Annotated in this window: 808 protein-coding genes, 2 tRNA genes, 66 pseudogenes, 2 riboswitches and 1 other annotated feature (2 of these 879 cut by a window edge); of the genes and pseudogenes, 613 read left to right on the top strand and 263 right to left on the bottom strand. The window is 50.4% G+C overall.

From position 1 onward, the window contains the following. From JI735_RS28445 to JI735_RS28430, 4 genes are all read left to right on the top strand, one after another. Positions 1–810, top strand: the 3' end of a protein-coding gene (locus tag JI735_RS28445) for a thioredoxin domain-containing protein (protein WP_411830003.1). It extends 1,299 nt beyond the left edge of the window; the window shows 810 of its 2,109 coding nt (coding positions 1,300–2,109); its start codon lies beyond the left edge, outside the window; its stop codon occupies positions 808–810. A 159-nt stretch (positions 811–969) separates the two neighbouring features. Continuing rightward, positions 970–1,272, top strand: a complete 303-nt coding sequence (locus tag JI735_RS28440; protein WP_039837597.1) for an ArsR/SmtB family transcription factor — start codon at positions 970–972, stop codon at positions 1,270–1,272. 147 nt (positions 1,273–1,419) lie between these two features. Next, positions 1,420–2,595 (top strand): MFS transporter, encoded by a 1,176-nt coding sequence (locus tag JI735_RS28435; protein WP_039837588.1) that lies wholly within the window; start codon positions 1,420–1,422, stop codon positions 2,593–2,595. A gap of 139 nt (positions 2,596–2,734) precedes the next feature. Beyond that, positions 2,735–3,424: a metal-dependent hydrolase gene (locus JI735_RS28430; protein ID WP_039837586.1), complete on the top strand. Its 690-nt coding sequence runs from the start codon at positions 2,735–2,737 to the stop codon at positions 3,422–3,424. Between the two features lie 293 nt (positions 3,425–3,717). Here JI735_RS28430 and JI735_RS38005 read toward each other — a convergent pair whose 3' ends face one another. Then, on the bottom strand, positions 3,718–4,017 hold the full coding sequence (locus JI735_RS38005; protein WP_411830002.1) for a hypothetical protein: 300 nt from the start codon (positions 4,015–4,017) through the stop codon (positions 3,718–3,720). Between JI735_RS38005 and JI735_RS28425 the strand changes: the two genes are divergently transcribed. The 7 genes and pseudogenes from JI735_RS28425 (at position 3,898) to JI735_RS28400 (ending at position 11,583) form a co-directional block, all read left to right on the top strand. Continuing rightward, positions 3,898–4,461 (top strand): TetR/AcrR family transcriptional regulator, encoded by a 564-nt coding sequence (locus tag JI735_RS28425; RefSeq protein ID WP_411830142.1) that lies wholly within the window; start codon positions 3,898–3,900, stop codon positions 4,459–4,461. The two genes, JI735_RS38005 and JI735_RS28425, sit on opposite strands and share 120 nt — an antisense overlap. Then, on the top strand, positions 4,458–4,826 hold the full coding sequence (locus JI735_RS28420) for an OsmC family protein (RefSeq protein WP_039837584.1): 369 nt from the start codon (positions 4,458–4,460) through the stop codon (positions 4,824–4,826). The genes JI735_RS28425 and JI735_RS28420 overlap by 4 nt, the downstream gene beginning before the upstream one ends. 16 nt (positions 4,827–4,842) lie before the next feature. Next, positions 4,843–6,195 carry a cytosine permease gene (locus JI735_RS28415; protein ID WP_202676652.1) on the top strand — a complete coding sequence of 451 codons (1,353 nt, stop codon included), beginning with the start codon at positions 4,843–4,845 and terminating at the stop codon, positions 6,193–6,195. Positions 6,196–6,233: 38 nt separating this feature from the next. Next, a complete protein-coding gene (locus JI735_RS28410; RefSeq protein WP_202676651.1) occupies positions 6,234–8,327 on the top strand; it encodes a hydantoinase/oxoprolinase family protein in 2,094 nt (697 codons plus the stop codon). Position 8,328: 1 nt separating this feature from the next. Continuing rightward, positions 8,329–8,730 (top strand): annotated as a pseudogene (locus JI735_RS36425) (hydantoinase B/oxoprolinase family protein); the annotation flags it as partial. A gap of 38 nt (positions 8,731–8,768) precedes the next feature. Beyond that, positions 8,769–9,848: a hydantoinase B/oxoprolinase family protein gene (locus JI735_RS28405; protein ID WP_233476090.1), complete on the top strand. Its 1,080-nt coding sequence runs from the start codon at positions 8,769–8,771 to the stop codon at positions 9,846–9,848. Beyond that, positions 9,832–11,583: a hydantoinase B/oxoprolinase family protein gene (locus tag JI735_RS28400; protein WP_202676650.1), complete on the top strand. Its 1,752-nt coding sequence runs from the start codon at positions 9,832–9,834 to the stop codon at positions 11,581–11,583. The genes JI735_RS28405 and JI735_RS28400 overlap by 17 nt, the downstream gene beginning before the upstream one ends. 77 nt (positions 11,584–11,660) lie before the next feature. Here the strand turns inward: JI735_RS28400 and JI735_RS28395 are convergent, their stop codons facing one another. Next, positions 11,661–11,876, bottom strand: a complete 216-nt coding sequence (locus tag JI735_RS28395; protein ID WP_039837561.1) for a hypothetical protein — start codon at positions 11,874–11,876, stop codon at positions 11,661–11,663. Positions 11,877–12,041: 165 nt separating this feature from the next. Between JI735_RS28395 and JI735_RS28390 the strand changes: the two genes are divergently transcribed. The 7 genes from JI735_RS28390 (at position 12,042) to JI735_RS28360 (ending at position 18,222) form a co-directional block, all read left to right on the top strand. After that, a complete protein-coding gene (locus JI735_RS28390; protein WP_039837560.1) occupies positions 12,042–12,881 on the top strand; it encodes a DegV family protein in 840 nt (279 codons plus the stop codon). A 173-nt stretch (positions 12,882–13,054) separates the two neighbouring features. Next, entirely contained in the window at positions 13,055–13,759 is a 705-nt protein-coding gene (locus JI735_RS28385; RefSeq protein WP_020432171.1) for a response regulator transcription factor, read from the top strand. Beyond that, positions 13,737–15,158, top strand: coding sequence for a sensor histidine kinase (locus JI735_RS28380; protein WP_039837559.1), 1,422 nt, complete (start codon positions 13,737–13,739; stop codon positions 15,156–15,158). Before JI735_RS28385 ends, JI735_RS28380 begins: the two co-directional genes overlap by 23 nt. Positions 15,159–15,191: 33 nt before the next feature. Beyond that, complete coding sequence (locus JI735_RS28375; RefSeq protein WP_039837558.1) at positions 15,192–16,298, top strand: AI-2E family transporter; 1,107 nt, start codon at positions 15,192–15,194, stop codon at positions 16,296–16,298. Positions 16,299–16,337: 39 nt separating this feature from the next. After that, positions 16,338–16,685, top strand: coding sequence for an Asp23/Gls24 family envelope stress response protein (locus tag JI735_RS28370; protein ID WP_020432165.1), 348 nt, complete (start codon positions 16,338–16,340; stop codon positions 16,683–16,685). 80 nt (positions 16,686–16,765) lie between these two features. Further along, the gene (locus JI735_RS28365) at positions 16,766–17,116 is read left to right on the top strand and encodes a hypothetical protein (RefSeq protein WP_039837556.1); all 351 of its coding nucleotides are present in this window, start codon (positions 16,766–16,768) and stop codon (positions 17,114–17,116) included. 152 nt (positions 17,117–17,268) lie between these two features. After that, positions 17,269–18,222, top strand: a complete 954-nt coding sequence (locus JI735_RS28360) for a S66 family peptidase (RefSeq protein WP_039837555.1) — start codon at positions 17,269–17,271, stop codon at positions 18,220–18,222. Between the two features lie 201 nt (positions 18,223–18,423). On the opposite strand, the gene JI735_RS28355 is transcribed toward JI735_RS28360, so the two are convergent. The 5 genes and pseudogenes from JI735_RS28355 to JI735_RS28335 form a co-directional block, all read right to left on the bottom strand. After that, positions 18,424–19,836 carry a DEAD/DEAH box helicase family protein gene (locus JI735_RS28355; RefSeq protein WP_039837554.1) on the bottom strand — a complete coding sequence of 471 codons (1,413 nt, stop codon included), beginning with the start codon at positions 19,834–19,836 and terminating at the stop codon, positions 18,424–18,426. A 14-nt stretch (positions 19,837–19,850) separates the two neighbouring features. Beyond that, entirely contained in the window at positions 19,851–20,384 is a 534-nt protein-coding gene (locus JI735_RS28350; protein ID WP_039837553.1) for a histidine phosphatase family protein, read from the bottom strand. A 242-nt stretch (positions 20,385–20,626) separates the two neighbouring features. Beyond that, positions 20,627–20,929 carry a YxcD family protein gene (locus JI735_RS28345; protein WP_081487167.1) on the bottom strand — a complete coding sequence of 101 codons (303 nt, stop codon included), beginning with the start codon at positions 20,927–20,929 and terminating at the stop codon, positions 20,627–20,629. Further along, positions 20,916–21,353: a hypothetical protein gene (locus JI735_RS28340; protein ID WP_085979304.1), complete on the bottom strand. Its 438-nt coding sequence runs from the start codon at positions 21,351–21,353 to the stop codon at positions 20,916–20,918. Before JI735_RS28340 ends, JI735_RS28345 begins: the two co-directional genes overlap by 14 nt. Before the next feature lie 225 nt (positions 21,354–21,578). Beyond that, a pseudogene (locus JI735_RS28335) lies at positions 21,579–22,156 on the bottom strand (beta-class carbonic anhydrase). Positions 22,157–22,659: 503 nt separating this feature from the next. On the opposite strand from JI735_RS28335, the gene JI735_RS28330 reads away from it, so the two are divergent. The 8 genes from JI735_RS28330 (at position 22,660) to trmD (ending at position 29,535) form a co-directional block, all read left to right on the top strand. Next, the gene (locus tag JI735_RS28330; RefSeq protein WP_039837549.1) at positions 22,660–24,177 is read left to right on the top strand and encodes a carboxypeptidase M32; all 1,518 of its coding nucleotides are present in this window, start codon (positions 22,660–22,662) and stop codon (positions 24,175–24,177) included. A gap of 92 nt (positions 24,178–24,269) precedes the next feature. Further along, entirely contained in the window at positions 24,270–24,917 is a 648-nt protein-coding gene (gene trhA / locus JI735_RS28325; protein ID WP_039837548.1) for a PAQR family membrane homeostasis protein TrhA, read from the top strand. 372 nt (positions 24,918–25,289) lie between these two features. Next, positions 25,290–25,646 carry a putative DNA-binding protein gene (locus tag JI735_RS28320; protein ID WP_039837547.1) on the top strand — a complete coding sequence of 119 codons (357 nt, stop codon included), beginning with the start codon at positions 25,290–25,292 and terminating at the stop codon, positions 25,644–25,646. A 21-nt stretch (positions 25,647–25,667) separates the two neighbouring features. Then, entirely contained in the window at positions 25,668–27,053 is a 1,386-nt protein-coding gene (gene ffh, locus JI735_RS28315; RefSeq protein ID WP_039837546.1) for a signal recognition particle protein, read from the top strand. 462 nt (positions 27,054–27,515) lie between these two features. Next, entirely contained in the window at positions 27,516–27,788 is a 273-nt protein-coding gene (gene rpsP / locus JI735_RS28310) for a 30S ribosomal protein S16 (protein WP_019910363.1), read from the top strand. Between the two features lie 22 nt (positions 27,789–27,810). Next, positions 27,811–28,041 (top strand): KH domain-containing protein, encoded by a 231-nt coding sequence (locus JI735_RS28305; RefSeq protein WP_020432321.1) that lies wholly within the window; start codon positions 27,811–27,813, stop codon positions 28,039–28,041. Between the two features lie 112 nt (positions 28,042–28,153). Next, a complete protein-coding gene (gene rimM, locus JI735_RS28300; RefSeq protein WP_039837540.1) occupies positions 28,154–28,678 on the top strand; it encodes a ribosome maturation factor RimM in 525 nt (174 codons plus the stop codon). Next, positions 28,678–29,535, top strand: coding sequence for a tRNA (guanosine(37)-N1)-methyltransferase TrmD (gene trmD / locus JI735_RS28295; protein ID WP_039837542.1), 858 nt, complete (start codon positions 28,678–28,680; stop codon positions 29,533–29,535). Before rimM ends, trmD begins: the two co-directional genes overlap by 1 nt. A gap of 703 nt (positions 29,536–30,238) precedes the next feature. On the opposite strand, the gene JI735_RS28290 is transcribed toward trmD, so the two are convergent. Both JI735_RS28290 and JI735_RS28285 read right to left on the bottom strand, forming a co-directional pair. After that, positions 30,239–30,808, bottom strand: a complete 570-nt coding sequence (locus JI735_RS28290) for a DUF5823 family protein (RefSeq protein ID WP_039837539.1) — start codon at positions 30,806–30,808, stop codon at positions 30,239–30,241. A gap of 36 nt (positions 30,809–30,844) precedes the next feature. Then, entirely contained in the window at positions 30,845–31,762 is a 918-nt protein-coding gene (locus tag JI735_RS28285) for a helix-turn-helix domain-containing protein (protein WP_233476089.1), read from the bottom strand. A gap of 185 nt (positions 31,763–31,947) precedes the next feature. On the opposite strand from JI735_RS28285, the gene JI735_RS28280 reads away from it, so the two are divergent. Further along, positions 31,948–32,021 (top strand) — tRNA-Pro (locus JI735_RS28280). A 168-nt stretch (positions 32,022–32,189) separates the two neighbouring features. Here the strand turns inward: JI735_RS28280 and JI735_RS28275 are convergent. Next, a complete protein-coding gene (locus JI735_RS28275; RefSeq protein WP_020432328.1) occupies positions 32,190–32,387 on the bottom strand; it encodes a hypothetical protein in 198 nt (65 codons plus the stop codon). Positions 32,388–32,615: 228 nt separating this feature from the next. On the opposite strand from JI735_RS28275, the gene JI735_RS28270 reads away from it, so the two are divergent. Continuing rightward, complete coding sequence (locus JI735_RS28270; protein ID WP_020432329.1) at positions 32,616–32,867, top strand: LSm family protein; 252 nt, start codon at positions 32,616–32,618, stop codon at positions 32,865–32,867. Between the two features lie 91 nt (positions 32,868–32,958). Here the strand turns inward: JI735_RS28270 and JI735_RS28265 are convergent, their stop codons facing one another. Next, positions 32,959–33,906: a hypothetical protein gene (locus JI735_RS28265; protein WP_039837538.1), complete on the bottom strand. Its 948-nt coding sequence runs from the start codon at positions 33,904–33,906 to the stop codon at positions 32,959–32,961. 288 nt (positions 33,907–34,194) lie between these two features. On the opposite strand from JI735_RS28265, the gene JI735_RS28260 reads away from it, so the two are divergent. The 11 genes and pseudogenes from JI735_RS28260 (at position 34,195) to JI735_RS36420 (ending at position 43,936) form a co-directional block, all read left to right on the top strand. Next, complete coding sequence (locus tag JI735_RS28260) at positions 34,195–34,488, top strand: hypothetical protein (protein WP_039837536.1); 294 nt, start codon at positions 34,195–34,197, stop codon at positions 34,486–34,488. 148 nt (positions 34,489–34,636) lie between these two features. Then, on the top strand, positions 34,637–34,981 hold the full coding sequence (gene rplS / locus JI735_RS28255; protein ID WP_019910375.1) for a 50S ribosomal protein L19: 345 nt from the start codon (positions 34,637–34,639) through the stop codon (positions 34,979–34,981). A gap of 194 nt (positions 34,982–35,175) precedes the next feature. Then, positions 35,176–35,796, top strand: a complete 621-nt coding sequence (gene lepB / locus JI735_RS28250; RefSeq protein WP_039837535.1) for a signal peptidase I — start codon at positions 35,176–35,178, stop codon at positions 35,794–35,796. A gap of 29 nt (positions 35,797–35,825) precedes the next feature. Then, complete coding sequence (ylqF, locus tag JI735_RS28245) at positions 35,826–36,686, top strand: ribosome biogenesis GTPase YlqF (RefSeq protein WP_039837534.1); 861 nt, start codon at positions 35,826–35,828, stop codon at positions 36,684–36,686. A gap of 195 nt (positions 36,687–36,881) precedes the next feature. Next, positions 36,882–37,499, top strand: coding sequence for a ribonuclease HII (locus JI735_RS28240; protein WP_039837533.1), 618 nt, complete (start codon positions 36,882–36,884; stop codon positions 37,497–37,499). Positions 37,500–38,052: 553 nt separating this feature from the next. Beyond that, a complete protein-coding gene (locus JI735_RS28235; protein ID WP_202676649.1) occupies positions 38,053–40,209 on the top strand; it encodes a DNA ligase in 2,157 nt (718 codons plus the stop codon). Then, entirely contained in the window at positions 40,206–40,508 is a 303-nt protein-coding gene (locus JI735_RS28230; protein ID WP_039836524.1) for an EscU/YscU/HrcU family type III secretion system export apparatus switch protein, read from the top strand. Before JI735_RS28235 ends, JI735_RS28230 begins: the two co-directional genes overlap by 4 nt. Continuing rightward, on the top strand, positions 40,505–40,891 hold the full coding sequence (locus tag JI735_RS28225; RefSeq protein WP_039836525.1) for a YraN family protein: 387 nt from the start codon (positions 40,505–40,507) through the stop codon (positions 40,889–40,891). The genes JI735_RS28230 and JI735_RS28225 overlap by 4 nt, the downstream gene beginning before the upstream one ends. A 132-nt stretch (positions 40,892–41,023) precedes the next feature. Next, a complete protein-coding gene (locus tag JI735_RS28220; protein ID WP_051051949.1) occupies positions 41,024–41,440 on the top strand; it encodes a hypothetical protein in 417 nt (138 codons plus the stop codon). Positions 41,441–41,455: 15 nt separating this feature from the next. Next, positions 41,456–41,809, top strand: coding sequence for a hypothetical protein (locus tag JI735_RS28215; protein WP_233476088.1), 354 nt, complete (start codon positions 41,456–41,458; stop codon positions 41,807–41,809). A gap of 358 nt (positions 41,810–42,167) precedes the next feature. Then, a pseudogene (locus JI735_RS36420) lies at positions 42,168–43,936 on the top strand (YifB family Mg chelatase-like AAA ATPase). A gap of 94 nt (positions 43,937–44,030) precedes the next feature. Here the strand turns inward: JI735_RS36420 and JI735_RS28200 are convergent. Further along, positions 44,031–44,459 carry an organic hydroperoxide resistance protein gene (locus JI735_RS28200; RefSeq protein ID WP_039836535.1) on the bottom strand — a complete coding sequence of 143 codons (429 nt, stop codon included), beginning with the start codon at positions 44,457–44,459 and terminating at the stop codon, positions 44,031–44,033. Positions 44,460–44,606: 147 nt separating this feature from the next. On the opposite strand from JI735_RS28200, the gene JI735_RS28195 reads away from it, so the two are divergent. From JI735_RS28195 to dut, 69 genes and pseudogenes are all read left to right on the top strand, one after another. After that, positions 44,607–45,071, top strand: a complete 465-nt coding sequence (locus tag JI735_RS28195) for a MarR family winged helix-turn-helix transcriptional regulator (RefSeq protein WP_039836536.1) — start codon at positions 44,607–44,609, stop codon at positions 45,069–45,071. Positions 45,072–45,420: 349 nt separating this feature from the next. Then, a complete protein-coding gene (sucC, locus tag JI735_RS28190; RefSeq protein WP_039836538.1) occupies positions 45,421–46,578 on the top strand; it encodes an ADP-forming succinate--CoA ligase subunit beta in 1,158 nt (385 codons plus the stop codon). Between the two features lie 31 nt (positions 46,579–46,609). Continuing rightward, positions 46,610–47,539, top strand: a complete 930-nt coding sequence (gene sucD, locus JI735_RS28185) for a succinate--CoA ligase subunit alpha (RefSeq protein WP_039836540.1) — start codon at positions 46,610–46,612, stop codon at positions 47,537–47,539. A 131-nt stretch (positions 47,540–47,670) separates the two neighbouring features. Then, a complete protein-coding gene (gene dprA, locus JI735_RS28180) occupies positions 47,671–48,789 on the top strand; it encodes a DNA-processing protein DprA (RefSeq protein WP_039836542.1) in 1,119 nt (372 codons plus the stop codon). A gap of 32 nt (positions 48,790–48,821) precedes the next feature. Further along, a complete protein-coding gene (gene topA / locus JI735_RS28175; protein WP_039836543.1) occupies positions 48,822–50,918 on the top strand; it encodes a type I DNA topoisomerase in 2,097 nt (698 codons plus the stop codon). After that, positions 50,919–52,300: pseudogene (gene trmFO, locus JI735_RS28170) on the top strand (FADH(2)-oxidizing methylenetetrahydrofolate--tRNA-(uracil(54)-C(5))-methyltransferase TrmFO). A gap of 307 nt (positions 52,301–52,607) precedes the next feature. Beyond that, a complete protein-coding gene (gene hslV, locus JI735_RS28165) occupies positions 52,608–53,150 on the top strand; it encodes an ATP-dependent protease subunit HslV (RefSeq protein ID WP_039791297.1) in 543 nt (180 codons plus the stop codon). A gap of 33 nt (positions 53,151–53,183) precedes the next feature. Next, positions 53,184–54,584, top strand: a complete 1,401-nt coding sequence (gene hslU / locus JI735_RS28160; RefSeq protein WP_039836545.1) for an ATP-dependent protease ATPase subunit HslU — start codon at positions 53,184–53,186, stop codon at positions 54,582–54,584. A 378-nt stretch (positions 54,585–54,962) separates the two neighbouring features. Beyond that, positions 54,963–55,370 carry a flagellar basal body rod protein FlgB gene (gene flgB / locus JI735_RS28155; protein WP_039836546.1) on the top strand — a complete coding sequence of 136 codons (408 nt, stop codon included), beginning with the start codon at positions 54,963–54,965 and terminating at the stop codon, positions 55,368–55,370. Positions 55,371–55,376: 6 nt separating this feature from the next. After that, positions 55,377–55,826 carry a flagellar basal body rod protein FlgC gene (flgC, locus tag JI735_RS28150; RefSeq protein WP_020434130.1) on the top strand — a complete coding sequence of 150 codons (450 nt, stop codon included), beginning with the start codon at positions 55,377–55,379 and terminating at the stop codon, positions 55,824–55,826. A gap of 28 nt (positions 55,827–55,854) precedes the next feature. Beyond that, positions 55,855–56,163, top strand: coding sequence for a flagellar hook-basal body complex protein FliE (gene fliE, locus JI735_RS28145; protein WP_039836547.1), 309 nt, complete (start codon positions 55,855–55,857; stop codon positions 56,161–56,163). Between the two features lie 34 nt (positions 56,164–56,197). Further along, positions 56,198–57,784, top strand: coding sequence for a flagellar basal-body MS-ring/collar protein FliF (fliF, locus tag JI735_RS28140; RefSeq protein WP_039836548.1), 1,587 nt, complete (start codon positions 56,198–56,200; stop codon positions 57,782–57,784). A 4-nt stretch (positions 57,785–57,788) separates the two neighbouring features. After that, entirely contained in the window at positions 57,789–58,805 is a 1,017-nt protein-coding gene (fliG, locus tag JI735_RS28135; RefSeq protein WP_020434127.1) for a flagellar motor switch protein FliG, read from the top strand. Then, on the top strand, positions 58,798–59,649 hold the full coding sequence (locus tag JI735_RS28130) for a FliH/SctL family protein (RefSeq protein ID WP_202676647.1): 852 nt from the start codon (positions 58,798–58,800) through the stop codon (positions 59,647–59,649). Before fliG ends, JI735_RS28130 begins: the two co-directional genes overlap by 8 nt. After that, positions 59,642–60,955: a flagellar protein export ATPase FliI gene (gene fliI, locus JI735_RS28125; RefSeq protein WP_202677700.1), complete on the top strand. Its 1,314-nt coding sequence runs from the start codon at positions 59,642–59,644 to the stop codon at positions 60,953–60,955. Before JI735_RS28130 ends, fliI begins: the two co-directional genes overlap by 8 nt. Before the next feature lie 6 nt (positions 60,956–60,961). Continuing rightward, positions 60,962–61,405 (top strand): flagellar export protein FliJ, encoded by a 444-nt coding sequence (gene fliJ / locus JI735_RS28120; protein ID WP_039836555.1) that lies wholly within the window; start codon positions 60,962–60,964, stop codon positions 61,403–61,405. Positions 61,406–61,423: 18 nt separating this feature from the next. After that, positions 61,424–62,365: a MotE family protein gene (locus JI735_RS28115; RefSeq protein ID WP_233476087.1), complete on the top strand. Its 942-nt coding sequence runs from the start codon at positions 61,424–61,426 to the stop codon at positions 62,363–62,365. Between the two features lie 21 nt (positions 62,366–62,386). Continuing rightward, positions 62,387–63,874 carry a flagellar hook-length control protein FliK gene (locus JI735_RS28110; protein ID WP_202676646.1) on the top strand — a complete coding sequence of 496 codons (1,488 nt, stop codon included), beginning with the start codon at positions 62,387–62,389 and terminating at the stop codon, positions 63,872–63,874. A 25-nt stretch (positions 63,875–63,899) separates the two neighbouring features. Further along, the gene (gene flgD / locus JI735_RS28105; protein WP_039836557.1) at positions 63,900–64,385 is read left to right on the top strand and encodes a flagellar hook assembly protein FlgD; all 486 of its coding nucleotides are present in this window, start codon (positions 63,900–63,902) and stop codon (positions 64,383–64,385) included. Further along, positions 64,382–64,765 carry a TIGR02530 family flagellar biosynthesis protein gene (locus tag JI735_RS28100; protein WP_039836558.1) on the top strand — a complete coding sequence of 128 codons (384 nt, stop codon included), beginning with the start codon at positions 64,382–64,384 and terminating at the stop codon, positions 64,763–64,765. The genes flgD and JI735_RS28100 overlap by 4 nt, the downstream gene beginning before the upstream one ends. Positions 64,766–64,886: 121 nt before the next feature. Then, positions 64,887–65,705, top strand: a complete 819-nt coding sequence (gene flgG / locus JI735_RS28095) for a flagellar basal body rod protein FlgG (RefSeq protein ID WP_039836559.1) — start codon at positions 64,887–64,889, stop codon at positions 65,703–65,705. 119 nt (positions 65,706–65,824) lie between these two features. Next, complete coding sequence (locus tag JI735_RS28090; protein WP_020434117.1) at positions 65,825–66,049, top strand: flagellar FlbD family protein; 225 nt, start codon at positions 65,825–65,827, stop codon at positions 66,047–66,049. Next, positions 66,046–66,513 (top strand): flagellar basal body-associated FliL family protein, encoded by a 468-nt coding sequence (locus tag JI735_RS28085; protein ID WP_020434116.1) that lies wholly within the window; start codon positions 66,046–66,048, stop codon positions 66,511–66,513. Before JI735_RS28090 ends, JI735_RS28085 begins: the two co-directional genes overlap by 4 nt. Before the next feature lie 40 nt (positions 66,514–66,553). Next, positions 66,554–67,552 (top strand): flagellar motor switch protein FliM, encoded by a 999-nt coding sequence (fliM, locus tag JI735_RS28080; protein WP_039836560.1) that lies wholly within the window; start codon positions 66,554–66,556, stop codon positions 67,550–67,552. Further along, entirely contained in the window at positions 67,542–68,810 is a 1,269-nt protein-coding gene (fliY, locus tag JI735_RS28075) for a flagellar motor switch phosphatase FliY (RefSeq protein ID WP_039836561.1), read from the top strand. Before fliM ends, fliY begins: the two co-directional genes overlap by 11 nt. A gap of 27 nt (positions 68,811–68,837) precedes the next feature. Beyond that, on the top strand, positions 68,838–69,203 hold the full coding sequence (locus JI735_RS28070; protein ID WP_019910416.1) for a response regulator: 366 nt from the start codon (positions 68,838–68,840) through the stop codon (positions 69,201–69,203). A gap of 9 nt (positions 69,204–69,212) precedes the next feature. Then, complete coding sequence (locus tag JI735_RS28065) at positions 69,213–69,740, top strand: flagellar biosynthetic protein FliO (protein WP_020434113.1); 528 nt, start codon at positions 69,213–69,215, stop codon at positions 69,738–69,740. Continuing rightward, positions 69,737–70,504, top strand: coding sequence for a flagellar type III secretion system pore protein FliP (fliP, locus tag JI735_RS28060; RefSeq protein ID WP_039836563.1), 768 nt, complete (start codon positions 69,737–69,739; stop codon positions 70,502–70,504). The genes JI735_RS28065 and fliP overlap by 4 nt, the downstream gene beginning before the upstream one ends. 22 nt (positions 70,505–70,526) lie before the next feature. Then, positions 70,527–70,796 carry a flagellar biosynthesis protein FliQ gene (gene fliQ / locus JI735_RS28055; protein ID WP_020434111.1) on the top strand — a complete coding sequence of 90 codons (270 nt, stop codon included), beginning with the start codon at positions 70,527–70,529 and terminating at the stop codon, positions 70,794–70,796. 10 nt (positions 70,797–70,806) lie between these two features. After that, positions 70,807–71,592 (top strand): flagellar biosynthetic protein FliR, encoded by a 786-nt coding sequence (gene fliR / locus JI735_RS28050; protein ID WP_039836564.1) that lies wholly within the window; start codon positions 70,807–70,809, stop codon positions 71,590–71,592. 21 nt (positions 71,593–71,613) lie between these two features. After that, positions 71,614–72,707, top strand: a pseudogene (gene flhB / locus JI735_RS28045) (flagellar biosynthesis protein FlhB). Between the two features lie 18 nt (positions 72,708–72,725). Further along, positions 72,726–74,759, top strand: a complete 2,034-nt coding sequence (gene flhA / locus JI735_RS28040; RefSeq protein WP_039836566.1) for a flagellar biosynthesis protein FlhA — start codon at positions 72,726–72,728, stop codon at positions 74,757–74,759. Then, a complete protein-coding gene (gene flhF, locus JI735_RS28035) occupies positions 74,756–76,198 on the top strand; it encodes a flagellar biosynthesis GTPase FlhF (RefSeq protein WP_202676645.1) in 1,443 nt (480 codons plus the stop codon). The genes flhA and flhF overlap by 4 nt, the downstream gene beginning before the upstream one ends. After that, positions 76,195–77,076: a MinD/ParA family protein gene (locus JI735_RS28030; protein ID WP_039836571.1), complete on the top strand. Its 882-nt coding sequence runs from the start codon at positions 76,195–76,197 to the stop codon at positions 77,074–77,076. Before flhF ends, JI735_RS28030 begins: the two co-directional genes overlap by 4 nt. 35 nt (positions 77,077–77,111) lie before the next feature. Further along, positions 77,112–78,506, top strand: a complete 1,395-nt coding sequence (locus JI735_RS28025; RefSeq protein WP_039836573.1) for a protein-glutamate methylesterase/protein-glutamine glutaminase — start codon at positions 77,112–77,114, stop codon at positions 78,504–78,506. A 34-nt stretch (positions 78,507–78,540) separates the two neighbouring features. After that, entirely contained in the window at positions 78,541–80,604 is a 2,064-nt protein-coding gene (locus JI735_RS28020; RefSeq protein WP_202676644.1) for a chemotaxis protein CheA, read from the top strand. Between the two features lie 28 nt (positions 80,605–80,632). Next, positions 80,633–81,094, top strand: a complete 462-nt coding sequence (locus JI735_RS28015; protein WP_020434102.1) for a chemotaxis protein CheW — start codon at positions 80,633–80,635, stop codon at positions 81,092–81,094. 36 nt (positions 81,095–81,130) lie between these two features. Then, complete coding sequence (locus JI735_RS28010; protein WP_269847235.1) at positions 81,131–81,724, top strand: chemotaxis protein CheC; 594 nt, start codon at positions 81,131–81,133, stop codon at positions 81,722–81,724. Then, positions 81,717–82,214, top strand: a complete 498-nt coding sequence (locus tag JI735_RS28005; protein WP_039836579.1) for a chemotaxis protein CheD — start codon at positions 81,717–81,719, stop codon at positions 82,212–82,214. Before JI735_RS28010 ends, JI735_RS28005 begins: the two co-directional genes overlap by 8 nt. A 2-nt stretch (positions 82,215–82,216) precedes the next feature. Continuing rightward, positions 82,217–82,633 carry a hypothetical protein gene (locus JI735_RS28000; RefSeq protein WP_039836581.1) on the top strand — a complete coding sequence of 139 codons (417 nt, stop codon included), beginning with the start codon at positions 82,217–82,219 and terminating at the stop codon, positions 82,631–82,633. 49 nt (positions 82,634–82,682) lie between these two features. Further along, positions 82,683–83,471, top strand: coding sequence for a FliA/WhiG family RNA polymerase sigma factor (locus tag JI735_RS27995; RefSeq protein ID WP_020434098.1), 789 nt, complete (start codon positions 82,683–82,685; stop codon positions 83,469–83,471). A gap of 30 nt (positions 83,472–83,501) precedes the next feature. Continuing rightward, positions 83,502–84,905, top strand: coding sequence for a flagellar assembly protein A (locus tag JI735_RS27990; protein ID WP_039836582.1), 1,404 nt, complete (start codon positions 83,502–83,504; stop codon positions 84,903–84,905). An 85-nt stretch (positions 84,906–84,990) separates the two neighbouring features. Continuing rightward, entirely contained in the window at positions 84,991–85,302 is a 312-nt protein-coding gene (locus tag JI735_RS27985; RefSeq protein ID WP_039836583.1) for a hypothetical protein, read from the top strand. 40 nt (positions 85,303–85,342) lie between these two features. Beyond that, the gene (locus tag JI735_RS27980) at positions 85,343–85,909 is read left to right on the top strand and encodes a hypothetical protein (RefSeq protein ID WP_039836584.1); all 567 of its coding nucleotides are present in this window, start codon (positions 85,343–85,345) and stop codon (positions 85,907–85,909) included. Next, positions 85,906–86,553, top strand: a complete 648-nt coding sequence (locus JI735_RS27975; RefSeq protein WP_039836585.1) for an MltG/YceG/YrrL family protein — start codon at positions 85,906–85,908, stop codon at positions 86,551–86,553. Before JI735_RS27980 ends, JI735_RS27975 begins: the two co-directional genes overlap by 4 nt. Before the next feature lie 199 nt (positions 86,554–86,752). Then, entirely contained in the window at positions 86,753–87,454 is a 702-nt protein-coding gene (gene rpsB / locus JI735_RS27970) for a 30S ribosomal protein S2 (protein ID WP_020434093.1), read from the top strand. A gap of 133 nt (positions 87,455–87,587) precedes the next feature. Continuing rightward, positions 87,588–88,238, top strand: a complete 651-nt coding sequence (gene tsf, locus JI735_RS27965) for a translation elongation factor Ts (protein ID WP_020434092.1) — start codon at positions 87,588–87,590, stop codon at positions 88,236–88,238. 105 nt (positions 88,239–88,343) lie between these two features. Then, the gene (gene pyrH, locus JI735_RS27960; protein WP_039836586.1) at positions 88,344–89,072 is read left to right on the top strand and encodes a UMP kinase; all 729 of its coding nucleotides are present in this window, start codon (positions 88,344–88,346) and stop codon (positions 89,070–89,072) included. Then, on the top strand, positions 89,072–89,626 hold the full coding sequence (gene frr / locus JI735_RS27955) for a ribosome recycling factor (protein WP_020434090.1): 555 nt from the start codon (positions 89,072–89,074) through the stop codon (positions 89,624–89,626). The genes pyrH and frr overlap by 1 nt, the downstream gene beginning before the upstream one ends. A gap of 78 nt (positions 89,627–89,704) precedes the next feature. Next, entirely contained in the window at positions 89,705–90,475 is a 771-nt protein-coding gene (locus JI735_RS27950; RefSeq protein WP_039836587.1) for an undecaprenyl pyrophosphate synthase, read from the top strand. 21 nt (positions 90,476–90,496) lie between these two features. After that, complete coding sequence (locus JI735_RS27945) at positions 90,497–91,300, top strand: phosphatidate cytidylyltransferase (RefSeq protein ID WP_039836588.1); 804 nt, start codon at positions 90,497–90,499, stop codon at positions 91,298–91,300. A gap of 21 nt (positions 91,301–91,321) precedes the next feature. Then, the gene (locus tag JI735_RS27940) at positions 91,322–92,461 is read left to right on the top strand and encodes a 1-deoxy-D-xylulose-5-phosphate reductoisomerase (protein WP_039836590.1); all 1,140 of its coding nucleotides are present in this window, start codon (positions 91,322–91,324) and stop codon (positions 92,459–92,461) included. A 148-nt stretch (positions 92,462–92,609) separates the two neighbouring features. Then, positions 92,610–93,884, top strand: a complete 1,275-nt coding sequence (gene rseP, locus JI735_RS27935) for an RIP metalloprotease RseP (RefSeq protein ID WP_039836592.1) — start codon at positions 92,610–92,612, stop codon at positions 93,882–93,884. 35 nt (positions 93,885–93,919) lie between these two features. Then, the gene (proS, locus tag JI735_RS27930) at positions 93,920–95,368 is read left to right on the top strand and encodes a proline--tRNA ligase (RefSeq protein WP_039836593.1); all 1,449 of its coding nucleotides are present in this window, start codon (positions 93,920–93,922) and stop codon (positions 95,366–95,368) included. A gap of 178 nt (positions 95,369–95,546) precedes the next feature. Beyond that, positions 95,547–99,872, top strand: coding sequence for a PolC-type DNA polymerase III (locus JI735_RS27925; protein ID WP_039836594.1), 4,326 nt, complete (start codon positions 95,547–95,549; stop codon positions 99,870–99,872). A gap of 201 nt (positions 99,873–100,073) precedes the next feature. Next, complete coding sequence (rimP, locus tag JI735_RS27920; protein WP_020434082.1) at positions 100,074–100,541, top strand: ribosome maturation factor RimP; 468 nt, start codon at positions 100,074–100,076, stop codon at positions 100,539–100,541. Between the two features lie 26 nt (positions 100,542–100,567). Next, complete coding sequence (gene nusA / locus JI735_RS27915; RefSeq protein WP_039836595.1) at positions 100,568–101,665, top strand: transcription termination factor NusA; 1,098 nt, start codon at positions 100,568–100,570, stop codon at positions 101,663–101,665. Positions 101,666–101,700: 35 nt separating this feature from the next. After that, positions 101,701–102,009, top strand: coding sequence for an RNase P modulator RnpM (gene rnpM, locus JI735_RS27910; RefSeq protein WP_020434080.1), 309 nt, complete (start codon positions 101,701–101,703; stop codon positions 102,007–102,009). Then, positions 102,002–102,320: pseudogene (locus JI735_RS27905) on the top strand (YlxQ family RNA-binding protein); the annotation flags it as partial. The gene rnpM and the pseudogene JI735_RS27905, both read left to right, overlap by 8 nt. After that, positions 102,318–104,948 (top strand): translation initiation factor IF-2, encoded by a 2,631-nt coding sequence (infB, locus tag JI735_RS27900; RefSeq protein ID WP_202676643.1) that lies wholly within the window; start codon positions 102,318–102,320, stop codon positions 104,946–104,948. The pseudogene JI735_RS27905 and the gene infB, both read left to right, overlap by 3 nt. 17 nt (positions 104,949–104,965) lie before the next feature. Then, positions 104,966–105,319: a 30S ribosome-binding factor RbfA gene (gene rbfA / locus JI735_RS27895; protein WP_020434078.1), complete on the top strand. Its 354-nt coding sequence runs from the start codon at positions 104,966–104,968 to the stop codon at positions 105,317–105,319. Between the two features lie 21 nt (positions 105,320–105,340). After that, positions 105,341–106,318, top strand: a complete 978-nt coding sequence (locus JI735_RS27890; protein WP_039836601.1) for a DHH family phosphoesterase — start codon at positions 105,341–105,343, stop codon at positions 106,316–106,318. Next, positions 106,315–107,229, top strand: a complete 915-nt coding sequence (gene truB / locus JI735_RS27885; RefSeq protein ID WP_039836602.1) for a tRNA pseudouridine(55) synthase TruB — start codon at positions 106,315–106,317, stop codon at positions 107,227–107,229. Before JI735_RS27890 ends, truB begins: the two co-directional genes overlap by 4 nt. A gap of 38 nt (positions 107,230–107,267) precedes the next feature. Next, positions 107,268–108,215, top strand: a complete 948-nt coding sequence (locus JI735_RS27880; protein ID WP_039836603.1) for a bifunctional riboflavin kinase/FAD synthetase — start codon at positions 107,268–107,270, stop codon at positions 108,213–108,215. Positions 108,216–108,365: 150 nt separating this feature from the next. After that, positions 108,366–108,635 carry a 30S ribosomal protein S15 gene (gene rpsO / locus JI735_RS27875; RefSeq protein WP_019910460.1) on the top strand — a complete coding sequence of 90 codons (270 nt, stop codon included), beginning with the start codon at positions 108,366–108,368 and terminating at the stop codon, positions 108,633–108,635. A 261-nt stretch (positions 108,636–108,896) separates the two neighbouring features. After that, on the top strand, positions 108,897–110,999 hold the full coding sequence (gene pnp, locus JI735_RS27870) for a polyribonucleotide nucleotidyltransferase (protein ID WP_039836605.1): 2,103 nt from the start codon (positions 108,897–108,899) through the stop codon (positions 110,997–110,999). A gap of 196 nt (positions 111,000–111,195) precedes the next feature. Then, positions 111,196–112,182, top strand: coding sequence for a polysaccharide deacetylase family protein (locus tag JI735_RS27865; RefSeq protein ID WP_039836607.1), 987 nt, complete (start codon positions 111,196–111,198; stop codon positions 112,180–112,182). 79 nt (positions 112,183–112,261) lie between these two features. Continuing rightward, positions 112,262–113,527, top strand: coding sequence for a M16 family metallopeptidase (locus tag JI735_RS27860; RefSeq protein WP_039836608.1), 1,266 nt, complete (start codon positions 112,262–112,264; stop codon positions 113,525–113,527). Then, positions 113,505–113,951, top strand: a complete 447-nt coding sequence (dut, locus tag JI735_RS27855; RefSeq protein ID WP_202676642.1) for a dUTP diphosphatase — start codon at positions 113,505–113,507, stop codon at positions 113,949–113,951. The genes JI735_RS27860 and dut overlap by 23 nt, the downstream gene beginning before the upstream one ends. 430 nt (positions 113,952–114,381) lie before the next feature. Here the strand turns inward: dut and JI735_RS27850 are convergent, their stop codons facing one another. Genes JI735_RS27850 through JI735_RS27840 form a run of 3 tightly spaced genes read right to left on the bottom strand, consistent with a single transcriptional unit; the run spans position 114,382 to position 115,657 of the window. Continuing rightward, complete coding sequence (locus JI735_RS27850; protein WP_202676641.1) at positions 114,382–114,693, bottom strand: hypothetical protein; 312 nt, start codon at positions 114,691–114,693, stop codon at positions 114,382–114,384. Positions 114,694–114,699: 6 nt separating this feature from the next. Continuing rightward, positions 114,700–115,488: an IS4 family transposase gene (locus tag JI735_RS27845; protein WP_202676640.1), complete on the bottom strand. Its 789-nt coding sequence runs from the start codon at positions 115,486–115,488 to the stop codon at positions 114,700–114,702. Next, entirely contained in the window at positions 115,427–115,657 is a 231-nt protein-coding gene (locus JI735_RS27840; protein ID WP_202676639.1) for a hypothetical protein, read from the bottom strand. Before JI735_RS27840 ends, JI735_RS27845 begins: the two co-directional genes overlap by 62 nt. A gap of 734 nt (positions 115,658–116,391) precedes the next feature. Here JI735_RS27840 and ltrA point away from each other — a divergent pair. The 29 genes and pseudogenes from ltrA to JI735_RS27695 all read left to right on the top strand — a co-directional run bounded on the left by ltrA (position 116,392) and on the right by JI735_RS27695 (position 147,860). Further along, positions 116,392–117,696 (top strand): group II intron reverse transcriptase/maturase, encoded by a 1,305-nt coding sequence (gene ltrA / locus JI735_RS27835; protein ID WP_233476086.1) that lies wholly within the window; start codon positions 116,392–116,394, stop codon positions 117,694–117,696. A gap of 680 nt (positions 117,697–118,376) precedes the next feature. Next, positions 118,377–119,273 (top strand): dipicolinate synthase subunit DpsA, encoded by an 897-nt coding sequence (gene dpsA, locus JI735_RS27830; RefSeq protein ID WP_039834579.1) that lies wholly within the window; start codon positions 118,377–118,379, stop codon positions 119,271–119,273. After that, positions 119,273–119,869: a dipicolinate synthase subunit B gene (locus JI735_RS27825; RefSeq protein WP_039834580.1), complete on the top strand. Its 597-nt coding sequence runs from the start codon at positions 119,273–119,275 to the stop codon at positions 119,867–119,869. Before dpsA ends, JI735_RS27825 begins: the two co-directional genes overlap by 1 nt. A 189-nt stretch (positions 119,870–120,058) precedes the next feature. Next, positions 120,059–121,279: an aspartate kinase gene (gene dapG, locus JI735_RS27820; RefSeq protein WP_020428025.1), complete on the top strand. Its 1,221-nt coding sequence runs from the start codon at positions 120,059–120,061 to the stop codon at positions 121,277–121,279. Between the two features lie 16 nt (positions 121,280–121,295). Then, the gene (gene dapA, locus JI735_RS27815) at positions 121,296–122,171 is read left to right on the top strand and encodes a 4-hydroxy-tetrahydrodipicolinate synthase (RefSeq protein WP_039834581.1); all 876 of its coding nucleotides are present in this window, start codon (positions 121,296–121,298) and stop codon (positions 122,169–122,171) included. Between the two features lie 532 nt (positions 122,172–122,703). After that, positions 122,704–124,383 carry a ribonuclease J gene (locus JI735_RS27810; RefSeq protein ID WP_039834582.1) on the top strand — a complete coding sequence of 560 codons (1,680 nt, stop codon included), beginning with the start codon at positions 122,704–122,706 and terminating at the stop codon, positions 124,381–124,383. Between the two features lie 222 nt (positions 124,384–124,605). After that, entirely contained in the window at positions 124,606–125,385 is a 780-nt protein-coding gene (locus JI735_RS27805) for a ClpP family protease (protein WP_039834583.1), read from the top strand. Further along, positions 125,382–125,594: a YlzJ-like family protein gene (locus JI735_RS27800; protein WP_020428018.1), complete on the top strand. Its 213-nt coding sequence runs from the start codon at positions 125,382–125,384 to the stop codon at positions 125,592–125,594. Before JI735_RS27805 ends, JI735_RS27800 begins: the two co-directional genes overlap by 4 nt. 134 nt (positions 125,595–125,728) lie before the next feature. Further along, positions 125,729–128,379 (top strand): annotated as a pseudogene (locus tag JI735_RS37545) (FtsK/SpoIIIE family DNA translocase). Positions 128,380–128,569: 190 nt separating this feature from the next. Next, the gene (sleB, locus tag JI735_RS27790) at positions 128,570–129,433 is read left to right on the top strand and encodes a spore cortex-lytic enzyme (protein WP_039834586.1); all 864 of its coding nucleotides are present in this window, start codon (positions 128,570–128,572) and stop codon (positions 129,431–129,433) included. Positions 129,434–129,679: 246 nt separating this feature from the next. Further along, complete coding sequence (gene yfmF, locus JI735_RS27785; protein ID WP_407944500.1) at positions 129,680–130,918, top strand: EF-P 5-aminopentanol modification-associated protein YfmF; 1,239 nt, start codon at positions 129,680–129,682, stop codon at positions 130,916–130,918. Between the two features lie 2 nt (positions 130,919–130,920). After that, the gene (yfmH, locus tag JI735_RS27780; protein ID WP_039834587.1) at positions 130,921–132,201 is read left to right on the top strand and encodes an EF-P 5-aminopentanol modification-associated protein YfmH; all 1,281 of its coding nucleotides are present in this window, start codon (positions 130,921–130,923) and stop codon (positions 132,199–132,201) included. Continuing rightward, complete coding sequence (gene ymfI, locus JI735_RS27775) at positions 132,201–132,968, top strand: elongation factor P 5-aminopentanone reductase (protein ID WP_202676637.1); 768 nt, start codon at positions 132,201–132,203, stop codon at positions 132,966–132,968. Before yfmH ends, ymfI begins: the two co-directional genes overlap by 1 nt. A gap of 110 nt (positions 132,969–133,078) precedes the next feature. Further along, a complete protein-coding gene (locus JI735_RS27770) occupies positions 133,079–133,339 on the top strand; it encodes a DUF3243 domain-containing protein (protein WP_020428011.1) in 261 nt (86 codons plus the stop codon). 179 nt (positions 133,340–133,518) lie between these two features. Further along, positions 133,519–134,286 (top strand): DUF3388 domain-containing protein, encoded by a 768-nt coding sequence (locus JI735_RS27765; protein ID WP_039834590.1) that lies wholly within the window; start codon positions 133,519–133,521, stop codon positions 134,284–134,286. Between the two features lie 42 nt (positions 134,287–134,328). Further along, entirely contained in the window at positions 134,329–135,336 is a 1,008-nt protein-coding gene (locus tag JI735_RS27760; protein WP_202676636.1) for a RodZ domain-containing protein, read from the top strand. 92 nt (positions 135,337–135,428) lie between these two features. Next, a complete protein-coding gene (locus tag JI735_RS27755; RefSeq protein ID WP_167330793.1) occupies positions 135,429–135,593 on the top strand; it encodes a hypothetical protein in 165 nt (54 codons plus the stop codon). A gap of 180 nt (positions 135,594–135,773) precedes the next feature. After that, positions 135,774–136,265: a YajQ family cyclic di-GMP-binding protein gene (locus JI735_RS27750; protein WP_039787733.1), complete on the top strand. Its 492-nt coding sequence runs from the start codon at positions 135,774–135,776 to the stop codon at positions 136,263–136,265. Between the two features lie 153 nt (positions 136,266–136,418). Further along, a complete protein-coding gene (gene pgsA, locus JI735_RS27745) occupies positions 136,419–137,006 on the top strand; it encodes a CDP-diacylglycerol--glycerol-3-phosphate 3-phosphatidyltransferase (RefSeq protein WP_020428005.1) in 588 nt (195 codons plus the stop codon). Between the two features lie 54 nt (positions 137,007–137,060). Then, positions 137,061–138,350 carry a competence/damage-inducible protein A gene (locus JI735_RS27740; RefSeq protein ID WP_039834593.1) on the top strand — a complete coding sequence of 430 codons (1,290 nt, stop codon included), beginning with the start codon at positions 137,061–137,063 and terminating at the stop codon, positions 138,348–138,350. 298 nt (positions 138,351–138,648) lie between these two features. Further along, positions 138,649–139,713, top strand: a complete 1,065-nt coding sequence (gene recA / locus JI735_RS27735; RefSeq protein ID WP_039834594.1) for a recombinase RecA — start codon at positions 138,649–138,651, stop codon at positions 139,711–139,713. Positions 139,714–139,836: 123 nt separating this feature from the next. After that, positions 139,837–140,571, top strand: coding sequence for a regulatory protein RecX (locus tag JI735_RS27730; RefSeq protein WP_039834595.1), 735 nt, complete (start codon positions 139,837–139,839; stop codon positions 140,569–140,571). 308 nt (positions 140,572–140,879) lie between these two features. Further along, positions 140,880–142,421 (top strand): ribonuclease Y, encoded by a 1,542-nt coding sequence (rny, locus tag JI735_RS27725; protein ID WP_020428001.1) that lies wholly within the window; start codon positions 140,880–140,882, stop codon positions 142,419–142,421. A gap of 52 nt (positions 142,422–142,473) precedes the next feature. Next, on the top strand, positions 142,474–143,268 hold the full coding sequence (locus tag JI735_RS27720; RefSeq protein WP_039834596.1) for a TIGR00282 family metallophosphoesterase: 795 nt from the start codon (positions 142,474–142,476) through the stop codon (positions 143,266–143,268). A 200-nt stretch (positions 143,269–143,468) separates the two neighbouring features. Next, positions 143,469–143,729, top strand: a complete 261-nt coding sequence (locus JI735_RS27715) for a stage V sporulation protein S (protein WP_019910496.1) — start codon at positions 143,469–143,471, stop codon at positions 143,727–143,729. 216 nt (positions 143,730–143,945) lie between these two features. Then, positions 143,946–144,916: pseudogene (locus JI735_RS27710) on the top strand (dipeptidase). A gap of 168 nt (positions 144,917–145,084) precedes the next feature. Then, positions 145,085–145,657 carry a phosphate propanoyltransferase gene (pduL, locus tag JI735_RS27705; RefSeq protein ID WP_039834598.1) on the top strand — a complete coding sequence of 191 codons (573 nt, stop codon included), beginning with the start codon at positions 145,085–145,087 and terminating at the stop codon, positions 145,655–145,657. A gap of 208 nt (positions 145,658–145,865) precedes the next feature. Then, positions 145,866–146,048: a YmaF family protein gene (locus JI735_RS27700; protein WP_411829991.1), complete on the top strand. Its 183-nt coding sequence runs from the start codon at positions 145,866–145,868 to the stop codon at positions 146,046–146,048. Between the two features lie 300 nt (positions 146,049–146,348). Then, a complete protein-coding gene (locus tag JI735_RS27695) occupies positions 146,349–147,860 on the top strand; it encodes a DEAD/DEAH box helicase (RefSeq protein ID WP_202676635.1) in 1,512 nt (503 codons plus the stop codon). A 303-nt stretch (positions 147,861–148,163) separates the two neighbouring features. Here JI735_RS27695 and dapA (JI735_RS27690) read toward each other — a convergent pair whose 3' ends face one another. Next, positions 148,164–149,060, bottom strand: a complete 897-nt coding sequence (dapA, locus tag JI735_RS27690; RefSeq protein ID WP_039834601.1) for a 4-hydroxy-tetrahydrodipicolinate synthase — start codon at positions 149,058–149,060, stop codon at positions 148,164–148,166. Between the two features lie 119 nt (positions 149,061–149,179). Here dapA (JI735_RS27690) and JI735_RS27685 point away from each other — a divergent pair, with 119 nt between their 5' ends. Further along, positions 149,180–150,076 (top strand): LysR family transcriptional regulator, encoded by an 897-nt coding sequence (locus JI735_RS27685; protein ID WP_202676634.1) that lies wholly within the window; start codon positions 149,180–149,182, stop codon positions 150,074–150,076. 61 nt (positions 150,077–150,137) lie between these two features. Next, a complete protein-coding gene (locus JI735_RS27680) occupies positions 150,138–150,824 on the top strand; it encodes an MBL fold metallo-hydrolase (protein WP_039834603.1) in 687 nt (228 codons plus the stop codon). Positions 150,825–150,907: 83 nt separating this feature from the next. Here the strand turns inward: JI735_RS27680 and JI735_RS27675 are convergent, their stop codons facing one another. Continuing rightward, positions 150,908–151,786: a glycosyltransferase family 2 protein gene (locus JI735_RS27675; protein ID WP_039834604.1), complete on the bottom strand. Its 879-nt coding sequence runs from the start codon at positions 151,784–151,786 to the stop codon at positions 150,908–150,910. Positions 151,787–151,945: 159 nt separating this feature from the next. Here JI735_RS27675 and JI735_RS27670 point away from each other — a divergent pair, with 159 nt between their 5' ends. Together JI735_RS27670 and htpG are read left to right on the top strand one after the other, a co-directional pair. Then, positions 151,946–152,575, top strand: a complete 630-nt coding sequence (locus tag JI735_RS27670) for a DUF1796 family putative cysteine peptidase (protein WP_039834605.1) — start codon at positions 151,946–151,948, stop codon at positions 152,573–152,575. Positions 152,576–152,733: 158 nt separating this feature from the next. Then, positions 152,734–154,614 carry a molecular chaperone HtpG gene (gene htpG, locus JI735_RS27665; RefSeq protein WP_039834606.1) on the top strand — a complete coding sequence of 627 codons (1,881 nt, stop codon included), beginning with the start codon at positions 152,734–152,736 and terminating at the stop codon, positions 154,612–154,614. A gap of 87 nt (positions 154,615–154,701) precedes the next feature. Here htpG and JI735_RS27660 read toward each other — a convergent pair whose 3' ends face one another. Further along, positions 154,702–155,619, bottom strand: a complete 918-nt coding sequence (locus JI735_RS27660) for an IS3 family transposase (RefSeq protein ID WP_233181315.1) — start codon at positions 155,617–155,619, stop codon at positions 154,702–154,704. Then, positions 155,541–155,855 (bottom strand): helix-turn-helix domain-containing protein, encoded by a 315-nt coding sequence (locus tag JI735_RS27655; protein ID WP_039832618.1) that lies wholly within the window; start codon positions 155,853–155,855, stop codon positions 155,541–155,543. The genes JI735_RS27660 and JI735_RS27655 overlap by 79 nt, the downstream gene beginning before the upstream one ends. 209 nt (positions 155,856–156,064) lie before the next feature. On the opposite strand from JI735_RS27655, the gene JI735_RS27650 reads away from it, so the two are divergent. Continuing rightward, a complete protein-coding gene (locus JI735_RS27650) occupies positions 156,065–156,298 on the top strand; it encodes a hypothetical protein (RefSeq protein ID WP_202676633.1) in 234 nt (77 codons plus the stop codon). Between the two features lie 8 nt (positions 156,299–156,306). Here the strand turns inward: JI735_RS27650 and JI735_RS27645 are convergent, their stop codons facing one another. After that, the gene (locus JI735_RS27645; RefSeq protein ID WP_039834555.1) at positions 156,307–157,176 is read right to left on the bottom strand and encodes a LysR family transcriptional regulator; all 870 of its coding nucleotides are present in this window, start codon (positions 157,174–157,176) and stop codon (positions 156,307–156,309) included. Positions 157,177–157,334: 158 nt separating this feature from the next. Here JI735_RS27645 and JI735_RS27640 point away from each other — a divergent pair. Beyond that, positions 157,335–159,073 (top strand): annotated as a pseudogene (locus tag JI735_RS27640) (ABC transporter ATP-binding protein). After that, positions 159,070–160,809 carry an ABC transporter ATP-binding protein gene (locus JI735_RS27635; RefSeq protein ID WP_039834553.1) on the top strand — a complete coding sequence of 580 codons (1,740 nt, stop codon included), beginning with the start codon at positions 159,070–159,072 and terminating at the stop codon, positions 160,807–160,809. The pseudogene JI735_RS27640 and the gene JI735_RS27635 overlap by 4 nt, the downstream one beginning before the upstream one ends. A gap of 213 nt (positions 160,810–161,022) precedes the next feature. Here the strand turns inward: JI735_RS27635 and JI735_RS27630 are convergent, their stop codons facing one another. Beyond that, the gene (locus tag JI735_RS27630) at positions 161,023–163,005 is read right to left on the bottom strand and encodes a Na+/H+ antiporter (protein ID WP_039834552.1); all 1,983 of its coding nucleotides are present in this window, start codon (positions 163,003–163,005) and stop codon (positions 161,023–161,025) included. A gap of 109 nt (positions 163,006–163,114) precedes the next feature. Next, positions 163,115–163,975, bottom strand: coding sequence for an AraC family transcriptional regulator (locus tag JI735_RS27625; RefSeq protein ID WP_039834551.1), 861 nt, complete (start codon positions 163,973–163,975; stop codon positions 163,115–163,117). Positions 163,976–164,162: 187 nt separating this feature from the next. On the opposite strand from JI735_RS27625, the gene JI735_RS27620 reads away from it, so the two are divergent. Further along, positions 164,163–166,232, top strand: a complete 2,070-nt coding sequence (locus tag JI735_RS27620) for a beta-galactosidase (protein ID WP_039834550.1) — start codon at positions 164,163–164,165, stop codon at positions 166,230–166,232. A gap of 150 nt (positions 166,233–166,382) precedes the next feature. Next, on the top strand, positions 166,383–166,898 hold the full coding sequence (locus JI735_RS27615) for a hypothetical protein (RefSeq protein ID WP_039834549.1): 516 nt from the start codon (positions 166,383–166,385) through the stop codon (positions 166,896–166,898). A gap of 179 nt (positions 166,899–167,077) precedes the next feature. Here the strand turns inward: JI735_RS27615 and kduD are convergent, their stop codons facing one another. From kduD to kduI, 3 genes are all read right to left on the bottom strand, one after another. Beyond that, positions 167,078–167,833 carry a 2-dehydro-3-deoxy-D-gluconate 5-dehydrogenase KduD gene (gene kduD / locus JI735_RS27610; protein ID WP_039834548.1) on the bottom strand — a complete coding sequence of 252 codons (756 nt, stop codon included), beginning with the start codon at positions 167,831–167,833 and terminating at the stop codon, positions 167,078–167,080. 63 nt (positions 167,834–167,896) lie between these two features. Beyond that, positions 167,897–168,652, bottom strand: coding sequence for a DeoR/GlpR family DNA-binding transcription regulator (locus JI735_RS27605; RefSeq protein ID WP_039834547.1), 756 nt, complete (start codon positions 168,650–168,652; stop codon positions 167,897–167,899). Between the two features lie 34 nt (positions 168,653–168,686). Continuing rightward, a complete protein-coding gene (kduI, locus tag JI735_RS27600) occupies positions 168,687–169,520 on the bottom strand; it encodes a 5-dehydro-4-deoxy-D-glucuronate isomerase (protein ID WP_039834546.1) in 834 nt (277 codons plus the stop codon). A gap of 390 nt (positions 169,521–169,910) precedes the next feature. Here kduI and JI735_RS27595 point away from each other — a divergent pair, with 390 nt between their 5' ends. The 5 genes from JI735_RS27595 (at position 169,911) to JI735_RS27575 (ending at position 174,096) form a co-directional block, all read left to right on the top strand. Next, a complete protein-coding gene (locus JI735_RS27595; RefSeq protein ID WP_202676632.1) occupies positions 169,911–171,587 on the top strand; it encodes a hypothetical protein in 1,677 nt (558 codons plus the stop codon). A gap of 399 nt (positions 171,588–171,986) precedes the next feature. After that, positions 171,987–172,469, top strand: coding sequence for an SRPBCC family protein (locus JI735_RS27590; protein WP_039834541.1), 483 nt, complete (start codon positions 171,987–171,989; stop codon positions 172,467–172,469). Between the two features lie 184 nt (positions 172,470–172,653). Next, positions 172,654–173,172: a YfiT family bacillithiol transferase gene (locus JI735_RS27585; protein ID WP_039834540.1), complete on the top strand. Its 519-nt coding sequence runs from the start codon at positions 172,654–172,656 to the stop codon at positions 173,170–173,172. A gap of 313 nt (positions 173,173–173,485) precedes the next feature. Further along, complete coding sequence (locus JI735_RS27580) at positions 173,486–173,893, top strand: hypothetical protein (RefSeq protein WP_039834539.1); 408 nt, start codon at positions 173,486–173,488, stop codon at positions 173,891–173,893. A gap of 53 nt (positions 173,894–173,946) precedes the next feature. After that, entirely contained in the window at positions 173,947–174,096 is a 150-nt protein-coding gene (locus JI735_RS27575) for a hypothetical protein (protein ID WP_202676631.1), read from the top strand. Positions 174,097–174,114: 18 nt separating this feature from the next. On the opposite strand, the gene JI735_RS27570 is transcribed toward JI735_RS27575, so the two are convergent. Further along, positions 174,115–174,540 (bottom strand): hypothetical protein, encoded by a 426-nt coding sequence (locus JI735_RS27570; protein ID WP_039834538.1) that lies wholly within the window; start codon positions 174,538–174,540, stop codon positions 174,115–174,117. Positions 174,541–174,833: 293 nt separating this feature from the next. Between JI735_RS27570 and JI735_RS27565 the strand changes: the two genes are divergently transcribed. The 3 genes from JI735_RS27565 to JI735_RS27555 all read left to right on the top strand — a co-directional run bounded on the left by JI735_RS27565 (position 174,834) and on the right by JI735_RS27555 (position 176,685). Next, positions 174,834–175,046 (top strand): hypothetical protein, encoded by a 213-nt coding sequence (locus tag JI735_RS27565; protein WP_039834537.1) that lies wholly within the window; start codon positions 174,834–174,836, stop codon positions 175,044–175,046. An 84-nt stretch (positions 175,047–175,130) separates the two neighbouring features. After that, positions 175,131–175,502: a nuclear transport factor 2 family protein gene (locus tag JI735_RS27560; RefSeq protein WP_083886569.1), complete on the top strand. Its 372-nt coding sequence runs from the start codon at positions 175,131–175,133 to the stop codon at positions 175,500–175,502. An 808-nt stretch (positions 175,503–176,310) separates the two neighbouring features. Beyond that, on the top strand, positions 176,311–176,685 hold the full coding sequence (locus tag JI735_RS27555; RefSeq protein WP_202676630.1) for a hypothetical protein: 375 nt from the start codon (positions 176,311–176,313) through the stop codon (positions 176,683–176,685). Positions 176,686–177,097: 412 nt separating this feature from the next. Here the strand turns inward: JI735_RS27555 and JI735_RS36405 are convergent, their stop codons facing one another. After that, complete coding sequence (locus JI735_RS36405; protein ID WP_051051679.1) at positions 177,098–178,135, bottom strand: fibronectin type III domain-containing protein; 1,038 nt, start codon at positions 178,133–178,135, stop codon at positions 177,098–177,100. 237 nt (positions 178,136–178,372) lie between these two features. On the opposite strand from JI735_RS36405, the gene JI735_RS27545 reads away from it, so the two are divergent. Both JI735_RS27545 and JI735_RS27540 read left to right on the top strand, forming a co-directional pair. Then, positions 178,373–178,570, top strand: coding sequence for a hypothetical protein (locus tag JI735_RS27545; RefSeq protein ID WP_039834535.1), 198 nt, complete (start codon positions 178,373–178,375; stop codon positions 178,568–178,570). A gap of 328 nt (positions 178,571–178,898) precedes the next feature. Further along, positions 178,899–179,066: a hypothetical protein gene (locus JI735_RS27540; RefSeq protein ID WP_157771323.1), complete on the top strand. Its 168-nt coding sequence runs from the start codon at positions 178,899–178,901 to the stop codon at positions 179,064–179,066. Between the two features lie 85 nt (positions 179,067–179,151). Here JI735_RS27540 and JI735_RS27535 read toward each other — a convergent pair whose 3' ends face one another. The 7 genes from JI735_RS27535 to JI735_RS27505 form a co-directional block, all read right to left on the bottom strand. After that, a complete protein-coding gene (locus JI735_RS27535) occupies positions 179,152–179,628 on the bottom strand; it encodes a ferritin-like domain-containing protein (protein ID WP_039834534.1) in 477 nt (158 codons plus the stop codon). A gap of 373 nt (positions 179,629–180,001) precedes the next feature. Beyond that, entirely contained in the window at positions 180,002–181,222 is a 1,221-nt protein-coding gene (locus JI735_RS27530) for a hypothetical protein (protein ID WP_202676629.1), read from the bottom strand. A 74-nt stretch (positions 181,223–181,296) separates the two neighbouring features. Continuing rightward, the gene (locus tag JI735_RS27525) at positions 181,297–182,919 is read right to left on the bottom strand and encodes an HD domain-containing protein (RefSeq protein ID WP_202676628.1); all 1,623 of its coding nucleotides are present in this window, start codon (positions 182,917–182,919) and stop codon (positions 181,297–181,299) included. Positions 182,920–183,044: 125 nt separating this feature from the next. After that, the gene (locus tag JI735_RS27520) at positions 183,045–184,580 is read right to left on the bottom strand and encodes a serine/threonine protein kinase (RefSeq protein ID WP_039834529.1); all 1,536 of its coding nucleotides are present in this window, start codon (positions 184,578–184,580) and stop codon (positions 183,045–183,047) included. 131 nt (positions 184,581–184,711) lie between these two features. Next, on the bottom strand, positions 184,712–185,983 hold the full coding sequence (locus tag JI735_RS27515) for a hypothetical protein (RefSeq protein ID WP_039834528.1): 1,272 nt from the start codon (positions 185,981–185,983) through the stop codon (positions 184,712–184,714). 220 nt (positions 185,984–186,203) lie between these two features. Next, positions 186,204–187,250, bottom strand: a complete 1,047-nt coding sequence (locus tag JI735_RS27510) for an Ig-like domain-containing protein (RefSeq protein ID WP_051051678.1) — start codon at positions 187,248–187,250, stop codon at positions 186,204–186,206. Beyond that, positions 187,226–187,543: a hypothetical protein gene (locus JI735_RS27505; RefSeq protein WP_039834527.1), complete on the bottom strand. Its 318-nt coding sequence runs from the start codon at positions 187,541–187,543 to the stop codon at positions 187,226–187,228. The genes JI735_RS27510 and JI735_RS27505 overlap by 25 nt, the downstream gene beginning before the upstream one ends. Before the next feature lie 417 nt (positions 187,544–187,960). On the opposite strand from JI735_RS27505, the gene JI735_RS27500 reads away from it, so the two are divergent. Beyond that, the gene (locus JI735_RS27500; RefSeq protein ID WP_083886565.1) at positions 187,961–188,260 is read left to right on the top strand and encodes a tyrosine-type recombinase/integrase; all 300 of its coding nucleotides are present in this window, start codon (positions 187,961–187,963) and stop codon (positions 188,258–188,260) included. Between the two features lie 146 nt (positions 188,261–188,406). Here the strand turns inward: JI735_RS27500 and JI735_RS27495 are convergent. After that, a tRNA-Val gene (locus JI735_RS27495) sits at positions 188,407–188,478 on the bottom strand. Positions 188,479–188,612: 134 nt separating this feature from the next. Here JI735_RS27495 and JI735_RS27490 point away from each other — a divergent pair. The 6 genes from JI735_RS27490 (at position 188,613) to JI735_RS27465 (ending at position 191,943) form a co-directional block, all read left to right on the top strand. After that, positions 188,613–189,092: a cupin domain-containing protein gene (locus JI735_RS27490; RefSeq protein WP_051051677.1), complete on the top strand. Its 480-nt coding sequence runs from the start codon at positions 188,613–188,615 to the stop codon at positions 189,090–189,092. Between the two features lie 26 nt (positions 189,093–189,118). Continuing rightward, positions 189,119–189,412 (top strand): NUDIX hydrolase, encoded by a 294-nt coding sequence (locus tag JI735_RS27485; protein WP_039834526.1) that lies wholly within the window; start codon positions 189,119–189,121, stop codon positions 189,410–189,412. Positions 189,413–189,697: 285 nt separating this feature from the next. After that, a complete protein-coding gene (locus JI735_RS27480; protein WP_039834525.1) occupies positions 189,698–190,777 on the top strand; it encodes a site-2 protease family protein in 1,080 nt (359 codons plus the stop codon). A gap of 69 nt (positions 190,778–190,846) precedes the next feature. Beyond that, on the top strand, positions 190,847–191,059 hold the full coding sequence (locus JI735_RS27475) for a hypothetical protein (RefSeq protein WP_039834524.1): 213 nt from the start codon (positions 190,847–190,849) through the stop codon (positions 191,057–191,059). A gap of 113 nt (positions 191,060–191,172) precedes the next feature. Beyond that, on the top strand, positions 191,173–191,616 hold the full coding sequence (locus JI735_RS27470; protein ID WP_039834523.1) for a GNAT family N-acetyltransferase: 444 nt from the start codon (positions 191,173–191,175) through the stop codon (positions 191,614–191,616). 93 nt (positions 191,617–191,709) lie between these two features. After that, the gene (locus JI735_RS27465; RefSeq protein WP_039834522.1) at positions 191,710–191,943 is read left to right on the top strand and encodes a DUF3892 domain-containing protein; all 234 of its coding nucleotides are present in this window, start codon (positions 191,710–191,712) and stop codon (positions 191,941–191,943) included. A gap of 88 nt (positions 191,944–192,031) precedes the next feature. Here the strand turns inward: JI735_RS27465 and JI735_RS27460 are convergent, their stop codons facing one another. Beyond that, positions 192,032–192,790: an MBL fold metallo-hydrolase gene (locus tag JI735_RS27460; RefSeq protein WP_039834521.1), complete on the bottom strand. Its 759-nt coding sequence runs from the start codon at positions 192,788–192,790 to the stop codon at positions 192,032–192,034. Between the two features lie 151 nt (positions 192,791–192,941). On the opposite strand from JI735_RS27460, the gene JI735_RS27455 reads away from it, so the two are divergent. Then, positions 192,942–193,493 (top strand): hypothetical protein, encoded by a 552-nt coding sequence (locus JI735_RS27455; RefSeq protein ID WP_039834520.1) that lies wholly within the window; start codon positions 192,942–192,944, stop codon positions 193,491–193,493. A 90-nt stretch (positions 193,494–193,583) separates the two neighbouring features. After that, positions 193,584–193,907: a DUF1292 domain-containing protein gene (locus tag JI735_RS27450; RefSeq protein WP_019911532.1), complete on the top strand. Its 324-nt coding sequence runs from the start codon at positions 193,584–193,586 to the stop codon at positions 193,905–193,907. Between the two features lie 133 nt (positions 193,908–194,040). Here JI735_RS27450 and JI735_RS27445 read toward each other — a convergent pair whose 3' ends face one another. Continuing rightward, positions 194,041–195,516, bottom strand: coding sequence for an aminotransferase class I/II-fold pyridoxal phosphate-dependent enzyme (locus JI735_RS27445; protein ID WP_039834519.1), 1,476 nt, complete (start codon positions 195,514–195,516; stop codon positions 194,041–194,043). Positions 195,517–195,607: 91 nt separating this feature from the next. On the opposite strand from JI735_RS27445, the gene JI735_RS27440 reads away from it, so the two are divergent. Beyond that, positions 195,608–196,894 carry an MFS transporter gene (locus tag JI735_RS27440; protein WP_202676627.1) on the top strand — a complete coding sequence of 429 codons (1,287 nt, stop codon included), beginning with the start codon at positions 195,608–195,610 and terminating at the stop codon, positions 196,892–196,894. Between the two features lie 132 nt (positions 196,895–197,026). On the opposite strand, the gene JI735_RS27435 is transcribed toward JI735_RS27440, so the two are convergent. Next, positions 197,027–197,650 carry a YktB family protein gene (locus JI735_RS27435; protein WP_039834517.1) on the bottom strand — a complete coding sequence of 208 codons (624 nt, stop codon included), beginning with the start codon at positions 197,648–197,650 and terminating at the stop codon, positions 197,027–197,029. Positions 197,651–197,908: 258 nt separating this feature from the next. On the opposite strand from JI735_RS27435, the gene JI735_RS27430 reads away from it, so the two are divergent. The 3 genes from JI735_RS27430 (at position 197,909) to JI735_RS27420 (ending at position 200,894) form a co-directional block, all read left to right on the top strand. Next, positions 197,909–198,505, top strand: coding sequence for a hypothetical protein (locus JI735_RS27430; RefSeq protein ID WP_020433063.1), 597 nt, complete (start codon positions 197,909–197,911; stop codon positions 198,503–198,505). Between the two features lie 264 nt (positions 198,506–198,769). After that, positions 198,770–200,182, top strand: a complete 1,413-nt coding sequence (gndA, locus tag JI735_RS27425) for an NADP-dependent phosphogluconate dehydrogenase (protein WP_020433061.1) — start codon at positions 198,770–198,772, stop codon at positions 200,180–200,182. Between the two features lie 199 nt (positions 200,183–200,381). Beyond that, positions 200,382–200,894, top strand: coding sequence for a shikimate kinase (locus JI735_RS27420; protein ID WP_039834516.1), 513 nt, complete (start codon positions 200,382–200,384; stop codon positions 200,892–200,894). A 26-nt stretch (positions 200,895–200,920) separates the two neighbouring features. Here JI735_RS27420 and JI735_RS27415 read toward each other — a convergent pair whose 3' ends face one another. Continuing rightward, on the bottom strand, positions 200,921–201,229 hold the full coding sequence (locus JI735_RS27415) for a rhodanese-like domain-containing protein (RefSeq protein ID WP_020433055.1): 309 nt from the start codon (positions 201,227–201,229) through the stop codon (positions 200,921–200,923). A 113-nt stretch (positions 201,230–201,342) separates the two neighbouring features. Between JI735_RS27415 and aroA the strand changes: the two are divergent. From aroA to JI735_RS27350, 12 genes and pseudogenes are all read left to right on the top strand, one after another. Beyond that, positions 201,343–202,631, top strand: a pseudogene (aroA, locus tag JI735_RS27410) (3-phosphoshikimate 1-carboxyvinyltransferase). Beyond that, a complete protein-coding gene (locus tag JI735_RS27405) occupies positions 202,628–203,182 on the top strand; it encodes a GNAT family N-acetyltransferase (protein WP_051051675.1) in 555 nt (184 codons plus the stop codon). The pseudogene aroA and the gene JI735_RS27405 overlap by 4 nt, the downstream one beginning before the upstream one ends. 164 nt (positions 203,183–203,346) lie before the next feature. Then, positions 203,347–204,672: a sensor histidine kinase gene (locus JI735_RS27400; protein WP_039834512.1), complete on the top strand. Its 1,326-nt coding sequence runs from the start codon at positions 203,347–203,349 to the stop codon at positions 204,670–204,672. Then, the gene (locus JI735_RS27395; protein WP_039834511.1) at positions 204,669–205,424 is read left to right on the top strand and encodes a response regulator transcription factor; all 756 of its coding nucleotides are present in this window, start codon (positions 204,669–204,671) and stop codon (positions 205,422–205,424) included. The genes JI735_RS27400 and JI735_RS27395 overlap by 4 nt, the downstream gene beginning before the upstream one ends. Before the next feature lie 192 nt (positions 205,425–205,616). Next, positions 205,617–206,540 carry an ABC transporter ATP-binding protein gene (locus JI735_RS27390; RefSeq protein ID WP_039834510.1) on the top strand — a complete coding sequence of 308 codons (924 nt, stop codon included), beginning with the start codon at positions 205,617–205,619 and terminating at the stop codon, positions 206,538–206,540. Further along, positions 206,533–207,237 (top strand): ABC transporter permease, encoded by a 705-nt coding sequence (locus tag JI735_RS27385; RefSeq protein ID WP_039834509.1) that lies wholly within the window; start codon positions 206,533–206,535, stop codon positions 207,235–207,237. The genes JI735_RS27390 and JI735_RS27385 overlap by 8 nt, the downstream gene beginning before the upstream one ends. A gap of 3 nt (positions 207,238–207,240) precedes the next feature. Continuing rightward, a complete protein-coding gene (locus JI735_RS27380; RefSeq protein WP_233476525.1) occupies positions 207,241–208,113 on the top strand; it encodes a DUF4097 family beta strand repeat-containing protein in 873 nt (290 codons plus the stop codon). A gap of 134 nt (positions 208,114–208,247) precedes the next feature. Then, positions 208,248–208,682, top strand: coding sequence for a CoA-binding protein (locus JI735_RS27375; RefSeq protein WP_020433036.1), 435 nt, complete (start codon positions 208,248–208,250; stop codon positions 208,680–208,682). 408 nt (positions 208,683–209,090) lie between these two features. Next, a complete protein-coding gene (locus JI735_RS27365) occupies positions 209,091–209,759 on the top strand; it encodes a PDDEXK family nuclease (RefSeq protein ID WP_039835340.1) in 669 nt (222 codons plus the stop codon). A gap of 523 nt (positions 209,760–210,282) precedes the next feature. After that, on the top strand, positions 210,283–212,169 hold the full coding sequence (locus JI735_RS27360; protein ID WP_039835341.1) for a glucose PTS transporter subunit IIA: 1,887 nt from the start codon (positions 210,283–210,285) through the stop codon (positions 212,167–212,169). Then, positions 212,166–213,932: a phosphoenolpyruvate--protein phosphotransferase gene (gene ptsP / locus JI735_RS27355; protein ID WP_039835342.1), complete on the top strand. Its 1,767-nt coding sequence runs from the start codon at positions 212,166–212,168 to the stop codon at positions 213,930–213,932. Before JI735_RS27360 ends, ptsP begins: the two co-directional genes overlap by 4 nt. A gap of 1 nt (position 213,933) precedes the next feature. Beyond that, positions 213,934–214,224: a hypothetical protein gene (locus JI735_RS27350; RefSeq protein ID WP_039835343.1), complete on the top strand. Its 291-nt coding sequence runs from the start codon at positions 213,934–213,936 to the stop codon at positions 214,222–214,224. A 38-nt stretch (positions 214,225–214,262) separates the two neighbouring features. Here JI735_RS27350 and JI735_RS27345 read toward each other — a convergent pair whose 3' ends face one another. Then, positions 214,263–214,787, bottom strand: coding sequence for a type 1 glutamine amidotransferase domain-containing protein (locus tag JI735_RS27345; protein WP_039835344.1), 525 nt, complete (start codon positions 214,785–214,787; stop codon positions 214,263–214,265). A 280-nt stretch (positions 214,788–215,067) separates the two neighbouring features. On the opposite strand from JI735_RS27345, the gene JI735_RS27340 reads away from it, so the two are divergent. From JI735_RS27340 to JI735_RS27330, 3 genes are all read left to right on the top strand, one after another. After that, positions 215,068–215,472: a hypothetical protein gene (locus JI735_RS27340; RefSeq protein WP_233476085.1), complete on the top strand. Its 405-nt coding sequence runs from the start codon at positions 215,068–215,070 to the stop codon at positions 215,470–215,472. A gap of 317 nt (positions 215,473–215,789) precedes the next feature. After that, complete coding sequence (gene ccpA, locus JI735_RS27335; protein ID WP_025709369.1) at positions 215,790–216,800, top strand: catabolite control protein A; 1,011 nt, start codon at positions 215,790–215,792, stop codon at positions 216,798–216,800. 93 nt (positions 216,801–216,893) lie between these two features. Further along, complete coding sequence (locus tag JI735_RS27330; RefSeq protein ID WP_039835346.1) at positions 216,894–217,589, top strand: 5'-methylthioadenosine/adenosylhomocysteine nucleosidase; 696 nt, start codon at positions 216,894–216,896, stop codon at positions 217,587–217,589. A 28-nt stretch (positions 217,590–217,617) separates the two neighbouring features. On the opposite strand, the gene JI735_RS27325 is transcribed toward JI735_RS27330, so the two are convergent. Continuing rightward, positions 217,618–218,250: a GNAT family N-acetyltransferase gene (locus JI735_RS27325; protein WP_039835347.1), complete on the bottom strand. Its 633-nt coding sequence runs from the start codon at positions 218,248–218,250 to the stop codon at positions 217,618–217,620. 161 nt (positions 218,251–218,411) lie between these two features. Between JI735_RS27325 and acsA the strand changes: the two genes are divergently transcribed. Then, entirely contained in the window at positions 218,412–220,136 is a 1,725-nt protein-coding gene (gene acsA, locus JI735_RS27320; RefSeq protein WP_039835348.1) for an acetate--CoA ligase, read from the top strand. Between the two features lie 109 nt (positions 220,137–220,245). On the opposite strand, the gene JI735_RS27315 is transcribed toward acsA, so the two are convergent. Next, positions 220,246–223,221 (bottom strand): transglycosylase domain-containing protein, encoded by a 2,976-nt coding sequence (locus tag JI735_RS27315; RefSeq protein WP_039835349.1) that lies wholly within the window; start codon positions 223,219–223,221, stop codon positions 220,246–220,248. Positions 223,222–223,360: 139 nt separating this feature from the next. Beyond that, positions 223,361–223,960, bottom strand: a complete 600-nt coding sequence (gene rpsD / locus JI735_RS27310; protein ID WP_020433013.1) for a 30S ribosomal protein S4 — start codon at positions 223,958–223,960, stop codon at positions 223,361–223,363. Positions 223,961–224,460: 500 nt separating this feature from the next. Between rpsD and JI735_RS27305 the strand changes: the two genes are divergently transcribed. From JI735_RS27305 to JI735_RS27285, 5 genes are all read left to right on the top strand, one after another. Then, entirely contained in the window at positions 224,461–226,458 is a 1,998-nt protein-coding gene (locus tag JI735_RS27305; RefSeq protein ID WP_039835350.1) for a diguanylate cyclase, read from the top strand. 94 nt (positions 226,459–226,552) lie between these two features. After that, complete coding sequence (locus JI735_RS27300; RefSeq protein ID WP_202676625.1) at positions 226,553–227,419, top strand: hypothetical protein; 867 nt, start codon at positions 226,553–226,555, stop codon at positions 227,417–227,419. A 92-nt stretch (positions 227,420–227,511) separates the two neighbouring features. Then, positions 227,512–228,627, top strand: a complete 1,116-nt coding sequence (locus tag JI735_RS27295; protein ID WP_039835353.1) for an aminopeptidase — start codon at positions 227,512–227,514, stop codon at positions 228,625–228,627. 126 nt (positions 228,628–228,753) lie between these two features. Continuing rightward, positions 228,754–228,999 (top strand): HPr family phosphocarrier protein, encoded by a 246-nt coding sequence (locus tag JI735_RS27290; protein ID WP_039835354.1) that lies wholly within the window; start codon positions 228,754–228,756, stop codon positions 228,997–228,999. Between the two features lie 159 nt (positions 229,000–229,158). Beyond that, on the top strand, positions 229,159–229,464 hold the full coding sequence (locus JI735_RS27285) for an Fpa/YlaN family protein (RefSeq protein WP_039835355.1): 306 nt from the start codon (positions 229,159–229,161) through the stop codon (positions 229,462–229,464). A 67-nt stretch (positions 229,465–229,531) separates the two neighbouring features. Here JI735_RS27285 and cax read toward each other — a convergent pair. Then, positions 229,532–230,601, bottom strand: a pseudogene (cax, locus tag JI735_RS27280) (calcium/proton exchanger). A 153-nt stretch (positions 230,602–230,754) separates the two neighbouring features. Between cax and JI735_RS27275 the strand changes: the two are divergent. Continuing rightward, positions 230,755–231,120: an Asp23/Gls24 family envelope stress response protein gene (locus tag JI735_RS27275; protein ID WP_019911482.1), complete on the top strand. Its 366-nt coding sequence runs from the start codon at positions 230,755–230,757 to the stop codon at positions 231,118–231,120. A 114-nt stretch (positions 231,121–231,234) separates the two neighbouring features. Here the strand turns inward: JI735_RS27275 and JI735_RS27270 are convergent, their stop codons facing one another. Together JI735_RS27270 and JI735_RS27265 are read right to left on the bottom strand one after the other, a co-directional pair. Beyond that, positions 231,235–232,368, bottom strand: coding sequence for an FtsW/RodA/SpoVE family cell cycle protein (locus JI735_RS27270; protein ID WP_233476084.1), 1,134 nt, complete (start codon positions 232,366–232,368; stop codon positions 231,235–231,237). A 106-nt stretch (positions 232,369–232,474) separates the two neighbouring features. After that, positions 232,475–232,822 (bottom strand): YugN family protein, encoded by a 348-nt coding sequence (locus JI735_RS27265; RefSeq protein ID WP_020433004.1) that lies wholly within the window; start codon positions 232,820–232,822, stop codon positions 232,475–232,477. A gap of 240 nt (positions 232,823–233,062) precedes the next feature. Between JI735_RS27265 and JI735_RS27260 the strand changes: the two genes are divergently transcribed. From JI735_RS27260 to JI735_RS27195, 14 genes are all read left to right on the top strand, one after another. Then, on the top strand, positions 233,063–234,232 hold the full coding sequence (locus tag JI735_RS27260) for a M20 family metallopeptidase (protein ID WP_202676624.1): 1,170 nt from the start codon (positions 233,063–233,065) through the stop codon (positions 234,230–234,232). A 79-nt stretch (positions 234,233–234,311) separates the two neighbouring features. Continuing rightward, complete coding sequence (locus tag JI735_RS27255; RefSeq protein WP_039835360.1) at positions 234,312–234,740, top strand: CBS domain-containing protein; 429 nt, start codon at positions 234,312–234,314, stop codon at positions 234,738–234,740. 128 nt (positions 234,741–234,868) lie between these two features. Then, positions 234,869–236,575, top strand: coding sequence for a DNA repair helicase XPB (locus tag JI735_RS27250; RefSeq protein ID WP_039835361.1), 1,707 nt, complete (start codon positions 234,869–234,871; stop codon positions 236,573–236,575). Then, positions 236,572–236,841 carry a hypothetical protein gene (locus tag JI735_RS27245; RefSeq protein ID WP_202676623.1) on the top strand — a complete coding sequence of 90 codons (270 nt, stop codon included), beginning with the start codon at positions 236,572–236,574 and terminating at the stop codon, positions 236,839–236,841. The genes JI735_RS27250 and JI735_RS27245 overlap by 4 nt, the downstream gene beginning before the upstream one ends. Beyond that, positions 236,811–238,181, top strand: a complete 1,371-nt coding sequence (locus JI735_RS27240; RefSeq protein WP_202676622.1) for a helicase-associated domain-containing protein — start codon at positions 236,811–236,813, stop codon at positions 238,179–238,181. Before JI735_RS27245 ends, JI735_RS27240 begins: the two co-directional genes overlap by 31 nt. After that, on the top strand, positions 238,178–238,516 hold the full coding sequence (locus JI735_RS27235; protein ID WP_202676621.1) for a hypothetical protein: 339 nt from the start codon (positions 238,178–238,180) through the stop codon (positions 238,514–238,516). The genes JI735_RS27240 and JI735_RS27235 overlap by 4 nt, the downstream gene beginning before the upstream one ends. A 73-nt stretch (positions 238,517–238,589) precedes the next feature. Then, positions 238,590–239,030 (top strand): YlbF/YmcA family competence regulator, encoded by a 441-nt coding sequence (locus tag JI735_RS27230; protein ID WP_020432998.1) that lies wholly within the window; start codon positions 238,590–238,592, stop codon positions 239,028–239,030. Between the two features lie 39 nt (positions 239,031–239,069). Continuing rightward, entirely contained in the window at positions 239,070–239,333 is a 264-nt protein-coding gene (locus tag JI735_RS27225; protein ID WP_020432997.1) for a YlbG family protein, read from the top strand. 166 nt (positions 239,334–239,499) lie between these two features. Further along, the gene (locus JI735_RS27220) at positions 239,500–240,408 is read left to right on the top strand and encodes an EAL domain-containing protein (protein WP_051051753.1); all 909 of its coding nucleotides are present in this window, start codon (positions 239,500–239,502) and stop codon (positions 240,406–240,408) included. Continuing rightward, the gene (locus JI735_RS27215) at positions 240,389–241,354 is read left to right on the top strand and encodes a GGDEF domain-containing protein (RefSeq protein WP_039835364.1); all 966 of its coding nucleotides are present in this window, start codon (positions 240,389–240,391) and stop codon (positions 241,352–241,354) included. Before JI735_RS27220 ends, JI735_RS27215 begins: the two co-directional genes overlap by 20 nt. A gap of 99 nt (positions 241,355–241,453) precedes the next feature. After that, a complete protein-coding gene (locus JI735_RS27210) occupies positions 241,454–241,897 on the top strand; it encodes a hypothetical protein (protein ID WP_325175549.1) in 444 nt (147 codons plus the stop codon). A 75-nt stretch (positions 241,898–241,972) separates the two neighbouring features. Then, positions 241,973–242,872 carry a LysR family transcriptional regulator gene (locus JI735_RS27205; RefSeq protein ID WP_046503094.1) on the top strand — a complete coding sequence of 300 codons (900 nt, stop codon included), beginning with the start codon at positions 241,973–241,975 and terminating at the stop codon, positions 242,870–242,872. Between the two features lie 143 nt (positions 242,873–243,015). Then, on the top strand, positions 243,016–243,591 hold the full coding sequence (locus JI735_RS27200) for a GNAT family N-acetyltransferase (protein ID WP_039835368.1): 576 nt from the start codon (positions 243,016–243,018) through the stop codon (positions 243,589–243,591). A 17-nt stretch (positions 243,592–243,608) separates the two neighbouring features. Then, positions 243,609–244,496: a PHP domain-containing protein gene (locus JI735_RS27195; RefSeq protein WP_202676620.1), complete on the top strand. Its 888-nt coding sequence runs from the start codon at positions 243,609–243,611 to the stop codon at positions 244,494–244,496. Positions 244,497–245,423: 927 nt separating this feature from the next. On the opposite strand, the pseudogene JI735_RS27190 reads toward JI735_RS27195, so the two are convergent. After that, positions 245,424–247,345: pseudogene (locus JI735_RS27190) on the bottom strand (Rqc2 family fibronectin-binding protein). Between the two features lie 191 nt (positions 247,346–247,536). Between JI735_RS27190 and JI735_RS27185 the strand changes: the two are divergent. The 7 genes from JI735_RS27185 (at position 247,537) to JI735_RS27155 (ending at position 256,533) form a co-directional block, all read left to right on the top strand. Next, the gene (locus tag JI735_RS27185) at positions 247,537–250,356 is read left to right on the top strand and encodes a calcium-translocating P-type ATPase, SERCA-type (RefSeq protein WP_202676619.1); all 2,820 of its coding nucleotides are present in this window, start codon (positions 247,537–247,539) and stop codon (positions 250,354–250,356) included. Positions 250,357–250,426: 70 nt separating this feature from the next. Continuing rightward, positions 250,427–251,263: a diaminopimelate epimerase gene (dapF, locus tag JI735_RS27180; RefSeq protein ID WP_039835374.1), complete on the top strand. Its 837-nt coding sequence runs from the start codon at positions 250,427–250,429 to the stop codon at positions 251,261–251,263. 47 nt (positions 251,264–251,310) lie between these two features. Then, positions 251,311–252,096 (top strand): HAMP domain-containing protein, encoded by a 786-nt coding sequence (locus tag JI735_RS27175; RefSeq protein WP_051051755.1) that lies wholly within the window; start codon positions 251,311–251,313, stop codon positions 252,094–252,096. Beyond that, entirely contained in the window at positions 252,015–252,374 is a 360-nt protein-coding gene (locus tag JI735_RS27170) for a methyl-accepting chemotaxis protein (RefSeq protein ID WP_325175641.1), read from the top strand. The genes JI735_RS27175 and JI735_RS27170 overlap by 82 nt, the downstream gene beginning before the upstream one ends. Before the next feature lie 175 nt (positions 252,375–252,549). Then, complete coding sequence (locus tag JI735_RS27165) at positions 252,550–254,217, top strand: spore germination protein (protein WP_051051758.1); 1,668 nt, start codon at positions 252,550–252,552, stop codon at positions 254,215–254,217. Then, positions 254,207–255,412 (top strand): Ger(x)C family spore germination protein, encoded by a 1,206-nt coding sequence (locus tag JI735_RS27160; protein WP_051051760.1) that lies wholly within the window; start codon positions 254,207–254,209, stop codon positions 255,410–255,412. Before JI735_RS27165 ends, JI735_RS27160 begins: the two co-directional genes overlap by 11 nt. Positions 255,413–255,432: 20 nt before the next feature. Further along, complete coding sequence (locus tag JI735_RS27155; RefSeq protein ID WP_039835375.1) at positions 255,433–256,533, top strand: GerAB/ArcD/ProY family transporter; 1,101 nt, start codon at positions 255,433–255,435, stop codon at positions 256,531–256,533. On the opposite strand, the gene JI735_RS27150 is transcribed toward JI735_RS27155, so the two are convergent. Continuing rightward, positions 256,506–256,763, bottom strand: coding sequence for a hypothetical protein (locus JI735_RS27150; RefSeq protein WP_039835376.1), 258 nt, complete (start codon positions 256,761–256,763; stop codon positions 256,506–256,508). The genes JI735_RS27155 and JI735_RS27150 overlap by 28 nt on opposite strands. Before the next feature lie 168 nt (positions 256,764–256,931). Here JI735_RS27150 and JI735_RS27145 point away from each other — a divergent pair. From JI735_RS27145 to spoVM, 16 genes and pseudogenes are all read left to right on the top strand, one after another. Further along, positions 256,932–258,804 (top strand): annotated as a pseudogene (locus JI735_RS27145) (bifunctional homocysteine S-methyltransferase/methylenetetrahydrofolate reductase). A gap of 38 nt (positions 258,805–258,842) precedes the next feature. Beyond that, a complete protein-coding gene (locus JI735_RS27140; protein WP_039835378.1) occupies positions 258,843–259,733 on the top strand; it encodes a YicC/YloC family endoribonuclease in 891 nt (296 codons plus the stop codon). Between the two features lie 50 nt (positions 259,734–259,783). Then, positions 259,784–260,044 carry an extracellular matrix/biofilm regulator RemA gene (remA, locus tag JI735_RS27135; RefSeq protein WP_006209218.1) on the top strand — a complete coding sequence of 87 codons (261 nt, stop codon included), beginning with the start codon at positions 259,784–259,786 and terminating at the stop codon, positions 260,042–260,044. Positions 260,045–260,062: 18 nt separating this feature from the next. Continuing rightward, positions 260,063–260,631 (top strand): annotated as a pseudogene (gene gmk / locus JI735_RS27130) (guanylate kinase). A gap of 55 nt (positions 260,632–260,686) precedes the next feature. After that, the gene (gene rpoZ, locus JI735_RS27125; RefSeq protein ID WP_020431395.1) at positions 260,687–260,887 is read left to right on the top strand and encodes a DNA-directed RNA polymerase subunit omega; all 201 of its coding nucleotides are present in this window, start codon (positions 260,687–260,689) and stop codon (positions 260,885–260,887) included. Between the two features lie 206 nt (positions 260,888–261,093). Continuing rightward, positions 261,094–262,326 carry a bifunctional phosphopantothenoylcysteine decarboxylase/phosphopantothenate--cysteine ligase CoaBC gene (coaBC, locus tag JI735_RS27120; RefSeq protein WP_039835379.1) on the top strand — a complete coding sequence of 411 codons (1,233 nt, stop codon included), beginning with the start codon at positions 261,094–261,096 and terminating at the stop codon, positions 262,324–262,326. Beyond that, positions 262,326–264,857, top strand: coding sequence for a primosomal protein N' (gene priA, locus JI735_RS27115; RefSeq protein WP_039835380.1), 2,532 nt, complete (start codon positions 262,326–262,328; stop codon positions 264,855–264,857). Before coaBC ends, priA begins: the two co-directional genes overlap by 1 nt. A gap of 115 nt (positions 264,858–264,972) precedes the next feature. Next, complete coding sequence (gene def / locus JI735_RS27110) at positions 264,973–265,458, top strand: peptide deformylase (RefSeq protein WP_039835385.1); 486 nt, start codon at positions 264,973–264,975, stop codon at positions 265,456–265,458. 5 nt (positions 265,459–265,463) lie between these two features. Next, a pseudogene (gene fmt / locus JI735_RS27105) lies at positions 265,464–266,400 on the top strand (methionyl-tRNA formyltransferase). Between the two features lie 38 nt (positions 266,401–266,438). Next, positions 266,439–267,908, top strand: coding sequence for a 16S rRNA (cytosine(967)-C(5))-methyltransferase RsmB (gene rsmB, locus JI735_RS27100; RefSeq protein ID WP_202677699.1), 1,470 nt, complete (start codon positions 266,439–266,441; stop codon positions 267,906–267,908). Between the two features lie 197 nt (positions 267,909–268,105). Further along, complete coding sequence (gene rlmN, locus JI735_RS27095; RefSeq protein WP_020431376.1) at positions 268,106–269,149, top strand: dual-specificity RNA methyltransferase RlmN; 1,044 nt, start codon at positions 268,106–268,108, stop codon at positions 269,147–269,149. A gap of 6 nt (positions 269,150–269,155) precedes the next feature. Beyond that, positions 269,156–269,932, top strand: a complete 777-nt coding sequence (locus JI735_RS27090) for a Stp1/IreP family PP2C-type Ser/Thr phosphatase (protein WP_039835389.1) — start codon at positions 269,156–269,158, stop codon at positions 269,930–269,932. Next, positions 269,929–272,141, top strand: a pseudogene (gene pknB / locus JI735_RS27085) (Stk1 family PASTA domain-containing Ser/Thr kinase). The gene JI735_RS27090 and the pseudogene pknB overlap by 4 nt, the downstream one beginning before the upstream one ends. Before the next feature lie 119 nt (positions 272,142–272,260). Next, entirely contained in the window at positions 272,261–273,166 is a 906-nt protein-coding gene (rsgA, locus tag JI735_RS27080; protein ID WP_039835390.1) for a ribosome small subunit-dependent GTPase A, read from the top strand. 4 nt (positions 273,167–273,170) lie between these two features. Then, positions 273,171–273,839 carry a ribulose-phosphate 3-epimerase gene (gene rpe, locus JI735_RS27075; protein ID WP_039835391.1) on the top strand — a complete coding sequence of 223 codons (669 nt, stop codon included), beginning with the start codon at positions 273,171–273,173 and terminating at the stop codon, positions 273,837–273,839. A 277-nt stretch (positions 273,840–274,116) separates the two neighbouring features. Next, positions 274,117–274,197: a stage V sporulation protein SpoVM gene (gene spoVM / locus JI735_RS27070; protein WP_020431362.1), complete on the top strand. Its 81-nt coding sequence runs from the start codon at positions 274,117–274,119 to the stop codon at positions 274,195–274,197. Between the two features lie 103 nt (positions 274,198–274,300). On the opposite strand, the gene rpmB is transcribed toward spoVM, so the two are convergent. Continuing rightward, entirely contained in the window at positions 274,301–274,489 is a 189-nt protein-coding gene (gene rpmB / locus JI735_RS27065; RefSeq protein WP_019911441.1) for a 50S ribosomal protein L28, read from the bottom strand. 191 nt (positions 274,490–274,680) lie between these two features. Here rpmB and JI735_RS27060 point away from each other — a divergent pair, with 191 nt between their 5' ends. The 4 genes and pseudogenes from JI735_RS27060 (at position 274,681) to JI735_RS27045 (ending at position 279,852) form a co-directional block, all read left to right on the top strand. Beyond that, positions 274,681–276,468, top strand: coding sequence for a DAK2 domain-containing protein (locus JI735_RS27060; protein ID WP_039835392.1), 1,788 nt, complete (start codon positions 274,681–274,683; stop codon positions 276,466–276,468). A 105-nt stretch (positions 276,469–276,573) separates the two neighbouring features. Then, positions 276,574–277,434, top strand: a complete 861-nt coding sequence (locus tag JI735_RS27055; RefSeq protein ID WP_039835393.1) for a DegV family protein — start codon at positions 276,574–276,576, stop codon at positions 277,432–277,434. 13 nt (positions 277,435–277,447) lie between these two features. Continuing rightward, positions 277,448–279,497, top strand: a pseudogene (gene recG, locus JI735_RS27050) (ATP-dependent DNA helicase RecG). A gap of 67 nt (positions 279,498–279,564) precedes the next feature. Beyond that, a complete protein-coding gene (locus JI735_RS27045; RefSeq protein ID WP_039835395.1) occupies positions 279,565–279,852 on the top strand; it encodes a stage VI sporulation protein F in 288 nt (95 codons plus the stop codon). Positions 279,853–279,986: 134 nt separating this feature from the next. On the opposite strand, the gene JI735_RS27040 is transcribed toward JI735_RS27045, so the two are convergent. The 4 genes from JI735_RS27040 to JI735_RS27025 form a co-directional block, all read right to left on the bottom strand. Continuing rightward, a complete protein-coding gene (locus tag JI735_RS27040; protein ID WP_051051762.1) occupies positions 279,987–280,847 on the bottom strand; it encodes a YitT family protein in 861 nt (286 codons plus the stop codon). A gap of 33 nt (positions 280,848–280,880) precedes the next feature. Continuing rightward, entirely contained in the window at positions 280,881–282,128 is a 1,248-nt protein-coding gene (locus JI735_RS27035) for a cation:proton antiporter (protein WP_039835396.1), read from the bottom strand. Between the two features lie 3 nt (positions 282,129–282,131). Beyond that, the gene (locus tag JI735_RS27030; protein ID WP_062524091.1) at positions 282,132–282,626 is read right to left on the bottom strand and encodes a cation:proton antiporter regulatory subunit; all 495 of its coding nucleotides are present in this window, start codon (positions 282,624–282,626) and stop codon (positions 282,132–282,134) included. Between the two features lie 93 nt (positions 282,627–282,719). Continuing rightward, positions 282,720–283,076: a hypothetical protein gene (locus JI735_RS27025; protein ID WP_039835401.1), complete on the bottom strand. Its 357-nt coding sequence runs from the start codon at positions 283,074–283,076 to the stop codon at positions 282,720–282,722. 433 nt (positions 283,077–283,509) lie between these two features. On the opposite strand from JI735_RS27025, the gene JI735_RS27020 reads away from it, so the two are divergent. Next, positions 283,510–286,155 carry a cation-translocating P-type ATPase gene (locus tag JI735_RS27020; RefSeq protein ID WP_267919309.1) on the top strand — a complete coding sequence of 882 codons (2,646 nt, stop codon included), beginning with the start codon at positions 283,510–283,512 and terminating at the stop codon, positions 286,153–286,155. A gap of 85 nt (positions 286,156–286,240) precedes the next feature. Here the strand turns inward: JI735_RS27020 and JI735_RS27015 are convergent, their stop codons facing one another. After that, positions 286,241–287,191 (bottom strand): C40 family peptidase, encoded by a 951-nt coding sequence (locus JI735_RS27015; protein WP_202676618.1) that lies wholly within the window; start codon positions 287,189–287,191, stop codon positions 286,241–286,243. Between the two features lie 331 nt (positions 287,192–287,522). Between JI735_RS27015 and JI735_RS27010 the strand changes: the two genes are divergently transcribed. The 20 genes and pseudogenes from JI735_RS27010 (at position 287,523) to JI735_RS26915 (ending at position 311,892) form a co-directional block, all read left to right on the top strand. Continuing rightward, positions 287,523–288,545, top strand: coding sequence for an ABC transporter substrate-binding protein (locus JI735_RS27010; RefSeq protein WP_202676617.1), 1,023 nt, complete (start codon positions 287,523–287,525; stop codon positions 288,543–288,545). Positions 288,546–288,613: 68 nt separating this feature from the next. Further along, positions 288,614–289,530, top strand: a pseudogene (locus tag JI735_RS27005) (ABC transporter permease). Beyond that, the gene (locus tag JI735_RS27000; protein ID WP_202676616.1) at positions 289,524–290,318 is read left to right on the top strand and encodes an ABC transporter ATP-binding protein; all 795 of its coding nucleotides are present in this window, start codon (positions 289,524–289,526) and stop codon (positions 290,316–290,318) included. The pseudogene JI735_RS27005 and the gene JI735_RS27000 overlap by 7 nt, the downstream one beginning before the upstream one ends. 123 nt (positions 290,319–290,441) lie before the next feature. Then, positions 290,442–292,238, top strand: a complete 1,797-nt coding sequence (locus tag JI735_RS26995) for a cache domain-containing sensor histidine kinase (protein ID WP_039835414.1) — start codon at positions 290,442–290,444, stop codon at positions 292,236–292,238. Further along, positions 292,213–293,772 (top strand): response regulator, encoded by a 1,560-nt coding sequence (locus JI735_RS26990; RefSeq protein WP_039835408.1) that lies wholly within the window; start codon positions 292,213–292,215, stop codon positions 293,770–293,772. Before JI735_RS26995 ends, JI735_RS26990 begins: the two co-directional genes overlap by 26 nt. 149 nt (positions 293,773–293,921) lie before the next feature. Beyond that, the gene (locus JI735_RS26985; RefSeq protein WP_039835409.1) at positions 293,922–295,247 is read left to right on the top strand and encodes an ABC transporter substrate-binding protein; all 1,326 of its coding nucleotides are present in this window, start codon (positions 293,922–293,924) and stop codon (positions 295,245–295,247) included. A 115-nt stretch (positions 295,248–295,362) separates the two neighbouring features. Continuing rightward, positions 295,363–296,388: a carbohydrate ABC transporter permease gene (locus JI735_RS26980; protein WP_233476523.1), complete on the top strand. Its 1,026-nt coding sequence runs from the start codon at positions 295,363–295,365 to the stop codon at positions 296,386–296,388. After that, on the top strand, positions 296,385–297,101 hold the full coding sequence (locus tag JI735_RS26975) for a carbohydrate ABC transporter permease (protein ID WP_411829972.1): 717 nt from the start codon (positions 296,385–296,387) through the stop codon (positions 297,099–297,101). Before JI735_RS26980 ends, JI735_RS26975 begins: the two co-directional genes overlap by 4 nt. 161 nt (positions 297,102–297,262) lie before the next feature. Beyond that, positions 297,263–298,054 (top strand): SDR family oxidoreductase, encoded by a 792-nt coding sequence (locus JI735_RS26970; RefSeq protein WP_039835411.1) that lies wholly within the window; start codon positions 297,263–297,265, stop codon positions 298,052–298,054. Positions 298,055–298,271: 217 nt separating this feature from the next. Then, the gene (locus JI735_RS26965; protein WP_039835416.1) at positions 298,272–298,994 is read left to right on the top strand and encodes an MgtC/SapB family protein; all 723 of its coding nucleotides are present in this window, start codon (positions 298,272–298,274) and stop codon (positions 298,992–298,994) included. An 83-nt stretch (positions 298,995–299,077) separates the two neighbouring features. Then, positions 299,078–300,067 carry an aldose 1-epimerase gene (locus JI735_RS26960; protein WP_039835412.1) on the top strand — a complete coding sequence of 330 codons (990 nt, stop codon included), beginning with the start codon at positions 299,078–299,080 and terminating at the stop codon, positions 300,065–300,067. A gap of 324 nt (positions 300,068–300,391) precedes the next feature. Beyond that, positions 300,392–301,405, top strand: a complete 1,014-nt coding sequence (locus tag JI735_RS26955; RefSeq protein ID WP_202676615.1) for an LTA synthase family protein — start codon at positions 300,392–300,394, stop codon at positions 301,403–301,405. Continuing rightward, on the top strand, positions 301,372–302,196 hold the full coding sequence (locus JI735_RS26950; RefSeq protein WP_202676614.1) for an LTA synthase family protein: 825 nt from the start codon (positions 301,372–301,374) through the stop codon (positions 302,194–302,196). Before JI735_RS26955 ends, JI735_RS26950 begins: the two co-directional genes overlap by 34 nt. Before the next feature lie 269 nt (positions 302,197–302,465). Further along, on the top strand, positions 302,466–303,470 hold the full coding sequence (locus JI735_RS26945) for a substrate-binding domain-containing protein (protein ID WP_039835419.1): 1,005 nt from the start codon (positions 302,466–302,468) through the stop codon (positions 303,468–303,470). A 24-nt stretch (positions 303,471–303,494) separates the two neighbouring features. Continuing rightward, positions 303,495–305,357 carry a cache domain-containing sensor histidine kinase gene (locus tag JI735_RS26940; protein WP_202676613.1) on the top strand — a complete coding sequence of 621 codons (1,863 nt, stop codon included), beginning with the start codon at positions 303,495–303,497 and terminating at the stop codon, positions 305,355–305,357. 27 nt (positions 305,358–305,384) lie between these two features. Beyond that, entirely contained in the window at positions 305,385–306,623 is a 1,239-nt protein-coding gene (locus JI735_RS26935; RefSeq protein WP_039835420.1) for a response regulator transcription factor, read from the top strand. A gap of 237 nt (positions 306,624–306,860) precedes the next feature. Beyond that, complete coding sequence (chvE, locus tag JI735_RS26930; RefSeq protein WP_039835421.1) at positions 306,861–307,955, top strand: multiple monosaccharide ABC transporter substrate-binding protein; 1,095 nt, start codon at positions 306,861–306,863, stop codon at positions 307,953–307,955. A gap of 106 nt (positions 307,956–308,061) precedes the next feature. Beyond that, positions 308,062–309,591, top strand: a complete 1,530-nt coding sequence (gene mmsA, locus JI735_RS26925) for a multiple monosaccharide ABC transporter ATP-binding protein (protein WP_039835426.1) — start codon at positions 308,062–308,064, stop codon at positions 309,589–309,591. A 6-nt stretch (positions 309,592–309,597) separates the two neighbouring features. After that, positions 309,598–310,761: a multiple monosaccharide ABC transporter permease gene (gene mmsB, locus JI735_RS26920; RefSeq protein WP_039835422.1), complete on the top strand. Its 1,164-nt coding sequence runs from the start codon at positions 309,598–309,600 to the stop codon at positions 310,759–310,761. Between the two features lie 351 nt (positions 310,762–311,112). Further along, entirely contained in the window at positions 311,113–311,892 is a 780-nt protein-coding gene (locus JI735_RS26915; RefSeq protein WP_039835423.1) for a DUF817 domain-containing protein, read from the top strand. A 634-nt stretch (positions 311,893–312,526) separates the two neighbouring features. Here the strand turns inward: JI735_RS26915 and JI735_RS26910 are convergent. After that, entirely contained in the window at positions 312,527–314,962 is a 2,436-nt protein-coding gene (locus tag JI735_RS26910; RefSeq protein ID WP_202676612.1) for a glycoside hydrolase family 94 protein, read from the bottom strand. A gap of 134 nt (positions 314,963–315,096) precedes the next feature. Next, on the bottom strand, positions 315,097–316,221 hold the full coding sequence (locus JI735_RS26905) for a LacI family DNA-binding transcriptional regulator (protein WP_267919014.1): 1,125 nt from the start codon (positions 316,219–316,221) through the stop codon (positions 315,097–315,099). An 88-nt stretch (positions 316,222–316,309) separates the two neighbouring features. Here JI735_RS26905 and JI735_RS26900 point away from each other — a divergent pair, with 88 nt between their 5' ends. The 3 genes from JI735_RS26900 to JI735_RS26890 all read left to right on the top strand — a co-directional run bounded on the left by JI735_RS26900 (position 316,310) and on the right by JI735_RS26890 (position 319,473). Further along, positions 316,310–316,558, top strand: coding sequence for a hypothetical protein (locus JI735_RS26900; RefSeq protein ID WP_039835429.1), 249 nt, complete (start codon positions 316,310–316,312; stop codon positions 316,556–316,558). Positions 316,559–316,789: 231 nt separating this feature from the next. Next, complete coding sequence (locus JI735_RS26895; protein ID WP_039835430.1) at positions 316,790–317,809, top strand: ABC transporter substrate-binding protein; 1,020 nt, start codon at positions 316,790–316,792, stop codon at positions 317,807–317,809. A 122-nt stretch (positions 317,810–317,931) separates the two neighbouring features. Beyond that, positions 317,932–319,473 carry a helix-turn-helix domain-containing protein gene (locus tag JI735_RS26890; RefSeq protein ID WP_233476082.1) on the top strand — a complete coding sequence of 514 codons (1,542 nt, stop codon included), beginning with the start codon at positions 317,932–317,934 and terminating at the stop codon, positions 319,471–319,473. 194 nt (positions 319,474–319,667) lie between these two features. Here JI735_RS26890 and JI735_RS26885 read toward each other — a convergent pair whose 3' ends face one another. Further along, positions 319,668–319,895 (bottom strand): hypothetical protein, encoded by a 228-nt coding sequence (locus JI735_RS26885; protein ID WP_157771366.1) that lies wholly within the window; start codon positions 319,893–319,895, stop codon positions 319,668–319,670. 229 nt (positions 319,896–320,124) lie between these two features. Between JI735_RS26885 and JI735_RS36400 the strand changes: the two genes are divergently transcribed. Beyond that, positions 320,125–320,238, top strand: a complete 114-nt coding sequence (locus tag JI735_RS36400; RefSeq protein WP_209439946.1) for a YjcZ family sporulation protein — start codon at positions 320,125–320,127, stop codon at positions 320,236–320,238. A gap of 166 nt (positions 320,239–320,404) precedes the next feature. Here the strand turns inward: JI735_RS36400 and JI735_RS26880 are convergent, their stop codons facing one another. Further along, positions 320,405–320,923: a spermidine/spermine N(1)-acetyltransferase gene (locus JI735_RS26880; protein WP_039834315.1), complete on the bottom strand. Its 519-nt coding sequence runs from the start codon at positions 320,921–320,923 to the stop codon at positions 320,405–320,407. Between the two features lie 21 nt (positions 320,924–320,944). Further along, a complete protein-coding gene (locus JI735_RS26875; RefSeq protein WP_039834316.1) occupies positions 320,945–321,397 on the bottom strand; it encodes a MarR family winged helix-turn-helix transcriptional regulator in 453 nt (150 codons plus the stop codon). Between the two features lie 243 nt (positions 321,398–321,640). Here JI735_RS26875 and JI735_RS26870 point away from each other — a divergent pair, with 243 nt between their 5' ends. The 10 genes from JI735_RS26870 (at position 321,641) to JI735_RS26830 (ending at position 328,573) form a co-directional block, all read left to right on the top strand. Beyond that, positions 321,641–321,838 carry a hypothetical protein gene (locus JI735_RS26870; RefSeq protein ID WP_039834317.1) on the top strand — a complete coding sequence of 66 codons (198 nt, stop codon included), beginning with the start codon at positions 321,641–321,643 and terminating at the stop codon, positions 321,836–321,838. A 169-nt stretch (positions 321,839–322,007) separates the two neighbouring features. After that, positions 322,008–322,583 carry a Y-family DNA polymerase gene (locus JI735_RS37540; protein WP_325175548.1) on the top strand — a complete coding sequence of 192 codons (576 nt, stop codon included), beginning with the start codon at positions 322,008–322,010 and terminating at the stop codon, positions 322,581–322,583. A 17-nt stretch (positions 322,584–322,600) separates the two neighbouring features. Then, positions 322,601–323,260 carry a DinB/UmuC family translesion DNA polymerase gene (locus tag JI735_RS37535; RefSeq protein WP_325175547.1) on the top strand — a complete coding sequence of 220 codons (660 nt, stop codon included), beginning with the start codon at positions 322,601–322,603 and terminating at the stop codon, positions 323,258–323,260. Beyond that, positions 323,257–323,733 carry a YhjD family protein gene (locus tag JI735_RS26860; protein ID WP_039834319.1) on the top strand — a complete coding sequence of 159 codons (477 nt, stop codon included), beginning with the start codon at positions 323,257–323,259 and terminating at the stop codon, positions 323,731–323,733. Before JI735_RS37535 ends, JI735_RS26860 begins: the two co-directional genes overlap by 4 nt. A 237-nt stretch (positions 323,734–323,970) precedes the next feature. Beyond that, on the top strand, positions 323,971–324,222 hold the full coding sequence (locus JI735_RS26855) for a YolD-like family protein (RefSeq protein ID WP_020431666.1): 252 nt from the start codon (positions 323,971–323,973) through the stop codon (positions 324,220–324,222). Positions 324,223–324,262: 40 nt separating this feature from the next. Next, entirely contained in the window at positions 324,263–324,748 is a 486-nt protein-coding gene (gene ybaK, locus JI735_RS26850) for a Cys-tRNA(Pro) deacylase (protein WP_039834320.1), read from the top strand. A gap of 171 nt (positions 324,749–324,919) precedes the next feature. After that, positions 324,920–325,615 carry a response regulator transcription factor gene (locus tag JI735_RS26845; protein ID WP_202676611.1) on the top strand — a complete coding sequence of 232 codons (696 nt, stop codon included), beginning with the start codon at positions 324,920–324,922 and terminating at the stop codon, positions 325,613–325,615. Position 325,616: 1 nt separating this feature from the next. Beyond that, positions 325,617–326,672 carry a HAMP domain-containing sensor histidine kinase gene (locus JI735_RS26840; protein ID WP_202676610.1) on the top strand — a complete coding sequence of 352 codons (1,056 nt, stop codon included), beginning with the start codon at positions 325,617–325,619 and terminating at the stop codon, positions 326,670–326,672. A gap of 318 nt (positions 326,673–326,990) precedes the next feature. Further along, a complete protein-coding gene (locus tag JI735_RS26835) occupies positions 326,991–327,944 on the top strand; it encodes an ABC transporter ATP-binding protein (protein WP_202676609.1) in 954 nt (317 codons plus the stop codon). Continuing rightward, positions 327,941–328,573, top strand: a complete 633-nt coding sequence (locus JI735_RS26830) for an ABC transporter permease (RefSeq protein ID WP_202676608.1) — start codon at positions 327,941–327,943, stop codon at positions 328,571–328,573. The genes JI735_RS26835 and JI735_RS26830 overlap by 4 nt, the downstream gene beginning before the upstream one ends. 209 nt (positions 328,574–328,782) lie before the next feature. On the opposite strand, the pseudogene JI735_RS26825 reads toward JI735_RS26830, so the two are convergent. Next, positions 328,783–329,528, bottom strand: a pseudogene (locus JI735_RS26825) (YdcF family protein). Between the two features lie 169 nt (positions 329,529–329,697). Here JI735_RS26825 and JI735_RS26820 point away from each other — a divergent pair. From JI735_RS26820 to JI735_RS26795, 6 genes are all read left to right on the top strand, one after another. Beyond that, positions 329,698–330,645: an ArsR/SmtB family transcription factor gene (locus tag JI735_RS26820; protein WP_039838512.1), complete on the top strand. Its 948-nt coding sequence runs from the start codon at positions 329,698–329,700 to the stop codon at positions 330,643–330,645. Between the two features lie 170 nt (positions 330,646–330,815). Then, the gene (locus tag JI735_RS26815) at positions 330,816–331,100 is read left to right on the top strand and encodes a hypothetical protein (protein ID WP_202676607.1); all 285 of its coding nucleotides are present in this window, start codon (positions 330,816–330,818) and stop codon (positions 331,098–331,100) included. Beyond that, complete coding sequence (locus JI735_RS26810; protein WP_202676606.1) at positions 331,049–332,176, top strand: ABC transporter substrate-binding protein; 1,128 nt, start codon at positions 331,049–331,051, stop codon at positions 332,174–332,176. The genes JI735_RS26815 and JI735_RS26810 overlap by 52 nt, the downstream gene beginning before the upstream one ends. Before the next feature lie 78 nt (positions 332,177–332,254). After that, the gene (locus JI735_RS26805; RefSeq protein WP_020431676.1) at positions 332,255–333,145 is read left to right on the top strand and encodes a carbohydrate ABC transporter permease; all 891 of its coding nucleotides are present in this window, start codon (positions 332,255–332,257) and stop codon (positions 333,143–333,145) included. Beyond that, a complete protein-coding gene (locus tag JI735_RS26800) occupies positions 333,145–333,951 on the top strand; it encodes a carbohydrate ABC transporter permease (RefSeq protein WP_039838510.1) in 807 nt (268 codons plus the stop codon). Before JI735_RS26805 ends, JI735_RS26800 begins: the two co-directional genes overlap by 1 nt. 57 nt (positions 333,952–334,008) lie before the next feature. After that, on the top strand, positions 334,009–335,769 hold the full coding sequence (locus tag JI735_RS26795; RefSeq protein WP_039838509.1) for a glycoside hydrolase family 2 protein: 1,761 nt from the start codon (positions 334,009–334,011) through the stop codon (positions 335,767–335,769). Between the two features lie 189 nt (positions 335,770–335,958). On the opposite strand, the gene JI735_RS26790 is transcribed toward JI735_RS26795, so the two are convergent. Continuing rightward, on the bottom strand, positions 335,959–336,876 hold the full coding sequence (locus JI735_RS26790) for a helix-turn-helix domain-containing protein (RefSeq protein ID WP_202676605.1): 918 nt from the start codon (positions 336,874–336,876) through the stop codon (positions 335,959–335,961). A 174-nt stretch (positions 336,877–337,050) separates the two neighbouring features. On the opposite strand from JI735_RS26790, the gene JI735_RS26785 reads away from it, so the two are divergent. The 5 genes from JI735_RS26785 (at position 337,051) to JI735_RS37065 (ending at position 341,580) form a co-directional block, all read left to right on the top strand. Then, positions 337,051–339,165, top strand: coding sequence for a glycoside hydrolase family 52 protein (locus JI735_RS26785; protein WP_039838507.1), 2,115 nt, complete (start codon positions 337,051–337,053; stop codon positions 339,163–339,165). A gap of 282 nt (positions 339,166–339,447) precedes the next feature. After that, positions 339,448–339,702 (top strand): hypothetical protein, encoded by a 255-nt coding sequence (locus JI735_RS26780; protein WP_233476079.1) that lies wholly within the window; start codon positions 339,448–339,450, stop codon positions 339,700–339,702. A 120-nt stretch (positions 339,703–339,822) separates the two neighbouring features. After that, positions 339,823–340,368: a PadR family transcriptional regulator gene (locus tag JI735_RS36390; RefSeq protein ID WP_233476078.1), complete on the top strand. Its 546-nt coding sequence runs from the start codon at positions 339,823–339,825 to the stop codon at positions 340,366–340,368. Between the two features lie 16 nt (positions 340,369–340,384). Further along, positions 340,385–340,744, top strand: a complete 360-nt coding sequence (locus tag JI735_RS36385) for a DUF4180 domain-containing protein (RefSeq protein WP_039838505.1) — start codon at positions 340,385–340,387, stop codon at positions 340,742–340,744. Positions 340,745–341,445: 701 nt separating this feature from the next. Further along, a complete protein-coding gene (locus JI735_RS37065; protein ID WP_267919318.1) occupies positions 341,446–341,580 on the top strand; it encodes a hypothetical protein in 135 nt (44 codons plus the stop codon). Here the strand turns inward: JI735_RS37065 and JI735_RS26770 are convergent. Further along, positions 341,551–342,656: pseudogene (locus JI735_RS26770) on the bottom strand (glycoside hydrolase family 88 protein). The gene JI735_RS37065 and the pseudogene JI735_RS26770 overlap by 30 nt on opposite strands. A 389-nt stretch (positions 342,657–343,045) precedes the next feature. On the opposite strand from JI735_RS26770, the gene JI735_RS26765 reads away from it, so the two are divergent. After that, positions 343,046–343,864, top strand: coding sequence for a hypothetical protein (locus JI735_RS26765; RefSeq protein ID WP_233476077.1), 819 nt, complete (start codon positions 343,046–343,048; stop codon positions 343,862–343,864). 5 nt (positions 343,865–343,869) lie between these two features. On the opposite strand, the gene JI735_RS26760 is transcribed toward JI735_RS26765, so the two are convergent. After that, positions 343,870–344,727, bottom strand: coding sequence for an AraC family transcriptional regulator (locus tag JI735_RS26760; RefSeq protein WP_039838499.1), 858 nt, complete (start codon positions 344,725–344,727; stop codon positions 343,870–343,872). Positions 344,728–344,817: 90 nt separating this feature from the next. Here JI735_RS26760 and JI735_RS37060 point away from each other — a divergent pair. Together JI735_RS37060 and JI735_RS26755 are read left to right on the top strand one after the other, a co-directional pair. Then, positions 344,818–344,976 (top strand): annotated as a pseudogene (locus JI735_RS37060) (family 43 glycosylhydrolase); the annotation flags it as partial. Between the two features lie 37 nt (positions 344,977–345,013). After that, on the top strand, positions 345,014–345,511 hold the full coding sequence (locus tag JI735_RS26755; RefSeq protein WP_267919011.1) for a family 43 glycosylhydrolase: 498 nt from the start codon (positions 345,014–345,016) through the stop codon (positions 345,509–345,511). Positions 345,512–345,568: 57 nt separating this feature from the next. On the opposite strand, the gene JI735_RS26750 is transcribed toward JI735_RS26755, so the two are convergent. After that, positions 345,569–345,865, bottom strand: a complete 297-nt coding sequence (locus tag JI735_RS26750) for a winged helix-turn-helix transcriptional regulator (RefSeq protein ID WP_202677697.1) — start codon at positions 345,863–345,865, stop codon at positions 345,569–345,571. Between the two features lie 217 nt (positions 345,866–346,082). Here JI735_RS26750 and zwf point away from each other — a divergent pair, with 217 nt between their 5' ends. The 10 genes and pseudogenes from zwf (at position 346,083) to hydF (ending at position 358,287) form a co-directional block, all read left to right on the top strand. Then, the gene (zwf, locus tag JI735_RS26745; protein ID WP_039838497.1) at positions 346,083–347,615 is read left to right on the top strand and encodes a glucose-6-phosphate dehydrogenase; all 1,533 of its coding nucleotides are present in this window, start codon (positions 346,083–346,085) and stop codon (positions 347,613–347,615) included. Positions 347,616–347,655: 40 nt separating this feature from the next. Continuing rightward, positions 347,656–348,552 carry a phosphogluconate dehydrogenase (NAD(+)-dependent, decarboxylating) gene (gene gnd, locus JI735_RS26740; protein WP_039838495.1) on the top strand — a complete coding sequence of 299 codons (897 nt, stop codon included), beginning with the start codon at positions 347,656–347,658 and terminating at the stop codon, positions 348,550–348,552. A 694-nt stretch (positions 348,553–349,246) separates the two neighbouring features. After that, on the top strand, positions 349,247–349,501 hold the full coding sequence (locus JI735_RS26735; protein WP_233476076.1) for a DUF2294 domain-containing protein: 255 nt from the start codon (positions 349,247–349,249) through the stop codon (positions 349,499–349,501). 133 nt (positions 349,502–349,634) lie between these two features. Continuing rightward, positions 349,635–351,779 (top strand): formate dehydrogenase subunit alpha, encoded by a 2,145-nt coding sequence (fdhF, locus tag JI735_RS26730; protein ID WP_039838494.1) that lies wholly within the window; start codon positions 349,635–349,637, stop codon positions 351,777–351,779. Continuing rightward, the gene (locus JI735_RS26725; protein WP_202676603.1) at positions 351,776–352,420 is read left to right on the top strand and encodes a 4Fe-4S dicluster domain-containing protein; all 645 of its coding nucleotides are present in this window, start codon (positions 351,776–351,778) and stop codon (positions 352,418–352,420) included. Before fdhF ends, JI735_RS26725 begins: the two co-directional genes overlap by 4 nt. Further along, positions 352,420–353,844, top strand: a complete 1,425-nt coding sequence (locus JI735_RS26720; RefSeq protein WP_202676602.1) for a [FeFe] hydrogenase, group A — start codon at positions 352,420–352,422, stop codon at positions 353,842–353,844. The genes JI735_RS26725 and JI735_RS26720 overlap by 1 nt, the downstream gene beginning before the upstream one ends. Further along, the gene (locus JI735_RS26715; RefSeq protein ID WP_039835829.1) at positions 353,841–354,425 is read left to right on the top strand and encodes a 4Fe-4S dicluster domain-containing protein; all 585 of its coding nucleotides are present in this window, start codon (positions 353,841–353,843) and stop codon (positions 354,423–354,425) included. Before JI735_RS26720 ends, JI735_RS26715 begins: the two co-directional genes overlap by 4 nt. A 32-nt stretch (positions 354,426–354,457) precedes the next feature. Then, positions 354,458–355,522, top strand: a complete 1,065-nt coding sequence (gene moaA, locus JI735_RS26710; RefSeq protein ID WP_202676601.1) for a GTP 3',8-cyclase MoaA — start codon at positions 354,458–354,460, stop codon at positions 355,520–355,522. Positions 355,523–355,553: 31 nt separating this feature from the next. After that, positions 355,554–356,983: pseudogene (locus tag JI735_RS26705) on the top strand (aspartate ammonia-lyase). Next, positions 356,980–358,287: a [FeFe] hydrogenase H-cluster maturation GTPase HydF gene (gene hydF / locus JI735_RS26700; RefSeq protein ID WP_039835833.1), complete on the top strand. Its 1,308-nt coding sequence runs from the start codon at positions 356,980–356,982 to the stop codon at positions 358,285–358,287. The pseudogene JI735_RS26705 and the gene hydF overlap by 4 nt, the downstream one beginning before the upstream one ends. 389 nt (positions 358,288–358,676) lie before the next feature. Here hydF and hydG read toward each other — a convergent pair whose 3' ends face one another. The 3 genes from hydG to fdhD all read right to left on the bottom strand — a co-directional run bounded on the left by hydG (position 358,677) and on the right by fdhD (position 362,230). After that, on the bottom strand, positions 358,677–360,191 hold the full coding sequence (hydG, locus tag JI735_RS26695; RefSeq protein ID WP_202676600.1) for a [FeFe] hydrogenase H-cluster radical SAM maturase HydG: 1,515 nt from the start codon (positions 360,189–360,191) through the stop codon (positions 358,677–358,679). Positions 360,192–360,232: 41 nt separating this feature from the next. Then, a complete protein-coding gene (gene hydE, locus JI735_RS26690) occupies positions 360,233–361,285 on the bottom strand; it encodes a [FeFe] hydrogenase H-cluster radical SAM maturase HydE (protein ID WP_202677696.1) in 1,053 nt (350 codons plus the stop codon). 126 nt (positions 361,286–361,411) lie between these two features. Next, on the bottom strand, positions 361,412–362,230 hold the full coding sequence (fdhD, locus tag JI735_RS26685) for a formate dehydrogenase accessory sulfurtransferase FdhD (protein WP_039835839.1): 819 nt from the start codon (positions 362,228–362,230) through the stop codon (positions 361,412–361,414). Between the two features lie 237 nt (positions 362,231–362,467). Here fdhD and JI735_RS26680 point away from each other — a divergent pair, with 237 nt between their 5' ends. Next, positions 362,468–363,754 carry an L-cysteine desulfidase family protein gene (locus JI735_RS26680; protein WP_039835840.1) on the top strand — a complete coding sequence of 429 codons (1,287 nt, stop codon included), beginning with the start codon at positions 362,468–362,470 and terminating at the stop codon, positions 363,752–363,754. Positions 363,755–363,814: 60 nt separating this feature from the next. On the opposite strand, the gene JI735_RS26675 is transcribed toward JI735_RS26680, so the two are convergent. Continuing rightward, on the bottom strand, positions 363,815–364,570 hold the full coding sequence (locus JI735_RS26675; RefSeq protein WP_039835841.1) for a DeoR/GlpR family DNA-binding transcription regulator: 756 nt from the start codon (positions 364,568–364,570) through the stop codon (positions 363,815–363,817). A 352-nt stretch (positions 364,571–364,922) separates the two neighbouring features. Between JI735_RS26675 and JI735_RS26670 the strand changes: the two genes are divergently transcribed. The 12 genes and pseudogenes from JI735_RS26670 (at position 364,923) to JI735_RS36380 (ending at position 378,031) form a co-directional block, all read left to right on the top strand. Beyond that, positions 364,923–366,074, top strand: a complete 1,152-nt coding sequence (locus JI735_RS26670) for an iron-containing alcohol dehydrogenase (RefSeq protein WP_039835842.1) — start codon at positions 364,923–364,925, stop codon at positions 366,072–366,074. Positions 366,075–366,101: 27 nt separating this feature from the next. After that, positions 366,102–367,556: a rhamnulokinase gene (gene rhaB, locus JI735_RS26665; RefSeq protein ID WP_202676599.1), complete on the top strand. Its 1,455-nt coding sequence runs from the start codon at positions 366,102–366,104 to the stop codon at positions 367,554–367,556. A gap of 37 nt (positions 367,557–367,593) precedes the next feature. Beyond that, entirely contained in the window at positions 367,594–368,850 is a 1,257-nt protein-coding gene (rhaA, locus tag JI735_RS26660) for an L-rhamnose isomerase (RefSeq protein WP_039835845.1), read from the top strand. Between the two features lie 52 nt (positions 368,851–368,902). Further along, positions 368,903–369,748, top strand: a complete 846-nt coding sequence (rhaD, locus tag JI735_RS26655; RefSeq protein WP_039835846.1) for a rhamnulose-1-phosphate aldolase — start codon at positions 368,903–368,905, stop codon at positions 369,746–369,748. Between the two features lie 173 nt (positions 369,749–369,921). Beyond that, positions 369,922–371,015 (top strand): annotated as a pseudogene (locus JI735_RS26650) (NADH:flavin oxidoreductase). 289 nt (positions 371,016–371,304) lie between these two features. After that, complete coding sequence (miaB, locus tag JI735_RS26645) at positions 371,305–372,912, top strand: tRNA (N6-isopentenyl adenosine(37)-C2)-methylthiotransferase MiaB (protein WP_202677695.1); 1,608 nt, start codon at positions 371,305–371,307, stop codon at positions 372,910–372,912. A gap of 60 nt (positions 372,913–372,972) precedes the next feature. Next, on the top strand, positions 372,973–373,389 hold the full coding sequence (locus JI735_RS26640) for a YlbF/YmcA family competence regulator (protein ID WP_411830141.1): 417 nt from the start codon (positions 372,973–372,975) through the stop codon (positions 373,387–373,389). Between the two features lie 51 nt (positions 373,390–373,440). Continuing rightward, entirely contained in the window at positions 373,441–374,211 is a 771-nt protein-coding gene (locus JI735_RS26635) for an NUDIX domain-containing protein (RefSeq protein WP_020431780.1), read from the top strand. An 11-nt stretch (positions 374,212–374,222) separates the two neighbouring features. Next, the gene (locus JI735_RS26630) at positions 374,223–374,765 is read left to right on the top strand and encodes a cysteine hydrolase family protein (protein ID WP_039835849.1); all 543 of its coding nucleotides are present in this window, start codon (positions 374,223–374,225) and stop codon (positions 374,763–374,765) included. A 15-nt stretch (positions 374,766–374,780) separates the two neighbouring features. Further along, complete coding sequence (locus tag JI735_RS26625) at positions 374,781–376,253, top strand: nicotinate phosphoribosyltransferase (protein WP_039835850.1); 1,473 nt, start codon at positions 374,781–374,783, stop codon at positions 376,251–376,253. A 553-nt stretch (positions 376,254–376,806) separates the two neighbouring features. Further along, positions 376,807–377,761, top strand: a pseudogene (locus JI735_RS26620) (IS110 family RNA-guided transposase); the annotation flags it as partial. A gap of 54 nt (positions 377,762–377,815) precedes the next feature. After that, a complete protein-coding gene (locus JI735_RS36380; RefSeq protein ID WP_233182827.1) occupies positions 377,816–378,031 on the top strand; it encodes a hypothetical protein in 216 nt (71 codons plus the stop codon). A gap of 577 nt (positions 378,032–378,608) precedes the next feature. On the opposite strand, the gene JI735_RS26615 is transcribed toward JI735_RS36380, so the two are convergent. After that, positions 378,609–378,779 carry a hypothetical protein gene (locus JI735_RS26615; protein ID WP_202676598.1) on the bottom strand — a complete coding sequence of 57 codons (171 nt, stop codon included), beginning with the start codon at positions 378,777–378,779 and terminating at the stop codon, positions 378,609–378,611. Positions 378,780–379,075: 296 nt separating this feature from the next. Between JI735_RS26615 and JI735_RS26610 the strand changes: the two genes are divergently transcribed. The 6 genes from JI735_RS26610 to JI735_RS26585 all read left to right on the top strand — a co-directional run bounded on the left by JI735_RS26610 (position 379,076) and on the right by JI735_RS26585 (position 387,043). Then, positions 379,076–380,305, top strand: coding sequence for a family 8 glycosyl hydrolase (locus JI735_RS26610; protein WP_039834967.1), 1,230 nt, complete (start codon positions 379,076–379,078; stop codon positions 380,303–380,305). Between the two features lie 415 nt (positions 380,306–380,720). After that, the gene (locus tag JI735_RS26605) at positions 380,721–381,731 is read left to right on the top strand and encodes a 2-oxoacid:acceptor oxidoreductase family protein (RefSeq protein ID WP_039834969.1); all 1,011 of its coding nucleotides are present in this window, start codon (positions 380,721–380,723) and stop codon (positions 381,729–381,731) included. Positions 381,732–381,757: 26 nt separating this feature from the next. Continuing rightward, positions 381,758–384,064, top strand: coding sequence for a thiamine pyrophosphate-dependent enzyme (locus JI735_RS26600; RefSeq protein ID WP_039834970.1), 2,307 nt, complete (start codon positions 381,758–381,760; stop codon positions 384,062–384,064). Between the two features lie 139 nt (positions 384,065–384,203). Further along, positions 384,204–385,232, top strand: a complete 1,029-nt coding sequence (locus JI735_RS26595) for an ROK family protein (RefSeq protein ID WP_039834971.1) — start codon at positions 384,204–384,206, stop codon at positions 385,230–385,232. Between the two features lie 12 nt (positions 385,233–385,244). Then, a complete protein-coding gene (locus tag JI735_RS26590) occupies positions 385,245–386,444 on the top strand; it encodes an MFS transporter (protein WP_202676597.1) in 1,200 nt (399 codons plus the stop codon). Continuing rightward, entirely contained in the window at positions 386,441–387,043 is a 603-nt protein-coding gene (locus JI735_RS26585) for a DUF1349 domain-containing protein (protein ID WP_039834973.1), read from the top strand. Before JI735_RS26590 ends, JI735_RS26585 begins: the two co-directional genes overlap by 4 nt. Positions 387,044–387,189: 146 nt before the next feature. Here the strand turns inward: JI735_RS26585 and JI735_RS26580 are convergent, their stop codons facing one another. The 6 genes and pseudogenes from JI735_RS26580 to JI735_RS26555 form a co-directional block, all read right to left on the bottom strand. Beyond that, complete coding sequence (locus tag JI735_RS26580; RefSeq protein ID WP_039834974.1) at positions 387,190–388,008, bottom strand: ABC transporter permease; 819 nt, start codon at positions 388,006–388,008, stop codon at positions 387,190–387,192. Then, positions 388,005–389,030 (bottom strand): ABC transporter ATP-binding protein, encoded by a 1,026-nt coding sequence (locus tag JI735_RS26575; protein ID WP_039834975.1) that lies wholly within the window; start codon positions 389,028–389,030, stop codon positions 388,005–388,007. Before JI735_RS26575 ends, JI735_RS26580 begins: the two co-directional genes overlap by 4 nt. 15 nt (positions 389,031–389,045) lie before the next feature. Further along, positions 389,046–389,477, bottom strand: a complete 432-nt coding sequence (locus JI735_RS26570; protein ID WP_233476075.1) for an ABC transporter permease — start codon at positions 389,475–389,477, stop codon at positions 389,046–389,048. Beyond that, positions 389,441–389,848, bottom strand: coding sequence for a hypothetical protein (locus JI735_RS26565; RefSeq protein WP_233476074.1), 408 nt, complete (start codon positions 389,846–389,848; stop codon positions 389,441–389,443). The genes JI735_RS26570 and JI735_RS26565 overlap by 37 nt, the downstream gene beginning before the upstream one ends. Before the next feature lie 31 nt (positions 389,849–389,879). Further along, a complete protein-coding gene (locus tag JI735_RS26560) occupies positions 389,880–390,920 on the bottom strand; it encodes an ArsR/SmtB family transcription factor (protein ID WP_039834977.1) in 1,041 nt (346 codons plus the stop codon). A 219-nt stretch (positions 390,921–391,139) separates the two neighbouring features. Then, positions 391,140–391,654, bottom strand: a pseudogene (locus JI735_RS26555) (MogA/MoaB family molybdenum cofactor biosynthesis protein). Positions 391,655–391,858: 204 nt separating this feature from the next. On the opposite strand from JI735_RS26555, the gene JI735_RS26550 reads away from it, so the two are divergent. The 8 genes from JI735_RS26550 to JI735_RS26515 all read left to right on the top strand — a co-directional run bounded on the left by JI735_RS26550 (position 391,859) and on the right by JI735_RS26515 (position 399,703). After that, positions 391,859–392,881: a CobW family GTP-binding protein gene (locus JI735_RS26550; RefSeq protein WP_039834979.1), complete on the top strand. Its 1,023-nt coding sequence runs from the start codon at positions 391,859–391,861 to the stop codon at positions 392,879–392,881. A 92-nt stretch (positions 392,882–392,973) separates the two neighbouring features. Continuing rightward, positions 392,974–393,321: a four-helix bundle copper-binding protein gene (locus tag JI735_RS26545; protein WP_039834980.1), complete on the top strand. Its 348-nt coding sequence runs from the start codon at positions 392,974–392,976 to the stop codon at positions 393,319–393,321. A gap of 184 nt (positions 393,322–393,505) precedes the next feature. Continuing rightward, the gene (locus JI735_RS26540; RefSeq protein WP_051051724.1) at positions 393,506–394,474 is read left to right on the top strand and encodes an ATP-binding cassette domain-containing protein; all 969 of its coding nucleotides are present in this window, start codon (positions 393,506–393,508) and stop codon (positions 394,472–394,474) included. After that, entirely contained in the window at positions 394,471–395,181 is a 711-nt protein-coding gene (locus tag JI735_RS26535) for a hypothetical protein (protein WP_051051725.1), read from the top strand. The genes JI735_RS26540 and JI735_RS26535 overlap by 4 nt, the downstream gene beginning before the upstream one ends. A 40-nt stretch (positions 395,182–395,221) precedes the next feature. Beyond that, positions 395,222–395,686: a hypothetical protein gene (locus JI735_RS26530; protein ID WP_039834981.1), complete on the top strand. Its 465-nt coding sequence runs from the start codon at positions 395,222–395,224 to the stop codon at positions 395,684–395,686. 687 nt (positions 395,687–396,373) lie between these two features. Then, positions 396,374–397,054 carry a response regulator transcription factor gene (locus JI735_RS26525; protein ID WP_039834982.1) on the top strand — a complete coding sequence of 227 codons (681 nt, stop codon included), beginning with the start codon at positions 396,374–396,376 and terminating at the stop codon, positions 397,052–397,054. A gap of 109 nt (positions 397,055–397,163) precedes the next feature. Continuing rightward, positions 397,164–398,399, top strand: a complete 1,236-nt coding sequence (locus JI735_RS26520) for a sensor histidine kinase (protein WP_233476073.1) — start codon at positions 397,164–397,166, stop codon at positions 398,397–398,399. 149 nt (positions 398,400–398,548) lie between these two features. Beyond that, positions 398,549–399,703, top strand: a complete 1,155-nt coding sequence (locus tag JI735_RS26515) for an alpha/beta fold hydrolase (RefSeq protein ID WP_202676595.1) — start codon at positions 398,549–398,551, stop codon at positions 399,701–399,703. Between the two features lie 130 nt (positions 399,704–399,833). Here the strand turns inward: JI735_RS26515 and JI735_RS26510 are convergent, their stop codons facing one another. The 3 genes from JI735_RS26510 to JI735_RS26500 all read right to left on the bottom strand — a co-directional run bounded on the left by JI735_RS26510 (position 399,834) and on the right by JI735_RS26500 (position 405,231). After that, positions 399,834–401,090 (bottom strand): winged helix-turn-helix domain-containing protein, encoded by a 1,257-nt coding sequence (locus JI735_RS26510; protein ID WP_039834989.1) that lies wholly within the window; start codon positions 401,088–401,090, stop codon positions 399,834–399,836. 193 nt (positions 401,091–401,283) lie between these two features. Further along, a complete protein-coding gene (locus tag JI735_RS26505; RefSeq protein ID WP_202676594.1) occupies positions 401,284–403,374 on the bottom strand; it encodes an ABC transporter ATP-binding protein in 2,091 nt (696 codons plus the stop codon). A 108-nt stretch (positions 403,375–403,482) separates the two neighbouring features. Beyond that, the gene (locus tag JI735_RS26500; RefSeq protein ID WP_039834990.1) at positions 403,483–405,231 is read right to left on the bottom strand and encodes an ABC transporter ATP-binding protein; all 1,749 of its coding nucleotides are present in this window, start codon (positions 405,229–405,231) and stop codon (positions 403,483–403,485) included. A 532-nt stretch (positions 405,232–405,763) separates the two neighbouring features. Between JI735_RS26500 and JI735_RS26495 the strand changes: the two genes are divergently transcribed. After that, positions 405,764–406,081, top strand: coding sequence for a HesB/YadR/YfhF family protein (locus tag JI735_RS26495; RefSeq protein WP_039834991.1), 318 nt, complete (start codon positions 405,764–405,766; stop codon positions 406,079–406,081). An 85-nt stretch (positions 406,082–406,166) separates the two neighbouring features. On the opposite strand, the gene JI735_RS26490 is transcribed toward JI735_RS26495, so the two are convergent. Beyond that, on the bottom strand, positions 406,167–406,682 hold the full coding sequence (locus JI735_RS26490) for a hypothetical protein (protein WP_020430793.1): 516 nt from the start codon (positions 406,680–406,682) through the stop codon (positions 406,167–406,169). A 113-nt stretch (positions 406,683–406,795) separates the two neighbouring features. On the opposite strand from JI735_RS26490, the gene JI735_RS26485 reads away from it, so the two are divergent. From JI735_RS26485 to JI735_RS26475, 3 genes are all read left to right on the top strand, one after another. Then, positions 406,796–408,544 carry an ABC transporter ATP-binding protein gene (locus tag JI735_RS26485; protein WP_039834992.1) on the top strand — a complete coding sequence of 583 codons (1,749 nt, stop codon included), beginning with the start codon at positions 406,796–406,798 and terminating at the stop codon, positions 408,542–408,544. A gap of 147 nt (positions 408,545–408,691) precedes the next feature. Next, entirely contained in the window at positions 408,692–409,111 is a 420-nt protein-coding gene (locus JI735_RS26480) for a MerR family transcriptional regulator (protein WP_039834993.1), read from the top strand. Then, positions 409,108–409,656 carry a hypothetical protein gene (locus JI735_RS26475; protein WP_039834994.1) on the top strand — a complete coding sequence of 183 codons (549 nt, stop codon included), beginning with the start codon at positions 409,108–409,110 and terminating at the stop codon, positions 409,654–409,656. The genes JI735_RS26480 and JI735_RS26475 overlap by 4 nt, the downstream gene beginning before the upstream one ends. An 84-nt stretch (positions 409,657–409,740) precedes the next feature. Here JI735_RS26475 and JI735_RS26470 read toward each other — a convergent pair whose 3' ends face one another. Next, entirely contained in the window at positions 409,741–410,184 is a 444-nt protein-coding gene (locus tag JI735_RS26470; protein WP_020430788.1) for a DUF441 domain-containing protein, read from the bottom strand. A 79-nt stretch (positions 410,185–410,263) separates the two neighbouring features. Further along, on the bottom strand, positions 410,264–411,250 hold the full coding sequence (locus JI735_RS26465) for a YpdA family putative bacillithiol disulfide reductase (RefSeq protein WP_039834995.1): 987 nt from the start codon (positions 411,248–411,250) through the stop codon (positions 410,264–410,266). A 191-nt stretch (positions 411,251–411,441) separates the two neighbouring features. Between JI735_RS26465 and JI735_RS26460 the strand changes: the two genes are divergently transcribed. The 4 genes and pseudogenes from JI735_RS26460 (at position 411,442) to rsgA (JI735_RS26445) (ending at position 415,048) form a co-directional block, all read left to right on the top strand. Next, entirely contained in the window at positions 411,442–412,038 is a 597-nt protein-coding gene (locus tag JI735_RS26460; protein ID WP_039834996.1) for a DUF2087 domain-containing protein, read from the top strand. A gap of 121 nt (positions 412,039–412,159) precedes the next feature. After that, positions 412,160–412,618: a DUF3939 domain-containing protein gene (locus JI735_RS26455; RefSeq protein ID WP_039834997.1), complete on the top strand. Its 459-nt coding sequence runs from the start codon at positions 412,160–412,162 to the stop codon at positions 412,616–412,618. Positions 412,619–412,758: 140 nt separating this feature from the next. Further along, positions 412,759–413,430, top strand: coding sequence for an HAD family hydrolase (locus tag JI735_RS26450; RefSeq protein WP_039834998.1), 672 nt, complete (start codon positions 412,759–412,761; stop codon positions 413,428–413,430). A 530-nt stretch (positions 413,431–413,960) separates the two neighbouring features. After that, a pseudogene (rsgA, locus tag JI735_RS26445) lies at positions 413,961–415,048 on the top strand (ribosome small subunit-dependent GTPase A). Between the two features lie 192 nt (positions 415,049–415,240). On the opposite strand, the gene JI735_RS26440 reads toward rsgA (JI735_RS26445), so the two are convergent. Then, complete coding sequence (locus JI735_RS26440) at positions 415,241–415,867, bottom strand: FMN-dependent NADH-azoreductase (protein WP_039835000.1); 627 nt, start codon at positions 415,865–415,867, stop codon at positions 415,241–415,243. 330 nt (positions 415,868–416,197) lie between these two features. Between JI735_RS26440 and JI735_RS26435 the strand changes: the two genes are divergently transcribed. Beyond that, positions 416,198–416,338, top strand: coding sequence for a hypothetical protein (locus JI735_RS26435; RefSeq protein ID WP_020430780.1), 141 nt, complete (start codon positions 416,198–416,200; stop codon positions 416,336–416,338). Between the two features lie 101 nt (positions 416,339–416,439). Here the strand turns inward: JI735_RS26435 and JI735_RS26430 are convergent, their stop codons facing one another. Then, positions 416,440–416,679, bottom strand: a complete 240-nt coding sequence (locus JI735_RS26430) for a hypothetical protein (protein WP_039835001.1) — start codon at positions 416,677–416,679, stop codon at positions 416,440–416,442. Positions 416,680–416,817: 138 nt separating this feature from the next. On the opposite strand from JI735_RS26430, the gene JI735_RS26425 reads away from it, so the two are divergent. The 11 genes from JI735_RS26425 to JI735_RS26375 all read left to right on the top strand — a co-directional run bounded on the left by JI735_RS26425 (position 416,818) and on the right by JI735_RS26375 (position 426,530). After that, positions 416,818–417,486 carry a hypothetical protein gene (locus JI735_RS26425; protein WP_039835002.1) on the top strand — a complete coding sequence of 223 codons (669 nt, stop codon included), beginning with the start codon at positions 416,818–416,820 and terminating at the stop codon, positions 417,484–417,486. A gap of 190 nt (positions 417,487–417,676) precedes the next feature. Beyond that, positions 417,677–418,684, top strand: coding sequence for an ABC transporter substrate-binding protein (locus JI735_RS26420; RefSeq protein ID WP_039835003.1), 1,008 nt, complete (start codon positions 417,677–417,679; stop codon positions 418,682–418,684). 152 nt (positions 418,685–418,836) lie between these two features. Then, positions 418,837–419,616, top strand: coding sequence for an ABC transporter ATP-binding protein (locus JI735_RS26415; RefSeq protein ID WP_202676593.1), 780 nt, complete (start codon positions 418,837–418,839; stop codon positions 419,614–419,616). Beyond that, positions 419,613–420,449, top strand: coding sequence for an ABC transporter permease (locus tag JI735_RS26410; RefSeq protein ID WP_039835007.1), 837 nt, complete (start codon positions 419,613–419,615; stop codon positions 420,447–420,449). Before JI735_RS26415 ends, JI735_RS26410 begins: the two co-directional genes overlap by 4 nt. A gap of 162 nt (positions 420,450–420,611) precedes the next feature. Next, positions 420,612–421,607 (top strand): aromatic acid exporter family protein, encoded by a 996-nt coding sequence (locus JI735_RS26405; protein WP_202676592.1) that lies wholly within the window; start codon positions 420,612–420,614, stop codon positions 421,605–421,607. A gap of 217 nt (positions 421,608–421,824) precedes the next feature. Beyond that, positions 421,825–422,856 (top strand): HD-GYP domain-containing protein, encoded by a 1,032-nt coding sequence (locus JI735_RS26400; RefSeq protein ID WP_233183491.1) that lies wholly within the window; start codon positions 421,825–421,827, stop codon positions 422,854–422,856. A gap of 105 nt (positions 422,857–422,961) precedes the next feature. Then, a complete protein-coding gene (locus JI735_RS26395; protein ID WP_039832618.1) occupies positions 422,962–423,276 on the top strand; it encodes a helix-turn-helix domain-containing protein in 315 nt (104 codons plus the stop codon). Then, positions 423,198–424,115, top strand: coding sequence for an IS3 family transposase (locus tag JI735_RS26390; protein ID WP_233181315.1), 918 nt, complete (start codon positions 423,198–423,200; stop codon positions 424,113–424,115). Before JI735_RS26395 ends, JI735_RS26390 begins: the two co-directional genes overlap by 79 nt. Positions 424,116–424,353: 238 nt before the next feature. Beyond that, the gene (locus tag JI735_RS26385; protein WP_020430772.1) at positions 424,354–424,911 is read left to right on the top strand and encodes an outer spore coat protein CotE; all 558 of its coding nucleotides are present in this window, start codon (positions 424,354–424,356) and stop codon (positions 424,909–424,911) included. Positions 424,912–425,097: 186 nt separating this feature from the next. Continuing rightward, positions 425,098–425,589, top strand: coding sequence for a hypothetical protein (locus JI735_RS26380; RefSeq protein ID WP_202676591.1), 492 nt, complete (start codon positions 425,098–425,100; stop codon positions 425,587–425,589). After that, entirely contained in the window at positions 425,541–426,530 is a 990-nt protein-coding gene (locus tag JI735_RS26375) for a putative amidoligase domain-containing protein (protein WP_202676590.1), read from the top strand. The genes JI735_RS26380 and JI735_RS26375 overlap by 49 nt, the downstream gene beginning before the upstream one ends. A gap of 546 nt (positions 426,531–427,076) precedes the next feature. On the opposite strand, the gene JI735_RS26370 is transcribed toward JI735_RS26375, so the two are convergent. Next, the gene (locus tag JI735_RS26370) at positions 427,077–427,874 is read right to left on the bottom strand and encodes a GNAT family N-acetyltransferase (RefSeq protein ID WP_039839675.1); all 798 of its coding nucleotides are present in this window, start codon (positions 427,872–427,874) and stop codon (positions 427,077–427,079) included. A gap of 769 nt (positions 427,875–428,643) precedes the next feature. On the opposite strand from JI735_RS26370, the gene mutS reads away from it, so the two are divergent. The 13 genes and pseudogenes from mutS to glnA all read left to right on the top strand — a co-directional run bounded on the left by mutS (position 428,644) and on the right by glnA (position 446,322). Next, positions 428,644–431,484, top strand: a complete 2,841-nt coding sequence (gene mutS / locus JI735_RS26365) for a DNA mismatch repair protein MutS (protein ID WP_039839677.1) — start codon at positions 428,644–428,646, stop codon at positions 431,482–431,484. 305 nt (positions 431,485–431,789) lie between these two features. Further along, a pseudogene (gene mutL, locus JI735_RS26360) lies at positions 431,790–433,890 on the top strand (DNA mismatch repair endonuclease MutL). A 41-nt stretch (positions 433,891–433,931) separates the two neighbouring features. Continuing rightward, positions 433,932–434,711, top strand: coding sequence for a class I SAM-dependent methyltransferase (locus tag JI735_RS26355; protein ID WP_039836809.1), 780 nt, complete (start codon positions 433,932–433,934; stop codon positions 434,709–434,711). Continuing rightward, entirely contained in the window at positions 434,701–435,681 is a 981-nt protein-coding gene (gene miaA / locus JI735_RS26350; protein ID WP_039836808.1) for a tRNA (adenosine(37)-N6)-dimethylallyltransferase MiaA, read from the top strand. The genes JI735_RS26355 and miaA overlap by 11 nt, the downstream gene beginning before the upstream one ends. A 19-nt stretch (positions 435,682–435,700) precedes the next feature. Continuing rightward, the gene (hfq, locus tag JI735_RS26345; protein WP_019910673.1) at positions 435,701–435,940 is read left to right on the top strand and encodes an RNA chaperone Hfq; all 240 of its coding nucleotides are present in this window, start codon (positions 435,701–435,703) and stop codon (positions 435,938–435,940) included. Positions 435,941–436,078: 138 nt separating this feature from the next. Beyond that, entirely contained in the window at positions 436,079–438,775 is a 2,697-nt protein-coding gene (locus JI735_RS26340) for a transglycosylase domain-containing protein (protein ID WP_202676589.1), read from the top strand. A gap of 199 nt (positions 438,776–438,974) precedes the next feature. After that, on the top strand, positions 438,975–439,529 hold the full coding sequence (locus tag JI735_RS26335) for a ribonuclease FAU-1 family protein (RefSeq protein ID WP_020431125.1): 555 nt from the start codon (positions 438,975–438,977) through the stop codon (positions 439,527–439,529). A gap of 3 nt (positions 439,530–439,532) precedes the next feature. Next, entirely contained in the window at positions 439,533–440,192 is a 660-nt protein-coding gene (locus JI735_RS26330; RefSeq protein ID WP_051051982.1) for a YdcF family protein, read from the top strand. A 144-nt stretch (positions 440,193–440,336) separates the two neighbouring features. Next, the gene (locus JI735_RS26325; RefSeq protein ID WP_039836799.1) at positions 440,337–441,308 is read left to right on the top strand and encodes an AAA family ATPase; all 972 of its coding nucleotides are present in this window, start codon (positions 440,337–440,339) and stop codon (positions 441,306–441,308) included. Positions 441,309–441,367: 59 nt separating this feature from the next. Beyond that, positions 441,368–442,656, top strand: a pseudogene (gene hflX / locus JI735_RS26320) (GTPase HflX). Positions 442,657–442,914: 258 nt separating this feature from the next. Beyond that, positions 442,915–444,168 (top strand): methionine gamma-lyase family protein, encoded by a 1,254-nt coding sequence (locus JI735_RS26315; protein ID WP_202676588.1) that lies wholly within the window; start codon positions 442,915–442,917, stop codon positions 444,166–444,168. Positions 444,169–444,552: 384 nt separating this feature from the next. Further along, a complete protein-coding gene (locus JI735_RS26310; protein WP_019910684.1) occupies positions 444,553–444,963 on the top strand; it encodes a MerR family transcriptional regulator in 411 nt (136 codons plus the stop codon). A gap of 30 nt (positions 444,964–444,993) precedes the next feature. Then, the gene (gene glnA, locus JI735_RS26305) at positions 444,994–446,322 is read left to right on the top strand and encodes a type I glutamate--ammonia ligase (RefSeq protein WP_020431139.1); all 1,329 of its coding nucleotides are present in this window, start codon (positions 444,994–444,996) and stop codon (positions 446,320–446,322) included. A gap of 306 nt (positions 446,323–446,628) precedes the next feature. Here the strand turns inward: glnA and JI735_RS26300 are convergent, their stop codons facing one another. Further along, positions 446,629–446,847 (bottom strand): hypothetical protein, encoded by a 219-nt coding sequence (locus tag JI735_RS26300; protein ID WP_039836790.1) that lies wholly within the window; start codon positions 446,845–446,847, stop codon positions 446,629–446,631. Positions 446,848–447,173: 326 nt separating this feature from the next. On the opposite strand from JI735_RS26300, the gene JI735_RS26295 reads away from it, so the two are divergent. The 3 genes from JI735_RS26295 to JI735_RS26285 all read left to right on the top strand — a co-directional run bounded on the left by JI735_RS26295 (position 447,174) and on the right by JI735_RS26285 (position 448,111). Further along, the gene (locus tag JI735_RS26295; protein WP_020431142.1) at positions 447,174–447,401 is read left to right on the top strand and encodes a hypothetical protein; all 228 of its coding nucleotides are present in this window, start codon (positions 447,174–447,176) and stop codon (positions 447,399–447,401) included. 161 nt (positions 447,402–447,562) lie between these two features. Beyond that, positions 447,563–447,781 (top strand): hypothetical protein, encoded by a 219-nt coding sequence (locus tag JI735_RS26290; protein WP_039836789.1) that lies wholly within the window; start codon positions 447,563–447,565, stop codon positions 447,779–447,781. A gap of 153 nt (positions 447,782–447,934) precedes the next feature. Continuing rightward, a complete protein-coding gene (locus JI735_RS26285; RefSeq protein WP_157771418.1) occupies positions 447,935–448,111 on the top strand; it encodes a hypothetical protein in 177 nt (58 codons plus the stop codon). Between the two features lie 102 nt (positions 448,112–448,213). Here the strand turns inward: JI735_RS26285 and JI735_RS26280 are convergent, their stop codons facing one another. From JI735_RS26280 to lexA, 3 genes are all read right to left on the bottom strand, one after another. Next, positions 448,214–448,591, bottom strand: coding sequence for a hypothetical protein (locus tag JI735_RS26280; RefSeq protein ID WP_039836788.1), 378 nt, complete (start codon positions 448,589–448,591; stop codon positions 448,214–448,216). Positions 448,592–448,745: 154 nt separating this feature from the next. Continuing rightward, positions 448,746–449,084 (bottom strand): L,D-transpeptidase, encoded by a 339-nt coding sequence (locus JI735_RS26275; RefSeq protein ID WP_039836787.1) that lies wholly within the window; start codon positions 449,082–449,084, stop codon positions 448,746–448,748. Between the two features lie 225 nt (positions 449,085–449,309). Continuing rightward, complete coding sequence (gene lexA / locus JI735_RS26270) at positions 449,310–449,936, bottom strand: transcriptional repressor LexA (protein WP_025704214.1); 627 nt, start codon at positions 449,934–449,936, stop codon at positions 449,310–449,312. A 240-nt stretch (positions 449,937–450,176) separates the two neighbouring features. Between lexA and JI735_RS26265 the strand changes: the two genes are divergently transcribed. The 18 genes from JI735_RS26265 to JI735_RS26180 all read left to right on the top strand — a co-directional run bounded on the left by JI735_RS26265 (position 450,177) and on the right by JI735_RS26180 (position 468,048). Continuing rightward, positions 450,177–450,587 carry a LysM peptidoglycan-binding domain-containing protein gene (locus JI735_RS26265; RefSeq protein ID WP_039836786.1) on the top strand — a complete coding sequence of 137 codons (411 nt, stop codon included), beginning with the start codon at positions 450,177–450,179 and terminating at the stop codon, positions 450,585–450,587. A 103-nt stretch (positions 450,588–450,690) separates the two neighbouring features. Then, complete coding sequence (locus JI735_RS26260; protein ID WP_074113197.1) at positions 450,691–450,864, top strand: DUF896 domain-containing protein; 174 nt, start codon at positions 450,691–450,693, stop codon at positions 450,862–450,864. An 84-nt stretch (positions 450,865–450,948) separates the two neighbouring features. After that, entirely contained in the window at positions 450,949–451,476 is a 528-nt protein-coding gene (locus tag JI735_RS26255; protein WP_039836785.1) for a hypothetical protein, read from the top strand. 38 nt (positions 451,477–451,514) lie between these two features. Next, positions 451,515–452,300, top strand: a complete 786-nt coding sequence (locus tag JI735_RS26250; RefSeq protein ID WP_039836784.1) for an HAD family hydrolase — start codon at positions 451,515–451,517, stop codon at positions 452,298–452,300. Between the two features lie 204 nt (positions 452,301–452,504). Continuing rightward, a complete protein-coding gene (locus tag JI735_RS26245) occupies positions 452,505–452,927 on the top strand; it encodes a FixH family protein (protein ID WP_039836782.1) in 423 nt (140 codons plus the stop codon). A 184-nt stretch (positions 452,928–453,111) separates the two neighbouring features. Beyond that, the gene (gene metH, locus JI735_RS26240) at positions 453,112–456,489 is read left to right on the top strand and encodes a methionine synthase (RefSeq protein ID WP_411830140.1); all 3,378 of its coding nucleotides are present in this window, start codon (positions 453,112–453,114) and stop codon (positions 456,487–456,489) included. Between the two features lie 198 nt (positions 456,490–456,687). Beyond that, positions 456,688–457,638 (top strand): ribonuclease Z, encoded by a 951-nt coding sequence (rnz, locus tag JI735_RS26235; RefSeq protein ID WP_039836779.1) that lies wholly within the window; start codon positions 456,688–456,690, stop codon positions 457,636–457,638. Between the two features lie 111 nt (positions 457,639–457,749). After that, positions 457,750–457,890, top strand: a complete 141-nt coding sequence (locus JI735_RS26230) for a hypothetical protein (RefSeq protein WP_157771417.1) — start codon at positions 457,750–457,752, stop codon at positions 457,888–457,890. Positions 457,891–457,946: 56 nt separating this feature from the next. Then, positions 457,947–458,735, top strand: coding sequence for a TIGR01457 family HAD-type hydrolase (locus JI735_RS26225; RefSeq protein WP_039836778.1), 789 nt, complete (start codon positions 457,947–457,949; stop codon positions 458,733–458,735). Positions 458,736–458,790: 55 nt separating this feature from the next. After that, positions 458,791–459,606, top strand: coding sequence for an Fpg/Nei family DNA glycosylase (locus JI735_RS26220; RefSeq protein ID WP_039836777.1), 816 nt, complete (start codon positions 458,791–458,793; stop codon positions 459,604–459,606). Continuing rightward, positions 459,596–460,459 (top strand): deoxyribonuclease IV, encoded by an 864-nt coding sequence (locus tag JI735_RS26215; protein ID WP_039836776.1) that lies wholly within the window; start codon positions 459,596–459,598, stop codon positions 460,457–460,459. The genes JI735_RS26220 and JI735_RS26215 overlap by 11 nt, the downstream gene beginning before the upstream one ends. 52 nt (positions 460,460–460,511) lie before the next feature. Next, the gene (locus tag JI735_RS26210; protein ID WP_039836775.1) at positions 460,512–460,835 is read left to right on the top strand and encodes a thioredoxin family protein; all 324 of its coding nucleotides are present in this window, start codon (positions 460,512–460,514) and stop codon (positions 460,833–460,835) included. Beyond that, entirely contained in the window at positions 460,836–461,618 is a 783-nt protein-coding gene (locus tag JI735_RS26205) for an ABC transporter ATP-binding protein (RefSeq protein ID WP_039836774.1), read from the top strand. Between the two features lie 64 nt (positions 461,619–461,682). Continuing rightward, positions 461,683–462,681, top strand: coding sequence for an SAM-dependent methyltransferase (locus tag JI735_RS26200; protein ID WP_202677692.1), 999 nt, complete (start codon positions 461,683–461,685; stop codon positions 462,679–462,681). A 124-nt stretch (positions 462,682–462,805) separates the two neighbouring features. Then, positions 462,806–464,314, top strand: coding sequence for a serine/threonine protein kinase (locus JI735_RS26195; protein WP_202676587.1), 1,509 nt, complete (start codon positions 462,806–462,808; stop codon positions 464,312–464,314). A gap of 149 nt (positions 464,315–464,463) precedes the next feature. Then, positions 464,464–466,017, top strand: coding sequence for a ribosomal protection-like ABC-F family protein (gene abc-f, locus JI735_RS26190; RefSeq protein WP_202676586.1), 1,554 nt, complete (start codon positions 464,464–464,466; stop codon positions 466,015–466,017). 73 nt (positions 466,018–466,090) lie between these two features. Then, positions 466,091–467,161, top strand: coding sequence for a ThiF family adenylyltransferase (locus JI735_RS26185; protein ID WP_269847198.1), 1,071 nt, complete (start codon positions 466,091–466,093; stop codon positions 467,159–467,161). A gap of 128 nt (positions 467,162–467,289) precedes the next feature. Further along, positions 467,290–468,048, top strand: a complete 759-nt coding sequence (locus tag JI735_RS26180; protein ID WP_051051978.1) for a winged helix-turn-helix domain-containing protein — start codon at positions 467,290–467,292, stop codon at positions 468,046–468,048. 60 nt (positions 468,049–468,108) lie between these two features. Here the strand turns inward: JI735_RS26180 and JI735_RS26175 are convergent, their stop codons facing one another. Beyond that, entirely contained in the window at positions 468,109–468,615 is a 507-nt protein-coding gene (locus tag JI735_RS26175) for a C40 family peptidase (RefSeq protein ID WP_039836765.1), read from the bottom strand. 276 nt (positions 468,616–468,891) lie between these two features. Then, a complete protein-coding gene (locus tag JI735_RS26170) occupies positions 468,892–469,533 on the bottom strand; it encodes a thiamine diphosphokinase (protein WP_039836764.1) in 642 nt (213 codons plus the stop codon). Between the two features lie 157 nt (positions 469,534–469,690). Here JI735_RS26170 and JI735_RS26165 point away from each other — a divergent pair, with 157 nt between their 5' ends. Next, positions 469,691–470,155 (top strand): low molecular weight protein-tyrosine-phosphatase, encoded by a 465-nt coding sequence (locus JI735_RS26165; RefSeq protein WP_039836767.1) that lies wholly within the window; start codon positions 469,691–469,693, stop codon positions 470,153–470,155. A gap of 151 nt (positions 470,156–470,306) precedes the next feature. Here JI735_RS26165 and JI735_RS26160 read toward each other — a convergent pair whose 3' ends face one another. Next, on the bottom strand, positions 470,307–471,038 hold the full coding sequence (locus JI735_RS26160) for an alpha/beta hydrolase (protein WP_039836763.1): 732 nt from the start codon (positions 471,036–471,038) through the stop codon (positions 470,307–470,309). Positions 471,039–471,303: 265 nt separating this feature from the next. Here JI735_RS26160 and pdhA point away from each other — a divergent pair, with 265 nt between their 5' ends. The 4 genes and pseudogenes from pdhA to lpdA all read left to right on the top strand — a co-directional run bounded on the left by pdhA (position 471,304) and on the right by lpdA (position 476,483). Next, positions 471,304–472,371 (top strand): pyruvate dehydrogenase (acetyl-transferring) E1 component subunit alpha, encoded by a 1,068-nt coding sequence (pdhA, locus tag JI735_RS26155; RefSeq protein ID WP_039836762.1) that lies wholly within the window; start codon positions 471,304–471,306, stop codon positions 472,369–472,371. Positions 472,372–472,386: 15 nt separating this feature from the next. Beyond that, positions 472,387–473,363: pseudogene (locus JI735_RS26150) on the top strand (alpha-ketoacid dehydrogenase subunit beta). Between the two features lie 66 nt (positions 473,364–473,429). After that, on the top strand, positions 473,430–475,067 hold the full coding sequence (locus JI735_RS26145) for a 2-oxo acid dehydrogenase subunit E2 (protein WP_202676585.1): 1,638 nt from the start codon (positions 473,430–473,432) through the stop codon (positions 475,065–475,067). A gap of 3 nt (positions 475,068–475,070) precedes the next feature. Then, positions 475,071–476,483: a dihydrolipoyl dehydrogenase gene (gene lpdA / locus JI735_RS26140; protein ID WP_039836754.1), complete on the top strand. Its 1,413-nt coding sequence runs from the start codon at positions 475,071–475,073 to the stop codon at positions 476,481–476,483. Between the two features lie 131 nt (positions 476,484–476,614). Here lpdA and cls read toward each other — a convergent pair whose 3' ends face one another. Beyond that, complete coding sequence (gene cls, locus JI735_RS26135; RefSeq protein ID WP_039836753.1) at positions 476,615–478,030, bottom strand: cardiolipin synthase; 1,416 nt, start codon at positions 478,028–478,030, stop codon at positions 476,615–476,617. A 146-nt stretch (positions 478,031–478,176) separates the two neighbouring features. Between cls and JI735_RS26130 the strand changes: the two genes are divergently transcribed. Beyond that, positions 478,177–481,617 (top strand): BadF/BadG/BcrA/BcrD ATPase family protein, encoded by a 3,441-nt coding sequence (locus JI735_RS26130; RefSeq protein ID WP_039836752.1) that lies wholly within the window; start codon positions 478,177–478,179, stop codon positions 481,615–481,617. Between the two features lie 14 nt (positions 481,618–481,631). Continuing rightward, positions 481,632–483,188, top strand: a complete 1,557-nt coding sequence (locus tag JI735_RS26125; protein ID WP_039836758.1) for a 2-hydroxyglutaryl-CoA dehydratase — start codon at positions 481,632–481,634, stop codon at positions 483,186–483,188. 61 nt (positions 483,189–483,249) lie between these two features. Here JI735_RS26125 and JI735_RS26120 read toward each other — a convergent pair whose 3' ends face one another. Then, on the bottom strand, positions 483,250–483,942 hold the full coding sequence (locus JI735_RS26120; protein ID WP_233476070.1) for a class I SAM-dependent methyltransferase: 693 nt from the start codon (positions 483,940–483,942) through the stop codon (positions 483,250–483,252). A 308-nt stretch (positions 483,943–484,250) separates the two neighbouring features. Here JI735_RS26120 and JI735_RS26115 point away from each other — a divergent pair, with 308 nt between their 5' ends. After that, entirely contained in the window at positions 484,251–485,711 is a 1,461-nt protein-coding gene (locus JI735_RS26115) for an alkaline phosphatase family protein (protein ID WP_325175544.1), read from the top strand. Here JI735_RS26115 and JI735_RS26110 read toward each other — a convergent pair. Continuing rightward, a complete protein-coding gene (locus JI735_RS26110; RefSeq protein WP_039836751.1) occupies positions 485,674–486,465 on the bottom strand; it encodes an alpha/beta fold hydrolase in 792 nt (263 codons plus the stop codon). The genes JI735_RS26115 and JI735_RS26110 overlap by 38 nt on opposite strands. Positions 486,466–486,992: 527 nt before the next feature. Here JI735_RS26110 and thyA point away from each other — a divergent pair. The 3 genes from thyA (at position 486,993) to JI735_RS26095 (ending at position 490,047) form a co-directional block, all read left to right on the top strand. After that, positions 486,993–487,787 carry a thymidylate synthase gene (thyA, locus tag JI735_RS26105; RefSeq protein ID WP_202676584.1) on the top strand — a complete coding sequence of 265 codons (795 nt, stop codon included), beginning with the start codon at positions 486,993–486,995 and terminating at the stop codon, positions 487,785–487,787. 45 nt (positions 487,788–487,832) lie between these two features. Continuing rightward, positions 487,833–488,324: a dihydrofolate reductase gene (locus JI735_RS26100; protein ID WP_039836748.1), complete on the top strand. Its 492-nt coding sequence runs from the start codon at positions 487,833–487,835 to the stop codon at positions 488,322–488,324. 235 nt (positions 488,325–488,559) lie between these two features. Beyond that, positions 488,560–490,047 carry a glutamate synthase subunit beta gene (locus tag JI735_RS26095; RefSeq protein ID WP_202676583.1) on the top strand — a complete coding sequence of 496 codons (1,488 nt, stop codon included), beginning with the start codon at positions 488,560–488,562 and terminating at the stop codon, positions 490,045–490,047. A gap of 207 nt (positions 490,048–490,254) precedes the next feature. Here the strand turns inward: JI735_RS26095 and JI735_RS26090 are convergent, their stop codons facing one another. Then, positions 490,255–492,252 (bottom strand): methyl-accepting chemotaxis protein, encoded by a 1,998-nt coding sequence (locus JI735_RS26090; protein WP_051051975.1) that lies wholly within the window; start codon positions 492,250–492,252, stop codon positions 490,255–490,257. Positions 492,253–492,756: 504 nt separating this feature from the next. On the opposite strand from JI735_RS26090, the gene JI735_RS26085 reads away from it, so the two are divergent. Together JI735_RS26085 and JI735_RS26080 are read left to right on the top strand one after the other, a co-directional pair. Continuing rightward, positions 492,757–494,466 carry a proline--tRNA ligase gene (locus tag JI735_RS26085; protein ID WP_202676582.1) on the top strand — a complete coding sequence of 570 codons (1,710 nt, stop codon included), beginning with the start codon at positions 492,757–492,759 and terminating at the stop codon, positions 494,464–494,466. A 101-nt stretch (positions 494,467–494,567) separates the two neighbouring features. Beyond that, a complete protein-coding gene (locus JI735_RS26080; protein ID WP_202676581.1) occupies positions 494,568–496,856 on the top strand; it encodes a type IA DNA topoisomerase in 2,289 nt (762 codons plus the stop codon). A gap of 147 nt (positions 496,857–497,003) precedes the next feature. On the opposite strand, the gene JI735_RS26075 is transcribed toward JI735_RS26080, so the two are convergent. The 3 genes and pseudogenes from JI735_RS26075 to JI735_RS26065 form a co-directional block, all read right to left on the bottom strand. Further along, on the bottom strand, positions 497,004–497,738 hold the full coding sequence (locus JI735_RS26075; RefSeq protein WP_039836730.1) for a DsbA family protein: 735 nt from the start codon (positions 497,736–497,738) through the stop codon (positions 497,004–497,006). A 100-nt stretch (positions 497,739–497,838) separates the two neighbouring features. Beyond that, a complete protein-coding gene (locus tag JI735_RS26070; RefSeq protein ID WP_039836729.1) occupies positions 497,839–498,591 on the bottom strand; it encodes an HAD family hydrolase in 753 nt (250 codons plus the stop codon). Positions 498,592–498,630: 39 nt separating this feature from the next. Next, positions 498,631–499,547, bottom strand: a pseudogene (locus JI735_RS26065) (ArsR/SmtB family transcription factor). 136 nt (positions 499,548–499,683) lie between these two features. Here JI735_RS26065 and JI735_RS26060 point away from each other — a divergent pair. The 7 genes and pseudogenes from JI735_RS26060 to JI735_RS26030 all read left to right on the top strand — a co-directional run bounded on the left by JI735_RS26060 (position 499,684) and on the right by JI735_RS26030 (position 507,803). Further along, on the top strand, positions 499,684–500,862 hold the full coding sequence (locus JI735_RS26060) for an MFS transporter (protein WP_233183461.1): 1,179 nt from the start codon (positions 499,684–499,686) through the stop codon (positions 500,860–500,862). Positions 500,863–500,957: 95 nt separating this feature from the next. After that, a pseudogene (locus JI735_RS26055) lies at positions 500,958–501,682 on the top strand (phosphonate ABC transporter ATP-binding protein). Beyond that, a complete protein-coding gene (locus tag JI735_RS26050) occupies positions 501,682–503,004 on the top strand; it encodes a hypothetical protein (protein WP_051051974.1) in 1,323 nt (440 codons plus the stop codon). The pseudogene JI735_RS26055 and the gene JI735_RS26050 overlap by 1 nt, the downstream one beginning before the upstream one ends. Further along, on the top strand, positions 502,997–503,695 hold the full coding sequence (locus JI735_RS26045; RefSeq protein ID WP_020431216.1) for a response regulator transcription factor: 699 nt from the start codon (positions 502,997–502,999) through the stop codon (positions 503,693–503,695). The genes JI735_RS26050 and JI735_RS26045 overlap by 8 nt, the downstream gene beginning before the upstream one ends. Then, positions 503,692–505,118 (top strand): annotated as a pseudogene (locus tag JI735_RS26040) (sensor histidine kinase). Before JI735_RS26045 ends, JI735_RS26040 begins: the two are co-directional and overlap by 4 nt. 38 nt (positions 505,119–505,156) lie before the next feature. Further along, the gene (locus tag JI735_RS26035) at positions 505,157–506,236 is read left to right on the top strand and encodes a GNAT family N-acetyltransferase (RefSeq protein WP_051051973.1); all 1,080 of its coding nucleotides are present in this window, start codon (positions 505,157–505,159) and stop codon (positions 506,234–506,236) included. A gap of 376 nt (positions 506,237–506,612) precedes the next feature. Beyond that, positions 506,613–507,803 (top strand): IS256 family transposase, encoded by a 1,191-nt coding sequence (locus JI735_RS26030; protein ID WP_202676580.1) that lies wholly within the window; start codon positions 506,613–506,615, stop codon positions 507,801–507,803. A 275-nt stretch (positions 507,804–508,078) separates the two neighbouring features. On the opposite strand, the gene JI735_RS26025 is transcribed toward JI735_RS26030, so the two are convergent. Next, positions 508,079–509,302 carry a glucose-1-phosphate adenylyltransferase gene (locus tag JI735_RS26025; protein WP_039835465.1) on the bottom strand — a complete coding sequence of 408 codons (1,224 nt, stop codon included), beginning with the start codon at positions 509,300–509,302 and terminating at the stop codon, positions 508,079–508,081. 303 nt (positions 509,303–509,605) lie between these two features. On the opposite strand from JI735_RS26025, the pseudogene glgB reads away from it, so the two are divergent. Together glgB and glgA are read left to right on the top strand one after the other, a co-directional pair. Continuing rightward, positions 509,606–511,436 (top strand): annotated as a pseudogene (glgB, locus tag JI735_RS26020) (1,4-alpha-glucan branching protein GlgB). A 37-nt stretch (positions 511,437–511,473) separates the two neighbouring features. Beyond that, on the top strand, positions 511,474–512,904 hold the full coding sequence (gene glgA, locus JI735_RS26015; protein ID WP_039835463.1) for a glycogen synthase GlgA: 1,431 nt from the start codon (positions 511,474–511,476) through the stop codon (positions 512,902–512,904). Between the two features lie 172 nt (positions 512,905–513,076). On the opposite strand, the pseudogene JI735_RS26010 reads toward glgA, so the two are convergent. Further along, positions 513,077–514,821, bottom strand: a pseudogene (locus JI735_RS26010) (alpha-glycosidase). Between the two features lie 360 nt (positions 514,822–515,181). Here JI735_RS26010 and JI735_RS26005 point away from each other — a divergent pair. The 5 genes and pseudogenes from JI735_RS26005 (at position 515,182) to JI735_RS25985 (ending at position 519,151) form a co-directional block, all read left to right on the top strand. After that, positions 515,182–516,000, top strand: a complete 819-nt coding sequence (locus JI735_RS26005) for a transporter substrate-binding domain-containing protein (protein ID WP_039835461.1) — start codon at positions 515,182–515,184, stop codon at positions 515,998–516,000. 87 nt (positions 516,001–516,087) lie between these two features. Continuing rightward, a pseudogene (locus JI735_RS26000) lies at positions 516,088–516,800 on the top strand (amino acid ABC transporter permease). Continuing rightward, the gene (locus JI735_RS25995; protein ID WP_039835460.1) at positions 516,787–517,509 is read left to right on the top strand and encodes an amino acid ABC transporter ATP-binding protein; all 723 of its coding nucleotides are present in this window, start codon (positions 516,787–516,789) and stop codon (positions 517,507–517,509) included. Before JI735_RS26000 ends, JI735_RS25995 begins: the two are co-directional and overlap by 14 nt. Before the next feature lie 113 nt (positions 517,510–517,622). Continuing rightward, positions 517,623–518,447, top strand: a complete 825-nt coding sequence (locus tag JI735_RS25990) for a Ppx/GppA phosphatase family protein (RefSeq protein ID WP_202676579.1) — start codon at positions 517,623–517,625, stop codon at positions 518,445–518,447. A 14-nt stretch (positions 518,448–518,461) separates the two neighbouring features. Further along, positions 518,462–519,151 (top strand): hypothetical protein, encoded by a 690-nt coding sequence (locus JI735_RS25985; protein ID WP_202676578.1) that lies wholly within the window; start codon positions 518,462–518,464, stop codon positions 519,149–519,151. Here the strand turns inward: JI735_RS25985 and ppk1 are convergent. Continuing rightward, positions 519,099–521,219 (bottom strand): polyphosphate kinase 1, encoded by a 2,121-nt coding sequence (gene ppk1, locus JI735_RS25980; RefSeq protein ID WP_039835458.1) that lies wholly within the window; start codon positions 521,217–521,219, stop codon positions 519,099–519,101. The two genes, JI735_RS25985 and ppk1, sit on opposite strands and share 53 nt — an antisense overlap. A 369-nt stretch (positions 521,220–521,588) precedes the next feature. On the opposite strand from ppk1, the gene JI735_RS25975 reads away from it, so the two are divergent. Continuing rightward, the gene (locus JI735_RS25975) at positions 521,589–522,257 is read left to right on the top strand and encodes a 3D domain-containing protein (protein WP_039835457.1); all 669 of its coding nucleotides are present in this window, start codon (positions 521,589–521,591) and stop codon (positions 522,255–522,257) included. A 103-nt stretch (positions 522,258–522,360) separates the two neighbouring features. Here the strand turns inward: JI735_RS25975 and JI735_RS25970 are convergent, their stop codons facing one another. Then, positions 522,361–523,245 (bottom strand): polysaccharide deacetylase family protein, encoded by an 885-nt coding sequence (locus JI735_RS25970; RefSeq protein ID WP_039835456.1) that lies wholly within the window; start codon positions 523,243–523,245, stop codon positions 522,361–522,363. A gap of 184 nt (positions 523,246–523,429) precedes the next feature. Here JI735_RS25970 and JI735_RS25965 point away from each other — a divergent pair, with 184 nt between their 5' ends. The 9 genes and pseudogenes from JI735_RS25965 to mobB all read left to right on the top strand — a co-directional run bounded on the left by JI735_RS25965 (position 523,430) and on the right by mobB (position 530,626). Then, positions 523,430–524,470: an NADH:flavin oxidoreductase/NADH oxidase gene (locus JI735_RS25965; RefSeq protein WP_039835455.1), complete on the top strand. Its 1,041-nt coding sequence runs from the start codon at positions 523,430–523,432 to the stop codon at positions 524,468–524,470. Positions 524,471–524,556: 86 nt separating this feature from the next. Beyond that, positions 524,557–525,261 carry a dihydroorotate dehydrogenase electron transfer subunit gene (locus tag JI735_RS25960; protein WP_020429898.1) on the top strand — a complete coding sequence of 235 codons (705 nt, stop codon included), beginning with the start codon at positions 524,557–524,559 and terminating at the stop codon, positions 525,259–525,261. Continuing rightward, a pseudogene (locus tag JI735_RS25955) lies at positions 525,254–526,185 on the top strand (dihydroorotate dehydrogenase). The gene JI735_RS25960 and the pseudogene JI735_RS25955 overlap by 8 nt, the downstream one beginning before the upstream one ends. Positions 526,186–526,272: 87 nt before the next feature. Continuing rightward, a complete protein-coding gene (gene lpdD / locus JI735_RS25950) occupies positions 526,273–526,620 on the top strand; it encodes a prenylated flavin chaperone LpdD (RefSeq protein ID WP_039835450.1) in 348 nt (115 codons plus the stop codon). A 63-nt stretch (positions 526,621–526,683) separates the two neighbouring features. Continuing rightward, positions 526,684–527,352: a PspA/IM30 family protein gene (locus tag JI735_RS25945; RefSeq protein WP_020429902.1), complete on the top strand. Its 669-nt coding sequence runs from the start codon at positions 526,684–526,686 to the stop codon at positions 527,350–527,352. A gap of 129 nt (positions 527,353–527,481) precedes the next feature. Further along, positions 527,482–527,892 carry a DUF350 domain-containing protein gene (locus JI735_RS25940; protein WP_020429904.1) on the top strand — a complete coding sequence of 137 codons (411 nt, stop codon included), beginning with the start codon at positions 527,482–527,484 and terminating at the stop codon, positions 527,890–527,892. Between the two features lie 25 nt (positions 527,893–527,917). Next, complete coding sequence (locus JI735_RS25935) at positions 527,918–528,421, top strand: DUF4178 domain-containing protein (protein ID WP_039835449.1); 504 nt, start codon at positions 527,918–527,920, stop codon at positions 528,419–528,421. 222 nt (positions 528,422–528,643) lie between these two features. Further along, a pseudogene (locus JI735_RS37055) lies at positions 528,644–529,923 on the top strand (molybdopterin molybdotransferase MoeA). A 166-nt stretch (positions 529,924–530,089) separates the two neighbouring features. Continuing rightward, a complete protein-coding gene (mobB, locus tag JI735_RS25925; RefSeq protein ID WP_039835451.1) occupies positions 530,090–530,626 on the top strand; it encodes a molybdopterin-guanine dinucleotide biosynthesis protein B in 537 nt (178 codons plus the stop codon). A 172-nt stretch (positions 530,627–530,798) separates the two neighbouring features. Here the strand turns inward: mobB and JI735_RS25920 are convergent, their stop codons facing one another. Continuing rightward, positions 530,799–531,668 (bottom strand): pentapeptide repeat-containing protein, encoded by an 870-nt coding sequence (locus JI735_RS25920; RefSeq protein ID WP_039835447.1) that lies wholly within the window; start codon positions 531,666–531,668, stop codon positions 530,799–530,801. Between the two features lie 32 nt (positions 531,669–531,700). Continuing rightward, positions 531,701–532,783, bottom strand: coding sequence for a tyrosine recombinase XerS (gene xerS, locus JI735_RS25915; RefSeq protein ID WP_039835446.1), 1,083 nt, complete (start codon positions 532,781–532,783; stop codon positions 531,701–531,703). 180 nt (positions 532,784–532,963) lie between these two features. On the opposite strand from xerS (JI735_RS25915), the gene JI735_RS25910 reads away from it, so the two are divergent. The 8 genes from JI735_RS25910 (at position 532,964) to JI735_RS25875 (ending at position 538,985) form a co-directional block, all read left to right on the top strand. Then, complete coding sequence (locus tag JI735_RS25910) at positions 532,964–533,473, top strand: GNAT family N-acetyltransferase (RefSeq protein WP_039835445.1); 510 nt, start codon at positions 532,964–532,966, stop codon at positions 533,471–533,473. Between the two features lie 120 nt (positions 533,474–533,593). Next, on the top strand, positions 533,594–534,292 hold the full coding sequence (locus JI735_RS37050) for a serine hydrolase domain-containing protein (protein ID WP_202676577.1): 699 nt from the start codon (positions 533,594–533,596) through the stop codon (positions 534,290–534,292). Then, entirely contained in the window at positions 534,232–535,656 is a 1,425-nt protein-coding gene (locus JI735_RS25900; RefSeq protein WP_202676576.1) for a serine hydrolase domain-containing protein, read from the top strand. Before JI735_RS37050 ends, JI735_RS25900 begins: the two co-directional genes overlap by 61 nt. A gap of 30 nt (positions 535,657–535,686) precedes the next feature. Beyond that, positions 535,687–536,385: a response regulator transcription factor gene (locus JI735_RS25895; protein WP_202676575.1), complete on the top strand. Its 699-nt coding sequence runs from the start codon at positions 535,687–535,689 to the stop codon at positions 536,383–536,385. Continuing rightward, entirely contained in the window at positions 536,354–536,671 is a 318-nt protein-coding gene (locus JI735_RS25890) for a hypothetical protein (protein WP_202676574.1), read from the top strand. Before JI735_RS25895 ends, JI735_RS25890 begins: the two co-directional genes overlap by 32 nt. Positions 536,672–536,673: 2 nt before the next feature. Next, the gene (locus JI735_RS25885; RefSeq protein WP_202676573.1) at positions 536,674–536,817 is read left to right on the top strand and encodes a hypothetical protein; all 144 of its coding nucleotides are present in this window, start codon (positions 536,674–536,676) and stop codon (positions 536,815–536,817) included. 132 nt (positions 536,818–536,949) lie between these two features. Next, positions 536,950–537,888 carry a sensor histidine kinase gene (locus tag JI735_RS25880; RefSeq protein WP_202676572.1) on the top strand — a complete coding sequence of 313 codons (939 nt, stop codon included), beginning with the start codon at positions 536,950–536,952 and terminating at the stop codon, positions 537,886–537,888. A gap of 65 nt (positions 537,889–537,953) precedes the next feature. After that, positions 537,954–538,985 (top strand): hypothetical protein, encoded by a 1,032-nt coding sequence (locus JI735_RS25875; RefSeq protein WP_039835437.1) that lies wholly within the window; start codon positions 537,954–537,956, stop codon positions 538,983–538,985. Between the two features lie 129 nt (positions 538,986–539,114). Here JI735_RS25875 and JI735_RS25870 read toward each other — a convergent pair whose 3' ends face one another. The 3 genes from JI735_RS25870 to JI735_RS25860 all read right to left on the bottom strand — a co-directional run bounded on the left by JI735_RS25870 (position 539,115) and on the right by JI735_RS25860 (position 541,265). After that, a complete protein-coding gene (locus tag JI735_RS25870; RefSeq protein ID WP_233476067.1) occupies positions 539,115–539,516 on the bottom strand; it encodes a hypothetical protein in 402 nt (133 codons plus the stop codon). A gap of 451 nt (positions 539,517–539,967) precedes the next feature. After that, a complete protein-coding gene (locus tag JI735_RS25865) occupies positions 539,968–540,708 on the bottom strand; it encodes a hypothetical protein (protein WP_039835435.1) in 741 nt (246 codons plus the stop codon). A gap of 17 nt (positions 540,709–540,725) precedes the next feature. Further along, positions 540,726–541,265 (bottom strand): SH3 domain-containing protein, encoded by a 540-nt coding sequence (locus JI735_RS25860; protein WP_051051766.1) that lies wholly within the window; start codon positions 541,263–541,265, stop codon positions 540,726–540,728. Between the two features lie 408 nt (positions 541,266–541,673). On the opposite strand from JI735_RS25860, the pseudogene JI735_RS38000 reads away from it, so the two are divergent. The 3 genes and pseudogenes from JI735_RS38000 to JI735_RS25850 all read left to right on the top strand — a co-directional run. Then, positions 541,674–541,877 (top strand): annotated as a pseudogene (locus tag JI735_RS38000) (site-specific integrase); the annotation flags it as partial. A gap of 32 nt (positions 541,878–541,909) precedes the next feature. After that, a complete protein-coding gene (locus JI735_RS25855) occupies positions 541,910–542,575 on the top strand; it encodes a tyrosine-type recombinase/integrase (RefSeq protein ID WP_202676571.1) in 666 nt (221 codons plus the stop codon). A 299-nt stretch (positions 542,576–542,874) separates the two neighbouring features. Next, positions 542,875–543,801: a serine hydrolase domain-containing protein gene (locus JI735_RS25850; protein WP_046503730.1), complete on the top strand. Its 927-nt coding sequence runs from the start codon at positions 542,875–542,877 to the stop codon at positions 543,799–543,801. Positions 543,802–544,022: 221 nt separating this feature from the next. On the opposite strand, the gene JI735_RS25845 is transcribed toward JI735_RS25850, so the two are convergent. Beyond that, on the bottom strand, positions 544,023–544,874 hold the full coding sequence (locus JI735_RS25845; protein ID WP_051051346.1) for a hypothetical protein: 852 nt from the start codon (positions 544,872–544,874) through the stop codon (positions 544,023–544,025). Between the two features lie 494 nt (positions 544,875–545,368). Continuing rightward, entirely contained in the window at positions 545,369–545,608 is a 240-nt protein-coding gene (locus JI735_RS25840) for a hypothetical protein (RefSeq protein WP_051051348.1), read from the bottom strand. Positions 545,609–545,796: 188 nt separating this feature from the next. Between JI735_RS25840 and JI735_RS25835 the strand changes: the two genes are divergently transcribed. The 3 genes from JI735_RS25835 (at position 545,797) to JI735_RS25825 (ending at position 547,705) form a co-directional block, all read left to right on the top strand. Further along, positions 545,797–546,129: a hypothetical protein gene (locus JI735_RS25835; RefSeq protein ID WP_039832413.1), complete on the top strand. Its 333-nt coding sequence runs from the start codon at positions 545,797–545,799 to the stop codon at positions 546,127–546,129. Then, entirely contained in the window at positions 546,081–546,317 is a 237-nt protein-coding gene (locus JI735_RS25830; protein ID WP_051051350.1) for a hypothetical protein, read from the top strand. Before JI735_RS25835 ends, JI735_RS25830 begins: the two co-directional genes overlap by 49 nt. Positions 546,318–546,961: 644 nt before the next feature. After that, positions 546,962–547,705 (top strand): TOPRIM nucleotidyl transferase/hydrolase domain-containing protein, encoded by a 744-nt coding sequence (locus JI735_RS25825; RefSeq protein ID WP_051051352.1) that lies wholly within the window; start codon positions 546,962–546,964, stop codon positions 547,703–547,705. 94 nt (positions 547,706–547,799) lie between these two features. Here the strand turns inward: JI735_RS25825 and JI735_RS38170 are convergent. Beyond that, positions 547,800–547,946, bottom strand: a pseudogene (locus tag JI735_RS38170) (rhodanese-like domain-containing protein); the annotation flags it as partial. A gap of 365 nt (positions 547,947–548,311) precedes the next feature. After that, complete coding sequence (locus tag JI735_RS25820) at positions 548,312–549,244, bottom strand: Gfo/Idh/MocA family protein (protein ID WP_039832414.1); 933 nt, start codon at positions 549,242–549,244, stop codon at positions 548,312–548,314. A gap of 115 nt (positions 549,245–549,359) precedes the next feature. Here JI735_RS25820 and JI735_RS25815 point away from each other — a divergent pair, with 115 nt between their 5' ends. After that, positions 549,360–550,316: a helix-turn-helix transcriptional regulator gene (locus tag JI735_RS25815; protein ID WP_039832415.1), complete on the top strand. Its 957-nt coding sequence runs from the start codon at positions 549,360–549,362 to the stop codon at positions 550,314–550,316. Positions 550,317–550,474: 158 nt separating this feature from the next. Here the strand turns inward: JI735_RS25815 and JI735_RS25810 are convergent, their stop codons facing one another. Beyond that, entirely contained in the window at positions 550,475–551,713 is a 1,239-nt protein-coding gene (locus JI735_RS25810; RefSeq protein ID WP_039832416.1) for an MDR family MFS transporter, read from the bottom strand. Between the two features lie 181 nt (positions 551,714–551,894). On the opposite strand from JI735_RS25810, the gene JI735_RS25805 reads away from it, so the two are divergent. The 3 genes and pseudogenes from JI735_RS25805 to JI735_RS25795 form a co-directional block, all read left to right on the top strand. Continuing rightward, complete coding sequence (locus JI735_RS25805; RefSeq protein ID WP_063822051.1) at positions 551,895–553,748, top strand: ABC transporter substrate-binding protein; 1,854 nt, start codon at positions 551,895–551,897, stop codon at positions 553,746–553,748. 39 nt (positions 553,749–553,787) lie between these two features. Next, positions 553,788–554,199 (top strand): annotated as a pseudogene (locus JI735_RS25800) (VOC family protein). Between the two features lie 35 nt (positions 554,200–554,234). Further along, a pseudogene (locus JI735_RS25795) lies at positions 554,235–554,777 on the top strand (cation diffusion facilitator family transporter); the annotation flags it as partial. 187 nt (positions 554,778–554,964) lie between these two features. Here JI735_RS25795 and JI735_RS25790 read toward each other — a convergent pair. Both JI735_RS25790 and JI735_RS37525 read right to left on the bottom strand, forming a co-directional pair. After that, entirely contained in the window at positions 554,965–555,132 is a 168-nt protein-coding gene (locus JI735_RS25790; RefSeq protein WP_020427147.1) for a hypothetical protein, read from the bottom strand. 99 nt (positions 555,133–555,231) lie between these two features. Continuing rightward, positions 555,232–555,980, bottom strand: a pseudogene (locus JI735_RS37525) (SDR family oxidoreductase). Positions 555,981–556,190: 210 nt separating this feature from the next. Here JI735_RS37525 and JI735_RS25780 point away from each other — a divergent pair. Next, entirely contained in the window at positions 556,191–556,751 is a 561-nt protein-coding gene (locus JI735_RS25780) for a TetR/AcrR family transcriptional regulator (protein ID WP_039832424.1), read from the top strand. A gap of 282 nt (positions 556,752–557,033) precedes the next feature. Beyond that, positions 557,034–558,251 carry an aminotransferase class I/II-fold pyridoxal phosphate-dependent enzyme gene (locus JI735_RS25775; RefSeq protein WP_039832425.1) on the top strand — a complete coding sequence of 406 codons (1,218 nt, stop codon included), beginning with the start codon at positions 557,034–557,036 and terminating at the stop codon, positions 558,249–558,251. A gap of 12 nt (positions 558,252–558,263) precedes the next feature. Here JI735_RS25775 and JI735_RS25770 read toward each other — a convergent pair whose 3' ends face one another. After that, the gene (locus JI735_RS25770) at positions 558,264–559,598 is read right to left on the bottom strand and encodes an outer membrane protein assembly factor BamB family protein (protein ID WP_083886311.1); all 1,335 of its coding nucleotides are present in this window, start codon (positions 559,596–559,598) and stop codon (positions 558,264–558,266) included. Between the two features lie 249 nt (positions 559,599–559,847). Between JI735_RS25770 and JI735_RS25765 the strand changes: the two genes are divergently transcribed. Then, positions 559,848–560,636 (top strand): nucleotidyltransferase domain-containing protein, encoded by a 789-nt coding sequence (locus tag JI735_RS25765; protein WP_039832427.1) that lies wholly within the window; start codon positions 559,848–559,850, stop codon positions 560,634–560,636. Between the two features lie 160 nt (positions 560,637–560,796). On the opposite strand, the gene JI735_RS25760 is transcribed toward JI735_RS25765, so the two are convergent. From JI735_RS25760 to JI735_RS25750, 3 genes are all read right to left on the bottom strand, one after another. Further along, a complete protein-coding gene (locus JI735_RS25760; RefSeq protein WP_085979213.1) occupies positions 560,797–561,558 on the bottom strand; it encodes an alpha/beta fold hydrolase in 762 nt (253 codons plus the stop codon). Between the two features lie 230 nt (positions 561,559–561,788). Then, positions 561,789–562,739, bottom strand: coding sequence for an alpha/beta hydrolase (locus JI735_RS25755; RefSeq protein WP_202676569.1), 951 nt, complete (start codon positions 562,737–562,739; stop codon positions 561,789–561,791). 414 nt (positions 562,740–563,153) lie between these two features. After that, positions 563,154–564,464, bottom strand: coding sequence for an APC family permease (locus JI735_RS25750; protein WP_202676568.1), 1,311 nt, complete (start codon positions 564,462–564,464; stop codon positions 563,154–563,156). A 130-nt stretch (positions 564,465–564,594) separates the two neighbouring features. Between JI735_RS25750 and JI735_RS25745 the strand changes: the two genes are divergently transcribed. Both JI735_RS25745 and JI735_RS25740 read left to right on the top strand, forming a co-directional pair. Continuing rightward, positions 564,595–565,530 (top strand): LysR family transcriptional regulator, encoded by a 936-nt coding sequence (locus JI735_RS25745; protein ID WP_039832434.1) that lies wholly within the window; start codon positions 564,595–564,597, stop codon positions 565,528–565,530. Positions 565,531–565,595: 65 nt separating this feature from the next. Then, positions 565,596–566,506: pseudogene (locus JI735_RS25740) on the top strand (tyrosine-type recombinase/integrase). A gap of 279 nt (positions 566,507–566,785) precedes the next feature. On the opposite strand, the gene JI735_RS25735 reads toward JI735_RS25740, so the two are convergent. Beyond that, positions 566,786–567,679, bottom strand: coding sequence for an L-lactate dehydrogenase (locus tag JI735_RS25735; RefSeq protein WP_202676567.1), 894 nt, complete (start codon positions 567,677–567,679; stop codon positions 566,786–566,788). Between the two features lie 289 nt (positions 567,680–567,968). Here JI735_RS25735 and JI735_RS25730 point away from each other — a divergent pair. From JI735_RS25730 to JI735_RS25690, 9 genes and pseudogenes are all read left to right on the top strand, one after another. Further along, a pseudogene (locus tag JI735_RS25730) lies at positions 567,969–569,352 on the top strand (amino acid permease). A 3-nt stretch (positions 569,353–569,355) separates the two neighbouring features. Continuing rightward, complete coding sequence (locus JI735_RS25725; protein ID WP_063822052.1) at positions 569,356–570,666, top strand: WD40/YVTN/BNR-like repeat-containing protein; 1,311 nt, start codon at positions 569,356–569,358, stop codon at positions 570,664–570,666. Positions 570,667–570,885: 219 nt separating this feature from the next. Continuing rightward, positions 570,886–571,062, top strand: coding sequence for a hypothetical protein (locus tag JI735_RS25720; RefSeq protein ID WP_020432222.1), 177 nt, complete (start codon positions 570,886–570,888; stop codon positions 571,060–571,062). 202 nt (positions 571,063–571,264) lie between these two features. Further along, a pseudogene (locus JI735_RS25715) lies at positions 571,265–571,489 on the top strand (transposase); the annotation flags it as partial. Positions 571,490–571,748: 259 nt separating this feature from the next. Next, entirely contained in the window at positions 571,749–572,147 is a 399-nt protein-coding gene (locus JI735_RS25710; RefSeq protein WP_411829953.1) for a DUF2500 domain-containing protein, read from the top strand. A 266-nt stretch (positions 572,148–572,413) separates the two neighbouring features. Then, a complete protein-coding gene (locus tag JI735_RS25705) occupies positions 572,414–572,836 on the top strand; it encodes a cell wall hydrolase (protein WP_039832463.1) in 423 nt (140 codons plus the stop codon). Between the two features lie 378 nt (positions 572,837–573,214). Further along, positions 573,215–573,616 carry a spore coat protein GerQ gene (gene gerQ / locus JI735_RS25700; RefSeq protein WP_039832468.1) on the top strand — a complete coding sequence of 134 codons (402 nt, stop codon included), beginning with the start codon at positions 573,215–573,217 and terminating at the stop codon, positions 573,614–573,616. Positions 573,617–574,359: 743 nt separating this feature from the next. After that, positions 574,360–575,676 (top strand): hemolysin family protein, encoded by a 1,317-nt coding sequence (locus JI735_RS25695; RefSeq protein ID WP_039832461.1) that lies wholly within the window; start codon positions 574,360–574,362, stop codon positions 575,674–575,676. Positions 575,677–575,850: 174 nt separating this feature from the next. Beyond that, positions 575,851–577,806 (top strand): ATP-binding protein, encoded by a 1,956-nt coding sequence (locus JI735_RS25690; RefSeq protein WP_202676566.1) that lies wholly within the window; start codon positions 575,851–575,853, stop codon positions 577,804–577,806. A 20-nt stretch (positions 577,807–577,826) separates the two neighbouring features. Here the strand turns inward: JI735_RS25690 and JI735_RS36335 are convergent, their stop codons facing one another. After that, complete coding sequence (locus JI735_RS36335; RefSeq protein ID WP_233476062.1) at positions 577,827–578,072, bottom strand: hypothetical protein; 246 nt, start codon at positions 578,070–578,072, stop codon at positions 577,827–577,829. Positions 578,073–578,117: 45 nt separating this feature from the next. Here JI735_RS36335 and JI735_RS25685 point away from each other — a divergent pair, with 45 nt between their 5' ends. The 9 genes and pseudogenes from JI735_RS25685 to JI735_RS25645 form a co-directional block, all read left to right on the top strand. Then, positions 578,118–578,618, top strand: coding sequence for a DsbA family protein (locus tag JI735_RS25685; protein ID WP_202677688.1), 501 nt, complete (start codon positions 578,118–578,120; stop codon positions 578,616–578,618). After that, positions 578,618–579,055 (top strand): disulfide oxidoreductase, encoded by a 438-nt coding sequence (locus JI735_RS25680; RefSeq protein ID WP_083886318.1) that lies wholly within the window; start codon positions 578,618–578,620, stop codon positions 579,053–579,055. The genes JI735_RS25685 and JI735_RS25680 overlap by 1 nt, the downstream gene beginning before the upstream one ends. Positions 579,056–579,243: 188 nt before the next feature. Then, positions 579,244–579,402: riboswitch (cyclic di-AMP (ydaO/yuaA leader) on the top strand. Positions 579,403–579,528: 126 nt separating this feature from the next. After that, the gene (locus JI735_RS25675; RefSeq protein ID WP_039832457.1) at positions 579,529–581,346 is read left to right on the top strand and encodes an APC family permease; all 1,818 of its coding nucleotides are present in this window, start codon (positions 579,529–579,531) and stop codon (positions 581,344–581,346) included. A 213-nt stretch (positions 581,347–581,559) separates the two neighbouring features. Next, a complete protein-coding gene (locus tag JI735_RS25670; protein WP_039832456.1) occupies positions 581,560–582,597 on the top strand; it encodes an iron-hydroxamate ABC transporter substrate-binding protein in 1,038 nt (345 codons plus the stop codon). A 190-nt stretch (positions 582,598–582,787) separates the two neighbouring features. Then, positions 582,788–583,846 (top strand): FecCD family ABC transporter permease, encoded by a 1,059-nt coding sequence (locus tag JI735_RS25665; protein WP_039832455.1) that lies wholly within the window; start codon positions 582,788–582,790, stop codon positions 583,844–583,846. Then, positions 583,843–584,877 carry a FecCD family ABC transporter permease gene (locus JI735_RS25660; protein WP_202676565.1) on the top strand — a complete coding sequence of 345 codons (1,035 nt, stop codon included), beginning with the start codon at positions 583,843–583,845 and terminating at the stop codon, positions 584,875–584,877. Before JI735_RS25665 ends, JI735_RS25660 begins: the two co-directional genes overlap by 4 nt. A gap of 113 nt (positions 584,878–584,990) precedes the next feature. Further along, positions 584,991–585,796: pseudogene (locus JI735_RS25655) on the top strand (ABC transporter ATP-binding protein). A gap of 218 nt (positions 585,797–586,014) precedes the next feature. Beyond that, the gene (murB, locus tag JI735_RS25650; RefSeq protein ID WP_039832464.1) at positions 586,015–586,926 is read left to right on the top strand and encodes a UDP-N-acetylmuramate dehydrogenase; all 912 of its coding nucleotides are present in this window, start codon (positions 586,015–586,017) and stop codon (positions 586,924–586,926) included. Positions 586,927–587,099: 173 nt separating this feature from the next. Continuing rightward, positions 587,100–587,324, top strand: a pseudogene (locus tag JI735_RS25645) (transposase); the annotation flags it as partial. Between the two features lie 141 nt (positions 587,325–587,465). On the opposite strand, the gene JI735_RS25640 reads toward JI735_RS25645, so the two are convergent. Further along, the gene (locus tag JI735_RS25640) at positions 587,466–587,801 is read right to left on the bottom strand and encodes a protein YmzB (protein ID WP_039832437.1); all 336 of its coding nucleotides are present in this window, start codon (positions 587,799–587,801) and stop codon (positions 587,466–587,468) included. A gap of 179 nt (positions 587,802–587,980) precedes the next feature. Next, a riboswitch (PreQ1 riboswitch) is annotated at positions 587,981–588,024 on the top strand. 71 nt (positions 588,025–588,095) lie between these two features. Here JI735_RS25640 and queF point away from each other — a divergent pair. From queF to JI735_RS25595, 9 genes are all read left to right on the top strand, one after another. Then, the gene (gene queF / locus JI735_RS25635) at positions 588,096–588,596 is read left to right on the top strand and encodes a preQ(1) synthase (protein ID WP_039832438.1); all 501 of its coding nucleotides are present in this window, start codon (positions 588,096–588,098) and stop codon (positions 588,594–588,596) included. Positions 588,597–588,620: 24 nt separating this feature from the next. Then, the gene (gene queC / locus JI735_RS25630; protein WP_202676564.1) at positions 588,621–589,289 is read left to right on the top strand and encodes a 7-cyano-7-deazaguanine synthase QueC; all 669 of its coding nucleotides are present in this window, start codon (positions 588,621–588,623) and stop codon (positions 589,287–589,289) included. Beyond that, positions 589,289–589,771 carry a 6-pyruvoyl trahydropterin synthase family protein gene (locus tag JI735_RS25625; RefSeq protein WP_039832440.1) on the top strand — a complete coding sequence of 161 codons (483 nt, stop codon included), beginning with the start codon at positions 589,289–589,291 and terminating at the stop codon, positions 589,769–589,771. Before queC ends, JI735_RS25625 begins: the two co-directional genes overlap by 1 nt. Beyond that, on the top strand, positions 589,764–590,486 hold the full coding sequence (gene queE, locus JI735_RS25620) for a 7-carboxy-7-deazaguanine synthase QueE (RefSeq protein ID WP_039832441.1): 723 nt from the start codon (positions 589,764–589,766) through the stop codon (positions 590,484–590,486). Before JI735_RS25625 ends, queE begins: the two co-directional genes overlap by 8 nt. A 159-nt stretch (positions 590,487–590,645) precedes the next feature. Beyond that, positions 590,646–591,173, top strand: a complete 528-nt coding sequence (locus tag JI735_RS25615) for a cysteine hydrolase family protein (protein ID WP_039832442.1) — start codon at positions 590,646–590,648, stop codon at positions 591,171–591,173. Between the two features lie 3 nt (positions 591,174–591,176). Beyond that, positions 591,177–591,995 (top strand): VanW family protein, encoded by an 819-nt coding sequence (locus JI735_RS25610; RefSeq protein WP_233476061.1) that lies wholly within the window; start codon positions 591,177–591,179, stop codon positions 591,993–591,995. A 93-nt stretch (positions 591,996–592,088) separates the two neighbouring features. After that, positions 592,089–593,225, top strand: a complete 1,137-nt coding sequence (locus tag JI735_RS25605) for a zinc-dependent alcohol dehydrogenase (RefSeq protein ID WP_039832443.1) — start codon at positions 592,089–592,091, stop codon at positions 593,223–593,225. 110 nt (positions 593,226–593,335) lie between these two features. Beyond that, complete coding sequence (locus JI735_RS25600) at positions 593,336–594,250, top strand: DMT family transporter (RefSeq protein ID WP_039832444.1); 915 nt, start codon at positions 593,336–593,338, stop codon at positions 594,248–594,250. A 31-nt stretch (positions 594,251–594,281) separates the two neighbouring features. After that, positions 594,282–595,136 carry a class I SAM-dependent methyltransferase gene (locus tag JI735_RS25595; RefSeq protein WP_083886316.1) on the top strand — a complete coding sequence of 285 codons (855 nt, stop codon included), beginning with the start codon at positions 594,282–594,284 and terminating at the stop codon, positions 595,134–595,136. 75 nt (positions 595,137–595,211) lie between these two features. Here the strand turns inward: JI735_RS25595 and JI735_RS25590 are convergent, their stop codons facing one another. Beyond that, the gene (locus JI735_RS25590) at positions 595,212–596,108 is read right to left on the bottom strand and encodes a LysR family transcriptional regulator (protein WP_202676563.1); all 897 of its coding nucleotides are present in this window, start codon (positions 596,106–596,108) and stop codon (positions 595,212–595,214) included. A 315-nt stretch (positions 596,109–596,423) separates the two neighbouring features. Here JI735_RS25590 and JI735_RS25585 point away from each other — a divergent pair, with 315 nt between their 5' ends. From JI735_RS25585 to JI735_RS36330, 7 genes and pseudogenes are all read left to right on the top strand, one after another. After that, entirely contained in the window at positions 596,424–597,386 is a 963-nt protein-coding gene (locus JI735_RS25585) for a phosphate ABC transporter substrate-binding protein (RefSeq protein WP_039832452.1), read from the top strand. Between the two features lie 98 nt (positions 597,387–597,484). Then, positions 597,485–598,387: a phosphate ABC transporter permease subunit PstC gene (gene pstC, locus JI735_RS25580; RefSeq protein ID WP_020432274.1), complete on the top strand. Its 903-nt coding sequence runs from the start codon at positions 597,485–597,487 to the stop codon at positions 598,385–598,387. Further along, positions 598,384–599,280 carry a phosphate ABC transporter permease PstA gene (pstA, locus tag JI735_RS25575; protein ID WP_020432276.1) on the top strand — a complete coding sequence of 299 codons (897 nt, stop codon included), beginning with the start codon at positions 598,384–598,386 and terminating at the stop codon, positions 599,278–599,280. Before pstC ends, pstA begins: the two co-directional genes overlap by 4 nt. Before the next feature lie 37 nt (positions 599,281–599,317). Then, positions 599,318–600,094, top strand: coding sequence for a phosphate ABC transporter ATP-binding protein PstB (pstB, locus tag JI735_RS25570; RefSeq protein WP_020432278.1), 777 nt, complete (start codon positions 599,318–599,320; stop codon positions 600,092–600,094). A gap of 591 nt (positions 600,095–600,685) precedes the next feature. Then, positions 600,686–600,883 carry a hypothetical protein gene (locus JI735_RS25565; protein WP_202676562.1) on the top strand — a complete coding sequence of 66 codons (198 nt, stop codon included), beginning with the start codon at positions 600,686–600,688 and terminating at the stop codon, positions 600,881–600,883. A gap of 108 nt (positions 600,884–600,991) precedes the next feature. Continuing rightward, positions 600,992–601,947 (top strand): annotated as a pseudogene (locus JI735_RS25560) (IS110 family RNA-guided transposase); the annotation flags it as partial. 54 nt (positions 601,948–602,001) lie between these two features. Further along, the gene (locus tag JI735_RS36330; protein WP_233182827.1) at positions 602,002–602,217 is read left to right on the top strand and encodes a hypothetical protein; all 216 of its coding nucleotides are present in this window, start codon (positions 602,002–602,004) and stop codon (positions 602,215–602,217) included. 211 nt (positions 602,218–602,428) lie between these two features. Here the strand turns inward: JI735_RS36330 and JI735_RS25555 are convergent, their stop codons facing one another. After that, a complete protein-coding gene (locus JI735_RS25555) occupies positions 602,429–603,442 on the bottom strand; it encodes an alpha/beta fold hydrolase (protein ID WP_051051984.1) in 1,014 nt (337 codons plus the stop codon). A 230-nt stretch (positions 603,443–603,672) separates the two neighbouring features. Between JI735_RS25555 and JI735_RS25550 the strand changes: the two genes are divergently transcribed. From JI735_RS25550 to JI735_RS25540, 3 genes are read left to right on the top strand one after another with little or no spacing between them, the layout of a single operon-like run. After that, positions 603,673–604,392 carry an MBL fold metallo-hydrolase gene (locus JI735_RS25550; protein ID WP_039836812.1) on the top strand — a complete coding sequence of 240 codons (720 nt, stop codon included), beginning with the start codon at positions 603,673–603,675 and terminating at the stop codon, positions 604,390–604,392. Between the two features lie 2 nt (positions 604,393–604,394). Then, positions 604,395–604,970 carry a TetR/AcrR family transcriptional regulator gene (locus JI735_RS25545; protein ID WP_039836813.1) on the top strand — a complete coding sequence of 192 codons (576 nt, stop codon included), beginning with the start codon at positions 604,395–604,397 and terminating at the stop codon, positions 604,968–604,970. A 47-nt stretch (positions 604,971–605,017) separates the two neighbouring features. Further along, positions 605,018–605,707 carry an AlkZ-related protein gene (locus JI735_RS25540; RefSeq protein ID WP_051051986.1) on the top strand — a complete coding sequence of 230 codons (690 nt, stop codon included), beginning with the start codon at positions 605,018–605,020 and terminating at the stop codon, positions 605,705–605,707. A gap of 120 nt (positions 605,708–605,827) precedes the next feature. Here the strand turns inward: JI735_RS25540 and JI735_RS25535 are convergent, their stop codons facing one another. The 3 genes from JI735_RS25535 to JI735_RS25525 form a co-directional block, all read right to left on the bottom strand. After that, positions 605,828–606,001 carry a hypothetical protein gene (locus JI735_RS25535; RefSeq protein ID WP_020431079.1) on the bottom strand — a complete coding sequence of 58 codons (174 nt, stop codon included), beginning with the start codon at positions 605,999–606,001 and terminating at the stop codon, positions 605,828–605,830. Positions 606,002–606,230: 229 nt separating this feature from the next. After that, positions 606,231–607,460: an aminopeptidase gene (locus JI735_RS25530; RefSeq protein WP_039836814.1), complete on the bottom strand. Its 1,230-nt coding sequence runs from the start codon at positions 607,458–607,460 to the stop codon at positions 606,231–606,233. A 36-nt stretch (positions 607,461–607,496) separates the two neighbouring features. Beyond that, positions 607,497–608,729, bottom strand: a complete 1,233-nt coding sequence (locus tag JI735_RS25525) for an aminopeptidase (protein WP_039836815.1) — start codon at positions 608,727–608,729, stop codon at positions 607,497–607,499. A 144-nt stretch (positions 608,730–608,873) separates the two neighbouring features. On the opposite strand from JI735_RS25525, the gene JI735_RS25520 reads away from it, so the two are divergent. Continuing rightward, the gene (locus JI735_RS25520; RefSeq protein WP_039836816.1) at positions 608,874–609,161 is read left to right on the top strand and encodes a hypothetical protein; all 288 of its coding nucleotides are present in this window, start codon (positions 608,874–608,876) and stop codon (positions 609,159–609,161) included. 102 nt (positions 609,162–609,263) lie between these two features. Here the strand turns inward: JI735_RS25520 and JI735_RS25515 are convergent, their stop codons facing one another. Then, on the bottom strand, positions 609,264–610,547 hold the full coding sequence (locus tag JI735_RS25515) for a TrkH family potassium uptake protein (protein ID WP_051051987.1): 1,284 nt from the start codon (positions 610,545–610,547) through the stop codon (positions 609,264–609,266). Positions 610,548–610,760: 213 nt separating this feature from the next. Here JI735_RS25515 and JI735_RS25510 point away from each other — a divergent pair, with 213 nt between their 5' ends. Further along, the gene (locus JI735_RS25510; RefSeq protein WP_039836818.1) at positions 610,761–611,114 is read left to right on the top strand and encodes a VOC family protein; all 354 of its coding nucleotides are present in this window, start codon (positions 610,761–610,763) and stop codon (positions 611,112–611,114) included. Between the two features lie 188 nt (positions 611,115–611,302). Next, positions 611,303–611,827: a GNAT family N-acetyltransferase gene (locus JI735_RS25505; RefSeq protein ID WP_039836820.1), complete on the top strand. Its 525-nt coding sequence runs from the start codon at positions 611,303–611,305 to the stop codon at positions 611,825–611,827. Positions 611,828–611,881: 54 nt separating this feature from the next. Here the strand turns inward: JI735_RS25505 and JI735_RS25500 are convergent, their stop codons facing one another. Next, entirely contained in the window at positions 611,882–613,204 is a 1,323-nt protein-coding gene (locus tag JI735_RS25500; protein ID WP_039836822.1) for a hemolysin family protein, read from the bottom strand. Positions 613,205–613,319: 115 nt separating this feature from the next. Between JI735_RS25500 and JI735_RS25495 the strand changes: the two genes are divergently transcribed. The 10 genes and pseudogenes from JI735_RS25495 (at position 613,320) to JI735_RS25450 (ending at position 627,316) form a co-directional block, all read left to right on the top strand. Next, a complete protein-coding gene (locus JI735_RS25495; protein ID WP_039836823.1) occupies positions 613,320–614,087 on the top strand; it encodes a DUF1836 domain-containing protein in 768 nt (255 codons plus the stop codon). An 84-nt stretch (positions 614,088–614,171) separates the two neighbouring features. Next, positions 614,172–615,385 (top strand): annotated as a pseudogene (locus JI735_RS25490) (MFS transporter). A 160-nt stretch (positions 615,386–615,545) separates the two neighbouring features. Continuing rightward, the gene (locus tag JI735_RS25485; RefSeq protein WP_039836826.1) at positions 615,546–617,243 is read left to right on the top strand and encodes a TerB N-terminal domain-containing protein; all 1,698 of its coding nucleotides are present in this window, start codon (positions 615,546–615,548) and stop codon (positions 617,241–617,243) included. Next, positions 617,240–618,558 (top strand): annotated as a pseudogene (locus JI735_RS25480) (ATP-binding protein). The gene JI735_RS25485 and the pseudogene JI735_RS25480 overlap by 4 nt, the downstream one beginning before the upstream one ends. After that, positions 618,555–620,753, top strand: a complete 2,199-nt coding sequence (locus tag JI735_RS25475) for a DEAD/DEAH box helicase (protein WP_202676561.1) — start codon at positions 618,555–618,557, stop codon at positions 620,751–620,753. The pseudogene JI735_RS25480 and the gene JI735_RS25475 overlap by 4 nt, the downstream one beginning before the upstream one ends. 290 nt (positions 620,754–621,043) lie before the next feature. After that, positions 621,044–622,414, top strand: a complete 1,371-nt coding sequence (locus JI735_RS25470; RefSeq protein ID WP_051051989.1) for a sugar ABC transporter substrate-binding protein — start codon at positions 621,044–621,046, stop codon at positions 622,412–622,414. Between the two features lie 122 nt (positions 622,415–622,536). Then, positions 622,537–623,427 carry a carbohydrate ABC transporter permease gene (locus JI735_RS25465; protein ID WP_020431037.1) on the top strand — a complete coding sequence of 297 codons (891 nt, stop codon included), beginning with the start codon at positions 622,537–622,539 and terminating at the stop codon, positions 623,425–623,427. Positions 623,428–623,444: 17 nt separating this feature from the next. Next, the gene (locus JI735_RS25460) at positions 623,445–624,269 is read left to right on the top strand and encodes a carbohydrate ABC transporter permease (protein ID WP_020431035.1); all 825 of its coding nucleotides are present in this window, start codon (positions 623,445–623,447) and stop codon (positions 624,267–624,269) included. A gap of 75 nt (positions 624,270–624,344) precedes the next feature. Beyond that, a complete protein-coding gene (locus tag JI735_RS25455) occupies positions 624,345–626,111 on the top strand; it encodes a cache domain-containing sensor histidine kinase (protein WP_039836838.1) in 1,767 nt (588 codons plus the stop codon). Beyond that, positions 626,108–627,316, top strand: a complete 1,209-nt coding sequence (locus JI735_RS25450; RefSeq protein ID WP_039836839.1) for a response regulator — start codon at positions 626,108–626,110, stop codon at positions 627,314–627,316. Before JI735_RS25455 ends, JI735_RS25450 begins: the two co-directional genes overlap by 4 nt. An 86-nt stretch (positions 627,317–627,402) precedes the next feature. Here JI735_RS25450 and JI735_RS25445 read toward each other — a convergent pair whose 3' ends face one another. Together JI735_RS25445 and JI735_RS25440 are read right to left on the bottom strand one after the other, a co-directional pair. Next, on the bottom strand, positions 627,403–627,756 hold the full coding sequence (locus tag JI735_RS25445) for a DUF4190 domain-containing protein (protein ID WP_039836840.1): 354 nt from the start codon (positions 627,754–627,756) through the stop codon (positions 627,403–627,405). A gap of 244 nt (positions 627,757–628,000) precedes the next feature. Beyond that, entirely contained in the window at positions 628,001–628,171 is a 171-nt protein-coding gene (locus tag JI735_RS25440) for a hypothetical protein (RefSeq protein WP_020431030.1), read from the bottom strand. 170 nt (positions 628,172–628,341) lie between these two features. On the opposite strand from JI735_RS25440, the gene JI735_RS25435 reads away from it, so the two are divergent. Continuing rightward, positions 628,342–628,875, top strand: a complete 534-nt coding sequence (locus JI735_RS25435; protein WP_233476059.1) for a GrpB family protein — start codon at positions 628,342–628,344, stop codon at positions 628,873–628,875. A 309-nt stretch (positions 628,876–629,184) separates the two neighbouring features. On the opposite strand, the pseudogene JI735_RS25430 reads toward JI735_RS25435, so the two are convergent. After that, positions 629,185–629,478 (bottom strand): annotated as a pseudogene (locus tag JI735_RS25430) (Rpn family recombination-promoting nuclease/putative transposase); the annotation flags it as partial. Between the two features lie 86 nt (positions 629,479–629,564). On the opposite strand from JI735_RS25430, the pseudogene JI735_RS38165 reads away from it, so the two are divergent. The 3 genes and pseudogenes from JI735_RS38165 (at position 629,565) to JI735_RS25415 (ending at position 632,306) form a co-directional block, all read left to right on the top strand. Next, positions 629,565–630,229 (top strand): annotated as a pseudogene (locus JI735_RS38165) (response regulator transcription factor). Positions 630,230–630,511: 282 nt separating this feature from the next. Beyond that, a complete protein-coding gene (locus JI735_RS25420) occupies positions 630,512–631,651 on the top strand; it encodes a sensor histidine kinase (RefSeq protein WP_233476058.1) in 1,140 nt (379 codons plus the stop codon). Positions 631,652–631,691: 40 nt separating this feature from the next. After that, on the top strand, positions 631,692–632,306 hold the full coding sequence (locus JI735_RS25415; protein WP_039836845.1) for a DedA family protein: 615 nt from the start codon (positions 631,692–631,694) through the stop codon (positions 632,304–632,306). 15 nt (positions 632,307–632,321) lie between these two features. Here JI735_RS25415 and JI735_RS25410 read toward each other — a convergent pair whose 3' ends face one another. After that, entirely contained in the window at positions 632,322–633,182 is an 861-nt protein-coding gene (locus tag JI735_RS25410; protein ID WP_083886801.1) for an AraC family transcriptional regulator, read from the bottom strand. Between the two features lie 170 nt (positions 633,183–633,352). Between JI735_RS25410 and melA the strand changes: the two genes are divergently transcribed. The 7 genes from melA (at position 633,353) to JI735_RS25375 (ending at position 638,959) form a co-directional block, all read left to right on the top strand. Then, a complete protein-coding gene (gene melA, locus JI735_RS25405; RefSeq protein ID WP_039836847.1) occupies positions 633,353–634,651 on the top strand; it encodes an alpha-glucosidase/alpha-galactosidase in 1,299 nt (432 codons plus the stop codon). Positions 634,652–634,805: 154 nt separating this feature from the next. Continuing rightward, on the top strand, positions 634,806–635,186 hold the full coding sequence (locus JI735_RS25400) for a GntR family transcriptional regulator (protein ID WP_020431018.1): 381 nt from the start codon (positions 634,806–634,808) through the stop codon (positions 635,184–635,186). Further along, positions 635,183–636,052: an ABC transporter ATP-binding protein gene (locus JI735_RS25395; protein ID WP_039836848.1), complete on the top strand. Its 870-nt coding sequence runs from the start codon at positions 635,183–635,185 to the stop codon at positions 636,050–636,052. The genes JI735_RS25400 and JI735_RS25395 overlap by 4 nt, the downstream gene beginning before the upstream one ends. Beyond that, positions 636,045–636,683, top strand: coding sequence for an ABC-2 transporter permease (locus JI735_RS25390; protein WP_039836849.1), 639 nt, complete (start codon positions 636,045–636,047; stop codon positions 636,681–636,683). Before JI735_RS25395 ends, JI735_RS25390 begins: the two co-directional genes overlap by 8 nt. Before the next feature lie 237 nt (positions 636,684–636,920). Then, a complete protein-coding gene (locus tag JI735_RS25385; RefSeq protein ID WP_039836851.1) occupies positions 636,921–637,265 on the top strand; it encodes a hypothetical protein in 345 nt (114 codons plus the stop codon). Between the two features lie 204 nt (positions 637,266–637,469). After that, positions 637,470–638,291 (top strand): SDR family oxidoreductase, encoded by an 822-nt coding sequence (locus tag JI735_RS25380; RefSeq protein WP_039836852.1) that lies wholly within the window; start codon positions 637,470–637,472, stop codon positions 638,289–638,291. Positions 638,292–638,380: 89 nt separating this feature from the next. Beyond that, entirely contained in the window at positions 638,381–638,959 is a 579-nt protein-coding gene (locus JI735_RS25375) for a TetR/AcrR family transcriptional regulator (protein WP_039836854.1), read from the top strand. A 73-nt stretch (positions 638,960–639,032) separates the two neighbouring features. On the opposite strand, the gene JI735_RS25370 is transcribed toward JI735_RS25375, so the two are convergent. Further along, on the bottom strand, positions 639,033–640,619 hold the full coding sequence (locus tag JI735_RS25370) for a M4 family metallopeptidase (protein ID WP_202676560.1): 1,587 nt from the start codon (positions 640,617–640,619) through the stop codon (positions 639,033–639,035). Positions 640,620–641,004: 385 nt separating this feature from the next. On the opposite strand from JI735_RS25370, the gene JI735_RS25365 reads away from it, so the two are divergent. From JI735_RS25365 to JI735_RS25320, 10 genes are all read left to right on the top strand, one after another. Further along, positions 641,005–641,436 (top strand): MarR family winged helix-turn-helix transcriptional regulator, encoded by a 432-nt coding sequence (locus JI735_RS25365; RefSeq protein WP_039836859.1) that lies wholly within the window; start codon positions 641,005–641,007, stop codon positions 641,434–641,436. Between the two features lie 139 nt (positions 641,437–641,575). Next, the gene (locus JI735_RS25360; RefSeq protein WP_063822102.1) at positions 641,576–642,436 is read left to right on the top strand and encodes a Cof-type HAD-IIB family hydrolase; all 861 of its coding nucleotides are present in this window, start codon (positions 641,576–641,578) and stop codon (positions 642,434–642,436) included. Positions 642,437–642,578: 142 nt separating this feature from the next. Then, positions 642,579–644,198: an ABC transporter substrate-binding protein gene (locus JI735_RS25355; RefSeq protein ID WP_039836861.1), complete on the top strand. Its 1,620-nt coding sequence runs from the start codon at positions 642,579–642,581 to the stop codon at positions 644,196–644,198. Beyond that, complete coding sequence (locus tag JI735_RS25350; protein ID WP_063822103.1) at positions 644,195–645,184, top strand: ABC transporter permease; 990 nt, start codon at positions 644,195–644,197, stop codon at positions 645,182–645,184. The genes JI735_RS25355 and JI735_RS25350 overlap by 4 nt, the downstream gene beginning before the upstream one ends. A 53-nt stretch (positions 645,185–645,237) precedes the next feature. Further along, on the top strand, positions 645,238–646,047 hold the full coding sequence (locus tag JI735_RS25345) for an ABC transporter permease (protein ID WP_233476057.1): 810 nt from the start codon (positions 645,238–645,240) through the stop codon (positions 646,045–646,047). Between the two features lie 103 nt (positions 646,048–646,150). After that, on the top strand, positions 646,151–646,807 hold the full coding sequence (locus JI735_RS25340) for an ABC transporter ATP-binding protein (RefSeq protein WP_325175640.1): 657 nt from the start codon (positions 646,151–646,153) through the stop codon (positions 646,805–646,807). Beyond that, entirely contained in the window at positions 646,800–647,585 is a 786-nt protein-coding gene (locus JI735_RS25335; RefSeq protein WP_039836866.1) for an ABC transporter ATP-binding protein, read from the top strand. Before JI735_RS25340 ends, JI735_RS25335 begins: the two co-directional genes overlap by 8 nt. Next, positions 647,569–648,639, top strand: a complete 1,071-nt coding sequence (locus tag JI735_RS25330; protein WP_202676559.1) for a pyridoxal-phosphate-dependent aminotransferase family protein — start codon at positions 647,569–647,571, stop codon at positions 648,637–648,639. Before JI735_RS25335 ends, JI735_RS25330 begins: the two co-directional genes overlap by 17 nt. After that, entirely contained in the window at positions 648,623–649,783 is a 1,161-nt protein-coding gene (locus JI735_RS25325; protein ID WP_233476056.1) for an amidohydrolase family protein, read from the top strand. The genes JI735_RS25330 and JI735_RS25325 overlap by 17 nt, the downstream gene beginning before the upstream one ends. Before the next feature lie 301 nt (positions 649,784–650,084). Beyond that, positions 650,085–650,564 carry a DinB family protein gene (locus JI735_RS25320; protein ID WP_039836870.1) on the top strand — a complete coding sequence of 160 codons (480 nt, stop codon included), beginning with the start codon at positions 650,085–650,087 and terminating at the stop codon, positions 650,562–650,564. A gap of 1 nt (position 650,565) precedes the next feature. Here the strand turns inward: JI735_RS25320 and JI735_RS25315 are convergent, their stop codons facing one another. Next, positions 650,566–651,411: an SDR family oxidoreductase gene (locus JI735_RS25315; protein ID WP_202676558.1), complete on the bottom strand. Its 846-nt coding sequence runs from the start codon at positions 651,409–651,411 to the stop codon at positions 650,566–650,568. Positions 651,412–651,505: 94 nt separating this feature from the next. On the opposite strand from JI735_RS25315, the gene JI735_RS25310 reads away from it, so the two are divergent. From JI735_RS25310 to JI735_RS25255, 11 genes are all read left to right on the top strand, one after another. Beyond that, the gene (locus JI735_RS25310; protein ID WP_202676557.1) at positions 651,506–651,919 is read left to right on the top strand and encodes a MerR family transcriptional regulator; all 414 of its coding nucleotides are present in this window, start codon (positions 651,506–651,508) and stop codon (positions 651,917–651,919) included. A gap of 109 nt (positions 651,920–652,028) precedes the next feature. Continuing rightward, positions 652,029–652,955: a hypothetical protein gene (locus tag JI735_RS25305; protein WP_039836887.1), complete on the top strand. Its 927-nt coding sequence runs from the start codon at positions 652,029–652,031 to the stop codon at positions 652,953–652,955. A 205-nt stretch (positions 652,956–653,160) separates the two neighbouring features. Further along, positions 653,161–654,099 carry a GNAT family N-acetyltransferase gene (locus JI735_RS25300; protein ID WP_039836888.1) on the top strand — a complete coding sequence of 313 codons (939 nt, stop codon included), beginning with the start codon at positions 653,161–653,163 and terminating at the stop codon, positions 654,097–654,099. Positions 654,100–654,286: 187 nt separating this feature from the next. Beyond that, positions 654,287–656,680 carry a polyprenyl synthetase family protein gene (locus JI735_RS25295; protein WP_083886802.1) on the top strand — a complete coding sequence of 798 codons (2,394 nt, stop codon included), beginning with the start codon at positions 654,287–654,289 and terminating at the stop codon, positions 656,678–656,680. 44 nt (positions 656,681–656,724) lie between these two features. Further along, positions 656,725–657,084 (top strand): MmcQ/YjbR family DNA-binding protein, encoded by a 360-nt coding sequence (locus JI735_RS25290; RefSeq protein ID WP_039836891.1) that lies wholly within the window; start codon positions 656,725–656,727, stop codon positions 657,082–657,084. 292 nt (positions 657,085–657,376) lie between these two features. After that, a complete protein-coding gene (locus JI735_RS25285) occupies positions 657,377–660,172 on the top strand; it encodes an endo-beta-N-acetylglucosaminidase (RefSeq protein ID WP_202676556.1) in 2,796 nt (931 codons plus the stop codon). Between the two features lie 218 nt (positions 660,173–660,390). Further along, positions 660,391–661,338, top strand: a complete 948-nt coding sequence (locus JI735_RS25280; protein ID WP_039836893.1) for a helix-turn-helix transcriptional regulator — start codon at positions 660,391–660,393, stop codon at positions 661,336–661,338. A gap of 271 nt (positions 661,339–661,609) precedes the next feature. Then, positions 661,610–662,845 (top strand): FprA family A-type flavoprotein, encoded by a 1,236-nt coding sequence (locus tag JI735_RS25270; RefSeq protein ID WP_039836894.1) that lies wholly within the window; start codon positions 661,610–661,612, stop codon positions 662,843–662,845. Positions 662,846–662,860: 15 nt separating this feature from the next. Further along, positions 662,861–664,078, top strand: a complete 1,218-nt coding sequence (locus JI735_RS25265; protein ID WP_039836895.1) for an NAD(P)/FAD-dependent oxidoreductase — start codon at positions 662,861–662,863, stop codon at positions 664,076–664,078. Between the two features lie 26 nt (positions 664,079–664,104). Then, positions 664,105–664,266 (top strand): rubredoxin, encoded by a 162-nt coding sequence (rd, locus tag JI735_RS25260; RefSeq protein ID WP_039836896.1) that lies wholly within the window; start codon positions 664,105–664,107, stop codon positions 664,264–664,266. A gap of 26 nt (positions 664,267–664,292) precedes the next feature. Then, positions 664,293–665,000 (top strand): Crp/Fnr family transcriptional regulator, encoded by a 708-nt coding sequence (locus tag JI735_RS25255; RefSeq protein WP_020429256.1) that lies wholly within the window; start codon positions 664,293–664,295, stop codon positions 664,998–665,000. Positions 665,001–665,070: 70 nt separating this feature from the next. Here the strand turns inward: JI735_RS25255 and hmpA are convergent, their stop codons facing one another. Next, the gene (gene hmpA, locus JI735_RS25250) at positions 665,071–666,252 is read right to left on the bottom strand and encodes an NO-inducible flavohemoprotein (protein WP_039836897.1); all 1,182 of its coding nucleotides are present in this window, start codon (positions 666,250–666,252) and stop codon (positions 665,071–665,073) included. A 151-nt stretch (positions 666,253–666,403) separates the two neighbouring features. On the opposite strand from hmpA, the gene JI735_RS25245 reads away from it, so the two are divergent. Then, the gene (locus JI735_RS25245; protein ID WP_063822104.1) at positions 666,404–666,904 is read left to right on the top strand and encodes an RrF2 family transcriptional regulator; all 501 of its coding nucleotides are present in this window, start codon (positions 666,404–666,406) and stop codon (positions 666,902–666,904) included. Here the strand turns inward: JI735_RS25245 and JI735_RS25240 are convergent. Then, positions 666,856–667,281, bottom strand: coding sequence for a hemerythrin domain-containing protein (locus tag JI735_RS25240; protein ID WP_039836898.1), 426 nt, complete (start codon positions 667,279–667,281; stop codon positions 666,856–666,858). The genes JI735_RS25245 and JI735_RS25240 overlap by 49 nt on opposite strands. A 326-nt stretch (positions 667,282–667,607) precedes the next feature. Here JI735_RS25240 and JI735_RS25235 point away from each other — a divergent pair, with 326 nt between their 5' ends. The 10 genes and pseudogenes from JI735_RS25235 to moaA (JI735_RS25190) all read left to right on the top strand — a co-directional run bounded on the left by JI735_RS25235 (position 667,608) and on the right by moaA (JI735_RS25190) (position 679,593). Further along, entirely contained in the window at positions 667,608–671,282 is a 3,675-nt protein-coding gene (locus JI735_RS25235; RefSeq protein ID WP_039836899.1) for a nitrate reductase subunit alpha, read from the top strand. Next, positions 671,272–672,849, top strand: coding sequence for a nitrate reductase subunit beta (narH, locus tag JI735_RS25230; protein ID WP_039836900.1), 1,578 nt, complete (start codon positions 671,272–671,274; stop codon positions 672,847–672,849). Before JI735_RS25235 ends, narH begins: the two co-directional genes overlap by 11 nt. Continuing rightward, positions 672,842–673,408, top strand: coding sequence for a nitrate reductase molybdenum cofactor assembly chaperone (narJ, locus tag JI735_RS25225; protein ID WP_039836901.1), 567 nt, complete (start codon positions 672,842–672,844; stop codon positions 673,406–673,408). Before narH ends, narJ begins: the two co-directional genes overlap by 8 nt. Then, the gene (gene narI / locus JI735_RS25220) at positions 673,405–674,091 is read left to right on the top strand and encodes a respiratory nitrate reductase subunit gamma (RefSeq protein WP_020429247.1); all 687 of its coding nucleotides are present in this window, start codon (positions 673,405–673,407) and stop codon (positions 674,089–674,091) included. Before narJ ends, narI begins: the two co-directional genes overlap by 4 nt. A gap of 48 nt (positions 674,092–674,139) precedes the next feature. Continuing rightward, entirely contained in the window at positions 674,140–674,598 is a 459-nt protein-coding gene (locus tag JI735_RS25215; RefSeq protein WP_039836902.1) for a GAF domain-containing protein, read from the top strand. A 14-nt stretch (positions 674,599–674,612) separates the two neighbouring features. Continuing rightward, positions 674,613–675,665 carry a sensor histidine kinase gene (locus tag JI735_RS25210; RefSeq protein WP_408638005.1) on the top strand — a complete coding sequence of 351 codons (1,053 nt, stop codon included), beginning with the start codon at positions 674,613–674,615 and terminating at the stop codon, positions 675,663–675,665. 7 nt (positions 675,666–675,672) lie between these two features. Beyond that, positions 675,673–676,320, top strand: coding sequence for a response regulator transcription factor (locus tag JI735_RS25205; RefSeq protein ID WP_039836904.1), 648 nt, complete (start codon positions 675,673–675,675; stop codon positions 676,318–676,320). A gap of 19 nt (positions 676,321–676,339) precedes the next feature. Beyond that, the gene (locus tag JI735_RS25200) at positions 676,340–676,873 is read left to right on the top strand and encodes a hemerythrin domain-containing protein (protein WP_039836905.1); all 534 of its coding nucleotides are present in this window, start codon (positions 676,340–676,342) and stop codon (positions 676,871–676,873) included. Between the two features lie 177 nt (positions 676,874–677,050). Further along, positions 677,051–678,541, top strand: coding sequence for a nitrate/nitrite transporter (locus JI735_RS25195; protein WP_039836906.1), 1,491 nt, complete (start codon positions 677,051–677,053; stop codon positions 678,539–678,541). 36 nt (positions 678,542–678,577) lie between these two features. Then, positions 678,578–679,593: pseudogene (gene moaA, locus JI735_RS25190) on the top strand (GTP 3',8-cyclase MoaA). 7 nt (positions 679,594–679,600) lie between these two features. On the opposite strand, the gene JI735_RS25185 reads toward moaA (JI735_RS25190), so the two are convergent. Continuing rightward, positions 679,601–679,840 (bottom strand): hypothetical protein, encoded by a 240-nt coding sequence (locus tag JI735_RS25185; RefSeq protein ID WP_039836908.1) that lies wholly within the window; start codon positions 679,838–679,840, stop codon positions 679,601–679,603. Positions 679,841–679,961: 121 nt separating this feature from the next. Beyond that, complete coding sequence (locus JI735_RS25180) at positions 679,962–680,861, bottom strand: phosphotransferase family protein (protein WP_051051993.1); 900 nt, start codon at positions 680,859–680,861, stop codon at positions 679,962–679,964. 230 nt (positions 680,862–681,091) lie between these two features. On the opposite strand from JI735_RS25180, the gene JI735_RS25175 reads away from it, so the two are divergent. Then, positions 681,092–681,601, top strand: coding sequence for a hypothetical protein (locus JI735_RS25175; protein WP_202676554.1), 510 nt, complete (start codon positions 681,092–681,094; stop codon positions 681,599–681,601). A 49-nt stretch (positions 681,602–681,650) separates the two neighbouring features. On the opposite strand, the gene JI735_RS37520 is transcribed toward JI735_RS25175, so the two are convergent. The 3 genes from JI735_RS37520 to JI735_RS25165 all read right to left on the bottom strand — a co-directional run bounded on the left by JI735_RS37520 (position 681,651) and on the right by JI735_RS25165 (position 683,864). Further along, positions 681,651–681,998, bottom strand: a complete 348-nt coding sequence (locus tag JI735_RS37520; protein ID WP_325175639.1) for a DUF6713 family protein — start codon at positions 681,996–681,998, stop codon at positions 681,651–681,653. 243 nt (positions 681,999–682,241) lie between these two features. Continuing rightward, positions 682,242–682,955, bottom strand: coding sequence for a YwiC-like family protein (locus JI735_RS25170; RefSeq protein ID WP_039836910.1), 714 nt, complete (start codon positions 682,953–682,955; stop codon positions 682,242–682,244). 126 nt (positions 682,956–683,081) lie between these two features. Then, positions 683,082–683,864 (bottom strand): DeoR/GlpR family DNA-binding transcription regulator, encoded by a 783-nt coding sequence (locus tag JI735_RS25165; protein ID WP_039836911.1) that lies wholly within the window; start codon positions 683,862–683,864, stop codon positions 683,082–683,084. Positions 683,865–684,012: 148 nt separating this feature from the next. On the opposite strand from JI735_RS25165, the gene JI735_RS25160 reads away from it, so the two are divergent. Together JI735_RS25160 and JI735_RS25155 are read left to right on the top strand one after the other, a co-directional pair. After that, on the top strand, positions 684,013–684,912 hold the full coding sequence (locus JI735_RS25160; RefSeq protein ID WP_039836912.1) for a metallophosphoesterase family protein: 900 nt from the start codon (positions 684,013–684,015) through the stop codon (positions 684,910–684,912). Positions 684,913–684,953: 41 nt separating this feature from the next. Beyond that, a complete protein-coding gene (locus JI735_RS25155) occupies positions 684,954–685,952 on the top strand; it encodes a histidinol phosphate phosphatase domain-containing protein (RefSeq protein ID WP_202676553.1) in 999 nt (332 codons plus the stop codon). Positions 685,953–685,966: 14 nt separating this feature from the next. Here the strand turns inward: JI735_RS25155 and JI735_RS37985 are convergent. Beyond that, positions 685,967–686,114 (bottom strand): annotated as a pseudogene (locus tag JI735_RS37985) (DUF2306 domain-containing protein); the annotation flags it as partial. Positions 686,115–686,181: 67 nt separating this feature from the next. Between JI735_RS37985 and JI735_RS25150 the strand changes: the two are divergent. The 8 genes from JI735_RS25150 to JI735_RS25115 all read left to right on the top strand — a co-directional run bounded on the left by JI735_RS25150 (position 686,182) and on the right by JI735_RS25115 (position 695,050). Next, on the top strand, positions 686,182–686,376 hold the full coding sequence (locus JI735_RS25150) for a hypothetical protein (protein ID WP_039836916.1): 195 nt from the start codon (positions 686,182–686,184) through the stop codon (positions 686,374–686,376). Continuing rightward, positions 686,373–687,431, top strand: coding sequence for a helix-turn-helix transcriptional regulator (locus JI735_RS25145; RefSeq protein ID WP_051052001.1), 1,059 nt, complete (start codon positions 686,373–686,375; stop codon positions 687,429–687,431). Before JI735_RS25150 ends, JI735_RS25145 begins: the two co-directional genes overlap by 4 nt. A gap of 55 nt (positions 687,432–687,486) precedes the next feature. Beyond that, positions 687,487–688,281: an SDR family NAD(P)-dependent oxidoreductase gene (locus JI735_RS25140; RefSeq protein ID WP_039836917.1), complete on the top strand. Its 795-nt coding sequence runs from the start codon at positions 687,487–687,489 to the stop codon at positions 688,279–688,281. A gap of 114 nt (positions 688,282–688,395) precedes the next feature. After that, entirely contained in the window at positions 688,396–690,498 is a 2,103-nt protein-coding gene (locus JI735_RS25135) for a serine hydrolase domain-containing protein (RefSeq protein WP_202676552.1), read from the top strand. 125 nt (positions 690,499–690,623) lie between these two features. Beyond that, complete coding sequence (locus JI735_RS25130; protein ID WP_280631866.1) at positions 690,624–691,310, top strand: response regulator transcription factor; 687 nt, start codon at positions 690,624–690,626, stop codon at positions 691,308–691,310. Between the two features lie 14 nt (positions 691,311–691,324). After that, a complete protein-coding gene (locus tag JI735_RS25125; RefSeq protein WP_039836924.1) occupies positions 691,325–692,356 on the top strand; it encodes a sensor histidine kinase in 1,032 nt (343 codons plus the stop codon). A gap of 2 nt (positions 692,357–692,358) precedes the next feature. Continuing rightward, positions 692,359–693,141 (top strand): ABC transporter ATP-binding protein, encoded by a 783-nt coding sequence (locus tag JI735_RS25120; RefSeq protein WP_202676551.1) that lies wholly within the window; start codon positions 692,359–692,361, stop codon positions 693,139–693,141. Then, positions 693,128–695,050, top strand: coding sequence for an FtsX-like permease family protein (locus JI735_RS25115; RefSeq protein WP_202676550.1), 1,923 nt, complete (start codon positions 693,128–693,130; stop codon positions 695,048–695,050). Before JI735_RS25120 ends, JI735_RS25115 begins: the two co-directional genes overlap by 14 nt. Here the strand turns inward: JI735_RS25115 and JI735_RS25110 are convergent. Further along, positions 694,998–696,389 carry an MFS transporter gene (locus JI735_RS25110; protein WP_039836926.1) on the bottom strand — a complete coding sequence of 464 codons (1,392 nt, stop codon included), beginning with the start codon at positions 696,387–696,389 and terminating at the stop codon, positions 694,998–695,000. The two genes, JI735_RS25115 and JI735_RS25110, sit on opposite strands and share 53 nt — an antisense overlap. 95 nt (positions 696,390–696,484) lie before the next feature. Between JI735_RS25110 and JI735_RS37980 the strand changes: the two are divergent. From JI735_RS37980 to JI735_RS25080, 9 genes and pseudogenes are all read left to right on the top strand, one after another. After that, a pseudogene (locus JI735_RS37980) lies at positions 696,485–697,377 on the top strand (LysR family transcriptional regulator). Between the two features lie 157 nt (positions 697,378–697,534). Further along, positions 697,535–698,305 carry an amino acid ABC transporter substrate-binding protein gene (locus JI735_RS25100; protein ID WP_039836928.1) on the top strand — a complete coding sequence of 257 codons (771 nt, stop codon included), beginning with the start codon at positions 697,535–697,537 and terminating at the stop codon, positions 698,303–698,305. Between the two features lie 29 nt (positions 698,306–698,334). Continuing rightward, positions 698,335–698,994, top strand: a complete 660-nt coding sequence (locus JI735_RS25095) for an amino acid ABC transporter permease (protein ID WP_039836929.1) — start codon at positions 698,335–698,337, stop codon at positions 698,992–698,994. 15 nt (positions 698,995–699,009) lie between these two features. Beyond that, positions 699,010–699,753: an amino acid ABC transporter ATP-binding protein gene (locus tag JI735_RS25090; RefSeq protein ID WP_039836930.1), complete on the top strand. Its 744-nt coding sequence runs from the start codon at positions 699,010–699,012 to the stop codon at positions 699,751–699,753. Between the two features lie 195 nt (positions 699,754–699,948). Beyond that, positions 699,949–700,077 carry a DUF6254 family protein gene (locus tag JI735_RS36315; protein ID WP_020433949.1) on the top strand — a complete coding sequence of 43 codons (129 nt, stop codon included), beginning with the start codon at positions 699,949–699,951 and terminating at the stop codon, positions 700,075–700,077. A 171-nt stretch (positions 700,078–700,248) separates the two neighbouring features. After that, positions 700,249–703,620: pseudogene (locus JI735_RS37975) on the top strand (golvesin C-terminal-like domain-containing protein); the annotation flags it as partial. Between the two features lie 961 nt (positions 703,621–704,581). After that, positions 704,582–704,887 (top strand): annotated as a pseudogene (locus JI735_RS37970) (S-layer homology domain-containing protein); the annotation flags it as partial. 60 nt (positions 704,888–704,947) lie between these two features. Further along, positions 704,948–705,136, top strand: a complete 189-nt coding sequence (locus tag JI735_RS36305; protein WP_233476053.1) for a hypothetical protein — start codon at positions 704,948–704,950, stop codon at positions 705,134–705,136. A gap of 547 nt (positions 705,137–705,683) precedes the next feature. Continuing rightward, complete coding sequence (locus tag JI735_RS25080) at positions 705,684–706,934, top strand: MFS transporter (RefSeq protein WP_039836934.1); 1,251 nt, start codon at positions 705,684–705,686, stop codon at positions 706,932–706,934. 80 nt (positions 706,935–707,014) lie between these two features. Here the strand turns inward: JI735_RS25080 and JI735_RS25075 are convergent, their stop codons facing one another. From JI735_RS25075 to JI735_RS25065, 3 genes and pseudogenes are all read right to left on the bottom strand, one after another. Further along, positions 707,015–709,072, bottom strand: a complete 2,058-nt coding sequence (locus tag JI735_RS25075) for a serine hydrolase domain-containing protein (protein WP_202676548.1) — start codon at positions 709,070–709,072, stop codon at positions 707,015–707,017. 126 nt (positions 709,073–709,198) lie between these two features. Further along, positions 709,199–710,497 (bottom strand): ATP-binding protein, encoded by a 1,299-nt coding sequence (locus JI735_RS25070; RefSeq protein WP_039836937.1) that lies wholly within the window; start codon positions 710,495–710,497, stop codon positions 709,199–709,201. Beyond that, positions 710,487–711,238, bottom strand: a pseudogene (locus JI735_RS25065) (LytR/AlgR family response regulator transcription factor). The gene JI735_RS25070 and the pseudogene JI735_RS25065 overlap by 11 nt, the downstream one beginning before the upstream one ends. Positions 711,239–711,519: 281 nt before the next feature. Between JI735_RS25065 and JI735_RS25060 the strand changes: the two are divergent. Next, positions 711,520–713,775, top strand: a complete 2,256-nt coding sequence (locus JI735_RS25060; RefSeq protein ID WP_039836939.1) for an ATP-binding cassette domain-containing protein — start codon at positions 711,520–711,522, stop codon at positions 713,773–713,775. Positions 713,776–713,873: 98 nt separating this feature from the next. Here the strand turns inward: JI735_RS25060 and JI735_RS25055 are convergent, their stop codons facing one another. Further along, positions 713,874–715,370 (bottom strand): glycoside hydrolase family 43 protein, encoded by a 1,497-nt coding sequence (locus tag JI735_RS25055; RefSeq protein WP_039836940.1) that lies wholly within the window; start codon positions 715,368–715,370, stop codon positions 713,874–713,876. Between the two features lie 164 nt (positions 715,371–715,534). On the opposite strand from JI735_RS25055, the gene JI735_RS25050 reads away from it, so the two are divergent. Further along, positions 715,535–716,461: an ArsR/SmtB family transcription factor gene (locus JI735_RS25050; RefSeq protein ID WP_039836941.1), complete on the top strand. Its 927-nt coding sequence runs from the start codon at positions 715,535–715,537 to the stop codon at positions 716,459–716,461. A 102-nt stretch (positions 716,462–716,563) separates the two neighbouring features. Beyond that, positions 716,564–716,959, top strand: coding sequence for a YmaF family protein (locus JI735_RS25045; RefSeq protein ID WP_083886806.1), 396 nt, complete (start codon positions 716,564–716,566; stop codon positions 716,957–716,959). A gap of 532 nt (positions 716,960–717,491) precedes the next feature. On the opposite strand, the gene JI735_RS25040 is transcribed toward JI735_RS25045, so the two are convergent. Further along, a complete protein-coding gene (locus tag JI735_RS25040; protein ID WP_039836942.1) occupies positions 717,492–718,043 on the bottom strand; it encodes a TetR/AcrR family transcriptional regulator in 552 nt (183 codons plus the stop codon). Between the two features lie 159 nt (positions 718,044–718,202). Here JI735_RS25040 and JI735_RS25035 point away from each other — a divergent pair, with 159 nt between their 5' ends. Beyond that, positions 718,203–719,252, top strand: a complete 1,050-nt coding sequence (locus JI735_RS25035) for an NAD(P)-dependent alcohol dehydrogenase (protein ID WP_039836943.1) — start codon at positions 718,203–718,205, stop codon at positions 719,250–719,252. A 116-nt stretch (positions 719,253–719,368) separates the two neighbouring features. Here the strand turns inward: JI735_RS25035 and JI735_RS25030 are convergent, their stop codons facing one another. Beyond that, positions 719,369–720,331 (bottom strand): helix-turn-helix transcriptional regulator, encoded by a 963-nt coding sequence (locus JI735_RS25030; protein WP_039836944.1) that lies wholly within the window; start codon positions 720,329–720,331, stop codon positions 719,369–719,371. Between the two features lie 110 nt (positions 720,332–720,441). Here JI735_RS25030 and JI735_RS25025 point away from each other — a divergent pair, with 110 nt between their 5' ends. Then, positions 720,442–720,921: a GyrI-like domain-containing protein gene (locus JI735_RS25025; RefSeq protein WP_039836945.1), complete on the top strand. Its 480-nt coding sequence runs from the start codon at positions 720,442–720,444 to the stop codon at positions 720,919–720,921. A gap of 21 nt (positions 720,922–720,942) precedes the next feature. Beyond that, positions 720,943–721,407: a DUF8821 family protein gene (locus tag JI735_RS25020; RefSeq protein ID WP_039836946.1), complete on the top strand. Its 465-nt coding sequence runs from the start codon at positions 720,943–720,945 to the stop codon at positions 721,405–721,407. Positions 721,408–721,470: 63 nt separating this feature from the next. Here JI735_RS25020 and JI735_RS25015 read toward each other — a convergent pair whose 3' ends face one another. Together JI735_RS25015 and JI735_RS25010 are read right to left on the bottom strand one after the other, a co-directional pair. Further along, the gene (locus JI735_RS25015; protein ID WP_051052005.1) at positions 721,471–723,114 is read right to left on the bottom strand and encodes a M56 family metallopeptidase; all 1,644 of its coding nucleotides are present in this window, start codon (positions 723,112–723,114) and stop codon (positions 721,471–721,473) included. Further along, positions 723,111–723,491 (bottom strand): BlaI/MecI/CopY family transcriptional regulator, encoded by a 381-nt coding sequence (locus tag JI735_RS25010; RefSeq protein ID WP_039836947.1) that lies wholly within the window; start codon positions 723,489–723,491, stop codon positions 723,111–723,113. Before JI735_RS25010 ends, JI735_RS25015 begins: the two co-directional genes overlap by 4 nt. A 353-nt stretch (positions 723,492–723,844) precedes the next feature. On the opposite strand from JI735_RS25010, the gene ppsA (JI735_RS25005) reads away from it, so the two are divergent. The 4 genes from ppsA (JI735_RS25005) (at position 723,845) to JI735_RS24995 (ending at position 729,883) form a co-directional block, all read left to right on the top strand. Next, on the top strand, positions 723,845–726,460 hold the full coding sequence (gene ppsA, locus JI735_RS25005) for a phosphoenolpyruvate synthase (protein ID WP_039836948.1): 2,616 nt from the start codon (positions 723,845–723,847) through the stop codon (positions 726,458–726,460). A gap of 409 nt (positions 726,461–726,869) precedes the next feature. Next, positions 726,870–728,018 (top strand): alpha-amylase family protein, encoded by a 1,149-nt coding sequence (locus tag JI735_RS36300; protein WP_051052007.1) that lies wholly within the window; start codon positions 726,870–726,872, stop codon positions 728,016–728,018. 17 nt (positions 728,019–728,035) lie between these two features. Then, positions 728,036–728,875, top strand: a complete 840-nt coding sequence (locus tag JI735_RS36295; protein ID WP_325175543.1) for a carbohydrate-binding module family 20 domain-containing protein — start codon at positions 728,036–728,038, stop codon at positions 728,873–728,875. Between the two features lie 153 nt (positions 728,876–729,028). Continuing rightward, positions 729,029–729,883, top strand: coding sequence for a hypothetical protein (locus JI735_RS24995; protein ID WP_039836949.1), 855 nt, complete (start codon positions 729,029–729,031; stop codon positions 729,881–729,883). A 193-nt stretch (positions 729,884–730,076) separates the two neighbouring features. On the opposite strand, the gene JI735_RS24990 is transcribed toward JI735_RS24995, so the two are convergent. Beyond that, positions 730,077–730,838: an ANT(4')-I family aminoglycoside nucleotidyltransferase gene (locus JI735_RS24990; RefSeq protein WP_039836950.1), complete on the bottom strand. Its 762-nt coding sequence runs from the start codon at positions 730,836–730,838 to the stop codon at positions 730,077–730,079. 218 nt (positions 730,839–731,056) lie between these two features. On the opposite strand from JI735_RS24990, the gene JI735_RS24985 reads away from it, so the two are divergent. Then, complete coding sequence (locus JI735_RS24985; protein ID WP_039836951.1) at positions 731,057–731,866, top strand: AAA family ATPase; 810 nt, start codon at positions 731,057–731,059, stop codon at positions 731,864–731,866. Positions 731,867–732,007: 141 nt separating this feature from the next. On the opposite strand, the gene JI735_RS24980 is transcribed toward JI735_RS24985, so the two are convergent. Next, the gene (locus JI735_RS24980) at positions 732,008–732,601 is read right to left on the bottom strand and encodes a TetR/AcrR family transcriptional regulator (protein WP_039836952.1); all 594 of its coding nucleotides are present in this window, start codon (positions 732,599–732,601) and stop codon (positions 732,008–732,010) included. 116 nt (positions 732,602–732,717) lie between these two features. On the opposite strand from JI735_RS24980, the gene JI735_RS24975 reads away from it, so the two are divergent. Continuing rightward, complete coding sequence (locus JI735_RS24975; RefSeq protein ID WP_039836953.1) at positions 732,718–734,136, top strand: MDR family MFS transporter; 1,419 nt, start codon at positions 732,718–732,720, stop codon at positions 734,134–734,136. A 9-nt stretch (positions 734,137–734,145) separates the two neighbouring features. Here the strand turns inward: JI735_RS24975 and JI735_RS24970 are convergent, their stop codons facing one another. Then, positions 734,146–734,907 carry a helix-turn-helix domain-containing protein gene (locus JI735_RS24970; RefSeq protein ID WP_051052009.1) on the bottom strand — a complete coding sequence of 254 codons (762 nt, stop codon included), beginning with the start codon at positions 734,905–734,907 and terminating at the stop codon, positions 734,146–734,148. 193 nt (positions 734,908–735,100) lie between these two features. Between JI735_RS24970 and JI735_RS24965 the strand changes: the two genes are divergently transcribed. From JI735_RS24965 to JI735_RS24915, 11 genes are all read left to right on the top strand, one after another. Continuing rightward, positions 735,101–736,843 carry a glycoside hydrolase family 2 protein gene (locus JI735_RS24965; protein ID WP_233476052.1) on the top strand — a complete coding sequence of 581 codons (1,743 nt, stop codon included), beginning with the start codon at positions 735,101–735,103 and terminating at the stop codon, positions 736,841–736,843. 108 nt (positions 736,844–736,951) lie between these two features. Further along, entirely contained in the window at positions 736,952–737,614 is a 663-nt protein-coding gene (locus tag JI735_RS24960) for a class I SAM-dependent methyltransferase (RefSeq protein WP_325175542.1), read from the top strand. Positions 737,615–737,828: 214 nt separating this feature from the next. After that, entirely contained in the window at positions 737,829–740,429 is a 2,601-nt protein-coding gene (ppsA, locus tag JI735_RS24955; protein ID WP_202676547.1) for a phosphoenolpyruvate synthase, read from the top strand. Positions 740,430–740,609: 180 nt separating this feature from the next. After that, positions 740,610–741,593 carry an alpha/beta hydrolase gene (locus tag JI735_RS24950; protein WP_411829949.1) on the top strand — a complete coding sequence of 328 codons (984 nt, stop codon included), beginning with the start codon at positions 740,610–740,612 and terminating at the stop codon, positions 741,591–741,593. Positions 741,594–741,774: 181 nt separating this feature from the next. Beyond that, on the top strand, positions 741,775–742,458 hold the full coding sequence (locus tag JI735_RS24945) for a response regulator transcription factor (RefSeq protein ID WP_039836960.1): 684 nt from the start codon (positions 741,775–741,777) through the stop codon (positions 742,456–742,458). Between the two features lie 150 nt (positions 742,459–742,608). Beyond that, on the top strand, positions 742,609–743,460 hold the full coding sequence (locus JI735_RS24940; protein ID WP_233476051.1) for a sensor histidine kinase: 852 nt from the start codon (positions 742,609–742,611) through the stop codon (positions 743,458–743,460). A gap of 101 nt (positions 743,461–743,561) precedes the next feature. Continuing rightward, a complete protein-coding gene (locus JI735_RS24935; protein ID WP_039836962.1) occupies positions 743,562–744,500 on the top strand; it encodes a VanZ family protein in 939 nt (312 codons plus the stop codon). A gap of 24 nt (positions 744,501–744,524) precedes the next feature. Further along, the gene (locus JI735_RS24930; RefSeq protein WP_039836963.1) at positions 744,525–745,208 is read left to right on the top strand and encodes an ABC transporter ATP-binding protein; all 684 of its coding nucleotides are present in this window, start codon (positions 744,525–744,527) and stop codon (positions 745,206–745,208) included. Beyond that, positions 745,205–747,790 (top strand): ABC transporter permease, encoded by a 2,586-nt coding sequence (locus tag JI735_RS24925; RefSeq protein WP_039836964.1) that lies wholly within the window; start codon positions 745,205–745,207, stop codon positions 747,788–747,790. Before JI735_RS24930 ends, JI735_RS24925 begins: the two co-directional genes overlap by 4 nt. Before the next feature lie 190 nt (positions 747,791–747,980). After that, complete coding sequence (locus JI735_RS24920) at positions 747,981–749,366, top strand: hypothetical protein (RefSeq protein WP_202676546.1); 1,386 nt, start codon at positions 747,981–747,983, stop codon at positions 749,364–749,366. 22 nt (positions 749,367–749,388) lie between these two features. After that, a complete protein-coding gene (locus JI735_RS24915) occupies positions 749,389–750,255 on the top strand; it encodes a hypothetical protein (protein WP_233476050.1) in 867 nt (288 codons plus the stop codon). A 101-nt stretch (positions 750,256–750,356) separates the two neighbouring features. Here the strand turns inward: JI735_RS24915 and map are convergent, their stop codons facing one another. The 5 genes from map to JI735_RS24890 form a co-directional block, all read right to left on the bottom strand. Continuing rightward, complete coding sequence (map, locus tag JI735_RS24910) at positions 750,357–751,103, bottom strand: type I methionyl aminopeptidase (RefSeq protein WP_039836966.1); 747 nt, start codon at positions 751,101–751,103, stop codon at positions 750,357–750,359. Continuing rightward, positions 751,078–751,749: a TetR/AcrR family transcriptional regulator gene (locus JI735_RS24905; RefSeq protein WP_233476049.1), complete on the bottom strand. Its 672-nt coding sequence runs from the start codon at positions 751,747–751,749 to the stop codon at positions 751,078–751,080. The genes map and JI735_RS24905 overlap by 26 nt, the downstream gene beginning before the upstream one ends. A gap of 88 nt (positions 751,750–751,837) precedes the next feature. Beyond that, on the bottom strand, positions 751,838–752,521 hold the full coding sequence (locus JI735_RS24900) for a hypothetical protein (protein WP_039836968.1): 684 nt from the start codon (positions 752,519–752,521) through the stop codon (positions 751,838–751,840). A gap of 1 nt (position 752,522) precedes the next feature. Then, entirely contained in the window at positions 752,523–753,392 is an 870-nt protein-coding gene (locus tag JI735_RS24895; RefSeq protein ID WP_039836969.1) for an ATP-binding cassette domain-containing protein, read from the bottom strand. Positions 753,393–753,397: 5 nt separating this feature from the next. Beyond that, complete coding sequence (locus JI735_RS24890; protein ID WP_039836970.1) at positions 753,398–753,766, bottom strand: GntR family transcriptional regulator; 369 nt, start codon at positions 753,764–753,766, stop codon at positions 753,398–753,400. Between the two features lie 259 nt (positions 753,767–754,025). Here JI735_RS24890 and JI735_RS24885 point away from each other — a divergent pair, with 259 nt between their 5' ends. From JI735_RS24885 to JI735_RS24835, 11 genes are all read left to right on the top strand, one after another. Further along, a complete protein-coding gene (locus tag JI735_RS24885; RefSeq protein ID WP_039836971.1) occupies positions 754,026–754,730 on the top strand; it encodes an ABC transporter ATP-binding protein in 705 nt (234 codons plus the stop codon). Positions 754,731–754,732: 2 nt separating this feature from the next. Then, a complete protein-coding gene (locus JI735_RS24880) occupies positions 754,733–757,060 on the top strand; it encodes an ABC transporter permease (protein ID WP_039836973.1) in 2,328 nt (775 codons plus the stop codon). Positions 757,061–757,317: 257 nt separating this feature from the next. Continuing rightward, positions 757,318–759,180, top strand: coding sequence for a beta-L-arabinofuranosidase domain-containing protein (locus JI735_RS24875; protein WP_039836972.1), 1,863 nt, complete (start codon positions 757,318–757,320; stop codon positions 759,178–759,180). Between the two features lie 236 nt (positions 759,181–759,416). Continuing rightward, complete coding sequence (locus JI735_RS24870) at positions 759,417–759,992, top strand: sigma-70 family RNA polymerase sigma factor (RefSeq protein WP_202676543.1); 576 nt, start codon at positions 759,417–759,419, stop codon at positions 759,990–759,992. After that, positions 759,982–761,052 (top strand): hypothetical protein, encoded by a 1,071-nt coding sequence (locus JI735_RS24865; protein WP_202676542.1) that lies wholly within the window; start codon positions 759,982–759,984, stop codon positions 761,050–761,052. The genes JI735_RS24870 and JI735_RS24865 overlap by 11 nt, the downstream gene beginning before the upstream one ends. 310 nt (positions 761,053–761,362) lie before the next feature. After that, entirely contained in the window at positions 761,363–762,631 is a 1,269-nt protein-coding gene (locus JI735_RS24860) for an ABC transporter substrate-binding protein (protein WP_039837200.1), read from the top strand. Positions 762,632–762,791: 160 nt separating this feature from the next. Beyond that, a complete protein-coding gene (locus tag JI735_RS24855; protein ID WP_233476048.1) occupies positions 762,792–763,577 on the top strand; it encodes a carbohydrate ABC transporter permease in 786 nt (261 codons plus the stop codon). A gap of 32 nt (positions 763,578–763,609) precedes the next feature. Beyond that, positions 763,610–764,419, top strand: coding sequence for a carbohydrate ABC transporter permease (locus JI735_RS24850; RefSeq protein ID WP_039837202.1), 810 nt, complete (start codon positions 763,610–763,612; stop codon positions 764,417–764,419). A gap of 44 nt (positions 764,420–764,463) precedes the next feature. Further along, positions 764,464–766,455 (top strand): RICIN domain-containing protein, encoded by a 1,992-nt coding sequence (locus JI735_RS24845; protein WP_039837203.1) that lies wholly within the window; start codon positions 764,464–764,466, stop codon positions 766,453–766,455. A gap of 115 nt (positions 766,456–766,570) precedes the next feature. Then, positions 766,571–768,427, top strand: a complete 1,857-nt coding sequence (locus JI735_RS24840; RefSeq protein WP_202676541.1) for a cache domain-containing sensor histidine kinase — start codon at positions 766,571–766,573, stop codon at positions 768,425–768,427. 4 nt (positions 768,428–768,431) lie between these two features. Next, the gene (locus tag JI735_RS24835) at positions 768,432–769,970 is read left to right on the top strand and encodes a response regulator (RefSeq protein WP_039837205.1); all 1,539 of its coding nucleotides are present in this window, start codon (positions 768,432–768,434) and stop codon (positions 769,968–769,970) included. A gap of 480 nt (positions 769,971–770,450) precedes the next feature. Here the strand turns inward: JI735_RS24835 and JI735_RS24830 are convergent, their stop codons facing one another. Further along, positions 770,451–771,194, bottom strand: coding sequence for a suppressor of fused domain protein (locus JI735_RS24830; RefSeq protein WP_039837206.1), 744 nt, complete (start codon positions 771,192–771,194; stop codon positions 770,451–770,453). Positions 771,195–771,444: 250 nt separating this feature from the next. Beyond that, complete coding sequence (locus JI735_RS24825; RefSeq protein WP_039837207.1) at positions 771,445–772,116, bottom strand: Crp/Fnr family transcriptional regulator; 672 nt, start codon at positions 772,114–772,116, stop codon at positions 771,445–771,447. A gap of 112 nt (positions 772,117–772,228) precedes the next feature. On the opposite strand from JI735_RS24825, the gene JI735_RS24820 reads away from it, so the two are divergent. From JI735_RS24820 to JI735_RS24795, 6 genes are all read left to right on the top strand, one after another. Then, complete coding sequence (locus JI735_RS24820) at positions 772,229–772,906, top strand: lactate utilization protein (protein ID WP_039837208.1); 678 nt, start codon at positions 772,229–772,231, stop codon at positions 772,904–772,906. A 241-nt stretch (positions 772,907–773,147) separates the two neighbouring features. Then, a complete protein-coding gene (locus JI735_RS24815; protein WP_202676540.1) occupies positions 773,148–773,501 on the top strand; it encodes a hypothetical protein in 354 nt (117 codons plus the stop codon). Positions 773,502–773,897: 396 nt separating this feature from the next. Next, positions 773,898–774,173 carry a MarR family transcriptional regulator gene (locus JI735_RS24810; RefSeq protein WP_202676539.1) on the top strand — a complete coding sequence of 92 codons (276 nt, stop codon included), beginning with the start codon at positions 773,898–773,900 and terminating at the stop codon, positions 774,171–774,173. A gap of 172 nt (positions 774,174–774,345) precedes the next feature. Then, the gene (locus JI735_RS24805; protein ID WP_039837213.1) at positions 774,346–774,531 is read left to right on the top strand and encodes a hypothetical protein; all 186 of its coding nucleotides are present in this window, start codon (positions 774,346–774,348) and stop codon (positions 774,529–774,531) included. A 5-nt stretch (positions 774,532–774,536) separates the two neighbouring features. Further along, the gene (locus JI735_RS24800; RefSeq protein WP_202677731.1) at positions 774,537–775,220 is read left to right on the top strand and encodes a hypothetical protein; all 684 of its coding nucleotides are present in this window, start codon (positions 774,537–774,539) and stop codon (positions 775,218–775,220) included. Continuing rightward, positions 775,139–775,795, top strand: a complete 657-nt coding sequence (locus tag JI735_RS24795) for an alpha/beta hydrolase (RefSeq protein ID WP_233476516.1) — start codon at positions 775,139–775,141, stop codon at positions 775,793–775,795. Before JI735_RS24800 ends, JI735_RS24795 begins: the two co-directional genes overlap by 82 nt. 686 nt (positions 775,796–776,481) lie before the next feature. Here the strand turns inward: JI735_RS24795 and xerS (JI735_RS24790) are convergent. After that, entirely contained in the window at positions 776,482–777,552 is a 1,071-nt protein-coding gene (xerS, locus tag JI735_RS24790; RefSeq protein WP_039837215.1) for a tyrosine recombinase XerS, read from the bottom strand. Positions 777,553–777,817: 265 nt separating this feature from the next. Between xerS (JI735_RS24790) and JI735_RS24785 the strand changes: the two genes are divergently transcribed. The 3 genes from JI735_RS24785 (at position 777,818) to JI735_RS38155 (ending at position 778,953) form a co-directional block, all read left to right on the top strand. Continuing rightward, positions 777,818–778,171 (top strand): DedA family protein, encoded by a 354-nt coding sequence (locus JI735_RS24785; RefSeq protein ID WP_051052041.1) that lies wholly within the window; start codon positions 777,818–777,820, stop codon positions 778,169–778,171. A gap of 67 nt (positions 778,172–778,238) precedes the next feature. Continuing rightward, entirely contained in the window at positions 778,239–778,583 is a 345-nt protein-coding gene (locus JI735_RS38160; protein WP_459213568.1) for a histidine kinase dimerization/phospho-acceptor domain-containing protein, read from the top strand. Next, positions 778,573–778,953: a sensor histidine kinase gene (locus tag JI735_RS38155; protein WP_459213567.1), complete on the top strand. Its 381-nt coding sequence runs from the start codon at positions 778,573–778,575 to the stop codon at positions 778,951–778,953. Before JI735_RS38160 ends, JI735_RS38155 begins: the two co-directional genes overlap by 11 nt. 53 nt (positions 778,954–779,006) lie before the next feature. Here JI735_RS38155 and JI735_RS24775 read toward each other — a convergent pair whose 3' ends face one another. After that, positions 779,007–779,669 carry a nitroreductase family protein gene (locus JI735_RS24775; RefSeq protein ID WP_202676537.1) on the bottom strand — a complete coding sequence of 221 codons (663 nt, stop codon included), beginning with the start codon at positions 779,667–779,669 and terminating at the stop codon, positions 779,007–779,009. Positions 779,670–779,857: 188 nt separating this feature from the next. Here JI735_RS24775 and JI735_RS37515 point away from each other — a divergent pair. Beyond that, a pseudogene (locus JI735_RS37515) lies at positions 779,858–780,447 on the top strand (TetR/AcrR family transcriptional regulator). A 61-nt stretch (positions 780,448–780,508) separates the two neighbouring features. Here JI735_RS37515 and JI735_RS24765 read toward each other — a convergent pair. After that, on the bottom strand, positions 780,509–781,354 hold the full coding sequence (locus tag JI735_RS24765; protein ID WP_039837219.1) for a helix-turn-helix domain-containing protein: 846 nt from the start codon (positions 781,352–781,354) through the stop codon (positions 780,509–780,511). Positions 781,355–781,460: 106 nt separating this feature from the next. Here JI735_RS24765 and JI735_RS24760 point away from each other — a divergent pair, with 106 nt between their 5' ends. Continuing rightward, positions 781,461–782,609, top strand: coding sequence for an epoxide hydrolase family protein (locus JI735_RS24760; RefSeq protein ID WP_039837220.1), 1,149 nt, complete (start codon positions 781,461–781,463; stop codon positions 782,607–782,609). Between the two features lie 200 nt (positions 782,610–782,809). Further along, positions 782,810–783,820 carry a GDP-mannose 4,6-dehydratase gene (locus JI735_RS24755; RefSeq protein WP_051052044.1) on the top strand — a complete coding sequence of 337 codons (1,011 nt, stop codon included), beginning with the start codon at positions 782,810–782,812 and terminating at the stop codon, positions 783,818–783,820. Between the two features lie 76 nt (positions 783,821–783,896). Here JI735_RS24755 and JI735_RS24750 read toward each other — a convergent pair whose 3' ends face one another. From JI735_RS24750 to treC, 6 genes are all read right to left on the bottom strand, one after another. Beyond that, positions 783,897–784,544 (bottom strand): FusB/FusC family EF-G-binding protein, encoded by a 648-nt coding sequence (locus JI735_RS24750; RefSeq protein ID WP_039837221.1) that lies wholly within the window; start codon positions 784,542–784,544, stop codon positions 783,897–783,899. Between the two features lie 278 nt (positions 784,545–784,822). Then, positions 784,823–785,950: an NAD(P)/FAD-dependent oxidoreductase gene (locus JI735_RS24745; RefSeq protein WP_039837222.1), complete on the bottom strand. Its 1,128-nt coding sequence runs from the start codon at positions 785,948–785,950 to the stop codon at positions 784,823–784,825. A gap of 25 nt (positions 785,951–785,975) precedes the next feature. Next, positions 785,976–787,454 carry an Lsa family ABC-F type ribosomal protection protein gene (locus tag JI735_RS24740; RefSeq protein ID WP_039837223.1) on the bottom strand — a complete coding sequence of 493 codons (1,479 nt, stop codon included), beginning with the start codon at positions 787,452–787,454 and terminating at the stop codon, positions 785,976–785,978. A gap of 336 nt (positions 787,455–787,790) precedes the next feature. After that, positions 787,791–788,525, bottom strand: a complete 735-nt coding sequence (gene treR, locus JI735_RS24735; protein ID WP_039837228.1) for a trehalose operon repressor — start codon at positions 788,523–788,525, stop codon at positions 787,791–787,793. A 31-nt stretch (positions 788,526–788,556) separates the two neighbouring features. Beyond that, on the bottom strand, positions 788,557–790,575 hold the full coding sequence (gene treP, locus JI735_RS24730) for a PTS system trehalose-specific EIIBC component (RefSeq protein ID WP_039837224.1): 2,019 nt from the start codon (positions 790,573–790,575) through the stop codon (positions 788,557–788,559). 27 nt (positions 790,576–790,602) lie between these two features. Then, positions 790,603–792,306, bottom strand: coding sequence for an alpha,alpha-phosphotrehalase (treC, locus tag JI735_RS24725; protein WP_039837225.1), 1,704 nt, complete (start codon positions 792,304–792,306; stop codon positions 790,603–790,605). Between the two features lie 362 nt (positions 792,307–792,668). Here treC and JI735_RS24720 point away from each other — a divergent pair, with 362 nt between their 5' ends. After that, the gene (locus tag JI735_RS24720; protein WP_202676536.1) at positions 792,669–794,336 is read left to right on the top strand and encodes a ribonuclease J; all 1,668 of its coding nucleotides are present in this window, start codon (positions 792,669–792,671) and stop codon (positions 794,334–794,336) included. A gap of 69 nt (positions 794,337–794,405) precedes the next feature. On the opposite strand, the gene JI735_RS24715 is transcribed toward JI735_RS24720, so the two are convergent. Beyond that, positions 794,406–795,227, bottom strand: a complete 822-nt coding sequence (locus JI735_RS24715; protein ID WP_202676535.1) for a methyl-accepting chemotaxis protein — start codon at positions 795,225–795,227, stop codon at positions 794,406–794,408. 319 nt (positions 795,228–795,546) lie between these two features. Here JI735_RS24715 and JI735_RS24710 point away from each other — a divergent pair, with 319 nt between their 5' ends. Continuing rightward, complete coding sequence (locus tag JI735_RS24710; RefSeq protein ID WP_202676534.1) at positions 795,547–797,202, top strand: cellulase family glycosylhydrolase; 1,656 nt, start codon at positions 795,547–795,549, stop codon at positions 797,200–797,202. A gap of 225 nt (positions 797,203–797,427) precedes the next feature. Here the strand turns inward: JI735_RS24710 and JI735_RS24705 are convergent, their stop codons facing one another. After that, positions 797,428–798,636, bottom strand: a complete 1,209-nt coding sequence (locus tag JI735_RS24705; protein WP_209439967.1) for a macrolide family glycosyltransferase — start codon at positions 798,634–798,636, stop codon at positions 797,428–797,430. Positions 798,637–798,906: 270 nt separating this feature from the next. Between JI735_RS24705 and JI735_RS24700 the strand changes: the two genes are divergently transcribed. The 3 genes from JI735_RS24700 (at position 798,907) to JI735_RS24690 (ending at position 801,736) form a co-directional block, all read left to right on the top strand. Continuing rightward, positions 798,907–799,695: a nucleotidyltransferase domain-containing protein gene (locus JI735_RS24700; protein ID WP_039837236.1), complete on the top strand. Its 789-nt coding sequence runs from the start codon at positions 798,907–798,909 to the stop codon at positions 799,693–799,695. Positions 799,696–799,877: 182 nt separating this feature from the next. Continuing rightward, on the top strand, positions 799,878–800,537 hold the full coding sequence (locus JI735_RS24695) for a TetR/AcrR family transcriptional regulator (protein ID WP_039837237.1): 660 nt from the start codon (positions 799,878–799,880) through the stop codon (positions 800,535–800,537). A 53-nt stretch (positions 800,538–800,590) separates the two neighbouring features. Continuing rightward, a complete protein-coding gene (locus tag JI735_RS24690; protein ID WP_039837239.1) occupies positions 800,591–801,736 on the top strand; it encodes an alpha/beta hydrolase in 1,146 nt (381 codons plus the stop codon). A gap of 304 nt (positions 801,737–802,040) precedes the next feature. On the opposite strand, the gene JI735_RS24685 is transcribed toward JI735_RS24690, so the two are convergent. Genes JI735_RS24685 through JI735_RS24665 form a run of 6 tightly spaced genes read right to left on the bottom strand, consistent with a single transcriptional unit; the run spans position 802,041 to position 806,996 of the window. Beyond that, entirely contained in the window at positions 802,041–803,081 is a 1,041-nt protein-coding gene (locus tag JI735_RS24685) for a Gfo/Idh/MocA family protein (RefSeq protein ID WP_051052048.1), read from the bottom strand. Continuing rightward, entirely contained in the window at positions 803,078–803,965 is an 888-nt protein-coding gene (locus tag JI735_RS24680; protein ID WP_233476046.1) for an SPASM domain-containing protein, read from the bottom strand. Before JI735_RS24680 ends, JI735_RS24685 begins: the two co-directional genes overlap by 4 nt. Beyond that, positions 803,866–804,270, bottom strand: coding sequence for a radical SAM protein (locus JI735_RS36285; RefSeq protein ID WP_233476045.1), 405 nt, complete (start codon positions 804,268–804,270; stop codon positions 803,866–803,868). Before JI735_RS36285 ends, JI735_RS24680 begins: the two co-directional genes overlap by 100 nt. Continuing rightward, positions 804,270–805,391, bottom strand: a complete 1,122-nt coding sequence (locus JI735_RS24675) for a glycosyltransferase family protein (protein ID WP_039837242.1) — start codon at positions 805,389–805,391, stop codon at positions 804,270–804,272. The genes JI735_RS36285 and JI735_RS24675 overlap by 1 nt, the downstream gene beginning before the upstream one ends. 16 nt (positions 805,392–805,407) lie before the next feature. Then, complete coding sequence (locus JI735_RS24670) at positions 805,408–806,757, bottom strand: ATP-grasp domain-containing protein (RefSeq protein WP_039837244.1); 1,350 nt, start codon at positions 806,755–806,757, stop codon at positions 805,408–805,410. Continuing rightward, the gene (locus tag JI735_RS24665) at positions 806,754–806,996 is read right to left on the bottom strand and encodes an acyl carrier protein (protein ID WP_025703285.1); all 243 of its coding nucleotides are present in this window, start codon (positions 806,994–806,996) and stop codon (positions 806,754–806,756) included. Before JI735_RS24665 ends, JI735_RS24670 begins: the two co-directional genes overlap by 4 nt. A gap of 156 nt (positions 806,997–807,152) precedes the next feature. Between JI735_RS24665 and JI735_RS24660 the strand changes: the two genes are divergently transcribed. After that, entirely contained in the window at positions 807,153–808,073 is a 921-nt protein-coding gene (locus tag JI735_RS24660) for an AraC family transcriptional regulator (RefSeq protein ID WP_039837247.1), read from the top strand. Then, complete coding sequence (locus tag JI735_RS24655; protein ID WP_039837249.1) at positions 808,051–809,037, top strand: hypothetical protein; 987 nt, start codon at positions 808,051–808,053, stop codon at positions 809,035–809,037. Before JI735_RS24660 ends, JI735_RS24655 begins: the two co-directional genes overlap by 23 nt. Before the next feature lie 15 nt (positions 809,038–809,052). Here the strand turns inward: JI735_RS24655 and JI735_RS24650 are convergent, their stop codons facing one another. The 21 genes and pseudogenes from JI735_RS24650 to JI735_RS24550 form a co-directional block, all read right to left on the bottom strand. Then, positions 809,053–810,252 (bottom strand): Ger(x)C family spore germination protein, encoded by a 1,200-nt coding sequence (locus JI735_RS24650; protein WP_039837251.1) that lies wholly within the window; start codon positions 810,250–810,252, stop codon positions 809,053–809,055. Next, a complete protein-coding gene (locus JI735_RS24645; protein WP_039837253.1) occupies positions 810,245–811,348 on the bottom strand; it encodes a GerAB/ArcD/ProY family transporter in 1,104 nt (367 codons plus the stop codon). The genes JI735_RS24650 and JI735_RS24645 overlap by 8 nt, the downstream gene beginning before the upstream one ends. 28 nt (positions 811,349–811,376) lie before the next feature. Then, complete coding sequence (locus JI735_RS24640; RefSeq protein ID WP_039837255.1) at positions 811,377–813,032, bottom strand: spore germination protein; 1,656 nt, start codon at positions 813,030–813,032, stop codon at positions 811,377–811,379. Positions 813,033–813,224: 192 nt separating this feature from the next. Next, a complete protein-coding gene (locus JI735_RS24635) occupies positions 813,225–813,581 on the bottom strand; it encodes a hypothetical protein (RefSeq protein ID WP_039837257.1) in 357 nt (118 codons plus the stop codon). 261 nt (positions 813,582–813,842) lie between these two features. Continuing rightward, complete coding sequence (locus JI735_RS24625; RefSeq protein ID WP_167330833.1) at positions 813,843–815,399, bottom strand: glycoside hydrolase family 76 protein; 1,557 nt, start codon at positions 815,397–815,399, stop codon at positions 813,843–813,845. 21 nt (positions 815,400–815,420) lie between these two features. After that, a complete protein-coding gene (locus JI735_RS24620) occupies positions 815,421–817,475 on the bottom strand; it encodes an RICIN domain-containing protein (RefSeq protein ID WP_063822106.1) in 2,055 nt (684 codons plus the stop codon). A 68-nt stretch (positions 817,476–817,543) separates the two neighbouring features. Next, the gene (locus JI735_RS24615) at positions 817,544–818,602 is read right to left on the bottom strand and encodes a glycoside hydrolase family 76 protein (protein ID WP_039837258.1); all 1,059 of its coding nucleotides are present in this window, start codon (positions 818,600–818,602) and stop codon (positions 817,544–817,546) included. 84 nt (positions 818,603–818,686) lie between these two features. After that, positions 818,687–819,751, bottom strand: coding sequence for a glycoside hydrolase family 76 protein (locus JI735_RS24610; RefSeq protein WP_233476044.1), 1,065 nt, complete (start codon positions 819,749–819,751; stop codon positions 818,687–818,689). A gap of 45 nt (positions 819,752–819,796) precedes the next feature. Beyond that, positions 819,797–820,683: pseudogene (locus tag JI735_RS24605) on the bottom strand (carbohydrate ABC transporter permease). A gap of 33 nt (positions 820,684–820,716) precedes the next feature. Next, positions 820,717–821,604, bottom strand: a complete 888-nt coding sequence (locus JI735_RS24600) for a carbohydrate ABC transporter permease (protein WP_039837269.1) — start codon at positions 821,602–821,604, stop codon at positions 820,717–820,719. 76 nt (positions 821,605–821,680) lie between these two features. Further along, on the bottom strand, positions 821,681–822,991 hold the full coding sequence (locus JI735_RS24595; RefSeq protein WP_039837267.1) for an ABC transporter substrate-binding protein: 1,311 nt from the start codon (positions 822,989–822,991) through the stop codon (positions 821,681–821,683). Between the two features lie 48 nt (positions 822,992–823,039). Continuing rightward, on the bottom strand, positions 823,040–824,305 hold the full coding sequence (locus JI735_RS24590; protein WP_039837268.1) for a glycoside hydrolase family 125 protein: 1,266 nt from the start codon (positions 824,303–824,305) through the stop codon (positions 823,040–823,042). Positions 824,306–824,536: 231 nt separating this feature from the next. Then, on the bottom strand, positions 824,537–825,322 hold the full coding sequence (locus tag JI735_RS24585; RefSeq protein ID WP_267918976.1) for a glycosyl hydrolase family 8: 786 nt from the start codon (positions 825,320–825,322) through the stop codon (positions 824,537–824,539). Further along, on the bottom strand, positions 825,208–825,873 hold the full coding sequence (locus JI735_RS37045; RefSeq protein WP_267918975.1) for a glycosyl hydrolase family 8: 666 nt from the start codon (positions 825,871–825,873) through the stop codon (positions 825,208–825,210). The genes JI735_RS24585 and JI735_RS37045 overlap by 115 nt, the downstream gene beginning before the upstream one ends. A gap of 108 nt (positions 825,874–825,981) precedes the next feature. Next, on the bottom strand, positions 825,982–827,358 hold the full coding sequence (locus JI735_RS24580) for a HAMP domain-containing sensor histidine kinase (RefSeq protein WP_167330834.1): 1,377 nt from the start codon (positions 827,356–827,358) through the stop codon (positions 825,982–825,984). 32 nt (positions 827,359–827,390) lie between these two features. Then, positions 827,391–828,086, bottom strand: coding sequence for a response regulator transcription factor (locus JI735_RS24575; protein ID WP_039837271.1), 696 nt, complete (start codon positions 828,084–828,086; stop codon positions 827,391–827,393). Positions 828,087–828,248: 162 nt separating this feature from the next. Then, the gene (locus JI735_RS24570; protein ID WP_039837272.1) at positions 828,249–829,409 is read right to left on the bottom strand and encodes a GntR family transcriptional regulator; all 1,161 of its coding nucleotides are present in this window, start codon (positions 829,407–829,409) and stop codon (positions 828,249–828,251) included. A gap of 245 nt (positions 829,410–829,654) precedes the next feature. Further along, on the bottom strand, positions 829,655–830,044 hold the full coding sequence (locus JI735_RS24565; protein ID WP_039837273.1) for a DMT family transporter: 390 nt from the start codon (positions 830,042–830,044) through the stop codon (positions 829,655–829,657). After that, positions 830,044–830,601 (bottom strand): TetR/AcrR family transcriptional regulator, encoded by a 558-nt coding sequence (locus JI735_RS24560; protein WP_039837274.1) that lies wholly within the window; start codon positions 830,599–830,601, stop codon positions 830,044–830,046. Before JI735_RS24560 ends, JI735_RS24565 begins: the two co-directional genes overlap by 1 nt. 55 nt (positions 830,602–830,656) lie before the next feature. Then, the gene (locus JI735_RS24555) at positions 830,657–831,838 is read right to left on the bottom strand and encodes a YARHG domain-containing protein (protein ID WP_039837275.1); all 1,182 of its coding nucleotides are present in this window, start codon (positions 831,836–831,838) and stop codon (positions 830,657–830,659) included. Positions 831,839–832,022: 184 nt separating this feature from the next. Beyond that, on the bottom strand, positions 832,023–833,093 hold the full coding sequence (locus JI735_RS24550) for a DUF116 domain-containing protein (RefSeq protein WP_039837277.1): 1,071 nt from the start codon (positions 833,091–833,093) through the stop codon (positions 832,023–832,025). Positions 833,094–833,237: 144 nt separating this feature from the next. Between JI735_RS24550 and JI735_RS37510 the strand changes: the two genes are divergently transcribed. Next, positions 833,238–833,591, top strand: coding sequence for a P-loop nucleotide/nucleoside kinase family protein (locus JI735_RS37510; protein WP_325175541.1), 354 nt, complete (start codon positions 833,238–833,240; stop codon positions 833,589–833,591). Further along, on the top strand, positions 833,588–833,827 hold the full coding sequence (locus JI735_RS37505) for a hypothetical protein (protein WP_325175540.1): 240 nt from the start codon (positions 833,588–833,590) through the stop codon (positions 833,825–833,827). Before JI735_RS37510 ends, JI735_RS37505 begins: the two co-directional genes overlap by 4 nt. Before the next feature lie 80 nt (positions 833,828–833,907). Here JI735_RS37505 and JI735_RS36280 read toward each other — a convergent pair whose 3' ends face one another. Beyond that, entirely contained in the window at positions 833,908–834,288 is a 381-nt protein-coding gene (locus JI735_RS36280; protein WP_233476515.1) for a helix-turn-helix transcriptional regulator, read from the bottom strand. 60 nt (positions 834,289–834,348) lie between these two features. Then, positions 834,349–834,528, bottom strand: a pseudogene (locus JI735_RS36275) (AraC family ligand binding domain-containing protein); the annotation flags it as partial. Positions 834,529–834,838: 310 nt separating this feature from the next. Here JI735_RS36275 and lacZ point away from each other — a divergent pair. Together lacZ and JI735_RS24530 are read left to right on the top strand one after the other, a co-directional pair. Next, entirely contained in the window at positions 834,839–837,961 is a 3,123-nt protein-coding gene (gene lacZ / locus JI735_RS24535) for a beta-galactosidase, LacZ type (RefSeq protein WP_202676533.1), read from the top strand. Positions 837,962–838,162: 201 nt separating this feature from the next. Continuing rightward, the gene (locus tag JI735_RS24530; RefSeq protein ID WP_325175637.1) at positions 838,163–838,747 is read left to right on the top strand and encodes an acetylglutamate kinase; all 585 of its coding nucleotides are present in this window, start codon (positions 838,163–838,165) and stop codon (positions 838,745–838,747) included. Positions 838,748–838,779: 32 nt separating this feature from the next. Here JI735_RS24530 and JI735_RS24525 read toward each other — a convergent pair whose 3' ends face one another. The 9 genes and pseudogenes from JI735_RS24525 to nirB form a co-directional block, all read right to left on the bottom strand. Continuing rightward, positions 838,780–840,144 (bottom strand): sedoheptulokinase, encoded by a 1,365-nt coding sequence (locus tag JI735_RS24525; RefSeq protein ID WP_039837286.1) that lies wholly within the window; start codon positions 840,142–840,144, stop codon positions 838,780–838,782. Positions 840,145–840,240: 96 nt separating this feature from the next. Further along, positions 840,241–840,723: a VanZ family protein gene (locus JI735_RS24520; protein ID WP_233476043.1), complete on the bottom strand. Its 483-nt coding sequence runs from the start codon at positions 840,721–840,723 to the stop codon at positions 840,241–840,243. Between the two features lie 26 nt (positions 840,724–840,749). Further along, positions 840,750–841,628 (bottom strand): D-Ala-D-Ala carboxypeptidase VanY, encoded by an 879-nt coding sequence (locus JI735_RS24515; protein ID WP_039837288.1) that lies wholly within the window; start codon positions 841,626–841,628, stop codon positions 840,750–840,752. A gap of 109 nt (positions 841,629–841,737) precedes the next feature. Next, positions 841,738–842,831 (bottom strand): annotated as a pseudogene (locus JI735_RS24510) (sensor histidine kinase). Continuing rightward, positions 842,824–843,512: pseudogene (locus JI735_RS24505) on the bottom strand (response regulator transcription factor). The pseudogenes JI735_RS24510 and JI735_RS24505 overlap by 8 nt, the downstream one beginning before the upstream one ends. A 186-nt stretch (positions 843,513–843,698) precedes the next feature. Then, positions 843,699–844,016: an iron-sulfur cluster biosynthesis family protein gene (locus tag JI735_RS24500; RefSeq protein WP_020428638.1), complete on the bottom strand. Its 318-nt coding sequence runs from the start codon at positions 844,014–844,016 to the stop codon at positions 843,699–843,701. 132 nt (positions 844,017–844,148) lie between these two features. Beyond that, positions 844,149–844,916, bottom strand: a complete 768-nt coding sequence (gene cobA, locus JI735_RS24495) for a uroporphyrinogen-III C-methyltransferase (protein ID WP_202676531.1) — start codon at positions 844,914–844,916, stop codon at positions 844,149–844,151. After that, positions 844,913–845,233 (bottom strand): nitrite reductase small subunit NirD, encoded by a 321-nt coding sequence (gene nirD, locus JI735_RS24490; protein WP_039837339.1) that lies wholly within the window; start codon positions 845,231–845,233, stop codon positions 844,913–844,915. The genes cobA and nirD overlap by 4 nt, the downstream gene beginning before the upstream one ends. A gap of 18 nt (positions 845,234–845,251) precedes the next feature. Beyond that, the gene (gene nirB / locus JI735_RS24485; RefSeq protein WP_039837304.1) at positions 845,252–847,681 is read right to left on the bottom strand and encodes a nitrite reductase large subunit NirB; all 2,430 of its coding nucleotides are present in this window, start codon (positions 847,679–847,681) and stop codon (positions 845,252–845,254) included. Between the two features lie 327 nt (positions 847,682–848,008). Here nirB and JI735_RS24480 point away from each other — a divergent pair, with 327 nt between their 5' ends. Beyond that, positions 848,009–848,605 carry an ANTAR domain-containing response regulator gene (locus JI735_RS24480; protein WP_039837307.1) on the top strand — a complete coding sequence of 199 codons (597 nt, stop codon included), beginning with the start codon at positions 848,009–848,011 and terminating at the stop codon, positions 848,603–848,605. Between the two features lie 12 nt (positions 848,606–848,617). Further along, complete coding sequence (locus tag JI735_RS24475) at positions 848,618–849,670, top strand: anthranilate phosphoribosyltransferase (protein ID WP_039837309.1); 1,053 nt, start codon at positions 848,618–848,620, stop codon at positions 849,668–849,670. An 83-nt stretch (positions 849,671–849,753) separates the two neighbouring features. Here JI735_RS24475 and JI735_RS24470 read toward each other — a convergent pair whose 3' ends face one another. The 7 genes from JI735_RS24470 to JI735_RS24440 all read right to left on the bottom strand — a co-directional run bounded on the left by JI735_RS24470 (position 849,754) and on the right by JI735_RS24440 (position 858,105). Continuing rightward, positions 849,754–850,248, bottom strand: coding sequence for a DMT family transporter (locus JI735_RS24470; protein WP_039837312.1), 495 nt, complete (start codon positions 850,246–850,248; stop codon positions 849,754–849,756). 7 nt (positions 850,249–850,255) lie between these two features. Beyond that, entirely contained in the window at positions 850,256–850,969 is a 714-nt protein-coding gene (locus JI735_RS24465; RefSeq protein WP_039837314.1) for a Crp/Fnr family transcriptional regulator, read from the bottom strand. 15 nt (positions 850,970–850,984) lie between these two features. Next, positions 850,985–851,410, bottom strand: coding sequence for a DMT family transporter (locus tag JI735_RS24460; protein ID WP_039837317.1), 426 nt, complete (start codon positions 851,408–851,410; stop codon positions 850,985–850,987). Positions 851,411–851,600: 190 nt separating this feature from the next. Then, the gene (locus JI735_RS24455) at positions 851,601–852,002 is read right to left on the bottom strand and encodes an NUDIX hydrolase (protein WP_039837340.1); all 402 of its coding nucleotides are present in this window, start codon (positions 852,000–852,002) and stop codon (positions 851,601–851,603) included. An 88-nt stretch (positions 852,003–852,090) separates the two neighbouring features. Beyond that, positions 852,091–854,064, bottom strand: coding sequence for a GTP-binding protein (locus tag JI735_RS24450; protein ID WP_039837319.1), 1,974 nt, complete (start codon positions 854,062–854,064; stop codon positions 852,091–852,093). 62 nt (positions 854,065–854,126) lie between these two features. After that, on the bottom strand, positions 854,127–856,754 hold the full coding sequence (locus tag JI735_RS24445; RefSeq protein ID WP_233476514.1) for a KAP family P-loop NTPase fold protein: 2,628 nt from the start codon (positions 856,752–856,754) through the stop codon (positions 854,127–854,129). Between the two features lie 217 nt (positions 856,755–856,971). Further along, a complete protein-coding gene (locus tag JI735_RS24440; protein ID WP_051052057.1) occupies positions 856,972–858,105 on the bottom strand; it encodes a copper amine oxidase N-terminal domain-containing protein in 1,134 nt (377 codons plus the stop codon). 130 nt (positions 858,106–858,235) lie between these two features. Between JI735_RS24440 and JI735_RS24435 the strand changes: the two genes are divergently transcribed. Beyond that, positions 858,236–858,817: a GNAT family N-acetyltransferase gene (locus JI735_RS24435; RefSeq protein WP_039837323.1), complete on the top strand. Its 582-nt coding sequence runs from the start codon at positions 858,236–858,238 to the stop codon at positions 858,815–858,817. On the opposite strand, the gene JI735_RS24430 is transcribed toward JI735_RS24435, so the two are convergent. The 7 genes from JI735_RS24430 to JI735_RS24400 form a co-directional block, all read right to left on the bottom strand. Beyond that, positions 858,818–860,104, bottom strand: a complete 1,287-nt coding sequence (locus tag JI735_RS24430; protein ID WP_051052058.1) for a sensor histidine kinase — start codon at positions 860,102–860,104, stop codon at positions 858,818–858,820. Next, entirely contained in the window at positions 860,091–860,771 is a 681-nt protein-coding gene (locus JI735_RS24425; protein ID WP_039837326.1) for a response regulator transcription factor, read from the bottom strand. The genes JI735_RS24430 and JI735_RS24425 overlap by 14 nt, the downstream gene beginning before the upstream one ends. A gap of 64 nt (positions 860,772–860,835) precedes the next feature. Then, positions 860,836–861,612, bottom strand: a complete 777-nt coding sequence (locus JI735_RS24420) for an ABC transporter ATP-binding protein (protein WP_202676530.1) — start codon at positions 861,610–861,612, stop codon at positions 860,836–860,838. A 76-nt stretch (positions 861,613–861,688) separates the two neighbouring features. Further along, positions 861,689–864,040, bottom strand: coding sequence for an ABC transporter permease (locus JI735_RS24415; protein ID WP_039837328.1), 2,352 nt, complete (start codon positions 864,038–864,040; stop codon positions 861,689–861,691). Between the two features lie 986 nt (positions 864,041–865,026). After that, positions 865,027–866,199: an alanyl-tRNA editing protein gene (locus JI735_RS24410; protein WP_039837334.1), complete on the bottom strand. Its 1,173-nt coding sequence runs from the start codon at positions 866,197–866,199 to the stop codon at positions 865,027–865,029. A gap of 2 nt (positions 866,200–866,201) precedes the next feature. Further along, positions 866,202–866,642, bottom strand: a complete 441-nt coding sequence (locus JI735_RS24405) for a GNAT family N-acetyltransferase (RefSeq protein WP_202676528.1) — start codon at positions 866,640–866,642, stop codon at positions 866,202–866,204. 22 nt (positions 866,643–866,664) lie between these two features. After that, on the bottom strand, positions 866,665–867,429 hold the full coding sequence (locus JI735_RS24400) for a TSUP family transporter (protein ID WP_039837336.1): 765 nt from the start codon (positions 867,427–867,429) through the stop codon (positions 866,665–866,667). Between the two features lie 210 nt (positions 867,430–867,639). Between JI735_RS24400 and JI735_RS24395 the strand changes: the two genes are divergently transcribed. Beyond that, the gene (locus tag JI735_RS24395; RefSeq protein WP_202676527.1) at positions 867,640–869,112 is read left to right on the top strand and encodes an amidase family protein; all 1,473 of its coding nucleotides are present in this window, start codon (positions 867,640–867,642) and stop codon (positions 869,110–869,112) included. 171 nt (positions 869,113–869,283) lie between these two features. On the opposite strand, the pseudogene JI735_RS37500 reads toward JI735_RS24395, so the two are convergent. The 11 genes and pseudogenes from JI735_RS37500 to JI735_RS24340 all read right to left on the bottom strand — a co-directional run. Further along, positions 869,284–869,568, bottom strand: a pseudogene (locus JI735_RS37500) (NUDIX domain-containing protein); the annotation flags it as partial. Between the two features lie 248 nt (positions 869,569–869,816). Further along, entirely contained in the window at positions 869,817–870,251 is a 435-nt protein-coding gene (gene tnpA, locus JI735_RS24385; RefSeq protein ID WP_202677603.1) for an IS200/IS605 family transposase, read from the bottom strand. Positions 870,252–870,481: 230 nt separating this feature from the next. After that, positions 870,482–870,661 (bottom strand): hypothetical protein, encoded by a 180-nt coding sequence (locus JI735_RS24380; RefSeq protein WP_020431278.1) that lies wholly within the window; start codon positions 870,659–870,661, stop codon positions 870,482–870,484. 261 nt (positions 870,662–870,922) lie between these two features. After that, positions 870,923–871,642 carry a YebC/PmpR family DNA-binding transcriptional regulator gene (locus JI735_RS24375; RefSeq protein WP_020426248.1) on the bottom strand — a complete coding sequence of 240 codons (720 nt, stop codon included), beginning with the start codon at positions 871,640–871,642 and terminating at the stop codon, positions 870,923–870,925. Between the two features lie 93 nt (positions 871,643–871,735). Next, positions 871,736–873,289 (bottom strand): lysine--tRNA ligase, encoded by a 1,554-nt coding sequence (gene lysS / locus JI735_RS24370; protein ID WP_039837798.1) that lies wholly within the window; start codon positions 873,287–873,289, stop codon positions 871,736–871,738. A 65-nt stretch (positions 873,290–873,354) separates the two neighbouring features. Next, positions 873,355–873,618: a binding site (T-box leader), on the bottom strand. Positions 873,619–873,712: 94 nt separating this feature from the next. Continuing rightward, entirely contained in the window at positions 873,713–874,810 is a 1,098-nt protein-coding gene (locus JI735_RS24365; RefSeq protein WP_039837799.1) for a Gfo/Idh/MocA family protein, read from the bottom strand. A gap of 12 nt (positions 874,811–874,822) precedes the next feature. Next, on the bottom strand, positions 874,823–875,770 hold the full coding sequence (locus JI735_RS24360) for an AraC family transcriptional regulator (protein ID WP_051052104.1): 948 nt from the start codon (positions 875,768–875,770) through the stop codon (positions 874,823–874,825). A gap of 1 nt (position 875,771) precedes the next feature. After that, on the bottom strand, positions 875,772–876,776 hold the full coding sequence (locus JI735_RS24355) for a Gfo/Idh/MocA family protein (protein WP_039837800.1): 1,005 nt from the start codon (positions 876,774–876,776) through the stop codon (positions 875,772–875,774). A 127-nt stretch (positions 876,777–876,903) separates the two neighbouring features. After that, complete coding sequence (locus JI735_RS24350) at positions 876,904–878,019, bottom strand: 5-methyltetrahydropteroyltriglutamate--homocysteine S-methyltransferase (protein WP_039837801.1); 1,116 nt, start codon at positions 878,017–878,019, stop codon at positions 876,904–876,906. 15 nt (positions 878,020–878,034) lie between these two features. Next, positions 878,035–878,967 (bottom strand): LysR family transcriptional regulator, encoded by a 933-nt coding sequence (locus tag JI735_RS24345; protein ID WP_039837802.1) that lies wholly within the window; start codon positions 878,965–878,967, stop codon positions 878,035–878,037. 158 nt (positions 878,968–879,125) lie between these two features. Continuing rightward, the gene (locus tag JI735_RS24340) at positions 879,126–880,244 is read right to left on the bottom strand and encodes a phosphodiester glycosidase family protein (RefSeq protein ID WP_039837803.1); all 1,119 of its coding nucleotides are present in this window, start codon (positions 880,242–880,244) and stop codon (positions 879,126–879,128) included. A gap of 179 nt (positions 880,245–880,423) precedes the next feature. Here JI735_RS24340 and JI735_RS36270 point away from each other — a divergent pair, with 179 nt between their 5' ends. After that, positions 880,424–880,693, top strand: a complete 270-nt coding sequence (locus JI735_RS36270) for a hypothetical protein (RefSeq protein WP_233476042.1) — start codon at positions 880,424–880,426, stop codon at positions 880,691–880,693. Between the two features lie 196 nt (positions 880,694–880,889). Here JI735_RS36270 and JI735_RS24330 read toward each other — a convergent pair whose 3' ends face one another. From JI735_RS24330 to sufC, 16 genes and pseudogenes are all read right to left on the bottom strand, one after another. Next, positions 880,890–881,210, bottom strand: coding sequence for a DUF7716 domain-containing protein (locus JI735_RS24330; RefSeq protein ID WP_039837809.1), 321 nt, complete (start codon positions 881,208–881,210; stop codon positions 880,890–880,892). A gap of 366 nt (positions 881,211–881,576) precedes the next feature. Beyond that, complete coding sequence (locus JI735_RS24325; RefSeq protein ID WP_039837810.1) at positions 881,577–882,056, bottom strand: DUF6985 domain-containing protein; 480 nt, start codon at positions 882,054–882,056, stop codon at positions 881,577–881,579. A 300-nt stretch (positions 882,057–882,356) separates the two neighbouring features. Further along, positions 882,357–882,797, bottom strand: coding sequence for an SMI1/KNR4 family protein (locus tag JI735_RS24320; protein ID WP_202676525.1), 441 nt, complete (start codon positions 882,795–882,797; stop codon positions 882,357–882,359). A 338-nt stretch (positions 882,798–883,135) separates the two neighbouring features. Continuing rightward, positions 883,136–883,585, bottom strand: a complete 450-nt coding sequence (locus JI735_RS24315) for an SMI1/KNR4 family protein (protein ID WP_039837812.1) — start codon at positions 883,583–883,585, stop codon at positions 883,136–883,138. Positions 883,586–883,597: 12 nt separating this feature from the next. Further along, positions 883,598–886,186 (bottom strand): HNH endonuclease, encoded by a 2,589-nt coding sequence (locus JI735_RS24310; protein ID WP_202676524.1) that lies wholly within the window; start codon positions 886,184–886,186, stop codon positions 883,598–883,600. Next, positions 886,183–887,568, bottom strand: a complete 1,386-nt coding sequence (locus JI735_RS24305; protein WP_202676523.1) for a hypothetical protein — start codon at positions 887,566–887,568, stop codon at positions 886,183–886,185. The genes JI735_RS24310 and JI735_RS24305 overlap by 4 nt, the downstream gene beginning before the upstream one ends. A 174-nt stretch (positions 887,569–887,742) precedes the next feature. Continuing rightward, a complete protein-coding gene (locus JI735_RS24300) occupies positions 887,743–889,257 on the bottom strand; it encodes a TPM domain-containing protein (RefSeq protein WP_202676522.1) in 1,515 nt (504 codons plus the stop codon). Positions 889,258–889,321: 64 nt separating this feature from the next. Then, positions 889,322–893,305, bottom strand: a complete 3,984-nt coding sequence (locus tag JI735_RS24295) for a coiled-coil domain-containing protein (protein ID WP_202676521.1) — start codon at positions 893,303–893,305, stop codon at positions 889,322–889,324. Next, positions 893,272–893,817 (bottom strand): hypothetical protein, encoded by a 546-nt coding sequence (locus JI735_RS24290; protein WP_202676520.1) that lies wholly within the window; start codon positions 893,815–893,817, stop codon positions 893,272–893,274. The genes JI735_RS24295 and JI735_RS24290 overlap by 34 nt, the downstream gene beginning before the upstream one ends. Next, complete coding sequence (locus JI735_RS24285) at positions 893,804–894,562, bottom strand: DUF6063 family protein (RefSeq protein ID WP_039835635.1); 759 nt, start codon at positions 894,560–894,562, stop codon at positions 893,804–893,806. The genes JI735_RS24290 and JI735_RS24285 overlap by 14 nt, the downstream gene beginning before the upstream one ends. Before the next feature lie 11 nt (positions 894,563–894,573). Beyond that, positions 894,574–896,082, bottom strand: a complete 1,509-nt coding sequence (locus JI735_RS24280) for a hypothetical protein (protein ID WP_202676519.1) — start codon at positions 896,080–896,082, stop codon at positions 894,574–894,576. A gap of 316 nt (positions 896,083–896,398) precedes the next feature. Continuing rightward, positions 896,399–896,638 (bottom strand): NifU family protein, encoded by a 240-nt coding sequence (locus JI735_RS24275; protein ID WP_020430291.1) that lies wholly within the window; start codon positions 896,636–896,638, stop codon positions 896,399–896,401. A gap of 48 nt (positions 896,639–896,686) precedes the next feature. Continuing rightward, positions 896,687–896,899 (bottom strand): hypothetical protein, encoded by a 213-nt coding sequence (locus JI735_RS24270; RefSeq protein ID WP_039835638.1) that lies wholly within the window; start codon positions 896,897–896,899, stop codon positions 896,687–896,689. A gap of 63 nt (positions 896,900–896,962) precedes the next feature. Continuing rightward, positions 896,963–898,360 (bottom strand): Fe-S cluster assembly protein SufB, encoded by a 1,398-nt coding sequence (sufB, locus tag JI735_RS24265; protein WP_039835639.1) that lies wholly within the window; start codon positions 898,358–898,360, stop codon positions 896,963–896,965. A gap of 39 nt (positions 898,361–898,399) precedes the next feature. Next, a complete protein-coding gene (gene sufD, locus JI735_RS24260; RefSeq protein WP_039835640.1) occupies positions 898,400–899,722 on the bottom strand; it encodes a Fe-S cluster assembly protein SufD in 1,323 nt (440 codons plus the stop codon). Positions 899,723–899,746: 24 nt separating this feature from the next. Beyond that, positions 899,747–900,525: pseudogene (gene sufC, locus JI735_RS24255) on the bottom strand (Fe-S cluster assembly ATPase SufC). 260 nt (positions 900,526–900,785) lie between these two features. On the opposite strand from sufC, the gene JI735_RS24250 reads away from it, so the two are divergent. Both JI735_RS24250 and JI735_RS24245 read left to right on the top strand, forming a co-directional pair. Further along, positions 900,786–901,463, top strand: coding sequence for a FadR/GntR family transcriptional regulator (locus tag JI735_RS24250; RefSeq protein WP_167330811.1), 678 nt, complete (start codon positions 900,786–900,788; stop codon positions 901,461–901,463). Between the two features lie 78 nt (positions 901,464–901,541). Continuing rightward, positions 901,542–902,786, top strand: coding sequence for a CynX/NimT family MFS transporter (locus JI735_RS24245; RefSeq protein ID WP_039835642.1), 1,245 nt, complete (start codon positions 901,542–901,544; stop codon positions 902,784–902,786). A 223-nt stretch (positions 902,787–903,009) separates the two neighbouring features. Here JI735_RS24245 and JI735_RS24240 read toward each other — a convergent pair whose 3' ends face one another. The 5 genes from JI735_RS24240 to JI735_RS24220 all read right to left on the bottom strand — a co-directional run bounded on the left by JI735_RS24240 (position 903,010) and on the right by JI735_RS24220 (position 908,558). Continuing rightward, entirely contained in the window at positions 903,010–904,017 is a 1,008-nt protein-coding gene (locus JI735_RS24240; protein ID WP_202676518.1) for a glycoside hydrolase family 130 protein, read from the bottom strand. Between the two features lie 73 nt (positions 904,018–904,090). After that, a complete protein-coding gene (locus tag JI735_RS24235) occupies positions 904,091–905,050 on the bottom strand; it encodes an MTP-1 family protein (RefSeq protein ID WP_233476041.1) in 960 nt (319 codons plus the stop codon). A 25-nt stretch (positions 905,051–905,075) separates the two neighbouring features. Beyond that, positions 905,076–906,641 (bottom strand): extracellular solute-binding protein, encoded by a 1,566-nt coding sequence (locus JI735_RS24230; RefSeq protein WP_051051810.1) that lies wholly within the window; start codon positions 906,639–906,641, stop codon positions 905,076–905,078. Between the two features lie 57 nt (positions 906,642–906,698). Further along, a complete protein-coding gene (locus tag JI735_RS24225) occupies positions 906,699–907,571 on the bottom strand; it encodes a carbohydrate ABC transporter permease (protein WP_020430271.1) in 873 nt (290 codons plus the stop codon). Positions 907,572–907,622: 51 nt separating this feature from the next. Continuing rightward, positions 907,623–908,558, bottom strand: coding sequence for an ABC transporter permease (locus tag JI735_RS24220; protein WP_233476040.1), 936 nt, complete (start codon positions 908,556–908,558; stop codon positions 907,623–907,625). A gap of 245 nt (positions 908,559–908,803) precedes the next feature. Between JI735_RS24220 and JI735_RS24215 the strand changes: the two genes are divergently transcribed. Together JI735_RS24215 and JI735_RS24210 are read left to right on the top strand one after the other, a co-directional pair. After that, positions 908,804–911,068, top strand: a complete 2,265-nt coding sequence (locus tag JI735_RS24215) for a helix-turn-helix domain-containing protein (RefSeq protein ID WP_202676516.1) — start codon at positions 908,804–908,806, stop codon at positions 911,066–911,068. A 180-nt stretch (positions 911,069–911,248) separates the two neighbouring features. Further along, positions 911,249–912,223, top strand: coding sequence for an S-layer homology domain-containing protein (locus tag JI735_RS24210; RefSeq protein WP_039835646.1), 975 nt, complete (start codon positions 911,249–911,251; stop codon positions 912,221–912,223). 72 nt (positions 912,224–912,295) lie between these two features. Here JI735_RS24210 and JI735_RS24205 read toward each other — a convergent pair whose 3' ends face one another. The 4 genes from JI735_RS24205 to thrS all read right to left on the bottom strand — a co-directional run bounded on the left by JI735_RS24205 (position 912,296) and on the right by thrS (position 916,378). Further along, the gene (locus JI735_RS24205) at positions 912,296–912,931 is read right to left on the bottom strand and encodes an amidase domain-containing protein (protein WP_233476039.1); all 636 of its coding nucleotides are present in this window, start codon (positions 912,929–912,931) and stop codon (positions 912,296–912,298) included. A 247-nt stretch (positions 912,932–913,178) separates the two neighbouring features. Next, a complete protein-coding gene (locus JI735_RS24200; protein WP_039835647.1) occupies positions 913,179–913,613 on the bottom strand; it encodes an SRPBCC family protein in 435 nt (144 codons plus the stop codon). A gap of 97 nt (positions 913,614–913,710) precedes the next feature. Further along, positions 913,711–914,316, bottom strand: a complete 606-nt coding sequence (locus JI735_RS24195; RefSeq protein ID WP_233476038.1) for a GNAT family N-acetyltransferase — start codon at positions 914,314–914,316, stop codon at positions 913,711–913,713. A 133-nt stretch (positions 914,317–914,449) separates the two neighbouring features. After that, positions 914,450–916,378: a threonine--tRNA ligase gene (thrS, locus tag JI735_RS24190; protein ID WP_039835648.1), complete on the bottom strand. Its 1,929-nt coding sequence runs from the start codon at positions 916,376–916,378 to the stop codon at positions 914,450–914,452. 573 nt (positions 916,379–916,951) lie between these two features. Here thrS and JI735_RS24185 point away from each other — a divergent pair. Continuing rightward, the gene (locus tag JI735_RS24185) at positions 916,952–917,437 is read left to right on the top strand and encodes a DUF6803 family protein (protein ID WP_039835649.1); all 486 of its coding nucleotides are present in this window, start codon (positions 916,952–916,954) and stop codon (positions 917,435–917,437) included. Positions 917,438–917,752: 315 nt separating this feature from the next. Continuing rightward, positions 917,753–918,945, top strand: a pseudogene (locus JI735_RS24180) (macrolide family glycosyltransferase). A gap of 19 nt (positions 918,946–918,964) precedes the next feature. Here the strand turns inward: JI735_RS24180 and JI735_RS24175 are convergent. The 3 genes in view from JI735_RS24175 to JI735_RS24165 are tightly spaced (at most 3 nt apart) and all read right to left on the bottom strand, a layout consistent with a single transcriptional unit that may run on beyond the window. Then, positions 918,965–920,359: a sensor histidine kinase gene (locus tag JI735_RS24175; protein WP_039835652.1), complete on the bottom strand. Its 1,395-nt coding sequence runs from the start codon at positions 920,357–920,359 to the stop codon at positions 918,965–918,967. Continuing rightward, complete coding sequence (locus JI735_RS24170; RefSeq protein ID WP_039835653.1) at positions 920,356–921,060, bottom strand: response regulator transcription factor; 705 nt, start codon at positions 921,058–921,060, stop codon at positions 920,356–920,358. The genes JI735_RS24175 and JI735_RS24170 overlap by 4 nt, the downstream gene beginning before the upstream one ends. Positions 921,061–921,063: 3 nt before the next feature. After that, positions 921,064–922,746: the 3' portion of an insulinase family protein gene (locus tag JI735_RS24165; RefSeq protein ID WP_039835654.1), read on the bottom strand. 1,248 nt of this gene lie beyond the right edge of the window; 1,683 of the gene's 2,931 nt are visible here — the last part of the coding sequence; its start codon lies off the right edge, out of view; the stop codon is at positions 921,064–921,066.

The following is a 922,746-nucleotide window of genomic DNA, read 5'->3' as shown; positions in this document are numbered from 1 at the left end:
GCGGCGCTGGCGAAGGGAGCCAAAGCGCTGCAAAAGCCGGAGTACGCTGGGGCCGCAGCCGCGGCGGCGGACTTTATCTGGCACAAGCTGCGCCGCCGTGAGGACGGCAGGCTGCTGGCCCGCTACCGGGATGGAGATGCGGCAATTCCCGCTTATCTGGACGACTACACGTTCCTGCTCTGGGGGCTGACCGAGCTGTACGAAGCTACAGGCCAAGCTGTTCATTTGGAGCGGGCGTTGACGCTTAAGGATGGGCTGCTGGAACTGTTCGCCGATCAGGAAAGGGGCGGGTTCTTCTTCACAGGCCATGACGGTGAGGAGCTGCCGATCCGTTCCAAGGAGCTGTATGACGGTGCGCTTCCTTCGGGGAACTCGGTGGCAGCGAAGCTGCTGTGGAAGCTGTCGGTGATGACCCAGGATGTGGAGCTGAAGACGGCCGCTGAGCGTACGGCAGCGGTAATGGCTGCAGCAGCATCCGAGTACCCTCCGGGATATGCGATGTATTTGCAGGCTCATCTGGCAATGGCTTCCGGCGGCCGGGAATGGGTGCTGTCCGGGAAGCGGGAGGATTCCGCGCTTCACGGTATGCTGGCCCAGGTGCAGCAGGCGTATCTGCCTGACGCTGTGCTGCTTGTCCGCTGGGAAGGAGACGCAGAAGGGATTCTCCGTCTGCTTCCGCATCTGGCAGACAAACCGGCGGTTAACGGGGAAGCGACAGCTTACGTCTGCCGGAATTTTGCCTGCCGTGCACCGGTTACGAGCATGGAGGCGGTCAGGGAGCTTTTGGCTACAGGCCATCGGGAAGTGTAGCATAGAAACAACAGGGCAGCCTGTGGCAAGGGCTGCTCTTTGTTTTGTGCGACCGGCCGTCACTACTTTAGCTCAGAACGCTAAAAATCTGGAAGATTGGAGATCCATATCTCCGATTTTGAGTTTGACATATCGTGAATTATCGATATAATGATGGATATGAATCCTATCGAAGTATTTAAGGCTTTGTCGAATGAATCGCGTTTTCAGATCTTGCAGTGGCTAAAAGAACCGAATCTCCATTTTACACCCCATGAAGGGATTGATATGACTGAAGTTGGGGTATGTGTAACCCAGATCACGAACAAGCTGAACATGACGCAGTCGACGGCTTCCCAATATCTTGCGATGATGCAGCGGGCCGGACTGATTACAACCAAACGGATTGGCAAATTTACGTACTACCAAAGAAACGAACAGGTGATTCGTCAATTGGCAGCTTTTATGAAAGATGAGATATAGCCCAGAAACTGAATTCTTATTCCGAGGATTCAGTTTCTATTTGTTATAACATTTCGATATTTCGCGATTTGTTTATTTTTTACTCAAACATATTAACAATTCGCGATATATCTTTATATAAAAGAAAATTAAGGAGTTGAACGATCCATGCCGGTAAGTTGGAAAGTTTATATTTTGGCCATTATAAGTTTTTTGGTGGGGACATCTGAGTATATTGTGTCTGGAATTTTAGACCGCATCTCACTTTCATTCGGCGTTTCACTGGCTGCTGGTGGACAATTGATCACGATCTTCTCGCTCGTATATGCAATCTGTACACCCATTCTTATGGCACTGACGGCAAGCATGGACAGACGAAGATTAATTCTATCAGGTCTGGGCTTGTTCGTTGCAGCTAACATTTTATCCTTTGTTCTGCCTGGGTATGGGTTATTCGTGGTCGCACGTATTATTATGGCGCTTGGTGCGGGAATAGTCGTAGTTACGGCACTAAATATTGCAGCTAAAATCGCCCGGGAAGGCAGGCAGGCAAGCTCGATAGCAACGGTTGTCATGGGCTTCACAGCTTCTCTGATTATTGGTGTTCCTCTGGGAAGAATGACAGCAGATGCCATCGGATGGAAGTATATTTTCATAGGTATTGCACTGCTGGGGCTGATTTCCATGCTGATTATTTTTCTTACAATTCCACGTATCAAAGGTGATGAACCCATTCCCTTATCGCAGCAGCTTGCATTGCTGAAGGAACCAAAAGTGGCCTTGGGATTAGCCGTTACGTTCTTCTGGCTCGGAGGATATTCCATCGCGTATACTTATTTGTCCCCGTACCTGATTACGATTTCGGGGATTAACGACAGCTACATCAGTGGTGCACTGTTAATCTTCGGTATTGCCAGTATGATCGGTTCGAAAATTGGCGGCTTCAGTACGGATCGCTGGGGAGTGTATCCTACGTTATTTGGCGGGATGCTGTTGCATATATTGATGCTTGTCCTATTGTCTCTTGTTACCCATTCCGTTGTCGGTGTGCTGGCTGTGCTTTTGCTCTGGTCATTTGCAGCCTGGTCAACCGGGTCCACCCAACAGTACCATATCACTACCTTGAAACCCGAAGCGTCGGGGGTTATGTTAGGCCTGAACCAGTCGATGATGCAGCTGGCTATGGCGGCTGGGGCTGGGATTGGAGGACTTGCGGTTCAGCAGATTGCGCTGTCTTCGATTACATGGATTGGTGCAGCTAGTGTGTTTTTGGCAACAAGTGCAACTCTGATTTTATATCGGCTTGGAGCTGAAAGAAAAACTGTGCTCGAACAAAAGCTATAATAGGCTGGGAGAGCGTCATGTCAGAACGGGTTCCATCCATACTTGACGTCTTTTTTGACAGGGAATGAAGTTGAAATATATTATTATTTCATACGTTCGTTTTGAAATGAGTATAAAGGATGATAAGGAGAGATACCCAATGAAAATCATTTACCATGGTCATTCCTGCATTCAGATTGAGGTGAGCGGCAAGTCGCTCATTATTGACCCGTTTCTTAGAGGCAACCCCGCTGCGGTCACCAAACCGGAGGAGGTCAAGACAGATATGGTGCTGCTGACCCATGCCCATGTGGATCACATTCTGGATGCTGCGCCGATTGCGCTGCAGAATAATGTGCCAATCGTGGCGAATGTGGAGTTGGCTGGTTACATGGAAGGACAAGGCGTCCAGACTATCGGGATGAACATCGGGGGAACGGTTGATCTTGGTTTTGCCAAGGCGACGATGATTCATGCTTTTCATAGCTCCGGCATTACGCTGGAAGACGGGCAGAAAGCGATTTATGGCGGCATGCCTGCGGGATTCATTATTCAGGCGGAAGGACGCACTGTTGTGCACACCGGGGACACGGGCCTGTTCGGAGATTTGAAAATGTTCGGTGAGTTGTACGACATCGATCTGGCGGTTCTGCCTATCGGGGGGCATTACACTATGGGACCGGAGCATGCGCTGATTGCCGCCAAATGGCTGGGAGCCAAGCAGGTGCTTCCGATTCACTACAATACCTTCCCGCCTATAGTGCAGGATGCGGATGCTTTTGTGCGGGCGCTTGGGGAAGAAGGAATCAGAGGCACGGTGCTTGGCTACGGGGAGTCACTGGAGCTGTAGACGATAGTCGATTCAGAAGTATTCAGCACAAGTTGGAGAATATGGCGGTAGAACATCACTTCGGTGGTGTTCTTTTTTTGGGGTTATATTGGAAAAAGACTTCATTTCCCGTGGATGCGGACTTAGGAGACGTTATATTGAATTCTTGAGTCTGGAATCGCTGCAGATGGTTCAATTGTATCCTTCTCCGAGATTTCATTGATACGAAAACCATGATTTCCTATGTTGCGGATAACGAGCAGAAGATATATGTATAAAAATTAAACTAAATGATTGACTAATACCAAGTTATCTTATAGGATATAAAATAAATCGACTGACTGATCAATCAGTTTTGAATTCAAGGGAGGGGAAATCCCATTTCGCGCGAAGAAACAAATACCAAAAAAAGTGAAGAACGCAGAAGCGAACTGCTTGGAATCGCTCTGGAGCTGTTCGCCAAATTCGGATACCATAATACGAAAATCTCGGATATCGTCAAGCAGGCCGGTGTCGCACAAGGCACGTTTTACTGGCATTTCAAGAGCAAGGAAGCCATTGCTCTGGAGATTATCGCGAGCGGCAGAGCCGAGATTGCGAAGGTGATCGGTCAAGGATACCGAAGCCATTCAGGAACCGTAGAGGATATGGTTACTGCGTCCGAGCTGCTTTTAACCAGCCTGTTCCGTTTTGCGGGCAGCAACCGTTATTTCATGGAGCTTTTGTATGCCGGAGCCGGCAATGACGAGGTCATCCGCAGCGCGGTGAATGAAACGAGAAATGAGATGGAACGGGCATTCCGGCGCAATATCGAACGTGCGGTGGAACTGCAGATGCTTCCGGCTAACATTGATTCCTCACTCCGGGCGATGCTCCTGGTGAGTCTTATTGAGGGCGTGATTTCCCGCTGGCTGTTCGGGCCAAGGGAGACGGAATCCGAGCTGTCCCGGAAGACCGCTGAGGAGCTTGCTGCCGAGACAGCCAGATTCGAGTTCTTTGGTCTGCTGGGCACAACGAAGAATACAGCGAATGAAGTCAAGAAGGGGAGTTCGAAATGATATCAGTCCTATGGAGCAATCACAGTTATACGGTTAGCAGCGACAATACGTATGAAGCGCCCGCAGGCGCCAGACAGTCTCCCATGGATATTCTGTGTGAGTCACTGGGCATGTGCATCGCGGTTTCCCTTGTCAGATTGATGGGGGATGCGGGACTGGACAGCAATCTGCTGACAGTCGAAGTAGTGCCTCATAAAGCCCATGGAGGGGCACCCCGTGTGGAGAATATGAACGTCTCGGTGATATTCCCCGGCGCATTAAGCACGGAAATCAAAGAGAAGCTGCTGCTGCAGGCGTCCCGGGTGTGTACCATTGGCAACACCTTAAAACGCGGCAGTGAAATTACTTACGAAATCAAACCATAAGCGGAGGTTATCATCAATGGCAATCCTTAAAGAGCATACAGCGGGCCAGCAGGGAAATATAGTAGCCCTCGAAGATTACGCGATTCAATCGGTCCCGGCGGAAAAACGAAAAAGTTGGCTTAATGTTGCTTTTACCAGCTGCGGATGGATTATCTCCTTATCGACCATATTTGTAGGGGGATCACTCGCAGCGGGCATGACCTTCGGACAAGCCATTCTGGCGGCGGTAATCGGGATGACCATTCTGGCGGTGTACGGGTTTTTCCAGGGCTGGATGGGAGCCAAATACGGTGTGGCTACCGCTGTTCTCGCCCGGCAGGCCTTCGGCCGGGCCGGTGCCGGACTGTTCGGCATTCTGCTGTCGCTGACGATGGGGATCGGCTGGTTTGGCTGGCAGGTTGCTTTTTTCGGATCAACGATTGAGCAAATGTTCCCCGGCCAATGGTTTGCGGACCCGACCTTTGCGATTATCTGGGGCGGCGTGCTTATGATTTTTACGGCTTTGATCGGCTATAAGGGGATTACTTATTTAAGCTTTGTTGCTGTGCCGCTGGTCATTGTTCTTTCGATCTGGGGGATATTTGTTGCCGCCGATGCTTCTGGCGGATTAAGTGATTTGTTTGCTCTTCAGCCTACCGGCGCGTCCCTTGGCTTATTCGCGGGAATCACTCTGGTAGTGGGGAATGCGGCGCTTGGCGCCATCGTGTTCCCGGATGTTTCGCGGTATGGGAAGACACCTCTGGCCGGCGGTATGGGCGCAGCGGTTGGTTATTTTGTCGGCGGGATTTTTTCGGTGGTTGCCGGAGCGGCTATGACCTTTGCGGCACAACTGCCTGACCTGGGGTCCACTCCTAATATCCCGGCTGTAATGGCCAAGCTTGGCATGGGCTTCTTTGCTTTTTTGATTCTGGTTTTTGCCCAATGGTCCAACAATGACAACAATCTGTATACAGGCGCACTTGGTCTGCGCAACGTGGTGAAGCTGCCGAAGTTCGTTCTGGTGCTCATCATGGGGGGGCTGGGTATTGTGATTGCGCTGACAGGCTATCAGGACCATTTCGTGCCGTTCCTGAACTTCCTTGGTGTCTATGTGCCGCCGATTGCCGGAGTTATGATTGCCGATCACTGGATTGTGCGCAGAGGTACCTATCAATTTGGTGAGGGCACGAAGTATAGCGGAATTAATCTCGCGGCCATCGCCGCCGTGATCATTGCAGGCGTTATCGCTTCAAATATAGCATGGGGAATCAGCCCAATTAATTCGACCGTTCTGGGTCTGATCATCTATCCGGTGCTGACTGCGCTGCTGCGGCTGCTGCGGATTCCCTATGAGTGGGGACAAACTACGGAAGATTCTACAGGTTACTAAACTTTAACGGTTTCAAGAAAAGGGCAGGAGGTCAACAAATGACAGCAGAGAATAACAGTTGGATGCTTGGGATTGATGTGGGGGGCACGTTTACGGATCTGGCAGCTTTGGATGAACGGGGGAACATTACGGCCACCAAGACTCCTTCAACCCCCGATCCCTCGGATGGAGTGATTCAGGGTATTGAGAAATTGTCCGGGCAGCTGAATATCAGCATGCTGGATTTCCTTACCCGCTGTTCGCTGCTTGTGCATGGGACAACGGTGGCAACCAACACGATTCTGGAGTATAACGGGGCCAAAGTGGGATTGATTACTACCGAGGGATTCAGGGATGAGATTGAATTCCGCCGCGCTTATAAGGAAAGTGTATTCTCGCCGCGTCTCCCTGCACCGTACCGGATTGTACCGAGACGCCTTCGTATCGGTGTTCCTGAGCGTGTGGGGGCACAGGGGCAAACCATCATCCCCCTGGATGAGGCAGCGGTACGGGAAGCTATCCGTTTCTTCAAGCAGGAGAAGGTGGAGGCGATTGCTGTTTCTTTCCTGTTCAGCTTCCTGGACCCGGCACATGAGCAGAAGGTGAAGCAGATTGCTCAAGAAGAAGCGCCTGACATCTTTGTTACATTGTCCTCGGAGGTGCTGCCGCAAATCAGGGAGTTTGAACGCGTCAGTACAACCATTGTGAATGCTTATACGGCTCCGGCGATGAAGCGGTACATGGAACGGCTGGACCGCCGTCTGCGGGAGCAGCAGTTCAAAGGCGAGCTTTTTGTCATGCAGTCCAGCGGCGGGGTGCAGAACATTGTGCAGAGCGGGCGGCTTGCTGCAAGCTGCCTGCTGTCCGGACCGGCCGGCGGCGTGACTGCGGCTGCTTTTATAGGTGAACGCATCGGATATAAGGATCTCATCACGGTAGATATGGGCGGGACAAGCTATGATGTCTCGGTCATTGAGCAGCTGCAGCCGACGTTGACGACGGAAAGCTGGATCAGCCGCTACCGTGTGGCGCTGCCGATGCTGGATATCCACACAGTTGGTGCAGGTGGCGGCAGCATCGCCTGGATCGACAACGGAGGCATGCTGCAGGTGGGGCCGCGCAGTGCCGGATCAACTCCGGGCCCGGCCTGCTACGGCCGGGGCGGTACTGAGCCGACGGTAACCGATGCGAATGTTGTGCTGGGATATATTAACCCTGATAACTTCCTGGGCGGTGAAATGAAGCTGGACCGAACCTTGTCAGAAGAAGCCATCCGCCGGGCGGTTGCGGAACCGTTAGGGGTTTCGGTTATTGAAGCGGCGCTTGCGATATCGGAGATTGTGAATAACAACATGTCCAACGCCATCCGGTTTGTAACGACCCAGCGCGGCTACGATCCCCGCAAGTTTGCGCTCCTTGCTGCAGGCGGGGCGGGAGCCGTTCATGCTGGACGGCAGGCTGAGGAGCTTGGCATCAATACGGTTATTGTCCCGGGCTTCGCCCCTGTGCTGTGCGCGCTTGGCGATGTGATCGCCAACCTCAAAGTCACTGAATTGCGCACGTTTTACGGAAATTCGAAAGAGCTGCAACTGGCTGATATCAATCAGCGTTTTGAGCAGATGGAACGTTCTGCCAAAGAAAAGCTCGGAGAGAGCGGAAAGCTTAATCTGAATATGGAAGTCCGCAAATATGCGGATATGCGTTATGAAGGCGAGGTTCATGAGGTAACGGTTCCGATCCGCACACGTACCCGTAAGATTACGGAACTGAATATGGAAGCTGCCTTTGGGCAGTTCCATGAACTGCATGAGCGGCTCTATGCCCACAAAAATATCGGTCAGGAAATCGAACTGCTGAATTTGCGGCTCGATCTGATCGGGGTCCGGGACCGGATACAGCTGCAGGAAGGCCAGTTCAGTGAAGAAGATCCCGGCGCGGCTCAAATCTCCTCCCGCCCGGTATATTTTGGACAGCAGGCGGATGAGACGAAGATTTATGACAGCTCACTGCTGGTGCCGGGCAATCTGATTGTAGGCCCGGCGATTATTGAGCACTGGGGATCGACGATTGTCGTGTATCCGGGAGATGAGGCGCTGATTGACCCGGGCGGCAACTGTATTATTGAGGTGCGGAAAGAAAAGGAGGCGGTATAGGATGCCTCCAGTCCACAGTATTGAAGACCAGATTATCTACGGTAAAATCGCAGCGGTGAGCCGCCATGCAGGGGAACAGCTGCAGCGGATCTCCCGGTCGCCGCTGATCGCTGAATCGCGGGCCTTTGCGGCCGGGATTGTAACAGAAGCTGCGGGGCTTGTTCATCAAATCCAGGGAGAGGCGGAGCACTTGTATGCGCTGCGTGCAAGCACGCGGGCCATGTATGACCATTTTGCCTATGATCTCGAAGAAGGGGATGTGCTGATCTCCGCTGATGTCTACAAGGGCGGAACCAAAGGCCAGATGCTTACGATGGTCCTGCCGTTCTTTCTGGAAGGAGAGCTGACTCTTTCGCCGGTGATCCGGGTTCAGCTAACGGATCTTGCGGGGGAATATCCCGGGGATATCATCCCGAAGCCTTTGAGATGTGGCAGGAAAGTATGCGCATCACCCCTGTCAAGCTGTATACAGGCGGCAAGCTGCAGCGGGATGTGCAGCGTTTTGTACTGGCAAACAGCCGGACTCCAGAGCTGCTGGCATCCGATCTGGATGCGCTTCGGGCAAGTCTGCTGCAGGCCCAGACCGGACTGCGTTCGATTATCCAAGCCTATGGCTTGAGTAAGGTGGCCCGGGCCATCGGGCAGATGAAGGCACACACGCAGGAGCAGGTCCTGAACCTGCTCCCGGAAGGCCGGAAGGAGTGGTGTGGTGCTGCCGATTTCTCGGCTTCAAAGGTAAGCGGAAGGGTACAGGTCCGGATGCAGCGGGTGGGGAATCTCTGGAAAGCGGATTTCACCGGTTCTGCCTCGCAGGTGGATGCGCCGTTCAATTGCAGTGAGGCAACCACATCTGCCTGCGCGGTTACGGCAATATTGGCAGAGCATTTGGAATCTCTGCCGGTTAATGACGGTTTGCTGGATGTGTTCGAATTCAGGCTGCCAGCCGGGAGTATTGTGAATCCCGCTTATCCATCTGCTACTGCGCTCGGATATCATACGGCCGGGCAGGCTGTAGCTGCAGCCGTCACTCATGCATTAAATGAATCTGGCAATGGCGAAGGGAAGTTTCCGGCTGTTCATGGTGCTGCACCGCTTACGGTGCTCTATGCACCCATAGGGACGCAGAAGCAGACAGTGCCTGTGTTCCTTGAACTGGGCTATACGGCATCTGCCAGCGGGTGGGGCCCGCCGGTGCTGCACAGCGGCCGCAGGCTCGCCTCGGCGGAGGAGCTGGAGTGGAGAAGCGGACTGCGCATGACACAGCGGGAACTGGCCGGGGATGAGGTTATGGAAGTACGGGTTGAGCTGCTGGACGGCAGCTGGGAGGCCTGTATTTTTGTGCCGGATCAAGCGGATTCATCCGGTCTGTCAGTGGCTGTAGAGAGCTGTGGAGAAGTGTGGAAAGGTACGGTTACAGGACTGCCTCTATCGGCTGGTGCAACAATCCATTACACATTTGCCCGGAATGGCGGCGGGAGACCCGCAGAAAAGGAGGTTGGCCTTCATGGCACGAAAGGTTGATGATTGGCTGCTCAGCCAGATTGTAGGCGGCACTCTCGATTCAGTCGCTGAAGAAATGAGCGCAGTTGTTACACGCACTGCCCGTTCGCCTATTTTTAATGAAGCGCATGATTTTACGACAGGTGTTTTTGATTTCACCCGCAACTCCACCAGACTTGTGGCCCAGGCACCGGGCTGCACGCTGCATTTGTATGCCATTGTCAGCGCAGTAGACCAGCTAATGGAGGCCTTCAGAAATGATCTGCATCCCGGCGATGTGCTGCTGGTGAATGATCCTTACCATGGCGGCTCGCACAGTCTGGATTGGACCATAGTAATGCCGGTCTTCCACGGCCGCAGACCCATTCTGCTTCCTGCGGTACGAAGCCATATGGGAGATAACGGAGGGCCCGTAGCCGGAGGTTACAACCCGCGTTCCCGGGACATCTGGCATGACGGGTTGCGGATTCCACCCATTAAGCTGTATGCGCGCGGCGAGAAGCGCCGCGATGTCTTCGAGATGATTCTGGCGAATAACCGGCTGGAGCACTGGCTTGAGGGGGATCTGGACGCAATGATCGGCGCCTGCAAGATGGCCGCCGAACGGATCGGGCAGCTGCTGGAACGTTACGGCCCTCCCTCCGTCATCGGTGCAATTGAGCAGCGGATCGAATACACGGAGCGGAGGGTGCGCGAGGAAATTTCCAGTTGGCCCGACGGCACGTATACGGCGGAAACTTTCGCTGACCACGATTTTCAGGGGAACCGTGACATCAAAATCCGTGCGACAGTAAAGGTTGAAGGCAGCGGGCTTGAGATTGACTTTACAGGGTCCTCGCCGCAGGTAGCCGGATTCATCAACAGTCCGCTTTCCAATACGACTTCATTTGCTTTTGTTGCGGTCTCCACCTGCTGTGACGAGAGCATACCGATCAATGAAGGGTACATGAATCCGGTCAAGGTTACGGCTCCTGAAGGCACGGTGGTCAATCCGCGCCTGCCGGCCCCATGCGGGCATGCCACAGCCTGTGTGGGTGCTGAAATTGCCGAAGCCGTTCTCCTTGCGATCTCCCAGTGTGCGCCTGAAAGAGCAGGCGTCAATGCGCATAAGCTGCCGCTGGCGTATACTAACGGAACCTATGAAGATGGGCGTCCATGGGTCAATCTGAACTTTTTCGGCTATACGGGCGGGGCCGGAGGCGCCTTCGAAACCGATGGCTGGGGATTGTATCCGCCGGTAATGACCGGGGTGATCCTGCCTTCCATTGAGATGAATGAACTCCAGTATCCAAGCCGTGTGCTTAAGCATGAATATGCCGCAGATTATACGGGAGCCGGTCAATACCGCGGTGCGCCGGGACTTGAAGTGAAAATACAGCATCTTGAGCCAAGCTACACCAGTGTGATGATGGCCGGGGTACGCAACACAACCCGCGGTTTATGCGGGGGCGGCGACGCGCCTGCGAATCTGGTGGTACTCGGCGACGGCCAATCAGCCCCTCTTGAAGTCCGGGAAACAGCTTTTCATGTACACATGGAACCGGGCGGCATCATTACATTCCACCGTGCCGGAGGCGGAGGCTGGGGAAATCCGCTGCTTCGGGAGCCGGGCAAAGTGCTGGAGGATGTTCTGAACGGTATCGTGTCTGTCGAAGGAGCAGAACGGGAGTATGGCGTAGGGATTGTTCGTGTCGATGGAGGGTTTGCGGTCGATGACCGCAAAACGGCAGAACTCCGGCAGCTAAAAGAGGGCTGAATTAATTCAGCCCCATCAACCAGTAAGGGATGAGCCGCGGCAATACACGGTTCATCCCTTTTTTATATCACGGATCATTATGTATTCTCCGGTTCCTTCGGCACCACCCGTGCCGGCCGGGTTACCCAGTTGCTTCGGTTCATCGGCTTGACCGTATCAATGCGCGGAATAAAGCTTTCCTCAGGGGCCGGCGCAGGCTGTGACTTGTTATCTGTTACCTCTGCCGCTATATTCTTCTTCGACAGGCCCCGTCCGTTATGCTTGCCTTTGTTCCATACTCTTCCCTTGCTCATGATTACACTCCATTTCTGTAGGCTTATGCTTCCACCATATCACATCAGGATACGTTAAGAAAGATCAGGTAGCATAAAACGGGCTGTTTGACAAGTTATAAAATGTACTATTGATCGCGTATCAGGGTAGCTATAATGAAACAGAATTGAAAGGAGCGCACCCTCATGCCCATCAAGATTATTACGGATAGCGGTTCGGACTTACCCCTGGAGTATGTGGAAAAATTTAATATTGACATCGTTCATTTGCCGGTTCACTTCGGTCATGAGCTGATGCCGGAGGATACGGATACCCAGGTTTTTTATGCTAAAATGCGCGAATCCAAGGAGCTGCCCAAAACAGCCTGCCCCAGTCCGCAGGTATTCCTGAACAAATTCAAACAAGTGGAACCGGGCACCGATATTGTGGTTATCTGTATGTCCTCTAATATAAGCAGCACTTATCAGACGGCGGTGATCGCCAAGGAAATGTACGAAGAAGAAGGCCATTCGAATGCGATTGAGATCATAGATTCGAAGAACTTTTCGGGGGGCCTGTCCCTCATTGTCGCTTTTGCCGCCAAATGGTCGCTGACCTGCTCCGGTCTGGCGGAGCTTAAGCAGATGGTTCTGGATAAGATCGGGGAAGTGAACGCATACTTTACGCTGGATACGCTGGAGAATGTGATCAAGGGCGGGCGGCTGAACCGGCTGTCCGGAGCAGTGGCTTCTGTGCTGAACATCAAGCTGCTGCTGAAAATCAGCGACGAAGGGACCGTTGAGGTGGTAGAAAAAACACGCGGGCTTCCCAAAGCGTTGAGTCACCTGCTGGCAAAGCTGGAACACAAACAGCATGATTACGAAAAAGCGGTGATTGCCATTGTGCACAGCAACTGCGAGAAGCTGGCGCAGGAGATCAAGGAGCGGATTCTGGAAAAGCATCCCTTCAAAGAGATCCTATTTTCCAGTATGGGACCTGTGATGGGCACCTATGCGGGCGAAGGCGGAATCGGCGTGGCTTTTTAACACCCGCTCTTCACGCTGTCAGGAAGGCCGTACCCGGAAACCCGCCCGGTGTGCGGTTTTTTTGTATCATAAAACTTTATCTTTTCTTTAGATTTGGTTTAGACTGGATTAAGAATGGCAGGCTATAGTTACAATTAACGCGCCTTGCGGGAAAAGATAGAGGGGGATTCACCATGTACACCATTCTGATTGCCGACGATGAATTGGAGATTGTTGAGCTTCTGCAGCTGTATCTGGAGAAGGAATACAACATTTTGCAAGCACAGAACGGGAACGAAGCTTTGAAGCTGATGCAGAGCCACACCGTGGACCTGGCGATTCTCGATATTATGATGCCGGGTATGGACGGGCTGCAGCTGCTCAAGCGAATCCGTGAAAATGATCATTTTCCAGTGCTGTTTCTATCAGCCAAAAGCCAATACCATGATAAAATCCTGGGCCTTGAACTGGGAGCGGATGATTATATCTCCAAGCCGTTCAACCCGCTGGAAATCGTTGCCCGTGTAGGTTCCATGCTGCGGCGGGTCCATGAGTTCGATGCTCCGGCCGTCCAGGAGAAGAAGAAGGAGCAGATTGTGCTCGGACGGTTGCTGCTTGACCGGAGCAGCTGTCAGGTTGAGGTGGACGGAGAACCGGTTGCACTGACCTCTACGGAATACAAAATCCTGGAGCTTCTGATGGAGCAGCCGGGCCGGGTATTCACCCGCAAAAAGATTTATGAAGCCGTCTGGGAAGACTTCTATGTTTATGAAGACAACAGTATTATGGTGCATATCAGCAATATCCGCGATAAGATCGAGCGCGATTCCAAGAAGCCGGAATACCTGAAGACGATCAGGGGATTGGGGTACAAAATTGAAGCACCCGTGGAAAAGTAGAGACAACCGTCCGCTGCAGACATCGCTCACCCTGGATTTTCTGCTGTTCAACTGCATGCTGTTGCTGCTTGTGCTTGGAGTCTATCTTTTTATCCAGAAGGATATCACCCACATGATTCTTGACAAGCGGCTCACAGACCCGAATCTTCCGGTCGAAGCCGGTCAATATCTCGATGAGCTGGGCGAAGGGCCGCGGAGCGCCCAACTGCTGCACAGCGGAGGCTGGCTGGAGCTGCTTGATTCCAATAAGCAAGTGATCCGCGTCGTTGGAGATAAGGAGGACCAGATCCGATCTTACGATGAAGACCGTTTATTCCTGGGTCTGGAGAACCGTAAGGATCAGCCTTATTATTATTCGATTGCCAAAATAGAGGGAGACGGGCAGGCAGCCTGGCTGCTGCTCAAAATCCCCCGCGATGTGATCAAAGTGTCCATTGATAATGAATTGCTGGTTTCCTATTTGAACCATTCTGTATTTTTCTACGTATTTTTGGTCAGCGGGCTCATACTGCTGCTGATTTTTGTATATAGCTATTGGGTCACCAGACGCATCAAGAAGCCGCTGCGGGTGCTGAATCTCGGACTGAAGCAGATGATGGAGGGGCACTACAGCACGCGGATTGCCCTGTATGCGGAGACGGAATTTCTGCGGATCGGGGAAAGCTTCAATTACATGGCCGATGTGATTGAGAAGACTACGGAAGAGAAGCGGCGGGCCGAAAAAAGCAAGCAGCGGCTGATGGTAGACCTGTCTCATGATCTGAAAACACCGATTACAAGTATCCAGGGCTATGCACAGGCCTTAATGGAGGGCCGGGGGACCGACCCTGAACGGCAGACGAAATACTTGAATTATATTTACAGCAAATCCGTGCAGGTGACCAAGCTGATCCAGCATATGCTGGAGCTGCTGAAGCTGGACTCACCGGATTTCATTCTCCGCACGGAACGGCTTGAGCTGGGGGATCACCTGCGGGAGATCGTTGCCGACACCTACGGCGAAATCGAGCAAAAGGACTTCCAGCTTCAGCTTCAGGTTCCGGAAGAGGAAATGTATGCCCATTATGATCCGGAGCTGTTCGCAAGTGTTGTTAATAATCTGATCTCTAATGCGCTGGCTTACAATCCCAACGGCACACACCTGCGGGTAAGCGTCTTTCCTGAGGACACAGAGATTCGTATTGAGATTGCCGACAATGGGGTGGGCATTCCGAAGGAGCTCTGGTCCACGATCTTCGACCCGTTCGTCCGGGGAGATGAAGCCCGCAGCACCGCAAGCGGCGGAACCGGGCTGGGGTTATCCATCGCGAAGAAAAACGCCGAGAAGATGGGCGGTTCGCTGGAGCTTGCGAGCAGGGAGGGAGAACCGACGGTATTTACCATCCGGGTTCCGAAATAGTGCGGACGGATGAATTCAGAAAAGGAGAGGATCATGGCCAAATTAAATTTGTTTATCCGCATTTGTATTGCGGTTCTGCTGGTGCTGGGAATTATCTACTTAGGCACTCAGGTGAAGTTTATTTTTACACCCGTACTGTCTTTGTTCCGTGTGGTCATCGTGCCTCTGATGCTGGCGGTGTTCTTCTTTTATCTCCTGCGGCCGCTGATCAACTGGCTCGAGTCACGCAAGCTGAACCGGACGGCAGCCATCCTGCTGGTCTATCTGAGCATCGCGGTTCTGCTTCTGGCTTTCAGTGTAGGGGTCTGGCCTTCATTAAAAAGCCAGCTGGTGAATCTCGGCAACAATATGCCAAACGTGTTCAATGCGCTGGGTGAACAGCTCACGAAGCTGGAGGACAGCAAGCTGCTGTCTTCACTGATTCCGGCCAATATGAATCCGGCAGGGCAGCTGATGAACTACTTAAATAAAGGGTTTTCGCTATTGTCGAATTCTATGTCTGAGCTGTTCTCTTTTGTATCCAATTTCGCAGTAGTGCTCTTTACCTTCCCGATTCTGTTATTCTACATGCTTAAGGAAGGCGGAAAGTTCGGCGTAAAAGTGGTGAGCTTCTTCCCGAAACGCTTCCATAAGGAAGGAGAGGGAGTTGTTGCGGACATTGATGAGGCGATGAGCAATTTCATCGTAGGCAGAGTACTGGTAAATCTGGCGCTCGGTGTATTGATGTATCTTGGTTTTCTGCTCATTGGCCTTCCATATGCCTTGCTGCTGACAGTGATGGCTGTACTGATGAACTTTATCCCGTTTATCGGAGCCATTCTGTCCACCGTACCCATTTTCATTATCGGACTAATGGAGTCGCCTTCGACGGCAATCTGGTCCATCGTGGTTGTGCTTGTCGCACAGCAGATTCAGGATAACCTGGTGGCACCCTATATTTTTGGAAAAAGCCTGGATATCCATCCGCTGACTACGATCATTCTGGTACTGGCCGGAGGGGACTTTGGCGGTATTATCGGGATACTGCTGATTATTCCGGTCTATATGATGCTTAAAATTATCACGGTCAAGCTGCATCAGCTGTATATGCGCCAGCGCTGGCCGGAGGAGCCGCAGCTGTCTGCGGATTCAGGGGATTAAAACGGGGCGATGCCTAACCATACTTAAGGAGGAATAGGAATGGAACAGGATTCTCACAAAGGTCTGGTGAATATTTCCGACCGGGTAATATCGGCGATTATCGGCTATGCGGTGATGGATACTCCGGGAATCGCAGGAATGTCCGGCAGCACGGTTACCGGAAATCTGGCCAAACGCCTGGGCGGAAAAATCAGCAAGAAGGGATTGTCTGTGGAAGTTACAGAAGAGGATGTAGCCATTCATCTGCAAGTCATTATTAACTATGGATACGCGATTCAAGAGGTATGCAAAAGCGTGCAGCAGAACGTCCGCAGTGCAGTGGAAAATATGCTCGGCCTGACGCTTGGCGTAGTGAACATCCGGGTTGAGAAGCTGGCTCTTCCGTAGATCTGCTTCCCCGGATTAGGCACCGTGCCCTGGGCATCCGCATAGAATGGAGCAAAACCAATTACGGAGGTCATCCAGCGATGTCATTCTATCAGTCAGGCCAGCCTGCGTCGGTAATCTACCAGGCCGATCCCGCCGTTGTCCAGCACCTGCACGGAGTCCGCGAGTCGCTTCATCACTCCTGCAGGCCATATTTAAACCACAAAGTCAGCGTACAGACGATTGACGGTCAGGTGCATGAAGGAACCATTGCGGGAATGGACAACAAGCATATGTATCTTATGGTTGATTGTCCCACAGATATGGGGCGGGGTTACTACAATCCCTATTATAACCCATATCCTTATCCGTATCCGTATCCTTATCCCTACCCGGGCAATGCGATCCTGCCACTGGTATTATTCGAGCTGCTGGCCATTTCCCTGATCTGATCATGTGATTATAATAGTGGCCCGGTGCTGTGACCGCGATAGACCGTCTCCATTCAGGCTGACCGCTTGGTGGAAACGGTTTTTTCTTTTCCCGGGCAAGGGGAAGAATGATAGACTATGAAGAAAGACCCGTAAGTTACAGGAGGCTTAAGATGATTACATACCCGGTTATTAAAAAAGGGGCGGCCATAGGCGTGACCGCCGCCTCCGCGGGGGTTGGCCCCCAATCTGTGGAGCTGTTCGGACAAGCCATCACCCGCATGGAGGAAAAAGGTTATCATGTCCTTTGCGGAGATACCGTCTTCCGGCATGAAAAGGCGAAATCAGCCTCCGGCCTCGTGCGCGGCAAGGAATTTAATCAGATGATGACTAGCGATGAGGTGGATCTGATCCTTCCGCCATGGGGCGGAGAGCTGCTGATCGAGATGCTGGAGCATATCGATTTCAGCCAGGTGAAGAACAAGTGGATCATGGGCTTTTCCGATATCAGCCTGCTGCTGCTGGTGATCACCCTCCGGACGGGCATTGCAACAGCGCATGGGCCCAGTTTGGGGGATTTGCGCGGGGAGGTTATAGATAAGACTACTGCGATGTGGGAGACCGTGTTGTCCACAGCAAGCGGAGAATCCGTCATCCAGCGCTCCTCTCCAACAGACTGGAAGACGGTATCCGGCGAAGCGGTCACTCTCCAAGGCCGGCTGCTCGGCGGCTGCATCGATGTCATCCGGCATATTATCGGTACACCCTACGGCGATGTGCGGCGTTTTCAAGAAAACTTCATTCATCAGGAACCCATCCTGTGGTATTTGGAGAATTGCGAACTGAACACAGCAGATCTGCGGCGGTCGCTGGTGCAGATGAAGCTGGCGGGCTGGTTCGATAACTGCTCCGGGGTTATGTTCGGCAAAAGCGGCTCCAATACACCGATGGAAAATTATACGGCGGAGGATGTATACAGGGAGCTGTCCGGAGAATTGCAGGTTCCGGTTGTTTACGATTTGGATTATGGCCATGTTCCCCCGCAAATGACGCTGATCAATGGAGCCTATGCCGAAGTGAAGGTTGCCGGAGGCGCAGGAACAATAACACAGTATTTTAATGAATAGCAGACATCAACAAAAAGGACAGCCGGGGCTGTCCTTTTTTGAAATATAAGAATTTCTATGCTTCACGCTATAAATTATCCTTCTATTTCTCGCTGAAACGAGTACCTGAAAGCGATACTCTGTATCGCTGCTTCGGAAGCATAGGCTCCTAATAAGGACGGCGTAGCCGTTTCTACTTGCACGGATAAGCGCAGTTCTATTTTAGAGGAACAATTCTTCCGGTGCGGCTGGATAATAAAGCAGGTGGCGTGTGATATCGCCAGGATGCTGCACGAAGAGCGGTCCCCAGGCAGGGTTCGTATCGTGCATGATTTTGAGCAAAGATTGCATCCGGTTGAAAATGATGTCCAGATCGCTATGGGCGGACAGCCCGGCTGTCACCGCTGCTGCCACTACATGTGCTGCATAGTATCCCGACCGGTATTCCTCTTTGAGCGAGCCTGTAGTCTGCAGCAGAATACGCAGGGAGGCGGCGATATTCTCATCCTTGTTGCTCCAGTTCTGGATTTCATTCAGGCTGTGATTCTCCAGACTGTGCAGCTTTTCGGTCATGATGGTTGTGGCGACAATTTGCGCAGAACGCTTCGCGGCTGCGGCGTCCACAGCGGTGTCGTCAATTTCAATACCGGTCAAATCTTTGTCGGTTTCTGCCTCGATCACTTTGCTCCAGGCTTCTGCCTGATCAAACTTCAGCAGTGCGGTGGCATAGGCTCCCAGGTACCCGCGCAGAATATCCGCCGCATGCGGATCACGGGACGGTCCAGCATTGCGCAGCTTTGCCTGACCGGAGAAGGCGGCGTTCATGCCGCGGAAGTAACCGACAAGGCCAATGGCTGCGGCTGGTCCAAGATTCAGTACACCGAGCACATCGGCGGCAGTCTCATCAATGCGTGAGGCCCAATACTCCGGCAGACCGCTGCCAATGTTAGCTTCCGTCAGCCGGATATGGACCAGCCTGGATAACTCCTCCATCAGGCCGAGATCGGCATGAAGGATATCATGGCCGCATACTTCATGCGGAATGCTTGACCAGGCCAATAATCCGCTGAACGCATTGGCGGGAGGGAGGTTTACGAGTGCTGCACCGACATTGAAAGCAACTGTGGCATCCGAAGGCCAGGTATAAGGGCCGCTGTCCGGCTCTCCCCACTTTACAAGGGCGGGAATTACGCTGAGATCTGGCAGCTTAATGCCGACACGATCCTCGGCGCTGAGAAAGCCGTCATAAAGGTCACTGACAATTTCCTGGAAAGCATCGGTTGCCAGCGCATTGTAGCCTTCGCCATTCTGTAAAATGCAGTGGGCAATATCCAGCATAAGCCGGGCAATGCCGTTTCTTTGCGGGTCCCGGGCGAGCAGATCGGAGAATCCTTGCTGCCCCAACTCGTCAAGCGCCAGAATAAAGGGAATGGCTACGGTTTGCTGATACAGTTTCGGAAGCTTGTCCTTGGCCGCGTATAGCCGGCCTCTTAATTGATTGTAGTCCGTAGGGTCCAGTGGCCCTTGAAGATTTAGAAGCACTGCTCTTTTTACATTTTCGATGCAGGCTGTCATATTCGAGATATCGGGGTTCATAAGCGTTGTAATCCGGTTTCTTTCGAGTAATCCTTGCATGGACAATCTCCTCCTTAAATTTGGGCTGGTTCGGTTTGGTGCTGTACAGCGTTCAATAACCGCTTCACATGTCCATTGCCATGAGTAAACTTCAGTTCATACAGATCAGGGTTGGTGATGTGGCGTCCCTGTTCCAGTGTAAAACTTGGATCATACCGGTTCATAAGAAGTGTCATTGTCAACCGGTGCGTGACAAGCAGCACGGTCTGAGAATCGCCTTCAAGCAATTCCTCCGCCAGCCCTGTCACACGGCTAAGCACTTCTTCGTCAGTCTCATCTTCGTCAAAGCCTTGGACTCCCTTCTCCTTCAGCCGGCGGTCTGCCTGTTCAAGCTTAATAGACAGCCTTTTCTCAATGATCTCGGCTGTTTGCCAGGCTCTCCTATAAGGACTGGACAGGAACTTGTCAATGTGGACATTCTCCATCCCGGCTAACAAGCCGGCCAATTGTTCGGCTTGACCTAGTCCAACCGGACTTAAGGGTGCATCCATTTGATTGCCTGTGGCCAGTCCGTGGCGGGCGATCAGAAATGTCATGCTGCGGCTCATTGGCTACACACCTTTCAGGAAGTTACTGCTCATGGTAACGGTTTGGATAACCTAGTGTAGAATGTGCTTAATTTCGCCCGTGTATCCGATCCTAAATTTGGTCTGATTGGATGAACTGGAGAAAGGCGGTATGCTCGAACTAGTATGAATTTTGTGGAATCTATCGTGTTTCATATAAGAGAACAGACAATACAAAAAAACTGTCCGCTGCGATAGCCGGACAGTTTCTTGTGCAGAAATATTTACGTATTCACAACCGCCGTAATCTCTTCATCCAATTCCAGCCGCACATCCTCACGGTAGGCGCGGATGCCGTACTCTCCGTCCAAATAGCGGAGGATCGCCTCGATCATGTTTGACTCGACCAGATACTGGCTCCGGCCTTGGACCCACACCTCTGCGGTATAGCCGGTGTCTTCCTCCCAGCTAAGCTCCACCTGGACCTCCTGCACCCGGACACCCTTGCGTTCAGCCATATGCAGGCAGATAGCGTTAATGATCTCGTCCATGCTTAGAACAGTCAATGCCATATTAGTATCGGCCATCCCGTTCCTGAAGTCTGCGCCGTTCCTTTCTGCGGCGGAAGAAGGTCATAATCAGCATTACAACAAGGTAGACGGCCAGCATGTTAACGGCGAAGCCGAGCAGGTTCCCAAAGGCGCCCATTCCGGCGAACAAGCCGCCGAAGAGAAAGCCGGCAATCCCGCCGATCATCAGGCCTTTCATTAAGCTGCCGCCGCTGAAAAATCCACGGTTTGCTTTGGCGGCTGTGCCGGCTTTTGTTCCTGTACTGCTATCGCTTTGTTTCACGTTATTTGTAGTAGATTTTTTCGGCGTAGTGGTGTATCCACGGGTTCCGGATTTGAAGCCGCCCCCTCCGCGTCTCGCATCCGCAAAGTCAGGAGCGGTGACAGCAAAGAACAGGGTAAAGGCCATGAGAATCATCATTACACGTTTCATTGGTTTCATTGAGTACAAGTACCCTCCCATAAGTTTTGTTAGCATCTGCTTCCTGAATCAGCACGTATAAGCTTGCTTCGGAAGCATGCGCTTGGTTTGGTGTATCTGCCCGGTAATACGCAGCGCATGAGAGAAGGTTTCAATTTTAAATATCACAATTGCTGATTTGCAGAAATTGGAAGGTACTGAACCCAAAAAAATGCGCGGATTCGAGATCCGCGCCACAGCAGTGTTTCAGAGAGTTGCCTTGTTCTCCGCATACCCGTCAGACACCAGCTCAAGCGCTCCGGTGGCCGGATCGATGATCATGCCGTGAACAGGTACGTTTGGGGGAGTAAAGGATGGCGCTTAATCAGCTCCACAGTCTGAATTACCCCTTCTTCCACATTATCAAACCCGCGCAGCCATTTGGTAAGCTTAATGCCCGAATTCTCCAGAGTGGAGAGAACCTCATCGGAAACCCCGCGTTCTTTAATCGAGTTGATCATTTTGTCAGCGTTCAGCGAAGCCATCCCGCATTCATAGTGGCCGACAACAATGACCTCATCCGCATCCAGCTCGTACAAGGCAACCATCACGCTGCGCATAACGCTCCCGAAGGGCTGAGAAATGACCGCACCGGCATTTTTAATGATTTTGACGTCTCCGTTCTTGAAATTCATAGCTTTGGGCAAAAGCTCCACGAGCCGTGTGTCCATGCAAGTAATGATCAGCATCTTTTTGTCGGGAAAGCGGCTGGTCAAATAAGCTTCGTATTCTTTTTGTTCGACGAATTTCTTGTTAAACTCCAAAATATCTGTGATTTGACTCATGACCTGCTGCCTCCTAAAAGTTTTGATAGCATAGATTCCCAGACTCACTTCGCGAAACCCGCCTAATAGCATACGCTTAGTTTTGTGAGCATCCTGCCCCATAATTGCTAATTCTTAATATACTCCCTTAAGATTCCTTTCGCACATCCAGTCACGAAAAAAGAGGTTTGCGTGTTGCCGGTGGACACACTGCACAGCGTTCCGGCAGCCTGCCGGGACACATTGGCGCCCCAGTATTTCAAATTGAAGATATATTCTTCTGTAGTTGATTATAAGGATTATAATTAACAGGAGTCAATAACCTGCGATTTCCAACGGATCTGCTTGTGGAAAAATCACAAAGGTTCCTTGCTCACCTTGATGCGAAAGCTGCCACACTTTACCAGCAGCCTGCGGCTCTGAGAAAGTTGGGAGCTATTTTCTATAGGCGATGTTGATTATGCGGATTTAAAAAAGTATCATCAAGAGGAGCTGGTAAAAATAGAGAAAGCGGGTGTTGGGCCATGGAACAACTGGTCAAGGAAGAGTGGGAGAAATTCAGCGGGCTATTATCCAAACTAAGCGGATACACAGAGGCAATTGGCCTGCTGCATTGGGATTTGCGGACAGGTGCGCCGCGCAAAGGTGTAGAGACCCGTTCCAATACTATCGGGCTCATCAGCGGGGAAATCTTCAGGCTGCAGACTTCAACTGAAATGGGCGAGTTCACACAATTTTTCAGCCGCCCTGAGGTCATGAATCAGTTAAGCGACGTCCAGAATAAAATCGTCAAGGATTGCCGCAAGGAGTATGAGCGCAGCCAGAGCATTCCTGCCAAAAGCTACGAGGAGTATTCCGTACTCACCGCCCATGCGCAGACCATTTGGGAGGAAGCCAAGGAAAGCGGTGATTTTAATTCCTTTGCGCCTTATTTGAGCAAAATCGTAGCCTTTACACAGGAGTTCATCGATCATTGGGGGGTAAAAGACTCCCGTTATGACACCTTGCTTGATATGTACGAGCCTGATCTGACGGTAGAAAAGCTGGACGACATCTTCGGCCGTTTGCGCAGCCGCCTCGTTCCGCTTGTGGAGGCTATTTCGGCTTCGCCGAACAAGCCCGATAAGGAGTTTCTTGCCCAGGTCTTTCCAAAGGAGCAGCAGGAGAAGTTCGGTTTGTTCATTCTTGGGCAGATGGGTTTTGATTTTGAAGCCGGACGCCTGGACGAGAGTGTCCATCCGTTCGCTACCGGACTCAATCCGGGGGATGTCCGCATCACGACGAACTACTTGCCGGACAATGTCACAAGCGCTGTATTCAGCTCGCTGCACGAAGGCGGGCATGCACTTTATGAACAGAACATCAGCAAGGAGCTTGTCGGCACACCGCTGGCTCAGGGCGCTTCTATGGGCATCCATGAATCCCAGTCCAGACTATGGGAAAATATGATCGGCCGCAGCCGCGCCTTCTGGCACCGCTACTATGGCGATCTGCAGCAGCATTTTCCCGAGCAGCTTGCCGGTGTGGAGGTGGAGGACTTCTACCGTGCGATCAACAGTGTGGCAAATTCCTTCATCCGCATTGAAGCCGACGAGCTGACCTATAATCTGCATATCATTATCCGTTATGAGATTGAGAAGCTGATTTTTAATGAAGGGCTGGAGGTTAACGATCTGCCGGGCGTATGGAATGCGAAGTATCAGGAGTATCTTGGGATTACACCTCCAAGCAATGCGCTGGGCGTGCTGCAGGATGTTCACTGGTCAGGCGGGGATTTCGGTTATTTTGCCTCTTATTCGCTGGGGAATATGTATGCCGCACAAATTTTGAATACGCTGCGCCAAGAGCTGCCGGAATTCGAGGATCTGATTGCCGCCGGGAATCTGCTGCCGATCAAGGACTGGCTCACGGAGAAAATCTACCGTTATGGCCAAAGCCTGACCCCGTCGCAAATTATTGAGCAGGTGACCGGGGAGCCGCTGAATCCCGATTATCTGGCCGATTACCTGGAAGCCAAATATACAGAGCTTTATCAACTGTAGCCGGTTAAGGATACACTATCCGCAGCAAGGTGGAAGGTATCCGCCAAAGGGAATATAATAGAAGGAAAGTGTACAATGGAAGGATTAGTGGGATGGCTAATACACACACATACAGCCGCAAGGAAGAGGTTGCAAATGCAGTAACACATGGGATTGGAGTTCTCTTAAGCATAGCTGCGCTGGTGCTGCTGGTCGTCTTCGCTGCACAGAACGGTACAGCCTGGCATGTAGTCAGCTTCTCCATTTACGGTGCCACGATGCTGCTGCTGTATATTAATTCAACGATGGTGCATAGTCTTAAGGAAGGAAAAGCAAAGGACTTTTTTGAATTCCTGGACCATTCCTCCATCTACTTGTTCATAGCCGGTACTTACACACCCTTTATGCTGGTCGCCATCCGGGGGACACTCGGCTGGACCCTGTTCGGCATTGCCTGGGGCGTCGCGGTGTTCGGGGTGTTCTTCAAAGCCTTTTTCGTCAAGAAATTCCTGTTTATGTCCACCATTTTCTACATCGCTATGGGCTGGATGATTGTGATTGCCTGGAACCCGCTGTCAGCGGTGCTGGCGGATGGAGGCATGACGCTGCTGCTGGCTGGCGGTCTGCTGTATACACTGGGAACGGTTTTTTATGTGTGGCGGGGATTTCCGTATCATCATGCGATCTGGCATCTGTTTGTGCTCGGAGGGACGGTCGCTCACTTTTTTGTAGTCCTCCTATACGTGCTGCCTATTCACTGAAATAGCGCCTATATAGATTGAACTTGAAAATATACAAACAGGGAAAAGGTGGCGGAAGAGAAGTTTGGAACTGTAGGAGCGAATGCGTCCGCCTTTGTCTGCGGATTTCCACCGCGAACAGCGGTAACAATCAAGAAATCTGCAGACAACAGCGGCCGGAAGTCCAAACATTCTCTGTAGTCACGACCAATCCCGAAGTAGAAAAATCACAAGTTCATTCTATATAGTCTCAAATTGAACGATAAAACTGCTGCTGTTTGACAAAGAAAAAGATGACAAGCAAAAAGGCTTGACATCTTTCTTTGTTTTAGGTATCATAAGGGACGTTGTGAAGCTGTAAAGTGTTTTTCCTTGACGAAGGGAGTGCCCTTGATGAGTCAGGAGAATAGGCTCGAGAAGACCAACCGGATCAACTTGTTATTTGCTTTTTATGAACGGCTGCTTACGGATAAGCAGCAAACGTTTCTTAAATATTATTTTCACGATGACTTCTCCCTGGGAGAAATCGCCGCTGAATTTGAGATCAGCCGCCAGGCCGTGTATGAGCACATCAAGCGTGCCGAGCAGGTGCTGGAGAATTACGAAGAGAAGCTGGGCTTGCTCAAGAAGCATGAGAGCCGCAGCAAATACTTAGAAGAACTGCGCAGACTGCCGGAGAATGGGATGCTGCCTGAGCAATATAGACTGCGGTTCACGGAGCTCGTGGATCGTTTGCAGAGGTTAGAGTAGCATGAAGGGAGGAAGCTGCATATGGCGTTTGAAGGTTTAACCGGAAGATTGCAGAATGTGTTCAGCAAGCTGCGCGGCAAAGGTAAAGTATCCGAAGATGACGTGAACGAAGCCATGCGTGAAGTGCGGCTGGCGCTTCTGGAAGCCGATGTTAACTTCAAGGTAGTCAAGGAATTCGTGTCCAAGGTGAAGGAGAAGTCCATTGGCAAGGAAGTAATGGACAGCTTTACACCCGGCATGGTGATCATTGATATCGTTAACAAGGAACTGACCGAGCTGATGGGCGGAAGCCAGGCGAAGCTGGCCAAGTCAAACAAGCCGCCAACTGTAATTATGATGGCTGGTCTGCAAGGGGCAGGGAAGACCACCACTTCAGGCAAGCTGGCTAAGCTGCTGCAGAAGGGCAACCACCGCCCGCTGCTCGTAGCGGGGGATATTTACCGCCCGGCTGCGATTAAGCAGCTGCAGATACTGGGAGAACAAATCAAGGTTCCTGTATTTACGCTGGGTGATCAGACCAGTCCGGTGGAAATCGCCAGACAGGCTGTTCAGCATGCCAAGGACAACAACCTGGACTATGTAATTATCGATACCGCAGGCCGCCTGCATATTGATGAAGAGCTGATGGAAGAGCTGAAGCAGATTCACACCGTTACTAATCCTGATGAAGTGCTGCTGGTCGTTGATGCCATGACCGGTCAGGATGCCGTCAACGTTGCGGACAGCTTCAACAAACAGCTGGAGCTTACGGGCGTAGTGCTGACGAAGCTTGATGGTGACACCCGCGGCGGTGCTGCGTTGTCTGTCAAAGCCGTCACCGGCTGCCCGATCAAATTCGCTGCACTGGGCGAGAAGATTGATGCGCTGGAGCCGTTCCATCCGGAGCGTATGGCATCGCGGATTCTCGGAATGGGCGATATGCTGTCGCTGATCGAGAAGGCCCAGGCCAATATCGATACCGAAAAAGCGAAGGAAATGGAACGTAAGATGCGCAATGCGGAATTTACGTTCGATGATTTCCTGGAGCAGATGGATCAGGTCAAGAAGCTTGGCCCGATCGACCAGATCCTCGACATGCTGCCGGGCATGAACAAATCCAAAGGCATGAAGGATCTCAAAGTCGATGATAAACAAATGGGCCGCGTCGAAGCCATTGTTCATTCTATGACCAAGGCCGAGAAAGCCCAGCCCGAGATCATCAACCACAACCGCCGTAAGCGCATCGCCGCCGGCAGCGGTACCAACGTGGCGGAGGTCAACCGCCTCATCAAACAGTTCGATGAAATGCGCAAGATGATGAAGCAGTTCTCCGGCATGATGGGCGGCGGAGGCAAGGGCGGTAAGAAAAACGCCATGAAGCAGCTCAAGAGCCTTGGCGGCAAAGGCATGAAGTTCCCTTTCCGCTGATCATAATAAGGTTTTCCATAGATCAGACATAGTACAACATCAGATGATCAAGACGTTTTTGATCTTTAATCTTTTGCTCTTAGTCTTTTCAAAGATCAGATATAGTACAACATCAGAGGATCAAGACGTTTTTGATCTTAAATCTTTTGATCTTAGTCTTTTCAAAGATCAGACATAGTACAACATCAGAGGATCAGGACGTTTTTGATCTTAAATCTTTTGATCTTTAATCTTTTGCTCTTAGTCTTTAAATCTTTCCCCCGTTTCCAGGTACCGCCGCAGTTAAGCGTGTCCCGAAGGGGCGGCAAGCGTTCCTACTCCCAACCTACCCAGATCCAACCAGCCTGAACGCCCACGCAACTTGCACTTCACCGGGTGTCCAGAGGGCGGAGCCCTTGGGGCCCTCCCTTGGCTAAGGGAGGGTTTGGGAGGGATCGAAACTATTTTAAGGAGGTGAATTTCGTGGCAGTACGTATTCGTCTGAAAAGAATGGGTGCACATAAAGCGCCTTTCTATCGTGTAGTGGTTTCCGATTCCCGGTCCCCTCGTGACGGCCGTTTTATCGAGGAAATCGGTTATTATAATCCGATTGAAGTACCGGCAGTAGTTAAGATCGATGAGGAAAAAGCGCTTAAATGGCTTCAAACAGGTGCGCAGGCATCTGACACCGTCCGCAATCTGCTTTCCAAAGCAGGCGTGATGAAGAAGTTCCATGAGCTGAAGCAACAGAAATAATGACTGATTGCGAGGGTCCTCTATGGAAGAATTAGTTGGAGTTATTGCTAAGGCTTTAGTGGATCATCCAGAGGATGTGGCTGTACGGACCGTGGAGAAGGATCACCTGATTGTATATGAGCTGTCGGTACATCCAGATGATGTCGGCAAGGTCATAGGCAAACAGGGCAGAATCGCCAAAGCGCTTCGTACTGTGGTCACATCTGCAGCAGTCAAGAGCGATAAACGCGTTACCGTGGATATCTTATCTTAAAGAATGCGTTCAAAGAGGGGCTAGGGATAGTATATCCCGGCTCCTTTTTGTTGAAATATATAGGAAGGAACTAAGTTTACGCTGTACAGGAACAGACGAAGGAGAGGATCAGATGACGGAAGAGCTGAATGTAGGCAGGCTGGTCAATACACATGGAATCCGCGGGGAGATCAAAATATTGTCCTCTACCGATTTTCCGGAGGTCCGTTTTGCACCGGGCAAAAAGCTGCTCGTGGTTCCCGCCGATGGAAGCCAGAAATTCGAGGTGACGGTAGAATCCTCCCGCGAGCATAAAGGGATGTATATTGTCAGATTAAAGGGATACACCAACATCAATCAGATTGAGAAATATAAAGGAAGCCTCCTGAAGGTCCCCAGTGACGACTTGGTGGAGCTGCCGGAAAATGAATATTATTTCCACCAGATCGTTGGCTGCGAGGTGTATACCGATGAGGATGACAGCCGGCCGCTGGGCACCATAAAAGAAATTTTACAGCCCGGGGCCAATGATGTATGGGTGGTAAAGCCGGTTAAAGGCCAGGATATTCTGATTCCGGTCATTGACGACGTGGTTCTCGACGTAGATATTCAGGCCAAAAAAATCACGGTGCATCTGATGGAAGGGCTGCTGCCATGATGCGGATTGATGTGCTGACGCTTTTTCCGGAGATGTGTGAGGGCGTATTCAGCACAAGTATACTTGGCAAGGCCCGTGAAAAAGGCATTGTCTCGCTGAACACGGTCAATTTCCGCGACTTCTCAGGGAATAAGCACAATAGTGTGGATGATACGCCTTATGGCGGCGGCGGGGGAATGGTGCTGAAGCCTGACCCTATCTTTGCCGCAGTGGAGCATGTGCTCACCGCTTCCGGAAATCTGGAGCTGCCTAGATCGGAAGGAGAACAGGTCGGTGAAGCGGATAATGTGCAAATCATACACGATGATGGAGAAGCTGCTGAGTATAACCGGGAAAGTACCGCCCAGGGAAAGCCGCGCATCATTCTGATGTGCCCTCAAGGCCGGACCTATAATCAGCAGATTGCCGAGGAATTGGCACAGGAAGAGCATCTGATCTTTATCTGCGGCCATTATGAAGGTTATGATGAGCGGATCCGGGAGCATTTGGTGACCGATGAGCTGTCTATTGGGGATTACGTTCTGACGGGGGGCGAGCTGCCTGCGCTGACGGTCATTGACTCGATTGTGCGGCTGCAGGCTGGGGCACTGGGGAATGAGACCTCTGCGGTGACGGATTCATTCAGCACAGGTCTGCTGGAGTATCCGCATTATACCCGTCCGGCGGAATTCCGCGGCTGGAAGGTGCCGGATATACTGCTCAGCGGACATCACGCCAACATCGAGGTGTGGCGGCGGGAGCAGGCCCTGCAGCGGACGCTGGAACGCCGGCCGGATCTGCTGGAGACAGTTGAACTAACGGCAAAGGATAAAGCGGCCCTCAAACGCCTGAAAGAACAAGGCAGCAATAGAATGTAGTGGAAATTTACTATAAAATGGAATATTTAGCGTCCTGTTAACGTATACTATGTTGATGGGGCGTTTTTTCGTGTGAAGATATCCCTTTACAAGGGGAAAAAAGTGAACAAAAAATCTAAGCGAATGCTGAAAGGAACATGAGAGAAACAGAATATTTTGAAAAATGCGAGCAGATGTGCGTTACTATCCTGATTCTGGGGTATATATTAGAGGTGCCGGAAAATACATGCAGCCCAGATACAGCTATTTCAACTATCGAAAGGAATGAACAATAGTGACTACGAATACGCGTGAAGAACTCAAGCCAAACGTGGACACTGTCCACAAGGAAGCGGAGCCGCTCCGCACTGTAAATGATATTATTGATTTTTATACCAATCGTAAATCATAAGACCGATATAGTATGAACGAAAAACCACTGCCTCAGCGGCCCGGAAGCTGAAGTAGTGGTTTTTTGACAGATCAGGCTGAATTCCTGGATAATAAAAAAGACCGTCCGAAGACGGTCTCTCTACCCGAGGCGCTAATTAAAAATTTGATCCGTATCCCGCGCCACCAGGGCTAATATTTCAGCCGTTGGTCCGGGTAAGGGATACGTTCAACATGTCATGATTGATGTGAACGCACCTCCTTTCCTTGTGCCAAGAGTATAGCATAGCTACAGCAAAAAAACCATAAATTTTAAGGAAAAGTAGTTTTAGTGTTAGGAATTTTTGGGCCCCTCAGCAGATCTCAAAGAGATTTTGTACAAAAGTGCAAAAATACCGCTGAGGATGGACAAGGTAACGACATAAGTCTGCGAAAGGATAAGTCCTTGCAGAATGGAATCTCTGCACAACATAAATAATAAATATGTCGCGGCCATACCAACAATAAAGGCGCTTCTTTCAGCAATATTCCGCTGGGCAAAAGGCCTGTTAGTGAGGCCCGAAAAGATCGCAGTGAAATCATATGAAATCAGCAGCAGCAAGCCTATTTTATAGAGAGCAAGCTTGTGGTGTTGAGAAATTCCATCCTCTATGAGGTATACAGATGCCCGTGCCACCAGGATACCGATAATCCAGCCTGCAAGATGTGAAACACACTCAAGAAAGAAGCTTTCTGCCAATTTGGGAGCAGTCAGCTTTGTCCGTATCTCCAGGCAGGCATAGATGAACGCATAGACCACAAACACACCACACCAGATGTAGAAGTATCCCGGCAGCTCCCCGGATAATAAATCGGCCATAAATTGAATGGTTGTTTTAATGATTTCTACGATGAATACAAACAATAGATCACGCTCCAAAATTCGTCAAGGGTTCGAAAATCAGGCTTCAAACTTCAGATTCTGCGGCTCCAATGGGAAGTTTTGTGTCCGCGTGCGGATATCGGTAACCGGGATATCCATCCCCACTTCGTCGAAGGTACAGTCATCGAGCCATACTTTGCCGCTTCCCGTAAGGAGAATGCCAATATTGATGCAATCCGCCTCCTCGGGGATATCCAGTACACATGCGTAATAATTCCAGTCATTGGTTCCTTTAATGTTTCTGTATTGCATATTGTCAAAGCCGAGCAAATTCTGCAGCTTGTCATCAATGCGCATCCATAAACCGCACCAGCCGGTGACCTCGCTGGTACGTATAAAACCTGCAAACCGCATCCGTTTCCCCAGATAATTTTTAGCGTCAAACTGCTGCATCAAGGTGCCGAATTCGCTATCGTCTGGCGAACCATCTGCTGTCCGCTCCAAAGATACGGAGTTTCTGCCTTTGTGATAGATTTGCATATCTAACGCTGCTTTGTAATTACCGGGGGCTGTTCCGGTGATGAGCCAGCCTTTAATTTCGGACATAGTAAATTCCTCACTTTCCTGAATCAATAGTTTCATTTGTGCCCTGTACTCAGCAGGGGGGAGCGCATAGAGACCTTTAAAGGCTCTTGTAAAAGCTTCCTGGCTTTCAAAGCCGTAATGTACAGCTATATCCAAAATCCGTTCCTCAGAATTGAGCAGCAGATGGGCGGCTGAGCTTAATTTCCGGGTACGGATATATTCCGCCGGACTTTTCCCCACATATTTCTGAAAGATCCGATGGAAATGGAATTTGGAGAAGCCAGCTTCTTTCGCAATTCTGTCCAAGTTTAATTCTTCATCCAAATGACGCTCAATGAAATCAATGCTTTTGTGAATCACTTCGTAATACAGCCTGGGCACCTCCTCTTCTCTGGCATAAATATACTGCACATTTTCATTACGGGTTTGATTTTTCTTGCTATTCTGTTCCGGCCTAACTGCTTCGCATAATTTTCACTTGAATCTAATACTAATCTCGGTATATATTAAATGAAGGTAAAAATATCACCTGACAGCGGTTCTATTCCTGAGCACAGGGCGTATATTGAAAAATGAGCAGGTAGTTACATAAGTGTCGGGGTATAGCGCAGCCTGGTAGCGCGCACCCTTGGGGTGGGTGAGGTCGCAGGTTCAAATCCTGTTACTCCGATTATCCAGAGATCCAATCAATGAGAATCACATTCGGCCGGCAAGTGCCCGGAAGCGAAGTGGTTCTTTTTGTTGTGAGCATACCGTTGTCTGTGATTACAATAAAAAACACTCCCTCAGAACCAAAGGTCCAGAGGAAGTGTTATGGAAGGTGTGGGAGTTCAGGAAGTTAAGCCCTGCCCCGTTGTTCACGGTGATCGCGGGCCAGCATTACAATACCTGAGCCGAGCGCATAAAGGGCCACAGCCGAGAATAAAACTACTACCCATGTGTAATTGCGGACCGTATAGGTAAGAGAGGCGAAGATAATAAACCAGGCGATACGGAGAACCCCTTCATTGATGAATCTTTTACCAGCTGCACTCATGAGAGCTGCCTCCTTTGCAAAATTGAAATTGTCTATAGTGCGTAAGCGTTCTAATTATGAATATTATATTAATAATAACCCTTTTTGATCTAAATTGATACACAATGTTCACAAGTTCTTTGTTTCACAGTTATTTTATTTATTGCTTTCAGCGGTACGGCAATCGCCGTGTCCGGCTTTTCCCCCTCCGCATACCATACACCATCACGAATGGGGGAGGGTTCTCAGGTGGAAGCCTATTATAATTGTCTGCATTGTATGAACAAAAGAGTACGGATCTTAACGACCGACGGCAAACGGCATGAAGGAGTCATTGTAGATGTGGACAGAAACAACGTGTATTTGAAAACAAAAGGCAACGGGAGAGTGCAGACTTCGGCATTTAATCCTTACGGAAATTATTACGGCGGATTCTACGGGTACGGAAGCGAGATTCTGACTTTAAGCTTGTTCACTCTGCTCGCCATAGCGCTGATCTAAATTCAGACGCACAAAAGCAGCCAATCTCAACCCGAGGCTGGCTGCTTTTGTGCGTCTGCAATAAGCTGGTCTTCTATTTAGATTACGTTTCCTACTGTACTGTAATTGAACCGATTTGTGTGGACAGTGACACTAGAGGCCCGCCGCCGTTAATATCTGTACTGCCGGATCCGGTTCCCGTGATATGGCCAAGCTCGGTTTTAGCGGATACGGTGCATTTAAGGCTGTCCTCAAGCCCGGCTGTAACTTTGCCGATATCACTGCTTGCTTTCAGGCTGCTGCCGGTTTTCATGCCGCGGATGTCCAGTTCGATGCTTCCCGTATTCGATTCCACTGTTGAGTTTCCGCTGAACCGGGCATTGTCCATAACAATTGCGCCTACATCGCTGGCAATGTGAAAGGTGCCTTGCAGGCCTTTGAGCTGAATTGCTCCAACATTGTTGCTGATATCATATTCATCAATTGTAGCGGGTACCTCAATCTCATAATCGATCGTAAAATTGGAGGCCCCGTATTTTTTCTGTGCCCAGGCCCATAGATTCTTTTGGGGTTCATTCTTGGCATGGGTGGATACCTTAAGCTCATCGCCGTCTGCTTGGACCGTAACCTCTGCGTTGTCGAGGATTTTACGTTCAGTCTCCTTATTAAGGCCGAGATGGGTGACAACCGTTGCTTTTACTGTGATGGAATCACTGCTGCCAGAGGTAACTTTCACTTCTCCAACGCTGTTCTCCAGAATGATTGCCGAGGAAGAGTCAGCTTTGCGGGAAGTAACGAGCTCTTTACTCATACTGACAGAGTTGATTTCATCGGTCACCTTCGCTGCAGTATTTTTAACAGCCTGCTCTACGTTTGAAGTAACCTCACTTAATCCTTGTTTGAAGGTCTCCGCAGTTTCCTGGTGACTATTTCCGGTTAAGCGCTGTTCAAGCTGATTGTCTGCAGCTTCCTTGCCCGGCAGCTCGCGGCACCCGGACAGCATGGCAATCGAGAGTACGGCGACGGCCGCAAGCTTTGCTATATTATGATTTCTGTTCACTGTTCAGATCCTCCCAAGGGTTAGATTGTAGCTTATGTATAATCCATACTATATATTATGGAAAAAAATTGACAAACAGGCTGGAGGCGGGTTGCTGTACTGGACTAAAGTCCAGGATGGTGCGATCTGCTACATTTCAATGAAGAGGTATGCTAGAATAAACGGTGAAACCGGTGTTTTGAAGAAGAAGTCATGGTATGCGGCAAAGCAGGAGCAGCGGCTAATATATACTTTAAATGAAGGAAAGTCTGTTTACTATTAGACTGATACCAGTCAGGGGAGCGGATGATGCAGATGCAGTATGCGGCGATTGTAGTGGTCTTGTTAGTAGGTGTGTTTGTATATTGGGGTTACCGCAGCCGGAAGGGGCACCCCTCAGAACCGAAGCGCAGCACCGCCAGTAATGTGATTTCTATGGACCGGCACCGGAAGGCCAAGCAGAGTGCGGTCGAACAGCCTTGCTCATCGTGCAAGAAGAAAAACGGTAAGCTGATCTTCTATGCCCAGGATAACGGGACGGTTGTAGGCTTATGCAAGGACTGCAAAGCCAAGGCCAAGAAACGCGATATGCTGCCGCTGTGAACCTTAAAAAATAGGTTGTATTTAAAGGGCGTTTATGGTAATATTAGTTTTGTTGTGTGGAATACGGTGGTCCTCTGCGGATAATGAGGGAGAGCGATGATCTCTCCGGAAGAGGCATGAACACCTGTACGGAAGGAGGAAGTCCTAAATGAATATCCTACAAGCAATTACGCAAGAGCAGCTTCGCAAAGATATCCCGAGTTTTCGCCCGGGTGACACTTTGAAAGTGCATGTAAAAGTTATTGAAGGAACTCGTGAACGTATCCAGTTGTTCGAAGGCGTTGTAATCAAACGCCGCGGCGGTGGAATCAGTGAGACTTTTACGGTTCGTAAAATCTCTTACGGTGTTGGTGTGGAAAGAACTTTCCCAATCAACTCGCCTAAGATCGAGAAAATCGAAGTGGCTCGCCGTGGTAAAGTGCGTCGTGCGAAGCTCTATTACCTTCGTGACCTGCGCGGTAAAGCTGCAAGAATCAAAGAAATCCGTCGCTAGTATTGCGGCAAGTGAAAGGGGCTTGATTTCAAGCCCCTTTCGTTTATTCTTGAAGAGAACCAGGATTCATTATAATATATGCCTTAGGATCTGCTTCTCCGAAAAGGCCTCCTGACGGAGTAATCGTGGAGGAGTTTTTGGCAGGAGTTTTTTTGTTGTATAGTGAGGGTAGCATATAGAGAGGACGGTGAACTATGCAGCAGGATTTACAGCAGGGACAAGGTGAGGTTGTTGAGCCTGACGGCAAGAATCCCCGCAAGCCCAAAAATGAAGTGCTGGAATGGATTAAGGCCATTGCCATTGCTTTGGTTCTGGTGATTTTGATTCGTTGGCTTTTGTTCAAGCCGTTTATTGTGGATGGACCTTCCATGCAGCCTAATTTTCATACCGGTGAGCGTGTGATCGTCAATGAAATCTTATATGACATCCGTTCGCCTCAGCGGGGTGAGGTTATTGTGTTCCATGTGCCTTCTGAAGGAAGAGACTTCATTAAGCGTGTAATCGGTGTGGCTGGAGATACTGTGAAGGTTGAAGGCGATGTCGTTACTGTGAACGGCCAGCCGGTGAATGAAAGTTATATTCAAGGCGCGATTGACGAGGCGCACAAGAACAACGCATTGTATAACAACAAGAATTTCCCCAATGAAAACTTTACGGATGGAACCGTGCCGGAAGGGCATGTCTTTGTAATGGGAGACAACCGTTCGGACAGCACCGACAGCCGGATGATCGGGTATGTGCCGCTGGGTGATATTGTCGGCCGTGCGGATCTGATCTTTTGGCCGGTAAAGGATATTTCAGTGATTAACCATTAAGTTGACGGAAGTCAAAGGAGGTGACGGCAATGGCCATTCAATGGTTTCCTGGTCATATGACGAAGGCCAGGCGGCAAATCGAGGATAAGCTGAAGCTGATTGATGTGTGTATAGAACTGCTCGATTCCCGTCTGCCGCTTTCCAGCCGCAATCCGATGATTGACGATATTCTGCGGGACAAGCCAAGGCTGATTATTCTGAACAAGGCGGACTTGGCAGATCCTGAGGCTACACGGAAATGGCTGGCCTTTTTCAAAGCGGAGGGCCATGTTGCCCATCCGGTAGATGCGGCTACAGGCACAGGCATCAAAGAGATTCCCGAGCAGGTGAAGCTGCTGCTAAAGGACAAAATTGACCGGCAGATTGCCAAAGGTATGAACCCGCGGCCGAGCCGGGCGCTGATCGTTGGGATTCCCAATGTGGGCAAATCTACGCTCATCAACCGTATGGCGGGCAAAAATATCGCTGCTACCGGTGACCGTCCGGGTGTTACCAAAGGACAGCAATGGATTAAGACCGGCGGAAATCTGGAGCTTCTGGACACCCCGGGGATTCTGTGGCCCAAATTCGAGGATCAGGAAGTGGGCTACCGTCTGGCGGTAACCGGCGCGATCAAAGAGGAAATCCTGAACATTGAGGATATCGCTTTTTTTGCGGTAAAATACCTGGTCAAGGATTACGGCGCAAGTTTCCAGGAACGGTTCGGAATCGAGCAGCTCCCTGAAGATTTGGACAATCCGGACGAAATTGTGGCGGTTATGGAAGCTGTAGGGCGTAAACGCGGTTGTCTGATCAGCGGCGGGCGGGTAGATCTGGAGAAGGCTTCGCGGATTCTGCTGCATGACCTGCGGGCAGGCAAACTGGGTCGTTTTACGCTTGAGACACCTTAATTAGAGATTACGTGGAGTGGACAAACCATCCGGGCATGTGGGGTGGTTTTTTGTTGTGCTGGCTGAAGGGGCTGCCTGAATTTGGAAGGGGCATTTTGAGCATAAAGTGGGATGACCGCAGAGTGTTCTTATGATAAGCTGGCTGGTACAGGGAACTGGGAGATTAAAATTGGTGGTGGACGAACGGTGAGTTCTATGGATATGTTGAGCTATGAAAAAGGATACTGGGAACAGGATTACCGCCGGATTGCCGGTGTGGACGAGGTAGGGAGAGGCTGTCTGTTTGGTGATGTGGTGGCCGCTGCGGTTATTTTGCCGGAGGGTCTGATCATAGAGGGTGTGGATGATTCCAAAAAGCTGACCGCGAAGAAGCGGGAGCTCCTGTTCGAACAGATTATGGAGCAGGCGCTGGCAGTAAGTGTGGGCCATGTCGATTCGGTCGTGATCGATGAGATCAACATCAAGCAGGCTTCCAGACTGGCGATGAAAAAAGCGGTAGAGGGTTTGGAATACCGCCCTGACTATATGCTGATTGATGCAGAAAAGATAGATCTTCCGCTGCCGCAGCAGGCCATTATTAAAGGGGATGCCAACAGCCAGTCCATTGCCGCTGCTTCTATTGTAGCCAAGGTTACACGTGACCGTCTGTGTGAAGGCCTCTGGGAGGAATTATACCCGGACTACGGGATTAAAATACATAAAGGTTATGCAACGAAACTGCACAGGGAACAGCTCCTGGCGCTGGGGCCAACTCCCATGCACCGCCGCAGCTTCCTGGGAAAAATACTCTCGGATGAACCGGTTTTATTTTAGGTTTTGACGGGTTGGCCGGGCAAAATAAAGCATGTGAATGTAAAAGGCTGGACTGTGGCCTGAAGGAAGTTTGGAGCTATATGAGTTCATAACTTTGGGAAACGCTGTGCGTTCTTGTGAAGCCCATTAAGAACTAAGTTTAGTGGAAAAAGTAAAACTATATAAAGCGAACTTGAAAAAGTAACAAAAGGAAAAGGGATGGAGGGGAAGTTTGGAACTGTAGGAGCGGTAGCGTCCGCCTTTGTCTGCGGATTTCGGAGTCCCGACGAAGTCCCTAATGTAAATATCTTAAGTTCACTCTATATAATTAACTGAAATCCTGGCTACAGAAGGTATTAGTTGGAATTTGTACACCTAATTCATGCATTTTTATCTCATACGGCTGCTTTCAGCACAATTAGTGATATTTTTTCCACTTTGGCAGGCGGCAGCCAGGCAGTGCTGGGAATCATAGAATGATTTGTGCTGGGGCGCTGGTAAGGGAGGTTCTTAAGAATCCCTTGAATTTGCCGATATAAAATAGAAAGATGCACACGAAGGGAGGGGGAACGGCATGAACATCGGATCTCTGATTCGCGGATTGCTCGGAGACAATAAAATGGGCGAACCCAAGGCGGTAGAGCTCAAAGAAGGCCAGGTAGTCCGGGGTGTGGTGCTCAGTGTGTCGGAATCCGGCAGAGAAGCGGTCGTTCAGATTCAGGGCACGCCTGTCCTTGCGGAGCTGGAGACCCCGCTGCAGCCTGGGCAGACACTGAATCTGCAAGTTGCTCCTCCGGGAGACGGAGGATTGCCTGTATTAAAGCCTGTTTCATCCGGGGAGGCGATATTGGCATCTCCACAAAGTATGGGGGAAGCCTTGGAATCGCTGGGGCTTACGGATTCCAAGGCAGGCAAGGAAATTATACAGGCTATGGTCTCTGGCGGCATTGCGCTGACCAAGGAAACTGCGGCGAAGCTGGAGGCTGTGATGAATGCCAAACCGCCGAATGTTCCGGTGTCGGAATGGCTGGAGGCGGCAGTGATTTCGGTAAAGCGCGGACTCCCGGTCACAGCGGAAAGCGTGAGAGGATTGCAGCAAGCGGTGTTCGGACCCAAGCTGCATCAGCTGGTGGCCCAGCTTGAAACGGCGATTGGCCTATGGGTCCAGCAGGAGAACGATACGGCAGGCGGGAGTACCGCACCGGGCGGTACCAGCCAGCCTGCATCTGCATCAACTATTACTGCAGGAACGGCGGCTCCTGCATCGGCGGTGTCTGCTGGCGGAACGGCTGCGGCTCCAGTTGCTCCGGCAGCCAGTCAAGCAGAGGGTGTTGATGCGTCACGTGCACCAGCAGCTTCAGCTGAGTCAGTCTCTGCCGGTGAAGCGGCTGAACTTCCCGGAAAAACCCCGGCAGGCGCCTTAAAAACAGAGCTGTCTGCCGGGAGTTCGGCAGCAGCTCTGGCAGGCAATCCAACTGCCGAGGCAGAAGCACCGGTTGCGGCTTCAGCTGACCGGACGGGGATAGCTCCGGCGCAGCTTCCTGTGGATGGAGATGCTGCGGAAGCAGCGGCGGCTCCGAAGGCGGGCAATGCCCAGCCGCCCGCTGCAGGAATAAGTGCTGCAGCGGGTGGTGCTGTGCCTTCTGCGGAACCGGCAGAAGGCCTGGAACCGCGTTCCGTTCCGCAGCCGGAACGAAGCGCTGTGCCGGCAGCAGATGCTTCTGCCGCCGGCAAGGGGACCGCCCTGCTCGCGAAGCTGCAGGGCGTGCTCACCGAGCTGCGCGGCACGCTGCCGCAGCTCGCCGCAGCCCCGCCCGCTGACGCGGCGGGGCAAGCCCCTGCCCCTGCGGCTGCGCAGCCGCAGCAGGGCACCACAGCCCCGCCAGCGGCGGCGGGGCAAGAAACGGCCCCCGCGCCTGCCGGGCAGCGCGGGGACGGCCCGTCTGCGGCTGCAGCGCAGCAGACGGGCACTGCACCCGCAGCCCCCACGGACACGGAGTCGTGGGTGGGGCGGGTGCTGAAGCTGCTCGGTGCGGAGCACGAGCAGCAGGCGGTCCGCGGCGGCGCACAGCCGCAGCTTGCCGTGGCCCCGCCCGCCGATGCGGCGGGGGCGGGCCAGGCCCCTAAGGCGGCGCTGCCGCAGGCAACGCTGGCCAGTACGGCTCACGGCGGGGAGACGGCCGCCGATACGCTGAAAGGCGTGCTGCTGCAGGTCCTGGGCAGCAGCGAGGTGCCGCCCGCGGTCAAGGAAGCCGCGGGCCAGCTGGTGCAGCAGCTCACAGGGCAGCAGCTGCTCCTGAATACCGACCGTACGGCCCCGTTCGCGCAGGTGACGATGTTCCTGCCGCTGCGGGGGCCGGACGGGCAGGAAACGGCTTCCGTCCATATCCAGTCGAGACGGGGCCGCAAAGGCGAGCTCGATGCGGCAAACTGCCGCCTGTGGTTTGACCTGGATATGAAGCAGCTGGGACAGACGCTGGTAGACGTGCAGGTGGTCGACAGAATTGTCAGCCTGAAGCTGCATAACGATACGCCCTGGGTGCTGGAGCTGCTGGAAGAACGCAAGGAAGAGATTGAGGCGGCCGTGGAAGCGATAGGCTATCAGCTGTTGAGTCTGCGGACAGAACCTTTGCCCCAGCCAAGCGCAGCGACCGCTTCAGCTGCGCGCAGCCCAGGCAAGCTGGCAGATTATGTGCCGGATTCCTATAAAGGAGTGGATTACCGCATATGAGTGAGCCTGCCGATGAAATTTCCCACAACCTCAAAAAGGCGGTAGCCCTGAAATATTCGCCTGGCCAGAGTGAAGCTCCGGTCGTCGTAGCCAAAGGACAAGGTGCAGTGGCGGACAAGATTCTGCAGATGGCCAAAGACAGCGGAGTGGCCGTTCAAGAGGATGCCGCCCTGGTTGAAGTGCTGTCTAAGCTTGATCTTGACCAGCAGATTCCTCCGCAACTGTATCAGCTGGTGGCCGAAATCTTGAGCTATGTGTATCAGAGCGACCGCTCTGCCGCAGAGCGGAGGCTGAAGTGAGCGGGGGTCCGCCTGAAGAGACTTATTCCCGCAAGCAAAAAGGGGCAGCCGGCGAAAAAGCCGCTGTCCAATATTTGTCTGCCCAAGGCTACCGGATTATTGACAGGAATTGGCGCTGCCGCAGCGGGGAACTGGACATTATTGCTGAATACGGTGAGGTGCTTATTTTTGTTGAAGTGCGCAGCCGTAGCGGGAGTCCGCTACAGGGTACTCCGGAGGAATCTGTGGATGAACGTAAAATCCGTCAGGTTCGGGCCACCGCCCGGGTATATCTGCATATGAAGAGTCAGGAGGAGCGCCGGGTTTCTTTTGACGTCATCACGGTGATGCTGAATGAGAAGTTGGGAATCTCGTCCCTTCACCATATCCGGGAAGCTTTTTAAGCTTTTATAGACGATTTGTTGTCTTTTCATACATTCAGTCTTGACTTAACCTCCGCACTATGGGTCATTTCTTCGAGGAAATGGGTAAACATTATTGTAACTTTTAATGCCACCATGAGGAGGGCTGTCCGAGTGAAAAATCAACCATTTGATATACAGGTAAGTTTTACTTGCCAATATTGTGACAATAAAATCGCAGTAGAGCTGGACGGAGAGCCTGTATCCGTTGTATGCTGCAGCAAGTGTAACAAGACCTTTACCGTTATGCGGCCCGCTATAGCGGAGGAGATATTGATTGATTGGGAAAATGAAGCCTTATTTCAAAAAATCCGTGCCGAAAAGACCCAGAGCAGCAATAGCAGCCTGCTGTCGCTTGTGATCCGGGTAATTGAACTGTTGACCTGGCGTGACAAAGGCAATGGACAAGTAGAAGCGATCAGGGAGATGCGCCAGTGGCTGATAGAGCATGAGGAAGTCCCTCCATTAGCCGAGTTGATTAAGCTGGATACGAACAGCCAGCGCTCTGCCAAACGGAACTGGAACGATTGAAAGGTGGGGAGCAGATTGCCGGATGTATTCTTTACTTCAGACCAGCATTTTGGGCACAAGCTGATTATTGATTTTGAGTCCCGCCCCTTCAGCAGTGTCGAAGAAATGGATCAGGTTATGATCCGGAAGTGGAATGCTGTTGTCGGCGTGGAAGATACAGTATTTCATTTAGGGGATTTCTCTTTCTTGAACCTGGAACGCACGCGGGATATCGTCTCTGCCCTGAATGGTTATAAAATTCTGATTCTTGGCAACCACGACCGCAGCCGTGGCCGGAGCTGGTGGCTGAAAGCCGGGTTTAATGAGGTGAGTGAATACCCTATAGTGTATAAAGATTTCTTTTTCTCTCACATGAACCGATGTACATGAACAAGCATATGCCTTACGTGAATGTGCATGGGCATATTCATGGCCAGAAATATGAGGGGAACAATCATTTTAACATTTGCGTAGAACACTGGGACTATACACCTTTGTCTTTTTCTCAAATCACAGATAGAGTTGTAGTTAAAGAGGAAGGCTGACGAATTTTTGTTCAAAAACAGCTTGCATATTTATGCAAAAGTTGAAATTCCCTTTCGTTTGACCCCAGGCTATTGATTATCGCATGGAAAGCTAAGTATACTAAGGATAATAGAATCACCGGAAAATAGAGGAAGCACCCTTTTTCTTGAATCTAATCCGCCTGCATATGGGCGTATTTCAGGGGAAGAGGTGTTTTTTTGTTATGTATGGAAAAATGCACAGCGCCTGCCTGTACGGCATCGAAGGTGTAATGATCAGTGTGGAAATTGACCTGGCGAACGGTCTGCCGCAGACGAGTATTATCGGATTGCCGGATTCAGCCATTAGGGAAGCCGTGGAAAGAGTACGCGCTGCCGTCAAAAATTGCGGCTACCGTTACCCTCAGCAGCGTGTCACAGTCAATCTGGCTCCGGCTGACCTCCGCAAAGAGGGCTCTGCTTTTGATTTGGCCATAGCGCTCGGCATCCTGACCACAAGCGGCCAGCTGGTTATGCCCGGAGCGGAAAATTTGCTGCTCATCGGTGAGCTGGCGCTGGATGGCAGTCTGCGGCCGGTTACCGGGGTGCTGCCTATGGTCGAAGCGGCCAGGCGTGCAGGGCTTACAGCTGTGCTTGTACCTTCAGGCAATGCTGCTGAAGCAGCGCTGATCAGCGGAATGACGATATATGCTGCAGAGCATTTGCGGCAGCTGCCGCAGCCACAGGCAGAGGGTGAACCTTTATATGCGCCCCGCAAAAGAAAACAGCATAAGCCGGAGCCGAAGGAAGCATCCGCTGCAGGTTTTGACTGCTTACCGGAAATACCAACAACGGCAAGTGCTGAGTCTTCCGCGATGCCTTCTCCCCTGTGGGGTTAAGCGGGCTTCCTTTTCTTGTTACGGTCAGTTCAGGCCCGGCTGTGCAGGAGCAGGCTTTGGTTAAAGTGCTAACTTTAGAACACTTGAAGTACACCGCTGAATATAAGCAGACAGATCCAGTCAGCACCGGAGTAAACTTAATGGTGGAAGACTACAGTGATGTGCTTGGACAGAATCATGTGAAGAGGGCACTGATGATTGCGGCTGCCGGAATGCATAATATTGTCCTGATCGGTCCGCCCGGAACAGGCAAAACAATGCTGATCAAACGCCTGCCGGGCATCCTTCCGGAACTTGGCGACAGGGAGTCGCTGGAGGTGACCAAAATATTCAGCGCCGCCGGCAAGCTGAAGGATGCCCACAGCGGACTCATGCGCAGCCGCCCTTTCCGGTCTCCGCATCATACGATTTCGGCGGCCGGGCTGATTGGGGGCGGAGGGGTTCCGAAGCCGGGTGAGGTCAGCCTGGCGCATCGCGGTGTCCTCTTTTTGGATGAGCTGCCTGAGTTCTCCCGCAATGTGCTTGAAGTGCTGCGCCAGCCCCTGGAAGACGGGGTAGTCACGATCAGCCGTGCCCGGGCGTCGTTTACTTTTCCCGCGCAGTTTTTACTCGCTTGTTCGATGAATCCTTGCAGCTGCGGGTATTTGGGAAGCGGAGGAACACATCTGAGATGCACCTGCAGTCCGGCGAAAATTGCACAATACCGCAGCAAAATCTCCGGTCCGCTGCTCGACCGGATAGATATGCAGGTGGATGTTCCCCGTCCAACGGACTGGGAGGGGCACGGGCTTTCATTGTCTTCGGCAGAGATGCGCGCTGAAGTGCTTAAGGTGCAAGCTATTCAGGCGGAACGTTACAGAAGTCTTCCGATCGCTTGGAACAGCGAGCTTTCAGGAGCGGCTTTGCGCCATTATGCCAGGCTGCATAAGGACGGCAGAGAGCTGCTCAATAATATTTTGGAAAATCTCGGTTTAAGCATGCGTGCTCATGACCGGATCATTAAGCTGGCCCGCACGATTGCCGATCTTGAAGGTGCTGTTGATATTTCCTCGGCGCATCTTGCCGAGGCTGTCCAATACCGTAATCTGGACCGGCAAGTCGTGATGGATGAGTGAATATGCAGAACCGGCATATTGTATCCGGCCAAACAAGCCGCCCGTCATAGCCGGGCGGCTTGCGTTAAGTTAACGAGATGTGCAGCAAGCTTCCTTACAGCACATTCAACTCGACCACAATATTTCCGCGGGTAGCGCGGGAGTAAGGACATGCTCCGTGGGCAGCTTCCACCAAGCGGGCTGCGGTTTCCTTGTCAACGCCTTTGACCAGGACATCAAGCTTCACTGCGATGCCGAATCCGCCATCCTCAACTTTACCGAAGCTTACAGTAGCCGTTACTTCACTGCCTTCAATTTTTACTTTACCCATGCGGGCGACCATATTCAGCGCACTGTCGAAGCAAGCGGAATAACCGGCTGCAAACAGCTGCTCAGGGTTGGTGCCTTCTCCGCCAGCGCCGCCCATTTCCCGTGGGGTACTGATGGTAAGGTTCAGTTGCGGGCTCTCGGATTCGATGTAGCCGCTTCTTCCGCCTACTGCTTTTACTGTGGTTTCGTACATTTTCTGTTGAATAGTCATCATTATGAATCGCTCCCGTTCATTCGTTAATATATTTTACACAATTTAATTTAACACAAATAAAATAATAGTCAATATATTTTTCGCTATTAACATGATATTATACAGGAATTGTGATAAAATAATGTCATAAAGGCAGGTGAATATGATATGCAAGAGACAAATACGACCCCTGAACTGCTGCTTGAAAATCAATTGTGCTTTACGATTTATGCCTGTTCCCGTGAATTTACGAAGTTGTACCAGCCTCATTTGGACAAGATTGGCCTTACGTATTCCCAATACCTTGTAATGCTTGTACTTTGGGAAAGAAACCAATGTACGGTTAAAGAGCTGGGTGAGGCGCTTTTTTTGGACTCGGGTACATTAACACCGCTGCTGAAAAGGCTGCAGGCCGCCGGTCTGATTCTCCGCGAACGGTCGCTTCAGGACGAGCGGAAGGTGTTGATCTCACTGACCGAACAGGGAAGGGCGCTGAAGAATGAAGCGGCGTGTATCCCGGGCAAAATGGCGGAAGGAACCATGCTCTCGGCAGATGAATTTGTTGGTCTGCTGGGCCAATTCAAGGACCTGCTTGCCCGTGTTCATGAAGCCAATGCCCACACTGCGAAATAGCTTGTTTTAGTAAAGTCAATGCAATCGTTCGCATTTCGGCATGAAATCAAGCGAAAATGTATGTATAAATCGTGAAAGTTTTTAAGGAAAGCGTTTTTAAAACATGTTACAATATTCTGGGTTTCATATTATGGCTCTGGGCAGAAAGCGGATCACTCGGCTATTTCGCCCCGGATGCCATGGACAGAAACCTGTGCCGTTGTCAGGATCAAGCGGCATGGGTATTCTGTATGGACCGGGATATTGCTCGTTTTACCGGTCTGGACCCGGCTTTGGACAATCAAAACGGAAAGCGGATTGGCAGCAGGCTGCCTGCATCGCCACCGCAATACTTTAGGAGGCTTCCGGTATGAATATCCACGAGTATCAGGGAAAAGAAGTACTTAAGAAGTACGGCGTCGCCGTACCGAACGGAAAAGTAGCTTATACAGTGGAGGAAGCGGTGGAAGCCGCAGCATCGCTGGGGACCCCGGTGGTAGTGGTAAAAGCGCAGATTCATGCTGGCGGGCGTGGTAAGGCCGGAGGCGTGAAGGTCGCCAAATCAAGCGAAGAGGTTCGGGCGTATGCTGAAGAGATTCTCGGAAAGACGCTGATTACCCATCAGACCGGTCCGGAAGGGAAAGTTGTGAAACGGCTTCTCATTGAAGAAGGCTGCCAGATTGTTAAGGAATACTACATCGGACTTGTTGTCGACCGTGGCTCCGGGCGTGTGGTGATGATGGCTTCGGAGGAAGGCGGAACGGAGATTGAAGAGGTAGCGGCAACGCATCCGGAGAAGATTTTCAAGGAAATTATTGATCCTGCAGTAGGACTGCAGACCTTTCAAGCCCGTAAACTGGCGTACAGCATTGCGATCCCCACGGAGCTGGTCAATAAAGCGGTAAAGTTCATGCAAGCGCTCTATTTAGCTTTTGTGGATAAGGATTGCTCCATTGCCGAAATTAACCCGCTGGTTGTGACCGGGGATGGAAACGTTATGGCATTGGATGCCAAGCTGAATTTCGATTCCAATGCACTGTTCCGGCATAAGGATATTCTTGAGCTGCGCGATCTCGATGAAGAGGATGTTAAGGAGATTGAAGCATCCAAATTCGATCTCAGCTACATCGCTCTTGACGGGAACATCGGCTGCATGGTGAACGGTGCCGGTCTGGCCATGGCTACAATGGATATCATCAAATATTACGGCGGCGAGCCGGCCAACTTCCTGGATGTAGGGGGCGGTGCCACAACTGAGAAAGTTACCGAGGCTTTCAAAATTATTCTGTCCGATGACAAGGTAAATGGAATATTCGTCAATATTTTCGGCGGGATCATGCGCTGTGATGTCATTGCGAGCGGCGTCGTGGAAGCTGCCAGACAGCTTGGTCTGACCAAACCGCTGGTTGTGCGTCTTGAGGGCACCAATGTTGCGCTGGGCAAAGAGATTCTTGCCGGTTCGGGGCTGAATATTGTTGCTGCGGACTCCATGGCGGACGGGGCCCGTAAGATTGTCGCTCTTGTGTAACCACCAAATAAAGTAGGGATGTGACTATGGCATGAGCATTCTTGTAGATAAAAATACGAAGGTAATCACGCAAGGGATCACGGGCTCTACCGGCTTGTTCCATACCAAAGGAGCTTTGGATTACGGGACGCAGATGGTAGGCGGGGTTACTCCCGGCAAAGGCGGAACTACTGTAAACATTACTTTGGAGAATGGCAGCGAGGTCAGTCTGCCTGTATTTGATACTGTGGTGGCGGCCAAAGCGGCTACGGGTGCAACAGCAAGCGTAATTTATGTCCCGCCGGCTTTTGCCGCAGACTCCATCATGGAGGCAGTGGATGCCGGTCTTGAACTGGTGATCTGTATCACTGAAGGAATCCCGGTATTGGATATGGTGAAGGTTTCCCGCTTTATGGAAGGGCGTTCTACCGTGCTGATCGGGCCTAACTGTCCTGGGGTTATCACACCCGGCGAGTGCAAAATAGGCATCATGCCCGGGTATATTCATATGCCTGGTTATGTGGGCGTTGTATCCCGCAGCGGAACGCTGACCTATGAGGCGGTTCATCAGCTCACTGAGCGCGGAATCGGGCAGTCTTCAGCGGTCGGTATCGGCGGTGACCCGGTAAAAGGCTCGGAGTTTATCGATATTCTGAAGCTGTTTAATGAAGATCCGGGAACCAAAGCCGTGATTATGATCGGGGAAATTGGCGGTACTGCGGAAGAAGAAGCGGCTGAATGGATCAAGGAAAATATGACCAAGCCGGTTGTCGGCTTTATTGGCGGCGTAACCGCGCCTCCGGGCAAGCGGATGGGTCATGCCGGGGCCATCATATCCGGAGGAAAAGGGACAGCGAGTGAGAAGATCGCGGTGCTGGAATCCTGCGGAATCAAAGTGGCGCCTACTCCTGCCGAAATGGGCTCAACCCTTGTCAAGGTGCTGGAAGAACGCGGTATTCTGAACGCTTTTACGACTCACTGAACGTTCACAATACAATAGCGTCCAAATTAGTTATAATCAGCTTATAAGGTAAGCAACCTTTTGTCCTCTTATGGGGATAATAGGTTGCTTTTTTAGCGTTCAGCCATTTTTTTAGAAGGGAGAGAGTACATGTGGAAACACGCGAACTGCTGATCGGATTCAATGAAGTAGAGGGAATCGGCTGGAAAACGATCGACAGAATATGCCGGGAGGGACTTTTGACGGAAAATGCATTTTTCTGTAGTTCTGAGGATTGGGGGAGATTGGGAATAAATGCGAAAATTGCTCATTGGCTGGCTGCTGGTTTTAATCCGGAGTGGATTTATACACGCTGCAATTTAATGAAGGAAAGCGGTGTAGCGGCGGTAACTTTGCTCGATGAAGATTATCCTGAATTATTAAAAGAATCACCAGAGCCCCCGTGGGTATTGTATTACAGGGGCCGTCTGGAGCTGGCGAGCCGCCCTGCGGTCGCGATGGTTGGGACCCGGATGCCGACGGCCTATGGACGCAAGGCAGGGGAAATGCTGGCCATGGAATTGAGTGCGGCGGGTCTCACAGTCGTGAGCGGCCTGGCCAGAGGAATTGACAGTGTCTGCCATGAAGCTGCTCTCAGAAATGCCGGCGGGACCATTGCCGTTGTTGCGACAGGTCTCGACAGGGTATACCCGCCTGAGAACAGGGCGCTGGAGCAGCAGATTTCACGTCAAGGGCTGGTGATCAGCGAGTATCCTCTGGGCACCCCAAGCCATCCGGGGCTGTTCCCCCGGCGCAACCGGATTATCGCCGGCCTCACCCTGGGCACGGTTGTTGTCGAGGCGGATGCCCGGAGCGGATCGCTGATCACCGCCGATGCCGCATTAGAGGCAGGAAGGGATGTGTTCGCCATACCGGGGCCGATTACTTCACCCAAAAGCCGGGGAGCGCTCGATCTGATAAAACAAGGAGCAAAGCTCGTAACCGGAGCTGCGGATATTATTGAAGAATACCGGTCATACCTGCCTGCGAAGGCTGCAAATCAAGGTGGGAATACCTCTGAAGCCACCCGGGAAGAGGACGGGTTTAGGGAAAAGAAATTGACAAGTGAGGAGTCTCACCTATACCATATACTGCATCAAGGCCCTTTTACACTGGATGAGCTGCTGCTCAGGACGGGATGGGATTTTGGACATTTGCATTCAGTTCTGTTATCTTTAATCATAAAAAAAGCGGTATCACAATTACCAGGGGCAATTTATAAGGTAATTTAATATAGAAGGATCACTTTTAGGAGGAACAACTTATGGCGGATGCGCTGGTTATTGTCGAATCGCCGGCAAAAGCGAAGACAATTGGCAAATATTTAGGCAGTAAATATATCGTAAAGGCTTCAATGGGGCATATCAGAGATTTGCCGAAAAGTCAGATCGGGGTAGAAGTAGAAAATGATTTTAGTCCCAAGTATATTACGATCCGCGGCAAGGGCTCTATTCTGAAAGAGCTCAAAGACGCCAGCAAAAAAGTGAAAAAAGTCTATCTGGCGGCTGACCCGGACCGCGAAGGTGAAGCGATTGCCTGGCATCTGGCACATGCGCTGGATCTGGACAACTCAGAGGAATGCCGGGTCGTTTTTAATGAGATAACGAAGCAGGCAGTGAAGGATGCCTTCAAGACCCCGCGGAAGATTAATATGGATCTGGTGAACGCGCAGCAGGCCCGGCGGATTCTGGATCGCCTGGTCGGCTACAAGATCAGCCCGCTATTATGGAAGAAAGTCAAAAAAGGTTTGTCAGCCGGCCGTGTGCAGTCTGTGGCCGTGAAGATTATCATGGACCGCGAGAATGAAATTTCGGCTTTTGTTCCAACGGAATATTGGAGCATTACTGCAAAGCTGGGCATCCGGGATGCACTGTTCGAGGCTAAGTTCCACAAGCTGAACGGCGAGAAGAAAGAACTCGGAAATGAAAATGATGTTAAAGAAGTGCTGGAAGCCATTAAAGATGCTGCCTTCAAGGTGAGTGAAGTCAAAGAGAAGGAAAGACAGCGCCATCCTTCGGCTCCCTTCACAACCAGCTCCCTGCAGCAGGAGGCAGCACGCAAGCTGGGCTTCCGTGCCGCCAAAACCATGTCTGTCGCACAGCAGCTCTATGAGGGTGTTGAGCTGGGCAAAGAGGGAACTGTGGGTTTGATCACTTATATGCGTACTGACTCCACCCGGCTGTCCGCGACTGCGCAGGAAGAAGCCAAGGAACTGATTCTGGCGAAATACGGTGAGAAGTTTGTGCCCGAGTCGCCCCGCCAGTATTCCAAGAAGGCCGCCGGAGCCCAGGATGCGCATGAAGCCATCCGTCCTACCTCCGCACTTCGTGAACCTGAGATGGTCAAAGAATTCATGAGCCGTGACCAATTCCGGCTGTATAAACTGATCTGGGAACGGTTCGTATCCAGCCAGATGTCTTCAGCAGTTCTTGATACGCTCTCGGTAGATATCACTGCAGGCACAGCTGTCTTCAGAGCCGTGGGTTCCAAGGTTTCTTTTCCGGGCTTTATGAAGGTTTATGTTGAAGGCAATGATGACGGCACAACGGATGAAGAAAAGTTCCTGCCGCCGCTCCAGGCGGGCGATGACCTGATGAAGCAGGAAATTGAGCCGAAGCAGCATTTCACGCAGCCGCCTCCGCGCTATACTGAGGCACGTCTGGTGAAGACGCTGGAAGAGCTCGGCATAGGCCGTCCGAGTACGTATGCCCCGACACTCGAAACCATCCAGAAACGCGGGTATGTGGCCATTGAAGAAAAGAAATTTATGCCGACCGAGCTTGGAGAGCTGATCATTGAGCAGATGGAGCAGTTTTTCCCGGAGATTCTGGATGTAGAATTTACAGCGCACATGGAAGATGATCTGGACCATGTGGAGGATGGCGAAGAAGATTGGGTGAAGGTATTGGCCGAATTTTATACTTCCTTTGAGAAGCGGCTGGTCTTTGCTGAAGAAGAAATGAAAGAAATCGAAATTGAAGATGAAGTTTCGGATGAAATGTGCGAGAAATGCGGCAAGCCTATGGTATATAAGCTGGGAAGGTTCGGTAAATTCCTGGCATGCTCCGGTTTTCCCGATTGCCGGAATACCAAGCCGATTGTCAAGGATATTGGCGTGAGCTGCCCGAAATGCCATGAAGGCAAGGTTGTGGAGCGCCGCAGCAAGAAAGGCCGTGTCTTCTACGGATGTGACCAGTATCCCGGCTGTGATTTTGTATCATGGGACAGACCATCCGTCAAACCATGTCCGGTCTGCGGCTCCTGGATGATAGAGAAGCGCAGCAAGCAGGGAACGAAGCTGCAGTGCACCTCTTGCGATCACACGGAGGCAGTGCTTGAGGGCGAAGAACTGGCAGAATAAATGTCTCTACAGGAGGAAAGGAAATTGACTGATACAGCTAAGGTTACAGTAATAGGAGCCGGGCTTGCAGGCAGTGAAGCGGCCTGGCAGATTGCTTCGCGAGGAGTCCCGGTAAGACTCTATGAAATGAGGCCCGTCGTGAAGACACCAGCGCACCATACCGATCAATTTGCCGAGCTGGTGTGCAGCAATTCGCTGCGCGCCAACGGACTGGGTAATGCGGTGGGAGTGCTGAAGGAAGAGATGCGGCGTTTGAATTCGCTGGTGCTCGGTGCGGCTGACCGCCATGCGGTTCCCGCAGGTGGTGCGCTTGCCGTGGACCGTGACGGGTTTTCCGGTGAAATTACCTCTACCCTGCATAATCATCCCCTGGTGGAAGTCATAAATGAAGAACTCACGCATATACCGGAGGAAGGGATTGTTGTCATTGCCACCGGTCCGCTGACATCCCCTTCGTTATCGGCTGAGATCAAGGGCCTGCTTGGTGAGGAGTATTTTTACTTCTATGATGCTGCCGCCCCTATCGTGGAGAAAGACAGCATTGACATGAACAAAGTATATCTGGCCTCCCGTTATGATAAGGGTGAAGCAGCCTACCTGAACTGTCCGATGACGGAAGAGGAGTTTGACCGTTTTTATGATGCACTGATCTCGGCCGAGACGGCTGCACTCAAAGATTTTGAGAAAGAGATTTATTTTGAGGGCTGCATGCCCATTGAAATCATGATGAAGCGCGGCAAGCAGACCGCTTTGTTCGGACCGATGAAGCCGGTGGGGCTGATGAATCCCCATACCGGCAAGCTGCCTTACGCGGTTGTGCAGCTGCGGCAGGATAATGCCGCGGGAACCCTGTATAATCTGGTAGGCTTTCAGACACATCTGAAATGGGGCGAGCAGAAACGGGTATTTTCACTGATTCCCGGCCTGGAGAATGCCGAATACGTGCGCTACGGGGTAATGCACCGCAATACATTTATTAATTCTCCGAAGCTTCTGCATCCCACCTATCAAATGAAGGGCCGGGAAAGACTGTTTTTGCCGGTCAGATGACCGGGGTTGAAGGTTACGTCGAGTCCGCAGCGTCCGGGCTGATTGCGGGCATGAACGCCGCGAGGGCAGCGCTTGGAGAGGAAGGGCTTATCTTCCCGCAGGATACGGTACTAGGCAGCATGCCTGCTTATATTACGTCTGCTGACCCGGAACATTTCCAGCCGATGAATGCCAATTTTGGCCTGCTGCCGAAGCCGGAGCAAAGAATCCGCAGTAAAAAAGAAAAAAATGAGCTGCTCGCTCACCGTGCCCTGGACAGTCTTGCCGGTTTTGCAGCACGTACCGGCCTTGCCTATAAAGAACCGGTGAATACTGAAGAGACTACGATGTAAGCTGGACCTGGAGGCAAATCTCCATACAAGGAGATTTGTACGTAGATCATTCTATACAAAGCGAACTTGAAAAACTAACAAAAGGGAAAAGGGATGGAGGGGATTTTGGAACTGGAGGAGCGAATGCGTCCGCCTTTGTCTGCGGATTTCCACCGCGAACAGCGGTACAATCAAGAAATCTGCAGACAACAGCGGCCGGAAGTCCAAACATTCACCGGAGTCCCGACGAAGTCCCTTATGTAAAGATCTTAAGTTCGCTCTATATAGGGAGCAGCGCTCACAAAACTTTTAGGAGGTTGCGTAAATTATGTTACCTAGCTTTCATGCGACTACGATTTGTGCGGTGAGACATAATGGCCAGGCGGCAATAGCCGGGGATGGCCAGGTGACATTCGGTGAGAGTGTCATCATGAAGACGACAGCAAGAAAAGTCCGCCGGCTGTACAGGGGACAGGTTATCGCCGGTTTTGCGGGATCGGTAGCTGACGCGATTACGTTGTTCGAGAAGTTTGAGGGCAAGCTGGAAGAGCATCATGGCAACCTGCAGCGTGCAGCCGTTGAGCTGGCCAAGGATTGGCGCCAGGACCGCATTCTGCGCAAGCTGGAAGCCTTGATGATTGTGATGGATAAAGAGGGAATGCTGCTGATTTCCGGCAATGGGGAGATTATTGAACCGGACGATGATGTGCTTGCCATCGGTTCCGGCGGTAATTTTGCGCTTGCCTCAGGACGGGCGCTGAAACGCCACGCGTCTAATCTGAGCGCGCCCGAGATCGCCAAAGAAGCGCTGCAGATTGCCTCCGAAATATGCGTGTATACCAATTCCAATATTATCGTTGAACAACTATAGGCACGGTGCCCAAGAAAGAGGGAGGAAGTCACAATGGTCAATCAATCGCTTACACCCCGGCAAATCGTAGCAGAGCTTGACAAGTATATTGTAGGACAGAAGCAGGCTAAGAAATCGGTTGCTGTCGCACTCCGCAACCGGTACCGCCGCAGTCTGCTGTCTGAGGAGCTGCGGGATGAGGTTGTTCCGAAGAACATTCTGATGATCGGACCGACCGGTGTCGGCAAAACCGAGATCGCCCGTCGTCTGGCCAAGCTGGTAAATGCTCCATTCATTAAGGTGGAGGCGACCAAGTTTACTGAGGTTGGCTATGTGGGCCGTGATGTGGAGTCTATGGTCCGCGATCTGGTTGAAACCTCCATTCGTATGGTGAAGCTGGAACGGACCGAAAAGGTAAAAGACCGTGCCGAAGAACTGGCGAATGAACGTATCGTCTCTATTTTGGTGCCTGGGGGATCGAAAAATAAGTCGCAGCGGAATCCTTTTGAAATGATCTTCGGCGGGAACAATAACGCAGCTGAGGATGCCAAAGATGATGCCGAAGATGGAAGCCTCAGCGAGCGCCGCCGCGGAGTCAAGTTCAAGCTGCTGGCTGGCCAGCTGGAGGATGACATCATCGAGGTCGACGTAGAAGACACTGCGCCTACTATGCTGGATATGTTCGCAGGCCAAGGCAATGACCAGATGGGGATGAATATGCAGGAGATGTTCGGCAGCCTGCTGCCCAAACGGACCAAGAAGCGCAAGCTTCCGATCAGGGAAGCCCGGAAAGTGCTGATTCAGGATGAAGCGGCGAAGCTGATCGACATGGATGATGTCATTCAGGAGTCGGTGGCTCGTGCGGAGCAGTCCGGGATTATTTTTATCGATGAAATCGACAAAGTAGCCAGTCAAGGCAAGGGCTCCGGACCGGATGTATCGCGGGAAGGGGTACAGCGTGATATTCTGCCTATTGTCGAAGGCTCTACGGTAATGACCAAATACGGCCCTGTGAAGACGGACTACGTGCTGTTTATGGCCGCAGGGGCGTTTCATGTGGCAAAGCCCTCCGATCTGATCCCTGAGCTCCAAGGCCGGTTCCCGATCCGCGTAGAATTGAGCAGCCTCACGCTTGAGGATTTCGTGTCTATTCTGACTGAACCGGAAAACGCGCTAACGAAGCAATATGTCAATTTGCTGCAAACCGAAAATATTGAAGTTCAGTTCCAAAAAGAAGCGATTTACGAAATTGCCCGGATTGCAGCCTCAGTGAACCAAAATATGGAGAACATCGGTGCGCGAAGACTGCATACTATTCTGGAGAAACTGCTGGAAGACCTATCTTTCGAAGCACCGGAGCTGACTTTGGATACGATGGTCATCACTCCGGAGTATGTGCGTGAAAAATTGGCAGGAATCGCACAGGACCGCGATTTAAGTCAATATATTCTCTGATGCGACAAGTTTCAAAATAATTAAAATTTAGGCATTAGGAATTAGGCCTTTACAAAAAATCCCCCATTTCGGGGGATTTCGTGCTATAAAATGTTATTTTTCCGAAGAATTTGGGCTGAAAATGTCAAATAATTGAAAAAACATGCTTTAAGCCCTCTCTTTTCAGAAAAGATAGGGCTTATTTCTTATTGTAATAATATACAAATTCTAAGAGAATCAATGTATGTGAGATTGACATTTATTTCGTCCATCGACATCTTTCGACCTATATTCGGTAAGTTAGGAAGAATTTTATCCTTTTTTGTCGAATCAAGCAGGAATTCTTAAGAAGTTTGTGGAATTCATTTCAGAACAAAAGCTATGGAAGGGGGATTTCCATTGGGTTTATTGAACAGCGTCAGTTTTCAAAGATTACAGGGAGGCCTTGATGCCGCCACCAAACGACAAAGTGTGCTGGCAAATAACGTAGCCAACGCCGACACTCCGAATTTCAAACGCTCTGATGTTAATTTTGAGAGCTATTTACAGCAGCAGGAGAACGGTCTTAAGTCCACACTGAATGCGAAGGTGACAGATTCCCGGCACTTCCAATTCGGGACAGGTACTATTGTACCAACAGCAACAGTCAGTACCGATGAAACAACTTCTATGAACAATAACGACAATAATGTGGATATGGACCGGGAGCAGGCGTTAAGCGCAGAGAACCAGCTCAGGTACAATTCATATGTGGCGCAATTGAACAGCCAGATTACAATGATGCGAACAGTAATTGAAGGGAGGTAGCGAACAATGAATTTTGGCAGCAGTTTTGGAATCAGTGCTTCAGCATTAACCGCCCAGCGGCTGAGAATGGACGTGATTTCCTCCAATATTGCCAATGCAGAGACAACAAGAGCTTCAGTGGTTGATGGCAAGGCAGTACCTTACCGGCGGAAATTGGTTGTACTGGAAACAAACCAGAACGACAGCTTCTCCAACATCTTGAATTCCAAGATGAACAGCGATGGCAGTCAGGGTGTGAAGGTTCAGTCGATCATCGAGGATTCTTCTCCTCTGAAGCCTGTATACAACCCAAGCCATCCGGATGCGGATGCTGATGGTTATGTATATATGCCAAATGTGGATATAACCAAAGAAATGGTGGACATGCTGTCTGCGTCCCGATCTTATGATGCCAATGTCACGATGCTTAATGCATCGAAGGGTATGGTAACCAAGGCGCTCGAAATCGGGCGGTAAAATTTAGAACACACCGGGAGGGAAACTGTTGATACAGAATTTAAACATTGGAGCTCAGGCTATCAAGCCGCTCGCCATGAAAACATCAGCCGCTGAGTCATTACCATCAGAAGGTTCGGGACAGAACTTTGGCGCTTATTTACAGAATGCTTTGGAACAGGTAGCAAATCAAGAACAGCAGGCAAAAGATATGAGTAACAAGTTCATCCTGGGTGAGGTCAATATTGATGAAGCTATGATTTCTTCCCAACAGGCATTGCTGAGTTTGCAGTTGACTACACAAGTCCGGAACAAAGTAATTGAAGCCTATCAGGAAATTATGAGAACTCAAATCTAAATAATCCTAGCTAAGTTTCGGATGGGGTGACACTGTGAATGAAAGATTTGCCCAGTACCGGGAAAGGGTAACCCAGTATTGGAACAGATTCAGCGGTAAACAGAAAATACTATTTTTCTCTACCCTGTTTATCATCATAATCATAATCGTGGTCTTAACGATGCAATTGTCAAAAACGGAATACGAAGTGGCTTTTCAGGATTTGGACAGTACGGATTCAGCCGGTGTAATGAAGTACCTGGATTCTGCCGGAGTTTCTTACCGCTTGAGTCCGGATGGCAAAAGCATCTCCGTGCCAAGTACGGATGCGGCCCGCGTCAAAGTGGATATTGGCTCGCAGGGAATCGTACAAGGCGGTTCCATCGGTTATAAGGTCTTCGACGAGTCCTCGTCGATGATCGGCACTACAGACAGCGAATTCAATGTTAAATATAACAATGCATTGAACGGTGAAGTAGAGCAGCTTATGAGACGGATGCAGGGGATCAAGGATGCCAAGGTCCTGATCAATCTGCCTAAGGAAACCGTATTTGCCTCACAAGAGAACCAGGAGCAGGCTTCTGCTTCGGTCGTGCTTAGCTTCGATCCTGGCTTTAGACCTACACAAGACAATATTGACGGTTATTTCAACCTAGTGAAGACCGCAGTTCCGAATCTGCCGGTCGACAACATTACGATTGCCAATAATGAAATCGAATTAATGCCGACGGCCAAGGGCGGGCAGGCAGGAGTTTCCAGCCAGGTTGAAGAAAACTTTGCCCTCAAAAAGAAATTTGAGGAAGAAGTTAAAAAGAATGTGAAACAATTCCTTAGTACGCTCACAGGTCCGGATAAAGTAGATGTTCTGGTCTTCTCACAGTTGAATTTTGACAAGGAGAATCGCCAGGAGAAACTGGTCACACCGGTAGATGCGGAAAATATGAAAGGGATTGAGATCAGCTCGCAGATTATCAGCAATACCTATTCAGGTCAGGGAAACACTACCGGAGGAGTAGCAGGTACAGGCTCGCAAGATGTTGCGGGTTATCCATCGGATACGGGCTCGGGAACTTCTTCATCTGAGGAGTCTTCGGAGACAAGAAACTTTGAAGTGAACCATATCACTAAAGATATTATTGCAAGTCCTTACTCTGTTAAAGATTTAACCATAAATGTTGCGGTTGAACCACCTACCGGACAAAATACTTTGGATGATACTACATCAGCAGCAATTCAGAATATTTTGGTGAATATCGTACGTGCTTCTCTGGCGGATTCAGGTGTCTCTTATACAGACGCGGACTTAGCCAAAAAAGTTTCGGTATACTCCCAACAATTTGGAAGCACGGATGCCAATACGGCTTCAGGCGGGCTTGCAACGTGGATGATCTGGGCAATTGCTGCAGCTGCTTTGCTGGTTGGCGCAGGGGTCGGATACATGATCTACCGCAACCGCAAGAAGCAGGAAGAAGAGGTGGAAGAAGATATTCCGCTTCAGGTTCCTACAGAATTCCCGTCCATTAATATGGATAGCATGACGAACGAAAGTCAGGTTCGCAAGCAACTGGAAAGTCTGGCCAAGAAGAAGCCGGATGAATTCGTAAATCTGCTGCGTACTTGGCTAGCAGATGAACAGAGGTGAACTAATGGCAAAAGCCACTCAGCAGGCGCTTAGCGGCCGTCAAAAAGCGGCTATCCTGCTAATCACACTAGGGCCCGAGGTATCGGCGCAAATATTCAAACATCTGAGGGACGAGGAAATTGAACAGCTGACTCTGGAAATTGCCAATGTCCGTAAGGTAGATAGTGCGGAAAAAGAGTCCATTATGGCTGAATTTCACCAAATTTGCCTCGCGCAGGAATACATCTCACAAGGCGGTATCAATTACGCCAAGGAAATTCTGGAGAAAGCGCTTGGTTCAAGCAAGGCGATGGAGGTCATCAACCGCCTGACGGCAACACTGCAGGTACGGCCATTCGATTTTGCCCGGAAGGCTGATCCTAATCAGATTTTGAACTTTATCCAGAATGAAAATGTACAGACTATAGCGCTGGTCTTGTCTTATCTGCAATTTGAACAGGCGGCCTCCATCCTGTCCTCGCTTCCACAGGAGAAACAGGCTGAAGTAGCCAGAAGAATTGCAATTATGGACAGCACCTCACCGGAAGTCGTTACTCAGATTGAGCGGGTGCTGGAGCAGAAGCTCTCAGCTACTGTAACTCAGGATTACACGAATGCCGGCGGTATTGAATCGATTGTGCAGATTCTGAACGGTGTTGACCGTGGTACGGAGCGCACGATTCTGGATTCCCTGGAAATTCAGGATCCGGAGCTTGCCGAAGAAATCAAAAAGCGGATGTTCGTCTTCGAGGATATCGTCAACGTGGACAACCGTTCGATCCAGCGGATTATCCGCGATATCGAAAATGCCGATTTGCAGCTGGCGCTCAAGGTGGCCAGCGAGGAAGTGCGGGACGTTATTTTCCGCAATATGTCGAAGCGGATGGCCGAAACCTTCCGCGAAGAAATGGAATATATGGGTCCGGTACGGCTGCGTGATGTCGAGGAAGCTCAGACACGCATCGTAGGAACGATCCGCAGACTCGAAGAATCAGGTGAAATAATCATCGCCCGTGGCGGAGGAGATGACATCATTGTCTAGGCTGATCAAACATTCACAGTATGTTCCGGTTGATGTTCTCAAACGGCTGGAACAAGCCAGGCAGTATGCAGGCCTGACTGAGGAGCCGATTGCTTCGGATGAGGCGGCAGGCGAGGTGCATATTCAGGATTCTGCCAGAGAAGAGGCGGAACAGGCCCGCAAGCAAATGCTGAAGGATGCACAGGAGTTTGCCGAAGGACAGGTCCGAGACGCGGCACAGGAAGCTGAGAATATTGTAGAATCGGCACGGACAGAGGCTGAAGAGTGGTGGCGGCAGCGCAGGGAACAGGATGAGCATCTTGTCGAGGCCGTCAAATCGGAAGCCTATCAACAGGGATACCAAGAGGGACAGGCACAGGCTGAACTGGAAATGTCGCGGAAAATGGCCGAGATGATGGAGGAAGCAAGACAGGTTCTCCAGGAAGCCTACCGGGCCAAAGAAGTTATTATTCAAGAGGCTGAGCCTTTTCTGGTAGAGCTTAGCTGCAGTATTGCCGAGAAGATTGTGGACAAGCAGCTGACCGTGGAGCCGCAATTTGCCATGGATCTGATCCGCAAGAATCTTGCCCGCAAACGCGAGCAGGGACTGATTTCATTATGTGTGTCCCCGGCACAGTTCTCCTTTGTTAATGCCGCCAGGGAAGAACTGGCAATGGCAGTGGATTCTCAGGCGGAGCTGCAAATTCTGCCTGACTCAACTGTAAAGGATCACGGCTGCGTCATCCGTTCTTCTTTTGGAAGTATTGATGCGCGAATTGATACACAGCTCGCTGAAATCAAAAAAGAGCTGATCCGGATCGCACTGGATACCGATGAGAACAGAAATGGGGAAGACGATGCTTGACAGCGGACGGTATAAGGAGCAGCTGCGGAATTTTGACCCGGTCAGAATCAATGGTAAAGTTACTCAGGTGATCGGGCTGATGGTAGAGTCGGAAGGACCGGATGCGAGTATCGGCGATGTATGCTATATCTATCCGGCCAAAGGCAACAAGCCGCTGCAGGCTGAAGTTGTAGGCTTTCGCGACAACAAGGTGCTGCTGATGCCGTTAGGTGAGCTGCAAGCCATAGGGCCGGGCTGTGATGTTGTGGGTACTGGCAAGCCTCTAAGTGTACAGGTAGGCTCGGAGCTGCTGGGCAAGGTTCTCGACGGGTTGGGACAGCCGCTTGACGGCTCGCTCATTCCGGCGCGCATGCCGCACAGTTCAACGTTCAATATTCCATCCAATCCGCTGAACCGCCCCAGGGTGCATGAGCCGATCAGTATTGGGGTCAGAGCCATCGACGGATTGCTCACCATAGGCAAAGGCCAGCGTGTAGGCATCTTTGCCGGATCAGGGGTCGGCAAGAGCACATTGATGGGCATGATCGCCCGCAATACATCTGCAGATGTGAATGTGATTGCCTTAATTGGTGAACGGGGCAGAGAGGTGCTGGACTTCATTGAACGCGACCTCGGTCCGGAAGGACTGCAGCGGTCAGTCGTTGTAGTCGCCACCTCTGACCAGCCGGCGCTTATCCGCATTAAAGGCGCGCTCATTGCCACAACGATTGCCGAATATTTTCGCGACCGGGGCTTGAATGTCATGCTGATGATGGATTCAGTCACCCGTTATGCCATGGCGCAGCGTGAGGTGGGACTGGCGGTTGGAGAACCGCCGGCAATGAGAGGGTACACTCCCTCGGTGTTTGCCAGCCTTCCGAAGCTGCTTGAGCGGGCCGGAACCGGACCTACCGGATCGATTACCGCTTTTTACACAGTGCTCGTGGACGGTGACGATATGAATGAGCCTATTGCTGACGCAGTGCGCGGAATCCTGGATGGACATATTGTGCTGAACCGGAATATTGCCAATAAGGGACATTTTCCAGCCATCGATGTTCTCTCCAGCATCAGCCGCGTCATGAAGGATATTGCTCCCGAGGAACAGATTGCTGCGGCTGAGAATGTAAAGCGGCTCATGGCTGTATACAAGGATTCGGAAGATTTGATTAACATCGGTGCCTACCAAAGAGGCTCCAATGCCCAGATCGATGAGTCGATGCATTATATTGACAGCATATGGAATTTCACCAAGCAGAAGGTAAACGAAAAGGTCACGCTGGCCGAGGTCCAAGAGTCTTTAATTTCCCAGTTCTCAAGGAGTTGATTGATCATGAGGTTTCATTACACTTTTCAAAAAGTTGTGGACTTGAAAGCAAATGAAAAAACACAGGCAGAGTGGATGCTGTCAAGCGCCCTCGGAGAACTTCAAGCCCAGGAAAAAAGTCTTGAGGACTTGCTGGAGCAACGCCGCGGACTGATGCTGGCACTGCAGCATGCGGCCGAACAGAAAACGCCGATGTCCAAGCTGCGTGAGATGCAGGATTATGTCGATTATCTGGACCACTGCATCGCGCGCAAACACTCGGATATCAGCCGTGCGCATGTTGAAGTTCAGCGCAAGCAGAATCACCTCAGCACGAAGGTACTGGATGAGAAGGTGTGGCTGAAGGCTAAAGACAAGGCCCAGACCGCATTTCAGCAGAGTATGATTTTACGGGAACAAAACGAACTGGATGAGATGGCTACCGTCCGCTTCGCGATGAAATCCCTCTAACCCAGGAGGTTTCCGCTAGTGGCTAACAATGATATGGAATTTGAAACTGAAGGGTCAGCAAGTAAATTTGAACGGTTTTTATTTTTGATGATACCGATCATCTTTACCCTTGTCCTGCTTGGGGTACTGTTAACTCTGTTTAATATGGATATCCGCAACAACGTTCTGGCCATTGCGAACAAGATTCCGGTTGTGGAGAAATGGGTGCCTGACCCGCCGCAATCTGCTGATGAAGCAACCGACCCGAAGCAGCAGGCTGAAGAGCAGGCAGCAAGCTCTGATAAGACGATCAAGGAGCTAAAGTCTCAGCTGGAGGCACAAAGCGAGCAGCTTAAGAAGGCGAACGAAGATACTGCGGCTCAGGCAACGAAAGCTGAAGCGCTGCAGAAGCAGATTGACGGTATGAAGGAAGAAGCCGCAGCTGCAGAAGCAGGTACAGAGGAGACAGAAGATCCCTATGTGAAGCAGTTGAAAGATCTGGCCAAGCTGTATGCGGGGATGAAAGCCTCCAAAGCTGCGCCAATCATGGAGAATTTGACCACAGATGAAATGGTGCAAATCTTCAGTGTAATGAATAATGCCAGCAAAACAGCTATTTTAGAAAAAATGGATCCCAAAAAAGCTGCGGATGTCTCCATTAAGCTAAAAGAAACTACAAATTCAACCGATATGGCTATTGCAGCCCTTCAATCCAGACTAAAGCAGGATGCGGGAGCTTCAACAAAGACCACAGCAACAAATAATCTGGATAAAGAGAAGCTGAACCAGACATTCACTAGCATGCCGGCTGCTGATGCAGCAACACTGCTGGGTTCGATGTACAAGATCAGCCCGGACAAAGTGATCACGATTCTTAACACGGTTAGTGATACAGTCCGCTCTTCAATTCTGGGGGAGATGACCAAGAATGACAGCGCTCAGACAGCTAAGGTTGTAAACCGGCTGATGGGCGGAAAATAACACTGGAAAGGAGGTGAAAAAATGAGTTTAGTTGTTCAATCAATGAGTGGCGGGAATAAAGCTGCTGCCACAGGGACATCAACTGCTGCAAGCGCGGGTACAGCCGCTGGAACAGCATCAGCCGCACCTTTTGCCCAGACTCTTGTTCAGAGCATGGGCGCAGCGCAAGCCACAGAAACGGCAGTGCCGGCGGTACTGGGGAATTTGGCTTCACTGCTGCAAGGTCTAATGAACGCTGTACAAGCAGCTGGTGAAGAAACAAGCAACGATGCTACAGCCAAAAGCGCCGAGCTGCTGCAGGGTCTTACGGAAGATGTGGAGAAGCTGGATGAAGACATTAGCAGTGAACCTGCTCTGATGGCTGCACTTCAAGGATGGCTGCTCCAGGTATCTGCTCTATTATCAGGAAGCGCTCCTTCTGAGGGAAGCACCGAAGCAGGAAGTATCCCTGCTGAAACGCTATCTCCACTTGCACAGAATCCGGAGACACTACGCTTTGCCGTCCAGGACGAGCTTAACAGTCTGGTTAGCCTGGTTCAGCAAGCTGCCGCAGAGGGGAATGAACCAACAGCCTCGGCGGGAATTGCCCTGTTGAATAATTTTACAGCGATTCTGGCGGATACGGTGGTTCCTGACCATAAAGCTAAGGCAAAACCGGCTGTCAGCACTGACGCTGCACCAGTAGTTTTGAAGCCAGTGTCCGAAACGGATTCCAACGTGGAGGTAAAGGTAAAAACTCCAGTCTCTACAGACATCCGCACCAGTCCCGCTACTGCAGCAGCAACTGAGAATACCGCAGCGGTTCCAGCTGCAACAGTAACAGCAAATGATGAGGCAGATATGGTTGCTGCACCACTGGCTAAGGCGGCTCTAACAGCAGATGCTTCTAAGGATGGAGCGGAAACTGAAGTTTTGGCTGGAGCAAAACCGGCTGAAGAGAACCATGAAGTCGTAACTGCGGGGCAGCTGTCGTTGAGAGGTGGAATTACTGCGCCGCTTAAGGCAGTGGCACCACCGGTTCCTGTACATCAGTTCGCTAATGAGATGACCTCGTTTATAACAGGCAAACTGGAGATTGTCAAAAAAGGCGGAGTGGCTGAGGCGACAATTACACTGTTCCCTGAGAATCTTGGGCAGGTGGATGTTAAAATCACGATGCAAAACGGCCATTTGGTTGCCCAGTTCTTAACTGAGCATGCCGGAGCCAAAGATATGCTGGAACAGCAGATGAGCCAGCTCAGATCAGCATTGCAGCATCAGGGTCTTCAAGTTGAAAAATTGGAGGTTACCCAAAACAATACACCGCTGCAGTCCCAATATAATGGAAGCCAGCAGGGGCGTGGAGCCGGTTCCGGCAGTCAGCAGCAGGAAAGACGTTCCAAAGAACGTACGGAGGAAATCGGTGATGCGGTGCTTGCCGCTGAGCTGAATGGCGAATGGAAAGAATGGGTTGCAAGCACGCAGCAGGATAGCCATTCGCAAGGTGGAAGTTTCTCAGCCAAGGCCTAACAAACGACAAGCGAGGTGAACAAAAATGGCATCAACTACTCCACCCGTCTCAACACCGGATCAGTGGAATTACACAGCTCCGGACAGCACCAAGAAAACTACCGGAAACTCAACACTCGGCAAGGACCAGTTCCTGAAGATCCTCATCACCCAGCTGCAGAATCAGGACCCGATGCAGCCGATGGAGGACAAGGAATTTATCGCCCAGATGGCCCAATTCTCTTCGGTAGAACAACTAATGAATATATCAACACAAATGACAGCAATGAATCAGTCGCTTGGCGCGGTATCGGGACTGATCGGCAAGAATATTACCTGGATGGATGCAACGACTAAGGAGTCGAAATCGGGGAATGTCGATTCTATCGTTGTCAGCAGCGGCGTGCAGTACGCAGTTGTGGGCAAAGAAAAAATTGCGCTATCCGATGTCACGCAAATCCAGAATGCAGCTGCACCCACAGAAGATGCGAAAGCCAGTACCGGTTCTGCGGAGGGCGGGACGGGATCATGAGTGACAGGCTTACGATAGGCCAGCTGTATCCTGCCAGCATACATCCGTCAACACTTCAGCGGCCGGCTGGCTCCAAGAATCCTGTGAATCCAGAAGTTTCATTTGAGAGCTTGCTGCAAAAGAATATGCTGAAGTTCAGCCATCATGCAGCCAAACGATTGGAACAAAGAGGAATAGAGCTTGGAAGCCGGCAATTGGATCAAATCTCGTCCGCAGTGGACAAGGCGGCAGCCAAAGGCAGCAAGGAATCACTTATATTAATGAAGGACATGGCTTTGATCGTCAGTGTGGCTAACCGTACCGTCGTGACTGCTATGGACGGCAATTCCATGAAGGACAATGTGTTTACACAAATTGATAGTGCAGTAATCATCTCTTAGACCGGCTGGTCCTAACTGGAGAGCCGGAATGGCTGCCGACCGACTGAAGCAGCCATAGCTCAAATTCATTTCAGACAAATTCGGAGTCAAAGAACTCCATAATCCGGGAGGAAGACAAATAATGCTAAGATCTATGTACTCAGGGGTATCCGGTATGCGCGGATTCCAGACTAAGCTGGACGTAATCGGCAACAACATTGCGAACGTGAATACCATTGGCTTCAAGTCCGGACGCGTCATGTTCAAGGATATTATGAGCCAGACGGTATCCGGGGTTACGGCTCCTGTGGAAGGCGGTCAGGGCGGCGTGAATGCCAAGCAGATTGGGCTTGGAGTCAGCATTGGCTCCATTGACACCATGCACTTGGCCGGCAGCGCCATGACCACCAATAATCCGACGGACCTGCGGATTGACGGGGACGGATTTTTCCTGGTGAAGCTCGCTGACGAGCAGGAAACGCCATTCCTTACCCGCGCCGGTGATTTTCATGTGGATTCTGCCCGCAACCTGCTGACCTCTGACGGTCTCCATGTGCTTAATTCCGCTGGTGAACCTATTCAATTGATTGAAGGCACTACCGCATTCTCCATCTCCGCTGACGGTTCAGTTTTACAAACGCAGCAAGACGGAACCATCGATTCGGATACGAAAATCGGGGTAGCTAAGGTTAGCAATCCGCAAGGCTTGGAAAAGATCGGCGGCAACCTGTACCGGATGACGTTGAACGCCAATGCTGATGGAGCGCTTGCTCCAACAACAGCCAACAATGCTGAAGAAGGGACGGGAGCCATCGTTGCCGGCCAGCTGGAAATGTCCAATGTGGATCTGACCGGTGAGTTTACAGAAATGATTGTTTCCCAGCGCGGGTTCCAGGCCAATTCCCGCATTATTACGACCTCTGATGAAGTGCTGCAGGAAGTCGTCAACCTCAAGCGTTAATTTTTTGGGCCATAATCATAAACTTGCTGTATAATGGTAACGTTTCGTCTTCTGGCGCAAAGGTTATTGCGAAGTCGTGGGGAGGAACTCCTCCCCTATTTTTTGTTAGGAGGCCTGTTATGATTTCGGTAACCAGATTGAATGGTACACCCATGTTTTTAAATGCTTTACTGGTAGAAATGGTAGAAGAAAGTCCGGATACGTACATTACGCTCGTAACTGGCAAAAGGCTGATCGTGCTGGAAAAGGCCGATGAAGTCATCCGTAAGATCCGTGATTATAACAGGGACATTGGCACATATGCTGCCACCATTAAAGTCCAGTCAATGGAGGAGCTTTCATGAAAAAGATGCTGCCGTGGCTCATCACAATTTTATTAGCAATAACTCTTATAGTTGTAGCTGCCTTTTTACTAATGGATAAGATCTTTCCCAGTGATTCGAATGACGTGAATACGGCAGTTCAGAGCGTGGAGACCAAAAAGCTCAGCGCGGATGAGATCGTCGCATTAACGGCAGAAATCACTGATATCAAAACTAATACTGCCGATCCCGATTATATCCTTAAAGTAAACATCGCGTTCCAACTGGATTCAGCGAAGTCTAAGGAAGAATTCGAAAAGATAAAAGCTATTAAGATTACGCCGCTTATTATCAAGGCGATTGCTGATGCCAAGCCTGAGGATCTGAACGGGGCAAGCGGCAAAGATCAATTCAGCAGCAAGCTGATGAATATAATCAACAAGAATTTGACTGAGGGCACGATCACTCAGCTCGAATTCACTGATTTTGTTTTAGCTTCCATGTAGCTGCTGGAGGATTAATTCTTTGATAGGGGGGTGATTGAAATTGGTTGATGTACTATCACAAAACGAAATTGATGCTCTGCTTGCCGCACTATCATCCGGTGAAATGGATGCCGACGAACTTAAAAAAGAGGAAACCCAGAAGAAAGTCCGCTCTTATGATTTCAAACGGGCCGTACGCTTCTCAAAGGATCACATCCGCAGCCTTACACGGATTCATGATAACTTTGCCCGTTATCTAACGACATACTTTTCGGCCCAATTGCGTACCTTCGTGCAGATCAATGTCGTTCAAGTAGAGCAGCTCCCTTATGACGAGTTTATCCGCTCCATTCCTAAAATGACGATTTTGAATATTTTCGAAGCTGAACCGCTCGAAGGCCGGATGGTTATGGAGGTGCATCCGAACATCGCCTTTGCCATGTTGGACAGATTGCTAGGAGGCTTTGGAACGGCACCTTCCAAAATCAGTACTCTCACTGAAATTGAAACAACAATAATGGAAAGGATTTTCAGCAGATGCTTTGAGAGTCTGCAGGAAGCCTGGAAGACAGTGCTTGATATCAGTCCCCGCATGGAGGCATTGGAAACCAATCCTCAATTCATGCAAATCGTATCGCCCAACGAAACCATTGCTCTAATTTCACTAAGCACCAAAATAGGCGACACGACCGGGATGATCAACCTCTGCATACCTCACGTTGTTCTGGAGCCAATTATGACGAGGCTGTCCGTTCACCAATGGTTTGTTTCTGAAAAGAAGGTGCGCGATGAGATTGAGCTTGAGGCAATCCGGTCTAGAGTTCATCGCGCGCAGCTGCCGATTGTGGCCGAGCTGGGCGAATCGAGCTTATCCATTGCTGAATTTCTTGGTCTCAGCGTCGGCGACGTCATTTCTCTTAACAGGACTGTTGACTCCGGGCTGTCAATCAAGGTGGGGGACAAGCTGAAATTCATCGGAAGTCCTGGGATGATTAAAGAGCGTGTAGCTGTGCAAATAGACGAGATAGTCAGCGAAGGAGTTGAAGATTTTGACGAGTAAAGATTATTTGTCCCAAGAAGAAATAGATGCTCTGCTCAGACAGTCTGCGGAAGGACCAAGTGCTCCTTCGGCAAAGTCGGTGGATGATTTCTTAACCCCCTTTGAGCAGGACGCATTGGGAGAAATCGGAAATATCACATTCGGGAGTGCAGCGACTGCGCTGTCCACGTTGCTGGGCAAAAAGGTAGACATCACTACTCCTGAGGTATCCATCATCACCCGTGATGAGTTCGAAGAAGCCTTTCCAAAACCCCATGTTGCGGTGCATGTTCAATATGTGGATGGTTTTCAGGGCATCAACTCACTGGTTATCAAAATCAGGGATGCCCAGGTCATCGCGGATCTGATGCTTGGTGGTGAAGGTGAACCTAAGGACGAAGATTTGAATGAAATTCATATCAGTGCAGTCCAGGAAGCGATGAACCAAATGATGGGCTCATCGGCCACATCCATGTCAACCATTTTCAACCGCTTCGTGAATATCTCGCCTCCGGGTATCGATATCCTGAATATGTCCAGCGGAGAAGGCGTAGGCAGTCTTCCGGGTGATGAAACACTGATCCAGATTTCATTCCGGCTCAGGATTGGGGAGCTGATTGATTCTACTATTATGCAGCTGCTTCCGGTACAATTCGCCAAAGACATGGTATCTATGCTTCTGGGCGATGTTCAGTCGGAACAGGAGACGGCAGCAGCTGCGGCAGAGGCACCGCCTAAACCGGCAGCAGCTTATGAACCTCCTCCAGCGGCTCCGGGGCAGCAGACTCCTCCAGCGCAGCCTGGAGCGGTTCCGCCGCCATACCCGGGTGTGCCCGAAGGCGGATATTATTATCCTCCCGCAGGAATGCCGGCTTATGGGATGCCGCCGTATGGAATGCCGCCTCAAGGTGTGCCTTACCAGCAGGCTCCGCCGCAGCAGCCCGCACCGAACCGCAATGTCAATGTGCAGCCGGTACAGTTTGCCAACTTAAGCTCAGGTGCCTTCGGAAATATTGACGAAAATAATTTGAATTTATTGATGGACATACCACTGAGAGTAACCGTAGAATTAGGAAGGACCCAGAAGCAGATCAAAGATATTCTGGAAATGTCGCAAGGCTCCATCATCGAGCTGGACAAGCTGGCCGGTGAGCCTGTAGACATTCTGGTTAACAACAAGCTTATTGCCAAAGGGGAAGTCGTGGTTATCGACGAAAACTTCGGAGTTCGCGTTACGGATATCGTCAGCCAGTGGGACCGAATTCAAAAACTACAATAAAGCATACTTAGGGAGGATTTTGTAAAAATGGCTAACCGAATTCTAATCGTGGACGATGCAGCATTTATGAGAATGATGATCCGGGACATTTTGTCCAAAAACGGATTTGAGGTTGTGGGTGAAGCCCAGGACGGTTCACAAGCTATTGAGAAATTCAAGGAGCTGCGTCCGGATCTGATCACGATGGATATCACCATGCCTGAAATGGACGGTATTGCCGCCCTAAAAGAAATCAAAAAAGTAGATGCCAACGCCAAAGTCATCATGTGTTCTGCCATGGGTCAGCAGGCTATGGTCATTGATGCAATCCAAGCGGGTGCCAAGGATTTTATTGTAAAACCTTTCCAGGCAGACCGTGTTATTGAAGCAATCAACAAAACACTGGGTGTGTAACAAGAATTTATGCCAGTCAGTGTAGAACCGCTGGGAACAGGTAACAATCTGCTGAATTTATTAAACGTTATTTTTGTCCTTGCGGTAATTGTTGTGCTCATAGTGCTGCTTATCCGTTTTCTGGGACGCCGCAATCAGACCTTGATGAGCGGGCGTTCCATCCGTACACTTGGCGCTTTGGGCCTCGGGCCGAACAAGTCCATACAGATTATTGAACTCGGAGGCAGCCTCTATCTGATCGGGGTCGGTGAGAATATATCCATGATGGATAAAATCACCGATCCGGCTGAGGTAGCGCTGATCATTTCGGCATTTGAGGATCAATCTGCAGGACAAAATAACTTTCTTGCGCCGTTTATTGCTAAGGTTAGAGCCAAATTCCGCGGAGAAGTGCCATCGCAGGAAATCGAACTTAATGAAACATCCTCTTTCTATGAGACTTTGCAATCCAAGCTTGCGCTCGCACCAGAGCGTAAGGAGAAAATGGAAGAGCTGCTCCGGGATGATGTGCTTAAGGATGAGTCGAGGGATTTATGAAAAATAAACTGATTTTTTCACTTCTGCTACTTGTTGTATTCAGCGCTTTGCTGATACACCCTGTACATGCTGATCCTATCCCTAATATTGATATTAAGGTTGGGGGAAGCGGTGACGGTTCAAGCAGTGGCACCAGCTCCATCTCTATTCTGCTGCTTGTAACGGTTCTGAGCGTGGCTCCGGCCTTTCTTGTGCTAATGACCAGTTTCACCCGGATTGTTATCGTTCTGGGCTTTGTGAGAACCTCGCTCGGAACACAATCAATGCCTCCTAACCAGGTGCTTGTAGGATTGGCCCTGTTCCTGACGCTGTTTATCATGTCTCCGACACTGGCAAAAGTGAATGAGACAGCGCTTCAACCGTACATGAAAGGGACGATTACTCAGACCGAGGCGCTGAACAAGGCGGCAGATCCCATGAAGGAGTTCATGTTCAAGCAGACCAGCACCAAGGATTTGCTGCTGTTTATGAACTACACCGGCAACAAGACTTCGGTCAAGCCTGCAACGTACAGCGACATTCCATTGACGGTGATGGTCCCAGCCTTTGCCATCGGAGAGATGAAAAAAGCTTTTACCATGGGCTTTATGATTTTTATACCCTTTCTGATTATTGATATTGTGGTAGCGAGCACTCTGATGGCTATGGGGATGATGATGCTGCCACCGGTGATGATCTCATTGCCATTCAAGATAATGCTCTTTGTACTGGTAGACGGGTGGTATTTAGTCGTTAAATCACTGCTACTGAGTTTCAACACCTGAGATTCAAGAGGAGGCATAAGGGATGAATACGGAATTTATTATCGGCCTAGCCGGTCAAGCCGTATATTTAGTGCTCGAAACCAGCGCTCCCATGTTGATTCTTGGTCTGGTGGTAGGACTAATTGTCAGCATATTCCAGGCTACAACCCAGATCCAGGAGCAAACCCTGGCGTTTATTCCAAAAATCGTAGCTGTGCTGCTTGCATTACTGTTGTTTGGACCATGGATCATTACCAAACTGGTAGACTTTACCGGGCAAATTCTGGGCAGCCTCAATATGTACATCGGTTAAAAGTATGAATATGGAGACATGGCTTCAAAATTTTCCCGTCTTTTTGTTGATTTTTTGTCGAATTTCCGCTTTTTTTGTTGTCGTTCCTGTTTTTTCTACGAGAAGCATTCCGGCGACGTTCAAGATAGGACTCTCCTTTTTTGTAGCATTGGTCATTTTCAGCTCAGGAGGGACGGGGATTGCCGTTCCCCAGGACTTGACTTACATTCTGCTGATTGCCCGTGAGGCATTAATAGGCTTGCTGCTTGGTTTTATCGCCTATCTGATGTTTATGGCCATTCAGACAGCCGGTTCCTTCATTGATATCCAAATCGGCTTCGGGATTGCCAACGTCATTGATCCAATGACTGGCACCTCAGCTCCTGTCATCGGGAACTTCAAATATCTGATTGCTACTTTGCTGTTCCTGAGCATGAACGGACACCATTATTTACTGGATGCTATCGTGTACAGCTATAAATGGGTTCCGATAGATAATAATCTTTTGCTCAAAATGATAGACGGAAGCCTGTCAGAATTTCTGGTCCGCTCGTTTGCACAGTCATTTATGCTGGCTTTTCAAATGTCAGCCCCCCTGGTTACTGCACTTTTTCTTACGGATATTGGTCTGGCCTTTCTGGCAAGAACGGCTCCGCAGTATAACGTGTTCGTCATCGGGGTTCCTCTCAAAATCATTGTAGGACTTGCGCTGCTTCTATTATTAATGCCGGGTCTGGCCTTGCTGTTCCAGAATCTGTTCGACATCATGTTTGAGTCCATGCACAATCTGCTGGGCCTTATGGGGAAGAGTCCTTAGGTGACTTAAGGAGAGAGAGTTATGCCGAAAACGAAACGTTATGCACTCAATCTTCAGCATTTCGGGGGAGACAAAACAGAGAAAGCAACCCCGAAGAAGCGGCAGGAGGCACGTAAAAAGGGCCAAGTTGCAAAAAGTGCTGAACTATCCGGTGCGGTTGTGTTGTTATCGGCTCTTCTGACCTTAATGATGTTTGGGGGTTTCATAAAAGAACGGGTTGTTAAACTGTATACGGATGTCTTTCAGAACCGAATGATGATGCAAGTGACTCCTGAGAATGTATCCGAGATGTTTAGACATTACGGTATACAGATATTAATTCTCCTGGCTCCGCTGTTCATCATTACGTTTGTGATGGCTCTTGTAGTGAATTTGGCTGAAGTCGGTTTTATGATGGTGACAGAAGGGCTGACTCCAAAATTCAGCAAGATCAATCCGATCAAAGGCTTCAAGAATATTTTCTCCATGCGTTCTTTTGTGGAGTTCCTAAAGTCCATCTTCAAGCTTCTGATAATCGGCTATCTGGTCTACAGTACCCTTTGGGGGAAAAGGAAAGCTTCGCTTCCCTAGCCCATGTTAGCGCGGAAGGGGCTTACCGGTTTGCAGCTAAGATGACTATGAACCTGGGCATCAAAATCGGGGCGGTACTCTTGATAATGGCTGTTTTTGATTACATTTATCAAAAGTACGAACATGAGAAGAGCTTGAAAATGTCCAAACAGGATATCAAAGATGAATATAAAAAAATGGAAGGCGATCCGATCATTAAAGGCAAAATCCGGGAACGGCAGCGAAGAATGGCTATGCAGCGGATGATGCAGGAGGTTCCTAATGCGGATGTGATCATCACTAACCCGACACATTTTGCAGTTGCCCTGAAATATGACGGATCCCAAATGGAGGCTCCGCAAATTATAGCCAAAGGCCAGGACTTTGTGGCACTCCGTATTCGTGAACTGGCTAAGGAGCATGGTGTTATAACTATGGAGAACAAGCCGCTCGCACGAGCGTTATTTCAAAGGACAGAAATCGGCGATGTCGTTCCTGCCGATCTTTTTCAGGCAGTAGCTGAAGTACTCGCTTATGTTTACAAGCTTAATGGTAAGAGGAGATAAGTCGGGAGGTTGAGGACATTGAAAGCAAGAGATCTAACAGTTCTACTGGGTGTTATCGGTATTGTGCTTATGATGATTCTGCCCATCCCGGCTTGGCTTCTGGATGTACTGCTAATTATCAATATTTCGATAGCCTTAACTATTATACTGGTAGCAATGAATACAAAAGACCCACTGCAGTTCTCGATATTCCCTTCATTGCTGTTAATCACAACCTTGTTTCGTCTGGCACTGAATATTTCAACCACGAAGTTGATTCTGTCGGATGGTCATGCGGGTGAGGTTGTAGCTACGTTCGGAAGCTGGATTGCCCGGGGACAAATCGCTATTGGATTCATTGTCTTCCTGATCCTTGTCGTCGTGCAGTTCATTGTTATTACAAAAGGTTCGGAACGTGTAGCCGAGGTAGGCGCCCGGTTTACACTGGATGCGATGCCCGGCAAACAGATGAGTATTGATGCCGATTTGAACGCTGGCATGATTAATGAACAGCAGGCTGGTGAACGCAGACGCAAGATTGAACGTGAAGCCGACTTTTTCGGGTCTATGGATGGTGCGAGTAAGTTCGTCAAGGGAGATGCTATTGCGAGCATCATCATCCTACTGATCAATCTGATCGGCGGTTTCATTATCGGTATGTCTGTTCACGGATTGTCTTTCCAGGCTGCTCTTTCGACATACTCCGTATTGACTATCGGGGATGGTCTGGTCAGCCAAATTCCAGCACTGCTCATTTCAACCGCTGCCGGGCTTATTGTTACCCGCGCAGCATCAGATGGCAATCTGGCGGAAGATTTAACAGGACAACTACTTTCTTATCCAAAGCTTCTGTATATCGTGGCCGTAACTATTGCTTTCCTCGGTTTTTTCACCCCGATTACAGTGATGTCTACCTTGCCACTAGCGGGGCTATTAGGCTATGCCGCTTATACTATGAGCCAAAAGGCCAGTCGTCAGCAAATAGCTGAAGAACAGCTGGTTGAAGAAAAACAGATCGAGGAAGTGCGCAGTCCGGAAAGTGTAATCAACCTGCTCTCTGTCGATGCTATCGAATTTGAGTTCGGGTACGGGCTTATCCCCCTTGCAGACACGGGCCAGGGCGGCGATTTGTTGGATCGTATTATCATGATCAGGCGGCAGTGTGCATTGGAGATGGGTCTTGTCGTCCCTGTTATTCGCATTCGCGACAATATTCAACTAAAACCGAATGAATATGTGATCAAAATTAAAGGAAATAACGTTGGCGGTGGTGAATTATTACTTAATCACTATCTGGCAATGAGTCCAGGGTACGAGGATGAGTCGATTCATGGAATTGAGACGGTAGAACCATCCTTTGGTCTGCCAGCGCTATGGATTGACGAGTCTGTGAAGGAACGGGCCGAATTGTCAGGCTATACCGTGGTTGATCCCCCTTCAGTAGTGGCTACACATTTGACCGAGCTGATCAAACGTTATGGCCATGAGCTGCTGGGCCGGCAGGAAACCAAGCAGCTTGTCGACAATCTCCGCGAAAATTATCCTGTGCTGGTGGACGAGCTTGTGCCTTCCGTACTGGCCATCGGGGATATTCAAAAGGTGCTCGGCAAGCTGCTGCGTGAGAAAATCTCGATTCGTGACCTGGTGACTATTTTTGAAACGTTGGCGGACTACGGAACCTATACCAAAGACCCGGATGTACTGACTGAATATGTCCGGCAGTCCCTCTCCAGACAGATTACACAGCAGTTCTCACAGACCGGAGAGACGTTAAGGGTGATCACAGTGGGACCGAATCTGGAAAAGAAAATCTCCGAAAGTGTGCAGCAGACTGAGCAGGGCAGCTATCTTGCGCTGGACCCTGTCTCGACACAGACCGTTTACCAGCGGCTTACGGAGCAAATCAACCGTTTGCTTCAATCGGGACAGCAGCCTATTGTACTGACCTCCCCGACAATACGGATGTATCTGCGCCAGGTGATTGAACGGACTATGCAGGACATCCCGGTGTTGTCCTACAGTGAGCTGGAGCCAAATATTGAAATCCAAAGCGTTGGGGTGGTGAATCTATGAGAGTGAAGCGTTATGTGGTCGACACGATGCCTGACGCCATGCATTCCATCCGCAGCGAGCTGGGAAGCGATGCCGTCATTTTAAGCACCAAGGAGGTCAGAGTCGGCGGTTTCATGGGGATGTTCAAAAAGAAGAAAATTGAGGTTGTTGCGGCAGTGGAGGACGCCCAGAAGCCTGGAGCGTCTGCAAAGTCACCAGCTGCCCCGCTGAACATTCCACGCAGCGCTGTTCCCCAAGCATACCAGAAGGCTGCGGCCGCCTCTTCGGCACCTGCAGCCGCTGGTGCAAATGAACCAGCGGCTCGGACGGCCACCTCAGGGAGTGAGGCAGCGGCGAAGCAGACCTTTGCCGAGATTGCTGCGGCGTTGTCTGATACCTTAGAGAACAAAGGGAGTGTAGCCGTACTGCCTGCGGTCCAGGAGGAGGAAGAAGAGACTGGCTACTTGGAAGCCGAGGAAGCTCCAATTCAGCATTCAGCAGCACCAGCTGCTAAGCTTGCAGGCATGGCAGCCATAGATGAGGCCCGGAACAAGAAATTGAATGCCGCATCTACACCTGAACTGGAAAGTGATGTGCTGCGGGAGATTCGCGACATGAAGCAATGGATGGAGCGGATTGCCCGTTATTCATCTGGTGCTGTAGAGCTTCCAGAGCAGCTGGAGCAAATAAGAGACCGTCTGATGGAACAGGAGACGGATGCCGTTCTGGTCGATGAGTGGATCAGCAATATTTTTGACCAGTGGCATGAGGAAGGCCGCATCTGGGCCCCGGAGCAGTTCAATGTCAGGATGGCCGCTCAGGTTGAGGATTTTTTATCCGGGCGCATTGCTAACGGGATTGCACCGGATACGCGGATTGTTTACATCGCAGGACCAACAGGTGTCGGCAAGACCACTACCATTGCCAAACTTGCCGCTGAGCAGTTGTTCAGGCAAGGGCGCAAGGTTGGACTGATTACCTCGGACACCTACCGGATTTCGGCCGTAGAGCAGCTTCGCACTTATGCGGCTATACTCAATATGCCTCTGGAGGTTGTACAGTCTCCTGGTGATTTGCAAAGAGCCTTGTTCCGGCTCGAAAGCTGTGATCTAGTGCTTATGGATACGGCAGGCCGGAATTACCGTAACGAAATGCTGGTAGCGGAGCTGCAGAGCCTTTTGGCCAAAGAGCTTAAAAGTGAAACCTTTCTGGTGCTCAGCCTGACCTCCAAAAGCCGGGATATGAAGAAGATTGCTGAACATTTTGGCCGCTATCAGCTCGATAAAGTGATCTTTACTAAACTGGACGAGACAGGAAGCTATGGTCCGCTCTTCAATGTTCTGAATGATTTCCCGCTCAAGCTTTCCTATATAACCAACGGTCAGAATGTACCCGATGATTTGCTGGCTGCTACCAAAGATCAGCTTAGCGGGATGATTTTGGGAACAGGGGGAATGTGATGGATCAGGCGCAATCCCTGAGGAGGCTTGTGTCCAGCCAGGGACCCAAACGTGCATCCGGAGGGGAGGCATCCGCCCGGATTATCACTGTTTGCAGTGGGAAGGGGGGTGTCGGCAAATCGAATTTCACCTTGAACTTTGCACTCACACTCAAAGCGATGGGCAAAAGAGTGCTCTTGTTCGATGCTGATATCGGTATGGCGAATATAGATGTGCTTATGGGTGTGTCGGCTAAGTATAATCTTTATCATTTACTGAAAAGGGAAGCGGATATCGGAGAGATCATTCATAAAGGACCCAACGGGCTTCCTTTTATCGCAGGCGGTTCAGGTATGGACGAGCTTTTTTCGCTGTCTGAGGCGGATCTGAGCTACTTCACGGACCAGATCGCCGGAATTGCGGACACGATGGATTTTATTCTCTTCGATACAGGAGCAGGGCTTTCCAAAGAAACCATGAAATTCATTACTTCGGCGGATGACTGCCTGGTGGTCACTACACCTGAACCCACTGCGATAACGGATGCTTACGCACTGATAAAGGTAGTAAATAATTCCCATCCGAAGGTTTCCTTCCGGCTGATCGTCAATCAGGCAGGGGATGAGAAAGAGGCGCGCGCCACCAGTGATAAAATCCGCATGGCGGCAAGCCGGTTTTTGCAATTGGATATTTCTTTTCTTGGATATATCAGCAGCGACACCCATGTAGTTCAGGCAGTAAAGAGACAGATTCCATTCTCGGTGGCTTTTCCGAACAGTTCGGCAGCCAAAGATGTACATAGGCTTGCGCTTAGCTATTTGGCCGCTGATTCGGCAGACACCACTAAAGTTCAAGGCATCAAGGGATTTATCAGCAAGTGGTTGAAGCGAAAAGAATAATTGTTCTGAATTCGAGGAACAGAGGTGGAAATGATATGAAACCTTATCGAGTTTTGGTTGTTGATGATTCTGCATTCATGCGCAAGATCATTTCCGATTTAATTGAAAATGATGCTAACTTTCAGGTTGCGGCGACGGCATCCAACGGACGTGAAGCCATTGAAAAAGTCAACGAACTTTCTCCGGATCTGGTCACCATGGATGTCGAAATGCCGGAAATGAACGGCCTGGAGGCGCTCAAAATAATAATGGCGCAGCGTCCTCTGCCGGTAATCATGCTCTCAGGTATTAATGAAGAGGGCATGAAGGAAACCATTCTGGCACTGGAGTGGGGGGCTTTTGATTTTATCCGCAAGCCCTCCATATCGAACTCACAGGATATTATAGCTGTGGGCGTTTCGCTGAGAGAGCAAATGAAAGAGGCAATGCTTGCCCGCCAGCAGCGCGAAGCCAGAGCATCCGCATACAAGGTGCCTGAGCTGCCTGCTGCAGAGGCGGCCCCCGCACCGCAACCGGAGCGCGGGCCTGTCAAACGAAGTCCGGAATCTCCCAAGAAAGCTCCGGAGCTTCCACGCAAGCCGGCTGACAGGCTGAAGGCCAAGCCGGATTTGAACCCTGCCTCAGAGAAGGATAAGGGCAAAAGTCCGCCGGGAAGAACAGCTACGGATGGCGCTCTTCCGCCAGACACGGCCAAGCGGTCCGCGCTGCCTCCCAAGCCGGCTTCCGATCCCTCCAGAAACCGTTCGAAAGAGGAAGCCAAACCGGCACAGCCGGATTCGCGCCAGCCTGCTTCAGCTGCTGCCAATTATGAATCATCTGCAGCAGGCGGGGACCGCAAATCCGCCAATAAGGGATTGCGCAAGCTGGTAGCCGTCGGGTGTTCCACGGGCGGTCCAAGAGCTTTAAAAGCATTTCTTGAAAATATTCCGGCTGATTTTCCAGCACCTATTGTCATTGTGCAGCATATGCCGCCCAATTTCACCAAGTCGCTGGCCCAGCGGCTGAATACTTTCAGTCCGCTTGAAGTGGCGGAAGCAGAACAGGGAATGATTCTGCGTCAGGGGGCGGCATACATAGCTCCCGGCGGTTATCATATGAGGGTAGTTCCGGCTGCGGGCGGTCAATATGCCATTGATCTGACTCTGGAAGAAGCCCGCAACGGACACCGTCCATCGGTGGATACACTCTTCGAGTCCATCCTTCCATATACCTCACTGGAGCGGCACGCAGTGATTATGACAGGGATGGGCAGCGATGGTGCCAGAATGATGAAGTCACTTTATGATTCGGGAGTGACCTCCACCTTTGCCGAAAGTGAAGAAACCTGTGTGGTTTACGGGATGCCGCGTTCTGCGGTGGAATTGCAGTGTGTAAGACATGTCCTGCCTTTGCAAGAAATTGCTCCAAGGCTGGTGCAAGCCGTAAAATAATGGAAAAGCGAACTTGAAGGGGAGGTGCCCGCTCATGGACATGAACCAATATTTATCCATGTTTATTGATGAGTCAAATGATCATCTGCAGTCATTGAACGAAAGTATGATGGGGCTTGAAGCAAATCCTGAAGATCTGAGTATTGTACAGGTTATTTTCCGCTCTGCCCATACCTTGAAGGGTATGGCGGCAACCATGGGCTTTGAGGATTTGGCTTCACTTACGCACCAAATGGAGAATGTTCTGGACTTAGTGCGCAACAACAAGCTGCGGATGCAGGATTTCATTTTTGACACCCTGTTCAAAAGTCTGGACGCCCTGGAATCCATGGTCGAGGATATTACAGGCGGCGGAGAGGGCAAAGCGGATGTATCGGCCATTGTTGCGTCTTTGCAGGCGATTGTCCGTGGCGAGATCCCGACCGCAGCCGGTGCTGCAGCCGCTTCGGCAGCAGCACCGGCTGCCGAAGCTCCCGTATTCCTTGATGAGTTTCAATACTCCGTTCTGGAGCAGTCGCTCCAGGAAGGCCATAAGGTGCTGTATGTCGATGTGGCCATCCGCAAGGACTGCCAGCTCAAAGCAGTGCGGGCATATATGGTCTTTGATCTCCTCGAACGTTCCGGCGAGGTTGTCAAATCCTTCCCTTCGGTTCAGGACATAGAGCAGGAGAAATTTGACCATAGCTTTTCGCTCTATTACATAACCCAAAAGGAAGCCAGTGAGATCCAGGCGATGATTCTGAATCTGTCTGAGATCGACAAGGTGACTGCCGTAGCTCTGGATCAGGAATCCTTGCGTCAGATGGGTCAGGATACGGTTGCCGCTACGGCCGAAGCGCCTGCTCCTGTAAAAGAAGCTGCCCCTGTTTCTAATGCTTCACCGGCATCTGCCGCACATGCCAAAGAAGACGCCGGCAAACCGGCTCCTGCGAGAACAGGAGGAGCACCCTCCCGGACGATCCGTGTAGATATTGAACGGCTTGATGTGCTGATGAATCTCTTCAGCGAGCTGCTCATCGACCGGGTCCGGCTGGAGCAGCTTGCTTCAGAGGTTCAGAACACCGATCTGACGGAAACGGTAGAACATATGGGCCGGGTCAGCGGAGATCTGCAGAATATTGTCATGAAGCTGCGCATGGTCCCGGTGGATACCGTGTTCAACCGGTTCCCGCGCATGGTTCGTGACCTTGCCAAATCCCTGGACAAAAAAATCGACCTGATTGTTACCGGCGCCGAGACGGAGCTGGACCGCACTGTTATCGATGAAATCGGTGATCCGCTGGTCCACTTGCTGCGTAACGCTGTAGACCATGGTGTCGAAGGGATTCAAGACCGTTTAGCCGCCGGCAAGTCTGATACAGGAACAGTTAACCTGAGGGCATTCCACAGCGGCAACCATGTCTTTATCGAAATCGAAGATGACGGTGCCGGAATCAACCCGCAGAAAATACTGCAGTCGGCGATCAAAAAAGGCATTCTTTCGCAAGAACAAGCATCGAGTTATTCCGATGATGAGGCAATACAGCTCCTATTCGCACCGGGATTCAGTACCGCTGAAGTAATCTCCGATGTATCCGGCCGCGGTGTGGGATTGGATGTTGTCAAATCAAAAATCACCTCACTTGGCGGGAATGTGGTGGTCTATTCCACCCAAGGCAAAGGTACCAACTTCTCAGTGCAGCTGCCGCTGACCTTGTCGATTATCGCAGCTATGCTTGTCCGTCTGGGCACGGAGAAATACGCGATACCGCTCTCGTCCATTGTGGAAACCGGCATTGTGAAGCAAACCCAGATCCGGAGCATTCACGGCAACAAAATGGTGGAGTTCCGCAACAGCCATATTCCGCTGGTTTCACTAAGCAAAATCTTTTCAGTACCGGATTATGATGAAAGCACGGAGGAAGAGACGGAAATTGTGGTTGTGCGCAAGGGGGAACGCCTGGTCGCTCTGGCCGTTCAGGATTTTATCGGGCAGAACGAAATTGTCATCAAGAATCTCGGTAAATATTTGCCTGAGGTTCAAGGCATATCCGGCGCCACTATTCTTGGTGACGGGCAGGTCGCACTCATTATTGATCCGAATGCTTTTATTAAATAATTTAGGATAGAACAGGGAGGTTCATTCCATGGCTGAAGACATTAAGGTGATTGTGTTTAAACTCGGAACTGAAGAATACGGTATCGAAGTGGATAAGGTGCAGACGATCGAGCGCATGATGCCGATTACCCGTGTACCCAAGACGTATTCCTTTATCAAAGGGGTTATCAATCTGCGCGGAGTAGTGATTCCGGTTATTGATTTGCGCGGCCGGTTCGGGATTGAAGAAGCGGAGCACACAGACCAGACCCGTATCATTATCGTGGCAGTCAACGAAATGGAAGTAGGCTTTATTGTAGATTCGGCCAACGATGTTATTGATTTGAACCAGGATGCGATTGATACCCCTCCGGATGTAGTGGGCGGCATCAAAGCGAAATATCTGGACGGGGTGGCCAAAATCGGAGAAGACCGTCTGCTCATCATGCTCAACTTGTCCGAAGTGCTGAACAAGAATGAAATTGTGCAGTTGGAAAGTCTAGAGGGCTAACCTGTGGAGCTATTCAAAAACTTCAAGGATTTTAAAATGGATGTGCTCAAGGAAGTCGGTAATATAGGAGCCGGCAACGCTGCCACCGCGCTGTCACAGCTTCTGGGCAAACCGATTGACATGGCTGTCCCCAAAGTTCAGCTGCTTAATTTTGAAGAAATTACGGACAAGGTCGGCGGGGCGGAAGAACTGGTCTATGCTGTGTTCCTGCGGGTTGAAGGAGAAGCGCCGGGCAATCTGTTCTTCATCCTGACACCGGAGGCCGCAATTAACCTGCTTAGCCGGATAGCCGGGATTGAGCTCACAGGCAATGGGGAATTGGGCGAGATGGAGCTGTCGGCACTGAACGAAATCGGCAACATTCTGGCCGGCTCTTATTTATCCTCTCTTGCGGACTTCACCTCGCTGTCCATGTATCCGACCGTACCGGCGCTGGCGATGGATATGGCTGGGGCGATTCTAAGCTATGGTCTGCTGCAGTTCGGGCAAATGGGTGATGATGCTTTGCTGATCGATACCACTTTCCTTGAGGGGCACAACGAAATTGAAGGGCAATTTTTCCTTATACCCGATCCGGAATCTTTCCCGAAAATCTTCAAAGCATTAGGAGTACCGTTCGATAATGATTGAAGAGCAAAACGTTATTAAAGTAGGTATGGCGGATCTTAACGTAGGCAGTGAGGAAAGTCTGGTTCGTACAACAGGTCTCGGCTCCTGCGTAGGAGTTACTTTGTTCGATCCTGGGAAAAAGCTTGCAGGGATGGCACATGTGATGCTGCCCTCATCCGAAATTGCCCGGGAGGGACAGATGAACATCGCCAAATTTGCGGATACCGCACTGCCGGAGCTATTATCCCGCTTGCTCGCGCTTGGCGCCGTCCGGAGCCGTCTTGTAGCCAAAATGGCTGGAGGGTCCCAGATGTTTGCCTTTGCCGGGGGGAGTGACACCATGAGGATCGGGCCTCGTAATGTGGAATCCTGCAAGCTTGCTCTTGAGGCCTTGAACATACCGCTTATCGCCGAGGATACAGGCGGAAACTTCGGCCGCACTATAGAAATCGCCTGCAACACCGGGATATTGTATATCCGCAGTGTTCAAAAAGGCACGAAGGAAATATAGCCATGAAGGGTAAAATTCTATTGAGTCTGTTGTTCGGATTGCTTGGATTTGCCTTTACCTTTCTTATCAATTATGGGCATAACTTACTGGGAACCAGCCTGATTCGAGGAATTATTAGTTTTATTGTCTGGTTTCTGCTTGCCTTCCTTCTAAGATGGGTATTGGGTTTTATTATTAAGCAATCCGGGTCCACGGAGAGCGGTGAGACAATCTCTGCCGGGGGGACTGAGGAGCTTGGCTCCAATCTCGATATCAGCACTCCGTCCCAGGATGAAGAATTAATCAATCTGCTGAAGCAAAAGCCGGAAAAGGCAAGCGGGGACGCGGAGGGCTTTACGCCGATGCAGCCTCCCAAGCTGGTCTCTATGAAAGATCCTGAAGAATTGGCCAAGGCCGTTCGTCACCTGAAAGAAGAATAAGCGGGTTCTGTTAGGCCCGCTGACTACACTTTGGGAAGGGTGAAAGCCGTTGAACGAGCATAAAGCTACTCAATCAGAAACTGACGGGCTCTGGGAGCAGTGGAAAGAGCACGGGAATCCTGAAGCCAAAAAGAAGCTGATTGAGAGTTATCTCCATATTGTTGACTACGTATCCAGCCGTTTGGCAGTGGGACTGCCTAAGAATGTATCCAAAGACGATTTGGCCAGCAATGGTGTGATGGGCTTGATTGACGCGATTGAGAAGTTTGATTACAAGCGGGGGCTCCAGTTTCAGACCTATGCATCCTGGCGTGTGCGCGGAGCGATCCTTGACTCGTTGCGGCAAAGTGACTGGGTTCCCAGATCGGTGCGGGAAAAAGCCAAAAAAATCGAGGATGCCTACCAGCAGCTGGAACAGAAATACTTGAGATCTGTGAGTGACGAGGAAATGAGCCAGTATTTGAACATTACGGAGCCGGAATTTCAAAATATGCTGCAGGATGTGGCGGTCATGTCGCTATGCTCGCTTGAGGATCCCATCCGTGAAGAAGAATCAGAGACCCGTATGTCCATATTGGTGGACGATAAAGCCAAGAACCCGGATCGAAAAGTGAATGAATTTTATCTACGAGATACCCTGACCAAAGGCATCGAGAAATTAACAGTGAAAGAACGGACAGTTGTGTCCCTTTTATATTATGAAGATTTGTCATTGAGCGAGATCGCCGAGGTGATGTCACTGTCTCCTTCACGGATTTCGCAGCTTCATTCCAAAGCTATTTTGCGGCTGAGAGGAACACTTGAGAAAAACCGGGATCTTCTCATGCAAAACGACTAACCGGGCGACGGTGACAAGGGGGAGCAGAAATTGATCGGTCATTATGTTTTGAGCCAGTATATTAGCATCAACTTTTCGGAGGATAAGGGGATTGCTTACCTTCAGTTTTCTAAGAAGGATGAAAATTTCTCCTGTACGGTTGAAGATCTGGAAAGCTTCCTGCACAGTCACAACATTCGCTACGGGATTCAGCGGGACATCGTTCAACGCATCAGCAGCAACCCAGAAGAGTATTTTTTCAGTAGGGTGCCTATTGCAATAGGTGAACCTGCTGTAAATGGTACTGACGGAAGAGTAGTACTCACTGTCGATCTGGAAGAGGACCGCAAACCGCTGGAGAAGGCGGATGGGAAAGTGGATTACAAGGATCTGGTGCGGCTTCATAATGTTCTGAAAGGCCAGATTATCGCCAAAATCATTCCGCCGGAACCGGGAAAAAGCGGCACGATGGTTACTGGGGAGGAACTGCCGTTCAGACCAGGCAAAGAGGCTCATTTCAAAGTAGGCAAGAACGTGCTGGTCGATCAGGAAGAAACGGCCATGTATGCAGCAATTGATGGGCTTGTGACCTTAACCGACAAAGGCAAAATTAATGTTTTTCCGGTCTATGAAGTCAATGGGGATGTGGATTACAGCACAGGCAACATTGATTTTGTGGGTACAGTTGTGATCCGGGGGAACGTGCTGACAGGTTTCACCGTCAAATCTGCGGGTGATATCCGTGTGGTAGGCGGGGTTGAAGGAGCAGAACTGATCTCCGGAGGCTCCATTGAAATTACCGGAGGGATTATCGGATACAACAAAGGTCTTGTAAGCGCCGGTAAAAATGTGAAGGTTTCCTTCATCCAGGACGGGAATGTAGTCGCCGGCGAGGATGTGATTGTGACACAGAGCGTGATGCATTCCAATATCAGGGCCGGCAGGGATGTCCTGTGCAATGGTGCGAAGGGGTTGATTGTGGGGGGCATCGTGCAGGCCGGTGAACGCGTTGTGGCGCGAACCATCGGCAACACCATGTCGACAGCAACAGCAATTGAGGTAGGCGTGGTTCCTGAGCTTAGAAATGAGATCAACGAACTGCGCCAGGAATTGCGCCATCTGCTGGAGAATGAGGATAAGACCAACAAAGCTTTGTATCTGCTTAACCAGCTTGCAAACAACGGTCAACTCTCTCCTGACAAGGTGGCTCTTCGTGTGAAGCTGAACGCTACCAAGCAATCCCATATGCGTGAGGAGAAAAAAATCAAAGAGCGCGTCCTTGAGATTGAGAGAATGCTGGAGGATACCGGCAGAGCCAGAGTAGAGGTTATTAAAACCATCTATGGAGGCTCTAAGATTGTTATCGGCAGGTATACCCGCTTTGTGAAGGACCCGACAGAACGGGTTACCTTCATTTACAGCGACGGTGATATAACCATGACGCCTAACCTGTAAAGCCTGGGCCAGCTGTGGCGGTTTACCGGAGGTACAGGATTCCTATGCTTAGCGCTGTGAACATTTCAGTGGAGGAGAGGGTATTATGAGTCTGAAACCGGTGGAACTCCAAATTGCTGTGCCCCGGACAACGGAGGCAGGCAAAATTCAAAACGGATTGCAGCATCGTCCCGCGCTGGATCAGCAGCAGCTGGCCGGGCAGAATGTGAAGCAGACGGAACAGCTCGCCCAGCGGAGCAGTGAAGTGGATGAATCCGCTGAACCGGCTCTGCGCGATCATGGAGGCGGAGGCCAACAGCCAGGCGGCCATTCTGCCCCGCCCAAACCTCAAAAGACCGAGACTGCTCACGATGCTGAGCATCCCTATAAGGGACACCGCATTGACCTGAGTCTATAATGGACAGTATTGAATTGAACAGCAAAAGGAGATAAGGCACTTGCAACCATGGGTATACATCGTGCTGGTTGGCGCTGTAGCTATCGTCTATGCCCTGAGACTGCCAGCCCGCAGCAAGAACGAGACAGCGGACCGACAAAGTTTAAAAGAGACCGAAGCCGCGCTTGAGCTGTATATGGCAGACATCGAGCGTGATAATGACAACTTGCTGCAGCTGGTCAGCGGCATCAAGCAGCAGTCCCAGAATAACCGGGCTGCCCTCCAGGAGGAAATTGCCGGTCTGCGGGAGCAGGTGGCCGAACTGCAAAAAAGCTCGCTGCTCCTGGAAGCCCGGCTGACCGCTGAGGAAAAAAGCCTGCTCCAGCTGTCAGCAGCCTTTGGCAAGGGCAGCGCTGCGGGGACGGCTGAGCAGGGCGTCAAGGAGCCTTTAACCGGAGAGCCTGCTCCCAAACCCAAACCGGTCAGTTCGATCAAGCAGCGTTATCCCCGGTTGTTCGAGCTGCATGAGCAAGGTAAATCTATTGACTCTATTGCTAAGACTGCAGGTCTGCAGCGCGGAGAAGTCCAGCTGATTCTGCAGCTGGCCAAGCAGGAGGAGTCGGTATGATCAAGAATCGCTCGTTCATGCTTGGCCTTGGTGCCGGACTGATTAGCGGAGCGTTGCTGCTTCAACTGATGCTCGCCGGCGGAGCCGCCCCTATGACCAAAGAGCAGCTGCTCAAGGAAGCGGCCAAGCTGAACCTGACAGTAACCGACAAAGCTGCTGATGCACCGGCAGCAGAGGGAGAAGGGGATCAGCGGAGCAAAGATCCCGCTGCGGCGGGAAATCCGGCCGCGACGGCTCCGGCAGGCTCCGCCAAACCTTCTGCATCCCCGCAAGCCTCGCCTGCAGCTTCGCCCAAGGCTGCTTCACAGCCAACCGCTGCTGTAACACCTGCGGAGCCTTCAGCACCTGCTGCACCCAAGACCACGGCCGCAGTGAAACCGCAGGCAACGAAGCTGCCGGTACAAGCACCCTCCACACCCGATCCGGCGGCAGCAGGCGGGATTTCCGTAAAGATCCCTACAGGAGCAACGCTCTCCGGGACCGCTGATCTTTTGGCTGAGGCTGGAGTGGTCAAGGATAAGGCAGAGTTTCTCAAAAGCGCCATCAGCCGTAAAATCAATACAAAAATTCAGTACGGCGGCTATAACTTTACAAAGGGAGAAAGCATCGATTCTATCATCGACAAGCTGATTACCGTGAAGTAAACGTAGGCGCAGCATGGCCCCTAAGAAATTAACATGAAGCGTTGCATACGCTGTTTGAATATGGTATAGTAATAAACGGTGTTAAAACACACGCCGGTTGATTTCGACAAGGGGTGCTTTCTTCTGAAGAAAGTCTTGTAGGAAAATGACACGCGGCGGAGGAGACACACAATAAACCAAACCTAGGAGGTGTGTGAAGATGGCAGTAATCTCCATGAAACAGCTTCTCGAAGCTGGGGTTCACTTCGGTCACCAGACCCGTCGTTGGAATCCAAAGATGGATCGTTATATCTTCACTGAAAGAAACGGAATTTACATTATTGACTTGCAAAAGACAGTCAAGAAGGTAGAGGAAGCTTACAACTTTGTAAAAAGCGTCGCTGGCGACAACGGCACAATCCTATTCGTAGGAACTAAGAAGCAGGCACAGGATTCCGTAAAAGAAGAAGCTGAACGTTCGGGTATGTTCTTCATTAACCAACGTTGGCTGGGTGGTACCCTGACTAACTTCCAGACTATTCAGAAACGGATTGACCGTCTGAAGAAATTGGAACTTTGGGAAGAAGACGGTACCTTCGCAGTTCTGCCTAAGAAAGAAGTTATCCTTCTCCGCAAAGAGAAAGATCGTCTTGAAAAATTCCTCGGCGGTATCAAAAACATGAAAGGCCTGCCTAGCGCGCTGTTTATCATTGACCCGCGTAAAGAGCGCATCGCTGTTGCGGAAGCCCGCAAACTGGGTATCCCAATCGTGGCTATCGTTGATACCAACTGTGATCCGGATGAAATCGACTATGTAATTCCGGGTAATGACGACGCGATCCGCGCCGTGAAATTGCTCACTGGCAAAATGGCTGACGCAGTGGTTGAAGCTCACCAGGGCGAAGATACAACTACAGCTTAAGCAGCAGCCGGGACTTAACAAGAACTTAAATGAAAAGGGTGGTTGGCAGGTGGATAACCTCTCACTGCCCTTTTTTTAGGATAATAGACTTGAAAATGCAATATAACGACAACTATCTGGAGGGGAAATAACAATGGCAGTAGATGCAAAAGCAGTAAAAGAACTTCGTGAAAGAACTGGCGCAGGCATGCTGGATTGCAAAAAAGCGCTGGAAGAAGCTAACGGTGATATCACCAAAGCAGCAGAATTGCTTCGTGAAAAAGGTCTTTCCGCAGCTGCTAACAAAGCTGGACGTATTGCAACCGAAGGTGTTGTTGAATCTTACATCCACGCTGGCGGACGCATTGGCGTGCTTGTGGAAATCAACTGCGAAACTGACTTCGTAGGTAAAACGGATTCCTTCAAGGAATTTGCCCGTGATATCGCTATGCAGATCGCAGCAGCTAACCCGCTTTATGTTCGTCGTGAAGAAGTGCCGGCTGAAGCTGTAGAGAAAGAAAAAGAAATTCTGAAGGCTCAAGCGCTGAACGAAGGCAAGCCGGAAAAAATCGTTGAAAAAATGGTAGAAGGCCGCATCAGCAAGTTCTACGAAGAACACTGTCTGCTGGAACAAACCTTTGTGAAAGACCAAGACAAAACGATCTCCCAACTGCTGAACGAAAAAATCAGCACGATCGGAGAAAACATCTCCATCCGCCGCTTTGTCCGTTATGAGCTGGGCGAAGGTCTGGAAAAGAAAGTTGACAACTTTGTAGAAGAAGTTATGGCGCAAGTCAATCAATAACAGCACACTGTTTACAGCTTACAGAATTGAATAATGGCAAGCATCAAAAGAGCGGAACACATACACGTAGTGTTCCGTCTTTTGTAAGAAAGTGAGGGTATACAATTGGAACAGCCGGTATTTAAGAGGGTAGTCCTTAAGGTTAGCGGAGAATCTCTCGCAGGTCAAAACGGATATGGCATTGACGCCGATACGATTATTTCCATCGCGGAGCAGGTCAAGGAAGTCGTTGAGCTAGGGGTTCAGGTTGCTATTGTGTGCGGTGGAGGCAATATCTGGCGTGGAATCGCAGGCAGTGCAAGCGGCATTGACCGGGCCACAGCCGACTATATGGGGATGCTGGCGACGGTGATGAACTCCCTTGCCTTGCAGGATGCCCTGGAGCAAATTGATGTGCCGACACGGGTCCAGACTTCGATCGCTATGCAGCAGATTGCTGAACCTTACATTCGCCGCCGTGCGATACGGCATTTGGAGAAGGGCCGTGTAGTTATTTTTGCTGCGGGTACGGGTAATCCGTTCTTCTCTACAGATACGACAGCAGCACTGCGGGCAGCTGAAATCGAAGCGGAAGTTATTCTTATGGCGAAGAACAAAGTGGATGGTGTATACTCCGCTGACCCGTTCAAAGACAGTACTGCCGTGAAATACGAGCAGCTTACGTATATGGAAGTGCTGAGCAAAAATCTTGGCGTTATGGATTCCACAGCTTCCTCTCTGTGCATGGATAATAATATACCGCTCATTGTGTTTGCTATTACAGAGCAAGGCAATATCAAACGTGTCGTTCTCGGTGAGAAGATCGGGACGATTGTTAAAGGGAGTGTAGATTAATGCCACAATCGGTGAAGAAAAATGCCGAAGAGCGTATGGAAAAAGCGATTTTATCACTAAAACGCGATTTGGCGACACTGCGGGCGGGACGCGCTTCGGCGTCACTTCTGGACCGCATTCAAGTGGAGTATTACGGTGCGCCTACCCCGATCAACCAGCTGGCCAATATCAGCACGCCGGATTCACGGACATTGCTGATTCAGCCTTGGGATAAAACTTCGATGTCCGATATCGAACGAGCGATCCTGAAATCGGATATCGGAATTACTCCGGCGAACGACGGAACGATTATCCGCCTATCCATCCCGCCGCTGACCGAAGAACGCCGCACTGAACTGGTGAAATTCACCAAGAAATTTGGTGAGGAAGCCAAGGTGGCTATCCGCAACATCCGCCGTGATGCCAATGATGACATCAAGAAGATGGAGAAGAACGGAATTTCGGAAGATGAATCCCACGGGCACCAGGAGGACATTCAGAAGTCAACGGATAAGTTCATAGCTGAAGTTGATAAAGTGCTCTTGGCCAAAGAAAAAGAGATTATGGAAGTATAATGGAATTCAAGAGACTTCAGGCCCCTCCGTTTATGGTGGGGTTTGTCTCTTTCTGATAAGAGCTTGGAGGAAACGGAAATGATCAAACGGATTCAAGCGTGGCTGAGCCGTAAAGACAGGCAGGAGCAGCCAGTCGAGATTTCACCGGATAACATCCCCCGGCACGTCGCAGTTATTATGGATGGGAATGGCCGCTGGGCTAAACGCCGCGGCTTGCCGCGAATCGTCGGGCACCAGAACGGGATGAAGGCAGTCAAACGTACCACGATTGCTGCGAATGATCTGGGAGTGGAGTTCTTGACCATGTACGCTTTCTCTACTGAGAACTGGAAACGGCCGAAGGAAGAAGTAGACTTTTTGATGCGTCTGCCAGTGGAGTTTTTGGCTCTGGAGCTGGATGAACTTATCGAAAAAAACGTGCAAGTGCGTGTGATGGGCGATACCGATGCCCTGCCCGCCCATACCCGCAAGGCGATGGAGGAGGCAGTGGAGCGGACCAAGCATAATACAGGACTTATATTAAATTTTGCGCTGAATTATGGCTCCCGTAAAGAAATCGAAGACTGCATGCGGGGATTGGGCCGGGATATTCAAGCGGGCTTACTGTCACCAGAGGATATTACTTCTGAACTGATAGACAACAGGCTGATGACCTCAGGTCTGCCTGATCCGGATCTTTTGATCCGTACGAGCGGAGAGATGCGTCTAAGCAACTTTATGCTCTGGCAGGTTGCCTATAGTGAGTTTTGGTTTACCGATGCCTACTGGCCGGAATTTGATAAAACGCATTTGCTGCAGGCTGTGGCGGAGTACCAGCGACGCACACGCCGTTATGGTGGACTGAAGTAGCCTGATGGGAGATGGGAACCTTTGAAGCAGCGATTGATTACCGGAATTGTTGCCGGAGCGGTGTTTTTGGGATTGTGCTTTTGGGGAGGCTGGCCGTACCAGCTGCTGCTTACAGCTATGGCGCTCATCGGCTATTATGAATTTGTGAAAATGACGGGCACTAGAGCCTTCGGCGGTACCGCCATGTTAGGTTATTTGTCCATAATGTGCTTTATGATCCCATGGGATTTAATGGGCGCTCGAGAATGGTTGTCTTGGGAACAAGGGATTTGGCTGCTGCTGCTGCTGTTCCTCTTGGTAACTGTATTCAGCAAGAACAAGCAGGATATTAAAATAACAGCTCTGATGTTTACTGGGATTGTATACATAGGAATGGGTTTTTCCTATATGGCGATTGCCCGCGGCGCAAGTGACGGGCATGGGGTGATCTGGACCTTCCTGCTGCTGTGCTGTATTTGGGGTAGTGATGCAGGTGCCTATTTTGTAGGCCGGAGCTTTGGCAGGAATAAGCTGTGGCCGGCAATCAGCCCCAACAAAACAGTAGAGGGGGCGCTTGGAGGCGTATTGATCTCCATTCTGATTGCCGCCTGCTTTGCCTTATTTATTCCTGATCTGCTGACTATTGGACGCGCACTGCTTATCGGGCTTTCATGTGCGGTTCTGGGTCAGCTTGGAGATCTTGTACAGTCAGCCTATAAACGGGTGTACGGTATTAAGGATTCAGGCTCGCTGCTGCCTGGTCATGGAGGGATTCTTGACCGCTGCGACAGCTGGATTATCGTATTTCCTTTCGTACATATCGTAATGCTTATGCCTTACTATTAACGACAGGGAGAAGGTTCTACTTTGAAAAAAATAAGTATTCTCGGCTCTACGGGTTCGATTGGCACGCAGACACTGGACGTGATTGCCATGCACCCGGATGCCTTCGAAGTGGACGGGCTCTCGGCAGGCAGCAATACAGCCCTGCTCCTGGAGCAGGTCCGGCGCTTCAAGCCGCGCCGTGTTTCTGTGTCCACGAAAGAGCTGGCCGAGGAGATCAGGTCCAGTCTTCCGCCAGGCGTTGAACTGTTCAGCGGAAACGAAGGAATGGTGGAGATTGCTGCCGGAGGCAATGCGGACACCGTTGTGACGGCTGTGATGGGCAGTGTAGGTCTGCGGTCAACGCTTGCGGCTATTGAAGCCGGACGTCATATTGGACTGGCCAATAAGGAGACGCTTGTAACAGCCGGACATCTGGTGACAGAGCTGGCTGAGCGCAAAGGCGTTCAACTGCTGCCGGTCGACAGCGAGCATTCCGCTATATTTCAATGTCTGAACGGTGAGAACCGTGAAGACATTGCCTGCATCACCCTTACAGCTTCAGGCGGCTCTTTCCGTGACTATACACGGGATCAGCTGAAGCATGTTACGGTTGCAGATGCGCTCCGCCATCCCAACTGGAGCATGGGGGCCAAAATCACGATTGATTCTGCCACCATGGTTAATAAAGGGCTGGAAGTCATTGAAGCGCACTGGCTGTTTGGCCTGCCGTACGAGAAGATTCAGGTGCTGCTGCATCCGGAGAGTATTATCCATTCCTACGTGGAGTTCCGGGACAGCAGTATTATTGCCCAGCTGGGCAACCCGGATATGCGGGTGCCTATCCAATATGCACTCACTTATCCGGACCGCTGGGCTTCACCGGCGAAACGGCTGTCTTTGGCAGAAGCTCAGCGCTTAACTTTCAGGGAAATGGATTATGCGCGTTTTCCGGCCTTGAAGCTTGCGATTGAGTGCGGCAAGGCCGGCGGAACAGCCACCACTGCGTTTAATGCTGCTAACGAAATCGCGGTTGCCCGCTTCCTGCGTGATGAAATTCCTTTTTTGCGGATTGAAGAGATTATTGAAGAAGTGCTTCAGCATCATGAACTGGAAGCTCATCCGAATCTGGAGCAAATTGAGGACTGTGACCGGGCAACCCGTGAGCTCGCGGGCAAGCTATAAAACCGTGAAAATCAAGGTTTAGACCAGAAATCTTTGCTTTACCCTGAAAAATAGGCTGGAGCTGGTGATTCTCTTGTGCAAGGTCTTGGAATAATGATAAATTAAGAGGACATACTTCGGTCTTACACCTAAAGGGGGAAAGTTACGCATGGAAATGGTAAGAGTCGTTTTTTTAACGGTGCTTATGTTCTTTGTACTGGTGACAGTACATGAGTGGGGGCATTATTATTTTGCCAAACGCGCCGGTATTCTCGTGCGGGAATTTGCTATCGGTTTCGGCCCGAAACTGTTTTCTTATAAACGCAATGAAACTCAGTTCACCCTTCGTCTGCTTCCCTTTGGGGGATATGCGCGGATGGCTGGTGAAGACCCGGAGATCATTGAGATTGGCCCTGGTCAGACCATAGCCGTAAGACTCGGACAAGATAACAAAGTCAAGAACATTTACCTGGATTCCCTCGATACGCGCAGAAATGTAATCCGTGGGGAAGCGCAGTATACAGATCTGGAGAATGAATTGAAAATCCGCCTTGATGTGGATGGGGAAGTAACTGTCTATGATGTTCATCCCCAAGCTATGCTGATCAAGGGTACCCAGCAGACACAGATTGCCCCCAAGGACCGCCAGTTTGGCAGCAAAACGGTGGGTCAGCGCGCAATAGCGATTTTTGCCGGACCGGTGATGAACTTTCTGCTGGCCTTTGTGCTATTCGCCATCCATCTGCAAATGGCCGGAATTAAGATTGAAAACCCTACGTATGTGAAGATTGGTGATGTAAGTGTGAACATGCCGGCAGAAGAAGCCGGACTGCAGAAGGGCGATATCGTCGTATCCATAAACGGGGAGAAAATTGGCGGGGATTATCAGAAGATGATTTCGCTGACGTCGGCGTCCAAAGGCAAGGAAATGCAGTGGACCCTTCAGCGCGGCGAAGAAACCTATAACGTATCTATGATTCCCCGCAGCATGGAGGGTGAAGAAGGCGGCAAAGTAGGGATTACCCCTGAACTGCCTACCCGTAAAGCCGGTTTTGGAGAGACGATAACCAAATCAGGCACAGCTATGGTGGATACCACCAAGCTGATCTTCATCGGATTCAAGCAGCTGATCAACAAGTTCAACATGGACGACATTTCCGGTCCTGTAGGCACATTCCAGATGACCGGCCAGATTGCGCAGCAGGGGATTCAATATCTGACCTATTGGGCGGCAATTCTTAGCCTGTACCTGGGAATATTCAATCTGCTGCCTATTCCGGCGCTGGACGGGAGCCGTCTCGTCTTCCTGGGTGTAGAGGCGCTGCGCGGCAAGCCGGTCGATCCAAGCCGGGAAGGCATGGTTCATTTCGTGGGCTTTGCCCTGCTGTTCCTCGTGATGATTGCCGTTACTTATAATGATATATTGCGCCTCATCAGCGGTTGATTTTTTTGTGGGCGAAATTAGGAGGATTTCAAGAAATGGCCAAAGATAAGCAGTTCGTTACGGAGATCACGCCGCAGGGCGAGGATTTCTCACGCTGGTATATTGATGTAATCAAAAAAGCGGATTTGATGGACTACTCTCCGGTCCGCGGCTGTATAGTGTTCAAACCGGACGGTTTTGAAATCTGGGAGCATATCCAGGAGGAAATGAACCGCCGCTTCAAGGAGACCGGGCACCGGAACGCTTATTTTCCAATGTTCATTCCGGAGAGCTTTTTCCAGAAGGAAAAGGATCATATTGAAGGCTTCAACCCCGAACTGCCTTGGGTAACGGAAGCGGGCGGGGATCAACTGGAAGAACGTCTGGCGATCCGTCCGACTTCGGAAACGATGATCGGCCATATGTATTCCAAATGGATTCAGTCTTACCGGGATCTGCCGGTCCTGATCAATCAATGGGCCAACGTAGTCCGCTGGGAGAAACGCACACTGCCTTTCATCCGCACGAGCGAGTTTCTCTGGCAGGAGGGCCACACCGCCCATGAAAATGAGACTGAAGCGCGAGAAGAAACGATGCAGATGCTGGAGATCTACCGTGATTTTGTAGAAGGCTATCTGGCGATACCGGTCATTACCGGCCAGAAGACGCCTTCGGAACGTTTTGCCGGTGCGGTAGATACGTATTCCATTGAAGCGATGATGAAAGATGGGCGTGCCGTGCAGGCGGGAACCTCGCATTATCTGGGCACCAAATTTGCGGTTGCGTTTGAAATCCAGTATCTGAGCCGGGACAACGTGCTTGAGTATGTACACACCACTTCCTGGGGGACAAGCACACGCCTGATCGGTTCGATGATTATGGTGCACGGTGATGACCGCGGGCTTGCACTGCCTCCAAAAGTTGCGCCTACTCAAGTCATTATGATTCCGATCGGCCCTCCCAAAACCCGTGACGCTGTCATTGGGCGTACGGATGAGCTGTTCAAAGAGCTCAAAAGTGCAGGCATCCGGGTGCGTGTGGACGACCGGGCAGATGTGACTCCGGGCTGGAAATTCAATGAGTACGAAATGCGCGGAGTGCCAGTCCGTCTGGAGCTGGGGCCGCGTGATATGGAGAACGGCGTTTGTGTGCTGGTCTCGCGGATCAGCGGAGAGAAGAAGGTTATTCAGCAGGAGAACCTGGTGGAAGAAGTGCAGGCGATGCTGGAGCAGGTGCATAACGAGATGTTCGAGCGCGCGCTGAAATTCCGCGAGGATCATTTTTATTCGGTAGATACGCTCGATGAAATGAAAGCTTCTATGGAAGAGAAACGCGGCTTTGCGCTGGCAGGCTGGTGCGGCTCCGAGGAATGCGAATCCAAGGTCAAGGAAGAAACCGGCGCAACCAGCCGCAACATTCCGTTTAACCCTGCGGAGAACAAGCAAGTCTGCATTTGCTGCGGCAAGCCGGCAGAGCATACGGTTGTTTTTGCCAAAGCCTATTAATTTGCTTCTGTATTGTTTATGATTATGATTCAAGCGCGTAAATCTAGCTTCTGGTGAGAGGAGTCGGCGGGCCGAAAGAACCCAAAGCTTTTTGACCCGGAAGCTTTTTACAATCTGATTTTTTATTTTATTCCGGGATTGGGCATTTTTATCATTGCGTAAGTTAGGTGGGGGAAGCATGGAACAGAACGTGGAGAGAAGAAAGCGGTTCGAGCTTTTGATGAAGCAGGGAGAAATTCCGCCCGCAATCATTGATCCCTACTTCTTGGACGGACACATTGAACGTGTGGAGATCAGCCGCGGCAATCATGATTGGCATATTGTTATTGTCAAAGAAAGTTTGGTTCCGGCCCAGACGTACCGGACCTTTGTACTCAGAATGCGTGAGAAGCTGCAGCATATTGCCAAAGTCAGCTTTTTGTTCCTATATGATGAAAAAATCAGCAGAGCGGAGCTTGTGCAGGAATATTGGGGGCTTTTTCTGGAATGGGTGCAGCGGGAGATTCCTTCTGTGAATGGCTGGCTGACGCGTTCCACTCAAGAACTGCAGAAAGGTACGCTGGTGCTGAGCCTGAACGATTCCATGTCGCTCGAATTGGCCCGCAAAAAAGGCATCGAAGGCGCGATTGTGAAATTTTACGATAAATTTTTCGGCCTCTCCCTGAAGGTTAAGCTGCAGATTGCCGAGAATGAGAGCAAAGCGGATGCCTATGAGGAATTCCAGCAGAAGCTGCAGCAGGAGCAACGGGAGCTGGTGGAAATGATGATGATGGCCAGCGAGCCGGACGAGCCTGAAGACGAAGGGGATCCGAACGAAGTGATCAAGCTCCAGGTAGGATATGAGATCAAGGAGCAGGCTGTACCGATCATTGAAATCCAGGATGAAGAAAAGAAAATCACCATCCAGGGAACCATCTTCGGCCTTGAGAGCAAAGAGCTGCGCAACGGCAATACGCTGTTCACTTTCTGCATCACGGACTTTACGGATTCGCTGCAAATCAAAATGTTTGCCAAGACGAAGGAAGATTTGAAGATCATGGGCCAACTGGCGAACGGCAAGTGGGTCAGAGCACGCGGCAAAGTGGAATACGACCGTTTTATGCAGATTCCCGAGCTGGTCATGATTCCTTCAGATTTGTGCGAGGTGCAGGCGCCTCCTGCCCGTAAAGATCTGGCTCCAGTGAAACGGGTAGAATTCCATCTGCATACGACAATGAGCACGATGGATGCGGTCGCACCCATTGATGCCTATGTCAAAACAGCCGCAAAATGGGGGCATCCGGCGATTGCCGTCTCGGATCACGGTGTCGTCCAGAGTTTCCCGGATGCAGATCACGCTGCCCACAAGCACAAAATCAAAATGCTCTACGGCGTGGAAGCCAATGTCGTTAATGATTCGGTGAATATTGTCGAGAATCCGCAGCCGCTTGACCTGAAGAAAGCTACTTATGTTGTGTTCGATATCGAGACCACCGGTTTGTCGATTACGCGCAATAATATTACAGAGCTGGCGGCTGTCAAAATGTGTGAAGGCAAGGAGCTGGACCGTTATACGACATTCGTCAATCCGCATGAAAAAATCCCGTACCATATTCAGCAGCTGACCAACATCACCGATGAAATGGTGAAGGATGCCCCGGATCTGGAGCCTGTGCTGGAGGAGTTCGTGGAGTTTGTCGGGGACAGCGTCCTGGTCGCCCACAATGCCAGATTTGATATGGGGTTTATCCAGGCATCACTGACAAAGCTGGGCAAGCCGGTATTGCCGAACCCCTCGCTGGATACTCTGGAGCTGGCCCGTCTCTTGTTCCCGAGCATGAAGAACCACCGGCTGAACACATTGGCGGATAAATATAAAGTTCTGCTGGAGAGCCATCACCGTGCGGTGGATGATACCGTGGCACTGGGGGGCATTTTGAACGGCTTGCTGGCTGACGCGGAAAAGCTGAAGAACATCACCCGTCTGGAGCGGCTGAATGATTATGTCGGCAACGATCTCTCCAATGTCCGGCCGTTCCACTGCGGTATATATGCACTTAATCCGGCCGGCAAAAAGAATCTGTATAAGCTGATTTCTATGTCACATACGGAGTATTACAAGCGCGTGCCTTGCATTCCAAAATCCAAGCTTGAAGAGCACAGGGACGGCTTGCTGGTGATTTCCGGGTGTGAACGGGGAGAGTTTTTTGAAGCGGTGCTGAACAAGACCACAGAAGAAGCGATGGAAGTCGCGCAATTTTACGATGTGCTTGAGATCCAGCCGCTGACGATGTACATGCACCTGGTGGACAAGGGTTTTGTGGCCAGTCCAGAGGATTTGCGGGATGTTGTGCGCAAAATCTGTGAGATTGGCGAACAGATGAACAAGCCGGTTATTGCCACCGGAAATGTACATTATCTGGAGCCGCGGGACAAGCTGTTCCGCGATATTACGATTCATGGCATCACCGGCTTCAGCCCGCTGAAGGACCAGCGAAAGCCGGACGCCCATTTCCGCACAACGGATGAGATGCTGGCTGAATTTGAATTCCTCGGTGCGGAAAAAGCGCTGGAGGTTGTTGTCACTAACACTGTAGCGCTGGCTGAGCGTTTTGAGGAATATCCGCTTTTCCCGAGCGAGCTGTTCACACCTATTATTGAAGGTGCCGACGAAGAAATCCGCAATACCTGCTACAACACGGCAAAATCAATCTATGGGGAAGAGCTGCCTGAGGTCGTCGTTGCCCGGCTCGAAAAAGAACTTGCCCCGATTATCAAATACGGCTTCTCTGCCAACTATCTGATCTCGGAGCGGCTGGTAAAAAAATCGAATCAGGACGGCTATCTGGTAGGCTCCCGTGGTTCCGTAGGATCATCAGTAGTAGCAACCTTCCTTGGGATCTCTGAGGTAAATCCGCTGCCGGCCCATTATATCTGCGTTAATCCGGAGTGCCGGCACAGCGAGTGGTTCCTTGACGGCAGTGTGCCGAGCGGCTTCGACCTCCCGGACAAGGATTGCCCGAACTGTGGAGGCAAGCTTAGAGGTGAAGGGCAGGATATTCCTTTTGAAACCTTCCTCGGGTTCAAGGGAGATAAGGTTCCCGATATCGATCTTAACTTTTCGGGTGAATATCAGCCGAATGCCCATAATTTCACCAAGACCATGTTTGGACCGGACAATGTTTTCCGGGCAGGTACGATCGGTACAGTAGCCGAAAAAACTGCCTTCGGCTTCACGAAAAAATACGAGGAGCATCATCAGAAGCGCTGGCGCGGAGCCGAGGTCGGGCGTCTGGCGGCAGGCTGCACAGGGGTGAAACGGAGTACAGGCCAGCATCCCGGCGGGATCGTCGTTTTGCCGGATTATATGGAGATCGAAGATATTACGCCGGTGCAGTACCCTGCGGATGACGTCACTGCCGAATGGAAGACAACCCATTTCGATTACCACGCGTTCGATGCGAACCTGCTGAAGCTCGATATTCTGGGACACGATGATCCGACCATGATGCGTATGCTTCAGGATTTGACGGGCGTTGATCCGACGACCATTCCGATGAATGATCCCAAGGTGATGAGCATGTTCAATTCCACGGAGGCGCTTGGAGTCAGTCCGGACCAGATCCGTACACCGGTAGCCACGTATGGAGTGCCGGAGATGGGGACCAAGTTTGTCCGGCAGATGCTGGTAGAGTCGAAGCCGTCAAGCTTTGCCGACCTGCTGCAGATCTCCGGACTGTCCCACGGAACAGGGGTGTGGCTGGGGAACGCCCAGGAGCTTATCAAGAACAACACCTGCAACATCAAGACGGTTATCGGCTGCCGCGATGATATCATGCTCTACCTGATCTACAAGGCGGGAATGGATGCAGGCCTGGCCTTCAAAATTACTGAGAGTGTCCGTAAGGGCAAGGGCTTGTCCGCCGAATGGATCGAGGAAATGAAGAAATGCAAGGTTCCGGGATGGTATATTGATTCCTGTCTGAAGATTCAGTACATGTTCCCGAAGGCGCATGCTGCCGCCTATGTTATTTCCGCAGTACGAACTGCTTATTTCAAGCTGTATCATCCTATTGAATATTATGCGACCTATTTTTCGGTCCGGGCGGCTGATTTTGACATTGAATTATGCTGCAAAGGCTATGAGGCGATCGGCCGGCAAATCGTAGAAATTGAGCAGAAAGGCTTCCAGGCGCTGCCGAAGGAAAAAGCGATGCTGCCTGTGCTGGAAATGGCCCTGGAGATGACCGCTCGCGGCTTCACCTTCAAGAATATCGATTTGTACCGTTCCGACGCCACCAAATTTACCGTCGACGGCACCAGCCTGATTCCTCCGTTCTCTTCTCTGGCGGGAATCGGAGAGAATGCCGCCATTAATATCGCTGCCGCCAAGGATGCGGGAGAGTTTCTGTCCATTGAAGATTTCCAGCAGAAATCAAAGGCGAGCAAAACGGTTGTCGAACTGCTGAACGGCATGGGCTGCTTCCGCGGATTGCCGGAGAGCAACCAGCTTTCACTGTTCTAAACACCCCCACAAAGTGGAGTTGAACCCCCTTTTTATGCCCTGCCGAATGAGGCAGTCAAGGGCCGGCACTTGTCAGTGATGATGCACTATGGTATAATTTTTTTGGTAATAATGAGATAAGTCCGTTGTGTAAAGAGTGGGGAAACCCACTCTTTATCTTTGGTATATAGCAAAAGACAAGTTCGTGGAGGTTATTTTCTTTTGAGCACACCCAAATCCAAAATTAAACAAACGGTAGAGCAGATGCTCGGGCCCTATCTCGAGGACAATGGTTTCGAACTGGTGGACGTTGAATATGTGAAGGAAGGCTCCAACTGGTTTTTGCGCATATTCGTGGACAAGGAAGGCGGCATTGATATTGATGACTGCGGTACCATCAGCGAATATTTCAGCCAGAAGCTGGATGAGAATGATCCTATACCTGAGGCGTATTTCCTTGAGGTTTCCTCGCCGGGTGCTGAACGTCCGCTCAAAAAAGCTGCGGATGTTGCCAAAGCGGTTGGCAAGGACGTCTATGTAACGGTATATGAACCGATTCAAGGACTTAAGGAATTCGAAGGTCGTTTGCTTTCGTTCGAGAACGAGGAACTGCTCATCTCCGCGGGCAAAAAAGAACATGTTGTACCGTACGCCAAAGTCGCCAGTGCGAGATTGGCCATTATTTTTTAACGTCTTGAAAGGGGGACCGGAATTTCATGAGTATGGATTTTATCGAAGCTATGAATGAACTGGAAAGAGAGAAGGGCATCAGCAAGGATGTGTTGTTCGAAGCCATTGAAGCTGCGCTGATCTCAAGCTATAAACGCAACTTCAATGCCGCGCAGAATGTGCGTGTGGACATGAACCGCAACACAGGCGTAATCAAGGTGTTCGCCCGCAAGCTGATTGTCGAGGAAGTGCTGGATACCCGCACCGAAATCTCGCTGATGTCCGCGCGTGAGATCAACCCGCATTTCCAGCTGGAGGATATCGCCGAGCTTGAAGTAACACCGCGTGATTTCGGCCGCATTGCCGCTCAGACGGCCAAGCAGGTCGTGACCCAGCGCATTCGTGAAGCGGAGCGCGGACTGATTTATAATGCTTTTATCGACAAGGAAGATGACATTGTTACCGGCCTAGTGCAGCGTCAGGATATGCGCAACATCTATGTGGACCTTGGCAAAATCGAAGCGGTGCTGCCGCTCAGCGAACTGATGCCGGGTGAGAAATTCAAGCAAAGCGAACGTATCAAGGCCTATATCACCAAGGTTGAGAACACGACCAAAGGGCCGCAGATCATGCTGTCCCGCAGTCATCCCGGACTCTTGAAACGCCTGTTCGAGCTTGAGGTTCCGGAAATTTTTGACGGTGTCGTCGAAATTCGTTCCGTAGCCCGCGAAGCCGGATTCCGTTCCAAGATTGCCGTCTTCTCGCGCAACCCGGAAGTGGACCCGGTTGGTTCATGCGTAGGTCCTAGAGGCACGCGTGTTCAGACGATCGTCACTGAGCTTCGCGGCGAGAAAATTGATATCGTCCGTTATTCCGATACGGTTCAGGAGTATGTGGCTAACGCGCTTAGCCCGTCCAAGGTGCTTGAGGTTCAGGTCTTTGAAGCGGAGAAAATGGCCCGTGTCATTGTTCCTGACTATCAATTGTCGCTGGCCATCGGCATTAAAGGGCAGAATGCCCGCCTTGCCGCCAAGCTGACCGGCTGGAAAATTGATATCAAGAGCGAAAGCCAGGCAGAGCAGGAATACGGCAGACCAAGAACTTCTAATGATGAAATGCATCAGGATTCCGTCTCCATTGACTAATCAACCTGCTCTATTTTAGAGGGGAGGCGATTGACATGAAACAGCGTAAGGTGCCGATGCGCAAATGCGTTGCCAGCCAGGAGATGATGCCCAAAAAAGAGCTGATTCGAGTGGTGAGAACGCCGGAGGGCGAAGTGCTGATTGACCTGACGGGCAAAAAGTCGGGCCGCGGCGCTTATATATGCGGCAAACTGGAATGTTTTAAGCTGGCACAAAAGAACAAGGCGCTTGACCGTGCACTCAAATGTCAAGTGAGTCCGGAAATTTATGCCCAGCTTGCCCGGGATTTTGCATCCGTGGAGGAGCAGTTTCTGGCAGCGAAGGATAGTGAGGACAATGAGTAAGGCACTTTCTTATTTAGGGCTCGCCATGAGAGCGGGCAAGATTGTCACCGGCGACGAAGCTGTGCTGAAAGCGGTACGGTCTTCGGAGGCGAAGCTGGTCGTCCTGGCGGGTGACGCTTCAGAAAATACTCAGAAAAAGTTCCGTGACAAGTGCGGAACCTACGATATTCCACTAGTAATCGCATTTCACCGGGATGAGCTCGGTGCAAGTATTGGTAAAGACCAGCGCGTAGTGCTGGCCGTTACGGATAAAGGATTCGCGGAAATGATCTCCAGAGTGCTGGGAGATACTGTCGGAGGTGGAGTTATTGACTAAAGAAGACAATAAGGATAAGCTGCGCGTGTATGAATACGCGAAATCGCTCAACATGAGCAGTAAAGAAATTATTACAATTCTGAAGCGTTTGAATGTCCCTGTGAATAATCATATGAGTGTCATGGAGAATGGCTCCGTGAGCAAAGTGGAACAGTTCTTCAAGGATATCAAGTCAAATGCTGCAGCCAAGCGGGATAGCGGAACCAGCAGCCGTCCGGCATCTGCCGGAACGGTAACCGCTGAACCCCAGAGCGCTCAGAATGCCAACAAAAATCAACCGGAAAAGCAGGTAGGTATGAACAGTAACCAAAACAACAACCAATCGACGACGTCCCCAAGGCCCCAAAGCGGACAAGATTCCCGCAGAGCAACATCAGGTTCAACACAAAATTCACGTCCGCACAGCAGCACAGGCGGCAACCGCCCGCAAGGCAGCACAAGCGGCAGCCGTTCACAAGGCAGCTCCAATAACGGCCGTCCTCAGGGCAATTCCACAGGCGGCAACCGTCCGCAAGGCAATTCCGCGGGCAACCGTTCACAAGGCAGCACAAGCGGCAGCCGTCCGCAAGGCAGCTCTACGGGCAGCCGCCCGCAAGGCCAAGGCGGCGGTGCGCCGCGTACGGGCGACCGTCCACAGGGTCAAGGCGGAGCACGTACAGCTGACAGCCGTCCACAAGGCCAAGGCGGCGGTGATTTCTCCCGCGGCGGCGACAGAGGACCCAAGAAGAACACAACCGGCGGCAGACCGAATAACAACAGCGGTCAAAAACGTTTTGAAGACGGCAAAGGCGGCAATTTCCGCGGCCGGGGCGGTAAAAACAACCGTGGCCGGAACAATCAGCCGGTGGAACGCCGTGAGAAGATTGACAACACGCCTAAGAAAATCATTGTCCGCGGCAGCATGACTGTGGGCGAGACTGCCAAACTGCTCCATAAGGATGCTTCTGAAGTCATCAAGAAGCTGATTTCCATGGGGGTTATGGCTACAATTAACCAGGAGCTTGACATTGATACGATTCTGCTGCTCTCCAGCGAATTCGGAGTGGAAGTAGAAGTGAAGATTCCAGTGGATGAAGACAGCTTCGAGACCATGGAAGAGAACGATTCCGAAGAGGATCTGCAGACTCGTCCGCCGGTCGTAACCATCATGGGTCACGTTGACCATGGTAAAACGACCTTGCTGGATGCCATTCGCTCTACGAATGTAACCGGCGGAGAAGCTGGCGGGATTACCCAGCATATCGGTGCTTATCAAGTCGAAATCAACCATAAAAAAATCACGTTCCTCGATACACCAGGCCACGAAGCGTTTACCGCGATGCGTGCCCGTGGTGCCCAGGTAACGGATATGACCATTATCGTAGTCGCTGCCGATGACGGTGTAATGCCGCAGACGGTGGAAGCAATCAACCATGCCAAGGCTGCAGGCCTGCCGATCATTGTTGCTGTCAACAAGATTGACAAACCGGGTGCAGACCCTGACCGGGTGAAGCAGGAGCTTACCAACTATGAGCTGGTGCCGGAAGAGTGGGGCGGAGACACCATCTTCGTCAACCTGTCTGCCAAGCAGCGCATCAACCTTGAAGAGCTGCTGGAAATGATTCTGCTCGTTGCTGAAGTGAATGAGTACAAAGCTAACCCTGACAAACGGGCGCGCGGTACTGTCATTGAAGCAGAGCTTGATAAGAATCGTGGACCGGTTGCCCGGATTCTCGTGCAGAATGGTACCCTGAAAGTCGGCGACGCCTTTGTAGCAGGGAACTGCTTCGGACGCGTGCGCGCCATGGTGAATGACAAAGGACGCAAGATCAAGGAAGCAGGTCCTTCCACACCGGTGGAAATCACGGGTCTGACTGAAGTTCCGCAAGCCGGCGATCCGTTCATGGCGTTTGAAGATGAGCGTAAAGCCCGTGCGATTGCAGACAGACGTTCCACGTCGCAGCGCCAGTCTGAGCTGAATACGAACACCCGGGTAACCCTGGATGATCTGTTCAAGCACATCAAGGAAGGCGAGATCAAAGACCTGAACGTAATAATCAAAGGTGACGTGCAGGGTTCGGTTGAGGCGCTCAAAGGCTCTTTGGCCAAAATTGAAGTTGAAGGCGTGCGTGTGAAGATTATCCATAGTGGTGCGGGTGCGATTACAGAATCCGACATTACGCTGGCGGCAGCTTCCAATGCGATCGTAATCGGCTTCAACGTGCGTCCGGATGCGCAGACCAAAGCTGCAGCAGAGCAGGAAAAAGTGGATGTCCGTCTGCACAACATCATATACAATGTCATCGAAGAAATTGAAAGTGCCATGAAAGGCATGCTTGATCCCGTCTACAAAGAGAACATTATCGGCCATGCCGAAGTGCGCAACGTCTTCAAAATCAGCAAAGTGGGGACCATTGCAGGTTGTATGGTTACTTCCGGCAAAATTACCCGCAATGCCGAAATGCGCCTGATCCGCAGCGGTATTGTAGTCTTCCAAGGCAAGATCGACACCTTGAAACGTTTCAAAGATGATGCCAAAGAAGTGGCACAGGGTTATGAATGTGGCATAACTTTGGAACGCTATAATGATGTCGTCGAAGGCGACATTATCGAAGCGTTTATCATGGAGACGGTTGAGCGCTAAGCGAAGAGGTGATATAGATGTCTAAAATTAGAGCCGGACGGGTTGGCGAGCAGATTAAAAAAGAACTCAGCCAGCTGATCCAAAGCGGACTTAAAGACCCGCGCATCGGGTTTGTAACTGTAACGGGCGTTGATGTGACGAACGATTTGTCACAGGCCAAAGTATACCTGAGCGTTTTCGGGGATGAAGAGCAGGTCACAGGTTCCCTAAAGGCGATTGAGAAAGCCAATGGCTTTCTCCGCTCGGAGCTTGGCAAGGCGATCCGCCTGCGCCATACACCTGAGCTGATCTTCAAGATTGATGAATCCGTTGCTTACGGAAGCCATATCGAGAAGCTGCTTGGCGAAATTGGCAAGAATGAAGAAAGCTAGGAATCATAAAGGAGACGGCGAATGCAGAGCTATGAACAAAGTCTCCAGCAGACCCGTAAGTTTCTGCTGGAACACGACGACTATCTTGTAGTGTCGCATATTCAGCCGGACGGAGATGCAGTCAGCTCCACCCTCGCGGTGGGCTGGCTTCTCTCATGTCTGGGCAAAAAATATACTATGCTGAACGAAGGGCCGATCCCGCAGCGGATGGAATACTTATGGCATGCCGGTGAGATTGCCAATCTGGCAGAAGGGGATCTGCCCCGCGAGTACAGCCGTGTCATTTGCGTTGATTGCGCCGATTTTCAGCGTGTAGGCCTGACCCAGCGCCATTTTGCCTCCGATGCCCTCATCGTAAATATTGATCATCATCCTACGAACAACGGTTATGGCTCCGTTAATCTGATTAAGCCTGATGCTGCTGCAACTGCGGAGATTTTATTCGATCTGCTGAAGACATTTGAGGTCGAATGGGATATTGACATTGCGACAGCCCTCTATACCGGACTGCTTACGGATACCGGAGGCTTTCGTTACAGCAATACTTCCCCTAAAGTGATGGCGGCGGTATCTGAGCTGCTTGAGCTTGGTGTCAATGGTCCAATGCTTGCGGAAACGCTGCTGGAGGAGATGACACTGGGACAGGTCAAGGTGCTGAACCGGGCGCTGAGTACTTTGCAGCTCTCCCCGGAAGGCGACATAGCCTGGGTATCCATAACACCTCAGGATATGCTGGATTGCGAAGCCGCAAACGAAGATCTTGAAGGTATCGTTAATTATCCGCGCAATATCCGGGGTGTGGAGGTAGGAATTCTGTTCAAGGTTATTCATGAGCGTGCCGTAAAGGCAAGTTTCCGGTCTGCAGGTAAAGTAGATGTTGCCGCTTTGGCGCAAGTGTTTGGCGGAGGCGGACATACCCGGGCTGCAGGTGCGCGTATCGATGCGACACTGGAAGATGCTATTCCAATGGTGCTTCAGGAGGTCAGACGACATTTATGAGTGAGCTTACAGGTGTGCTGGCTGTCTATAAGCCTGCTGGCTTCACTTCACATGATGTTGTCGCCAAGGCCCGGCGCATTCTCGGCATGAAGCGGATCGGCCACACGGGAACGCTTGATCCTCAAGTGACCGGTGTCCTGCCTCTTTGTCTTGGACGGGCAACGCGTGTCGTGGAATACATCCAGGAACTGCCTAAGGAATATGTAGCCACGCTGCGTCTCGGCTTATCCAGTGATACCGAGGATTTAACCGGAACGATTACGGAAACTGTTGAAGAGGTGCATGTTACGGAAGCCGAAGTACTCGCAGTGCTTAAATCTTTTCAAGGTGTGATTTCTCAGGTTCCACCCATGTATTCCGCTGTCAAGGTTGACGGGAAGCGCCTCTATGAGCTGGCCCGGGAAGGCAAAACCGTTGAGCGTAAGAGCCGTGAAGTGGAAATCTATGAGATTGAAATGACCGGCATGGTCTGGAACGGTAATCATCCGGATGTTACGTTTCGTGTGCTGTGCTCTAAAGGCACATACATCCGTACCCTATGCGTGGATATCGGCCGGGCGCTTGGACTTCCCGGTGTCATGGTGAAGCTTGAGCGGACGATGTCTGCCGGGATATCAGCAAGCCATTGCCTGACCCTGGAACAGATCGCTGAACACAAGGAAGCAGGCACCCTGGAGGCGCATTTGATTGCGGCGGACGAGGCGGTCTCCCATTTGCCCAGACATACAGTGATGGACGGGAAGAAAAAAGCAGCGCTCCAGGGGCAGCGTCTGTCTCTCCGTCATGTGGCGCCTGAGGTAAAGCATAGTGGGCATTTTCGGCTTTATGATGAGCAGGGCGGGTTCCTGGGGATATATGTATTGGAAGAAACCGGAGCTATCGCGCCTGTTAAAGTATTTGCACAAGCTTGACTATTAATTTCATTAGTGAATTGTAGGTGAGAAACAGCGTGAGAACCATAACCTTAAGCTATCCGATACCGCCGGAGACCGCGGCGAAGTGGGCACAGCCGCAAGTGGCTGCCCTGGGTCAGTTTGACGGGCTGCACCGCGGACACGCCAGTGTCATTGCATCCGCTGTTGAACTGGCCCGCAAAGAAGGCGTACCGGCTGCAGTCATGACCTTCCATCCGCATCCCAAGGATGTCATGGGCAAAGGAGATTATGACGGATATTTGACCCCGGCGAAGGACAAGCAGGAGATTCTTGCCGGCATGGGTGTCGATATTTTGTATATTATTGAATTTAACGAGCAGTTGTCCCGGGTAAGTCCGGAGGATTTTGTGTCTGTGATGCTGCTGCCGCTGCAGATTGCAACTGCCGTGGTTGGCTTTGATTTCCGTTTCGGCTATCTGGGCGCAGGTGATCCCGACAGGCTCCGTGAGCTGGGGGATGGGGCGATGAATGTCCTGACTGCTCCTCCGTTCCTGATTGACGGACAGAAGGTAAGCAGCTCCGGGATACGCAAGAGTCTCCAGAATGGTGATCTTACCCTGGCGAATACATGGTTCGGGCGCTGTTATCATCTGCGGGGAACGGTAGTTCATGGAGAGAAGCGCGGACGCACTATAGGTTTTCCCACAGCCAATGTGCAGCTCGAAGACCGGTATGTTGTTCCCGCCAAGGGGGTATATGCGGTCAGAGTCTTCTATAAAGACGAAGTTCTGCACGGGGTAATGAACGTTGGTGTAAAGCCAACCTTCCACGAAGGGGTAACAGCGCCCAGCTTTGAGGTGCATCTGTTTGATTTTGCAGGAGATATCTACGGGCAGGAGCTTAAGGTGGAGCTGGTTTCATACATCCGTCCTGAACGCAAGTTCGACTCCATTGATGCCTTGATCGCGCAGATTGGCGAGGATGCCAACACTGCTAAAAGCCTGCTGGAAGCAGAATCCTGATTCACTGTGGACATGCCGTTTACATTTGTCTTCGAAGATGCTATACTGATTATCGTTGCTGGAATGACAGCATCATAACCTTAGCTTGGTTGCATGTTCTCACCGACGGTGACGAGGCTATTGGCGATTATATTGAAGGAGGTGAACAGGATGGCATTGACTCAAGAACGTAAACATCAATTGATTGACGAGCACAAAACTCATGAATCCGATACAGGATCCCCTGAGGTGCAAGTTGCTATCCTAACGGAGAACATCGTTAATTTGACTGACCACTTGCGTACGCACAAGAAGGATCACCATTCCCGCCGCGGACTGCTGAAGATGGTTGGACAACGTCGTAAACTGCTGGCGTATTTGAAGAACAAAGACATCAGACGTTACAGCGCCCTGATCGAAAAACTGGGATTGCGTCGCTAATTTTCCATAATCATTACCCTAAAGCAGCCTGGTTGTATACCGTATGTCCTTCTTACGAGCGACAGCGGGACAGCCGGGTTGCTTTTTGAAAATTTAGGGAAAACTATTGCAGGCGGCAAGTGGATATGATTTGCACAAAACGGCTATTTAACCTCTGCTTGAGGACAAGCCGTTTTTGCTTGAAAGATAAGATTTTATTAAGCATTATGCTGAAACCTGAGATAGGACAGGCAGGTTTACTACTACTTAAGGAGGGATTTTATGGAAAAACGTGTAGAAATGCAGCTTGGCGGAAGACGCCTTGTGCTGGAAACGGGCCGGCTTGCCAAACAGGCAAATGCTGCAGTCATGGTACGCTATGGTGACACTTCAGTATTGTGTACGGTTACAGCCTCCAGCGAACCCAAAGATCTGGATTTTTTCCCGCTTACAGTGAACTATGAGGAAAGATTATATGCAGTTGGTAAAATTCCCGGAGGTTTCATCAAACGTGAGGGCAGACCCAGCGAAAAAGCGATTCTGTCCAGCCGTCTGACAGACCGTCCGATCCGCCCGCTGTTTCCGGAAGGATTCCGCAACGATGTCCAGGTGCTCAATCTGGTAATGAGCGTGGATCAGGATTGTGCGCCGGATATTGCCTCTATGATTGGTACCTCCGCTGCGCTCAGCATTTCCGATGTGCCGTTTGACGGACCGATCGGCGGTGTGGCTGTGGGCCGGATTAACGGTGAATTTGTCATTAACCCGGACGTTGCGCAGCAAGCGGTGAGCGATATTTATGTAGTCGTAGCCGGAACCAAGGACGCCATCATGATGGTGGAAGCTGAAGCCAATGAAGTGCCAGAAGATGTGATGCTGGAAGCTATCATGTTCGGGCATGATGAAATCCGCAAGATCGTAGCCGTGATTGAAGAACTGGTTGCAGTTGCCGGCAAAGAAAAAATGGCAGTGAAGCTGCACACGGTAAACAGCGAAGTGAACGCAGAAGTCCGCGCTTATGCACAGATCCGTCTGGTGGAAGCTGTAAAAATTGCCGAGAAACATGCCCGCCAGGATGCCATCGACCTGATCAACAATGAAACGGTGGAGTATTTCGCAGAGAAATACATAGAAACACCGGAGCTTCTGAAGGATGTCAAGGAAGTGCTGCATGATATCGTCAAGGATGAAGTAAGACGTCTGATCACACATGACAAGATCCGTCCGGATGGACGCAAGCTGGATGAAATCCGTCCAATCGAATGCGATACGGCTTTGCTGCCGCGCACTCATGGTTCCGGACTCTTCACACGCGGACAGACTCAGATCCTTAGCGTATGTACGCTTGGTGCGCTTGGAGATGTGCAGATTCTGGACGGGATTGATCCGGCCGAAACGAAACGCTTCATGCACCACTACAACTTCCCGCCATTCAGCGTAGGGGAGGCCCGTCCGCTTAGAGCTCCGGGACGCCGCGAGATTGGACACGGGGCCCTTGGGGAACGCGCTTTGTCCAAAGTCATTCCAAGTGAAACTGAATTCCCGTACACGATTCGTCTGGTGTCAGAGGCTATCGAATCCAACGGCTCTACTTCCCAAGCGAGTATTTGCGCCAGCATCTTGGCCATGATGGATGCGGGAGTGCCGATTAAGGCGCCAGTAGCCGGTGTAGCCATGGGTTTGATCAAAGACGGAGAGCATGTCTCGATCCTGACCGATATTCAGGGAATGGAAGATCACCTGGGCGATATGGACTTCAAAGTGGCAGGTACGGCTGAAGGGGTTACAGCGATTCAGATGGACATCAAGATCGCCGGCATTGACCGCAAGATTCTTCAGGATGCGCTGCAGCAGGCCAAAGAAGGACGGATGTTCATCCTGGGTAAAATGATGGAAGCCATCTCCGAGCCTAGACCAAGCCTGTCCAAATACGCTCCAAAAATCATTATCATCAACATCAATCCGGACAAAATCCGTGATGTCATCGGTGCAGGCGGCAAGATCATCAATAAAATCATTGAAGAAACCGGCGTGAAGATCGATATCGAGCAGGATGGCCGGGTCTTCATCGGCTCATCGGACGAAGCGATGATTCAAAAAGCCCGCGGCATTATCGAAGGCATTGTACGTGAAGTGCAGGTCGGTGAAATTTATGTGGGTACCGTCAGACGCATCGAGAAGTTTGGTGCCTTTGTCGAACTGATTCCGGGCAAAGACGGGTTGGTGCATATTTCACAGCTGTCCACAGAACGTGTAGCCAAAGTTGAAGATGTAGTGGCTATCGGCGACACGATTACGGTCAAAGTTACGGAAATCGACCAGCAGGGCCGCGTTAATCTGTCACGCAAAGCAGTGCTCACTTCAGAAGGTGCAGCCAAGGCGTAACATCACCATAAGATTTACCTGAAATGAAATGCATGAACGGGAAGAGACAGAAGCAGTTTTGTTCTGGCTCTTTTTTAAGTTGCAGACATTGGACATATTTTCCTTCATGGATTCATAGGCTGGGACAAAGCGTCTCTGCGCCTGACTTGTGCAGGGACGGACAAATGAACCGTTTCTGCCGGGGAGGAAAGACGTCATGAAGACGGAAAAAGCGGCACTTGTGCTGGCCTGTATTGCTGTGGTGATCGGGATCGGCAGTACATATGGGCCGGTGAAGGAAATGCTGGCCCAGCTTAAGCCGCAGACTGGACTGGCTGTATGGGGCAGGATCTACACGGAAGCCCAGGATGATTTGCGCGCAAGCATCGAGAGTAAGGCCGCCAAGCTGAACAGCCCGCCTGTGGATGCAACCGTTGACCGTGTATGGAAGGCTATACCGGGTTATAACGGGCTGGAAGTGGATGTGGAGGCAACCTACCGGGAGGCCAAGCTAAAGGGGCCTAATGCTGGCTTAAAGCTGCTGTACCGCCAGATTAAACCTAAGGTTTCACTGGATGACCTGGGGGCTCAGCCGATCTACCGGGGCAATCCGGCGAAGCCGATGGTATCGCTGATGATCAATGTGGCCTGGGGCAACCAGTACATTATCCCAATGCTGGACATCTTAGATCAGGAAAAGGTGAAAGTCACCTTTTTTCTGGACGGCAGCTGGCTCAGCCGCAATAAAGAGCTGGCCGCAGAAATGCTGAAGCGCGGGCATGAAATGGAAAATCACGCCTATACCCATCCCAATATGAGCACTTTGAGCAGGGCGCGGGCGACAGCTGAAATCCAGAAAACACAAAACCTGCTCAAAGAGAGCCTGGGAGTGACCAATATCTGGTTTGCGCCTCCATCCGGCGACTTTGACCAGGAGACTGTCGACATTGCCGCCTCGTTGGGGCTGAAAACGGTGCTGTGGACGCTGGATACGGTGGATTGGCGCAATCCTTCACCGGATTCGATCATCTCCAAAATCAGCAGCCAAGCGGAGCCGGGAACCTTGATTCTAATGCACCCGACAGCTTCCTCGTCGCAGGCGCTCCGGGGGATGATCCGGGGAATCCAAGCAAAAGGCCTGCAGCTGGGGACGGTCAGCCAGACGCTCTCGGCAGAGCGTGTGCTGCCCCCGGATGTTGAGTGAGCCGGCTAATTCTGGTAGGATAAGAGGCGCGTATACCAAAATACAGATAGAACCAGGGCTATGCCAGGAGGACTTAGAAGTGGAAAAAATAGTATTGTCAAACGGCCTCAGGGTGGTAACTGAAAAAATTCCCACCGGCCGATCCGTTTCCTTTGGAATATGGGTCAAAACAGGCTCCCGCAATGAGACTCCGCAGAACAACGGGATTTCTCATTTTATTGAGCATATGCTGTTCAAAGGAACCGACCGGTACAGCGCCAAGGATATTGCTGAACAGTTCGACGCTATCGGCGGCAACGTCAATGCGTTTACCTCTAAGGAATATACATGCTATTATGCCAAAGTGCTGGATGAGCATCTGCCGATTGCGGTGGATGTGCTGGCCGATATGTTTTTCCGTTCGCGGATGGACGCCGAAGAGCTGGCGAAGGAGAAAAATGTTATTCTCGAGGAAATCGCCATGTGCGAGGACACACCGGATGATCTGGTGCATGATCTGATGTGCGCTGCAGCTTACGGTGAGCACCCCCTGGCCTATTCCATTCTGGGCCTCAAGGAACGGCTTCAGGAAATGACCCCGGATGATCTCCGGGCTTATATGAAGGCACAATATACGATTGAGAACACAGTGATCAGTGTGGCCGGCAACATCAATGACGGGCTGGAGGAGCTGCTGGAGAAGCACTTCGGCTCTTTTCAGAATCATGGCGGATCCGCAGCGCTGGCTGCACCCGATTTCCATGGCGGGCTGCTGTTCCACCGCAAAAAAACAGAGCAAAACCATATTTGCCTCTCCCTGCCGGGTGTCCAAAGCGGAGGGCCGCTGCAATATCCGATGGTGCTGCTTAACAATGCCATTGGCGGCGGCATGAGCTCGCGGATGTTCCAGGAAATCCGTGAAAAACGAGGGTTGGCCTACTCGGTCTACTCTTACCACAGCTCCCAGGCGGATAGCGGGCTGTTCACGGTATATGCGGGGACTGCGCCGAAGCAGACCAAAGAGGTTACCGAGCTGATCAAAGAAATGATGCATGAGCTTGCCGTCAAGGGACTAAGCGAAGATGAACTGCGAAAAGGCAAGGAGCAGCTCAAAGGCAGCCTGATCCTCAGCCTCGAAAGCACCAGCAGCCGCATGAACCGTATCGGAAAAAACGAGCTGATGCTGGGAAGACATGATACACTGGATGATATGATCGCCAAAATTCAGCAGGTAAGCATGGATGATGTGAACCAGCTGCTGGATCATATGTTTGCGCAGCCGCTCGCTGTGGCGATGGTAGGCGCAACAGACAAAGCTATTGCCAATGTTAGGAGAGATGATCTTGTCTTATTACGTTCAAATTAACAAGCTTTCCGGGAATGAGGATGTGGAGCTGCCCCGTAAAATGTCGGAACAGGCTTCGGGGTATGACCTGTATGCCGCCGTGGGAGAAGCGGTTGTCCTCGCTCCGGGCGAGCGTGCCCTAATCCCCACTGGCATATCGCTGGCCATTCCGGACGGCCTGGAGGCACAAATCCGGCCGCGCAGCGGGCTGGCGCTGAAGCATGGCATTACCTGCCTGAACACACCGGGAACCATCGACGCCGACTACCGGGGAGAGATTAAGGTGCTGCTGATCAATCTCGGACAGGAGCCTTTTGCCATTGCCCGGAATGAACGGATTGCCCAAATGGTTTTCCAGGCTGTACCTTCTGTGACAATGGTCCAGGTGGACGAGCTGTCGGAAACTGAACGTGGTGCCGGCGGCTTTGGCCATACGGGGAAATAACAAGGGCTTCACCGTCCTTTTTTAGGACGGCGTAGCCGTTTCTACTTGAGTCGGCCTTTCGTCGATAGCTGTACACAAAGCTTGCGGAGATACCGTTGCCGGTATTTACCCGCAAGCTTTTTTTTAAAATATAATTGATATGTTTTGGGGGAACTGACTTCCTCCCTATTTAACTGTAATACAGTGTAAAAAAATGTGGATATCTTAAGAAGCCTCACAGGATATACGCAATGCAGAAGGATAGGGCTCCATCCGCGGACTGAAGCGGACAAAAGCGGACCGAGGAGCATTAGCGTTGCATAAACACTGACATTAACCGCAATGACAATTGAATTTAGTGATTATTTTCACAATATATTCAGTCAAGAAGAAAATGAACGACCTTTCTTAAGCTTAGGTCATTGTCATCCATATTATTCCATAACACTCTTTATTTGTTGTTCTTGTTCTGCTCGATACCCGCTTTTTTCTGCTTCCGATCCACGATCCGTTTTTCGTTGACTGCTTTGGTGTAGGCTACTGGATGGTCGAGTGTCGGTGTTCTGCGCTTCGCCCCGGTCTTTCTTCGTCCTTTGGACGTTCGGGTCGGCCTTCGGTTGAGCTCCTGGATGAATTCTTCCCACGTGTGCTCTTTGGCCGCATGAATTCGCAATCGTTTGAGGACTTCCCATTCTGTTTTCTCCGGCGCTTGCGTGTAACGAATGTACAGTGTCAGCGCATGGGCAATCAGAGAGAGGTACAAATGATTTCAGATTCCCTGCGGCTGGGTACTTTGCAAGCGAACCAACCGCAGATGCTGCTTCAGCCACTTAAAAAAGAGTTCGATCAGCCACCGGTGCTTGTATATCTCTGCGATATCTTCGGCGGAGGCCTCCCATTGCGTGGTCACAATTCGGTACAATCGTCCCTTTTCATCCGTAAATTCGACGAGACGAACGCGTTGCTCCATCGCCGTATATCCGCTCCCCATTTGGACGGTGGCGTCCCGCAGGATGCGGCTTCCTTCCGGAACGGGGTGCTCGTGGAGCACATTGGCTTGATGGTGGTCGGCGATGCGCATCACAAAATTCAGCCCACCTTCAATCCAGCGGTCCATCCGCTCGTAGCATACGTACCCGCGATCCAGGACATAGGTGACCTCTTCCTCGTGCAGCAACAGATCCGATCCTTCGTAGTCACTCACATTCCCCGTGGAAGGCACCATGTGCTGAACGAAGGTATGTTCCGGGGAAGTCACCGCGTACGAGACATGAATTTTAACGCCGCAGCGGTCCCGCGTCACCCGGGCCCAGTCAGACAAAAAGGCAGGAAGTTTCAAGCAACTGGCATCCACAAGAAGTAACCGCCCGACTCGCTGAAGCAGCCCGCTCGAGGCAGGACGGGACAGGTTTTTGATAAGATGGGTTAGGGCATAAAACAGATGTTCCAGCAAGGCCGTAGGCAACTGATTCATCCGCCGGCTGACCTGTGAAGCACTAATGCTTGGAAGCCCTGAGGAGTTCCTGCAGATCAGGGGAAGCGTCGAGCTGCCACGCATACTCGCGGTAGGATTCCCAGCGCAAAAGATGAGCGGTTACCGAAAGCTGCAATAGTGCGAGGGTACGCAGCTTTTTTACCCCATAGTCCAAAGGGACGCAAGTGGGGGACAAGGTAGGCAATAAAGAAAGGCATTGACGAATGACGGTCATTTTAGGTATGTTATCCATGGTGAGTCTCCTTTTGTAAAGTTGGGGTTGGATAACGACCTACATCTTTACAATAGGGGATTTTTCAGTTTATGCCCATGAAAATAAAATAAAATTTCACAAATATAGTTAATTTATCTAAATCAAATGTTGTGGGAGCTTTTATGCAACGCTAGTGACCGAGGAGCCCTTATTTTGCCAAAAACCTTACTTTTTCAGCAGTTACGGACTCAGGAGCCGTGAGCGACCGAGCTAGGTTGCATGGTTTAGCGGGTGTGAACCCCGCTTGGTAAGATGGAAGCCACATCACCAATACCGAGTCTTGGGCTGTCTGCAGTAACGCAGAGTGCTAAGCGTAGACAGGAAGGTAGTAGGCCTGAAAGTGATAGAGCTCCGAAAAGGAGTACGTTGGGAAGGCCGACGGTTTACGGCTACTGGAAGGCAACATGTGATCACGCGGAAAAAAAATGGCGAGTGTGACCACGCTTCCCCGGAGTCAGAGAGCCAGGCATGCTGACCAATGACCATGCAGCAACTCGGGAGACCCTGCGGCTCTTTCGCGACGGAGTACTATTTAGGAAAAGTGCGAGAGTATGCCTGCCAACCGATCAAAAGGAAGAAAGGCAAATGGTGCGCAGGGAGTCGGACCGACTCGTAGTACCGAAGAAACCGGGTAATGCTGGTGGAGGGAAGGAGAAGGCAGGAAACCGATCTGAGAGAGGGAAACATCGACTACACACGGAGGTAGAGAAGCGATGGATACGAAACTATCCAGAATAGCAGAAGTAGCAAGAAACCGACCGAAAGAGCGGATGACATCACTGGTCCATCTGTTAGATAAACAGAGGCTATGGGATTGTCATCTGGAGATGCAAGGAGATAAAGCGGCAGGAGTGGACGGTGTAACGAAAGCCGAATACGAAAGAGAGCTGGAGTCCAATCTGGAAGACCTCCTCTCGCGTATGAAGCGGCAGGCGTACAAACCGAAACCATCAAGGCGGACGTACATTCCGAAGGAAAACGGCAACAAACGCCCGCTCGGCATTCCCTCCTACGAAGACAAGCTCGTCCAGAAAGCCATGAGCCAGATATTGAACGCGATTTATGAAGAGAAGTTCTTACCCTGCTCCTACGGGTTTCGACCCGGAAGAAGCCAACACCAAGCCTTGCAGGCACTAGATCGACTTATCATGAAACAAGGCGTGCGCTACATTGTGGATGTAGACATTAGGGGATTCTTCAACTATGTCGATCATGAATGGCTTAGACAATTTCTGGAACATGACATCGCAGACCCAAACTTCTTGCGACTCATCGGGCGCTTCTTGAAAGGTGGCGTAATGGAAGAAGGGTTCTACCAAGAAACAGAGGAAGGCACGCCACAGGGTGGCAATCTGTCTCCCCTACTTGGGAATGTGTACCTCCACTATGTGTTAGACCTGTGGTTCGAGATCGAAATCAAGGGGAAGCGATGCCGGGGAAAAGCAGGGATGGTGAGGTTTGCTGATGATTTTGTGTGTGGCTTTGAGCGGGAAGAAGAGGCGAAGGCGTTCTACGAGGCACTGGAGGAGCGAATGGGAAAGTTCAATCTGACGATTGCGGAAGAGAAAACGAAGCTGATCCGTTTCGGATATGGTGCGGAAGTGGACTGTAAACGAGCCGGGTTGACCAAGCCGGCGACCTTCGACTTCCTGGGGTTCCGCCACATCTGGGGTAGAGGGAAAAGCGGAAAGTACCGACTCCTACGCAAAACAAGTCCAAAGAAGTTTCGACTGCGGGTAAAGGAGATTACGCAGTGGGCTCGTCAGAACCGACACCAGCCAGAGGGGATGTTCGTGGACAGCGTACGGAGGAAACTAAGAGGTCATTACCAATACTATGGCGTGTCAGACAACTGGCACGGGATCTCCCGCTACTACAGTCTGGTGTTAAATGCGATATGGAAATGGCGTAACCGACGGAGTCAGAAACGAACATTCACGCTGGAGAAGTTCAAAGCCTTCCTCGCCGAAATCCGCTGCCAAAGCCTCGCATCACGGTCAACTTGTATGCAACTGTGAATGGTAACTTGAAGAGCCGTATGCCTTAATTGGGCACGTACGGATCTGTGAGGGGTAAGGGGGCAATCCGGGATAGGAAAGCGCCCCCGCCTACTCGACTATATCGTTCGATGGAGACTGGAATAAAGGGGAAAGGGAGAAATAAAGGCATCTGAGTCCCTAGTCCTGCGGAATAGGCAAATTTTCTATCCATAATGGCTCTCCTGTCCGTAACGGCTGCGGAAAGATCGCGAAGGAATAGGGCATCCGCCTTTACCGGCTTCTTCGCAGGTGTTAGTTGGAAAAAGGGAACTTATTTTTCCGAAAATTAAGAAATCCTGAGAATGAAGTGGAAAAAAGTAAACTTAATTGGGCCACATTTCTGCTCCAATGGTGAAATGAGCTGAATTAGTGTCCCTTTTTCCACTTCATCTGCCCGAGGGTAGGGTACTCCGGCAAATTAGTTAACCTTTTTCCACTTAAAGAGTTGCGTAGGATTCATGGGGAGTCGTTCTCCAGGTAACGCTAGAACCAAGACGGCTGCGCTGTCTCATTGAGGACCGCACAGCCGTTTCTGTTCGCTGTTTTTTCCATGATGTACCCGGGTGCCCATTATTTCTTCTCCGCTCATCACCCATCCGCAGCCTGCGGCATAAGATGCTCTATAGTCGATAGTGTATGTGGAAAGGAGCGTCAACCCTATGCTTACTGGCATCAGGATCGTGTTCCTGGGCGGGGACGCGAGACAGATTGAAGTGATTCGGAAATGTGTGGAAATGGATGCTACGGTAAGCGCTGCCGGGTTCGACAAGTGGGATGCCCCAAGCCCGGGGGTAAGCCTGGAACACATGTCGGCAGAGCTGCTGAGCCGCGCGGATGTGCTGGTGCTGCCAACGGTGGGGTGTGATGATGAAGGCAATATCAATGCCCTCTTGTCAACGGAGCGCCTGCAGCTGCTGGAGGAACATATCGCCGCGCTTCCGCCAAGCTGTATGGTCTATACCGGCATGGCCAAAAGCTACTTGCGCGGCCTGTGCGACAAATATTCACTGAAGCTGGTGGAGCTGCTGAGCAGGGACGATGTGGCGATCTACAACTCCATTCCTACAGCAGAGGGAGCATTGGTTATGGCCATTCAGAATACGGATTTTACAATCCATGGCTCTACCTCAATGGTTCTGGGCATGGGCAGAACAGGGTTTACAATGGCCAGAGTGCTGCAGGGACTCGGTTCCAACGTGAAGGTGGGAGTAAGAAAACAGGAGCATTACGCACGGGCCGAGGAGATGGGCTGGAAGCCCTTTATGACTGGAGAGCTGGTGGCGCATGCGCCGGAGGCGGATCTTATTTTCAACACCATCCCTAGTATGATTATCACCGCACAAGTGTTATCGCGTCTTCCCAGACACTGTGTAATTATCGATCTGGCTTCCGCCCCGGGCGGGTGTGATTTCCGCTATGCGGAAAAACGCGGGATCAAGGCCATGCTGGCACCGGGACTGCCCGGAGTCGTTGCTCCCAAAAGCGCCGGAATCATTATGGCGGGCGCGCTGGTACAGTCGATATCGGACGAGACTTTTAACAGGGGGGACGTTTAATGGATTGGCATGGAAAAACAGTAGGTTATGCGATGACCGGCTCACACTGCACGTTTGCCGAGGTAATGCCGCAGATTCAGCGGTTTATGGAGGGCGGAGCCAATGTGGTGCCGATTGTGTCCGCATCCGTGCTGAATACGGACACCCGCTTTGGCACATCGGAAAATTGGCTAAAACAGTTGAAAGAAATAACAGGGAATGATATCATTTCTACAATTGTTGAAGCGGAACCGCTGGGTCCTTCCAAGCTGCTGGATGTGCTGACTATTGCACCCTGCACGGGGAATACGACAAGTAAATTGGCTAACGCCATGACCGACAGCCCCGTGCTGATGGCCGCCAAAGCGCAGCTGCGCAACAGCCGTCCGCTGGTGCTGGCAATCTCCACCAATGATGGACTTGGCCTGAATGCGGCGAATATCGCGAAGCTTCTGGTTGCGAAGAACATTTATTTCGTTCCGTTCGGCCAGGATAATCCGCAGGGCAAGCCGAATTCGCTTGTGGCCCAGATGGACCTCATTCCCGAAGCCTGCTTTGCGGCTTTGCAGGGCCAACAGCTGCAGCCGATGATTATCGAACGGTTTCATTCAGCATAGACATATGTTTCATGCAGGCACTCTGACCATACAGGTATACATCTGCCGTCCTCATTTCCGGGGGCGGTTCAACACTTTATTCAGCTATCTGAATACAGAACCGCACAGGCGGATTCTTTCCATTTACATTATGGATGGAGTGTGTACGTATTAGCGTGCTTGCTTAGAGAAGTAATGGAGGAATTATACATGGGTATTTTGGTGCAAAAATTTGGCGGAACCTCACTCTCCACACCAGCGGCCAGAGAACACGTGATCCGTCATGTCAAACGTGAACTGGCCAGCGGCTTCAGTCTGGTCGTGGTCGTATCGGCCATGGGGCGCAAAGGTGAACCTTATGCGACAGATACATTGCTGGACTGGGCGGTACAGAACGGGGATGCTCTGCCGAGCCGGGAGAAGGATCTTCTGATGTGCTGCGGAGAGATTATTTCTGCCACAACCCTGTGCGGCTTACTGGAGCATGAGGGTGTCCCGGCAACCGTGCTGACAGGAGCACAGGCCGGTTTTCTGACCGATAACAACTACGGCAACGCCCGGATTCTGGATGTGCGGACCGAACGTATTCTACGCGAACTGCGCGAACACAAAGTAGTGATTGTAACCGGGTTCCAGGGGCAGACCGAAGCCGGTGATTTTACGACCCTGGGACGCGGCGGAAGTGACACTTCGGCTACGGCGCTGGGCGCTGCGCTGCGGGCGGATATGGTCGATATCTATACAGATGTGGACGGCATCCTGACCGCTGATCCGCGGATTGTTGAGGATGCGAAGCAGCTGTCTTATGTCAGCTATACCGAAATCTGCAACATGGCTTATCAAGGCGCCAAGGTCATTCATCCCCGTGCTGTCGAGATTGCCATGCAGGCACAGATTCCTGTACGTGTCCGGTCTACCTTCTCTGAAGCCGAAGGCACGCTCGTGACCCACCCGGAGGGGTTCAGCGATGTCTCCCATGGAGTGGTTGACCGCTTTGTCACGGGGATCGCTTATGTCAGCAATGTTACCCAGATCTCCGTGGAATGTCCGGAGGGCAATGGTACCGGTGTGCAGCTGCAGATTTTTAAAAGCATGGCCGACAACGGCATCAGTGTGGATTTCATCAATGTAACGCCAACTGAAGCGCTGTATACGGTGAACGATGACAAGTCGGAGCAAGCGATTGCTGCACTTCAGGAGCTGGGGCTGCGTCCTTCGAGCCTGTCCGGCTGCGCCAAGGTCTCGGTTATCGGAGGCGGGATCAACGGGGTTCCGGGCATCATGGCCCGCATCGTTGAAGCGCTTAGCTCGCAGAATATTCAGATTCTCCAGTCTGCCGATTCCAATACAACCATCTGGGTGCTGGTCAAAAAGGAAGATATGGTGCAGTCGCTGCGCGCGCTGCATGCCAAATTTGAATTACACCGCTGACAAGGAGGAATTCAAAGTGGACTTCGGAAGATTAATCACCGCTATGGTAACCCCCTTTGACAGATCCGGCGAAATCAATTGGGAAGCTACCTCACGTTTGATTGACTATCTTATTGAGCAAAAGAAATCTGAAGCGCTGGTGGTCTGCGGGACGACGGGGGAATCCCCTACCTTAAGCGATGAGGAGAAGCTGGAGTTATTCGCTTATGTGCTGAAGAAGGCCGCAGGCCGCTGCAAAATCATCGCCGGAACAGGCACCAACAGCACCAGACATTCCATTCATCTGACGAAGGAAGCGGAGAAGATCGGTGTGGACGGTGTGCTTCTCGTTGTGCCCTATTACAACAAGCCGAATCAGGAAGGGCTGTACCGGCATTTTGCTGCCATCGCAGGGGAGACAGAGCTGCCTGTTATTCTCTATAATGTGCCCAGCCGGACCAGCGTCAGCATGAGCGCAGCCACAACACTGAGGCTTGCCGGGATTCCGAACATCGTGGCAACCAAGGAATGCCAGTCCGTGGATCAGATTACACAGATTGTTTCAGCCTGCCCCGCTGATTTCCGTGTGTATTCAGGAGATGATTCCGCCGGACTGGCTGCACTTGCTGTCGGGGGCTACGGCATAATCAGTGTTGCCAGCCATGTGGTTGGCGAGCAGATGGCAGAGATGATTCAAGCTTATTTCTCGGGGAACGTCCAAAGGGCAGGTGAACTTCACCGCAACCTGTTCCCGGTGTTCAAGGGGCTGTTTGAATGTCCGCAGCCGCTTCCGAATCCCTCTGCCGTCAAGTATGCGCTTGGCCTCCGTGGTGTGGATGTAGGTACGGTACGGCTCCCGCTGGTATCTCCTACAGAAGAAGAAGCATCATTTATTGCTGCGCTGCTGGAGTAGCGCATTTACGTTCCATCCATAATCAGATTTAAGCCGGTATTCCTTGTCAAAGGGGTGCCGGTTTTTGTATATTTTGTGTCAAAATTATTAACGCAGTATTAAGTTTTAGCCTTGAAATTAAGGTAAGAAAAGGGTTACCGGGTCGATGACTTGTCTTTTGCCAAAAAAATCATGTATAATGTCATTAAGTGACTGGGTGCGGTTAAAATTAAATATGCGGTAATCTTCCGTCAATGTATTTTTACATTGTGAGACAGGATAGGTCCTTGAATAAGTCTGTGCTAATGTTGCCGGATTTTCGCGCAAGGGGCGCGTGCAGTGAGTTTTGACGGAAGTTTTCCGCTCAAGAAGGGTTTCACTGCCCGATTTCAGGAATTTTCGCAGTGCGAAATTATACAGACTTATGGAATTTTCTTGTTGATCGTGGAAGCTATCAGCAATTTGAAGATGTGTTCAGCGCCGCTGAGATAATGGAGCTTATGGTTTGCAAATAAAAGTATGACGTCCAACATCATAGGAGGGTTAGATTCATTTGTCCAAAAAAAACAACAACGATAAATTGACGATTTTCGCTTTGGGCGGAGTCGGAGAGATCGGAAAAAACATGTATGTGGTACAATACGGAAACGATATTGTGGTCGTGGATGCGGGACTTAAGTTCCCGGAAGAGGATATGCTCGGGATTGACATTGTCATTCCTGACATCTCTTACTTAACAGAGAACCGTGACAAAGTCAGAGGTATCGTTCTTACCCACGGACACGAAGATCACATTGGCGGGTTATCGTATGTGCTTAAGAACCTGAATGTTCCGGTTTACGGAACAAGACTTACGCTGGGCCTTGTAGAGAACAAGCTCAAGGAAGCGAATCTGCTCGGCGAAACCAAACGGATTCTGATTAATGAGGATTCTGAAATTGAACTGGGCAGCTCACTCAAAGTAACTTTCTTTAGAACGAATCATAGTATTCCCGACTCGGTCGGCGTATGCATCGAGACACCGGAAGGCAATGTTGTTCACACTGGTGACTTCAAATTTGACCATACCCCAGTTAATGGCCAGTTTGCCAACCTGCACCGGATGGCTGAAATCGGGCAAAAAGGGGTGCTTGCGCTCATGTCAGACAGCACAAATGCGGAGAAGCCGGGCTTCACTCCTTCGGAGAAGAATGTCGGCATCGTGCTGGAGGACATTTTCCGCAAAGCTGAACAGCGTGTGGTGGTTGCAACCTTCGCTTCCAACGTGCACCGCATCCAGCAGGTAGTGAATGCGGCTGAATCGACTGGACGCAAGATTACCGTTATCGGGCGCAGTATGGTCAATGTCGTGTCCATTGCTTCCGAGCTTGGGTATCTTCACGTTCCCGACGGCATGCTGATTGAACCGGAAGAAATGAACAGAATGGCCGGCAACCGCGTAGTGGTATTGTGCACAGGCAGCCAGGGCGAGCCTATGTCGGCGCTTACCCGTATGGCGCGCTCCAGTCACCGCAAGGTTGATATTCTGCCGGGCGACACCGTAATTATTGCGGCAACTCCGGTACCAGGCAATGAGAAGTATGTCGGCCGTACCATCGATGAACTGTTCCGGCTGGGCGCCAACGTGATCTACAGCGGGTCCAATTCCGGTGTTCACGTATCGGGACACGGCAGCCAGGAAGAACTGAAGCTTATGCTCAACCTGATGAAACCGAAATACTTCCTTCCCATTCACGGTGAATTCCGGATGCAGCGCAGACATGCACTGCTTGCCGAATCCGTAGGTGTAGAACCCGCGAACATCTTCATTACCGAACTGGGTGAAGTGATTGAGATTTCCGGCGGTTCAGCACGCAGAGCCGGCAAGGTAACAGCAGGCAACGTGCTGATTGACGGACTTGGTGTTGGGGATGTAGGCAACATTGTATTGCGTGACCGCAAGCTGCTGTCCCAGGATGGTATTCTTGTAGTGGTTGTGACGCTGAGCAAGCAGAATGGCGCTATTGTTTCCGGACCGGATATTATCTCCCGCGGCTTTGTATATGTACGGGAATCCGAAGGGCTTCTGGACGAAGCTAACCGGATCGTATCCGGCACACTGCAGCGCCTGATGAGCGAGAAGGTCAATGAATGGGCTTCTCTGAAGACAAGCGTTAAGGATTCACTCGGCCGTTTCCTCTATGAGCAGACACGCCGCAGACCGATGATCCTTCCGATCATCATGGAAGTGTAATCAAGAAGCAAGCTTCTTAGTAAATAAATACGCAGGGCCAAAAGCCCCTTCTCCCCGGAAATATTGGACGGTTTCCAGGGGGAAGGGGTTTTTGCATGTTTATAATAGTGGACAAATATTAAGACTGGGTGCATAAGGAAGTCCCCTGAAATGTCATACTAACCAGAGCTAGTATGGCTGCAGCCGCGAGTGCTGCAAGCAAAAAGGGAGCGCTGCGAACATATGGAAGGAACTGAAGGGACAAATGTCGGCACAAATGAGGAAGTTCTCCCGGATGGGGTGAAACCGCAAACCAGCGAGCCGGTTCTTCCGGGAACGGCAGGAATGGTGAAAGAGCTGGGTCAGACCGCTGTGCCCACCGGTGAGCCGGATATTTTCTGCATAACCGTTATCGGACAGATTGAGGGGCATTTTGTGCTGCCTCCGCATAATAAAACCACCAAATACGAACATATTATTCCACAGCTGGTTGCCGCCGAGCAGAGCAAAACGATCAAAGGCCTGCTGATTATTCTGAATACTGTAGGCGGTGATGTTGAGGCCGGGCTTGCGATTGCGGAGATGATCGCTTCGCTGTCGAAGCCTACGGTGACTGTGGTCATTGGCGGAGGACACAGCATCGGAGTGCCGATTGCAGTAGCCTCCAGCTACTCCCTCATTGCCGAGAGTGCGACGATGACGATTCATCCGATTCGTATGAACGGCCTGGTGATCGGGGTACCGCAGACTTTTGAATATATGGAGCGGATGCAAGAGAGGATGGTGAGGTTTGTAACCTCTCATTCACGGATATCCGAACAGCAGTTCAAGGATCTGATGTTCCGTACCGGTGAGCTGAACCGGGATATCGGTACGGCAGTCAGCGGTTATGATGCAGTCAAGTACGGACTGATGGATGAGGTAGGCGGAATCGGTGCAGCGCTGTCCCGGTTGAACGGAATGATTGCCGGTGAGACAGGGCAGCCGCCGGAACAGGTTATGCAGGGAGGGCTTACCCAATGACCTTGTATACTGTTATTCCGCTGGAACAAGTATTTGAAGGGGCAGTCAGCTTCATGGAGCCGCTGGAGGAGGTCAGCTTTCAAGGGCTGCTGATGCAGGTGGAACCGCTGGACCGCGGACGGGCGCGTATCGTCAGGCTGCTGGATTGTCCGCTGGAAAAGTATCTGGACCCGGCATTTTCACCGGGAGCCATCATCAGCTGGAAATAAAATAACATTCCCCCCCCCCCGGAAACTTTGGCAGGAAATGCGAACAACATGCAGAAAGATGCATTTTCTGACAAAAGAGAACATAGGTACGCCACGCCATTATATGGTATAATATTGTTCCGGGGGTGGCTGTTGTGGCTAAACGAAGAAAGAAAAAGAAAAAGGCGCTGCTTGGCAGCGTTTTAAAATATGAAATCTACGGGATAATGCTGATTACAATCTCCGTCATCGCATTATCCGGTGAGGCAGCGGTAGGGCGCTCCCTCTCGAATATGTCAGGCTATTTATTCGGCAGATTCTATTTTGTGCTGCCGCTGGTAGGTATTTTTTATGGATTGATGGTCATGATTCACCGGAGGTGGCCTTCCAAATGGACAAGCCGCCATTCCGGTGCGCTGCTGCTGGTGCTGTCCATGTGCCTGATGAGCACGATTTCGGCCATGGAGCAGAAATTAGGCCCTTTATCGATGCTTCATCCCGGCAATGTGCTGGCCCAAATACATAATGATCTGTCAGGCTCGCTGTCATCCGGTGCAGGCGGCAGTGAGGTATACATGCTGGGCAAGGATATCAGCGGAGGATACGTGGGGGCATTGGAATACGCGGCATTGCTGTGGCTGTTCGGCAGTCTGGGCGCCAAGCTGCTGATGATCGTCATGCTGGCGATCAGCTTTATGCTAATCACGAACCTCTCCTATGTAGAACTGTTTACCTTGCTGCGGGTCCGGGTAGTGAAGCTGGCAGAAGGCATCCGGCAGAAGGCCGCCAACCGGCCGGCTGCGGTTCCGGTAGCCTCCAGACCTGGCAGAACCGGAAGGACGGCTGCTCCACAGCCTGTGCAGGATGACGACGATGAGGATGAGGACGATCAGCAGCTTCCAAGCCGCAGCCAGCCGCAGTTCCTGCGGAGAATCGGGGGCTGGTTCAGCGGAGCGTCAAGGAATGGACAGCCTGCCGGCGAAGCCCATTCGGCGGATGAAGAGGCAGATGTGGTGCTGGGCGGCACACCTTCCGATCCTATTATCTCGGGGTTCTCCGCAGGAGATCTGTCAACGCTGGACGATGATGAAGATTATTTGGGAGATGATATGGAGCCTGTTACTCCGATTATTCGTGATTTCTTCGAGCATATCCGCGCGGAAGGCTTGAATGCGGAGGATCGCGAAGAGTGGAGCGAATTTTCTCCTGCGGCGCGCAGTGGAGCGGTCAGGGAAGCCGTTTCGGGGACACCTCCGGTTAACGGAGGTGTCCCGGCTGAGGAAGCGGGGCCGGAAGAGGATCTGGCACCGCTTGAACTGGACGGGCTGCTGGATTCGGGGAGGGCGGAGAACAAGTTCCCGTACCGCTGCCTCCTCCGCCCAAGCCGTACAAGCTGCCGCCTTTCCGGCTTTTGGCTAAGCCTAACAGCGGAGGCAAGTCCGGTGACCAGAATGATTACATGCAGACGGCACGCAAGCTGGAAGCCACGCTGGAGAGCTTTGGCGTGCGGGCGAAGGTGCTAGAGGTGGTTAGAGGACCAGCGGTTACAAGGTACGAGATTCAACCGGATATCGGGGTCAAGGTCAGCCGCATTGTGAATCTGACGGATGATATAGCACTGGCCCTGGCGGCGAAGGATATCCGTATGGAGGCGCCTATTCCAGGTAAGTCTGCCATCGGGATTGAAGTGCCTAATCCGGAAGTGTCGGTCGTAACCATGCGCGAGGTCATGGAGACCCAGATTTTCCAGGATGCCGAATCCAGATTATCGATTGCCTTCGGGCGGGATATTTCCGGGCAGACGATTGTCGGCAATCTGGCCAAGATGCCCCATCTCCTTGTAGCGGGAGCAACGGGCTCCGGGAAGTCTGTCTGCATTAACGGGATTATTACCAGTATTTTATATAAGGCCAAACCGAATGAGGTTAAGTTTCTGATGGTTGACCCCAAGATGGTTGAGCTTAATGTGTATAACGGAATTCCTCATCTGCTCGCTCCGGTCGTCACAGATCCCAAGCGGGCCAGCCTGGCGCTGAAGAAAATTGTGGTTGAAATGGAGAAAAGATATGAACTCTTCTCCAAATCGGGCACACGCAATGTGGAAGGCTACAATAATCTGATGAAGGATAACCCGGCTGCGGTGCTGCCCTATATTGTTGTGATCGTGGACGAGCTTGCCGATCTAATGATGGTTGCAGCTAATGATGTCGAGGACGCGATCTGCCGCCTGGCGCAAATGGCCCGTGCAGCAGGCATCCACTTAATCATTGCAACCCAGCGTCCGTCCGTCGATGTCATCACTGGACTTATCAAGGCTAATATTCCTTCACGTATTGCGTTTGGAGTGTCCTCTAACGTCGATTCGCGGACCATCCTGGATATGCCGGGAGCGGAAAAGCTGCTGGGTCGGGGCGATATGCTCTTCCTGCCTATGGGCGCATCGAAGCCGATACGCGTTCAGGGTGCTTTTATGAGCGATCAGGAAGTGGAAACGATTGTCCAGTATGTCAGCAGCCAGGGGGAAGCCAATTACGACGAGTCCATTGTCCCTGAAGTGGATGACATGGTGACTGAAGACGATGAGCCGCAGGATGAATTGTACGAGCAGGCGGTGCAGATTGTGCTGGAAGCGAAGCAGGCTTCTGTATCGCTGCTTCAGCGGCGCATGCGTGTCGGTTATACCCGCGCTGCCCGGCTGATCGATGCCATGGAGGCCCGGAGTGTGATCGGTCCATACGAGGGCAGTAAACCTCGCGAGGTGTTGATGTCTCTTGAGCAGTACCAGCATAACCGGATTAGCTCTTAACTAATCCTTTTACTTTTTCGGGATCAAGCCCCTTTCCTTATTGGAAGGGGGTTTGTTGTGTTCCCAGGCTAACTGGATTGACCGGGACAGCTTGTTTCGAAGCCGGTAATGCATAGGATGCCCTGCCAGTCGTCATAATAACTTTAGCCATCCATGCAGAACTTACAAGAGAAAGGTAGAGCGATCCCCAATGAAAAAGCATACGCAATGGATATTTGCCGCACTAACCCTTGCACTGGCAGCTGCGCCGTTCACAGCTATACTCCTCAAGGAACCAGGTGCAGTCTACGCGAATCAGAATAATCATACATCTGTAATGACGGAGGGCACTGTGCCGGAGGAGGAGGCGCTGCCTGTATTCGGGACAACCCCGCTTAAGGTGGGTTCTTCCGGACAGGATGTCTACGAGCTGCAGGGCAGACTCAAGCATCTCGGATATTATGCGGGTGCCATAGACAGCCAATTCGGGGCGAAAACCAGAAATGCCGTTACCTGGTTCCAGTGGAAATTCGGGATGAAGGCTGATGGTATTGTCGGGGCCAAAACAAAGCTGAAGCTCTATAACGCCACCAAAGCCTGGAGGCCTACAGAACCGTCAACCAGCACTGCCAATAAGACGCAAGGCAACGGGAACACCGGAGCCTCAAATGGGGGCAACACGAATACAGCCGAGCTTAGCTCGGGCAACACCATGGGGCTGTCGGAGAATGATCTCAGAATTATGGCCAATGCGGTATATGGCGAGTCGCGCGGTGAACCGTTTGAAGGCCAGGTCGCAGTAGCCGCAGTGATTCTGAACCGTGTGAAATCACCAAACTTCCCGAATACACCTTCCGGTGTGATTTTTCAGCCGGGCGCCTTCACCGCGGTGGCGGATGGACAGATTTATCTTGAACCGAATGAACAGGCGCGCAAGGCGGTGCAGCAGGCGCTTAACGGGTGGGACCCTTCCGGCGGCTGCATTTATTACTTCAATCCGAAGACAGCCACCTCCAAATGGATTTGGAGCCGTCCGCAGGTGAAAACCATCGGCGAGCATATTTTTTGCATGTAGCCGGCAATACGCAGTGCCATACAAGACAAAAATCGACCAAGAGCAACCGGCAGCCTGCTTCCGGTTGCTTCCTTACTTTGGAATGGTTTAGAATGGATAATACTTCATAAACTTGTTGTATTGAGTGTGAACTTAAGAATCCGGCTTCCCCTTGCTCTTAAGTTTAGCTTATATGGCAGTTATCCCCGCCGCAAAGGAGTTTTGGACTTGACAAATAACGGTTTTCAACATGGCAGCGCCGCAGGCATGCGCATTCACGTCCTGCCGACCAAGGCGTTCAAGACGTTCGCCATCTCACTCTATGCCGGTGTTCCGCTTGATGAACATACGGTGACCCCGACTGCGCTGATTCCCTTTGTGCTGCGCAGAGGAACGGCGAATTATCCCGAAACCACACAGTTCCGTGAGCGTCTGGAGGAGCTGTACGGGGCCGGGTTCGGTTTTGACATTTATAAAAGAGGCGACTATCAGATTGTCCAGTTTCGTATGGATACAATCAATGATTCCTTCGTGCAGAGCAAAGAAAGCCTGCTGGGCGAATCGTTTGCGTTCCTTGGAGAGGTACTGACAAAACCGCTGCTGGAGGATGGGAGTTTCCGTGCTTCCTATGTAGCCACTGAGCGCGAAACCGTGCGCAAGAAGCTGGAGGCAATCGTCAACGACAAAATCCGTTATGCAGCCGAACGCTGCATTGAAGAAATGTGCCGTCAGGAACCGTACCGTCTCCACCCGCTGGGCCAAAGAGCCGATCTCGACGGCATTACCCCGGAATCGCTTTATCAGTCCTATCATTCCTGGCTGGGCGGAGCCATTCTCGACCTGTATGTCGTAGGTGATACCACCCCTGAGGAAGTAGAGAAGCTGGTGACCCGCCATTTTGGCCGTACCCATGGGAACGCAGCAGGGTATTCTTCCAATTTTTCACCGGTAGCCGTAACTGAGGTCCGCACTGTGGAAGAGAAGCTCGATGTCAATCAAGGGAAGCTCAACATGGGTCTGCGCACCCCGATAACATACAAAGACGACAGGTATGCTTCAGCGCTCATGTACAACGGCATTCTGGGCGGATATCCGCACTCCAAGCTGTTTGTGAACGTGCGGGAAAAAGAGAGCCTGGCTTATTACGCATCCTCGCGTTATGACGGCCATAAAGGCATTGGCACCATTCAATCGGGAATTGAGACACAGAACTACAGCAAAGCTGTAGACATTATCCGCAAGCAGCTGGATGAACTCCAGGCCGGGAATATCAGTGACCTGGAGCTGAGCCAGACCAAAGCCATGATCCGCAATCTGCTCTCCGAAATCCAGGACTCCGCTTTTGAAATGATATCCTTTGATTTCAACCGTCAGTTGTCCGGAAAAGACCGTTCCGCCCAGGAACTCCTGGCTCAGGTTGACAGTACGGGGGCAGAAGATGTGAAGGCTGCAGCCGGCACCTTTGAGCTGGATACGATTTATTTCCTGACAGGGAAGGGGGAATAACGGTGGAAAAGATTCATTACGAGAAACTTCAAGAAACGCTGTATCACGAGGTTATGGATAACGGTCTGCAGGTGTATGTACTGCCGAAGCCGGCTTTTCTCAAAACCTATGCTACCTTTGCGACCAAATACGGGTCCGTGGATAATCACTTCAAGGTTGCAGGGGGCGAAGAAACGACCGTTCCCGACGGCATAGCCCACTTTCTGGAGCACAAAATGTTCGAGGAGCCGGAAGGCGACATTTTCGCCACCTTTGCATCCAACGGAGCTTCAGCAAATGCGTTCACCAGCTTTGACCAGACGGTATACCTCTTTTCGGCAACCGAAAATATCGAGACCAATCTCAGTACACTTGTGGATTTCGTACAGCGGCCTTATTTCACCGATGAGAATGTGGAGAAGGAAAAGGGCATCATCGGCCAGGAAATCAATATGTATGCGGATAATCCCGACTGGCGCGTTTATTTTGGCCTGATCGAAGCCATGTATTCCAAACACCCGGTCCATATCGATATTGCCGGTACCATCGAATCGATTGCCACGATCACCAAAGAAACCTTGTATACCTGCTACAATTCCTTCTACCATCCCAGCAATATGCTGTTGTTTGTAGTCGGCGGAGTCGATCCGGAGCAGGTGTTTGAGCTGATCCGCAACAACCAGAACGGCAAATCTTACGGCAAACAGGGTGAAATCCAGCGCATCTTTGAGGAAGAGCCTGTTCAGGTAGCGGCAAAAGTCAAGGAGAGCAAGCTGGCGGTGTCCATGCCGAAGATGCTGTTTGGCTTCAAGGAAAAGGTGGAGGGCCTGACCGGGGAAGCTGCGGTGCGCCGCGATTTGACGACCAAGCTGATGCTGGACCTGCTGCTCGGAAGCAGTACGGCTTTGTACCAGAAACTGTATGACGAAGAGCTGATCTCGGACAGCTTCGGACATGAATTCAACAGCTCACCGCAATACGCGTTTTCGGCGATCGGCGGAGATACCAAAGACACTGATCTGCTGCTGAAGCGGATAAAGGAAGAAATCAATCTCGTGCTGGCGTCTGGTTTTGCGGAGAAGGATTTTGAACGGGCCCGCAAAAAGAAAATCGGCGGCTATCTGCGCATGCTGAATTCGCCTGAGAGCATTGCCCATGAATTCACGCGGTACCAGTTCCGCGGAGGGAACCTTTTTGAAGTGCTTCCGCTTTATGAATCGATCACACTGGAAGAAGTCAACGAACGTCTGCGCTCGCATGTCGACTGGGAGCAGCTTGCAGTGTCGCTTGTGGTGAGCCCTTAATGGCGCTTTCGGGAGAGAACGGCAAACCAATAGGAGAGATGACCGTGCTCATTACCGGAGGCAGCGGGGGAATCGGCGGTGCGATTGCCGAGCGTTTTGCCTCAGTCGGAATGAACATTGTTATTCATTATATGAATTCGCATGAAGCGGCGAATGATGTGGCCCGGCGCTGTATGGCGCTTGGAGCCAAGGTAATGACAGTGGCTGCGGATATGAAGGACCGCAGCCAGCTGGTGCGGATGGCCGAAAGGCTCGCGGCGAGCGGAATGCAGCCGGATATTGTGGTAAATAACGCCGGTAAGGCGCATTACGGGATGCTGGCGGATGTGACTGAGGAAGAATGGGACGAGATTATGGCAGTCAATCTGAAAGGCACCTTCCTATGCAGCCAGATTTTCATGCCATATATGGTGTCCCAGCGGTATGGGCGGATTATCAATGTATCCTCGGTCTGGGGAATTTCCGGCGCCTCTTGTGAAGTCGCTTATTCCGCCAGCAAAGGCGGCGTTAATGCCTTTACTAAGGCGCTAGCGAAGGAGCTGGCCCCGTCGGGAGTCACAGTCAACGCCGTAGCCCCTGGAGCCGTGCAGACGGCGATGCTCGCCAACCTGCAAGCGGATGAGATGCGTATGCTGGAGGATGAGATTCCGGCAGGACGACTGGCTTCCCCGGAGGAGATCTCTTCGCTGGTGTATTTTCTGGCGCTACCGGAATCCGGTTATATCACCGGGCAGATCATCAGTCCGAACGGCGGGTGGATTACCTGAAGCGGTACCCTTGGAGAAATGCTCCAGCATAAGAATATCCGGGCGGAGACATATTATAACTGTTGCTTTTAAATCTCACGTAACCCACAACATTTTGAGGAGGATTTAAGATGTCAACAGACTCCGTAGTGAAGAACTTTGATACCTGGAAAAGCTTTCTGGGCGAGCGGGTCATTCAGGCTGAAAAAATGGGGATGAGCGAGGAAACCATTTCCAAGCTGGCTTTTGAAATCGGGGAGTTTCTCGATAAAAAAGTCGATCCGGGCAACTACTCCAACCGGGCGATCAAAGAGCTGTGGGATGTCGGCACGGATGATGAGAAGCAGACTATTGCTTCCCTCATGGTGAAGCTGGCGAAGAAAAACGCATAGCTCGCGGAACAAGCTCCCCTCGCGGGAGCTTTTCTGCAATTATTACAATAGTGTCCTTGCCTTTCAAATTTATTTTATATATCATTAACATGACCCGTGTTCAGAACACTTTGCCGAAGCCGGCTTTTTTTGGTGTATGCCGCAAAGTTACGGGAAAAGGAATCTATGAGGTGTAGCAAGTGGAATATAAACAATGGTACATGGAGTATAAGATACATAAGAACAGACCTGGTCTGCTTGGTGATATCGCTTCAATGCTCGGAATGCTGGAGGTCAATATCCTGACCATTAACGGAGTAGAAGGCAAGACCCGCGGAATGCTGCTGGAAACAAGTGACGATGAAAAGATTATGCTGATGGGCGAAATGCTCAAAAAAGTTGATAATATAACGGTGACCGCCCTGCGTTCCCCGCGGCTTGTTGACAAGCTGGCCGTACGGCATGGGCGCTATATTGACCGCGACTCGGATGACCGCAAGACGTTCCGGTTCACCAGGGATGAACTGGGTCTGCTGGTTGATTTTCTCGGTGAGCTGTTTAAAAGGGAAGGAAATCAGGTTATTGGTCTTCGGGGCATGCCGCGTGTCGGCAAGACGGAGTCGATTATCGCCGGCAGTGTCTGTGCCATGAAGCGCTGGACCTTTGTCTCTTCGACGCTATTGCGCCAGACGGTACGCAGCCAGCTCGCCGAAGATGAAATGAATCCGCACAATGTATTCATTATTGACGGGATTGTCAGCACGATCCGCTCCAACGAGAAGCACTATAATCTGCTGAAGCATGTGATGAGCATGCCAAGCACGAAGGTGATTGAGCACCCGGATATTTTTGTGCGGGAATCCGAATACACCTATGATGATTTCGATATTATTATCGAGCTGCGCAATATACCAAGCGAAGAGATATTGTACGACTCGTTCACGACGAGCTACAGTGATGATCTATAAATAGCTGCTGATAGCAGAACTACACACTTAGGAGGTGATGGTATGTCGGAACTGGGCCGGCATTTGAAGGAGGCGCGTCTGCAAAAAGGGATGAGCCTTGATGATGTCCAGGAAGTAACGAAAATCCGCAAAAAATATCTAGAAGCCATCGAAGCGGGGGATTATAAGGTGTTGCCGGGAAGCTTTTATGTCCGGGCATTTATCAAAACCTATGCGGAGGCCGTGGATGTAAATCCCGACGAGCTGATGGAAGAGCACGGCAACGTGCCTGCCGCTCCGGTAGAGACACCGATGGAAACGGTGATACAGAAGCGCAGCCGCAGACCAGAAACGGAACGGAATGCGAAATGGCTGCCAACAGTTCTGATGTGGACCTTTCCTGTGCTTATTATCGTGGTGATTTACATGTACGCTTCTTCCAATATGAACAAACCGGAGCCAGACAAAGCCGAACCCGGCAATCTGACCACGGCTACACAGGACCCGTCGAAGGTTCAGCCTTCGCCGACTGCCGTGGGAGGTGGCGTTGCGGCTCCTTCCGCTACGGCAGGCACAGGTACGGGCACAGCGGCTCCTGAGGCGACAACAGCTCCATCGGCTTCACCATCACCATCTCCATCTCCATCCCCATCCTCCCAGGAGGTTACGGTCACACAGGACCGCAAATCGGGAAAAACGACGGTGTACAAGGTGTCAGCACCTGCAGGAAGCGCCGTTCAGGTGCAGATCGCTGCGAGTGGAGTGAGCTGGCTTGAAGTCTACAAAGGCGAGAATTCCAAGGGAGAGAAGCTGAGCTTCGGCAATACTGCTGCCGGCGACAACCTGAGCTTCACGCTCGACAGTGAAGGGATGTATATCAAGTCCGGGTACTCCCCTGCTACGGAAATTACCGTCAATGGACAAGTAATCACGGACGGCAAGACCTCATCCCGGCTTCTTCTTGAGCTGGATAACGACCCGGCTTCCGGAGACACATCCGGAGCACAGGACAGCGGTACTGAGGGAAGCCAGGACAATGCAGCCAATCAGGACAATACAACTACTGAATAATCATCTATATAAGCTGAATGTATAGACTTTGGCTTTTAGGAGAACCTATGATTGATTTACAGTTCTTACGCCAAAGTGAGGTGTATTCTCTCATGACCGCTAGCTGGATCGTAACAGGGCTTGGTATTATCGTCAGTCTCCTCGGATACTATCTGACACCGAGTGCCTGGGGTTATGGCATTTTGGGCTTTGGACTGGCACATATTCTGCTCGGGATTTTGGATATGTTCCGGGCCCCCTCGCGCAGCAGACAGTAGCGACATGCAGCGTCTCCCGGCTCATTGGACCCGGGGGAACGGGTTGTCTGCCTTTACACAGAACGGCTCCACTTTGGTGGGGCTGTTTTGTATGCCGGGCTTTACCTGTCAAATTAGACTTAAGAGTTCCTTTCTCATATAATAGGAAAAGAATATTTGCTGACAAAGGAAGTGGATGTATTGAGTTCGGAAAGTTCATTTGATATCGTGTCCAAAATGGACATGCAGGAGTTGACCAATGCCGTACACCAGACGGAGAAGGAGATTGATAACCGCTTTGACTTCAAGAACAGCAAGAGCAGTCTGAAGCTGGAGAAGGATGCGCTTATCATCGCCTCAGAGGACGAATACAAGCTGAATGCCGTCATCGATATTTTACAGTCGAAGATGGTCAAGCGGGGCATTACACTCAAGAATCTGGATTTCGGCAAGGTTGAGCCGGCTTCTCTGGGCACTGTGCGCCAGCGTCTGGGTCTTAAACAGGGAATTGATCATGAAAATGCCAAAAAAATCAACATTCTGATCCGTGATTCGAAGCTGAAGGTGAAGAGCCAAATCCAGGGGGACCAAATCCGCGTAACCGGCAAAAGCCGTGATGATCTGCAGCAGATTATCCAGATTCTGCGCAAAGCCGATTTGCCGCTGGATCTGCAGTTTAATAACTTAAAGTAAGATTTTTGTACCCCGCACTGCCTGCTGATTTCTCGCCTGCGGGGTGCTTTGTGTTTTTTTGACACCTACATAGGGCTATAATATACTTGCGTAAGCAGTTTTTTTAGAAAATAGTGGAATTACGGATTCGTATGGATCAAGGGAGGAACTTCTGTGAATTTGCCTAACCGCATTACGCTGGCACGTATTTGTCTTATCCCGATTATGATGTTTTTTTTGCTGATGAATTTCAGCTTTTATCCGGAACCGATTCATTGGGGCTCGTTCCAGCTTTCCTTTAATCATCTGATCGCAGCGGTGATCTTTTTGCTTGCGGCCAGCACCGATGGCATAGACGGTTATATCGCCCGGAAATACAACATGGTCACCAATCTGGGCAAGCTGCTCGACCCACTTGCGGACAAGCTGCTGGTCTCGGCTGTGCTGATTTCCCTGGTGGAGCTGGGCAGATGCGACTCATGGATCGCAATCGTTATTATCAGCCGCGAGTTCGCGGTAACCGGACTGCGCCAGGTAGCGCTGCTCGAAGGTAAAGTGGTTGCTGCCAGCAAGTGGGGCAAGATAAAGACTGTTATTCAGATTGTTGCAATTTCACTGCTGCTGCTGAATAACTTCCCGTTTCAATTCGTCAGCATTCCTGTAGATGATATTGCCATCTGGGCTGCAGCGCTTGTTACTATCTATTCCGGCATTGACTATTTCGTAAAAAATAAAGATTTGCTGGAGCTTCATAACGCTTAGCCGCTAAGCCGCCATTACTTGTATTACTCTACATCCAGGAGGAGAAAGCCATCTATGAAAGCGGAAATTATTGCCGTTGGTACAGAACTTTTACTCGGACAGATCGTAAACAGCAATGCCCAGTTTCTATCCCTGGAGCTGGCGGCGCTTGGAATTGATGTGTTCTTTCAGACCGTCGTTGGGGATAACAGCAGCCGCCTTCAGCAGGCCATCGAAATTGCCCGCAGCCGTGCGGATGTCATTCTATTCACCGGCGGGATAGGTCCCACGGAAGATGATCTTACCAAAGATGCGCTTGCGGCTTCCCTGGGCCGCGGCCTGCATATAGATCAGCTTGCCATGGATCATGTACAGCGTTTTTTTGATGAACGCAAAATAGTCATGACCGAAAATAACCGCAAGCAGGCGCTTATCATTGATGGAGCCACACCGCTTCCGAATGAAACGGGGCTTGCTGTGGGCCTTGCGTTTGCTGACGGAGGCAAGTATTATATTGTTCTTCCCGGTCCACCGCGTGAGATGAAGCCTATGTTCACCGGCCAGGCCAAGCCTTGGCTGCAGCAGCATGCATTGACCGGCGAAATGCCGATTTATTCGAAGATGCTTAAGTTCGCCGGCATTGGAGAGTCGCTCCTGGAGGATAAGCTGATTGATCTGATCAGGAATCAGAGTGATCCGACCATAGCTCCTTATGCCAAGGAGGGCGAGGTAACGGTTCGCATATCCACCAAAGCCCCTTCTGAACGGGAGGCCATGCAAAAGCTGGAGGTGCTGGAGACAACCATTCAGGAGATCCTCCCGGAGCATATGTACGCCAATATTGATGTGCCGCTGGAACAGCTGATCGTCGATTGGATGGCGGATGCCGGATTGACTTTGAGTGCGGCGGAGAGCTGCACCGGCGGCCTGCTGATGGAGAGCATTACGAATATTCCGGGCAGCGCCTCGATGTTTCTCGGAGGAATCGTATGCTATTCCAATGAAATGAAGAAGAAGCTGCTGAATGTGCCGGCAGCCCTTCTGGAGGGACCGGATGCGCCGGGTGCGGTAAGCCGGGAAGTAGCCGAAGTGCTGGCGGATCAGGTCAGAATGATTGCAGACAGTGACTTCGGATTATCGGTTACCGGTGTAGCCGGTCCGGGATATTCTGAACGCAAGCCGGTTGGGCTTGTGTTCGTCGGACTGGCGGAACGGGGCCGGCCTACGCAGGTCTATGAGCTGAACCTTAAGGGTACGCGGGAGAACATCCGTCTGCGGACCGTCAAGTCGCTTCTGTACCGTCTCTGGCGCAGGCTGGAGGAGCGCAGGGTGGATACACCGCTTGAAGGGTCAGCCTTGCAATAACCTTAGTACCCAGTATATAATTCAAGTATACGGAAGAACCGTGGCACTGAGATATCCTTGCTGCGGTTTTTTGTTATATTGAGAGGCATGAACCTGCAGCCCGTCCTTTGAAAGAAGGCACTGTCCGATGTCCGGTGATCGATATTCTGGGGCAGCCCCAGATCCGGAAGGAGGCTTACAATAAAAGGGAGTATTCCCCCGCAGGATAAAAAAAACGAATGTATGTTCGAAAAAAAGCTTGGCAAGACCTCCAAAACACGTTATTATAGTACTATAAACAGTGAAGGAAGTGGTCTGATTGTCAGATCGTCGTGCAGCGCTTGATATGGCGCTTCGTCAAATAGAAAAACAATTCGGTAAAGGTTCGGTTATGAAATTGGGAGAATCCAACCACATGAAGGTGGAAGTGGTACCTAGCGGATCTTTGGCACTTGATATTGCACTAGGTATTGGCGGACTTCCCAAAGGACGTATTATTGAAGTATATGGACCGGAATCTTCCGGTAAGACAACAGTTGCCTTGCATGCGATTGCAGAAGTGCAAAAGGTCGGCGGACAAGCTGCATTTATCGATGCCGAGCATGCGCTTGATCCTAAATACGCTAATGCACTTGGAGTTAACATCGATGAGCTGCTGCTGTCCCAGCCAGACACGGGCGAGCAGGCGCTGGAAATCGCTGAAGCACTTGTCCGCAGCGGTGCGGTTGACATTATCGTAGTAGACTCTGTGGCAGCATTGGTTCCGAAGGCCGAAATCGAAGGCGATATGGGCGATTCCCATGTAGGCTTGCAGGCCCGCCTGATGTCTCAGGCTTTGCGGAAGCTGTCCGGGGCAATCAACAAGTCGAATACTATTGCGATCTTCATTAACCAGCTTCGTGAGAAGATTGGTGTAATGTTCGGTAATCCGGAAACAACTCCCGGCGGCCGGGCATTGAAATTCTACTCTTCCGTACGTCTGGATGTGCGCCGCGTTGAGAGCATTAAGATGGGCAACGATGTGGTGGGCAACCGCACTAAGATCAAGGTTGTAAAGAACAAGGTAGCTCCTCCTTTCAAGCAGGCTGATGTTGATATTATGTATGGTGAAGGGATCTCCAAGGAGGGAAGCCTCGTGGACATCGGCACTGAAATGGACATCGTCAACAAGAGCGGTGCCTGGTACTCTTATGAAGGTGAGCGTCTTGGACAAGGCCGTGAGAATTCCAAGCAGTTCCTGAAGGAACATCAGGATATTGCCCTGTTGATTGAGAATAAGATTCGTGAAGCAAGCAATCTGTCAACGATTGTGGCTGCGCCAACCGAATCTGAGATAGCAGCGGAGCAAGAGGAAGAAGAGAATTTGCTGCTTGAAATCGAATAACTTGATATTCAATCTTCTGTAATTAATACTAGGTAAGATATCGAGCGCCCTGTGAATGATCTGACAGGGCGCTTTTTCGTAAAATGAACCAGACTTACATTAGCAATGAGGTGACAGCCAACCATGGTAATACAATTAAATCCCGAACCCGAAGAGCAGGACGAGCAGGTGCTGGCTGATTTTCCTGCGGATGAGCTGCTGGTGATTACACGGGTGGAACGGCAGAAAAAGTCTGACCACCGCTATATTATTCATTTTGGCGCCTATCAGATGACCGTTCATGAAGATGTCATGATTAAATACCGGATGATTACGGGCAGCTCTTTTATGAAGGCTGATCTGGAAGAGATCGTTGTAGCGGATGAACGCCAGCGGGCTTATGTGGAGGGACTGCGGTATCTGGAGCGCAAGCCCCGGACGTCTCAGGAGATGGCCCGCCGTTTACGGGAGAAGGAAATAGGAGAGACTATTATTGCCGAAGTTCTGCTGCGACTGCAGCAGGAACGTCTGTTGGATGATCCCTTGTATGCCAAGCAATGGGCAGAGCAGCGTATTACGAGCCAGCGCAAAGGCAAGCTGTGGATCCGTCAGGAGCTGCGCGAGAAGGGCATCGACAAGTCGCTGATTTCGGAGGCGCTGGAGAATATTACTCCCGAGCAGGAGCTGGAGAGCGCCTTGCAGACGGGGCGGAAGAAATGGAATCTGATCCGCGGCGATGTGAACGACAAGCGCAGAAAGACCGGCGCATTTCTCATGCGGCGGGGATTTTCCGGGGATATGGTGCGTCAGGTGCTGAACATTTTACGCGGGGAAGAAGATTTTGAAGGCGAAGAAGAGGAGATTTACTTCCCTGACTGATTGTCTTGACTTTAATGCAGTTATCGACTCTCTTGACAATGTCTTTTTATAAATAATAAAATATAACATGAATCGGCCTACATAAGAATCCTTTTTCCTTCCCAAAAAGCAGACTCTTATGGAGCGGTTCGCGTACAACTCATATGAAATGTAATCGCCGGATAAGGCGGGCAGTGTGCATGTGCAGCATGTGCAGTATGGCAATCGGTGTATTACCGGTTTTTTGTATGGTGATGAACGGATTAGTTTAACAACTGCACAAATTCCCAAGGCTTGTTCTTGGAGGAACCAACGAGGAGGTGAACAGAATGCATCCTGCAATCTGGGTCATAATCGTTCTCGTTGTAGCTGCATTATTCTTTGGATTCGGTTATTTTATTCGTAAATCCCTTGCAGAAGCTAAGATTTCCAGTGCTGAGAAGGAAGCCGTAGTCATCGTGGAGAACGCGAAGAAAGAGGCAGAAGCGCTGAAGAAAGAAACGGTACTTGAAGCTAAGGACGAAGTCCATAGAATCCGCACCGAAGCTGAGAAAGAAACTCGTGAGCGTCGGAATGAAATCCAACGGCAAGAGAGACGTTTGCTGCAAAAGGAAGAATCGCTGGATAAAAAAATGGAATCGCTCGAACGAAAAGAAGAACAAGTAGCTAACAAAGAGAAACGAATTGACGAAACACAGCAGCAAATTGATGTTATTTACAAGAATCAAGTCACTGAACTGGAACGCATCTCCAATTTGAGCATCGATGATGCCAGAAGTATCATTCTGAGCAATGTTGAGCAGGAAGTCCGCCACGAAACCGCACAGATGATCAAGGAAATTGAGCAGCAGGCTAAGGAAGAAGCGGACAAGAAAGCCCGTGAAATCATTACCTTGGCGATCCAGCGCTGCGCTGCTGATCATGTGGCGGAAACCACTGTGTCGGTCGTAACGCTGCCTAATGAAGAGATGAAGGGCCGGATTATCGGCCGCGAAGGCCGCAACATTCGTGCACTGGAAACTCTTACTGGTATTGATCTCATCATTGATGATACGCCGGAAGCGGTTATTCTGTCAGGCTTTGATCCGATTCGCCGCGAAGTGGCCCGTACGGCACTTGAGAAGCTGGTAGCGGATGGACGTATCCATCCGGCCCGAATCGAGGAAATGGTAGAGAAGTCCCGTAAGGAAGTAGATGAACGGATTCGTGAATACGGTGAACAGGCTACCTTCGAGGTAGGCGTTCACGGATTGCATCCGGATCTGATCAAGATCCTGGGCCGTCTGAAATTCCGTACAAGCTATGGTCAAAACGTACTCAAGCACTCCATGGAGGTTGCTTATTTGACTGGACTGATGGCCGGTGAGCTTGGGGAAGACATCGTGCTTGCAAAACGCGCCGGACTGCTGCATGATATCGGCAAAGCGCTGGATCACGAAGTGGAAGGTTCGCACGTGGAAATCGGTGTCGAACTGGCGAAGAAATACAAGGAACATCCGGTGGTTATCAACAGTATCGCGTCCCATCATGGAGACTGCGAGGCTACCTCGGTTATCGCCATGCTGGTTGGAGCAGCCGATGCTTTGTCGGCCGCACGCCCTGGCGCCCGCCGCGAGACCCTGGAAACGTATATCAAGCGTCTGGAAAAGCTGGAAGAGATCTCGGAATCCTTCGAAGGCGTGGAGAAATCCTATGCTATTCAAGCGGGCCGCGAGGTTCGCGTGATGGTGCAGCCTGAGAAGATCGACGATGCCGAAGCTTTCCGTCTGGCCCGCGACATTACGAAGATGATCGAGAGTGAACTGGATTATCCGGGTCATATCAAGGTTACCGTAATCCGCGAGACACGGGCAGTAGAATACGCTAAATAACAAGGAAATCGGCCCCTCTGCGGGGCCTTTTTTCTTTCAGGAGGAGAACATCATTAAAGTTCTGTTTATCGGAGACATTTGCGGGAATACCGGCAGAAAAGCGCTGCGTGAAATGCTGCCTACCCTGAAGGATAAATATCAGCCGCATATCATTATCGTTAATGGAGAGAACGCCGCTGCCGGCAGAGGGATTACCTCAGCCATTGCCAATGAATTTTTCAATTGGGGTGTGCATGGGATTACGATGGGGAATCACACTTGGGACAACAAGGATATTTTTGAATTTATCGACGATGAGCCGCGGCTCATCCGTCCCGCTAATTTTCCACCAGGCACGCCAGGCCGGGGCTACACAGTGATCAAAGCGAACGGTAAACAGCTCGCGCTTGTCAATCTGCAGGGACGTACGTTTTTGCCGGCTATTGATGATCCGTTCCGCATTGGTGAAGAGATTGCCCAAGAGCTCCGGCAGAAGCACAAATGCATTCTTGTTGATTTTCATGCCGAAGCTACTTCCGAAAAGATCGCCATGGGTTATTACATGGATGGACTGGCTTCGATTGTGGTCGGCACACACACCCATGTACAGAGCAACGACGAAGTTATCCTGCCGGGAGGAACTGCATATTTGACCGATGCCGGGATGGTTGGTTCAAGAGAAGGGATTCTGGGTATGGAAAAGGATGCGGTACTGTATAAATTTACTACCCAGCTTCCGGCAAGATTTGTAGTGGATGAAGGCAAGTGGCAGCTCCATGGCTTGTTCGCAGAACTTGATGAAGCTACAGGTAAGGCGACACGTGTTGAGAAGATCCGGATGCGTGAAGGCGAATGGATAATGAGCTAGGTTGTGTTCCAAGTAAATAGGTTTTTCGAGAATAATCGCTGGTTTTGGGTAAAGTGTGATATTTATTATATCGAGAAAGAGTATCTTTTGTCCTAATTTCTCCGGAATGGTCCGCAAAAAGAAGGAATTAATTCTTCTAACGCGAATAACATCTACAGTAGTGGAAGAACACCATCATTTTCCCAGGGGAGGTACTTACTATGGATGTATTAAAAGTATCAGCTAAATCCAATCCTAATTCCGTCGCCGGCGCGTTAGCAGGTGTTCTTCGTGAACGTGGATCGGCCGAGCTGCAAGCCATTGGAGCCGGAGCACTGAACCAAGCCGTCAAAGCAGTTGCCATTGCCCGGGGATTTGTCGCACCCAGCGGCGTCGATTTGATCTGCATTCCCGCTTTTACAGACATAGTGATTGATGGAGAGGATCGGACCGCGATTAAACTGATTGTAGAACCTAGATAATAGATAGCCATAAGTAGATTTTCGAAGCAAGTTTTGTGTGGAGTCCAATCATTGAAGTTATCCCCGCAAAACTTTTTGAGTGAACCTGTTTACTCCGGTAAGCAGGTTTTTTGCTGTACATTTAGAAATTACAGATGACAAGTTGAGAGATACGTTGTAGGAGCATAAGCTTTGTAGTAGGCCATAAGCCCAAACGAAAGCGAGGTTTATTCTGTGGTGAGGAACAGGCAACGAAGAGTGGCGGATTTTCACTGTGATGTGCTTAGCAAGCTGCAGGCTTCACCGGATATAGATTTCAGGAAAGACAGCCGGCTGGATGTGACCCTGGACCGTTTGCTGGCGGGGGTGTCGAACTGCAGGTTTTTGCCGTCTATCTGTCTACCCGGCGGGAAAAAGCGACCTTTGAGCGCATTCTGGGGCAGATTGAGTCGTTCCGCAATCAAGTAGCCGGTTCAGGAGGCCTGCAGTGGCTGTGCTGGAAGGAGGAGGCAGCAGAGCAGATTAATACACCCACAGGCCGGGGAATGCTCTCCCTGGAAGGTGTGGACGGTCTGGAGGGCAATCTGTTCTATGCCCAGTTGTGTTTTGAACTGGGTGTGCGGTTCATGGGCGTAACCTGGAATTATGCCAACTGGGCAGCGGACGGTGTGCTGGAGCAGCGGAACGGCGGTTTTACGGAGCAGGGGCGGAAACTCATTGACTGGTGTAATGAGAGCGGAATGCTGCTGGATGTGTCGCATCTGGCGCCTGCCGGGTTCTGGGAGCTTGCGGAGCGGAGTGTGCGTCCCTTTATTGCTTCGCATTCCAATGCTGCTGCTGTGTGCGGACATCCGCGCAATCTGAGCGATGAGCAGATTCAGGCATTGATCGCGATGGACGGGCGGATCGGGGTGACTTTTGTCCCGTGGTTTGTCCAGAATGGCGGGGAGGCGAAGGCTGAGGATGTCCTGCGGCATATTGAGCATATTTGTTCGCTCGGCGGCTCCGGGCAGATCATGTTCGGATCGGATTTTGACGGCATTGATTGCTGGGTGGAGGGCCTGGAGCATCCGGGAAAATATGCAGATTTCGCCGAGCTGCTGCTGGCCCGTTATCCTGAAGATGCGGTGAAGGGCTGGCTTCACGGGAATGCCCTGTCTTTTCTCGCCACAAATCTGCCATCCAAGACAATCCAACCGCAGCTGTGAATACCGGTCCCGCAAGTGGCGATTTTTTGACAATCCTGTTCCGATATCGTAAAATGTCGAAAAAAGCTCCCTCTATGTGAAGAGGGGCTTTTTATTTTCAGAGAAATAGATGTATAATGTTCAGTGGCTTGTACAGATACTAGAGAAAATACAAGGAGTGACATTACAATGAGCAAGACTGTACCCGTAGGTGTGTCGGCCCGGCATATTCACCTTACGCAGGAGCACGTAGAAGCATTGTTTGGCCCAGGATATCAATTGACAGAGTTCAAACCGCTGTCCCAACCGGGACAATTTGCAGCAAATGAGCAAGTAGCCGTAATCGGCACCAAAGGAAAATTCGACAAGGTCAGAATCCTTGGACCTGTCCGTCCGGCGTCGCAGCTGGAAGTATCCCGCACAGACGCATTCAGCCTCGGCGTGAAAGCCCCTGTCCGCGAATCCGGCCACATTGAAGGCACACCAGGCATTACGATCAAAGGGCCTGCCGGCGAAGTTGAGCTGGAAACAGGCGTTATTGTCGCAGCACGCCACATCCACTTCCATACCTCCGAAGCTGAAGCCTGGGGCATCGCCGACAAGCAAATGCTGAAGGTACGCCTTGGCGGTGAACGTGGCCTGGTACTTGAGAACGTGATTGCACGTGTATCCGACAACTTTAAGCTCGACATGCATATCGACACCGACGAAGCCAACGCTGCAGGTGCCAACAACGGCGATACTGCTGAAATTGTGGATTAGTCTTAATTTTTTATAAGAAGGAAGAGAGCGGGGAGCGGTCCTCCGCTTTTTTGCATATCAGCAGCAAAGTACCTGACCCAGCTTCCATGCAAAAGTCCCGCGAAACCGGAAAAATAACATTCGGATCTCTGACAGTTGCCTAGCACATACCTATTTTTGCCTCAATATGATGTTGTGGAGTCCACTATTGTAAGGAGGCAAGTGACGGATGCAGAAGAAAAATCTCAGAAGGTTGAAAGGTGCACCGTCGAAACAGGCGCAGCGGCATGTACATGAATTTGAAGGCAGTACTAAATTGGCCGAAGAAGGCGCAGACCGGCATAACCACCGGTTCGCAGGTGCTACGGGGCAAGCATGTGCATTTTGTTACTGGTCACACTACTGTAAATGATGGCCATCAGCATCAATTTAATTTTGCAACATTGATCCAAGCGCCGCTTGTTTAGGCACATGAACTGAGTTAGAGCGGTTTTTAAAAGCAGTCCCTTCCGTTCGTTGATAAGGGGGCTGCTTTTTTTCTGGAAATCTTTTGGACAAAACCAAAACCGGATTAAAAGTACTATCTAATATACGAATCTGTGGTATCATTATGTGTTATGATTTACAACTGCGCTATGTGGAGACACAGGAATAAGCTGAATATGCCCGCACATGATCTGAAAATATATGTATTTCACATTAAGGAGACAACATGACTTTTAATGATTTGAATTTAATCCCGGCAATCCTTAAGGCGTTAAACCAAGAAAATTATACATCCCCCACCCCCATTCAGGAGGAATCCATTCCAGCGGCTCTGGCTGGCCGGGATGTCCTTGGCTGCGCACAGACCGGAACAGGTAAAACAGCAGCATTTTCTCTGCCGATTATTCAGCTGTTAAGCCAGCAGCCTTCCGTAACGGGCGGCAAACGCGGCATCCGTTCGCTTATTCTTACCCCCACAAGAGAGCTTGCCCTGCAAATCTCGGAAAATATTCAGGCCTACAGCAAATTCACCAATATCCGCTCAACAGCTATAGTCGGCGGTGTGTCACAAAAAGCTCAAGAACGGGCATTAAGCCAGGGTGCAGACATCCTGATCGCCACACCAGGCCGTCTCATCGACCTGATTACCCAAAAGCATGCGGATTTGCAATATGTGCAGATTCTGGTGCTGGACGAAGCGGACCGTATGTTAGACATGGGTTTCATTCATGATGTAAAGCGGATCATCGCCAAAATGCCAAACAAAAAACAAACCTTGTTCTTCTCGGCTACGATGCCGACAGAAATTTCGAATTTGATCAAAACGCTGCTGGTGAATCCGGTGAAAATCGAGATTACCCCGGTTTCCTCTACTGTGGACCGTATTGAACAATCGGTCTATCTGCTGGAGAACGGCAATAAGCAAAAGCAATTGAACCGTCTATTGCAGGACAAATCCATTGTGTCGGCATTGGTTTTTACCCGTACCAAGCGGGGGGCTGACCGGGTGACCCGCGATTTGACCCGGAATAATATTACGGCTCAAGCCATTCATGGCAACAAGTCCCAGAATGACCGGCAAAATGCGCTGCGCAACTTTAAAAGCGGAGCCACCCGTGTACTCGTTGCTACGGACATTGCTGCGCGCGGGATTGATATTGATGAGCTGTCGCATGTTATTAATTTCAACCTGCCGAATATTCCGGAGACCTATGTTCACCGGATCGGCCGCACCGGCCGTGCCGGGATGAGCGGAGTTGCCATTTCCTTATGCGAAGCAGAAGAGATCCCGTACCTGAAGGATATCCAGAAGCTGATCGGCAAGACGATTCCCGAAGTGAAGGACCACGCCTATCCAATGTCCGAGAGTACCCAGGCGCTGCTGAGAGACCGTCCGGTCAAGACACCGGCGAAACCGGCGGCAAAGGCGAAGTCCAATCCGGCCCGCAAGCCGAAGTCCGAGTGGTTCACCCAGGGCAACCGCCCGGGCAACAGCTCTGGCGGCGGCAGCAGGAACCGTTCGGGAAGCAGACCGAACGGGGAGCGGGCCCAGCATGCAGCAGCCGGGACAAGCCCTGGAAGTGCTCCCGCCAGTGGAGCGCGATCTGGAGCTGGTGCAGGCAGCCGCCCCGGCAGCGCTGGCGGGAGACCGGGTGAGCGGACAAGCGCCGGGCAGAATAGCAGACCTGCCGGCACCCAAGGCGGCAAACCTGCTGCCAAAGCTGGCAGACCGCAGTAAACTGCGGCACACAGATTTATAGATAACAGCTTCCCTGGGTGGGAGGCTGTTTCTTTGCTTTTTGCAGGAAAACATTTGCCGGGAGTAGGCAGCAAAGGGGAGTGAGAGGTAAAAGTACCTCTGATTTCGCCGGGGGAGGCTGTATTTCGCCACGGCGGTCTGCCTGCAGCGGGCGGCAGGGTATAGCAGATAGCTGGGTAGCGGGCGGCTGCGGATGTTTAAAGGAAAAGCGGCCGATACAACAACAACCGCCAGACTACAGTCTCAGACTGTAACCTGGCGGTTGTTGTTGTCAGCACAATATCAAATGGCTGCCAGATGGTTTGATCCGGCCAGATAAGCTCCCAATTCCTCACGCAGCCCGGAGCTGATGGAGGTCATCGGCAGGCGGAGTGTATCGGAGGCGATTTCCCCATAGGCGCTGAGCAGCCATTTGATCGGGGCCGGATTCGACTCCTTGAAGAGCAGCTTCATCAGCGGGATGAGCCGGTCGAATGCCGCTCTGGCTTCTTCGAGCTGTCCGGCTCTGAACTGTTCATAGATGCCGAGGAATTTGGCGGTATGCACATTGGCCGAGGCCAGCATGCCGCCGGCGGCCCCGCAGCCCAGCATATCGAAGAAATGGAGATCATCGCCGCACAGCACCGGCTTCGAGCCCAGGCGGGACAGCTCAGTGACGAGCAGCGGCGAGCCGGAGCAGTCCTTTAAGCCCACGACATTGTTCATTTCGAGGATGGTGCGTGCGGTATTGACGGACATGCCGACCCCGGTGCGGCCGGGGATATCATAGGCAATGACCGGAATGCCCACCTCGGCCGCTTTGCGGAAATGTTCAATAATGCCTTGCTGGGAAGGACGGCTGTAATAAGGCACGACTACCAGCACAGCGTCAGCGCCTGAATTCGCAGCCAGCTCGGTGCGGGCAACCGTGGAAGCAGTATCATTTGTGCCTGTGCCGATAACCAGCGGAATGCTGCTGGATTTCAATAATTCCCGTGAGGTGTTCACGAGGGTCTGTAATTCCTGTATGTTGACTGTCGGCGATTCTCCAGTGGTTCCATTGACGACCAGACCATGAATATTGTTCTTGATGATGTTGTTCACATAACGCTGGTACGATTCCAGATCGATCTCGCCAGCAGCATTGAACGGGGTTACCACGGGAACATAGATTCCATAAATCTGTTCTTCTGTTAACATGAATATCGTCCTCCAAAATGTTAAAATCCTTTTATCTTACTGTAGCATGGAATATTTCATCGGTGTTAGCTATAATAAATGATGTAGGTTATCAATAATATTGATGTTAGGGTGAGATTATGGATTTAACATATATGCGGACCTTCCGCGAGGTTGCGAAGCGGCAGAGCTTTACCCGTGCGGCTGAAGAGCTGGGCTATGCGCAGTCCAGTGTGACCATGCAGATTCAGAAGATTGAGAAGGAATACGGGGTTCCGCTGATAGAAAGGCATGGACGCGCACTGCGCTTGACTCCGCCTGGTGAAGAGCTGCTGAAGCTGTTCGTGGAAATATTGGACCTGTATGACCGCTCCAAAGAAACCATTGCCCAGCAGATCGGGGGAACTTTGACTATCGGAACGATAGATTCACTTGCCGCCTTTTACCTGCCGCCTTTTCTGCAGCAGCTGAGGACGACGTTCCCAGGGCTGAATATTCATCTGCAAACCGAGCAGGAGGCGAACCTGGTGACCAAAATCAGGGATGGCGAAGTCGATATCGGTCTGATGCTCGACCGCAGCACCACAGATTCGCAGCTGGAACGCATGGTTATCAGGGACGAGCCGCTCGTACTGGTGGCACCCAAGGGCCATCCGTTAGCCAAGCTGGACGGTGTGACGCTGCAGGACCTGAACCAATGTGAGCTGATCGTCTCCGAGGAGAGCTGTATTTACCGCAGCCTGTTTGAGAATCTGCTGCGGGAGCACGGGATCAATTTCCGCATCGGCTTTGAGCTGTCCAACCTGGAGGCGATCAAGCGTTGCGTGCGCAATGGACTCGGGATTGCCCTGCTTCCAAGAATTGTAGCCGAAGAAGAGATTGAGCGGGGCACCCTGGCGGAGCTGGCTTTTGTACATCCCGAAATCCACTTTGATCTGCAGCTGCTGATCCACCCGAAGAAGTGGAAGTCGCTGCCGCTGCAGTCGCTGATTCAGATGCTGCTGGCCGATGCGGAGGCAAAGGCGGTTGCATTGTAAATGGAGGATGCGGAGGTTAAATTAGCTGCCTTATTAATCATCTATGGAGGATAGAGTAACAATGAAAATAATCGAACTTCCGGTTGAATTTGAGTATAATGGTCAACCCAATTATATATATCCAAGCCTGATTGTTTCAGAGAATGAATTAACCCTGGTGGATACCGGATATCCGGGGTTTCTTCCTTTCATTGAAAAGGAGATTGTTGCCCATGGCTATGACATAATGAACTTAAAAAATATCCTGATCACACACTATGATGATGACCATATCGGTTCATTGTACGATTTCAAAGCAAAATACCCTTCAGTTACGATTATGGCAAGCGGAGTGGAAGCGGAATGTATCAGCGGCAAAGTGAAACCGGAGAGATTAGTCCAAGCTGAAGCAATGCTGGAGCATATGCCGGAGGAACAACAAGGTTTTGGACACTGGTTCGTGCAGCGGCTAAAAAGTCTACAGCATGTTTCCGTAGATCAGACCGTCCATGACGGGGAGTGGATTTTAAATCAGCAATGTAAGGTCATTGCCACACCGGGGCATACGTCAGGCCATATTTCTTTGTATTTTCCTGAATTAAGCAGTGTCATTACGGGCGATGCAGCGGTTAGGGACGGGGATGAATTAATTATAGCCAATCCGGATTTTTGTCTGGACCGTGAGCGTGCAGATCAGTCCTTAAATGTCCTGCAGAATCTTCAGGCTAAATCGTATTACTGCTATCATGGCGGAAGCCTGACATTATGAAGGAACACGTACTCCGGTTAAACATAAAGAAGGTTGGGGAGATCTCGTTGATCTGCCCAACCTTTTTTTGATAGATCAGAACCCTAGTAGCTAGAAAAACTGAAACATTGCGATAATACCGAATTTAAGGTTTCATGGTGATATTTTTGTGTGCGCAGGTTGCCCTCCAGGAGCTTGTGAGCCCAGGCTAAGCATTGATAATAGTGAGCGGGTTCATGTACCCGTATTCTGAAATGGCAAAAATCCAAATGGGTCTGATACTCCTCGGCGGTGGGTTCAATACCAAGCAGGCGCAGTTGATCTCTGCGGATGCGTTCGGATTGTACTAATTGTACCTGCTGCTGAGTATTTGAGATCTGGCCCGGATGTACTCTGTACATGAGCAAAACCTCGGGGAGATTCATTAACTTCGTTACTGCTCCTAACCGGTTCCATAGTTCATAATCTTCTGCATGGGGATAATCCAGATACCTGATCCCATGGTTCACAAGTACGGATCTTCGGATCATGATGGTTGGATGCATAATTGTACAGTGAAACAGCTGCCAGCATAGGATCTCTTCATGAGTTATAGGTTTGGTGCTAACACTGTCTTTGCCCAACAAATAAACCTGAGAACCGCAAACGCCGTAATCCGGATGGGTGTCCATGAATTCCACTTGACGCTGGAACCGGTGGGGCAAAGCGATATCGTCGCCATCCATCCGGGCAATATACTCGCCTGTACAACAATCAATGCCTTGATTTAGGCTTGCAATCAGCCCATGGTTCACTGAATGGGCAATCACTTTAATCCGGGTATCATCAAATTTTCGGATAATATCCAAAGTTCCGTCCGTTGATCCGTCATCAATAATAAGCAATTCGAAATCCGAATAGGTCTGGGTTAGAATACTGCAAATCGCTTCTTCAATATATGCGGCCATATTATAAACTGGCATAAGAACTGATATTTTGGCCAAAATGCACACCGCCTATCCTTTTTTTATAAAATTATTGTATGTGAGATTCGTATGTTATGACCTGCATATCTGACTAATTCGCTGTTATAGGCCGGACAGTCCAATCCCTTTTTTATTTGCGTAATTAAATATAGTAAACGATGCAGGAGGGGAATGGACATGAATTTTAATGAGATACAAGGAACCTATGATGTCATCTTTAGCCTGGGGCGGAATTGTCTGGCTGCAGACCAGTTATCGCGTCATATGCGGAGGAAGATCGGGGGTGTTCTGGACTGGGTGGAGTCGCCTGCATTGTCCGGTGTGAGCAACCTCTTGCGGAACCGGTTTTCCAATTTTATGGAACTGCCCAATCTGGCGATTACCGGTATTAATGAAAAGGCCGAATGCTATATTGTACGGGATGCAGCGTATTATATCTTCTCCCACCATGATTTTCCGCTGAATCAGAATACACCTACCCAGCTTGTGAGCTACCCGGAGCTTAGGGAGAAGGTTGCCCGGCGTGTTCCACGGTTTTTGGAGACGCTCAGGAGCGCTAACCGGATTCTATTTATCCGGACGGAAGGAACCATACATGAAACGGCGGAACTGCTGGATGTTCTAAAAGAGCTGGTGTCCGGCGAATTCAATGTGCTGGTGATTAATCAGGCTCCGGTAGGCGGTATTGTTGAAACCCCGTGGCCTTTTCCGAATGTGTGCGCCCTGCAGATCCCCGGGGTTCCTGATGAGTTTCACGATAATGACTATCTGTGGAAAAATATATTAGATAGATTCACAGTCCGCTAGCCTTCTTTGGCGCAAAAAAGGGTTCCGGTATGCAGCAATATATTGACATCAAAAACAGGAATATGGTATATAAAAGGAAGTGTTAGCACTCCTCGCACTGGAGTGCTAATCAGCCGGAAACCATCAGAGGTTACTTTTGAAAGGAGATTTATTTATTCATGGCCAAAAAAGAGTTTAAAGCGGAATCCAAAAGATTGCTGGAAATGATGATTAACTCCATTTATACGCAACGCGAAATTTTTCTGCGGGAACTGATCTCGAATGCAAGCGATGCCATTGACAAAATTTATTACAAAGCATTGGCCGATGAAGGCCTGGTGTTCAATAAAGAGGATTATTACATTAAAGTGGCCGCCGACAAGGCCAGCCGCACCCTGACCATCTCCGATACAGGGATCGGGATGACCCAGGAAGAGCTGGAGAATAACCTGGGGATTATCGCCAACAGCGGCTCCTTTGCTTTTAAGAAGGATAATGAAGCGAAGGACGGCCACAACATTATCGGGCAGTTCGGGGTTGGGTTCTATTCCGCTTTTATGGTGGCTGAGGATGTGACGGTAGTCAGCAAGGCGCTGGGCAGCGACCAGGCCTTCAAGTGGGAATCCCAGGGGGCAGACGGCTACACCATTGAGCCGACGGAGAAGGACACTGTAGGAACCGAGATTACCCTCAAGATCAAAGCGAACACCGAAGAAGACAATTACGATGAGTTCCTGGAAGAATACCGCCTGAAATCGATCATCAAGAAATACTCTGACTTCATCCGTTTCCCGATCAAGATGGAGATTACCAGCAGCAAGCCGAAGGAAGGCAGCGAAAACGAGTTCGAGGAAACCAAGGAAGAGCAAACCGTCAACAGCATGGTGCCGATCTGGCGGAAGAACAAAAACGAGCTGACCGATGAGGATTACAATAACTTTTACACAGAGAAACGCTACGGCTTCGACAAGCCGCTGAAGCATATCCACATCAGTGCCGATGGCGCGGTGGTCTACAATGCGATCCTGTTCATTCCGGAGAACACACCTTTTGACTATTACACCAAGGAATATGAAAAAGGCCTGGAGCTCTACTCCAACGGCGTGCTGATCATGAATAAATGCGCCGACCTGCTGCCGGATTATTTCAGCTTCGTCAAAGGAATGGTCGATTCCGAGGACTTGTCGCTGAACATCTCCCGTGAGATGCTGCAGCATGACCGCCAGCTGACGCTGATTGCCAAGAATATCAAGAGCAAGATCAAGAGCCAGCTCCAGAGCCTGCTGAAGGATGAAAGAGAGAAATATGAGAAATTCTACACTTCTTTTGGCAGACAGCTGAAGTTCGGGGTCTACAATGACTATGGCATGGAAAAAGAAACTCTCCAGGATCTGCTGATGTTCTACTCCTCCAAGGAGAAGAAACAGGTGACATTGGCAGAATATGTGGAAAGAATGCCGGAAGACCAGAAGTATATCTACTATGCTTCCGGAGAATCCGTAGAACGGATCGAAAAGCTGCCGCAGACCGAAATGGTCTCGGACAAGGGTTACGAAATCCTCTACTTCACGGACGATATCGATGAATTTGCAATCAAGATGATCATGTCCTATAAGGAAAAAGAATTCAAAAACGTATCCAGCGGCGATTTAGGGCTTGAAGAAAATGCCGAGGACAAACCATCGGAAGCGGAAGAAAACGAGAACAAGGAATTGTTCGAAGCCATGAAGGGCATTCTGTCCGGCAAAGTGAAGGATGTCAAAGCCTCCAAACGCCTGAAATCCCATCCGGTCTGCCTCTCCACGGAAGGCGAGCTGACGATTGAAATGGAGAAAATCCTCAAAGCGATGCCGAACGGCCAGGAAGTTCAGGCGGACAAGGTGCTGGAGATCAACATCCATCATGATGTCTTCAAATCCCTGAAGGCTGCAGCCGAAGGGGACAAGGAGAAGCTTGGCCTGTACACGAACCTGCTGTACAATCAGGCGCTGCTGATCGAAGGCCTGCAGGTAAATGATCCCGTGCAGTTCACCAATGATATCTGCAAAATCATGGTGTAATCCGCAGCGGCTCTGTCCTGCGCTAAATACAATAAACCCGCCTCCGGTGTGGTCAAGCCCCTATTTTGTAGACACTGAAAAAAGACCCTAGGCTGTAAGCTGCTTCCGGTACTCCACCGGAGGCAGCTTATTTAGTCTTCGTTGCGGTCGATACTGGTTGTAAAATTGAATATAGGCTTCAATTCGTCTTTGTGCCTCGTCCAGATTTCGGATATCATAAGGGTAGAGCCCTTCCGTTTTGAGATGCGAGAAGAAGCTCTCCATGGAGGCATTGTCATAACAATTTCCTCGGCGGGACATGCTGATTCGGGCGCCAACCTTTGGCAGCATGTCATGGTATGCATGAGACGTGTATTGGAATCCCTGGTCGCTGTGAACGATCAGTCCGGTCACGTCTTTTGTCTTGTTAAAGGCTTTCTCAAAGGTCTGTAGAACCAGTGGATTGTCATTTTTCTGACTCATGTGGTAGGCTACAATTTCATTGTTAAACAAATCTTTCACCGCAGAAAGATAGAGCCACGATTCTCCCACCCGGTATTGAGTCACATCGGTAACCCATTTTTGGTTAGGAGCATCCGCCTTGAAATCTCGCTTCAGTAAGTTTTTAGCGACTCGCCCTCCGTCCGAAGATGCGTAATTACAGCGATGTTTTCGCCTTATTCGTGACCGGATTCCAAGTACCTGCATGAGCCGTAGCACCTTCTTATGATTCATCCAGACTCCATGATCCTGCAGCAAGAATAACTGGATCTGTCGGTATCCGTAAACTCCGTTGTAGTGCTCGTAAACCTTCTTCACAAGTTCTCTATCTTCTCGGTCCCGATCGAATGCTTTGCGCTTTAGAAAGGCGTAATATCCGCTTCTGGAGACCCCAAACACTTTGCACAAATGACGAACCGGATATTCACTTGAGGCTCTCTCAATCGTTACATACCGCTCTGTTTCATCTCCTGCATCCAGATTTCCAAGCACTTTTTTAGCATTTCGTTCTCCTGTTTGAGCCATTTGACCTGTCTTTCTTGATCGACATATTGTTCTCGCCGTCCTCGCTGGTCCACAAGTCCGAACTCTCCCAGTTCCCGGTATTTCCTCATCCATGTTTTCAACCGATGTCTGTCTGTAATTTCGAACTTCTCCATAATTTTACGATAGGTCCAACCTTCGACCATATGAAGACGTATTGCCTCCAGCTTTGTTTCATAAGAATACGTTTTAGACTTCTTTCCTTTAATCGCTGGCATAAAAAATGCACCCCCTAGAATTCATCGGATAAACCAGGGGTTTATTCCAATGTCTATTCTAAGGGGTGCACTTCAGTGATTGCCGGGGCGGTTTTTTTTGTACCAGCATCTAAATGAACAAGTTTACAGGTAAGCGGGATGGAGGGATTTAAGTTTACGTTTTCTACTTGGATTAGCTACAGGCCCAGCCGGGAGAAGCGTGAGAAGGAATGTTGCACCTGCTAGGCGGGTTGCCCGGAAACACCGGAAGAAATGCCGTTGTTAAAGCGCCGAAGGCCGGATCGCCCGGAAACAAGAGCAGAAATGCCGTTGTTAAAGCGGCAAAGGCCGGATCGCCCGGAAACAAGAGCAGAAATGCCGTTGTTAAAGCGGCAAGGGCCGGATCACCCGGGAACAAAAGCAGAAATGCCGTTGTTGATGCGCCGAAGGCCGGTTTGTTCTGAGGTTTGCTTCATGCTCTGCTGAAGCTCTCAATAAACTTCGCAGCCAGGGAGGACAGATACTTGTCTTTCATCCAGACGGCGGCGACCCGGGTATTCAGTGAATCGCTGCGGATTTTCTTCGCTGCCACATTGCTGTTGCTGGCGAGCGTGAAAGCCGACCGCGGAATGATGCCGATCCCCAGGCCCGCATTCGCCCAAAGCAGGGTGGTGCGGGCATCGTCATTCATGCAGAAGAACTGCGGATCAAATCCGTTCTCCAGGCAGGTCTCACGGATAAGCTGCTCGAAGCGCCGGTAAACAATAAGCGGCTGGTTCCGGAGCTCACCGATTTCAATCTCAGGCTTTCCGCCCGTCCAGTCATATTCTGGAGCCATCACGGCAATCATAGGTTCAGACACCGTGTAGACACACTCCAGGCCCGCGCTGCTGAACGGCGTGCGGACGATGCCGATTTCGACAATACCTTTGTTCAACAGATCGATAATCCGGTAGGTATTGCCTTCATGGATTTCAAATTTCACCCCTGAATAGTTGTGATGGAACTCCACCAGCCGGTCCTGCAGCAAGGTAGCCGCCGACGAAGATACGGTGCCGATGGAAAGTGTGCCGGACACACCTTTTACGAAATCCTTAAGCTCCCGGGTGGTAGAGTCCGTCAGCTCCAGAATCTGCTGTGCCCGCTCCCTGAGGATCATTCCCGCTTCAGTCAGCTGTATGCTCCGCGGACCGCGTTCCACCAGGACCACGCCAAGCTCCTCCTCCAGCTGCTTGAGCTGCTGGCTAAGCGGCGGCTGCGCCATTTGCAGCTTTCTCGCCGCCGATGTAATTTGACCTTCTTCGGCAATCGCCAAAAAATATTTCAACTGGCGGATATCCATAAGTGTACCTCCGGTTTGTGTTCTCTGCCATATGCGAATCGTATCGCATGGATATGAAACCAATATTATTAATATGTAAGCAGGTATGACATAATCATAACGGGTCTTCTTTTATTTTCATAGCTCTTACATACTAATGAAGTTAGGTGAGGATTACTGTGTTCAAAATGGCTGTATTTCTTAAACCCTACCGGAAAGAAGTGATACTGGGACCGGTCTTCAAGCTGCTGGAGGCGATTCTTGAACTTCTGCTGCCAACCATCGTCGCCCTGATTGTCAACAACGGGATTGGCCGCCACGACAGCGCGTATGTGTACCGGATGAGCGGGCTGATGGTGCTGATGTCATTGCTGGGCTTCAGCTGTTCTATGGTATGCCAATATTACGCTGCCCGGGCTTCACAGGGGTTTGGCACTTCATTGCGCAATAAGATGTTTAAGCATATTTCAGCGCTCTCCTATGCCGAGCTGGATACCTTTGGCACCCCTTCGCTGATCAACCGGATCACGAATGATGTGAACCAGCTGCAGCTTGCGGTGGCGATGCTGATCCGTCTGGTCATCCGTGCCCCGTTCATCTGTATCGGGGCAATTATCATGTCCATGATTCTCGACTTCCGGCTTTCGCTGATCCTGCTTGCGGCGACTCCGGTCATTGGTGTGATTCTGTATTTCATCATCACCCGCAGCTCGCCGCTCTACCGCAAATACCAGCAGAAGCTGGATCATCTGGCTCTTGTGCTCAGCGAGAATCTGTCCGGCATCCGCGTGATCCGCGCCTTTGCCAAGAGCCGCAGTGAGAAGCGGCGCTTTGATGCCGCTTCGGAGGATCTCACAGCGACGGCAATCCGCGTCGCCCGCATCTCCGCCTGGCTGGGGCCCATGACAACGCTGGTGGTTAACGCAGCAATTATTGCCATTCTGTGGGCAGGCGGCATCCACATTGATGCGGGACGGCTGTCCCAGGGGGAAATTATTGCTTTTATCAACTATGTGACCCAGATTCTGCTGGCGCTGATTGTGGTCTCGAATCTGGTTATTATTTTCACCAAGGCCTCTTCCTCGGCGAACCGTGTGAATGAAGTGCTGGGTACGGAAGCCTCCGTTCCGGATACCGGGAATTACTCACTCCCCCGGACCGGCCAGCAGGCTCCGGCGATCACCTTCGAGCATGTCTCCTTTGGCTACAACACCACCGGTGAGCTGGCACTGCATGATATTTCAGTGGCCATTAACCGGGAGAGACCGTAGGGCTGATCGGCAGCACAGGCTCCGGGAAGTCAACCTTCGTGAATCTGATTCCGCGTTTTTATGATGCGGTGGAGGGAGAGATACGGGTGGATGGAGTAAATGTCAGGGATTACGGGCTGGAGCAGCTGCGGAGGAAAATCGGCATCGTGCCGCAGAAGGCTACGCTCTTCAGCGGCACCATTGCTGACAATATCCGCTGGGGCAAGCAGGATGCCTCGCAGGAGGAACTGCTGGCCGCCGCCTCTGTCGCCCAGGCCGAAGAGTTCATCCAGAAGCTGCCTGAAGGGCTGGGTACTCCGGTTGCGCGTGGAGGATTGAACCTGTCCGGGGGACAAAAGCAGCGGCTGACCATCGCCCGGGCGGTTGCCATGCGCCCGCAAATCCTGATTCTGGACGATTCGGCAAGCGCACTGGATTTCGCCACGGATGCCGCGCTGCGCCGCGCACTGAAGGAGAGCAGCGGGGAAATGACTGTATTGCTGGTCTCCCAGCGGGTAAGCACCGTCCGCCAGGCGGATGTAATCATCGTCTTTGACGAAGGCCGGATCGCCGGTATTGGCACACATGAAGCGTTATTGGAGAGCTGCGGCGTATACCAGGACATCTGCGGGTCCCAGCTGTCTACAGAGGAGGCGGGGGCACAATGAATGCCGGAGCAACCTGGAAAAGAATTATAGTATATACCAAACAACACCGGGGCATCGCCATTGCCGCCGTGTTCTGTGCCGTACTGAGCGTAGCCGCCAGCCTGATCGGCCCGCTTCTAATCGGGAGGACAGTCGATCAGATGGCCGGTCCGGGACAAGTGGATTTTGATCAGGTCCTCCGGCTGCTGCTGATTCTGGCTGTGGTCTATAGCGTCGGCAGCTTTTTCGGCTGGCTGCTGACGTACTACACCAACCGGATCGCCTACCGGACAGTCTATGATTTACGGCGCGAGCTGTTCGACAAGCTGAACGTGCTGCCGCTGAAGTTCCATGACAACCATCCGCAGGGAGACAGTATTTCCCGGTTTGTGAACGACATGGATGCGGTCTCGGACGGATTGCTGCAAGGCTTCTCCACCTTGCTTACCGGAGTGGTGACCATTGCCGGAGCGATCGGTCTGATGCTCTACATCAGTCCGGTGATGACGCTGGTTGTGCTGTTGTCGGCACCGGCCGCCTTTTATGTCGCACGGTTCATAACTACACGATCCCAGAAGCTGTTCCGCGAGCAGGCCAGAATTCTCGGCGGATTGAACGGATATGTGGAGGAAATCGTCGGCGGCCAGAAGGTAGTGCAGGCCTTCCGTTATGAAGACCATAGCTTCGCAGAGTTCTCCGGACGGAATAATGAGCTGTACCAGACCGGTGTCAAAGCCCAATTCTACGGCTCGTTGTCCAATCCAAGCACACGGCTGGTGAACAATATTACTTTTTCTGTGATTGCCATGATCGGCAGCGCTCTGGTTATCGGGGGGCATTTCACAGTCGGGGACCTTTCCAGCTTCCTGATCTATTCGAACCTGTTCGCGAAGCCATTCAATGAAATTACCGGTGTCATCACCCAGCTTCAATCGGCAACGGCTTCGGCCCAGCGGATTTTTGCGATTCTGGATCTGCCCCCGGAAACTCAGGATGCTGAAGACGCACGAGTGTTGGGGATCAGCCAGGGGACGATCCAATTTGACAAAGTGAGCTTTGCCTATTCGCCAGAGCGCCCGCTGATCAGAAATTTCAGCCTGGAGGTGAAACCGGGCACGCGGGTGGCCATCGTCGGGCAGACCGGGGCCGGGAAAACTACACTGGTCAACCTGCTGATGCGTTTCTATGATGTGGACAGCGGCAGCATCAAGCTGGACGGTACCGATATCAGGGCGATTACCCGCGACAGCCTGCGCCGCAATTTCGGCATGGTGCTGCAGGATACCTGGCTGTATGGGGGATCGATCCGCGACAATATCGCTTACGGCAAGCCGGAGGCGGCTGAGGAAGAAGTGATTGCCGCCGCCAAGGCTGCGAATGCCCACAGCTTCATCAAACGGCTGCCCGAAGGTTATGCCACGAAAATTTCCGGTTCAGGGGATAATCTGTCCCAGGGTCAGAAGCAATTGCTCACCATCGCCCGCGTCATGCTTGCCGATCCGCCCATGCTGATTCTGGACGAAGCGACCAGCAGTATCGACACCTTGACGGAGGCGCGGATCCAGAAGGCTTTTCTGGCGATGATCTCCGGCCGCACCAGCTTCGTGATTGCCCACCGGCTGTCCACGATCCGCGAGGCAGACGTCATTCTCTATATGAAAGACGGCGATATCGTCGAGAGCGGCACCCATGAGGAGCTGCTGCAACGCGGCGGCCATTACGCCCGGCTGTATAACAGCCAATTCGCGGCAGTGTAATTAGTTAGACACAGAGGAAAAGCATTAAAAAACAGCTGCAACCTGGACTTGAGGATGAGGTCCAGGGCTGGCAGATGTTTTTTAAGTTGTAAAATACCGTTGTTGGTCCGTAGGGGACGTCACAGCCGTTTTGTTCTTCAGGCAGGCAATCTATCCGCCACTGCTGATTTCCTCCTGCCCGGACCACTTAGGCCGGGAATTTGCCCGGCCCGCTCAAAGGGTTAATTCCCGGAGGTCATGCTCCATCAGCAGCAGGTTGCTTTTCATGCCCTTCATACCTGCCCTTGACAGCTTGCCGGATTCGAACATGTGCTGAATCTGGTCTCTCTCCAATTGGATGCCCACCCGGGCCAGTTCATCCAGAGCCGAATCGAAGTCCTCTTTGGCCGAAGGCTCAGCTTCATTTCGTGTATATCTGCCGAGCATCCGTTCATAACGCAGCAGCAAAGAGCTGACATCCTCAATTTCGGCTCCCGCTGACGGCAGCATGTTCTTTAATTGCACAATAACATAGTGGAGGCTGCGAATCCGGAAGGCATCTACGGCTGCCCGTCTCTCCTGAAAGGTTAATCTGGCCTGCTGCAGGATGCCGGATACCTCCATCCATTGCCGGAGCGCCAGCAGGTCTGTTCTGTATTGTTCATCTTTGGTGAACCGGTACAGCGTTCTATTGAGTCTATGCAAATAGCGGTATGCCATGAAGGGGTTCACTTCTTTGTTTTGGATCGCCTGCAGGATGTCCTCTCTTTGCCATTTGAGCGTCTGGATAATCAATGGGCGTTGGAACCTGTCAGCAGCTTCTTCCTTTTTCAGCTTGCGGATCCGCGAATTGTACGTATTGATAATTTTGCTGATGGCCGCTCTGTTCTCGTCATTTGTCTGTTCACTCAACGCAATCACAACATTGCGGAGGATTTCGATTTCAATGTGGGCTTCGTCGTTTTCGGAATCGGCTTCATTTTTAATAAGAAGAGGCAGCAGGTAGTTCGCCGCCAGCAAGGTCCAGAGAATGACGCCCGCCGCCAGAAAAATAATCAGATCCCGCTCCGGGAACGGGTTCCCGTTATCAAGGAGAAACGGCAGCGACAATGTGCTTGCCAGCGTGATCGTTCCGCGCACACCGGATAGGCTCAGGATGAGCGCGTTTCTGATTTTATGCCCCCGGGCGGGCATCTGTTCATTGCTTCCGGGAAGCTTCATGAAGAGAACCCAGATAAAGCGCAGGGTCAGCACTGCAAGTGTCAACACCAGCGTGTAGCTGATCACCTGGGCATGTCCAAGGCTGGAGCTGCTCCAGATGGTCCGGATAATCTCCGGGAGCTGTGTGCCGAGCAGCAGGAAAACCAGTCCATTCAGAACATAAATGATGACGGACCAGGTGCTTTTGGAAACAATGTTCAGTCTGGCGACCTCGGGGTCCAATTTTTTATAGCCAAAGGAGTGGGCGATACCTGCGCTGACTGCTGCCAGGATTCCATTGACTCCAAGCTCCTCAGCCGCCAGAAACACTGCGAAGGGGGTTAAGACCTCAATCAGCATATGCAGCGTTACATTCTCCATGCCCAGTCTGCGCAGCCACTTCACAAATACATATTTCACAAGGGTCAGCAAAAGCCCAAGCACAATGCCTCCGATAGATATTCCTACAAAGCTCAGACTAGCCGAACGCAAGGAGAAAGCTCCGGTTACCATCGCTGCGGCAGCAAACTGAAAGGATACCAGCCCCGAAGCATCGTTGATCAGTGATTCTCCCTCCAGGATTTTCATCGTTTGGTGGGGGATTTGGATTTTCTCCTCCAAGGCGCCAACGGCTATAGCATCGGTAGGAGCGAGTGCCGCAGCCAGCGCAAAAGCCGCAGCCAGCGGAATCACAGGAAGCAGCCAGTTCAGAAAGAAGCCCAGGATGGCTACCGTCATGAATACCAGGCCCAGCGCTAATAAAAGAATGGGTTTCTTCAGGCTCCACAGCGCCTCTTTGTCTGAATGGCGCCCGTCGTTGAACAGCAGGGGAGCGATGAACAACAGTAAAAACAGCTCAGGGTTCAGCCTTAATTCATAATGCAGCGGCAGATAGGTAATCCCAACCCCAAGCGCAATCTGAATAATAGGGACGGAAACGGATGGGATAAACCGGTTCAGCAAATTGGATAACGCGATTGCCGCCAGCATGAGTAAGATGAATTCAAAAATCTCCACAACTTCTACCACCTTGTTTGTGTATTGTCTTTGTGTGTCCGCTGGATAAACGTAATCTTCTTGAACGCGTACTCCGTTAATTTACAGCGTCACACCTTGGTATCTCTGTTTAGGATTCATGCAGCCGCTTGCGCATCATACCCGGTGTACAACCATACGTATTCCGAAAGACACGGATAAAATAATTGGTTTCCATGCCGAGATTCAGCGCGATCTCCTGTACGGGTATATCGGCATTCTCCCGGATTAATTGCAGTGCGCGCTCCAGGCGGAGATTCTGTAAATATTTGTGAGGAGTAATCCCGTATTCCTGCAGGAACAGCCGCTGAAAGTGCTGTACGGAATAGCCTACGGCGGCAGCAAGATTAGAGACCAGCAGCGGTTCGGTAAAATGCTCATTGATCAGGCTTACCGCCTTCTGCAAAGCCTCATTGCGTACGTTCTCCAGCTCCAGCCGTCCAGAGGGGCCAGTGTCAGAAACACTGCGGCGCAGCAGCAGCAGCAGCCGGTAGAGCGCTACGGACAACTCCTGCATCACCTGTTCATCCTGGCGGCTGGCCTGCTGGTTCACAGTGTGCCAGATGGTGCCCACCTGTTCCCAGCACTCCTCGAAGCGCTCCGGGCGCAAGGGAGGGGCGGCAGGAATTATTCCAATCCCTTCCAGCAGACCCTGGGAGAGGTCCCCGTGGAAGCCGATGAAGCCCACATGCCAGGGCTCCAGGGACAGCGGGTAATATTCATGGCCCCGGTCCGGCGGATAAGCGAAAGCCATACCGGGTTCAAGTACCGTTTCCGCACCTGTCTCAAGGTCCCGAAACAAGCCCTTTCCGCTGCGGATCAGAAAGATCTGGTATACGGGAAAACCGCCGGGGCGGACATGATGATACTGGTTGTGCCGGCCGACCGAATAGGGGTACAAGGGAAAACGGTCCGGGTCGCGCGGCATTTCAATTAAGGAGAAGGGGAGCATGATGATCACCTCGTATTCATTTTGTGCTAGTAAAGCGAGTGTATACTCCTACTGCTTGAATGATTTTATCCTATATTATATACAGTATAAAGAATGATTCATGAAATAGACAGGGCTTGTCCTCACATAATATCAGAGAATAATCCCATCTGGACATGGACAACCTACCGAAAGGATAAACCTACCAATGAATATGAAATTATCCCCGGTCAGCAGCAAGCTTCCGGTCATGCTGCATGGAGCCGATTATAATCCCGAGCAATGGCTGAAATATCCGGAAGTGCTGCGTGAGGACATCCGCTTGATGAAGCTGGCTAATTGCAATGTAATGTCTGTTGGCATCTTTTCCTGGGTATCGCTGGAGCCGGAGGAAGGCGTATTCACCTTCGATTGGCTGGACAGCGTTCTCGATACCTTCGCCGAGAACGGGATTTATGCTTTTCTGGCTACCCCGAGCGGCGCACGTCCCGCCTGGATGTCAGAGAAATATCCGGAAGTGCTGCGGGTAGAACGAAACCGCGTGCGCAATTTGCACGGCGTCCGGCACAACCACTGCTACACTTCGCCGGTGTACCGGGAGAAGACAGCTCTGCTGAACGGCAAGCTGGCTGAACGGTATGCGAACCATCCGGCTGTCATCGGCTGGCATATCTCGAATGAATACGGCGGTGAATGCCACTGTGATCTATGTCAAGCGAGCTTCAGGGACTGGCTGAAGGTGAAATATAACAACAGCCTGGATGAAATGAACCATGCCTGGTGGGCGGCGTTCTGGAGCCATACGTACACCTCATGGAACCAAGTGGAGTCCCCGGCCCCGCATGGAGAAACGCAGGTTCACGGCCTGAATCTGGACTGGCGCCGCTTCGTAAGCGAATCGACGATTGACTTCTGCCAGCATGAGATTGATTCTGTTCGTGAGTATAACCCCGAGCTGCCGGTAACGACCAACATGCACAATATTGACGGCGTCGATTACCGCAAGCTGGCCAAAATCCTTGATGTTGTCTCCTGGGACGCCTATCCGGATTGGGGATATACCGAAGATAATGACGATGCCCGGCTCGCGGCCTGGACGGCGATGCACCATGATATGTACCGCACCTTTAAGCACAAGCCGTTCCTGCTCATGGAAAGCACTCCCTCGCTTACGAACTGGCAGCCGGTCAGCAAGCTGAAGCGGCCCGGCATGCACAAGCTGTCTTCGCTGCAGGCGGTTGCCCACGGCTCGGATTCCGTGCAGTACTTCCAGTGGCGTAAAAGCCGCGGCTCAAGCGAGAAATTCCACGGTGCCGTGATCGACCACAGCGGCCACGCCGAAACCCGCGTCTTCCGCGATGTTGCCGAAGTCGGCCGTACCCTCGCAACGCTGCAAGACGTAGTAGGCACAACCACTCCTGTGCAAACCGCAATTATTTATGATTGGGACAACCGCTGGGCGATTAAGGATGCGCAGGGAATCCGCAACTCGGGCCTAAAATATGAAGAAACTGTGCTTCAGCATTATCAGGCGCTGTGGGAGCTGGGTATTCCGGTCGATATTATCGGTTCGGAGGAAGACTTCTCCGCCTACAAGCTGGTGATCGCACCAATGCTGTACCTGATCAGCGAAGACAACGGCAAACGGATTGAGAAGTATGTCGAACAGGGCGGCACCTTCCTGGGAACCTATTGGTCGGGTGTGGTCGGGGAGACGGATCTCTGCCATTTGGGCGGATTTCCGGGACCTCTGCGCCGGACACTTGGCATTTGGGCCGAGGAGACGGAAGGCTTGCACAACCGGGACCTGAACGGGCTGGTGATGAATTCCGGCAATGCCCTGGGTCTCGAAGGAGACTATGATGCGCATGAAATTGCCGAGCTGATCCATCTTGAAGGGGCAGAGGCGCTGGGCACGTACCGGACAGACTTTTATGCCGGGCAGCCTGCACTGACGCTGAACCGACTGGGTGACGGCCGTGCGTACCATCTCGCTACACGCGTGAAGGATGCCGGATTCTACGTGGAGCTGTATGCAGCGATTGCCAAAAAAGCGGGCATCGTCCGCACCTTGGACACAGAGCTGCCGGCAGGCGTCACGGCCCAATGGCGTACGGACGGCGCAAACGATTATGTATTTGTGCAGAATTTCAGCGGCGTGGAGCAGTCCGTAGAGATGGACGGCAGAGCGTACACCGAACTGGAATCAGGCAAGGCTGTTCCAGCTGTGCTTACACTTCCGGTTCATGGCCTGGCTATCCTGAAGCGGGCGCACTAAATCAGCAGCCAAGCGGCGGTTCTCTGTGAATAGAGAATCGCCGTTTTGCGTGTGTGTTAGCATCGGCTTAATATAGCCTATCGCAAAAAAACTAAACGCTCGGCAGGCATTGTCCGGATAGGTATAATATGGAATAGGAGGCGGATGAATATGCTCGTGGCTATGGACAGGAAAGATTTCGATTCATATAGTGATGAAAGACTCGCATGGGCTTGTATGGAGCCTACCTTCATGAGGATCCGCGGGAAATCTCCAGCAATAAAAGCTGCGGCACTCAAGGAGCTGGGCAAGGGACAGCGGGCACTTTGCATGTTCCGCATCATGTACGATCACAGCTACCGCTCCCCGGCTGAGTTCTACGCTTGGAGTGCTTACTTGCTGGACCAGCCGGGTTATTGGAGCGGAGTGCTGGAGGGGGCGCGTTTTTTTGCAGATGATGCGCTGCGGGAACTGCTCGAAGAGACACAGGAGAGGCTGGCGGAGAGAAACCGCAGATTGGGATTGGAATGGGGCGATGCGGGACTGAAGGATCTCGAAACAGACGAGGATCTGAAGCAGATCACCACCGCCTTGTATGGCCGTTTTCAGCGGATTATACCGAATAGCCACGCCTTAATTGCTGAATATATCCGTGCCCACCCGGAGGAATTCGTTGAGTTCTCCTGATGATTTCAGGCATCTGCGTTTGTTCTGAAACTGCCAAAAGGCTGCAGCGTCCATAGTGAGGACAGTGCAACCTTTTTGGCTTGGAGTCAGGATTAGCAGCAGCTGCTTGCAGAGTAAGCCGATGTCATTTCATAACACGCACGCAGCCCGTTTGTATGTGTATGTCTATATTCCCGGAATTATCTGGCGAGCCATCCGCCATCCACATTCAGAATATGGCCGTTCAGATAGTCGGAAGCAGCGGATGCCAGGAACACAGCAGGTCCTTTCACATCTTCAGCAGTTCCCCAGCGTCCCGCAGGAATACGGTCGAGAATTGAGTCCGCACGGTTCTGGTCGGCACGGATTGGAGCGGTGTTCTCAGTAGCCATATAGCCTGGAGCGATGGCATTGATGTTCAGACCGGAGCCGGCCCATTCATTGGCAAAAGCTTTGGTCAAACCGGCTACGCCGTGCTTGCTCGCGGTATACCCGGGCACGTTGATTCCCCCCTGGTAGGAGAGCATGGAGCAGATGTTGATGATTTTACCGTTGCCTCTTTCCAGGAAGTGGCGGCCGGCGATTTGCGACAGCAGGAACACCGTGTTCAAGTTCAGGTTGATGACATCGAACCAGTCTTTTTCACTGTGGTCTTTGGCTGGAGTGCGGCGGATCATGCCTGCGCAGTTGACAAGAATGTCTACTTTCCCGGTAAAAGCAACAGCCTCGTCGAACATGCCTTGCAGCTTGGTGTGATCGCTCAGATCGCCTGCGATGCTGAGGGCTTTTACGCCAAAGGCTTTGGCAGCGGCTACTGTTTCGTCACTTGCATTGAGGGAAGCGGAGATCACGTCTGCGCCTGCTTCTGCGAATGCAAGGGCAATCCCTTGTCCAAGACCTTGGGCAGCACCGGTTACAATTGCTGTTTTACCTGCCAAACTGAATAAAGATGACATATATTATTCTCTCCTTTTATGCACATTGATGAGCATCCTGCGATGCTTCGAGGGATACTGAATCTACCCGCATTCGATGTTGACGCCTGCTTTCCGGAACTGCTCGACAGTTTCTTGTGCAAGACCGCTATCGGTAAGCAGCACGTCAACTTCCTGCAATGAAGCGAACGTGCGCAGCGCGGTATGCCCGAATTTGTGATGGTCGCATACGGCGAACACTGTGCGGGCAGTGGATACCAAGGCTTGCTTGAAATCGATGAAATCACCGGTGTAAATCGACAGCCCGTGTTCTATATGAACGGCTGTAGCCGACAGAAAGGCTTTTTCTATATTAAGCTTTTGGACATAGGAGACAGCTTCAGGACCTGCCAGCATATTGCGGACACGGTAGCCTCCGGGCACGACAAGACGAATGCGGTCTTTCTGAACCAGTTCGCTGATGATGTACACATCATTGGTGATGACCGTCAGCGGGATGTTGTCCAGCCTCCGGGCAATTTCAAGCGTGGTGCTGCCGCCGTCCAGGGCAATAATGTCATCCTCGGCAATATGGGCCAGCGCCAGCTGCGCAATCTCCGTTTTTTCATCGGAATATTTATCCAAAGGGTTCTTGGAGGGCAGAATGCCGAACTGGTCGCTCTGGGCCAGCACGGCTCCGCCGTGGACACGCATAATCAGCCCCTGTTCCTCCAGCTTGCTTAGGTCCTCGCGGATTGTTTTTCCTGTCACCTGGAGCTTGTCGCTCAGCTCGTTCACCGTTACATCCTTCTGGTTGAGCAAAACTTCCATAATCATCTCGTGCCGCCGTATCGGGTTCATCCGCTTGCCTCATCTTTCCGTAGTTGTTTTTGTTCTATTGTAATTCTTTCATGCCTACGGGGTCCATATCATCATAACGTTTATTGTCGCCGGCCATGCTCCAGATAAAGGTGTAGTTATGCGTACCCACACCGCTGTGGATGGACCAGCTTGGAGAAATGACTGCCTGTTCATTGTGCATTACGATGTGACGGGTCTCGGTAGGCTCGCCCATGAGATGGAACACAATGGAATCGTCCGGAAGATCGAAATAGAAGTAGGCTTCCATCCGGCGCGGGTGAGTATGGGAAGGCATTGTATTCCACATGCTGCCCGGTTTCAGCTGGGTCATTCCCATAACGAGCTGAGCGCTTTGCACACCACCTGCATGAATGAAGCGGTGAATGGTGCGTTCGTTGGAATTCTCCAGACCGCCCATTGCGCCGGATTCGGATTCGGCCAGTGTTGTTTTGGTAGTAGGGTAGGACTGATGTGCAGGAGCCGAATTCAGGTAGAACTTCGCAGGTTTGGCGCTGTCAGCGCTTTTGAAAATAACATCCTTGGCGCCTTGCCCTACATACAGACATTCTTTGAAATCTATTTCATATTCTGCTCCGTCTACAACAACCGAACCTTTACCTCCGACATTGATCACACCCAGTTCACGGCGTTCGAGGAAATAAGTAACCCCCAGATCTTTCAGGTCAGTGGTGAGCACGACATCCTTATTCACCGGATTAGCCCCGCCTACGATCATACGGTCTTCATGGGTCAGGACAAGCTTCAGTTCATCCGGAGCAAAAATGACTGGAATGTGGAACTCCTTGCGCAGACGCGCGGTGTCAAATTGCTTAACTTCGTTGGGATGGGATGCGAAACGTCTTTCCATTGAATGTTCAATCTCCTTCGCAAACATATTTTCGTTCGTATAGGTACAATTTAATCCATATAAGTTCATTTGGCAAGAGATAATCTTTTTTAGTACGTTTATTTTAGTTTATTTATTGGGTTTAGATATTGCCATGTGAACCGAAAGCGTGCACAATAGAACTGAAATAAGAGTGAATTTCCAATTGGAGCACCAACTGTCGCGGACTAGGCGTGAGCAGTGCAGGCAGTGCAGACCCGGCAGGTAAGCCACTGGCTACAGGGCGGGTGTGTATGGGGCGGCGGCCCCGCCGGAATCAAGGGGTAAAAATACCCTTGAAATGACCCGGAAATGACCCAGGCGCAGGCAATAACAGATGCCGAATATAAAAATTGGTGGAGGGGAACGGAAGTGGGAGAATTACAAGCTGCGGCGGGTGCGCATCAGGCCCGGCAGAACGAAATTATCTATAATATCGCAATCGAGGCGGAACGCCTCCCGCTGCTGGACAGCGGGCTGTGGTTCCATGACGATGTGCGGAACAACTTTTATTATGCTTCATATCTATTTGCTGCTGCGGTGGAGCCCGGCTTTGAGCTGCCTTTTGACCGGGAGGCCGGCAAGTGCAAGGCAGAGGCTGTGCTGCTGGAAACGGTGCTGCTGCAGAACCGGCAGCCTGGCACCTGTTTATACGGGCATTGGCCGCTCGGCCTGCATCCGCTGCCGCGCGAGGCTGCGCCCCATGAACTGCCCGTGGAGATCATGGGCAGCCTGATGGTCTGGTTCTGCAAGCATTACGGAAGCAGGCTGGGTGCCGGATTGCGGATTGCTTTTCATACAGCAATCGGGCATATTTACCGGAGCGGCTTCTACCGCAAGCCGGTGGTCCACTTTGGTCATCATGAGGCCAAATATACGGCGGCGAAGCTGATTTTCGGCAAGCTGTTCGAAGATGAGGAGCTGCTGGCAGACGGGCGGAAAAGCCTGGAGAATACACTGGCGTATATCCGGGACAAGGGAATGCCGGAATACGGCAGTCTGCCGTGGTTTTGGCACTGGGTGCAGGCATTCACCTGCGCGTGGGACTTGGAGGAAGACAGCGGGCTGAAGAGTACGCTAGCTGAAATGCTGGATCACCTGTGGAAGGAGCGGGGCCAGTTTTATCTGCAGGGAGCCTGGGTAGGCGCGCATTCCCGGGGCTGGCCGCATGATGTTCCGGCGGATGGCAACGTGCTGCACGACTATGTGCAATTTGGGGATTTCAAGCTGCCGCAAGCCATGCCCCGCACCGAATATGCCGGATTCCTCTTCTATGAAGCGCCGGGTCAGGTGCGGGCGGCTGCGCTGAACCGGCAGACCCCGGTGGAGGTCGCCAAGGTTACGCAAAAAGTCGTTCCCGAAGATCCGAGCCCGCAGCCGCTGATTCATTCATATGCATATATTACTGATAGCTTCGCAGCAGGAGGGCTATGGGAGCGTGTAGAGGAGTTCGACAACGAGCAGCTGCGTTGGGCTTTTTCACTGCCGGTGTCTCCTGAATATGCCGTGAACCGGCTGTATTTCTTCCATCCCGGTCAAGGCTGTCACGCGGGAGATCCCCGCCATCAGAGCCGTTATATGGAAGTGCTGTATCATCAGGGCATTATCCTGGCCTTGTTCCCGGTGCCGGAGGGTGAAGCCGACACGATTGTGGGTGTGCTGCCTAATGGCCAGTGGATGAAGGAGCCCACCGCGCTGTTCGGCAAGGCAGGCGAGGTCTATTTTGCCGTATATCTGTCCCATAACTATCAGCTGAGAGAGCGGGAAGGATACCTCGAAGTGTCTGCCCAAGGGATGCGGAGCGGTGTGGTTGTGGAGGCCATTAGCGTTAAAGAAGCTGCCGAGCGGGGGACCGGTGATCTTGCGGCGTTTGCGGCAGAACGGGCAGCACAAGCTCCATCTTTTGAAGCAGGAGCCGACTTGGCAGTTCAATATAACTCCATCAAAGGAGACCACTTGCAATTAAGCACAGATCGTCTTACTTCAACAAAAGCTCTACTGAACGGCAGTCCCATCTCATTGGATCATTATACGGTTAGCGGAAGCTAGAGTAGGTGGATATTTTTGAAATGTGAAAAGAACCCGCAGGCACCCCGAAGCCTCCGCGGGTTCTTTGTTGTATAGGAAACTATGATTACTTCCGCAGGTGGATAAAATTCTGCTTAAAATTGTAAAATAAATACTTTGAAACGAACAACGGCAGGAAATATCGTTTTCGGATCGTTGAAGGCCGAGTTCTGTACACAGCGGGAAGTATTTCAGGGTCATTTTCGATGCCACCGCTTGTGGTGTTTAGCACCTCACCCGCTGAGCCTTGCATACTCCCCCGATTTGCCATTAGACTGGTTATCCTTTACAGTAAAATAACGAAGACATCTATATCCTTGCCAATTCCCGGACATGGAGCGGTGACTTGAACCATATATCTACAACAGGGAGGAATATCAAATGATTGCTGCACTTCAAGCCGCCCCACAGGGAGCAACCGCTGTGTTTGAACGCTATTATAAGCATCCGGTGTCCAAGGTGTGGGCAATGCTGACGGATAATGCGCTGCTGGCTAAATGGTTTCCTGAACTTAGAGTCCAGGACCTGTCGGCAGGCGGGAGCATGAAGTTCGACATGGGGAACGGCCATTTTGAAGTTATGGAAATTAAGGATATGATAGTGAATTCTATCCTGGAGTATACCTGGGGGAACGACAGGGTGCGTTTTGAACTGAGTCCTGATGGAGCCGGCTGCCGGCTGCTGCTGATCGAGCACATAACCGAAATCACCGGTCATACGGCCAAAGACCTCTCCGGCTGGCATGTCTGTCTCGACGTAATCGGGGCGCTTCTGGACGGTGGTGAGCTGCACAACCGCAAGCAGGTATGGGAGCAATGGTACGACGAATATACCCGACTGGTGGCGGATTTCCGCCAAGCCTGATCGGTAAAATGATGGTAATTGAATCCCCGCGCACACGACAATTGAATGACCGGATGGATGCCGTCTTTCGGTATTCATGCCTTTTACACGTGCCAAGCTGCTTGTGAACTATGGTGGGAATCTTATTTTAGCGATACAATTAGTTAGGCACAAAAAACAAGGATTTTTAGGAGGATTAAAGTAGATGGATATGAAATACCCGATTGGCACTTTTCAATTTGACGATGAAATTACTAGCAGTGTTACAAGTGTTTGGATCAATGAGATTGAAGCTTTACCAAGATTATTACGGGAGGCTGTAAAAGACTTAGATCATGAACAGCTTGAAACAGCTTATCGTTCTGGAGGATGGACTGTTCGACAAGTCATACATCATCTTGCAGATAGTCATATGAATGCCTACATCCGCTTTAAATTGGCTCTTACAGAAGAAAATCCTATAATTAAACCATACGATGAAACGAAATGGGCAGAACTATCAGACTATAAATTGCCAATTGAACCATCACTTTTACTCCTCGAAACATTGCACAAACGCTGGACTAACCTTTTACGCAGTCTAACTCCTGCTGATATGGAAAAGACATTTATTCATCCGGAATCAGGTAAAGTTTCAATAGGTAAAAATATAGGAATCTATGCTTGGCACGGTAAGCATCATCTTGCACATATTACTTCTCTGTGTAATCGTAAGGGCTGGTAAATGATTTTGTGAACAAATGCACCTTAAATTTTCCTTTTCAGTTCCATCGACGCCTGATTCAAAAAGTTCAGTTCATCTTAAACCCAATGCTTGGATACCAGGCAACCAACATTCTCTGAAAAAGGATAGAGGAGCAACCGGAATGTAAAATGGTCTTTCAAAATCATTTAGGAAACCCTGCCAGCAACGGCGGGGTATTTTATATAGAAGCATACATAAAAAATAGGGTAGAGGTTATCGCTGATCTGTCCAATCCAATGTTCCTCTCTCTGCATACTCTATGAGTAGAAAAATATAGAGGAGGCAGTTTAGCATGGCACAAATCATAGATGTAGGCAGCAGCACCGCATCAACAGGAAGCCAAACCTTGTCCATTCCTATTCTTTCACCGGAACAAAATTTAATCTTAGCTGAATTTGGAGTGGCTACCGTAGCAAGCGGATCCGTTCTATTAAATTCTACAATTGGATTTCAAACTACTCTGGGCACTCCGAGTGTAGTCTTTACCCTATACCGGGACGGTCAGCCTATTTTTAATGTTGGAGCTAACGGTCTTGCTTTAATGGCTATTCAACCTATTTCTATTTCATATTTGGATAGAAGCGTTCCAGCGGGATATCATGGATATTCTTTAGGTGTTTCGAATAACAGTCTGAATATTTTGCTGAATACTGCCAGTGTTACTGGACCTGTCACGTTTTCCGGAGTGTCTATAGGGTAATTGAGATTAAAGCAAACCCGCAGGGCTTGGTATGAAGCCTGACGGGTTTGTTTTTGTTCATTGAAAAACTAATAGCTGAAAGCGAAGCTGGCAAGCCGCAGTTCTGGGCGCTTGGGAATATGGGTATCAAAACCAAAAGCATCGGTAAAAGCCCTGTCGGCCGTAATGGTCTGAAGGGCTTTTTTTTATTTTTCATTTTTTAATTCTTCGTGTTCCATAGCTTAAATTACGCCGTCTCCTCCAATAGCGGTTGCTGTGAATGCTATGGGTCCAAATAGATTTATAGGCAAGTTGCTGTCATTTTGAATTACCAATTCATAGTTGTGGACTCCAAGATAAGGACCATCAACCCACAGAACATTTATTTGAATATCAGTAGTTGTAGTAAAACGATAAAAGGATCTATAAATATCAACTCCAGCCCGCCGAATTATAGCAAAAAATTGACTATTAGCAAGGGCAGTAAGACTAAAGCTACCATTTAACTCGACTCTACTGGAGAAAGAGGCAGGATTGGCCGGGCTAATATTTACTTGCGCTGTGGCTATCTCCGCTCCAGCTCCAGGAATCCCAACAACCGTTGTAGTAATAGTAAACGGGTCTAACGGGATTTTTGCCTGTGAACCATAGCTTATAATTTCTGCCATTTATCATCACTCCATTTCAAGGTTATAGATTATTATATTGTGAATCCGCAATTATAGATTGGACTTAATTCCTGATGAATATATACATTTAAGTTGTACTTTGCTTGATCATATAAACCTAGATAGTAGTGGGGGAATATACAAAAAACACTTTTACCAAAAGAGGCTGATCCGTAGCATGCCGTATTGTGCTCCAGTTTCGCATCAGGAAATTTTTCCTATCGTCATATACATAATGTTCCAAACGGAATATACTCGGTTAATAAACTCTAAAGAAGGAGTTGATTGTAACAATGGTGTTACAACCCGGATTGTTTTATGGTGGAGGTATCAGTATCTTTTTCTTTTTGATTTGGTTGGGATGTATTGGATTAGGGATTTTTGCATTTATCCTATTTGTTAAACTTGCTCTCAGAGCAATTACAGCTTTGGATTTATACAATCACGCAAAAAACCTTGAAATTCGTGAACGTTATGAGTCTGTCCAAAAGGATGATAATGTTTGAGCGCTACATCCTTTGCCTGACATGTCTGTTTGTATTTGCTGCAAGGCGACGTTGGATTTATTTGGCTATCATTGGAGGCGTACGATGATTGAAAGAGAACAAATAATAGAGAATTATTTTGAATCCTGGATTAACAAAAACAATGTTATATTAAGAAAAATCTTCGACCCGAACATTATCTATTCTGAATGTTATGGACCTGAATATCACGGATTACACGCCATAGAAAGCTGGTTTGAAGATTGGAATAAGCGTGGAACAGTTTTTGTTTGGAATATAAAGCAATTTATTCATCAAGGCAATTTAACCGCTGTTGAATGGTACTTTAAATGTGAGTATGAGGCAGAGGTTGGGGAATTTGACGGTGTATCATTAATTGAATTTAATAATGATAACTTGATTGTGAATTTAAAAGAGTTCCAGTCTAAAATACCACACTATTATCCATACAAGTAAATTCAATTGCAATAAGTAGAACAAACCCGTCAGCCTTAAAATGCCTGACGGGTTTGTTTTTGTTTATTGAGCCGTATACTCACTGACTTCGAAGGTAAGGATTTTATCGAACACAACATAATCCATGCGTTTGCTGAAAGGTACTTTGTTGTTATCGTGCTTATTGATTACGTATTTGGCTGGGCCAGATTCGGCATCTCGTACATCGTACCACTCCAAAACGGCATCACTTCAATCATAGTAGGTCATATTCTTTTTGAGTTCCGTTAGTCAGTGTAATTTTTGTTGACCTTTTTAATGTATATGTTTGAGTTTCATCTAGTTCAGTTACGCCTGAATGACTACCTAAGATATCATTCCTACCTATTAGGTATATAGAGTCATTTATAAATGTTGATGCTGCTAAATATCTAGGCTCCAAAGTCATGGGACCAGCAGTCCATGTATCAGACGAATATAATAGAGAAGATGTGAAATAAGAAACCAAAATAGAAAGGATGAATATGGTTAAATTCTGTGCCGGAGAGTGGGGTTACAAAAAAGAAAATATCATAAAATGAGATCAATTTGAGAAAACAGAATGGAATCCGTCTAACGCTACTGGCGCATTCAAAACAGGCGAAGAAATATACGGGTGTATCTGGGGCCGTTGTGAAGGGACAGGGGAGTTTTGTTCCAGAGTGGAAATTGAGAAGGGAAAAACTTCCTGAGTGCCGTAATATGACATGGGGAGGTATGTAGCGAAAAAAGAAATAATAAATTTTAGAATTGGGGGATTTATTTATGAAGTAGTGTTTCAAAATTGTTCGTGATTATTTTTGCAGGGATGTTGTTCTTCTCATTTCAATCAAGTACATATGCAGCAGCAATAGGAACACAACTTAAGGTACCTGAAACTGGATGGACAAGGTTTAATGATAATGTTATCAAGGTGTATTATACTGGTAATTGGGTTACACCAGCGCTTTCGGGTTATTATGGAGGTACCATCAAATCAACGGCAGACATTGGTTCAAAAGTTATGTTTAGATTTTATAGAACCAAAATCCGTATTATTTCTGATTCATCAAGCAGTGAGACGCACACTTCAAAAGCAGAGATCCAAATTGATGGTACGAAAGAAAATTTTCATATAAATTATGTTAATGAAGGTTATCACTTGTTTATGAAAAAACTGGACTAGAGCTTGGAATACATGAAGTAGTTATCACATGCACAGAGAAAAAAGTTACTTCGCTAGACGCGTTTGATATTGAACAATACATAAAATAACCCGCCGGGCGCGTGCCTGACGGATCTAATTTTGCTACGCGGGCGACCTCACCGTCCAAAATAACATCGTCAGCAAACGGGAGTTGCAGCTCAGGATACTGACGGGTGCAGTCGTTATTGTGGCGGGTGTATAGCCAGATCTGTTCGGCTTCCTGGAAGTAGATCTGCCGGTATCAGTATCTTAGGCTCAAATATATAATCGCTGTGACTATATGGACCAGCAACGGTTTGTAATAACACAGGGGATATAAACATAGAAAACCTCCCCTATCCAATTATAGCGTTATGCTACAGAGGACAGAGGAGGTAAGTAATAGTAAGGACTATTCGGTTTTTGTGTACTCACTTACTTCAAAGGTTAGAATCCGATCGAAAATTACATAGTCTTTACGACTGGTAAAAGGCCCTTTATTGTTATCATGCTTGTTGATTGCATATGAGGCAGTACCTGTGCCGGCTTGTTTGTTTTCGTACCAGGCAATGAAGGCATTCACTTCCTCCAAGTTTAGATCAAATTCTTTTTCAAGGCCGGTGCTCATGGTTACGATAAGGATTGCTCTGCCTGTGCTTTGAGGCGTGAGAGCAACTTCATTGGAATTCGAACTCTCACCATTTTCATTTGTTGCACTAACTACATAATAATACGTTATACCTGTTTGGATTTTTGAATCAGAGTATGAATAAGTTAACCCAGTTACTGTTGCTATGTTTTCATACGGTCCATTAGGGCGTGTTCCTCTTTTTATATTGTAAGAATTAGCTGCCTCAGTTTTTGTCCATGTAAGTTCATTTGTAGGGCCATTAGTCTTTCCTTGAAGTATTGGAGGCTCGCTTATATCACCGATAAGTTGAAGCTCAGCTATATTTCCGCGGTAGCCTTGTTTAGCACCAAAATCGGCTGTGATATTTAATTGATACTTTGAAAAGCTTCCAGGACTCTCGATAGTGTATTTTCTTAATTCTTTGGCTTTCCAACTAGGCTGATTTGTTCTTGTGTCTATTACAACCCAACTTGTCCCATTCCAACCTTCGAAAGTCCAAGTTTTCGGAAGTCCATCAACATAGATACTGCCATTTACTGCGGTAATTGTATATTGAGTAATCACTTTAGGGATTTTAAAATCGTATCCCATATAAATTGGAAGGGCATGGGTCGTAGACCAATCATCATCTGTAGTTAAATCAATTTTATCAAATGCTTGATATGCCTTTCCAGCTTCTTCACCAATAGAGAAAGCTTGCCCAGAAGGAGCTGTATTTGATGTCATTTTCAGAGTTAAATCCCCACTTGCCGCAAAAACCCCTTGAACAGAGAATAAAGAAAACATTAGAAAAGCCAAAGTCAAAATAATTTTTTTCACTAAAATTCCTCCTGTAGATTTATTTCTGGTCAATATCTCTTGCTTAAAACACAAAAGTAACAATACAAATTAATCCAAGGATTGTCTAAACAAATATGCCTATATCTGCAATAAAGTGAGTGGATAAGATTAATTTCTTTTTTATCCCAACTTGAGAATATGTTACTTGTTGTTTTTATAGAACGTACGTTTGGTTATAATACAAACAAACGTTCTTATTTAATGGGAGGCGATCAAATGCACATGCACATTGGTCAAACCGTTGAAATCGTATATATGGACAAAGCCGGGAAGATCACACAGAGGAAGATTGAAGTACACGGCATCCGCGATGGCCGCATCCGGGCAACCTGCCTGACCACCGGCGCGCCCCGGGTATTTCTGACCGCCAGCATCCTCGCTTGGCAGCCAGTCACAGAAAAACGCTATGCTTGATGATACTCCGCGTAAGCTGCTGCGGATCATATCTCAGTATCAATATCACTTCAGGCGGATGCCGACTCTCCGAGAGTTGGGACGTTTAAGCGGGCGGCGGCCAGCGGATATTATAAAGGGGTTTAAAGTGCTGGCCGCCGAAAATCACATAACATGGGAAGTGTCTAAGCCGATAGAGACTGCCGTAATTATTGAGGGGTGGGAAAGGAATGTGCCTTACGACATTTCTCCGCAGCGGGGCGTACAGAGCGGCAGGGCCGGGAAGAATATAGATTATTGGCTATACCATTAAGAAGGAGTCACAGTGACCAGATTGGAGGTCATTTAAATGAACAAACTCGACGGCAATGAACACTGGAAAACGAAAATGATCATGACCGAGCATGTTGAGCAGTTCGAGGGTCAGCAGCGTGATGCGGGAATATCGGATGGACAGGAGGATTCTTGGTGTATCACAAAATATTTTGGTGAGGATGCAAGGAACGATTTGGCATGACGCGCGATGTTATGCGCACGGAGATTAGCTAAAAAAGCCCTGCAGACCGCCCCCGGGGCTTTTTCTATTTTTCGGTAACAAATTACTACCGATATGCAGCTGAGTTCAGCAGCAATAGATTATTATACTTCGAAGCATGCTTTTGCTCATCGAGAATAATGCCGTACAAAGTATCCTTATAAACGCCGTATGGAAGGCCGAACCATATCTTCCGATACTTTTCAACTGCAGATAATTCACCTTGGAAGGCTTTTTGTAAACCGGCAGTATACGAAGTAACTTGTTCAGGGGCTTCATTGCTAGCTCCGGTCACTTCATGACCAGTTAATTCCCTGTACATTTGCCGGAACATTTGATTATGCCCTCGTTCATCATTCCGGATAGAGGTAATAACTTCAGCTTGTTCGGGGTTCGGAGCAAGTTGGATGAGTTGGTCATAAAAAAGTTCATCATTTCGCTCCCCTTGGACTGAATTCCTCATTAATTCAAGTGCATCAGGAGTTGATGTTGCCCAAATAGGGACAAATTGTGATCTGAACCAATACGGATACACCATATACATGAGCTTAGGCCTCCAATAATTAGCAAGTATTCTATAACAACCAATCATATGCGCATTAGCCCATTGCATGTGCAGGATTCCTCTTTTTACTTCTTTCTAAAAAATATTGCTCCAATTTTACAGATAGACGGGAAGGCAAAAAGAAAAGACTCCTTATAAAATAAGGAGTTTAAAGGATGATGCAGTATAGGACGGATGGGGTTCGAACCCATGACCCCTACCCTGTCAATGGAGTACCGCGGTTTCCTTTACTGTCCAGTAAAATCAATCCTAAAAGCTGATACTACATGAAGTTAGAAGGTGATACGGAAAGGGTCGTTCCTTCTATATCCGCATGTTATTTTGAGTATGCTACCACCTTGCTACCAGTAATTTAACGATAGCTTGTGAAAAACATTGACTTATCAATAATTATTTTAGGGGGAAGGAATTGTGATGGTAACCCCTTAATCTCTCTCCATTTATTAATATGATCATTTAATATATCTGATTCATACCCATCTATGGTAATTGGCGTTTTAAGTAATTCTAATATTTTATTATAAGCATTGGTTATTAAGAAATCAGAGCGTTCTTCTAAAGCAGAGTTAACTTTAATTAACCACTTTACAAGAATATTATTTAAGTTTAGAACTAATACTTCTCTGTTTTTTCTACTCCTTCTGGAATCAAATAGTCTCAAACCAATAATGTTTTTGTTATCGTGTTTAGCTAAAGAATAAGTAAATCTATGATAGTCATAGTCATTCGAATTAATAAATTTTCTGAGATATGTTGCTTTAGCAGTTGTCCACAAAGTTAAGTGAAAATAATTTTCGTTTATTGATGTAATTTTTGAGATTGCTCTTTCATAGTATGGAATAATATTATCAGCAATACGGAAAAGGTCCATATCAAGAAGTACTGGCTCTTTTATTGAATTTAGTATTTCCTGAATCTCGTTGATAGAGTATTTTTTATGATAGCTATTAATAGAAAAAGTGTAAAATTTATTGAATTTAGAAATCTCATTTGGAGATAGCAATTTTGGCTTCCCTGAAATAAACACTCTAATAATCGGAGTGTCTTGAAAGCTTTTTATGATTCTTGGCTCGGAATTAATTATCTTATTGATGTATATCCATTTATTATTCATAGTATCTATAGGAGTTGAGGATAGATGCTCATTAAGGATTGCTATAAACCTATTATATATTACTGGATTATCTAGGTGATTTTCTCTATCCATATGTTGGCGAGATAAGTTAGGCTTCAAGTATTCACCTCGATAATCTATTCGAAAACTAAAGGGCCCAGAGGCTTCAAACTCACTATAAGCAATACCATTTATACATGTCAGATTTCGAGGAGAATTGGGTTTTATAGCTATTGGATGAGAATTTTCATATTGGTAATTTATCCAATTCCACTGGCTCCAATCATCTTTATTGTTATCATTGAGATGGGTTACATATATTTCTCCAAATACATCTTTCTCATCTATAAAATAAACAGACGTAACAAATTTTTTATTCTCTTCAAGGCTCTCTATTTCATATGTGAATTGATTAACCTCTTCACTATTGATGACACTTTGAGTACCTAATTCATTCAAGAAAATTGGAAACTCTATTTTTTTACACCACTTATTCAATAAACTGTATAGCTCATTCTTACTAAACTCTTTTTTTAGTATAAGCGAGATTTTAGTTCCACTTTTTTCCGCGATCCTTTGTCGGTTAATAAATAACTTCTTGGACTTGTTAGACACAAGGATATTGGACCTTCTCCACGGAATGAGGAGGGTTTAAAAGTCTCCACAGTTATATGTTCACTGACTGCGAATACCGATAAAAAACCCACTCCAAATTGACTGTTTGGCTTAAAACTGAACTTCCTTTGGAATTCTTCAGACGTATAGTAGGAACGCCCAACCTGCAAAAAATACTTTTTTATTATCTCTGTATCCATGCCGAGTCCATTATCTTCAATAACTAAAAGTTGTTTGAGATGTTCTTCTTGAGAAAGGGGGCTTTGAATAGCTATTTCTTCTAATGTAATATTAATCGGATATTTTTCTCTAATATGCTCACTTATTTGATTAGTGAAGGTTGGGACATCATCTCCTTTATTTTTCAAGTCTTCAATTAATTTACATCTCGTTGCATCAAGTGCATTCTGCAGTAATTCTCTGAGGAAATCTTTTTCGGACTGATAAACGTCTGAGATCAATCTTTGAAATACCATGTCTTGATCAAGTTCAAGCTTCCACTCAGAGGGGATATATGTGGCCGATATGCTTGGTTCTATTTTTATAGAAGAATTTAAAGTACCCATACTTACACTTGGGACAATCCAATTGGAATGTCTAGTGGCTTTTGACATAATTATAGACGTATTTTTCATTTCATCAACTAACCATTGACACCAATCTTGTAGAAACCTATGTTCATCTTGAGTGTTACATTTTGCAGTAATTTCAATAGAATCAGTTGCTGTTAGTCGATGGGTAATTCTTTGATATTGAGTCCAATGTGCCAAGCTATCTGCTGGTAGAGGACAAGCAGCGTTCATTAACAAGGGACAGGCTCTGTCATAAGACATGTCCAGCAAATCACCAATTCTAAGCAACAGAGCAAGAAACTTTACATTTACTTCTTCTCCTCTGATGTCGCGACGTTCAGGATACTTTTCACTGTCATCAAGTTCATAGCTACTTAAACCATGGGCCACGCATATATCTGTTATTGTTCGAAACAGTGAAGGATCATCAAATGAAAATTTCCCTAAGAGAGTATGGTTTTGAGTCATAATATCGACTGCCTTAAGATGATGTGTCTTCCTTATGTATTCCGCTATTAAATATCTTGTTTGTAGATCAGCTATAAAATTACGAGTACTGATTTCAATACTGTTATCCTCCCTAATTCCCATTATTTCATTCCAGCGCTTTGCCCCGCTTCTTGAAACCCATAAGTTCCATTCCTCAGATTGTAATATCTTTATTTTCTCTTGATCTGAAACGACCATGCCAGTATCGTGGAGTAAAGCTGACGCCATTATAATAAATGCTTCTGCACTCGACAAACGTAAGATAGCCTGTTCCTGATCGTTATCCTTAAAGAGCATCTTAGAAATCTGCAAAATGATTTCTTCGCTGTGTTCAACTGTGTGTCTTGTATAATGGGGAAAGGTGTGGGGAATATATGAGAGCCAATTGGCTACGGATTCTCTTAATTCAAGAATTTTCCCATGATATAATGAATTTTTCTTATTTAAGTATTTCATAAGAGCCATGTCCGATAAATACATTCTCCGACCTCCAAAAATCAATATCAATAAACTTAAAAGTGTATACAATGCAGGAGTTTGCCTTCCTTTATCTTTTACACAATGTTCTAATGTTTTAAAGAAGCAAGGACTAGTGCTGTTAAACTTCAACTCATCATAACAGATATTGGATGTCGCTGTAATTTATCTAGCCTCTTGAGTTGACTCTCATCCACTTCACCAGCATCTTTAATAAAATGGTATACGTTATCTACTATTTCCCTATTGTTATCACGATGAGTATCAACATTTATCGGATTTGCAAAAGTTGCCACAAAGAGGAAATCTCGTTCAAGCTCTCTTATGCGAATTTCAGCCCTATTACTTAATTTTTCAATTACACCGTTTATCTCTGCATAACCATCATCATACTCCTGTCTAGTTATATAGTTATCCATAAACCAAGCTGCTTCTTCAGTCTTCTGACCATAATATTCATAAATGCCAAAAGGAGGCATTGCCGCGCATTGTAGAAGAATGTATTGGTGATCATAAGAGTGATCCCTTTTTACCCAAATCGCCTCGATCAGACATTCGCTACTGTCAAACAACCAAATATTTTCATCTATTAGACGAATATTATCAATAGGACAATCTGATGAACCTTGGGTCCACCATAACTTTAGTTTATTATATTGGTCAGCCAATCTACTCATTATTAAGTCGATTTTTTGTTTCTCTGTAATTTTAATAAGCCCCGTTTTTCCAGGACATGTTGATCTTAATATCTCGTCAAATCCTCTCAAAGCGTTTAAAACCCTATCTTCTTCGCTTTCTCGGACTTCAATGGGCTTAAGGGCCGAATTAAGAAGGTGGCTCACCTCAGTTGCATTTTGAGGTCTGTTTATAGGATCATACTGTAAAAGCAAATCAACTATAGGATCTAAGGGTGCAAACGATTCATGTACACTTTTTAATTGTGTACGACCTACACCTCTTACAGTATCATCCGTAATTAACCATTGAATCAATTGCCCTAAAGCAAATAAATCCATAGTAGGTTCTGTTTCTGGTTTTACTTGAAACTGCTCAGGAGCTGAAAATGCAAAATTAGCTAATCTATCTTTTTTTTCTGTCTTAACAAGACGTTCATAATGCTCAGGATCGAACCATGAAATTCCGAAATCAGCAAGTACTAAATCGTTGTCGTCATCTACTAAAAGGTTTTGCGGTTTTAAATCGCGATGGACTATATTCATGCTATGAATCTTGTCTAGACAGTATAAGAGGTTCTTCACTATTGGTAATACATCATCAATCTGGTTAATCTGGTTCTTCCTTTTCCACGCGTTTAGAGTGTAAGGGTACTTTTTCATAATCATATAAGGGAATATGCTGCTTTCAACTTTCAAGAGATCATAAAAGTAGATTGGGACAACAGCTTGAGAATCGGATAACTTAATTACTTCACGAACTTCAGTTACAAATCTCTTATGCCTAGATGTAGCTTCAATAGAACAATCTTCTGCGAGGAACTTGATTGCTACTTGCGTTCGACCCCATATTGCGGAAAAAACAAGCGCATTACCGCCTTGACCAATTTCTTCTTCAATTTCTACTTTCCCTAAAATGGTATCAATAAACTTCGTTTCCTTAAAAAATAACCTTAATTTATTTTTATCCTCATCCACTTTGCTTACCATGTAAATTCAACAACCTTTCAATTATAAAAATTTGATGGTTTCTAAAAAAATATTTAAATCAGGCATTTAAACCAAATCTGCTATACGTTTTTCGGTTTTTATTAAAAATTGAACCGTAAGATAAAGTCATATCATTTTATATCTAGTTTCATGAAAGATTTAAACAAAGCATCCTTATCATTTCTTAGAAAGTAATCTTTTGCTCCTAGATTCCATGTATCAACAAAAGTGTTAACAAATTGTTTATAGTATTCCTCAGTAGATACTGTTTCAAAGAGTGGCGCCAGATCAGGATTACTTAAAACATGAGTCATAATTTCACTATATCCAATAATCTTTTTCATGTAATTTCCAGGGAACCATTCTTCTTTTATAAAGGTTGATTGTTCTTTTATTAGAAACTTTATTTTATACGTTTTATAACCGTATTTACTAGTAAAGGTATCGGTAACAACAGCCAAATCGGAGTAAGATGTCAAGATAATGTCATTTATTTGAAATCTATCCACAATTAATAGGTTTATAAGTTCTTGTTCATTTGTAGGCAGATTGAGAATGGTATTGATTTCATCATCGAAGCCCTTTGGACAGTCCCCAAGAATTGTTTGGACTCTGCCAATCAGGCATACTATGGTTAACCAGATTTTCATCATTGTTTTCTCAATAGTAATAGTTGACGGTAGATCAATTTTTTTATCTGGAATAAAATGAATTGATTCGCTTGTATCGGAATATCTTTTATAAGATAAGCCCAGAACTAACTTTTCTCTTGCATTCGTGGCGATTAAAGCCTCTTTAAGCTTCTGTCTAAAGCTCTTAAAGGGACTATATGGGTACTTGGGAGAATTTATAGATTTTTTCTCTTGGAGGTACCAGCACTTATTGAAATCAATTTCAGGTTCAAAGAGTTGTATTGTCTTTTTTGTCTCCGCGAGTTGCAACAGGTGATTTTCAAAAGGGTGACCGTAAAATTCCTTCCAGTCATTGATCTCCATTTGAATATCATTGTATTCTCTCATAAGCAAATAATGTTTAAAGTAATTTTCGTCATTTGTTTTATCAAATAAAATAAGATCCACAAGAGCTTCTAGCAACTTCCGATTCCACATAGACTGTTCATCACTTACTGCTTGAATAATAACTCGCGTAGGGAATGTTTCAAGATCAACTGGATCGTCTCCAGATAAAAAGTCAATCCAGCGGAACATAGAAGAGCCTACCATCGCAATTTCCTCTAATACAGTATACAAATAGTAACCTTTAGAATTATTTCTAATATGAAAATGATTCGGATAAGTTATGTATTGCTGGTCATCTATATTTAAATAAGGTGCATATTCTTGGAGAATTTTAATTGAGCACTGTGCCCAATACTGCATTTGTTGTAATTTCTCGGTTTGCATATATCCTCCTTAGACTATTCTTCATGGCAACTCGCCAATGTACACTCAATAGTTTGAATAAAATATCTATACATCACCTGCTTTGGTAGTTTAGAGATATTTCTATTGTATATCAAGTCTTGATGCATCGTATAGACAAAATGCAACTACAAACTAAAAACAAAAAGCACCTTTTTATAGGTGCTTGTCATGTGTGCTTGATCAGTTGAGGTCAAGATATTCAATATTTCTTTAGTGTGAGCTGATACCCATCAGAAGTTGTGAGTATAATCGTTTTAGAATCCACCAGCTTTATAGTAGTCTTCTGGTCACCATCTTCATACTTAAAAGTGAGCTTATCACCATTGTAAACGAAAGTGATATTGTTAGGGAATTCCTCACCTTCGCTGAAGAATGTAATTCCTCCCTTAGTGTCACTCTTAATGGTCAGCTTAAAGGCTAACTCATCTGAACCTGGAGTGCTCCATTGTCCTTCAAAGGCTGTTACACCCACGTTCGAACCGCTGTTAGATTTATATAATGTGACGCTGAATGATCCGAGATTCCACATTGCGCTGCTGTTTGATTTGGTCTCTTTGAAGCCGAACAAAAGATTGTCCCCATTGATTTCTACAGTTCCTTTTCCACTGTTTCCCCAACCATCATCTGTATAGGAGAAAATCCCTTTGCCATTTTTAATTTCTGTTCTGATCTCAACATCAGCTATCCGATTGGATGGAGGGGAACTAATAGAGAAAAATTGTCCAGTCAGCACATTATTTTTGAAGCTTTTCAGTTCAAAATAAATAGCACCATCAGTTAACAGTTGTTCTTCTGAATTTTTAATGTCCTTCTTTTCCACCCATAGCCCTGTACTGAGACTTACTGTACTAGAAGCTACATTGATTACTGCATATGTGCTTTTGCCGCCTGAGCTTGTATATATGATTGCTTTTCCTGGATTGACAGCCGTTACTAAACCACTCACATTTACCGTTGCTACCTTAGTATTGGTAGAAGAGTATGTAATCTTTACATTTGTGCCTTTGGGTGAGGTAACTACGTTTGGCTTTAATTGAAATGTCTGTTTTGGTTTTAATGCATTTGACGGACTTGCGACCGATATTGAGGTCACTTTTGCCGCTTGATTTGCATAGATCACGGGAGCTGTACTTGTAACTAAAGTAACAGAAAACAGGCTTAGAACAGTTGCCAATAGAATTTTTATAAATAGTCTCATTGTGAATCTCCTCTCAGTTTCTTCTATAATAAGCTGTCTTTTTTCCATAGAGTATCTCCTTTAAGAAAGTATTCTTCTAGAATCTTATAATCATGAATCAGACGGGCTGTCATCTCGTTAGTTCCGCCTTTATCAGGGTGATGCTTTTGGATAAGCTGCCTAAATCTTGACTTTATAAGTCCAAATTCATTTGTGGTTACGGGCATTTCGAAGGCTTTAAGTACTCTCACAATATGAGTAGGGTGTGTAGTTTTTTGCTTTGGATTATCCCCAGTTTGCTTATTCGTTCCTGCTTCCTGCTGATCAGCTTTCCTAGGGGCATCATCAAATTTTTCTTCCAAGTCTTTAAGGAAGTCAATAACTTTCTCTAACCGTTTAATCCATTCATCTGACTTTGCTTTCCGTGCTTCAACCTTAGCTTCGTAATGTCTTTTATAGTATGGATATCCCAGATAGCATTGCAGTACTGCATTTATCAGGCAGATTGAAATGATAGCTATTATATTTAACCCTAATGCAAAATAGAGGCAAATTCCTGCAAATATACTACCAGTTAAAATATTATTGTAATAACTGTAAATTCGCTGTTCTTTTTCATATCCCTCTTTGAAAAAGTAGTATTACCAAAAGGACAAAGTTAATAAATCGCCAATGAATAACATTCCCGTAAGCTCCTTTGCTATTAACCCATACCTCCGAGCAGCGCTACAGAGAAGTGGAAGCGGCGGCAACAACTGGAGAAAGAAGACGCTGGGGAAATGTACATTAATTATGATCTTGTAATCTGCACAACGGTCGGAACACCAACTACACCGAGGAATCTGTCCAGAACCTGGTATAACATGCTGAAGAAGTCCGAACTACATCCTATAACCTTTCATGATCTTAGGCATACTCACGCTTCACTGCTTCTGAAGAACAACGTCCATCCTAAGATCGTCTCAGAGCGCTTGGGACACGCTTCAATACAGATTACCCTTGATCTGTACTCTCACCTGTTTCCGAACATGCAAGAAGCAGCAGCACACCTTCTAGGAGAACAATTATTCAGAACTTGAGTTACCCAGCGGTAACTGAGGGATGTATAGAGAAATGAACTGACTTGCTACCACGGTGCTACCATGAAGATAAAGGAGAGGTTATGTTGAGATGGTTTCTGTCCATAAAAAGCAAAAAAGCCTTATAGAATAAGGCTTTCTGCATATAGGACGGATGGGGTTCGAACCCATGACCCCTACCCTGTCAAGATAGTGCTCTCCCGCTGAGCTACCGTCCTGCAACGAAATTTATAATACCATAGGATGTGAGGGGAAGGCAATGTTTTTTTCTGGGCAGGCTTGTGAATATCCGATATGGAAATTATTCCAATATGATATGCTAGGAGTACTCTAAGCTTAAGGAGGGATTTCGATGCCTAGAATTTTCAACGAACAGAATGTTTTATTTGAACCCAAACAGTCACCGGTACCGGAGTTTTCATGGCATACAAGCAGGAAACTGGCCGAGATGGCAGGGTCGAAACACTTGCTTTTTGAGATCAGATCACTGGATCCGGGGAAATATTCGTATCCGTATCATTTTCACAGAAGTGCTGAGGAGATCTTTGTAATCTTGTCGGGTAGGGCTATGCTTAGGACGCCTTCTGGATTCCAGGAGTTGCGGGAAGGCGACACTGTATTTTTTGAGAGCGGCCCGGAAGGAGCGCACCAATTATTTAACCATACTGAAGCTCCATGCCGGTACTTGGATTTACGTACGAACCTGGGCATCGATATTGTCGAATACCCGGACTCCGGGAAGATAAACATCCTGCCCTATGAGGAAGTGTATATGGCTGACAAGGTGGATTATTTCGCAGGTGAGGATAATGTAGCTGATAAATGGAAGTGAACTTAAAATAATCGGTGGTAACTCACATGGCGATGCCTACTCATATCGTTGCTGTCGGAGGAATTGTTGAGAATGAACAGGGAGAGGTTCTTCTGGTAAAAACCTATCATGGCGGCTGGGTGTTTCCCGGCGGGCTGTTAAGTACTTCCGATGAGACATCGGACAGCCGGTGGGTTGCCAAGGATACCGCGCTTGAGATGATCACAAGTTCTGCAATCCGTACCCGGTTCCAGGCTTATCTGGAATTTGTGGGGAATGTGGCCTACATCGTTTATGAAACTAAACCTGAATTTAAAGTAGCAATGAGCAGGGAAATATAAACAGGTCAGATCGCGGCGGAACCGTCTTCAGCCGGAGCAGATTTCTTCTATATAATACAGTGCTGAATTCGCAATGGCAGGAGATTATCCGGCAGTTGGCCTATCCTTCTTTTAACAGCAATGAAAGATCCGGAATTCTGGCCTGGAATGAGGCGGCCGCCGATTGCAGTTAATCGGTGCTGGAGGGGACTTTTTGGCCTTTTGGCCCGGTTTCCCCTGCAATAGTGGAATCGCCTCTCTCAACATGATAATCTTGAATCAAACAATGATAAAGGAGCAACGAATTTGCCGCAACCCAATGAATCCAAGAATAAAACTTCCACCGGGCTGAAATGGCTGGGAGGAGGGGCAGCCATGCTGCTCCTGAAAGGAAAGGCGATTATATCTCTGCTGAAGCTGGGAAAGATAGCCGGTCCGCTGATATCTATGATGTTTTCGATATGGGCTTACGCACTGATCTATCCTTGGCAGTTCGCCATCGGTTTTGTACTGCTGCTGTTTGTCCATGAGCTGGGACATGTGATTGCCGCGAAGAGGATTGGTCTTCCGGTAAGCGCTCCGCTGTTTATTCCTTTTCTGGGCGCTTTGATCACTATGAAAAAACAGCCCCTGGACGCTAAAATGGAGGCTTATGTGGCCTTTGGTGGTCCTGTCCTGGGCAGCGCGGGGGCGGCGGTTGTATTTGCCTTCGCCTATTATTATCACAGTCCGCTTCTGTATTCTCTGGCCTACGTCGGATTTCTGCTCAACCTGATCAATCTGCTGCCGATTCATCCGCTGGATGGAGGGCGCATTGCGACTGCGGTCACACGCTGGCTGTGGCTGGTCGGACTGATAGGCGGATTAGGCGTGATCATCTATCTGAAATCGATCCTGTTCCTGGTTATCTGGGTGCTGTTTGCTTATGACTTGTACAAGAAGTATATCAGCCGGAAAAAGAACAGCCAGACGCGGACCCTTTTGCTCAGATTCCTCATCCCCGTAGAGCATTTAAGGGAACAAGGCTATCTGATCCCGGGGCCGGAGCACACCAGAGAATTGCCGTTCACTACTTACAGCGATCTGGACCGGCAGCAGTATCTCGGCATCCGCTACGAAAGCCTGGACTATTACGGTACCGCCAGACTTCCTGTACAGAGCATCATTGACAAGGTGAAGCTGACCCGGCTTGAGCATATTACGGAGGAGACAGGACTGCATTTGAACGCGCTATGTGAGGTCCAATACACCGTGTTTGAGAACGACAAATATTATGATGTGCCGGCAAGCTACCGCTGGAAATATGGTGCAGCTTATGCTGTGCTCGCGGGGGGCATTGGGTACCTGATGTATTTAGTGCATGTGGTGGGGAATGTAAATCTCTAATCCTCCGTTTAGCTTCGCTCCAAACCGTCAAAGCTGTAAAAAGCTGAAAGGATAGGAGGAGGAAGGCTTATGCGCAGGTATTCATTGCAGGCGGCGGCCTGTTTGCTCATACTTCTGGGTACGGCAGGCTGCGCAGCGCAGGATCAGGCCCCGGGCGCTGTGGAAATCCATAGGATGACAGATCTTGAGGGGCCGCTGGGGAGAACAGACAGCACGCTGTCACCGGTTATTCAGGATGTCTATGACCGTTCGATCCCGGAAGAGGTCTATTCGGGCCATTAGCAGCGGTTACCTGGAAGGTACAGCGTTCATCTCTTAATCTGTACAGAGAAATGGAATTTCTGTATAATAGGTCGACTATCGTTTTGACCTACTTGAGAGGGGACCAAAGGAAGATGGCAGCAGAAATTGTACGTGTGACCACGGATGAACAGCTCCAAATGGGACTGGACATCCGGAAAAAGGTCTTTGTCGAAGAGCAGAAAGTACCCATGGAAGAAGAAGTGGATGAATATGATGTAATTGGCGACAACGTTCATCATATGCTGTTGCTGGATGAAGGCATTCCGGTAGCCACAGGAAGACTGATATACTACAAAGCCGGGACGGCCAAAATGCAGCGGATTGCTGTTCACCAGGCATACCGCAGCAAGGGATATGGACGGGTGCTGCTGCTGGCATTGGAGGGACTGGCCCGGGAGATTGGTCTTAAATCCTCCATACTGGATGCGCAGTGCCAAGCGGAGGATTTTTACATAAAGCTCGGCTATAAGGTGATCTCCTTAGAGCCTTTCTATGATGCGGGAATTTTGCATGTCCGGATGGAAAAGACGCTCTAGCCTGAAGGAATACATACTCATTACCGTTTCAGGAGAAGCTAGAATAGAGCCTAATCATGGCCAATCCAAGCGCGAAGGAGTAGATCCTAAGTGATGAACAGTGCACGTGAACGGTTTATAGCGGCCCAGTGTAATGGTGACGGAGACTTACTCAGCTTCAAGACCTCCTCGGGACGGGTGCTTGATTACCAGCAGGCTTTGCAGGAGGTTCAGGCAGGTGCCATTGCCGGGGTGAATGTTTTTAAAGGCAGAGACGGCGAAATGTATATCCGCGGCGATGCCGATGGTGATCCAACCAACAACCTGGATCAGCTTCCGCAGTTTTAGTCCGCATAGATAAGAACGGCCGGAGAGGCGTCGATGACGTACTGTCCGGCTGTTTTTGTGTAAATATAAACGTACATTCTGTGCGCGATTAAGTATCCTTCCTGCAGTCGGGTAGCCGATAGACCACCTGCTGCTCCAAAAACTCCATTTCACCAGTGTTCCCTTCGAACTTTGGCTTCTCGTCACTGTAATGCATCAGCATAATCAGCTTCCGGATTTCTTCCGGCAAGGACAGCAGTTCTCTAAGGGTAGTGTGCACCTGTCCGCGTCCGCTTAGCTGGCAGTCATGCAGAATCTTCGTAATGCCGCGGTTATGAACCAGGTGGAGCAGAAGTTCGGGCTGGAAAGTCAGATCTGCACTGTAAAAGACACACTCATTCAGCAGAAGCGAATAGCTTGCTTTCCCGGGCATATGTGGCGTGCGGATCAGCTCCAGCGTAAGGGAGGGAGACAGTGTGTACGGAGTGTCAGGCTTCAGCGGTTTGACGTTAAAAACATCGGCTAGCGACCGAGCGCCCCCTTTCCGGTGTAAAGGTTCAAGGAGCGGGTGCTGCCACAGCGGCTCTATCAGAGTCTCTGCGAGCAGCAGTGTCATTTTGCCGTGAGGCTCCTGGCTTGGTGTACGGGCCAGCTCGGCCAGTCCGCCGATATGATCGCCATGGATATGTGTAATCAGCGTTTCAGTCACCTCTTGAAAGGATTTCCCGAGGGCCTTCATCGCCTGGGGGGCTGTCACTCCGCAATCTATCAGAAGTGTGTATCCATGGTCCTGCAGCACAGCGTTATTGTTATAGTATTTTGTGGAAAAGGCATCTCCTGTGCCCAGCATCTGTAAATAAATAGTCATGAAAGAAGCCCTCCTGTATAAGCGGCTGAATCTATTGATCCTATCGTATCATTGTTTACAAAAGGAGTGAAATAATTCCCTGCCATTCCGCAACTTGTTGCTATTTTTGCAGTATATATTAACAGCATGAATTACTTGGGGGTCTCTAGCGATGAGATGGAAGAAAATTGCTGTCTGTGTGGTTGTATTTTCCTTAATGGGAGGCTCATTATTATTTGCGGATGCGGTTAACCAGAAGATCAGAGTATGGAGCAACGGCAAAGAAGTGGCCGATGGCGGTTATTTAATCGACGGCAAAGCCTATATTCCCGCCAGGGAGGCTGGGGGTGTCGTCAGTTGGGATGGTTCAGGCAAGCTGAGCATCCTGAAGCCGAATGTCCATATTGTGCTGTTCAAGGGTGACAACGTCTTTGGCAATGTGAATGTAGGCAAGCTCAAGATTAAGGTGCTGACCCAGGTGGACAGCTTAACCGAGGAGGTTGCAGCGGTGAAGGTGGCCATCACGGACCCGTCCGGCAACGTGAAGGACATTCAGTCCCAGGATCTCGGAAGCTCGAAGAAGGAGGACTTCTGGTTCCCGACTTCAGAATTCACTTATGATTTCAAAGATGCCGGCAAATACCGGGTAGGGTTCTATATTAAGCCTTCCAAAGGCGCTGATTATATACTTGTGTCAGAGAAAGTAATCACTGCGCTGGATTAGCCGATTCAGGCCTCGCTCAAATTGACCTGACTTATCTTACGTGTTACGATACCAAATGTAGGATAAATCAATTTAAAGTGAGGTATTTCAATGAGCGATCACAAACATGAGCATGGCCATGAACATGGTGAAGCATGCGGTTGCGGACATGATCACGACCATGAGCACGAGGAGTTTGTGCTGACCTTGACGAATGAGCAGGGCGAAGATGTGGAAATGGTGCTGGTGGAAACGTTCGATGTAGGCGAGAAGCTGTACGCTCTGCTGTTGGAACGCGAAAACCCTGAAGCGGATGGCATCATTCTGCGCATGGAAGAAGAAGATGAAGAAATGGTGCTTTACAACATTGAAGATGAAGCTGAATGGAAAGCTGTTGAAGAAGCTTACAATGAGCTGCTTGCCCAGCAAGAATAGATTTCAGTGTAGCCATAATGGCTGAAAACCGCCTTGGACAAGGCTGTGACGCTAAGCTGAGAGCGCGCAAAAACCCGATACTTGTTAAGTGTCGGGTTTTTGCGTTTCTGCTTGGCTGAAGGATGACAGCCGGTCAGGAGATCGGCTCAGCCTCCACAATGACTTTGACGTAGTTAATGCTGCGGTCCTCGGGACCTTTGACCGGCAGTCCGATTTCTACATGGTCGATGATATAATCGATGTTATCCTGGGTAATAACTTCACCAGGGAGCAGAATCGGGATCCCTGGAGGGTAAACATAAATGAACTCTGCAATGATATAGCCTGCAGACTCGCGGAAGGGCACTACTTGCGTATCTGCATAAAAAGCATCTCTGGGAATCAAGGCGAGCTGCGGGATTTCCGGCACCTGCACCTTAAGCTCATAGATTTCGCCTTTGCTGTAATGGACCGCAGACAGCACACGCAGGGCGGAAATCAGCTTGTCGACAGATTCCCGGGTATCTCCTGGGGTAATCAGGCAAAGAATATTATACATGTCGCTTAACTCTACTTCGATCTTGTACTTCTCGCGCAGCCAGTTTTCCGTCTCGTAACCGGTGATGCCGAGATGGCGCACATGAATGTTGAGCTTCGTCGGATCGATGTTAAAGGTAGCTTCTGTGCCGAGAATTTCTTTGCCGAAGCTGTACAAGCCGTCAATGTTATTGATCGCATCACGCGCATAGTTGGACAGGGCAATGGTTCTTGCCGCCATCTCGTGGCCGTTCAGGGCCAGATTGCGTCTGGAGGTATCCAGAGATGCCAAAAGAATATATGATGTTGAAGTTGTGGTCAGCATGCTGAGGATCGTCTGTACCCGCTGCGGATTCACAAGTCCGGTCTTGGCATTCAGATTGAGCACGGAGCTCTGTGTCATGGAGCCGCCCAGCTTGTGTACGCTGGTTGCCGCCAAGTCAGCTCCGGCCTGCATGGCCGATACCGGAAGATCCTCATGAAAATGAATCAATACTCCATGTGCCTCGTCCACCAGTACGGGAACCCCGTAGCTGTGGGCCAGGTCGACAATCGAACGCAGGTCGGCGCAGACGCCAAAATACGTTGGATTGATAACAAGTACACCCTTGGCATCGGGATGGCGCCTTAAGGCCTTCTCGAGTGCGCTGGTGGTAATACCATGGTCTATCCCAAGATTCTCATCCTGTACAGGAGAGACAAAAACAGGCTTGGCTCCGGAGAAAATAATGGCCGACATCACGGATTTGTGAATGTTGCGCGGCACAATAATTTTATCTCCTTCCGAGCAGACAGAGAGGATCATAGTCATGATGGCATTGCTCGTGCCCTGTACGCTAAAATACGTATAGTCGGCACCGAAAGCCTCCGCAGCCAGCTTCTGAGCTTCAAGAATTACGCCGGTAGGCTGATGAAGGTCATCAAGCGGTGCGATGTTGATCAAATCTATGGATAGAGCGTTATCGCCGATAAACTCACGGAATTCGGCATCGGTTCCTAGCCCCTTCTTATGCCCGGGAATATGAAATTGAACTGGGTTTCCGGCGGCATGCTTTTTGAGAGCAGTGAAGAGGGGAGTTACGTGTTGATCCATTTAATGCTGTCACAACCTTTCGTGAAGAGTAATTTTTTCAAGCAAGCCCCAGTATAACAAATCAATCAACATAATACTAGGATGTGATGGAATGTCTGGCAAAGTAGCGCAGCGTATGCATATCAATTTAGCCTCCCCGTTCATTTTGGAGATGTGGGTGATCATTTTTTTGGTGGAATTCGTAAAAGGCTCCCTGCTCGTAGCCCTGCTGCCGGTCTACATGGAGAATATCCTCGGCATCTCGGTAACCGTGGTGGGCTTCGCCTTTGCGATGCAGTATTTGGGAGACAACCTCTTCCGCAGCCCCTCCGGCTGGGTAATGGAGCGGATAGGGTACCGCTGGACGATGACGGGGGCGCTCCTGCTGATTCTGGTTGCGGTGGGTATGATAATCTATGCCAAAGATGCCGTATGGTTATCCGTGGCCTGTCTCATTCTGGGCATTGGAACATCGCCGCTGTGGCCCTGCACCATGACAGGCATTACCGAATTGGCCGGTTCAACGGAAAGCGGAAGCAGCGGCGCAGCCATGGGGGCGGTAGAGATGGCCTCTCTGGCCGGAACCGGGATTGGTCCCATTGTAGTCAACTTCCTGATGGATCATGGCGGACAGAGCTATCACTCCATGTTTCTTGTGCTTATGGGCTGTGCAGCAGCAGTGGCGGCCGTAGCATTATTATTGCCGTCAAGGATAGGCGCTCATGCGCCTCATGCCATTGTGCGTGGTGGCGGTGAAGGGCCGGTGGCCGTTCGCAGGAAGACGAAACCGCTGGAGAGTCTGAAGCGGACGCTGCATCAGGTCAGAACGACGCTGAAGGTCAGCCGCCTGCTGTTTCCGGCGCTGTTCCTGCAGGCGTTTGCGATAGGTCTGATGACACCTGTAGTGACCCTGTTTGCACGCTCCGAGCTGCACGTTACGCCTAACCAGTTCAGCCTGCTGCTGATTGCGGGAGGCGGCATCACTGTACTGGCTCTGATTCCGGCAGGCAAACTGGTCGACCGGATTGGAACAACGGTCTTCCTGAATATCGGGTTCCTGCTCGCTGCCGGCTCGCTGGCCTTCTTTTCCCAGGTGCGCTGGCTGCCGCTCGCCTTCTGTGCGGTAGCGCTTGTAGGCATTAGCTATGCGCTGATCCTGCCTGCCTGGAACGCTTTTCTGGCCAAGCAGGTGCCGAAGGGGGAAAGAGGGACCGTATGGGGCCTCTTCTTGACGCTGCAGGGCTCCGGCATGGTGGCCGGGCCGGTAATCTCGGGGAAGCTCTGGGACACCGTCGGGCACAGCACTCCTTTTCTGGCCAGCGCATTTGTGATGGTCCTCCTGTTCGGACTGCATCTGCTTATAGTCCACAGAACCAAGCGGAAGCTGGAAACGGGCTGAGGCCCTGTATAGAATCTGGCGAAGTACAGCAAAAGCCGCCGGCCAACCGGAAGAAACCGGAAGCCGGCGGCTTTTGCGAATGAGCCGCTTTTGCAGAAGATGGAGGAAGCCTGTGGAGATAACGGTCGGACTTTAGAAGGACATTCGGTAGAGGGGCAGCAGCGTTTCAAAGGTCTGCCCGATCACGTTCAGGAGCTTGTCTCCATCCGCAAGAACCGGGTCATCCCTGTCAATGCGCAGCCCGCAGGTGACCTCGGCCTTTTTGACCTCCTTAAGCCTCCGTGACAGCTCGGCAAATGCGCTCTTATCCATATCGGCCTGAGCGGTGCCGCGGGGGTCTAAATGATCGGTAGACCAGAAGTAAGCGGCCGGCAGCTCTGCTTGAACGTCGCCCAGATGCCTGGACAGCGCCTCGGCGAAGATTACTTTATTGCTGCTCTCATAAATAATGGCAAAGACAATAAACAAATGGCTGTGGAACATGCCCACTTGAAAATGCGGCAGCGCCTTATAGCCTCTTTTATTCGGACCCCACGCAACCCAGGTATCGTTCGGCGCATGAACAGTCCGGCGGGCATGTTTGGCGACATGCGGGAACATTTCCTCTCCAGTGAGTATGGACAAAAAAGGAACGAGCTCTTCGCCCAGTTCGTTCAGCTTCGGCCGGACTCCGGCGATCAGCGCCTCCATGCGCGGCTCCAGACCGTCAATATGAAAGACATCAAAATCCTCAGCAGTAAATCCTTGAAATGGCATGTTAAGTCTCCTTGTATGAAAAATGGTCACTGATATCAATAAAATTGCTGTAAAACCGGGAGCAGGCGTTTTGAAATAGCAGACAGCGGGTAAAAATAGTCAATAAACCAAGTTACCGCTACATAAAATGAAGTATAAAATAAGTGTAAGACGAACGCAAAATTAAATATTGCAAGTGGAGGTCCGGCAGTCAGTTCTACTCTAGGTTAGGCAAATGAAGATGGCTTTGCTGAAACAATGCCGTTAGGGGGGAGTGCCGTGAACAAAAATGACGAAGTCGAGTACTGCAATCTGGAGCTGCGCTTCGACAGGCAGCATATCCAGGACCTGATCAAGGACCTGATTAAGGAAGGCTATTCCCTTTATTGGAGCGAGAATGAAACGGTTTTTCTTATTTCGGTGCGCACCGGACGCAAGCTAGTCAAGCTGCGCTTCCAGCGGATTAAGGATGGCTTCAAGCTGGTGGGGGATTATATGATCCGTGATGCGCGCCTGTCGGAATGGATGGAGAAGCTGATTGGCGATATGCGCGGGCACGCCGTTGTCAAGCGGTTCCGCGACCGCCAGATTATCATTGAGAATATTTTATTCGGTGAGGTTATCCGGCTGGTGGAAATCTCCGGGTATCAGCAGCGCGTGCTGTATCAGAAAGGGCCTCTGCTCTCCGATCAGGAGCTGACCAAACTCTTCTACTCTGTGGAAGGGGAGGAGCGCATCCGTGACCGCAGGCTTGAGGTGGATGAGCAGCTGGACCTGCTGCACAAGGCGATTCAGAGCAAGGATGATGAGCGGACAGCGGCGTGCAAAGCGAGACTTGCTGAATTGACCAGAGAATTAAATATGCTTGAATGGTGATAAGCTGTATTGGACGAAAGCCAGGGCATCCCGCAAATGGGGTGCCCTGTAGTTTGCAGCCGAACCTGGAAGCGGGTATTCACTTCTGCCTGCAAAAACGTTAAAATACTCATTGTGAGCAATTTCCGTGATTATGCAGGATTTTGTCAATGAAGTTGATCTCTTTCAAGCGGAGGAACTTTGCTGTCTCTGACAAAGGATGGTATTCTAATACTGCGAGAAATGGATTTCACACAAATACAGGTGCAAAGGGTGGAGGACCAGATGGCAAAACAACAAATCGGCGTTATTGGCTTGGCGGTAATGGGTAAAAATTTGGCTCTTAACATCGAGAGCAGAGGTTTCACCGTATCGGTATACAACCGTTCCCCGGAGAAGACGCACGACCTCATCAATGAAGCGGAAGGCAAAAACTTGACGGGTACTTTTTCCATTGAGGAGTTTGTCGAATCATTGGAAGTGCCGCGTAAAATTCTGATCATGGTACAGGCGGGCAAAGCAACCGATGCTACTATCGAGCAGCTGCTGCCGCATCTGGATCAAGGCGATATCATTATCGACGGGGGCAACGCTTATTTCCCTGACACAGTCCGCCGCAATAAGGAACTGGAGGCTAAAGGCTTCCGCTTCATCGGCACCGGTGTATCCGGCGGTGAAGAAGGCGCACTGAAAGGGCCGTCCATCATGCCTGGGGGCCAGGAAAGCGCCTATAAGCTGGTAGAACCTATTCTTACGGCCATTTCAGCCAAAGTGAACGGAGAGCCTTGCTGTACATATATCGGACCTGACGGTGCAGGGCACTATGTAAAAATGGTCCATAACGGCATTGAGTACGGTGACATGCAGCTGATTGGCGAAGCTTATCATTTGCTGAAGGATGTGCTTGGCCTGGATGCCAAGGAGCTGCACAGCATTTTCGCGGATTGGAACAGCGGAGAACTCGACAGCTACCTGATCGAGATTACCAAGGATATCTTTGCCGAATATGATGAAGAAACCGGCAAACCGATGGTGGACGTTATTCTGGACGCAGCCGGCCAAAAGGGTACAGGCAAATGGACAAGCCAAAGCTCGCTGGATCTCGGTGTGCCGCTGTCCATGATCACAGAATCCGTATTCTCCCGGTTCCTGTCGGCAATGAAGGAAGAGCGGGTCGCAGCGAGCAAGGTGCTTAGCGGTCCCGTAACCGAGCCCTTCCAGGGCGACAAAGCCGAGTTCATCGAGAACGTGCGCAAGGCGCTGTTCGCCAGCAAAATCGTCTCTTACGCCCAAGGTTTTGCACAGCTTCGTGTAGCTTCCGAGGAATACAACTGGGATCTGAAATACGGCAACCTGGCCAAAATCTGGCGCGGCGGCTGCATCATCCGCTCCCGTTTCCTGCAGAACATTACCGATGCCTATGAGAACAATCCGGAGCTCAAAAACCTGCTGCTCGATCCGTTCTTCAAGAACATCATGGACACTTACCAGTCCGCATGGCGCCAAGTGGTTTCCGCTGCCGTGGCCCAAGGGGTTCCGGTTCCCGGGTTCTCCAGCGCCCTGGCTTACTACGACAGCTACCGCACAGAACGCCTGCCGGCGAACCTGCTTCAGGCACAGCGCGATTACTTCGGTGCCCACACCTTCAAACGTGTGGACAAAGAAGGCGTCTTCCATCACAACTGGCTGTCTGAATAAGTTTCAGGCACAAGCGGCAAATAGCGGCCCGAACGGTTCCTTAGCAGACAGCGGGAGCCTTCGGGCCTTTTTGACCTGCCTGAATCCGTTTCCGTGCAAAGGCCTTGCCTTGCGGGGTGGTGATGTGGAGGATTTACCGTTTGTGCAATGTTTTCACCCTGTGTTATGATATGACAAATGTCGCGGTTGGAGGGTCATGATGAATTACGCCAATAAAAATATCATTCTCGTCGGAATGATGGCTACAGGAAAGTCGACGGTAGGCGCTCTGCTGGCGGAGGAACTGGGCTATGAGCTGGTTGATCTGGATCATGTGATTATTCAGCAAAAAGGCCGGAGCATTGCGGAGCTCTTCGCGGAAGGCGGGGAAGAATATTTCCGGAGGATCGAATCGGCAGTACTGAAGGACGTGCTGGAAGGAGAGGGCCGGATTATCTCCACAGGCGGCGGTGCCGTGCTGGCTCCGGGAAATGCGGACATCATGCTGCAAAATGGGCTTGTGGTCGCGTTGACCGCTTCGGAGGATGCCATTATTGCCCGTGTCAGCGGGGATCAGAACAGGCCGCTGCTCGCCGGCAATGCGCAGGAACGGGTCCGGACGATTCTGGAACAGCGCCGGAACGCCTACCGTTTCGCACATTGCACGGTCGATACAACAGACCTGAGTGTAGCAGAAGTGTCCAAGCATATTTTAATGCATTACCGCGGCTGAGCTTTTAAGCATATTTGTGCAGAGGCTCAGGCCCCGGCGGTTTCATTCCATTCAATCATCCCGCCGCTGAGGTTGGATGTCCGGTAGCCGAACTGCTGCAGGTATTCGCAGACACGCTGGCTGCGGGCGCCGGAGCGGCAAATGAAGACGAATTCTGCTTCCTGTGGCAGCTCCTCCGTGTGCTGCGGTATCTCGCCCATAGGAATATGCTTCGCACCGGGAATCATTCCGAAAGCGACCTCCTCGTCTTCACGGACGTCTATCAGTACAAGGTCTTCACCTGACTCCAGACGCTGCCGCAATTCTTGTGCTGTGATTTGGGGAATCTCATTCATGGTTATGACCTCTTTTCGCGTAGAAGAATGATATCATGATAACACAATTGCAGATTACCCTGTCAAACTGAGCAATACATAATCTATTTGAGCCCATAAGGAGAGCTAATATCATGGACGTTATTGTTAGGCCTACACCAACCCTGCAAGGGGAATTCGGAGCCCTGTCTTCCAAAAACTATACGACGCGCTACCTGCTGGTCGCCGCATTGTCGGAAGGAGTCAGCACGATCTACCACCCGGCGCACAGCGAAGACAGCGATGCGATCCGCCGGTGTATCGCCGATCTGGGAGCAGTGCTTACAGAAGATGAGGAGAAAATTGTCATTCAGGGCTTTGGCCGCCATCCCGGGATGTCAAAGAGCTTAACGTGGGCAATGCCGGTGCGGTGCTGCGTTTTCTTATGGCTGTGGCGGCCCTTAGTCCTGAGGTCACCTTTGTGAACACATATCCGGATTCTTTGGGCAAACGCCCGCATGACGATCTGATTACAGCGCTTGGCCAGCTCGGCGTAGAGGTTGAGCATAATAACGGCAAGCTTCCCATTACCATCCGCGGCGGCAAACCGGCTGGCGGACGGATCACCGTATCGGGTGCGGTCAGCTCGCAATATCTCAGCGCACTTCTGTTCCTGACCCCTCTGCTTGAGGAAGACAGTGAAATTATTGTGCTGGATGACCTCAAATCCAAGGTGGTTGTAGGCCAGACGCTGGAGGTTCTGGAGCAGGCGGGCATTGTCGTTCATGCGGCTGAGGACTATATGTCCTTCAAAGTACCGGGCGGCCAGGCCTATGCGGCCAAGTCCTACACGGTACAGGGTGATTATCCAGGATCGGCAGCTGTACTCGCAGCGGCGGCGGTGACGAAATCGGATGTAAAAATTCACCGGCTTGCCGAACATAGCAAGCAGGGCGAGCGGGCGATTGTCGATGTGCTGCGGATGATGCAGGTGCCGCTTACCCATGAGAATGGCACAGTGCATGTGCAGGGCAATGGCATCCTGAAGGCAGTGGAATTTGACGGGGATGCGGCAACGGATGCGGTTCTCGCGATGGTGGCTGCCGCTGTTTTTGCCGAAGGCACCTCCCGCTTTTATAATGTTGAGAATCTGAGATACAAGGAATGCGACCGCATTACCGATTATTTGGCTGAGCTGGCCCGTGCCGGAGCAAGCGTTGAAGAACGCCGGGATGAGATTATCGTACACGGGAAGCCGGAGGGCGTTGAAGGCGGCGTGACGATCAATGCGCATTATGATCACCGGGTAATCATGGCTTTGACCGTAGTCGGCCTGCGGGCCCGCCAGCCGCTGCGGATCAAGGATGCCCACCATGTGGCCAAATCGTACCCGCAGTATTTCGACCATTTGCGCCTGCTTGGCGCAGATGTGGAGTGGGTATGACCAAGTCCGGCCGGTTGACCATACATCCGCTCACCACAGACGATATACAGTCTGTATATGAGCTTTTTGAGGAATCAATCTCAGATGCCTTTGCACATGAGGGGCTTGCTCATTTGCAGGATGGTATTCAAAGTGAAGTTGACAACAAACAACAAAAGGCGGCCAGCGCTCTGGACCCTAAGCATTCGAACACATATTTTCTTGTTGCTAAACTGGACGGGAAAGTTGTCGGTACAATTTCATTCGCGCCCTGCGGTGAGGCTATCCGGTCATGCACCGGCAATCAGCTTGATGATGTGGGTGAGCTGGGGAGCTTATACATTTTGCCGGGCTGCCAGGGCCAGGGAATCGGCTCGGCCTTAATTAAGGCAATGCTGGCCTATCTAAAGGGCCGGGGAATTGAAGAGTTTTGCCTGGATAGCGGCTATAAGCGGGCGCAGCAAAGATGGCAGCGGAAATTTGGAGCGCCCTACACCGTGGTTAAGGATTATTGGGGACCGGATTCGGTTCACATGGTTTGGTTGTGTAAGGTAAGGGATTACCTAGTATAAGAAGAGCTGAAGCGGAATTCAATACTTGGCAAGACAACGACACTAACAACGATTTGTTAGTGTTTTTTGTCTGGTTAACTTTTTTCGTACCACTGTTGTAAAAAAAAGTTTAGTGTTAGACTGGGGAGTGTTATTCTTTTCACTTGAAGACTGGTGGTACGAAAATGATTAATCTAATTATGGCCGTTCAAATATTAAGCTTCTTTTTTATTTTTCAATCCATTTCACGCTATCGCTTTACAATCCGGGAGATAACCGTTTGGCTGGCAGTATTTTTATTGATTGGGTTTGTTTCTACATATTTTATCGGCGTATGGGGAGCTGTTACGCTATTTCTCTGTTTCGTCGGCATATCCTACTTTAAAAATCATAAAACCATTACCGCGTTAGGTGTTTTTTACGGAGCATATGCCTTGGTCATGAATTCATTTTTGGGGTATCTCGCAGCAGATCCGCTTACGCGTTTGGTTGAATTTATCTTTAGACAATCATCAGCAAATATTGACTATCTCCCGTATCTGTTTACAGCTATGGCACCGCCTGTTATCAATGAAATCGGCCTTAGAGCAGTACGCCGCTATGTTCCCCAGCTTAACAAGGAAATTCTGCAGGAATCCAGCAGGGTCATTCTTTTTCCGGTGATCGTCCTTTTCATGGTGATTATCCTTTCGGTATATCCGATTTTATCCATTGGCAATGCAACTGGTGACTTTAATTCATTCCATCGGACATTACTCGTAGGAATGTGGTTGCTGTTTATCGTGGCCTTGCTGTATATGCAATTTCAATACAATCATATTCAAAAACGGGAAATGGAAAAATCTAAAAGTGAACAATTGGTACAGCTGAAGGATTATGCGGCGCAGCTCGAAAATATTTATGATGAATTCAGAGGGTTTCGCCATGACTATGCTAATATCCTGTTAACTCTGGAGGATGGGATTTACCGGGAAGATTGGGAGCAAGTCAAACAAGTGTATGAACAAACCGTTAAGCCGACGGGGCAATTAATGCGCAAGAATGAGTACAGCTTTGTCAAGCTGCGGAACCTGCATGTATCCGAGGTCAAAAGTATCCTGGCTGCGAAAATTATAATGGCCCAACAAATGAAAATAGATGTTTCGTTAGAAATTGAAGAACCCGTTCCGTCGATTCTGATGGAATTGATTTCTTTTACCCGGATACTCTCCATTTTATTAGATAATGCGATAGAGGCAGCCGGTAAGACTGAAGAAGCGAAGCTATGGATTGTATTATTGGAAGATCCCGCCACTCAGCGGATTATCATTAAAAACAGCAGCGGAGAGAACGTCAATGTACAGCGGCTGGGGGAGCGCGGATACTCGACAAAAGGCCAGGGGCGTGGCTTGGGCTTATATAACGTACAGCAGATTTTGAAGGAAAATAACTTTGTATCCCTTGAAACGGAAGCCCGCCCTGATTTATTTTCTCAAACGCTTATTTTAAGAAAGACTGGGGAACGGAAATGAACATATTTATTTTAGAGGATAACCTGATCCAGCAGCAGCGGTTAGAACGGATCATTCGGACATTGTTGTCAAAACATCAGATCCGTTGCCGGAATCTATGTTCGACCGCAAAACCGGATCATTTATTATCGCAAATTGAAAATGCCGCTGACCACCAATTGTATTTTCTTGATCTGGAGATCAAACAAGAGGAGCATAAAGGACTCGCTGTCGCTAAGGAGATAAGAACAAAAGATCCCTACGGCACGATTGTTTTCGTTACCACCCATTCCGAGCTGGCGCCGATAACGTTTACGTACCGTGTGGCTGCTTTAGATTTTATTGAAAAAGATTTGGAAGAAGCAGAATTTATCCAAAAAGTTGAAGAGTGTCTGTTCATTGCCGATTCGCGCCGGACGGTTCCGGTAAGCCCCGATAACTTTACATTTGAGAACAAATACACCAGCTTCCAAATTCCCTTTTCTGACATCCTTTATTTTGAGACTATGGAAATTGCACATAAGATAAGATTAATTACAAAAACCAAAGTTCTTGATTTTTATGCTGAATTACATGAAATTGCCGGTTATGATGACCGCCTTTTCCGCTGCCACCGGGCATTTGTAGTCAATGTAGCTAATATTAGATCTGTTGATAAGAAAAACAAACTTGTCATGTTTGACCATGATGCAAGCTGTTCGGTTTCAAGAAGACTGCAAAAGGAAACCATTGAAAGGATGGAAGCTTTGAGGCAAAAAGAGTTTCCCCATTAGTTTTTGGAGATGCATAAGAAGTGCTGGTTGCTGTTTCTTAAATGGCCGCCAGCGCTTCTTTTTCTTTTATAAGAGTACCGTTTATGAAGGTTAATGGGCAGTTGATGATATCCCCTCTGGAATGAAGGGCAACAGCCTTATGCTGTAAACGTAGCAGGAAGATAGACCACACCGCATAAGGAGCGAGAAATCATGGACACAGTGATCCGGATTAATCAATTATCAAAAGCGTATCAAAAGGACGAAATCGTATCCAAGGTAACCATGCATATTGAAAAGGGTGAAATCTACGGGTTCTTAGGCCCAAACGGTGCCGGCAAAACAACCATTATGAAAATGATCCTTAATTTGGTCAAGCCAACCTCAGGCGAGATCTTTGTGCTGAACCAGCCTGTATCCCAAACGTCTTTTCAATACTTGGAGCATATCGGAAGCATCATTGAATATCCCGTTTTTTATGAACGCCTGACAGCTGCCGAGAATTTAAAATATCACTGTGATTACGCCCGTTTCCAGGGCAGGGATCGAATCCGTGAAGTGCTGGAGACCGTCGGCTTAACAGGGGTGGAAGATAAAAAAGTGCATGAGCTTTCGCTTGGGATGAAACAGCGCCTGGGAATTGCCAGAGCCATTCTTACCCGGCCGACAATATTGATTTTAGATGAGCCGATTAATGGTCTGGATCCGGTGGGAATCAAGGATATCCGGATGCTTTTATTGAAGCTGAAGAAGGAGTGCGGGATGACCATTTTAGTCTCCAGCCATATCGTTTCTGAGATTGAATCCATTGCGGATACGATTGGAATCATTAACCGGGGACAATTAATCAGGGAAGTTAAGATGACTGAAATCAGAAAAGAAAATGTTGAATACCTGGAAATAAAAGTGGCAAACAGCAAGCAGGCGGCACTTGTGCTGAAAAAAAAGTTAAACCTGCATCATTTTGAAGCAGTGGATACAGAAACGATCCGCGTCTACCAGCATGAGGTGCCGCAAGCGGTGATTAATAAAGAGCTGGTGCTAAATGATATCGTTGTAAACAGCATTGAAACACAACAAAGCAACTTGGAAGAGTATTTCCTGAATCTCATTCATGGGGGCAGACAACATGCTTAGACTGATGAAAATTGAATGGCAGAGAAATCATCTGGCGGGATACCTTATTAAGGCTGTGGTTTGTACGGTTATTATTTTTGGATTGGCGGCAGGCATGGCATTGATGTCTAATGCACAGGGGGAACCAATGTTTGCGGATTTTACAGCTTTTATGTCACTGGCCAATATCTTTATCCGGATTACCTTTGTCGTTTTCTCGGGCATTATTATTTCCAGGTTGGTGATTGAAGAATATAAGAATAAAACCATTCAGTTGTTATTTTCTTATCCCTTGCCGCGCAAAAAATTGATTCAAGCCAAGCTGCTGCTTGTTCTTGGTTTCTGCTTCTCCAGTGTGGTGATTTCCACGGTATGTATTGAGATTATGACCGTTATGTTGAATCCGGCCGTTCATTTCTTCGAAACACCGGCGCCGTGGGGGGAAGTGCTGGCGGCTGTTCCGGCTGTCTTGACCGCTTCAGCGATGACCGCTGGCCTAAGTCTTATCCCTTTATTTTTCGGTATGCGCAAAAAATCTACGGCCACAACAATTACTAGTTCAGTAATCATAGGAACTCTGCTAAATGCTACGGTTTCAGATGGAAGCAGCTCTGTATCCATGTTTCAATTGATCGGAGTGCCAATTGTGTTCTGTGTGTTGGGTGTAGCCGTAGCTTATCTATCGTACCGGAATATCGATAGAAAGGATGTGGCATAAGTGATGAAAACCAATAAATGGATCTGGATATTGGCAGCCGTTGTTTTGGCGGGAATCCTTGTGATTGCTTCGCAAGTTGGAGCCCAAAAGATGGAGATAACAGAACATTTCCCGTCGGAAGCCATCCAGAGCATAGACATCATCAATGATTCATGGGATCTTGAAGTGGAAGAATCAGCAGACAATCAAATTCATGTAGATATCACAGGCAGGCAGAAGGATAAGAAGAAGACTCCTGTTGCAGTGACACGTAGAGCTAATCGGCTCATCATTCAACAAGATAAACAAATTGGCGGTGCCTTCTCGGCGTTTACTTTTCAGAAAGAGGGAACCATTAGGGTGGCCATCCCCAAAAATACAGTAGAACAAGTTTCCGTGGTCAACCATCAGGGAGATCTGAATTTCCGGGCGTTAGCAGCCCATGATTTAATCGTTCAAAATCAAGCGGGCAATGTAAAGTTTGATCAGACTGAAGCGGATTCTGCGAACTTTAATCTGATTGAAGGAGACCTGACTGTAAACAACAGCTCATTCGGCAGAATGGACGTAGCAGCCAAAGGGAATGATCTTTATTTTAAAAACTTAACCAGTTCAATATTGAATGTTGTGACTAAAAGTGGTGAAATCGTTCTGCATGGGATGGAGGAAAAAGGTGAAAAAAGAATTGAAACCAAAACTGGAGATATTCAGATTGTATATAAAACAGCACCATCCAGTTTAAAAGTGGCCGTGGAAAATACAAAAGGAGATTCAACCGTTCATTTAGCTAATCTCATAACCACTAAGGATACAGAGGAGGATGTAAATGGAACTATTGGCACCGGTGAGAATTCTCTATATGTCAAAAGCTATTCAGGAAGTATCGGCATAAAATAGAGTCATGAATTTGGAACTTTTTACGCTGCGCTGTATGATGTACTTGTATTGTAAATAACCAAGTGCTGTATGGTGGAGCATCCCTGTCCCTACATGGATACCATTGGCACTACAAATGGAAAGGGGAAATACACATGAGCTTTGAGAACCCGAGCCGGGAGCAGATTGGCGAGATTCTTGCTGCTGCAGGCAATATAGCTGTAGTCGGGCTATCCGACAAAACGGACCGCACCTCTTACATGGTGGCAGGAGCCATGCAGAGCCGCGGTTATCGCATTATTCCGGTCAACCCGTCAGTGGACGGTGAGATTCTGGGCGAAAAATGCTATCATACGCTGGCGGAAATCCCTGAACCGGTGGACATTGTGAATGTCTTCCGCCGCAGTGAATACTGCGCGGACGTCGCCCGTGAAGCCGCTGACATCGGCGCGCGCGTGCTCTGGCTCCAGCAGGGCATCGTCAGCCAGGAGGCCGCCGACATCGCCGCTGAGCACGGGATGACCGCGATTATGGACCGCTGCATCAAGGTCGAGGAAGCCATCACTATGAAGGGCCGCAGCCGGGCTTAAGGAATCAGTACAGCCGGGTGTAACGGCTTAGCGGGGAACGCATGGACGAACGCCGGGCCGTTGGAAGGCCGGGCCCCCGGAACCCCGGAACCCCGGAACCCCGGAACCCCGGAACCCCGGAACCCCGGAACCCCGGAACCCCGGAACCCCGGAACCCCGGAACCCCGGAACCCCGGAACCCCGGAACCCCGGAACCCCGGAACCCCGGAACCCCGGAACCCCGATCCTTTTACCCCCCGGCGTGATGCGACTTGTAAAGTTATGCGTAGCTTCTATCTCAGAAATGCTCTTGGACAAATATGGATTTTGCCACTCGGCATTGCTATACTTAATACAGACGAAGAACGTCCTTTACTCTAATCCACTTTAGAGTTAGGCGTTCTTTTTTATTTTGGGGAGGAATGGAAAATGGGATTTGAGCAAGCACATAGCAGATTCATGGATATGCATATGAGTCAAAGGGCTGGAGAACGCAGGGGGAGGCTGGTGAGGGGGCATAATTTTGCCGAGAAGCTGTTTTTGGAGAACATATGGTGGCCTCTGTTTGAGTCGCTGGATCATTTGCATCCGGAGTACGAAATCTATGACTGGAACAGGAAGTCGCAATTTTTGGATTTTGCGTTCCTGCCGGCAAGCGGCATCCGGTTCGGAATCGAATGCGATGGTTTCCAGAGCCATATAAAGGACATGGACCGTGAGAAATTCAGCTATGCATTGAATCGGGATACTTTTCTCACAGCAATGGGGTGGAAAATGCTGCACTTTTCCTTTGACGATATTCAGCAGCGCCCAGAGGTATGCCGGATGCTGCTCCAGCTCGCACTTGCTCCATATTTAGCCAGAAAGACTGCGGTGAAGGATATCCTGTCCAAGGAAAAAGAAGTGCTCCGTCTGGCCTGGCAGCTGGGACAGCCTATCCGCCCGAAGGATGTGTCCGGCCATTTCCAAATTAACTTCCGGACGGCGCGCAGTCTGCTGCAATCGCTGAGTGCAAAGGGGCTGCTGGAGCCTGTTGAATCTGAGCAGAGGGTTCGATTTTACCGAGTAAAAGCAATGCAGGCCGATCAATTGTGGTGAAAATTATAGTACTGGAACCGTAAGTGAAAAGGCAAAGAATGTTATTAAAATAAGATCCATCCATCTGCTATAATGAAATCGGTATAATTGTATTTTCTGCAATTAAAATATCTATAAATAGCTGAATTTATATTTTAACTGCATCCCGTACATCTAAAAACTGTGATGATCCACAATATAGCTTAACTTGGAAAGTATAGTTGTATGAAGTGCAGTTAAAAGTATATTACTGTTTTAAAAGCCTGGTTTAGTTGTATGAAGTACATTTATGTGTATATGCGGTTGCGTGAACGGGGGAGTTAGATGTTTAATGAATGTGCCTATAAAAACGAAATGAAGGTACTTGCTTGGACTAATTAACCACACTGACTCATGGGAAACACGCTTACAAAAGTGAAAAGTGCGTAGTCCTCCTGAGTTCCACATAAACTAAGCTGTGACGCCCAAATTATTACCGTAATCCTTTTGACAAAACCTGCTGCAGCGCTTACCATTCAATATAGAAAGAAAGGAGAGGGTCACCTTGAATTGGCTCGGATCTTTGCAGCAGTTGGGCAGAGCCATTATGCTTCCTACCATGGTGCTGCCGGCGGCGGCTATTTTGCTGAGTCTGGGCAGTTTGCCGTGGTCTGCATGGGGACTTTCTTCGGTAGCCGAAGTGACTACTTACGCGGGGCAAGGGATTTTTTATTTCATGCCTTATTTGTTTGCGGTCGGTGTGGCATGGGGGTTGTCCAATCAGGCCGGACCGGCGGGAATGGCGGCGCTCGCGGGGATGTTTACTTATGACCGGATAGTTTCCAACATGGGGGACGGGGCGGTACAGCCTGCAACACTAATCGGAATTATCCTCGGAATTGTCGCCGGTGTGGCGCATAACCGGTTCAAAAATATCAAGCTGCCGGAGGCGATCCAGTTTTTTGGAGGGTCGCGTTTTGTTTTGCTGTTCATGGGTCTGTTCTCTGCCTTGTTCGCCTGGGTGATGCTTGGACTGTCGCCTGTGCTGCAGCATGGACTCGACATCCTGTTCCGTGATATCCAGGCAACGGGCGGATACGGCGTGTTTGTATACGGGGTATTATACAGAGTACTAACGGCGTTTGGCCTGCATCATATTCTCAATAATGTGTTCTGGTTTCAGCTGGGAAGCTTTACCACACCTGACGGCAGCGCAGTCGTGCAGGGGGATTTGCCGCGTTTTTTTGCCGGAGACCCTACAGCGGGCATCTTTATGGCGGGGCTGTTTCCGATCATGATGTTTGCGCTGCCGGCGATTGCCTTTGCGATTATTCAGGAAGCGCGGGAGGATTTGAAGCCGAAGATCAAGAAGACGTTTTTGCGCGCGGCTATGGTCTGCTTCCTGACGGGGGTGTCGGAGCAGATTGAGTTTGCTTTTTTGTTCGCATCGCCTTATTTGTTCGGTCTGCATGTGGTCATGTCCGGTCTGGCGATGGTGCTGACTTATGCGCTGGGCATTCATCACGGCTTCTCCTACTCGGCGGGGGCCATCGATTTTTTCCTCAACATGCATCTGTCACAGCGGGCTTGGCTGCTGATTCCAATCGGCATCGGCTATGGCATTGTTTATTATAATGTGTTCCGCTGGGCGATCCGCCGGTTCCAGATTCCGACGCCGGGACGCGAGGAAGGCTCCGAGCTGGGCGACTGGGCAGGCAACATTCCTTATCAGGCTCCGCTGATCCTGGAAGCGTTGGGCGGGAAGGAAAACATCGTGCAGGTACAGGCCTGCATCACACGGCTAAGATTGACAGTGCACAATGACCGGTATATTGACACCGTGGCACTGAAGGGGCTTGGCTCTGCAGGCATCATTAAGCTGGGCGGAGGGAATGTTCAGGTCGTGTTCGGGACTTATTCCGAGCTGATCCGGGAGGAGATCAACAAGCTGCTGCTCCGCGATCTGCCTCAGGTGCTGTTCAGTTCGCCGATTCAGGGCCGCATGATGCCGATTGAAGAAGTGCCGGACCATATTTTTGCCGCGAAGCTGGTGGGCGACGGGGTAGCATTTTTTCCGGAAAAGGGAGAACTCGTCTCGCCGGTCTTCGGCAAGGTCATGCACGTATACCCTACAATGCACGCGGTGGGCATTTCTACGCCCGAGGGGCTGGAGGTGCTAATGCATATCGGGATCGACACTTCACAGCTTAAAGGGCCGTTTGAAGCGCTTGTGCAGGAAGGGGACAGTGTGGAGCCGGGGCAGCTGCTGGTGAGATTTGATCTGACCTATTTGCGTGACCATGCGCCTTCACTGGCGACGCCAATGGTGATTACGAACCCGGACCGTGTAAAATCCTGGAGCTATGCTCCATTCAAAAATGTTAAAAAGGGGCAGTCATCCGTGATGTCCGTGGTCTTACATGAAAGCAATGTTGGAGGGGTTGAAGCATGATACAAGGCATAGGCGCAGCAGCAGGTGTAGCCATCGGGAAGGCCTTTGTCTTGCCGAACTGGGAATGGAGCCTGCCGGATACACAGGTGAATCCGGTGGATCTGGCCAAGGAGTTCGAGCGTTTATACGAAGGGATCCGCACCTCTAAGGATGAGATCGAATTTATCAAAAGAGAATTCCGTGAGGTGGTCGGGCCGGAGGAATCGAGCATCTTTGATGCCCACCTGGCGATTCTGGATGATCCGGTGTTCATGAGTGAAATCCGCGGCATTATCGAGCGCCAGTACAAGGCGGCTGAGGTGGCGGTCAAAGAGGCCATTGATCATTTTGTCGCCATGTTCGATCTGCTGGATGATGAATATATGAAGGAGCGGGCGGTGGATATCAAGGATGTCGGCAACCGCCTGCTGAAGCATCTTCTGGGTGCGCCGGAGGTTACACTGCCCTCCGATACGCAGCCTTATATTCTTGTGGCCAAAGAGCTGTCGCCGTCGCAGCTGGCCCACTTGAATCCAACCTACGTGCTCGGTATCGTAACCATGATGGGCGGCAAAACCTCCCATTCCTCGATCATGGCCCGGGCACTGGGGATACCGCTGGTAGCGGGTCTGGAGAACAAGATTCTGACACCGATTCAGACGGGGGACCTGCTGGTGATGGATGGGGAAACCGGGGTGATTCAGCTCTATCCGGATGAACTGACGCTGAAAGAGTATACCTCCAGACGGGCGAAGCAGCAGCGCAAAAAAGAGCAGCTGGAGCTCCTCGCCACAGTGGATGCTGTAACCAAAGACGGCGTGCAGCTGCGGCTGGCCGGCAATATCAGTTCCGTGAAGGAGCTGGACATGGTGCTCAAGTACGGGGCTCAAGGCGTCGGGCTGTTCCGGACCGAATTCTTGTACATGGACCGCAGCTCATTCCCGACGGAAGAGGAGCAGTTCGAGGTCTATAAGCTGGTAGCCGAAAAAGTAGGGAACGAAACCGTCGTCATCCGCACGCTGGATATCGGGGGAGACAAGCATTTGGATTATTTCCAGCTTCCTGAAGAGCAGAATCCCTTCCTTGGCTACCGGGCGATCCGCATCAGTCTGGACCGTAAAGACATGTTCAAAACCCAGATGACCGCGATCCTGCGGGCCAGCCATTACGGAAATATAAAAATGATGTTCCCGATGATCTCCTCCGTAGAGGAAGTGCAGGTTGCCAAAGCAGTGTTGAACGAGGTCAAGGAAGAACTCGACCAGCAGGGGGTTCCGTATAACCGGAATATTCCTGTAGGGATTATGATCGAGGTTCCGGCAGCGGTAATGATTGCCGATCTGCTCGCAGAGGAGGTCGACTTTTTCAGCATCGGTACTAACGATCTGGTCCAGTATGTGCTGGCAGTTGACCGTATGAATGAGCAGATTGCGCATATGTATCATCCCTACCATCCGGGAGTGCTGCGGATGATCCGGATGACCGTCGAAGCGGCGCGGCGTGTGGGCATCGATATCAGTGTATGCGGGGAGATGGCGGCGGATGAGCGGTCCCTGCCGCTCTGGCTGGAGATGGGGATCAGTGACCTCAGCATGTCGCCGCAGGCGCTCTTGAAGGTGAAGCACCGCGCACTGAACACGCTGGCTTCCGAAGCCAGAGAAACGGCCAAGTCCTGTTTCCGGCACCGGACCAGTACCGAGACGGAAGAAATACTGACCGCTTTTGCCGGGCGGAGCGGGATTCCGCTTGGAGCAGGCGCAGAGGTAAAGGGCAAAAGCTCGTAAGTTGGCCTGGCAGCACCAAACCAAAGAATCCTCTGCTATGCAGGGGATTGTAGAAAGAATTAGGAATCACCTGATCCGCTCCATCAACAGATTGCCTGTCCGCATCCCTGGCGGATGGATCGTGAAGAGAGCAAGCTTCACAGCCAAGGCCCCACTTAGTGGGGCCTTTTTGCTGCTCTCCCTAAAAAAAGTAAAACCGTTTCCCTCTTCATCCGCAAATAGCGTGGGAGCACAAAATACTGTTAAAGCACGCAATAACATTGGAGCACAAAAAGCCCTGCCCTTTATATAGTTGAAAGGACAGGGCTTTTATATACAGTATCTGCCGGACTACTCTCCCGCTAACGCATCGCAGAAGGCTTTGCCATAAGGCGGCAGGTCCGGCGGACGGCGGGCGGAGATGATATGTCCGTCGGTTACGACAGCTTCATCCTTCCAGATTGCTCCGGCATTCTCCATATCATCACGGATACCCGGGGTGGATGTAACTGTTACTCCCTCCAATATTTTTGCAGAGATCAACACCCAGCCGGCATGGCAGATCTGCCCAATCGGCTTCTTCGCCGCGTTGAAATCCTGTACAAGCTTCAGCACCGCACTATAGCGGCGGATTTTATCAGGAGCCCAGCCGCCGGGTACGAGTATGCCGTCATAATCGGCGGCGTCCAGCTCATCCCAGGAATACTCAGCTTTAGCCGGAACCCCGTATTTGCCCACATAGGTTTTATCTTTTTCCAGCCCGGCCAGATGGACCTCGGCGCCTTCCTCTCTGACGCGGTACACCGGATACCACAGCTCCAAATCCTCGAATTCGTCGTCTACCAATGCTATAACCTTTTTGCCGGTTAGTCTCATGTTCTGCAGCTCCCTTCAAGAATCCAGCCTTCAATATATTCTAGCAAATTTGAAATATGAAGTCATCCGGGGAATTGAAATCCTTAGACAAATTACCAAATAAATCATTTTATGCAAATGAGAAGGGATTGAGGGGAACCGGGTCGAATATAGGGATTGAACAGGTGAGTTTCGTGTTTTTATAGATAATGCGGTTGAGGCGATTTTACAAAATAAATCTGAGGTGTGGGAGATGTACAAAGATTATTTATTGAAGACGTCATGCAGCTGCGGCGGCATCATGACCATACATATGCATACGTTAATCTACAGTGCAAAGATAAAAATTAAGCATGTCCCTGTCTATACCTGCGGGGAGTGCGGACGCTATGAGCCTCTGTCATGCATTAAAGGTGATCTGGGCAAGCTGATTCACGAACTAGGCGAAACGCCGCCCAAGCGGCATATTTCGTTTGCTGACAGAAATGAATGGGCCAGTGTGCTCAAGGAGACCTTTGCCAAGGGGTTGTTTGCCGGGGGGATGTCCGAGTTGGAGGAACAGATCCGGAGCGCGATACAGGGGCGGATTGATCTGCTGCTGGATGTATACCGGCTGGCAGTGGATCTGAACGACCCTAAATGGATGGATGAAACTGGAATTAGACTGTCGCAATTGACAGTTCAGCCGGCGGAAAGCGCAAAATAAAGGCGAAATAAAGCGGATACTGAAATTTTTTCTGCAAAATTAATGAAAATCTTTCACGAATGTTGGATTTTTCACGCGCTTTTTGATACGATAGAAACAGGTTAGACAAACCTATGAATCCGGCATGTTACAGTTGGAAATCATTGGAGGACAATGAAGCAGCAGGAGCGTTTTTTCCCGCATTCCGGTAGCGTTCTCAGCCCTTGAAAGAAATTTTGAAAGGAAAATGAAGCGTTATCATTGCACAATTGTACAAAGTGTCGTATCATAATTTTAATTAGTCGAACGATAAAATTTATCGCAATGGAGAGAGTAATTTGACGGTAACCATTTACGATGTAGCTCGAGAAGCAGGCGTATCTATGGCTACGGTATCACGGGTTGTGAACAATAACCCGAACGTGAAACCGCAGACCCGGAAGAAAGTTTTTGAAGCGATTGAACGTTTGGGCTATCGTCCAAACGCCGTGGCGAGAGGTCTCGCCAGCAAGAAAACAACAACCGTTGGGGTTGTTATCCCCGATATCTCGAACTCGATTTTTGCAGAAATTGCACGCGGGATCGAAGATATTGCCAACATGTACCATTATAACATTATTTTGTGTAACGCGGATAAGCGCAAAGAGAAGGAAATACGTGTCATCAACACGCTTTTGGAGAAGCAGGTGGACGGGCTGCTGTTCATGGGTGGAACCGTAACAGAAGAACATATCCAAGCCTTCCAAACGTCTGCCGTTCCAATCGTACTTTGCGCTACGCGTGATGAGCAGGGAACCTACCCGTCTGTTGATATCGATCATGAGACGGCGGCTTTCGATGCCGTGAACACACTTATCCGCCATGGCCACCGCGAAATTGCAATGATTAGCGGAACGCTGCAGGACCCTGCCAATGGTTATGCCCGTTTCCAGGGGTACAAGAAAGCGCTGGAAGCAGCAGGCATTGAGTACCAGGAGGATCTGGTCCGCATCGGGAATTACCGTTACGAATCCGGTGTCGAAGCGATGAAGTACTTCCTGGGGCTGAAGAAGAAGCCTACAGCTGTATTTGCGGCAACCGATGAAATGGCGATTGGTGCCATCCACAGTATTCAGGATGAAGGCCTGAAGGTGCCGGATGACTTCTCGATCATCAGTGTCGACAATATCCGCATGGCTTCTATGGTCCGTCCTTTGCTGACAACTGTAGCGCAGCCTATGTACGATCTGGGCGCGGTAGCAATGAGACTTCTGACGAAGCTGATGAAGAAGGAAACGGTTGAGAATCCGCGTGTCATTTTGCCTCATGAGACGATCCTGCGTTTGTCTGTGAATCATGTGAACAAATAAGTATCCGTATGGAACATAAGTGCGTAGAAAGCTCCGGTTGGAGCTTTTTATGTTTTATTGAGGTGTATTTTACTTACATGCAGGAGGGTACATATGAGTGAAATTATAGGATTGATTGGAGCGATGGACGAGGAGATCAAGCTGCTCCTGGAGAGTATGGAAGATAAGGAAAGCACAGTCAAGGCAGGCGTTGCTTATTATTCAGGCACTATATTCGGCCAAAGGGTGGTTCTCTGCAAATCGGGAGTCGGCAAGGTCAACGCTGCGGTGACGACACAAATTCTGATTGATGCTTTTGGAGTGGCACGTGTGCTGTTCACTGGCGTTGCCGGGGCGGTGCATCCGGAGCTCGGTATCGGGGATATCGTCATTTCGTCCCATTGCATCCAGCATGACATGGACGTCACCGCTCTTGGCTACCCGCGGGGGGTAATTCCGTATCAGGAGGTGTCCTCTTTTCCAGCAGATCCAGCCCTTGTGCAGCTAGCCGAAGAAGCCTGCCGGACGCTGAAACAGAAGTCGGTTACAGGAGTTGTGCTGTCTGGGGATCAATTTATTGCCAGTGCCGCTGTTGTAGCTGAGCTTCGGGAGCAGCTGGACGGAGCCTGCGCGGAAATGGAAGGGGCGGCTGTCGCACAGGTCTGCTATATGAATGAGATTCCTTTTGTGATTATCCGCTCCATGTCAGACAAAGCAGACGGATCGGCGCATGTGAACTACCGCGAATTTACGGTTAAGGCCTCTGAGCGCTCCCATGCGATTCTTGAATATATGCTGAAAGCGATGTAAGAATCTCTTCCGGGAAATAGGCTGCTCCCTAGTACATGAAGCGCTGCCTGAAACGCACCCTGTCAAAGGTTTCCTGCGAGGACATCGGGACTTCCCGGCCGATGCGCACCATCAGGCAGTTGGCTGGATGGGAGCAAATCTCCGGATCATCCGTGGCATACCACACCATGTCTACCGTCTGCATCAGCTTCTCCATCATCTGACGGTAGGCCCATACATCCAGCCCGCTGCCCTTCAGATCCCAATGCCAGTAATATTCGGTTGTGAACACGATGCAGTTCTCCAGCTGTTCCCGTTCAAAAGCACTCGTAATCAGCAGCTTCGCAAGCCCTATTCCCCTGAATCCATCCGCTACTTCCACAGCACCCAGCTCGATCAGATCCTCCATTCCGCCCTGAGACCATAACTCCAGTTCATCCGGATAGTGAAAAGTAACATAGCCTGCGATCACCTGGTCAACAATAGCGGCAATTACACGCCCTTCCGGCAATCCGGCAATCTCTATAAGCGCTTCCAGCTGCTCCTGCGGTTTACGGAAGGCATCCAGATCCGGATGCATCTGCAGCCCTTGCAGCGCGTCTGGAGACAAAGGTCCGCTAACGGTAATCAGGCTTCTGTGATGCGGCAGAATATGGGATACAGGGATTTTGCGGTGCTCCATAACGATGCTCCCTTCAATTCACTATATTCTAGAATGTAACCGCTTCCTGTGATATACTAAGTCCGACATAAAATTTTCACATTTGATCCATTGACAGCATTGCTTAAGAGAAGAGTCTCACCCTTAAAGCTTAAATCAAACAAGTGAGGGAGGCAAGAGTAATGGGGCAAGTTCACAGCGAAATTTTACCGGGTCGTGCAAAACAGGCCAACATGGCTGATTATTCCCGGGCAGTCAGCGAATTCCGGTGGGAGGATGTGGAGAAAAGCTTCTCCTGGCATGAGAGCGGCAAGGTGAATATGGCCCATGAAGCCATTGACCGGCATGTGCTTGAAGGCCGTGGAGCAGCCACCGCTTTGATCTACAGTGATTCCGCGAGGGAAGAAATGTACACGTTCTCCGATTTGCGGGAGCAGTCCAACCGTTTCGGAAATGTGCTGCGTCAGCATGGCATCGGCCGGGGAGACCGGGTGTTTATTTTTATGCCGCGCCGGCCGGAGCTCTATTTCAGTCTGCTGGGAGTTCTCAAGGTTGGGGCGGTAGCAGGACCGCTGTTTGAGGCTTTTATGGAAACGGCTGTGAAGGACCGGCTGGAGGACAGCGGCGCCGTGGCACTCATTACCACACCTGAGCTGCTGCAGCGGGTCAAACGTGCCGAGCTGCCTGAGCTTAAGCATGTGTTTGTAGTAGGCGGCCCATCGGACGGCGGGCAAGGGCTTATCAGTTACGAAGAAGCGATGGCTGCGGCCTCTGCGGAGCTTGAACCGGAATGGCTGAGTCTGGAGGACGGGCTGATTATGCACTATACCTCCGGCTCAACCGGCAAGCCCAAAGGGGTATATCATGTGCAAAGAGCAATGATCCAGCATTATTATACAGGCAAAATTGTACTGGATTTGCGCCCTGACGATATCTATTGGTGCACGGCTGATCCCGGTTGGGTTACCGGAACCTCCTACGGGATTTTTGCGCCTTGGCTGAACGGGGTGACCAACGTTGTGAGAGGCGGACGCTTCAGCCCGCAGGACTGGTATAAGACCATTGAGCGGTTTGGGGTTACCGTGTGGTACAGCGCACCTACCGCGTTCCGTATGCTGATGGGAGCGGGGGAGGCCAGCCTGAAGGACATCGATCTCAGCAGTCTGCGGCATGTTCTGTCGGTAGGAGAGCCGCTCAATCCCGAAGTGGTACGGTGGGGGGACAAATTCTATCAGCAGCGTATCCATGATACCTGGTGGATGACTGAAACGGGAGCCCAACTGATCTGCAATTACCCGGGAATGGATATTAAGCCCGGCTCCATGGGGCGCCCGCTGCCCGGCATCGAAGCTGCTATTCTGGATGACCGGGGCAATCTGCTGCCGCCATATGCAATGGGCAATCTGGCGATCAGGACGCCGTGGCCCTCCATGATGGGGAAGATCTGGAACAACGAAGCGAAATACGAGGAGTATTTCCGCATTCCCGGCTGGTACATCTCCGGTGATTCCGCATATATGGATGAAGACGGCTACTTCTGGTTCCAGGGCCGGATCGATGATGTTATCAATTCCTCCGGTGAGCGGATTGGCCCGTTCGAGGTGGAGAGCAAGCTGGTGGAGCATCCTGCGGTTGCTGAAGCCGGGGTAATCGGCAAACCGGATGTTATGCGGGGAGAGATTATTAAGGCGTTCATTTCCTTGCGGGATGGATATTTCCCTACGGCTGAGCTGAAGGAGGAAATCGCGGCCTTTGTCAAAGCGGGGTTGTCCGCCCATGCAGCACCGCGTGAAATTGAATTCAGGGAAAAGCTGCCCAAGACCCGTTCCGGGAAAATCATGCGCCGCGTGCTGAAAGCCTGGGAGCTTCATCTTCCTGCAGGGGATTTGTCCACAATCGAGGATTAATCTAAACACATCGGGCTGTATTAAAAACAGCGTTCCCGGCAATGATCCGGGAACGCTGTTTGTTGTGAACTTATAAGAATTTAGATGCTTCGCGCCTGGAAGGCCGCGATTAAGGCGTTGCCGCTGCGGCATTTCCGGAGCCGGCATTTCCTCCGGCAGGGTTTCCTCCGGCAGCATCTCCTCCAGCGGCATTGCTGCCACCTGCGGCATTAGTGCCTCCACCGGCAGGGACATCGGATGATCCCGGCGGCTCAATAATGACCATGCCGGGATCTTCCGTGCTGCCTGGCTGCGCTCCGGGGTCCGGTGTAGCTTCTGCACCGGGAGATTCCTCCGGCGGCGGCGTAGTCTCCGGTGTGGGAGTGACTGCTCCGGCTACACTGCCCGAAGACGTCTCATGACCGGCTACATCCACCGCAGCCACATAGAAGGAGGCATTGGCGCTGGACGGAGTGCCAGGGGTGAAAGTGGTTCCTTCGCCGACGGATAGAACAGCCTGCTTCTTGTAGGCTCCTCCGTTAAGAGAACGGTACAGGCGGTATCCGACCACATCCGGCGAACCGCTTGGGTTAAAGGTGATGACGGCTTTGCCCGTACTATAAGAGACATTGACTCCGCTTGGAGGCGTTGGGCTATTGCCATCGTCTACGCGAGGATCAACCTCGGTCGGGAAATCGGATTTCGCATCCTCCGGCATGTAGTATGACAACGATTGATGTTCCCTCATCGACTTGAAGGCGGCAAGCAGCTCCTTCACGAGATCCTGGATCGGTTTGTCGCGTTTGACGACAATTTTCTGTTTGAGGAAATCCTCAGGTGTGCCATCCAGCGGAAGGTAGTTCACGCCATTGTAAGTAATATATCTGGCTCTGGAGATTCCGTCATCACTTTGTTTCGGCACATATTTTGCGTTAAAAATATCTGTAGTGAACCTGTCGGTCAAGTCCGTGGGCAGTTTGCCGCTGTAGGCGGATACTGTCTTTTTGACAATGCCTTCAGGCTTTGCAAATTCCTTCGTGACAAAAAGCTCAGGCTGCTTGTCAATGACCGCGTTCATTACTTTGGTCCACAAGGTCTGCGCCTGACGTTTCTGGGTATCGCCCTGAAGCGTATTGATTTGTTCCTTATAGCCCACCCACATGCCAAGTGTGACATCCGGCGTGTAGCCCATAAACCATACATCTCCGTAGTTTTGGGTGGAACCGGTTTTACCGACAATTGGCACATCTTTGAAGTGTTTGTAGTTTTTCTTGACGGTGCTTGCGGTTCCGTCGGTAATCACCGTGCGCAGCATATCTGTCATAAGATAAGCGGTCTGCTTGGAGTATACCTGCTCCGGATTGACTTTATGCTGATAGATGATTTTGCCCTGGGCGTCTACAATCTTTTCGATCATATAGGCGTCATTAAAGGCTCCCTGGTTACCAATCGAGGAATAGGCATTCGTTAAATCTTCAACGGTTACCCCATATTTGAGTCCGCCGATGACCCCGGTCTGCGCTTTGTAATCATCATCCTGGATCGTAGTAATCCCCAGCTTCTTGGAAAAAGCCCATGCTTTCTCGATTCCTACCTTCTCATTGAACAGCTTGAGGGCTGGCAAATTCAAGGATTTGTTAAGGGCATAGCGGGCTGTGACCAGACCCTGATACCGGTTGTTGGCATTCTTCGGAATGTGGAAGCCTTTGCCGCCGTCCTTAAGAATGATGGGCGCATCATCAAGGATGCCTGCAGGCTGGATCAATCCGGCATCCAGTGCGGGCAGATAAGCGGCAATGGGCTTCATAGTTGAACCCGGCTGCCGTACCATCTGCGTAGCATAGTTCATCTGCTCAATATTGAAGTCCCGTCCTTCGATCATGCCGAGAATCGCCCCGGTTTTGTTGTTGATCATCATGCCGGCTGTCTGTTCCTTGCCCCGGGCCTTGCTGTCTTTCGTGAAATTAGCACTGTCTTCCGAGACGCTGTGCATCGCACTGTATACTTTTTTGTCGATCGTCGTGTAGACGCGGTAACCGCCGGTCATCAGCTGCCGGCGCGCTTCCTCGAACAGTGTGTTGTTATCTGCAGCGGCAGCAGAGGCATTCGGATCAACTACGCCATTTTTGCCCTCGTTGAGGGACAGCAGAATCTCGGCGGCCTTGCGCTCGGTCTCAAGCATCAGATAAGGATATGTAGCATAAGCCTTTTTCGTATGCGGAGCCAGAGAACCCTTGATATCAAATTGCAGTGCTTCATTATACTGGGAGGCCGTGATCTTGTTCTCCTCCAGCATCCGGCGCAGCACAAGCTTTTGGCGTTCCATGGCACGCTTAAATGCCGTTTCATTAAATTCTCCGACTCCATTAAACGCGGAGTATTTGGAAGGAAGCTGGGGGAGTCCTGCCAGATATGCGGCCTGGGCCGTATTCAGCTTATCCAGATCATCCAGTCCGAATATCCCCTTGGCAGCGGCTTTGATGCCGTACACATTGTACCCGTTGGAACCGTTGCCGAAAGGAACCTTATTTAAATAGGCTGTTAAAATTTCCTGCTTGGATAAATACCGTTCCAGCCTTAGAGACAGCAGGATCTCCTTAATCTTGCGGTCCTCTGTGCGGTCAAGGCTCAGGAACACGCGTCTTGCCAGCTGCTGGGTCAGGGTGCTGCCGCCGGTCTGAACGGATTCATTCAGCAGCTTTTGCTTGACGGCACGCAGGGTGCCGCTGAAATCGACCCCTTTATGATTGTAGAAATTATTGTCCTCTATCGCGAGAACGGCATCAATCACAAGCTGCGGGATATTGTTGAATTGTACAAGTCTGCGGTCCTCTTCGGTCCGGAGCTGGCCGATCGGTTGGCCATCGCGGAAATACGCAAAGCCGGTAACGGCATTTTGGCTGACTTCCTTTTGAATCAATTCTTCGGAACGGACCGGATCATCCTTCACTATGGAAGCGACATATCCGGAAACAGCACCGCCGGCAAACAGAATGCCTAATATGCCGAGTATAAACATCCACTTCACGACGGAACCGAACCTGCGGAGCCAGGATCTACGGGGTGGACGCTGCTTTACGGTCTTCTTTTTGTTCTCCTCAACCATCGACGTTAATCCTCCTTTTAACGGAACTATTATAGCACAATTTGGCGGTTTTGAATGCGCCTCAGCCTCAGCAATATCCATGAAAAAAGCCCCCAGATTTCTCTGGAGGCTTTGAACGTTTTCGCTGTGCAGCGAAATATTAACGGTTGTAGAACTCGACGATTTGCTTTTCATCGATATCCTGGGACAGCTCGGCGCGTTCCGGCAAACGAATGTATTTGCCTTCGAAAGAGCCGTCAGCATATTCCAGGTAACCTGGAAGGTGGGAGCGGTTTTCCAGAGCTTCTTTGATGGAAGCCATAGCGCGGCTTCTTTCGCGAAGTCCGATTACGTCGCCCACGCTTACGCGGTAAGAAGCGATGTCGACTTTTTTGCCGTTAACGGTAACGTGTCCGTGGGATACCAGCTGACGCGCACCAGCGCGGGAGTTGGCGAAACCAAGACGGTATACCAGGTTGTCCAGGCGGCTTTCGAGCAGGAACATGAAGTTTTCGCCCGCAATACCCTGGAGCTTTTGTGCTTTGGAGAAAAGAGTTCTGAACTGCTTTTCACCCAAGCCGTACATGTGGCGCAGTTTTTGTTTTTCCAAAAGCTGCATTCCGTAGTTACTTACTTTTCTGCGTTGGTTAGCGCCGTGCTGTCCCGGAGGGAACGGGCGTTTCAGGTCTTTGCCTGTACCGCTAAGGGAGATGCCCAGACGGCGGCTGAGTTTGAATTTAGGTCCGGTGTAACGTGCCATGTTATAGTAGACTCCTTTATAATTGAAATTTCATGGTAGGGCCTATTTGCGCCGCAAATCGTATCCGTGAAAGCGTTAGATGGTTTCACACTGCCGGGGAAGTTCAGCCGCTGCCCTGGCAGTAACGAGATGCGTGAGGGTGACACAACGTTACGCCCAATAAAGACCTGTTACAGTCTTGTTCAACAATAAATATTATATGAAAACAACAGTTAAAGTCAAGAGCATCTTTAAAGAGATTTTGTCTATCTTTGTCGTTAGTTCTTTGGTCCTAAAAAAAATCCCGGTTTTGAGGAAAATATAATGCAATACCCAAAGAAAGGGAGTAAAATATAGTTAATTAGATGTTATCGGAAAGAAATTTCTAGTATAAAAGAATTTATAGGTATAAATCGTTAAATTATCCTTCTCATTCTCGCTGAAACGGAACCGCCTATTTTATCTTATTGAGGGCGGTAAAACCATTTCTTCCAGTGTGAGATGTAAAGGGGATCCTTTTTATGTCAGAGCAGGAAGCATGCGGACGCAAAGATAATCGTGTGCTGTTACAGGACACCATGCAATCACGCGGAGATATTGAAGATCCCGCCGCATGGCTTAGGGAGACGGATATTGTATCATACGACTTTCCCCATGCAGCCAACCTGATTGCGGAAAGTTTCCGGGAGTGGCGGGGGCAGAGCGGACCGGAATTCGCCAAGGCCTGGGACTGGTGTGTGCTTAATTTTGAGGGAAAACACATTGATATTATTGATAATAGAGGAAATGAGGATCAATGGAGGAGACAGTTGGAGGCCGCTGCGGCTGACTCCCTGCAATTCGCGAAGCCTTATACGATCCATGAGCACGCCGCTGGACATACAATGTCTTTCGTAATCATTCCCGTATTTACACGCAGCCAGAGGGAAATTTTTGCGCTCCTTGGCTGCGTTATGCCGCATGAGCAATTTGAACAAGGCGGATTGTATATAGCGGAAGCGATGTCCTTGCATTTTCAGGCTTGCTTTTACCGCAGATTTGAGCATATGTTTATGTCTGATCTGGCTGGATTGCATCTGCATGCGGAGCGTGAGAGCAGCCGGCGTTCGCTGCTGTTCCAGATCGTACAGCGGATGCATGACAACATTGATGTGGATGCTGTGCTGACCGAGGTGATCGACAGTATTTCGGCCATGTATCCGGGAGCCAGGCTTGAGCTTTTCATGTCGCAGGACCACCGCAGCGCGAATCCGCTGGTCAAGCCGCTCCCGCTTCACTGGGGGGACGATGATGTATGCGCAAGAGCGTTCAAGGACGGACGCGTATCCCTGTATGCCGGACGTGAGGACAACCATTCGGTAGAAATTGGCCTTCCCCTCGGCGGCAAGCAGGGGGTGTATGGCGTATTCCATATGGTGATGGACAAGCCGGCTTTTCCGGAGGTGGATCTGCGTTTCCTCTCCATGGTGGCTGATACGGCAGGTACGGCTTTTGAGAATGCCAAGCTGTATGAGCGGTCCAATCAGCTGATCCGGGAACTGCGCATGAGCAATGAGCTTACCCAGCGGCTGAATCAGAGCCTGCGCCTTGGCGATATTTTTCAGTTCGCTTTTGAAGAGCTTCTGGAAATGTTTGATGCCGATTACTGCTGTATTTTACATATGAATGAGGACAAGGGCGGGCTGGAGGCGATCGCCTGCAACTATCATCCCCTGCAGGGTGAGATTCTGGAAATCGGCGAAGGGCTTGGCGGCCGGGTATACACCACAGGCGAGGCCCTTATTCTGTCGGATTACCGGAAGTCGGACGGAAGCTATTCACGGCTGATGAATGCTACGGGTTCGAATTCAGTGATTGCTACTCCGCTTAATGTAGGAGGCGAGGTTCGTGGGGCGATTATGCTCACACACCGGGAACCGCATTTCTTCTCTTATGACAGTTATAGACTGCTCCAGGCCATGGCAGGCCATATCGGGCTTGCTGTGGGCAATGCGCGCCTGCATGCCGAGGTGCGGCGTTTGGCCAACCGTGACAGTCTGACCGGCTTATATGCGAGGCATTATCTGGACGAGGTCATCAAGGATAAGCAGATTACCGAATTCTGCGGTTCTTTGATTGTCGTGGACATCGATCAGTTCAAGATGGTGAATGACACCTATGGTCACCAGAAAGGCGACAAAATTCTGAGACAGGTCAGCGAAATCGTCAAGTCTTCCATCCGTCAGGGGGATATCGCCGCGAGGTGGGGCGGGGAGGAGCTGGCGGTGTATTTGCCGCAGCTTGGCGTGCAGCAGGCGGTATTTGTAGCAGAACGGATTCGCAAGCGGGTAATGAGCGAAACAGATCCGCGTGTAACCGTCTCCTGCGGCATTGCGGAGTGGAGCTGGACAGATGATAAGGTAAGCGTGGAATCGCTCTTCTACCGGGCGGATATGGCCCTCTACGAAGCGAAGAACAACGGCAGGAACCAGGTCGTGCTCGATACCAAAATAGCGGAGACCAGTACAAAGAATCCTTAAGCGCAAGCCATGGGGATTCTTTTTTTGCATAAGCCCCGGGCGGCGGGAAACTCTATAGAAATATTCATATCCTAGACCGGAAAGGCTTGAGTTCATGAGAACAATTAAAATCCGCCGGATGATGATCCTGAGCGCAGCCCTGCTGCTGGGTCCTATTCTTAGTGCCGGCTGTACCCGCATCCATGATAAACCTGCTGCAGAGGTGCTCCATCTGGTTCTGGCCGGGATGGCGGGGAGCGATGGGGTGTCCTTTGAGGGGGCATCTTCCCTGCTCCTTGACGGCAATCCGGCCCCGGAAGCCTCACTCTTCTATGGAGGAACGGTTTCAGACCATAACAAGGTAAGTCTGCATACGTTTTTGCCGGATGGCGGCACACCGCAAACAGCGGCAGGGGCAGGAGAAAACAAGCTGAAATCAAGCTCGGCAGCGGCTGCGGCCTATTATACCCGGTTAGAGAAAAAAAACGGCCAGTGGACGCTGCTGCAGGAAGACAGCACCGCCTCGCCGGATAACCCGCTGCCTGCGCTGAATCCGCTCCGCCAGCTCGAAGAGCTGGAGAACCTTGAAATTGAGGTTTCCGAGGAAGCGGGTGCGGCGAGAGGGACCAGGGTGCTGCGGATTGAGCTGAGTGAACCGGAGGCGGGCAGGCAGCTGGCCGCTGAGCTTGAGGGGCAGATGAAGGCCATCCGTCCGGATACATCCGGCTCTGAACAGAAGGAAACGGGCAAGGAAGAAGAGGCCTTGCAACTGCTGTGGGAGAAGAAGAATAATGAGCTTCAGCAGAAGCTTAAGGAAGTATCGGTCCGGACTGTATACTACTTACAGGTGGATACGAAGCGGAACCTGCCGAAACGTCTGACCTGTACCCGCCGGGTGAACGATCCCGCAAATCAGGGGACAACCGGAGGCGGCGCAGAGGAAATTTATTTAACAGAGGTCAATTTTTACGGTTACCGCTGAGTTTCAGCATCCCCAATGCCTTGCGCTCCACTGCTGGCGTGCTACAATATAACGGTATGTCTATTATTTGCATGAGGAAGGAAGAGAGAAAGATGAAGGATCCGAGGATTCAAAAGCTTGCGGAAAATCTTGTAGGCTACTCCGTAAACGTGCAGCCGGGCGAGAATGTGCTCGTCGAAATGATTGGCAGCGAAAGAGATTTAATCAAAGCTGTCGTGGAGGAAGTGGGCAAAGCGGGCGGCCATGCATTTGTGCAGCTTACCGACCGTACCGTTCTGCGCAGCATGCTTCAATATGCTACCCGGGAAGGTCTGGAGGCCTGGGCGGAAATTGATTTGAACCGTATGAAGCAGATGGATTGCTATATCGGTATCCGTGCCGGCGAGAATGTGAATGATCTTTCGGACGTTCCGGAAGAAAATATGAAGCTCTACAACTCCCTGTATTCCCATCCGGTACATAGCGAACAACGCGTCAAACACACGAAGTGGGTAGTGCTGCGTTACCCTAATGCCAGTATGGCACAGCTGGCCAATACGACCACCGAAGCGTTTGAGGACTTTTATTTCGAGGTCTGCAATCTGGATTATGCCAAAATGGACAGAGCCCAGGATGCCCTGGCCGAGCTGATGCGCAGAACGGATAAGGTCCGCATATCCGGTCCGGGGACGGAGCTTGCTTTTTCGATTAAGGGAATTGGTGCGGAGAAATGTTCCGGACACCGGAATATCCCTGACGGTGAGGTCTATAGTGCCCCTGTCCGCGATTCCGTCAATGGAACGATCAGCTACAATGCAGCAACGATCTATAACGGTGTGACGTTTGAAAATGTAAAATTTAAATTCGAAAACGGAAAGATTGTTGAAGCTACCAGCAACGACCCTGTGCGGCTGAACGAAATTCTCGATTCCGATGAGGGTGCCCGCCATATTGGCGAGTTTGCCATTGGTTTCAACCCTTACATCCTGCACCCTATGAAAGATATTCTGTTCGATGAGAAAATCGCCGGCAGCCTGCACTTCACACCGGGCCAGGCATATGATGTAACGGACAACGGGAACCGTTCCTCCATTCACTGGGATCTCGTTTTAATTCAGCGGCCTGAATACGGCGGCGGCGAAATCTATTTTGACGATGTGCTGATCCGCAAGGACGGGATCTTTGTTCTTCCGGAACTGGAAGGTCTGAATCCCGAGAATCTGAAATAAATTGTAATCACAGCAGACGTTTCTCTTGTTTCAGGAAAATGCCTTGCGCGAGTAAGCGGATTCAATGTATCATGGAATTGGTTACAAAAGACTTAAGCTTCATAATCAAGTTGCGGAGGGATTCCTATGTCCAGTAACAATGCGGCAATCGTGGATATTGCCCAAACGGCAAGCAAGTTCAACTCATCGATCGTTCTTCAGGCAGACAACAAGTACATTGATGTTAAGAGTATTCTCGGTCTGTTCACTACGCTTGTCTCCAGCCAAAGCTATGAGCTCCATGTTCATGGTACGGATGCTGAGGAAGCCAAGAAGGCAATGAGCGAGGTTTTTGCCAAGCATGGTTTGAAATTTACGGTGGTAGCGGAATAAGCGAATGGTTCCGTAGGACGTCCTGCCTTTGCGGCAGGGCGTTTTTTCTATAAATAAAAGACTTTATAAGCAGCATTCTTGTATTGGGTCCGGATTTCGACTAATATTAAACTAAATAGCAATAGCAGCTGTAACTTTTGGACATGGGGGGGATAATGCATGACTTCATCGGATTTGCAGGAACAGCTTAATCTTAGAGCAGTCACTCTTCTTCAAGAAGATGCCGATAAAATTCAGAAGCTCATCGAAGTGCAGATGGAGAATCTGGCAACCCGTTACTGCCCTCTCTATGAGGAAGTGCTCGATACCCAGATGTACGGGTTCTCCAGAGAAGTTGATTTTGCGGTCAGAGCAGGACTGGTGCCGGAAGTTTCAGGTAAGCTGATTCTGAGCGAGCTGGAGCGCAATCTGGCCGTACTGTACGATGCGCTCAACAAGAAGGCTGAAGAGCGCGAGATGCTGTAATCACCAATATCATTTATAAAAAAAGCACATGGGGACCTTTGCGGGTCCGGCCATGTGCTTTTTTGTGTTACACGAGATAGAAAGAAACTCCGAGGATCATATACACGGCCAGCAGCAGCAAGCCTTCATACCAGTTGGTTGCACCGTCCTGAATGATGGATTTGGCAATAAAGACAGATACGGCGATTGCGACAATCTCTATTGTGGTGAAGACAATGTCCATCGTATTGCCCATGAAATAGCTGGCAAAAATCAGGACCGGGGCCACAAACAAAGCAATCTGCAGACTGCTGCCGACGGCGATCTCGACCGCTGCGCCAATTTTGTTCTTCATGGCCAGCATGATGGCGGCACTATGCTCCGCGGCATTCCCGATGATCGCCACCAGGAAGGCACCGACAAACAGCTCGCTGAAGCCAAAACGCTCCGTTAACGTCTCCAGCGTGCCGACAAGCCATTCGCTGACAAAAGCGACCATAACCGTTGCCAGGATCAGATAAATAACCGATCTACCCATGGACCAGGCCGGCTTATGCTCATTCGGCAGTTCTTCCTCATTGTCTACCGTCACGTCCGCCAAGTACTTTTTGTGTGTAATCATGGAGAAGATCAGCCAGGCCATGTAGGCGGCGATCAGCAGACCTGCTACAACCAGACTGAGCACATCGGTATCCTTTTCTGTGATGGAATGGGTATTGAAGAACATGGCGGGTACAAAGAGGGCGATGACAGCCACGATCATCAAGGAGCCATTCAGTCCGGCCAGTGTAACATTGAAGTTCTGAACCTTGAATTTCATGCCCCCGGCAAAAATACTGAGGCCCAGCACCAGCAGCAGGTTGCCGATGATAGAGCCGGTGAGGCTGGCCTTGACCATATCGAACAGGCCTTCCTTCACCAGGAAAAAGGCGATGATCAGCTCGGCCGCATTCCCGAAGGTGGCATTAAGAAAGCCCCCAGCCGCTGCCCGGCATAGTGGGCTACACTTTCTGTAGCCCGGCCCAGAAAGCCGGCTACAAAAACGACCGAAATGGCAGAGAGCACGAATTGCAGCGTGTGGTCCCAGTCTGCATAATGTCCGATGGCGCTGAGGATAAAGGTTATTACCAGCAGCGCCGGAGAGATCCATTTTTTCAAGTAATGCACACTCCAGTCTCTATATGTAGGTTGATTTCATAATCAATATACCCAAATTGTTCCGGTGTGTAAACGGGGATGCAAGAAAGTCATTTGCTTTTTAGCCTGTTTTCGAATTACAATAATTGATAATGAGTGTAGGGGGGTTATGGCATGGCGGAACAACTTCAACTGGAAATGGGAAACATACGGATCTCTAATGACGTCGTCTCGAAGATTGCCGGATTGGCTGCCTTGGAGACCCCGGGAATCGCGGCCATGTCTGGCGGCTTGTCCGAGGGCTGGGCCAAGCGTCTCAGCGGCAAAAACGTGCAAAAAGGTGTTACTGTTGAAGTGGGACAGCTTGAAGCAGCTGTAGACCTGCGCATCATCGTTCTGTACGAAACTCCGATTCACGAGGTATGCCGGATGCTTCAGCAGAATGTGCGCGAGGCTGTGGAGAGCATGACGGGGCTTCATATCGTTGAAGTCAACGTCAAGGTTGAAGGCGTCGCCTTCAAGAACGACGAAATTTCGTAAAGCGGTGCATTGGCAGTCAAGCCATTAACAGAAAGTAACCAAAAAGGCAGCCGGGGATTTAATCCCCAGGCTGCCTTTTTGGTTACTGCATAAGAAACCGGCACGTATGTAGCATCAGCGGGCACGGACTTGTCTAACCGTGGTAACAGACTTCGTTACCTCCTCTTTGGCCGGCCGGTTAGTTTCTCTGGAAATGCTCAGCATAATGCCCATGGAGAGCATGGTTACGAGCAGTGAGGAACCTCCATAGCTGATGAACGGAAGCGTAACTCCGGTAAGCGGGATCGTGTTGGTGACCCCGCCGATGTTGACAAAGGCCTGAATGGCAATCAGGCCCATGACCCCGATGCCGACAAGGGTTCCGAAGGGGTCGGTGCATCTAAGCGCAATCAGGATGCCGCGCCAGATGAAATAGAGGTAGACCAGCAGGAAAAGGGAGGTCCCTATAAATCCCAGCTCTTCACCGATAACAGCAAAAATGAAGTCGGTATATGGATAGGGCAGATAGTGCAGCTTCTGAATGCTCTGGCCAAAGCCTGAGCCGTTGGTTCCCCCTTCGCCAAAGGCGATCAGGGATTGAACGATATTAAATCCGGCATCGTCAGCGACAGCAAGCGGGTTGATAAAGGCGCTGATCCGGTCCTTTTTGTAATCCTGGCTGACCGCCGCCGTTTCTGAAGGCGGTGATAAGGAGTCAATGGCTGCTTTTGCACCCATAACAATTCCGACACCAAGCACCAGCAAGGCGATGGAGGCCATAATATGCTTCATGCTGGCCCCTCCGGCGTAGATAACTAGCCCGCTCGTGACTACCAGGATCAGACAGGAACCCAAATCCGGCTGCATCATAATGAGTCCTGCAACGATGCCCACAATAACCATCACCGGAATATAACCTGTGCGCAAATCTCTAAGCCGCTCGCCTTTTTTGGAGATCAGGGCAGCCAGATAGAGGATGATGGATATTTTGGCCAGCTCCGTGGGCTGAATGCCCAGGCCAGCGATGTTGAACCAGCTTTTGGCACCGTTGATTCTCTCAGCGGAGGCTACGAACAGCAGCAGGACCAGCGTGATCATAAAGATTGGGGCATACCACTTCTTGAATTTACTGTAGTGGATATTCATCGTCACGAACATCACGAAACTTCCCAATACCACCCAGATGATCTGGCGTTTGACAAAATAAAAGGGATCATTTCCAAACTTCTCACTGGCCAGCGTCAGGCTGGAGCTGGAGCTGAAGACCATGATCAGTCCGAAGCCGACCAGCAGTAGAGTCAGAATTAGCAGCTGAAAATCGGGCGTTCCTCTTTTGGGCAGGCTGACATTTTTTTCGTCGTTCCCTTTACACTGCTCAAGCCTCCAGCAGCGCCTTCAGTTCAAGGATATGCTTCGCGGCATCATCCAGAACAGGCTTAGGGACAGGAGATTCATACTCCAGACCATGGGGAAAGGTGGCTTTGCCCAAGTAGACGGCTTCAATCGCCAGCACGGCGTCGGACTTCTCCAGCTTTCCTTCGACAGCACGCGTGTTGATCCGCAAAAAATATTCTCCGCCGTTCTGCCTGTCTTCGATCTTGCAGTCATAGGTGGCCCGGTAGTATTCCCACTGCCAGCGGATGAATCCGGCTTTGGCCGCGCTTTCGTCCAGATAGAGAAGGTCGCTTGTCAATCCAACGAGGCCCGTGTTCTCAAATATCATAGCGCACATATCCCCCTTATGAAGTATAATGATAAATTCATGCCTATTATTATAGATGTTCCTTTTCATGATAGTATGTTTCCCTGGGTTGTGCAAGGCGTGCCGGACCTGTTGGTACCCTCTTTTTTGTGTTTCTGCTACAATAATAGAAATATAGCCTTTGGGGCTGAATGGAAGAAGAGCCACAAGGCCTTGAAGGTCTGTCCGAAGCGGAATCGGAAGAAGGGAATGGGGATTATAATGGATAGGCGAACACTGGAACAGCTGCTGCCGGATATGGTGAAATGGCGCAGACATCTGCACCGTCATCCGGAGCTGTCTTATCAGGAGAAAGAGACCTCGGCGTTTGTTGCCGCGAAGCTAATAGAATTCGGGATTGAAGTCGTGAGAAGCAAAGCCGGTTACGGGCTGACCGGGATCCTGAAAGGAAAATCGCCGGGCAAAACCGTTGTTCTGCGCGCGGACATGGATGCGCTGGCCATCACGGAGGAGAACGGCCGCGAGTACGCCTCGCAAAATCACGGAGTTATGCATGCCTGCGGCCATGACGGGCATACCTCCATGCTGCTTGCCGCCGCTGCCTATTACAGCAGCCGCAGGGAAGAGCTGCAGGGTGAGCTGCGCTTCCTGTTTCAGCCTGCGGAAGAGATCTGCCCCGGCGGCGCGCTGGGGATGATCGCTGAAGGGGTGCTGGAGGGAGCTGACGCAGTGTATGGCCTGCACTTGTGGACGCCGCTGCCGGTCGGAAAGGTAGCCAGCGCACCGGGGCCGCTGATGGCCTCTGCGGATGAATTTTTCATCGACATCACCGGTAAGGGCGGACATGCCGGTACGCCGCACCGTACGGTTGACAGCATTGTGGCCGCCGCCGCTCTTGTGACCCAGCTGCAAAGCATTGTCAGCCGTTCGGTGGACCCGCTGCGCCCTGCAGTCGTAAGTGTGGGAACGATTCAGGGCGGGACCGCCCAGAACATCGTGGCGGAACGCTGCCGGATCACCGGCACGGTGCGTGCGTTTGACGAGGAGACCCGTTATCTCATCCGCCAGAGAATTGAAGAGATGACCGCTTCTGTAGCCGCTTCATACGGGGCTGAAGCCAAGATCGATTATTTGATGGGTTATCCGCCGCTGGTGAATGACGAAGCGGAATTCCAACGCTTTTTCCGCGTGGCGCCAGCTGCGCTTGGCGGTGAAGTCCGCGTAGAACGGATGGAGAAGATCATGCCGGCAGAGGATTTTTCCTATTATGTTAAAGAAATTCCCGGCTGCTTCATCTTTGTGGGTGCGGGCAATCCGGATAAAGATGCGGTGTATCCGCATCATCACAGCAAATTCGATTTTGACGAGGATGCTCTGCTGCACGGGGCGAAGGTGCTTGTGGCGATGGCGGATTCCTGCCTGAATGAATAATTAGCAGCCCGTATATTTTAACGTTTCAAGGGGAACCTACTTCCGAAGAACATGGAAAACATGACAGGAGGGTTCAATCTTGAAGACAGTCAAAGAAGTAATGACGGCGCACCCTGTGTGCGTCACCTTACAGGATAATCTCTATGAGGTAGCCGTGAAAATGAGAGATGCGGATACCGGCGTTATTCCGGTGGTAGAAGCTGACGGGGAATCCCTGATCGGTATTATTACGGACCGGGACTTGGTAATCCGGGGTTATGCCGAGAAGCATTCCGGCTCGACTGCGGTGGAAACGGTAATGACCAAAGGAATTACTGCCGTTTCCGAATCCACTTCGGTGGATGAAGCGGCTGAGCTGATGGCCTCCAGGCAGATCCGGCGCATACCGGTGGTCAACGGAAAAAAACTGATCGGGATCGTGTCGCTGGGTGATTTGGCCGTGAAAAATATTTTTGCTGATGAAGCAGCAGAAGCTTTGACTGACATTTCACAGCAGCATCTGCATTAGTAATAGAAGCAAGGGGGAAGCTCATGTCCGTTACCGCGGGGTGGGCTTTTTCCGCTATACACCGGTTTGAAAGATACATAGTCCCGAGCGGTCTGAATCATAACGATAACGCATTGGAGGGTTTTGTGATGAATGGAAGCGGAAAAGGAGCATGTATCATCCGTAAAGACCGGACGATCCTGCTGGAATGCGGACACCCTGGCTTTGAGGCGGCCCGGACGGCTCTGGCTGACTTTGCTGAACTGGTGAAAAGCCCTCCTGCCTACCACACTTACCGGATAACCCATCTATCACTATGGAACGCAGCGGCTGCCGGCAAAACAGCGCAGGAGATATTGAAGGTATTGAGCTTACTCTCGCGCTGTGGCATACCCGCCGGTCTTGAGGAAGAGGTTAGACAGCTTGTCTCACGTTACGGAAGACTGGAGCTGCATTCCGGTGCGGCCGGCGGTTCGCTGATGGTCCTGCGTGCCGACAATCCTGTGCTGCTCGACGAATTGGCAGAGCAAGCGTCTTTGCAGGAGCTGGGTCTGAACAGAACGGCTCCCCTGGAATGCCGGTGCCCGTCTGAACAACGGGGTCTGCTGAAGCAGGAGCTGACGAGGCTGGGGTTCCCGGTCCTGGATTACGCGGGCTACCGTGACGGGCAGGCGCTCAATGTGCCATGGAAGAAGGCTGCCGGAAGCGGAGCGGTGTCCGGGGAGTCCGTTGGCCTAAGAGACTATCAGGAGGAAGCCGTCCGCAGGTTCGGGGGAATTGGCGGCAGCGGAGGAAGCGGTGTGGTGGTCCTGCCCTGCGGGGCGGGCAAAACGCTTGTGGGGCTGGCGGTGCTGGAGAGCCTGCAGTGCGAGACGCTGATCCTCACGTCGAATGCCACCTCGGTTGCCCAGTGGAAGGCAGAACTGCTCAAAAGGACCGGCCTGGATGAAGAAGCCGTAGGAGAATACAGCGGAGTGAAGCGGGAGGTCCGGCCGATAACGGTGGCCACCTATCAGATTTTGACGCACCGGCGTTCCAAGGGAGGCCCCTTCGGACATATGAATCTGTTCAATGAACGGAATTGGGGGCTTATTATTTACGACGAGGTGCATCTGCTTCCGGCTCCGGTGTTCAGAGCCACGGCGGATATTCAGGCCACCCGGCGTCTCGGGCTGACGGCTACGCTGGTTAGAGAGGACGGGCGGGAAGATGATGTATTCTCGCTGATCGGCCCCAAATGCTATGAACTGCCCTGGAAGGTGCTGGAGAAGCAGGGCTGGATTGCGGCAGTCGACTGCATCGAGGTCGTTGTGCCCATGGGCACCGATATCAGGCACCGGTATATGTATGCCGGAGCAAAGGAGCAGTTCCGGGTTGCTGCAGGCAATCCGGCCAAGGCTCGGGCCGCGGCAAAGATCATAGCAGCCCACCCGGGGGCGGCAGTTCTGGTCATTGGTCAATATCTGGACCAGTTGGAGCAGTTAGCGGCAAGCCTGGGTGCGCCGCTGATAACAGGCAGGACTTCCCAGCAGGAGCGGAGCGGACTGTATGCTGCTTTTAACGAAGGGGCGATACGGCTGCTTGTGGTATCCAAGGTAGCGAACTTTGCCGTAAATCTGCCGGATGCTTCTGTAGCGATCGAGGTGTCCGGTGCCTACGGTTCACGGCAAGAGGAGGCCCAGCGCCTGGGGCGTATCCTCCGGCCGAAGCCGGGAGAGAACAAGGCCTACTTCTATACTCTGGTGTCCGGTGACAGCAGGGAGCAGGATTTCGCTCTGCGCCGCCGTCTGTTTCTGACCGAGCAGGGCTACGATTATGCCGTCCAGACGGTCCAGCTGGAAGAGGTAAGCCTATGAATGGCATAACGGCAGAAGCGCTGCTGGTGCTGCAAAAGATCGTCAAGGCCTGCGCCGCCAGGCCTTTTGCCGAAGCACAGGCTGAGCAGCTGTGTCCGGCAGCGCTCTGCCGGGCAGAGCTGCAGCTGGCACTGCTGGAGCTGCGGGAGGCCGGAATGCTGGAACTGCGGCAGAAATTGTGGGGGAGAGGCTGTATCAGATTCCCGAGAGCCATCTGCCTCCGCTTCATCGCATGTTGTTCCCGCATGAACCTGTACAGGCCGTAAATGCGATAAAAATGGACAAAGAGGCCGGACCCGAACTGTCCGGGGAATTGTTTCGGGCCTTGGCCTTTATTGCCGAAGAAGGGCTGCCGCTAACGGCAAAAGGGGCAATCCATAAAAAAAACATCAACCGGCTGGCCGCCAGCCTTACGCTGCCGGAGGAACCATTAAAAGGTCTGTTCCCGGCTGCCCAGCAGGAAGTGTATCCGTTCCCGCTCCCAGTGATGGTGATACTCGATCTGCTGCTGTGCCTGGGACTGGTCCGCCGGAGGGATTCGTTGTATCTGCTGGAAACAGAGATGCTGGAAAGCTGGCTGCATCTCTCCGGGAAGCAGATGTCAAGCCTGCTGTACGGATTGGTGCTGTGCCGTTACGGCCAGCCCGACCCTGCCGGGCAGCACTTCCGCTATCTCGTCTCCTCAGCCGATTATCCCCCCGGAATGTGGTTTGCCCTGCGGGATATTCTGGAACGGATGCTGGGAGCGGGACTTGCCCAAGACCAAGACACCGCAGCGCTGGAAGCTTCAGCACGGGGATGGCTTACAGGGCTGGCCGGGTTCGGCTGGTGCGAGCTGGGGAGTACGGAGGACGGAGCGGTTTGCTTCCGCTGGACAGCGGCCCGGCCGCAGCTTCCTCCAAACGGGGCCCCTGCGTTCTCTAGCCGGTGTATAAAGGTCCAGGAGCCGGCAGATGCAACGGAAGGAACCTTTGAGGAAGAGGATTTGCCGCAGCAAGATGAAGCTTCTGATTTCCCGGGGTTCATTGTCCAGCCGGATTTTGAGGTGCTGGTCCCTGCGGAGTGTCCTTACAGCCACCGCTGGCTGCTCGCGGGGTGTGCTGAGCTTCAGCATAGCGACGATCTGTGGAGCTACCGGCTGACCCGGGAGAAGCTGGAATCTGCAGCGGAGCAAGGAATGTCTCCGGAAGCTGTGATTTCATGGCTTGCCGATCATGCCCGGGGCGGACTGCCGGCTCAGGTGGAGCTGTCTTTGAGGCAGTGGAGTAAAGGCATTGGAAGGACAGAACTGGCTGAGGCCATTTTGCTGGCCTGCCGGTCTGAAGCGGACGGTAATGATATTGCCGCCCATCCCCGGCTGTCAGGGCTGCTTGCCCGTATCGGCCCGCTGCACTTCATCGTCCGCAGTGAGGATGTGGAGGCCGTGCGCAAGGAACTGGGGGCAGCCGGAATGGCTCCCCCAAGCGGATTGCAGGGCAGGAAGCGCAGCCGGGCAGGGATTGGCCGTTGGTTAACGGAAGCCGGACGGGGGATATCGCTGCATATGCTCTGCCGGTTCATGGGCTGTCAACGGGGCTGTTTGCTTTTGCTCCGGTCCCGCCATTGATCCCTTTGAATCTCCATGCCACCGAAGAGGCGGTGCTCACCGGCCTTGCGGCAGTGCCGCAGATGTGGATCAAGCAATGGCGGAAATATCACGCCACTACTGCCCAGAAGGTGATGGAACAGGCTGTGGAGTGGGGAGTGAAGGTCCGTTTGTCTATGGAAGGTGAGGTCTGTGAATTCATTCCTGCCCGAATCAGCCGCAATCCATGGGAAGTGCAGGGCACCCTGCTTCTGGCTAAGCCTGACCGTGTGCAGGAGGTCCGGCTGAATGCGGCGGATTGGCAGGAAATGCAGCTCATGATTCCCAAAATGCGGAGAAATTCCTCTTCTGCTTAGGCGTGAGGGTATGTTATGATAAGAGAGTCTACGATATGCGGTAGAATATTAACGCAGAAACGAGTTGAAGTTCATGAGCGTAGCGGAATTGAATACGGTTGATATGGCCGAGGTACTGACATACGCCTATGAATTAGGTGATATGATTAATCAATCCGCTGAAGTATCGGATTACTTATACTGGAAAGGACGGGTTGACGCCAACCCGGAAGTCCAGGCCATGATTAAACGGCTGCAGGGCAAAAAGGAGCTGTTTGAGGAGACACAGCGTTTCGGACATTTTCATCCAAACTATCATGCGGCTAAGGATGAAGTGACGGCGGTCGAGCAGGAGCTTGAGCGCTTCGAAGAGGTTGCCCGCTTCAAGCAGGCGGAAAAAACGCTGGATGATATGCTGCATTCGATGTCCGAAACGATTGCTTTTTCGGTATCGGACAGCATTAAGGTGCCAAGCAATGACCCGTCCCCCAAGGGTGGAGGCTGCGGCAGCGGAGGCAAGTGCTCCTGCGGATAGGCTTCTGATAAGGGCAAGAGAAAGAGAGGCGAAAAGCTGATGTTTGCGGAACGGACAGGATATATTGTATGGGTAAGTGATGTTAAGGCGGCACGCAATCTGGAGAAATACGGGACATTGCATTATGTTTCCCGGAAGATGCATTACGCCGTCATGTATGTGAACGCGGAACGTGCCGAGGAAGTGATGAAGAACGTCCGCAGACTGTCTTACGTGCGCAAGATTGAAAGATCTTACCGGAATGAGCTGAAGACGGAATACACCAGCAACGGACCGGACAAGTCCCGGTATTACGGTTTGTAGATTCCGGTCATTGAAGATGAAGCAGGTGCCTTGAGGCATCTGCTTTTTTTGCGGAAATTGGCGGAAAGCAACCTGTTCTGCGTTTATTTTATCGCTGCTTAATACTTGCGCTATATGCTGGCAAGAGAGTGACAAAATTCACGAGGAAAAGCATGCAGGTGACCTAATGACAAAACGAAAGACATGGACACAAAAGTTATTGGCAGCTCCCCGCTATCTTCAGCACATCCATGGAAGGCTGAGGAACGAAATGAAGGAGCTGGGAAGACTGTCGGCGCTTCTGGATATTATGGAGCAGGGGCGGCTGGATACTTTTTTTCAGCCGATTCTGCAGCTGGGAAACGGACGGACGATGGGTCACGAAGTGCTGAACAGACCTCCCCATTCCGCACAGTTTCCGACCACGGAGCATTTCTATGAATTTGCCGGCCGAACGGACCAGATGTTCAGATTCGAACACTACTGCCGGCGGATTTCGCTCTCGCAGTATATAGAACGCCTGCCCGATGCTGAATCGGGGACAGACCGGCTTGTATTTATCAATGTGCACCCGGGCGTACTGAACGATTCCAGGCATAGAAGCGGAGAGACGCTCAGTCTCCTGCAGGAGCTGAATCTGTCCCCGGAACGAGTGGTGTTTGAGCTTACCGAACGTCAGGCGGTGCAGGATTATGTCGGCTTTGAGAAGGTGCTCTCTCATTACCGCGAGCAGGGTTTCCGTATTGCCGTGGATGACGCCGGCTCCGGCTATAACAGTCTTAAGACTCTGGTATATTTGAAGCCGGAATTCATCAAGCTGGACAAGTTCCTGATCCGCGGAATTCACAGCAGCCGGGAGCAGCAGGAGCTTTTGGAGCTGATCAGTGAGTATGCCACCCGTTCTGCGACCCGGGTCATTGCCGAAGGCATCGAAACGGAGGAGGAACTGCTGTATTTGCAGATGGCCGGTATTGAATTCGGCCAGGGCTATGCGCTCGGAAGGCCCGGATATTCGCCTGAACCGGGAGCTTTTCCATCAGATTCACCACAAGTTTCTGCCGGAGGAGGCTGCAAGCATGTTTCTTCAGATCGGTGAAATTGCTGAACAAATTCCCGAGATCTCCATTCATCACAAGTGCGCCTATGTGGACCATATTTTTAAAAGCAATCCCCGGCTGCAGGGCGTGGCTGTGACAGACAACGGCCAGCCGGTGGCGCTGATTATGAGGATTCGCTTTTACCAGCAGATCGGTACGTTGTACGGCTTCACGCTGTACATGGGCCGCTCCATCGAACTGATTATGGATGGTTCGCCGCTGGTTGTAGAGTACAAAACACCGATTACAGAAGTCAGCAAGCTGGCGATGGACCGAAGTGAGGAGCATCTCTATGATTATGTGCTGGTCATCCGTGAAGGGGTTATGTTTGGAGCGGTGAGCGTGAGGGACCTGCTGCTTAATTTTGCCGAGATTCAGGCGGTGGCCGCAAGCTTTTTGAACCCGCTGACCGGCCTGCCGGGCAATCTGAGCATTAACGAATGGATGGTAAAATCACTGCTGCAGGAGCAGTTCAGTGTGCTGTACATAGACCTCGATCATTTTAAGGCTTACAACGATACCTACGGTTTTAAGGAGGGCGACCGGATGCTTCAGGCCACGGCGGAGATTCTGAAGCATTGCACCCTGCGGCTGGAGGGCTTTTTAGGGCATATCGGGGGCGATGACTTCATTATTTTTATCGATGATTACCGTTATGAGGAATACTGCAGGACCATTATAGCTGAGTTTGACCGAATCCTGCAGGGATTCTATCATCCTGGTCATTTGATGCAGCAGCATGTGCTGGCCGAGAGCCGGTCAGGCGTAGTAGAGGAGATTCCGCTGGTCTCCATCTCGATAGCCGTTGTAACGAACCGCTACCGTCATTTCGATTCCATTGAGGACCTCTCGGGCGAGGCGGCAAGGCTCAAGAAAAAATCTAAAATGATCAGAGGCAGCAGTTTTGTGGATGACAGGGATCTCTCTGCAAGCAAATCCGGGTGATTCCGGAAGGGGGAACGGGCGTCATGCTTGAACAACCAGCGTCAATGCGGTAATATTGACAACAATAAGAGCATGCCAAGACCCTTTCGGTGGAGTGTGATGATAATGCATGGCAAGGGGATGGAAATGTGGGGGGTGTACGAGCCCTTTCACATCATGCTGAATGAATACAGGGTGGCTGATATTGTCATAACCCCGCATGCGAGAAGCCGTTTTGCAGACCGGATGAATAAGGAAGACGGCATGGACGTGGATATCGGTGCATGGATATGGCAATGCGTGAAGCAGAACCGGGTAAGGCCTTATTCGCAAAGCGAATATAATGCTTACCTGATCGATAACGACACCTCGGTTGTGGTTGAATTCAAGGAACTGGAGGGTGTAACCACACTCTCCGGACATCCGCTGTATGTGATGGTTGTGGTGACCTTTCTTGGCAACATTTCCGTCACACCGCAGCTGCGGGATCTGAGAGGCTACTTCTCATGGCTGCACCATTCCCGCCGCATGAAGCTGATGAAGAAACGCCGCAGACGCAGGTAACACGCACACAGTTGCAGAGAAGGCATGCGGCGATGGCTGCATGTTTTTTTTGAATTTTATGAAGGAGTTTTGAGGATGAATTTTCACCAGCTTCATATCTTTTATACGGTTTCCGAGCGCGGAAGCTTCTCGGCCGCAGCGCAGACGCTGCATATGACACAGCCGGCGGTGACGATGCAGGTCCAGGCGCTGGAGGATTATTTCGGAGCCAAGCTGTTTGACCGTTCCAGCAAAAAAATTATGCTCTCCGAGGCCGGCCGCACCCTGCTGCCGTTTGCCCTGCGCAGCATCCAGCTGATGAGGGAGACTGATCAGGCGATGGCGGCTTTTACCCATATGCTTGAAGGGCGGCTGCTGCTGGGAGCGAGCCTGACGATCGGGGAATATGTGCTGCCGCGTCTGCTCGGTCCGTTCGGCAAGGCTTATCCGCATATCTCCATCATGATGAAGGTCATGAATACCTCGCAGCTGCTGGAGGAGATTCACAAGCATCAGCTGAATTTTGGCCTGATTGAGGCACCGGTATCTCATCCGGATATGGTGATTGAACCGGTCATGGGGGATGAGCTGAAGCTGATCGTGCCAAGGGAGCATCCGCTTGCCGGGAAGGACGAGGTAACGCTTGCGGAAGCGCTGGAGCATCCTTTTGTGCTCCGTGAGCAGGGTTCGGGAACCCGCCGGGTTATGGAAGAGCAGCTGCTGGCCAAAGGGCTGGACCCGGGGGCGATGCGTGTGGTGATGGAGCTGGGAAGTACGGGGGCCGTGAAGTCTGCGGTAGAAGCTGGGCTGGGCATAACCATTATCTCTACGTCCTCGGTTAAGCATGAGGTTGCCCTGGGTTTGCTGAAGATTGTTAATATTGCGGATGCCTCTTTCAAAAGACAGTTTTATGCGATTCACCTGAAGTCGACGCTGCTGCCGATATCGGCAGTTACATTTTTGACGTTTTTGCGTGACCGTGCAGGTGATCTGTAGGGAAGCTGGCAGTTTTGCACCCATGGTATCATGGAAAACGGACGGCTATATAAGTTGAACTTGAGAAATTCATAAAACGGGTAGAATACCCCACAAGGTAAAACTTAGTTCAACTTTTATAGCTTAACGGACGGGGGATATGTATGGCGGTTTTGCTTAAGGGTGAGAAGGTAACGCTGAGAGATCTGACGGAAGAGGACATCCGCACCCTATACTATTATGAGTTTGAAGCCGAGGACAGAGAGCATCTGCTCTGGAATGGCCCTTACGGTACGCAGGAATGGGAAAGCTATGAAACGTTTGCACCCAAATTTGCCGAGATTCTGGCGCTGACCTATACCGGTGAGCCCCGCAGCCGCCTGGTGGTTGAGATTGACGGTCAACTCAAAGGAACGGTAGGCCGGTATTGGGCGTCCAAGGTGACGAATTGGTTCGAGATCGGGATTGTGCTGTTTGACTCGCGTGATTGGTCAGGCGGGTATGGTACCGAGGCCTTCCGGATGTGGATGGGATATTTGTTTGATTCGCTGGATACGGTCCGGCTTGGAATCGGCACGTGGTCGGGCAATGTCCGGATGATGGGGCTGGCCGCCAAATGCGGCATGACCGAAGAAGCCCGGGTACGCAAGGCGCGGATTGTGCGCGGGGAGTACTACGATGCCATTAAGATGGGAATTCTTCGTGAGGAATGGGAAGCAGCCCAGGGCTGGAAAACTTGAAAGGCAGGGTGGAACCGATGGAACCTAAGGGCAGGAATAGCAGTTTAAAAGATCAGGCGGGCGGCGGATTCGCCGGCAGAGCCGATTTGCATACCCATACGCTGGCTTCAGACGGGATGCAGTCTCCGGCGGAGAATGTGCGGCTGGCCCATGGAAAAGGGCTTGCGGCGGTCGCAATCACGGATCATGACACCGTAGCCGGAGTGGCTGAAGCGCTTGAAGCGGGACGGAAATATGGAATCACCGTTGTACCCGGAGTAGAAATCAGCACACGCGCCGGCGGCAAAGAGATCCATGTGCTGGGGTATTACATGGACACGCAGCAGGAGCTGTTCTTATCCCGGCTTGCAGAGCAAAGGGATACCCGCGCGCAGCGGAACGAAGCTATTATTGCCAAGCTTCAGGCGTTGGGCATAGCTATTACAATGGATCAAGTCACTGCCGGGATTGGCCGTGAACTGAAACCTGATGAGAGCGTGGGCCGTCCTCATATTGCCGATGAACTGGTGCGTCTTGGCGCCGCTGTGGACATGCGCGATGCGTTCGACAAGTATCTGGCAGAAGGTGCAGCGGCTTTTGTATCGCCGCCGCGCATCACGCCGGAGCTGGCCTGCGAATGGATCGCTGAGGCCGGCGGCGCGGCGGTGCTGGCACATCCCGGTATTTACGGGGATGATGAGCTGGTCCGCGGCATAATTGAACGCAGCGCGCTGCGCGGCATCGAGGCGTACCATTCAGACCACAGCCCGGCTGATGCAGGGCGTTACCTTGCGCTCGCGGAAGAATTCGGGCTGTTGGTCACGGGCGGCTCGGATTTCCACGGTGCCCGCCAGGGGGTTGTATTCCACGGCGAGATCGGCAGCGTGTCGGTTCCTGTTGGCGTGCTGGAGCAGCTGCGGGAATGAGGCGGAAGCGTTGCCAGGCCGGGAATCAAGGGTAAAAATACCCTTGATTGGGCGCGAGCGGTGCCCGAAGCACCGCTATATAAAGAACCTCCAGCCACGGATGCTGTTCCGTCCTGGCTGGAGGTTCTTTTCGTTTAAATATTAAGAATTTATATGCATCGCGTAATAAATTATCCTTCTATTTCTCGCGGAAACGGGTACCTAAAAGCGACGCTCTGTATCGCTGCTTCGGAAGCATAGGCTCCTTTTAAGGACGGCATAGCCGTTTCTGCTTGAAAGATGCAGGAGGATAGGGCTCCATCAGCGGACTGAAGCGGACAGAGGAGCCCTTATTTTGCCAAAAATCTTACTTTATCTACAGTTACGGACTCAGGAGACGTTATAACGTTCGATGGAGCCTGGAATAAAGGGGAAAGGGAGAAATAAAGGCATCTCAGTCCGTTAGTCCTGCGGAAAAGCCGAATCTTCTATCCATAACGGCTCTCCTGTCCGCAACGGTTGCGGATAGATCGTGAAGGAATTGGGCGATCTGTCTTTACCGGCTTCTTCGCAGATGCTAGTTGGAAAAAGGGAACTTATTTTTCCGAAAATTAAGAAAAGCTGAGCTTTAAGTGGAAAAAGTAAATCTAATTGGGCCACTTTTCTGGTCCAATGGCGAAATGGGCTGAATTAGTGTCCCTTTTTCCACTTCATCTGCCCGAGGATAGGGTACTCCGGCAAATTAGTGTCCCTTTTTCCACTTAAAGAGTTGCCGTAGGATTCACGGGGAGTCGTTCTCCCGGCAACGCTAGAACCAAGACGGCTGCGCTGTCCCGTGTGGAGGACGGCACAGCCGTTTTGGTTCAAATATAAGAATTTATATGCTTCGCGCTATAAATGTTCCTTCTATTCCACTTGAGAGTTATTGCTGCATTCCTGCCGATACCATTAACTCTTCAGGGTATTCGGCAGGTTTTTGATCCGCTCCTCGTCGGGAGTGACGAACAGAGTCTTTTGATGGTCGTAAATGACGAAGCCGGGCTTCGCCCCGCTGGGCTTGCGGACATGGCGGATAAGCGTGCAGTCCACAGGGACGCTGCTCGATTGCTTTGCCTGGCTGAAGTAAGCAGCCAGCTGTGCGGCTTCCTCAAGGGTGGCGTCGCCAAAGGTCTCGCTGCGGATCACTACATGGGAGCCGGGAATGTCCTTGGTATGCAGCCAGGTATCGTTCGCCGAAGCGAGACGGTTCGTGACGTATTCGTTCTGCAGATTGTTTTTGCCGACATAAATATCTATGCCTTCCGAAGAAGTGAACACCTGCAGGGTGGGACGGGTAGCTTTTTTCTTTTTCTTGCCTTTTTTGCTGCGGTCGCGCAGGTAGCCCTGGCTCACAAGCTCATCGCGGATTTCCTCGATATCATTCAGGGAGGCGTGGGCCAACTGCTGAAGCAGCGTTTCTATGTAGGCAATTTCCTCATGGGTTTTGAGCAGCTGTTCGTTGATGACCAGCAGGCTGTTTTTGTATTTGTTGTATTTTTTGAAATAGCGCTGTGCATTGTCCGAAGGGCTGAGCAGCGGATCAAGCGGAATGGTGATTTCCGCCTGGTCCTCATCGTAATAGTTGACAAGCTTGGCTTGTTTGTCACCTTTGGATACGGCATGAAGGGAAGCGAACAGCAGCTCGCCCCAGATCCGGAATTGATCGGCATCCTGGGCTTCGTCCAGGTCCTTTTGCAGATTGGCGAGCTTTTTGACGTTTTTGCTCCGTTCATTGGTGAGGAAGCGGATCAGGTCGCTGACCCGCTGCTTCACCGTATCACGTTCGGCTTTATCCCCGTAATAATCCTCCAGACAGCTGCTGATGGAGCTGTAATGCTTCACATGGTCATCCGGAAGGGTCAGGGGAATCGCCGAGAAGACAGGTTTGCCTTTGGCATTTGCCCCGGACATCGGAGAGAATCTGCATTCCCGCACCGGTCCAAGCACAGTGTCGAAGGCTTGCCATAAAGAGGCCATCTCTTCTGTCCACGGGTCATCCGCTGAGGGTGAACCGGCAGGCGCTTCACCCGTGGAACCAGCTTCCGAAGCTGATCCGCCGCCGCGCTGCCGCACAATCTCTCCGGCAATCAGCGGGCTCATGCCGCTGAAGGCATGGACCATCCAGCCGGCAGGGTCGGCTGAGGGCGCGGGGCCGCCGGAGCCGTCCGCCTTCGGCTCCTCCAGCGATTTCAAGAGGCCGGCCAGCTCGCCCTCAATGATCTCTTCAGGCTCCTGCTCTTCGCCGGAGTCTGCCAGCAGCGCCGCCTCTTCTGCCGCCGCCGCAAGGCTCAAGAATTCCCCCTGCTGATATCCAGCGGGTTCAGCTTATGCTGCTGTGGCGGCTCGATATACGCGATGCCGGGCATAACATTCCGGTAGCTGCTGATCGTCGGAGTAACATGATGGATGCCGTCGATAATGATACCGGTCGCAAGCTCGGTAAGAATGATGTTGCTGTGCCGTCCCATCAGCTCAATAATGATTTTTTTGGCGGATACATCTCCGAGCTCATCCCGGGTCCGCACCTGGATATGAATGATGCGCTCCATCCCGACCTGGCTGATGCTCTCAATGGTTCCGCCTTCGCAGTGTTTGCGCATCAGCATGCAGAACATTGGCGCTTCTGGAGGATTAATGCTGTTTCTGTCAGTCAGATGAACCCGAGGATAAGTCGGGTTGGCCGACAAGAGCAGCTTGCCGCCACCGCCGGAACCGCGCAGGATGAAGATCAGATCGTGTGTGCTGGGTTGATATATTTTGCCGATGCGTGCACCGATAAAGGGCTGAAGCTCGTGCACGATCGCTCTGGTTACAATACCGTCTAATGCCATAATCATGTTCTCCTGTCGCCTGATAATAATATGCTCCTCTCTATGATGCCATACTTTGACACATTTGCGCAAAAGCAGAAGCGGGTGGAAGTGATATTTTGGGACGACCATGAATACACTTGGACATGAACAGGTGGAAAAGCTGTGCGCCGCCGGAAGTCAAGAAACGACCGGGAGGGGAAAGAAGAGATATGGAACAAAAAAGTTGGCACCGGCTCGGTGCAGAGGAACTGCAGAAGATGTTCGGCGTTCACCCGGAGTCGGGCCTAAGCGGAGAGGATGCCGCGCAGAGGCTGAAGGAGAACGGCCACAATGAGCTGTCGGAAGGGAAGGCGATATCCCCGCTGACCCTGCTGTTGAACCAGTTCAAGGATTTCATGGTACTGGTGCTCATGGGGGCCACGCTGGTGTCCGGCCTGCTCGGCGAATATCTGGACGCGATAACGATTGTCGCCATCATTATGCTGAACGGGGTGCTGGGTTTTGTGCAGGAATTCCGCGCCGAGCGTTCGCTTAGAGCGCTCAAGCAGCTCTCGGCACCGGCTGCGAAGGTGCTGCGTGGTGGCAAGGTTGAGCATATTCCCGCCAAAATGCTTGTGCCCGGCGACATCGTGCTACTCGAGAGCGGCGACCGGATTCCGGCCGATGTCCGCTGGCTGGAGTGCAGCGCACTGTATGCTGAAGAATCGGCCCTGACCGGTGAATCGCTGCCCGTCTCCAAGCATGCGGAAGTGATTCATGCCGATGAAATTCCGCTGGGCGACCAGAAAAATATCGGATTCATGGGCACGATGGTCACCCGGGGAACCGGCCGGGCGATCGTAGTTCGAACAGGCATGGATACCGAGATGGGGAAAATCGCCGATCTGATTCTAAATACCGAATCTCAGGAAACTCCACTGCAGCACCGGTTGGAGCAGCTCGGCAAAATTCTGATCTATGTCTCGCTGGGTCTGACCATTGTAGTTGTCATTGCAGGCATACTGCACGGGCAGCCTGCCGCAGCCATGTTCCTGGCAGGGGTGAGCCTTGCCGTTGCGGCTATTCCGGAAGGGCTGCCGGCTATAGTGACCATTGCGCTTGCGCTCGGCGTCCAGCGGATGATCAAGCGGAAGGCGATTGTCCGCAAGCTGCCTTCAGTGGAAACCCTCGGCTGCGCATCGGTCATTTGCTCTGATAAAACGGGAACGCTGACCCAGAACAAAATGACGGTAACACGGCTGTGGAATGCCGGACGGATTCTGGAAGTCACCGGTGAAGGTTATGCCCCAAGCGGGCAAGTGCTGGAAAAGGGCAAGCCCCTGGACCTGAAAAATGATCAAAATCTGCGGCGCATGCTCCAGATCGGCGCTTTGTGCAACAATGCTGAGATCATTGAGACCTTTCCCGGCGAGATGCGCGCCAGGCACAAAGGAAAGGAAAAAGGGAGCGAAACGGACAAGAATGCAGCCGGCCAACCGGTCTGGGAGCTGCAAGGTGATCCGACAGAAGGAGCGCTGGTTGCCTTATCCGCGAAAATGGGGCTTACTGCGCAGTCGCTGGGTGTAACCTATACTAGAGAGAAAGAGTTTCCTTTCGATTCTGAACGAAAGCTGATGTCTGTAGTTGTGAGCCATCCCGGCGGACGGATGATCTGCACCAAAGGCGCGCCGGATGTTCTGCTGAACAACTGCGCCTACATGTTGTGGGAAGGTGCAGTCGTGCCTTGCACGCCTACTTTGCGCCAGAAAGTCCTGGAGGCCAATGAACAAATGGCTTCAGGTGCGCTGCGCGTGCTGGGGATGGCTTATCGTGATATGCGTTCAGGTGAGGTTGCGGACAGTGAAAAGGAAGCGGAAAGCCAGCTGGTTTTCGCTGGCCTCGCCGGGATGATCGATCCGCCGCGGCGTGAGGTGCGCGATGCCATCAGCCTCACCCGCCGGGCCGGAATCAAGACCGTGATGATCACAGGGGACCATGGCACCACAGCGGAAGCGATTGCCCATCAGCTGGGCATTCTGCAGCGCGGCGGAACGGTGCTAACCGGCAGCCAGCTTACCCGGATGGATGACGATGCCCTGGATAAGGTGTCGGATAATGTATACGTGTATGCCCGGGTCTCCCCCGAGCACAAGCTGCGCATCGTCAAGTCCCTGCAGCGCCGCGGGCATGTGGTGGCCATGACCGGCGACGGCGTCAATGACGCCCCGGCGATCAAAGCTGCGGATATCGGCATCTCCATGGGCATCACCGGCACGGATGTCACCAAGGAAGCGTCCTCGCTCATCCTCGGTGACGATAATTTCTCCACTATAGTAGCGGCCATAGAGGAGGGGCGGAACATTTATGAGAATATCCGTAAATTTATCCGGTACCTGCTTGCCTCCAACGTCGGGGAAATTCTGACAATGTTCTTCGCCATGATGCTGGGGCTGCCGCTGCCGCTGGTTCCGATCCAGATTCTCTGGGTCAATCTGGTAACCGACGGGCTGCCGGCGATGGCCCTCGGCGTGGATCAGGCAGAGAAGGATTTGATGGAGCACAAGCCGCGCGGCGCCAAGGAGAACATCTTCGCCCGCCGTCTAGGCTGGAAAATCATCAGCCGCGGATTGCTGATCGGCCTGTGCACCTTGGCCGCTTTCTGGCTGACGCTCCGTATTGACCCAGGCAGCCCGCAGCAGCTGATCCGGGCGCAGTCGGTTGCTTTTGCCACACTGGTCATGGCCCAGCTGATTCATGTCTTTGACTGCCGGAGCTCCCGTTCGGTGTTTCACCGCAATCCGCTCCAGAACAAATATCTGGTGCTTGCTGTGCTCTCATCCGTACTGCTGATGCTGGTTGTGATGTACCTGCCGATTCTCCAGCCGATCTTCAAGACCGTACCGCTCAGTTTCCGCGAATGGTGCCTGGTGCTGGTCATGGCGGGCGTTCCTACCTTCCTGATGGGGGCGGGCAGCGTGTGGGGCGGCAAGAAGAACCGCAGCCGCAGCGGAGGCCGGACGATGATAAAAAGTACAAAAATTTCGGCATAAAATCAATAGCTTAAACCCATTCCTTAAGGTATGCTTGGTTCACAATACGTCCTTTAGGAGTGGAATCGCAATGGAATTTACCAAAATGCACGGCCTGGGCAATGACTTTATTATTGTTTTCGGCGAGCAGGAGCTGCCGGGAAACGCCTCTGAGCTGGCAGTTACACTATGCAACCGGTTTTTTGGCATCGGTGCCGATGGACTGGTGTATATCCTGCCGTCGGAACGCGGCGATTATATGATGCGCATTATGAATTCAGACGGCACCGAAGCGGAGCAATGCGGCAATGCGATCCGCTGTGTATCCAAATATGTCTATGAACACGGGCTGGTCAGCTCTGAGCAGATAGTGATTGAAACGATTGGTGCGGGTGAGCAGAAGGTAAGCTTGCAGGTGAAGGATGGCGTGGTGGAGACGGTTACCGTCGATATGGGCGAGCCTGTCTTGTCGGGAACGCAGATTCCTGTAGCCATTGATGCCGAGCCGGTGCTGGACCAGCCGATTGAAGCGGATGGAAGAGCGTTCAGATTCACTGCCGTATCCATGGGCAATCCCCACTGTGTGATCTATGTGGACGATGCCGTAGGCTTTGATCTGGCCGCCTGGGGGCCGAAGCTCGAGGTTCACCCGCTGTTCCCGAGAAAAGTTAACGTTGAATTCGCCACCGTGCTGGACCGCAGTCATGTCGATATGCGTGTCTGGGAACGCGGGGCAGGGCCTACATTGGCCTGTGGAACCGGTGCTTGCGCCACATTGGTTTCCTCGGTGCTAAACGGTCTGACCGACCGTTCGGCTACGATCAGCCTCAAGGGCGGCGATCTGTTTATTGAATGGAACGAAGAAGACAATCATGTCTATATGACGGGTCCGGCTCAAGTGGTATATACCGGGTCTGTAGAGATTTAATCAGTCTCCCTTTAGACTGGGATTCTTAATAAAAGAGCTGTTTTCAGGTGAAAGCTTCACTTGGAAACAGCTCTTTTCGTTTTGCGTTTATTGAAGTAGCACGCAACCTCGTTGCCACAGAACAGTCGGAAGCTGATGACCAGATTGCCATAGCACAGCAGCAGGCAGAAAATGTGAAGACCACCATCATTGGTATTGGCGTTATATCTTCGATAGCAGCAGCATTGCTGGCAATTCTGATCAGCGGGCAGATCTCCAATCCTATTAAGCTGCTCCGGGCAGCCGCTGCCAAGATTGCCGACGGAGATTTGACAGTTAACGAAATTCAGATCAAAAACAAGGATGAGCTTGGCGATCTGGCGGGTGCTTTTAATCAGATAGCAGGCAATCTGCGGCATTTAATTCAGGAAATCGGCACCCATGCCGAACAGGTCGCAGTCTCAGCCTCAGCCGAGGAACTGACAGCAGGTACTGAACAGACAAGCCAGGCCACTGAGCATATTGCCCACATTACAGAAGATCTGGCCCAAGGAACGGAACAACAAGTAGAAAGCATAAGCGGCAGCATGAAGATGGTACACCGGATGGAAGAACAGGCAAGCTTTATCGAACAGAGCGCCTACAGTGTAAATCAGTCCGCCATAAATGCTTCGCAGATTGTTGTTCAGGGATCTGATGCCGTCAGGTCGGCAATCAGCCAGATGTCATCTTTCAAGCGAACTCCAATGAGGTTGCGGAATCCGTTAAATCCCTGGGGGAAAAATCAAAGGAAATCAGTACGATTATTAACTTTATTAATGAAATTGCAGGCCAGACGAACCTGTTGTCTTTGAATGCCTCCATTGAAGCGGCGCGTGCAGGAGAAACCGGCAGAGGGTTTCCCGTTGTTGCCTCCGAGGTCAAAAAGCTTGCGGACCAAACCGCCATGTCCGGAAAGCAGATTTCGGAGGTCATTAAGAATATCCAGCTGGAGAGCGAAATTAGCGTGAATAATGTATTAAAAGGGGAAGAAGAGGTCCTTCTGGGAATCCGTTCCGTCACGGAGGCCGGAAAAGCCTTCGAACAGATTGAGCTGGCTATGAGCGGTGTGACCGCTGGCTGGAAAGTTTAAAATTAGCTGATTTCAAACAAGCTATGATCATAACCTGACTGACAGCAAGTCTCCGTTTACGGGGATTTGCTGTTTTTTGCGTAGGTGCCCTGCGGTCTTCAATATGGCTGGGCAGCCGAATAATGGCAGGGTTGAATGCAAATAATACCAACCAGTACTCGATAGGAGGCCTGAGATGGACACGAAGGGTCAATTGAAGCGCAGAGATAAGGCGGCACATACGGATCAAAAGGGTTCATCGCAGACCGGTAGGCTGACAGGGCTCTCTTTAGAACTGTCTGAGAGCCTGGCGAATATTCAATCCGAGCTTGGGAACAGCCCTGACCTCATCATACGCCAGATCCAACTGGGCGGTCCTCTCCGAATCCAGGCCGCAGCCGTCCACCTGAGCGGGCTGGCCGACACCACCGCCGTAAATCAATTTGTAATCGGCTCTCTCCTTGGCAACACGGAAAGTCTGTTCGTAGATAACGGGGAGGGAAGCGACGATGGAGGCCGGCTCCCGGCCATGATCCTGAGCCGGGCTCTGGAAATTGGGGAGGCGGAAATCAAGGAAGAATGGAAAGAGATGATGCTTGCGGTTCTATCAGGGGACACCGCCATTCTGCTTGACGGCTATGCGGCTTCTATTCTTTGTGCTACAAGAGGAGGGGAGTGGCGTTCAGTCAGCGAGCCTTCCTCCCAGCTGGTTGTCCGGGGTCCGAAGGATGGTTTTGTCGAGTCGGTGGCCACTAACATTTCCCTTATCCGCCGGAGAATCAAGTCTCCCAAGCTGCGTCTGGAGTACATGAAGATCGGAAGTGAAACCCAGACCCTTGTGGCGCTGATGTATGTGAAGGATATTGCGGGAGAAGATCTGATCAGTGAGGTGCGGGAACGGCTGGGCAAGATTGCTATGAATGAAGTGCTGGAATCCGGGTATATCGAAGAGCTGATTCAGGATAAGACCTTTACGCCGTTCCCCACGATTTATAATACAGAGCGTCCCGATGTGGCTGCCGGCAATTTGCTGGAGGGGCGGGTAGTGATTATTGTCGACGGCACACCCTTTGTCCTGATTCTGCCGGCAGTGTTTACGCAATTTTTCCAATCGGCAGAGGATTATTCGCAGAGATTTGATATTGCCATTCTGATGCGGATTGTCAGGTATATGAGTTTTATCGTTCTGATTTTGGGTCCTTCCGTGTATATCGCACTAACCACCTACCATTATGAAATGATCCCGACCACACTGCTGATTAATTTGCTGGCCCAGCGGGAGAATGTGCCGTTCCCGGCTTTGGTCGAGGCGCTGCTGATGGAGGGTGCGTTTGAGATCCTCCGTGAAGCCGGTGTGCGGATGCCGCGTGTCATCGGACAGACGGTGTCGGTTGTCGGAGCGCTTATTCTGGGTTCTGCCGTAGTTGAGGCTGGCATTATCACACCGATAATGGTGATTGTCGTCGCATTGACCGGGATTGCCAGCTTTGCCATTCCAGCCTATAACATGTCGATTGCGGGCAGACTTATCCGCTTTGCTTTTCTTCTGCTCGCAGGGATGTTCGGTTTCTATGGGGTCATTCTGGGACTGATTGTCATGGTGGCACATATGAACAGCCTGCGTTCCTTCGGCGTCCCTTATTTGTCGCCCTTTGTGCCGCTGTCTGTTAAAGGTCAGAAGGATACCATTCTGCGGCTGCCGCTCTGGCTGATGACTCCCCGCAAATCCCCGCAGCAAATGCGTGCCGAGCAGCCGGAGTTCATGCGTTTGACTACAGGGAATGAGGAACTGCTGGCCCCATGGATAGGCAAGGCGGACAACCCTCCTGAAGCCGCGGAAGGAGACCGGCCCGATGAACCATAGAAGACTGGGATTCTCCCTCTTGATCGCTATGCAAATGCTGCTGCCCCTCGTTCTAACCGGCTGCTGGGATAGTGTTGAACTCAACCGGCGGGCAATCGTTTCCGGAGTTGCGATTGACAGGGGGCCGTCGGAGGATCAGAAATATGTCCTTTCCTTTCAGGTAATCGTTGCGGAGGAAATCTCCGGGGAACAGACCAGAAGCAACTCACCGGTGGCATTATATTCCGGAAGCGGACGGACGATGTTTGAAGCGCTGGCGAATGCTTCGCGGCAAACTGCACGCTTTTTGTCACTCGGGCATATCAGGGTGCTGGTCATTTCCGAGAAATTCGCCCGTGAGGGTATCAAAGATATGCTGGATGTTCTGGAAAGGGAAAGCGACATGCGGCTGACCAGTCTGGTGTTTATCTCCAAGGATCAGCCGGCCAGCGAAGTGTTGTCGACCATGACTGTGTTCAGCAAGATTCCTGCCAACGATCTGGTTGAGAAGCTGGACACTACCTCGAAGCAGTTCGGCTACAATTACAAAATGGAGGTGGATGATGTAATCAGAGGCATCCAGGTCAGGGGAGGGGGGCCGGTTATTAATGGTGTTTTCACGACCGGAAACAGAGACCGCGCGAATTCGAATGACAACTTAAAAACCATCACTCCGGATACGATACTGAGAATTTCCAGATTGGCTGTGTTCAAGGATGATAAGCTCAAAGGCTGGGTTGAAGGAAAAACCGCGTTCGGTACGGTTCTTCTGCTTAACAAACTTAAAGAGTTTCCCGTGGTCATTAAAAATGACAACGGCTATTTGGCTTTCAATGTGTATCAATCCCAAGTATCGGTGGAGGCAGAGGCCAAGGACCCTGAACATCCTGTGATCATCATTAAAATCACCCAACAGGCGGCGCTCAAGGAATCCCCCAATTCACTTGATCTTACCTCGCCCGAAGTCCTGGAGAAGCTGTCGGGGCAGTTGACGAAGGAGGCCCGCAGCCAAATCGAAGGGGCGGTTGCCGCTGCCCGGAAGCTGGAAAGTGATTATATCGGCTTCGGAGAGGCCGTTGAACGGGAAAATCCTCACGGCTGGAAGAAGATCAAGGATCATTGGGAGGATATTTTTGCGGCCTGCGAGATCAAAATTGATGCGGACACCGTAATCAGACATACGGATATGCGGGGGAATTCCTTCCAGGTGTATTAACCAGACGGAGGTGTGAGGAAATGGGAACAGTTAAAATCGGGATGATCCAGTTTTTCAGCATTACCCTGCTGTTTGAACTGGGAACGGCGCTGGTTGTTAATCTGGGCATGGCAGCCGGCAGGGATGCATGGCTCACTATTCTTATCGGCTGTGCGGGAGGTATTGGCTTGTTCGCAGGATACGCTTATTTGTACAGAAAGTACCCCGGGCTGTCTTTTACAGCCTATACCCGGAAGCTGCTGGGCAAATATATCGGGACCCCCGTAGCGTTGATATATGTTATTTTTTATATCAATCTGGCCGCCCGGGATTTGCGTGACGGCAGTACAATGCTTGCCATGGCTACCATGCATAACACCCCGTTGTTCATTCTCAGCATGCTGATGATTCTTTCAAGCGCCTACGTTCTGCATAAAGGGTTTGAAGTGCTGACCCGGACATCCCTGGTTTTTCTGCTCCTGGTCCTGCTGATCGGCATATTCAGCACCCTTATGCTGATGTTCTCGGGATCTATTAATTTGAACCGGCTTCTGCCGGTGCTGGAGGATGGGGCAGAACCTGTAATCCGTTCAGTACTGCATCAGAACTATATGTTCCCCTTTGGCGAAATGATCGCTTTTACCATGCTCATGCCTTTTCTCTCTAATGTAAAAAAAGGCCCCTGGGTCATCGCCGGAGCGATGCTGGTTTCCGCACTGATGCTGAGCTTTACGATGGCTCTGAACATCTCTGTGCTTGGGGCGGATATTGTGGAGCGCTCCCCTCTGCCGCTGATGCCTACGATCAGCAAAATATCAATTTCGGACTTTATCCAGCGTGTGGATATTTTTGTGGTTATGGTGCTGATCATCGGCGTGTTTTTTAAAATTTCTGTGTTTTTCGCTGCGGCTCTGATCGGGATATCTGACCTCTTCGGCGTCCCTTACCGCAGAATGCTCTATCCCTGCACCCTGATTATTTTGTTTACCTCTATGCTGGATGCCCGCAGCTTTACTGAGCATCTGGATGAGGGAGGGAGACTGCTGTATACCGTGTATCCGTTTCTCATAATTGCGATACCGGCTGTTCTGATCCTCGTCTCGGTAGTGAAAAGCTATTTCTCGGCTTCCCGGCCGGGCTGAGTGCCGCGGATGAAGTACACGGCATCCGGGATAATGAGACTCAGCAGCATAAGCAGTGCAACCAGCTTTTCCGAAGCAGAGTATAATAAGTAGTTTGCAATGTACCTGATATTTTCCAGCCCATAGCCAAAGAGCCAATCACCGAAATATAAATAAAACAGGGAGAGTACGGACAGCAGCACAATTACCGTATATTTTTTCAACAGCAGCTTCCGGTTTGTTTTCTTCATGGAATCTGGCCCCTTATCGACATTTTCTGCTAGTATGAATCATTTTCCCCGCAGCCATGCAATTGCAGTTGCGCCCTGGCTCTGCTTTTGTTCACGAAAGCTTATCATCCATCCCGATTTATGTTACATTAGTATGAAACTATGGACTGATTAGGGGAGGTTCTTGCGGTGAAGCCGGATTTGCGCTCTGCATGGAAGAATAACGTATTGGTCGGAGACGGGGCGATGGGAACTTTTTATATCAAAAAGGCTTCCCGGTCGGCATCTCCTATGAAGAATTGAATTTGACCTCTCCGGAGGTGATTGAGGATGTGCACCGCAGTTATATTGGAGCGGGAGCGGTGCTGCTGGAGAGCAACACTTACTCAGCCAATTATGACAAGCTGTCGAAATTCGGGCTGGAGGCCAAGGTCGGTGATATCAACCGCGCTGGTGTGCGGATTGCGCGGCGTGCCGCCGGTGAATCGGGTTATGTTGTCGGTGCGGTAGGCTCGATCCGCGCCGGCAAACGGGCAAATCTGTCCGGCACAGAGCTGAAGCGGTTTTATACCGAGCAATTTTCGGCGCTGCTGGAAGAGCAGCCTGACGGCATCCTGCTGGAAACCTTCTATGATGTGGAGGAGCTGCATTTGGCGCTGAGATCCGTGCGCAAGCTCAGCGACCTGCCGGTGATCTGCCAGCTTGCTGTGGATGAGACTGCGCGTACCCTCGACGGATTAACGCTGCCGGAGGCTTTTCATATTTTGGAGCAGGACGGGGCGGATGTTATCGGCTTCAACTGCCGGACCGGTCCTAACGGCATTAAGCGGGCGCTAAAATCGCTGCAGGGGAACCTCAAGCTCCCCGCTTCCATATATCCCAATGCCGGTATCGCCGATTATGTGGACGGACAGTACCGCTATGGCGCATCGCCGGAGTATTTCGGCCAGATGGCTCCGGTTTTTGCGGATATGGGAGCCCGGATTATCGGCGGCTGCTGCGGCACAACGCCACAGCATATTGCCGAAATCTCTGCTGCGCTGCGCGGCTATACTCCGCAGCCCCTGCCGGAACCAACGGGGCAGAGAGATCCCGAACGCCTGATCGTCCAGGAGCATCTGGCAGAGGATGAGGAACGTGACGGCAGAGAGCCGACACTGGTTGATCTGGTCAAGGAGCGCCATACGGTGATCGTGGAGCTTGATCCGCCGCGTGATCTGGATATTGCGAAGTTCATGCGGGGGGCGGAAGCGCTGCGCAAGGCAGGTGCAGATGCGCTGACCCTGGCGGACAATTCGCTGGCTGTGACCCGGATGAGCAACATGGCGCTGGGACATCTGGTGCAGGCCCGCACAGGGCTGCGGCCCCTGGTCCACATTGCCTGCCGGGACCGCAATCTGATCGGAACCCAATCCCATCTTATGGGCTTCGATGCGCTGGGCATTGATCATGTGCTGGCAGTCACAGGCGACCCTGCCCGTTTCGGGGATTTGCCGGGCTCAAGCTCTATTTATGATCTGACCTCATTTGAAATTATACGGATGATCAAGCAGCTCAATGACGGCATCGCTTTTTCCGGCAAGCCGCTGAAGCAGAACGCCAATTTTGTGATCGGGGCTGCATTTAATCCTAACGTCAAGCATTTGGACAAGGCAGTTGAACGTCTGGAGAAAAAATCGCTTCCGGTGCAGACTATATTATGACCCAGCCCGTATATGATCCTGAGCTGATTGCCCGGATTGCGAAGGCAACGGAGCATCTGGGGATTCCTATATTTATCGGCATCATGCCGCTCGCCAGCGGGCGCAATGCCGAGTATCTGCACAATGAGGTGCCCGGCATTCAGCTATCCCCGGAGGTTCGCAGCCGTATGCAGGGACTGGAAGGCGAAGCAGGACGCGCAGAGGGAGTGCGGATTGCCAAAGAGCTGCTGGACGCGGCCACTGCGCATTTTAACGGCATTTACCTGATGACGCCATTCATGTTCTATGATATGAGTGTGCAGCTTCTGGAGTACGTGTGGGCAAAACAAGGGCGCAAATTGTCCCCCTTGTTTCGCTAGTAATAATCAATTACAATAGTGTAATGGATGTGATTCCGTTGTCATTTAGCATGACCGGATACGGTCAATCATCCCTGCAATTCGGCGGTTACAAGATAATGTTCGAAGTCAAATCGGTGAATAACCGTTACTGCGAAGTTGTGCTGCGGATGCCCCGGGATTGGACAGTTTATGAGGATATGCTGCGAAGACAGGTTCAAGCTCATATCAAACGGGGACGGGTTGATGTCATCATTAACAGGGAGCATGCCGATGAGGCCGATTCCACACAGGTGCTGAACCGTTCGGCGGTACGTTCTTATTTGAAGTCGGCACAGCAGCTGAAGGAAGAATTTGGAATCTCCGGTGAGCTCCAGCTTCGCGACATCCTCGCTCTGCCGGGTGTAATGGAACTCAAGGAGGATGTACATGCATTAGCCTCATCCCAGGACCTCAAGGATACCCTTGAACTTGGGCTGAACCAGAGTCTGGAAGCGCTGATGGACATGCGCGCCCGTGAAGGCGGATTTCTAGCCGCTGACCTGCTGGGGAGACTGAATCATTTGGAGGAGCTCCATGCTGAAATGGCTGGACTGGCTCCTGTTGTGGTGAGCGAGTACCGCGAGAAACTGCGGCAGCGGCTGACCTTGCTGAATGACGGTACGTTCCCTTTTGAAGAGCATAAATTCGGAATGGAAATGGCTATTTTTGCCGACCGCTGTAATATTGATGAAGAGCTTACCCGGTTGTACAGTCATTTTGAACAATGCAAGGCTGTGCTGACAAGCAGTGAGGCTGCAGGACGCAAGCTGGATTTTCTCGTTCAGGAGATGAACAGGGAGACAAATACTATAGGGTCCAAATGCAATCATCTCACTCTGGTGAACCTGACGCTGGATATGAAGGCCGAGCTGGAGAAGATACGTGAGCAAGCAGCGAACCTGGAATGACAGCTGCCTGAAGTAAGCGAAGATGTAACCTATGGGGGAACAACCGGAACATGGCAATTAAATTAATCAACATCGGCTTTGGGAATATTGTATCGGCCAACCGTATTATTTCCATTGTCAGCCCGGAATCAGCACCAATCAAACGTATTATCCAAGAGGCGAGAGACCGGCATATGCTGATCGATGCAACTTACGGCCGCCGGACGCGGGCCGTCATCATTACGGACAGCGATCATGTCATTCTTTCGGCCGTGCAGCCGGAGACTGTGGCGCACCGCCTGTCCAGCAAAGATGACGATAACGACGAATAACAACAAATGGAGTGTACTATGTCTAGAGGATTGCTGATCATATTATCCGGCCCTTCCGGTGTTGGTAAAGGAACCGTATGCACCGCACTGCGGCCGAAGATGCCCGAGCTTGTCTATTCTGTTTCAGCGACTACACGCTTGCCGCGTGAAGGCGAGGAGAACGGAGTCAACTATTTTTTAAGACCAGAGAGCAGTTTGCGGCCATGATCGAAGCCGACCAGCTGCTTGAATATGCGGAGTACGTAGGCAATTATTACGGTACTCCGCGTGACTTTGTGGAGAGAACTCTCGACAGCGGAAGAGATATTATTCTGGAAATCGAGGTTCAGGGAGCACTCAAGGTCAAGGAGAAATTCCCTGAAGGCATCTTTGTATTCCTTCTTCCCCCGTCTATGGACGAGTTGAAGGACCGAATCCGCGGGCGCGGAACAGAGCATCCTGATGTCATCAGCCACCGCATGTCCGTGGCGGAGGATGAGATCAGCCTGATCCGGCATTACGATTATGCAGTAGTGAACGATGAGATAGATCTGGCCTGCAAGCGAATAGAAAGCATCATTATCGCCGAACATTGTAAGGTGAGATGACAGGCTCAACAGAACTTAAGCTCATATTCCAGTAAAAGATAAAGAGGTGTCTTACGTGCTATATCCATCCATTGACGAAATGATGACCAAAGTTGACAGCAAGTATTCCCTGGTGGTTGCTGCAGCCCGCCGGGCGAGAGTGCTCCGGGAAGGCGGCAAGACCGAGATCAAAGCTCCAAGATCGCACAAGTTCGTTGGTGTTGCCCTGGAGGAAGTTTTTGAAGACCGTATCACAGTAACCCGCGGCGAAGAGTAGTCTGAAGGTACCCTGCTAGGCCATTGCAGAAACGGGTACCGTCCTTTTAGGACGGTGCAGCCGTTTCTGCTTGGGTTAGGAGGTCTGTAGTTTGAACGTAGTTCTGAATAGCCCGGACCGGGCGGTATCTGACAACCGGAAGGTTGTTATTTTTTCTCAAAATCTGAGGATTTTTCAGATGACAAGGGAACAGGGGGGAGATTACGTTGAAGAGCTTACAGGGCAAAACGATTATTTTGGGGATTACCGGCGGGATTGCTGCCTATAAAGGCGCGGCCTTGACCAGCAAGCTTACACAAAAAGGGGCCACGGTGCATGTGATTATGACCGCCTCGGCCAAGCAGTTCATTACAGAGCTGACACTGCAGTCCTTATCCAAGCAGCGTGTATACAGCGATACCTTTCAGGAGCGCGATCCGTCTTCGATTTCGCATATTGATCTGGCGGATTCCGCCGATCTTGTACTTGTAGCACCGGCGACAGCCAATATTATCGCCAAAATGGCCCACGGCCTGGCGGATGACATGCTGTCCACCACGCTGCTGGCGGCTACAGCTCCGGTGATGGTGGCGCCTGCCATGAATGTGCACATGTATCAGCATCCCGCGGTGATGGACAACATCAACACGCTGTATAAGCGGGGAGTGAAATTCATAGAGCCGGGTGAAGGCCAGCTGGCCTGCGGTTATGTAGGCAAAGGGCGGCTGGAGGAGCCGGAAAAGATTGTAGAGGTGGTAGAACAGTTTTTTGCTCAGCAGGACAGTGCGGCAAATGGGCCGCTCGCCGGTAAAAAAGTGGTAATTACTGCAGGCGGAACGATCGAGCGCATTGACCCGGTCCGCTATATTACCAATGATTCCTCCGGCAAAATGGGCTTCGCCCTATCGCGTGCAGCGCGTGCAATGGGAGCAGAGGTCACCCTCATCGCTGCGCGCACCGATGAAGCGCCTCCTCAGGACCCGGAGATTCGCGTGGTCCGGGTTGAATCGGCTGCGGACATGTATGAAGCCGTACTGAACGCCTGGCAGGATTGCGATATTCTGGTCAAGGCTGCGGCTGTGTCGGATTACCGCCCGCGGCAGAGTGCGGAATCCAAGATTAAGAAGAGCGGAGATACGCTGAGCCTTGAACTGGTGAAAACAACAGACATACTGGAGAATCTGGGGAAACACAAGGATAAGCAGTTTCTCATCGGTTTTGCGGCTGAAACAGGCAATGCCGAATTTTATGCCAGGGACAAGCTGATCCGCAAAAATCTGGATTTGATTGTTGCCAACGACGTTACCATGGAAGGTGCCGGATTCGGTACAGACACTAATATTGTATCCGTCTATGATGCAGAAGGACTGGTGCTTGATCTGCCGCAGACTTCCAAGGATGAGGTAGCAAGTAAGCTGCTGCAGCTGGCGGCCAAACGTATTTCCGGAGCGCAATTATAATGGAGATAGCCAAGGTCATTGTCGATGTTCCTGTGCGCAGCACTGACCGGCCGTTTGATTATTTGATACCAGACCCGCTTAAACTATGGATCGAGGTGGGAAGCCGGGTAGCAGTGCCCTTTGGGCACCGTACGGTGCAGGGGTTTGTGGTATCCCTGGAATCCGGGGAGACAGGTACAGTATCAGGGATGAAGCCGATACAGGAAGTGCTGGATCTGCTTCCCCCGCTGTCCCCGGAGCTGGTCGAGCTGGGGGATTGGATGAGCCAAAGATACGCCTGCAGACGGATATCCGCACTTCAGGCGATGCTTCCTACGGCTCTCAAAGGCAAGGCTGAACGGCTGATAACGCTCGGCGATGCGGCGGATGAAGGGAACACCACCGCTGATGAGCTGTTCCCGCTGTTCCTGGAGACGGATCAGGAGGAGAACCGGATTTCAGAATTTGTCGGACGCCATGGAGAAGTCTCCATGAAGCTGCTGACCCGGACCTTCCCCCACGCAGCGGAGACGGTGAAGTTTATGCTCCGCCGCGGCGTATTGGCCGAGAGCCAGTCGATTAAGGACAAGATGGGCAAAAAGAAGCTGAAGGCGGTTGATTTGGCTATAGGGCTCGCGGCGGCCCGCGAATCCCTTGCCGGATTCCCCGCGCGTTCGGCCCGCCAAAAAGAAGTGCTGTCTTTCCTGATTGACATGGAGGCGATGCTTCCGATGCCGATGAAGGATATTTTATCCATTCTGCAGGTCACGGCAGGGACGGTAAAAGCCCTGGAGGACAAGGGTTTTATTGAGATTAGCGAGATTGAGGTATACCGGGACCCTTACCGGGGGCGTGATTTCAAGCCCAGTACACCGCTGCCGCTGACAGAAGAGCAGGAAACTGTATATAACAGAATTGCCGCGACTGTGGATGAGCAGCGGCATGAGGTGTTTTTGCTGCATGGAGTTACCGGAAGCGGCAAGACAGAAATCTATCTTCAGTGTATCCAGCGCTGCGTGGATCAAGGGCGGCAGGCGGTGGTGCTTGTGCCCGAGATTGCTCTCACGCCGCAGATGGTCGAGCGGTTCAAAGGCCGCTTTGGGAGTGGAGTCGCTGTGATGCACAGCCGGTTGTCTGTGGGCGAGCGGTATGACGAATGGCGCAAAATCCGCGAAGGTAAAGCATCGGTGGCTGTAGGCGCCCGTTCCGCGGTTTTTGCTCCGTTCGTGAGTCTGGGCCTCATCATCATGGATGAAGAGCATGAATCCTCTTATAAGCAGGAGGAGAATCCGAAATACCATGCGCGTGATGTTGCGGTCCGCCGTGCAGAGCAGGCTGGAGCTGCGGTGATCCTTGGCTCCGCCACTCCTTCACTGGAGAGCTATCATGCGGCCAGGTCGCAGAGCGATATTCATTTCTCGCCAGTCCTGCTGAACATGCCCAGCCGTGCACTGGGCAATGAATTGCCCAAGGTGCATGTGACAGACATGCGGGAGGAACTGAAGGAAGGGAACCGTTCGATGTTCAGCCGCCGGCTCCATGCGGCTCTGGAGAGCCGGCTGGAACGCGGGGAGCAGACGGTGCTCCTGCTGAACCGCAGAGGTTTTTCCACCTTTGTGATGTGCCGCAGCTGCGGTTATGTGGCGGGCTGTCCCGATTGTGACATCTCGCTGACGTATCACAGCCGCAGCGATAATCTCCGCTGCCACTACTGCGGCCATGCGGAACCGGCGCCTAAGCTGTGTCCGGAATGCGGAAGCGAGCATATCCGTTTTTTTGGTACAGGCACCCAGCGGGTTGAAGAAGAGCTCGGCAAGCTGTTTCCCGGCATCCGTGTCATTCGAATGGATGTGGACACGACCACGGAGAAGGGTTCACACGAGAAGCTGCTGAACCAGTTCAGGGACAAAAAAGCCGATGTGCTGCTGGGCACGCAAATGGTAGCCAAAGGGCTGGACTTTCCAGACGTTACTCTGGTGGGAGTGATTACTGCCGATTCTGCGCTGAACCTGCCGGACTTCCGGGCGGCGGAAAAAACCTTCCAGCTGCTGACGCAGGTTGCCGGCAGAGCCGGACGCCATCAGCTTCCCGGCGAGGTGGTTGTGCAGTCCTATACCCCGGAGCATTATTCCATCGTTCATGCCAGCGGGCATGATTACCACTCTTTTGTACGGGAAGAGCTGAAGCACCGCCGGGAATTGCATTACCCTCCGTATTGCCGGCTGATTCTAGTCACGCTTTCTCATGAACAGCTGCCGGTGCTGCTGCGTTTGGCGGAGAATTACGCGCTGAACCTGCAGGGCAAAGCACGGCAGCTGCGCTGGTTCGGCAGCCTGGACAAGCTGTCCTCCGATGCGCTCGATCTGCTCGGTCCTGTCGCATCCCCGCTTCCACGGCTAAAAGGCCGGTACCGGTTCCAATGTATCATCAAGTGGCGCGGCTCCATTGATGCCATCGGCCTGGCCCGCCAGGTGGCGGAAGAGCTGGAGGATTCGGTTCGCGATACCGGACTGCAGATCAGTCTGGATGTAGATCCGCAAATGTTGATGTAATCGGCAGGCATGATACAATAGGTACGCATTGCAGAAAGCTTATATAAGATGAACTTGAAAAATTCATAAAAGGGAAAGTTATACTATAGAAATGTTCAAGGATGGTGTGTTTGAAATGGCTATAAGGCTGATCGTGAAAGAACCGGATGAGGTGCTGCATAAGACAGCTAAGACGGTGACGAAGATAACCCCCAATGTTCAAAAGCTGCTGGATGACATGGCGGATACCATGTATGACGCGGAAGGGGTTGGGCTGGCTGCGCCGCAGGTCGGTATTTTGAAACGGCTGATCGTCGTGGATGCCGATGAGGAGCATGGATTGATCAAGCTGATCAATCCGGAAATTGTCAGCATGGAAGGCGAACAGTTCGGGCCGGAGGGATGCCTGAGCATTCCCGGTCTGAATGGTGATGTGCGCCGTGCCGAGACGGTAACCGTGCGTGGGCTGGACCGTGAAGGCAACGAAGTGACGATTACCGGAAGCGGCCTGCTGGGCCGGGCATTTCAGCACGAGATTGACCATCTTAACGGGGTGCTGTTCACGGATATCGCCGAGAAGGTATATGAGTATACCGCTGAGCGCAGCGAAACTGGGGAGTGAATGGAATGAAGATAGTGTTCATGGGGACTCCGGCTTTTGCGGTGCCTTCCCTGCAAATGCTGGTGAAGGAAGGGTATGAGATAGTTGCAGTTGTCACCCAGCCTGACCGGCCGCAGGGACGAAAAAAACACTCACCCGTCTCCGGTCAAAGAGGCAGCTATAGCTCTGGGACTGCCAGTGCTGCAGCCTGAACGGCTGCGGCGTCCTGAATCCGTGGCGGAGCTGGCTGCCTATGAGCCGGATCTGATTGTTACGGCCGCTTACGGACAGATTCTGCCCAAAGCGGTGCTGGAGCTTCCGCAGTACGGCTGTGTGAATGTTCACGGCTCGCTGCTGCCGAAATACCGGGGCGGTGCGCCGATTCAGCGCTGTATTATCAATGGCGAGAAGCTTACCGGGGTTACCCTCATGTATATGGCGGAAGGACTGGACACCGGAGACATGATCTCACGGGTAGAGGTTCCAATCGGAGAAGAGGATACTTCGGGAATTCTGTTCGAGAAACTGAGCCTGGCGGGATGTGAGCTGCTCAAGACGGAAATGCCCCGGCTGGCCGCAGGGCGTGTGCAGGCAACTCCGCAGGATGACAGCGAAGCCACCTATGCGCCGAATCTCACCAGGGAAGATGAACGGATTGATTGGAGCGCCGGCTCGCAAGACATCTATAACCGCATTCGCGGGCTGGTTCCGTTCTCTGGCGCTTTTACCCTCTGGAACGGCGAAACGTTCAAGGTGTGGGCAGCGCATAAGCCTGCTGCGGACGGCGGAGGCAGCGGGGCCGTGCCCGGTACGGTCATAGAGGTGAGCGGCAGTGGCGTTAAAGTGAAGACAGGCGATGGCAGCCTGTCCCTGACCACGGTTCAGCCAGCCGGCAAAAAGGCTATGACCGCAGCCGATTTCAGCCGCGGCGCAGCGATGAAGCCCGGGACGGTGCTGGGTTGAGCGCGGCCAGCGGCGGCGCGGGCCGCAAGGGGCCGTTTATGCAGCCGGACGGCGGCAGGAACGGTGCAGGAGCACCTGGAGCACGCCCGGCAGGCGGCAGTGCAAGAAAAGGAACCGCAGGCAAGCCTGCCCGGTCTGGTGCCGCAGGTACCCGGGCAGCCGAATCTGCCCGGGAAGCGGCGCTCGATATTCTTGTCCGTGTCGAGCAGCAGGGAGCCTACAGCAATCTTCTGCTGAACAGCAGCCTGCAAAAGACTGCACTCAGCCGCGAGGATGCAGGGCTTGCCACGGAGCTGGTGTATGGCAGCATCTCCCGGCTCCTTACCCTGGATTATGTACTGGACGGGTTCGTCAGCAAAGGCATTGCCAAGCTTCAGCCCTGGGTCCGCAATTTGCTGCGCTTAAGCTTGTATCAGATCATGTATCTCGACCGGATTCCCTCTCATGCCGCCGTTAACGAGGCGGTCAATATCGCCAAGAAACGCGGACATCAGGGAATATCGGGAATGGTGAATGGTGTACTTCGCAGCGTGCTGCGTGCCGGGGAGCTTCCGGTATTGCCGGAGAACCTCAGCCCCGAGCAGCGGATTTCTACCCTCCATTCCCATCCCTTGTGGATGGTGAAGCAATGGGCTGCGGAGTATGGATTGGATGCCGCCGAAGCAATGTGCGCTGCGAACAATGAGCCTCCGGCGGCCAGTGTGCGTGTGAATCTGACAATGATCAGCCGTGATGCGCTGCTGGAACAGATGCTTGAAGCTGGACTTGCAGCTTCGCCTTCGCTGGTGAGCCCCTACGGCATTGTGGTCAAAGGCGGCGGCAATCTGGCGCTGACCTCCTGGTACCGGGACGGTTATTTGTCCGTACAGGATGAGAGCTCCATGCTGGTGGCTGAAGCGGTGGCGCCTGAGCCAGGCATGAGAGTGCTTGACTGCTGCGCCGCACCGGGCGGCAAAAGCGCCCACATGGGCGAACTGATGAAGGACGAAGGATATATCTATGCAAATGATCTGCATCCCCACAAAGCCCGGCTGATTGCAGATCAGGCGCAGCGGCTTGGCCTGGAGTGTATTGCCACAGGCAGCACTGATGCGCTCCGGCTGGCCCAGACATTTGAACCGGAGTCGTTTGACCGGATTCTGCTTGATGCCCCCTGCTCAGGACTTGGGGTCATCCGCCGCAAGCCCGATTTGAAATGGCGCAAACAACCGGAGGATGTAGCCAGTGTGGCTGCTCTTCAGGCGGAGCTGCTGCAATCGGTGTCCCGGCTGCTTAAGCCCGGCGGCATTCTGGTTTATAGCACCTGCACTACAGAGCAGGCCGAAAACAGCAGCGTAATCGCAGAATTTCTCGGGAACAATCCCGGGTTTACTTCTGCAACCTTCACTTCTCCGGTATGGAAAAGATTGGAGGAAACCGCACTTGCGGCAGGAGAAGGGCTTCAGCTGCTGCCGCAGCATTACGGCAGTGACGGCTTCTACATTTCCAGGCTGCAAAGACTCTTTTAACATAGCAATTTCTTTAGGCGTTAACCGGTCTCCCGCCCGCGGGTCTTTATGCGTGGCGGGCTTTTCTTTTACCGTCTCTGATATTTGTGTTAAAATAGGAAGAATGAGAAATAATACGCATATCCTTAAGTAGAACAGATTGGTGTGCGTATGCTGATAAATTTCTATATCTTAAGAAAGTACAGGTGCTAATTCTAATGAAACCTTTAATATATGATTTTTCTCTGGAAGAGTTGCAGCAGTGGGCTAAGGACAACGGTGAGCCCGCTTTTCGCGGCGGGCAGATTTTTGACTGGCTGTATGTCAAGCGGGTCAATGATTTCGAAGCGATGAGCAACTTGTCCAAGGCGCTGCGCGCCAAGCTGGATGAACAGTTCCGCATAGCGGCGCTGACTGAGATTACCAAGCTGGAGTCCAAGGACGGCACCGTGAAATTCCTGTTCGGCCTGCATGATGATCACGCGATCGAGACTGTTATTATGAAGCACAATTATGGCAACAGCGTCTGTGTAACGACACAGGTTGGCTGCCGGATCGGGTGCACCTTCTGCGCCTCTACACTCGGCGGTCTTAAACGCGATCTGACCGCTGGCGAGATTGTGGCCCAAGTGGTTCGCTCCCAGCAGATTCTGGATGCCCGCGGCGAGCGGGTCAGCAGCATTGTCATTATGGGCACGGGCGAACCCTTTGAGAATTATGACGCGACTATGCGGTTCCTGCGTCTGATGATCCATGAGAAAGGCCTGAATATCGGACAACGGCATATCACGGTTTCCACCAGCGGGATTGTGCCGAACATCTATAAATTTGCTGACGAGGATACCCAGATCAATCTGGCGATCTCGATCCACGCACCCAATGATGCGCTGCGTTCCAAGCTGATGCCGGTGAACCGCCGGTATCCTTTTGATGATGTGATTGAATCCCTGCGGTACTATCAGGCTAAGACCGGCCGCCGGATCAGCTTTGAATATGCCCTGATCGGCGGCGTGAATGACCAGAAAGAACATGCGGAAGAACTAGCCGGGGTGCTTAAGACCATGCTCTGCCACGTGAATCTGATTCCCGTGAATCATGTGCCTGAGCGCAAGTATGTACGGACTTCCCGCAATGATATTTTTGAATTTCAGCGTATTCTGGCCGACCATGGTGTAAATGTAACCATCCGCCGTGAGCAGGGCCATGATATAGCGGCCGCATGCGGACAGCTGCGTGCCAAACACATGGAGAAGTTGGGGTGAGGATATTTGATCAGAACAGTTCATGCCAGCGACGTTGGCCGGGTTCGTACTGTCAATGAGGATTCCGTCTGGATCGGCGTGACCCAAAACGGCTATACCCTCGGCATTATCGCTGATGGAATGGGCGGACATCTGGCTGGCGACACCGCAAGCCGTCTTGCTCTGGAGACCATGAAGAATGCCCTGTACGGGCTTCAGCCTGATCTGCCGGAGGAAGAGCTGCAGCATGCGCTGTCTGCCGCCATATATGAAGCTAACCATGCAGTCCACAATGAGGCATCAAGTGACGAGAAGTACCATAATATGGGTACAACAGTCGTTGCTGTGCTGCTTAAGGGGGAAGCCGGATATATCGGCCACATCGGGGACAGCAGAGCCTATTTGATCAAGGATGGTGCAGCCGTCCAGTTAACCGAGGATCATACGCTGGTCAATGAGCTGTTCAAGAACGGCCAGATCAGCCTGGAGGAGCTTGATAACCACCCGCGCCGCAATGTTCTGACCAGGGCGCTGGGGACGGATGCCGAGGTAACGGCTGATCTGGCGCCTGTGCGTCTGGAACCGGGGGAGCTTCTGCTTCTATGCAGTGACGGCCTCAGCAATTTTGTCAGCCAGGAGCATTTGGGGAAAGTGGCAGGGATACAGGAGATATCCTTAGAGGAACGGGCGGACCGTTTACTTCAGCTGGCTTTGCTGGCAGGCGGCGGCGATAATATAAGTGTCGCTATGTTAGAACATCAAGGAGAGGCCGCTGTGCCCGAGACAAAGGAGTGGGATAGATGATCGGTCACGAATTGGGCGGCCGTTACCAAGTTATTGAACGCATCGGAGGAGGAGGCATGGCGCTTGTCTACAGAGCCCATGATATTCTGCTCAACCGGAACGTTGCTATCAAAGTTTTGCGAAATCAGTTTGTGCATGATGAGGAATTTATCCGCCGTTTCCGGCGGGAGGCGCAGTCCGCTGCATCGTTGTCACATCCAAATGTGGTTAGTATATATGATGTGGGCCAGGAAGATGAAATTCATTATATTGTTATGGAGTATGTGGAAGGCAAGAATCTGAATGAGATCATCAAAGAACGGGCTCCACTGCAGGTGGATGAAGCCGTACGTATTGCCTCCCAGATCTGTGATGCGCTGGATCATGCCCATCAGAATCAGATCATACACCGGGACATCAAGCCGCATAATATCCTGATCGGGCGCAATGGAAGAGTCAAGGTGACGGATTTCGGGATCGCCCGGGCAGTCACTTCCACAACGATAACCCAGACGGGTTCAGTAGTCGGATCGGTGCATTATTTTTCGCCGGAGCATGCCAAAGGGGTGACTACGGGGAGAAATCCGATCTTTATTCCTTGGGGATTGTGCTTTACCAAATGCTTACCGGAGTGCTTCCTTTTCTGGGCGAAAGTCCGATCAGCGTAGCCTTGAAGCATTTGCAGGAGGAATTTGAAGAGCCGAGGCTGCTGAATCCGCTGATTCCGCAAAGCGTTGAGAATGTTATTTTAAGATCCATGCGCAAAAATCCCGAAGAGCGGTACCAGTCGGCGAAGGAAATGCTGCAGGATCTGGAGACCTGTCTGCTTCCGGAACGGCGCAGTGAATCCAAAACGCAGTTCCATGATGAGGAAGACGAGGACCGAACCCGCATTATTCCGGCAATCAGGCCTATGCAGCGGGGGCTCGGCAGCCGCGCCGGCAGCGGTGAAGAGCGGATGAGGCGGGAAGAAGAGGATGAGCCCCGCAGCCCGGGCAAGCGCAAGTCGGGACGTGCTGTGCTGTGGATCAGCCTCACACTGCTTGTGCTGATTGCTATGGGCGGAGTGGTCTGGTATGTAAATGCCAAGCTGGCCGTAGATGAAGTAGCGGTACCCAAGGTGACCGGCCTGTCCTTTGAAGCAGCAAAAGCGGAGCTTGCCAAGGCCGGGCTCGTTGCCGACGAACCGCCTGCGCAGGAGTACAATGCAAATTTCGAGCCTGATGTAGTATGGAAGCAGAGTAAAGAGCCGGATACTATGGTTAAGGAAGACACGCATATTGCTCTTACGGTAAGCACTGCCAAGCCGCTTTCTAAGATGATTCCTTTAGCGGGCAGGACTGAAGAAGAAGCGATGAAGCTGTTGATCGCTGAAGGTGTGGATCAGAGCCGGATCACCCCGGACCAGCGCTACAGCGAGGATTTCCCTGAAGGGCAGGTTATCGGCACGGAGCCAGCCGTGGACAGCGAGTATGATCCGGCGACGGCGACGGTCAAGCTGATTGTGAGCCAAGGGAAAGAGACTGCTGATGTACCTGATCTTACTAACAAGCCGCAGGCAGAGGCGAAGAGCCTGCTTGAAGGTGCAGGTCTTGTCCTCGGTGAAGTCAAGGAGGAATCCAGCTTCTCCGTCGAGAAAGGCATCGTTATGGAGCAATGGCCTTATGAAAAAGGCGATACGGCTTCGCCAGGCGAAAAGATTAACATTACCGTTAGTACAGGTTACCCGCCTGAAGCCTTGGAATATACATTCAATGTGCCGGTAGCCCCTTCGGTGGAAGGCACCAAGACCAAAATCCGCATTATTTATGCCGATGCCCGCAAGGATGGCGAGAACCAGGAATGGGGAACGCGCACGATTGCCAAAAGCCAAAGGCTGGCTGTGAAACTGCTGCTGGCCCCTAATAAGGACGGTTCCGTTTCTGTCTACCAGGATGGTGATTTTGTCGCTACCTATTCGATTAAGTATGCGGACGCCAAAAATGGAACGGTGCCTGATCCGGAGCCACCGGTCCAGCATACTCCTGAGCCGACGCAGGCACCGACAGACCCGCCGCCGGCCACTGCCGATCCAACGATAGAGCCCGAGATTCTGCCTCCATCAACTGAAGAAGGCACAACTACGGGTTCAGTAAATCAGACAGGATTCGTGGCCAGTGATACCGTTAACGGGCAGACAGCAGACAATAAAGTCAAGGACAAAGACATAGGCAAAAACAAAGACAAATAAAAGTGACAAACTGAGCTGCCCGGGAGGAATCCCGGAGCGGCTGCAGTCAGCAGAATGACCCGGGTAGCCTACGAACTTGGGTCATTTGTGCAAAATCAGGAGAGGATGGCTCATGATGTATGCCTGAGGGAATTATCATCAAAGCATTAAGCGGTTATTATTACGTCAAACCGCTCCGCGATGGAGTGATTGCTGCCGAGGAGGAAGCTGTACAGTGCCGGGGGCGGGGAATTCTGAAGAAGAAAGGGACCGCTCCGCTTGTGGGCGACCGCATTAAATACGTCTTGACTGAAAACGGGGAAGGCATGGTTGATGAGCTGCTCCCCAGGGAATCCGAGCTGATCCGTCCGCCGGTAGCCAACGTCAAACTGGCTGTGCTGTTGTTCTCTGTACGCGAACCGGATATGAATCTGAACCTGCTGGATAAATTTCTGGTTCACATTGAACACTCCGGCCTGGAGACGCTGATTGTGCTGACGAAGCAGGATTTGGCCGAGGACGATGGCGATGCCACGAATCAGGTCAAAGCGCTGTACGAGCATATCGGATATGAAGTGATCGTCACGAGTTCACTTACCGGCTCTGGCAGCCAGGAGCTGCGGGAACGTCTGGCCGGGATCATTAGTGTCTTCTCCGGACAGTCCGGTGTAGGCAAGTCGACCCTGCTGAACCGGCTTGTGCCCGGCCTTCGGCTGGAGACGGGGGAGATCAGCCTCCGCTTGGGCCGGGGACGGCATACGACCCGGCATGTCGAACTGATGGATATCGGGGGCGGCGGTTTTGTGGCGGACACCCCGGGCTTCAGCCAGCTTGATTTTCTGGAATTGGGTGTGGAAGAGCTGTCCACCTGTTTCCGCGAGTTTGCCCCCTATGCCGAAAACTGTAAATTCCGCGGATGCAGCCATATTCATGAACCGGGCTGCCGTGTCGTTGAGGCTGTGAACTCCGGAGCTATCGCTGGCAGCCGTTATGAGCATTACAAGCTGTTTTACAATGAAATGAAAGATAAAAAGCGGAGGTACTAACATTATGATCACAATCGCACCATCGATATTGTCGGCTGATTTTGCCGCGCTTGGCGCTGAGGTTGCAGAAGCGGAAGCCCATGGCGGAGACTGGATTCATGTAGACGTTATGGACGGCCATTTTGTGCCGAATATTACGCTTGGACCGCCGATTGTAAAGGCTGTGAAGGCACATACCTCTCTGCCGCTTGATGTTCATTTGATGATTGAGAACCCTGAGCGCTATATCCCTGAGTTTGCAGCCTCGGGAGCTAACGTCATTACAGTTCATGCCGAGGCCTGTGTGCATCTTCACCGGGTGGTGCATCAGATTAAAGAGCTGGGCCTTCTGGCCGGAGTAGCAATCAATCCGGGTACGCCCGCTTCGGCGGTGCGCGAGGTGCTGGAGGATGTGGATATGGTGCTGGTAATGACTGTGAACCCGGGCTTCGGCGGACAGTCGTTTATTCCGCACACGCTGAAGAAGATCCGCCAGATCCGCGAGTGGGCACGGGAAGTCAATCATACCTCCCTGCGCATCGAAGTTGACGGTGGCATCGCTGAAGCAACTGCACCGCTGGTCGCTGAAGCGGGAGCAGATGTTTTGGTGGCCGGTAATGCCGTATTCGGACGCAGTGACCGCGCAGCTGCCATCAAGGCGATCCGTGAAGCCGCAGAAGCGGCTCTGCGCTAATTGTAAGCACACGTTCGAACTAATGGTATAGGCCAAGTTGCTGACGCATAAATATGGTTACATGAGCAGAAATCTCATGTAGCCTTTTTTTGAATAGAAGACTTTATATGAGCGCTATAAAGGTTCCTTCTATTTCCCGCTGAAACGGGAGCCGCCTCTTCCAGAGTACGGCTCTTCCGGTTCTGCTTGGTTCAAAAAGGGAGGTCTGCATTCGTTACGTTAGCGCACGACAGGAAAGTCTCCTACCGTACGGCATGAATTGATGGGAGGGTTAAGGATGAAATTTTACACGTTCAAGCTGCCAAGATTTTTGGGAGGTTTTGTTAAAGCGATTTTGAACACTTTTCAGAAAAGCTGAAGACGGAATTGAACAGAAAACATGAAAAAAAGCACCTTACGTTTGTAAAGGGTGCTTTTTGCTTCAAATATGAGATATCGCTAGGTCTCAGAATAACCAGAGACTAAACGCGTTCAACTTTGCCGGCTTTCAAAGCACGGGTGCTGACGTACACGCGTTTCGGTTTGCCGTTCACGAGGATACGGACCTTCTGAACGTTAACTCCCCAAGAGCGACGGTTGCGGTTGTTCGCATGGGATACATGGTTGCCGCTGCCCGGTTTCTTGCCAGTTACAGTACATTTGCGGGACATAGATTACACCTCCTTGTTACTTACACCTGCGTAAAACAATACTTAAATATAATATCACAGCAAAATTTGCTTCGTCAACCGCTTCAAAAACATTTATTTCTTTTGGCTCTTATAGTACAATATAGATTAGTGTATTATGTCCAGTTAATCATAGAATTGATTAGGCATGAAGTTAGGAAGGGGAATCCTCATTGAGTAAGCGTTCTATAGACGGAACAGATTTTACCGCAATGGTACTCGCCGGAGCGGAGAAGCTGCAGCAGCATGCAGAGCACGTCAATTCCCTAAATGTATTTCCGGTCCCGGATGGCGACACAGGTACAAATATGAATTTGACGATGACCGCAGGCGCGAACGAATTGAAAAAAAATAATACTGGCTCAGTAGGCCAATGTGCAGGAGTATTATCCAAAGGTCTCTTGATGGGGGCACGGGGGAACTCCGGCGTTATTTTGTCACAGCTGTTCAGAGGCCTTGGACGGTACGCAGCCCAATATGATGAATTGAACACACAGCAGTTCGCAGCAGCGCTGCAGACCGGAGTGGATACAGCATACAAAGCGGTGGTCAAGCCGGTAGAGGGAACGATACTTACAGTCGCCAAGGAAGCTGCCAGACACGCAGTCTACTATGCGCGGCGTACAACGGATGTAACAGAGCTGATGACCGAAGTCTTGTCCAGAGCCAAAGAAGCATTGGCTAATACACCGGAGCTTCTGCCCGTGCTCAAGCAAGTGGGCGTTGTTGACTCCGGCGGCCAGGGTCTGGTTTACATTTATGAGGGCTTTCATCAGTATCTGACGGGCAGCGCCGGCACAGCAGTGCCAGTGCCGGTACAGGGACAAGCCCCTGCAGCCGCTCCTGCGGCATCGCCTACAGCGGTGTTGACCAAACATGAGAATGTATTGTCCTCCGTGCAGTCATCTGCGCAATCACAACTGTCTACGGAAGACATCGAATTTCTTTACGATATGGAATTTTTTATTAACCGGCTGCTTGGCGGCTCCGTCAAAGCGGAATTTGACGAGGAATCGTTTCGGAAAGCGTTGTCAGTTAATGGAGATTCCATTATCGTCATTTCGGATGATGAGACCATCAAGGTCCATGTCCATTCCAAGACTCCGGGCGAGGTCCTGAATCTGGCGCTGCAATATGGCGAAATTACGCAGATCCATATTCTTAACATGCGGGAGCAGCACCGCGATCTGCTGACCGCCGGCATGGATATCGCGCCTATGCCAGACCTGTTTGCGGATATTCCGCAGGAAGAGAGCAGTGTCCAGGCACCGGCGGTTCCACCCGCAGATGACATGGCACAGTACGGGTTTATTGCCGTATCTTCGGGTGAGGGCATCTCTGATATTTTCCGCAGCCTCGGCGTGGATGCCATTCTGTCCGGCGGACAGACGATGAATCCCAGCACGGAGGATTTCGTTAACGCGATATCATCTATATCGGCGAAACACATCTATATTCTCCCTAACAACTCGAACATTGTGCTTGCGGCTCAGCAAGCCAAGGAGCTGCTTGAGGGTGAACGTGAGATAACCGTTATTCCAAGCAAAAGCATCCCGCAGGGGATTGCCGCCGCTTTTGCCTTCCAGGAGGAAGATGCGGTCGATGCCAACACCGGCAACATGCTGGAGGCGATCTCCCAGGTCAAATCGGGACAGATTACCAATGCGGTCCGTGATACGGTTATTGAGGAGCTGGAGATCAAATCCGGGCAGTATATCGGGATAGCCAATTCGAAGATTGTAGCGGCTGCGGATGATCTGCTGGCAGCCAGCCAGGCACTTCTGGGAAGCATGCTGGAGAACGGTGATGAGATTGTTACCGTATTGACAGGCGCTGAATCTGAGGATAGTGTCACTGATGCGCTGGAAAACTGGCTTGCAGAAGCCTATCCCCAGGTGGAAGTAGAGATCCATACAGGCGGCCAGCCGCTGTATTACTATCTTTTTTCCGTTGAACCCTAGGTAGACACTTTACTCCTTATATAGTCTCATGCAGAAGCGCTGCGGTATCCATGACCAAGTGAGCGTCCGGCGCTTCTGTCCAATCATAGTTAGGGGAGGTATACCATGAATCGTACCGTTATCGTCACCGACAGCACTTCCGATATCCCGCCGTCCATGGCCGAAGCTTTGGGCATCGAGGTCGTACCATTGACCCTGATGTTCGGCGAGGAAGCATTCCGGGATAATGTGGATATGACACCGGAGCAATTCTATGAACGTCTTCCCCGCTCCACTTCGCTGCCGACTACCTCTCAGCCGTCACCGGTTGAGTATATGAATGTATATCAGGGTATTCAGGAACGTTATCCGGGATGCCGCATCCTTTCATTTCATATTTCCTCGGGTCTCAGCGGCACGTATCAATCGGCTGTTCTGGCTAAATCCATGCTGGAAGAGAAGGGGGAGCCGATCACGGTTGTGGATTCACTTTCCGCTTCCTATGGATTCGGTTTTATGGTGGTCGAGGCGGCACGGCTGGCTGCGGAAGGACATCGCCCGGAGGAGATTCTGGCACAGGCAGAGCGTCTCCGCCAGTCCCGCAAGCTGTATTTTCTGGTCGATACGCTGGAATATCTGCAAAAGGGCGGCAGAATAGGCAAAGCCTCCGCTTTTCTGGGAACGCTGCTGAACATCAAGCCGATCCTTTCTATTGATGCGGAAGGAATCATCTACGCGGTCGAGAAGGTCAGGGGCCGCAAGAAGGCAGTAGCCCGCATGATCGAGCTGTTCAAACAGGATCTGCCGGGTGTGGACAAAATCAATGTGGCCGTGGGTCATACGGCTGATCCGGCTTCCGGCGAAGAGTTCCTTAAGGAATTGGCCGGACACTTCACCCTGGAAGAGAAAGTGCTGACGAACGTGGGCCCTGTAGTAGGGAGCCATGTTGGCAACGGTACTTTAGCCGTATTCATCTGGCCCGCGTAAATAGGGGATGAACATGGGGATTTCTTTGGATTCAATCGAAGTGAAACAAATAAATGGCGTGAGCGCTCAAAAGCAAAACGAGCTTCACGCCTTTGGCGTCTTTACAGTCAAGGATTTGCTGGAGTATTATCCATTCCGCTATGATGATTTCCGGCCGCGCAGCTTGAGCGAAATCAAACATGGCGACAAAGCGACGCTTGTTGCAAAGGTTATTGGCATCCCGGTATTGCAGCGCTTTGGGGGCAAATCCCGGTTGAGCTGCAAAATGGTAGCCGAGCCGTGGATGTTCACCGCAACCTGGTTCAACCAGCATTATGTGCGGGAGCAGCTGACAGCCCAGCGCGAAATTGTGATTACGGGCAAATGGGATCAAAAGCGGAATGCCATCACCGTGACGGATTATGAATTTACGGACCGGGGAGAAGGGAAGATCGGCACCTTGCAGCCGGTCTATTCCGTTGGGGGCAAGATTACGCAAACCTGGATCCGCAAAATAATCAATCAGGGGCTGCAGCAATATGGCGACCTGATTCCCGAAATTCTTCCGCATTCAATTATACGGAAATATGATTTCATGTCCCGCAAACGCGCCATTGCTACGATTCACCGGCCGGAGGATACACGCGAGGGCCAGCAGGGGCGGCGCCGGATGGTGTATGAGGAGCTTTTTTGTTCCAGCTCAAAGTACAGGCTTTCCGTGTGCTGAACCGCGGCAGGATGGACGGTGTGGTGCATACGGTTGACAACGCCACGGTCCGGACGTTTGTCCGCAGCCTGCCTTTTGAACTGACGGATGCCCAGAAGCGCGTTGAACTGGAAATCCTGCAGGATATGCGTTCACCGTATTGCATGAACCGTCTTTTGCAGGGCGATGTGGGTTCAGGCAAAACCGTACTGGCGGCAATTGCTCTCTATGCTACCGTAAAATCCGGATTTCAGGGGGCGCTGATGGTGCCTACCGAAATTCTCGCAGAGCAGCATATGCGGTCGCTTACCAGGATGTTTGAGCCGTTCGGAATTACCGTAGGCCTGCTGACGGGCAGTGTGACCGGACGCAAACGCAAGGATCTGCTGGCCTCGCTGCAAATGGGGATGCTCGATATTGTAGTCGGTACGCATGCCTTGATTCAGGAGGATGTATTTTTCCGCGGGCTGGGGATGGTAGTTACGGATGAGCAGCACCGTTTCGGCGTGAACCAGCGCAGCATTCTGCGCCGCAAGGGCTATAACCCGGATGTGCTGACTATGACAGCAACGCCCATTCCGCGTACGCTGGCGATTACTGTCTTCGGCGATATGGATGTATCCACGCTTTCGGAGCGGCCGAAGGGGCGCGTACCGATCATGACTTACTGGGTCAAACCTGATCTGATGGAACGGGTGCTGAAGCTGGTTAACCGCGAGGTCGACCAAGGCAGGCAGGCTTATCTGATTTGTCCGCTGATTGAGGAATCGGAAAAGCTGGATGTGCAGAATGCGATCGACTTGCATATCCAAATGTCGCAGGCTTTTCCCCACTACAAGGTGGGCCTGCTTCACGGACGGATGACCCCGGGGAAAAAGATGAAGTCATGCGCGCCTTCTACAGCAATGAAGTTCAGCTGCTCGTCTCCACGACCGTTGTAGAGGTCGGTGTCGATGTTCCCAATGCCACGCTGATGATCATTATGGACGCGGACCGCTTTGGATTGTCCCAGCTGCATCAGCTGCGCGGCCGGGTTGGACGTGGCCAGCACGCTTCCTTCTGTGTGCTTGTAGCTGATCCGAAGTCCGAAATCGGGCGTGAGCGGATGACCGCGATGACCGATACGGATGACGGCTTCGAGGTGTCGCGCAGAGACTTGGAACTGCGGGGGCCAGGAGATTTCTTCGGGACCAAGCAGAGCGGACTGCCGGAGTTCAGGCTGGCAGACATGACCGCCGATTTCGAAGTGCTGGAGCAAGCCAGGGATGATGCAGCGGAGCTGCTCAAGGAAACCGATTTTTGGACATCCGCTGATTATGCGCCGCTGCGGACCTATCTGCAGAACGAGCAAATTTTTCAAGGGGATATCATCGATTAATTAGGCACATGCACCGGCTTTCCCTCATATACTGTGAATGATTGGAATATGACAGGAGGTGCTGCGCGTGGGCTATCAGCAATTTGGTATCAGTCCCCAGCTGGTGGATCGCATCAAGCTGAAGATGAAGAATCCGGCTGTTAAAGAACGAGTGAAGAATTTGATCAACGGAATCTCCAAACAGGAGCTTCAGGACACTGCGGTGGTGCACAGACTGGTGCGCAAAGCTTCGGCAGTACTGGGGGAAAAGCTGACCTCGGCACAGGAAGAACAAATTGTAAAGTTTGTAATTGCCCAGAAGATTGACCCCAACAATACATTTCATTTGATCCGGTTGTGGGGGATGTTTCGGTAGAGGGCTTCAGCTCAAGCCATAGAAATGGCGCAAGCCGGTGTACATTAAAAAGCGTTCCCGCTGAATTCAGCGGGAACGCTTTTTGCCTGTAGTTTGGGAAACAATAGAGTCAACAACGGTAGATAGCGGAGCGGCTAATCCCGGAACCGGGCAGCCCGCCGCCTGCGCCGGGTGGACCGGAAGACGATCTGGCTGTCCTGATCGCAGGTGCGGACGATGGAGGCCAGCTCTTCCTCCTCCAGCTTGCTTGCGATACAGAACAGGGTCCCCGGCTGGCCCTTGGCGCCGGAAGCACGGATAAGCTTGGCCTCGCGGTCCAGCTTGCGGTGAAGCGCAAGGCGGATCTCTTCGGGGCGGCTGCTGGTAATCCAAACCGCGCGGGTGCGGGAGAGATCTCTTATACAGATCCTCACAGCCTCAAAAGCCAGCAGATAGGCGAGTATGGAATACATAGCCTGATCCCAGCCGAACAACGCGCCTCCGCACAATAATATGGCGCAGTTGAAGACCATAATGATGAATTCAGCCGATTTGGCCGGCCCCTGGCTGAGGAGGGCATAACCCGGATCTCCGGCTCCGCCGCTCATTCCGCCAAAGCGGATGGAGATGCCGATGCCGAAGCCCAGTGAGAGCCCTCCGGCAATGGAGGCCGTCAGCGGTTCGCCCGTCAGGGACGGGAAACGGTGCAGGGCCAGTGAACCCGCGGTCAGGCAGACTAATCCAAGCATTACATAGAGCGCAAAGCGCAGATGAATCTGTCTGCGTGAGATCAGAATAAACGGCAGGTTGAACAAGAACAGGAACAGCCCCAGCCGCATTTCCGTAGTGTGTGCAAACAGTGCCGACAGGCCGGCAATTCCGCCCGGAACCAGCTGATGCGGCATCAGAAACAGCTCAAGTCCGACCGCTGCGAGCAGCCCTCCGGCAATGACACCGAGGACGCGGACACCCATGCGCTGCCGAAACGGTTTACCGTTCTTCCTAAGAGTATTCATATGTTCTCCTCCCTTCCAAGAGAGAACCGGACATTACTCGTTGTCCGTTGCGGGAGCGGCCTGTCTGGAGGAACGGGCCAGGTGCCGCTTCTCGAATTGAAATACTTTATCCAGAAGCTTGTAGATGGTTTTGGATTCCTTGGTCAGCAACGGGCCGAGTATAGCTAGAATCAGCACGTACATGGCGGCAAAAGGCTGCAAAATGGCCAGCAGGCCGCCGGCTTTGCCAAGATTGGCCATGATAATGGAGAACTCGCCTCTGGAGACAATGGTCAGGCCGATGTTGGCGGAAGACCGCGGGCTGAGCCCGGCGCTGCGTCCGGCCAGCATGCCTGCGGCGAAATTCCCGATCAAAGTAATGATGACTGCGGCAAGTGAGTACCAGAGTGCGTCACCGCCTAAGGACAGCGGATCAATCGTCAGCCCGAAGCTGAAGAAGAAGATGGCTCCGAAAAAGTCGCGGAAGGGAATCACCAGCTTCTCAATCCGCTTGACATGCTCGGTTTCGGCGAGCACCAGTCCGACGAGCAATGCACCAATGGCTTCAGCCACATGAATGGTCTCGGAGAAGCCGGCGATCAGAAAGAGCGCAGCGAAGATGACGAGCGCAAAAAGCTCACCGGAGCGGATATTCAGTACCCGGTTCAGCCAGGGTACCAGCTTGCGGCCAATGACCAGCAGCGCCAGCATATACCCCAGCGCGATCAGCGCGGACAGCAGTACGCCGCCCAACGAAGAGGAGCCGCTGAGGACTAGCCCGGACAGAATGGAAATGTAGACGGCGAGGAAAACATCCTCGAACATGATGATCCCGAGAATCATCTCGGTTTCGGGGTTGGCGGTGCGCTTCAGATCGACCAGCACCTTGGCGACGATTGCACTGGAGGAAATGGTCGTAATCCCGGCGATCACGAGGATCTCCTCCAGCGGGAATCCGAGTCCCCAGCCGAGGACAAGTCCGAGCGTAAAGTTGATCAGAATGTAGATGGTTCCGCCCGTGACAATCGAGCGTCCGGCTTTGACGAGGCGGCCTACCGAAAACTCCAGGCCCAGATAGAACAAGAGGAAGAGGACACCGATCCGGCCCATAAATTCTATCAGGGCGGCGCTCTCGATGAAACGGAAGTCCAGGTGCCATATTTTGAAGGCATGCGGGCCTACAGCCATGCCGATCAGAATGTAGAACGGAATTACGGAAAAACGCAGCTTGGTAGAGACCAGACCGGCAAGGGCGATCAGCACCAGCGCGAGTCCGACTTCAAATACGATATAATGATTCATCCATTAACCACATCCGTTCCGCAGAATGTGTTTGAACTGTTTGTGCTGATGTCTTTCCCCGGCCGCAACAACGGTGCACTCTGCAGGCAGCACCACTTCCGGACCGGGATTGATGTGTTTTTGATGGTTTTTCTCGATAATCGCAATAATGGTGACCCCTGCGCGGGCACGGATATCCAATTCACCGATGCTGTGTCCGATGCATTTGAAGTCCTGCTCCAGCCGGTACCATTCGATAATCAGGTCATCCAGGGCTACCTCGATGGATTCCAGAGCTTTTGGTTTATAGGTAATTCCCCCGACGATAGCGGAGATATACCGCGCTTCATCATCGTCCAATGTAATCATGGAGATGCTCTGGTCCGGGTCGTCATATTCAAAGTGGTACAGCTCGCGTCTGCCGTCATCATGGACGATCACGACCAGCTTATCGCCGCTGCGCGTCTGCATCACGAACTTTTTGCCGATTCCCGGCAAATCCGATTCTCTATAATTCATGAAGTTCAATCCTCCAGTTGGATGTCATTTAGTAGCTTCATAATTCAAGGAAATAAATGCAAGGTATTGCATATCGTATCGGGTAATTGGTCATTATCTGCCCACATAATGCGAGGTATATTTAAGCGGATACAGCAGCAGCCGCTTCTTGATCAAATAAATAATGGGACACAGCGATACTGCAAGCACTGTGGCGGAAGTCACTGGCGCCTGCGGCGGGGTGATCCCGGAATAGTTCAGGCGCTGAGGCGGAAGAACTTTTGACTGCGCCGGATGAGTACGGATTGGCTGAATCATTTTATGCCCGTAGTGTTCAATTTCATTGCGGGTATGCTCTTCCCCGCCGCTGTCAGGAACCTGAAAATTTACCGCCAGCAGGGACAGCAGCAGCAGGGGAACAAGAACGAATCTTAGCCGCTTAAACAGGGGGAAACGCGCTATATATGTCATTCCGGGATCACCTCCTTACTGTATCTTGTATATTAACCATAACATACGATCTTGGGGTGAGCCAAATCGGATCCCGGTTTTTTTGCGGAAAATGAGCGCGAAAAAATGAAACCGGACCAGCTATAGCGCGTAATTCGTAGTAAAATTAACTTTTTAAAATCAATTTGCAGAGGAAGAGATGAATTTGAACGGAGGGGGCAGTTTTAACGCTTTTGATGATTTCCAGCAGCTCAGCTATCAGGGAACCCGGTTCAAAGGGTTTGTGCGGTAAAAACTTTGATATTTATTCATATGTTTTCAGAATTCTCCGGGTATTTTTGGGTAAACTCCATATAACGAGGAAAGCCTATATCTTGGTATAGGGGAAGGAGCTGCCAAATTGAATCCAGATTCTGCAAAAGCACAGGTGAAGGACAGCGTAACGTACCATACACTGGATACAGCTGAAGTAATGAAAAGACTGAACACCCGGGAACAGGGATTGTCACATGATGAAGCCGCACAGCTGCTGGAGCGTTATGGCCGGAATGTGCTGAAGGAGGCCCAGACGAAGTCGCTGCTGGCCAAATTTATTGAACAGTTCAAAAATGTAATGATATTTATCCTGCTGGCCGCCGCAGTCTTATCGGGAATCCTGGGGGAATGGACAGATACGGTCATCATATTGCTGGTGGTCGTCCTGAATGCGGTGCTGGGCGTCATCCAGGAAAATAAGGCTGAACAGGCGCTGGAAGCGCTCAAAAGCATGTCTTCGCCGCTGGCCAGAGTCCGCCGGGGCGGGCAGGTTGCCGAGATCAAAAGTGAAAAGCTGGTGCCGGGGGATATTGTTCTGCTCGAAGCCGGAAATGTGGTCCCGGCCGACGTAAGACTGCTGGAGACGGCATCGCTGCAGACGGAGGAGGCTGCGCTGACCGGCGAGTCTCTGCCGTCGGATAAACAGGCTGGTAAGCTGGAGCGCGGGGATCTCGTGCTGGGCGACCGGACGAATATGGCTTATATGAGCAGCAGCGTGACCTATGGCCGGGGTGTCGGCGTGGTGACAGCGACGGGAATGGAGACTGAGGTTGGAAGAATCGCCGGGTTCATCTCCGAGGCGGAATCCGATGTCACCCCCTTGCAAAAGAAACTGGATGAGCTGGGGAAATATTTCACCTTCATCATTTTGGGAGTATGCGTTGTGATTTTAGCCGTCGGTTTGCTGGAGGGCCGGGAGCTGCTGGATATGCTGCTGACTTCTATATCGCTCGCCGTAGCCGCTATTCCCGAAGGGCTGCCAGCCATCGTAACCATCATCCTGGCGCTTGGTGTGCAGCGGATGGCCAAACGCAAGGCGATTATCCGCAAGCTCCCGGCGGTGGAGACGCTGGGCAGCACGGAAATTATCTGCTCGGATAAGACCGGAACGCTGACCCTGAACAAAATGACGGTGGAGAAGCTGTATGTAGACGGGCAAAAGGTGGATGCCGGCTCGTCCATTGCCGGGCTTCAAGGCAGTGAACGGCTGGTGCAGGCGATGACGCTCTGCAATGACTCCAGCATCGACGAAGGCCAAGAGGCGGAACAGACCCAAAGCGGCAAAGCCATCATCGGCGACCCGACAGAGACCGCGCTTGTGGACTATGCGCTTAGCATAGGTACGGACAAGAGAGAGCTGGAGAAAAAATATCCGCGCAAGGGCGAGCTGCCCTTCGATTCGGACCGCAAGCTGATGACAACGGTCCATGAGGTGGAAGACGGCCGGTTCCGGGTGCTGACCAAAGGCGCACCTGATGTGCTTCTCTCCAGATGCAGCCACATTTACACAGGCGGCGAAGTGATTCCGCTGACGGAAGAGCATTCCCGCCAGATTACAGAGAACAATAAGGCACTGGCCGATGAAGCGCTGCGGGTGCTGGCCTTTGCCTTCCGGGATCATGACCGGCTGCCGGAGGAGATATCTACAGAGAAGACCGAGCATGAGCTGGTGTTTGCGGGACTCGCCGGCATGATTGACCCGCCGCGTGATGAAGTGCGCGATGCAGTAGCGGTCTCCCGCAAGGCGGGCATCCGTCCGGTAATGATTACCGGAGACCACCGCGATACCGCAGCCGCCATTGCCATCAGGCTGGGAATTATCGAGGATGACAAGGCTGTGCTTACGGGGCGCGAGCTGGATCAGATCAGCGAGCAGGATTTTGCCGGGAGGGTCAGTGATTATTCTGTCTACGCCCGGGTCTCCCCGGAGCATAAGGTGCGGATTGTCAAGGCCTGGAGGCAGAAAGGCAAGATCGTCGCAATGACCGGGGATGGCGTCAATGACGCGCCCGCACTCAAGGCAGCAGACATCGGGGTCGGGATGGGGATCACGGGCACGGATGTCGCCAAGGGAGTATCCGATATGGTGCTGGCTGATGATAACTTCACGACCATTGTAGTGGCTGTAGAAGAAGGCCGGAAGGTGTACAGCAATATCCGCAAAGCGATCCAGTTCCTGCTCTCCGCCAATCTGGGTGAGGTGCTTACATTGTTCATCGCCACCATGATTGGCTGGCGCATTCTGGAGCCGATCCATATTCTCTGGATCAATCTGGTGACCGATACCCTGCCTGCGCTGGCACTGGGTCTGGAGAAGGCGGGGAATGACGTGATGACGCGGAAACCCCGCAAATCCAGCAGCAGCATTTTTGCCGGAGGGGTCGGGGCGGGGATTATCTACCAGGGGATCATTGAGGCGGCGTTGACACTGCTCGTCTATTATTGGGCGCATACCCATTACAACGAGGGTGTTGCGGTTACTATGGCTTTTGCAACCCTGGGCCTGCTGCAGATTACCCATGCGTTCAATGTCAGATCAAACACGAAGTCGCTGTTCCAGATCGGCTGGTTCACGAATCCTTATATGCTGGGTGCTTCTGTAATTTCCGGCCTTCTACTGGTGCTGGTCATTATCATACCGGGGCTGAATGAATGGTTCGGCGTAAGCCACCTGAGCGGTTTGCAGTGGGGCATTGTCTGCGGAGCTGCCGCAGCGATTGTAGTAATTGTAGAACTGGTGAAGATAGGTCTGCGAATCAGCGGAAAAAGCAAAACTTGGGACTGATCAAAAAAATGCAAGGAGATCTTGAGCTTCGGCTGTCCGAAGTCCGGATCTCCTTGCATTGTTGTTGGGGCCAAGTTGGGGCGGGTTAGAGCACTCTCTGCATATGCAGGATGACATTGCTCCAATAGCCGCTGTCCAGGTCGCTGATCTGCACGCCCGGGTCACCCCAGGTATGAATGAACTTGCCGTCACCGATGTAGATGCCGACATGTCCCGGAATGGCATCACTCTCAAAACGCCCGGGCACTGTGAAGAAGATCAGATCGCCGATTTCAAGTTCACTGCGGCTGACCCGTCTGCCCAGATTATCCTGGTCTTTGGCTAGACGGGGCAGGTCCACCCCGAATTTTTTGAAGACATGCCGGGTGAACGAGGAACAGTCGAAACGGCGGGTCTCTTCGTACGGGCCTGCACCGAATTCATAAGGGACGCCCAGGTACTTCTTGGCGTAGGCAACCAGCTCGCTGCTGTCCGCAGAAGACAGACTCTGAATACGCAGGGACTTTGGCTGTTCAGTTGTTCCTGAATTTTTCCCGGTACTTGTCCCGGCATGTCCGCTATCCTTACGGTCCGAAGGGGAAGCAATGTTGATCTCACCGGTACTCGGGTTCCAGCCGACCTCTGTTTGCAGCAGCTTGGACAATGCCGTTGGCGTGATATAAAGCTGGCCATTCCTCCGCACCGGGGCATCCGGCAGCGTTATCTTTTGTCCCAAAGAGAACACTTGGGGAGAATCCGGGTGAAGCATGTACATGACGTCGGTATAACCGATTTTGGCATAACCGCCGCTGGCGGTGTCATCCTTCATCCGGTAGCCGATGGACGCTGCTGCAGGTTTCAAAGGAATCCAGTATTTCCCCTGCCTGTCGGTGAAGGAGGATTTTTCATAGTAACTCCCTGAGAGCGTTCCGGCAGGGGTCACGGAATTGACCTTTGGTTTCTGTCCGGGTTTATTGTAGCTGCAAGCGGTAATAGATACCATGGCCGAAGTCAGCAAAACAGCGGCGGCTATGGTTTTAACAGGTTTCAAGGTCATTTTGGCACGCTCCATGTTCAAACTGTAACTAAAGTTTGCGCGTCCAGTTATTTTTTTATGTAGAGGGGCCGAAGGCAATCTATGTCAAAGGAACCCTGCTTGAAGCTGTTCATTGCCCCTCTTTGTGCGTTTATTGTAAATAGTGGTGGTATCTAAGTGATTGACGGAAAATCAACCTTTATATAAGATAAGTTTATTATAGTTACGATTTGGTGCGGGTTTTGCGGGGACTTTTCGCTTTAATGCTTTTATAGATAAAAGCAATACTGCTGAGTCGCTGATACCTAGGCACGCGCTGAATCTGTAAAAAGAAGAAGAGGGGTTTAACAGGATGAAAACAAAAAAAATATGGCTTGGTTTGAGCCTAAGCCTGATGCTGGCGGCTACCGCCTGCGGCACAAACAATAAAACGGCAGACTCGGGAAGCTCTGACACGAAATCCTACAAAATTGCCATCTCCCAGTATGTAGAGCACCCCTCGCTGGATGCGACCAGAGAAGGATTCCTGGCGGCGCTGAAAGACGCCGGAATCGTGGAAGGCGAGAATCTGAAGGTGGATCTGGAGAATGCCCAGGCAGACGCATCCAATAACCTGTCCATCGCCCAAAAGATTGCCGCAGACAAAAATGATCTCGTGCTGGGGATCGCTACCCCTTCGGCACAAGCTTTAGTACAGGCGGGGAGCAAGGACACACCGGTTCTGTTCGCGGCAGTAACCGATCCGGTCGACGCCAAGATCGTCACGGATCTGGAGCATCCCGGCGGCAATGTATCCGGAGCGTCAGATACTAACCCGGAGGCAACCACCCGCCTGATGACCTTCATCTCCGAGCAGTTCCCAAATGTCAAAAAGCTGGGTCTGATCATTAATGAAGGGGAGCCGAATGCGGTTGTTATGGCTGATACTGCGAAAAAAGAGCTGGACAAGCATGGCATCGAGCTGGTCAAAGCGGCTATCACCAACACTTCAGAAGTAAAACAGGCAGCAGAGTCGCTTGTTGGCCGTGTCGACGCCTTGTACATTACGCTGGACAACTCGGTTGTAAGCGCAGTTGACACGATCATTCAGACTGCCAATGACAACAAAATCCCATTTTTCTCGGCAGACCGCGATACGGTGGAGAAGGGGGCTTTTGCCACCGTGGGCTTCAAATATTATGATCATGGCTATCAGGTAGGCCAGATGGCTGTGGAGGTGCTGAAGAACGGTGCCAAGCCGGGCGACATGAAGGTGGCTATGCAGGAGAAGCTGGATCTTATCATTAACTTAAAAGCAGCCGCGGCGCAAGGTGTTGAAGTGACGGATGCCATGAAGGCCAAAGTATCCGATCCGGACAACAATATTATTCAATAAATTATAGACAATATAATGGGGTGCTTCCGCGGGGAACGCCCCTTGCCGCTTGAGGGAGGAAGTCAGCGATGGTTGATTCAATACTTGGAGCCGTGGAAATGGGCTTGCTGTATGCTTTTATGGCTTTAGGGGTATATATTACATTCCGTATTCTTGATTTTCCGGATTTGACTGTGGATGGAAGCTTCACGACCGGCGGAGCGATTGCCGCAGTGATGATCACGCACGGCTACTCGCCATGGCTGGCAACGGTCTGTGCGCTGGCGGGAGGAATGGCGGCGGGGATGTGTACCGGACTGCTGCACACCAAGGGGAAGATTAATGGTCTGCTGTCCGGGATTCTGATGATGATTGCACTTTATTCCATTAATCTGCGGATTCTGGTGAAACCCAATGTGTCATTAATGGGGAGGATTCCTTATTTACCTCGATTAACCCGCTGCTGGTGATGCCCTTTGTGATGATTGCCGTCAAAATCCTGCTGGACCTGTTCCTGCGCACCGATCTGGGTCTGGCCCTGCGGGCGACAGGAGACAATGCACGGATGATCCGCAGCTTCGGGGTGAACACGGATACGACAACCATTCTTGGAATCAGCCTGTCCAATGGGATGGTGGCATTATCGGGTGCCCTGATCGCGCAATATTCTTCCTTTGCCGATTCCACAATGGGGATAGGCATGATTGTCATCGGGCTGGCTTCGGTCATTATCGGCGAGGCGATTTTTGGAGCCGGAAATGTGTTCCGGGCAACCCTGGCAGTCATCCTGGGTTCCATCGTTTACCGTATCGTTGTGGCGCTGGCCCTCCGGGTTCCTTGGCTGCAGGCTTCGGATCTGAAGCTGATTACCGCAATCATCGTTATTATTGCACTGGTCTTCCCGTCCATCAACCGTTTCATGAAGCAGAACCGCTTGGCGCGCAGACGCAGCATAGAGCTTGCCAATCAGGCACTGGCCGGCAAGAAAGGGGGCAGCCGATGCTAAAGCTTGACCAAGTCTCCAAGCTGTTCAATCCAGGCACCCCGGATGAGAAAATCGCGCTGCTCGGTATTGACCTTGAGCTGCGGGCCGGAGATTTCGTAACCGTCATCGGCAGCAACGGTGCCGGGAAGTCCACACTGATGAATGTGATTTCCGGCGTAATGAAGCCTGATCTTGGAGAAGTGCGCATTGAGGGCACTTCGATCAGCGGACAGTCCGAATTCCAGCGGGCCCGCTGGATCGGCCGGGTGTTTCAAGATCCAATGGCCGGCACGGCTCCGCATATGACGATCGAGGAGAATCTGGCGATGGCCTACAAGCGTGGCCAGGGCCGGGGCTTGTCCTTCGGTGTCTCGGCTGCACGCCGGACCCTGTTCCGGGAGCAGCTGAGCCGGCTTGGCATCGGCCTGGAGAACCGGCTGCGGGCCAAGGTAGGCCTGCTCTCCGGCGGAGAGCGGCAGGCGCTGAGCCTGCTTATGGCGACCTTCACCCAGCCGCAGATTCTGCTGCTGGATGAGCATACAACCGCGCTTGATCCCGCGCGCGCTGAGCTGATCACCCGCTTAACCGAGTCCATTGTCCGTGAACTGAAGCTGACAACACTGATGGTTACCCATAACATGGAGCAGGCCATCCGCCTCGGAAACCGGCTGATTATGATGGACAAGGGCAGCATTATTCTGGATATCGATGAAGACCGCAAGCAGGATCTCACTGTAGAGCGGCTGCTCGGTGAATTCGAGGGCATCAGCGGACATAAGCTGGCGGATGACCGGATGATGCTGGGGTAAGCATAGCTGGGCATAGAGATGAATCCAAAACTTGGAATGCAGTCAAATGTGACTGCTTTTCCAAGTTTTTTTGGTATATATTTCTATGAGAGAAGAATCCACAGAGAAAGCAGAGTGAGCGGTATGTTGTTTTACAAAAATAATAGCGCGTTCAAAAACCCGGGGATCTTTAACAAAATGATTATGCTGATTTCGTTTTTGCTGCTGCTGTCCTTTTTGTTCTCTTTAATCTTCCTCCAGTACGTCTACCGTATTTATGACCGCCAGATTTATGAGAAGGCATCAGAGGTGCTGGGGATGTCCTCGGTCAGTATTGAGAACGAGCTGAAGGAGCTGGAGCAGCTGTCGTTCACGGTGGTGTCGGATGAACAAATTCAGAACTGCCTGCGGCAGCTTTTGGACAATCCTTCGCCTTATGAGAGGCAATTGCTGCATAACAGGATTATCAACCGGCTTGTGGCCTTTGCGGGTGCGGAGAAATATGTATATTCGATGATTCTGATGGATGCCAATGACGGTGTGATGACGGCCGGCAACCGGGAGTGGCTGTCTGAAACACTGCAGGATCAGCTCAAACCGCTCGCCATCGCAGGCGCCGGAAGCAACATCTGGTACACCCAGGGCAGCAAAAACTCACTGCTCGCCGTGCGGCAGATTAAATCGTATACCGGGTCCACCTTCACCCTGGATAATCTGGGGACCCTTGTCATCCGTATCCGCGTCGAGCGGATTATTGACGACAGCACCAGCATTGCCGGGGATGGCGGACAACTGATCGTAGTGGATAAGGGGACCGGAAGGTCTGTTTATCCCGGAGAACCGCTGCTGCTCCCCGGGGAACTGGCCGGAGAAGTACAGCGCCCCGAAGCGTACAGGACCGTCGGCTACAGCAAGGGCACGTATTTTGTTGCCAAGACGAATTCCTCTTATATGGACTGGACCTACATCAATGCTACCCCGTTTAATGAAATGTTCCGGCAAATCACGTTTGTCAAAAGGCTGGTTGTGATTATTTATGGCTGTATCCTGCTGCTGGGTCTGCTGCTGGGATACAGGCTTGCACGAAGTATAGTGCGGCCCGTCTCCAAGCTGACGGAGAAGATGAGGCGGATTGAAAAGGGAGACCTCGACAATCTGGAGGAGCAGGCGCTCGGTTTTGTCTCGCAGACTGCGCAGGATGAAGTAAGCCAGCTGAACCGGACCTTCCAAATGATGATCCGCCGCATCCGGGAGCTGATCGATGAGAATTATGCCAAGCAGCTGGTGATCCGGGAGACTGAATTGAAAGCGCTTCAGGCACAGATCAACCCCCATTTTCTGTACAATACGCTGGAATCCATCAATTGGCTGGCGAAGGTCAACAAGCAAAAGCAGATATCAGACATGGTCGAGGCGCTGGGTTTCCTGCTGCGCAGCTCAATCGGACTGAAAGATCCGCTCATTTCATTGGAGAAGGAGCTGAGCATCGTCCGCAGCTATGTGATTATCCAGCGGACGCGCTTTGAGGAACGGCTTGATTTCAGGCTGGATGTGCCGGACGGCCTGCTGGATGCGCTGATTCCCAAGCTCACACTGCAGCCGCTGGTGGAGAATGCGATCCGTTATGCACTGGAGCCGAACATCGAGCCTTGCATCATTTCAATCTCCATTTCCCGCACGGAGGATGGCCTGGATCTGAGGGTCAGTGACAACGGGCCGGGCATGACGGCTGATTTCATCCGCGGGCTGGAGCAGGGCCGGATTCAGACACGCGGCGAGGGGATTGGACTGGCGAATATTGCGGAGCGCATCCAGATTGTTTTTGGGCAGGAATGGGGAACAGAGATTGAGAGCAGACCCGGCGAAGGCACGACGATTCACGTGCATATTCCGTATGTGAGAGGAGAATACAGACATGTACAAATTGCTCCTGGTAGATGATGAACGCTTGATTCTGGAGGGGATCTCCCAAGTGGTGGATTGGGCACAGGCGGGTACGGAGCTGGCGGGAACGGCACGCAACGGAATCGAAGCGCTGGAACAAATAGAGCGGCTTCGTCCGGACATCGTCATCACTGATATTTCCATGCCGGGGCTGGATGGACTTGGGCTTGTGGAGCGTTGCAGTGTACATTATCCGGGGCTAAAGTTTGTCATGCTGACCGGATACAAGGATTTCGATTATGCCTGCAGTGCCATGCAGCACGGAGTAAGGCATTATCTGCTGAAGCCCTGCAATGAGCAGCAGATTCATGAGGCGCTGACTGAGCTGGTGCAGGAGCTGAACGAACTTCATAGCCGGGAGCAGTTCATGACCGAAATGAAGCATCGGCTGACCAGGGTGCTGCCGCATGTCAAAGCGCAATTCCTGAAGGAATGGATATCCAATAAAACCTACGGCAGCCGTGATCTGGAATTCTACCAGGAATTGTTCGGCATCGAGCTGGGCAGCAAAAACGTCCGGCTGATCCTGTTCAGGCTGGAGGAATCCTTTGAGTATGAGCATTTGTTTGCCCTGCAAAATATTGCCGGGGATTTGCTGAGCGAGGTGCTTCTCAGCACGACGATCGGCTCACAGCTGCTGATCCTGCTGGAACAGCCGGAAGAGGCAGACAATCAGCGTGATCTGCTGGAGCGGATTGCCGAAGTGAAGGAGATCTTTTTTAACTTTTACAATATCCATGTGACGATCGCCGTCAGCGACAAGGGACGGATGATCCATTCACGTAGTCTTTACCGGCAGACGCTGCAGTGCATGAATCACCGCTTTTATCTGGAAGAAGGCAGCCTGATTACCGGGAGTGACATTCCTGCGGATGAACTCAGCGTACAAAGCGAAATCGACCTCGGGGAAGAGCAGATCTGCCTGCTGGTTAAGGCCGGGGATCAAGCGGCTGTACAAAACGAGCTGGAGCGCTTATTCGGCGTGCTTGCGGACCAGCGGTTTGATATCAATGTGACACGTTCCTATGTGCTCCAGCTGTATTCAGCCATGATCCGTCTCTGCAGTCCGGACGAGCGCAGCAGTTTTACATCCGGGCTGGCAGAGCTGGCGGCGCTCGGTACACTGGGGAGTCTAAAGGCGGGGGTCATGCGCGCCGCAGAACGCCTTACGGCTATGTATGAGCGCCATTTCGTCAGCCGCCAATCCTCCATTGTGGATGCAATGCTGCGGATCATTGAGGCGGATTACGGCAACTCGGAGCTGTCGCTCGGCTCGGTGGCTGCGGAGATGCTGTACATGAATCCCGATTACCTCGGGAAGATTTTCAAAAAGGTGACCGGCGAGAAATTCTCCAATTATGTCACCAATTACCGCATCGGCAAAGCCTCCGAGCATATTCTGCACAGCGGGGATGTGAAGGTGTTTGAGCTGGCGGAGCTGTATGGCTTTGGCGGGAACGCCCAATATTTCAGCCAGGTGTTCAAGAAGGTGACCGGGAAGACACCAACAGATTTCATGAAGCCGCAGTAGGGGAGAAGCCGGTTTGAACCTGATTATTGAACAAAGAAGACGGTTTTTTGTATTCAAGAAAGCGGCGGAATTTGCGAAAATTTACATATGGAAGCGCTGCCAGTGCAGCTGGTCTTCCTGCTCATCATATGAAAAGGGGAGATATTCAATTGAAAAAAAGATTCGCATTATTGGCTGTTCCGATGCTGCTGTCCATGCTTGCCGGCTGCGGCGGCAGCAATAACAACACTCCGGATTCCGCCGCGACCAGCGCAGCCGGCAGCCAGCCGGCAACGGCAACGGCCGCAAGCTCTTCGGACCCTGTAACGCTGCGCATCGCCTGGTGGGGCGGAGATACACGCCATTCGTACACGCAGCAGGTCATTGATATGTATGAAGCCCAGAATCCCAATGTCAAGATCGAACCCGAATATGCATCGTTTGATGACTACTGGAAAAAGCTTGCTCCCCAAGCCGCGGCCAACCGCCTCCCCGACATCGTGCAGATGGACGTGTCCTATATTAATCAATATGGCTCCAACGGCCAATTGGAAGATATGACACCTTACTTGAATAAAACGGTTCAGGTCGGGGATGTCAATGAAAACGTGCTCGGTACCGGCAAAATTGACGGCAAGCAGTACGGCATCCCGCTGGGTGTCAACGTGCTGGGCTTCCATTATGATCCCGCGCTGCTGAAAAAAGCCGGTGTAGATTCGGTTCCTGAGAACTGGACCTGGGACCAGTACAAGGAGATTGCCATGAAAGCCAAGGCTGCCGGTCTCTATATGGACTCCTCGATGGCGGCGGATATTTTCTTCAACTACTATCTGCGCACCAAAGGACTGTCGCTCTACAACACTGACGGCTCCGCACTAGGGTACGATGACGATGCGCTGTTTAGTGACTTTTTCGGCATGCTGTCCGATCTGATTGCCAAAGGAGCTGTCCCATCACAGGACAAACTGAGCCAGAACAAGGGTGTTATCGAAGAGGCGGATGTTGTGAAGGGAACCGGAATCGGCATCTGGCAGTGGTCGAACCAGTATGTAGCGCTGCAAATCGCAGTGAACCGCCCGATGGAGCTGGCGCAAATGCCCGGCCCGGATATGGAAAAAGGCCTGTATATGCAGCCAAGCATGTACTGGTCGGTCACAGCCAACTCCAAAAACAAGGAAGAAGCCGCCAAATTCATTGACTTTTGGACCAATAACGTTGAAGCCAACAAGCTGATCAAGGGGGAGCGCGGCGTACCGATTTCCAGCAAAATCAAGGAGTCCCTGGCTACAGAATTAACGGAACCCGGCCAGCAGGTGTTCAAGTTCGTCGCGGATATGGAGCCAAAAACGTCGCCAATGAGTCCTCCTGTAGGCTCGCCTGAAGTGGTTGCCCTGCTGACCGACCTTGCGGAGCAAATGAACTTCGGGCAGATCACACCGGATGCTGCGGCTGTGCAGTTCCGCAAAGAGGCCAGCGAGATTCTTGCGAACCGCTAAGAAGTGCTAATGGGCCGTACCATACTGTGAATTCTATCAAGAATGGAGTTGGAGGACCTTGGGCCTCAGCAATCCCCTTCCTGTAAATCCGCGTGCTCTTAGAGCAAAGAAACCGCTGGGCCAGCGGCTGCGCAAAAATCTGACGGGTTACGCTTTTATCAGTCCATTCATTATCGGCTTTCTCTGCTTTACGCTGGTGCCGATGGCCATATCCCTGTATCTGTCTTTTACCAAATATAATCTGTTCGCTCCGCCGCGCTGGATCGGATTCGACAACTATATCAAAATGTTCACCGGCGATCCCAAATATGTGCATTCCCTGAAAGTCACGCTGTTGTATGTGTTCATCGGTGTGCCGCTCCGGCTGGGCTTCGCTTTGTTCGTGGCTATGATTCTGAATACCAGGTCCAGGATGGTGGGAGCGTACCGCACGATGTATTATCTCCCTTCCATCATCGGGGGCAGCGTGGCTGTCTCCATCATGTGGCGCAATATTTTCAGTGATACCGGAATCATCAACGGCATGCTGGGCTTCTTCGGCCTGGGTCCGGTAAGCTGGTTCGGCAACCCGAATGCCGCGCTGTTCATGCTGATTACGCTGTCTGTCTGGCAGTTCGGGTCCTCCATGCTGATTTTCCTGGCCGGTCTGAAAAATATTTCGGGCGAGATGTATGAGGCGGCAAGTGTGGACGGAGCAAGCTTTCTCCGTAAATTCTTCAAAATCACGCTGCCGCTGCTCAGCTCCGTCATCCTGTTCAATATGGTCATGCAGACCATCAGCGCATTCATGACCTTTGTGCCTGCTTATATCATCTCCAAAGGCGAAGGCGGTCCCATGGACGGTACGATGCTCTATTCCCTGTATTTATTCCGCCAGGCCTTCATGTTCAACAACATGGGATACGCCTCGGCTATGGCTTGGGTGATGCTGCTGCTGGTTGGCATAATGACAGGCATTCTGTTCAAAACATCCAAGTCGTGGGTCTTCTACGAATCGGGGGAGGAAAGTGAGCCATGGCGAACAATAAAATCAAATGGCCTATCTATCATATTCTCATCGGCGGGTTTGCTGTTATCATGCTGTACCCGATACTTTGGATGGTCCTCAGCTCCTTCAAGGAGAGCCGCCTCGTATTTGTGACCGCGCAGACCCTGCTGCCGCATCCCTGGGAATGGGGCAATTACGCCAAAGGCTGGGAAGGGGTGGCCGGATACTCGTTTGGTGTTTTTATCAAAAACTCTTTTGTAATCGTTATCGTGGCTACGTTCGGCGCGGTTTTCTCTTCATCGCTGGTGGCGTTCGGCTTTGCCCGCAACAAATTTATCGGCCATGGCCTCTGGTTCGGGATCATGATGATGACACTCATGCTGCCGGCAGATGTCGTGCTCGTTCCGCAATATATTATTTACACGAAGCTGAACTGGCTCGACAGCATCCGGCCGATCGTCATTCCGCAGTTCTTCGGAGTGCCGTTCTTTATCTTCCTGATGCTGCAGTTCATCCGCACCATACCCGCTGAGCTGGATGAAGCGGCAACGATCGACGGCTGCGGCAAATTCAGGCTCTACTATAAGATCATTCTTCCGCTGATCCGTCCGTCGATGGCAACGGCGGCAATCTTCTCGTTCTATTGGCGTTGGGAGGATCTGCTGGGGCCTGTGCTGTATCTCAATTCACCTTCGAAATATACGGTGTCCATGGGGCTCAAAATGTTCCTCGACAGTGAGTCCGTATCCAACTGGGGCCCGATGTTCGCCATGTCCGTCCTGAGCCTTACACCGGTCATGCTGATCTTCTTCATCTTCCAGAAGCAGATTGTGGACGGCATCAGCACCAGCGGTTTGAAGGGCTGACCGGGCCTGCGCGTGGATACCCATGGATTGGAGGGCAGCAAGAAGCCGTTCCTTTGAATGTTATCATGCCAAGTTGGCGATTCACTTCCTGGTATGCGAGGTATAAGTTAGGGAAACAACTTAACTTGAAAGCGTATTAACTACAGGGAGGGACTTCGAGCATGGCAGATAAAAAGTTGGAAGGCAAAGTGGCAATCGTCAGCGGCGGCGGGTCGGGCATCGGACGGGCGTCTGTGCTGGCTTTTGCCCGCAGCGGGGCAAAGGTTGCAATGCTTGACCGGACAGTCGAGAATGCCGAAAAGGTCCGCAAGCAGGTGGAGGCTGAAGGCGGTGAGGCCGTCGTCATCGAATGTGACATTGCTGAGCCGCAGCAGGTCGAAAACGCTGTGAAACAGGCTGCCGGACAATGGGGCAGGCTTGACATTGTTTTTGCCAATGCCGGTATCAACGGAGCGATGACACCCATTGAAACCATGGACATCGAGTCTTGGGACCAAACCATGAACATCAATCTGCGCGGTACCTTTGCTACTGTCAAATATGCGATTCCTTATTTAAAAGCAAACGGCGGGAGCATCCTGATCAACAGCTCGATTAACGGCAACCGCGTCTTCTCGAATATCGGCTTTTCTGCATACAGTACGACCAAAGCCGGTCAGACCGCTTTTATGAAGATGGCTGCACTGGAACTCGCACAATACAAAATTCGCGTCAATGCCATCTGCCCGGGTGCGATTACAACGAATATCGACGACAACACCTATCCATCCGAAGATTTGAAGGAAGTGCAGATTGCCGTGGAATTCCCGGATGGCGGAGAGCCGCTGGAAAAGGGGCCGGGCCGTCCCGATCAGGTCGCCAGACTGGCATTGTTCCTGGCCTCCGATGATTCCGATCACATTACAGGCACAGAAATCTATTGTGATGGCGCCGAGTCGCTGCTGCACGGGTAACCTCTTCTAAGCACTGCCGAGGAAGCATATCTTTAATTGAACAGCTGGCCCACAGAAACGGATTCCGTCCCCTCACCATGCACAGCCCTTTTGGCTGGGAAGCATCGGCAGGGGGCGGTGTTGCCGTTTTTTTTGTTCTACCTTAAAAAGGACGGCAAAGCCGCTTCCACTGAGGTATACTTATCCTATCGTCTTAGAAGAGAGGGCACTTATGAACATGGATTTTAACCTGCATATGGAATCAATTATTAAGCTGCTTGTGGCTATGCTGTTCGGGCTGTTCATCGGGATTGACCGGCAATTGAAGCAGAAGCCGCTGGGGATCCGGACCAGTATGGTCATCAGTATTGCGAGCTGCCTGGTCACGCTCGTCTCCATTCACGCCTACGACAAATTCGGCGGGCCGGATCATCCGAATATGGACCCGATGCGACTTGCGGCGCAGATTGTCAGCGGGATCGGGTTCCTGGGTGCGGGTGTCATTCTCCGCCGGGGCGGGGATGCCATTTCGGGACTCACTTCCGCTGCGCTGATCTGGACGGCGTCCGGTATCGGAATCGCAGTCGGGGCAGGTTTTTATGTAGAAGCAGGGTATGCGGTGGTGCTGCTGATGTTCGCTGTCAATGCCGTCCCGCATCTGATCAAGCTCATTGGGCCTGAGGTGCTGAACAAGCATGAAATCTCCGTCAAAATCATTATGGAACACAATTATGTGCTCACCGACGTCATTCAAAAGATTGAAGAACGCCATGTCGTGAAAACCCGGAAATCGAAGAAGAACGGCAGAACGATCCGGCGGATGAAAATCAAGGACCTGGAAGACGGGCGGCAAATGATTGATATGGTGATTTCCGCACCTGACCGGGAATATGCAACCGAAATCTATTATGATGTAAAGAAGATTGAGCATGTAATGAGCGTAGAAGTGGAACAGTTGTAAAAATGACATATTCCCTCCTGGACAGATGTGGTAATCTATCTAGGAGAGAGTCATTTTGAGATTATGGAAGGGAGTAACACAAAATGTCAATTACTGCTTACGAAGGTCTATATGAGGGGGAGGCAGCAGTCTGGCTGAAGGCCGGGCGATATGAAGCGGCCATCCTGCCCCGCATCGGCGGCAATCTGATCTGCTTCCGTGATACCGAAAACGGTTACCGTTTTCTGCATGAGCCGGGTGCCGAAGAAATGGAAGCGTTTAAGGCAAATCCGGGGATTCACGGCATTCCGGTGCTGTTTCCGCCGAACCGCTATGAGGACGGGGAGTTTCCGTGGAACGGACAAACCTACCGCTTCCCGGTAAACGAAGAAGCTACAGGCAACCATCTGCACGGGTTCCTGCATACAGCGGCATGGGAGGTTGTGGAGTTCGGCAGCAGTGTAACCGAAAGCTTCGTCACGGTTGCCATCAAGGTGGATGAGAAGCATCCGTCCTATGCATACCTGCCGTTCAAATATACGGTCAAGCTGCGCTACAGCCTGGGGGAAGCCGGTTTGTCCCAGCAGCTGCTGGTGCATAATGAGGGTGAAGAGCTTATGCCTTGCCTGCTTGCTTTCCACACTGCGATTAATGCACCCTTCGCACCGGGAAGCACCGCACAGGATTACCGCGTGAAGCTGACCATCGGCAACCGCTGGGAGCTCAGCGACCGCATGCTGCCGACAGGCTCGTTCCAGGAGCTGACCGCAGACGAGATTGCCCTGCGTGATGAAGGCTTGTATCCGTTCTATGCGCCTATGGATAACCATTACACCGCTGCCGCCCAGAACGGACGCAACCGCATGGAGCTTACAGACAGCAAAGCCGGAGTTACTCTTGTATACGATGTAGGCACTTCCTACAAACAGTGGATGATCTGGAACAATGAGGCAACCGAAGGTTTCTTCTGTCCGGAGCCGCAAATCAACCTGGTCAACGCGCCAAAGGTGGATCTTCCCGCAGATGACATCGGCTTGTTCAGCCTGGAGCCGGGCGAATATTGGGAGGAAACCAGCCGCATTTATGTAAAATAACGCTGGACCGCAGGGTTCAGCCCGCGGGATTGCGAATGGGGTGCAGCGAAGGCGGCTGCGCCCTGTTTTTTTAAAATATAAGAATTTATATGTTTCACGCTATAAATTATCCTTCTATTTCTCGCTGAAACGGGTACCTGAAAGCGATACTCTGTATCGCTGCTTCGGAAGCATAGGCTCCTAATAAGGACGGCGTAGCCGTTTCTACTTGTTACTTAGTTTTTATGTTCAGTTTACATAGGGTTAATTTTGTGAGTATGTTTTAATGCTCCTTTAAGCTAGGAGGTGTATACTGTACGTTTAGTACAGATAGGAGTGAAAGCAATGCGTTATTTTAGGCCTTCCAAAAAATTGGGATTTATGCTGCTCGGCCTGCTGCTGGGCGGATTTGTGCTGAACTTTTTTATTCAAGCCGCTTCGCTGGATATGAATTTCATGAGTGTGCTGAATTGGATCGGAAAATCCTATTGGCTGTACGTGGGCGGCAGCTTGTTTTTTTTCTTTGTCCTGCTGGCCTTTTCGGCGGTACTGCCCAATATGTACATTGGCCCGGTGATCGGATTCTTGCTGGTGATCCTGCTCGGCATCGCGAATTTCAAGAAGCAAAGCACGACAGGGGAGCCGCTGTTTCCCTGGGATTTGATGCTGGTCAAAAACGCCGGGGAAATGAGTAAAATCACCAAAGGCATGATTTCGCCGCTGGCGCTTGGACTGGCGGTGCTGGCGGTTGCAGCCGTAATCTGGCTGCTGCTCAAGCTGCCCCGGATCAGAGTTCAGCTGCCGCTCCGGCTGCTGCTCACTGCGGTGTCTGCGGGAATGATTGCCGGTTTTATCGTGATGGTCAGCGGGCAAACCACGTTCGCCTCCTCCCTGAATTACCAGAATATTTTCTGGAATCAGAAGGTGAATTACTCGCAGAATGGGTTTGTGTTCGCTTTTACCGGGAATCTGCGCCAGAATCTGCTGGAGCAGCCGGAGGGCTATAGCCGTGAGTCTGTAGAAGCCATTGCTGCAAAATACAACTCCTTGCCGGATACGGCCTCCGGGCAGGCAGCGGTGGAACAGCCCAACATCCTGTTCATGATGGATGAGGCCTTTTTTGATCCCACCCGGCTGCCTGGCATCACCCTTAGTGATGATCCGCTGAAATTCATTCATCAAGCGGAAAGCGCCACACCGTCAGGCTACCTGCTCTCTCCCGAGTTCGGCGGCAATACGGCGAATGTGGAATTCGAAGCGCTGACGGGCATGTCGATGTATTTTCTGGGGACGGCTCGATTCCATATCAACAGCGGATTGTCAAAATGTCCTCGCTGCCCTCCATTGTCAGCATTCTGAAAGAGAGAGGTTATCAGGCGCTCGCTCTGCATCCGTTCGATGAGACCTTTTATAACCGCAACCGGGTCTACCCGGTGCTTGGGTTTGACCGTTTCACAAGCGAGAAGGATCTGCAGGAAGCCGAGCGGATCACACCGGATGGCTATATCTCCGACAAAGCTGCGGTGCAGGAGGCCATCCGTGAGCTGAAGGCGGCGGACAATCCGACTTTTTTGCATATGGTCACGATGCAGAATCATTTTCCGTTCACCAAAGGCCGGAACGGCCCAAATACCATCACTGCGCAGGGCGTGCAGGCCGAATGGAAGGATGAGCTGGAAACCTATGTACAGGATACCAAGCTGACGGACGAAGCATTGTCCTATCTGCAGCAGGAGCTGAAGACGATTGAGCGGCCTACGATTGCTGTGTTCTGGGGAGATCATCTCCCGGCGCTAACGGCAGGAATCTATACAGATGCAGGCTGGGATCAGGAGCTGCGGCTGAAGCATGAGACCAAGCTGATGATCCTCGCCAATTTTGATATCGGCCATACCCCGCTGGGGACGCTCAGCCCCGCTTACCTTGGACCTGCCGTGTTTAAGCTGTCAGGCCAAACGCTGCCGCCTTACTATAAAATGCTGGAGCAGGTGCGCGCGCAGCTTCCCGGCCTGAGCAAAAACGTGCGGATCGGCGCTTCCGGCGAACTGTCCGGCCTGACTTCTGCGCAGCAGGCGCTGCTGGATGATTACCGGATGGTGGAGTATGACCTGCTGGAGGGCGAAGGTTATGCTGCGGATCTGATGTTCTGACAAGCGGGAATCACGGCTCATCCCCAAATAGAAAAATCACAAGTTCAGTTTATGTAATGATCTAATTATGAGAACTCTGCTGTAATTGGCGGAGTTCTTTTTTGTTATAAGGAAATTTTAAGGTTGATTTAGACTCAGGATTTTTTAGTCCGGCAAGGAAGGTTCTGGTACTATCATTGACGGAATAAGCAACTGGTCTTAACATATGAGGGTAGGCAAGGAGCTTGAACGCTGAAGTGGTTATCCATAACTTTGAAAGGGGTTACATGTTGAAAAAGCTGGGGCTTGTCTATGTGCTGCTGATTGGCCTTTTCCTGATTTATGTGTTGAATTACAAGCTGCACCCTGATCCTGCTGACCCATGGGATACCGCCGGGCTGCGCGGCAATATTGAAGATAAATACGTGATGGTTACGTTCCAGAGCGGCATCGATTACTGGAAAAGCGTGCTGAAAGGCTTTGAGGATGCGGCAGAGGAGCTGAACGTTTCCGTCGAATACCATGGCTCAACCCAGCATAATGCCAGTGAACAGATGACGGTGCTGGAGCAGGCGATTGCCAAAAAGCCTGCGGGAATTGCTATTTCAGCGGTGAATTCCAAGCTGCTTACGGCTACGATCAACAAAGCGGTGGAGAGCGGGATTCCGGTCGTGCTGTTTGACTCGGGGGCGCCGGGCAGCAAAGCCTATTCTTTTCTGGGTACGGATAACTTCAATGCCGGGGCCGAAGCGGCCCGGAAAATGGCTGAGCTCACCGGCGGCAAAGGGTCCGTTGCCATCATTACAACGCCTGACCAGCATAACCATCAGGAACGCACCGATGGCTTCAGCCACACCATCCGCAGTGAATTTCCGGAGATGAAGCTGGTTTCCGTAAAGGACGGCCGTGGGGACCAAGTGGCTTCCCGGCAGGCGGCAGAGGAGCTGTTGTCCCAGTATCCTAAGCTTGGAGGGATATTCGCCACGGAGTCGAATGGCGGAATAGGCGTGGCCGAAGCGGTGCGGGGAAGCGGTTCAACGCTGCAGATCATCAGCTTCGATACGGATAAGGGGACCCTCGACCTTGTAAAAGAAGGCAGGATTGCCGCGACCATGGCGCAAGGCACCTGGAATATGGGCTATTGGTCGCTGACCGAGCTGTTCCAGCTGCACCGGGATTTGCAGGAAGATCCTGACGCCTATGAAGGCAGCAAGCCGCTGCCGGTGCCGGACAAGGTAGATACAGGGATTGATGTGGTGACCCGGGCCAATGTGGACAATTACTATGCCAAGTAGAGAGTCTCTGGGAAGGAGCAGCAGATGCGCAAGAGTGGCCTGAACATAGAGAAGCTGAAGCTGAACAACCTGCCGATCCGCTATAAGCTGATTATTCATTTTCTTCTGATCAGCATTCTTCCTTCGATCGGACTCGGGCTGCTGATCGGCTGGACGGTCGACCGGATTGTGGAAGAGCGGACCAATGAGAATACGATGCAGCTGATCGGCAAGGTCAACGCCGCACTGGAGAATGAGGTGGAGAATCTGCAAAAGATCACCTATCTGATCTCTTTTGACCCCAGGGTGCAGGCTTTTCTGGACGGCTCCATTCAAGATCCGGTGCAGGCAGCCGAATGGGCCGCTGGCGGAGAATCGGCGGAATATAACATCCGCAAATTTCTTCAGGGCTTCACCACCCTTAGCTCCGAGATTGCCGGAATCATGCTGGTGAACCGGGAAGGCGATTTCATCAGCAATGAAATGTATACCCGGCCCGGTACCCTCGTAACTGACGAGGCCTGGTACAGGGAAGCGGCAGACAATAAAGGAATCTTCAAAATCATTGGCCACCCTCATGGCCGTGCGGTAATGTCTCATGTGGATTATAAGGAAAGCGAGGTTGTGTCTGCTGTGAGAGCGATTGTTGATCCGGAGACACAGGTGGTGCAAGGGGTTGTGCTTGTCGATTTGAAGCTTCGGGTGATTGCCGAAACGGCCAGAGATGTTACGCTGGGCAAAACCGGCTATCTGACCGTCGTAGATGGCAGCGGGGAAATGATCTATGCTCCCCAGCATCCGATTATGAAAGCTATCCCGGAGGGGCTGTTCACCGAAAGCTCCGGCATCACCTCCGAGTCTGTGGCCGGACGCCAGCTGCAGCTGATCTACAGAACCTCGCCTTTTACGGGCTGGACCACGATGGGGGTTTTTCCGATGGAAGAATCGGCGTTCGGAGTACGGGAAATTACGTTTAATGTGGTCACCTTCGTATTTATCGTGTGTATGCTGGGGATGACCGCCTCGTTCTATCTGGCGTATTCGATTTCCCGTCCGATCGGCCAATTGGCCTCCTTTATGAGCAAGGCGCAGTCCGGTGATCTGACGATCCGCTACTGGGGCCGCCGCTCCGATGAAATCGGCCTGCTGGGACGCAGCTTCAACTCGATGCTGGCCCAGATTGCCCGGCTGCTCTCGCTGACCGAGCTGCAGGCCCGGCAGAAGCGGGAAGCGGAGCTGCGCAGCCTGCAGGCGCATATCAAACCGCATTTTCTCTATAACACTTTGGATACGATTCACTGGATGGCCCGCAGCAAAGGGGCAGAGGATATTGCCGGGGTGGTTCAGTCCTTGTCCAGGCTGTTCCGGCTGGGGCTCAGCAAGGGAAGCGATCTTGTTCCGCTGTCCGACGAGCTTGAGCATATGGTGAGCTATCTGAAAATCCAGCAGGTCCGGTACAGCAGCAAGCTGGCCTACAGCATTGAAGTGGCGCCGCAGCTTCACGAACTGTACGTGCTTAAGCTGCTGCTGCAGCCGATTGTGGAGAATGCCATCTATCACGGCATCAAGGAAAGGCGGGGTCCCGGGCATATCTCGATTGAGGTTGCCCAGCAGGAGGGAGACTTATGCTTAACGGTGCGCGATGATGGGGCAGGGATAACACCGGAACGGCTCGCTATTCTGAAGGAGCGTCTTGCGGCTATCGGCAGGACTACCGGTGAGGCGGCAGAAATAGAGCAGCCCCTGCCGGGAAGTGCGGGCAGCGGTTATGGGATTCTGAATGTGCAGGCCCGCATCAGACTCACTTACGGTGAACCCTACGGACTCGAAATTGCAAGTGAGCACGGGGCTGGAACGGTAGTGACTGTACGGCACCCGGTTGTTCATAACAGCTATCCGGATGCTTAAATAAAACCGAAAGGAGCCTCTGAAGCCATGGATTCCTGGAAAGTCATCATTGCCGATGACGAAGCGATTATCCGTGACGGGATCAGGCAATGTGTAGATTGGAAAAGCTTAGGTTTACAGGTAGCAGCGGAAGCGGAGGACGGCGAGGAAGCGCTGGAGCTGGCTGTCCGGCATGAGGTGCATATCGCGCTGGTCGATTTGAACATGCCGATCATGCATGGCATTGAACTGATGAAGCGGCTCCGGGAGCAGCTGCCTGACTGTAAAATCATCGTCATCACCGGCCATGATGAATTCTCCTATGCCCAGGAATCGATCCGTCTGCAGGTGAATGACTATATTCTCAAGCCTGCTGAGCCGAAGCAGCTGATGCAGGTGCTTCGCGGAGTAAGGGATCAGCTGATAGCGGAGAAGCAGAAGAACCAGCACCTCCAGCAGGCTTCCCGGCAGATCCTGAAGAACTTTCCGCTGCTGCGGGAACGCTTCTGCCAGGAATGGCTGGATGGCAATCTGAGCCAAAGTGAGATCATGGAGCAGCTGCACTTCCTGCGGCTGCCGGCAGCTTGCCCGGCGCTGATCGGCATGATCCGCTGGAGAGGGGAAGCGCAGAACTCCGGGCTGCAGGAGAAGGAGCGGCAGCTGTTTCTTTTTGCGATAGAGAATATGGTTACAGAACTGCTTCAGGATTATCCCAAAGTCATCTTCAGGGATGCCGCAGGCCTGATCATCATTCTGCTGTGGGATGCGGCCGGGGAACCGGTGCTGGCCGGGGTTGAAGCCGTGGTGCGAAGCCATCTCAAGATCGCCGTTGAAGTCGGCACCCAGGCGGTAGAGGGCGATGCCGCCGGGCTGGCCGCCGCCTACCGCAAATGCAGAGTGAACCTATCCAGGGAGCAGCCGTTGTCTCCGCTGGTCCGCAGAGCAAGGCAATACGTGCTGGAGCATTATGGCGAATACGGGCTTACGCTTGAATCCATTGCCGGCCATCTTCAGGCCTCGCCGGTTTATCTCAGCCGTCTATTCAAGCAGGAGCTGGGAGAATCCTTCGGCACATATCTGACGCAGACCCGCATCCGCAAGGCAGCACAGCTGCTGCATTCCACAGAGCTTAGCATGAGCGAAGTTGCGGAACGCACAGGCTACGAGACCCAGCATTATTTCAGCACCGCCTTCAAAAAGCAGACAGGTGTATCCCCGCTGCAATTCCGCAAAGGCGTGTTTCCCGGCGAGGGGGGGCGCGAAGTCCGCGCGGAAGAACAGCATTAAACTCATATACTGCAAAAAGAAACCACATGCGGTTAATCCCGTATGTGGTTTCTTTGGCAAAATAGAAGAATCACAAGTTTAATCCGAATATTTCTGAAAACGCTGACAAAAGTTCTGATTTTATAAAAACAGTAGCCTGAGTGTAAATACGGCCCCATGTCCCCCTTGCTATACTCAACTTGTCAAACGGGCGGGGCCGCCCGGGGCACCAGAAAAGTTCAGGGGGTAGCGCAGATGATGAAAAAGTATTCATGGATCATGCTGGCATTGGCACTTGTACTGATTTTATCCGCATGCGGCAATAAAGGCGGGAACAGTTCCGGCGGGAGCACGGATGGGGCGAACGGGAAGGTCGGCATCGCGATGCCGACCAAGTCCTCCGAGCGCTGGGTGAATGACGGCAACAACATGGTCAAAGAGTTCGAGAAGCTGGGTTACGGTACGGATCTGCAATACGCGGAGGATGTCGTGGAGAACCAGGTATCGCAAATTGAGAATATGATCACCAAAGGCGTGAAGGCCATTGTCATCGCTTCGATTGATGGTGAAGCGCTGACGGATGTCCTGCAAAAAGCGCATGATGCGGATGTAAAAGTGATCGCGTACGACCGCCTGATCAAGAAGAGCGAATATGTCGACTACTACGCCACTTTTGACAATTTCAAGGTCGGTGTTCTGCAGGGTTCTTACATTGAGGAGAAGCTGGGACTCAAAGAGGGTAAAGGGCCGTTCAATATTGAGCTGTTCGGCGGTTCGCCGGATGACAACAATGCCTACTTCTTTTTTGACGGGGCAATGTCGATCCTGAAGCCTTACATCGATTCCGGCAAGCTGGTTGTCCGCAGCAAGCAGACCACCATGGATCAGGTAGCAACCCTGCGCTGGGACGGCGCGGCGGCTCAAGCCCGGATGGATAATCTGCTGAGTGCAAATTATGCAAGCGATAATCTGGATGCGGTGCTGTCCCCTTACGACGGAATCAGCATCGGTATTCTTTCCTCTCTGAAGGGCGTGGGTTACGGTGCAGGCGACAAGAAGCTTCCGGTTGTTACCGGACAGGACGCCGAGCTGGCTTCCATTAAATCGATCCTGGCCGGAGAGCAGACACAGACGGTATTCAAAGATACCCGCGAGCTGGCCAAAAAAGCGGTGGAAATGACAGAAAGTGTACTGAAAGGTACGGAAGCGGAAGTCAACGATACCACCACCTACGATAATGGAGTCAAAATTGTACCGTCCTATCTGCTTGAGCCGGTCTCTGTAGATGCCGGCAATGTGGATAAAGTACTGGTTGACGGCGGTTATTATACCAAAGAACAGCTCGGTGAATAACCGGCTGGAACACTTTTAGCGGGTGCTGCGGCGGCAGTTTATGCATAGTGGCTGCCAGCCGCAATAACCGCTGCTACAGTCACAAGGAAAGCTGGGTGAGAAGCGAATGAGCGAGATTATTCTGGAAATGAAGGGCATTACCAAAACCTTCCCCGGGGTTAAAGCATTATCGGATGTGAATCTGCAGGTGAAGGCTGGCGAGATTCACGCGCTCTGCGGTGAGAACGGGGCCGGGAAGTCCACCCTGATGAAGGTGCTTAGCGGTGTCTATCCGTATGGAACGTATGAGGGGGATATTTTATTTCAAGGACAGGTCTGCCAGTTCAAAGACATTAAAGATAGTGAAAGCCTGGGGATTGTTATTATCCATCAGGAGCTGGCACTGATCCCTTATCTGTCGATATCGGAGAACATTTTTCTCGGCAATGAGCAGGCACGTCACGGGGTGATCAACTGGAACGAAACGACAGTGAAAACCAAGGAGCTTCTGCAAACCGTCGGCCTGAGCGAATCCCCGTTCACGCAGGTATCGGCGATAGGGGTTGGCAAGCAGCAGCTTGTGGAGATCGCCAAGGCGCTGTCCAAAGAAGTGAAGCTGCTCATCCTCGACGAACCGACAGCGGCGCTGAATGAGGATGACAGTGAGAACCTGCTCACACTCATTCTAGAGCTGAAGCAGCGCGGGATTGCCTCCATTATCATCTCCCACAAACTGAATGAAATCGAGAAGGTGGCGGATTCTGTGACCATTTTACGGGATGGCCAGACGATTCGCACCCTTGATATGAAGCAGGATGAAGTGACCGAGGATGTCATTATCAAAGGCATGGTGGGCCGTGATCTGACCAACCGTTATCCCGAGCGGACGCCGAACCTGGGGGAGACCATTTTTGAAATCCGTGACTGGGAGGTCTACCACCCCACGCAGGCTGACCGCAAAATGCTCGACAACATCAATCTTCATATCCGGCGCGGGGAAGTGGTTGGCATAGCCGGGCTGATGGGAGCAGGCCGGACGGAGCTGGCGATGAGTGTGTTCGGCAAATCGTACGGAAGACGGATCAGCGGCCGGCTGTATATGCACGGCACAGAGGTTCATCTGAATGACATCAACAAAGCGATCGACAGCGGCCTGGCCTATGTGACCGAGGACCGCAAGCATTACGGATTGATCCTGATCGACGACATCAAACGGAATATTTCACTCAGCAGCCTGAAGAATCTGTCCCGCCGGGGTGTGATCAATGAGAACGAGGAAGTGCTGGTCGCCGAGGAATACCGCAGGAAGCTGAATATCAAGACACCGAGCATTTTACAGAAAACCGTAAATCTCAGCGGCGGCAACCAGCAAAAGGTCGTCCTCAGCAAATGGATCTATGCCCAGCCGGATATCCTCATTCTCGATGAGCCTACACGCGGAATCGATGTGGGGGCCAAATACGAAATTTACTCGATTATCAATGGGCTGGCGGCCGAAGGCAAAGGGGTGCTTGTCATCTCGTCCGAGCTGCCGGAGATTATCGGGATGTGTGACCGGATTTATACGATGTGCGAAGGCCGCATCAGCGGCGAGGTGGAGCGGCAGGACGCATCGCAGGAGCTGCTCATGAAATATATGACACGAAGCAGGGGGTAACACCACATGGGAGCGATAAGCGAAATTTTCAAAAAGAATATCCGCCAATACGGCATGATCATTGCTCTGATCTTTATCTCGGTTTTCTTTCAAATTCTTACGGACGGCATTCTGCTCAAGCCGCTTAATGTAACCAATCTGATCCTGCAGAACAGCTATATTCTGGTGCTGGCGATCGGGATGGTGCTGGTGATCATCACCGGGCATATCGATCTTTCAGTCGGTTCGGTAGCCGCTTTTATCGGAGCGCTGTCAGCGATTATGATGGTGGATATGCAGATGAATCCGGTGCTGGCGGTCATTCTCTCGCTGCTGATGGGTGCGCTGGTTGGAGCCTGGCAGGGCTTCTGGGTGGCCTATATCAAAATCCCCGCCTTCATCGTGACCCTGGCCGGCATGCTGCTGTTCCGCGGGCTGACGATGATTGTGCTGAACGGGCAATCCATCGCACCTTTCCCTAAAAGCTTCCAAAAGATCAGCTCCGGCTTTATCCCGGATCTTTCCGGCGGCAGCTCGCTGAATGTGCTGACACTAATTGTGGGGGGTGTGCTGTCCCTGCTGGTGGTGTACCAGGAATTCCGCAACCGTAAAATTTCCGTGAAATACGGTTTTGAGCAATCTTCCGTCTGGCTGTCCGTTGCCAAGGCTGCGGCGCTGGTGATCGTCATCAATCTGTTCACAATGGTACTTGCCCAATATAACGGGATTCCGAACATCCTGGTTATCCTGCTGGTGCTGATTGTCATTTATTCCTTTGTCATGAATCATATGACGATGGGGCGGCATATCTACGCATTGGGCGGCAACGAAAAAGCAGCCAGCCTCTCCGGCGTCAAAACCAAACGTGTCACCTTCTGGGTTTTTGTCAACATGGGTGTGCTTGCTGCCTTGTCCGGTCTGGTGTTCGCGGCACGTCTGAACTCGGCAACCCCCAAAGCAGGCACCAACTTCGAGCTGGATGCCATCGCCGCCTGCTTCATCGGAGGCGCTTCCGCGTCCGGCGGGATTGGCACTGTAGTCGGCGCCATTATCGGCGGACTGGTCATGGGCGTCATGAACAACGGCATGTCCCTCGTCGGCCTCGGGGTCGATTGGCAGCAGGGCATCAAGGGCCTGGTGCTGCTGCTGGCAGTGGGCTTTGATATCTACAACAAGTCGAAGACGGCGTAAGCGGTAAGCTGGAAGGCGAAGAGCGAAACGTGTAGAGCTAAAATCGTTGTTAGAGCAGGATATAAGAAGGAAAAAGCAAGTTGGGAAGAACCGCTCCTGCATAGCAGGAAGGGGTTCTTTTTTAACCTGCGGGAGAAAGTACTGGTAAACGTAAATTGAATATACGAAACAACAATTAAGTATCCCTTATCAATCTAAATATATTGTAAAACGATAAATATCATGTTATATTCAAGCTGACCACAGCGTAGCGGGGGGCTTGGCATGCGGGGCTAAGAGAAAGAGGAATGCCACAGAGCTAGAGAAGGAAGAGAGGTTAAGCCGCCCGGCGCAGAAGAGGAGAGTATACTATTGAAATCCATAATACAGCTGCTGCATTTTGGCTATCATCAAGCGATGAGCTGCATATTTCCTGTTGCGATTTTTGGAACTTTAGCTCTTTCCAGCGCAATCGAGCTGCCCTTCATTTACCGTTATGATGCCATTCTTTTGATCCTGCTTGCCGTGCAGTACCTTATGTACCGCAGTGGATTAGAAACAATCGACGAGATCAAAGTGATCTGCGTGTTTCATGTGATTGGTTTGCTGTTGGAAATCTATAAGGTAAGGATGGGGTCATGGGCATACCCTGAGCCCGGGTTAACGAAGCTGCTCGGTGTACCGCTCTATAGCGGATTTATGTATGCGAGTGTAGCAAGCTTTATGTGCCAGATATGGCGCAGACTGAAGATGGATATGACTGGCTGGCCGGGGCTTGCTGCTGCGGGATTACTGGGAGGAGCCATCTATCTGAACTTTTTTACACATCATTTTATTCCTGATTTCCGCTGGTGGCTGACGGCGCTTGTGCTGATTGTCTTTTGGAGAACATGGATCATCTACCGGGTTCGCAACACCACTTACCGGATGCCCTTGACCCTTGCTTTTTTCATTGTAGGTTTTTTTATCTGGTTAGCTGAAAATATAGCTACATTTTTTAATGCTTGGAGATATCCCAACCAATATCAAGCCTGGCATCTGGTCAGCTTCAGCAAGATCAGTTCATGGTTCCTTCTGGTCATCATTAGCGTCATTATTGTTGCCCAGCTTAAACATGTCAAAGCCGGACGGGAAACAAAAAATTTGATCTAATGCGTCATATCCATTTGCAAGGCAATAAGCGAAAGAAACAGCGGCAGTCACAGGCGAGAAAAAAGACCTGGACTGCCGCTGTATTATTGAACTAACCTATACGATGATAGAATTTCAGCTTTTGCACGTTAGGTTGCCGGGCTAAAGTATTGGGATAGAATCTCCCCAATAACTTGCTTATATTCGTTAATGTCATAAGAAGAGTTATTCACTTTTTTCTTGGCTATTTTTAAGCTGTTAAAGATTTCTGCTTCCAGCTTTCTTCTGGCCTGAAGAACCTGCAGGGTTCCCTCCAGACCTGTGTGCCCGTGCTTTTTTCCATACCCCTGGTTTGTATAATATTCAATGAAGCCCTCGGACCATTCTTTAGGTCTTTCTGCAACAGCCTTTCGGAAAGAATGATCAAGATAAAGAAAAGCATGCCAAAAAGAATAGTGTATCCACTATTACAGGCATCCTTCCGGAATGTTAATCTTTACAGAGTAATCCACATGATAAGCTTAAGCTCCTTTGTATGCATCTCTATGATGTAGATTAACATCGATTAGAGATAAATACAAACCGGGCTCCCCTGTATACAAAAGGAGAAGCCCGGTTGCTTTTACAAAACTGTGCTGGCGGAGCAGAAGGTTAATCAGCCCAGCTCTACAACGACATGATGCACGGCGCCGTCGCCCACAGGGGCGATGATGTTGCCTTCTACAGCTGTGCCGTCGAGGGTGAGGCTGGCTACGCCTTTGGAGACATGGTTCGGATTCTTGATCTGAATCACGTAAGTATCTCCACGGAAGACGCGGGTGATTTCGAAGCCGTCCCACGCTGCAGGGATACAAGGATCTACTTTCAGACCGGCGAAATCCGCTTGGATTCCGAGAATCGACTGTGTGATCGCCACATAGTTCCAGGCAGCAGTACCGGTCAGCCAGGAGTTCTTCGCTTCCCCGTGGCGTACGGCATCTTTACCTGCGATCATTTGCGAGTACACATATGGTTCCATACGGTGAACTTCGCTGATGTCCTCCAGGTAAGCCGGAGCAATTTTCTTATAGATCTCAAAAGCTCTGTCGCCATGGCCCAGCACGGTTTCGGCAATCATGATCCAAGGATTGTTGTGGCAGAAAATACCGGCATTTTCCTTGTAGCCCGGAGGGTACGTGGAAATTTCGCCCAGGTTCAGATAGTACTTGGAGTAAGGCGGCTGCTGCAAAACGATACCGTATTTCGTATCCAGGCGTTCCTGTACGGAAGTCAGGGCCTTGGCAGCTTGACCGTCTTCTACCCCGATACCGGCCATTACGCAAATCCCCTGAGGCTCGATGAAGATCTGGCCTTCCTCATTTTCCTTGCTGCCGACCTTGTCGCCGTAGTGATCGTAAGCGCGGAGGAACCAGTCTCCGTCGAAGCCGTGGGTCAGCGTGATTTCACGCATGCTGTCGATCTTCGCAACCGCATCCGCAGCTGCATCGTCCAGTCCGCGCATACGGCAGATTTCGGCATAGTCCGGTCCAACGAAGACGAACAGACCTGCGATAAACACGGATTCCGCTACGCCGCCTGCAATATTCTCAGTCGTCTGGAACGATTCGCCCGGTTCGGTGGAGAAGCAGTTCAGGTTCAGACAGTCATTCCAGTCTGCGCGTCCGATCAGCGGCAGGCCATGCGGTCCGAGGTTGTTGGTGACGTGCTCGAAGGAACGCTTCAAGTGCTCGAACAGGGTTGCGGTGTTGTCCGGGTTGCTGTCAAAAGGAACCTGCTCATCCAGAATCGAATAGTCGCCGGTTTCCTTAATATAGGCAGCGGTTCCTGAGATCAGCCAGAGCGGATCGTCATTGAAGCCGGAGCCGACTTCGTTGTTGCCTTTTTTGGTGAGCGGCTGGTACTGGTGATACGCGCTGCCGTCTTCGAACTGGGTAGCCGCGATATCCAGAATACGTTCTCTGGCCCGCTCGGGAATCTGATGCACGAACCCGAGCAAGTCCTGGTTGGAGTCACGGAAGCCCATGCCGCGGCCAATCCCGGATTCAAAATAGGATGCCGAACGGGACATGTTGAAGGTAACCATACATTGGTATGGATTCCAGATGTTAACCATGCGGTTAAGCTTCTCGTCGCCGCTCTGGATCTGATATTTGGACAGCAGGTTATCCCAGTGTGCAGCCAGAACTGCAAGAGCCGCATCCACTTGGGCGTCTGTAGCGAACTGTTCGATGACAGCCAGCGCCGGTTTTTTGTTGATGACGTTCAGCGCTTCCCATTTCTCGTCTTCCGGATTTTCGATGTAGCCGAGCACGAAGATGAAGCTTTGCTCTTCGCCAGGCTCCAGCGTGATGTTCAGGGCGTGGGAGCCGATCGGCGACCAGCCGCTGGCTACGGAATTGGTGGCTTCACCGGCTGCAACCGCCTGCGGGTTATCCAGGCCGTTGTACATTCCGAGGAACGATTCACGGTCGGTATCGAAGCCGTCGATTGGTTTGTTGACAGAATAGTAAGCGTAATGGTTTCTGCGCTCGCGGTATTCGGTTTTGTGGTAAATGACGGAATCCTTGACTTCAACTTCGCCGGTGCTGAGGTTGCGCTGGAAGTTGGTCATATCATCCTGGGCATTCCAGAGACAGAATTCGGCAAAAGAGAACAGCTTCACGGATTTCTTCGCGGAGCCGGTGTTCTTAACCACCAGCCGGTGCACTTCGGCGTTGTGGCCCATCGGTACAAAAGCGAGCTGGTTCACGGAAATACCGTTACGTTCGCCTGTGATCGAGGTATAGCCGAGACCGTGGCGGCACTCGTAGAAATCGAGGTCGCGCTTAACCGGCATCCAGCCCGGGGTCCAGAAATCACCGCCGTCATACAGATAGTAGTAGCGTCCGCCTGTGTCCAGCGGAATATTGTTATACCGGTAACGGGTAAGTCTTCTCATACGGGCATCCCGGTAGAAGGTGTAACCGCCGGCAGTATTGGAAATGAGGCCGAAAAACTGCTCGTTGCCGAGGTAGTTAATCCATGGGTAAGGCGTTTTAGGAGTGTTGATTACGTACTCTTTGCGGGTGTCGTCAAAGGTTCCGAATTTCATAAGAGAATAGTCTCCTTTCAATTGTGAACGCGCGTTTACAAAGCTGAGAAAAAATCCCCCGGGGAAAGGGAATTTCTCGGAATGAAAATAATTTGTAGGGCTGCAGAGGGACATGGTATCCTGCAATGAAAGCCTCAGATCTTCGGCGGCTGGCAGGAATCTCTCTGGACAAGCTTGGCCGGGAAGCTGATGGTACTGAAGGTCGGCTGGCGGGAATCGCACAGCTCAATCACTTTTTCGACTGCGGCCTTGGACATTTCATAAATCGGCAGACGGACGGAGGTCAGCTTCGGATGAATGCGTGAAGCCAGCTGCACATCGTCGAATCCGGCGATGGAGATGTCCTCCGGTACGGATATTCCGTGTTCAGAGAACGCTTCCATCGCAGAGATAGCCATGTCATCGTTGGCGGAGAAGAAGGCGGTCGGCAGAGCAGCGCCGGAAGCCAGCAGCTTCGTGATCTCTTCATAAGCGGTCTCTTTGAGAAAATCACCCTGCAGGACGAAGCTCTCATTCAGCGCCAATTCATGCTTCTTCAGCGTATCCTCGTATGCCATGTAGCGCTCCCGTCCGGAGTACGTATTCATGCGCCCGCAGATCATGCCAATTTCTTCATGGCCCAGGCTGATCAGGTACTCAATCGCTTCGACGGTGCCCTCATAGTCCTTGGAATTCACGATAGCCAGATGATTGCGGTCCAGATGTTCTGACATAATCTCCGAAATGTCGTAATCGATCAGCACAAGCGGAAATTCAAGATTGACCATTTCCCGCACGATATCAATATCCTTCTGGGTGCCGACGATAATGCCGCCGTCAATCCGTTTCTGCAGGAAGGCCTGCTTCACCTTCAGGAAATCGTCCGGAGAATATACGGTGTGGATCAGCACATAACAGCCGCGGGCATTCGCAGTGTCGACAACGGCATCAACGAAAGGCGCGAAGTAATTGTTCTGATAAATCCGGGTCGCATTCTCTTTCTCATTCATGCTGATAGCGAAAAGCCCGATCGTGTCGGTCTTCTTGCCGGCCAGAGCCCGGGCGAAGCTGTTGGGTTCGTACTGATGCTGTTCAATCACCTTCAGCACCTTGGCCCGGGTCTCTTCAGGGACGTTGGAATAGTTGTTGATCACGCGGGAAACCGTGCTTCGGGATACCCCGGCGAGTTTTGCTATATCTTCGCTGCGCATATTGCCCCCTTTACGTAAACGCGCGTTTATGAACCCATTGTAAAATAAAACCCTCCGGAAATCAATCACCCGGGCCAAGAAATTTGCTTGCCCAATCTCCTGATCTGCGTTACAAATAAATGCAGCAGGAAAATGAAAGAGAGGGGGATGGGAAGAGATGCTTTTTCAGGCAATAGATTCCGGCACCCGCCAAGCGGCGCTTCAGATTAGCGGAACAGTCATCGTATCCAGAGGACGGATGCATAAGCTGGCAGAGCTGCCCGGATACTGCTCTGTGCTGGACGGCAAGGTGCATGCGGCTATTTATATTGCTGCCGGGACGGGGAATGCGAAATCGTCTCTCTGGACAGCAAGACTGAGAATATGGGGCGGGCAGCCGGTTAATGCGTTTCATACACTCCCTTAATAATTACCCGTTATAGTAAAAGCAACACCTGTTGTATGCACTTGGCCTTGCCGGTTAACGGCAGGGTCCTTTTTAGTTTTCAGCAGCCGTATTCTTTGACATCGAGCATGTTTGTATAAGATTTTTGCCGAGAAAGTGCATTGAAAGCTGAGAAGGACATGCTACTATTGGGATTGAGATTACATGAGAATGATAATCAATCACAATAGAACGCGGGAGTGAAACCAATCAATGATAAAATGGGTTAGAAGATTTATCTGGACAGCCGTACTTATTCTGGCATTGACCGCGCTTGCGGCGTGTGGAACCGATAACAATGCTGCGGACAACGGTGTCGTACAATCAGCAAATACGGGGGCGGATGCCGCAGTAAGCAGCATGCCAGCCGATGCAGTCAGCAGCACACCTGCCGAAGCCCCAACACGGACTGTTGCCGGTGAATTCGGGGATGTAGAGATTCCTGTAAACCCTCAGCGGATAGCAGGGATTTATGTGGAGGATTATCTGAAAGCGCTCGGGATTACTCCGGTCGTTCAATGGTATCATCCAAGCTGGGGCAAGCAGGATTATCTGAACCTGGATGTGCCTGAATTCGATGTTTCCGGGAGTATAGAGGCATTGCTGGAAAAAGATCCGGATCTGATTATTCTCGACGGCGGCGCGGATGCTGCCAAAGTTGAACAATACTCCAAGATCGCACCGACCTATCGCCTGCCGGAGCGGGTGCTGCAGGACTCCAGGCAGATGCTTACAGCCATTGCAGACGCTTTGGGCGTTCCTGAGAAGGCAGAAGTTGCGCTCGCGGAATACGACCAGAAGGTGGCAGATGGAAAAGCCAAGCTGCAGCAGGCGCTGGGACAAGAAAAGGTGGCGGTCATCCGGCTGAATGTTGCGGACAAAACCTTCGCTTTATTCGGTGTCAAAAACCGTTATACCGGTGTGATTTATGATCAATTCGGGTTGACTCCAATCCCGATGGCTGCCGAGATGACAGATTATCAGGCGATTATATCGGAAGAGGTGATTCCTGAGCTGGAAGCGGACCATATTATTGTATTCCCTGATCATGGAGGCTGGGATACGGCGGAGAATCAGGAAGCGATTCAAGTCCTGGGTGGTCCGCTGTGGAAGAACCTGCCTGCGGTGAAGAAGGGAAATATTTATAAAATGGAACGTTCGCACTGGCAGTCCGGCGCCATTACAGCCAATTCGATGAAGCTTGATGATCTGCTGGAGGCAATGGTGAAATAAAACGGAAGTAGGAAGTAAGGTGCCATGAATCGTACAAGAAGGTCTATCAGCATGGTTGATAGGCCTTCTATTTTGTTCTACACTAAGGTGGTGAAAATGATTCTCAATTAGGGGGCGGTAGAATGCTGCAAGACCCGGATATCACCAATAACAAAAAGCTGTTCTACAGCTTAATAAGTATAGAAGAAGTTACGCAAGCCCTTACCGAAAACAGTCCAATTTCATTGGTTCGGGATTTTACGCTGATCATTGTCTCAGAGGGGCAGGGCTGGATCGAAGCGGACGAAAGACGGTTTCCAGTGGACAAAGGGGCGGGATTCCTGTTTGATGCCGGGGCAATCCACCGGATTCAGGCAGGGGAGAAGGGGCTTTGCTTTTACCGGATTGCCTTTGAGATTATTGGCAGCGGGAACAGTGGGCATAGCTGGAAGGAGAGTCTGTCCGTGAACGGAATGCTCTGCCCGGGACCCGTTAGCTGCAGGCCTTACTCACAATGCGCATTGCTGCTCGAAGCCATCTGCCATAGCCGCAGGAGTCCGGAAGAGATCGAAGGGTTCGCGGGACATATCCGCTTTCAGGAACTGCTGCTGTTAATTATGCGTGCAAATGCCGCAGTACTGAAAACAAGGGATGAGTATGAGGCGGTACAGCGTTCTATCCGCTATATGCAGCAGCATTTTAGTGAGGCGGTTACGGTCAATCAGCTTGCGGAGGTTGCAGGCGTGGGCCGTGTCCGGTATACGCGGATTTTTAAAGAGATGACGGGGCGGATTCCCTTAGAGTATTTGAATGGACTGCGGATAGAACGGGCACAGCAGCAACTGCTTCTGACCGATGACCGTCTGCATGATATCGCATTAACTGTCGGCTACAGCAATGAATATTATTTCAATCGGCGTTTTAAGGGCTCGGTGGGAGTTACGCCCGGCCAATACCGGAGTCTCCACCAGGAAGGGCTGCGTGTATTCGCTCCTTTTCTGGAGGATTACCTGCTGGCGTTAGGGATTGTTCCGGTGGCTCAGTTCTCCCATCCCCAGTGGGGTAAACAGGAGTATCTCAGTCTTGAGCAGGTGCCGACATTCGATATTTCCACTGGAGACTGGGACGACCTCTCCCGCTTTATGCCCGAGCTGATTATGCTGGATGACGGTTTTCAGCGCTGGCATCTGGAGGAGTGCCGCAGGATTGCCCCGCTGCTCCGGCTCCCTTTTCATCAGGAAGACTGGCGGGCTACCCTGCGCTCTGCAGCAGCCATCTTCGGCAGGACGGAACGTGTGCAGGAGGTCATCCGCAATTATGAGCACCGGGCGAAGCGGGCCAGGCAACAGCTCAGCCGCAGCGTAAAGGACCGGAGCGTAGCCTTCCTGCGGCTCTCCTCTTGCGGAATCACGCTATATGGTTGTGGAGAGCTGGGATATACAGGAGGCGTATTGCATCATGATCTGGGGCTGCAGCCGCATCCGCTCGTCCGGGAACTCACCCGGGGCCAGAAGCGTGCGAACCTTACCGCTGAAGAGCTGTCACATCTTAATGCGGATCATTTGTCCATTACCTTTGACCGGCAGGAGGGTGAAGGGCGGGAACTGCTGGATACCTCACTCTGGAAGAGACTGCCGGCTGTACGCAGCGGATGCATATACGAGGTTGATTTTATGGCCTGGTGAATTACGGCGTACTGTCCCATCAGCGTAAGATTGAGGATGTACTGCGCGTGCTGGCGTGAAGGCAGGAGAAGAGGCAACGTCCGAACGCAACCTGGGCTTAGGGGGCAAACGATACATTTTGAACAATATAACGGATGATAAAAAATGCGATAATCAGCAAAGAAGCCAGTCCGAGTAAAAAAGAGACAACTGCTTTATCGGAACGTTTGAGTTTGCTCATTGATTTCACCTCTGGGATTAAAGCTGACAAAACGTTTTATGGTCCAATAAGGGAGCATAAGCCGCCCTTCTTGGGTCGAAACCTCCAAAACATCGGAAATAGGATTGATTTCACATTTTCCAGTATAAGTTTCTCCGCTTACCAGATGAACACGTTGACACATACTGGTAACGAGTGCGAGCTGAATGTCCTTTTTTTTCATTTCGTCCACATCCCTTGCTTCTATCTCTAAAATACTTTGTACTAATTATTTAAACCGAATTAGCAATCATTAACAGTCATTAAAGTTACATCTTTGTTATTATTTACGTGGAGTCAAATGAACTAAAAAAGTGGATAAGCCTAAATGTATATCCATTTCCTGTATGCCCAAGCGTATGGGGTGTTCCGCATATTCTAAGCTGTACCTATTTTTAAGGAGGAATTAAATTATGAGTGAAAATATTGGCGGATACGGCGGCGGATATGGCGCATTCACTTCTACCGGTGCTATTTTGGTTCTGTTCATTTTGCTGGTAATCATCTCCAAAACTATTTTGCTGTAAGCTTCATTACTACAACTCACTGCTGCTAACGCTCATTGCAGCTACAAGCCAAAAGCCGCCAGCTTGAGAGCTGGCGGCTTTTGGCTTGTAGCTGGACGGGATTATCCGGCAGTGCCGACCAGCTCTTTTTCCAAAGTATAAAAACTTCCGAATTGCCATAGATCCGTTATAGGAGTGTTTTGGTCATTATAATGTCGATTTGTTCTTCATCACCCATATAAAAAGAGTGGCTGCCCGTTTGGACAAACCCCATTTTCTTATAAAAAGCAATCGCATTTTCATTTTTTTTCCATACGCCCAGCCAGATTTTCTTTTTATTCCGTTCCACCGCAATTTCTAAGGCTTTATTTAGCAGAACTTTACCAAGCCCGTGTTTTTGAAATTTGTGCTTTATATAGATCCTCTCGATTTCCAGCGCTTCATTACCCATTTCTTCAGACTGGGCTTCATTGGTATTTACCTTTAAATATCCAGCGGCTTCATGATTAGAATAAATCAAAAAGAATTGCGTAAAACTATTGGATAATTCTTTTTCTAATTGGTTTAAGTTAAATGCCCTTTCCAAATAGGCCTTCATATTTTCAGGTGAATTCTGATCCTTAAACGTCTCCTTAAATGTTTCATAACTGACTTCTTGAAGCTGGCATGAATCTTTTAGGAAACACGTTTTTATGTGTATAGTCATTTAAGTAGCCTCCTTATATAATCAATAAATTCTCTTGTTTCCCTTTTTTACAAATTCCCAGTCTTTTTCTACATTTTTTCTTACTCTTTGAAGCAGGGTGAACATGGTTTCTAATTCACTTTCGGAAAATCCCTTTAGCGCAACCAGATTGGAATGATCATTTTCTCTTTTTATAAAAGGATAAACATGCTGTCCTTTTTCTGTTGGAAAGAGGTTTTTATTTTTTTTGTTATGTTTGTCTTCCTTTTTTTCAATAAAACCGTTAATTTCAAGTTTTTTTATAGCACGGGTTGCTGTTGACCGGTCTACTTTTATCATCTCAGCTAACTTTTCTTGGATGATTCCTGGATGTTCACATATTCGCACAAGGTACAAATACTGCCCTTTTGTAAGGTCATATTCTTTAAATTCTATATTGCTCATGGAATCCAGTGCCCTTGCTATCATTCCGATTTCCCGAAGAATTTCCTTCATCATTAAACTCCTTAGCAGATATTTTTGTTGCAAATGCAATAAAAGCGGGACAGATTAAATTTACCCTAACTTTATTGCATTTGCAACAAAAAGATTAATCCTGGAACTCCACCTTTGCTGTACAGGAAGGGCGGAGGTTCTGGTTTCTTTTTTATCCCAGCCTAAGAATATCTTACTTGTTGTTTGTAGAACGTATGTTTGGTTATAATACAAACAAATGTTCCTGTGGTGGAGGCGGATCTTATGCGGATTCGAGACGGTCAAATGATCGAAATTGTATATATGGACAAGCTGGGAAACCTATCTCAGCGTAAAATTGAAGTTGTGGGCATCAGGGACGGGCGGCTCCGGGCCCATTGTCTTACTGCCGGAGCCCCCCGCGTATTTATTGTTGCCAATATCCTTGCTTGGCGGCGGGTAGGAGAGAAGCGCTATGCCTAAGGATCGTGTCATTCTGCTGTCCGACTGCCAAGCCTTTTATGCGAACCACCATGGGCAAGCAGAGCGATATCCAGGCAGAATATTATTGGCAAACCGCGCGGGGCCTGGATATCTGCAAAGATTATTATTTTCGAAATGAATCCAATACTACAAAGCTGGTGATTCGGATATGTCTAAAGTCATTTTTCTCGTGGACGGACAATCGTTTTATGCCTCCGTTGAAAAAGCAGCTCATCCAGAGTATCAAAACAAACCGGTAGCCGTTGGCGACCCGGCGCGTAAATCGGGGATTATTTTGGCGGCCTGCCCTCTCGCCAAAGCCAAAGGTGTTACAACTGCCTCGCGGGTAGGAGAGGCCTTGGCTCTCTGCCCTGATCTCGTGGTCATTCGCCCCAGAATGGGACAGTATATCACGATATCCTTATTAATTACGAAGATTTTTGAATCGATAACCGATCAAGTTGAGCCATACAGCATCGATGAACAATTTCTTGACGTAACGGGTTCTACGGCGCTCTTTGGCTCCGAAGATGAAATTGCGCATTTAATACAGTCGCGAGTGAAATTATCTACTGGCGTATGGTCCAGAGTTGGAATTGGGCCTACAAAAATTTTAGCCAAAATGGCAACCGATAATTTTGCGAAAAAAGAAATGATGGTGTATTTAAGCTTGGGTTTGAGAATATGGAAAGGGACCTATGGCCATTACCCGTTCGCCAAATGTTTATGGTGGGTTCCCGCATGACGATGCATTTTCTGCGAATGGGTCTACCGACCATAGGCGATATTGCTCGCCTGGAATTAGGCGAATTTAAGCAAAGGATGCGCAGAGAGTTCCGAAAGCAATCGGATATCCAGGCGGAATATTATTGGCAGATCGCAAACGGAAAGGATTCCAGTCCAGTAGTCTCCTCCATTCGGGGCGCTCTCAAATCCATAAGCCATGGAAAAGCCTTAAGAAGCAGCTTATATGGGCGTTTGGAGGACATTGAGGTTGTCCTGCTTGAATTAGTGGTGGAGGTCTGTCGGCGGGCGCGCAGGCATGGCTATCAAGGCCGGGTGGTGTCTGTAGGGGCGGTAGAAACGGATGGAGAAAAGGCTTCGTCATTTGGCCGTCAAATGACGTTGCAACAACCTACATCCTTGACCCATGAAATTGCCCAGGCAGCACGAAAACTTTTTATTGAGCATTGGAAAGGAATGCCGATAAGTCGCTTATTTATTTCGTTAACACAACTTTCGGATGACAGTGTTTATCAATTGACTTTGTTTGAAGACAGAAATGCTGCCTATGCGATTGAGCGGGCTACGGACCATATTAAGGATCGGTACGGCAGCGATGCCATCATGCGGGCCTCTTCTTTGCTGGAAGCCGGCGTGGCACGGGAACGAGCAGGTCAAATTGGGGGACATTTCAAATGAGCAAACTCGACGGAAACGAGAGATGGAAATCAAAGATGCTTTTAACGGAACATCAGGAGCAATATGTGAACCGAAATAAAAATCTGCAGACCGGGAGAATAACGACGGAAGAACTGACCATGATTCGGGATGCCATTATGTTCCCGTACATGTTGACCATGTGCGACAAAAGTTTACAGGACCTTAAGAACTCAACACATTTGTTCAAGCAGCTTTTTGAGCAAGTCATTCAAATCATAATGAATTACATTACCAAAGACCTGTCCAAAATTAATCGAGAATTGCGGCAACGAAATATCAAAATTTTCAGTGATGAAACCCATGATGGGATTATTTACCATCGTTATGTTTGCCGCGGCTATGAGGATCAGTTTGGTATTGTTAGAGAAGTATTGCGGTCTGAGATCAGTATCCGATTTACAAAATACGCAACACGCATTCTTTCACACTTGAAAAGTGAGCAGCCTATTTAATTCACTGCCAGATGAACTGGAGGACAGTTTTTTTACAATCCACATAATCATTCGAAAATAATTACCGATCCGATTGTTCCACTAATTATTCCGATTTATAACTTCAGCCCCTATATTGCACAGAATGGCGTTCCATCTACAGTGGAAGCTGAAGGTGCTGTGGTTGACGGGGAGGTGCCAAAGATATAACCTAGATGATAACACATGGAAACAGACATAACTTATTGGAGGAATAGCGTGGCAAAAGCGAAAGTGGCCAAACGGCCGACAAGAGATGAATTTGTGCTGGAGGAAATCGGCAATCAATTAACAGAAGCGATGCAGGAGGCTTCCGAGATTTTATTGACGGTCTGGGGCAAAGAGGAGCAGGTACGGGGGACGATCGTCGGCATGGACCCGCGTACCGGCAAGGTGCATGTGAGCCGGGGCGAGGAGCTCATCAAGGTTCCTTTTATGGACATCATGGCCATGGATTACCCGAGAGATTAACAGAGCGGACAGATAGAGCTGCCTGAAAGGTCGATGAAGGATGCAAGTTACCAAAACCAATGCGATGCGGATTCTGGATACCCGGAAAATCGCTTACGAGATCCATATGTATGACAATGAGAACGGCCAGATTCATGGAACAGCGGTAGCTGAGAAAGTGGGGCTGCCGCCGGAATCGGTTTTTAAGACGCTTGTTGCGCATAGCGGGGCGAACCTGTATGTGTTTGTCATCCCGGTGGCCGAAGAGCTGGATTTGAAAAAAGCCGCCAAGGCGGCGGGAGAGAAGAAGGTCGAGATGCTTCCGGTGAAGGATCTGCTGAAATGGACCGGCTACGTGCGCGGCGGCTGTTCTCCTGTAGGAATGAAGAAGCTGTATCCTACCTTTATTGACAGCAGTGCCGGGGCACTCGCAACAATGGCTGTCAGCGGCGGCAAGATTGGCCTACAGATGGAGCTGGCACCGGAGCAGCTTGCCGGGGTTGTGCATGCCGGGTTCTGCGAGCTGGTTAAATTGAAAGAATCCTGAAACATGAAATTCATGAACACATCCAGCATTTCCCAAGGCGTGCTCAAGCTCTTATTCCAGCGTATCCGGAACTGGAGAGGCGCATTGAGCGCGACTTTTTTTGTCAATTCGAGTCCATGCGGCTCTTGTGTTATAAATGCAGTCCATTTAAAGAGGCTGGGTGGTATAAAGATGCCAAAAACGATATTAGTAGTAGACGATGATGAAGAAATCGTGAAACTCATCACCAAGAGCTTAAGGTACGAGCAATTTGCCGTAATCACGGCAAGCTCCGGGAGAGAAGCCTTATCTGCCGTGGATGATCACCATATTGATTTCATTGTTCTGGATATAGTAATGCCTGATATGAATGGACTGGATGTCTGCAGAACTATCCGGTCCTCGTATAATGTTCCCATTCTGTTATTAAGTGCACGGGATCAGGATATTGATAAAATTGTCGGTCTTGAAATCGGCGCAGATGATTATATGACCAAACCTTTCAGTATTCAGGAGCTGGCCTCCAGGATAAAGGCTCATTTCCGGAAAGTGGACAGGCTGCATAAAGAGTGGGGCGAACTTAGTCCCACTAAAGAAAAGGCTGATGCTCCGCTCATTTTGAATGATAAAACGTTTGAAGCCTTCCTGTACAGCCGGAAGCTCGACTTATCCGCGAAGGAATTTCAAATTTTGTCTATCCTTATGCGTCACCCCAATCAGGTATTGAGCCGTGAACAGATCTATGAGAACGTTTGGGGAGACGAATACGGAGAGATCAATACCGTAACGGTTCATATCAAAAATATCCGCAAGAAACTGGGCCCTGAACATAACTTTATTAAAACCATTTGGGGCATAGGCTATAAATACACAGAAAGAGAGCAATAGGATGAAACTGAAAATAAAGCTTCCCCTATTATTCCTGCTGATGCTGCTAATTCTTATGTTTTCTATTGGTTTGTATTTAAAGTTTGTCTTTGCAGTATACTCTCCTATACGTACCACCTTGCTGGACTCACGATATATAGCCTTGCTGCTGCCCATATTCGCCATTGCTGGTTGCATATTTTTTATTCTGATCATCTATATTCATTTTCGCATAGAGAAGCCCATTCGGCGTCTGAATACCCGGCTGGGGGAAGTAAATGTGGTCCATCCCCTGCCTCCGCTGGCTTTGAAGCGTAAGGACGAGATCGGAGAACTTTATAAGCACTTCAATAAGATGGAGCATAGGCTTCAACTCGCCCACAGAGAACAAACCGATATGATTGCAGCCATCGCCCACGATTTGAAAACACCCCTGACCTCTATTAACGGTTTTACTGAACTGCTGGCTACACACAAGGATTTACCCGAAACTGAAAAGCAGGAATATTATGAATTGATTCAAAGGAAGTCAGCATATATGGTTGAACTCCTCAATGATTTCTCCAGCTTCACCAAAGAAAAACTGGAGCTCGAATCCATGGTGGCCAAACCTGTAAAGGCAACAGAATTATTCGAAGAAATTGCTTTTGAATATGAGTACGAGCTGGCTGGACTTGACATCGAACTGACCTGCCGCCATTCCTTCACGGACAGTATACGGCTAATGGTCAATGAACCGATGATCCGCCGGGTGTTCGGCAATCTCTTTAGCAATGCTGTAAGATATGGAGGAAAGCATAAGCTGAAGGTGTATATGACCGGATACCTGCGGGAACATTATGCCTATTTCCAAATGGAGGATAATGGAATTGGAGTGCCGGATAAGGATATGTCTTCTCTGTTCCTTAAATTTTTCACGGTAGATCAATCGCGGCAGATCCAAAAGGGCGGACTGGGGCTGGGGCTGGCAAGCTGTAAATCTATTATTGAACATCACGGGGGCGAAATTGTTGCCTACTCCTCCGAATATGGCGGTTTGGGGATCAGATTCAGCCTTCCCCTGGCGGTACAACGCTGATTTTATTTTTGCACTCCTTCTCCAACAACAAAGCTACAGGCTGTTCCCGGGTGTGGACCCAGGTAACAGCCTTTTTTTGTTTTTTAAAATATAAGGATTTATATGGTTCACGCCACAAATCATCCTTATATTTCTCGCTGAAACGATACCGTCCTTTTAAAGGACGGCGAAGCCGTTTCTGCTTGGCAGTTTATAGTTTTTTATATTCTCTTTAGATCTATTTATTTTTCTTTTAAAGAAGCTTCATCTTTGGATGTAAAAATAAGTTGTAGCAGAAAACTACAATCACTGGAACTTGACAAGTAGGAGGTCTGACGAATGAGTATTTTATCAAAGAAAAGAATCGGCAGCACGCCCGCTATACAAATTGACGGAGTGCACAAAAAATTTGGCGACTATACCGTATTAAACAATCTTTCGCTGGAGGTCAGCCGGGGAGAGATCTTTGGATTCCTGGGACTGAATGGCGCCGGGAAGACAACGACGATCAAGATGCTTCTGTCGATGATCAAGCCAACTTCCGGCAAGCTCTATATGTTAGGCGAAAAGGTCGATGCCGGAAACTATAAATTATGGAGCAAGGTTGGATATTTGGAGGAGGCTACTTTTTATCCTGATCTGACTGTAACGGAGAATCTTGACATCGCAAGACGCATGCAAGGGTTGCCGGACAAAGATGCCGTACATCAGGTGATCTATAAGCTGGGGCTTGAGCCGCACAAAAAGAAAAAAGCAAAACATCTCTCTTTGGGAAACAAGCAGCGCCTGGGACTTGCGAAAGCGATGATTCACGATCCGGAAATTCTAATCTTGGACGAGCCGATCAATGGCCTTGATCCCGCAGGCGTGGCGGAGATACGGAATATGTTATATAATCTGGCGAACAATTTCGGCATAACGGTTTTTATATCCAGCCATCTGTTAGAGGAGCTCTCGAAGGTGTCTACACGGATTGGAATTATTCACAGCGGCCAGCTGGTTAAAGAAGTCGCAATGGATAAGCTGGAGCAATCCTTAGAGAAAAGCCTGGTCGTGAGCGGCCGGAACAAACCTGCCTTGAAGAAGGTGCTGGAAGAGCATGGCTATGCCTTTGAGGATACCCCGGACGGCTCTATTAAACTAACCAATGAACATGCGGCAGATCATCCCGAACGGCTGGCCGAACTGCTCGTTCAAAGCAATCAGCCGCCAACGTCGCTCCGGGTAATTACGGAGGATCTGGAAGGATATTTTCTCCGCACCATCGGAGTCAACAGGGGGATTAAAAGATGAATATTCTATCTGTGTTACATTGTGAGATTCGCAAGATTATCCGCTCCAATGTGTTCTGGATCATGTTTTTGGTTTTAGGCTTCGGGCCCGTCATGATGGGCGTCGGAAATGTATTATCCAGTGACGCCGGCGGTGTACAGTGGGAAGCGTATTTAACCGGATTGCTGGATACGCTTGCCCCGCTGGGACTGATCGGATACACCTTTGTTGCGGCATGGGTATTCGGACGGGAGTTTTCGGATAGAACCATCAAAGATTTACTGGCCAAGCCCATTTCCAGAGCGAAAATTGTATTGTCCAAATTCCTTGTCATTTTAGCATGGTGCCTGTTACTTTCCATCTATATGTTTGCCGTAGGTCTTGCCGTAGGAGCCCTTCTGGGCGCCCAAGGCGGGTCCGCCGCTTTCATTTGGAGCTTGTTCATTAAGTTCCTGATCACCTCGCTGTTGTACATTTTTGTGACCGCACCAAGCATTCTTTTGGCTAATGTGACCAAGGGCTACCTGGCACCCCTGGGGCTCATCCTGATCATCGTCATTCTTTCCAATGTGTTGGCTTCTTTTGGATTTGCCCCTATTTCCCATGGACCATCCCGTCGGTATTTCAAAGCACCGGTTCTCTACAGCTGAGCAGTATAGTCATTCTTGCGTATACGGGGATAATCGGAATAGCCGGAACCTTTGCCTGGTGGAGATATGCCGAGCAGCAATAAAAGCGGCCGTAAACTTTATTTTTCCCCACATTCGGTTGAGTGCACAGCAATCTTTGATTGAACGGATTCAGGGCGGCTCCCCAGACCTGATTGGGGCGATCCATGGTAAGCCCATTTCTCCGGACATCAGAAACGGGCGGCAAGCAGCCCGAGGTATTCCTTAAGTGCTGTTCCGGTATTATTCATCGCACCTGGAGAAGGTGTGAACATGGCCGGATACAGGCCGCTTCCCCGGCTAGCCGTGTAATCTGTTGGATAGGCAAGCGGTGCCAGTCCGTTATCCTTGAAAAAAGCCATCGCCCGGGGCATGTGAAAGGCCGAGGTAACCAGAATGGGGTGGCTAAGCCCCTTGCTGTTCATCATGGCTGCGGTATTGGCGGCATTCTGCTCGGTATTCAGCGACCGGTTCTCGGCCAGAATATCGCGCTCGGGAACACCAAGGCCAATCAGCTGCCGCTTGGCGATATCCGCTTCGTTGCCGCTGTCGGGAAAAACCTGGCCGCCGGAGAACAGGATCGGCAGTCCGGTCTGGCGGTACAGCCGCACTGCGGTCAGCAGCCGGTTGGCTGCCGAGCCAAACAGATTGCCTTCCCCGTCGATATCCGGGGTTCCGGAGGTGGCTCCGCCGCCCAGCACGACGATTACATCACCCTGCAGCAGCTCAGGCTTATCATACTGGCGCTCCAGTCCGCCCATCAGCAGGTTACTGACCCAGGGAGTCATGGAGAGATAGAGCAGGAGGGTGACGCCGAGCAGGGCCAGGGCCGGGCGGCGGCTGCGCCGCCACAGCCAGACCGTCAGCCCCAGCAGCAGGATAACGAAAAGGCCGGGGGCAGCACGAAGCTGTACACAAATTTTATGAAATAGATCATCTGGATCACCTCATTATGTATATTTCTGGTTGTATTGTACCATGAGCAAAGGAGCGGGGCACAGAGGCTGCGGCGCCATACCGGATTATTTTCCGGAGAACACTGGTTGATTTTGTGACTCCAAGCACGTACTATTATGGTATTACTTGGGGCCGAAGGAGTGTAGTCTGTGCTTGAACTAGGTTTTGGCGATCCGGAGAAGCTGGTGGCAGTGGCGCATGCATTGTCGACCCGTTCCCGGGTCGATATTCTCCATTTGCTGAATTCGCAAAATTTGAACGTAATTGAAATCGCAGAGGCGCTGAAGCTGCCTGTATCGACGGTGGCCAGCAATGTGAAGGTGCTGGAAGCGGCCCGGCTGATCAATACGGAGCTGCTGCCTGCTTCCCGCGGGGCGATGAAGGTATGCAGCCGCAATTACGATGATATACATATTGCCCTGAATGAGGAGAAGTCTGTACGCAAAGGGGCTGTGAGTGTCTATGAAATTGAGGTGCCGATCGGCCATTACAGCGATTGCGACGTATCGCCGACCTGCGGCATGGCTGATGCGGAAGCCATGCTGGTCCGCGAGGATGAACCGGCGGGCTTTTACCATCCTAAGCATGTAGGCGCGCAGATTATCTGGTTCCGCAAAGGATATATCGAATATTTGCTCCCGGTGGAAGTGCCAAAGGGCTCCAGAGTCGAATCGCTGGAGGTGTCGATGGAGATTTGCTCGGAAGCGCCTAATTACGACAACAACTGGCCGTCGGATATATCGGTGTGGATCAACGGGGTCGAGATAGGCATGTGGACAAGCCCCGGTGATTTCGGGGGCAGACGGGGCAAGCTGAATCCGGCCTGGTGGTGGGATTCCTCTACACAATACGGGCTGCTCAAGACATGGAGGGTCGACAGGGACAAGACAACACTCGATATGGAAAAAGTATCGGATGTAAGCCTGAGCCAGCTTAATCTGACCCAAAGCCCGAAGATCCGGCTGCGCATTGGCGTGAATCCGGAATCTGTTCATCAAGGCGGCGTCAATTTGTTCGGCCGGAGCTTCGGCGACCATCCCCAGGAAATTTTGATGAAGCTGAGCTTTACCAGTGACGAAGAAGATCAGAACCATTAGTACAGTTATTCTGTAACTAATGGTTTTTTAATGTCCATTATTACTAAAATACGATATGAAAGCGTTGACATATTGACTAAAACTCCTTATAATCGTCATTAGATACAAAATAAATGTAATAAAACAAATAAACTGTTTTGTATCCAGAACAGAATAAAGGGGAGACAGGAATGAAGAAAAGAAACACCGGTTTTCTGGCTTTAACCTTCATGCTCTCATTTTCACTGGTACTCGGAGCTTGCGGCAGCAATAATAATGCCGGAGGCGCAACAGGCGGCAACACAGGCAACAGCCCCGCTCCTTCTGCGGACAACAGCACAGGGGGGATACAGGAACTGAAGGCAGCGGTGAAGCCGTCAACCTATCATTCTGGACCTTGTTCGACGGCGGCGACGGGGACAACATGCAGAAGCTGGTTGATGAATTCAACAAAAGCCACCCCGACATCAAGGTGAAGAACACAAAGCTCGTCTGGGCGGAATACTACACCAAGCTGATTACCGCCGTGGGCAACGGCAACGGCCCGGATATCGGTATTTCCCACACCTCCCGGCTGCCGGATCTGATCAACCAGGGAGTTGTAACCGATCTGGACGCAGTGGCCGGAGAAGCAGGCGTCGACTGGGCGACTTTTAATCAGAATCTGCTGGATGCAACGGTTGTGGACGGCAAACATTATGCCGTGCCGATTGATACCCATCCTTTTATTATGTACTACAACAAAAAACTGCTGAAGGAAGCGGGGCTGCTGGGCGATGACGGCAAACCGGTGCTTGAGCAGTCCGCAGACGGTTTCCTGGCCTTTTTGAAGACATTGAAGGAGAAGCTTCCGGCCAAAACGACCCCGTTTGCCCTTTCCAATTCCAATGATGATCCTTACCGCTTGTGGTGGGCGCTGTATTCACAGCTTGGCGGCAATGATCTGGTATCCGATGATCTGAAGAAAGCCGAAATCGACAAGGCGAAAGGCATCCAGGCGGCTGAATATATTCAGAAGCTGTTCACTGAAGGCTATATCAAGAAAAACGATCCTGACTTCTACAAAAACTTCCAGAGCGGCACTGCGGCGATCATGATGACCGGCGTTTGGGCCACCGGAACCTGGGAAGCTACGAAGGGGCTGGAGTTCGGAGCGATGCCGATTCCCAAGCTGTTCGGCCAGGAAGCGACCTGGGGCGATTCCCACACGATTATTTTACCGCTGACCAAGTCCGAAGACCCTGCCAAACGAAAAGCCGCATTGATCTTTGCCGACTATGTAGCTGAGAACGGGCAGATTTGGGCAAAAGCGGGCCATATTCCCTCCAAACCATCGGTTCTGGAGAAGCAGGAATATAAAGACATGCCTTACCGCAGCGATTATGCCGCTGTTGCCGGTACGGTGAAATTCAACAAACCGTCGACTAAGAACTGGCAGATCCGTGATAATGTCTCCTTCAAAATCCTCAATGAGGTATGGGCTAATAAAATGAAGCCGGCTGAAGCCATGGACAAAATGGAGGCAGGCGTGCAGAAAGAGCTGGATAAATAGCCATGCAGGCGGCAATGCACAGGTCTTATGGCGGTGATTCACGCGGCCTGTGCGCCGTTTTGGGGAGAGGTGACCTGAATGAAGATAAAAAAATGGAGGGCGGATGCGCAGGCGCTGCTGTTCCTGCTTCCCTTTCTGATTGTATATGGCCTGTTCACCATCTGGCCGATGTTCAAGGGCGTGGAAATGACTTTTTACAAATGGACCCTGATCCGCAAAATGGACTTTCTCGGCTGGGACAATTACAGCAAGGTGCTGCAGGACCGGGAGGTATGGGAAGCACTTGGACATTCGCTGATCTTTGTTGTGCTGACAACACCGACTATGCTTGTGCTGTCAATTTCACTGGCGCTGATTGCCAACCGGAAGTCCATGCTGCAAAAGTTTTACCGCAGTATTTTCTTCATCCCCAGTGTGCTGTCCGTCGCGGTAGCTTCCTATTTGGGCTTGTTCGTATTCCAGCCGTATACCGGACTGGTGAATTCCGTACTCCATTTAATTCATCTGCTTCCCGGGGGGACGGAAATATTTTGGCTGACGGAAACCCGTCTCGCCTGGATTGCCATTACGCTGATCACCCTCTGGTGGACAGTAGGCTTCAACTTTATTCTGCATTTATCGGCGATTCAGGAAATTCCGGACGAAATTTACGAGGCGGCCCGCCTTGACGGAGCGGGGGACCGGCAGATGTTCTGGCGGATTACGCTTCCGTATCTGGCTCCGATTACGAAGACGATTACCATGCTGCAGATTATCGCGTCGTTCAAGGTGTTCATGCAGATTTATATTGTGACCGGCGGCGGACCGCTCGATTCGACCCGGCCGATTATTCAATTGATCTATCAGACCGGCTTCAAGAGCAATGATCTGGGCTATGCGGCGACCATGTCCTATCTGCTGTTTGTGATTCTGCTGGTGCTGTCGGCGCTGCAATACTGGATGAATAACCGCAAAGGAGCGGAGCTGTAATGAAATGGGTCTACCGTTTGGTCTCATTATTCATGGCCGTGCTGTTCGCGGGGCCGCTGGTGTGGATGCTGTTCGTATCGGTCAAAGAAGAGGGCATGAAGATTATCACTGTAACGGACTGGTTCACCCCGCCCTATTCTTTTGCGGTGTACCAGGAAATCCTTAGCGGCACAAAGCTGACGAACTGGATCGGGAACAGCCTGCTGGTTGCTGCTTTTGTCACAGTGCTGACCGTAGCTGCTGCGGCATTGGCCGGGTTTGCTTTATCCAAAATTCCGTTCCGTTACCGCACCCTGATGTTTTTTGTGGTGCTGGCCGGGCTGCTGATTCCCGGTGAAGCAACGATTATTCCGCTGTATCAGGTAGCAAAGGATATGAATCTGCTGAATTCCTATCAGGGATTGATTATCCCGGCGCTGGCTTCCCCCGTTGCGGTTATTGTGCTGAAAAGCTTTTTTGACGGCATCCCGAACGACCTGCTGGAGAGTGTCCAGATTGACGGGGGCGGAAGCTGGCGGATCTTCATGCGTATCATGCTGCCGCTCTGCCGCCCGGCGCTGGCCTCTATGGCTATTTTGACCTTCATCGGTTCCTGGAATAATTTCCTCTGGCCGTTTCTGTCCATCACCGACGATAACCTGTTTACACTGCCAATGGGCATTCCGACCCTGATAAGCCAGTATTCTGAGGATTACGTCAAGCCGATGGTCGTCAACGCGATTGCTTCGATTCCGATTATTGTGCTGTTCGTTATTTTTGAACGCCAGATTGTCAAAGGGATCAGCATGTCGGGGATTAAAGGTTAATCATTTTGATGAAAACAAATTTTAATTAGTGAAGTGGAGAGGACAGGTATAAGTACCATGACGACAAAATCTTATATTCCCAATTACCCCAGACCACAGTTTGTACGCAACGAATGGCTTGACTTAGATGGAGAATGGAATTTCAGCTTTGATGATGCCAATAGCGGAGAGGCGGAGGCATGGTATGCCACATTCCCGGAAGCCCGGAAGATTACGGTTCCCTTCACTTATGAAACGGCCGCCAGCGGGATCGGCATTCCGGAATTTCATCCTAATGTCTGGTATGAGCGGACACTGGAGCTTCCGGCGGAGAACGCCGGGAAGCGGGCGATTCTGCATTTTCAGGGCGTGGATTACCGGGCAAAATGCTGGGTGAACGGCTCCTATGTCGGCCAGCATGAAGGAGGATATGCCGCCTTTTCTTTTGACATTACCCCGTTTGTGACGTTTGGTGCCGCCAACCGGATTGTGCTCAAAGCTGAGGACAGCATGGACCGCACCCAGCCCCGGGGCAAGCAGCGCTGGATCTCCGACAGTTTTGAATGCTTCTATGTGCAGACGACCGGGATATGGAAATCCGTCTGGCTGGAGTGCGTAAGCGAAACACGGATAGATTCCGTGAAAATGACGCCGGATGTCGACCGGCATATGATCCGCTTCGATTTCCGCATTGCAGGCCTCAGAGAAGGGCTGGAGCTTACACTCGATACGCTGATTTCCCTGAAAGGGCGGCAGGTGAAGCGGTTCAGCCTGGGCATTGACCGTGATCTGGTGAGCCTTGAGGTGGATGTGCTGCATGAAGCTGCAGGGCCTTGGCTGCAATGCCTGTGGTCGCCCGAGGCGCCCAATCTGTTTGACGTTGAATTCACGCTGCTTAGCGGTGAGGAAAGCGTAGACCATGTGAATTCTTATTTCGGAATGCGTAAAATCTCCATTGACAACGGCCAGATTCTGCTTAACAACAGGCCGTTATACCAGCGTCTGATTCTGGATCAGGGGTACTGGACCGACAGCCATTTGACGCCGCCGGACGAGCAGGCACTGATCGAGGACATCGATTGGATTGCGGAAATGGGCTACAACGGCCTGCGCAAGCACATGAAAATTGAGGATGCCCGTTTTCTGTACTGGTGCGATGTGAAAGGGATGCTGGTGTGGTCGGAAATGGCCGCTACCTATGAATTCAATGATCTTGCTGTCGAACGCTTCACCCGGGAGTGGCTGGAGGTTGTGCCGCAGCAGTATAATCATCCATGCATCATCACCTGGGTTCCATTCAATGAATCGTGGGGCATTCCCGCCATTGCCAAGGATGTCAGACAGCAGAAATTCACGGAGGGCATCTATCATCTGACCAAAGCGATCGACCCTTACCGTCCTGTTGTGACGAACGACGGCTGGGAGCATACCGTTTCGGATATTTTGACCCTGCATGATTATGTAGAAGCCGGAGAACAATTTCTGGGCACCTATGCCGACCAAAACTCCATCGTTAATAATGGGGTTTCCTTCAATAACTACAAATTTGCCTGGGCCGAAGGATATGCCTACAAAGGGCAGCCGGTAATCATCAGTGAGTTCGGCGGCATTGCCTTCCAGACGGACAGCGGCTGGGGATATGGAAATCAGGTGAAGACCGAGCAGGATTTCCTGGAGCGCTTCCAGGCGATTACTGCGGCGATCAAAGCGACGCCATACATCAGCGGCTACTGCTATACCCAGGTAAGCGATGTGCAGCAGGAAGTGAACGGACTTCTGACGGAGGACCGCAAACCCAAGGTTCCGCTCGGCAAGATCCGTGAGATTAATCTGGGTTAGATTTAGAGGATTGTCCAAAATAAGACGGTTTCAATTCGTTAGTTGAATTGGAGCCGTCTTTTCTGTCTGCCGGGGAGACATGGCTTGCCGGACCCTTATTTGCATGCTGCGGCCTACTCCTTCAGGCAGCCGATTCAAATCTCCGCTTGTCAATGTCAACCGCCGTGGTGCCCGTCCTGGTCATGTGAACTATTTGGACGCTGCGGTCAGCTGGCGGTAAGCCATGGGCGGCAGGCCGGTCCAGCGCTTGAACTGCTTGCTGAAATGGGAGACATCGCGGTAGCCGAGCCGGTGGGCGATGGCCTCGACAGACAGGCTGTTGTCCAGCAGCATCAGCCTCGCGTGGCGGATAATCAGACCGGACAGGTATTGTCTGGGCGACATTCCGTAGATGTGCCGGAATGCCCGGTTGCAGTGGTTCGGGCTGTAGCCCAGCCGTGCGGCAATGTCCTCAATGCCGCCGCCTCTGCTGCCCGTTGCTGCAGCTGTAAAGACCGATTCCTGCAGCAAGCCCTCCACTGCATTCGCGAGAGCGACGGTATTCTCTGTAATCCCCGGCTGTGCGCTACGTGTGGCCGCAGGGGTCTCGGACAGCACCCATGCGCTGAGTGCAGCGAACAGCTGCAGGGAGGCGTTCAGCCTCACCAGCCGGTTCCGCTGGGCATCTTCAGCCTCCGTGAGAATCGCCGTGCGGATCATCACATCCAGCGCTGAGCGGATCGCCAGCAGCACGGGCGATTCGCCGCTGAGGCTGACGGTATCCATCGTCAGGAGTGTGCGCCGCAGAGACAGATCATCGATATCAAAATGCAGGCAATAATAGGTCATGTCCCCGGCGGCGTCAGCCCCAAGACTGGCATGTCTGACCCCGGGGCGGATGAACAGGATGTCTCCGCATTCCTGCAAATAGGCTTGCCCGCCAACAGTCATGTGCTGCCTTCCCTGCAGCACAAGGTTGATTTCGAACATTGGATGGGTATGCTCGGGGTATTGCCACTGCGCGTTGACTTTGCGCCAGTGGGCGGCGTAGATATGGAAAGCCGCCTGCAGATCCGGGGACATGCGGCCGTCCAAAGAATGTTCAATGCCGGGAAAATTCACGTTCATGAGTGTCCTCTTTTTCACTGGAATATATGAATTTATTATAGCATAGCCGGATTCATTCGTTCGATTTGCCCAAATAATAGGCGGCTTTGAACCTGTCAGGGGAGCAAGGGGATAGCTAACATAGAGATAGAGTCCGGTAGTACCGGATAAAAGCTGGAGGGAGTGCTTTGAGTTATGCCGAAGAATCAATTTTTTAATGCCCATCATTCACCCATTGGAGCGTTTGCGAGCTTTACCCTGGGCTTCAAAGGAGCCGCAGGCGGCTTCGATCTGGAGGCCGGCAAGCCGCCCAGACAGAGCATATTTATCGGCCTTGCCCGGAAGGACGGCAACGGCTATGATACACTGCCTTTTCATGAGCAGGGCGGGGATGATGAGAGCAAGCGCTATGATATTGAAAACCCCGACCCCAATCCGGACAAACCAAGAATTCTCCATCCGTTTGCGGATGAAGAGATTACCCGTGATTTCAGCCTCAGCATAGACAGCTGGTCGGCAGGGGATTTAACCTTCCGCATTTACTCACCGGTAAGGGCGGTCCCCGATCCGGAAACAGCCTCAGAGGAGGAATTGAAGCAGATTCTGCTTCCGGCCCTGCTCGTGGAGCTGGAAGTGGATAATACTGCAAGCCCATCGGCTAGACGCGCCTTTTTCGGCTTCCAGGGCAATGATCCTTACAGCGCGATGAGACGGCTGGATGACATGCAGGCCGGGCTAACCGGAGTAGGGCAGGGCAGATTTCTGGCCATCGCCGCAGAGCAGGGAACCGGCGTGAAATCGGCACTGCATTTCACGATGGAAGACATCCTGCTGGCTGAGCTGGAGGAGAACTGGACCTTTGGTCTGGGCCACGTAGGCGCACAAGTGATTGAGGTGCCGCCGGGGGTGAAGCAGTGCTACCGTTTCGCTGTCTGCTTCCACCGTTCCGGCTTCGTAACCACCGGGATGGACGCATCCTACTACTATAATCGTTATTTCAGCAATGTGGAGTCTGTTGCGGAGTATGCTTTGGCACACTTTGCGGAGATTAAGCAGCAGGCCGTACAAGCCAATGCCATGCTGGAGGATTCAGGGCTCAGCGAAGACCAGACCTTCATGCTTGCCCATGCAATCCGCAGCTATTACGGTTCTACCCAATTGCTGGATTACAACCAAAAACCGTTCTGGATCGTGAACGAAGGCGAATACCGCATGATGAATACCTTCGATCTTACGGTCGACCAGTTGTTCTATGAGCTGCGGATGAACCCATGGACCGTGCGCAATGAACTGGATATGTTCGTGGAGCGGTACAGCTATACAGATACCGTCCGCTTCCCCGGCGACGAGACGGATTATCCCGGAGGCATCAGCTTTACTCATGATATGGGAGTGGCCAATGCGGTGTCGCGTGCCGGCTACTCGGCTTATGAGATGTATGGCATTGACGGCTGCTTTTCACATATGACCCATGAACAGCTTGTCAACTGGGTGCTTAGCAGCGCGGTGTATCTGGAGCATACGGGAGACCGCTCCTGGATGGAACGGAATCTGGGCGTGCTGGAAGATTGCCTCACCAGCATGATCAACCGCGACCATCCTGAACCCGGACAGCGCAACGGCGTCATGGGTCTGGACAGCTCGCGCACGATGGGCGGGGCGGAGATCACAACCTATGACAGCCTGGATGTCTCGCTCGGGCAGGCCCGGAACAACATTTACCTCGCTGGAAAATGCTGGGCGGCTTATCTTGCGATGGAAAAGATTTTCCGCGAGGCAGGAAAGCCGGAACTGTCCGCTACTGCCGGGGACCAGGCTGAACGCTGCGCTGCAACGATTGTGGCAAGTGTTACGGAGGACGGCTACATTCCGGCAGTAATCGGCGAAGGCAACGACTCCAAGATCATCCCGGCTATCGAAGGGCTGGTATTCCCGTACTTTACCGGCTGCAGAGAAGCGCTGGAACGGGATGGACGTTTCGCCGGATATATGGCTGCCTTGGAGCGGCATCTGCAGGCGGTGCTCGTCAAGGGAGTCTGCCTGTTCGAAGACGGCGGCTGGAAAATCTCCTCGACCAGCAACAACAGCTGGCTGAGCAAAATCTATCTCAGCCAGTTCATCGCCCGCCAGATTCTGGGCCTGGAGTGGACAGAGAGCGGCAGTGAAGCGGACCGGGCTCATGTGGAGTGGCTTACGCATCCGGAACTGTCGGTCTGGAGCTGGAGCGACCAGATCATCTCCGGTGAAATCACGGGAAGCAAATATTATCCGCGTGGGGTCACAGCCATTTTGTGGCTGGATGAACAATGATTATAGTTGAGTTCGTAGGAATGGATGAGCGATAACTATAGTTGAGTTCGTGGGACTTTTTCGATTAAATGACACATATATTCATCTGAAAGGGGGGCAGCAGGAAAGTGGGATGAATTTAGTCACACTATGTTCGCTTGGGCGTGCTTCGTGGTTGAAGCAGGCTACCTAACCCCATAAAAGCGGCTGCGTTATCCCAGTGAAGGATGATGCGGCCGCTTTGCTTTTGTTTAGGAAATTATGTTTTTTTCGGTTATGGATAAGGGGTGAGGGGCTTTTTGGTTGGGTTCGCCTAAAAGACGAATGTGGACCCGAGCGCAGCCGGCGGGTTTGCCCGGAAACAACGGCAAAAATACCGTTGTTGGAGCGCGGGCGGCGGGTTTGCCCGGAAACAACGGCAAAAATACCGTTGTTGGAGCGCGGGCGGCGGGTTTGTCTAGAAACAACGGCAGAAGTGCCGTTGTTGAAGCGCGGGCGGCGGGTTTGTCTAGAAACAACGGCAGAAGTGCCGTTGTTAGAGCGTCGCTGGCGGGTTAGCCTCGTTTGTTGTGATAAACGGCGCTGCTGATATCTACATTCATAAAACCTAAAATCTGAAGTCACTGTCGACTTCCCGGATAACATATGATACAGTTAACATATGATACTTAAGTGGAGGTGAAACTTATCTCAATCAATCACGCTATTCTAGGATTGCTGAGCCATAAGCCAATGACCGGGTATGATCTCAAAAAGCTCATACAGGAATCCTCATTCCTGTATTGGTCCGGCAATAACAATCAAATCTACAAAGCGCTGGTGGAGCTGTTGAATGCGGGTTTTGTAACCAATGAGGTCCGGCATCAGGACAGCTCGCCCTCCAAAAAGATCTATACAATCACATCTGCCGGTCTCGCCGAACTGCGGAAGTGGGTGGTTGCTCCACCAGAGCCGCCGGAATTCAAGAAGACCTTTCTAATCCAGCTTGCTTGGGCGGATCAGTTGAACCCGGATGAATTGAACGCGCTGCTGGCAGGATATGAGCAGGAAGTGCGCACACAGTTATTGCTCCTGAAAGGTCAGGCTGGCAGCGAGCATTATGTGAACGAAGGTAATGTGAAAGGGATCACGCTATGGAAGCTGATTCACAGCAATCTGATCTCAACCTACAACAATGAATTGACCTGGCTTGCGGAATTGCGTCAAGAGCTGGGGCTAACTTGAACAGGAGGTATTGGATATGAAGATCGAATCGATTCAAAAAGAAGGGCAGGGCTTTATTCTCTGCCGCCCTGACGATCAGCCGCTGCGCACAGAGCAGGACGTGCTCGATCTAATCTCAGGGTGCTTTGAGCATAACAGCTATAAGCTGCTGCTTCAGGAAGGAACGCTCTCTGACGAATTTTATAATCTCAGAACAGGTCTGGCAGGCACAACCCTGCAGAAATTGATTAATTACCACATCAAGGCTGCGGCTGTAATCCGTACTGAAGAGGCCACTCAAGGCAGATTCAAAGAACTGCTGACCGAACTGAACAAAGGCGAGGACTTCCGGGTGTTCGGCAGCGAGACGGAAGCATTGGCTTGGCTGCTGGGCTAGAAAACAGCGAGAGGATATACTGGCCTAGGTAATTGAGACTTAAAAAAAGGGTGGGGCAAACACGACAATCCCGATGACCGCTGCCGCTACCGATGGGATGCGGGCGAATACTGCTACCGATGGATGCCGATGCGGATTACCGAGACAGATGCGGACAACACTGCCGATGAGGTAACAGAGCGGATGCCGCACAAAATACCGCACCGATACCCTGCCGATGCTCCAACGGTACAGCTACGATACTGAGTTGGACACGAAACTATTACAAATTAGTCCAAAAATTGCAATCTATTGCACTTCGTGCATTAGAATTTCCCGGAAAAGCTATTTGTGACTCCAAATCCGGAAATCTATTGCACGAAGTGCAGTCACAAACGGTTTTGCTACAGCGGCGCTTGATAGTTTCGTCCGATAGTTCACAAAGTACATGCATGCAATAATCAACTTGTCCAAATGAAGATTACATATTTCAAGTTCGTTCTGTACACTTAATTAACTTAACTAAAAAGGTAAAAAGATAAAAGTGTAGTGAATGAGCATAGCCCGTAATTATATTCCTATCAATTCTTACTGATGGTAAACGACATTTTTACCTGCTGGAGGATTTGATGGCAGCAACACCATTATAGAATTCCGCGTAACGGCAACAGTTTATCGGGGGTTTTACATATCGCTTGCTTCTCAACATACATGAAGACCAAATGAAAACCAATCGCCTTGCCCTCTATTTCGGGGACAAGGCGATTGGTATGTCTACAGCTGAAAGCATCCAGATGAATGCTGCTCGTTCGGAAGCAGAACCTGAACTAGAATATCCGGTGCTTCCATCCGTTTAGCTTCGCGACAGCTTCAATATAGTAGTAGTCTGCGTAAATCAGCGAGACCTCGATGAAGGAGTCCCGCTGCCTGTACTTTTGGTGAGGACCGCTTCATGCTCCGGCTGATCCCAGGTGGCATAATTATCAGTCAGGGAGCGAAGAATGCGTTCTGCGGCATTGGCGTACAGACTTTTTTCGCCCAGCGGGACAACATCGGCAAGCTCCAGCAGGCCGGAAGCGGCGATAGCTGCAGCCGAGCTGTCCTTGTATTTGCGCCCGTCATTTCCGGTGCGGAAATCCCAATAAGGAACCTGATCGTCCGGCAGAGCAGCGATGAAGTAATGGGCAATCCGCTTGGCGGTATTCAAGAAGCGTTCATCCCCGGTATGACGGTACGTATTGACGAATCCGTACAGGCCCCAAGCGGCTCCGCGGCTCCAGCAGGATTCCGGCGAATAACCTTGTCCGCCGAAGTTCTCAATATACGCGCCCGTTTCGGCATCGAAGGAGAGGATATGCTTCGTGGAGCCATCCTCACGGATACCGTACTGCATAGTAGTCTCCGCATGGCTGACCGCAATATGCTTGTAGCGCGGATCACCGGTAACCTTGCTGGCCCAGAAGAGCAGCGAAATATTCAGCATGCAGTCGATGATGACCCAGCCATATTTGTCTTCATTCCAGGCGCGGATGAATTTGCCTGCGGGATTATAGCGGGCGGCCAGGAAGTTGGCGGCCTCAATCCCTCGGCGCAGTCCGTCCTCGTCGCCTGTCAGCGTATGCTTGATGACAGCTGTAGGCAGAAACTGAAAACCCACATCATGATGCAGCTCCACCGTCGGTTTAACGAACCATTCCTCCAGAGTGGCGTCCCAATGCCAGGCCGCTTCTTTATATAGTTCTTTTCCGGTCATGTCATGCATGATCCAGAGAAGGCCGGGCCAGAAGCCGGTGGTCCACCAGTCGGAAGCCATATCATCATATTTGCCGTCTGCACCGGCATAATGCGGACATTTGCCGCCGATCTGCTCTGCCATGCGTGTTACCTTCGTGTCCAGTTTGTCCATGATTTCCTGCCAATAGGCTGTACTCATTGCGGATGCCTCCAGTATTTAAGTTTGTGACCTGAGTATATCGTGAAGCAATGGAGGAAAGTTGCAATTTGATATCCCAAAATATCGAAATCTTGTCATCCTGCCAGCGGAGTATCGAAATCTTGCTGAATAATGGAAGCGCTGTTACCGCGACAAAATACCAACATTTCTGTATAACCCAGCCAAACTACGGAAGGAGGGAGGGCGGTATACTCTTAGCAGGGCATATCCAGGGAGGTTAATTGAGAATGAATCAGCTGCAGGTGTATGAGGCCCCGAATCACATCGGAGATTGAAAATGTGAATATTTCCCCGCCTCACGCTCAGTAGAATGCAGTCATGACGGACACAAAATCAGCTTCAGGCTGAACGGGCCGCAAAAGCTTTCGGTGGAGATTAACGGCGGCCGATTCCGGAATCTGCACCTTTTTGCCAATCCCATGGAGGCTGGGGCACCACAGCCGGATGGGGCGGGTGTCCATCTGGTTCAGCCGGGCATCCACCGTTCTCCGGATCTCCTCTCATTACTGAAGCGGACTGAAGACCAGGGGACCGGACTGCCGCAAACGCTCTATTTTGCCCGGAACCCATTATATAGAAGAAACCGTATTTGCAATTCCGTCCGGAACAGTCATCTATTTGGCTGGCGGTGCGGCATTTATCGGCTCTTTGTCTGCGAACGGGTGGAGGATGTTGAAATTCGGGGCCGGGGTGTGGTGTATTTGGCGGATTTTCACCGGTTTTCCGCTTTTCGCGGGGTAAGGATTGTTTTCTCGCGCCGGATCAGGGTTGAAGGCATTACGGTGATCGATCCGCCGCATTACAGCATTTTTAATGAGCCGCAGGAGAACTATTGGGGAGCGCTGTCCATTAATGCGGGCGACGGCAATACGGTACGGAACGTGCTGTACAGCAACATCCGGGTTGAACGGATCGAGCAGGGACAGCTGTTTGATCTGCGGGTGGTGATGAACAAGGATTACAACCCTGAGCCGGGAACGGGGATTGAACAAGTGACCTTTCGCAATGTCAGCTTCAACGGGAGCGCGGTCCATCCTTCGCGGATTTACGGGTACGATGAAGACCGGGGCGTGAACGCGGTGGAATTCATCAGCCTGCAGATCGGTGGGGAATGGGTAGAAAATACGCGCACAGACCTCATCCTGTTGAATGCCTATGCGCACAATGTGGTGTTCAAACGGGAATAAACGTCTTAATTGTTTTTTCTGTACTTCAGGGGCGTGGTTCCGAGGACTCTTTTGAAAAGCTGATTGAAGTAGGAGGCGTTCGGAAAACCGACGGCGATGCCGATCTGTTCGACCGGCATGTCGGTTGTGCTAAGCAGACGGCAAGCCTGTTTGATCCGCCGGGCTGTAAGGTAGTCCACCAGGCGTCCGCCCGTTTCCTGATGAAAGACTCTGGAGACATAGGACTTGGACAAATGGGTCTCGGCGGCAAGCTGCTCCAGATTAACTTCTTCCTGATAGTGTTCCTCGATCCAGCTCATAATCTGCTCGGAATAGCGGAGGTTTCGCCGTTCCTCCGGTTGAATGAGGGAATTCTCTCCGGTTCCGAGACAGCTCAGCAGCTGAAGGAGCATTATCGTAATATCCTCGGTGTCTTCCTCCATGGCGCTGTTGCGGCACAGGTTGTAATTCTTATAGATCCAATCAACCGCTCCGGCGCTGCTGCTCAAATCAAACCCGCAATAGGTATTCTGGCCCTGCCAGAGCGCGGAGAAGACCGCCTTGCGTTTGGCAAAGCCCGACAGCAGATGCTCGGCGGTGTGCGGATCGATATAAAAAATCGTACGTACAAAAGGACACTCGCGCGAGACCTCGGAATAAATCCGGTGCAGCTGGTAGGGCTGGAAAAAGAACAGCATGCCGGAGCGGATTTCGTACATCTGCTGGTTCACGACAACGTTGCCCTGGCCGCTGTGAACATACATGATTTCACAGCATTGGTGCCAATGGTAGTACCCTTTGTAATGATCGTCGGTATATATCTGATAGTCCCAAATCAGCGACTTGCGGTCCGTAAAAATGACAGGTTCGAACAGCTGTTTCATAAAGCCTCCATCATGACAAAATATAAACATTTCCGTATAACCCAGTATAACTTTTTACAGCTGTAACCGCTACAATAAAACGGTATAATCATGCAGCAGTATGATCCTGAGAGCCGCAGCTTGTCTGGACCTGTCCATGAGCTGTACAAAGGGACGCCTGCCGGCGTAACGGAAGGGCCGCAGCTTTATCAGAGAAACGGCTATTATTACCTGCTGGTCGCAGAAGGCGGGACGGGCATCAATCATATGGTTACGTTCGCCCGCAGCCGCAGCCGGACCGGTCCTTATGAGACCGATCCGGATTACCCGGACCACTGCGCACGATCTGACCTTTGCCTTTCAGCAGGCAGGTCATGGCTCAATGGTGGAGACGCAATCCGGCGAGTGGTACATGGCCCATCTGTGCACGCGTCCCATCCCGGGAACCGGAACGATGAATCCGCTGGGCCGGGAAACGGCCATCCAGCACGTTGTCTGGACGGATGACGGCTGGCTGCGCCTGGCCCATGGCGGCAAGCTGCCTGCGCTGGCGGTAGAAGGACCGGATCTGGAACCCCATCCGTTCCCGGAATTGCCCGAGCGGGATGATTACGATACGCTGGGTTATCCCTACCAGAGTCTGCGTGTGCCATTTGATCCCTCACTATCACGGAAACAACGAATAGCATGCCAAGCAGCAGGGCTCCGTTTTGGAGTCCTGCTGTTTTTTTCGAAATATAAGAATTTATATGCCTCACGCTATAAATTATCCTTCTATTTCTCGCTGAAACGGGTACCGTCCTAATAAGGACGGTACCCGTTTCTACTTGCTCAATAAAAAGTGGACTTGTTATTTATATGATTACAGCCATTTTAATGCCCAGGCTTCCACATGGCCCAGCGCCTCGCCCAGCTCCTGGCCTTTGGCCGTCAAAGAATATTCGGTCCGCACCGGCCGGTCAGGGATCACCACGCGAATCAGCAAGCCGTATTCCTCCAGCTCCTTCAGGCGTTCGTTCAGCATACGTTTGCTCAAATCCGGAATCATCGTATTCAGCTCACTGAAGCGTTTCGGTCCGTCATTAAGTACATGAATGATCAGACTGACCCACTTTTTCCCGATAATCTGATGGACATGCTCTGCACCCCGAGCAGTGATTTGACATCCTCTATCATAGTTGTCCCCATCCCAACCAAGTTATTATTAATTTCTCCCTTACTATACCATAGTGATGAATTCGTGAAAATAAGCACTATCCGTAAATGTCGGAATGAGGTTGACGAATGGTTTCAGCAGTCGTATTATGAGTGTTGTAAAGTTTGTGAGTAATAATAAGTAACCTTATAAATATTCTATAACAACGGGAGGAATGAAAGTGGAATCATCAACATTTGTACTTTTTGGGGCAACCGGGGATTTGGCGAAGCGGAAGATTTTTCCCGCCTTATATAACTTGTTTGCCGATGGCAAGCTTTCCGGTCCTCTCTCTGTGATAGGTCTGGGCAGAAGAACGCTGACTAATGAATCGTTTCAGGCAGGTGTACTGGATTCACTCCACGCCTTTTCCCGGCGGAAGGTAGAGGATTCCCCGGAGCTGCAACGTTTTCTTAAGTCTTTTGAATACAGTGTGCTGGATGTGGGCCACCCTGAGGATTATAGGAAGCTGCTGGGGCATGTTCAGCGGCGTGAAGAGGAGCTTGGCCTTCCGCAGAACCGGATGTTTTATCTGTCGGTCGGGCCGGAATTTTTCGGTGAAATTGCCGCAAATATCAATGCCAGCGGACTCGGGGACACCCGGGGCTGGAAACGTCTGATTATTGAGAAGCCGTTCGGGACCGATCTGGAATCGGCGCGGGTGCTGAATGACAGCCTGAACGCAGCTTTTACAGAAGAAGAGATTTTCCGTATCGACCACTTTCTGGGCAAGCCCATGGTGCAGAACCTTGAGGTGCTGAAATATTCCAATCCTGTCCTGAGAGCCTTGTGGCAGAACCGCTATATCGCCAATGTGCAGATTACGGCCAGTGAGACAGTCGGTGTGGAAGAACGGGCCGGTTATTATGACAAGGCCGGGGCACTCCGCGACATGTTCCAGAATCATATGCTTCAGCTCGTAATGATGATGGCAATGCAGCTTCCGAAGGGAAGCACTCCAGAGGATGTCCGCAGCAAAAAACGGCATGTTATCCAGTCGGTCCGTCCGCTGCTGCGGGAGAATCTGGCGCAGCATGTGATTCGCGGCCAATATGCAGCGGGAGAGATCAAAGGCCGTCCCGTGGACGCCTATACCTCCGAGCCGGGAATCGGTCCGTCTTCGCAGAACGAGACATATATCGCCGCCCGCCTGTTTATCGATGACCCGCTCTGGGATGAAGTGCCTTTCTACATCCGTACCGGCAAACGTATGAAAGAGAAGTCGACACGGATCGTTATAGAGTTCAAAGAACCGTTTAATGACTTGCATAACCTGAACAGACTGAATCTCGATCCGAATCTGCTGATTATCGACATTGGTCCGGAAGAAGGGATATCGCTGCAGCTCAATACCAAAAATCCGCGCCAGCACGGACAGCTTGAACCCGTAAGCATCAGACATGATTCGGCCAATCCGGAGCTGCCGGAAGCCTATGAGAACCTTATTTATGATGCGCTGCTGGGCGATGCCACTTTTTTTGCCCACTGGGATGAAGTGGAATTATCCTGGCAGTGGGTTCAACCGATCATCGAGGCAACGGCTGGCGGCACGCTTCCGCTGCATTTGTATCCTGCAGGCTCCAACGGTCCGGCGGCTGCGGATGAATTGCTGGGCGATGCCCACTGGTGGCTGGATGAACCAACGTCTGATGCACACAATAAGATTACTGCCGTTCATGCTGCGGATTCGGAAGCTGTACGTCCGGGAGCATGAGAAATTCCAGGTTAACGAATACAAACGGAGGGATATAATCATGAAAGTCGGATTGATCGGATTAGGAAAAATGGGCGCCAATCTGGGCCGGAATCTGCTGGACCATGGACACGAGGTGGTTGCGTTTGATGTAAACCGGGAGGCGGTTTCGGAGCTTGAGTCCAAAGGTGCGGCTGGAGCAGACAGTCTGGCCGGACTGGTCTCCAGGCTGGAAGCGCCGCGGATTGCCTGGATTATGGTGCCGCATGCTTTTGTCGATTCCGTTATTGAAGGACTGGCCCCGCTGTTATCCAAGGGAGATATTATTATAGAGGCCGGGAATTCCCAGTACAAAGAATCCATCCGCCGTCACGGAGAGCTTGCGCAGCAGGGAATCTACTTCCTGGATGCAGGAACCTCCGGAGGGATGGAAGGCGCGCGCAATGGAGCATGTTACATGGTTGGAGGCGATGAGGAGGCCTGGGCAGTTGCAGAACCGCTCTTCAGGGACACTGCTGTCCAGGACGGATATTTGTTTGCCGGCAAGCCGGGCAGCGGACATTTTCTGAAAATGGTCCATAACGGGATAGAATACGGGATGATGGCTGCCATCGGAGAGGGCTTCGAGGTGCTGGAGAAAAGCGGGTTCGATTATAATTTCGAACAAGTGGCACGGGTATGGAACAACGGTTCTGTCATCCGCTCCTGGCTGATGGAACTGGTGGAGCGCGCCTTTTCCAAGGATGCCAAGCTGGATGAGATTAAAGGGGTTATGCACTCGTCCGGGGAAGGCCGGTGGACGCTGGAAACTGCGTTTGATCTGCAGGCTGCGACCCCTGTCATCGCCATGGCGCTCCTGATGCGCTACCGGTCGCTGGAGGCGGACACCTTCACCGGCAAAGTCGTTGCAGCTCTGCGCAATGAGTTCGGCGGCCATGCTGTGGAAACGAAGGAATAAGCCGTACCGAACGTAAGAGATTTATACTTTTTTACTGGGCTTTTTTACTGGGCTTTTTACCGGTCCTGAAGACCTGCAGATTTCCGGCTCTGCGGGTTTTTTGCTTTCCGGCGAACATCTCCTCTGCATAATGTGAGTAATGTAGTTAAATCGCGATAATTGCTCGTTTGTTTTTTGGAGGGCTGTGTCCAAACGGTAACTGTATTTTGTGCAACTCAATAGGCTGATATCGGTTCAAAAATAGATTTAACTGTATTTCGTACACTTCAATCGCACTCAATCAACAAAAACGCAGTCAAACGCCATTTTTAACTGTACAGAATACATTTAGCGCTGAAAAAAGGCGGATACGTCCTCTTTTAATTGCACGAAATACAATTAGCGCTCCAACGGGCACCAGTCCAACTTAGACAGTCTAGGAACACAGCGGTGAGGACTCCAATATTCTGCACCAGCACAACCTCAACCCGAGATCTGCAAACATCGGACTTCATTTTATGAAGCGATTTTATCAATTGACAACATTTATGGATGGGTTTAACATATGAATTGCTTATAAGAAATTCCATATAAAGGAATGCTCAGGTGAGGGTGTTTGGATGTCTGAGGCTGATTTTGAATACCAGGAGAAGATTAGAAGACTTGCCGTGAAGATTGTGAAGCATTACCGGGGAAAGGGCCGGAGAATGTGAAGGTGAAGCTGGATAATGAGTCGCAGATCACTATTGAAATCAGGGGGATTCTCTCCAGTCTGTCGGAAATTCTGCTGAAGGAGGGCGCGGCTGATCTCGTTGCGGAGTACTGGAAGGTGCTGAAGCCTTATTTGGAGCGCGGTTTTATGGAGGAACTGATAGAGACGGTAGGCTGCAGGTTTTCATATTCTTGGAGACTTTGTGATCAGTATCATGAAGGCCGGAGCGTCATCATACAACTTAATAAATCGGTTTGATTAGAGAGAAAGGGCCGTGGGTCACTTCGCTTTTTAATAAGCCATTACACGGTGTATGGAACAGTATGCTTTGTATTGGCTTATTTTTTGTTGTATATAATGTGCAAAAATTCACAAGAAGAGGTGACAAGAGATGGAAAATAAAGTATTAACTGTATGCCCTTATTGCGGCAGCGGCTGCCAGCTGTATTTGCTGGTCGAGAATGGACAGGTCGTAGGCGCAGAGCCTGCTGATGGCCGGACGAACGAAGGGAATCTTTGTCTGAAAGGCCATTACGGCTGGGATTTCCTGAATGATCCGCAGCTGCTGACCTCCCGCCTCCGCAAGCCTATGATCCGCAAGGAAGGTGTGCTGCAAGAGGTGTCGTGGGAAGAGGCGATAGGATTTACTGCGGAGAAGCTGAACGCGATCAAGGAGAAATACGGGCCGGATGCGATTATGGGCACGGGTTCGGCCAGAGGGCCGGGCAATGAGGCCAACTATGTCATGCAAAAGTTTATGCGGGCGGTTATCGGGACGAATAATATCGACCACTGTGCGCGGGTCTGTCACGGTCCGTCTGTTGCGGGACTGACGTATTCGCTGGGAGACGGGGCGATGTCCAATTCGATTCCGGAAATTGAAAACACCGATCTGCTGCTGATCTTTGGCTACAATGCTGCCGTTACCCACCCGATTGTGGCCAGAAGAATTGTAAAAGCGAAACAGAAGGGGGCGGTGCTGATTGTCGCGGACCCCCGGAAGACCGAATCGGCGCGGATTGCCGACACCTGGCTGCCGCTGAAGGGCGGGACGAACATGGCGCTGGTGAACGCATTTGGCCATGTGCTTATTGAAGAGGAGCTGTATGACAAGGATTATGTCTCCAATTTCGTTCAGGGCTTTGATGAATACAAGGCGAATGTGGAGAAATATACCCCTGAATATGCAGAGCGTATAACCGGTGTGCGGGCGGCAGACATCCGCAAGGTGATGCGCCAATATGCCAAATCCGGCAAAGCGATGATTCTCTACGGCATGGGGGTATGCCAGTTTGCCCAGGCCGTGGATGTGGTCAAGGGATTGGCTTCGCTTGCGCTTCTGACCGGTCATTTCGGCAGGGAAAGTGTCGGGATCGGTCCGGTACGCGGACAAAATAATGTGCAGGGCTCCTGCGACATGGGCGCGCTGCCTAACGTCTATCCTGGCTACCAGTCTGTGGAAGATGCCAAAATCCGCAAGAAATTCGAGAAAGCCTGGGGCACATCCCTCCCGGATAAGACAGGATACCGGCTGACGGAGGTACCGCATCTCATCCTGAAGGAGAACAAAATCAAGGCTTATTATATCTTCGGTGAAGATCCGGTGCAGAGCGACCCGAATGCCGCCGAGCTGCGGGAGGCGCTGGATCAGCTGGAGCTGGTGATTGTCCAGGATATCTTCATGAACAAAACGGCGCTGCACGCCGATGTGATTCTGCCAGCCACCTCCTGGGGCGAGCATGACGGCGTCTATTCTTCGGCCGACCGGGGTTTCCAGCGTATCCGCAAAGCAATCGATCCGCCCGGCGAAGTGAAGCCGGACTGGCAGATCATCAGTGAAGTGTCTACAGCCATGGGTTACCCGATGGCATATAAGAATTCCGAGGAAATCTGGGATGAGATGCGGAAGCTGTGTCCAAGCTTCGCCGGAGCCAGCTACAGCAAGATGGAAGCACTTGGAGGGGTTCAGTGGCCTTGTCCTTCCGAGGATCATCCGGGGACCCCTTATCTGTACCAAGGGAACCGGTTTACCACGCCAAGCGGCAAAGGACAGCTGTTCGCCTGTGAATGGAGAGCGCCGCTGGAGCAGCCGGATGACGAATATCCTTTGACGCTCTCCACGGTCCGGGAGGTCGGGCATTATTCCGTGCGCACGATGACCGGCAATTGCCGGGCGCTCAGCCAGCTGTCCGATGAGCCGGGGAACATCCAGATCAGTCTGGAGGATGCGGCGGAGCATGGCATTGCGGACGGCCAATTGGTGCAGGTCTATTCCCGGCGGGGGCACATCATGGCCAGGGCGCAGGTCAGCGGCCGGATCAAAAAAGGTGCAACTTACATGACCTATCATTTCTGGATCGGGGCCTGCAATGAGCTGACGGTTGATTATCTGGACCCTGTCTCCAAAACACCGGAATTTAAATACTGTGCGGTCCGGATTGAAGCGATATCCGACCAGGCACAGGCCGAAGCTTTGGTCCGCAAACAATATGCGGAGCTGAGAAAGCAGATGCTGGTGGGGGCGGTTCCGGAATGAACCACGCCGCTTCCAATTCCCTGGTCATTGCCGAAGCCGCCAAATGCATCGGCTGCAAGGCCTGTGAGCTGGCCTGCTTCGCGGTGCACAACCGTGACAACGGTGTGGGCACCGCAGTCGGCACTGTCACGATGCCGGTGCTTCCCCGGCTGTATGTCATCCGCACCGACAGCTTCACGATGCCGGTTCAATGCCGGCAATGCGAGAACGCCCCTTGCGCGGGAGCCTGTCCGGTCCAGGCGATCCGCCAGCAGGACGGGGTCATTGCCATCGACGCGGAAGCCTGCATCGGCTGCAAGGCTTGTGCCCTGGCCTGCCCGTTCGGGGCGATCAGCCTGTACAAGGCCTACAGCGGCGGAGCGGAGCTGCCGCAGCCGCTGCTGCAGGAACGCCGGGACAGCAGGCTGCAGCGCAAAACCCGGATCACTGCCTACAAATGTGATCTGTGCAGGAACACGGAACTCCCCGGTGGTTCTGCTGCCGGGGAGGGTGCCGGCGGCAGGGGGTCTTCAGCCGCCGCAGCTCAAGACCGTAATCCCTTCCCCGCTTGTGTGGCCGTCTGCCCGGAAAAGGCGCTGCGGCTGGTTGAGGCGGGGACGGGCCGCTCCCGCAGCTTGAACAGAGAAGGGGGGACATTCTAATGCCGTCCAGTGAGCCCATCATTCATATTGATTCAGAGCTGTGCACCGGCTGCCGCCGCTGCGCGGCGGTCTGCCCGGTGGATGCCATCACCGGAGAGCCGGGCGAGCCCCAGACAGTGGATGCGCACCGCTGCGTAATCTGCGGACAGTGCGTGCAGATCTGTACCGCTTATGCTCCGGACCATCTGGAAGCTTCGGATGGCCTGAAGGCCAAGCGGCTGCAGAGGGGACAGCTCCCAAGTGTGCGGGAGCCTTTGTTCGCAGCCTATTCCACCGGCCAAGCGCTTGAAGTCAAGCGTGCGCTGGCAGATTCGGCGCTGTTTAAGGTGGTGCAATGCGCACCGGCCATCAGGGTTTCCCTGGCCGAGGAATTCGGCCTGCCCCTGGGCACATTGACCCCGGGCAAGATGGCCGCCGCACTGCGGCGGCTGAAGTTTGACCGGATCTATGATACCAACTTCGGTGCGGACGTTACGATTATGGAAGAAGGAACGGAGCTGATCGGAAGGGTATTGTCGGGTGAGCGCCTGCCCATGTTCACTTCCTGCTGCCCTGCATGGGTCAAGCATGCTGAGACGGCTGCGCCGGAGCTGCTTGACCATTTATCGAGCTGCAAGTCGCCGATGCAAATGGTTGGTGCGCTCGTCAAAACCTATGGCGCCAAGCAGGACGGGGTGGACCCGGCGAAAATTTACAGTGTGGCGGTCATGCCCTGCACCTGCAAGGAGTTTGAGTGCAGCCGTGAAGAGATGGAGGTGGACGGGCTCCGGGAAGTCGATGTAGTCATCACTACCCGGGAGCTGGCCCATCTGATTAAAGATGCAGGCATAGACTTTGTGAATCTGCCGGATGAACCGTTTGATTCCCCGCTGGGCTTATATTCCGGGGCGGGATCAATCTTTGGGGTAACCGGCGGGGTGATGGAAGCGGCCATCCGTACCGGTTATGAGCTGGTGACGCATGAGACGATCCCGAACCTCCAGTTAGATTTTGTCCGGGGCGAAGAAGGGCTCCGCACGGCAACGGTCCAGCTGGGCGAGCTGGAACTGAAGGTCGCCGTCGTCGCCGGGCTGAAATATGTGTCTGCGGTTCTGAACCAGGTGAAGGCAGGCCATTGCCCTTATCATTTTATTGAAGTGATGGGCTGTCCGGAGGGCTGTGTCAGCGGAGGCGGACAGCCCAAGCTGCTGCTGGAGACCCTGCGCAAGACAGCCTATCAGGCCAGAAAAAGCTCTGTCTACCGCCATGATTCCCATCAGCAGGTGCGGAAATCACATGAGAATCCGGCCATTATCAAGCTGTATAAGGATTTCCTGGGTGAGCCTCTGGGCCATGTACCCCATCATCTGCTCCATACGACGTATCAATCCAGGGAGAAGAACGTCTCCCCAATAAGCGCTGGGCGTAAAGGAGGAAAATTATGAACAGTTTTGTCATCGCCGATCCTGGTCTGTGCATTGGCTGCCATACCTGTGAGGTGGCTTGTGTGTCCGCCCATTCCGCGGATAATATGTTCCTGCAGCAGGAAGAGAATCCCGACTTTTATCCGCGGCTGAGGGTAATGGAGACCGATCAGGTCACCGCCCCGGTGCAGTGCCGTCAATGCGAGGATGCTCCTTGCGCCAATGTATGTCCGAATGGCTCAATAACCAATATAGGCAGCAGTATCTCAATCAACCAGGATACCTGTATCGGCTGCAAGACCTGTATGCTGGTCTGCCCATTTGGAGCGATTGCTATGGTTCCCGAGTTCCGGGGCGGGCAGAAGCAGGTACAGCCTGGACTTCGCTCGAACGCAAACGGGGTATGGGCGCGCAAGGAACGGCTGGTTGCCAGCAAATGCGATTTGTGTGAAGAGAGCGGGAACGGTCCGGCATGCGTACAGATTTGTCCCACGCATGCGCTTCAGCTTGTGGTTCCCGATGATGTATCCATGGACACCGCTGCCAAAAGGGCGGCCAGTGCACAGACACTTCAGCAGTTCGGCGGACTTATCCGGTTCTGAATTGATCCACATTAGAAAGCAAGGTGAATGTCTTGTCTGATGCCCAGGCTTTGGCCGATTCCTTTGGCCGTATACACAATTATGTGCGCATCTCCGTCACGGACCGCTGCAATCTGTCTTGTGAGTATTGCAGACCGGACCAAGCGGGCGCAGCTTCTTTACCGGAGCCGCTGACCTATGATGAAATTGCCTCGGTGGTGGCCGTGCTTGCAGATATGGGTGTAACTAAGGTGCGGCTTACCGGCGGTGAGCCGCTGCTGCGTCCGCGGTTAGAGGAACTGGTAGCCCGTCTGCATGCGGTAAGCGGGATTGAGCGCATAGGTCTTACAACGAATGGAATGCTGCTGGCTTCCAAGGCCAGGGTGCTGCATGATGCCGGATTGACCGATGTCAATATCAGTCTGGACTCCCTCCAGCCGGAGCGTTTCGCCAAGATTACCCGAGGAGGGGATGTCGGGAGGGTGCTTCACGCCATTGGCAGCAGCCTGAATGCAGGCTTCGAACGGGTGAAGGTGAATATGGTTGTCATGAAAGGGGTAAACGATGATGAAATCGAGTCCTTTCTGCAATTGACCCTGAAATACCCTCTGGATATCCGGTTCATTGAATATATGCCGATCGGCCGGGGAACGGAGGGCTGGCAAGCAGGATATATGCCGCTTGGCGGAATTTTGGAGCGCTGTTCCAAGGCAGGCTGGGCGTATGAGCCGGTCTGCTCTGATGATCCCGGTCATGGGGCAGCGCTCGGTCGTGATGTAACAATGGACACGACGGATTCGGGGCCAGCCCGGTATTACCGCATTAAGGGGGCGGCGGGACAATTCGGGCTGATCGACCCGGTCAGCAAGCATTTCTGCATGACCTGCAACCGGCTGCGCATCACGGCCAGCGGTCATATCAAGCCCTGCCTGTACTGGAATGACGAATGGAATGTAAGGCCGTATATCGGGAAGGCTGAACTGCTCAAGCAATTGTTCCTGCGGTCGCTGGAACATAAGCCCGGGCGGCATGAAATGCCGGACGGGCTTAAGGAGAGCGGTTCCTCCCGGCCGCTGCAGGAGAATACCGTCCGCCAGATGTCACAGATTGGCGGGTGAAGCATAGATGACGGATGATTCTACGTACCGGATGGAGCGTGATGCTCTGGGCAGCCTGCCCGTTCCGCAGGATGCCTATTATGGCATTCATACCGCGCGGGCGAAGGAGAACTTCGCGGCCGGAGGACGGCCGGCGAACCGTAAGCTGATGCATGCGATCGCCAGGGTCAAACAGGCAGCGGCCAAGGTAAACGGGCGGAATCATGCTTTGCCGCAGCAGAAGGTGCAGGCCATTCTTGCGGCATGTGAAGAGATCCTGGACGGCAGTCTGGACGCGCATTTGATCGTTGATGCCTATCAAGGGGGAGCGGGAACCAGCAGCAATATGAATGTGAACGAGGTAATAGCGAACCGTGCCATTGAGCTGTTGGGGGGATCAAGGGGGGATTACAGCATCGTCCATCCCATTGATGATGTGAACCTTCATCAGTCGACGAACGATGTCTATCCGACTGCGCTGCGCATTGCTGTCATCCCGCTCCTGCGGCAGCTGGCCGAAGAGCTGGCTTCACTTCAGGAAGCGTTCCAGGTGAAGGAACATGAATATGCGGACCTGCTGAGACTTGGAAGGACCCAGTTGATGGATGCACTGCCGATTCTGGCGGGACAATCCTTCGGAGCCTATGCCAAGGCGGCTGCACGGGACCGCTGGCGGCTGTACAAGGCCGAGGAACGGCTGCGGGAAATCAATATCGGAGGAACGGCTGTAGGGACGGGGATGAACGCGCCGCTAACCTATATTTATACCATAGCTGATGAACTGCGCGAGCTAACGGGGCTGGGCCTTTGCCGGAGCGATTTTCCGATGGACGGGACTCAGAACATGGATGTGTTCGTGGAAGTATCCGGTCTGCTCAAGGCCGCAGCGGTCAATCTGCTGAAGATTTCCAATGACTTCCGGCTGCTGTCTTCCGGTCCTGCCGGAGGGATCGGCGAATATATTCTCCCGGCAGTGCAGGCGGGGTCTTCGATCATGCCGGGAAAGTAAACCCGGTCATCGCCGAGATGCTGGGCTCTGTGGCGATGAGGGTGATCGCGGAGGATACAGCTGTAACGCTGGCGGCTGCAAGCGGTCAATTGGAGTTGAACGCGTTCACCCCTGTACTTGCCGAGGCTTTATTGGAATCTCTGGAGCTGCTGCTGCACGGCATTCCGCTGTTCCGGGAACGCTGCTTGAGCGGCCTCAAGCTGGATGTACCCCGGTGCCGTGAGCATGTGGACCGTTCAGGAGTGCTGGCTGCCGCTACGATAACCTATCTTGGTTATGACAATGCTGCAGCACTTGCCAAGGCGGCAGCTGCATCCGGCCGTCCCCTGGAGCAACTGCTGGTGGAGGGCGGATGGATGACCGGGAAACAGATTCAAGAGGTGCTGCATCCGCTGGAGGTAACCAAGCCGGGAATTCCCGGCCGCAGCGGACAGTCCGGTGCTGAACATGGAAGGAGGCTCATCCCAGAATGAGCGTGAATGATACACCGCGTGGAGAAAGAGCGCATATCGCTGTTTTTGGCCGCCGTAATGCCGGCAAATCAAGTCTGACCAATGCGTTCTGCGGACAGGAAGTGTCGATCGTCTCCCCGGTAAGCGGGACGACAACCGATCCCGTGTACCGGCCTATGGAGCTGCTCCCGGCGGGTCCGGTCGTGCTGATCGACACTGCCGGACTGGACGACACGGGGGAACTTGGTGAGCAGCGTATCCGCCAGACGCTGCATGTTCTGAAAAAAACAGATCTGGCGCTCCTCGTGGTAGATGCAGAGGCGGGTGCGGGGGAGTTTGAGCGGGAGCTGCTCCAGAGATTGGCCGCGGCTGGAACAAATGTAATGATTGTATTAAACAAAATCGATAAAATCACATCTGACCCGCCGTCGCTCGAAGAACGGTGCAGCCAGTTGGCCTTGCGGCTGGAGGCCGGCTCTTCCATCCGGCTGTTCCCGGTCAGCACGATGAACGGAAGCGGAATCGGCGCGCTGAAGAGGGCGGCAGCAGACAGGCTCGCCCAGGAGGAGCAGCGTTTCCGGCTGGTCGGGGATCTGCTGAGCCCCGGCGATGTGGCCGTGCTGGTGGTGCCGGTTGATAAGGCTGCCCCGAAGGGCAGGCTGATTCTCCCTCAGCAGCAGACCATCCGCGATATTATGGAATGTGATGCATTGGCTGTGGTCACTAAGGAGCAGGAGCTGAGCCACACTCTGTCCCGATTGACCGGCAAGCCGCGTATTGTTATCACGGATTCACAGGTGTTTCTGAAGGTTCAGGCGGATACACCGCCGGATGTGCCGCTTACTTCATTCTCCATTCTGTTTGCCCGGTACAAAGGCGATCTTCCCCGGCTGGTAAGCGGTGCGCGCTCCATCACCAGACTGAAAGACGGTGACCGGGTCCTGATTGCCGAAGCCTGCACGCACCACCGCCAGTCTGATGACATCGGCTCTGTCAAGATTCCCCGCTGGCTGCGGGAGATCACGGGCCGGCAACTGTTGATCGACCACGCAGCAGGCAGTGATTTCCCGGCGGATCTGGAGCAGTATTCGCTGATCATCCACTGCGGTGCCTGTATGCTGAACCGCCGGGCAATGCTGCGGAGACTGGATGAAGCGGAGGCAGCCGGTGTGCCGATAGTCAATTATGGTGTGTTTATCGCCTATGTTCAGGGTGTTTTTCCCCGGGCCATTGAGATGTTCCCGTCGGCTATGCTGGCTTGGGAGAATGGGGGCTCCGGCAATGGCTGCGAAGCCGGAGGCCGGATACCATGTCCCTGCCCATAGTCTGAAGCAGGCGGCATCTGTTTTGAATTCAAGAGTAATGAGACTCTGATTAATTGGAATCTCATTACTCTTTTATTGTAGCCAATGGTGCTATTCCTTCGTGGGGTTAAGGCGGGTGTACTGTTTGCTAGCAGCGGGGGTGCGCGGTGGAATTAGTGAACTTAGATTAGCTTAAACCGATTAGCAGAAGTTACAAGCTGGAATTAGGAGCGGTAATTAAAGCAGATTCACGTGAAAGGTACGAATGGGCCAGGGCCTGGTTAGGGTTACTTATGCTTATTGTCCTGCGTGTTCGAATCGTATTCTGCTGTATGCCAGCTCAAAAAGCTGCGCTGCCCATTGAAGGGATGCGCAGCCGTTTTCAATTCCACTATCGATGAAAATGCCGCCTAAATTTGCAAATTAATTTTCTTTACGCCAGTCCCGGTGGAATACTCTGCTTTTTTGCATATTAGCCCCGGGGTCAGCTCTCTACCCGGCACATTCACGCTAGAACCGCAAATCCCTCTCCCCGCATGAATCCGCTGCAGCTGCTCACGGGTAGCTTTTCTGACGCCTTCCCGCGGAATGCGCTCCAGATTCTCGCGGATCGTCTGCTCACCGATGGCCCGCATTTCCTCATCGGCATAATCCAGCAGGTATTCCTGGAAGGTCATCAGCGAGTTGGGCTGGCAGACATTGTGAATCTGGCCCGATTTGGCCAGCTGCATAAAGCGGTCGCCGGTGCGGCCTTCCCTGTAGCAGGCTGTGCAGTAGCTGGGCACATAGCCGTCCTTGCACAGGCTTTTGATGATTTCCATCGGCGAGCGGTGGTCGCCGACAGTGAACTGCGGAGTATCCTCCTTGTTCTTATTGACACTATAGGCACCGACACCAGTCGCAGAACCCGCGCTGATCTGCGAGATGCCGAGTCTGATAATCTGATCGCGAAATTCAGAATCCTCGCGGGTGGACAGGATCATTCCGGTATAGGGCACAGCCATTCTCAGCACCGCAACGATTCTGGCAAAATCCGCATCGCTGACCAGATGGGGGTAATTGTCCAGATTCACGTTTTCGGCTGCACGCAGGCGGGGGACAGAGATTGTATGCGGGCCGCAGCCGAACGCCTGCTCCAGATGCTCCGCATGCTTCAGCATGGCAATAGTATCGTATTTATGGTCGTAGAGGCCATATAGAACCCCGATGCCGACATCGTCAATGCCAGCAGCCATGGCCCGGTCCATGGCCGTCGTATGCCAGTCGTAATCATGTTTGGGTCCTTCCGGATGGAAATTCCGGTAGCTGGGCCGATGGTATGTCTCCTGGAAAAGGATGTAGGTGCCGATTCCGGCTGCCGCAAGCCTCCGGTAATCTTCTTCTGTCGTTGCGGCGATATTGACGTTGATCCGCCGGATGCTGCCATTGTCCAGCTTGGTGTCATAGATCGTCCGGATGCAATCGATAATATAGTCGATAGAGCAGTTGCGGGGGTCTTCGCCGGCCTCCAGCACCAGTCTTTTATGTCCGAGAGCCTGCAGCACCTTGACCTCTTCGGTAATTTCAGCTGCATTCAGGCGGCTGCGCGCAAACTCCGAGTTGGAATGCTTGTATCCGCAGTATACACAATTATTAACACAATAGTTGCTGACATACAGCGGTGCAAACAGGACGATCCGGTTGCCGTATATCTGTTCCTTAATGCCCCGGGAGACCCGGTACAATTGCTCCAGCGTTTCCTTGTCCTCCACATGGAGCAGCACGGCTGCTTCCCGGGAGCTTAAGCCCTTGCAGGCCTTTGCTTTTTCCAGGATGGCGGCAATGATCTGCGGGTCGGATGCTGCATCCGAGCCATACTGCAGGGCTTCCCTAATCTCTTCGTCTTGAATAAAATCCGCTGTCCGGCGTTCATTCAGCTTGTTCACTCATATCCACTTCTTTCTGGATTATCTTTATGATCAGGACTTCATTGTTCCTGGAGAGAGCGGGAGAGATGCTTCAAGCTGTCGCCGCGTCCCATATCCACATGGAAGCCGGCGGACTTCACCCGCTGCTCCAGACAGAATCTGCACTGGGCGGATTCGTCGCCCGTACAGATTTTGTTATTGTAGAGCATATATTTGGCCCGTACGGACATAGGGGAGAGGTTGGGCATCAGGACATTCGCTCCAGCCTGCAGCGCCCGCTCCCGTCCGTTCGGATGGGCGGTCCCCATCGCCGTAGTCGCCGGAATCAGGGCATCCGGCACCATCAGCCGGGCCAGGGCAATCATGTCGAGTGTGTTCTCTACCGTTCCCGGCTGCTCGTCCCTCAGCGGAGTGTCCCGGTGCGGCAAAAAAGGTCCGATGCCGATCATATCCGGCTGCAGCTCCTGCAGATACAGCAGATCGTCCGCCAAATCGGCAGCGGTCTGCCCGGGCAGACCGACCATGAATCCCGCTCCCACCTGATAGCCGATCCGCTGCAGGGCACGGAGGCGGTCCCGGCGTTCCGCATATTCCATCGTAGGATGGAGTGCGCGGTACAGAGGGGCAGAGGCAGTTTCATGACGCAGCAAAAAACGGTCTGCACCCGCCGCGTACAGCCTTGTATAACTTTCATCATCCCGCTCACCGACCGACAGTGTCAGCGCGGCATCCGGGAACTGCTGTTTGACCGATGTGATCAACCGCACCAGCTTGTCCGTGGTATACCAGTCGTCTTCACCGCTCTGCAGTACAAACGTACGGTAGCCCAAGGCGTAGCCCTCACGGCAGCAATCGAGAATCTCTTCCGGCAGCAGCCGGTAACGGCTTAAGGTTCTATTCCCGGAGCGCAGGCCGCAGTACAGGCAGTTTTGTTTGCAGATATTTGAGAATTCGATTAGTCCGCGCAAGTAAACGGCGGTGCCGTAGGCTGTGATTCTTGCCTTATGGGCCAGATCATGCAGCCGCCTTCGGAGACCTCCTTCAAGATGGCTGATCAGATCCGCCAAATTCTGCTGGCTCACAGATCCGCCAGACGCTAATTGTTCCAATATCGGGTACGTTGCGCATCCCTCCCTCGGCTGTCCGACATAGTCACATAACGGCTGAACATGACTTGTAAATATTGTAACAAAAGTAAATTTACAGAACAGTGAGCTTTATGCTTGAAATTGCTTGTTTTATCTTTTCATTTCCAGTGGCCCCAGGTCGCTGATCCGCTCGGGATGTGTATACACATTGCAGGAATTCTGCCGGATGAAGCCTACCGCGGTGATCCCCAGCTGCTCTGCCAGTTCAACAGCCAGGCCCGTAGGAGCAGATTTGGATAAAATGATCTCACACCCGATTTTAGCCGCCTTGAGCAGAATCTCCGAGGAAATGCGGCCGCTGAAGGCGATGATCTGATTGCCGGGATCGATGCCTGTCCTCAGACAGTGCCCGTAAATTTTGTCCAGCGCATTGTGGCGTCCAATATCACTGCGGGAGAGCACGATCCCTTCCGAATTACAGAGTGCGGCACAGTGTACGCCTCCAGTCCGGTGGAACAGCTCAGCGCCGCTAAGCACCTCATCCATGAGGCGGAAGCAATCATCGAAAGTAAGCAGGGTATGAACTCCTGTTATACTTTTGGCGGTCCGTGCATCATTGATATAGACGAACCCGTGGCGGCTGGACCCGCAGCAGGAGGTGACATAACGTTTGGCAAAAAGCTGGCGGTGGAGCGGATTCCAACGGTCTGTAGTTACATGCACAAAGCCTTCTTCTTCCTGTGTCCACAGCTGCCGGATATCCTGCATTCCCCGGATAATGCCCTCCGATGCCAAATACCCGACAACCATATCCTCGATGTACTCCGGTGTGCAGACCAGGGTAACGAATTCTTCGCCGTTGATTTTGACGGTTACCGGTTGCTCTGCCACAATCGTATCCTCTTCCCGGCTGAGCCGGCCGCTGCGGTAGCGGATGATGCTTCCATGCTGCTCCGAATGCTGTTCCATGGTTATCCTCCGAATATGCAAAATTTAAGAAAAGTAAAAATAACTTAAAATGTTAAAAATTACTATCCTGCACATTCCTACTACAACACGTTTTCCAAAGTCTGTCAATTTCACTTCTCACAATTGGGGCTTCCGGACAAGATAAGGGGTTCCCTGGAGCTTGCCGCTGATATATTATATAGAAACAAACTTCTGGGTCAGAGAGAACCAGAGAAAATAGAGAGTAGGAGAATCCATATGTCGAGCTTATTGGAAATTTTGCATAAGGAAGTAGTTCCGGCGGAAGGGTGTACCGAACCGATTGCAGTTGCCTATGCTGTTTCCTTGGCGGCAGAGCTTCTTGAGGAAGAAATCACATCCATCCGGCTCCAGCTCAGCGGCAATATCATTAAAAATGCTATGGGGGTGGGCATACCCGGCACAGGGCAGACCGGACTCCCCATTGCGGCGGCACTCGGTGCGGTAGTGGGCCGTTCCCACAAAGAGCTCGAAATCTTGTCTAACCTGACACCGGCAGAATTGAAGCAGGCCAATGCGCTGCTGGACCGGGGGCTTTTGGAAGTAGAGTTGAAGGACACTCCCGAGAAACTGTATATCGAAGCTAAGGTGTACTCCCGGAATCATCTGGCGACAGCCATTATTGCCGGAGAGCATACCCATATAGAGTTTCTGGCTCTGGACGGGGAGAAGATCACTCCGCCAAAATCCAAAGCAGACTGCGGTAAGCCGGGGCGGGCGGATTCCGGCTATGCCGGTTCTGTTGACCGGATTTTTGAGTTTATCCATACGGTTCCTTTCGGGGATCTCAGCTTTCTTCTGGAAGGTGCCCGGATGAACAAAGCCATATCCGATGAGGGATTGCGGGGCAATTATGGCCTGCAGGTAGGCAAAAAGATGAGCCAGCAATCGGCGGTAAATTTGTTCGGCAATGATGTGGCCAGCCGGATCATCGCCGCGACGGCAGCGGCCTCCGATGCGCGGATGGACGGCAGTGCCATGCCGGTGATGACAACGGCCGGCAGCGGGAATCAGGGTATTGCCTGCACGCTGCCCGTGATTGCACTGGCAGAGCTTTTGGGCAAGGACGAGGAGAAGCTGGCACGGGCGCTCGCGCTGAGCAATCTGGTCACAGTCCACATTAAGCATTACATCGGGCGGCTCTCGCCGCTATGTGGTTCAGGGATTGCGGGCGGAGTGGGGGCGAACAGCGGGATTATTTATCTTATGGGAGGCAGCCTGGCGCAGATCAAGCATGGAATACAGAATACAATAGCTTCCTTGTCAGGCATGATCTGTGACGGCGCGAAATCAACCTGTGCGCTGAAAATTTCCACCTCCACCAATGCGGCCATCCAGGCAGCCACACTGGCGATGAACAACATCCCGCCAACCACGAAGGATGGTGTTATTTTCGATGAGGTTGAAGATACGATCCGCAACATGGAGCGGCTGGTTCAGGAAGGGCTGGCGGATACCGATACAGCGATATTAAATATCATGCTCTCCAAAGGCGGAGCGGTGTAGCAGCATATGCAAGACCGCCCGGTTCCCTGCACAGCAAATGGCAGGGACCGGGCGGTCTTTTTAGTACAATACCTCGATATTTTCTTCAGCCAGCCGTGTCAGCCAGGATTCCGCAGGCCGGCGGTCCGTAATGAGCACGTCAATGCTGCTAAGCTCCACCAGCCTGGTGAACGCTGTTTTGTCGAACTTGGTATGGTCGGCGAGAAGCACAACCTTCTGGGCCTGGCGCAGCATGTACTTCTTCAGCTCGCATTCCGGCTCGTTGGAATCCGTAACTCCCCGCTCCATATCAATGCCTTTGCAGCTGATGACTGCGGTGTCCACGTTGTAGCGCCGGATGGTATCATGGGCGACCGGCCCGACCAGTGACAGCGAACGGTGGCGCAGCGAACCGCCGGAGGATATGATATTCATACCTGAGCTGGCGAACTCATGCAGAATATTAATTGAATTTGTGATTACAGTCAGATTGTTTTTGTTGCCCAGCAGCTTTAGAAACTCAAAGGCAGTAGAGCTGGGGTCCACCATCAGGGTGTCTCCATCGTTAATCAGATCCAGCGCCTTAAGCGCAATATTGCGTTTCATATCAGTGTTAAGCGCATTGCGCGTCACAAAGGGCAAATCCTCATTGGTATGCCTGTTCAGCATCGCCCCGCCGTAAGTCCGGCTTAGAATGCCGTCCTTCTCCAGCTTTTCCAGATCCCGCCGGATCGTTTCTTCGGTTACCTCGAACATCCGGCTGAGATCGGAGACGAGCACCCTTTTGTCCTGATGCACAAGATCTATGATTTTTTTGCGTCGTTCGGCTGCAAGCATATGTATCACCTTTCCGGAGCTGTATGGAATAACTATAGACTTAAATATCTGTGTTTTGCAAGAAAATATGTGAAAATCACAGGAAATACATAGATGTTTCTTTGTGAAACAGACATTAAACAAATAAAAACAACATTATTTATATTTTATTTGTTGACAACAAAGATTTGTGGGGATACGATGAGGATGTTAATGCTTTGTTTGTAAGCGATACCTTTTTGAGGGGCGCCAGTGCCGGTCGGCTGTTTTGTACTCAGTGGCCAGCCTGAGGTGCCGCAGCCGCATAGAGCTTCCAGCTTGCGAAGAAGAACATTAACCGCTTTAACAAATTGCCTGGGAGGCTGGTCAATCAATGAGTACTCATGTCTATTATGTTCCGTCCACCAACATTATGGGAAAAGGCTGTCTGAAGGAAATTGGTCCTTACATTCAGGAATTGAAGCTGAAGAAGGCGCTTGTGGTCACCGACAAATTTCTGGTTAAGAGCGGCATCGCCGGCAAACTGCTGGCAGTACTGGATGAAGCGGGAATCCAATATGCCCTCTATGATGAAGTCAAACCGAACCCTACGTGTAAAAATGTCCATGACGGCTTAGCTTTCCTGAATGCGCAGGGCTGTGATTATCTGATCTCCATCGGCGGCGGCTCGCCGCAGGATACGGCAAAGGCCATCGGAATTATCGCCACCAACGGCGGGCATATCAAGGACTATGAAGGTGTGCACAAATCCAGGAACAAATCACTGCCGATTGTAGCAGTCAATACTACCGCAGGCACCTCTGCCGAAGTCACCATCAACTACGTCATCACAGATGAAGAACGCAAAGTGAAGATGGTTATGGTCGATAAAAACAGCATTGCCACCATTTCGGTCAATGATCCTGAGCTGATGATCGACAAACCGGCCGCACTAACTGCGGCAACCGGGATGGATGCGCTGACCCATGCCATCGAAGCCCTGGTTACTCCTGGAGCCTATCCGGTAACCGATGCTACCGCGCTTGCTGCGGTAGAGCTGATCTTCGCCAATCTGGCCCGGACGGTAAAGAACGGCCATGATATTGAGGCCCGGGAGCAAATGGTGTATGCGATTTTCCTCGGCGGATTGGCGTTCAACAACGCCGGACTTGGCTATGTGCATGCAATGGCGCACCAGCTTGGCGGCGTATATGATCTTCCGCATGGTGTATGCAATGCGATGCTGCTGCCTTATGTGGAAGAAGAAAACGCGAAACATGTGCCGGAGAAATTCAGAAGCATTGCCAAGGCTATCGGCCTCCAGGTTGAAGGCAAAAGCGATCAGCAATGTGCCGATTTCGTTATTGAATCGATCAAAGCACTTTCCAAGGAAGTCGGCATCCCTTCCAAATTATCAGAGCTTGGAGTAAATGAAGTCGATCTTGACCTGCTTGCGGAGAACTCGATGAAGGACGCTTGCGCACCCGGCAATCCGTTCATTCCCACCAAAGAAGAAGTGATCACCCTGTTCCGCAAAATTCTCTAGAACAACCTCTAAGTAAGGAGAGCTTCTATGAACAAACATATCGCCGTCGATATCGGCGCCTCCAGCGGCCGGCTGGTGCTGGGGACTCTTCAGGAGGGGAAGCTCAGCCTTGAGGAAATCCACCGCTTCAGCAATGGCTTCACAGAACGTGACGGCTCCTGCTTCTGGGATATTGATTATTTATTTGATCAGATTATCGTTGGACTCCGCCAGGCCAAAGCACTGGGCATCACGGAGTGTACGTTAGGCATCGATACGTGGGCGGTGGATTATGTACTCCTTGATGCGGCTGGAAGCCGCATCAAGGAGGTGTATGCCTACCGTGACCGCCGTACGGAGGGGGTTATGGAGGAAGTAGCCGCCATCCTTCCACCTGACACAGTGTATGCCAAAACAGGGATTCAGCAATTAACCTTCAATACCTTATATCAATTATATGCCCATGACCGCAAAGAGCTGGCCCAAGCGGATCAAATTCTGCTGGTGCCGGATTATCTCTACTATAGATTAGGCGGGCGGAAGATCAATGAGGTCACGAATGCCTCTACCACCCAACTGCTGAATTTACAGACGGGCGACTTCGACTCCGGGCTGCTGTCGTTTCTTCACTTGCGAAGAGAGCAGTTTGCCCCGCTGACAGCTCCGGGTGAGAGTCTTGGATTTGTCCAGGAATCGCTTGTCCGCCAGTATGATCTGCCCCGCTGCCAGTTGATCTGTGCAGCCACACATGACACCGCCTCTGCAGTGCTTGGTGTACCTGTGCAAAAAGGCCGGTCTGCAGCTTACATCAGCAGCGGCACCTGGTCGCTGCTGGGTGTGGAGCTTGACCAGCCGATCAACGATCCGAAGGCGATGGCGGCGAATTATACCAACGAATGGGGAGCCTACGGTACCTACCGGTTCCTCAAGAATATCATGGGCCTCTGGCTGATTCAGGAGGTGCGCAGGCTGGTCGGTGAACGCTACAGCTTCGCTGAGCTGGCCCGGCTGGCCGGAGAAGCTGAAGGCTTCCGCAGCCTGATCCCGTGCAACGCGCCGCGTTTCCTCAATCCGGGCAACATGATTGAGGAAATCCGCGCCGCCTGTGCGGAGAGCGGCCAGCCTGTCCCGGAAACACCGGGACAACTTGCACGCTGTATATTCGACAGCCTGGCTTTGTCCTACCGGAGTTATCTGCAGGAGCTGGAAGAGCTTACGGGAACAGCGGTGGAGGTGCTGCAAATTGTCGGCGGCGGGGCGAACAACGGGCTGCTGTGCCAGCTGACTGCCGATGTGGCCGGCAGAGAGGTGCTGGCCGGACCCACGGAGTCAACGGCACTGGGAAATCTCGCGGTTCAGCTGATTCATGCAGGCAGTGTAGCCAATATTGCCGAAGCCAGAGCGATCATCGGGAATTCTTTTCCCATGGCTTCATATACCCCGCGCCCTGTTCCGCAGCTGGAAGAGCTGCTGGACCGCTGGGAGGCCCTTCACCACCATTAGGGAGCAGATGCTCACCACACTTTTAGGAGGTTGCAGCATGGATCAGAACATCATCAATAGTTATAACGAGGCCAAGAAAGTCTATGCAGCCCATGGAATCCATGTGGATGAAGTATTGGAGAAGCTGGCGCAGATCAAAATTTCATTGCACTGCTGGCAGGGCGATGATGTCAAAGGGTTTCTTTTTAAGGATAAGGAGCTGAGCGGGGGCATTGCGGTAACCGGGAGCTATCCTGGACGCTCCGGTACACCGGATGAGCTGCGCAAGGATTTGGAGAAGGCCTTGTCGCTGATTCCGGGCAAACACAAGGTGAATCTGCATGCCATCTATGCGGACACGGATGAACAGGTGGATCTGGATGAACTGGAGCCGCGCCATTTTGCGCCTTGGGTCGAGTGGGCCAAGGAACAGGGGCTGGGTCTGGATTTCAATCCGACCTGCTTCTCCCATCCCAAAGCGGCAGACGGCTTCACCTTAAGCCATGCGGACGAGGAGATCCGCAGCTTCTGGATCCGGCATTGCAAGGCTTCGCGCCGGATTGCTGAATATTTTGGCCGCGAGCTGGGGCAGCCCTGCGTGACGAATTTCTGGGTGCCGGACGGCTATAAGGATACCCCGGTGGACCGGCTGGCTCCGCGCATGCGCCTGAAGGAATCGCTGGATGAAGTGTTCAGTGAGGAGATTGATCCGAAGTTCAACATAGATGCGGTAGAAAGCAAGCTGTTTGGAATCGGTTCAGAGAGTTATGTTGTTGGTTCTCATGAATTCTATATGGGCTATGGGCTGACCCGGGGCAAGGCGATCTGCCTGGATGCCGGACATTTCCATCCGACCGAAGTCATTTCCAATAAACTGTCCTCCATTCTGATGTTCAGTGAACAGCTGCTGCTGCATGTCAGCCGGCCGGTCCGCTGGGACAGCGACCATGTCGTCACCATGGATGACGAGTTGCTCGAAATCGCCCGCGAGCTTATCCGTGGAGATTTGCTGGGCCGCACGAATATCGGCCTGGACTTTTTTGACGGCAGCATCAATCATATCGCCGCATGGGTCATCGGCACACGCAATACCATCAAGGCACTGCTGCGGGCCATGCTGGAGCCGGTGGCCGAGCTGAAGGCGGTTGAGCTGGCTGGAGATTATACCTCCCGTCTGGCCCTGGCCGAGGAATTCAAGTCCTATCCGTTCGGTGCCGTCTGGGATTATTACTGTGCCCAGCAGAATACACCTGTCCGCGAGCAGTGGCTGGCTGAAGTGAAGCGCTATGAGCAGGAAGTGCTGGCTGCAAGATAAGGGCGGCTGCGGCCGGAAGTCCGAGCCTTCGTATATAAAGGAGAGAACACATATGAGCACATCCGTAATTGAATCCAAAGGTTATATCGCAAGCGTGGAAGCGCCGTTTATCCGGGAGATGTCTGAAATCACCCACCACATGTGGTCACTGGGCTGGGATGAGCTGAACGGCGGCAATGTGAGCTGCCTGCTGGATGAAGAAGAGGTAGCCAAATATATTAGCATCCGGGAGCCGCTGCGGACGATTAAGCTAACTTTTCCTGTACAGGAGCTAGCCGGTAAATATTTCATTGTCACAGGTTCGGGCAAATATTTCCGCAACGTGATCAAAGATCCCGAAGCGAATCTCGGTGTGCTGCGTGTCAGCGGCAGCGGGGAGAGCGTAGAAGTGCTGTGGGGTCTCCGGAACGGCGCAGTGCCGACGAGCGAGCTGCCTTCACATTTTATGAGCCACATTGAACGGCTGAAGGTAGATCCGTCACACCGCATTGTGCTGCATACCCATGCCACGAATGTCATCGCCATGACCTTCACCCATGACCTGGATGAGCTGAAATTCACCAAAACCCTGTGGCAAATGTGCACCGAATGCCTCGTCGTCTTCCCGGACGGGGTCAGCGTCATTCCTTGGATGGTTCCGGGCAGCAGTGAAATCGGCCGGGCAACCGCCGACAAAATGAAAGATTACCGCGTAGTGATCTGGCCGCAGCATGGCATTTTTGTTACCGGTGCAACGATGGATGCAACCTTTGGCCTGGTGGAAACGATTGAAAAAGCGGCAATTGTCTACAACCTGATCGGCGGCAGAGAAATCAAGCAGAAGATCACGGACCGGCAGCTGGCCGATTTGGCTGCGGCATTCCGCGTGACCCCAAAAGCCGGGATTTTGGAAGTATAGAACTTATTTAGAGCATACACAGATTATCTTTGATTTAAGAGCCGGGATAAGCAGGTAACTGCGGTGTCCCGGTTTTTTATGGATAAATATGGGATACCTCATTTGCTTTTGCCCGCTGCAAAAGGCATAATATGCTTACTTAAAGTAATTATATTGTGAAATGGAGGCTGGATATGAACACCGATAAATTGTTTGCCCCTTTTCAGGCAGGAAGCCTGACACTTGCCAACCGTATCGTGATGGCCCCTATGACCCGTGTGTTTTCGCCCGATGGCGTTCCGGGTGAGGATGTTGCTGCTTATTACCGCCGCCGTGCCGAAGGCGGAGTCGGATTGATTGTTACAGAAGGGACGGCCATCAATCATCCTTCAGCCGTCAGCCACCAGAATATCCCGAATATCCACGGTGAAGCCTCGCTGAAGGGCTGGGCAAAAGTGGTGGAAGAGGTTCATGCTGCCGGGGGCAAAATCGTTCCGCAGCTCTGGCATGTCGGCATGGCCCGTACCATTGGCGAGCTGCCGAATGTGGACGCGCTGCCGGTCGGTCCTTCCGGGCTGAACCTGGCCGGTGAGAAGATTACAGAACTGATGACCAAGCAGGAAATCAGCGGGATTGTCGCTGCTTTTGCGCAGGCAGCGGCGGATGCCAAGGCTGTGGGCTTTGACGGCATTGAGCTGCACGGGGCGCATGGATATCTGATCGATCAATTTTTCTGGAGAAAACCAACAAACGCACCGATGAGTACGGCGGCGACCTGGAGGCACGGACAACGTTTGCCGTTGAAATCATCGATGCATGCCGCCGTGCGGTAGGGCCGGATTTCCCGATCATTCTCCGTTTCTCGCAGTGGAAGGCCGGGGACTATGCGGCCAAGCTGGCACAGACGCCGGAGGAACTGGCCCGGTTCCTGACTCCGCTAAGCAATGCAGGCGTAGACATTTTCCACTGCTCCACGCGCCGTTTCTGGCTGCCGGAATTTGAAGGCTCCGAGCTGAATCTGGCCGGATGGACGAAGAAAATCACCGGCAAACCTACGATTACCGTAGGTTCGGTAGGGCTGAACAGTGAGTTTGGTTCCGCAGTAACAGAACAAAATGAAGAAGACAATCTGGACCGGCTGATGGAGAAGCTGGAGAAGGCAGAGTTCGATCTTGTAGCTGTCGGCAGAGCACTCATTAGTGATCCTGCATGGCCAGCCAAGGTGCAGAGCGGCCAAAAAGACGAAATTATTGCTTTTACTCCCGAAGCGACGAGAACACTTTATTAATCATACAAGCAGGATAACAGCTTTGCCTTGAAAACCGCCCCCGAACAGGGCGGTTTTTTGATCAATTGTTCCATTCATGGAGAATCGCAGCTTTGAGTTCGCGGGTCCAGTGCGGCTTGCTTCAGCATATGACGGCGAGGGTAGGCCGGAGGCGGCCGATTCAACAAATATAATGGCCTGCCGCCCACCGATTACCGGAATGGCTGATTTATGCTATAATTTTTACTTGAGTATTACAAAATTAGCCTTGCAAATGCTGCAGAGCTTCATGAATAAAGGACGTGAAACCATGACGACGGAGAATAACTCACCGGACTTAAAATCCGGCAAGGGTGGTTCGAAGGATTACTCCAAGTATTTTGATTTCTCTGATGCCAAAGTCATCAGTGAGGAAGAAGGCAAGACGACCTACCGGATCAAGGGCCGGACGGTTCAGATCAACTCCAACCCGGATTACAAGGAAGGCAAACGCCGGGGCAAGCAGGATATAGAGGTTATTGATTTCGACAATGCGGAAACGAATAAGATTATGGAAGAGTTCAGAGAGATCAACCGCCACAAGCAGCATTATTACTCGATAGCCACCTACGGCTGCCAGATGAATGAGCATGATACCGAGACCATGAAGGGGCTTCTGGAGCAGATGGGCTACCTGGGCACCGAGGACCGCAACATGGCGGACATCATTCTGCTGAACACTTGTGCTATCCGTGAGAATGCCGAAGATAAGGTGTTCGGGGAGCTTGGCCATCTCAAAAATCTGAAGCTGGAGAAGCCGGGCCTGCTGCTTGGGGTCTGCGGCTGCATGTCCCAGGAGGAAGGCGTGGTCAACCGGATTATGTCCAAGCACGGCTTCGTGGATATGATCTTCGGCACCCATAACATTCACCGCCTGCCGCAGCTGGTCAAGGAAGCGTATTTCAGCAAAGAACTGGTCGTGGAGGTCTGGTCGAAGGAAGGCGACATTATTGAGAACCTGCCGAAAAAACGGGAGGGCATGCGCGCCTGGGTGAATATCATGTACGGCTGCGATAAATTCTGCACCTATTGCATCGTGCCGTTCACACGGGGCAAAGAGCGCAGCCGCCGGCCTGAAGACGTGATTGCCGAGATGCGGGAGCTGGCCCGCCAAGGCTTCAAGGAAGTCACTCTGCTGGGGCAGAATGTAAATGCCTACGGCAAGGATTTCACAGATATAGACTATACATTCGGGGACCTGATGGACGATATGCGGAAGATCGATATTCCCCGCATCCGCTTCATGACCTCGCATCCCCGTGACTTTGACGATAGATTGATTGAGGTGCTCGGCAAAGGCGGCAACCTGACGGAGCATATCCACCTGCCGGTGCAGTCGGGAAGCACAGCCGTGCTGAAGAAAATGAGCCGTAAATACAGCCGCGAGACGTATCTGGAACTTGTCCGGAAGATCAAGGCGAGTGTCCCGGACGCCGTGCTGACGACCGATATTATTGTCGGTTTCCCCGGCGAAACCGAAGAGCAGTTCGAAGAGACACTGTCGCTGGTGCGCGAAGTGGGCTATGATATGGCATATACCTTCATTTATTCCCCGCGCGAAGGGACGCCGGCAGCCTCGATGGAGGATAATGTGCCGCCAGAGGTGAAGAGTGAACGCCTGCAGCGCTTGAATGATCTGATTAAGGAGCAGAGCCGGGTCAGCAATGACCGGATGCTTGGCGAGACCGTCGAAGTGCTTGTGGAAGGCGAGAGCAAAAACAATTCGAATGTGCTGTCCGGCCGCAGCCGGGCCAACAAGCTGGTGCATTTTGAAGGGCCGAAGGAGCTGATCGGCACCTTTGTGCAGGTTAGAATTACGGATACGAAGACATGGTACATCAAGGGAGATTGCGTGGCAGAGGCCGTGTCAATTCTATAATCATAGAGGAATGGGGCGATAGCAGTGAGCCAGGAAGAACCGCGTCTGAACGATTACGGCATGCAGACCTACAATACCCGTGACCTGATTGTGCGGGAGGATATCATGGGCAAAGCCAAGGAGCTTGCTTCACTCATTTCCACCAGCGAGGAAGTGAAGCACTTCCAGCAGGCTGAACAAAAGATTCAGAATCATGAACGGGTGCAGAGCCTCATTTCAGCCATCAAGAAGAAGCAGAAAGAGATTGTGGCCTTCGAAAGCTTTAAGAACAAGGAAATGGTCGCCAAAATCGAGCGCGAAATTGAAGTGCTGCAGGATGAGATCGACGAAATTCCGGTTGTCAATGAGTTCCAGCAGAGCCAGAGCGACATCAACTATCTGCTGCAGCTGGTGATTTCTGTGATCCGGGACACCGTCTCCGAGAAAATCAATGTAGAAGCGGGTACGGAAGCTCCTCCTTCAACCTGCGGGGATTAAATCAAGAATGCAACCAATTATTAAATAAGCAGCGGCAAAGGATGATTCATTGTGAGCGAGAACGAGGAACAAACCTATAACGTCAAAAAATACCGCACACCGGATGGGGTTCCGGCCGATATCGTCATGTTTACGCTAACCAAACGCGAGCGGAAGACCGTCACCAAGACACTTCCGCTGCGCGAACTGAAGGTGATGCTGGTCAAACGCAAAAAATGGCCATATGCCGGGATGTGGGCGCTGCCGGGGGGCTTTTGCCAGGAAGATGAATCCATCTATGATGCCGCAACCCGTGAGCTGAAGGAAGAAACCGGTGTGGACGGCGGACATCTGGAATATCTGGGTGTCTACAGCAAGCCTGGCCGCGATCCGCGCGGGTGGATTATCAGCCATGCGTTCTTTGCGCTGGTGGAGGAATGGATGCTGGAGCACAGACAAGCTTCCGATGATGCGGGAGAGGTGGGGCTGTTCACGCTGCAGGAAGCGCTTGAGGAGCTTGAGCTCGCTTTTGACCACCATGACATTATTACCGATGCCTACCTGCGGATTCAGCAGCAAATGCTGCAAACGACGATTGCCCGGCAGTTTCTGCCGCACCATTTCACACTAAGCGAGCTGTATCAGGTGATCCAGACGGTCGTGCCTGAATTCAAGGAGCCTAATTTTATCCGCAAAATCACTTCAACCCGCAGCCGTCAGGGTATATTAAAAGAAGTACGGGATGAAGCCGGCAATCCGGTCAGCTCCAACCAGTATTCGCAGCGTCCGGCACAGCTCTATATGTTCACGGATCATGAGCCTTTGTTATCCATCTATACTTAGGAGGTACCGGAATGAGAGCCTTGATCGTAATTGACTTCACCAATGATTTTGTGGACGGCAGCCTGCCGGTGGGACAGCCCGCTATTGATATCGCACCACGGATCAGCGAACTGACACAGGCGTTCGTAGACAGCGGCGACTATGTTGTGATGGCGGTGGATCTGCACGAGGAGAATGATCCTTACCATCCGGAGGCCAAGCTGTTCCCGCCGCATAATCTGCGGGGCACCGCAGGCCGCGAGCTATACGGCAGCCTCAAAGACGTTTACGAACAGAACCGCGATTCCATCTATTGGATGGACAAAACGCGCTACAGTGCCTTTTGCGGCACGGACCTTACGCTGAAGCTGCGTGAACGGGGCATTACTGAACTGCACCTGGCCGGAGTCTGCACGGATATCTGTGTCCTCCATACGGCAGTGGATGCCTATAACAAGGGTTTCAGCATTGTCGTTCACAAGGATGCCGTGGCCAGCTTCAATCCGGAAGGGCATCTCTGGGCGCTGGGACATTTCAGCGGAAGTCTCGGAGCGAAGGTAGTCAGAGAAGAATAGCTAGGAGATGAGGATTTGAGGAGAGAACTTGCTCTACATACAGACAAATATCAGATCAATATGATGTACGCCCACTGGGTGAATGGAAGCCATAAGCGGAGAGCGGTGTTCGAAGCCTATTTCCGCAAGCTTCCGTTCGGCAACGGCTTTGCCGTATTCGCCGGGCTGGAGCGCATCACCCAATATATCTCTGAGCTGCGTTTTACGGAAGAGGATATCCGCTACCTGTCGGAGCAGGAAGAGAACTATGCGCCTGCTTTTCTGGAGGAACTGCTGCAGTTCCATTTCCAGGGCAGTATCTATTCCATGAAAGAGGGGGCGCTGGTTTTCCCGGATGAACCGCTGGTCCGGGTTGAGGGCACCATCATGGAGGCGCAGCTCGTAGAGACGGCCATCCTGAATTTCATGAACTACCAGACCCTGATCGCCACCAAGGCATCCCGGATTAAGCAGGTGGCCCCGAAGGATACGCTGCTGGAGTTCGGGACCCGGCGCGCGCAGGAAGCAGATGCGGCTGTCTGGGGCGCCCGCGCGGCTTATATAAGCGGCTTTCATGCCACCTCGAACATGCTTGCCGGCAAGAAATTCGGCATTCCCACCAAGGGCACCCATGCCCATTCCTGGGTACAGAGCTTTGCCAGCGAGCAGGAGGCCTTCGATGCGTATGCCAAGGTGATGCCGGATGGCGTTACCCTGCTGGTGGATACCTTTGATACCCTCCGCAGCGGTGTGCCGCATGCGATCAATACAGCGAAGATGCTGGAAGCGGCGGGCAAGCGGATGAACGCCATCCGGCTGGACAGCGGTGACTTGGCTTATTTGTCCATTCAGGCGCGTAAAATGCTGGATGAGGCAGGTTTGGACTATGTGAAGATCGTAGCCTCCAATGATCTGGACGAAAATACGATCATGAACTTGAAATCGCAAGGAGCGGCAATTGACACATGGGGTGTCGGCACACAGCTCATCACAGCCTCAGACCAGCCTTCCTTGGGCGGTGTGTACAAGCTTGTCGAGATTGAATCGCCTGCCGGTGAAATGGTGCCGACGATCAAGATATCCTCCAACCCGGAGAAAGTATCTACGCCCGGCAAAAAGGAAGTCTTCCGGATCGTCGGCCCCAAAGGCAAGGCCTTGGCCGATTACATCAGCTTCCCTGGCGAGCAGGAACCGCGCAGCGGTAGACGCTTGAAGCTGTTCAATCCGCTGCATCCGTATCTGCAGAAATATGTGGAGAAATACGAGGCGGTATCGATGCTGGAACCGATTTTTGTGAACGGGTTCCAGGTCTACAAGCTGCCGGTGCTGGATGAAATCCGCCGTTACCATCAGGAACAGATTGATTTGTTCTGGCCGGAGTATTTGCGCAAGCTGAATCCCGAAGTGTACCGTGTGAATCTGAGCGAATTGGTTTGGACCCGCAAACAGCAGCTGATTGCCGAGCATATGATGACGGATCTGAACGATGGGCCGAACTCTGAAATATAAGCTGGGCCAGGATTTGAGGGCTGTCGCTGTAGGAGAATCTCTTACAGGACAGCTTTTTTTAAAAGAATTTATATGTTTTGTTTTGGGAGAAGAGAAGTTTCCCCCAATCTTTGGACGAACTTGTAACGAGCAACGGCAGAAATGCCGTTGTCGGAGTGCCCAAGGCCGAGTTCTGAGGGATTCGCCGGTCTAGATATCCTAATTCCAGCCAGCATTCGCTTACCGGCGTCTTCGTCAGGCGTGATAGTTGGAAAAAGGGAACTTATTTTTCCGGAAATCAAGAAATCCTGAGATTGAAGTGGAAAAAGTAAACCTAATCACCCATGGCCTGGCGGCCACCGTCGGTCATGAAAATCAGGTGAAGTCAGAGTGAATATTTGGTAAAATTGTGCCGTGGATCAGAGGTCGATTCAATATTGGTGAAACATCCCGAAACCTAATCTGACCCACTGCAACGACGAGGATCGCCGAGTGTTGCCACGAGCACGTGTATAAAATTTTATCTCTTTAGGTTGCATGATCCACGCATACTTTTGGCTTGGAGGTAGGGAATATGGATGCCATTCGTGAACGTTGTGCCGGGTTGGATATTCATCAGGAGACAGTGGTGGTTTGTCTGCTGAGTGGCCCTCTGGAGAAGAAACCCAGGTCGGTGACCGAGACGTTTGGAACCACAACCCGTGAGCTTTTGAGGTTACAGGAGTGGCTGGAGCAGCAGGGATGTACCGAGATTGCCATGGAAAGTACAGGGGTCTTTTGGAAACCCGTATGGAACATTCTGGAGAGCACCTGTACGATCACGCTGGCCAACCCGCATCATATCCGCAATATGCCCGGGAAGAAGACTGACGTCAAGGATGCCGAGTGGATCGCCAAGCTCCACCGTTGTGGCTTGATTGAGGGAAGCTTTGTCCCGGACGAGCCCATCCGCGATTTGCGTGACCTTACCCGGTATCTGCGCAAACTGAAGCAAAACGCGACGCAAGAAAAGAACCGGATTCACAAAATTCTACAAGATGCCAACATTAAACTGACCACGTATGTCTCCGATCTTTTTGGCGTTTCCGGGCGTGCGCTACTGGACTCGATGGTGAATGGCGAAGTGCTGGATGTGCATGAGATCCGCAAGCTGGTTCATACCCGGCTGAAGATGAAGGTGCCTTCCCTTGTGGAGGCATTGAACGGCCGACTGCGCCTGCATCACCGGAAGATGATCCGGCGTCATTTGGAACATTTGCAGTATCTGGAGAGTGAAATCCAGACGTTGGAAGCTGAAATTGAGGAACTGGTGCAGCCATACATGAAGGAAATTGAACTGCTGGATACCGTTCCAGGCGTGAGCACCGATGCGGCGGCGAGCATCGTGGCGGAACTGGGTACCGACATGTCTCCTTTTCCAAGCGAAGCCCACCTGGCCTCTTGGGTGGGGGTGTGTCCAGCCAACCATGAGAGTGCCGGTAAAAAAAAGTAAAAAGAACAAACGCGGGAACCGAGTTCTGAAAGCCGTACTCGTCCAGTGTGCTTGGGCGGCGAGTAAGTCCAAGAATAATCGGCTTTCCGCCATGTACAGTCGGATCGTGAAACGGGCAGGAAAACAGAAAGCCATCATCGCATTAGCCCATGCGATGATCCGAATCATGTATGTGATGCTTCGGGATAAAGTCCCCTATACAGAGCTCGGGACGGAATATCTGAACACCCCAGAGCAGACCGCAAACTACCTGATTAAAAAACTTCAAAAGCTAGGCTACCAAGTGGAACTGACACCTACCACATGATAACCACTTTTTAAAAAAATGAAGTTCCGATTTAGAGAATCTTTAAAGCGAAACTCACTTTCGAGCTGTGAAGCGGAAAAGTTATTTTCGTATAAATTGGGCCACATTTCTGGTCCAATGGCGAAATGGGCTGAATTAGTGATCCTTTTTCCACTTCATCTGCCCGAGGATAGGGTACTCCGGCAAATTAGTTGACCTTTTTCCACTTAAAGAGTTGCCGTAGAATTCAAGGTGAATCGTTCTCCAGGTAACGTTAGAAGCAAGACGGCTGCACTGTCCCTTGGAGGACGGCACAGGTGTTTTTGCTCTAAGATAAGAATTTTATAGGTTTTGGGGGAAGCGACTTCCCTCTTATTTCATTGTATAGGAAATTATATAGTGTAAAAAAGTGTGGATATCTTGGAAGCCTCACAGGATATAAGCGATGCAGGGGAATTGGGCTCCATCCGCGGACTGTAGCGGACTGAGGAGCCCTTATTTTGCCAAAAATCTTACTTTTTCAGCGGATACGGACTCAGGAGTCGTTATATCATTTATGGAGCCTGGAATAAAGGGGAAAGGGACAAATAAAGGCATCTCAGTCCGTTTGTCCTGCGGAATAGACGAATCTTCTATTTATAACGGCTTTCCGGTCCGTAACGGCTGCGGATAGATCGCGAGGAGTACAACGGTCCGTCTTCAGCATGCCCCCGTTAATTTTGGAGCGGTGGCGAATCCCTGCGGCCGTAAGCCCAATGTTGTTATTCACCTGCCAGGGTAATTTTGTTCTATACGTATTGACACTGATAGATTGGAATAATATATTAATTATGTACTTATTTGCAATTTCGTTGTGTGTAGGACTCTTCTTTTTTTGCTGCAAAAGTTAAAGCGCTTTAACTTTTTCGCGCTGCAAGCTGCCAATCAGATGCTGCCAGGGAGGTGAGGAACCAGACTGCATTACCGATTATCCGAAATGTTACTAACAAAGGGTATGCTTCCAGGGTGAGTTTGCACAAAGCTTTTTGAAGCTGAGGTCTACCAAACTTTGAGGAGTGATTGATGATGAAAAATCAAGGGAAGCGTATGTGGCACTGGAAATCTTTCGTATTGTTATGTCTGGCGATCTTTATCCTGCCTGCGGGCTCAGCATTTGCAGCAGTGAACAAACCGTTTCCCCAGCATACCACGTATACTGGCGGGACGATCAAACCGGATAATGTGACGCAAACGGTGATGGACAATGCGGTGAAGACCAAATGGGATGCATGGAAGGCTGCATATCTCAAACCTGCCGGCACCGGCAAATATTATGTCAAATATAACTCGGCCGGGGAAACGGTATCTGAAGCACACGGCTATGGCATGCTGTTCACGGTGCTGATGGCCGGTTACGACAGCAACGCCCAGACGTATTACAACGGCCTGTATAACTATTATACTGCGCATCCCAGCTCCATCGACCCTTATCTAATGTCCTGGAAACAAAACAGCAGCTTTCAGAACATTGAAGGCGAGGATTCCGCGACCGACGGAGACATGGACATCGCCTTCTCGCTGCTTCTCGCCCATAAACAATGGGGAAGCAGCGGTACGGTCAACTATCTGCAGGCAGCCAATAATATCATTAACGCCATTATGGATAACGAAATTAATCAGAGCCAGTGGACGATCCGGCTCGGGGATTGGGCTAACAGCGGCACGTACAATACGGCCACACGCCCGTCGGACTTTATGCTGAATCATCTCAAAGCCTTCCAGGCGGCGACGGGAGATTCCCGCTGGCAGAACGTGACGGACAAAACTTACACCATTATTAACAGCCTTTACAGCGGATACAGCTCCAGCACCGGACTCCTGCCTGACTTTGTCGTATATTCGGGAGGCGTCTACAAGCCGGCGGCAGCGGGCTTCCTGGAAGACGCAAATGACGGAAATTACAACTATAACTCCTGCCGGACGCCTTGGCGCATTACAACGGATTACCTGCTTACCGGAGATAACAGAGCCTTGAACCAGTTGAATCAGATGAACAGCTGGATCAAATCGAAGGTCAACAGCGCCCCGGGAAATATCAAGGACGGCTACAAGCTGAACGGCTCCACATTCGGAAGCTACAACAGCGGAGCTTTTTACGCTCCCTTTGGCGTCAGTGCAATGACTTCCGCATCCAATCAGGCTTGGCTGAATTCACTCTGGAGCCATACCTCCGGCAGTGCTGCGGAAGACTATTATGAAGACAGCATCAAGCTGTTCTCGATGATCGTAATGTCCGGCAACTGGTGGACTTACTAATTGAAGAGTCGGCGATGAAGCACAAGCCCGTCCGGCAGCGGACGGGCTTTTTTGAATTCGGGCGGGACATGTTTCAAGCCTGTGATATTTATCATGTTTTATGTGACAAATTTAACATCTTAATTTTTAATTTTATTGCTAAATTAAGGGTGACATTAGTTCCACATTCGACTTGGGAAATGCAATTTGACACATATTGTTCACAATTTGTCGTTTTTATGGCAGATTATCTTCTATTAAAGTAACGCAGCACTGTCGCGTATAAAGAAATCGATTGAAATCCATAAATTATTGTGATTCCCCAAGCGTGGAAAATGCAAGATTTGTCACTTCGCGACCTGCGAAATCAAGTTACAATCGTTGAAAAAGTCATAAGGATGTTATTCTACTTGACACTTAGAAAGGGGTTTTGTCGGTGGTACAATTACCAATCGTTAACGATCTTGGATTTTTCGAGATTCGTCTGGAATCCATTGGAGGCTTGGGAGCGAACCTGGCAGGCAAGATGCTCGCGGAAGCGGGAGTGGTCGGCGCAGGGCTGAACGGTGTCAGTTTCTCGTCTTACGGCTCGGAGAAGAAGGGGTCTGCCGTTAAGGCGCATATCCGCTTCTGTGATCTGAACACGCCTATCCGCGATACTTCGCCGGTAGAACGTCCGCATGTTGTGGGCGTGTTCCATGAAGCGCTGGCCAAGACCGTCAACGTGACCAGCGGTATCCTTGAGCACAGCACGGTACTGGTAAATTCGGCCAAATCGCCGGAGGAGCTGAAGGAGCTGCTGAAGATGAAGGCCGGAACCATTGCCGTGATCGATGCAACCAGCATTGCCCTGAAAGAGAAGAACCGTGTAAATATGGCGATGCTGGGCGCGCTGTTCCGGCTCTGTCCGTTTCTCGATACCGAAACCATGAAGGGCGTTATTGAGAAGTCCCTCGGCAAAAAATATCCGCAGGCTGTACAGTCGGCCATTTCGACGTTTGAGCGCGGTTATAATGAAGTGGAATTTATGCAGTTTGAGCTGGCTGCCGGTGACAGCATGCCTGAATATGTCCGTTCCGATATTGGTGTTCTGGGTTACGACACTCAGCCGATGGGCGGCTCGATTATTAATCCGGGCAGCACATTCCTGAAGAATCTCAGCATTTCACGCTCCGGTATGCTCCCGGCGTTTGATCTCGAAGCGTGCATTCACTGTGCCCAGTGCGATACGGTTTGTCCGGATCAGTGTTTTGTATGGGAGGAACGGGTTGACCGCAAGGGCCGTTCGCAAATGTACCTGACAGGCATCGATTATCAATATTGCAAGGGCTGCCTGAAATGTGTGGGCGCATGCCCGACCTCGGCGTTGTCAAGCCAGCGCGAGAAGGAAGGCTATGCGGACAGCCATACGGTGCACCACCAGTTTGATCTGATTACCCAGGCCTAATACTCGGAAGAAAGGTGGAATGAATAATGGCTATCGATTATGAAAAAGAAGTAGGCTCTGCCAAAGTGGAGCAGAAATTCCTATATGAATCCGGCAACGAAATGGCTGCTTATGCCGCCCATCAGATCAACTATCATGTGATGGGTTATTTCCCGATCTCGCCATCGACTGAGGTTGCCCAGTTCCTGGATACCATGAAAGCCAGCGGGCAGCATGACATCATGCTTGTTCCTTCAGATGGTGAGCATAGCTCAGCGGGGATCTGTTACGGCGCATCGACGGCGGGCGGACGTGTATTCAACGCAACCAGCGCCCAGGGTTATATGTTCATGCTGGAGCAAATGCCTGTACAAGCAGGTACACGCATGCCTATGGTCATGAACCTGATCTGCCGTTCGATCTCAGGCCCGCTCAACATTCACGGCGACCACTCTGACTTGTATTTTGCCCTGAACACCGGTTGGCCGATTCTGATGTGCCGGGACCCTCAGTCTGTCTACGACATGAACCTGATGGCCCTGAAGCTGGCTGAGCACGCGAAGGTCCGCCTTCCGGTCATGGTCGCTTCCGACGGCTATTTCACGTCCCACCAGAAGCGCCGTGTCCAGGCTTTTGCCCACCGCGAAGATGTTCATAAGTTCGTAGGCGAGCAGCCCCCTGTGGGCTTCACAGACACACTGGACCGCAACAATCCGGTAACTGTCGGCCCGTACATGAACGAGCCTGATTATATCAACAACCGTTACCAGCAATCCGTTGCCATGTATAATGCCGGAGAAGTCTTTGAAGAGATTGCCCAAGAATTTGCCGAGCTGACCGGACGCTATTATCCGATGATCGAGCAGTACCGGATGGAGGACGCCGATGTTGCCGTGTTCCTGATGAACTCCGCATCGGAGATTATCAAGGATGTGGTCGACCAGCTCCGCCAGCAAGGAATCAAAGCCGGAGCCATCTCCCCGAACATGATCCGTCCGTTCCCGCAGAAGCAAATTGCTGAAGCGCTGAAGAATGTGAAGGCTATTACGGTTGGGGACCGTGCGGATTCGGTCGGCGGACACGGCGGCAATATGGTCAACGAAATCAAGGCGGCGCTGTTCACATATGGCAACACCACTACCAAGGTAATCAGCCGTATTTACGGCCTGGGCGGCAAAGACTTTTACGCCGAGGACGGACATCATTTCTTCCAATTGGCAATGGATGCAGTAGTTGCTGACCGGGTGGACATTCCGTTTGATTACTACGGCCACAATCCGGGAACGCCGGACAAAGCGCCTAAGCGTCTGCTGAAGCCGATGAGTTTTGAATCCCTGAAGACAGGTCTCATCACTGTGAAGCAGAATGAAGAGACAGGCAAGCTTAGCGTAAGGGTTCCGCCGGTCCGCAGCCTGATGAAGAAACCAAGACGCTTGTCACCGGGACATGGCGCATGTCCGGGCTGCGGCATTTTCTCCGGCCTGGAGCTGTTCTTCAAGGGCATCGAAGGGGATATTGTGGCCCTGTACCACACCGGCTGCGCGATGGTTACGACTACCGGCTACCCTTATTCGGCTCATAAATCGACGTTCATCCACAACCTGTTCCAAAACGGTGCAGCTACGCTGTCCGGTGTTGTGGAAATGTTCTGGGAACGCAAACGCCGCGGTGAGCTGGATGGACTTGGCCTGAAGGAAGACTTCACCTTTGTCATGGTTACTGGTGACGGCGGGATGGATATCGGTATGGGCCCGGCCATCGGTGCGGCACTGCGCGGCCACAAGATGATTATTGTGGAGTATGACAACGAAGGATACATGAATACAGGGGCTCAGCAGTCGTACTCCACACCGCTCGGCCACCGTACATCGACTTCAAGCATCGGCAAAACGCAGCAGGGTAAAGTAACCCAGCATAAGGATACTGCACAGATCATGGCGGCCACCAATATCCCTTATGTGTTCACCGGCTGTGAGGCTTATCCCCAGGATTTGCTCAAAAAGGCAGCCAAAGCCCAGTGGTACGCACAGAATGAAGGCCTGGTCTACGGCAAGATTCTCATTGCCTGCCCGCTTAACTGGATGAGTGAAGACAAGGACGGTACGGATATTGTGTCGCTGGCCGTGGAATCCTGCTTCTTCCCGCTGTATGAAGTAGAGCAGGGGACGACAACGATTACGTACAACCCTGAAGACAAGGACAAACGGGTAGAAGTCTCTGCATGGCTGAAAACGATGGGCAAAACCCGCCATCTGCTCAAGCCGGAGAACGAACCTGCGCTGCGCGCTTTCGAAAGTGAAGTACAGCGCCGCTGGACCCGTCTCAAAGCCAAACACGAGCACCCGGATTTGTAGGACTTATAATATCTGTAATCATTTATAATTTGCGGCCTGGCAGGATTCATCTGCCAGGCTTATTTATATCCTCACGCGATAAAAAAACCATTTATTAAAATTCTTTTATAAAGTATTATAATAAATGAGGTGAGGGCAGATGAAGAACATCGGAGGCAATGCTCTGGTGATCAAGGAAGTGAATATCAACCTGGTGCGGCGTGTCCTGAAGGAACGCAAACAGGCTACCAAACGGCAGATCGCCGAGGACACGGGACTCAGCATTGTTACCGCCGGCTCCGTGCTTGAGGTGCTGGCCCGGCAGAATGAGGTGCTGGCGGCGGGGCAGATTTCATCCAGCGGGGGAAGGCCTGCCCGGCAATACATATACAATGATGAGCATGCTTTGGCGCTGATCCTGTTTCCTTTTGAAGAGCGCGGGAGAATCTGTATCCGCTGTACGGTGGTTACACTTTTTGGACGCTGTCTGTATGAAGCTAACCGGCCTGTAGAACAGGTAGATTTGGCCTGCTTCGAAGTCATTGTTGATGAATTGCTTAACCGGTATCCTGCTATACAGGCGATCGGCTTCGGATTGCCCGGCGCTGAAGCGGGTGGAAGGATGGTGTTATCTGATTATGAGGCCCTGCGCGGTATTCCTGTGGCAGAGCATTTCAGGGAACGTTACCAGAAAAGGGTCATTATCGAAAATGATGTGAATGCGGCGGCGATCGGCTACCACAGCAGAACCGGGAGGACAGCGGAGGCTTCGGCGGTGTATTTATATTTTCCTGACCGTTTTCCTCCAGGGGCAGGGATTATTATTAACGGCAAGCTCCATAGAGGGAGAAGCGGTTTTGCCGGTGAGGTAGCCAATATCCCTTTGGACATTTCCTGGAGCGGCAGCGAATGGCATTCTTCACCAGCGGGACTGATGGAAGCAATTGCCAGACTGACGGCTACAGTCAGCAGCGTGCTGAACCCGGACGCCGTTGTGCTGTACGGCAGCTTTTTGCAAGTGGACCATCTTAGCGGCATTATGGAGCAATGTGCGGGGCTGCTGCCGCCCGGTGCTGCTCCGCAGATTGTGCTAAGCACGGATTTTGCCGCGGATTATTTGGATGGCATGATTGTTTCAACGCTCGCAACCCTGGAGACGGGGCTGCAATTGACCAAATTTGAAGCTTAGGTGGTAGACATTATGGCTACGGTTTTTCTGATTATTATTTATTTGGCTTTTATCAGTCTTGGCTTGCCGGATTCCATGATTGGAGCGGCCTGGCCGATGATGCGCCCCGATTTCGGGGCACCGGTGGATGCGGCGGGGCTGCTCTCCATGATTGTGGTTGCAGGTACAATCGTTTCCAGCCTGGCCAGCAGTGTAGTGCTGAATAAGCTGGGTACGGGGAAGGTTACTTTTATCAGCGTCGCCGTTACGGCATTTGCTTTGCTCGGCTTTTCATATTCGCCTTCGATTCTCTGGCTGGCAGTGCTCAGCTTTCCACTCGGACTCGGTGCAGGCTCTATTGATGCCGGGCTGAACAATTATGTGGCTACTCACTACAAAGCACACCATATGAGCTGGCTTCACTGCTTCTGGGGGGTAGGCGCTATGCTGGGCCCGATAATTATGTCGCGTTATATTGCTGCAGGTGATTCCTGGCGGCAAGGTTTTTTGACAGTCAGTCTGATTCAGTTCGCCCTGGTTGTGCTGTTGTTTATTGCGCTGCCGCTCTGGAAGCGGGCCGAACCCGCAGATCAGGCGCCGGACGGGCAAATTCAGCAGGAGATTATTTCTCCGCAGGTTCCGGGAACAGGGGTGCTGCGCATCAAGGGCGTGAAGCTGGCCCTGACTACCTTTCTTTTTTATTGCGGGGTAGAAGCTACGCTTGGGCTCTGGGGCAGCAGCTTTCTGGTCAATGTAAAAGAGCTGTCTGCGGCAACCGCTGCCGGCTGGGTGTCGCTCTATTACGGGGGGATCACCGTAGGCCGGCTGATCACCGGTTTTGTCACCTTCCGTTTTAATAACCGCCAGCTGATCCGCACCGGCATATTGGTCTCTCTGTTGGGGGCACTGCTGCTGGTCCTGCCGCTGCCGGCTATATTTTCCTTATTCGGGTTTATTCTTGTAGGCCTTGGCTCTGCCCCCATCTTTCCGTGTATGCTGCATGAGACGCCCGCCCGCTTCGGCAAAGAGCATTCCCAGAAAATCATGGGCTATCAGATGGCTATGGCCTATACCGGAGGCGCTTTTCTGCCTCCTATGCTGGGATGGATTGCTGCCCGCAGCTCATTTATGATTCTTCCGTTTATGCTGGTGGGATATATTATTGTAATGCTGATAAGCTCTGAGAAAATTAACGCGGTAATGAAGAAACGGAAAGAAGAGGTGTCGATGTGAGGAAAACTGTGAATTGGCAGAGTGGAGTCTGGAGCAATGAACCGGTCTCCGCCAAGGTTCTGGATGGAGCCTTCATAGTAGAAGCGGCGGAAGGCAGCGATTATTGGGAGCAAACGATGTACGGCTTCCAGCATGACAACGGGCACGCGCTGCTGGCTTCCTGGGAGGATAGTGAAGCTGTGGAGGTCAGCTTTTCACTGCAGGGGTTCACGGAGCTGTATGACCAGGCAGGGATTATGCTGTGGCATAGCAGCACGGAATGGATCAAAGCCGGTATTGAGCTGAATGACGGTGTGCCGCATATCGGTGCGGTGGTAACGGACAGATATTCCGACTGGTCACTGTCGCCTGTACCGGAATGGACGGGCGGGGTGGTCACCATCCGGGCTTCCCGGTTGAATGATGCAGTGGTGATCAGGGCCAGAGCGGACAACCATCCCTGGCGCACGATCCGGGTGGCGCGGTTTCCTTATGAGACGGGAAAAAAAGCAGGGCCCTTTGTCTGCGCACCCACCCGTGCCGGACTGCAGGTCACGTTCACACGCTGGGCATATACGGCACCCGATAAGGATATCCATGTTGATCCTCCCACGGACTGAAACATTGGCCGGATGGCAGATCCCGGGCCTGGACAGCCACTAATGATCACAAAACCTTCACCATTTCAGGGATGGAACTTTGCGCCCGAGCGGGTAACCGCAGGCCGGTATCAGCATCCGCAGGCAGGGTGCTGTTCCGGCCTTTTTTAGAATAAAGTCCAGTTTCCTTTCTTGCGGGCGTGTTTCTCAGCCCGGTAGAGCACATAACGTGTGCAGAAGACAAGCGTGATACTGCCCGCCAGCAGAATAAAAAACGCCCGCCACCAGCCAGTACCGATATGGCCGTACAAGGCTCCGCGCACCAGAATCAGGCTGTAGGTGACCGGAAACAGCGCGGACAGCCCGGTCGCCCAGACCGGGAATACGCTAGGAGGAATGCGAACTCCGCCGAACAGCTCCATGGGAGTCTGGAATATGTAGTACAGAAACGAAGATTCCCGCGAGAATAGCGAGACTGCGCACAGCAGCGCGCCCCAGATGACTGCCGCCGCCATAATCAGCAGCAGGGCAGGAATCAGGGCGATCCAATTCACGGTAGAAGCATCGGAGACGAACAGAAAGGTCAGCAGCGAAAAAACCGCGAACATCCAGATCCCATGAAACAGGGAATACAGGGATCGGCCGTACAGAAAAGCCATTTTGGGCGCTGGTGTCAGAAAGACAGCCTCCACCGTGCCGCCCTTGCGTTCCAGCTCGAACAGCCAGGCAGCCTCGACTACTGTCCAGAACAGCTGAAATACCAGATAGCCGCTCAGCAGAAACAGAGGGATTCGCTCATCGGGAATGATCCACGAGAGTACAGAGCCAGCGCCGCTGCGGTACGGCTTCATGGTGAAGTAGGAGGTCAGGAAGCCGAGCGCCGGCCACAGCAGCAGTGAAAAGAAAACAACCTTGCCTCTGGAGCGGTTGCGGTGCTGTTTGGAGAGCTCGGCTAATGTAGTGGGCCATAAACTGCCTGTATTCATGATACCCTTCCTTCCGAGAGCAGGATAATCGCGTCCTCCAGATTGGGCTTGTCGCAAGTGAAGCCGTTAATCCGAAGTCCGTATTGCGTGGTCCAGGGAAGCAGCTCGGTAATCAGCATGTCGGCAGAGGTGGACCGCACGGAAATTCGGTAAGAATCCTCAGACTGGCTGCCAGAGTTTCCATCACTTCCCTTCACGCCGCTGGTCAGCTCTACCGGATGTCCCAGCTTGCCGAGGTGCTCCTGCAGCAGCGGCCGCAGTGCCTCATCCCATCCGCTAACCTGCAGGTGGGCGGTCTGCAGCCCCGCAACCTTCGTGACGATCGCGTCAGGCTTGTCACACAGCAGCAGCCTGCCGCGGTTCAGCACGTAGACCCGGTCACACAGCTCTTCAACCTCCTGAAGATAATGGCTGGTCAGCAGGATGCCTTTGCCATGCTCTTTGGCGAGGCTGCGCACAGTCCCGCGAAGCTGTCTCGCAATCGGCGCATCCAGACCCAGTGTAGGTTCATCCAAAAATAAATACTCAGGATCGTTGATCAGGCCGCGGGCAATTTGCAGACGCTGCTTCATCCCTTTGGAGTATTGCTCCACAGGCTGATCTGCCGCTTCTGTGAGTCCCACTTCGGCCAGCAGCAAGTCGCTTAAGCTACGGATCTTCGCAGCATTCAGCCCGTAGAGCCGGCCGAAATACTGCAGATTTTCCCGGCCGGTGAGCCTCCAGTACAGCATGCGTTCGCCACCGGCAATCATGTTGACTTTTTGCTGCACAGTGCGGCGGTTGTCTGCCATGGGCATTCCGTTGATCTCAATGCTCCCTGAGGTGGGGTCTAGCAGAGTGGACAACATGCGGATCGTTGTGGTTTTGCCGGCTCCGTTCAGACCCAAAAGCCCCACAATCTCACCTTTGGCGATGCTCAGTGTCAGGGATTGGACGGCGGTCACGGTCCGGGTTTCCGCGCGGAAGAGTCCGAGCCTGTTTTTGGTTTCATATATTTTGGTCACTTCATTCATTTGGATCATGTTTTCTCATTCCTTTCATGCTTGGTGCTTCTCAAATAATCCCCGCTCCACCAGACGGTTGCTCCACATCCCCACAGCTATGTATACCAGGCTAAGCAGAAGTGCCGGCAGTGTGTCACGCAGCGGGATCGCTTCACCCGTAAGGAGGGTTCTCCGCAGAAGCTGGAGGGAAGAGGTCAGCGGGAACACCTCGCCGGCCGTCTGCAGAAATCCGGGCAAATATTGCCGCGGGAACTGGAAGCCGCACAGCAGCGTGGTCACCGCGAACAATGTATTTTGAACGATATAGGTATCCCGCGTGTACAGCATGATGCTTCCCAGCACCAGAGCCATGGCATAACAGGAGAGTATAAACAGCACCCCGCCTATCCCTGCCGAAAGCAGAGGCGGTGCAGAGAGACGCATTCCCGCTAAAATTCCGAATACGAGTACAGCAAGCAGCACCATTCCGCTGCGGTAAAACTGCTGAAGGGCCGTGCCCAGAAAATAGCCGTTCCGGCTGGAGGGGAGAGCAGCAGCGCCTCCAGCGTACCTTCACGCCATTCGGTAATAAGTGCTCTAGACACATTCATCATCATACTGACGGAGAATACATTCAGTGCCCCGCCAATGATGGCGTAAGCCAGATAATTGCCGCTTCCGGCATAGAGTGCGAATCTGTCGTCCAAATCCCCCTGGATGAGATAGACGTAGGAGAAATAGGAGACGAGAACAAGATATCCTCCTTCAATCATATGCCCCAGGGTAAAAGCCCAGGGAAAAGCTCTGAGATTAGCTCTCTGGTTCCTGGCTGCAGTTGCAAAAACGGTTTGCCACACGGGCGGACAACTCCTTTATGGGTATCGGGTCTTATTGTTCAAGGTACTGCCGCTGCAGAACAATCAGTCTGTCGAAAGCCTCTTTATGGCTGGTGTAAAACAAATAGTTCCCCTTGCGCTCGGCTCCTGCCAGACCTGCTTCACTTAGCAGCTTCAGCTGCTTGGATACGGCGGCCTCCGAGATTCCCAGAATGGGGGCGAGCTGTTTCGTACAGTGCGGCCCTTGCCAGAGCAGCTTGAGAATCCGCAGCCTTGTGGCATCGCCAAGAGCTTTGAACTGGCGCAGCAGATCCTCCGGCGGCGCTTCGCTGCAGGGCAATCCGGGAATATCCACGGCGAGCGGCAGCACGAGGCTGTCTGCTGTCCAATCGATTAGCAGATGCGGGAAGATGAAGGTGGAAGGAAGCACGTACACATTCTGCAAATCTTCATAGGCAAAATAGTACGTCACCGCCTTCTGCGCTGTAATCCTCCCTTCCGCAGCCTGAAGACGGGGATGCAGGGTGTTCAGCGCTTTTTCCGCAGAACGGGAGACGGACTCCTGAAACTGGGCAGCAGCCGTGTTGATCCAAGGCATCACATAGTCCCATTCCTTGCGGAAATAATCCCGTTCATACGTCTCCAGAGTCTTGATCAACTGAGCGCGGACAGCTGCTGTATGCTGAAGCAGGTATTGGCTGGTTTCATCGGGTCCGCCGCCGGACTTGCGGTTTGTCCCGCTGCTTCCTTGCTGCCATTCCAGTATGGTCCCCAGAGAAACTTTGTTGTTCAGCAGCAGATGAATGAATTCAGCGTCAGGTAAGTCGTTTAGCAGGTTAATTCCACCGGCTGCCGGCAGCGGTGCACCGATGAGGCCGGGAAGCATCAATCCCATCCATTCATCGGATAACCGTCCCAGGGTGTCTATGGCTTCCAGCAGGTCAGGGGGCATTTGGCGCTTGATATCCCTGGCCCATTGCAGACGTTTCGGATGATGCTCCGGCTGGTATAGCACATGCAGGCTGCACAGCAGCTCATGAAAGGGACTGACGACAGTTGTGACTTTGCGTTGCAATTGTTGGAGTGAGCTCATCTCTTTCCTTTCCGATTAACCATTCAGTTAATCAAAAACCACTTTCGCGAAAAGTGTTCAACAGTATAAGGACAACAGTCCAGGATGTCAATTAAATTTCTGACTCTAGCAAAAATAGCGAAAAAACCAAGTGCAGCTCTCTGAGCGCACCTGGTTCTTTCGCCTAGATTGGGCTTCTAATTGAGAGAACAGATCGGCCATCTAATCTTAGATGAACGATTATGAGCCCTTATAGATCTCCCGCATAACATGCCTCAGCTCCGGGATGATCAGCCGCTCCATAGCGAGCTTGATCGCGCCGGTAGAGCCGGGCATGGAGAAGACTGCCGTGCTGCCGATGGTGCCGGCAATCGCCCGGCTGAGAATCGCAGCCGAGCCGATGTCCTCGGTGAAGCTGAGCAGCCGGAAAATCTCTCCGAAGCCGGGGAGCGTTTTATCCAATAGAGAGGCCACCGCCTCATAAGTGGTATCCGGGGCGATATCCCCGTCCCGCCGGTCAGAAGCACGGCTTCGATGCCGGAATGGACTGAGCTTTTATAGACCAGTTCACGGATATCTTCATAGTCGTCCTTGACAATCGTACTGCCGGCAACTACATATCCGGCTTCTTCAAGCATGGTTCGGATCAGCGCACCTCCGGTGTCGGTTTCCGGTGTACGGGTGTCCGAAACCGTAATCACATAACAGGCCACACTCTGGGGCGCTTCACGCCGGTGTTCATCTACGGATGACAAGCGGACCAACTCCTTTTTGCATCGATATATTTCTCATGATAGGGGATGGCCGGGGCAAAGACAAGCCGGGGGAGCAGAGTGGAGGCCAACTGTGCATCTCAAAATATAATGGATATGCTTCTGCTTGTCCGGCACCTTGCACCGCAAAGGCACTTGTAGTACACTCGCTACCATAACGGAATTTTGTGCAGGGAGAGATGAAACATGGAACAGGCTATGCCGGTTTATATATTGTCAGGATTTCTTGGAAGCGGCAAAACCACCTTGCTGCAGCGCCTTTTGGATCACTGGAAAGCTCAAGGGCTCCGGCCGGCGGTCGTCATGAACGAGCTGGGAGAAGTGAATCTGGACGGACTGCTGGTCGAGCAGTCTGTGCCGATGGCTGAAATGCTCGGGGGCTGCATCTGTTGCTCTATCCGCGGCGATCTCAGCACAGAGCTGGCTACGTTGATCAAAAAAGAGTCACCGGATGTTGTGGTGATCGAGGCAACCGGGGCCGCTAACCCGCTGGAGATTGTCGATGCGGTTACTGAAATCTCATTGTATCAGCTGGTGGAGCTGAAAGGCCTGATCACGGTCGTGGATGCCGCCCACCTTATCGGGCTGTACCGGTCCCAGCAAGGAGCGACCTACCGGCTGATGCAGGAGCAGATCCGCTGCGCTTCGGTGCTGATCCTGAACAAAACCGACCGCGTAACTCCACAGGAAGCAGACGAGATCACCGTGATCCTGCGCAAGTGGAATGCCTATGCGGAAATACGGCCTGCGGTGCGCTGTGCGCTGGAGCCGGAAGCGCTGCTTGAAGGAATGGGGGGCATTCATGCCGAAGCCCGCTTCCAGGAAGACGATGAGATGCAGGCTGCGCATGCCGGCGATTCCAGTGAAGCGGGGGCTGCGGTGAATGGTTCCCATGACCATGTAATGGCCTATACCCACTATTTCAAACGTCCTGTGAACAGTGAGGAATTTGAGCAGTTCGTGAAGGAGCTGCCACGGGATGTGTACCGCGCGAAGGGGATTGTCACGTTCAGTGATACCTCCAGCCGCTTTCTATTCCAGTTCGCCTACAGAGAGGCGGATTTCATGAAAATCACCCCTCAGGGGGATGTGCCGGATGTAGCGGTTTTCATCGGAGAGCACTTTTCCTCCAGTGAACTGCGGACCCGACTTCTCCAGCTGGAGAAGCGTATTTTGGCCAGGCCGGCTGTTGTAAAGAGGAGTTTGTAGCAGTGTGCCCCTCCCGCAGGCAGTGGTTCGTTCCTTATCTTGCAGGTTAATACATAGGCATACCCTATAAAAATTGCAGGAGGTTAAAGGCTATGACCCGAATTCAATATCAGGAGTGCATCGACGCTTGTATCCAAACTATGAACGCCTGTAACTATAGCTACGTCTCAAGCCTGAAACAATATGATCTTGCGTCGCTTCGTGAAAGCATCAGACTGGACCGGGAATGTGCGGATATCTGCTCTTTTGCTGTTCAGGCCATGACCCGGCAAAGCCCGTTTGTTGCAGAAATTCTCCGCCTGTGTGCAGAGATCTGTGAACGCTGTGCCGATGAGAGCAGCAAGCATATACACACTCATTGCCAGGAATGCATCAACGCCTGCCGTGCTGCTGCGAGAGCCTGCCGTTTGATCAGCGATACGGTAGAAGTCTACGCTTAATTTGTTACCCAACCCTTTTATATATTGTCTAAGAGCATGATTCCAAAACCAGAAGTTCCGGCAGCTTATACTGTGGACATCTGGTTTTTTGCTTTAATAGTAATCAATCTGTTTATCTTAAAAGGAAATTGCTGCAGCCCCGGCGAATTAAGTGTAGGAAGAACGTTTAGGGGATGATAATGGGATGACCCTTGCAGGTTTCAGTACACAGAGGCACTATGAGGGCAAGGCTTCGCCGCTTATTGAGCTTACCCGGGCCACGAAGTTTTATGGACGCCGTCCTGTGCTGAATGAAGTGTCCTTGCTTGTGGAGTCCGGAACGGCAACGGCACTGATCGGAAGGAACGGTTCCGGCAAAAGCACACTGCTCTCCATCCTTGCCGGATTGACGAAGATTTCGTCCGGTACATTGGTGCGGTATGAACGCAGACTAACCATAGGATATGCCCCTGAAGCTTTTCCGGGGCTGAAATTTACGGCCGAGCAATATTTGCTCTGTATGGGCAAGCTCGCGGGTCTTGCCGCTGCGGCAGCAGAAGCCAGAGTGACAGAATTGCTGGAGGTCTTTCATCTGGAAGAGTTCCGCAGGCAGAGTATGGCCGGATTCTCCAAAGGAATGCTGCAAAAAGTGAATCTGATTCAAAGTCTGCTTACACAGCCGCAGCTGCTGCTGCTGGACGAGCCGATGTCAGGTCTGGATCTTCCCGCCCAGCATACAGTGATCGGGCTGCTGCAGGAGTTGAAACGCGAGGGGACAGCGCTGGTGTTCTCCATACATGAGCCAGAGACAGTAGAAGCCTTGGCAGACAACGTACATGTGCTGCAGGCTGGCAGAACCGTCAAGATTATCTATGGCCAAGAAAATATGCGGGTTGCGCCCGCTGCTTACATAATTTGTAATAATATTTCAGAGCAATGTAAAGAGGACATTTTGGGGATGCCCGGGATTATTAACATACATAATGAACCGGATGGTGTTTCCGGGGACGATTTTGGAGTGACTATAGAGGCTGCAGCGGCAGATGGCTATCTTCTCCGGGTGCTGAAGGCGGGAGGATCGGTAGTGTCTGTTGAACCCTGTGGCGGTTTGAGTGCAGGTGGCCTGGAGCAATGGATGGACCCCAAGCCGGCCAGAGGAGGAACTGCGGAATGAGGGCGTTAATGGTCTATCTGCTTCGCAGCTATACGGTTTCCCAGCGGTATTTCGGGCCTATAGCTGGTACGATTATTGCGGTATTGATCCTCTATTCCTATACCCCTAATCCTGTAATGAACAGCTATGCAGCCACAGCCATTATCCTTTTTGCCGGTTCTGCCTGGTTGGGGCTAAGCTTTCTGAATCACGAGCATCCGGTACAGCGGCAGGTATCGATTGTTCAGGCAAGGAGCAAGATGAGATATAACCTCGGTACACTGCTTACCCTGGGTCTGTTTATCTTGCTGCTTGCCCTGCTGATTGTGATCTTTCCGGTGTTTACCGGAAAGTTTGATGAACCGGCAGGTTTATACAGAATGACACTCGCCTTTGCCGGACATTTCCTGCTGGGTCTGTTAGGTACGGCTGTCTCTCTGTATCTTCAGGCTTCCTGGGTACCCAAAACCAGCTACGCCGCCGGTCTTCTGCTTACGGTTCTTATAATCTCCATAGGGGCGAACAAAATGAGCGCAATCATTCCAGGTCCTTATGTACATCTTCTGCTTCCACCGGCAGCTCCGGTGATGGATGTTCTGATGAATGCCGATAACTTGTCTTTAATGCGGGTGATTGGAGCCTTTGTGCATGCACTGGTCTATATAGTGCTGTTAATCGGATTTTATCTATACCGCTCCAGCCGGATGGATGACCGCAAAAGCTTGTGAGACACTAAATTATAAGAAAGAAGGAGGAACGGGAGGAACGATGAAGGATACGCAAGTACCGGAGAGTGAACAATCCAAAGAGTTATTTGCTTATTTCGGTCTGGCCGTCTATTACTGCCAGGCACTGGAGCAGCAGTTGACCAACCTGCTGCTGCTTACGAAGCTGTCTCAGGGGGAAACGCCAACAGAAGCGGATCTTGCGGAACTGTATCAGCGCAAGCTGAGCAATTCACTCGGCCAGCTCATCAAAGAAATCCAGCATCACTTCCCCTTTTCAGAAGAGGAAACCAACCAGCTGCAGGCCGTATGGAAGCAGCGTAACCATATTGTACATGATTATTTCAAGGAACGGATTCAGGAAACCTTCACGCCGGCCGGCAGGGCACATATGATCCGTGAACTGAAGCGGTTCAAGAATAAAGCCCGCAGGCTAGAGATTAAGCTCCAGGGTTACTGCACCGAGCTGTACAGCAAATTGGGACTTGAAGAAGAGAATTTAATCTGAGCGGACCCCTTATTTATACTCTTTCACTGATTAAAGCCACCTCGAAATGATTTATGGGGTGGCTTTTTTATTGTAAAAGGAAACTACACAGTGTAAAAAAATGTGGATATCTTGGAAGCTTCACAGGATATTAGCGATGCAGGAGGATGGGGCTCCATCCGTAGACTGAAGCGGACAGAAACGGACTGAAGCGGACTGAGGAGCCCTTATTTTGCTAAAAATCTTGCTTTTTCAGCGGGTACGGACTCAGGAGTCGTTATATCGTTCGAATGAGCCTGGAATAAAGGGGAAAGGGACAAATAAAGGCATCTCAGTCCGCTGTCCTGCGGAATAGACGAATTTTCTATCAATAAGGGCTTTCCTGTCCGTAACGGCTGCGGATAGATCGCGAAGGATACAACGATTCGTCTTCCGCATGCCCCCGTTGATCTTGAAGCGGTGGGGAACCCCTGCGGCCGTAAGCCTCGTGTTGCTATCCGCCCAATCATCTCATCGAATAAACGCATGGCGGCTCATCTTGATAAGTGGAAGCCGATGCCATATCGCAGAATATTCACCGAAATGGTAGACTTGCTGTGTAAACCAATTCGATATACCTTAATTTCCTGAAGTACGGGGTTAATGTTCATATTGAGTTCATACAGTTGTCGTAAAATGTGGCGGCATAGGCCGAAAGGGGGGAGGCAGATGCCCAAAGTGCTGGTTGTAGACGATGATGCAAATATCCGTGAACTGGTGAGGCTCTACCTCGAAGATGAAGGGATTGAAGTCGTACAGAAGGGAAACGGTGCCGAAGCGCTGGAATACGCCGAGAACCACCCGCCGGACTTAGTTGTCCTGGATATCATGATGCCGGGAATGGACGGATGGGCCTTGTGTGCCAGGCTCCGCGAGCTTGGAGACATGCCGGTGCTCATGATTACCGCCAAAGGCGAGCCGGCGGACCGCATTAAAGGCTTCAAGCTGGGTACCGATGATTATCTCGTTAAGCCGTTCGACCCGATGGAGCTTGCGCTTCGGGTCCAGGCGCTGTTGAAACGTTACCGGATCGCCTATTCTCAAACGATACGCCTTGGCGATCTGCGGCTGGACCGCAAAAGCTACCAGGTGGTGAACAAGGACGGTCTGGAGCTCACCCTGCCCATGAAAGAATTTGAACTGCTCTACAAGCTCGGGAGTTATCCCGGGCAGTTGTTCACCCGGAATCATCTGATCGCGGAGATTTGGGGCATCGATTACGAAGGAGATGAGCGGACCGTGGACGTACACATTAAGCGGCTTCGGGAGCGCTTCGCCGAACACGAGTCTGATTTCCGCATTGTAACGCTGCGCGGTCTCGGCTACCGTCTGGAGGTGTACCGGGATTAAATCGCTGTATACCCGCATCGTCCTCACCTTCATCGGTGTCATTGTTGCCAGTCTCATCATCGCTTCCATCGCGTCTACGCTCCTGTTCCGTGAACCGTTTGCCCACACGTTGGAGAACAGCTTGCTGTCGAACGGCAAGCAGATCATTCAGACCTACCGTTCGTCCGCTGGAACGGAATTGATTCCTTTCATGAACAACGTTTCCAGCATATCCATTTATGCGGTTCAACTATTCGACGCCTCCGGCAATCCGCTGCTGGAAGACAGGTCGGAGCCTGTCGTTCCCGGCGCGGAACGGATTCGTCACGTGCTGTCCGGCGGTGTGACGAGGAACATCGAGCACGAAGGGCGGTATCCGATGGTCGGACTTCCATTCCCGGTTGACGGTCAGTCGTATGCCTTATTCGTCATGCTGAAGAGCAACGAATTGTGGCTGCAGTCGAGCAAAGAAGTCAACACGGAGCTGTTAACCGTCTTCCTGATCGGAAGTTTCCTCGTACTGGCTGCCGCCCGGTCAATTGTGAAGCCGCTTCTTCGGCTGAGAGATGCGGCCGGGCAAATGGCTCAAGGGCAGTTTGACATGCAGCTTCGGACGAACCGCAAGGATGAGATCGGACAGCTAAACACGAGCTTTAACGAGATGGCGCAGGAGCTTGCCAAGCTGGACCGGATGAGGCGGGAATTCGTGGCGAACGTATCGCATGAGATCCAGTCGCCGCTGACGTCCATCTCCGGCTTCGCCAAGGCATTGAAGCAGAAACGGATGAGCGAGGAAAGCCGGATGCATTATCTGACGATTATTGAGGAAGAAAGCGAGAGGTTGTCCAGGATCAGCCAAAACCTGCTGCGGCTTTCTTCCTTGCAGCATGATCGTCATCCCGTGCAACCGGTAGCTTTCCGGCTTGACGAACAGCTCCGCAAGGCCGTCATTGCGCTTGAGCCGCAATGGTCCGGTAAAGAGATCGCCGTCGAATTGGATCTGGAGCCGGTAACCGTCTGTGCAGACGAGGATCAACTCAGCCAGGTATGGACGAATCTGCTGGGCAACAGCATTAAATTCACTCCGGTCCGCGGAAGGGTCTGCATTCGCGTCTATGCCGGCGGCCGGTCGGCGGTCGTCCGCATAACGGACAACGGCATCGGAATACCGGAGGATCAGCGGACGGATATTTTCAAGCCGTTTCACAAAGTGGACAAAGCCCGCGACCGCGCCGTCAGCGGAAACGGACTGGGTTTGTCCATCGTCAAGCTTATCGTGGAGCTGCACGAAGGGGAAATCCGGGCGGATGAAGAGCCCGGCGGGGGTTCGGTTTTCACGGTGAAGCTGCCGCTCAGGAAGGGCTAATAACAACCGTATAGCTGCTTATGTTATCTGATTTAATCACAATCGGAGGCCCTCTGGCCCCCGGTTGTTTTTTTGTAACGCTCCGTTCATCTTCATTTCAAATCAGACGGGTATAGTGTCTCTGGATGAATGAAAAGGAGAGAGCTTGCATGAATCAGCTAACCGGTTCCTCCACCCCGGCCATAGTCTACGTGCATCGCGGCTGGACCGGGGTCATTCGGAGAGAAAGCAGGAGAAACATTACTTTTACAGTGGGAGGAAAGATTATGCGTTTATCTATTAGAAGTTGGGTAAAGCGTGTGACCATCACCGGCTCTATCCTTGGAATCGCGCTAGTTTCGACCGGCGGCATTTATGAACAGGCGGCCCGCAGCCGGGCTATTAAGGATTTCCCGGCGCCCGGAAGGCTTGTGGACATAGGCGGCCGCCAGATCCATCTGAATTGTCAGGGGCGCGGCACACCGCTTGTCGTGCTTGAGGCGGGTGCAGATACAAGCGGCTCTGCGCTATGGCAACCCGTCCAGGAACAGGTCGCCCGGTTCACGCGGGTTTGCTCCTATGACCGGGCCGGCATTATGTGGAGCGATCCGGCCAAGGGTCGGCGGAACAGTCACGCGATTGCCGAAGATCTTCACAAAGTCCTGCGTGCTGCAAATGAACAACCGCCATATATTTTAGTCGGTGCGTCCATGGGTGGCCCGTACGTCATGACGTTCACCAAATACTACAGAAAAGAGGTCGCCGGGATGGTTCTGGTCGACGCCTCGCACCCTGACCAGACCGCGCGTCTCGCTCAGGCCACCGGCGAGCCAGCGAGCAATCCGATTCCAATCGCGTTCCGCGCTCTCGCCGCAGTGGCGTGGACCGGTTTGCCGAGGCTAGTGCTGCCTGCTGCCGAGGTTCCGGAGTTGCCGTCCCAGACGGCGAAAGCCATCACGGCTTATCAGCCGACATCCCTTGCAGCCGCCTTCGCGGAGGCAGCCGTATTCGAAGACTCGCTGCGTGAGGCCGGCACATTCCGCACTCTTGGCCATCTGCCCCTGGCCGTGCTCTCCAGGGGAAAGCCTTGGAGCGCTTTCAGCGAAGCCGAACGGGCCGCAGGTGGACTCACGCGCGAACAGTTCAATCGTGCGGAAGCAGCTTGGGCCAGCATGCAAGCCGAGGAAGCCGGTTGGTCCTCCAACAGTACCCACCAGGTCCTCACCGACTCCAGCCACGTTATGCAGTTAGAACGCCCGGACGCGGTCATCGCTGCGATCAGGGACGTCGTTGGAAAGGCAGCACACACGGATGCTATTCCCTAGTGCGCAAAGGATCGCGGACTGCGCATCCTGGAGGATATCGCTTTGATTGGAGGGGATAACGGCGTAAATACGGTTGATATTTTGGATGTCCGGACATCCCGCTGCTTCACCAGCCTGTTCAATGGACAGTCTAAGGTTGAAGGCTCGCCTCCAGCTCCCGAAGCCCATTGCTCTCTGCCACTCCGGGAGCGAACCTAACCGACGATGCCCGCGTACACTTTGCGAGCGAATCAAGAGCTGCTGTAAGCGCGGGGATCATCTCCGCGCTTAAGTCCGTGCCTGGCTCCCACCACCAGCGCAGAATATTCAGTATCCCGTTCTTCTTATCCATTACCGGTTCAAACCGTGCGATGAAACGGTCCCCGTAGAGCAGCGGCAGCACATAATAGCCGTACTCCCGTTCGGCAACCGGCTTGTACACCTCCCAGCGGTAGGTGAATCCGAATAATTGCCGGATCAGCTCTCTGTCCCAGAGCAGGTTGTCGAGCGGGGCCAGTGCGGCGGCGAAGTCAGCACCTGTGTCAGCCCCGGCTGTATCAGCGGTATCTCCGCGCAGCAGAATCTCTTCCAGTCCGGGCGCATCCGCTGTGCGCATATATAGGGGATGCTTCACCCCTTCAACGCGAACCTCCCGGAGGGAGCCGCTTAGCAGCAGACGCTCAATCGCGGCTGTCCGCTCCTTGCTCTTCAGACCTGCGATGCCAAGCCATCCGTCTCCGGATTTGTTCCACTGCAGGCCGATGCTGCCGATTCTCCGCAGCACATACCAGTCAAAGTGCTGTTCAGGTGTCACGTTAGGGTCCTCAGCGTCAAGCAGATGCCCAGGCAGCAGCTTCGCACTGAAATCATAGTAGCGGCGTGTATGGACCCGATGATGTACAGAAAGCTCGCCCCAATAATACATGCTCTCCATGGCAGCACGGGATAGGCGTGCCGGGGCCCAGGCCCAATCAATCTTGTCAGTGCTCTCCAGATCCAGCGAGGAGAGGGGACCGCGCCGGGTCAATTCTTCCCGGACATGCGACACCATGGCACCGAGTGCCTCTTTCCCTTGATAGCGTTCTGCCGCCATCGCTCTGCGCCGCTGAAAGTACGGCCAGTCCTCCGTGCAGTAGATCGACATATTTTTGTCCCAGCCGTCGATCAGCAGCCTGTCCTTGTAGAGAAGCTCCGAGGCCAGCTCCGGGACGAAGCCGGGAATCCGCGCCTGCAGGACAAGTTCATGATTATGCCCGGCAATGCTGAGCGGATCATATTGTATACAGCCTACATGGCGGACGAAGTCGTAAATGGCCCCTTTGCCGGGGGGCAGGCCTCCGGATATGAGCCGCTGATGCTGAAGCAGGAAAAGCCGGGCTTGCCGCTTGCTGAGACGATAAGTGGTCACGTTTTCCACTCCGATCTTATAATATATTTCCATTATACGGAACAAATGTTCTCAGCACAAGCAAATAAAAACCCCTGATGCTGATTCCTGCATCAGGGGGAGTATAGCTGCTGATAACCCTTCGCGTATTCCCGGCTTACAGAAAGATCTTCACGGTGAAGATCAGGCTGCGGGCGGGATAACGGCTGTTGCGTTATACTTGCTTGACCGATGGCCGCAGGGGAGCACCGGATACCTGAACCGCCGCAGGAGCCGGAAGCTCGGTTCCGCCGCCTGCTCCAGCGCCAAGCTGCAGCTGATACATGCGGAAGTATCTTCCGCCGAGGGCCATCAGTTCATCATGGCTGCCGCGTTCCACAATCTCCCCGTGGTGCAGCACCAGGATCTGGTCGGCACTGCGGATGGTGGAGAGGCGGTGGGCGATGATGAAGGTGGTGCGTCCCTTCTTGAGCACCTCCAGCGCATCCTGAATCAGGCTCTCCGTTTCGGTGTCGATATTGGAGGTGGCTTCATCCAAGATCAGTATCGCCGGATCAAAGGACAACGCTCTGGCAAAGGAAATCAATTGGCGCTGTCCGGCCGACAGCGTGCTGCCCTTTTCCACCACAGGCTCATCAAAGCCATGGGGGAGATGGGCCAGCAGCTTGTCGGCGCCAACCTCCTGCAGCGCCCGCTCCACACGTTCACGGGAGATCCGTTCGTCTCCCAGGCTAACATTGGAGGCGATGGTGCCCGTGAAGAGGTAAGGGTCCTGCAGGACGATGCCCATGTGGCTGCGCAACCACTGCTTCGGTATGCTCTTGACCTCCTGGCCGTCAATCGTAATGGTTCCGCGCTGCGGATCGTAGAAGCGGAACAGCAGATTGATGATCGAGCTTTTGCCGGAGCCGGTATGGCCGACGAGGGCAACGGTTTCGCCAGGGCGCGCTTCGAAGGAGATGCCCTTCAGGACGAAGTCTTTTTTATAAGCAAAAGAGACATCCTTGAATACTACATTCCCCTTGTAACGCGGCATGGTTCCGTCTGTCACCGGTTCGCCCGGTTCATCCATCAGCGTAAACACACGTCCGGCTGAAACCATGGAACTGTCAAGGTTGGCGAGCTGGTTGACCATCCCGGTAATCGGCTGGAACATCCGTCCGAGCACATCAACGAACGCATACAGCACACCCAGTGACACAAAGGTGGAGCCGCCCAGACTGCCAAAGCCGAAATACCACAGCACCAGCACAAAAGAAAGGCTGCGCAGCGAGTTCACCAGATTGTGGGACGTGAAGGCGTTCAAATTCAGCATTTTGTTCTGATACTTCAAATAATCATCGTTGAGCTTCTCGAACTCCTCAGTACTCTGCTTCTGGCGGCGGAAAATACGGATGATCGACATCCCCTGAATCGATTCATTGATAATCGCATTGATCTCACTGAGACGCGAGCGGATAATCGTGTTGTATTTGGTGGCGATTTTGCGGTAGAGCACGATCCAGAGAATCACAATCGGCACGATGAACAGACTGACCAGGCCGAGCCGGATATCCAGCAGGAACAAGGCGACATATACGCCGATAATATTGATAATCCCGGTGCTGAAATTGGATAATACGGCGATGAACAGATCTTTTACCGCTTCCGTATCATTCGTCACCCGGGACACCACCTTGCCCGCAGGCAAATTGTCAAAAAAGTATACCGGCAGCCGCTGGATATGCGCGTACACATCGGTCCGCAGCTTCCGGATGACCTGATTGGCCGAGGATTGCAGCCAGTAGGTTTTGCCGAACTCGGCAAAGATCGAGATGACCAGGAATAAAGCGTACAAGCCTACAAGCTCGTAGATTCCGGGAAGCTCCGGTTTGTAGAAGGAAAACAGCTCATCCGCCGACAGCTTCACCGCCGGGTAGACGGCTTCGGTATCCCCGCGCTGGATATGCAGCTTTCCCTCGCGGAAGGTCCGCTCCCCCTCGGGCTGGGCAACAGGCATATTGATGATATAAAAGCTTTTTCCTGCCTGCAGCAGGCGGATTTCCTGGCCTTTGGCTTCATCCGGTGCGAAGCGGTCACCGCGTTTGTAATAGGCGTTCTTATACTCAGCCGCTTCCTCGGAGGAGGAGGTCTGGAAGTATGGTTTTTCGATGGCCAGCATGTGATTGTCGATCATGCTCTTGGCGATAAAAGGGCCTGCCAGCTCTGCCGCCACTCCGATGGAAAGCAGCAAAAGGGCTGCGATAAAGGTCTTTTTGGCAGTTAAAGCATACTGCAGCAGGCGTTTGCCTGTACTCTGTGTCAACGGTGACACCTCCTGAAAGTGTTGTAAGCGTAACTTCTGATACCACTTTGTACCGAACCGGCATTGATAGGCATAAGTTACACGTAATGGTTGGTTTAATGGATAGGGTTAGTCGTTGGTCAGGTTGTTCTCCACCTGCTGGCGGTCGAACTGCTCACGGTACCAGCCGTTCATATCCAGCAGCTCCTGATGGGTGCCGCGTTCGATAATCTTCCCGTTATCCAGCACGACAATCAGGTCGGCATGCTCGATAGCGGAAAGGCGGTGGGTGGAGATTAATGTTGTTTTGCCTGCCCGTTCTTCACGGATATTCTCAATAATCCTGGCTTCGGTCCGTGCGTCAACAGCGGAAAGCGCATCATCCAGAATCAGAATATCGGGATTGGCAATGAAAGCTCTTGAGATGGAGACACGCTGCTTCTGGCCCCCGGAAAGGGACACGCCGCGTTCACCCACCAGGGTATCCAGACCGTCGGACAAGGTGCCGAGATCGTTCTGGAATGCCGCTGCTGTAATTGCATTCATAATCCGCTCATCGCTGGCGCCATGGTGGCCGAACTGGATATTCTCCCGCACCGATTTGGAGAACAGGATCTGTTCCTGCGGCACATAACCCATCCAGCTGTGGAGCTGGTCAAGTGCAATCTTGTCAATCGGAACATCCGAGATGAGGATTTCGCCCCGTCCGGTCGGATACTCGTGCAGGAGCTGCTTAAGCAGTGTAGATTTACCGCTGCCCGTGCGGCCGACCACGCCGAGGGTCTGACCCTGGGTGAGCTTAAAGCTGACCCCGGTAAGGTTATCTATCGTTGAGGTCGGATAACGGAACGTGACGTCCTTCAGCTCGATGGAGGTCGGCTGCGCCACTGGTACCGGCAGGGCGGCATCCTGCACATCCGGCTTCGAATTCAGCGTTTCGTCGATCCGCTCCAGAGAAGCGCCGCCGCGCTGCATAATGTTGATCAGCTCGCCGATGGCGAACATCGGCCAGACGATCATCCCGAGGTACATATTGAAGGAGACCAGGTCGCCCAGGGTAATCTGATTGCGGAAGACCAGATAAATACCGAAAGTCAGAGCAATGACATAGCTCAGTCCCACACAGAGCCGGATGGTTGGCTCGAAGAACGAATCGACCTTGGCTACAGCCATGTTCTTGCGGTACACATCCTCCGTAATCTCCCCAAAACGCTTCTCATCAAGGCGTTCCTGCACATAGGCACGGATGACCCGAATCCCGGATACCGATTCCAGCACCTGATCGTTCATATCGCCGAAGGCATCCTGCGCCAGGCTATAGCGGTCATGAATGGCTTTGCCGTAGAAGATCATGGCGATTGCGATGAGAGGCAGCGGCAGCACAGCGGCAAGCGTCAGCTTCCAGCTGACCAGGAAACCCATGGCCAGCAGCACTACGGTAAGAAAAATCGTCGAATCGACAAGTGTAAGCATCCCGAATCCCACAGTTGCGGAGACAGCCCGGATATCGTTGGTGGCACGGGCCATCAAGTCACCGGTCCGGTTGCGTTCAAAGAACGAAGGGGTCATGGTCATCAGATGATTCATGAACCGGGAGCGCAGCAGACGCTCTACCAGGTTGGACCCTCCGAACAGCTTGTGCATCCATATGTAGGTGATCCAATAGATTATCAGCAGCATGAGTACAATCAAGCCGATATACTTCATAAGCGAGCCTGCGGTTATTGAACCGTTGACAATGTCATCAATGGCATTGCCCAGCAGACGGGGAGGCAGAAGCTCCAGTACCCCTGCGACAATCAGTAAAATAAGTCCAATAGCATAGCGTTTCTTTTCGCGGCGGAAAAACCAGCCGAGATTGCGGAGAACGGAGAACAAGGGAAATCCCTTCCTTTCGTGTTGAAATGTTGTCGGCTTGTCAGCAAATCATGTTTTGACGGTTGATTAATGAAAGTGTTAATTCGTCACAGCATACAAAAAGGCATACCATCCGGTAACGGATGATATGCCTGTAATTAACATCAGCTATCATGTCCACGGTGCTGTACTGCAGCACAGAGACATGGAGGAGAGTTGCCTGGCCTGATTTCAGAGCGGTACGCGTAACACGCTAGAGTCTCAGGAGGTTTCCACTGCCGGGGCTGCTTCGGTATTCTGTTGTGTATTACTGCCGACAATAGTGTAAAAATATACAGGTACAAGGTTAAACACCGCGCTCACCCCTTTCATTAATTTTGGTAATAACTTGAAGACGCTTCGTTATGTTCCGAGTTTATCACCCGGCCTAAAGAATTGTCAAATGTAATTTTGGATAGATTGTAAATCAGCCGGTGAATGATATCCGCTTAAATCATTTGGAATATTGCCATATTTTCAGTATGATTAGACCATACAGGAGGTGCTTAAAAAGATGGAGATGTTAATCAGCAATGAGGCCGCCGCCTGGTTCAAGCGGGAACTTGCGCTGCCGGAAGGGGCAAATATCCGTTTATTTCCCCGCTACAGCTCGGGAGGCGGACTGCATCCGGGCTTCTCGCTGGGGATTGCGAATGAACCTCCTGGCCGTCAAGCTGTACAGACGGAGCGGGCGGGAATTGTCTTTTATATGGAGGAGCAGGATCTTTGGTATATGGAGGGTTATAATCTGTCGATTGTGTATTCGGAGGCCGAGGATGATATTGACTATGTCTATGTGCCGGAAGCGGCAGCCGGGGTGCTAAAGGAATAAAGCTGTTTTCTTACATGACAAAAAGCCCTTGCCACAAGGCAGGGCTTTTTGTATGGCGCCTTTCGCGTGATGAACGGCTGACGCATTAATGCGAGCTGCGGAAGGTTTCTTCCTCCATCGCAAAGTCAAAATCGTCAATATCATACACCTGAACAGGAACTCCGCCTTCAATGATGCGCTGAATCAGCTCGAATTGATCGGTCAGAATGGGCACCTTCTCCCGCTGGGAGGCCAGGAGCAGTTCTGTTTCGATAGGATCGAATGTCTCTCCATAAGTTGCGTTATCAACACTGTTGATAATAGTGATCTGTGCGTGGCTGCCCAGCAGAATGCCGGAGCTTTTGGCCCAGGGGATGTTCAGGCAGCGGTTGATTTTCTTGGAATTCAGCGGCTCCTCGAAATAGGCTATAAGTTCGCGGATTTTGAGCTTCACATGCTGGTCATCCTCTGCATGGCTCATCAGAGGTTCGTCGCTGTCCCGCAGTTCGTATAATTCCATCACGGTAGTGTAAGGCACTATATATTCTACGGGGCTCCGCGGAACTAGAAGCTGGCCGTAAATCGCCATCATGACGGCTTCGGTCACAAATTGTCTGGACATCGTTATCCTCCTGAATTTCGGGTACCTATGGACTTAAAATTATAAAAACACTGTGGAGCGCAAATGTCAACAGTACCCAATCAACACGGTAAAGAGAAAGGATATCATATATTGTGAAGCAATGGAAATCCTATTATAGTTTTGTACGGCCTTATATGAAATGGATTGTGCTCACCCTGTTCATAGGCATGATCAAATTCAGCATTCCGCTGACTCTGCCGCTCATTTTGAAATATGTGGTCGATGATCTGCTCAACAATCCGGTCCTCTCCGTCACGGAGAGGGTGTCGAAGCTGATGATGGTACTCGGCGGCTCCCTTGTGCTGTTCGTAATCATCAGGGGACCTGTGGAGTATTACCGCCAGTATTTTGCGCAATTGATTACCAGCAGAGTGCTGTTTGACATGCGCAACAGGCTGTATGGACATCTGCAGCGGCTCTCACTCCGCTATTATCAGAATACCAAAGTCGGTGAAGCGATCTCCCGGTTTATCAATGATGTCGAGCAGAGCAAAAACCTCGTCGAAGTCGGGATGATGAACGTCTGGCTGGATATGTTCACATTGGTGTTCGCCCTGGCTTTTATGTTCTATCTGAATCCCGTGCTGGCCCTTGTATCCATTGCTGTTCTGCCGCTGTACGGCATTGCGGTGAATACGCTTTACAAGCGGCTTAAGCTGCTGACCAAAGACCGTTCCCAGGCCCTGGCGGCGATTCAAGGTTATTTGCATGAGCGGATACAGGGAATTGCGATCATCCGCAGCTTCACGATGGAGCGGGTGGACAAGAAGCAGTTCAAAGACATCAACGGCAAATTCCTGGAAAAAGCGATGGCCCAGACGCGCTGGAACGCTTTTACGTTCGCCATTATCAATACGCTGACGGACATTGCGCCGCTCTTGGTCATCGGATACGGAGGATACCAGGTCATTCACGGAAATCTGTCGCTGGGGACCTTCGTGGCCTTTTTCGGCTACCTGGACCGGATGTATGCGCCGCTCCGGCGGCTGATTAATTCCTCGACGGTGCTGACCCAGGCTTCCGCTTCGCTGGAACGGGTGATGGAACTCCTGAACGAGCCGTATGATATCATCGATGAGCCGGGTGCAAAGCCGCTGGCGGCACCGGCTGGAGCCATAGAGTTTCAGAAGGTGTGGTTCAAATACAACGACGAAAATGACTGGGTGCTCAAAAATATCGAGCTAAGTATCAGGCCGGGACAGACGGTGGCTTTTGTCGGGATGAGCGGGGGAGGGAAGTCTTCACTGATCAGCCTCATCCCGCGTTTCTATGATATTACCGAAGGCAGCCTGCGCATGGACGGTCACGATGTCAGAACGCTGACACAGGAGAGCCTGCGGCGGGCGGTGGGGATGGTGCTGCAGGACAATTTCCTGTTCAGCGGCTCGGTGCGGGACAATATTCTGTTCGGCAATCCTGAAGCGGGGGAACCGGAGATTATCGCAGCAGCCCAGGCCGCCAATGCCCATGATTTCATCATGCAGCTGCCGGACGGGTATGACACCGAGGTTGGCGAACGGGGAGTGAAGCTGTCGGGAGGACAGAAGCAGCGTGTCGCCATCGCCCGGGTCTTCCTGAAGGACCCCAAGGTGCTGATCCTCGACGAAGCCACCTCGGCGCTCGATCTGGAGTCGGAGCACTTGATTCAGCAGGCCTTGCAATCGCTGGCTTCGGAGCGGACCACATTAATCGTGGCCCACAGGCTGTCCACAATTACCCATGCTGACCAGATCGTCGTGCTGGAGCACGGAGAGATAACCGAGCGTGGCACCCATGAAGAGCTTATGGCTCTGGATGGCAGTTATGCCCGGCTGTTCAATGTGCAGCGGCTGGATGCCTGAGATTCTGGAGTCTGGTTATTTATTCTTTTCCCATTTGATCTTCTCGGCAAGGATATTGTATTTTAGTATTTGTTACAGTATACTGTAACCAATACACTTAAGTGTAACGTGTGGAGGAGAATCAAACCATAACAGGAGATGAACCAGATGGAAGTATATACTGGCAAGCAACTGGCTGATATCCTTCAGCAGGAGGATGCAGACATGAATTTGAGGACAGTCCGGTATTATACGCAGATAGGCATGCTGCCGCCCCTGGAGCTGGTGGGGAATAAAAGGGTATATACCGGCAGGCATCTGGAATATTTGCGGGCTATCCTGACTTTATCCAAAAGCGGTGAGAGCCTGGCGGATATTCAAGTGAAGCTGGAAGCGCTCTCCCCTGAGGAAATTGCCGGCCTTGGTGCCCGGCTAAAATTCTACCAGCCGCAGCATATTCTGCAGCACGAGACGCTGGTGATTAACGACGATGTGATGCTTACAGTAAGTCCGCAGATCACGCCGGAACAGAGGTCAGAGATGATTGAAGCGGTCACCCGGCTGCTGAGAGGAGAGAACAAGCTATGACCGAACAATCATTCCAGGTAGAATTCCGCTTCGCCAAGTCCTACCTTGAGCATGAGGAAGGAATCAATCATCTGTGGATCAAGCTCGAACCGCTTGCCGGGGTGAAGCTGGCAGCACTGCGGCTGCAGCTTCCTAAAGGAATTTTTTGGACTGAAGATGCGGGAGTCTACCCTATTGATGCAGACAGTCAAATTAGACTTGAGTCCTCAAATCCGCCAATCAAGCTATTGCTGGAGATGTATACGCTGCAGCCGGTTAGCCCCGGACTGGCAGAGCTTATCTTTACTGTGTCCTGCATAGCGGCGGGCGGCGTGGAACGGAGCGAATCATTTGCTGTTCCTCTAATGATCGCAGCTGAAGAAGAGGCGGAGCCGCCCTCCATGGATAATGAGATCGTCCAAAAAGTTAAAGAACGGCGTTGTAGGAAAAATCATCCTAGTGATCATGGCAACAAAGAGCCGCTTGACTGCACACCCGGAAGGATAATCCGTTACGACCCCCATTTCCGGTCGGAACTGGAGAAGCAGTACAGCATCGAGGGATAACCATACTATTTTCTAAAAAAGGTTAAAAGGCTGCCTGGCGCTTTTGGAAGCGTCCGGGCAGCCTTTTATAGTCAGCAGCAGCCTTTATCCTCTGCCGATCAGCAGAGATAGAATTCCGGCGGCAATCAGCGGCCCGACCGGAACCCCCTTGAAGAAAGCGACACCCAGTACGGTGCCGATCAGCAGCCCGGCGACAACGGTGGGCTGACTGCCCATCAGCAGAGCGCCACGGCCCCCGAGATAGGCGACCAGCATGCCGATGCCGATGGCCGCGAGCGACTTCCAGTGCAGGAAGGAGTGCCAGATGGTGTCTAATGATATTTTTCCGCTGGCCAGAGGTGTCATTACGCCGATTGTCAAGATAATGATTCCGGCTGTCAGTCCGTACTTTTCCAGCCAGGGAAATGTCTGTTGAAGTCCAAGCACACGCAGCAGCAGCAGGACGACCACCGCTATCGTGACCGGTGAATTTTTGCTGATGATGCCCAGTGCCGCAAAACCGAGCAGCAGTAAAGAGGTAATATCCATGGAGGCGGTACACTCCTTTTCTGAGATACACACAATGCTTATCATATGGACCGGACACGGAGTTTATGAAACCCGGATGCTAGTCGGCGAGACGTTTGGAAATAATATGGTCTGCGATCAGTTTGCCGTGCCCGCGCCCGGTTTCGATAAATACCTCATTGGCGTTGCGCCCGGAGGCAATGACTCCTGCGATATAAAGTCCGGGCACATTGCTCTCCATAGTGGAGGGATTGAAGGCCGGCTTCTCTTGGGTCTCGTCCATGCTTACTCCGGCTGAGGAGAGCAGCGTTCTGCTCGGCCTGAATCCTGTTAAAGCCAGTACAAAATCGTTATCCAGCTCCTTCACCTTGCCGTTCCGCCCTGTGATATGCACCGAGCCCGGTGTGATTTCAGTTACCCGTGATTCCAGATGCAGAACAATCTTGTCCTTCGCCACCATACTCTCGAAGACCGGCCGTACCCAAGGCTTGATATTCTCAGAAATACTGGCTCCCCGGTAGATCATATCCACTTCGGCACCGACCCTGAGCAGCTCCAGTGCCGCATCGACAGCGGAATTGCTGCCCCCGATGACGGTAACCTTCATCCCTGTGTACGGATGGGCTTCCCCAAAATAATGGGTGACCTTGGGAAGCTCCTCTCCCGGAATGCCAATCAGGTTCGGCTGATCGAAATAGCCAGTAGAAATAATGACGTTGGCAGCCGTGCGGGTATAAGTCTCCCCTCGTTTGTTGCGGGTATGTACAGCAAAGGTCCCGTCTTCCAGCGGCTTCACGGAGAGGGCTTCCTCATAGGCGGCAATGTCCAGCCCGTGTTGTTCGGCGGCGCGGCGGTAGTAGACGAGTGCTTCATGGCGGAAAGGTTTGTCATTCGGTGAAGTAAAAGGCACATCCCCGATTTCCAGCAGTGCGGTTGTGCTGAAAAACTGCATGTTGGTCGGATAGAGATAAATGGAATGGACAATAAAATTCTTTTCGATGATCAGGCTGGACAACCCGCGGCGCTGGCATTCAATGCCTGCGGATAGTCCGCAAGGGCCTGCACCGATAATGATGACATCTTTCATAAAACGATGAACCTCCCGAAGTATAAATTGCGTTTACTATAAAGCGTACCCTAAATATTAAATTTTCGCCATTCCTCCCGGCAATTCTGGTGAATTTGCTTGCTGTGGTTCATTGGATGGTATATAATTAGATATATATCTAAATTATTGATTTTATAAAATTTGCCTGTATTTATAGGAGAGTGACCCTATTGCAGCTTGAGAAAATTGTCAATTACCACAAGGCCTTGTCCGACCCTACGCGTCTGCGGATTCTGCTGCTGCTGTCCAAGGGGGAAGTTCACGGGCAGGCCCTGGCCGAGAAGCTGAATCTGTCGCAGCCCACGGTTACCCATCATGCCGCCAAACTGCGGGAAGCTGCGTTAATCAAAGAGCGGAGGGACAAGAACACGGTTTATTTTGCGCTGAATCCCGAGTTCATCCAGGCCGGTTCAGAGGCATCGCTGAAATTTATTTTTGCCAAGGGAGTGGAAGAGATGGAGGAAGTGTCTCCGGACGCAAGGCTGAAGGAATCCGTGCTGCGCAATTTTTTTGCCAAGGACGGCCACCTGCGGCAGATTCCCTCACAGTACAAGAAGAAGCTGATCGCATTGCAATATATGGCCGAGAAGCTGGAGCCTGGTGTGGTCTATACCGAGAAGGAAATCAATGAGTTCATCAAGCCCTTTCACGAGGATTATGCTACCATTCGCCGCGAGTTCATTATGCATCAATTCATGTACCGCGAGAACGATCACTATGAGCTGAACCCGCCGGAGTTGTGGACACATTGGGAAAATGTCAAATAATGATCTAAAATTTGGGTATTTTTTGTGACAAAAGGCGGGCAAGCTGATTAAATGTCTGATTAACGAATAAAATGGAATTGTAAGCGTTGTCTGACATATACTTCGAAAGGAGACTTTCAGTATGATATTCAAGCGCGCCAAAAAGAATACGCCCACCGTCCCTCTTACTGTTACCTTGCCGCAGATCAAACAGGCTGTAAGGCAATTTGAAGAAGATATGCCCGCTCCCATCAACCGCACGGCCCTGATTATGGAAGACAAAAGCATTGACTTAAGCCGGCTCAAACGTTACTTAGGCGGAGTGCCTGAGCAAAAGTTCTATATGTCACGCGAAACCTTTGAGATTTTTGAGGAGTCCGACAAGCTCGTGCCTTATTATCTTGACCTGGTTCAATCGGCTGTCGATAACTACATCAGCGATACCGGCAAGCTTCCGCTTGTTGAAGATGCCTGGCTGCCCGAGGTACACTACCGGCTGCTGGCCACGGAACGGTATTTGAAGGAGACGCCGCCTTTTCCATTGTATATTACTGAGGAAGAAATGATGCTTACGCACCGGCCGGAGTATTTTGAGTCCTGATTTCTGTATCTGCAGACTGTTCAGCTGAAGGAGGTGTGAGGCCTTTTTTGCGGAATGGTCTTTTCTTTGCGTGTTCCCCCATAGTACAATGGATTTCTGACTGGATACGGAATGAAATTCAGGTATAAGGGGAACTTGGAATGAAAGAAGTACAAGCTTTGCTGTTCGATCTGGACAACACATTAATGGACCGCGACCATACTTTCCGCAGCTTCAGCAGGAAGTTCGTACAGGATTTCCTCGGGCATATGGGCCCGGAAGAGGCGGAGCGCACCGTAGAGGATATTATCGTCAGAGATGCGGACGGATACCGTGATAAGGATGGCTTTTTTGCCGAACTGAGCGATGTGCTGCCCTGGAAGAAAAAAGTGACCGCTGCGGATATTCGGGCTTATTATGACAGAACATATATCACCCATGGAGCGCTTATGAAGCATGCCGTAGAGATGCTGGAATACTGCCGGGAGCGCGGCTATACGCTCGGACTGGTCACAAACGGCAAGAAGGATATCCAGTATGGCAAAATCGATCTGCTTAAGCTCCGGGGTTACTTCAAGGCCATCGTCATCTCCGGAGAGGCCGGGATCAGTAAGCCGGATCCGGAGATCTACCGCTTTGCCCTTGAGTGTCTCGGGACGAAGGCAGAGGAAACATTGTTCATCGGAGATCATCCGGTAAATGATATCTGGGGTGCAGCCAAGGCAGGGATGGAGACGATATGGCTGAAGCGCAACCATCCGTGGGATGAGAAGCTGGATGCACATCCGTGGAAAACCATTCAAGAGCTGGATGAGCTGAAGTCTATTTTATAGACGGATGAGATTTGCAGGTTGACAAAATAATGCAGCTCCGTTTATCATTACACCATATTAGTTCGGAAGGAGACGATGTTATATGTCAGTTTATACGGTTATTTCGTTATCGTTGAATACTGCTTGTGATACGTGTCTTCCGGGAACAGCGGCTGCAGTGTAGGAATTGCAGCTTAGCGGGCCAGCTCTATGTTGCCTTTTAGAGCCGCCGGGAACCGTATCGGTTCCGGCGGCTTTTTTGCGTGTGCATACAGCACTTAGGTATGGCTGTACCTGTGCACGCACGGAAATTACCGGCCTGTCCCGCCATGGGGAAGAGGCCGTACTTTTCGTATATGTTCTGTAAGCTTTTCTTTTGCCTGTGGCTGAAGAGAGGCTCTGCAGGGATGCCGCCGGAATGGAATTCCGGCGGCTTTTTGTGTTCCGGGAAATGCGTGAAGCAGAAGCAGAATCAGAATCAGAATCAGAATCAGAATCAGACAGGTTGTAATGCGGAAATTTCAAAAAGTTAAACCATTCAGGAGGCAATAATGACAATAGAACAATACGGCTGGAATAAGAATTGGCAAAGCAAGTGGAATGAAAGGATAACAGGGAATGAGGGGAAGGGGTATGTTCCGGGAAGAATCGTGGGCGACTTTGGCAGCAAATACCGGGTCATGGCGGAGAACGGGGAGACATGGGGGAACTGGCCGGCAAACTCAGACATTCGCTGACAGACTCCGGAGAATACCCGGCTGTCGGGGACTGGGTGGTTCTGGCGCTGCAGGATGGCGGGGAGCATGCGGTCATTCACGGTGTCCTGCCCCGGCACAGCGTGATTTCACGAAAGGTTGCCGGAAATACTCTGGAGGAGCAGATTGTTGCCTCCAATGTGGATACATTATTTCTGGTCAGCGCCCTTAATGATGATTTCAATGTCCGGCGGATGGAGCGGTATCTGATCATGGCGTGGAACAGCGGGGCCAATCCGGTGATTTTGTTAACCAAATCCGATTTGTGCCCGGATGCCGAGCATAAAATCGCCGAGATGGAGCGGGTGGCACCCGGTGTAGCCATCCATGCGGTCAGCGCGCTCTTGGGCGACGGGCGGGAAGAGCTGCTGCCGTATATCGGCATAAGGCAGACCGTAGCCCTTACCGGTTCCTCAGGCTGCGGCAAATCAACGATGGTCAATTGGCTCAGTGGCCAGGCTATTCAGCTAACCCAGGATGTAAGAGAGGATGACAGCCGGGGCAGGCATACGACTACCCACCGGGAACTGTTTGTTCTGCCGGATGGCGGCATCATTGTGGACACTCCGGGAATGCGCGAGCTGCAGTTATGGGAGGATGAAGGCGGACTTGATCTTGCTTTCGGCGACATCACCAGATTGGCAGCCGAATGCCGTTTCGGTGATTGCAGGCATGAACATGAAGAAGGCTGCGCTGTACTTGAGGCTGTGGCCAGCGGGGAGCTGGAGGAGAAACGGCTCTTGAATTACCGGAAAACCCAGCGGGAACTGCAGTATCAGAGCAGCAAAGAGGTGAAGCAAAAGCGGAAAACTGCTGCTGCAACAAAATCTGCGGGCTCACGTACCCGTAACTCTAACTGGCGGCATGAGCTGGACGAATATTGAGGAAAATCGAAAGGGACACTCTGCAGCCTATAACAGCTGCAGGGTGTCCCTTATCTTGCGTCCGGCGAAGCTTCTTGAAGAAGCACTCTGCCAAACTATATATAAATAAAAGTCCGGCTGATGTAAAAAGGAGATGTCTGTAAAAAGTGCGGATGTCTAAAAAAGAACCGGACTTTTAACGCTTCTGGCCATTTAGAACGATGCAGCGGCAGTTTTAGCCAGTTCCAGGCCTTTGGCGATAATTTCTGCAGATTGCTGCGGATTCTGGTTGTGTCCTTCGATAATGACCTGAGTCGTTTCTTTGAAGCCCCAGAAGTTCAACATGCCTGCCACATAGTTAACAGCCATTTCTGCACTGGCAGCCGGTCCTTCGGAATAAACGCCGCCTCTGGCATTCAGAATCATTGCTTTTTTGTCAGTTACCAGTCCAACCGGACCTTCAGCAGTGTACTTAAATGTAACGCCTGCCTGGCTCAAGTAATCGATGTAGGTATGCAGTACAGCCGGAACAGTCATGTTCCACAGCGGGAAAGCAAAGACTACTTTGTCAGCGGCCAGGAATTGATCCACATATTTCTTCACTGTAGCAGCGCCTGCAGCCTCTTCAGGAGTAGCTTCGTACCCTTGAGCAGCTTTGTAAATCCCGGTAATCAATGTGTTGTCATAGTAAGGAAGCTGTTCAGCGAACAAATCAAGTTCTGTAATTTCATCTTGCGGATGAGTTTCCTTGTAGCTTGCCAGGAAGGTGTTGTAAAGCTGCACACTCACTGCTTGATCTGCCGGGCGGTTGTTAGCCTTAACGAAAAGTACTTTTGACATTATGATTTCTCCTTAAGTATCTAATATTTATTAACTATATTTAATATAGCATTTAATTATTTGTTTGTAAATATCCGTCGGATAAAAAAATTATCCGCTCGACACCAATGCGCTTTTCTTTGCGCAGCTACCATATCTCCGGGCAGTGGGCAGCTATTTTACTTTGAAAGGTCAAGATGTAGTACCGCAGGTTTCGCACGGTTATTTTTGTGTTTTTGGCCCGGGTTTAAGGTCGCAGGGACCCGGTTATATAGGTGTTACAAGGAATAAGGAAAGGATTTCCTCTCCGTTCCGGCTGTAACAGAATCCAATAACAAAGGAGCGAGTGACATGTCCATTGACCGGTTCATCATTAAAAAATTGGACAGCTGTCAGGAAGAGCATACCCGGCGAAATCTGGTAAAGCTGTTCAAGCTGCGGATTCAAAAGGCGGAAAAGCAAGAGAATAAAACCCCTGAGCGAATCAGCTAACCAGCCAGTTAGTGAAGCGGGCATTCGGCAATATATATAATGGGGCATTTTCCTTATGTAAGGGAGGTGCTCTTTTTCCTGTGCAAAAAAATATCCCTCTATTAATAGAGGGATAACGCCAATGAATCATTTTCACTGTAACTGTGCAATATAGCTTCAGAGCCTTTAATTTCGATACTGATCAGAGAATTCAAACATTTCTGCAGGGCGCTTTTGCCCTTTTGAATTTTAAGTTCCAGCGTGTTGTTTAGCAATCGAAGCACTTTTTGTGTAGGCTGTTTATTTTCTGTAGTGAAGTACACAGGTACAATCTTGTTCTGAAATGTGATGAGCATTCTCATTTGAAATCACCTCGCTACAAGTATTTCATGATATAGATCATACCCTTACTTTCTTAATTTTACCTTAAAATTAGCTTATGATAACATAAAGATTACAAGTTTTATAGCTTGAAGCCTTTCCGGGAAGGAAACCTTGATGTGAATAACAATGATAAGTTATATTTAGCGCATTTTCTGTTCCCTGAAACATCAGGTAATGAAAAAGTTGAAGGGGTGCTGCAAAGAGCAGCCTCTGCGGACAGAATTTGCAGGTTGAAATTCAGCGAAGGGGAATATACGCAGGATTTATGTCTGCAGGTTTTTAAAGATACAATACTGTTATCCCACCTGATAGATACGGATGCCTCCGACTGTGAACTGAAGACACCGGAAGAGATCAAGCGTGCGTCCTTTTATCTGCTGAATTGCTTTCAGCTTACATACAGCACCCTTTCGGATTCACCTGCATTGCTGATGTCCAGACGCAAGTATGAAGAGCTACGGGAGCAGTCAGACGCTTATACTTTATACGTGTTGACTGAACGGCTGACAGCCGAGACGGGAGATGTTGTAAATTCCCCACAGCTGGCCAGCGTGATGAAGAGCCCGACTGCAGAGGGAGAGCTTAAGCTATGTTCCTTGCATGAGGGTATCTGGTCTTTTCAGCGCGCCTTGTATATGGAGAACAATTCCGGGGGCTGGCTGGTGCGCGTCAGCGGCAGGCCGGCAGAAGACTGGATGATCGCGGTGCCGCTGACCAGACCTCAGCTATGCTCTATCTTTTATAAATGGCTGCTGCAGCCCATAGAGGTATCTAATGGAGAATAACCGTTGAACAAGGTGGAAGTGTGGGTTCGCCTTGATTCATGGAGGCCTTTTTATGTAAGCGCTTTATAGTTGCGCATCTCAGGCTGGATATGAGTATGGTGCGCTGCACTTCATGTCAGTTAACCAATCTTTAGGCAGAAGCATATGCTTTAAGCAAGGGCGAAGACCCGGGAAGAAAGGAGAATGAAGGATGAATCTCAGGAAAAAAATCTCGCTGCCGCTCATGATCCTCACCATGTGCCTGTCTGTCCTTGCCGGTTGCGGCAGTGACTCGGCTGCGGTGAAGGTGAAGATCGGCGAAGTCACCCGTTCGGTCTTTTATGCGCCTGAATATGTGGCATTATCCCAGAATTTTTTCAAGGATGAAGGGCTGGAGGCAGAGCTGCAGACGATCCCAGGCGGAGACAAAACGATGACGGCTCTGCTCTCCGGGGCCATTGATGTGGCGCTTGTGGGATCGGAAACTTCAATTTACGTGTACCAGCAGGGGGCAGATGATCCTGTCATCAATTTCGCCCAGCTGACCCAGCGTGACGGCACATTCCTGTTCGCGCGGAAGGCGGATGCGGATTTCAACTGGGACAAATTGAAGGGGAGCACCTTCCTCGGGCAAAGAAAAGGCGGTATGCCGCAGATGGCCGGCGCTTTTACCCTGCTGCAGAAAGGCATTGATGCCGGAAAGGATCTTACGCTGATTCAGAATATTGATTTTGCCAACATTGCCGGTGCTTTTGCCTCCGGGACGGGGGATTATGTGCAGCTTTTCGAACCCACAGCCTCCATCTTTGAGCGTGAACAGCGCGGTAGTGTTGTAGCATCTTTTGGCGTGGAAAGCGGCTATCTGCCTTATACGGTGTTTATGTCCAAACAAAGCTATATCAGCAAAAACGGGGATACGGTACAAAAATTCACCAATGCCATCCAGCGCGCCCAGGTTTGGGTGAAGGAGCACAGCCCGGAGGAGATTGCCGATGCAATCCTGCCTTATTTTGAGAATACCGACCGGGATATTGTGATCTCTTCGGTTAAGCGCTACAAAGAGCAGGACACCTATGCAGTAAATCCGGTCATTGACGGCAAAGAATGGAACAATCTGCTGGATGTTATGGATAACGCCGGTGAATTAAAGGCCCGTGTTCCGGAAGCCAAAATCGTCGACAACAGCTTTGCCGAGAAAGCAGAAGCCAGCGTGAAATGAGCGGATACCTGCAGTAGAGTTATGCTCCATAAAACTTAAGCAAATGCTTCCGAAGCGAAAGCTTATAAAACTTAAGCAGATGCTTCCGAAGCGAGTTTTATGACGAAGAGAATCAAGAAGTTATGCTCCATAAAACTTTTAGGAGGGGCGATATGCTTCCCATTGTGCAGCTAAAGGAAGTGACGCATGCCTATCTGGGGGACCGCGAGGCGTCGCTTGCCGTCGAGAATTTCAGCCTTTACGTGGAAGCCGGAGAGTTCGTCAGTCTGGTCGGCCCCAGCGGCTGTGGTAAAACCACACTCCTGTCGATCATCGCCGGACTTCTGCAGCCCTCGCGCGGAGAGGTGTTCGTGAGCGGGCATGCGGTCAGCGGCCCTTCGCCTGAGGTGGGCTACATGCTGCAGCAGGATTATCTTTTTCCGTGGCGGACGATTCTGGATAATGCCCTGCTCGGGCTGGAGCTCACTGGACGTCTGAACGAAAGCTCGCGGCAGAAAACCATCGGGCTGCTGGGTGAGATGGGTCTGGCCGGCAAAGAGCATGCCTACCCGGCACAGTTGTCCGGGGGCATGCGCCAGCGGGTGGCGCTGGTGCGGACACTATCCACAGATCCGGGCCTGCTGCTGCTGGATGAGCCTTTCTCAGCGCTGGATTACCAAATCAAGCTTCAGCTTGAGGATCTGGTGTCGGAGACGCTGCGCAGACGCGGCACAACGGCAATTCTTGTTACCCATGATCTGTCCGAGGCCATTGCTGTCAGCAGCCGGGTGATTTTGCTGCAGCCGAATCCCGGAAAGATCCGGAAAATATTTACCGTGCCCGAAGCGATCCGGAGCACACCTCCGCTATACGCGCGGGACTTGCCGGGGTTTGCGGAGCTTTTCCATGAGGTGTGGAAGGAAATGGAGCTGGCAGGGAGGGGGGAGTTGTGAAGTCGGTTGAACAAATTGAAACCGCAGCCTCGCGTGCGCTGTGGCTGGAAGAGAAGCATAGTGAACACCAGAAGAAAAAACGGCGCTGGCACAACCGGGTAACCGCTGTCCGCGGCAGTTTGCTGGTACTGTTCTTTGCGCTCTGGGAGGCCGGAGCCCGGCTGGGCTGGATCGATAAGCTGCTGTTCAGTTATCCCACCAAGGTCTTCGGGCAAATTTGGGGCGATATAGCCAGCGGCAGCCTGTGGCCGCATCTGGGCATGACGGTTGCGGAAACGGTTGTGGGTTTTCTGCTCGGGACACTGCTTGGCACACTTCTTGCCATTGTCATCTGGTGGTCGCCGTTTTTGTCTGCAGTGCTTGATCCGTATATGGTCGTCTTTAACAGTATGCCGAAGGTGGCGCTGGGACCTATTTTCATTGTGATGTTCGGTGCGGGCTTTACGGCGATTGTGGTGACGACGCTGTCCATCACGGTGATTATAACCACCCTGGTAGTGTACAACAGCTTTTGCAATGTTGATCCGAATTTGGTGAAAGTGGCAAGGTCGTTCGGAGCTTCACGGGTGCAGGTATTCAACAAGGTAATACTGCCTTCTTCTTTTCCCACTGTTGTTTCCACGCTGAAGGTCAATGTAGGCATGTCATGGGTAGGTGTGATTGTAGGCGAATTTTTGGCGGCCAAATCGGGGCTTGGGTATCTGATCATTTACGGCTTTCAGGTGTTCAACTTTACACTGGTGATGTCCAGTCTGCTGATTATTGCGGCTGTGGCTACAGCTATGTATCAACTGGTGGTTTATGTGGAAAAGCTGATTTTGTCGCGGCGGTGAGAAATATGTCATATTGTGCCGATCCGCAAAATCTTGTACCATGTCTATATCTTTACCTGAAAACTATATAGACAACATTATAAGCCTGCTATTCCAACTGGTGAATCGGATGAAGCCCCCAGAGGAGACAGGACTTATCAAGCTCGCAAGGAGAGGTATTACATGGGATTTCGAGTTATCAAAACGGCGGCTGCGACTCTGTTGTCGATCCTGCTGGCAGCCGCTGTGGGCATTCCCAACGCGCAAAGTGCGGGTCTGCTCGCGATTCTGGGGGTGGAAACCACACGAAAAAGGAGTCTGCGCACCATCACGGCGCGTTTTCTGGCCTCCCTTGTAGGACTTTTTTTCGGCTGCATTTTGTTTTTCTTCCTTGGATTTCATTATTGGGTGCTGGGCCTGTATGTGCTGGTCGGATTTCCCATGATTGTGAAATCGGGCTACAAGGAAGGAATCGTGACCAGTTCCGTTATTGTTTTCCGGGTTTTTGGACAAGCCGAGCTGTCTGTACATGTTCTGCTGCAGCAGATAGAGCTATTGTTCGTAGGCCTGGGATCGGCCGGACTGGTCAATCTGATCTATATGCCGCAGACCGGCGGCGTTATTGCTGGAATCCGCAAAGAAGTGGACGGTTATTTTTCGGTGATATTTACGCAAATGGCGCGTACGCTGCGTGATCCCGGGTATCTCTGGGACGGCAAGGAGCTAATTGGCGCAGGAGAGGCGGTCCAGCGTGGACTTACGGCTGCCTCCAGGGAAATGGAGAACCATGTCATTCATCCGGATGAGGCTTGGAATGTGTATTTTTACATGCGCAAGGAACAGCTGGAATCGATCCAGAACATGATGCAGCTCCTCTCGCAGGTCTACCGCCAGCTCCCTCACGGGGACATGGTTGCGGATTTGTTCGATCAGCTGAGCAATGATGTGCTGGCTGAAGAATATACCGGCCGGACAGAAAAACTGCTTGATGGGCTGGAAAAGGAATTTCAGGGGATGGAGCTGCCGGAAACCCGCGAGGAATTCGAGGTCCGTTCAGCTATTTTGCAGCTATGCCGCGAGCTCTCGTTATATCTCAACATAGCCAAGAGATATAAGATGCCGGTCGATATCAAACCGGTAAAACGGCCTTTGCCGGCAAAAGGAAATACACGTGTCTAGAAAGAATTTAGGCGATGATGGCAAGAAGGAAGAATTAGGTATTCATCTTTTGGTATGAAATTACGATAAGAGATATATGACAAAATGTGAGTGTTTGTTTTGTGCTGCGTTCATATAGGCTTAAGGAAACCAGGATATACTATATTATCAATGAATGGTTCGGCACATATTCCAATTACAGCAGCTAATTCACGGGGTGTGAATTCTGCACTGGCAGGTGACGAAGGTGAACAACGGCAATGAACAATATATCGGCAAACAGCTAGTAGACAACCTCTTTAATCACAATGGCGTATTTGTACTGCCCGCAATGACGCTTCTGAGCTCGGAGCATGTCCGGTTAATCACCCAGCACCGGATTATCCTTCAGCCCCATGATGTCATTCAATTAGACAGCGAAGCATTCTATCAGCTGGCCGTGGATGATTGTACGGCAGCTATGGAGAATATTTTTGATCAGCTGCGCTATACCAAGAGCAAGCGGCTGCCGATGCTTGAGCTCAAAAATGAAGTTATTCCTTTTATCCAGCAAGTAAGCGAGAAGAATGACTTCTTCGGAATCCTGGCTGCACTGCAGACCAAAGATGATTATACATACAGGCATAACGTTGCTGTAGGCATATTATCAACACTTCTGGGCAAGTGGCTTAAGCTGGACCGGGAAGAGCTGGGCATGCTGACCATTGCTGCAACCCTTCATGATATCGGGAAAATTATGATTCCGGCCGAAATTTTAACCAAGCCGGGGCCGCTGACGGATGAAGAATTTGATATCATGAAAAAGCACACGACGCATGGCTACGAGCTGGTCAGAGATACACCGGGCACGACGCATATGCAGGCGCTTGTCGCGCTGCAGCATCATGAACGAATGGACGGGAGCGGTTATCCGTTCGGAGTACTGGGACACCGGATTACGGACTTCAGCAAAATAGTAGCCGTTACGGATATTTTTCATGCGATGACTTCAGACCGGTTCTACAGCGAGGCGGCGCCGCTCTATGAAGTTCTGACTCAGATGGAGGACTACTCCTTCGGGAAGCTTGATCCTTATATTTGCGGTGTTTTTATTAGTAAGCTTATGCAGTCAATGATAGGCAACGAGGTGCTGTTAACAGACGGACGGATGGGCAAAATCATCATGATTCTGGCGCATGATCCGCTTCGTCCTTTGGTGAACATCGGGGAGGATTTCATCGATCTCAGCAAGAACAGACATCTTGGGATTGTGCGTGTAATCCCGCAATAGCCCTGAACAGCAGCAGCCCCTGTAGAGGATTGAAGTGCACCCCTTAGAATAGACATTGGAATAAACCCCTGGTTTATCCGATGAATTCTAGGGGGTGCATTTTTTATGCCAGCGATTAAAGGAAAGAAGTCTAAAACGTATTCTTATGAAACAAAGCTGGAGGCAATACGTCTTCATATGGTCGAAGGTTGGACCTATCGTAAAATTATGGAGAAGTTCGAAATTACAGACAGACATCGGTTGAAAACATGGATGAGGAAATACCGGGAACTGGGAGAGTTCGGACTTGTGGACCAGCGAGGACGGCGAGAACAATATGTCGATCAAGAAAGACAGGTCAAATGGCTCAAACAGGAGAACGAAATGCTAAAAAAGTGCTTGGAAATCTGGATGCAGGAGATGAAACAGAGCGGTATGTAACGATTGAGAGAGCCTCAAGTGAATATCCGGTTCGTCATTTGTGCAAAGTGTTTGGGGTCTCCAGAAGCGGATATTACGCCTTTCTAAAGCGCAAAGCATTCGATCGGGACCGAGAAGATAGAGAACTTGTGAAGAAGGTTTACGAGCACTACAACGGAGTTTACGGATACCGACAGATCCAGTTATTCTTGCTGCAGGATCATGGAGTCTGGATGAATCATAAGAAGGTGCTACGGCTCATGCAGGTACTTGGAATCCGGTCACGAATAAGGCGAAAACATCGCTGTAATTACGCATCTTCGGACGGAGGGCGAGTCGCTAAAAACTTACTGAAGCGAGATTTCAAGGCGGATGCTCCTAACCAAAAATGGGTTACCGATGTGACTCAATACCGGGTGGGAGAATCGTGGCTCTATCTTTCTGCGGTGAAAGATTTGTTTAACAATGAAATTGTAGCCTACCACATGAGTCAGAAAAATGACAATCCACTGGTTCTACAGACCTTTGAGAAAGCCTTTAACAAGACAAAAGACGTGACCGGACTGATCGTTCACAGCGACCAGGGATTCCAATACACGTCTCATGCATACCATGACATGCTGCCAAAGGTTGGCGCCCGAATCAGCATGTCCCGCCGAGGAAATTGTTATGACAATGCCTCCATGGAGAGCTTCTTCTCGCATCTCAAAACGGAAGGGCTCTACCCTTATGATATCCGAAATCTGGACGAGGCACAAAGACGAATTGAAGCCTATATTCAATTTTACAACCAGTATCGACCGCAACGAAGACTAAATAAGCTGCCTCCGGTGGAGTACCGGAAGCAGCTTACAGCCTAGGGTCTTTTTTCAGTGTCTACAAAATAGGGGCTTGACCAGGATCTACAGGGGTTTTTTTTGCGATAGGATTAACTGATCTATTCATATCCGGGGAAATTTCACAATAAAATGAACTATGACTCTTGTTAAAAAAGCTCCGCTGAGGGCTTACCCAAATTTATTTCTACTCTAACAATCAACAAATGCCCAGAACGTGCATACACTTGATAGTGAATGATTGTATGGAGGAGGTTCAAAGATGTCATTAAGCCATAAACGTCAAACAAGGGAGATCATTACGAAGGCAATTTGCGGCAAAGGTCGTAAGTTCTCTACAGCAACCCATACCGTGACTCCGCCACACCATCCGACGAGTATTCTGGGGGCTTGGATTATCAACCACCAGTACGAAGCGGTTGCCGCCGGGAACGGAATCGAAGTAATCGGTACTTACGATGTAAACATCTGGTACTCGTACGACAAAAACAAGCAGACGGAGGTTGCCAAGGAAACGGTCTCCTATGTGGAGCTCATTCCGCTGTCGTACCTGGACCCGAGACACCGTGCCGCCACGGTTGAGGTCTCTGCGGAGGCAACGCAGGAACCCAACTGTGTGGAAGCAGGCGTCTCTCCGGGCGGGGGCAGTGTGACGCTTCGGGTGGAACGGGAATTCGAGGCGGAATTGGTGGCTGAGACCAAGGTCCGCGTGTATGTCACCGATCAAAGCGATGATCCGGAAGACAAGGATTATGATTTTGATGGGGAAAGCTTCGATTATGATGATCTGGACCCTGACGCCCTGGATGATGAGCTGTAAGGAAGAGCATCGCCGCCGCCAACTGATATCGGGTGGGTTTTAATCCATTATATGTAGTAGGGGCGGCGGTGAAGAGGGCGAATGCCCTCCTTTTTTATTTTTTTTATTTTTCCGCCAGGGGCAGCGGTGCAATGAAAAGGAAGGTGCTGCCCTGCCCGCGGTAAGAATCCGGGAGGAGAAGGAGTTATGAATGAGGGGCTCCCTACATACTTGCTATGGTCCGCTGCCCAGCGGGAAGACAGGCTTCGGCGCAGCGGATTGGAAACTTTGCTGGTGCCGGCAGAAGGTTCAGGACTAGGGAAGGGGACAACCCGACAGTCTGCGGAGGCCCGTTCGTACAAGCAGTATTACCGGGTCCGTGTATTTAACCTGGAGGTGCTGGAAATCCGGCCGCTCGGAACGGGGGCAGCAATGAAGCCGGCTTCTTTGCCTCCTGTCATCCGTGCGGGGGCGGCGCGGGGAAATGCAGTGGGTGAGGGAACTGCCTTGGCGGATATAGCCTTGCACGGTCAAGAGCGGATTCCGCACCCCCTGACGGAGGGGGAACCGCAAGGGGGCACAGCCGGTCCGCAAACCCGGCATCCTCCGGCCGCCAGCGCGGCGCGGCGGGGAAAATCCGGGATACAGCGGTGCGGGCGCTGTACACCCTTGGCCTGGACAGCGGCGAGGTGCTGCTGAAGACCCTGGGCGGCCGCCGCTACAGGGTCGACAAGGTCACGCCGCTCCGGGCAGGCTCCGGCGGGGTGCTGCCGGAGCCCTACCGCGCGGCCTCGCTGGCGCTGGCCCGCTCCCTGGCTCTGGAGCAGCCCGGCCGTCCCGGGCTGCTGATGGGCATGGACCCGGAGTTCCTCCTGCTCCGGGAATCCACAGGCCGCGCCGTGCCGGCGTCGCGGTACCTGCCCATGGACGGCGTCGCCGGCTGCGACGCCGGGCCTCCGGGAACGCGCGGCGCGTTCCCGGTCGCCGAGCTGCGCCCTGCACCGCGCGGGGAACCGCGCGCGCTGCTGGCGCAGCTGATGTCCGCCGCGCGCACGGCGGACCGGCTCATCCAAGACCGCTCGCTGCGCTGGCGGGCGGGAGGCATGCCGCTGCCGGGCTGGGCCCTCGGCGGCCATCTGCACTTCAGCGGCGTGACGCTGTGCGCGCCGCTTCTGCGCGCGCTCGACAACTACCTCGCGCTGCCGCTGCTGCTGCTGGAGGACGCCCGTGCGGCAGCACGGCGTCCGAGGTACGGGGGGCTCGGCGATTTCCGGCTTCAGCCGCATGGCGGCTTTGAATACCGGACCCTGCCGAGCTTCCTGGTGTCCCCGGTCATCGCCAAAGGTGCGGTCTTCCTGGCTCACCTGATTGTGAGCCGCTATGAAGACCTCACCCTGCGGCCGCTCGACCGGGAAGACCTGCATGCCGCCTACTATAGCGGCGACAAACCGCCGCTGCGCGCCGCGTTCCCTCCGCTTGCGGCGCAGCTCCGCGCACTGCCTGGCTATGCGCAGGCAGCGCGTTATATAGAGCCGCTGTTCAGCTATATTGCCGCTGAACAGACCTGGGATGAGTCCCGCGACATCCGCGGGCTGTGGTGCGGCAAACTGCGCTCAAGTGAGCAGGATATGGCGCAATAAGGTGCCCAGACGCCCCGGCTGCAGTCAAATCAAAGGTATTTTTACCTTTGATTCGCCCCAACGGTAGTGTCAAGAAGGTTGTGTATAGAGAATAGTTTCTTCCCGACACTTCGTTTGCTGGTTAGGTGGAAAAAGTATCACTAATTTGTCTGAGCATCAAGCAACCCGGGCAGCTAAGTGGAAAAAGGTACACTAATTCAGCCCACTTCGCTCTAAATAAGGGAATATTACCGAATTAAGTTCCCTTTTTCCACTTAATCCTCACGATTGTTTATTTATGAGGAAATTAAGCTCCCTTTTTCCACTTGGCCATCCCCGTTGCCGAAACCAAAGGCATATTTACCTTTGATTGCACCCCCAACTCCCCGGGACCGGCGAATCAAGGGTAATTTACCTTTGATAGCGCCCCAGTGCCCCGGTGCAGTCAAATCAAAGGTATTTTTACCTTTGACGCATCTCTTCCAGACTAAGGTAAGGGTAAGGACTCTGGTATTGGATGCCTTTGGAAACAACCCCATTTTTTTAAAAACCAAGATTCACCGGCAATCAAACATAGAGCATCGTCCAGAACCCGATATCCTGATATCCAAGCTTGCGGTAGATCAGAGCGGCCTGCGGATCGTTGTAGAACAGGCAGGGGGTGCGGCCTTCATGCAGCATATCGGCACTTAGGCGGGCAACCAATCGGCTGGCCAGTCCCTGCCCTCTGTATGCGGGGTGTGTGGCAACGGCTACGACCATAGCCGACATCGAGCTTTCTGCTGCAGTAGAGGCTGTGGCGATCACCTTTCCATCCTGTTCCATATAGTAGGTCCGGCCCGTGCCGGTCTCCAGTGTTTTCCGCAGGCTGCTGCGCGAATCCTCCGGGTTGTTGTCGAATTCCTCAATCTGGTCGGTGAGCGAACAGATTGCATCGACATCGTCTGTGGTTGCTTGGCGGATGGCATGTGCGGATGCTGCGGTTGTGGTCGGTGTGCTGTTCAGCTCCCGCAGCTCGGCGAACCGCATTTGCTTTTCCTTGCGGATGTTCAAATGTTCCGCCACAGCCCGGACTGTTTCTGCTGAACCGGATACCATCTCAAATTTCGGGCCCGCCTGCATCAGCTCCGCGAATCCCGCCGCATCAAAAGGTCCGTCGGCGTAAGGAATAAAGCTTCCATAAAAGCGCAGCAATACAGCAATTAACTGGCCATCCTCCTCACGGAAGTCGCCCCACAGCTCCATAAACTCCTGTTCAAACCCAAAATTCTCCACATCCCCGATGATAAACAAATTCAATGCGGGCTCTTTGCTAACCAGCGTCATCAGCGGCGCACGGTCAGCTTCCCCAAGCTTCCGGATCATCCGATCTCCTCCTTGTTATCTCTGAATCCATTCTAGTTACGTTAAACTTCAGAATTGCACCAGGCACTGACCAGTCCGCCGTACTGCGCGATATATGCCCAGTGGTTCAGTACAACGCGTGCCAGGAGATTATTGTGCGCGTTGCGAACATCGCAACTCTATCCTGTTGAAATGATTTTATCCACTATATAAATTGAACTTGTGATTTTTCTATTTGGGATGGGCCATGACTCCAGAGAATGTTTGGACTTCCGGCCGCTGCCCATCTGCAGATTTCTTGATTGTAACCCGCTGTTCGCGGTGGAAATCCGCAGCCTGCCGATGCTGAAGATAGCGAGCTTTCCTACGGGAAGCTTTCAGGCAAACGCATCCGCTCCTTTACAGACAAGCTTTAGTGAGAAACGGTAACACACGGGTTGATATGGAAGATTGTGAGTTCCAGCCTTCTCTTCCGCCGCTTTTCCCTGTTTGGATATTTTCAAATTCAATCTATATAGAAGGACGGTGAGGCTGCTTCTGCTGGTCAATTTGGAAGTTTAGCTTACTTAGCGTACATAGTGATTTTACTGCATCCTGAATCAAAAGCACACTTTTAAACCTTAATGCATTGGGCTTCCATTGATTTCACATGGTTTTTCGGCCTGTCTTTCATTGGGGCATTTCCGGTACCCGGCAAGGCAGCTCTTGTGAAGAGCGCGGCCGGGGTAACTTTGCCGGACCACTTTCTGCTATAATAGAGAACAGTATGAAGTAGGCATGGAGGTTAACGATGGCAAATTATACGCCGATGATACAGCAATATCTGAAAGTGAAGGAAGGAGCCAAGGATGCTTTCCTTTTCTTCCGTCTGGGCGATTTCTATGAAATGTTTTTTGAGGATGCGATTCTTGCTTCCAAGGAGCTTGAGATCACATTAACAGGCCGCGAGGGTGGAGGCGAAGAGCGCATTCCCATGTGTGGTGTGCCTTACCATGCCGCCGAGGGGTACATACAGCGCCTGATTGAAAAAGGCTACAAGGTCGCCATCTGCGAGCAGCTGGATGATCCGGCAGTAACGAAGGGGATGGTCCGGCGCGACATTGTCCGCGTAGTGACACCGGGAACGGTGATGGACGGGAAGATCATTGCCGACAAAAACAACAATTACCTCGTCTGTGTGACTGAAGAGGACGGGATGATGGCACTCGCTGCTTGTGATTTGACCACAGGTGAGCTGTATGTCACTTCTGTGCTCTCGGGTGCCGAATGGCTGAGGGATGAAATCGGCATTTATGAGCCGGCCGAGATTATCGGGGATGCCGCGCTGCTGGACATGCTGCGGAGTGAAGCATCGCTGCTCGCGAAGCCGGTTGTCTATACTCCGTGGGAGAAGCGCGAAGAAGAGCTGGCCCGCCGCCAGTTCGGTGAAGCCGCCTGGGTGCGTCTGGAGAAAGAGCGCGGCCTGTGCCTGGCGCTGCTGATCTCCTATCTGAGCGAAACCCAGCGGCGCTCCCTGGGTCAGCTGAGCCAGATTTCGCCGTATGAACCGGGGAATTATATGATTCTGGACCCGTTCACCCGGCGCAATCTGGAGCTGACCGAAACCGTGCGCGAGCGTTCCAAAAAAGGCTCGCTGCTCTGGCTGCTTGACCGTACCGAAACATCGATGGGCGGCCGTCTGCTGCGCCGCAGAATTGACAAGCCGCTTCTGCAGCGTGCGCCGATTGAACGGAGGCTGGAGGCGGTCGACTATTTGTACAACCAGTTTATCGTGCGGGAGGATCTGCGCGGAGCGCTCAAAGAGATCTACGATCTGGAGCGGCTGGTTGGACGGATCGCCTTCGGCAGCGCCAACGGGCGTGACATGAATGCGCTGAAGCTGTCGCTCGCCCAGATTCCGGCGCTGAAGGACATGTGTATGGCATCCGGCTCGGCGACGCTGCGGGAGATTGGCGCCAGCATGGATGTATGTGCCGAGCTGCGCGAGGATATCGACCGGGCAATCGTTGAAGAAGCTCCTGTATCGGTGCGGGATGGCGGAATTATCCGTGCAGGCTACCATGAACGTCTGGATGAGCTGAGGGAGGCCAGCAGCAGCGGAAAACGCTGGATTGCCGAGCTGGAGGCCAAGGAGCGCCAGGCCACTGGGATCAAATCCCTGAAGATCGGCTATAACAAAATCTTCGGCTATTATATTGAAATCACCCGCTCCAACCTGTCTTCCCTGCCGGAAGGAAGATATGAGCGCAAGCAGACGCTGGCGAACACCGAGCGTTTCGTTACACCGGAGCTGAAAGAGAAAGAAGCCTTGATCCTGGAAGCACAGGACAAGATGACCGATCTGGAATACAGCCTTTTTATCGAGCTGCGTGACCGGATCAGTGCGCAGATCCCCCGGCTTCAGGCATTAGCCGAAAAGGTGGCCGAGATCGATGTGTACCAGTGCCTGGCGGCGGTCAGCGCCGAACACCGCTTTGTGAAGCCCAAGCTGACGGACGGCTATGATCTGCGGATTACGGGCGGGCGCCATCCGGTAGTGGAGGCGGTGCTGAAGGATGCGGCTTTTATTGCCAACGGCAGCACGCTCAGCAAGGATGAAGGCAATATACTTCTGATCACCGGCCCGAACATGGCGGGAAAAAGCACTTACATGCGCCAGGTTGCCCTCATCTGCATCCTGGCCCAGATTGGCTGCTTTGTTCCGGCAGGCAGTGCGGAGGTTCCGCTGATCGACCGCATCTTTACGCGGATCGGTGCTGCGGATGATCTGATCGGCGGACAGAGCACCTTTATGGTGGAGATGGCGGATATCCAGGTCATGACCGAAAAAGCAACGGCACGCAGTCTGATCATCATCGACGAGCTGGGCCGGGGCACATCAACAAGCGAAGGGATGGCGATTGCCCAGGCGGTGATTGAATATGTGCATGACACCATCGCCTGCAAGGCCTTGGTCTCGACGCATTTTCATGAGCTGGCCCATCTGGAGCAGAGCCTCCAGGGACTGCGCAACTACTCGATGGCAGTACAGGAAAGCGGCGACAAAGTCAACTTTCTGCGCAAGCTCGTGCCGGGAGCGGCAGACAGCAGCTACGGGATTTATTGCGCCCGTCTGGCAGGCCTTCCCGAAGGCATTATTGACCGGGCGTACGGACTGCTTCAGAGTATTGAGCAGGCAGCCCCTCCGGGAACGGTGTCGCTCAATTATGGCTCAGGCTATACTGAACATACCGGACAGGGTATTCAGGAGAAGCAGGAACTCGCTGTGCCGCCGAATTCCGGAGAAGGCCCGGCCGCCGGAGGCCAAGCCTATGCCTCCACACGCAGCGGGTCAGTACATTCAGGCGGCGGTTCGTCCGATGCTTCCTTGGCGGCTGTCCGGTTAGAAACGGCCGTTTCGCTTGCCTCTTCCGCAGCGGAGGAGGACAATGAGGTTGTTCAGCTCTCCATTTTTGGCGAGGAAGAGCCGCGCAAGAACCGCAAGGGCGGGGCAGCCGCTCCGGCGGTCAAGGAGAATCCGCTGGTTAAAGAGCTGATCTCTGCCGTTCAGAGCGCAGACCTCATGAATATGACGCCGCTGCAGGCGATGGGCCTGCTGAACGAGTTGAAGATGAAGGCGAAGGAGCTATAGGGCTGCGTGTTCGCTTAAGTGAATACTTGCGTGTTCACTTTACGTTTCTCAGAGATTCTAACTGTATTTCATACAACTAAAAGGTGCTTTTTTTGCGCTGAGACCCGTTTAGTTGCAATCCGTGCAATTAATTTAGAAAGTTATTGCGTAAAAAAGGTTTTCCACCAATTTTAACTGCATCGAGTACATTTATAACTGAAAATATCAGTTTAAGCATCCTTTTAATTGCTGAAAATGCAGTTATCAGGTATCGCTGGGTGATACAAAAGAGATTTATAACAGCTTAATCGCGAGGTGAAATGAATATGGCCAAAATTCATGTGCTTGATGAGCATATTGCCAACCAGATTGCTGCGGGGGAAGTGGTGGAGCGGCCCGCTTCGGTCGTTAAGGAGCTTGTGGAGAACGCCATCGACGCCGGAAGCACCCGCATTGAAGTGTCTGTAGAGGAAGGCGGGCTGCAAAGCATCCGGGTGAAGGACAACGGCTCGGGTATTGATCCCGAGGATTGCGAAACGGCTTTCTACCGTCATGCAACAAGCAAAATCCTGAACGGCAGGGATTTGTTTCAAATCACCTCCCTCGGATTTCGCGGGGAAGCCCTGCCCAGTATCGCTTCCGTGTCGAAGCTGTCCCTGCTTACTTCAAGCAATGAGGACGGCAAGGGCAGGGCTCTGGACATCGAAGGAGGCAAGCTGATCCGCAATGAGGACGAGCCATCGGGCAAGGGCAGTGATCTTGCGGTAAGGGAATTATTTTATAATACTCCGGCAAGGCTGAAATATATGAAAAGCGTACAAACGGAGCTGGGGCATATTTCCGACACCATGTACCGCGTGGCGCTGGCGCACCCGTCCATCTCCTTCACGCTGCATCATAACGGCAATCAGCTGCTGCATACGCTTGGAAACGGTGACCTGCTGCAGGTCATTGCCGCCGTGTACGGCACCTCTGCGGCCAAGGCGATGCTGCCGCTTGCTGCGGAAGACCCGGATTACCGGATTTCCGGCTATGTCAGCCGCCCGGAGTGGACCCGTTCGAACCGCAATGCGGTCACTACGATTGTTGGGGGCGCTACATCCGCAGCAACGGGCTGAATGCAGCGATTATGCGGGCCTATCATACGCTCCTGCCGATCAACCGCTACCCGCTGCTGGTTCTGCAGCTGGAGATGCACCCGTCCCTTGTCGACGTCAATGTTCATCCTGCGAAGCTGGAGGTCCGCTTCAGCAAGGAGGCGGAGCTCTATGCCTTCGTAGAGCAGGAAATCCGCAAGGTGCTGCTGGGACAGAGCCTTATTCCCCGGCCAAGCAAAGAAATCATTGGCGCCAAGGGCAGCAGCTCCTTTATCCAGGAGCAGTTTGCTTTTCCCAAGGGCGCGGTTCCGCCTCCGCCTCAGGAAGAGGCCTTGGGCCGGAGCGCCGCAGAGCCCGGCTATCCGCGGACCGGGCAAGCTCCAGCGCCCGGAGGTGCTGTGCCTGTAAGCGGAGCGGGCGGCAGCGAGCCGCTCCGTTCCCCGGGGGCGCTCGGCGGCCTGCCGCTGCCGCCCCTGGATGGGGGCCGCAGCGGCGGCAATGACGCGCCGCTGTTTGGCGCAGCCGCAGCCGGGGCTGCGCCGTATAGCAGCAGCTCCGGCCTGAGCTCCCAGTCGCGGGAGCGGGCGGCTGCATACAGCGGCAGCGCTCCGCAGGCCGCTGCTCAGCGTCGGGAAGGGGCGGGCAGCGAAAGCTACCGCCAATTCCCGCCGGTGAATCCCGCAAAGGGGCAGATGCCCTCGGCGGAGGAGCTGTATGCTCCCCCGGCACAGAGGATGCCGGGCTGCCGCAGTTTCCGGAGCTGAACTATATCGGCCAGCATCACGGAACATATATTATTGCCCAGAATGACAGCGGGCTGTATCTGATTGACCAGCATGCGGCGCATGAACGGGTGAATTACGAGTACTATTATGAGAAATTCGGACGCCCCGAGGACGCTTCGCAGGAGCTGCTGCTGCCGATTACACTGGAGTTCACGCCGTCGGAGAGCAAACAGCTCAGCGAGCGGCTGCACTGGTTCCAGCAGGCGGGGGTGTATCTTGAACATTTCGGGGGACAGACCTTCCTGGTCCGTTCCCTGCCCTACTGGTTCCCGGAGGGGGACGAGAAAGCCGTGATTGAAGAGATGGCGGAATGGGTCCTCAGCGAGCGGTCGATTGACCTTGCTAAGCTGCGCGAGAAATCATCGATACTCTGCTCCTGCAAGGCTTCGATCAAAGCTAACCAGAAGCTGACGGAGCATGAGGTGGAGTCGTTGCTCTCACGGCTCGCAGCCTGCCGTCAGCCGTATACCTGCCCGCATGGACGGCCGATTGTAGTATCCTTTTCCTCCTACGATTTGGAGAAGCTGTTCAAGCGTGTAATGTAATTGATCTATCTGCATTTGTTGTGAGCAGGAACGGAGGCAACATGATTATAACAACGGGCTTTGACCCGATCCCGGCCATCGAAATGCGGGCCAAAAGCCTTGCAGAGCGAACCGGTACTATGTATGCGCCAAGAGGCAGATTGTCCATGTCCAAAATGGCGGAACGCTACAAAGACGGGGAGATCCTGGTCGTGCTGCAAGAGTCAGTGCGGCTGATTACACCGGGCATGCCGCCGATGGAATTTCACCCCAGCATGGGTTTTGTCCGGGCCAAACGGATTATCCGCGGGGAGCCGGACCCGATGCTGGAGGCCGCCCGCATGGTCCCTGGCGACAGTGTGCTGGACTGCACGGCAGGGCTTGGCAGCGATTCCCTGCTGTTTGCAGTGTACGGCGGAGAGGCATCCACCGTTACTGCGCTGGAGAGCTCCCTGCCGCTCTGTGCGCTCCTGCTTGAAGGCATGAGCCACTATATCTCGGGACAGGAGAAGGTGAATGAGGCCCTGCGCCGCGTGCGTGTGGTGCACAGCGACCATCTTGCTTACCTGCGGGAGCAGCCGGACAACAGTATAGATATTGTCTATTTTGATCCCATGTTCCGTGTGCCTTTGACGGATTCGGCAGCAATATCGCCGCTGCGCCAGTTCGCAAATGCCGCTGCCTTGAGGGCGGAGAGTGTCGCCGAGGCTGTCCGGGTCGCCCGCAAAACCGTGCTTTTGAAAGAAAAAGCCTTAAGCGGCGAATTCTCCCGGCTTGGTTTTACCGAGCTGCTGCGGGCCAGCGCCAAAACATCGTACGGGGTGATATCCATTGACAACTGAGACAAGACGCAGGGTTCTGGTGCTGCTTGGCCCGACTGCTGTTGGCAAAACCAGGTTAAGCCTTGAATTGGCTGAGGCCTATGACGCAGAGATTATTTCTGGCGACTCGATGCAGGTGTACCGGGGGATGGACATCGGGACAGCCAAAATCAAACCAGAGGAAATGCTGGGAATCCCCCATCATCTGATCGATATCCATGATCCCCGGGATGCTTATTCCGCTGCTGAATTTCAGGAGCAGGGGACGAAGCTGATCGAAGAGATCAGCCGCAAAGGCAAGCTTCCTTTTATCGTCGGCGGAACCGGGCTCTATATTGAGTCCCTGTGCTACGGTTTCCGCTTCTCGGAGGCTGTAGCGGATGAAGCCTTCCGCAGCGAGCAGGACGCTTATGCAGAGGCCCATGGAGCTGAGGCGCTGCATGCCAGGCTGGCTGAAGTAGACCCGGAGAGCGCAGCCAGACTTCACCCCAATGACCGCCGCCGGATCATCCGTGCGCTGGAAATTCATCATCAGACCAAGGTAACTCTTTCGGCATCCCATGCAGACCAGAAAAAGGAATCTCCCTATGAACTCTGCCTGATTGGTTTGACAATGGACCGGAAAATACTATATAAACGTATTGAAGACCGAATTGACCAGATGCTGGCGGACGGACTCGTCGCAGAGGTGGAAGGACTGCTGCAACGCGGCTACAGCAGAAGCCTTGTGTCCATGCAGGGACTGGGCTACAAGGAAATTGCCGCTTACCTCGCGGGAGAAATGACGCTGGACGAGGCTGTGACGCTTCTCAAACGCGATACCCGCCGATTCGCCAAAAGACAGTTGTCATGGTTTCGCCACATGAAGGAGATTCAGTGGATCAACGTCGATGAGAGCCAAAACTTTTCAGAGAATTTTGAAAAAATCCGTGCTATAATAGCAGGAAAGTTTCTCTCAGGTCTTGAATATACTTCTGAACAATCTAATTGAACCATTGGGGGTACGTCATATGAACAAGTCCATTAACATCCAAGATACGTTCTTGAATCAACTGCGCAAAGAGAATATCCCTGCTACAGTATATCTGACCAACGGCTTTCAAATCCGGGGAATCATCAAAGCCTTCGACAACTTCACTATTGTCATCGACAGTGACGGCCGCCAGCAGATGGTGTACAAGCATGCGATTTCCACCTTTACACCGCAGCGCAGCGTATCGCTGATGCAGGACAGTGGAAGCGAAGAATAAGATTTACAGTCTTAAAGCGAAACCTTTTTGCTTATAAATCGTTTGAATAGAGAGTGCGAGAGAGCAACCTGTGAAGGTTGTTCTTTTCATTCGTGCACTCAATATCATGAACGTTCCGAAAGGGAGTCAGGAGGCACCATGTCCAGAGACGATATATCCAGGACGAACCGCAATAGAAACAGAGGGCAGTCATCAAGTTCGAGTTCAAATTCTAATTCTAATTCCAAAGGGAAGTCCAAGAAAAAGAAGAAATTTTTAACCAAGAGACGTGTGCTGTGGACGCTGTTTTTTTCCACGGCGCTGGCGATTTTTTGCGCGCTGGGCGGGTATCTGTTCATCATGCTGAACGGCCAGAAGCTGCTGGATGCGAACGAGGGAAAACTTACGATTAACCCTACCACGAAGATTTACGACCGGAATGCGAAGCTGATCGGCGAGCTGGCGCTGGAGAAGAGCGAGCCGGTGGAGCATAAGGATATTCCGAAACTGCTGATCGACGCATTTGTCGCTACAGAGGACAAACGCTTCTTTGAACACAGCGGTGTTGATTTATGGTCAATCGGCCGGGCGGCTGTGAAGGATATTGCAGCGCGGAGCATGGTCGAAGGCGGAAGTACGATTACCCAGCAGCTGGCCAAAAACATCTTCCTCACAAGGGATAAGACCTTCTTCCGTAAAGCGACCGAAGTGTCCATTGCCGTCGCTCTGGAGAACGAGAAAACCAAAGACGAAATTATTACGATGTATTTGAACCGCATCAACTTCGGCGGCACCATTTACGGGATCAAGGCGGCATCCATCCGGTATTTTGGTCAAAGTAATCTGAACGAACTCAAGATTTGGCAGATGGCCACGCTTGCTGCAATGCCTAAGGGGCCATCCCGCTACAACCCGCTGCGCAATCCTGAGCTTTCGAAGGAACGGCGCGGTGTGGTGCTCCAGCTGATGTATGAGCAGGGCTACATTACCAAGGATCAGATGGACGAGGCCAAAGTGGTGAACTACAACTACAAGCCGCCGGAAAGCAAACAGCGTTACCAGGCCTTTATTGATTATGCAGTTGATGAAGCGGAAGACAAGTTCGGATTGACCGAGGACGATCTGAATATCGGCGGATACAAAATCTATACGACCATGGACGCACATGCCCAGGAGACGGTGGAGAAAGCTTTTGCCGACAGCGATAACTTTGAGAAGAGCGCCGACGATGAGCTGGTGCAGGGCTCGATGACGATAATCAACCAGGAGAACGGCAGCATCGTGGCCCTCCTTGGCGGACGGAATTATGAGAAAAAAGGCTACAGCCGCGTGGACGGCAGCAGACGCTCACCGGGTTCATCCTTCAAACCGCTGGTTGCTTACGCACCTGCGCTCGAATCCGGAAAATTCACCAATAATTCCGTGCTTAGCAACGAAAAGCAATGCTTCGGCACTTACTGTCCAAACAACCTGCACGGCTATTCGAAAACCATCAGCATGGCGGCGGCCTTGACGAAGTCGGAGAACATCCCGGCTGTATGGCTGCTGAATGAAATTGGGGTCAATACCGGCTTCCAGTTCGCCAAAAAGCTCGGGATCAAACTGAAGGACGAGGACAAAAACCTCTCGCTGGCACTTGGCGGGATGAGTGAAGGTACGAATACTCTGGAAATGGCTCAAGCCTACAGTGCCTTTGCCAATGGCGGTGAATTGCGCGAGGCCTATTCGATCAAATCGATAACCAATAGCGACGGAGATACCGTCTACAAGGCAAATACCAAACCGGAACGCGTCATGAGCGAGAATACGGCTTACCAGATGACAGAGATGATGCAGAAGGTCGTAGAAGACGGCACAGGTAGAAAAGCAAAAATTGACCGTCCGGTAGCCGGTAAAACCGGCACCACGCAAAGCGGATACGATGGCATCAGCTCGAACCGGGACGTCTGGTTTGTCGGCTATACGCCGGAATGGACGGCTGCGGTCTGGATGGGCTATGACAAGCCAAACAAAAAACATTTGCTCAAGAACAGCAGTCCGCTCGCAGCGGCATTCTGGGGCAAGGTCATGGAGGAAGCCCTGGAAGGCGTTCCGGAGAAGTCATTCCCGCAGCCGGAAGGTACTGACCAGCCGGAACCGACGGCTACACCGGAAGCAGCGGAGCCAGTCAGCGGTCTGAATGCAGCCTATGATGCTTCAACCATGACCGTCAACCTGAGCTGGGAGCCTGCCTCTGCAAAAGGAGTGGAATACCGGATCTACCGCCGCGAAACCTCGGAAGCAGAGTTCAGCCCGCTTCTGAATACCGTTTCCGCAAATGTCGGGGATATCAGTGCAATGCCTGGCTTGACCTATGAATATTATGTCACGGCTTATTATCCGGCATTGGATGTGGAAAGCGAGCCTTCTGCAACCGTCACGGTTGAGGTGCAGGACGAACAACCGACACAGGAGCCGGAGGCAACGATTGATCCGAATCTTCCAACCGACGGAACGGGTAATGGCGGCAATAATGGAAACGGGCAAAATAATGGAAATCCGGATGGAAACAACGGGAATGGCAACGGGAATGGAAACGGCGGGGAGAACGGAAATCAAGGAAATGGCAGCCAGGGCAACGGGAATCAAGGAAATGGCAACCCTGGCAACGGCAACCCTGGTGATAACGGCAGCGGCGGAGAGTTTCCTTCCGGTACTCCTGAAGCCTCACCGACACCTCCTCCGGCAACTATTCCGCCTACTGATCCGGCTGTCACGACCGGTGCAGGCAGCGGCAACGCGGGTACTGAGGGGGCTACAGATCCCGTCACTGATCCTTCCGCGGGTTTCGTGGATGAAGGCAATGTTACACAGTAGTTGAATCCCAAACTAAACAAATGAAATCCACCTGCCCCGGCAGCTGTGATTCTCCTGGATGTTGCGGAGACTTCGGCTGGCGGGGCTTTTTCTTTGCCTTTTTCAAGAGCATCATCTGCCGCAATTTGCAAGGGATGTTTTGAGTGTATCTGGCAAATGTGTTAAGCTGAATACACCATTTCTTGAGAGGGTCATTCATATGAAACGTAAATTCGGAGACCGGGCCAACTGGCGCCGGATTACGCGCCGCCATTTTGCCTGCCGCTATGTGGAGAGCCGGGAATTCAGCGGATACATCACCCTGTATACCATTTATGGGCTGAAGGAACCGCTGTGGAAGAGCTACGGCAGGCATACATACCGCATAGCGGACAAAGGGTACTCATGGCTGCAGTATTTTCCCAAAGACAGCCACTATATTGTGACGGCAATGTTCGACGAGCGGCAAAACATCGTGCAGTGGTACATTGACACCTGCAAGGTTCAAGGGGTCACCGACCAAGGCGTGCCCTGGTTCGATGATCTGTATCTGGATGTTGTGGTGCTGTGGAATGGAGAGGTATTTCTGCTGGATGAGGACGAGCTGGAGGAAGCCCTGGAACGTGAGGATATTACGGACAGTGACTATAATTTGGCCTGGGCTACAGCAAGCAGTATTCTTCGCAGCATAGATGCTCATGCTTTTCCTTATTTCTCCCTTTCCTTGAAGCATCGTGCCGAATTGTTCCATCACGGAGAATTCAGGAGGAAATAAAAAATGGATTGGTATGTCTATCAAAGAGGTTCATCCCCGATTCGCAAAGTATCGCGCAAAGGCCGCCGTTCCCGGATGAAGCGCAATCTGCTCATTGTACTGGCGGTCTGTATCGCCGCCGGATTGCTCTGGTGCGCATCAGTCTTTGGCCGGATCAACAGCGCAGCAACGACGAATCCTATGCAGGAAGCGGATGTGGGCATTATTCTTGGTATGGCGATGTGGGGAGACAAGCCCAGTCCCGGATTACAGGAAAGGCTTGACTATGGGCTGGAACTATACCGGGAAGGCAAATTCCCCCGGTTTATTGTATCTGGCGGTCTGGACCGGGCAGATTATAAATATACCGAAGCAGAGGGAATGAAGAACTATCTGGTGGAGCACGGTGTTCCGGAGAACGCTGTCATTCTGGAGGACAAGTCTACCAGCACTTATGAGAATCTCCGGTTTAGTCAAAAGCTGATGAAATCCAAAGACTTAAACACAGCAGTCATTATTACACATACTTTTCACGGACAGCGCGCACTTGAGATTGCCCAGGAACTCCATTACAACCGTCCTGAGCTGGGGCTTACCGATTCACAGGTGATGTCGATGCTAAAGTACAAGACCCGCGAAATTTTGGCTTATACGAAATGGAAGATGCAGCAGCTTTTTCTGTGAAAAGTCAAGCCTGGCGCTGCTTTCCTGATTCCTGAGCCTCTATTTGTCCGGAAGTTTCTGAAACTGCTAATAAGACCTTAATTAGCGGAATAGACTTGATATAAGGTATAGGTAAAGTCAGCCCTGGATAATGAGGTGAACAAGGTGAACGGACGCGTAGCGGCGGCAAGCGGACGGGAGGAAGGCAGACCGTCACGACAAATCAATATTGTGCTGCGGAATCAGGATACACCAGCGGTAAGCCACGCGGCTGCAGACAGTCTTGCTCAGGCCGCACCCCCAAAAAACAACGGACACAGTGAATGGTTTCAGGAGCTTAACCGGGAACTGGATGCACTCGTAGGGTTGGAAAATATCAAGGAGCTGGTATTCGAGATCTATGCCCTGCTGCAGATCGCCAAGATGCGCAGCGATGCGGGACTTGCCAGCGGCGGCCAGGCGTATCATATGGTTTTCAAAGGGAATCCCGGAACCGGCAAGACTACGGTAGCCAGAATTGTCGCCAAGCTGTTCCAGCGGATGGGTGTGCTGACCAAAGGGCATCTGATCGAAGTGGAAAGAGCGGATCTGGTTGGCGAATATATCGGGCATACGGCTCAGAAGACAAGGGACCTGGTGAAAAAGGCGCTCGGAGGCATTCTTTTCATTGATGAAGCTTACAGTCTCGCCCGGGGCGGGGATAAGGATTTTGGCAAAGAGGCCATTGACACGCTTGTCAAATCCATGGAGGATCACCGCAGCCAATTCGTGCTGATTCTGGCGGGATACTCCAGTGAAATTGATTATTTTCTGATGAGCAACCCCGGTTTGCCCTCCCGGTTCCCCATTCAGGTGGAATTTCCCGATTACACCATAGACCAGCTGCTGCAGATTGCGGAGCTGATGGCCAAAGAACGCGATTATATTCTGATGCCGCAGGCCATACTCAAACTAAAGCAGCATCTGCTGCTGGAGAAGACAGAGAGCCTTCATGCCTTCAGCAACGCGCGTTATGTTCGCAACTCTATAGAAAAAGCGGTGCGAGCCCAAGCGGTACGGCTGCTGAATCAATATGAGAGCAACAGCCCGGGCAAGCAGGAGCTGATGACACTCCGCACAGAAGATTTTAAACTGTAGGCAGCTATTCACCACGGACGATACACAACTTAGTGTACAGGACAAGGAGCATGTAATTCATGGCAATCACCACCCACGATACCGAAACAGAAATACAGGACCGGGCTATTCTGGTCAGTCTGGTTACAGACAAAATCAAACGCACCGGCGTTGATCCCGAGCTGTCGCTGCAGGAATTGGTCCAACTGGCCGAGACAGCCGGAGTAGTAGTGCTGGATGTCCTCCGCCAGAACAAGGAAACCCCGGATTCCAAGTGGTTCATTGGCAAAGGAAAGGTAGAGGAGCTGCGGATGGCCGCTGACGGACTCGGGGCCAATACGGCTATCTTTGACCAGGAGCTCTCGGGTGCCCAGGTACGGAACCTGGAAGAGGCGCTGGACCTGAAGATTATTGACCGCACCCAGCTGATTCTGGATATTTTCGCAGGCCGGGCCAAAACGCGGGAGGGCATTATTCAGGTGGAGCTGGCGCAGCTGTCCTACCTGCTGCCGCGCTTATCCGGCCATGGCAAGAATCTGTCCAGGCTTGGAGGGGGAATCGGAACCAGAGGTCCGGGGAGAGCAAGCTGGAAACCGACCGCCGGCATATCCGTGACCGGATCAGCGAACTGAAACGCCAGCTGGACGAAGTGGTCAAAACGCGTGAGCTGCACCGGGAACGCCGGCGGAAGAGCGGCGCTGTCCAGGTTGCGCTGGTCGGATATACCAACGCCGGCAAGTCTACGCTGCTTAAGCAGCTTACAGATGCCGATGTTTACATTGAGAACCAGCTGTTCGCCACTCTCGATCCTACTTCGCGTGTGCTGCAGCTGCCCGCAGGCAAAGAAGTAGTCCTGACAGACACCGTAGGATTTATACAGAATCTGCCGCATGACCTGGTAGCTTCCTTCCGTGCGACGCTTGAAGAGGTCAATGAGGCCAATCTGGTGCTGCATGTGGTGGATGCCTCTTCTCCGATGAGGGAGGAGCAGATGGAGGTTGTGCAGTCCATTCTGCAGGATCTCGGGGCCGCGGGGAAACCGCAAATCGTACTTTTTAACAAAAGTGATATTTGCCGGCCTGAGCAGCTGCAGATGCTGCCTTCGGGTCCGGGGTTTCTGAAGATCAGCGCCTTTAACCCGGACGATCTGACCCGGATCACCGAAATGATTGCCGACGAGCTGGCCGGAGATACGCTGACCTTCCGTATTCCCGGAGACCGCGGGGATCTTTCCTCACTGCTTTACCGGGTGGGAGAGGTGCTGGAACAGAATGTGGAAGACAATGACGTTTTATATCAAGTGCGTCTGAATAAAGAGGATTACGGAAAATGGAGCTACAAACTTGCGGAATATGTGGAGCAGGAATAGATCCGGGCGTTTTAAAAGTTGAACTAGAAAATTTCATAAAAAGGGTAGAAGTGCGGAGGGGAAGTTTGGAACTGGAAGAGCGGTAGCGTCCGCCTTTGTCACCGGATTTCAACCGCTAAAGGCGGTTTCCATTCAAGAAATCTGGGGACAACAGCGGCTGGAAGTCCAAACATTCCCCGCAGTTACGACTATACCCCACAATGTAAAACTAAAGTTCAACTTATATAGATGGGTACAGATAAGGAGAGAACATTAGGAATGGCAGTTTTTGCGGAGGATATTTTACAGGCGGCAGAGGCCGCAGAGCAGGAAATTGAAAGTGCGGTGAAATCGCTTGAACGGATTGTGGATCATAATCAGTGGAAGGTCATTGAAGCCTTCCAGCGCCAGCAGGTAAGCGATTTTCATTTTGCCGGCTCCACCGGGTATGCCTACAATGACCGGGGCCGGGAAGTGCTGGATCTTGTCTATGCCGAGGTATTCGGAGCGGAGGCGGCGCTGGTGCGGCCTCATTTTGCTTCGGGCACACATACGATATCAACGGCGCTTTTTGGTGTGCTGCGTCCCGGAGATGAGCTGCTGTACATCACTGGAAGACCTTATGATACGCTGCACAAGGTGGTCGGCAAACCGGGCGACGGGACAGGCTCTCTGGCTGATTTCGGCATCGGCTACCGCGAAACGGCTTTGACGGCTGAAGGGAAGATCGATTGGGAAGAGGTAGCTCTGGCTGTTAATGACAAGACCAAGGTCATCGGCATTCAGCGCTCGCGCGGCTATGACTGGCGTTCCTCCTTCACGGTTGCTGAAATTGGTGAAATGGTGGAGAAAGTTAAATCGCTGAAACGGGATGTCATTGTTTTTGTGGATAACTGTTATGGCGAATTTACAGAAAAGCTTGAGCCGCCACAGGTGGGGGCCGATCTGGTAGCGGGTTCCCTGATCAAAAATCCCGGTGGCGGTATCGCTGAAACCGGCGGCTACATTCTCGGACGGCAGGAGCTTGTGGAGCTTGCGGCCTACCGGCTTACAGCGCCGGGCATCGGCGGTGAAGTAGGCGCCATGCTGGGAACGACGCGCGGCCTCTACCAGGGGCTGTTCATGGCCCCGCATACGGTCGGGCAGGCAGTGAAAGGCAGCATCTTTGCCGCTGCCGTCTTCCAGCGCTGCGGCTTTACGACGAAGCCGGCCTGGAATGAACCGCGGACGGATTTGATCCAGGCCGTGTCTTTTGACGGGCCAGAGCACCTGATTGCTTTTGTCCAGGGAATCCAGCGCGCCGCAGCTGTGGACAGCCATGTCGTTCCCGAGCCGTGGGATATGCCGGGTTACGAGCATCCTGTCATCATGGCGGCAGGAACCTTTATCCAGGGCGGCAGCTTGGAGTTATCTGCGGATGCCCCGATCCGTGCACCGTATATCGGCTATATGCAAGGCGGATTAACGTATTCCCACGTAAAATATGGAGTTTTGATGGCGCTGCAGAGCATGAGGGACCGTAAATTGCTGTAATTTATGCTGAATCGGATTTATATAATGCTCCATCTTTTAAATCAAGAATCTTGCAACTTTTAACCACTGCATACAAAACTTTTTTGTGGAGTGAACAGTACATGCCATCCCGTAATTTTGCCCACCGGCCAGGCTGGTGGGTACTTTTTTTGTCTTTTGAGTTATTGCTTGAACTAAGGTCATTGAAAGCGCTGTAAGTTTTGCTTGTGCATCGCTCTCTGTGATATACTTCGGAGGTCGTGTTATGTTTTAGCTTACACTCACTTTACTTGAATTCTTAAGGTTACATAAAATCCTGTAAGAATATCTTACACACCATTGACACGTCATATAAGGAAATGTACAATGAGATGAGAAAAAGATCATTGGAAGGTTGGATGAGTCATGGGTGATGAAATCCGCAGAAATATGGCATTATTTCCTATAGGGATCGTAATGAAGTTAACTGATTTATCGGCAAGACAAATTCGTTATTATGAGCAGCACAGTCTGATCGTGCCCGCGCGCACATCCGGCAACCAGCGTTTATTCTCGTTTAATGATGTGGAACGCCTACTGGAAATCAAGGCATTGATTGAGAAGGGGGTTAATATTGCCGGTATCAAGCAGGTAATGAATCCCGTCTCGAAGGAATCCGAAGAAGCTACAGTCATTACCCCTGACACAGAGGTTAGACGTAGAGAGTTGTCTGATTCACAGCTGCACCGTTTACTGAAGCAGGAACTGGTTTCCGGTAAAAGACCGGGACAAGTGTCTCTTATTCAAGGCGAGCTTTCCCGGTTTTTTAATAAATAATACAAAGAGACGTGAAAGGGAGAGGGTAAAGTGAGCTTCTCAAAAGAAGATATCCTGCGTATCGCTAAGGATGAAAATGTCCGTTTTATTCGTCTGCAATTTACCGATTTGCTCGGTACAATTAAGAATGTTGAGATTCCTGTCAGCCAGCTGGAAAAAGCGCTGGACAACAAAATGATGTTCGATGGTTCTTCCATCGAAGGTTATGTGCGGATCGAAGAATCTGACATGTACCTCTACCCTGATCTGAGCACATGGGTTATTTTCCCTTGGGTAACGGACAGCCGGGTAGCACGTCTGATTTGCGATGTGTACATGCCTGACGGAACACCTTTTGCCGGTGATCCGCGCGGCATTCTGAAGCGTTGTCTGCAGGAGGCCGAAGAAATGGGCTACACTGCGATGAATGTTGGACCGGAGCCGGAGTTCTTCCTGTTCAAAACAGACGAAAGAGGCAATCCCACAACAGAATTGAATGACCAGGGCGGATATTTTGATTTGGCGCCGATGGACCTTGGGGAAAACTGTCGCCGTGAAATCGTATTGACTCTGGAGGAGATGGGCTTCGAAATTGAAGCATCTCACCATGAAGTTGCCTCCGGCCAGCATGAGATTGATTTCAAATATGCTGATGCCATCAAGGCAGCCGACCAAATTCAAACCTTTAAGCTTGTCGTGAAGACGGTTGCCCGCCAGCACGGCCTGCATGCTACTTTTATGCCTAAGCCTCTTTTTGGGATGAACGGGTCCGGTATGCACGCGCACCAATCCTTGTTCAAAGGCAATGAGAATGTGTTCTATGACGAAAGCGACACACTGGGTCTGAGTAAAACGGCGCGGTACTACATGGCAGGCATTCTTAAGCACGCACGTGCTTTTGCAGCCATCACTAACCCGACAGTGAACTCCTACAAACGTCTTGTTCCAGGTTATGAGGCACCTTGCTACGTGGCCTGGTCTGCCAGCAACCGCAGTCCAATGATCCGTATTCCAGCTTCCAGAGGACTCAGCACACGCATCGAAGTCCGTAATCCGGACCCTGCGGCTAACCCTTACCTGGCACTTGCTGTCATGTTGAAGGCAGGTCTCGACGGCATCAAGCGCCAGCTCGATCTTCCGGCTCCTATCGACCGCAACATCTATGTGATGTCGGAAGAAGAGCGGATCGAAGAAGGTATTCCAAGCTTGCCGTCCGATCTGAAGGAAGCGCTGGGCGAAATGATCCGCAGTCATGTCATTACCGAAGCCCTCGGTGAACATGCCTTGGCTCATTTTTATGAGCTGAAAGAAATTGAATGGGACATCTACCGTACTCAGGTTCATGAGTGGGAAAGAGATCAGTACATGACGCTTTACTAGAATGAATCAGCCCTTAACGCTCTGAGCGTTGAGGGTTTTTTTTATAGTTTGGAAAATTATACAATGCTAAACAATGTGGATATCTATGAAGCTTCAGATGAATAGGGAGGTGCAGGCGGAATAGGCTCCATCGGCGGAATAAAGCGGACAGAGATGGCCTTATTTTGCGAAAAAGTTTGTTTACCAGGCGTATGCGGACTCATCTGAGACTTTGTTTGTTATTGGACATACCCAAGAAGACATAGCAATCACGATCAGTTATTTAGTTGAAAAGAAAAGCCCCGTTGCCGGGGCTTTTGCTGCAGATTATGAGTTTGCATACTTGATGATTTCGTTAGGAATCGCCGTTTCCCCAAGGATGGATTCTACTGCCTTCCAGGCTTCCCGGAACTGTTTCCCGCTATAATTGGTGCGGCTGCCGGCCGGGTTAGACAGTGACATGTCAAAAACGATAAATTCGCCTGCTTCCTCGCTCACCCTAAAGCTGACGGCGCGGTCCTTTTTCTGAATTCTTATTTCCTCCAAAGTGCTTCCTCCTTACAATTCAGTCTGTTCTCAACTAAATTAGTCTTACCAAATCCTGCAGGGAAAGGCAAGCCAAGTCATAAAAATGACACTTGCTAAAAAGATTGTTTTCATGCCAGATTCTAAATAATTAACAGAATGCACTCTTTTTTATGGAAAATAAACAGCTTGACTCGTTTACATATAGTTCCGTACCGCTGTATACTACCTATGTATGGAAATTCTCCTCTCTGAAATGGAGAGTCTGTTAATTTGTTATACATAGATTCCAAAAAATTAGGGGATTGCCTGAGTGGGTATCAACCAGCCGATAAGGAGGTGCCTTTTTGAAGTCAACGTATAAAGTTCTGACGAGCGATGCCGATTTGTTCGCCGCGGCGCTTGCTCAAGTGAAGGTATACGTCGTTCAGTTAATCGAAGGCAAGCCGCATGTTATAGCAGACTATGCCGGACCTGTGCAGAGATGGACCCCGGATGATGTGCTTGTAGCCGGAATGTGTTACAGCCGGGATGGATTTGAGTTCAGAGTCCGTGTTCCGAAAAAACAGGAATAATCGATGGTCCAGCCTTCTTTTGGATGGGAGTATTCCCATTCTTCTTGTGAGCTGCTGAGAAGCGGCTCATTTGTTGTCTTCAATTTTACTGCCTGATCGCACATGCCAATGCGGCATCAATTGCATCTCTTATACTATCAAACGTAAAAGGGGTGTAAATGATGACAGAACGCGAGCGTGCAAGAATCCGCAGAGCGCTGAATTTGCTGCGGACGCAAAGAGCTATTTTGCTGGAGAGACTGGAAGAAATCAATGAAAATTTGCGGCGGGTGCCGAATCCCAGCCGGGCGAGACGCGAGCTGCTGGCTGCAAGAGCTTCCATACGTGAAGCATTGCGCTTAAATACTGCTGCGATCCGGTTACTCCGCAGTGTTCTGTAGTTAGCTTGGGGAGTGGGAGCAGTAGTTTCTGCATTTCAAGGCATCCTTCGGGGTGCCTTTTCAAGGTTGCGATGTATCATAACCTACATAACTGGAGGATGACGGGAATGGAAGAAGGTTTGCGGCAGCGATTGGGGCTGCTTAGCGGAGGTGGTGGGGCGCTCTGAGGTGGAAGTGTCCATTACCAAAGAACAGGGTCGGCGGCTGATCGAAAAAGTGGTTAAAAGCGCAGTGGTTTATGCCAGAAAGCTGAAGGAACCCGAGGAGGTTCAGCTTGCGCTGGCAGAAGGCATTTTGGATGAACTCGGATACGAGCAGACGCAGCAATAAAGCTGAGTGCCTCCGTGATTTTAGTCTGCGGGCCATGGTGATGTTCACCAGGAGGCACAAGTCGTTTATTGCTCCAATATGTAGAGATGTACTTGTACAGCTTTACAGGAAGTTAAAGGCCGTAATTTGATCCGCATAAACAATAAGCTGCTTATATTCAATTACAGTCTCATAATTAGCAAAAGGACGTACAACCACGTTGTCCAGGACAACAAAATTGTAGTTGAATGATTTTTCGGGATGCTCAGCACCCAGGTAGGAGATGTATTCGTCTACGATAACATCGTCCATCAGTGACTTGAAATTAAAAACATCTTCCTTGCTGCTTGTATTCGTAGCTACATTGCCTTCGATGCTGCCGAACGCGGTAAGCAGATTCACTTTGCGTTCTCCATGATTATTGTTCAGCAAAAGATTAGAGAGCTTACCCAGTGCTTCGACTTTAAAATCGACGTGGGTTCTGACTTTGGATTGATTCAAACCAGGCACTTCCTTTCAAGATTTAATTTTACAATGTACAAGTTTCGACATATTACTGCACTTTTCCTGTTAGTACGCAAAATAAATGTTAGAACATGAAGGACACCCTGCGAAGACGCTGCTGCGCGTCTGGCATAGGTGTCCTTTACGTTTGTTATTCCCGAATGGTTACCCTGGTTCCAACTGGAACGGTAGCTGCGAGCCACAATACATCCTCATTGTACATACGAATACAGCCGCGGGAGACCATTTTGCCGATAGAGGAAGGGTCATTGGTTCCATGAATCCCGTAATGTGGTTTGGACAGGCCCATCCAAAAGGCGCCGAACGGGCCTCCGGGGTTACGCTGTTTGTTGATAATGGTGTATTCTCCAACCGGAGAGACCGTTAACATTTTGCCAATCCCTACAGGGAAACCTCTAATAACAGTGTCATTGTCGAGCAGATACAGCATCCGCTGTGACAGATCAATAATGATTCGATAGGCGGGCATCGTGATCAGCACTCCTTTATGATCAGGATATGAGCGGAGAGGATGGAGCGTTCTGAAATAATTAGCATCGGCGAGTTAAAAGGAACAAATGTTCCCATCGGGTAAAAAGGGCATATGGAAAGACTGGATGGCGAGCAAAATAGGTTACGCGGAAAGGTCTAATAGGAGAAAGGAAAAAAGACTGTCCGCCAATTCCAGCGGAGCAGTCTTAATAGAGGGGGAAAGCTAATGAATATCGCGGAATAGGCCGATAACTCTGCCCAGAATCGTGACACGATTCAGACGTAGAGGTTCGTATGCCGGATTCTCCGGCTGGAGGCGGATGTGGTCGCGCTCTTTGTAGAAGGTCTTAACGGTTGCTTCATCTTCTTCAGTCATGGCAACCACGATATCGCCGTTATCCGCAGTCTGCTGCTGGCGGACGATCACGTAGTCACCGTTCATAATGCCTGCGTCTACCATACTGTCGCCAAGGACGGACAGCATGAACACTTTGTTGTCTCCTACATAATGAGTAGGCAGTGGAAAGTAATCCTCAATATTCTCAGTTGCTGTAATCGGTACCCCGGCAGTAACCTTCCCAACGACAGGAATGCGTGTTACCGTCTGAACGAACTGATGAACATTCTCGGAATCCTCTTGACCCAGCAATTCTATTGCACGCGGTTTCGTCGGATCGCGGCGGATGAGCCCTTTCTTCTCCAGCCGGTCCAGATGGCCATGTACCGTGGAGCTGGAAGCCAGTCCTACAGCTTCGCCGATTTCCCGGACAGAAGGCGGATAACCCTTGCTGCGGACTTCGTTACGAATAAATTCCAGGATCGCCAGTTGGCGACTCGAAATCTTTGACATCGGAATCAACCCCATATACTATGTTTGGGAAAATTATAACATAGAACTTCCGTTCGTACAAACATAAGTTCTAAAACGTTGGCGGAAATAGCGGTGATTTGTGAATTGAGCTGTCATAATCCGTGAAAAAAGGGTTGTGCATAAGAAGGGAACAATTGTTCGAAAAAACTATTGCTCAAAACACATGTTCGTGTTATATTGATTTCGAAAGTAAGAACAAGTGTTTGGAGGCTGGTTAATATGTTAAAGTACAGCACATACCGCAGTATTTACGATGAGGTTCATGAAGACCATACAGCTTCAATGGATAGACTAAATATTAAGAATCTGCTTTTATCTTTAATATCATCACATCGCAATCGCAGATTCATCCGGACAGATCATATTGTAAAGCTGGCTTTGATTGTTCTGCTGGTGATCTCAGGGTTTACGGTGGTGGGCAATGTGTTTGCAGGATCAGTGTCTTCGGCCAAGCAGGAAAAGAGGGTCGTAGTGGAACGTGGGGATACTCTATGGAGCATTGCACTGAAGAATAAACCGGCTGATATGAAAACGGCTGTATATATAGAAGGAATCAAACGAACAAGCGGCCTGGAGAACAGCAATATCCAAGCCGGAGATGTGCTTACTTTACCTGTATATTCATACTGAAACAGTACCCATAGATGGAGCTAAGAGCTTTCAGGGAGCAGACCTTGACAAGCTCTTTTTCTCATGGCACAGTTAGAATGAATTTATAGAGGAGGGAAACACATTGAATATTGATGAATTGGTCGCCCGCATCAATGAATTGGCGCGCAAACAGAAGAGTGACGGCCTGAATGAAGAGGAGCTTGCGGAAAGAGCCAAGCTGCGCGAGATCTACCTGGGCAATATCCGCAGCAACTTCCGCGCTCAGCTCAACAACATTGAGATTGTGGATAAATAAGAGCATGAACAAGGCAACAAGGCAGGAGTTAATGATGCTCTGTTCCTTTTCATAGATATTTTAGGATGACTAGGGGGAACTGACATGGCCCGTTCTTGGGAAAGAATGGTTCAACGCAACACACAGCAAGTCAACAAGCAACGCAAGAAGCAAGGGAAAGAATCCATCTATGCTTCAACCTCTTCTGCCGCTGCCAAGAGCAGCGATGTTTTCAAAGGCCGCAACATCGTATTTCCCGTCGTGCTAATGCTGCTGGGCATTATGTTCTGGGTAGTTGGCTCCATTGATGAAGCAAAAGGAAGCGGCATTCTCGCCAACTGGCTGGGAGTAGTGCTGTATTTTCTGCTTGCGGCACTGCTGTTTTTCCGCCGTCCGTATTTGAAGGTTGAACGCGCCAGACTGTCCACCATTAAATATAACCGGGAGCGTCTGCTGCCGGCAGCAGATATTGAGAAAATTACCGTTACTCGCGGCACAGTCTCTATCAAGTATAAAGGCAAGCGCACACAGTGGGTATTCTCCAGACTGATCAACCGTTATGACATTAAGGCTATGACAGAGCGTCTGGAGCAGTTCGCCAAGCAGAATCATGTGGAAATAGTGAACGAATAGTAAAGATATAGACCAGCATAGGGAGAGGGAGAACTACAATGCCGATTTCAGCCGTACTCTTTGACCTTGATGACACACTGCTCTGGGATGAGCGGAGCGTAGAAGAAGCATTCCGCTATGCCAGTGAAGCAGCAGGAGACTCCGTCGATCCCCGGGAGCTGGAAGCAGCGGTCCGCAGGGAAGCAAGGAATCTGTATGAATCGTATGAGACATTTCCGTTCACCAAGCTGATAGGAATCAACCCTTTTGAAGCGTTGTGGGGAAATTTTACGGCCGGTGAACAGCTTGAATTCCGTCAAATGGAGCAGCTTGCCCCTGTCTACCGCAAGGAATCCTGGCGCCGCGGACTGGCCGCGCTGGGTGTGGAGGATGAAGCTCTTGCCGAAACGCTGGCGGCTAAGTTTGCCGCAGAACGCCGCAGCCGCCCGTATATATATGAAGAAACACTGCAAGTGCTGGATGAGCTGAAGGGGAAGGTGAAGCTGCTGCTCCTGACGAACGGTTGTCCTGCATTGCAGCAGGAAAAGCTTGACGGAGTTCCGGAGCTGGTTCCTTACTTTGACCATGTTGTGATTTCGGGGAGCTTTGGCAAAGGCAAACCGGACAAGGGGATCTTCACACATGCCATGAATCTGCTGGATATCACCCCCGAGGAAGGAATTATGGTGGGTGACAAACTGACAACCGATATTCTTGGCGGACTTGGAGCAGGCTTGACAACCGTATGGATTAACCGCACCGGCAAAGCATCCGACCCGGAGATCACACCGGATTATCAGATTGGACATCTCAGCGAGCTTCTGCCGCTTGTAGAAACTTTATAGCACCGCTTCCAAGAAGCCGTTATCCTGATTTGGGATGCGGCTTTTTTATTGAAAAAGGAAGTGTATGTGACCATTATCACGGCATAGTGCGGAAAAATGAGTTTATTTACTGATAATTCGAATATTATGTGTATAATAGATGAGAATGCTTCACAAGATGTCAGTATTATCATGAAATCTACCAATTACCTGGGAGGACTCCAAATGTTGAACCCAAGGAAACTGACTGCGTTGTTATCGTTAATCATTGCGGCAACTCTTTCTGGCTGCTCTGGCGGCAATGGGGATATGAATCATATGCATGCTGAGTCAAATATATCCATGGAGCCTATAAAAGTAGAACTGTCCTGGAGTCCTCAGCAGGTTGCAGCGGGCCAGAAGGTGGTCTTTGAGGCGCTGGTTACACAAAACGGCCAACCGGTGGATGATGCGAAAGAAGTTCTTTTTGAAATCGTCAGCAACAATAATACAGAGTCAAAGCTTGAATTCACAGGCGAGTCAGCAGGGAATGGTATATATAAAGCAGAAGGAACGATGGAAGCCGAGGGGGAGTTTACTGTGACCTCCCACGTAACAGCACGGACACAGCATTCCATGCCCAGCAAAAAGCTAGTGGTCCAGCCCTAATAGGATAGAAACCTGGACGGAATCTGCCGTCAGCAATTACAGATAAAGCAGAGAGGAAAGGAAGGCTTTTCGAAATCCTTTAATTCTGCTAAACTTACTCTAATGTTTTACTGGGGGATAGAAAGTGGCTAAATTCACACTTGCTGAAAGCTTACAGCAGCGCATACTGATTCTTGACGGAGCAATGGGTACGATGATTCAACAGGTGCCGCTTACCGGTGCCGATTTTGGCGGGGAGGAGCTTGACGGCTGCAATGAAATGCTGGTCCTTACCCGGCCTGAGCTAATACAGGGCATCCACGAGAAATATCTCGAAGCCGGTGCGGATTTAATTGAGACCAACACTTTCGGTGCTACCTCTGTTGTACTGGCTGAATATGATATTCCGCAGCGGGCGCGTGAGATTAATCTCGAAGCAGCCAGACTTGCAAGGAATGCCGTAGACAAATATGACACACCTGACCGGCCCCGCTATGTGATTGGAGCTATGGGCCCGACAACGAAGACTCTCTCAGTAACCGGAGGGGTCACCTTCCAGGAGCTTGTGCAGAGCTATGAGGAGCAGGCAGCCGCGCTGATCGAAGGCAAAGTAGACGCACTGCTGCTCGAAACGTCCCAGGATACCCTGAATGTGAAGGCGGGAAGCATAGGTATCCGCAATGCTTTTGAACAGTCGGGTATCACCCTTCCGGTTATGATATCGGGGACAATTGAGCCTATGGGGACTACGCTTGCCGGCCAGAACATAGAAGCCTTTTACATTTCGCTCGAGCACCTGAAGCCGATCTCCATCGGCCTCAATTGTGCGACCGGACCTGAGTTTATGCGCGATCATATCCGTTCCCTCTCGGCGATCTCCTCCGCAGCGGTGAGCTGCTATCCGAATGCGGGACTGCCCGATGAGAACGGCAATTATCATGAGTCGCCGGATTCGCTTGCCCGCAAGCTTGCGGGATTTGCGGAGAAGGGCTGGCTGAATATTGCCGGAGGCTGCTGCGGGACAACGCCGGATCATATCCGTGCAATGGCTGAGGTATTGGCGGAATATCCGCCCCGGGGACTCGACGGGCAGCATCCGCCTGCGCTTTCAGGGATAGAGCCTGTATATATCGAGAGCGACAACCGCCCTTACATGGTGGGTGAACGCACAAATGTGCTCGGCTCGCGGAAGTTCAAGCGGCTGATCGTGGAAGGCAAATATGAGGAGGCCTCTGAAATCGCCCGGGCCCAGGTGAAGAGCGGTGCGCAGGTGATTGACGTCTGTGTGCAGGACCCTGACCGCGATGAGAGTGCAGATATCACGAAGTTTCTGGAGCTGGTAGTCAAAAAGGTCAAAGTTCCGCTAATGATCGATACCACCGATCCGAAGGTGATTGATCTGGCGCTGCAGTACAGCCAGGGAAAAGCAATCATTAACTCCATTAACCTTGAAGATGGCGAAGAAAAGTTCGAACTGGTCACACCATTGATCCATAAGTATGGGGCGGCAATTGTTGTGGGGACCATTGACGAGTCAGGACAGGCTATAAAGGCTGCAGATAAGCTGAATGTTGCCAAACGTTCTTATGAACTGCTGGTTAATAAATATGGACTGGCCCCGGAGGACCTGATTTTTGATACGCTGGTATTCCCTGTAGGTACCGGGGATGAGCAATATATCGGCTCCGCCAAGGAGACGATTGACGGAATCCGGCTGATCAAGGAAGCCCTTCCTGAAGTGCATACGATTCTGGGCATCAGCAACGTTTCGTTTGGTCTGCCTGAGGCAGGACGCGAGGTTCTTAACTCCGTGTTCCTCTATGAATGCACCAAAGCCGGACTGGATTATGCCATTGTGAATACGGAAAAGGTGGAACGCTATGCTTCCATTCCTGAACAAGAACGTTATCTGGCCGAGCAGCTGATCTATAATACGAATGATGATACACTTTCCGCCTTTGTAGCCGCTTTTCGCGGTAAGAAGGTGGAGAAGAAAGAGAAGATCTCCAATCTCTCTCTGGAAGAGCGCCTCGCATCCTATGTGGTGGAGGGGACGAAGGAAGGCTTGATCCCTGATCTCAATGAGGCTCTAACCAAGTCAGGACCGCTGGAGATCATTAACGGGCCGCTGATGGCGGGAATGTCCGAAGTCGGAAGGCTGTTCAACAACAATGAGCTGATTGTCGCAGAAGTGCTGCAAAGCGCTGAAGTGATGAAGGCGTCTGTCAGCCATCTGGAGCAGTTCATGCAGAAAGATGAAACCTCGGTTAAGGGCAAGATCATGCTGGCAACCGTTAAGGGCGATGTGCATGATATCGGCAAAAATCTGGTGGAGATCATTCTCTCCAATAATGGTTACGAGATTATCAATTTGGGCATAAAAGTACCACCGGAGAGTATCATCGAAGCATTCCGGCGGGAAAAAGCCGATGCGATCGGGCTGTCCGGCCTGCTCGTGAAGTCGGCACAGCAGATGGTGCTGACTGCCCAGGATTTGCGCACAGCCGGTATCGATGTGCCGATCATGGTTGGCGGTGCGGCGTTGACCCGCAAGTTCACCAAGACGCGTATCCGTCCGGAATATGACGGGCTGGTGCTCTATGCCAAAGATGCCATGGACGGTCTGGATATCGCCAACCGGCTGATGAATCCGGAGGAACGGGTCAAGATCGAAGAGGAGGTTCGCCTTGAAGCGGAGGCCGCTGTAGCTGTCGCTCCGCAGCAGGAGCTTCCCGTGCTGACCAGGGCCGTCCGCTCGAAGATTTCGCCGGATGCGCCTGTGTTTACACCTCCCGATCTGGAACGGCATGTCCTGCGCAATTATCCGCTCGGGCATATTATCCCCTATGTGAATATGCAGATGCTGCTGGGTCATCATCTTGGACTGAAGGGCTCGGTAGAAGCCCAGCTTGCAGCCGGTGACCCGCGCACAGTCGAACTGAAGGAGACTGTGGATGAAATTCTCCATCATGCCATGCTGGAGGGTACGATGACTCCGCATGCCATGTATCAATTTTTCCCGGCGCAATCCAGGGGGAATGATATTCTGATCTATGACCCGCAGGATACAGCCACGGTACTTCATACCTTCACGTTCCCGCGCCAGAATGTTGAGCCATATCTATGTCTGGCTGACTTCCTGAAATCCGTGGACAGCGGAATTATGGATTATGTCGGCTTCCTGGTAGTGACTGCCGGTCACGGTGTACGTGAAATGTCAGCCGAGCTGAGGGACAAAGGCGATTATCTCCGCTCCCACGCCCTGCAGGCGGTGGCGCTGGAGGTCGCAGAAGGTCTGGCGGAACGTGTCCATCATATGATGCGGGATACCTGGGGATTCCCGGACCCGGCGGATATGACGATGAAGCAGAGACACGGAGCCCGCTATCAGGGCATTCGTGTATCCTTTGGGTATCCGGCTTGCCCGGATCTGGAGGATCAGGGGCCGCTGTTCAAGCTGATGTCGCCCGGAGATATCGGTGTCGAGCTTACCGAAGGCTTCATGATGGAGCCGGAGGCTTCGGTGTCGGCGATGGTGTTCGCCCATCCTGAAGCGCAATATTTTAATGTGGAGAAGCAGTAAGCTTCCCTTCCCATACACTCCTTCTGTAGGGACAACGTCCTTCAGAGCGGAACCTCCCGTAACGGGAGGTTTTTTGCTGGAGCTTACAGGGGACCGAAAGATGCTTTTTTGTCCTAAAAAGGGTAAAATTCTCTTCATGAGATTCAGATGAAGGGAAAATGAATGATTCCCGGGTAAAATGAAGAGAGGAGGAGCACTATGGAAATATACTTTTTGGGTACCAATGCCGGGGTACCGACGCTGCAGCGGAATGTAACCTCGGTTGCACTCCGCCTGCTGGAAGAGCGGCGCAGCTTCTGGATGTTCGATTGCGGAGAAGGTACACAGCACCAGGTTCTCCGTTCCCCGCTGCGGCTGGGGAAGCTGGAGAAGCTGTTCATTACCCATCTGCACGGTGACCACTTGTTCGGCTTGCCGGGTCTATTGTCCAGCCGCGGGTATCAGGGCGGCACTGGCCCGCTTACAGTGTACGGACCGCCTGGTCTCAAAGCCTATCTGGACATCTCCTTGTCCGTCAGCCAGTCCCGCATTCCTTACCCGCTGGAGATTGTTGAGCATAGCGGAGGACTTATCTTCGAGGATGACGGCTTTAAGGTGGAGGCCGGACTGCTGGAGCACCGGATTGACAGCTACGGCTACCGGGTGACGGAGAAAGACAGCCCAGGCAATCTGAATAAGGAGCTGCTGATGAGCTATGGTCTGAAGCCGGGGCCGCTCTATGGCCTTTTGAAAAAAGGGCAGGATGTAACGACCGAGGAAGGCGTTCTGATCCGCGCAGCGGAGGTGGTCAATGCTCCAAAGCGTGGACGGATTGTAACTGTGCTGGGCGATACCAGACCTTGCCAAGGGACCTTACCGCTTGCATTGGATGCAGATCTGATTATTCATGAGGCAACCTTTGGCCATGATCTGAAGGAAATGGCTCATCAATATCATCACAGCACAGCCCGGCAGGCCGCTGAGCTGGCGCGTGATGCAGGCGGGCGTGAGCTGCTGCTGACCCACTTCAGTTCTCGTTATACCACGCAGGAAGAGCTGCTTCCGCTGCTGGCGGAGGCGCAGGAAATCTTTCCGCAGACATTGCTGGCCGAGGAATTCTGCACCTTTCCCGTGTACCGGAGAACGCCGGGAAATGACCCGGGAAAGTGAATTATTTTCCGGGAAAGCGCAGGAAATGACAGGGGCATGCCAAAAAAAGACGGCCCCGTCAGGGGTTCGCTAGCTTTCGACGAAGTGTGTTAAATTTAAAGGATTAGCTGGATGAAAAAGCAACGAAGCAGTAGAGAAATTGGCGAAAAATCAACGGTGCCTGCCCGTCGGGAAATGAGCATGAAGCCAGCAATAAATGATGAGCAGGTCATGGATTATTTACATGTGATAACTGCTGGTAAAGAAATTTAATATAAATAATAATTAATGTGATTAAAAGAAAATCCGCTGTAATGGGGGCGAACACAATGGACCATGTTGGAGGATTGTTGATCGATTTGGATGGAACTCTATATCATGGAGGCCGGATGATTCAGGGGGCAGATCTGCTTGTCGCGGCACTGCGTACGGCAGGAATTCCCTTTATGTTCGTAACGAACAATTCTTCGCGGACCCCGGCGAGTGTGGCGGCGCATCTGTGCGCTATGGGCATCGAAGCAGAAGCTCAGGAGGTGTGCACTTCATCATTGGCTGCAGCCCGCTACATCGCGGGGGAATCGCCGGGAGCAACCGTGGCGATACTTGGGGAAGAGGGGTTGATTCAGGCTTGCCGCGAAGCCGGACTCCGCTTGGTGAGCGAAGCGCCGGAATATGTTGTACAGGGCATTGACCGGTCTTTTACATACGATTCCCTGGCAAAGGCTTCCCGCTGGGTCCGCGAGGGGGCGAAGTTTGTGCTGACGAATCCGGACCTGATGCTTCCTTCCGATGACGGCGTCATGCCCGGTGCAGGTTCACTGGGAGCTGCAATTGAAGCGGCAAGCGGGATTCCGCCCGTTGTCATCGGCAAACCCGAAGCGCATCTCATTGCGTATGCTACATCGCTGATGGGTATTGATCCGGGCGAGGCCGTTGTGGTCGGGGACAACATGCGGACAGACATTTCCGCAGGAGCCCGTGCAGGCTGCCGGACCATTCTGGTATTGACCGGGCTGACTACAAGGGATAATCTGGAAGACTATCAGCGTCTAACCGGAGTGGAGCCGGATGAAATTTGTGCTGATTTAGCTGAACTTATGGTGACACTCGGTGTATAATGTCAAAGGTGTGCAATTTACTTATCTATGATACCTTCGAAGGGAAGATGCCAATATGCCGGAATTGCCGGAAATGGAGAATTACCGAAAGCTGCTCAGCCAGCATCTTATAAATGTTCCAATTACAGGCGTAACCGTAAACCGGGAGAAAACCATCAACATGGAGACCCCGGAATTCACCCAAGCGCTCCTTGGAGCACGCATTGTATTTGTGGAGCGCCGTGCCAAGCATATCCTGTTCCATCTTCACGATGGCCGCAGGCTGCTGCTGCATCTGATGCTGGGCGGACTGCTGTTTTACGGTACGGAGGCAGAGCGGCCTGAGCGCTCTACACAGGTTGAGCTTGCTTTTGGAGATCACATCCTGTATTTCATGGGGCTGCGCCTGGGATATCTGCACCTGCTGTCCGTCAAGGAAAGCGAGGCGGCAATGGGCAAGCTGGGACCGGAGCTGCTGGACCGCCGCATGACATCTGAACGGTTCGCGGGACTGCTGAAAGGGCGCCGGGGTGCGCTGAAGAGCCTGATGGTCAATCAGCAGGTTATGGCGGGGATCGGCAACTGTTATGCGGATGAAATTGCTTTTGAGGCCAGGCTCCTGCCGACGACGCTGGTGCAGAACCTGACGCCGGAAGCAGTGACACGGCTGTATGACAGTGTCCGCAAGGTGCTGACAGAGGCCACTGAAATCGGGGGCTATATGGAAATGCCGTTCATGGCCGGAGATACAGTTACCGGTTCCTATAATGATAAGTGTAAAGTGTACGATCGTGAGGGCGAACCTTGCCTGCGTGATGGGGGAACGATTGTCAAAATAGAGCTGTCCGGGCGCAAAGTGTTTTATTGCCCGGACTGCCAGCATGACGAGTAGTCCCAAAATCGGGGCACATGTCAGCATTCGCGGCGGATACGGGCAGGCTGCCCGGTTCGCCTGGGAGAGCGGTGCGACATGTTTTCAATATTTTCCAAAGAATCCGCGCAGTTTGCGCGTGAAGCCGCTCGACAAGCGGGATGCCTCTAGCTGTGCTGCCTTTTGCCGGGAGAAGGGAATGGTGTCCATTGCGCATACCCCTTATCCCACTAATCTGGCAGCGGCCAGTGAAGGGGCGACACCCCGGCCGGTAATGGTGGCATCGCTGCTCAACGACCTGGAGATTGCCGAAGCCTGCGGTTCGCTGGGCATTGTGGTTCATTTTGGCCATTTCTCCGGGACCGAGCCATTACAAGGCTACCAAAATATTATACAATGTATAAATGATACGCTGAAAAGCTGGGACGGGCAGGCCAAGCTCCTGATAGAAAACCAGGCCGGCAATCACGGCAAGGAAGGCATGACCCTGGAAGAGCTGGTCAAAATCCGTGAGCTCAGCCGTTATCCGGAAAAAATCGGGTTTTGCCTGGACACCTGCCATGCGTTCGCCGCCGGGATCTGGAACCCGCAGCATACGGGGGAATTCCTGCAGCGTGGGGAAGCGCTTGGCTATTGGCCGCATCTTGCGGCCGTACATCTGAACGATTCCATGTATGCGTTCGGCTTGCGCAAGGACAGGCATGCCCAGATCGGCAAAGGCTGTATCGGTGACGCGGGCTTGCGGACGCTGCTGACTGCGGAACCTTTTGGCCGGACGGCTATTGCCTTGGAGACCGGGAAGGGACCCGACGGAACACACCGGCAGGAAATTGCCGCAGTACGCAAATGGTATGAAGCGGAGGTGCAGCTATGATCAGCCTGTTCATATCCGGGTTACTGGAGATTGCCGCCCAGGGGGGCTGGCGATGAAGGAGATGAATCAGCAGGAACTGCTGGAGGCGCTGGAACGGAAGGGGGAGCCGCTGGTGGTATTTTTCTATACTCCGCTGTGCGGAACCTGTAAAGCTGCCCGCCGCATGCTGGAGGTCGCAGAGCATCTGCTGCCGGAAGAGCTGTTGATCGCCGCAGGCAACGTGAACATGCTGCCAATGCTGGTGAATACATACCGGATATCCAGTGTGCCTGCACTGCTGGTTGCCCCCGCAGACCGGAGCAAGGCTCCGCATATTTATTATTCAATGGGCTCTGTAGAACGGGTGCTGGACTACATAAGGAGTGTGACCTCATAAATGATATCTTTACAACATCTGACCCTTCGCAGGGAGCAAAGCCTGATTCTGGACGATGTGTCGCTGGAAATGAAGCAAGGCGAAAACTGGGTGATTCTGGGCCGCAACGGCTCAGGCAAAACAACATTGCTGGAGATGATGACCGGCTACCTGTTTCCAAGCAAGGGTTCCGTCGAGGTGCTTGGTTATAAATACGGCCAGTGTGATCTGCGCGAGGTGCGCAAGGAGATCGGCTATATCGGACCATCATTGATGGAAAAGCTGTCGCTGACCGATCCCGTATGGGAGGTTGTCGCAACGGGTGCCTACGCCTACCTGCGTTTCTACCAGGATATTCCGCATGCCGTTCACGATCAGGCGATCCGGCTGCTGGAGGACATGAATCTTGGGGAGTTGGCTTACCATCCGTTTGGAACCTTGTCTCAAGGGGAACGCAAAAAGGCGATGCTGGCACGCTGCCTGATGGCTGAGCCGAAGCTGCTCATCCTGGATGAGCCCTGCGCCGGACTTGACCTGTATGAACGTGAAAAGATGCTGGCCGAGATTGACAAGCTGAAGCAGCGTGATGTATCAGTTGTATATGTCACACATCATGTTGAAGAGATTGTGCCGCTGTTTACGCATGTGGCCCTGATCCGGGACGGCAAGCTGGCCGGCTCCGGTCCCAAAGAAGAAGTGCTGACGAAAGAAATGATCTTGGCTACCTATGATATTCCAGCTGATATTGAATGGGATAGCGGTCGTCCCTGGATTAAAATAAGACCTGGAGGCTCAATCCTTTGAACGATTTTACTGAAGCAACCCCGGGCAGACCTCTGCCCCGGAAGGAAAAGCACATTCGCGGTATATTTGCACCGCTAACCACGGTTTTGCCCCATATGCACAGGAGGAGCTCCGCCGCCTGTTCGGTGCGGTGAAGAGCACGCTGCTGCTGCCGGGCGAAATTTTCCTGGCCACACTTGAAGCGGAGCCTGAAGAAGTGTCGCGGGTATTGGCCGGCCAGCCGCCGATCTTCCTGCGGCATATTCAGCCGGTGCAGTTTCAGGACCAGGGGGACCTGTCTGCGCTGGGCCGGCTGGCTGTCTACCTGAGCCGGCGCAGCGGGCTTGAAGGCGAGAAGGTGGCGCTGCATGTCCGCAAAGGCCACAGCTCCTTCTGGCCGGACAGTCCGGGAGAACTGCGCGAATGGCTGCAGGAGCGGCTGCAGGACCTGGGCGCTGAGTTCACCGTCCAGGACCCGGCCTGGGTCATTTCCGTCTATGCGGACGGCGGGGCGCTGTATGCGGGTGTATCCCGTCCAGAGGAAAATTTGTCAAGCTGGAATGGAGGCATGATCCGCTTCCGCAAAGAGGATGGGCAGATATCCCGGGCGAAGTTCAAGCTGATGGAGGCGGAAAAGGAGTTCGCGATTCCGTTTCACAGCTTCCGGAATGCTGTGGATATCGGTGCCTCTCCCGGCGGCTGGACCTCGTTTCTGCTGGAGCGGGGGCTTAAGGTGACTGCCGTGGACCCGGCGCTCATGCACGAGTCGCTCCGCAAGAATCCTGCGCTGAAGATCCTGCGTAAAAATGCCGGAGACGTGAAATTCCCGGAGAATGAATTTGACTTGCTCGTCTGCGATATGAGCTGGAGCCCCAAGCTGATGGCCAAGCTGGTCACCGGGCTGCTGCACAGTCTGTCGCCCGGTGGAACGGCTATTGTCACCGTGAAGCTGATGCATAAGAAGCCGATGGCGGTAATCAAGGAAATTATCGCTATGTTCGAGAGCGAGCGGATGCAAATTCAGCGGGCCAAGCAGTTGTTCCACAACCGGGACGAAATCACTCTTTATATGATTAAATATTAACTATATAAATCTTTGCCGACGGGAAAGCATCCCGTTATCCGCGCAGCCGGTTGTATGCCGCTGTTGCATGGATAACGGGGAGCTTTCCCTTTTTGTTACTGATCAGAGAATGGAGGAGCAGAAAATGAATTTTGGAACAAGGCTCAGGGCTGGAATGATACTAGGGGACAGATACAGAATTGCCCGTAAAATCGGAATAGGGGGAATGAGCCATGTTTTTCTCGCAGAGGATTTGCGTCTGCCGGGGAAATGCTGGGCGGTGAAGGAGAGTATTGATAAAGAGGGGTCCTATGGGGATATCCAGGCGGAGGCCGAGTTGCTGATTTCGCTGAGCCATCCGCTGCTGCCGGGAGTTATTGATTTCTTCCCGCCGGACGGGGAGGGGTATTGCTATCTCGTGATGGATTATATCGAGGGTGTCACGTTAAGCGAACACCTTCTGGCGAACCCCGGGCCGCTGCCGGCGATCCGAATCCTTCGTTATGCCAAGCAGCTGCTGAATGTGCTGCATTACTTGCACGGGCATCAACCGCCCATTGTCCACCGCGACATGAAGCCCGGGAATATCATGCTGACCGGCTGCGATGAGCTGAAGCTGATTGATCTGGGCATCGCGCGCAGGCTTCGAAAAGGCGGGAATGAAGACACGGAAAAACTCGGGACAGCAGGGTTTGCCGCTCCGGAACAGTATGGAGCAGGGCAAAGCGAGCCTGCCTCCGATCTCTATGGTTTGGGGGCTCTGCTGCTGTATATGGCAACGGGGGGCCAATTCAGCCGCTGGCAGCCCGGACTGGAGGATAAGCTGCGGCGAACCGGACTGCCGGATGCACTGATTCCTGTGATCCGGCGCTTGCTGCGGCAGCATCCTGAAGAGAGGTATCCAAGTGCGGAAGCTGTCCTGCTTGCATTGGAGCCGATTGAAGTACAAGCTGAGCGGACATCCGGCACCAAATATAAGCTGAGCCCTTCTGCCGTACACCCTCCCAAACGGAAACCGGCGGTGGTTGCCCTACTTGGGACAGCTTCAGGTCTGGGTACAACCCATACTTCTTTGGCCGCGGGCAGCTGCCTGTCCCGGTCCGGTGCTGCCGCCTGGGTGGATTATGATCCTGCTTCCGCTGTATATGAACGAATCTGCAATCTGCTGGACAGGCCAGAAGAAGCCCATGTCCATGGAGCCGGCGGGAGCCCCGTGGCGTGGAGAGGGGTCCACTACTATAAGCGACCGCCTGAAGGTGATATTAGCTCCCTGCTGGGAGAATCGTATCGTTATGTGATTCTTGATTTAGGCACAGGCGGCTATGCGGGGGCGGTTGAAGAGTTTGCGGCCAGTGATATCCCGCTGCTCGTGGCTTCCGGCGCGGACTGGCGGCTGGAGGACACCCTGCATTGGCTGGCCCGCAGCGGGCTTGCGCCCCAGCCGAACTGGAGAATCTGCCTGCCGCTCTCCGGCCAGGCCGCTGCCGGTCTGCTGGGGGCCGCCTTGGGTGGCGTTGCGGTACACACCTTGCCGTATCAGCAGGACCCATTTCAGCAAAAAGGCAAGCTGACAGAAACACTTGAACGGCTGCTGAAGGAACAAACAACGGGATGGATGTTTGCAAAGCGTAGTGGTTTTTTCAGAAAAAGCTGAAAAACTAACCGTTTTTTCGCCGGACCTAGCTTTTTTAAGCATATTCCTGTTTCAGGGTGGCGCTTACATGTGCTAGAATGAATCATTGTATGTGCAGTTAGGACTGATTACCGCTTCATAGAATATAGACAGGAGCATATGGAGAATTTATGAGTTTACTTACAGTAGAAGACGTTTCGCATAACTTCGGAGACCGGCAGCTGTTCAAGAATGTATCCTTCCGGCTGTTGGCCGGAGAGCATGTAGGACTGGTAGGAGCGAATGGCGTCGGCAAGTCTACGCTGATGAATATTTTGACCGGCAAGCTGCTTAAGGACAGCGGCAGAGTGGAATGGACCCCGAAAGTCCGCTATGGCTATCTGGATCAGCATACGCTTCTTACCCCCGGCAAAACTGTACGTGACGTACTGAAGGAGGCCTTCCTGCCGCTGCTTGAGCTTGAGAATGAAATGATGGCCATTACCGGGAAAATGGGCGAGGCTGATCCTGAGGAGCTTGAGCTGCTGCTGGAGCAGATGGGTGAAATCCAGGAACAGCTGGATATCGGTGATTTCTATCTGATTGATGTCAAGGTAGAAGAAATGGGCAACGGCCTCGGTTTGTCGGCGATTGGACTAGACCGCGATGTATCGACATTAAGCGGCGGACAGCGCACAAAAGTTCTGCTGGCCAAGCTGCTGCTGGAGAAGCCCAATGTATTGCTGCTGGATGAGCCTACCAACTATCTCGATGTGGAGCATATTGACTGGCTGACGAACTATCTGAAGCAGTATCCGTATGCCTTCATCCTGATTTCCCATGATACTGAATTTATGAATAAAGTCGTGGGTGTGGTCTATCATCTGGAGTTTGCCAAGCTGACCCGTTATACAGCCAACTATGAGCGGTTCCTGGAAATGGCTGATATGAACAAAAGTCAGCATATCGATGCTTATGAGAAGCAGCAGGAGTTCATCAAAAAGCAGGAGGATTTCATCCAGCGCAACAAAGCGCGTGCCTCCACATCAGGGCGGGCCAAGAGCCGTGAGAAGCAGCTTGACCGGATGGAGCGGATTGACCGGCCAGAGGAAGCTGCGAAGCCTTCCTTCTCGTTCAAGGAGAGCCGGGCCAGCGGCAAAACGGTGTTCGAAGGCCTGGACTTCGAGATTGGCTACGACCGGCCGCTGCTGCCGAAGCTGAATATGACGATTGAGCGCGGCGAGAAAATTGCCATTGTCGGCTGCAACGGGATAGGCAAATCCACTTTGCTGAAGACCATACTTGGTGTAATCCCTGCTTACAGCGGAAAAACCTACCTTGGCGACTATCTGAATGCCGCCTACTTCCAGCAGGAGGTTAAGGCTGCAAATCTCACGCCTATCGACGATGTATGGAATGAGTTCTCCAGTCTGAACCAGCATGAGGTGCGTGCCCATCTGGCCCGCTGCGGCCTGAAAAACGAGCATATCACCCGTCCGCTGAGCATGCTGAGCGGGGGCGAACAGGCCAAAGTGCGCCTCTGCAAGCTGATGATGCGCGAGAGCAACTGGATTCTGTTCGATGAGCCTACCAACCACTTGGACGTTGTGGCCAAGGCGGAGCTGAAACGGGCGCTGCAGGAATACAAAGGCACGATTCTGCTGGTTTCCCACGAACCCGATTTCTACGAAGATTGGGTCACCAAGGTGTGGGATGTGGAGCAGTGGTCGGCACAGACAGTTTAGTATGAGCTGAAGCCGGAGAAGAGCGGCCCCCTGCCTCTCCTCTCGGGCTTTAAATATATGGGGGTGCCTTGAAATGAGTCAGATGGAACAGGAACAAGCTGCAGCTGCCCGGGAGCGCGGGCGGGACGGCCGCTATTCGCGCCAGGTAAGATTCACCCCTTTTGGAGCGGAAGGGCAGGCCGGACTTGCCCAATCGACCGTGCTCATCATCGGAGTGGGGGCCCTGGGGACAGGCATTGCCGAGACGTTGGCACGCTGCGGTACAGGACGCATTATCCTGGCGGACCGAGATTACGTCGAGTGGAGCAATCTCCAGCGCCAGCAGCTCTATACGGAAGAGGATGCCCGGGAGCGCATGCCCAAGGCTGCTGCGGCCAAGGCGAGGCTTGAGCGCATCAACTCGGAAATTACGATTGAAGCCCGGGTGCTGGATGTGCGCGCCGAAGAACTGGAGAGCCTGCTTCCGGGAGTGGATCTTATCATGGATGGCACAGATAATTTTGACACCCGGCTGATTATCAACGATATGGCCCAGAAGCACGGCATACCCTGGATTTATGGAGCTTGTGTCGGCAGCTATGGCATAACCTTTACGGTTCTGCCGGGTGAAACGCCATGTCTGAACTGTCTGCTCGGTGCTGTGCCGCTTGGCGGAGATACCTGTGACACAGCAGGCATCCTGCCCCAGGCGGTGCAGCTGGTGACTGCGAATGCTACTGCAGAGGCGCTCAAGCTGCTTGGGGGCCGTCCGGAGCAGCTCAGGGGCAAGCTGCTGTCGTTCGATGTATGGCGCAATGAGCATCAGGAGATCGGCGTCAAGGCCGCCAAAAAGGACAGCTGTCCTTCCTGCGGCAGCCATCCGGTTTATCCGTATCTGACGGCGGCCAATACAGAGCGCAGTGATGTGCTGTGCGGCAGGGATACCGTGCAAATCCGCCCGGCGCAGCGCCGCCAGCTGAATCTGCAGGAAACGGCTGCAAGGCTTGCAGGGCTCGGCAGCGGCAAGGTTGAGAGCAATCCGTATTTAGTATCTTTTACGGAAGAGCCTTACCGGATGGTCGTTTTTGGAGATGGACGGGCCTTGATTCATGGAACCAGTGATATTGCAGCTGCCCGCAGCTTTTATCACCGGTATTTTGGCTAATATAAATCATTCAACATGATTCAGGCCAATTGGGACCATTCCCCGGAATGGTCTTTTTGCATTAGGGGAACAATAAGCCCATTCTGCAGCGGCATGGCTGCAAAGCTGATTGGATGCGGGGGATTACCGTGAATGAGATTATTGCCTGGTTTGTACCCCGGCAGCCGGCTGATGTCCGTGAAACCCTGGAAGCGAGCCGGGATAGGGAAGAACGAATGAAGCTGCAGCAGGCGCTGCAGGAGCTTGGCGTCCAAACGGCAATAAGCGAAGATCTCGAGGATCTTCGCTTATTGCTGTCCAGAGTGGAGCCTGCACTGCTGATCGCGGATCTGAATCATGCTGCAGCGTGGGCTGGATGGAGTTTGGTGTCGGATCTGAGGGAACAGGGGAAACGGCTTACTGTAATGGTGCTTTCGGATGGCAGATATGGCGAGGAGGCGGCAGCGGCTTTTGAGGCGGGTGGCAATGAGTATATGGTGAAGCCCGTACATACCGGTGAGTTCAAATGCAGAGTGGATAATTTAATGAGACTTACAGGCCGCCGCCGCGGCCTTTCATCTCTGCTGAAGGTAGATGGCCTGGTCCTTGATCCTACACGCAGGCTGGTGCTGCGGGATGGGACCGAGCTGAAAATGACGCCCAAAGAGTTTGACCTGCTCTATTATCTGGCAATGCATCTGGGGGAGGTCTGTCCCCGGGAAGATATTCTAAAGCAGGTTTGGGATTATCATTTTCATCCGGACACCAACGTAGTCGATGTCTATATCAGACATATCCGGCTAAAGGTGGACAAAGGCCATAAGAATAAATTGATTCATACCGTGCGCGGAACCGGGTATGTACTGCGCGCGCCGGAAGGCGCGCCAGATGCTGACACTAATCTCTGATCCATGCAGGCCGCTTTTTGAACCGCTGTAAAAGATCTGAAAGGGGTCTCTTACGAGCTGTTACAGTACGCGGCGTGCTTTCAGGTAGGTTCTTTTCCAGTTGCCGGAGTTAAGATCGGAGATGGTTACACCCGGTGAGCCGTAAGTGTGAAGAATTTTACCATTTCCAATATAGACGGCTACGTGAGTTACATTTGAACCGTTAGCTCTGCTGCCGCTGGAGAAGAATACCAGATCGCCGACCTTCAAATTTGCTTTGGACACGGCTTTTCCGACTTTGGATTGGGCCGAAGAAGTGCGGGGCAGTTTCACGCCGTATTTGCCGAAAATATATTTGGTGAACGAGGAGCAGTCAAAAGTACGGGTTGATGAAGTAGATGCACCGAACTCATAACGCACGCCCATATATTTTTTACCGAGATTCACAATTTTTTGTCCTGTAGAGGAGGACACGGATGCGGCAGCAACCGGTGCTGTACCGGCTCCAGTAGCCATCAGAGTGCTCAGGCCGATCGTGGTGCACATCCCTACTACAATTGCCTGCTTAAACCATTGCTGTTTCTTCATGTTGTAATTCCTCCCAATTAATATCTAAATGTCTATCTTCTTGCCTGTTCGTAGTATAGCAGGTTATGAATCTCCTATATTTTGGAGCATAGGGCTCAAAGCCAGGCGGGGACTGAACTGGAAGCGCTTTATTAAAATCTCATTAAAAGTTACAAAATATTAATATTTTTAAGTATATACAAGTCAAAAAAAGCCGGAAAAGCCCCATGGAGCAAGGGGATTCCCGGATTTACACTTTTGAAACAAAGGTTACAGCGCTGTCTTCAAATGTATGTATCAATCCTTGCTTTGAATAATCAGGAGCAGTCCGCTTTCGATAGAGACCGTTCCGCGTTCTGCCGTCAGAATGTTGCTCACGCCCAGAGATTGCCCCAGTTTCAGAGTGGCACCTGTCAGCGGATATTGAAAGCCTTCAAGCGTAATACCAGTCACTTCGGGTGTCAGCGGCAGCAGGGAAACATAGGTATATCCCAAGTCATGAATCTCTGTGTGGGAGCCGGTCAGTGTAATGTAGTTATGTGTATCCATCACCGAGCAGTGTACCTGGCGCTGCAGCGCTCTTGTCATCATTTGAATACTGGCGAGGGTGTGGTCAATCCGTGTTCCCGTCACTCCGAACAGCAGTATGGATTCCGGCTGGGTTCCGAGTGCCAGATCCAGCGCCATTTCACTATCTGTTAAATCCTTGTCAACGGGATCGCATGTGATGGTTTTTTTACTTCCCGCCTCGATCTGGTGAAGAGCCTCCGGGGGGACGGAATCGAAATCACCCACTGCAATATCCGGCTCAACCCCATGCGTAATCAGGAATAATGCTCCCCGGTCTGCTCCGATTACAAAATCCTCTTCATCTAATAGCGACAAGTACTCCGCCGACAGATCTCCCCCGGCAAAAATAACAACCCGTTTGGTTGGCATAGGAACCTCCTTATTGGTGACTGTATAGTTAGTTTTCCAAAGACCAAGTATAATGCAGATCGAATAGTTGTACAATTGCGCCCCGCCGCGCTAAAATAAATACAGTACATATTATGTACATATAAGAGAATAAAAAACGTTGCCGGAGGTGAGAAGAATCGTTAACGTGCTGTTTGTATGTCTGGGCAATATTTGCCGCTCGCCGATGGCTGAGGCTGTTCTTCGCCATAAGATCCTGAAGCTGGGATTGTCAGAACAAATCGCTGTAGATTCAGCGGGTACCGGGGACTGGCATGTCGGCAAAGGGCCGCATGAAGGAACCCGGCGTATTCTTGATCAGCAGGGAATCAGCTACGAGAATATGAAGGCGCGTCTTGTGAGCAGTGATGATTTCAGGGACTTTGATTATATGATCTGTATGGACAAGTCCAACGGAGAGAATGTGCGCAAAATTCCCGGCGGCCGGAACGCGGACCTGCTGTTTTTCATGGACCTGTTGCCTGAGGAGGAGCTGAGGGAAGTGCCTGACCCTTATTTTACCGGGAATTTCGAGGAAGTCTACCGGCTGATCTCTGCCGGCTGTGATGTGCTGCTGAATCGGATCATTAAGGAAAAGCTCTAGAAGAATACTTGTGAGCGTGCCATGCTGATAAGAAGCCGTCCTTAAAAATAAAGGACGGGCACCTTGTGCCCATCCTTTATGAAAGCGCGAACATGCAGGGGAGATACATACGTCCTTAGGATGTTCACTTTTTTTGTCTTTCAAAGTTGTTTTATTTGTTTAAGAAATAGAGTAGCGATTCCGGCAGCTCCTTCTGCCAGAATCCCCAGAGATGGCGGCCGTCTTTCTCCCGGTAAGAAACGGTTGCCCCGCGTGACTCCAGCAGAGACCTGGTATCCCGGTTCATCTGCACAAAATCGTAGACGCCCGTATCGGTGGTATATTCGGTTTCCTGCAGTCCAACCACCATGTTGATATCCAGCCAGGAGAGGTCTTCTTCCTGTGCAAGGATTTCGCGTGTCTGCGGATAATAGGCGCCAGAAAGGCTCAGTACACGGCTGAACAGGCTGGGGTAGGCCAACGCGAGATGCAGCGAGACACTGCCGCCAAGCGAATCCCCTGCGATAATCCGTTCCTCCCGTGTGCGGCGGACCGGATAATTATGTTCAATGAAGGGAATAATCTCTTCGGCAAAGCATGAAAGGTACTGCTTGAACCGGTTCCCGAAGGGGGCGTATTCTTGAGTGCGCACAGCTACATTCACTTCAACGCCTACTATAATGAAGGGTTCAATATCCTGCTCCAGGATCAGTTGGCCGGCAAGGGTTGCGATCCGGCCGAAGTTGAAAAATTCTTCCCCGTCCTGGCAGTAGATCACAGGATAACTCAGAACCTCATTATAACCGGGCGGAAGATAGATGCGCAGTTTGCGCTCTTCCTGGAGATGCTCGCTCCACACAGTTTGTTTCACAATTGTACGTTTCAGAAAAACAGGCTCGCTCATTGCTCAATCGTCACCTTTCTTGTCGAATTTTGCATTAGTCTTCGGGTTGCGTTAAAATTACCCAAGCAGTAGATGTGTTAAATATCATTTACTTGCTAAATAAATGTCTATCTGTTATAGAACATTTATAATCCTGTTATACATACAAAATTTATGAAAACATAAATTTTATGCGTATTTCTTTGACGAAACAGATAAAACAGGTGTATAATAATTCTATAACAGAGGACACTGATATTCAAATTTTTTTATTGAGGTGAAGATGATGACTAAAGTTCCTTACGAAGTGTACACAGAGGACGTGGAGGCCCTTTCGGTGCTTTCCCCCGACGGAGAAGTTATCAATAAGGATAAAATGCCTGCACTTACCGACGATCAATTGAAAGAAATCATGTATCGTATGGTGTTTACCCGGACTTGGGATGACCGCGCCGTGAATCTGGGCCGTCAAGGCCGCCTTGGTTTCTATGCGCCGGTGTCCGGCCAGGAAGCCACTATGATCGGCAGTGAATTCGCGCTTCAGAAGGAAGATTTTGTCTGCCCGGGTTACCGTGATATTCCACAGCTGGTGTGGCATGGACTTCCATTATACCAGGCTTTCCTATATTCACGCGGCCATCAGCATGGCGGACAGATTCCTGAAGGTGTAAATGTGCTTATGCCGCAGATTATCATCGGTGCGCAGATTTTGCACGCTACAGGGATTGCAATGGGCTTCAAGCTGAAGAAGCAGCAGAATGTTGCCATCACCTACACTGGTGACGGCGGTTCCTCCGAAGGCGACTTCTACGAAGGCCTGAACTATGCCGGACGCTTCAAACTGCCGGTAATCTTCTTCGTACAAAACAATGGCTATGCCATTACTACACCGTTCGCGAAACAGACCGCTGCCAAGTCGATCGCCCACAAAGCGGTTGCAGCAGGTATTCCCGGCATCAAGGTTGACGGCATGGACGTTTTCGCTGTTATCTCTGCTGTTCAAGAAGCTGCAGAACGCGCCCGCAAAGGTGAAGGCGCTACGCTGATTGAAGCTGTAACTTACCGTTTCCGTCCGCATTCCCTGTCCGATGACGCCAGCAAATACCGTTCTAAGGAAGAAGAAGGCCAGTGGAACGAGAAGGACCCGATTGCCCGTCTTGCCAAGTATTTGGAGAAGAAGGGCCTCTGGACCGAGGAAGACACGCTGCGTGTCAGAGAAGAAGCGAAGGCTACTGTAAACGAGCAGATCAAGAAAGCAGAGCAAACCGAAAAAATGACCGTTCCCGGCTTGATCGACAGCATGTTTGAGGTAACTCCGAAACATCTGGAAGAACAAAAAGCCGATTTTGAATAAGGGGGATATCAGGCAATGGCACAAATGAATATGAAAGAAGCAATTCGTGACGCAATGCGCGTTGAACTGAACCGTGACCCGGGCGTTCTGATCTTCGGGGAAGACGTTGGTAACGTTGGTGGCGTATTCCGTGTAACGGAAGGCCTGCAGAAAGAATTTGGCGAGGATCGCGTATTTGATACTCCGCTGGCTGAATCCGCAATCGGCGGTCTGGCTTTTGGTCTGGGTGTTCAAGGCTTCCGTCCAATTGCCGAAATCCAGTTCGTTGGTTTTATCTTTGAGGCACTTGACCAAATCGTCGTTCAGGCAGCCCGTCTGCGCTGGCGTTCCGGGGCAGATTCAATGCTCCTGTAGTGTTCCGCACTCCATTTGGCGGCGGCGTCAAAGCGGCCGAGCTTCACACTGATTCCCTGGAAGGGCTGATCGCCCAAAGCCCGGGGATCAAGGTAGTCATTCCTTCCAATCCATACGATGCCAAGGGACTGCTGATCGCGTCTATCCGTGACAATGACCCTGTATTCTTTATGGAGCATTTGAACCTCTATCATGCATTCCGCGCAGAAGTGCCGGAAGGTGAATATACCGTTGAGCTGGGCAAAGCCAATGTGGTCCGCGAAGGCTCCGATGTCTCGATCATCACTTACGGTCTGATGGTACATACTGCTACCAAAGCGGCCGAACAGCTTGAGAAAGACGGCATCAAAGCCGAAATTATCGACCTGCGCACGGTCAGCCCGATTGACATCGACACCATTGTCGCTTCCGTGAAGAAGACGAACCGCGCCATTGTGGTTCAGGAAGCGCAGAAGAGCTCCGGTGTAGCCGCCGAGGTTATCGCACAAATCAATGAAAAAGCTATTCTCCATCTCGAAGCTCCGGTGCTTCGCGTTGCAGGACCTGATACCGTTTATCCGTTCGCGCAAATCGAGGATACCTGGATTCCTACCCCTGCACGTGTAATCGCAGCTGTGAAGAAAGTAATGGAATTCTAAGAATACTTCTGCAGCCGTCCTTATGTAAGGGCGGCAGTGTTCATAAACTTTTAGGAGGTCATTAAGGTGGCAAAATTTGAGTACCGGTTCCCTGAGCTGGGCGAAGGTTTGCATGAAGGCGAAATTATCAAAATGCATATCAAAGCCGGCGACAAAGTAACCGATGACGATATCGTAATGGAAGTACAGAATGACAAGGCTGTAGTGGAAGTTCCTTGTCCGGTCAACGGCACAGTCCTGGAAGTGTTCACCAAAGACGGCCAAGTCTGCCGCGTAGGCGAAGTGGTAGCCATCATTGATGCTGAAGGCGATATTCCTGAGCAGGAAGGCGGCCATGCTGAAGCCCAGTCCACTCAAGAAGCGGATGCAGCCAAAGGCGGAGCAGACACTACTTCTTCTCCAGCTACAAGCAGCCCGGCGAATTTTGAATATAAGTTCCCTGAGCTTGGTGAAGGTCTGCATGAAGGCGAAATTATCAAGATGCATATCAAAGCAGGGGACAAAATTACCGACGATGATATCATCATGGAAGTGCAGAATGACAAGGCAGTAGTGGAAGTTCCTTCCCCGGTCAACGGCACGGTGCTGGAAGTATTCGCCAAGGACGGTCAGGTCTGCCGTGTAGGCGAAGTGGTAGCCATCATTGCCGCAGAAGGCGATGTGCCACAGCAGGAAGGCGGCCATGCTGAAGCTCCTGCTGCCCAGACAGCAGCTCCGGCAGCAGCGGCAGCACCAGCAGCGGCTCCAGCGCCTAACCGTGATGTGCTGGCTACGCCAAGTGTACGCAAGTTTGCCCGTGATCAAAGCGTTGACATCTCCAAGGTGAACGGCACCGGCAAAAACGGCAAGATTACCCATGAAGATGTGGAAGCCTTCCTGAAGGGCGGTGCTGCAGCGCCAGCGGCGGCTCCGGCAGCAGCGGCTTCTGCTCCGGCAGCACCGGCAGCTGAAGCTCCAAAAGCCAAGGCACCAGCGGCAGCAGCAGCTTCCGGCAACGTTAGCCTGGAAGAAGAACGGGTTCCGTTCAAAGGCATCCGCAAAGCAATTGCCAACGCCATGGTTAAATCGGCATACACTGCACCTCATGTTACCATCATGGACGAAGTGGATGTTACCGAGCTGGTAGCTTTCCGTGCCCGCATGAAGCCAGTTGCCGAGAAGAAAGGCGTGAAGGTTACTTACCTTCCGTTCATCGTGAAGGCACTTGTTGCAGCTTCCCGTCAGTTCCCTGCGCTTAACGCCACTATTGACGAAGCGGCCAATGAAATTGTCTACAAGAAATACTACAACATCGGTATCGCAACTGATACAGACAACGGCCTGATCGTGCCTGTAATCAAAGACGCTGACCGCAAGAGCATCTGGATGATCGCTAGCGCGATTACGGATCTGGCTCTGCGCGGACGTGACGGCAAGCTCGCACCGAACGAGATGAAAGGCAGCACGATTTCGATCACTAACATCGGTTCTGCCGGCGGTATGTTCTTCACTCCGATCATCAACTTCCCTGAAGTGGCGATCCTGGGTACCGGACGCATCACCGAGAAGCCGGTTGTTAAGAATGGCGAGATCGTAGCAGCTCCTGTAATGGCACTGTCCTTGAGCTTTGACCACCGGATCATCGATGGCGCAACAGCACAGAACTTTATGAATTACATTAAGACCCTGCTTGCAAATCCTGATATGTTAGTTATGGAGGTGTAATAAATGGTAGTCGGAGACGCTTCAATCGAAATCGACACATTGGTTATTGGTGCAGGTCCCGGCGGGTATGTGGCGGCAATCCGTGCCGCCCAGCTCGGCCAAAAGGTCCTGATCGTGGACAAATCGGAACTCGGCGGCGTATGTTTGAACCGCGGCTGTATCCCTTCCAAGGCGCTGATCTCAGCAGCACATCAGTATGAAGCAGCACAGCACGGTGAGGTTTTCGGGGTTACTGCCGAGAACGTCAAAGTAGACTGGGCGAAAACGCAGGAATTCAAAAACGGCGTGGTCAAAAGAATGACCACCGGCGTAACCAGCCTGATGAAAGGCAACAAAATTGAGGTGTTCAGCGGTGAAGCCATGTTTATCAGCGCAAACGAAGCCCGTTTGTTCAATGAGCATGAGTCCCCGCGCTACAAGTTCAACAACTGCATCATCGCTACAGGTTCGCGCCCGATTGAGCTGAAGCCTTTCCCGTTCGGCGGACGTATTCTGTCTTCAACCGAAGCGCTTGAGCTGCCGGAAATTCCGAAGAGCATGATCGTGATCGGCGGCGGTTATATCGGTGCAGAGCTTGGTCAAATGTACTCGAAGTTCGGCACTAAGGTAACTATCATTGAAGGTCTGGATACCGTTCTGCCAGGCTTTGATAAGGATATGACCCGTCTGGTTGCCAAAAACATGGCAAAAACAGGCATCGAGATCGTAACCAATGCCAAAGCTGAAAGTGCGGTTCAGAACGACAAGGAAGTTACTGTGAAGTACTCCGTAGGCGGAGAGTCCAAAGAAGTTACTGCAGATTACCTGCTGGTTACGGTTGGCCGCCGTCCGAACACGGATGGAGAACTGGGTCTGGATCTGATCGGCATTGAACTGGACGAACGCGGACTGATCAAGGTTGACCATCAGGGCCGTACCAACATCCCTAACATTTATGCGATCGGCGATATTGTTCCAGGTCTGGCTCTGGCGCACAAAGCCTCCTACGAAGGCAAAGTTGCTGCAGAAGCCATCTCCGGACACAAATCCGTAGTGGACTACAAAGTAATCCCGGCTGTCGTGTTCACAGATCCTGAATGCTCCAGCGTAGGCCTGACTGAGAAAGAAGCGAAGGACAAAGGCTACACCGTAAAGAGCGGCAAGTTCCCGTTCGCAGGCAACGGCCGTGCGGTATCCCTGAACAGTCCGGAAGGCTTCATCAAGATTGTGGCTAACAGCGAGAACAACCTTGTACTCGGCGCGCAAATCGTCGGTATTGAAGCATCCAACCTGATTGCTGAGCTGGGACTGGCGATTGAAATGGGCGCTACGCTCGAAGATATCGCATTGACCATCCACGCGCATCCGACCCTTGGCGAAATCGTTATGGAAGCCGCTGAACTGGTAGAAGGCCACCCGATTCACGTCGTGAAATAATAATTTACACGTTTGTCTACAAGCAGAGTAAAGAGGATGTTCTTCAGAGCCGTTAATGGGCTGCTGGGAGCATCCTCTTTTTCCATATCATGGGGTTAACCCCTATTGGCGCAGGACGGATCTTATTTCTTCTAAAAAAAAGGCGAAAGCAGCCGGGCGAAAACTTCCTTCATTTTTTGCTGGGGTGGCCGCTTTTCAAATTCAGATTGTACAATCTCATTGCTTACACTAAGATCTGTAAAAAAATCATCCGTCAAACGGTTCACGATCTTCCTGTCGAAAAAGACTGCGTTCAACTCGAATTGGTCGCAAAAGCTGCGCAGATCCATATTTGTGCTGCCGGAGCAGGCGAGGTCATCTGAAATCAATACTTTGGCATGGAGAAATCCTTGCTGATAGCAATAAAAGCGCACCCCGGCCTGGAGCAGTTCCTGAACATAGGATAAAGAACAGTTATAAACAAGTTTTTTATCAGGGGTGCCGGGAATGATGATGCGAACATCAACACCACCCATGACGGCTGTTTTTATGGCCAACAGGACACCGGGATCAGGAATGAAATATGGCGTTTCTATATAAATTCGCTGCTTCGCCGAAATGATCAGTGTGAAAATAAGCTCCAGGATTGTTTCATCGGGACCACTCTTCACGATTTGTACAATGTCTCTTCCGTGGCTTTCCTGTACGGGAACATAACTGGAATCGGTGAGCAATTGACCCTTAACCACATACCAATCGGTCAAAAAGGTATATTGGATCCACAGAACGGCATCGCCTTTCATACTGAAATGAGTGTCCCGCCAATAACCAAAGGAAGGGTCCTTCCCCAAGTATTCATCTCCGATATTTAAACCGCCCAAAAAACCGATTTTCCCGTCGACGACGACGATTTTACGATGATTCCGGTAGTTGAGCTGCCTTTGAAAAAAAGTGACCAGCGGAGGGGAAAAACAACCGATTTCCACGCCAGCCTCCCGCAGCTGTTTAATAAAAGCCTTTCCCAAACGTCTGCTGCCAATCCCGTCATATAAAAGCCGAACGTAAACCCCTTCCTGTGCTTTTTGAATCAGCAGCTGCTTAAATTGAATACCAAGCTCATCATCACGGATAATGTAGAACTCCAGATGAATATGATGTTTGGCCGCAGCAATCGACTCCAGCATCGCTTTAAAGGCGTGTTCGGATTCAGCGTATACTGTTGTCTCATTGCAAGCGGTGATGGGGAGATTCAGTTTATTTTGGACTATATGTTGAAGTTTTTTATTTTTTGAAACCGTTTCCGCCAGCCCGTTAGCCGGTATCCGCTGGTTGCATCGATAAATGAGCTCTGCTTTGAACGATTCCCGCTGGTTATACTCATTCTGGCTAAGGATACGGTGGCGGGTATATCTTTTGGCAATAAAATAATACGGCAGGAAGCCGACCAACGGGATCATAAATAAGATCATTACCCAAGCTACTGCTTTGTCCGGGCGGCGGTATTCGGTAATGATAATAGCCATGATTTGGATGATCAATACTAAGAAAGCCAGAATGATCCAAGGCAATGGTGAGATCTCCCTTTCAAAAGTGTTTGATGTATCGGACCGTTCAAACTATTTTTGCCCTCTATAATCCAAACCATCCAAGTATTATAAAAAAAGCATTTATTGTATAAACTAAGCAGGATGTGAATTGGATAAGGAGTAATGATATGAGTCACATGATTCAAGGTCGGGATTCTCTAATTATTGGCATTGATGTAGGCTCAACGACCGTCAAGGCCACAGTGGTAGATCCTGAAAGCAAGCAAATCCTGTGGTCGGATTATCAGCGCCATCATACAAAACAGGCGGAAAAGGTTCTGGAAATGTTAATGGACATTGGGAGTGAATTTCCGGATATAGAGCAGGAGAACATTCGCGTGTTTGCGACGGGTTCCGGCAGCGGGCCTATTGCTCCCCATATCGGAGCGAAATTCGTACAGGAGGTCAATGCGGTTACCATGGCTGTAGAGCAGCTTCATCCTGACGCCGGCAGCGTGATTGAACTTGGCGGACAAGATGCGAAGATCATTATTTTTAAAAAAAATGAGGAAACAGGCCGTAAGCAAGCTTATACCTCTATGAATGATAAATGTGCATCCGGCACCGGTGCCATGATCGACAAATGTCTGATCAAGGTGGGGATGCCTATGGGGAGCATGGGAAAGCTGCACTTTGACGATTCAAAATTGCACCATGTGGCCGCAAAATGCGGGGTATTTGCCGAAACGGATATTGTCAATCTCGTCAAAAGCGGCATTCCTTCACCAGAGATTATGTGTTCGCTGGCGGATGCCATCGTGATGCAGAATCTTTCCGTTCTCACCAGGGGCAATACCCTGAGGCACCATGTTTTGCTGCTGGGCGGGCCGAATACCTACTTAACCTTCCTGCAGGAATGCTGGCGTAAGCGGATCCCTCAGACCTGGCAGGAACGGGGATACGATTATCCGAAAGACATCCCCGTCCAGGAGCTGATTTATGTTCCGGAGCATTCACAGTATTATGCAGCCTACGGGGCGGTCCTGTACGGGATGTACGAGCCCATGGATACCGGTGCCTATCTGGGAGTAAAAGGGCTTAAGGAATTTATTGCCCACGGGCGGCAAGCCAGACTCAGCGGGAAAGCCGGTCCGCCGCTGGTGAACAGCGGCAACGAACTCGAACAATTTCAGCGGCAATACAACATCCCCGGATTTACAATGGCAGCCTTCACCCCAGGGCAGAAGGTGAAAGCGGTGATCGGTCTTGACGGTGGCTCCACTTCATCCAAAGCTGTTCTGATTGATGATCAGGGAGAAATTCTGCTGAAAGAATATCAGCTCTCCAAAGGGAATCCGCTTGAGGATACAAAAGAAATGTTAAAGCGGATCCGGGATAAGGTAGAGGGGCAGGAAGCCGATTTGGAGATTATCGGCTTTGGCGCCACGGGTTATGCTGCGGATGTTCTGGAAAAGACATTAAGGGCTGACGTCAATATAGTGGAGACCGTTGCCCATATGACAAGCGCCGTTCACCAATTCGGCGACATCGATGTGATCTGTGACATCGGCGGGCAGGACATTAAGGTGCTTTTTCTGAAAAACAGGGATATCCGCAATTTCAAGCTGTCTAATCAATGCTCCGCCGGGAACGGGATGCTGCTGCAGGCGATGGCGGATCAGTTCGGTATTCCGGTTCAGGAGTATGCGGATACGGCCTTTGGCGCAGCATTGAGCCCTAAATTTTCCTATGGCTGTGCAGTATTCCTGGACGCGGACCGGGTGAATTTTCAGAAGGAGGGGTTTTCCAAAGAGGAAATGCTCGCCGGACTCGCTCTGGTTCTGCCGAAAAATATATGGCAGTATGTGGTCCAGATTCCGCGTATGGCTGAACTTGGCCGCAAGTTCGTCCTGCAGGGCGGAACCCAATACAATTTGGCTGCAGTCAAGGCCCAGGTTGATTATATCAAACAGCGGGTTCCGGGTGCCGAAATATACGTCCATCCGCATCCGGGAGAAGCGGGGGCCATTGGCGCGGCCATGGAAACCTTGCGCGTGGTGAAGCGCCGGGGGTACTCCACCTTCTTGGGACTGAATACCGTCATCGATCTGCGTTATGAAAGCCGCAATGACGAATCGACCCGCTGTCAATTTTGTCCCAACCACTGCAGCCGCACCTTTATTGACTCCAAGACACCGGATGGGCAAACGGCGCGGTACATTTCCGGTTTCTCCTGTGAAAAGGGGACGGTGGAAGACAAGGAAGCGGTCATCAAAATCACAAGAGAGCGGCAGGAACTGAAAAAACAGTTTCCCAACCTTGTGGAATACGAGGCCCGCCGCATGTTTCAGCATTTTTACGATGCGGAGCCTCTTCCGGAACCGGGCTTGCCGATGGATGGTGTCCGGCTGAAACGGGGTTGGCCTCAGTTCGGCGGAAGGCGTACAAGACCGGATCAACGTCCGTTTGCGCGTTCTTCCACCGGGGCAATGAAGCGGCGCAGCCGGATCCGTATCGGGATTCCGCGGGTACTAAACATTTGGTCTACTGCACCTTTCTGGCGGTCCTATTTCGAGACATTGGGCATTGATGGCCGCAATATTGTGTTTAGCGATCAAACGAGCGGGGAAATGTGGCAGGAAGGCGGTAAATACGGCTCGATCGATCCATGCTACCCTTCGAAAGTGGCCCAAGCCCATGTTCACAATCTGCTGTTTAAGCACCATGAGCAGCAATCGCTGGATTATATCTTCTTCCCGTGTATCACCCACATCCCGACGTATGTACAAAATGTAATGGATTCGGCCAGCTGTCCAATAGCCGCCGGGGCCCCGAATGTGATCAAGGCTGCCTTTACCAAAGAAGTGGATTTCTTCAGGGCGAGAGGAATGGTCTATCTGGATCCGGCGGTTACGTTCACCGAGCCGAACTTGTTAAAGAGTCAGTTGTATGAAGCCTTTGGAGAACACTTGCAAATCACCCGGGATGAAAGCGACTTTGCCGCAATGCAGGGCTGGAACGCGATGGAGTTGTTCGATACAGAAATGCAAGAGAAGGGCCGCATCATTCTGGAGCAGGTTGAGCGGGATAACCGCCTTGCCATTCTGATGATCGGGCGTCCCTACCACTCCGATCCGGGCCTGAATCACAGTGTGCTTGAAGAATTTCAGGTACTCGGCTATCCCATTTTGTCCATGCGCTCCATTCCCAAAGACGAGACGTGGCAGAACCGCTTTTTCAGCGATGATCTGAACAGCGGGCGGGTGAAACAAGCGCTTGAAGTCAGCGATGTATGGCCGGAAAATTTCAGTTCCAACAGCGTGCAAAAAGTGTGGGCGGCCAAGTTCGCTGCGCGCCATCCCCATGTGGCTGTGCTGGACTTGTCCAGCTTCAAATGCGGGCATGATGCCCCCACTTACGGGCTGATCGACTCGATAATTTCTGCTGCGGGGACTCCGTACTCGGCTTTGCATGATATCGATGCCAACAAACCGAGCGGTTCGATCAAAATCCGGGTGAAGACGTATGCTCACAGTCTGGGGCTTCATGAAGAGCGTCTGCAGGATTTGGCCCGCAAAAAAGCAGAGCTGCAGCAGCGCCTGGAGTTATTCAGAGTACAAAACGGATGAAGGAGTAATCAATGATGTCTGCTCCCGAAGAAAAGCTATCGAACTTTCAGAAAGAACAAGAAGAAGCGTTAGGCTTGGGTCTTGAAAACAGAAGCCAGTGGTTTGATCCCGTTCCGCATCCATTTATGGCCAAAGATAAATCCGCCACGACCCTTCTTTTCGGAGGGCTGACGATGGTTCACGATGATTTGGTGGAGGCGGCGCTAAAAGGATTAGGCTATCGGGTGAAGCATTTGGAATGTCCGGACAATGAGTCGCTGCGCTACGGCAAAGAGTTCGGCAACCGCGGGCAATGCAACCCGAACTACTTCACGGTAGGCAATTTAATTAAATATCTGCATTACCTTCATGATGTGGAAGGCAAATCGAAGGAAGAGATTATCGGCAGCTACCTCCTCGTTACCAGCGGTTCCTGCGGCCCCTGCCGCTTCGGCACCTATGTCACGGAGTACCGGAAGGCCTTGCGCGATGCGGGATTTGAGGGATTCCGGGTGCTGCATTTCCAACAGACGGATGGGCTAAAACAGGTGCACGGCAGCGGATCGGCACTGAAGCTCAATATTCCGTTTTTTATCAGCCTCCTGAAGGCTGTTTTATTGGGGGATATTATCAATGCGCTGGCTTACCGTATCCGTCCTTATGAGGTCGAGCCGGGTTCAACAGACGCAGCTCTGGAACGGTGCAAACAGTATATATATGATGCGTTAAGCGAGCGTAAGCGGCTGGAGCCGGCGTTGATTAGGAGCCGCAGGGAACTGCAGACCGTACGGGTGGACCGCAGCAGAGTCAAACCGAAGGTAAGCATTATTGGCGAGTTTTGGGCGATGACCACCGAGGGAGACGGGAACTACCAGCTGCAGCGCTTTTTAGAAAGCGAGGGAGCCGAGGTGGAGGTGCAGCCGTTGACGGCTTGGATCTTGTTCCTCATCTGGTCAGGCCGCTTTGATACCTTAAAGAGAATTCATCTGCGTGAAGCCGATGCCGGGAAAAATGGACTAAAAGGAAAGCACCCCTTCCTGCATCTGCATATGTTAGGGCTGGCTGACCGTGTCCTTCGTGTGATGTTCCAGACCTATGCCCAAATCATCGGCCTGTATCATTACGGTCTGCCCGATATGGAAGAGATCGCCGAGGTTGCCCATGAACACTATAATAATCATCTGCGCGGCGGAGAAGGGCATATGGAGGTGGGAAAGCTGATCCTGAATGTAGCCAAGCAGAAGGCGAACATGACGATTTCAGTCAAGCCTTTCGGATGCATGCCGTCTTCCGGCGTTTCTGACGGGGTGCAGTCTCTGATCACCGAAAGATATCCCGATGCCATCTTTCTGCCGATCGAAACAACAGGCGATGGTGCTATCAACGTCTACAGCCGGGTGCAGATGATGCTTTTTAAAGCGAAGCAGACAGCGCAGAAGGAATTTGACGAAGCCGTAAGGAAAAAAAGCCTGACGTTCGAACAGCTTCAGAAAAAGAAGGGTTTAACATCTGCCCGTCCGCTGCATACAAGCCGTCATGTGGTTGCCTGCTCGGCGGCAAATTGGGTATATAGCAAGCGAACTTTTGGATAAATCAAAAGGGACTGCCTTAAGTCATGGATGACTTACGGACAGTCCCTTTCTTCATCAGGAATCAGTTTATAGTGCTTGAGCTTAGAGCTTCTTCACCAAGCATTTGACTCGCCGCGGGGTGTTCAGCAACGTGAACGGACAGATCTGCCGGGATTGAAGCAAACGATTCTGCCTCTTTTTGAATAGGCTTATGTTTGAGCGCGGCTGTAAAAAAGATTTCGTTGTAGAGAAGGCCTTTCCTGAACTTTGTAATCACTTGATATTTATATTGCTGACGTTTGAACAGCTGCAGATATTCATCCTCACTGCGGATAAACTCACCGTTATCATACTGCTTCATGAACCAGTTGTTGAGTTTGTGCTGCGGACATAAATATGGCTCGATGACAATCATTGTTCCTTCAGGCTTCATTACTCGGCTGAATTCATTCAGATACCCGGTAATTTGTTCGTTCGAAATATGGTGCAGCACCGCGATGATGAAAATAAAATCCACAGTTTGATCGGGTATCGGGATATGCTTTTCGTCAAAAACCATAAAAGTATGGTTCGGATGCAACTGTTTGGCAAATTGTACTCTTTTGGCATCCGGATCAATACCGTAATAATGATCTGCATCGCATATGGAACAGTTTGCTCCGGTTCCGCAGCCAAAATCCAGAACGGCTTTATTTTCTAATGAGAAACGGCTTTTGATACGCTCGTGAATATATTTATTGGTGAACCATTGTGGGCGTACAAACCTGTGATACAAGCCCGGGGACAAATACATAAGGTTGAACTCACCGCCATTTCATTGATTTTGAATATAGTTTACTTAGAATGTCCCAGAATAATACAAGGAATCAATCTTCCTAACATGGTCAGAATAACACCAGGATTTTCATGACATAATAAACATTAAGTAGGTGAACTGTTATGAAGAAAAAAATGAGCCGGATTTTGCTGTCGGTCTTTATATTGACCATAGTTATTGGATGCCAAAACCCGAAACCTAAAGAACAAGACTTAATGCGGATAAAATCCGCTGCTGATGTAAATACGAAGAAAGTTATTTTACTAATGGCAGACACTTTAATGGCTCAGTCAATCGACAAAGGAATCAAAGCTCAAGAGCTCCCTGCCTTGAAATTCCTGATCGATCACGGGCAATATTATAAAGACCTGGTCAGTTCTTTTCCTACGATGTCCGTCACGATCGACAGTTCGCTGCTCACCGGAAAGTATCCGGATGTTCACCGTGTACCGGGTCTGACTTGGTATTCTGCGGAGAGTAAGAAAATCATCAATTACGGGACTGGACCGCTGGAAGTGCTCGGACACGGAATTCATCCGGTGCTGACCGATGCGCTGATTCATTTGAACGGGAGCCATCTGAACCGGAATGTGCCTACCATCTATGAAGATTTAGCGCGGCAAGGATTGAAGTCGGGGTCAATAAATGGCCTGATTTACCGGGGAGCATCGGATCATAAGTTGTCGATTCCTGGCTGGATTCAAGGCACGGCTTCTTTGCCGAAAGAAATTCAGGTGAAAGGACCGGACTTGTTATCTCTGGGTTCGTTGTCCAACCCGTTTGAAGGGGTGGAAAATTTGCCCGATGGACTAACGAACCGGTTGGGGATGAATAATAATTTCGCTATAGATGCCGTGAAGCATTTGATACAAACCCATAAATTGCCGGATTTTTTATTTGTCTATTTACCCGATTTGGACCAAAAGCTGCATAAAAAAGGCCCCACGGATTTAAATGGGGTCAAAAAGCTGGATCAGCAGCTTGGTTCATTGTTGAAAACGTTTGGTTCACCGGAAAAGGCGTTGAAGGATGCGGTTATCATTGTCATAGGGGACAGCGGAATGACACCAATTCTGCCCGCTGGACAAAATCCGGTAATCGACCTGCCGGCTTTGCTCGCAGATGCCCGGGTTTTGCGTCCGGGTGAAGACGTGTCAGAGGAGACAGAAATCATTCTGGCTGTCAATGAAACCATGGCCTATGTGTATTCATTAAAAGCAGACCGTTCCCTTAGTGATGTTGCAGCTGTATTGAAAGATGACCCGCGCATCGATTTCATTGCCTGGAAAGAAAAAGAATGGGTCAATGTAATGCAGGGATCAACAGCCAAACTGCTCAAATTCAAAGCAGGGGGCACCCTGACCGATGAGTACAGGCAGTCATGGACTGTCGGACAGAACAGTGAGGTGCTGGATATAAAGGTGAATGCTGCAGCTCATTCACTGGATTACAATGAGTATCCCGATGTGTTGAAGCGACTATCAGGTGCGCTCCATTCGCACAAAGGCGAATTTTTGGTGGTTACCGCAAAACCGGGATATGAATTGGCAGACAAAGCTTCACCGACGCATAAAGGCGGAGGAGGGCATGGTTCCATCCGAAAAATGGAATCCCTTGTTCCTTTAATTATCGGCGGAACGGATCAAAAACCCGAATATTTACGAATGGTCGACTTAAAGGCTTATTTGCTTAGCCTTTTGACACAGAAGACTCATAACGGTGAATAAACTGGCTGATTAACCCGTTCACTTGACCCGCTGCTTTCGTAGGAATCTGGTGCTTGGTTTCTTTTATAAAAACAAGCTCGCTTCTTGGCAATCGCTTTTGCAGCAGCTGGGCGTATGGATGGAATAGTGTGTCCCTTTCACCATAAACCAACAAGACAGGGTGATGAATTTTGCCCAATCGGGCAGTACAGTTATAATGCAAACTGTAATGATAATACTGCGCAGCGTTTTTAGCGTTTGCTCTTTTAGCATCGTTAAATAATGAGCGCAATAATGACAGCTTAGTTTTTGCTTGATTCCACGAAATGGAAAGGGCAATGGCACCGACCGCGCCGATACGGGACAAGAAGAGTCCTCTTGCTATTCTGTTTCTTAACTTTTTGTCGCTTACTTCCGACATCCCGCTAATTACAATTCCGCCCAGTGCCCGCTCGGGACAGGTTAACAGAAAATCGAGCACAACCGAGCCGCCGGTGGAGTAACCGCACAAAAATGCTTTTTCGATCTTCAACTGATCCATTAACTGCCGGATATCCTCTACAACTAACGGATAAGTAATCTCTTCCCTGGAAGGTTCGCTGTTGCCGTGACCGCGGATATCAAAAGAAACCGTTCGGAAATCCGCCGACAATGGCTTCATTTGGTATAGAAAATTCAAACATGTCAATACCGGAGGATGGATGAATATAATCGGTGTTCCTTGTCCACAATCTGCATAATACATGCTGTATCCGTTGATATAGGTTTGGGGCATTGGATAACACCTTCTTCACATTAACGATTTGTCTTCGTCATAAACATGCATTCCGCCTAAATACAAACAGCCGGTGTATCAGCTGCCCGGCTGTTTAAGTGTGCTGCTGTAAATTGTACTTAGAATATTCTTCGTACGGGCTGAACCATCTGACGCCAGACATTTCCATTTACTCTGCGCCGTCTTGCAACGCAAAAGCTAATAACACCGACTCCTAATGCCAGTAAAGACATAACAGTACTTCGATTATTTACCCTTCCGAGTAAGGAACTCATCCACCGCATTCCATTTCACCCCTCTTGCCGAATTTGTTCTAAATATGATGCCCGGTCTTTATTTTGCGGATGAACGAATCGCTTCATTCATGGAAATATTGAGATATAATATAGTTATTAGTGCATGCAATCAGATGGGAGTGGAGACCGGCATATAAAGGAATTTGTATTTTCTAAGTGTTAACAAGTTACAAGGACCGTTAGGTCATGGTAAACTGATAAAAGAAAAAAGTGGAGAGGGGTGCTGGACAATTGCGTAAATATTTGGATTTGCTTCAGGATATCTTGGACCACGGCGCCTCCAAAAGCGACCGGACAGGAACCGGCACATTATCTGTATTTGGACGCCAGCTCCGGTTCGATCTGGCCGAAGGGTTTCCGCTGGTAACCACCAAGCGTATCCATCTGAAATCGGTAATACATGAGCTCCTTTGGTTTTTGAAGGGGGATACCAATATCTCCTATTTGAAAGAGCATGGAGTTTCGATCTGGGATGAATGGGCCGACCCCAATGGCGAGCTTGGACCTGTCTACGGCTCTCAGTGGCGGGCGTGGGAGAGTGCGGATGGCCGCCACATTGACCAGATTGCCGCTGTGATTGATTCGATTAAGAACAACCCGGATTCCCGCCGCCATATCGTCAGCGCCTGGAATGTGGGTGAAATAGAGCAGATGAAGCTGCCGCCCTGCCATTTTGTATTTCAGTTCTACGTGGCTGATGGCAAGCTGTCCTGCATGCTGACCATGCGTTCCGTGGATACTTTTCTGGGATTGCCCTTCAACATAGCCAGCTATGCGCTGCTGACGCATATGGTAGCCCAGCAGACCGGGCTTGAGGTGGGAGAATTCATCTGGTCCGGGGGAGATGTGCATATATATACAAATCATCTCGAACAGGTGGCCACCCAGTTGGCGAGAGAGCCGTATCCGTTGCCGAAGCTGGTGATCCGCAGACAGCCGGAGAGTATTTTTGACTATACCTTCGAGGATTTCGAATTTGTCAGTTATGAACATCATCCGGGAATTAAAGCCCCGGTTGCGATATAACCCTTTGCGGTGGGAAAAGAGATTCTTGAGTAGAGGAGGAGCTGCATGAGCATTAGCCTGATTTGGGCCATGGCAGCCAACGGGGTAATTGGCAAGGACAATGATATGCCCTGGCATCTGCCACGTGACTTTGACTATTTCAAGTCGCAGACGCTGGGAAAGAGAATGCTGATGGGCCGCAAAACCTGGGATTCACTGGGCGGCAAGCCGTTAAAAGGCCGAACAAGCCTTGTCCTCACACGAGACCGCGGCTTTGCTCCCGGGGGGGCTGAAATTGTGCACTCCCTGGAAGAAGCAGTGGCCGAAGGCCGCCGGGATGATGAACTGATGGTTATAGGCGGTGCAGAGATTTACAAAATGATGCTGCCCTATGCCGACAAACTGCTGGTAACCCGGATTGCCAAGGACTTTGAAGGGGATACGAGGTTTCCGGAGGTCGACTGGAGCGAGTGGAGAGAAATCTCTAACAGCCCGGGAATCCGGGATGAAAAGAATCCGTATGATTACCGGTTCTATGTTTATGAACGTCCGGTTTGAAAAAAAGCGTTTTCTCTAACACAACATGTGAAATAGTACAAATAATCAGCAAATTAGTCCATTACAGTGCGAAAGTGTTGGATGCTACTATAATTATTAAAATTAGAAATGCTAAACGTTTAAGTAATATAGAATGTGCAGGTACTTCATTGCGCTGAAAAACATATGGATGCCGCAATATGCTACAATGTACTATACAATCAACACGAAGAGATCGGATGGGGGAATCGTAAATATGTCTACACCTACTGGATTTATGGAGTATAAACGCCAGCTCCCAGGTGATCGGGATCCTGAGCAGCGCGTAAAAGACTGGGAAGAGTTCCACCATCATTTAACCGAGGACGAGCTTCGGACACAGGGTGCACGGTGTATGGACTGCGGAACTCCTTACTGCCATACCGGCATTGATATGAGCGGCGGCACTTCGGGTTGTCCGGTTCACAATCTTATACCGGAGTGGAACAATCTGGTATACCGGGGATTGTGGAAGGAAGCGCTGGAGCGGCTGCACAAGACGAACAATTTCCCCGAATTCACCGGCAGCATCTGTCCTGCGCCTTGTGAAGGCTCCTGTACCGTCGGTCTGATCGGGCAGCCGGTGACGATCAAGACCATTGAGCTGGCAATTATCGATAAAGGATTCGAGGAAGGTTGGGTTGTGCCGAATCCGCCGGAGAAACGGACGGGCAAAACGGTTGCCATCGTCGGCTCCGGCCCTGCCGGTCTTGCTGCTGCTGCACAGCTGAACAAAGCCGGGCATACCGTAACGGTATTTGAACGCAGCGACCGCATTGGCGGATTGCTCACTTACGGTATTCCAACGATGAAGCTGGATAAACGTGTGGTTCAGCGCCGGGTGGATCTGCTGGCTGCTGAAGGTGTGAAGTTTGTTGTAAACACCGAAATCGGCAAGGATATTCCCGCGCAGCAGCTCGTCGATGAATATGACGCTGTGGTTCTATGCGGTGGAGCGACCAAGGCCCGCCGTTTCAATGTAGAAGGCAGTGAACTGAATGGCGTTATGTACGCAATGGATTATCTGAACGGAACGATCAAGAGCTACCTCAATTCCAGGCTGGAAGATGGAAATTATGTGTCTGCGGCAGGCAAGGACGTAATTGTGCTTGGCGGCGGCGATACCGGCTCTGACTGTGTAGCGACTGCGCTGCGTCACGGCTGCAGCAGCATCACCCAGTTCGGAACCCATGAAAAGGCTCCGCTGGAGCGTGATCCCATCGCGAATCCGTGGCCGCAATTCCCGAATGTATATACACTGGATTATGCGCAGAAGGAAGCCAAGGCTGTCTTCGGTGATGATCCCCGTGAGTTCTCTATCATGACTACCAAATTCGTTGGTGACGAAGAAGGAAATCTGAAGGAGCTTCACACCGTGCAAATCCAGCGTATGGTCGATGAGACCGGACGGAAGATCTATCAGCCGATTCCTGGAACTGAGGCTGTGTATCCGGCTCAGCTTGCGCTGATCGCCATTGGCTTCGACGGACCGGAGCAGGATATTATTGAAGAGCTGAAGCTTGACACGGACCGCCGCAGCAACGTGAAAGCCCGCTATGGAAAGTTCAATACCAATGTGGATAAAGTGTTTGCTGCCGGAGATATGCGCCGTGGGCAAAGCCTGGTGGTATGGGCAATCAATGAAGGGCGCGAAGCCGCCCGTGAAGTGGATAAATATTTGATGGGCTCGACTGTTCTGGTCTAAGCCCGGATGCTGCAAACTAAAAGCCGTCTCAACCGCTATACGCGGTTGAGACGGCTTTTTTAAATATAAGCATTTATATGCTTCACGCTATAAATGATCCTTCTATTTCTCGCTGAAACGGGTACCTGAAAGCGATACTCTGTATCGCTGCTTAGGAAGCATAGGCTCCTAATAAGGACGGTGTAGCCGTTCTACTTGGGTGTACATCTACTCTTCAAGCTTGAAACGCTCGATTTTGTGCTGCAGGTCAGCAGCCATTTTGGACAGCTCGGTTGAGGAGGCGGAGATTTCCTCCATCGAGGCCAGCTGCTGTTCCGTCGCTGCCGTAACGTTCTGGAAGGCATCGGAGGTCGAACGGGAGATGTTGGAGATCTCCTGTACAGAAGCTGCCACCTCTTGCGCTCCGGCCGACATTTGTTCGGTGATGGCTGAGATGTCATGGATCTGGCCGTTGATTTTTGCGGTCGACTGTTCAATGCTGATAAAAGCCTCTTTGGCTTCAGTCGTGGCCTGAATGCCAAGTTCCACATCGGCAGCCACGGTGACGTGAATGGCTTGATACGTGCGGTCAATGAGCTCGGTCATCTGCTCAATGGTGTCCTGGATATTTCCGGCCGTTGTCTTCGACTGATCCGCCAGCTTGCGGACCTCTGAAGCTACCACTGCGAAGCCCCGGCCGTGTTCACCGGCCCGGGCAGCTTCGATGCCAGCGTTCAATGAGAGCAGATTGGTCTGGACGGCAATATTGGAAATGGCGCTGCTCATCTCCGAAACCTGGCTGTTCAGTCCGTTCAACTGGCTGATCAGCTCAGAGGATTGATGGGTAGATTGGCGGATCGCATCCATTTGAAGACTCATCTGTGCGATTTTCCGGCTGCCTGTCGATACATCGGCGTCGGTGTCTGCGGACGAATCAACGATAGAGGCGGCAGCCTCGGCAATTTTTTGAATGCCGGAAGACATTTCTTCCATCGCCCGGGCAGTTTCTGCCATCGCAGCTGTCTGGGTCTCGGCTTCCATTGAGGAATTCTGCACCAGCTCGGCAACATAGCCTGTCGCCCTGGAGTTTTCTTCGGTTGTAGCGGTCAATTGCTGGCTTGAAGAGGCTAGTATGCCGGAGGTATCCGAGATATCAACAACGATATTGCGGAGTGAGCCAACCATGAGATTATAATTCTGGGCCAGCTGGCCGATCTCGTCGGTACGGTTAATCCGGATCTCTTCGTTCAGATAACCTTCGCTGACACGGCGGGCGGACCGGTTCAAGCTCAAAATAGGTTTTGTGATAGCCTTAATAATAAAGAACATCATGAGCAGGGCGATAACCAGAGCTGCACCCAACACGATCAGACCATTGTACAGAACCGGGAGGGAAGCATCCGAAAACTCCTTTGTGGAGAGCACTCCGACAATTTTGAACCCTGTAGTTTTGTCGGTAGTATAGTATCCGCGCATCTGCTGACCTGTAGTTGAACTGGTGTAGGCCAACGCTCCGCTATCCTTGTCCAGCAATTGAATTACGTCTTCAGGAACATCCTCTCCCGCTTTTTTAACCGGATGAGAGACGAACTTTTGGTTGCGGTCCACTACGAAAATATAACCGTTGGTGCCAATCTTGATGCTGTTAATCAGTTCGCTCATATGACCAAGCGCAAGGCTTGTGGTGAGAGCGCCTTGGCCGTCTTTAAGTGTCTCGGATATGTACAGATTATAATTGCCTGTTGTCGCTGAGACAAAAGGATCAATCAAGGTAACCTTTCCTGCGTTGTCCATGGCTGCCTTGTACCAGTCCCGTGTCCGGGGATCGTACTCCTGCTTACCGGGATCGGGTGCTTTCATCCAGGCACCGCTCTTGCTTCCTAGTGTAATAATCTCAAGTTCAGGGTGCTCTTTCATGAATAAATCAATCAGCGCCCGGGTTTCCGGCTTCTTGGCTTCAATGTCAGCGGTGGTAACCTGTTGGCTTAGCTGCCGGACATTCCGTTCGGCGGCGCTGATGGTTTCATTGATCGTTCCTTGCAGCATCTCTACGCTGGAATGTGTAGATTCCTGCATCTTCAGTTCCAATTGCTTCTTCGAACTGGAATAGGAGAAATAGCTCACGAGGAGGATGGGGATAACCAGCATCAGAGTGAAGATTAGCATCATTCGCTTCTGAAGTGATCTGGATGCGGCTTTTTGAAATAGTCGTTGAATAGTGTTCATAGTAGTGTCTCCCCTTTGGATACGGAGAAATGATCGCTCAATCTCTTCGCAGCCTTTCTTTGATAAACTCTATTGATATATTCGGTTGATTGACACAATAATTTCATATCTAATGCGCTAGATGAGAATTATTTAATTTGTGCATTGCTTTTTGTAAAAACTGTTGAAGCTTGACGCCGCCCCGAAAATCGTATAGATTAAAAACACGATTTATACCGAACAGCATTGACCGAGGATCTATGTTTCAAGGATCGTTAGTACAGAGAAGGGATTCACCGGCTGAAAGGTCCCTCACAGAACGAGAGAAGCATATCCTGCCTTGGAAGCTGCAGCATTACGTGCTGCCGGAATCGGCCGTTATCCGAATGGAGGACTGCCGGGTTTGGTGCGGCGGTTGAAACAGGGTGGTATCACGGCGCATTCGTCCCTGACGGATGTGTCTTTTTTTGTGTTCATTCCAGGCACTGTCTTTCACTTGAATTTACTTAAGAGAGGTTGATGAATATGCGCCAAAGTCATTTGTTAGCAACCACCCTGCGGGAAGCGCCTGCGGAGGCGGAGACTGTTAACCACCAGCTGCTGCTGCGTGCCGGTTATATCCGCCAGCTGGCAGCCGGAATTTATACTTATCTGCCCCTGGGGCGGAGGGTGCTGCGCAAGATTGAGGCTATCGTGCGGGAGGAAATGGATGCAGCCGGTGCGCAGGAACTGCTGATGCCTTCGATGCAGCCTGCAGAGCTGTGGAAGGAGTCAGAACGTTATGAGGTCTACGGCAAGGAGCTTATGAAGCTGAGCGACCGTCATGACCGTGAATTTGTGCTGGGGCCGACACATGAAGAGGTAATTACTTCGCTAATGGGGGAAGTCAGCTCGTACCGGAAATTGCCAATTACCGTCTACCAGATCGGGACCAAATTCCGCGATGAGCGCCGTCCCCGTTCCGGGTTGATGCGGGGCAGAGAGTTCCTGATGAAAGACGCTTACTCTTTTGATACCGGCTGGGAAGGGCTGGATGACACGTATAGCAGAATGTACAAGGCGTATCAGCGGATTTTTGAACGCTGCGGTCTTGTCTACCGGGCTGTGCACGCCGATGCCGGGGCGATAGGCGGGCAAGGGGAAACCCATGAGTTCATGGCTATATCGGGCATAGGCGAGGATACGATTGCGGTATGTCCGGCTTGCGATTATGCCGCTAACCTGGAGCAGGCTGAAGTCCATACAGAGGCGGAGGCGGTGCAGCGGAACGTCAGCAATCAGCCTGGTGCTGAGAAATTCCACACCCCTGGCCTCCGAACGATTGATCAACTGGAGCAGGAGCTGCAGATCGCACCGGATCAGGTGATGAAGACACTGATCTATCAGGGCGGCGGCAAAACCTTTGCCGTGCTCGTTCGCGGGGATCATGAGGTGAACGAGGTCAAGGTCCGGAACTATATCGGAGCCAGCGAGATTGCTCTGGCGGATTCGGAGACGGTACAGGCGGCGGCCTTTGTTGAGAGCGGTTATGTCGGGCCGGTAGGACTTCCTGTGACTTTGCTGGTTGACCGGGCGGTGGCTGCAATGACTTCCGGGATTACCGGAGCCGGAGAACGGGATTTCCACCTGAGGGATGTCGTGCCTGGCCGGGATTTCGCTCTGGAACACGTGGCGGATTTCCGCACAGCAGAGGAAGGGGAGACCTGTCCTGTATGCGGAAAAGGTGTCCTGCATTTTCAACAGGGGATTGAGATCGGGCATATTTTCAAGCTGGGGACGAAATACAGCGAGAAGCTTGGGGCTTCGGTTTTGGATGCCAACGGCCGGAGCAAACCGATGATAATGGGCTGCTACGGTATCGGAATTTCGCGGCTGCTGGCTGCAGTGGCTGAGCAGAACAACGATGGGCAGGGGCTTATCTGGCCTGCGGCATTGGCACCTTACCGGGTTCATATCCTGCTGATGTCCGTCCAAGACGAGGTGCAGACAGCGGCTGCGGAAGCTCTGTATGAACAGCTTGCCCAGCTTGGGATTGAAGTCTTGCTTGACGACAGGGATGAACGCGCAGGCGTGAAGTTCAAAGACTCGATCCTCATGGGGATACCCGTAACCATTGTTGTGGGCAAGGCTGCGGCCGAAGGAAAGGTGGAATTTATGGACCGGAGATCGAACAGCAAAGAGGTCATTGACATAGCAGAAGCGGTATCGCGGGTTACTGCCGGTCGGAACCGCTGAGGGGTTAAAGTTTCCGGGAATACGTTAAAAAGCGGCGGAGTTGATGGTATAATAGACTACTGGACGTATTTTGGAAGATTGAGGCTAAGGAGCGATACTTTTTGAAGACACTTATTATTGCGGAGAAACCGGATATGGGGCGGAATATCGCCGCCGCAATAGAACCGAAGGCCAAAAACTACCGTTCTTATCTGGAAGGCGAGCAGTATATTATTACCTGGGCCATCGGTCATCTGATCGGTCTGGCCGAACCGGAAGCATATGATTCAAAGTACAAAAAATGGAACATTAACGACCTGCCGATCATTCCCGAGGAGTTCAAGCTGGTGCCGAATGCGCGTACGCTGGATCAGCTGAAGGTGATCGGCGAGCTGGCGAAACGCAGCGATCTGCTGGTGAATTCCTGTGATGCCGGGCGTGAGGGGCAGCATATCTTTTCGCTGATTCAGCGGCATCTGAAGCTCAGCCAGCCTGTGAAGCGCCTGTGGATCTCCGACCTGACGCCGGAAACCATCCGCAAAGGGTTTCAGGAGCTGAAGGACGGCTCGGAATATGAGAATTTGACCAAGGCCGCCAAGGCGCGCAGTGAGGCGGATTGGCTGATTGGGATGAATGGCTCGCGTGCGTTCACAACCAAGCATAATGTGCTGCTCTCGGTAGGCCGGGTGCAGACCCCTGTGCTTGCGCTGATCTATGACCGGCAGAAGACGATTGAAGCCTTCTCATCGCTGAAATTTTTTGAAGTTGAAGGGCATTTTACCCAGAATGAAGTGGTGTACAAAGGGATGTGGCAGGGGGAGCGGATGACCGACGGAGCCAAGGCTGAAGCGCTCGCGGCCAAGGTCAAGGGCAAGCCGGCCAGGATCGCATCCTATGAGGTGAAGGAGACCAAGGAATATCCGAACAAGCTGTATGACTTGACGCTGCTGCAGCGGGAAGCAAACGGCAAATATGCTTTTTCGGCTAAAAAAACGCTTGATCTCGCCCAGGCCCTTTACGAGAAGCATAAGGTGATTTCTTATCCGCGTACCAACTCGAACTATGTCACCGAACAGAATATTCCGGAAATGCATAAAACGCTCTCTGCGCTTCAGGGGACAACCTATGACGAGTGGGTCAAAGGGGCGAACCGGAATCTGGTGCACAAAGGAAACAAATTCATCTGCAACCCCTCTAAGGTTGAGGATCACCATGCCATCCTGCCGACGAACCGCAAGGCTTCCGGACTGAGCGCCGATGAGGCCAAGCTCTATGATCTGATTGTCCGCCGGTTTCTCTCACAGTTCTATCCGGCTGCTGAGTATAAGGTGCATACAGTCATTACTGAGGTGGAAGGCGAAAATTTCAAGACAACGGTCAAGGAACTTCTGAGTCTGGGCTGGAAGGTCATCTACGCCGATCAGAAGAAGGATAAGAAGCCCGCCAAAGGCAAAGGCAAGGAGGAAGACGAAGAAGAGGAAATTGAGGTCAATGAGCCGTTCTCCATAGATCCGAATGCCGGTGTGCTCTGCAGCGATGCCGTGGTCAAAGAAAAGGACACCCAGCCGCCCAAGCATTATACCGAGGGTACCCTCTTGAAAGCCATGGAGAGTGCCGGCAAGCAGATTGAAGATGAAGAGCTGCGCGATGCCATGAAGGATTCAGGGCTGGGCACGCCGGCTACCCGGGCGGCAACCATTGAACGGCTGAAGAATGTCGGTTATGTGGAGATGCAGGGTAAAAAAATAGCCATTACCCAAAAGGGCCGCACGGCGATTGAATTGATCCGCGGTGCCGGCGTCGAGCTGCTGACCTCGCCGGAAATGACCGGGCAGTGGGAGCGGCGCCTGAATGAAATCGCCAGAGGAACAGCGGCAGACAGCCAGTTCATGGCGAATGTGAAACGCTTCGCTTCTATGATTGTGGATAAGGTCCGCGTGCAGTCGAGGGCGGACAGAACCTCCTTCGAAGGAGAGACGCCTTCGCTCCGCGGCGGAGCCAAGGGCCGGAGTACCGCTGGTTCCAGCAAGCCGGCCGGAAAAGCGGCGCCGGGGAAGCGCAGCGGGGAAGAGGGGAAGACGGCTGCCGTGAAGCCTGCCCGCAGCAGGCAGGCTACAGCCGGAAGTGCAGCGGATGCCGGACCCAAAATCATTGGGGTCTGCCCGCGTCCGGGCTGCGGCGGCATGATTTTTATGGGCCGCAAAGGTTATGGCTGCTCTCATTACAAGGAAGGCTGCAAATTCGTCATCTGGAAAGAAACGTATGGCCGGACGCTTACCGATGCCCAGGTGAAGGCGCTGATCGAAAAGGGGAAGACCGGCAAGCTGAAGCTCACTGCGGAGGATGGCTCACCGCTGGAGGGCAAGCTGGTGCTGAAGAGCAGCGACACCGGACAGCTCGGCATCGAGTAAAGGTATCTTCAGCTCTCCCCATCTTGTCCTGGGCAGGCTGCCGATGCCATGACAAAAGAGGATGTGCCCGGCCAGCAATATGAAGGCCGGGCACATCCTCTTCCCTTTTTGAATAATCTGACACACTCACTTGTCCTGATCAGGCTGCTACCGGGCTTTAGCCAGCCCGGCTTCAATCGCAGCGGTCAGCCCCTCATATGAGGAGTCAGGGAGCAATACGCCGTCAACCATGAACTTAGGCGTGCCGTTTACACCATAGGAGCCGGCGATTTTGAAGTCTTCCTTCACATCATACATATAGGTCTGGTTCTTAAGATCCTGCTCGAACTTGGCGTAATCAATACCGTCGATGTTCTTTTTTACGAAGCTCAGGATGAATTTCTGGGTGGCCCATATTTTGCTCTCATCCCCTTGGTTCTCGTACAGCTTATGCAAATACTCCCAGAACTTCTCATTGCTCTGTTTGTAGATGGCTTCACCGGCACTGGCGGCAAGATAGGAGTCACGGTCGAGAAAGGCGAAATTCATGAAGTACAACTGCACTTTACCGGTATCCACATAATCCTTGATGAAGGTATCCAGATAGGCTTCGGTCCATTTTTTGCAGGCGGGGCATTTGAAATCAGCGAATTCGATGACCTTCACCTTGGCATTTTCACTGCCCAGATGCGGCTGCTTCTCGTATTTCAGGCCGTCAACAACGATGGTTCCTTTGACATCCGTGTAGTTCGGGAGATCGTCGAGTTCGGCAGTTTCACTGGCTGTGCCTCTGGTTGTGACAAAGACAAGGACTCCAATGAGCAGAACGACAACGGCGCCGAGCAGCATCGGCAATAATCGCCTGTTGCCTCCTGAGGTGTGGGGATTTGCTTTCTTGTTCATTCGCGGACCTCCTGCGTGATATGAAAATCTACTCAATAAAGTATAATCACACCCGCAGCAGGCTGAATATGTCATTTGTAACAAGCCATGAAGAAGCGCATCACCCGTGATTTTTGTACAGGGCAGCAGAGCGGATGACCGGCGGCACCTCGCTGATGGAGGTGATCGTCTGGACGGACTGCTGCATCTCGCGCTGCAGCTCAATGAGGTTGTAGAGCCATTCATTTTGCTGCTTCAGGTAGATGCTGTTGATGCCCGCAGTCAAGGCTGGAAGCACATCCGTACGCAGGGAATTGCCGATCATCCATGTGTTTTTGCGGTCAAATTTATGCGTGTTCAGGATATTCTCCAGTGCCTCCACATTTTTGTGCTGGCGGATGTAGATCCGGTCATCAAAATAAACATCCAGCTTCATTTGTTCGATTTTGCGCTGCTGGATGGTATCGTCCCCGCCGGTGTAGAGGTACAGCGCATGTCCGTCCTGCTTCAGAGTGTCCAGTGTCTCCACCATGCCGGGGTAGGCCTCAACCTCCTGATCATAGACGCTCATTCCGAGCTTCATCAGCTGTTGTTCCTGAGAAGGATCGGCAGGTTGATTGTATTTGATGCAAAAGTAACGGTACGTCGCAATGAGGGATTTCGGAAAATTATCGCTGGCGAGTCCGCTTGTGCTTACGGTTTGCACATCAATTTCTACCTGTTTGCTGCGGAATTCGGCGGTTGTCCCGCCATACTCGCCAAACCATTCGGACATCAGCTCGAAATATTGCCCCAGAATGAGGTCAAAATATTTGTTGCAATGCACCAGGGTGTCATCAAGATCGAAAATCACTTGCTGTGTCAAATATTTCATAACGCTCACTCCTAATAAGTATCTATATCTGAATCATTATTATATACGAATATAGGACTCCAGGAACATCTGAAGTTCCGAAGCGCCGTCTGGCCTGATGCTGTAGCGCTCCGTGCCTTCACCCCGCAAATGCACCCGCAGCAGGCCGGCGACGCGCAGGATGAGCAGATGGTGCATCAGCATTTCCCTCGATTGGCTCAGCTCGGACTGCATCTCCCACATCGTCTTGGGCTCATGGGCGATAAAACGCAGCATACGCAGCCGGGTCGGGTCGGAGAGGGCCTTGGTTAAGCGGAGCAGCACGATAGGCGGTTCATCTTCACTGTCCTGCGGCACATCGACAGGATATTGCACCAGCATCAATTTTTTATAGAAGCAATAGGTATTGATTGGACGGTTGTGGACGGTGGGCAGCAGTACTATGGTCTCCAGCTCCGGAATATCCTCGATGACCATGCCGCCGGAGGCATATTCAATAAGGGCGACGATATCCATTTTGCTCTCCAGCATTTTTTTCTCCGAGGCGTCTTCGATCATCAGCGTCAGCATCCTTTGCTCCGTATGGCGGAAATACTGGTCGTACCACAGCCGCAGCAGCGGAGTGTAGCTGTATTTGATCCGGGCGCATTCTTCCAGGGTGAACGATTCGAAAAAGGTGCAGTCCGCTCAAAGCATTCCTCCAGCGGACAGGCCTCCAGCTCATCCAGGAATTGGGTGACTTTGGAAGCGGGGCCTCTGCTGTATGCCCAGGCGTAGAGCACATCATAGTCACTAAAAGGCCATTCAGCAGCCTGGCGCAGCGCAGAAATCTGCTGCGGGGCGATGCGGCTGTCGACATCGCGGATCCAATCGGGCCCGATGTCCAGATTGGAGATCCATTTTCGGGTTACATATAACATAAAACTGTCCAGCAGTTCGTATACGGGCGATACATCAATTTCTAATTTATAGTTCACGAGCTTGCACCCCAGGAAATCGGTCACTTCTATATATTATCTCTTGTTTTGAAGAAGGTTGTCCACTATAATGTTCGGTGTTTGCCAGGGCGGCGTAAGTTTTCGTAATCATAGAAATACATAGGAGGATTCATCCGTGCCAGACAGTACCGCTACAACTGTGACTCAGAGCAGTAAACTGAATTACTTCATTCTGATTACCGTTATTATTGCCGCGGGGCTCAGCCAGGGCTTGCTGCTTCCGGTATTATCCATTCTTCTGGAGCAAAAGGGGATCTCGTCCTCGCTCAACGGCATGAATGCCGCCGCGCTGTACGTAGGCTCCTTTGCGATGACGCTGGTGGCGGAACGGATTCTCAGCAGGATCGGTTTTAAAAAATTAATCGCAGCCGGAATTAGCCTTGTACTGGTGTCTCTCATTTTATTTCCGCTGCTTCCTGGGGTCAAAGCCTGGTTTCTGCTGCGCCTGCTTGTCGGCGCGGGGGATTCGGCCATCAATTATGCTGCCCAGCTCTGGGTGCTTCTTATGACGCCTGCCGCGCACCGTGGCCGCAATCTCTCCCTGTACGGAATGTCTTACGGGCTTGGCTTCAGTCTAGGGCCGCTTGGCATAAGCCTGCTCCGGTTCGGGCAGGCAGCGCCTTTTGCGGCCATTGCACTGCTGTTTCTTCTCGTGCTGCTCCTCGTTTTATTCAAGCTCCCGGGCTCCCGTCCGGACAAGGCAGAGCATGGGGAGGGCCAGGCCCGCCGGTTCGTCCGCAGCTACAGTCTGGCATGGTATGCGCTGATCCCGGCTCTTTTATACGGGTATATGGAAGCAAGCCTGAACAGCAACTTCCCGGTATACGGGCTGCGCATCGGCTTCAGCGCCAATGAGATCGCAGCGCTGCTGCCGTTCGCAGGGATTGGAGGACTGCTGCTGCAGATGCCGTTAGGCATATGGAGCGACCGCTACGGCCGAAAGAAAATTCTGATTGTCTCCGGGGTGGGCGGAGGTTTGGCGTTTGCGCTGCTGCCGCTGGCGGAAGACCGGTTCCTGTGGACCCTGGCCTTGCTCATGGCAGCCGGCGGGCTTGTAGGCTCTTTTTTCTCGCTCGGGCTCAGCTATGCTGCAGATATCCTGCCGCGTAACCTGCTGCCTGCCGCCAATGTAGTTTCTTCTTTTCACTATAGCATCGGCAGTATTATCGGACCGGGCCTCGGCGGCCTGCTCCTGCAATTCGGCTGGGGCGGCGGGGTTTTTCTGCTAATGGGAATTTTATATATTTTGTTCGGCCTGGCCGGGTTATTATTCTCGCCACGGCAGACGATTTGAGGTAAGATAAGAACGAGTGCTCGCATGGAATTTGATCCCGCTTTCAGAGTACACTATAGAGTAGAGTAGAGATGAAGACAGGGAGAGGCTGAACAATGATCACAGTTGAACATTTGGCCAAAGCAGTCGGGGAAGACAAAATTCCGGTGCTGCAGGATATTGGCTTTCAATTAGAAGAAGGTGAACTGGTAGTGCTGCTCGGAGCGAGCGGAAGCGGCAAGTCGACGCTGCTGCGCTGCCTGGCGCTTAAGGAGAAATGGGACCGGGGCAACTTCAGGGTAGATGGAATGGATATTATGAAAAGCGCCTTTGCCGGCAAACGCAAGATCAGCCGCGAATGGGCATACCTGGAACAGAATGCGGAGCTGAATCCGAACCGGACGGCGCTTAAGAACGTGCTGATTGGCCAGTCATCGCAGACTCCGCTGTGGCGGATGGTGACCGGCATGGTGCGGTCGGATGATTACATGGGCGCCATGGACCAGCTGGATTTGCTCGGTCTGCTCGACAAGGCTAAGCTGAAGACCAGCCAGCTCAGCGGGGAGAACGCCAGCGTGTGGCCATTGCCCGCGCATTAGTGCATGGCGCCAAGGTTATACTGGCAGATGAGCCGGTCACCGGCCTTGATCCCAAAACAGCGGAGAATGTGCTGGAGACCCTGCGCAAACTGTGCAAGGAAACCGGGCTTACGGTGATTACCGTGATCCCGGTCGAGCTGGCGGAGCGTTATGCGACCCGGATCTGGGTGCTCGAAGACGGAAGAATCAAACATGATGTGAAGGGCCGCAGACTGACCTCGCAGGAGCGCGCCAGGCTGTAATGAACCGAACTGAAGGCAACCGGGAAAGAGTGATGAAGTTGAATAGACAAGTTCTGAAGCGCCTGGCGGCGGTGTCATTGTCACTGTCTGTGCTGTCGGGCTGCACCTTCATCAGCGATCCTGTTTCGAAGATGAGGGCGCCGCAGCTGTCCGCCGATAAGGCGTCATTGAAGACAGCGATCAATACGCTGAAGCCTGCCGGCTCCACGCTGATTCGTCCGGCCAATAATGATGACAGCGCCATTTTTACAGAGGATCTGGACAAGGACGGCACCATGGAGACACTTGTTTTCTATCTGACGAAGAATGAAACGGTGCAGATTCACGGCATGATCCTGGAGAAGCACGATAAAGCCTGGGTGAAGAAGCTGGTGTTTGACGGCAACGGAACCGGGCTGGACTCTGTGAATATTCAGGATGTTACCGGTGACGGCAAGCTGGATATCATTGCAGGCTACTCGCGCGGTGAAGAAAAAGGCATGGTGGTGTACAGCTATTCAGGCGGGGTTCTGGAGGAAATGCTGACGCAGCCGTACACCAAATATTTACTGGACGATTTGAACGAAGATGGAATTCAAGATATTACCGTTGTAAATTTCAAACGCAATGAATTTGCCACGATTGCAACCTATCAGTACAGCGACGGGTTCAAGGTTCTGGATGAACTTGATGATCTGGATCCGTATTTTAATAATTATTACAATATTGTCTCAGGAAAAGTAGCCGAACATAAAGAAGGTATCATATTGGATGCCGCGATTGATTCCCATTCGGCCTATTCAACCATGGTGGTGATGGAGAACAACAAGCTGCGTGTGGTTGTTCCGGGGGACGCCAGAACCTTCAAAGAGCGTAAGATTGTCAGTGAAGACATCGACGGGGACGGCATTTTGGAGATCGGTCTGCTTGAGCCTCCCAAGGGCTGGGAATACTTCGATCCGCAGACCATTCCGTATTTTAATTCATATTATAAATGGGATGGCAAGAACGGACTTACCTTCTCCGCTCAGCTGTACCAGGACCCGTCGGACCGGTTCACCCTTAACATTTTACCGAAATGGTATGAGAAGGTGACGGTTGACACCAAGTCTGTCCAGGATAAATATTTAAGATTCATCATGCTGGACACCGGAGAGACGGTTGCTGAGGTTTCTTTCTTTACTCCTGCGGAATGGGACCGGGAGAAAAACGAAGGCTGGGAGATGCTCGGAAGCGATTTGGACAAAATTATCGGCTACCGGGGAGAACTGGAGCAGAATACAAGCGGGGGAGACAGCAATAAAATTACCTCGCCTATTGAAAGGAAGGGAATCGATGAGTAAAGTACTAATCCTGGAGGATGAAGAATCCATCCGGAGTTTTATTGTGATTAACCTCAAGCGCAACGGGTTTGAGGTGCTGGAGGCCGCAGATGGGAATGAGGCGCTCCACAAGCTGACAACGGTGCCCGATATTGACATCGCACTGCTGGATGTAATGGTGCCGGGGATCGACGGATTTGAGGTATGCAGACGAATCAGAGAGACCAATGAGCGGCTGGGGATTATTTTTCTGACCGCAAAGGTCCAGGAGCAGGACAAAGTCTATGCACTTTCAGTAGGAGCGGATGACCATGTAAGCAAACCGTTCAGCCCTACAGAGCTGATTGCCCGCATCCAATCCCTGCTCCGCCGGGTCAATGTGCACCGCGAGCAGTCAGCCAAGGTTTCTTTTCAATCCGGGCCGTTTACGCTCGACCTGATTTCCAAGCAGTTCAAACGCAGCGGAGAGGCGATTGAGCTGACCCCGACTGAATTTTCACTGGTGCAATATTTCCTGGAGATGGAGAATACCCCGCTCAGCCGTGATTCATTGCTTGATCATGTCTGGGGCAAGGAATATATGGGCGATCCCAAAATAGTGGATGTTAACATCCGCCGGCTGCGGCAAAAAATCGAAAATAATCCGTCGGAGCCGGAATATCTTCAGACCGTGTGGGGCCACGGCTATAAGTGGAAAGGCCAAGGACAATGATCAAGAAGGGGATGCGCAGACAGATTGTATTGCACTATATTTTTGTCGTCTTTGTGGCGCTTCTCCTCGTTGAGGTTATATTCCTGCTGGCGATCCGGACGTATTATTACGACAGTGTCTACAGTAAAATCACAACGCATATCGGGACGGCAGAGGATTTCCTGAAATATGAGATTTCTGGAGAGCGCTCACCCAATCAACTGCAAAAGCTGCTCGATTTCTTCGAAATGGACTATACGGAACTGCAGGTGCTGACGCAGGATGGGAATATGCTGATCAGTTCCACCGGATTTCAGCCCGACCGCACCATTACGACCAGTGATGTTCCAGAAGCGGTGGGGGAAGTGTCGGCCGCTGGGTAGGCCGCCAGCCGGGGACGAACGAAAGCGTAATGGCCGTCTCCAAGCTGGTGCATATCAACGGGCGCGAGACATACGTTATCCGTTACGTTACCTCGATGGAAAGAATCGACAGTGATCTGCTGAACCTGACGCTGGTATCCATTGGGATTGGCTCAGCGGTTATGGCGATTGTCGTTTTGTTCAGCTTCGGTCTGGCGAATTCTATTGTCAAACCGCTGAAGAATATCACCGCTGTCTCCGCGCAGATGGCGAAGGGCAAATTCACTACCCGCATCAAAGGCGATTATCGCTACGAAATCGGTGATCTGGCTTCGACGCTGAATTATATGGCAGATGAGATTATCCGCAGCAACCAGATCAAGGATGATTTCATTTCCTCCATCTCGCATGAGCTGCGGACCCCGCTTACCAGCATCAAGGGCTGGAGCGAAACGCTCGTTTCCGGGGGATATGATCCGGAGGAAACCAAGCTGGGCATGGGGATCATCTCCAAGGAAAGTGACCGGCTGATCGGGCTGGTGGAGGAAATACTCGATTTCTCCAAACTGCAGCAGAATGAAATGAAGCTGTCCATGGGACGTGTGGATATCAAAGTGCTGCTGCAGGAGACCATTCTGAATATCTGGGCCAAAGCAGAGAAAAAACGGATTCATTTGCTGTTGGAATGTGACGAGACGTTCTTTATCAAGGGCGATGCCAACCGGTTGAAGCAAGTGTTCCTTAATCTGGTGGACAACGCTGTGAAATTTTCTCCCGAGGATTCAAGCATCGTCCTGTCTGCACACCGGCTGGCAGGCAGTGAATTGGCGGTCGTTGTGCGGGACAGCGGGATAGGCATCAGTGAGGCCCATCTCGGCAGAGTACGCGACCGCTTCTTTCAGGTGGATGCCCTGAATGGGGGAACAGGTTTGGGGCTTGCGATCTCGCAGCAAATTGTCGAGCTTCACGGGGGCAAGCTGGAAATGGACAGTGAGCTTGGCAAGGGGACGCAGGTGACCGTAATCTTGCCGATGACGGAAGAGCTTCCGCCGGAGGCTCCGCAGGCAGAGAATCTGCTCTAGCTCTGGTCAGGAATAAAGTGAGGGTAGGGGATGAAAGGATGGGAGAGGAAGAACAAAGACCGGAGCATTTCCCTGCTCTACAACACGGTTATAGGATCCATAAGGGCAGTTTTGAATGGGCAGAGGATGTGCTGAAGCTGCTGCGTGAAGCAGCAGGCTGGATGGAGAGCAAAGGAATCCGGCAGTGGACACCCGGTCAATTCGTCGAACAGGATATTCAAGGCTATTTCACGGATCGGGAGGTGTACCTGGCCCTTGACGGAAATGCTCTTGCCGGGATGTTCACGCTACAGTTCAGTGATGCTCAGTATTGGGGTGAACAGAATGACGAGTCATATGTCTATCTGCACAGACTTACCGTAGCCCAAACACACCGCGGCGGCGGACTGGGGCGGCAGATGATTGGCTTTGCCGTTCTCAAAGCGCGGGAGCTTGGCCGTAAAGGATTGAGGCTGGATACGGCAGCTCATAATGTGAAGCTTAACCGCTATTATCAAAGTATGGGTTTTCGATATATGGGGACACGCGATGTGGGTGAAGGGCGGTTGGTGAATCTCTATGAGTATGGTTCTGCCAGTGGTCATTCTATGCGTCTCCGCTATATGGATGCTTTGGATTTCGGGCATTTGCAGCGCTGGAGCCTATCGGCGGACTTTCTCAAACAGTGGGCCGGCCCTTCCTTCACCTATCCGCTGGACCATAAGCAGCTTACAAATTATTTGGAAGGTGCCAATCATCCGGCGGAATCTGACAAGCTGATCTATTGTGCGGTTGAAGGGGAAGAACATCAGGTTGTGGGGCATATCAGCCTGTCAGCGATTGACAGAGCGAACGGCTCGGCCAGAATCAGCCGCGTGATTGTTGACCCTGCACAGCAAGGGCGGGGGATTGGCCAGCGAATGATACAGGAGCTGCTGCGGATCGCATTCGATGGACTGCGGCTGCACCGGCTGTCTCTGGGTGCCTTCAGCTTTAACCAGGCTGCATTGAAGTGCTATGAGCGGGCAGGATTTATCCGCGAAGGCATTCAACGTGAAGCGGCGTTGTTCGGGGAGAACTATATCGATTGTATACAACTGAGTATATTGGACAGAGAATGGCGGGCCAGAAAGGCCTAGAGAAAAAGGGATGCGCACTGTCAATAACAGCGACGCATCCCTTTATTGAAAGATAATTTATATGTTTTGGGAGAAGCGAAAAAATTCCAACTAGCACTTGCCTACCGGCTTCTCCGCAGGTGCTAGTTGGAAAAAGGGAACTTATTTTTCCGAAAATTAAGAAATCCTGAGATTGAAGTGGAAAAAGTAAACTTAATTGAGCCACTTTTCTTGAATAATGGGGAAAAGAGCTGAATTAGTGTACCTTTTTCCACTTCATCTGCCCAAGGATAGATGGCGTAAAATAAGTTGTGTACCAAGATTTGGGGCCTAGTAGGCAACAAAAAAGTAGGGTATTCTCGGGATTACGACACCACCAAGAAAGGAACCCTACTCAATGACTATTGTACCCGAAAATATGCTGAATAATCTATTTGAAAATCTTGTTACTCAATTTGTGAAAGAGAACTTAGAGTCCATCATGCGAGCAGAAATCCAAGAATTCATGGCTACGGAAGAGTCCGGTCCAAGCAACAGTCGCAATGGATATTACCCGCGCAATCTGCACACGAAATACGGAAATGTGGAGAATCTTAAGGTTCCTCGTGACCGTCAGGCTCTGTTCCAGACGCAACTGTTTGAGCCCTACCAACGGCGGGACGGTTCGTTAGAAGAGGCCGTCATTCAGATGTACAAAAGCGGAATGGGGACACGGGATGTGGCCCGGTTCATTGAAAGTATGTTCGGCAGTCACTATTCTCCCACGACGGTCAGCAACATTACGGCAACCGTCCTCGAAGACATTCACCAGTGGCAGAAGCGCCCTCTGCAAAAGCGTTATTCCGTCATCTATCTGGACGGATTATACGTCAAACTCAAACGTGGCACCGTCGGCGGAGAAGTGGTTTATTTCGCGATGGGCATTGACGAAGAAGGCCACCGACAAATCCTCGGGTTTTATGTGGGGGGCCAAGAAAGCGCCAATGGCTGGCGGGAGGTCCTGAAGGATCTTTACGACCGCGGAGCGCAGGAAGTCTTGCTCGGCGTGTTTGACGGACTCCCCGGCCTGGATGGAGCGTTCCGCGAAACGTATCCGAAGGCAGACGTACAGCACTGTGTGGTTCACAAGATTCGGTCGACCTTTCCCAAAATACGGGTGCAGCACAAAACCGAAGTCATTGAAGATCTAAAGACGATCTACACCTCAGCCGATGAGGATGTGGCCCGGGCTGCATTCGATACCGTGAAGGCCAAATGGGGCAAGCTCTACCCGAAAGAGATGCAGTCATGGGAAGAGCAATTAGCGACCTTACTGACGTTCTACAAGTATCCAGCGCTCATTAAGGAAGCCATCTACACGTCCAATCCCATTGAACGAATGAATAAGGAAATTCGGAAGCGCCTCAAACCCATGAACAGCCTCACCAATATGGATGCGGCAGAGAAGATTGTTTATCTGGATGTTGTGGAGTATAACGAGCGCTTTGCCGAACGAGTGATTCGCGGTTTTGGGGATCTAGAGGTAAAGAAGAAACTGAATGAGATGTTTGAGGCACGATATCCTGCCCAGGAATTGCAGGAAAAGTAGCCCATTTCTCTTGTTCTTGGGGGTGGGGGAACCCCCACCCCCAAGAACACCCCTACCACCTAAAACGAATACTCGAGAAGATACTCTACGCTTCTTACACAAACTTCTTGACGCTACCCAAGGATAATGTACACCGGCAAATTAGTGTACCTTTTTCCACTTAAAGAGTTGCCGTAGGGTTCACCGGAGGTCGTTCTCCAGGTAATGCTAAAACCAAGACGGCTGCGCTGTCCCGTGGTGGGCAGCACAGCCGTTTTGTTCCTTACAAGCTTCCTTTAAGAAGGAAGCCCCTCCGCACGCAGGCGTCCGGTTTTCTCATAGACCTCCTGCAACAGACGGGAAGGCTGGGTCTTAATGACCGGTTTGGCGGCAACGATCTCATGCGGGCCAACAACTACAATGTTGTCCGGACTGCCCTTGATCACGGCTCCATCCTTAATGACAGCCCCCTCGCCAATAATGGCATTCTCAATCAGCACACCCCGTCCGATTCTTACCCCGGGCATAATGACACTCTGTTTCACCAGACTCAGCTTGCCGACTTCAACCCCGCCGAAGACGACCGAACGGTTCAGGCTGCCCTCCAGCAGGCAGGAATCATTCACAAGGCTGTCGGCAGAAGGCAGTTGTATGCGCGGTTTATGCACAACCGGCTTTGTCCGGCGGGCCCGGCTGTACATCGGCCAGCGGGAGTTGTCGAGCTTGAAGCCGTTGCCTTCGTGCAGCAGATCCATATGCGCTTCCCACAGACTGCCAACCGTACCTACATCCCGCCAATACCCGTTGAAACGGTAGGCGAACAAATCTTCGTTGCCATCCAGCATCGTTGGAATGACATCTTTGCCAAAGTCATGGCTGGAGGCTGAATCGGCTGCATCCTGCAGCAGATGCTCTTTGAGGTATTTCCATTCGAATAAGTAAATCCCCATAGAAGCAAGGTTGCTCTTCGGAACCTTGGGTTTTTCGGCAAATTCTGAGATTTTAAGCTCATCATTCACGTTCATTACCCCGAAACGGCTGGCCTCATCCCAAGGCACTTCCATCACGGAGATGGTGGCTTTTGCATTTTTGCTGAGATGATAATCGAGCATTTTCCGGTAATTCATATGGTAAATATGATCCGCCGACAGAATAAGTACATGTTCTGGGTGGTGGCTGTCAATAAATTCAATGTTTTTATAAATGGCATCGGCTGTTCCTGTGTAGCTGTCTTTGCCTTCAACGCCGGAGGGAAGCAGCTTTACCCCTTTGCCCGACTGAGTATGGAGCCCCCATGGCTCACCTTCGCCAATATGGTTATGCAAAGAATTGGCTTCATACTGAGTCAGAACCCCTACAGTATCAATATTGGAATTTACACAATTGCTGAGGGGAAAGTCAATGATTCTATACTGCCCTCCGAAAGGGACTGCAGGCTTAGCCATGGTGGAAGTCAAGGGGGCGAGTCTGCGGCCTTCCCCGCCTGCCAGCAGCATGGCGATACATTCTTTTTTACTCATTTGTTATCCCTCCCATTTTTTTGTCAATGCTTGTAATATACACGCTGCGCAAGCACTTGAAACGCATAGGTGAAATATATTGCCCCGCTTCTGTAAAAATTACATTAATTATTTTCTTTGTTTTTCAGAACCCGGAAATCTGCCCGAAATCATTTTCAAAACCTCCACATTCGGGTAATGTTAAAGGTGCATCCTATATAATAAGGTGGTGATGATTTGGCCAATACATCAACAACAGCTAACCTCCCGTCATCTGATGATATTTATCTGTTCCATGAGGGCACGAATTATCGCAGCTATACGATGCTGGGCGCGCACATTGCCGCTGAAGAAGGAATACCTGGCGTTCGCTTTACCGTGTGGGCTCCTCATGCGACATATGTAGGACTGGCTGGTAATCATAACGGCTGGGATGGGACCGAAGACGTGGACTCGTTATATAAGATACCCGATTCAGGATTTTGGAGTCGTTTTTTTCCGGGAATGAAAGCGGGAACTTTTTACAAATACAGGATTGTGGGCCCAGACGGCTCAAACTTTCTCAAAGCGGACCCTTATGCCTTCCAGGCAGAGGTGCGTCCGGCAACGGCATCCATTGTTGCTGATCTGGACGGCTATGTGTGGGGGATGCGGCCTGGCGTCGGCGGAGCAGGGCTCCTTATAACGCACCTTTGAACATTTATGAAATGCATTTTGGGACCTGGCGCCAAAAGGAAGATGGCGGATTATACACTTATCGGGAGATGAGTGAACTGCTGATTCCCTACCTGGTGGAAATGAGCTATACCCATGTTGAGTTCATGCCGCTGGCCGAGCATCCCTACGATTTATCCTGGGGATATCAAGGTACGGGTTATTTTGCCGCAACCAGCCGCTATGGGGACCCGAAGGATTTGATGTTTCTGATCGACAAGCTGCATCAGGCAGGGATCGGTGTGCTGCTGGACTGGGTACCGGCTCATTTTGCCAAAGATGCCCATGGCCTGAGAATGTTCGACGGAACGGCGCTGTATGAATATGCCGACCCCATGCTGGCAGAGAAGCCGGGCTGGGGAACATTGTCTTTTGATTTCAGCAAACCGGAAATTTCCTCATTTCTGATCTCAAATGCGCTGTTTTGGTTCGAGATGTTCCATATTGACGGGATGCGTGTAGATGCGGTCACCAGTATGCTCAGACTGGATTTTGAGAAAAAAGGGCATGAATACCGCAGAAATGCCAACGGGGGGCTGGAAAATCTGGAGGCCATCCGGTTTATCCAGCGTCTCAATAAGACTATTTTTCATTATTATCCCAAAGCGTTGATGATGGCAGAGGAATCCAGCGCCTGGCCGGGGGTTACAGCTCCGGTGCATGAGGGGGGACTGGGGTTCAACTACAAATGGAACATGGGCTGGATGAATGACACATTAGGCTACATAGAACATGATTTTGGGGCAAGACCCTATCATCACAATTTGCTGACCTTTCCCATCTGTTACGCCTATTCGGAAAACTACACACTCCCGCTGTCCCATGACGAGGTGGTGCATGGCAAGAAGTCGCTGCTGGACAAAATGCCCGGCACCTATGAGCAGAAATTCGCCGGACTTCGCCTGCTTCTGGGCTACCATATCAGCCATCCCGGCAAAAAGCTGCTGTTCATGGGGGAGAGTTTGGCCAGTTTATCGAATGGAAGGATCAGGAACAGCTGGATTGGCTGCTGCTCGATTATGAGAGCCACCGCCGGATGCTGGCGTTCACGGCAGCGCTGAACAAGCTCTACGTGAATGAAAAAGCGCTCTGGGAGCTTGACCATGAGATGGAAGGGTACCAATGGATCGATGCCGACGACAGCGGCCAGAGCATCGTTTCCTACATCCGCAGGGGCAAAAGGCCTGTCGATACCCTGCTGATTATCATCAACTTCCAGCCGGTGGGGCGTCACATGTACCGGGTCGGAGTCCCGCGGCCGGGGACGTATGAAGAGCTGTTCAGTTCCGAAAATACGGAATTCGGCGGCTCCGGTGTGCATAATGCCCCGATGAAGAGCAGCAAAAAAGAATGGCACAACCAGGTGAACAGCATTGAACTGACCATTCCTCCGCTTAGCTTCCTGGTGCTGAAAAAAGCAGGCCGCAAGGCGGTAAAATAGGAATCGCAGTCCATACACATAAGGGGGATTTCGAGAGATGAAGGTTTTATTTGCTGCAGCCGAAGCTCATCCGTTCGTCAAAACAGGAGGGCTGGCCGATGTCATTGGAGCTTTGCCCAAGGCGCTGAAAGGCGTTGGTGTGGATGTGCGGGTGATTTTGCCGAAATACAGGGGAATCCCGGAGAAATTTGTCTCGCAAATGGAGCATGTTGCTGCTCTGAGTGTGCCGGTCGGCTGGCGCAACCAATATTGCGGCATTGAAACGATTATATATGACGGCATTCCCGTTTACTTTATCGATAACGAATATTATTTTGGGCGGGACGGCATTTACGGATACATGGACGATGGAGAGCGCTTTTCGTTTTTCAACCGGGCGGTGCTGGAGTGTCTGGAGACGCTTGATTTCCAACCGGATGTGCTGCATTGCCATGACTGGCATGCTGCAGTGATTCCGATGCTGCTGCAGGCCCAATACCGCCATAATCCGTTTTACGCTGAAATCCGGACCGTATTTACCATTCATAATCTGCTGTATCAGGGAGTATTCCCTTATTCTGTGCTTGGTGAGCTGCTGGGACTGGATGACAGCTATTTCCTGGGTGTGGAGTATTACGGCAATGTGAATTTCATGAAGGCGGGCATCGTCTACAGCGATCACATCACTACCGTCAGCCCGACCTATTCTGAAGAAATCCGTACAGCATATTATGGCTATGGACTGGATGGTTTGCTCTCTTCACGGGCGGACAGTCTGAGCGGGATTGTCAACGGCATTGACACGAAGATCTACAACCCGGCCAGCGATCCGCAAATCTATACCCGCTACCGTACCAATCTGGCCAAAAAAGCGGAGAACAAAATTGCATTGCAGCAGGAGCTGGGACTGCCGGTGGCCCCATACATTCCGCTGGTAGCGATGGTCACGCGTCTCGTCGACTCCAAAGGCCTGGACCTGCTAACCCGTGTGCTGGATGAGCTGCTCTATTATGATGATATTCAATTTGTCCTGCTGGGGACCGGTGATGAAGCTTATGAACGCTGGTTCCGTGAAGCCGGGTGGCGTTACCCGACCAAGCTTTCTTCGCAGATTCTGTTCAGTGACGCGTTGTCCCGCAAAATTTATGCGGCCAGCGATCTGTTCCTCATGCCGTCCAAATTCGAGCCTTGCGGAATCGGCCAGCTCCTGGCCCTGCGTTACGGCAGCATTCCGGTCGTCCGGGAAACCGGGGGGCTGAATGATACCGTTCATTCCTACAATGAAGAAACCGGAGAGGGCAATGGCTTCACCTTCAAGGATTACAACGCCCACGACATGATGTACACGCTCCGCCGGGCGGTGTCCTTTTACCACAAGCCCGAGCACTGGAAAAAAGTGACCAAAAACGCGTTTGCCGGTGATTACAGCTGGAATGTATCGGCACAGCAGTACATGGATATCTATAACCGCATTTTGGAACAGTCATAAAACAGCAGGATACAGGCAGCGAAAAAGGACGTTCGGCAGATCGGAGGATCTTGCTGAACGTCCTTTGTTCAAATATAAGAATTTATATGCTTCACGCTATAAATTTTCCTTCTATTTCTCGCTGAAACGGTACCGTCCTTAAAAAGGACGGCAAAGCCGTTTCTACTTGGATTTAACCCAGGTCCCGGCTGAGAATCCGGTATCCGTACGGGTCGAGCGAGATATGCATCATCCCTTCTTCGGGTGCAACCGGGTCTCCGGTCAAGGCATCCTGCCAATCATCCGTTTCCATCGGGTGGCTGAGGATGCGGGGCTCCGGCGAATTATTCATCCACACCGTAAAATGAATCACATCATCCGCACGCTCATAGACGATGCACGGGTCATTCTCACACGCCTGCAGAATACGGAAGCGGCCTTCGCGCAGCGCTTTGTTGTGCTTGCGCAGGGCAATCATCATCTTATAGAAGTCATACAGCTCGCGGTCCTGGCTTGCTTCATCCCATTCCATACACTTGCGGCAATCGGGATCTTCATGGCCTGTAAGGCCGATTTCATCACCATAATAAATACAAGGAGTCCCCATAAAAGTAAAAAGAAAAACAACAGCCAGCTTAAGCCTCCGCTTGTCTTCACCCACCACCGTCAACAGCCGGGGGTATCATGGCTGCCCAGCATATTGAAGACCACTTCATTGGTCTGCTGCGGATAACGCATGAGCAGGGCGCCGATCCGGTGTCCGAAGGTAATGCCGTCCATGCCCCCGTTGAAGAATTCCAATACGGTCCCGGAAAAAGGATAATTCATCACGGAATCGAACTGGTCGCCCAGCAGCCAGGTTAAGGAATCACTCCATACTTCACCCACAATGTAGGCTTCGGGATTGGCAGCTTTGACCACTTTGCGGAAATCGCGCCAGAAATGGTGATCCACTTCATTGGCAACGTCCAGCCGCCAGCCGTCCGCCTTGATTTCACTGATCCAGTATTCGGCCACCTCCAGCAGATAGGTTTTTACCTCATGATTGGCGGTGTTGAACTTCGGCATATTGCCAAAAAAACCGAAGGTGTCATACGTAGGAATACCGCCGACAATTTCGGCCGGAAAGGAGTTGATATGGAACCAGTCCTTATATACGGAGTACTCCCCCTTCTCCAGAACATCCTGAAACGGCGGGAACTTGTCGCTGCAATGATTGAACACGGCATCCAGCATCACGCGGATTCCTCTTAAGTGGCATTCCTCGACAACGGTTTTGAGCAGCTCATTATCGCCAAAATGGGGATCGACCCTTTTATAATCCACGATATCGTATTTATGGTTGGAAGGGGAGACGAACAGCGGGGTAAAATAAATGGCATTGATCCCGAGCTCCTGCAGATCGTCCAAATGGTCCAGCACGCCTTGCAGATCTCCGCCAAAAAAATTATCCAGCTTCGGCGTTCCGCCCCATGGCTCCGTCCCCTCCGGGTCATTCGCTGGATCGCCGTTGGCGAACCGCTCCGTCATGATCTGGTAGAACACCGCATCCTTGGCCCAGTTCGGCACCTGGAACAAATCGATTTGGTGTATGTAGGGGAACTCATAGTAGTGGTTGGGGGGAGCCGGATATTCCGTCTGGATACCGTTGTCCAGCAGATATACACTTTCATTGCCTTTGCTCACACGGAAGGTATAGCTGAGGCGTTTATATTTGGGCCGGACTGCGGCTTCCCAGTAATCGAACTTGTCGTCCGAGGCCGCTTTGTCCATCATGATATCGTAAGCGGTGTCTTTCCAATTGTATTTATCCCCGGTGAGCGCGACTACACAGTCCACATCATCCCGTTTGGTGCGAACACGCAGATGTATAGTCATTGCATCGTAGGCATAAGCCCATTTGTCACGGGGAACATGGTACATAGCTTCCAAAAGCATGATTGCACCTCCTAAAAGTGTTGTGGAGCATCACCACTGTGAACGACTGCGAAATAAAACCCGCATCGTAAGCATAGGCTAAGTTTTGTGAGCCCGTTAGCAAGTTAATACCACCCGAAGAGACAGCATGAACCATTTCTGCTATTCCGGGATCTATTGGAGATAGTACCTAGTATATACTTCTTTTAAATGGATGTGCATAATGAAGCGGCACAAGCAGTCAAGCATCGGCGTGGATTTCTTCCGCATTTTTACAGTCTTTGTCACAAATTTGTCTTTGCATATTCATACGTGTTGATTTATAATAAATCGGTCAATGGAACAACTGGAGAACTTGAACAGAACAGGGGAGATATACAGATGAACAAATGGGGTAAACTTTCATTAGGAATGCTGCTCGTGGCAGGTCTTATGACCGGATGCGGCAACAATAACAAGGAAAATAACGCAGCTACCGGCAACAGTGCGCCTGCGAATAGCACCACTGCGACAAAGACGCTTACACTGGGAACCAGTGCCGATTTTCCTCCGTATGAATTCCACAAAGTGGTGGACGGCAAGGATACCATCGTGGGCTTTGACATTGAGATCGCCAAGGAAATTGCAGCGGATATGGGAGCTAAGCTGGAAATCAAGGATCTGTCCTTCGATTCCCTGCTGAATGAGCTCTCAAGCGGCAGAGTGGATATGGTGATTTCGGGCCTGAGTCCAACACCGGAACGGGCAAAGGCGGTAGGGCTGTCCGATATTTATTACAAAGCCGAACAAGCGGTGGTTGTGCGTGAAGCCGACAAGGATAAGTTTGCGACCATGGATTCCCTGAAGGGCATCAAGCTGGGCGTGCAGACCGGATCGATTCAGGAAGACATCGCCAAGGGGATTGAAGGCGCGCAGCTGACTTCGCTGGGCAAAATTTCCGAAATCGTGCTGCAGCTGCAGTCGAACCGTGTGGATGCCTCGATCATGGAAGGTCCGGTAGCCAAATCCTTCGTAAAGAATGTCAAGGGGCTGGCCATCACTGATGCCAAACCTGAGGTAGAGGATGACGGATATGTGATCGGTGTGAAGAAGGGCAACGACGAATTGCTGGGTCAGGTGAACAAGACGCTGGCCCGTCTGAACTCCGAAGGCAAAATCGATGAGTATGTTGCAGCCGCAAGCGAGCTGGCCGAGAAGTAATTCTCAGGGCCTGAAGTAGTCATAAGTAGTTTAATCCCTGCAGCCGCTGCTGCAGGGAAGACATAAATCATTGGGAATGATCTGAAAATGGCGGTGCTCCGCTGTTTTCTATTTTTTTGCAGACAGGAGGTTATGCCAAAAATGAATGTATTTGATATCGCTTATGAGTACCGCAATTTTTTTCTTTCCGGTTTGAAGTACACATTGCTGTTGGCAGTGCTGGGGGTATTCTTCGGTTTTGTGCTTGGGATCATTGTGTCCCTGCTTCGGATGTCCAAATTGTGGATTCTGCGTTTTATTGCGACGGCCTGGGTAGAATTCCTGCGCGGCACACCTATGCTGGTGCAGCTGTTCCTAATTCATTACGGGCTGCCCGAATTTGGCCTGGAGTTTACACCGATCCAATCCGGGGCTATCACTTTGACCATTAACAGCTCCGCTTATCTGGCTGAGATCTTCCGTGCCGGTATCCAGGGGGTGGACCGCGGACAGGTCGAAGCAGCGCGTTCGCTCGGCATGCGGCAGGGGATGACCATGCGCTATATTGTTCTCCCCAAGCGATCAAAAACGTGCTGCCCGCCATCGGCAATGAGTTCATTACGATCATTAAAGAGTCTTCGATTGTGTCCATGATCGGGGTGGCAGATCTGCTCTTCGAGGCAAGATCCGTAACAACCATAACCTATGAGGGGCTGAATCCCTTAATTGTGATCGCCGTTATGTATTTTGTTCTTACCTTCACCTTGTCGAAGGTGCTGGGCTTATTGGAAAGGAGGCTGAACACGGATGATCGCCGTTAAGAACCTGCAAAAAAGTTTTGGCAAGCTGGAAATTCTGAAGGGGATTGATCTGCAGATTCACAAAGGGGAAGTTGTCGTTGTTATCGGCCCCAGCGGCTCGGGCAAAAGCACCTTCCTGCGCTGCCTCAATCTGCTGGAGCAGCCTACAGGCGGCGAAATTACCTTTGAAGGGGCGTCCATTACAGACAGGAAGCATGATATCAACGTGACCCGGGAAAAAATGGGCATGGTCTTCCAGCAGTTCAACCTGTTCCCGCACAAAACCGTGCTGCAGAATATTATGCTGGCCCCGCTGAAAGTGAAAAAGCAGCAGCCTCCGGAAGCGGAAAAAATCGCCCTTGAGCTGCTGCAGACCGTCGGCCTTGCCGACAAACGCGATGCTTATCCGGCCCAGCTCTCCGGCGGGCAAAAGCAGCGGATTGCCATCGCCCGGGCGCTTGCCATGCAGCCGCATGTGATGCTGTTTGACGAGCCCACCTCGGCCCTGGACCCGGAAATGGTCGGCGAGGTTCTGGAGGTCATGAAGAAGCTGGCGGAAGACGGCATGACGATGGTGATTGTTACCCATGAGATGGGCTTTGCCCGTGAAGTGGGCGACCGCATTCTGTTCATGGACGGCGGCATTATTGTGGAGGAAGGCGATCCTTCTCAGGTATTCGGCAATCCGCAGCATGCCCGCACCAAGGATTTTTTAAGCAAAGTCCTATAGAACAGCCCTTTTACGGCCCCGAACCTGATTCGGCGGCCGTTTTGCTTTTGCCTGGGGGAAATGGGTGATATAGTATATAGATGGCCAATCAACTTGAAAAGGAGTACATACAGATGAGAGATGATCTTCGCCGGATTGGCATCATTGATATTGGTTCCAACTCCATTCGCCTTGTGATCTATGATACGACGCCGGAAGGAGGCTACAAAATCATCAAGGAGTGCAAATACTCCGCTCGTCTGAGCGAGAAAATTACCAAGGACGGCAGACTGGAGCGGAGGGACATGGATTCGATTGTGCCAGTCCTGCATCAGTTCAAGGAGATTTGCAGCGAATTTGAGGTCGATAACATCCGTGCCGGCGCCACTGCGGCCATACGAAATGCGGCGAATTCAACGGAGATTGTCGCCTGCCTTTCGGAGGCATCGGAGATTCATATTGAAGTCATCAGCGGACACCAGGAGGCCTACTTTGGATTTCTGGGCGTCATCAACGCCTTTGATGTTCAGGATGGCTTTGTGATAGATATCGGGGGCGGAAGCACGGAGATCACCTTGTTCCGGGGACGGCGCTACCAGCAGAGCATCTCCTTCCCGTTCGGCGCGGTGAATACGAATCTGATGTTCGGCCACCACGGCAATTGGAACAGTGATCAGGTACGCAAGCTTCAGGCCTATGTGACCGGGAGGCTGGTGGAGCATGACTGGCTGAACAGCGGGCCGGGATTGCCGCTCTACGGGCTTGGCGGGACACTGCGCTCCCTGGGGAAGCTGGACCAGAAGCTGCGGGATTATTCACTGCCGAATTCACACGGCTATACTCTTTCCGGTGAGACCATTGATAAATTTATGGAGACGCTGCCTTCCATACCGTATGAGAAACGTAAGGATTTGGACGGGCTCTCCAAGAGCCGGGGGATATCATCGTCTCCGGCCTGATTATCTTTCACACGGTGTACCGGTATCTCGGGGCCAGCCAGGCCATAATCAGCGGAGAAGGCCTGCGGGAAGGCATGCTGCATGATCTGCTTGATCCCGGGCAGCCTGTGCGCGACAGTGCCCTGGAATTCAGCCTGAACACGATTGTCCGCTTTGACATCCGTACCTCGAAGCGGCATCTGGACCACATCTACAAGCTGGCGCTGAGCCTGTTTGACGCCTTTGATGCTGATGGGGACCGGGACGAGCAGCGGATGCTGATCTATGTGTCCATCATGCTGCACCGGACCGGCTCCAATATCAATTATTATCAATCCAAGCGGCATACGCGCTACTGGCTGATGAATTCCCCGATCCGCGGGCTTACCCACCGCCAGCTGATTCTGGGCGCTTTGATTGCCTCTTACAGCACAAAAAGCCGGAAGCAGAAATTGTCCCAGACGCACAAGGACATTTTGCTGGCTTCCGACGAGGAATGGATTCATAAGCTCGGTACACTGGTACAGCTGAGCATTGCTCTGGACAGTACCGAGATTGGCATTGTAAGCGGGCTGGAAGCCCGCCTGCACGGCAATACGCTTGATCTGGAGCTGCAGGGTGCAGGTGAGCTCCTCATCGGGCTGGAGGACATCGAGAACGCCCTCAAGGCGTTCAGGAATGTTTGGGGGCTGAAGGTAAAGCTCGGCTTCCCTTCCAACGCGTAACCTCCATAGCAGCGAACTGGCTCCGGAAAGGGGCCTTTTTGTCGTCTGCACGTTCATAATATCCGTTCGGCTGCAAAAAGCTGGATTTCACATTATCCTTGAGAGTGATCTCAAGAATTTTGACAATCTGCTTGCGGATTACCGGGTCCTTCACCGGGCACATCAGTTCAATGCGCCGCGTCAGATTGCGTGTCATCCAATCGGCGCTGGACAGGTAGACCTCAGGATTGCCGCCATTCTCGAAATAATAGATCCGGGAATGCTCCAGGAAACGGTCTACAATACTGCGGACCGTGATCCGCTCGCTTAGGCCTTCTATCCCCGGCCGCAGGCAGCAGACACCGCGCACAATCAGATCAATAGGCACTCCTGCCTGGGCGGCGCTGTACAGATTGTCAATGACCTCCTGGTTCGACAGAGAGTTCATTTTGGCGATGATCCGGGATGGACGCCCGGCAGCGGCATGTTCAGCTTCCCGCAGAATCAGCTTTTGCAGCGACAGGCTCATGCTGGTCGGGGCCACAACGAAGGCATTCCAGTCATGATTGGCCGAATAGCCTGTCATCTGGTTGAACAGCTCTGAAGCATCCAGACCAATCTCGCTGTTCGCTGTGAACAGGCTGAGGTCCGTGTAGGCTTTGGCCGTGCTGTCGTTGTAGTTGCCTGTTCCCACATGCACATAGCGGCGCAGTTCAGGCCCTTCCTGGCGGACAATAAGTGTGATCTTCGCATGGGTCTTCAGGCCAACCAGCCCGTACACGACATGGCAGCCGGACTGCTCCAGCTTGCGCGCCCAGGCGATATTGCGCTCCTCGTCAAAGCGTGCCTTCAGCTCGACAACGACAGTGACCTGCTTGCCGGATTCAGCGGCGACAGCGAGGGCACTGATGAGCGGAGAGTTTCCGCTGACACGGTACAGCGTCATTTTTATTGCCATGACCTGCTCATCTTCAGAGGCCTGTGTAATGAAATCGGTCATCGCATCAAAGGATTCATAAGGATGGTACACCAGCACATCGCGTTCGCGCAGCACTTCGAAGAAGTCCTCATTCTCATCAAACTCGGCAGGGTAGAGCGGTTCAATCGGCGCATCATGCAGGTAGCTGAAGCCCTTCAGGCTGCCGGCGAAGCCGCGCAGGAAACCAAGATCCAGCGGTCCGTCAATCTCAAAGACAAAATCCTCGAGCTCGAATTCAGCCTGCAGCTGCTCCAATGCATAAGGGTGGATTCCTTTTTGGACCTCCAGACGGGCAGGGACGCCCCGCCGGCGTTTGCGCAGCTCCTTTTCAATCTCCTCAAGCAGGTCCTCCGCACCTTCCTCGTCAATCGTAAGGTCGGAGTTGCGGGTTAGCCGGAATTCGCTTACGGCAACGGGATCATAACCGCTGAACAGCGTCTGGATATGATGGCGGATTACGTCTTCTATAAAAACAAACTGCCGTTTTTTGCTGTTGGAACGATGGGGAAGGGGAATGCATCTCGGCAGATTGGAAGGGATCTGCAGAATCGCAAAATATGGCTCTTCCTCCTGGCTGTCCTTGCGTGTCAGCACGACGGCAAGATAGATGAACTGGCTGTGCACCAGCGGAAAGGGACGGCTCTGGTCTACCGCCATGGGTGTCAGAACAGGGAATATAATGTCCCGGTAATACTGTTCAATGGACAACTCCTGTGCCGGTGTCAGGTCTTCATAATCCACAAACACGATGCCTTCCTTGTGCAGACTGCGGGAGATGTCACGGAATGTCCGGTATTGATCGGCAATAATTTTGCTGACCCGCTTGATGAGGCGTTTATAGAGACCGGAGGGGGTATAGCCGGTAAAATCCTTTTTGGTATAGCCGGCCCGGATCTGATCCTGAATTCCTGCCACGCGGACACTGATGAATTCATCCAGATTGCTGGACACAATCGCCAGGAACTTGGCCCGCTCCATCAGCGGGTTGTCCGGGTCCTGCGCCTCCTGGAGTACGCGGCGGTTAAATTCGATCCAGCTTAAGTCACGGTTCAGATAGGCGGTTGCCGGGCTGGTATGGTTATTCTTTTTTTCTTCTTCGTTCACGTTCATGGACCCTCCAAGTGCTTCAATGTCTTTGTGTTCTTCTATCATTCTACTATTTGCTAAAGAGAGAAATGTTAACGCTGTGTAAAATCTGCCGGGAATTTGTACCGGTTTTTTGCAAAATGATGAAGTGTTGAAATAATTCATTAAAAATATGTAATCATTTTCCCGATTGATAACGCTTCAAAATGCCATTTCTGTCAGTTTGGTAACAATTTCATAGGCAATGGTTACAAAATTGTGATATATTCATTACTGTTAGTTTTACAAAACAACACATCAGGGCAAATACAAGGTACATACGTCCGGAGTTACTGTGAAGCAGGAAGAGCGGGACACCCCCATCGGAATGCGATAATAATGAAGGAGGATATTATGAAAATCAAATTTGGAGCGGTTGCAGCATTGGCTGCAGCCCTTGGCATCAGCACATTGGTGCAGGCCGCACCTGTTCAGGCTGACAGCGTACATATCGCAGGAGAAGCTACTACCTATTATACCTTATCCAATCATTATGGCATAAGCATGGATAAGATTATGAACGCCAATCCCAATATTGCAGCCAATAATATTTATCCGGGCCTGAAGCTGGCCATTCCGGGGATTGTGAAGGCACAGGCCTTGGCTGCTGCCGAACCCGCAGCCAAGGCATCCGGAGAAGCCTCCCTTTTAAGTGTAGAGCCGCAGACCAACACCGTTCAAGCCTGGGGTAAGGAATACAGCTATGACAAAGTGCTTCAGGTCAAAGCAACAGCGTATTCTTCAGCGGTCAGCGAGAACGGCAAATGGGGGGCTGTGGACTATTTTGGCAACCCGCTGAAGCTGGGCACCATTGCAGTCGATCCCAGTGTGATCCCGCTTGGCACGAAAGTGCTCGTAACCGGCTATTCCCATCCGGGTTTGCCCAAGCAGGCGTTCATCGCAACTGCAACCGACATGGGCAGCGCGATCAAAGGAAACCGCATTGACATCTTTATCCCCGGCAGCCAAAGCTATGTTGCGGACTTCGGGTTCCAATATGTGCAGCTGTACATGATTGAATAGGCTATAGACTGAAAAGGAAACGAAGCATGCCGGTGCCCGGCAGTTCCGTTTCCTTTTTTATATATTTTAAATGCTTCGCACTATAAAATCTTCTTCTATTTCTCTATTTTTTTGGGCTGATCTGAAGCAGCTGCGGGACGGTAACGAAGGTATAACCTCTATTACGCATGATGCTGATCACTTCCGGCAGTGCTTGAATGGTTCCCCGCAAATCGCTGCCCCGGCCGCCTCCGCCATGCTGCAGAATGATGGCCCCTTTGCCGGCATTGGCAATGATATTATTCCGCACCTGTGATTTGGACAGCCCCTTCCAATCGAGCGAGTCCACATTCCAGTTCACCAGCTTGTAGCCGTGGGCTTTAGCCCATTTCAGCTGCGGTTCGCTGATGTCCCCGTAGGGCGGGCGGATCAGCCGCGGTTTATAACCGGCCGTTGTCTTGATGATATTTTCCGTGCGGATAATCTGTGTGCGGAACGCATTTACGCTGATTTTCCCGAACTGCGGATGATTGTAGGAATGATTGCCGACGGTGTGGCCTTCCCTGATCATCCTTGCCACAAGCTCCGGGTGCTTCTCAGCCCGGCTGCCCACAATAAAAAACGTGGCATGTACATGATACCTGCGCAGAACGTCCAGCACCTGCGGGGTGAACCGGGGGTCCGGCACATCATCGAACGTAAGGGCGATTTGTTTCCGGTGAGGCCCCCGGGTCTTGATCGTTTCAGGATATTTGCGGAGCAATTGGCTGAGGGTAAGTGTTTTGGTGCGTTTTTGCGATTGTGCCGCGCTGCGGGAAGAAGAACCTGCGGGGATGGCTCGCTCATCCTTGGGATTGGCCTCTGGTTTCTGGCTGCTGCCCAGCTGGAGAATCGGCCCTGGAATCTCCGGAGAGGCAGCTGCAGGCTGAGCGGAGGACACAGGAATGTGCATTGTTATACAGATACTCCCCAGAATGAGCAGCCTTAGGCTCATCTGCAGACATTTCATCGAGTCTCGCCTCCTTATTAATCTGAATGACTCCGCTGGCTTCATACTTCTCTTGTTATCCCCTGCCGGAGGCAGAATTATGCTGAATCTCCATGCCTCCAATGCCGAAAATACGTGTATACTACATTTGACGGGGAAAAAGTCCTGTCTATTATGAGAACGCAGCGGGAAGGAAGGAATGGTAATGCCGGATTTGTTTGCACCCTATGAATTGAAGGCCCTGTCCTTAAAAAATCGAGTTGTAATGCCCCCTATGTGCCAATACGCTGTAGACAAGCAGGATGGAATCCCAAATGATTGGCATTTCGTTCATTATGTCAGCCGGGCTGTGGGCGGTACCGGATTCATTATTGTAGAGATGACCGGAATCCATCCGGATGGCCGGATCACCAATCAGGATACGGGAATCTGGAGCGATGAGCATATTGCAGCTTACCGGAGGCTGACCGATGCGGTACATACTCAAGGGGCCAGGATTGCCATCCAGCTTGGTCATGCCGGCCGCAAGGCCCAGGATGCGGAGCCTCCCGTTGCCCCGTCGGCCATTCCATTCGACGCTAAGTCCAAGACGCCCCGGGCGCTCAGTACAGAAGAGATTGCCGGGCTGATTGGGGCCTACCGTGAAGGCGCGCGGCGGGCAGTAGAAGCTGGCTTTGATACTGTTGAGCTGCATGGAGCACACGGGTATCTGATCCATCAGTTCCACTCGCCGCTGACGAATGTCAGAGAGGACGAATATGGGGCAGACCCGATTCTGTTCGGGGAACAGGTAACCCGTGCCGTACGTGAGGTGCTTCCTGTTGAGGTGCCGCTCCTTATGAGAGTATCCGCCAAAGAATACGTCGAAGGCGGATATAATGAAGACTATGCGCTTGAGTTCTGCCGCCGCTATAAGGCTGCTGGAGTGGATATGTTCCATGTGTCTTCAGGAGGCGAAGGACCCGTTGGATCAAACGGCGGACCTGGTGCTGGACCGGCTTACCAGGTCGCTCTTGCCGAGTACATCCGCAGCGGACTTCAGGTTCCTGTGATTGCTGTAGGGCGCCTGGAATCCTATGAGGAGGCGCAGTCGATTGTCACCGGGGAGAAGGCGGAGCTTGTCGCTGTGGGCCGGGGAATGCTGAGCGACCCCTATTGGGCACTGCACGCCGAAGAGGCGCTTGGCGGCGTAGATAAGGTGAATGTGCCCAAGCCATATGAACGCGGGGTCTGGAAGCAAAAATAGGCAATGAGGAATGTGAACTTTATCACAGATTTTAAGTTCCTTCTAAGGCATGGTTAATAAGATTAAATTTGAAGGAGCTTGATAACGTGGCGACGGTGATTAGTAACGAGCGGCTGGCAGATGGAGTGTATCACCTTCGGGTCGAAGGGGATTACGGTGGTGCAATGGGGCAATTCTACATGTTGCGGGCATGGGGAGCCTTTCCACTGCTGTCCAGACCGCTAAGCATACATCAAGTTAACGATAACGGTGTGGAATTTCTGTATCATGTGGTGGGTGAGGGCACGAAGATTTTGGCTGAACTGGAGCCCGGAGATTCCCTGGAGCTCGAAGGGCCTTTTGGCAGCGGATTTCCGGTTGTAGACGGCAAGGTTGCATTGGTAGGCGGGGGAATCGGGATCGCCCCTCTGTACTACTGTGCGCAGGAGCTGCCGGGCAGCGATATTTATCTGGGCTTCAGCCGTGAGGCGTTCCGCACCGAGGCTTTTCGTCCTCTGGCCGCTGAATTGACAGTCAATGTGGGCGGCCTGGTGCTTGACAGCGTCGATTTTACCAGCTATGACCATATCTTTGTCTGCGGACCGCATCCGATGCTGAAAGCTGCGCAGCTGAAGGGGATAGCAGCACAGGCGGCTGGCAAAAGACCAAATGTGTATCTGTCCCTGGAGAACCGCATGGCTTGCGGAATCGGCGCCTGTCTCGTGTGCAGCGTCTCCTGCCGTGACGGACAGCGCAAGGCTTGTGCAGACGGTCCGGTATTCCTCGCGGAAGAGGTGATCTTCCATGATTAATATGACGGCTAATATAGCGGGTGTTCATTTCAAGAACCCGGTCATCATGGCTTCCGGAACCTTCGGGTTCGGCCGTGAATACAGCAAGCTGTACGATGTTTCACTGCTGGGGGCATCTCCGGCAAAGGCCTTACCCTTCACCCTAAGGCCGGCAACCCCGGTGTGCGTGTTTATGAGACAGCTTCGGGCATGCTGAATAGCGTAGGGCTGGAGAATCCGGGGGTAGAAGCGTTTCTCGCCAAAGAGCTTCCTTATTGGGAGACGCTGGATACCGCACGTTTGGTGAACCTCGGCGGGAACACGCTGGCGGATTATGTGCGGGGGGCCGAGCTGATTCAGCGGGATGCCGATGCGCGCAGCGCTGCCGGCAAACCTGCGGTGGATATGATTGAGCTGAATATTTCCTGTCCCAACGTCAAGGAAGGCGGCATCGCCTTTGGTGTAAAAACACCTGCCGCACAGGAAGTAGTGCGTGCTGTAAGAGCGGCAACCAAGCTTCCGCTAGCGGTGAAACTGTCCCCGAACGCCGAGGATATCGCGGAAATGGCCGTAATGTGCCAGGAGGAAGGCGCTGACGCCATCTCGCTGATCAATACGATCTCCGGCATGAAGATCGATGTCCGCCGCCGCCGCAGTGTATTCAATAATTTGTATGCCGGATTGTCCGGTCCTGCAATCAAACCGGTGGCGCTCCGGATGGTGCACCAGGTGGCGAAGCGGGTATCCATACCGGTGATTGGCATGGGGGGAATTACCTCCGCTACAGACATCATTGAATTTATTATGGCCGGTGCAACGGTGATTCAGGTAGGCACATATAACTTCATGAATTTGCGGGCAGGCAGTACGCTTGTAGAAGAGCTGCAGCAGTTCATGATTGAAGAGAACATATCATCGCTGGAGGAAATCCGCGGCATCATCTGAATCTAGTGAAGGATTTAGGCCCAGGTCTTCTCTTCCTGAGATATCTTCGTGTACTATGGTTAATATAATGGGAAAGGGGAGTATCTGATGTCTTCTTCACAGCTTCATCCGGGTGACATTGAACTGTCTGCTATCGAGGTTGGCCGGGACCTGCTGCTGCTGATTGGCGGAGGAGTCCGGCACATTGGCGCTGCCAGTACGGCTTATATGGAGGAAGGGAACGTTAAGGTATCAACGTCGGCGGTTCCTCACCATAAGGAGCATACGGTCTCCGAATCTATTGCCACGCGGGTTGCCGCTGCGCTTGACCGGACGGTTACAGTAGTGATGGGCATTCATTACGACGATTTAAGCAAGGAAGGCATAGCCCGGGTTGTGGACATTGTGAATTTCAAAGTAGATCAATATTTATTTGGGCAAAATTTGAAACGATAATGCCACTCCCTGCGTAGAAGATAACAAATAAGCAACTAACTTTTATTTTGGAGGAATGAACCAATGTCTATCTTTAAAAGATTACGTGATTTGACCATGTCCAATGTGAATGCGATTATCGACAAAGCGGAAGACCCGGTCAAAATGACGGACCAATACATTCGTGACATGACTGAAGATTTGGAGGATGCGGAAAAAGCTGTTGCAGCCCAGATCGCGATTGAGAAAAAGTTCAAGCAGCTCTACGAAGAACAGGAAGCGCTGGTAAGCAAACGCAATCAGCAGGCGCATACCGCTGCTCAGGCAGGCAATGCCGATCTGGCCCGCCGTGCTCTGGAAGAGAAGAAGGCTGCGGAAGCCAAGCTGGTAGAATACAAGGCAAGCTTTGACCAGAATAAGGCATCTGCGGATAATCTGCGCGGCAAGCTGGAGGAAATGCGCAAACAGCTTACCCAGATGAAAAACAAACGTGAGACGCTGGTTGCCCGTTACAATGCCGCCAAGGCCCAGACGGAAATCAACAAAGCCATGAGCGGATTCAGCTCCGATTCCGCCTCCGCAGGACTGAAACGGATGGAGGACAAAATGCTGGCCGCGGAAGCACAGGCTGAAGCCAGCAACGAGATGAGCTCCGGCAACAAATCGCTGGATGACGAATTTGAGAAGCTGGGCAAGGATCAGGCGGTAGAGGATGAATTGGCCGCGCTGATGAAGCAATACGACAAACAATAACATATTGGCATAGGCCCAGGCTTCAAGGCTAATGTCCACAGGCGAAGGGGAGACAGATCGGACGTTTCTTCTTCGCCTTCTCTATGCTGCCCGCAGCGGGCAGGCAAACTGATTATCGGGGGCTAAGCAATGGATTTCCATATTCTGGTGTCCATGGTGGTATGGACGGTGAGCGGCTCGGTACTGCTATGTGTGCTGATGTACGTGGATTCGCTTTTTACCCGTTATAACGATTTGGAAGAGATCAAAGCAGGCAATATGGCGGTTACCATGCGGTTTGTGCTTAAGCTGCTGGCGCAAGGCTATATTCTATCGTCCTCCATTGCTTCTTCCAACAGTTTGGGGGATGCACTGGTGGTCTCCATAGTTTCCTTTGTTCTTTTATTTTTCCTGGAAAAAATAGTGCGTCTGCTCCTGTTCACCTGGGCGAAGCTGGATCTGGACCATGGCACCCAACTGGGCAAAATCGGCTACGGCGTGCTGGCAGGCTCCCTTCATGTGACCGGTGCATTGATTATTGCGGCTTTTATTCGAGGTTAGAAAACCTTTAAAAGGAATGATGAGTTTGAGTATTTGGAAACGTATTGGTAATATTTTCTCCAAACCTGAGGCTCCGGCTGCACCCAAAAGCATGCTGGACTTGTCCCCGGGCGATATTTGCGAGGTGTCTCTGGTAACCTACGAGGTAACTGGGCGAACGCAAACCAGCGGCCGCAATGCTGTGGTATTGACTTTGCGCGACGGCAGCAGCATTGGGTATCTGTATATAGAACAAAGAGAGCAGCTCCAGTACGCATTGTATCAGCCGATTGACGGGCGTCTGGATAATCCTGCCGAGGTGCCGGCTACCCTGGAGCTGGATGATTACACGTATTATCTGGAAGAGGAATATGAAGGATATGCCTCCGTCACCGGTCAGACTCCTTATACGAACGGCGGGCAGCAGCATGTCTGGCAATACCAGTCCGATGAGTCCCGGCTGCTTCGGGTAGAGTGGCAGAATGGCCGGTTTATGCTGTATGAAGGTGAAAAAGTCATTCCTGGAGACGTTAAAGTCATCCGGGCCTAGCAGGTACCGGAGATTCAGCAGGCACAACGCGCCGCCAAATACTGCCGTTTCATTTGAACTCAGCGGACTTGAAGATCTCTATAATGATAGATGCTTTCGCTTGATTGCGTGGCATCTATTTTTTGAACTCTTTAAGGTCTGCCATGTTAAAATAGTCCTGTATGGCCAGTGGATCAACTCAGAATAATTGATGACAAAACGAGATGAAGAGGTTGGGTACACATGAACAGTAAAGAGGAAGCAAAAGATTCTAAATTTCACCGTAAAGCGCTCCAGGTTGCAGAAGCCCAGTCGCGGATTATGGAATATGCCAAGCTGCTCCAGATGGAAAAGGTGCCTCTGGACCAGAGTGTGGGACGTTATTTGGCGGAGCCCGTCTATGCGCCTCATCCGTTCCCGGCCTTTAACCGTTCAGGTATGGACGGCTATGCGCTTATGGCCGCCGACACGGAGGAGGCGGGGAAGGCAAGCGGGTCTGGCTGGACGTGGTGGACAACATTCCTTGCGGCGCCGTACCTGCTGCCGATATCCGGAGAGGGACGGCTGCCCGCATTATGACAGGAGCCCAGGTGCCGGCAGGCGCGGATACGGTGGTGATGCTGGAAGCTACGGAGAGCAGGGAAGAAGGCGGAAGGCTTCAGGTGGGTATCCGCAAGCCGCAGGCAGCTGGCAAAAATGTGACACAGCGCGGCTTTGAGCTGAAGGAGGGAGAGCTTGTGCTTTCCGCCGGAAGGATGATTAAGGCTGGCGATATTGCAGTCCTGGCTGCTTTCGGAATCCCTTTGGTACAAGTCATACGCAGACCCAGGGTAGGCATCTTTGCAACCGGAACCGAGCTGTTGGACGTTCACGAACCGCTTGTTCCCGGCAAAATAAGAAACAGCAATTCTCCTATGCTGGAAGCGCTGGTGCGTGAGTGTGGCGGGGAGCCGGTGATGCTTGGGGCAATTGTGGATGATATTGAACAGGCGCGAAGCAAGGTGCAGATCGCTCTGGAAAGTTATGATGTGGTGATTACCACTGGAGGGGTGTCTGTCGGGGATTATGACATCATGGGAGATCTGATCCGCGAGAACAGCGGGGACATGCTGTTCAACAAGGTGACGATGCGTCCTGGAAGTGTGACAACGGCTGCTGTCCGGGGAGGAACGCTTTTACTGGCGTTGTCGGGCAATCCGGGTGCCTGTTTTGTTGGATTTCATCTGTTCGCCCGGCCTGCCATCCTGCAGATGCAAGGGGCTGACCAGCCATTCCTTCCGGAATGGACAGCGGTGCTGGGAGCAGATTATAACAAAGTGAATAATTACACCCGCTTTGTCCGTGCCCGGCTGGAGATTCATGAAGGGCAGCTTTATGCCTATCCGGCCGCCATTGATGAATCCTCTGTGATGGTAACGATTAAGGATAGTGACTGCCTAATCGTGATCCCGCCGGAGGAACGGGGAATAACTGCGGGAGATTCTGTGAAAGTACTCAAGCTGCCTGGTGAAATTCGGGGCTAAATCGGCCTGAGACAGGTAATGCTGGATGGGAGGCTGCTGGAATGAGGCGGCGCAGACAACAAAAGATGACAAGTAGAAACGGCTTTGCCGTCCTTTTTAAGGACGGTACCGTTTCAGTGAGAAATAGAAGGAAAATTTATAGCGTGAAGCATATAAATTCTTATATTTGAAAAAAGGGAGCAGCAGACCTGCCGTGTGCCAGATCGTGGGTTATAAAAACAGCGGCAAAACGACCCTGCTCTGCGAATTGATTCCGCTGTTGCGTAAAAAAGGCTGCACAGTAGCGGTCATCAAGCATGACGGCCATGATTTTGAGATGGACCATGAGGGAACGGATACCTGGAAGCAGCGGCAGGCCGGGGCTTCAGCGGTTGCCATCACCAGCGCTGCCCGGACGTCGGTGATTCAGGAACGGACAAGCAGTCTGGCGGAGCTGATTGAAGCTTTTGCCGGCTATGATTATGTACTGGTAGAGGGCTTCAAACAGGAACCTTACCCCAAAATCGTCCTGCTCCGCCGTGAAGAGGATATCCCGCTGCTGGGAGAGGCAAGCAATATAGTCGCAATGGCCGTCTGGGACTCCATACGGGGAATGGAATTGCCGGAGGTCCCGGGCATTCACCGGTTTGCTGTTAACGATAGCCTGGAAATAGCCAACCTTTTGTGGCAGCAACGATCTTACTTTCAAAATTTCAGTATATGAAAAATTCACAATTTTGAACTTCCAGAGTGTAACAACTCCCGTTAAAGTTACTTTACTATAACCCCCGTCTCAAAGAACAGCGGCCCCGCTCACCAGTTGAAGGAGTGCGGAGCCGCTGTTCTGCTGCTGTATGGGCTTCCGGGAACGAAGAGCAGCAATTGCGGCGGTGCTTCTACACCATCATCCAGTGCTCAGGATGTACAAATCTATCGGGAAGCCTGGTTGAAGCATCGCCCTTCGCCGCATTAAGCTGCGATTGGGTCAGAAACAAGGTGCCTCTAAGGTCAGCGCCGCAAAGATTGGTGTCGCGGAAATCAGCCCCGATCAGATCGGCTCCCCTCAGATCTGCTCCGCTGAGGTCTGCAGCAATCAGATAAGCTCCACGCAGACTGACACAGCGCAGATCTGCCTTTTTGAGCTTGGCGCCGATCAGGTCGGCGCCCCGATAGACTTTGGGGCGTTTGGGCGCATTGTGCAGCTGACGCCGTGCAGCTTCGCGTGCCAGCTCGCTGGTCCGCAGCAGCAGTTCATTGATCTCTGCACGGGCAGCATGGACGTCCACCTTGAGCAGGGCTTCAGCCGGCAGCAGGGTGAGCCGCTCTGTCTGCTCAAGGGCGGAATAGAGCTGGCTGTGAATCGGCTGGGTAGCCGGCAGCAGCAGTGCCTCGGTCAGATAACACAGCAGTTCATGAAGATGACGCATCACCGGGAAGACCTCGAACATTGAAGCAGCGGTTTCCGGAGCCTCGCGCCAGTCCCTGCCGTTGAAGGTAATATGGGAAACCTTAGGCCCTGCACCAAAGCATTCATACACAGTACAACCCCTGAAGCCCTTGGCTCTCAGACCCGTATGAATCCCGCAGCGGAAGTCATTCCGCAGGTTAGGACAAGGCTGGCCGGCATTTTTATCGATGGCAAAGTCTGAAGATACGGCAAAGGGCAATGCGGCACAGCATAGGCCAAAGCAGCTTTCACAATTCGACTGTAAATGAATGTGGTTTTGATCAAGTGAAGCAGACAGCAATTCTTGGGGGTAAGACATTTAGGACAATAACTCCTTTCAGGATAAGGGGATCAGTTCTCCAGACGCCGCTCAATCGCCTCAGACATCGTTTTGTCTGTAAGATGCGCATAGACTTCGGTAGTTTCAGTTGAGGCGTGTCCGAGCTGTTCCTTCGTTTTGTAGATATCATTTTGCAGATAATAGTCTGTAGCAAAAGAGTGGCGCAGCTTATGCACGGTAAGATAGGGCTTGCCGAACCGCTTGGCGTATTTGATAATCATCTCCTGAATCGCCCGCTTGGTCATCCGTTTGCCTTCATGGCTGCCGTTCGGCAGTGCAATGAACAGCGCTTTTTCTTTCTTGGGCGTTTTGTAGCGGGACTGCCGCAGGCTCAGATAGAGCGAGAGGTCATCCTTGGCTTGTTCCCTGAAGTAGACCGGGGTTTTGAACGTTTCATCGTTATTCCCCTTGCGGTAAACATACAGCAGCTTATTGTTCACATCCAGATCATCCACGTTCAGATTGACCACTTCTGAGACACGCAGGCCGGAGTTCAGAATGAGGCTGGCAATGCAGGCGTCGCGTTCACGGTTAAGCTGGAAGGAGTAGTAGGCCTGCTTGTTCGCTTCAACATCCCGCCCATATCCATCGTAAATGTATCCTACGAACTCCAGCAGCTCCTCGTCTTCCAGAATTTTGCCTTTGAGCTTGGCCGCTGTATCCTTGGGCTTGTGAATGCGTTTGATCTCCACCTTGGCCATGATGTTGCGTTTGAGCAAAGGATAGAAATTCTCGTCTTCAGCAATCTGGCTTAAATAGTGGAATAATGAACTAAGTGCCGAAAGCTTGCGGGAGACCGTAACTCTGGTATTGGTTCCCTCAGCACGGGTGGTCAGGTGCAGGCGGTAACCGACAATGCTGTCCATATGCAGCGTCTCCAGATCCAGTAAAGTAATCTCCGCCAGACTGGCGGCCTGGGTAAGACCCTCGGCACGAAGCCAGCCGAAGAACGATTCATAATCGCGGATGTACTCCAGCAGAGTAGAGGGGGAGAGGTCTGGCCGTTTGAAGTCAATGAACTGCTGTACGAACCAGGGCATGAGCAGCACTTTTTCGTCTAAAAGCTTACGGTCGCTGTTTTTTTGAATACTCAAAAACTTGTTCACCTGCCTTATGGTTGCTGATCATCTGCGGAGTTGCCTTCCTTGCTGCTTCCTATTTTATCATGTTTCATGGCTTTTGGCCGGATTTCACAGTGGCATACAGGGTTGCCTTGCTCCTGAAGTGGCAAAGTTATAGAATGTGTAATAAAAGTGAATCCAAGAGGTGACCTAATGGAACTTGGAATCGAGCTGGTTCCCAAAGAGCAGCGCCATATCATCAGCAGGCTGATGCAGTTTTATTTATATGACTTTACCCGCTATCTGGAGCTTGAGGTGGACCGTGACGGCGCCTTTCCGGCCTATCCCGGTTTGGAGGCTTACTGGAACAGCGGTACTAATAAATTCGCCTATTTGTTTACCGTGGACGATAATATTGCCGGATTTGCGCTGGTGGACAGGCTGCTTCGCAGTTCAGAGGGACAATTCTATATGACCGAGTTTTTTGTGATGCAAAAATACCGCCGCAGCGGAGTAGGCACATGGGCGGCTCACCGGCTGTTCGATATGTTCCCCGGCGACTGGAAAGTTTCGCAGATTCGGGCCAACACCCCTGCACGCAATTTTTGGCACCGGGTCATTGGTGCGTATACGGGCGGAGAATTCAAAGAACGCTTTAATCCCAAGCAAGGCAATCCCAGTCAATATTTCAGCACATCAAGTATTAACAGAGTGAATAAATAAAAAGATCCAGTTGAATCAGGGACGGAGCTTTATTTTTTCTTTAGATTTATGCCGCTTTTTTCTCCATATTGCTGTTGTATCATGAACCCATAAGGCGTTGAAAGAGACAGGAGTGGGAGCATGAGAATGAGACAATGGATGAAAATGGGGCTGGCGGTGGCGATTGTGGCGCAAGCGGCGGCGATGCAGCCAATATCTGCGCAAGCGGCGGCGATGCAGCCAGAGCCTGCACAGGCACAAGCGGTGAAGGTACAGCCGGAGCAAACGGTGGTGCAGGCAGCGAAGCTACCGCCAAAGGAGGTGCGGTCGCTGCCGCACGCAGCGGACACCCCGCCGGAGAAGCACGAAGAAGCAGCCGCTATGCGGGAACGTGAGCGGTTGGAGCAGCAGACCGATGAATTTATGAAGACAGCGATGGACAAGTACCATGTGCCGGGCGTAACTTTGGCGGTGGTCAAGGATGGTGCAATCCTGCTGGAGAAGGGCTACGGATATGCGGATGTGGAGGCCAAGGTTCCGGTAGACCCGTACAAGACCCGCTTCAGCATCGCTTCGGTGTCCAAAGTTTTTACGGCTACAGCTGCCTTGCAGCTGGCGGAGCAGGGAAAACTGGACCTGGATGCGGATGTGAACCGCTATTTGCCAGATTCGCTGCAAGTGGCCAACCCTTACAAAACTCCGCTGACCATGAAACGTTTGCTGACGAATACGGGGGGTTCGGCAATGCCGAACAACGCGAAGGTGCCTGGTCGGACACGGTGCCGGTGCAGCGGGTTCCGCTTGAGCAGACCCTGCAGAAGCTGCTGCCGCTGCTGGTGAGGGCACCGGGAGATGCGGTGCAGTATAGCAATGAAGGATTTACACTCGCCGGATATATTGTGGAAAGAGCAAGCGGCCTGTCTTACGATGAGTATATCCGCCAGCATATTTTTGCTCCTCTGCATATGGACAACAGCTTGTCCTATCTTACGCCGGAGCGTTTGCACCAGCAATTGGCCCAGGGATATTCTTACGATAAAGGGTTTGTCAAAATGAAGCAGGGGGAGGTTCTGACCTATCCCGCCGGCTCCATCTGGTCAACCGCTGACGATATGGGCAAGTTTGTTTTGGCCCATCTGCAGGGTGGAGGGCAAGGGGAAAGCGCGATTTTACAACAAGATACCGCTAAGCAGATGCACTCGCCGCAATATTCCGCGCATCCCTTTATGGCCGGTTATGCCTACGGCTTTTTTCAAAACTATAAAAACCCCGCCATTCTGGTTCATCCCGGAGATACAGAGGCTTTTTCCAGCCTGGTATCGATCATGCCCTCCAAAGGAATCGGGTTTTTCATCGGCTGCAACTCCCAATACGAGGGAGACGGCGGAACCCTGCGGGATGCCTTTGAGGAACAGTTCTACTCCTTTTTCGGAGTAAGTATGGATCAGCCGCTGGCCACATCGACCGGGGAGGCACCGGAACCCGCTGCAAGCATTCAATCCTATGCCGGTACATATGCCATGGTGATCAGCGAAGGACTGGGTCCGGGAGTTTCCAAGCTGCGGTACCGGATGATGACACCCGGAGTGACCGTCAGTGCGCAAGGGGAGGTTACCCTGAAATCCGCGGGTGAGGAGCTGAACGGGCAATACACACAGATTGGCAAGCAAATTTTCTACAATCCAAAGGTCAATAAATATCTTGTGCTTAAAGAAGGGGAGAGCGGCAGCAAATATCTCGTGCTCGACACTACAGTACCCTACCAGGCGTTTGTTAAGCTGGATTCTTGGGAAGCAGGGGCCGGAGGACTGGCTTGGAAAATAGCGCTGGCCGGTGCATTGCTGGGCCTTATAGCCGGAGTGATTGCCATTTGCAGACGCAAAAAAACGGGAGCGGAGCGAATGCGTCTGCGGCACAGGCTTCCTGCCTATCTTATCGCTCCGCTTATTCTTGGCGCGGCAGCAGTCACTCTGCTCGGCGTTTTCTCTGAAAGCCGTGCGGTACAGGGCCATTGGCTGCTTGCAGCCAACATTCTTGCAGCGGGGATCGCAGCAGGCATAGCGTGCTCGGCGGGATTTACGGTAAAATATGGGCGAAGCAAAAAACTGCATCTCTATGACGCAGCAGTCATTCTGGGATTGGGACTGGCCGGAGCCAGCGCGATCCTCTACATGTATCTGATGAAGCTGCTGCTCTTTGTTTAGAGAGACAGGGAAGAAAGGCGGCTGGCCGAGATGTGCGCCCGGATTTTAATTGTAGATGACGACCGGACGATTGTGGACTTTTTATCCATATTTCTTGAACGGGAAGGGTACAGCATTACGTCCTGCTATGATGGGGTGACGGCGCTGGACCACATTCGGACGGAGGCATTTCAGCTCATTTTGCTGGATATTATGATGCCGGCCATGAATGGTTTTGATCTGATCAGCCGGATTCGGGAAATCTCGCAGGTTCCGGTGATTTTCCTGACTGCCAAGGATCAGCAGGAGGATAAAATCAGGGGATTCATTGCCGGTTGCGATGATTATGTGACGAAGCCCTTTGATCTGACGGAGCTTTCTTTACGGATTTCGGCGATCCTAAAACGCAGGCCGGCAGCCGCTGAACAGCCGGCTGCAGCTCCGGGGGAGCTGCAGATTAAGGATATTACGCTGTTGCCGGAGGAACATGCCGTGTCCAAAAATGGTGTGGAGATCAACATGACGCCCAAAGAATATGGAATATTGCTGCTGCTGGCCAGGAACAAGGGCCGGGTGTTTACCTCACGCGATATTTATGAGCTCGTTTGGGAGGATGCCTATCTGGAGAGCGACAACACCGTGCTTACCCATATCCGCAATCTGCGGGAAAAGCTGGGTGATACCGTCAAAAATTCCAAGTACATCAGAACGGTTTGGGGTGTTGGTTATAAAGTGGACAAAGAAGTTTAAAACAGGACTGGTCGGGGAGCTGGTCCTGATTTTTATTCTGTCGCTGGCTGCCACGCTGGCCGCAGTTTCATTAACAGCTCATTTTCTGAAAGGCTCGGCGTTATTTTATCCGGTGCAGACCGATGCGGAACGGATTATGAACTACCGGGAGAAGGTTGGCAACCCGCTCGCGGCCTGGCTGGATGCCCGGGCAGACGAGGCCGTTATTCCCCGTCAGCTGGAGCAGGAGCTGCGGGAGAAGTTTCCCCCGGCTACAGCAAAAGCTTTAGGGCGGCAGAGGAAGTAGTCGTGTCTGTGGTAAACGAGCAGGGGGAACTGCTGCAAGCCAATTCAAATGTTGTCATTGTCCGCTCCGGGGATTCATTGCCGGGGGCAAGGCGCTGCATTCAGCCACAGAATATCCCCCTGCGCCGGAAGCTGGTGGTTTCGTGATCGGCAATCCGGAGGAGGAGCAGGTCTACAATATCATTTTTTACACCCCAAGAAGGCATCAACATCAGTTATAACAACAGCTCCGGCACAAAACTGCAGGAAACCCGGAAGCTGGGGAACGGGCTATATCTGGTGGCTGCAAGCACGATTACTTATACTGAGAATCCCGTATCTGCGCTGGGTGTTGTTGTGTTTCTGCTGCTTTTTTATCTTGGTGTCCGGGGGAGAATCCGGTATATGCGTACTCTCGAACGGGGCACGCATGCGCTTTACGCAACAGACTTTGAGGCCCGCATTCCGCTAAAATACAACAACGAGCTTTCTACAATGGCTGCAGCGCTGAATGATATGGCGGAACAAATTGTAGCAAGCCGGAGCAAGGAGAAGGATTTTCTGCTCAATATTTCCCATGATCTGCGCACGCCGCTAACTTCCATCATGGGCTTTCTCAGTCTGCTCAAAGAAAAATCGTATGACAATGAGCCGGAAAAGGAGCGGTACATTGAGGTTCTGGAGGAGCGGACAGGTTACTTAAAGAAGCTGATTGACGAGTTTTTTGAAATTTCGCAGCTGAAATGGAAGCCCGCGGTGTTGAACAAGAGCAGGGTGAACATGCAGGAGCTGCTGCGCCAGGTTGTGGAGGGGTATCATCCCCAAAGCAAGGACAGGCGTATTGAGACGGTTCTGCTGCTGCCGGATCAGTCGGTGCATGTGGAGATTGACGCTGACCTTTTCGTCCGGGTGCTGGAAAATCTGCTCTCCAACGCCTTCAAATACAGCCGTGCAGATACGGAGCTTACCATCCGCCTCCGGGAACCGGTGGCGGAGAACCGCCGTCAATGTCTGCTGCAGCTGGAATTGTGGAGCACACCGGCCCAAACGATGGAGAGCGGGGAGCTGAACAGGCTGTTTGATCGGTTCTACAAAGGGGATTCGTCGCGGACTGGTGAAGGTGCAGGCTTAGGCCTGTCCATTGCTGCGGAGATTATCAGGCTGCATGGCGGCAGGCTGGACGCGCAGATTGAAGGAGAACGCCTCGGAATGATGATCGAGCTTTTTATGGAGAAATAACAGCGGCATGAAAAAAAGTGCAACTTGTAGAGTTTTCCAGCGTCTGTACTTAGAGGTGATTGATCATGCCCCATATCCAAAAAATCGTCTGGATTGGTTGTTTATCTGCAATGGCCGCCATTAGTGCAGGCTGCAGCAACATCACAGATTCTAACGTTCCGGGAGCAAAAAGCAGTCCGGCACAGCCGGCAACGGTCCCCGCCGCTGCGCCAACAACTGCAGCCCCGGCAGCTTCGCCTACTGCTGAATCCTCCCCTTTGCCTGCTGCAAAGTCTGTTGCGTTGATCCAGGGTGAAGTCCCTGAATACGATGGGAGCGGGCGGTCATATCTGGTTACAGGCACGGAGCTGCAGGCGAAATATTCTGCCGACCAGAGCTTGCCGCTGGCCGTTTTTATGCCGGAGAATATGAGCCGTTTTGAACAGAACGGCCGAACCGCATGGGGGACCAGCGACAAAGAAAATTGGATATCATTTCGTGTGTCAAATGAGGACGAGTCCGCCCAAGCCGGGAAGGACAAGCCAGAAATAGCCGGCAGCGATGCTGTCCTGCAACAGTATAAGGAATACCAGGGCGGCTATTCCGATGGTAACAGCAGGGTGGACGTGTTCAAAATCCAAGCCCAAAAACAAGTCTACCAGGCAGAAATCCGAACCACTGCAGAGCAGCGGAAAGAGCTTTTGCCTCTGTTCGTGAATGTCCTGAGAGAAGTGCAGTACATGAAGAAGCAGCCGCCGCTGGTGGCCGGGGTTTTTGTTCAGGAGCCCGATGTCGGGAAGAGCAAAGAGAACCGGCAGATGCTGAAGGAGGTAATGAACTGTCTCGAAGCTATTGTGGCGCATGACAAAGAGAAGTTTCTGAGCACGATGCATTCACCCGAAATCGGGGAGTATTTGCTGTTTTTCGTTGAGAATTCAACAGTCTACCGTTTTACAGAGTTGACGTATGAGGGAATTGCTGCGGAAGGCACGCAGCGGGCAACCTTTAATGTGCGCTATCAGTTCATGACGGATGAAGGCTACCAGGCGGATCAGAACTATGGAATCTATTTGCTGCGCAACAAGCAAGGCGAATGGAAGGTAGCCAATATTGATTGATATTAATCTAGTTACGTAATGAATATTATGTAAACTTATGTGAAACATTTGTATGAGACACTTACGGGAAGTTAACATTAGTTAGGCCGGAAAATCACTTAAGCCTGAATAAACCCATCAATGAAGGGGTTATTCAGGCTTTTCGCCGTCGCTATGTGCGGGCAGTGGGGACAGCGGCGTCACCCAGATTTTGTAGAGTATGCCTTCACTGTTGAGATCATAATCCGCATGGACAAGGAACTGGGGAACAGAAATCGTATTCAGCCGGGTGAGTTCAAAGGCAAGAACATGAGCCAGCATCCAGTCGGTCGTCTGATAGCCGGAATAAAGGTAACGAATTTCCAAAAGTGGACCGCTTGTAGTCCATTCATATGCTTCATGAAGACTGTCGACGCTCATGGTTTCTTTGTGCCAGACGATATTTTCCGGCGTTATACCATGGGGGGAGTGGGGGAGACCTGCCATATTCGGATCTGGGCTTTTTATGATTTCCTCATAACTTACCTCTTTTTGGTGATTATCTTCTTTCAATCAACATACCTCCCAACCATACAATTACCTTATTATAGCAAAAAAACGTCAAGAATTCTGTCTGGATATCCATGATTCTCAACATCCGATAATCAACATTCAATATAATAGTTAACATAATAATAACTATGTAGACCTTTGTCGAGCGAACGCAGCCGAAGTATTGGAGAATCATTCATACTACCATTCTTCCAGCTCATTGCGCCGATATACTCTTCTCTGCTGCCAACTGGCAACATATGAACTTGAGCGTGGCTGGTACCACCTAAGGATGGACTGGTTGCTACAAGGGATGACTTACTCCATCTCCACGAATAACCGCGATGTGATGTTAACCTGTACGGCCTACATGGATACATACCTACATCAGATACTTCAATAATAAAGTAGTCTTTTCACAACGATTATGTGTGCTCCAGCACGAATTCGATCCATCTATACAATGGTTTTATTATCCTCCAAGAACTCTATCCTCAATAACAGGGGCTGGCACTTCTTGCATTTCAACTGCTTCACCCGAAGTTAAGCTGTGGATTTCGTTTGGGTTGGAGTCGAGATATTTATACTCTTCTATTGAAGAGGAACTGCCGATAATGTTACCGCGTATATCTTTTTCGAAAATCTCTCTTTTGATAGGGAGACCAGTTTCTTTATCAATAGTTACCACTTCCTTATGCAACTTATCTTCTGAGACTGCTTGTGTGAGATCAGATTCAGCAGAGGAGGAACGAGAGTTGGACTCAACAATATTCCAGTTTTGACTATGGAGTTCTTCTTTTTGTTTTTCAAGTAATGAAATTCCAAGTAATTTTTCATTTTCAGCAGATAAGTTCTCTGGCATGGTCCAGGTTCTCCCCACCAGTTTGCCAGTCTCAATATCCCGACCAATGGAAGTGATCTTTTTCCCTTTATCTTCGATAATGATTTTACTTTGGAGTTTGTTATTCCGATACTCTTCGGTAACTTCTGTAAGGCTTTCTCGATCACGGATTCGTACGGTGTAAGATCCGTCTGATGAGGTTACTTTTATATATTCAATTTTACTGCTGCTGGCCGCTTTATCTGCAGCAGCGGTGACTACACTTTGTGCACTTACCACATTTGGTGTACTAGGATAAAAATATCCCGTGGCTACAACTACTACTATTACTAAAGGAACAGTTATAAGAGCTGCTAATTTTTTATTTTTCATGAAGGTTGCCTCCTTTTTTATTCGGCTTTCAAATCCCATCCATTAACATAGCCTGACTCCATATTGCCTTGGTAATCTCTCAATCTCCATGCATTTGGATTACACGTATCAGCCTTTAATTCTGGATCAAAGTTTTGCAAATAATAATTAGCGCTGAACCCCTTAATAGCTCCAGATAAATTGGTACATGAAGAGCTGTACATGATGGTAACTCGGCTGGTTTTGGCAACATATGCGTCACTGTAATTGAACACTGTTGGTCCTACTGTATTATAATAAGCAGACCAACCGAGAGCAGCATTCGCGTAATACCCAATACTTGGATTAGGATAGTAATTTCTTAACCATTCTTGATTATCTGCGGAGATCGGCGGAGTACCACCTCCGTTAGGAGTATAATTAACAAGATCAGTTCCCATGCTTACCTGAGCAATGATTGGATAAGATGTTCCAGGACCACTTCGTACATTGAGTCCAGACGTTTTAACATCATACACAACAATCAAGACAACTAAAGCAACTAAACATTTGCTCCAGATTCCTCTGTGTTTTACCACAATTTATTACCTCCACCAAATTATGTATAAGTATATACTATCAAAACCAAATCAAGTAATATGTAATAATTTGACTTTAAATAAAATTATTTAAAAATATAACTTTATTTTGCGGAAAATTACCGAATCCAGCTCCGAAATGGCGGTGCTAAATGGCTAAGAAAAGGAAGTTCACAGGATAAGCAACCAGCTCAGTTCCAAAGGTGTGCACGGGTATTTTCCTTGAAAGTAAAGGAATAAGAGCTGCAGCTATAGGGGGGCGTGGAGATAAAACTGAAAAACCGTTTCGTCGTCTTCTCTATACATAACACGACGAAATAGGATATAATAGAAGAGTGAAAGCCGCATTCCACCGTTTGATAAGAGCGGATTTTTTCGTCGTGTTATATAATTGGGAAGGAGATACATATGCTTGAAGAATTTCTACATCATCTAGAGATAAAAGGGCTTTCCCATAAAACGGTAAAAAGCTATAGTGTGAGCTGGAAACGATTTGAAACCTGGATGCAGTCTACTTCACCGGATCATCCGATCGAGGCTGCCTATGCGACCCAAAGGGACATCGCTGATTTCAAACGGCATCTGTTGGTTGCAGGGGAAGAGGAGGCAAGCCGGCTTCGCCGGCAACCAATCAGCTCACGTTCGTGCACCTCAACGCCATCTTTCGTTTTTTTGCCGAACAAGGATACATCGCTGACAATCCGGTTGGATCGATCAAAAAGCCAGCAAGAGCTCGCCGTGCTCCAAAGTGGCTTACCCGCAATGAGCAGAATGCGCTGCTGCGGGAAGTTCGGAACCTGGCGGGGAAACGGGAGAATGCGATTGTGCTGACCTTTCTTCGCTTAGGGCTCCGCGTGCATGAGCTTTGTGATCTGCAAATTACTGATCTCACGTTAAGCGACAGGAAGGGAACAGCCTACATCCGGGGGAAGGGGGATAAGGATCGGGAGCTGCCCATAAACTCTGAACTGCGGGCTGTGCTGCAGAACTACCTAAAAGAGAGGGATTCCTCCAGCCCGTACCTTTTCGTGTCAAGAAGATCCGAAAAATGTTCGGAACGCGGAATACAGCATATGATCGAAAAATATCGGCAGCGGACTCAAATCCCTCACCTGACCTGTCATGCCTTAAGACACACCTTTGGGCATGACCTGGCAACTGCGAAACCGCCGGTTCCCCTTGATCGAGTGGCCATGCTCATGGGCCATTACAAGGAAGATGGCACACCGAATATCGAAATGACTATGATTTATACGACTCCTGGTGTTGAGGATCTGGAAGCAGCTGTCGAGTCGATCAGCTGGACTTAATGAATTGTAGACGCATATAGCTTAGGAAAAGAAAGGTGGAAACGTGGATACACGAGTAAAATGGCGTATTGTCTGCCCCTTGTGCAATAGCAAACGAGAGACAATTGAAATTATACGCAAGAAGAATTATTAAAAAAAGGGTGCGCACTGACGACTCTTACACCCCAAAGTGTTCAGCAACTTTGCACCAAATGTCTAGGATCATATAGCGGTGTCATTCTGTAAAATTTTTACGCAGTACGAAGATTATATGAATTAAGGTTTGTCAAAAAAGATATAAATGATGGAGAGGTTACAATATGAATAATGAATTATTGAATGATTTAGTGTTGTCCGTAAAAAGTCAGAATCTTCATGTGCTGAATGTAATTGTTAGACAAGATGGTAATATAATTGCTAAACATGATTTTAAAGAAGAAAAGCCTACTCTCTTGTATTCAGTAAGTAAGACGTTTACATCAATGGCAGTCGGTATTGCTATTAGTGAAGGTTACTTTAAAATTAGTGACCTCGTTATAGATTTTTTCCCAGATATTCAACATGTACCAATAAATGAATATCTAAAAGAGATGACTATTCATGATTTGCTCTGTATGGGAACTGGACATGCAGAATGCCCAGTTATGAAGGCAGATTGGAGTAACGGTAAAGAATGGGATATTTCTCAATTGTTCTTTTATGAACCGATTATATTCAAACCAGGTACTCACTTTACATATAACAATGCTTCAACATATATGCTTTCAAAAATCATAAGCAGTACTACGGGGAGTAACCTAAATGAATATTTGGATGAAAAAATATTCAGACATTTAGATATACCGAAACCTAAATGGGATACATGTCCAAAAGGAATTTCTCAAGGATTTTCAGGGCTATATTTAACAGCGGAGCAATTATCAAGATTTGGTCAATTGATTCTTGATAAAGGAATTTGGAAGGGTAAGCAACTTATTCCTTCAAGTTATATTGAACAAGCAACATCTGTCCAAATAAAAACCAATGATTTTACCCCGTATTTTGCTACGGCAGACCATCATCAAGGTTACGGTTATCAAATATGGATGAACTCATATTCTAATTCATATCGTATGGATGGTTTATATGGTCAATATGTTGTAATGCTACCAGAGAAGAATGCAGTTATAACATATATTTCAGATGAACCACAAAATATGACAGGGGTTCTTGAACTTACATGGGATACTTTAATAGAGAAACTATAATATTATTGAGAACTAGGTTTAGCCATGATACAGATTCAAGCAAAACGGCTCATTGGCTCTATTGAATAGTTCGAAGATACTGAAACGTAGTCGCATATTGTTCAGGAAGGGGGCGGAGTTATGAAATGGGTTTTGGTTCAGGAGTTCGCCGTATACGCATGAATTTGAATTGGAAAGCGATGATAGAGTAGAACTCAAACTATCATGCCGGGAATCAGAGATCATGCATATGCTGCGTTTAACGTTTGGGTGAGATTATCCGTCACCTTGCTGATCAAATGATCTTTTAATGTATACTGGTAAAGAATTACAGGATTCTTAGCATCATCTGTCTGACTTAAAAAATCGAAACCTTGACCGTCCTTATGCCAAACTACCGATGTAATCAGTGTAAAGTCTTTCTCAGAAAGATTCGAAAAGGTGTTATCCTCTGTATTGTACAATGCAATGTAACTGGAACCTATGTCACCAATGCCAAAAGCAATTGTATTCCCATCGGGGGACCAATTGTAACTATCTATTTTTTCACTAAAAGCCACTTTATTGGGAAGGTCGTTCAGCACAATCTGTTTTCCGCTTGAAAGACTTAATATAATTAATCTTGATCCTTCATGATCTCTTACATGAACAGCTAACTGGTTGTTTTTCGATAAGCCCACCGACTGAATACCTAATGGTTTTTTATCAAGGTCAATAGTATACTTTCCGTTACTACTTTCTACCGTTATAGTACTAATCACTGTATTGGACTGGGAAACTTGTTCCCCCTCCGCCTTAGAAATTGCGGCGGTAAGCACTACATCCTCTTCTTTCCAAACAATTTGGTTATCAGAATTCTTTATCGTTGGATTGTTTTCTGAAGCATAATATATCGAAGAATCAAACGAATTCCTTCCTGCAGCCTCATTGTCCTCAACTTTTTGAGGAATTGAATTCCCATTTTTACTTTGGGATACATTATTTTGAGGTACGTTACTTTGATTGGTCGCTTCTTTTACATCAGCGTTGTTGTTACAACCCAGTATAGAGGTCAAGGCCAATAAAATAATAGAAAAACTAGCGATCTTATTCATCTCTCGATTTCCACCCTTTCAAGGACTACAGCTGGGAATTCCTATGTTCTAGTGAGCTGCAAAGCCACTTATGGCATTATTATCCTTTTCTCTTCTTATTAGACGCTTATTATTCAATAATGTTTCACTAAACATCAACCCAATCGCTTAAGATCACCAAAAAGCCTGTAATTGATGGTGGCACTACAACTGCTCATAGGCGACGAATGTATCCGGAGGCAGCGTAAGCCGTGGAGCACGGTGAATGTGAGTAACAGCTACCATGTCCGGACCCCGTCAAAGGCGAGCCGTCATCAAGGCCCAGCTGCATCCTAGAAGCAGCTTAAGAGTCCCCTTCAGTTTGAATCCCACCGCTGTCACCGCCTGCCGGCATCCAGGCTTCATCCGGGAGCGGGCTGAAGATTCATGATCCGGTCGCCGTCACATACACGCCAAATGGATTGAATACAAATAACCTCAAGGAGTGTTTTGCCTTGAGGTTATTTGTCATGTCATTAGGAGCTATTTGAATTTTTTTTCTCTTTTTGACTGTCTCCAAATTTATCTAATTCTTCGTACTTACCTTTCCTCTTTGAGTCCAACTCCCGAATGACTTTCGTCAACCTATTGAGAGAATTATCTAATTTGTCTAGCTTATCTCCCATGGTTTGTAGCATATACCGAAGCAGAATAAAACAAATAGCTGCTGGAAAACCGACATTCGTAAGCAAGGAAATTAATTCGTCTATATTCATATTTTCACCCCCTTATAATACTAGGAAGTGAAAATACAACTCTTACACTAATTACTAATTCAGACACATATATTGTGCTATCGTATTAAATATAGGAACATTTGTTCCTAATTTTGGTTGTAGAAGAGATTTAGAAAACTCCTACTTTAATATAAACGTATGCAATAAAAGGGGGATGTTACCATCATATGGGCGTGATTGATTATTATCGACAAGAGCTGAATAGAATCGCTTGGCGGATGCAATATCGTTCAAGAAGAGATTTTAAACGTGAAGTTTCTGTATTATCGACTCCCGAGTTAATGGAACCTTCTTTTTCTGAAAAATCGGAAAATAAAATAGTCATGCAACAATATCTAAACGGATTATCATCTGAACTAGGTAAAAAGGTAATCTTCGAGATTTACATAAACGATAAAACTGAAACTCAAGTTGCACGTGAACTACAAATAAGTCAGCAGGCGGTGAGCAAATGGAAAAAGAAAATGATTCAGGAATTATATCAGAAAATGAATTTTTGAAGCTCTTATTTCTTGTACAGGAACAAAATGATGAAATAGCAACTTTAAAACTGCTCGATTTTTATGAACAAGATATTATTCGTTTATCCAAGTTCATGCGGGTGCCCAAAGAAGAGGCCATCCAAGGTATGAAAGTTGAACTTATCGAACTTTTTAAAAAAAAGTATCCCTCTGGGGAAAATGATTAGAACTGGTTAATCCTTTATAGTGTAAGACAATAGCGATTTACTTCTAGTGGTAAAGTCATAGAACTGATGCATCTGCTACGCTGCCTTTTATAAAAAACCACCACCCACTAAAAGCCCAAGCGACCGACGAAGAGCCTGCCGTTCCATTGGGCTTTTTTGCTGTGCTCACGCTTCGCAACCGTGGGTTACCCGGTGGCACGAAAGGGAAAATGAACTGAAGTGCAAAGGACAAGGCCGGGAGCCATCCCGGCCCCTTTCTTTGTGGGCGTGCCCAGAGGCACGCATTATCTAGTTGGTGAAAATCCAACCAAGGGAGGGGCCAAGCCACCTTTGTAGCTAGGGTGCTTGCATATGGAAAAATCTGTGTGTAAAAGCGCATCGACAAAAGTATCAGTCAGAGACTGGGCGAGCAACAATCCAGGCCGCAATATCAAGTGAATCCTGCCGTGTCGTCAAAAAGGCCCTGCGAAGGGGAAAAGAGGGAGCCGAGTCTCACCAGCAAGCTACATTTTAGATAAGGTGGATGATACTCATGGAAAAAGCTAAGGTTATCGGTTTTGTACAGGAAGCATGGAAGGCATTTCAGTCAGCAACTCGAGGCTTGCCGAGTATTATACGATTTACCGAATACGGGAAACTGGCAAGTGATTGTAACAACACACTCTCCTGCTTTTATTGACGTCTCTCGCGATAACACAACCATTATTCGAGTAGAACAGATTAATGGACAAATTTCCGGAACAACGGTATTTCGTCCGGAGAGAGTCAAATTAGATGATGAAGACCGCTCCCTTTTAAAGCTTATGAACATTTTTGACCCTTATGTTGCCGAATTCTTCTTTGGGGGACGCTGCATTATCGTAGAAGGGGACACGGAATATACGGCGTTTAAGCACATCATGGCAACAAAGCCGGGAATATATAAGGATGTGCATATTATTAGAGCATTAGTCAAAATACTAAATCATTTCGGTTCTCGTTATTCTGTCCTGCATGATAGTGATACACCAACAACCCTTAGAAAAGGAAAAACGATAAAAAATCCAGCATGGGCACATAACGAAAAAATATATGCAGCGATACAGGATCGTCCGCATACTTCAAATGTTCGGCTACTAGCCTCACTGGGGAATTTTGAGAAAGCGTATTTTGGGGAGGAAGTAGGTAGTGAGAAACCCTACAATGCAATTATTCATTTGCAACACAATGAGCAACGATTCGAAAAGGTGGAACAACTGCTGGATGCTCTTCTGGATCATAGTAAAGTTCCGCCTGAAGGTGCGCTTGAATGGACAAGCATTGCTCAGTTAGAGGAGATGGTTGCTGCACAAGCCAGTAAAGAACTAGTAGCTGCAGGAACTGAAGTTACGATAGATGAGGTGTTTTGAGAGCGTAGTAGGTATAAAATAATTCCCAATTTATAGGACTGTACTTTTGTCGAAAAGTCCTATAAATTGGGAATTGGAGCTTGTAATCCGTTCTTTACGTATTAGATGAATTCAGGTAACGACTATATACTTGATAATTCTTGTTGCCCTCAGACAGGTTATAAACCTTCTCAAAGCCCAATTTAATCAGAATATTCTGGGCTGCATTCCCGGTTGTTCTTTTGTTGAAGTAGGTGACAGTACGTTTCTTATTAAAAACAACTCCTAAGGAGTTGTTTTTTTTGTGGTCAGAAGGGGCTTTGTCGGCAATGGGACCATGTTCTTGTCCACCGATAAGGGGCGGCGGCTTTTATTATGTCATTAGTTTATATTTAGTCTACATATGTACAAAATACAGCTTTTGTGCAGCCGATACGACTCAAGAATTCAGCTCGAAACAGACATATAATGAATATTACAACATATGAAAAATTCACAATAACAAAGCAAAAACCACACACCACCCACCAACCACCAACCTCGCTCAAATACACCATACAGCGGTCCTTGTATACTTAAAAACAGAAAAAGGTGGGGGTGCCCGGCTCCCAAACCAGCTATGTAATGTCAAGCCAATTTTCGGGTGATCTCAAAAGCAGCCTCAGCGGCGTTTGCGGCATGCTCCAGTGAAATAATGGAGGGGGTGCCATTGGTGAAGCCTTGGAGCGCGTAGCGCAAGCTTTTTTCATAAGGATTGCCTTGATCCAGTACAATCTCCTGTTTACCGGCCGGTCCATATTCGTACAACGTGGCTTCCACTTTGCCGTCCGGATAATCTACTTCATGGAACACAAGCTTAGCTTGTTCAAAATAGGCTTCATATCCCACCGTGAACGGATAAGCTTCTGGCATTTGCGAGGAAACAAGGATTTCGGCAGAAAATTGTGGTGTGTCAAAATCCGCATGGACCAGCGCTTGGCCGTCTTTGCTGCTGCTTCCCCAGATGGAGGAGATTGGAGGATTGCCAAGCAGCCAGGTTACCATGTCCAGTTCATGGATCATGAGGTTTGCCGCAATTTTACCCAGACCCAGATCGCCCCATAAGGGTGCGGTTTCTCTTTTCAGGGTTACGTGCAGCAGCTTGCCGTATTGTCCGCTGTTTACGGATTCATACAAACGGGTATAGGCATGATCAAATTTGATGAACTGATTGACCATGATCCGCTTTCCATAACGTTCCTCTGCTTGCCGCATAGCCAATGCATCCGCACTGCTCAGGCAAACCGGAGTTTCGCAAAATACATGTTTTCCGGCTTTCAGCGCCTGGATGGCGTATTGACTGTGCAGATGAGATGGCAGGCAAATATCGATCAGATCCAGCGAGGGATCGGATATAATCTCTTCAATGGAGGTTGTAATTTCAACTCCGAGTTCCTCCTTCAGCTTGTCCAGCTTGGCTTCATTTCTGCCAAAGATGACGATGCGAGTGACACCTTCCATTTTCGCCAATAGGCTTGCATGATAGGCTCCAAAGCCTGTTCCCAGTATGCCAATATTCATTTACAGCAGCTCCTTTCTTTGATACATTCATCATACACAAGTAATGTTGACAACAGAGTGGCGAGAATAGTGTGACCATGGCAAAACTTTTTTACTATCGCATGAGGGGGGAAATATGAGGCTGCATCGCTTGATTGCAATCCTTCTGCTGATTGAATCCAGAGGGAAAATGAAGGCAAATGAGCTGGCGGACGCGCTTGAAACCTCAGTTCGCTCCATATACAGAGACGTTGATGTCTTGGCAGAATCCGGGATTCCTATGGTAACAACCCCTGGGCCGGGAGGCGGGATCTCTCTAATGGAAGGTTACTCAGTCAACCTGCAGAAGCTGCACGGTGAAGAGGTGATCAATCTGTACTTGACAGGGATGGGTATCCCTTTTGATGCTCAGACCGAATCCGGGCTGAAGCTAAAAAACGCGCTGCTCAAGCTCGAAAATACTTTGCCCGCTGCCTATCAGAAGGATATTCACAAAGCCAAAACCCGGTTTTATTATGATAACGCCCCCTGGTGGGAGGAACGGGCCGAGCTTCCTTGCCTGGAGCAGCTTCGCTCAGCCGTCTGGAGATGCCGGTTGCTCCGCATTCATTACCGTAAGGTTAATGGGGAGCTGACCTCCCGCATTCTGCATCCCTATGGAATGATTGTGAAGCAGGGAGAGTGGTATTTGGCCGCTTTTTGCGAGGCAGCGGAAGAGGTTCGTACGTTCAAATGTGAGCGGATTGTATCCGTTGAAGCGGTGGATGGGCAATATACAGTCCCGGCAGATTTCTCCCTGGAGGAATATTGGCTGCGCGGGAATGATGTTTTTAAGCAAAACTGTAAGCAAGATGAGTTCTACCCTGTGGTAGTGCGGGCAGCCAAGGACCGGCAGCAGGGCTTAAGACAGTATGAGATCGCCGAAGTCAAAGAAACCGAAGAACACCTGGAGTTTACACTGAATCTGTACAGCTATGAATCGGCGTGCAGGCAGGTAATGAATCTGCTGAATGATGCGGAAATCATGCAGCCTCCTGAGATCAGGGAATATATTAAAGAGCAGCTTGTATTATTGCAAAAGGTGTATGTTTAACAAAGCTCATGGAGCGAGATAACATATTAAATATTATGTAAACCTAATCTATTTAACTTAATCTATTTAAGGCAAAATCCCGCTCAACAAAGACCCGCCAAGCGTTTCGGCTGCTAGCGGGTCCTAATGATGAGGTTCAGACTAGAGCATTTCCTGTATCAGGCGCTTTGAGAGGCGGTTGTTGCTTCGGCACGTTCTCTGGCATGCAGTCGTTTGTGTGCGGTAATGAGGAAGGGAAGGCCCAGTGCTGTGCTTAGAGCCAGCGGAATAAATACAGCCGGACCATTCGTGGCGCCGAATTCATCAAGCAGCAGCCCTCCGAGAACCGGGGCCATCACGTTACCCAGATTATTGAAGCCTATCGTGCCGAAATACGTGCCTTTCCATTCCGGCTTGGCAATCCGGTCAATCAGCATATCCATCATGGTAAAGAGCAGGACCTCTCCGATGGTGAACAGCACCACACTGAACATCAGCAGGGCTACCCCGCCAGCAACTCCGAACAGGACCAGACTGAGCGCCACGCAAATATTTCCCAGAATTAACGGAACAAGCGGCGGAAATCTGCTGGCTGTACGGACGATCGGGTATTGGACCACCAGTACGGTGACTGCGTTAAGCGACAGCATGTAGGAAAAAACCTGACTGCCATTCGAGAAATGAGTGTCGACCGCCAGATACTGTGCCAGCGTGGAACTGAAATGTCCATAGCCCAGCACACAAAAGACAGTCCCCACCAGCACCGGCAAAAATACCCGGTCCCGCCCGGTGACGGCCAGCGCTTCACGCAGCTTGGGAGCACGTGCTTCCGAACGTACAGGCAGACTGGCGCGATGAGCCGAGAACTGCATAAAGAGTACGATTCCGTAAGCAATATATACAACTCCGGCGATCACGAACGGGAAGGTGGATTTCGCCGAACCCAGCTGCAAACCGATGATTGGGCCAAACACAACACCCAGATTAACTGCTGCATACCGCAGATTGAAGACCAGCAGTTTATGATCCGGCGGGGTAATATCCGAGAGCAGCGCACGAGAAGTGGGTTCAAATACGGCACGGCACAGGCCATTCAGCGTATTCACCAGGAAAAAGACCCAGATGTGCTGCGCTGTGGAAAAGCCGAAAAAGACACATGCCCAGCCGAATACAGAGACCAGCATGACGATTTTGCGGCCGAAGACATCGGAAATGTACCCGCCATAGAAGCTGATCAGCACGCCTGCCAATGAGCTGACTGCAACGGTTATACCGGTCTGTGAATGTGATGCGCCAAGAACCTGGGTTAAATAAATGGATAAAAAAGGAATGCTCATCGAGGTTACCAGACGGCCGAACATGGTGCCAATGATAATTGTCCAGGCCAAGGGATGGATTTGCTGCAAATGCTGTTTCATGTAATTGCGGATCTCCTAATCTGATTGCTGAATTTTGGGGTGAAAGCTTACCGGGACTGTTCAAAAAATACGGATAGATATGACACAGGCGTGTCTGCATGTGTATAATTGTACAGATAAAAGGGGGAAATAAAAGTGTAAGCTTTCCCTCCTCTCTTTCACCTTTAAAGGAGAACTCAATATGGATAACAATATCGTACATTTTCTGCGGTTGGCTTCGGCCTTGAATCCCCTTTCCAGACTCCAGGAGCCGATTCCGGTGACTATAGAGCTGCTGGCTTCGGTCCTGTGCTGCACTCCCCGTAATGTAAAATTCATTCTGCGCAAGCTGGAAGACAAAGGCTGCATAGAGTGGCAGCCGGGGCGGGGGAGAGGACATAAATCCGGGATGGCCTTTATGCGGAGCGTGGAAGAGGTATTGGAGGAGCATCTTCAAGAGCTTACCGGCAAGGGGAAAATCAAACAGGGGATCGAGCTGATTGGCTTGCCCGAGGTGAACGGTCCGCTGCAGGAGCGCCTCTTGTCGCTTTTAAATATGCATATGGGCTACCACAGTGAGACTGAATCCATTACCGGGCTGGATACGCTGCGCATCATCCGCAACCGGCGAATGGAGAAGCTGGACCCCGCTTCAGTGTATAGAGCCTTTGAATCCTACCTGATCGAACAGATCTGCAGCACGCTCGTCATCTATGATGCCAAGAACAACAGCTTTTTGCCGGGACTGGCCCATATGTGGGAGGCCAATCCGGAGCATACCAGCTATATATTCTATCTGCGTAAGAGAGTGCGTTTTCATCACGGCAGGTTTCTGACCTCCAAAGATGTGAAAGAGACGCTGCTGCGGCTGACTGACGGGCAAAGTCCGGTCTCTTGGCATTACCGGGATATTGTATCGGTCGAGCTTCAGGGGGATCACCGTATCCGCATCGATCTGGCGCGCCCCAATCTGTTCTTTCTGCATTTATTCAGCTGTGTGCACATGTCCATAGTGCCATATGATGTGGATTTCCTGCATCAGCCGATTGGTACAGGCCCTTACCGCCTATTGGATTACAACGAGAAGGTTCTGGTGCTGGCAGCTTTTGATGATTATTATGCGATACGGCCGCTGCTCGACCGGGTTGAAATCTGGTATGTGCCGGAGCTGGGCTATAATGACCGTACTTATCAGCTGCCGGACACGGAGCCGGGTGGGACCGGCGCCGGTGAGGGAGAGTGTGCCAATCTCAGCATTGACTATCCGGCACTGGGCTGCAGGTATATTATGATGAACTTTCGCCGGAATGGGCGGCAGCATCACCCGTTGTTCCGGCAGGTGCTGCGGATGCTGTACCATCCGGAAGCGCTGGTGCGTGAATTGGGGGGCAACCGGATCACACCGGCGGACAGTTTTTTGCCCTGGATAAGCCGCCGCACCCTGTGGAACCGGCCTTCCTTTGAAGCAGCGGAAAAGCTGCTGCGTTCCAGCGGCTATCAGGGAGAAGAGATCACGCTTGCCTATGCATCCAGGCGGGAAGAAGAACGGGAAGAAGCGGAGTGGCTGCAGCAGCGCGGAGCACGAATCGGTCTGAACCTCCGTCTTGCACCCTATTACAATTTTAATATGGGAGAGCTTTTTCGGCAGGCCGATCTATTGCTTGCGGAGGAGGTGCTGGAGGACGACTGGCAATGGGGGATGATTAACTATTTCATGAACCGGTCCAATCACTTTTATTCGCTGCTGCAGCAGAGCCAGCGGGACGAGATCGAAGCGCAGCTGCAGGATTTTGCCGGGGTGCCGGAGGCGGCTGGAATTCTGCTGTTGGAGCGTGCGGAATCCTTGATTCGTGACAACTGCTGGGTTCTGTACGGCTCCCATCTGAACAAAAGAGCGCAGCTCAACCAGAGCCTGTTCGGCCTGCATACCGGTTCTTTTGGTTTTCTTGATATCTCCAGGCTGTGGATCAAAACGGGATTTGCAGAGACAGCGCAAGGAGGCAGCATTGGAACCGGTACTGGAACTGGCAGGTCCAATTCCGATTCGGTAGAATAAGATAGGGCAAGCACAATGACTAAAGGGAGCTGAGGGCAAATGAACCATGCACAACCAGGAATCAGCACATTTCTGATGTTTGAAGGACAGGCTGAAGAGACGATGAATTTCTATGTTTCATTGTTCGACCGTTCGGAAGTAACCAGCATTAAGCGTTATGGCCCAGGTGAAGCCGGAGCAGAGGGAACGGTGATGCATGCTTCATTTACGATCAAGGGAGCTTCCTTCATGTGCATTGACAGCCACGTGAAGCACGGCTTTTCTTTCACACCGTCTATTTCACTGTATGTCAATTGCGCGAGTGAAGCAGAGCTTGATGCTGTTTTTGAACAATTATCTCAGGGGGCAAATTCTGATGCCATTAGGTGAATATCCCTTCAGCCGCAAATTCGGATGGGTTGCCGACCGGTTCGGCGTGACCTGGCAGCTCAACCTGCCGGACCCGGAGTAAATTAACAGGTGCCTCCTATCCCCGCATGTGATAGAAATGAATCGAGAATCGAAGCCAAAGGATTGAGGAAATTCACCGCATCACTTAAAAATGTCAAAAGAGCCGCACCGCCGACCCGCCTGGTGTTCTATGAAGATCTGGTAGCCACAAGCGGCGGGGCACTGGCGATGCTCGCCGTGCTGGTGACCGCCTTTACCAGCTTCAAGCTGCTTGACGGTTTGTCCAGCATTCTGATTGCCTTTATGATGATCGGGGTTGCTTTTCGCGTGGGATATGACAATATGGTCGGGCTTATCGGTGTAGCTGCCCCTCCGGAGATTGAAGAACGGGTCGACCGGATCATCTTCGACGAACCGCAGGTGACGGATATTTACCAAATGCGTATTTTGCAGGAGGAGCGATATTATCACGTCGAGGGGCTGATCGAGCTGAAGAAGGGGATGACCCTGGCCGATGCGGATGATATCAAATTCAAGGTCAGAGAAAAACTGCTGGCAGACCCGCACATCTCGGATGTTACGCTCGGAATTCTGGAGGATAATGGCATCCGCAACTGGGAGCCGCAGACGGATGATTAACTTTTTCAATAGGTACTAATGGAATAAACAAGTGGAAACGGCTACGCCGTCCTTTTAAAGGACGGGGTGTTTCAGCGAGAAATAGAAGGATAATTTATAGCGTGAAACATATAAATTCTTATATTTCAAAAAAGGGGAGTGCTGCGAAAGCAGCATTCCCTTTTTTGAAAGGTTCTTTTGTCAGCTCTTATCCTACTTGTTTCCCATCGCATTTTTTGCAGACCGCAAGCTTGCCGCCGGAGGGATCTTTGCCAAAATATAAAAGCTTGATTCTTGTGCTGCCGCAGATCGGGCAGGTGCCTCTGCTCCGGGAGGGAGTCCGCCATAAGGCTTTGCCGCGTTTGTTCTTAGACATATTCTGTTCCACCTTCGCGCTTGATATCCTATCGTATGCCCAAATCGAGGGCAGCGTGAAAGGAGACGAAGGGAGAATGGGAGGTGTCTTATAGGCGGATCAATGAATCTTTGGAGGTTGAGACCTCATCGAATCGTTAAACTGGGTCACAAAAACACCTTCGTTCGGGCCAGGGTTATTTCGAAACATTTTTGCTTCTTCAACCAGAACTTCGTCTGTATCCGTACCAAGTACCTTTATCGTTGCTTCAATGAATGACGCAAGTGGCATCGCACGCGGTTCATCGTTGTTGCTTTGAACCCATGGCGGCACAATTTCTAATACTTTTACCGATGTGTCTTTAAGCATGTACCGTTGGGACAGCGTATAGGTATGAAGTGCTGCCTTCGTCGCGGAGTATACAGCAGTTGCCGCTAATGGCATAAATCCAAGTATCGAAGTCGTGTTGATGACAACCGCTTCTTCTTTGGACTTCAAATGCTCGATCAATGCAGAAGTCATACGAATTGGGCCTAGCAAGTTTGTCTTGACAGTCGAAACCAAAACATCCTCATCAATCACGCCCCCGCGTCATCGGGCTGGATGATGCCGGCGTTGTTCACCAAGACATTTAAATCCGGGTGTTCTTCGATTAACTGTTTAGCGGCCGCCTCTATGCTGGCAGGATCTTGTACATTCAATTCCACTGCGGATATGCCGGGATTCGCTTGGATTGTCTCCTCCAGACGCTCTTTACTCCGGCCAGAGATAATAACTTTATTCCCAAGCTTGTGGAGAGCTTCTGCTAACGCACGTCCAATTCCCGAACCGCCGCCTGTAATGAAAATCGTGTTTCCTGTAAGTTTCATTTTGTAAACCCTCCTGATTTAATATAAATTATCGATTTTTTGTATACCTTCTCTTAAATTAAACATATGTTGAATTAATAACATATGTTTTATATAGTGAATGTACCAGAGCGATAAATGGTGTTCAATGGTTAAAACAAGCTCCGTTGTTGATTTTTCAACAGAGGGCTTCGGTTTGTTTATTCTGTATAGGATAAAGGGGAGAAGAATATGGACAGGCGTATTCAAAAATCGAGGCAAGCGATTATTGATGCTTTTATGAGGCTGATGTCAGAAAAGGAATTCGAGAGCATAACGATCAATCAAATTGCTGAGGAAGCGAATGTCAATCGGGGAACGGTGTATTTGCATTTCAAAGACAAGTACGATCTGCGCGATCAACACTTGGAAGCTCAAATTAACCAGTTACTACATAAATGTATGTCTGAAGATAACATGGTTCATCTCCCTTCCAAAACCGCGCTATTACGCACGTTTGAATATTTGGAGCAGCATGCTTCTTTCTATTCCTTAATGCTGAAGAGCAAGGGAAACACGGTTTTTCGAAACCAAATGGAGTCAATGTTCCGGCAAAGACTAAGCGAGCATCTGGATTCGATCAACCTCGATGGGGAGTTGAACAGGGACATTACAGTGCAATTTTTAATTTCAGCGGCAGTAGGTGTATTGGAATGGTGGATTATCCGTTCGATGCCATATCCGGCATCGGTCATGGTTGAACAATTTTGGAATTTGCTGAACCAAGGTGTCGGATCAGAGAAATCCAAATGATTGCCGGCAATTGGAGAATTAGAGAGTATGTACAAATAGTCTATTTAACGCCAAAAAAACAGCGTATAACATAAATTATACGCTGTTTTGCATGAGAGCGATTTTATTTGAGAAATAGGGCACTTATACGACCTGAATCAAGTGATCAAAAAGGGGAAATATAATGTTTTAGTTAAAAAATACCTATTATATTGAACTTATCGACTTCCGTCTAAAGTTTCGAAATCAACTACTGCTGCACCGTGCTATAATTATTCAAAAAACAAGTAGGTGGACTAGTTGATGTATAGCAGTTCCAAACGAAACTGGAGATCGGACAAGTTATCCCGGCTCGGTTCCTCGATATTTGCCGAAGTGGCAGCATGGAAAGGGGAGGCGGCCAAATCCGGCCTGGATGTGATTGATCTGGGGATCGGCAGTCCGGATCAGGCGCCCGCTCCGGAAATCCGGCGGGTTCTAAGTGAAGCCGTACTCAGAGAGAATAGCTATTCCTATCCGTCGTCGAAGGGAAGCGCGGCATTCCGCAGGCAGGCAGCGGCCTGGATGGAAGCGAGGTTTGGTGTAAAGATAGACTCAGAAGACGAAATCGTGGCACTAATGGGCTCACAGGATGGACTCGCACACTTGGCGCTTGCCGTCTGCAATCCGGGTGATCTGGCGATCGTGCCTGACCCCGGTTATCCGATTTACTCCGGTTCGCTCGCAATAGCCGGTGTGAGAGCGTGGACGCTGCCTCTGCTGGAGCGGAATGCCTTTATTCCTGATTTGGACAGCATTCCCGATGAAATTTGGCAAGAAGCGGTATTTATTCTGCTCAGCTTTCCCGGCAATCCCATTTCGACAACGGTGGATCTGGCTTATATGGAGAAATTAATTACGCTGGCCCGCAAATGGAACGTGCTGGTCATTCACGACCTGGCTTATTCGGAAATGGGTTTTGACGGGTATAAGCCGGTTAGTATACTGCAGGTGCCGGGGGCCTTGGATACCGCGGTTGAATTCCATTCCTTCTCCAAAAGCTTCAACATGGCCGGCTGCCGTATCGGCTTTATGACTGGCAACCGCGAGGCGGTACATGCGCTGCGGGAGCTTAAGAGCAATGTGGATTATGGCGTATTTGACCCGATCCAGGAGGCAGCCGTGGCTGCGCTGGAGCTGGCGATGAAAGCCGGATCGGATGGGGGCGTCGCCCCGGTGTATGAACGGCGCCGGGATGTGTTCATTGCGGAGTTAGCCCGGCAAGGCTGGGCAGTTCCGAAACCCAAAGCGACAATGTTTATCTGGGCGCCGCTGCCTGAAGCTTACACTGCCGGACAGGAAGAAGGAAGATCTCGCAGCTTCGCACGTGACCTTTTATTGAAAACAGGGGTAGCAGTTATTCCTGGAGATGCTTTCGGGGAACAAGGGGACGGATTTGTCCGGATTGCGCTGGTAGAAGAAGAAAGGCGGCTCTTGGAAGCCGCCCGGAGAATAGGGGAGTATCTGCGTAGAATAGGCTAATCTTCTGGAGCGTTATTTCCATTCTTTTGGCAAGGCTACCGCAAGTAGATTGTGCTCCGTTGGAATCAGTGCCGTTCCGTTAACAATGCTGATATTTCCAAAATAGGGGGTGGAGGCTCCGCTTTTAATCATCCCCAGCAATGCTCCGGTATCGGAATGATTAATGGAGATGTACCCGTTCTCGTAAATGGCGAATACAGCCTTGCCAACCCGCTCCAGATGTTCTACCTTGCTTGCCGGATTGTCGAATGTAACGACGCTGTCGTCGGCAAGATGAACGCCGGTAATTTGAGTGCCTTTTTGAAAAAATGCCATTCCATCTGCAGGGCCAGCCAGCCATTTTCCGAAGCTTTCATAGCTTTTTGGGGCAGTGCCGGCATTCGCTCCACGTGTAAAGCGCGTTAGAATATATTCATCCTTATCCAGATTACCGTCTACTGAATAGACATAAGGTTTCTGAATAGAAGTGAAGAAATTTCCCTGTCTGGAGATGTCGTCCAGAGCTTGGTAGTTTTCCTTGTTGGTCACTTTGCCTGTCGCGGGATCCATGCTCACCAGTGTCAATAGATGGCCCGGTACAGGAGCTTTTCCATTTTCATATTCGGCCTTCGCTTGTTCCCGCAGCACAAAATGCCCATCCTGATAAGCAACCATGCTGCAGATCCCTTCGGTTCTCCAGAGCTGCTTGCCGGTAGCGGGGTCAAGGCCAAAAAATTGTCTACGAATATTATCGACTGTACTGGAAACTACGAGTACGCCCTTGTATTCTCCATGCAGGGTGCCAACGTACATGGGGATTTTTTTGTTCTCCCATAATTTCTTGCCGGTAGCCGGATGGTAGGCGGCCACGCCGCCGCTCTCATTGGCGAAATAGACTTTGCCGTTCATCAGTTGGGCTTGCCCGCCAATCTCCATAGGGCGCTCAGATACTTTTACCTTCCAGAGCAGCTTACCGGTCGAAGCGGAGACTTTTACTAGTTGTTCATTATTGTCAATGAAGAATACGGAATTATTCGTAACGATTTGCGGATGTTCGCCAGTTTTGTACGACCACCGGATTTGGCCGGAAGCAATATTTTTGGCATAAAGCGTATTTTTGGCAGAAAAATAGAGAATTCCATTCATAACCGGTTGTGTGGTGTCATACATGCCCATGCCATCCGTTGCGACTTGCCACTTCAGAGGCAGTAGGGAGTCTTTGGAGACTTTAGCAGCAGTGCTGCCTGCGGAGGCTGCGTGTGCTGTACCAGTATGGATGGCTTGCAATGAAAGGCCGATACCGGAAGACAACAGGGAAAGGGAGAGAAAGGCAGAAAGTATAGGTTTAATAGATTTAACTTGTGGCAAAGGTTTCCACTCCTTGAGATTATTCTAAAGAGTTAGACGCATGAATCGGTTTTTAGTTGCTAAAATAAGTAAGATGATATAGTTTACATAACAATTAATATGGTAACTTAAAAGTTGAATGGCTTTTTTATTTTAGAGAGAAATAGAAGGGGGGAGTAATTGATCCACACACGGTTGACGCTCACTCTTTGTAAATGTTATTCTTTAATAATACCCATTTTATGGGTCACTATTTAAGGAGCGTTTGACATGAAGTTACCTTTACACGATCGATTCATTGAGCAAGCAATTGAGCATGTGAGGCAAGATCAACGACTTATAGGTCTCCTCGCAGGCGGATCTATGATGTACGGTGAAATGGATGAGTATAGTGATCTGGATTTAATAATCGTCTACAAACCTGCTTTCCGAAGCGAGATCATGCAACAACGGCTCCTAATTGCCGAAAAGCTCGGCAACTTACTTTCTGCATTCACAGGCGAGCATGTCGGGGAACCCAGATTGCTTATTTGTTTATATGGCCCAACCCCACTTCATGTCGACCTTAAATTTGTACAACTGGAAGAGCTCGAATCCCGAATTGAGAATCCACTGATTCTATGGGAAAGAGGTTCTGATATTACAAAGATAATCAGTAAAACAAGTCCGTTTCTCCCTTCCCCTCATCCTCAATGGATTGAAGACCGCTTCTGGGTATGGGTGCATTACTGCGCTACAAAATTAGGGAGAGGCGAATTATTCGAATTAATCGATACTTTAACATTTATGCGCAATGTAGTGCTGGGCCCGTTGGTACTCATTTGCAACGGCCATCCCCCGAGAGGGGTTCGAAAGCTCGAGAAATACGCTCTCAAGGAACTGGAGGAACTAAAAGGAACAATTCCCATTCACAGCTTCGATAGTTGCTACCACGCGCTAAAAAATACAATCAAGATGTACCAACGTCTACGCCAAGTTTCGGAAATTTCACCTAGGAAGGAAGCAGAACGCGTCTCAATCGAGTTCCTTGAGGGTATATATTCAGAACAATTCCAATAGCAACTTGTTCAACTAAGGGAGAAGATAGTTTAAAACTGAGCAAAGCAGTGGGCAACAATACTTTAGAAAAGGGCCTCATAGGTAAGGACCCTGCATTCGGCAGGGTCCTTACCTATGAGCATAGAGCAAACGGGTGAAGATTTGGTACAGCAGGGAGGTGCTATAGGTTACGTTTGATTTGTTCGAAACCCTCTTTAATTGTACCAATGACGATTTTGGGCTCAGAAAATTGAGGGAAATGTCCGCTATTTGGAGCGGAGACATGTTTACTGTACCTGGACAATGAGAGCAGTTCCATTTGATGCTGCATCCGTTTTTTTTGGACGATCTCCGGGATCATGCGATTTTCTTTCCCGCCAGTGATCACATATACAGGGATGTCGGGGAACTCAGCGCCTGCCTCGATTTGTTCCACTGTTTCTTTAACATATTTGTCTTCATTAAATTTTTTATGTGGAGATAAGAAATCAAATACCGTTAACATTTTGTTAATGGTTTTTACGGCTTTACCTTGATAATCCCCAAGACTTAGATCTTTCGGGTGGCTCGATTCCAGAAACACAACACCCGCTACTTCGCTTGGGTAACGACGGGCATATAAGTTTGCATATAATCCGCCTAAGGAATGTCCAACCAGCAAGAATGGAGGCTCAAAACCAACGATTTTTAATGCTTCCCGTAATGTTTCAACAATCGTTAGCCCAACTTGGGGTTCCCGCGGCTTATCACTGCCTGCAACGCCGAAACGGTTATAGGAAAAAACAGAGCAGAACTCTGAAATTTCCGGCAGGATCTTCATCCAACCTTCTATAGGCCCAGAACCGCCGTTGATTAATACAACATTAGGTTTGTGGTTCCCGCTTATATTGTATTGCAGCTTCCCACGTGATGTATTCAGATATAACAACTCTAGAGCCAACATGTCTCACCTCAACCTTGTAATCTCAGCATTATGGAGTAATACGATGGTGTTAGAGACTGGTTTCGTAGGGTTTGGCTTTGCTGCTTTGCTAAAGAAATTTAATAACAATTACAAGTTAACATAATATAAAGTATGTGAACCAAATGTTTGCCTCAGGATCAAAAAACAGGCCAGCACCGGACAATATCCAATGCAGGCCTGTTTTCTATAAGAGGTAAATGTCAAACCAACTATTGACGGAGCCAGCTGGTAGCAAGCAGCAATGCTCCTTTTTTGGCGTTGGTTTCAGCCAGGGCATTCAGCATCACAAAGTCATGAATAATCCCCTGGAACCGGACCGCGGTCACAGAGACTCCGGCTTCACGCAGTTTATTGGCATAGGCTTCACCTTCATCCCGGAGGACATCGGCTTCGGCGGTTATAATCAAAGCTTCGGGTAAGCCGCTAAGCTGCTCCAGACTGGCCCGCAGCGGGGAGGCAGTGATCTGGGCGCGCTCTTCCTCGCTGGTGGTATATTGGTCCCAGAACCATTTCATCCCGGTCCGCTGCAGGAAGTAGCCTTCTGCAAAAAGATGGTAGGATTCGGTATCAAAAGAAGCGTCCGTTACCGGATAGAACAATAGCTGCTTGGAAATCGCCGGGCCGCTCCGTTCCTTGGCCATCAGGGTAATGGCAGCAGTCATGTTGCCGCCGACACTGTCGCCAGCTACGGTTAATTTGCTTGTGTCCAAGCCATATTCAGAGCCATGCTCAGCAATCCATGTCAGCACCGCATAAATTTCTTCAAGGGCTGTAGGGTATTTGGCTTCCGGCGAGAGGCTGTATTCCGGGAATACGACTGCTGCTCCGGCACCGGTTGCCAGTTCCCGGATCAGCCGGTCATGGGTGTGGCTGTTGCCAAAAACCCAGCCCGCCCCGTGGATATACAGAATGACAGGCAGTGCTTCACCTGAAGTGTTCACCGGGCGGATAATCCGCACCCGAACCTCTCCGCCTGGTCCGCCAGGAACCGTGAGGTCCTGAAGATCCGCTTCCGGTTTGTAAATCTCACTGGACTGTACGGTGTTCACCGTTTCGCGTCCTTTTTCAGGTCCCAGGTCGGGGAGAAATGGAGGTTCGGCATTGTCGTCGGCAAATTTCCGGGCTGCCGCTTCAAGAATGATTTTATTATCTTTTGACATGGTCAATCGTCTCCTTCTATCCCATTTGGGCAGTCTCCCTTCATTCATAACCAGGTTTGCCTTTTCTGAAACGTCAGACGCTGCTGCTAATCAATGGTGTCTGGAAATTTTATTGAATGAAAAGCGAACGGTTTGGCGTGAAGGAAGTATGGAACCCGTTCGAACCAGCAGCGATAAGCTGAAGTTTCCGCCATTGGGCAAAAATAGGCAGTTGCTATTGCAGTATACCCCATTACCCTTTCCGATAAAGTACAGAGGTTCAAATTTCAAGTTCCTTTGGAGTGGGATAAAGATGAAGTGAAATTGTAAAATCAGCAGGCCGCAGCGACCTTGGGAATAAGGACGGCTGCGGCCTGCTGTTTGGTGCGTGGTGGCTATATAGATAGTCACTATGATACATACACTGCGATAAAGCTAAAGCGCTTGACGCTCAGCCTCTTGCGGATCATGGGGCGCTAGCTCAGGACGAAGGTGTTTGATGTTGCCTCTGGTATACACAATCAGGAAAAAGAGGGCGGCAATGACCAGCGGATAGCCAATGGCCCAGCCGGTAAAAGGAAACACAGCCGCTGTTGCGGTGAAGGAAATCCAGCTGATTATAACGCCCAGCCGGTTGCCTTTCAGGAGCCTGATTCCTGCCGCGCAGCCCCCGATATATGTCAAAATGAAGGTGGCATTGGGAAACTGGATCAAGGTGGTAATCGACAGCAAGCCGCTTCCGTAAAGAAACAGCACAGCGGCAAAACACAGCAGCAGGAAGCCGATGGCACCTGTCGGTGTCTGATAGCGGCTGGACAAGCGGCCCATCCATTTGGGGGCGTAGCCCTGCCGGGATAGGGCGAACGCTACCCGTGAAGCCGCTCCGGTATATGCGATAATGGTCGCGGTGCAGATGAAGAGTCCGGTCAGTCCGGCAATGAAGCCGCCCCAGGAGCCCAGCGGCTGGCTGATGATCCAGATGAGGGAGGAATCTGCTCCGCCCCGCAGATAGCTCTGGGTACCGACGGTGGCAAGAGCGGACAGAAAGTACAAGACACCTACAATAATGGCAGCGATGGTGACGCCCCGGACTGCAGCCCGCTGCGGGTCTTTGAACTCTTCAGACAGGTGGGACACGGCTTCCCAGCCGATAAAACACCAAAACAATATTGCCGCCGCCTGGCCGACGCTCATCCAGCCGTGCGGAGCGAAAGGCGTGAAGTGCGCACTTTCCATCCGGGGAAGCGCGGCGGCGAAGGAGAATACCAATACGGCGACGATGGCGATTACCACAGCTATCTGTACCTTCCCGGCTACCTGCATTCCAATCCAGTTCGTAACCAGACCAATTCCCAGCATGGCTGCAGCCATGGCAATTCTGGCGCTGTCGCCCCAGCCCATAGCTGCGGTCATGTAGCCGGCACCGGTTAATGCGGCGACGGGACCGCCAATCGGTACTGACATCAGGAAGAACCAGCCGACCAGGGCTCCGGCCTTCGGGCCAAAAGCCAGCGTGACGAAGTGGGAGACGCCTCCCGCATTCGGAAACCGGGCGGAGAGAAGACCCATCGACAGAGCCAGGGGAAGAATCAGGAGGGTCATGAATCCCCAGGCGAGCAGGGAGGCCGGACCGGCCATCTCTGCTGCAAGCCCGGGAACGATCAGCACCCCTGACCCCAGCACGGCTCCAATGTACAGGGCAATGGCCTGCGGCATTCCGATATTGCGTTGTAAAGTTTCTTTCATAGTGAACATGGCCCGCTTTCCTTGTATTTACGTATAGATTATCAGATAATAGATCCATTGGAAAAACGGAATTATCAGATGACATCCATTCAAAAAACCGATGATATAGCTTAGCAAAGGGGGAAGTCAAGTGGAATCACGCCACCTGTTCACGTTTCTAGTCGTAGTGGAAACCGGAAGCTTTACGCGTGCCGCCCAGAAGCTGGATTATGCGCAGTCCAGCATTACTGCGCAGATCCAGGCGCTTGAAGCAGAGCTGGACCAGCCGTTGTTTGACCGTATCAGCAAAAAGATCATTCTCACCGACGCCGGACGCCGTCTGCTCCCTTACGCCCAGGAAATCTCCCGGATGCATACCCTGGCTGAGGTTGCGCTGCGTTCGGATACTGAACTGTCCGGAGCACTGCGCATTGGCGCACCGGAGTCGCTGGCCGCATTCCGACTGCCGGGCATTATTAAGGAATTCCGCGGGCGCTATCCTCAGGTGCAAATTACTCTGAAGCCGGGTGTCTGCTGGGAACTTACCGAATTCGTCCGTTCCGGAGAGCTGGATCTGGTGTTTCTGCTGCAGCCGGAGACGGAGTATAAGGATCTTCACACGGAGACGCTCATTCAGGAGGCGATGGCGCTGGTTGCTCCGCTGGGCCATCCGCTTCTGGAGCTCGCTGAGGTACTGCCGCATCATCTGAAAGATGAGACCATACTCCATACCGAAACCGGCTGCACCTACCGGACCTTGTTCGAGCGCCATTTGAACAGTCACGGCGTATTCCCCGATCCGAAACTGGAATTCTGGAGCGTTGAAGCAATCAAGCAGTGCGTGACCGCCGGTCTGGGCCTGTCATTTTTACCGATGATTACGGTCCAGAGTGAGCTGGCTGAAGGCAAGCTGGCCCGGCTCCATTGGAATGACGAGTCGCAGCGGGTAGCTACCCAAATCGCTTACCACCACAAAAAGTGGAAATCGCCCGCGCTTGCAGAATTCCTGTCCACTATTCAGAAACATGCGGCAGAGTGGAGAAATGGGGCATCGTTCACTGCACAAACGAACCTGTTATCCAGTTAATTCTATGAACTTATTCTATGGTAATCGTAAAATAGACCATTATGATCCCGGGGAGGAGACAGGACATGAATGATTCAGAGCCTGACTATGAGGAAGAGCTGGAGGCTTTTGTCATCTGGATGAAGGATGCCGGATTTACCCCCTATACCCAGAAGTCCTATCTCGCCGATGTGCGGGAATTCCTGGGGAGTCTGAACGGCAAAAGCCTGGAGAACGTCAAGAAGCTGCATATCATCTCCTATCTTACCTCGGTCCGTGAGCGGGGGTCAGTGATGCTACGCGTAACCGCAAGCATGCTTCGGTCAATTGCCTGTTCAAGGCGCTGATGGAGCTGGAGCTGCTGGCCGCCAATCCTGCTGCGGGAATCAAGAAATCCAAGACCGAAAAAAACCGTGAGCCCGTCTACCTGGAGGAACATGAACTGCAGCGGTTTTTGTCTGCGGTTGAAGGCAAGTACAGAAGCAGGAATCTGGCGGTTTTTCTGCTCATGTCCTACATGGGATTGCGGGTAGGGGAGGTGCATACCCTGAACTTAAGCGATTATAATGCGGAACGCCTTACGCTCCGTGTTTTCGGAAAAGGCCGCAAATGGCGGAATATTCCGGTGCCTGCGGAGCTGGCTCCTTTTTTGGAGCAAGCCCTGTCTGAGCGGCTGGAGCCTTGGCGCAGCAAGGAGGAAGCTATGTTCATTTCGCAAAAAGGGCGCAGACTCTCCATCCGGGCCATCCAGGGGATTGCAGCTGATACCTTTGGCCGTTTCCAGGCAGAAGTTCCCGCTGCCCGCCACAGGCCATACTCCAGCCATAAGCTGCGCCATTCCTTCGCCACCATGCTGCTGCGCAAAGGGGCAGACTTGCGGACCGTGCAGGAGCTGCTGGGCCACTCGTCCATCCAGACCACTACCGTGTATACGCATATCACTAACCGGGAGAAGGAAGAAGCGATGGCCCGGCTGCAGATCAGCATGCCGGAGTAATCTTTGCATTCTATATACGGCGACCGTTCAGAGGGACCTTTAATGCGGGGACAGCATAAAGCCGGAAAGCTGTAACGGGGCAAGGACCTATTTCATTGGCAGACATGACGATTCATGTTATATTTGTTAAGTTCAGAAGCTCCGTCCTTTCAGTATGGGGGTTATTCTCCATTACTTGAAGGGCGTTTTCTTTGTTTGCCACTTTTCAGCAGCACGACAAAAAGACTATCCCCTCCCTCGATGTGAGGGGAGATAGTCTCTGTTCTTGCTGAGCTTGTCTTACAGCTCCAGCTTAGAGATTTCACTCTTCAGCTTCTCAGCCGATTTCTGGAACAGGGTTTTCTCATCTTCACTCAGCGGAAGGTCCAGCACTTCACGGACACCGGAACGGTCAACTACGCAGGGGGCACCCAGGAAAACATCGGATACTCCATTATAGTTGTTCAGCAGAGTGGAGACATTCAGCACGGCGCCTTCATTATGCAGAATGGAGACCACGATCCGGTCCAGTGCTAGTGCGATCGCATAGGAGGTTGAACCTTTGGCATCAATGATCTCGTAAGCGGCATTTTTGGTATCCTCGAAGATTTCCTTACGTTCCGCATCGTCAAACCCAAGATCGATTCCGGCAACGTTGGCGAGGCTCCATACCGGAAGCTCGGAATCTCCATGCTCGCCGATAATCTGACCGTGAATGCTGCGCGGGTCGATTTCTTTGTGGAGACCAATCAGGTAGCGGAATCTGGCGCTGTCAAGCACTGTACCCGAGCCGATAACACGTCTGCGGTCGAAACCGCTGATCTTCAAGGTGGCATAAGCCAGAATGTCCACCGGGTTGGTAGCGATCAGCAGGATCGCGTGATGGTTGTATTTCGTGATTTTTTGGATGATGTCTTTAAAAATGGAAATGTTTTTACGGAGCAGATCAATCCGGGTTTCGCCCGGTTTCTGGGAGGCGCCAGCGGTCACAATAATAATATCTGCTTCGCGGCAATCTTCATAGGTTCCTGCCCAGAGCTTCACACCACCGACAAAAGGCATGCCATGATTCATATCAAGTGCTTCACCAAGTGCTTTCTGATGATTGACGTCAATAAGTACCAGTTCCTGCATGCGTCTGCGCAGCAGCAAAGTATAGGCAGTTGTCGTACCGACAGCACCTGTGCCAATCACTACGACACGATTGGGTTTGAATGGGGGGCCATTGTTACATCTCCTCCTGAGTTTTTGAAGTTTTTGTGTCCAATCTTATCCATCATAATCGCTAAGGTTAGTGTTTTCAAGCGGTCTGCTTTTAATCCATTACCCGAAACTGGGCAAGTTAACAAGGATTTTGGAAGAAGGGAGCAAGTAATGTTTAGTATTTCCACGTTTCTTGTAATTATTGGCGCCGGGTCTTAAAAGGCCGGCCGCTTCTCAAAAGCATTATCTATTTATTCAGAAGACAGGGGAGAATTTACGAATGGATTTATTCCGCAAAAAACCTTTGACCGCTCCAGTAAGCTCCGGAGGAGACAAGCTCAGCAAGACACTTGGTGCACTGGATCTGACCTTGCTTGGTGTGGGAGCAATCATTGGTACCGGTATATTTGTAATGACGGGAGTAGCAGCTGCAGAGCATGCAGGACCAGCCCTGGTGCTCTCTTTTGTGCTGGCAGGTATAGCCTGCGTGCTGTCGGCGCTGTGCTATTCCGAATTTGCTTCCACACTACCGGTGTCCGGCAGTGCGTATGCTTACAGCTATGTGGCTTTTGGCGAACTGTTAGCCTGGATGCTGGGCTGGGATCTCGTGCTGGAATACGGGGTGGCTGCAGCTGCAGTGAGCAGCGGGTGGTCTGGTTATTTCCAGGGCCTGCTCGAAGGCTTTGGCTTGCATTTGCCCACAGCACTCTCCGGGGCGTATAATGCGGACAAAGGAACGTTTATCAACCTCCCGGCGATTATCATCATTTTGCTGATTTCCTACTTGCTGACCCGGGGGTCAAGGAAACGGCCCGTTTTAATGCCATTATGGTTGTAATCAAGCTGTCGGTCGTTATTCTTTTTATTGTCACTGGCTTTTTTTATGTGAAACCGGAAAATTGGACACCTTTTATGCCCTTCGGGTTCCATGGTGTAGTCAATGGGGCGGCTACTGTATTTTTTGCCTATATCGGATTTGATGCCCTGTCTACTGCAGCAGAAGAAGTCAAGCGCCCGCAGCGTGATCTGCCGATCGGGATTATTTCCTCCCTTGCCATCTGTACGGTGCTCTATATCGTTGTATCGCTGGTACTTACCGGGATCGTTCCTTACCAGAGCCTGAATGTCAGCGATCCGGTTTCCTTTGCGCTCCGTTTTGTGGATCAGAATATGGTCGCCGGGCTGATCTCCGTAGGAGCCATTGCTGGAATGACTACGGTTCTGCTCGTTTTGCTGTTTGGCCAGACGCGGCTCTTGTTCGCAATATCACGTGACGGGCTTTTGCCGGAAGCCTGGTCCAAGGTCAGCAGGAAGACGCATACCCCTGTGCGCAGCACCTGGCTGGTAGGCGGTATTATTGCCGTGCTCACCGGTTTTGTCCCGCTGGACCGTCTGGCCAACCTGACCAGTATCGGCACACTGTTCGCCTTTCTTGTCGTTTCGCTCGGAGTTATCATTCTCCGGTATACCCATCCGAATCTGAAACGGGGCTTCACAGTGCCTTGGGTTCCGGTTGTGCCCTTGCTGAGTGCGGCGGCCTGCGGCTATTTGATGTATAATCTGGGAGAGAGACTTGGATTGGCTTCCTGATCTGGCTGGCCATCGGTTTGCTCATTTACGGATTATATGGCTACAAGCACAGCAAGCTGAATAATAACCAATAATTAATGAAGGAAGAGGAGAGAGCTTTGTCATATAAACTTACGGGGTTCAGGGTTCTGGGGGCTATATTCACGGTATTCCTGACCCTGCTTATACTCTCGGCTTGCTCTTCATCTCCTCCGGAGCCTTCCCAGCCCCCACAGCCGACGGAAGCGCCGGAAGAGGGGCAGACCATTACGTTGATTACACCGGACGCCAAGAACGTTAACAACGAGAAAACCGCGAAATACCAGATTCAGACCCGGCTTACAGATTTCAGACTGTTAAATGATTCCATGGGGCTGGCTTGGGGCGTGACCAAAAATGAACTGCGGATCTACATGACCGAGGATAACGGCGAAACGTGGAGCAATATTTCCCCGTCAGCCAATGTTCAATTTTTGTCAAACCCTGTCTATGGAAAAGACATATTGTTCACCGATCCCAGCAATGGCTGGATTATCCGCAGCGCCTCAGGGCTTACAGAAACGGTTGTATTGCGTACAACAGATGGGGGAAGCAGCTGGAAAGTCTCTTCTTTTCCTGATGCGAACGCTATTTCTTCCATCTATTTCAACTCCCCTGAGGATGGCTGGCTGATGACTTCCTGGGATGCCAAAGCTACCAAAGAGAGCAAAGCGCTGTATGCAACAAGCGACGGTGGCGCTACATGGAGCCTGGTGATGCAAAATGAACAGTATAATCCGAATTTGCCGAATAATACGATCCCGATCTCGGGTGTCATTACAGGGATGATATTCAAGGACATCAGCCATGGCTTTGTGACTATGCAGACCGGGGCACTGCCCAAGATCTATATGACCAAGGACGGAGCGGCAACCTGGAATCCGGGTCCGGAGTTTCTTGTGAATGATCAATTAAGGGATTGTGACAAGGTGATTACTGGGGAGCCTGATTTTTTTGATAAAGGCAGGTTGAACGGCTGGATGTCCGTAGGATGCCAAAAAGACAAAGAAGGCAGTATCACCTATAATGGTTATTTCACGGCCAATGGGGGAGAGAACTGGAAATTTGTATCCTTCGGGCTGGGACCCCTGACGGGGATCAACCGCCATGTTCCCCCAACCTTCTTGAATTCCCAAGTGGGCTGGGCCCTGAAGCAGGATGTGTTATATAAGACTACCAACCAGGGCAAGACCTGGACGGCGCTTCCGGCCAGCAGTGTGCTGCGATCCAAACTTGTGGATTATCCGGAAATTGTGAAGCTGCAATTCATATCCGGTGAAGTAGGCTGGCTGCTGATCGAGAAGAAAGAAGACCGCAAGTCGATTCTGCTGCAGACCACTAACGGTGGAGTAAGCTGGCGGGTGATGTAAAACCTAAAGGGTGTGTCCGGAAAGCCGATTCAAGGTTGGACGGACACACCTTCTTTTATAAGGAATTTGGTTGTGAAATTAAAATAAAATCTTATTTAAAATTTTCTTTAAAAATGTGAAAAAAATCACATGACAAATGAATCTCCCTGTGATATATTTAACACATAGAGAACATGTTCATTTTTTCACAAACTTTCATCCCGAATAGGAGAGATTATAATGAAAACTTTCGAAACGGATTATGTAACCAGAAACCTGCTGCAACTGTGCTACAACTGTGATGATGCACATCTCTGTGAAACAGAAGAACAATGCAGAGCCTGCTGGGCAGATAATGGAATGCTGCCTGAAGAAAATGATGAAACTAAGCAATTATTAGACCTCGTACACGCTTAATAGGACTGTCGTATAGACGTTAATGAAGGCCACCCTGATCTCTGCCCCCAGAGAATAGGGTGGTTTTTTTATCAAAAGAAAACCATACGCTATGCGTATGGTTCGGGAGAGCTTTCAGCGATGTACCAAAAAAATTCCTCCCAGTGTTACAATAAATTTGGTTCGCCAACCGAATTTATCGCACAAAAGGAGGAATACAGATGTCATTTTTGATCGACATGCCAACCTAAAGTATCGGTATGGGAATCGGAAGTTTTGGTACAAAGGGTTTTACGTGGATACCGTCGGAAGAAACAAGAAAGTGATTGAAGAATATATTCGCAACCAATTGCAGGAAGATATCGTCGCGGAACAAATAACAATGGCGGAATACATCGATCCATTTACAGGAGAAGTAACCAAAGAGAATCGAAAGAAGAAGAAATAGAACCCCTTTAGGGGTAGCCGAAAAAGTAGTGCAGTTGGCGAACCATTCGATGCCCTTTTAGGGCTGGCCAGCAACAAAGGCTTTCAGCCGCAGAGCAAACCACCCGTTATACGGGTGGTTTTGATTGTCGATACTGTCCTTGGAAGGACGAAAGCCGTATCTGCTTGTGCTGTATGGAATAGACGGGGCATATACATGTACAGAAGTGCCTGTATCACTGCAGGAAGCAGGATAACATGGGAAATAAGGGGGAAAAGTCATGGGAATGGGCCCGGATTCATCTTGGATGTTTGATCTAACGGGGACGGTAATACCGATCTTTCTTGCCGTTGTTATTGGCATAATTGCTGTATCTGCGGGCCGGGGGCTGCTGCAGTGGAACCGGAACAACAAATCGCCCATCATGACCATCCCCGCACGCATCGTCAGCAAACGCAGTGAGGTCCGGCAGCAGCAGCTGCAGGATGACAGCAATAACAGCCGCACCAGCACAACCTACTATTTAACCTATGAGTCGGACCGTGGAGAGAGGATGGAATTCAAAGTGGACGGCAATGAGTATGGCATGAGCGCTGAAGGGGACCGAGGAGTTCTTACGTATCAGGGCACAAGGTACCACGGTTTTCGGAGGCAGCCTCACTACTCAACGGCAGAATAGATTAAATGTATACGTTGTTCATATTATATTTTGTATTTTCTACAATCCCCTTGTTTCCCGTTAGTGGAGCAAGGGGATTTTTGTATGATGTGAAAGCTGAACGCAGTTGGTGAATGCTGGCGGGATGACATGTAACATCATTTGCGATCACTAATCAGATGTTAAACGGGATGATCCGGAAATTGGGCGTGGACTGTCACCTCTTGGGCGAATGCACATACAATACAGCGAGCAGTTGAGAAGATGTTGGTTAAGGAGGAGAAAGCGTGGCCGTAATTAAAGCAAACACGGAAGATGTAAGGACGCTTGCACGGCTGATGCGGGCCGAAGCCGAGGAAGACGGGGATTCCGGCATGCTGATGGTCGGCAATGTCGGCGTCAACCGGATACTTGGAAACTGCCTGGACTTCAGAAACATCCGCAATGTCAACGACATGGTATTTCAAAGTCCGGGCGGGTTCGAAGCCCCGCAGAAGGGCTATTTCTACCAGCGTGCCAGGGAATCCGACATTCGCCTTGCCAGACGCGCCATCGCGGGTGAAAGAACAAGGCCGGCGTCCAATGCGCTCTGGTTCTTCAGGCCGGTCGGAGAGTGTCCGGCCACTTGGTACGACCAGCAAAATACCGGAAGGTACAAAGCGCATTGCTTCTTTGCCCCAGCTAGTGGGGAATGTCCAGCAGTATACTAGATCTTTAGGGGTGACAGATGCGGGTGCAGCCCAAAAAGTCTGGCGGCCCGCTTCAACAGCCCACTGCAGTCCTTCTCCGGTCAGAATCTCTCAGCGACCTTTAGCTTGGAAACCAGTCACATTGCCTAAGGCTGACAACAGCCTGCATACTAATTATCAGGAGGTTTTTAACAGATGATCGCTCAACCTTACCGCCCCGTAACCTATACGATCGGCAGCAACCCTTCAGGTGCAATGAACAACATGAACAACATGAACAACATGAACAACGTAAACAGCTTGAGTAATATGAATAATATGAACGCCATGCACAGCATGAGCCCTATGGGTATGGGCAGCATGAGCCCTACGGGTATGGGCAGTATGAGCCCTACGGGTATGGGCAGTATGAGTCCTATGGGTATGGGCAATATGGGTACCATGGGGGGAACGCCTCCCCAAGTCAGCAGCGGCAGCCCAATGACTCCAACAGGCGGCGTCGTAACGACTACCGCTCCAGTATTTGAACAATCATACATCGAAAACATTTTTCGGCTGAATCTTGGCAAAGTCGGCACCTTTTACTTCACATACGAGAACAACAAAGATTGGAATGCCAAGGTCTACACAGGTGTGCTGGAAGCTGCGGGCCGCGACCACTTAATTATCAGCGACAAGGCCACCGGACAACGCATTGTGCTGTTGATGGTGAACTTCGATTATGCCACCTTCGATGAACCCCTTGTTTATCAATACCCAGGCACCATTGGCAATCCGCCGACAACACGAAACTGTCGGTAATAGCTGTTATAGATTCGCCGGATTAGTCAGGATTCATCATCCAAATGTATCTGGCATTGGACAATCAACTTGAAGCATATGGGTTATATAAAAAACCTTTAAAAGGCGGATGATATAACCCATGCTTCATAATCAGGAATTTAAAGTTTACATTATTACCACCGGAGATATTATGCGGTTCTTTGTTGTAGAGATCATAATCGGGACAATGACATACTCTCTGGCTATGAAGATTTTTCATAATGTGATCCTGGCAAGTGCAGGCGGATGGATTGGCACAGAAACAATAAAACGACTGAACGCCGCTGTGAAAATTTTGCTGAAATAGAATCGCAGGCGCCAAAAAACCGCCGCCCTGGCAGGCGGCTTTTTTGGTTGCCGGGGAGCGTCATTTAATAGGATTGCCGTTAACAATTGATTCGAAATCCGCCTAAAGTTGACGAAGAGGGTGCATTCGATTTAACCTTATTACACAGGAATAGACAGAAAAAAGCTTCCTTTTCTCTCTAAAGTTTATTCGCCAAAAACAAAGATCATATTTTTACGCTTGTTCGCATCTGTTTTTATGTGCAAAGAAATATTATAATAATGTGTATATTTATATTCGTGATTTCAGTCAGGAGATGAAAGCATTGGGAAATTGATATGGAAAGGAACAGCTGCTGCACAAGCCGACATTTTGAACAAACGAAGGAGGTGGGCCTATCCGCCTGAATCGTGGAGACGGTGGATAGGAGTATAAATTGAGCGACCCTTTACCCGGTATATTACATGTAGGTCTTATTATTTTGCTGGTGCTGTTGAATGGCTTTTTTGTTTCGGTTGAATATGCGATGGTAAAAGTACGAAGCGGCCGCATAGATTCCCTGATAGAGGAAGGCAGTAAACGAGCAGTGGCAGCAGGTAATATCGTACACAATCTGGACGGATATCTGTCCGCCTGCCAGCTGGGCATCACCCTTGCTTCACTGGCACTTGGCTGGCTGGGGGAACCGGCTGTCGCAACGATTGTGGGGCCGATTGTAACAAGCCTAGGATTTGGCGAAACCTCGGTTTATGTAATTTCGCTAATTATTGCGTTTATGTTCATCACCGTTCTGCATATCGTACTCGGAGAGCTTGCTCCCAAGACGATCGCTGTGAACAAAGCCGAAGCGGTACTTCTGCTAACCGCGGGTGCGATGAATGTTTTTTTCCGGATTATGTATCCGATTATCTGGATCGTAAAAGGCCTGGCCAGCGGGCTGCTGCGGGTTTTCCGCTTAGCGCCTGCCTCGGAGCTGGCTACAGCACATACGGAAGAAGAAATCCGCATCATTATGCAGGAAAGCAACAAGAGCGGACTTATCGACAACACGGAAATGACTCTGGTGGACAATATTTTTGAATTTGCCGACACCATGGCCCGTGAAATTATGATCCCGCGCACTGAAATGATCTGTCTGAACAATCATCTGACGGTTGAAGAGAACATGGAGGTTGCGTTTGAAGGGATGCGCACCCGGTATCCGGTTTGTGACGGTGACAAGGACCACATTCTCGGCTTCATTCATATCAAGGATCTGATCCGGGATAATGCGCCCAAATACAGTGAACTGATTCGTCCCATTCTTACCGTTCCAGAGTCGATACAGATTAGTGCCCTGCTTAAGGTCATGCAGCGTGCAAAGACGCAGATTGCCATTCTGATCGATGAATACGGCGGGACCTCCGGTATGGTTACACTCGAAGATATTATGGAAGAGATCGTCGGTGAGATTCAGGACGAATTCGACGAAGAGCGGCCGGGTGTAGAGAAACTGGGGGAGGACGAATTCTCCATTGATGGTCTGATGCTGATTGAAGAAATCAACGACCGGCTTGGATTGAATATGGAGACAGATGATTATGATACGATCGGCGGCTGGTTATACTCCAAGCTAGAGGTGAATCCGCCGCAAAAAGGCCAGACCGTAGAATTTGACAGCCACTTATTCGTGGTGGAAGAAACCGACAACAAACGGATATCCCGTATTAAAGTGATGAAGGTGCAGTTTTTGACTGAAGAGGCGGGAGCCTGACAATAACATAAGGATGTTTCCAGACATGGCGTCAGGTTCGGCGCTATGTCTTTTTTTATACAAAGATTACCTCAGCCGCTAGGTCGGGATTCCGGATTCGGGGCGTTTCATGGCGGGTAAATGGAGTGTATCTGGCAGCAGTAGTTCATTCAAAAAAAGAAAGGAGAGAGGCCGATGTCTGAGCACCCATTTTATATGGATTTGCTGGTCCTCTTTTCTATTGTCATAGCATGTTTATCCAGCTTCATAGCCGTGGATCTCGCGGAAAGAATGGTACGTTATAAAAGAAGTGTGTTTTTTGTCTTGTTCAGCTCCGGTGCTCTGGGAATAGGGATGTGGAGTATGCATTATATCAGCATGATCGCGATGAAGCATGAGAGCACGGCGTCCTATTATATCCCGATGTTGTTACTCTCACTGTTTGTACCCATTGCGGCTTCCTATGTGCTGCTGATGCTGTTCAATAACACACGCACGCGGAGCAGCAAGGCGGCCCTTGGGTTTGGCGGGCTGCTGTTCAGCTGCGGCCTTCTGATCATGCATTGCAGCGGGATGATGAGCGTGCGGTATACGGCGGCTTTTGAGCAAAGTACGGGTTCGATTCTGGGGTCCTTGGTACTCTCATTAGCGGTCCCTGCGATTACAGCCTCCTATCACCCTAATTGGACAGCGAAGCGTTATAATATGTTTTCCGCCAAAAAATTATTGCTTATCCTTGTACTGACTGCTGTGCTGTCGGGAACAAATTATATAGCTATGGCCGGAGCCTCATATGTAGATACGGGACCTTATATCTATGTGGGCAGGACTCCGCTCCTGAATGATTCAATGCTGGGAATGATTCTAGCCTGCACGTTCCTGCTGGTAGTGGCCGTTGTGCTGGGGCTTATGTACAAGGACCGGAAGCAGGTGCTGTTCACGGCACAATTTAATGAGCAGCGCTACACCGCTTTATTCGAGTTCAGCCCCGATATGGTAGTGTGTATCGACCCTGTGCGCAAAAAAGTGATCAGCGCCAATCCATCACTCCGGCAAACCACAGGTTACGGACAAGAGGAACTGAGTGACTATAAAAGTATATTATTCAGCACCGGGGATGAACAGGCCCTCAAAGCAGCCGTTAAACGCGCTGCGCGGGGACAGTCCGGAAAGCTGGAAATAATCGTCAAAACCAAAAGCGGAGCCAGGCTGATTTGCAGTACAACCGTTTTTCCGCTGGTGAATGACAAAGAAAATTATGTGTACATTATCGCTGAAGACATCACGGCACTGGCGGAACAACAGCAGGAGCTGCTGATCGCCAAAAATGCGGCTGAAAGCGCTGCGCGGATGAAAAGTGAATTCTTAGCGACGATGAGTCATGAAATCCGGACCCCGCTTAACGGCATTATTGGCATTAACCAACTGCTCGCTGAGGAAATCACGGCACCGGACCATCAGGAATTATTAAAGCTGCAGAATACGAGCAGTCTTGCATTGCTGAGTGTGATGAACGATGTGCTCGACATTTCCCGTCTTGAAGCCGAGAACATGCTGCTGGTAAAAGCGCCGTTCAAGCTTCCTGCACTGCTGCGGGAATGCATAAACCTGTTTGCGGTTGCGGCCGGCCACAAAGGGCTTGCATTGAACCTTGAGATCGCCCCGTCCATTCCTGAACAATTAATCGGGGACAGTGCGCGAATCCGCCAGATCCTGGTAAATCTGATTGGCAATGCAGTCAAGTTTACCCACGAGGGGGGCATAACAGTTACAATTGAGCCCTACAGCAAAGAGGGGACTTCCCTGGGACTGCTGTTCAGAGTCAGTGACACAGGAATCGGGATTGCGCCGGACAAGCTGGAGCTGTTGTTCCAGCCCTTCTCACAGGTGGATGCCTCCCATAACCGGAAGTACCAAGGGACTGGTTTGGGGCTGGCGATCTGCAAAAAGCTTGTTGAGCTAATGGATGGCAGCATCTGGACGGAAAAGGCCAGGGAAGGCGGGACGGACTTCTTTTTAAGATCCCGCTGCAGCTTATGGATACCTTCCCGCGGGAAGCGTATTCCAATGAACAGGGAGTCCGGGAGAAGCGGGAAAAGTCGGAAGTGGGTTGAACGGAGGTTTGCCAAGCGGAGAGTTTTAATTATATAATTTTAAAGAATATGATATCCTCACAACAGTCCTTCCAGGACAGAAAGGAACTCTCTTTTGGGCAAATCTAAAACAAACAATGGCACGGTTTCTGGGTTAAGTAAAGCCGAGAAACGCAGAGCTGAGCTGGAGCAGCAGAAACAGAAAACGAGAATTCTAATTATTAGTACGGTCGCAATCGTAGTGATTATTTTTGCCGGACTCTTCATGCTGGCATCGAAGGATTCCTCTTCAACGGCAGGTTCAGGCAAGGCGGTTGATTTCAATTACAGCGGGTTCCGAAGACTTGGAAAGAGGATGCACCGGTCAAAATTGTCGAGTTCGGTGATTTCAAATGCCCGGCCTGCGCCCAGTTTACAGGTGTCATCAAGCCGCAGATTGTGCAGGAGTATGTGAATCAGGATAAAGCAGCCTTCTACTTCGTAAATATGGCTTTTATCGGCCCGGATTCCGAAACGGCTTCGCTGGCGGCACTATCAGTCTACCATCAGAACAATGACGCTTTCTGGACATACTACGATGCGCTTTACGCCAATCAGGGGGATGAGAATGCAGAGTGGGCCACAGAGGACTTCCTGGTGAGCCTCGCGGAGAAGGAGAAGCTGCCTGTTGATCTGGATCTTTTACGCAAAGATATCCAGGAACGAACTTATGAAAGTGAGCTGCAAAATGATATCAGCATCGCCAAAGATACCGGTGTAACCTCTACGCCTACTGTTTTCATTAATGGACACAAAGTAGATAAGCCTTTCGACATGGAAGCTATTGACGCTCAGATTAAATCCGCTTCCGAAGCTGTGAGTGCCGAATGATGAAGATCGCTGCTTTCTGCAGACGCCACTGTCTCTATTTGGCCTGGTTTGTGTCTGTTATCGCAGTAGCGGGAAGTTTGTACCTGAGTGAGGTATTGAAGTACGAGCCCTGCAAGTTATGCTGGTTCCAGCGGATCTTTATGTACCCGCAGCTTATTCTGCTGGGCATTGCCACCTACCGGAATGACAAAAAGATCATTCCCTATGTGCTGCCCCTAAGTCTCATTGGCGGCTGCATCTCAATCTATCATTATGCGGAGCAGAAGATACCGGCACTCAGCAAGGTGCTTCCCTGCACGATTGGCGTACCCTGCAACAAGGATTATCTGAATTATTTCGGGTTTATTACGATCCCTTTACTGGCCTTGATTGCCTTTGCGCTAATCGCAATTTTGCTCTGGACCGGACGCAAAGAGGACATCTCTAACCATTCCTGAAATTTTTGACACAATTAGGGTTCAAAACCTTGAAAAAACAAGCGTTGAGAGGATAATCGCAGAGAATGAAAGATCCATATATCCCTCATCGTGGTTTTGCGTAAAATGGATCATTTTTCATTCTTTTTTCATTTTTTTCACCGCTTTACGGAAGGGCCATTGTAGACTATCATTAGACCTTGTGAGAAGTTGAATATGCGCTGAATTTTCCGGATGGAAAAACGGGGGAACCAACATTGGCCTAAGCGCCAACGGGGTGAATCGGGACGGTCCGCAAGGGCTGTAACCGTAGGGCTACCACAGCCCGAATCCGCCAGCTAACCTCGTAAGCAATGGTGGGATAGTGACGATGCGTAAGCATGCGGATCATTTCCGTATGCTTATTTTTGTGCCTGCATTTATGAAAATCCACCTATGAAAACAGCGCACGGTACTACCGTTTCAACCTAAACAAGAGAGGAACTGTTACTACAATGGTAAGCAAGGTAAAACGACTATTGATCGGGCGTCCGATGAAGTCGAACGAACTCGATCATGAAAAGTTATCCAAGGTGAAAGCACTGGCTGTCCTGTCTTCTGATGCGCTCTCGTCTGTAGCCTACGGAACGGAACAAATCCTGATTGTGCTGGTGGCCGCAGGCTTCACAGCTATCTGGTACTCATTGCCAATCGCATTAGCCGTATTGGGCCTGCTGGCTATACTGATTTTATCCTACCGTCAGACCATCTTTGCTTATCCGCAGGGCGGTGGCGCGTATATCGTAGCCAAAAGCAATCTGGGTGTTCCAACCGGACTCCTCGCCGGGGGATCTTTGCTGGTGGATTATATTTTGACCGTTGCGGTTAGTGCATCGGCGGGTACAGATGCGATCACATCCGCTTTTCCAAGTCTCCATAATCATAGCGTACTTATCGCTGTTACCGTGATTTTGCTCTTGACGATAATCAATCTGCGCGGGGTAACAGAATCTGCCTCATTCATTGCTATTCCCGTGTATCTGTTCGTGGCATCGATCTTCGTATTGATCATTGCGGGGGTATTCAAATATGCAACCGGCGGAGCACATGCCAATGTCCCTGAAATCGGGGCTGCGGTGTCGAATGTCAGTTTGTTTTTGCTGCTTAAGGCCTTCAGCTCCGGCTGTTCGGCTCTGACCGGGGTAGAGGCTGTATCGAATGCCATTCCGAACTTCAAGGCACCTGCGGAAAAAAATGCGGCCAAAACCCTGATGATGATGGGGCTTATCCTGGGGATTATGTTTACCGGAATCACGCTGCTGGCTTACTGGTATGGAATTACGCCGGATGAAAAAGCTACAGTCGTATCACAAATCGCCGAATCTACGTTTGGGCGCGGCGGTTTGTACTTTTTCATACAAGGAATCACAGCGGTTATTTTGTTCCTGGCTGCCAATACAGCTTACTCGGCGTTCCCGCTGCTGGCGTTTATGTTTGCCAAAGACAAGTATCTGCCCCATGCATTTATGGTCCGTGGGGACCGCTTGGGCTTCTCGAACGGCATTATCTTTTTGGGCGTATTATCCGCTCTGCTGGTCACGGCTTTTCACGGAAATACGGAAAGCCTGATTCCGTTATATGCGGTGGGCGTTTTCATTCCGTTTACGCTGTCCCAGCTAGGGATGATGGTGCATTGGTACAAAACCAAACCTAAAGCGTGGCAAAATAAATTTGCGGTGAACACGGTGGGGATGCTTACGACTCTGACCATTACCTTAATCTTCATTATCACCAAATTCTCCAGCGTCTGGATGGCCTTTATCTTCCTGCCGGTTGTAATGTTCGTGTTCCACAGGATTCATCACCATTACCTGAATACTGCGGATCAGCTGCGGATATGTCCGGCAACGGATAAACCCTGCATCAAGGGAAGTACAGTGGTCGTACCTGTCGCTGGTGTAACACGCGCGGTGCTGCATTCGATCAGCTATGCCAAGTCCTTAACGGATAATGTGGTGGCTGTGTATGTAGGCTTTGATGAAGAAGAGATCAACAAAATGGAGCAGAAATGGGAGGAATGGAATCCGGGCGTGCGCCTGATTGTCCTCCGTTCCCGTTACCGCAGCATTCTCCGTCCGCTGGTTAAATTCATAGATACAGTAGAGTGGAAGACTGCTTCAACCGATCATATTACTGTACTCATTCCGCAGTTTATCACTAAGCATTGGTGGCAGGCCGTCCTGCACAATCAGACCAGCTTGTTCATCCGTTCATATTTAATGAATCAAAAAGACATCGTCGTTGCAACCGTACCTTATCATTTGCATAAATAGACAGATGGCTGCCAACATGAAGGCTGTTTCCGGATTCCGGGAGCAGTCTTTTTTCATATATAAATGAATCCGTTAGCCAAAACGTGAATAGTTGCAAAAGCAAAATAATTATATTGACATAGAGAATGAGAATCAATATCATTTAATGGGGTAAGGCCAAGGCATCTAAGACCTTTGACCATTTCAGATTGTACATATACAGGAGGGGTATCCATGTATTCGTTTAAATTAAAGAGAGCAGGCCACAGGAAGCTGGCCTCAATCGGGCTTTTGACGCTGACGCTTATTTTGTCCGCCTGCGGCAATAACAACAGCGCAAATTCAACAGGGGGTGCGGCCAATGCACCCGCAGCTTCAGCGGACGCTACAACAGCACCTGCTTCAGAAGCTCCGGCAGCAACAACTGCTCCTGCGGTAGAGAAAACAGTAACTGATGCCATGGGGCACAAGGTAACCGTTCCGGCTAATCCGCAACGCGTGCTGGCTTCATACCTGGAGGATTATCTGGTAACGCTTGGGGTAACTCCGGTAGCACAATGGTCGGTAACCAACGGAGTTCAGGATTATCTGGCAGATGAATTGAAGGATGTTCCAACGATCAGCTTTGATCTTCCCCTTGAGGCTGTAATGGGCTTCGCGCCGGATTTTCATATTGTACAATCGGAATCCAGCGTGCAAAATGGCCTCTATGACCAGTTGAACAAAATCGCACCTACCTATGTGCTGGGCGATGAGATGAGCAAAGACTGGCGCAAGTCTCTGCTCAAGATCGGTGAACTGCTGAACAAGAGCGCTGAAGCTGAGCAGGCGATAGCCGCTTATGATCAAAAAGCTGCCGATGCCAAAGCAAAAATCTCCACTGTAATTGGAGATGATTCTGTTGCGATCTTGTGGCTTATTAAAAAGAACTTCTATATTGTAGACGAAACACGCAGCAGCGGGGCGGTAGTATACGGTGACCTCGGTCTAAAGCTGCCTAATCTTGTTACAGAGATTCCTTCGGCTTCCAGAGCAACCTGGAATCCGATTTCTCTTGAGAAGCTGGCCGAGCTCACTGCAGACCATATCTTCCTGGTTAACAGCGACAAGACTGAAGGTTCAGAAATTTTGAACAGTCCGATTTGGAAGGGCATTCCTGCTGTTAAGGCGGGAAATGTTCATGAATTTGCCTCCAACCACAGCTGGCTGTACAGCGGAGCGATAGCCAATTCCAAAACCATTGACGATGTCTTGAACAGTCTTGTGAAATAAGAAATCCTCATCAACTGGGTGAAACTCCCGGACATGTGGAAGGTGCAGGACGTTGTATCCCCGGATACGCGATCCCTGCACCTTTTTTAGAGAATTGAATGCTTGTGCATCATTCACAGATTTGCGATAATGAGAATGATAGTTGTTATCATTTAGATTATCAGTAATTATCCTGGTAAGGGGACGGCTTATGGTCACATCCACACACTCACAATCCCGCACTCATCCGGAAGGGGAAAAACAGCTGAAATCCCGCCCTGCTGCAGCAGTAGTTATATTGATTGCAGGACTTGGGGCTATACTGTTCGGTCTGGCGCTTTCCGTTTCGGTAGGTGCGGCGGATATTCGGCTGGCATCCGTATGGGAAGCGGTATTTCGCTTCAATCCCGAACTGCCGCAGCATCAGGTGATCCGGGAACTGAGAATTCCCCGTGCATTGGCCGGAGCGCTGGTCGGAGCTTGCTTTGCAGTCGCAGGAGCGATTATGCAGGGCATGACACGGAATCCGCTGGCGGATTCGGGACTGCTTGGCCTGAATGCAGGCGCAAGCGTTGGACTGGCATTGGCTTTTGCCTTTGCACCTTCAATGTCATTCATATATATCATGCTCTATTGCTTCATTGGAGCTGCAGCGGCTTCTCTTCTCGTCTTCGGGATTGGTTCGCTGTCGCATAGCGGACTGACTCCACTGCGGCTGACACTCGCCGGAGCTGCGGTGAGCGCCTTGCTGCTCGCCATCAGCCAGGGTGTTGCGATTCTGTTCCATCTCTCGCAGGATATCGCTTTTTGGATGGCGGGAGGGATTGGGGGGACAAGCTGGACACAGCTGCGGATCATGTTTCCTTGGGTTGCTGCAGCTCTTATAGGATCACTGATGATATCGCGTTCCATCACACTACTCAGTCTGGGACGTGACGTGGCAGCTGGTCTCGGGCAGAGAACCCGTCTGGTGCAGACTGCCGGAATCCTTATAGTAGTCGTGCTTGCCGGAGCAGCGGTATCCGCAGTGGGGCCAATTGCTTTTATCGGATTAATCATCCCACATGTTACACGATTTCTTGTCGGGGTGGATTACCGCTGGATTATTCCGTGCTCGGCAGTGCTTGGAAGCGTACTGATCATCTTTGCGGACATTGCTGCCAGAATGATCAATGCTCCTTATGAGACGCCGCTGGGTGCATTGATTGCTGTAATCGGGGTGCCGTTCTTTATCTATTTGGCCAGCAAGCGCAAGGGAGGATTGACATGAGCCGCAGCCAGCTGTCCTCCACACCGAAAAAGCGCCGGACCCGTGAAACCGCCATATTATCTCTCCTGGCAGTTCTGATCGTTGCCATGTTCATCATCAGTATGAACACCGGACTTATCCGGCTGTCGCCAACGGAAGTTATACATACTCTGCTGGGAGAAGGCAGCCAGCAACAAAAGCTGATTCTCTTTGACTTCCGTCTGCCGCGGATCGTCATTTCCTTGCTCGTTGGAGCCGGATTTGCGGTAGCAGGCTGTATTCTGCAGAGTCTGTCGCGCAATGCGCTGGCGGAGCCCTCAACCCTTGGCATTAATGCCGGAGCAGGCTTTGCTGTACTTATCTTTATTTCCTTTGTCCCGGCAACAACTGCAGCTCCAATCTTTATGCTGCCGCTGATGGCGCTGGCCGGGGCCGGTCTTACCGCAACGCTGATTTATGTTCTGGCCTTCCGCCGTGAAGACGGTCTGTCACCGACAAGACTGATTCTCATCGGGATTGCCGTTGGCGCAGGCATCTATGCGTTTCAACTGATCTTATCCTTAAGGCTGGACCCGGAAAATTATCAATTTGTTGCCACCTGGCTGGCAGGGAAGATCTGGGGCGGCGACTGGCGGTTTGTTATGGCGCTCCTGCCCTGGATCTTGATCCTGGTGCCGTTTGCCTTCTACAAGGCACGGGTTCTTAATGTCCTTAACCTGGGTGATGAGATCCCTGCGGGACTGGGGCTGCCTGTGGAGAGAGAACGGGTTCTGCTGATGGCGGCTGCAGTTGCACTAGCCGGTTCCTGTGTCGCAGTCAGCGGGGGGATCGGCTTTGTGGGACTGATCGCCCCCCATCTGGCCCGCCGTATTGTAGGACCGAGGCATCAGATTCTGCTGCCTGCCTGCGCCTTGGTCGGCGCATTGCTGCTGTTGACTGCCGATACGATTGCCCGCTGGATTCTCCAGCCTTCCGAGATTCCGACAGGAATTGTGGTAGCTATCATAGGGGCTCCGTACTTTTTATATTTGCTGGCCAGATCCAAGGCCTGATTCCCTATTGGAGCATTAGCTCCATGAAACTCAAGCACATGCTCGAAGCAAGTTTTATTACGAAGTAAATTCAGAGGAGCAAAGCTCCGTAAAACTTTTGAGGAGTGAAGATCATGTCGGAACGTTTGAATACAGAACAGTTAAGTATCGGGTATGCTGAGGCGATGATAGTCAAAGGGCTGAACCTGTCGCTTCCTACAGGAAAAATCACTGCGCTGGTCGGGGCTAACGGCTCCGGGAAATCGACCATTCTCAAGACTATGGCGCGGATCATGAAGCCCAAAAGCGGCAGCGTCATGCTCGACGGAAAGTCGATCCACAACCTGTCGACCAAGGAGGTGGCCCGGCAGCTGGCGATTTTGCCGCAGAATCCTACCGCTCCCGACGGGCTTACTGTCTCCGAGCTGGTCGGCTACGGACGTTATCCGCATCAGAAGGGTTTCGGTACACTGACTCCGGAAGACCGCAGCATTATTGCCAATGCGATTACGGTAACGGGGATGGAAGCATTCCACGACCGCCCGATTGACCGCCTGTCCGGGGGCAGCGCCAGCGGGCATGGATCGCTATGGCTCTGGCCCAGCAGACCGATATTCTGTTCTTGGACGAACCAACAACTTTTCTTGATATGGCTCACCAGCTGGAAGTTCTCCAGCTCCTGCAGAAGTTGAATCAGGAAGAAGGCCGCACAATCATTATGGTAGTGCATGATTTGAATCATGCTTCCCGGTATGCCCAGCATATGGTAGCCATTAAGTCCGGAAGCGTGATCAGCGAAGGCGCTCCTTCTGAGGTTATGACATCCGGTGTGCTGCGTGAGGTGTTCGGGATCGAAGCGGATATTGTTCCTGATCCGCGCACGGGTGTGCCGCTCTGCCTTCCTTATGAATTGGCGGCTTATTCAGCCGTCGGAATGTAAGGAGTCTGGGAAAGGTTATAATCATGAAATCAGACTCATAAAGATGATATATGCAGCAAGCTGCAGGCTCCCGTCATTGACAAGGGAGCCTGTTCGTTGTTAAAGTTGTGGTTGCCCTGGTTAAATTCCTTCTTATTTCATTGCATATAAACAACGGAGCATGATTAAATCAGCAAATCAAGGATAATTATTTTTATAGAATCAAAGGAGCAAAGAAGATGAATATCAGCAAAATATATGAGGATCTGCAGCAGTTGGTTCCAACTGGAATAGTTAAACGTGGTGAGGTGCTGGAGAGTCATGTGTTCACCCGCATCGGCGGCCGGGCCGACATCCTGGCGGCGCCTGCGACATATGAAGAGCTTCAATCTATTGTTACATATGCCCGTGTAAATGAAATTCCGTTGACCGTTCTGGGGAACGGCTCGAACGTCATTATCCGTGATGGAGGAATCCGCGGCATTGTTCTCCAGACTTCCGATTTGACTGAAATGGGACTCCGGGACAATGTGCTTTATGCGCAGTGCGGCGCAAAAATTATCGATGTCTCCAGATTTGCCTTGGAGCAGCAGCTTGCGGGTCTTGAATTCGCCTGTGGAATTCCGGGGACGGTCGGGGGGGCCTTATACATGAATGCCGGCGCATACGGCGGAGAAATCAAGGATGTGCTGGAAAGTGCGCTTGCGATCAGCAAAGCCGGGCGGATTGTGACGCTTCAAGGAGAGGAGCTGGAATGGGGCTACCGCAAAAGCGTCTTTGCCAGCAGTGAATTTATTGTTCTGGAGGCCAGATTTGCCTTACAGCCGGGTGATCCGGCGGCAATCCAAGCGGCTATGGATGATTTGACCCGTCAGCGTGAATCCAAGCAGCCACTGGAATATCCTTCATGCGGAAGTGTATTTAAGCGGCCCCCCGGAAGGTTCGCAGGGCAGCTGATCCAAGAGAGCGGGCTGCAGGGAACCCGGATCGGCGGAGCTGAAGTATCCCGTAAACACGCAGGCTTCATCGTGAACACAGATCACGCGACGGCGAAGGACTATATCGGGTTGATACAGCATGTTCAGGCTACGGTAAAGAATAAGTTCGGTGTGGAATTGGAGACGGAAGTAGAGATTATAGGCGAAGAATGACAGGACAGGACGCAGGCACACATGCCGCGTCCTGTTTTTTTATCAAAAGAAAACCATACGCTATGCGTATGGTTCGGGAGAGCTTTCAGCGATGTACCAAAAAAATTCCTCCCAGTGTTACAATAAATTTGGTTCGCCAACCGAATTTATCGCACAAAAGGAGGAATACAGATGTCATTTTTGATCGACATGCCAACCTAAAGTATCGGTATGGGAATCGGAAGTTTTGGTACAAAGGGTTTTACGTGGATACCGTCGGAAGAAACAAGAAAGTGATTGAAGAATATATTCGCAACCAATTGCAGGAAGATATCGTCGCGGAACAAATAACAATGGCGGAATACATCGATCCATTTACAGGAGAAGTAACCAAAGAGAATCGAAAGAAGAAGAAATAGAACCCCTTTAGGGGTAGCCGAAAAAGTAGTGCAGTTGGCGAACCATTCGATGCCCTTTTAGGGCTGGCCAGCAACAAAGGCTTTCAGCCGCAGAGCAAACCACCCGTTATACGGGTGGTTTTGATTGTGAGACATGTTCACTCAGGCTTTGGAGATGGAGTATTTCGCCCGCTCTGTTCGAAGTTCCACTTGCCCGTCATCGGCATTATCCAGTTGAAGCCCGCTGACAGCAATTTCATAATTCTGCTGGGGAAGAGGTACTAGCTCGCCGTCCCTGTTCAGGGTATTGCCCGTACCCCGGAGGATCAGCGCGCTGTCCAAATATTCATCAATCACATCCTCGGTGTTACGGTAATCCACGGTTTCCAGATTAAAGTGGACGGTGTCCAGGTCATTCATCTCCTGTTTCTTAATCACGATGGTTTCGCCAGCTTGGGCGGTCAGCCAATCCATAAGTTTCAATACGTTTTGATCCATTAGATGATCCCACCTTTATCAAGGAGATTATAGACATTAAGTTACCCTTTTCTTCGGAATTGAATCCATGCTGTGTTCTCTGATTTTGGATCAGCTGCGAGGGTTGTCAACCTGCCGCCGGACATGGTATAGTTCATTTCGCAAGTATAGGCATAAAGAAGAATTCTGCGCTTTGAGCCGCAGGAGAGGTTCGCAAACTCCCTCTATAAAAAACTAAGTAGAGACAAGTTTTCGAAACTCGTTCTTCTTTCCATTTCCGGCAGCAAGCCGGGGAAAAGAGAGGGGTTTTTTGTCATGTCAGAAGGCAGATTGAAAGAGGAAATGCAAGAGGTTACCCTGCTGGGGAACCAAGGCACAACGTATACATTCGGTTATGACCCGGATATTCTGGAGGTGTTTGACAACAAGCACCCCGGACGTGATTATTTTGTGAAATTCAACTGTCCGGAGTTTACCAGCCTGTGTCCCGTTACCGGTCAGCCGGATTTCGGCGCGATGTACATTTCGTATATTCCTGAACACAAGATGGTCGAGTCCAAGTCACTGAAGCTCTACCTGTTCAGCTTCCGCAATCATGGGGATTTCCACGAAGACTGTGTAAACATTATTATGAACGATCTGATCTCCTTGATGGAGCCGCGGTATATTGAGGTCTGGGGCAAATTCACCCCGCGCGGCGGCATTTCCATCGATCCTTACTGCAACTGGGGGCGTCCCGGGACCAAATATGAAGCGATGGCCGAGCACCGGCTGATCAATCATGACCTGTATCCTGAAAAAGTGGACAACCGTTAATCCCGAGGAACTGAGAGGAGACTCATGACAATGAACAACAAAGCACTTGTGGTCTTCAGCGGCGGCCAAGACAGCACAACCTGTCTGGTATGGGCATTGAAGAACTACGAAGAGGTCCAGGCAGTTACCTTCAATTACAATCAGCGGCATGCGGCTGAGATTGAAGTGGCCAAGGAAATCGCCAAAAAATTCAACGTGAAGCAGCATATCCTCGATTTGGGCCTGCTCCATCAACTGGCGCCCAACGCGCTGACCCGCGATGATATAGAGATTGCTGCCGGTGAAGGGGAGGAGCTTCCGAGCACGTTCGTAGATGGCCGGAATCTGCTGTTCCTGTCCTTTGCGGCGATTCTTGCCAAACAGCTTCAGTTCACCAATATCATTACCGGGGTATGCCAGACGGACTTCAGCGGATATCCGGACTGCCGGGATGTATTCGTGAAATCGCTGAATGTTACCCTTAATCTGTCAATGGATTATGAGTTTGTCATTCATACGCCGCTGATGTGGCTGGATAAAAAAGAAACCTGGAAGCTGGCCGACGAGCTCGGCTGCTTTGAATATATCCGTGAGCATACGCTGACCTGCTACAACGGAATTATTGGCAGCGGCTGCGGTACCTGCCCGGCTTGCCTGCTGCGCCAACGGGGCCTGGACCAGTATGAAGCGGAACGAAATGAGGTCGGTTCCTGATGCTTGGCGAGGTATCCGTATGTAAAATCTTTACCTTTGACTCGGCTCATCAACTGGTCGGACATAAAGGGAAGTGCAGCAACCTCCACGGCCATACCTATAAGCTGGAGGTGGTGTTGAAGGGCAAACCTCTGGCAGAGGAAGGCCATTCCGACGAAGGGTTTGTAGCAGATTTCAGCGATATCAAGGCAACGGTGCAAGAGAGCCTGCTGGATCATCTGGATCACGCTTTTCTGGCTATGGGCAACGAGCCTGTACTGGAAACCCTGAAGAACACTGGTTCAAAGGTTGCTCTGCTCTCGTTCCGGACAACAGTGGAGAATATGTCGGCATATATTGCCTACAAGCTGATACAGGCTTCAATGCCGCTGTATTCCGTCAAGCTGTGGGAAACGCCAACCTCCTGGGCGGAGGTGCTGGCTGCGGATATTCCTGCCGATGGTCCTGCCTACCGCCTGTATGGGGGGTGTGACTGTGAGTAAGCTGCCGGTAATAGAGATCTTCGGGCCGACGATCCAGGGTGAAGGTGCGGTAATCGGCGTCAAAACGATGTTCGTCCGCACCTACGGCTGCGATTACCGCTGCGGCTGGTGTGATTCCGCTTTTACCTGGGATGGCTCGGCGAAGGATAAGGTGCGGATGCTTGCTCCAGAGGAGATTATGGATGAGCTGACTGCGCTGGCCGGAGATAATTTTGATTGTGTGACCCTCTCTGGGGGCAACCCGGCACTGATTGGTGAGGGAATGGGCATATTGATACAGCTGCTGCATGAACGCGGCATTCAGGCAGCCATAGAAACGCAAGGCAGCAGATGGCAGGACTGGTTCTACGATGTCGATGTGCTGACAGTCAGCCCTAAGCCGCCAAGCTCCGGGATGAAGACGGATTGGAACATGCTTGACGGTATTATGGACAAGATGAAGGCGCAAGGCAGAGCGGCCCACAGCCTGAAGGTGGTCGTGTTCAACGACGAGGACTACCAGTACGCCAAAAGCATTCACCGCCGCTATCCGGGTGTACCGCTTTTTCTGCAGCCGGGCAACGAGGATGTAACGGAAGAGGGAGATATCTCGGTACGTCTCCTGGGGAAGCTGGAATGGCTGTTCAACCTGGTCATTGCCGATCCTGAAATGAATAAGGCGCGGGTGCTCCCGCAGCTGCATGCACTCATTTGGCATAATAAACGCGGAAAATAAACGGAGATAAAGAACGGGCCTTTGCGATGATGCAGAGGTTCGTTTTTTCTGGAAAAGGGGGTCACAAAAAGGAATTCTCACCCGGTGCTGATCTGGTATACTTTAGCATAGAGGAACAAGCAGTGGAACGAATTCAATATGCAAAGGAGAGATTAAGAAGTGGCTGACCATTCAACCGCATTGGTTATTATTGATGTGCAAGAGGCGATGTTCTCTTATCCTGACATGAAGCTTTATGATGAAGAGGGTGTGATGAACAGAATAATTTCACTTCTGCATAAAGCCCGAACAGCAGGTACAACTGTTGTGTATATTCAGCATACCGAGGATCAGGAATACACCAAAGGCACTTCCACCTGGGAGATCAGCAGCCGTATCACTCCGCAGGAAGGGGAGTTGGTCATCGAAAAGCCGACCTGGGACGCATTCCATCAGACAAGGCTGCATGAGGAGCTTCAGCAGCGGGGAATTACCGATCTGGTGATCTGCGGCATGCAAAGCGAGTTCTGCGTGGATTCCACTACCCGGCGCGCGTTCAGTATGGGTTACTCCAGTGTTCTGGTGGAGGATGCCAACAGCACTTTTGACAATGGGAGTCTAAGCGGCGGCCAGATTGTGAAGCATCACAACTCCGTACTCGGAGGAAGATTTGCCAAGCTGTGCAAAGCCCAAGAGGTGGAATTCTAACCTATGGAGACTGCCAAAGCTGCCATGAAGCCGGTTCACCGGTCCCGGTTAAGACAATTTGCAGGGAAGCGTTATTTTATCTGGAAAAGATACGGACAATGGCTAATGCAGCGGAACAAGAGAGCAAAGACGTATCTTGCAGCTGACCTTCAATATACCACTGCTGATCACGCCACGCCGCTCCTGCGCAGTCTACGGAATGTTGATATGCAGTTGCAGTATAACAAAATAACAAATCTGAAGCTTGCGGTCTCGAGGCTGAACGGACTTGTGATACGCCCTGGCGAGACCTTCTCTTATTGGCAAAGCATCGGCAAGCCGACCCGGCGCAAAGGATACCTGGATGGAATGGTGCTCTATTACGGAGGTTTTCGTTCCGGTACGGGAGGCGGGCTTTGCCAGTTGTCCAATCTGATCTACTGGATGACATTGCACACTCCGCTGAGTGTAACGGAACGGCACAGGCATAGCTATGATGTATTTCCGGATGAGCAGCGGACCCAGCCTTTCGGCAGCGGAGCAACCTGCGCCTATAATTATCTGGACCTGCAGCTGCTGAATCAGACGGAAGAAACGTATCAGCTTAAGCTGTGGCTGGATGATACTCACCTGCATGGGGAATGGCGCTGTGATGCACAGCCACTCTATGAGTACGAAATTTACGAGGCGGATCACAGGATCAATCTGGAGCCCTGGGGCGGCTATATCCGCAGCAACCGCATCCGGCGCAAGGTAATGACAAGTACCGGTGAGGTTCTACGCGATGAACCGGTTGCAGAAAACGTTGCGCTCATGATGTATTCCCCATTGCTAAATGGATAGTCCTGAAGGATTTGGGGGTATAACATAGTATGGCTTGAAGCAAGAAAGGCCAGCTGGGTTCATATCCCTACTTCCAAAGGAGTGTTCCACACCATGAGAGCAGTTACTTATCAGGGTAAAAGAAAAGTAGAAGTCAAAGATGTTGCCGATGCAAAGCTTGAGAAAAAGGATGACATTATTGTACGCGTTACCTCTACCGCAATATGTGGCTCGGACCTCCATATCTACAATGGAGAGATTCCCGGGATGCATGATGATTATATTATCGGACATGAGCCAATGGGGATTGTTGAGGACGTGGGACCGGAAGTCACCAAGGTGAAGAAAGGCGACCGGGTGATTATTCCTTTCAATGTAGCCTGCGGCCAGTGCTTTTTCTGCCAGCATGAGATGGAGAGCCAGTGTGATCATGCCAATGATGCGAAGGATACCGGCGGCTTTCTGGGTTATTCGGATACGTATGGCGGGTTTGCCGGCGGCCAGGCGGAGCTGCTGCGTGTACCTTATGGCAATTTTGGCCCGTTTGTCGTGCCGGAAGATGCCGAGATGGAGGATGAACAGCTGATGTTCCTCTCGGACATTGTACCGACAGCCTGGTGGGGTGTAGAGAACGCTGGGGTCAAACCCGGGGATACGGTGATTGTTCTGGGTTGCGGACCGGTTGGATTGCTGACCCAAAAGTTCGCCTGGATCAAAGGAGCGTCGCGCGTAATCGCCGTGGATCATGTCCCGTACCGGCTGCAGCATGCCAAACAGGCCAACAATGTGGAAGTTTTCAATTTTGAGACAACCAAGGATATCAAGACTCACCTGAAAGAAATTACACGCGGCGGAGCGGATGTCGTCATCGACTGTGTAGGATTGGATGCCAAAAAGACTGTAGTGGAAAAGGTGGAGACCACACTCATGCTGCAAGGCGGCTCCCTTGGGGCTTTCCGGATTGCAACCGAGGTTGTGCGCAAGTTCGGAACGATTCAGCTGGTTGGCGTGTATGGCCTCAATTATAATATGTTCCCGCTGGGCCAGTTGTTTGAGCGGAACATTACGCTGAAGATGGGACAGGCGCCCGTCATTCATTACATGCCGGCTCTATATCAAATGATCAAAGATCAGGTGTTTGACCCGACGGATATTATTACGCACCGGCTGCCGCTCAGCAGAGCGGAGCATGGATACAAGATTTTTGATGACAAGGAAGAGGATTGCATTAAGGTTGTGCTTAAACCGTAGACTAATATGAGATTGGAGTCTGAGGGCAAAAGGCAGCATGAATCTTCGCCGGTTATGCGGGTTCATGCTGTTGTTGTGTGATTGAATCAAAGCAAGAAAGGAAGCTATCCGTGAATGCTACAAAACCGCCCGTTCCTGTCCCGCTGCTGATGCTGGTTGGAATTGTGGCTATCTCGTTTTCTGCGATCTTCATTAAATGGTCGGCGGCGCCGGCTTCCGTTCAGGGGATGTACCGGCTGCTCTTCACCTCGCTGCTGATGCTGCCTTTTGCCCGTCCATACAGCGGAGCCGCCTTTGCCCTGCGCCGTAAAGAATGGATGCTGCTTGGGGCTTCAGGCGTATTGCTGGCCCTGCATTTTCTGCTGTGGATGGGCTCACTGAAATATACCTCTGTTGCCAGCTCGACCATGATAATGGCACTGGAGCCGGTATTTATTATGCTTGGAGCCTACATACTGTATAAGGATAGAAGTACCGGAGCAGCTATATTGGGTTTAGCAATCGCTATTTTTGGCGTTGTATTGATCGGATGGGGGGACATCGGTCTTTCTTCGGATAACCTGAAGGGTGACTTGCTGTCTGTTGGCGGAACCGTCGCGGTTGCCGGCCATTTGCTGATCGGACAGAAGCTTGTGGCACGTATGCCCTCGTATCTCTACAGCCTGATCGTGTTTATTACCGCGGCCGTGGTTTTTGCAATTTATAATCTGCTGGCCGGCATTCCTTTCTTCGATTATCCTCTGCGGGAGTGGGGCATCTTTGTTTTGTTGGCTGTGGTGCCAACTGTATTCGGACATATCCTGTTCAATTGGCTGCTGCAGTTTACTTCGGCCACTACCGTTTCGATGAATATCCTGGGGGAGCCTGTGGGAGCTAGCATGCTGGCCTTTTTCCTGCTGGGTGAGCAGCTGACCGGATTGCAATGGACCGGCGGGGTGCTGGTGATGGGCGGACTTGCCGTATACTTATTATCAGGACGTAAAAAAGCGGTGAAGGTTAATGAATCCCTTCAGAGCGCATCTTGAGACATGATATAAGAAAAAGGGGTTCTATTGAATGAACGAACATGAACAAGCTTCAAATGCTTCACATCCAGCTGCCCAGGCAGAAAAACAACCGGTTGTCCCATCCAGTGAAGAGCTGTGGAATGAGGATACCTATACGGCCTGGACTACCCGTTTTGGCAGTCCTGCAGAAGCGGCGGCAAAGCTTATGAAAGATCCTGCTGCCAAACTTTATCCCTTGCTGAACTATCTGGGTGAGATTCGCGGTAAAAAAATAATGAATCTCATGGGCTCGAACGGCATGAAAGCCGTGGCACTCGGGCTGTTGGGAGCAGAGGCAAGTGTGGCCGATTTCTCGGAAGCCAATGCCCGCTATGCCGGCGAACTGGCGGAAGCAGCGGGTGTTCCGCTGGCCTATACCGTGTCCGACGTGCTGAAGCTGCCGGAGGAATTGCTGAACCATACATATGATATTGTTTTTGCCGAAATGGGGATTGTGCATTACTTTACGGATTTGGCGCCTTTTATGGATACGGTATGCCAGCTGCTCACTCCCGGAGGCCGGTTCGTCTTGCGGGATTTCCATCCGGTGACGACGAAGCTGATTTCCTCGAAAGGGTCTACTGCCAAAGTCCGTAAGCATAAGGTGAGCGGCGATTATTTTGACACGGCGCTGGAAGAAAAGAAGGTATCCTATTCGAAATATCTGCCTTCTTCGGGGGGAGCAGAGGGAGCCGGCAGGCACAGTGTTGTTCACTGGCGGCGCTGGACGCTGGGTGAGATTGTGACTGCCGCAGCCGGAAGCGGCCTGGTCATCCGTGAATTAGCCGAAGAGCCGAATTTATCTTCCGATATATATGACAAAGGAATTCCCAAGACCTTCGCTTTGGTGGCGGAGACCGTGTAGCGGATTCCAAGAAGTTACCGGTATAGCCCTGGCGCTCCAGAAGAGCGGACCCAGGCGCTGTACCGGTTTTTTGTACTATTCTTCTTCGGCAGGAGCGGCAGCCAGCTCTACAAAAGCCTGCTGCAGAGGGGTCAAGGGATGATCCTTCCGCCAAGCCAGCACGAATTCGCCATGATCCGGCTGGACACCCGGTAGTGGCAGATAACGCAAGCTCCCTGTAGCGGCCTCGGCTTTGATTCCCGCCTTTGAGAACAGCCCGACACCGCTGCCTTCGCGGATCATTCGTTTGATGGCCTCCGGCGAATTCAGCACCGCATGCCCCCACACCCTGACCCCGTTCAGCTGGGCCCACTCATCAGCGATACCGCGCAGGAACGAGGCGGGCTCATGCTGTATCCATGGCTCCAGCACAAGCAGCTCCGCCGATAAATTCTTGATCTCTCCGAATGAATGCCCTGGGGCGAACACCAGAACAGCTTCATTGCGGGCGAAGCTTCGCGTCTCAAAAGAACTGTCCTGCCCCTCTGTACTGTGCAGAACCGCCAGTTGAATTTCCCGGCTCCGCAGCCGCTCGCGAATCGCAGTCTCGGGCTGCACAGTCAGTGAAATATCGAGATCCGGATATTGACGGACGAATTGCGAAACCGTTTTGGGCAAAAGATATGTACCAGGCACATATCCTGCTTCCACCTGCAGGTGACCGGAAGCGAGAGTGGAATACTGCTTCATGCTGCGCTCTGCGTCAGCCGTTAACGCGACAATTCTGGCTGCATATTGGTAAAGCGTGCGTCCGGCATCGGTCAGCAGCACCCGTCCGCTCCGGTATTGAAAGAGTGGGGTGCCCAGCTCACTTTCCAGGCTTTTCATATGAAAAGATACCGTAGGCTGTTTCAATCCCATCTCGGCGGCGACATCGGTGACTTTTTTATATTTTTCAATCAGTACTACAATCTGAAGTTTAACAATATTCATGATGAACCCCCGGTAATGATAGCGTTTTATTAGTTTTGTAATTCATATTATAGATTATATCTATGAGAATATTCAATTTCTATTATGTTTTTTATCCTTCGTTTTACATACTTAAGACTTTTCCCTGACGAACGGGCTCTAGAATAAGAAATGTCAGATGTGACACGGACACCGTCTGATGCTTCCAAAGGTGAGTTTTGTACGAAGAGATTACATGTAGCAGACACTCACAAAACATAGCATTGCTAAGCAGGGATAGCATACAGCTGTCACTACAGCACATGTTATACAAAACACTCAGGAGGAGACAAAAAAATGCAATTTAGAAAAACGTGGGTCATGGCTTTGGCATTAACAAGTGTAGTAGCACTTTCGGCATGCGGCAGCAGCAACGGAGGAAACAATGCAGCAACCAATAATGGGGGAACTAACGCAACCGCCACAACCGCACCAACAGAAACAAGCAGCGGCGCAGATTTGAGCGGATCTATTCTGGCTTCAGGCTCCACAGCACTTCAGCCGCTGGTTGAGCAGGTAGCTGAGAAATTCATGGAAACCAACAAAGATGTAGACATTCAGGTGCAAGGCGGAGGCAGCGGTACGGGTCTGACTCAGGTCGCCGAAAAGCAAGTGGATATCGGGAACTCCGATGTGTTTGCTGAAGAAAAGCTGAAGGATGCTGATGCGGAAAAAGCGAAAGCTCTCGTTGACCACCAGGTAGCGGTTGTAGCGATTGCAGCAGTTTCTCATCCGGATGCAGGTGTGGATTCTTTGACCAAACAACAGCTTGTCGACATCTTCACCGGCAAAGTAACGAACTGGAAAGAGGTTGGCGGTAAGGACCAAAAAATCCAGATCATCAACCGTCCAAGCAGCTCCGGCACACGTGCTACCTTTGAAGGCTTTGCGCTCGGAACCAAGACAGAAGATCTTCAAGGTTCGATCCAGGAGGACTCCTCCGGTACAGTTAAGAAAATGATCGGCGAAACTCCGGGAGCTATTGGTTATCTGGCATTGTCTTACTTGGACGATTCAGTTAAAACACTGAAATATGACGGCGTTGAACCTTCCGTTGATAACGTAATCTCCGGCAAATATCCGGTATGGGCATACGAGCATATGTACACTAACGGCGAGCCGAATGAAATTGTAAAAGCATTCCTCGATTATATCATGACCCCTGAAGTGCAAACAGGCGATGTAGTGGAACTGGGATACATCCCGGCTTCGCAAATGCAGGTTTCCCGTGATGTGGCAGGAACGGTTACTAAGAAGTAATCGAATACACACATTAAAAGGTAACATCCATTAGAACTTCATGTGAACAGAGGCGGATTTCTTCTGCCTCTCTTTTCACTTTAGAAAGAGGGAGCAGCTTGAGGGTAGAACCAAAGAAAAACAAGATCGAAAAACATCATCTGGAAGATTTTGTAGGGCGGGCTTATATGTCCTTTTGTGTACTGCTGTTAATCGTAATTATTGTTTCAATGGTGTATTTTGTAGCTTCCAAGGGTATTTCTACTTTCACCAGCGGAGATGTCAAAATCACGGAATTCCTGTTCGGCACCAAATGGTCGCCTGAAGGGGACGCGCCTTCATATGGAGCATTCCCGTTCATCGCCGGTTCCTTCCTGGTTACGCTGATTGCGGCATTGATTGCAAGTCCGCTAAGCATCTGTGCCGCATTGTTCATGACTGAGATTGTCCCAGGCTGGGGCAAAAAGCTGCTGCAGCCGGTCATTGAGCTGCTGTCGGGCATTCCGTCCGTCGTATATGGCTTCGTGGGCTTAAGCGTCATCGTTCCTTTTCTGCGTAATACGTTCCCTGGTCAGGGCATCGGGGTTGCTGCAGGCGCGCTTGTCCTGTCGGTTATGATCCTGCCGACGATTACAAGCGTGGCTGCAGACGCGCTGGCTTCATTGCCGCAAAACCTGAAAGAATCTTCTTTTGCGCTCGGTGCCACCCGCTGGCAGACGATTGCCCGCGTGATTCTCCCGACTACATTCCCGGCGATTATGACGGGGGTGGTACTGGGGATGGCCCGTGCGTTCGGTGAAGCCCTTGCTGTACAAATGGTGATCGGGAATGCGCCTTTCGTACCGAAATCGCTCTTTGAATCTGCTTCGACCCTGACCAGTGTAATTACACTGAGCATGGGCAACACCACGATGGGCTCACCGCAAAATAACGCGCTGTGGAGTATGGCGCTGGTTCTTATGCTGATGACATTTGTCTTTGTCCTCCTCGTAAGAATGCTTGAAAGGAGAAATAAAATTTGAAGCCGAGAACCGCAGACAAAATTGCCACAGCGCTTATCGTATTTTTTGCATTGCTCATAGTAGCCATCCTGATCGGACTGCTTGGATACATTCTCGTTCGTGGCCTGAACCACATCAGCTGGGATTTCTTAACCTCGGCACCTCAAAAGATCCGCGCAGGAGGGGGCGTAGGACCGCAGCTGTTCAATTCCATCTACCTGCTGGTGCTGACACTGATCATTACCGTCCCGCTTGGCCTTGGCGCCGGAATCTTCATGGCGGAATATGCCCGCCCCGGCAAGCTGACCAACTTCATCCGTCTAATCGTGGAGGTATTGTCTTCTTTTCCTTCGATCGTTGTCGGCTTGTTCGGTCTCTTGCTGATCGTTAACACGTTTGACCTTGGTTTCTCCCTGGTCTCCGGCGCATTGGCGCTGACCTTCTTCAACCTGCCGCTAATGGTTCGAATTACGGAGCAGGCCTTCCGTACAGTTCCCAAGCAACAGAAGGAGGCAGGTTTTGCCCTTGGGTTATCCAAGTGGAAGATCGTAACCAATGTGCTGTTTCCGGTCGCACTGCCGACCATTATCACCGGAACCATCCTGTCGGCGGGGCGTGTCTTTGGTGAAGCGGCAGCGCTGATGTTCACCGCAGGTATGAGCAGTCCGCGTCTGGATTTCTCCAATTGGAATCCGTCCAGCCCGACTTCACCGCTCAATCCTTTCCGTCCGGCCGAAACGCTGGCTGTGCACATTTGGAAGATCAACAGTGAAGGCCTGGCCCCGGATGCCGCACAGATTGCAGCCGGAGCTTCGGCTGTACTCGTCATTACGGTGCTTATATTCAATCTGGCGGCGCGTTACTTCGGCCGCGTAATTTACCGCAAGCTTACAGCTTCCAAAAGAATGAGCTAAAAGCAAGTATACGATGGACTATTAGGAGGAGTACAATATGGGTATAGCGGAACCGGTGGTGCGGGAATCCTTTCAAACGGAGGATTTGAGCATATTTTACGGGACATATGAGGCAGTTAAGGGGATTAGCCTTCCCTTTGCACAGAATACAGTTACAGCACTGATCGGCCCTTCAGGCTGCGGCAAATCGACCTTTCTCCGCTCGTTGAACCGGATGAACGATGAAATCTCCGGATCGACAACGAAGGGAAGCATCTGGATCGACGGTGTGGACATCAATGCTCCCGGCACGGATGTCATCAAGCTTCGTCAAAAAATCGGCATGGTCTGGCAGAAGCCCAATCCGTTTTATAAGTCGATTTACGACAATATCGCGTTTGGTCCCAAATATCACGGCATCAAAGGCAAAGCGGCTTTGGATGAAATCGTGGAGAGCAGTCTGCGCCGCGCCGCGCTGTGGGACGAAGTTAAGGACCGGCTGAAGGATTCGGCGCTCGCCTTGTCCGGCGGGCAGCAGCAGCGTCTCTGCATTGCCCGTGCCTTGTCGGTTAATCCGCAGATTCTTCTGCTGGACGAACCCGCTTCTGCGCTCGACCCGGTATCTACCGGCAAAGTGGAAGAATTGATTAAGGAGCTGAAGGAGGAACTGCGGATCGTTATTGTGACGCACAATATGCAGCAGGCCGCGCGGATCTCTGATTTTACAGCTTACTTCTATCTGGGTTCACTTGTGGAGTATGACAAAACAGAAAAGGTATTCAGCAATCCCGAGAATCAAATGACCCAAGAATATATTATGGGCCGCTTCGGCTGATTACAGGATTTATCAGAAACAGGTAAAGCTCCTACATGGTAAGGAGCTTTACCTGTTTTTTATATTGTATGGGAAATTATACAGTGTAAAAAAATGTGGATATATTGGAAGCCTCACAGGATATAAGCGATGCAGAAGGATGGGGCTCCATCCGGGGACTGAAGCGGACCGAGGAGCCCTTATTTTGCCAAAAACCTTACTTTTTCAGCAGTTACGGACTTAGGAGCCGTTATTTCGTTCGATGTAGCCTGAAATAAAGGGGAAAGGGACAAATAAAGGCATCTCAGTCCGTATAACTTACTGAACCGTCTGAATCGGCAAAATAAAGGCTCTCCTGTCCGCGACGGCTGGCGGATAATACAATGATCCGTCTTCAGTATGCCCCCGTTGATTTTGAAGTAGTTGGGAATCCCTGCGGCCATAAGCCTCGGGTTGCTATTCCCGTCAGGGTGGTTGGACGAATTTGTAACGAGCAACGGCAGAAATACCGTTGTTGGGGCGGTGAAGGCCGAGTTCTGAGGGGGTAGCCGGTCTAGATATCCTAATTCCAGCCAGCATTCGCTTACCGGCGTCTTCGTCAGGCGGTGATAGTTGGAAAAAGGGAACTTATTTTTCCGAAAATCAAGAAATCCTGAGAGTGAAGTGGAAAAAGTAAACCTAATCACCCATGGCCTGGCGGCCACCGTCGGTCATGAAAATCAGGTGAAGTCAGAGTGTATATTTGGTAAAATTGTGCCGTGGATCAGAGGTCGATTCAATATTGGTGAAACATCCCGAAACCTAATCTGACCCACTGCAACGACGAGGATCGCCGAGTGTTGCCACGAGCACGTGTATAAAATTTTATCTCTTTAGGTTGCATGATCCACGCATACTTTTGGCTTGGAGGTAGGGAATATGGATGCCATTCGTGAACGTTGTGCCGGGTTGGATATTCATCAGGAGACAGTGGTGGTTTGTCTGCTGAGTGGCCCCCTGGAGAAGAGACCCAGGTCGGTGACCGAGACGTTTGGAACCACAACCCGTGAGCTTTTGAGATTACAGGAGTGGCTGGAGCAGCAGGGATGTACCGAGATTGCCATGGAAAGTACAGGGGTCTTTTGGAAACCCGTATGGAACATTCTGGAGAGCACCTGTACGATCACGCTGGCCAACCCGCATCGTATCCGCAATATGCCCGGGAAGAAGACTGACGTCAAGGATGCCGAGTGGATCGCCAAGCTCCACCGTTGTGGCTTGATTGAGGGAAGCTTTGTCCCGGACGAGCCCATCCGCGATTTGCGTGACCTTACCCGGTATCTGCGCAAACTTAAGCAAAACGCGACGCAAGAAAAGAACCGGATTCACAAAATTCTACAAGATGCCAACATTAAACTGACCACGTATGTCTCCGATCTTTTTGGCGTTTCCGGGCGTGCGCTACTGGACTCGATGGTGAATGGCGAAGTGCTGGATGTGCATGAGATCCGCAAGCTGGTTCATACCCGGCTGAAGATGAAGGTGCCTTCCCTTGTGGAGGCATTGAACGGCCGACTGCGCCTGCATCACCGGAAGATGATCCGGCGTCATTTGGAACATTTGCAGTATCTGGAGAGTGAAATCCAGACGTTGGAAGCTGAAATTGAGGAACTGGTGCAGCCATACATGAAGGAAATTGAACTGCTGGATACCGTTCCAGGCGTGAGCACCGATGCGGCGGCGAGCATCGTGGCGGAACTGGGTACCGACATGTCTCCTTTTCCAAGCGAAGCCCACCTGGCCTCTTGGGTGGGGGTGTGTCCAGCCAACCATGAGAGTGCCGGTAAAAAAAAAGTAAAAAGAACAAACGCGGGAACCGAGGTCTGAAAGCCGTACTCGTCCAGTGTGCTTGGGCGGCGAGTAAGTCCAAGAATAACCGGCTTTCCGCCATGTACAGTCGGATCGTGAAACGGGCAGGAAAACAGAAAGCCATCATCGCATTAGCCCATGCGATGATCCGAATCATGTATGTGATGCTTCGGGATAAAGTCCCCTATACAGAGCTCGGGACGGAATATCTGAACACCCCAGAGCAGACCGCAAACTACCTGATTAAAAAACTTCAAAAGCTAGGCTACCAAGTGGAACTGACGCCTACCACATGATAACCACTTTTTAAAAAAATGAAGTTCCGATTTAGGGAATCTTTAAAGCGAAACTCACTTTCGAGCTGTGAAGCGGAAAAGTTATTTTCGTATAAATTTTGAACGGGATGTAATCATGGAGATTTGGGGATATGCAGGGATCCTGGTCCCACAGGAAGAGCCCCGGAAGGGGCGCGGTGGGGGTGGCGATTATAACTCCGTTGCCAACTGATTATTTCTGTTTCAACAAGCTGAGTATTGTCTCGATCACCAGCTCCGGCTGGTCATGAATTATCATATGGCCGCTTTTTTCGGCAATAGTGAGCTTACTGTCAGTAGAGAGCTGCAGCATGCTGCGCTGTCCGGCCTGCCAAATTGCTTCAAGCTGCTTGCCGCCCGCTTCGGAGAATCCGAATGAAGCATAGTCCTGCGGAAGCCCCCGGGCAATGATGCGTACCGGAAGAGCGCCGAAGTTTTGCCCGCGGATCGCATCCTCGGTGGAGCTGGCCAAGTTTCCTTCTTGCTCCTTGGCGGCAAAATAGCTTGGTGTAGAAATGACGTTAATGAATTTGCCCCGGTCTTCCTTCGCTACCATACCTTCCAGCAGGCTGTCCTGGAACAACCGCATAACTCCAGAGCGCTTCAGAATGGTGAGGATGGCAGCGGATGGATTCCCGGCGAATTTCTCTGCCTTCAGAATGGCTGCCGTCTCCCGTTCATCATTCTCCGGTCTGGCATCAACCAGTACTAGACCCATGACGTCATCCCTGTAAGTCTGAGTAAAGAGACGGGCATACATTCCGCCCAGGGAGTGGCCTACAACCAGATAAGGGCCGGGTAATCCTTCGTTCATAAGTGCGTTATGCAGCTCACGGACGATATTAGCGCCGGTGCGTTCGCTAGGGGATGACTCGCTCCAGGCATAACCAGCCCGGTCATAACTGACCACAGTAGCGGACTTAGCCAGCTGATCAGGGATATCTCTCCAAGATAAGCTGGTCTCACCGCTTCCCGATTCGAGAATGATGGTGGGACTCCCGGCACCCTGTTTATGGATATGCAGTTTGAAGCCCCCTGCATCTACCAGTTTTCCTGGCGGTGGATATTGCTTTTTGGCGGCATTTGAGGCTATAGCTTCGTACAGAAATCCTGATCCAATAAGGAGGATTATGGCTGACAAAACAATTAGCAGCAGCTTTTTCCATTTTCGTTTTGATGATTTTTTCTCAGATTTGACTTGGTTCATGATACAGCATGTCTCCTTTATTTAATACAAGTGTATTATATAAAATGTATGATAACACGTTATGATTGGAAAGAGTAGTACTTAAAATAACAATGAATCCAATATATGGATTATTATCGCGAGGCGGGAATAACAATCCTTAAAAATCTTAAGTTGAATAGGGAATACTTGAAAAACTAATGTGATTAGTTTATATTAAAACTAATGATATTAGTTTTGGAGGGATCCCTATGAGATTGATACAAGAAGGCCATTTGCTGCAGCTTACCTGGATGCCAAGATTATTTCCCGTAAATTGTTACCTCGTTGAAGAAAAAGACGGACTGACATTGATCGATGCGGCTATGTCATTCAGTGTGCAAGGAATTCTGAATACGGCGGCCAAGCTGAATAAGCCCATTAACCGCATTATACTGACACATGCCCATGGTGATCATGTCGGAGCGCTGGATGAACTGAAGCAGCGGCTTCCTTCAGCCCAGGTATACATTTCGGAACGGGATGCGGCATTGCTTCGAGGGGATCTTTCCCTGAGAGAGGGCGAGCCGCAGACACCCATTAAAGGCAGTGTGCCAACCAAAATCACCACTGTACCGGATATCCTGCTGCAGGAAGGCGATACGGTAGGCTCCTTAACAGCGATCGCTACGCCAGGGCATACACCGGGTTCGATGTCTTTTCTGGATGAGCGTACAGGAGCGCTAATTGCCGGAGATGCTTTGCAGACTTTCCGTAGAACAGCTGTCGCGGGGACTGTAGTGCCGTTTTTTCCTTTCCCCGCTATGGCTACCTGGAATAAGGCCAGTGCCTTGGAAAGTGCGGTTAAGCTTCTCAAGCTGTCACCGAAGGTGCTTGCTGTGGGACATGGCAATCTGCTGCATGCCCCAATTGAACACATGAAATACGCGATAGAGCAAGCCGGACAGCTTCAGAAGAAAGCGGGGAATTGAAAATGTCGCCACGAGCAGGGTTGGACACACACACATTAGTGCTGGCAGCTGCAGAAATTGCCGATGAGCAAGGCATTGAAGAAGTAACCCTGGCTGCGCTCGCAGCCAGACTAGGCGTCCGCTCACCGTCGTTATATAATCACATTAATGGTCTTCAGGGGCTGCGCTCGTTGCTTGCCGTACACGGTCTTGAGCTGCTGAATGCAGCAATAGCCGCCGCCTCGGAGGGGCTGAAGGGAGATGCAGCAATACATGCCATGGGACAGGCCTATGTGGATTTTGCCAGGAAACATCCGGGGCTGTATGAAACTACGCTGCGGGCACCGGAGGAAGGCAATTCAGAGCTAGTGAGGGCAAGCGAACAGGTGCTGTCCTCAATTATTAGGCTGTTGTCGTGTTATGAGCTGGATGCAGAAGGTGAATTGCATGCGGTCCGGGGTCTGCGCAGCTTGCTGCACGGATTCGCTGCCTTGGAGAATAAGGGGGGGTTCGGGATGCCTTTGGATACGAATATCAGCTTGAACTGGCTGATCAGCACCTTCATTGCCGGCATCCGCAGCATGAGTTCAAGCACCTGAACTGGGCAGTAGAGGATCAAGAATATAAACCGCAGGAGGGAAAGTTGATGAGCAGCATGGAAGAGCACGGGATGGTAACGACTTATGAAGAAATGAAAGAGGTGATTGACCAATTGGGCATTGTCCCGCTGGCTGCACTGATACCTGGGCATCCGTCTGTGAACGGATTGACCAAAGCCGAGAACTGGCATACCGATACAGAGCTTGACCCCTGGGCCTGGCGTGCCCGGTTTCCCGGTGAAGGTCTGGCTGCGTACGGGAAATTTATCCGCAAAAAAGCGGTCCTGGTCGCCAGAGAATGGTTCCCGGCTTATGCGGCTGCTGCGGGCAGTTCACAATCCTTGGAGGAACGCTACGATAGTGGACTCTGCAGCAGAGAAGCACTAACCTTGCTTCAGATCATCCGTGATAATCAAGGCATTGAGACACGTGAACTACGTAAGCTGGCTGACATGAAGGCGAAGGAGAAGAAAACTGCTTTTGACAATGCGGTAACGGAACTGCAAGGCACTCTGGATATTGTGATCTCAGGAGTGAAGGAACGCCATAATGCCGAGGGAGAGAAAAACGGCTGGAACAGCACCTCATTTGAAACCGCCGGCCACTGGATGGCAGAGAATCATATTCCGGAATTTAAGGGAACGAGAGATGAGGCCGTGGCGTGGCTGCGCAACCGGATGGAAGGGAAATGGAATCCTGCGTCTGTAAGCTGGCTGGGCAAAGTTTTATCCTGGTAAGCTGCACCGGTTTTGCCATCCCCAATAAGACGGAATAACGAATAAACGGCTGAACCGTACCCGTAAGAGTAGGCGTCAGCCGTAAGCGCTTTCGAGAGTATATATCATTGAATGAGCCTCTTACAACATGGGGGCCAGGTAGGCAATCAGAAAATACAGAAATCCGAACAGCAGCATGATATAGGCCGTATACTTGATGGCATTGGAAGCGGCGATGCTGGAGTCGGTAGGGGCATCGGTTTCTTTACGATCCGGTTTAACTGTGTCCAGGTCGTGGGAGAATGATTCTTTCATCGGAATAACCTCCTTGTAAATAGAATCCTTAACTGTATTGTGACATATTTGTGAATGAAATTCAACAATATTGTGAATTAATTATGAACAAATCTTCAAATTTGGGCTATTAATTTACAGAATTATAGCTATATAGCCAAAAAAACACCCTGAGACGCTCTTTTTTAAGAGAATCTATAGGGTGTTTAGTGTATTAATGCAATTTGTCAAGCTATCAAGATGGTAAAAGTTAAGCCCAGTTTCCGTTGCGGAAAATAGGTTCGGCTAGGCCTTCATCCGTAATCCCGTCGATATTCATATCCGCGGAGCCCATCATGAAATCCACGTGGGTCAGGCTTTGATTCATCCCGTGCTCGGCAAGCTGTTCTTTGGTCATCGCCGTACCTTGCTCCAGAGTGAAAGCGTAAGCTGCTCCCAGAGCCAGGTGACAGGAAGCATTCTCATCATAAAGAGTAGTGAAGTACAGAATGCCGCTTTCCGAGATCGGAGAGTGGTAGGGAACGAGGGCGACTTCCCCAAAATAAGCAGAACCTTCGTCCATCGCCAGCAGAGATGCTAGCGCATCCTGGCCCACTTCTGCAGTGAAATCCGTAACTTTCCCATTCTCCAGGGTAAGGGTGAAACGGTCAATGATGTTGCCGCTATAGCTTAGCGGTTTCGTGCTGCTCACTGTACCGTTTGCACCTGTCTTAAGCGGTGCCGTGAAGACCTCTTCGGTTGGGATATTAGCCAGAAAAGGTACTCCGCGTCCGTTCACAGCCCCCGCTTGACACCAAATATGGCCTTCCGGCAGCTCAAGCATGAGATCAGTGCCTGGTGCGGTATAGTGGAGCTTGCGGTATTTTTTCGCATTCAAAATATCACAGCGCTGCTTCAGACCGGCCAGGTGGAGGCTCCAGGCTTCAACCGGATTCTCCTGGTCTGCTCTGACAGCCTTGAAGATGGCATCCCACAGCAGTTCTACCTGCTGTTCTGGCGGAGTGTCCGGGAATACCTTGGCCGCCCACACAGGCGAGGGGTAGGCTACCAGGCTCCAACTGACATGGTTGCCCATCAGCAGTTCCCGGTATGGCATCATAGCTTGACCGGCTGTGCGCTGATTATCGGCAATACGTACGGGATCGATCCCGTTCAGCAGATCCGGATTAGTCGAAATGACCGACAGGAAGGCTGCTCCGTTTTTAGCCAGGTCCTCCAGCTCGTCGGCTTGCCATTTTGGCGGTTCGAGGAAGCTTTCGGACGGCGCCAGCTCGTAACGTGTGCGGGTGACAAGTTCATCCGTATAATTCACCTTAACCAGCTTTGCACCGGCTTCATAGGCTTTGCGTACTACCAGCCGCACCAGTTCTGCCGAAGCTATATCAGCGTTGACCACAAGGGTCTGTCCAGGCTGAATATTAATTCCGATTTTGACCGTCAGCAGTGCGTAATTCTCCAGCTTTTGCTTAAAACTCAGCATAGTACCACTCCTCTTAATATCTCTGTCCAGCCTGCTTTAGAACGCCCAGTTCCCCTTCAGGAATACAGGCTCTCTGGTGCCGTCAGCGGTGATACCGTAAATGTCCATCTCCGCTGAGCCGATCATAAAATCGACGTGGGTAACGCTTGTGTTCAGGCCATGGGCAATCAGTTCTTCCTTATTCATTTCTTTACCGCCTTCAAGACAGAAGGCATATGCTGTGCCAATGGCCAGATGGTTGGAGGCATTCTCATCAAACAAAGTATTGAAATACAGGATATTGGATTCCGAAATTGGAGATTTATGCGGGACAAGCGCCACTTCGCCGAGATATTTTGCACCTTCATCCAGCCCGATGAGATATTCCAGCGCCTCCTGGCCCTGTTCGGCTGCTACACTAACGATCCGGCCTTGTTCAAAAGTAATGGAGAAGCCGTCAATAATGTTCCCGCCGTAGCTAAGCGGCTTCGTGGCTCTGACCGTTCCGTTGACACCGGTTTTGAGTGGGGCAGTGAACACTTCTTCAGTTGGCATATTGGCGACAAAAGAATGGCCCTTGGCATTGATGCTGTCGCCTTGCGCCCACAAGTGTCCTTCAGGCAGCTCGATGCTAAGATCAGTACCGGGTGCTATGTAATGGAGGCTTTTATATTTCTTGGCGTTCAGGACATTGGCTTTTTGTTCAAGGGTATCCAAATGTTCCTGCCAGGCGGCTACAGGATCTTCGCGGTCCAAGCGTACGGTGTGGAAAATCGCTTCCCAAAGCTTGTCTATGCGTTCATCTGCCGGAACATCCGGGAATACCTTATCTGCCCAAGCCTGCGACGGAATGGCAACAATGCTCCAGCTGACTTTATCGGACATTTCCAGTTCACGGAATTTGGTCAAAGCTTCTCCGCGGGTTTTCTGGTAGTTCGCTATCCGCTCGGGATCGATGCCTTTGAGCGCGTCCGGGTCCTCGGCGATAACATGAAGGAAAGCTGCGCCATTCTCGGCGAACTCGGTTATTTCACCCGCAAACCAGGTAGGCGGCTTCGTGAACACTTCCGGCGCGGCATGCTCAAATTGCTGGCGGGTAATGAATTCGTCGCTCCAGTTGACCTTAACCTGGCTCGCGCCGATGGCATAGGCCTTGGCGGTAATGAGCCGCACAAATTCTGCAGCGGAAATAGGCGCGCTCACGATCAGGGTCTGTCCGGGTTGAACATTAACTCCGATTTGAACCGCCAAATCCGCATATTTACTAAGCTGTGCTTGCAGTTGGGGCATTAGAATTCCTCCATTTCAATTGATTTATTAAATTATTAACCGCCGGATGAAAAAAGTCAATTGGCTTGCCTACAGGTAGGGAAATGCTCATATCTCATGATATACTAAGAAATAGCCAGGATATGATGAAGGGAAGGACAGAACATGAACGTAGAAATTATAAAAGCAGAAATGAAACGCGAAGAGGATAGAAGCTTTATCGGGAGAACGGTTTTTACCCTTGAAAATCATAACTCCCCCTATGAAATCACATTTTTCAGCAAACGCGGTACGGAATGGGATTACAGCCTGAGTTTTGCCGGCGAGCCGGGGAGTGAGGAGCAGTTCCTGGAAACCGATTCGCTGCTGGAAAATGATGACGATGTCTACAATCTGCTGCTGGATGCTGCATTGGATACCCAAGAGCTTACGGAAGAGGTTGAGGAAGAGTAGAAAGATAAATGCGACCGTTTTTGGCAGGGATGCCGGAAAAGGGTCGCATTTTTGCTGTGAATATTTGTTACAGGAGTAGGGTGAAGCCGTTTTCCTCTTGTATCAGCCTATAGTAATGTTGCCTTCAGGATAGCGGTAAAGCTCTTTGCTGTTCTTCGGCTTGAGCGCGTAGGCCAGGGTCAGCGGCCCGGTACGGCCGACGAACATCAGGATAATCACAAGTACCTTGCCTATTGTGGTTAGATTAGGTGTCAACCCCATTGTGATGCCTGAGGTGCCGAAGGCAGAGACTGCTTCGAAGAGCACGGTGAGAAAATCGGCGCTTTCGGTGACCGACAGCAGCATCGTCGCGGACACCACAAGCATCAGCGAGAGCAGGGTCAGGGTTATCGCCCGGTACACATTTTCTTTGGAAATCCGGTGGCGGAACATGACGATGTCCTCCTTGCCCCGGATTTTGGTGTAGGCGGTAACGACCAGGATGGCGAAAGTGGTGATCTTGATTCCCCCTCCGGTTGAACCGGGAGCAGCGCCGATGAACATAAGCAGGATCATGAGGAACTGGGTTGATTCGCGCAGAAGCGGGATCTCAATGGTTGTAACACCGCCGGAGCGCGGGGTGATCGCTTGCAGGAAAGACGCCATGACTTTGCCTCCGGCATGCAGCGGCTTCAGGGTAGAATTCAGTTCAAGCCAGAAAAAGACCGCAGCCCCGCCCAGAATCAGAACGGCAGATGTTGAAAGCACGACTTTGGAATGCAGGGTTAAGCGTTTGCGTTTGGGATAGTCAATCAGATCCGACAATACAATAAAACCGATTCCGCCAAGGAAAATCAGCAGCATGGAAGTAATATTTACAATCGGGTCTTCGGCATACCGTGTGAGGCCGCTGAAGGGACCGTGTATATCTCCAAAAAGGTCAAAACCTGCATTGTTGAAGATCGAAATGCTATGAAATAGTCCGTAATACACCGCTTTGCCGAAAGACATATCCAAAGTGAATCTGGCGGCAAGGAGGATGGCTCCGCTGAGCTGGATGACCAGCGAATAAATAAGCACCCGCTGTATCAGCCGGACAATACCCTGCATCGAATTCTGGTTCATGGATTCCTGCAGCAGCAGCCGTTCCTTGAGTGAGATCCGCTTATTGAGCACAAGTGTAATCAAAGTAGCCATTGTAACGAAACCCAGACCGCCGAATTGAAACAATACCAGCAGCACGATCTGTCCGAATACAGTAAGCTGAGTTCCTGTATCTATGACTGCAAGCCCAGTCACACAGGTGGCTGAAGTCGCCATGAACAAAGCATCAATAAAAGAGATTCTCGCTCCGGTGGAAGCAGCAGGAAGGCATAAAAGAATCGTTCCGGCTGCAATCAGCACCATGAACCCCAAAGATAGTATTTTGGGTGGTGTCAGTTTTTGATGCGCGAAGGGTACAATAGCCAATTCTCATTCTCCTGACGTCTGAAGATAATCTGACAAGATTATACCATATCTTTTGATCTGTCCAATAAATAGGGAGGGAATTGACATATTTTATCGAAATGGTAAAGAGGCTCGATTATTTACAAGATATATAGAGGAGGCATACTGGCTGTGACAAGTCCGATTCTGAATCAGATTGGCGCTGTTTTTATTCCGGTTAGTGATATTGAAAGGTCGAAAAACTGGTATTGCCGTTTGCTGGGGCTTCCCCTTGACGGTGAGGTGCTGTTCGGACATCTATACGTGATTCCGATGCAAGGACCCGGCATTGTGCTGGACAGCAGAATTTTCACAGCGGCGGCTGTACTGAAGGTTCCGTCTTTCCATCTGAACACTGAGGATATTGATGCCGCCTATGATTTTGTCAAAGAATCCGGAGCGGAGCTGCTGACCGATATTGAGCATGACCACTGGTTCAACTTCAAGGACCCGGATGGGAATGTATTGATGATCTGCCGGTGTTAGACGATGTGGAAATTAATTAATGGAATTAACAATGTTATATAATTAATAACGTTAATAATGGCAGATTATTAATTGCATTAATTATAATAACGGGAGGGGTTTATTCAAAATTCAATGAGAAGTAGTCCCGGAGGGTGCCCCCTCCATTAGACATATTGAACAGGTAACATGAAGCAGGAGGATTAGCAATGAAAGTAACAATAAGGGAACTGGTGCCGGAGGACGCTGCTGACCTGCTCAGTCTGCAGTACCGCCTGGACGAAGAATCTGCGTTTATGTTGCTGGAGTCGGGTGAACGCCAGACAGGAATCAAGCAGGCAGAGGAAATGATCCGGAGCTTTGCGAGTGCCGAAAATTCCATGCTGATCGGAGCCGCAGCCAGCGGCCGATTAGCCGGGTTCCTCTCGGTCAGGGGCGGAAGTGCAAGGCGCAACAGGCATAGTGCGTATATTGTCACCGGCATCCTAAAGGAATTCCAGGGAATGGGGCTTGGCAGCGCTTTGTTCAAGGAATTGGAGAAATGGGCCAAAGAAACGGGGATCATTCGTCTGGAGCTTACTGTTATGGTCCATAATGACCGTGCTTTGGCGTTGTACACCAAAAACGGCTTTGAAATTGAAGGAACCAAGATCAAATCATTGATGGTCGAAGGCAAATGGGTAGATGAGTATTATATGAGCAGAATTTTCCCAGGCGAACCTGAGGTTATGTAATTCAAAAACAAAAGGCGCTCCAAATGCGGAGCGCCTTTTGTTCTATATATACGATTATTCCGGCAACGATTTCGAATCTTCAGATCCGGGCTGTGCAAGTTCAAACTCCACTCTGCGGATGCGGTGGCGGTTCATTTCGCGGACGGTAAGGGTCACATTTTCATGGGTTATACTTTTACCGATAGCGGGTTCTTCCAGATGACTGTACAGCCATCCACCGATTGTGGTCACTTCATCATCATGCAGATCAAAGCCTGTCAGCTCCTTGACTTCCAGGACGGAGACATTCCCGTCGAATAAATAATGGGAATCACTCAGCTTCTCGATATTGCGGCGTTCGTCTCCGTCAAACTCATCGCGGATTTCACCGACAATCTCTTCAAGGATGTCCTCGATGGTAATCAGGCCGGAGGTTCCGCCGTATTCATCAAGCAGCAGGGCGATATGCACACGCTCTTTCTGCATCCGTGTCAGCAGTGTTTTGACCGGAGTGACTTCGGATACAGTGAGGAGCGGCAGAATCAGGCTTTTGAAATCGAAATCCGGATTGTTGTCATATTGCAAATACAGCTGTTTGGTATTAATCATTCCGATAATATTGTCTTTACTGCCATCGGCAACCGGGAAGCGGGTGTACTGCTCCTTACGGATGATTTCCAGATTTTCTTTCAGAGAATGGTTGGTGAACAGGCATACCATATCCGTCCGCGGCACCATAATCTCCTTAGCCAGCATTTCATCAAAGGTGAAGATACGGTTCACATAGCCATATTCGGCTTTGTTGATTTTACCGCTCTCATAGCTCTCGGAGAGAATCAGGCGGATCTCATCTTCGCTGTGCGCATCTCCGTGCTCGCTTGCCGGCTTCATCCCGAACATGCGGACCAGCAGATTAGCGGAACCGTTCATCAGCCAAATCAGAGGGTACAAAATTTTGTAGAACCAAATAATCAGCGGTGAGGTAATCTGACCAATTTTCTCCGGAATATTGATAGCGGCCGTCTTCGGGGCAAGTTCACCGACTACGACATGCAGGAATGTGGCAATAATGAATGCCAAGGCAAAAGCAATAGGCTCACTCACACTGTGGCTGATATTCCCAAGGTCGAACAATGGAATCAGGAGCTGCTCAAAAGCCGGCTCCGCCAAGGCTCCAATCCCCAGTGCTGTAATGGTGATCCCCAGCTGGCAGGCAGACAAATAGCCGTCAAGGTTGGCTGCAACCCTTTGAACCGCCAGGGCGTTTTTTTTGCCCTCAAGCACCATCTGGCTAATCTGGCTGCCTCTCAGCCGTACCAATGCAAATTCCGTCGCTACAAAAAATGCGGTTAAAATGATCAAAATTGCCACAAGCGTCAAACTAAGTCCTATACCCATATAATCTTTACCATCCCTCTCATCGTTAAAATAGGTTATACTCATATTATGAGTTCACATGAACTCATTGTACGAACTTTTCAATAGAAAATCAAATGGCGAAGGGGTGCCATATATGGAAGCTTTTACACTCAGCCGGATCGAAATGTCCGAACTGCTGCTGTCCCTGAACAGTACTATTGAACGAAAGCCGCTGCATATCCTGCAGGATGCATGGTCAAAATTTCATTATGAAGAGGTGGAAAAGGGTGCTTCTCTCCCGGCTTTTCTGTCCACGGAGATTCCACCCATTCTGCAAAAGCTGATAAAAGGAAGCCCTGTAAAGGGGTTGTCGCTTGGAGAAATCGCCACCCTGGGCCACCTGATTGAGTATTCTACACTTTCTGCCACTTCTATGCAGAATTGGGTAAAACGCGACTTCAAAGAATATCTGGGCTCCCCCCGAGAAGGGAAAAAATATTCCGTCAATCAGGCTGCGCTTTTATTTATGATCGATGATCTGAAGGCTGCCCTCGATTTCGAGAGTATCCGCCAGCTGTTCCGGCTGCTCTTCCTGGCACCGGAGCGGGACGATGATGATCTAGTCGAACCCGCCCAGCTGTATCACGCATATGCAGAGTTGTTCGAAGAGATCAAGAGCAGTCCTGTGATGCCGGTTCAAGGACTCGCAGACCTCAGCGCACAGCAGATGTATTCATCAAGAGCTGATAAGGTGCTAAAGGTTTCGCTCGAAAATATGATGCAGCGTTTGAACCATCTGACCAGGTCCCAGCGGCATGCCGTGCGGAATATGCTGATGATTGCCGCCATCTCGGTACAGACCTGTTATTTCCAGGCTTTGGCCCGCCAATATTGCAATGCGGCGTTATTCCTTGATTTTTGAACCCCGCGACCATAAAATGTGTAAGTAAAACAGGCAATATAAACCAGGTTGGACAGCCGGAGTTAGGGAAGAGGTGCTTGATGTATGAATGATATTTCGCTGCTGCGGAATCCGAAGCAAAGAAAGCTGCTGTTCAGTGCAGGGCTTAGCTGGATGTTCGACGCGATGGATGTGGGAATGATTTCTTTTGTGGTAGCGGCGCTTGCCAAGGAATGGGGCCTCGGACCGGAAAGAATCGGATATTTGACCAGTATCAACTCCATAGGCATGGCTGTGGGCGCGGCGGCTGCAGGTATTCTGGCCGACCGTTTCGGCCGCAAATCGGTGCTGCTGTGGACGCTCCTGATCTTCTCGCTCGCCAGCGGATTATCGGCTTTTGCCGCCGGGTATGCCATGCTGTGTGTCCTGCGCTTTGTCGCCGGGTTCGGGCTTGGGGAGAGCTTCCCGTGGCCTCAACGCTGGTCTCGGAGAGCATGCCTGTCAAGGAAAGAGGCCGGGCGGTCGTGCTGCTGGAAAGCTTTTGGGCGGTCGGCTGGATCGCCTCGGCATTAATTGCTTATTTTGTGATTCCGGATTACGGCTGGAGAGTAGCGTTTGCTATCGGTGCGGTTCCTGCCCTGTATGCACTGTACCTGCGGCGGGCGATCGATGACTCTCCGAGATTCGCAGAAATCCGGAAGAAAGCGCCTGTGCCTTTGCGGAGCCGTATTGCCACGGTCTGGTCCGGGGAATACCGCCGGTCGACAATCATGCTCTGGATTTTGTGGTTTACGGTCGTTTTTTCTTATTACGGCATGTTTCTATGGCTGCCTACAGTAATGGTGATCAAAGGCTTCAGTCTTGTCAAAAGCTTTGAATACGTGCTGATCATGACGCTGGCACAACTCCCGGGCTACTTCACCGCCGCTTATTTCATTGAGAAATTCGGCCGCAAGTTTGTGCTGGTAATTTATCTGCTGCTCACAGCCGCCAGCGCTGCCTGGTTCGGGAACTCCACGACGGAGGGCATGCTGATGGCTGCCGGAATCTGCCTGTCGTTCTTCAATCTTGGGGCATGGGGCGGTATGTACGCTTATACACCGGAGCTGTATCCCACAGCTATCCGTTCAACGGGAGCCGGTCTTGCGACTTCTTTTGGCCGGATTGGCGGGATTATCGCACCTACGCTGGTAGGGGTCATGGTAGGCAACGCGGTAGGGATCGGCACGATATTCATGCTGTTTTTTGTGACGATTATTATCGGGGCTTTAGCCGTGCTGTTCTTAGGCAAAGAGACGAAAGGGCTTGAACTGGGTTAGAGATCATTCTCCACTTGAGGCTTGATGTTGGTCAGGCAAGAATGCTAATATTAGTAGTAGATTATAGACAGCGTTATTTCATACCGGAAGAACACAAACGGTTCCTTCACTTCTGTGAACAGGACCGTTTTTTCGTAAGATTGTAATCGGGGTGAGAGACTTGAGCAGAGACGGAAAAGAGCCGCATTTTACAGAGCTGGTGTGGGAGAGCACGGAGCAGAATCTGCCGATTCCTCCGCGTGCTTCGGCTGACCTCAAGGTTCCCAAGCCCCCGGCAGCCGCACCGAAGAAAAAAGCTCCTGAAGAAGCCACTGTACAGCTTCAGTTATGGGATATGGAGGAAACGCAGGAGCCGGTAACGACAACGGAGAGCGAGTTCGTGGTCCGGGCCAGGGAGTTAGTGGATCACAAAGAGACGGCATCGCTGTTTGTTCCTTTCAAAAGTTACTGGCCCACCTATGGTCACATGACCGGGGCGCAGAGCAGATGGTATTTCTTTTGGCGGGATGAGGTCAGACAGGGCAGATATCCAAAAACGGATCTGTCTTATATCTTTCTGCATGTCTATGAGCTGATCAACGGTGTAGGGTGGGACGAGCCTCAGGATGGATACCGGCAGCTGAATCTGTTATGGGAGGCCTACCGGGATCAATATAAAAGACTGGATCAATATCTGGGCGGCTGGATTGCGGATTTCTCCTTTGTCCATCATCTGGACGTTCCGCTGTCGGGGATTGTCGCCCGTTCACGCGGTCTTGCCGGTGATCTGGCTGAGCTTGAGCTGATGCGCTGCCTGACCGCTGCACCGGAGCAGCTGACTTTTGAAGTGCTGACCGTGATGTCGGATTACGATATCAGCAAGTCCAAATTCTATACCGGTGAAGGCAAAACGGCGGCGGAACGCTATATCCCGCAGGTAGTGGCGCTGATTGACGCTTATGTGGCCCGCAAGCACGGGTCCAATCTGATCGGCATGTTTCCCCCGGGTCCGGCGGTGGTCCGGGAGCGTTACCTGTTCCGCAGTGCGGTGTATGACATCTCATTGTATGGCTACTCCGTGCTAGTGCCTGTGGTGCGGATCAGCAAATCTCCTCCGCTGCGCAGTCTGATCACCCGCCTTTTCCGGCTGACCGAGAACAAGCTGCGGGAGCTGATGGGCTACCGGGGCAGATTGAAGGATATTAAGGTTGATGCAGATATGGAAGATTTGATCACCAGGTTCCTGCAGCGCGAATTCCGCAAAGCGGAGCAGCTGGAAAAGGGGCCGGCGGTTGTCATTGATGCTAAAAAGCTTGAACAGCTCCAGAACGATTCCGACATTGTGAGGACGCTGCTTACGGTTGAAGAAACCGGGGAAATAGAGGGACCGCCTGCCGGGGCAGAGGCTGACGGGGATAGCATGGGACGGACGCATATACCGGCGGCAGATGAGCCTGGTACGCAAGTTCAGCACGCTGATCCGGCGGGAGCTGAAGACGATGCAGCACCGTCAGCCGAGGTTGGGCATGAAGCTGTGAAGCTGTCTGCCGGTTCCGAAGCGGCTTCATTTGTGGAAGCAAGCGGCGTTGTGGCGGAGGCTCAGCAGGATTCCGGCAATAGCGCTGCTGCGCTATGGGATTCATTTGCAAATGCGTTGACTCCACTGGAGTGGGAGGCGGTTCATGCGCTGGCGGAAGGCAGGGGAATGGCAGCGGTACAGCATTTGGCTTCAGCAGGCGGAACAATGGCAGAGCTGTTATTCGACGGGATTAATGAGACTGCCATGAATCTGCTAGGTGATCTGCTTATAGATGAAGAAGAGTTGAACGGGGAATTTATGCCGATGCTGCAATACTTGGGTGGGGTGAATGATCGATGAGTGAGCTTAAAATACCAAAACGGATGACGACCGCGCTCGTGAACTCTCTGACTGCGGGAGTAGTGCCGCGTATTGGCCTGGAGCATATCGCGGTTGGCCGCAGGCCCGAGGTCGAGTCCATACTCCGGGATATGGAGAACATCGCGGAAGGCGGAGCTGCCTTCAAGCTGATCACCGGCAAATTCGGCAGCGGCAAAAGCTTCCTGCTGCAGATTATCCGCAACTATGCCATGGACCGGGATTTTGTGGTCGCGGATGCCGACCTGTCCCCGGAACGGCGGCTGGTTGGAACCAAAGGGCAGGGCCTGGCCACCTACCGGGAGCTGATGAGCCATCTCTCCACGCGCACACGCCCGGACGGCGGAGCGCTGGAGATGATCCTCCAGAAATGGATCATCAGTCTTCAGCAAGCCGTAATGCAGGAGAAAGGCTGCGGCCCTGACGATCCGCAGCTTGGACAAGAGGTGGAGCAGGGGATCTATTCGGTAGCTTCCGAAATGCGCGGGCTTGTGCACGGATTTGATTTTGCCAAGGTGCTGGCAACATACTGGAACGGCCACAAGCTTGCCGATGACGGGCTGAAGCAGGATGCCCTGCGCTGGCTGCGCGGGGAGTTCGCTACCCGCACCGAAGCGCGCAAGGCGCTGGGGTAGGGGTCATCATCGACGATGATAACTGGTACGATTATATGAAGCTATGGGCAGAGTTCATAGGGAGCATCGGCTATAAAGGGCTGCTGCTGTTTATTGATGAAGGCGTGAACCTGTATAAGATCACCAACAGCATCTCACGCCAGAGCAACTATGAGAAGCTGCTGACCATGTTCAATGATACGATGCAAGGCAAGGCGGAGCGGCTGGGGATCTTTATCGGCGGGACACCGCAGTTTGTCGAAGACAACCGGCGCGGTCTGTTCAGCTATGAAGCCCTGCGTTCACGGCTCGTCGCCGGTCGTTACGGCGGGACGGGGCTGAATAATTTTACCGGGCCGATTATAGCCCTGGAGATGCTCTCCCATGAGGAAATACTGGTGCTGCTGCAAAAGCTGCGGGATATCCATGCCCTTCATTACGGGTATGAAGCCAAACTGACACAGGAGCAGCTGGTGCATTTCATGGAGGAAGCTGTAGGCCGGCTGGGTGCAGATGAGCTGCTCACCGCGCGTGAGGTCGTGCGGGATTTCATGGACCTGCTGCACACCCTGCATCAGCATCCGGATATGTCGTTCGAGAAGCTTGTAGGCGAGCGGACGGCCAAGCCTGCCGAGGCAGAGACGAACGAGCTGGACGGATTCCTGGCGGAGTTTGATCTATGAGCAGCAATCCGTTTTACAGGCTGGCACCGTTTATCAAAGAGTTTATCTATAAGAACCGCTGGGAGACGCTGCGCGAAGCCCAGGTGGATGCCTGCCGGGTGCTGTTCGATACGCCGCATCATCTGCTCATTGCTTCCGGTACGGCATCCGGCAAGACAGAAGCTGCTTTCTTTCCGGCGCTTACCCAGCTGTACGAAGATCCGTCCGCCTCAGTGGGCATCCTCTACATTGCACCGCTTAAGGCGTTGATCAACGACCAGTTTACCCGGTTGAATGACCTGCTGCGCGAAGGGAACATTCCAGTCTGGCATTGGCATGGAGATGTGCCGCAGGCCGACAAGACAAAGCTGATGCAGAACCCCTCCGGCGTGCTGCAGATTACCCCGGAATCGCTGGAAGGGCTGCTGATGAACCGCCCCAATGCTATTCCGGCGCTGTTCCATGATCTTCGCTTCATTATAGTGGATGAAGTGCATGCCTTCATGGGAGCGGACCGCGGCATTCAGGTGCTTAGCCAGCTGGCGCGGATCTCGCGTATGGCCGGCTGCCATCCGCGTCGGATCGGACTGTCAGCCACGCTGAGCGACTACGCTTCCGTGACGGAATGGCTGGCCGCCGGCACCCGCGAGAGCGTGGAAGTCTCCGCACCGCAGGGCGGGCGCAAGCTGCGCCTCAGCGTGGAGCACTTTTCTTTCCCGGATGCACGGGACGAAGTGCAGGCCGAGCATCTGGAGCGGGCGCGGCAGGCGTATTATGGCTTCATCTATGACCATACGCATCTGAAGAAGGCGCTCATTTTCACCAACAGCCGCACGGATGCCGAGGAGGCAATTCTGGAGATGCGGCGGCTTGCTGCGAAGCGCGGGGAGCGCGACGTGTTCCATGTCCATCACGGCAGCATCTCCGCGATGCTGCGTGAAGAGACGGAGGCTGCGCTCCGTCAGGGACCCGGACCGGCGGTGGCCGCGGCCACGCTGACGCTGGAGCTGGGCATTGACCTGGGCGAGCTGGAGCGCGTGCTGCAGCTCGGTGCGCCTTACAGCTGCGCGAGCTTCGTGCAGCGGCTGGGGCGCTCCGGGCGGCGGGGCGACGCCGCTTCAGAGATGATCTTCGTCACGCCGGAGGAAGAGGACGAAGAAGCCCAGCTTCCCGCGCGGATGCCGTGGACGCTGCTGCGGGCTATCGCCGTCATCGAGCTCTACGTGCGCGAGAAGTGGGTCGAGCCGCTGGCTGTGCGCCAGCTTCCGGTGGGGCTGCTCTACCATCAGACGATGAGCATCCTGAAGAGTATGGGCGAAGCGGAGCCGGAGGATCTGAAGGCGGCCGTGCTGAGCCTCCCGTCGTTCAGCAGCATCGAGCCGGGCGATTATGATGCGTTCATGGAATATATGATCGGCATGGGCCATATTGAGTCCATGGATGAAGGCAGCCTGCTGGTTGGGCTGGCAGGGGAGAAGATCGTCAATAACTTCCGTTTCTATGCGGTCTTCAAAGACGACGAGGAACATGTGGTATATAATGGCACCGAAGAGATTGGTTCAATAACCACTGTCCCGCCGCCGGGGTACTGCTTCACTCTTGCAGGCAAGCTGTGGAAGGTCGAAGAGGTGGATAACCGCCATAAAGCCGTATATGTCAAAGGCTCGCGCGGCAAAGTAGATACCTTATGGCTGGGCGCAGGCGGGGATGTGCATACCCGTATTATGAACAAAATTCGTGAGGTGCTGGGAGCTACGGCACTATATCCCTATCTGGCGCCCAGCGCGGCAGCAAGGCTGGAACGTGCCCGCCGTCTGGCGAAGGAGAGCGGACTGCTCGAGCATTCGGTGCTTCCGGCCGGAGGCGATTCAATGTTCATTCTGCCCTGGGCCGGGAGCCGGCAGTTCCGGACGCTGGAACGGCTGCTGAAGAATAATCTCAAAGGCCCGCTGGGCCTGCGTTCTGTAACCCCCATGGAGCCTTATTATATGGTCGTTTCCGGGAAGACAGATGCAGAAACGCTGGAGCAGGAGATTATCGCCGAAGCCGCTGCTGTATCTGATCCGATTGCTCTCCTGGGACCGGATGAAGCGCCTTACCTTGGCAAATACGATGAATTCATCCCCCACGACCTGCTGCGCAAAGCCTTTTCCCTCGACGGCCTCGACGTTCCGGGGCTGGTAGAGGTGCTGAAGCAATGGGTGAGGGTGGATTAAGCAGACATGCTGAACACCAAGAAAGGCTGTCTATGCGGTATTGAGTAATTGAGGTACCAAAAAAGCCTGTCTGTGCGTATTGAGTCATTGCGAGAGCTCCCGATATCCGGGAGTTCTTTTTTTGTGTTATAACTTGATGCTGTATTCGGCGCAAGAGCATCCGGCCCAGCGGCCAGCCCTTTTCCATATACTCCTAGAAAAAACAAACCTTATTTCTGTAGTTCGCACCTTGTTGGAAGCGCTTAATCAGAAGATAATGAACCTATCACGAACACAGGGGGCATTGATTCATGGTCAACAGAAAAATGAAAACAACATTCACCGTCGCACTTACAGCTGCAATGGCATTAAGCGTTGCGGCATGCGGCAACTCCAACGACAACAGCAAGAATAATGCGGCGTCAAGCGCAGCACCTGACAAGACCAACAGCGGTACAGCAACGAACACAACGAAGAGTGACAAGAAGGTAACCATTACCTTCCAGAACATTTATCCCGATCCTACCACACCGTCCTACAAAATGGTGCATGAGTTGAGTGAGCAGTACGAGAAAGAGCATCCGAACATCAAGATCGAACTGGATACGCTGAACACCGACCAGCAAAAGGTGAAGCTCAAAACCCAGGCGGCTTCCAAAGAGGTCCCGGACATTACCATCGTGAACCCGGCTGCACAAATGAAACCGTTTGTAGATGCCGGATTGTTCGCTCCGCTGAACGACATGCTGGACCAGAACGGACTGAAAGACACTTACCAAACGGGACTGCTGGATTACTACAGCTTTGACGGCAATGTATACGCGCTGCCGGACGGTAACAATATCGAAGTGGTGTTCTACAACAAAGATTTGTTCGCTCAGGCTGGAATCGCTAATACACCAACCACCTTTGAAGAAATGCTTAAAGATGTGAAAATCCTCAAAGACAAAGGCATTACGCCACTGGCCATCGGTGAAAAAGATTCCTGGACGGGCTCCTTCCTGTTCATGAACATTCTGCTTCGCACCAACGGCGGCCCCGGTTTCCTGCAGGACGTTATGGATGGCAAGAAAACTTTTGAAGATCCTGCTTTTGTAGAAGCAGTAGACGCTTTCCAGCAGCTGGTTCAAGCGGGCGCATTCCCTGATGGCGCAACCTCCATCGACGCCAATGCCGGCGGCAACATCTTCAAATCCGGTAAAGCGGCAATGTGGGTCATCGGTTCATGGGAAACAGGCGCAGTTGATGCTTCTTCCGTAGCCGGCAAAGTAGGAGCTTTCCAATTCCCTACAGTGAACGGCAAAGGCGACCCGAACGAATTCATGCTGGCACCAGGCAGCGCATTCGCGGTGTCCGCGGGCAGTGAGCATCTGCAGGAAACCAAAGATTTCCTCAATTTCTTCGCCAGCAATCTGCCTAAGAAACAATTTGAATTGAAAAACGCTGTAGGTTTGGGCCAAAAAGTAGACGGCGACCTCAAAGCAGCCGGTTACTCCGATCTGGCGATCACTATCGCAGGCCTGTTCAACCAGGTGAAAGGCGGCGACCTTTCGTTCGACAACACCATGAACCCGGCAACCTCGCAGGTGCACCTCAGCAGCATCCAGAACCTGTTCGTGCAGAAAATGGATTCCGCTGCCGTAGCCAAAGAACATCAAACCGCTTTTGAAGCTAATAAATAAGCAGACCTAAACGTTCACCTTCGGTGCGAAGCAAGCTGATTCCGGCTTCTTCGCACCAAATTTATCACAAGAAATCACATCAGCTATAGACAAAGAATCTGCTTGTTTAGGAGGCGGGAACGATGAAAGTACTTAAGGTGCCAGCACGCACAATAGCCGTCTTCGTATTGCCATGTCTGCTTTTGTATGTGTGCCTAGTGTTTATCCCCATACTGGTTTCACTGTACACCGGTTTATTGAAATGGGACGGCCTAACGTCTGCCCAGTTTGTCGGATTCGGCAACTTCAAAGATATGTTCTTCAATGACCCTGTGTTCTGGCCGTCGGTAAGAAGAACCTTGCTCTACGCTGTAGCATCTATGCTGGAAATACCCCTTTGCCTGGGTATGGCTATTCTGCTTAACCGTTATGTTAGAAGAGGAAACACCCTGGTTTCGATCTACTTCACACCGGTCATTCTGTCTGTCGTCATTATTGGGCAGCTGTGGAAAACGGTCTACAACCCCGCGTCCATGGGCGGTATGCTTAACGGCGTTCTGATCTCGCTGGGACTGGACAGCTGGACACATAACTGGCTTACCGAGCCCAAAATTGCCATGTTTGCGCTATATTTCGTCTCCTTGTGGCAGTTCTTCGGCTACCATCTGCTGATCCAGTACACCGGCGTGCAGAATATTCCGGACGAGCTTTATGAAGCGGCAAAAATCGACGGGGCGGACGGATTCAAAGCGGACCGCTATATCACCCTTCCGCTGATTGTCCCGATCTTCAAAATATCGATTGTACTGGCGTTTATCGGTTCCCTGCAGGCCTTCGATCTGGTAATGGTTATGACCGCCGGGGGTCCGGCTCATGCAACCGACGTCATCTCTACGCATATGTACAACAGCTCATTTATGTCATTGAAGTATGGATACGGCAGTGCGATTGCCAGCTTCCTGGTTATAGTCTGTCTGGTCTTCACCGGATTCATCAATACGATATTCAATAGAATCGAACGCAAATTCAATTAGAAAAGGAGTGCGCGATCATGCGAAAATTCAAAAAAGGAATCGTGTATCTTCTTTTCGCAATTCCTGTGGTTACCCAGCTGTATCCTTTGCTCTGGCTGGTGCTGTATTCACTGAAGACCAACGAAGAGATTATGGACGGCAGCTTTTTCTCCTTCCCCAAATCCTTTCAATGGCATAACTACAGTGAAGCTTATACTTCCGGCAGCTATCTGAAATACTTGTCCAACAGCGTGTTTGTTACCGGTGTTACAATGATCTGCGTCATTGTGCTGGCCTCCATGGTGGCTTATGCCATTTCGCGTTTCCGCTGGAAATACGGAAATGTCGTCATGACCATTTTCCTGATGGGCATGATGATTCCGATGCAGGCGACCCTGCTGCCGCTGATGATTATTTTCAAAAATATTCACGTGCTGAACACGCATTTATCTCTGATTCTGCCTTACATTGCCTTTTCCACACCGATTGCCGTGTTCATCCTCTCCGGGTTCATGAGAGATATCCCGCATGAAATTGAGGAATCGGCGTTTATCGATGGAGCGAGTGTATACCGGATTTTCCGCAGCATTATTTTGCCGGTGTCGATCCCGCCGGTGATGACGGTGTGCATTCTGACCTTCATCAACATCTGGAATGAATATATCCTGGCGGCAACCTTTATTTCTTCCGAGAAGCTCAAGACACTGCCATTTGGGGTGTACACTTTTGTCAGCCAATATTCAGTCAATTACGGCAACATCGGGGCATTCCTGGTCATGGGCGCACTGCCGGTTATCCTGATCTACTTCTTCCTGTCGAACAAAATTACCAAAGGGATGGTAGCAGGTGCGGTCAAAGGCTAACCGCCATTGCAAATGAAATTATCATGGATTTATAATAAGGAACGGCAGGACAGGGTGTTGAAAGGAGAGAGTCCATTGAAGAGCGGCTTTCATTCCATCCATCATCGGTTGTTCTTGCTGTTTCTTTTTTGCATGTCCAGTATTCTGCTTATCGTCAGCTTGCTGTACTATAACCGGACTACTGTGCAGCTGCATGAGAAGATCAGTGATTTGTCGCAAAAAAATGTCTCCCAGACGGCCGGGCTGTTCAGCCTGCTCTATAAAGGGTATGACTCACTCTCCAAATCACTCAGCAACAACTTCGAGATGATTCGTTTGATTAATGAAACAACGGATGAACCGGCGGTAGCCTACATCAACGAGCAGACCATTACCAATATCATCGGCTCGATTTTTTATTCTCGGGACGACCTGGTAGGTATTCATGTCATTACAGACAAGGGCAAAATCTATAATTATGGGAATTACATGAATGTAGTCGACCCCAATTACCACAGTCAGGACTGGTACAAGCAGCTTCAAGCCTCATCCGGAAAAATGGTCTGGCTCGGCGTATATCAGCATTCGCTGATCGACCAGGTGGAGGATAGCCCGGTGTTTGCTTTTGGCCGGCAGATCTATGATCTGAATGAACATAAGCCGATCGGCATTGTTCTCTACGAAACAAATCCCCAGCCTGTGCTGGACGCTCTGGAGAACCTCAAGCTGGGTGCGCACAGCCAGGTGTATCTAATGTCGGAGGATGGACGGTTTGTGACTTCGGCAACGGACCCGGCGCCTGTGCTGGAAACACTGCCTTCCCTGAAGAACTTCCAGCATCAGATTGTCCGGCAGGAAGCGGGCCGTCTGGTGGTGGCCTCGAAGCTGTCCTTTTCGGGATGGTGGGTTATGAGTATTACACCGGATCAGGATCTCAACGTTGAGTTGAACGAGATGAAGCGCTATCTGCTGATCGTGATCTCGATTCTGATCATTGTTTCAACGCTAATCGCTTCCATGGTTTCTAAGACCATTTCCTCGCCGCTGAAGAAGCTGATCCGCGAGATGAGGCAGGTGGAGATCGGGAACTTCCGGGGGATGGTCAATGTGTCGTCCTATCAAGAGATCAATATTCTCGTCGCGTCCTTTAACCGGATGGTCCGGCGGATTGAGGAATTGATCGAACGCATGAAGCTGTCTTCCGTCAGTGAAAAAAATGCCGAGCTGCACGCGCTGCAGTCCCAGGTCAATCCGCATTTCCTCTATAACACGCTGGATATGATCTACTGGATGCTGGATGAGGAGGGGAATGAGCAGCTGGGCGAGCTGGTACTCTCCCTGTCCTCCATGTTCCGTTACAGCAGCCAGTGGGAGGATGCCGCAGCGGTTACGCTGCGTGAAGAGCTGGAGCAGATCGGACATTATCTGAAGATTATTTCCATCCGTCTGGAAGGAAGACTGAAGATTGTTATGGACATCGACGAGCGCTGGTTAAATATCCGCGTTCCGAAGATGACCGTCCAGCCAGTTATTGAGAACGCCGTCAAGCATGGGCTCGAATCCCTCAGCCGCCAAGGGGTACTGAAGGTCTACACCCGTGAAGAGGATTCCATCCTCAAATTGATTGTGGAGGACAATGGAGAAGGGATGAGTACCGGTGAGCTGGAGCGCCTGCTGCTGTCTCTAAGCGGGGACAGTCCCAAAGAAGGCGGCAAAGGCGGCATCGGCCTGCAAAATCTGCACCGCCGCCTGCAGCATATGTTCGGAGAGGAATACGGCCTGCAAATCCAGAGCTTTCCCGGAGAAGGGACTCAGGTGGCCATTGTGCTGCCGATTAGGCTGGAAGGAGATACATTTACGTGAATATTCTCGTAGCCGATGACGAACGGGTAATACGTGAAGGCATCAGACGTACTATCGGACAGATCAGTCCGGATCATCAGGTTTTTGTGGCGGCCAAAGCCGAAGAAGCGGTCCGAATTATGGAAGAACAGCGGATTCACATCGTTCTGACCGATATTCTGATGCCGGGGATGAGCGGCCTTGAATTCATGAAGATATCAAAGCGCCGTTATCCTTATGTAAAATGGGTTGTGATCTCGGCGCATAGCGAATTCTCTTATGCCCAGGAAGCGGTACGTCTCGGGGCAAGGGATTACCTGCTTAAGCCCATCGGCAAAAATAAGCTGCTGGAATTGATCAATAACCTGACTGCTGAAATTGAGCAGGACAATGATATATCCAGGCAGGGCGAGAGGTTGAAGGCGAGTCTGCGGTTTTTGAGGGAAGGCGTATTTCAGCGTCTGGCTTCAGGGCTGGATATCGGGAATCTGGACATTGAGCCTTTCATTGAAGATTACAAGCATTTCTATATGGTGATGGTGCAGCTGGATGCGGAGGACAGAAGCATCCGGCTGGAGCATTTCATTGTCGAGAATGTGCTGTCTGAACTCATTGAGCTGCACGGGCGCGGGTTCGTCGTCAGCTATGACCGGCAGAGTCTGCTGGGCCTCATTACCCTGCGGGAGGATGCGGTGATTCAGCAGTTCCAGAATGAGGTCAAGGAGCATCTTACCCATTATCTAAAAATTCCTTTTCAAGTGATCCACTCTGGTCTTAGCCACGATTTCAGCACGGTTCCGCAGGTCGTCAAGCGGATGAGAGAAGCCTCGGCATCACAGGTGCTGGAGCTTGAGCCGATGAAGGGGAGCGGTGAAAAAGCGATAGATGTTGCCCTGCATTATATCAAGGAGCATTTCCATGAAGACCTGTCGCTGGAGAAAATGGCTTCCGTGGTGTTCCTGAATCCGGCATATTTCAGCCAGCTGTTCAAGCAAAAGACCGGGCAGGGCTACAAAGAGTATGTGACCTCGCTGCGGCTGGAACAGGCCAAGCTGCTGCTGCTTAATCCGCGGCTGAAGCTGGCGGAGATCGCTGAGCGGGTGGGGTACCAGGACATGAAGCATTTTACCCAGATGTTCCGCAAACGATACCAGTTAACGCCTACAGAGTACCGCCAGCAGCAGAATATCAATATTCTGCTGAGCAAAGGAACGCCGCCGCAATAGAACCCGCCCGGCCGGGGGCATATAAAAAGGAAGCAGCTGCCGGTTTCGAAACCGGTTTCTGCTTCCTTTTGTAAAGATAAGAATTACTAGATGTTGTTGAAGCTGTTGAAGGTATTGAAGCCACCGTCGTAGTCGTTCAAGAAAATAACAGCAACGATGATGAGCGCAATAATAACCGCATAAATAATGGTGCCTACAATCCCGCAGACCAGACCGGCGATAGCCATGCCTTTGCCTTGCTCATAACGGGTGCGGATCTCCTTGAGAGAAATCGCGGAGAGGATAATGGCAATAATTCCGAATAATAGACCGATATAAGGGGTGACTACCGACAAAATCCCGAGCACCAGCGCGGCAACCGACTTGCCGTTCGTCTTGGCGGGCGGGGGTGGCGGTGTGTAATACTCCTGATTTCCAAATGGCGGCGGTTGATAACTCATGTAATAGCTCCTTTTAAAAAATTTGTGTGAACCCATGCTCCAGTGTATTATATAATATTTTCCAACCGGAGATGCGTTAATTTGTCTTTTCTTTATATCGGCTGATCTATGTAGTTCCTTCTCAATTTTACTACAAAATCATGCTCATGACTTCAATAATATTGTCGAAAATGATCTAATCCGCGCATCAATGAAAAAAACTGCACCTGCGTCACTGCCGGACGAAAGTGCAGCTTATTGTCAACTACGTTTCATTTTTAGTAACTCCGTTTAAGCTTGGCACATAGTCAGCGGCTTTATTGTTGGTCACCATTTGAGGCTCCTCGGTGAGATGATCGTGATTCTGCTGATTGTTTTTCTTATCCGCACGGTTATTGGCGCGGTCGTACTTGGAATCTGCACTGTTTTTGGGCATGACGTTCACCTCCATCTCTGAAACTTAGTATGAGACGGTGTTTTGTATTTTATCCTAAGCTTCCAGTTCATCTTGAACAGGGGGCTTTGGGGTATTATCTATATGAATGATGCTGCTATAATATATTTCCGAATACAACCTGGGCGATTTGAGAAATAAACGCAAGGAGGGTGAAGAACATCGCTGAAAAAACTAAAATTGTCCAAGTGGTTCCATATGATCCCGCATGGAAAAAGGAATTCACTAGGCTGCGCGACTATTTACTGGAAATCACCGGAGATTTAATCATCGCTGCTGAACATGTCGGCAGCACCTCCGTCGAGGGATTGTCGGCGAAACCCATCATCGATATTGACTTGGTAATGGAAAGCTACGAGGTTTTCCCGGAGATTGTTCAAAGGTTAAGCCAATATGGATATGTTCATCAGGGCGATCTTGGAATTGAGGGCAGGGAAGCTTTCCGGCGCGAGCAGGAAGACGGCTTCATGAAATATCATCTGTATGTATGCCCCAAGGATGGCAAAGGGTATCTGGAGCATATCGCGTTGCGGGACTATATGAGGCTCAACCCGGCAGCCGCCAGGGAATATGAGGAAGTGAAGGTGAAGCTGGCCAAACAGTTCCGTTATGACATCGATGCTTACTGCGAGGGGAAGACAGAGGTAGTGCATTCTATTCTGAGGAAGGCTGGACATATTATTTGAATAATCAGCACCCTATACTGAAAATGTACAAGTAGGGCGGATGAGAAGTTCTTTAATAAACCATTTTCATTCCATGGATAGGAATTACTTGTATTTATGTGAGTTTGATGGTAAATTATAGATATAAGTTTGGGCTTCAATTGGAGCCCAAGGATCACCTCAACCGACTGAAGTTGCAAGGCAAAAAGGAGCATTTCCCCCGATGCTCCTTTTTGTATGCGTTTTGTTGATCTTAGTGATAGGTCCCTGGACGGGTTGACCTAGTGAAGAAGAGCCGACCGCTATGGGTTGGCTCTATTTTTATTTTTTTCACTGCAATGGCTTTAACGCCTTTATGTCATCCTCTGATAAACCTGAAGCTTCTGCGATTACAGACGGATCGACATTGAGAGCAAGCAGTTTTCTGGCCACTTCTTTTTTGGCTTCAGCTTCTCCTTCAGTCTTTCCCTTAGCCATTCCCTGGGCTTCACCTTCAGCACGCGCTCGTCTTGCTGCTGTCTCAGCTGCTTCATACATGGACGCTTCGTCATGCAGATACTTCTGGCGGTCTTCATACTGTCTGCGTGCTTCCAAATCCTGACTTAGAAATTCTAACGTATCCATCCATAAATTAATGATCTTTAGGATCGGGAGTTACACTGAAACGGACCTGTATGCAAGGGAATGGAATTACCCGGAGGGGATTGCTTATGAACAGAATATTATTAATTGAGGGTGAAAGAAATTCGCCCGTTTCATCGAGCTGGAGCTGCGGCATGTGTCTATTCGGTAACACTCGTGCAGGACGGGCTAGTGGTCTGAGGCTTGCCCTGGAGGAAGCCTGGGATTTGATTTGTCGATCTGACGCTTCCGGGGCTGAACGGAATAGAGCTATGCCGGCGTCTCCGCCAGGAGAAGCAAACTCCGGTCATTATGATTACAGCCCGGTACGGATTGTCGATAAAATCAACGGACTGGACAGCGGAGCGGATGATTACATCCGCCAAACCCTTTGCGATAGAGGAACTGCTTGCACGTATGAGATCGCTTTTGCGGAGAACAGGTTCATGTGTCAGGGGCAACTGCTGGTATGTCAGGATCTTCAGTTGGATCCCTTGGGCACGACGCTTACCAAAAGCGGAGAAGCGCTTGATCTGACCAAACGCCAGTTTGATATCCTGCTGGTGCTGATGCAGAATATGGGACGTGTGATGACCCGTGAGAAGCTGATGGAGTCGGTATGGGGCTATGAAACAGATGTGGATATGAAAGAGTTGACGTGTATATCAGCTATTTGAGGGGCAAAATCGACACGCCCGGAGAGCCAAGCATCGTACAGACCCTGCGCGGCTTGGGATACGTGATCCGCAAATGAACAGGCTTACCGGGCTGCTCTCACGGCTGTCGGTCCGCTGGAAGCTGGCCATCTGGTCTCCTTATTGCTGTGCGTGCTGTTTCTCGGTTATAACGGGGTGCAGTATTTTGTGATTAACCACTGGATGTTCCATCGGATGCAGGATGCTATCCATAAGAATGTGGAGGAAATTCAGGAGTATTTCAAAGCAGGGAGTGGAACGGTATAGAAAGATTGCGGGCAGCCGCTCTTTTATTGAAAGCATCAATGAGAGCCATCAGATGATCCGTATACTGAATGCTAATGGAACCGATATTAACGGTATCAGATCAGCTGCCGGAGGATTGGGTCCAGCCACAGCCAGCTGTTATAACCGATACAACAAGTGTCTGGCACGAGGAAGAACATTTGCTGCTGATCCGAAGTCCGCTGCGGACAGCCAACTTCACCGGCACGATTGAGATTGTGAACAACCTGGAAAGCTCTGATCAACTAAGCGATTTGCTGTTGGGCGTTATGATTGCCGGCTGGCTTGGGGCCATTGTCATTAGCGCTGCCGGCGGCGTCTTTCTGTCCAGGCTGCTGCTGCGGCCGATACAATCGTTAAGCGACACCATGATGAGCATTAAGCAGAACGGCCTGCAGGAGAGGGTGGGCGTCCCGGGCAGCAATAATGATGAGCTGGCACAGCTGGCGAGAGTGTTTAATGATCTGATGGAGCAGCTCGAAACCTCTTTTTACAACCAGAAACAGTTCGCCCAGGATGCCTCCCATGAATTGCGGACACCGATTTCCATTATCGAGGGTCATATTTCACTGCTTAGCCGCTGGGGCAAACATGATCCGGAGATTCTTGAAGAGTCGCTGAAAGTATCGTTACAGGAATTAGGCAGGCTGAAAGCAATTGTCAATGAACTGCTGGAGCTTACCCGGGCTGAAGAGAAGAGCAGGGAGCCGCATGACTTTCCATGTGAAGTTCAGGACACTCTTCAATACACCCTGCGGAATTTTGCCCTGCTGCATCCCGATTTCGAGTTCACACAGGATTTGAATAAGCTGGATGGGGCAGTCATTCACATTTTACCGAATCATCTGGAGCAAATTCTGCTGATCCTTCTGGACAACGCCGTTAAATATTCCGGATCGCTGCGGGCTATCCGATTGAATGGAGTGGTGGTGCGATCACAGGTTCAGATCCGTGTTGAAGACAGCGGAATTGGAGTACCTGAGAAGGATTTGCCTTTGGTATTCCAACGCTTCTATCGTGTGGACAAGTCCAGAAGCCGGGAACAAGGGGGAAGCGGCCTGGGGCTGGCTATCGCTGAGCGCCTGGTTGCAAAATACGGCGGCAGCATTGCAATAGCCAGCGAGCCCGGGCAAGGAACGGCGGTAACACTCACTTTTCCCATTGTACAGAGGCTTAAGCCCAATGGATGGTTCTGAAGTGGGAGATGAGCAATAAGGTAGGATAAGGAGGGATAGCATGCACCAATTATTGAACGCTATAACCGATGCTGCTCTAAATCTTGTTAGTTCGCTGGGAATCTGGGGGATCTGGATCGGGATGGTGCTGGAGAGCGCCTGTATTCCCATTCCCAGCGAGGTCATCATGCTCAGCGGGGGGCTGCTGATTGCCAGAGGAACGTTATCCTTTCCAGAGGTGGTAGCTGCTGGAGTGCTGGGGAATCTGATGGGTTCGATTGCAGCTTTCTATGTAGGGATGCATGGCGGCAGAAAATTGCTGGAGAAGTACGGGAAATATATTCTCTTTAACTCCCGTCACCTGGAGCAATCCCAGCGCTGGTTCGACCGCTACGGGGAGAGTACGGTATTCTTCACCCGAATGCTGCCCTTTATCCGCACCTTCATCTCATTGCCCGCAGGAATCGCCGGAATGAAGACCGGGAAGTTTATCTTTTTTACCGCACTTGGCTCTCTGCCCTGGAATATTGCGCTGGTCTATCTGGGATACCGGCTGGGAGACAATTGGACAATCGTTGAGAAGTACATGCGCCCGGTAAGCTATGCCATTTGCGGAGCTGTCGTTATCCTGATCATTCTATGGCTGGTGCGGCGGAGAAAAGAACGTACCGTATAAACGGGCTAGCCCAGTCTACTCCTGCCGCAGCATCGAGCGGTATTCACTAGGCGACATGCCGCTGAATTTGCGGAACTGCCTGGAGAAATACAAGGCATCGTTGAAGCCGACGGATGAAGCCACCTGATCAATTGTGAGCGTGCCGGTGAGCAGGCTTTTGGCTTTGTCCAGCCGCATTTTCAGCAGATACTGCTTGGGGGACAGACCTGTCTTCTGTTTAAAAGCTTTGGAAAGATGCGCCCGGTGGTAACCGAGCGTAGCCGCCATATGATCAATGCTGATCTGCTGATGGAACTGCAGCGAGATCCAGCGGATAGCCTGGTCAATCTGCCGGTCGATGATTTCCGGCAGCTCCTTTGGCCTGGCGGGCAGGAGGGCAAGGTTGTCCTGACCGAAATGGTGGAGCAGGAGCCTTGTCCAGCCCGAGGCCTCCAGACTTTCCAGGCGGGGATATGCAGACTGCTTGAAGCATATACGGATTCGTTCGTACAAGCTGTGCAGCTCGGATGTATTCTCTGTGTACAGCAGCGGCCGCTCCCGCGTAATGCCGATATCGGAGAGAAGTCCGGATACAGCTGTGCCTTGGAGCGCCACCCAGACATAATGCCAGGGGTTATGCTCATCCGCCTGATAGCTGAAAAGCGAACCGGGGAAGATCACAAAGGTATCGCCCTTCCGGCATTGCTGCGTGACCGTACTGCTCTGAAAGCTGCCCCCGCCATCCAAAACGGTATGGAGCAGATAATAATCATGCACGGAAGGGCCGATTTTATGGCCGGGATACGGCTTGCCTTCGCCGCTGAACAGAACGGCAAGGTCCTGTTCCTCCGGCAGCAGATTGAATCCGGCTTTAAAGTCATAATGTTCAGGAGTCATGGGCAGCCCACCTTTTTATTAGCTTGAGACGCACTATTGTCAGGCTACAACAGGAAAATCAAAAATGCAACAATTATCCATACTTCTCTTGTCTTTCTCCATATTCATTGTATACGCTAGCATCTATATTTATTAATGAATAGTGCAACTAATGAGGAGGAGAAACAGGAATGAACAAAATTACATTTATCGGTGCGGGGAGTACGGTTTTTGCTAAGAATGTGCTGGGTGACTGCATGGGGACAGCAGCATTGCAGGGTTTTGAGCTTGCTCTGTTCGACATAGATTTGGAGCGGCTTGAGGATTCCAGAAGGATGCTGAATAATCTCAAGGCCAGTACGGGCAGCACTTGTATTGTGAAGGCCTACACGGACCGGAAGGAAGCGCTGCGCGGCGCCAAGTACGTGATCAATGCGATTCAGGTAGGCGGTTATGATCCGTGTACGATTACAGACTTTGAGATTCCTAAGAAATACGGACTCCGGCAGACGATCGCGGACACAGTCGGCATTGGCGGCATATTCCGCAACCTGCGCACCATACCGGTTATGCTTGATTTTGCCGCAGATATCCGTGAGGTATGCCCGGATGCTCTTTTCTTGAACTATACCAACCCGATGGCAGTGCTGACCAATGTAATGAACACCTATGGCGGAGTGCAGACGGTCGGGTTGTGCCACAGTGTGCAGCACTGTATTCCCGGCTTATTCGAGGCGCTAGGAATGGACCAGACAGGGGTGCAGGCGAAGATCGCCGGCATTAATCACATGGCCTGGCTGCTGGAAGTTACAAAGGATGGCGAGGATCTGTATCCGGAAATTAAGCGCCGTGCCGCTGAGAAGCAAAAAGAGCACCATCATGATATGGTGCGGTACGAAATGATGCTGAAATTCGGATATTACATTACGGAATCTTCAGAGCATAATGCGGAATATCATCCCTATTTCATCAAACGGAACTATCCTGAGCTGATCGAACGGTTTCAAATTCCGCTGGACGAATATCCGCGCCGGTGTGTGGAGCAGATCAGCAAGTGGAAGAAGATGCGCGAGGAGCTGGTTCATGATACAACGCTGCATCATGAACGCTCGCATGAGTATGCTTCGTACATTCTGGAAGCCATCGAAACCAATGTCCCTTTCAAAATCGGCGGCAATGTGCTGAACACCGGACTGATCACAAATCTCCCGCGGGAAGCCTGTGTAGAAGTGCCTTGTCTTGTCGATGCCAGCGGAGTCACTCCCACCTATGTTGGCGATCTGCCGCCGCAATGCGCTGCACTGAACCGCACAAATATTAATACGCAACTTCTGACCATTGAAGCGGCTATAACCGGTAAGAAGGAGCATATCTACCACGCGGCGATGCTGGACCCGCATACATCCGCCGAGCTGTCGATGGATGATATTGTAGCCATGTGCGACGATTTGATAGCTGCCCATGGCCAATGGCTTCCGGAGTTTAAATAGAACTGGACAACAGATCTGGAAAGGAAAAGGCCTGAGAAATCAGGCTTTTTTGGTATGTGGAGTTATGGGCTTAATCTTGACAAGCAAAAAAATAATGTATATATTAAATATATACACTAAATACAGTAAGTACAGAAGGTGCTGATGCCGCAACATGAACATTTTGATCTCGAGTACTTCCGGCGAGCCGATCTATGCGCAGATTACAGGACAGGTCCGCCAACTGATTCTTCAAGGTGAACTGGTCTCCGGGACGCCGTTGCCATCCATCCGCCAGCTTGCCAAAGAGCTGCAGATTAGCGTCATCACTACCAAACGTGCATATGAAGAGCTGGAACGGGAAGGGCTCATTAACTCTATCGTCGGCAAGGGATCGTTCGTATCCGGGGCAGATCAGGAATTCATCCGGGAACAACGGCTGCGGATTATGGAGGGGAAGCTGAAGGAAATTATCGACGAGAGCAGGCTTTTGGGAATGGAATATACCGAGCTTGCGGAAATGCTTAAACTGCTCTATGAGGAGGAAAAAGAATGAGCGACGTCATTAAGCTGCAGGGCTTAAGCAAAAGCTATGACCGTTTTGAACTGCGCGATATTTCGCTTGGTATTAAGGAGGGTTATATTACGGGGCTGATCGGCCCGAATGGGGCGGGCAAAACAAGCCTGATCAAAATGATTATGGGCATGGTCTATCCGGACCAGGGTGAAATCCAGCTGTTCGGGCAGAACCATATGCAGCATCAGGCGGCGAACAAGGATCGGATTGGCTATGTGTCTGATGAAAATATCTATTACGAGCAACTTACGGTCAAAGATATGAAGCGGGTCACCGCCCCATTCTATACACGCTGGGATGAGAATACATACCAGAAGTACCAGGAGAAATTCAAGCTCCCGCCGGGCAAGAAGATCAAGGATCTGTCTAAAGGGATGAAAATCAAATTCTCGCTTGCGGTTGCCCTGTCACATGGAGCGGATCTGCTGATTATGGATGAGCCCACTTCAGGGCTGGACCCGATTTTCCGCAGGGAGCTGCTGGAACTGCTCAGTGAGCATATCCAGGATGAGAAGAAGTCGATTGTGTTTTCCACACATAACACAGCGGATCTGGACCGGATTGCAGATTATATTGTTTTTATTAATGAGGGACGCCTTGTCTTTAACGAGATGAGGGAGACGCTCACAGAGAAGTACCTGCTGGTTAAAGGCGGAAAGGAACTGCTTGACCGGGACGTCCGGCGCTGGTTCATCGGCCTCCGCGAGAGCGGAGTGGGGTTTGAAGGACTGATTGGCAACAGGGTGGAAGGGGAACGCTACTTCAAGGATACTGCCATTTGCGAGACTCCTACGCTGGAGGAGATCATGTATTTTACCGTAAAAGGAAGTGAAGCTCATGTATAGCTCGTTCTATCTGATCCGCAAGGATTTTATCCTGACGCGCAAGTATTTGTTGCTGCTGCTTCTCTTTTATATGGTTATAGGCTATTCGAATCAGGATTCTTACATAGTGTCTGCGCTGCTCCCCTCCATGCTGATGCTGATGAACGCCTGCTCCCTGGATGTGCAGCATAATAACCAGCGGTTCCTTGTCAGTCTTCCACTGCCCCGTCATCAGCTCGTGCTGGCCAAATACTTGAGTCTGCTGCCGTATGCTGCAATCAGTCTGATCAGTACGCTGCTTATTTATCTGGCCGGGGTTGCAACAGGGCGAGCTATTGAACCGATTGCCTGGAGAGATTTATTGCTTATGATCGCATGTTTCCCGCTTCTTGCTGCGTTTTATTTACCACTATACTACTGGCTGGGGCAAAAAGGGATGCAAATTGTAAATATGATCTTCATGATGCTGGTCATGTTCGGCTTCACTGCATTATCCAGTGTAACCCCAAAATTACCCGGACTGTTTGACTGGATAAACTCGGGAACCAAGGACAATATCGTATTGTGGGCTATCGGCGGTGTGGCCTACCTATTCTTGCTCTATTGCTCTTATCTCATTTCGTTACGGTTTTTTGTTAAGAAAGATATTTAACTTGAATAGCACCCCTCTAGAATTAACATTGGAACAAACCCCTGGTTTATCCGATGAAATTCTAGGAGGTGCTTTTGCTTTGCTATGGACAAAAGGGGTGATGAATACTTGCTATTGATCCTGCCTGCACGCCCTTGAAGCCTATCAACAGAGCTTTAATGAAGAATGTCATATCCCTCCGGTTGCGAACATGATACTTTGTTCAAAAGTTTTGAATGAACCAGAGGGGGCTTGAATATGATTACGCCACAGACGCTTGAAGAGTACTATGTCAGGATTGGCCGGCTGAAACAGAGATATTTACAGCAGCGTTTTGCGGATGACCTGCCTGTGTTTACCTCCCACGAAGAGGCCGCTGCCTGGTTCCGCAGTCTGTTTGCAGACGATTTCATCTTCGTTGAAGAAATGGATGCTGCCAATTCTGAGAAATACTATCTCTATGATATTATTCATGACAGGGAGATCTGGGAGCGCCGGCAAAAAGATTTGATAGAAAAGGGCACCGCCAACAGTATTGGTATGCTGCTCTGCACCCAGCGGGTTGATATCTATGCGGATGGATTGGTGGAAATGGCATTTTGATCATTGATCGACACCATTCATTGGACTATAAACATAACATCGTATTCACAAGGTCAACATCAGAACCCTGCTGGCCGCCGATGGCTGCTTGACAGAAATCTGCGGAATGCGCATAATGGGATAGAATGATCGTTCTAGTGAGCGATATTTTTTTGCACAAAATTAGAATGATCATTCGATCTAATGATATAAGGAGGTTTTATAATGGCTAACAAGACAATTTTTATTACTGGAACAAGCACCGGATTGGGGAAGCTGACCGCAATACATTTTGCCAAGCTGGGTTGGAATGTTGCCGCAACAATGCGTACGCCGGAACGGGAGGAGGAGCTTCAGCAGTACGGGAATGTGAAGCTGTTCAAGCTGGATGTGACAAAGGTGGACCAGGTTCAATCGGCTGCAGACCAGGCAATCGCTGCATTCGGCAGGATTGATGTGGTGGTCAACAATGCGGGAATGGGCACCTATGGACCGCTGGAGCTTGCCGAGGAAAAGGATATCGATTGGCAGTTTGCCGTAAATACGCGGGGTCCGATTAACATCATCCGCAAGTTCGTCCCCCATTTCAGAGCAAGCGGCGGAGGGATGTTCATTAACATCAGCTCTTTTATGGGTGTAACTACTGCAGTACCGCTGGGGTCTTTGTATAACATGTCCAAATTTGCGCTGGAAGGCTTAACTGAAGGGCTGTATTATGAGCTGAAGCCCCAGAATATTGAACTCCGGCTGATTGAACAGGGCGGGTCCTCCGGCAACAACTTCCAGAACAATATTGTATGGAACAAGGACCCGAATGTGAACGTTTATGATGAAATGATCGGCAAGGTTGCAGGAATGATGCAGCATGCAGACAGCAGCCGGCTTGATGATCCGCAGATCATTGTCGATGCGATAGCAGCTCTGGCGACAGGAGAGAGCAGCAAATTCCGTACCGTCATTGGAGAAGACGGAAATAACCTTCTCGCCATGCGGAATTCGGTACCCATTGAGCAATATCTGGAGACTATCGCGCAGGGTTACAAGTAAACAGCTTGACAAGGGGAAGGTCATGCCTTAAATTAGAATGAATGTTCTGTCTAATGATACGTTCATCTTTTAATTAGGAGGTAAGCCTTTTGTTCGACAAGTACAACAAGGTACAGAAAGCCGTTCTTGAAACTACGCTTGCGCTGATTATCGAGAAGGAGCTCCAGGCTACATCCATGTCTTTGATTGCCAAGAGATCCGGGATCTCTACGGGAAGCATTTATCATTATTTTGAGAGCAAGGAAGCCATTATCAATGAGCTGTACAAGGGCATTGTCAGCTTCAACGGTCTAGTGGTGCTGGAAGGTTTCTTCACGGATGAGCCGATTCGTACGCGGCTGGAGCGGGCATGGGAGAATCTGATCCGGGTATCCCTGAAGTACCCGCAGGGCTTTCAGTTCATCGAGCAATATTCTTTTTCCCCATATATCTATGACGAAGTGAAACAGGCAGCATATGAGGAAGGCTGGTGTACGCCGCTGGAAAAAGTGTACCAGGAGGCCATCGAAGCTAAGCTGTTCCGGCCTATGGAGCCTAAATTCATGGTACAAATGCATTACGGGTCTATCGTATATACCGTCAAAGCCTCGCTGAGCCATTATCTGACGATGGATGAAGCAGCCATCCGGGCGCTGCTGGATTCCTTCTGGAAAAGCTTTAGTATATAAAAAACAAAACAGGCCAGTGATCATTTCTGATCATTTGGCCTGTTCTTTTAACGATTAATACACCCCAACCGCATTATACGCTTCGAGTTACAGCCGTAACCTGAGCCGAGCCTGCTCCAAACAGCTCAGTTGCAGATTGGATGACTGCTGCGCGGGCAGCGGAGAAGTCAGAAGAGGTGGTAAGGTAATAGACCAGTGCATTGTAATAGATTTGAACAGCGTCCTCGCGGCCAATTCCCGCTACTGTCACTCCGTTGAACGTACCACCCTGGGCAACCAGATAAAAGGCCTTGTTATTGATGCCGCTGTTCGTATGCACACCGCCGTTATCACTGGTACCGGTATACCGGTCGCTGTATTTGTCAGGCTGTCCGTAGAGCGTTGGATTGGCCAGTGAACGCAGTGCGTCACCTGGTATACCCGGTGTATAGACCTTATCACCTACCAGCCAGTTTTCCCCTTCGATGGAGTTTCCGATGATGTCGGAGAAGGATTCATTCAGAGCTCCCGGTTCGCCGTAGTATTCAAGATTGGCTGTATTTTCGGTTACGCCATGTGTAAGCTCATGCCCCACAACATCCAAGTCCCCGGATAAAAGAGTAAATACAGTACCGTCCCCATCCCCAAAGACGATCTGGGAACCATTCCAAAATGCGTTGTTATAGGAAGTATAATAGTGGACACTGGATCGAATCTGCAGCCCTTTGTTGTCTAGGCTGTTGCGCCCAAAGTGCTGGAGATAATAATCGTAGGTTCTTTCCGCATACGCATGGGCATCGACACCAGCTCTATCCGACCATACATTTGTAGAACTGGTCAGCAAAGAACCCGGAAGAGTGGTCCGGTTCTTGGCCGTGTAGGTAACGATGCCTTTACCCCGTGTGTTGTCATACAGCTGATAGGTCGAGCCGGAAAGCCGCGTCTCAAAAGTCTTAGTATCGCCGTTGACCCCCGTGCCCGTACCGGTCAGATCTTCCAGTATATTGTATTTGAACAGTACGGTTCCGTCTTCCGCAGAGATGAAGTACCGGATCCGCAGCGGCTCGGGTTCGAGCACATTAACTTCAGTCTTGTAAGCCAGTTTCGGCTCACCAGCCACGATAAAATAATACAAATCTGCTTCAGGCGTAATTTGCGCTTCGCCAAGCGGACCATACTGCTGGGTTGCATCAGTTACGGCAGCGGAGATAGCCTCGGTGTCGGATATGGTCTTGAGCTGAACAAGCGGCTGCGGAATGGTCTGATATACATTTTCAACTACAGTTCCGAGCAGTGAAGTAACGTTGCCGCTTTTGTCGATATGAAGTGTCTGATCCGCTCCATACACCGGTATTCCGTTAATATATTGGCTTAACCGATAGTGCTGGCTGCCTGTTTTGCTGTTTGTCTGCTGCTCCTTAATTTGAAATTTCCCACGGATGTTATCCTTGGAGGACAGATGCAGGTTGCCTTTGACACTTTCCAGGTAATTATATACCTGTTCCTCTGAACCATCACCCGCTGGAGTTTTCAACGACTGGTCCGTAATTGATATAGGGGAAGAACCAGTGAATAGCTCAGCGGGTTGACTGCGTTCAGTGCTCTCGGCTGCGATACCAACGGATGCAAATGAACCTAACGCTACAATGCCAGAAAGAAGGGATGCTAAACTTTTTTTCATAATAAATACTCCTCCGATCTAAAAAGTTGGTTTTAATCAGTGCCGAGTTCCTGCAGTCATTTTTTATCTGGCCTCTACTCAAGCTGCGATCTGGGATGTAAAGAAGAGCGGACACAACCCCTTTCGTGTTTCATGAAACTAATAACTACACTCTTAATCTACCAATAGAAAATTGTAGATATAGCAAAAAATGTAATTATAGTATTCTCATTATATTTATAGAGATTCATATCAACTGTGATTAAAATCATAATAAATGATAAATAAATCAAAAAAATAATATTTATGGAATCATTAGTAAATTGAAGTTGACTGTTAGAGTGGTGAAGTGTAAGATTTCCATAGAATTAGATATCTAATTTATTTTCAGTAAAGGAGCAGCTGCATGAGTAAACGAATGCCGAGTACGCCTTTTTCAGATCTGATCCGGGAAATCGGGCTAAAAAAGAAAAAAGACGCTGATGACAGATTAGCCGAGCTGGGCCTTAATGCACAGCAGGGACAAATGATCGGCTACATTGCAGAGCATGAGGACAGAGGCCTGATTCAAAAGGATCTGGCGGAGCATTTCAACCGCAAGGAAGCCAGCATCACCAGCATGCTTCAGGGTCTGGAGAAAAAGGGGTATATCAAACGCGTGATTCCGAAAGAAAACGAGCGGCAGAAAAAAATATACCTGTTGGACAAAGCAGCGGTTCTGGTGGAAGAGTTCAATGAGATTTTTGCAGAAGTGGAAAAAAGCATCACCGATAGCCTTACGGAAGAGGAAGCGGAGACGCTCATGAAATTGTTGCACAAGGTGAATTCGAATCTTTAGCACAATGACAACAGGCGGGAGGCTCACTGATGTTGGGCGGCTCGCTTTTTTGTTATGGAAACTGGCCCGCTTGACATGAAATGCATTTCATCATTTACAGTAAAGGAGACAATATAAATAGAGATGGGGAGAACATACTATGAACATCAAGTTAATCGCGGTTGATATGGACGGTACATTTTTAGACGATAAAAAGAATTACCATCAAAAATGGTTCGAACAGCTATACGCTGTAATGAAGGCTAAAGGCGTCCATTTTGTGGTGGCGAGCGGGAACCAGTACTATAAGCTGAAAACGATTTTTGAAGGTATCCAGGATGAACTCGCATATGTTGCAGAGAATGGCGCCTATGTCATCGATGGGACCGAAGTATTGTTCACCGGTGAAATTACACCGGAGCAGGTGAAGCTAATCGTGGAGAAGCTGAGTCAATATGAGGAAATTTCTGCGGTCATGTGCGGTGTGAATGGAGCGTATGTGCTCGAAAGCGCCAGCAAGGAATTCTATGAGCTCATGTGCCATTATTATCCGAGGCTGGAGAAGGTAAGCGCATTTGAGCAGGTTAACGACCAGATTTTCAAATTTTCCTTAATTACTCCTGACCTGGCTGCTGGCGGAGTTGATAAATATCTGCCCCTGTTAATGGAAGAACTGAAGGGAGTGGTTGACCCGGTGACCAGCGGACATCAATGTATTGATCTGATCATCCCTGGCTGCCATAAGGCATCGGGGCTTGAACGCCTGCTGAAGCGCTATGGTGTGCGGCCGGATGAATGCGCAGCATTTGGAGACAGCAGCAATGATATTGAAATGCTGAAGCTGTGCAAATACAGTTACGCGATGGAGAATGCTTCGCCGGAAGTCAAGGCTGTAGTCAATTATCATACGGTGAGCAATAATCAGCATGGGGTGCTGCATGAAATTTCCCTGCTTTTGGGGGAACCTTCCTTGCTGGAAAATATAGAAGAAGGGAAGCTGTATGCGGGAAAACAGAATTAAAAAGCGAATTCATTTCCTGTACTGGAATAATTAGAACTAAGAAGAGTCCAGTGATGATTTTTTGTTTGACAGATAGTGTCGAGTAATCCATAATTCAATCCATACTAAACATATATGATTTATATGAAGGAGTGGGTCCTAGGTGTCAAATTTTAAAAAGGCATTAAGAAAATCGGTGGGGTTAGGGACATTGGCAGTACTATTTTTGGTATTGCTTGCAGGATGCTCCGGGTCGGGCAACAAAGCTAATTCGGCGAATACTGCTCAGGAAAGTGCCAGTCCGGCACCGGTTCAGAGTGCCGCTGCGGCGGAACCGGCAACGGGAGGAACTTTTGTATATGGTCGGCCCGCTGCGGTAACCTCGTTCGATCTTCATAATGAAATTACGTCGAACAATGCGTTTGCCATTGATAAAGTGTTTGAATCTCTGGTTGCTTTTGACAGCAAGGGCGAAATTGTGGACTGGCTTGCCAAGTCGCACAGCATCGGTGAAGACGGTTTGACGTATACGTTCGTACTCCGCGACGGGTTGAAATTTTCGAACGGGACGGAGGTAACGGCTGAAGATGCAGTATTTTCACTGAATCGTCATCTGAAGGTGGGCGGCCCGCTGGAGATTTCCGCCAAGGTTGATACCGTCAAAGCGCAGGACAAGCAAACGCTGGTCATTACGCTTAAAGAGCCATACACACCGTTTATCTCGGAGCTGTCCAACTTCTCCAACGGCATTCTTCCGAACAATTTCGGCGGAGTGACCGAAGCCGAATTTTTCAAAAAACCTGTAGGTACCGGGCCCTTCGTTGTGGAGTCCTGGGACCCGGCAGGCGATCTGACGTTTACCAAGAATCCGAACTATTGGCAGGAAGGCAAACCGTATATCGATAAGCTTGTGTACAAGCTGATCGAAGATGACAGCCAGGCCATCAACCAGTTAAAAGCTGGAGAAGTGAACGCGATTGAATCCCTGGCGCTGCAAAATGCCAATGAAATCAAAAATGGTACTGACACTGCAGTACTGACGAATGGCAGCTGGGTAACCGAGCAGCTGTTCTTCAATACACTGGACGAGCATTTCAAGGATGTCCATGTCCGCCGTGCCCTGGCTCTGGCATTGGATCGTGACGGGCTGACCAAGGCGCTTACCTTTGGTTACGCACAGACAGCAAATTCTTTGCTGCCGACAACGATTCCCTATAACGGCAATGATACGATCAAGCCGCTGAATTTCAATGTGGATGAAGCCAAAGCTGAGCTTGCCAAATCCCCCTTCCCTGACGGGTTCAGCACGAAATTGCTCGTAGCTTCCGGCAACAGCACCAGAGCGCAAGAGGCGCAGATTATTCAGGCGGCAGGCCAGACGATTGGCATCAAGATTGAGATTGAATCGGTTGAATTGGCCGCCTTCCGGGAACGTTTTTTCGCTTACGATTTTGCAGCAATGCTGAACAGCGGCCAGGCAGACTCTCCGGAAGCGAACTCGATCCTTGCTTTCCAGACAGACCCTGAAGGCTTCAGTAAATCGTACTGGACCCATTATACTAACGATGAAGTAACCAAGCTTCTATATGAAGGACAAAAAACAGCGGACGGCGATGGCCGTGCAGAGATCTACTCCAAGCTGCTGCAGACCCTGGCCGATGAAGTACCGTACATTCCGCTGTACTATCCTGATATCCTGATCGGTGCCCGTTCTTCCGTTCAGGGCCTGACAGTTCTGCCGAACGGCAGCGTACGCCTAGAAGCGGTTAGCATCAGCAAATGATGAAATCCAAGCTGGTGCCGACGGAGCGGACGGTAGGTAATGCTTCTCACAAGTGGCTCGTGATAGCCCTTGTGAAAGCATTGGCCGTGATCCTTTGCGTAATGACGGCGGTCTTTTTCATTATCCGCATTGTGCCGGGAGACCCCGCAAAAATGATTTTAGGAGAATACAGCACACCTGAGGCGCTCGAGAGCATGCATCATGCTCTCGGGCTTGACCTCCCTTTATGGGATCAATTTCTCCGTTTTATGACCACTCTCTTTACCCAAGGGGATACCGGAAATTCCATCATTACGGGGACCTCGGCCAGAGAGCTGATTGCACAGCGCGCCCCCATTACTTTGCTGCTTATTCTGCTCGCTTGTGTGCTGGCAATCATCATAGCGCTGCTACTTGCTACGCTTGCAGCCACGCATAAGGATAAGCTGCTCGATCATTTGATCCGTATATTTCCTGCAATCACTCTGGGTATGCCAATCTTTTGGGTTGGCCTTCTTTTGATTCTGCTCTTCAGTGTCCGGCTGGGCTGGTTTCCGGTTGGCGGTGTAGGAGAAGGATGGAGCGGAACCCTGCACAGTCTTGTGCTTCCGGCGGTAACGGTCGCTTTTTCACAAATCCCGACGCTTGTCCGGTCGTTAAGAGCGCAAATGCTTGAAGTGCTGGAGTCCGATTTTGTAGTGACCCTGAGGGCTGCAAGAATTCCGAACAGCGTTATTCTGTTTAAGCATGTGCTGCGCAACTCGGCGCTTCCTACACTGATGCTGCTTGGAGTCAATATATCTTATCTGATTGGCGGCACACTGGTTGTTGAGCAGGTGTATGGCATCAAGGGCATTGGCAGCCTGCTGTTCACTTCCATCTCCAAGCGGGATTTCCCGGTTATTCAAGGCATAGCCCTGTACTGTGCACTTTCAGTGGTGATCATCAGTTTAGTGATTGAAATCATTTCCTGGTGGCTTGATCCCAGAACGAAAGGAAAACAATGAACCCTATACCATTAGATCCAGACTTGCATAAAGGCAGCAGAATGGCCTACCGCTTGAAACGAATATGGAATGCACCTTCACTGCTTGTGGGCAGCCTTATGTTTCTTGTGCTGATTATTCTGGCTGTATTCATTCCTTACTTAAGTCCCTATTCGCCTACTGAGCAGAATCTGAGCGCTTTTTTGCAGCCTCCGTCTGCAGCACATTGGCTGGGAACCGATCAGCTGGGTCGTGATTTATTTACAAGACTGATCTATGCAGCGCGTACAGACTTGAAAATCATGGTTTTGGCGGAGATCATCCCATTCTGCACAGGCATATTTCTGGGAATGCTGGCAGGGTATTACGGAAAATGGCTCGATGCCGCTATTTCATTGCTGACGGACACATTAATTGCCTTTCCTTTTTATCTGATTGTAATTATCGTGGCCTTTGCCAGCGGGGCAGGAGAACGGGGGATTTATATCACCTTTATGCTGGTTGGATGGATCGTGTTTGCCCGTGTCGTCAGAGGTCTAAGCGCATCATTCCGCAAGCAGGAGTGGGTTGCATCCGCGCAGACTTTGGGTCTGCCCGGCGTAAGAATTATCCTGCGTCATCTGCTGCCCAATGCGCTGCCTCAAGCGGTTGTTGTCCTGATGACCGATATGATCGGTCTGCTTGTCGCCATTGTTACACTCGGTTATCTCGGCATAGGCATTGCACCGCCCACTCCGGACTGGGGAACCATGATCTCAGATGGACAACCCTTCATTACGACAGCCTGGTGGCTCTCGGCAGTGCCGGGATTCGCAGTAGTATATACAGGGATCGCTTTGTCTCTCGTAGGGGACGGATTGGCCGATATTTGGAGGAAAAAATGATGTCTACACAACCGGTTTTGGAATTAGAGGCACTCTCGCTGGCGGCAAAGTCCAATGAGACATTAGTCCATAATGTCAGCTTTTCGCTTGAAAAGGGGAGAGCCTGGGGCTAGTCGGGGAGTCGGGTTCCGGCAAATCGCTTACGCTGCGGGCTATTCTCGGCCTGCTGCCGCGCGGTGTCACACAGACAGGTGGCGTCATTAAGAGCGAGGTAAACAGCGCGATGGTGTTCCAGGACCCGAGAGGTGCGCTTGACCCGCTCTGTCCGGTGGTGAAGCAGCTGGCGGAAGTGGTGTATTACAGACAGCAGGTGAGCCGGAAGGCTTCACGCCGGATCGCGCTGGAGCTGCTCGAAAGGCTTGGCCTGCCGGACGCTCTGAAGCGGTCGGACCGGTATCCCAGCCAGCTCTCAGGCGGTCAGTGCCAGCGAATCGTCATCGCCATGGCGCTGGCCTGCAAACCGGGCATCCTGCTCTGTGATGAACCGACAACGGCGCTGGATGTAACCGTTCAGCGGCAAATTATTGAGACGATCACCAGCCTGCAGCTGGAACTCGGATTCGCCATGGTCTTTGTCACCCATAACCTGGCGATTGCCGCCAGCCTGTGCTCCAGACTATATGTGATGAAGGCGGGGGAGATTGTGGAGCACGGAGATACGCTTGATCTTTTGCAGCATCCGTCAGATCCTTATACGCAAATGCTCATGGATTCAGTGCTTCCATTGCCGGAGCTGGAAGGGGGCAGAAAGAATGGGTAGTACGCTGCAAGTTCAAAATTTAACGGTCCGGTACGGCGGGTTCACTGTGTTGGATGATATCAGCCTTCAGCTGGAGGAGCATACTACCCTCGGGCTTGTAGGGGAGTCAGGCTCAGGGAAATCAACGCTGGCTCGGGTTATAGCCGGATTGATCGCTCCAGACGGCGGAAAGATTCTGCTGGGATCACAGGAATTGCGGAAAAAGAGAAGCCGGGAGCAGCATAAAAAGATCCAGATGATCTTTCAGAATCCGGATGCTTCGCTGAATCCCAAGCATTCCATCCGGCAGATTCTATCCGAAGCGCTGTTGTTTCATAAGATTGTGCACCGGCCGCAGGTGGAGCAGCGATGCAAAGAGCTTTTGGCCCGTGTTCACCTGGAGGCGAAGGCGCTCGACAGGTACCCTCACGAATTCTCCGGCGGACAGCGCCAACGGATTGCGATTGCCCGTGCATTAAGTGTAGAGCCTAGCCTGCTGATTGCGGATGAACCGACGAGCGCACTCGATGTGTCCGTGCAGCTTAGTGTGCTTGAACTGTTCAAAACGCTCAAAACCGAGCTTCATCTTACCATGCTGTTCATCTCCCATGATCTGGGAGTTATCCATGCCATTAGCGATACGGTAGCCGTTATGCGGCAAGGCAAGCTTGTAGAGAAGAGCTCCAGGGACCAATTCTTTACCCGTCCGGAGCATGATTACAGCCGCGAGCTGTTGTCCGCGGTTCCCAAAATGCCGAACACCACTACAGCAGGAGGTTATTATGAACCCAGAACATAAAGGATTTGTGCCGTTGTCACTGGCAGAGTTCAACACACTTACCGGTTTGCTCTCCAAACTTTTGTACACACAGCAGCCCCCGGTTATTATCCCGGGTGAGGCGATTTTGGGGATTGAGGCCGTTGCTGCCGGGATAGCTGCGCCTGGCCGTACTTTTGTAAATGTGGTGACAGGCCCATACGGCAGATTGTTTGGACAATGGCTGGAGCGGGGCGGGGCAGCGGTTGTGGAGGTTAAGGTCCCTTTTGATGAAGTTGCTGCGCCGGATATGATCGCATCAGCGATTGAGCAATATCAGCCGGATGCGTTATCCTTCGTTCACGCTGAAGTGGTAACCGGCGGATCGAATCCCGCTCAAGACATATTTAAGCTTGCACAGAAATATAAGCTCATTACCGTATCGGATTCTGTCTCAGCAGTCGGGGGAGAAGCGCTGAATGTGGATGAATGGGGAGTAGACTTTGCAGTGATCGGTGCACAAAAAGCCTTGGCTGGACCGAATGGCGTCAGTGCGGTGAGCATTTCACCGCGTGGCTGGGAATTTCTTGAGTCCAATCCTGCGGCCCCGCGCAATTCCATTCTGTCTTTGCTGGATTTGAAACCGGCCCCGGACGGGGCTGCGCCGCTGCGGGTTCCACCCAACATTCCCACCCTTGAAGCCAGAGCACTGATTGCGGCCCTCACAGAGGTGGAAGAAGAGGGATTGCAGCAGGTTATCAAGCGCCATGAACGCGCCGCAGCCTCAGCTGTGGCAGGGATCAGAGCCTTGGAGCTTGAGCCGTGGCAGAAGGACAGCAGACATTATTCTACTCTGACTACGACGGTCCGGATCTCCGGGAAAGAAGGCTTGCTGATCCGTCAGCCGACCGGGATTGTTGCGCCCGGGGACGGCGAGCTGTTCGGCCAGCTTTTGCGGATCAATCATTTTGGGGCAAATGCATCCCGGGACAGTGTGGAAAAAGCCATTGCAGCGCTGGCCCGTTTATTGGGGCAAGAACCAGCGCAGGCTTTGCAGGCTGTCCGGGAGGTGTGGGGGAATGAGCATGATCCATAAACGGCCCGCCCTTCAGACCTTTAGCGGTATTCATATCACCGGTATTCAGGGCAAACGGTTCGACATTGTAATCCAGGACGGGCGTTTCACATCCATTATTGAAACGGAGCCGCAACTGGAGGAGCCTGCTCACCCGGATCAACGGTTATGGATAAGTCCGGGGATCATTGATCTTCACACGCATCTGGCCTGGACAGACTTTGACCATGAAGATCAATTGAAACGCGACAGCCGCGAGGTCGAAGCGATGCAGGCTGACGCTTTTGCTGCTACTTTGCGGACGGGGGTCACGACGGCACGCGATGCAGGCGGGATTCTGCCCAGCACTATCCGGCATCTTGTTCAGCACTATCAGCAGCCCCTGCGGGTGCAGACCAGCAGCGATATGCTGGGAGCCGCCGATGCCTGCGGAGTTCAGCATTTGGGTGAACGGATGGCGCAAATTTTCGGTACCGGAGCAGGCTGGATCAAAATTATGGCTACAGGCGGCCTCGGTGCACCTACCGAGAAAGTGCTTGAACCGAATTTTTCGAAAGAAGAGTTTGCCTTTATCGTCCGCAATGCACATGCGCACCATAAAAAGGTTCTGGTGCACACCTGGGGCGGAGTAACGATAGACTGGTCTATCGTGGCTGGTGTGGAATCCATCGAGCACGGGATGTTCCTGAGTGAGGAGCAGGCCGGCAGACTTGCTGAATCTGGAGTAGCCTTTGTACCCACCACCTCGATCTACCGTATTGCAGCCGATCCGAAGGGGGTGCTGGAACTGAATCCGGTGATTTGCGACCGGGCTGCGCGTGCTGCCGAAGCCCACTCGACAGCCATCGGCTACGCCAAAAAGGCAGGCGTCCGCATAGGATTCGGTACGGATTATGCCACACCTGCGCTGCACGGATACAACCTGCAAGAACTGGATACGTTAATGGATTACGGTCTGACCCGGGCAGAAGCGTGGAAATCTGCTACAGAGAGTGCTGCCGGGATTCTGGGCAGCGGCAGCGAATTGGGGCGGATTGCCGAAGGCTATATCGCCGATGCTGTGATTTACAATGCTGACCCTTATCAGGCGCGAAATGCGGAGCAGCTTCGGAACAGCATTGTTTCCGTCCTGACCGGAGCGCAGGAATCGGATTTGATTAAATGATTTCAAGCTCAGGCTTGAGCTTGAAATCATTTGTGTTCATATCCGGTGACTCCTATGCTATATTTTGTAGTAAATTTGCTGCCTGATCGTCATCATTTTTCAAGAGTAAATTGTTTTATACAAAACGGGGTTGTCCCGGTGGTACTTAATTCTACGGCTGGGACAGCCCTTTGTCATATGCTTGTGCCAAAGTTGTTGGAGCGCCGAAGTCGTCGTTAAGCGAACGAGCAGGATAATGCGATAACTTCTGGAATACTTATTGAAAGTAGAAATATCAAAGTTATAGGAGGAGGCTGCTCCCATGTTGAAGTTATTCGAGTATAACTGGCAGGTACGCAAAGAATGGTTTGACTGGTGCGACTCGGTGGACGAGACAGAACTGCTGAAGAGACGCACAGGCGGTCCGGGCAGCATTTTCTATACGCTGTTTCACATTGTAGAGTGCGAGTACAGTTGGATAACCGCATTGCAAGGAAAGCCGATGCCTGAAGAGCCTCCGTTCGAGGACTATATCGGTGTGCAAAAGATAAGAGATTATTCAGCGCGTTGCCATGCGGAAATCGCTCCATTCATCTACGCTTGGGATAGCAGCATGGAAACTCGCATTTTATCCGACCAGAACGCTGCGGGCGAATGGGAGAGCTTCAGATATGGTGAGATTATGCGGCATGTTCTCGCCCATGAGATCCACCATTTCGGCCAATTGTCGATTTGGTCGCGGGAAATGGGTAAGCAGCCGGTTACCGCAAACTTGATTCGAAGAGGATTGTTCGATATTTAATTTAGGCAAAATAATGCCCTTCTTCGAGATCGGCGATCAGTCCGGGCTGTACCGGTTTCCAGCCGAGAAGCTCCCGTGTTGCCAGACTCGCTTGCGTAGTGTTGTACAAGCCCGTGATGTCGAATGACGCAATGGTGCCAAGAAAGCCGAAATGGGCGGCAGCTTCTTCAGGTGGTATGCTGACCGCCGGCACGTTCAATTGCCGCCCGATGACAGCAGCGATCTCGCGGAGTGAAATGCCTTCATCGCCCGCGCCAAGCAGCCGTGAGCCAGCCGGAGCGGATTCCAGCGCCAGACGGTACAGAACCGCCGCATCCAGGCGGTGAACCGCCGGCCAGCGGTTTGTTCCGTCGCCGATGTAAGCGGCAAAGCCCTTTGTCCGGGCGATGTTGATCATCATTGGCACAAAGCCCTTATCGCCTTGACCGTGCACGGACGGTGCAAGCATGACAATGGATGTCCGAATCCCCCGCTCTGCCATGGCGAGCACTGTTTGATCCACGGTTTGCCCATTTGCGTGAGCCGTGGTAATGAACGGCTTTCCGGAGCCTTCGAGCGCCGCTCCCATAACTTCAACAGCCCGCAAATCCAGCGCCAGTGCACCTTCAAAGTCAGAAAAATCGTTGGTGAACGCCAAATGAATCACGCCGTCCGCAGCCTCGGCCCCGCTGCGCAGAGTGTCGGGATCGTCCAGCGTGCCGTACAGTACTTCGGCTCCCGCCGACTTTAATCCCGCAGCTTTCTCTTCAGAACGACAAAGGCCCGTCACCGTATGTCCCGCGCTGATCAGCTCCCGGACGACCGCGGAACCGACATACCCTGTTGCTCCTGTAACAAAAACATGCATAATGATATCCTCCTTCATGAATTGACTGCTTGAGCATGATAAGTATAAACTATGAAGTGAACTCTAGGGCAAGCCGTCCAAAGGAGAAATGATTATGAGAATTCAGGAACTGGCAGACAAGATGGGATTAACGATCCATACGATCCGCTTTTATGAAAAGGAAGGCTTGCTTGATGATCGGCATGTCCGGCGGGAAAGCAACAATTACCGCAACTATTCGGAAGAGGCTGTCGGGCGGTTGAAGCTCATCAAGAAGTTCCAGTCTATCGGCTGTTCGCTGGCTGAACTGAAGGAAGTTCTGCAGGACCACGACGCTAATGCGCACACTAACCTGCAGATTATCGATTGGATTCGCGGCAAGAAAAAGGAGATCGAAAGCAAGAAGAAAGAATACGATCAAATGCTGGACACCCTTAACAAGATGCTGGAGTATCGGACTCTGCTCATGGACGATCCGCAAAAGGCTCAAGAGATGCTACATACTTGGCATGCTGGCTCATCCGGTTGAGCTGCTTATTTTATAGATGTGCACACTACAGGAAATATCTTCTTGTCTACTTTTCAAACGAAAATTGTTAAGGTAGGGGGTAGCAATGAATAAGAGGTGAAGAGTTGTTATGACGAAGAAACACTGTTTGTTCTGCGATGAGATTGTCCCCATTGTGGCGGAGGGCGATTACGATAGATATCTCGGTTGTTCTTGTTCGCCCGGCGGGTACTATAATCTGCTGAGAGACAGCTACGAATCTATCAATGCGCTCCCGCACCCCAAGAAACGCGACGTACTCCATTTGATATCAGGCTATATCCGGGAGCTGACTGATTGTGAAGAAAAGGTTACGCTAACGTTCAACGATTTGGAGACCATCGCAAATTCCCCAAAAATTCCAGTGACGATTGAGGATAAAGGGAACCGTCTGCTGCAATATTTGTACAGGCATTCCGGGAGTGCAGGAGATCCTGTTGTTATTCAGCCGCTCTCCGGCAGCTATAATCTGACGTATTCCCCCAATTTGCAGGAGCTGGTATATATCATCGATAAGCTCATTAATGAGCAGCTGCTTATACGGGAAGGCATGACCTTTAAGCTTACGGATAAAGGCTGGAGTGAGGCTGCGGCGAGCGCCGGAGGCAAAAAATTGAAGCCGTGCCTCATTCTGACCGCAGAGAAAAAGGAACTGCGCCTGGAGTGGCAGGAAATGCTTTTGCCAAAAATAGAGCAGTTCGGTTATCTGCCGCGCTTGCTTACCCAAGACAGCACGCAGAACCATGATCACGATTCTTTGGCGCTAATCGCAGACAGCAGACTTATTATCGCAGATTTAACCGGGCAGTCTCCTGAAGTGTATTTTGCGGCAGGGTATGCACTTGGTTTGAGCATCCCGGTAATCTGGACTGTGAACAACAGCATAGCAGAAGAACTGAATGTACATGTCCAGGCTATCCGTCCCATCGTATGGGACACGGCTGAAGAACTGGCAGTATTACTGCGGCAGAAGCTGAGTTATGAGCGTATAGAAAAGGCCCAGGGTACCGTCCAATAAATGTGTCAACATACAAAGCAGGCGCGCCCGCAAGTTAGGGGTGCCTGCTTTTTTAGGTGATGCGGTGCACAGACGGCGTATGCAATGATTACTCAATGGGAAGAGAGAGGCTTTTCTGCTAAAATGGTTGTAATACATTTTTTAGTAAAAGAGGGATCAATAATCTGCGATCTGCGTTTGATCACCCGTTAAGGAGTTATTCTAGATGACGAATTCAACCTTCCGCATACGCCGCCCCTCATTAAATGATGCTCAGGCGGTATGCGATCTGGTGGCTGCCTGTGATACCGAAGACCTCGGAGCACCCGACATCGTTCTCGACGATGTCCTGGACATGTGGTCCGGCTTCGATCTGGACCACAATGTCTGGGTCGTTGAAGACACAGACTTGTCATTAATCGGATATGCTTTTCTTGAGGAGGATAGTGAAGAAAAGCTGTTCAGCTACGGCTGCGTGCTGCCCGCAGCCCGGGGCCGGGGCGTGGGTGCGTCGCTCGTCAAGTCGCTGGAAGCCCGGGCCTCAGAACTACGGAATGCAACAGGAGTCCCGAAGCGTCTGCAAGGCATGATCCCGACATTATGCGAAGATGCTGTCCGGCTGTTTGAGGCGCAAGGCTTTGCGCCGGTCCGTTACTTCAAGCGAATGGGAATCCGGCTGGACACCGAACCGGCTGCGGCCATTCTACCTGAAGGCTTCACCATTGAGCCGTTTATGAAGGGGCGCGACGAACAAGCCGTGCATGAGGCTTATGTAGAGTCGTTTGCCGATCACTGGGATTTTGCGGTGCCTCCTTTCGAGAAATGGGCCGAAAAGACACTGCTGCCTACCTTTGAGGAACGCTGGTGGTTGATCGCCCGGGACCCGAACGGGGATGTTGCGGGTTTTGCGCTCGGACGCATGCGCGAAGACCTGCTCTTCATCGAGCAGGTTGGAGTACGCCGGCCTTTCCGTGGGCGCGGTCTTGCCCTGGCCCTGCTGCAGTGCCTGTTCAGGGCATCCTATCATGCGGGTCAAATGCTCGTTTCGCTGGGTGTCGATGCAACCAACCCTTCGGGTGCATACCGCCTCTATGAAAAAGCCGGAATGAAATCTGATTATGCAATCAGCATTTATGAAAAACCGTTCACTCTTTTGGCTGAATGAAAACAACAGGTAAGCACTCTTACTTCAAAAAAGAAAGGCCCTGGTTTATAAACCGAGTCTTTCTTTTTTTGTAGACGGATGGAAGCATGATAGGAGTGCCAATAGGTAACCAAAAAGATTTTTGGCCGTATTAGGGGTATGATTATGAGGCCCAAACAAAAATTCGAGCAGAGGTAAACGAATGCATATGAATGAGAACTTTACAGAGCAGGGCGATACGGTGTACCGGCTGGCGGAGCATAAGGCAGCCCAGTATTTTGCAGCCCTGAATATGCAGGTCACGGACAAAACTTATGTCCCTGCATTGACAAAAGATATCCAGTCGTGGAAGAAGAACCATATCCATCAACGGTCATGGCTGTCTTTTTTTACACGGAGGAAGAGAGCAGGGGATACACGGGATAATCAGAAGTATCTGGAATGGCTGAACTATACAGGCAAACTGGATAATTATTTAGACCGGAGTGTGTCCTATATCTACATGAGGGATCTGGGCAAAGCGCTGGATGATCCCCGCACCAAGACCCGGATTCAGCGGGTAGTCACGGACTTGAAAAGACACTTGATGCATTCCGGCGCAAATGAGCAGGAGGACCAGACCGGATTAACCGGATTGTCCAGTATAGCCGGATTTTACCGCTGGGCCCAGAAGGAAGGAATCGAAGCTGCAGCGATTTGGGTGATAGACAAACTTAAGAATGTCTCTTCCCATATTCCGGAGGAAATGGATGCCGAGCAAGCCGAACGTAAACTCATCAAAATCATCGTCGGGGTTATTCTGCATGTGGTAGAAGAAATGGATGAACAGACCACGCCCGCTGAACGCACCCGTAGGCTGGATGAAGCCATCCGGATCGGGTATTCCTATGGTTTGACTTACCCTTTTATTGACGATCTTCTGGATTCCCAGGTCTTAACGGCTCCCGAAAAAGAACAATATTCCGCAATGATACGGACTGCCCTTCTGACGGGAAAGGTGCCGGAGCTGAGCGGGTGGCCTGGAATCCATATGGAAATCATTCAATACGTCCATACAGAGCTGCGGACTGCTTTTGAATATATCCAAAGCCTGCAGAAGCCCGAAACAGAGAAAACCTTTTTTGAACAGTCTTATGTGTTTTTTCATTCCCAGGACATCGACCGCAACAAGGATCTGGCTAATGCGGAATACACCAACGAAGAGCTGTACATCCCTATTATTCTAAAATCCTCTTCGTCGAGATTAATTGTCCGTTCGGTGATTAGTGCTGCTGAGGATAAAGGTTTTGAGGAGCGGACCTTTTATTATGGAATCTATAACCAGCTGGCTGATGATTTTGCGGATATGTACGATGATATGAAGGATGGGGCCGTCACCCCATATACCTATTATTTAAAATACCGGAAGCAGCGTCCCGATCTGATCAATCCTTATGAATTATACTGGACGGTAATCTCCCATTTGATCCATAATGTATATCATTCCGATGCCAAGACCCTTGAGGTGATTATGGACCGGGCAATCAACGGACTGAAACGCTGCAAAGAACGGGTAGGTACAGAACGGTATAACGAAATCATGGAGATTTTTGCGTCTGGGAATCCGGAGTTCAACCGCCTTATACAACATATGGTCCGAAAAGCAGACGATGTGGATTTCTTCGACAAGCTGCTCCGGGATCAGATCAATGCCCAATTGAAAAACGGCCGGAAGGAAAAGGAGAAGTTTCAGACGACCGTCCGCACTGTCCGCGATCAAATCAACGGTCTGCTGAAGATTCCCAGGCCGGATGGAATCCCTCCGATGAAAGAATCACTGATTGAGGCGGCGAATTATAGTCTGACCGGCGACGGGAAGCGGATACGGCCAATATTAACCTGGGTGCTGGGTGTTGAGGTGTATGGCATGCAGGCAGCTGCGATCGAGCCGCTTCTGAGATCATTGGAATTTATGCATACCGCATCCTTGATTTTTGACGATCTGCCTTCCCAGGATAATGCGTCCACCCGCAGAGGGCGGCCGACCTTGCATCAGGTGCATAATAGCGCTACGGCGGAATTAACCGGCCTGTACCTGATTCAAAAGGCGATTCAGGAGCAGGCTTCGCTTCAGGCTTTTGATCCTGCAACTGTGCTGGCTCTGATGCAATATTCGGCCGAAAAGGCAGAGGATATGTGCATGGGGCAGGCGATGGATTTGCACTCCAAAGGAAAAGCGATGACCCTGGAGCAATTGAATATGATGTGTTTTTACAAAACGGGGTTAGCGTTTGAAGCTTCTCTGGTAATGCCAGCCATACTGGCCGGGGTACAAACAGCCGAAATCAACGCGTTGAAGAAATACGCCTACCATGCGGGCATTGCCTTTCAGATCAAAGATGATCTGCTTGATTTGGAAGGGGATCATCAGGTGCTGGGCAAAAACACCCGGATGGATATGGAAAATAACAATTCGACCTTTGTGTCTGTCCTTGGTCCGGAAGCCGCCAGAATCGAAATGTGGGATCACTACTGTCATGCCGTGGAAGCGCTGAATGCGGTTCCCCGCAAAATTGCTTTTCTGAACCATTTATTGGACTATATTATTAACCGGAACCGTTAAAATGAAGGAAAATATTAGAAAGGAAAGCTGCTGCTATGAAAAATATGAAACAAAACATAATAGAATATTGCCTGAAAAAGAAGGGGGCGGTCCCAACGCATCCTTTTGGGCCGGAATCGCTGGTGATCAAGGTTGAAGGGAAAATGTTCGCACTTATTTTTGAAAATATAGCCAGCCAACCGGTTATTAATCTAAAATGCGATCCTGTAATCGCGGCAAATTTGCGGGAGCAATATGATAATGTGCGGCCAGGGTACCATATGAACAAAAAACACTGGAATTCTATCACACTGGATGGTTCCGTGCCGGAGCAGGATATTTTTTTGATGATCGGCCATTCGTATGATTTGGTAGTCAAAAAGCTTCCTAAAAGCCTCCGTGAATCCATTGCGGAGAGCAGTTAAGCAGACTCATGAGCTCATTGATTTGGAAACCGCGCCTGGCGCGGTTTTTTTGGTTTGCCAAGAGTGCTTCCGAGGCTCTTTCAGGTCTATAACCGCATCAGAAACTTTAATATGTCCAGGTTATCTTTAATTTCTCCACTATTTGTAAGGGAAGATTCGGGATAGATTTGGGGGATAGCAAAATGCCAAAAAAGGGGTGAGGGATGGCAGCACTTGCAGGAAACAGGTTTGTCTTTGAAGGATGCATGGATGAAATGTAAGCGAAACCACAGAAGACGAGGAGGATGGAAGGATGAATATTCCCACCGGTACCAAATCACTTCCTAAGCTGACATCTGCATTGTTGGCTGCTGCTTTGCTAGTTTCAGGTCTTCCCTTGACGGCGTATGCCGGCGACACATGGCCTTTTAAAGGAGACAGTGCTCCTGGTGCCAACCAGCCCAATGTTCATGGTTATACCAGCAGCCATATTGCCAACTGGAGTCCCCAGACTGATCCGGATGCCGAACTGCTTAGATCACGCGTACCGCTGCAGGAGCGAATCGCCCCTTTTGCTGCGACTCAGGCGAATCCGGCGCTCAGTCCGCAGACGCGGATGATGAATGTGTCAGGCGACTACGGCAACGCATTTATTGAGAATGCGCCGTATACGAACAAGTTTGCGCAGTACCATTTTAACTTCTGGCAGTATATCGATTATTACTCCTACTGGCATGGCACGGCAACCGCGTATACCCCGCCGGAATATTATGATGAGCTGGCCCAGAAGGACTGGCAGCAAAAATGGTTCGAATTCGGGATGCTGAATATCCCCAACCCGACTTATACTGATGCGGCGCATAAAAATGGCGTGATGTCCTTAGCCGGCATTTTCTTTTCCAACAACGACCGCGGCCAGCAGACCTACAAGCAAATGATTGTCCGGGATGAGCAGGGAAAGTTCCCGGTAGCTGAAAAGCTGATTGCAATGGCACAGTATTTTGGTTTTGACGGTTATTTTATCAACCAGGAAGAAATGAGCCCGAATGTGGCAGTAGCCGATATCCCGGATTACATCGCATTTATGAAAGCGCTGCAAAAAGGCGGGCTGTATGTCCAATGGTACGATTCGCTGAATACCCAGACCGGCGCGAACACGTTCGCGCGGACGTTGAATGATTCCAACATCTCCATGCTGGTCGATAAAAGCACAAAGGAGCCGGTGTCCAACTCCTTTTTCTTTGATTATGGAGCTGGCAACACCCAGATTACGGGTGCCAACAATTATTTGGCCAATCTGAATAGCAGCCTGGGCACCAGCTACAGCTTGTATGATGTGGGGTATGCAGGCCTGGAAGCAGGACGGGACCGGTTCAAGCCGGTTAATGGTTCAGCACTTGCGGCCAAGGTGGATGCGGCCGGTCTGCCGAGACTTAGTCTGGCAACGCTTGGTGCCGATTTTGTACACGCTGGTCTGGATGAGGATATGGGTCTGTCCTATCCCGTCTCCCACAGGTCGGAGAATGATTACCAGTGGATGACGCATTTGCGTGAGCAGCTGTGGTGGTCGGGACCCAACGTGAATCCAAAGAATACTGCGAAGCCAGCCGCCAACACCGTCTCGGATGTCTATGCCGACAACCGCTATTGGCCGGGGATTTCTTCTGTGATTGCAGAACGTTCGGTCATTCAGGACAATAACTTTTATACTAATTTCAATACCGGGCACGGGTTGTCGTATTATGTGAACGGTACGGTCTCCAACAATGAGGAATGGTCCAATATGAGTTTGCAGGACATTCCCGTTACCTGGCAATGGTGGCAGGAGACAACAGGCAACAGGCTTACTGTGGATTTCGACTATGGACCCGAATACAATCTCTCGGGCACAGAGCGCTATAAGTATAAGCAGATCGGTGGGTTTAACGGCGGCAGCTCGCTGGTGGTGAACGGAAATCTGAATGCAGAGAACTTCCTGCGTTTATACAAAACAGAGCTTAGCCTGAAGGCAGGCTCCAAGCTGTCCATTAGCTACAATAAGCCGTCGGCTGCGAATTCATCGTCGATGTCGGTAGGCCTCATTCTGGCAGATGATCCGAATACTGTGGTCAAAGTGCCGGTTCCGGACAGCGGCCGCAAAACCAGCGGCTGGGTGACGAAGGAGCTGGATCTGAGTGCTTATGCAGGCCGGACGATCGCTGCGTTTGGACTCGTTTTTAATCCCGGCCAAGGGGTTGTGAACAATTATCAGATGAACATCGGACAGCTCCGGATAACCGACGGTACTGCCGTGAAACCTGCGGCTCCGGCTGACCTTACGATTGCCAATGCGTTTACAGATACGAGTGAAATGGTCGTTCATTGGAAGCTGGACCCTGATTACAATAAAGTTAAGCAATATAACGTCTATGTAAATGATGTATATATGGGCGGAAAATATGATGAGGTGTTCTACCTCAAGCGGCTTCCGGCTAAATCCGGGAGGCTCAAAGTTGTGGCTGTCGGTGCAGATGGGCAGGAAGGCGATGCCGCAACCCTGAATTTTAACCTGAATGCGGCTGTCTCTAATCTGAAAGTGAATTCCCAAGCAGACGGAAGGTTTGACGTTAGCTGGTCAAATACCGGCAGTACGGCAGGGGGCATTACCGTCCGCGTGCAGTCCGTGAACTGGACTACTACGGCGGAGCCGGTGCAGCAGCAAAAGGTTGTTCCTGCAGGTTCGACCTCGGCAGAATTCACCGGGATGCCGGTGAACGGCGATGATTACATTGTTACCGTTACGGCAGGCACTGTAGATCCGGTTTCGGTGAGCGGGCGTTTTATGGACACCATCGCCGAACCCTATGCCGAAGCCTGGTCCTGGAATCAGGACATCCTGAATTTGCCGATGCCGAACACCAGAGACTGGCGGTATCTGTATGTGTATGAGGATGGGGTGGCGAAATCTTTTGCAACCACCTACAGCTCCGGCAATAAGCCGATGATTGTCCGGGGACGGACCACCAAAGCTTCTCTCAGCTTCCGCTCGACAGCTAATGTTGTGTATGTCGTGATGGAGGACTATGCCGGCAACCGCTCTGAGCCGGTGTATCTGAAGGGCAGCCATTAAGCATTCTCAAGATATTAAATGATGTCCGTTAATTTTACGTTTCAGCCATACAGCCTGTCCAAGGACGGATTCTCCCTGGACAGGCTGTTTTTTTCGCAGAATAGTGTTCCATACCCAGAGGCTAGACGGCATTCTCCGCATCTCACCCGTATGGATTTGTCCGTCCGCCGTTTTTAGTATAAGATGTAACAGACTTTACAGCAGCGGGGGACAAGAAGATGAACAAAACCGAACGGCAGCTTGCCATTACGCTTGAGCTTCAGCGCAGCAAGGTGCACAGAGCGGAAGATTTGGCCGCTCAATTCGAGACTAGCGTGCGGACGATCTACCGCGATATCCAGGCCCTGAGCGAAGCGGGAGTTCCGATTATTGGAGCTCCCGGGCAGGGATATTCGTTGATGGAAGGGTATTTCCTGCCGCCGGTAGGCTTCACGGCCGAAGAAGCAGTAGCCCTGCTGATGGGTACGGATTTCATTGAACAAAGGCTGGATGCGGAGTATGGCAGCGTGTCAAAGTCTGCCAGGCGCAAAATTGAAGCGGTTCTGCCGGAGCCGGTGCGTGCCGAGTCGGCACGCGTACGGGATACGATGCGGCTTCTTCATGCTGGAGAACCTGTAACCGGCCGGAAGGAAAAGGACTATCTCGGTCAAATCCGGCGCGCGATCCTGGAACGGCACAGGTTAAGCTTCACCTATCTGAAAAAAATGCCGGAAGCGGACGGCAGCCGCAAGAGCAGCCGTGAGGTTGACCCCTATGGCCTGGCGCTCGTCCAGGGGAACTGGACGCTGGTCGCCCGCTGCGGTCTCCGGCAGGATATCCGCCATTTCCGGTTGTCGCGGATGACAGAGCTTGCGGTGCTGGAAGAGCGCTTCTCCATTCCGGCCGGATTTAACCTGAGCCGTTACCGCCCGCCCGACGACCGTAACTTACGCGTAGTGGTTCGGGTGAACCTGAATATTGCCGACAAAATGATCGAGACCGTTAATTATTATCTGGAGACTACCGAAGAGCGGGAGGATGGTCTTTTGGTTACTTTTCGCATAAGGCAGCTGGAGGAGCTGCTGCCTTATATCCTCTCATGGGGCGGAGATGCCGAAGTGCTGGAACCGGTGTCTCTCCGCCGCCGGGTCCGGGAAGAGGCGGAAAGGATGTTCAAACGGTACTGAAAGGTGAGGAGACGCTATTTTGTTCATTCGGGCCTCACATCAAAAGTGATCCAACGCATAATCGTTTGGCTGCAAAGGTGTATAGTCAACTTATATAAGATAAAGTTTGAAACTTTCATACTTTCTTTAAAATTCGCTTGAAGCTTGCTTTGAAACTCGTTTTGAATATTTCTTTGGAAATTTTCAAAATGTGATTGTAATCCTCCTTTTCGTTTAGCCTCCATTATAGAATGAAGTTGTTGATAAACATTATCATTCAGGAGGCGAGCTTATGAACACAGAATATAAGATTGCACAAGATACGTATTGGGTCGGTAAAATTGACAACCGTGAAGTCCCGTTTCATCGTCTGATTCTGGCGAAAGGAACGACCTATAATTCCTACCTGCTGAAAACCGGCAAACCGACTGTGATTGACACCGTGGATATGGAATTTGGACGTGAGTATGCGGAGCGGCTCAGCCAATTTATAGATCCCATGGATATTGAATATATCGTCATCAACCATACAGAGCCTGACCATTCCGGGGGATTGGCTGCGCTGGCTTCACGGGCTGTGAATGCTACTATTGTCTGCACCGCGATTGCAGTGCCGGAACTCCAGGAAATGTACAAACTCCACAGCCGGAACTTTCTCGTTGTGAACGATGGGGATACGCTGGATATCGGCGGCAAAACGCTGCTGTTCAGAGAGACACCGTATCTTCATACCGCTGAAACGATGATCACCTATTGTGTGGAAGATAAAATCCTCTTCCCTTGTGATATCTTCAGCACCCATGTTGCGGTAGAGAAGCTGTTCAGCGATGAGGCCGGCTTCGATATTACGGATGACTTCAAAGGCTATTACAGTGCGATCATTCACCCTCACCGCAGATATGTCAGAACGCTGATCGAGGCCGTCCAAGACCTGGACATCAAGATGATCGCACCTTCCCACGGGTTCTTAATCCGGGAAAATATCCGCAAATATATTGATCTCTACGATGTCCTCAGCCGTGAAACGACTGAAGGCAAAAAAGCGGCGATTGTCTATACCACGCTCAAGAACAATACCAAAAAAATGGCGAACATCCTGCAGGAATGCCTTAAGGAAAATCATATCGAGACCGAGGTGTGGGATGCTGACAAGAGCAGCACAGCGGAAATTCTGAGCAGCATCGCTTCAGCCGATGCCGTTTTTGTCGGAAGCTCCACCAGATATGCGGATATGATCGGCAACCTGGAGCCTATTCTGAAAGAAATGAAAAATATGAATCTGGAAGGCAAACTCGCAGCTGCTTTTGGTTCCTACGGATGGAGCGGGGAAGCCATAGAGGTTATTCAGGATTATCTGAACACTACCAACATGACGGTACAGAGTACATCCGAAGTCATCAAGTCAACAGGAATGATTCATGTGGAATTTCCGATCCGGGTGCGTTTCTCACCAAAGGATGCCGAGAAAGTACAAAAAATTAAAAATGCTGCGGAATTTGTTTCGGATCTGCTGCTCAGCGCTTATTAAGGGGGGCAAACGTTCATGTCCAAACATTATGTGATTGTAGGCAGCGGAGTGGCAGCCGTTCATGCCGCCAAGGCGATTCGGGATCAGGACCCGGATACCGAAATCTCCATCTTCGGGGAGGAAGCACATCTTCCGTATAACCGGATTAAGCTGACCAAGGGGTTGTTCACCGATTTACACAGCGATAAGGTCTTGATCAAAAAGGAAAAGTGGTACAAGGACAACCGTATCACCGTCCACACTTCTACCCGGGTCACTCATATCAATACGGACCGTCGGCAGGTGGAAACAGCAGATGGCAGACAGATTGTGTATCATAAGCTTCTGCTCTGCATGGGTGCGAGAAACCGTGCGCTCCCTGTAGAAGGTGCAGGGCTGAAGAACGTTCATACCCTCCGGGATTTACAAGATGCCGACCGGCTGAAAGCCAGCCTCGAAAGCGGGAACCGTATCGTTGTCATCGGCGGTGGGGTGCAGGGGCTGGAAACCGCATGGGCCTTACATGAAGCCGGATACGAAGTGACCGTTGTCGAAGCGGCACCACGGTTGATGATCAGACAACTGGATGAAACCTCTTCACAGATGCTTAAAGAAACCCTGGAGCAGGCTGGGGTAAAAGTCATTCTTCATTCCGGCGTAACCTCGATCACGGGAGAAGAGGCCGTCACTGGAGTTACACTTGACGATGAAACTACAGTTGCCTGTGATCATGTGGTTTACTCGATTGGTATCGTACCGAACACAACACTTGTGAAGGATACACCGATTGATACCCGTTCAGGTATTATCGTTAACTCCAATATGCAGACCAGCGCTCCCCATGTATATGCTGCCGGGGATATCGCCGAAATGAACGGACAGGTTGAAGGCTTGTGGGGAGGAGCTATGGAGCAAGGGCGGGTCGCCGGCAACAATATGGCAGCGAGTGAGCCTGCGGCTTACCGTAAAGCGGTTCCGGTTACCTACTTTAATGCGTTTGGAATATCGCTTTTTTCCATTGGAATGACCGATGAATCACAGTGCGACCTGAGTGTGTCTGTGCAAGAGAACGGCATTTACACACAGATATTTGTGAAAGATCACACAATAATTGGTGCTGTTTCTTGGGAAGGCGCCGCTGCTTCACTGGTATATAAATCTGCCGTTGAGACGGGCTGCAGTCTGGAAGGCATTGATCTTTCCCGCAGCCTCTCAGCGATCATGTCGGAAGTTCAAACGAGATTGCCCAACTAACCTTAACGAAACAGGAGATGAACCTGATGAAGAAATATGTATGTGAACCCTGCGGTTATATTTATGATCCAGCAATTGGCGACCCCGATGAGGATGTGGCACCGGGCACTGCTTTTGAAGATTTGCCGGAGGATTGGGTCTGCCCGGTCTGCGGAGAAGACACCAGCCATTTTTCACCCATTTCTTAAAAAATACGAAAAAGGAGAGATGCGAGATGCCGGAACATTCCTGTCAAAATGCCGCAGAGCCCTGTACCCGCAAGGTGCCGATCTTTGCTTCGCTGTCTGGTGCCGACCTCTCCCGGATCAGCGCCATGATTATCCACCGGAAATATGCCAAGGGACAGGCGCTGATTCTGGAAGAGCAGCCGACCGATACCTTGTTCATTATCCAGCAGGGGCAAGTTAAATTGTCCAAAATGACGCCGCAGGGGAAGGAGCAGATCCTGCACATTTTAACCGCAGGCGATTTTTTTGGTGAGCTTAGCATCTTTAACAGCGATGAACTCAGCAACTTCAGCGCTTATGCATTGAAAGACACCAGCATCTGTATGCTGACCAGAGCGGATATGGAGCGGATCATGCTGGACAATCCGGACATCGCCTTCAAGCTGCTAAAGACGGTTACCAAAAGACTGGCCCATACTGAAAATCTGGCGCAAAGTCTGGCAACCAAGGACCCGGAAATCCGCATCGCCTACATGATTCTGGAGCTTAGCGATATCTATGGTAAAATGCGCGGCGGCCGTATTCATATCGATCTCCCGCTGTCCCGTGAAGAGCTGGCAAATTATGCAGGGGTCACCCGGGAAACGATCAGCCGGAAATTTGCTATCTTTGAAGACTTGGGGCTGATTGAACTGATCGGCAACAAACGGATGGTTATACGGAACCGGCCCTCCTTGGAGAAATACATGGATTGAACTGTAATCCTAAAAAAACGGGTACACCGTCCATCACCGGACAGTGTACCTGTTTTGTGTTATCGTGTAATTATGCATGTTCTAATTGCAGGGCCGGACCAAAAAACTCATAATGAATTTGTTCTTCTTTCATCCCCATTGCCAGCAGGCTGCGGATCATAGCTTCCATGAAGGGAACCGGTCCGCACACATAGGCATCACCTGTAGGATCAACATACGCCTCTAGTGCTTCACGGGTGATTTGACCATCGGGGCCGTCCGAGAAATAGGTTTTATATTGAATGTTGGTCATGTTCAAAGCATGTTTTTGGATATCCTCACCAAAAGCGGCAAACGATTCATTGCGCGCAGCGTGCAGGAAAACCGTAGGACGGTCCGGTGTGGACACGGCCACCGTTTCGAGCATGCTCATCATCGGCGTGATTCCTACACCGCCCGAGATAAACGCGACCGGTGTGGTTTTGGCAGTATCCAGCAGGAATTCACCGGCAGGCGGGCTTACTTCCACCGTATCCCCTTCGTTCACCTGTGTGTGAAGGTAGACAGAGACTACACCATTTGGATCATTGTCGGCTTCCCGCTTCACGGAGATGCGGAACTCATCCGGCTTTGACGCCTGGGACAGGCTGTACTGGCGGATCATGGTGTATTGTTCACCCGGAATCAGAACACGCACAGAGATATACTGGCCCGGCTTGAACGCCGGCACGCCGGAACCGTCTGCCGGTTTCAGATAAAAGGATGTAATACTTTCGCTTTCCTGTACCTTGCGGACAACCGTAAACGGTTTGAAGAAGTTCCAGCCGTTTTCCTGCTCCCGGGCTTCCTTGTACATATTCGCTTCAACACCGATGAAGGCATCGGCAATCACGCCATAGGCTTCTTCCCAGGCCTGCAGGATGTCGTCCGTTGCTGCGTCGCCGAGCACTTCCTTGATGGCTTTCAGCAAAAACTCGCCGACAATCGGATACTGCTCCGGCTTAATGCCAAGGCTGACATGCTTGTGGGCGATCTGAACAACCGCCGGCAAAATATTTTCCAGGTTGTCAATGTGAACTGCTGCGGCATACACCGCATTCGCGAGTGCTGCCTGCTGCCGGCCTTGGGCCTGATTGGCATGATTAAATACATTCAGAAGTTCTGGATGGGCCGCAAACAGGTTCCGGTAGAACACCGATGTAATGGCTGTGCCGTGTTCCGCTAATACAGGGGCTGTGGATTTGACAATATCGCGTGTTTGTTTGGATAAGATAACCGTTCACTCCTCTCATTATTACAAATTTAATATATACTCTTTTATAGTCAAAAGATATATTTAAAATACCACTTTAACAAAATCGACAATTTTTATGGTATTATTTGTAACAAAGATCACATACTGCTACTAAGGGATGGTGGATCGAATGAGACTAACCATGTACACAGATTTCTCTTTGCGGGTCCTCATGTATCTCGGGACGAAAGAGCGGAGTGAGCTCTCAACCATACAAGACATTTCAAATGCCTATCATATCTCCAAAAATCATTTGATGAAGGTATCCCATGAACTTGGGCAAGCAGGGTATATTGAAACGGTAAGAGGCAGAGGAGGGGGAATCCGGCTGGCCAGGGCGCCTGGGCTGATTAACATTGGAGAAGTTGTGCGCCGGATGGAAGATGATTTTCATCTGGTAGAATGCTTTGACCCTTCCGGCAACAACTGTCCGATCTCTCCGGCGTGCGGATTAAAGGGAGTGCTTGGCAGAGCATTGGCTGCTTACTTGCAGGTGCTCAGTGAATATACATTACAGGATTTATTGCTGAATAAGCATGATCTGCAGGCTATTTTTCAAAGAGAATCAAGTAACGATAACGATTATACTGACGGCTCCTCCAGCAGCAGCCTTTCCTCATCCCGGCTATGAATAGCGTTCACCACTAAAAGGGCATGAAACTGCTGAATAACCTCCGGTGTAAGGCCGTCTTCATTAAGCATACTTTTGATATCCGCAACGATTGTGCGAAGCAGCTCATGATCACGGGTTAGCTTCGTTACAGCATCCTGCAGACTTGGGTGATTAGCTGCCATCTCCGGGTAGAATCCTTCTTCCTCTGCTTCCGCGTGGCTGAGTATCCTGGTTTCCCAATACTCGACGAGGTGATCAGCCGCTTGGCGCGCGACCTCTAATTCGTGAATCTCCAGCAGCTTCTCAACTTCTTCCGTCTTGGCAACTGCTCCGGACAGCCCGCCTTGATGAATCGCATGATGGGCGTGCAGCTGGCGTAATGAGGGTCCTGTCATTGTCCATCCTCCCCAATTTTTTCTGAGTATATTCAGTATAGCATATAGAAAAGCAGTGAAAATTCCGGTTAGGACATCCCCCGTGCAAAAAGAGGGAACTCCCTAACGGCTTAGCGGATATCCTTTCTGACGATAACATGCGAAAAGCTTACCTCTTGAAGAGGCGGGCTTTTTTGCTTTTGGCGGAATCAAGGGATTTCCCGCGGGACTATAGGACATTCCCTAATGGGAACTCATGCCCCGGACCTCCATAATGAAATTATTCGAATGAAAAGTGAGTGTGACTCTTCCATGTCCTTCATTCTGCAAAGGAGTGTTCGTAAGCAATGAAGAAAAAATACGGTCTCAACTTTTTTAAACCGGTCGAAAGTTATTCCGGGAACTGGTCCATTCTGGAGGAAAAAAACAGGGATTGGGAGGATATGTACCGCCAGCGCTGGTCCCATGATAAGGTAGTCCGCACTACACACGGGGTCAACTGTACAGGCTCCTGCAGCTGGAAGGTTTTTGTGAAGAACGGGATCATCACCTGGGAGAACCAGCAGATTGACTATCCGTCCTGCGGGCCCGATATGCCGGAGTTTGAACCCAGGGGCTGTCCCAGAGGGGCGACCTTTTCCTGGTACGAATACAGCCCGCTCCGGGTGAAATATCCCTATATGAGAGGGAAGCTGTGGCGGCTGTGGAAGGCCGCATTACTTGAGCATGACAATCCTGTGGATGCATGGGCAAGCATCGTGGAAGACCCTGCGAAAGCCGGTTCCTACAAAAAAGCCCGCGGCAAAGGCGGCCATATCCGTGTTGCCTGGGAGGATGCGCTCCGTCTTATATCGGCCCAGCTGATCTATACGATCCGCAAATACGGGCCGGACCGGATTGCGGGCTTCACTCCGATTCCGGCCATGTCCATGGTCAGCTATGCTTCAGGTGCGCGGTTCATCTCGCTGCTAGGCGGGCAGATGCTCAGCTTCTACGACTGGTATGCGGATCTGCCTCCGGCTTCACCGCAGATTTGGGGCGAGCAGACGGATGTTCCTGAATCCTCCGACTGGTATAATGCCGGCTATCTGATGATGTGGGGCTCCAATGTGCCGCTTACCCGGACACCGGATGCCCACTTTATGACCGAAGTGCGCTATAAAGGAACCAAAGTGGTGTCGGTGGCGCCGGATTTGGCCGAAAATGTCAAATTCGCTGACAACTGGCTCGCCCCGAATCCCGGAACGGATGCCGCCTTGGCGCAAGCGATGACACATGTAATTCTGAAGGAGTTCTACAATGAACGTGAAGAACCCATGTTCATTAATTATGCCAAGCAGTTTACGGACATGCCGTTTATCATCCTGCTGGACCCGCATGAGTCCAGCCTAAAGGGCGGCCGGTTCCTGCGGGCAAGCGATCTTGGCGAAGCCTCTCCGCATGCGGACTGGAAACCGGTGATTTATGACACAGTATCCGGCGAGCTGATGGTGCCTAACGGAACGATGGGGCAGCGCTGGGAAACGGACAAGAAATGGAACCTTATTCTCGAACAGGAAGACGGGACGAAGATTGATCCGGCACTTTCTGTAGAAGGCCTTGGCGGGCAGTGGGAAGAAATCGTCTTCCCTTATTTTGATCAGGCGGGGAACGGAACGTTCAAGCGTATCATCCCGGCGATGAAAATTCGGCTGGCCGACGGTACGGAACGATACGCCGCAACGGTGTATGACTTGATGCTGAGCCAATACGGCATTGCCAGAACGGAAAGTCCCTGGAATGCCAAGGGTTACGACGACAGCAGCTCCCATTATACCCCCGCCTGGCAGGAAAAGATTACAAGTGTGAAATCCAGCGTAGTGGTCCAGATTGCCCGTGAATTCGCCCAGAATTCCCTCGATACCGGCGGACGCTCCATGATTATTATGGGTGCTGGAATTAATCACTGGTTCAATAGCGATACCATCTACCGCTCGATCCTGAACCTTGTTGTTCTGACGGCATCCCAAGGGGTGAACGGGGGCGGCTGGGCGCATTATGTCGGGCAAGAGAAATGCCGCCCTATTGAAGGCTGGTCTACCATCGCATTTGCTAAGGACTGGCAAGGGCCGGCACGGCAGCAGAATGCCACGTCATTCTTCTATTTCGCAACGGAACAGTGGCGCTATGAGGAGAGCGGTACCGATTCGCTGAAGTCGCCGACAGCAGGAGAGGTAGCTTACCAGCACCCGGCTGACTACAATGTGCTTGCTGCAAGGCTGGGCTGGCTGCCTTCCTTCCCGCAGTTCAACAAGAACAGTCTCCTGTTCGCCGAAGAAGCTGCACAGCAGGGCAAGAAGTCGAATGCAGACATCATTGCCCATTCGCTGGAGGAGATCAAATCACGAAAGACGCGTTTTGCGGTGGAAGACCCCGGAGCACCCGAGAACTTTCCGCGTTCGTTGTTTATTTGGCGCTCCAATCTGATTTCCAGCTCCGCCAAAGGACAGGAGTATTTCATGAAGCATTTGCTGGGCGCATCCGACGGGCTGCTTGCCCAGCCGAATGAAGAGCAGAAGCCCGAAGAAATCGTCTGGCGGGAGGATGTGGAAGGCAAGCTCGATCTCATGGTTGCGCTGGATTTCCGGATGACAACTACTCCGCTGTATGCGGACATCGTACTCCCGGCTGCGACCTGGTATGAAAAGACGGATTTGTCCTCCACAGATATGCATCCGTTTGTGCATCCGTTTAATCCTGCGGTGAATCCGCTGTGGGAATCCCGTTCAGATTGGGATATCTACCGCCAGCTGTCGGAGGTTTTCTCGGAAATGGCGAAATCAGAGCTGCCGGGAGTCTACAAGGATCTTGTCGCATCCCCGCTTGCACATGATTCGATCAGTGAGATCTCCCAGCCGATGGGGCTGGTCAAAGATTGGGCCAAAGGGGAAGTGGAAGCTGTTCCCGGCAAAACGATGCCGAATCTAAGCATTGTTGAGCGGGATTACACCAAGATCCACGATAAATACATCTCCCTTGGACCCAATCTGGTCGTTGGCAAAGCAGGCGCTCATGGCATCAGCTTCTCCGTGGCTGAAGAATACGAGGAGCTTAAGCGGCTCAACGGGGTCTTTTATGATGAATCCATCAAAAACGGGCTTCCCAAAATCCAAACCGCCCGCCAGGTGGCTGATACCATACTTCATCTGTCATCAGCAACCAACGGCCGTGTGTCACAGAAAGCTTACGAGCAGGCAGAGAAGGATTCCGGCGTTGTGCTGAGGGATATCTCGGCGGACCGGGCAGCAGAGAAAATCACGTTCCAGAGCATCACGGCACAGCCCCGGGAAGTGATTCCGACTCCGGTGTTCAGCGGTTCCAATAAACAAGGCCGCCGTTATTCACCGTTTACCACCAATATTGAACGGCTGGTTCCGTTCCGTACCCTGACAGGAAGGCAGCATTTCTACATTGACCACGAGATCTTCCAGCAGTTTGGCGAGGCGCTGCCGGTCTATAAGCCTACCTTGCCGCCTATGGTTTTCGGTCCGCGCGACAGGGAAGTGAAAGGCGGTCAGGATGCGCTTGTGCTGCGGTATTTAACGCCGCATGGCAAGTGGAATATCCACTCGACCTACCAGGATAACCAGCATATGCTGACCTTGTTCCGCGGCGGCCCAACCGTGTGGATCAACAACGAGGACGCGGAGCAGCACGGCATCTCAGATAACGACTGGCTGGAGGTCTATAACCGCAACGGCGTGGTTACGGCCCGCGCTGTCGTCAGCCACCGGATGCCAAGAGGCACTATGTTCATGTACCATGCGCAAGACAAGCATATCCAAGTGCCTGGCTCCGAGATTACAGATACCCGCGGAGGCAGTCATAATGCACCTACCCGGATTCATCTGAAGCCTACCCAGATGGTCGGCGGTTACGCACAGCTCAGCTATGGTTTCAACTACTACGGTCCTATCGGCAACCAGCGTGATGTTTACGTAGCCGTGCGATTAAAGAAGGAGGTCAACTGGCTTGAAGATTAAAGCACAAGTGGCAATGGTAATGAATCTGGATAAGTGCATAGGCTGTCATACCTGCAGTGTTACCTGCAAAACGACCTGGACGAACCGCAAAGGCGCGGAATACATGTGGTTCAACAACGTAGAAACGAAACCCGGCATCGGATATCCGAAGCGCTGGGAAGACCAGGAGCTTTATAAAGGGGGCTGGCAGCTCCGCAAAGGCAAGCTTGAGCTGAAGTCCGGCAACAAGCTGTCCAAGGTAGCGCTCGGGAAGATTTTTTATAACCCTGACATGCCGGAAATGAAGGATTATTACGAGCCGTGGACTTATAATTATGAGCATTTGACCGAGGCCGGGGAACAAAAACATTCACCGGTGGCCCGTGCGCATTCGGCTGTAACCGGAGAGAAAATGGATCTGGAATGGGGGCCGAACTGGGAGGATGATTTGGCCGGCGCACATGTAACGGGACCCCTTGATCCGAACATCCAGAAGATTGAAGAGGAAATCAAATTCAACTTCGAGCAGTCGTTTATGATGTATCTGCCCCGTCTCTGTGAACATTGCCTGAATCCGAGCTGTGTTGCTTCCTGTCCCTCGGGAGCGATGTACAAGCGGGAGGAGGACGGCATTGTCCTCGTAGACCAGGAGGCTTGCCGGGGCTGGAGATACTGCATGACGGGCTGCCCTTACAAAAAAGTGTACTTCAACTGGCAAACCAACAAAGCGGAAAAATGCACCTTCTGTTTCCCCCGCGTGGAAGCCGGACTGCCAACCGTCTGCTCCGAGACTTGTACAGGACGTATCCGGTATCTGGGTGTGCTGCTGTATGACGCAGACAAGGTGCTTGATGCCGCTTCAACACCGGACGTAAAGGATTTGTATCAAGCACAATGTGATCTGTTTATGAATCCCCATGATCCTGAAGTCATCGCTCAGGCCAGAAAAGACGGCATTTCGGAAGACTGGCTGGAAGCGGCACAGAATTCACCGGTTTATAAGCTTGCGATTGAGCATAAGCTGGCGTTCCCGCTGCACCCGGAATACCGGACGCTGCCGATGGTCTGGTATGTGCCGCCGCTCAGCCCGATTATGAACTATTTTGAAGGCAAGGATTCTTTGAAGAACCCGGACATGATCTTCCCGGCCGTTGAAGAAATGCGGACACCGATTCAGTATTTAGCCAATATGCTGACCTCAGGCGATACGCAGACTGTAAAAGAAGCCCTGCAGCGGATGGCGATGATGCGTTCCTATATGCGGGCGAAATCAGCAGATCAGCCTTTTGATCTTTCCCGTCTTGACCGGGTTGGCATGACGGCACACCAGACTGAGGAGATGTACCGGCTGCTGGCCATTGCCAAATATGAGGACCGTTTTGTGATTCCGACCTCGCATAAGGAACAGACCATGAATCCTTACCGCGCCCAAGGCTCCGCCGGATACGGCAACCGGATGGGGGACATGGGTTCCGGTTTCGGCTCCGGCTGCGATGGCTGCGGACCGGCAAGCTCTGCCGGCGGAGACACGAAGACCGCAAAAGAGATGTACGAAGAGAATTTCTACGGGGGGATCTGGCGTGATTGATCTAAGCAAGCTCCATAATTTCAAGCAATCCTTCGGATATTTTGCCCTGCAGCTGATGTATCCGGAAAAGCTGGATTTTCATCCGGCCTTTCTGGAAGAGGCATTTGAAGCCGGACATCCGGCTTACCCTCATGTGCATGCTTATTGGTCGCTCATGCAGACCTTCAGCTTGGATGAGATTCAGGAGAACTATGCCGCAACCTTTGATTTTCAGCGGGACTGCGCCCTTTATATGACCTATTTTAAGTTTGAGGATGCCAAAGAGCGCGGACAAATCCTGGCCAAACTGAAAATACTGTATGAAATGTACGGTCTTGAAATGCCTGAAGGTGAGCTGCCGGATTACCTGCCGCTTATGTGTGAATTCCTGTATGCTGCGGAGTGGCTGAACGACCCGGCTGCGCCGGAGAATTTCCGGATGCTGACAGCCATTTTTGAAGACGGCACGTATCATTTGCTTCAGGCGCTGGGCAAACACGAAAGTCCGTATTTCCATCTGATAAAAGGACTGCGGGAAACACTCAAAGCTTGCATCGAACAGGAGGCTCTCAGTCAATGAATATGTTCGATCAATTTTTATGGGTCATATTCCCATACATCTGCCTCGCCGTTTTTATCGTCGGGCATATTTACCGCTACCGGAGGGATCAGTTCAACTGGACGGCCAAATCCAGCGAATTCATTGAGAAAAAGCAGCTGAAATATGGGAGTATTCTCTTTCACCTCGGGATTATTCCGGTCATCTTCGGACATATCGGCGGTCTGGCGGTCCCGAAGTCATGGATGGAGGCATTGGGTGTTAACGATCATTTGTACCATATCGGTGCTGTATATATCGGGGGGATATTCGGAATGGCTACACTGGCCGGGATGCTGATTCTCACCTCGCGGCGGTTTACAATAAAGAACGTCCGCCGTCTCAGCAGCGCCTCCGATCTGATTGTCAATTCTCTGCTTTTGTTCATCGTGTTTATGGGCATGTACTCCACCCTGGTCACAAATGCAGTACAGCCCGAATTTGATTACCGGGAGACGATCTCGATATGGTTCCGCGGCTTGTTTATGTTCAGTCCCGATCCGTCTCTCATGAAAGAGGTGCCGGTTTCCTTTAAAATCCATGTCCTGTCCGGCTTTGCCATCTTTGCGTTTTGGCCGTTCACCCGGCTAGTTCATGTATGGAGTGTTCCGTTGAATTATGTAGGCAGAAGTTATATTCTATACAGAAGACATAAATCGAATTAAAGGAAAGCAAGCCCAGACTTCTTTCCCTGTTCAATAGGAGAGGAAACGATGAAAAACCAGGTCGATTACCAGCGGGAGCTTGACCAGATCCGGCAAGCCCTTGGATATGATTTCATGTCATTGGCACTAGCGGACCCTGCGGAATATGACTATGTGATCCGATGGAAATACGCCTCCGGCAACTCGAATTCACGGTATAAGCGGATTGTGCTGCAGTCCGGAAGAGGCATAGCGGGGATCGTATTCAAAACCGGAAAGCCGTTTTTACTCTACTCTGTGCAAGAACAGGTAAAGCAGGATATGCTGTTTAGTTATCCGATTGTCAATTCAGAGAAGCTAAAGAGCATCGGGGCTGTGCCGCTGTGGAATGACGCCCGCGTGGCAGGGGTCCTTCTCGGCGGATTTAGAGGTGACCGGCAGGTGAATGAAACGATGCTGCGCGAGCTGCAAAATACGGCACGCCGGGGCATCGGAGACTTGAACGGGAAGGAACTGTTGCTGAGTTGAAGCTGCGAGCCGGGATGGATTCATTAAATACGCTGATGCTGAAGCTGTTTGAGAACAGCACGGAGGCTATTTTCTTTTTTGACAGTGAAGGAAGGACGCTGGCGATGAATCCGGCAGCCGCCCATATTGTCGACACCGACTTTCTGAAGCAGCTGGAGCAAGGGAATTCCCTTGCCCTTTGCAGCACATGCAGAGGGTATACCAGCGACATGGAGCTGCGCACCTGTCTCGATTGCTTTTTTCATGTGCCGGAATCTGAAGACTTTACCTCCTATCAGGTATATCTTGAGACCAAAAACAAAGGGTTGATCCCTTTTGCCGCCAGCTTTCATACGATCGATTCAGAGAATGGAATACGGGTACTCATGCTGCGGGATTTAACGAGACAGTTTAAGACGCAGGAGAAATTTTATCAGAATAAAATGATGAAGCATGTCATCGAGGCCCAGGAGAACGAACGGAAACGGATTTCCCGGGAGCTGCATGACAGTGTTGCCCAAGAGCTTATGAGCGCTGTGGTCGATCTGCGGGTGCTTAAATATATGACCGGAGATGAACAGCTGCTCAAAAAGGTGAAGCAAACTGAAGTCTCTATGACACGGCTCTTAAGTGACATCCGCAACCTCTCTGTGGAGCTTCGGCCGGCCGCTCTTGACGATTTCGGCCTGGAGGCTGCATTCCGGTCGCACTTTAAGCGGATGGAGCAAATCTACGGGCTCATGATAGAATTTGAATCCGATCTGTCAGAGAAACGTTACGGCAGTGAGATTGAAACGGTGGTCTACCGGGTCTGCCAGGAAGCCTTACTCAATGCTTTGAAATATGCGCAGGTAGACTTGGTTCATGTAAAGCTTACCGAGCGGGACCGGCTGTTGAAGCTCACTATTGAAGATGAGGGCGTCGGTTTCAACCTGGGCGATGAGCCGGACGGTACCGGACTGGGCTTATACGGCATGCAGGAGCGTGCAGAATTAGTAGGAGGCACCTTCAGTGTAGAGTCAGGCATTGGCCTGGGAACCCGAATCATCATTCAAGTTCCTGTTGCAGATGGAAATGGAAAGGAATGATCCCCGGATGAAGATCGTCATCGCAGATGACCACGCCATGGTGCGCAGCGGTTTTTCCATGATCCTGAATTTTCAGGACGACATTGAGGTTATCGGGGCGGCGGCAGACGGTATAGAAGCCTATGCCATGGTAGCGAAACGGAGACCGGATATTCTGATCATGGATCTAAGCATGCCGCCCGGAGAAAGCGGACTGATCGCCACAGGTAAAATCAAAGAAGATTATCCCGATACCAAAATATTGATCCTGACCATGCATGATGATGAAGAATATTTGTTTCATGTCCTGAAGAACGGAGCGTCCGGATATGTGCTGAAAAGCGCACCGGATGAGGAACTGCTGCTTGCCATCCGCACCATCTATGAGGGAGGCACCTATATTCATCCCAAGATGGCAACCTCTCTGGTGCGTGAATTTATCAAAAAAGACAAAACGGCCTCTACAGAAGATTTGTTTGAGCTGCTCTCTAAGCGGGAGCTGGAAATCCTGCCGCTAATCGCTAAGGGATACGGCAACAAGGAAATTGCGGAGAGGCTGTTCATCTCCGTGAAGACGGTGGAAGCCCATAAATCCAAAATCATGGAGAAATTAAACCTGAAAAGCCGGCCGGAACTGGTCGAATATGCCTTGAAAAAAAAGCTGCTGGATTTCTAGCGCTGAATGGAGGTACATCATGCCGGATCCTTCCGGGCTGCGTTTTGTTTCACCGGCCATGCGCATTCTTGAGAACGAGCATCGCTATTTGTCATTCCTGATGGGAGAGTGGCATGCCATTGTTCTTTCCTTCGAACAGGATGATCCGCTAAGTTTGGAGGAAAGCCGGCGGAGGGTCAAGGAATTGCGCAGGCTTATTCTTGATTTCAAAGTTCCGCTGGCCAAACATACGCTCAAAGAGGAAGCACACTTTTTCCCGCTGCTGGGCACCTATATCGGCTTTGAACAAGGGCCGCTGGTCGGAATCCAGCAGGAACATACCGAGATTGACGGGTACCTCGGACATTTTCTTTATCATACGGAAGGTGATATTGATCTTTTGCCACTATCAAAGATTGCTTCCGCAGTAAGAGATGCAGGAGAGGCTTTCGAAGTATTAACCGTGCATTTTGTAAAAGAAGAAACGGTCATCTTTCCAATGGCGGAAGGCCAGCTGAGCGAACCGGATACCAGGCGGCTGTATTCCAGAATGAATACCCTTATTACTCAATAACTGCAATCGGCTTCACTGTCCATATCGGGGCGGGGAAGCCGTTTTCATTTTTTTAGGGATTCCCCTCTAAGGGAAAGGGTACTCCCCTATATCTCAAGCAGAGTAAGGACAGATACAATAGGGACAGGAAGTGAAGTATACATTCAGCAGACAAAACTGGCGGAAAAGGTGAGTTATATGATTAAAAAAGTGCAATTGCCGTTACAAACATTAAACTTGATTGTTGGCTTCATGGTATGGGTAATTATCTCCTCTCTGATGCCTTTTATTTCCGAGGATATTCCAATTCCGTCAGGAAAACTGGCAATGGTTACGGCGATTCCCGTAGTGCTGGGTTCCATACTCCGAATCCCCATTGGCTATTATGCGAATATTTTCGGGGCGCGTATCATCTTTCTCGTCAGCTTCGTGCTGCTGCTGTTTCCGGTTTTCTATATTAGCGAAGCGTCCACGTATACAGACTTGATCATCGGCGGCTTGTTTCTTGGGATTGGCGGAGCTGTTTTTTCAGTAGGGGTTACCTCGCTGCCCAAGTATTTTCCGAAAGAAAAGCATGGGTTCGTTAACGGGATTTATGGCGTCGGTAATCTCGGCACAGCCCTCACGACATTTACGGCCCCGATCATTGCTGCGCGTTTCGGCTGGGCAACAGCGGTGAAGCTGTACCTGATTCTTCTTCTGGTATTTATTGTCCTGAATTTCTTTTTCGGAGACCGTCATGAACCAAAGGTGAAAACACCGATTATAGAACAAATCAAGGGTGTTGCTAAAAATGAGAAGCTATGGCTGTTCTCACTTTTCTATTTTATTACATTTGGATCGTTCGTCGCATTCACAATTTATTTGCCAAACTTCCTCGTTTCTAATTTCGGACTGGAGAAGGTGGATGCAGGGATGCGCACAGCCGGTTTTATTGCCGTTGCCACGTTTTTCCGGCCCGTCGGCGGCTGGCTCGCAGACAAATTCCAGCCTCTGATTCTGCTGATCGGAACATTCAGCATCTATACGGTTGCTGCAATACTCCTGGCTTTCCTGCCCTCCATTGGCCTTTACACGGTGGGGTGCCTCGCCATTGCCGTCAGTGCCGGAATAGGGAATGGCGTGATTTTTAAATTAGTTCCGTTCTATTTCAACAAGCAGGCGGGGATTGCCAACGGAATTGTCTCCATGATGGGCGGACTTGGCGGCTTCTTCCCGCCGATCATGCTCTCGATTATTTTTTCCATCACAGGCCAATATTCGATCGGGTTCATGCTGCTTTCGCAAGTGGCCCTTGCCAGCCTTGTTCTTGTGGTATGGCTCTTGTATCATGACCGTCTGGCGCTTACTTCTGAGGTGTTCAACTCCACAGCCCAGGGGATTCTGGTAACGGATGCGGCAGGTGTCATTAAGAGTGTCAATCCTGCATTTACGAGGCTTACAGGCTTCACTGAAGCAGAAGTGCTCGGCAAACAGCCAAACGTACTGAAGTCAGGCAGACAATCCCAGGATTTCTACCGCAGCATGTGGAGCGAGATCCGGGCAAAGGGTGTGTGGCAGGGAGAGATCTGGAACAGAAGGAAGAATGGTGAAGAGTATCTGCAGCTTCTGAATATCAGTGCCGTCAAGGATGAGACAGGGGTAGACATCCGTTATGTCGGTACATTCAGCGATATTACGCGGAAGTAGAGAGAGGGCATTCACATGCCAAAAGGGGAGGGGCGCATGAACACTACATCCATACAAGATCAGCTGAAGCGGCCCATCCGTGATTTAAGGATTTCCCTGACAGACCGGTGCAATTTCCGCTGCTCCTACTGCATGCCGAAGGAAATATTCGGTGAGGATTACGCCTTTTTACCTGCCCGGGAGCTGTTGTCCTTTGCTGAAATTCTGCGGCTGACCAGGCTGTTTGTATCCTTAGGGGTAGTCAAAATCAGGCTGACCGGAGGAGAGCCGCTGCTGAGGAAAGATCTTCCGGAGCTTGTGGCAGGAATCCGGTCGCTTAACGGGGTTGAGGACATCGGCTTGACGACCAACGGCGTTTTGCTGGGGCAGCAGGCTAAAGGATTGTACGCAGCAGGACTGCGGCGGCTTAATATCAGTCTGGATGCGCTGCATCCGGAGATTTTGGGACAATGAATGGAAGAGGGCTCAAGCCGTCTCTTATCCTGAAACATATCGATCAAGCCCTGGAGATCGGTTATGAGATCAAAGTCAATATGGTCGTGCAAAAAGGCGTAAATGAATCGGAGATCCTGCCGATGGCTGCCTATTTCAAGGAACGCAAAATCACACTCCGTTTCATTGAGTTTATGGATGCGGGAAATGACAATGGGTGGAGCTTGGCAAAAGTGGTTACCAAAAAAGAAATTCTCCAAAGTCTCCGGGAAGTTTATGAGCTGGAGGCTTTGGAGCAGGATTTTTATGGGGAAGTCGCACAGCGCTACCGGTACAAAGACAGTGATGCAGAGATCGGGTTTATTACTTCGGTATCAGAATCCTTTTGCTCATCCTGTACGCGGGCCCGGTTATCTTCTGACGGTAAATTCTACACCTGTCTTTTTGCTTCCGGCGGTACGGATTTGCGGGCACTGCTCCGCAGCGGGGCTGACGACAGCAGCCTGTTGAATGTGATCAAAGACGTCTGGGAGAAACGTGCGGACCGGTATTCCGATGAGCGCCAGGAGCACACGGCAGCGGACCGGAAAAAGATAAGCATGTCCTATATAGGCGGATAGGGGCGCACTAACTATTGATTGATCCGGTTTGAAGATCGTTTTTCGCCGCTTCAAAGTTTCCGGAACCTACTCTCCGGCGGATTTCTTCTTCTGAGAGATCTTGAGCCACAGGTCCTGTCGGGATGCCGCCGGCGTTTGCTTCAACTTCTGTCTTTTCCACACGGGCGAAGCCGGCATTGGTCCGGCGGCCTATTTCTTCACGCTCTTCGCGGCTTGAGAAGGAGGTTGGTTCAGTTTCCTTTGCCATCGTTAGTATCCCCTTTCAGATTAGTTTACCTAGGTATAATACCCCTTATTATCTGCAAAGAACCATAGATACATGGCTTAAACGCAGGAGACGATCAAAAAGCAGCCGTCTCCGGCTGCTTCTACCTGTTGATTTGCATATCCTGTTCCACTAACTCAAGCCCTTCCTGAATCCAATCCGGGTCCCCGGACTCCAAGCCCTCCAACAGATAGCGGACCTGATCGAATGTGACGAACAGGGAGATTTTTCGCAGGCGGGCGTCCAGGTCAGCCCCGCCTCTATGCGCCATCACTTGACGAGTAAATTCCTCTCCGCAATCCTCGAGCAAATACAAGTAATCGTAATCCGGGTCGCTTATCGCGGCATCGCCGAAGTCGATAATACCTGTCAGTACGGACCGGTGCGAATCCGTCAAAAAGTGATCCGGCGACAAATCGGCGTGAATCAGTGCCGGAATATATCGGGTATATGCAGTATCCTCCAGATAGGCTTGAAACCGCCGGTGGAGATAGTCGCGCAAAGACGGTTCAAGATGAGGAAAAACCTGCCTCACCGCAGCATCTTTCAACGACTGGATTTCATTCGCAAGTTGTAGTGCGGGGACACCGGCCTGAATAGCGCTTTTAACCGGGAATGCGTTCAGGTCACTCATGAAATCCCCAAGATGTACGGCGAGTCGCTCTCTTGCGTAACCGGAGAGAGAGACGATTCCGTCTTCCCCCAGGACTTCCCCCTCGACCTTCCGGTAGCCTGCAAAGGGACGTCCATCCTCCTGTGTTCCTCTGTATACAAACTTCGGAATCCCGGCCTTGACTCGCTCGGACAGCAGAGGCAGCAAATGTATTTCTTTGTTCAATTCATCCGCACCTTGATGACTTTTGGGAAAGCGAAATACCCATTCCCCGTTCACGAGTACCGCAAAATTCCGATAGCCTTCGCCCAGCGACTCCACGGTTCGAATGTGCAATTCCGGGAATTGGTCCGCAATCAGTGCAGAATAACGCCGTTCCTGCTCTTTCACTAGGGCTGCTCCTCTCTATGGACTCAGGTCAATCCGCCTGCTGCCTATATTCTCACCCAACCGGCATATTTTTTCATGACTCAAAAGTACTATAAGAATGGCTTTATTTAACTGGCCAAATAACCTGAGCGTCAAGATAAACGAAGCTTTTGTAGTAATATCTCTGTCGCCGGCAGGTATGCTTGAGACATAGGGCATCTGCATGAACGGAACGGAAATACCGCTTAGGTTTGCCACCGGCCGGATTTGGGCAATGGTCCGCCATACCTGGCGCTGCCAGAAAGGCAGGAAACAACGGCAGAAATGCCGTTGTTGCGCTCAGCGCTGGCGGAAAGGCAGGAAACAACGGCAGAAATGCCGTTGTTGCGCTCAGCGCTGCCAGAAAGGCAGGAAACAACGGCAGAAATGCCGTTGTTGCGCTCAGCGCTGCCAGAAAGGCAGGAAACAACGGCAGAAATGCCGTTGTTGAGCTCAGCGCCGGCGGAATGGCAGGAAACAACGGCAGAAATGCCGTTGTTGCGCTCAGCGCTGCCAGAAAGGCAGGAAACAACGGCAGAAATGCCGTTGTTGAGCTCAGCGCCGGCGGAATGGCAGGAAACAACGGCAGAAATGCCGTTATTGAGCTCAGCGCCGGCGGAATGGCAGGAAACAACGGCAGAAATGCCGTTGTTGCGCGATTGGTCATCACATGGCGGAGACGAATCGGCCGCTTAGATTGCAGTCGCATGTGTTCAAAGTAAATAAAGTTTTAGACTGATTGTCTTTTAGGAATTTTTGATGGAACGATATTCAAGAGTACATTAATCCAAGAAGGTGCACGATCCCTAATATGCCCATTGGATATATAATCATTCTTGAGTATAAGTTTTTAAAATTGTTGTTTGGATGCTTCTCAAAGAAGAAATGAGCTAATGAGTGAAAAATCATGAACAGATCTATAAATACGAAAGATAAAAGCTGATGACTTACAAATGAAAATATTAAAATCGTATATAGCGGTAGATGTAGAATGGTAAAAACTTTGAATGCACGTTTATCTTCCATATCTTTAAGAATTACAAACATCTTCCATTCCTTAGCTCTTATTGCATCCATTTCGTGCAAACATAGGAGAGCAAAATTTATTGAAAAAACCACTAGGAATAATGATGACAAAGCCCCACCTCATTAATTAAATATACTTAGTGAAATCATATCTCTCATTGACTGATTAATATTACGAACAACAAATAATTTAGTTTCCAAACCCTAGCGAATTATATTAACTTGCCCGTTAGCATAATGAAGCATTATCAGTCTAATACTTTATTTTCTTCTGACAGCATGCATTCACAGTGCACCCAAAGCAGGCCGCACTCCGGGCCTGCTCTATTCCTGATATTAGAAATACAAGACACATACAGATATGTACAGCATCACAGAAAAGCCGATTTCCAGTATTCCTGTACGTTTGGCTGTAATTTTTGTTTTGGGTAGACTGGTTGCGCGCGCCAGCAGGATCGTCAGAGGGACCGTTAACGATGGGAACAGCACCACTCCCGCCAGCAGGAATAATCCATGATAAATCACAGATGCGTAATAATACCGGGGATTGTTTTTTTCACGAATAATCGTTTTTACATACAAGGCAGTCCCCACAAAATACAGCAAAGCCAGTATAAATAATTCACCAGCTATTCCCCAGTCTGTTCCTCCGCCGATATAAAAAACGGGAAAGACCATCAGGCAAAACAACAGAATTCCCGCGATATCATTGAGGAGGGCCCGCTCATTCTTCGTTCTGGCGTAATACAGATTAACCGCAAACAGCGGGAGTGCTGGTAAGGCAAACCAAAGCAGCTTAGGTTCTGTAACAATCAGATAAGCTGCAAAAGGCAAAAGCAGCAGACCGTACACTTTGAGCGGCGGTCCATACCGGTCAAAACGCCTCGTTTTGACCCCCTGAAGGAGGGGAAAGATGAATAAATAAATCAGCAGCCAGCACAAGAACAGGGGAATATGCAGAAGTTTTGCCTGGGAGGCCGCCATCCCTAACAAAAAGGGGAGAACCAGCATGGACCAGGCTCCGTGCTGATTGGGAATAAACCTCTTCATTGTAATACACCTCTGTATAGATAGTTAGATTTATCCTCTAATCAAGTGGACTATTTAAATATATGATCTTCTGCTGTCTCCAATAGTGATTTGAAGCACATGCTGCTCTTGGCACCGGTTTTTTTGTCAGGACCTGATCCACGCTACCCCTATGCGTTCCAGCTCTTCCTTCCAGCCCCCCGGCAGCTCCTGATCGGAGATGATCACGTCGGCATTATGCAGCGGAGCGATCTGGCAAAAAGCCGTGCTGCCGATTTTGCTGTGGTCTGCCAGCAGAATCACTTCACTGGCCTGCCCGGCGGCCAGCCGTGACACCAGCGATTCGTTCATATCGTAATCCGTGATGCCTTGGGCAGGCGAGATTCCGCCGACGGACAGAAAGGCTTTGTCCAGTGTGAATTGTTTCAGCAGCTCATGGGCGAGAATCCCACTCACCGATTGCTGCTGAACGGAGATTTCACCGGCAAGCATAATGACTTTGCCCGTAAATTGCTCAAGGGACAAGGCTTGGAGCAACGCAGACGCTGTTGGCAGGGAGTTCGTCACAATAGTAATGTTCTTCTTTCCGGCCAGGCAGCGGGTCATCTCCAGCACAGTCGTCCCTGTATCCATGAACACAGTATCCCCATCCTGCAGCAGTCTGGCAGCTTCCCGGCCAATCGCCTGCTTCCCTTCCTGGTTCAGCTTGCGCCTCATCGTATACGAAGGCTCTCCGTCGAAATGGCTGAGCTTCACTGCGCCCCCATACACACGCTTTAACTTCCGTTGTTCCTCCAGGGCATCCAGATCGCGGCGGATCGTCTCATTGGACACCTCAAGCTGCTGCGCCAGCGGGATAACTTTTACCTTTCCGGTTTCCTCCAATTGCTGCAAGATCAGCTGCTGCCGTTCTTCTGCGAGTAATGTCATCGTGCAACCCCCTTATGTAAAATTAACGCTTGCATCCTTTTGGCTGTTAGTGCTATTTTAAAGTAAAAGAACACAAAAAACAACGCAATTACACAAAGAACAACATGAATATCACAAAACAATGAGTTTTACTTTGAGGAGGTTCAAGATGAAGAAGCAACGTCTTTCTTTTCATGCAGATGGCACTTTTAAAATTGTACAGTTTACCGATATCCATCTGAAGGATGGAATCGAACCGGAGCGTGATGCCCGGACGCTGGCCCTGATGGAGCGTATTCTGATCACCGAGCAACCGGATTTGGTAGTGTTCAGCGGTGACCTGGTTTACAGCGAAGAGACCGTGGACCCTAAGGCTGCGTTCCGGCGGGTGATTGAGGTTGCCGTACAGGCAGGAACGCCTTTTGCTGTGATCTATGGCAACCACGATACAGAGAAGGGGGTTACACGGGAAGAGCTGCAGGCGATTTTGACAGAATATGAGCTGTGTATGGCTGAAGCCGGACCGGGAGAGATCCACGGCACGGGCAATTATGTGCTGCCGCTTTTCAACCACACTGCAGACCGGGAGTCGGCGGCACTGTATTTCGTGGATTCGGGTGAATATGCGCCTGCAGCCATCGGCGGGTATGCCTGGATTCATTCCGATCAAGTGGCCTGGTATTCGCAGGAATCGGCCAAGAACAAAGAGAGAAACGGCGGGGTGCTGCCTGCTCTGGCTTTTATGCATATTCCTATCCCTGAGTATCAGGAGGTATGGCAATCCGGGAGTGTAGCCGGGAGAAAAGGCGAAATGGTCTGCTGCTCCAAAGTGAACAGCGGCTGGTTCGCGGCCATGCTGGAAGCAGGGGATGTGATGGCAGCCTTCGCCGGGCACGATCATGACAATGATTACATAGGTGTGCTGCATGGGATAACACTGGCCTATGGCCGGGTGACCGGGCATAACACGTACGGGTCACTGCAGCGCGGGGCGAGGGTCATTCAACTGAAGGAAGGGGAACGGCGCTTCGAGACCTGGATCAGGCAGGAGGATGGAAGCGTAATTTAGCGCAGAGGTGGAGTAGTTACCGCAAAAGGAGAGGATACGTAATGAAAATAGATTTTCACCTCCATCTGGAAGAAGGACCGTATTCACCTAGATGGCTGCAGCGTACGATGGAGAGTCTCACAGCGATGACGGACAGCAGCGAGCAGATCCATACGCAGGCTTGGATGCAGGAGAGCTTCGGCCGGCTGGAGCGGCGCATGACGGGTGGAGCTTTTACAGAGGAATGGCTGGACCTGTATCTGAAGCAGGCCAAGCAGCGCGGCATTCATACGGTGGGCATCGTCGATCATCTGTACCGTTTCACGAAATATAAAGCCTATTATGAAAAACACATGCTCCTGGATGATACCTTGATAGGCCGTCTGCAGCGGGAGTGGCTGGATCAGGTGTGTATGGCGGATACAGAGCATTTTGTTGCTTGCATTCAGGCCCAAAAGGAAAAATGGCAGCGTGAAGGGGTGCAGCTGCGGCTTGGCATCGAAGCCGATTATTTCCCGGGCTGCAAACAGGAGCTAGCCGGAATATTGAAGGAACAGCCATATGATTATGTTATCGGTTCAGTGCATTTTGTAGATGGCTGGGGCTTTGACAATCCGGCGACCCAGATGTATTTTGAACAATTTGATCTGGAAGTCCTGTATGCCCGGTTCTTCGAGATCGTCGGCCAAGCGGTGTCTTCACGCCTGTTCGATATTGTCGCCCACCTCGACAACCTCAAAGCCTTCAACTACCGCCCGGATGAACAACGCCTGCTGCCGATGTATGAGCGGATTGCGGATTTGCTGATCGCGCATGATACGGCCACGGAGATTAACGCGGGAATGGTGTACCGCTATCCGATCCGGGAAATGTGCCCGAGCCCGGCTTTCCTGGCCGTACTGGCAGCCAAAGGCGTGCTGTTCACCACCTCTACCGATGCCCATTTTCCTGACGATCTCGGCGGGTATACAGATCAGCAGCTAGAGATGCTGATGCAGGCGGGAGTGCGGGAAATTGTAACCTTCCAGAAGCGGCGGCGAAGCCGGCACTGGCTGGAATAAAAACTACATTTGCGCAGGTGGGTAGAAAAGTTGATCAGGCCCGCCTCCATGGCAATGCAGGCAAAGGCAACGTGATCACGCATAACGCTTAACCAGACCGGGAGATTAAGCTCACGCTTAAGCCCGGTTTTTTTGGTGTAAAAAACCTTCTGCTCCCGGATCGGGCATAAGAGGCCCGCATTAGTTCCTGCAAAAAAATGATAAACTAGGATGCAGAGGTGAGGTTTTCATGAATGCATTAACCACGGTACTCGTAGTATACGATGGGATGGAAATCAAAACGTTCAGCATTTCACAAGCGCCACAAAACCAATTGCATACCCATTTGCAGAAAGCGAAGATGGATGTGGCGATAGAATCTGCATCGGATCTCGAAACTTTCCCTCAATCTGAAAATAAAGCTAAAGGAGGCCGGGATGTATGAAGTCTTCTGACTCTATTAAAATCCCGCCGGGATTCTGGGCAGGATTACGTCATTTAGGGATTGCTGCCCACGATGTAGCTCGTAAAGCAGGGCAGCCGCTCACAATTATTGCTGAACCTGCAGTCACCACCGCCCAATATTTCGCGGTCTGGCAGGCTTATTCCGATCTCATTGGTGACACTGCCAAGGGGATTATCGAGCTTGCGGCAGGTTTTGAAACCGCGAAGTACCCGCCGACCGTCTTAGCAACATACCACTCCCGTGACTACCGTGATGCTCTAAACCGAATGGCGCGCTACAAACAACTGTGTCCTCCAGAAAACTTGCTTATCACCGAGGAGGGGGAGAGCTGTAGCATCGCACTGGAATGGCTGTACACCGAGCAGCCTGGTCCGCCGATGTTGATTGGTATCACACTAGCCTATCTTTTGGAGCTTGGGCGACGGGGGACAGGCCAGCCTTTGACAGCGCGGTTCGTCGAATTTTCAGATGTTATGGCCAATGTACAGGCCCTTGAAGCCTACTTCGGCTGTCCTGTCCGGATTGGTGCACCATGCAACCGGTTGACGCTGCACCGAAAAGATCTGGACCGTCCCTTTGTCTCATACAACGAAGAGTTGCTGGAGATCCTGACTCCGGCTCTGGACCGGACGCTGGGTGAACAGCAGCGCGAGCGCTCAATTTCCCTGATGGTCAAATGGATCATGAAACGTAGCCTTACCGGAGGACGGCCCGATATTCAGGCTGTTGCGAAAGAGCTGGGAATAAGCGACCGTACCTTGCAGCGCCGGCTTTCTGACGAAAATACGACCTTTAAGCATTTGTTAACACAAGCCAGACATGAGCAGGCACTGGAGTACCTGGCAGACTCCTCGCTCGATATTAAAGAAGTAGCGTTCATGCTTGGATATGCAGACCAGAACTCGTTTTACCGCGCTTTCCGGCTTTGGGAAGGTGATACTCCGTCGAATTGGCGTGTAAAACAAGAATTTTGGCGCAATGCGCTAGTTACTGAATCATCCAGACAAGGTAACATAATCACTTGTAATGGGTGATTTCGAAGAGGAGCTGATCATTACATACTTCCAAAAAATGAAGGAGAAATAAATTATGGATATGGGTTTAAACAATAAAACAGCTTTAGTTACGGGATCAACGAAAGGTATAGGTAAAGCAATTGCCGTTGAACTTGCCAAAGAAGGTGTTAATGTACTAATTAATGGACGGAGTTATGAAGAGGTAGAACGGACGGTAAATGAAATGAAGTCCAATTTCCCGGCTACCTCTCCTCAAAATGCTGCAGCTGATATAGTGGATACCCGGCAAAGAGAAGCTTTATTTGAAAAATACCCGGATATTGATATTTTGGTTAACAATACGGGGATTTATGAAATTATGTTGTATGAGGACGTTGACGATGAAATATGGGAAAAATATTTCCGCACTAATGTTCTGGCGGCAAATGGATTATCCAAATTTTATTTACCTAAAATGTTGAAAAAAGATTATGGCCGCATTATCTTTATTGCGAGTGAAGAAGCCATTATGCCTTCAGGGCAAATGCCGCAGTACACCATGACCAAATCGATGCTCTTATCTTTGTCAAAAAGCTTGTCCAAATTAACAAGAGGAACAGAAGTTACAGTCAATACGATCATGCCCGGACCAACACTCTCTGAAAATGTGCGACAAATCATTGATGGTGTGTACGCTAATGAAGATATGACTTTTTCCGAAAAAGAGAAAAAATTTATGACTGCCAACCTGCCGCAATCTGAAATTCAGCGGTTTATTAAGCCGATTGAAATAGGCCGGCTGGCTGCATTTGTATGCAGCCCTTATGCTTCCGCATTTAAAGGTTCTCCTATCCGTATGGATGGGGGAATGGTGCCGACAATATTTTGAGTCTCAACATGACAAGAATGTAACATTCCGCTCCCTCTTATCATCTGAATCAAGCGACAGTGCCTGATCCAGCCCCTATGATAAGTCTATATGAAAGAGAGGAGAGGATTTGGGTTGAATAGTAAGAAAAAGAGTTCTAGCTGCACGTTAGGGTTCCTGACTGTTCTATTGATGGCAAGCCTGGGTGCAGAATCAAGTGTGTATGCCGAAGCGCCGTCTGTATGGAACACAGCTGCCACCGGTGCGGCCTCAACCGGCAGCGCTGCCCTTCCTTCACGGGACACTGCGGCTTTGACAGCTAAAACGGACGGTCCGCGTGAAGCGAAGGAAGTGCAGGCGTTCCTGGATGCTTTTTTTGCCAGGGAGGACATCAGGCAGAAGGCGGGAGCCATCGCGGTATCCGTCGTTCAAGGCGGGGAGGTGCTTGCTTCTAAAGGCTACGGACTAACCGGCCGGACGCTGAAATCGCCGGTGGATGCAAGCCGGACCACCTTCCGGATCGCCTCGGTCTCCAAAGTATTCACAGCCGCCGCAGTAATGCAGCTCGTCCAGGCAGGAAAGATTTCGCTGCAGGACAATATTGAAAAGTATCTGGACGGCTATCATTTAACCAATCCCTTCGGCACACCGGTTACCATCGGGAATCTGTTGACGCATACGACAGGCTTTGAAGTGCGTGAACCTTCAGATGCCAGTTATGTAAGGGATGATTCCCAAAAGCCGGTCTCACTGAAGGAAAGTATCTTTGAGCAGTTTCCCCCGGTTGTCCGCGAGCCGGGAACGTCATATATGTACGATAACTTTGCATCCAGGCTGCTGGGGTACATCGTACAGCAGGCAAGCGGAGAGCCTTTCGGGAGCTATATGCGTCAGCATCTGTTCGAGCCGCTCGGCATGTCTTCAAGCAGCTTTAGCCTCAGCAAGGAGTTGGCTGGACGATTGGCCTCATCCGATGATGCAGAGGGCAACCCCATCCCGGTGTATGATTTATCGCCGAGGGAGTGGCCGGAGGGCAGCATGATCTCGACAGCCTCCGATATGGCCCTGTTTATGAAGGCCTTCTTGAGCGGTGGACGGGCAGCTGACGGCACGGTTATCCTGTCGCCCGAATCGGTCAAAGCAATGTCAGCTTACCACATTGCCATTCATCCGGATTTGCCGGATATGACTTACGGCTTCGAAGCGCCTGCTCTTCCCTCCAAGACAAACGGCGAAAACGTAATATCCAAGGGTGGCGATATCCTGGGCTTCAGTTCATTGCTCTGGCTTTTGCCGGACCGTAAAACGGGTGTGTTCGTTACTTATAATGCAAATCAGGATTTGCGGGATGAATTTTTTGCCGCCTTTATGGACCATTATTATTCCGGACATCCGACGTCGTTTGGAACAAAAGGCTTCAGGCCGCAATCCAGAGAGGTTCTCGCTAAATTTGCAGGGTTGTATTCCGACTTGCGGGTCAAACTGCTGACCCGGGTTGAGGTATCCGGTACAGGCACTCTAACTGTGAGTAACCTGATGGGAGGGCGCCACGAGCTGAGACAAGTGGAGGATACACTGTTCATCGATGAGCAGGGCAAGCCGCTGGCCTTCAAGGCGGATAACGATGGCCGCATCCATTATCTGAAATACTCTAATTTATACAGCTATGCAGCCAAAATACCCGAGCATCCGGCCGTGTTCCCGGATGTATCAGAGAATCATCCGTATGCCAAATACATTCTTGGCCTGAAGGCACTTGGCTATCTGGCAGATGATCTGTCCCAGCCGTTTCAGCCCGGGCAAGCCGTCACCCGTGGAGCGTTTGTCCAAGCGTTTAATTCGGTATGGAGCCTGCCGGAATCATCCCATCCGCCCGCGTTCAAGGACACGGCAAATTCTCCGTACCGGCGGGCTATTCAAGCCGCCGTCGAATCCGGCTTGCTGGAGGGAGCGGGGGGAGGCCTGTTTGAACCGGACCGTCCGATCCGCCGTGAAGAAGCAGCCGTTATCGTCTTTCGCTTACTGGCCGGATCGGGGATGAGAACACCGGATTCGACAGCTAAGCTTGTGCCCGGCACCTCCAAGTGGGCGGTTGAGGCAGTCAGCTCGGCTGTCGTCTGGAAGCTTCATGGGCCGGAAGTAACAGAGTCGAAGGGCTTCTTCGACTACGGCCCGCAGCGGACGCTGAACAAACAGGAGCTGGCGGCGCTGCTGTTCACGATGCTCCTGCCGGATTAAATCTGAAGGCCGTTATTGGCCCTTCTTTTTTTATCCAGTCTGGGGTAGTATGATGGAGAAAGCTATGGATTAATTGCTTTAGTGCCGGAATCACACGGCAGCCGCGGGAAGGATCTAGCCACGATATGGATATGAACATTTTTATTATCGAAGACGATGCTGCCATTTTCCGTTCCTTGAAGGAAAGATTGGAGCAATGGTCGTTTCAAGTTACGGGACCGGAGCGGTATGATGAGGTGATGCATACTTTTATCCGCTTGCAGCCCCAGTTAGTGATTATTGATATCCAGCTCCCGATGTACGACGGGTTCCACTGGTGCCGGGAGATCCGGGCGGTGTCCAAAGTGCCGGTTCTGTTTCTGTCTTCGCGCGACCATCCGCTGGATATGGTGATGGCGATGAACCTGGGGGCGGACGATTATATCCCGAAGCCGTTCCATATGGACGTCCTGCTGGCCAAAGTTCAGGCGTTACTCCGCCGGACGTATGCTTACGCTGAGGAATCTTCTGCCGATCTGATCGAATGGAACGGTGCCATCATTGACTTGAAGCGCGGCCTGATCCGCAAGGGTGGGCAGGATGTCCTGTTAACCAAAAATGAGTTTTTTATCCTCGTGGTACTCGTCCAGGCGAAGGATCAGATAATCTCCCGGCATGAGCTGATCCGCAAGCTGTGGGATGATGAGCATTTTGTCAACGACAATACATTAACTGCGAACATCACCCGGCTGCGCCAAAAGCTGGCTGTATTTGAGCTGGAAGAGGCCATCGTCACGAAAAAGGGGCTTGGTTATATGGCGGCAACATTATGAGGGGGAACCTGGCTTTGATACTCCGCTATCTGTATGACAGGAAAAGCTGGATCAGTTTCTATCTGCTGTCCCTGCTGCTGGCGGATCTGCTGATCTGGATGGACGGCGGTATTTCGATCCGCGGGCAGTCGCTTCTATATTTGAACCTCCTGCTGATTCTGGCGATGGCTGTTTTCCTTGGGTGGCGCTGCCAGAAAGAAATGAAGTATGCGCATAGTCTGGCGAAGCTGGCCGAAGAGATGAATGAAGACTGGATTGAGACACTGCCTGCTGCCGGCTTCTATCAGGAGGAAGCGACCAATCAGCTCTTGAGAGCGGTGAACCACTGGTACTGGAATCAGCTTTCTGACGGCATGGCTGCCCGGTCATTGGAGCAGGATGATCTGGCTGCCTGGGTACATGAAGTGAAGACGCCGCTGACCGCCATGAAATTGACTATTGATGCCGGCAAAGTCCACCCGGCTATGCGCAATATCGAATCTGAATGGCTGCGGATTCATTTGCTGATGGACCAGCAGCTGCACATTTCACGTCTGCCGTCCCTGGAGTCCGATTATATGCCGGAACAGGCCGGAATTCAGCGGCTTGCCGCCCAGGAAGTGCGCGACCTGGCCTCTTGGTGTGTGGAGAAAAATATAGCTGTCGAATTCAGCGGAGAAGAGGCCGCGGTCAATACGGACTGCAAATGGTGCCGTTTCATCATCCGGCAATTGCTGACCAATGCGGTCAAATACAGCCCGGAAGGCGGAACGATCCATCTGTCGTCCATGACCGCGCGGGATGGTACGGTCCGAATGACGGTGACGGATGAAGGTCCGGGTATTGCCGCGCATGACCTGCCGCGGATTTTCGATAAAGGATTTACCGGCGGACATGGCAGACTGCACAATGCGGCAACCGGACTGGGGCTCTATCTGGCCCGTACTGTTGCGGACAAAATCGGAATATCCCTGACCGTACAATCGGAGCTGCACAGAGGAACATCCATGCAGCTCGCTTTTTCTGTAAGCAACAGGTTCGAGTCCGTCCGGGCAGGGAGGGGATGAAGATGCAGAACCGGCTTCAAAAAACCGTGCTGCTTGCACAGCAGGTGTATAAATCATATGGGGCCAGGGGCAATGTCCAGCAGGTGCTCAGAGGCATAGACCTCCGTGTACTGGAGGGGGAGTTTGTCGGCATTATGGGCCCGTCCGGGTCCGGGAAATCAACGCTGCTCAATGTACTGGCCACCATCGATACAGCGACGAAAGGCGCAATTTTCCTGGAGGATACGGACATCGCGGCCATGAATAACACTGAATTGTCTGCATTTCGGCGCAAAAAGCTCGGATTCATCTTTCAGGATTACAACCTGCTCGATACATTGACGGTAAAAGAGAACATTCTGCTGCCCATTTCGCTCGGCAAGCGGAACAAACAGGCAGCAGAAGCTGAGTATCAGGCTATTGCCGCGAATCTGGGCATTGGGGAGATCGCGCATAAATTTCCGTATGAAGTTTCCGGCGGCCAGCGGCAGCGGACGTCGGCAGCACGTGCGCTGATCCACCGGCCCTCTCTCGTATTTGCAGACGAGCCCACAGGCGCTTTGGATTCTAAGGCGGCTTCTTCTCTGCTGGGAACACTGGAGGAGCTTAACCGGGAGTACAGCATTACGATTATAATGGTCACGCATGATCCCTTAGCTTCCAGCTATTGCAGCCGCGTCGTCTTTTTGAAGGATGGAGCGCTCTATTCCGAATTGTACCGCGGCAGCAAAACGCGCGAGACTTTCTTCAAGGATATTCTCAATGTGCAGGCCGTGCTGGGAGGTGACCGCATTGACCCTGTTTGAGCTGGTCATTCGCAGTATGCGGGCGAATCTCAAGCATTACTATCTGTATTTTTCCGCCCTGATTCTCAGCACAAGCTTATATTTTGTGTTTGCTTCATTGCAGAATGACTCCACGGTAATGGCCCGGACCTTCGCGGATATTCAGTTCAAGGCCTTTTTTAGTGCAGCCGGGATATTGCTGATCATGATTATGGCGGTATTCATCCTTTATGCTAACGGTATGTTCCTTAAGCGGCGGAGCAGGGAAATCGGCTTATACCAGCTGGTGGGACTGACGCGAAGGAGGGTAGGCGGGTTGCTGATTGCGGAGAATCTGCTGCTGGGGGCGGGGGCGCTTCTGTTTGGTATCGGAGGCGGTGCGGTCGTATCGCGGTTTTTTATGCTCATCCTGATGAAGCTGGCCGGTACTGACCATATAATTACATGGTCTTTCTCCAGCACAGCAGCGCTGCAGACTGCCGCCGTGTTTACTCTGCTTCTCAGCTTTACATGGGTCCAGATGCTGTTAACGGTTTACCGTACTCCACTGCTTGAGCTCTTCAGGGGAGAGCAGCAGGGTGAGCATTCGAAACAGCCGGGACCGGTCCTGTCCGCAACGTTGGGGGTGTCCGGCCTCGGATTCATCGCAACCGGTTACCTACTCTCGGGTAAAATAAGCAGCCAGGCGCTGCTCCTGCCGGTGCTGGGGATTCTGGCCCTCACTATAATTGGAACCTATCTGCTTTTTCGCGTAACGATAGGCTGGGTGTTCTACCGGGTCCGCCAAGGCATGGACGGACATCTGGGGCTGAAAAACAGCTTGTCGCTGGCCCCGGTCATTCACCGGATGAGGGGCAATGCCAACTCACTGACGCTGATTACCATTCTGTCTGCGGTGACACTGACAATGGTGTCCATTGCTTATTCGCTGTACTTTTCGGCCGGGCGGGAGTCCCGGGCTATGCTGCCCTACGATTTCACCATTGAGCATAATGAGCAGGCTGCCCAAGCCTTTCGGGCGGAGCTGGAGAAAAGCGGCTTTACCTTTACCTATCAAGCGGTAGAGGCTGTTAGACTACCCGGTACATTTGGACAAGGGGGCGGGGATGAACGCAGCCTGATGCTGCTTGCGGCAGAGCAGCTTCAGGCAGGCGGTGCGGAGCTTGCAATTCCGGTTGAAGGCGAAGGCATATGGTATAAGGGCCGGAGGAAAGCATTAAGCAAGAAAACGGACAATGCTGCTTATCCGCAGACCATTGCTTTTACTGCAAACGGGGTTCAAACGGAAGTCCGGTTGACCGGAGTCATGGATCGATATGCGATGAATTACGGTTTACGCGGCCTCCAACTTGTCGTTCCTGAAGCGACGGTAAGGGCTATTCGCGAACAGATGCAGGGTTCCTCCAAGATGGACGCCTTTCGCATCCACACCTATCAGATTATGGACCCGGGTGAACGTGCGGCGGCCTCGGGTTATTTTGCGAAATACGCCAAGCAAGAAGAGTTCCCAACGGATTTCTACACCTACGCTCAAGAATCGCGGCAAAAGTTCGGGCTTATTATGTTTGCCGCGGGTTTTCTCGGACTGATCTTCCTGATGTTCACAGGCAGTATTCTGTATTTCAAACAGGTGACTGAAGCCGGGCAGGAGAGACACCATTATACAATTCTGCGTCAGCTTGGTATCAGTGAGCGTGAGATGATGGGCGGCATTATCCGCAGGCAGCTGTTTGTATTCGGCATTCCGCTGGCCATCGGACTGCTGCATTCCATCTTCGCCGTACAAGCGGCCGCAACACTGACGTTCTCGGACCTTTTCTTCCCTGCGGTTGCGGCCATGGGGGTATACACATTCATTTATCTGATGTTTGCTGTGCTCACTGTAGGTTTTTATCACCGTATTGTGAAAGCGGCCGCGTACAGTTCATAAATACTAAGAGCAAGGCGATTGCCGAGAGGATAACCCCAAGCAGCCGAAACCCTCCAGCGCTGAAGGTATCGCCCATCACGATGCCCAGCAGCAATGAGGATAGAATAGTTCCCAAGTATCTTGAGGTCATAAATACTCCGGAAGCTACTCCGATGATTTCTTTTGGAGCGCTTTTGAACAAGGCTGCCTGCATACCGACACTATTCAATCCGTTGCCAATACCGAATGCGCCTAAAGCCACACAGACGCTGATTACCGGCGAACTTTGATTCATTGTCACAATCCAAACGGACCCCAAGGCTATTAATATCGCGGACAGAAACAATGCCGGCCCTGGTCCTGATCTATCGATCCATCGCCCTGCTATGGGAGAAGCAATGAGCGAGCATAGTCCCAGGCTCAGCATGAGAATCCCTGTATGGAATTCGCTGACATGGCGCACCATCTGCAGGTAGGAAGGAAGCCCGAAAAACAGTGAGTAATATAGTACATTAACGAGTATAAATTCGGCATTGACCCGGGCCATCTCCGGATATTTGGTGAATGTGCGCACCGGAATAAAGGGTGAGGACGCTTTTAACTCATGCCGTACGAAAGCAACCAATGCGATCAGGCCAATCCCTCCGGTCAGAACATGTCCAAATAAAATATGGCCGGAGGATTTTGCTGACAGCAACCCGGCGAGCAGGGCAACCAGCCCCGCTGCAAAAAGCAGGATACCCGGCGCATCTATCATGGTTATCCATTGACGGAAAGACATGTTGCGCAGAGCGGCCACTGGCGGTTCGTCCTTAGGAATGGCCCTCCAAGCTAATAGAAAGCTTGCCGCTGCAAATGGAATATTGACTAAGAAGATACCATGCCAATCCCACCAGTGGATAACCACCCCGCCAATAAAGGGGCCGATTGCTGCCGCTCCCGATAGGAAAATGGACATCACTGACAGCGCCGACGCTTGTTTCTCCGTAATATGAACCCGCACAATAGCCATTCCTACAGAAACCATCATGCTTGTTCCGATGGATTGCACAATCCGGAACACGATGAGCCACCCGAAGCCTGGAGACAGCGGAGCTGCTAATGACGCAACGAAGGCTACAACAAGGCCTGCCAGAAATATCTTTTTGCGTCCAAATAAATCACTGGCCTTTCCCATAATAGGCTGGGCGACCGCACTCGCAATGTAGAAGGAAAAAATAATCCAGGATACCTCAGTAAAATCGAGGCGGTACACATTTTGCAGCCTTGCAATAGCAACGGAAATCATCGAAGAATTTAAAGGGTTCAATAGTACCCCGAGACCCACGGAAATCAGCAACCACCTGCTGCGAGCATTCATTTTTAGTCCTCCCTAAGCTGTATTGATGTCATCGTACTTGAATTTGATTATTTATTCCAACACTTTTTATGTTATGATTTCATGGACTTGAAGGAATGAATGGAGGATGTGAATTGGAACTTCTTCAACTGCAATATTTTCTCGTAGTCGCCCGATTGGAGCATGTGACCGAAGCCGCACGAAGCCTGCACGTGACCCAATCCTCACTAAGCAAAACGATTGGACGCCTGGAAGAGGATCTGGGAGTCCCTCTGTTCGACCGGGTAGGGAGGAAGCTGCGGCTTAATGAGTACGGGAACAAATTCTTCCGCAGGGCAGAAAGGGCTTTGTTTGAACTGGAGCAGGGAAAGCAGGAGCTAAGGGATCTATCCTCCCCGGAACAAGGCACGCTCGAACTGGCGGTGACTGCCGCAAGCGCGTTGCCCCATATCCTTCGGGAGTTTCGTAAAAAGCGGCCCCATGTCCAATTTCATGTGCAAATGCTGACCACGCAGGAAATGGTTAAGCTGCTTCACCAAGGAGATGTTGATGTCTGCTTGTCTTCCCCGCCGTCGAAGAGGAGGACATTGAATGTCAGGTCGTTTACAATGACCCCATTCTTGTTGCTGTTCCCAAAGGGCACCGGCTGGCTGAACGAACCAGCGTATCCTTGACAGAGCTTAAGGATGAATCGTTTGTCGGTGTAAAAAGAGGTTATGGCACCCGTGATTTAGCAGACAGGATATGTAGATCGGTTGGCTTCAAACCCCAATATGTATATGAGGGGGATGAACCTGCAAGGCTGAGCGCACTGGTGGAGGCGGAAATCGGCATCGCTTTTATACCAAGTACGGCAAGGAACTCACGGGAGCAGATCCAATATCTTCAAGTAGAGAATCACGAATTGGTGCGGGAGATTGCATTGTTATGGCACAAGAGCCGCTACATTTCGCAGACTGCCCTGGAGTTCCGGGAGGTCGTTGCGGATTATTTCAAGCCACTGACCTGAAAATACAGGCGCTGGCTTTTTTTATTAATTGACACAGAAGTGTTTCTCTTCTCTATCGACGACGCTCACATCATATGTTATTATGATAAACTGATAACGTGTTAACGAACTAAAGTGATTGATGCGTATGTTGTTATTTACTAGGGGGAGTAGAGAGATGAAGAGAAAAGGATTATTGATTCTGTTGGTAGTTATGGCAATTGCAGCGATAGCAGGCTGCTCCGGTTCAAAGGGGGATGACGGCAAACTGGTGATCGGTATAGATGATAAGTTTGCTCCAATGGGCTTCAGGGATGACAACAATGAAATTGTCGGTTTTGACATTGATTATGCGAAAGCGGCGGCTGCAAAAATGGGCAAAGAAGTTACCTTCCAGCCGATTGACTGGTCGGCCAAGGAATCGGAGCTGAACAGCGGACGCATTGATATGATATGGAACGGGTACACCATCACGGACGAGCGCAAGGAAAAGGTGCTGTTTACCAAGCCTTATCTGGAGAACAGCCAGGTTGTTGTCGTGCTGGCGGATTCGGCACTGACGAAGCTGGATGATCTGGCCGGAAAAGAAGTCGGACTGCAAAGCCTGTCGTCCGCTGCCGATGCCCTGGATGCCAGTCCGCTCAAAGCAAAAATTGCCAATGTATCCGAATTTCCGGACAATGTGCTTGCCCTGACGGACCTGAAGTCCAAACGCCTGGATGGAGTGGTCATTGACGAAGTGGTGGCAAGATATTATATGTCCAAGGAGACGGGCACTTATAAGCTGCTGGAAGAGTCGCTGGCTCCTGAGCAATACGGCATCGGCATTAAGAAAGGCAATGAAGCGCTGCTGGCAGAGCTGCAGAAGGCTCTGGATGAACTAAACAATGATGGTACGGCTGCTGAAATTTCAACGAAGTGGTTTGGAGAGAATAAAGTACTGAACTAGATAGTTACCTTTAGGAGTCGGTTGAAGAAATGAATATTGATTATATTATAAAAATTGCCGGGCCGATGCTGGAAGGCGCGCGGACAACCGTCCTGCTGTTCCTGATTGTCATCGTGCTGTCCATTCCGCTAGGGATGCTGGTCACGCTGATGGCTAAAAGTTCCATTAAGCCGCTGGCGTGGATTGCACACATGTATATTTACGTCATGCGCGGAACTCCGCTTCTGCTGCAGCTGCTGTTCTTCTGCTTCGGCCTGCCACAGATTCCGGTGATTGGGCAGTATCTGGTTTTGGACCGCTTCGTTGCGGCCAGCCTTGGTTTTATTCTTAATTATGGGGCATATTTTGCCGAGATTTTCCGCGGCGGGCTGCTGTCGATTGACAAAGGGCAACACGAGGCCGCCCAGGTGCTTGGGCTCAGCAAATGGCAAACCCTGCGCAAGGTCATTCTTGCCCAAATGTTCCGGGTTGCTCTGCCTGCGGTAGCCAATGAATCCATCACCCTGGTCAAGGACACCGCTTTGCTCTACGCTGTAGCCGTACCGGAGCTGCTGAATTACGCGAAGACGGCGGTGAACCGTGATTTTACGGTGACCCCATTTGTAGTAGCCGGTGTTATTTATTTGCTGATGACATTGATACTAACGCTGTTCTTCAAGGCACTGGAGAAACGTTTCAAATTTGAGTAGAAGGGCTGTCCAACTATGAGTAGTATGATTGAAGTTAGGCAATTGCAGAAATCTTTTGGCAGCCTTGATGTGCTGAAAAAGATTACCTTTGCTGTGAAACCGGGAGAAGTCGTGGCGGTGATCGGACCTTCCGGTTCAGGAAAAAGCACAATGCTGCGCAGTCTTGTTCATCTGGAGGAAGTTACCGGAGGAAGCATCTATATCCACGGCAAGCCGCTTATAGAGAACGGCAAATATGCCGGCAATGCAGACATAAGAGAGATTACCGCGACCATGGGCATGGTGTTTCAGCACTTTAATCTGTTCCCTCACCTCAGCGTACGGGGAAATCTGGAGCTTGCTCCCAGAACATTGAAACGGGGGAACCCTCAGGAGATTGCAGCTAAAAGCAAGGAACTGCTCTCCAAGGTGGGTCTTGCCGATAAGGCGGACGTATACCCATCCATGCTGTCGGGCGGGCAGAAGCAGCGGGTAGCTATCGCCAGAGCGCTGATGTTGAATCCGGACATCCTGCTGTTTGACGAGCCGACATCGGCGCTTGATCCCGAGCTGACCGGCGAGGTGCTGCGTGTCATCCGCCAGCTTGCGGAAGAGAACATGACGATGATTATCGTCACGCATGAGATGAGTTTTGCCCGCGATGTGGCGGATCGTGTATTCTTCATGGACAACGGGGAAATTGCCGAATCGGGAACACCCGAGCAGATTTTTGGCAGCCCGAGGCTGGAGCGGACCCGGACGTTTTTGAATCAGGATTAATAAAAAATTGATTTAGGAAAGGGTCTGTCCCAAAGCCATGAATTGGTCTTGGGACAGACCCTTTTAATGTTCAGTGAAAAATGAAGTCTGCGGAGTATGAATTATGAAAGCAAACTTACACGTATGAATAAACGCAATATTCAGCATCCTATTTACTGTAGTATACATGATGCATTTCCAGAGGAGGCTACCGAGATGAGCCAGCCGAAGCAAAGAAAAGAAGCTGAGTGGAAGTCCCGCAAGCAGGATCAGCAGCCCCATGGTAAAATCAAGTCGCTGAAAGAGCTTTCCAGCGAGTATGGTGCGGAACATACTACGTCTTAACCAGTCTCAAGGAGGTAGGCTGCCGTTCCCATTCGGCAGCCTATATTGGCTTTATTCCAGCCGCATGCATGCGGCTTTTTTGCTTTGAGCACATAGTATTAGTTCACGAGTCTTCAGTGGGAGGAGGTTCCAGATCACGTACCCTTTACCGCAGCAAAATTAGATTTGTTCATGCAGGACACAAGATTTGATGATTATTGCGGAAGGCTGCTTTTGTTAAGATTCAAGGTGAATCCAGGGGATGACGGTTTGCCGCAACATTTATGGAAAGCGCTTTATTTCCTGGCAAACAGCAATAGGGGGAATCATTTGAAAATAATAGGGAGAACGCAGAAACTTAGCATGCTGCTCGTTTGTGCAATGGTGATTACTTTGGTGTGGGGCCCGGGAACGGGCCGGGCTGCCGAACTGCCGGGTGAAACGGGAGCAGCGATAGCAGCAGAGCCGTATGCGTGGAGTAATGTTCCCATTGGCGGTGGAGGCTATGTGACTGGGCTGCTGGTGCATCCCGCCGAGAAGAATCTGGCCTACATACGGACTGATGTAGGCGGCATTTACCGCTGGGAGGAATCCGGCAAGCGCTGGAAGCAACTTGTGGGCTTTGCCGACCGCAGCGAAGTGAATTTGTACGGCGGGGAGAGCATAGCTATTGACCCGTCCGACCCGGATATTGTATATGCCGCGCTCGGCAAATACGATTACTGGAAGCCTAGTGACATCTACAAATCAATTGACCGTGGGGAAACGTGGACCCGCACCAACCTGAAGGCGGATGGAGCAGATGTGCCGATGTTCGCCAACGGGCCGGCCCGTACGGCTGAACGGCTTGCCGTAGACCCCAATGACGGCAATACGGTGTATTTCGGCTCCCGGACCAAGGGGCTGTTCCGCAGCAGCCGCGCGGCGGAGAGCGGCTCGTGGGTCAAGGTAAGCTCATTCCCGTCCTTCGCTGACACAAGTAAAAGCGGGATTACCTTCATCACTTTTGACCAGACGAGCGGGAGCAAGGGATCTCCGAGCAAGACCCTTTATGCAGGCGCTTATAATTCAGGGGTGTACGTAAGCAAGGACGCCGGGGTTACCTGGTCATTGCTGAAAGGCAGTCCAGCCAAGCCGCTCCGGGCTGCACTTGACCGCGGCGGGCGGCTGTACATTACCCATGACGGCGGTTTAGCCAGACTGACCGGAAACGCCTGGGAGGATATTACGCCTGCGGCCGACAAAGGCAAGGCCTTTGGTCCGGTGACGATCGATCCGGCCAATCCAAACGTTATAATGACTTCGCGCAAACTGGATGACCACAAAAATCCGATTTACCGTTCGGAGGATGGCGGAGCCACCTGGAAAACTTTTTCCCTGGATCAGGGGAACATCAAGCGGGAGATTACGACACCCTGGATTCCGGACTGGCACTGGTCTTCAGCTACCTCATCGCTGGTCATTGACCCGTTTAATCCCCAGCGTGTCTGGATGGGCGACTGGTATTATGTGTGGCGGACAGACAATATCGGAGCGGCGTCCTCCGTATGGACCAATTATGCTTCAGGACTGGAAACGACAGTGAACGTAGGTAATCTGGTCAGTCCGCCCGGAGGAAAAGCGCTTCTTCACAGCGGTATTGCCGATAACGGAGGTTTTGACCATTTTTCGTTGACGGAGTTTCCGGTGTCCACTTATTTTACCGGAAGCGGGGACATTCGTCTGCTGACCACTACAGGTATTGATGTGCAGGAGACGCAGCCGGATTTTACGGTCAGAGTGGGCACATATGGCTGGAACGGCGACTCATTGCCTGATCCCGGGAACGGGGGATATTCACTGGACGGCGGAATGACTTACAAAGCTTTCCCGTCCTTGCCCTTCAAAGGCGTCCAAGGCGGCAAAGTGGCTGTGTCAGCAACCGACGGGAACAATATGGTGTGGATTCCGCAAAAAAGCGCCGCTTATTATTCACGGGACCGCGGTGCAAATTGGGTGAAAAGCAGCGGCCTGCCCACGGAGCTGCAAGCCGGAAGTGATGTCTTCGGCAACTATTACCAGCCATTATCCTCAGATAAGGTCAATGGCCAATATTTTTACGCTTACGACAAATCGGGCAAGTTTTACCGCAGCACCAATGGGGGAGCCTCATGGACAAACGCATCTTCGCTGCCCGGACAGTCTGTCGCCTGGCATACCGTGCAAGCCGCTCCCGGTGCCATGGGTGAGGTATGGGTCGGCCTGGGGGATCAAGGGCTGTACCGCTCCGGCGATGCCGGCGCTTCCTTCAGCAAAATCGCCAACGTAGAGCGGGCGTTCCTGTTCAGCTTTGGCAAAAACGCTCCCGGCCGTCTTAACCCTGCCGTCTTCGTATACGGCAAAGTAGCGGGATATGCCAAAGAGGCGATTTTCCGCTCGGACGATATGGGTGTAACCTGGATAAAGATAAGCGATGACGACTTTTTTCCCGGCAATGATCCAAACGCGATGGCAGGGGACCGGCAAGTGCACGGTAGAGTGTACATTGGCACCAACGGCACAGGGCTTTTGTACGGCGCCAAATCGGCAGAGACAGAAGCACCTGTATACGAGAACGACAAAGAAGCGCCTTCCACACCGGCAGGTTTAGAAGTTGCGATTGAACGCCGCACCAGTGTGGATCTGCGCTGGAACCCGGCCACGGATGCCGGATCGGGCATCAAAGGATACCGGGTGTCGTATGCGGATGGTACCTTCATCGCTGATACGTATGGCACTTCCTACAGCATTTCGGGTTTAACACCGGAGACGGAGTACGCCTTTCAAGTGCAGGCGCTGGATTATGCCGGTAATGTTTCCGCTGCCAGTGTCCAGGTCCGGGCGGTGACCAAAGGAGAGGACCTGGAGGCTCCGGCCCTTCCGCAGGGCCTCCGGGTGACAGATACCGCTGCATCCCGTATTATGCTGGAATGGCAAGCCAATACCGAACCCGATCTGATGGGATATAATCTGTACCGCGGCACTGCGGCTGATTTCACCCCTGGTGCCTCCAATAAAATCGCCTCACTGCTTACCTCCAATTCCTATGCGGACCGGTCAGGCATCGAGGAGAAACGCACTTATTATTATAAACTGGAGGCTGTGGACAGCTCGGGAAATTCCTCGGGCAGTACGGCGCCAGTCCAGGCAGTTACCCCTGCGGACGAGCGGCTGGATATTATCGTGGACAACCGGGACAGCGGGTTTGCTTCGGATGGACAGTGGAGCAGCAGCAGCTGGTCGGCGTCGCGGTTTGGCGCAGATTATTTGCACGACGGCAATGTGGCCGGCAAATGGGCGAAGTGGACACCGTATGTCACGGTACCCGGGCAATACAACGTTTATATGCTGTGGAACGCCAGCCCGAACCGGGGCTATAATCTTCCGCTGGAGATTACGCATGAGGGAGGAAAAGATACAGCCCCCAGAATCCACCAGACTAACAATGACAACATGTGGGTGTATATCGGTACCTATACGCTCGCCGCAGGCACTGGCAACTCTGTCAAATTGACAACTAACGGGACCAATACGACGGTTGCCGATGCTGTGAAATTTTCGCTGGCCGCAACCGATCCTTACGGAGCTACACATGTGAATACTGCCAAGACCGTATCGGATACACCGCCTCCGGTGCTGCAACTGGATCAGTCCGGCGGGAACTCAATGGGACCGGTCTATGAGATAACAGGGCGAACGGGCGAAGGTGTCATCCTAAAAGTAAAGCATAACGGAACAGACCTGGAGACCCCGTGCAGTGTTCATTATTTGAACGTTTTCCGGCTCGCCATTCCGCTTGCGGAAGGCGTGAACCGGATTGAACTGACGGCGGAAGACCGTTTCGGCCGTCAGGTGCAGACCTCGGTTACGGTGCGGCTCGTTCCGCAGATGGAAGATGCAAGTGTCACAATGGACACCTATCAGCAGCCGCCTGTGCTGTATCCTGGCGATTCTTTCCAGGTGACCGCTGCGGTACATTCAGCGGAAGCCGCGGCAGGTCCGATCCGCTTCTTTGTCAGTGATCCTAAGGTTGCCACTGTGTCGGAAGCGGTATATCACCTGGAGAACGGATTATCCAGCGTGTGGCTGACCGCAGTGAACCCGGGGACCGCCGAACTGCAAGCGCACAGTGAAGCAGCTAAAGAGGCTGCCGTGTACAGCTTCAAAGTGGAGGCGCGGGAGGAAGTGCCGGAACCTCCGGGCACAGATGCGGGGTCGCCTGAGGAAGAAAAGCCGGGGGAGGATTCGAAGACAGGCGGAATGCCGTTCACCTGGCGCGATGCCATAGCCGCCTCCGCCTCAGGTGCTAAAGTGGAGCCGGGACGATTGAAGGCGATACCTGAGGTTAATGCAGAGGGAGAAGCGGTTATCCGTTTCACCGAAGGGGAGATTGCTGCTGCGCTCAGCCCAATGTCTGGCCGCCTTCTTACTTTAGAGGCCGTGCTGCCGCCGGAAGCAGCTTCAATCCGCCTGGAAATTCCGCTGCAGACACTGCAGACTGCGCTACATGAAAAGTTGGGCGCCTTGGACGTCTTACGTCTTGCGGCAGGAGAAGCCGACATTTCGGTATTATCAGGCGGTGACGGCTGCGCAATTGCTGGGCATTGCCGAAGGCCGGACAGACGGTTCGTTCGGGGTCAACGATCCAATCAGCAGGCAGGAAATGGCCGTGATGGTGTACCGCTTGATCCCGTTAGCCGGGCTAAACGGCATGTACATGCAGAAGGCGCCGGAGGAAGTCTTCAGCGATGCAGGCTCAATTGCGGGTTATGCAAGGGAGAGCGTGATAAGCTTGCAGCGAGCCGGGCTTCTGCAAGGCACGGCTCAGGGCATGTTCAAGCCCCGTTCCGGTACGACCCGAGCCGAGGCGGCAGTGCTGCTGCACCGGTTGTATGAGCTGGATTCAACGAGTACAGCCGGCGAACGGCAAGCGACGATTTTCAATATAGCGAACTTGGACAAGGAGAATAAGACACTGGAGGGTCAGACCGAAGCTGTCCTGATCGAAACGATTGAAGCTCAGACTGGGCTGGCCGGCATTCAATTGCACTTTATACAATAGATGATCCCTATATCAGCGGGAAAATCGAATCTGTTGCACTCTGTACAGCAGAATCGGGCAGAAAAGGCGCTTTTGACTCCAAATCAAGAAATCTGCTGCACGAAATACAACAGAATGCGATTCGCCGCAGAACTCTCAGCTTTCTATTGTACAAAATGCAATCACTAAGAAAGTGTAATCCTTCAAAAATACTCGGCGGCTCTCCGGCCTCATGGTAATCGGATGTACACGCTGAAGATTTCAAGTCCCGCCAGAAATTAACTGGCGGGATGTTTGGATTTGAATGGAACCAGTCTGCTAGAAAAAGCCACAATCAGAAGTGGAAAAAGTGATGTTACAATATCTGAGCTTTCACTCCTGTGATATAATCATCTAAATATATTAGTTTTTACTCAACATAGCAAAAAATAAGAAATATCAGGTATTTAAATATATTATAATTGACAAAAATGACTTAGATCAAACGAAAAGATGAGGCTAATGAAAGGAGAGTCATACCATTTAATCAAAGATGGCATCTTTGCAGACAATTGGAGGTTGAATAAAATTGAATAGGCAAGAAAAAAGCACCAATGCACCAAGCCTGCTCCGCAATCGGTTCCTGCAGACGATTCTACTCTCTAGTGTGCTGCTGCAGATCGGCATTTGGGTCCGTAATTTCGCTATTCTTCTGTATGTTGCAGATAGGACAAACAATGATCCTTACGCCATTTCGTTAATCAGCGTAGCAGAATTCGCACCTATTTTTGTTTTTTCGTTCATCGGAGGAACATTTGCCGACCGCTGGAGGCCGAAGCGAACGATGATCTGGTGCGATTTATTATCTGCGGTATCGGTATTTGCAGTACTTCTGACCGTACATTACGGTTCTTGGCATTCCGTCTACCTTGTTGCATTTATCTCGGCGATTCTATCACAGTTCTCCCAGCCTTCAAGCATGCGATTGTTCAAGTATCATGTGCCGGAAGAACAGCTGCAGCAAGGGATGGCTTTATTCCAATCACTCATGGCCATCTTTATGGTGCTTGGCCCTATGCTCGGCACCTTCGTGTACAGCACGTTTGGCCTTGAAACGTCAATCGCTATAATGGGTGTGGTTTTTCTGCTATCCGCACTCGTCCTTGTTCGTTTGCCTGAGGATAATCTGAAACCTCAAACGACCGCCGCAAAAGGGCAGTTCCGTAAAGATTTCATTGAAGGCTTCCGCTATGTCTGGCACAGCCAAGTGCTGCGTATGCTCGGACTCGCGTTTATTCTCGCCGGACTGGCAGTTGGGGTAGCCCAAGCGCTCAACCTGTTTATCGTAACGGAACGGTTGGGCAAAAGCGAGGAGTTCCTGCAATATCTGCTGATGGTGAATGGCGCAGCCATGCTTATTGGGGGCGGGGTCGTAGCCGTCTTCGCGAAGCGGGTTCCGCCGCAGCTCCTACTGGCGATTGGTATGCTGGCAGGCGCGGTCTGCACAATTATTGTCGGGTATTCGACAAGCGTTCCGGTCACGCTGACCGTTCAATTTCTGAACGGGCTTGTGTTCCCTTGTATTCATATCGGGATCAGTACAATGATTCTGAAATGGTCACACAGCTCCATTGTCGGCCGGGTAAATGGGGTTCTGAATCCGATGTTCGTAGGCATGATGGTCGTTTCCATGTCTTTCGCCGGCGCGTTAAAGGATGCCTTTTCGCTGGGTACGATCTATAGCGGGGCAGGACTATTATTTTTCCTTGGCGCACTGGTCATGGTGCCGATCATGAACCAAAAAGCGCCGGATCATGCACATGCGGTACAAGAGACATAACATCGCGATGTCTATATGTAAGGTTTAATAACGCACAAATAGACCGCCTCCCAGGGCGGTCTATTTGTTTTTTCAAGCCTCTATTTCTTCATACTAATCTGAAAAACATCCCCTGCCTCTCCGCCGAAAACAATCATTCCGCCTTCCGGGAGGACAACGGATTTGTCTTTATTCACGATAGAGGAGTACACAGGCATTCCTTTGCCATCGTAAACGATAACCCCTCCACTTGTTGGAGCTTCAACGCGCATGGTTTTGGCAGCCGATTTGGCATCAATCTTGAACCATATGGCGTGACCGTTATCCTCAATCGTACAGATCGATGTACCTCCGCCGTAGATCGGATTCACGGCATCTTCACTAAGGTATGCCTGCCCGTCAATCGTCAAATACTCTTTGTTGTCCTCGGTATGGAAGCTCAAATCGAAGGCATCCCTTCCGCTCATCACCGGAATTTCGGCGGCATTTACGGCTGTATGCTCATCAACAATTCTGGTGCCTGACGCATAGCCGTTTGCACTATCCACAGTGATAGTCCGGATTAAAATGACAGGGGAGAGATAGAACAGCGAATTGATCTTTTCATCCAATCCATAGTAATTTTTATGGTTCCTTTGCTCCCATGCAGCTTTTGTTGCCGACTGTAGAGGATTGGCATCCAGCTTCTGGTATTCATAGGTGACCATAACCGCTTGCCCGATTCCAGGGAAATCCACATATGCCTTCAGCTTAAAATAGATCTTTCCGTTTGATTGTTTGTCAAAGCTTACTGCCGCTTTGCCGTCATTGCTTTTGAATTGTCCATTGCCCGTATACACATAGGTTTGTGGAGGGATAATTCCCCCTTCCAGTGCGGGCAGCTTCATCTCGCCGTTCTTCATCTCCACATTCAGCGTTGTGCCGACAGCGCCGTATAATCCGGAATACGCGAGCTGCTCCGCCGGCATGTTGACCTTTACGGAAGGTTCAAAGGTGCGGTCCGGTACAATTCCTTTGATCTGGCCTTTGTCCTGCAAATATTCCAATAGAACATTAGATGCAAAAACAGTATTATACAGCGAGCTCCCGCCCGATGACAGGACGGCGATCGAAATATTATGTTCAGGCAATGTAGTCAAAGCCGCATGATACATAACGGTATCCCCGCCTTTGGATAATGCCTTGATGCCGTAATCATCAAACGGGGCCAAGCTGACGGCATCCCAGCCAAGACCATAGTTAAAGCTGTTTGTCTCCTCTGGCACCCAAATGCCTTTTCTGTATTCAGGGCTTTGCATCGCGGCAGCTGATTTCTCCGATAAAATATCGGTTCGGTTTCCGATCAGTACATCTCCGAAAGCGGCCAGCTCTTCAGCAGTGGAGTAGAGCCCGCCTGCACCAATGACGTTGGCATTCTCAACGGGCAAAGCCTGTTCCGTTCCAGGGTAATAGGTTTTCGCTAGCTTTTCTCTGTCAAAAGCACTAAGCGGTGTTTTGGTGGAGGTTAATTTCAGAGGCTGGTTAACCTTCTGATCCAGAAATTCGGTATAGCTTAAACCGCTTACCCGTTCAACCAGGATTTCCAGCAGTTGAAATCCATCGTTGCAATACACCGAATATTCGCCCGGTTTGGACTTTAAGTGTTCTGATTGCAGCCTCATCAATAATTCATCACGGTTCCGGGTGTCATTGTCATCGAACAGCATGCTGTTGGCATAATGACTGCCGTACAGTCCTGAGGAATGATTCATGAGCATACGCGGGGTAATTTCCTTATATCTTTCATCCGCCATGCTGAACTCCTTGATATACGTGACAAGCGGCTGATCGATATCAATTTTGCCCGCATCAGCAAGCATCATCGCGGCAGCCGTTACATACATTTTGCTGACCGAGCCGATGCCGAACATCGTGTCTTTCGTAATGGGAGTGTTGGCTGCTTTATTGCGGACACCCGTGCTGTCGGATAATACTATCTTCCCCTTATCCATAATAGCGTACTGCAAGCCGGTTACCCCATAGTCGGACACGATCGCCGAAGCCAGCTTGTGGGCTTTCTCCAGCGCAGTATCCTTATGGGCTTGTGCTGAGGCCTGATTCCTGGGTATGGGGATGGCTATGAGCATGGCACTCATCACAACAGCAATGATTTTTTTCATTCTAACTTCCTCCTTCGCATCCTTAAGTGTATTTATCTGGCTGGTATTCAGCATACAAGAGAGGAGGCGGGGAATATGCAAAAACACCCTGAAACGCCAAAAAACAATCCCTAAACAACAGCCTGTCTAGGGATTGCTCGTCCAAAAGGGCAGCATGACCATATTGTGAAAGGTTTTTTGCTTGGTTTCAATAGTCATATGTCCGCCGTATTTGTCGCATATTCTGGCGATGTTCGTCAGTCCGATGCCGTGATTCTCCGGGTTTGGTTTTTGGCTGCGAAAATAGGCGACATCCTGCTCCATATAATTAACAATGTGGATGAACAGGGCGGTGTCATTGGAAAAGATAGTGATCACCACGTACCGGTCCTCTGCGATTTTCACCTGTTTGGAGGCTTCTATCGCATTATCCAGCATATTTCCGAGCACGACGCATAGGTCATAGCGGTCTATAGAGAGCTCAGGAGAAAACAGGTTCAGCTTCGTATCTATCCGTATGCCATTCGCTTGTCCGATGTTAAGCGTGTTTGTCACGAGGGCATCGATCACCAAATGGCCTGTATTAACCCTCTGATAGGCGCCTTCGACTTTATTTAACGTCGTTCGGATATGCTCCAGTGCTGCCGCCGGCTCATTTCGCTTAATGCATTCCTCGATATAAAGCAACTGCTGGTTCGTGTCGTGAATGATCCTTTTGATCGATTTAAAGCTGTGCACAGTTTTTTCGTAATTTGCGTCCTGATAGTCCATCTGCTGCTCCAGCCGGGCATTCTCATGCTTGAACTGAAATTTATCAACAATCGTATCAAAAATATAGATGATCATCACGTTTATAAACAGAAAGCCGATAGCGGAAATAAAATAATGGATGTTCATCTCATTGTAATTTGTGAGTACATTAAGCTGGTAGATACTGATGATAGGGATGAGGATAAGCAATATATAGTAACGGTAGTGCAGGGAGAAGCTCCTGCGTTTGGCAATCAGCCGGATAATCTGAATGACGGCAAACATCATCGTAAAGCTGAGCAGAGTTGCCTTGAATAAGAGAAACTGGTTCTGATCATCTACTGTATCAAGCCTGTTAAGGTCAACCGAATCCAATACATAAAAAAAATAGATCGAAATCATATTAATGATAGACATTAACACGCCATAAAGCACGGTAAAAATAATCTTTGTCTTGATTTCCACGTTATAGGCTTCCGCCAAACAGAAAATGACCACTAAAGCCAGGATCGAAGAGATCTGAAAGGGAACCGGAACAGAGAGATACACGTAACCAAGCACTCCGAAAACCAGAAAGTACATCCACCGTTTATGTTTTTGGGCAGACTTGCCGAACACCGAGTTAAAGAAATACAGGATCTGAAGGCCCATGACAACCTCAACACACAGCACAACCAACCAATTGTCAGCGATCATATCCGTGGACCTTCATAATCATAAATTTGGTGTAATAGTCTTTTACCTCTTTCAATTTAGAGCGGCCAATCGGGAATTCCATCCCACCCGTCATAAGCACAACTCCGCTGGAGAACTTTCGCACATGAAGCAGATTAATGATCACCGAACGGTGGATCTGCAGGAAATGATTGTCTTTGAGTGCCAGCGCATACTCGGCAAGAATGCCTTTGCCTTCATAGAGTTGATTAAGGGTAATAAAATTCAGTTTGCTTTTTATAGTTAAGCTTTTGGCAGCCTCGATGGCAATGATATCATCATACTTCAGCACAACCTCTTCATAGGCCGACTTGATGATCATAAACTTTTTCTCAAGGGCCTGGAAGTATTGGCATAACTTAATGACCTTTTCCTCAAAGATCTGGGGAGCAATGGGCTTGATTAAATACTGGAAAGTCATCACATCAAAGCTTTCCACCATATATTCCGGGTAATTTGTCAGAAAAATAATTTGCTCATCCAGATGTTTTAACCCTCTTATCCGCCGGGCAGTCTGGATCCCGTTGATCCCTGCCATTTCAACATCCAATATTAAAATGTGAAAGGGAGGTTCATTATGCTCATAATGAGCTGCAAGCTGCTCCCCGAATTGAATTCCTCCATTTCAAAATTGATATTTGCCTTGATAGACAAAGCTATCAGCATGCCTTTAACTAACTCTCTCTGTTTGTCCTCATCATCGCAAATAGCCACCCGGTACATAGGAGTTACACCTCTCATTTCTAACGCCGTCATTCTGGAACCCTTACTAACTATCATACAAGCTTTTCGGCGGGAATAAATCGCTTTTGGCTGAAATGCACATTGAAATCCCTTAACTGCATTGTGGCCATGGGGCTATAAAATTGTTTACATGACTCCAAATGGTGCCCTATAATCAAATTCATGATTAGGAGGCTATGCCGCGCTTGAACAAACTATTAGATGAGGAAGAAGAATGAGTTGGACAGCAGTAATTAATACTACCCGGAAGGATGATGAACATGAGTGAATCGAACCAGGAGTATATCGTAATCTCGGGTGCGAGAGAAAACAATCTCAAGAACGTATCTCTGCGCATCCCTAAGCGGAAGATCACGATCTTCACCGGAGTATCCGGATCGGGCAAGTCATCGATTGTCTTTGATACCATTGCCGCAGAATCCACGAGGCTGCTGAATGAGAACTTCAGCATGTTTGTGCGCAATTTCCTGCCCCGTGTTCCCCAACCGGATACGGACGCGATCGAGAACCTGAGCATGGCTGTTATTGTGGATCAGAAGCGCCTAGGCGGCGGTTCCCATTCCACGATGGGCACGATTACCGATATCTCTCCGATTCTCCGTCTTCTCTTCTCCCGGGTGGGCCAGCCTTATGTTGGACAAGCGCATATGTTTTCCTTCAACGATCCGCAAGGCATGTGTCCCGAGTGCAGCGGCATCGGCCGCAGGCTGGGAGTAGACATGAGCAAGGCGCTGGATATGTCAAGATCGCTCCTTGAAGGGGCAATTATGCTGCCGGACTATTCGGTGGACGGCTGGGACTGGAACATGCTTGTGAATTCAGGGTCCTTTGATCCCGATAAGAAGTTATGCGATTATTCGGAGGAAGAGCTGGAGTTACTGCTGTACGGCAAGGCACGGAAAGTTAAAATGGATTTTGCCGGGAAGGCGACGAACATTACAGTGGAAGGCGTCATCGAGAAGTTCACCAACAAATACATCAAGCAGGACTTGAAGACCAAGTCCGAGCGCACACAGCGGGCTGTTGCGCCGTATATCTCCGAGGGTCCTTGCAACAGCTGCCGTGGTGCGAGACTCAGCCAGGAGGCGCTCGGCTGCAGGATCAATGGACTCAACATCGCAGACCTGTCTTCGATGGAGGTCGGACAGTTGATCCGTGTCATCCGGGAGATTGATGATCCCATCGCCGCGCCGGTCATCAAGGCACTGACGGAGCGGCTGCAGCATCTGGTGGATATCGGACTGGACTATTTGACACTGGACCGGGAGACGGATACATTGTCCGGCGGCGAGTCGCAGCGCGTCAAGATGGTGAAGCACCTCAGCGGCAGTCTGGTGGATGCCACTTACATCTTCGATGAACCCAGCGTCGGATTGCACCCCCGCGATGTGCACCGGTTAAATGAATTGCTGCAGAAGCTGCGCGACAAGGGTAATACCGTGATTGTCGTCGAGCATGACCCGGATGTGATCAAGGTGGCGGATCATATCGTCGATGTTGGTCCTTACGCTGGCAGCCGCGGCGGTACCATCGTATATGAAGGAAGCTTCGGGGGCTTGCTGGAGGCAGGCACGCTGACAGGCACCCATTTGAAGCGGCCGCTCCAACTGAAGCAGGATTGCAGACAGCCATCCGGCAAGCTGTCCATCAAAGATGCCACATTGCACAACCTGCAGAACGTGAGTGTAGATATTCCAACCGGAGTGCTGACAGTTGTTACAGGTGTCGCCGGTTCGGGGAAGAGTACCCTCATTAACGAAGTATTCCTGAGTCAGCATCCGGAGGCGATTGTCATCGACCAATCGGCGGTAGGAGTGTCAACACGCTCGAATCCTGCGACCTACACGGGCATTATGGATGATGTGCGCAAGGCGTTTGCTTCTGCCAACAAGGTGAGTCAGGGCTTGTTCAGCTTCAACTCCAAAGGGGCCTGCGAGAACTGTCAAGGACTGGGTGTTGTGTATACAGACCTGGCATTTCTCGACAGCGTGAAACTGCCTTGTGAAGTATGCGGAGGCAGACGGTTCAAGGAAGAGGTGCTCGCGTACAAGCTGAACGGCAAGTCCATTGCAGAAGTCCTGGAGATGACTGTGGAGCAGGCATTGGAATTCTTTCAGCTAAAAGAGGTTGTGCGCAAGCTCCAGGCGATGAGCGATGTGGGCCTGAACTATATTACACTCGGCCAGCCGTTAAGCACACTTTCGGGTGGGGAATGCCAGCGCATCAAGCTGGCAAGCGAGCTGCACAAGAAGGGCAGCATCTATGTGATGGACGAGCCGACGACCGGCCTGCATATGTCAGATATCGGTCACCTGCTGGAGATCATGAACCGCCTCGTGGATGCCGGCAATACGGTAATCGTCATCGAGCATAACCTCGATGTGGTCAGCCAGGCGGATTGGATGATCGATATGGGACCGGATGGAGGCAGTAAGGGTGGTCAAGTGGTGTTCGAGGGTACACCTCAGCAGATCATTCATGCAGAGCAGTCAATCACGGGGAGATATTTGATGTAATCCGGGCTAGAGGATTTGCCTCTAACCCGGCCGGATGATTGAATTACGGGACAAGTAGAAACGGCTATGCCGTCCTTAAACGGACGGCACCCGTTTCATTAATAGTATTCACAGCTGAAATCTGTAAATTCCGCATGGGAATCGGGACTTTCACCAGTGACATACATCCCGATCAGTACACCGGTGAACCCTCCTGCTACTTCTGAGGAGAGATATTTCGTGTGCGCAGATCCAAGTAAAATCTCGGTATCATCGATTTGAGCATAGAAGTGATAGTGAGTAGGATTAGATTTGATAACCAGGGTTGCAGAGTTGCAGTGGCCCAGCTCTACAGCTTTTTCAATTGATTTAATATCCCCGACATTCAGCCGTTCAATAATCTCGTATCCGTGATCATGGTTACGCAAGGCCAGATCATAATGGTGATTTTCGTCCATATAGAGAGTGATACCGGCTTCGCCGTTAGTAAGGCTGATACGGCATGAAATCACTCCGTTGAAGTCTTTCTGGCGAATCCCGATAAAGGTCGGGGAGGAGGGAGTATCCAGCGTCACTCCAGTTCCTTTGAGCCGGATTTTATCGGGTTCTAACAGATAATTTCCTGGGACCGGATGACGCAGATAACACCAGTCCAGATTCCAGTCAGTGTTCTCAAACGTGAAGACCTTTTTCTCTTGTTGAATGATGGTGTCTGCGATACGCTCTGTCTCGAAGCTCATAAGAGTGGTGCCACTATGACCTGCTGTAAACCAGCCGTCATCACCAAAAGTAACTGGGGTCAGAAATACCTCGCGTCCCAAGTGATGATACGTAAGATACTGTCCGGTCTGCCGGAATCCGAGATGAATAAGCCACCAATTCTTATCTGAGTCTTGAACCAGATCCCCGTGTCCTACCCCTTGCAGTTCATAACCGCCTAAATTACGATTGGTCAGTACGGGATTATTCGAATAGTCTTCGAACGGGCCGGAAGGAGAATCCGCCCGTGCATATGTGATCATATGTCCATATTCGGTTCCTCCCTCAGCTGCCAAGAGGTAATATCGTCCGTGAATTTTGTACAAATGAGGGCTTTCCAGATATCTTCCGCCCGATCCCTGCCATACCGAGCGGCTAGGTGTCAGCTTGTGTCCGGTTTCAATTTCAATTTCGCACTGGATAATACCTCCAACTCCATAATCATCTGTCCCATTGCTCATGAAGTACGTTTTGCTGTCTTCAAAGTATAAATCCGGATCGATTCCCCCTTGATCCACATGAATGGGTTCAGACCATTCACCGTAAATATCATCAGTCCAGACATAGAAATTCTGGCGTGTAGTATCATTGGTAGTTGTCATGTAGAATCGGCCGTTGTTGTAACGCAGGGTGGGAGCAAAGACGCCGCCGGAACTGTCCACAGTGTCTAACTGAACCTGGCTTGTCCGGGTTAGGCAATGACCGATTTGTACCCAATTAATCAGGTCTTTACTTTCAAAAATCGGCACTCCAGGGAAATACTGAAAGGAACTGCAGACCAAATAATAGGTGTTGTCCACTTTGCAAACGCTTGGGTCGGGGTAGAAACCTTTAATGACCGGGTTATTGTATTTCAATTGTCCACCTCTTTTTTAAATTAACATAAATAAGAATTCAATAGGCTGGGGATTAAGAAAATTAAACACTATTAACCCGCAAAATTCAATGGAACCGGACTGGAGTTTCATGTTAAATTAACATATATATGATTTCAATCGATAACGGTCAGGAGATTATATTAATGATAAAAGCGAATGGGGACCCGGAGTTCCTGCTATTATATGAAGCGCTGGCCAGCGAAGTCAGGTGGAGAATTATGGGGTTCATCGCTGACCGCGAGATTAATGTGAAGGATATTGCAGCAAAGCTAGACCTTAGTCCTTCCATCGTCACCATGCACATCCGAAAACTCGAACAAGCCGGATTAATCGGCTGCCGCAGGGTGCGTATAAATGGAGGGACACATAAACTGTGTTTTCTGAAACAAAAAAACATCGAGGTCGAGCTGCCATCCGCCAACCATACCACGAGAATAAAGGAGCAAACGATTTCAGTCGGTCATTATACCGCTTTTGAAGTTCATCCTACATGCGGGCTGGGGACCCTGGAAAAAGAAATCGGAATTTGGGACGACCCTCGCTACTTTCTTGATCCCGAGCGTGTTCACGCTGCTATTTTGTGGTTCGGGAGGGGCTACGTAGAGTATAAAACACCTAACTACCTGCTTCCGGATCAGACTCCGGAGGCCATCGAAATTTCGATGGAGCTGGCTTCGGAAGCGCCCGGATTGAGAGACCATTGGCTATCGGATATCCAATTCACATTCAACGGTGTCCGGCTTGGAACTTGGACAAGCCCGGCAGACTTCGGGAGAGCGGCGCGCGGCAAATATACACCGGAATGGTGGCATCGGAATGTGAATCAATACGGATTGTTGAAGACGATACGCATTGACGCACAAGGAACATTTATGGATGGAGAGCGCATGTCGGATGTGACGGTTGAGGATATCAAGCTAAAGGAGCAATTCTGGACACTTCGTTTTACGGTGGACGAAAATTCCGTTAACATTGGAGGATTGACGCTATATGGGGCTGGATTCGGCAATCATGACCAGGATATCGTGATCCGCATGTATCTGGGCGATAGCACGTACACACAGGAATAGCCTGATTTCACAATTTAGTGATATTTTCGTACAAGACACATTTGAACATTTACACCACCTCTTTCATAGCATGTAGCAGTTGATAAGGAGAGGTGGTTACTAATGGAAATACCAATAACCGGCTTTGTTATGCATTCCGGTGATTCCGATTCCGAACATTCGCACAAACTTTTTATTAATTCGTGGGACGGAAGACCCGTAAATCTTCATGTTCATCCTTTTAAAGGAAATACCACAGTTGATGATGGGCATTACCACCATTACGCCGGAGTAACAGAGCCGGCTCCAAGCGGTGTTCCGCATGTTCATAATTATTATGCAGAAACATCATTTAACGATCAACATACGCACTTAATCAGGGGAACTACAGGACCAGCAATTCCCTTGCCGGGTGGGCATTACCACCGCTTTGAAGGGTATACAACAATAAACGGCAGAACTCCCCACGCCCATAGGTACAGTGGAAATACTGGAGACGAGAAAGAGTACCGGCAGTAATCAAATCAGCCACAGGTGAAGGTTCGGCTCTTCCGAAGACATCTATTAATTTAAAATCTTTAGTAACAATGGCGGGCTGCTACTTTTCTTGTTGTATTGGCTCCATCAGCGGACTGAAGAGCCCTTATTTTGCCAAAAATCTTGCCTTTTTAAGCGGATACGGACTCAGGAGGCGTTATATCGTTCGATGGAGCCTGGAATAAAGGGAAAGGGACAAATAAAGGCATCTCAGTCCGTTTGTCCTGCGGAATGGAAGAATTCTCCCCGAATAAGGGCTTTCCTGTCCGCAACAGCTGCGGATAAATCGTGAGGGAAGCTCATCATCGTGTCCGCAGAATGACCCATACAATAATCATACGGCCCACAATGCATGTCTTAACTGACTTCTGGACGAGCGTTGTGCATGTGGTATAACAATATAAGCTCTAAGCAAGCCAAAATCAATCCAATTTGACAGTAGGCAAGGATTTTAAATTTGATTATACTATTAGTCTTGAGATGAATGGTATGACCAGCTATTGAGAGGGGAGGGTTATAAACTTCTCTCAAGCAGGGCGCCTACCTGTTTGGCCATTACCTCCGGCGGATAGGGCATCCCGTTTATGATCCACCATTCAATTACGCCTACATAAGCGGTTCCGGCATACTGAAGAATCACATCATCCTTTAGATTATTATTTTTGCCGCTCTCCCTGTCAATCTCACATTGAAAGCCTGCGATACAGTGAGCAAGAAGCCGGGTTCTAAAATAGGACGGGCCTGCCCCTTTACTGGTTAACATTGTGGAGAAAAACAAATGGTTTTGCTTGAAATATTCAAAATAAGGAATAAAAGCATCCATCCAGTCTTCATCACATGCCCATTTATCCATCTCTGCGATTTCATTAATGTGCGACTCAATGAGCTTGTCTAATAAATCATATTTGTCCTGATAATGCAGATAAATGGTACCCCGGTTCAGATTAGCGCGGTCTGCGATGTCCTGGATGGTGATATTGTCGAAATCTTTTTCACCCATTAGCCCGATAACCGCATTCTTCAAAGCTTCCTGGGTTTTCTGAATTCTCCGGTCCGGCTTTGCCATCATTATTTCCTCCCATAATCAACAATTTCAAAGAATCTGTTGATATATCAACAGATCGGTCATTTTTAACCATTGAATGTAGACTGCTCCCCTCTATAATAATAGATGAAAGTTGAATAAACAAATCATGTTGTTTATATAATTACAGGAGGTGCTGCAATGATTACTGTTAATGCACGTGCTACATTTAGCCCGGAAGGTCCGTTCAAACTCACCACCATAGAGCGGAGAGAGCTTCAGCCTCATGATGTCCTCATTGAGATTAAGTATGCCGGGATTTGCCATTCTGACATTCACACAGCCCGCGGCGAGTGGGGACCGGTTAACTATCCGCTTGTTCCAGGGCACGAGATTGCCGGAATTGTCTCTCAGGTCGGCCCGGAAGTCACAAAGTATGTGGTTGGCGACCGGGTAGGGGTAGGCTGCATGGTCGACTCCTGCGGAGAATGTGCTAATTGCCATAAGGGCGAAGAACAGTATTGTCTGCATGGGATGACGGGTACTTATGCAGCCATAGACAGATATGGCCAATATACACAAGGAGGTTATTCCACCCATATCGTCGTAACCGAAGATTTCGTGGTCCGCATTCCAGACGGCATTGAGCTGGATGCTGCAGCTCCGCTGCTCTGTGCCGGCATCACGACATACTCGCCGCTTCGCCATTGGGGAGCAGGTCCAGGGAAGAAGGTCGCTGTTGTTGGACTTGGCGGGCTTGGACATATGGCCCTGAAGCTTGCTCATGCTATGGGGGCTGAAGTTACGGTTTTATCGCAGACATTGAAGAAAAAAGAAGAGGCTCTGGAGCTGGGTGCAGATTATTATTATGCTTCAAGCGACCCGGAAACGTTTAAACAGCTGGCTGGCTCGTTTGACCTCATTATCAATACAGTGAGCGCAAAGATTGATATCAATGCTTACCTGTCGCTGCTGACGTTGGATGGGACGCTGGTCAATGTTGGAGCGCCGGCAGAACCATTGCCGGTCAACGCAATGTCACTTATCGGTCACCGCCGGTCGTTTGCCGGATCGATGATAGGAGGAATTCGGGAAACGCAGGAAATGCTTGATTTCTGTGCCGAACACCATATTGCTCCTGAAATTGAGATCATTCATGCCAATCAGATTGATGAAGCTTGGGAGCGGGTACTGGCTTCAGATGTCCGGTATCGGTTTGTGATCGACATCAGCACGATGGGGAATGAATAAGTTTGATCATAGCAAAAAATCAAGAAGCACGCCTACATTGGTGTGCTTCTTTTAATTGATATTAATCTTAAAAGATTTTCTCAGACTTGCGGAATTGGGGTATAACAGGCCCTTAATTAAGGGCAGTATAAGCGTATTCTCCCTTGTAACCCTTCTAAGATTTCTTCCGGCACTTCCCTAACCCGGATATCCCCGCCCAGGAACAGCAGCCAATTTGTGATCTCAGCCACTTCTTTGGGCTTATCAACATTGATACAAGTCCTTAGAATGGCTGTGGTCTGGTAAGGATTTGTATAGGAAATTGAGACATGTATAGGATGGTATTTTTTGAATTGGGCAATCGCCTCTGGACCAAGCTCAAGGATAAGGTTGATGACTTCTTCCTGCTTGCTTAGCTTTTCTTGAATCTTTTTCTTGCTTAATCTTTTTTTCGACGGGTAGGGGATGACATTAGTGAGATGGTCGACAGGATAGATCTGTTTCTTTTCTTCCTGTAAGTCAAAGCCTTCAATCAGCCAGAGGCTTTTTTCACGATAAAGGTGCAAGAGATAAATGGGAATAGACTTGATCTCCTTCTTTTCTTCGATGGTGATTAATAGATAGCTGTCCACAAGAAGGATTTGGATCAGCTGTTCTAACATAGGATGGGGGAGGTCTGAAAGATCAAGCAGGTCGGGATTGTTCGGATTGGTCCCTTCAAAAAGCAGGATTTGATTCAAATGAAATAGGTCATCTTGCTGGTTTTCGGAGATGAGGCCCAGTAATTTTTCCGCTAAAGACTGGCGGCTTTTCAGATAGGGGAGCTGCTGATTTCTTGTCGCCATAAACGCAATAAAAAGGGCTTTGACCTCATTGCCGGTAAAGCGGACTTCGGGAAGGACAGAGTTGCGCATGACAAAATATCCGCCATCCCTTCCAACTTCAGCGTCAAGCGGCATCCCCAAGGCCTCAATTTCCCGGATATCCCTAATAGCTGTAGAACGGGAGATGTTGAACTCCTGCATAATTTCAGAAATGGTAAAATGGGCACGATTGTTGATATACCGCATAATGACGTTTATCCGTTCAACTTTTTTCATCAGCACTCCTAAACAGTATCATTTTTTGACATGATTTAAGGTTATTATATAGTCATCAAGTGATGAAGACAAATCATTTGATGAATCCAAGAAAAGAGGAGTTTTGGAAAATGGCAGAGTATACCTTGGAGCAAAAAGACAGCTTTACCGTTATAGGTTTAGGAACTGAGCTTAAGAGCGATTATACAGACTTCGTTGGCATCAACAAGGAAAAGACAGATTTTTGGCAGACCGTAAGCCAAGATGGAAGGCTTGAGCAATTAAAATCCATATCCACCAATGACTACGTATTTGCTGTGAGCGAAGCGGTGAACGGCAAAATGATGTATTATGCCGGCGTCATGACCGAGGCAGCGGCACCGGAAGAGGCCAGAGTAATTCAATTTCCAAAGGGAGAATACCTGGTTGTTAAAGGGGAAGCGCAGACAGCCGATGAATTAAATAATAGGCTTGCAGGCGTTGCCTTTGGACAAGCCTTGGGGGAAGCAAAGAATGTTGCCTATGTCGGGGGCCCTAACACAACGGTTGAGATGGGACATCGCAACGGCTTGGTTTATGGGGAAATGTGGATTCCTGTTGTAAGGAAATAAAGAGAGAAGAGGAGAGAGGGAATGTCCTATATCGTTGATTTCAACAATGTATCTACGGTTGGTTTAGAGTCCTCACCCGTAGCAGAAGCACTTGCCGGTTTGCGTGCTAATGAAGCCCGCTACTTTATGAACAAATACAAGCATGAATTTACGGTGGTACCTGCCAGCGAAAGCCAGGAGACCCTTGCTTATGTGAACCGGATTTTAAAAGAAGAACGTGACATTGAGTTTTCGGCCAAGCCTTTAGAAACCTCGCGTTTTCAAGTGGAAAATATCCAATTTACCTACGTCTTTTATGAAGATGGCCTTTCGATAAACGTTATGTATACGGTGGATGACCCTAAGAAGCGTGCTGTTGGTTTTAAGCTTTCTGAGGGGATGGAGGTCCCTAAGGAGTTAGAAACAAAGTTTAAGTTTGCCAGACAGAAGTCCAAGCTGGCTGGAACGATCCGGGGTTCGTTTTTTGTAATCAAAGGTGAATATTAAAGTAAGCAAAGGGGCAAGCGGAGGGGGTTAGGGATGGAGGATACAATTCCATCCCTAATTTTTTTATTTTTCTTTCAGCAAAATCGTAAAGGAGCTTTTTTTCACGTTAATATTGATTTTGGCGGCACCATTGCCGTTTTTGTATCGCCATGGTTTACCATTAGTAAATGCCGGCAAACCGGGGGAAGTGGAGACAGAACTATCCTTTGCGGTTACGTTTACCGCATAGTTTTTGGCTTTTGCGTCAATGCTCACTGAGCCGGAACCGTTAGTGTGCGCGAAATCGATTACTTTATTAAAGCTCTCCGGAATTTGAATGCTCATAGAGCCATTGTTATTTGTCAGGTGAAGATTTGCATTTAATTCCGGCAGGGACACACCCGAAGCATTGTCATCTACCGTAATATTATTGTAAGACTTGTCAGGTATATAAATATTGATCATATCTGTGAGCCCTTCAGGAATGGATGCCCCTTGAGGAGCCTTTAACTGCTCAACTTTAATCTCCACATTTGAACCCGTAACCTTTGAGGTAATGCGGTGCATCGCCTTATCGTATTCGTACCGAAACTGGCCGTTTTCAGAAAACTTTACCTTAACATTAGCATCATCGACATGTAATTGTATATTTTTAACCTTCTGTGTTTCAGATGGTGAACTTGCATAAGCTCCCACGAAAGTAAAGCTGCAAAGAAACAGGATCGACAGCAGGACAGCGGCGCAAACAGATAATCGCGACTTCTTCTTGTAATTCATCAACATCTCCAGCCTTTCTTTTATTAGCTTGGCATTGTCCCCCATAGGAAGAGAGATCTCACAATTTCCGCGTTTTCCGTGTGTGTTCAGAGAAGCAATAAGTGCATCACCATATCCTATGCGACTGTCAAAATCCAGATTGTGAATAACGCTTTCGTCACATGACAGCTCGCAGCACCGGTCAATTTCTTTTCTTATCCTATACACCAGCGGGTTAAACCAGTGGATGCAAATCATGAATTGAATTAACCATTTATATATGGCATCCGACCGCCTATAATGCGTCAGCTCATGCCGGATAATCTGCCGCAGCTCGTCATCATGAAGCTCCAGAGCAGGAAGAATGATGGCCGGCCGGAAAAATCCGATCAGCATGGGGGAAACAACTTGCGCATGGATATAAAGGGGTATTTTTCTTCGTATCCTTGCCGCTTCCAGTTCTTCTTCATAAATGTTCAAAAGTGCCTGATCGGCCACTTTATTAGTTCCTAATCTTACAAATCGTATAAATCGGCGATAGCTCCTAACTTTGCGCAACAAGAGAATAAGCGCTGCAGCGAGCCAGATCACCCATAAGTTATTTAAAATATCGCTCCAATATGTAGGCTTCGTAGATGTTTCCGTTCCGGTATTCTGCAATACCTGATTTGTAACTGGCAAAGGATCAGCAGATTGATCGGCTAGATTGGCTCCATTTCCTTCAACGGGCTTCTTTTCATCCATTTCAGCTGACATAACCGCCATATTCTGAAAATGAGCTGAAAGCCCGCCGATCAAAGTAACCTCTGGTGTGAAAGGGAGCAGGAAGCGGAAAATCACGACCAGCCAAATATAATATTGCCATGTCTGGCTTAGTCTCTTTTTGACAAAGGGTTTGATGCCTAACATAATAAGCGCAAGGATCGAACCGGAGAGGGAGAGAGAAAGAATGGTGATCAACACAACATTCATTTTTCGGTTTTCCTTTTCTTCCAGTAATCCCCCAAGTCTTCTATATCCTTTTCAGATAAAATATTGCTGCCCAGCATCGCGGAAACGAGGTTTTTGGCACTTCCGCCATACACTTTGTTTAATAAATCGCTAGTTCTCTCTCTCGCATATTCATCTTCCGTAACTCGCGCGGAATAATAAAAGATTTCTTGCTTAACTTTCTCTACAACACCCTTGTCACACAGCCGTCTTAGCAAAGTCTGTATAGTGGCTCTATGCCAGTTGTTGTCATCGTTTAGAGCATCAATAATTTGCCGTTCTGACAATGGGGTACTGTTTGCCCATAGTACTTTGAGAACTTCCAGCTCTGCATCAGAAATTTTCTCGGCAGGGTTCATTTCATCACCTCTCTTGTTGGTTGCTTACAAGTGTAAGCTCAGTATCAGCTTACATTTGTAAGCTGGCTTTGTCAAGAAGTGGAAATGACAACAAGCCGGGTAAAAACTGAGGTTGAGTCCCTATATATGAACCCCGCGCAACTTCAAATCGCGGAAAAACAAAAAAAGAACCTGAGTAAAAACCTCAGGTTCTTCCTGTATTGCATATATGCAGGCACGGTGATATAATCTATTTGCCACTTTTACATCTTGTTATGACATAAATATCTTATCTTACATTTCAAGTGTAACATGCCGGCGGAATCCTTGTCAACAGTTTTTTTCTCAATTTAATGGTTCAGGGGAGATTATGAATGAGTGATTTGGTTCTCGGTTTTCAGGAAGTGGAACATTCGCAGCTATTGCTTGTTGGCGGAAAAGGGTTGAATTTGGGGAAGTTATCAAATATTGAAGGAGTACAAGTCCCCGAAGGATTTTGTGTTACGACAGCGGGATATCAACAAGCCATCGGGGACAACGAAATGTACCATGCTTTGTTGAACCAGCTAACCTTGTTAAACGTAGAAGATTGGGATCAAATTCGTGAAATCAGCGGAAAGATTCGCCAGCTCATCATGGAAGCAGAAATTCCTTCCGGGGTTGTCACAGCAGTCACTCACTATCTCTCCCGGCTTGGTGATGAACTTGGCTTTGCAGTGCGTTCTAGTGCGACTGCTGAAGATTTACCGCATGCCTCTTTTGCAGGCCAACAAGACACCTATTTGAACATCATCGGCGTCGAGGCAATCCTGAAGCATATCAGTAAATGTTGGGCTTCCCTGTTTACAGACCGCGCGGTTATCTACCGTATGCAAAATGGAATTGACCACAGACAAGTATATTTATCCGTTATCGTTCAAAAAATGGTTTTCCCGCAGGCCTCAGGGATTGTATTTACCGCTGATCCGATGACCTCGAACCGGAAGCTGCTGTCGATCGATGCCAGTTTTGGGCTTGGGGAAGCACTGGTCTCCGGCTTGGTATCTGCCGATTATTATAAGGTACGGGAAGAGGAAATCGTCGAGAAGAGGATTGCAGCCAAAAAACTGGCTATCTATGGACGACAAGAAGGCGGAACTGAGACCCGGCAGCTCGATCCCGGTCAGCAAACGGCTCAAACCCTTACCGATGGGCAAATTTTACAGCTGGCACGCATTGGAAGACAACTTGAAGCTCATTTTGGCTGCCCGCAAGACATCGAATGGTGTTTGGCCGATGGTACTTTTTATATTGTCCAGAGCCGGCCGATCACTACTTTATATCCGATCCCCGAAGCGAATGATCAGGACAAACACATCTATCTATCTGTTGGCCATCAACAAATGATGACAGATCCCATAAAACCTTTGGGATTGTCTTTTCACCTTTTAATGACTCCAGCGCCGATGCGTAAAGCCGGAGGGAGGTTGTTTGTTGATATTACACATAGTCTGGCTTCACCTGACAGCAGAGAAAATTTATTAAAAGCCATGGAACAACACGATCCGCTCACAAAAGATGCAATTATGACCATAATCGAGCGGGGGGATTTTATACAATCGTTACCAGATGATAGAAAAGAACAGACTCCTGGTACAAACAATAAAGGTGCGTCGTCCGCAGGAAATCAAGCACAATTCGAAAACGATCCGGCCATCGTTTCAGAGCTGATCAAGCGTAGTCAAACTTCGATAGAAGAGCTGCAGCACAACATCCGGACAAAATCAGGATCGGATTTGTTTGATTTTATCCTGGAGGATATCCCGCAATTAAAAAAGATCGTATTTGACCCGCGAAGTACGGCAGTGTTTATGTCTGCTATGGATGCTTCAGCATGGATCAATGAAAACATGAAGAAATGGTTAGGGGAAATCAACGCCGCCGATACGCTTTCTCAATCGGTACCAAACAATGTTACTTCGGAAATGGGCTTGGCGCTATTGGATGTTGCAGATGTGATTCGTCCTTATCCGGAAGTCATTGATTATTTAACACATGTAAAAGAGGATCATTTTGGGGATGAACTGCTTAAGTTGGAGGGAGGACAGGAGACCCGGGACGCTATCCAAGCTTATCTCGACAAATACGGAATGCGCTGTGCCGGGGAAATCGATATTACCAGGACACGTTGGAGCGAGAAACCAATTACCCTTGTCCCGTTGATTCTCAGCAATATCAAAAACTTTGCGCCTGGGGCCAGTAAGCAGAAATTTGAGCAGGGCAGACTGGAAGCTTTGAATAAAGAACAAGAGATATTGGACCGATTAATGCAATTACCGGATGGCGAAGAAAAAGCCAAAGAAACCAAACGAATGATCGACCTCGTCCGGAATTTCATCGGTTATCGTGAATATCCCAAATACGGCATCGTCAGCCGCTACTTTGTTTATAAGCAGGCTATAATGAAAGAAGCCGAACAACTCGTACAAGCAGGCGTTATTTATGAAAAAGAAGATATCTACTATCTCACTTTTGATGAACTTCACGAAGCCGTACGCACCCATAAACTGGATTACCAGATCATCAGCAAACGAAAAGAAGAGTACAAAGTATATGACAAACTAACCCCGCCGCGAGTGATCACATCTGACGGTGAAATCATAGCTGGTAAGTATAAACGGGAAAACCTGCCGGCCGAAGCTATTGCAGGTCTGCCTGTTTCTTCCGGAATTATAGAGGGACGGGCGCGTGTCATCTTAAATATGGAAGATGCTGATCTGGAAGACGGGGATATATTGGTCACCTCTTTTACTGACCCAAGCTGGACGCCATTATTTGTATCCGTAAAAGGCCTGGTTACCGAGGTCGGTGGACTGATGACCCATGGAGCCGTAATCGCACGTGAATATGGCTTACCGGCAGTTGTCGGGGTGTTGAATGCTACCGGACTGATCAAAGACGGGCAACGAATTCGCGTGAATGGAACAGAAGGGTACATTGAAATATTGTAAGGTCTGAATACGTCAAAGTAAGACCTGGGTCATACTGGAAGATAGTAATTCATCCTGTTAGGGATAAAAGGGCGGCGGTTATCCTGTCCGTCCTTTTATCCACCTATTTTGGCTTAACAAGTCACTGGAGAGAGTGAAGGTTCTGTGAAATAGATATCGTGTATTGACAAAATATGGGGTAATATGGAATACTGTACTCGAAACAGCTTGCCACTTTGCGCAAACGTTACCACATCCTCCTCCAGCCCTTCTTTTCTAGCTCCTAGCATTACATGACTATAAGTCTGCTTTTATATAATCCGCTTATGTAAGCGAATACATAAATTCACCGGTTCCGTGTCTAGCATTAGCTCTGTTTTATGGCCAGCTTCACCGGCTGTAAATATATAATACTAGAGGAGAGTGTGTTATGAAGAGAAGGACAAGAAAACTGTGGAGCATTGTTGTGGTTGTTGCGTTGTTGTTGCAGGCATTGAGCTTGACGGCGGTTCTACAGAACAATGTTCTAGCTGCAGATGAGAGCAGTGTACAGGCGGCAGCGGATTACGGATTGCCTGCTAAAACTTCAGACGGTGTCATCTTTCATGCATGGAACTGGTCATTTGACAACATTACAAGGAATTTACCGGCTCTCGCTGCAGCAGGTTTTAAATCTGTACAAACCTCTCCTATTCAACCCACTAAGGAAGCTTCGAATGAAGGCAGCAAATGGTGGCTTCTCTATCAGCCGACACACTTCTCGATAGGGAATGCACAACTCGGGTCAAGGGATCAATTCAAAAGAATGTGTGACGAAGCCAAAAAATACGGTATAAACATCATCGTCGATGTGATCGCTAATCATACAGCCAATGCTGGTGGCGGGGGCGATACTTATAAACCAGCCAGCAATGTCGATCCGGCGATACGCGACAATCGATATTTTTGGCATGAAGCCAGAGGCGTGGAGAACTGGAACGACAGATGGCAGGTTACGCAGTGGGGCGTTGGTCTTCCAGACTTGAATACATCCAATCAGGAACTGCAGAATATGATCATTAATTTCCTGAATGATGCCGTTTCGCTTGGGGCAGACGGTTTCCGTTTTGACGCAGCGAAGCATATTGAGCTGCCCGATGATCCATCCGGCTCAGCCTCAAACTTCTGGCCCCGTGTGCTGGGTTCACTCAACAATAAAAACAATCTGTACATTTATGGTGAAGTTCTGCAGGGAGGAGCAGACCGTTTCGCAGCTTATGCGAATTATATCAACCTTGCGGCTCCATCCTATGGACACAGTATTAGAAATGCGGTCGGATTTGGAAGCGTAATCAATGTAAATAGTGCCACATCATTCAATGCAAATGATGTAAATCCGTCTAAACTGGTAACCTGGGTAGAATCTCATGATACGTATGCCAACAACAGCAAAGAATCAACTGGCATGAATGATTGGCAAATCAAGATGGGCTGGTCGATCATCGCGGCCCGTGCACACTTTTTGACAGACCGGTGGGAAGCGGTACCCTGGGGCAGCCGGGAAGTACGTTATGGCAGGACCCGGATATCGTTGCCGTGAATAAATTCCATAACGCAATGGCTGGCCAAGGAGAGTATCTAAGAACCCAGGGCAATCAAACGATGCTGATAGAACGTGGAACCAAAGGGATGACGATCGTCAACCTGGGCGGGGACACCTATATCAATTCTGCCACCAATCTGGCAAACGGTACCTATGTTAACCAGGCAAGCGGAGGCGGTACGTTTACTGTCTCAGGCGGAAAAATCACCGGAAATCTGGGCGGCGGAAAGGTTGCTGTGCTGTATGAAGCTTCAGAAGACCCTAACGCCGCACTGAAAGTCCACTTCTACAAGCCTTCGAACTGGGGTACACCGAATATTTACTATTATGACGATACTGTGACTCCGCAGAAAGAAGGAGCGGCATGGCCGGGAACGGCGATGACCAGTGAAGGCAACAACTGGTATTCCTATTCCATATCTGGTTGGCAGCAGGCCAAAGTAATCTTTAATTCAGGCAGCAATCAGATTCCGGGATCCCAGCAGGCAGGTTATTCCGTAAGCGGTGAGAAGTGGATTAAGGACGGTACCGTTTCAAATCAGCAACCGGGTAACAGCAAAGTTCCCGTCACGTTTACCATTAAAGATGCCTCAACGAGTCCGGGACAAAATATATACATTGTCGGCAATATTGCCGAGCTCGGGAACTGGGATCCGGCCAAAGCCAGCGGACCGGCAAGCAATCCGAATTACCCGGATTGGACGATCACTATTGACCTTCCGGCAGGCAAATCTATTCAGTTCAAGGCGATCAAAAAAGACGGTAGCGGCAAAGTGGTTTGGGAGAGCGGTGAGAATCACACCTACACCGTGGCAGACTCAAATCCTGCAGTTCAGTTCAACTTCCAAAACTAATTGATTGATATCTCTAACCGGTACACTGAATATCGGCGTTCCGGTTAGGGTTCATTATTCTACTTAATGTAACATATTACATAATATTGTAATTGACCATTGTATGGTTAAGGTATATTCTGGATATATATGTCATTTAAAGGAGGACTTGAGGTGAGAAAATTGGATTTGGGCTGTATTGATGATATTGATGCACTATCAAAAATGCTGAAACTAGCGTTTTCCAATGAAGACTGGACCAATATGATTAGACTAGCGGACAGGCTTTATGAAGAGTCTGCTATCCTGTACCATTACCAGCTGCAACAACCAACTAAAAAGAACTCCCATAGCAGACCTTTGATATATTACATTGGATACTCACAACTTTGTAAGGGGGTTGCTTATCAAAAATTGAAAAAATTTAATTCATCAAGAGACTGTATTGAAAAGTACACGGATCTTTCTTGGATGAAAGGGGTTGAGGAAAATGAGAAGTATATCATAGAAGACTTCAGGATCTTTGCTTCAGGCAATACATTTACAGTGGATTTGATGGAAGGCAGGCATTCAGTTCTTGGCGATTACGTTCAGTATTTAAAGCAGTATCGAAGAGAGCTTGTTCCTGGAATGATCACTATACTTGAATATGCAATCAAAAATGATCTGTCTATTGATTGGGTATTAGCCGATCTTTCTAAGGAACTAGGGGAAATCGAACGCAATCCGGACAATAGTACGACAGCTAGATACTATACAGAATACTTGTATCTATTATCACTTTATAAGTATAAACAAGGTGATTATCATGATGCAGCAGAAAAAAATTTGGAAGCTTTGACATCAAGTGTTAAACTTGAAGATAATACAGCGTTCAAAAAACTGACAGCGCTCTTCGAGGCATTTAGGGAGTTCGCAAGCAATCAACAAGAACAGGTTTATAAATTGCAGTTAAAATCTATTTTAGAAAGGGTGTTAATGAATGAAAAAGACATTTCTTTCAGTACTATTCACAGTGGTTCTAATTAGTAGTTTTACAGCAACAGCCTTTGCAGCGGATCAGCAGACCAAGGGATCAACGGCAATCCATGCTAACATAGCAGTGGTTCCGCTGAATCACGGTGTCGATTACTAATTCATTGTTGTTGAAATACTAAAAAAGCCTTGCAGAGATGCAAGGCTTTTTTTGTTACTTCGATGCAGCATTCCAGTATATTACGAATCAGAAGGGTACAGAGTTAGAATAATTAATCATATAACCATGCTTTTTCGACCAGTCCATTAAACCATTCCAAAAGTGTTCACATGCATCAAGTATCCTTTGAGAGTCATAGAGGCGGCCCGACATCACAAATTGACAAAGTTCATCAAACCCACAAGGCTGATCTGAGAATAGTAAAGCTTCAGGCAATACTTGAGCAGCTGTTGTATAATATTGTTTATGGTGTAAACCTAAAATCATCGCACCCCCGGTTGCTATTTTTATAGCCAAAGCAGGCAAAAATGATTCGGGTCCTTGGATTTTTATATTTCTCAATTTACCAATGTATTCGTACATTTCCTCAACTAATGTTTTACAAACCGCTTCTTTAAAAATGGTGTTATCCACGGAACCTGCTTTTTGTCTTAGCTCTTCAAAGAAACCCTTCGGATCATAAATGGGGAGTATAGTGAAGAATTGTCCATGAGTAAGGGGCCAATCTTCTTCTACTGTAGTGGCTTCTTCCACAATATTTTCCTTATTATCAAGATTTATTTCTGCTTTCCAGTCACCTGATGTCCATTCATAGCTAAAACCGTCTTCTAGAGAATTTAATACACATTTAATTTCAATATCTGAAAAGGGACCATCTGTTTTTCTGGCTAAAGAACCATAGATACCTATAGCTTCAACATCTGCACCGTATTTCTCCAACAATTGATTTGCTAGTACATTGGCGATGTTCATTCTTTCTTCTCTTGTAACTTCTCTTGGTCCAATCATATACGTATCTCCTTTTTATTTAAAATATCGAATGAGATTATATAAATGGCCAAGGTGGACCACGGGCTTAACGGGGGACTTTTTCTGCTGTCATTTAATAACACCTCTCTTTATAGGTGATTTTATCTCAAACGTGGCTTTTTGCGCTTGTTTCCATTTGTGCATATCTGGATTTAAAATAGAGTTGAACTATTAAGACTGGCAGAGGGAGTGTAACAATGATTTATTTGAGAAGCTTTAAGCTTTCTGATTATACGGATCGAAATCCCAACATATACCCTGATTATGTATTTAAGCACGTGGCTGGAGAGGTGTTATTGTTTGATCGGATTACTGTGTTGTATGGCAATAACGGCAGCGGAAAATCCACTTTGCTCAATGTAATCTCTAACAAGCTAGAAATCCCGGGGGCTGAAAAAATGACAAGCTATGGGCATAGTATTTATGCTCAGCGATTTCTTGATTTTAGCAGCTATCAGCTTGGGTCTGACGGGCAAGAGCATGAAATCAGGCAGCTTCCAAAGGGAAGCCGATATATGAAATCTGAGGATATTTTATATGAAATCAAGAAGATACAGCAATCTTCCGTATTGCGTGAGGGAATCATGTATGAGCAGATTAACAAAGGAATGAGCAAGGCTCAGGCAGAACAATATGAGGCTACATATGCGTTTAAGAAGAAGCTGGATGACATTCAATTCTCACAGGAAAAATACTCTAATGGAGAAACGTCCATGCAGTTTTTTGAGGAATACCTGCAACCCGGGCAGTTGTATTTATTGGACGAGCCGGAAACGTCACTTTCTCCTGCAAATCAAATACGGATGGCAGAACAAATCAATGAGCTGGCACGATATTTTGATAGTCAATTTATTATTGCCACGCATTCTCCCTTTGTTTTAGGCACGTTGCATGCAAAAATATATAATCTGGATGCCAGGCCTCTTCAGACAGCAGAATGGTTTGAACTAGACAATGTACAATTTTTTTATCAATTTTTCAATAAGCATAAGCAATTGTTTGAATGAGGGTTGGACTGAGACAACTCTATTAGTTTTATACTGGGAGAGCACGATAAGGCCGCAGACCCGGGAAATGAATGAACGTATTCGTCAAACCGTAAACCATTCAAATATTTCTTTGTTATTGAAGAGGATCGGAAATAGGAATCACCGCTTTAACACAAGCGGCAAGTACACTTCGTCCACAATCTCAGCTATCGTCTGCTCAGACATAGGCTTATTATAAAGGATTATCTCATTGCGGGCCAAATCTGCCGGCAAAGTAAGCATCCGGGGTGTAACGGCTTCGGCCGATATCTCTCCCCGGTCTACGGCCCGCTGCAGCACAATTGTCATTGTCCTGTTATTACGTCCTTCGGGGAATATTAAGGATGCAAGCGGCATGGCCCCGATTTCCGTTACGAGCCCATAGAAAGCCTTCATCATCACTTCGATATTGTTCTGATTCATCGATCTAAGCACGCCGCAAACATCATCCCGCAGATTCCCGTAATCGGGTACCTCCTCCAGTGGCAAGGGCACGCGTTCCCGGATTGCCGCAAGTACAATCTCAGCACGGTTGGCCCACCGCCGGTAAAGTACGGCTTTGCTTGTTCCCGACCGTTCCGCCACTCCATCCATCGTAAGATTAGAATATCCCCGTTCTTCCAACTCTTCCCGCACCGCTTGCAGTATAGCGGCTTCCAGTTCTTTGCCTCTGCGTCTGGTTTTCAATTTATCTTGTTCTTGAGAAGTGGACATATTGTTCTCATACTCCTTAAAAAAATTCTTTGCGTTTCATATAGCAATAGTATATCATAAATGCAAATAAGATACTTGTAGTATCTTATTTGTGCAATCAAAGGGAGGTTTTCAACTTGCAGAAGCAAAGCTCTGAACCGTTTAAAGCGGTTGAACAGCAGGCGGCCGCAAAAAAAATGATGTGGATTCTAATGGTCGGCATGCTGGCCCCGCTGTTCGACACGACGATAACCAATGTTGCTATTGATACCTTGGTTCGGGAATTTAGTACCTCAGTGTCCACCATTCAATGGGTTATGACCAGTTATCTGCTTGCGCTTGGCATGGTCATTCCCATCACCGGCTGGGCGGTGGAGCGATTTGGGGGCAAGCCTATGTGGCTATTTTCACTTGGCATGTTCCTGCTTGGTTCCGTTCTATGCAGCCTGGCGTGGAACGTGGAGAGCCTGATTTTTTTCCGTACGATACAGGGGATCGGTGGGGGATTGCTGATGCCGATTATGCAGACCTTGGGAGTACGCGCCTTCAGAGGGGAAAATATGGGCAAAATGATGGCCACGGTCGGTTTGCCGGCGCTGCTTGGACCGATTTTGGGGCCAGTGCTGGGAGGCCTTATCATTAATCATCTGAGCTGGAGATGGATTTTCCTGGTGAATATTCCGATCTGCATCGTTGCCATCGTTATGGCGTGGAAGGGGCTGCCTAATGAAGAACGCGGAACCCGAACGCTGAGGCTAGACCTGCCGGGACTAATCCTGCTTTCCCCGGCCATCGTTCTCATTATTTACGGTCTTGGAGAAGTAAGCTCGAATCACGGTTTCGGCCATGCCACCGTTCTCGTTCCTGTTCTGGCGGGTTTAGCGCTTTTGGCTGTGTTTGTCGTTTACTCATTTCGCAAAGGAAAAGAAGCATTGCTTGATGTTAGGCTGTTCCGTGTACGATCATTAGCCGTATCTTCGATTCTGCTCTTTTTATCCGGCTTGACCACCTACGGGGCAATGCTTCTGCTGCCGTTATACTTCCAGCAAGTCCGCGGCGAATCCGTGCTTATCTCCGGTCTGCTGCTTGTGCCGCAAGGGATCGGGATGCTGCTGACAAGATCGCTTGCCGGCAAACTGACGGACCAGATCGGTTCGAGGCCCGTCGTTCTTGCCGGAACCTTGCTCACCTTGCTTGGAACATGGCCATTTACACAGCTTGGCGCAGATACGAGCTATTATTATTTGGGCGCAGCATTGATCGTGCGGGGAGCAGGATTAGGGGCAGTGTTTCTGCCGGTCATGGCTTCCGCCTATATTGGCCTGTCTTCACAACAAATCCCGCATGCCAGCAGCACCACCCGGATTATGCAGCAAATCGGCGGCGCCTTTGGCGCATCGGTTATCGCGATTATCTTGCAGAACGAATATAATTCGGTCATGTCACATGACCCGGCTGCTGTAGCTGTAGCGTTCGATCATGCGTTTATCTGGTCGATTGCCTTTTCTGCACTGGCGCTAATTCCAGCGGCACTTCTGCCGAGAATAAAAAGATAAATTCGAGAATTATTGCCCAACATCAGAGTTTTCCCTGTATTCACTTGGAGTTATTCCTACGAACTTTTTGAATTGCCGCATAAAATGTACATCGTTCTCATAACCGCAGATTCCAGAAATATGGCTGATTGCATATGATGTGTTCTTCAGCAAATAGGAGGCATAATCGAGTCTGTTCAGGATGATATCGTTAATTACCGGAATGCCAAAGATTTGTTTGTACATGTGCTGAAAATATGACCGGCTCATATTCATCTTATCCGCCAGGAACTCGACAGTATACCAGGTAGAAGGAGAACTGAAAACCTCATTTCTCAGGTTCAGGAACTGATCATAGTATTTACTGATCTGGTTGTGCGGCTCCAGATGATTTCGGATATCGCTAAGCTTCATGAACAGGCAGCGAATGGTGTAATCGATGATCTCATTGCGGAAGGTTCCGTTCTGGAGGTTCTCCCAATGAATCTCATTCACTTTTCTGGAAATATAGAAGGGGTCATATGCTTTGATTAAGGTATCCAGAGGGAGATTCAGCCGATCAAAAAAAGCATCTGCAGCCTCCATTTCAAAATGGAACCAGTCATGGACCAAAGGCCATTCGGCATCCCGGTAGAAATAGGGGCTGTTTTTGTTAAAAATAATGAAGGTATTAGGTTCAACAAACACAGTTTGCGATTGAATCCTAAGCTCCATTTGGCTCCGGAAGAATAAAAAAACGTAATCCCCGGAGCCGTCCGGGCGGTCGACTGTAAAACCCTCCGGATGAATCACATTATATCCGCACCGCTTTAGCTGTATCAGTGAATTCCACTCCCCAAAAGGATAATAGATCAGTCATTAGATAGGATAAATCATTTTCTTTCTCTAAACAAGATAGTAATCTGTGATAGGAAATACAGAATATACTTCAGTGATGAGAGAGAGGATAGGTGCTAAGATGCCTTCAGCAGCTACGAAATTTTATATGAAAAATTATCCGCGGCCCCAATTTGTACGGAGCCAGTGGCTGGATCTGAACGGGGAGTGGGATTTCAGTTTCGATGATGGCGAAGACGGTGTTGCGGAACGGTGGATGGAGCATTTTCCGGCTGCACAAAAAATCAACGTTCCCTTTACCTATGAAACCCGGGCGAGCGGGATCGGCGAGGAAAAATTCCATGCGCAGATCTGGTACCGCAGAAAATTGATACTTTCTCCAGAGGCGGAAGGGAAACAAACGATCCTGCATTTCGAAGGTGTGGATTACAAAGCCACCTGCTATGTAAACGGCAGTTTTGCGGGGGAGCATGAGGGGGCGTATGCCCGGTTTTCCTTGGATATTACCGGTTTGCTGGAGCAAGACGACGAAAATGAAATTGTGCTGAAAGTGGAAGACAGCGATAGCTGTCTGCAGCCCCGGGGCAAGCAGCGCTGGGCCGGACGGAATCATGATTCGTTTTATGTGCAGACAACAGGCATTTGGAAAAGCGTCTGGCTCGAACATGTCCATGAAACCCGTTTGGATACGGTGAAAATGACGCCGGACATCGACCGCCAAATGATCCGGTTTGATTTCCGCATGCACGGTACGAAAAACAAAAATGATCTCCGGCTGGAGACAGAAATTACATTTAAGGGTGAAACGGTAAGAAAGCTGAGCTTATCGGTGGACAGAGCGTGGCTGACGGCGGAAACCGGTATGATGAACGGCATTAACGGACCTTGGCTGCAAAACCTGTGGTCTCCGGACCATCCCAATCTGTTTGATGTGGAGTTTGTGCTGTATGAAGGAGATCGGGAGCTCGACCGGGTGGGCTCCTATTTCGGCATGCGCAAAATCTCGATCAGAGACGGACAAATCCTGCTGAACAATATTCCCCTGTACCAAAGATTGATTCTGGATCAGGGCTACTGGACTGAAAGTCATCTGACGCCTCCGTCCGAAGAAGCGCTGATAGAAGATATCGAGGCGATCGCCGGGATGGGCTACAACGGTTTGCGCAAGCATATGAAAATTGAAGACGCCCGGTTCCTATACTGGTGTGATGTCAAAGGTATGCTGGTCTGGTCCGAAATGGCGGCTGCTTTTGAATATAACGATGAGACTGTGGAGCGTTTTACCAAGGAATGGATTGAGGTTGTGCAGCAGCAGTACAATCATCCCTGCATTATTACCTGGGTGCCTTTTAATGAATCCTGGGGCATTCAGAATATTAGCCATGACGACCGGCAGCAAAAATTTACGGAAGGTATTTATTATTTGACCAAATCTATTGATCCATATCGTCCGGTCATCACCAATGATGGATGGGAGCACACTATTTCAGATATTTTGACTCTTCATGATTATGTGGAGCGGGGCGAAGATTTGTATAAAACCTACAAGGATAAAGACTCGATAACGGGCAGCAGCGGCACGTACAACGAGTGGAAATTTGCGTTCGCTCACGGCTACAGTTATAAAGGCCAGCCGATTATCATCAGCGAGTTTGGAGGGATTGCTTTCAGGAGCGAGCATGGCTGGGGTTACGGCAACCAGGTGGATAATGAGGAAGCTTTCCTGGAGCGGTTCGGCAGCATAACCGGAGCGATTAAAGCCATTCCGTTTATTTCCGGCTACTGTTATACGCAGATTACGGACGTGCAGCATGAGGTTAACGGTCTGCTTACCGAAGGCCGAAAACCGAAAGTAGCGCTGGAAAAGATCCGGGAGATTAATTTGGGATAGCTAAGTGCGATTAATGTTAATTGACTATCTCTGAATATCGCAATTATAATAAACAAATGAGCATTCATTCATATATTTTACTTAGGGGGATACATATGAAAACCAGTTTTGAAAAAGAGAGGCGTAAGAAATGAAAAAAGAACCGGTGTTTACATGAACAATAGCTGGAACAGAATCATTTATAAGCTTTGGGCACCTCTGTATGATCGGGTATTTAATTCAGGTGCTTTTGCCGGGGCGCGGAAGAAAGCTTTATCGGATCTTGATTTGAAACCTGGTCAGCAGGTATTGCTGGTCGGAGCCGGAACGGGAGCGGATTTGCCTCTAATCTCAGGCCGCAGCCTATCGGTCACTGCCATCGATCTTTCTCCGGCAATGCTGGCTGAAGCCCGTTCCAAAGTCAAGGAAGGCGAGAAAATTACATTTTTGGAGATGGACGCGCAAGATCTTCGTTTCGGGGACGAGACATTCGATGTGGTAATCGCAAACCTTATCTTGTCGGTAGTACCAGATGCGGAACGCTGCATGCAGGAAATCGTTCGCGTAACGAGCCATGGCGGTAAAATTGTTATATTCGATAAATTTGCGTCTAATGGACGTGTATCACCGGTAATGAAAGTACTGCGTCCGCTAATTTCAGTTCTCGGAACGGATATTGGCCGGGACTTTAATCTGCTCTTTCTTCCCTATAAGGAGCAGTTGTCCATTAAGGAGGAAAGTCCACTCCTAATGCGCGGGATGTATCGTAAAATTGTTCTTGAAAAAAACTGATTGGCTTCAAATCTGATATTTGGCTCAAAAAAAGAACCTGGAAAAGCTCCAGGTTCTTTTATATTGCACATGAACAAACACGATGATATAATCAAAACACGACCGTCGAAATCTGTATTTTCACAGATAACGCATCTTACACTCTAAGTGTACCATGCCGATTAACTCCTGTCAAATGTTTTTTCTCAATTTAATGGTGAGGAGAGGATGTTGAATGAGTTCTTTGGTTCTCGGTTTTCAGGAAATGGATAAAACGCAGCTTTGGCTCGTTGGTGGAAAAGGGCTCCATTTAGGGGAATTATCCAAAATTCAGGGGATACAAGTACCGGAAGGATTTTGTGTTACAACATTGGGGTACCAAAAAGCCATCGAACAAAACGAAACATATCATGCTTTGCTGGATCAGCTAACCATGCTAAAAGTAGAGGATCGGGTCCAAATTGGTGAAATCAGCAGGCAGATCAGGCAGATCATTACGGAAGCAGAAATCCCTTCCGATATTATGAAAGCAGTTGCTCAATATCTCTCCTTATTTGGCGAGGAATATGCTTATGCCGTGCGTTCCAGCGCGACTGCTGAAGATTTGCCGCATGCTTCTTTTGCCGGCCAACAAGACACCTATTTAAATATCATAGGCAAAAATGCGATCCTGCAGCATATCAGCAAATGCTGGGCTTCCCTGTTCACGGAGCGCGCGGTAATCTACCGTATGCAGAATGGATTCGGCCACAGGCAGGTTTATTTGTCCGTTGTCGTCCAAAAGATGGTTTTTCCGCAGGCTTCAGGGATTTTATTTACCGCTGATCCCATGACTTCTAACCGAAAGTTGTTATCCATCGATGCCAGTTATGGACTTGGAGAAGCTCTGGTCTCCGGCTTGGTCTCTGCCGATTGTTATAAAGTGCGGGAAGAGGAAATCGTGGGGAAAAGGATTGCAGCCAAAAAACTGGCTATTTATGGACGACAAGAAGGCGGAACTGAGACCCGGCAGCTCGATCCCGGTCTGCAAACGGCTCAAACACTTACCGATGGGGAAATTTTAGGGCTGGCACGCATCGGAAGACAGATTGATGCTTATTTCGGCCAGCCACAAGATATCGAATGGTGTCTGGCTGATGGTACATTTTATATTGTCCAGAGCCGGCCGATCACTAAGTTATATCCGATCCCTGAAGCGAATGATCAAGAGAATCACGTGTATGTGTCTGTCGGCCACCAACAAATGATGACCGATCCCATCAAACCGCTTGGATTGTCTTTTTATCTATTAATGACTCCAGCGCCGATGCGGAAAGCTGGCGGGAGGCTGTTCCTTGATGTTGCACCGATGCTGGCTTCGTCTGCCGGCAGAGAAACGATATTGAATACGCTGGGCCGATCCGATCTGCTTATCAAAGACGCGCTTATGACCCTCATAGAGCGAGGGGATTTTGTAAAAGGTGTACCGGATGATCAACCCGCACCGGACACCGTCAGAAGCAATCCAGATCCGCTGGCACAATTCCATAACGATCCGGCAATCGTCTCGGATTTAATCAAGCACAGTCAAGCGTTGATCGGACAGTTGAAACAAAACATTCAAACGAAGTCGGGACCAGCGTTATTCGATTTTATTCGGGAAGATCTCCAGCAATTAATGAAGTTCTTGACTGACCCGCAAAGTTTGAGTGCCATTATGGCCGTTATGAATGCTTCAAGATGGATCAATGAAAACATGAACGAGTGGTTGGGCGAAAAAAATGCGGCGGATACGCTTTCTCAATCTGTGCCGGACAACGTTACTTCGGAAATGGGGCTGGAGCTAATGGATGTCGCAGATGTGATTCGTCCCTATCCGGAGGTCATTGATTATTTGCAATATGCAAAAGCGGATAACTTTTTGGATGAACTCCATAAGTTTGACGGGGGACAGGAGACCCGTGATGCGATCGATGTTTTTCTCCAAAAATACGGAATGCGGTGCACCGGAGAAATTGATATAACAAGAACGCGATGGAGCGAAAAACCGAGTACGCTTGTCCCCATGATCCTGGGCAACATTAGAAACTTTGAACCTCATGCCGGCGGCTTGAAATTCGAACATGGGCGACAGGAGGCTATGGCCAAGGAACAAGAGCTTCTGGAACGAGTGAAGCGCCTTCCGGACGGCGAGATAAAAGCCAAAGAAACCAAACGAATGATCGACATTGTACGGAATTTCAGCGGTTACCGGGAATATCCCAAATACGCTTGGATGAATCACTACTTCATTTATAAACAGGCTTTGCTGAAAGAAGCCGAACGGCTTGTACAAGCGGGTGTGATCCATGAAAAAGAAGATATCTACCATCTCACTTTTGAAGAGCTTCACGAAGCCGTACGTACCCATAAACTGGATTATCAGATCATCAGCAAGCGAAAAGAAGAATACAAAATATATGACAAACTAACTCCCCCGCGTGTCATCACGTCTGATGGCGAAATTATTGCAGGCGAGTACAAACGGGAAAATCTCCCGGCGGGAGCTATTGTAGGTCTGGCTGTTTCTTCCGGAGTGATTGAGGGGCGGGCGCGTGTCATTGTAAGTATGGAAGCTGCTGATCTTGAAGAGGGAGATATATTAGTCACGACGTTTACTGACCCTAGCTGGACACCCTTGTTCGTCTCCATAAAAGGCCTGGTCACCGAAGTTGGCGGACTGATGACCCATGGAGCCGTTATCGCGCGTGAATATGGCTTGCCGGCAGTTGTCGGAGTGGAGAATGCCACCAGACTGATCGCAGACGGGCAACGAATTCGCGTGAATGGAACAGAAGGGTACATTGAAATATTGTAATCAATCTGTGTGTACACATACAGGATTGACGATGGGGGCGTTTACATCTTTCGGATGTAACGCCTCTTTTTTGTACTTGTTCATATTCCGTTCATATTGCCGTCACGAAGGGGACATCTTGCTTGATTACACTTTAAATAAGTCGCCAAGGCGGCTCTACAGATATAGGGACAGGAGAAGATGAACGTGACAAAAACGGTGGAAATAAAAAAAGCCGGGACCAAAAACCGCAAAAAACGGCACTTATGGTTAAAAATAGTTGGAGGTATTCTCGGGGCGCTTGTGCTGTTCATGGGCATCGTGTTTGCCGTTAATGTAATCAGTAACGGGGTCGAGAAAAAGAAAATCGAATCGTATGGCCAGTATGTCAATGTGGATGGGAAAAAAATGAATGTGTTCATTCAAGGCAGTGGCGAACAGACTGTCGTCCTCCTTCCGGGACAAGGAACCCAGTCGCCTGCGCTTGATTTCAAATTGTTGATCGATGAATTGTCTCCGGATTACAAAGTCGTAGCGATTGAGCCTTTCGGTTATGGGCTCAGCGACGAAACCGGGAAAGAAAGAACAACAGAGAATATCGTCAGCGAAGTTCACGAAGCTGTGCAGCAGCTGGGTATTGACCGTTACGTTCTGATGGGACATTCTATCGCAGGACTTTACGGAGTGTCCTATGTGAATACCTATCCGGATGAAGTTCTTGCATTTGTCGGCATCGATAGCAGCGTTCCTAATCAACCCGGCATGGATGTCAAATTGCCTTTGAAATCCATGCAGTTTCTTCAAAAATCAGGTCTGATGAGACTGTTCCAAAAAGTAAGCGGAGATCCATATAAGTCGCTTGCATTCGATGCGCATACCAAAGAACAGATGCGTTTGATTTCGAATCAAGTCGCGGTCAATTCAACGATGATGGATGAGCTCAGACACCTCGGTTCCAATTTCAAAAATGGGGAACATCTCACCTACCCTCATGAATTGCCGTTGCTTCTCTTCGTGCAAGCGAATAACGAGGACATTAAGCAATGGATTCCGCTGCATGAGGAGCAGGTCAAACAATCCGCACAGGGCAAAATGATCCCGATGGATGGTTCCCATTACCTGCATCATACGAAATTTAAAGAAATCGCCGAAGCATTCAAAGCGTTCATGAAGCAAATCCAATAGTATGATTGAACTGCGGTGCCGAACTCGGTGCCGCGGTTTCTTTGTTTTGCCTGGAATTGTAGAAAATAAAGCAGGCTAACTCAGCTGCGAAAGTTTATACTTACATTGGAGAAAAGAGTATTATAAGACTTTCAAACTTTTTGAATAATAAATTTAACCCAATCGTAAGGATGATCTGCATATGAAAATTTTATTAGTCGAAGATGATAAGACGATCGCATCGGGTCTCGAATATTCGCTGCAGCAAGACGGTTTTCCAACCGTTCTCTGCCATGATGTGGCCTCAGCGAAAAAGGTGCTCGCCGAAGACATCGATCAGTTCGCTTTATGCTTGTTCGATTTACAGCTTCCGGACGGAAGCGGCTATGAATTGTGTAAGATGGTGAAAGAGCGGCGGGACATTCCGGTCATCTTCTTAACGGTAATCGACGATGAGGTCAATGTCGTGATGGGGCTTGACATGGGAGCCGACGATTATATTACAAAGCCTTTTCGGGTTCGTGAGCTGCTCTCCCGGATCAAGACCGTATTGCGGAGATACCAGAAGCCGCCCTACACCATAGCGATCATAGACATCGGCAATGTCCGAATCCATACGCTGGAAGGCAAAGTGCATAAAAACGGCGCCGAAATTTCGTTGACCGCATTAGAGTATCGCTTATTGCTGATCTTTGGCAGCCACATTGGACAGGTTCTCACAAGGAATCAGCTTTTGGAGCAAATCTGGGACGTGGCCGGAGACTTCGTGAACGACAATACGTTAACGGTTTATATCAAAAGGCTCAGGGAAAAGCTGGAGGATGATCCAGGGCATCCGGTTTTGATCAAAACGATACGCGGTTTAGGCTATAAGGCCGGTGATTAGATGCTGCGTAACCGGGAAATTCAGATTTTATTGCTCATCATGGGCTCGATTAGCTTAACGTCGATCGTTGCGGCTGCTTTCATTTCGTCTATCGCGGCGGTGTTCGTTACCATTCTGTCCATTCTGCTTATTGGCAGCAGTTTATTATTCATGAGATGGAGATACCGCGAGCTAGAGAAGCTGTCCGTCTATCTGCGGGAAATTAGCAACGGCAATGATTCCCTTGACGTCCGTGATAATCAGGAAGGCGAGCTTAGCATTCTAAAAAATGATATTTACAAAGTGACGCTCATGTTATCGGAGCACAGGTCGTTATTGCACCGGGACAAACTTCAACTGACAGATGCCATATCCGATATATCGCATCAGCTCAAAACGCCGCTCACCTCCATGAAGGTTATGGCGGATTTGTTAAGCTCCCCTGACCTGCCTCCTGCCAAAAGAACGGAGTTCACCCATCATATCCGCATTCAGCTTGAACGCATCGATTGGCTTGTTTCTTCCTTATTAAAACTATCGAAAATGGACGCGAAGACCATCCAATTCAAAAAAGATCGAATCCCCGTGAAAAACCTTATCCAGAAGGCATTAGAGCCGGTTATGATTCCGATGGATATTAAGGGACAAACGGTTTCCATCGCGGGCGATGACGACATTTCTTTTGCCGGCGATTTCAATTGGACTGTCGAAGCGGTCATCAATATTTTGAAAAACGGCGTGGAACACACGCATGAAGGCGGAGCAATCACCATCACCTTTTCCGAAAACACGTTATTTACGGAAATCGTCATTGCTGACAACGGAAAAGGCATTCCGAAAGAAGATTTGCCTTATATTTTCAAACGTTTTTATAAAGGAAAAAACGCCGGCGAAGGGAGCATCGGCATAGGACTTGCGATGGCTCACAGCATCATTGCCAGCCAGAATGGAGTGATCGATGTGACGAGCGAGAGCGGGAAGGGGACGCAGTTCGTGATTAAATTTTATAAGCAAGTGATTTAGCGGCACTCCGAAAGTGACTGAATTGTCACCTCCATCGTCACTTGAAAGTCATTTTAGACAGATAAAATGATATTCATCAGCTAAACTATGGAGGTATGACAATGCATTTGAAGCAACAGCGGAAGATTATTTTTACCATTACCCTATTCTATACCCTTTTTATTCTTTATTATATGTTTCTCGCTTTCGGCAGAGCAGGTACTGTAGAGTACAATACCGAATACACCTTTATTTTTTTACCGGACGATTTTTTTAGGCTGCCGGGCCTATCGGATCTTCTACACCCTACAGTGATGGATCTTGTGGGTTTTGGGAACATCGCAGCTTTCATCCCTTTTGGCATATTGATTCCGTTGTTATACCGGACCAGCTTTATTCGATTCATGACATTGTTTATCCTTTCCATACTTGTACTGGAGACCCTTCAGGCATTAACTTTGCTCGGCAGCTTTGATATGAATGACGTTATTCAGAACTCATTGGGTGCAGCGGTCGGATTCGGGGCGTACAAAATAGGCTTTCGTTCAAAAAATATATGGCGAAACATTGCTGCTACTGGCATTTCTGTTGTTGTCCTTATGATCGGGGTTTGGGGAGGCTTCGGGCTGGTTGACAAAGCACTCACCAAAGAAAAAGGCCCCTTTGTGGCGATAAACGAATTGAAAGACAGCACCGGAAATCCTTCAGCGGGGACCAAACGATACCGTCTCAAAATTGGCGGTCAAGACGTAGAACCCCAATATAATGTGTTTAGCACCGAAGGCAAAAATAAGAAAACGTACAAATATAAGTTAGACAATAAGGAGGAGATGTATTTCTCCTTGAATTATGGAATTCCCGATCAAAAGGATTTCCATGGCAGCATCAGGGTTGCCGTCGATGGACATGAGTTCCTGTCCGCAGCTGCAGATTATCTACGCCATGAGTCGTATATGTCTGAAATTTTTCTCCAACAGGCAAATGAGCTTACGATAACCATTGAGGGAAATGTAGCCATGTGGGATGTTGGACTTAGAGAGATGAAATATTTCTGGAACTGAGCATCAGGGCAAGGAGTTATGACCATGGAAATTTTAAGAATCGAACATTTATCTAAAATATACGGCACAGGCGAATCGGCGGTGAAGGCGCTCGACGAGGTTTCTTTTTCGGTTCAAAAAGGCGAATTCATTGCGATTATCGGCCCGTCCGGTTCGGGGAAATCGACGCTTCTCCATATGCTGGGCGGCGTGGACCGGCCGTCTGGGGGTAAAGTTTTTGTTGAGGATACGGACATGTATGCCTTAAATGAAACGCAGCTGGCCATCTTCAGACGCAGGCAAATCGGCCTGATCTACCAGTTTTTCAATCTGCTTCCCGTCCTGACGGTGGAGGAGAATATTACGCTGCCGCTCTTGCTGGATAACCAAAAGGTAAATAAAAAGCAGTTGGATGGCCTTGTGCATACGCTCCATTTGCAGCATCGGTTAAACCACCTGCCCAATCAGTTATCCGGCGGACAGCAGCAGCGGGTCTCAATTGGCAGAGCGCTTATCGGCAATCCTGCGATCATGCTGGCAGATGAACCAACCGGGAATCTGGACAGCAAGAATAGCAGCGAGATCATCGACTTATTAAAAATGTTGAATAAAACCTATCATCAGACGCTGATCGTGATTACGCATGACGAACGAATCGCCTTGCAAGCCGACAGGATCATTTCGATTGAAGACGGGAGGATTGCCAAAGACGAGGTGATCCGGCGATGAACATTGTCAATACACTAACCATCCGGCATCTGAAGCAAAATAAAAAACGAACGCTATTAACCATCATCGGCGTCATCATTTCGGTTGCCATGGTGACTGCTGTCGCTACGCTTGTTTTTTCCTTTTCCGATTTAATGATCAGGCAAGTCATTGCGGATTCAGGGGAGTGGCATGTCCAATATCAAGATGTAACCAAAGAACAGCTCGCGGCGATACAGAGCGATGACGTAACCAAAACCGTTGCGATCACAAAAGATCTTGGCTATGCCCTGTTAGAAGGGGGACAGAATCTCAATAAACCGTACTTGTTCATCAAGGAATATAATACACAAGGTTTCGCGCAATTTCCAATTGAATTAAGCAAGGGGCGTCTTCCGCAAACGGACAAGGAAGTCGTTATATCTGAAGCCGTTGCAACGAACGCCAAAGTGAAATATGAAATCGGCGATCGTCTAACCCTTCGTGTAGGTGAACGATTCGAGCAAGGGGGCGATCATCCCCTGGATCAGACGGAAACACTGCGTAGGAAAGACGGCACATTGACCGAAACATTGCAGCATTTAAAGTCAAGGGATTATACGGTGGTGGGCTTCATCAAACGTCCCGTATGGGAAACAGCTTGGGCCCCGGGTTATACGGTCCTTAGCTATATCGATGAAAACATCATCGGTGCAAACGATCGGGTCAATGCGGCGGTGGTCTTGCAGAAAGTCAATCCGTCCTTGTTCGCTCATGCAGAAAATTTGGCTAAGAGGAACCATATCGAGACGGTCCAATATAATAACGATTTGTTTCATTACTACGGCTTGTCCAAAAGCAAAGCCTCGTACAGCATGATGTACTCCTTAGCGGTGATTCTGATGGCGGTCATTATGATCGGCTCGGTTTCGCTCATCTATAATGCTTTTGCAATATCCGTCTCGGAACGTTCCCGCCATTTAGGGATGCTCGCGAGCGTGGGGGCTACGAAAAGGCAGAAGAGGAATTCAGTGCTTTTTGAAGGAGTAGTCATCGGCTTGATTGGCATTCCCATTGGCATCCTGTGCGGTCTTGCCGGGATTGGGATCACCTTTTGGTTCATGAACGCCAAGATTCAAGAGGCATTATGGACCAATGAACAGCTGGTGCTCATCGTCACGCCGTTATCGCTCTTGATTATCTGTGTGGTCTCGATGTTGACGATTTTCATTTCCGCGTATCTCCCGGCGATCAGAGCATCCAAGGTATCCGCCATGGACGCGGTTCGCCAAACAACCGACTTAAAGCTTACGGCCAAGGCTGTAAAAACGTCGAGGTTCATTCGCAAGCTCTTCGGTATTGAAGCGGAAATCGGGCTGAAAAATTTAAAAAGGAACAAACGGAGATATCATGCCATCGTATTTTCGCTCGTCATCAGCATCGTTTTGTTTTTAACGGTATCGTTTTTTACTACCGGCATGAAACAATCCCTGGATCTGTCGCAAGAAGGCGTCAATTTCGATATTGAAGTATCGTACAGCAATGGAAAAAGAATAGACGACCGGTTGATACAATCAATTGTCTCCCTGGATGGCGTAAAGGAATACAACCTGATTCACGAGCTGTCTAAGAACGCTTGGGTTGATGAAGCGTTCATCGCCGATGAATTGCAAGAGAAGGTTAAGAAGGATAAGAGTTTACTGCAAGACGGAAAATATCCTTACGAAATTAAGATCCATGCATTGAACGATTCGGGTCTGCAAGCCTATGCCAAAACGGTCGGCGCAGATTACGAACAGCTCACGGATCCGGATCATCCCGCCGCGATCGTGATGGATACGATCCATTACAAAGATATGGATACGGGAAAATATGTCCGGACGAAGGCCATGTATACGAATGTCGGCCAAAGCATCGAATTAATGAATTTCTATAATGGGAGAAAAGCGGAAATAAATAAAGTTTCCGTTGCCGCTTTGACGGATCAAGCTCCTATGGGGATGAACACGATAGGAGTAGGCGGGTTAAATATCATCGTTTCGGAGCGCGTCATGAATCGATTGGCAGACGACGAGGACATAGCTAGCGTTCAGACATACCTCCATTTGAAAAGTACGGAACCGATGACAACTCAGCAGGAAATCGAAGAGATGCATGAGACCAATCTGAATGCCACCAATTCATATCAATCCAGAAAAAGCGAAGAACAACAGATTCTATTGATGTCTGTCTTTTCTTATGGTTTTATCGTATTGATTTCAGCGATTTCCATTGCGAACATTTTTAATACGGTCTCGACGGGCATATCCCTTCGAAAACGGGAATTTGCGATGCTGAAATCCGTTGGCATGACCCCAAAAGGCTTTGCGAAAATGATGAACTATGAAAGTATTTTTTATGGGGTCAAGTCGCTGCTCTTCGGTCTCCCCGTCAGTTTCGTCGTGATGTATCTGATCTATAGGGCATTTGCGAACAAATTTAGCTACGGGTTCACCCTCCCTTGGATGAGCATTCTTTCGGTCATTGTCGCCGTATTTGTCATTGTCGGTTCTGCGATTGTTTATTCCGGTGCGAAAGTAAAAAAGGAAAACATTATTGATGCATTAAAGAAAGAGAATATATGATTAGGGAGATATTTATGTTCGTAAAGCATGCCTTTATAGCCTCAGAGCAAACCACCCGTTTGACGGGTGGTTTTGATTTTATCAGTACAAGTATTCTATCAATTGATTATTGTTGTCCAAATTTATAAAATGGAATAAATAGAGAGGATAGTTCGATACTACCAACATGAATTAAAGGGAGAGAAATAGAATGAAAAAAAAGCGGGCGCTATCTCTCGCCAATTTGGTGTTTTTGATTCCAGTAATATTGTTAAGCTTTTTCATGTGGAACGATTACAAAAGATATATTGAAAATATTGATGACTATTCACCATCCCTGGAGCGCACCTATATGCTGGATGGGGGGAAGAAGTTGATTGGCTTTTCAAACGATGACCGGTTTGGTGAACAATACGATGTTTATCTTTTTGATACCGGTACGGAAACCATAATTAAAAAGACTACTATACATACCAATTTCCAAGCCGGACTAGGGCCAGCGGCTTATCAGCAGGAGGGAATCATCATCCCAACCTACGACGATACCTTAGGGCTGCAATTGAATTACTTCCACTCCACAGGCGAGGTTGAAGAGTTGGCTCAGGGAACGATGCACATTCCATCCGCATGGAGTTCAAATGTTTATTCCTGGCGCGGCAGACTCATTGTAGCCGGGGAATCACCAGGTTCTGAATGGTATGTAGCTCAGGTGAAGGACGGAAAGTTAGATAAAGTGAATTTAGGCGAAAAGGGTCTGCTTCCGGCCAGGCCTGTTCGGGTAGATGAAGTGCATGGGAGTTTTAAGAACGACCAGGCCGTTCCAATGTTTTCAGTGAGTCTAAAGGACGATAGAACTGCATTAGTCAGCGGGATACTAGACAAAAAAGGTGATTTATCGGTGCTGCTCGAGAAGAAGGATGAAGGGACATTTGCTGCACAGGAGCGGGCTGGCGCTCAGTTCGCCAAAGCCTTCGGTTTCAATAACGCCAAGCTGGTACGCGAAAATGGGAACTACCCTGAAGAAGCATCATTTTATAACGCGAACGAGAAACAATGGGGAACTGCGGTTCCTACGCCAAAGCCGGTTTATCAAGCCCGTGTATTCTTGTTGAATGACGAGGAACTCCTGATCGCCGGATCTACTGCAAAAGATGAATTAAATGGAACTGTTATTGGATATGTATTCAATGAGAAATCCGGAAAATTTCAAGATGCCACCGTTCTTTTGGAGCAGCTGAACTACGAAAATTTGGAAAATAGCGAGACTGAATTCCACAAGCAATTGGGCAGTGACATCCTTTACTATCGCGGTGGAGACCTTGCGGCAGGTTATGTTGATATGAACATCCAAAAGGCTAAGGTTCTTCCCAACGATCAGGTCGAAGGATGGATGGTTACAAAAAATGAAACCAAGGTCTCGATGCAAAGCTTCTGGAATTATGCAAAGCAAGGTGGAGCGATCATTATTAACTGGGCGGTCTGGGTCTTTATCAATCTAGTCTCATTCCTGAGGCCTCGCAATCGCCCCTCGCATGTTAGTGAGATCAAGGATGAAAAAAATGAGAGCTGGCCAGCTTATTCAGGCCCGGATTATTGATATGCAGGAATCGGGTCTCTATGTGAATGAACAGCCGCAGGTCCGGTTTATTGTTCAGTTCGAGGATGAAGGTCAAATGAAAGAGGTGGAGATCAAGCAGGTTATCTCTTATCTGAATCCTATTCAAATTGGTGATACAGTAACGATCAGTTATAACCGAAAGAAACACAAGGCTGTGTTCATCACTGAAGAGGATCTTAAACATGCGGCGCAGGAGTCGAAACCGGTATTTATTGATGCGGTCCTAACCCGTATCGAACGTTATGGAAAAGTGAACCGGGGACAAGCCCTTCAGCTTCACTTCACAGCCGAGGGACGCGATTATCCGATACCGGTCGTTCAACCATTCGGATTTGAATATCGTTCTGGTGAACGGGCGAACCTTATTTTGATTCAGGGAATGGCGAGAATCTTCAGGTATGGCAATGAGGGAACAGTTAAGGCATCGGACCAACTTTCTCTGCAGGGTGAAATAATCCGCATGCAGAAAATGCCGATAATCATTGAAAATAAGCAGCTCATGCTCCTGGAAGTCATGATTTCCAGAGGAGCGGACCGAATCCGTAAAGCCAATAGTCTCTTTGTGCCAGAAAACCTGTCCGTAAATGTGGGTACAGTTATTCCAGTCACCATGGAAATGGACGATTTACAGAAGGAAACCCGGTTACTTCAAGGTAAGCAGGGAGCGGCTAAAGTGCTCACTGTTCATTTTGAGGGAACAAAGGGAGAACGGCCGCTAGCCAATATTACCGCAGAAAAGGACGGAGTTATCTACCACATTAAACAGACAATTGAGCCAGTATATGGTGTAGAGGTTGGAGATGAGTTGTGGATCGCTTACGATGAAGGTACGCAAGAAGCCATGATTATTAACTATTCTTCAAGGTAGTAAGATCAATTGAACATTAGAGCTATAATGAAGGAAATAAGCCTGCCGCTCCGGCAGGCTTATTTGGCTCATTGGTGACACTAATGGGTGCCTCTAATATTCTATTGCGCAGTCAGAATCTGTGGACCTTCAGCCGTGATGGCGATCGTATGCTCGTATTGGGCGGCGAGCTTACGGTCCAGCGTCCGCGCAGTCCAGCCGTCCGGATCAACTGTCATGTAGTAGGTACCTTCGGTGATCATGGGCTCAATCGTGAACACCATTCCTTCCTTGATGCGTGGGCCTTTGCCGGGCTTGCCGACATGCATATAAGTCGGCTCCTCGTGCAGGTCGCGGCCGATGCCATGGGCGAGAAGGTCGCGCACGACGCCGAAGCCATGCGATTCTGCATGCTGCTGAATCGCACTCGTCACGTCGCCGAGCCGATTGCCGGGCTGCGCCTGCGCGATGCCGAGGTCAAGGCATTCCTTCGTGACGCGGATCAGCTTCTTGGCCATCGGCGAAATCTCCCCGACCGCATAGCTCCAGGCCGAATCGCCGAGCCACCCATCGAGTTCCGCGACCGTGTCGATCGTCACGATATCGCCTTCCTCAAGTGGCTTATTGCTGGGGAAACCATGTGCGATCACATCATTGACGGAGGCACAGGTCGCATATTGATATCCCTTGTACCCCCTCTGGTATGGCTTTGCGCCGTGCTTCAACATAATGTCCTCGAATATGCGTTCAATCTCATTAGTTGTAATACCCGGTTTGATAAGCGGGGCGATTGTACGATGGCATTCAGCCACCACTTGGCATGCCTTACGGATAGCCTCAATTTCATGCTTGCTCTTTAATATGATCATGTTCGTACTCCTTCGTAATAGCTTGCATAGCGAGTCGGGCGATTCGATCGATATCCAGGCCGGAATTGCCCGCATAGTAGTACAGCCCACAGCAACCTACCAGCACGGCAAGCATATGGTCGACACTGTCGTCTTCGCACCGGGCGATCAGTTGAAGTGGAACGTACAGCCGTTCCATAAATCGGATCTTGGCGTGATGCCGCTCCTTCTCAGGCAAGCCTGCATAATGTTCAGCCGCCATTTTATAGACGAGATATGCGCGGGCATCTGACTGCCACAGCCGGAGCAGGGCTTTGCAATACATCAACAGCTGCCTGTCATCCGGGGAGCTGCTGCTGATGTCCACCCATTCTGCGCTAACTTGCTCGCACTGCTCGAAACCGCTGTCCAACACATCTTCTATTAATAAATGCCGGTTGGGGTAATAATGGTATACCGTGCCGTAACCAAGTCCTGCCTCGCGGGCAACGTCGCGAATATCAAAGCTGCCGCCAGTGCGAAAATAGGAGCGCGCAGCCACGTCCAGGATCTGTTCTCTGCGCTTAATGCGTATGAGCTCATTCTGCTCTTTGGTACGGGGACACATGGGCGTGTGAACCTCCTTATATAGACCTGCAAATTTGTCGATATAAAGATAGTAACGCATGGGGGGAGAAATGCAATGATCTGTTGGCCTTAATTGCACCCAGTGCGTTTTTTCTATTTTATACCAAAAAATCCGGTGTAATCATTTATCAATGAACCCTCACCCTTGTGAAAAGCCATCCGCCTGCCGCAAATAGAAGATAAAGCAAGAGGTTGAATCCGACGCCTAACAGAAGTGAATCATTCAACAGCAGAATTTTAAAAAAAGAGGCGATAAGAATCCTCAGCGAAGGAATTGCCGTTCCGACCGGGATGGCCGTGAGAATCAACGCGGATAACAGCCAGCCTACAGGGTTGGAAAACCCTGATACCAGCGTGCTCAGAAGTGCCATGGACATCAGGTAAAAGGCTGTCTGATAGAGGAATGAGCCTGCAAAACCAAAGTCATTCCAATGAAAGGCATCGACTAAGTCAACGGCACTGGCATAGTTGTGAAAAACATGGATTTGCAGCATGATCCACAGGGAATTTATCAAAGCAACGGCTGCAGCCCAGACGGCAAATACTGCATGCAAACCTTGGAAATATTGCTTTCGGCTAGCACCCAGATGAACGATCCGTTTGAAATAACTAAGCGGCAGCGCGATGGCCATTAGCGGCAATAGCAGAATGAGCATGTTGGTCTCCGAAAGACGGGATACTCCTCTGCTGTCTGTAAGTGTTGTAACGATAAGTTCAGCAGTTCTGCCAAGCACGATGATCATCAGGACGAACCAGATATACATTTTGAGTTGTCTGTAAGTTGCCACTAAGTGAACGGTCAAAGTACCCAATTCAAAGCCCTCCTTCGATCAAATACAGGAATAACTTTTGAAGACTCAATGTTTCGATCGAAATGTTCTGCTCGCGGGCTTGCCGCATGTCTCTTTCATCCAGTTTTTCATAAATAGCTGCAAGCGTACCCCTTCCATAGGCCTCATGATATAAAACGCGCTTACCTGCCATAAATGAAAACACAGTCTCCGAATTTCCCCGAACGAGATAAGCGGACATCCGTATTTGCTCCATATCATCCTGAAGCAGGAGAGAGCCTGATTCAAGGATGAAGATTTTTTCGGCAACCGGTGCAATTTCGTCAATCAAATGCGTAGACAGCAGAATTGTGCGCGGATGGTTGGCGTAATCCTCAAGCACCGTCTTGTAGAAGCGTTCCCTCATCAAAACATCCAGCCCCAGAACCGGCTCATCGTATAAGGTGAGCTGCGCCCGGCTGGCAAGACCGATAATATTGCCGATAAGCGACCGGGTGCCGCTTGAAAGTTGGCGAATCTTTTTGTCCGGATCGATTAGAAAAAGGTTGAGCAGCTCGCGGGCGTAGGTCCAATCCCATCGGGGATGGAAAGACGCGGCAATCTGCAAAGTCTCCATCACCCGCGCACTCCCGAAGTGCCGATATTGATCGCGGACATAACAAAAATCCTTCGGCGGTTCCCCTCTGCCTAGCTTCTTTCCGCTAACTTCAATCGTACCGGAATCCGCCGCAATTCCGCCCGCAATGGTGTTTAGTAAAGTGGTTTTTCCGGCGCCATTTCGTCCTAGCAAGCCGTATATCACATTTTCTTCAAACTGCAAATCCAAATTCCGCAATGCAAGGGTAGGGCCGTAGGATTTGGTTAAGTTGCCGCAAGCCAAAGCTATACTCACGGATTTCAGTCCTTTCTCAACTGTTTGATCATGTCAATGATTTCTTCGGTTGTCAGTCCGAGCTTGTCAGCCTCGTTCAGCAGATCGAACAACAGCTCCTTATAAAAACGATCTCTTCGCTTAAGCTGAATCTTTTTTTTGGCATCGGCAGCAACAAACATACCCAGTCCTCTTTTTTTGTACAAAATTTCATCATTGACGAGCAAGCCGATCCCTTTAACCACAGTTGCCGGATTGATCTGAAACAGTTGGGAAAACTGGGCCACGGACAGGATCTGCTCGTCCACGCGGAAGGTGCCGTTCAGAATATCATCCTCGATGATATGAGCGACTTGTTGGAAAATCGGTAAATTATCTTCGAAAGTGATGGTCATGGCTTCACCATTCGTCCTATTAGTATGTTACTCATCCAACATACCATAAGGGATGGTAAAAAGAATGTCAATTGTTACGATTTTTCATACCTTTTAAAGCGTTCGCCTTATAGGAACGCACGATTGCATGTTGACAGTTAAATATTTGTCCATTACAGTATGCTACATGAGTAACATACTAACATACCATACATCAAAATAATAGTCTGAGAATTGTACGGATGAACATCCGTATAGACAATCGAAGGAGATGGAAGAAGTGAAAAAGTTGATTGAATTCAAAAATGTCACAAAAGAGTACAAGGTAGGGGAGGTGCCGATCAGAGCGTTGGACGGTGTTGACTTTTCCATAGCGGATGGAGAGTTTGTAGTCGTCCTGGGGGCAAGCGGAGCAGGCAAAAGCACGATACTCAATATATTGGGTGGCATGGATACGGCTACCTCAGGCCAAGTATTTGTCGGCGGTCAGGAAATCACAAAATTGAACGAAAAGAAATTAACCCGGTATCGCGGCGAGAAGGTTGGTTTTGTTTTTCAGTTCTACAATTTAATCCCGAATTTAAATGCTTTGGAAAATGTCGAATTTGCCGTTGAGATTTGCAAGGACCCTCTGGATGCCAAAGATATTTTACGGAAGGTGGGGTTAAGCAACCGGATCAAAAACTTCCCTTCCCAGCTCTCCGGAGGCGAGCAGCAGCGGGTGGCGATAGCTAGAGCGGTTGCCAAAAATCCGTTGCTTCTGCTCTGCGACGAACCCACCGGTGCACTGGATTATGTGACAGGCAAGTCCGTATTAAAGCTTCTTGAAGACTTAAACAAAGAGACGAAAAAATGCGTTGTTCTGGTCACGCACAATTCAGCGTTTGCGCTGATGGCGGACAAAGTCATAAGGGTGAAAAGCGGAAAAATTGAAAGTATTACAATCAATGAAAACAGGCAAAGCGCCGAAGGGATTGAGTGGTGAGCATGAAGCTTTTATTCAAACTATTGCGGGATATCAAACAGTCGGCAGGACAGTTTCTCTCCTTCGTGCTGGTTGTCGCAGTTGGGGCTTTTTTCTATACGGGACTGGCCGCCTTAAGCAATAACTTGGGCACTTATACGGAGGCTTATTTCAAAGAGTATAATTTAAGCGACCTGAATATATATTACAGCCAGCTTACTCAAAAGGAGATAGCAGAGTTAAGCAAAGTGGAAGGCATTCGTAAACTTGAAGGGCGGTATACCTTTGACGCTACGGAATCGTTTGACGGTTATCGTGCAGCATTGAAAATTCACTCCATCCCTGAAAACAATGAAATCAACAGGCTCGCCATGACGAAGGGCAGCCTTCCTTCTACCAAAGACGGGATAGTATTGGATTCCAGCTATGCTAAAGAACATCACTATTCGGTTGGCGACAAAATTATCATCCGCGTCAATAACAAGGAGCTGGCGTTAATAATCAGCGGTTTGGGTGAAAATGTAGAGCATGCGAAAAAAAATGAAACACAGGATCATAAAAACTATGGAATTGCTTACGTTGGAGAAGAGGCCATACCGGAGATTGCAGGAAGTTTTTTCTTTAATGAACTGTTGGTGGATGCCAAAGAGGGCTATGATACCGGGCAAATAGGGAAGTCTCTTGAGGCACAGTCCAAAGGGCTTCCATACCTGGGACAGGAGAGCAAAGAACGGTCGTTCAGCTATTCACGTCTGATGGCCACGCTACATAATAATAGGCTCATGAGCAAGGTTATTCCTCTCGTTCTTTTCTTGATCGAAGCTATTATATTGTTCCTGGCCATGTCCAGAATAATTGATTCTCAACGCAATCAAATCGGCATCATGAAGGCTTTGGGCATAAAAAATAACAGCATCATGTTACATTATATGGGTTATCCCGTGTTGATCGGCATTGTGGGAGCGCTGCTGGGTTATGTGATTTCTGTCGCTGTGTTTGTTCCCTTGATCTCGGTATCGAATGCAAGGTCCTATTCGCTCCCGGGCATACAATTCGCTCTCTCGATTGATTTAATTCTGCCTCCGGTTATTGTCTCCAGCCTTTTCGGGATGCTTGCCTGCTATTTGAGCGGTAGAAATCTGTTGAAGGAACGCGCGGCCCAGGCAATGCGCCCCAAACCTTCAAAATCGATGAAAGCCATATTCATAGAAAGAATTCCCGGCCTCTGGAGCCGCATTCCGTTTGACTATAAGCTTATCTTGCGAAATATCTTTTTGAATAAGAAAAAAGTGTTGGCAAGTTCAGTCGGTGTCATGGTCAGCACCGTGTTGTTAATCACGGCTTTTGGCACCCAGGCATCCCTTCAAAAGGTAGCGGGCCAGTTCGAGCAGGTGTATACCTACGATCTTAAGGTTGATTTTAAGTCTGGCGAAACCTTGGATGAAATCACACTCCCGGCCGGCGTTAAAAGCCATCATGTCTTGTCCGCAATGCCCATTGAATTGAAAAACGAAAACCAAACTACCGAAAAAGCTTCGTTGCTGGTAACAGAAAAGGATAATAATCTCATTCATTTCTATGACGAAAAAGACAATCCGCTGTATTTGGACCATAATGGCGTGCTAGTGCCGAAATCTTATGCCGATCACTACGGTATTGCGAAAGGGGATACTGTCCAAATTGCGTTTACTGGCTCCGGGATGGACAACAAGGTGGTGGAGATGAAGGTGCTAAACATCTCTACGCAGTATTCAAGTCCGTCTTTTTACATCACGCCGGAGTATTTGACCAGCTTTGGGCTGAGATACAAGCCAACCTCACTTTTGGTGGAAACCGATCCGTCGGCAGATCAGGCCGGCATTCGGAGCTATTTTGAGCAAGATCATAGAGTGGATGCCATTTACGATAAGGCGGATCTCCGGAAGGAGGCACGATACATTTTGCAGCAAAACAGCTTTGTCTTTATCATGTTTATTATTTGTTCCGTCATTCTCTCCTTTGGCGCGATCTACACCATATCGTCGATAATCATCTACGAGAGGAACCGCGAGCTTGCAACGCTTAAAGTGCTGGGGTATTACAAAAACAAAATAAACCGGCTTATCTTTTTTGAGAATATAATGATTACAACGTTGGCTGTGCTGGCAGCTTTACCGGTTTGCGGATATGTCTATAAAATGGTTGTAGAAGCGTTGTCCAGCACCCATCAGCAAATCCCGGATCAGTTAAATATATTGATTGTATTGGTGTCGGCACTGGTTGCCTTTGCGCTCACTCTGTTGGCCAACCTGCCGCTCAGACATAAAGTGAACCGAATCAATATGATAGAATCCTTGAAAGGCTTGGAATAAGTTTTCAGCTTGGCAAATCACTTTGTTCATGCTCCGTTCATTCAGCTTTAAAATAGTTCGCCTTGCTTGTCAGTTAAATAGCGGCTTTTCTTATAATATAGCTTGCTCAGTATGGATCAAGTTTATATTAGTATTAATCATTGGAATGAAGGAAACGCTGTCTTATAATTTCATTGTAAAATCAAAGTGATCTTAAGGCGCACGAAGGATCAACCTAATGAAGATAAATCCGAGTAAGATTGAAGGGGCTGCAGGCGATGATAGAACTGAAGGGCAAACATGTCGTTCTTCATGACGGTGATTTGAAACGCAGGGAAGAAGCAAACAGGCGGTATTTAATGAAATTGACGAATGATAATCTCCTGTTTAACTTTAAAATAGAAGCAGGAAGATATCATGGTAGAGATATTCCACATGATGCACATGGGGGATGGGAGACGCCAGTCTGTCAGATCCGGGGACATTTCCTTGGACATTGGCTGTCTGCCGCGGCTATGCGGTTTCATGAGACTGATGATTTGGAACTAAAGGTAAAAGCGGATCTCATATTAGACGAGCTTGCCGAATGTCAGAAAGATAATGGCGGACAATGGGTTGGGCCTATTCCAGAGAAATATTTACATTGGATCGCAAAAGGAAAAGGGATTTGGGCTCCACAGTATAATATTCATAAGTTATTTATGGGACTTGTTGATATGTACCATTTTACCGGCAGTCAAAAGGCGCTCGATGTGGCAGATCATTTTGCAGACTGGTTCGTCGAGTGGAGCAGTACCTTCACAAGAGAGAACTTCGATGACATTCTGGACATGGAGACAGGCGGAATGCTTGAAGCTTGGGCAGACCTGCTCCATATTACAGGGAATGATAAATACTCTACCTTGCTGGAGCGTTATTACCGCAGCAGACTTTTCCATCCTTTACTGGAGAACAAAGATCCGCTGACCAACATGCATGCCAACACAACCATTCCTGAAGTACTCGGTTGTGCCAGAGCTTACGAAGTAACCGGCGAACAAAGATGGATGGACATTGTCACTGCCTACTGGAAATGTGCTGTCACAGAGCGAGGAACTCTGGCAACTGGCGGGAATACTGCCGGTGAAGTGTGGATGCCGAAAATGAAGATCAAGGCACGCCTCGGTGACAAGAACCAGGAGCATTGCACTGTATATAATATGATCCGTCTGGCAGAGTTTCTCTTCCGGCATACATCAGATCCGGCATATGCGCAGTATATCGAATATAATATGTACAACGGTATAATGGCTCAGGCCTACTATCAAGAATATCATCTGACCGGAAATAAGCACGGAAACCCCTCATCAGGGCTGCTCACTTATTTCCTGCCGATGAAGGCAGGCCTCAGGAAGGATTGGAGTTCGGAGACCGATAGCTTCTTCTGCTGTCACGGAACTATGGTACAAGCTAATGCTGCATTAAACAGAGGCATTTATTATCAGGATCATAATGATGTATTTGTATGCCAGTATTTCCATTCTGAGCTGACAACAGAGATCAACGGAGAGAACGTCCGAATTAATCAATCTCAGGATCATATGAGTGGGAGCATGCTGAACTCTTCGAATACTGCAGGACAGCAGGAATTGAATGAGATTACAGCTCTTCACGAGAATCTGCCCAATTATAAAAAGTATGATTTCGTAGTCCATATCGGTGCTCCTAATGAGTTTGCAATCCATTTCCGGATCCCGGACTGGATCATGTCGGAAGCCATCATCTATGTGAACGATCAGTTGCACGGCAAATCAGCGGATCACACGGCATTCTACACCATACTGCGGAATTGGCAGGACGGCGACCGGATCAGCATCATTCTGCCGGTCGGCATCCGTTTCATTCCTCTGCCGGACGACGAACAGACAGGAGCGTTTCGTTTTGGTCCTGAAGTGCTGGCTGGTATTTGTGAGAATGAAAGAATTCTCTTTACACAAAAAGATGATGTTGCCTCTGAATTGATTATGGAAAATGAACGGGAGTGGGGCAGCTGGCGCTATTTCTTCAAGACGGCAAATCAGGATCCGGGAATTCAGCTGAGAAGAATTCGCGATATCGGTTATGAACCCTATCAAGTTTACTTCACGGTAAAAAAAGCTTAGGCACTTAAATTGTAATAATCGCCTGCATGCAGTTCTTGAATGTCGGAGGACAAGAACATAGTCCCATTAGAACCCGCGCCCCGCGCGGGTTTTCTGTGTCAAATCCAACAATTTTAATTGCCGCTGCTCGCCTTCCCGCAATCCATAGGCCCCCAACCGAAAATAAAAAAAACGAACCTTTTTTCCATCGAGCGACAATATAGGGTGTAAGCTGCTTACTCAGGAGGGCCCTCTGAATGCAAAGTGAATCTATATACCACGTGCTCACAAAAATGATCGAAGGAGATCAGCAGGCGTTTCATGCGTTGTATGAAGCCACCTATAAGGATGTCTACCGGACCGTCTCTTTTCTGGTGGATCATCCGCAGGATCGCGAAGATATTATGAATGAGATCTATATGCAAATGTGGACCTCGCTTCCCAACTACGATCCGAATCGTCCTTTCCACTTCTGGCTGCACGGCTTGGTCATCCGACAAGTGCAAAGGTTCCGGGTGAAAAGCTGGAGGAGATTCCGAATTTTCGAACGTATCCGTGTCTTTTCCCGGCAAGAGCATCATTGGGATCAGCCCACGTTGAGGACGGATGGGACAGACCCCGAGATATCGAGGGCCATGCACAAGCTGACCGATAAACAGCGAACGGTGATCATCCTCCGCTTTTATCACGACTATAAGCTGGAGGAGATTGCGACATTACTCAATATTCCGCTGGGTACAGTCAAGTCCAGATATCATGCCGGCCTGCAGTTGCTTCGAAAACAATTGGTAAATCTCCCGTTGGAAAGGAAGGAAAAGAACAATGCCTATTGAAAGTCAAATCAGCGAGTACCTGCACCAAGAGGCAGAGACCATGGAATGTCCCCCGGCTGTCTCCAAACGAATCGAACAATCCTATTCTCAATACGTACAACGGCAAAGGAGCAAAAAAACGATGAAAAAACGATTGATCAGCAGCTTCGTTGCTGCAGTAATTATGATTCCAACCGCGGCATTCGCGGCCCCTCCCCTGATTGAAATGATTACGAGAACACCGATGACAGCCAAACAAGTCAAGATGGATGCGGTTGGCCAAGCAGCGCTTGAAAAGTTGTACCGCTCTTATCCGGAAACCAAGTCGTTTGAAATCATCGACGCCAGCCAGCTTGGAGGAGACCCGGCGAATGCAAGTCAGGGGAAAGCCATTCAAACAAGCATCGTGCTGCAGGAAAAGGGAGCTCACGGCAAAATGGTCCGACTTGATTTGAACGGTATCACGGGTGAAATCGAACATGTGAACCAAGAGAATTGGGAGCCTCAGGAGAAACCGGTCATCTCCTTAACCGATCAAGAAATCAAATCGAAAGTAGATGATCTCATTAACAAACTGTACGGTAGCTCCAGTAAGTACGAATGTAACATGGAGCTGATGGAGAACTCGGACCAAAAAACGTTTATATTGAACTACACCGAAAAGGGATCAGCAACGCCGTTTTATCAGGCGTTCGTTCAAGGGAATACGATCAGCGTTTCTCTGATCGGAGGCGGCCCTGCTCCATCCGTGGAAGGCTTTTTCACGACAAACGGCAAGCCTGACTATACTGCGGATGCTTTTTTAAACGATGAAAAGCTCTTTTCTTTACTTCGCATGAGTCCAGCAGACTTGAAACAAGAATTGGCAAAGGGGGCATCTGTCGTCGAGATCGCAGCATCTAAAAAGATTTCCAAACAACAAGTCATGGATATAATCGCAAGTACGCAGGCAAAAAAACAAATCCAAGCCGATCCGCATGGTGGGGCTACTAATGACAATCGTACGCTGGAACAATTGAAACAGATTCTTGAACCCAAAGTATTGAAAGTGATTGAACACAAAACCGAAACGCCTTGGTAGGGAGGGCAATACAGGCGCCAGAAATGGCGCCTGTATTTTAGCAGTCATAAAAGGAAATAGAAAATACATATTGAATGTTTTTAGATACTCTCGCAGTCGGCACGTCTCCACTTGACCTTGATATCCCATTCTTCCCGAAAGACCTCCCTGCTCATCTCCATTAATATAACCCATTAATTTTTTACACCTGTCTTTAGATTTTGGAGTTTAAGCACGCCCCCCTGTAAACTATCATATAAATATGAAGCGCTTCAAATATCTTAATAGTTTATAGCAATCATTTAAATCAGCGAGAGGGCGGAAGAATTGGATGAGAAAAGGATGGACGTTACTGCTGGCTTGTGTTATGACCATGACCATCGTGTCAGGCTGCGGGTCGGATAATACGGATGGAAATGGAAGCGCTGCAACGGATCTTCCGAATGTAGTAAAGAATAACGCTTCAGCGTCTGCGGGAGCGCAGAAGGTCAAGCTAGTATTATGGCATTATTATGAGAAGGATATCGAAGACTTCGTTAAAAAATTCAATGAATCTCAGGATGAAGTGGAGGTTACGCCGAATTTCGTTCCGTTCAGTGATTTCAAGAAGCAGCTGACCATCGGACTTTCGGCAGGTAATCTGCCGGATCTGGTGCTAGTCGATAATTCGGATGTGGCCGCTTTTGCCGCAATGGGCCTGTTTGAAGACATCACTGATAAGGTAAACGCCTGGGCGGACAAGGATCAATTCTTCGAAGGCCCGATGAAGTCTGGGATTTATGAAGGCAAGAACTATTCGCTCCCGTTCGTGAGCAATTGCCTGGGCTTATTCTATAACAAAGAGCTGCTGGACCAAGCTGGTGTGAACCCGCCGCAAACCTGGGATGAACTTAAGACTACAGCGAAGGTATTAACCAAGGATGGTGTACACGGCTTTGCAACCTCGCTGCTCAAAGGGGAAGAAGGCACCTTCAATTTCTATCCATGGTTAATCGCCGCCGGCGGAAGCCCCGAGAAGCTGAATAGTCCAGAGGCTGCAAGCGCCGTAGATTTCTTATCCGGACTGCTGGAAGACGGCTCGATGAGCAAGGAAGTGATCAACATCGGGATGTCGGACATTGAAAAGCAATTTGCCGCCGGCAAAGTAGCGATGATGGTGAACGGTCCTTGGCAGACAACATCCATTGAGAAGGATAACCCTGAACTCGATTTTGGAATCGCTCTAATTCCACAAGGCAAGCAGAATGCCTCCGTATTAGGCGGAGAGAACATCGGAATGATCCAGGGCAAGAACAAGGAAGCCGCATGGAAATTCATCTCTTGGGCGCTTAGCGCTGACTCTGTCAGATCGTATGAGGAAGTATCGGGAGCATTCCCGCCAAGGAAAGATGTCGCTGCCGACAAGAAATATACTGAAGACCCGTCGCTCAAAGTCTGGATGGAACAGATGGAGTCTGCGATGCCAAGAGGTCCGCATGCGAAATGGCCGGAATTGTCTACTGCTCTGTCTACTGCCGTACAGGCAGTACTGACAGGAGCAGCCTCGACCACTGATGCCCTCGCCGAAGCCCAGGCCACTGTCGATGAGATCATGAAATAAACGTTCCGCCTCTGCAACTCCCTACTAACATAAGGTGGTCTTATTGATGAAATTTGCTTCCCGGCTCATGAAAGGGGATCGTGTAGGCCTGCTCTTTGTATTACCGGCAGTTGCCTTCATGTTATTCTTTACCGGGTACCCGATAATCCGGAACATTATCATGAGTTTTCAGAACATTGATGTTATGACCTTAAATCTTCCGCACAAAGAATTTGTTGGACTGGGCAACTATAAGGGGCTGTTCGCTGATCCTCTGCTTGGTACGTCTTTGTATAACACCCTGTATTACACGGTATTCAGTATTGCAATCCAGTTCGTAATCGGCTTCATGCTGGCGCTGTTCTTCAACAAGAACTTTGTACTGTCGAAGAAAGTAAGAGGGCTGATTCTCATCCCATGGATGATCCCGGCAACCATAACCGCCCTTGTCTTCAAATACATGTTCAGTGCTTCCGGGGGAATCGTCGATCAGATTCTTATGGATCTGCACATTACGGGCGGGCCGGTTGAGTGGTTGCTACATCCCGTCAGTGCCATGTGGTCTTTGATTTTGACCAACTCCTGGATTGGCGTTCCGTTCACGATGATTATGCTGCTAACCGGTTTAACGACGATTCCAAGTGAGCTTTATGAGAGCGCGTCCATTGATGGGGCCAGCCGGTGGGGGAAGCTGCGGCATATCACGCTTCCTCTTCTGCGGCCTTCCATTGAGGCAGTACTTATTCTTGGATTTATCTCCACCTTCAAGGTGTTCGATCTCGTCTATGTAATGACGAAGGGCGGACCTGTAGATGCAACAGAAACGTTATCGACACTTTCATACAAGCTTTCCTTCTCTGAATTCAATTTCAGCCAGGGTGCGGCTGTGGCCAATATTCTATTCGCGATCTTGTTCGTAGTCAGTCTTGCCTACCTGAAGCTTGTGAAGGAAGATGAGGTGATGTGAAGGTGAGTGAGACCCGAAGCTTAAGAGGACGAATGTTATATAACATTGCGGCTGCACTGATCTGTATCGTCTTTCTCTTTCCGTTGTACTGGATGATCATCACTTCGTTCAAGACCGAGCTGGAGATTTTCCAGACACCGATTTCATTCTTTCCGAAGAGTATCAATTTCAATGCCTATTTCGAGCAGGTGAGAGAGGATTATAACATTTTCCGGAACTTCCTGAACAGTATCATCATTTCAGGCGCGGCAATGGTCATTGCAGTGGCACTAAGTATTCCTGCTGCCTACGCACTGGCGAGATTCAGGTTTAAGGGCAGGAAGCTGGTCATTTTGTCGTTCCTGATCACCCAGATGCTTCCCACCTCGCTAACGTTAACGCCATTATTTATTATTTTCAAAAATATGGGGCTGTATAATACGTATCTGGCCCCGGCAATTGCTGATGCAACGATTGCGATCCCGTTCTCTGTTCTGATCTTGCGGACATACTTTGTTACCATTCCGCGGGAGCTGGACGAAGCAGCCAAGGTTGACGGATGCAATGTGTTCACCGCTTTTGTCCGGATTATGATTCCGATCTCGATTTCCGGTGTCGTTGTCAGCATTATTTTCTCAACCCTATTTGCCTGGGCGGACCTGATGTACGCCTTCACATTCATTAATAAACAGAATATGTGGCCGGTCACTTCAGGGGTGTTCAATTTCATGCAGCGCTACGGGACACAGTGGAATAACGTCATGGCCTTCGGCGTAGTTTCCGTGCTACCGATCATTCTTCTATTTACGTTTCTGCAAAAGTACATTATTAGCGGTTTAACAAACGGTGCAATCAAAGGCTGATATTACTGCTCTAAGAAAATTTTGAGTAGAAAGGTTGATAACCGATGAAATTTTCCCGAAAAATGATTACGGCTTCTCTTATGGCTCTGTTTCTGTTCACGGCAGTCTTTAACCAGGCGTTCGCCTTTGGTCCGGTAACCCTCTGGGGGAGCAGTGCAACGCAGAGTGCGAGCTACGCCCGGGCACTGATTCTCCAGAATAGCGGAGCGGACAACGGCAAGATGTACGCTACGCATGAGACATGGACCGCCAATCAGCTGCCGCATCCGGCGGGTCCTAATTTTCCAATCTATGAAAGCACCAATGGCGGACAAAACTGGACAAAGGTAGGGGAAGTTGCCGATATTCATCCGGGAGAAGGACTAAGAGAACAAGGCTTCCTCTATGAGCTTCCCCAGCAGATCGGCAATATGCCTAAGGGGACGATGCTACTCGCAGTAAATGCTTTTCCTGAAGGCGAGCTGGTGCATAACATCGAACTCTATAAGAGCAACAATCTGGGCAGATCCTGGACCTATGTCGCAACCATCGCCACCGGAGGGGCTTATGGAGGAGGCATGAACTGGGAGAGCCAGGGAATCTGGGAGCCGTTCCTCCTCGTAGCCAGCGGCAAGCTGCTGTGCTTCTATGCGGATGAGCAGGACGCGAATCACAATCAGATGATTGTCCACCGCTCGTCAGCAGACGGCGTAACCTGGAGTCAGACCAAGGTGGATGTAGCGCTCGGGAATTCCCGGCCGGGCATGCCGACGGTTACGAAAATGGGCAATGGACAGTATATGCTGGTATATGAAATCGTCAATATGTACGACGACCAGATTCACTATAAGATATCCAATGACCCCGAGAATTGGGGCAATACCGCCGATGCAGGCATGAAGGTTAACTATTATAAAGGCCAGACCCCGGGTTCGCAGCCGTATGTGGTCTGGGTTCCTGGCGGAAGCCCGAACGGAACGGTTATCATCTCCGGAGGACGGTCGGATAAGCTGTTCCTGAATTATAATTACGGGCAAGGTCATTGGACAACGCAGGATAGCGTAATTACTTTGGGATATAGCCGAAGCCTGGTTCCTGTGAGCAACAATAAGCTTTTTATCATCTCTACAGTCAAGAATGCCTCAATCGGCAATAGCGATGTTATGGCTGGAACCAGCGATATCGTCCCGGCTAGCAACAATTACAGCGACAACCAGATGATGCTGGTCAATAAGAACGGGAAAGCAATGGATTTGATCGGGGGAAATCAGAATAACGGCGCTGTGATTAACCAGTGGGCCTATGATTACAACGGGCCTAACCAGAGATGGTCAGTCATTCCTGCCGGAAACGGTCATTTCCGGATTGCGAGCAGCGTCAGCGGTAAATATGCAGCGGTGCAGGGCAATTCAACGAGCGATGGAGCACAGCTTGTCAGTGCCCCATATGAGGAAGGGAATGCCTTCCAGCAATGGGACTTTGTCGACGCCGGCAACGGCTGGTTCAAGATTGTCAATGTTGGCAGCGGAAAGGTGCTTGATGTAGACAAGAACTCGCTGGCTAATGAGGCCAAAATGCAGCAGTGGGCCTGGACCGATGCCGAGTGCCAGTACTGGAGAATCCAGCCACAGGGTGACTATTATATTCAAGCAGAGCATAGCGGCAAATATTTGAATGCGGGTGGTGCCGGGACGGCTAATGAAACTCCAGTGATCCAGTTTACTTTCGAGAACAATATCTGGTTTAAATGGAGATTTGAGAGTACGGGTGAAGGTTATTATAAAGTGTTCAATTTGCACGCCCCCAATAAGGTGGCTGACGCATCGAACGTTTCTACAGCTGATGGTGCCAAAGTGCATTTGTGGGATGATGTGAATGCAGGGAATCAGCAGGTAAGACTGGTGCCGCAGCAGGACGGGAGCTTTAAGCTGTTCTTCAAGCATTCCAATAAGGCCTGGGATATCGAGGAGTTCTCACGCAACAATGAAGCCAGACTGACCCAATACACTGAAGTAACTGCAGACAACCAGAAGTTTTATCTGGAAAGAAGCAACTAACTTCATAGTTAATCAACATTCAGGTTGAGTAGACTATATGTATGTTCAAACATACATATGGTCTACTATCATTTGTATTCGGACTAATATTACGATACCGCGCTGAGGGATATTAATGAATAGAATGATTGGTTTAATAAGAAGCATGTTCAAAGGCTACAAGCGGAGTCTGAAAGGTAAACTGATTCTCTCCTTCCTGTTCACAGCCATCCTGCCGCTCATGGTGGTGCAGTTTATTGTATACACCAGCACTGCCAGATCGATGCAGCACAAAATAAATGAGCTGCTGGAAGGAAATCTGATTCAGGCCGCCCGCAGTGTAGAATGGGAGATTGCCTCGTATAATGACCTGCTATATCAAATTTTCACAGACGAGGATATCACTCAGCTGACTCTGAAGATGACACATGGTTCAGACAATGAACAGATCATCTCATTTGGCAAGCTGCGGGAAAAACTGGGGATACTGGCCAATTCCAAGGATGGAATCTCGAACATTTCCATTCTCATGCCGAATGAGTTAGTCGTATGCTATGACAAGATAACCGGACTTGCCACTCAGCACTATTGGGCCAAATTCGGAGGGCAGATTACGGACACGGTATTCTATAAGCAGGCGGGGCAGACCGATCAAACGGTGATCCTCCCGACCGAATATGCTGACCAGTACGGGGAGAAGTCCACACATTTATTCCATCTGGCTAAAAGAATGTTTGATATAGGAAGGCAGAATAAGAATACAATCGGCGTAATCGTGATTAGCCTGAAAGAAGAAGTACTGTCCGAGGGTGTAAATTATGCGAATATGCATCTAAATGGCAGCGGATTCAATTACATTGTTGACCACAATCAGACCGTAATCTCCTTCCCGGAGAAAACATTGATCGGTGAGCCGGAGACAAATTTCTTGAATCAACATGCCATTAAACTCACCAGCGGAAGTACCGTATCAAGTGTATGGGCTGAGCGCTGGAACAAAAAACCTGTGCTGGTGAACAAACAAATGGACAGCACACTTGGCTGGAGCTTTGTCAACGTTACCGATAAAAAGGAGATGTTCCGTGAAATGCAATCCCACCAGCGTCTGTATCTGATGATCGGTGTGCTGACGATTGTATTCTCGCTGCTGCTGGCCGTCTATTTCTCCGGAAAATTCACTCATTCGCTCCGAACGATTGTCCGTGCCATGACTTCTGCCAAAAGGGGGAATCTGGATATTCAGCTTAACTTCCATACGGAGGACGAAATCGCCATAATCTCCTCTAGCTTTAACAGCATGATCGGCCAGATTAAGGAATTGGTGGAAGATGTCAAGATTGCAGCAAGGCAGCAGAAAGAAGCTGAGATTAAAGCGCTAGAGGCGCAGATTAATCCTCATTTCCTGTACAACACTCTGGATACGATTAACTGGATCGCCATTGAGAATGAGCAATATAAGATCAGCCACATGCTCAAGAATCTGGCGCAAATACTCCGATACACGATTAGCCCAAGCAATGAAATCGTCCCTATACGGAAGGAAATGGAGTGGCTGCGGCAATATATTTACTTACAACAAATTCGCTTTGAGCATTCCTTCGAATGTGTCCTGGAAGTAGAGGAGGCAGTGGTGGATTGCAAAATCTACAAGCTGCTGCTTCAGCCCTTTATTGAGAATGCCATACTGCATGGACTGGAGGGCTGCCGTACCGGTGGGCTTATTACGGTCACTGTCGGCGGTTACAAGAGTAGCTGCATCCAGATTCGAATCACAGACAATGGCCGGGGGATGACTCCTGAGCAGCTTGCCCAAGTCTTGAATTGCAAAGAACAGACGGTAAAAAAGAAGGGTGGCGGGCTGGGAATACATAATGTGTTTACCCGTCTAAGACTCTATTACGGGCAGGACTGCCGCTGGAATATTACCAGTCAATTAGGGGAAGGAACGCAAGTTCTGTTAGAAATCCCCAATGTCCTGAAGAGGGAGGACTAACGAAATGAGGATTGTTGTTGTTGAGGATGAGGCGACCCTTCGCAGGGGAATTATTCAATTCATCGAACAGATGAATGAGCGGTATCAAGTGGTCGGCGAAGCGGAAAATGGCACGGACGGGGAGCGGACCATTCTGGAACTGCAGCCGGACTTAATTATTACCGACATTAAGATGCCGGATATGAGCGGTCTGGAAATGCTCGAGAAGCTGAAGGCGCAGCATTTCGAGTACCGCTCTGTCATTCTAAGCGGCTATTCGGAGTTCGAGTACGCAAAGCGGGCAATCAGTGCAGGTGTTCAGGAGTATTTATTGAAACCGTTTACGGAAAATGAGCTGCGCAGAGTGCTGGCAGAACTTTCGTTGTCCATCGAATTGCAGAGAAGCCTCGATACAGCCCAAAAGGAGGGAGCCGCACCCTTCGATTATTACTTCAACAGCCTTCTGCTCGGAGCCCCTGTGAATCTGGAAGTCCTTGCAGAACGACTGCTCAAGGAATACAACCTAAATATCCGCCAGCCGTTCTACCTTGCAGCTATATATTTGCATGAGAAGCGTAATGAGGCTGAACAATCGTGGGAGAAACTGCTGAACAGCCAACTGGATAAGACGATGAAGGGGCCGGTTTATACTTTTGCTTTGCCAGCTGATCATCTGCATCTACTGTTATTAACAGATCAGCAGAGTATTGATCAATTCTACAGAGTAATCAAGCAGATGTTAATGGCAGAACAGACGCCGCCGAATATGGCCAGCGGATTTATTAAGTGCGAGGACATGACAAGCTTCAGGATGCAGCTAACTGAGCTGAAGAATGACCTCCAATGGTCGATTGTGCTGGGCGATCAAATCGTAATTGATCATGAGCGCATCCAGACACTGGTGACGCAGATTGTCCGCTATCCGGTTGAGCTTGAGCGACAGATCATTCTGGAGATCCATGCTATAGATTTAAATACAATGTACTCCACTTGCCAGGAGTTTCTGCATTACTGGAGATCAAAGCTATACCATCCGGAAGATGTCATTCATGCATTCGTGCAGTTCTGCTCCGCGATAGTCAACGCAGCTCACAAAGCTTCTCTCAAGTGGGAACAGACGCTGAATCTCAGGAGGGTATATCTCAAGCTGATGGATTCTCTGACCTGGTCCGAATTAAGCAGCACCCTGCTGGAGCTGCATGCAGAAATGCAGGATTCAGTCCGTGATTATAAGCTTGAATATAGCCCTGTAATTAAGCGGGTGATCCATTACGTTGATCTGCACCTGCATGAGCGGATTACACAATTGGAGGTGGCGGATAAGCTTCGTATTACCCCAGAGTACTTAAGCCTGCTGTTTGCCAAGGAGGTCGGCAACAACTTCAATGCTTATGTCCGGGAGAAGAAGATGAACCGGGCCAAAGAGTTGCTGATGCAGAGCGAATTGAGCGGATATGAAATTTCGTCACTGCTGGGGTTCACGGATCCCAAGTATTTCTACAAGGTGTTCAAAGAGGTGACGGGTCTTTCCACTAGTGATTTCATCAAGATCCACCGGAGATAACACCTGATATTTAGCTTTTTCGATTAATTTTTTTCAATGTTCCAGTCAAAGCAGAAGGTAAAGATCTATTAATGAACATAATCCCATTAGAATCCGCGCCCAGCGTGGGTTTTCTGTTTTAACGGACCAAGTTCTTGTCCTTTTCTCAAGACAAGAACTTGGTCCCATTGCCGATTAGATAATCATCTAAAACTAAGCCAAGCGCGTAGAAGAGCTGATCAAAGGAGTTAGTGAGCTAGGGGAGAAGTCGAATATCTTTAGAGGAGAGATACTTTTCAGTCACTGAGTAACGGAAATCGAAAAGGGGCGGTTTCTTATGAACAGAGCATTGCCGGAAGTCCAAATTTGCCGCAGTGACTGCTCTGATACACTAGAGCTACACGTGGGATTTACATTCTAATAAAAAGGCTGAACCCAAAGTCATATCCATTACTTAGGCTCAGCCTTTTAAAGCTGTTTCAAACCCGTTAATCCGGGCAGTTATTTACAAGCATTGGGTCTATTCGGATTCAGAACGAGGAAATCACCGGGCAGCTCGGACAGCTTGGCAACCAGTTCATCGATACCGGACTCCAGTTTGAATTCCATTTCCTCCCGGTAAAGCGGAACCAGGAAATAAACCTGAACCTGATTGCCATCTTTCGTATGGACTGTGCTAACCTCTTCCGGCAGAGCAAACAGGATCGCGCCGGACAGCTCAGTGTTAGGCGCATATGGCTCGTAATCCTCCGTGTTGGGGATGGTATGGCCGTATCCAAGCCACGTCTGATACATATGCGGGAACCGGGCAAGCATCTTCATCAGCCGGATCGGCCAGTAGTTCTCCTCCGCTTCAAAATCCTTCTGCGTAAGCGGCCAGTCCGCCGGCAAAAACATCATCAGCTCCGTGCGTTCAAGATGCTTGTACTCTTTACGGATCTCCTGTGGGAGTGTCATCGGCAGATCGCTCATCCCATTGGTGTACAGCACTCGGTATGGCTCATCAGGTGTAGCTTCCATAATGTTCACATCAATATGTACGATGTCTGAAATCAGTTCATGGAACACGCCGGTTTCTCGGTTTGGAAAGACTTTATTAAAATGTTCGTTTAATTCTTCCATGTACAAAATTTCGGAGGGAGGCGTAACCTGCCGCTCATCCGGAGCGTCATAGCCGTAAATTGTGGTACCGTCTTCCGATTTGCCCATTTCATTGCCGCCAAACAGTTTTTTGAAAAAGTTCATGTCTTTGCGCTCCTCTGTGCGGGTTTTGAATTTACGTGCGAAATGAAGGTTGCTGCGATTAAATTCCTGATTCTAGAAGGTTTGAAACCTCACTTGGAAGTATAACAAAAGGCATAGCCCCGGAGCGATGGGTCTATCGATTCGAATTACCTGGGATATCCATGCAAAAATGGGGTATCTGGACTTGAGCAGGAGGCCGTAAATCTCGATTGCGCGTGAACGGGAGGTCTTTAGGTCCACAACTGCAGGCTTATTCTACTGCTTTTTGCAATAGCTTAAATTCGTTTCTATAAAAGTCAATCAAGCCGTCCCGCTTCATCCATGAAAGCTCTCTGGATAAAGCACTTCGATCTACATCTAAATACTCGGCCATCGCTTCTCTATCAAAAGGAATAGTAAAAGTTTCTGTTCCAGTTTCACGCATAACTCTTGTTAAATAAGTTAAGACCTTATCCCGAATAGTAGGCATAATCAGACAATCATTTCGGTCATGCAGTTCTAACGCTCGTTCTGCAATACTATCAAAAAGATTGCCAAGTAATTGTTCGTGTGCCATACATAACTTCGTACAACGGCTCAATATGCTTTTGATAGGAATAAACAGAACTTCAAGTGGTTCTATTGCCTGTACTGACATAGGGCATCTTCTTCCACGGCTAGCCGCTGTTAAAACTGCGGTATATCCACCCGGATAATGGAGGGATACAATAATTTGTTTTCCCGTGACGCTCAATTTCGTACTTTGAGCGCTACCCTGCAATATGATGCCGACATCATCAACTAAATCGCCCTCACGGACAACCATCTCATCTTTTGCATATTCTTTCCGTGTGGCTGACAGACATTTAAGCATTTTGGGAATATCATTTGGGGAAATCCCCGAAAATAAACGTGATTGACATAGGGAAACTAAGTTGTTCATGAGAGGCTCCTCGTTGCATGTGCAACATATTTTTTCTTTTTACTATACTATATTAATCGTAAATACAAAAGAAGTTAGTCACCTTTTCTAACGTCAGAATGGAGGGAAAACAATGCAAGGGAAAGAAAATTCAATAAAAGCGAGAAATCGACTTTTAGCCTCAAAGGTTATTAAAAATCTGCAAAGCAGAAAGTTTGAGGCTTATTACTGTGATAACGCCATAGAAGCTGTAGAAAAGGCACTATCATTTATTCCGGAGCATTCTTCGGTATCATGGGGTGGGTCAGTTACGCTTGAGGAAATCGGGCTTCTTAATCGAGTACATCAAGGCAGCTATATGATCACTGATCGTGATAAAGCGCAAACAATGGAGGAACGTTATGACCTCATGCGCCAATCTCTTTTGTGCGACACCTATTTAACGAGCTTTAACGCCGTTAGCGAAGATGGCATATTGGTCAATATAGATAGTGTGGGCAATCGAACAGCGGCGATTACCTTTGGACCGAAAAGTGTTATTGCTGTCGTTGGGATGAATAAGGTTTGCAAGACCGCTGAAGACGCAGTTATAAGAGCCAGAACATATGCGGCCCCCATTAATGTATACCGCTGTTCGTGTTCGTCCAACCCATTTTTACATTCGCCGCAAAAAACGCCCTGCCTGATCAATGGTGCTTGCGGAGATTGTAAAACAGATGATTGTATCTGTTCTTACATCGTCCAAACAAGAATGTGTAAACCGGCGGGGAGAATAAAGGTTATCCTCGTTGGTGAATCTTTGGGATTTTGAATAAGGATTATAGTTTAATAGCTGCCAAACGGCATATAAAACCACTCCGCGCTTAATGGCTTCCTCCGCGATTTCGCTTGGGGTCCTGTGGGATATGGCTGTGAAGGGTAGTTGGAGCTCCCGGGCGAGGCGCATATCTGAATCGGCAGGGAGAGGATGCTTTCGTGTACGGTGTCCATGGGGGCCGAAGAATTGCACGGGAGGATAAGTTAGGGACCACCCCCGCAACATGCTGGCTCCGTTGTTACCTACAACGGTCATCGCTCCATCGGGGGAAGCGACAGCGTATCTCTATGATGAGAATGGTCTGCTCGTGGGTCTGGAACAAGGGGACCGGCGCTACTATATGATCACCGACGCGGTGGGGACACCGCAGCTGGTGGTGGGGCTGGACGGTGCCATCGTCAAGGAGCTGCAATACGACGGCTTCGGAGTGAAGCTGTTGGATACAAGCCCGGACTTCTCCGTAGTAGCCATCGGCTTCGGGGCCAGCGCTTATGCAGCAGCAGGGGGGCGGCGTCCAAATGTGCTTCACCTCCGAAGGAATGTCCGTTTGCGACGACTAGCCTTGGAATGGAAGCCGGAGCGGAGCTGAATAAATTCCAGGAAATATAATAAAATGGATATTCAGTAGGAGCGGTGGAGTGCGGGCTATGAAATTGCCCGCCGCGGGGATTGCATCACCCACAGTATAGTGGCTTGGAGGATCTGAACCCGTCATGAGAGCCACACCAAGATATCCGGCCAGGTATGCGGGATATGAGGACAGTCTTCGAGTTAACTCCATTCACCTATTTACTTGCTACTGAATTCGCTATAGATATTACAAACGATTTTGTTTTAAGCGAAGACGATCAAATTTACATCCATACCGTACTGGATAAATGTAAGCTAGAAGACAGATTACTTCCCGCAAAGGAGGACCAAACTAATTGACAAAATCATTTAGTTGCTATATTATTTAGATACTATGGAAAATAATGAGATTTTAGTGGAAAAATTTTATCAGATGGCGAACCTACTCCTTCAGGAGATACAGACGCCTTGGTCCTATGGGGTTGATTTCCTGCTGTCCCATTCAGAGATCCACCTGCTGGAGGCTGTAAAGTCCCAGGAGGGAGCAAATGTAAGTGAACTGGCCGCGTATTCGGAAATGACTAGCGGAGCGGTTAGCCAAGGTACGAAGAAACTGCTGGATAAAGAGCTGATTGAGTCTTACAAAAAAAGGGTAACCGCAAGGAAGTTTTTTCCCGGCTTACCCCCTTAGGAGAACGAATCTGTGATGGGCATCAAAAGCACCATGAATGCATGTGGGAGGTTTGGCAGGAGTTTATGGCAGGCTTGGATCAGAAAGAAACACAGTTGGTTTCTGATTTTCTGGAAATGGTAATCAAAGGTATAACGCAGATGATTGCTCAAGGGGAACGCCGTCTAAACAATTGATATTTGATTCGGCTATGACAGTCTTTGCAGAAAAGAGTTATGGCGGGAGCCGGGTAAATGAAACCGCCTGCCGGGAAGGAGGTAAATTAGGCTTTCATTTATTATTATTTCGAGAGCAAGGATTGATCCTGGAAGAACTCATGCAGGGGATGATCAAAGAACGATTACAAAAAAGGAGATGAGAGAAATGTCATCAGTACAAAATGGTGAGATATTAGCAGAACGGATGAATCCGGAAAGCAGACTCTTCTTCATGGACCCCGAAGACGAAGACCTGGATTTCATATTTCAATGGTTTGTTGGTTGGATAGCTTACGGTGCCTGCACGCCAGGTGAGCTGTTCAAAGTCGCTCGCAAAGTTGATGCGAAGTCTGCTGTGAGCTGGAAGGAGGAGTTTGAGAAAGAGGCAAGAAAGATTGAAGCAATCGGTGAAGACTGCCTGAAAAAAGGACATAGGATCAGCGCCGGCCAAGCGTTCTTGCGAGCCTTCGGGTACTACCGAGCAGCCTACTGCGCGATAGATCCGGCGGATGCGGATTTCTTTCCAGTCTATTTCAAGACTGTAGAGTGCTTCAAGAAATATCTTGACGCTATGTCTAAAACGATTAACCATGAGTTTGTGGAAATAGAATACAAAGGCTATAAGTTCCCGGGTATCTTTCTGAAGGCTGAGAACAGTAACAAGCCAAAGCCGACGATCCTTTTCCACAACGGTGGCGAATCACACAAGGAGGACACCTTTTTCCTTGGGGGAAAGAGGCCATCGAGCGAGGGTATAATGCATTGCTTGTGGATCTGCCTTATGATGTACAACCAAGGTCCTATGACCCTGAGGTCACAGCAAAGAACTTCCCCAAAGCCGATCTGTTAGGCGCCTATCATGCAGCCACTGATTTTCTCGTTGCTCGTCCTGACGTAGATGCTAAACGGCTGGTAGTATGCGGCGATAGTTATGGTGGCATGAAGAGTACGTTAAATGCGGCTAATGATGATCGTTTTGCCGCGTTAGTTGCTAGTGCGCCACTATACTCTTGGCCACTCGTGATTAAAAATGGTGTTATGCCTCCGTTCGTTATGGGGGATCCAGAAGAGTCGAAGAAGATCATAAATAGTTTGCCTTGGCTCTCCCGAGTAACACTTCATCGAGTATGTTGGATGCATGGCTTCGACAGCATTGTAGAATGGCTGCCTGCAACAGAAAATAATATGGAGTTCGATCCGCGAGATCTCAAGTGTGCTTTCCTGTCTATTCGTGCGGAATCTGAGGGTCCGGAGGTTGTGAGGCAGGCAACGGAGTGTTATGAAAAAGCGTCCTCCAAGAAGAAGGCTTTGTGGATAGGGAAAGCAGAGGATGGTGCCGATTTCCATTGCCAAATCAACAATCTGGCGTTGCGGTTCCAGGTGCAGTTCGATTTCTTGGACGAAGTCCTAGATTATAACGGTTAGCCCAAGGTAAGGAGGTGGCGTAAAGCATTTATTCACGCCAGCCATAAAATAGAGACAGCTTTTAACAAAATCGGCAATAAAATAGTGACGTCTCCCTCTGGTATTTAATTAAAACTATTAATGTGCCAGAAATGAGACGTCACTATTGGTTACATATAGGGCTTATATTGGTTATTATAGTTTGATGTTATCAGAAGATAATGCGAATGGCCCCGGGATAATATGTATTGCCGAAACGGCCTATCACTATAGGCAAATTAAATTACGAAATCAATTAGGACATTCATCTATTCAAACTACGATGATTTATACTCATTTAAGTAACGAAGAGATGAGAGTTGCTGACAAATAAAATGGATCAATACCATTAAAAGATGCTAAATAAGCAAGAAAAATGACATAAAGTTCCCTACAACAATAGGAGTCGATGACACAAAGTTCCCTATTAGTTATGTGAATTACCTATTTACAAAGAAACGAATTACACTATGTAAAACCAAACTCCAAAGATTTTCCCTTGGAAAGCCTAAATGAGGGGACTTTGTGTCAAAAAGGTGGGGAACTTTGTGTCAATCAACAACAAGAGATATTTTTTGTTGTGATGATGATAATGCCTCTCTACATACATATGTACAAAATACGGGTTTTGTGTATATATCTTTAAGAAACCGCGTAACACTGCGGGTTTAACGATCCATATTATTTACAGCGTTACGCATCTCTTCATCTGTTAAGTGTGTGTATATCATTGTTGTTTGTATGGATGAATGCCCTAATTGATTTTTCAGTTTCGGGACATCGTTATTCTCTAAATGATATCGTGTTGCAAAAGAATGCCTCAGGGAATGTACTGTAAGTGAAGGTTTCCCAAAAGCTGTGGCATACTTTTCAATCAGTTTTTCAATTGAGCGCTGTGTCAAACGCCGGCTTTTGCCTTTACGGCCTACAGGAGCTGCAATAAACAGATAGTTTTCAAGTTTTTCTGGTACATATCTGGTTTCTCTGATCTGCAGATAACTTTCTAAATCCAGTAAAGCCTGTTTGCTAAAATAAACATATTGTTCTTTATCGCCTTTACGTATTACGCGTACCAGAGCTTTATTCATATCCAGATCATCCATATTAATGCCTGCAACCTCGGACAATCGGAGTCCTGAGCCTAATATCAGCGAAACGATTGCTGTATCGCGCTCACGATTAAACTGATGAAACGTATAAATCCGCTTGTTATCCTTATACTTTTCGCCAAAATCATACGCTACAAATTGCCTGAATAATTCAAAATCATCTTCTCTGAGAATTTTACCTTCAATACGGTTTGCAATGGTTTCCTGGCTTTCTTTGACGGCATTTAAATCCATTTTGGCCATTACATTTCGTTGAATATATGGTTTAAGGTCGCTGGTTTCAGCCTTGTTCTGAAGGTAATCAAACAACGATTTCAGCGAGGATAATTTGCGGTTAATCGTAAGCTTCTTGTTTCCAAGCTGATAATCCAGGAATGACAGGAAATTTTCCACTTCACGAATGGTTAACCGTTCCAGCGTTTCTAAGTGTATTTCTTTCCGGATTGATGAAGTTAGATTCTCAGCGATCAGCCAATCGAAAAAGATAATGTAATCATGGCAGTAGTTAAGAAGTGTCGTTAGAGATAACTTTCGTTTTTTGCTATCGATAAATTCTGTTACATACCAAGGTAAATCAGACAGTTTTTCATCAATTCGTTGCATATAGTGCATTTTCATTTGTTTATCCATATATGTACAATCCTCCATGATTACAATATAACTTATTGATATTTATTCGTCAAATTATTATTTTACGTAATTATAATACTTGCTTAAAGGTCTACACTCACTTAATTCATGTGGTAAATCCCTACTCAATTGAAGAAATCAGCACGTTAAGGTTGATATTTTAACCATATACCAAACCTTCAGATTTTCTTCAGAATTATCCCCTTAATTTCCTCAGCTTTTTTCATTAAAGTTTCTGTATCAGACAAATAATAAGGGGCGATAAGTGATCAGTAACACACTCTTAGCACTAATTGACCAGTATGGTTATTGGTTTTTCTATGTTGCTTTTTCTTTGGGGCCTTTGGGTGTCCCCATTCCCAATGAAATTATGGTTCTTACTGCTGCCATTCTGAGCCGCACTGGTGTATTGAATTCCGGGATAACCTACCTTTCTATTCTCTCCGGATTTCTTACCGCCATCACCTTATTCCATTTTGCAGGGAGATGGTTTGGACAACGGTTTAAGCACCGGCTTTACCCTAAACCCCACTTTCAAAAAGCGGAGAAGCTACTGCAAGAGGTTCTGTCAAAAAATTCATCATTATTTCCTATTCCAGTGCTTTCGTCTGGACGGTAATGTTTTTTACCGCCGGTACAGGCTTCGGCCATCACCTTCTTTCTCTGCTTGATTAAAAAGATCCAAGATGGAGCTGATTACCGGAATTTCGCATGACCTGCGCACTCCACTTACCAGTATCATCGGATACATTGAGCTCTTAAGAACAAAATCGTTCCAGGATCAGGAGGAATACACCCGCTTTGTGCAAAATACGTACAACAAATCCATTCATCTGAAGAAACTGCTGGATGATCTATTCGAGTACACTAGGCTCAATTCCATGGACACCCGGAAAAATGTACACCGGATTGATTTGTTCCAGCTTCTGAAGCAATTGCTTTTTGAATTTGAACCGATCGCTCATGATAATGCGATTCATATTATAAAGGATATTGGGCAGCTCTCCTGTGTTAATTTTTGTGGACAGTGATAAAATCGCCAGAGCGATTGATAATTTGCTGATGAACGCTCTGAAATATTCAATTAAACCCGGAGCGATCCACGTTCGAATGATAACAGATCCTAAACAGGCCGCAATCGAGGTTGAAAACAGGGGAATTCCTCTAACCCGTGAACAACAGGAAAAGTTGTTTGAACGTTTTTATAAAGTTGACCACTCCAGAAGCAGCGAAGGCATTCAAACCGGTGCCGGACTGGGTCTTTCCATTGCGAGAAACATCGCTGAACGACATGGGGGTACTCTGACGCTGGATCATGTGAATGACGTGTTTACGTTTCGGCTCACAATACCAATTAAAGATTGCGACGCCTTGTTAGAATCTGAGATGCAGAACCTGTAAAAGAGACCTTAGCCCGCCTTTGTTTATGCGGCGCCAAGGTCTTTATCATTTTGTTATTCCTCAGGCATCTCGTTAAAGAAAGTTACATCATCGACTGCCAGCCTCACTGTCGGATGACCGGATTTCGCCGCCTTGCCGATGGCAATCAGCATAATCGGAACGTAGCGTTCTGAAATACGGAAAGCTTCCATGAACTTTTGTTTGTCGTAGCCGCCCATCGGTACCGTGTCGTAGCCTTTAGCGCGGGCGACAAGCATAAGTTGCATCGATACTAGTCCGCCGTCGGTATAAACTTTTTGGTGGATGGCCTCGGAAGACATGTTCGAATACATGCCGGTATAGCGTTCCACGAACGATTTAGCCGTCTCTGCAGGCATGAAATCCGCATCGACCGCCATTCCGTAAATTTTCTCTGCCCATTTATAACACTCTACATCTCCGAGTACCGCAATGACAGCCGAAGCCTCGACCACTTGCTGTTGATTGAATGCGATCGGAAGCAGCTTCTGTTTCAGCTCCGGCGAGTCGATCACGAGAAACCGCCACGGCTGCAGGTTAGCGGCTGAAGGAGCCAGCGTGGCTTGCCGCAACGTTTCGGTCAATTCCTCCCGCGAAATTATGATCCCGGGATCAAAGCTGCGAACCGACCGGCGTTCTTGAATAACATCGAAAAAAAGTTGGTGCTCCGTCGTTTTTGGCCGTTGTGAAACCGACATGGTCCTCTCTCCTTTGGGAAATGCTGCATTCAGCATTTTGTTTCAATGCAACACTAGTTGTTTGAACAACACCTGCTGTATTTGTATGTTATAATAACAACCGGTTGATTCACAATCATCAATAACCATAAGGCGTTGGATAGACAACACCATCTCTATAATGTCTTTTTTGTTGAGGAGATCTAACTATGACAATTAAAAAGAATGAAGCAGATCCTCGTGTAATTCGTACACGGCGGCTCCTTCAAGACGCTTTTGCTGCATTACTTCAAGAAAAAGACTTTGAATCGATAACCGTTAGGGATATTGCGGAGCGGGCTACTGTTAACAGGACGACCTTTTACGCGCACTTTGCAGATAAATTCGAAATGCTTGAGGCCAAACTAATGGAATCATTTATGACAATCATCAATCGTAGAATAAGCGGTCACGAAGTATTAAATGAGGAAACCATTCAGAGTATTTTTCTGGGGTATGCGATTTTCATAAGGGTCTAAGCACTATGTGCAAGAGAAGGTATACATCCCTTGGACTTGCTTTCGAAAATCAAATAAAGGAAAAAATTCAAACCCTAATTCTTTACTTTATAGATAAAGACAAGATGCAATCGGGTCCAAATGCGCAATTCTTAATAAATACAGCTTCTATTATGTTAAGCTGGGGGATGTATGGGGCGGCTTACGTTTGGAACAATGAGGGATGTCTAATAAGTGCGGAATCATTCGTTAAACAGACTATGCCCTTATTGATGAACGGAGCCAAAGAACTGCTGGGATAAGTCCGGTCGCTAACGATTAAGCCGCCGCATAGGACGGGCAGTGTTCAGCAATAGAATTAGATTAGCTGCTGACACTGGCCAACTTACGGGAAGCTGTCCGATAGGTCGTCGGTGACATCCCTTTTCTGGCGGTAAACTGTTTGATAAAATAGGTATCATACTCAAATCCAGTAGCACGCGCAATTTCATTGAGGCTCATATCTGTATGTACGAGAAGGTCACCCGCAACTTTTAAACGATGTGAAAGCAGGTAACCCATCGCTGTCTTCCCGCACCTTTCCTGAAATCTCTTATTTAGAGTCACACGGTTCAAATGGCCGCATTTTGTTAAATCCTCCAAGGAAATCTTTTGCGGATAATTCGTGTGAATATAGTCCAGCACTGCATCGACAGGCGAGTGTTCACGGGTCCGGTTCAGTTCCTCCAACACCCCCAAAATTTGAATGAGGTACTTTTTTATTCTGCACACCCAAAGTTCATCACTTTGCGCCTTCACTTCCATACCCAGTATAAAAAACCATTCGAGCAATAGCGGATATGCTTTTTCCGTTACACGAGGTACTTCGTTACTGTAAAAAAGGGAAAGCCCTGTTTGGATTCTAGGCTGTGCAGGAAAATAATCCTTTGCTTCGGAAAGCTTAACGCTTTTAAGAAATTCGCGGTGAAAATGAAAGGATTGTGCCGATACGTTAATCTTTTCAACCACTTGCACTTGAGCGTCTTCAGCCAAACAAAGGACACCAGGAGCACTGACAGAGATTGGACGTTGGTTCAGCATCCCCTTTATACTTCCAGACGTTATAAAAATCAGCGTAAACCGTTCTGGATATGGAAGAATACTAAAATCCTCCACTGCTGCAAATTCTATATTCACGGTTCGTTTTTTGTGCCGGTCTGCTTGTGGCATAAGGATCACCTGTCAAATAGTATAGTTGATTGCTTCACTTCATTCAGTGTAACATACAAGCTCAATGTATATAATTATGTTGTAAAAAGAAAAAGGAGGAACCATAATGGCTGTTGAACCGTTTCATATTCATGTCTCCAATGAGATTCTTGACGATCTGCAATATAAGCTGCACCATATCCGTTGGCCCGATGAACTGGAACACTCAGGCTGGGACAGAGGAACGGATTTAAGTTTTTTAAAATCACTAGTTTCCTACTGGAGGGATCATTACGACTGGCGCGCCCAAGAATCCATGCTGAACCGCTTTTCCCAGTTTCGTTCCAATATTGATGGGATAGATGTGCACTTCGTACACGAGCGCGGCAAAGGACCTAACCCTCTCCCCATTATCCTTACCCATGGCTGGCCCGACAGTTACCTTCGTTATCAAAAAATTATTCCTCTCCTTTCGGACCCTGCCAGTTATGGAGGCAATCCGGAGGACTCCTTTGACGTCATTGTCCCTTCCTTGCCGGGATTCGGATTTTCCGGACACCCTAGTCGGGCTGGCGTCAACAATTTTATTGTCTCCCGGATGTGGGCCGAACTGATGACAAAAGAATTGGGGTACCCCAAATTTGCCGCTGCAGGCGGAGATATGGGCTCCGGTGTTACGCGGTATTTGGCCGCAAACCGTCCTGAACTTTTATATGGAATCCATCTAACGGATGTTGGTATTATAAGAAGTCTCTTAACTCTACAGGACGAGTCGGAATGTACGGAAGAAGAACGGCAATATAAGAATAACGCTTCTGAATGGATCTCCCAGGAGGGGGGCTATATGGCCATCCAATCGACAAAACCCCAGACGCTTGCTTATGGACTTTCCGATTCGCCGGTAGGTTTGGCAGCCTGGATCATCGAGAAATTCCGTACCTGGAGCGATTGTAAGGGGGACCTCAGCCAGAAATACAGCATGGACGAGTTGTTGACTCATATTATGATTTACTGGGTGACTAACACCATAGGCTCAACAGCACATATGTATTATGAAAATACGCATTCCTTGCCGCCATTGGGCCGCATAGAAGTTCCGACAGGAATAGCCATCTTTCCCCGGGATGTATTACAGCCTCCTAAATCCTGGGCGGTGCGCAATCTGAATGTAACCCGCTGGGCCACCATGCCCGCCGGCGGGCATTTTACCGCTATGGAAGAACCGGAAGCGCTGGCCAATGACATTCGTGCATTCTACAGATCTTTTAGACAATAACATCTCCTCTCCAAAAAACCGCCTGCATAGCGGCTTTTTTGTTGGGCTATATTCTTCTCTCTTAACTGTACTTTTTGTGATAAAAGCCATAAAAGAAAAAAATATATTGTAATTATTTAGAGACTGGTATATCATCGGCAAAAATGGATATTTCAACCTTCGCTTTCGTCTTGACCATAATACTTTGGGAGGTTATCACGATGAAAAGCTCTTTATCGGATTGCCGCGCTTTAGTTACAGGAGCTTCGGGATTTGTAGGTGCCTGGCTAACTCATCATCTCATTGAACAAGGTGCTGAAGTAACCTCTGTCTTGAGTGAGTTCAACCCGCGAAGCCAGTTTGCAAAACTGGGATTGGACAAGGAGATTCGCTGCTATTATGGTTCGATTGCCGATTACAACTTGATTGAACGTGCAATTACAGACGGGAAAATCAACACTATCTTTCACCTCGCTGCTGTTTCCCTTCAAGATTTAGCCTACCAGATCCCCTGGCAAACTTTTGAAACAAATGTAAAAGGTACATATAATCTGCTGGAGGTTTGCCGTATTCACCAGGACCAGATATCGAAAATAATAGTCGCGTCCAGTGACAAGGTTTACGGTGACAGTCCCGATCTCCCTTATGATGAAGGGATGCCCATTCAAGGCAGAAATCCCTATGATGCCTCCAAGTCTTGTTCCGATCTTATTTCTCAGAGTTATCGACATAGCTTTAATTTGCCTATAGTGATCGGCCGTTTCGGCAATATTTTCGGGGGAGGTGACTTGAATTTCCGCCGGTTAATTCCAGGAACCATACAGCGGTTGTATGCACAACTTCCGCCAATTATTAGAATCCCTTCCAACGGGATATACATGAGAGATTTCCTATATATTCAAGACTTAATGGCCGCCTATATGGCTATGTACCATTATGTAAATAATGAGGGGACGGGTAATGTTTTTAATTTTGGAACAGGCAAGCTGTGGGACATAAAAAAAGTTATTGAAATCATTCAACGTGCCATGAACCTTGAACATATTGAACCGCTTTATGAACATCAAAAAAACAGTGAAATCTTGCATCAATACCTGTCAACGGAAAAAGCAAAATCCACGCTCAATTGGTCTGCAGAGACTTCTCTCGAAGAAGGAATCAGAAAAACGGTGGAGTGGTATCACAATTATTGGAATTCCGATTCCCAAAACTATGAAAGCGCATTAAATTGAACAATCGAATAGATAGTATAGAATCGGGTCTTCAGCAAAACAGGCTGCCCCTAGAGGCAGCCTGTTACAGTTATTGTTATTTACGAACGGAGTCAATGAACTTCTCCAGCGAGGTTGTATTGGTAATGCTCTGATTACAAGCATGGCCGTCCATACATACGTATTGGCCAATGGAAGAATATTGATCAGGCAACGCATTAGCAGGCTTGGTCTTGACGGTTATGAACGCAAGCTCCTGATGCCGGTTGCAGAACATGCAGTACCCTTTTTTGTGGGTCGGCGTGATTCTTCCCTCGATGCCGATGAATTGTCCTTCGGACGGATAGACTATGAACAATTTGTTCGTAGCTATATCTACCCAGCTCAGATAGGTCACATATCTGAAGTCAATCGATTGCAGATCAGGCATTTTGAGCTTTTTATTCTTCGGGAACAGCTTCTGGATCTGCTTCGGAGAAATCGGCGGAAATGGCTCCAGGTATGGTTCTAACGCGTAAAGATAACTCTGGAATTCATGTGCTGTCTCTAAGCCCGATACTTGTTCCAGCATCCGTTCCTGCTCTATTGTCAGAGAAGGGAACGCTTCGATGATATTCACAGCTGTACGGTATCTTACCGTCTTCAAGACGCTCTGATCCGCAACGGACCGCAGTGTCTTCTGGAGAAATTCCGTTTGTTTCTTAATTACATTGTATTGATGGTTTCTAATAAATGGTGTATTCATAGCTTTCAGCCCCTTATTTAATATAAAAAAACATAAGGTGCAAAGCCATTATTAGAAACGATATTGTCAAGCATGGGCGATTGAATCCACTCTCCCGCCCTCACGCAAAGTATCGCCCCTAGGTCAGGCTTTGCATGAGGACTTCCTAGCTAATGAGCAATTCGGCATTGCCATCAGTAAAACCCCCTATCAAGATGAACATGAAAAAAGTATAGCAGGAACACCGGAAAGGTGCAATAATTGGCAGGTTCCTTGTTTATATCTGATTTCTGCAAGCATCAGCCTTCATCAACTGCATTCCGGATATCATAATCAGTAATATCTATTTCCAATTCCATTCCCAGGGCCAGTTGTGCCAGCTGCCTTCCTATATACGGGCCCATCGTCAATCCTGACGCGCCGAGTCCATTTGCCGCAATCAGCCCTTCCCAGCCGGGGACAGCCCCCATTACTGGAAGAAATCCGGGTGTAAAGGGACGGAAGCCCACTCTTGTCTCCAGAAACGTACAGTTCGCTAAGCCAGGTGCCAGGTCTATCCCTTTATGAAGAACCTCCTGCATCCCGCCGGCAGTGACTCGCGTATCGTAGCCCGTAATTTCATTTTCGTGAGTCGAGCCGATAACGATCCTTTGCTGATCCAATGCCAGCAGATATTGATCATTAGGCGGAATAACTACAGGCCAGACGTCTGCGTCTTGGCGGTCCGAAATCTCCAAATGGATGATTTGCGCCTTTTGGAAACGCACTTTAAAATCAATGCCTAATGGCTGCAGCAGCGCACTTGCCCATGCACCCGCACATACAATGATGCTGTCAGCCGAAAAGGTTGTGTTCCCGGCAGTTACGCCGGTTACACGGTTGGCATGATACTGAAGCGACGCCTCCCCGTGGATTACGACAGCCCCGCTCCGCTGTGCGGACCGGATGAGCGCATCACGCAGCGCGCGCCCGTCTACCCTGGCGGCACCGCTGATGCGAACGGAAGACCATCCTTCGGCCAGCAGCGGGAAACGCCTGCGGGTCTGTGATTCCGTAAGCCCTGTAATTTCACCAATTTCCGGGGCATCCGTCTTGCGCAGCGCGGCCCGTTCCTTCATCTGCCCGATTTTTACCGGATCATGATGAACACTTAAGGCACCTACTTGAGCATATCCGGTTTCGGTTTCTCCTTCTTCTTGAAGCTGTGCAATCAATTCAGGGTAATAACGGGCCCCCGCTGTGGCGAGGCGATACCAAGCCTGATTGCGCCGCTGGGACAGCCAAGGGCAGATGATTCCGGCAGCGGCATCGGTTGCTTGCCCTATATCCTTGCGGTCTACCACAAGGACATCTGCACCTGCTTTGGCTAAGTGATAAGCGGTTGATGCCCCGAGAATTCCTGATCCGATGACAATGACTTTCTTCATGAAAGCTTCCCTTTCCTCAACGGGTTCAAAGTTCAATGGTCTTCGTAGCTACATTGTTGCAGAACTCGCGGTCATGCTCCACAAAAAGGATAGTCGGCGTATATTCCAGCAGCAGCTCTTCAATCTGCATCCGGGAAATGACATCGATAAAATTCAGCGGCTCATCCCAAATGTGCAGATGCACCTGTTCACTCAGGCTTTTGGCAATCAACACCTTCTTCTTCTGACCGCCACTGTAAGTGGACAGCTCCTTCTCAAATTGATTTCTGGAAAAATCAAGCTTACGCAATATCGATTTGAACAGGGTCTCGTCAATACCGTTGTCCCGGATGTAATCAGCTAAGCTGCCCTGCAAATGCGAAGTATCTTGGGACACATAGGATATTTTCAATTGGCTATCCTTAATGAAGCTGCCCGTATAAGGGATATCCTCGCCGCAGATTAATTTGAGGATGCTTGATTTTCCGGAGCCGTTTTTACCCGAAAGCGCGATCCGCTCCCCTTGTTCAATCGTAAAATTCACATTAGCACAAACCTGCTTCTCTCCATACAAAATAGAGACCTGTTCCAGCTCCGCCAGTATGTTCTTATGGTAAGCCAGCTGCGTTATCTCCAGGGTGTCCGAGCTCTCAATATTTTTCAGCAGCTTGGACTTTTCGGTAATGGCCGACTGCTGTCTTTGCTCAATAGATTTGGAGCGCTTCATCATTTTGGCGGCCTTATGGCCAATGTAGCCCTTGTCTACCTTGGAGCCGGAATTCCGGGTGCCGTTTTTGGATTTCTCCACTTCATGGGACCAGTTCCCCGTGCGTTTGGAAGAGTCCGACAGCCGTTTGATGTCTTTTCTAAGCTTCTCATTTTGGGCAAGCTCGAAGTTATCCTGTCTCCGCTTATTCTCCCACCAGCTGGAAAAATTGCCTTTTTGAATCTCGATGTTGGTTTTGTTGATGGACAGAATGTGGTCTACACAGTGATCCAGAAAGGATCGGTCGTGAGAGACCAGAATATATCCGCTTTTGGTATTCAGATATTCACTGACCAGCGTCCGGGCATGCATGTCCAAATGGTTCGTGGGCTCATCGATCAACAGAAAGCTGTTTTCCTTAATGAACAATGCAGCCAGCAGCACCTTCGTCTGCTCCCCATTGGATAAGGAGGCAAAGGGCCGGTACAGAACGTCTTCGTCCACCTGCAATAGCGACAGCTCACGCATGAATTGCCAGTGAACATAGTCTGGAAACATGTCGCTGATCACATCAAGCGTATGGTACTCTTTGTTAGGCACCGGATACGGAAAATATTCAAAGTTAACCTTAGCCGAAATGGTTCCGCTATATTCATGTTTGCCGAGAAGCAGCTGAAGAAAAGTAGTCTTTCCCCTTCCGTTCCTTCCCGTAAACCCCAATTTCCAATCGGTATCGATCTGAAAATTCACGTTCTCGAAGATGTTATCGTAGGTGCCCTCATAGGCAAAAGTAAGGCCGGTAACATTAATTAATGACATTGCGTGGTCCTCCTGTATACAAAAATAAAAGCCGCAAGAAAGTTCATTTCTCGCAGCTCAAATAGATACAGCAAATCAAGCCCCCATGAGGGCAGATTAAGGACCTATCGTATGAGAGAAAAGAAAATGGAACTTTCTTGCTTAAAACATAATAAAACATGCGAAAACTATCGCATTGTAACGTTTTATTCGTTTCAAGATCAGCAAGAAAATCCTACATTATCCTTTTCAACCCCATTCATTAAATTAAGTGCATTTTATCATACCGGTTAAATAAAAACAACTCTATACCTTAGTGTATGCCGATTCCTGCGATGTACTGGACTAGAGCTGCTGTTATAACGGATTCCCTTCAATTTGCGCCCGGCGGGCAAAATCTACGAACTGAAATTTATCCAGCCGGTGGCGGGATTCGGTATACTGAAACAGCTGGGTATCGACGAGATGCACATAGTTGCGCACAACGACGATATGCTGGTAATCATGCAGGTCGAGCAGCAGCCTATCTTCGGAGGTCACTTCTTCTACCGAAATTTCCTTTTTGGCGTAGCTGATCCGCAGATGCAGCTGGCCTTCCAGGTATTCATAGATGGAATCCTCAGCGGCAGCAGCCGGTATGGAAGGAACGACGGACGGCAGGAAATAATCCTTGTCGAGGATAATCTTCTCGCCTTCGATCTCCCTTGCCCGGACCACTTTCCACACAGGTTCATTCTCCCTGATGAGCAGTCGCTGTGACACACTGCTTGAACAAGGAACAAGGCTGTTCTCATAGACAATGGTGCGGATCGAACGCCCCAGCTGATCTGCAACCTCCTTGAAGCTGATCAGGCCGGAGACCGGAAAGTTCAGGCGCTGCGTATCCAGCACAAACGATCCCTTGCCTTTGATCTTGTGAATGTATCCGTTCTCCGAGAGCATTTGCAGCGCTTTGCGCACCGTTTCTCTTGAAGTGCTGTAAGCGGCGGCAAGCTGGCTTTCGGAAGGGATTTTCTTCCCCGCCTGAAGCTGTCCCGATTGAATCCGTGCGGAGTAATCATTATAGATATGCGAATAAATATTTTTGTTCACTAGAATCACCATGCTCATCTTATCATGAAAGTTATCCTTGCAGATAGATCTTTAATACGGCATCCCGGTGAGCCTCATCTCCGGCGGTGAGTTCTTCCACCCGCTCAATGACATCCTGTCCGTCCGGGACAATAATCGGTGAGATCAACGGGTAACCAGCTGACGATATGGCGTCGCGGTCAAATTCGAGCAATAGCTGCCCGGCTTTCACCTTATCACCTGCGGCGACATGTGCAGTGAATCCGTTGCCCTTAAGGGATACGGTATTGATTCCAATATGGATCAGCAGCTGCACACCGGAGGCATGCTCCAGAATGACGGCATGTTTGCTCTTGATCACATGGGCAACAGTAGCATCAAAAGGTGCGGTTACCTTTCCTTCGGATGGCTCCACAGCTACGCCTTTCCCCATCTGCCGCTCCGCGAAGGCCGGGTCAGGCACTTGCTCCAAGGGCACAATTCTGCCCCGGACAGGTGACCGGACTTCCAGTACATTAACGGCTGTAGCGGGACTGGATACCGGAAAGGAAGCAGTCTGAACCTGTGCGCGTGATGGAGCCGCTGGCTCAATTTTACTGGAAGCATTGTCCGTTGGGGAGGTTTTTGCAGTAGTATCGTCCGTACCGTCAGCCTCATCCGTTCCGCGGCTGCGGATTTTCCCGTACAGCACGGTAGCTGTGAAAGGCACAATCAGCACTATCGCCATGCCGATGAAGAACACCCCCCACTGGTTCGGGAAGATGGATAAGAATCCGGGAATTCCGCCTACCCCGATGGAAGAAGCGAGCACATTATTCATGGCCAGCAGCACACCGGCAATAGCTGAACCCAGCATTCCGAAGATAAAAGGATATTTGAAGCGCACATTCACCCCGAAGATGGCAGGCTCCGTAACTCCCAGGAAAGCGGAGATGGAGGAGGTGACGGCCAGCCCTTTAGTTTTTTCCTGTTTGGCGACAAACATCATCCCGAGTGCGGCAGCCCCCTGGGCAATGTTCGACAATGCAAGCATCGGCCACAAAAATGTCCCGCCTTCCGAACCGATCAGCTGGATATCGACGGCCAGGAAAGTATGGTGCATCCCTGTGATAACCAGAAGCGCGTACAATCCTCCATAGATCAAGCCGCCCAGCGCCGGGAAACCGCCAAAGATGCTGACCAGTCCCGAGGTGATGGCATTGGCAATAATGAAGGTGACGGGACCAATAACCGTAAAGGCCAGGAATCCGGTAATCAGCAGGGCCACTGGAGCTACAATCAGCAGCTTGAAGGAGTCGGGCACCTTTTGATTCAGCCACCGTTCCAGGCGGGCGAGTAAATAAGCGGACACCAGCACGGGCAGCACCTGCCCCTGATAGCCGATTTTGTTGACATGCCAGCCGAACAGATCCCATATTGGGACGGTGCCTTCCACTTTAGCATCCGCATAACCATAAGCGCTAAGCAAATCAGGATGAACGAGGATAAGTCCGAGAACGATCCCCAGCAGCGGACTGCCTCCGAAGCGTGTTACCGCCGACCAGCCGATTAGAGCCGGAAGGAAGGTGAAGGCGGTGCTGGCAATCGTATTAATAATGGAAGCGAAATCCTTCCACTGCGGATAGACCTCCACCAGAGACTTGCTGTCAAAAAAGATGCCGGGACCCGTAAGAATATTATTAATCCCCAGCAGCAGACCCGCCATCACGATGGCCGGCAGAATCGGGATGAAAATATCAGCCAGCATCTTGATTGCCTGCTGCAGCGGGTTTTGCTTTTTGCTGGCCGCCGTTTTCACTTCGTCCTTGGTTGCCCTGCTCCCTCCAGTGATGCTGAGCATTTCGTCGTATACCTTGTCCACCAGCCCCGGGCCGATGATCACCTGGAATTGCCCTTGCGAGGAGAAATGGCCTTTGACCAGATCGTTCTTTTCCAGTGCGTCTGTATCCACTTGGCTCTCATCATTCAAGGCAAAGCGCAGCCGTGTTACACAGTGTGTAGCGGCTTCAATATTTTCTTTTCCTCCGACGGCCTTTACGATCTCTTCTACATTCTGTCTGTTAATAGCCATATCTGCTCTCCCTTATTCATAATTATATTAGCGGATGATCCACATATAAGAGCCATAGGGCGGAAGCTCAAGGGTCTGGCCCCACACAGGTGTCTGTACAGTATTGCCGATCAGCAGTTCCGCGGCTTGACTGTTGATACGGCTGGACCAGAATTCGTCTGCAAAAGTAAAGCCGGTCTGCGTACCGCTGAAGCTGGACACGACGATAAGCGTCTCCGTCTTACCCGCTCTGGCATAGGCAAAAATCTGCGGGTGTCCTTCATCCAATCTTTGAAATATTCCGTCTGTTATGACCGGTTCTTGCTTCCGCAGGCGAATTAACTGCTTGTAATGGGCAAAAATGGAGTCTGGATCATTTTGCTCGGATTGGACATTAATTTCTTTGTATCGTCTGTCCACTTTCAGCCAGGGGGTCCCGCAGGTGAATCCGGCATGCCCGGAAGCATCCCACTGCATCGGTGTCCGCGAATTATCCCGGGAGCGTTCCCGTATAATGTCCAGCGCCTGCTCCCCTGACAATCCCCGCTCTTGCAGAATCCGGTACATGTTCTTCGATTCAATGTCATTGAATTCCGAGATATCATGCCAGTCGGGATTGGGCATTCCCAGCTCTTCACCCTGGTAGACATAGGGTGTGCCCTGCATGCCGTGAAGCGTTGTAGCCAGCATTTTAGCGCTTTCCTTGCGGTACTTACCATCATCTGCGAAGCGGGACAAGGCACGGGGCTGGTCATGATTATTCCAAAAGAGGGCATTCCACCCGCCGGCCTGCTGCATTCCGGTTTGCCACCGGGTGAACAGCTCTTTCAGTTCGGCAAAATCATAGGGCTGCAGTTCCCACTTCTGACCGTTCTTATAATCAACCTTGAGGTGATGGAAATTGAAGGTCATGGAAAACTCCCGTTCTTCGGGTGTGGAATAGCGGATGCAGTGCTCCAGGGTGGTTGAGGACATCTCGCCCACGGTCACCAGATTGTAAGGACCAAAGACCTTAGCATAAAGTTCTTTGATATATTCATGGACCCGGGGGCCATCGGTATAGAATTGTCGCCCATCCCCCGGAACGGTCGCTGGATCATCGTCAGGAAAGCTCTGATCTTTGGAGATCAGATTGATGACGTCCATTCGGAAGCCATCCACCCCTTTTTCCGCCCAAAAAATCATCAGGTCAGCGACTTCCTGTCTAACCTGCTCATTTTCCCAGTTTAGGTCTGCCTGTGTCTTGTCAAACAGGGTGAGGAAATACTGGCCGGTAGTCTCATCGAATTGCCAAGCCGGTCCGCCGAACTTCGACTGCCAGTTATTGGGTACCCCTCCGTCCGGTGCAGGGTCCCGCCAGATGTAATAATTCCTGTAAGGGTTGTCCTTGGATTTCCTCGCCTCTTGAAACCACGGATGCTCTGTAGAAGAATGGTTGACAACGATATCGGTCATCAGATGCATGCCGCGTTTCTTCAGCTCCCGGATCAATTCTTCAAAATCCTCCATAGTTCCAAAGGCGGGGTCAATTTGCCGGTAATCAGCGACATCGTAACCGTTATCATTTTGTGGAGATACGTAAACCGGCTGCAGCCACACAATGTCAATCCCCAGCTCCTGCAAATAATCAAGCTTGCCGGTTAGCCCCTTGATGTCACCTGTCCCGCTGCCTGTACTGTCCTTGAAGCTCTTGGGATAAACCTGATATACCGTAGACTTGCGCCACCAGTCAGCTTGCGGTGTTGTTTCCATGTGTTAGTCCCTCCCCGTATGCGGCATCTATTTATCTATTCGTTTAACCTGTATATACAAGTATGGATTTTACACTTGTATATACAGGTTGTCAAACCGAAAAATTCCTTGTTCCACTCGTATTCTTGCAAATCTAAACTGGTCTTGGAAAAAGCTGTTACGTCACTTACTTAAACTATATTTGATGGTAACTAACACTGAAATAGATAAAGTGTGTCATGAGGCTCTTTGACGAACAGGCGGGCAGATCTCAGAAAGCCTTCATCGGGTATTGCTTTTTCCAAGAATAAAATTACATCTCTCTGGATAAACCCATGTTGTGATATGCATAATATGCGTAATCAAAAAAAGGAGGAATGAGCATGAAGATGACTGGTGAGCGCCTATGGATTGCAGCTTTGGGAGGGGTGTATGAAATTGGCAAAAATATGTATCTTCTGCAATACGCCGATGACATCATCGTTATAGATTGCGGATCCAAATTTCCGGACGAGAGTTTACTGGGGATTGACCTTATCATTCCTGATATTTCCTACCTGCTCAGCAATACTGACAAAGTCAAAGCCCTTGTGGTGACGCATGGACATGAAGATCACATTGGGGGAATTCCCTATTTTCTCAAACAGCTGAACATTCCGGTATATGCCTCCCGCCTGACCCTCGGGTTAATTGAGACCAAACTGAAGGAACACGGCCTTTTGCGCCAGACCCAGCTGCACTGCATTGATCCAGATTCCACGCTGAATTTCGGCTCTATTGCGATTACCTTTTTCCGGACAAACCACAGCATTCCGGATTGCCTGGGCATTGTATTCGATACCCCTGAGGGGACTGTGGTTCATACCGGCGATTTCAAGTTCGATATGACCCCAGTCAACAAGCAGTATCCCGATATACATAAAATGGCGGCGATCGGTGAAAAAGGAGTCAAGTTTCTGTTGTCCGAGAGCACGAATGCCGAGCGGCCGGGCTTCACCCCTTCTGAAAGGCTTGTAGGCTCCCATCTGGAGGAAGCCTTTCATAAGGCGGAGAACAGGATTTTTATCTCCACCTTTGCGTCGAATGTACACCGCCTGCAGCAGATCGTGGACGCTGCCGGGCATACCGGCCGCAAGCTCGCCCTGCTGGGCAGGAGCATGGTCAATGTCGTCGGGGTTGCCCAGGAACTGGGCTATCTGAACATCCCCGAAGGCATGCTGGTAGAACCTGCGGAAGCGGGCAAAATGGAGCGCGGCAGGATCGCTGTGTTATGCACCGGCAGCCAGGGCGAACCCATGGCGGCTTTATCCCGGCTGGCCAATTCCAGCCATAGACAGCTTGAGATCAGTGAAGGCGATACGGTCCTGCTCGCAGCGAATCCAATCCCAGGCAATGAGCGGAACGTTTCCAGAATTGTCGACAATCTGTATATGCTGGGGGCACGTGTAATCTATGGTTCCCGCAGTGAGCTTCATGTATCGGGGCATGGCAGCCAGGAAGAGCTGAAGCTGATGCTTACCTTGATGAAGCCTGAATATTTCATCCCGATTCACGGGGAATACCGGATGCTTCATCACCACTCCATGCTGGCCGAAGCCGTGGGGGTCAAGAATGAGAACATCTTTATCTTGAAAAACGGCGATATCGTGGAATCGAATGCCGGGGATGTTCGCCAAAGCGGACGGATTACGGCCGGACAAATCTACGTCGATGGACTCGGCATTGGCGATATCGGCAATGTAGTACTGCGTGACCGGAGGCAGCTGTCTGCAGACGGAATTCTCATTACGGTGATTACATTAAGCCAAAATGACGGACGAATCCTGAACGACCCCGATACCATCTCCCGCGGATTTGTATATGTGCGCAACTCCGACACACTGATGGAAGAGATCAACCAGCTGATTACCTCTACCCTGCAGAAGATGAGTGCGGCTGACCTGGGCCAATGGAATATCATCAAGGAGACGATCAAGGAAACACTGGGTAAGTTTTTATACGAACGCACGAAGCGCAGACCGATGATTCTTCCTATCATCATTGAGGTCTAGAGCGAATGAAAAATCCGCAGAACAAGGACGATGGTGTCCTGTCTGCAGATTTTTGGGATGGATTTGGCGTTATTGAATAATGGAATTGATGAATTTAGCCATCTCACCGCTGGTCTGGTTCAGCCGTTCGATGACATCACTGAACTCGGTGACCAGTTCGGCCTGCTCGGAGGAAGACGCGGCAATGGCCTCGATTTCTTTTTCCATCTGCCGGATAGAGCGCTGAACCGTGTTCAACGAATCTTCGATTGATTTAGTCGCTTCCCTGGTGTGCACGGACAGCTTGCGCACTTCCGTGGCCACTACGCCGAAGCCTGCGCCTTCCTGCCCAACGCGTGCTGCTTCAATAGCTGCATTCAAGCCGAGCAGATTCGTCTGTTCGGAGATTTCCCGGATGAACCCGGTCACTTTGCTTACTCGAGTGGACTCTTCTACCGTTTTGCGTGAATTATCAAGAATCTGGGCTGTGGTAGCCGACAGCTCTTCGGACTGGGCAGCGACATTCTGGACCATATCAACCAGCTGGCCGCTGATCTGTTCAATGCTGCTCGTCAACTGTTCCATTTTATCCTCGTTTTCCAGGGTGTAGGCAATCGCAAATGCGCCGATAATTTCTCCGGCAGCATCATAAACCGGCACTGCCGAGGAGATGACTGTCGCTCCATATAGCTCGGGCGCCAGCCGGTTGGTCGTGGCGCGTCCGGCGAGCGCATTGCTCAAGGAAGGGTCATCCGGAGGAATAGGGCTTCCTTTGGTCAGTCCGAAATCCAGCACCTTGCTGGGCGCATAGTAATGGAATATTTCCTTGTCTGTAACTCCAATCATAATATCCTGGGAATGAATTTGTTTGAAGAATGGTGCAGCTAACACTAATGCATCTAAATTGTCCATGATGTCGCTCTCCTAATTCATGCATGTTTTTGATTATTATCGTCACAATCCAGCCATAAATTAAGAGAGAGAAGTTTATTGCGGATAGTTTCTCAGCTTTTTCCGTTTCATCCATGCCCGGCAGGAAGCCTCCTGCACCATTTCCAGCGCATCTGCATCAGAACGCATATAGCTTAGGGTGATCCATTAATTAAGCTGAAAGTCATAATGATGTTGCTGATTCTCCATATTTGCAGCCTGGCTCATACGAATACGTTAACATCCCGATCGTATGCTATAAAGTCTGACCTCATTGAAATCACTAAGAGGAGGAAAATGAATGTCGTTTGGTTTCAGGAAACTGGGAGTATTGTTCGTTGCTTTTGTATTGCTGGCAGGTGCTTATTCGTATCCGGGTAATGAAGTGAAGGCTGAAGGTGCAGCAGGCTATTATCACACCTCAGGTAACAGAATCGTGGATGCCGCAGGCAACCCTGCCGTATTCAACGGGCTCAACTGGTTCGGCTTCGAAACCGCGAATTACTCTCCGCACGGGTTGTGGACTCGTTCCATGGATAATGTACTTGATCAAATCAAAGCGGAGGGCTATAACCTGATCCGGCTGCCGTACTGCAACCAAATGTTCGATTCAGGCTCTGCGGCCAATAGTATCGACTATGCCAAAAACCCCGATCTTGCCGGTCTGAAGCCGGTTCAGATCATGGATAAGCTGATTGAAAAAGCCGGAAAGCGCGGCATTCGGATCTTCCTCGACCGGCACCGGCCGGATTCCGGCGGCCAATCGGCACTCTGGTACACTGCGGCCTATCCCGAAACCCGCTGGATCAGTGACTGGGTGATGCTTGCCCAGCGATATGCGGATAACCCTACAGTCATTGGAGCCGATCTGCATAATGAACCGCACGGTACGGCAAGCTGGGGAACAGGTAATCCCGCCACAGACTGGCGGCTGGCCAGCGAACGGGCCGGAAATGCGATTCTCGCCGTGAATCCGAACTGGCTGATCATAGTTGAAGGCATTGAAACGAACGTCCAAGGCAACTCCAGCAGCTATTGGTGGGGCGGTAATCTGACAGGCGTGCGCAATAATCCGGTTACGCTTACAGTACCGGATAGGGTGGTCTATTCCCCGCATGATTACGGTCCTGGCGTCGCTTCACAGCCTTGGTTCAGTGCCGCCGATTTCCCGGACAATCTGCCGAAGCTGTGGGATGATACCTGGGGATACATCAGCAAGGAACAGATTGCCCCCATCCTTGCAGGGGAATTCGGCGGACGCAGCGTGGATACCCTCTCGGTGGAAGGAAAATGGCAGCATGCGCTCGTAAGCTACATCGGCCAGAATAATCTTTACTGGACGTACTGGAGTCTTAATCCGAATAGCGGGGATACCGGAGGGCTATTACTGGACGACTGGACATCTTGGAATGAACCAAAGCAGGCTATGCTGGACCTTATTATGAAGCCGGTCACCTTTCCGCCTGCCGGCGGTCCCGGGGAAGGACCAGATCCGGGAGACCCTCAAGTAACGCCACTCTACCTTGCAGGTGAAACGGGGACCGCCGTCAACTCGATCAGGGCCAGCCTGCAGCTCAGGAACGAGACCGGCAGCCCTATTCCGCTAAATGAACTCACGATACGTTATTGGTACACAAGGGATGGAAGTGCGGAGCAGACCCTGGAGTTTGATTATGCTGCGTTAGGAAAAGAAAAACTGCTGACAGCGATATTCCCCCTGACAACGCCGTTGGCAGGTGCAGATACCTATGCGGAGATCGGTTTTACGGCAGGTGCAGGCCCGCTCGCAGCTTCCGGTTCAACCGGAGACATCCAGTTCCGCATTCACAACAAGGATTGGTCGAATTACAATCAGGCCGATGACTACTCCTTTCAGCCGGCCAGCACCAGCTATGCTGCGAATGATCATATCACCGTTTATTATAAAGGGAAGCTGATTTACGGGATTGAACCTTAATTCCCAACCACTCCAAAATCAACGGGGTCAGGCTGAAGACGGATCGTAGTATCTTCACGATCTTTCCGCAGCCCATTAAGGACCAACATATCCACATTTTTTTACACTGGATCGTTTCCTATACAAGAACATAATGGCTGCGCCGTCCTCCACTGAACAGCGTAGCCGTTTAAAGTTAGGGAAGCTTAGGACTTGCCTATCTGTCCGAAGGCCGGGTAGGACTGTTTATAACCGTTCCTTTTCCTCTTTTAATTTGAAAATCTCATCAACGGCTTTTGGATACCCCCCTGCCTCTTTAAAGGACTTGCTAATCTGCTGGATATGTTCACGGTAGCCGGGATCGGCAAGAACCTTTTCCACGGAAGCTCTTAGCAGCTCAGGGGTAACCGTCATGAAATCCAGAGCAATAGCCGCCCCTAATTCTTGAGCTCTTCTGGCCATATAAGGCTGGTCCGCGGTAATCGGAATCGCTACAAAAGGCACATTGCTGTACATCAAGTCACTGGTGCTGTTCATTCCTGCATGAGTAACAGCTACATCCGTATATTTTAATACCTCCAGTTGCGGAACATAGTTGCGGACAATAAAGTTATCAGGAATGGAGAACTGGGAAATGTCCACATCGTAAGCAGTCATGACCACAACGGCATCGAAACCGGCAAAGCTTTTGAAGAAAAGGTCATATAATTCCATTATGGTGCTCACACGGGTTCCCATGGAAATATAGATGACTGTTTTTCCTTCCAATTGCTCAAACGGAAAATCCACCTTCTCTTGTCTGTCAAAAATAGGCGGGCCTATGAACTTGAAGCTGTCATCGTAGTATTCGGGATGGGCGATAAAAGTTTTGGAGGTATAAATGATACTAATATCGCCCTTGCAATAGAAGCAGTCCAGTATGTCCGGCGGCATCTCCACATCAAAGGTTTCCTTCAGCTCCTGTACGATTGCCTGATAACTGTCCAGACTAGAGGCTTTTGAAGATTCTTCGCCTGTAGGCATGAATTCTGCCGGTGTCGCTAAGATAGCCATCGAGGCAACCGCAGGAATGTTTAGAATTTGGGCAATTGCATTTCCAAATGGAAAAGCGGCTGTATAGACCACATAATCAAACTGCAAGCCTCTGATCTGGTCCAATACATCCTCAATAATCCGCTTGCCGGGCCGGAGCGTATCCGTCAGCATTTCCAGAAAATCCTCAGCACTTGCTTCCAGCACATCTTCATTATTCTCTGCAAAGTCGTCTTGAAAGAGCAGCAGATTTTCTTTATACGTTTTGAATACCGCTCCTGTTTGTTCGATTTTAGCTCTAAATTTTTCGAACCCGAAATAGGTGACCGTTTCTCCCCGCTGAATTAATTCATGCACAAGTCCAACAGTCGGATTGACATGACCATGAGCCGAAACACTCAAAAACAGTACGTTTGACATCATCATTACACTCCTTATTGAGTTTATAGTGGTTGAGGCTGAATCTAATGTACACCTCATTTTTAAACTCAAATTAAACCAGCCTTGTCAAAGGTGATGCACGGGTAATCATAGACTTAATGTATCTACATTATATTTCATGTTTGTCAATCACAAAACAACAAATGGATCTCTCAACCGGATATGACCGGATTGACCGGATTGACCATAGCCGTTGAGCTGTCCAACCGGTACGCTTAAGGTCTAAGAGTTCTTTAAGGGAGGATGAAAAAGATGTATACACATCACAGACAGACTCTGGAGAAGCTGGCGGGGAAGCTTGAAAAGGACCCTTCCTGTCTGGCTGTAATCACCAGTGGTTCGGTAGCTCAGGGAACAGCTAAGGAAACCTCCGATGTGGATGTTCACCTGCTGTTAACCGATGAAGCCTATGAAGCCTATAACCGGAACAATACTCTGTCCTATGTGGACCGTGAAGTCAGCACGTATGAAGGCGGATACGCCGATATAAAAGTCATCAACCTCCGGTTTCTGGAGCTTGCGGCCGAGCGGGGCAATGAGCCGACGAGGTATGCTTTCACCGGTTCGGAGGTTTTGTTCTCCAGAATCCCGGGGCTGGGTGAGCTGGTAGCCCGGATTCCCGTCTATCCTGAGGAGAACCGGGAGCGCAATCTGCGGGATTTTTGTGCCCAGATCTTCCTCTACGCTTTCTATTTTGCCAAAGAGGCGGCCAAAACGAATGACGCCTATCTGCTTGCCCACACCGCCAGCAATCTGGTGTTCTACAGCGGGAGGATGATCCTGGCGTATAACCGGATGCTTTTTCCAAGCCACAAGGCACTGCTGGATGCCGTAGATGCTGCGGAACATAAGCCGAAGGACTTCCGGAGGCTGGCTGCAGAACTGCTGCAGGCGCCCGGTGCAGATAAGAGCATGCGCTTTGCTGCGAAGATGCTGGCTTTTTACAATCACGGTCTTTCCTTCGAGCAGGCGCTGGGAATTTATGTGCTGAACAATGAGCGAGCCTGGGCAGAGCAGCCTCCTTCATTGCAGGACCGATAATACAAAACAGCGGCTCTCGAGGTAGTGGGAATCGCTGTTTGTCAGTTCGAGTCTTTTCTTCTTCACACCATGCAATGGTTTTAATCTTTTATCATGATATTAATATTTCAATACTACTTGACATGTGAATATATTATCGTTATAGTGTGAATCAATTCACACTTCAAAATAAGGAGTATTCTATGCCAAAAAATACTTTCTTTCGTTTAGATGAAGCAAAGCGTGAGGAAATATCTGATAGCGCTATGCATCTTTTTGTTGATAATCTTTACGAGGATATCACTATGAAGATGGTTTTGGATAGTTTGTCCATGCACCCCGGAACATTTTATCGGTATTTTGAAGACAAAGATGACCTTTATTGTCTCTTAATACGTAATGTGGTCCAGAAAAGAGCTGCGTATTTTAATAACAGTAATGAAGATCCCCTTTTCCAGTTTTTCCTTTCTGGCTTATTTGGTAACGTTAATGGCATTGTGACCGAGCCGCTGAATGAGTTGGAAATTAAACTCACTAAAACATTTTTATACATTCCTGAGAACATTTTGCTTAAAATATATCTGAATGTCCTAAAGGGCGAGTCATTCCCCTTAATCAAGGACATTTTACGCCGGATGAGGGTTGATGGATATCTCCGGCCTGATATTGACGACGACCTGATTTCTTTTATGTTTGAGTCCATGCAGTTTAATTTAGTCATGTTTTTTAGGGAATTCGATATTAAGGACTCTAAACTTCAACATAAGATTGGCAAGTACTTTGCTGACTTTATGAGTCATGGGCTGCTTGAAGATCATAAATATTCTGAAATTGTTAGCGATCTCAAGAAAGCCAAGGAGTAGATATGTATGTATTTCACATTCGCCACTTTTATTAATTAAGGAGGAACAAGAAAATGAAAACTTATGACGTATTTCCGGAACCAATTGGCCGCTATACTGTCGGTCGAACCCAGATGGATTTTGAGTACACGGCATCAGATCACTCAAAAAGAGAACTGACGGCGTTTGTGTACTATCCGTCCGACAGTAGCGAAGGTAAGACTACATCAACGTACATGTTTCCTGAAGTCTATGAGATGTTTAATGAGCAGCCAGTTAACACTCAATATCTTAAAGGGAAGGATGTTTTCTCTATAGATATCAAGACCCGGTGTTACGATGACCTTGCTCTCTCCGGGAAGGAAAAGCGCTATCCGGTGTTATTCTATGTTTGCGGCGGGGGCGGTTCTCCAGAATGGGGTACAGTGATCTGTACAGACTTGGCAAGCACGGGATATGTTGTGGTAAGCATCGGCCATCAGAATAGCACGATGTATAAGCGTAAAGATGGGCGCCTGTTTAATGCATCAAAGGATTTTTCGGATGTCATTATGGCGTTTTCTGAAGATCCGGAGAGGCTGGCGTTGGCTGGTAAGATGGAGATGCGGCCTGACGATGAAACTGCCATTGAGATGTGCCGTAACATGCTTACACTGCCGATACTTGCCAAGTTCACAGAGTATAGTGAATTACAGGCAGAAGATGTAAGATATGTAGCCGATTATCTTTACAAACTGGACTCTGGAGAGCTGAATTCCATCTTTAAGGGCAGATTGTTGCTTGACATCGGCATGGGCATATTCGGACATTCTTTTGGAGGGTCTACGACGGCGATTGTTTGCCGGGACGACGACCGGTTCGCCTGCGGGATTGGCTTGGATAGCGGTGCGTTCGGCCTTCAGGGCAGCGACCTTAAGAAACCCTTCTTGCTGCTGTTTTGTGAACCTAACTATAACATGAATGCGATAATTGGCGCTAACAATAGCATGGAAACCTATTATTTCTCTGTTGATCGTGTTGCGCATTTAGATTACTGCGACATCGTGTTTACCAGTGTTAATGAGGAACTCAGAGGCGAACGGGATGCTATGGAGATGCGAAATCTTGTTACAGACTATACGAAGAACTTTTTTGATCATTACATACTGCAGAAGGCTGCAAGTGTGGAAAGTCTGGCATACGATGGCGTGGACTTGATCAAGAAGACCAGCAACAAGTGACATAACCGAGAGGTTGCTGATGGCATTGTTTTCTATTTGAGATGATAAGCGGTGTTATCACCATTGAAAAACAAACCTATCAACAGACTTAACCAAGAAAAAGAAGCTAAAATTATACAATTTTGGAAATGAAACATCTCATGCCAACGTCACATAAGATCACACAGAGTTAATTCAATAAAGGGGGCTTTAGTACAAAAAGAGCTTGTATCTAAGGGATACAAGCTCTTGTCTATTTGTGTATTCTTACGCAAAATAAGTTTTAAAAATGGTGCAATATAAATTACAAATTGACACGCTGTTTTTAACTTTTAAGCCAATTACGATTTGCTTCACGATAAACCCGGTGCTGCCGGGCCTCAGCCATTATTAGGGATTGAATGTGTACCCGTTCCCATACAGCTTCCAGCTTTTCCGTCCTTTGCCCGCTCATGATTTCCGCAAAAGCCTCCAGCTGGCTGACATAATAGTTCATCGGCTCGAATTCGCAAAGGGTGCTGCGGTTATCCGGAAGGTCATGCCGTATTTTGATTTTGTAGAACCCTTTGACCGGGCGGAAAAAATCCGGGATCGTCAGCACGGTGTGATCAAAATACAGGGTATGCGAAGCCCGGAATGGCTGCTCAAAGGAAGTGAGACATTCGGCTTCCAGTCCATCCGCATATTTTAACGCTGCCTGAAAGGTCCAGTCGCAGCCTTCCGGCCCGTCAAACGCCGACTGCGCCGCAATCTCCCTGGGCTGAAGACCCACAAGGGCCTGCAGGAACTGCAGCCAGTAGCAGCCCAGATCGGCAAAAGCGCCTCCGCCCTTAGCTTTGACACTGCGGTAATTTCCGGCATGCCTGTCCTTGGCAGGTACGGTAATACGTGTCCTGATTCTGTGCAGCTGGCCAAATTGTCCGGAATCGACAATAGATTTCAGTGCCTGCTGCCAGGGATGAAACGCGATCATCAGACCTTCGGCGAGCTTCGGGGAGCCGGGTTTTTCCTTGGCCATCCTTAGCCGTTCAGCTTCTTCGGCATTCAAGGCAATCGGCTTCTCTGCCAATACATGCTTACCTGCATTCAAGGCCCGGACTGCCCACTCTGTATGAAGCTCATTGCTGAGTGCAATATATACGCCATCCAGACCGCTTAGCTGCAACAACTCCTCCAGACTGCCCGCCACATAAGGAATCTGGTAAGTTTCCGCCAGCTTTGCCGCTTTTTCAAAGGTCCGGTTTGCGATTGCGGCTATACTAACCGTCTCGACATGCCGCGCAGGCTCCAGCAAAGCTGGAACAGCAATATTCGAGGCACCCAAGATACCGAGCCTATAACCGGTTTGTCCACGGCCGTTCTTCATACATGGGACAGCGCAGCAGAGGTATTCAAGTACAGCACATTGCATTTGGAGCAGGCCGGCGACAAGCCTTCATCCAGAATCCGCCGCAGCCGGTCGTAGCGGTCCGAGTTCCATATTTCCGTCAGTGACTGCTCATTCACATTGCCAATCGCCAGCTCGCCAAAAAATTTACATGCACTCACCATGCCGTTCGGGGCAATATCAACCCTCGTACTGAGCGCCAGACATTTCGACGTGCTGCGGGATGCCATCGGCCTGCCGGCCACAAAATCTTCTATTTCATCAAAGTCGAGCCCCGGCTGGTAACGGATTCTTGTATTATGCCAAGTGTTGCTGTTGATCCGTTTCAGGTCTTCGGTTAGCTTGGGGACATTGCCTGGCTTAATATGGTATTTGAAGGCATGCCAGCTGCTCCGGTGATCCGGCGGAAGCTCCGCCAGCCACTGGAAGTGTTCATCGTAGAAGCGGTCCATTTCCAGACTGGTTTCCGCAGAAATATACCAGGGGAAGCAGAGCAGTACCAGATCGACGCCCTTTTGCTCAAAAAATTCCACCAGTTCATACAACCTGCCGATCATATTGTCATTAATCACATTATGCACGGAGATGCGGCCGCGGAAGCGGCCCTGCTCGCGCAGTTCAAGCAGCCGTTCCACGTTCTCGATCACTTTGTGAAAGGATCCTTTGCCGCGGAGAAAATCATGCTCATCCTCGAACCCCTCTATCGGTATCAGCAGCTCCAGATTGTCCGAGATTGCACACAGCTCCTCTTCATACTTATGAATCAGATATGCATTGGTACAGATCGTTGTATCCGGGGATGCTCTTTCAGAAGCTCCAGAATTGGTTTCGTATCCCGGTGAAACAGCGGCTCGCCGCCCCATAAATACAGACGGGACTTTGCTTCATCTGTTTCCTGCAAAAGCTTGCGGATCATCTCCAAATCCATATCCAGGTTCTGCTCGGCTGTGTCCATATCATGATGGTAGCCGGATTCATTCCATTGGTAGCAATGCTTGCAGCGGAGATTACAGCGGTTGGTCAGCTTAAGTGACATAATTTCTGGCATAACGGTTTTGAAGCCGGGATCATGCTTGCGTTCTCTGTGCGGAATGACGACATTCCTGATCGTGCGTTTCAAAGCCTCAAAGGACTTGGCATCCAGATTAACTCTGCTGGTAGGCTGCATTAGCTTCTCCCTTCCGCTGCGGATAGTTGTTCCGCATAACTTGCTGCATAATCGGGGTACCGGCCTATGGCCGACTGGAGGTTGTCCGACAGCTTACGCAATTCTTCACGGTCAAAACCAATCTCGGCCCACTCCCCGTAACGGATACCGTAACCAAGCTCCACCCACAGATCACTGTTAATCTTCTCATGCGGGCCAAAAGGGTCCAGCAGCACCAGCGGAGTGCCTGAAGCCAATGAATCAATCAAAGCCCCGCCTCCCGGCTTGCTGATTACAGCAGATGCCTGCCGGATGACACCGTACATCCCCTCCTGATAGTGACGGCAGGGCGGAAAGTGGTTATCCCGGTTGCCGGTTACCTCTGCAAAAGGCGGAAAGGTATACTGTCCGCTGCTGTCGCGGAGCCAGGTCCGCCACTCCGGGTCATTCATAAAATAACGTCTTCCGCGGATGGCCTCTCCAATCTCCTCAGAACTGTAAGCGGCAATATCCAGCTCATACCCTGCTGATTCCAGGGCAGCAAACTTCTCGCGGAATGTTCCGATTCCCCAGCCGCCGCCATGCACAACCAATCTCCCGTTTCTTGCCGAAGCGGGCAGCGCTTGCTGGGCCCCGGCATCAATGCTGCAGAGGATCTGCCGCTTCCCGGGATCATACATGCTTACTTCGTGGTAGCCTTCCGCGTAACCGGGGTTCAGCCTGCGGAGATTCTTCCAAGATGGCGAAAGATCAGCATCAATATAGAGCAAATCGGCATATACAGGAAAACCTGCAGTTTCACGGTATCTGTCCATAACATGAACCCAGTGCCCGGATAATGTTATGAAGTGCTGCCTTTCTTCCTGCCGCCATTGCCGGAATATCCGTTCAACGGCAGCAGAATCAAGGCTGTTTCGGATATCCGCGGGTATTTTCTGCGAGGTCAGTGCGACGGCAAAATTTTTCTGGTACGCTTTGCGGCTGTCATCCGTCAGCTTTTTTTTGCTGTCAGACATTAAGGTTTCAAAAACCTCAATCTCCGCCTCGATGCCAAGCGCCTTGAGCTTCCGCTCAATCAGCAGGCCGGGGACATAAAAGCCCAGACCAAAACCAGAACATAGAACTGTCACGGTATTGTTCATTGGAGGGTTCCTTTCATTAACGCAGTATAGTATAGCCAGTGCGCAGAAGCGATTCGTCCAGTTTGCGGGTGAGTCCGTCTTTGCGGTCTTCATTCCGGTAGGCCAACGCGGCATACAGCTTACCCTTGGCGGAACCGGTGGAACCTGCGGAACGGGACGGGTCCGGAGGCTGGAGTGTACCTGATGACAGAGGAATCACCCCTTCTCCCTCTTCCGGCGAAAATAATATGCCGGCCTGCTCCAGCCGCTGCAGCAGCTCTTCATAACGGACCTCACCCATAGTTGCTAACGGTACCTGTATTAGACAGGTGTGCATCCCCTCCTGCTTGAGATGGCGGTCCACATTATGCTTAATCAGACTCATCGACTTGCGGGCATTGATCTCCACCAGAGGTGCGAGGCTTCCGTCGCGCAGCAGCATGGAGTCCACGCATACATCGCCATAATAACCGTCTGCATACAGCTCCCGTCCAATATTGTGCATGATTTCCCAATATCCTTCCCGTTCCAGCCTTACGAGCAGAGGCGGCCCGGGCGAATGTGATTCTCCGAAGGCAAAGCCGTGGTTGACCAGCTGCTGAACGGACAAGATCGAGATTTGGCCTTCAGAATCGATGTGAAATTGACTGGAGAAGTCTGTCTCCCGGTTCAACAGGGGTTCAAGCACAAAGCGGATTCTTTTATCCTTGTTCCGGCTGGATTCCAGGTACCCGGCAATTCTGCTCAGCATGCGGTCAGAGTCCACGAGCTGATTTCCTTTGCCGGATACACCGTACTCATCCTTGATCAGAAAAGGCCCCTTCTCCAGCAGCTCCTGTCCTGATTGCAGCAGCTCCTCTACGCTGTGGACAATCTGGGCGATATTCGGCAACGACAGCCTGTCCCGCATGGCAGCAGAGTAGGTTTTGGTGTTCACTTTGCTCACGGTCTGTTCATCCGGGAGTCCGGGCAGAAGCTTATAGCGTCTAACCGCCTCCTGCGTTCCGGGAAGCACGGCAAAAGGTTCAAGCACTGAACCTTCCGGTATTAACCTTTCCGTTTCCTGCCCGGGGTCCAGCCTGCCCAGCAATTCAAATACATTCAGTGCGTTCTGTGTTGTGCCGGATTCCCGGACTCCCAATGTTAATGGATTCATATTCGTCTTGAATGAATAATTGAGAGATTGCAGATAGTCATATTGTGCCGGGTCCATGCCATGACGGGTTAATAGAATATCCCCGCTCCTGCAAAAGACAAACAGCATTTCATCCATCGCCTGAACGATAGCCAGAGCCCTCGCATCAGGAATGGATGGCAAAGTGGCTAAATCTTCCTCCCGCCAGTACCGTTCCGACTCCAAGCTGCCGCAGTGCACAGCGTTCTTCATCGTACGGCAAGCCCGGCAACATAAGCGGAGAAACGGTCTACCGATTTCAAATGTTCAAGATCAAAGGTATCGAAATCTACTTCGATATCGAATTCGTCTTCGATTCTCAGAATAAAGTTGATGATTTGCAGCGAATCAAGTGCGGCATCCAGAGTCAGATCGGAAGCCCCGTTCAGCGTCTGAAGCAGGCCCGGATCCTCCTTGATTTCAGCGATAATCTCAATGACTTTCTGCTGCATGTCTATACCCCTTTCAGTGAGCATATTAGGAATGAATGAAATGAATATACCAAAAACCCGGATGTTAATATATGGTTGAATACGCCAAAATATTCAGCTATACTAGGATGGATTCCAGGTGTATATCTTAAGGAAATTGGAAACGGAGGTTTGTCTATGGAAGTTTTTCCGGTATTTACGGGGGAATATCTATTTGACTCCTGTTCACCGGTTCAAATGCTCCTGACTCACGAAACGGTCACTTCTGTACGTCATCAGCACGATTTTTTGGAGCTCGCTTATGTGGTTCAGGGGGAAGGAATCCATCTGGCAGCTGAGGATAAAATGCAGGTTGTGCAGGGGGATTTGCTGGTTATACCGCCCGGGGTTTCCCATGTCTTTCAGCCGCAGGATCTGACCGGTTCCGAGCCGCTTATCATCCTCAATTGTATGCTCAGGCCGGAGCTTTGCAGGATTCCCGGCGAACTGTCAGGACAGTTCTCTGAAGAGGACATGGTTCCATTGCTGAAGCTTCTGGAGTTGAAGCAATGGTTCGGATACAGGGAGAACAACGTGGAGCTGTCCATTTTACTCCGCCGTATGCAGGGGATACATAACAATGGTTCCGCTGAGGATCAACAGCAGCTATACCCGCTGCTGTTCGAGCTGGCGAAGCTCATTCTGCCCGCTGCATCCGTTCCCTTCACTCAGCAGCCGCAGATTAACGAAGATCCGCTGCATGATGTCATTCTGTATATGATCAGCAATTTCAGCGAAAAAATCACACTGAAGGAGATCAGCCGGCAGATTGCGATGAGCTCCCGCCAGTTTCAGCGATTATTCAAAATAAAAACCGGCAGATCCTACATCCAGATGCTCCAGGAAATCCGCATGAAATACAGCTGCATGCTGCTGATGTTCACGAAGCTTGGGATACAGGCTATTGCGCTGGAGGTCGGAATTTACGATATGAAATATTTCTACCGGCTGTTCCGCGAGTACAGCGGTATGACTCCTGCCTGTTATCGAAACCGGTTTCTTAGTCATTTTTTGTCGGCGAAGGAGATGATGAGCAGTGCTGAACATTGTTCCCGTTAAGAGCACCCCCTACCCCACGCTCCGCAGCTGTATCGATGACTGCATTCATTCTGTGGCTGAATGGCTGGGAAAGGACAGCAAGTGCATGTACGGGAACGCCTGGCAGGTGTCCTTTGAAGAACAGCAGTTCCCGGATCAGCCGTTGATTGAGCGGTTAGCCCTGCCGCGGATCAGTACAGAAGCTCTGTCAGCGTACCATGGCCTTGTGTTCAGTTATATTGAACGGAAGGAGCCGGAAATGGATAAGACCTTCATGCTCGACATGCTGGAGAGCCGGTTGTCTTCGGGAATGCCGGTCCTGGTCGGATTTGATTCTTATGACTGCCCCTGGTGTGTGGCCTTCCGCAAGCTGCATACCAGCCATGCCTGTCTCGCCGTTGGGCTGGACCGTTCAAGCCACCTCATTTATTTAACGGATGCCTACTATGGCAAACCGCTTGAACCTGTGGATTTCGATGTCTTCCAGCAAGCCTGCCATTTCTATGCATTATTTGAGCTTTGCGATTCTTCGCGTTCATACACAGATTGGCAGACTACGCTTCAAGGAATGCTGAGCAGCCCTTTCAATCAGGTTCAGCCGGGCCAGGTTGCCGCTCACCTCAGAGCCTATGCCGACGCCTATCTGAATACGGGGATCACCGCCGATTGTCCTGCTGAATACAGCTCCAGCTTCATGCTGGCTGCCAACACCCTGCCCATCCACCGGATCCGGTTCAGCCTGTTCCTGCGTCTGCTTAACCGTGAGGCCGACCTGAGCGCACTCTCCCAAGCTGCTGAGGGCTATCAGCTTTCAGGAGAGCAGTGGAATCTTATTAATCAATTCATGATCAAAGTGATGTGTTCAGGCAATAAGCTATCTCAGCGGCGGAAGATTCACAAAAAAATGCATGAAATGATCCGCCTCGAAGAACAGCTCCTGGAGGAATTGGCACACTTAACGATGCAGAGCGGATTGGTCCAGTAAGCTTTCTGAGCTGCATTATTCCGTGAATGAGCCATAATCTGTAATTGTTAGCTTGATATCAAAGGTGACTGGAGTGCGGCTGAAGGTTTCATCCCAATGATCCTTCAGCTTCTTCCATTCCTGCGGCTCTTCCACGTTTAGCCGTTCCCCGAATCCGGCTACCTCTACTTTGTATTCCGACTGCATTTTATGCATGAGCGATTGAATCATCTCGGTGAGCCTCTCTTTGAATACCCCCTGCATTTTTTCAAGATATTCTTTTTTAGAAGGGAGCCCCGGGTTGTTCCACTTTTCAATTAACCGCCCTTCGGATTCAATACTCACGTGAAACTCCGGCTCGTGATCCTTGTTCACTTCAGCCGATATTTTGCTCTTCGCCGACTTAATCTCATAGGTCACGGTTTGATGATCCGGGTTGTAGGTCTTGAGCGTTCCGCCTTTTACTTCCCCCTTTATCCATGCGATGCTCTCAATATCCTGCTGATCCAGATTTCCAATCCACCTGCCGGTGTCCCCCTTAATCACCCCTCCGCCTGAGAACTCCAATTCCTGGTTCGCTTCAACGATATTCTGCAATACAAAGCTTTTTTTGGCATACATCAGCGCATCAAGTTCAGATGTGACGATGCCCTTCATAATTCTGTTGTTTCTAAAACGGTTCCGCGTCATGCCTCTAAGGTGAAAAGCCGGTATCTCATCGCCATATTTCGTTTTGAGTGTATCCGCAGCCCGCCCTTCACTCATTAAAATTAAGCTGCTGGGGCGAATGTCATTATCCCGCAGCACAAAATCCATTAAATCCTGTATTCGCTGCTCCTGCAGCAGCTGCCTGGAAATCACAATAACCTTCAGATGATGTCCAATCACCGGGTGATCGAGACGAATGGCGAACTGGCGCAAAATTTCCAGCACTGAATCGCCTGTTTCCGAAATATTGACATAGTTAGGCGCTTTGGCGCCGGTATCCGATGTTTTGTTGGATTTCCCATAGGACTGTTTCGGGACAACCTCAATCGTTACTGTAATTTTATTGTCTTTTAAATAGCTTCCTCCCTCTTTCTCGAAGGTCTGCTCCGTCTGGCTTGGCTGCCCGGTATCTATAGTTAGCGCAGTGTACATGCTCAGATCTTCAATCTCATTGCTGCTCCAGCAGCCGGTCTCTGCCAGCAGCAGTGCAGCGGCCAAGAAGGTAAGACATAATCTGCGTTTATACATTCTGCTTCAGCCCCTTTCTCCGAACGATCAGAATCAGGGACAGCAGAACCGGCAGCAGGATAAATAAGCCTATACCTATGAATCCGATCGCGTCGCCAAGAGCAAATACATCGTTGATGCGTACAGGAACCATAGTTGCCAGGAAAATGAGCGGCATCAGTCCGAAAATAATCGGAGCCATCTTTAGTTTAAACAACTGGGAGATTCCCAGTGATGCGTTGAAGAAGAAGCTGCAGAAGTTGCAAAACATCTGCATCATCCAAATGACGAGCAGCGGGAATTCCAGACGTTCAAAAAAGAAGCCTGAAATTTCAAAGCTGCGGATCAGGTCAATCGTAGGCCATGTGCTTGTAATCACTGAATCTATCGACAGTCCGCCAATGGACATGACCACAGTAATCAAGTACAGCACCATCGGAATCCCAATTCCGGCTAGCATGGCTTTGACAGCTTGCTGAGGGTGCTGCATAAATGCTGTTAATGTCATGACAACCTCACAACCGGTGTACACCAGGATTGTTGATTTTAGTCCCCTGATGACCGGCATTATTCCATCACCCAGAAACGGCCGCAAATGATTGATATCAAACAGTCTCCCGCTAAAGAAATAGCACAGCAGAAAAACGAATATGCTGACCGGAAAAATAATCTGATACACTCTGGCAATGGAATTAATCCCGCCGAAGACCAGGTACGCCCCCACCCAGATAAACGGGATGACAATGGCCCAGATCGGTGTGCCTTCAAGTAAAAAAAACATGGTGATCTCGGCAAACACACGAATCTCAAACCCTGCGATTACAATGAAGTAAACGATCAGCAGCATGGAAAGGAAGCTCCCTGGAATGCTGCCTGCAATTTGTCTGGAGTATTGATAGACCGTTTTCCCCGGGAACTGCTGGCTGAGCTTAACCATCAGCACGATAACCAGCATGATAATCCCGCCTCCCAGCAGGACCGACAACCAGGCATCCGGAGTTTTGGCGGACTCGGTAACCGATCTGGGCAGCGTCAATATTCCGGCTCCGAGAACAGTGTTTGTCAAGAATATAGCAGCCTGTGTGGATGTGATTTTTTGGTCAGAGCGTACAAACACATAACTTCCTCCTTCTGCAGGTTTCCGGCTAGGTGCGGCGTTTTTTCTTCTGTGTCTTCATCATTTCAGGTCTGCGCTTCATTAAGGGCAGCGGTGCACGAATATAGAGATCCTTCCAATCGCTCAAGCGCAGAGGGGAGAAGGGAGTGACATAGGGCACTCCAAAGCTCTTCAGCTTGGTCAAATGGATAAAGATCAGCAGCATAAACAGAATCGTGCCAAGCATGCCAAGTACGGCTGCGAACATCATGCCAACAAACCTTAAAATACGGAGCGTGATGCCTGCACTGTACATGGGGATCGAAAAGGATGAAATCGCAGTGACGGCCACCACGATGACTAGAAAAGGGCTGACGATTCCCGCATTTACTGCGGCATCGCCTATAATCAGACCGCCTACGATGCCCATCGCAGGTCCGATCGGTTTGGGCAGCCGGATTCCCGCTTCACGCAGGATTTCAATGGATACCTCCAGAATCAGAACTTCAATAACAGATGGAAAAGGCACCCCCTGGCGGGTCTCGATGATGCTGATCACCAGCTCAGTCGGAATCAATCCGGGATGAAACGAGATGAAGGAAATATACAAAGCCGGTGCCATCAGCGCCATGAATGCAGCGAAAAACCTCAGCATCCGCAGCAAAGTTCCAGGCAGCCACCGTTCAAAGTAATCCTCCGGTGATTGAAGCAGCATGCTGAAGGTTACGGGCACAATCAATGCAAAGGGTGTCCCGTCCAGAAGAAGAGCAACCCGCCCTTCAAGCAAGGCGTTGATTACCCGGTCAGGCCGCTCGGTATTTTGGATTTGCTGAAAAGGGCTTAGCACGTTATCCTCTATCAGTTGCTCCACATAACCCGATTCAGCAATAAAATCCATATCGATCCTTGATACTCTCTTATGGACTTCCTCCAGCAAATCGGGATTGACAATATCCTTCATGTACGCAATCACCAGCTTGCGTTTCACAAGACTGCCCACCTCGTATAGCTTCATCTCCAGGTTCTTATTCAAACCTTGTCTGCGCAGCATAGAAGTGTTCTCACTTAACACTTCCGAAAAGGCGATTCTTGGTCCGCGAAGCAGCGCTTCCGAAGTCGGTTCTGTAATAGCACGGATTGACCCGTTCGGCTGTCCGACCAGAAGTCCTGCTGGTATCCCTTCAATCAGCAGTGCCGTATAGCCGAAAAGAATCCGCTCCTGGAGCTTGTCCAGCTCTTTAACTTCCTCAAGCTCTGTCAGCGGCAGCAGGTTTGCTTTTAGGGCGGACAGGGTTAAAGTTTTCTGTGAATCTTCCTGCTCTTCCTTCATCCAACTGTTTCTGAACATAAGCTGCTGCATGACATGCTTATTGATCAATTCTTCATCCTGCATCCCATTAACAAAAACAAGTACAGCCCGAAGCTCATACCCCTGTACCACAAACTCACGAAAATTCACATCACTGTTCCCGCCGATTGCCTGCTGAAGATTCGACAAATCCGCTTCGTACTGCCCGCTGACCAGGCTGTCCGCTGTTGACTCTGCATTAGGTTGAGCAATAGCCTTCATCTTCGGTCCAGCACTGCTGACGAATGCATACAGTTTTTTATATATAAAATAAATTCCCAGCGGACAGAGCAATGTAATTGCAGCCTGCATAAATATGACCCATCCGGGGATGTAGGATACAATAGTCGGCCACATGGTGCTCATTCCTTAATTTATAGTTTTGCCCAGATGTCAAGGGCGGCAAGCCGTGCTTTAAGTGTGCCAAAAAACAGCAATTTTTAGTCATTCCGCTGTCCGTTCAGCTGTAAAAGCAATCAACAGCAAAAAGGACCAACCCCCGCATGCAGCGGATTTTGGTCCTTATGTACCGGCTTGAACCTTGAAGGGTTAGTCCAGATCAACGGTGAGATTAAGTTCTTCGTACCAATGTACGATCGCTGAACTGAAGTCTTTGTGTTTCCTGATGTAAGGCCCCAGATTTTCTTCCTTTACCGTATTTAGTCCCATTCCAAAATGGTCATAAAGCTCCTGAAGGATAAATTGATAGATTTCGGCGGCGTTTTTCCCCTGATCGAGCAGTTCCAGCAGTTGAACCGTGATACAGTCATATTCATCCCGAGGTGCGCCTCCTCCGATAAGTCCAACCGGGTCCCAGGCATTCACCAGCGCTTCAGCTTGCGGGTAGAGTTCGGTGTACTTTTGTTTCAATATTGCGATATGCGAGGTTGAAGGATGCTCCCCCATGAGTCTCACCTTCCTTATGTTCTATTACCTGTATGATATACCCGCAGAACAGATCGCACAACAGGAAAAGGAAGAAGCTGTAAAAGCTCCCCCCTTCCACTTGTCTATTGAATGGTTAAACCAAAACCGCTTTGGATGAAATACAGGCCAGGATAGGCAATGAAAGATGGAATGGCGCGCTGGATTAAAAGTATAATAGGGTGACCCGTGCTGCCTGTTTGCAAGGCTCCAGGTCACCCTCAGACGATGCAGCTTAACTGTCTACAAACCGCTCAGCAAATCCACATTCAAATAATTCGAGTTCCCCAGAGTGCTGTCATACCCCAGTTGAATCGTATTGGAGCCTGCATTCAGCGGTATTGATACGGATACGGTTCCGTAGGTACTCCAGCTTGAAGTTGAAGTGAACACCAGATTGGCCGATACAACAACCCCATTCACTTTTACATAACGCGAAGCATTGCCGGCAGCAGCGGCATAACGGAAAGTTACTTTTTTGGTGCCTGCTGTATTCTGGTTGACATAGAAATCAAGCGATGTTCCGTTCGTGTTCCAGCCCCCCACATAACCTCTTCCGGTGAAGCCGGCATTGGTGCTCTCATTAATCATGCCACCGCCTGAGGCCAGGGTCCGCCGGGCATTCTCCGCTTCATATGCGCCATTGCCGGCAATATAGCCGGTGTAGCCGTCAGCCGGTACAAGCTGCAGAATAGAAGCGCCCGCAGCAGCAGCCAGGCTTTGCACGTAGCCCGTCCCTGTCGGGTAGAGCCAGTCGCTGCCGATGATCTGATCGGAAGCCCGGCGGTGATTCCAGGCTTGCGTGGCGTTTTGCTGAAGAAAACTTAAATATTGCGATTGTCCGCCTTGGACACGCAGGCGGTTCAGATTGCGGACGAAGACCATTTTGAAGCCGGCGGCATCATTTTCCCCTTCATACATGAGGCTTTGGGCAGATACCATTTTATTCACAACGTACTGTGCGGCAGTATTAGCATCTGTTAGGTAGGAAGCAGTTCCTGTAGCCTGGTACATGGAGACGGCGGCACCCAGAAAGGTTCCATAATTATAGGTGAAGTCCCAATCCTTGACTACGCCGCTGCCGGTGCCTTCAATATGATCGTTAACCTTGCTGCCGTTCACCAGGGTTGTCTTGGACCAGTTGTAGATTTGTGCAGCTTTGGTCAGATAGGCAGGATCATTATAGGCATTGCGGAGCTTGACGGCGGTCATGACCATCGGGGCGTTCGTCGCCATGTTTTTCTGGGCATTCGCTTGGCCCGGTGTATGTGCGTCCCTTCTCCACCAAATGCCTCCGCCATAAGCCGCGTCCCATTCCGAATAGATTTGGTTGAACAGAAAGCTTCCGCGGTTACGGTACTCAGCAGTGCCGGTTAGTTCGTAAGCCCTCATGCAGGCCAGTGCCCACCAGCCCAGATCGTCATTGAAGGGGTTCACCATCATATCAGGATATTTGTTGTTGAAGCCTGTATAGATATCATCGATCATTGTCCGGTATACCGGACTGCTCGTGCGTTCGTAAGCATCCATTACCGTTTCCCACAGCTGGGCTTCCCACCAGAAATCCGTATATAGGCCTCCATCCGGCCCATGCGCATGTTCGGAATGAATTTGATGGTCGCTGTTGACATAGAAGTATTTCGCCGACGAGTCGTAGAACACATTCACGAGTGCTGCCATGGCATCGTCAGCATTCGAAGTAGTGAAGGCCTCCGCCTTTGGGCTCCCGACAGGAGCCAGCAGGGATAAAGCCAGCACAGCGGGTAAAGCGGCGGAACACAGCTTTTTCCAGATGATCACATTCATTTCCCCTTCCATTTATCAGTGGGATACTTTCAAATGATCGAGATTCAGATAGTTCGTACTTCCTTTGCCGGTGTCGTAGATTAATGAAATCGTGTTGCTCCCGCTGTTCAGGGTGACATTTGGTATAGTAACGGTGTTATAAGAATCCCAGCTTCCCGTTCCATTAAAAACCACGTTATTGACAACCCCTGCCCCGTTGACATACAAGTAACGCCCTGCTGTACCCGCTCCGCCGGAATAACGGAAAGTCAAGTTATAGACGCCGACCGTATCAGTAATGACGCTGAAATCCACCCATTTCCCGCTTGCGTTCCAGCCCGAGATATAGCCTTTCCCTGTATACCCCTGATGAACAGACTCCGTAGAGAGAGAATGCAGCACAGCCGCTTCCGCTTCATAGGTCACATCGGTTTCTACCATCTGGAAGGTCATATTGTCCTCCGCCCCATAGGTCCATTGAATGAATCCGCCACCGCTGACCAGCGAGTTATCCGCTACGTTGAGGGATTTGCCGGAGAGCTTGTTAATGATCTTGTAATATCCCTGGCCGAGGCCTTGAATCTGCCACTGGTCATTGCCGGTGGTGCCATAATCCCATTGAAGAACTTTTGCATTGTCTGTGAGATCCCCGTTCTCAACTGCCAGGGCTTTGCCGCTGTTCATGTTTATGAGCTTATAAAAACCTCCGCTGGTTGCTGTAACGGTCCATTTATCATTTTGCGAGATGCCGTAATCCCATTGCAGCACCTTGGCTCCATTCTGCTTGGAGGAAGCTTCGACCGCCGCTGAGAGGCCGGTTGATTTGGGTATGATGCGGTAGGTTTTGCCGGAAACTACCGGGCTCGTCGCTGCTTCCGTGCCGGTCAGCTTAAGCATCACTGTACCGTGTGCAGGTACGGTTGCCGAATAGCTGCCGTTAGAGGTGCCGAGATTCGTCTTCTGCCACAAATCCCGGACAGCAGCTGATGAGCCGAGTCCTAGACTTGTGAAATTTACGGTCATGGAGGCAGCCGTGTCCGACCGGTTGAACAGGACTACTGCTCTGGTTCCCGGTGTCTGCAGCAGCTTGGAATATACCTGTTTGCCGTCGACATCGCTGACCAGCACGCCTTGTCTGCCGAGCGGATCCTGATCTACAGCAATCACCTCGGAATTCATCAGTGTAGCCTGGGTGTATGCGGTCATACTGGAGAGATTGTTCCCGGCAATCAGCGGCGCAGCCATAATCGCCCACATAGAAAAGTGGGAGCGGTATTCGGTATCCGTCATTCCCTCACCAAACACAGCGCCTGTTCCATAATTGCCTACCATCAGCATATCGGGATCATTCCACCTGCCTGGTCCGGCGAAGTTGGCGAGCGGATAGTTCTGATCGATAATCCAGGTCACCCGCTGCCAGAAATCAAAGATATCATCTGTAGTTCTCCACATGTTTCCCGTTTCCGCGCCCCATACCCAAGGTTTGTTAATGCCCCAGTTGCAGATGCTGAACAGAATATCGCGCCCCGAATTCAAAAGCGCATCCCGGATCAGCGTATATCGCGTCTGCGGGTCCATTCCTCCGTTGTCGCACCAGTCCACCTTCACGTAATCCACACCCCATGACGCAAATGTGAGGGCATCCTGAACCTCGTGGTTGTACATCCCCGGCCTTCCTGCGCAGGTCGTATAACCTGCATCAGTATAAAGCCCGAACAGCAGCCCCTTGCTGTGAATATAATCCGCAAGCGCCTTCATGCCGCTGGGGAACTTGACCGGATCGGCCAGAATATTTCCGTTCGCGTCGCGGCCGGTCTGCCAGCAGTCGTCAATCACGACATATTGATAGCCGGCCTCCTTCATTCCTGTGCTGACCAGCAGATCAGCCGCTGCCTTAATCTTGTTTTCATCCACATTGCAAGCATAATAGTTCCAACTGTTCCAGCCCATTGGCGGAGTCTGTGCCAGACCATTGTTTAACGCGGATGCCTCTGGCACATTGAATGTGTCCATCATTAGCGGCCAGACCAGCAGGAAAGCCAGCAAGCATCTTAAGCCGAATCCGGCTCTGCCGTTTACTCTTTTCCTCATCACACCATCCCCTTGGATTTATTTCCAGAGCTAGACACCGTCTGTGTGAATCCGTGATGTGGCAAATCTTAGTTTTGTATAACGGCTGCACCTTCAAGCAGCATCAGTCCGCTAAGCTGGACACTAAGCTGAACCGGCAGTACAGGCTTCTGTTCCCAAGAGGGGCTGCATAACCCCAATCGGTGGTCCAGCCCTTGGTTCCATAAAGCATCGGCGTTTGCCAGAATAACCTCACGGATGGGTATTGCTCCGGGAAACTGCTTCTCCAACTGAACGAAATAGCGGATCAGAATGCCTTTGAACAAACCGGTGTCATCAATGCCTTCATCAGGCAGCAGCAGAGTATCCGGGTGACACAGCCGGTTGATGCAGGCTCGGGCTGTGCGGAGAGCATCCGCTTCATATTTCCGCTCCCCCGTAATACGGAACAATTCGACGCCTGCACCCAGGAATACGCCCTGGCAGTAAGTGAATTCCCAATCATCATCAATTCTGCCGTCTCCCAGCCGGTTGATTCCGTCCCATACGAAGCCTGAAGCCGGATCAACCAGATGGGCCTGATTCCATTCGTAGATGCGGACCGCCCACTCCAAATCCTCCGGATTCTGCAGCAGTCCATACAAACGGGCGGCCAGAATGGCGGCAGGCGCATTCGAGGGGGTATTCTTGTAGTCAAGCTGATCCTTCTTCCAAGCCATTCCGCCGCCGATATGGTCATTCCACGCCGTTTGAATATCCACCCACAGCTCCAATACAGAGGCTTTATACTCCTCTTCCCCGGTTGCCTGGTACGCCCGCAGCAGCGCAAGCGCGGTCCATTCCATATCATCATAATAATTATGGAGAAAGGTCCCGCCATTATATATACGCAGACTGTGGGTGTATTCCCGGATATGCCGGGCTATTGCAGGGTCTTCCGTACGCTCATAAGCGTCTACAAGGACATCGAGCACGTGAGCATGCCACCAATAGTAGAAATTGTCATCCGGCCGGGTGTAGTCTCTGGGAACCCACTGATTCATAATTCCGGTCTTTTCATTGTAAAAATGCTTCTGAAGGCTTCGCTGGAACCCGTCCGCACGCGCCTGCCAATCTGCCTTCGTTGCCGCTTCTTCGGAAGTATCCATAAGATCACCTCTTTAAAAGAGTTCCAAACTTCTCCTCCGTCTCTTCGCCTTTTTTAATCATTTTCCAAGTTCATCTGGTATACCTTATTTACCAGCAATACTACTCAGCTCAGCCATCCGCTCCAGCAGCTTAATGCCGCTGAGCTGGGAGCTGAGCTGCACAAAACCGGCAGGCGGATGGCTCCAGTCTGTACCGAACAGGGCGCCCTCCACCCCTTTTCCACTCGCCCAGAGCAGTTCTGCATTTCTGTGCAGAAAGGACACAGTCTCACTTGCATCTGGCTCAGCCTTCGCCAATTCCGCGGCGTAGCGGACCAGAATGCCTTTGAACAGCCCCCCGTCCCCAATGCCCTCATCCGGCAAAACACCGGACTGCGGATCGGCCAGCTCCCGGGCGGCTGCGGCGAAGGTCTGCCGGGCAGCTTCAAGGTAAGCCGCCTGCCCCTTAATACGGTATAATTCGATGGCAGCACCGATATAGACCCCCTGATTGTAGGTATACTTCCAATCCTTATCGATGACGCCGTCACCCTTACGGTTCATACCATCCCAGACAAAACCTGTCTCCGGGTCGACGAGATGCTGCTTTTGCCAGTCGAAAATATTCTCTGCCCATTCCAGATCCTGCGGGACACCGAATGTCTGATGCAGCCGGGCGGCCAGAATGACAGCAGGTGCGTTAGCCGGAGTGTTCTTATAATCAAGCTGTGATTTCTGCCAGGCGATTCCTCCTCCCATGTGGTTGTTCCAGCCTGTCTTGATATCCTGCCATAACAGCAGGGCCGTATCCTTGTAGCGCGTCTCCCCGGTTGCCTGAAAGGCACGAAGCCAGGCCAAGGCCATCCACTCCATATCATCATAGAGCTCATTCGGCCACACGCCGCCATTGCGGCGCAGCAGACCTTCATGCAGTGAAGCGAGGCGCTCTTCGTAATGTCCGTTTTTTGTCCGCAAGAGTCCATCCACCAGTACATCCGCAGCATGGGCCATCCACCAGTAATGAAATACAGTGTTGCACTCCCCGTTCGGGCAAGGCGTTTCGATGTTGTACAATCCAATGGATTCATTCCAGAAAAAATGGTCCAGTGCTTCCTGCGCCTCTTCTGCCCGTTCTCCCCATAATCCAGCTTCTAGCTTCATTTGCTTCATAAGGCTCTCTCTCCCTGTAACTTATGATCTGCCGCCAGCGGCAGCTTACCCTTTGATACCGCTGAACGCAATGCCCTGTACAAAATAACGCTGCAGAGCCAAAAACAGCACCAGTATTGGTAAAATCGCCACCAGCGCACCCGCCATCATCGGCCCGTAATCGGTCTGGAAATTATAGGAAAAGGCCTGCAGCCCCATTTGGATGGTCGCCTTATCCGGGTCATTCAGCACGATCATCGGCCAGAGGAAGCCGTTCCAGCCGGCCTGAAAGGTAAAAATGCTCAAGGTAGCCAGCGCCGGCTTGGTCAGAGGCAGATAAATCCGCCAAAAGATCATAAATTCCCTGCAGCCCTCGATCCGGGCCATTTCCATCATGTCACTGGGCAGGGTGAGGAAAAATTGGCGCATGAAGAAAACCGCAAAGGTCCCGGATGCACCCGGCAAAATAATGCCCCAAAATGAGTTCATCAGGCCATTCCCGCCGCTGCCAAAGAAGTCATTCCCCCCGCAAACGGAATATGGCGCATGACATATACCGTCGGGATCATGGTTACGATGCCGGGAATCATCATCGCTGCCAGCAGCACGCGGAAGATGGGCTTATTCAGTCTGAACTTCAGCTTCGCAAAGGCATAGCCGCTGAGTGAGCCGAAGAATAGATTAGCCAGTACTCCAGCTGCCGCGAGGACAAGCGAATTCCAGAAATATAACGCAAAAGGTACTGTCGTAAAAGCTTTGCGGTAATGCTCAAAGGTCAAATGATCCGGAAACCACTTAATGGGCATAGCGAAAATCTCATCATCCGGCTTCAGCGATGTCAGCACACTCCAGTAGAACGGCAGGAACATGGCAATAGCGATAAGAATACACACGATATAATACGCAGTTTTAGTAAGACCCCTCTTTAGCGGGGAGCCGCCGGTAACACCCATAGCTCGAAACCTCCTTTTTCCGGTCTATCCTGCTCATACGACCGGCTCTTCAGCTTTGGATATCCGCATGTTGATCAGTGAGAATACCAGGATCGCCATTGCCAGCACAAAAGCCTGCGCCGATGCATAGCCCATTTGCAGCTGATTGAAGCCCTGCTGATAGATCAGATAGACCGGCGTTTTGGTGACATTCGCCGGACCGCCTTGTGTCAGGACAAAGGCCTGGTCAAACAGCTGCAGCGCTCCGATAATGGCCATTGTACTGACCAGAAAAGTGGTTGGCCGGAGCTGCGGCCAGGTGATGAACCGGAAGCAGTCCAGCTTGCCCGCTCCGTCGAGCCGCGCCGATTCGTACAGATAATCCGGCACTCCCTGCAGACCGGCCAGATAAATAATCATATTGGAGCCGACAGACTGCCACAGGGTCAGCATAACAATCGACAGCATGGCCGTTCTTGTCTCAGACAGCCAGGCGGGTCCGGTTATCCCGGCATAGGAGAGCAGTCCGTTGACCAGCCCGAATTCCGGATGCAGCAGCCAGATCCATACCGTTGCCGCTGCAACAGCCGAAGTCAGCGTAGGCAGGTAATAAAAGGTGCGGAACAGCTTAACGCCTCGCCACGCCCGGCTTAACAGCAGCCCCAGGAGCAATGAAATCAGAATATTCAGCGGGACAAAGATCACCGAATACAGAAAGACATTGCGGAAGGTTTTCCACAGTAGATCATCATCGACCAGCCGCCGGTAGTTGTCGAGGCCGATCCAGTCATTTCTGCTTAGCACATCATAGTTGGTAAAACTTAAATATAAGGCCATCACCACAGGTATCACTGTAAACACTGCGAACAGCAGCACCGTGGGCGTAATGAACAAATAAGCTGTCCGCGCCTGGTGACGTTCCACCTTTCTCATGGAAGCCATAAACTTCCCCCCTTCATCATGCGGCAATACTTCTTGCAGCAGGGGAATAAGCCCCATCCCCTGCTGCTTGCACCGTCTACTTTACAGCTTCGTTAGCCTTGAGCATCTCATCCCCCTGCTCCTGCGCTTTCTTCAGGGTATCTTCAATACTCAGCTTGTTCTGCTGGTTCAGCTGAAGATTAGGTGCGAGTGCGTCTGTTTCCATGACAGAATAACCCGGATGCTGTGGACGGACTTTGGCGAATTCCAGAGTTTCAAGGAATGGTTTCCAGAGCGGATCGTTCTGGAAGAACGGGTCCTCCATGGAAGGCTTGAAGCCAGGCAGATTGAGGCTGGTTTTGGCCCAGAGCAAAGCGTTGTCCTTGTTGGCTGTCCACCATTTAATGAATTCCCAGGCCTCATCATGATGTTTGGAGCCTTCAGGAATAACAAGGCCGAATCCGCCCATTACACTGCCTTTGTCGCCGTTCGGACCTGCGGGAGGCGGCACAATGCCGTAATCGAGGTCTTTGCCGTATTTATTGTAGGTACTCAGCATCCATGGACCTGAATAGAGCATGGCAACCTTACCGGTAACGAAGGCGTCCTGCCCTTCTCCAAGTCCCAACTCAAAGCCAACCTTGTACACCTTGTCTTTGTTCATCAGGCGGTCCCAGAATTCCAGCACCTGCTTGCCTTTTTCATTATTGAAGTTGGTCTTTCCGTCCTCGGTCAGCATGGTGCCGCCAGCCTGCTGGAGATACATATTAAACAGTCCCAGGTCGGCCATCGAGAAACCGGCAACTTCAAGCTTGTTGCCATTCCATTTGGTCAGCTTCGCTGCCGCTGCTTCCAGCTCATCCCAAGTTGCCGGGGGCTGTAGTCCCGCTTCGGCAAGCAGCTTCTTATTATAGAACAATGCCCGTGCATCTACTGTAAGCGGGAGACCGTACAATTTATCGTTATAGGACAGCTCTGTCAGCGATTCACTGTAAAAATCATCTTTGGAGACGCCGTCCCGCGTTAAATATTCATCTACAGGATGCAGCACATTTTTGGGAGCGTAGAGCGAGGTGCGCCAGCGGTCCCAGAACAGTACATCGGGAGCTCCGCCATTCGTGGCAGCCGTCAGGAATTTCGTGATCATATCCTGCTGCAGCACGTATTTCACATGAATTTTATCCTGGGATTTGTTAAAAGCATCGATCATGGTCTCGAACTGCTTCTGGCCTTCGCCGCCCCAGTCACCCCAGAAGGTGAGTTCTGTCTTCTTGCCGCTCTTGCTGTCTGTGTCTGTTCCGCTGGTTCCGGCAGCGGGTGTTCCGGAATTGTCCGAATTGCCGCCGCATCCGGCTGCCAGGGCAGAGAGCATGGCCAGCGAAAGTGCCGTAATCAACCATTTTTTCATTGTTGTATCCCCCTCACACTATTTGGTATGTCTTTGTTGCCCATTCCATCAACTTCGTTTCACTTCAATCCCGCAACACATAAGCACCAGCTCACAGAACATCATGTTGGCCCAAGAAAACCAGGGGCGGGTATACTCGCCGGGGCGGTCTGCATGAAAGGCTTCATGCATATAGCCGGTCCCGGCATCTGAATGCTCCAGCAGATCAAGCATAGATTGCTGCTCGTCTGCATTACATGAAGTCATACCCTGGACCGCCAAAGCAATTGGCCAAATATATCGGCTGGGGGTATGGGGACTGCCAACACCTGCTGCGGCAGTTCCGGAATAGTAGTAAGGATTGCTTTTACTCAAAATAAACCGGCGGGTATTCATATAGATTGGATCGTCAGCGGAAGTGTAGCCCAGATAAGGACTGGACAGCAGACTCGGAACATTCGCATCATCCATCAGGTTCACACCGCCCAATCCATCTGTCTCATAAGCATAGATAGTCCCATACTCGGGATGGTCCACTAACCCGTATTGCCTGATCCCCGCTTCGATCTGCTCCAGCAGACGCCCGGCGGCTGCCGCAAGCTCCGGGCTCTTCAGCACCTCCCCGGCAATTTCGCATACATAACGTAGAACAACGACAGCGAACATATTGGCCGGGATCAGATAACCATATTCGCAGGCATCGTCACTCGGGCGGAATCCGGACCAGGTCATTCCCGTAAAGGAGGTCAAGCTGCCTTTGCCGTTACGGACCAAGGTATCGGTAGGCGGACAACCGGTTCGTTGAAACGTATATTTGGAATCCCATTCATGATTCTGTTCGGTGATCCATAGTCCGATTATCCGCCAGACCCCTTTTACAAAAGCATCATCGAACTGACTAATGCGGCCGGTGTTCTTCCACAGCAGATAACTGAGCTGGATAGGATAACACAAGGAATCAATTTCGTATTTCCGCTCCCAAATCCACGGGTTCATGTCTGTCAGGTCTTCCTGATGCCCCTGGCCGTTCGCCTCTTGGTTAAAAGCGTTCGCATAAGGGTCTAATTCGATACAGGCAAACTGGTGCTTCACCAACCCCTCAATCATATCTGCTATTTCTTCATCCTCTGCGGCCGAAATCAGAAAAGGCCTGACTTGAGCAGCAGAATCTCTCAGCCACATAGCCGGAATATCCCCGGTAATTACAAAAGTTGTTCCATCCATATTGCGTTTAATTGTAGTATTCCAGGTGTTCGATAAACATTGTTCGAACATTTCTGCCAGCTTCAGGCGGTCCGGCAGCATCTCTCTGACCCGCGCGGATAGGAGCTGCATGGAATGAGGTATTTCTTTCGAGGCATTCAGCAGAGATAACCTCCCTTTTCATGTTTTATTAAGCGCTTACATAGAATAGTATATTGGTATGTATATAATATGTCAATCAATATTTATATGGTCAATAATATATCAATGTAGAGCGGTATAAAAAAAGATGACTCTGGTTAAGTCATCTTATTCCTGCTGTAGTAAGCATACCCTATTCAATCTGTCCTAAGTCCTTAATGCTTAATTGCCGGCATTCGCAGGGTCCCACCAGTTCCCGGAGACGGTGATCATGCAAAGCAAGCGGATACTGTTGCCATAGTAGGCGTTGGAAGCTGTTGGAGCACTGACAAGGCTGTTCCAAAGGGCATTCAGCCACGCCTGATTGCTGGCGTCCACCATCGCACTAACGGCGAACGGTGCGGAGAACGCGATTGCGGGATCTTTGTCATCCAGCGGATTGCCGTTCAATTTGTAGCCAGCCACAATTTTTCCGGGATCATTGTTGGTCTTTTTGGAAATCCAGGCATTCGTCAACCGGGTCTGGTTCAGCGCCCGCGTATCTCCTGCCAGCAGATAATCAACGGGGACTCTCCATGGCACCCGGGCAGCATTCCAACTGAAGGATCCGTCTCTCTCGGTCTCCAGTAAAAACGGGGGTGAAGGGGCATAAGAGCCGTTTTTGAAGACTACAAAGTCCGGGAGAAGTCCGGTAACGGGACTATATTTGCTGGAAATGGTCTGGATAATTTTATAGGTATTATCGGCTACCTTAGTCCAGTCCATATTCCCCGATGCCTTCCCGAAAGCCCGCAGGTGGCCCAGCATAAAGTCGGAGGGGCGTGTGGCAAGGGCATAATCCGGATCGTTATTTTCCACCCAGTCACCGAATTTCAAGCTCCATTTCTGCGGATTCACATCTTTCTCCATGATGGCGGAAATGACGGCCTTGGCTTCCCCCAGATAATTAATCTGGCCGTTGCTCCCCCATTGCTTGTCCGCAAGCAGCAAGGCGTAGGCAATATCCATATCACCGTCTGTAGCCGAACGGCTGCCGTCGTCGCTGTCGGAGGGGGTGTATCGATAACCTCACCTTGAGCGGTTTTGATCTGCTGCCAGGCCATTAATGCCGGGTTATTAACGCTGGGATGTGCTTTGAAGAACCGGTAAAGACCATCAAAATAATCCTTCGCAAGAGGGTCATAACCTGCCATCAGCGAGGTAATCAACATCCCGTAGCCATGCCCCTCCGAGCAGGAAACGGCATTGGCGGGGGAGGCTTCCTTCTCCAGGTTGTAATAAACATAGTACTGGTCGGATTCCTTCGGAGGCTGCACCAGATACCGTGCTTTCCATTCATCGTATTTCTTCCGCACATCATTATCCAGCTGGCCTTGGGATACATGGTTCGGCTTAATAGTGCCGCTCTGGTAAGGTTCATGCTCCGGGAAAGGATGCTTTGGCGCAGGGGCGGCGACCCCTCCGGTGAGCACTGTGCCGGAATCCTCTGCGGCGGCTGCCTGCATGGTTAAGGTCAAGCAGGATATTACGGTTACGGTTGTAAGAAGCCGCTTTAACAAATAATATCATCTCCTTTTTAATTAAAAATCCGGACTGCTGATCATGCTGTATGCTCACAGCATAACAGGATAGACTTTCCCTACTCTAAACCGAAACTTAATGTAATCTTAAAAATCAGGTAGAATGATGCGGAAGATTGTTCGTTCCTCCGCTGTGCCCAGCAGTTGCAGGGAACCTTGATGCAGACTGACAATTTTGTAGGCGATTGCCAGTCCAAGACCCGTTCCTCCCTCATTGGACCTTGCCTGGTCGCCTCTGACGAAAGGGTCGAAAATCACGCTGCGCAAGTGCTCCGGTATCCCGCTTCCATTGTCGGCAAATTCCAGCCATAGCCCGTCCGCCTGAGCCTCCAGCATCACCCGCAGCCGGGTACCGGCCGGGTTGTAACGCACCGCATTGGACAGCAGATTACTGAAGACACGGCTCATCTGCTTGCGGTCAAAAGCGTAGCACACCTCGGTATCGGGAATACGCACCTCCAGCTCCATCTCCTTTTCCTCTATTTCGGAGAAATGCTCCAGAATAGCTGTGCGCATACACTCACCCAGGTCCTGTACCTGTCTGTCTAGCATATAATCGGGATGATCCAGCTGCGTCATCTCAAACAGCGTATCCAGCAGGGCGTCTACCCGTTTGGCCTTGGTGTAGATGGACAGCAGATAGCTTTGCTGCTTGTCATTATCTTTGACCATCCCTTCATGCAGTGCCTTGGCGTAGCCGTACAAGGTTGAGATAGGTGTCTTCAAGTCATGGGCAATATCCGCCAGCATCCGCTGGCGGTCCCTTTCCATCTGCACCTTATGCGCTCCGGCCTGTTCCAGCTTTTCAGCCATATCATTCAAGGTATTGCCGATTTGCAGAAATTCGCCCTCCAGCTTAAGGCTGAGGCGGATCGTGTAGTCTCCCGTCTTTAGATGATCGATGCCCGCGGCTATGGCGCCGAGCGGCTGGATTATTTTTCTTGCGGTCCATCTGCTGTACACAATAATAACTACGGCCGAGAGCAGTATGAACCCAAGCACAGCCTGAACATTGTAACGTTGAATCTGTTTGTCACGGTCCATGGCACTCTGCTGGTCCCAGATGCTTACCTCCAGTTGGTCTACAGGTATTTTTACGATATAGGTATAGAGCAGTCCTTCTTGTAAAAAAGAGGCTTCCGAGCTGATATAAGGGGCATTTTCCGGCTCCTCGCCCAGCGATAACGACTCCGGTGCGGATCGGTCCAGTGGAATGCCTGTGTAATGGATAAGCTGCTTGTTCTCATCCAGCGTTTCCACCCACCCGTGAACCTTCAGGATATTCTGAAGCAACGCCTCCAGCTTCACAGCATCCCGCTCGGCATCAACCAAATCCTGCGCTCTCGTCACCAGCATTTCCGTTGAAGCATAGCTCCGGTCGGAACCTTTGGCAGCATAAGCAATGCTAAGCATTCCGATGATGCTGATCACCACGACCAGAAAGTAATAATGGATGCGCAGCATTTCCCTTATCCCTGTTTGTTTGCGGTCCGCCTTCAGCATCTCTTCTCAAACCGGTAGCCCAATCCCCGGATGGTGGTTAAATAGACCGGCTTCCTGGGCTCATCCTCAATTTTGTCACGCAGCTTGCTTATGTACACAAGGAGGGTGTTGTCGTCTCCAAACCACTGCTGCCAGACACTGTCCAACAGCTGGCGCTTGGTAAATACCCGCCCTGGATTCTCCATAAAATGAAGCAGCAATTTATACTCAATGGACGTCAGCGGAACCAATTGACCGTTCTTGTGCAGCTGGCAGCCGGCCTTGTCCAGGATCAGCCCGCCGATCTCCACCACCTCAGAAACCGCAGCACTCTCTGCATGCATATACTGATATCTTCTTAGCTGCGCCTGTATGCGCGCGACCACTTCCAGCGGGTTAAAAGGCTTGGTCATATAATCATCAGCTCCCAGATTAAGCCCCAGAATCTTATCATGATCCTGCACCCGCGCAGACAGGAAGATCACGGGGACGGACAGAGCCTGGCGCAGTTCCTTAACCACCTGAAGCCCGTCGCAGGCGGGCATCATGACATCAAGCACAATGAGGTGAATATCATGCTTGCGCACCAGCTCCATCGCCTCTTGTCCGTCAAAAGCCTCCAGCACGTTGTAGCCTTCGTTCTCGATATACAATTTCAGCAAATCGACGACCTCGCGCTCGTCGTCCACGATCAATATAGTTTGACTCACCGGACATCCCTCTTTCACTATCATAGCCTATTTAATTTACTCTATTACAAGAGAGCGAAAAACTCTCAAAAAAATCACACGACCACCCAAAAGAAACAGGTGGTGGTGTGATTTTTATCAACGATTTGGGAATGTCTTAAATGGGGTCTCCCGCAAATCTCTTTATTTGTGGGATGCTGGCCCGGTCGAGCTGCCGGGGATCAGCTTCGCATCCAGCATTACCTTATTGGGTACGGGCTGCCCGTTCATCAGACTCAGCACATTTTCCACAGCAATCCGCCCCATCTCTTCTTCATTCTGACGCATATGGGTGAAGGAATAGCCGCCGCCGAGATGGGTTGGCGGACTGTCGAAGCAAATAATTGAAATGTCTTCAGGAATTCGCAGCCCCAGGCGTTCTACTGCAGTCTTGGCGAGCAGAGCAATATTGTACTCAATGGCAAACAGTGCCGTAATGGAAGGGTGGCTCTCCAAATGAGAGATCAGGCGCGTGATGTCCCTTTCAATGTTATCCTGGTTAAAAAACTTCGGCAGGGTCGAAGTCAGGTCGCTGACCCACAGCTCCTTATCCACCATAATTCCCCGCTGGGCGTGTGCTTGAATAAAGCCTTCAATCCGGTCTTCTACGGCTGTTGTATCTACCGGAGGAGGTGACAAAAACGATATATGTGTATGTCCCAGATCAAACAAATACTCGGTAGCTTCTAACGCAGCCTGGAGATTGTCCGAGCTGATCGATGCGGCGGCAACCCCCTTCAAATGCCGGTCCACCAGCACCAGCGGGAAACGGTCAATAACCAGCTTAAGAATTTCAGCATTGAAATATTCACCCTGAGCCGGGAAAATGATGAGCCCGTCCACACCCAGGTTGAGCAGCTTCTGGATGGATTGCTCCTCATTCTCAGGAATACCGAAGGTCCTCCGCAGGACCAGAAAACAGTCATTATCGCGCGAGGCCTGTTCCATGCCATATATCAGTCCGGTCCCGTAGCTGTTGCCGAAGTCGGTTATTATCAGCCCAATGGTCTTTTCCTCTGTGTTGATTGCAGTCCTCCCGGTATCTGCTGCGGCCGCCAGTTCCTGAGATTCGGCCGCTGGATCGGCCACAAAGGAGCCCCTGCCCGGTTTGCGGACGATTAGGTGCTCTGCGGCCAGCATCTCAAGTGCTTTTTTACTGGTGATACGGCTCACGTTATAGGTATCGGCAAGCTCTTTCTCGGAAGGGACACGTTCTCCAAGCTGGTAGGCTTGAGTCAATATGCTCTCCTTCACTTCGTCAAATATTTTCTCATACATCGGCTTGGAAGAAGTCGGTTCGGTCATGACTTTTCACTATCTCCTGACTCTGATTTTTCACGATTATACATAATAATATATCATGATATATTAAGATTGTCGACGTATGTATAGGATTTCAGTTTCAAAAGCGGCCCGCAGATGCTGTTTCTGCGAGCCGCTTCAATGGATTCATTTTCCCTTCCTAACTGCTGCGTAATGGACTAACAACTCTGCCTAACTTGCCTAACTTTCCAGGTGACTTCTTAATGCAGAACCTGCCTAATTTGAATCTAGGAGTTCCTCTTTTCGATGGCAGCCACAGAATGCAGATTGCTAGATTGTTGGTCTTCAGAAGGCCCGTGTCCCGGACCCAGCAAATTCAGCACAACCACGCCAATGATGATAAGGGCGATTCCGACGACGCTGGCGGTATTAATCTTTTCCTTCCAGATTACGACCGACACAATCACTGTAATTACTGTACCAAGCCCTGACCAGATGGCGTACGCTGTATTCAAGGGAATGGACTTCAGTGAGATCGACAAGAAATAGAACGAACATATGAATGCAACCACTGTCACAATAGACGGAACCAGCCGTGTAAAGCCTTGGGATGCCTTCAGCATTGAAGTTCCAAGCAGTTCACTGGCAATGGATACCGCCAGCAGCAAATAAGCCATTAGTTTCCCTCCTTTGTAAGCTGCAGCAAAGCCTCAAGCACCCGCTGCTTCAATTCTTTGCCCGGAGGGGCAAGGCCAAACATCTCCGCAAACCATAAGCCGTCGGCAGCTAGTCTGGCAATGGTCGTTTGTACAGGGTCCAACCCGTCGTTCTCAATATTAAGCTGCCAATCTGCATAGGCATGGCGAATACCGTTCAAGGATTCCGGGTTGAGGAAAAGCGCTGAAGCAAGCACTGTACCTACATCATTGCCGACACCGGCTTCGTCGAAGGTGGATTCAATATAAGCCCTGCTCCATCTCCCGCTGCTGATTGGATCCGCAACAATCCGTTTTTCCAGATCGGCTTCAAAGCTGTTCGTCAACGCCTCCACTACACCATTAACCAGCGCTTCTTTACCCGGAAAATGGTATAGCAAGCCGCCTTTGCTGACTCCGGCCCGCTTGGCAACCAACTCCAGCGTCAATTGCTCTCCGCCCAGCTCACGCATAACCTCTATCGCAGCGAGTAGAATAAGCATCCGCTTCGGGATTTTTTCTTCGCCGTCTTTACTCATTTCATCACCGTCCTGAATTGAATATACCGTCTGGACGGTTTAGTTGTCAAACGGATCAGCCATATAACAGCAGCCCTTCAAAACAGTCATAGATATCTGTATCCGTTCCGGCAAGATGACCATCCTTGACTTGAATCCACCCCGTTGTACCCTCCTCTGTCTTAATCTTTCCATTCCCCTCCGTGTCTCCGCCCTGGAAATAGACTGAATCCCCTGGCTCCACCCACTTGAGAATATCGTGTTGCCCGGAGGTTTTATAGACAGGAAAACGCACTTTGGCTACCCAAGGCGTAGGCGGTTCCATGGGATAATAATCAGCCGGAGATGCCTTCCACATGTGCTCGGCGTCCAGCTCAAATGTTTCAAGATAGAACCAGCATTGAAAGTCAATGGCTTGTCTCGATGTTGTTACTGTTCCTTTTCCATCCAAAGACAGCGCATTGGCTGTAAGCCCGTCCAGCGTTCCCATATGTATAAGGTTATGCCCGTTATAATAGTAATACTCCGTTGTGAATTGCGCAGACTCATTGCTGTCCTCCAAAGCGATTTCAAAATAGGGGTCATTGATATCCGAATCAACAATTTTGAAATAAGAAGTGGAGTATGAGTCAGACAGCTCAATTGTCAGTTCAGTATCATTTACCGAGAGGTTCCATTCGTCACTGACCTCGTTATGCCGGATTAAGTTCATTTGGATATGCTCAACCGTCCCGTCGCCATTCAAATCCACATTTGCTGCCGGAAGCCGGATAGACTCATCGCCCTGCGGATAACCGAGCACATGATCATCCACATCCCACAGTTTTTCCAGCTGGTTGGCAGACATGAGCTTCTCATGTTTTTGAATCAGCTTAAGGTTCCTGCTTTCTGTATCCGTCAGGCTGCCATTGTAATCCGCAACGGCTGTGTACCAGCGTTTGCCTGCAAAATAGTCTTTCAGGTCCGGCCGCTTAAATACTTGGCCATGCCGGGCAAAAATCTCATTTCTCGCCAGCTCCAGCATTCTGCTGTCGATGTTGCTGAGATTATCCTCGGTCAACAGCTTCTTGTCACTGTCTTGAAAGATATAATCTCTGCCTGTCCCTCTATTCTCTGCTGAAGCCTTGTCTTGATTACTCTTCTCTGCCCGAATCTGCGTGACTGGATCAGGCTGCGCGTCAGACCCGGTTTCACACCCGGCTATTTGCAGCATCCCTGCCGCCATTAAGCAGAAAAGTTGAAGTTTGCGTCTGTTCATTGTGATTGCCCTCCGCTGGAATAACGCCTGTGAGTAAATAAATTGTATAGATAGAAGATCAAGATCAACCATAACACAAGATCCTATTATATTCAGGTTTTGCTTGCAGGCTTACCCTGTTCCAGCATAACCTGAAGACGATCCATATCGATACAGGTCTCGATGCCCTCCGGATGCCAATGCATCACACAGCCTGATAATGGAGCAGTACACATTGCGGCAGATACCCCATTTCACGGGCTTTGTACCCGCCGGAGATGAGATTCAGGACACAGGCTATGCCGACAATACCGACTTTGCCCTCAGGGATGCGTTCTTTCCCAAAAGCCGTTGAGGCATGCGGAATTATCAGCACCTTGCTGTCACAGGCTTCGGCCATCGCTGTAACTGCATGTACCCGGCAGGTTTTGGAGCAGCGTCTGCAGACATACCCCTGTCCCTCCGGCACCGCCCGGCAAGCCTCGGCGGATTTGTTGCGCATGCAGATGGGCAGGAATACTATTTTCTCAGATGCCGCTCGGAAGCCATCGTGAAAAACCCGGTTCATGATTTCCGCTCCAACCATGTTCAAATGGTACTCCACCCGTTCCCGGCTGCAGAAAATACGGTTTTCCTGCCACTTCAACCGCTGGTGATTGTGCTCAATATAAGTCTCTACCTGGGAAGTATAGCTGCCGAGACACTCCAGACTGCGCCGCTCAAACCAAGTGGCCTTCTGCACAGCCCGATGCAGTATGCCTGCGCTCTCTTTGCCCGGCAAGCCTCTGAGAAAATCAAGCCAGATCTTCAGCCGCCCGGTTTCCTGCTCGAACTCTCCGCTGGCGGTCAACCACCCAAGAAGTCTGGCTAATGATTGCAGTTGTATCCGCTCAGAAGCTTGATGGCGCCGGGCCAGCACGGTAGTCCCAGCAATCCCCTTCAGCCAGTCCACGGCTCTGCGCGCCCTGCGGCTCCGGCTTCTATGCCTGTACAGTGATGAAAGAAGCCGTCCGGCAGATACACTTCCCGCTGTTGCTCTTGTGTTATATACGTTCCATAGTACGCCAATCATCAGCCATTCAAGGGCATAGATATCTGGATTCCAGGCTTCCGGCTTTCTTAATGCTATATACCGGCTAAACTTGGCTATCGACGGGTCTTCATGCAATTTCATCAGAACTTCATCTGTAAAAAGAGCAACGTCCCTAAAGTACTGCCCGGCTCCCCCGTCATCCCCGGTTAAGGAATAGGTTAGCTCACCGTTATTCCCGCGCAAAGGGACCACCTCCTGCATGTGTATACCAGCATGGTAGCATTCCATCTGCCGGGTGTCAGTGACTTTGCATTCAAAGGCAGGAGATTTTCAGGGTGAAAAATGGTACGATTATGTAATAGTATTTTCAGTTAAGGAGAGACACCGATGAACCAGCTTGTATTTTTCCTGGGACCGGCGGGGGCCGGCAAAACGACCTTGGCCAAAGCCGTTGCGTCCCGCCGAAAAGCCGCGGTCCTGGATATGGACATCCTGCTCCGGCCTGCTGCTGATGTCATTATGCAGATGCACGGGCTGGACCCCGCTGACCGGGATTCTGCCGAATATAAGAGATTATGCCGCGATCTGGGCTATAGGATCACTATGGATGCCGCGCTTGACAATATGGGTCTGGACTGTGATGTGTTTGTAGTAGGGCCATTCACCAAAGAAGCCGCTGAGCCGGACTGGATCGGGGTGAGCTGGCCCGGATCGGCCGGACCCTGGAGGAAATTGAAGTGAAGGTTGTCCTGGTAAGCCTGGGCAATTCCGGGCTGTACCGGGAACGGATTGAAGGCCGGCATTCGCCGCTCGATGCCTGGAAGTTTCAGAATTGGGAGATGTTCCGCGCTTCACTGGGCAGCCGCACAATAGCCTGGCCGCTTCCGGCGGACAACATCCTGCAAATTGACAACTCGGACCCGGATGTCCGGACAGCGGCAGCGGCGGTTGAGAGGTTTATTTATGGTTCGCAATGACCTTCGATTGAGTCCGGCAAGCCGTATCATGAAGACCGTGAACATCGGGTTCGCGGTTTTTCTGCTGCCTCTTACGCTCTTCAGCCCTCCAGACCATGCAGCTGCTTGAACTCCTCCGGCCGCATGCCGGTGACCCGTTTGAAGACGGCGCAGAAATAACTCGTATTCTCAAACCCCGCCTGCTCTGCGATCTCATAAATCTTCTTCTCCCTGCCGCTGAACATCAGCTGCTTGCTGCGGTTGATCCGCTGCTTGTTGATATAGGTTACCGGCCGCTCATGCAGTGTCCGCTGAAACAGGCGGCATAAATATTGCGGCGAGATGGAAGCGACCTCGGCTAATTCTTTGAGCGGAAGTGCCCGGTGCAGATTGCTTTCGATATGCTGCAGCACCGGCTTAATACGTTCCAGCTCCTCCGGCCCGCCTGCCGGTGCCGACAGCTGAACTTTGAGCTCCAGCATCAGTGCATACATCAGCTTGGAACGCTCCAGATTCATCTGGAGACTATTGCCATGCGAGAGCTCCAGCATTTCGTGCAGAGGCTCCAGCAACGGGAGTCTGCTTAACCGCCCCGTTCCGGACTCCCGGATTCCGGCATACGCCAGCAGGCTTCCCGCCTCCCTTCCATTAAAAGAAACCCAGGACAGCTTCCAGGCTGCGCTGATCGGCGCATAGGCATGGACAACATGCGGAAAAGAAAAAAGACATCCCCCGGCTCCACAATGTAATGTTTGTCCTTCAAGAACAGTTCTCCTTTGCCCTCAAGAACCTGATGCATCTGATAGTCCGGGAACCCTGCGGGCCGCTCCATTGCCGGCTGATGCTCCCAGAACCCGATCGTAGTCGCATACAGCGGCAAGGGCGCCATTTCTTCGGTCTCGCAAAAAACCAGTGTGCTCTCCATGTCCATTCTCCTGTTTCATATTGTGATATACAAGCGAATATTCTTCTATATCTCTTGATGAGTGGCCCTCTTATAATATGAATATAATAATATAAGGAGATGTTAATGTGCGCAACAAATTTACCTATGAGCCGCCTGCCAATGGATATCCTGAATGGAATAACAACCCTGAAATTTTTCAGCTGAACCGTCTGGATGCACATGCCTCCATGATTTCATATCCCAGTATTTCCGAAGCCTTGAAGGGAGATCGGGCAGCGTCGCCCAATTACCATCTGCTGAACGGGAGCTGGAAATTTGCTTTTGCAGAAACACCGGAGCAGCGCATTCAGGACTTCTATAGAGCGGAATATGACAGCAGCGGCTGGGCGGAAATTCCCGTCCCCTCCCATTGGCAGTTTCAGGGGTATGACTACCCTCAATATACCAATGTCCGTTATCCGTGGGCAGTTTCCGAGCCGGATTTGAAGCCCCCTTTTGCCCCGACGGTGTACAATCCTGTAGGTTCATATATCCGTACCTTCACGGTGCCGGAGAACTGGGCGGGCCAGCCGGTCTATCTCAGCTTTCAGGGGGTTGAATCCGCTTTTTATGTGTGGGTGAATGGAGAATTAGCGGGTTATGGTGAAGATACGTTCACCCCTTCCGAATACGATATTACGGCATACTTGAAGGAAGGCGAGAACAAGCTGGCGGTTGAGGTCTACCGCTGGTGTGATGCAAGCTGGCTGGAGGACCAGGATTTCTGGCGGCTCAGCGGCATTTTCCGCGATGTCTATCTCTACACGGCCCCTCCCGTACACATTGCCGACTTTTTTGTCCATACCGGCCTGGATGAGCATTATGCGGATGCGGAACTGAATGTGGATGTGAAGGTTGAGGATTATTTTAATGCAAAAGCCGGCCCGTATACGGTTGAAATGCAGCTGTATGACGCTGATGGCCAAACCGTGTGGACTGCTCCGGTATCTGCCGCAGTTGCCTTTGGAGACGGTGAATTGCAGCATTTGAAGCTCGGAGCAGCAGTTGCGGCCCCTGAGAAATGGAGCGCCGAAAAGCCGTATTTGTATACCCTAGTCCTCTCTTTGAAGAATGAACAGGGTGAATTGCAGGAAGCGGTCAGCAGCAAAGTGGGCTTCCGCACTTTTGAAATCAAGGACGGTCTGATGAAGATTAACGGAAAACGCATCGTTTTCAAAGGTACCAACCGCCATGAGTTCTCCTGTGAAACCGGCCGGGCACTCGGTAAAGAGGATATGATCCGCGACATTGAACTGATGAAGGCCCACAATATCAATGCCGTGCGCACCTCCCATTACCCGAACCAATCCATCTGGTATGAGCTGTGCGATGAATATGGACTTTATGTGATTGATGAAACCAATCTGGAGACGCACGGTTCCTGGCAGTATGGTCAAAAAGAACTGCATGACGGGAACGTCCCCGCCAGCAGACCGGAATGGCGCGCCAACGTGCTCGACCGCTGCAATTCCATGATGCAAAGAGACAAAAACCACCCTTCGGTGGTGATCTGGTCGCTCGGCAATGAGTCCTTCGGGGGAGATAACTTTATTGCCATGCATGACTATCTGCGGGAAGCCGATCCGGGCCGGGTCGTTCATTATGAAGGTACCTTCCATTACCGTCCGTCCGATGCGGCTAGCGATATTGAATCCACAATGTATATCAAGCCGTGGGATGTTGTTGAGTATGCGAAGAAAGACCCCAAAAAACCTTACATCCTCTGCGAATACAGCCATGCGATGGGGAACTCCTGCGGCGGCTTGCATCTGTATACAGAGCTGTTCGACCAATATGATATCATTCAGGGCGGATTCATCTGGGACTGGGTAGATCAGGCGATCCGCACCACAACGGCAGATGGAATGGAGTATCTGGCTTACGGCGGAGATTTCGGGGAAAATCCGCATGACGGCAACTTCAGCGGCAACGGGCTGCTGTTCGCGGACCGCAGCATTACCCCTAAGCTGCTGGAAGTTAAGAAATGTTATCAGAATGTGAAAATAACCGCTGTGGATCTGGCAAAAGGCCGTTTTGAAATCCGCAACAATTATTTGTTTACGAACCTGGCAGAGTATGGGCTGAAATGGACAGCGGCCTTGGACGGTACGGTTGTGCAGGAAGGCTTGATACAGGTTACCGCTGATCCGGGAGCAACCGCTGAATGTGTCATTCCTTATGACGGAAGCACTTTTACGGGTAATCAGGAAGCAGTATTGACCTTGTCCTTCATACAGTCTTCAGCGACTGTATGGTCAGAAGCAGGGCATGAGATTGCCTGGGAACAATTTGTGCTGTCTCCAAGAGCCGGAGCCGCCACTTCCGCTGATCCCAAAGGGACCGGAACTGAACTGCGTATCACCGAACAAACGGATGTTGTTGCGATTCAGGGAGACAGCTTTGCTCTGGCCTTCAATGCTGCAACCGGCGACCTGTTCTCCTATACTACTTCCGGTAAAGAGCGCTTGCTGGCACCTGTGAGACCTAACTTCTGGAGAGCGGTAACCGACAACGATCTGGGCAATGGACTCGATAAACGCTGTGCGGTATGGAAGGATGCTTCCTACAGCAGAACCCTTACGGGCTTCTCTTGTACAGCCGGAGATCATCTATGCACTGTAGCGGTTAGCTATCAGCTGGCAACCCAACCTGCCTCCACCCTGCTGCTGCAATATAAGATTACACCGGACGGAAAAGTGGATATCACACAGGAACTGAACCCGGGAGGTGAAGGACTGCCGGAGATCCCCGAGTTCGGATTGCTTTTTGAACTGGATGGGGAGCTGGATACGGTCTCCTGGTACGGCAAAGGCCCGCATGAGAATTATTGGGACCGACAGACCAGCGCCAAGCTGGGACACTACACCGGCAAGGTAAGTGAGCAGTTCGTCCATTACCTGCGTCCGCAGGAATGCGGCAACAAAACCGGTGTGCGCTATGCATCCCTTACCGAGAGCGTGTCCGGCAACGGGATACATCTGGAAAGCACTTTACCGTTCGAAGTCAACGTCCTGCCATGGACGCCGGAAGAACTGGAAGCCAGCGATCATCCCTATAAATTGGCCCCTTCCGCCAAAAGCGTGTTGAGAGTCAATTACAAACAAATGGGTGTCGGCGGTGACGACAGCTGGGGTGCTCCGACACACACAGAATTCACGCTTCCGTCTAACCGGCCATACAGCTTCCGCTTCACGTTGTCTGTTGTTTAATCTTTAAATATCGCGTGAACTAGAGATTTCCAATGAAAAAAGGCGCGTTTCCCTTCACGAGGAAGAGAAGCGCGCTTTTTGATTCCAGAAGAACCACCTGGGCGGATATACCATAAGATAGGGTACACAGGAACTAAGGAGGAATATTTCATGCAGTATAATTGGAGACCCTACTTCCCCGCACAGGGAAGCCCTAATGCCATGCACCAATCCATGCCGATACATGCGGGGCCAGCGCCGGGATGCTTTAGCAGAGCGCAGGTTGAGCTGATACTCCACATGAGAACATTATGGGAGCAGCATGTGGCCTGGACCATCATCACCATCCGCAGCCTTGTATACGGGTTACCTGACATCGATGCTGTTTTGCCCCGCCTATTGCAGAATGCACAGGATATGGGCGAAGCCCTTAAGCCCTTCTATGGCGCAGCAGCAGGTGACGCTTACGGCCAGCTTATTAGGGAGCATCTAGTCATTGCTGCCGACCTGGTCAAAGCCGCTAAAGCTGGAGACCAAGCGGCGGCCGCCGCAGCCGAGAAGAAATGGTATGCCAATGGCGACCAGATTGTGGAATTTCTCAGCCGTCTGAATCCGTATCTGCCCAAAGAGGAATTCAGAAAAATGTTCTACCAGCATCTGGCATTAACCAAAGCAGAAGCCGTGACTCTGCTCCAAAAGGATTACAAACAAAGTGTCCAGCTCTATGACCCTATCGAAAAAGGTGCCTTGGCAATGGCCGACATGCTTAGCACGGCGATTATTAAGCAATTTCCGCAGATGTTCTGATCTGTAGCTGCTAAGTCAACTGTTTTGCCGCTTTATCCCAGGTACTGCCCGGCTTCCCGATAGCTTGGAATGCCTCCAGCGCCAACAGCGGCGTGCAATGCTGCTCCGACTGCAGCTTCTTCCGGAGCAGCGCTCAAGGTAAGGGGCAGTCCGAAGCATGCTTCCACTTTCGAGCGCAGAACCGGATTAGCGCGCAGCGCGTTGCCGGAACCAATGAGCCGGGTCCATTGTACCCCGGAACCAATCTGCTCTATAGATCTATAAAAGGCATACAGCTCATCCGTAATGCCTTGGAGAAAAGCATGGGCCAGCAGGCCTGGAGTGAAATTGTCCAACGTGATCCCCTCCACACTCCCCCGTGCTTCCGGGTTCAGCCGCGTACCCAGAAACTGCGGGTTCACTGTGAGGCCGCCTGTTGCGAGCGGTCCATCACCCAATAATTTGTCCAATAAAGGATACACCTCTTCTTGGGATTGACCCGTATAGGCTTCGATGACTTGCCGATAGAACTTCTCCAGAAGCGCATAGGATTTCCCTCCGCTGAGTGCGGCACCAACCATTAGGATCCCGCCTCCGGGATAAGGCCGTGCTTCCAATCCCTCCATACTTCCGGTCGCACCGGTCAGCATGGCCGACAATTGGCTTCCGGTCCCCATGTTCAGCAGCAGCGTTTCCTCAGGACAGGGGACACTGCCGAGAAAGCTTGCCTGATTGTCTCCGAGTGAAGTGTATACCGGGACACCTTGCCGGGTTAATCCCACAAGCGTTCCAGCTTGAACCACCCGGGGCAGCAGCTCTGTACCGATGCCTGACCGGTCAATGGCCTCCAGGTCAAAAACACCATTTGGGATGCTGTAGCATCCCAGTCCGGCAGCTTGCGTGGAATCAATCACCGGATCAGCGCGTTCTGCCAATCTCATGGCGGCATAATCGGCGATGGTGCATAAGCTGACTGCTTCTATGGGAACAAGCCCATGTCCCAGATTATAAAAATGAGTAGCCAACCCGTAGCCGGGAGCAACCGGATAACCGGTATCCTTACTCAGCTTCTCCGCATGGGTGAGAAATTCGTCATAAGGCACACTTCCTCTTCTATCCTGCCAGGTATAGAGCGGACTCACATGTTTTCCTGCGGCATCTGTATATACAATCCCATGCATTTGTCCGGTGAATCCGATCCCTTGAACCTCCGGCTCCCGCAACATGAGTTGCTCAAAAATACCTTGCACGAGATGGAGGATAACGGCAGGGTCCTGCAGACGTTCCCATTCTTTGACCCTGCCGGGAAGCTGCGCCGAATTCTCTGCTGTAATCCGGTGCAAAACCTTTCGTTGTTCCAAATCATATACCAATCCCGTAATCGAGGTCGTTCCAATATCGATTCCGATCGTTCTCACAAATTGTCCTCCTGTCGAATCTGATGCGTTATACATAAATTAAAGCACATTCACTCCGCCGGCGGAGAAGCAATCGCCATACAAGCGAATGTTTCCTCAACCGGTCTTTTCAGCTAAAACCTGCTGCTGCAATTGCGCTTTCCCATGCTTCCGGGGGTTTTTCAGGCAAATGACATATCCTAACAGACCTCCAAACACATTCAAAATAAGGTCATCGACATCAAAACTGCCCATGGATAAGAGAAGCTGTGTGCCTTCCAGAGAAAAGCTTATTCCGAATGAAAGCACAAGAGCTGTGAACAAGCCTCCTTTGGCTAACAGCCGGATGAATATCCCCAGGGGAACAAACAGCGCAATATTTCCAAACAGATTCACGAAATCATGCGGATTGGAGAGCTGATGCAGATTCTGGCTGATCGAGACAAAGGGAGTAAAGTTGGCAAACGCCAACCCGTACCGAATCATTCCGGGATGTTCCAGTACACTATGCAGCTGACGCCAGAGGAAAGCAATATCCACCGGCGCATACTTGAACAAGATGATTTTGATCAGCACATACAAATATACGGCAGTCCCCAATATCAAAAGCTTCCGGTCCAGCCTCTTCATGGCGTGCCCCACTTGCTGAGCTCCACTGTGACAATGACCCCATCGCTGTTGTTTCCTGATACTGTATAAGGATGGCCGGCAGGCACATGAACACTGCCCAATTGGGATGCCGGTACATAGAGCATGAGATATTTGCGGTCCGCGACCGTAATCTGCTGGCGCTTCCGCTGTTTCAGATCGGCAAGATATTCTTCCAGCACCATGTTCTTCTCCTTCATGACCAGACTATGCGGCAGACCGACGTAGCGGAAATGCCAGGCCTCGTATTTAATTCCCGTAATATTCGTCTTGTCTTCGGGGTACCTGAGAATAAACCCATAGTTCCAAGCGTTTGCCCGGAGCCATTTCCCTTCCGGTGAATCCTTGATTTCTCCAAGCGAAGAGCCAATGTCCAGCGACAGGCCTGTGTTGTGTTCACTGTAACCGGCGGGCAACGCGTAATCTGCTCCTTTTTCTTTGTAGAGCCTGCCCTGCTCCTCTTGATCCCTGTACCCGCTGCTAATGCGGAAATTCTCTGCACCATCCTTAGCGGCCGCTGCGGTCAGCTCCGAAAACCGTTCGGTTACTCTCTTAGACAGCTCAATGGAACGGTCAAGCAATTCAAACCCCTGTGTCAGCTCATCATGACGGGATAGCTCAAGGATATCCTTGGCAACCCCTTTCTTATGTACAGGATACTCTTTGTTGACGAGAATGAGGTCTCCCTTGTAGATTTGTTCTTTGTCAATACGAATGGTTGCTGTGTCTTCTCTAGACGCAGATATTTCTGCCGTATGCTCTATAATTGTCGGATTCTTGGCCGGCAGCACTTCTTTTTGAAAGATTTTGAACGCGATGACCAGCAAAACAATGCACAAAAAAAGCCACTTCTTCAATGCAAGCATCTCCCTTTTATCGTTGTTTCAACAGAATACAGGGAAAAGCTTAAATACAAAGTGGCCCAAAAATTAAATTTTCCTTAAATTTCATTAGCTCTGTCTGATTTCAGGCTTGAAGCGGCAGGCGCACTTCGAATAAGGTCCGGGTTACACTGCTCTCTGCGGTGATGGTGCCGCCATGCTGCTCGACGATATTTTTGGCGATAAAAAGCCCCAGTCCGGTGCTGTTCGCATCCGAGGTGCGTGCCCGGTCTCCTGTATAGAACATATCAAAGAGGAAGGGCAGCTCTTCTGCAGGTATGAAATTTCCATAATTAATAATCTGGACCACCGCGCTGCTCCCCTCCTGCCTGCAGTGTATATCCACAAATTGACCATCCCTGCCATACCGCGCTGCATTCGTCAAAAGATTCTCAAAGACGCGGGCAAGCAGCTCCCCATCCGCAGGGATGACCATCTGGGGCGTAATCTGCAGCCTGGAGGTTAGTTTGTTTTTTTCGAAAAGGGGATAAAGCTCTTCATTAAGCTGGAACAGCAGTTCACTGAGATCGATCGGGGCCTTGACCACTGCAAGCATTCCATAGTTGACTCTCGTAATCTCGAACAGCTCTTCAATCAGCTTCTCCAGCCGCTGCGATTTGGTGTACGCGATCATGGTGTAATGCTTAACCTGCTCCGCCGTCAGGTCTGTATGATTCAGAATGTAGTCCAGATAACCCAGCACCGACGTCAGCGGCGTCCGGATATCATGTGCCAGATTCAGCACCAGCTGATCCTTGCTGCTCTCGGCAAAATCCCCCCGCTCCACAGCTTTTTGCAGCTGCTCGCTCGCCCGGTTGATGTCTTCAGCGATAACCTGAAACTCATCGTGAGAGGTGATCTCCACCCTGGAGCTAAACTCACCGTTGGCGAGATTGTGAATACCCGAGGAAATGGTGTCAAAATAAGCGGCGTAGCGTTTGGTCAGCAGGAAAAAAAAGAAGATCGCCAGCGGCACGAACAGAATTAAAAAAAGTTAACATCCCCAACCCTATAGATGAAAGCCCGCAAGCGGGCAATATCATCTTCTGCCAGAACCTTTTCATGGTAATACAACTGGAGCCCTTTATAGACCAGATAAGTAAGGAGACCGGAGATCAGCATACTGAGCCCGAACAGCATCAGCATACTTGTGCGGAAACTGCGCTTGTTTCTAGCCATTGAACGTATATCCTACGCCCCAGACGGTTTTGACAAACTTTTTGGGGTCCTCGCTAAGCTTTTTGCGGAGGGTGCGGATATGGACCATTACGGTATTGCCGCTGTCATAATAAGACTCGCCCCATACCTGTTCAAAGATATTTTCTGCACTGAATACCTTGTTCGGGTGGCTGGCCAGCAGCTGCAGTATGTCAAATTCCTTCGGGGTGAGCTCCACCGTCTGCCCGTAGATTGCGACGGTGCGTTTATCCGGATCAATGATCAGACCGCCAATCTGCAGCACAGCGTGCGCGCCTTCAGCCGGCTGATTCAGCTGCATGGCCCGGCGAAGCTGGGCTTTTACCCGTGCCACCAGCTCCATCGGGTTAAACGGCTTGGTCATATAATCATCCGCTCCAAGGACCAGGCCGGTTATTTTATCCAGATCCGTAGCCTTGGCACTCAAAAAATAATTGGCATCCGGTACTGCTCGCGGATCTGGCGGGTGACCTCATGACCATCCAGCTCGGGCATCATGATATCCAGGATGGCCAGATCTACCGGTTGGGATTGCACGGCCTGCATCGCGGCTCTCCCGTTCGAGGCCTTGACCGTATGATAGCCCTCCCTCTCCAGGTGTATGGCAATCAGTTCAGCGATCTCGGCCTCATCATCCGCAATCAAGATTGTAATCGGCTTCATTTCGTTACTGCCTCCTGTTTCAGATAGTCCCCATTATACTTGAAACAGCCGATCCCTGCATCCTGTTCCTCTAAATACAACGGGCAGCAAGTCCCCATTCACGGAGGCTTGCTGCCCGGTTACGTTCTGAAGTTACTGAAAATCAGAAACTGCGAATCAAACATGGTGGGACAGGTACTCCCATGCTCACCGGAGATCCTTAACCCTAATATTGGAGCTGAACAGGCTGGAAGGACTGGTAAGCTTATAAGAAGGATAATTTTCATCTGCTGCCAGCGTCATTGAGGAATCAAACAAGGATTCCTGCTGGCGGTCACACAAGAACGTGTAGGGTTCGTTCTGAATGACGATGTCTGTGGCATTTGGCGAGTCTACGATCTGAATGACAAGGACGCCATTGCAGCCGCAATCCTCGGTATCATAGAACAGCTTGAGAAATCCCGGTCTGCCATCCAGGCTCTCTCCCAGCCGTCTGCGGGTTAACGGGTCAAGTTGAATTTGCATCTCACAGTTCTCTCCTTTGATCAGTAAAAGTACGTAGCGGAACCTGTGCAAAGTAGTATAGTCCTATTCTACCCGCAACTCCTGTGATTGCAATCACTTTAATTATGACACTCATACAACCGCCAGCGGCCGCTAGCCGATCTGGGAACGCGCCGCTTTTTCCATACTTAGCAGCTGATCTCTTACGGTAACAGACTCCCCGATAATGATGATGGCTGGATTGCTGATCTTCATCGCGGCCGCCAGCTTATCAATATTACCCAGTGTTCCCGTTACCGTGCGTTCCCGGACCGTCGTTCCGTTCTCGATCAGGGCAGCGGGTGTCGCAGGGTTCTTCCCATACTTCAATAGCTGCTCACGGATTTCAGGCAATGTGCTGACCCCCATATATATGATCAGCGTATCCACACTGTGGACAAGCCCTTCCCAGTGCACGGGTGAAGCATGATCATGGCAGCGGCTGCCGGTCACAATGGCAAAAGAGGCCGCCAGCCCGCGGTGCGTCAGCGGAATTCCGGCCGAAGCCGCCGCACCGATGGCTGAGGTGATGCCCGGAATAACCTCATAAGCAATGCCGGCGGCCGCGACCGCCAGCGCTTCTTCCCCGCCCCGCCCGAACACATAGGGATCGCCTCCCTTCAGCCGGACCACTTGATTTCCGGCGGCTGCATATTTAATCATAAGCTTTTCGATGGCTTCCTGCGGCATGGAATGACGGCCGGGAGCTTTGCCGCAGTAGATTCTCAGTGCCTCCGGTTTCCCGCAGCCCAGAATTTCTTCATTCACCAGCCGGTCATAGAGGATCACGTCAGCTGTCTGAATCCTCCGTACGGCTTTGACGGTAAGCAGCTCCGGGTCGCCTGGTCCTGCTCCGACAATCGACACACTCCCTCGGATCATAGGCTTCTCTCCGTCAGATAGATTGAACCGTTGCTCTGGTCCACTTCGACCTCATACGTAACTACATGGCCATGATCCGGTTCCTGGACCACACCGGTGTGCAGATCAATACGCCAATCGTGGAGCGGGCAATGCACCTTTGAGCCACAGACCATTCCCTCCGACAAGGCTCCGCCTTTATGCGGGCACTTGTTCTCAACCGCCAGCACCTCTCCATCCGACAGGCGGAACAGTGCAATCTCATGGTCACCTACCCTGACGATACGGGAGCCCTTAATATCAATATCTGTCACCTTGCCCACCAGCATTTTGGTCATTTCCATCAGGTTCCCCTCCTATACCGTCTTCATTTCGGACAACTGCTCGAAATTTTTACGCAGCTCCGGCTCATTTACAATCTGCTTCCATGGGTCGGTTGTCACACTAAGCGCAGTGTGGATTCTCTCCTGAAGGGCAAGCCGGTTCTCCCGTACCTCCAGCACTTCCTTGATACTGTCCAGTCCAACCCGCTCCACCCACTGCGCGGTCCGCTCATTCCAGCCGGCCTGTTCGCGGTAATATTGCAGGAATGCACTGGCCCACTCGATGACCTCATCATCGGTTTTGACCACACCGAGCAGATCCGTGGCCCGCACATGCACGCCGCCGTTGCCTCCGATGTGCAGCTCCCAGCCGCCGTCTATGGCGACCACGCCAAAATCCTTAATCGTTGCTTCCGCGCAATTACGCGGGCAGCCGGATACCGCAAGCTTTACCTTACCTGGTGTATTCAGCCGCTCGAATGCTTTCTCCAGCCGGATTCCCATACCCATGGCATCCTGGGTGCCGAACCGGCAGAAGGTCGAGCCGACGCAGGTTTTGACTGTACGAAGCGTCTTGCCGTAGGCGTGGCCTGAAGGCATATCCAGCTCTTCCCACATTTTGGGCAAGTCTTCTTTTTTGACACCGAGAAGATCCAGCCGCTGCCCTCCGGTGAACTTCACCAGCGGAACTTCGAATTTGGCGGCAACCTCGGCAATCTTCATAAGTTCAGCAGGTGAGGTTACACCGCCGTATATCCGTGGAACAACGGAGTAGGTTCCGTCTTTCTGAATATTGGCATGATAGCGCTCATTGGTGATCCGGGATTCTTTTTCATCGATATATTCTTCAGGCCACAGCATCCCCAAATAGTAATTCAGAGAAGGACGGCATTTGGCACAGCCTTCTTCCGTATTCCATTCCAGGACGTTCATGACTTCCTTAACGGTCTTCAGCTCCATACGCTTGATTTCTGCGACAATTTCGTCCCGTCCCAGTGTGGTGCAGCCGCAGATGCCTTCCTTCACTGTCACTACATTATCTCCGGCGTAAAGCTGCAGGAGTCCTTCCACCAGCGGTTTGCAGCCGCCGCAGGATGCGGAGGCCTTAGTGCAGGCTTTGATCTGGCCGACACTCGTACAGCCGCCGGACTGGATTGCTTCGGCAATGGTACCTTTGGATACCCCGTTGCAGCCGCAGATGATCTCGTCATCGGCCATTCCTTCGAGCCGGTTGCCTTTGGGGGAAGCCAGTGCATCAGAGGATACGCCGAGCAGCAGCTCCTTTTCTTTTCCTTTTATGTTTTCGCCATTTTTGATCATGGAGAAGAGCTGGGCACCATCTCCGGTATCCCCGAATAAAACGGCGCCGACCAATTGGTCATCCTGAATCACCAATTTCTTATAGATTCCTTCGATCTCATCCTGGTACCGGAGGGCTCTGGTGCCGGTCCGCTCTGTGAATTGGCCTGCTGAAAATACGTCGACACCGGACACCTTCAGCTTGGTTGAAGTTACGGAACCCGGGTAGCCATCCGTAGGAACCCCGGCCAGTCTTTTGGCAAGAACAGCGCCTTGTTCATACAGCGGAGCCACAAGCCCATAAGCAATCCCCCTGTGCTCCGCGCATTCACCCACTGCATAGATTCCCGGAATATTGGTTTCCATATAATCATTAACCACGATGCCCCGGTTCGTCTGGACTCCGCTTTTCTGCGCCAGCTCCACATTGGGTTTGATGCCGACAGCCATAACGATCAGATCCGCATCGGCGATTTCCCCGTCTGCGAACAACAGGCCTTTCACTCTTTTTTTGCCGAGGATAGCTTCAGACTGCTTGTTCAGCAGAAACTTCATTCCCTGCTCTTCCAGCTCTTTGCGGAGCATCACGGATGCCGGTTCATCCAGCTGGCGCTCCATGATATAGGGATGGATGTGTACAACGGAAACCTCCATTCCGAGATGCAGCAGCCCTCTGGCCGCCTCCAGACCCAGAAGCCCGCCGCCGATCACCACGGCTTTGCGGTAGCTTTGTGAGGTTTCCTGCATGATCTGGCAGTCCTTGATATCGCGGAAAGCAATGACCCCTTCCTTCTCGGCTCCCGGGAGCGGCAGCATGAACGGATTGGAGCCTGTCGCCAGAATCAGCTCATCATAGGGCATTACTATTCCTTTATCGGAGTATACTTTACGCTTAGCAGTATCAATGGAAGTAATCGTGTGCCCCATATATAACCGGATGCCATGGCTGTGGTACCACTCCAGATCATTGATAATGATCTCCTCCATGCTGGAGCCGCCTGCCAGAACAGAGGACAGCATAATCCGGTTGTAATTGGGATGCGGCTCTGAGCCGAAGATGGTAATCTCATATGCCTCCGGGGACAGCTTCAATAAATGCTCGATAGCCCTCACCCCGGCCATCCCGTTGCCCACCAATACGAGTTTCTTGCGAATGTCTGTCATCTGTCTCTCTCCTCTCCATGTGGACAACAGAAAAAGCCCGCTTCACTCTCCACGGAAACAAACATCTCCCGTTGCATAAAGTGAAAGCAGGCGCCATTGCCGCTTCAAGCGAATACACCGTTGTATTCGTAGACTTGTTGAAATTCTTAACCCGACTATACTACAGGAATTCCAATTACGTCAATATTGTTAACACATAAAATTTTATAATTTTAATTTATCGACAAAATCACGTGATATGTGTTATATAATATTACATCAACATTCTTATCTAAGAGGTAATTCTTCCCCACCCGATGACTACGAAGTAAAAAGGAGCGTCAAACTATGCATTCCCTGTTGATTATTCAGAATAACAAAACAGAGAACGTCACAGAAGAGCGTTCATCAACAGGACCGGATTCCCTGCTTCGTTCCTGTGGTTATGTGGTCACGGCGGCAGCTTCTCCAGAGGAGGCAAAGCTGATGATCGGTGATGCGGATGCCTCCATCCTCAATCTGCCCGTTACAGAGATCAACTCCTGGCGGGCAGCGCTGATGCAGTGCAAAACCGCCCCCATTCTATGGTGGTGCACATCTTCAACGGCTGACTTGTCGGTTGCTGCCTGCGGGGATGATATTATGGTGGACGGAATTTTGTCCCCTTCCATGCAGCCTCAGGAGATTCACTGGATTCTTCATTTCAGTGCCAGGCAATGCTTCGAGCGCCAGCAGTGGCTGAAGGAGCGGGAGCAGCTGTTGTCACGGATTGAAGAGCGCAAATGGATCGATATGGCCAAAGGCATCCTCTCCAAAGCCAAAAATATCAGCGAATCCGAAGCCTATGACCTTCTTCGCAAGCAAGCCATGAATGAACGCAAGCGGATGGTTGATGTAGCTACTTCTATAGTCAAGGTGTATCAACTGCTGCAGGATCAAACTTAAGGAGAATCCGATATGATTAATATTCTAAAAGAAGTCGCCCGGGGCAAACGGGGGGCCCGTGATTTAAGCTACCAGGAAGCGGAATCCGCAGCGGAGGCGATTCTGGGTCTGACTGCTTCCCCCGTGCAAATCGGTGCCTTTTTGATTGCAGAGCGGATCAAGCTGGAGAGCATTGAAGAGCTGGAGGCCTTTGTGTCTGTCTGCCGCAAATACGCCCACCGTGAACCGGTACAGCAGGGGCTGGACTGCGCCGGGCCTTATGATGGCCGGAAGAAGTCTTTTGCCGCAACATTCCCGGCTTCCTTCTTATGCGCTGCGGCCGGTCTGCCTGTCACCCTCCACGGGTCAGCCTCATTACCGCCGAAATGGGGGATCACCCTGCAGGATATTATTCAGGAATCGGGGATTGAGGTGACTGCGCTCAGCCGGGCTGAAGTGGTGGAATCTGCTGGCAAAAGCGGTGTGCTGTACGCCCACTCGGAAGCGTGGTGTCCGCCTCTTGCGACCCTCCGCCATCTTCGTGAGGATCTTGGCATGCGGACGATCTTTAATACGGTAGAAAAGTTCATTGATTACGCCTGCTCTCCCTACATTGTATTTGGAATCTATCACAATACAGTCTTTGACCGCATTTCCAGAATGATTCTCAAGCTTGGCTACCGCAAAGGACTGGTCGTACAAGGAGCGGAAGGCTCCGAGGATCTCTATATCGACCGCCCGAACCGGGTGTATTACGTTGCCGATGGAACAGCCCACCTGGACATTATTGATCCGGAACTGCTGGGCTTGGAAACGCCGGTGCCGGAAATGGACTGGACTCCCCGGCTGCAAGTGTCGGCAGCGGAAGCTGTGCTGCAAGGAGGCGGACATATCGCCTTTTACAATCAAGTGCTGCTTAATGGGGCTGCCCGCCTGCATCTGGCCGGAATAGTCAATTCGATTGAAGAAGGTGTCTATACCTGCAAGCATTTGCTGGATAACGGTGACGCCTGGGCAGTCTATATGAAATGGAGAAGCGCACTGCTCGGCAGCAAAACGCCGTCTGAGTCAGGCTTGTCCATCTGAAGCAAAAAAAAGCGCGTACCCGTCCTCATACGGATGCGCGTTTTTTTACACTGCTTCTTTCAGATGCCGTAGAAGGCTTTCGCTCACTTCAAATTCAACGCCTGCTGCCGCTTGCCTGTTGAGGAATCACTTTCAGGCTCACGCGCTCCTCCTAACTTGAACACCAGAATCCCTCCAACAATGATGAGTACTCCGATAAGCTGATTGAAGGAAAAAGGCACCTTGGTCAGGCCCAGCCAGCCCAGTGAATCCCATAGAAGGGCAAACCCAAGCTGTGAGGTAAGCACGATAGAAATCGCATAAGTAGGCCCAAGCAGCCGGGTGGCCTGCACCAGACAGATGACTACACCTACGCCGATCATGCCGCTGAACCAATACCAGGGCTGCATATGCTGCAGGGTGAACATGTTTTTGCCTTCCATAAGCAGCCCCATCAGCAGGGAAGCGATAAATCCCATGCCCAATACCAAGGTTGTAGTGGACCATGACCCCGTATGCTCATTGACCTTGCTGTTGAAAATATTCTGCAAACTTACCAGGGAACCGGCGGCCAGCGCCAATATTAATCCTATTAACATTTCTAGTTCACTCCATTCCGTTCGGTTCATAAATGTTGCGGCTCGCGAGTGCGGCCAGCCCGGCCTTGTCTTTCACCAGAAGATGTCCGTTTCCCCGTTCGATCAGGCCGTTTTGTGTAAGCTTGTGAATGACCCGGTTCAAATGCCTGTAGCTCGTTCCAATAAAATTGGCAGTATCGGTCAGGTTGATCGTACTCAGCTGGCCGGTAAAGTTAGGATCGGATTCATCATAGGAGATAGATAACAAATAACTGGCAAGCCGCACCTCTACAGGATGCATCAGATTCAAGCTGAGGAAATTCGATTTACGGTAAAACTTGTGAGTGATCATTTCCAGCATAAAATGCAGCAGCGGCGGATAATCCCTGCCGTATTTGTTGAGCCAGCGGTACTCTATGCCGAGCATATGCACCGGGGATACGGCCTCCACCGTATTAATCATTTCCGTGCCTTGAATGTATTCGACATCACCGATCAGCTCCAGCGGTGTTTTGAAGGAGATAATCAGCATTTTCCCTTCAGGCGTGGTGGTGAAGATCTTCAGCTTCCCCTTGACCAGGACGTATAGATACCTGGAAGGATCCCCTTTGGAGCAGATATGCTCCCCTTGTGCGAAGCTGAAGAGATGCAGATGACCACTAAGCTGTTCATTGAAAATAGCTGCCAGGGAATGTGCCGCAATGTATGCCTGAAGCTGCTCAGAATCCTGAATTTCTTTCATGGCCCGCTCCCGTCCTTATAATTTCAAAATCACCACACCGGCAACCATCATTCCGATCCCGATAAACTGCGGCAGCCGCATCTTCTGCTTCACAACTCCGAACCACCCTTTGATATCAATCAGAAAGGTCAGGCAGAGCTGGGCGATCAGCAGTGCGGAAATGGTAAGGGTCACACCGATGCCCTGAATCGCGGTAACTTCGCTGAAAATAACAAATGCGGCCAGCGCTCCGCCGAACAGATATAAAGGGCTGACCTGCTTAAACCCCTGCTTCTTCGCATCCCGCACGAACAGCAGAATCATCAGCGCCATTACGAATCCGGTAAATTGGGTAATGGTTGCAGCCTGCCAGGTGCCAATATCCTGGCTGATCCTGGCGTTGGCCACCCCTTGCAGTGTAATGCAGGCCCCGCCGATAAAAGCAAAAATAATCCCTTTCATGACTTCTCTCCTCTGTCTTAATCTCTGTATTCATTAAAAGACATATTCAGGATTTGCGGTAGGACATATGTCCTGAGCATCGTAACCGGTACTCGAGGAGGATTATCAGGGTACGGCAGAAAGCCCGTCTTAAGCCGCAAAAGGGCTTCCAACGGGCTTGAATCATACGCTGAGCTGCCGCACATGTACGTTAATCCAGCAGCTTCAGCTCATGGAGCTGGTCAAAAATCATCCGGCTGACAGCCGACACCCGCTCCCTGTCTTCATAGGCAAGCCAAGCGATCTCGGCAATTTCCGAGGCCGGAGTTAATTCTCCGGTGTAATCGGCTGTAAAACAGGCCATCTTCACCTGTACGCCTTCCGCTTTGCCGTGGGCGGCGGCTTCAAAGATGCCGAAAGGTGTGACTGTACCGGACAGGATGTCCACGGACAGCTCTTCTTTGACTTCCCGGATCAGCGTCTGGACATCCGTCTCGCCGGACTCTCTTTTTCCTCCGGGAAAATAATAAGTATCTTTACCTTTGGAACGCGCACCCAGCACTCTTCCATCTGAGATTACAATCCAGGCCACTTTATCGATGATTCCGTTCATCATTCCAGTAATCCTCCTCAGCTCTTCTCTTCCGGTCCTAATTAAAAAACATATCCGGAGATTAGGAAAGGACATATGTCCCGGCAGATCAGCTTATGGGTCCGAAATCGTTAGTGATGTGCATGTGCGCTTGTGCTTCATCCCAAGGGACGGAGTAAGACTGGCCTTTGGCGCAAAAGATAGAGGATGAGGGATACGCCGGATCGGCATCCTTATTGTAATTTTTGAGTGCGATGACTGACTCCGTCTGGTGGCAGGGCTGGTACTCTGCAACCTTAAGCGAGAGTGAGCCTTTCCCTTGTGTCAGTGCAGCCAGCCGGACAGCGTAATTCAAAAAAGTGGCTACCGGCACCTTGCCGGTGATCACCGCTTTGGTTCCGGTGATCTCCGGGGGGCTGAAGCTGCCGTTCGCCTGCTGGATGTCTGTCATTACTTTCCCCAAGTCACCGGTGTCTATCCTGATTTTGAGGTCATAGACCGGCTCCAGCAGGATATTCTCAGCCTGCTCCAGCCCCTGGCGCAAGGCGCGGAGCGCCGCTTCCCGGAAATCACCGCCATGCGTATGCTTGTTATGCGCTCTTCCGCTCAGCAGGGTCATCCGCAGATCTGTGAGCGGCGAACCCGTAAGCAATCCATGATGCCCGCTCTCCAGCAGATTTTGGCCGACTTGGTGCTGATAACCCACTGCAAGATCATCGGGGTGGCACTCGTTGATGAATACCAGGCCGCTGCCCCGTTCACCCGGTTCAATACGCAGCAGAACCTCAGCATAGTGCTTCAGCGGCTCAAAATGTCCGCAGCCATACACCGGAGCGGCTATTGTCTCCTTGTACAGAATCTCCGGCGGGCCAAACGCCACTGGAATCTTGAACCGTTCCCGCATGATCTGCTCCAGAATCTCTAGCTGGATCTGGCCCATCACCTGAATATGCAGCTCCTGCAGCGTCATATCCCAGCTGACATTCAGAGAAGGATCTTCTGCTCCCAGCAGCTGAAAGGCCGTCAGCACCTCCTTCAGATGCACAGGCGGCTCGAACAGCACCCTGGACTTCAGCGTTGAAACCAGCTCACTGTCCCGTCTGTCCTGCAAAACCCCGACACCGTCTCCCGGCCTCACGGCCGACAGCCCGGTGACTGCAAACAGCTCGCCCGCCGCTGCCCAATCCACGGAGACATATTTCAGGCCATTCACTTTGCGGATGCCGGTAATCCGCTCAGGTTCCGCATCCTCTGACGCTCCATATTTCAGCTCTTCCCTTACCTTGAGAACTCCCTGCAGCGCTTTGATATAGGTAACCCGGGTCCCCTTCTCATCATGACGGATTTTGTACACTCTGCCTGCAAAAGGCAGTCCGGCATCATAATCCGTTATGGTCAGAGACTTCAGCCGGTCCAGAAAAACATCAATGCCCACATCCTGCAAAGCAGAGCCCTCCATGCACGGAAATATGGTGCCTTCCCGGACCATAGACCGCATCGCTTCCCGCCAACCGGTATCGTTCAATGACCCATCCAGATAAGCGTCCAGCAGCCGTTCCTCGCGTTCAGCCAGAAAAACCTTCAACTCCTCAGATATTTCACCGCTTTCTGATTGCGGGAGCAGACATGCGCTGCTGCTCAGCCCGCTGCGGATTTCCTCGAACACACGCTGTGGATCGGCACCGGTACGGTCCGTTTTATTGATAAAAAAGAAGGTCGGAATCCCGTGACTGCGCAGCAATTGCCAGACGGTTTCCGTATGGCCTTCCACACCTTCGACGGCGCTGACAATCACTACAGCATAATCCAGCACCTGCAGCGCGCGTTCCATCTCCGGTGAAAAATCGACATGTCCGGGAGTATCCAGCAGAAAATACCGCGTGCCGCCAAGGATAAACTCCGCCTGATCTGCAAATACAGTAATCCCGCGGGCTTTTTCAATTTCATGGGTATCCAAAAAGGTATCCTTATGGTCCACCCTGCCCCGGCTGCGTATTGCCTGTGTATGATACAGCAGCTGCTCGGCAAAAGTTGTTTTACCGGCATCAACATGCGCGAGCAGTCCGATGGTGATATTTTCCATAAAGTAATGCTATCCACCTCCACGGGTATGGGGGGCTGCTTCAGTCTTATAAGCCTCCCGTTCTAATGATCTATCTGGTTTTCCTGAATATGATTTTGTAATTGTATTTGAGTGTGCAAACTGCGGATGTCCCTAATTCGCTCAGAATCTCCAAATTCGCATAGGTCTTCAATTGCTTGTGAAAAACTATATTCTGGTGTCCCATTGTTATTATAGATATCAGTCAACTCCTTTATAGCATAATCATACACAGTGTTATCCATATAATTAAGAATAATCAGGTAAGGATCACTATCCTTCTTGAACTCCTCATTCATCATTTTGCGTGAAGTGATAGGCTCCATTTTCCCCAATTCTTCTCTTATGACAAATATGGGTACATATTGAAGAACGGTTATATAAGAATTTAATAAGACCTTATCCTCGTAAGGCTGGTCAATCATGAGAAACCTTATAGTTGCACCAACGCCATATTCCATAGACCATGCCTTCAATATCTTACGTTTTTGGTGTTCCTCTGCAGTATCCGACCAAGCCGTAAAAATCCGCTCAATATCCTCTTCATGATGCTCCATTAAAACCGGATAGCTGAAATGTACAGATAAATAGTTTTTTATCTGCTGTTTCAATCCTTCTCCGCCAACCTTCTGATCATAAATCATACCCAGCAAGGACAGATTTGTTTCGTTGTCATTAAACAGGATTTTGAGAGCAGACTGTTCTTCAGAGCTTCCATACAAACGGGCAAACAGCGATATAATCGTTTTCCGTTCATAGCTGTATGAATATGATCTCTCTTTGTTATACTCTTTATTGAATGTTGTAAGTAAATATGCAAACAGCAACAGGCTCCTTCCGTCTGTAGACAAATCTATTTTCTCTCCCAGTTTCTTGTGAAATTCATGTGGAGAGGTTTTGTTTACTAAATAGGACTGCTGTTTTTCAGCCTCCAAAAACCCTTGTTCCAGCGCTAAATAGAAAGAATCCATATCCGCTTCGGATAATTTCTGATACGGCATAGAGTACATGAAATAAGTCCAAAAGTGTTCAGGTGTACCGATTCTCTTTTGTATGATCCACTCCGTTTTGATTTCTTTATAATTTATGGATGGAAACATTTTTTTTAGAGGCGCAACATAGGGAGCATAGGCAGCTTTTAATTTATCCATCAATTCTGTCCGCATCTTATCCTCCTTTAGCTTACCAAGGAAAAAATCGCTGTGCTTGAGAATGAATTCGAACAAACCGGGTTTTGACACTTTAATCAACAGTAAACTAAGCAGATCCAATGGAAACACATCTCTATGCAGCAACGGCAAATACAACCGGTAAAGATTACTTAAGCGCTGCAAATTACGCGGAGAAATTTCCATCTGCATTAGAATATCTTTGACTTGTATCGGGGTAACAAGTATTTCCTCAGCTTTAAGAATGGGCTCGAGCATTTCCCACCCCAGGTTGGCCAGAAGCACGGGATCACAAGCAGGTATGTAGAGCGGAATTTGAATGAATTTTTCCAGATATTCTTTCCCTACATCCCTGACGAAGTCTTTGGAATACATCTGTGCCAGTGAATTTGTAACGATCTCCTCATCCATAGCAATTATATAAGTGGTCTTCGGGAAATCAGCGATCATCCGCACGAGCTTGAACACCATTTGAATCTCCTTATTGTCCAGCCGGTCCAGATCATCGATAAAAACGATAAGCTTGATATCAGCGAGCTTGAGCCGTTCTACAATTTGCTTCCGCATATCTTCGGCATCCATATATTCTTTGCTGAATTCGGTATTAACAGGTAAATCCTTGAAGTTAATGATTAATCCTGGCGGACGCAGACTGATTGGGGTCAGGAATTTCCGGTAAGCTTTCAGATCGCGGATCAGCCCGGCATCATAGGCTCTGGAATGCTCTTTAATAGAATCTATGAGCTTATTTAAAAATTCGGGTATCAGATTCATATAATCCTTACCGAAAAACCAGGGCTGGAAACGGACAATAACCGGCTTGCTCTTACTTTTGTCAAATTCCCTTTCCATCAGGTCAAAAATTGAGGTTTTTCCTGAACCCCATGGTCCGTATAAACCAATGGTTAATGCGCCTTCATTTGTTTTTGCCGTATGCTTTTCAATTGTTGCGGCAACGTGTCCGGCAAACACTTCCCTGTTCAGCGCATCCCGCCCCTCTTTACCCAGAGAGGATTCTGTTCTGAAATTCAGTTCATGCTGGGTACTGCTATTATTATCATCCACTTTACGCCGGAATTTTCTGTAGATTGTAAAGAGCAGCGCTATCCCTAATAGAACTAATACAGATAAACAGATTATAAATGTTATCTCATAAAGATCCGAAAATAAGGGTCCTGACCAGTCTTGATTCCGGTCATTACTTTGATGATCAATGACTACTGCTGCAGCAACGCCATTCATGAGCAGAAAAAAACGGTCCTGCAGCGGATTTTTAATGCCTGAACCTGCTCCCCGAAATCCTCCCAAGCCCCTCCAGCATATGGCTAAGGCTGCTAATATATAAGCTAATATTATCAGCTGTTTTTCATAACCTATGTAATCCTGGCTGAACACAGAGGCAGCATAAATTCTAAGTATCAATAAAACAATATATGCAATCACAACGCAAAACATTGGGGGCAGCAGTTTTCCCCACAACCATTTGATTTGACTATACACCACTTTCAAGCGCGTACCACCCTTTTAAAAAATATAGTTTTTCATTATGCCAAACCCGTTATCTAATTATAGTTTATCTAAAAGCTAACCTCTGATGCTGAAATATGTATTTTTTGTGCGGAATTTGTTCGAAGGCAAAACGCCGGCCACAAATAAGGACTCTAATCCAGGCTAAGCTTGGATCAGAGTCCTATAAGGTGCAGCATGTGCAATTAAGATATTATTTGTTTATCGTATAAACCACCTGATGCACTTTTCCATCCATCATACCTGTATAGTTGAAGGTCAGCACATTTCCTTCGCGTTTCTTTAACACTAGCATTTTGGTCACCACAAACGGGTCATTTCCATCTGCCGTGTCCCAGTCCTTGCGGTCAGCCGAGCTAATCAGCTTTTCGCTTAAATTCGTGGTTTCCCCTGAGCGGGTATTGACCGCAAACAGCTCGGTATGCTCCAGATTACGGACAAGCGCGATATCTTCAGCCGCATACTCAACCGTAAAGTCACCTGATCTTCCTGTACTCTTCTCCAGTTCAAACAGCTTGCCAAGACTGCCGTCGGCATTAATATACTGCACGTTTTTGCCGTCTGTCATATACAGCTGTTTTGTCGGGATCTCCGCAGCATGCGGATAGGAGACAATGATGTAATGATAGTCCATTTGCTTCAGAATTGTACCGTTGCGGATTAGAGCCTGGTAGCCATTGCTGAAGTCATTGAACATAGCATAGTGTTTGTCTATCAAAAGCAGCAAATCGCTGCCGTTCCCCGCATTTTTGATCTGTAACCAGAGAGAGTAAGGCGTTTCGCCCAGTGGAAAGGTCCCTATGGATTCCGGCTTGCTCCCTGCTGAAGCGCTCAGGAAGATTTCTCCGCTTTTTTGAGATACCCAATAAATTCTGCTCTGGATGGCAGCCGAAGTAAACCGCGGTTCATCCACAAGCATGATGTTGCCGCTGCTCTTGTCCGTCCAGGTTTTGCCGCCCAGGATACTGACTGAAGATACCAAGGGGACGTACACTTTCCCTTTGAGAATGTTCGGGGCTTTGGCGAGGGTTACGAGTGAATCATTTGTTTTCACCTTCTTGGATTTGGCTGTAAAGGTCACTTCGCGTCCCGGACGCACCAGCTGAGCGGTTGCAGTCTTCTGATTCCAGGAGAGTGCATAGCCCATCGAATCAGCCAGTTCCTTCAACGGAACCCATGTCGCACCTTCCACAATGATCTGACTGCTGCCCATCACGGTATGCTTGTCGTTTAATACAATTCCGTTTTCCCTGGCATGTACTGTCCCGGCGCTTAAGGCAAACCAAATTGCAGCAAAAACGGCCAGTGATTGCTTCCATTTTTTCATTCGCAGAGTCTCCTTTAAATTGTCCTAAGGAATTGGACGCTTTGTACTGGGAAAAGTTGCAAAACCGGAGCCTGTCTTGATTTTACTTCGTTAGATCCGCTCTGCTATGATGATCGTGGAGGCGACATACATGACACTTGAATTCAAGACTTACGATAAGTGGGATGACGCGCTGTGGGCCGCGATGGAGCCGCTCTACCGGGAAGCTTTCCCGCACGGCGCCAAACCGGTGGGCATTCTGCATGCCATGCTGGATAAACAAATCGCCTGGCTGCATACCGGATACCAGGACGGAAAACTCGCGGCCATGGCCGTTACAGGGCTCAGCGGACCCGCAGGGGAACGGATGCTAATTATCGACTATATGGCTGTAGATGCCGGGCTGCGCGGCCAGGGCCTGGGCAGACAGTTTCTGGAGCTGATCCGCGACTGGGCGGTGCAGAAGCATGACATTCAGGCGGTTCTGATTGAAGTCGAAGCAGGTCATACGCAAGAAGATGCGGCACGGGTCTATTTTTGGGAACACTGCGGTTTCAGGGCCACGGAGTATGTGCATCAATACGTCTGGATTCCCGAGCCTTACCGGGCCATGGTGATGCCGCTCACCCGGGATGTTGCCATTACGGATGATGGACAAGCTTTGTTCCGCCGCATTACTGATTTTCATAGGAAATCTTTCCGGAAGAGCGGGGACCACAACAATGACGGGTAATCAGTACCTCAACACCAGCACGAACTTCATACCCTGCTTAACAGGTTCAGCGTAAATATCTCCGTCCATCTTATGCAGCAGCTGCTTGCAGATATACAGCCCCAGGCCGTTCCCTTTTTTGCCTTCTGCATTCGATCCGCGCCAAAAGCTGGTGAATATATAAGGCAGTTCCGCCGCCGACAACGGGTTGCCGGTATTCTCAACCACTATGAGTTGGCGCATATCCTCCTCCTGGAAGGAGAGGCGGATCTGGCCGCCGTCCCCGTACTTGATCGCATTTTCGATGAGGTTATCCATAACCTCCAGCAGTTTATCCGGGTCTCCAAACAGCAGCTTATCCGGATAGGCATCAATGGTCCAATCAATTTTCAGCAATTCGAGCCGTTCCTTATGGGAAAGCAGCAGCCGCTTGAGCCATTCTCCCAAGTAAAACTCCCTGTTCTTAATTTCGATATTCTGAAGCGATGATACAGAGGCCGTAATGATGTCTCCGATCAGCGTTTCAATATGCTCAGCCTTCTGGCCAATTAGTACAGCACAGGCCTTACGTTTATCGTCGCTGTCATAAATGTCTCTGGTCAGTGCACTGGAATACAGCTTAATGGCAGCTACGGGTGTTTTCAGCTCATGTGAAAGCGAGGCTACGAGTGTCTGCCTGTCTTTTTCCAGACTCATATTGATCTGCTTTTGCGATTCCAGGGTCTCCCTAAGCAGATCCAGACCCCAGATGAATTTGCCGAAAAAACGGCTTCGGCTTTCCTTTAGGCCGGTGTTCAGCTGTCCTTTGGATAAGGCATAAGGCAGCTCTTCAATGATATGGAACGGCTTAAGGATCTGCAGCTTCACATAGAGCAGCAGAGCAACAAGCCCTGCCAAAACCAGCAGAAGAATGCTATCCATGACGAGAATGATTGAAGTTGTATCTTTTACAGGCAGGTAGGAAAAACGCAGATACCCAGACAGCTTCCGCCCTTCATGGACAGGGAGAATCATGAATTCTTCCCTGCTGTCCACCCCTGAACCTTCAAAAAACTGTTCAATTTGCTCCGGTACAGCTTCAACGCCTATCCAGTCAAGAGTGTGGACTGCGCCGGATTGGCCTGTATTCAGCACAATATCACCCGGCGCTGCACCTGCTCTTATCTGATGGAGGATACGGTTTATCTCCACCCGGTATTTCCGGTCTGTCTGCGAATGGCCAAGCTGGACGGCATAAGCGGTGCAGGCTGCGATCAAAGCAAAACCTATGATCACAACCCAGAGAATCAAGGCATTAAACCGCCTCATATTTATAGCCTACCCCCCAGATGGTGACAATGCGTTGCGGCTCCTTTGGGTTTTTCTCAATTTTTTCGCGCAATTTATTGATATGTACGGTTAGAGTCGAAGGCTCGCTGAAGCTGTCTGCACCCCACACCTTGTCAAACAGCCAGTCTTTGCGCAGCACCTTGTCCTTGTTATTCACCAGCAGAACGAGCAGCTCATATTCCTTGGAGGTGACACTTAGCGGTTGGTCCTTCTTATAGACCTGCATAGAAGCGCGGTTAATGATAATATCGCCATCAACCAGCAGTTGTTTATCGTCATTCATGTCATAGCTGCGGCGCAGAAGTGCCTTGACCTTGGCGGTTAGCAGATTGACCGAAAAGGGCTTCTCCAGATAGTCATCCGCGCCCAGCTCCAGGCCAATAATCTTGTTATCGTCTCCATGCCGGGCGCTCATGATCAGAATGGGCAGGTTGTGCTGCTCTCTCACCAGCCTGCAAATTGCGAGTCCATCCAGTTCGGGCAGCATAATATCTAGCAGGAGCAATTTTGCCGTATGCTCAGCCAGATACTTCATCCCCTTTTCACCACTGTCTGTCGTGAACACAGAGTATCCCTCCACCTGAAGGAAGTCCCTGATGAGTCCGGCAAGCTCCATATTATCTTCGATGATCAGAACATCGGTCATATTAATCTCCTCCCAGCCAAATGTCGCCTGTCCTACAGCTGAGGTACTGAGCGTTGCGGCTGTCTTACCAGCCCATCTCCATCAGCCATTTCGTCAAGCTCTGTTCCCGTTCTTTCAATCCCTGTCCTTCAGAATATTTCCCTAAAATATGTTGCCCCTGGATTGTACCGTCCACCATGTAGAGCACTTTGTCACTCTGGGCAGCGACTTTCATGTCATGGGTGACCATCATAATTGTTGTTCCCTCCCGGTTAATCCGGCACAGCTCAGCAAGTACCTCTTGGGCAGCTTTGGAATTCAGGGCGCCTGTAGGCTCATCGGCAAATAACATGATGGGATCATTGATCAGTGCCCGGCAGATGCAGGCTCTTTGCAGCTGTCCGCCCGATACCTCTGTGATATCATGGCCTGCCGTTTCAATAATGCCGAGCTTCCGCATGAGCTTGTCAGCCTGCTGGTTAACGTCACTGCGGCTGCGTGAATTTCCATTTCTTTTTAAGGCTTCATAACCCGATAGAATAATATTATCATATACCGACAGGTTGCCAAGCATATGCATTTGCTGAAAAATAAACCCCATCTTGCGCAGCCGCAGATCAGATACCTCCTTCTCCGATAGCCCTGACAGACTCTTTTGGTCAAAAACCACCTCTCCCGCTGTTAGACGGTCCATTCCGCTTACCGTATACAAAAGTGTTGATTTGCCCGAGCCCGATGGTCCCATGACCGATACGAATTCTCCTTCGTGGAGAGTTAAGTTTACATTTCTAAGTACATTATTCTGGCTTTTATTAACGATATAAGTCTTGCATAAGTTTGTTGCCTCTAAAACTGCGATCATATTAATAAGCCTCCCTGTATGTTTGCTGTGGATACTCTCCCGTAGTTGTCCTGCTCCATCCTAACCCATTCCTAATTCATTCCTGATTCATATTCCAGACTTGAACTCTCTTAATTTGACCACAGCTTGAATATACTGCCGCCACTACTACCAGCAGGATCAAAAGCGGATATAAGAGGTAGACTTGGAGCGGCACAATATTGAAGCTCATCCGGGTCAGACCGAACATACGGAAGATGATACCAATCAGCCTTTCTCCCAAAATATTGGCCGTCAGCACGCCGATAATGATGGAGCCAACCAGCAAAATTGAAATACGCAGAATCTGCCACAGCCGGATCTTTCCATTTTTGAAGCCGAGGCTCTTCATCACGGCAATGCCCCGTACTTCCTTGGCAATGAGCAGTCTAACGAACAAGCTGGTAATGAAAAAAGTAATCAAACAGACAATAACCGTAAGTAGGGTCATAATGCTTTGGAGCTGGCCCATGAATCCGCCTGTAGTATGCTCCAGCAGATCGGCTGCACTTTTGAGATCGAGAGCACTGAACTGCTGTTTCATATTTGAGAGTATCTCTGCCTTATCCTTTTCAGGTGCGTTGATATTACCAGCAAATTGATAAGCAGCTGCATGAAGTGGAATGTACTCGTCTCCCAACCGCACCATGTAGCCTTCATTGGTAATGGTCTGAAATAATCCGGTGATCAGAAAGGTATCCCGTTTACCGTCAATCTCAAAAAGGATTGAATCTCCGATGCGCTTACCAAATCTGTCAGCCATAATACTGGTGATCGCGATTTCATTTGCCAGTTTCGGGGCGGTCCCGTCCAGATACTGAAAGACTGCAGCCGGTTCGCTTTTCATGGCGGTGATCCGCATGTTGTCCTCACCATGATCTGATATATATTTCGTGTTGATAGAATAGTCCACCGATAGCGTGACAGGGAAGCTGTGATCGCGGAATTCCCGGGTTACTCTGGCCAGCTCGCTCTGAATCTCCGATACCTTTTTGTCTACTACTTCGCTCTTGGAATAAAAGTCAGCCTGAACTGTACCAAAATAACCAATGAACTTTGGAGTTATAACCGTATTCATAAGATTAATCGGAATAATAATGATCGCTGTGCTCAAAACAAATGTAAGAATCAGTGCCGAATAGCTCTTCATCCGGTTCAGTACATCGCTCAGTGCCAGAAACAACGCCGGAGGCAACAGCTTGCTGCGATGCAGATGGATTTTCCGCGAAGCCTTGAAGCGTTCGCCCGTATGCCCCTGCCGGATTGCATCAATAGCCGAGGCTTTATTAATCTTGCGCATACAGAGCGTACAAAACAACAGAGTGATAGCGACGATAGCGATCGTGCTGAATACGGAGACCACTACAGCGGCGCTGCCGCCGGGTACGATGACATACTGTGAGATTCTGCGGGACATCAGTTCTGAAAGCGGGATACTGAATCCCCATCCAACAGCGCCTCCTGCCAGGGATAGCCCTAAATATTTCATGAGATACAGCCGTTTGATCACTGAGTTCCGCAAGCCTATCGCCTTCATCACTCCGATTTCTTTGTAATTATCCTGCAGCGTCGAAACAATGGTGAACCTCAAGGTCAGAAAGGCGATGAAAATCAGAAACAGGCTGATCACAAACATCATTGCGGAAATAATCTGATCAGGCATGTAGGATTTCTTCACTAGTTCCTTCTCAATCCCAAAATTCAACGGGATATCCTGCTGGGAAAAAGCCTTGGCCAGTGCTGCGCCTTCACCTTTTGAAGATCCCACTAAGCTCCATAGTGTAGTTAATGACTCTGGCGGCAGTCCATTCTGAAGATCTGTAAAGTCCTGAGAAGAGATCAGCAGGCGTTTGAGGCCAAACAGGTCAGAGCCCATAAAGGCATCCTTAAATATCTTGGCGATGGTAAACGTATGTGAGTTTCCCCCTACCTGAACATTCAACAGATCCCCAAGCTTAAGTCCGGTGGCATTCATGATGCTGATGGGCAAGCCGATTTCTCCATTCTGCAAACTGAACAGTGCATCATTTTCACCGTATACAAGATTCACATCTTCAGGAACAGTTGACAATACCAGTCCGATATTGCCGGATATACTTTTTCGGTTACTGGGCACAGTAATGTCCTTGGACAATACCCCGATGTGCAGCTGTGCGTAATAGGAAGCGACCCTTTTTTCACACTCAGCCCATGCACGAAGACTTCGGTTGTTCTCGTCTGTGTTGGCGGTTATGATGTTGTAGTCCGCTACCTTACTCTTGCTGATGAAGCTGTCAATGGCTGTCGTTGTGGAGTACATCAGATTGGTGCTGCTCGCCACCAGAGTCGAGGCCAGGATCATAAGCACCAGCAACACGATATTCATTGTTTTTTTGCGCTTCAGGTCTTTTTTTAAGATTTTTAGAAACACAGGTTTAGTTCCCCTTTCTGTTTGCTCTACCGCGATTATAAAAGGGAAGTTATTAAATAATCCTTAAGCGGGAGAAATAAACGGTTTGCCTCGCCGGCTGGAAGCTAGCATTCGTAATCTGGTAAAGTGGAAAAGTGCAAGGTTCGGGTCCGGTAGTCTCAAGCTAAATCCGGGCTTTCGGCTGTTAGGGCATACAAGGAACCGGGGACGTGCAGTCTTTCTGCTTGCGCTGGAAAACAACCTGCCGGTGTCGAAAGCTGCTACGGGTGAAACGGAGTTCTAACACCGACGCAATCTTACATACAAATCCTCAAGGTGCTGCATTTGCTAATCAGAACAGCAATATTAAGCGACGCGCAAGAATAAGTAAGGCTGTCAGGTGAGCAGGGTTATGCAGCGGAAGCCTCCCAGATGGCTGAGAGGCTTCGTTATCTCACTGGACATAGTGAGAGTATTGTATATGAGGTAGATGCTGGCGGTCCGCTCGCATTCTATTGCAGTTTCTGCAGCAGATGACTCATAAATCGGTCAAAAACATCAATCTATTGCATTCTGTACATTAGAATTCCCTGGAGAAGCTACTTTTGACTACAAGTCCTTAAATCAGTTGCACAAAATACAGCAGAATTCGATTTGAGGCAAAATAATCAGCATTCTATTGCACGAAGTGCAGTCAAGCCCAAAATCCGCTATTGTGATCCGCAATGAAGGCTGCTGATTCCAAATCCAATATAACTATATAGAGTGAACTTAAGATATTTACATTAGGGACTTCGTCGGGACTACGGAGAATGTTTGGACTTCCGGCCGCTGTTGTCTGCAGATTTCTTGATTTGTACCGCTGTTCGCTGTGGAAATCCGCAGACAAAGGCGGACGCATTCGCTCCTACAGTTCCAAACTTCCCCTCCATCCCTTTTCCCTTTTGTTCGTTTTTCAAGTTCACTCTATATAGCGTTGTTTTTCTATACGAATGCTATAGCAAATGCTATAAATTTACTTTTGCAAACTCATAGAACTTCAAAACCTCGTCCCATGCCGGGAACCCGGCTTGAGCCATTTTATCGCTGCCGCCGCCTTTTCCCTGGAATTCACCCAGGTGGGCTTTGAAAAAAGCTCCGCAGGACAACCCGGCACTGCCGTTGCAAGCCAGGACCGCTTTGTTCTCCATTGCGGTCAGCAGCAGTACGGGGAGCTCAGTGTTTGCAGTCAGCTTGGCCGCCAGACTCTGCAAATCCTTAAGTGATTTGTCCTCGAAGATGTGTGCAACTACTCTTGCTTCGGGCTCAAGCCCGGACAACAGTTCTTTTGCCATATAGATGTCGTTCTGTTCTCTGAGTACAGCCAGCTCAGCCTGAAGCTGCTTCTGCTCGGCTTCCCACTTTCCGATCCGGTCCATAATTTCATCTTTGCCTGTGTTGAACTTAGCAGAAAGGGCGCTGAGGATGCGTTGATTATCGTTGGCTTCATGCAATGCCCACCCGCCGCATTTGAAGGTGATCCGGATGTTGCCCTTCTGCTTCTCCGCTCTCAGCAGCTTGATCATCCCGATGGCTCCGGTAGATGATACATGCGTCCCGCCGCAGGCGTTATGCTCCACTCCCTCAATCTCAACAATGCGGATATTCTCCGTAACCTTGGGCAGCTTCACCAGTGGCAGGCTGGCCATTTCCTCAGGGGTGACAAAATAGCTCACGATATTCCGGTCCAGCACCACTTGCCGGTTGACCTCCTGCTCAGCCGCCGCCAGCTGATCCGGTGTCAGCTCCTGGAGTTCAAGGTCGATGGTCGCATAATCATTGCCCAGATGAAAGCTTAAGGTCATGGCCTGAAACAGCTCGCGGAATACCGCTGACAGCAGATGTTGGCCGCTGTGCTGCTGCATATGATCAAACCGGCGTTTCCAGTCAAGCTGGCAGCTAACTTGGCTTCCATCCGGCAGACTCTCAACCTTGTGCAGCACCACGTTATCTTCAAGGATGACGTCCAGCACGGGGATTCCGCCAATGGTTCCGGCATCACAAGGCTGTCCGCCCCCGTGCGGATAGAATGCGGTTTCCTCCAGAATCAGGTACAGTCCATCCTCGCGTTCTACCACTTGGCTTACGGATGTATGCCAATCCTTTAAATAAGCCGACTCGTAATACAGCTTTTTTGTCATAATCAGGGTTCCTTTCTGTTTCTGTCTCCGGCGGAGCCGAAGTGCTTCTCCATGATGATGTATTCTTTACCGCCCTTAGTGAAGGCCGTACCGGGTACTTCAGCCAATCCGAATTTTTTATAAAAAGCGGCCTTATAGCTTCTCGCATTGCAATAAATCCGGTTGACTCCCGTCCGCTCCGCTTCATCCAGCACATGCTGCAGCAGCCGGCTTCCATAGCCCTGGCCCTGCTGCTCTGTCCGGGTAGCAAATTTGCGGAACTGTGCTTCTTTTCCATCGATGAACAAGGAGACTGCGGATACCAGCCGCTCCCCGTCGAACAACCCGTAATGCACGCCATCATCGTCATCGTCAAGCTTCACATAATCAAGTTCCCGCTCAGGCCACATGACTTCATGCCTCAGCTGCCAGACGGCTTCCTTATGTACTTTTTGGATCTCCATATTATCAACTCCACTGCTGGTCTTAGTGCATCGTATCCCATATTTGCTTCCCGATCAAGATTACGGTAACTGCGATGAACAGCGGGCGGATATAACTGGCTCCTTTGCGGATGGCGATTCTCGATCCGACTATTGCACCAATTACCATGGGGATGCCTAGAAGCAGTCCATAGTACAGGCTAACCGAACCTACAGCGGCAAACGTCAGCAGACTTGCAATATTGCTGGCGAAATTAAGCACCTTGGCATTGCCTGCGGCGGTGACAAATTCAAAACCCAGCATGAGAAAAGCGAAGATCAGGAACGAGCCGGTACCCGGGCCGAAGAATCCATCGTAAAAACCTATCAACAGTGCAATACCCATGCCAATTAGCAGCGTTTTTCTGCTGTCAGCGGAGAACGTTGAAACGTCACCCCATGATTTTTTGAATAGGGTATAGACCGTTATTACAATCAGCATCACGATCACAAGCGGCTTCAGAAACTCCGAAGGCACCTGACGGACCGTCAGCGAGCCACCCACCGCTCCAACGATAGAAAACGGAACTAAATATTTGACCAGTCCGAAATTAATTTTCCCGGAACGTACAAAAGACGCCGTACTGGTGAACGAGCACAACGTCCCGGCCAATTTATTGCTGCCAAGCAGCAGCGGGAGCGGAATTCCGGACGACAGCAGCGCGGGTATGGCAATCAGCCCACCGCCTCCGACAACAGAATCGATCACCCCGGCCAAAAAACCGCAAATCACCAAAATCGTAATCATTGCTATACTGCCATGTTCCATATTGCGCAAAGCCTCCTGCATGGATGTCAAAAACGTTCAAACAAACTCCAGCATACACAATTTCAAGGGTGGGCACCAGAGAATTCTTGGATGATAGTTTGCAGTAATAGTCGATTATAATCAATAAATCCCACCAAAAAATTCATTATCGTGATACATTCAAAGGAACTTGCACTATTTTTAAAAGATACTGAATTTAGGAGGTTGTGTATGCGAAATTATTATAAATTTGCGAATCTGAATTTGGACGAGGCAAATATCTTCGATTTACAAGAGGCCATGGAACAGGGGAACCTGACTTCAAGAGATCTGGTATTTTATTATTTAACCCGAATTGCTGAATACGATCAGGATGGTCCGCACATCAATGCCGTCATGGAGATTAATCCTGATGCAATTTTTCTGGCGGAAGCCCTTGATCTGGAACGGAAGTATGGAGGCAGACGCGGATTACTTCACGGTGTTCCCATACTTTTAAAGGATAATATCGGTACCCATGACAAAATGCACACCAGTGCCGGTGCCTTGGCATTGGCACAGCATATAAGCCCGGAGGATGCTTTTGTAGTGCGGAAATTAAGGCAAGCGGGGGCCATCATCCTAGGCAAGACGAATATGACAGAATGGGCTAACGGTATTTCGTCCAGTATGTGGGCGGGCTATAGTTCAAGGGGCGGGCAGGTTGCCCACCCTTACGGGGAATTTTTTGTCGGCGGGTCAAGCACCGGATCTGCAGCTGCAGCCGCTATGAATTTTGCAGCCGCAGCGGTAGGAACAGAAACTTCGGCTTCCATTCTGAGTCCGGCAGTCCAAATGTCCGTTGTCGGGATCAAGCCTACTGTGGGCTTAATCAGCCGCACGGGAATAATCCCTTTTTCATACTCACAGGATACAGCAGGCCCGCTAGCCAGAACTGTGTCCGATGCAGCAATACTTCTTGGAGTGCTTGCAGGAAGAGATGAAAACGATCCCGCAACTTGGAGGTATGAAGGATCTGACGGGGGACAGGATTATACCGGATGTTTGAACGTTGAAGGCTTACGCGGAGCGAGAATCGGAATCTACTGTGACGTGCCTGAGCATGTGCTGTCTTCCGGTGAGATTGATGAATTCCTGTTTGATCAGGCTGTTTCCGATCTGACTAAAGCTGGGGCACAGGTTGTAAAGCCTATAGAAATCCCCTCATTCCATGGCCCGTGGAAGTACAACAAAATAAATATGGAATTCAAGCATGGAATTCAAAATTTTCTGCATAACCTCCCTGCTCATATGCCCATACACTCATTATCAGAGTTAATCCATTGGAATCAAAATCATAAGGAACAAGCGCTTCGGTACGGCCAGGATATCCTGGAGTATAGAGAAGGCCTGGCCGATCTTTTGAATGACAGGAAATATATTCAGGAGTCGATCTTGGATTTGCACCTTGCCCAGCGGGAAGGCATTGACTATGCTATTGACCGCTACCAGTTGGATGCGATTATGTTCCCTGCTTACATCGGTGCAGACTTGTCGGCCAAAGCGGGTTATCCCTCGATTGCTGTTCCGGCAGGATACATGGAGAACGGAAGGCCCTTCGGAGTCACTTTTGCCGGTAAGGCGTTCAGCGAACCTGCTCTGATTGCGATAGCGTATTCTTTTGAGCAGCACACCAAACACCGTAAACAACCTGTATTCGATTAATGGAACTATTCTTATTCCCAGCCATGACTTGAAAACCAGACGCCTTCCCGGTAACGTTCCAAAGCCTGCTTCACAAAAGGGATCATGTTCCCGGGAAGCTGATCTATGGGGATCTATGGGGAACCATCGCAAATCATCACATTTATCCGGTTCGGCATTTACAATCTCACCCTGCCACCGGTTAGCAGTGAAGAAAAAATCAACCCGTTCATCATCAGTTGTCTTGATATGCATAACTCCGAGCATCTTGAGATCCTTGAGATGAACAGCAGCACCGCATTCCTCCTGCAGTTCACGGGCTGCTGCTTCATCCAACTGTTCTCCACCATCCAGCCGTCCTGAAGGAAGACCGTAAAAACCATCATCGTGGCCTGTATTGCAGCGTCTCAGCAGCAAGATTTGCTGGTCTGAGATCAAAACTGTATGTACAACACTTAATAAACGGAACTCCGGCATAATCCCACTACCTTCCTGTTATCACATCATAAGAACATTTGTTTCTATAATACCACATCCAAATCGAACCTCCCTTCATTCATGTGAAAATTTCCGGAAATCATAACCACCCGTCCAACGGGTGGTTTGCTCTGAGGCTATAAGCCTCTGGTGCCGGCTAGCGTCTAAAGGCGCTGGCTTTCACTTCGTTCAAGCCACTATGCCTTTGCCTCTTTTGCCTACCCCTGAAGGGGTGCTTGGACTACCAGCTACCCCTTAAAGGGGTTTTCATACTCTTTCACACTCAGCTTATCCAGTGCAATATCGTGACTTTCCTGCTCCTGGATATACTTTTTAATCGTTGCTTCATTGAGACCTACCGTGCTTACATAGTACCCTTCTGCCCAAAAATGGCGATTCCCGTACTTATACTTCAAGTTTGCATGCTTATCGAAGATCATGAGCGCACTTTTCCCTTTCAGATATCCCATAAAACTCGAGACGCTCATTTTTGGTGGAATACTCACCAACATATGAATATGATCGGGCATGAGGTGTCCTTCGATAATCTCTACTCCTTTGTAGCCACAGAGTTGCTTTAGGATATCTCGGATACTTTCTTTGTATTGATTGTAGATCACCTTTCGTCTATACTTTGGGGTGAATACGATAGGGTACTTGCACATCCACTTGGGTTGTGCCATGCCTTCTCTGGCTTGTGCCACAAAAACCACCTTCTCCTTTCGTTAGACATAGTAGCTTGAACAACTCTATTATAACGAATGAGTTTAGGTGATTTTTTGCTATAAGCCTGGACTACTCCACCCGCATAGCAGGTGGTTTTTTGTTTCGCACGCTTCGCGTACTCAACGGGCTGAAGCCCCTAATAAAAAAAGCGGCAGGAGCTTCTCCTGCCACTCGTATATCCATAAACTCACTTATAAGTATTCTGCTCATTTTTCTTGTACGTGGTTTTGTCATCCCGCAGCGATTCTTTACGGATGTCGAGCTTCTTCTGTTCCATTTGCTGTGCTTCCTGACTGGTTACTGCAACCCGGTCCAGTTCCTCGACCGTGTTGATCAAATTCTTGTCCGGTTTGGTGTGATTCTCCACTGTATAGCCTCCTAAAAAAGTTTTTGAGCTAATGTCCCGATGTTTCCGCTCTGAAAAAAACTGCATCGGAAGCATAAGCTGATGTGATAAGTCACTTCAGCTTATTGTGGCAATTCATGGAGAAGATTATGCATCCTGCGCAGCAGTCCGGATAAACCGGGTAACAAGGATCAATGTGTTCACCAAAAAGCCGGATAAGCAGATCGCAGATCCGCCTGTCCGGCTTTCGCTTGAAGCAATTCTATTTTATAGACCGCAATACTATTCTTCCGAATCTACGTTATGATATACCTGCTGCACATCGTCCAGTTCTTCCAGAGCGTCGATCAGCTTCTCGAACTGCGCTTCGGCATCTTCTGGTAGAGTCACATAGTTCTGCGGAAGCATGGTCAGCTCAGCCACTGTGAAATCAGTTATTCCGGCACTCCGGAAAACCTCTTGAACCGCATGGAACTGGTCAGGCTCAGCATAGACGATGACTGCTTCGTCCTCTTCCAGCACATCGCGTACATCGACATCCGCTTCAATCAGCAATTCCATCACTTCGTCCGCCGTTTTGCCTTCCAGCCCGATAACAGCTGTTGGCTCGAACATATAGGTTACTGAACCGCTGACACCCATGTTGCCGCCGTTCTTGCTGAATGCGGACCGCACCAGAGGGGCGGTACGGTTGACGTTATTGGTCAAGGCATCGATGATGATCATCGAACCGCTAGGACCGAAGCCTTCATAGCGCAGTTCCACGTAGTTTTCGTCGCCGCTGCCTTTGGCTTTGTCGAGCGCCCGGTCGATAATGGCTTTCGGCACATTGTACGTTTTGGCGCGCTCCAGCACGACCTTCAGCGCACGGTTTGACTCCGGGTCCGGTTCACCCTTCTTCGCTGCCACATAAATTTCCACACCGAATTTGGCGTATACCTTACTTGTATTGGCATCCTTGGATGCCTTCTTTTCTTTAATATTATTCCACTTACGACCCATATTGTTCCCGCTCACTTTCCAACATTAATTATAAACAGTCTTGTATATTATACCTCTGTTCGATATATCCCGTAAAGGGCAGTCCCGGTCCCGCTAAAAATCCAGCAGCGCCAGCAGCTTCTCCATCCCGACCGCCTGAATCAGCACAGGGATCCGCGGCCCTGTCTCCTGGCCTAGCACCAGCCGATAGATTAATGTGAACAGACGTTTTTGATTGTTCTTCATGCTTTGTTTATCCTCGTCATAACAAATAGCGTATATCGCCTTCATCAGCGGCTCATCTTCCATTCCCCCGGTTCTCAGCAGCCTGCAAAAGGCAGCCAGCCATTCTTGCTCATGAGCCTCCAATGTGTCATACAGCTTGTTATCACGGCGGGTGTTCACAGTAACCAGCTTTTGCGGCATCCAGTGTCTGATCCAGTACTCTGCCCGCTCCGCTGTCTGCTCCAGTCTCTGGACATCTACTTCTTCCCCGTTTCGTGTCATGATCTCCAGCAGCAATTTTGAATCAAAATGAATCAAAGGCAGCAAGCCTGCAATGGGCCCAAAGCCGGGCGCTTTTTCGTCCAGCGGATGAATCAGGGACAACTCCAATGCCGCGCGGATATCATCCGTAAGTGTATGGGAGCCGTAAGCCTTCCGGTAGCGTTCAAATTCCGTATAGTTGCGCAGCACATCTTCATCCATGCCGATATGAAACGCTGCACCCGGCTGGTATTTGGCGAACAGAAACAGAATATTTTCCGGCGCATAGACCTTCAGCAGATCATCGGGTGTGTAATTGTTCCCGGAGGAACTGGACATTTTGGCAAAGCTTCCTTTGATTCTAATGAATTCATAGGGCTCATACATGGGAGGCGCACTTCCAAAAATCCGCTCCGAGATAACCGAAGCTACATTGTAACTGCCTGTTTCCGACGAATGGTCACGGCCTCCCGGCTCGAACAGCACCTGCTCCAGATTCCAGCGCATCGGCCAGTCGATTTTCCATTGCAGCTTGATATTATCCGCCTCGGGAACAGACAGACTGCTATGATAACCGCATGCACAGCTATAGGACAAGAGCTCTTTGTCTTCATCAAAAGAATGCACCGTGGTCGAGTCCTTGCCACAATCTCCGCAATACACACTCACAGGATAGAATGCGGCTCTGTCCGCTTCGCTGGCTTCACCCGTCTTGAACGACATCAGGATATCATAGATTTCGCCTCTGCTGCGCAGCGCATGAAGAATTCCGGGTGCGTACCGGCGGGACTGATACTCCTTGCTCTGATAAATAAATTCCGGCCTGATCCCAAAAGCCTGAAGCGCCTCTTCAAATTCCTGCTCGAAATGCTCGGCATAGGAGTTGTGACAGCCGTAAGGACAAGGAACCTGCGTATAGGGTCTGCCAATATACTGCTCAAAGCTTGGATCTACATGAAGCGGAACCTTGCGGAACCGGTCAAAGTCATCCCATGAAAAAATAAACCGCACCTGTTTGCCGGCTTTTTCGAGCGCCCTGCTTACAAAATAAGTCGTCACAATCTCCCGGAAATTCCCTATATGAATGTGGCCTGACGGACTAATCCCCGATGCGCATACGAATGTCTGCTGCTCCGGATGGCTTTCGATGAGCCGGTTCGCTATTTTTTCGGACCAATGCATGAACAATCACCTCAACAGTTAATGTAAAAAGCAAACAAAAAAGCCCTCATCCGCAAGATTGTCATCTTGAGGACGAGAGCTGTAATCAGCGCCGTGGTACCACCTCTGTTCACGGACCTGTCACCATGCCCGCCTCTTCGGGTACGGCCATTACGCTTATACCCTATCTCTGTAACGGGAGATCCCGTCATAGCATCCTTGGGCACAGGGCCCAATTCCGTATGAAGCTCGGAGACTTTTTTCGTCAGGCGCACCGCTGCTCCGTTTCACCCTTCCGAAGCTCTCTGTGAACGATGCCGCCTGATTACTCTTCTCTTCATCGCTGAAGTGTTATGCTTTTTCAATATAGACACTATAACAAAATCACAATAAAAAGTCATTATCCAAATAAATATTGCCTGGATTTCCCCTTAATCATCTACATTATCTGCTGTCCTGTTCATTCAGATAAATGGCCTTGCCCGTACGCGAGGATTCATAGAGGGCTTCTAAAATCCGGGAAACCACGTAGGCCTGTTCAGGCGTCACCACCGGTTCTTTGTCCTGGTCAATCGCCTCAATCCACTGGCGCATTTCGGTATCCGGTGCGCTTTCCTGTCTGCCTTCGTAGAAGGCCACTCCGCCCGCACTAAGCTCAATCTCGTTCGTATATAAACGGCCCAGCTTCTCGCCATTAATGCGCAGTCCTTGTTTCATGTCGGCTCCCGCTTCCGTTCCGCTCAGGCTGCATTTGGCCTCATCGACATCCAGCGAATTCAGCGCCCAGCTGGACTCCAGCATAATAGTGGCGCCATTCTCCATGACAATCATCCCGAAGGCCGAATCCTCCACCGAAAATTGCTTCGGGTCCCACGGTCCCCAGGCATTGGCTGCATTCTCTCTCCGTGAAAGCTCGTGGTGGGTGGTGCCGAGAACCACCTTGGGCTGATAGTTGTCCATCATCCACAGGGTCAAATCCAGCGCATGGGTGCCGATATCAATCAACGGTCCGCCGCCCTGCTTCTCCTCATCCAGGAACACTCCCCAAGTTGGTACAGCTCTGCGGCGGATGGCATGGGCCTTGGCAAAATAAATGGAGCCAAGCTCCCCGGCTTCGCACAGCTGCTTAAGATACAAGCTGTCCTCCCTGAAACGGTTGTTGTAGCCGATCGTCAGTTTTTTGCCGGTCCGTTTGGCGGCTTCAAGCATTGCTTTGGCTTCCGCCGCTGTTTTGGCCATCGGTTTTTCGCACATTACATGCTTGCCGGCCTCCAAGGCGGCAATTGAAATTTCCGCATGGGAGATGTTAGGGGTAAGCACATGGACTATATCAAGCGAACCATCTTTTAATAACTCTGTGTATCGGGTATATACTTTTGCCTCTGCGCTTCCATACTTCTGCCGGGCCTCTTCCGCCCGCTCTTCAATAATGTCACAAAAAGCGGCCAGCTCTACATTCTGAAGCTTGCTCAGGCTGGGAAGATGCTTGCCGTTAGCAATACCGCCACAACCGATAATACCTATCCGATACGTTGTACTCATATTAAGTCACCCTCACTTTGAATTGGATTGCTGTCTGAGCGCGCGGAACGCTGCGGGCGTCATGCCCAGACGTTTGCGGAACACAGCATGCAGATAATTGGCATTGGTAAATCCCGAATCTTGGGCGATCTGCTCAATGGAGGATAAATTCTCTTCCAATGCACGGCATACTGCCTGCAGGCGGATTTCCTCAAGAATCCGGCTAAACGGCCGTTCCGGCTGAACCTGTTTGAAGATCCGCTGCAGCTGTCTGCTGCTGATATGGAGCTTTTCCGCCACATTGTCCAGGGTTACAGGGATTTTATGATTGGCTTCCATATACTGGACCGCATATTCGTATCTGTACGCTGCCATATTCCGCACTGGTGCTTCTGCACGGTTGTCCCCGCTGTCATACGCCCTGATGGTCTTCAACAAGATGCTGATCACCAGTTGTTTAATAGAAGTGTAATATCCGAGCAGTTTCCCGTCACATGCTTCATAGGCTTCCAAAAAGCAGTACATCGCCCGATGATAATCATGCGCCGGAACCACAGGCAAAGCCCGCAGCTTGACCATAGTCTCCTCGGCTTCGGCGGCTTCCCAGGGGTCAACGCCTTCCCTTTCTTTGGCTGTAATATCCACATGCAGGCACAGTTCGTCCATAGCTTCCCCGGCATCCGCTTCCTGGTAGTGGATCACACCCGGCCCGGTCAGATAGAGCATGCCTTCCGAAAGAGAATATTGCTGCCCGCTGAGAATGACCTTTCCCCGCCCGCGCGGGATGAAATGAAATTCAAACTCCGCATGCTTGTGGAAATCTATAACTTTGCCTGCCGGAAAAGAGGTCAAGTGGAAGCGGAGCACCTTGATCTCGTAATGCCCCCATTCGATGCATATATCGAGACGTTCCAGCATATCCTGCTTCTCAAACATTTTTTCAAATGAACACCGGCTCCATACGGCACCTTCCCGGATCATCCTAATCTATCAGCGCTTTCAAAAGTATCGTACGGCCTTCCCTGGCCGCAAGGTTCGCCGCTTCCATAAGCCTTGTCAGTTCTAAGGCTGCCTGTACATTGTCCTCGGCAAAAGTATTCGCTTGGATATGAGCCACCCATTGCCGGAATGCGCTTTCTTCGGGGGCTGGCAGAGGCCATTCGGTCCATTCCTGATAGACCTCTCCTGCCGCCTTCGTGCGAATCAGCAGCTTCTGGTCCGGTGTCCCGTACAGCAGCGTCCCTTCCGTGCCATGCACTTCGATTGCAAAAGGTGAATGGCTGTTGACGAAGCCCGCTTCAACGACGCCGATCGCTCCGGAATCCGTAGAAAGGGTCGTAACGGCATTATCTTCCACTTCCTTGCCGGTGACATAACCAAAGCTTGCGCTAACCCCGGTCACCGCTTGGCCCAGGAAGAGTCTGGTGAGGTACATCGGATGGCACCCTAGATCAATCAAAGCTCCCCCCTGGCAGTCCTCCAGATTATAAAAATGGGCCGGCAGCCAGCCGGCAATCGCTCCGTCATGCGACAAGCGCACTCTGACGTAAGTAACGGTGCCAAGCAGGCCCTGACGGAGAACCTCTTGAATCGCTAAGGTGTACCCGTCATACAGACGAGGCAAAGAAACGGTCAAGGTTACCCCCTGCTTGGAGACCTCGGAGAGAATGGCGTTGGCTTCTTTCAGAGTCGCGGCAATCACTTTTTCTGTAAAAATGTGTTTTCCGGCTTTGGCGGCAGCGGTCAGCACCTCCGTGTGCATACGGGTGGGCGCATCCACAATAACGCCGTCTATATCATCCTCCGCAAGCAGATCGGCCAGTGATGCATAAAAAGGAACGTTCAACTGCTCGGCAGCCGCCTGCCCCCGTACGGGATCTTCATCCCACACGGCAGCGATCACGGTATCCTCATGTTCCTGGACCTGCTTGATATAATCCCAGGCGTGCACATGCCATAAGCTTAATACACCGATTCTAAGCGTCACTGCTTATACCTCCAATATATAATATTCTGACATCTGCATTTAAAATAGCACATAAAAAGCGTATTTTTAATAGAAATATGCGACATTAATTATATGGAATTACGCCATTCTTCAGATCAGGATGATTTCACACCCACACTTCATCCGCCGTCTCAATAATCAGCCGCAGCTTATCCCACTGCTCTTCCTCTGTGAGCATGTTGCCTTCCTCGGTCGATGCGAAGCCGCATTGGGCGCTGAGGCATAACTGGTCGATCGGTACAATCTGTGCCGCTTCTTCTATACGGGCGATGATCTGCTCTTTGCTCTCCAGACCGCCGTGTTTCGTAGTTACCAACCCCAAGACGACCTGCTGGTCCCGGATGAAGCGCAGCGGAGCGAAGTCGCCGGAACGCTCATTATCGTATTCGAGGAAAAAGGCATCCACTTCAGCCTGGCCGAACAGGACTTCGGCAACAGGTTCATACCCTCCGGCAGCGAACCAGGTGGAGCGGAAATTGCCGCGGCAGACATGCAGAGCAATGGTCATATCCGCTGGCCGTCCGGCGATACTCTCGTTGATCAGCCGAACATAATCCTGCGCCAGCTGGTCGGGATCGATGCCACGGCTGCGCAGATGCGCCCGGTGTCTGCCGCTGCACAGGGTGCCCCAGGTGGTATCATCCAGCTGCAGATAACGGCAGCCTGCCTCGTAGAAGGCCCGGATGGCGTCTTGGTAGACCTGGATAATATCGCGGAACAATGCCTCCCGGTCAGGGTAGATCTCATTTCCGTTATAGCTTTCCACGAAGTGGAATAGCGCCGGGGATGGAATGGTCATTTTGGCGAGCGTGTCCCCGGCCATCTGCTGCAGCTCTACAAACTGGCTAACCATGGGATGATCGCCGAAGGCGATTTTGCCGACAATCCGGAAGCTTTCTGCCCGCTGCACCGCTTCTTTGGCGCTTCTGCCTTGATCCAGACTGATCTTCTGCGTACCGGCAACCCCGAGAAAAAAATCCAGATGCCACCAGGACCGCCGGAACTCGCCGTCTGTGACAGCCTTCAGACCCAGCGCCTTCTCCTGTTCCAGCAGCTTGGAGATCTCCGCATTCTCGATTTCATGCAGCTGCCCGTCTGTAATTTCACCCTGAAGATGCAGGCTGCGTGCGGCTTTTAATGCTTCTGTGCGGAGGAAGCTGCCGACAATGTCGTAGCGGAAGGGCGGAGTATTTCGTTTGGAGCCGTGAACTGGACTAATCATACGTTCCTCCTGCGGTTAGAGTAAAAAAGATTTGAGGTCAAAATTATTTCTGGTGACCAGGTCGTTCAGAATATCGATATAGGCGGACATCATCTCGCCGGGCTTGCGGTCCTTATGAGCGATCCAGCCGACGGTGAACATTTCAGGACTGTCAAAAGGGATCGTCACCAGCCCGTCACCGTTCAGCTCAGCATCCATAATTCCCGTACCTACCGTATAGGAATCACTGCCCAGCAACAGATGGGTCAGCGTGGCCCGGTCTGTCACCTGGATATTTTTCTCAATCTGGGTGAAGCTGAGCATCTCTTCGGAGAAATGCAGGGAGTTATTCTCGCCTTGTTCAAAGGTAATGTAAGGGTATGAGAGAATATCCTCCAGCGTAATCAATTCCTTGCCGGCAAGCATATGGCCTGCCCGCACGTACACATGCGGATTGGTGTTGAAGAGCGGAGTGAATTTCAGGTTCCCGTCGCTGAACAGCTTGTTCATCACCTTATAATTGCCCTCATTAATGTAGAGAATCCCCAGATCACTGCGGAGCGTCCGCACATCCTCGATAATCTCATAGGTCTGCGTCTCTCTCAGACTGAAGTTGTATTCCGTCACCTTGTTCTCTTTCATCAGCTTGACAAAAGCATCCACGACAAAAGGATAATGCTGGGTAGACACGGAAAAATAAATCGGGCTGCGCTTCTTCCCGGTGTACCGGTTCTCCATAAATTCGGTCTGTTCGATAATCTGCCGGGCATACCCCAGAAATTCCACCCCTTCGGCAGAAATGCTGATGCCCCGGTTGTTCCGTTCAAAAATCGTAATCCCCAGCTCATTCTCCAGCTCCTTGATGGCATTGGAGAGGCTTGGCTGGGAGACAAAAAGCCTTTTGGCCGCTTCATTCATCGAGCCGCTGTTCGCAATCTCAATGGCATAGCGGAGCTGCTGCAATGTCAAACCTGTTCCCCCTTTTGCAAGAACTGTTGTTGCTGAACCTTCTCTTCCCGCTTAAAACAGATACCGTTCCCCGGAAGGAACGGCACCTCAGTTTCTGCTTATAGTAGCATAGATTCATAGTTCCATCCATGCCGGATGTATGAAAAGTCTGCGGGTACTTATTGGCTGCGCTTTTTACCTGCATCGATCTTGGACGGGTCGAGCCCTTCCCAAATGTTCCTGATCTTTGCCTGTTCCGGATGCTCGAACACCAGGAAGGCGGTGGGCAAATAGCGCTCGCCATATTGCGAGGACGGTTTGTTCACAATCTCATTGTCCTTTACCAGAACCGTAGATGAACCGCCGTCGAGGTTAGCGGCAATAACAGCTCCGTGCTTCAGCATAATCTGCTGCACATCATATAGGTTCGCGCCAATGCTGTATCCGGGCTGTCTGCCGTCAATGACCACGAACAGCAGTGCGCCGTCGGCACGTTGCCCCATCGCGGTCCGGGGCGCAATCCCCCAGCCTTCTGCGGCATTCTTGATCAGCCCTTTGCCATTGACAATGATCCGGGGCTGAAAGGTCACTGCCTCCTGTACCCCCATCTTGCTCAGCTCATCCAGCGTATAATTTCCGGCGATCATCTTCCCCTGCTTGTCCAAGCCAACAATTTGTGTAGACTTTTTGCCGCCGAGGCCGTTATAGAACAGCTTGCCCTGCGAAATGACCAGGCCAATCGGCTTGAAGCCGTTGCCCTTCCAGTTGGGATCGGCGAACCCTCCGCCGTTCACGCCGGCAATTGCACCTGTGCGGGCCACCATACTGGTCACCTTTTCGCCTGAGCCGATCTTGTTCGGCACACCCAGGCGGACCTTGGTCGGATCGTTAACCGTCATAACATATCCGGTGTAGCCGCTGCCTGACACCTTTTCTACCTCAACCAGCGGTTTATTTTGTTCTTCGGCTGCAGGTTCTTTAATCACGTGGGTGTCCTTCTCGTCTCCCATATGCTCAAACCGCTGATTGTATGCCGTGACACGTTCCTTCAGTTCTTCTTCGCCAATAATATATTTCGCCATATAGCGGTGCTGGGTGGTTATTAGCGTATCTGCAATCAGATAACGGGTGTTCTGGGCGGACGGGGCAAAATACAGCCAGCCCCCGGCGGCCAAAAGCAAAAAAATGCCGAATAAAAAGACTCTGAAGAGTGTACGGAAGAAGCTTTTTTTCTTGCGTTTACGCACGGGTTTCTTCTTGCGGACCGTAGAGCGTTGCGGTAATGATGAAGAGTTCACTGCTTGATTTCCTCCCTGTTACTGCCTGATAATGGAAATGGGCATAAGCTCATATACCCCATCATAGACGATATTGCGGGATTAAAGGTTTCAGTTTGTTTAACTGTTGGTGAATACTATCCATTGAAAAGCGGATGCCACAGGTTCTGGGGCGGCGGATACGGGGCGGCGGATACGGGGTGGCGGATTTGATCGCATCTGCTATCTGGTACGGTGTGATAGAATTAATAATCATCGGAAAGGCGGCAGTGATTGCAACGCTTGTGATGATCTCAGCAGCGACTACGCCGACCAATATCCCGGCGATGGCCGCTAAAAGCTTCCAACCATTATTCTTCATCCATTTTATTAGATGCGATTTAAACGGGTCAAACACCATTTTCACATTGTTGGCACAAAGCTTCGTGCCGTCGGCGTTTTTCCGCCAAGGCTTTGCTCCGCTAGTATGAAGTACCGAGCTTATTTTGGGAAGAGGGATTACATCTGGGGAGGGAATTTTGATAGAGTTTTACTTATAATCGTTGTTGGTCAGGATCTGTACTAATTAGCCCCGACAAAAAAGAAACCTTGGAAGGCCTATAGCCAACCAAGGTCGAACTCCACATAAGCATAATATCTTAATCATATCCAAAGTCGATTTATTATTTATTTTGTTACTATAAAAGCGTCATTATCATAATAATATAAAAAGGCCTCGATTAAATCTTCATCTGTACATTCAACCTTTTGTACTAAAGCATTTTTAATTATTCCTTTTACAGTTTGAATGTCTAAAGCGTACATTAAATTATTTTCCCTAGCAAATTCAGGTACTTCATCACTGTCATCCTCTACATCATCTGGATCGATTATAGCACCTTTTGTATCTAAATCCCACGTTTCATCAGCTGGAAGAAATAATGCATCTGACCACTCGAATTGTTCAATATTATTTAGTATTTTTCTCAATGTAATAAGTTTCTCCATTTTGTTCTCCCCTAAATGCACTCTTCTAGAAGAGCGCTGAATTATAGAAACATTTCATTACTTTTTTCTTTTTCTTCCTCCCCCCAAAGTCTCCATTCCTCCTTTTCCATTAGGATGTAATACAGATTGTATTTCACCTTTTGCTGTATGCTGATCAAACGGTATTAATTGTAGAATCCCTTCTCTATTAGGTTCATGATGCCAAGTAACCTCTGGAGTTGGTGGTTTGCGTGGAAAAGCTCCTCTTTTTCCCGGTTTTACACCAGCGCGCCCGCTGCCTTCTTAACTCCCGAACCAACGGCTCCGATGGTCGATTATTCAGTCAATGGACCTCTTTTTAAAAATTATTACGTTTTTTATGAACCCTCAGAGAACTATATCCTGATACCCTACTTCTACTATTTTTTCATCTTCAAATTTTACAGCAAGACCATGCTCAGGTTCCCAAGTACATTCAAGTAATAAACCAACTTGTCTAACTCTTTCATCAAATACCATTGGGAATAATAATCGCTTCGGCTCGATCAACTTGGATAGTTCTTCCTTACTTGAGATGACAGGTGCCATTTTATCAGCAAACTTTTCCCCAAGTCTTTCTCTATATTCCTCAATAACTTCTAAATAATACTTTAAAATTTCATCCTCCGCATTCATTAATAATTCATTCATGTTTCTAAAGAAAAATTTATAAGCAATTATTTGAGCATCTTCAAACTCAGCATCAATATCAGCATCAATCGAAAGTGTCAACAATTTTTCATGTCCAAACATTGTTATTACAATATTTTTTTTCCATCCATAGTCATAATTCAGTAGACCAAAAACTTGATGTTCGATTTGTGACACTTAGTTCACTCCCTCCAATAATTTTTTTTCGAGCTTACTTACTTCTGAAACTCCCCCTAAGTGCCCAAATTCACTTCCTTCCAAGATACATTCCATTCTTTTACCAACAATTCATCTGCTTTTCTGAAGTTATCATCTCTATTAATTGACATTCCTTCTATTTCTACTTTTCCTTTAGAAACAGTTGAAAAATCCGGAACTGCATCAGTGTAATTTATCCCTTCTGGTGGTTTTTTGTTTCGCCCTTGTGTGTACGCACCGGGGTAGCTTTACCAATAATAGTTTCATGTTATTAATCTGCTAGTCTTCCTCCCAATTCTCTTTAGCGTCACTAAGTCTTTCGAACAAGAACTCATAAAAATTATCGGCACGTTTTCCATTAAACCCTGATATTCTATCCCAAGATATTACAGAACACTCCCCCTTCGAAATATCAGTAGTATCAAGACAATAAAAAAACTCTTTACAATCCTCAATGACAATGTAGCCATACGGCATTCCAAGATTTCGAAGTTTTTCTGTTTTTGAAACAACAGAAGGACTAGATTTACCATAACCGAGTATATCTACGCCAAACAGCCCGCCCGAACCATAGTTTTCCAAGAACCATTTGTAACTTTGTGGGAATTCAACATTTAAGGCGGATTCAATTCTTATCACTTCTTCTGCAGTAATTCCACTTGTAAAATCGCTCTCGTCAGAATTCTCTTGAATTAAACTACTTAAATTTTCATAATTCAATTTGTATCCCTCCAAAGTAAAAAATCGTCTTACTTAGTTGCCATAATAATGTCTTTGACTTGCCCATCAACCTTTGTTGTGCCACTAAATTCAACCGAGTATAAGTGTTTCTAGTTTCTTTATACTACCTGAATCTAACTTACCGTCATTAGGAACTGCATTTTTATAAATATCTGCTCTTTGTGCATGATCTACTTTATGCTCATTCTTGAGAAAGGGGGGAAAGTTTGGAAAACCAGAAAAAAAGGCTGATTATGGCGTCGTCTGACCACAATCAGCCCTATTAAAATAGCTGTGGTAATAATTTCTAGGTTCTACTTCAGTATAAGTATAACTCTCTATTCATCGGGGTTTTCATACATTTGCTCAAGAAAATCACTAAACGAATTTGCAAGTAAGTACACATTACTCATGTCATCAGGATCTTCTGGTTCTTCCTCGTGATCCCAGAAATAAATTTTACCAGCAAACTCTTCATCCGTTCCTATACAGATTACATTCCCTCCAGGGTCGTTTCCAATTGGGACAAATCCTATAGGCAATCTGTCTTCATAAATTTTTATATTTTCATCTAAATTGCCGTACATATCCCCAATACCAAAAAACAGTCTCACGATATCTGGTCCTTGTTCATCAGAAATTTTGAACATTTTTGGGACCGGACGCCCCCCGTTAAATTCTTGCAAAAAACCTTTATACTGTTCCGAGAGACTAATTCCATGCTTTGACTCAAATTTTTCAATTTGTTCCATAGAAAGAGGTCCATTTGTTTCAGTAAATCGTGTCATAACTGCATTCTCCTATCTATTCCCGCTATTTTTGCCATTAACTTTGGAAATTCCTCCACTGTGAGTAAACTCTTGGTGGACTCTTTCATCAATTAAGATCATTGTTTCTCCATCTTCAACATGGTGCCACACATATCCTTTAGGCGGTTCATCTAGCGCAGGGATCGGTGGATTTGAATTTTTGCTTAATCCGGCTTCTAAATTGGCTGCTCTATAATCAGCTGGTCGATTTGTTGGACTTGCGATTTTAATTTTAACTGGTTCTACAGTGGGGTGTGAATACGGTGTAAAGTCTGGGTAACCTCCAGGATAACGTACAGCTACCCCTTCACTATTAATATAAGTCCATACTCCATTCTCATCAACTGTGATGCTTCCTCCAGCATCTTGCCATTTTTTTGGATCACGTGAATTTTTTGGTTTAGTTGCAAGTTGTTCTTTTGTGAACTTCTGGTGTGGTTCCTTTATACTATCAAAATCAATCTTCCCGTCTTCTTTAGCTACTGCATTATCATAGACTTCTCTTCTCTCAGAAGGCTTCAGACTCTTAATTTTGTCATATTCAGCCTGAGTACTAATTCCAGCCTTTTTACCTTCAAGATCGTCTACTTTTTTTATTCGCCCATTAGCCAGTAAAACCCAAGGATTAACTTCCCCGTAGAGAAGAACGTGATCTCCCTTACGCTCCAGCTTAAACTTCTTAAACTTAAACCTCTGCAGAACCCGGTCCAGCAGGACTCTGAGCTTTTTGGCCCCCTTCATGAGCCCTTTCTGCAGGCTCTTGATCACGATTTTGCCGCCCCGGATGATCATGCTGCCGCTCTTAGAGGCAAGCTTGGCTCCGGATTTCAGCAGGCTCTTGATGCCCTTTACCCCTGCGCCCGCTGCCTTCTTCACTCCCGCACCGGCGGCTCCGATGCTGTTTTTTACGGCTTTTCCGGCTTTGTTCAGCCCTTTGCCAATCGCCTTGAACCCGAGCTCCATCGCCAGCTCAACCAGTCCCATGGCAAGTGCGGTGGCGAGCGCGATGGCCGCAGGCTCGATCATCTTCTGCCAGCCCTGGCTCAGGTAGGTGCCAATATAACCAGAGGCTTGGACCAGGGTCTGGGCGACGGATTTGATCGCATCTGCCTGCAGGTACAGGGTGATCAGGTTCATAATCATCGGAAGGGCGGCAGTGATTGCCCCGCCTGTGATAATCTCGGCAGCGACGACGCCAGCCAATATCCCCGCGATGGCCGCCAAAAGCTTCAATCCATTACTCTTCATCCATTTTATTACATACGATTTCATCTGGTCAAACAACATTTTCGCATTGCTGGCACGAAGCTTCGCGCCGTCGGCGATCTTGCCGCCAACGCTTTGCTCCGCTTTTCCGGTATCAAAATCCGCCATAATGCTGTCCATCGTAGCCGGCTTGCTGCTGCCTGGAAGCTGCTTCGTTTCCCCGTCCTTAAGGTTCGCTTCCTGCACCAGCGCCGGGTCCAGCTCTCCTTCTTCAACCGACTCCATTTCGATGTCATCTGCCGTAAGCTTCTCGTCCGCAGCCTGACCTTCCTCCTGTGCCTGTGGCCCGGCGCCGCCTTCGGCCGCTCCTGCCCCCATAGGCTTGGAGATGTCCACACCCAGCAAATACTCCCACATCTTGCCTTCCAAATGGCTGAGCGAACGCTTGGCCGCCTTGCCGAGCGCCCCAATCCGTGACAGTACATCCAGAAAGGTAGCAATGAGAAGATGGCCTAACGTTGAGATCAGCTTGGTGTAGAAGTTCTGCACCGCAGCCAGCGCCTGATCCACCTTGGCGGCCAGGAAATCCATAACCTGTGTGACTTTGGTTTTGAGCTTCTGCGCCAGCTGGTTGACAGCCTTTACCGCATTGTTGACGACTCCGTCAATTTTGCTGCATATTTTGGCGGCGATGCCAGGGAATTTGGCAAAAACAACCGAAACCAGCTTTTTGAGCAGCGTTCCCAGGCCTTTAATCAGCGTGGTGATCAGCTTGCGGCCCAGTTCAATAATGCCCAGCACGGCTTGCTTGGCTTTGTCAAAAATAAACTTAACCGCTTTCCGGAGGCCTTCGAAAATAAAGGTAACTGCCTTTTTAACCACTTCGACCACTGCTTCGAGCTTGTCTTTGACCCAGCCGAGGAAGCCGCCCTTCTTCTCTTCCTTCGCTTTTTCTTCCTCGTGTTTTCCGTCGGCTTCCTTCTTGGCTTTGCTGTAGGCCTGGGTGGCTTCCCGTTCAGCTTCGGACTGCTTTTTCTGCGCTTCGCGCTCTTTTTCCGCCCGGACGCTGTTGATCTCGCCTTTTTTCTGCTGCGCTGCGGCTCCAGCCTGACCGGCATAGTCGGCTTCGGCCGCATCCAGCTCGTTTTTCCATTCGCCGCGCAGATGATCCACTTCCGCCTTTGCCCCGGCCTGCTGGCTAAGCTGCTTGTCCTTGGCCTCGGTCTCCGCCTGCTGGATTTGCGCGTGGCTGTCTGCTTTGGAGCGCTGCACCTTGCTGTCGAACGCTGCTTTCTCCTTGCCGTATTCAGCCTGCTTGGCCCCCAGCTGCTTCTTCATTTCCGGAGCAAGGCTGTGATTCAGCCCGGCAGTCATGTCCGCAGGCACTCCCAGCACAGGCAGCTTTTGGCTCCCGGGGCATGGCCTCCTTGCAGCTCTGCGGCTTTCAGGGTGGAGCCGTCCGGCTCGGGATAGATGTCATTTTCACCAAACGGGTGGCTAATCTGGCCCATCTCCGCCCGCTTGGCTGCTCCTACCTGCTGGGAGGCCTCCTGGCTGAAGCCTTCAAGCTGGGACGGGTCCGCCTCGCCTGTCAGGCTGATTTCCGGCGGCACCGCTGCAGCAGAACGGATTTCGCCCAACATGGCTTCCGGATTCCCGCCTGATCCTGAAGACCCGATGTCCATTCGCCCAAGATTTCCTGGTTGCGCGCTTCCGCCAGACCGTTCGCTCTTATAGCCGTCCGGAACGTCATGTTTCAGCGGCGCTATTTTTCTCCGGGCTTGCAGCACTTTTCCCTTGAGTCCCGTAGGGGTCGGAATCACCGGCAGCCCCTGCCGGGTCTTCTGCTTCTGCTTCGCTAATGCGCCTGCGGATACATCCACAGCCTGGGCATAGGCATCCCCGAGCTCTGTGGGCTGAACATGGGTCAGCTGATCGAGAATTTGCCCCGGATCTTCCCCGTGGATGTTCACCTTCTTAGCCTTGGCCGGCTCTTCCTTCCCCTCTCCCGCCAACGCGCCCAAGGCCTCACCCAAGGATGGTTCCTTCGGTGCTCCCTTCTGTGCGGATTCCCCTTTGGAATCCTCCGCCTTGGATTTTTTTTCTGACTTTGCTTCCTTTTCTCCCTTGGACTCTTTACCTTCGTTCACATTCTTCGCATCTTGGGCTTCGGCCGCTTGCGCTTTCCCAGTTTCTGTAGCCTGAGGGGCTGCTGCTTTCTCTTTTTCGTCCGGCCGCTCTTCATCTGCTTTTCCTTTACCCGCTTTAGCGCCCGAAGGTGAACTTTTCGCCAAAGGTTTACTCTGCTCTTTGAGTGCAGAGCTAACCTTTGTTATATTGCGGGGCTTTTCATTCTGCTGCGCCTTCGGTTCAGTCTGAGCGCTAAGCGGTTTTAGCTTTGCTTGTGCCGGTTCCGTAAAAGCAGGCTCCCGCTCAGCCGGAGTATTTTCCGGGCTTCCCTGTCCTTGTCCGCCCTTTGACGCCTCTGCTGAGTTATCTGTTTTTTTCTCATCCTTAGGCCCATCCTTCAGGCTGGATAACAATTGAACCACGGCACGGTTGCCTAAGGTACGCTGGAGCGCCAGCTTGTCTTCCCGGCTCAAAGAAGCCGGATTATGACGGACACGCCGGATAATCTCTACCGGGTCCGGTAGCTTTGTTGCGGCTGGCCGTACGAACGTCAGTGGATTGCTGTAAGGTTTGTGGCTGCCCGAAGTGTTCTCTTTTTCCTTGGTCGCGGTTGCTTGGGTCTGCAAGCTGAGTCCCCCCTCTGTAAAAAATCGATCCTATAGAAGATGTAAAATCTATAGCGATTTTTACAGCCGGGATGACAAAGAAAACTATCTACTGCAGGAAGTGCAATAGATTTCTAAAACGAAAAAAGGAGCGCCTCGTAGCAGCTCCCCTGTCCTCTAATCCATAACTATGTTCTAATGCTGCCGTCCCACACCGCCGCCGCTGCTTGCGCTGCCGCCTCCACCGGAGGAGCCGCTGTCGTTATCGTCGTCGTCCGACGAATAGCGGCCCGCTCCGCCACCGTAGCTGGAACCACCGCCACCGTGATTGTCATCCTCGTCATCCGTACTGGATGAATAACGCCCGGCTCCACCGCCACTGGAAAAGCCTCCACCTCCATGGTTGGTGTAGCTGCTGTCCTCCGGGCTGCTTCCCCAGAAGCTGCTCCCGGAGTGATGAGGCACCGGCCGTCTGCGGCGGCGGTGCTGGCGGTTGTACCACCGGCTCCCCGCTCCGTAGCCCGGCTGGCCGTACCAGGTGCCGTAACGCCGGACGTTCCGCGGGCTGCGCGGGTTCACCGGAATGCCAAAAAGGGCAATATGCCGGTTGCGCAGTGAGGCAGCAACACTGATCAGAAGAATGATGATCAAAAATATACCCATGATCGTAAATGCTTTGGATACGGACATCGGTTTTAATTCTTCAACCTTAACCGGACTTGAAGCAGTCTTCACCGCTTGTCCGGCTGTAGCTGCGGGACTGCCGGGCTTGGCCGCTGCGGCCGCAGTCTCCTGCACATGATCTGCCCGGGCCAGAAAAAAGCTGTAAAATGCATTAGCCGCGGCTGTTGCACCGGCTGCATAGTTCTTTTTGGCAAATTGCGGTTCGAGTTCGGTAGTCAGAATCCTGCTGACCACGTCATTAGTGAGTATGCCGTCGATACTTTTTCCCTGCAGCGCATGATAGTTGTCACCGCCGATATCCAGCACCAGCATCACATCATTTGGACCTGCTCCCGCTGAAGCGAATTTGGCATACGTGTATTCCTCCAGGTTTTGATTGCCGGAATTTTTCACCGTTACAATGTACACCCCGCTTCGGGTCGTAGGCTGATACCGGTTGCCGGATTGATTCAAATAATCTTTTGAAACCTTTGGAAGGACCCCGGCATTATCGGCGACATAATTTTTGGAGCCTGCAGTCTCAGTGTAGGTCCCGCCCAGGCTTTGAACCAATGCGCCATAAGTTTTGCGGGCCCCGGCGCTGTAATCCTTTTTGGCGAAATCCGGCTCCAGCGACGCAGAGAGAATCTTCGAGATCTTGCTGCCGGTCAGAGTAGACTCCAGGCCCTTGCCGGGAACTGCCCAATAGTCATCATCTTTGATGGACATCAGCAGCAGTACACCATTATTTTTGTCCGCCGATCCTACACCCCAGGAATTGAAAAGCGCAGTTGCGTACTCCTCCATCGAAACGCCATTCGTGGAATCCACAGTGACCAGCACGACCTGCGCGCCATCCTTCTGATGCAGACGCACACCATAGTTGACCATATAATTCTCGGTTTTCGTGTCAATCACATTGGCAAAATCATTCACATAAAACGAAGCGGTATGTTTGGGAACGGCGGGTTTGGCCAAGCTGAGCGACGGCAGCAGCAGTACACTGAGCAGCATGGCGATAAGTGCCAATTTAAAAGTTTTTTTCATACGTACCCCCAGGCTTGACATAGAGACTAACTTCTATATCGGTTGCAATCATAGGATTCGATAATCAGAACAATGAGGCCGGAATCAGCTTGCGTCCGCCTTTTATGAGCGTGGATTCCAGCATGTCGCCCTTTTCACCGCCAAAATAAAGCTGCCAGTAGACGCCGAAGCGGACGCTGACATCATTTTTCACCAGCTCCGGCGGAGTAACGATCAGCCACTGGAAGCGCAGTGCCTTGGAGATTTCGAATACCGGATCAAGCACGTTATTAGATACCATTTCACCAAACGGATTGTCATATAAAAAGACCGTCCAGCCTTTATTCTCGCGGTTGACCCGTTTATGGGTCATGATCATCATCGCCACCAGCAGCTGGACCGACTGGCGCTGCCCGCCGCTGCCGACCGCTTCATCCAATGCTCCCCGGTTGATGACTTCCCAATCAGAGTAGTGATACTCCTCCGGAGCCGCATAGAGGAAATAATTCTCCGTCACCGGCTTATAGACCTGCAAGACCGGGAAGCGGTTCTGCAGGGCGGCGTAGACAATCTTGCCGTCGCTGATCAGATCCTTGACCGCCGCTGCCGGTACCTGTTCGATCTTCGGAAATTTCTCCAGCAGGCTGCTGATGCAGCGGTTGAAGTAATCGCTCACCAGCGGTTCGATATCTTCGGTTGTCTTGGGCACATTGATGTTTTTATAATTCAAACGCACCAGCGGGAACGCATGGCCGTTCTCGTTGTGGATGATCATCCGGCGTTCCATGCGCTTCAAAATGTCAACGATCTGTACTACCCGCTTCGCAGCCCGGCCAACCCACATTTTGCGGGACAGCTCCATGCCTTCCTTATCGCTGCGGATGCTCTCAATCTGATCCTGCGAGCTCTGGAGCATCGAGTCCAGCACCTGCAGCGCAATGGAGAAATCTTCCCAATGCACGGTGTTCAGACGTTCCTGGATCTTGGTTTCCAGCTCGGCATTCCAGCCGCTTTTGGCAATCTTGCCGCTGAGTGAGGTTTTCTCTTCCTTGATTTTCCGTGAAATTTCGCTCCGTTCACTGCGGCTTTCCTTACTGCGCAGCAGCCATTCAGCCACCGCCTGCTCGCAGTCCTCTCTTGTGTGCAGCTGTACTTCTTCAGGAATGTCACGCAGCTGCAGACGCCCTTCCACATGGGTTTCCATGACTTTGCTCTGGCTGGCAAGGGTCTGAAGCCATTGATCCAGTGAAGCCAGGGTCTGTTTGCAGTTGTTCAATGCATACTCATTCTCACGGGACCGTTCTCTGATCTCGTCTTCTTTCCGGTCCAGCGGTTCATTCCAGAGCTCCACAGCCCGCTCATGCTTTTCCTTGATCGCCTTCTCTGCTTTGGCCAGCTGCTTCTGCAGATGGTCCAGCTCGGTCTGACAGCGGACGAAAGAATCGCGGACAAGCTGGTAGTCCTCGTCCAGCATTCCAGTGTCGCTCTTCTGCCGTGTTCTGGCTGCCATGATCGCGTCAGGCGTATCGCTTGGCTCCGGCACATTGCGCCAATCCGCTTCAATCTGCTGGACGGCTGCTTCAAGCTCAGCCAGCTGTTCAGCCGCTGCTTTGATCTGTGCGGCCCTTGTGCGGATTTCCAGCTCATTGCGGCTCAGGGATTGCTGAAGGCTCTCCAGAGTACTTAGGGTCTGAAGCAGTTTGTCCTGAATGGAAGCATCCAGGGTGAACTCCGGCTGATCCTCTGCATGTCCGGTCGAAGAAGCCTGTAGTCCGGCCGGATAGACAAGCTCAGGGAACCAGGTTTGCAGCCTTGGGAACAATGAATACCGGGTATCTCCAACCCACTTTTCCCGTTCCAGGGAAGTACTGTCCAGCTCGGCCTTTAGCTGTGCCAGCTGCTGTTCCTTGCCTGTTATTTCTTTGTTCAGCTCGCTTCTGCGGTCAACTGCCTTCTGCTTGTCTTTATAGTCCTGTTCCTGTTTATGGGTCCGTTCGTTCCATTCACGCAGCGCTGCCGCTTTCTCCTCTGTTTCCGCTTTACCGGCTTCGCATTCGGAGATTTCCCGCACAATCACACCAATTGCAGCTGCATTTTCGCTAATTTCGGTATTCAGTTCGCCCAGACTTATGCGCAGCTCATTCTGCAAGCCGTTCAGAGCTTTCAGCTTGCCCTTGAGGCTAACCGAATGCTCACTTTGGAACAACCGCTCGTACTCCTGCCTTGCGGACTTTAGTTTCGCCAGATATCCCTCCGCATCCTGCAGCTCTACTTCCTGATCCTTGAGTCTTGCAGAGATTCCCTGCTTCCACTCCAGAAAACGGTCCGGCTGCAGCACCATCTGCGGGCCTTGTCCGCCCAGCAGCAGGAAGGGCTGCTCCGCAGGCTGCGCCATCTGCTCGCGGATGAAGACCGGGACTGCTGATTTGAGCAGCAGATCCTTCAGCATTCCCGGCTGCAGCTTGGCAGCCTCTCGTTCAGTAACAATGAGACCGTAAGGCAGCTGCGGATGCCGGTCCAGCTCTTCCTCACGGATCAGATAAGGCTGATCGTTCAGGAAGGCGCTGCCCAGCGTCGAGCTGATCTTCAGCGCATCGAGCCTGTCCTTCACCGTCAGCAGATCGCTGTTCGGCAGCCAGTAGGCTTCATGCTGCAGCTCAACATCCAGCAATTGATGATAATAATCTCTTCGGAGCCGTTTGGTCTGCGCCTCGGCTTCGTCCAGCCTGCGGATGAAGCGCTCCTGCACAGCAGCCTTCGCTTCGAACAAGCCTGTCGCGCCCAGCCTGTTATGCTCTTCGTACAGCTCCAGCAGCACGACCAGCTGTGACCAGAGCTGCGATTCCCGGTTCAGCTGAATATCCAGCTGTTCCTGCAGCTCCCCCTCCTGCTGCTCATGGGCAAGGAGCTTCCCGTTGACCTGGGTATGCTTCGTATGCAGCTTGAAGCGGTCTTCATCCGCAGCCTTGCGCCGTTCATTCAGCCCAGCGATATTCTCGGCAAAGCCTCTGGCCGCAGCGATGGCCCGCTGAAGCGATGCAGCCGGGGAATGGGCAGCTTCCTGCCCATGGCGGGCGGCGAACACCCCGAGCGCCTCCGTGTATTGGCGGATGGAGGCGGTCAGCTCGTGAATCCGGCTGTCCAGGCCGCCCAGCTCCAGCAGACAGCTTTCCCGTTCCTTCCGGCGGGCAGCTTCTTCTGCGCTTAAGGATTGCTGGCGGCGGCTGAACGCCGAAATCCGCCCCTGCCACAGCTTGTACACTTGCTCCCACTGCTGGCGCAGCTCTTCTTTTGCGGCTTGGACCACCTCTTGGCGCTCCTTCATTTCAAGCGACCCTTCGATGGCTTCAATTTCCTTCTGCCACTGCTCCATCTGGCGGAGCTGAAGCTTCCGCCGGGCCAGATAATGGGCGGTCTCCAGCTCCTTTTCCTTCGCTTTCGAATCTTCCAGACGCTGGCGGGCACGGATTTGATTATCGCTTATCTTTTGGAAATCCTCCTGCTTCCGGTCGGCCTCCGCTTTGCTGCGCAGGTAATTCAGGTTATCCGCTTCAAAACGCAGCTGCCGCGACTCCTGATGGAGCTGTACCAGCTCGTCCGCTTTTTTGCGGCGCCCCTCTTCGGCTGTCTTCAGCTCATCATGGATCACGGTGTACATTTGCCGTCCCAGCAGCTCTGTTTCGCGGTAGTGCAGGTCAGCTTCCGTCCCCTGCTTCACCAGCTCATGCAGCGGCGCTGCCAGCCCGGTAAACTCGGCAAAAGCCTTCTCGCGCTGTTCCAGCATCGGCAGTCTCTGCGCAACGATCGCCGCATCCATGAACATTTTTTGGAGAGAGCCTTCCTGCTCAGGCAGGCCTTCGTTCAAGCTGGTGCCGATTTCGGGAATAATAAGCTTTTCGAACAGATTCTGGTTCGTAAAGGCATCATTTTTCTGGAAATAGCCCTTAATCCCGCCCTCTTCACCGTTAATCCGCCGCATGTTGCGCCACTCGCCGATATGGATATCCCGTTCTGCCAGGAAATTATAGTATTTTTTCAGATCCGAGCTGTGGCTTCCAAAGGAAGCCATTTCCCCCGGTGGTCCCGCACGAACTGTTGAATGCTCTCGAAACTCACGGGACCCCCGGCATCGGTGTCATAGAGCGGCAATGTGGAAAGTGTAAGCTCAGCATGTTCCTCATAGTCCAGCAGGGCATAGAGCAGATAATCAACCTTAATCTCCAGCTGGTCCACAGAGCTGTGGGCCGTCATCGCGATGCCGGTGGTCATGTACTCATTGCGGTCGCTGTTATCCAGGCGCCATTCAATGGCTACGTGGAAGGTGTAGGGCTTGAGCTGTTTTTTGTGATTATGGAAAAAAGCCTCAACCTGGTTCTCATTATCCTTACCCCAGGCTGCTTTCGGAATCAACAGCTGGAAAATCGATTGCAGCAGCACACCCTTGCCCCCGCCGTTCATCAGGGTAATCAGCGTGTTGGCCGGCCCTTCCTCATTGCTGAGGTCCAGAACCATATCGTCATACTTTTTGAGCATCTTTTCATATTTCAGTCCGGTAATCCGGATTCGCTCAATACGCGGCATGGGCTTCCCCCTCCTTCTCCGTCAAGGTGCGCCCGATCAGTGCCTTCAGTTCCTTATAACGGTCAACATCATGGTACAGATAACGCATTCTTTCATATAATTCTTCACGCGGGAAAATCCGCTTCTCGTTCTCCGAGATGAAGACCAGATGCTCCTCCTCCAGCAGCTTCATGCCCTCATGAATCAATCCGATCCGGGAACCGGCTCCTCTGCTAAGAGAATCAGCTTCCTCCTGGCTTTTGGTCTGCATGTAGAGGCTTGTCCAGACCTTGTGCATCGCCTGGATATCCAGGCGCCACTGCCTGCTGAATCCGCCTTCGCTGTCCATTTCCATCCATGCCTGAAACAATGAGGATACCTGATCTGAGATTTGAATATAGGACATGCTGTCCTGCCCCGGCTTGAAATGATGCTCATCCTGGTCCATCTCCGCCAGGAACACCAGAATAATAATATTGATGATATGTAAATGGGTTTTACGCTCAATCCGTGAATATTTGTTCCGTAATTGGGTGAAGTTGCTGGCAAAACCCGAGCCCAGCGGATTGACCAGCAGGTGCAGGCGGTGTCCGGAATTCATAATCCGGCAGCCTCCTTCTTTGGCCATGTACTGCAGGGCGTCATAAGCCCCGTTGTCCTGAAGACATTCAGCGGCTGCGGGATCATCCAGCGAAATCACCTTCCGGCGCAGCAGGTCAAAAAACAGCCGCGAAGCCTGCTGTAATTGTTCTAACGAATAGTTCATGCCGAATCATCTCACCTCTCTATGATAGTTATGGTATAAGGACTCATTTCCAGACCGGGCCAGGTGACGCTTGGGCGATGGCTGCCCTGAATCGTTGTCCGCAGCACCTTGCCGCGGAGAACCTCCAGCTCCGGATTTGCCGCCAGCAGATGCCGGATTAATTTCTGGCACTCATCAGCCGCCCCGCCTTGGCTGTCCGCATCCTGAGCCTGGACAGTAATTTCCGTGTGGAAAAACTGCGCCCACAGATCAACCGCATCCGGAGTATCTGACCATTTGCGCTGTTCCTCTTCCGTAAATGCTTCTGCGGCAAAGGTAAAGCTTCCTTCTTCCGCCAGTCCTTTAAATACGGGCAGCCACAGCTCGGAAACGCTTGGCCAGGGGATAGACTTGGGTGTATAAGGGATGCTCTCTTCTTCACCGGCTTCATCCGGCTCGTCTAATACATCTTCGGGCAAAAAGCCGACCTCCTGCTCCTCCCATGCCCAGGCCAGCGGGTAGATAAAATCCTGGCTGGGCGTGAACAGCCCTCCGATCAGCAGGTCCAGGCTGTCCGCATCCGGCAGCCCTTCGGACTTCACCCATTCCTCCCAGATATGGGTGCGGAAATTAAAGCCCCCGGCTCCCCAGAATAGCTCAGGGAAATTCAGCCGCAGATTCGTCTCCGCTTCAAAGATGCTCAGCACCACCTCAGCCAGCTCATCATGCACCCGTCTGGACAGTTCGACCCTCTCCGAGAGCTGGCGCAGCTCATTGAAGTCGATAACATCCTTCTCATCATTGGCGAGCCGGGCCAGCGAACGGTGGATGTTGTCAAAATGCCTGCGCTCTTCGTCAAACTGCAGGTGAATTTCCTCCAGCCGCCGATGCCGCAGCACACCGTATTCACTGAACATATGCTTGGGATTGCGGCGCAGCGCATTGCGGTATTCCTGCTGCTGCTGCGTCATCTTCCGCACCCGTGAGATCAGCTCGCCCACATCCTGCATTGCGCGTGTGACCCGTCCATGCTTGATGTGCATCTGAATTTCCAGCAGCTTGATGCTGATCTGAAATTCTTCAATAATCTCGTGGCTCATGAAGATCAGCTCCATGGCATATTCCGACAGCCGGTAAACGGTTTTGCCGCTCTCTTCCCAGCTGGTCCGTGTAGCATCCTCGTCCACCGTAAAATATTTGTATTTCTGCACGGCCATCTGCCGGGCCAGATCATCATAATAGTAGGCTTCAAAATCCCCGCCGCTCCCGCTCCACAGCAGGCCGTCCACCAGCCGCTCCACGGATTCGGCGGTGCCCAGCTTCGTAATACTGAACCGTTCCAGTGAACTCCAGGCCAGCTCCACAATATCCTCCCTGGACCTCTGCTCATTGGATTCCAGCTCCAGATAGTAGACCTGAAGCAGCACGCTGAGCGCTATCATCTCCTTATAGGGCTGCAGCTCGCCGAGATTCATGCCTGCCCCCAGAGTCCATAAGGGGTTCAGCCGTTTATTCCGTTCTCCAAAATCACTCCAGTTCATGCTTCACGCCAACCTCGCCATCACTTCATAGTTTAGGACTTCCTGGGGAAGGATCACCCTCATAAAATAACATAAACCCATATCTGCCCCATGAAGGGTGGAGTATGGGCTGTGAGATACTGCTCAGTTTCAGCTATCGGGGAATATATGTTTCTATTCTAACGTTTTCTATTATATCAATGATTTAAAGATATGGCTATTTGCTTTTCATATTAATGAAGAGAAAATTTATCAGCCTGATAACCGCATTGAGGCTTGATAAGAAGGAACCCGCAAAAAGTCTTGTAAAAAACAAGGTTTTTTGCGGGTTTAGGAATTAAAATACTTGTACAACTTCTTTAATATCTTCGATTTCCTCAAGAATTGCGCGCTCGATAGCGGCTTTTAACGTAATCGTTGCACTCGGGCAACCGTTGCAGGCTCCCAAAAATCTTAATTTAGCGACGCCGTTCTCAACCTCAACCAATTCTGCATCCCCGCCATCACGCAGTAAGAAAGGACGCAGTTTGAGAAGCACTTCCGATACTTCATCGAATAAAACTCCATTTTCCTCCATTATGCCAGCTCCTCTTTTTGTTTTACCAACTGTCAATTCAAGTCTGCTTTATTCTGGATAGTCCGAGTGATCCTTTGCTTTTTGCATAAGAGAGGCCTCTTGATCCGAAAGCTCCATTAGAAGCGAATAAATGGGTTCTGTAGGTATCATCACACCGCAACTCGCGCTCAATCCTAACAGCATATTGAGGTAGAACTGAACTTTCCTTTTCTCTCGGGTAATTTGAGTTAGTTCTGAGATGCCCGAATTTTTTTTCTTCATTAATAACACCTCGTACTTCTTTAAAAAGAAAGAGTTAAACGCTTGATTTATTAAAATAATGAATCAACCGATGCTTCCTTCCATCTCAAATTGAATCAGCCTGTTCATCTCAACCGCATACTCCATCGGCAGCTCTTTTGTGAAGGGCTCGATGAAGCCCATCACAATCATATGCGTGGATTCTTCCTCTGTAAGGCCACGGCTCATTAAGTAAAATAATTGTTCCTCGGATACTTTAGATACGGTGGCTTCATGCTCCAGCGTGATCTGGTCATTTTTAATTTCATTATAAGGAACCGTATCCGATGTCGACAGGTTATCCAGAATCAGCGTATCGCATTTGATATTGGACTTGGAACCTGCGGAATTGCGGCTGAAGCTGGACAAGCCCCGGTAGCTGACTTTGCCCCCCTGCTTGCTGATTGATTTGGATATAATCGTGGAAGTGGTATCGGGAGCCAGGTGAATGACCTTCGCTCCGGCATCCTGATGCTGCTCCTTGCCGGCTACGGCAATCGACAATATTGACCCCTTGGCCCCCCGCCCTTTCAAAAGCACCGCCGGATACTTCATCGTAACCTTGGAGCCGATATTACCGTCTACCCATTCCATCGTGGCATTTTCCTCTGCCACAGCCCGCTGGGTCACCAAATTGTAGATGTTGGGCGCCCAGTTCTGAATGGTCGTGTAACGCACACGGGAATCCTTCCGGCAGATGATCTCAATGACCCCGCTGTGCAGGGAACTGGTGCTGTAAATGGGTGCAGTACAGCCTTCAACATAGTGGATAAAGCTTCCCTCATCGGCAATAATCAGCGTCCGCTCGAATTGCCCCATATTTTCAGAGTTAATCCGGAAATACCCCTGGATAGGCACCTCGCATTGTACCCCTTTGGGAACATATACAAAGCTTCCGCCGGACCACACCGCGCTATTAAGTGCTGCAAATTTATTGTCAGCCGGGGGAATAATTGTACCGAAGTATTCCTTAAACAATTCGGGATATTGCTTTAGCGCGGTATCTGTATCCAGAAAAACAACACCTTGCTCCTCCAGATCCTGCCGCATGCTGTGATATACCACTTCCGACTCATATTGAGCGGACACACCCGCCAGGAACTTTTGCTCTGCTTCGGGAATGCCCAGCTTGTCAAAGGTTGCTTTGATTTCAGCCGGTACTTCCTCCCAGGTCTTTCCCTGCTTTTCCGAAGGGCGCACATAATATTGAATGTCTTCCAGATTAAGCCCATCCAAATCTGCTCCCCAGCGGGGCATCGGCATTCTGTAGAATTGCTCCAACGCCTTCAGACGAAACTCAAGCATCCACTCCGGTTCTTCTTTGATTCGGGAAATCTCCCGTACAATCTCCGGGGTCAATCCTTTTCCTGATTGGAAAACAGACTGATGCCCGTCACGAAACCCATATTTATAGTCGCCCATATCAGGTGCATTTTTAGCCATTGATGTCACTCCTTTGTCCTTCAAATAACTTCCTTTGATCTACGATTTGAATTCATGAGATCTGCCCAGCTTTCTCTCCACTAAATCCTGCAGGCGGCTGCGAACTCCCTCCAGCGGAATCTCCGAAATGACAGGAGCCAGGAAGCCGAAAATAACTAGATATTCCGCTTCATTCCGGGAGATCCCCCGTGACATCAAGTAATAGATCTGCTCCGCATTCACTTGCCCCACGGATGCAGCATGGCCGGCTGTGACATCATCTTCATCAATCAGCAGGATGGGATTGGCATCACCGCGTGCTTTTGGACTCAACATCAGAATACGTTCTGTCTGCTGGCCATCACAATTAGTTGCGCCTTTTTCAATCTTGGTAATCCCATTAATAATGGCCGTTGCCTCTTCGCGCATTACAGCACGTGTAATCATCTGGCTCACCGAGCTTCTGCCAAAATGTTGGGCTTGAGTTGTATAGCTTAACTTTTGGGAGCCCGAGCCTACAGCTATCACCTTGGCATCAGAGGTAGAGCCATTGCCTTGGAGCAATGTCTTGGTATCAGCGGCAGTATAACCATTGTTCATCTCCCCGATAATCCATTCTACCGCTCCATCTGCAAGTACAACCGCACGCCGCTGGGTAAAGTCCGTTGTAGGAGCAGCAAGCTGATGAACCGAAGCAACCTGCACCTTGGAGCCTGCTCCTGCAAATACTTCCAGCACCCCATTATGTAGAACCTTGATATCCTCTCTGCCCGATATACAATTGTCTACATAACTGATTTTGCTGTTATTTCCGGCCACAATCAGGATATGCGGTGCAAAACACGCCCCGCTCATGCTGCTATAAAAGATCGCCTGAAGTGGCACCTCAACCTCTACTCCGTCCGGAATATATAGAAATACACCGCCGCTCCATACGGCACTGTGCACAGCAGATAGCCAATGCTCTTCCGGTTTCACAACCTGACCGAGATACCGTTGCACCAGTTCTCCATGCTCTCTCGCCGCCGTATGCAGATCTGTCAGAATCACTCCTTGTGCAGCCAAATCAGCTGACAATTCGGTATATACTACATCTGAGTTATGCTGAACGATCAGCCCGCCTTCCACCGGGAAGTTGACCAGACTGTGGACTGCCTCGTGCGCCCCCTGCAGGCCCGGCCACATGTTCTCAGCTTTATAGTCTCCATGCTCATAAATATCCCAACGCTCAAGCTTCATTTTTTCCACTTCTGGCAACTCCAGATTTTCCGCCTGCTTAAGTGCCTGTAAACGTTGCTCAAGCAGCCATTGCGGTTCGGCCTTGGCTCTTGACCAGGCACACAAGTCATCCGCATTCACAGAAACTCTATTTTGTACACGCACTGCCTTTTCCTCCTTTCCGGCCTCTTAAGCATCCTGCCCTGCCGTCTCATCCGTGATGCCAAGTTCCTCCTTCACCCAATCATATCCCTCCGCCTCCAACCGATGGGCAAGCTCGGGACCGCCAGATTTGACAATACGGCCTTGCATCATCACATGTACGAAATCCGGGGTGATATAATTCAGCAGACGCTGATAATGGGTAATGATGAGAAAACCTCTGTCAGGACTGCGCAGCTCATTAACACCATTGGCTACAATACGCAATGCATCAATATCAAGGCCTGAATCCACCTCGTCCAAAATGACAAACTTGGGCTCAAGCAGCATCATTTGCAAAATTTCATTCCGTTTTTTTTCCCGCCGGAGAAGCCTTCATTCAAATAACGGTGTGAAAATTCAGGATTCATCTCCAATCCCTTCATCTTGCTTTCCATCTGGCGGATAAAGCGGATTAATGATACTTCATTGCCTTCCCCGCGTCGTGCATTAACCGCACTTCTCAGAAAGTCCGAGTTCGTCACACCGGCAATTTCACTTGGATACTGCATAGCCAGGAACAAGCCTGCCCGGGCACGCTCATCGACCTCCATCTCCAGCAGATCTTCATCATCCAGCGTTACCCTGCCATCTGTAACCTCATATTTGGGATGGCCCATTAACGCAGAAGCCAAGGTGCTTTTCCCCGTCCCGTTAGGACCCATAATGGCATGAATTTCTCCGCCATGAATCTCCAGGTTAAGTCCTTTTAAAATTTCTTTGCCTTCAATTCTGGATCTCAGGTCCTCAATCTTTAAGGTCATCATTTATCACATACTCCCCTTCCACATTTCTTTCTTCAGCCCGCATCGTTGATATTTTTCAAAAACTCCAATGGTGACTATCCTCTCCCCTCTTGCAGTAACAGAGCTTATGCGGTGTCAGCTTATTAATTGTTCACTAGTAAACAAATAGCAATATATCATAAGTGATAATGATTATCAATATCATTTTTTTCTTTCCAAGTCCAAGTCATTCTGCTATAATGACACCAAAATACCAAACATCCTACGTTTGCAAAGGAATGATGCTGTTGTTAACTCAAACTCAACGTTTAACCTTGGTGGAACAGGTGGCCTACCAAATCCAGGGGAAGATCGAAAACGGCGAATGGCGGGTAGGGATGCGTATTCCTCCAGAGCCAGAGCTAATGGAACAGCTTCAAGTCAGCCGTAATACCTTGAGGGAAGCCATTCGGGCTTTAACGTATGCGGGGTTGCTGAAGACCAGACAAGGGGACGGAACCTATGTCTGCTCCTCAAGTGTCTTGGGGTCAGTGATCGAAAAAGTGATTAAGCATACCGATATGCTTGAGAGCCTGGAGGTCCGATATGCATTGGAAAGAGAGGCTGCTGCCCTGGCTGCGTCCAGGAGAAGCGAAGAAGATTTGGAGGCGATTCGGACATGCCTGGACAAGTGCAGACAAGCAGCCGGCCGGCAGGATCTCAAAACATATGCCTACTGGGATGTCGAGTTTCACAAAATGGTGATTGCTGCTTCACATAACCAATTGATGGGGAATTTGTACAACCATATTACGGAGGCTCTGCACAACATGGTTTTGGAAACTGAGGACTTCAAAAATGCAGCTTTTTATCACGACTCTCATGACCTGCTGTATCAAGCCATTGCCAATCGGGATTGCCCTCAAGCCGAGGAGGCAGTTCGTTTATACATTGAAAAGGCCCGTACTAAAATGTGCTAGATGAAGTAGTGATCAGGGTACTTCTTCCACATGAATGAAATTGACCATGAATTAACTTAAAACGCGGGAGGAACCCTTATGAGTTCATCAGAACAATTGTTAAAAAAACAGGATGCAATATCCACTACCGGTATCCGCAAGCAAGCGAGAATCTGGTTCATGATCGCAGGAATTATTTTTATCGCAGCGAATTTGCGTGCTCCCCTCACCTCGGTGGGACCATTAGTCGGTCTTATCCGGGAGAATGTGCATATTTCGAATACCTTAGCAGGCCTGATTACCACAGTTCCACTGATTGCATTTGCATTGTTATCCCCTTTTGTACCAAAATTAGGACGCAGATATGGTGTGGAACGGATTATGCTGATTTCCCTTATTTTGTTGGTCATCGGTATCGCTGTCCGCTCGTTATCCGGGGCGGTAACCTTGTTTGTTGGAACCGCTGTTCTGGGGTTTGCTATCACTATATGTAATGTATTACTACCGAGCCTGATTAAACGGGAATTTCCGCTGCAAATGGGGACAATGACAGGGGTTTATAGTGTTTCCATGAATCTAAGCGGGGCGATTGCTTCAGGTATTAGTGTTCCCTTAGCTGTGGTGGCAGGCTTGAACTGGCAAGGTGCTTTGGGAGTATGGGGAATACTTAGCGTCATCTCCATCCTCTTTTGGGCACCACAGCTCAAGGCTCCGGCGAAATCAGCCGCTGTTGCCAGCAGCAGCGCAGGGAACGACCACCATGTCAATATATGGCGCTCTCCGTTGGCTTGGCAGGTAACTCTTTTTATGGGATTACAATCAACCATTTTTTATGTGCTGGTGGCATGGCTGCCTGAAATACTAAAAGACCAGGGCATTAGTTCAAGTCAATCCGGCTGGTTTCTCTCAATTATGATTATAGCTTCACTCCCCCTTTCGTTCATCGTTCCTGTTATAGCCGGGCGCATGCGTAACCAACGGTTGTTAGTGGTAATTACAACGATTCTGCTTTTGACCGGAACACTTGGACTTCTCTATGGCAGTATCCATCTGGTTCTGTTTTGGACTATTATTCTTGGTATTGGGACGGGTTTTGCCTTTGGCTTGTCCATGATGTTTTTTGGCTTGCGTACCCGAAGCGCCCATCAGGCGGCTGAATTATCGGGCATGGCCCAATCCATCGGATATCTGCTGGCCGCAATGGGCCCGGCACTGATTGGATACTTGCATGATGCCACCCACAGCTGGAGCGTTCCATTCCTGATATTGGCTGGCGCTTCTGCCCTACTCGGTATCATTGGACTGGGTGCGGCTAGAAATCGATTTGTTGGTTCTGCGAAGTAGGACCATGATAGAAAGGACTTAAACCTGTTCTGTAGTTCGCTGTTTTGATCTTAGTTGCTACGAACAAAAAACGGACTGGCCCTGTGGAGCATACTGCACAGGGCCAGTCCTTGTTAAGCATCATATATTATATAGAGTGAACTTAAGATATATACATTAGGGACTTTGTCGGGACTACGGAGAATGTTTTGTTCGTTTTTCAAGTTCACTCTATATAGCTTCCTTACTTCTCCAAACAAAGCCTGATCAGATCATCCACATGAGCGGTAGCCAGGCATTCCACCGTGTCGGCGGCTCCGTAATAGATTTTCACTTCTCCGTCCTCCTCCAGCACCATGCCGCCGGGGAAAATGACGTTATTGCGGAAGCCCCCGTCCGTCTCATAAGCTGCTTCAGGTGCGAGCAGAGGCGATGCGCTCATGCCGAGGATTTTCTTCGGATTGTCGAGATCAAGCAGCATAATGCCGGCCGTGTACCGCTTCTTCCAGGACGGTTCCCAGCCGTTCTTCCCTCTGGCGGGATCGATATCCACTGCATGGAACGTGGTGAGCCAGCCCTTACTCGTCTTCACGGGCGGTGCAGCCGGGCCGATCTTGTCATTAGCAAACGGCACCTGCTCCACCGACAGCAGCAGCCCGGAACGGCCCCAATAGATCAGATCCGGCGACTCCGAGATCCAGGTATCGAACCGGTCAACGCCGCTGCGGCTGTACACGGTGAACGGCCGTTCCAGCCTTACGAAGTTGCCGCCGATCCGCTCCGGGAACAGCACCATGTTCCGCAGGTCCGGGGTCGACAAGCTCAATATCTCGAAGGATTCAAAATCATCCGTCACAGCGATCCCTCCCCGGATGCCGTGCCGTGTATCTACGGCGAAGCACATGTAGCAGCGGCCGTCGATAACTGTCAGACGCGGATCGTAGGCACGTACGATCTCTTCGTCGCGCAGCTTGAAGACCGGCTTCGGACCCGCCGTCCAGTGAATGCCATCGTCGCTGAAAGCGATGCCAAGATCCGTCGTGTGAGACGGTTCGATGGTCTGCTTCTCCAGGGAGCCGTAGTCGTTGCGGAATACCATGACGTAGCGTCCACCGAACTTGGCGACGCCTGCATTGAAGACAAGCGCGGTGGGATACGGCACACGGGCCGCGTCCAGCACGGGATTAGCCGGATGACGGCGAATGGGCAGGCTGGACTCCAGTGCGCCGATGATGGGCATATTGGTTTTCATCTAAACAATATCCTCCTAGTTCTCCAGGTTGTTAATGTGTCCGATGGTGAGGACACATACCTTCCATCTTCTTCTATACAAGATGCCCATTTCCTGCAAACGGATAGTCGATTGTAATACGCCCTGCCTGGCAATCGCCAATGCCGCTGTACAGATCGGCTTTGCCGTCCGGGCGCATCACAATGCCCGAAGAAAAAACACAGTCGGCTAAATACGGTGCCTTGGATGGTCCCGGCGGGTAACAGGGACGGCTTCCAATCAGATGAAGGTCTGATGACTCCCGGGTTGTTGGATCAAAGACGAAGGCCATGTTCAGGTACACCTTCACTTCCCCGCCATTCTCATCCTTATCCTGGTAGCAGATATGTCCGATGACGCCGATTTTACCACTGTCCAGCAGATAAGCCTGATTGACGCCTCCCCATTCGCCTTCTCCGAAAATGCCGTGAATGTAAGGTGCGTTCTCGATCACGTCCGCGGTCAGCTCTTCCAGTCTGTCAATAACCGTGAAGCCGATCATGGATTCACTGCCGAATTTGCCTCTCATCTCGGTGCTGCGCGGACGCGAGAAAACGCCGATTTTGCCGTCCGTGAGCGGAACAAGGCGGATATCCTTCATTTTATTAGGCCCGGTAGTGAAGTAGTACAAATTGTGGAGATCGGTGCCCCGGAAGAAATAGCCGAAAAACGTACTGTATCTTCCACTCTGGTATTGCACATGAGTCCCGCCCATTACAAGCTCATCACCAATCTCACTGATGTAAGGGTCCTCCAGAGTATAGACCATGCTGTCTTTCACCACAGTCCATTCATCCTGTCCCGTTTCCTCGAATAACCGGACCCAAGAGCGGGCCCATTCCTCGCGGTGTTCAACCCGTCCGAACAAATAGCGTTTCCCGTTCCGTTTGAATGGGACCGAAATATTGTAGACATCCAAACCGTCCACACCATGAAATTTCAAGATTGCACGCTCATAGATTTTTTTTGCCGCTTCAAATTCAATTCTTTGCTCTTGCAGGGTCAATTTCTCCACACCTTCCCTTTTGTTATCGGCTCGTTTATTTAAGCGAAGCCTGATATTCCTGGAATTGCTTCTGGTATTCCGCAACTACCTTATCCAAACCGGCTTTTCTCATTTTTTCCAGTGCAGCCGGGAAAGCCTTATCGTATTCCAGGACGCCCATATAAATCGGAGTGATGCTAGCTGAAGCTTCCGACATAATGTTGGTGTACTCGGCCCTTACATTCGTCGGGTCAAAAATAAAGTTCGCCGCGATACTGTTGACCGCATTCGGATTAGGCTCAAACAGAACTTTGTTATTATCAGGGATGCTATTCTCCAAATCAAAACGCATGAAGTTTACGTTGCCGTTTTGCGAATCAGATCCTCTATACCCTGGATTATTATTGTTATTCGGGTCTTTGATCGGCTTATAGCCCTTCTCGCCGTCCTTGGTGTAATGCTTGCCCTCGATGCCATATTGAACCAGATCATAGTTTTCTTGGCTTGCCAGCATCCAATCCATGAATTTGACGGCAGCTTCGGGATGCTTGCTGTTCACCGGTACGGCATTTCCGTTTTTGAAGGTGAGCGGGCGCAGATATTCTTTCTCCGGGTTAAACCACACAACACCGATATCGTTTACAGTGGCCTCTGGATTGTACTTCTTGAGTCCGGTCAAGCTTCCGCCGGTTCCCAGACGGACGAACCAGTCACCGCTGTCGAGCTGCGCGTCTACCTGCTCCTGCTTCATGACCAGGATATCGGGATTGGTAATTCCCTTGGTGTATAGCTCGCGCATGAAGGACGCATCCTTCTTGAATTCCTCGGTCTCAATCCAGGACTTGACCTCGCCGTTCTGATTCACATAGAAGAACTTATCCTTCACCGTGAACGGGAAGGTGTCATACGTCCGGTGCAGGATCGACGTATGCAGGAAGATCGGGTCAAAATCCGCCCGTGTGCCCAGATAGGGCTTATTGCTTCCCTTCCAGTTCTTCATGACAGTCTCCCAAGCGCTGATCAATTCAGCCGGAGTAGTCGGCTCCTTGAGATTGTTCTCGCGGAGAATGTCGCGGCGGATATTGAACTCACCTTCACTCGCCATCTCAACCCAATAGGATGGAGCGGCATAATATTTTCCATCGATTTTAGCCCCGTCGAAGATATCGTCCGGGATATGTTTCTTCAGATTCTGTCCGTATTTTTCGATGGCATCCGTGATATCCGCCAATGCACCGCGATTATAGTAGCTGGAGAACGGCGTACGGTCCTGCATAACGTGGAACAGATCGAAATCTTCGCCGGTGGACAACATCAAGTTCAGCTTCTGATCCCACGCATCCCACGGAATGTAGATCTTCTCCACCTCAACGCCGACACCGTCCGCAGCCAGCTTCTCATTGACCTTTTGGAACACTTCCTTATAGTCTTTCGGCTCCGTGCCGGGAACCAAATATTTGATTTTCACCGTCTTTGCAGGCTTGCCGTTATTCTCCGGCTTCGCGGTTGATGAGTTGTCTCCCTTATCCGCAGCGTTGGTTGAATTGGAACCCTGGCTGCATCCAATCAATGTCGAAAAGAGAAGCACCACAGCTAAAAGAATTACGTAAGACTTTTTCATACAAAAGTTGACCTCCTTCTATTGTACACTTTTTATATTAACCCCGAAGGGATAATATCAGCCTTTGACCGAACCAATTACCAGCCCTTTGACAAAATACTTCTGCAAGTAAGGATACAGAAATATGATCGGCCCGATCGTCACAACCGCTGTCGCCATCTTGACCGATTCCGAAGGAAGCGTGATATCACTGGATCCGGCCAGCATCGTCATCTCGTTCAGCATGCTGATCTCCGATTGCATCTGTAGAAGCATAAATTGCAGCGGGTACAATTCCTTGCTGTCAATCAGCATGATCGCATTCCACCAGTTGTTCCAGTAATCCAGTCCGTAGAAGAGTGCAATCGTCGCCAGTACCGGCTTGCACAACGGAAGATAGATCCTGAAGGCAATCGTAATATCACTTGCACCGTCAATGGTTGCCGACTCCCGCAGGGAGTCTGGAACCCCGTTCATGAAATTGCGCACAAGGAAGAGGTTGAACGGGCTGAACAGCAGCGACGGAATGATCAGAGCAAGGATATTGTTGGTCAACCCAAGCGACCGGTTCATCAGATACCAGGGCACAATCCCCGCGGAAAAAATCATGGTGATAAAAAAATAAAGCGCCAGCAGATTGCGGTATTTTACATTTTTATTCGCCAGTGTATAGCCGGCCATGGAAGTAATCAGAATTGCCAGCGCCGTGCCGACGATCGTGACAAAGATGGAGATTCCATAGCTCTGCATAACCTGGGAGCCGCCCGTAAAGATCAGCTTATAGGCATACAGGGAGAACTTCTCCGGGAAAAGGCTGTAGCCGTTCTTCAATATGGCATCCTCATCCGTAACCGAGATCATCAGCACCAGCAGCATCGGAAGCAAAGAAAGCGCCGAATATATCGAAATCAGAGCATACATAACCGTCTTACTGATTGAAAACGTCTTCATTTCTATTCCTCCTAAAGCCTTTCTCCGGTAAGCTGTTGCCGGAAGCAGATTTTAATACAACGCACCGTCTTTGAAAAATTTACGGGTAATAGCATTCGTACCGAAGACAAGGATAAATCCGACAACGGACTGGAACAGTCCGACAGCCATTGCTTCGGAAGGATTGCCAATCTGCCGCAACGAGCGGAATACATACGTATCAATGATGTCCGTGGTCGCATACAAGGTGCCGTTATCGCCGATCAAGGCGTAGATCATCCCAAAATCGCCGTACATGATTTTGCCGACCGAGAGCAGCATCAGTATAACCACCGTAGGCATCATCAATGGAATCGTAATGCGCATGCACATCTGCCACCGGCTGGCCCCGTCAATCTCGGCAGCTTCATACAACGTCTCATCGATTCCGGTAATAGTAGCCAGATATATAACGGCGCTCATCCCGGCTCCCTTCCACACATGCATGATGGTAAGAATAGCCGGCCATGCCTGCTGCTCAGTGTACCAGTTGACCGGGGCGATGCCGAGCTGGTTCAGCAATTTGTTCACGATCCCCATATCCATTGAAAAAAATGCGTACAGCACATAGCTGATGACGATCCAGGATATGAAGTTCGGGAACAGCATCATCGATTGGCTGATCTTGACGAACAGCTTCTTGCGCAGCTCGTTCAGGATCAGTGAAATCGCCAGCGCCGTCAGCGTACCGAAGATGATAAAAAGCAAATTTAGATATATGGTGTTAAAGGTGACCGTAAACGCCTTGTTCGACCGGAAGAAGAACTCGAAGTTCTTTAATCCGATCCACTCGCTATGGAATATTCCCTTACTGTAATTGAATCGCTGGAAAGCAATGAGCATATACGGATACGTCATATACCCAAAAATAAAGGTGTATGCCATCGCAGGCAGAACCAGCAGATAAGACGTACCGTTCCTGCGAATATCGGACAGCATACCGAATCCCCGCCGCCGTTTCTTTTCCAATTTTTGTCCCCCCATTAGTTATGAATTCCGGCTGCCCCATCACACCAGCACCCGATGTTATGTTTCCAGAGTAGCCGGAGCGGCCGGCAGCTGTCTATTTTAAAATCCGGAGAACCCTTCTACAATGCGGAAATGGGCTTCCAAATAAACGGACTGGCTTTCATTTTTACGTGATGGAGTACCTTTTTACCCGAAAATGCTCTATATTGAAGAGGTACTATTTGCAGCACTGGGAGGTATTCTTCATGCGGAACACCATGCATCAGCTTGTCCGGTATAAAGCTTTTCAAAAGCTTACCATCTCATATTTCCTGCTCGTTCTTCTAACCGTCAGCCTGCTGTCCGGTGTCCTCTTCTATCTCTTCTCCAGAAGCGCCGTCAAAGAGATCGACCGCAATTCCAGAGCCATGTTGTCCCAGATCACTTACGCCTCTGACGTTGTCTATAACCAAGTGATGACAATCGGCAATGCACTGCTCATCCAACGGGAGATCATCTCGTTCCTGAACGACACGACTGAGGACAAGGTTAACAATTACCGTATCTTTCAGCAGATGTCCCAGATTACAAGTATATATCCTTATATACACAGCATTGGGATCTACCGGCCTTCTACGGGAACAACAGTCGATACAGCCGGACTTCCTTTCGATTCCTCGCTCACCGCCCTCAGCACGGAGCGGTATATGGAATTCTATCCGCGAAGCCTGACCATTGCCGGCCGGAACAACGATGAGCCGCTGCAGCTCCTAACTTTTCTGCTGTACCCGGATTTCTCATTTCGGACCTCCGACAACCCGCTCATCTATATCAATGTGGAGGAAAAGTCAATTTTGACGACGATTCGCAAGATCAGCAAAGCGGATGCCGCGAGCAACGTTTTTGTCATCAACAACGAGGGTAAAGTGCTCTCCCATACCGATTCAAATTTGTTTCTGGAGGACTTGTCCAAGGAACAGTATGTGCAGCAAATTCTGAATCAAGACGAGGAGGAAAACAGCTTCACAGCAAATATTCATAATAAAAAGCATCTGGTTACTTATGTGAAATCGGAGAAAATGGACTGGTACTTTGTAAGCGTTTCCCCATACTCCGGGCTCATCTCTAACATTGACCAGCTCCGCAGCGTTACGCTGCTTGTGACGGCCGGGATCGTACTGGCAGGTCTGCTGATCTCTATTTTTCTGACTAAAAATATTTATAGCCCGTTATCGACGCTTTTCCATAAGATCATGCCGGGCATGAATGTTCCGGCCTCCGGTTCGCCGTTCATCGATGAATATAAGATCATGGCTGAGGTTTTCCATTCCTTGGAGGAACGGGATAAATCGATGCAGTTCGTGATCAGCAGCTCTTCCCGGACGATCCGTGAGCTTTATCTGCATTCATTGCTCCAGGGCCATCCGCTGGAATATTCGGTTCCGAGCGAACTTATCCGGGATATCGACGATGAAGTGTCCGGGCCCTATTTTTGCGTACTTGTATTCAAAATCAATGAGCTGGAGCAGACAAAAGGGCGGATCGAAGCGGTACAGCGGCCGTTGCTGCGCTTCGCCCTTGGCAATATTACAAAAGAAATGCTGGCGCATATCGGGGCATGTGATTACTTGAATATTGGAGAGAATGAAACCGCCGCGATCCTTCAGTGTGCGAAAAACCAGACGCCAGAGGAACTCAAGCCCGCTTTGCGCAATATTCAGAGCTTTCTGAACCGTTACTTCAAGGCGACGGTATCCATCGGTGTTGGGGATATAAGCTATGGCAGGAAGAACATCCCTTCCTCCTATACTTCGGCGCAGCAGTATGTTAAATACCGGATGATCTACGGAAAGGAATCGATTCTGGATGCCGTAGCAACGCGGCCCCATATGATGACGGCCTTGAGCTATCCGAGCGCCTACGAGAAGAAGCTAATCGATGCTGTGCAATCCGGCAAGCCGGAGCCTATCCGGGAAGCAATCGGACAATTCGTAGAACAAATCTCTAACGGTTCAATCAATCAGGTCATAACCTACAGCATCCAGCTCATGCTGTCCCTGCTCAAACACTTTGACTATTTGCAGCATGTGCCGGATTCCAATTTCAACGAGTATCTGGTTGCGGTGACTGAAATCGAATCCGCCGAACAGCTGACCGAAATCAACGGCATCTTCAACCGGTATTGTTTCAATATTTGCACATTAATCGAAGAGAAGAATCTCTGGATGAATGCCCAGAAGCACAATGTTATCATTGAGAAGGTGCAGAATTACATTCAGGAGCAATATGCCCAGCCGAACTTATCCCTGGAGCTGGTGTCCAACATCGCCGGCCTGTCGCCAAGCTATCTGGGAAAGCTGTTCAAAGGAGCAACCCGGCAATCATTCAGCGAATACCTGAACCACACCAGGCTGGAGAAAGCAAAGGATTTGCTTGCTTCCACCCATGAGACTGCAGCCAAAATCAGTGAATCGGTAGGCATGTACAATATCACTTATTTTTCCACGCTGTTCAAGAAAAGTATGGCCTGACTCCTTCGGCCTACCGCGAGCAGGAGGCGCTGAAAAGTCCTGATAGCGCTGGAGAAGGTTATACTTCAGACGAGCAGGCCTAAAGTTTTTTACATTTTATGCAACTAAATAGCAAGTTCAGGTGTTTATATACTTTGAAGGGAAACTTCCCAGATTGTGAAAGGAGAATGGAGAAGCAATATGAGAAAATTGTTATCATGTGTTTTGGGCATAAGTCTCGTCATTCATGCGAACATTGCCCTGGCAGAGCAGTCAAGCATGTTTAAAGATGTTCCAGATCACTTTTGGGGACAGGAGTATATTGAAAGAGCCATTCAGCATAAAATCGTTGAAGGTTATCCTGACGGGACGTTTAAACCCGATGCGAAGGTAAGTCAAAGTGAATTTATTGCGATGCTCATCAGAAGCTATCAGACCTCCGATTTCAGTTCAAGCCAAAAGAGCCAAAACTGGGCCGAACCTTATCTAAGCTACGTCCACAAACTTGGGTGGACAGAGCTTCAGCCTTCTGAGCAGGCAGCTTTGAACAGAGGAAATGTAGCCCGTTACTTAGCCAATGCAGCCGGGAAAAACTTTACCGTTGACGACTCCATCCAATATCTATTGGATATTGGCATAGCAAAGGGAAAAACGGAAAGATCCTTACAGGGGTTCAATAAAAACGAGCCTGTTACAAGAACCGAAGCATTGGCCTTTATAGAACGCCTAAAATATAGATTTGATGAGTTGAAGTCAATTCCTAAAACAACAGAAAAGTATAACAGTGACCTTGCACAAAAAGATGTTTATACAATACCGGAACAAAAGATAAGCATTCAGTTTCCACAACAATGGAAGAATAAATACGAAGTAGTTACTGCCACAAATACGGATGTAAAAAACAAGAGCTACAACTTCATTGATAAATCCAACAAAAAGTATGGCGGGACACTCTTTACACTGACTGTTTGGCCCAAAGAAGTCTGGTCTTCAGAGGGACCGGAACTTATGAAAAATATTCATATATACAAAATCGGTGAAAGAGATAATGTCGTCTTCACAATAAATACACCAACTGATGTACAATATGCGGCTGAAGATTTAGCATTAAAGACAGAATACCTTAACTTGAGTAATGATATTCAAGAAAAAGGAATCGACTTTATAATTGATTAGGATCATGTAATTCAAGGAACGACAAAAAAACGGTTAAGCGCCTAATCCCGCTTAACCGTTTTTTGTTACACCTTATAGATAGGAAGAATTGACGTAATAGAACTCGTACGAGCTGCTGCTAAAGTTTGCAAAGGAAGCTTTTAAGCGATCATTAGTATGAGCACTGAACAACATTGTTACGCCATCATTTGCAACAATAAACATCACATGAGAATAATTAACCGCGCTGATAAAGCCGCCTGCAGAGGTTCCGCCTTTAGTTGTCTTATAGAAATAGCCCTTTGTATCAACCATATATTGTTTCAAACCATTAGAGATGTTACGTCCTGTGTTAACCCAAGCTGTGCTTTCCGGTTTCCACGTACTGTCCTTTGGAATGCCCCCCGCATAAATGGCCTGAGAAACATAATTAGCGCAATCCACTCCACCACTTTCAGTGTGCCATGCATAATTAGGATTCCACTTGCTGGTATCGTAGCCGAGCGACGAGGTCACTTCCGAAGTATATTTATTGGCATAGTCCCTAGCCGCCAGACGATCATATTTAACGGTAGCAAGGGGATGAATTGCGCTAGCCTCTTGCTTAACTGCATAGTTGCGGTTGACTGTAATGTCATTTGCCAGATCTGCTTCTGCGTTTTTTGCAATCGCAGTTTCAGATTCAGGGATGAAATAAATAAGCAGCAGCTCCCCCTCAGTTTGATCCATACTATAGACCCCCATTTGTCATACAAACAAATTGAACAACTTTGAACCGCATACTTCATCCATGGTTTTGTAGTTTATTCCATTTATGAAATATAGATACATTGTCATCTTAAAGTTTAATCGATGTATATTCTATAGGGCAATAAAAAATAAAACGGACCTGTAAAATTACTTTTAAGTAATTTCACAAATCCGTTTTGATGGACCCCGGTAATGGGTCTGGAAAACAGCCACCAAATAAAAATCTTTATTTTTCTGCAGCAGCTTCCACATATTTTTTGAAATTATCCTGAATCGCCTGCCAACCGGCTTGCTGCATTTCGACGGAGTTGGTTTCTTCCGCTTCGAATGCTGTGATAATCTTGGTATCGTTGCCTTGGCGGACAAAATCGATCTTCACTTTTCTGCCGTCGGCAATCGTGTAGGAGATGCTCTCGTTAACGCTCACATTGTCGTATACTCCGCTGAAATCAAATCCAAAGCTTCCGTCCTTAGCTTCCATTCTGGAGAGGAATTTGCCACCGGGTTTCAGATCATTCTCGGCATATGGCGTATGCCAGTCGTCGGAAGCTGTATTCCATTTTGTAATATGCTCCGGCTCAGTCCAATATGTCCACACGCTTTCAACAGGAGCATGAACCACCGTTTCCAATGTTATCGTCACCGGCTTGCCTGTTTCCAATTATATAACCCCCTTGATGTCTGAGATTCACAACCTGCTTACCATTCTAGTATAACCTTAAAGCTCTCCTGCAATTTCTTTTGGATTGCTGTGTTTCTTATTTCTTGCCCGCATACTTTTCGTTAAGCAAGTAGTGCAGATTCGCTTGTACCGCAGGCCATTCGTCGTCAATAATGCTGTACAGCACATTATCCAGAATGCGGCCTTCCGCAGTGATCCGGTGTTTGCGCAGCACGCCTTCCTTCACCGCACCGATCCGTTCTACCGCCTTCCGGGAACGCACGTTGTCCCCCACAACGGTAAAATTCACCCGGATCAGACCCAGGGATTCAAAACAATACTGCAGCAGCAGTGATTTGGATTCCGTATTGACTGCTGTTCTCCAGAACTGCGGGGAGATCCAGGTGCAGCCGATTTCCGCGTTGCGGTGAACGAGGTCAAGATGCATAATCCGCGAGGTGCCGGCGATCCTGCCGGTAGATTGCTCTACCATCACAAAAAGGAGCTCGGTCCCCTTCGCCTGATTGGCAAACGCCGTATCCAATAATTCTTTTACTTGTGCAGCAGAAGTAATTTTGCGCCAGGTATACTCCCAAATCTGCGGATTACTAAGCAAAGCCATCAGTTCACCTTGATGCGCTGCTTCCATAGGAACCATTCTGATAAAAGTGCCGTTAAGTTCTTTGACGTTGTTCGAAATCACGAGGCTGCCTCCTATAGATGTATTCATTCAAATTATAAAATACATATATTCTCCTTGTCTGCCTGATTCATATAAAAGAACAGCCCCATTTATGTAAAATGGGGCTGCACCTCACTTGTCTGCTGTCTACATATTAATGAAGAAACTCTTCATTTCTTGCCGCGTTCTCAGTGACAATCTGCCGGACAAACTCAGCTATGCTTATAGCTCCGGCATCGCCGGACCCGCGTTTTCTGACAGATACAGCGCCTGAGCTTTGCTCCTGCTCACCGAGTACAAGCATATAAGGCACTTTCTCCAGCTGGGCTTCCCGGATTTTATAGCCTAATTTCTCATTCCTTAGATCAAGCTCGACACGGATTCCGGCATCCTGCAGCTCCTTTTTCACCTGGAAGGCGTAATCTGCATAGTGGCTGGAAACCGGCAGCAGCTTGACTTGCACCGGAGACAGCCACAGCGGGAAAGCACCGCTGAAATGCTCCGTCAGAATCCCCATAAAGCGGTCGATTGAGCCGTATACCGCACGGTGGATGACGACAGGACGGTGTTTCTGGCTGTCTTCACCGACATAAGTCAGATCGAATTTCTCAGGCATCTGGAAATCCAGCTGAATCGTTCCGCACTGCCAGCTCCGCTTCAGCGCATCTTGAATGTGGAAGTCAATCTTCGGCCCGTAAAAAGCCCCGTCCCCCGCGTTCACCCGATAGTCGATCCCGCGTCCATCCAGTACGCTTTGGAGCGATGCTTCCGCCTGATCCCATAACGCTTCCGAACCCATGTAATCATCCGGCCGTGTAGACAGCTCCACCTTATATTCAAAGCCAAATACTTTGTAAACGTGCCCGATCAGGTCCATAACACTGGCGATTTCCTCTTCAATCTGCTCAGGAAGCACGAACAAATGGGCATCATCCTGACAGAAAGTCCGCACCCGCATCATTCCGTTCAAGGCTCCGGAAAACTCATGCCGGTGAACCTGGCCAAACTCCGCCATGCGTATCGGCAGCTCCCTGTAGGAGCGGAGGCTGTTCTTGAAGATCAGCATATGTCCCGGACAATTCATCGGTTTCAATGCATATTTCGTTTCATCCACCTGTGTAAAATACATGTTGTCCTTATAGTGGTCCCAGTGTCCTGACTGCTCCCACATCCGGTTATTCATCATCAGCGGTGTGCGGACCTCATCATAATCCCGCGCCCGCTGCAACCCGCGCAGGAAATTCTCCAGCTCTGTACGGAGGACCATTCCCTTGGACAGATAAAAAGGCATGCCCGGTGCTTCCTCGGAGAACATGAACAGTCCCAGTTCCTTGCCCAGCTTGCGGTGATCACGCTTCTTCGCTTCCTCCAGCATGTGCAGATACTCTTCCAGCTGCGCTTTTTTGTAAAACGCCGTTCCGTAGATCCGCTGCAGCATGGGATTATTGGAATCCCCGCGCCAATAAGCGCCCGCAATGCTCAGCAGCTTAAAAGCTTTGATCTGGCCCGTGGAAGCCACATGCGGACCCCGGCATAAATCAGTGAACTCGCCCTGCTCGTACAGGGTGATCTCTTCATCCTCCGGCAGACCGTGAATCAGTTCCACTTTGAGCGGTTCATCCAAGGCTGCGAAAAGCGCAATGGCTTCGGCGCGGCTGACTACCCGCCGGATAATCGGGAGATTCTCCCCGATGATCTTCTGCATTTCCTGCTCAATGGCCGCGAAGTCATCTGTGGAAAGCGGCCCTTCCATATCGATATCGTAGTAGAATCCATCTTCGATTACCGGACCGATGCCCAGCTTAACTTTTGATGAACCGTATATGCGTTGGATGGCCTGAGCCATTAAATGTGCTGTACTATGCCGCTGGATGAACAATCCATCCCGGCTGTCGGCCATTACGATTTCAACGTGACAGTCGTGAACAATCCGTTGATGAAAGTCAACGAGTCTGCCGTCGATTTTACCGGCTGCTGCGTTTTTCTTCAGGCTTGTGCTGATGGATTCTGCTACTTGGGCAATTGTGGTGCCGCGTGCATACCTCCTGATTGATCCATCCGGCAGTGCTACATTGATTTCCATGATTGTGGCCTCCATTTCTTCGTTATCTACTCGTGAATTGAACGCAAAAAAACGCATCTCTCCCGAAAAGGGACGAGTGCGTTCTGGCTCGTGGTTCCACCCTAATTTGACCTGCAATGACCGACCCCCGGCTGTTCGGGCGGAAGATAATACACTAGATCCTCATTGGTATCCGGTATCGGGGATAAGACGGTAGCATTTACAGCTTCCCTAACAGCAGGAAAGGTTCAGTGCCACGGCTGCAAAGGGGTAACATCCTGCCGGTCTCTGTAAGAAGCTCTCACCGTTCACTTCTTTCTCTGGCCAGTCCGCATAGGATATCATGTCTTTGGTCATCGCCTTGAATATGGTGTTGCTGGTTACATAATACTTAACTCTTTGTGAAAATGTCAACCGTTTTTGAAAAAACAGGTTAGCAATCTTTCCATGTCTTCCGCCATGCTCCCTCCACGTTCAATTGCTGCCTGCGTCATTTCACAGCTTATACAAGCATACCTTCGTTTCCCCATACTTTCCACACACTTATTTACTAACATCACAGTGACAGCTAATTAACCCATTGGAGGAACTAACATGAACATGACGCATTACATGTCTTTGCTTGCAGACAACCAGCCTTGGAACCTGATTCTTTTTATGGCAATTCCGGTCATTTTTGCCGAGACGATCACTGTGACCGAATTTATGATTTTGTTCACCAAAAATCTCAAAGGTCCGCTTAGAGCATTTAACCGGATATGCAGCATTCTGGCCGGCCTTTATTTTACAGGAGTATTTCTGTATTTATTCCCTACCGCTTTTGTTCCGGTTACCGCGAACGGGGAATGGCATACCTGGGTTGATGTGGTAGCCGTAAGCTTTTATCTCAGCGGTGTAATCTTCTTGCTGCCCCTGGCCCTGCTGGATCTCGGACTGATTGCCCGCGGCCGCAGTGAGGAAAGCAAGCTTAAGCTGCATTTTCTCCTCATCAGCGGCTTTCTCGTAGTAGCGCATGTCGCGATGATCTTCGGGATGATTAATCCGGAAATCATGGGCGGGATGGCTGGTATGAATCATTAGGTATCCGCTGGAAATTTCCGCAGGTCTGATTCAATAGACGAATGACGGGAATCATTAAAGGGAGACCGGGAAAAGTGCCTGGAGGCAGGGGTGGACGATTACATCAGCAAGCCGGTAAAACGGGAAACCCTCATCAAGATCCTGCACCAGCTGAAAAAATAGATTATATTTTCCATTATTTATGCTATTATATACAGTGGATTTTATGTTCGGATTACGAGCGTAAATCCACTGTTTTTTATGGTTTCCGTACGGAAACATAGCACCCTGCTCTTACACAATTTAGAGAAAAATATACCCAAAGGAGTGGTAGAAATGGCACGTGTGTTATTTATTAATGGCGGATCAGAAGGACATATCAATCCGACTATTGGTGTGGTGCAGGAGCTTATTTCACGTGGCGAAGAGGTAGTATACTTTTGTATTGAAGCTTACCGGGAGCGCATAGAGAAGACAGGAGCATCAGTACGGGCAATTGACGATCAAAAAATTATTAAGGCCTTCATCTCAGGCGGAAAAAATTATTTGCCCGAAAGAATTAACGGTCTTTTACTTACGGCGGATATAGTCATACCAAGTGTTCTGGAACAGATTGCAGGGGAACATTTTGATTACATCATCCATGATTCCATGTTTGGCTGTGGACGTATGCTTGCGCAGATTCTTGAGCTTCCCGCCATTAACTCCAGTACATCCTTTGCGCAGACCCAAGCATCCTTTGATAAAATGCTGGAACAGCCCTCTATGAAAATCCCTGCAGAAATAGCTAAGCCTATATACGATAGATATAACAGCCTGACAGCAACGCTGAAGGAAAAATATAAGGTGGAGATTCATTCTCCTTACGAAGTTTTATGTAATCCTGCACCCCTTACAATTGTTTATACAACCAGGGAGTTTCAGCCTGATGGTGACGCATTCGATCAAACTTATAAATTTGTAGGTCCCTCCCTCTCTTCAAGACTAACACAAGCAAACTTCGACTTTACTGCAATCAAGGGAAAAAAACCTATTTACATTTCACTGGGTACTGTCTTTAACCAAGCAATGGATTTCTATAAGCTTTGTTTCGAGGCATTTGGGGACACTGATCACACTATTGTCATGTCAGTCGGGAATAAAACCCCAATTTCTGATTTAGGGGAAATTCCTGAAAACTTCATTGTACAAAATTATGTTCCGCAAACTGAATTACTGAAGCACATCTCATTATTTATTACACATGGTGGAATGAACAGTACTCATGAAGCTCTCTATTACGGGGTTCCGCTAGTCGTAATCCCCAGAGTGCGGATCAGCCGATAGTTGCCGGGCGAATCGCCAGTATCGGAGCAGGTATTGCCTTGCAAATGCAAAGCTTGACTGCAAATGGGCTGCGTGAAGCGGCAGATCAAGTGCTGAACCACCCGTCATACAAAAAAGCAGTGGACCATCTGCAGGAAACCTTTCAACGATCCGGCGGGTATCGTCAGGCTGTTGATGAGATTTTCGGTTTCTTAGGTCGTTAGGCGGTAAAATCATGCCTCTTCAAGGATGAAGTTGCTTGTTGAACTTGACCTCGCAGCGGGTTCCCGCCCCAGCCTCGCTGGTGATGCGGATCGAACCGTCCAGAAGCCCGACCAGCTTGTGAACGATAGAAAGGCCGAGGCCGGTGCCTCCATATTGACGCGAGCGCGACTTCTCCACCCGGTAAAAACGGTCAAATATATAAGGAAGCTCTGCTTCCGGGATACCTATCCCGGTGTCTTCTACAATAAAAACTGCGGCATCTGATAAGTAATTCAATTGGACGTTAATCTCTCCTTCATCAGTATACCGCACAGCATTTTCCAGCAGATTCATCACGATTTGCTCCATGCGTTTGCTGTCCCCAAGTAATAAAGAAGCCTGTCCGTTATGCGCCACCGCAAGCTTGAGGCCTTTTTCCCTGGCGGTTAATTCAAGCTTGCGGGTGGCTTGATCCACAATTAGCTTCAGGTCCACCTCTTCCAGATTCAGCGGAATTTTACCCTCCTCCATCTTGGCGAGCTCGAACAAATCGTCCACCAGGTGCTGAATGCGGTGCGCTTCCTGGCCGATGATGTCCAGATAGAGCTGTTTTTCTTCTTCTGTCTCGTACAGCCCGTCTTTCACTACCTTAGTGTATCCTTGCAAATAGGTGATTGGCGTCCGCAGCTCATGCGAGATATTCGCCAGGAACTCCTGCCTGGTATCTCTGTAGCGCTGCAGATCAACCGCCAGATCGTTAATGGCTGCTGCCAGGTACCCGATTTCATCATTGCTGCGGATCGTCAGCCTGGTCTCCAGCTCACCTGCCGCAATGCCGCGGGTTGCCTTCTGCATCTGCACCAGCGGGCGCGACAGCACTCTGGCAATAATCCAGGTAATGCCCAGGGCCAACACAAAAGCCGCTATTCCTGAGAGCAGCAGAATATTCCGCACCGAAGCCAGTGACTGCTCCATGCTTTGTGTGGATGACATGACATAGAGCGCAGAATTCACCCTGCTGCCAGCCTTGATAGGTTGTCCGGTTACGAAATACCTGTGTCCTGCGGGGTCCTTGTACAACAAACTCACGCGGGCTCCCGAGAGTATCCGGTCCAGATCAGCCCAGTGAATAAACGAACGGTCCGCTGAATTATGCACGCCTGAATGAAAGGTCACACTCCTGTCACGGGATATGTTAAAAATACTCACATTGGAAAATTCAGCAAAAGTCCGCATCATTTGTTCGCTGGTGGTATCCTGGGATTCGGCCATGACTGTAAAATGCGAAGCCAGTTCCTCTGTCTCCGTCTGCATTTCTTTGTAATAAAAGCTGCTGAACATCCGGTCGATGGCCACACCCAGAAACAGCAAAACAATCAGGAACACCGACATGATCACAAGTCCGAGCTTAAAGCCGATGATGTTATTTTTCATTCGCTTGTGCCGGGAACCTGAAATTTATAACCCAGCCCCCATACTGTTTGTATCGGATTATACGGCAGACCGGCTTTTTGCAGCTTCTCGCGGATGTTCTTGATATGCGTGTCGATCACGCGCGTTTCTCCGCCATAATCATTGCCCCATAGACGTTCAACCAGCTCGTCCCTGGTGAACACCCGCTGGCTGCTCCGCGCCAGCATGGCCAGGAGATCAAATTCCTTCAAGGTAAAATCAACACGCTTCCCTTCAATATGCACCTCGCGGGCATCCGGCAGGATTCGCAATCCCAGATAATTCAGCTGCTTCTCCTGCTGTTCCACTGTCCGGGCCATTGATGAGCGCCGCAGCAAAGAATGAATCCGGGCCAGCAATTCTTCCGGCTCAAAGGGTTTGGTCAGATAGTCATCTGCGCCAATCCCCAGCCCAAGCACCTTGTCCTTCGTTTCAGTACGTGCGGTAAGCATCAGAATGGGAATCTGCGTTTGCTCCCTCACGGCGCGGCAGACCTGCCAGCCATCCGTATCCGGCATCATGACATCCAACAGGAGCAGGTCGAATTCCTGCTTCCCGATCATACGAAGAGCCTCTTGCCCGGTAGCTGCCTCTTGGGTGGCAAAGCCTTCCTTCTGCAAATAAATGCGCAGCAAATTCCGCATGTTCCATTCGTCGTCAATAATTAAAATTTGTGTTTTCATCTGTTATTTCACCAGTTCCTCCAGGCTGCCAAATATTGCTTGTGCCGATTTCATCTTGGATTCATTGCCAACCACACAGAAGAAATTCTGTTCCGCCACCGCCTTAAGCAGTCCGGCATAATGCCTGATATCTTCGGGTGTTGCCGAGAAGATTTCATTCCGCTCCTGCTGCAGCTCTTCTACGGTAATCTGTTCAAAATAATGCCGGTCCGCCCGCCGCCGGAGTGCGCTGGGACTGAGCGGCTGTTCAAACATCGCCAGCGTGCCGATGATCGCTTGGGTCATCTCTTCCTCATCCGCTTCAAAGCACGCAGCAAAACGGCAGGCCTGATCGTAGACTTCCAGTGTCTCCTGCAGATTCGGGTCCCGATAGGAAGTGAACAAAAGCACCCCGTCTCTGCGCAGGAGCAGATTCCCGCCATACGCCCCGCCTTTTACCCGCACCGTGTTCCAGAGGTAATTCAGGCTGAGGATTTTTTTGAGCACCTGCATCTGGCCTGAATAGACAAAACCAAGTTTGGTGAAGTCGTACCCCTTAACCACATACTGCACCTGGCTTGCGGACATGAACCCTTCGTTACTTCCGAGATTTTGCGCCTTAAGCTTAGGTTGCGGCTCCACCGGCCGGTCTTGGATGTCCAGTTGTGCCAAATGTGCAGTGAACTCTGCATGGATATCTGAAGTCCCCGTCACAGAAAGCGTTAAATTCCGCTTATTGAATAAGGCTGTACAGATCCCCTTTAGGATTTCAGAGAGCTGTTCGACCTTAAGGTCTATACCGTCTGCAAGCTCCCGGATAAAACGGTAATAGGCCACGCCCCCGAGCTGTTCCTCATATGCCCCCATGTCGGAGAAATAGGACAGCAAACGGCTGGCTGCGATTTCATTGCCTTTCTGGTTCAGGACCGATTCCATATGCGAGGCTTCCCGGCGGACGATTTCCTGCAGCTTGGTGAAGTTATCCAGATTGCTGCCGTAGAGCAGCTCATGAAGCAGCGTCAGGGATTCGCCGATGCTCCCTTTCATGACTTTTATGCGTGCGCTGAATTTGGGCTGATAGCCTGTTCGCGAATTTTCACCCGCTCCAAACACCTCATTCTGAAAACGAATCCCCCCGGTTTTGATCCCGATTTCACCCGTGAGTTCTTCAATACTGTAAGCGGCGGTCTCCAATTGGCCGAGCGCTCTCGCCAGCAGCACAAGATAAGGAATCTGTTCCGCCGCAAGAACTCCCGTGTCCCAAAATAGCTTGATATAGGCAATTTTGTTCGTGGGAATCTCATGGTGAATCAGCTTTATCCCTTCCAGCGTGTACTCCTGTGTAGGAACTTGAGGAGGGACGCTGCGGTTAATGTCCTGAAGAGACAGCTTCGGGAGCTTGCGCAGATCCACGGCCGTGTCCGGGCGGCTCTGCCGGTCCAGCAGATTCTGTGTACGCTGAACAAGCTGCCCACGCTGTTCCGGGGACAGGGATGCCTTATATTCGGCAAGCTGCCGGCGGATGGACGTTTCCTTGTCGGCTGCCAGAGTAGCAGAAGGTTGGAGTATTACTACACTGCAGTGGTCACTGTTCAGCAAATAGGTTTCGATCAGCCGCTCAAAATAACGGTCTGCACATTGTTCCCGGATGGAAGCAAACACGGCTTCATACTCCAAATGGGTTGCTGGTGAGCCATCGTACAGCCA

The organism is Paenibacillus sonchi, assembly GCF_016772475.1.
GTDB classification, from domain to species: domain Bacteria; phylum Bacillota; class Bacilli; order Paenibacillales; family Paenibacillaceae; genus Paenibacillus_AQ; species Paenibacillus_AQ sonchi.
The sequence above is the reverse complement of the archived record's forward strand: the minus strand, read 5'-3'. Positions and strand labels throughout refer to the sequence as shown.

Bases quoted from the DNA above. Each gene is read 5' to 3' on its own strand.
- JI735_RS28440 (WP_039837597.1), top strand. From the start codon at position 970: ATGAATCCTATCGAAGTATTTAAGGCTTTGTCGAATGAATCGCGTTTT.
- JI735_RS28435 (WP_039837588.1), top strand. From the start codon at position 1,420: ATGCCGGTAAGTTGGAAAGTTTATATTTTGGCCATTATAAGTTTTTTG.
- JI735_RS28430 (WP_039837586.1), top strand. From the start codon at position 2,735: ATGAAAATCATTTACCATGGTCATTCCTGCATTCAGATTGAGGTGAGC.
- JI735_RS28420 (WP_039837584.1), top strand. From the start codon at position 4,458: ATGATATCAGTCCTATGGAGCAATCACAGTTATACGGTTAGCAGCGAC.
- JI735_RS28415 (WP_202676652.1), top strand. From the start codon at position 4,843: ATGGCAATCCTTAAAGAGCATACAGCGGGCCAGCAGGGAAATATAGTA.
- JI735_RS28410 (WP_202676651.1), top strand. From the start codon at position 6,234: ATGACAGCAGAGAATAACAGTTGGATGCTTGGGATTGATGTGGGGGGC.
- JI735_RS28405 (WP_233476090.1), top strand. From the start codon at position 8,769: ATGCGCATCACCCCTGTCAAGCTGTATACAGGCGGCAAGCTGCAGCGG.
- JI735_RS28400 (WP_202676650.1), top strand. From the start codon at position 9,832: ATGGCACGAAAGGTTGATGATTGGCTGCTCAGCCAGATTGTAGGCGGC.
- JI735_RS28395 (WP_039837561.1), bottom strand. From the start codon at position 11,876: ATGAGCAAGGGAAGAGTATGGAACAAAGGCAAGCATAACGGACGGGGC.
- JI735_RS28390 (WP_039837560.1), top strand. From the start codon at position 12,042: ATGCCCATCAAGATTATTACGGATAGCGGTTCGGACTTACCCCTGGAG.
- JI735_RS28385 (WP_020432171.1), top strand. From the start codon at position 13,055: ATGTACACCATTCTGATTGCCGACGATGAATTGGAGATTGTTGAGCTT.
- JI735_RS28375 (WP_039837558.1), top strand. From the start codon at position 15,192: ATGGCCAAATTAAATTTGTTTATCCGCATTTGTATTGCGGTTCTGCTG.
- JI735_RS28370 (WP_020432165.1), top strand. From the start codon at position 16,338: ATGGAACAGGATTCTCACAAAGGTCTGGTGAATATTTCCGACCGGGTA.
- JI735_RS28365 (WP_039837556.1), top strand. From the start codon at position 16,766: ATGTCATTCTATCAGTCAGGCCAGCCTGCGTCGGTAATCTACCAGGCC.
- JI735_RS28360 (WP_039837555.1), top strand. From the start codon at position 17,269: ATGATTACATACCCGGTTATTAAAAAAGGGGCGGCCATAGGCGTGACC.
- JI735_RS28355 (WP_039837554.1), bottom strand. From the start codon at position 19,836: ATGCAAGGATTACTCGAAAGAAACCGGATTACAACGCTTATGAACCCC.
- JI735_RS28350 (WP_039837553.1), bottom strand. From the start codon at position 20,384: ATGAGCCGCAGCATGACATTTCTGATCGCCCGCCACGGACTGGCCACA.
- JI735_RS28345 (WP_081487167.1), bottom strand. From the start codon at position 20,929: ATGGCCGATACTAATATGGCATTGACTGTTCTAAGCATGGACGAGATC.
- JI735_RS28340 (WP_085979304.1), bottom strand. From the start codon at position 21,353: ATGAAACCAATGAAACGTGTAATGATGATTCTCATGGCCTTTACCCTG.
- JI735_RS28330 (WP_039837549.1), top strand. From the start codon at position 22,660: ATGGAACAACTGGTCAAGGAAGAGTGGGAGAAATTCAGCGGGCTATTA.
- trhA (WP_039837548.1), top strand. From the start codon at position 24,270: ATGGCTAATACACACACATACAGCCGCAAGGAAGAGGTTGCAAATGCA.
- JI735_RS28320 (WP_039837547.1), top strand. From the start codon at position 25,290: ATGAGTCAGGAGAATAGGCTCGAGAAGACCAACCGGATCAACTTGTTA.
- ffh (WP_039837546.1), top strand. From the start codon at position 25,668: ATGGCGTTTGAAGGTTTAACCGGAAGATTGCAGAATGTGTTCAGCAAG.
- JI735_RS28305 (WP_020432321.1), top strand. From the start codon at position 27,811: ATGGAAGAATTAGTTGGAGTTATTGCTAAGGCTTTAGTGGATCATCCA.
- rimM (WP_039837540.1), top strand. From the start codon at position 28,154: ATGACGGAAGAGCTGAATGTAGGCAGGCTGGTCAATACACATGGAATC.
- trmD (WP_039837542.1), top strand. From the start codon at position 28,678: ATGCGGATTGATGTGCTGACGCTTTTTCCGGAGATGTGTGAGGGCGTA.
- JI735_RS28275 (WP_020432328.1), bottom strand. From the start codon at position 32,387: ATGAGTGCAGCTGGTAAAAGATTCATCAATGAAGGGGTTCTCCGTATC.
- JI735_RS28260 (WP_039837536.1), top strand. From the start codon at position 34,195: ATGCAGATGCAGTATGCGGCGATTGTAGTGGTCTTGTTAGTAGGTGTG.
- rplS (WP_019910375.1), top strand. From the start codon at position 34,637: ATGAATATCCTACAAGCAATTACGCAAGAGCAGCTTCGCAAAGATATC.
- lepB (WP_039837535.1), top strand. From the start codon at position 35,176: ATGCAGCAGGATTTACAGCAGGGACAAGGTGAGGTTGTTGAGCCTGAC.
- ylqF (WP_039837534.1), top strand. From the start codon at position 35,826: ATGGCCATTCAATGGTTTCCTGGTCATATGACGAAGGCCAGGCGGCAA.
- JI735_RS28240 (WP_039837533.1), top strand. From the start codon at position 36,882: ATGGATATGTTGAGCTATGAAAAAGGATACTGGGAACAGGATTACCGC.
- JI735_RS28235 (WP_202676649.1), top strand. From the start codon at position 38,053: ATGAACATCGGATCTCTGATTCGCGGATTGCTCGGAGACAATAAAATG.
- JI735_RS28230 (WP_039836524.1), top strand. From the start codon at position 40,206: ATGAGTGAGCCTGCCGATGAAATTTCCCACAACCTCAAAAAGGCGGTA.
- JI735_RS28200 (WP_039836535.1), bottom strand. From the start codon at position 44,459: ATGATGACTATTCAACAGAAAATGTACGAAACCACAGTAAAAGCAGTA.
- JI735_RS28195 (WP_039836536.1), top strand. From the start codon at position 44,607: ATGCAAGAGACAAATACGACCCCTGAACTGCTGCTTGAAAATCAATTG.
- sucC (WP_039836538.1), top strand. From the start codon at position 45,421: ATGAATATCCACGAGTATCAGGGAAAAGAAGTACTTAAGAAGTACGGC.
- sucD (WP_039836540.1), top strand. From the start codon at position 46,610: ATGAGCATTCTTGTAGATAAAAATACGAAGGTAATCACGCAAGGGATC.
- topA (WP_039836543.1), top strand. From the start codon at position 48,822: ATGGCGGATGCGCTGGTTATTGTCGAATCGCCGGCAAAAGCGAAGACA.
- hslV (WP_039791297.1), top strand. From the start codon at position 52,608: ATGTTACCTAGCTTTCATGCGACTACGATTTGTGCGGTGAGACATAAT.
- hslU (WP_039836545.1), top strand. From the start codon at position 53,184: ATGGTCAATCAATCGCTTACACCCCGGCAAATCGTAGCAGAGCTTGAC.
- flgC (WP_020434130.1), top strand. From the start codon at position 55,377: ATGAATTTTGGCAGCAGTTTTGGAATCAGTGCTTCAGCATTAACCGCC.
- fliG (WP_020434127.1), top strand. From the start codon at position 57,789: ATGGCAAAAGCCACTCAGCAGGCGCTTAGCGGCCGTCAAAAAGCGGCT.
- fliI (WP_202677700.1), top strand. From the start codon at position 59,642: ATGCTTGACAGCGGACGGTATAAGGAGCAGCTGCGGAATTTTGACCCG.
- fliJ (WP_039836555.1), top strand. From the start codon at position 60,962: ATGAGGTTTCATTACACTTTTCAAAAAGTTGTGGACTTGAAAGCAAAT.
- JI735_RS28110 (WP_202676646.1), top strand. From the start codon at position 62,387: ATGAGTTTAGTTGTTCAATCAATGAGTGGCGGGAATAAAGCTGCTGCC.
- flgD (WP_039836557.1), top strand. From the start codon at position 63,900: ATGGCATCAACTACTCCACCCGTCTCAACACCGGATCAGTGGAATTAC.
- JI735_RS28100 (WP_039836558.1), top strand. From the start codon at position 64,382: ATGAGTGACAGGCTTACGATAGGCCAGCTGTATCCTGCCAGCATACAT.
- flgG (WP_039836559.1), top strand. From the start codon at position 64,887: ATGCTAAGATCTATGTACTCAGGGGTATCCGGTATGCGCGGATTCCAG.
- JI735_RS28090 (WP_020434117.1), top strand. From the start codon at position 65,825: ATGATTTCGGTAACCAGATTGAATGGTACACCCATGTTTTTAAATGCT.
- JI735_RS28085 (WP_020434116.1), top strand. From the start codon at position 66,046: ATGAAAAAGATGCTGCCGTGGCTCATCACAATTTTATTAGCAATAACT.
- JI735_RS28070 (WP_019910416.1), top strand. From the start codon at position 68,838: ATGGCTAACCGAATTCTAATCGTGGACGATGCAGCATTTATGAGAATG.
- JI735_RS28065 (WP_020434113.1), top strand. From the start codon at position 69,213: ATGCCAGTCAGTGTAGAACCGCTGGGAACAGGTAACAATCTGCTGAAT.
- fliP (WP_039836563.1), top strand. From the start codon at position 69,737: ATGAAAAATAAACTGATTTTTTCACTTCTGCTACTTGTTGTATTCAGC.
- fliQ (WP_020434111.1), top strand. From the start codon at position 70,527: ATGAATACGGAATTTATTATCGGCCTAGCCGGTCAAGCCGTATATTTA.
- fliR (WP_039836564.1), top strand. From the start codon at position 70,807: ATGGAGACATGGCTTCAAAATTTTCCCGTCTTTTTGTTGATTTTTTGT.
- flhF (WP_202676645.1), top strand. From the start codon at position 74,756: ATGAGAGTGAAGCGTTATGTGGTCGACACGATGCCTGACGCCATGCAT.
- JI735_RS28025 (WP_039836573.1), top strand. From the start codon at position 77,112: ATGAAACCTTATCGAGTTTTGGTTGTTGATGATTCTGCATTCATGCGC.
- JI735_RS28020 (WP_202676644.1), top strand. From the start codon at position 78,541: ATGGACATGAACCAATATTTATCCATGTTTATTGATGAGTCAAATGAT.
- JI735_RS28015 (WP_020434102.1), top strand. From the start codon at position 80,633: ATGGCTGAAGACATTAAGGTGATTGTGTTTAAACTCGGAACTGAAGAA.
- JI735_RS28010 (WP_269847235.1), top strand. From the start codon at position 81,131: ATGGATGTGCTCAAGGAAGTCGGTAATATAGGAGCCGGCAACGCTGCC.
- JI735_RS28005 (WP_039836579.1), top strand. From the start codon at position 81,717: ATGATTGAAGAGCAAAACGTTATTAAAGTAGGTATGGCGGATCTTAAC.
- JI735_RS28000 (WP_039836581.1), top strand. From the start codon at position 82,217: ATGAAGGGTAAAATTCTATTGAGTCTGTTGTTCGGATTGCTTGGATTT.
- JI735_RS27985 (WP_039836583.1), top strand. From the start codon at position 84,991: ATGAGTCTGAAACCGGTGGAACTCCAAATTGCTGTGCCCCGGACAACG.
- JI735_RS27975 (WP_039836585.1), top strand. From the start codon at position 85,906: ATGATCAAGAATCGCTCGTTCATGCTTGGCCTTGGTGCCGGACTGATT.
- rpsB (WP_020434093.1), top strand. From the start codon at position 86,753: ATGGCAGTAATCTCCATGAAACAGCTTCTCGAAGCTGGGGTTCACTTC.
- tsf (WP_020434092.1), top strand. From the start codon at position 87,588: ATGGCAGTAGATGCAAAAGCAGTAAAAGAACTTCGTGAAAGAACTGGC.
- frr (WP_020434090.1), top strand. From the start codon at position 89,072: ATGCCACAATCGGTGAAGAAAAATGCCGAAGAGCGTATGGAAAAAGCG.
- JI735_RS27950 (WP_039836587.1), top strand. From the start codon at position 89,705: ATGATCAAACGGATTCAAGCGTGGCTGAGCCGTAAAGACAGGCAGGAG.
- rseP (WP_039836592.1), top strand. From the start codon at position 92,610: ATGGAAATGGTAAGAGTCGTTTTTTTAACGGTGCTTATGTTCTTTGTA.
- proS (WP_039836593.1), top strand. From the start codon at position 93,920: ATGGCCAAAGATAAGCAGTTCGTTACGGAGATCACGCCGCAGGGCGAG.
- JI735_RS27925 (WP_039836594.1), top strand. From the start codon at position 95,547: ATGGAACAGAACGTGGAGAGAAGAAAGCGGTTCGAGCTTTTGATGAAG.
- nusA (WP_039836595.1), top strand. From the start codon at position 100,568: ATGAGTATGGATTTTATCGAAGCTATGAATGAACTGGAAAGAGAGAAG.
- rnpM (WP_020434080.1), top strand. From the start codon at position 101,701: ATGAAACAGCGTAAGGTGCCGATGCGCAAATGCGTTGCCAGCCAGGAG.
- rbfA (WP_020434078.1), top strand. From the start codon at position 104,966: ATGTCTAAAATTAGAGCCGGACGGGTTGGCGAGCAGATTAAAAAAGAA.
- JI735_RS27890 (WP_039836601.1), top strand. From the start codon at position 105,341: ATGCAGAGCTATGAACAAAGTCTCCAGCAGACCCGTAAGTTTCTGCTG.
- truB (WP_039836602.1), top strand. From the start codon at position 106,315: ATGAGTGAGCTTACAGGTGTGCTGGCTGTCTATAAGCCTGCTGGCTTC.
- rpsO (WP_019910460.1), top strand. From the start codon at position 108,366: ATGGCATTGACTCAAGAACGTAAACATCAATTGATTGACGAGCACAAA.
- pnp (WP_039836605.1), top strand. From the start codon at position 108,897: ATGGAAAAACGTGTAGAAATGCAGCTTGGCGGAAGACGCCTTGTGCTG.
- JI735_RS27865 (WP_039836607.1), top strand. From the start codon at position 111,196: ATGAAGACGGAAAAAGCGGCACTTGTGCTGGCCTGTATTGCTGTGGTG.
- JI735_RS27845 (WP_202676640.1), bottom strand. From the start codon at position 115,488: ATGCGTGGCAGCTCGACGCTTCCCCTGATCTGCAGGAACTCCTCAGGG.
- JI735_RS27840 (WP_202676639.1), bottom strand. From the start codon at position 115,657: ATGGATAACATACCTAAAATGACCGTCATTCGTCAATGCCTTTCTTTA.
- ltrA (WP_233476086.1), top strand. From the start codon at position 116,392: ATGGATACGAAACTATCCAGAATAGCAGAAGTAGCAAGAAACCGACCG.
- dpsA (WP_039834579.1), top strand. From the start codon at position 118,377: ATGCTTACTGGCATCAGGATCGTGTTCCTGGGCGGGGACGCGAGACAG.
- JI735_RS27825 (WP_039834580.1), top strand. From the start codon at position 119,273: ATGGATTGGCATGGAAAAACAGTAGGTTATGCGATGACCGGCTCACAC.
- dapG (WP_020428025.1), top strand. From the start codon at position 120,059: ATGGGTATTTTGGTGCAAAAATTTGGCGGAACCTCACTCTCCACACCA.
- JI735_RS27805 (WP_039834583.1), top strand. From the start codon at position 124,606: ATGGAAGGAACTGAAGGGACAAATGTCGGCACAAATGAGGAAGTTCTC.
- JI735_RS27800 (WP_020428018.1), top strand. From the start codon at position 125,382: ATGACCTTGTATACTGTTATTCCGCTGGAACAAGTATTTGAAGGGGCA.
- sleB (WP_039834586.1), top strand. From the start codon at position 128,570: ATGAAAAAGCATACGCAATGGATATTTGCCGCACTAACCCTTGCACTG.
- yfmF (WP_407944500.1), top strand. From the start codon at position 129,680: ATGCGCATTCACGTCCTGCCGACCAAGGCGTTCAAGACGTTCGCCATC.
- ymfI (WP_202676637.1), top strand. From the start codon at position 132,201: ATGGCGCTTTCGGGAGAGAACGGCAAACCAATAGGAGAGATGACCGTG.
- JI735_RS27770 (WP_020428011.1), top strand. From the start codon at position 133,079: ATGTCAACAGACTCCGTAGTGAAGAACTTTGATACCTGGAAAAGCTTT.
- JI735_RS27760 (WP_202676636.1), top strand. From the start codon at position 134,329: ATGTCGGAACTGGGCCGGCATTTGAAGGAGGCGCGTCTGCAAAAAGGG.
- JI735_RS27755 (WP_167330793.1), top strand. From the start codon at position 135,429: ATGACCGCTAGCTGGATCGTAACAGGGCTTGGTATTATCGTCAGTCTC.
- JI735_RS27740 (WP_039834593.1), top strand. From the start codon at position 137,061: ATGAAAGCGGAAATTATTGCCGTTGGTACAGAACTTTTACTCGGACAG.
- JI735_RS27730 (WP_039834595.1), top strand. From the start codon at position 139,837: ATGGTAATACAATTAAATCCCGAACCCGAAGAGCAGGACGAGCAGGTG.
- rny (WP_020428001.1), top strand. From the start codon at position 140,880: ATGCATCCTGCAATCTGGGTCATAATCGTTCTCGTTGTAGCTGCATTA.
- JI735_RS27715 (WP_019910496.1), top strand. From the start codon at position 143,469: ATGGATGTATTAAAAGTATCAGCTAAATCCAATCCTAATTCCGTCGCC.
- pduL (WP_039834598.1), top strand. From the start codon at position 145,085: ATGAGCAAGACTGTACCCGTAGGTGTGTCGGCCCGGCATATTCACCTT.
- JI735_RS27700 (WP_411829991.1), top strand. From the start codon at position 145,866: ATGCAGAAGAAAAATCTCAGAAGGTTGAAAGGTGCACCGTCGAAACAG.
- JI735_RS27695 (WP_202676635.1), top strand. From the start codon at position 146,349: ATGACTTTTAATGATTTGAATTTAATCCCGGCAATCCTTAAGGCGTTA.
- dapA (WP_039834601.1), bottom strand. From the start codon at position 149,060: ATGTTAACAGAAGAACAGATTTATGGAATCTATGTTCCCGTGGTAACC.
- JI735_RS27685 (WP_202676634.1), top strand. From the start codon at position 149,180: ATGGATTTAACATATATGCGGACCTTCCGCGAGGTTGCGAAGCGGCAG.
- JI735_RS27680 (WP_039834603.1), top strand. From the start codon at position 150,138: ATGAAAATAATCGAACTTCCGGTTGAATTTGAGTATAATGGTCAACCC.
- JI735_RS27670 (WP_039834605.1), top strand. From the start codon at position 151,946: ATGAATTTTAATGAGATACAAGGAACCTATGATGTCATCTTTAGCCTG.
- htpG (WP_039834606.1), top strand. From the start codon at position 152,734: ATGGCCAAAAAAGAGTTTAAAGCGGAATCCAAAAGATTGCTGGAAATG.
- JI735_RS27660 (WP_233181315.1), bottom strand. From the start codon at position 155,619: ATGGCTCAAACAGGAGAACGAAATGCTAAAAAAGTGCTTGGAAATCTG.
- JI735_RS27655 (WP_039832618.1), bottom strand. From the start codon at position 155,855: ATGCCAGCGATTAAAGGAAAGAAGTCTAAAACGTATTCTTATGAAACA.
- JI735_RS27650 (WP_202676633.1), top strand. From the start codon at position 156,065: ATGTTGCACCTGCTAGGCGGGTTGCCCGGAAACACCGGAAGAAATGCC.
- JI735_RS27645 (WP_039834555.1), bottom strand. From the start codon at position 157,176: ATGGATATCCGCCAGTTGAAATATTTTTTGGCGATTGCCGAAGAAGGT.
- JI735_RS27635 (WP_039834553.1), top strand. From the start codon at position 159,070: ATGAATGCCGGAGCAACCTGGAAAAGAATTATAGTATATACCAAACAA.
- JI735_RS27625 (WP_039834551.1), bottom strand. From the start codon at position 163,975: ATGCTCCCCTTCTCCTTAATTGAAATGCCGCGCGACCCGGACCGTTTT.
- JI735_RS27620 (WP_039834550.1), top strand. From the start codon at position 164,163: ATGAATATGAAATTATCCCCGGTCAGCAGCAAGCTTCCGGTCATGCTG.
- JI735_RS27615 (WP_039834549.1), top strand. From the start codon at position 166,383: ATGCTCGTGGCTATGGACAGGAAAGATTTCGATTCATATAGTGATGAA.
- kduD (WP_039834548.1), bottom strand. From the start codon at position 167,833: ATGTCATCTTTATTCAGTTTGGCAGGTAAAACAGCAATTGTAACCGGT.
- JI735_RS27605 (WP_039834547.1), bottom strand. From the start codon at position 168,652: ATGAACCCGATACGGCGGCACGAGATGATTATGGAAGTTTTGCTCAAC.
- kduI (WP_039834546.1), bottom strand. From the start codon at position 169,520: ATGGAAAGACGTTTCGCATCCCATCCCAACGAAGTTAAGCAATTTGAC.
- JI735_RS27590 (WP_039834541.1), top strand. From the start codon at position 171,987: ATGATTGCTGCACTTCAAGCCGCCCCACAGGGAGCAACCGCTGTGTTT.
- JI735_RS27585 (WP_039834540.1), top strand. From the start codon at position 172,654: ATGGATATGAAATACCCGATTGGCACTTTTCAATTTGACGATGAAATT.
- JI735_RS27580 (WP_039834539.1), top strand. From the start codon at position 173,486: ATGGCACAAATCATAGATGTAGGCAGCAGCACCGCATCAACAGGAAGC.
- JI735_RS27570 (WP_039834538.1), bottom strand. From the start codon at position 174,540: ATGGCAGAAATTATAAGCTATGGTTCACAGGCAAAAATCCCGTTAGAC.
- JI735_RS27565 (WP_039834537.1), top strand. From the start codon at position 174,834: ATGGTGTTACAACCCGGATTGTTTTATGGTGGAGGTATCAGTATCTTT.
- JI735_RS27560 (WP_083886569.1), top strand. From the start codon at position 175,131: ATGATTGAAAGAGAACAAATAATAGAGAATTATTTTGAATCCTGGATT.
- JI735_RS27545 (WP_039834535.1), top strand. From the start codon at position 178,373: ATGCACATGCACATTGGTCAAACCGTTGAAATCGTATATATGGACAAA.
- JI735_RS27540 (WP_157771323.1), top strand. From the start codon at position 178,899: ATGAACAAACTCGACGGCAATGAACACTGGAAAACGAAAATGATCATG.
- JI735_RS27535 (WP_039834534.1), bottom strand. From the start codon at position 179,628: ATGTATATGGTGTATCCGTATTGGTTCAGATCACAATTTGTCCCTATT.
- JI735_RS27525 (WP_202676628.1), bottom strand. From the start codon at position 182,919: ATGTATTTATCGGACATGGCTCTTATGAAATACTTAAATAAGAAAAAT.
- JI735_RS27520 (WP_039834529.1), bottom strand. From the start codon at position 184,580: ATGGTAAGCAAAGTGGATGAGGATAAAAATAAATTAAGGTTATTTTTT.
- JI735_RS27515 (WP_039834528.1), bottom strand. From the start codon at position 185,983: ATGCAAACCGAGAAATTACAACAAATGCAGTATTGGGCACAGTGCTCA.
- JI735_RS27510 (WP_051051678.1), bottom strand. From the start codon at position 187,250: ATGGAAAAAAGACAGCTTATTATAGAAGAAACTGAGAGGAGATTCACA.
- JI735_RS27500 (WP_083886565.1), top strand. From the start codon at position 187,961: ATGTACATTAATTATGATCTTGTAATCTGCACAACGGTCGGAACACCA.
- JI735_RS27490 (WP_051051677.1), top strand. From the start codon at position 188,613: ATGCCTAGAATTTTCAACGAACAGAATGTTTTATTTGAACCCAAACAG.
- JI735_RS27485 (WP_039834526.1), top strand. From the start codon at position 189,119: ATGGCGATGCCTACTCATATCGTTGCTGTCGGAGGAATTGTTGAGAAT.
- JI735_RS27475 (WP_039834524.1), top strand. From the start codon at position 190,847: ATGCGCAGGTATTCATTGCAGGCGGCGGCCTGTTTGCTCATACTTCTG.
- JI735_RS27470 (WP_039834523.1), top strand. From the start codon at position 191,173: ATGGCAGCAGAAATTGTACGTGTGACCACGGATGAACAGCTCCAAATG.
- JI735_RS27465 (WP_039834522.1), top strand. From the start codon at position 191,710: ATGAACAGTGCACGTGAACGGTTTATAGCGGCCCAGTGTAATGGTGAC.
- JI735_RS27460 (WP_039834521.1), bottom strand. From the start codon at position 192,790: ATGACTATTTATTTACAGATGCTGGGCACAGGAGATGCCTTTTCCACA.
- JI735_RS27455 (WP_039834520.1), top strand. From the start codon at position 192,942: ATGAGATGGAAGAAAATTGCTGTCTGTGTGGTTGTATTTTCCTTAATG.
- JI735_RS27450 (WP_019911532.1), top strand. From the start codon at position 193,584: ATGAGCGATCACAAACATGAGCATGGCCATGAACATGGTGAAGCATGC.
- JI735_RS27445 (WP_039834519.1), bottom strand. From the start codon at position 195,516: ATGGATCAACACGTAACTCCCCTCTTCACTGCTCTCAAAAAGCATGCC.
- JI735_RS27440 (WP_202676627.1), top strand. From the start codon at position 195,608: ATGTCTGGCAAAGTAGCGCAGCGTATGCATATCAATTTAGCCTCCCCG.
- JI735_RS27435 (WP_039834517.1), bottom strand. From the start codon at position 197,650: ATGCCATTTCAAGGATTTACTGCTGAGGATTTTGATGTCTTTCATATT.
- gndA (WP_020433061.1), top strand. From the start codon at position 198,770: ATGGCAAAACAACAAATCGGCGTTATTGGCTTGGCGGTAATGGGTAAA.
- JI735_RS27420 (WP_039834516.1), top strand. From the start codon at position 200,382: ATGAATTACGCCAATAAAAATATCATTCTCGTCGGAATGATGGCTACA.
- JI735_RS27415 (WP_020433055.1), bottom strand. From the start codon at position 201,229: ATGAATGAGATTCCCCAAATCACAGCACAAGAATTGCGGCAGCGTCTG.
- JI735_RS27405 (WP_051051675.1), top strand. From the start codon at position 202,628: ATGACCAAGTCCGGCCGGTTGACCATACATCCGCTCACCACAGACGAT.
- JI735_RS27400 (WP_039834512.1), top strand. From the start codon at position 203,347: ATGATTAATCTAATTATGGCCGTTCAAATATTAAGCTTCTTTTTTATT.
- JI735_RS27395 (WP_039834511.1), top strand. From the start codon at position 204,669: ATGAACATATTTATTTTAGAGGATAACCTGATCCAGCAGCAGCGGTTA.
- JI735_RS27390 (WP_039834510.1), top strand. From the start codon at position 205,617: ATGGACACAGTGATCCGGATTAATCAATTATCAAAAGCGTATCAAAAG.
- JI735_RS27385 (WP_039834509.1), top strand. From the start codon at position 206,533: ATGCTTAGACTGATGAAAATTGAATGGCAGAGAAATCATCTGGCGGGA.
- JI735_RS27380 (WP_233476525.1), top strand. From the start codon at position 207,241: ATGAAAACCAATAAATGGATCTGGATATTGGCAGCCGTTGTTTTGGCG.
- JI735_RS27375 (WP_020433036.1), top strand. From the start codon at position 208,248: ATGAGCTTTGAGAACCCGAGCCGGGAGCAGATTGGCGAGATTCTTGCT.
- JI735_RS27365 (WP_039835340.1), top strand. From the start codon at position 209,091: ATGGGATTTGAGCAAGCACATAGCAGATTCATGGATATGCATATGAGT.
- ptsP (WP_039835342.1), top strand. From the start codon at position 212,166: ATGATACAAGGCATAGGCGCAGCAGCAGGTGTAGCCATCGGGAAGGCC.
- JI735_RS27345 (WP_039835344.1), bottom strand. From the start codon at position 214,787: ATGAGACTAACCGGCAAAAAGGTTATAGCATTGGTAGACGACGAATTC.
- JI735_RS27340 (WP_233476085.1), top strand. From the start codon at position 215,068: ATGACCATACATATGCATACGTTAATCTACAGTGCAAAGATAAAAATT.
- JI735_RS27330 (WP_039835346.1), top strand. From the start codon at position 216,894: ATGAGTGAAATTATAGGATTGATTGGAGCGATGGACGAGGAGATCAAG.
- JI735_RS27325 (WP_039835347.1), bottom strand. From the start codon at position 218,250: ATGGAGCACCGCAAAATCCCTGTATCCCATATTCTGCCGCATCACAGA.
- acsA (WP_039835348.1), top strand. From the start codon at position 218,412: ATGGGGCAAGTTCACAGCGAAATTTTACCGGGTCGTGCAAAACAGGCC.
- JI735_RS27315 (WP_039835349.1), bottom strand. From the start codon at position 223,221: ATGGTTGAGGAGAACAAAAAGAAGACCGTAAAGCAGCGTCCACCCCGT.
- rpsD (WP_020433013.1), bottom strand. From the start codon at position 223,960: ATGGCACGTTACACCGGACCTAAATTCAAACTCAGCCGCCGTCTGGGC.
- JI735_RS27305 (WP_039835350.1), top strand. From the start codon at position 224,461: ATGTCAGAGCAGGAAGCATGCGGACGCAAAGATAATCGTGTGCTGTTA.
- JI735_RS27300 (WP_202676625.1), top strand. From the start codon at position 226,553: ATGAGAACAATTAAAATCCGCCGGATGATGATCCTGAGCGCAGCCCTG.
- JI735_RS27295 (WP_039835353.1), top strand. From the start codon at position 227,512: ATGAAGGATCCGAGGATTCAAAAGCTTGCGGAAAATCTTGTAGGCTAC.
- JI735_RS27290 (WP_039835354.1), top strand. From the start codon at position 228,754: ATGTCCAGTAACAATGCGGCAATCGTGGATATTGCCCAAACGGCAAGC.
- JI735_RS27285 (WP_039835355.1), top strand. From the start codon at position 229,159: ATGACTTCATCGGATTTGCAGGAACAGCTTAATCTTAGAGCAGTCACT.
- JI735_RS27275 (WP_019911482.1), top strand. From the start codon at position 230,755: ATGGCGGAACAACTTCAACTGGAAATGGGAAACATACGGATCTCTAAT.
- JI735_RS27270 (WP_233476084.1), bottom strand. From the start codon at position 232,368: ATGGTCTTCAGCTCCAGCTCCAGCCTGACGCTGGCCAGTGAGAAGTTT.
- JI735_RS27265 (WP_020433004.1), bottom strand. From the start codon at position 232,822: ATGATATTTGAGAACACGGGCCTCGTTGGATTGACAAGCGACCTTCTC.
- JI735_RS27260 (WP_202676624.1), top strand. From the start codon at position 233,063: ATGGATAGGCGAACACTGGAACAGCTGCTGCCGGATATGGTGAAATGG.
- JI735_RS27250 (WP_039835361.1), top strand. From the start codon at position 234,869: ATGAATGGAAGCGGAAAAGGAGCATGTATCATCCGTAAAGACCGGACG.
- JI735_RS27245 (WP_202676623.1), top strand. From the start codon at position 236,572: ATGAATGGCATAACGGCAGAAGCGCTGCTGGTGCTGCAAAAGATCGTC.
- JI735_RS27230 (WP_020432998.1), top strand. From the start codon at position 238,590: ATGAGCGTAGCGGAATTGAATACGGTTGATATGGCCGAGGTACTGACA.
- JI735_RS27225 (WP_020432997.1), top strand. From the start codon at position 239,070: ATGTTTGCGGAACGGACAGGATATATTGTATGGGTAAGTGATGTTAAG.
- JI735_RS27220 (WP_051051753.1), top strand. From the start codon at position 239,500: ATGACAAAACGAAAGACATGGACACAAAAGTTATTGGCAGCTCCCCGC.
- JI735_RS27215 (WP_039835364.1), top strand. From the start codon at position 240,389: ATGTTTCTTCAGATCGGTGAAATTGCTGAACAAATTCCCGAGATCTCC.
- JI735_RS27210 (WP_325175549.1), top strand. From the start codon at position 241,454: ATGATAATGCATGGCAAGGGGATGGAAATGTGGGGGGTGTACGAGCCC.
- JI735_RS27205 (WP_046503094.1), top strand. From the start codon at position 241,973: ATGAATTTTCACCAGCTTCATATCTTTTATACGGTTTCCGAGCGCGGA.
- JI735_RS27200 (WP_039835368.1), top strand. From the start codon at position 243,016: ATGGCGGTTTTGCTTAAGGGTGAGAAGGTAACGCTGAGAGATCTGACG.
- JI735_RS27195 (WP_202676620.1), top strand. From the start codon at position 243,609: ATGGAACCTAAGGGCAGGAATAGCAGTTTAAAAGATCAGGCGGGCGGC.
- JI735_RS27185 (WP_202676619.1), top strand. From the start codon at position 247,537: ATGGAACAAAAAAGTTGGCACCGGCTCGGTGCAGAGGAACTGCAGAAG.
- dapF (WP_039835374.1), top strand. From the start codon at position 250,427: ATGGAATTTACCAAAATGCACGGCCTGGGCAATGACTTTATTATTGTT.
- JI735_RS27165 (WP_051051758.1), top strand. From the start codon at position 252,550: ATGGACACGAAGGGTCAATTGAAGCGCAGAGATAAGGCGGCACATACG.
- JI735_RS27160 (WP_051051760.1), top strand. From the start codon at position 254,207: ATGAACCATAGAAGACTGGGATTCTCCCTCTTGATCGCTATGCAAATG.
- JI735_RS27155 (WP_039835375.1), top strand. From the start codon at position 255,433: ATGGGAACAGTTAAAATCGGGATGATCCAGTTTTTCAGCATTACCCTG.
- JI735_RS27150 (WP_039835376.1), bottom strand. From the start codon at position 256,763: ATGAAGAAAACAAACCGGAAGCTGCTGTTGAAAAAATATACGGTAATT.
- remA (WP_006209218.1), top strand. From the start codon at position 259,784: ATGGCAATTAAATTAATCAACATCGGCTTTGGGAATATTGTATCGGCC.
- priA (WP_039835380.1), top strand. From the start codon at position 262,326: ATGGAGATAGCCAAGGTCATTGTCGATGTTCCTGTGCGCAGCACTGAC.
- def (WP_039835385.1), top strand. From the start codon at position 264,973: ATGGCTATAAGGCTGATCGTGAAAGAACCGGATGAGGTGCTGCATAAG.
- rsmB (WP_202677699.1), top strand. From the start codon at position 266,439: ATGCAGCCGGACGGCGGCAGGAACGGTGCAGGAGCACCTGGAGCACGC.
- rlmN (WP_020431376.1), top strand. From the start codon at position 268,106: ATGAAACCTTTAATATATGATTTTTCTCTGGAAGAGTTGCAGCAGTGG.
- rsgA (WP_039835390.1), top strand. From the start codon at position 272,261: ATGCCTGAGGGAATTATCATCAAAGCATTAAGCGGTTATTATTACGTC.
- rpe (WP_039835391.1), top strand. From the start codon at position 273,171: ATGATCACAATCGCACCATCGATATTGTCGGCTGATTTTGCCGCGCTT.
- spoVM (WP_020431362.1), top strand. From the start codon at position 274,117: ATGAAATTTTACACGTTCAAGCTGCCAAGATTTTTGGGAGGTTTTGTT.
- rpmB (WP_019911441.1), bottom strand. From the start codon at position 274,489: ATGTCCCGCAAATGTACTGTAACTGGCAAGAAACCGGGCAGCGGCAAC.
- JI735_RS27055 (WP_039835393.1), top strand. From the start codon at position 276,574: ATGAATCGTACCGTTATCGTCACCGACAGCACTTCCGATATCCCGCCG.
- JI735_RS27040 (WP_051051762.1), bottom strand. From the start codon at position 280,847: ATGAATACTCTTAGGAAGAACGGTAAACCGTTTCGGCAGCGCATGGGT.
- JI735_RS27035 (WP_039835396.1), bottom strand. From the start codon at position 282,128: ATGAATCATTATATCGTATTTGAAGTCGGACTCGCGCTGGTGCTGATC.
- JI735_RS27030 (WP_062524091.1), bottom strand. From the start codon at position 282,626: ATGAATTATAGAGAATCGGATTTGCCGGGAATCGGCAAAAAGTTCGTG.
- JI735_RS27025 (WP_039835401.1), bottom strand. From the start codon at position 283,076: ATGACATATATAGCGCGTTTCCCCCTGTTTAAGCGGCTAAGATTCGTT.
- JI735_RS27015 (WP_202676618.1), bottom strand. From the start codon at position 287,191: ATGACCTTGAAACCTGTTAAAACCATAGCCGCCGCTGTTTTGCTGACT.
- JI735_RS27010 (WP_202676617.1), top strand. From the start codon at position 287,523: ATGAAAACAAAAAAAATATGGCTTGGTTTGAGCCTAAGCCTGATGCTG.
- JI735_RS27000 (WP_202676616.1), top strand. From the start codon at position 289,524: ATGCTAAAGCTTGACCAAGTCTCCAAGCTGTTCAATCCAGGCACCCCG.
- JI735_RS26995 (WP_039835414.1), top strand. From the start codon at position 290,442: ATGTTGTTTTACAAAAATAATAGCGCGTTCAAAAACCCGGGGATCTTT.
- JI735_RS26990 (WP_039835408.1), top strand. From the start codon at position 292,213: ATGTACAAATTGCTCCTGGTAGATGATGAACGCTTGATTCTGGAGGGG.
- JI735_RS26970 (WP_039835411.1), top strand. From the start codon at position 297,263: ATGGCAGATAAAAAGTTGGAAGGCAAAGTGGCAATCGTCAGCGGCGGC.
- JI735_RS26965 (WP_039835416.1), top strand. From the start codon at position 298,272: ATGGATTTTAACCTGCATATGGAATCAATTATTAAGCTGCTTGTGGCT.
- JI735_RS26960 (WP_039835412.1), top strand. From the start codon at position 299,078: ATGTCAATTACTGCTTACGAAGGTCTATATGAGGGGGAGGCAGCAGTC.
- JI735_RS26955 (WP_202676615.1), top strand. From the start codon at position 300,392: ATGCGTTATTTTAGGCCTTCCAAAAAATTGGGATTTATGCTGCTCGGC.
- JI735_RS26950 (WP_202676614.1), top strand. From the start codon at position 301,372: ATGTCCTCGCTGCCCTCCATTGTCAGCATTCTGAAAGAGAGAGGTTAT.
- JI735_RS26940 (WP_202676613.1), top strand. From the start codon at position 303,495: ATGCGCAAGAGTGGCCTGAACATAGAGAAGCTGAAGCTGAACAACCTG.
- JI735_RS26935 (WP_039835420.1), top strand. From the start codon at position 305,385: ATGGATTCCTGGAAAGTCATCATTGCCGATGACGAAGCGATTATCCGT.
- chvE (WP_039835421.1), top strand. From the start codon at position 306,861: ATGAAAAAGTATTCATGGATCATGCTGGCATTGGCACTTGTACTGATT.
- mmsA (WP_039835426.1), top strand. From the start codon at position 308,062: ATGAGCGAGATTATTCTGGAAATGAAGGGCATTACCAAAACCTTCCCC.
- mmsB (WP_039835422.1), top strand. From the start codon at position 309,598: ATGGGAGCGATAAGCGAAATTTTCAAAAAGAATATCCGCCAATACGGC.
- JI735_RS26910 (WP_202676612.1), bottom strand. From the start codon at position 314,962: ATGAAATTCGGAACCTTTGACGACACCCGCAAAGAGTACGTAATCAAC.
- JI735_RS26900 (WP_039835429.1), top strand. From the start codon at position 316,310: ATGCTTTTTCAGGCAATAGATTCCGGCACCCGCCAAGCGGCGCTTCAG.
- JI735_RS26895 (WP_039835430.1), top strand. From the start codon at position 316,790: ATGATAAAATGGGTTAGAAGATTTATCTGGACAGCCGTACTTATTCTG.
- JI735_RS26890 (WP_233476082.1), top strand. From the start codon at position 317,932: ATGCTGCAAGACCCGGATATCACCAATAACAAAAAGCTGTTCTACAGC.
- JI735_RS26885 (WP_157771366.1), bottom strand. From the start codon at position 319,895: ATGAAAAAAAAGGACATTCAGCTCGCACTCGTTACCAGTATGTGTCAA.
- JI735_RS36400 (WP_209439946.1), top strand. From the start codon at position 320,125: ATGAGTGAAAATATTGGCGGATACGGCGGCGGATATGGCGCATTCACT.
- JI735_RS26880 (WP_039834315.1), bottom strand. From the start codon at position 320,923: ATGACTATACACATAAAAACGTGTTTCCTAAAAGATTCATGCCAGCTT.
- JI735_RS26875 (WP_039834316.1), bottom strand. From the start codon at position 321,397: ATGAAGGAAATTCTTCGGGAAATCGGAATGATAGCAAGGGCACTGGAT.
- JI735_RS26870 (WP_039834317.1), top strand. From the start codon at position 321,641: ATGCGGATTCGAGACGGTCAAATGATCGAAATTGTATATATGGACAAG.
- JI735_RS37540 (WP_325175548.1), top strand. From the start codon at position 322,008: ATGTCTAAAGTCATTTTTCTCGTGGACGGACAATCGTTTTATGCCTCC.
- JI735_RS37535 (WP_325175547.1), top strand. From the start codon at position 322,601: ATGGGTCTACCGACCATAGGCGATATTGCTCGCCTGGAATTAGGCGAA.
- JI735_RS26860 (WP_039834319.1), top strand. From the start codon at position 323,257: ATGAGCAAACTCGACGGAAACGAGAGATGGAAATCAAAGATGCTTTTA.
- ybaK (WP_039834320.1), top strand. From the start codon at position 324,263: ATGCAAGTTACCAAAACCAATGCGATGCGGATTCTGGATACCCGGAAA.
- JI735_RS26845 (WP_202676611.1), top strand. From the start codon at position 324,920: ATGCCAAAAACGATATTAGTAGTAGACGATGATGAAGAAATCGTGAAA.
- JI735_RS26840 (WP_202676610.1), top strand. From the start codon at position 325,617: ATGAAACTGAAAATAAAGCTTCCCCTATTATTCCTGCTGATGCTGCTA.
- JI735_RS26835 (WP_202676609.1), top strand. From the start codon at position 326,991: ATGAGTATTTTATCAAAGAAAAGAATCGGCAGCACGCCCGCTATACAA.
- JI735_RS26830 (WP_202676608.1), top strand. From the start codon at position 327,941: ATGAATATTCTATCTGTGTTACATTGTGAGATTCGCAAGATTATCCGC.
- JI735_RS26815 (WP_202676607.1), top strand. From the start codon at position 330,816: ATGAAGAAAAGAAACACCGGTTTTCTGGCTTTAACCTTCATGCTCTCA.
- JI735_RS26810 (WP_202676606.1), top strand. From the start codon at position 331,049: ATGCAGAAGCTGGTTGATGAATTCAACAAAAGCCACCCCGACATCAAG.
- JI735_RS26805 (WP_020431676.1), top strand. From the start codon at position 332,255: ATGAAGATAAAAAAATGGAGGGCGGATGCGCAGGCGCTGCTGTTCCTG.
- JI735_RS26800 (WP_039838510.1), top strand. From the start codon at position 333,145: ATGAAATGGGTCTACCGTTTGGTCTCATTATTCATGGCCGTGCTGTTC.
- JI735_RS26795 (WP_039838509.1), top strand. From the start codon at position 334,009: ATGACGACAAAATCTTATATTCCCAATTACCCCAGACCACAGTTTGTA.
- JI735_RS26790 (WP_202676605.1), bottom strand. From the start codon at position 336,876: ATGAACGTGAATTTTCCCGGCATTGAACATTCTTTGGACGGCCGCATG.
- JI735_RS26785 (WP_039838507.1), top strand. From the start codon at position 337,051: ATGCCGAAGAATCAATTTTTTAATGCCCATCATTCACCCATTGGAGCG.
- JI735_RS36385 (WP_039838505.1), top strand. From the start codon at position 340,385: ATGAAGATCGAATCGATTCAAAAAGAAGGGCAGGGCTTTATTCTCTGC.
- JI735_RS37065 (WP_267919318.1), top strand. From the start codon at position 341,446: ATGAAAACCAATCGCCTTGCCCTCTATTTCGGGGACAAGGCGATTGGT.
- JI735_RS26760 (WP_039838499.1), bottom strand. From the start codon at position 344,727: ATGAAACAGCTGTTCGAACCTGTCATTTTTACGGACCGCAAGTCGCTG.
- JI735_RS26755 (WP_267919011.1), top strand. From the start codon at position 345,014: ATGAGACCGATCCGGATTACCCGGACCACTGCGCACGATCTGACCTTT.
- gnd (WP_039838495.1), top strand. From the start codon at position 347,656: ATGAAAGTCGGATTGATCGGATTAGGAAAAATGGGCGCCAATCTGGGC.
- fdhF (WP_039838494.1), top strand. From the start codon at position 349,635: ATGGAAAATAAAGTATTAACTGTATGCCCTTATTGCGGCAGCGGCTGC.
- JI735_RS26725 (WP_202676603.1), top strand. From the start codon at position 351,776: ATGAACCACGCCGCTTCCAATTCCCTGGTCATTGCCGAAGCCGCCAAA.
- JI735_RS26720 (WP_202676602.1), top strand. From the start codon at position 352,420: ATGCCGTCCAGTGAGCCCATCATTCATATTGATTCAGAGCTGTGCACC.
- JI735_RS26715 (WP_039835829.1), top strand. From the start codon at position 353,841: ATGAACAGTTTTGTCATCGCCGATCCTGGTCTGTGCATTGGCTGCCAT.
- hydF (WP_039835833.1), top strand. From the start codon at position 356,980: ATGAGCGTGAATGATACACCGCGTGGAGAAAGAGCGCATATCGCTGTT.
- fdhD (WP_039835839.1), bottom strand. From the start codon at position 362,230: ATGGAACAGCATTCGGAGCAGCATGGAAGCATCATCCGCTACCGCAGC.
- JI735_RS26680 (WP_039835840.1), top strand. From the start codon at position 362,468: ATGTCGAGCTTATTGGAAATTTTGCATAAGGAAGTAGTTCCGGCGGAA.
- JI735_RS26675 (WP_039835841.1), bottom strand. From the start codon at position 364,570: ATGCTTGCAGCCGAACGACGCAAAAAAATCATAGATCTTGTGCATCAG.
- JI735_RS26670 (WP_039835842.1), top strand. From the start codon at position 364,923: ATGAGTACTCATGTCTATTATGTTCCGTCCACCAACATTATGGGAAAA.
- rhaB (WP_202676599.1), top strand. From the start codon at position 366,102: ATGAACAAACATATCGCCGTCGATATCGGCGCCTCCAGCGGCCGGCTG.
- rhaA (WP_039835845.1), top strand. From the start codon at position 367,594: ATGGATCAGAACATCATCAATAGTTATAACGAGGCCAAGAAAGTCTAT.
- rhaD (WP_039835846.1), top strand. From the start codon at position 368,903: ATGAGCACATCCGTAATTGAATCCAAAGGTTATATCGCAAGCGTGGAA.
- miaB (WP_202677695.1), top strand. From the start codon at position 371,305: ATGACGACGGAGAATAACTCACCGGACTTAAAATCCGGCAAGGGTGGT.
- JI735_RS26640 (WP_411830141.1), top strand. From the start codon at position 372,973: ATGCAGACCTACAATACCCGTGACCTGATTGTGCGGGAGGATATCATG.
- JI735_RS26630 (WP_039835849.1), top strand. From the start codon at position 374,223: ATGAGAGCCTTGATCGTAATTGACTTCACCAATGATTTTGTGGACGGC.
- JI735_RS36380 (WP_233182827.1), top strand. From the start codon at position 377,816: ATGTACAGTCGGATCGTGAAACGGGCAGGAAAACAGAAAGCCATCATC.
- JI735_RS26610 (WP_039834967.1), top strand. From the start codon at position 379,076: ATGAAAAATCAAGGGAAGCGTATGTGGCACTGGAAATCTTTCGTATTG.
- JI735_RS26600 (WP_039834970.1), top strand. From the start codon at position 381,758: ATGGCTATCGATTATGAAAAAGAAGTAGGCTCTGCCAAAGTGGAGCAG.
- JI735_RS26595 (WP_039834971.1), top strand. From the start codon at position 384,204: ATGAAGAACATCGGAGGCAATGCTCTGGTGATCAAGGAAGTGAATATC.
- JI735_RS26590 (WP_202676597.1), top strand. From the start codon at position 385,245: ATGGCTACGGTTTTTCTGATTATTATTTATTTGGCTTTTATCAGTCTT.
- JI735_RS26580 (WP_039834974.1), bottom strand. From the start codon at position 388,008: ATGAATACAGGCAGTTTATGGCCCACTACATTAGCCGAGCTCTCCAAA.
- JI735_RS26575 (WP_039834975.1), bottom strand. From the start codon at position 389,030: ATGATCCAAATGAATGAAGTGACCAAAATATATGAAACCAAAAACAGG.
- JI735_RS26570 (WP_233476075.1), bottom strand. From the start codon at position 389,477: ATGGTGCTGCTTGCTGTACTCGTATTCGGAATTTTAGCGGGAATGCGT.
- JI735_RS26560 (WP_039834977.1), bottom strand. From the start codon at position 390,920: ATGAGCTCACTCCAACAATTGCAACGCAAAGTCACAACTGTCGTCAGT.
- JI735_RS26550 (WP_039834979.1), top strand. From the start codon at position 391,859: ATGGAACAGGCTATGCCGGTTTATATATTGTCAGGATTTCTTGGAAGC.
- JI735_RS26545 (WP_039834980.1), top strand. From the start codon at position 392,974: ATGACCCGAATTCAATATCAGGAGTGCATCGACGCTTGTATCCAAACT.
- JI735_RS26540 (WP_051051724.1), top strand. From the start codon at position 393,506: ATGACCCTTGCAGGTTTCAGTACACAGAGGCACTATGAGGGCAAGGCT.
- JI735_RS26535 (WP_051051725.1), top strand. From the start codon at position 394,471: ATGAGGGCGTTAATGGTCTATCTGCTTCGCAGCTATACGGTTTCCCAG.
- JI735_RS26530 (WP_039834981.1), top strand. From the start codon at position 395,222: ATGAAGGATACGCAAGTACCGGAGAGTGAACAATCCAAAGAGTTATTT.
- JI735_RS26525 (WP_039834982.1), top strand. From the start codon at position 396,374: ATGCCCAAAGTGCTGGTTGTAGACGATGATGCAAATATCCGTGAACTG.
- JI735_RS26515 (WP_202676595.1), top strand. From the start codon at position 398,549: ATGAATCAGCTAACCGGTTCCTCCACCCCGGCCATAGTCTACGTGCAT.
- JI735_RS26495 (WP_039834991.1), top strand. From the start codon at position 405,764: ATGGAGATGTTAATCAGCAATGAGGCCGCCGCCTGGTTCAAGCGGGAA.
- JI735_RS26490 (WP_020430793.1), bottom strand. From the start codon at position 406,682: ATGTCCAGACAATTTGTGACCGAAGCCGTCATGATGGCGATTTACGGC.
- JI735_RS26480 (WP_039834993.1), top strand. From the start codon at position 408,692: ATGGAAGTATATACTGGCAAGCAACTGGCTGATATCCTTCAGCAGGAG.
- JI735_RS26475 (WP_039834994.1), top strand. From the start codon at position 409,108: ATGACCGAACAATCATTCCAGGTAGAATTCCGCTTCGCCAAGTCCTAC.
- JI735_RS26470 (WP_020430788.1), bottom strand. From the start codon at position 410,184: ATGGATATTACCTCTTTACTGCTGCTCGGTTTTGCGGCACTGGGCATC.
- JI735_RS26465 (WP_039834995.1), bottom strand. From the start codon at position 411,250: ATGAAAGATGTCATCATTATCGGTGCAGGCCCTTGCGGACTATCCGCA.
- JI735_RS26455 (WP_039834997.1), top strand. From the start codon at position 412,160: ATGATATTCAAGCGCGCCAAAAAGAATACGCCCACCGTCCCTCTTACT.
- JI735_RS26450 (WP_039834998.1), top strand. From the start codon at position 412,759: ATGAAAGAAGTACAAGCTTTGCTGTTCGATCTGGACAACACATTAATG.
- JI735_RS26440 (WP_039835000.1), bottom strand. From the start codon at position 415,867: ATGTCAAAAGTACTTTTCGTTAAGGCTAACAACCGCCCGGCAGATCAA.
- JI735_RS26435 (WP_020430780.1), top strand. From the start codon at position 416,198: ATGTCCATTGACCGGTTCATCATTAAAAAATTGGACAGCTGTCAGGAA.
- JI735_RS26430 (WP_039835001.1), bottom strand. From the start codon at position 416,679: ATGAGAATGCTCATCACATTTCAGAACAAGATTGTACCTGTGTACTTC.
- JI735_RS26420 (WP_039835003.1), top strand. From the start codon at position 417,677: ATGAATCTCAGGAAAAAAATCTCGCTGCCGCTCATGATCCTCACCATG.
- JI735_RS26415 (WP_202676593.1), top strand. From the start codon at position 418,837: ATGCTTCCCATTGTGCAGCTAAAGGAAGTGACGCATGCCTATCTGGGG.
- JI735_RS26405 (WP_202676592.1), top strand. From the start codon at position 420,612: ATGGGATTTCGAGTTATCAAAACGGCGGCTGCGACTCTGTTGTCGATC.
- JI735_RS26395 (WP_039832618.1), top strand. From the start codon at position 422,962: ATGCCAGCGATTAAAGGAAAGAAGTCTAAAACGTATTCTTATGAAACA.
- JI735_RS26390 (WP_233181315.1), top strand. From the start codon at position 423,198: ATGGCTCAAACAGGAGAACGAAATGCTAAAAAAGTGCTTGGAAATCTG.
- JI735_RS26385 (WP_020430772.1), top strand. From the start codon at position 424,354: ATGTCATTAAGCCATAAACGTCAAACAAGGGAGATCATTACGAAGGCA.
- JI735_RS26380 (WP_202676591.1), top strand. From the start codon at position 425,098: ATGAATGAGGGGCTCCCTACATACTTGCTATGGTCCGCTGCCCAGCGG.
- JI735_RS26370 (WP_039839675.1), bottom strand. From the start codon at position 427,874: ATGATCCGGAAGCTTGGGGAAGCTGACCGTGCGCCGCTGATGACGCTG.
- mutS (WP_039839677.1), top strand. From the start codon at position 428,644: ATGGCAAATTATACGCCGATGATACAGCAATATCTGAAAGTGAAGGAA.
- JI735_RS26355 (WP_039836809.1), top strand. From the start codon at position 433,932: ATGATTATAACAACGGGCTTTGACCCGATCCCGGCCATCGAAATGCGG.
- hfq (WP_019910673.1), top strand. From the start codon at position 435,701: ATGAACAAGTCCATTAACATCCAAGATACGTTCTTGAATCAACTGCGC.
- JI735_RS26340 (WP_202676589.1), top strand. From the start codon at position 436,079: ATGTCCAGAGACGATATATCCAGGACGAACCGCAATAGAAACAGAGGG.
- JI735_RS26335 (WP_020431125.1), top strand. From the start codon at position 438,975: ATGAAACGTAAATTCGGAGACCGGGCCAACTGGCGCCGGATTACGCGC.
- JI735_RS26330 (WP_051051982.1), top strand. From the start codon at position 439,533: ATGGATTGGTATGTCTATCAAAGAGGTTCATCCCCGATTCGCAAAGTA.
- JI735_RS26315 (WP_202676588.1), top strand. From the start codon at position 442,915: ATGGCAGTTTTTGCGGAGGATATTTTACAGGCGGCAGAGGCCGCAGAG.
- JI735_RS26310 (WP_019910684.1), top strand. From the start codon at position 444,553: ATGGGTGATGAAATCCGCAGAAATATGGCATTATTTCCTATAGGGATC.
- JI735_RS26290 (WP_039836789.1), top strand. From the start codon at position 447,563: ATGACAGAACGCGAGCGTGCAAGAATCCGCAGAGCGCTGAATTTGCTG.
- JI735_RS26275 (WP_039836787.1), bottom strand. From the start codon at position 449,084: ATGCCCGCCTATCGAATCATTATTGATCTGTCACAGCGGATGCTGTAT.
- lexA (WP_025704214.1), bottom strand. From the start codon at position 449,936: ATGTCAAAGATTTCGAGTCGCCAACTGGCGATCCTGGAATTTATTCGT.
- JI735_RS26265 (WP_039836786.1), top strand. From the start codon at position 450,177: ATGTTAAAGTACAGCACATACCGCAGTATTTACGATGAGGTTCATGAA.
- JI735_RS26255 (WP_039836785.1), top strand. From the start codon at position 450,949: ATGGCCCGTTCTTGGGAAAGAATGGTTCAACGCAACACACAGCAAGTC.
- JI735_RS26250 (WP_039836784.1), top strand. From the start codon at position 451,515: ATGCCGATTTCAGCCGTACTCTTTGACCTTGATGACACACTGCTCTGG.
- JI735_RS26245 (WP_039836782.1), top strand. From the start codon at position 452,505: ATGTTGAACCCAAGGAAACTGACTGCGTTGTTATCGTTAATCATTGCG.
- metH (WP_411830140.1), top strand. From the start codon at position 453,112: ATGGGTACGATGATTCAACAGGTGCCGCTTACCGGTGCCGATTTTGGC.
- rnz (WP_039836779.1), top strand. From the start codon at position 456,688: ATGGAAATATACTTTTTGGGTACCAATGCCGGGGTACCGACGCTGCAG.
- JI735_RS26230 (WP_157771417.1), top strand. From the start codon at position 457,750: ATGAAAAAGCAACGAAGCAGTAGAGAAATTGGCGAAAAATCAACGGTG.
- JI735_RS26225 (WP_039836778.1), top strand. From the start codon at position 457,947: ATGGACCATGTTGGAGGATTGTTGATCGATTTGGATGGAACTCTATAT.
- JI735_RS26220 (WP_039836777.1), top strand. From the start codon at position 458,791: ATGCCGGAATTGCCGGAAATGGAGAATTACCGAAAGCTGCTCAGCCAG.
- JI735_RS26215 (WP_039836776.1), top strand. From the start codon at position 459,596: ATGACGAGTAGTCCCAAAATCGGGGCACATGTCAGCATTCGCGGCGGA.
- JI735_RS26210 (WP_039836775.1), top strand. From the start codon at position 460,512: ATGAAGGAGATGAATCAGCAGGAACTGCTGGAGGCGCTGGAACGGAAG.
- JI735_RS26205 (WP_039836774.1), top strand. From the start codon at position 460,836: ATGATATCTTTACAACATCTGACCCTTCGCAGGGAGCAAAGCCTGATT.
- JI735_RS26195 (WP_202676587.1), top strand. From the start codon at position 462,806: ATGAATTTTGGAACAAGGCTCAGGGCTGGAATGATACTAGGGGACAGA.
- abc-f (WP_202676586.1), top strand. From the start codon at position 464,464: ATGAGTTTACTTACAGTAGAAGACGTTTCGCATAACTTCGGAGACCGG.
- JI735_RS26185 (WP_269847198.1), top strand. From the start codon at position 466,091: ATGAGTCAGATGGAACAGGAACAAGCTGCAGCTGCCCGGGAGCGCGGG.
- JI735_RS26175 (WP_039836765.1), bottom strand. From the start codon at position 468,615: ATGAAGAAACAGCAATGGTTTAAGCAGGCAATTGTAGTAGGGATGTGC.
- JI735_RS26170 (WP_039836764.1), bottom strand. From the start codon at position 469,533: ATGCCAACCAAACGGGTTGTTATTTTTGCCGGGGGAGATCTGTCGGCG.
- JI735_RS26160 (WP_039836763.1), bottom strand. From the start codon at position 471,038: ATGAGCGAGCCTGTTTTTCTGAAACGTACAATTGTGAAACAAACTGTG.
- pdhA (WP_039836762.1), top strand. From the start codon at position 471,304: ATGACTAAAGTTCCTTACGAAGTGTACACAGAGGACGTGGAGGCCCTT.
- lpdA (WP_039836754.1), top strand. From the start codon at position 475,071: ATGGTAGTCGGAGACGCTTCAATCGAAATCGACACATTGGTTATTGGT.
- JI735_RS26130 (WP_039836752.1), top strand. From the start codon at position 478,177: ATGAGTCACATGATTCAAGGTCGGGATTCTCTAATTATTGGCATTGAT.
- JI735_RS26125 (WP_039836758.1), top strand. From the start codon at position 481,632: ATGTCTGCTCCCGAAGAAAAGCTATCGAACTTTCAGAAAGAACAAGAA.
- JI735_RS26115 (WP_325175544.1), top strand. From the start codon at position 484,251: ATGGCAGACACTTTAATGGCTCAGTCAATCGACAAAGGAATCAAAGCT.
- JI735_RS26110 (WP_039836751.1), bottom strand. From the start codon at position 486,465: ATGCCCCAAACCTATATCAACGGATACAGCATGTATTATGCAGATTGT.
- JI735_RS26100 (WP_039836748.1), top strand. From the start codon at position 487,833: ATGAGCATTAGCCTGATTTGGGCCATGGCAGCCAACGGGGTAATTGGC.
- JI735_RS26095 (WP_202676583.1), top strand. From the start codon at position 488,560: ATGTCTACACCTACTGGATTTATGGAGTATAAACGCCAGCTCCCAGGT.
- JI735_RS26090 (WP_051051975.1), bottom strand. From the start codon at position 492,252: ATGAACACTATTCAACGACTATTTCAAAAAGCCGCATCCAGATCACTT.
- JI735_RS26085 (WP_202676582.1), top strand. From the start codon at position 492,757: ATGCGCCAAAGTCATTTGTTAGCAACCACCCTGCGGGAAGCGCCTGCG.
- JI735_RS26075 (WP_039836730.1), bottom strand. From the start codon at position 497,738: ATGAACAAGAAAGCAAATCCCCACACCTCAGGAGGCAACAGGCGATTA.
- JI735_RS26070 (WP_039836729.1), bottom strand. From the start codon at position 498,591: ATGAAATATTTGACACAGCAAGTGATTTTCGATCTTGATGACACCCTG.
- JI735_RS26050 (WP_051051974.1), top strand. From the start codon at position 501,682: ATGAACCGAACTGAAGGCAACCGGGAAAGAGTGATGAAGTTGAATAGA.
- JI735_RS26045 (WP_020431216.1), top strand. From the start codon at position 502,997: ATGAGTAAAGTACTAATCCTGGAGGATGAAGAATCCATCCGGAGTTTT.
- JI735_RS26035 (WP_051051973.1), top strand. From the start codon at position 505,157: ATGGGAGAGGAAGAACAAAGACCGGAGCATTTCCCTGCTCTACAACAC.
- JI735_RS26030 (WP_202676580.1), top strand. From the start codon at position 506,613: ATGACTATTGTACCCGAAAATATGCTGAATAATCTATTTGAAAATCTT.
- JI735_RS26025 (WP_039835465.1), bottom strand. From the start codon at position 509,302: ATGAGTAAAAAAGAATGTATCGCCATGCTGCTGGCAGGCGGGGAAGGC.
- glgA (WP_039835463.1), top strand. From the start codon at position 511,474: ATGAAGGTTTTATTTGCTGCAGCCGAAGCTCATCCGTTCGTCAAAACA.
- JI735_RS26005 (WP_039835461.1), top strand. From the start codon at position 515,182: ATGAACAAATGGGGTAAACTTTCATTAGGAATGCTGCTCGTGGCAGGT.
- JI735_RS25995 (WP_039835460.1), top strand. From the start codon at position 516,787: ATGATCGCCGTTAAGAACCTGCAAAAAAGTTTTGGCAAGCTGGAAATT.
- JI735_RS25990 (WP_202676579.1), top strand. From the start codon at position 517,623: ATGAGAGATGATCTTCGCCGGATTGGCATCATTGATATTGGTTCCAAC.
- ppk1 (WP_039835458.1), bottom strand. From the start codon at position 521,219: ATGAACGTGAACGAAGAAGAAAAAAAGAATAACCATACCAGCCCGGCA.
- JI735_RS25975 (WP_039835457.1), top strand. From the start codon at position 521,589: ATGAAAATCAAATTTGGAGCGGTTGCAGCATTGGCTGCAGCCCTTGGC.
- JI735_RS25970 (WP_039835456.1), bottom strand. From the start codon at position 523,245: ATGAAATGTCTGCAGATGAGCCTAAGGCTGCTCATTCTGGGGAGTATC.
- JI735_RS25965 (WP_039835455.1), top strand. From the start codon at position 523,430: ATGCCGGATTTGTTTGCACCCTATGAATTGAAGGCCCTGTCCTTAAAA.
- lpdD (WP_039835450.1), top strand. From the start codon at position 526,273: ATGTCTTCTTCACAGCTTCATCCGGGTGACATTGAACTGTCTGCTATC.
- JI735_RS25945 (WP_020429902.1), top strand. From the start codon at position 526,684: ATGTCTATCTTTAAAAGATTACGTGATTTGACCATGTCCAATGTGAAT.
- JI735_RS25940 (WP_020429904.1), top strand. From the start codon at position 527,482: ATGGATTTCCATATTCTGGTGTCCATGGTGGTATGGACGGTGAGCGGC.
- JI735_RS25920 (WP_039835447.1), bottom strand. From the start codon at position 531,668: ATGTCTTACCCCCAAGAATTGCTGTCTGCTTCACTTGATCAAAACCAC.
- JI735_RS25910 (WP_039835445.1), top strand. From the start codon at position 532,964: ATGGAACTTGGAATCGAGCTGGTTCCCAAAGAGCAGCGCCATATCATC.
- JI735_RS37050 (WP_202676577.1), top strand. From the start codon at position 533,594: ATGAGAATGAGACAATGGATGAAAATGGGGCTGGCGGTGGCGATTGTG.
- JI735_RS25895 (WP_202676575.1), top strand. From the start codon at position 535,687: ATGTGCGCCCGGATTTTAATTGTAGATGACGACCGGACGATTGTGGAC.
- JI735_RS25875 (WP_039835437.1), top strand. From the start codon at position 537,954: ATGCCCCATATCCAAAAAATCGTCTGGATTGGTTGTTTATCTGCAATG.
- JI735_RS25865 (WP_039835435.1), bottom strand. From the start codon at position 540,708: ATGAAAAATAAAAAATTAGCAGCTCTTATAACTGTTCCTTTAGTAATA.
- JI735_RS25850 (WP_046503730.1), top strand. From the start codon at position 542,875: ATGAATAATGAATTATTGAATGATTTAGTGTTGTCCGTAAAAAGTCAG.
- JI735_RS25845 (WP_051051346.1), bottom strand. From the start codon at position 544,874: ATGAATAAGATCGCTAGTTTTTCTATTATTTTATTGGCCTTGACCTCT.
- JI735_RS25840 (WP_051051348.1), bottom strand. From the start codon at position 545,608: ATGAATATAGACGAATTAATTTCCTTGCTTACGAATGTCGGTTTTCCA.
- JI735_RS25835 (WP_039832413.1), top strand. From the start codon at position 545,797: ATGGGCGTGATTGATTATTATCGACAAGAGCTGAATAGAATCGCTTGG.
- JI735_RS25830 (WP_051051350.1), top strand. From the start codon at position 546,081: ATGGAAAAAGAAAATGATTCAGGAATTATATCAGAAAATGAATTTTTG.
- JI735_RS25820 (WP_039832414.1), bottom strand. From the start codon at position 549,244: ATGAATATTGGCATACTGGGAACAGGCTTTGGAGCCTATCATGCAAGC.
- JI735_RS25815 (WP_039832415.1), top strand. From the start codon at position 549,360: ATGAGGCTGCATCGCTTGATTGCAATCCTTCTGCTGATTGAATCCAGA.
- JI735_RS25810 (WP_039832416.1), bottom strand. From the start codon at position 551,713: ATGAAACAGCATTTGCAGCAAATCCATCCCTTGGCCTGGACAATTATC.
- JI735_RS25805 (WP_063822051.1), top strand. From the start codon at position 551,895: ATGGATAACAATATCGTACATTTTCTGCGGTTGGCTTCGGCCTTGAAT.
- JI735_RS25790 (WP_020427147.1), bottom strand. From the start codon at position 555,132: ATGTCTAAGAACAAACGCGGCAAAGCCTTATGGCGGACTCCCTCCCGG.
- JI735_RS25780 (WP_039832424.1), top strand. From the start codon at position 556,191: ATGGACAGGCGTATTCAAAAATCGAGGCAAGCGATTATTGATGCTTTT.
- JI735_RS25775 (WP_039832425.1), top strand. From the start codon at position 557,034: ATGTATAGCAGTTCCAAACGAAACTGGAGATCGGACAAGTTATCCCGG.
- JI735_RS25765 (WP_039832427.1), top strand. From the start codon at position 559,848: ATGAAGTTACCTTTACACGATCGATTCATTGAGCAAGCAATTGAGCAT.
- JI735_RS25760 (WP_085979213.1), bottom strand. From the start codon at position 561,558: ATGTTGGCTCTAGAGTTGTTATATCTGAATACATCACGTGGGAAGCTG.
- JI735_RS25755 (WP_202676569.1), bottom strand. From the start codon at position 562,739: ATGTCAAAAGATAATAAAATCATTCTTGAAGCGGCAGCCCGGAAATTT.
- JI735_RS25750 (WP_202676568.1), bottom strand. From the start codon at position 564,464: ATGAAAGAAACTTTACAACGCAATATCGGAATGCCGCAGGCCATTGCC.
- JI735_RS25725 (WP_063822052.1), top strand. From the start codon at position 569,356: ATGAAGGAAGAGGAGAGAGCTTTGTCATATAAACTTACGGGGTTCAGG.
- JI735_RS25720 (WP_020432222.1), top strand. From the start codon at position 570,886: ATGAAAACTTTCGAAACGGATTATGTAACCAGAAACCTGCTGCAACTG.
- JI735_RS25710 (WP_411829953.1), top strand. From the start codon at position 571,749: ATGGGAATGGGCCCGGATTCATCTTGGATGTTTGATCTAACGGGGACG.
- gerQ (WP_039832468.1), top strand. From the start codon at position 573,215: ATGGGCAGTATGAGTCCTATGGGTATGGGCAATATGGGTACCATGGGG.
- JI735_RS25690 (WP_202676566.1), top strand. From the start codon at position 575,851: ATGTCTGAGCACCCATTTTATATGGATTTGCTGGTCCTCTTTTCTATT.
- JI735_RS25680 (WP_083886318.1), top strand. From the start codon at position 578,618: ATGAAGATCGCTGCTTTCTGCAGACGCCACTGTCTCTATTTGGCCTGG.
- JI735_RS25675 (WP_039832457.1), top strand. From the start codon at position 579,529: ATGGTAAGCAAGGTAAAACGACTATTGATCGGGCGTCCGATGAAGTCG.
- JI735_RS25670 (WP_039832456.1), top strand. From the start codon at position 581,560: ATGTATTCGTTTAAATTAAAGAGAGCAGGCCACAGGAAGCTGGCCTCA.
- JI735_RS25665 (WP_039832455.1), top strand. From the start codon at position 582,788: ATGGTCACATCCACACACTCACAATCCCGCACTCATCCGGAAGGGGAA.
- JI735_RS25660 (WP_202676565.1), top strand. From the start codon at position 583,843: ATGAGCCGCAGCCAGCTGTCCTCCACACCGAAAAAGCGCCGGACCCGT.
- murB (WP_039832464.1), top strand. From the start codon at position 586,015: ATGAATATCAGCAAAATATATGAGGATCTGCAGCAGTTGGTTCCAACT.
- JI735_RS25640 (WP_039832437.1), bottom strand. From the start codon at position 587,801: ATGGATCAAAACGTATTGAAACTTATGGATTGGCTGACCGCCCAAGCT.
- queF (WP_039832438.1), top strand. From the start codon at position 588,096: ATGTCAGAAGGCAGATTGAAAGAGGAAATGCAAGAGGTTACCCTGCTG.
- queC (WP_202676564.1), top strand. From the start codon at position 588,621: ATGACAATGAACAACAAAGCACTTGTGGTCTTCAGCGGCGGCCAAGAC.
- JI735_RS25625 (WP_039832440.1), top strand. From the start codon at position 589,289: ATGCTTGGCGAGGTATCCGTATGTAAAATCTTTACCTTTGACTCGGCT.
- JI735_RS25610 (WP_233476061.1), top strand. From the start codon at position 591,177: ATGGAGACTGCCAAAGCTGCCATGAAGCCGGTTCACCGGTCCCGGTTA.
- JI735_RS25605 (WP_039832443.1), top strand. From the start codon at position 592,089: ATGAGAGCAGTTACTTATCAGGGTAAAAGAAAAGTAGAAGTCAAAGAT.
- JI735_RS25595 (WP_083886316.1), top strand. From the start codon at position 594,282: ATGAACGAACATGAACAAGCTTCAAATGCTTCACATCCAGCTGCCCAG.
- JI735_RS25590 (WP_202676563.1), bottom strand. From the start codon at position 596,108: ATGAATATTGTTAAACTTCAGATTGTAGTACTGATTGAAAAATATAAA.
- JI735_RS25585 (WP_039832452.1), top strand. From the start codon at position 596,424: ATGCAATTTAGAAAAACGTGGGTCATGGCTTTGGCATTAACAAGTGTA.
- pstB (WP_020432278.1), top strand. From the start codon at position 599,318: ATGGGTATAGCGGAACCGGTGGTGCGGGAATCCTTTCAAACGGAGGAT.
- JI735_RS36330 (WP_233182827.1), top strand. From the start codon at position 602,002: ATGTACAGTCGGATCGTGAAACGGGCAGGAAAACAGAAAGCCATCATC.
- JI735_RS25555 (WP_051051984.1), bottom strand. From the start codon at position 603,442: ATGAACCAAGTCAAATCTGAGAAAAAATCATCAAAACGAAAATGGAAA.
- JI735_RS25550 (WP_039836812.1), top strand. From the start codon at position 603,673: ATGAGATTGATACAAGAAGGCCATTTGCTGCAGCTTACCTGGATGCCA.
- JI735_RS25545 (WP_039836813.1), top strand. From the start codon at position 604,395: ATGTCGCCACGAGCAGGGTTGGACACACACACATTAGTGCTGGCAGCT.
- JI735_RS25540 (WP_051051986.1), top strand. From the start codon at position 605,018: ATGAGCAGCATGGAAGAGCACGGGATGGTAACGACTTATGAAGAAATG.
- JI735_RS25535 (WP_020431079.1), bottom strand. From the start codon at position 606,001: ATGAAAGAATCATTCTCCCACGACCTGGACACAGTTAAACCGGATCGT.
- JI735_RS25530 (WP_039836814.1), bottom strand. From the start codon at position 607,460: ATGCTGAGTTTTAAGCAAAAGCTGGAGAATTACGCACTGCTGACGGTC.
- JI735_RS25525 (WP_039836815.1), bottom strand. From the start codon at position 608,729: ATGCCCCAACTGCAAGCACAGCTTAGTAAATATGCGGATTTGGCGGTT.
- JI735_RS25520 (WP_039836816.1), top strand. From the start codon at position 608,874: ATGAACGTAGAAATTATAAAAGCAGAAATGAAACGCGAAGAGGATAGA.
- JI735_RS25515 (WP_051051987.1), bottom strand. From the start codon at position 610,547: ATGGTGCTGATTGCAGCCGGAACGATTCTTTTATGCCTTCCTGCTGCT.
- JI735_RS25505 (WP_039836820.1), top strand. From the start codon at position 611,303: ATGAAAGTAACAATAAGGGAACTGGTGCCGGAGGACGCTGCTGACCTG.
- JI735_RS25500 (WP_039836822.1), bottom strand. From the start codon at position 613,204: ATGGGTATAGGACTTAGTTTGACGCTTGTGGCAATTTTGATCATTTTA.
- JI735_RS25495 (WP_039836823.1), top strand. From the start codon at position 613,320: ATGGAAGCTTTTACACTCAGCCGGATCGAAATGTCCGAACTGCTGCTG.
- JI735_RS25475 (WP_202676561.1), top strand. From the start codon at position 618,555: ATGAGCAGCAATCCGTTTTACAGGCTGGCACCGTTTATCAAAGAGTTT.
- JI735_RS25470 (WP_051051989.1), top strand. From the start codon at position 621,044: ATGGTCAACAGAAAAATGAAAACAACATTCACCGTCGCACTTACAGCT.
- JI735_RS25465 (WP_020431037.1), top strand. From the start codon at position 622,537: ATGAAAGTACTTAAGGTGCCAGCACGCACAATAGCCGTCTTCGTATTG.
- JI735_RS25460 (WP_020431035.1), top strand. From the start codon at position 623,445: ATGCGAAAATTCAAAAAAGGAATCGTGTATCTTCTTTTCGCAATTCCT.
- JI735_RS25445 (WP_039836840.1), bottom strand. From the start codon at position 627,756: ATGAGTTATCAACCGCCGCCATTTGGAAATCAGGAGTATTACACACCG.
- JI735_RS25440 (WP_020431030.1), bottom strand. From the start codon at position 628,171: ATGCCCAAAAACAGTGCAGATTCCAAGTACGACCGCGCCAATAACCGT.
- JI735_RS25420 (WP_233476058.1), top strand. From the start codon at position 630,512: ATGGAACCGATATTAACGGTATCAGATCAGCTGCCGGAGGATTGGGTC.
- JI735_RS25415 (WP_039836845.1), top strand. From the start codon at position 631,692: ATGCACCAATTATTGAACGCTATAACCGATGCTGCTCTAAATCTTGTT.
- JI735_RS25410 (WP_083886801.1), bottom strand. From the start codon at position 633,182: ATGACTCCTGAACATTATGACTTTAAAGCCGGATTCAATCTGCTGCCG.
- melA (WP_039836847.1), top strand. From the start codon at position 633,353: ATGAACAAAATTACATTTATCGGTGCGGGGAGTACGGTTTTTGCTAAG.
- JI735_RS25400 (WP_020431018.1), top strand. From the start codon at position 634,806: ATGAACATTTTGATCTCGAGTACTTCCGGCGAGCCGATCTATGCGCAG.
- JI735_RS25395 (WP_039836848.1), top strand. From the start codon at position 635,183: ATGAGCGACGTCATTAAGCTGCAGGGCTTAAGCAAAAGCTATGACCGT.
- JI735_RS25390 (WP_039836849.1), top strand. From the start codon at position 636,045: ATGTATAGCTCGTTCTATCTGATCCGCAAGGATTTTATCCTGACGCGC.
- JI735_RS25385 (WP_039836851.1), top strand. From the start codon at position 636,921: ATGATTACGCCACAGACGCTTGAAGAGTACTATGTCAGGATTGGCCGG.
- JI735_RS25380 (WP_039836852.1), top strand. From the start codon at position 637,470: ATGGCTAACAAGACAATTTTTATTACTGGAACAAGCACCGGATTGGGG.
- JI735_RS25370 (WP_202676560.1), bottom strand. From the start codon at position 640,619: ATGAAAAAAAGTTTAGCATCCCTTCTTTCTGGCATTGTAGCGTTAGGT.
- JI735_RS25365 (WP_039836859.1), top strand. From the start codon at position 641,005: ATGAGTAAACGAATGCCGAGTACGCCTTTTTCAGATCTGATCCGGGAA.
- JI735_RS25360 (WP_063822102.1), top strand. From the start codon at position 641,576: ATGAACATCAAGTTAATCGCGGTTGATATGGACGGTACATTTTTAGAC.
- JI735_RS25350 (WP_063822103.1), top strand. From the start codon at position 644,195: ATGATGAAATCCAAGCTGGTGCCGACGGAGCGGACGGTAGGTAATGCT.
- JI735_RS25335 (WP_039836866.1), top strand. From the start codon at position 646,800: ATGGGTAGTACGCTGCAAGTTCAAAATTTAACGGTCCGGTACGGCGGG.
- JI735_RS25330 (WP_202676559.1), top strand. From the start codon at position 647,569: ATGAACCCAGAACATAAAGGATTTGTGCCGTTGTCACTGGCAGAGTTC.
- JI735_RS25325 (WP_233476056.1), top strand. From the start codon at position 648,623: ATGAGCATGATCCATAAACGGCCCGCCCTTCAGACCTTTAGCGGTATT.
- JI735_RS25320 (WP_039836870.1), top strand. From the start codon at position 650,085: ATGTTGAAGTTATTCGAGTATAACTGGCAGGTACGCAAAGAATGGTTT.
- JI735_RS25315 (WP_202676558.1), bottom strand. From the start codon at position 651,411: ATGCATGTTTTTGTTACAGGAGCAACAGGGTATGTCGGTTCCGCGGTC.
- JI735_RS25310 (WP_202676557.1), top strand. From the start codon at position 651,506: ATGAGAATTCAGGAACTGGCAGACAAGATGGGATTAACGATCCATACG.
- JI735_RS25305 (WP_039836887.1), top strand. From the start codon at position 652,029: ATGACGAAGAAACACTGTTTGTTCTGCGATGAGATTGTCCCCATTGTG.
- JI735_RS25300 (WP_039836888.1), top strand. From the start codon at position 653,161: ATGACGAATTCAACCTTCCGCATACGCCGCCCCTCATTAAATGATGCT.
- JI735_RS25295 (WP_083886802.1), top strand. From the start codon at position 654,287: ATGAATGAGAACTTTACAGAGCAGGGCGATACGGTGTACCGGCTGGCG.
- JI735_RS25290 (WP_039836891.1), top strand. From the start codon at position 656,725: ATGAAACAAAACATAATAGAATATTGCCTGAAAAAGAAGGGGGCGGTC.
- JI735_RS25285 (WP_202676556.1), top strand. From the start codon at position 657,377: ATGAATATTCCCACCGGTACCAAATCACTTCCTAAGCTGACATCTGCA.
- JI735_RS25280 (WP_039836893.1), top strand. From the start codon at position 660,391: ATGAACAAAACCGAACGGCAGCTTGCCATTACGCTTGAGCTTCAGCGC.
- JI735_RS25270 (WP_039836894.1), top strand. From the start codon at position 661,610: ATGAACACAGAATATAAGATTGCACAAGATACGTATTGGGTCGGTAAA.
- JI735_RS25265 (WP_039836895.1), top strand. From the start codon at position 662,861: ATGTCCAAACATTATGTGATTGTAGGCAGCGGAGTGGCAGCCGTTCAT.
- rd (WP_039836896.1), top strand. From the start codon at position 664,105: ATGAAGAAATATGTATGTGAACCCTGCGGTTATATTTATGATCCAGCA.
- JI735_RS25255 (WP_020429256.1), top strand. From the start codon at position 664,293: ATGCCGGAACATTCCTGTCAAAATGCCGCAGAGCCCTGTACCCGCAAG.
- JI735_RS25245 (WP_063822104.1), top strand. From the start codon at position 666,404: ATGAGACTAACCATGTACACAGATTTCTCTTTGCGGGTCCTCATGTAT.
- JI735_RS25240 (WP_039836898.1), bottom strand. From the start codon at position 667,281: ATGACAGGACCCTCATTACGCCAGCTGCACGCCCATCATGCGATTCAT.
- JI735_RS25235 (WP_039836899.1), top strand. From the start codon at position 667,608: ATGAAGAAAAAATACGGTCTCAACTTTTTTAAACCGGTCGAAAGTTAT.
- narI (WP_020429247.1), top strand. From the start codon at position 673,405: ATGAATATGTTCGATCAATTTTTATGGGTCATATTCCCATACATCTGC.
- JI735_RS25215 (WP_039836902.1), top strand. From the start codon at position 674,140: ATGAAAAACCAGGTCGATTACCAGCGGGAGCTTGACCAGATCCGGCAA.
- JI735_RS25210 (WP_408638005.1), top strand. From the start codon at position 674,613: ATGGATTCATTAAATACGCTGATGCTGAAGCTGTTTGAGAACAGCACG.
- JI735_RS25205 (WP_039836904.1), top strand. From the start codon at position 675,673: ATGAAGATCGTCATCGCAGATGACCACGCCATGGTGCGCAGCGGTTTT.
- JI735_RS25200 (WP_039836905.1), top strand. From the start codon at position 676,340: ATGCCGGATCCTTCCGGGCTGCGTTTTGTTTCACCGGCCATGCGCATT.
- JI735_RS25195 (WP_039836906.1), top strand. From the start codon at position 677,051: ATGATTAAAAAAGTGCAATTGCCGTTACAAACATTAAACTTGATTGTT.
- JI735_RS25185 (WP_039836908.1), bottom strand. From the start codon at position 679,840: ATGGCAAAGGAAACTGAACCAACCTCCTTCTCAAGCCGCGAAGAGCGT.
- JI735_RS25170 (WP_039836910.1), bottom strand. From the start codon at position 682,955: ATGAAGAGGTTTATTCCCAATCAGCACGGAGCCTGGTCCATGCTGGTT.
- JI735_RS25165 (WP_039836911.1), bottom strand. From the start codon at position 683,864: ATGACATTACTCGCAGAAGAACGGCAGCAGCTGATCTTGCAGCAATTG.
- JI735_RS25160 (WP_039836912.1), top strand. From the start codon at position 684,013: ATGAAGAAGCAACGTCTTTCTTTTCATGCAGATGGCACTTTTAAAATT.
- JI735_RS25155 (WP_202676553.1), top strand. From the start codon at position 684,954: ATGAAAATAGATTTTCACCTCCATCTGGAAGAAGGACCGTATTCACCT.
- JI735_RS25150 (WP_039836916.1), top strand. From the start codon at position 686,182: ATGAATGCATTAACCACGGTACTCGTAGTATACGATGGGATGGAAATC.
- JI735_RS25145 (WP_051052001.1), top strand. From the start codon at position 686,373: ATGAAGTCTTCTGACTCTATTAAAATCCCGCCGGGATTCTGGGCAGGA.
- JI735_RS25140 (WP_039836917.1), top strand. From the start codon at position 687,487: ATGGATATGGGTTTAAACAATAAAACAGCTTTAGTTACGGGATCAACG.
- JI735_RS25130 (WP_280631866.1), top strand. From the start codon at position 690,624: ATGGATATGAACATTTTTATTATCGAAGACGATGCTGCCATTTTCCGT.
- JI735_RS25120 (WP_202676551.1), top strand. From the start codon at position 692,359: ATGCAGAACCGGCTTCAAAAAACCGTGCTGCTTGCACAGCAGGTGTAT.
- JI735_RS25110 (WP_039836926.1), bottom strand. From the start codon at position 696,389: ATGAATGCTCGCAGCAGGTGGTTGCTGATTTCCGTGGGTCTCGGGGTA.
- JI735_RS25100 (WP_039836928.1), top strand. From the start codon at position 697,535: ATGAAGAGAAAAGGATTATTGATTCTGTTGGTAGTTATGGCAATTGCA.
- JI735_RS25095 (WP_039836929.1), top strand. From the start codon at position 698,335: ATGAATATTGATTATATTATAAAAATTGCCGGGCCGATGCTGGAAGGC.
- JI735_RS25090 (WP_039836930.1), top strand. From the start codon at position 699,010: ATGAGTAGTATGATTGAAGTTAGGCAATTGCAGAAATCTTTTGGCAGC.
- JI735_RS36315 (WP_020433949.1), top strand. From the start codon at position 699,949: ATGAGCCAGCCGAAGCAAAGAAAAGAAGCTGAGTGGAAGTCCCGCAAG.
- JI735_RS25075 (WP_202676548.1), bottom strand. From the start codon at position 709,072: ATGAAAAAAATCATTGCTGTTGTGATGAGTGCCATGCTCATAGCCATC.
- JI735_RS25070 (WP_039836937.1), bottom strand. From the start codon at position 710,497: ATGATCGCTGACAATTGGTTGGTTGTGCTGTGTGTTGAGGTTGTCATG.
- JI735_RS25060 (WP_039836939.1), top strand. From the start codon at position 711,520: ATGAGTGAATCGAACCAGGAGTATATCGTAATCTCGGGTGCGAGAGAA.
- JI735_RS25050 (WP_039836941.1), top strand. From the start codon at position 715,535: ATGATAAAAGCGAATGGGGACCCGGAGTTCCTGCTATTATATGAAGCG.
- JI735_RS25045 (WP_083886806.1), top strand. From the start codon at position 716,564: ATGGAAATACCAATAACCGGCTTTGTTATGCATTCCGGTGATTCCGAT.
- JI735_RS25040 (WP_039836942.1), bottom strand. From the start codon at position 718,043: ATGGCAAAGCCGGACCGGAGAATTCAGAAAACCCAGGAAGCTTTGAAG.
- JI735_RS25035 (WP_039836943.1), top strand. From the start codon at position 718,203: ATGATTACTGTTAATGCACGTGCTACATTTAGCCCGGAAGGTCCGTTC.
- JI735_RS25030 (WP_039836944.1), bottom strand. From the start codon at position 720,331: ATGAAAAAAGTTGAACGGATAAACGTCATTATGCGGTATATCAACAAT.
- JI735_RS25025 (WP_039836945.1), top strand. From the start codon at position 720,442: ATGGCAGAGTATACCTTGGAGCAAAAAGACAGCTTTACCGTTATAGGT.
- JI735_RS25020 (WP_039836946.1), top strand. From the start codon at position 720,943: ATGTCCTATATCGTTGATTTCAACAATGTATCTACGGTTGGTTTAGAG.
- JI735_RS25015 (WP_051052005.1), bottom strand. From the start codon at position 723,114: ATGAATGTTGTGTTGATCACCATTCTTTCTCTCTCCCTCTCCGGTTCG.
- JI735_RS25010 (WP_039836947.1), bottom strand. From the start codon at position 723,491: ATGAACCCTGCCGAGAAAATTTCTGATGCAGAGCTGGAAGTTCTCAAA.
- ppsA (WP_039836948.1), top strand. From the start codon at position 723,845: ATGAGTGATTTGGTTCTCGGTTTTCAGGAAGTGGAACATTCGCAGCTA.
- JI735_RS36300 (WP_051052007.1), top strand. From the start codon at position 726,870: ATGAAGAGAAGGACAAGAAAACTGTGGAGCATTGTTGTGGTTGTTGCG.
- JI735_RS36295 (WP_325175543.1), top strand. From the start codon at position 728,036: ATGGCTGGCCAAGGAGAGTATCTAAGAACCCAGGGCAATCAAACGATG.
- JI735_RS24990 (WP_039836950.1), bottom strand. From the start codon at position 730,838: ATGATTGGACCAAGAGAAGTTACAAGAGAAGAAAGAATGAACATCGCC.
- JI735_RS24985 (WP_039836951.1), top strand. From the start codon at position 731,057: ATGATTTATTTGAGAAGCTTTAAGCTTTCTGATTATACGGATCGAAAT.
- JI735_RS24980 (WP_039836952.1), bottom strand. From the start codon at position 732,601: ATGTCCACTTCTCAAGAACAAGATAAATTGAAAACCAGACGCAGAGGC.
- JI735_RS24965 (WP_233476052.1), top strand. From the start codon at position 735,101: ATGAAAAATTATCCGCGGCCCCAATTTGTACGGAGCCAGTGGCTGGAT.
- ppsA (WP_202676547.1), top strand. From the start codon at position 737,829: ATGAGTTCTTTGGTTCTCGGTTTTCAGGAAATGGATAAAACGCAGCTT.
- JI735_RS24950 (WP_411829949.1), top strand. From the start codon at position 740,610: ATGAACGTGACAAAAACGGTGGAAATAAAAAAAGCCGGGACCAAAAAC.
- JI735_RS24945 (WP_039836960.1), top strand. From the start codon at position 741,775: ATGAAAATTTTATTAGTCGAAGATGATAAGACGATCGCATCGGGTCTC.
- JI735_RS24940 (WP_233476051.1), top strand. From the start codon at position 742,609: ATGAGATGGAGATACCGCGAGCTAGAGAAGCTGTCCGTCTATCTGCGG.
- JI735_RS24935 (WP_039836962.1), top strand. From the start codon at position 743,562: ATGCATTTGAAGCAACAGCGGAAGATTATTTTTACCATTACCCTATTC.
- JI735_RS24930 (WP_039836963.1), top strand. From the start codon at position 744,525: ATGGAAATTTTAAGAATCGAACATTTATCTAAAATATACGGCACAGGC.
- JI735_RS24925 (WP_039836964.1), top strand. From the start codon at position 745,205: ATGAACATTGTCAATACACTAACCATCCGGCATCTGAAGCAAAATAAA.
- JI735_RS24920 (WP_202676546.1), top strand. From the start codon at position 747,981: ATGAAAAAAAAGCGGGCGCTATCTCTCGCCAATTTGGTGTTTTTGATT.
- map (WP_039836966.1), bottom strand. From the start codon at position 751,103: ATGATCATATTAAAGAGCAAGCATGAAATTGAGGCTATCCGTAAGGCA.
- JI735_RS24905 (WP_233476049.1), bottom strand. From the start codon at position 751,749: ATGCGTTACTATCTTTATATCGACAAATTTGCAGGTCTATATAAGGAG.
- JI735_RS24890 (WP_039836970.1), bottom strand. From the start codon at position 753,766: ATGACCATCACTTTCGAAGATAATTTACCGATTTTCCAACAAGTCGCT.
- JI735_RS24880 (WP_039836973.1), top strand. From the start codon at position 754,733: ATGAAGCTTTTATTCAAACTATTGCGGGATATCAAACAGTCGGCAGGA.
- JI735_RS24875 (WP_039836972.1), top strand. From the start codon at position 757,318: ATGATAGAACTGAAGGGCAAACATGTCGTTCTTCATGACGGTGATTTG.
- JI735_RS24870 (WP_202676543.1), top strand. From the start codon at position 759,417: ATGCAAAGTGAATCTATATACCACGTGCTCACAAAAATGATCGAAGGA.
- JI735_RS24865 (WP_202676542.1), top strand. From the start codon at position 759,982: ATGCCTATTGAAAGTCAAATCAGCGAGTACCTGCACCAAGAGGCAGAG.
- JI735_RS24860 (WP_039837200.1), top strand. From the start codon at position 761,363: ATGAGAAAAGGATGGACGTTACTGCTGGCTTGTGTTATGACCATGACC.
- JI735_RS24855 (WP_233476048.1), top strand. From the start codon at position 762,792: ATGAGTTTTCAGAACATTGATGTTATGACCTTAAATCTTCCGCACAAA.
- JI735_RS24850 (WP_039837202.1), top strand. From the start codon at position 763,610: ATGTTATATAACATTGCGGCTGCACTGATCTGTATCGTCTTTCTCTTT.
- JI735_RS24845 (WP_039837203.1), top strand. From the start codon at position 764,464: ATGAAATTTTCCCGAAAAATGATTACGGCTTCTCTTATGGCTCTGTTT.
- JI735_RS24840 (WP_202676541.1), top strand. From the start codon at position 766,571: ATGAATAGAATGATTGGTTTAATAAGAAGCATGTTCAAAGGCTACAAG.
- JI735_RS24835 (WP_039837205.1), top strand. From the start codon at position 768,432: ATGAGGATTGTTGTTGTTGAGGATGAGGCGACCCTTCGCAGGGGAATT.
- JI735_RS24830 (WP_039837206.1), bottom strand. From the start codon at position 771,194: ATGAACTTTTTCAAAAAACTGTTTGGCGGCAATGAAATGGGCAAATCG.
- JI735_RS24825 (WP_039837207.1), bottom strand. From the start codon at position 772,116: ATGAACAACTTAGTTTCCCTATGTCAATCACGTTTATTTTCGGGGATT.
- JI735_RS24820 (WP_039837208.1), top strand. From the start codon at position 772,229: ATGCAAGGGAAAGAAAATTCAATAAAAGCGAGAAATCGACTTTTAGCC.
- JI735_RS24800 (WP_202677731.1), top strand. From the start codon at position 774,537: ATGTCATCAGTACAAAATGGTGAGATATTAGCAGAACGGATGAATCCG.
- xerS (WP_039837215.1), bottom strand. From the start codon at position 777,552: ATGGATAAACAAATGAAAATGCACTATATGCAACGAATTGATGAAAAA.
- JI735_RS38160 (WP_459213568.1), top strand. From the start codon at position 778,239: ATGGAGCTGATTACCGGAATTTCGCATGACCTGCGCACTCCACTTACC.
- JI735_RS24775 (WP_202676537.1), bottom strand. From the start codon at position 779,669: ATGTCGGTTTCACAACGGCCAAAAACGACGGAGCACCAACTTTTTTTC.
- JI735_RS24765 (WP_039837219.1), bottom strand. From the start codon at position 781,354: ATGCCACAAGCAGACCGGCACAAAAAACGAACCGTGAATATAGAATTT.
- JI735_RS24760 (WP_039837220.1), top strand. From the start codon at position 781,461: ATGGCTGTTGAACCGTTTCATATTCATGTCTCCAATGAGATTCTTGAC.
- JI735_RS24755 (WP_051052044.1), top strand. From the start codon at position 782,810: ATGAAAAGCTCTTTATCGGATTGCCGCGCTTTAGTTACAGGAGCTTCG.
- JI735_RS24750 (WP_039837221.1), bottom strand. From the start codon at position 784,544: ATGAATACACCATTTATTAGAAACCATCAATACAATGTAATTAAGAAA.
- JI735_RS24745 (WP_039837222.1), bottom strand. From the start codon at position 785,950: ATGAAGAAAGTCATTGTCATCGGATCAGGAATTCTCGGGGCATCAACC.
- JI735_RS24740 (WP_039837223.1), bottom strand. From the start codon at position 787,454: ATGTCATTAATTAATGTTACCGGCCTTACTTTTGCCTATGAGGGCACC.
- treP (WP_039837224.1), bottom strand. From the start codon at position 790,575: ATGGCTATTAACAGACAGAATGTAGAAGAGATCGTAAAGGCCGTCGGA.
- treC (WP_039837225.1), bottom strand. From the start codon at position 792,306: ATGGAAACAACACCGCAAGCTGACTGGTGGCGCAAGTCTACGGTATAT.
- JI735_RS24720 (WP_202676536.1), top strand. From the start codon at position 792,669: ATGAAGATGACTGGTGAGCGCCTATGGATTGCAGCTTTGGGAGGGGTG.
- JI735_RS24715 (WP_202676535.1), bottom strand. From the start codon at position 795,227: ATGGACAATTTAGATGCATTAGTGTTAGCTGCACCATTCTTCAAACAA.
- JI735_RS24710 (WP_202676534.1), top strand. From the start codon at position 795,547: ATGTCGTTTGGTTTCAGGAAACTGGGAGTATTGTTCGTTGCTTTTGTA.
- JI735_RS24705 (WP_209439967.1), bottom strand. From the start codon at position 798,636: ATGATGTCAAACGTACTGTTTTTGAGTGTTTCGGCTCATGGTCATGTC.
- JI735_RS24700 (WP_039837236.1), top strand. From the start codon at position 798,907: ATGTATACACATCACAGACAGACTCTGGAGAAGCTGGCGGGGAAGCTT.
- JI735_RS24695 (WP_039837237.1), top strand. From the start codon at position 799,878: ATGCCAAAAAATACTTTCTTTCGTTTAGATGAAGCAAAGCGTGAGGAA.
- JI735_RS24690 (WP_039837239.1), top strand. From the start codon at position 800,591: ATGAAAACTTATGACGTATTTCCGGAACCAATTGGCCGCTATACTGTC.
- JI735_RS24685 (WP_051052048.1), bottom strand. From the start codon at position 803,081: ATGAAGAACGGCCGTGGACAAACCGGTTATAGGCTCGGTATCTTGGGT.
- JI735_RS24680 (WP_233476046.1), bottom strand. From the start codon at position 803,965: ATGGGGCGGCGAGCCGCTGTTTCACCGGGATACGAAACCAATTCTGGA.
- JI735_RS36285 (WP_233476045.1), bottom strand. From the start codon at position 804,270: ATGCAGCCTACCAGCAGAGTTAATCTGGATGCCAAGTCCTTTGAGGCT.
- JI735_RS24675 (WP_039837242.1), bottom strand. From the start codon at position 805,391: ATGAACAATACCGTGACAGTTCTATGTTCTGGTTTTGGTCTGGGCTTT.
- JI735_RS24670 (WP_039837244.1), bottom strand. From the start codon at position 806,757: ATGAAGAACGCTGTGCACTGCGGCAGCTTGGAGTCGGAACGGTACTGG.
- JI735_RS24665 (WP_025703285.1), bottom strand. From the start codon at position 806,996: ATGCAGCAGAAAGTCATTGAGATTATCGCTGAAATCAAGGAGGATCCG.
- JI735_RS24660 (WP_039837247.1), top strand. From the start codon at position 807,153: ATGGAAGTTTTTCCGGTATTTACGGGGGAATATCTATTTGACTCCTGT.
- JI735_RS24650 (WP_039837251.1), bottom strand. From the start codon at position 810,252: ATGTATAAACGCAGATTATGTCTTACCTTCTTGGCCGCTGCACTGCTG.
- JI735_RS24640 (WP_039837255.1), bottom strand. From the start codon at position 813,032: ATGTGGCCGACTATTGTATCCTACATCCCCGGATGGGTCATATTTATG.
- JI735_RS24635 (WP_039837257.1), bottom strand. From the start codon at position 813,581: ATGGGGGAGCATCCTTCAACCTCGCATATCGCAATATTGAAACAAAAG.
- JI735_RS24620 (WP_063822106.1), bottom strand. From the start codon at position 817,475: ATGAGGAAAAGAGTAAACGGCAGAGCCGGATTCGGCTTAAGATGCTTG.
- JI735_RS24615 (WP_039837258.1), bottom strand. From the start codon at position 818,602: ATGGATACTTCCGAAGAAGCGGCAACGAAGGCAGATTGGCAGGCGCGT.
- JI735_RS24610 (WP_233476044.1), bottom strand. From the start codon at position 819,751: ATGAAGCAAATGAAGCTAGAAGCTGGATTATGGGGAGAACGGGCAGAA.
- JI735_RS24600 (WP_039837269.1), bottom strand. From the start codon at position 821,604: ATGGCTTCCATGAGAAAGGTGGAACGTCACCAGGCGCGGACAGCTTAT.
- JI735_RS24595 (WP_039837267.1), bottom strand. From the start codon at position 822,991: ATGAAAAAATGGTTGATTACGGCACTTTCGCTGGCCATGCTCTCTGCC.
- JI735_RS24590 (WP_039837268.1), bottom strand. From the start codon at position 824,305: ATGCAGCTCCTATCCGCGCGGGTCAGAGAGATGCTGCCGGACCGCCTG.
- JI735_RS24585 (WP_267918976.1), bottom strand. From the start codon at position 825,322: ATGGATATTGCCTACGCCTTGCTGCTTGCGGACAAGCAATGGGGGAGC.
- JI735_RS24580 (WP_167330834.1), bottom strand. From the start codon at position 827,358: ATGCTGCGCATCCATTATTACTTTCTGGTCGTGGTGATCAGCATCATC.
- JI735_RS24570 (WP_039837272.1), bottom strand. From the start codon at position 829,409: ATGACCGAACCGACTTCTTCCAAGCCGATGTATGAGAAAATATTTGAC.
- JI735_RS24565 (WP_039837273.1), bottom strand. From the start codon at position 830,044: ATGGCTTATTTGCTGCTGGCGGTATCCATTGCCAGTGAACTGCTTGGA.
- JI735_RS24560 (WP_039837274.1), bottom strand. From the start codon at position 830,601: ATGAGTAAAGACGGCGAAGAAAAAATCCCGAAGCGGATGCTTATTCTA.
- JI735_RS24555 (WP_039837275.1), bottom strand. From the start codon at position 831,838: ATGAACAGACGCAAACTTCAACTTTTCTGCTTAATGGCGGCAGGGATG.
- JI735_RS37510 (WP_325175541.1), top strand. From the start codon at position 833,238: ATGAACCAGCTTGTATTTTTCCTGGGACCGGCGGGGGCCGGCAAAACG.
- JI735_RS36280 (WP_233476515.1), bottom strand. From the start codon at position 834,288: ATGCTGGAGCTCAAAGTTCAGCTGTCGGCACCGGCAGGCGGGCCGGAG.
- JI735_RS24530 (WP_325175637.1), top strand. From the start codon at position 838,163: ATGCACCAATCCATGCCGATACATGCGGGGCCAGCGCCGGGATGCTTT.
- JI735_RS24500 (WP_020428638.1), bottom strand. From the start codon at position 844,016: ATGCAAATTCAACTTGACCCGTTAACCCGCAGACGGCTGGGAGAGAGC.
- cobA (WP_202676531.1), bottom strand. From the start codon at position 844,916: ATGATCCGAGGGAGTGTGTCGATTGTCGGAGCAGGACCAGGCGACCCG.
- nirD (WP_039837339.1), bottom strand. From the start codon at position 845,233: ATGACCAAAATGCTGGTGGGCAAGGTGACAGATATTGATATTAAGGGC.
- nirB (WP_039837304.1), bottom strand. From the start codon at position 847,681: ATGACAGACATTCGCAAGAAACTCGTATTGGTGGGCAACGGGATGGCC.
- JI735_RS24480 (WP_039837307.1), top strand. From the start codon at position 848,009: ATGCATTCCCTGTTGATTATTCAGAATAACAAAACAGAGAACGTCACA.
- JI735_RS24475 (WP_039837309.1), top strand. From the start codon at position 848,618: ATGATTAATATTCTAAAAGAAGTCGCCCGGGGCAAACGGGGGGCCCGT.
- JI735_RS24470 (WP_039837312.1), bottom strand. From the start codon at position 850,248: ATGTTAATAGGATTAATATTGGCGCTGGCCGCCGGTTCCCTGGTAAGT.
- JI735_RS24465 (WP_039837314.1), bottom strand. From the start codon at position 850,969: ATGAAAGAAATTCAGGATTCTGAGCAGCTTCAGGCATACATTGCGGCA.
- JI735_RS24460 (WP_039837317.1), bottom strand. From the start codon at position 851,410: ATGAAAGGGATTATTTTTGCTTTTATCGGCGGGGCCTGCATTACACTG.
- JI735_RS24455 (WP_039837340.1), bottom strand. From the start codon at position 852,002: ATGAACGGAATCATCGATAAAGTGGCCTGGATTGTAATCTCAGATGGA.
- JI735_RS24450 (WP_039837319.1), bottom strand. From the start codon at position 854,064: ATGGAAAATATCACCATCGGACTGCTCGCGCATGTTGATGCCGGTAAA.
- JI735_RS24440 (WP_051052057.1), bottom strand. From the start codon at position 858,105: ATGAAAAAATGGAAGCAATCACTGGCCGTTTTTGCTGCAATTTGGTTT.
- JI735_RS24435 (WP_039837323.1), top strand. From the start codon at position 858,236: ATGACACTTGAATTCAAGACTTACGATAAGTGGGATGACGCGCTGTGG.
- JI735_RS24430 (WP_051052058.1), bottom strand. From the start codon at position 860,104: ATGAGGCGGTTTAATGCCTTGATTCTCTGGGTTGTGATCATAGGTTTT.
- JI735_RS24425 (WP_039837326.1), bottom strand. From the start codon at position 860,771: ATGACCGATGTTCTGATCATCGAAGATAATATGGAGCTTGCCGGACTC.
- JI735_RS24420 (WP_202676530.1), bottom strand. From the start codon at position 861,612: ATGATCGCAGTTTTAGAGGCAACAAACTTATGCAAGACTTATATCGTT.
- JI735_RS24410 (WP_039837334.1), bottom strand. From the start codon at position 866,199: ATGACAAAAAAGCTGTATTACGAGTCGGCTTATTTAAAGGATTGGCAT.
- JI735_RS24405 (WP_202676528.1), bottom strand. From the start codon at position 866,642: ATGGAGATCCAAAAAGTACATAAGGAAGCCGTCTGGCAGCTGAGGCAT.
- JI735_RS24400 (WP_039837336.1), bottom strand. From the start codon at position 867,429: ATGGAACATGGCAGTATAGCAATGATTACGATTTTGGTGATTTGCGGT.
- JI735_RS24395 (WP_202676527.1), top strand. From the start codon at position 867,640: ATGCGAAATTATTATAAATTTGCGAATCTGAATTTGGACGAGGCAAAT.
- tnpA (WP_202677603.1), bottom strand. From the start codon at position 870,251: ATGGCACAACCCAAGTGGATGTGCAAGTACCCTATCGTATTCACCCCA.
- JI735_RS24375 (WP_020426248.1), bottom strand. From the start codon at position 871,642: ATGGGTCGTAAGTGGAATAATATTAAAGAAAAGAAGGCATCCAAGGAT.
- lysS (WP_039837798.1), bottom strand. From the start codon at position 873,289: ATGCATTGGTCCGAAAAAATAGCGAACCGGCTCATCGAAAGCCATCCG.
- JI735_RS24365 (WP_039837799.1), bottom strand. From the start codon at position 874,810: ATGAGTACAACGTATCGGATAGGTATTATCGGTTGTGGCGGTATTGCT.
- JI735_RS24360 (WP_051052104.1), bottom strand. From the start codon at position 875,770: ATGATCCGGGAAGGTGCCGTATGGAGCCGGTGTTCATTTGAAAAAATG.
- JI735_RS24350 (WP_039837801.1), bottom strand. From the start codon at position 878,019: ATGATTAGTCCAGTTCACGGCTCCAAACGAAATACTCCGCCCTTCCGC.
- JI735_RS24330 (WP_039837809.1), bottom strand. From the start codon at position 881,210: ATGGAGAAACTTATTACATTGAGAAAAATACTAAATAATATTGAACAA.
- JI735_RS24315 (WP_039837812.1), bottom strand. From the start codon at position 883,585: ATGACACGATTTACTGAAACAAATGGACCTCTTTCTATGGAACAAATT.
- JI735_RS24310 (WP_202676524.1), bottom strand. From the start codon at position 886,186: ATGACTGCCGGGCTGAATCACAGCCTTGCTCCGGAAATGAAGAAGCAG.
- JI735_RS24300 (WP_202676522.1), bottom strand. From the start codon at position 889,257: ATGAAAAAAACTTTTAAATTGGCACTTATCGCCATGCTGCTCAGTGTA.
- JI735_RS24295 (WP_202676521.1), bottom strand. From the start codon at position 893,305: ATGGCTTCCTTTGGAAGCCACAGCTCGGATCTGAAAAAATACTATAAT.
- JI735_RS24290 (WP_202676520.1), bottom strand. From the start codon at position 893,817: ATGCCGCGTATTGAGCGAATCCGGATTACCGGACTGAAATATGAAAAG.
- JI735_RS24285 (WP_039835635.1), bottom strand. From the start codon at position 894,562: ATGAACTATTCGTTAGAACAATTACAGCAGGCTTCGCGGCTGTTTTTT.
- JI735_RS24280 (WP_202676519.1), bottom strand. From the start codon at position 896,082: ATGAACTGGAGTGATTTTGGAGAACGGAATAAACGGCTGAACCCCTTA.
- JI735_RS24275 (WP_020430291.1), bottom strand. From the start codon at position 896,638: ATGGAGGAAAATGGAGTTTTATTCGATGAAGTATCGGAAGTGCTTCTC.
- JI735_RS24270 (WP_039835638.1), bottom strand. From the start codon at position 896,899: ATGAAGAAAAAAAATTCGGGCATCTCAGAACTAACTCAAATTACCCGA.
- sufB (WP_039835639.1), bottom strand. From the start codon at position 898,360: ATGGCTAAAAATGCACCTGATATGGGCGACTATAAATATGGGTTTCGT.
- JI735_RS24250 (WP_167330811.1), top strand. From the start codon at position 900,786: ATGCTGTTGTTAACTCAAACTCAACGTTTAACCTTGGTGGAACAGGTG.
- JI735_RS24245 (WP_039835642.1), top strand. From the start codon at position 901,542: ATGAGTTCATCAGAACAATTGTTAAAAAAACAGGATGCAATATCCACT.
- JI735_RS24240 (WP_202676518.1), bottom strand. From the start codon at position 904,017: ATGAAAACCAATATGCCCATCATCGGCGCACTGGAGTCCAGCCTGCCC.
- JI735_RS24230 (WP_051051810.1), bottom strand. From the start codon at position 906,641: ATGAAAAAGTCTTACGTAATTCTTTTAGCTGTGGTGCTTCTCTTTTCG.
- JI735_RS24225 (WP_020430271.1), bottom strand. From the start codon at position 907,571: ATGAAGACGTTTTCAATCAGTAAGACGGTTATGTATGCTCTGATTTCG.
- JI735_RS24215 (WP_202676516.1), top strand. From the start codon at position 908,804: ATGCGGAACACCATGCATCAGCTTGTCCGGTATAAAGCTTTTCAAAAG.
- JI735_RS24210 (WP_039835646.1), top strand. From the start codon at position 911,249: ATGAGAAAATTGTTATCATGTGTTTTGGGCATAAGTCTCGTCATTCAT.
- JI735_RS24205 (WP_233476039.1), bottom strand. From the start codon at position 912,931: ATGGATCAAACTGAGGGGGAGCTGCTGCTTATTTATTTCATCCCTGAA.
- thrS (WP_039835648.1), bottom strand. From the start codon at position 916,378: ATGGAAATCAATGTAGCACTGCCGGATGGATCAATCAGGAGGTATGCA.
- JI735_RS24185 (WP_039835649.1), top strand. From the start codon at position 916,952: ATGAACATGACGCATTACATGTCTTTGCTTGCAGACAACCAGCCTTGG.
- JI735_RS24175 (WP_039835652.1), bottom strand. From the start codon at position 920,359: ATGAAAAATAACATCATCGGCTTTAAGCTCGGACTTGTGATCATGTCG.
- JI735_RS24170 (WP_039835653.1), bottom strand. From the start codon at position 921,060: ATGAAAACACAAATTTTAATTATTGACGACGAATGGAACATGCGGAAT.